Annotated in this window: 809 protein-coding genes, 14 tRNA genes, 1 other RNA gene, 3 pseudogenes and 3 riboswitches (2 of these 830 running past the window's edge); of the genes and pseudogenes, 507 read left to right on the top strand and 320 right to left on the bottom strand. The window is 71.9% G+C overall.

Features of this window, described 5'->3' with window-relative positions; translation table 11 throughout:
• Nucleotides 1-580, top strand: partial view of a hypothetical protein gene (locus tag SKED_RS15940; RefSeq protein WP_012868208.1) — the 3' end only. It extends 848 nt beyond the left edge of the window; 580 of the gene's 1,428 nt are visible here — the last part of the coding sequence; the start codon falls outside the window, past its left edge; its stop codon occupies nucleotides 578-580.
• 164 nt (nucleotides 581-744) lie between these two features.
• On the opposite strand, the gene SKED_RS15935 is transcribed toward SKED_RS15940, so the two are convergent.
• Together SKED_RS15935 and SKED_RS15930 are read right to left on the bottom strand one after the other, a co-directional pair.
• A complete protein-coding gene (locus SKED_RS15935; protein WP_012868207.1) occupies nucleotides 745-1,251 on the bottom strand; it encodes a DUF3806 domain-containing protein in 507 nt (168 codons plus the stop codon).
• 7 nt (nucleotides 1,252-1,258) lie between these two features.
• Nucleotides 1,259-1,924 carry a Pr6Pr family membrane protein gene (locus tag SKED_RS15930; RefSeq protein WP_012868206.1) on the bottom strand — a complete coding sequence of 222 codons (666 nt, stop codon included), beginning with the start codon at nucleotides 1,922-1,924 and terminating at the stop codon, nucleotides 1,259-1,261.
• A 212-nt stretch (nucleotides 1,925-2,136) separates the two neighbouring features.
• Here SKED_RS15930 and SKED_RS15925 point away from each other — a divergent pair, with 212 nt between their 5' ends.
• Nucleotides 2,137-2,577: an OsmC family protein gene (locus SKED_RS15925; RefSeq protein WP_012868205.1), complete on the top strand. Its 441-nt coding sequence runs from the start codon at nucleotides 2,137-2,139 to the stop codon at nucleotides 2,575-2,577.
• 94 nt (nucleotides 2,578-2,671) lie between these two features.
• On the opposite strand, the gene SKED_RS19175 is transcribed toward SKED_RS15925, so the two are convergent.
• On the bottom strand, nucleotides 2,672-3,322 hold the full coding sequence (locus tag SKED_RS19175; protein WP_012868204.1) for a TetR/AcrR family transcriptional regulator: 651 nt from the start codon (nucleotides 3,320-3,322) through the stop codon (nucleotides 2,672-2,674).
• 83 nt (nucleotides 3,323-3,405) lie between these two features.
• On the opposite strand from SKED_RS19175, the gene SKED_RS15915 reads away from it, so the two are divergent.
• The 4 genes from SKED_RS15915 to SKED_RS15900 all read left to right on the top strand — a co-directional run bounded on the left by SKED_RS15915 (nucleotide 3,406) and on the right by SKED_RS15900 (nucleotide 9,850).
• Nucleotides 3,406-4,080 carry a hypothetical protein gene (locus tag SKED_RS15915; RefSeq protein ID WP_012868203.1) on the top strand — a complete coding sequence of 225 codons (675 nt, stop codon included), beginning with the start codon at nucleotides 3,406-3,408 and terminating at the stop codon, nucleotides 4,078-4,080.
• Nucleotides 4,077-6,164, top strand: a complete 2,088-nt coding sequence (locus SKED_RS15910) for a YhgE/Pip family protein (RefSeq protein ID WP_012868202.1) — start codon at nucleotides 4,077-4,079, stop codon at nucleotides 6,162-6,164. The genes SKED_RS15915 and SKED_RS15910 overlap by 4 nt, the downstream gene beginning before the upstream one ends.
• A gap of 249 nt (nucleotides 6,165-6,413) precedes the next feature.
• The gene (locus SKED_RS15905; protein ID WP_012868201.1) at nucleotides 6,414-8,009 is read left to right on the top strand and encodes a methyl-accepting chemotaxis protein; all 1,596 of its coding nucleotides are present in this window, start codon (nucleotides 6,414-6,416) and stop codon (nucleotides 8,007-8,009) included.
• Between the two features lie 248 nt (nucleotides 8,010-8,257).
• On the top strand, nucleotides 8,258-9,850 hold the full coding sequence (locus SKED_RS15900; RefSeq protein ID WP_012868200.1) for a methyl-accepting chemotaxis protein: 1,593 nt from the start codon (nucleotides 8,258-8,260) through the stop codon (nucleotides 9,848-9,850).
• 127 nt (nucleotides 9,851-9,977) lie between these two features.
• Here the strand turns inward: SKED_RS15900 and SKED_RS15895 are convergent, their stop codons facing one another.
• The 7 genes from SKED_RS15895 to SKED_RS15865 form a co-directional block, all read right to left on the bottom strand.
• Entirely contained in the window at nucleotides 9,978-12,563 is a 2,586-nt protein-coding gene (locus SKED_RS15895; RefSeq protein ID WP_012868199.1) for an ABC transporter permease, read from the bottom strand.
• The gene (locus SKED_RS15890) at nucleotides 12,563-13,357 is read right to left on the bottom strand and encodes an ABC transporter ATP-binding protein (protein WP_012868198.1); all 795 of its coding nucleotides are present in this window, start codon (nucleotides 13,355-13,357) and stop codon (nucleotides 12,563-12,565) included. Before SKED_RS15890 ends, SKED_RS15895 begins: the two co-directional genes overlap by 1 nt.
• Nucleotides 13,358-13,536: 179 nt before the next feature.
• A complete protein-coding gene (locus tag SKED_RS15885; protein WP_012868197.1) occupies nucleotides 13,537-15,183 on the bottom strand; it encodes a phenylacetate--CoA ligase family protein in 1,647 nt (548 codons plus the stop codon).
• On the bottom strand, nucleotides 15,176-15,862 hold the full coding sequence (locus tag SKED_RS19170; RefSeq protein WP_012868196.1) for a hypothetical protein: 687 nt from the start codon (nucleotides 15,860-15,862) through the stop codon (nucleotides 15,176-15,178). The genes SKED_RS15885 and SKED_RS19170 overlap by 8 nt, the downstream gene beginning before the upstream one ends.
• Entirely contained in the window at nucleotides 15,859-17,790 is a 1,932-nt protein-coding gene (locus tag SKED_RS15875; protein ID WP_143755792.1) for a hypothetical protein, read from the bottom strand. Before SKED_RS15875 ends, SKED_RS19170 begins: the two co-directional genes overlap by 4 nt.
• Entirely contained in the window at nucleotides 17,787-18,956 is a 1,170-nt protein-coding gene (locus tag SKED_RS20375; RefSeq protein WP_169310149.1) for a hypothetical protein, read from the bottom strand. Before SKED_RS20375 ends, SKED_RS15875 begins: the two co-directional genes overlap by 4 nt.
• 23 nt (nucleotides 18,957-18,979) lie before the next feature.
• Complete coding sequence (locus SKED_RS15865) at nucleotides 18,980-20,614, bottom strand: MoxR family ATPase (RefSeq protein ID WP_012868193.1); 1,635 nt, start codon at nucleotides 20,612-20,614, stop codon at nucleotides 18,980-18,982.
• 196 nt (nucleotides 20,615-20,810) lie between these two features.
• Between SKED_RS15865 and SKED_RS15860 the strand changes: the two genes are divergently transcribed.
• Nucleotides 20,811-21,836 (top strand): lysylphosphatidylglycerol synthase domain-containing protein, encoded by a 1,026-nt coding sequence (locus tag SKED_RS15860; RefSeq protein ID WP_012868192.1) that lies wholly within the window; start codon nucleotides 20,811-20,813, stop codon nucleotides 21,834-21,836.
• Nucleotides 21,837-21,873: 37 nt separating this feature from the next.
• On the opposite strand, the gene SKED_RS15855 is transcribed toward SKED_RS15860, so the two are convergent.
• Nucleotides 21,874-23,061, bottom strand: a complete 1,188-nt coding sequence (locus tag SKED_RS15855; protein ID WP_012868191.1) for an AAA family ATPase — start codon at nucleotides 23,059-23,061, stop codon at nucleotides 21,874-21,876.
• Nucleotides 23,058-23,720 (bottom strand): nicotinamide riboside transporter PnuC, encoded by a 663-nt coding sequence (pnuC, locus tag SKED_RS15850; protein ID WP_012868190.1) that lies wholly within the window; start codon nucleotides 23,718-23,720, stop codon nucleotides 23,058-23,060. The genes SKED_RS15855 and pnuC overlap by 4 nt, the downstream gene beginning before the upstream one ends.
• A gap of 224 nt (nucleotides 23,721-23,944) precedes the next feature.
• Between pnuC and SKED_RS15845 the strand changes: the two genes are divergently transcribed.
• The 4 genes from SKED_RS15845 (at nucleotide 23,945) to SKED_RS19165 (ending at nucleotide 29,504) form a co-directional block, all read left to right on the top strand.
• Nucleotides 23,945-26,869 (top strand): FAD-binding and (Fe-S)-binding domain-containing protein, encoded by a 2,925-nt coding sequence (locus tag SKED_RS15845; RefSeq protein ID WP_012868189.1) that lies wholly within the window; start codon nucleotides 23,945-23,947, stop codon nucleotides 26,867-26,869.
• Nucleotides 26,870-26,939: 70 nt separating this feature from the next.
• Entirely contained in the window at nucleotides 26,940-27,584 is a 645-nt protein-coding gene (locus SKED_RS15840) for an SDR family oxidoreductase (RefSeq protein ID WP_012868188.1), read from the top strand.
• Nucleotides 27,585-27,646: 62 nt separating this feature from the next.
• Nucleotides 27,647-27,964 carry an MTH1187 family thiamine-binding protein gene (locus SKED_RS15835; protein ID WP_012868187.1) on the top strand — a complete coding sequence of 106 codons (318 nt, stop codon included), beginning with the start codon at nucleotides 27,647-27,649 and terminating at the stop codon, nucleotides 27,962-27,964.
• A 163-nt stretch (nucleotides 27,965-28,127) separates the two neighbouring features.
• Nucleotides 28,128-29,504 (top strand): restriction system modified-DNA reader domain-containing protein, encoded by a 1,377-nt coding sequence (locus SKED_RS19165; protein WP_012868186.1) that lies wholly within the window; start codon nucleotides 28,128-28,130, stop codon nucleotides 29,502-29,504.
• A gap of 89 nt (nucleotides 29,505-29,593) precedes the next feature.
• Here SKED_RS19165 and SKED_RS15825 read toward each other — a convergent pair whose 3' ends face one another.
• From SKED_RS15825 to SKED_RS15815, 3 genes are all read right to left on the bottom strand, one after another.
• A complete protein-coding gene (locus SKED_RS15825; RefSeq protein ID WP_012868185.1) occupies nucleotides 29,594-30,703 on the bottom strand; it encodes an alpha/beta hydrolase in 1,110 nt (369 codons plus the stop codon).
• A complete protein-coding gene (locus tag SKED_RS15820; protein WP_012868184.1) occupies nucleotides 30,700-31,659 on the bottom strand; it encodes a zinc-binding dehydrogenase in 960 nt (319 codons plus the stop codon). The genes SKED_RS15825 and SKED_RS15820 overlap by 4 nt, the downstream gene beginning before the upstream one ends.
• Nucleotides 31,660-31,739: 80 nt before the next feature.
• The gene (locus SKED_RS15815; RefSeq protein WP_012868183.1) at nucleotides 31,740-32,471 is read right to left on the bottom strand and encodes a maleylpyruvate isomerase N-terminal domain-containing protein; all 732 of its coding nucleotides are present in this window, start codon (nucleotides 32,469-32,471) and stop codon (nucleotides 31,740-31,742) included.
• Between the two features lie 191 nt (nucleotides 32,472-32,662).
• Here SKED_RS15815 and SKED_RS15810 point away from each other — a divergent pair, with 191 nt between their 5' ends.
• Complete coding sequence (locus tag SKED_RS15810; protein WP_012868182.1) at nucleotides 32,663-33,556, top strand: hypothetical protein; 894 nt, start codon at nucleotides 32,663-32,665, stop codon at nucleotides 33,554-33,556.
• A gap of 81 nt (nucleotides 33,557-33,637) precedes the next feature.
• Here SKED_RS15810 and metX read toward each other — a convergent pair whose 3' ends face one another.
• Both metX and SKED_RS15800 read right to left on the bottom strand, forming a co-directional pair.
• Nucleotides 33,638-35,008 carry a homoserine O-acetyltransferase MetX gene (gene metX / locus SKED_RS15805; RefSeq protein ID WP_012868181.1) on the bottom strand — a complete coding sequence of 457 codons (1,371 nt, stop codon included), beginning with the start codon at nucleotides 35,006-35,008 and terminating at the stop codon, nucleotides 33,638-33,640.
• A gap of 7 nt (nucleotides 35,009-35,015) precedes the next feature.
• Entirely contained in the window at nucleotides 35,016-36,371 is a 1,356-nt protein-coding gene (locus tag SKED_RS15800) for a bifunctional o-acetylhomoserine/o-acetylserine sulfhydrylase (RefSeq protein ID WP_012868180.1), read from the bottom strand.
• A gap of 462 nt (nucleotides 36,372-36,833) precedes the next feature.
• Here SKED_RS15800 and SKED_RS15795 point away from each other — a divergent pair, with 462 nt between their 5' ends.
• Nucleotides 36,834-38,309, top strand: a complete 1,476-nt coding sequence (locus SKED_RS15795) for a C40 family peptidase (RefSeq protein WP_042438141.1) — start codon at nucleotides 36,834-36,836, stop codon at nucleotides 38,307-38,309.
• A 147-nt stretch (nucleotides 38,310-38,456) separates the two neighbouring features.
• Here the strand turns inward: SKED_RS15795 and SKED_RS15790 are convergent, their stop codons facing one another.
• Nucleotides 38,457-38,954 carry an inorganic diphosphatase gene (locus SKED_RS15790; protein WP_012868178.1) on the bottom strand — a complete coding sequence of 166 codons (498 nt, stop codon included), beginning with the start codon at nucleotides 38,952-38,954 and terminating at the stop codon, nucleotides 38,457-38,459.
• Between the two features lie 295 nt (nucleotides 38,955-39,249).
• Between SKED_RS15790 and dacB the strand changes: the two genes are divergently transcribed.
• From dacB to SKED_RS15690, 20 genes are all read left to right on the top strand, one after another.
• A complete protein-coding gene (gene dacB, locus SKED_RS15785; RefSeq protein ID WP_042439486.1) occupies nucleotides 39,250-40,650 on the top strand; it encodes a D-alanyl-D-alanine carboxypeptidase/D-alanyl-D-alanine endopeptidase in 1,401 nt (466 codons plus the stop codon).
• Complete coding sequence (locus SKED_RS15780) at nucleotides 40,647-41,744, top strand: zinc-dependent metalloprotease (RefSeq protein ID WP_143755790.1); 1,098 nt, start codon at nucleotides 40,647-40,649, stop codon at nucleotides 41,742-41,744. The genes dacB and SKED_RS15780 overlap by 4 nt, the downstream gene beginning before the upstream one ends.
• 36 nt (nucleotides 41,745-41,780) lie before the next feature.
• Complete coding sequence (gene tilS / locus SKED_RS15775) at nucleotides 41,781-42,815, top strand: tRNA lysidine(34) synthetase TilS (RefSeq protein WP_012868175.1); 1,035 nt, start codon at nucleotides 41,781-41,783, stop codon at nucleotides 42,813-42,815.
• 16 nt (nucleotides 42,816-42,831) lie between these two features.
• Nucleotides 42,832-43,386 (top strand): hypoxanthine phosphoribosyltransferase, encoded by a 555-nt coding sequence (hpt, locus tag SKED_RS15770; RefSeq protein ID WP_012868174.1) that lies wholly within the window; start codon nucleotides 42,832-42,834, stop codon nucleotides 43,384-43,386.
• Nucleotides 43,387-43,580: 194 nt separating this feature from the next.
• Nucleotides 43,581-45,653: an ATP-dependent zinc metalloprotease FtsH gene (gene ftsH / locus SKED_RS15765; RefSeq protein ID WP_042438139.1), complete on the top strand. Its 2,073-nt coding sequence runs from the start codon at nucleotides 43,581-43,583 to the stop codon at nucleotides 45,651-45,653.
• A gap of 101 nt (nucleotides 45,654-45,754) precedes the next feature.
• Nucleotides 45,755-46,309, top strand: coding sequence for a GTP cyclohydrolase I FolE (gene folE, locus SKED_RS15760; protein WP_245534671.1), 555 nt, complete (start codon nucleotides 45,755-45,757; stop codon nucleotides 46,307-46,309).
• Between the two features lie 23 nt (nucleotides 46,310-46,332).
• Nucleotides 46,333-47,388 (top strand): dihydropteroate synthase, encoded by a 1,056-nt coding sequence (gene folP / locus SKED_RS15755; RefSeq protein ID WP_012868171.1) that lies wholly within the window; start codon nucleotides 46,333-46,335, stop codon nucleotides 47,386-47,388.
• Nucleotides 47,385-51,020: a 2-amino-4-hydroxy-6-hydroxymethyldihydropteridine diphosphokinase gene (folK, locus tag SKED_RS20785; protein ID WP_012868170.1), complete on the top strand. Its 3,636-nt coding sequence runs from the start codon at nucleotides 47,385-47,387 to the stop codon at nucleotides 51,018-51,020. Before folP (SKED_RS15755) ends, folK begins: the two co-directional genes overlap by 4 nt.
• Nucleotides 51,020-51,502, top strand: a complete 483-nt coding sequence (locus SKED_RS15745; protein ID WP_012868169.1) for a DUF3180 domain-containing protein — start codon at nucleotides 51,020-51,022, stop codon at nucleotides 51,500-51,502. The genes folK and SKED_RS15745 overlap by 1 nt, the downstream gene beginning before the upstream one ends.
• Nucleotides 51,486-52,010, top strand: a complete 525-nt coding sequence (locus SKED_RS15740; RefSeq protein ID WP_012868168.1) for a PH domain-containing protein — start codon at nucleotides 51,486-51,488, stop codon at nucleotides 52,008-52,010. Before SKED_RS15745 ends, SKED_RS15740 begins: the two co-directional genes overlap by 17 nt.
• 143 nt (nucleotides 52,011-52,153) lie before the next feature.
• A complete protein-coding gene (locus SKED_RS15735; RefSeq protein WP_143755788.1) occupies nucleotides 52,154-53,599 on the top strand; it encodes a PH domain-containing protein in 1,446 nt (481 codons plus the stop codon).
• Nucleotides 53,596-54,534 carry a Rossmann-like and DUF2520 domain-containing protein gene (locus SKED_RS15730; protein ID WP_012868166.1) on the top strand — a complete coding sequence of 313 codons (939 nt, stop codon included), beginning with the start codon at nucleotides 53,596-53,598 and terminating at the stop codon, nucleotides 54,532-54,534. Before SKED_RS15735 ends, SKED_RS15730 begins: the two co-directional genes overlap by 4 nt.
• Nucleotides 54,534-55,499 (top strand): pantoate--beta-alanine ligase, encoded by a 966-nt coding sequence (gene panC, locus SKED_RS15725; RefSeq protein WP_012868165.1) that lies wholly within the window; start codon nucleotides 54,534-54,536, stop codon nucleotides 55,497-55,499. The genes SKED_RS15730 and panC overlap by 1 nt, the downstream gene beginning before the upstream one ends.
• The gene (panD, locus tag SKED_RS15720) at nucleotides 55,496-55,951 is read left to right on the top strand and encodes an aspartate 1-decarboxylase (protein WP_012868164.1); all 456 of its coding nucleotides are present in this window, start codon (nucleotides 55,496-55,498) and stop codon (nucleotides 55,949-55,951) included. The genes panC and panD overlap by 4 nt, the downstream gene beginning before the upstream one ends.
• Entirely contained in the window at nucleotides 55,948-57,681 is a 1,734-nt protein-coding gene (locus SKED_RS15715; RefSeq protein WP_012868163.1) for an L-aspartate oxidase, read from the top strand. Before panD ends, SKED_RS15715 begins: the two co-directional genes overlap by 4 nt.
• Before the next feature lie 37 nt (nucleotides 57,682-57,718).
• Nucleotides 57,719-58,678 carry a carboxylating nicotinate-nucleotide diphosphorylase gene (gene nadC / locus SKED_RS15710; protein ID WP_012868162.1) on the top strand — a complete coding sequence of 320 codons (960 nt, stop codon included), beginning with the start codon at nucleotides 57,719-57,721 and terminating at the stop codon, nucleotides 58,676-58,678.
• 127 nt (nucleotides 58,679-58,805) lie between these two features.
• Nucleotides 58,806-60,338, top strand: coding sequence for a lysine--tRNA ligase (lysS, locus tag SKED_RS15705; RefSeq protein WP_012868161.1), 1,533 nt, complete (start codon nucleotides 58,806-58,808; stop codon nucleotides 60,336-60,338).
• A gap of 43 nt (nucleotides 60,339-60,381) precedes the next feature.
• Entirely contained in the window at nucleotides 60,382-60,573 is a 192-nt protein-coding gene (locus SKED_RS15700; RefSeq protein ID WP_012868160.1) for a hypothetical protein, read from the top strand.
• 95 nt (nucleotides 60,574-60,668) lie between these two features.
• Entirely contained in the window at nucleotides 60,669-61,001 is a 333-nt protein-coding gene (locus SKED_RS15695; protein WP_012868159.1) for a histone-like nucleoid-structuring protein Lsr2, read from the top strand.
• A 94-nt stretch (nucleotides 61,002-61,095) separates the two neighbouring features.
• Nucleotides 61,096-62,202, top strand: a complete 1,107-nt coding sequence (locus tag SKED_RS15690; protein WP_012868158.1) for a lactonase family protein — start codon at nucleotides 61,096-61,098, stop codon at nucleotides 62,200-62,202.
• Nucleotides 62,203-62,233: 31 nt separating this feature from the next.
• Here the strand turns inward: SKED_RS15690 and SKED_RS15685 are convergent, their stop codons facing one another.
• A complete protein-coding gene (locus SKED_RS15685; protein ID WP_012868157.1) occupies nucleotides 62,234-62,542 on the bottom strand; it encodes a (2Fe-2S)-binding protein in 309 nt (102 codons plus the stop codon).
• Nucleotides 62,543-62,700: 158 nt separating this feature from the next.
• Between SKED_RS15685 and mshA the strand changes: the two genes are divergently transcribed.
• Both mshA and SKED_RS15675 read left to right on the top strand, forming a co-directional pair.
• Entirely contained in the window at nucleotides 62,701-63,963 is a 1,263-nt protein-coding gene (mshA, locus tag SKED_RS15680; RefSeq protein ID WP_012868156.1) for a D-inositol-3-phosphate glycosyltransferase, read from the top strand.
• A 103-nt stretch (nucleotides 63,964-64,066) separates the two neighbouring features.
• Entirely contained in the window at nucleotides 64,067-64,804 is a 738-nt protein-coding gene (locus SKED_RS15675) for a phosphoglyceromutase (protein ID WP_042438138.1), read from the top strand.
• Between the two features lie 146 nt (nucleotides 64,805-64,950).
• On the opposite strand, the gene phoU is transcribed toward SKED_RS15675, so the two are convergent.
• A complete protein-coding gene (phoU, locus tag SKED_RS15670; RefSeq protein ID WP_012868154.1) occupies nucleotides 64,951-65,622 on the bottom strand; it encodes a phosphate signaling complex protein PhoU in 672 nt (223 codons plus the stop codon).
• A gap of 188 nt (nucleotides 65,623-65,810) precedes the next feature.
• On the opposite strand from phoU, the gene SKED_RS15665 reads away from it, so the two are divergent.
• From SKED_RS15665 to pstB, 6 genes are all read left to right on the top strand, one after another.
• Nucleotides 65,811-66,995 (top strand): sensor histidine kinase, encoded by a 1,185-nt coding sequence (locus SKED_RS15665; protein WP_012868153.1) that lies wholly within the window; start codon nucleotides 65,811-65,813, stop codon nucleotides 66,993-66,995.
• Nucleotides 66,992-67,687 carry a response regulator transcription factor gene (locus tag SKED_RS15660; protein ID WP_012868152.1) on the top strand — a complete coding sequence of 232 codons (696 nt, stop codon included), beginning with the start codon at nucleotides 66,992-66,994 and terminating at the stop codon, nucleotides 67,685-67,687. Before SKED_RS15665 ends, SKED_RS15660 begins: the two co-directional genes overlap by 4 nt.
• Before the next feature lie 180 nt (nucleotides 67,688-67,867).
• Nucleotides 67,868-69,028, top strand: coding sequence for a phosphate ABC transporter substrate-binding protein PstS (locus SKED_RS15655; RefSeq protein WP_042438137.1), 1,161 nt, complete (start codon nucleotides 67,868-67,870; stop codon nucleotides 69,026-69,028).
• A gap of 199 nt (nucleotides 69,029-69,227) precedes the next feature.
• Entirely contained in the window at nucleotides 69,228-70,211 is a 984-nt protein-coding gene (gene pstC, locus SKED_RS15650; protein WP_012868150.1) for a phosphate ABC transporter permease subunit PstC, read from the top strand.
• Nucleotides 70,211-71,308, top strand: coding sequence for a phosphate ABC transporter permease PstA (pstA, locus tag SKED_RS15645; RefSeq protein WP_012868149.1), 1,098 nt, complete (start codon nucleotides 70,211-70,213; stop codon nucleotides 71,306-71,308). The genes pstC and pstA overlap by 1 nt, the downstream gene beginning before the upstream one ends.
• 37 nt (nucleotides 71,309-71,345) lie before the next feature.
• Nucleotides 71,346-72,125, top strand: a complete 780-nt coding sequence (gene pstB, locus SKED_RS15640) for a phosphate ABC transporter ATP-binding protein PstB (RefSeq protein ID WP_012868148.1) — start codon at nucleotides 71,346-71,348, stop codon at nucleotides 72,123-72,125.
• 178 nt (nucleotides 72,126-72,303) lie between these two features.
• On the opposite strand, the gene SKED_RS15635 is transcribed toward pstB, so the two are convergent.
• A complete protein-coding gene (locus tag SKED_RS15635; RefSeq protein ID WP_012868147.1) occupies nucleotides 72,304-72,792 on the bottom strand; it encodes a hypothetical protein in 489 nt (162 codons plus the stop codon).
• Between the two features lie 391 nt (nucleotides 72,793-73,183).
• Here SKED_RS15635 and SKED_RS15630 point away from each other — a divergent pair, with 391 nt between their 5' ends.
• The 4 genes from SKED_RS15630 to SKED_RS15615 all read left to right on the top strand — a co-directional run bounded on the left by SKED_RS15630 (nucleotide 73,184) and on the right by SKED_RS15615 (nucleotide 75,741).
• Nucleotides 73,184-73,666 carry a CarD family transcriptional regulator gene (locus SKED_RS15630; RefSeq protein ID WP_012868146.1) on the top strand — a complete coding sequence of 161 codons (483 nt, stop codon included), beginning with the start codon at nucleotides 73,184-73,186 and terminating at the stop codon, nucleotides 73,664-73,666.
• 31 nt (nucleotides 73,667-73,697) lie between these two features.
• Nucleotides 73,698-74,525, top strand: coding sequence for an IspD/TarI family cytidylyltransferase (locus tag SKED_RS15625; protein ID WP_012868145.1), 828 nt, complete (start codon nucleotides 73,698-73,700; stop codon nucleotides 74,523-74,525).
• Entirely contained in the window at nucleotides 74,522-75,025 is a 504-nt protein-coding gene (gene ispF, locus SKED_RS15620) for a 2-C-methyl-D-erythritol 2,4-cyclodiphosphate synthase (protein WP_012868144.1), read from the top strand. Before SKED_RS15625 ends, ispF begins: the two co-directional genes overlap by 4 nt.
• A 242-nt stretch (nucleotides 75,026-75,267) precedes the next feature.
• The gene (locus SKED_RS15615) at nucleotides 75,268-75,741 is read left to right on the top strand and encodes a VOC family protein (RefSeq protein WP_012868143.1); all 474 of its coding nucleotides are present in this window, start codon (nucleotides 75,268-75,270) and stop codon (nucleotides 75,739-75,741) included.
• Between the two features lie 80 nt (nucleotides 75,742-75,821).
• Here the strand turns inward: SKED_RS15615 and SKED_RS15610 are convergent, their stop codons facing one another.
• Nucleotides 75,822-77,282 carry a D-arabinono-1,4-lactone oxidase gene (locus SKED_RS15610; protein WP_012868142.1) on the bottom strand — a complete coding sequence of 487 codons (1,461 nt, stop codon included), beginning with the start codon at nucleotides 77,280-77,282 and terminating at the stop codon, nucleotides 75,822-75,824.
• Nucleotides 77,283-77,367: 85 nt separating this feature from the next.
• On the opposite strand from SKED_RS15610, the gene SKED_RS20780 reads away from it, so the two are divergent.
• From SKED_RS20780 to rlmB, 4 genes are all read left to right on the top strand, one after another.
• On the top strand, nucleotides 77,368-77,964 hold the full coding sequence (locus tag SKED_RS20780; RefSeq protein WP_012868141.1) for a TetR/AcrR family transcriptional regulator: 597 nt from the start codon (nucleotides 77,368-77,370) through the stop codon (nucleotides 77,962-77,964).
• Nucleotides 77,961-79,169 carry an alanine racemase gene (locus tag SKED_RS15600; protein ID WP_012868140.1) on the top strand — a complete coding sequence of 403 codons (1,209 nt, stop codon included), beginning with the start codon at nucleotides 77,961-77,963 and terminating at the stop codon, nucleotides 79,167-79,169. The genes SKED_RS20780 and SKED_RS15600 overlap by 4 nt, the downstream gene beginning before the upstream one ends.
• 93 nt (nucleotides 79,170-79,262) lie before the next feature.
• Entirely contained in the window at nucleotides 79,263-80,696 is a 1,434-nt protein-coding gene (cysS, locus tag SKED_RS15595) for a cysteine--tRNA ligase (RefSeq protein WP_012868139.1), read from the top strand.
• Nucleotides 80,696-81,715 (top strand): 23S rRNA (guanosine(2251)-2'-O)-methyltransferase RlmB, encoded by a 1,020-nt coding sequence (rlmB, locus tag SKED_RS15590; RefSeq protein WP_012868138.1) that lies wholly within the window; start codon nucleotides 80,696-80,698, stop codon nucleotides 81,713-81,715. The genes cysS and rlmB overlap by 1 nt, the downstream gene beginning before the upstream one ends.
• A 123-nt stretch (nucleotides 81,716-81,838) precedes the next feature.
• Here the strand turns inward: rlmB and SKED_RS15585 are convergent, their stop codons facing one another.
• The 4 genes from SKED_RS15585 to otsA all read right to left on the bottom strand — a co-directional run bounded on the left by SKED_RS15585 (nucleotide 81,839) and on the right by otsA (nucleotide 87,019).
• Nucleotides 81,839-83,080 carry a DUF4032 domain-containing protein gene (locus tag SKED_RS15585; protein WP_012868137.1) on the bottom strand — a complete coding sequence of 414 codons (1,242 nt, stop codon included), beginning with the start codon at nucleotides 83,078-83,080 and terminating at the stop codon, nucleotides 81,839-81,841.
• A gap of 220 nt (nucleotides 83,081-83,300) precedes the next feature.
• Nucleotides 83,301-84,431, bottom strand: a complete 1,131-nt coding sequence (locus SKED_RS15580) for an ABC transporter ATP-binding protein (protein ID WP_012868136.1) — start codon at nucleotides 84,429-84,431, stop codon at nucleotides 83,301-83,303.
• Nucleotides 84,432-84,689: 258 nt separating this feature from the next.
• Complete coding sequence (otsB, locus tag SKED_RS15575; RefSeq protein ID WP_042439470.1) at nucleotides 84,690-85,517, bottom strand: trehalose-phosphatase; 828 nt, start codon at nucleotides 85,515-85,517, stop codon at nucleotides 84,690-84,692.
• Nucleotides 85,518-85,519: 2 nt separating this feature from the next.
• A complete protein-coding gene (gene otsA / locus SKED_RS15570; RefSeq protein ID WP_012868134.1) occupies nucleotides 85,520-87,019 on the bottom strand; it encodes an alpha,alpha-trehalose-phosphate synthase (UDP-forming) in 1,500 nt (499 codons plus the stop codon).
• A gap of 100 nt (nucleotides 87,020-87,119) precedes the next feature.
• On the opposite strand from otsA, the gene SKED_RS20555 reads away from it, so the two are divergent.
• The 4 genes from SKED_RS20555 to SKED_RS15550 all read left to right on the top strand — a co-directional run bounded on the left by SKED_RS20555 (nucleotide 87,120) and on the right by SKED_RS15550 (nucleotide 91,211).
• Complete coding sequence (locus SKED_RS20555; protein ID WP_012868133.1) at nucleotides 87,120-89,051, top strand: serine/threonine-protein kinase; 1,932 nt, start codon at nucleotides 87,120-87,122, stop codon at nucleotides 89,049-89,051.
• A gap of 72 nt (nucleotides 89,052-89,123) precedes the next feature.
• Complete coding sequence (locus tag SKED_RS15560; RefSeq protein WP_012868132.1) at nucleotides 89,124-89,957, top strand: DsbA family protein; 834 nt, start codon at nucleotides 89,124-89,126, stop codon at nucleotides 89,955-89,957.
• 160 nt (nucleotides 89,958-90,117) lie between these two features.
• Nucleotides 90,118-90,190, top strand: a tRNA-Thr gene (locus SKED_RS15555).
• A 190-nt stretch (nucleotides 90,191-90,380) separates the two neighbouring features.
• Nucleotides 90,381-91,211 (top strand): thioredoxin domain-containing protein, encoded by an 831-nt coding sequence (locus tag SKED_RS15550; RefSeq protein WP_012868131.1) that lies wholly within the window; start codon nucleotides 90,381-90,383, stop codon nucleotides 91,209-91,211.
• A gap of 156 nt (nucleotides 91,212-91,367) precedes the next feature.
• Here the strand turns inward: SKED_RS15550 and SKED_RS15545 are convergent, their stop codons facing one another.
• Both SKED_RS15545 and SKED_RS15540 read right to left on the bottom strand, forming a co-directional pair.
• The gene (locus SKED_RS15545) at nucleotides 91,368-92,348 is read right to left on the bottom strand and encodes an SGNH/GDSL hydrolase family protein (RefSeq protein ID WP_012868130.1); all 981 of its coding nucleotides are present in this window, start codon (nucleotides 92,346-92,348) and stop codon (nucleotides 91,368-91,370) included.
• A 77-nt stretch (nucleotides 92,349-92,425) separates the two neighbouring features.
• Complete coding sequence (locus SKED_RS15540; RefSeq protein ID WP_012868129.1) at nucleotides 92,426-93,205, bottom strand: uracil-DNA glycosylase; 780 nt, start codon at nucleotides 93,203-93,205, stop codon at nucleotides 92,426-92,428.
• Nucleotides 93,206-93,440: 235 nt separating this feature from the next.
• On the opposite strand from SKED_RS15540, the gene SKED_RS15535 reads away from it, so the two are divergent.
• Genes SKED_RS15535 through SKED_RS15525 form a run of 3 tightly spaced genes read left to right on the top strand, consistent with a single transcriptional unit; the run spans nucleotide 93,441 to nucleotide 96,017 of the window.
• A complete protein-coding gene (locus SKED_RS15535) occupies nucleotides 93,441-93,815 on the top strand; it encodes a DUF3263 domain-containing protein (protein WP_012868128.1) in 375 nt (124 codons plus the stop codon).
• A gap of 58 nt (nucleotides 93,816-93,873) precedes the next feature.
• Complete coding sequence (locus SKED_RS15530; protein WP_012868127.1) at nucleotides 93,874-94,494, top strand: LytR C-terminal domain-containing protein; 621 nt, start codon at nucleotides 93,874-93,876, stop codon at nucleotides 94,492-94,494.
• 11 nt (nucleotides 94,495-94,505) lie between these two features.
• The gene (locus SKED_RS15525; protein ID WP_012868126.1) at nucleotides 94,506-96,017 is read left to right on the top strand and encodes a phytoene desaturase family protein; all 1,512 of its coding nucleotides are present in this window, start codon (nucleotides 94,506-94,508) and stop codon (nucleotides 96,015-96,017) included.
• Between the two features lie 93 nt (nucleotides 96,018-96,110).
• Here SKED_RS15525 and SKED_RS15520 read toward each other — a convergent pair whose 3' ends face one another.
• Nucleotides 96,111-97,760, bottom strand: coding sequence for a glycoside hydrolase family 15 protein (locus tag SKED_RS15520; protein ID WP_012868125.1), 1,650 nt, complete (start codon nucleotides 97,758-97,760; stop codon nucleotides 96,111-96,113).
• A 295-nt stretch (nucleotides 97,761-98,055) separates the two neighbouring features.
• On the opposite strand from SKED_RS15520, the gene groL reads away from it, so the two are divergent.
• A complete protein-coding gene (groL, locus tag SKED_RS15515) occupies nucleotides 98,056-99,690 on the top strand; it encodes a chaperonin GroEL (RefSeq protein WP_012868124.1) in 1,635 nt (544 codons plus the stop codon).
• A gap of 266 nt (nucleotides 99,691-99,956) precedes the next feature.
• Here groL and SKED_RS15510 read toward each other — a convergent pair whose 3' ends face one another.
• Both SKED_RS15510 and SKED_RS15505 read right to left on the bottom strand, forming a co-directional pair.
• Nucleotides 99,957-101,612: an HNH endonuclease signature motif containing protein gene (locus SKED_RS15510; RefSeq protein WP_012868123.1), complete on the bottom strand. Its 1,656-nt coding sequence runs from the start codon at nucleotides 101,610-101,612 to the stop codon at nucleotides 99,957-99,959.
• A 299-nt stretch (nucleotides 101,613-101,911) separates the two neighbouring features.
• Nucleotides 101,912-103,054: an ROK family transcriptional regulator gene (locus SKED_RS15505; protein WP_012868122.1), complete on the bottom strand. Its 1,143-nt coding sequence runs from the start codon at nucleotides 103,052-103,054 to the stop codon at nucleotides 101,912-101,914.
• Nucleotides 103,055-103,071: 17 nt separating this feature from the next.
• On the opposite strand from SKED_RS15505, the gene SKED_RS20090 reads away from it, so the two are divergent.
• The 6 genes from SKED_RS20090 (at nucleotide 103,072) to SKED_RS15475 (ending at nucleotide 110,628) form a co-directional block, all read left to right on the top strand.
• Nucleotides 103,072-103,278, top strand: a complete 207-nt coding sequence (locus SKED_RS20090; RefSeq protein WP_012868121.1) for a hypothetical protein — start codon at nucleotides 103,072-103,074, stop codon at nucleotides 103,276-103,278.
• 153 nt (nucleotides 103,279-103,431) lie between these two features.
• Nucleotides 103,432-105,558 carry an alpha-galactosidase gene (locus SKED_RS15495; RefSeq protein WP_042438134.1) on the top strand — a complete coding sequence of 709 codons (2,127 nt, stop codon included), beginning with the start codon at nucleotides 103,432-103,434 and terminating at the stop codon, nucleotides 105,556-105,558.
• 43 nt (nucleotides 105,559-105,601) lie between these two features.
• Nucleotides 105,602-106,978, top strand: coding sequence for an ABC transporter substrate-binding protein (locus SKED_RS15490; protein WP_012868119.1), 1,377 nt, complete (start codon nucleotides 105,602-105,604; stop codon nucleotides 106,976-106,978).
• Nucleotides 106,979-106,988: 10 nt separating this feature from the next.
• The gene (locus SKED_RS15485; protein ID WP_012868118.1) at nucleotides 106,989-107,930 is read left to right on the top strand and encodes a carbohydrate ABC transporter permease; all 942 of its coding nucleotides are present in this window, start codon (nucleotides 106,989-106,991) and stop codon (nucleotides 107,928-107,930) included.
• On the top strand, nucleotides 107,930-108,841 hold the full coding sequence (locus tag SKED_RS15480) for a carbohydrate ABC transporter permease (protein ID WP_012868117.1): 912 nt from the start codon (nucleotides 107,930-107,932) through the stop codon (nucleotides 108,839-108,841). Before SKED_RS15485 ends, SKED_RS15480 begins: the two co-directional genes overlap by 1 nt.
• On the top strand, nucleotides 108,838-110,628 hold the full coding sequence (locus SKED_RS15475) for a glycoside hydrolase family 13 protein (protein WP_012868116.1): 1,791 nt from the start codon (nucleotides 108,838-108,840) through the stop codon (nucleotides 110,626-110,628). The genes SKED_RS15480 and SKED_RS15475 overlap by 4 nt, the downstream gene beginning before the upstream one ends.
• An 89-nt stretch (nucleotides 110,629-110,717) precedes the next feature.
• On the opposite strand, the gene SKED_RS15470 is transcribed toward SKED_RS15475, so the two are convergent.
• From SKED_RS15470 to SKED_RS15455, 4 genes are all read right to left on the bottom strand, one after another.
• Nucleotides 110,718-111,452: an HD domain-containing protein gene (locus SKED_RS15470; RefSeq protein WP_042438131.1), complete on the bottom strand. Its 735-nt coding sequence runs from the start codon at nucleotides 111,450-111,452 to the stop codon at nucleotides 110,718-110,720.
• Nucleotides 111,453-111,563: 111 nt separating this feature from the next.
• Complete coding sequence (locus SKED_RS15465) at nucleotides 111,564-113,237, bottom strand: sensor histidine kinase (RefSeq protein WP_245534576.1); 1,674 nt, start codon at nucleotides 113,235-113,237, stop codon at nucleotides 111,564-111,566.
• A gap of 2 nt (nucleotides 113,238-113,239) precedes the next feature.
• The gene (locus SKED_RS15460; RefSeq protein WP_012868113.1) at nucleotides 113,240-113,959 is read right to left on the bottom strand and encodes a response regulator transcription factor; all 720 of its coding nucleotides are present in this window, start codon (nucleotides 113,957-113,959) and stop codon (nucleotides 113,240-113,242) included.
• A 69-nt stretch (nucleotides 113,960-114,028) separates the two neighbouring features.
• Nucleotides 114,029-114,607: an NYN domain-containing protein gene (locus tag SKED_RS15455; protein WP_012868112.1), complete on the bottom strand. Its 579-nt coding sequence runs from the start codon at nucleotides 114,605-114,607 to the stop codon at nucleotides 114,029-114,031.
• A 293-nt stretch (nucleotides 114,608-114,900) separates the two neighbouring features.
• On the opposite strand from SKED_RS15455, the gene SKED_RS15450 reads away from it, so the two are divergent.
• On the top strand, nucleotides 114,901-115,647 hold the full coding sequence (locus tag SKED_RS15450; protein WP_012868111.1) for a type 1 glutamine amidotransferase: 747 nt from the start codon (nucleotides 114,901-114,903) through the stop codon (nucleotides 115,645-115,647).
• 157 nt (nucleotides 115,648-115,804) lie between these two features.
• Here the strand turns inward: SKED_RS15450 and SKED_RS15445 are convergent, their stop codons facing one another.
• From SKED_RS15445 to SKED_RS15420, 6 genes are all read right to left on the bottom strand, one after another.
• A complete protein-coding gene (locus tag SKED_RS15445) occupies nucleotides 115,805-116,575 on the bottom strand; it encodes a PspA/IM30 family protein (protein ID WP_012868110.1) in 771 nt (256 codons plus the stop codon).
• A gap of 95 nt (nucleotides 116,576-116,670) precedes the next feature.
• Nucleotides 116,671-118,755 carry a TPM domain-containing protein gene (locus tag SKED_RS15440; RefSeq protein ID WP_012868109.1) on the bottom strand — a complete coding sequence of 695 codons (2,085 nt, stop codon included), beginning with the start codon at nucleotides 118,753-118,755 and terminating at the stop codon, nucleotides 116,671-116,673.
• A gap of 229 nt (nucleotides 118,756-118,984) precedes the next feature.
• The gene (locus SKED_RS15435) at nucleotides 118,985-120,661 is read right to left on the bottom strand and encodes a DNA repair helicase XPB (RefSeq protein WP_012868108.1); all 1,677 of its coding nucleotides are present in this window, start codon (nucleotides 120,659-120,661) and stop codon (nucleotides 118,985-118,987) included.
• A gap of 146 nt (nucleotides 120,662-120,807) precedes the next feature.
• A complete protein-coding gene (locus SKED_RS15430) occupies nucleotides 120,808-123,669 on the bottom strand; it encodes a helicase-associated domain-containing protein (RefSeq protein WP_012868107.1) in 2,862 nt (953 codons plus the stop codon).
• A 255-nt stretch (nucleotides 123,670-123,924) separates the two neighbouring features.
• Nucleotides 123,925-124,857, bottom strand: a complete 933-nt coding sequence (locus SKED_RS15425; RefSeq protein WP_012868106.1) for a hypothetical protein — start codon at nucleotides 124,855-124,857, stop codon at nucleotides 123,925-123,927.
• A 345-nt stretch (nucleotides 124,858-125,202) separates the two neighbouring features.
• Complete coding sequence (locus SKED_RS15420) at nucleotides 125,203-125,985, bottom strand: SDR family NAD(P)-dependent oxidoreductase (RefSeq protein WP_012868105.1); 783 nt, start codon at nucleotides 125,983-125,985, stop codon at nucleotides 125,203-125,205.
• 150 nt (nucleotides 125,986-126,135) lie between these two features.
• Between SKED_RS15420 and SKED_RS15415 the strand changes: the two genes are divergently transcribed.
• Genes SKED_RS15415 through SKED_RS15405 form a run of 3 tightly spaced genes read left to right on the top strand, consistent with a single transcriptional unit; the run spans nucleotide 126,136 to nucleotide 130,801 of the window.
• Nucleotides 126,136-126,519: a cold-shock protein gene (locus SKED_RS15415; RefSeq protein ID WP_012868104.1), complete on the top strand. Its 384-nt coding sequence runs from the start codon at nucleotides 126,136-126,138 to the stop codon at nucleotides 126,517-126,519.
• A 6-nt stretch (nucleotides 126,520-126,525) separates the two neighbouring features.
• A complete protein-coding gene (locus SKED_RS15410; protein ID WP_012868103.1) occupies nucleotides 126,526-127,542 on the top strand; it encodes a DUF3027 domain-containing protein in 1,017 nt (338 codons plus the stop codon).
• 10 nt (nucleotides 127,543-127,552) lie between these two features.
• On the top strand, nucleotides 127,553-130,801 hold the full coding sequence (locus SKED_RS15405; RefSeq protein WP_012868102.1) for a hypothetical protein: 3,249 nt from the start codon (nucleotides 127,553-127,555) through the stop codon (nucleotides 130,799-130,801).
• 153 nt (nucleotides 130,802-130,954) lie between these two features.
• On the opposite strand, the gene SKED_RS19160 is transcribed toward SKED_RS15405, so the two are convergent.
• From SKED_RS19160 to flgN, 5 genes are all read right to left on the bottom strand, one after another.
• Nucleotides 130,955-132,211, bottom strand: coding sequence for an EAL and HDOD domain-containing protein (locus SKED_RS19160; protein WP_012868101.1), 1,257 nt, complete (start codon nucleotides 132,209-132,211; stop codon nucleotides 130,955-130,957).
• Nucleotides 132,212-132,274: 63 nt separating this feature from the next.
• A complete protein-coding gene (locus tag SKED_RS15395) occupies nucleotides 132,275-132,661 on the bottom strand; it encodes a flagellar assembly protein FliW (protein ID WP_012868100.1) in 387 nt (128 codons plus the stop codon).
• On the bottom strand, nucleotides 132,658-133,569 hold the full coding sequence (flgL, locus tag SKED_RS15390) for a flagellar hook-associated protein FlgL (RefSeq protein WP_012868099.1): 912 nt from the start codon (nucleotides 133,567-133,569) through the stop codon (nucleotides 132,658-132,660). Before flgL ends, SKED_RS15395 begins: the two co-directional genes overlap by 4 nt.
• Nucleotides 133,566-134,993, bottom strand: coding sequence for a flagellar hook-associated protein FlgK (gene flgK / locus SKED_RS15385; protein ID WP_012868098.1), 1,428 nt, complete (start codon nucleotides 134,991-134,993; stop codon nucleotides 133,566-133,568). The genes flgL and flgK overlap by 4 nt, the downstream gene beginning before the upstream one ends.
• 7 nt (nucleotides 134,994-135,000) lie before the next feature.
• Nucleotides 135,001-135,483 carry a flagellar export chaperone FlgN gene (gene flgN / locus SKED_RS15380; protein WP_012868097.1) on the bottom strand — a complete coding sequence of 161 codons (483 nt, stop codon included), beginning with the start codon at nucleotides 135,481-135,483 and terminating at the stop codon, nucleotides 135,001-135,003.
• A 401-nt stretch (nucleotides 135,484-135,884) separates the two neighbouring features.
• Here flgN and SKED_RS15375 point away from each other — a divergent pair, with 401 nt between their 5' ends.
• The 31 genes from SKED_RS15375 to SKED_RS15225 all read left to right on the top strand — a co-directional run bounded on the left by SKED_RS15375 (nucleotide 135,885) and on the right by SKED_RS15225 (nucleotide 164,730).
• Nucleotides 135,885-136,796 (top strand): sigma-70 family RNA polymerase sigma factor, encoded by a 912-nt coding sequence (locus tag SKED_RS15375; RefSeq protein WP_143755779.1) that lies wholly within the window; start codon nucleotides 135,885-135,887, stop codon nucleotides 136,794-136,796.
• Nucleotides 136,797-136,971: 175 nt separating this feature from the next.
• The gene (locus tag SKED_RS20550; RefSeq protein ID WP_012868095.1) at nucleotides 136,972-138,567 is read left to right on the top strand and encodes a glycosyltransferase; all 1,596 of its coding nucleotides are present in this window, start codon (nucleotides 136,972-136,974) and stop codon (nucleotides 138,565-138,567) included.
• 120 nt (nucleotides 138,568-138,687) lie between these two features.
• A complete protein-coding gene (locus SKED_RS15365) occupies nucleotides 138,688-139,860 on the top strand; it encodes a flagellin N-terminal helical domain-containing protein (protein ID WP_012868094.1) in 1,173 nt (390 codons plus the stop codon).
• 182 nt (nucleotides 139,861-140,042) lie between these two features.
• Complete coding sequence (gene fliD, locus SKED_RS15360) at nucleotides 140,043-141,425, top strand: flagellar filament capping protein FliD (protein ID WP_012868093.1); 1,383 nt, start codon at nucleotides 140,043-140,045, stop codon at nucleotides 141,423-141,425.
• 55 nt (nucleotides 141,426-141,480) lie between these two features.
• Nucleotides 141,481-141,942, top strand: a complete 462-nt coding sequence (gene fliS, locus SKED_RS15355) for a flagellar export chaperone FliS (protein WP_012868092.1) — start codon at nucleotides 141,481-141,483, stop codon at nucleotides 141,940-141,942.
• Between the two features lie 34 nt (nucleotides 141,943-141,976).
• A complete protein-coding gene (locus SKED_RS15350) occupies nucleotides 141,977-142,339 on the top strand; it encodes a hypothetical protein (protein ID WP_143755778.1) in 363 nt (120 codons plus the stop codon).
• Nucleotides 142,340-142,539: 200 nt separating this feature from the next.
• Nucleotides 142,540-142,881, top strand: a complete 342-nt coding sequence (locus tag SKED_RS15345; RefSeq protein WP_012868090.1) for a flagellar basal body rod protein FlgB — start codon at nucleotides 142,540-142,542, stop codon at nucleotides 142,879-142,881.
• The gene (flgC, locus tag SKED_RS15340) at nucleotides 142,881-143,285 is read left to right on the top strand and encodes a flagellar basal body rod protein FlgC (RefSeq protein ID WP_012868089.1); all 405 of its coding nucleotides are present in this window, start codon (nucleotides 142,881-142,883) and stop codon (nucleotides 143,283-143,285) included. Before SKED_RS15345 ends, flgC begins: the two co-directional genes overlap by 1 nt.
• Nucleotides 143,285-143,629: a flagellar hook-basal body complex protein FliE gene (fliE, locus tag SKED_RS15335; RefSeq protein ID WP_012868088.1), complete on the top strand. Its 345-nt coding sequence runs from the start codon at nucleotides 143,285-143,287 to the stop codon at nucleotides 143,627-143,629. Before flgC ends, fliE begins: the two co-directional genes overlap by 1 nt.
• Nucleotides 143,629-145,221, top strand: a complete 1,593-nt coding sequence (gene fliF, locus SKED_RS15330; protein ID WP_012868087.1) for a flagellar basal-body MS-ring/collar protein FliF — start codon at nucleotides 143,629-143,631, stop codon at nucleotides 145,219-145,221. The genes fliE and fliF overlap by 1 nt, the downstream gene beginning before the upstream one ends.
• A complete protein-coding gene (fliG, locus tag SKED_RS15325) occupies nucleotides 145,218-146,231 on the top strand; it encodes a flagellar motor switch protein FliG (protein WP_012868086.1) in 1,014 nt (337 codons plus the stop codon). The genes fliF and fliG overlap by 4 nt, the downstream gene beginning before the upstream one ends.
• A complete protein-coding gene (locus SKED_RS15320; protein WP_012868085.1) occupies nucleotides 146,221-146,922 on the top strand; it encodes a FliH/SctL family protein in 702 nt (233 codons plus the stop codon). Before fliG ends, SKED_RS15320 begins: the two co-directional genes overlap by 11 nt.
• A complete protein-coding gene (locus SKED_RS15315) occupies nucleotides 146,919-148,298 on the top strand; it encodes a FliI/YscN family ATPase (protein ID WP_012868084.1) in 1,380 nt (459 codons plus the stop codon). Before SKED_RS15320 ends, SKED_RS15315 begins: the two co-directional genes overlap by 4 nt.
• Nucleotides 148,295-148,729, top strand: coding sequence for a flagellar export protein FliJ (locus SKED_RS15310; RefSeq protein WP_012868083.1), 435 nt, complete (start codon nucleotides 148,295-148,297; stop codon nucleotides 148,727-148,729). Before SKED_RS15315 ends, SKED_RS15310 begins: the two co-directional genes overlap by 4 nt.
• A complete protein-coding gene (locus SKED_RS15305; protein WP_012868082.1) occupies nucleotides 148,726-149,538 on the top strand; it encodes a C40 family peptidase in 813 nt (270 codons plus the stop codon). The genes SKED_RS15310 and SKED_RS15305 overlap by 4 nt, the downstream gene beginning before the upstream one ends.
• The gene (locus tag SKED_RS15300; RefSeq protein ID WP_012868081.1) at nucleotides 149,535-151,115 is read left to right on the top strand and encodes a flagellar hook-length control protein FliK; all 1,581 of its coding nucleotides are present in this window, start codon (nucleotides 149,535-149,537) and stop codon (nucleotides 151,113-151,115) included. Before SKED_RS15305 ends, SKED_RS15300 begins: the two co-directional genes overlap by 4 nt.
• 11 nt (nucleotides 151,116-151,126) lie before the next feature.
• Nucleotides 151,127-151,687: a flagellar hook capping FlgD N-terminal domain-containing protein gene (locus SKED_RS15295; RefSeq protein ID WP_012868080.1), complete on the top strand. Its 561-nt coding sequence runs from the start codon at nucleotides 151,127-151,129 to the stop codon at nucleotides 151,685-151,687.
• A 26-nt stretch (nucleotides 151,688-151,713) separates the two neighbouring features.
• Nucleotides 151,714-152,898: a flagellar hook protein FlgE gene (locus SKED_RS15290; protein WP_012868079.1), complete on the top strand. Its 1,185-nt coding sequence runs from the start codon at nucleotides 151,714-151,716 to the stop codon at nucleotides 152,896-152,898.
• A gap of 268 nt (nucleotides 152,899-153,166) precedes the next feature.
• On the top strand, nucleotides 153,167-153,442 hold the full coding sequence (locus SKED_RS15285; protein ID WP_042438128.1) for a flagellar FlbD family protein: 276 nt from the start codon (nucleotides 153,167-153,169) through the stop codon (nucleotides 153,440-153,442).
• On the top strand, nucleotides 153,442-154,218 hold the full coding sequence (locus tag SKED_RS15280; RefSeq protein WP_042438125.1) for a motility protein A: 777 nt from the start codon (nucleotides 153,442-153,444) through the stop codon (nucleotides 154,216-154,218). The genes SKED_RS15285 and SKED_RS15280 overlap by 1 nt, the downstream gene beginning before the upstream one ends.
• A complete protein-coding gene (locus SKED_RS15275; protein WP_012868076.1) occupies nucleotides 154,215-155,102 on the top strand; it encodes a flagellar motor protein MotB in 888 nt (295 codons plus the stop codon). The genes SKED_RS15280 and SKED_RS15275 overlap by 4 nt, the downstream gene beginning before the upstream one ends.
• 28 nt (nucleotides 155,103-155,130) lie before the next feature.
• Entirely contained in the window at nucleotides 155,131-155,616 is a 486-nt protein-coding gene (locus SKED_RS15270; RefSeq protein ID WP_012868075.1) for a flagellar basal body-associated FliL family protein, read from the top strand.
• Nucleotides 155,617-155,840: 224 nt separating this feature from the next.
• Nucleotides 155,841-156,776: a flagellar motor switch protein FliM gene (locus SKED_RS15265; protein WP_245534574.1), complete on the top strand. Its 936-nt coding sequence runs from the start codon at nucleotides 155,841-155,843 to the stop codon at nucleotides 156,774-156,776.
• Nucleotides 156,773-157,516, top strand: coding sequence for a flagellar motor switch protein FliN (fliN, locus tag SKED_RS15260; RefSeq protein WP_012868073.1), 744 nt, complete (start codon nucleotides 156,773-156,775; stop codon nucleotides 157,514-157,516). Before SKED_RS15265 ends, fliN begins: the two co-directional genes overlap by 4 nt.
• Nucleotides 157,516-158,163: a flagellar biosynthetic protein FliO gene (locus SKED_RS15255; protein WP_012868072.1), complete on the top strand. Its 648-nt coding sequence runs from the start codon at nucleotides 157,516-157,518 to the stop codon at nucleotides 158,161-158,163. The genes fliN and SKED_RS15255 overlap by 1 nt, the downstream gene beginning before the upstream one ends.
• Nucleotides 158,160-159,011, top strand: coding sequence for a flagellar type III secretion system pore protein FliP (fliP, locus tag SKED_RS15250; RefSeq protein ID WP_012868071.1), 852 nt, complete (start codon nucleotides 158,160-158,162; stop codon nucleotides 159,009-159,011). The genes SKED_RS15255 and fliP overlap by 4 nt, the downstream gene beginning before the upstream one ends.
• Before the next feature lie 5 nt (nucleotides 159,012-159,016).
• On the top strand, nucleotides 159,017-159,289 hold the full coding sequence (gene fliQ / locus SKED_RS15245; protein ID WP_012868070.1) for a flagellar biosynthesis protein FliQ: 273 nt from the start codon (nucleotides 159,017-159,019) through the stop codon (nucleotides 159,287-159,289).
• Nucleotides 159,290-159,292: 3 nt separating this feature from the next.
• A complete protein-coding gene (locus tag SKED_RS15240) occupies nucleotides 159,293-160,051 on the top strand; it encodes a flagellar biosynthetic protein FliR (protein ID WP_012868069.1) in 759 nt (252 codons plus the stop codon).
• Nucleotides 160,048-161,316, top strand: coding sequence for an EscU/YscU/HrcU family type III secretion system export apparatus switch protein (locus SKED_RS15235; RefSeq protein ID WP_012868068.1), 1,269 nt, complete (start codon nucleotides 160,048-160,050; stop codon nucleotides 161,314-161,316). Before SKED_RS15240 ends, SKED_RS15235 begins: the two co-directional genes overlap by 4 nt.
• Nucleotides 161,313-163,373, top strand: coding sequence for a flagellar biosynthesis protein FlhA (locus tag SKED_RS15230; RefSeq protein WP_012868067.1), 2,061 nt, complete (start codon nucleotides 161,313-161,315; stop codon nucleotides 163,371-163,373). Before SKED_RS15235 ends, SKED_RS15230 begins: the two co-directional genes overlap by 4 nt.
• Nucleotides 163,351-164,730, top strand: coding sequence for a hypothetical protein (locus SKED_RS15225; protein ID WP_143755774.1), 1,380 nt, complete (start codon nucleotides 163,351-163,353; stop codon nucleotides 164,728-164,730). The genes SKED_RS15230 and SKED_RS15225 overlap by 23 nt, the downstream gene beginning before the upstream one ends.
• A 73-nt stretch (nucleotides 164,731-164,803) precedes the next feature.
• On the opposite strand, the gene csrA is transcribed toward SKED_RS15225, so the two are convergent.
• Entirely contained in the window at nucleotides 164,804-165,094 is a 291-nt protein-coding gene (gene csrA, locus SKED_RS15220; RefSeq protein WP_012868065.1) for a carbon storage regulator CsrA, read from the bottom strand.
• Nucleotides 165,095-165,348: 254 nt separating this feature from the next.
• Between csrA and SKED_RS15215 the strand changes: the two genes are divergently transcribed.
• From SKED_RS15215 to SKED_RS15145, 15 genes are all read left to right on the top strand, one after another.
• A complete protein-coding gene (locus tag SKED_RS15215; protein WP_012868064.1) occupies nucleotides 165,349-167,808 on the top strand; it encodes a chemotaxis protein CheA in 2,460 nt (819 codons plus the stop codon).
• Entirely contained in the window at nucleotides 167,808-168,227 is a 420-nt protein-coding gene (locus tag SKED_RS15210; RefSeq protein ID WP_012868063.1) for a chemotaxis protein CheW, read from the top strand. The genes SKED_RS15215 and SKED_RS15210 overlap by 1 nt, the downstream gene beginning before the upstream one ends.
• Nucleotides 168,228-168,340: 113 nt before the next feature.
• Entirely contained in the window at nucleotides 168,341-170,029 is a 1,689-nt protein-coding gene (locus SKED_RS15205; protein ID WP_012868062.1) for a methyl-accepting chemotaxis protein, read from the top strand.
• A gap of 253 nt (nucleotides 170,030-170,282) precedes the next feature.
• Nucleotides 170,283-171,905, top strand: a complete 1,623-nt coding sequence (locus SKED_RS15200; RefSeq protein ID WP_012868061.1) for a methyl-accepting chemotaxis protein — start codon at nucleotides 170,283-170,285, stop codon at nucleotides 171,903-171,905.
• A 207-nt stretch (nucleotides 171,906-172,112) separates the two neighbouring features.
• Nucleotides 172,113-173,735: a methyl-accepting chemotaxis protein gene (locus SKED_RS15195; RefSeq protein ID WP_012868060.1), complete on the top strand. Its 1,623-nt coding sequence runs from the start codon at nucleotides 172,113-172,115 to the stop codon at nucleotides 173,733-173,735.
• Nucleotides 173,736-173,864: 129 nt separating this feature from the next.
• The gene (locus SKED_RS15190) at nucleotides 173,865-175,088 is read left to right on the top strand and encodes a methyl-accepting chemotaxis protein (protein WP_012868059.1); all 1,224 of its coding nucleotides are present in this window, start codon (nucleotides 173,865-173,867) and stop codon (nucleotides 175,086-175,088) included.
• A 5-nt stretch (nucleotides 175,089-175,093) separates the two neighbouring features.
• Nucleotides 175,094-176,224, top strand: a complete 1,131-nt coding sequence (chvE, locus tag SKED_RS15185; RefSeq protein WP_012868058.1) for a multiple monosaccharide ABC transporter substrate-binding protein — start codon at nucleotides 175,094-175,096, stop codon at nucleotides 176,222-176,224.
• Nucleotides 176,221-177,972, top strand: a complete 1,752-nt coding sequence (locus SKED_RS15180; RefSeq protein WP_012868057.1) for a methyl-accepting chemotaxis protein — start codon at nucleotides 176,221-176,223, stop codon at nucleotides 177,970-177,972. The genes chvE (SKED_RS15185) and SKED_RS15180 overlap by 4 nt, the downstream gene beginning before the upstream one ends.
• A gap of 27 nt (nucleotides 177,973-177,999) precedes the next feature.
• Nucleotides 178,000-179,112 carry a protein-glutamate methylesterase/protein-glutamine glutaminase gene (locus SKED_RS15175; RefSeq protein WP_012868056.1) on the top strand — a complete coding sequence of 371 codons (1,113 nt, stop codon included), beginning with the start codon at nucleotides 178,000-178,002 and terminating at the stop codon, nucleotides 179,110-179,112.
• Nucleotides 179,109-179,927 (top strand): CheR family methyltransferase, encoded by an 819-nt coding sequence (locus tag SKED_RS15170; RefSeq protein ID WP_012868055.1) that lies wholly within the window; start codon nucleotides 179,109-179,111, stop codon nucleotides 179,925-179,927. Before SKED_RS15175 ends, SKED_RS15170 begins: the two co-directional genes overlap by 4 nt.
• Entirely contained in the window at nucleotides 179,924-180,307 is a 384-nt protein-coding gene (locus SKED_RS15165; RefSeq protein ID WP_042438122.1) for a response regulator, read from the top strand. Before SKED_RS15170 ends, SKED_RS15165 begins: the two co-directional genes overlap by 4 nt.
• Nucleotides 180,304-180,777 carry a chemotaxis protein CheX gene (locus SKED_RS15160; protein ID WP_012868053.1) on the top strand — a complete coding sequence of 158 codons (474 nt, stop codon included), beginning with the start codon at nucleotides 180,304-180,306 and terminating at the stop codon, nucleotides 180,775-180,777. The genes SKED_RS15165 and SKED_RS15160 overlap by 4 nt, the downstream gene beginning before the upstream one ends.
• Before the next feature lie 41 nt (nucleotides 180,778-180,818).
• On the top strand, nucleotides 180,819-181,178 hold the full coding sequence (locus SKED_RS15155) for a response regulator (protein WP_012868052.1): 360 nt from the start codon (nucleotides 180,819-180,821) through the stop codon (nucleotides 181,176-181,178).
• Entirely contained in the window at nucleotides 181,175-181,666 is a 492-nt protein-coding gene (locus SKED_RS15150; RefSeq protein WP_012868051.1) for a hypothetical protein, read from the top strand. The genes SKED_RS15155 and SKED_RS15150 overlap by 4 nt, the downstream gene beginning before the upstream one ends.
• Before the next feature lie 149 nt (nucleotides 181,667-181,815).
• A complete protein-coding gene (locus SKED_RS15145; RefSeq protein WP_012868050.1) occupies nucleotides 181,816-182,493 on the top strand; it encodes a hypothetical protein in 678 nt (225 codons plus the stop codon).
• A gap of 93 nt (nucleotides 182,494-182,586) precedes the next feature.
• On the opposite strand, the gene SKED_RS15140 is transcribed toward SKED_RS15145, so the two are convergent.
• Nucleotides 182,587-182,883, bottom strand: coding sequence for a hypothetical protein (locus SKED_RS15140; RefSeq protein WP_012868049.1), 297 nt, complete (start codon nucleotides 182,881-182,883; stop codon nucleotides 182,587-182,589).
• Between the two features lie 86 nt (nucleotides 182,884-182,969).
• On the opposite strand from SKED_RS15140, the gene SKED_RS15135 reads away from it, so the two are divergent.
• The 4 genes from SKED_RS15135 (at nucleotide 182,970) to SKED_RS15120 (ending at nucleotide 187,706) form a co-directional block, all read left to right on the top strand.
• Nucleotides 182,970-184,454, top strand: coding sequence for an NCS2 family permease (locus SKED_RS15135; RefSeq protein WP_012868048.1), 1,485 nt, complete (start codon nucleotides 182,970-182,972; stop codon nucleotides 184,452-184,454).
• Nucleotides 184,455-184,594: 140 nt separating this feature from the next.
• Nucleotides 184,595-185,842, top strand: a complete 1,248-nt coding sequence (gene manA / locus SKED_RS15130) for a mannose-6-phosphate isomerase, class I (RefSeq protein ID WP_012868047.1) — start codon at nucleotides 184,595-184,597, stop codon at nucleotides 185,840-185,842.
• Nucleotides 185,843-185,913: 71 nt separating this feature from the next.
• The gene (locus tag SKED_RS15125) at nucleotides 185,914-186,351 is read left to right on the top strand and encodes a MarR family winged helix-turn-helix transcriptional regulator (RefSeq protein ID WP_012868046.1); all 438 of its coding nucleotides are present in this window, start codon (nucleotides 185,914-185,916) and stop codon (nucleotides 186,349-186,351) included.
• A complete protein-coding gene (locus SKED_RS15120) occupies nucleotides 186,348-187,706 on the top strand; it encodes an MFS transporter (RefSeq protein ID WP_012868045.1) in 1,359 nt (452 codons plus the stop codon). The genes SKED_RS15125 and SKED_RS15120 overlap by 4 nt, the downstream gene beginning before the upstream one ends.
• 124 nt (nucleotides 187,707-187,830) lie before the next feature.
• On the opposite strand, the gene serC is transcribed toward SKED_RS15120, so the two are convergent.
• Nucleotides 187,831-188,967, bottom strand: coding sequence for a phosphoserine transaminase (gene serC / locus SKED_RS15115; RefSeq protein ID WP_012868044.1), 1,137 nt, complete (start codon nucleotides 188,965-188,967; stop codon nucleotides 187,831-187,833).
• Nucleotides 188,968-189,159: 192 nt separating this feature from the next.
• On the opposite strand from serC, the gene SKED_RS15110 reads away from it, so the two are divergent.
• The 4 genes from SKED_RS15110 (at nucleotide 189,160) to SKED_RS15095 (ending at nucleotide 192,762) form a co-directional block, all read left to right on the top strand.
• Nucleotides 189,160-189,870 (top strand): iron-dependent transcriptional repressor DtxR, encoded by a 711-nt coding sequence (locus SKED_RS15110; protein ID WP_012868043.1) that lies wholly within the window; start codon nucleotides 189,160-189,162, stop codon nucleotides 189,868-189,870.
• 124 nt (nucleotides 189,871-189,994) lie between these two features.
• Nucleotides 189,995-190,162: riboswitch (cyclic di-AMP (ydaO/yuaA leader) on the top strand.
• A gap of 46 nt (nucleotides 190,163-190,208) precedes the next feature.
• Nucleotides 190,209-190,994 carry a C40 family peptidase gene (locus tag SKED_RS15105; RefSeq protein WP_012868042.1) on the top strand — a complete coding sequence of 262 codons (786 nt, stop codon included), beginning with the start codon at nucleotides 190,209-190,211 and terminating at the stop codon, nucleotides 190,992-190,994.
• Nucleotides 190,995-191,243: 249 nt separating this feature from the next.
• Nucleotides 191,244-192,161: a universal stress protein gene (locus SKED_RS15100; protein WP_012868041.1), complete on the top strand. Its 918-nt coding sequence runs from the start codon at nucleotides 191,244-191,246 to the stop codon at nucleotides 192,159-192,161.
• A gap of 127 nt (nucleotides 192,162-192,288) precedes the next feature.
• Nucleotides 192,289-192,762 (top strand): hypothetical protein, encoded by a 474-nt coding sequence (locus SKED_RS15095; RefSeq protein ID WP_012868040.1) that lies wholly within the window; start codon nucleotides 192,289-192,291, stop codon nucleotides 192,760-192,762.
• A 39-nt stretch (nucleotides 192,763-192,801) separates the two neighbouring features.
• Here SKED_RS15095 and SKED_RS15090 read toward each other — a convergent pair whose 3' ends face one another.
• The 7 genes from SKED_RS15090 to SKED_RS15060 all read right to left on the bottom strand — a co-directional run bounded on the left by SKED_RS15090 (nucleotide 192,802) and on the right by SKED_RS15060 (nucleotide 198,901).
• Entirely contained in the window at nucleotides 192,802-193,635 is an 834-nt protein-coding gene (locus tag SKED_RS15090; protein ID WP_012868039.1) for an ABC transporter permease, read from the bottom strand.
• Entirely contained in the window at nucleotides 193,632-194,693 is a 1,062-nt protein-coding gene (locus SKED_RS15085; RefSeq protein ID WP_012868038.1) for a daunorubicin resistance protein DrrA family ABC transporter ATP-binding protein, read from the bottom strand. The genes SKED_RS15090 and SKED_RS15085 overlap by 4 nt, the downstream gene beginning before the upstream one ends.
• A gap of 80 nt (nucleotides 194,694-194,773) precedes the next feature.
• Nucleotides 194,774-195,988 (bottom strand): ornithine--oxo-acid transaminase, encoded by a 1,215-nt coding sequence (gene rocD, locus SKED_RS15080; protein ID WP_012868037.1) that lies wholly within the window; start codon nucleotides 195,986-195,988, stop codon nucleotides 194,774-194,776.
• 12 nt (nucleotides 195,989-196,000) lie between these two features.
• Nucleotides 196,001-196,840 (bottom strand): dimethylargininase, encoded by an 840-nt coding sequence (gene ddaH, locus SKED_RS15075; protein ID WP_012868036.1) that lies wholly within the window; start codon nucleotides 196,838-196,840, stop codon nucleotides 196,001-196,003.
• 145 nt (nucleotides 196,841-196,985) lie between these two features.
• Complete coding sequence (locus SKED_RS15070) at nucleotides 196,986-197,471, bottom strand: SRPBCC family protein (RefSeq protein ID WP_012868035.1); 486 nt, start codon at nucleotides 197,469-197,471, stop codon at nucleotides 196,986-196,988.
• On the bottom strand, nucleotides 197,468-198,292 hold the full coding sequence (locus tag SKED_RS15065; protein WP_012868034.1) for a hypothetical protein: 825 nt from the start codon (nucleotides 198,290-198,292) through the stop codon (nucleotides 197,468-197,470). The genes SKED_RS15070 and SKED_RS15065 overlap by 4 nt, the downstream gene beginning before the upstream one ends.
• A gap of 93 nt (nucleotides 198,293-198,385) precedes the next feature.
• Complete coding sequence (locus SKED_RS15060; RefSeq protein ID WP_012868033.1) at nucleotides 198,386-198,901, bottom strand: OsmC family protein; 516 nt, start codon at nucleotides 198,899-198,901, stop codon at nucleotides 198,386-198,388.
• 310 nt (nucleotides 198,902-199,211) lie between these two features.
• On the opposite strand from SKED_RS15060, the gene SKED_RS15055 reads away from it, so the two are divergent.
• On the top strand, nucleotides 199,212-200,612 hold the full coding sequence (locus tag SKED_RS15055; protein WP_012868032.1) for an MFS transporter: 1,401 nt from the start codon (nucleotides 199,212-199,214) through the stop codon (nucleotides 200,610-200,612).
• A gap of 50 nt (nucleotides 200,613-200,662) precedes the next feature.
• Nucleotides 200,663-201,019: a zinc ribbon domain-containing protein YjdM gene (locus tag SKED_RS15050; protein ID WP_042439423.1), complete on the top strand. Its 357-nt coding sequence runs from the start codon at nucleotides 200,663-200,665 to the stop codon at nucleotides 201,017-201,019.
• A gap of 78 nt (nucleotides 201,020-201,097) precedes the next feature.
• Here the strand turns inward: SKED_RS15050 and SKED_RS15045 are convergent.
• A tRNA-Arg gene (locus tag SKED_RS15045) sits at nucleotides 201,098-201,173 on the bottom strand.
• Nucleotides 201,174-201,772: 599 nt separating this feature from the next.
• Between SKED_RS15045 and SKED_RS15040 the strand changes: the two genes are divergently transcribed.
• A complete protein-coding gene (locus tag SKED_RS15040; protein ID WP_012868030.1) occupies nucleotides 201,773-206,014 on the top strand; it encodes a hypothetical protein in 4,242 nt (1,413 codons plus the stop codon).
• Between the two features lie 212 nt (nucleotides 206,015-206,226).
• A complete protein-coding gene (locus SKED_RS20885) occupies nucleotides 206,227-206,349 on the top strand; it encodes a hypothetical protein (RefSeq protein ID WP_012868029.1) in 123 nt (40 codons plus the stop codon).
• A 100-nt stretch (nucleotides 206,350-206,449) separates the two neighbouring features.
• Here SKED_RS20885 and mscL read toward each other — a convergent pair whose 3' ends face one another.
• Complete coding sequence (gene mscL / locus SKED_RS15035) at nucleotides 206,450-206,944, bottom strand: large conductance mechanosensitive channel protein MscL (protein WP_012868028.1); 495 nt, start codon at nucleotides 206,942-206,944, stop codon at nucleotides 206,450-206,452.
• A 42-nt stretch (nucleotides 206,945-206,986) separates the two neighbouring features.
• On the bottom strand, nucleotides 206,987-207,772 hold the full coding sequence (locus tag SKED_RS15030; RefSeq protein WP_012868027.1) for an SAF domain-containing protein: 786 nt from the start codon (nucleotides 207,770-207,772) through the stop codon (nucleotides 206,987-206,989).
• 98 nt (nucleotides 207,773-207,870) lie between these two features.
• Between SKED_RS15030 and SKED_RS20930 the strand changes: the two genes are divergently transcribed.
• A complete protein-coding gene (locus tag SKED_RS20930; protein ID WP_052293902.1) occupies nucleotides 207,871-208,185 on the top strand; it encodes a hypothetical protein in 315 nt (104 codons plus the stop codon).
• Nucleotides 208,186-208,199: 14 nt separating this feature from the next.
• Here the strand turns inward: SKED_RS20930 and SKED_RS20925 are convergent.
• Nucleotides 208,200-208,340 (bottom strand): annotated as a pseudogene (locus SKED_RS20925) (FmdB family zinc ribbon protein); the annotation flags it as partial.
• Nucleotides 208,341-208,696: 356 nt separating this feature from the next.
• On the opposite strand from SKED_RS20925, the gene SKED_RS15020 reads away from it, so the two are divergent.
• On the top strand, nucleotides 208,697-211,393 hold the full coding sequence (locus SKED_RS15020; RefSeq protein WP_012868025.1) for a penicillin acylase family protein: 2,697 nt from the start codon (nucleotides 208,697-208,699) through the stop codon (nucleotides 211,391-211,393).
• Here SKED_RS15020 and SKED_RS15015 read toward each other — a convergent pair.
• The gene (locus tag SKED_RS15015; protein WP_012868024.1) at nucleotides 211,383-212,018 is read right to left on the bottom strand and encodes a 5-formyltetrahydrofolate cyclo-ligase; all 636 of its coding nucleotides are present in this window, start codon (nucleotides 212,016-212,018) and stop codon (nucleotides 211,383-211,385) included. The genes SKED_RS15020 and SKED_RS15015 overlap by 11 nt on opposite strands.
• A 153-nt stretch (nucleotides 212,019-212,171) precedes the next feature.
• Here SKED_RS15015 and SKED_RS15010 point away from each other — a divergent pair, with 153 nt between their 5' ends.
• The 4 genes from SKED_RS15010 (at nucleotide 212,172) to SKED_RS14995 (ending at nucleotide 215,683) form a co-directional block, all read left to right on the top strand.
• Entirely contained in the window at nucleotides 212,172-213,422 is a 1,251-nt protein-coding gene (locus tag SKED_RS15010) for a molybdopterin molybdotransferase MoeA (protein ID WP_042439418.1), read from the top strand.
• A gap of 2 nt (nucleotides 213,423-213,424) precedes the next feature.
• Nucleotides 213,425-214,108: a GNAT family N-acetyltransferase gene (locus tag SKED_RS15005; protein WP_012868022.1), complete on the top strand. Its 684-nt coding sequence runs from the start codon at nucleotides 213,425-213,427 to the stop codon at nucleotides 214,106-214,108.
• Nucleotides 214,109-214,268: 160 nt separating this feature from the next.
• A complete protein-coding gene (locus SKED_RS15000) occupies nucleotides 214,269-215,504 on the top strand; it encodes a hypothetical protein (RefSeq protein ID WP_143755768.1) in 1,236 nt (411 codons plus the stop codon).
• Nucleotides 215,505-215,610: 106 nt separating this feature from the next.
• Nucleotides 215,611-215,683 (top strand) — tRNA-Ala (locus tag SKED_RS14995).
• 150 nt (nucleotides 215,684-215,833) lie between these two features.
• Here SKED_RS14995 and SKED_RS14990 read toward each other — a convergent pair.
• The 6 genes from SKED_RS14990 to SKED_RS14965 form a co-directional block, all read right to left on the bottom strand.
• The gene (locus SKED_RS14990; protein WP_245534573.1) at nucleotides 215,834-217,318 is read right to left on the bottom strand and encodes an HNH endonuclease signature motif containing protein; all 1,485 of its coding nucleotides are present in this window, start codon (nucleotides 217,316-217,318) and stop codon (nucleotides 215,834-215,836) included.
• A gap of 558 nt (nucleotides 217,319-217,876) precedes the next feature.
• Entirely contained in the window at nucleotides 217,877-218,857 is a 981-nt protein-coding gene (locus SKED_RS14985) for an ABC transporter substrate-binding protein (RefSeq protein ID WP_012868019.1), read from the bottom strand.
• Nucleotides 218,858-219,092: 235 nt separating this feature from the next.
• Entirely contained in the window at nucleotides 219,093-220,703 is a 1,611-nt protein-coding gene (locus SKED_RS14980) for a methionine--tRNA ligase (protein ID WP_012868018.1), read from the bottom strand.
• 195 nt (nucleotides 220,704-220,898) lie between these two features.
• A complete protein-coding gene (locus SKED_RS14975; RefSeq protein ID WP_012868017.1) occupies nucleotides 220,899-223,025 on the bottom strand; it encodes an iron ABC transporter permease in 2,127 nt (708 codons plus the stop codon).
• A complete protein-coding gene (locus SKED_RS14970) occupies nucleotides 223,022-224,020 on the bottom strand; it encodes an ABC transporter substrate-binding protein (protein ID WP_012868016.1) in 999 nt (332 codons plus the stop codon). Before SKED_RS14970 ends, SKED_RS14975 begins: the two co-directional genes overlap by 4 nt.
• A 124-nt stretch (nucleotides 224,021-224,144) precedes the next feature.
• Nucleotides 224,145-224,993: an ABC transporter ATP-binding protein gene (locus SKED_RS14965; RefSeq protein WP_012868015.1), complete on the bottom strand. Its 849-nt coding sequence runs from the start codon at nucleotides 224,991-224,993 to the stop codon at nucleotides 224,145-224,147.
• A 209-nt stretch (nucleotides 224,994-225,202) separates the two neighbouring features.
• Between SKED_RS14965 and SKED_RS19595 the strand changes: the two genes are divergently transcribed.
• The gene (locus SKED_RS19595) at nucleotides 225,203-227,467 is read left to right on the top strand and encodes a glucoamylase family protein (protein ID WP_012868014.1); all 2,265 of its coding nucleotides are present in this window, start codon (nucleotides 225,203-225,205) and stop codon (nucleotides 227,465-227,467) included.
• 111 nt (nucleotides 227,468-227,578) lie between these two features.
• On the opposite strand, the gene SKED_RS14955 is transcribed toward SKED_RS19595, so the two are convergent.
• Entirely contained in the window at nucleotides 227,579-228,628 is a 1,050-nt protein-coding gene (locus tag SKED_RS14955; RefSeq protein ID WP_012868013.1) for a LacI family DNA-binding transcriptional regulator, read from the bottom strand.
• A 168-nt stretch (nucleotides 228,629-228,796) separates the two neighbouring features.
• On the opposite strand from SKED_RS14955, the gene SKED_RS14950 reads away from it, so the two are divergent.
• A complete protein-coding gene (locus tag SKED_RS14950) occupies nucleotides 228,797-229,891 on the top strand; it encodes a fatty acid desaturase family protein (RefSeq protein ID WP_143755766.1) in 1,095 nt (364 codons plus the stop codon).
• Between the two features lie 73 nt (nucleotides 229,892-229,964).
• Here the strand turns inward: SKED_RS14950 and SKED_RS14945 are convergent, their stop codons facing one another.
• The 3 genes from SKED_RS14945 to SKED_RS14935 form a co-directional block, all read right to left on the bottom strand.
• The gene (locus SKED_RS14945) at nucleotides 229,965-231,305 is read right to left on the bottom strand and encodes an MFS transporter (protein ID WP_012868011.1); all 1,341 of its coding nucleotides are present in this window, start codon (nucleotides 231,303-231,305) and stop codon (nucleotides 229,965-229,967) included.
• Nucleotides 231,306-231,318: 13 nt separating this feature from the next.
• Complete coding sequence (locus tag SKED_RS14940; protein ID WP_012868010.1) at nucleotides 231,319-231,798, bottom strand: MarR family winged helix-turn-helix transcriptional regulator; 480 nt, start codon at nucleotides 231,796-231,798, stop codon at nucleotides 231,319-231,321.
• Between the two features lie 84 nt (nucleotides 231,799-231,882).
• Complete coding sequence (locus SKED_RS14935; RefSeq protein WP_425358122.1) at nucleotides 231,883-233,649, bottom strand: dolichyl-phosphate-mannose--protein mannosyltransferase; 1,767 nt, start codon at nucleotides 233,647-233,649, stop codon at nucleotides 231,883-231,885.
• Nucleotides 233,650-233,677: 28 nt separating this feature from the next.
• Here SKED_RS14935 and rsmI point away from each other — a divergent pair, with 28 nt between their 5' ends.
• Nucleotides 233,678-234,511, top strand: a complete 834-nt coding sequence (gene rsmI, locus SKED_RS14930; RefSeq protein WP_012868008.1) for a 16S rRNA (cytidine(1402)-2'-O)-methyltransferase — start codon at nucleotides 233,678-233,680, stop codon at nucleotides 234,509-234,511.
• Nucleotides 234,512-234,521: 10 nt separating this feature from the next.
• On the opposite strand, the gene SKED_RS14925 is transcribed toward rsmI, so the two are convergent.
• Nucleotides 234,522-235,136, bottom strand: coding sequence for an isochorismatase family protein (locus SKED_RS14925; RefSeq protein ID WP_012868007.1), 615 nt, complete (start codon nucleotides 235,134-235,136; stop codon nucleotides 234,522-234,524).
• Between the two features lie 83 nt (nucleotides 235,137-235,219).
• On the opposite strand from SKED_RS14925, the gene SKED_RS14920 reads away from it, so the two are divergent.
• From SKED_RS14920 to SKED_RS14870, 10 genes are all read left to right on the top strand, one after another.
• Nucleotides 235,220-236,413 (top strand): aminotransferase class I/II-fold pyridoxal phosphate-dependent enzyme, encoded by a 1,194-nt coding sequence (locus SKED_RS14920; protein WP_012868006.1) that lies wholly within the window; start codon nucleotides 235,220-235,222, stop codon nucleotides 236,411-236,413.
• Complete coding sequence (locus SKED_RS14915) at nucleotides 236,410-237,633, top strand: PQQ-dependent sugar dehydrogenase (RefSeq protein WP_012868005.1); 1,224 nt, start codon at nucleotides 236,410-236,412, stop codon at nucleotides 237,631-237,633. Before SKED_RS14920 ends, SKED_RS14915 begins: the two co-directional genes overlap by 4 nt.
• 1 nt (nucleotide 237,634) lies before the next feature.
• Nucleotides 237,635-239,860 carry a DEAD/DEAH box helicase gene (locus tag SKED_RS14910; RefSeq protein ID WP_012868004.1) on the top strand — a complete coding sequence of 742 codons (2,226 nt, stop codon included), beginning with the start codon at nucleotides 237,635-237,637 and terminating at the stop codon, nucleotides 239,858-239,860.
• 97 nt (nucleotides 239,861-239,957) lie between these two features.
• Nucleotides 239,958-240,689 (top strand): hypothetical protein, encoded by a 732-nt coding sequence (locus SKED_RS14905; RefSeq protein ID WP_012868003.1) that lies wholly within the window; start codon nucleotides 239,958-239,960, stop codon nucleotides 240,687-240,689.
• Nucleotides 240,690-240,774: 85 nt separating this feature from the next.
• On the top strand, nucleotides 240,775-242,415 hold the full coding sequence (gene metG, locus SKED_RS14900) for a methionine--tRNA ligase (protein ID WP_012868002.1): 1,641 nt from the start codon (nucleotides 240,775-240,777) through the stop codon (nucleotides 242,413-242,415).
• Between the two features lie 5 nt (nucleotides 242,416-242,420).
• The gene (locus tag SKED_RS14895) at nucleotides 242,421-243,332 is read left to right on the top strand and encodes a TatD family hydrolase (protein WP_012868001.1); all 912 of its coding nucleotides are present in this window, start codon (nucleotides 242,421-242,423) and stop codon (nucleotides 243,330-243,332) included.
• Between the two features lie 195 nt (nucleotides 243,333-243,527).
• A complete protein-coding gene (locus SKED_RS14890; protein ID WP_012868000.1) occupies nucleotides 243,528-244,766 on the top strand; it encodes a resuscitation-promoting factor in 1,239 nt (412 codons plus the stop codon).
• Between the two features lie 481 nt (nucleotides 244,767-245,247).
• Nucleotides 245,248-246,747: a resuscitation-promoting factor gene (locus SKED_RS19150; RefSeq protein ID WP_012867999.1), complete on the top strand. Its 1,500-nt coding sequence runs from the start codon at nucleotides 245,248-245,250 to the stop codon at nucleotides 246,745-246,747.
• An 81-nt stretch (nucleotides 246,748-246,828) separates the two neighbouring features.
• Complete coding sequence (rsmA, locus tag SKED_RS14875; protein ID WP_081448102.1) at nucleotides 246,829-247,785, top strand: 16S rRNA (adenine(1518)-N(6)/adenine(1519)-N(6))-dimethyltransferase RsmA; 957 nt, start codon at nucleotides 246,829-246,831, stop codon at nucleotides 247,783-247,785.
• Nucleotides 247,782-248,732: a 4-(cytidine 5'-diphospho)-2-C-methyl-D-erythritol kinase gene (locus tag SKED_RS14870; RefSeq protein ID WP_245534572.1), complete on the top strand. Its 951-nt coding sequence runs from the start codon at nucleotides 247,782-247,784 to the stop codon at nucleotides 248,730-248,732. The genes rsmA and SKED_RS14870 overlap by 4 nt, the downstream gene beginning before the upstream one ends.
• A gap of 65 nt (nucleotides 248,733-248,797) precedes the next feature.
• Here SKED_RS14870 and SKED_RS14865 read toward each other — a convergent pair whose 3' ends face one another.
• The 9 genes from SKED_RS14865 to SKED_RS14825 all read right to left on the bottom strand — a co-directional run bounded on the left by SKED_RS14865 (nucleotide 248,798) and on the right by SKED_RS14825 (nucleotide 258,101).
• Nucleotides 248,798-250,231 carry an MATE family efflux transporter gene (locus SKED_RS14865; RefSeq protein WP_012867996.1) on the bottom strand — a complete coding sequence of 478 codons (1,434 nt, stop codon included), beginning with the start codon at nucleotides 250,229-250,231 and terminating at the stop codon, nucleotides 248,798-248,800.
• A gap of 285 nt (nucleotides 250,232-250,516) precedes the next feature.
• On the bottom strand, nucleotides 250,517-250,993 hold the full coding sequence (locus SKED_RS14860; RefSeq protein WP_042439398.1) for a type II toxin-antitoxin system RatA family toxin: 477 nt from the start codon (nucleotides 250,991-250,993) through the stop codon (nucleotides 250,517-250,519).
• A gap of 83 nt (nucleotides 250,994-251,076) precedes the next feature.
• The gene (locus tag SKED_RS14855) at nucleotides 251,077-251,970 is read right to left on the bottom strand and encodes a hypothetical protein (protein ID WP_012867994.1); all 894 of its coding nucleotides are present in this window, start codon (nucleotides 251,968-251,970) and stop codon (nucleotides 251,077-251,079) included.
• Between the two features lie 6 nt (nucleotides 251,971-251,976).
• Nucleotides 251,977-253,761, bottom strand: a complete 1,785-nt coding sequence (locus SKED_RS14850) for an ABC-F family ATP-binding cassette domain-containing protein (protein WP_042438114.1) — start codon at nucleotides 253,759-253,761, stop codon at nucleotides 251,977-251,979.
• A 69-nt stretch (nucleotides 253,762-253,830) separates the two neighbouring features.
• On the bottom strand, nucleotides 253,831-254,517 hold the full coding sequence (locus tag SKED_RS14845) for a DedA family protein (RefSeq protein WP_012867992.1): 687 nt from the start codon (nucleotides 254,515-254,517) through the stop codon (nucleotides 253,831-253,833).
• Nucleotides 254,518-254,542: 25 nt separating this feature from the next.
• Nucleotides 254,543-255,055 carry a MarR family winged helix-turn-helix transcriptional regulator gene (locus SKED_RS14840; protein ID WP_012867991.1) on the bottom strand — a complete coding sequence of 171 codons (513 nt, stop codon included), beginning with the start codon at nucleotides 255,053-255,055 and terminating at the stop codon, nucleotides 254,543-254,545.
• Between the two features lie 47 nt (nucleotides 255,056-255,102).
• Entirely contained in the window at nucleotides 255,103-256,326 is a 1,224-nt protein-coding gene (locus tag SKED_RS14835) for an ABC transporter permease (RefSeq protein ID WP_012867990.1), read from the bottom strand.
• Nucleotides 256,323-257,303 carry an ABC transporter ATP-binding protein gene (locus SKED_RS14830; protein WP_012867989.1) on the bottom strand — a complete coding sequence of 327 codons (981 nt, stop codon included), beginning with the start codon at nucleotides 257,301-257,303 and terminating at the stop codon, nucleotides 256,323-256,325. The genes SKED_RS14835 and SKED_RS14830 overlap by 4 nt, the downstream gene beginning before the upstream one ends.
• A gap of 147 nt (nucleotides 257,304-257,450) precedes the next feature.
• Nucleotides 257,451-258,101, bottom strand: a complete 651-nt coding sequence (locus SKED_RS14825; RefSeq protein WP_042438112.1) for a TetR/AcrR family transcriptional regulator — start codon at nucleotides 258,099-258,101, stop codon at nucleotides 257,451-257,453.
• A gap of 165 nt (nucleotides 258,102-258,266) precedes the next feature.
• On the opposite strand from SKED_RS14825, the gene SKED_RS14820 reads away from it, so the two are divergent.
• The 6 genes from SKED_RS14820 (at nucleotide 258,267) to pth (ending at nucleotide 263,467) form a co-directional block, all read left to right on the top strand.
• A tRNA-Gln gene (locus SKED_RS14820) sits at nucleotides 258,267-258,338 on the top strand.
• Nucleotides 258,339-258,404: 66 nt separating this feature from the next.
• The gene (gene glmU, locus SKED_RS14815; protein ID WP_012867987.1) at nucleotides 258,405-260,063 is read left to right on the top strand and encodes a bifunctional UDP-N-acetylglucosamine diphosphorylase/glucosamine-1-phosphate N-acetyltransferase GlmU; all 1,659 of its coding nucleotides are present in this window, start codon (nucleotides 258,405-258,407) and stop codon (nucleotides 260,061-260,063) included.
• On the top strand, nucleotides 260,063-261,046 hold the full coding sequence (locus tag SKED_RS14810) for a ribose-phosphate diphosphokinase (protein WP_012867986.1): 984 nt from the start codon (nucleotides 260,063-260,065) through the stop codon (nucleotides 261,044-261,046). The genes glmU and SKED_RS14810 overlap by 1 nt, the downstream gene beginning before the upstream one ends.
• Nucleotides 261,047-261,184: 138 nt before the next feature.
• Nucleotides 261,185-261,820 carry an SIMPL domain-containing protein gene (locus SKED_RS14805; protein ID WP_012867985.1) on the top strand — a complete coding sequence of 212 codons (636 nt, stop codon included), beginning with the start codon at nucleotides 261,185-261,187 and terminating at the stop codon, nucleotides 261,818-261,820.
• A 266-nt stretch (nucleotides 261,821-262,086) separates the two neighbouring features.
• Complete coding sequence (locus SKED_RS14800; RefSeq protein WP_012867984.1) at nucleotides 262,087-262,707, top strand: 50S ribosomal protein L25/general stress protein Ctc; 621 nt, start codon at nucleotides 262,087-262,089, stop codon at nucleotides 262,705-262,707.
• Between the two features lie 160 nt (nucleotides 262,708-262,867).
• Nucleotides 262,868-263,467 (top strand): aminoacyl-tRNA hydrolase, encoded by a 600-nt coding sequence (gene pth, locus SKED_RS14795; RefSeq protein WP_042439390.1) that lies wholly within the window; start codon nucleotides 262,868-262,870, stop codon nucleotides 263,465-263,467.
• Between the two features lie 41 nt (nucleotides 263,468-263,508).
• On the opposite strand, the gene cycA is transcribed toward pth, so the two are convergent.
• Both cycA and SKED_RS14785 read right to left on the bottom strand, forming a co-directional pair.
• Nucleotides 263,509-265,020, bottom strand: a complete 1,512-nt coding sequence (gene cycA, locus SKED_RS14790; RefSeq protein ID WP_012867982.1) for a D-serine/D-alanine/glycine transporter — start codon at nucleotides 265,018-265,020, stop codon at nucleotides 263,509-263,511.
• 58 nt (nucleotides 265,021-265,078) lie between these two features.
• Nucleotides 265,079-266,347, bottom strand: coding sequence for an MFS transporter (locus SKED_RS14785; RefSeq protein WP_042438110.1), 1,269 nt, complete (start codon nucleotides 266,345-266,347; stop codon nucleotides 265,079-265,081).
• 178 nt (nucleotides 266,348-266,525) lie between these two features.
• Here SKED_RS14785 and recQ point away from each other — a divergent pair, with 178 nt between their 5' ends.
• The 5 genes from recQ to mgtE all read left to right on the top strand — a co-directional run bounded on the left by recQ (nucleotide 266,526) and on the right by mgtE (nucleotide 276,959).
• Nucleotides 266,526-268,379 (top strand): DNA helicase RecQ, encoded by a 1,854-nt coding sequence (gene recQ / locus SKED_RS14780; protein WP_012867980.1) that lies wholly within the window; start codon nucleotides 266,526-266,528, stop codon nucleotides 268,377-268,379.
• A 95-nt stretch (nucleotides 268,380-268,474) separates the two neighbouring features.
• Nucleotides 268,475-269,215: a sensor domain-containing protein gene (locus SKED_RS14775; RefSeq protein ID WP_012867979.1), complete on the top strand. Its 741-nt coding sequence runs from the start codon at nucleotides 268,475-268,477 to the stop codon at nucleotides 269,213-269,215.
• Between the two features lie 88 nt (nucleotides 269,216-269,303).
• On the top strand, nucleotides 269,304-272,987 hold the full coding sequence (locus SKED_RS14770) for a DEAD/DEAH box helicase (RefSeq protein WP_012867978.1): 3,684 nt from the start codon (nucleotides 269,304-269,306) through the stop codon (nucleotides 272,985-272,987).
• A gap of 175 nt (nucleotides 272,988-273,162) precedes the next feature.
• Entirely contained in the window at nucleotides 273,163-275,013 is a 1,851-nt protein-coding gene (locus SKED_RS14765) for a carbohydrate-binding domain-containing protein (protein WP_012867977.1), read from the top strand.
• 560 nt (nucleotides 275,014-275,573) lie between these two features.
• The gene (mgtE, locus tag SKED_RS14760; RefSeq protein ID WP_012867976.1) at nucleotides 275,574-276,959 is read left to right on the top strand and encodes a magnesium transporter; all 1,386 of its coding nucleotides are present in this window, start codon (nucleotides 275,574-275,576) and stop codon (nucleotides 276,957-276,959) included.
• Nucleotides 276,960-277,041: 82 nt separating this feature from the next.
• Here the strand turns inward: mgtE and SKED_RS14755 are convergent, their stop codons facing one another.
• Together SKED_RS14755 and SKED_RS14750 are read right to left on the bottom strand one after the other, a co-directional pair.
• Entirely contained in the window at nucleotides 277,042-277,962 is a 921-nt protein-coding gene (locus SKED_RS14755; protein WP_012867975.1) for an AEC family transporter, read from the bottom strand.
• A 33-nt stretch (nucleotides 277,963-277,995) separates the two neighbouring features.
• Nucleotides 277,996-278,241, bottom strand: coding sequence for a hypothetical protein (locus tag SKED_RS14750; protein WP_012867974.1), 246 nt, complete (start codon nucleotides 278,239-278,241; stop codon nucleotides 277,996-277,998).
• A gap of 98 nt (nucleotides 278,242-278,339) precedes the next feature.
• Here SKED_RS14750 and SKED_RS14745 point away from each other — a divergent pair, with 98 nt between their 5' ends.
• On the top strand, nucleotides 278,340-279,401 hold the full coding sequence (locus SKED_RS14745; RefSeq protein WP_012867973.1) for a threonine aldolase family protein: 1,062 nt from the start codon (nucleotides 278,340-278,342) through the stop codon (nucleotides 279,399-279,401).
• 10 nt (nucleotides 279,402-279,411) lie between these two features.
• Here the strand turns inward: SKED_RS14745 and SKED_RS14740 are convergent, their stop codons facing one another.
• Nucleotides 279,412-282,192 carry a cation-translocating P-type ATPase gene (locus tag SKED_RS14740; RefSeq protein ID WP_012867972.1) on the bottom strand — a complete coding sequence of 927 codons (2,781 nt, stop codon included), beginning with the start codon at nucleotides 282,190-282,192 and terminating at the stop codon, nucleotides 279,412-279,414.
• 196 nt (nucleotides 282,193-282,388) lie between these two features.
• Complete coding sequence (locus SKED_RS14735; RefSeq protein WP_081448101.1) at nucleotides 282,389-285,013, bottom strand: phosphoenolpyruvate carboxylase; 2,625 nt, start codon at nucleotides 285,011-285,013, stop codon at nucleotides 282,389-282,391.
• A 152-nt stretch (nucleotides 285,014-285,165) separates the two neighbouring features.
• On the opposite strand from SKED_RS14735, the gene SKED_RS14730 reads away from it, so the two are divergent.
• Entirely contained in the window at nucleotides 285,166-286,029 is an 864-nt protein-coding gene (locus SKED_RS14730; protein WP_012867970.1) for an MYG1 family protein, read from the top strand.
• A gap of 125 nt (nucleotides 286,030-286,154) precedes the next feature.
• Here SKED_RS14730 and SKED_RS14725 read toward each other — a convergent pair whose 3' ends face one another.
• The 5 genes from SKED_RS14725 to SKED_RS14705 form a co-directional block, all read right to left on the bottom strand.
• On the bottom strand, nucleotides 286,155-287,357 hold the full coding sequence (locus SKED_RS14725; RefSeq protein WP_012867969.1) for a TerC family protein: 1,203 nt from the start codon (nucleotides 287,355-287,357) through the stop codon (nucleotides 286,155-286,157).
• Nucleotides 287,358-287,520: 163 nt separating this feature from the next.
• Nucleotides 287,521-288,711 (bottom strand): hypothetical protein, encoded by a 1,191-nt coding sequence (locus SKED_RS14720; protein WP_012867968.1) that lies wholly within the window; start codon nucleotides 288,709-288,711, stop codon nucleotides 287,521-287,523.
• A complete protein-coding gene (locus tag SKED_RS14715) occupies nucleotides 288,698-289,252 on the bottom strand; it encodes an RNA polymerase sigma factor (RefSeq protein WP_012867967.1) in 555 nt (184 codons plus the stop codon). The genes SKED_RS14720 and SKED_RS14715 overlap by 14 nt, the downstream gene beginning before the upstream one ends.
• A gap of 61 nt (nucleotides 289,253-289,313) precedes the next feature.
• Nucleotides 289,314-290,114 (bottom strand): uracil-DNA glycosylase, encoded by an 801-nt coding sequence (locus tag SKED_RS14710; RefSeq protein WP_012867966.1) that lies wholly within the window; start codon nucleotides 290,112-290,114, stop codon nucleotides 289,314-289,316.
• Nucleotides 290,111-291,265 (bottom strand): adenosine deaminase, encoded by a 1,155-nt coding sequence (locus SKED_RS14705; RefSeq protein WP_012867965.1) that lies wholly within the window; start codon nucleotides 291,263-291,265, stop codon nucleotides 290,111-290,113. Before SKED_RS14705 ends, SKED_RS14710 begins: the two co-directional genes overlap by 4 nt.
• Nucleotides 291,266-291,432: 167 nt before the next feature.
• On the opposite strand from SKED_RS14705, the gene SKED_RS14700 reads away from it, so the two are divergent.
• The gene (locus SKED_RS14700) at nucleotides 291,433-291,939 is read left to right on the top strand and encodes a flavodoxin domain-containing protein (RefSeq protein ID WP_042438106.1); all 507 of its coding nucleotides are present in this window, start codon (nucleotides 291,433-291,435) and stop codon (nucleotides 291,937-291,939) included.
• Nucleotides 291,940-291,976: 37 nt separating this feature from the next.
• Here the strand turns inward: SKED_RS14700 and SKED_RS14695 are convergent, their stop codons facing one another.
• From SKED_RS14695 to SKED_RS14680, 4 genes are read right to left on the bottom strand one after another with little or no spacing between them, the layout of a single operon-like run.
• Entirely contained in the window at nucleotides 291,977-292,681 is a 705-nt protein-coding gene (locus SKED_RS14695; protein WP_012867963.1) for a response regulator transcription factor, read from the bottom strand.
• Nucleotides 292,678-293,976 carry a sensor histidine kinase gene (locus tag SKED_RS14690; protein ID WP_042439383.1) on the bottom strand — a complete coding sequence of 433 codons (1,299 nt, stop codon included), beginning with the start codon at nucleotides 293,974-293,976 and terminating at the stop codon, nucleotides 292,678-292,680. The genes SKED_RS14695 and SKED_RS14690 overlap by 4 nt, the downstream gene beginning before the upstream one ends.
• Before the next feature lie 43 nt (nucleotides 293,977-294,019).
• Nucleotides 294,020-294,877, bottom strand: coding sequence for an ABC transporter permease (locus SKED_RS14685; protein ID WP_012867961.1), 858 nt, complete (start codon nucleotides 294,875-294,877; stop codon nucleotides 294,020-294,022).
• The gene (locus tag SKED_RS14680; RefSeq protein WP_012867960.1) at nucleotides 294,874-295,815 is read right to left on the bottom strand and encodes an ABC transporter ATP-binding protein; all 942 of its coding nucleotides are present in this window, start codon (nucleotides 295,813-295,815) and stop codon (nucleotides 294,874-294,876) included. The genes SKED_RS14685 and SKED_RS14680 overlap by 4 nt, the downstream gene beginning before the upstream one ends.
• 289 nt (nucleotides 295,816-296,104) lie before the next feature.
• Here SKED_RS14680 and SKED_RS14675 point away from each other — a divergent pair.
• The 47 genes from SKED_RS14675 (at nucleotide 296,105) to SKED_RS14445 (ending at nucleotide 337,378) form a co-directional block, all read left to right on the top strand.
• Nucleotides 296,105-296,177: transfer RNA gene (locus SKED_RS14675), tRNA-Trp, on the top strand.
• A gap of 109 nt (nucleotides 296,178-296,286) precedes the next feature.
• Complete coding sequence (secE, locus tag SKED_RS14670) at nucleotides 296,287-296,565, top strand: preprotein translocase subunit SecE (protein ID WP_012867959.1); 279 nt, start codon at nucleotides 296,287-296,289, stop codon at nucleotides 296,563-296,565.
• 134 nt (nucleotides 296,566-296,699) lie between these two features.
• Nucleotides 296,700-297,521 carry a transcription termination/antitermination protein NusG gene (nusG, locus tag SKED_RS14665; RefSeq protein WP_012867958.1) on the top strand — a complete coding sequence of 274 codons (822 nt, stop codon included), beginning with the start codon at nucleotides 296,700-296,702 and terminating at the stop codon, nucleotides 297,519-297,521.
• Between the two features lie 72 nt (nucleotides 297,522-297,593).
• Nucleotides 297,594-298,025 (top strand): 50S ribosomal protein L11, encoded by a 432-nt coding sequence (gene rplK, locus SKED_RS14660; RefSeq protein WP_012867957.1) that lies wholly within the window; start codon nucleotides 297,594-297,596, stop codon nucleotides 298,023-298,025.
• 104 nt (nucleotides 298,026-298,129) lie between these two features.
• Nucleotides 298,130-298,846, top strand: a complete 717-nt coding sequence (rplA, locus tag SKED_RS14655; protein ID WP_012867956.1) for a 50S ribosomal protein L1 — start codon at nucleotides 298,130-298,132, stop codon at nucleotides 298,844-298,846.
• Nucleotides 298,847-299,227: 381 nt separating this feature from the next.
• Nucleotides 299,228-299,758, top strand: coding sequence for a 50S ribosomal protein L10 (gene rplJ / locus SKED_RS14650; RefSeq protein WP_012867955.1), 531 nt, complete (start codon nucleotides 299,228-299,230; stop codon nucleotides 299,756-299,758).
• 81 nt (nucleotides 299,759-299,839) lie between these two features.
• Entirely contained in the window at nucleotides 299,840-300,223 is a 384-nt protein-coding gene (gene rplL / locus SKED_RS14645) for a 50S ribosomal protein L7/L12 (protein WP_012867954.1), read from the top strand.
• A 443-nt stretch (nucleotides 300,224-300,666) separates the two neighbouring features.
• Nucleotides 300,667-304,179 carry a DNA-directed RNA polymerase subunit beta gene (gene rpoB / locus SKED_RS14640; RefSeq protein WP_012867953.1) on the top strand — a complete coding sequence of 1,171 codons (3,513 nt, stop codon included), beginning with the start codon at nucleotides 300,667-300,669 and terminating at the stop codon, nucleotides 304,177-304,179.
• 136 nt (nucleotides 304,180-304,315) lie between these two features.
• A complete protein-coding gene (locus SKED_RS14635; protein WP_012867952.1) occupies nucleotides 304,316-308,197 on the top strand; it encodes a DNA-directed RNA polymerase subunit beta' in 3,882 nt (1,293 codons plus the stop codon).
• 529 nt (nucleotides 308,198-308,726) lie between these two features.
• On the top strand, nucleotides 308,727-309,101 hold the full coding sequence (gene rpsL, locus SKED_RS14630) for a 30S ribosomal protein S12 (RefSeq protein WP_012867951.1): 375 nt from the start codon (nucleotides 308,727-308,729) through the stop codon (nucleotides 309,099-309,101).
• A gap of 1 nt (nucleotide 309,102) precedes the next feature.
• On the top strand, nucleotides 309,103-309,573 hold the full coding sequence (rpsG, locus tag SKED_RS14625; RefSeq protein WP_012867950.1) for a 30S ribosomal protein S7: 471 nt from the start codon (nucleotides 309,103-309,105) through the stop codon (nucleotides 309,571-309,573).
• Between the two features lie 114 nt (nucleotides 309,574-309,687).
• Nucleotides 309,688-311,790: an elongation factor G gene (gene fusA / locus SKED_RS14620; RefSeq protein ID WP_012867949.1), complete on the top strand. Its 2,103-nt coding sequence runs from the start codon at nucleotides 309,688-309,690 to the stop codon at nucleotides 311,788-311,790.
• A 131-nt stretch (nucleotides 311,791-311,921) separates the two neighbouring features.
• Entirely contained in the window at nucleotides 311,922-313,112 is a 1,191-nt protein-coding gene (gene tuf, locus SKED_RS14615; RefSeq protein WP_012867948.1) for an elongation factor Tu, read from the top strand.
• Between the two features lie 235 nt (nucleotides 313,113-313,347).
• A complete protein-coding gene (locus tag SKED_RS14610; protein WP_012867947.1) occupies nucleotides 313,348-314,175 on the top strand; it encodes a type IV toxin-antitoxin system AbiEi family antitoxin domain-containing protein in 828 nt (275 codons plus the stop codon).
• 590 nt (nucleotides 314,176-314,765) lie between these two features.
• Nucleotides 314,766-315,074 (top strand): 30S ribosomal protein S10, encoded by a 309-nt coding sequence (rpsJ, locus tag SKED_RS14605; RefSeq protein ID WP_012867945.1) that lies wholly within the window; start codon nucleotides 314,766-314,768, stop codon nucleotides 315,072-315,074.
• Between the two features lie 20 nt (nucleotides 315,075-315,094).
• A complete protein-coding gene (gene rplC / locus SKED_RS14600) occupies nucleotides 315,095-315,754 on the top strand; it encodes a 50S ribosomal protein L3 (protein WP_012867944.1) in 660 nt (219 codons plus the stop codon).
• A gap of 4 nt (nucleotides 315,755-315,758) precedes the next feature.
• A complete protein-coding gene (rplD, locus tag SKED_RS14595; protein ID WP_012867943.1) occupies nucleotides 315,759-316,463 on the top strand; it encodes a 50S ribosomal protein L4 in 705 nt (234 codons plus the stop codon).
• Entirely contained in the window at nucleotides 316,460-316,765 is a 306-nt protein-coding gene (gene rplW / locus SKED_RS14590; RefSeq protein WP_012867942.1) for a 50S ribosomal protein L23, read from the top strand. The genes rplD and rplW overlap by 4 nt, the downstream gene beginning before the upstream one ends.
• Nucleotides 316,766-316,797: 32 nt before the next feature.
• Complete coding sequence (gene rplB / locus SKED_RS14585) at nucleotides 316,798-317,637, top strand: 50S ribosomal protein L2 (RefSeq protein WP_012867941.1); 840 nt, start codon at nucleotides 316,798-316,800, stop codon at nucleotides 317,635-317,637.
• A 15-nt stretch (nucleotides 317,638-317,652) separates the two neighbouring features.
• Nucleotides 317,653-317,934, top strand: coding sequence for a 30S ribosomal protein S19 (gene rpsS / locus SKED_RS14580; protein WP_012867940.1), 282 nt, complete (start codon nucleotides 317,653-317,655; stop codon nucleotides 317,932-317,934).
• A 62-nt stretch (nucleotides 317,935-317,996) separates the two neighbouring features.
• Nucleotides 317,997-318,368, top strand: a complete 372-nt coding sequence (rplV, locus tag SKED_RS14575; RefSeq protein ID WP_012867939.1) for a 50S ribosomal protein L22 — start codon at nucleotides 317,997-317,999, stop codon at nucleotides 318,366-318,368.
• Nucleotides 318,368-319,198 carry a 30S ribosomal protein S3 gene (gene rpsC / locus SKED_RS14570; protein ID WP_012867938.1) on the top strand — a complete coding sequence of 277 codons (831 nt, stop codon included), beginning with the start codon at nucleotides 318,368-318,370 and terminating at the stop codon, nucleotides 319,196-319,198. The genes rplV and rpsC overlap by 1 nt, the downstream gene beginning before the upstream one ends.
• Before the next feature lie 2 nt (nucleotides 319,199-319,200).
• Nucleotides 319,201-319,620, top strand: a complete 420-nt coding sequence (rplP, locus tag SKED_RS14565; protein WP_012867937.1) for a 50S ribosomal protein L16 — start codon at nucleotides 319,201-319,203, stop codon at nucleotides 319,618-319,620.
• Nucleotides 319,620-319,859 carry a 50S ribosomal protein L29 gene (rpmC, locus tag SKED_RS14560; RefSeq protein WP_012867936.1) on the top strand — a complete coding sequence of 80 codons (240 nt, stop codon included), beginning with the start codon at nucleotides 319,620-319,622 and terminating at the stop codon, nucleotides 319,857-319,859. The genes rplP and rpmC overlap by 1 nt, the downstream gene beginning before the upstream one ends.
• 7 nt (nucleotides 319,860-319,866) lie before the next feature.
• A complete protein-coding gene (gene rpsQ / locus SKED_RS14555; protein ID WP_012867935.1) occupies nucleotides 319,867-320,169 on the top strand; it encodes a 30S ribosomal protein S17 in 303 nt (100 codons plus the stop codon).
• Between the two features lie 165 nt (nucleotides 320,170-320,334).
• Complete coding sequence (rplN, locus tag SKED_RS14550) at nucleotides 320,335-320,703, top strand: 50S ribosomal protein L14 (RefSeq protein ID WP_012867934.1); 369 nt, start codon at nucleotides 320,335-320,337, stop codon at nucleotides 320,701-320,703.
• A gap of 2 nt (nucleotides 320,704-320,705) precedes the next feature.
• Nucleotides 320,706-321,056, top strand: coding sequence for a 50S ribosomal protein L24 (gene rplX, locus SKED_RS14545; RefSeq protein WP_012867933.1), 351 nt, complete (start codon nucleotides 320,706-320,708; stop codon nucleotides 321,054-321,056).
• On the top strand, nucleotides 321,056-321,625 hold the full coding sequence (gene rplE / locus SKED_RS14540; protein ID WP_012867932.1) for a 50S ribosomal protein L5: 570 nt from the start codon (nucleotides 321,056-321,058) through the stop codon (nucleotides 321,623-321,625). The genes rplX and rplE overlap by 1 nt, the downstream gene beginning before the upstream one ends.
• 1 nt (nucleotide 321,626) lies before the next feature.
• A complete protein-coding gene (locus tag SKED_RS14535) occupies nucleotides 321,627-321,812 on the top strand; it encodes a type Z 30S ribosomal protein S14 (RefSeq protein ID WP_012867931.1) in 186 nt (61 codons plus the stop codon).
• A gap of 74 nt (nucleotides 321,813-321,886) precedes the next feature.
• On the top strand, nucleotides 321,887-322,285 hold the full coding sequence (gene rpsH, locus SKED_RS14530) for a 30S ribosomal protein S8 (protein ID WP_012867930.1): 399 nt from the start codon (nucleotides 321,887-321,889) through the stop codon (nucleotides 322,283-322,285).
• A 25-nt stretch (nucleotides 322,286-322,310) separates the two neighbouring features.
• On the top strand, nucleotides 322,311-322,850 hold the full coding sequence (gene rplF, locus SKED_RS14525) for a 50S ribosomal protein L6 (RefSeq protein WP_012867929.1): 540 nt from the start codon (nucleotides 322,311-322,313) through the stop codon (nucleotides 322,848-322,850).
• Nucleotides 322,851-322,852: 2 nt separating this feature from the next.
• Complete coding sequence (rplR, locus tag SKED_RS14520; protein ID WP_012867928.1) at nucleotides 322,853-323,224, top strand: 50S ribosomal protein L18; 372 nt, start codon at nucleotides 322,853-322,855, stop codon at nucleotides 323,222-323,224.
• A gap of 40 nt (nucleotides 323,225-323,264) precedes the next feature.
• Complete coding sequence (gene rpsE, locus SKED_RS14515; protein ID WP_012867927.1) at nucleotides 323,265-323,936, top strand: 30S ribosomal protein S5; 672 nt, start codon at nucleotides 323,265-323,267, stop codon at nucleotides 323,934-323,936.
• Complete coding sequence (rpmD, locus tag SKED_RS14510) at nucleotides 323,936-324,118, top strand: 50S ribosomal protein L30 (RefSeq protein WP_012867926.1); 183 nt, start codon at nucleotides 323,936-323,938, stop codon at nucleotides 324,116-324,118. The genes rpsE and rpmD overlap by 1 nt, the downstream gene beginning before the upstream one ends.
• Before the next feature lie 2 nt (nucleotides 324,119-324,120).
• Entirely contained in the window at nucleotides 324,121-324,753 is a 633-nt protein-coding gene (gene rplO, locus SKED_RS14505) for a 50S ribosomal protein L15 (protein ID WP_012867925.1), read from the top strand.
• 231 nt (nucleotides 324,754-324,984) lie between these two features.
• On the top strand, nucleotides 324,985-326,274 hold the full coding sequence (secY, locus tag SKED_RS14500) for a preprotein translocase subunit SecY (RefSeq protein ID WP_012867924.1): 1,290 nt from the start codon (nucleotides 324,985-324,987) through the stop codon (nucleotides 326,272-326,274).
• Nucleotides 326,271-326,855, top strand: coding sequence for an adenylate kinase (locus SKED_RS14495; RefSeq protein ID WP_012867923.1), 585 nt, complete (start codon nucleotides 326,271-326,273; stop codon nucleotides 326,853-326,855). Before secY ends, SKED_RS14495 begins: the two co-directional genes overlap by 4 nt.
• 13 nt (nucleotides 326,856-326,868) lie before the next feature.
• Complete coding sequence (gene map / locus SKED_RS14490) at nucleotides 326,869-327,708, top strand: type I methionyl aminopeptidase (RefSeq protein ID WP_012867922.1); 840 nt, start codon at nucleotides 326,869-326,871, stop codon at nucleotides 327,706-327,708.
• A gap of 129 nt (nucleotides 327,709-327,837) precedes the next feature.
• Complete coding sequence (locus tag SKED_RS14485) at nucleotides 327,838-330,816, top strand: LuxR C-terminal-related transcriptional regulator (RefSeq protein ID WP_012867921.1); 2,979 nt, start codon at nucleotides 327,838-327,840, stop codon at nucleotides 330,814-330,816.
• Between the two features lie 301 nt (nucleotides 330,817-331,117).
• Nucleotides 331,118-331,339, top strand: coding sequence for a translation initiation factor IF-1 (gene infA / locus SKED_RS14480; protein ID WP_012867920.1), 222 nt, complete (start codon nucleotides 331,118-331,120; stop codon nucleotides 331,337-331,339).
• 60 nt (nucleotides 331,340-331,399) lie between these two features.
• Nucleotides 331,400-331,513, top strand: a complete 114-nt coding sequence (rpmJ, locus tag SKED_RS14475; RefSeq protein ID WP_009740505.1) for a 50S ribosomal protein L36 — start codon at nucleotides 331,400-331,402, stop codon at nucleotides 331,511-331,513.
• 213 nt (nucleotides 331,514-331,726) lie between these two features.
• A complete protein-coding gene (gene rpsM, locus SKED_RS14470; RefSeq protein ID WP_012867919.1) occupies nucleotides 331,727-332,101 on the top strand; it encodes a 30S ribosomal protein S13 in 375 nt (124 codons plus the stop codon).
• A 94-nt stretch (nucleotides 332,102-332,195) separates the two neighbouring features.
• A complete protein-coding gene (gene rpsK / locus SKED_RS14465; protein ID WP_012867918.1) occupies nucleotides 332,196-332,603 on the top strand; it encodes a 30S ribosomal protein S11 in 408 nt (135 codons plus the stop codon).
• 161 nt (nucleotides 332,604-332,764) lie between these two features.
• On the top strand, nucleotides 332,765-333,769 hold the full coding sequence (locus SKED_RS14460) for a DNA-directed RNA polymerase subunit alpha (RefSeq protein WP_012867917.1): 1,005 nt from the start codon (nucleotides 332,765-332,767) through the stop codon (nucleotides 333,767-333,769).
• A gap of 58 nt (nucleotides 333,770-333,827) precedes the next feature.
• On the top strand, nucleotides 333,828-334,370 hold the full coding sequence (rplQ, locus tag SKED_RS14455; protein ID WP_012867916.1) for a 50S ribosomal protein L17: 543 nt from the start codon (nucleotides 333,828-333,830) through the stop codon (nucleotides 334,368-334,370).
• Nucleotides 334,371-334,521: 151 nt separating this feature from the next.
• Entirely contained in the window at nucleotides 334,522-336,636 is a 2,115-nt protein-coding gene (locus SKED_RS14450; RefSeq protein WP_012867915.1) for a DUF6541 family protein, read from the top strand.
• The gene (locus SKED_RS14445) at nucleotides 336,629-337,378 is read left to right on the top strand and encodes an alpha/beta fold hydrolase (protein ID WP_245534570.1); all 750 of its coding nucleotides are present in this window, start codon (nucleotides 336,629-336,631) and stop codon (nucleotides 337,376-337,378) included. Before SKED_RS14450 ends, SKED_RS14445 begins: the two co-directional genes overlap by 8 nt.
• Nucleotides 337,379-337,438: 60 nt before the next feature.
• Here the strand turns inward: SKED_RS14445 and SKED_RS14440 are convergent, their stop codons facing one another.
• Nucleotides 337,439-338,032 (bottom strand): DUF1990 domain-containing protein, encoded by a 594-nt coding sequence (locus tag SKED_RS14440; protein ID WP_012867913.1) that lies wholly within the window; start codon nucleotides 338,030-338,032, stop codon nucleotides 337,439-337,441.
• Between the two features lie 40 nt (nucleotides 338,033-338,072).
• Complete coding sequence (locus SKED_RS14435; protein ID WP_012867912.1) at nucleotides 338,073-338,843, bottom strand: ROK family protein; 771 nt, start codon at nucleotides 338,841-338,843, stop codon at nucleotides 338,073-338,075.
• Between the two features lie 53 nt (nucleotides 338,844-338,896).
• Here SKED_RS14435 and truA point away from each other — a divergent pair, with 53 nt between their 5' ends.
• Nucleotides 338,897-339,760 carry a tRNA pseudouridine(38-40) synthase TruA gene (gene truA, locus SKED_RS14430; RefSeq protein ID WP_012867911.1) on the top strand — a complete coding sequence of 288 codons (864 nt, stop codon included), beginning with the start codon at nucleotides 338,897-338,899 and terminating at the stop codon, nucleotides 339,758-339,760.
• A 54-nt stretch (nucleotides 339,761-339,814) separates the two neighbouring features.
• Here the strand turns inward: truA and SKED_RS14425 are convergent, their stop codons facing one another.
• Complete coding sequence (locus SKED_RS14425) at nucleotides 339,815-340,216, bottom strand: DUF5709 domain-containing protein (protein WP_012867910.1); 402 nt, start codon at nucleotides 340,214-340,216, stop codon at nucleotides 339,815-339,817.
• A 150-nt stretch (nucleotides 340,217-340,366) separates the two neighbouring features.
• Here SKED_RS14425 and SKED_RS14420 point away from each other — a divergent pair, with 150 nt between their 5' ends.
• The 7 genes from SKED_RS14420 to SKED_RS14390 all read left to right on the top strand — a co-directional run bounded on the left by SKED_RS14420 (nucleotide 340,367) and on the right by SKED_RS14390 (nucleotide 347,400).
• Complete coding sequence (locus SKED_RS14420; RefSeq protein WP_012867909.1) at nucleotides 340,367-342,055, top strand: ABC-F family ATP-binding cassette domain-containing protein; 1,689 nt, start codon at nucleotides 340,367-340,369, stop codon at nucleotides 342,053-342,055.
• Nucleotides 342,056-342,111: 56 nt separating this feature from the next.
• Nucleotides 342,112-343,023 (top strand): oxygen-dependent tRNA uridine(34) hydroxylase TrhO, encoded by a 912-nt coding sequence (trhO, locus tag SKED_RS14415; RefSeq protein ID WP_012867908.1) that lies wholly within the window; start codon nucleotides 342,112-342,114, stop codon nucleotides 343,021-343,023.
• 330 nt (nucleotides 343,024-343,353) lie between these two features.
• Nucleotides 343,354-343,797: a 50S ribosomal protein L13 gene (rplM, locus tag SKED_RS14410; protein ID WP_012867907.1), complete on the top strand. Its 444-nt coding sequence runs from the start codon at nucleotides 343,354-343,356 to the stop codon at nucleotides 343,795-343,797.
• 47 nt (nucleotides 343,798-343,844) lie between these two features.
• Nucleotides 343,845-344,333, top strand: a complete 489-nt coding sequence (gene rpsI, locus SKED_RS14405; protein WP_012867906.1) for a 30S ribosomal protein S9 — start codon at nucleotides 343,845-343,847, stop codon at nucleotides 344,331-344,333.
• Nucleotides 344,334-344,452: 119 nt separating this feature from the next.
• Complete coding sequence (gene glmM, locus SKED_RS14400) at nucleotides 344,453-345,799, top strand: phosphoglucosamine mutase (RefSeq protein WP_042439374.1); 1,347 nt, start codon at nucleotides 344,453-344,455, stop codon at nucleotides 345,797-345,799.
• Between the two features lie 97 nt (nucleotides 345,800-345,896).
• Nucleotides 345,897-346,532, top strand: coding sequence for a peptide deformylase (locus tag SKED_RS14395; protein WP_012867904.1), 636 nt, complete (start codon nucleotides 345,897-345,899; stop codon nucleotides 346,530-346,532).
• A 145-nt stretch (nucleotides 346,533-346,677) separates the two neighbouring features.
• Nucleotides 346,678-347,400, top strand: a complete 723-nt coding sequence (locus tag SKED_RS14390; RefSeq protein WP_012867903.1) for a DedA family protein — start codon at nucleotides 346,678-346,680, stop codon at nucleotides 347,398-347,400.
• Here SKED_RS14390 and coaA read toward each other — a convergent pair.
• On the bottom strand, nucleotides 347,381-348,331 hold the full coding sequence (gene coaA, locus SKED_RS14385) for a type I pantothenate kinase (protein ID WP_012867902.1): 951 nt from the start codon (nucleotides 348,329-348,331) through the stop codon (nucleotides 347,381-347,383). The two genes, SKED_RS14390 and coaA, sit on opposite strands and share 20 nt — an antisense overlap.
• Nucleotides 348,332-348,384: 53 nt before the next feature.
• Here coaA and glmS point away from each other — a divergent pair, with 53 nt between their 5' ends.
• Complete coding sequence (gene glmS / locus SKED_RS14380; RefSeq protein ID WP_012867901.1) at nucleotides 348,385-350,250, top strand: glutamine--fructose-6-phosphate transaminase (isomerizing); 1,866 nt, start codon at nucleotides 348,385-348,387, stop codon at nucleotides 350,248-350,250.
• 88 nt (nucleotides 350,251-350,338) lie between these two features.
• Nucleotides 350,339-350,689: a holo-ACP synthase gene (locus tag SKED_RS14375; RefSeq protein ID WP_012867900.1), complete on the top strand. Its 351-nt coding sequence runs from the start codon at nucleotides 350,339-350,341 to the stop codon at nucleotides 350,687-350,689.
• Between the two features lie 281 nt (nucleotides 350,690-350,970).
• Here SKED_RS14375 and SKED_RS14370 read toward each other — a convergent pair whose 3' ends face one another.
• Nucleotides 350,971-351,957 carry an LLM class F420-dependent oxidoreductase gene (locus SKED_RS14370; protein WP_012867899.1) on the bottom strand — a complete coding sequence of 329 codons (987 nt, stop codon included), beginning with the start codon at nucleotides 351,955-351,957 and terminating at the stop codon, nucleotides 350,971-350,973.
• 148 nt (nucleotides 351,958-352,105) lie between these two features.
• Between SKED_RS14370 and SKED_RS14365 the strand changes: the two genes are divergently transcribed.
• The 8 genes from SKED_RS14365 to tsaD all read left to right on the top strand — a co-directional run bounded on the left by SKED_RS14365 (nucleotide 352,106) and on the right by tsaD (nucleotide 359,919).
• Nucleotides 352,106-353,836 (top strand): bifunctional ADP-dependent NAD(P)H-hydrate dehydratase/NAD(P)H-hydrate epimerase, encoded by a 1,731-nt coding sequence (locus tag SKED_RS14365; protein ID WP_012867898.1) that lies wholly within the window; start codon nucleotides 352,106-352,108, stop codon nucleotides 353,834-353,836.
• A complete protein-coding gene (locus SKED_RS14360) occupies nucleotides 353,833-354,498 on the top strand; it encodes a nucleoside/nucleotide kinase family protein (protein WP_012867897.1) in 666 nt (221 codons plus the stop codon). Before SKED_RS14365 ends, SKED_RS14360 begins: the two co-directional genes overlap by 4 nt.
• 94 nt (nucleotides 354,499-354,592) lie before the next feature.
• Nucleotides 354,593-355,846 (top strand): alanine racemase, encoded by a 1,254-nt coding sequence (gene alr, locus SKED_RS14355; protein ID WP_217167894.1) that lies wholly within the window; start codon nucleotides 354,593-354,595, stop codon nucleotides 355,844-355,846.
• Nucleotides 355,847-355,904: 58 nt separating this feature from the next.
• Complete coding sequence (gene tsaE / locus SKED_RS14350; protein WP_012867895.1) at nucleotides 355,905-356,495, top strand: tRNA (adenosine(37)-N6)-threonylcarbamoyltransferase complex ATPase subunit type 1 TsaE; 591 nt, start codon at nucleotides 355,905-355,907, stop codon at nucleotides 356,493-356,495.
• A 4-nt stretch (nucleotides 356,496-356,499) separates the two neighbouring features.
• On the top strand, nucleotides 356,500-357,207 hold the full coding sequence (tsaB, locus tag SKED_RS14345; protein WP_042438097.1) for a tRNA (adenosine(37)-N6)-threonylcarbamoyltransferase complex dimerization subunit type 1 TsaB: 708 nt from the start codon (nucleotides 356,500-356,502) through the stop codon (nucleotides 357,205-357,207).
• Between the two features lie 17 nt (nucleotides 357,208-357,224).
• Nucleotides 357,225-357,866: a GNAT family N-acetyltransferase gene (locus SKED_RS14340; RefSeq protein ID WP_342626423.1), complete on the top strand. Its 642-nt coding sequence runs from the start codon at nucleotides 357,225-357,227 to the stop codon at nucleotides 357,864-357,866.
• A complete protein-coding gene (locus SKED_RS14335; RefSeq protein ID WP_012867892.1) occupies nucleotides 357,863-358,756 on the top strand; it encodes a sulfurtransferase in 894 nt (297 codons plus the stop codon). The genes SKED_RS14340 and SKED_RS14335 overlap by 4 nt, the downstream gene beginning before the upstream one ends.
• 119 nt (nucleotides 358,757-358,875) lie before the next feature.
• Nucleotides 358,876-359,919 (top strand): tRNA (adenosine(37)-N6)-threonylcarbamoyltransferase complex transferase subunit TsaD, encoded by a 1,044-nt coding sequence (gene tsaD / locus SKED_RS14330; RefSeq protein ID WP_012867891.1) that lies wholly within the window; start codon nucleotides 358,876-358,878, stop codon nucleotides 359,917-359,919.
• Between the two features lie 96 nt (nucleotides 359,920-360,015).
• Here tsaD and SKED_RS19145 read toward each other — a convergent pair whose 3' ends face one another.
• The 4 genes from SKED_RS19145 to SKED_RS14310 form a co-directional block, all read right to left on the bottom strand.
• A complete protein-coding gene (locus tag SKED_RS19145; RefSeq protein WP_143755756.1) occupies nucleotides 360,016-360,492 on the bottom strand; it encodes a hypothetical protein in 477 nt (158 codons plus the stop codon).
• 53 nt (nucleotides 360,493-360,545) lie between these two features.
• Nucleotides 360,546-361,001, bottom strand: a complete 456-nt coding sequence (locus SKED_RS20545; RefSeq protein ID WP_012867889.1) for a PadR family transcriptional regulator — start codon at nucleotides 360,999-361,001, stop codon at nucleotides 360,546-360,548.
• Between the two features lie 89 nt (nucleotides 361,002-361,090).
• Entirely contained in the window at nucleotides 361,091-362,227 is a 1,137-nt protein-coding gene (locus tag SKED_RS14315; RefSeq protein ID WP_042438096.1) for a glutamate--cysteine ligase, read from the bottom strand.
• Between the two features lie 2 nt (nucleotides 362,228-362,229).
• The gene (locus SKED_RS14310) at nucleotides 362,230-363,546 is read right to left on the bottom strand and encodes a class I SAM-dependent methyltransferase (protein ID WP_012867887.1); all 1,317 of its coding nucleotides are present in this window, start codon (nucleotides 363,544-363,546) and stop codon (nucleotides 362,230-362,232) included.
• Nucleotides 363,547-363,775: 229 nt separating this feature from the next.
• Between SKED_RS14310 and SKED_RS14305 the strand changes: the two genes are divergently transcribed.
• The 7 genes from SKED_RS14305 to SKED_RS14275 all read left to right on the top strand — a co-directional run bounded on the left by SKED_RS14305 (nucleotide 363,776) and on the right by SKED_RS14275 (nucleotide 369,691).
• Complete coding sequence (locus tag SKED_RS14305; protein WP_012867886.1) at nucleotides 363,776-364,669, top strand: HAD family hydrolase; 894 nt, start codon at nucleotides 363,776-363,778, stop codon at nucleotides 364,667-364,669.
• A complete protein-coding gene (phnD, locus tag SKED_RS14300) occupies nucleotides 364,666-365,637 on the top strand; it encodes a phosphate/phosphite/phosphonate ABC transporter substrate-binding protein (RefSeq protein WP_012867885.1) in 972 nt (323 codons plus the stop codon). Before SKED_RS14305 ends, phnD begins: the two co-directional genes overlap by 4 nt.
• Nucleotides 365,634-366,437, top strand: a complete 804-nt coding sequence (gene phnC, locus SKED_RS14295) for a phosphonate ABC transporter ATP-binding protein (protein ID WP_012867884.1) — start codon at nucleotides 365,634-365,636, stop codon at nucleotides 366,435-366,437. The genes phnD and phnC overlap by 4 nt, the downstream gene beginning before the upstream one ends.
• Complete coding sequence (gene phnE, locus SKED_RS14290; RefSeq protein ID WP_012867883.1) at nucleotides 366,434-367,279, top strand: phosphonate ABC transporter, permease protein PhnE; 846 nt, start codon at nucleotides 366,434-366,436, stop codon at nucleotides 367,277-367,279. Before phnC ends, phnE (SKED_RS14290) begins: the two co-directional genes overlap by 4 nt.
• Entirely contained in the window at nucleotides 367,276-368,106 is an 831-nt protein-coding gene (phnE, locus tag SKED_RS14285) for a phosphonate ABC transporter, permease protein PhnE (RefSeq protein ID WP_012867882.1), read from the top strand. The genes phnE (SKED_RS14290) and phnE (SKED_RS14285) overlap by 4 nt, the downstream gene beginning before the upstream one ends.
• Entirely contained in the window at nucleotides 368,103-368,975 is an 873-nt protein-coding gene (locus SKED_RS14280; protein WP_012867881.1) for a MurR/RpiR family transcriptional regulator, read from the top strand. The genes phnE (SKED_RS14285) and SKED_RS14280 overlap by 4 nt, the downstream gene beginning before the upstream one ends.
• A 68-nt stretch (nucleotides 368,976-369,043) precedes the next feature.
• A complete protein-coding gene (locus tag SKED_RS14275) occupies nucleotides 369,044-369,691 on the top strand; it encodes a DUF1684 domain-containing protein (RefSeq protein ID WP_012867880.1) in 648 nt (215 codons plus the stop codon).
• A 19-nt stretch (nucleotides 369,692-369,710) separates the two neighbouring features.
• Here SKED_RS14275 and SKED_RS14270 read toward each other — a convergent pair whose 3' ends face one another.
• The 9 genes from SKED_RS14270 to SKED_RS14230 form a co-directional block, all read right to left on the bottom strand.
• A complete protein-coding gene (locus SKED_RS14270) occupies nucleotides 369,711-369,911 on the bottom strand; it encodes a hypothetical protein (protein WP_012867879.1) in 201 nt (66 codons plus the stop codon).
• Nucleotides 369,904-370,308, bottom strand: coding sequence for a hypothetical protein (locus tag SKED_RS14265; protein ID WP_143755754.1), 405 nt, complete (start codon nucleotides 370,306-370,308; stop codon nucleotides 369,904-369,906). Before SKED_RS14265 ends, SKED_RS14270 begins: the two co-directional genes overlap by 8 nt.
• Before the next feature lie 441 nt (nucleotides 370,309-370,749).
• Nucleotides 370,750-372,285 carry a hypothetical protein gene (locus tag SKED_RS20085; RefSeq protein WP_143755752.1) on the bottom strand — a complete coding sequence of 512 codons (1,536 nt, stop codon included), beginning with the start codon at nucleotides 372,283-372,285 and terminating at the stop codon, nucleotides 370,750-370,752.
• A gap of 243 nt (nucleotides 372,286-372,528) precedes the next feature.
• Complete coding sequence (locus SKED_RS14255; RefSeq protein ID WP_012867876.1) at nucleotides 372,529-373,182, bottom strand: hypothetical protein; 654 nt, start codon at nucleotides 373,180-373,182, stop codon at nucleotides 372,529-372,531.
• Nucleotides 373,179-373,772 carry a recombinase family protein gene (locus tag SKED_RS14250; protein WP_012867875.1) on the bottom strand — a complete coding sequence of 198 codons (594 nt, stop codon included), beginning with the start codon at nucleotides 373,770-373,772 and terminating at the stop codon, nucleotides 373,179-373,181. Before SKED_RS14250 ends, SKED_RS14255 begins: the two co-directional genes overlap by 4 nt.
• A 181-nt stretch (nucleotides 373,773-373,953) precedes the next feature.
• Complete coding sequence (locus tag SKED_RS14245; protein ID WP_012867874.1) at nucleotides 373,954-374,310, bottom strand: hypothetical protein; 357 nt, start codon at nucleotides 374,308-374,310, stop codon at nucleotides 373,954-373,956.
• Between the two features lie 218 nt (nucleotides 374,311-374,528).
• Nucleotides 374,529-375,227 carry a hypothetical protein gene (locus SKED_RS14240; RefSeq protein ID WP_012867873.1) on the bottom strand — a complete coding sequence of 233 codons (699 nt, stop codon included), beginning with the start codon at nucleotides 375,225-375,227 and terminating at the stop codon, nucleotides 374,529-374,531.
• A 65-nt stretch (nucleotides 375,228-375,292) separates the two neighbouring features.
• Nucleotides 375,293-375,505: a hypothetical protein gene (locus tag SKED_RS14235; protein WP_012867872.1), complete on the bottom strand. Its 213-nt coding sequence runs from the start codon at nucleotides 375,503-375,505 to the stop codon at nucleotides 375,293-375,295.
• Complete coding sequence (locus tag SKED_RS14230) at nucleotides 375,502-376,026, bottom strand: hypothetical protein (protein WP_012867871.1); 525 nt, start codon at nucleotides 376,024-376,026, stop codon at nucleotides 375,502-375,504. Before SKED_RS14230 ends, SKED_RS14235 begins: the two co-directional genes overlap by 4 nt.
• Before the next feature lie 243 nt (nucleotides 376,027-376,269).
• On the opposite strand from SKED_RS14230, the gene SKED_RS20080 reads away from it, so the two are divergent.
• Nucleotides 376,270-376,551 (top strand): hypothetical protein, encoded by a 282-nt coding sequence (locus SKED_RS20080; RefSeq protein WP_143755750.1) that lies wholly within the window; start codon nucleotides 376,270-376,272, stop codon nucleotides 376,549-376,551.
• 64 nt (nucleotides 376,552-376,615) lie between these two features.
• Here the strand turns inward: SKED_RS20080 and SKED_RS14225 are convergent, their stop codons facing one another.
• The 12 genes from SKED_RS14225 to SKED_RS14170 form a co-directional block, all read right to left on the bottom strand.
• Nucleotides 376,616-377,338, bottom strand: a complete 723-nt coding sequence (locus tag SKED_RS14225) for a hypothetical protein (RefSeq protein ID WP_012867869.1) — start codon at nucleotides 377,336-377,338, stop codon at nucleotides 376,616-376,618.
• Nucleotides 377,335-378,594 carry a hypothetical protein gene (locus tag SKED_RS20370; RefSeq protein ID WP_012867868.1) on the bottom strand — a complete coding sequence of 420 codons (1,260 nt, stop codon included), beginning with the start codon at nucleotides 378,592-378,594 and terminating at the stop codon, nucleotides 377,335-377,337. Before SKED_RS20370 ends, SKED_RS14225 begins: the two co-directional genes overlap by 4 nt.
• Before the next feature lie 267 nt (nucleotides 378,595-378,861).
• The gene (locus SKED_RS14215; RefSeq protein ID WP_012867867.1) at nucleotides 378,862-380,442 is read right to left on the bottom strand and encodes an FtsK/SpoIIIE domain-containing protein; all 1,581 of its coding nucleotides are present in this window, start codon (nucleotides 380,440-380,442) and stop codon (nucleotides 378,862-378,864) included.
• The gene (locus SKED_RS14210) at nucleotides 380,442-381,359 is read right to left on the bottom strand and encodes a hypothetical protein (protein WP_143755748.1); all 918 of its coding nucleotides are present in this window, start codon (nucleotides 381,357-381,359) and stop codon (nucleotides 380,442-380,444) included. The genes SKED_RS14215 and SKED_RS14210 overlap by 1 nt, the downstream gene beginning before the upstream one ends.
• A gap of 161 nt (nucleotides 381,360-381,520) precedes the next feature.
• On the bottom strand, nucleotides 381,521-382,150 hold the full coding sequence (locus tag SKED_RS14205; RefSeq protein WP_012867865.1) for a J domain-containing protein: 630 nt from the start codon (nucleotides 382,148-382,150) through the stop codon (nucleotides 381,521-381,523).
• Nucleotides 382,147-382,899: a hypothetical protein gene (locus tag SKED_RS14200; RefSeq protein WP_012867864.1), complete on the bottom strand. Its 753-nt coding sequence runs from the start codon at nucleotides 382,897-382,899 to the stop codon at nucleotides 382,147-382,149. The genes SKED_RS14205 and SKED_RS14200 overlap by 4 nt, the downstream gene beginning before the upstream one ends.
• Entirely contained in the window at nucleotides 382,896-383,333 is a 438-nt protein-coding gene (locus SKED_RS14195) for a hypothetical protein (protein WP_012867863.1), read from the bottom strand. The genes SKED_RS14200 and SKED_RS14195 overlap by 4 nt, the downstream gene beginning before the upstream one ends.
• Complete coding sequence (locus tag SKED_RS14190) at nucleotides 383,333-383,974, bottom strand: hypothetical protein (RefSeq protein ID WP_012867862.1); 642 nt, start codon at nucleotides 383,972-383,974, stop codon at nucleotides 383,333-383,335. Before SKED_RS14190 ends, SKED_RS14195 begins: the two co-directional genes overlap by 1 nt.
• 1,175 nt (nucleotides 383,975-385,149) lie before the next feature.
• Entirely contained in the window at nucleotides 385,150-387,819 is a 2,670-nt protein-coding gene (locus tag SKED_RS14185; RefSeq protein WP_012867861.1) for a DUF3854 domain-containing protein, read from the bottom strand.
• A 182-nt stretch (nucleotides 387,820-388,001) separates the two neighbouring features.
• Nucleotides 388,002-388,859, bottom strand: coding sequence for a glutaredoxin family protein (locus SKED_RS20435; RefSeq protein WP_012867860.1), 858 nt, complete (start codon nucleotides 388,857-388,859; stop codon nucleotides 388,002-388,004).
• Nucleotides 388,856-389,326 (bottom strand): hypothetical protein, encoded by a 471-nt coding sequence (locus SKED_RS14175; RefSeq protein ID WP_012867859.1) that lies wholly within the window; start codon nucleotides 389,324-389,326, stop codon nucleotides 388,856-388,858. Before SKED_RS14175 ends, SKED_RS20435 begins: the two co-directional genes overlap by 4 nt.
• Nucleotides 389,327-389,422: 96 nt before the next feature.
• Nucleotides 389,423-390,082, bottom strand: a complete 660-nt coding sequence (locus SKED_RS14170; protein ID WP_012867858.1) for a helix-turn-helix domain-containing protein — start codon at nucleotides 390,080-390,082, stop codon at nucleotides 389,423-389,425.
• A gap of 805 nt (nucleotides 390,083-390,887) precedes the next feature.
• Between SKED_RS14170 and SKED_RS14165 the strand changes: the two genes are divergently transcribed.
• The 3 genes from SKED_RS14165 to SKED_RS14155 all read left to right on the top strand — a co-directional run bounded on the left by SKED_RS14165 (nucleotide 390,888) and on the right by SKED_RS14155 (nucleotide 394,333).
• Nucleotides 390,888-391,637, top strand: a complete 750-nt coding sequence (locus SKED_RS14165) for a hypothetical protein (RefSeq protein ID WP_012867857.1) — start codon at nucleotides 390,888-390,890, stop codon at nucleotides 391,635-391,637.
• Between the two features lie 71 nt (nucleotides 391,638-391,708).
• On the top strand, nucleotides 391,709-392,152 hold the full coding sequence (locus tag SKED_RS14160) for a hypothetical protein (protein WP_012867856.1): 444 nt from the start codon (nucleotides 391,709-391,711) through the stop codon (nucleotides 392,150-392,152).
• Nucleotides 392,153-392,569: 417 nt separating this feature from the next.
• A complete protein-coding gene (locus tag SKED_RS14155) occupies nucleotides 392,570-394,333 on the top strand; it encodes a hypothetical protein (protein WP_012867855.1) in 1,764 nt (587 codons plus the stop codon).
• 24 nt (nucleotides 394,334-394,357) lie between these two features.
• Here SKED_RS14155 and SKED_RS14150 read toward each other — a convergent pair whose 3' ends face one another.
• Nucleotides 394,358-395,227: a hypothetical protein gene (locus SKED_RS14150; RefSeq protein ID WP_143755747.1), complete on the bottom strand. Its 870-nt coding sequence runs from the start codon at nucleotides 395,225-395,227 to the stop codon at nucleotides 394,358-394,360.
• A gap of 144 nt (nucleotides 395,228-395,371) precedes the next feature.
• Between SKED_RS14150 and SKED_RS14145 the strand changes: the two genes are divergently transcribed.
• The gene (locus tag SKED_RS14145; protein ID WP_012867853.1) at nucleotides 395,372-395,626 is read left to right on the top strand and encodes a hypothetical protein; all 255 of its coding nucleotides are present in this window, start codon (nucleotides 395,372-395,374) and stop codon (nucleotides 395,624-395,626) included.
• Complete coding sequence (locus tag SKED_RS14140; RefSeq protein WP_012867852.1) at nucleotides 395,626-395,850, top strand: hypothetical protein; 225 nt, start codon at nucleotides 395,626-395,628, stop codon at nucleotides 395,848-395,850. Before SKED_RS14145 ends, SKED_RS14140 begins: the two co-directional genes overlap by 1 nt.
• An 18-nt stretch (nucleotides 395,851-395,868) precedes the next feature.
• On the opposite strand, the gene SKED_RS14135 is transcribed toward SKED_RS14140, so the two are convergent.
• The 4 genes from SKED_RS14135 to SKED_RS14120 form a co-directional block, all read right to left on the bottom strand.
• Entirely contained in the window at nucleotides 395,869-396,762 is an 894-nt protein-coding gene (locus SKED_RS14135; protein ID WP_217167892.1) for a hypothetical protein, read from the bottom strand.
• A gap of 873 nt (nucleotides 396,763-397,635) precedes the next feature.
• A complete protein-coding gene (locus SKED_RS14130) occupies nucleotides 397,636-398,865 on the bottom strand; it encodes a hypothetical protein (RefSeq protein WP_012867850.1) in 1,230 nt (409 codons plus the stop codon).
• A 56-nt stretch (nucleotides 398,866-398,921) separates the two neighbouring features.
• A complete protein-coding gene (locus SKED_RS14125; protein ID WP_012867849.1) occupies nucleotides 398,922-399,686 on the bottom strand; it encodes a hypothetical protein in 765 nt (254 codons plus the stop codon).
• Nucleotides 399,687-399,752: 66 nt separating this feature from the next.
• On the bottom strand, nucleotides 399,753-400,028 hold the full coding sequence (locus SKED_RS14120; RefSeq protein ID WP_012867848.1) for a hypothetical protein: 276 nt from the start codon (nucleotides 400,026-400,028) through the stop codon (nucleotides 399,753-399,755).
• A gap of 204 nt (nucleotides 400,029-400,232) precedes the next feature.
• On the opposite strand from SKED_RS14120, the gene SKED_RS14115 reads away from it, so the two are divergent.
• The gene (locus tag SKED_RS14115; RefSeq protein WP_012867847.1) at nucleotides 400,233-400,901 is read left to right on the top strand and encodes a hypothetical protein; all 669 of its coding nucleotides are present in this window, start codon (nucleotides 400,233-400,235) and stop codon (nucleotides 400,899-400,901) included.
• A gap of 96 nt (nucleotides 400,902-400,997) precedes the next feature.
• Nucleotides 400,998-404,195 (top strand): prepilin-type N-terminal cleavage/methylation domain-containing protein, encoded by a 3,198-nt coding sequence (locus tag SKED_RS14110; RefSeq protein ID WP_012867846.1) that lies wholly within the window; start codon nucleotides 400,998-401,000, stop codon nucleotides 404,193-404,195.
• Nucleotides 404,196-404,252: 57 nt separating this feature from the next.
• Here SKED_RS14110 and SKED_RS14105 read toward each other — a convergent pair whose 3' ends face one another.
• Together SKED_RS14105 and SKED_RS14100 are read right to left on the bottom strand one after the other, a co-directional pair.
• Complete coding sequence (locus SKED_RS14105; RefSeq protein ID WP_012867845.1) at nucleotides 404,253-404,828, bottom strand: hypothetical protein; 576 nt, start codon at nucleotides 404,826-404,828, stop codon at nucleotides 404,253-404,255.
• A gap of 84 nt (nucleotides 404,829-404,912) precedes the next feature.
• On the bottom strand, nucleotides 404,913-405,335 hold the full coding sequence (locus tag SKED_RS14100; RefSeq protein WP_143755746.1) for a hypothetical protein: 423 nt from the start codon (nucleotides 405,333-405,335) through the stop codon (nucleotides 404,913-404,915).
• Between the two features lie 158 nt (nucleotides 405,336-405,493).
• Here SKED_RS14100 and SKED_RS20365 point away from each other — a divergent pair, with 158 nt between their 5' ends.
• The 3 genes from SKED_RS20365 (at nucleotide 405,494) to groES (ending at nucleotide 407,280) form a co-directional block, all read left to right on the top strand.
• Complete coding sequence (locus SKED_RS20365; RefSeq protein WP_042438081.1) at nucleotides 405,494-405,691, top strand: helix-turn-helix transcriptional regulator; 198 nt, start codon at nucleotides 405,494-405,496, stop codon at nucleotides 405,689-405,691.
• Nucleotides 405,688-406,800 carry a site-specific integrase gene (locus SKED_RS14090; protein ID WP_012867842.1) on the top strand — a complete coding sequence of 371 codons (1,113 nt, stop codon included), beginning with the start codon at nucleotides 405,688-405,690 and terminating at the stop codon, nucleotides 406,798-406,800. The genes SKED_RS20365 and SKED_RS14090 overlap by 4 nt, the downstream gene beginning before the upstream one ends.
• Before the next feature lie 186 nt (nucleotides 406,801-406,986).
• A complete protein-coding gene (groES, locus tag SKED_RS14085; protein WP_012867841.1) occupies nucleotides 406,987-407,280 on the top strand; it encodes a co-chaperone GroES in 294 nt (97 codons plus the stop codon).
• Nucleotides 407,281-407,431: 151 nt separating this feature from the next.
• Here groES and SKED_RS14080 read toward each other — a convergent pair whose 3' ends face one another.
• Nucleotides 407,432-407,737: a WhiB family transcriptional regulator gene (locus SKED_RS14080; RefSeq protein WP_012867840.1), complete on the bottom strand. Its 306-nt coding sequence runs from the start codon at nucleotides 407,735-407,737 to the stop codon at nucleotides 407,432-407,434.
• A gap of 346 nt (nucleotides 407,738-408,083) precedes the next feature.
• Between SKED_RS14080 and SKED_RS20775 the strand changes: the two genes are divergently transcribed.
• The 3 genes from SKED_RS20775 to SKED_RS14065 all read left to right on the top strand — a co-directional run bounded on the left by SKED_RS20775 (nucleotide 408,084) and on the right by SKED_RS14065 (nucleotide 411,989).
• Nucleotides 408,084-409,400 carry a MerR family transcriptional regulator gene (locus tag SKED_RS20775; protein ID WP_012867839.1) on the top strand — a complete coding sequence of 439 codons (1,317 nt, stop codon included), beginning with the start codon at nucleotides 408,084-408,086 and terminating at the stop codon, nucleotides 409,398-409,400.
• 118 nt (nucleotides 409,401-409,518) lie between these two features.
• A complete protein-coding gene (guaB, locus tag SKED_RS14070) occupies nucleotides 409,519-411,042 on the top strand; it encodes an IMP dehydrogenase (protein WP_012867838.1) in 1,524 nt (507 codons plus the stop codon).
• A gap of 35 nt (nucleotides 411,043-411,077) precedes the next feature.
• The gene (locus SKED_RS14065) at nucleotides 411,078-411,989 is read left to right on the top strand and encodes a pseudouridine synthase (protein WP_012867837.1); all 912 of its coding nucleotides are present in this window, start codon (nucleotides 411,078-411,080) and stop codon (nucleotides 411,987-411,989) included.
• A 9-nt stretch (nucleotides 411,990-411,998) separates the two neighbouring features.
• On the opposite strand, the gene SKED_RS14060 is transcribed toward SKED_RS14065, so the two are convergent.
• Nucleotides 411,999-412,724, bottom strand: coding sequence for an exonuclease domain-containing protein (locus SKED_RS14060; protein WP_012867836.1), 726 nt, complete (start codon nucleotides 412,722-412,724; stop codon nucleotides 411,999-412,001).
• Nucleotides 412,725-412,854: 130 nt separating this feature from the next.
• Here SKED_RS14060 and SKED_RS14055 point away from each other — a divergent pair, with 130 nt between their 5' ends.
• The 13 genes from SKED_RS14055 (at nucleotide 412,855) to SKED_RS13995 (ending at nucleotide 429,190) form a co-directional block, all read left to right on the top strand.
• Nucleotides 412,855-413,979 carry a GuaB3 family IMP dehydrogenase-related protein gene (locus tag SKED_RS14055; protein WP_012867835.1) on the top strand — a complete coding sequence of 375 codons (1,125 nt, stop codon included), beginning with the start codon at nucleotides 412,855-412,857 and terminating at the stop codon, nucleotides 413,977-413,979.
• A 101-nt stretch (nucleotides 413,980-414,080) separates the two neighbouring features.
• A complete protein-coding gene (locus SKED_RS14050) occupies nucleotides 414,081-414,545 on the top strand; it encodes a GNAT family acetyltransferase (RefSeq protein WP_012867834.1) in 465 nt (154 codons plus the stop codon).
• Nucleotides 414,546-414,798: 253 nt separating this feature from the next.
• Entirely contained in the window at nucleotides 414,799-415,560 is a 762-nt protein-coding gene (locus SKED_RS14045; RefSeq protein WP_012867833.1) for a DeoR/GlpR family DNA-binding transcription regulator, read from the top strand.
• A complete protein-coding gene (locus SKED_RS14040; RefSeq protein WP_012867832.1) occupies nucleotides 415,557-416,558 on the top strand; it encodes a 1-phosphofructokinase family hexose kinase in 1,002 nt (333 codons plus the stop codon). Before SKED_RS14045 ends, SKED_RS14040 begins: the two co-directional genes overlap by 4 nt.
• Before the next feature lies 1 nt (nucleotide 416,559).
• Nucleotides 416,560-417,027: a PTS sugar transporter subunit IIA gene (locus SKED_RS14035; RefSeq protein WP_012867831.1), complete on the top strand. Its 468-nt coding sequence runs from the start codon at nucleotides 416,560-416,562 to the stop codon at nucleotides 417,025-417,027.
• Nucleotides 417,024-418,523, top strand: a complete 1,500-nt coding sequence (locus SKED_RS14030) for a PTS fructose transporter subunit IIC (protein ID WP_012867830.1) — start codon at nucleotides 417,024-417,026, stop codon at nucleotides 418,521-418,523. Before SKED_RS14035 ends, SKED_RS14030 begins: the two co-directional genes overlap by 4 nt.
• A 35-nt stretch (nucleotides 418,524-418,558) precedes the next feature.
• A complete protein-coding gene (locus tag SKED_RS14025; RefSeq protein WP_012867829.1) occupies nucleotides 418,559-418,831 on the top strand; it encodes an HPr family phosphocarrier protein in 273 nt (90 codons plus the stop codon).
• Entirely contained in the window at nucleotides 418,831-420,501 is a 1,671-nt protein-coding gene (ptsP, locus tag SKED_RS14020; protein WP_012867828.1) for a phosphoenolpyruvate--protein phosphotransferase, read from the top strand. The genes SKED_RS14025 and ptsP (SKED_RS14020) overlap by 1 nt, the downstream gene beginning before the upstream one ends.
• A gap of 186 nt (nucleotides 420,502-420,687) precedes the next feature.
• Nucleotides 420,688-422,310, top strand: a complete 1,623-nt coding sequence (locus SKED_RS14015) for a succinic semialdehyde dehydrogenase (protein ID WP_012867827.1) — start codon at nucleotides 420,688-420,690, stop codon at nucleotides 422,308-422,310.
• 492 nt (nucleotides 422,311-422,802) lie between these two features.
• Nucleotides 422,803-424,152, top strand: coding sequence for a glycosyltransferase (locus SKED_RS14010; RefSeq protein ID WP_012867826.1), 1,350 nt, complete (start codon nucleotides 422,803-422,805; stop codon nucleotides 424,150-424,152).
• The gene (locus SKED_RS14005; protein ID WP_012867825.1) at nucleotides 424,149-426,368 is read left to right on the top strand and encodes a right-handed parallel beta-helix repeat-containing protein; all 2,220 of its coding nucleotides are present in this window, start codon (nucleotides 424,149-424,151) and stop codon (nucleotides 426,366-426,368) included. Before SKED_RS14010 ends, SKED_RS14005 begins: the two co-directional genes overlap by 4 nt.
• On the top strand, nucleotides 426,365-427,450 hold the full coding sequence (locus SKED_RS14000) for a right-handed parallel beta-helix repeat-containing protein (protein ID WP_217167889.1): 1,086 nt from the start codon (nucleotides 426,365-426,367) through the stop codon (nucleotides 427,448-427,450). Before SKED_RS14005 ends, SKED_RS14000 begins: the two co-directional genes overlap by 4 nt.
• Before the next feature lie 255 nt (nucleotides 427,451-427,705).
• Nucleotides 427,706-429,190 carry a UDP-glucose dehydrogenase family protein gene (locus tag SKED_RS13995; protein ID WP_012867823.1) on the top strand — a complete coding sequence of 495 codons (1,485 nt, stop codon included), beginning with the start codon at nucleotides 427,706-427,708 and terminating at the stop codon, nucleotides 429,188-429,190.
• A 174-nt stretch (nucleotides 429,191-429,364) separates the two neighbouring features.
• On the opposite strand, the gene SKED_RS13990 is transcribed toward SKED_RS13995, so the two are convergent.
• From SKED_RS13990 to SKED_RS19140, 4 genes are all read right to left on the bottom strand, one after another.
• On the bottom strand, nucleotides 429,365-430,594 hold the full coding sequence (locus tag SKED_RS13990; RefSeq protein ID WP_012867822.1) for an acetate/propionate family kinase: 1,230 nt from the start codon (nucleotides 430,592-430,594) through the stop codon (nucleotides 429,365-429,367).
• A complete protein-coding gene (gene pta, locus SKED_RS13985) occupies nucleotides 430,591-432,786 on the bottom strand; it encodes a phosphate acetyltransferase (RefSeq protein WP_012867821.1) in 2,196 nt (731 codons plus the stop codon). The genes SKED_RS13990 and pta overlap by 4 nt, the downstream gene beginning before the upstream one ends.
• The gene (locus SKED_RS13980; RefSeq protein WP_012867820.1) at nucleotides 432,783-435,296 is read right to left on the bottom strand and encodes a phosphoketolase family protein; all 2,514 of its coding nucleotides are present in this window, start codon (nucleotides 435,294-435,296) and stop codon (nucleotides 432,783-432,785) included. The genes pta and SKED_RS13980 overlap by 4 nt, the downstream gene beginning before the upstream one ends.
• Before the next feature lie 103 nt (nucleotides 435,297-435,399).
• On the bottom strand, nucleotides 435,400-436,380 hold the full coding sequence (locus SKED_RS19140; protein ID WP_012867819.1) for a TetR/AcrR family transcriptional regulator: 981 nt from the start codon (nucleotides 436,378-436,380) through the stop codon (nucleotides 435,400-435,402).
• Between the two features lie 117 nt (nucleotides 436,381-436,497).
• Between SKED_RS19140 and SKED_RS13970 the strand changes: the two genes are divergently transcribed.
• From SKED_RS13970 to SKED_RS13960, 3 genes are all read left to right on the top strand, one after another.
• Nucleotides 436,498-437,523 carry an ABC transporter ATP-binding protein gene (locus tag SKED_RS13970; protein WP_012867818.1) on the top strand — a complete coding sequence of 342 codons (1,026 nt, stop codon included), beginning with the start codon at nucleotides 436,498-436,500 and terminating at the stop codon, nucleotides 437,521-437,523.
• The gene (locus SKED_RS13965; RefSeq protein WP_012867817.1) at nucleotides 437,520-438,257 is read left to right on the top strand and encodes an ABC transporter permease; all 738 of its coding nucleotides are present in this window, start codon (nucleotides 437,520-437,522) and stop codon (nucleotides 438,255-438,257) included. The genes SKED_RS13970 and SKED_RS13965 overlap by 4 nt, the downstream gene beginning before the upstream one ends.
• A gap of 98 nt (nucleotides 438,258-438,355) precedes the next feature.
• Nucleotides 438,356-439,231 carry an SURF1 family protein gene (locus tag SKED_RS13960; protein WP_245534568.1) on the top strand — a complete coding sequence of 292 codons (876 nt, stop codon included), beginning with the start codon at nucleotides 438,356-438,358 and terminating at the stop codon, nucleotides 439,229-439,231.
• Nucleotides 439,232-439,282: 51 nt separating this feature from the next.
• On the opposite strand, the gene SKED_RS13955 is transcribed toward SKED_RS13960, so the two are convergent.
• The 3 genes from SKED_RS13955 to SKED_RS13945 form a co-directional block, all read right to left on the bottom strand.
• Entirely contained in the window at nucleotides 439,283-439,972 is a 690-nt protein-coding gene (locus SKED_RS13955; RefSeq protein ID WP_012867815.1) for a YceI family protein, read from the bottom strand.
• A 140-nt stretch (nucleotides 439,973-440,112) separates the two neighbouring features.
• Nucleotides 440,113-441,855, bottom strand: a complete 1,743-nt coding sequence (locus SKED_RS13950; RefSeq protein ID WP_012867814.1) for an ABC transporter ATP-binding protein — start codon at nucleotides 441,853-441,855, stop codon at nucleotides 440,113-440,115.
• The gene (locus SKED_RS13945) at nucleotides 441,852-443,675 is read right to left on the bottom strand and encodes an ABC transporter ATP-binding protein (protein ID WP_012867813.1); all 1,824 of its coding nucleotides are present in this window, start codon (nucleotides 443,673-443,675) and stop codon (nucleotides 441,852-441,854) included. Before SKED_RS13945 ends, SKED_RS13950 begins: the two co-directional genes overlap by 4 nt.
• 54 nt (nucleotides 443,676-443,729) lie before the next feature.
• Between SKED_RS13945 and SKED_RS13940 the strand changes: the two genes are divergently transcribed.
• The 6 genes from SKED_RS13940 (at nucleotide 443,730) to SKED_RS20920 (ending at nucleotide 448,905) form a co-directional block, all read left to right on the top strand.
• On the top strand, nucleotides 443,730-444,140 hold the full coding sequence (locus SKED_RS13940; RefSeq protein ID WP_012867812.1) for a DUF3817 domain-containing protein: 411 nt from the start codon (nucleotides 443,730-443,732) through the stop codon (nucleotides 444,138-444,140).
• Nucleotides 444,141-444,148: 8 nt separating this feature from the next.
• Nucleotides 444,149-444,760, top strand: coding sequence for a hypothetical protein (locus SKED_RS19135; protein ID WP_012867811.1), 612 nt, complete (start codon nucleotides 444,149-444,151; stop codon nucleotides 444,758-444,760).
• Between the two features lie 73 nt (nucleotides 444,761-444,833).
• Nucleotides 444,834-445,421, top strand: coding sequence for a TetR/AcrR family transcriptional regulator (locus tag SKED_RS13930; protein ID WP_012867810.1), 588 nt, complete (start codon nucleotides 444,834-444,836; stop codon nucleotides 445,419-445,421).
• Nucleotides 445,418-446,116 carry a pyridoxine/pyridoxamine 5'-phosphate oxidase gene (locus tag SKED_RS13925; RefSeq protein WP_012867809.1) on the top strand — a complete coding sequence of 233 codons (699 nt, stop codon included), beginning with the start codon at nucleotides 445,418-445,420 and terminating at the stop codon, nucleotides 446,114-446,116. The genes SKED_RS13930 and SKED_RS13925 overlap by 4 nt, the downstream gene beginning before the upstream one ends.
• Before the next feature lie 115 nt (nucleotides 446,117-446,231).
• Entirely contained in the window at nucleotides 446,232-447,812 is a 1,581-nt protein-coding gene (gene guaA / locus SKED_RS13920; protein WP_012867808.1) for a glutamine-hydrolyzing GMP synthase, read from the top strand.
• A gap of 217 nt (nucleotides 447,813-448,029) precedes the next feature.
• Complete coding sequence (locus SKED_RS20920; protein ID WP_012867807.1) at nucleotides 448,030-448,905, top strand: hypothetical protein; 876 nt, start codon at nucleotides 448,030-448,032, stop codon at nucleotides 448,903-448,905.
• 242 nt (nucleotides 448,906-449,147) lie between these two features.
• Here the strand turns inward: SKED_RS20920 and SKED_RS13910 are convergent, their stop codons facing one another.
• Both SKED_RS13910 and SKED_RS13905 read right to left on the bottom strand, forming a co-directional pair.
• On the bottom strand, nucleotides 449,148-449,906 hold the full coding sequence (locus SKED_RS13910; RefSeq protein WP_012867806.1) for a hypothetical protein: 759 nt from the start codon (nucleotides 449,904-449,906) through the stop codon (nucleotides 449,148-449,150).
• Nucleotides 449,903-451,504 (bottom strand): PspC domain-containing protein, encoded by a 1,602-nt coding sequence (locus SKED_RS13905; RefSeq protein ID WP_012867805.1) that lies wholly within the window; start codon nucleotides 451,502-451,504, stop codon nucleotides 449,903-449,905. The genes SKED_RS13910 and SKED_RS13905 overlap by 4 nt, the downstream gene beginning before the upstream one ends.
• Before the next feature lie 425 nt (nucleotides 451,505-451,929).
• Between SKED_RS13905 and SKED_RS13900 the strand changes: the two genes are divergently transcribed.
• The 7 genes from SKED_RS13900 to SKED_RS13870 all read left to right on the top strand — a co-directional run bounded on the left by SKED_RS13900 (nucleotide 451,930) and on the right by SKED_RS13870 (nucleotide 457,990).
• Nucleotides 451,930-453,414, top strand: a complete 1,485-nt coding sequence (locus tag SKED_RS13900) for a PspC domain-containing protein (RefSeq protein WP_425358130.1) — start codon at nucleotides 451,930-451,932, stop codon at nucleotides 453,412-453,414.
• Nucleotides 453,411-454,073, top strand: coding sequence for a LuxR C-terminal-related transcriptional regulator (locus SKED_RS13895; RefSeq protein ID WP_012867803.1), 663 nt, complete (start codon nucleotides 453,411-453,413; stop codon nucleotides 454,071-454,073). The genes SKED_RS13900 and SKED_RS13895 overlap by 4 nt, the downstream gene beginning before the upstream one ends.
• A gap of 104 nt (nucleotides 454,074-454,177) precedes the next feature.
• The gene (locus SKED_RS13890; RefSeq protein WP_012867802.1) at nucleotides 454,178-455,098 is read left to right on the top strand and encodes a sirohydrochlorin chelatase; all 921 of its coding nucleotides are present in this window, start codon (nucleotides 454,178-454,180) and stop codon (nucleotides 455,096-455,098) included.
• A 190-nt stretch (nucleotides 455,099-455,288) separates the two neighbouring features.
• Entirely contained in the window at nucleotides 455,289-455,729 is a 441-nt protein-coding gene (gene arfB / locus SKED_RS13885; protein ID WP_012867801.1) for an alternative ribosome rescue aminoacyl-tRNA hydrolase ArfB, read from the top strand.
• Between the two features lie 126 nt (nucleotides 455,730-455,855).
• On the top strand, nucleotides 455,856-456,788 hold the full coding sequence (locus tag SKED_RS13880) for a sulfurtransferase (RefSeq protein ID WP_012867800.1): 933 nt from the start codon (nucleotides 455,856-455,858) through the stop codon (nucleotides 456,786-456,788).
• Nucleotides 456,789-457,021: 233 nt separating this feature from the next.
• A complete protein-coding gene (locus SKED_RS13875) occupies nucleotides 457,022-457,369 on the top strand; it encodes a hypothetical protein (protein WP_012867799.1) in 348 nt (115 codons plus the stop codon).
• A gap of 84 nt (nucleotides 457,370-457,453) precedes the next feature.
• Entirely contained in the window at nucleotides 457,454-457,990 is a 537-nt protein-coding gene (locus tag SKED_RS13870) for an adenylyl-sulfate kinase (protein ID WP_012867798.1), read from the top strand.
• Nucleotides 457,991-458,072: 82 nt separating this feature from the next.
• On the opposite strand, the gene SKED_RS19130 is transcribed toward SKED_RS13870, so the two are convergent.
• Nucleotides 458,073-459,638, bottom strand: a complete 1,566-nt coding sequence (locus tag SKED_RS19130; protein ID WP_081448099.1) for an HNH endonuclease signature motif containing protein — start codon at nucleotides 459,636-459,638, stop codon at nucleotides 458,073-458,075.
• Between the two features lie 490 nt (nucleotides 459,639-460,128).
• The gene (locus tag SKED_RS13860) at nucleotides 460,129-461,253 is read right to left on the bottom strand and encodes a S66 family peptidase (RefSeq protein ID WP_012867796.1); all 1,125 of its coding nucleotides are present in this window, start codon (nucleotides 461,251-461,253) and stop codon (nucleotides 460,129-460,131) included.
• A gap of 56 nt (nucleotides 461,254-461,309) precedes the next feature.
• On the opposite strand from SKED_RS13860, the gene SKED_RS13855 reads away from it, so the two are divergent.
• The 4 genes from SKED_RS13855 to SKED_RS13840 all read left to right on the top strand — a co-directional run bounded on the left by SKED_RS13855 (nucleotide 461,310) and on the right by SKED_RS13840 (nucleotide 466,391).
• Entirely contained in the window at nucleotides 461,310-461,792 is a 483-nt protein-coding gene (locus SKED_RS13855) for a DUF456 domain-containing protein (RefSeq protein ID WP_012867795.1), read from the top strand.
• Between the two features lie 72 nt (nucleotides 461,793-461,864).
• The gene (gene pcrA, locus SKED_RS13850; RefSeq protein ID WP_081448002.1) at nucleotides 461,865-464,606 is read left to right on the top strand and encodes a DNA helicase PcrA; all 2,742 of its coding nucleotides are present in this window, start codon (nucleotides 461,865-461,867) and stop codon (nucleotides 464,604-464,606) included.
• Between the two features lie 109 nt (nucleotides 464,607-464,715).
• The gene (locus SKED_RS13845; RefSeq protein WP_245534566.1) at nucleotides 464,716-465,279 is read left to right on the top strand and encodes a GNAT family N-acetyltransferase; all 564 of its coding nucleotides are present in this window, start codon (nucleotides 464,716-464,718) and stop codon (nucleotides 465,277-465,279) included.
• Nucleotides 465,276-466,391 carry a magnesium and cobalt transport protein CorA gene (locus SKED_RS13840; RefSeq protein WP_012867792.1) on the top strand — a complete coding sequence of 372 codons (1,116 nt, stop codon included), beginning with the start codon at nucleotides 465,276-465,278 and terminating at the stop codon, nucleotides 466,389-466,391. The genes SKED_RS13845 and SKED_RS13840 overlap by 4 nt, the downstream gene beginning before the upstream one ends.
• Nucleotides 466,392-466,481: 90 nt before the next feature.
• Here the strand turns inward: SKED_RS13840 and SKED_RS13835 are convergent, their stop codons facing one another.
• The 4 genes from SKED_RS13835 to SKED_RS13820 are packed head-to-tail and all read right to left on the bottom strand — an operon-like array spanning nucleotide 466,482 to nucleotide 469,010.
• Complete coding sequence (locus SKED_RS13835) at nucleotides 466,482-467,375, bottom strand: hypothetical protein (protein WP_012867791.1); 894 nt, start codon at nucleotides 467,373-467,375, stop codon at nucleotides 466,482-466,484.
• Nucleotides 467,372-468,262, bottom strand: coding sequence for an ATP-binding cassette domain-containing protein (locus SKED_RS13830; RefSeq protein ID WP_245534666.1), 891 nt, complete (start codon nucleotides 468,260-468,262; stop codon nucleotides 467,372-467,374). The genes SKED_RS13835 and SKED_RS13830 overlap by 4 nt, the downstream gene beginning before the upstream one ends.
• The gene (locus SKED_RS20360) at nucleotides 468,262-468,723 is read right to left on the bottom strand and encodes a hypothetical protein (protein ID WP_012867789.1); all 462 of its coding nucleotides are present in this window, start codon (nucleotides 468,721-468,723) and stop codon (nucleotides 468,262-468,264) included. Before SKED_RS20360 ends, SKED_RS13830 begins: the two co-directional genes overlap by 1 nt.
• Nucleotides 468,717-469,010, bottom strand: coding sequence for a hypothetical protein (locus SKED_RS13820; RefSeq protein ID WP_012867788.1), 294 nt, complete (start codon nucleotides 469,008-469,010; stop codon nucleotides 468,717-468,719). The genes SKED_RS20360 and SKED_RS13820 overlap by 7 nt, the downstream gene beginning before the upstream one ends.
• Before the next feature lie 256 nt (nucleotides 469,011-469,266).
• Between SKED_RS13820 and sucC the strand changes: the two genes are divergently transcribed.
• From sucC to SKED_RS20355, 3 genes are all read left to right on the top strand, one after another.
• The gene (sucC, locus tag SKED_RS13815; RefSeq protein WP_012867787.1) at nucleotides 469,267-470,439 is read left to right on the top strand and encodes an ADP-forming succinate--CoA ligase subunit beta; all 1,173 of its coding nucleotides are present in this window, start codon (nucleotides 469,267-469,269) and stop codon (nucleotides 470,437-470,439) included.
• A 33-nt stretch (nucleotides 470,440-470,472) separates the two neighbouring features.
• Complete coding sequence (gene sucD / locus SKED_RS13810; RefSeq protein ID WP_012867786.1) at nucleotides 470,473-471,363, top strand: succinate--CoA ligase subunit alpha; 891 nt, start codon at nucleotides 470,473-470,475, stop codon at nucleotides 471,361-471,363.
• A 268-nt stretch (nucleotides 471,364-471,631) separates the two neighbouring features.
• A complete protein-coding gene (locus SKED_RS20355; protein WP_169310147.1) occupies nucleotides 471,632-473,242 on the top strand; it encodes a cell division protein PerM in 1,611 nt (536 codons plus the stop codon).
• Here the strand turns inward: SKED_RS20355 and SKED_RS20060 are convergent.
• Nucleotides 473,218-473,784, bottom strand: a complete 567-nt coding sequence (locus tag SKED_RS20060; RefSeq protein WP_143755745.1) for a hypothetical protein — start codon at nucleotides 473,782-473,784, stop codon at nucleotides 473,218-473,220. The genes SKED_RS20355 and SKED_RS20060 overlap by 25 nt on opposite strands.
• A gap of 83 nt (nucleotides 473,785-473,867) precedes the next feature.
• Here SKED_RS20060 and purN point away from each other — a divergent pair, with 83 nt between their 5' ends.
• Both purN and purH read left to right on the top strand, forming a co-directional pair.
• Nucleotides 473,868-474,554 (top strand): phosphoribosylglycinamide formyltransferase, encoded by a 687-nt coding sequence (purN, locus tag SKED_RS13795; protein WP_012867783.1) that lies wholly within the window; start codon nucleotides 473,868-473,870, stop codon nucleotides 474,552-474,554.
• 90 nt (nucleotides 474,555-474,644) lie between these two features.
• A riboswitch (ZMP/ZTP riboswitch) is annotated at nucleotides 474,645-474,734 on the top strand.
• Between the two features lie 69 nt (nucleotides 474,735-474,803).
• The gene (purH, locus tag SKED_RS13790; RefSeq protein ID WP_012867782.1) at nucleotides 474,804-476,462 is read left to right on the top strand and encodes a bifunctional phosphoribosylaminoimidazolecarboxamide formyltransferase/IMP cyclohydrolase; all 1,659 of its coding nucleotides are present in this window, start codon (nucleotides 474,804-474,806) and stop codon (nucleotides 476,460-476,462) included.
• 36 nt (nucleotides 476,463-476,498) lie between these two features.
• On the opposite strand, the gene SKED_RS13785 is transcribed toward purH, so the two are convergent.
• Complete coding sequence (locus SKED_RS13785; RefSeq protein ID WP_081448000.1) at nucleotides 476,499-477,848, bottom strand: FAD-dependent oxidoreductase; 1,350 nt, start codon at nucleotides 477,846-477,848, stop codon at nucleotides 476,499-476,501.
• Nucleotides 477,849-477,925: 77 nt separating this feature from the next.
• On the opposite strand from SKED_RS13785, the gene SKED_RS19125 reads away from it, so the two are divergent.
• Nucleotides 477,926-478,342 carry a DUF3017 domain-containing protein gene (locus tag SKED_RS19125; protein WP_012867780.1) on the top strand — a complete coding sequence of 139 codons (417 nt, stop codon included), beginning with the start codon at nucleotides 477,926-477,928 and terminating at the stop codon, nucleotides 478,340-478,342.
• Between the two features lie 97 nt (nucleotides 478,343-478,439).
• On the opposite strand, the gene SKED_RS19120 is transcribed toward SKED_RS19125, so the two are convergent.
• Nucleotides 478,440-479,786, bottom strand: a complete 1,347-nt coding sequence (locus tag SKED_RS19120) for an MIP/aquaporin family protein (protein WP_012867779.1) — start codon at nucleotides 479,784-479,786, stop codon at nucleotides 478,440-478,442.
• A gap of 359 nt (nucleotides 479,787-480,145) precedes the next feature.
• Between SKED_RS19120 and SKED_RS13770 the strand changes: the two genes are divergently transcribed.
• Together SKED_RS13770 and pulA are read left to right on the top strand one after the other, a co-directional pair.
• Nucleotides 480,146-481,135, top strand: coding sequence for a malate dehydrogenase (locus SKED_RS13770; RefSeq protein ID WP_012867778.1), 990 nt, complete (start codon nucleotides 480,146-480,148; stop codon nucleotides 481,133-481,135).
• Nucleotides 481,136-481,484: 349 nt separating this feature from the next.
• Nucleotides 481,485-487,685 carry a pullulanase-type alpha-1,6-glucosidase gene (gene pulA / locus SKED_RS13765; protein WP_042439316.1) on the top strand — a complete coding sequence of 2,067 codons (6,201 nt, stop codon included), beginning with the start codon at nucleotides 481,485-481,487 and terminating at the stop codon, nucleotides 487,683-487,685.
• Nucleotides 487,686-487,781: 96 nt separating this feature from the next.
• On the opposite strand, the gene purU is transcribed toward pulA, so the two are convergent.
• Nucleotides 487,782-488,690, bottom strand: a complete 909-nt coding sequence (purU, locus tag SKED_RS13760) for a formyltetrahydrofolate deformylase (protein WP_012867776.1) — start codon at nucleotides 488,688-488,690, stop codon at nucleotides 487,782-487,784.
• 100 nt (nucleotides 488,691-488,790) lie between these two features.
• On the opposite strand from purU, the gene SKED_RS13755 reads away from it, so the two are divergent.
• A complete protein-coding gene (locus SKED_RS13755) occupies nucleotides 488,791-489,354 on the top strand; it encodes a dihydrofolate reductase family protein (protein ID WP_042438077.1) in 564 nt (187 codons plus the stop codon).
• 40 nt (nucleotides 489,355-489,394) lie between these two features.
• Here SKED_RS13755 and SKED_RS13750 read toward each other — a convergent pair whose 3' ends face one another.
• A complete protein-coding gene (locus tag SKED_RS13750) occupies nucleotides 489,395-490,132 on the bottom strand; it encodes an alpha/beta fold hydrolase (protein WP_012867774.1) in 738 nt (245 codons plus the stop codon).
• Between the two features lie 97 nt (nucleotides 490,133-490,229).
• A complete protein-coding gene (locus SKED_RS13745; RefSeq protein WP_012867773.1) occupies nucleotides 490,230-491,474 on the bottom strand; it encodes an amidohydrolase family protein in 1,245 nt (414 codons plus the stop codon).
• A gap of 109 nt (nucleotides 491,475-491,583) precedes the next feature.
• Here SKED_RS13745 and SKED_RS13740 point away from each other — a divergent pair, with 109 nt between their 5' ends.
• Together SKED_RS13740 and SKED_RS13735 are read left to right on the top strand one after the other, a co-directional pair.
• Nucleotides 491,584-492,243: a GntR family transcriptional regulator gene (locus SKED_RS13740; RefSeq protein ID WP_012867772.1), complete on the top strand. Its 660-nt coding sequence runs from the start codon at nucleotides 491,584-491,586 to the stop codon at nucleotides 492,241-492,243.
• Nucleotides 492,244-492,337: 94 nt separating this feature from the next.
• Entirely contained in the window at nucleotides 492,338-492,865 is a 528-nt protein-coding gene (locus SKED_RS13735; RefSeq protein ID WP_012867771.1) for a GNAT family N-acetyltransferase, read from the top strand.
• A 93-nt stretch (nucleotides 492,866-492,958) separates the two neighbouring features.
• On the opposite strand, the gene SKED_RS13730 is transcribed toward SKED_RS13735, so the two are convergent.
• The 5 genes from SKED_RS13730 to chvE (SKED_RS13710) all read right to left on the bottom strand — a co-directional run bounded on the left by SKED_RS13730 (nucleotide 492,959) and on the right by chvE (SKED_RS13710) (nucleotide 499,085).
• Nucleotides 492,959-493,717 carry an ATP-binding cassette domain-containing protein gene (locus tag SKED_RS13730; protein ID WP_012867770.1) on the bottom strand — a complete coding sequence of 253 codons (759 nt, stop codon included), beginning with the start codon at nucleotides 493,715-493,717 and terminating at the stop codon, nucleotides 492,959-492,961.
• On the bottom strand, nucleotides 493,714-494,988 hold the full coding sequence (locus SKED_RS13725; RefSeq protein ID WP_143755744.1) for an ROK family transcriptional regulator: 1,275 nt from the start codon (nucleotides 494,986-494,988) through the stop codon (nucleotides 493,714-493,716). Before SKED_RS13725 ends, SKED_RS13730 begins: the two co-directional genes overlap by 4 nt.
• Before the next feature lie 139 nt (nucleotides 494,989-495,127).
• Nucleotides 495,128-496,309 carry a multiple monosaccharide ABC transporter permease gene (mmsB, locus tag SKED_RS13720; RefSeq protein WP_012867768.1) on the bottom strand — a complete coding sequence of 394 codons (1,182 nt, stop codon included), beginning with the start codon at nucleotides 496,307-496,309 and terminating at the stop codon, nucleotides 495,128-495,130.
• Nucleotides 496,306-497,844: a multiple monosaccharide ABC transporter ATP-binding protein gene (gene mmsA, locus SKED_RS13715; RefSeq protein ID WP_012867767.1), complete on the bottom strand. Its 1,539-nt coding sequence runs from the start codon at nucleotides 497,842-497,844 to the stop codon at nucleotides 496,306-496,308. Before mmsA ends, mmsB begins: the two co-directional genes overlap by 4 nt.
• Before the next feature lie 89 nt (nucleotides 497,845-497,933).
• A complete protein-coding gene (gene chvE, locus SKED_RS13710) occupies nucleotides 497,934-499,085 on the bottom strand; it encodes a multiple monosaccharide ABC transporter substrate-binding protein (RefSeq protein ID WP_042438076.1) in 1,152 nt (383 codons plus the stop codon).
• A 352-nt stretch (nucleotides 499,086-499,437) separates the two neighbouring features.
• Nucleotides 499,438-499,582: riboswitch (ZMP/ZTP riboswitch) on the top strand.
• Between the two features lie 120 nt (nucleotides 499,583-499,702).
• Between chvE (SKED_RS13710) and glyA the strand changes: the two genes are divergently transcribed.
• The gene (gene glyA, locus SKED_RS13705; protein ID WP_012867765.1) at nucleotides 499,703-500,995 is read left to right on the top strand and encodes a serine hydroxymethyltransferase; all 1,293 of its coding nucleotides are present in this window, start codon (nucleotides 499,703-499,705) and stop codon (nucleotides 500,993-500,995) included.
• 14 nt (nucleotides 500,996-501,009) lie between these two features.
• Nucleotides 501,010-501,897, top strand: coding sequence for a bifunctional methylenetetrahydrofolate dehydrogenase/methenyltetrahydrofolate cyclohydrolase (locus SKED_RS13700; protein ID WP_012867764.1), 888 nt, complete (start codon nucleotides 501,010-501,012; stop codon nucleotides 501,895-501,897).
• A gap of 99 nt (nucleotides 501,898-501,996) precedes the next feature.
• Here the strand turns inward: SKED_RS13700 and SKED_RS13695 are convergent, their stop codons facing one another.
• Nucleotides 501,997-502,956 carry a zinc-dependent alcohol dehydrogenase family protein gene (locus SKED_RS13695; protein WP_012867763.1) on the bottom strand — a complete coding sequence of 320 codons (960 nt, stop codon included), beginning with the start codon at nucleotides 502,954-502,956 and terminating at the stop codon, nucleotides 501,997-501,999.
• Between the two features lie 129 nt (nucleotides 502,957-503,085).
• Between SKED_RS13695 and SKED_RS13690 the strand changes: the two genes are divergently transcribed.
• Together SKED_RS13690 and SKED_RS13685 are read left to right on the top strand one after the other, a co-directional pair.
• Nucleotides 503,086-503,670, top strand: coding sequence for a TetR/AcrR family transcriptional regulator (locus SKED_RS13690; RefSeq protein ID WP_012867762.1), 585 nt, complete (start codon nucleotides 503,086-503,088; stop codon nucleotides 503,668-503,670).
• 135 nt (nucleotides 503,671-503,805) lie between these two features.
• Nucleotides 503,806-504,606 carry an exodeoxyribonuclease III gene (locus SKED_RS13685; RefSeq protein ID WP_012867761.1) on the top strand — a complete coding sequence of 267 codons (801 nt, stop codon included), beginning with the start codon at nucleotides 503,806-503,808 and terminating at the stop codon, nucleotides 504,604-504,606.
• A 127-nt stretch (nucleotides 504,607-504,733) separates the two neighbouring features.
• Here the strand turns inward: SKED_RS13685 and SKED_RS13680 are convergent, their stop codons facing one another.
• The 7 genes from SKED_RS13680 to SKED_RS13650 all read right to left on the bottom strand — a co-directional run bounded on the left by SKED_RS13680 (nucleotide 504,734) and on the right by SKED_RS13650 (nucleotide 512,956).
• Nucleotides 504,734-506,221 (bottom strand): ABC transporter permease, encoded by a 1,488-nt coding sequence (locus SKED_RS13680; RefSeq protein ID WP_012867760.1) that lies wholly within the window; start codon nucleotides 506,219-506,221, stop codon nucleotides 504,734-504,736.
• Complete coding sequence (locus SKED_RS13675) at nucleotides 506,218-506,925, bottom strand: ABC transporter ATP-binding protein (protein WP_012867759.1); 708 nt, start codon at nucleotides 506,923-506,925, stop codon at nucleotides 506,218-506,220. The genes SKED_RS13680 and SKED_RS13675 overlap by 4 nt, the downstream gene beginning before the upstream one ends.
• On the bottom strand, nucleotides 506,922-508,469 hold the full coding sequence (locus SKED_RS13670) for an efflux RND transporter periplasmic adaptor subunit (RefSeq protein WP_012867758.1): 1,548 nt from the start codon (nucleotides 508,467-508,469) through the stop codon (nucleotides 506,922-506,924). Before SKED_RS13670 ends, SKED_RS13675 begins: the two co-directional genes overlap by 4 nt.
• Nucleotides 508,466-509,494, bottom strand: a complete 1,029-nt coding sequence (locus SKED_RS13665) for a hypothetical protein (protein ID WP_012867757.1) — start codon at nucleotides 509,492-509,494, stop codon at nucleotides 508,466-508,468. Before SKED_RS13665 ends, SKED_RS13670 begins: the two co-directional genes overlap by 4 nt.
• A gap of 387 nt (nucleotides 509,495-509,881) precedes the next feature.
• Complete coding sequence (locus SKED_RS13660) at nucleotides 509,882-511,045, bottom strand: Mrp/NBP35 family ATP-binding protein (protein WP_012867756.1); 1,164 nt, start codon at nucleotides 511,043-511,045, stop codon at nucleotides 509,882-509,884.
• A 35-nt stretch (nucleotides 511,046-511,080) separates the two neighbouring features.
• On the bottom strand, nucleotides 511,081-511,680 hold the full coding sequence (locus SKED_RS13655) for a DUF1003 domain-containing protein (RefSeq protein WP_012867755.1): 600 nt from the start codon (nucleotides 511,678-511,680) through the stop codon (nucleotides 511,081-511,083).
• Nucleotides 511,673-512,956 carry a magnesium transporter MgtE N-terminal domain-containing protein gene (locus SKED_RS13650; protein ID WP_012867754.1) on the bottom strand — a complete coding sequence of 428 codons (1,284 nt, stop codon included), beginning with the start codon at nucleotides 512,954-512,956 and terminating at the stop codon, nucleotides 511,673-511,675. The genes SKED_RS13655 and SKED_RS13650 overlap by 8 nt, the downstream gene beginning before the upstream one ends.
• A 134-nt stretch (nucleotides 512,957-513,090) precedes the next feature.
• On the opposite strand from SKED_RS13650, the gene SKED_RS13645 reads away from it, so the two are divergent.
• Nucleotides 513,091-513,870: a YflT domain-containing protein gene (locus tag SKED_RS13645; RefSeq protein WP_174269734.1), complete on the top strand. Its 780-nt coding sequence runs from the start codon at nucleotides 513,091-513,093 to the stop codon at nucleotides 513,868-513,870.
• 84 nt (nucleotides 513,871-513,954) lie between these two features.
• Here SKED_RS13645 and SKED_RS13640 read toward each other — a convergent pair whose 3' ends face one another.
• The gene (locus SKED_RS13640; protein ID WP_012867752.1) at nucleotides 513,955-515,523 is read right to left on the bottom strand and encodes an aminopeptidase P family protein; all 1,569 of its coding nucleotides are present in this window, start codon (nucleotides 515,521-515,523) and stop codon (nucleotides 513,955-513,957) included.
• Between the two features lie 10 nt (nucleotides 515,524-515,533).
• A complete protein-coding gene (locus SKED_RS13635; protein ID WP_012867751.1) occupies nucleotides 515,534-516,439 on the bottom strand; it encodes an alpha/beta fold hydrolase in 906 nt (301 codons plus the stop codon).
• Nucleotides 516,440-516,566: 127 nt separating this feature from the next.
• Here SKED_RS13635 and SKED_RS13630 point away from each other — a divergent pair, with 127 nt between their 5' ends.
• Complete coding sequence (locus tag SKED_RS13630) at nucleotides 516,567-517,421, top strand: PHP domain-containing protein (RefSeq protein WP_012867750.1); 855 nt, start codon at nucleotides 516,567-516,569, stop codon at nucleotides 517,419-517,421.
• 65 nt (nucleotides 517,422-517,486) lie between these two features.
• The gene (locus SKED_RS13625) at nucleotides 517,487-518,047 is read left to right on the top strand and encodes a MarC family protein (RefSeq protein WP_042439304.1); all 561 of its coding nucleotides are present in this window, start codon (nucleotides 517,487-517,489) and stop codon (nucleotides 518,045-518,047) included.
• A gap of 26 nt (nucleotides 518,048-518,073) precedes the next feature.
• On the opposite strand, the gene SKED_RS13620 is transcribed toward SKED_RS13625, so the two are convergent.
• From SKED_RS13620 to SKED_RS13610, 3 genes are all read right to left on the bottom strand, one after another.
• Nucleotides 518,074-518,511 carry a MerR family DNA-binding transcriptional regulator gene (locus tag SKED_RS13620; protein ID WP_012867748.1) on the bottom strand — a complete coding sequence of 146 codons (438 nt, stop codon included), beginning with the start codon at nucleotides 518,509-518,511 and terminating at the stop codon, nucleotides 518,074-518,076.
• Between the two features lie 3 nt (nucleotides 518,512-518,514).
• Complete coding sequence (locus SKED_RS19115; RefSeq protein ID WP_012867747.1) at nucleotides 518,515-519,939, bottom strand: alpha/beta hydrolase family protein; 1,425 nt, start codon at nucleotides 519,937-519,939, stop codon at nucleotides 518,515-518,517.
• Nucleotides 519,940-520,123: 184 nt separating this feature from the next.
• Nucleotides 520,124-521,905, bottom strand: a complete 1,782-nt coding sequence (locus tag SKED_RS13610; protein WP_012867746.1) for a DEAD/DEAH box helicase — start codon at nucleotides 521,903-521,905, stop codon at nucleotides 520,124-520,126.
• A gap of 333 nt (nucleotides 521,906-522,238) precedes the next feature.
• Between SKED_RS13610 and SKED_RS13605 the strand changes: the two genes are divergently transcribed.
• On the top strand, nucleotides 522,239-522,994 hold the full coding sequence (locus SKED_RS13605; RefSeq protein ID WP_012867745.1) for a ferritin-like fold-containing protein: 756 nt from the start codon (nucleotides 522,239-522,241) through the stop codon (nucleotides 522,992-522,994).
• A 33-nt stretch (nucleotides 522,995-523,027) separates the two neighbouring features.
• Here the strand turns inward: SKED_RS13605 and SKED_RS13600 are convergent, their stop codons facing one another.
• The 7 genes from SKED_RS13600 to SKED_RS13570 all read right to left on the bottom strand — a co-directional run bounded on the left by SKED_RS13600 (nucleotide 523,028) and on the right by SKED_RS13570 (nucleotide 531,476).
• The gene (locus SKED_RS13600) at nucleotides 523,028-524,260 is read right to left on the bottom strand and encodes an ROK family transcriptional regulator (RefSeq protein ID WP_012867744.1); all 1,233 of its coding nucleotides are present in this window, start codon (nucleotides 524,258-524,260) and stop codon (nucleotides 523,028-523,030) included.
• Between the two features lie 22 nt (nucleotides 524,261-524,282).
• A complete protein-coding gene (locus SKED_RS13595) occupies nucleotides 524,283-527,057 on the bottom strand; it encodes a beta-galactosidase (RefSeq protein ID WP_012867743.1) in 2,775 nt (924 codons plus the stop codon).
• A complete protein-coding gene (locus SKED_RS13590) occupies nucleotides 527,054-527,983 on the bottom strand; it encodes a carbohydrate ABC transporter permease (RefSeq protein WP_012867742.1) in 930 nt (309 codons plus the stop codon). Before SKED_RS13590 ends, SKED_RS13595 begins: the two co-directional genes overlap by 4 nt.
• Nucleotides 527,983-528,948, bottom strand: a complete 966-nt coding sequence (locus SKED_RS13585) for a carbohydrate ABC transporter permease (RefSeq protein ID WP_012867741.1) — start codon at nucleotides 528,946-528,948, stop codon at nucleotides 527,983-527,985. Before SKED_RS13585 ends, SKED_RS13590 begins: the two co-directional genes overlap by 1 nt.
• A gap of 9 nt (nucleotides 528,949-528,957) precedes the next feature.
• Complete coding sequence (locus tag SKED_RS13580; protein WP_012867740.1) at nucleotides 528,958-530,253, bottom strand: ABC transporter substrate-binding protein; 1,296 nt, start codon at nucleotides 530,251-530,253, stop codon at nucleotides 528,958-528,960.
• Between the two features lie 257 nt (nucleotides 530,254-530,510).
• A complete protein-coding gene (locus SKED_RS13575) occupies nucleotides 530,511-530,735 on the bottom strand; it encodes a DUF3107 domain-containing protein (protein ID WP_012867739.1) in 225 nt (74 codons plus the stop codon).
• Nucleotides 530,736-530,801: 66 nt separating this feature from the next.
• Nucleotides 530,802-531,476 (bottom strand): TetR/AcrR family transcriptional regulator, encoded by a 675-nt coding sequence (locus tag SKED_RS13570; RefSeq protein WP_042438073.1) that lies wholly within the window; start codon nucleotides 531,474-531,476, stop codon nucleotides 530,802-530,804.
• Nucleotides 531,477-531,627: 151 nt separating this feature from the next.
• On the opposite strand from SKED_RS13570, the gene SKED_RS20770 reads away from it, so the two are divergent.
• From SKED_RS20770 to SKED_RS13555, 3 genes are all read left to right on the top strand, one after another.
• On the top strand, nucleotides 531,628-532,641 hold the full coding sequence (locus tag SKED_RS20770; RefSeq protein ID WP_052293898.1) for a DUF3152 domain-containing protein: 1,014 nt from the start codon (nucleotides 531,628-531,630) through the stop codon (nucleotides 532,639-532,641).
• 114 nt (nucleotides 532,642-532,755) lie between these two features.
• The gene (locus tag SKED_RS13560) at nucleotides 532,756-536,067 is read left to right on the top strand and encodes an ATP-dependent helicase (protein WP_143755742.1); all 3,312 of its coding nucleotides are present in this window, start codon (nucleotides 532,756-532,758) and stop codon (nucleotides 536,065-536,067) included.
• Nucleotides 536,064-539,399: an ATP-dependent helicase gene (locus SKED_RS13555; RefSeq protein ID WP_012867735.1), complete on the top strand. Its 3,336-nt coding sequence runs from the start codon at nucleotides 536,064-536,066 to the stop codon at nucleotides 539,397-539,399. The genes SKED_RS13560 and SKED_RS13555 overlap by 4 nt, the downstream gene beginning before the upstream one ends.
• Before the next feature lie 10 nt (nucleotides 539,400-539,409).
• Here the strand turns inward: SKED_RS13555 and SKED_RS13550 are convergent, their stop codons facing one another.
• Together SKED_RS13550 and SKED_RS13545 are read right to left on the bottom strand one after the other, a co-directional pair.
• Entirely contained in the window at nucleotides 539,410-539,736 is a 327-nt protein-coding gene (locus tag SKED_RS13550; protein WP_012867734.1) for a hypothetical protein, read from the bottom strand.
• A gap of 3 nt (nucleotides 539,737-539,739) precedes the next feature.
• Nucleotides 539,740-540,357 (bottom strand): TetR/AcrR family transcriptional regulator, encoded by a 618-nt coding sequence (locus SKED_RS13545; protein WP_042439297.1) that lies wholly within the window; start codon nucleotides 540,355-540,357, stop codon nucleotides 539,740-539,742.
• 148 nt (nucleotides 540,358-540,505) lie between these two features.
• On the opposite strand from SKED_RS13545, the gene SKED_RS13540 reads away from it, so the two are divergent.
• Both SKED_RS13540 and SKED_RS13535 read left to right on the top strand, forming a co-directional pair.
• On the top strand, nucleotides 540,506-541,840 hold the full coding sequence (locus SKED_RS13540) for an NtaA/DmoA family FMN-dependent monooxygenase (protein ID WP_012867732.1): 1,335 nt from the start codon (nucleotides 540,506-540,508) through the stop codon (nucleotides 541,838-541,840).
• Nucleotides 541,800-542,678 carry an NADPH-dependent F420 reductase gene (locus SKED_RS13535; RefSeq protein ID WP_281042920.1) on the top strand — a complete coding sequence of 293 codons (879 nt, stop codon included), beginning with the start codon at nucleotides 541,800-541,802 and terminating at the stop codon, nucleotides 542,676-542,678. The genes SKED_RS13540 and SKED_RS13535 overlap by 41 nt, the downstream gene beginning before the upstream one ends.
• A 46-nt stretch (nucleotides 542,679-542,724) precedes the next feature.
• Here SKED_RS13535 and SKED_RS19585 read toward each other — a convergent pair whose 3' ends face one another.
• The gene (locus tag SKED_RS19585; protein ID WP_081448095.1) at nucleotides 542,725-544,179 is read right to left on the bottom strand and encodes a phosphotransferase; all 1,455 of its coding nucleotides are present in this window, start codon (nucleotides 544,177-544,179) and stop codon (nucleotides 542,725-542,727) included.
• Between the two features lie 125 nt (nucleotides 544,180-544,304).
• On the opposite strand from SKED_RS19585, the gene nudC reads away from it, so the two are divergent.
• The gene (gene nudC / locus SKED_RS13525) at nucleotides 544,305-545,300 is read left to right on the top strand and encodes an NAD(+) diphosphatase (protein WP_012867729.1); all 996 of its coding nucleotides are present in this window, start codon (nucleotides 544,305-544,307) and stop codon (nucleotides 545,298-545,300) included.
• Nucleotides 545,301-545,426: 126 nt separating this feature from the next.
• Here nudC and SKED_RS13520 read toward each other — a convergent pair whose 3' ends face one another.
• Nucleotides 545,427-545,705, bottom strand: a complete 279-nt coding sequence (locus SKED_RS13520) for a mycoredoxin (RefSeq protein WP_012867728.1) — start codon at nucleotides 545,703-545,705, stop codon at nucleotides 545,427-545,429.
• 149 nt (nucleotides 545,706-545,854) lie between these two features.
• On the opposite strand from SKED_RS13520, the gene SKED_RS13515 reads away from it, so the two are divergent.
• Together SKED_RS13515 and SKED_RS13510 are read left to right on the top strand one after the other, a co-directional pair.
• Nucleotides 545,855-547,954 (top strand): ATP-dependent DNA helicase UvrD2, encoded by a 2,100-nt coding sequence (locus SKED_RS13515; protein ID WP_012867727.1) that lies wholly within the window; start codon nucleotides 545,855-545,857, stop codon nucleotides 547,952-547,954.
• A 421-nt stretch (nucleotides 547,955-548,375) separates the two neighbouring features.
• The gene (locus tag SKED_RS13510; RefSeq protein WP_012867725.1) at nucleotides 548,376-548,780 is read left to right on the top strand and encodes a WhiB family transcriptional regulator; all 405 of its coding nucleotides are present in this window, start codon (nucleotides 548,376-548,378) and stop codon (nucleotides 548,778-548,780) included.
• 16 nt (nucleotides 548,781-548,796) lie between these two features.
• Here SKED_RS13510 and SKED_RS13505 read toward each other — a convergent pair whose 3' ends face one another.
• Nucleotides 548,797-549,660, bottom strand: coding sequence for a hypothetical protein (locus tag SKED_RS13505; protein ID WP_012867724.1), 864 nt, complete (start codon nucleotides 549,658-549,660; stop codon nucleotides 548,797-548,799).
• Nucleotides 549,661-549,816: 156 nt separating this feature from the next.
• On the opposite strand from SKED_RS13505, the gene SKED_RS13500 reads away from it, so the two are divergent.
• Nucleotides 549,817-550,428, top strand: a complete 612-nt coding sequence (locus tag SKED_RS13500) for a M48 metallopeptidase family protein (protein WP_012867723.1) — start codon at nucleotides 549,817-549,819, stop codon at nucleotides 550,426-550,428.
• A 1-nt stretch (nucleotide 550,429) separates the two neighbouring features.
• Here SKED_RS13500 and SKED_RS13495 read toward each other — a convergent pair whose 3' ends face one another.
• Nucleotides 550,430-551,956 (bottom strand): zinc-dependent metalloprotease, encoded by a 1,527-nt coding sequence (locus SKED_RS13495; RefSeq protein WP_012867722.1) that lies wholly within the window; start codon nucleotides 551,954-551,956, stop codon nucleotides 550,430-550,432.
• 86 nt (nucleotides 551,957-552,042) lie between these two features.
• Here SKED_RS13495 and SKED_RS13490 point away from each other — a divergent pair, with 86 nt between their 5' ends.
• Both SKED_RS13490 and SKED_RS13485 read left to right on the top strand, forming a co-directional pair.
• A complete protein-coding gene (locus SKED_RS13490) occupies nucleotides 552,043-553,143 on the top strand; it encodes a Rossmann-fold NAD(P)-binding domain-containing protein (protein WP_081447995.1) in 1,101 nt (366 codons plus the stop codon).
• A gap of 89 nt (nucleotides 553,144-553,232) precedes the next feature.
• The gene (locus SKED_RS13485; protein WP_012867720.1) at nucleotides 553,233-554,420 is read left to right on the top strand and encodes a YlbL family protein; all 1,188 of its coding nucleotides are present in this window, start codon (nucleotides 553,233-553,235) and stop codon (nucleotides 554,418-554,420) included.
• Nucleotides 554,421-554,464: 44 nt separating this feature from the next.
• Here SKED_RS13485 and SKED_RS13480 read toward each other — a convergent pair whose 3' ends face one another.
• On the bottom strand, nucleotides 554,465-555,121 hold the full coding sequence (locus SKED_RS13480) for a PPA1309 family protein (protein ID WP_012867719.1): 657 nt from the start codon (nucleotides 555,119-555,121) through the stop codon (nucleotides 554,465-554,467).
• Nucleotides 555,122-555,338: 217 nt separating this feature from the next.
• Between SKED_RS13480 and SKED_RS13475 the strand changes: the two genes are divergently transcribed.
• The 4 genes from SKED_RS13475 to SKED_RS13460 all read left to right on the top strand — a co-directional run bounded on the left by SKED_RS13475 (nucleotide 555,339) and on the right by SKED_RS13460 (nucleotide 561,838).
• Nucleotides 555,339-558,377, top strand: a complete 3,039-nt coding sequence (locus SKED_RS13475) for a UPF0182 family membrane protein (protein ID WP_012867718.1) — start codon at nucleotides 555,339-555,341, stop codon at nucleotides 558,375-558,377.
• Nucleotides 558,378-558,511: 134 nt separating this feature from the next.
• Entirely contained in the window at nucleotides 558,512-559,525 is a 1,014-nt protein-coding gene (locus SKED_RS13470) for an aldose 1-epimerase (protein WP_245534565.1), read from the top strand.
• Between the two features lie 105 nt (nucleotides 559,526-559,630).
• Nucleotides 559,631-559,704: transfer RNA gene (locus tag SKED_RS13465), tRNA-Met, on the top strand.
• Nucleotides 559,705-559,792: 88 nt separating this feature from the next.
• A complete protein-coding gene (locus tag SKED_RS13460; protein ID WP_012867716.1) occupies nucleotides 559,793-561,838 on the top strand; it encodes a S9 family peptidase in 2,046 nt (681 codons plus the stop codon).
• On the opposite strand, the gene SKED_RS13455 is transcribed toward SKED_RS13460, so the two are convergent.
• Nucleotides 561,835-562,821 (bottom strand): aldo/keto reductase, encoded by a 987-nt coding sequence (locus tag SKED_RS13455; RefSeq protein WP_012867715.1) that lies wholly within the window; start codon nucleotides 562,819-562,821, stop codon nucleotides 561,835-561,837. The two genes, SKED_RS13460 and SKED_RS13455, sit on opposite strands and share 4 nt — an antisense overlap.
• Nucleotides 562,822-563,049: 228 nt before the next feature.
• On the opposite strand from SKED_RS13455, the gene SKED_RS13450 reads away from it, so the two are divergent.
• The gene (locus tag SKED_RS13450) at nucleotides 563,050-564,672 is read left to right on the top strand and encodes a methyl-accepting chemotaxis protein (protein ID WP_012867714.1); all 1,623 of its coding nucleotides are present in this window, start codon (nucleotides 563,050-563,052) and stop codon (nucleotides 564,670-564,672) included.
• A gap of 70 nt (nucleotides 564,673-564,742) precedes the next feature.
• On the opposite strand, the gene SKED_RS13445 is transcribed toward SKED_RS13450, so the two are convergent.
• On the bottom strand, nucleotides 564,743-566,956 hold the full coding sequence (locus SKED_RS13445) for an MMPL family transporter (RefSeq protein ID WP_012867713.1): 2,214 nt from the start codon (nucleotides 566,954-566,956) through the stop codon (nucleotides 564,743-564,745).
• A gap of 177 nt (nucleotides 566,957-567,133) precedes the next feature.
• Between SKED_RS13445 and SKED_RS13440 the strand changes: the two genes are divergently transcribed.
• Nucleotides 567,134-567,207 (top strand) — tRNA-Met (locus tag SKED_RS13440).
• 111 nt (nucleotides 567,208-567,318) lie between these two features.
• On the opposite strand, the gene SKED_RS13435 is transcribed toward SKED_RS13440, so the two are convergent.
• The gene (locus tag SKED_RS13435; RefSeq protein WP_012867712.1) at nucleotides 567,319-568,062 is read right to left on the bottom strand and encodes a DUF429 domain-containing protein; all 744 of its coding nucleotides are present in this window, start codon (nucleotides 568,060-568,062) and stop codon (nucleotides 567,319-567,321) included.
• 136 nt (nucleotides 568,063-568,198) lie between these two features.
• Between SKED_RS13435 and SKED_RS13430 the strand changes: the two genes are divergently transcribed.
• The 8 genes from SKED_RS13430 to SKED_RS13395 all read left to right on the top strand — a co-directional run bounded on the left by SKED_RS13430 (nucleotide 568,199) and on the right by SKED_RS13395 (nucleotide 578,059).
• Nucleotides 568,199-568,987 (top strand): sensor domain-containing protein, encoded by a 789-nt coding sequence (locus SKED_RS13430; protein WP_012867711.1) that lies wholly within the window; start codon nucleotides 568,199-568,201, stop codon nucleotides 568,985-568,987.
• A gap of 71 nt (nucleotides 568,988-569,058) precedes the next feature.
• Nucleotides 569,059-570,078 carry a LacI family DNA-binding transcriptional regulator gene (locus SKED_RS13425; RefSeq protein ID WP_012867710.1) on the top strand — a complete coding sequence of 340 codons (1,020 nt, stop codon included), beginning with the start codon at nucleotides 569,059-569,061 and terminating at the stop codon, nucleotides 570,076-570,078.
• A gap of 299 nt (nucleotides 570,079-570,377) precedes the next feature.
• Entirely contained in the window at nucleotides 570,378-572,042 is a 1,665-nt protein-coding gene (locus SKED_RS13420; RefSeq protein ID WP_012867709.1) for a glycoside hydrolase family 13 protein, read from the top strand.
• Nucleotides 572,043-572,095: 53 nt separating this feature from the next.
• A complete protein-coding gene (locus tag SKED_RS13415) occupies nucleotides 572,096-573,460 on the top strand; it encodes an ABC transporter substrate-binding protein (RefSeq protein WP_042438069.1) in 1,365 nt (454 codons plus the stop codon).
• 151 nt (nucleotides 573,461-573,611) lie between these two features.
• Nucleotides 573,612-574,571 carry a carbohydrate ABC transporter permease gene (locus tag SKED_RS13410; protein WP_012867707.1) on the top strand — a complete coding sequence of 320 codons (960 nt, stop codon included), beginning with the start codon at nucleotides 573,612-573,614 and terminating at the stop codon, nucleotides 574,569-574,571.
• Nucleotides 574,568-575,590: a carbohydrate ABC transporter permease gene (locus SKED_RS13405; RefSeq protein ID WP_012867706.1), complete on the top strand. Its 1,023-nt coding sequence runs from the start codon at nucleotides 574,568-574,570 to the stop codon at nucleotides 575,588-575,590. The genes SKED_RS13410 and SKED_RS13405 overlap by 4 nt, the downstream gene beginning before the upstream one ends.
• 9 nt (nucleotides 575,591-575,599) lie before the next feature.
• A complete protein-coding gene (locus tag SKED_RS13400; RefSeq protein ID WP_012867705.1) occupies nucleotides 575,600-576,589 on the top strand; it encodes an SDR family oxidoreductase in 990 nt (329 codons plus the stop codon).
• A 306-nt stretch (nucleotides 576,590-576,895) separates the two neighbouring features.
• Complete coding sequence (locus SKED_RS13395; protein WP_012867704.1) at nucleotides 576,896-578,059, top strand: N(5)-(carboxyethyl)ornithine synthase; 1,164 nt, start codon at nucleotides 576,896-576,898, stop codon at nucleotides 578,057-578,059.
• Nucleotides 578,060-578,065: 6 nt separating this feature from the next.
• Here the strand turns inward: SKED_RS13395 and SKED_RS13390 are convergent, their stop codons facing one another.
• Nucleotides 578,066-579,373 carry an MFS transporter gene (locus SKED_RS13390; RefSeq protein ID WP_012867703.1) on the bottom strand — a complete coding sequence of 436 codons (1,308 nt, stop codon included), beginning with the start codon at nucleotides 579,371-579,373 and terminating at the stop codon, nucleotides 578,066-578,068.
• On the bottom strand, nucleotides 579,370-580,008 hold the full coding sequence (locus SKED_RS20040; RefSeq protein WP_012867702.1) for a helix-turn-helix domain-containing protein: 639 nt from the start codon (nucleotides 580,006-580,008) through the stop codon (nucleotides 579,370-579,372). Before SKED_RS20040 ends, SKED_RS13390 begins: the two co-directional genes overlap by 4 nt.
• 134 nt (nucleotides 580,009-580,142) lie before the next feature.
• Here SKED_RS20040 and SKED_RS13380 point away from each other — a divergent pair, with 134 nt between their 5' ends.
• On the top strand, nucleotides 580,143-581,477 hold the full coding sequence (locus tag SKED_RS13380) for a carboxylesterase family protein (RefSeq protein WP_042438065.1): 1,335 nt from the start codon (nucleotides 580,143-580,145) through the stop codon (nucleotides 581,475-581,477).
• 43 nt (nucleotides 581,478-581,520) lie between these two features.
• Here the strand turns inward: SKED_RS13380 and SKED_RS13375 are convergent, their stop codons facing one another.
• Nucleotides 581,521-581,985 carry a winged helix-turn-helix transcriptional regulator gene (locus SKED_RS13375; RefSeq protein ID WP_012867700.1) on the bottom strand — a complete coding sequence of 155 codons (465 nt, stop codon included), beginning with the start codon at nucleotides 581,983-581,985 and terminating at the stop codon, nucleotides 581,521-581,523.
• A gap of 159 nt (nucleotides 581,986-582,144) precedes the next feature.
• Here SKED_RS13375 and SKED_RS13370 point away from each other — a divergent pair, with 159 nt between their 5' ends.
• Nucleotides 582,145-582,996 (top strand): SDR family oxidoreductase, encoded by an 852-nt coding sequence (locus SKED_RS13370; RefSeq protein ID WP_012867699.1) that lies wholly within the window; start codon nucleotides 582,145-582,147, stop codon nucleotides 582,994-582,996.
• Between the two features lie 164 nt (nucleotides 582,997-583,160).
• Nucleotides 583,161-583,670, top strand: coding sequence for a DinB family protein (locus tag SKED_RS13365; RefSeq protein ID WP_012867698.1), 510 nt, complete (start codon nucleotides 583,161-583,163; stop codon nucleotides 583,668-583,670).
• Between the two features lie 66 nt (nucleotides 583,671-583,736).
• Here the strand turns inward: SKED_RS13365 and SKED_RS13360 are convergent, their stop codons facing one another.
• Both SKED_RS13360 and SKED_RS19105 read right to left on the bottom strand, forming a co-directional pair.
• On the bottom strand, nucleotides 583,737-583,997 hold the full coding sequence (locus tag SKED_RS13360; RefSeq protein ID WP_042438062.1) for a type II toxin-antitoxin system Phd/YefM family antitoxin: 261 nt from the start codon (nucleotides 583,995-583,997) through the stop codon (nucleotides 583,737-583,739).
• A 54-nt stretch (nucleotides 583,998-584,051) separates the two neighbouring features.
• Nucleotides 584,052-586,412 (bottom strand): S8 family serine peptidase, encoded by a 2,361-nt coding sequence (locus SKED_RS19105; protein WP_052293896.1) that lies wholly within the window; start codon nucleotides 586,410-586,412, stop codon nucleotides 584,052-584,054.
• A 239-nt stretch (nucleotides 586,413-586,651) separates the two neighbouring features.
• Between SKED_RS19105 and SKED_RS13350 the strand changes: the two genes are divergently transcribed.
• Nucleotides 586,652-587,158, top strand: coding sequence for a hypothetical protein (locus SKED_RS13350; RefSeq protein WP_012867695.1), 507 nt, complete (start codon nucleotides 586,652-586,654; stop codon nucleotides 587,156-587,158).
• A gap of 36 nt (nucleotides 587,159-587,194) precedes the next feature.
• Here the strand turns inward: SKED_RS13350 and SKED_RS13345 are convergent, their stop codons facing one another.
• Nucleotides 587,195-587,572, bottom strand: coding sequence for a universal stress protein (locus tag SKED_RS13345; protein ID WP_012867694.1), 378 nt, complete (start codon nucleotides 587,570-587,572; stop codon nucleotides 587,195-587,197).
• A gap of 205 nt (nucleotides 587,573-587,777) precedes the next feature.
• Nucleotides 587,778-588,593, bottom strand: coding sequence for an IclR family transcriptional regulator (locus SKED_RS13340; protein ID WP_012867693.1), 816 nt, complete (start codon nucleotides 588,591-588,593; stop codon nucleotides 587,778-587,780).
• A gap of 83 nt (nucleotides 588,594-588,676) precedes the next feature.
• Here SKED_RS13340 and eda point away from each other — a divergent pair, with 83 nt between their 5' ends.
• From eda to SKED_RS13290, 10 genes are all read left to right on the top strand, one after another.
• The gene (gene eda, locus SKED_RS13335) at nucleotides 588,677-589,330 is read left to right on the top strand and encodes a bifunctional 4-hydroxy-2-oxoglutarate aldolase/2-dehydro-3-deoxy-phosphogluconate aldolase (protein ID WP_012867692.1); all 654 of its coding nucleotides are present in this window, start codon (nucleotides 588,677-588,679) and stop codon (nucleotides 589,328-589,330) included.
• A 1-nt stretch (nucleotide 589,331) separates the two neighbouring features.
• Nucleotides 589,332-590,450, top strand: a complete 1,119-nt coding sequence (locus SKED_RS13330) for a sugar kinase (RefSeq protein WP_012867691.1) — start codon at nucleotides 589,332-589,334, stop codon at nucleotides 590,448-590,450.
• Nucleotides 590,451-590,613: 163 nt separating this feature from the next.
• Complete coding sequence (locus tag SKED_RS13325) at nucleotides 590,614-591,108, top strand: Asp23/Gls24 family envelope stress response protein (RefSeq protein ID WP_012867690.1); 495 nt, start codon at nucleotides 590,614-590,616, stop codon at nucleotides 591,106-591,108.
• A gap of 177 nt (nucleotides 591,109-591,285) precedes the next feature.
• Nucleotides 591,286-591,468, top strand: coding sequence for a hypothetical protein (locus SKED_RS13320; protein ID WP_042438060.1), 183 nt, complete (start codon nucleotides 591,286-591,288; stop codon nucleotides 591,466-591,468).
• A complete protein-coding gene (locus SKED_RS13315) occupies nucleotides 591,465-591,872 on the top strand; it encodes an Asp23/Gls24 family envelope stress response protein (protein ID WP_012867688.1) in 408 nt (135 codons plus the stop codon). Before SKED_RS13320 ends, SKED_RS13315 begins: the two co-directional genes overlap by 4 nt.
• Complete coding sequence (locus SKED_RS13310) at nucleotides 591,869-592,426, top strand: DUF6286 domain-containing protein (RefSeq protein WP_012867687.1); 558 nt, start codon at nucleotides 591,869-591,871, stop codon at nucleotides 592,424-592,426. Before SKED_RS13315 ends, SKED_RS13310 begins: the two co-directional genes overlap by 4 nt.
• Nucleotides 592,426-593,034, top strand: coding sequence for a hypothetical protein (locus tag SKED_RS19100; RefSeq protein ID WP_012867686.1), 609 nt, complete (start codon nucleotides 592,426-592,428; stop codon nucleotides 593,032-593,034). The genes SKED_RS13310 and SKED_RS19100 overlap by 1 nt, the downstream gene beginning before the upstream one ends.
• Before the next feature lie 290 nt (nucleotides 593,035-593,324).
• Nucleotides 593,325-593,942 carry an RNA polymerase sigma factor gene (locus SKED_RS13300; RefSeq protein ID WP_217167887.1) on the top strand — a complete coding sequence of 206 codons (618 nt, stop codon included), beginning with the start codon at nucleotides 593,325-593,327 and terminating at the stop codon, nucleotides 593,940-593,942.
• On the top strand, nucleotides 593,939-594,580 hold the full coding sequence (locus SKED_RS19095; RefSeq protein ID WP_143755740.1) for a hypothetical protein: 642 nt from the start codon (nucleotides 593,939-593,941) through the stop codon (nucleotides 594,578-594,580). Before SKED_RS13300 ends, SKED_RS19095 begins: the two co-directional genes overlap by 4 nt.
• Nucleotides 594,573-594,974 (top strand): hypothetical protein, encoded by a 402-nt coding sequence (locus SKED_RS13290; RefSeq protein WP_012867683.1) that lies wholly within the window; start codon nucleotides 594,573-594,575, stop codon nucleotides 594,972-594,974. Before SKED_RS19095 ends, SKED_RS13290 begins: the two co-directional genes overlap by 8 nt.
• A 62-nt stretch (nucleotides 594,975-595,036) precedes the next feature.
• Here the strand turns inward: SKED_RS13290 and SKED_RS13285 are convergent, their stop codons facing one another.
• Complete coding sequence (locus tag SKED_RS13285; protein ID WP_012867682.1) at nucleotides 595,037-595,465, bottom strand: PIN domain-containing protein; 429 nt, start codon at nucleotides 595,463-595,465, stop codon at nucleotides 595,037-595,039.
• Complete coding sequence (locus SKED_RS13280; protein ID WP_012867681.1) at nucleotides 595,462-595,815, bottom strand: AbrB/MazE/SpoVT family DNA-binding domain-containing protein; 354 nt, start codon at nucleotides 595,813-595,815, stop codon at nucleotides 595,462-595,464. The genes SKED_RS13285 and SKED_RS13280 overlap by 4 nt, the downstream gene beginning before the upstream one ends.
• Nucleotides 595,816-596,216: 401 nt before the next feature.
• Between SKED_RS13280 and kdpA the strand changes: the two genes are divergently transcribed.
• Genes kdpA through SKED_RS13255 form a run of 5 tightly spaced genes read left to right on the top strand, consistent with a single transcriptional unit; the run spans nucleotide 596,217 to nucleotide 603,925 of the window.
• The gene (kdpA, locus tag SKED_RS13275) at nucleotides 596,217-597,887 is read left to right on the top strand and encodes a potassium-transporting ATPase subunit KdpA (RefSeq protein ID WP_012867679.1); all 1,671 of its coding nucleotides are present in this window, start codon (nucleotides 596,217-596,219) and stop codon (nucleotides 597,885-597,887) included.
• Nucleotides 597,884-599,986, top strand: coding sequence for a potassium-transporting ATPase subunit KdpB (kdpB, locus tag SKED_RS13270; RefSeq protein ID WP_012867678.1), 2,103 nt, complete (start codon nucleotides 597,884-597,886; stop codon nucleotides 599,984-599,986). The genes kdpA and kdpB overlap by 4 nt, the downstream gene beginning before the upstream one ends.
• Before the next feature lies 1 nt (nucleotide 599,987).
• Complete coding sequence (kdpC, locus tag SKED_RS13265; RefSeq protein WP_012867677.1) at nucleotides 599,988-600,656, top strand: potassium-transporting ATPase subunit KdpC; 669 nt, start codon at nucleotides 599,988-599,990, stop codon at nucleotides 600,654-600,656.
• A 9-nt stretch (nucleotides 600,657-600,665) separates the two neighbouring features.
• Nucleotides 600,666-603,227 (top strand): DUF4118 domain-containing protein, encoded by a 2,562-nt coding sequence (locus SKED_RS13260; protein WP_012867676.1) that lies wholly within the window; start codon nucleotides 600,666-600,668, stop codon nucleotides 603,225-603,227.
• Nucleotides 603,224-603,925, top strand: a complete 702-nt coding sequence (locus SKED_RS13255; RefSeq protein WP_012867675.1) for a response regulator — start codon at nucleotides 603,224-603,226, stop codon at nucleotides 603,923-603,925. Before SKED_RS13260 ends, SKED_RS13255 begins: the two co-directional genes overlap by 4 nt.
• A gap of 5 nt (nucleotides 603,926-603,930) precedes the next feature.
• Here the strand turns inward: SKED_RS13255 and SKED_RS13250 are convergent, their stop codons facing one another.
• From SKED_RS13250 to SKED_RS13190, 14 genes are all read right to left on the bottom strand, one after another.
• The gene (locus tag SKED_RS13250) at nucleotides 603,931-605,670 is read right to left on the bottom strand and encodes an alpha/beta hydrolase (protein WP_012867674.1); all 1,740 of its coding nucleotides are present in this window, start codon (nucleotides 605,668-605,670) and stop codon (nucleotides 603,931-603,933) included.
• Between the two features lie 77 nt (nucleotides 605,671-605,747).
• Nucleotides 605,748-607,037: a Na+/H+ antiporter NhaA gene (nhaA, locus tag SKED_RS13245; RefSeq protein WP_012867673.1), complete on the bottom strand. Its 1,290-nt coding sequence runs from the start codon at nucleotides 607,035-607,037 to the stop codon at nucleotides 605,748-605,750.
• A 208-nt stretch (nucleotides 607,038-607,245) separates the two neighbouring features.
• Nucleotides 607,246-607,998 carry a hypothetical protein gene (locus SKED_RS13240; RefSeq protein ID WP_012867672.1) on the bottom strand — a complete coding sequence of 251 codons (753 nt, stop codon included), beginning with the start codon at nucleotides 607,996-607,998 and terminating at the stop codon, nucleotides 607,246-607,248.
• Nucleotides 607,995-608,330, bottom strand: a complete 336-nt coding sequence (locus SKED_RS13235) for a cation:proton antiporter (RefSeq protein ID WP_012867671.1) — start codon at nucleotides 608,328-608,330, stop codon at nucleotides 607,995-607,997. The genes SKED_RS13240 and SKED_RS13235 overlap by 4 nt, the downstream gene beginning before the upstream one ends.
• Nucleotides 608,327-608,584, bottom strand: coding sequence for an MrpF/PhaF family protein (locus SKED_RS13230; protein WP_012867670.1), 258 nt, complete (start codon nucleotides 608,582-608,584; stop codon nucleotides 608,327-608,329). Before SKED_RS13230 ends, SKED_RS13235 begins: the two co-directional genes overlap by 4 nt.
• A complete protein-coding gene (locus tag SKED_RS13225; RefSeq protein ID WP_012867669.1) occupies nucleotides 608,581-608,946 on the bottom strand; it encodes a Na+/H+ antiporter subunit E in 366 nt (121 codons plus the stop codon). The genes SKED_RS13230 and SKED_RS13225 overlap by 4 nt, the downstream gene beginning before the upstream one ends.
• Nucleotides 608,943-610,529, bottom strand: coding sequence for a monovalent cation/H+ antiporter subunit D family protein (locus SKED_RS13220; RefSeq protein ID WP_012867668.1), 1,587 nt, complete (start codon nucleotides 610,527-610,529; stop codon nucleotides 608,943-608,945). The genes SKED_RS13225 and SKED_RS13220 overlap by 4 nt, the downstream gene beginning before the upstream one ends.
• Complete coding sequence (locus tag SKED_RS13215; protein ID WP_012867667.1) at nucleotides 610,526-610,903, bottom strand: cation:proton antiporter subunit C; 378 nt, start codon at nucleotides 610,901-610,903, stop codon at nucleotides 610,526-610,528. Before SKED_RS13215 ends, SKED_RS13220 begins: the two co-directional genes overlap by 4 nt.
• Entirely contained in the window at nucleotides 610,900-613,794 is a 2,895-nt protein-coding gene (locus SKED_RS13210) for a DUF4040 family protein (RefSeq protein ID WP_012867666.1), read from the bottom strand. Before SKED_RS13210 ends, SKED_RS13215 begins: the two co-directional genes overlap by 4 nt.
• 77 nt (nucleotides 613,795-613,871) lie before the next feature.
• Nucleotides 613,872-614,006, bottom strand: coding sequence for a hypothetical protein (locus SKED_RS20880; protein ID WP_281042881.1), 135 nt, complete (start codon nucleotides 614,004-614,006; stop codon nucleotides 613,872-613,874).
• Between the two features lie 69 nt (nucleotides 614,007-614,075).
• Nucleotides 614,076-614,258 carry a VOC family protein gene (locus SKED_RS13205; RefSeq protein ID WP_012867664.1) on the bottom strand — a complete coding sequence of 61 codons (183 nt, stop codon included), beginning with the start codon at nucleotides 614,256-614,258 and terminating at the stop codon, nucleotides 614,076-614,078.
• A gap of 51 nt (nucleotides 614,259-614,309) precedes the next feature.
• Nucleotides 614,310-615,044, bottom strand: coding sequence for a response regulator transcription factor (locus SKED_RS13200; protein ID WP_042439255.1), 735 nt, complete (start codon nucleotides 615,042-615,044; stop codon nucleotides 614,310-614,312).
• Nucleotides 615,041-616,354, bottom strand: coding sequence for a sensor histidine kinase (locus tag SKED_RS13195; RefSeq protein ID WP_081447992.1), 1,314 nt, complete (start codon nucleotides 616,352-616,354; stop codon nucleotides 615,041-615,043). The genes SKED_RS13200 and SKED_RS13195 overlap by 4 nt, the downstream gene beginning before the upstream one ends.
• 114 nt (nucleotides 616,355-616,468) lie before the next feature.
• On the bottom strand, nucleotides 616,469-617,041 hold the full coding sequence (locus SKED_RS13190; RefSeq protein WP_012867661.1) for a DUF1697 domain-containing protein: 573 nt from the start codon (nucleotides 617,039-617,041) through the stop codon (nucleotides 616,469-616,471).
• 144 nt (nucleotides 617,042-617,185) lie between these two features.
• On the opposite strand from SKED_RS13190, the gene SKED_RS13185 reads away from it, so the two are divergent.
• Both SKED_RS13185 and phoH2 read left to right on the top strand, forming a co-directional pair.
• Nucleotides 617,186-618,790 carry an MDR family MFS transporter gene (locus SKED_RS13185; RefSeq protein WP_012867660.1) on the top strand — a complete coding sequence of 535 codons (1,605 nt, stop codon included), beginning with the start codon at nucleotides 617,186-617,188 and terminating at the stop codon, nucleotides 618,788-618,790.
• Nucleotides 618,791-619,100: 310 nt separating this feature from the next.
• Nucleotides 619,101-620,462, top strand: a complete 1,362-nt coding sequence (gene phoH2, locus SKED_RS13180; protein ID WP_042439253.1) for an RNA 5'-3' helicase PhoH2 — start codon at nucleotides 619,101-619,103, stop codon at nucleotides 620,460-620,462.
• A gap of 2 nt (nucleotides 620,463-620,464) precedes the next feature.
• On the opposite strand, the gene SKED_RS19090 is transcribed toward phoH2, so the two are convergent.
• Nucleotides 620,465-621,142 carry a M15 family metallopeptidase gene (locus SKED_RS19090; RefSeq protein ID WP_217167879.1) on the bottom strand — a complete coding sequence of 226 codons (678 nt, stop codon included), beginning with the start codon at nucleotides 621,140-621,142 and terminating at the stop codon, nucleotides 620,465-620,467.
• 87 nt (nucleotides 621,143-621,229) lie between these two features.
• Here SKED_RS19090 and SKED_RS13170 point away from each other — a divergent pair, with 87 nt between their 5' ends.
• From SKED_RS13170 to SKED_RS13155, 4 genes are all read left to right on the top strand, one after another.
• Nucleotides 621,230-621,913, top strand: coding sequence for a response regulator transcription factor (locus SKED_RS13170; RefSeq protein WP_012867657.1), 684 nt, complete (start codon nucleotides 621,230-621,232; stop codon nucleotides 621,911-621,913).
• Nucleotides 621,906-623,012, top strand: a complete 1,107-nt coding sequence (locus SKED_RS13165; RefSeq protein WP_012867656.1) for a sensor histidine kinase — start codon at nucleotides 621,906-621,908, stop codon at nucleotides 623,010-623,012. Before SKED_RS13170 ends, SKED_RS13165 begins: the two co-directional genes overlap by 8 nt.
• 12 nt (nucleotides 623,013-623,024) lie before the next feature.
• The gene (locus SKED_RS13160) at nucleotides 623,025-624,104 is read left to right on the top strand and encodes an endonuclease/exonuclease/phosphatase family protein (protein ID WP_143755739.1); all 1,080 of its coding nucleotides are present in this window, start codon (nucleotides 623,025-623,027) and stop codon (nucleotides 624,102-624,104) included.
• Between the two features lie 69 nt (nucleotides 624,105-624,173).
• Nucleotides 624,174-625,874, top strand: coding sequence for an endo-1,4-beta-xylanase (locus tag SKED_RS13155; RefSeq protein ID WP_012867654.1), 1,701 nt, complete (start codon nucleotides 624,174-624,176; stop codon nucleotides 625,872-625,874).
• A gap of 37 nt (nucleotides 625,875-625,911) precedes the next feature.
• Here SKED_RS13155 and SKED_RS13150 read toward each other — a convergent pair whose 3' ends face one another.
• Nucleotides 625,912-626,439, bottom strand: a complete 528-nt coding sequence (locus SKED_RS13150; RefSeq protein ID WP_012867653.1) for a CGNR zinc finger domain-containing protein — start codon at nucleotides 626,437-626,439, stop codon at nucleotides 625,912-625,914.
• A gap of 93 nt (nucleotides 626,440-626,532) precedes the next feature.
• Between SKED_RS13150 and SKED_RS13145 the strand changes: the two genes are divergently transcribed.
• Complete coding sequence (locus tag SKED_RS13145; protein ID WP_012867652.1) at nucleotides 626,533-627,405, top strand: alpha/beta fold hydrolase; 873 nt, start codon at nucleotides 626,533-626,535, stop codon at nucleotides 627,403-627,405.
• Here the strand turns inward: SKED_RS13145 and SKED_RS13140 are convergent.
• Together SKED_RS13140 and SKED_RS13135 are read right to left on the bottom strand one after the other, a co-directional pair.
• Nucleotides 627,392-628,375, bottom strand: a complete 984-nt coding sequence (locus SKED_RS13140; protein WP_012867651.1) for a zinc-binding alcohol dehydrogenase family protein — start codon at nucleotides 628,373-628,375, stop codon at nucleotides 627,392-627,394. The genes SKED_RS13145 and SKED_RS13140 overlap by 14 nt on opposite strands.
• Nucleotides 628,372-628,803: a MarR family winged helix-turn-helix transcriptional regulator gene (locus SKED_RS13135; protein ID WP_012867650.1), complete on the bottom strand. Its 432-nt coding sequence runs from the start codon at nucleotides 628,801-628,803 to the stop codon at nucleotides 628,372-628,374. The genes SKED_RS13140 and SKED_RS13135 overlap by 4 nt, the downstream gene beginning before the upstream one ends.
• A 120-nt stretch (nucleotides 628,804-628,923) precedes the next feature.
• Between SKED_RS13135 and SKED_RS13130 the strand changes: the two genes are divergently transcribed.
• A complete protein-coding gene (locus SKED_RS13130; RefSeq protein ID WP_012867649.1) occupies nucleotides 628,924-629,346 on the top strand; it encodes an ester cyclase in 423 nt (140 codons plus the stop codon).
• Nucleotides 629,347-629,484: 138 nt separating this feature from the next.
• Here SKED_RS13130 and SKED_RS20035 read toward each other — a convergent pair whose 3' ends face one another.
• From SKED_RS20035 to SKED_RS13115, 3 genes are all read right to left on the bottom strand, one after another.
• A complete protein-coding gene (locus SKED_RS20035; protein WP_012867648.1) occupies nucleotides 629,485-630,375 on the bottom strand; it encodes a siderophore-interacting protein in 891 nt (296 codons plus the stop codon).
• Entirely contained in the window at nucleotides 630,372-631,415 is a 1,044-nt protein-coding gene (locus tag SKED_RS13120) for an ABC transporter substrate-binding protein (RefSeq protein WP_012867647.1), read from the bottom strand. The genes SKED_RS20035 and SKED_RS13120 overlap by 4 nt, the downstream gene beginning before the upstream one ends.
• A gap of 123 nt (nucleotides 631,416-631,538) precedes the next feature.
• On the bottom strand, nucleotides 631,539-632,198 hold the full coding sequence (locus SKED_RS13115; protein WP_143755737.1) for a DUF6518 family protein: 660 nt from the start codon (nucleotides 632,196-632,198) through the stop codon (nucleotides 631,539-631,541).
• Between the two features lie 213 nt (nucleotides 632,199-632,411).
• Here SKED_RS13115 and SKED_RS13110 point away from each other — a divergent pair, with 213 nt between their 5' ends.
• Entirely contained in the window at nucleotides 632,412-632,729 is a 318-nt protein-coding gene (locus SKED_RS13110) for a hypothetical protein (protein WP_143755736.1), read from the top strand.
• Nucleotides 632,730-632,739: 10 nt separating this feature from the next.
• Here the strand turns inward: SKED_RS13110 and SKED_RS13105 are convergent, their stop codons facing one another.
• On the bottom strand, nucleotides 632,740-634,092 hold the full coding sequence (locus SKED_RS13105; protein WP_012867644.1) for an FUSC family protein: 1,353 nt from the start codon (nucleotides 634,090-634,092) through the stop codon (nucleotides 632,740-632,742).
• An 82-nt stretch (nucleotides 634,093-634,174) separates the two neighbouring features.
• Between SKED_RS13105 and SKED_RS13100 the strand changes: the two genes are divergently transcribed.
• The 7 genes from SKED_RS13100 (at nucleotide 634,175) to SKED_RS13070 (ending at nucleotide 647,807) form a co-directional block, all read left to right on the top strand.
• A complete protein-coding gene (locus tag SKED_RS13100; RefSeq protein ID WP_012867643.1) occupies nucleotides 634,175-634,663 on the top strand; it encodes a MarR family winged helix-turn-helix transcriptional regulator in 489 nt (162 codons plus the stop codon).
• 183 nt (nucleotides 634,664-634,846) lie between these two features.
• Nucleotides 634,847-635,371, top strand: a complete 525-nt coding sequence (locus SKED_RS13095; RefSeq protein WP_042439248.1) for a septum formation family protein — start codon at nucleotides 634,847-634,849, stop codon at nucleotides 635,369-635,371.
• 62 nt (nucleotides 635,372-635,433) lie between these two features.
• Nucleotides 635,434-635,826 (top strand): DUF4280 domain-containing protein, encoded by a 393-nt coding sequence (locus tag SKED_RS13090; protein WP_012867641.1) that lies wholly within the window; start codon nucleotides 635,434-635,436, stop codon nucleotides 635,824-635,826.
• Between the two features lie 148 nt (nucleotides 635,827-635,974).
• Nucleotides 635,975-636,613, top strand: coding sequence for a Pvc16 family protein (locus SKED_RS13085; protein WP_042438056.1), 639 nt, complete (start codon nucleotides 635,975-635,977; stop codon nucleotides 636,611-636,613).
• Nucleotides 636,610-638,826, top strand: coding sequence for a carboxypeptidase-like regulatory domain-containing protein (locus tag SKED_RS13080; RefSeq protein ID WP_012867639.1), 2,217 nt, complete (start codon nucleotides 636,610-636,612; stop codon nucleotides 638,824-638,826). The genes SKED_RS13085 and SKED_RS13080 overlap by 4 nt, the downstream gene beginning before the upstream one ends.
• Nucleotides 638,827-641,364 carry a carboxypeptidase-like regulatory domain-containing protein gene (locus SKED_RS13075; RefSeq protein WP_012867638.1) on the top strand — a complete coding sequence of 846 codons (2,538 nt, stop codon included), beginning with the start codon at nucleotides 638,827-638,829 and terminating at the stop codon, nucleotides 641,362-641,364. It begins immediately after the preceding gene.
• Complete coding sequence (locus SKED_RS13070) at nucleotides 641,361-647,807, top strand: carboxypeptidase regulatory-like domain-containing protein (protein ID WP_012867637.1); 6,447 nt, start codon at nucleotides 641,361-641,363, stop codon at nucleotides 647,805-647,807. The genes SKED_RS13075 and SKED_RS13070 overlap by 4 nt, the downstream gene beginning before the upstream one ends.
• A gap of 12 nt (nucleotides 647,808-647,819) precedes the next feature.
• Here SKED_RS13070 and SKED_RS20350 read toward each other — a convergent pair whose 3' ends face one another.
• The 12 genes from SKED_RS20350 to SKED_RS13015 form a co-directional block, all read right to left on the bottom strand.
• Nucleotides 647,820-648,263 (bottom strand): hypothetical protein, encoded by a 444-nt coding sequence (locus tag SKED_RS20350; protein WP_012867636.1) that lies wholly within the window; start codon nucleotides 648,261-648,263, stop codon nucleotides 647,820-647,822.
• A 6-nt stretch (nucleotides 648,264-648,269) separates the two neighbouring features.
• Nucleotides 648,270-648,839 (bottom strand): phage tail protein, encoded by a 570-nt coding sequence (locus SKED_RS13060; protein WP_012867635.1) that lies wholly within the window; start codon nucleotides 648,837-648,839, stop codon nucleotides 648,270-648,272.
• Between the two features lie 7 nt (nucleotides 648,840-648,846).
• Entirely contained in the window at nucleotides 648,847-650,796 is a 1,950-nt protein-coding gene (locus tag SKED_RS13055) for a putative baseplate assembly protein (RefSeq protein WP_012867634.1), read from the bottom strand.
• Entirely contained in the window at nucleotides 650,796-651,215 is a 420-nt protein-coding gene (locus SKED_RS13050) for a GPW/gp25 family protein (protein WP_012867633.1), read from the bottom strand. Before SKED_RS13050 ends, SKED_RS13055 begins: the two co-directional genes overlap by 1 nt.
• Nucleotides 651,212-653,011, bottom strand: coding sequence for a phage baseplate assembly protein V (locus tag SKED_RS13045; protein ID WP_012867632.1), 1,800 nt, complete (start codon nucleotides 653,009-653,011; stop codon nucleotides 651,212-651,214). The genes SKED_RS13050 and SKED_RS13045 overlap by 4 nt, the downstream gene beginning before the upstream one ends.
• Nucleotides 653,011-653,670, bottom strand: coding sequence for a CIS tube protein (locus SKED_RS13040; RefSeq protein WP_012867631.1), 660 nt, complete (start codon nucleotides 653,668-653,670; stop codon nucleotides 653,011-653,013). Before SKED_RS13040 ends, SKED_RS13045 begins: the two co-directional genes overlap by 1 nt.
• Complete coding sequence (locus SKED_RS13035) at nucleotides 653,670-656,984, bottom strand: hypothetical protein (RefSeq protein WP_012867630.1); 3,315 nt, start codon at nucleotides 656,982-656,984, stop codon at nucleotides 653,670-653,672. Before SKED_RS13035 ends, SKED_RS13040 begins: the two co-directional genes overlap by 1 nt.
• A complete protein-coding gene (locus tag SKED_RS13030; protein WP_217167876.1) occupies nucleotides 656,981-657,457 on the bottom strand; it encodes a phage tail protein in 477 nt (158 codons plus the stop codon). The genes SKED_RS13035 and SKED_RS13030 overlap by 4 nt, the downstream gene beginning before the upstream one ends.
• Nucleotides 657,444-657,617, bottom strand: a complete 174-nt coding sequence (locus SKED_RS20345) for a DUF6760 family protein (RefSeq protein WP_012867628.1) — start codon at nucleotides 657,615-657,617, stop codon at nucleotides 657,444-657,446. Before SKED_RS20345 ends, SKED_RS13030 begins: the two co-directional genes overlap by 14 nt.
• A gap of 4 nt (nucleotides 657,618-657,621) precedes the next feature.
• Nucleotides 657,622-658,158 carry a hypothetical protein gene (locus SKED_RS13025; RefSeq protein ID WP_012867627.1) on the bottom strand — a complete coding sequence of 179 codons (537 nt, stop codon included), beginning with the start codon at nucleotides 658,156-658,158 and terminating at the stop codon, nucleotides 657,622-657,624.
• Nucleotides 658,155-658,634: a phage tail protein gene (locus tag SKED_RS13020; RefSeq protein WP_012867626.1), complete on the bottom strand. Its 480-nt coding sequence runs from the start codon at nucleotides 658,632-658,634 to the stop codon at nucleotides 658,155-658,157. Before SKED_RS13020 ends, SKED_RS13025 begins: the two co-directional genes overlap by 4 nt.
• 163 nt (nucleotides 658,635-658,797) lie before the next feature.
• Nucleotides 658,798-660,366 carry a phage tail sheath family protein gene (locus SKED_RS13015; RefSeq protein WP_012867625.1) on the bottom strand — a complete coding sequence of 523 codons (1,569 nt, stop codon included), beginning with the start codon at nucleotides 660,364-660,366 and terminating at the stop codon, nucleotides 658,798-658,800.
• 334 nt (nucleotides 660,367-660,700) lie between these two features.
• Here SKED_RS13015 and SKED_RS20340 point away from each other — a divergent pair, with 334 nt between their 5' ends.
• Entirely contained in the window at nucleotides 660,701-663,412 is a 2,712-nt protein-coding gene (locus SKED_RS20340) for a helix-turn-helix transcriptional regulator (protein ID WP_012867624.1), read from the top strand.
• 6 nt (nucleotides 663,413-663,418) lie between these two features.
• Here the strand turns inward: SKED_RS20340 and SKED_RS13005 are convergent, their stop codons facing one another.
• The 8 genes from SKED_RS13005 to xseA all read right to left on the bottom strand — a co-directional run bounded on the left by SKED_RS13005 (nucleotide 663,419) and on the right by xseA (nucleotide 672,544).
• Nucleotides 663,419-664,321 (bottom strand): DUF4031 domain-containing protein, encoded by a 903-nt coding sequence (locus SKED_RS13005; protein ID WP_012867623.1) that lies wholly within the window; start codon nucleotides 664,319-664,321, stop codon nucleotides 663,419-663,421.
• A gap of 27 nt (nucleotides 664,322-664,348) precedes the next feature.
• The gene (locus tag SKED_RS13000) at nucleotides 664,349-664,732 is read right to left on the bottom strand and encodes an RNA-binding S4 domain-containing protein (RefSeq protein ID WP_012867622.1); all 384 of its coding nucleotides are present in this window, start codon (nucleotides 664,730-664,732) and stop codon (nucleotides 664,349-664,351) included.
• Between the two features lie 32 nt (nucleotides 664,733-664,764).
• Nucleotides 664,765-667,488 carry a right-handed parallel beta-helix repeat-containing protein gene (locus SKED_RS12995; RefSeq protein ID WP_012867621.1) on the bottom strand — a complete coding sequence of 908 codons (2,724 nt, stop codon included), beginning with the start codon at nucleotides 667,486-667,488 and terminating at the stop codon, nucleotides 664,765-664,767.
• A 262-nt stretch (nucleotides 667,489-667,750) separates the two neighbouring features.
• Nucleotides 667,751-669,172, bottom strand: a complete 1,422-nt coding sequence (locus SKED_RS12990) for a class II fumarate hydratase (RefSeq protein WP_012867620.1) — start codon at nucleotides 669,170-669,172, stop codon at nucleotides 667,751-667,753.
• Nucleotides 669,173-669,247: 75 nt separating this feature from the next.
• Nucleotides 669,248-669,898: a carbonic anhydrase gene (locus tag SKED_RS12985; RefSeq protein WP_012867619.1), complete on the bottom strand. Its 651-nt coding sequence runs from the start codon at nucleotides 669,896-669,898 to the stop codon at nucleotides 669,248-669,250.
• Between the two features lie 103 nt (nucleotides 669,899-670,001).
• Nucleotides 670,002-670,955: a carbohydrate kinase family protein gene (locus SKED_RS12980; RefSeq protein WP_012867618.1), complete on the bottom strand. Its 954-nt coding sequence runs from the start codon at nucleotides 670,953-670,955 to the stop codon at nucleotides 670,002-670,004.
• A gap of 9 nt (nucleotides 670,956-670,964) precedes the next feature.
• Nucleotides 670,965-671,240 (bottom strand): exodeoxyribonuclease VII small subunit, encoded by a 276-nt coding sequence (locus SKED_RS12975; protein WP_012867617.1) that lies wholly within the window; start codon nucleotides 671,238-671,240, stop codon nucleotides 670,965-670,967.
• A gap of 20 nt (nucleotides 671,241-671,260) precedes the next feature.
• A complete protein-coding gene (xseA, locus tag SKED_RS12970; RefSeq protein ID WP_012867616.1) occupies nucleotides 671,261-672,544 on the bottom strand; it encodes an exodeoxyribonuclease VII large subunit in 1,284 nt (427 codons plus the stop codon).
• 129 nt (nucleotides 672,545-672,673) lie between these two features.
• Here xseA and SKED_RS12965 point away from each other — a divergent pair, with 129 nt between their 5' ends.
• Nucleotides 672,674-673,735 carry a 4-hydroxy-3-methylbut-2-enyl diphosphate reductase gene (locus SKED_RS12965; RefSeq protein ID WP_012867615.1) on the top strand — a complete coding sequence of 354 codons (1,062 nt, stop codon included), beginning with the start codon at nucleotides 672,674-672,676 and terminating at the stop codon, nucleotides 673,733-673,735.
• On the opposite strand, the gene SKED_RS12960 is transcribed toward SKED_RS12965, so the two are convergent.
• Entirely contained in the window at nucleotides 673,722-675,026 is a 1,305-nt protein-coding gene (locus tag SKED_RS12960; RefSeq protein ID WP_012867614.1) for a DNA recombination protein RmuC, read from the bottom strand. The genes SKED_RS12965 and SKED_RS12960 overlap by 14 nt on opposite strands.
• A 114-nt stretch (nucleotides 675,027-675,140) precedes the next feature.
• Here SKED_RS12960 and SKED_RS12955 point away from each other — a divergent pair, with 114 nt between their 5' ends.
• Nucleotides 675,141-676,838 carry a hypothetical protein gene (locus tag SKED_RS12955; protein ID WP_143755734.1) on the top strand — a complete coding sequence of 566 codons (1,698 nt, stop codon included), beginning with the start codon at nucleotides 675,141-675,143 and terminating at the stop codon, nucleotides 676,836-676,838.
• Nucleotides 676,839-676,889: 51 nt separating this feature from the next.
• Here the strand turns inward: SKED_RS12955 and SKED_RS12950 are convergent, their stop codons facing one another.
• On the bottom strand, nucleotides 676,890-678,377 hold the full coding sequence (locus SKED_RS12950) for an MFS transporter (RefSeq protein WP_012867612.1): 1,488 nt from the start codon (nucleotides 678,375-678,377) through the stop codon (nucleotides 676,890-676,892).
• A 232-nt stretch (nucleotides 678,378-678,609) separates the two neighbouring features.
• On the opposite strand from SKED_RS12950, the gene ychF reads away from it, so the two are divergent.
• Nucleotides 678,610-679,695, top strand: a complete 1,086-nt coding sequence (gene ychF, locus SKED_RS12945; protein WP_012867611.1) for a redox-regulated ATPase YchF — start codon at nucleotides 678,610-678,612, stop codon at nucleotides 679,693-679,695.
• Between the two features lie 215 nt (nucleotides 679,696-679,910).
• Nucleotides 679,911-683,702: a PDDEXK family nuclease gene (locus SKED_RS20015; protein ID WP_012867610.1), complete on the top strand. Its 3,792-nt coding sequence runs from the start codon at nucleotides 679,911-679,913 to the stop codon at nucleotides 683,700-683,702.
• 255 nt (nucleotides 683,703-683,957) lie between these two features.
• On the opposite strand, the gene SKED_RS12940 is transcribed toward SKED_RS20015, so the two are convergent.
• From SKED_RS12940 to SKED_RS12930, 3 genes are read right to left on the bottom strand one after another with little or no spacing between them, the layout of a single operon-like run.
• The gene (locus SKED_RS12940) at nucleotides 683,958-684,725 is read right to left on the bottom strand and encodes an SCO1664 family protein (protein ID WP_012867609.1); all 768 of its coding nucleotides are present in this window, start codon (nucleotides 684,723-684,725) and stop codon (nucleotides 683,958-683,960) included.
• Nucleotides 684,725-685,279 carry a DUF3090 domain-containing protein gene (locus SKED_RS12935; protein WP_012867608.1) on the bottom strand — a complete coding sequence of 185 codons (555 nt, stop codon included), beginning with the start codon at nucleotides 685,277-685,279 and terminating at the stop codon, nucleotides 684,725-684,727. Before SKED_RS12935 ends, SKED_RS12940 begins: the two co-directional genes overlap by 1 nt.
• Nucleotides 685,280-685,288: 9 nt before the next feature.
• Complete coding sequence (locus SKED_RS12930) at nucleotides 685,289-685,996, bottom strand: MSMEG_4193 family putative phosphomutase (RefSeq protein ID WP_012867607.1); 708 nt, start codon at nucleotides 685,994-685,996, stop codon at nucleotides 685,289-685,291.
• A 76-nt stretch (nucleotides 685,997-686,072) separates the two neighbouring features.
• Here SKED_RS12930 and SKED_RS12925 point away from each other — a divergent pair, with 76 nt between their 5' ends.
• Nucleotides 686,073-686,438 carry a nucleotidyltransferase family protein gene (locus SKED_RS12925; protein ID WP_012867606.1) on the top strand — a complete coding sequence of 122 codons (366 nt, stop codon included), beginning with the start codon at nucleotides 686,073-686,075 and terminating at the stop codon, nucleotides 686,436-686,438.
• Between the two features lie 62 nt (nucleotides 686,439-686,500).
• Here SKED_RS12925 and SKED_RS12920 read toward each other — a convergent pair whose 3' ends face one another.
• Nucleotides 686,501-687,097, bottom strand: a complete 597-nt coding sequence (locus tag SKED_RS12920) for a hypothetical protein (protein ID WP_143755733.1) — start codon at nucleotides 687,095-687,097, stop codon at nucleotides 686,501-686,503.
• Between the two features lie 84 nt (nucleotides 687,098-687,181).
• On the opposite strand from SKED_RS12920, the gene SKED_RS12915 reads away from it, so the two are divergent.
• From SKED_RS12915 to SKED_RS12875, 9 genes are all read left to right on the top strand, one after another.
• A complete protein-coding gene (locus SKED_RS12915) occupies nucleotides 687,182-687,460 on the top strand; it encodes a type II toxin-antitoxin system Phd/YefM family antitoxin (RefSeq protein ID WP_042438051.1) in 279 nt (92 codons plus the stop codon).
• 3 nt (nucleotides 687,461-687,463) lie between these two features.
• Entirely contained in the window at nucleotides 687,464-687,865 is a 402-nt protein-coding gene (locus SKED_RS12910; protein ID WP_012867603.1) for a type II toxin-antitoxin system VapC family toxin, read from the top strand.
• A complete protein-coding gene (locus SKED_RS12905; protein WP_012867602.1) occupies nucleotides 687,862-688,944 on the top strand; it encodes a CdaR family transcriptional regulator in 1,083 nt (360 codons plus the stop codon). Before SKED_RS12910 ends, SKED_RS12905 begins: the two co-directional genes overlap by 4 nt.
• Nucleotides 688,945-689,060: 116 nt before the next feature.
• A complete protein-coding gene (locus SKED_RS12900; RefSeq protein WP_012867601.1) occupies nucleotides 689,061-690,218 on the top strand; it encodes a glycerate kinase in 1,158 nt (385 codons plus the stop codon).
• Nucleotides 690,219-690,331: 113 nt separating this feature from the next.
• On the top strand, nucleotides 690,332-691,699 hold the full coding sequence (locus SKED_RS12895) for a GntP family permease (protein ID WP_012867600.1): 1,368 nt from the start codon (nucleotides 690,332-690,334) through the stop codon (nucleotides 691,697-691,699).
• Nucleotides 691,700-691,828: 129 nt separating this feature from the next.
• Nucleotides 691,829-692,185, top strand: coding sequence for an iron chaperone (locus SKED_RS12890; protein WP_012867599.1), 357 nt, complete (start codon nucleotides 691,829-691,831; stop codon nucleotides 692,183-692,185).
• Nucleotides 692,186-692,581: 396 nt separating this feature from the next.
• Nucleotides 692,582-693,673 (top strand): D-glucuronyl C5-epimerase family protein, encoded by a 1,092-nt coding sequence (locus SKED_RS12885; protein WP_143755732.1) that lies wholly within the window; start codon nucleotides 692,582-692,584, stop codon nucleotides 693,671-693,673.
• 82 nt (nucleotides 693,674-693,755) lie between these two features.
• Nucleotides 693,756-695,012 carry an NAD(P)/FAD-dependent oxidoreductase gene (locus SKED_RS12880; RefSeq protein WP_012867597.1) on the top strand — a complete coding sequence of 419 codons (1,257 nt, stop codon included), beginning with the start codon at nucleotides 693,756-693,758 and terminating at the stop codon, nucleotides 695,010-695,012.
• The gene (locus SKED_RS12875; RefSeq protein WP_012867596.1) at nucleotides 695,009-696,607 is read left to right on the top strand and encodes a cryptochrome/photolyase family protein; all 1,599 of its coding nucleotides are present in this window, start codon (nucleotides 695,009-695,011) and stop codon (nucleotides 696,605-696,607) included. Before SKED_RS12880 ends, SKED_RS12875 begins: the two co-directional genes overlap by 4 nt.
• 20 nt (nucleotides 696,608-696,627) lie before the next feature.
• Here SKED_RS12875 and SKED_RS12870 read toward each other — a convergent pair whose 3' ends face one another.
• Entirely contained in the window at nucleotides 696,628-697,461 is an 834-nt protein-coding gene (locus SKED_RS12870; RefSeq protein ID WP_012867595.1) for a GTP pyrophosphokinase, read from the bottom strand.
• A gap of 570 nt (nucleotides 697,462-698,031) precedes the next feature.
• Here SKED_RS12870 and SKED_RS12865 point away from each other — a divergent pair.
• From SKED_RS12865 to SKED_RS12775, 19 genes are all read left to right on the top strand, one after another.
• Nucleotides 698,032-699,852 carry an ABC transporter family substrate-binding protein gene (locus SKED_RS12865; RefSeq protein WP_012867594.1) on the top strand — a complete coding sequence of 607 codons (1,821 nt, stop codon included), beginning with the start codon at nucleotides 698,032-698,034 and terminating at the stop codon, nucleotides 699,850-699,852.
• 225 nt (nucleotides 699,853-700,077) lie between these two features.
• Nucleotides 700,078-701,595: an ABC transporter permease gene (locus SKED_RS12860; protein WP_012867593.1), complete on the top strand. Its 1,518-nt coding sequence runs from the start codon at nucleotides 700,078-700,080 to the stop codon at nucleotides 701,593-701,595.
• Between the two features lie 66 nt (nucleotides 701,596-701,661).
• Nucleotides 701,662-702,675, top strand: a complete 1,014-nt coding sequence (locus SKED_RS12855; protein WP_081447988.1) for an ABC transporter permease — start codon at nucleotides 701,662-701,664, stop codon at nucleotides 702,673-702,675.
• Nucleotides 702,675-704,402, top strand: coding sequence for an ABC transporter ATP-binding protein (locus SKED_RS12850; RefSeq protein WP_012867591.1), 1,728 nt, complete (start codon nucleotides 702,675-702,677; stop codon nucleotides 704,400-704,402). The genes SKED_RS12855 and SKED_RS12850 overlap by 1 nt, the downstream gene beginning before the upstream one ends.
• A 443-nt stretch (nucleotides 704,403-704,845) precedes the next feature.
• Nucleotides 704,846-706,459, top strand: coding sequence for an ABC transporter substrate-binding protein (locus tag SKED_RS12845; RefSeq protein WP_012867590.1), 1,614 nt, complete (start codon nucleotides 704,846-704,848; stop codon nucleotides 706,457-706,459).
• 208 nt (nucleotides 706,460-706,667) lie between these two features.
• Nucleotides 706,668-707,594: an ABC transporter permease gene (locus SKED_RS12840; protein WP_012867589.1), complete on the top strand. Its 927-nt coding sequence runs from the start codon at nucleotides 706,668-706,670 to the stop codon at nucleotides 707,592-707,594.
• The gene (locus SKED_RS12835; protein WP_012867588.1) at nucleotides 707,587-708,582 is read left to right on the top strand and encodes an ABC transporter permease; all 996 of its coding nucleotides are present in this window, start codon (nucleotides 707,587-707,589) and stop codon (nucleotides 708,580-708,582) included. The genes SKED_RS12840 and SKED_RS12835 overlap by 8 nt, the downstream gene beginning before the upstream one ends.
• Complete coding sequence (locus SKED_RS12830) at nucleotides 708,579-710,576, top strand: dipeptide ABC transporter ATP-binding protein (RefSeq protein ID WP_012867587.1); 1,998 nt, start codon at nucleotides 708,579-708,581, stop codon at nucleotides 710,574-710,576. Before SKED_RS12835 ends, SKED_RS12830 begins: the two co-directional genes overlap by 4 nt.
• Nucleotides 710,577-710,655: 79 nt before the next feature.
• Nucleotides 710,656-713,877, top strand: a complete 3,222-nt coding sequence (locus SKED_RS12825) for an FtsX-like permease family protein (RefSeq protein WP_012867586.1) — start codon at nucleotides 710,656-710,658, stop codon at nucleotides 713,875-713,877.
• Nucleotides 713,874-716,621, top strand: a complete 2,748-nt coding sequence (locus SKED_RS12820; RefSeq protein WP_143755731.1) for an FtsX-like permease family protein — start codon at nucleotides 713,874-713,876, stop codon at nucleotides 716,619-716,621. The genes SKED_RS12825 and SKED_RS12820 overlap by 4 nt, the downstream gene beginning before the upstream one ends.
• Before the next feature lie 5 nt (nucleotides 716,622-716,626).
• Nucleotides 716,627-717,649 (top strand): ABC transporter ATP-binding protein, encoded by a 1,023-nt coding sequence (locus SKED_RS12815; RefSeq protein ID WP_012867584.1) that lies wholly within the window; start codon nucleotides 716,627-716,629, stop codon nucleotides 717,647-717,649.
• Nucleotides 717,646-718,344, top strand: coding sequence for an ABC transporter ATP-binding protein (locus SKED_RS12810; RefSeq protein WP_012867583.1), 699 nt, complete (start codon nucleotides 717,646-717,648; stop codon nucleotides 718,342-718,344). Before SKED_RS12815 ends, SKED_RS12810 begins: the two co-directional genes overlap by 4 nt.
• 199 nt (nucleotides 718,345-718,543) lie before the next feature.
• Nucleotides 718,544-720,454 carry a translational GTPase TypA gene (gene typA, locus SKED_RS12805; protein ID WP_012867582.1) on the top strand — a complete coding sequence of 637 codons (1,911 nt, stop codon included), beginning with the start codon at nucleotides 718,544-718,546 and terminating at the stop codon, nucleotides 720,452-720,454.
• Between the two features lie 154 nt (nucleotides 720,455-720,608).
• A complete protein-coding gene (locus SKED_RS12800; RefSeq protein WP_012867581.1) occupies nucleotides 720,609-721,718 on the top strand; it encodes a PIG-L family deacetylase in 1,110 nt (369 codons plus the stop codon).
• 10 nt (nucleotides 721,719-721,728) lie between these two features.
• Nucleotides 721,729-722,145 (top strand): DUF6113 family protein, encoded by a 417-nt coding sequence (locus SKED_RS12795; protein WP_012867580.1) that lies wholly within the window; start codon nucleotides 721,729-721,731, stop codon nucleotides 722,143-722,145.
• A gap of 114 nt (nucleotides 722,146-722,259) precedes the next feature.
• A complete protein-coding gene (locus tag SKED_RS12790; RefSeq protein WP_012867579.1) occupies nucleotides 722,260-724,557 on the top strand; it encodes a VanW family protein in 2,298 nt (765 codons plus the stop codon).
• 52 nt (nucleotides 724,558-724,609) lie between these two features.
• Nucleotides 724,610-725,473, top strand: a complete 864-nt coding sequence (locus tag SKED_RS12785) for an ACT domain-containing protein (protein ID WP_012867578.1) — start codon at nucleotides 724,610-724,612, stop codon at nucleotides 725,471-725,473.
• Nucleotides 725,470-726,471, top strand: a complete 1,002-nt coding sequence (locus tag SKED_RS12780) for a prephenate dehydratase (RefSeq protein WP_012867577.1) — start codon at nucleotides 725,470-725,472, stop codon at nucleotides 726,469-726,471. Before SKED_RS12785 ends, SKED_RS12780 begins: the two co-directional genes overlap by 4 nt.
• A complete protein-coding gene (locus tag SKED_RS12775; protein ID WP_012867576.1) occupies nucleotides 726,468-727,472 on the top strand; it encodes a prephenate dehydrogenase in 1,005 nt (334 codons plus the stop codon). The genes SKED_RS12780 and SKED_RS12775 overlap by 4 nt, the downstream gene beginning before the upstream one ends.
• A 38-nt stretch (nucleotides 727,473-727,510) precedes the next feature.
• Here SKED_RS12775 and SKED_RS12770 read toward each other — a convergent pair whose 3' ends face one another.
• A complete protein-coding gene (locus tag SKED_RS12770) occupies nucleotides 727,511-727,801 on the bottom strand; it encodes a putative acetyltransferase (RefSeq protein WP_012867575.1) in 291 nt (96 codons plus the stop codon).
• Between the two features lie 120 nt (nucleotides 727,802-727,921).
• On the opposite strand from SKED_RS12770, the gene fdxA reads away from it, so the two are divergent.
• From fdxA to SKED_RS12755, 3 genes are all read left to right on the top strand, one after another.
• Entirely contained in the window at nucleotides 727,922-728,239 is a 318-nt protein-coding gene (fdxA, locus tag SKED_RS12765; protein WP_012867574.1) for a ferredoxin, read from the top strand.
• Nucleotides 728,240-728,248: 9 nt separating this feature from the next.
• Complete coding sequence (dapC, locus tag SKED_RS12760; RefSeq protein WP_012867573.1) at nucleotides 728,249-729,385, top strand: succinyldiaminopimelate transaminase; 1,137 nt, start codon at nucleotides 728,249-728,251, stop codon at nucleotides 729,383-729,385.
• Between the two features lie 203 nt (nucleotides 729,386-729,588).
• Nucleotides 729,589-730,887: a citrate synthase gene (locus tag SKED_RS12755; protein WP_012867572.1), complete on the top strand. Its 1,299-nt coding sequence runs from the start codon at nucleotides 729,589-729,591 to the stop codon at nucleotides 730,885-730,887.
• Nucleotides 730,888-730,982: 95 nt separating this feature from the next.
• Here SKED_RS12755 and SKED_RS12750 read toward each other — a convergent pair whose 3' ends face one another.
• Nucleotides 730,983-731,951 (bottom strand): hypothetical protein, encoded by a 969-nt coding sequence (locus SKED_RS12750; RefSeq protein WP_245534564.1) that lies wholly within the window; start codon nucleotides 731,949-731,951, stop codon nucleotides 730,983-730,985.
• 2 nt (nucleotides 731,952-731,953) lie between these two features.
• Nucleotides 731,954-732,913, bottom strand: a complete 960-nt coding sequence (gene dapD, locus SKED_RS12745) for a 2,3,4,5-tetrahydropyridine-2,6-dicarboxylate N-succinyltransferase (protein ID WP_012867570.1) — start codon at nucleotides 732,911-732,913, stop codon at nucleotides 731,954-731,956.
• Between the two features lie 100 nt (nucleotides 732,914-733,013).
• On the opposite strand from dapD, the gene dapE reads away from it, so the two are divergent.
• The 5 genes from dapE (at nucleotide 733,014) to SKED_RS12725 (ending at nucleotide 737,980) form a co-directional block, all read left to right on the top strand.
• Complete coding sequence (gene dapE / locus SKED_RS12740; protein ID WP_245534563.1) at nucleotides 733,014-734,129, top strand: succinyl-diaminopimelate desuccinylase; 1,116 nt, start codon at nucleotides 733,014-733,016, stop codon at nucleotides 734,127-734,129.
• Between the two features lie 154 nt (nucleotides 734,130-734,283).
• On the top strand, nucleotides 734,284-735,126 hold the full coding sequence (locus SKED_RS12735; RefSeq protein ID WP_012867568.1) for an LOG family protein: 843 nt from the start codon (nucleotides 734,284-734,286) through the stop codon (nucleotides 735,124-735,126).
• A complete protein-coding gene (gene folP / locus SKED_RS12730; protein ID WP_012867567.1) occupies nucleotides 735,123-736,076 on the top strand; it encodes a dihydropteroate synthase in 954 nt (317 codons plus the stop codon). The genes SKED_RS12735 and folP (SKED_RS12730) overlap by 4 nt, the downstream gene beginning before the upstream one ends.
• A gap of 150 nt (nucleotides 736,077-736,226) precedes the next feature.
• Nucleotides 736,227-736,394, top strand: coding sequence for a DUF3117 domain-containing protein (locus tag SKED_RS19565; RefSeq protein ID WP_012867566.1), 168 nt, complete (start codon nucleotides 736,227-736,229; stop codon nucleotides 736,392-736,394).
• A gap of 2 nt (nucleotides 736,395-736,396) precedes the next feature.
• Entirely contained in the window at nucleotides 736,397-737,980 is a 1,584-nt protein-coding gene (locus SKED_RS12725) for a leucyl aminopeptidase family protein (RefSeq protein ID WP_012867565.1), read from the top strand.
• Nucleotides 737,981-738,019: 39 nt separating this feature from the next.
• On the opposite strand, the gene SKED_RS12720 is transcribed toward SKED_RS12725, so the two are convergent.
• Nucleotides 738,020-738,664: an O-methyltransferase gene (locus tag SKED_RS12720; RefSeq protein ID WP_042439215.1), complete on the bottom strand. Its 645-nt coding sequence runs from the start codon at nucleotides 738,662-738,664 to the stop codon at nucleotides 738,020-738,022.
• Between the two features lie 337 nt (nucleotides 738,665-739,001).
• Here SKED_RS12720 and sigE point away from each other — a divergent pair, with 337 nt between their 5' ends.
• From sigE to SKED_RS12685, 7 genes are all read left to right on the top strand, one after another.
• A complete protein-coding gene (sigE, locus tag SKED_RS12715) occupies nucleotides 739,002-739,604 on the top strand; it encodes an RNA polymerase sigma factor SigE (protein WP_245534661.1) in 603 nt (200 codons plus the stop codon).
• A complete protein-coding gene (locus SKED_RS20540) occupies nucleotides 739,601-740,605 on the top strand; it encodes an anti-sigma factor (RefSeq protein ID WP_012867562.1) in 1,005 nt (334 codons plus the stop codon). The genes sigE and SKED_RS20540 overlap by 4 nt, the downstream gene beginning before the upstream one ends.
• Nucleotides 740,602-742,215, top strand: coding sequence for a trypsin-like peptidase domain-containing protein (locus SKED_RS12705; protein ID WP_012867561.1), 1,614 nt, complete (start codon nucleotides 740,602-740,604; stop codon nucleotides 742,213-742,215). Before SKED_RS20540 ends, SKED_RS12705 begins: the two co-directional genes overlap by 4 nt.
• Before the next feature lie 2 nt (nucleotides 742,216-742,217).
• Entirely contained in the window at nucleotides 742,218-742,721 is a 504-nt protein-coding gene (locus SKED_RS12700) for a twin-arginine translocase TatA/TatE family subunit (protein ID WP_012867560.1), read from the top strand.
• A gap of 41 nt (nucleotides 742,722-742,762) precedes the next feature.
• Nucleotides 742,763-743,791: a tryptophan--tRNA ligase gene (gene trpS, locus SKED_RS12695; protein ID WP_012867559.1), complete on the top strand. Its 1,029-nt coding sequence runs from the start codon at nucleotides 742,763-742,765 to the stop codon at nucleotides 743,789-743,791.
• On the top strand, nucleotides 743,788-744,330 hold the full coding sequence (locus SKED_RS12690; protein ID WP_012867558.1) for a 2'-5' RNA ligase family protein: 543 nt from the start codon (nucleotides 743,788-743,790) through the stop codon (nucleotides 744,328-744,330). Before trpS ends, SKED_RS12690 begins: the two co-directional genes overlap by 4 nt.
• A gap of 90 nt (nucleotides 744,331-744,420) precedes the next feature.
• A complete protein-coding gene (locus SKED_RS12685) occupies nucleotides 744,421-745,647 on the top strand; it encodes a YihY/virulence factor BrkB family protein (RefSeq protein ID WP_143755730.1) in 1,227 nt (408 codons plus the stop codon).
• A 97-nt stretch (nucleotides 745,648-745,744) separates the two neighbouring features.
• Here SKED_RS12685 and SKED_RS12680 read toward each other — a convergent pair whose 3' ends face one another.
• The 4 genes from SKED_RS12680 to sdhC form a co-directional block, all read right to left on the bottom strand.
• Nucleotides 745,745-746,509 carry a succinate dehydrogenase iron-sulfur subunit gene (locus SKED_RS12680; RefSeq protein WP_012867556.1) on the bottom strand — a complete coding sequence of 255 codons (765 nt, stop codon included), beginning with the start codon at nucleotides 746,507-746,509 and terminating at the stop codon, nucleotides 745,745-745,747.
• The gene (sdhA, locus tag SKED_RS12675) at nucleotides 746,509-748,347 is read right to left on the bottom strand and encodes a succinate dehydrogenase flavoprotein subunit (protein ID WP_012867555.1); all 1,839 of its coding nucleotides are present in this window, start codon (nucleotides 748,345-748,347) and stop codon (nucleotides 746,509-746,511) included. The genes SKED_RS12680 and sdhA overlap by 1 nt, the downstream gene beginning before the upstream one ends.
• A 70-nt stretch (nucleotides 748,348-748,417) precedes the next feature.
• The gene (locus SKED_RS12670; RefSeq protein ID WP_012867554.1) at nucleotides 748,418-748,873 is read right to left on the bottom strand and encodes a succinate dehydrogenase hydrophobic membrane anchor subunit; all 456 of its coding nucleotides are present in this window, start codon (nucleotides 748,871-748,873) and stop codon (nucleotides 748,418-748,420) included.
• Nucleotides 748,873-749,253, bottom strand: a complete 381-nt coding sequence (sdhC, locus tag SKED_RS12665) for a succinate dehydrogenase, cytochrome b556 subunit (protein WP_012867553.1) — start codon at nucleotides 749,251-749,253, stop codon at nucleotides 748,873-748,875. Before sdhC ends, SKED_RS12670 begins: the two co-directional genes overlap by 1 nt.
• Nucleotides 749,254-749,608: 355 nt before the next feature.
• On the opposite strand from sdhC, the gene SKED_RS12660 reads away from it, so the two are divergent.
• From SKED_RS12660 to SKED_RS12585, 18 genes and pseudogenes are all read left to right on the top strand, one after another.
• Entirely contained in the window at nucleotides 749,609-750,754 is a 1,146-nt protein-coding gene (locus SKED_RS12660; protein WP_012867552.1) for a mannose-1-phosphate guanylyltransferase, read from the top strand.
• A complete protein-coding gene (locus SKED_RS12655) occupies nucleotides 750,751-751,371 on the top strand; it encodes an LppA family lipoprotein (protein ID WP_012867551.1) in 621 nt (206 codons plus the stop codon). The genes SKED_RS12660 and SKED_RS12655 overlap by 4 nt, the downstream gene beginning before the upstream one ends.
• 83 nt (nucleotides 751,372-751,454) lie before the next feature.
• A complete protein-coding gene (locus SKED_RS12650) occupies nucleotides 751,455-752,660 on the top strand; it encodes an amidohydrolase (protein WP_012867550.1) in 1,206 nt (401 codons plus the stop codon).
• A 205-nt stretch (nucleotides 752,661-752,865) separates the two neighbouring features.
• Nucleotides 752,866-753,963, top strand: coding sequence for a BMP family lipoprotein (locus tag SKED_RS12645; protein WP_012867549.1), 1,098 nt, complete (start codon nucleotides 752,866-752,868; stop codon nucleotides 753,961-753,963).
• Nucleotides 753,964-754,072: 109 nt separating this feature from the next.
• Nucleotides 754,073-755,641 (top strand): ABC transporter ATP-binding protein, encoded by a 1,569-nt coding sequence (locus SKED_RS12640; protein WP_012867548.1) that lies wholly within the window; start codon nucleotides 754,073-754,075, stop codon nucleotides 755,639-755,641.
• Nucleotides 755,638-756,897, top strand: a complete 1,260-nt coding sequence (locus SKED_RS12635; protein ID WP_012867547.1) for an ABC transporter permease — start codon at nucleotides 755,638-755,640, stop codon at nucleotides 756,895-756,897. The genes SKED_RS12640 and SKED_RS12635 overlap by 4 nt, the downstream gene beginning before the upstream one ends.
• Entirely contained in the window at nucleotides 756,894-758,171 is a 1,278-nt protein-coding gene (locus SKED_RS12630; protein ID WP_012867546.1) for an ABC transporter permease, read from the top strand. The genes SKED_RS12635 and SKED_RS12630 overlap by 4 nt, the downstream gene beginning before the upstream one ends.
• A 3-nt stretch (nucleotides 758,172-758,174) precedes the next feature.
• Nucleotides 758,175-758,585 carry a cytidine deaminase gene (locus SKED_RS12625; RefSeq protein WP_012867545.1) on the top strand — a complete coding sequence of 137 codons (411 nt, stop codon included), beginning with the start codon at nucleotides 758,175-758,177 and terminating at the stop codon, nucleotides 758,583-758,585.
• A 148-nt stretch (nucleotides 758,586-758,733) separates the two neighbouring features.
• The gene (locus tag SKED_RS12620) at nucleotides 758,734-760,056 is read left to right on the top strand and encodes a thymidine phosphorylase (RefSeq protein WP_012867544.1); all 1,323 of its coding nucleotides are present in this window, start codon (nucleotides 758,734-758,736) and stop codon (nucleotides 760,054-760,056) included.
• Nucleotides 760,057-760,059: 3 nt separating this feature from the next.
• Nucleotides 760,060-760,434, top strand: coding sequence for a YidH family protein (locus SKED_RS12615; protein WP_012867543.1), 375 nt, complete (start codon nucleotides 760,060-760,062; stop codon nucleotides 760,432-760,434).
• 81 nt (nucleotides 760,435-760,515) lie between these two features.
• Nucleotides 760,516-760,824, top strand: coding sequence for a DUF202 domain-containing protein (locus SKED_RS19080; protein WP_012867542.1), 309 nt, complete (start codon nucleotides 760,516-760,518; stop codon nucleotides 760,822-760,824).
• Complete coding sequence (locus SKED_RS19075) at nucleotides 760,821-761,612, top strand: hypothetical protein (RefSeq protein ID WP_012867541.1); 792 nt, start codon at nucleotides 760,821-760,823, stop codon at nucleotides 761,610-761,612. The genes SKED_RS19080 and SKED_RS19075 overlap by 4 nt, the downstream gene beginning before the upstream one ends.
• Nucleotides 761,613-761,630: 18 nt before the next feature.
• Nucleotides 761,631-762,707, top strand: a complete 1,077-nt coding sequence (locus tag SKED_RS12605) for an adenosine deaminase (RefSeq protein ID WP_012867540.1) — start codon at nucleotides 761,631-761,633, stop codon at nucleotides 762,705-762,707.
• 88 nt (nucleotides 762,708-762,795) lie between these two features.
• Nucleotides 762,796-763,518 (top strand): deoxyribose-phosphate aldolase, encoded by a 723-nt coding sequence (gene deoC / locus SKED_RS12600; protein WP_012867539.1) that lies wholly within the window; start codon nucleotides 762,796-762,798, stop codon nucleotides 763,516-763,518.
• Nucleotides 763,519-763,750: 232 nt separating this feature from the next.
• Nucleotides 763,751-766,111 (top strand): annotated as a pseudogene (locus tag SKED_RS20875) (rhamnogalacturonan lyase); the annotation flags it as partial.
• A complete protein-coding gene (locus SKED_RS20755) occupies nucleotides 766,109-766,996 on the top strand; it encodes an Ig-like domain-containing protein (RefSeq protein WP_281044541.1) in 888 nt (295 codons plus the stop codon). The pseudogene SKED_RS20875 and the gene SKED_RS20755, both read left to right, overlap by 3 nt.
• Nucleotides 766,997-767,099: 103 nt before the next feature.
• Nucleotides 767,100-767,924 (top strand): siderophore-interacting protein, encoded by an 825-nt coding sequence (locus SKED_RS12590; protein ID WP_012867537.1) that lies wholly within the window; start codon nucleotides 767,100-767,102, stop codon nucleotides 767,922-767,924.
• A 37-nt stretch (nucleotides 767,925-767,961) separates the two neighbouring features.
• Nucleotides 767,962-768,552 carry a dihydrofolate reductase family protein gene (locus SKED_RS12585; protein WP_012867536.1) on the top strand — a complete coding sequence of 197 codons (591 nt, stop codon included), beginning with the start codon at nucleotides 767,962-767,964 and terminating at the stop codon, nucleotides 768,550-768,552.
• Nucleotides 768,553-768,617: 65 nt separating this feature from the next.
• Here SKED_RS12585 and SKED_RS12580 read toward each other — a convergent pair whose 3' ends face one another.
• Nucleotides 768,618-769,277, bottom strand: coding sequence for a response regulator (locus SKED_RS12580; RefSeq protein ID WP_012867535.1), 660 nt, complete (start codon nucleotides 769,275-769,277; stop codon nucleotides 768,618-768,620).
• A gap of 83 nt (nucleotides 769,278-769,360) precedes the next feature.
• Nucleotides 769,361-770,710: a sensor histidine kinase gene (locus SKED_RS12575; RefSeq protein ID WP_143755728.1), complete on the bottom strand. Its 1,350-nt coding sequence runs from the start codon at nucleotides 770,708-770,710 to the stop codon at nucleotides 769,361-769,363.
• Nucleotides 770,711-770,880: 170 nt separating this feature from the next.
• On the opposite strand from SKED_RS12575, the gene SKED_RS12570 reads away from it, so the two are divergent.
• Nucleotides 770,881-771,600 (top strand): DUF4352 domain-containing protein, encoded by a 720-nt coding sequence (locus SKED_RS12570; RefSeq protein ID WP_012867533.1) that lies wholly within the window; start codon nucleotides 770,881-770,883, stop codon nucleotides 771,598-771,600.
• Between the two features lie 117 nt (nucleotides 771,601-771,717).
• Here the strand turns inward: SKED_RS12570 and SKED_RS12565 are convergent, their stop codons facing one another.
• On the bottom strand, nucleotides 771,718-773,586 hold the full coding sequence (locus SKED_RS12565; RefSeq protein WP_012867532.1) for a phospho-sugar mutase: 1,869 nt from the start codon (nucleotides 773,584-773,586) through the stop codon (nucleotides 771,718-771,720).
• A 1-nt stretch (nucleotide 773,587) separates the two neighbouring features.
• The gene (locus SKED_RS12560) at nucleotides 773,588-774,424 is read right to left on the bottom strand and encodes a purine-nucleoside phosphorylase (RefSeq protein WP_012867531.1); all 837 of its coding nucleotides are present in this window, start codon (nucleotides 774,422-774,424) and stop codon (nucleotides 773,588-773,590) included.
• A gap of 92 nt (nucleotides 774,425-774,516) precedes the next feature.
• Between SKED_RS12560 and SKED_RS12555 the strand changes: the two genes are divergently transcribed.
• Nucleotides 774,517-776,004, top strand: coding sequence for an NAD(P)H-quinone dehydrogenase (locus tag SKED_RS12555; RefSeq protein ID WP_012867530.1), 1,488 nt, complete (start codon nucleotides 774,517-774,519; stop codon nucleotides 776,002-776,004).
• Between the two features lie 13 nt (nucleotides 776,005-776,017).
• Here the strand turns inward: SKED_RS12555 and SKED_RS12550 are convergent, their stop codons facing one another.
• The 9 genes from SKED_RS12550 to SKED_RS12510 all read right to left on the bottom strand — a co-directional run bounded on the left by SKED_RS12550 (nucleotide 776,018) and on the right by SKED_RS12510 (nucleotide 787,470).
• The gene (locus tag SKED_RS12550; protein WP_012867529.1) at nucleotides 776,018-776,518 is read right to left on the bottom strand and encodes a hypothetical protein; all 501 of its coding nucleotides are present in this window, start codon (nucleotides 776,516-776,518) and stop codon (nucleotides 776,018-776,020) included.
• A 70-nt stretch (nucleotides 776,519-776,588) separates the two neighbouring features.
• The gene (locus tag SKED_RS20335) at nucleotides 776,589-778,562 is read right to left on the bottom strand and encodes an endonuclease/exonuclease/phosphatase family protein (RefSeq protein WP_012867528.1); all 1,974 of its coding nucleotides are present in this window, start codon (nucleotides 778,560-778,562) and stop codon (nucleotides 776,589-776,591) included.
• Nucleotides 778,563-778,617: 55 nt separating this feature from the next.
• On the bottom strand, nucleotides 778,618-780,000 hold the full coding sequence (efeB, locus tag SKED_RS12540) for an iron uptake transporter deferrochelatase/peroxidase subunit (protein ID WP_012867527.1): 1,383 nt from the start codon (nucleotides 779,998-780,000) through the stop codon (nucleotides 778,618-778,620).
• A gap of 78 nt (nucleotides 780,001-780,078) precedes the next feature.
• The gene (gene efeO, locus SKED_RS12535; RefSeq protein ID WP_012867526.1) at nucleotides 780,079-781,299 is read right to left on the bottom strand and encodes an iron uptake system protein EfeO; all 1,221 of its coding nucleotides are present in this window, start codon (nucleotides 781,297-781,299) and stop codon (nucleotides 780,079-780,081) included.
• On the bottom strand, nucleotides 781,296-782,180 hold the full coding sequence (efeU, locus tag SKED_RS12530) for an iron uptake transporter permease EfeU (protein ID WP_012867525.1): 885 nt from the start codon (nucleotides 782,178-782,180) through the stop codon (nucleotides 781,296-781,298). Before efeU ends, efeO begins: the two co-directional genes overlap by 4 nt.
• Before the next feature lie 230 nt (nucleotides 782,181-782,410).
• A complete protein-coding gene (locus tag SKED_RS12525) occupies nucleotides 782,411-782,908 on the bottom strand; it encodes an NUDIX hydrolase (protein WP_012867524.1) in 498 nt (165 codons plus the stop codon).
• Nucleotide 782,909: 1 nt separating this feature from the next.
• Nucleotides 782,910-784,691 (bottom strand): acetyl/propionyl/methylcrotonyl-CoA carboxylase subunit alpha, encoded by a 1,782-nt coding sequence (locus SKED_RS12520; RefSeq protein ID WP_012867523.1) that lies wholly within the window; start codon nucleotides 784,689-784,691, stop codon nucleotides 782,910-782,912.
• 164 nt (nucleotides 784,692-784,855) lie between these two features.
• Complete coding sequence (locus SKED_RS12515; protein WP_012867522.1) at nucleotides 784,856-785,527, bottom strand: Maf family protein; 672 nt, start codon at nucleotides 785,525-785,527, stop codon at nucleotides 784,856-784,858.
• A gap of 209 nt (nucleotides 785,528-785,736) precedes the next feature.
• On the bottom strand, nucleotides 785,737-787,470 hold the full coding sequence (locus SKED_RS12510; protein WP_012867521.1) for a DUF885 domain-containing protein: 1,734 nt from the start codon (nucleotides 787,468-787,470) through the stop codon (nucleotides 785,737-785,739).
• 122 nt (nucleotides 787,471-787,592) lie between these two features.
• Here SKED_RS12510 and SKED_RS12505 point away from each other — a divergent pair, with 122 nt between their 5' ends.
• On the top strand, nucleotides 787,593-788,369 hold the full coding sequence (locus tag SKED_RS12505; RefSeq protein WP_012867520.1) for a vitamin K epoxide reductase family protein: 777 nt from the start codon (nucleotides 787,593-787,595) through the stop codon (nucleotides 788,367-788,369).
• A gap of 32 nt (nucleotides 788,370-788,401) precedes the next feature.
• On the opposite strand, the gene SKED_RS12500 is transcribed toward SKED_RS12505, so the two are convergent.
• Genes SKED_RS12500 through SKED_RS12490 form a run of 3 tightly spaced genes read right to left on the bottom strand, consistent with a single transcriptional unit; the run spans nucleotide 788,402 to nucleotide 790,805 of the window.
• Nucleotides 788,402-788,641: an acyl-CoA carboxylase epsilon subunit gene (locus tag SKED_RS12500; protein WP_012867519.1), complete on the bottom strand. Its 240-nt coding sequence runs from the start codon at nucleotides 788,639-788,641 to the stop codon at nucleotides 788,402-788,404.
• Nucleotides 788,638-789,210, bottom strand: coding sequence for a hypothetical protein (locus SKED_RS12495; protein WP_012867518.1), 573 nt, complete (start codon nucleotides 789,208-789,210; stop codon nucleotides 788,638-788,640). Before SKED_RS12495 ends, SKED_RS12500 begins: the two co-directional genes overlap by 4 nt.
• The gene (locus SKED_RS12490) at nucleotides 789,207-790,805 is read right to left on the bottom strand and encodes an acyl-CoA carboxylase subunit beta (protein WP_012867517.1); all 1,599 of its coding nucleotides are present in this window, start codon (nucleotides 790,803-790,805) and stop codon (nucleotides 789,207-789,209) included. Before SKED_RS12490 ends, SKED_RS12495 begins: the two co-directional genes overlap by 4 nt.
• A 137-nt stretch (nucleotides 790,806-790,942) precedes the next feature.
• On the opposite strand from SKED_RS12490, the gene SKED_RS12485 reads away from it, so the two are divergent.
• Entirely contained in the window at nucleotides 790,943-791,791 is an 849-nt protein-coding gene (locus tag SKED_RS12485) for a biotin--[acetyl-CoA-carboxylase] ligase (protein ID WP_012867516.1), read from the top strand.
• 4 nt (nucleotides 791,792-791,795) lie between these two features.
• Nucleotides 791,796-792,884 (top strand): adenylate/guanylate cyclase domain-containing protein, encoded by a 1,089-nt coding sequence (locus SKED_RS12480; protein WP_012867515.1) that lies wholly within the window; start codon nucleotides 791,796-791,798, stop codon nucleotides 792,882-792,884.
• A gap of 33 nt (nucleotides 792,885-792,917) precedes the next feature.
• Here SKED_RS12480 and SKED_RS12475 read toward each other — a convergent pair whose 3' ends face one another.
• A complete protein-coding gene (locus SKED_RS12475; protein ID WP_012867514.1) occupies nucleotides 792,918-793,703 on the bottom strand; it encodes an SOS response-associated peptidase in 786 nt (261 codons plus the stop codon).
• A 295-nt stretch (nucleotides 793,704-793,998) separates the two neighbouring features.
• On the opposite strand from SKED_RS12475, the gene SKED_RS12470 reads away from it, so the two are divergent.
• Complete coding sequence (locus SKED_RS12470; protein ID WP_012867513.1) at nucleotides 793,999-794,559, top strand: hypothetical protein; 561 nt, start codon at nucleotides 793,999-794,001, stop codon at nucleotides 794,557-794,559.
• Between the two features lie 103 nt (nucleotides 794,560-794,662).
• The gene (locus SKED_RS12465) at nucleotides 794,663-795,907 is read left to right on the top strand and encodes a multidrug effflux MFS transporter (protein ID WP_012867512.1); all 1,245 of its coding nucleotides are present in this window, start codon (nucleotides 794,663-794,665) and stop codon (nucleotides 795,905-795,907) included.
• Between the two features lie 67 nt (nucleotides 795,908-795,974).
• On the opposite strand, the gene SKED_RS12460 is transcribed toward SKED_RS12465, so the two are convergent.
• Nucleotides 795,975-796,409, bottom strand: coding sequence for a VOC family protein (locus SKED_RS12460; RefSeq protein WP_012867511.1), 435 nt, complete (start codon nucleotides 796,407-796,409; stop codon nucleotides 795,975-795,977).
• Between the two features lie 22 nt (nucleotides 796,410-796,431).
• Complete coding sequence (locus tag SKED_RS12455) at nucleotides 796,432-797,046, bottom strand: TetR/AcrR family transcriptional regulator (protein WP_012867510.1); 615 nt, start codon at nucleotides 797,044-797,046, stop codon at nucleotides 796,432-796,434.
• Between the two features lie 102 nt (nucleotides 797,047-797,148).
• Here SKED_RS12455 and SKED_RS12450 point away from each other — a divergent pair, with 102 nt between their 5' ends.
• Together SKED_RS12450 and SKED_RS12445 are read left to right on the top strand one after the other, a co-directional pair.
• Nucleotides 797,149-798,168, top strand: a complete 1,020-nt coding sequence (locus SKED_RS12450) for an NADP-dependent oxidoreductase (protein ID WP_012867509.1) — start codon at nucleotides 797,149-797,151, stop codon at nucleotides 798,166-798,168.
• Between the two features lie 66 nt (nucleotides 798,169-798,234).
• Entirely contained in the window at nucleotides 798,235-798,933 is a 699-nt protein-coding gene (locus tag SKED_RS12445) for a type 1 glutamine amidotransferase domain-containing protein (protein WP_012867508.1), read from the top strand.
• On the opposite strand, the gene SKED_RS20535 is transcribed toward SKED_RS12445, so the two are convergent.
• Both SKED_RS20535 and SKED_RS12435 read right to left on the bottom strand, forming a co-directional pair.
• The gene (locus SKED_RS20535; protein WP_012867507.1) at nucleotides 798,892-800,343 is read right to left on the bottom strand and encodes a sensor histidine kinase; all 1,452 of its coding nucleotides are present in this window, start codon (nucleotides 800,341-800,343) and stop codon (nucleotides 798,892-798,894) included. The genes SKED_RS12445 and SKED_RS20535 overlap by 42 nt on opposite strands.
• The gene (locus SKED_RS12435; protein ID WP_042438035.1) at nucleotides 800,340-800,996 is read right to left on the bottom strand and encodes a response regulator transcription factor; all 657 of its coding nucleotides are present in this window, start codon (nucleotides 800,994-800,996) and stop codon (nucleotides 800,340-800,342) included. The genes SKED_RS20535 and SKED_RS12435 overlap by 4 nt, the downstream gene beginning before the upstream one ends.
• A gap of 172 nt (nucleotides 800,997-801,168) precedes the next feature.
• On the opposite strand from SKED_RS12435, the gene SKED_RS12430 reads away from it, so the two are divergent.
• The 5 genes from SKED_RS12430 to SKED_RS12410 all read left to right on the top strand — a co-directional run bounded on the left by SKED_RS12430 (nucleotide 801,169) and on the right by SKED_RS12410 (nucleotide 805,645).
• Nucleotides 801,169-801,774: a hypothetical protein gene (locus tag SKED_RS12430; RefSeq protein WP_042438032.1), complete on the top strand. Its 606-nt coding sequence runs from the start codon at nucleotides 801,169-801,171 to the stop codon at nucleotides 801,772-801,774.
• Between the two features lie 116 nt (nucleotides 801,775-801,890).
• A complete protein-coding gene (locus SKED_RS12425; protein WP_012867504.1) occupies nucleotides 801,891-802,373 on the top strand; it encodes a hypothetical protein in 483 nt (160 codons plus the stop codon).
• Nucleotides 802,374-802,593: 220 nt separating this feature from the next.
• Nucleotides 802,594-803,733 (top strand): peptidoglycan-binding protein, encoded by a 1,140-nt coding sequence (locus SKED_RS12420; protein WP_012867503.1) that lies wholly within the window; start codon nucleotides 802,594-802,596, stop codon nucleotides 803,731-803,733.
• Nucleotides 803,730-804,458, top strand: a complete 729-nt coding sequence (locus SKED_RS12415) for an ABC transporter ATP-binding protein (protein WP_012867502.1) — start codon at nucleotides 803,730-803,732, stop codon at nucleotides 804,456-804,458. Before SKED_RS12420 ends, SKED_RS12415 begins: the two co-directional genes overlap by 4 nt.
• A complete protein-coding gene (locus SKED_RS12410; protein WP_012867501.1) occupies nucleotides 804,452-805,645 on the top strand; it encodes an ABC transporter permease in 1,194 nt (397 codons plus the stop codon). The genes SKED_RS12415 and SKED_RS12410 overlap by 7 nt, the downstream gene beginning before the upstream one ends.
• 182 nt (nucleotides 805,646-805,827) lie before the next feature.
• Here SKED_RS12410 and SKED_RS12405 read toward each other — a convergent pair whose 3' ends face one another.
• A complete protein-coding gene (locus tag SKED_RS12405; RefSeq protein ID WP_012867500.1) occupies nucleotides 805,828-806,703 on the bottom strand; it encodes an EamA family transporter in 876 nt (291 codons plus the stop codon).
• 57 nt (nucleotides 806,704-806,760) lie between these two features.
• Here SKED_RS12405 and SKED_RS12400 point away from each other — a divergent pair, with 57 nt between their 5' ends.
• From SKED_RS12400 to SKED_RS12390, 3 genes are all read left to right on the top strand, one after another.
• The gene (locus SKED_RS12400; RefSeq protein WP_012867499.1) at nucleotides 806,761-807,252 is read left to right on the top strand and encodes a MarR family winged helix-turn-helix transcriptional regulator; all 492 of its coding nucleotides are present in this window, start codon (nucleotides 806,761-806,763) and stop codon (nucleotides 807,250-807,252) included.
• Between the two features lie 102 nt (nucleotides 807,253-807,354).
• Nucleotides 807,355-807,993 carry a ClpP family protease gene (locus SKED_RS12395; RefSeq protein ID WP_012867498.1) on the top strand — a complete coding sequence of 213 codons (639 nt, stop codon included), beginning with the start codon at nucleotides 807,355-807,357 and terminating at the stop codon, nucleotides 807,991-807,993.
• Nucleotides 807,990-808,604: a ClpP family protease gene (locus SKED_RS12390; RefSeq protein WP_012867497.1), complete on the top strand. Its 615-nt coding sequence runs from the start codon at nucleotides 807,990-807,992 to the stop codon at nucleotides 808,602-808,604. The genes SKED_RS12395 and SKED_RS12390 overlap by 4 nt, the downstream gene beginning before the upstream one ends.
• A 10-nt stretch (nucleotides 808,605-808,614) precedes the next feature.
• Here the strand turns inward: SKED_RS12390 and SKED_RS20870 are convergent, their stop codons facing one another.
• Nucleotides 808,615-809,043: a helix-turn-helix domain-containing protein gene (locus tag SKED_RS20870; RefSeq protein ID WP_012867496.1), complete on the bottom strand. Its 429-nt coding sequence runs from the start codon at nucleotides 809,041-809,043 to the stop codon at nucleotides 808,615-808,617.
• A 166-nt stretch (nucleotides 809,044-809,209) separates the two neighbouring features.
• Here SKED_RS20870 and SKED_RS12380 point away from each other — a divergent pair, with 166 nt between their 5' ends.
• The 8 genes from SKED_RS12380 to ssrA all read left to right on the top strand — a co-directional run bounded on the left by SKED_RS12380 (nucleotide 809,210) and on the right by ssrA (nucleotide 815,979).
• The gene (locus SKED_RS12380) at nucleotides 809,210-809,458 is read left to right on the top strand and encodes a hypothetical protein (protein WP_012867495.1); all 249 of its coding nucleotides are present in this window, start codon (nucleotides 809,210-809,212) and stop codon (nucleotides 809,456-809,458) included.
• Nucleotides 809,455-810,423 carry an SRPBCC family protein gene (locus tag SKED_RS12375; RefSeq protein WP_012867494.1) on the top strand — a complete coding sequence of 323 codons (969 nt, stop codon included), beginning with the start codon at nucleotides 809,455-809,457 and terminating at the stop codon, nucleotides 810,421-810,423. Before SKED_RS12380 ends, SKED_RS12375 begins: the two co-directional genes overlap by 4 nt.
• A gap of 82 nt (nucleotides 810,424-810,505) precedes the next feature.
• The gene (prfB, locus tag SKED_RS12370; protein WP_012867493.1) at nucleotides 810,506-811,624 is read left to right on the top strand and encodes a peptide chain release factor 2; all 1,119 of its coding nucleotides are present in this window, start codon (nucleotides 810,506-810,508) and stop codon (nucleotides 811,622-811,624) included.
• A gap of 188 nt (nucleotides 811,625-811,812) precedes the next feature.
• Nucleotides 811,813-812,502: a cell division ATP-binding protein FtsE gene (gene ftsE, locus SKED_RS12365; RefSeq protein WP_012867492.1), complete on the top strand. Its 690-nt coding sequence runs from the start codon at nucleotides 811,813-811,815 to the stop codon at nucleotides 812,500-812,502.
• 10 nt (nucleotides 812,503-812,512) lie between these two features.
• A complete protein-coding gene (gene ftsX / locus SKED_RS12360; RefSeq protein ID WP_012867491.1) occupies nucleotides 812,513-813,427 on the top strand; it encodes a permease-like cell division protein FtsX in 915 nt (304 codons plus the stop codon).
• A gap of 1 nt (nucleotide 813,428) precedes the next feature.
• Nucleotides 813,429-814,817 (top strand): M23 family metallopeptidase, encoded by a 1,389-nt coding sequence (locus SKED_RS12355; protein WP_012867490.1) that lies wholly within the window; start codon nucleotides 813,429-813,431, stop codon nucleotides 814,815-814,817.
• Nucleotides 814,818-814,938: 121 nt separating this feature from the next.
• Complete coding sequence (gene smpB, locus SKED_RS12350; protein ID WP_012867489.1) at nucleotides 814,939-815,469, top strand: SsrA-binding protein SmpB; 531 nt, start codon at nucleotides 814,939-814,941, stop codon at nucleotides 815,467-815,469.
• 142 nt (nucleotides 815,470-815,611) lie between these two features.
• Nucleotides 815,612-815,979: a transfer-messenger RNA gene (gene ssrA / locus SKED_RS19560) on the top strand.
• An 89-nt stretch (nucleotides 815,980-816,068) separates the two neighbouring features.
• On the opposite strand, the gene SKED_RS12345 is transcribed toward ssrA, so the two are convergent.
• On the bottom strand, nucleotides 816,069-816,431 hold the full coding sequence (locus SKED_RS12345) for a VOC family protein (protein ID WP_012867488.1): 363 nt from the start codon (nucleotides 816,429-816,431) through the stop codon (nucleotides 816,069-816,071).
• A 92-nt stretch (nucleotides 816,432-816,523) separates the two neighbouring features.
• Nucleotides 816,524-820,189 carry a S8 family peptidase gene (locus SKED_RS12340; RefSeq protein ID WP_012867487.1) on the bottom strand — a complete coding sequence of 1,222 codons (3,666 nt, stop codon included), beginning with the start codon at nucleotides 820,187-820,189 and terminating at the stop codon, nucleotides 816,524-816,526.
• A 421-nt stretch (nucleotides 820,190-820,610) separates the two neighbouring features.
• Between SKED_RS12340 and SKED_RS12335 the strand changes: the two genes are divergently transcribed.
• Both SKED_RS12335 and SKED_RS12330 read left to right on the top strand, forming a co-directional pair.
• Nucleotides 820,611-820,973 (top strand): DUF3039 domain-containing protein, encoded by a 363-nt coding sequence (locus tag SKED_RS12335; protein WP_012867486.1) that lies wholly within the window; start codon nucleotides 820,611-820,613, stop codon nucleotides 820,971-820,973.
• Between the two features lie 188 nt (nucleotides 820,974-821,161).
• The gene (locus tag SKED_RS12330; protein WP_012867485.1) at nucleotides 821,162-822,943 is read left to right on the top strand and encodes a DEAD/DEAH box helicase; all 1,782 of its coding nucleotides are present in this window, start codon (nucleotides 821,162-821,164) and stop codon (nucleotides 822,941-822,943) included.
• 36 nt (nucleotides 822,944-822,979) lie between these two features.
• Here SKED_RS12330 and SKED_RS12325 read toward each other — a convergent pair whose 3' ends face one another.
• The gene (locus SKED_RS12325; RefSeq protein ID WP_012867484.1) at nucleotides 822,980-824,302 is read right to left on the bottom strand and encodes a nicotinate phosphoribosyltransferase; all 1,323 of its coding nucleotides are present in this window, start codon (nucleotides 824,300-824,302) and stop codon (nucleotides 822,980-822,982) included.
• A gap of 74 nt (nucleotides 824,303-824,376) precedes the next feature.
• Here SKED_RS12325 and clpS point away from each other — a divergent pair, with 74 nt between their 5' ends.
• The 5 genes from clpS to rdgB are packed head-to-tail and all read left to right on the top strand — an operon-like array spanning nucleotide 824,377 to nucleotide 827,815.
• The gene (clpS, locus tag SKED_RS12320) at nucleotides 824,377-824,670 is read left to right on the top strand and encodes an ATP-dependent Clp protease adapter ClpS (protein WP_012867483.1); all 294 of its coding nucleotides are present in this window, start codon (nucleotides 824,377-824,379) and stop codon (nucleotides 824,668-824,670) included.
• 2 nt (nucleotides 824,671-824,672) lie between these two features.
• Entirely contained in the window at nucleotides 824,673-825,509 is an 837-nt protein-coding gene (locus tag SKED_RS19070; protein ID WP_012867482.1) for a DUF2017 family protein, read from the top strand.
• A 17-nt stretch (nucleotides 825,510-825,526) separates the two neighbouring features.
• Nucleotides 825,527-826,333 (top strand): glutamate racemase, encoded by an 807-nt coding sequence (murI, locus tag SKED_RS12310; RefSeq protein WP_012867481.1) that lies wholly within the window; start codon nucleotides 825,527-825,529, stop codon nucleotides 826,331-826,333.
• On the top strand, nucleotides 826,330-827,133 hold the full coding sequence (locus SKED_RS19770; protein ID WP_012867480.1) for an MBL fold metallo-hydrolase: 804 nt from the start codon (nucleotides 826,330-826,332) through the stop codon (nucleotides 827,131-827,133). Before murI ends, SKED_RS19770 begins: the two co-directional genes overlap by 4 nt.
• Before the next feature lie 58 nt (nucleotides 827,134-827,191).
• A complete protein-coding gene (gene rdgB / locus SKED_RS19765; RefSeq protein WP_012867479.1) occupies nucleotides 827,192-827,815 on the top strand; it encodes an RdgB/HAM1 family non-canonical purine NTP pyrophosphatase in 624 nt (207 codons plus the stop codon).
• Here rdgB and SKED_RS12295 read toward each other — a convergent pair.
• Nucleotides 827,772-828,230 (bottom strand): DUF3054 domain-containing protein, encoded by a 459-nt coding sequence (locus tag SKED_RS12295; protein WP_245534562.1) that lies wholly within the window; start codon nucleotides 828,228-828,230, stop codon nucleotides 827,772-827,774. The two genes, rdgB and SKED_RS12295, sit on opposite strands and share 44 nt — an antisense overlap.
• Before the next feature lie 33 nt (nucleotides 828,231-828,263).
• On the opposite strand from SKED_RS12295, the gene SKED_RS12290 reads away from it, so the two are divergent.
• Nucleotides 828,264-829,910 (top strand): ABC-F family ATP-binding cassette domain-containing protein, encoded by a 1,647-nt coding sequence (locus SKED_RS12290; RefSeq protein WP_012867477.1) that lies wholly within the window; start codon nucleotides 828,264-828,266, stop codon nucleotides 829,908-829,910.
• Nucleotides 829,911-829,925: 15 nt separating this feature from the next.
• Here the strand turns inward: SKED_RS12290 and SKED_RS12285 are convergent, their stop codons facing one another.
• A complete protein-coding gene (locus tag SKED_RS12285; protein WP_245534561.1) occupies nucleotides 829,926-830,573 on the bottom strand; it encodes a response regulator in 648 nt (215 codons plus the stop codon).
• A gap of 215 nt (nucleotides 830,574-830,788) precedes the next feature.
• Here SKED_RS12285 and SKED_RS12280 point away from each other — a divergent pair, with 215 nt between their 5' ends.
• Nucleotides 830,789-832,096, top strand: a complete 1,308-nt coding sequence (locus tag SKED_RS12280; RefSeq protein WP_143755726.1) for a DUF418 domain-containing protein — start codon at nucleotides 830,789-830,791, stop codon at nucleotides 832,094-832,096.
• Nucleotides 832,097-832,152: 56 nt separating this feature from the next.
• A complete protein-coding gene (locus tag SKED_RS12275) occupies nucleotides 832,153-833,256 on the top strand; it encodes a DUF418 domain-containing protein (protein ID WP_042438028.1) in 1,104 nt (367 codons plus the stop codon).
• 36 nt (nucleotides 833,257-833,292) lie between these two features.
• Here SKED_RS12275 and SKED_RS12270 read toward each other — a convergent pair whose 3' ends face one another.
• The gene (locus SKED_RS12270) at nucleotides 833,293-833,862 is read right to left on the bottom strand and encodes an NUDIX hydrolase family protein (protein ID WP_012867473.1); all 570 of its coding nucleotides are present in this window, start codon (nucleotides 833,860-833,862) and stop codon (nucleotides 833,293-833,295) included.
• A gap of 392 nt (nucleotides 833,863-834,254) precedes the next feature.
• On the opposite strand from SKED_RS12270, the gene SKED_RS12265 reads away from it, so the two are divergent.
• Nucleotides 834,255-835,439, top strand: a complete 1,185-nt coding sequence (locus SKED_RS12265; RefSeq protein ID WP_052293893.1) for a DUF418 domain-containing protein — start codon at nucleotides 834,255-834,257, stop codon at nucleotides 835,437-835,439.
• A 135-nt stretch (nucleotides 835,440-835,574) separates the two neighbouring features.
• Nucleotides 835,575-835,955 (top strand): thioredoxin, encoded by a 381-nt coding sequence (gene trxA / locus SKED_RS12260; protein WP_012867471.1) that lies wholly within the window; start codon nucleotides 835,575-835,577, stop codon nucleotides 835,953-835,955.
• Nucleotides 835,956-836,043: 88 nt separating this feature from the next.
• Here the strand turns inward: trxA and trmB are convergent, their stop codons facing one another.
• The 3 genes from trmB to bcp all read right to left on the bottom strand — a co-directional run bounded on the left by trmB (nucleotide 836,044) and on the right by bcp (nucleotide 837,427).
• Nucleotides 836,044-836,808: a tRNA (guanosine(46)-N7)-methyltransferase TrmB gene (gene trmB, locus SKED_RS12255; protein ID WP_012867470.1), complete on the bottom strand. Its 765-nt coding sequence runs from the start codon at nucleotides 836,806-836,808 to the stop codon at nucleotides 836,044-836,046.
• Nucleotides 836,809-836,825: 17 nt separating this feature from the next.
• Nucleotides 836,826-836,907: transfer RNA gene (locus SKED_RS12250), tRNA-Leu, on the bottom strand.
• Between the two features lie 43 nt (nucleotides 836,908-836,950).
• On the bottom strand, nucleotides 836,951-837,427 hold the full coding sequence (gene bcp / locus SKED_RS12245) for a thioredoxin-dependent thiol peroxidase (protein WP_012867469.1): 477 nt from the start codon (nucleotides 837,425-837,427) through the stop codon (nucleotides 836,951-836,953).
• 337 nt (nucleotides 837,428-837,764) lie between these two features.
• On the opposite strand from bcp, the gene SKED_RS12240 reads away from it, so the two are divergent.
• The 5 genes from SKED_RS12240 to SKED_RS12220 all read left to right on the top strand — a co-directional run bounded on the left by SKED_RS12240 (nucleotide 837,765) and on the right by SKED_RS12220 (nucleotide 840,086).
• On the top strand, nucleotides 837,765-838,133 hold the full coding sequence (locus SKED_RS12240) for a hypothetical protein (RefSeq protein WP_012867468.1): 369 nt from the start codon (nucleotides 837,765-837,767) through the stop codon (nucleotides 838,131-838,133).
• Nucleotides 838,134-838,252: 119 nt separating this feature from the next.
• Nucleotides 838,253-838,329 (top strand) — tRNA-Lys (locus SKED_RS12235).
• A gap of 169 nt (nucleotides 838,330-838,498) precedes the next feature.
• A tRNA-Lys gene (locus SKED_RS12230) sits at nucleotides 838,499-838,572 on the top strand.
• Between the two features lie 163 nt (nucleotides 838,573-838,735).
• Nucleotides 838,736-839,647, top strand: coding sequence for an ATP-grasp domain-containing protein (locus SKED_RS12225; protein ID WP_012867467.1), 912 nt, complete (start codon nucleotides 838,736-838,738; stop codon nucleotides 839,645-839,647).
• 238 nt (nucleotides 839,648-839,885) lie between these two features.
• Nucleotides 839,886-840,086 (top strand): hypothetical protein, encoded by a 201-nt coding sequence (locus tag SKED_RS12220; protein ID WP_012867466.1) that lies wholly within the window; start codon nucleotides 839,886-839,888, stop codon nucleotides 840,084-840,086.
• Nucleotides 840,087-840,177: 91 nt separating this feature from the next.
• On the opposite strand, the gene SKED_RS12215 is transcribed toward SKED_RS12220, so the two are convergent.
• The 3 genes from SKED_RS12215 to SKED_RS20320 all read right to left on the bottom strand — a co-directional run bounded on the left by SKED_RS12215 (nucleotide 840,178) and on the right by SKED_RS20320 (nucleotide 841,475).
• Nucleotides 840,178-840,250 (bottom strand) — tRNA-His (locus tag SKED_RS12215).
• Nucleotides 840,251-840,506: 256 nt separating this feature from the next.
• The gene (gene orn / locus SKED_RS12210) at nucleotides 840,507-841,121 is read right to left on the bottom strand and encodes an oligoribonuclease (protein WP_425358129.1); all 615 of its coding nucleotides are present in this window, start codon (nucleotides 841,119-841,121) and stop codon (nucleotides 840,507-840,509) included.
• Between the two features lie 186 nt (nucleotides 841,122-841,307).
• Nucleotides 841,308-841,475 (bottom strand): hypothetical protein, encoded by a 168-nt coding sequence (locus tag SKED_RS20320; RefSeq protein ID WP_012867464.1) that lies wholly within the window; start codon nucleotides 841,473-841,475, stop codon nucleotides 841,308-841,310.
• 169 nt (nucleotides 841,476-841,644) lie between these two features.
• Between SKED_RS20320 and SKED_RS12205 the strand changes: the two genes are divergently transcribed.
• Nucleotides 841,645-842,502, top strand: a complete 858-nt coding sequence (locus SKED_RS12205) for a phosphatase PAP2 family protein (protein WP_012867463.1) — start codon at nucleotides 841,645-841,647, stop codon at nucleotides 842,500-842,502.
• A 58-nt stretch (nucleotides 842,503-842,560) separates the two neighbouring features.
• On the opposite strand, the gene map (SKED_RS12200) is transcribed toward SKED_RS12205, so the two are convergent.
• Both map (SKED_RS12200) and rnhA read right to left on the bottom strand, forming a co-directional pair.
• Complete coding sequence (map, locus tag SKED_RS12200; protein ID WP_012867462.1) at nucleotides 842,561-843,328, bottom strand: type I methionyl aminopeptidase; 768 nt, start codon at nucleotides 843,326-843,328, stop codon at nucleotides 842,561-842,563.
• Between the two features lie 46 nt (nucleotides 843,329-843,374).
• Nucleotides 843,375-843,887, bottom strand: coding sequence for a ribonuclease HI (gene rnhA, locus SKED_RS12195; protein WP_012867461.1), 513 nt, complete (start codon nucleotides 843,885-843,887; stop codon nucleotides 843,375-843,377).
• A 78-nt stretch (nucleotides 843,888-843,965) separates the two neighbouring features.
• On the opposite strand from rnhA, the gene SKED_RS12190 reads away from it, so the two are divergent.
• Nucleotides 843,966-844,041 (top strand) — tRNA-Arg (locus SKED_RS12190).
• A 92-nt stretch (nucleotides 844,042-844,133) separates the two neighbouring features.
• Here the strand turns inward: SKED_RS12190 and SKED_RS12185 are convergent.
• Nucleotides 844,134-844,781 (bottom strand): hypothetical protein, encoded by a 648-nt coding sequence (locus tag SKED_RS12185; RefSeq protein ID WP_012867460.1) that lies wholly within the window; start codon nucleotides 844,779-844,781, stop codon nucleotides 844,134-844,136.
• Nucleotides 844,778-845,062, bottom strand: a pseudogene (locus SKED_RS20970) (tyrosine-type recombinase/integrase); the annotation flags it as partial. The pseudogene SKED_RS20970 and the gene SKED_RS12185, both read right to left, overlap by 4 nt.
• Before the next feature lie 989 nt (nucleotides 845,063-846,051).
• On the opposite strand from SKED_RS20970, the gene SKED_RS20530 reads away from it, so the two are divergent.
• Complete coding sequence (locus tag SKED_RS20530; RefSeq protein WP_012867459.1) at nucleotides 846,052-847,200, top strand: hypothetical protein; 1,149 nt, start codon at nucleotides 846,052-846,054, stop codon at nucleotides 847,198-847,200.
• A gap of 75 nt (nucleotides 847,201-847,275) precedes the next feature.
• On the opposite strand, the gene SKED_RS12170 is transcribed toward SKED_RS20530, so the two are convergent.
• Nucleotides 847,276-848,529 carry an AlbA family DNA-binding domain-containing protein gene (locus tag SKED_RS12170; protein WP_042438025.1) on the bottom strand — a complete coding sequence of 418 codons (1,254 nt, stop codon included), beginning with the start codon at nucleotides 848,527-848,529 and terminating at the stop codon, nucleotides 847,276-847,278.
• 55 nt (nucleotides 848,530-848,584) lie between these two features.
• On the bottom strand, nucleotides 848,585-848,854 hold the full coding sequence (locus SKED_RS20915) for a DNA-processing protein DprA (RefSeq protein ID WP_342626440.1): 270 nt from the start codon (nucleotides 848,852-848,854) through the stop codon (nucleotides 848,585-848,587).
• A gap of 917 nt (nucleotides 848,855-849,771) precedes the next feature.
• Here SKED_RS20915 and SKED_RS19060 point away from each other — a divergent pair.
• From SKED_RS19060 to SKED_RS12110, 9 genes are all read left to right on the top strand, one after another.
• A complete protein-coding gene (locus SKED_RS19060) occupies nucleotides 849,772-854,322 on the top strand; it encodes a DUF7927 domain-containing protein (protein WP_012867457.1) in 4,551 nt (1,516 codons plus the stop codon).
• Nucleotides 854,323-854,515: 193 nt separating this feature from the next.
• The gene (locus SKED_RS12145; protein ID WP_012867456.1) at nucleotides 854,516-855,463 is read left to right on the top strand and encodes a tyrosine-protein phosphatase; all 948 of its coding nucleotides are present in this window, start codon (nucleotides 854,516-854,518) and stop codon (nucleotides 855,461-855,463) included.
• A gap of 64 nt (nucleotides 855,464-855,527) precedes the next feature.
• Nucleotides 855,528-857,183 (top strand): dynamin family protein, encoded by a 1,656-nt coding sequence (locus SKED_RS12140; protein WP_012867455.1) that lies wholly within the window; start codon nucleotides 855,528-855,530, stop codon nucleotides 857,181-857,183.
• A gap of 20 nt (nucleotides 857,184-857,203) precedes the next feature.
• The gene (locus SKED_RS12135; protein ID WP_012867454.1) at nucleotides 857,204-858,757 is read left to right on the top strand and encodes a GTP-binding protein; all 1,554 of its coding nucleotides are present in this window, start codon (nucleotides 857,204-857,206) and stop codon (nucleotides 858,755-858,757) included.
• Between the two features lie 132 nt (nucleotides 858,758-858,889).
• Nucleotides 858,890-859,525 (top strand): single-stranded DNA-binding protein, encoded by a 636-nt coding sequence (locus SKED_RS19055; protein WP_012867453.1) that lies wholly within the window; start codon nucleotides 858,890-858,892, stop codon nucleotides 859,523-859,525.
• 204 nt (nucleotides 859,526-859,729) lie between these two features.
• Entirely contained in the window at nucleotides 859,730-861,412 is a 1,683-nt protein-coding gene (ettA, locus tag SKED_RS12125; protein WP_012867452.1) for an energy-dependent translational throttle protein EttA, read from the top strand.
• 48 nt (nucleotides 861,413-861,460) lie between these two features.
• Nucleotides 861,461-863,815 (top strand): dynamin family protein, encoded by a 2,355-nt coding sequence (locus tag SKED_RS12120; protein WP_012867451.1) that lies wholly within the window; start codon nucleotides 861,461-861,463, stop codon nucleotides 863,813-863,815.
• On the top strand, nucleotides 863,815-865,434 hold the full coding sequence (locus SKED_RS12115; protein ID WP_012867450.1) for a GTPase: 1,620 nt from the start codon (nucleotides 863,815-863,817) through the stop codon (nucleotides 865,432-865,434). The genes SKED_RS12120 and SKED_RS12115 overlap by 1 nt, the downstream gene beginning before the upstream one ends.
• A gap of 78 nt (nucleotides 865,435-865,512) precedes the next feature.
• Nucleotides 865,513-866,061 (top strand): acyl-CoA thioesterase, encoded by a 549-nt coding sequence (locus tag SKED_RS12110; RefSeq protein ID WP_012867449.1) that lies wholly within the window; start codon nucleotides 865,513-865,515, stop codon nucleotides 866,059-866,061.
• Here SKED_RS12110 and SKED_RS12105 read toward each other — a convergent pair.
• From SKED_RS12105 to ptsP (SKED_RS12085), 5 genes are all read right to left on the bottom strand, one after another.
• Complete coding sequence (locus SKED_RS12105) at nucleotides 866,036-867,031, bottom strand: DNA topoisomerase IB (protein ID WP_012867448.1); 996 nt, start codon at nucleotides 867,029-867,031, stop codon at nucleotides 866,036-866,038. The two genes, SKED_RS12110 and SKED_RS12105, sit on opposite strands and share 26 nt — an antisense overlap.
• Before the next feature lie 105 nt (nucleotides 867,032-867,136).
• Nucleotides 867,137-868,081 (bottom strand): acyl-CoA thioesterase, encoded by a 945-nt coding sequence (locus SKED_RS12100; RefSeq protein ID WP_012867447.1) that lies wholly within the window; start codon nucleotides 868,079-868,081, stop codon nucleotides 867,137-867,139.
• 8 nt (nucleotides 868,082-868,089) lie between these two features.
• Nucleotides 868,090-868,491, bottom strand: coding sequence for a globin (locus SKED_RS12095; protein WP_012867446.1), 402 nt, complete (start codon nucleotides 868,489-868,491; stop codon nucleotides 868,090-868,092).
• Nucleotides 868,492-868,584: 93 nt separating this feature from the next.
• Nucleotides 868,585-869,046, bottom strand: a complete 462-nt coding sequence (locus SKED_RS12090) for a GNAT family N-acetyltransferase (RefSeq protein WP_012867445.1) — start codon at nucleotides 869,044-869,046, stop codon at nucleotides 868,585-868,587.
• A 71-nt stretch (nucleotides 869,047-869,117) separates the two neighbouring features.
• Nucleotides 869,118-870,821 carry a phosphoenolpyruvate--protein phosphotransferase gene (ptsP, locus tag SKED_RS12085; RefSeq protein WP_012867444.1) on the bottom strand — a complete coding sequence of 568 codons (1,704 nt, stop codon included), beginning with the start codon at nucleotides 870,819-870,821 and terminating at the stop codon, nucleotides 869,118-869,120.
• A 44-nt stretch (nucleotides 870,822-870,865) separates the two neighbouring features.
• On the opposite strand from ptsP (SKED_RS12085), the gene SKED_RS12080 reads away from it, so the two are divergent.
• Together SKED_RS12080 and SKED_RS12075 are read left to right on the top strand one after the other, a co-directional pair.
• The gene (locus tag SKED_RS12080; RefSeq protein WP_081447983.1) at nucleotides 870,866-871,195 is read left to right on the top strand and encodes a PTS sugar transporter subunit IIB; all 330 of its coding nucleotides are present in this window, start codon (nucleotides 870,866-870,868) and stop codon (nucleotides 871,193-871,195) included.
• Between the two features lie 13 nt (nucleotides 871,196-871,208).
• Nucleotides 871,209-871,721, top strand: a complete 513-nt coding sequence (locus SKED_RS12075; RefSeq protein WP_012867442.1) for a PTS sugar transporter subunit IIA — start codon at nucleotides 871,209-871,211, stop codon at nucleotides 871,719-871,721.
• Nucleotides 871,722-871,735: 14 nt separating this feature from the next.
• On the opposite strand, the gene SKED_RS12070 is transcribed toward SKED_RS12075, so the two are convergent.
• Complete coding sequence (locus SKED_RS12070; protein ID WP_012867441.1) at nucleotides 871,736-872,749, bottom strand: mechanosensitive ion channel family protein; 1,014 nt, start codon at nucleotides 872,747-872,749, stop codon at nucleotides 871,736-871,738.
• 111 nt (nucleotides 872,750-872,860) lie between these two features.
• Here SKED_RS12070 and malQ point away from each other — a divergent pair, with 111 nt between their 5' ends.
• Nucleotides 872,861-875,017: a 4-alpha-glucanotransferase gene (gene malQ, locus SKED_RS12065; protein ID WP_012867440.1), complete on the top strand. Its 2,157-nt coding sequence runs from the start codon at nucleotides 872,861-872,863 to the stop codon at nucleotides 875,015-875,017.
• A gap of 127 nt (nucleotides 875,018-875,144) precedes the next feature.
• On the opposite strand, the gene pepN is transcribed toward malQ, so the two are convergent.
• The gene (gene pepN, locus SKED_RS12060) at nucleotides 875,145-877,697 is read right to left on the bottom strand and encodes an aminopeptidase N (RefSeq protein WP_012867439.1); all 2,553 of its coding nucleotides are present in this window, start codon (nucleotides 877,695-877,697) and stop codon (nucleotides 875,145-875,147) included.
• A 304-nt stretch (nucleotides 877,698-878,001) separates the two neighbouring features.
• Between pepN and SKED_RS12055 the strand changes: the two genes are divergently transcribed.
• The 4 genes from SKED_RS12055 (at nucleotide 878,002) to SKED_RS19045 (ending at nucleotide 881,346) form a co-directional block, all read left to right on the top strand.
• Entirely contained in the window at nucleotides 878,002-878,619 is a 618-nt protein-coding gene (locus tag SKED_RS12055) for a mycothiol-dependent nitroreductase Rv2466c family protein (RefSeq protein WP_012867438.1), read from the top strand.
• 113 nt (nucleotides 878,620-878,732) lie between these two features.
• Nucleotides 878,733-879,194, top strand: coding sequence for a hypothetical protein (locus tag SKED_RS19050; RefSeq protein ID WP_012867437.1), 462 nt, complete (start codon nucleotides 878,733-878,735; stop codon nucleotides 879,192-879,194).
• Nucleotides 879,195-879,204: 10 nt separating this feature from the next.
• Nucleotides 879,205-880,599, top strand: a complete 1,395-nt coding sequence (locus tag SKED_RS12045; RefSeq protein ID WP_012867436.1) for an alpha-amylase family protein — start codon at nucleotides 879,205-879,207, stop codon at nucleotides 880,597-880,599.
• Nucleotides 880,600-880,737: 138 nt separating this feature from the next.
• On the top strand, nucleotides 880,738-881,346 hold the full coding sequence (locus SKED_RS19045; protein WP_012867435.1) for a hypothetical protein: 609 nt from the start codon (nucleotides 880,738-880,740) through the stop codon (nucleotides 881,344-881,346).
• A 91-nt stretch (nucleotides 881,347-881,437) separates the two neighbouring features.
• Here SKED_RS19045 and SKED_RS12035 read toward each other — a convergent pair whose 3' ends face one another.
• Complete coding sequence (locus SKED_RS12035; RefSeq protein ID WP_012867434.1) at nucleotides 881,438-883,459, bottom strand: M13 family metallopeptidase; 2,022 nt, start codon at nucleotides 883,457-883,459, stop codon at nucleotides 881,438-881,440.
• A 236-nt stretch (nucleotides 883,460-883,695) separates the two neighbouring features.
• Between SKED_RS12035 and SKED_RS12030 the strand changes: the two genes are divergently transcribed.
• From SKED_RS12030 to SKED_RS12020, 3 genes are read left to right on the top strand one after another with little or no spacing between them, the layout of a single operon-like run.
• Nucleotides 883,696-884,445 (top strand): hypothetical protein, encoded by a 750-nt coding sequence (locus SKED_RS12030; protein ID WP_012867433.1) that lies wholly within the window; start codon nucleotides 883,696-883,698, stop codon nucleotides 884,443-884,445.
• A 43-nt stretch (nucleotides 884,446-884,488) separates the two neighbouring features.
• On the top strand, nucleotides 884,489-884,938 hold the full coding sequence (locus tag SKED_RS12025; protein ID WP_012867432.1) for a ribose-5-phosphate isomerase: 450 nt from the start codon (nucleotides 884,489-884,491) through the stop codon (nucleotides 884,936-884,938).
• A 60-nt stretch (nucleotides 884,939-884,998) separates the two neighbouring features.
• Nucleotides 884,999-886,054: an Fpg/Nei family DNA glycosylase gene (locus SKED_RS12020; RefSeq protein ID WP_012867431.1), complete on the top strand. Its 1,056-nt coding sequence runs from the start codon at nucleotides 884,999-885,001 to the stop codon at nucleotides 886,052-886,054.
• Nucleotides 886,055-886,075: 21 nt separating this feature from the next.
• On the opposite strand, the gene SKED_RS12015 is transcribed toward SKED_RS12020, so the two are convergent.
• Nucleotides 886,076-887,395, bottom strand: a complete 1,320-nt coding sequence (locus SKED_RS12015) for a GNAT family N-acetyltransferase (RefSeq protein ID WP_012867430.1) — start codon at nucleotides 887,393-887,395, stop codon at nucleotides 886,076-886,078.
• Between the two features lie 78 nt (nucleotides 887,396-887,473).
• On the opposite strand from SKED_RS12015, the gene SKED_RS12010 reads away from it, so the two are divergent.
• On the top strand, nucleotides 887,474-887,794 hold the full coding sequence (locus tag SKED_RS12010) for an MGMT family protein (RefSeq protein ID WP_143755723.1): 321 nt from the start codon (nucleotides 887,474-887,476) through the stop codon (nucleotides 887,792-887,794).
• On the opposite strand, the gene SKED_RS12005 is transcribed toward SKED_RS12010, so the two are convergent.
• The 5 genes from SKED_RS12005 to cysK all read right to left on the bottom strand — a co-directional run bounded on the left by SKED_RS12005 (nucleotide 887,791) and on the right by cysK (nucleotide 892,064).
• Complete coding sequence (locus tag SKED_RS12005) at nucleotides 887,791-888,849, bottom strand: LLM class F420-dependent oxidoreductase (protein ID WP_012867428.1); 1,059 nt, start codon at nucleotides 888,847-888,849, stop codon at nucleotides 887,791-887,793. The genes SKED_RS12010 and SKED_RS12005 overlap by 4 nt on opposite strands.
• Before the next feature lie 47 nt (nucleotides 888,850-888,896).
• Nucleotides 888,897-889,916 carry an SdpI family protein gene (locus SKED_RS12000; protein WP_012867427.1) on the bottom strand — a complete coding sequence of 340 codons (1,020 nt, stop codon included), beginning with the start codon at nucleotides 889,914-889,916 and terminating at the stop codon, nucleotides 888,897-888,899.
• Nucleotides 889,913-890,266 carry a GntR family transcriptional regulator gene (locus SKED_RS11995; protein ID WP_012867426.1) on the bottom strand — a complete coding sequence of 118 codons (354 nt, stop codon included), beginning with the start codon at nucleotides 890,264-890,266 and terminating at the stop codon, nucleotides 889,913-889,915. Before SKED_RS11995 ends, SKED_RS12000 begins: the two co-directional genes overlap by 4 nt.
• A gap of 120 nt (nucleotides 890,267-890,386) precedes the next feature.
• Entirely contained in the window at nucleotides 890,387-890,971 is a 585-nt protein-coding gene (gene epsC / locus SKED_RS11990; RefSeq protein ID WP_012867425.1) for a serine O-acetyltransferase EpsC, read from the bottom strand.
• Between the two features lie 157 nt (nucleotides 890,972-891,128).
• On the bottom strand, nucleotides 891,129-892,064 hold the full coding sequence (cysK, locus tag SKED_RS11985) for a cysteine synthase A (protein WP_012867424.1): 936 nt from the start codon (nucleotides 892,062-892,064) through the stop codon (nucleotides 891,129-891,131).
• Nucleotides 892,065-892,563: 499 nt separating this feature from the next.
• On the opposite strand from cysK, the gene SKED_RS11980 reads away from it, so the two are divergent.
• Nucleotides 892,564-892,956 carry a hypothetical protein gene (locus tag SKED_RS11980; RefSeq protein ID WP_012867423.1) on the top strand — a complete coding sequence of 131 codons (393 nt, stop codon included), beginning with the start codon at nucleotides 892,564-892,566 and terminating at the stop codon, nucleotides 892,954-892,956.
• A 70-nt stretch (nucleotides 892,957-893,026) separates the two neighbouring features.
• On the opposite strand, the gene SKED_RS11975 is transcribed toward SKED_RS11980, so the two are convergent.
• A tRNA-Gly gene (locus tag SKED_RS11975) sits at nucleotides 893,027-893,100 on the bottom strand.
• A 260-nt stretch (nucleotides 893,101-893,360) separates the two neighbouring features.
• Between SKED_RS11975 and SKED_RS11970 the strand changes: the two genes are divergently transcribed.
• From SKED_RS11970 to SKED_RS11940, 7 genes are all read left to right on the top strand, one after another.
• A tRNA-Pro gene (locus tag SKED_RS11970) sits at nucleotides 893,361-893,434 on the top strand.
• Nucleotides 893,435-893,747: 313 nt separating this feature from the next.
• Nucleotides 893,748-895,142, top strand: a complete 1,395-nt coding sequence (tig, locus tag SKED_RS11965) for a trigger factor (protein ID WP_042438017.1) — start codon at nucleotides 893,748-893,750, stop codon at nucleotides 895,140-895,142.
• Nucleotides 895,143-895,386: 244 nt separating this feature from the next.
• Nucleotides 895,387-896,010 carry an ATP-dependent Clp protease proteolytic subunit gene (locus tag SKED_RS11960; protein WP_012867421.1) on the top strand — a complete coding sequence of 208 codons (624 nt, stop codon included), beginning with the start codon at nucleotides 895,387-895,389 and terminating at the stop codon, nucleotides 896,008-896,010.
• Nucleotides 896,011-896,056: 46 nt separating this feature from the next.
• Nucleotides 896,057-896,755 carry an ATP-dependent Clp protease proteolytic subunit gene (locus tag SKED_RS11955; protein ID WP_012867420.1) on the top strand — a complete coding sequence of 233 codons (699 nt, stop codon included), beginning with the start codon at nucleotides 896,057-896,059 and terminating at the stop codon, nucleotides 896,753-896,755.
• A gap of 194 nt (nucleotides 896,756-896,949) precedes the next feature.
• Nucleotides 896,950-898,233, top strand: coding sequence for an ATP-dependent Clp protease ATP-binding subunit ClpX (clpX, locus tag SKED_RS11950; RefSeq protein WP_012867419.1), 1,284 nt, complete (start codon nucleotides 896,950-896,952; stop codon nucleotides 898,231-898,233).
• Nucleotides 898,230-898,655 (top strand): chorismate mutase, encoded by a 426-nt coding sequence (locus SKED_RS11945; protein ID WP_012867418.1) that lies wholly within the window; start codon nucleotides 898,230-898,232, stop codon nucleotides 898,653-898,655. Before clpX ends, SKED_RS11945 begins: the two co-directional genes overlap by 4 nt.
• A 218-nt stretch (nucleotides 898,656-898,873) precedes the next feature.
• Complete coding sequence (locus SKED_RS11940; protein WP_012867417.1) at nucleotides 898,874-900,070, top strand: baeRF2 domain-containing protein; 1,197 nt, start codon at nucleotides 898,874-898,876, stop codon at nucleotides 900,068-900,070.
• A 121-nt stretch (nucleotides 900,071-900,191) separates the two neighbouring features.
• Here the strand turns inward: SKED_RS11940 and SKED_RS11935 are convergent, their stop codons facing one another.
• The 6 genes from SKED_RS11935 to valS all read right to left on the bottom strand — a co-directional run bounded on the left by SKED_RS11935 (nucleotide 900,192) and on the right by valS (nucleotide 907,898).
• Nucleotides 900,192-901,013, bottom strand: coding sequence for an amino acid ABC transporter ATP-binding protein (locus tag SKED_RS11935; protein ID WP_012867416.1), 822 nt, complete (start codon nucleotides 901,011-901,013; stop codon nucleotides 900,192-900,194).
• A complete protein-coding gene (locus SKED_RS11930) occupies nucleotides 901,010-901,867 on the bottom strand; it encodes an amino acid ABC transporter permease (protein WP_012867415.1) in 858 nt (285 codons plus the stop codon). Before SKED_RS11930 ends, SKED_RS11935 begins: the two co-directional genes overlap by 4 nt.
• Nucleotides 901,868-901,872: 5 nt before the next feature.
• On the bottom strand, nucleotides 901,873-902,667 hold the full coding sequence (locus SKED_RS11925; RefSeq protein WP_012867414.1) for a transporter substrate-binding domain-containing protein: 795 nt from the start codon (nucleotides 902,665-902,667) through the stop codon (nucleotides 901,873-901,875).
• 140 nt (nucleotides 902,668-902,807) lie between these two features.
• Nucleotides 902,808-903,254 carry a hypothetical protein gene (locus SKED_RS11920; RefSeq protein ID WP_012867413.1) on the bottom strand — a complete coding sequence of 149 codons (447 nt, stop codon included), beginning with the start codon at nucleotides 903,252-903,254 and terminating at the stop codon, nucleotides 902,808-902,810.
• Nucleotides 903,255-903,290: 36 nt separating this feature from the next.
• Nucleotides 903,291-905,090: an AMP-dependent synthetase/ligase gene (locus SKED_RS11915; protein WP_012867412.1), complete on the bottom strand. Its 1,800-nt coding sequence runs from the start codon at nucleotides 905,088-905,090 to the stop codon at nucleotides 903,291-903,293.
• Nucleotides 905,091-905,177: 87 nt separating this feature from the next.
• Nucleotides 905,178-907,898: a valine--tRNA ligase gene (gene valS / locus SKED_RS11910; RefSeq protein WP_012867411.1), complete on the bottom strand. Its 2,721-nt coding sequence runs from the start codon at nucleotides 907,896-907,898 to the stop codon at nucleotides 905,178-905,180.
• A gap of 270 nt (nucleotides 907,899-908,168) precedes the next feature.
• On the opposite strand from valS, the gene SKED_RS11905 reads away from it, so the two are divergent.
• The 4 genes from SKED_RS11905 (at nucleotide 908,169) to SKED_RS11890 (ending at nucleotide 913,881) form a co-directional block, all read left to right on the top strand.
• Nucleotides 908,169-909,110 carry an ABC transporter permease gene (locus SKED_RS11905; protein ID WP_012867409.1) on the top strand — a complete coding sequence of 314 codons (942 nt, stop codon included), beginning with the start codon at nucleotides 908,169-908,171 and terminating at the stop codon, nucleotides 909,108-909,110.
• Nucleotides 909,107-910,189, top strand: a complete 1,083-nt coding sequence (locus SKED_RS11900; protein WP_012867408.1) for an ABC transporter permease — start codon at nucleotides 909,107-909,109, stop codon at nucleotides 910,187-910,189. The genes SKED_RS11905 and SKED_RS11900 overlap by 4 nt, the downstream gene beginning before the upstream one ends.
• A 180-nt stretch (nucleotides 910,190-910,369) precedes the next feature.
• Nucleotides 910,370-912,091, top strand: coding sequence for an ABC transporter substrate-binding protein (locus SKED_RS11895; protein WP_012867407.1), 1,722 nt, complete (start codon nucleotides 910,370-910,372; stop codon nucleotides 912,089-912,091).
• Entirely contained in the window at nucleotides 912,088-913,881 is a 1,794-nt protein-coding gene (locus SKED_RS11890; RefSeq protein ID WP_012867406.1) for a dipeptide ABC transporter ATP-binding protein, read from the top strand. The genes SKED_RS11895 and SKED_RS11890 overlap by 4 nt, the downstream gene beginning before the upstream one ends.
• Before the next feature lie 109 nt (nucleotides 913,882-913,990).
• Here the strand turns inward: SKED_RS11890 and SKED_RS11885 are convergent, their stop codons facing one another.
• Nucleotides 913,991-915,337, bottom strand: coding sequence for an aminotransferase class I/II-fold pyridoxal phosphate-dependent enzyme (locus tag SKED_RS11885; RefSeq protein ID WP_012867405.1), 1,347 nt, complete (start codon nucleotides 915,335-915,337; stop codon nucleotides 913,991-913,993).
• Nucleotides 915,338-915,515: 178 nt separating this feature from the next.
• On the opposite strand from SKED_RS11885, the gene SKED_RS11880 reads away from it, so the two are divergent.
• From SKED_RS11880 to SKED_RS11850, 7 genes are all read left to right on the top strand, one after another.
• Entirely contained in the window at nucleotides 915,516-916,364 is an 849-nt protein-coding gene (locus SKED_RS11880; protein WP_012867404.1) for a nitrilase-related carbon-nitrogen hydrolase, read from the top strand.
• Between the two features lie 92 nt (nucleotides 916,365-916,456).
• On the top strand, nucleotides 916,457-917,872 hold the full coding sequence (gene hydA, locus SKED_RS11875; protein ID WP_012867403.1) for a dihydropyrimidinase: 1,416 nt from the start codon (nucleotides 916,457-916,459) through the stop codon (nucleotides 917,870-917,872).
• Nucleotides 917,873-917,962: 90 nt separating this feature from the next.
• Nucleotides 917,963-918,994, top strand: coding sequence for a TIGR03842 family LLM class F420-dependent oxidoreductase (locus SKED_RS11870; protein WP_012867402.1), 1,032 nt, complete (start codon nucleotides 917,963-917,965; stop codon nucleotides 918,992-918,994).
• On the top strand, nucleotides 918,991-919,899 hold the full coding sequence (locus SKED_RS11865; RefSeq protein ID WP_012867401.1) for an ABC transporter permease: 909 nt from the start codon (nucleotides 918,991-918,993) through the stop codon (nucleotides 919,897-919,899). The genes SKED_RS11870 and SKED_RS11865 overlap by 4 nt, the downstream gene beginning before the upstream one ends.
• A gap of 70 nt (nucleotides 919,900-919,969) precedes the next feature.
• Nucleotides 919,970-920,962, top strand: coding sequence for an ABC transporter ATP-binding protein (locus tag SKED_RS11860; RefSeq protein WP_012867400.1), 993 nt, complete (start codon nucleotides 919,970-919,972; stop codon nucleotides 920,960-920,962).
• On the top strand, nucleotides 920,959-921,837 hold the full coding sequence (locus SKED_RS11855; RefSeq protein WP_012867399.1) for an ABC transporter permease: 879 nt from the start codon (nucleotides 920,959-920,961) through the stop codon (nucleotides 921,835-921,837). The genes SKED_RS11860 and SKED_RS11855 overlap by 4 nt, the downstream gene beginning before the upstream one ends.
• Before the next feature lie 206 nt (nucleotides 921,838-922,043).
• On the top strand, nucleotides 922,044-922,746 hold the 5' portion of the coding sequence (locus SKED_RS11850) for an ABC transporter substrate-binding protein (RefSeq protein ID WP_012867398.1). 446 nt of this gene lie beyond the right edge of the window; the window shows 703 of its 1,149 coding nt (coding positions 1-703); its start codon is at nucleotides 922,044-922,046; the stop codon falls past the right edge of the window.

Raw genomic sequence — 922,746 nt, 5'->3', positions numbered from 1 at the left:
GGGCACCGCGACCGCCACGACCGTCAGCGCCTACCGCGCGGCAGGTTCCGTCAACGACGGCCAGGCGTGGCAGCTCACGGTGTCGAGCCTGGGCGTGTCCAGCCTCAACGGTGCTCTGGCGCCGCTCGTCGACCTCGGCAGCTACGACGTGGTGGGTGCGGCGACCGCGGTCGCACGCCTCACGGACCCGCGCTTCGGGGCGACGGCGGACTACGGCATCATGCCCTTCGCCCGCGCGGCCGACGACGTCCAGATCCCCGAAGGTGTCACGCCGGAGGAGGCGCAGGCGCTCGAGGAGGCGAACCCCAGCCTCGACGTGATGCCGGAGCCCGGGGTCGAGGTCCCGTCGGACGACCCGGCCGCCGTGCCCACGCTCCCGCCGTCCGCGGTCCCGGGCAGCGTCATCTCGTGGCCGGTCTCGGAGGTCGCGATCACCGGCGCCGAGCTCACCACCACCACCGTGTACTCGTCCGACGGGTCCGCCGTGCTGGTCCCGGCGTACCGGCTCGCCGGGGACGACGGCAGCTCGTGGACGGTCATCGCCGTGACCGAGGAGCACCTGGACTTCGCGGCGCGCTGACGCGCACCGCGAGCGGGGTCCTCGGCGGGACCCCGGCACCACGAGGGCTGCGGGTACCACCGCAGAACACCGACGAGAGGGCCTGACGGGTTGTCAGGCCCTCTCGGCCGTCAGGAGAGCAGACGTCGGTGCCGTCGGAGCTGGTCAGTGCCAGTCAGTGCCGGTCAGCGCTGCTCGGCGGCGAGCGTGCGCAGCGCTCCGCGCTGCAGCAGGGCGCCGGTCGAGGTGACGAAGCCGGGCATCCAGTCGAGCTCGGCGGTGAGCCAGCGTCGTGCGACGGCGTCCACGGGGAAGAAGGTCCGCCGGAAGAGGTCGTTGCGGACGGCCACGGTGGTGCGCGGCTCGTCGGCGACCACCTGCCACCGGCTGCTGCTGCACTGGCGCACCAGGACGTCGCCGAGGCAGACCCCGAGGGCGCTGACGAGGTAGTCGGGGTCCCAGCGGTCGGAGGCGGGGGCGCGGTGCCAGGCGCGGCAGTAGGCGTCGAACAGCGACGACAGGTAGCCGACCGAGCGCAGGTCGGCGCCCGGGGCACGCAGGTGCTGGCGGAGCTCTTCCATCCAGACGAGCTCGACCACGCTCGCGTCTCGCAGGGAGACCGCCCCGTCCTGGGGTCCGGGGGCCGGCGCCGACGGGGTGGTCCGTCCGTGCGCTCGCAGCAGTGGCTTCATGCCCTCTTCATCGGCCGGGGTCGGGCGGACCTTGACGTCTGCTGGGAGAGTCGGCACCGAGTTTCATCCGCTGGTCCAGCCACCCGGCGCCGAAGGCCAGGGCGAGGAACACGACGGCCACGAGCGCCGTGCTGACCAGCGAGGCGAGGTAGCCGTTCGCGCCGACGTCGAGGAACGGGTACGGGTACCAGTCGACGATCGCGCCCCGCACGAAGGTGTACGCGATCCAGGCGAGCGGCGGGACGGCAGACCACCAGATCGTGCGCCGGTCGATGCGCGGGCGAGGGCCGAAGAGCAGCCACCCGACCACCACGAGCACGGGGGTCAGGACGTGCAGCAGGAAGTTCGACACCGCGCCGGCGGCGGAGAGCTCGACGAGCCCGGTGAGCACCGTGTTGTAGACGATCCCGGTCACCGCGATGCACAGCAGCGCGTCGAGCCGCGCGACGCGGAACAGGCGCCCGTCGCGGGCGGGCGCGATCACGAGCAGGACGGCGACGACGCACACGAGGACGTTCGACAGCACGGTGAAGTAGCTGAAGAGGCGCACGAGCCGCTCGAGCATGGAGCCGGCAGGTCCGGGGCCGTCGAGCAGCGCGACGACCACCTCCATGAGGACCCCCGTCCCGGCCGCGAGGGCGGTGACGGCGTGCCATGCGCGGGGTGCGTTCACGAGGTCTCCTGGTGGGTCCGGGGCTCACGCGCAGGCGGGTGCGCGTCGCGCCAGTCTAGGGAGCGTGCCGTGCGGCGGCGAGGCGCCGCGCTGCCGTCCCGGGGCGGCTTGGACCGACCGACCGGGAGCCCCGGAGGCCGTGCCCGGGCCAGATCGATGTCACGTGCCTAAGGTGGAGGTGTACACACCTTCCGACGTGAAAGAGGTCTCTCATGCCTACTCGTACCGCTCGCACCGCCTGGAACGGCACGCTCGAGCAGGGCTCCGGCCAGGTCGAGCTCAGCAGCTCCAAGGTCGGCACCTACGACGTGTCCTTCCCCAAGCGCGCCGCAGACGAGGCCGGGGGCACTACGAGCCCCGAGGAGCTCATCGCGGCGGCGCACTCCTCCTGCTACGCGATGCAGCTCTCGGCCCTCATCGGCGAGGCGGGCGGCACGCCCGACGCGCTCGACGTCTCGGCCGACGTGACGCTCGCCCCGGACCCCGCGGGCGGCTTCCAGATCACGGGCATCAAGCTCACCGTCCGCGGTGAGGTCTCGGGCATCGACGAGGCGGCGTTCCTCAAGGCGACCGAGGACGCGAAGGCCACCTGCCCCGTCTCGAAGGCGCTCACGGGCACGACCATCACGCTCGACGCGTCGCTCGAGAAGTAGTCGACCGAGCGAGCAGGCTGCGACGGCCGGGAGAGGGACGTGGTCCTTCTCCCGGCCGTCGTGCGTCCCGGGAGAGGTGCGGCGCGGGGGGGCGTCAGGGGTGCGGGGTCGGAGGGGCGGTGGCGTCGCCGAGGACCGCGGCGAGCGACCGGACGAGGAGGTCTCGGAGCCCCGCCTGGTCCAGCGGGCTCCCGGCGAGCCACGACGCGGTGACGTTCTCCGCGAGGGCCACCCACCCGCGCGAGAGCAGCGCGAGCGCCTCGGGGGAGAGCGGGGCGTCCCCGGCGTCCGCGGCACCGGTGCGCCCGCGCAGGGCCGACGACCTCCGGGCCAGCCGCTCGACGAGAGCGGTCCGTGCGTCGCCGAGGACCTCCTGGGTCTGGGCGTCGTCGTGCAGCGCTCCGCGCCAGATGTCGGTCCAGAGCTCTCGCCGCGCGGTGACCGCGGTGATGAAGGCGTCGAGCACGACGACCGGCCGGTCGTGGTCGTCGGGGGAGTCGTCGTCCGGCGCGCCGAGGGCGGCGAGGAGGTCGGTGACGACCTCCTCGACGACGGCGCGCTGGAGGCCGACGACGGAGCCGAAGTAGTGGAAGACGAGGGCCTTCGAGGCCCCGGCGGCGGTGGCGACGGCCTGGGTGCTCAGGCTGGCCAGCCCGTCCTGGCGGGCCAGGCGTTCGGCGACGGTGAGCAGCTCGCGCCTGCGGTCGGCGGGCTCGAGGCGGGTCCTGGCTGTGTCGCGGCTCATGCCCCCATGTCTACCAACCTTGTTGACCGTTGGTCAACAGCGTCGTAGATTCGTCGTTGACCACTAGTCAGCACGAGGGGCTCATGAGCACACAGGACCACCCAGAAGCGATCTCGCTCCGCGCCGTGCGCGTCGAGGGACGCCGCGACACCATGCTCGACCCGGTGACGCTCCGGCTCGAGCGCGGCACCCGCCTGCTCGTCGTCGCCGAGCCCGGCCACGGGCACACCGCCCTCGCGCTCGTCGCGACCGGACGGATGGTGCCCGACGAGGGCGACGTCCTCCTCGACGGCGTCCCCGACGCCGCGACGCTCCGCCGGGTCAGCGCCGTCGTCGACGCGCCCACCATCACCGAGCCCGACGACGCGCTGACCGTCGCCGGCACCGTCGCCGAGGGCCTCGCGCTCGCGGGGCGCCCGTCCGGGCGTCGTGCCGTCGCCCGCTGGCTCGCCGAGCACGACCTCGCCGAGCGACGGTCCCTGCGCATGGACCAGGTCGACCCGGCCACCCGTGTGCAGACCCTGCTCGCCCTGGGGGCAGCCGACCCGGCCGTGCGCTACCTGGTGCTGACCCTGCCCGACCGACACGGCGGCAACCCCAAGGACTGGTGGCGGACGGCCGGCGGCTACGCCGAGTCCGGCTACGGCGTCCTGGTGCAGTGCACCCCCGCCTCGGCCCACGTCCTCGAGGCCGGTCGTCACATCGAGCGGCCCGTCGAGGGCACCGACAACCACGACGCGATGGAGGTCCTGCGATGAAGGCTCTGCGGATCAGCCTGTCCGAGCTCCGCCGCATCAGCGCCGGCACCCTCCCGAAGCTCGCGATCGCGGCCTTCGCGATCATCCCCACCCTCTACGCGGGCCTCTACCTCTTCGTGAACTCCGACCCGTACTCGCGGCTCGACCAGGTGCCCGCCGCGCTCGTCGTCGAGGACACCGGCGACTACGGCCAGAAGGTCGCCGAGAACCTCCTCGACGACGGCGGGTTCGGCTGGGTCGAGACCTCCCGCGCCGAGGCGCAGGTCGGCGTCCGCTCGGGGGAGTACGACGCCGCCCTGGTCATCGGGCCGACCTTCAGCGACGACCTCGCCTCCTCGGGCGAGTTCACCCCGCAGCAGGCGAGCATCACGCTCGTCACCAACGACGCCAACAACTACCTCGCCCGGACCATCGCCGACCAGATCGTCGGCAAGGTCCGCGACTCGATCGCCTCCGAGGTCGGCACCGAGGCCGCCGCCCAGTTCCTCGCGGGGTTCTCGGACATCCGCAGCAGCCTCGAGGACGCCGAGAGCGGCGCGACCGAGCTCGCGACCGGCACCGGGAAGCTCGTCGACGGCTCGGACCAGCTCGTCACCGGGTCCGCCGACCTCGCGACCGGCGCCGACACGGCGGCCACCGGCGCGAGCGACCTCGCGACCGGCGCCCAGACGCTCGAGGACGGCGCCGCCACCCTCGCGACCGGGGCCAGCACCCTGAAGACCGGTGCCGACGACCTCGACACCGGCCTCGCCACCCTCAAGACCTCGACGACGGACCTCCCGGCCCAGGCCCAGGCCCTGGCCGACGGCGCGAAGCAGGTCGCCGACGGCAACGCGACGATCGCCGGGTACGGCGACACGGCGGCCAGCACCGCCCAGGCCCTCGTCGACGACCTCGACACCATCCGCGAGGGCATCGCCGGCGACCTGCGCGACCAGGGCGTCCCCGAGGAGCAGATCACCACCATCCTCACCGCCCTCGACACCGCACGACAGCCGATCACCGACGCCTCGACCGCGCTCGGCGAGGCCTCGACCTCGCTCGACACGCTCTCGGCCGGCGCGACCCAGGTGAGCGACGGAGCCGCCGCGCTCGCCCTCTCGGCACCGACCCTCGCCCAGGGCATCGCCGACGCCGCGACGGGGGCCGACGCCCTCGCGACCGGGGCCTCCGACCTCTCCACCGGGGCCTCCGACCTGTCGGCCGGTGCCGCAGAGCTCTCGACGGGAGCCGACTCGCTCAAGACCGGGACCGCGACCCTCTCCGAGGGCGCCGGGACCCTGGCGACCGGCGTCTCGACCCTCCACGACGGCATCGTCTCGGCCGACGACGGAGCCGTCCAGCTCCGGGACGGCCTCACCTCCGGTGTCGGCGAGGTGCCCGACGTCGACGCGCAGACCCAGGACGCGACCGCCCAGAACATCGGCAACCCGGTGGTCGTGCAGAACGAGTCCCTCACCAGCGCCGGCACCTACGGCGCTGGGCTGGCGCCGTTCTTCCTCTCGCTCGCCTCCTGGATCGGCGCCTACGTGCTGTTCCTCCTCGTCAAGCCGCTGTCCCGGCGGGCGCTCGCGGCCGGCCGCACGGTGTGGACCTCCGTGGCGGCTGCCCTGGGTGGCTGGCTGACCCCGGCGCTCATCGGTGTCGCGCAGGCGGCGCTGATGTTCACGGTGACCAAGTTCGCGCTCGACATCCAGCCCGCGTACCCGTGGTTCACCGCGCTGTTCCTCGTGCTCGTCTCGGCGACCTTCGTCGCGATCCTCCAGGCGCTCAACGCGTGGCTCGGTGCCGCGGGCCAGTTCCTCGGGCTCGTGCTGATGCTCACCCAGCTGGTGACTGCGGGTGGGACCTTCCCGTGGCAGACGATCCCCGAGCCGCTGCGCTCGCTGCACCAGTTCTTGCCCATGAGCTACGGCGTCGACGGCCTGCGGCACCTGCTCTACGGCGGCTCGTTGACCAACGTCGCGACCGACGCCGCGGTGCTCGCGCTGTTCCTCGTCGGGTCGCTCGTGGTGACGACGCTGGCAGCACGCAAGCAGCGGCTCTGGACGGTCAAGACGCTGCAGCCCGAGCTGGTGCTCTGACTCTGGCGACAGGGCTCGCGGGCGCCGAGCCCCGCCACCGTCGAGGCCCGTCTCCGTCTGGAGGCGGGCCTCGTCCGTTCAACAGGCGGACCTCGGCAGACCGGGTTAACGTGATTGAAACCTCAACTTGTTGGTGCGGCAAACATCTCATACCTCGCAAAACGGTGTCGATGGAGTCGTGGTCCTGACCCGAAGGGTCGATCACAGAGCCCGCTCGCCGCGGGCCTGCACACGGAGGTTCCCCCCCCCATGCCCGCACCTGCACGGCGCTCGTGGTTCTCGACCCGTTCCATCGGCGCCAAGATCGGCGCACTCCTCGTCATGCTCGCGCTGGTCGCGGCCACCCTGACCGGGCTGGCCTCGTACCGGCTGGTCCAGCTGAGCGGCAACGGGCAGGAGATGTACGAGGGCGTCGCGGAGCCGCTCGTCACGCTCGGGGCCCTGACCCGGTCGTTCAACGGAGACCGGGCGCGCTACCTCGCCTACGCCCTGGCCGACCCGGACGACCGCGCCGCCCGGCTCGACGAGCTGCGCGAGCGGAGGTCGGACCTCGACGCGAACCTCGCCGCCCTCGAGCCCCTGGCGACGAGCCGCGAGGCGTTCTCCGAGCTCGTCGGGGCGATCGACCGCTACTACGCGACGGTGTCGGTCGACTTCGTCGGCGCGGTCGACGCCGGCGAGGATGCCACCGTGGAGCGCCTGGTGACCGGGACCCTCGACGACGGCGCGAGCGACGTCGCGAACCTCCTGGGAGACGAGTCGCAGCGCCTCTCCGAGCTCGCCCGTGCGTCGAGCGAGTCCGGGTCGAGCATCACCCAGACCGCGCTGGTGCTCCTGTGGGGTGTGCTCGCCGTGTCGCTGGCCGTGGTGGGCGTCCTGTGCGTGTGGGTGCTCCGCGGCCTGCTGCGGACGGTGTCGGGCGTCCAGGCGTCGCTCCAGGCGATGGCCGAGGGCGACCTGACGGTCGAGGCCGCGGCGACGAGCGAGGACGAGATCGGCACCATGGCGCGTGCCCTCACCACCGCTCAGCAGAACCTGCGCACCACGATCGGTGCGGTCGTGCAGGTGGCGCAGGCGACCTCGGCGGCTGCCGAGGAGCTCTCCGCGTCGACCCAGCAGATCGCCGCCGGGTCGCAGCAGCAGAGCGCCCAGGCGGGTGTGGTCGCGGCTGCTGCCGAGCAGGTGTCCCGGAGCGTCCAGACCGTCGCCGCTGGCACCGAGCAGATGGGGGCGAGCATCCGGGAGATCGCCCAGAACTCGTCGGAGGCCTCGAAGGTGGCCGGTCAGGCGACGGCGACCGCGAGGTCGACCAACGAGCAGGTGCTGCGCCTGGGGGCGTCGAGCCAGGAGATCAGCACGGTGGTCAAGGTCATCACGAGCATCGCGGAGCAGACGAACCTGCTGGCGCTCAACGCGACCATCGAGGCCGCCCGTGCTGGCGAGGCGGGCAAGGGCTTCGCGGTCGTGGCCACCGAGGTCAAGGAGCTCGCGCAGGAGACGGCGCGGGCGACGGAGGACATCGCCCGCCGCGTCGAGAGCATCCAGGCCGACACGGCTGGTGCGGTCGGCGCGATCGGTGAGATCTCCGAGATCGTCACGACCATCAACGACTACCAGATGACCATCTCGTCGGCCGTCGAGGAGCAGACGGCCACGACCAACGAGATGTCGCGCTCGGTGTCCGAGGCGGCCACCGGCTCGACCGACATCGCGCTCAACATCACGACGGTCGCCACCGAGGCGGCGAGCAGCGCCGACGTGCTCGCCCAGATGGGTGAGGCCGTGGCCGAGGTCGCGCGCATGGCCGAGGACATGCGGAGCCAGGTGGGTCGGTTCACCTACTGAGCCGACGAGCCCGCCGGCGTGGTCCTGGGGTGGGCGGCGCTGGCGGGCTGGGGTGCTGGAGGCTCGAGGCGGTGATCCACCTCCGGTACCCGGGACCCCTCGTCCCAGAAAGTGTGCTTGAAGTCTCAAGCGTTTTCGCCTCCTGGGGGCCTCCTGCGTGAAGTGCGTGCGTCGATGGGACGGGTGTCCTGACCATTCTGGTCGGGAATACCGCGCCCGCCACGGCGGGCCCGTCCCCGGAGGTTCCCATGGCCGTACACGCACGGCACTCGTGGTTCTCAGACCGTTCCATCGGCACCAAGATCGCCGCCCTGCTCGTCATGCTCGCGCTCGTCGCAGCCGCGCTCACCGGGCTGGCGTCCTACCGCCTCCTCGAGCTCAGCGGCAACGGGCAGGAGATGTACGAGGACGTCGCGGTCCCGCTCGACGAGCTCGGGCAGGTCCGCCGCGCCTACAACGGCGACCGTGCTCGCTACCTCAGCTACGCGATCGTCGACCCGGAGCAGCGCGCCGAGCGCCGCGCGGAGATCGAGCAGCGCCGAGCCGACCTCGACGAGCTCCTGGCCACCTACCAGCCCAGCGCCACCAGCCCTGCGGCCTTCGACGAGATCAGGACCGCGCTCGACGACTTCGCCGCGACCGCGGACGAGGTCGTCGAGGCGGTCGACAGCGGTGACACCGACGCGGTCCAGGAGATCGTCACCGGTGCCTTCGACGACCAGACCATCGAGCTCGCGGCGCTCCTCGCGGACGAGTCCCAGCGGCTCTCCGAGCTCGCCCTCGCGTCGAGCGAGTCGGGCGCGAAGATCACCACCTCTGCGCTCGTCCTCCTGTGGTCGGTGCTCGCCGGCTCGCTGGTCGTCGTCGCCGCCCTGTGCGTCTGGGTGCTGCGCGGCCTGCTGCGCACCGTCTCCGGGGTGCAGACCTCGCTCCAGGCGATGGCTGAGGGTGACCTGACCGTCGAGGCGACCGCCACCAGCGCGGACGAGATCGGCACCATGGCACAGGCGCTCACCACGGCCCAGCAGAACCTCCGCACGACCATCGGCGCGGTCGTCCAGGTGGCCCAGGCCACCTCGGCGGCAGCCGAGGAGCTCGCCGCGTCGACCCAGCAGATCGCTGCCGGGTCGCAGCAGTCGAGCGCCCAGGCAGGGGTCGTCGCCGCGGCGGCAGAGCAGGTCTCGCGCAGCGTCCAGACGGTCGCTGCCGGCACCGAGCAGATGGGCGCGAGCATCCGGGAGATCGCCCAGAACTCCTCCGAGGCCGCCAAGGTGGCAGGCCAGGCGACCGCGACCGCGAGGTCGACCAACGAGCAGGTGCTGCGCCTCGGCGCCTCCAGCCAGGAGATCAGCACGGTGGTCAAGGTCATCACCAGCATCGCGGAGCAGACCAACCTGCTCGCGCTCAACGCGACCATCGAGGCGGCACGGGCCGGTGAGGCCGGCAAGGGATTCGCGGTGGTCGCGTCCGAGGTCAAGGAGCTCGCGCAGGAGACCGCGCGCGCCACGGAGGACATCGCGCGCCGCGTGGAGAGCATCCAGCAGGACACCACGGGGGCCGTCACGGCCATCGGTGAGATCTCCGAGATCGTCACGACCATCAACGACTACCAGATGACCATCTCGTCGGCCGTCGAGGAGCAGACCGCGACCACCAACGAGATGTCGCGCTCGGTGTCCGAGGCAGCCACCGGGTCCGGTGACATCGCGCAGAACATCACCAGCGTCGCGGCCGAGGCGGCCAGCAGCGCCGACGTCCTCGCGCAGATGGGCGAGGCCGTGGCAGAGGTCGCGCGCATGGCCGAGGACATGCGCGGCCAGGTCGGGCGGTTCACGTACTGACGCAGCCGGTGTCCTGACCCCGGCGCCCTCCTGACGCCGAGGACCTCCTGACGCTGAGGGCCTTCTGACGACAGGGGCCGCGCGCTCCCGGTGCGCCCGTGGTGGGTGCACCGGGAGCGCGTGCCGGTCAGTCGACGGTGACCGCCTCGAGGACGGGGAGCCGAGCCGCGCGCACCGCCGGCCACACGGCCGCGAGCATCCCGACGACCACGGAGATGGCGAGCATCACGCCGAGACCGCCCCACGGGACCACGAGGTCCGTGAGCCCGGCGCTCTGGAACACCGTCGGCATGCCAGCCGCGAGCCCCACGCCGACCGCCAGCCCGAGGACGGTCCCGAACACCGCGGTGAGCACCGACTCGACGGTGATGGTCGCCGCGAGCTGGGCGCGCCCGAGCCCGACGGCCCGCATGAGCCCGATCTCCCGGGTCCGCTCGATCACCGAGAGCGCGAGCGTGTTGACGATGCCGAGGATCGCGATGACGATCGACAGCCCGAGGAGGGCGTAGAGGATCGTCAAGACCTGGTTCACCTGGTCCGCGAGGGAGGACACGAACTCCTCGTCGTCCATGACCGAGACGATCATGTACGGCTTCGCCGCGGCGGTCACCGCCGTGTCGAGGTCCGCCTGCGCCACCCCGTCGGCTGCCTGGACCAGCAGCATGGTGACCATGTCGGCCGGTGCCGCGGACAGCTGGTCGAACACCGACGCGGGGACGACGAGCGGGACACCGAGCGCGGGGGAGTCGAAGACCGACCCGATGGTCACGTCGAGCTCACCGAGCTGCGTGCTGAGCGTGACCTGCTCACCGAGCACCCAGCCGTTCGAGACCATCGTCGAGCGCAGCACGCTCACCTGACCCTGGTCGAGGGTCGCCAGGTCTCCCTCGACCGCCTCGGTCTGCCAGCTCCGCCCGAAGACCCCGGGGTCGGTGCCGAGCGCGTAGAGCCTGGTGGCCTCCGCGCCGCTGCTGTCGGTGACGAAGTACTGGTCGAGGGTCATGGAGTCGGCGGCCCCGACCTCGGGCAGCGCGTCGATGTCGGCGACGGCGCCGGCCGGCAGGGTGCCGGTCGCCGACTGGACGATGAGGTCGGCGCGGGACTCGGTCTCGACGATGCCGCTCACCGAGGCCTGCGCGGAGGCCGCGAGCACCGAGGCGGCGCCGACGAGCGACATGCCGATCATGAGGGCGCTGGCTGTGCTCGCGGTGCGTCGGGGGTTGCGGGTGACGTTCCCCGACGCGAGCCTCCCGAGCGGCTTGACCAGCCACACGAAGGGCAGCGCCATGACACGCAGCACCGGGGTGGCGATCGCGGGGGCGAGCAGCAGGGTGCCGACCACCACGGCGGCGGCGCCGACGCCCAGCAGGCTGCCGGTGCTCGCGGTGTCGTCGCGGGCCGCGGTCACCACGGCGGCCACGACGGCGCTCACCCCGGCTCCTGCGACGAGCAGCCCGGCGACCGTGCGCACGCGCAGCGACGCGCTCTGCGCCGGGGAGTCGTCGCGCATCGCCTCGACCGGGGCGACGAGCGCTGCCCGCCGCGCCGGCACCGCTGCGGAGACGACGCTGACCACGATCCCGAGCACGAGGGAGATCACGACCATGGACGCGCTCACCGGGACGCTGCCCGCGAGGTCCATGCCCATCGACTCGAAGACCACCTTGAGGGCCATGACGAGCCCGAGCCCGCCGGCGACACCGAGGGCGCCGCCGACGGCTCCCACGACGGCCGCCTGCACGAGGATCGACGCGAAGACCTGGAGCGGCGACGCACCCACGGCGCGCAGCAGCGCGAACTCCCGCTGCCGCTGGCGGACGGTCATCGCGAAGGTGTTGGAGATGATGAACCCGCCCACGAACAGCGAGATCCCGGCGAAGACGAGCAGGAAGGTCTCGACGAAGCCGAGCATCGTCGCGATGTCCTCCCGGGCCTCGGCCCGTGCGGTGTCACCGGTGATGACCTCGACCGGCGAGGACGCCGCTGAGGCAGCGGAGCCCTGGACGGCGTCGTCCACGCGGTCGGCGAGGGTCTGCTCGTCGACGCTGCCGTCCCCGAGGACCGAGATCGTCGACACGGTGCCGTCGGGCGAGAATGCCGCGGCGGCGGTGGGCTCGTCGAAGAACACGATGGTCGCGCCCGCCATCGAGGCACCCATGTCGACGACGCCCGTGAGCGTCGCCTCCGTGAGCTGGCCGCCGACCACGAGCGTCGTGGTGTCGCCGACCGCGAGCCCCGTCGTCTCGGCGGAACCGGCCTCGAGCATGAACTCGGCGGGACCGCTCGGGGCGACACCGGAGGAGATGGGCGTGGCGGGGTCGTCGGGGTACCAGGCGAGCCCGAAGGTCGGTGCGCCGGAGGTCGGCGGGACGGTGCCGTCGGCCCCGACGATGACGAGCGGCCCGGTGAGGTCGGCGAAGGCGTGGGCGACCCCGTCGACGCCCTCGACGGTCGTCACGAGGTCGGCGGGGATGGTGTTGCGGACCGCTCCGGCGGACGCGTTCTGCTGCACCAGGGTGGTCGCGTCGTCGGCGCCGCGCAGGTACACGTCGGAGGACGTCCCGGCGTCGACGATGCCGTCGAAGGTGGCAGAGAGCATCTCGCGCAGCGAGAAGGTGCCGGCCACGAAGGAGACCCCGAGGACGACGGCGAGGATGGAGAGACCGAGGCGCACGAGGTGCGCCCGGACGTTGCGCAGGGCGACGCGGAGCATCAGTCGCCCGCCGTCCCGCGCGAGAGCGAGCCGAGGACCTCGAGGACGGTGTCCGGGGTGGGCTCGGTGAGCTCGGCGACGATCTGGCCGTCGGCGAGGAACAGCACCCGGTGGGCGTTGCTCGCGGCGACGGGGTCGTGGGTGACCATGACGACCGACTGACCGAGGTCGTCGACCGAGGACCTCAGGAACGACAGCACCTCGCGCGAGGACGTGGAGTCGAGGTTCCCGGTCGGCTCGTCGGCGAACACCACGGACGGCTTGGACACGAGTGCACGGGCGCACGCCACGCGCTGCTGCTGACCGCCCGAGAGCTCGGACGGACGGTGCTTCAGGCGGTCTCCGAGGCCCACGGCCTCGACCACCTCGGCGAGGTACGCCCGGTCGACCGGTGTCCGGGCGATGTCGAGGGGCAGCGTGATGTTCTCCTCGGCCGTCAGGGTCGGCACGAGGTTGAAGGACTGGAAGATGAAGCCGAGCTGGGTGCGCCGCAACCGGGTGAGCTGGCGCTGGTTCATCGAGGAGACCGTGAGGCCGTCGACGACGACGGTGCCCGAGGTCGGGGTGTCGAGCCCCGCCATGCAGTGCATGAGCGTCGACTTGCCGGAGCCTGACGGCCCCATGATCGCGGTGAACTGCCCCCGGGCGAAGTCGACGTCGACGCCGTCGAGGGCGCGGACGACCGTCGAGCCCTTGCCGTAGGTCTTGGTGAGGCCGCGGGCCGACGCGATGGCGTCGGACGCGTCCGCCGCGCCCGCGGGCGGGACGGAGGCGGTGCTGGCGGTGGGTGACATGGCCGGGCTCTTCTCTGCTGGTGCGGACGGCGACGGCACGGTGCGCCTCGGCGCGGACCCGTGCTCCTGCGACCATCCTGGCGCGCGGCGGACCGCACCGGAATGGGGGACGCCCCTGACCCGACCCTGAGAGGGGGCTGGGAGCGCCCTGGGGTGACCCGCAGTCCTGTGACCTGCGACTACACGTCGAGGTCGGAGCTGAAGCGACGCTTCGCCCCGGGACCGAGGTCCCGAGGTCGGGTCACGACGCTGGTGGTCACCTCTCGGCCGAGCAGCGCACGCAGCGCAGCGTCGAGCGCCGACGCCCCGGACCAGCCACCGGTCGTGCTGGCCCACCCACCCGTCGGACCGGCCCCGCCGCCGGGAGCAGCAGACCCGCCGCCGGGACCAGCAGCCCCGCCACCCGGAGCAGCGTGCCTGCCACCTGCTGCCTCGTGCGGCCGTGCGGGCAGGGCGGCGAGCCGGACCGTGCCGTCGGCGTCCTGGTGCAGGTGCCACGCGGCGAGACCGTAGGCCTGGAGCAGCTGGGTGGTGTCGACCGACGGGACCCAGCGGCCGTCGGCGGTCTGAAACCGTACCGCCGCGCGTCCTTCGAGACCGAGCAGCACGGTCCGCCACCGGCCGTCCTCGCCGCGCTCGCGGACCAGTGCCGCGGTGTCGCCGGTGCGGTAGCGGAGCAGCGGCAGGTAGGGGTTGTCGTCCACGGTGACCACCACGTCGCCCCGCTCCCCGTCGGGGACGGGCGCCCCGTCGGTGTCGAGGACCTCGACGTGGAAGCGTCGCGGAAGAACGGTGTGGCGGGTGCTGCCGTCGGCTGCCCGTGCCCCGTCGAGGTCTGCGGCGACGAGCCCGGCCTCCCGGGTCCCGTAGACGTCGACGACGGGGACGCCCCACCGACCTTCGAGGCGTCGGCGTGCGCCCGGGGTCAGGTGCGCGGCGCCGGAGACCACGACGAGCGGGTGCAGGTCGACGTCGAGGTCGGCGAGGGCGAGGAGCGACAGGGGGTTGCCGCTGAGGACCTGGGCGTCGACGTCGGCGAGGAAGGCCTCGCGGTCCCCGGGGGAGCGCCAGCCGTCGGGGTGCACGTTGATCCGGGCCATCGGGGCGCCGCCCTTGGTGGTGAGGGCGGAGGCGTAGGTGAAGGCCGTCCGCTGGTCGACGACGTTGAGCAGGCACGCCCGTCCGGGCTCGGGCTCCCAGGTGACGCCGGCCTGCGCTGCGAGGGCGGTGAGGTAGACGACCTCGGCGGCGGTCGACAGCGGGTGCAGCGGTACGACGAGCGCGGCGCCGGTGCTGCCGGAGCTCGACCCCTCGAGGACTCTGTCGAGCGGGACGTCGACCGGGACGAAGGACGCGAGGTCGCGCAGCAGGTCCTCGCGTGACACGGGTGCGACGTCGTCCAGGGTGCGCGGTGCTCGTCCGTCCCGGCGCGCCTGGGCGCGGTAGCGGGGGACGGTGGTCGCGACCCGGTCGACCAGGGCGTCGACCCACGTGGGGCGTGCCCAGGTCTCCTCCTGCGGCTCCCACGTGCGGTCGATGGTCTCGTCGGCCCGGCGGGCGAGCAGCGGGACGTCGTCGGGGACGACGCGGTCGCCGCAGACGTGCACCCACTCGGGCGCGTGCGGGTGGTCACGGACGGTCTGCAGCCTGGCGAAGCCGTCGGCGTCGAGGAGCGGCCAGCGCTCGGCGTCGGTGAGCGCGACGGCGGCGAGCGCCTCGTACTCGGCGAGCGCGGCGTCGGGCACGCCGCGGGGCAGCGGCCGGGCGTCGGGAGAGCCAGAGCTGCCGTCGCCCGACGCGCTGGCAGCCCCGTCGACCTCAGACATGGCTCACCTGCGCTGCAGCCTCCTTGGCGCGGCGGGCGGCGAGGGCACGCTGGAGCTCTTCGGTGCGCTGGGCCTCCTCGGCGAGCTGGGCGAGCACGACTCGCTGGATGGCCGTGCTGACCGTCTGCCACCGCGCCTCGGCGTCGACGGCGGTCTCGTCACCCGGGTGCAGCCCGCAGGCCCGTAGGACCGCGCGGGCTGCCTCCTCGCGGGTGGCGGTGGTGCTGGGCCAGGTCTGCGGGTCGAGGACGGGGGCGAGGACGGTCGCGACCCGGGAGACGACGGTGAGGGCCCAGTCGGTGGCACGACGACCGTCGACGAGCACCTCGGCGAGCGCCGGGGTGACGCGCAGCGCCGGGTCGTCGAGGACCCAGGTGACCACGAGCGCGGCCCGGGCCCGCTGGTCTCCGGCGTCGCCGGGGGCGGAGAAGAAGGTGCGCAGCCAGGTGAGCTGCTCGTGGGACCGTCGCGCGGTCGGTGCGAGGTCGGCGACGGCGTCAGCGACGACGGCGGTCGGGTCGACGACGGCACGCCCCGGCTGCGGACGGAGGGCGTCGAGGGTCCCCGGCGCGGGGAGCCGGTCCGCAGGCGTGGTCGCGATGCGCTGCATGACCGTCGCGAGCGTCGGACCGGGCTGCAGCGGGCGGGTGGGGTCGACGAGTCCGTCGGGCGTGGTCATGCGTTCTGCCCCCAGAGGGTGCGGGCGAGGTCTCTCGCGAAGGGGACGACGTCGTCCCAGGACGTCACGGTGTACACCGCGTACCCCGGGGCCATGTCGACGTAGCGGTCGGGTGGTTCGGCGACGTTGAGCACCAGGGACCCGCCCCCGCCGGCGGCGCGCACCGCGCGGGCTGCCGACGTGGTGAGCGGGTCGAAGCCTTCCGGGAGGCGCCAGGAGTCGCTGAACATGCTCACGACCCCGCTGTCGGAGATCACGGCGATGTGCCGGCGACGGTGCTGCCCGGAGCCGGTGCCGGTGCCGGTGCCGGAGCTGTGGTCGGTGCCCGGTCCAGGTCGCCGTGCCGTCGGGTGACGCGCCTCGTGAGCACCGTCCCTCGCGCCCCGGCCACCCACGATCCCAGCACCGCCGAGGTGTGTCCTCTCGAGCAGCGGCACGGGGAACGACGTGCCGCCCCCGAAGTACGCGACCACGGCTGACATGACCGCGGTCGCGTCGCGCGTGAACCCGTCCGTCCCGGCGACCTGCTGCGGTCCGCTCCAGGTGGTGGCCTGGACGCGGGCGCCGCTGCGCAGGGCGGACAGCGCGAGCACGGCCCCGGCCAGGGCGATGGGTGCCGGCTGGTGGCGCGGGTCGGGCATGGAGCCGGAGGAGTCGAGGTAGAGGTCGAGGTCGACCGGCTGGTCCTCGGTCTCGGTCGACGTCGTGGTGTCGAGGTGCCGGCGCACCGTGGTCATCCCGGGGACGACGACGGGTGAGGCGAGCATCGTGGCGGTCCAGTCGACGTCGGCGAGGTCGTCGCCGGTCTCCCAGGGGTCGAGCCCGCCGAGCAGCGTCTCGGGCGCGGAGGGCTGGGTGGTGGTCGGGAAGGGGACGAGGTGGCGGGCGGCGTGCTCGCGGTACCAGGCGATCGCCGCGGCCTCCGGGGTGGTCGCGACCCCCAGCGACTGCAGCACGGCCGTGTAGTCGGCCGGTGTCAGGGTGCTCCCGCGGCTCTGCGTGGGGGACGGGTCGGGCAGGAGCCCGCCCTCGGGTGCGGTGTCGCTCTCCGCGCGGCCGAGGTCGCCGACGACGCTGCGGTCGAGCGCGGGGTGCACGGGCAGGCGCATCGCACCGCCGTCGGTCGCGAGCCCGGGCACGGGCGTGCCCGGGTGCTCGTGCTGGGCGCACCGCAGGTCCGCGACGGTCTGGCCGCCACCGGGGGCGGTGTCCTGGACGAGGAAGGGCCGCAGCACCATCGCGAAGCCGCCGACACCGTCGACGGGGTTCTCCGCGTAGGTGCGCACCAGCCGGGAGAGCAGCTGTGCCTCGGCGTCGTGCTGCGGTCCCGGACCGGTGAGCGTGCCGGCGGGCAGCGACCAGAGGATCTCGTCGGTGCGCAGCACGAGCCGCATGACGTCACCCTGCGGGGGCCCGAGCCGGCGCCACAGCGAGACCATGTCGATCCCGGCGCGGGTCTGCAGCCGGTCGTTGATGAGCATGTCCGACCACAGGTTGGTGACGAGGCCGACCCGGTCGTCGAGGTCGACCAGGCCGAGACGTGCCTGGACGGTCATCTTGCCGGCGGTGAGCATGTCGCCCGGGGCGTGCACGTGGTGCCCGATCTCGTGCGCGAGCACGGCGACGGCGTGGTCCTCGATGCCGAGGTCGAGCACCTGCTCGAGGTCGACCGTCACCTCGACGTCGCCGAGGCTGAACCACGCGAAGCTGGACGCGCCACTGACCGCGCCTGCTCCCAGCAGCCGCGGCGGGTGCAGGCGGGTGAACCGCCCCCATGCCCCGAGGGCCTCGGGCCACGCGGCGGACCATGCGGCACGCAGCGCGGCGAAGCGGGCGTCGTCGGGCGCTGCGGCGCGCTCGACGGGGCGTGGCAGCGCGGTCGGGGGTGTCTCCTCGGGGCCGTCAGCGGCCCTGCCCCGCCGTCTCACCACAGGTCCCTGCTGGCCAGGTCGAGCCGCACGAGCTCGAGGCGGTACGAGGTCTGCTGGGACACGAGGACCGTGAGCGTACCTCGGGCCGCTGCCAGCGGCCGGGACGGGCTGACGCCGGTCAGCCGGTCGTCGGAGCCGAGGTGCTGCGACACGGCGGCCAGGAGCTGGTGCGGCAGCGCGTCGGTGGCGACGGCAGCGCCGGACGCGTCGGGCCCGTCGGCGGCGTCAGCCGTGCCAGCCGTGCCCGCTGATCCTGACGTGCCGACCGCCCCGGGCGCCTCGTCTGCCCGGGCCACGTGGTCGCGCAGGACGGCGGTGCCGTGGACGTCGGCGACGACGACCCAGGGCTGGTCGTCGGCCCAGACCTGCCATGTCGGGGTGAGCGCCTGGTGCCGGCCGACCACGACGGGAACCCCGACCCAGGGGCCACCGCTGCCGCGGAACCCTCCGGCGCGTGCGAGCGGCCCAGAGGTCGGGGACCCCGGCCACCAGAAGGGGTCGACCGTGTTGCCCTCCAGCACCTGCCGGGGACCGGTGGCCACCTCGCCGTGGCCGGGCACCGTGGGTGCCGGAAGGTCGAGCAGCGCCTGGAGCGCTGCGTCGGGCAGCTGCTCGGCGGCATCGAGAGCCGCCTGCCGGACGCGCACGAACCCGGACCGCCACGCGGCGACTGCTGCGGCGCGCCGGAAGGACTCGTCGTCGGGCAGGTGCACGTCGGCAGCCGCCAGACGGCGACCCCAGGCACCGAGGTCCGCGCCGCGCACCGTCCGGGCCGCGCCCTGCACCACGACGTCGATCGTCGTCTCGGGGGAGCGGGACACGGCCCGTGCCACGAAGGGCACGACGCCGAGCATCGCCCACCGCTCGGCCGAGGACTCGTGCCACGCCCGCCGGGCCACGAGGCGGACGACCGCGTCGACGATCGGGAGCACCGCCCGGGCGAAGGCGCCCGGTTCGGCCATCGACCGGGCGAGGTGGTCGGCTGCCGGGGCCATCTCGACGAGCGCCGCACGGAGCGCGTCCACCGGCGCACCCGCCGAGCGGGCTGCCGCGACCCGCGAGTTGAGCACCTCGCGCTGGGCGACGAGCTGCTCCTGCCACGGCGAGGCGGGGGCCGACCCAGCCCCTGACTCTGCCTCTGCGGCAGGGGCCGATGCGGTCACGCTGGCTCCGCGGGTCACGTCCATCAGCGGTCCCAGCGCAGCCACGACAGGTAGTTCGTGTACCGCTGGTGGGCGTACTTGAGCACGAGGGCATCCTCGTACACGTGCCCGTGGAGCTTGCCCGAGCCCTCCCAGCCGGCGAGGATCTGCTCGATCCGCCGCATCCGGTCGAGCACCACGTCCTCGCCGAGGGAGTCGAGCCCGGCCTGGACCTCGTCGAGGACCTGCCCGACGGGGTCGTCCTGGTCGAGGCCGTAGGCGTCGTACTGGGCGCAGGCGTCGTCGAACATCGACCGGATCCACGAGACGCGGTCGGAGCGCAGCGGCTCGCGCTCGGCGTCGTCGAAGACGGTCGACTGCTGGTCGGGGACCAGCTTGTCGTGCAGCACGAAGGGCAGCACGGCGCGCAGGTCGTCGAGCCCGACGCTCGAGCGTCCTCGGAAGTACGCCATCGCCTTCGCGTAGGCCACGAGCGACTGGAGGGCGCGGACCGAGAGCCCGTTGAGCGTCTGGGCACCGATGTCGGAGAGCCTGTCGCGCCCGGTGTCCGACTGCGCCACCAGGTGCGGGTCGATGCCGGCCAGCCGCGCGGTGTCCTTGGTGCGGTACTCGAACTGCCACGCGGACCCCTCGAGCAGCTCGAGCTGGCTCGCGAAGAACTCCAGACGGCGCCGCACGGGCCGCTCGATCTGCACGGCGGTGACCTCGCGGTGCAGGCGCTCGTGCTGGGCGTCGTCGAAGACGATCGACTCGGGCACCGCGCGCTCCGGGTGGATGCCCTGCTCTGCCCGGGCCACGAGGTCGCCGAGGAACCTGTTGTTGAAGGGCAGGGCGTGCACCACGACGTCGATCCGGTCGCGCAGCGCCTCGACCACCTGGTACGTGCCGCCGCCCGCGTCGTCGTTGGCCGTGAGGTACCAGGCCGACTCGCCCGTCTCGTAGAACTGGTCGAACACCTCGACGTAGCCGTCCGCGAGCACGGTGAGCAGAGCGGACTGCGTGCGGGTCGGGATGCGGTTGTACTCGTCGACGATCTTGACGCGCATGCCCAGCCACGAGCGCCAGGCCACGTCCACGTCACCGAGGGAGTCGGCCTGCACGAGGTCCTTGGGCAGCGGCGTGCCGAACATGTCCGAGACCGTCAGCTGCGGGTGGCCGTGCTGCATCGCGCGCCGGACGTCCTTGATCGGGTACCCGGCGAGGACGCCCATGAGCACGGCGCTCGCGGTCTTGCCGCGACCGGGCCCGCCGATGAGCAGGCACCGGCCGCGCACCGCGAAGGTGAGGAGCGGCAGCAGGACGAAGCTCGAGTACGACTGGTCTGAGGGCAGCGTCAGCAGCGCCTTGGAGTCACCGAGCCGGAAGCTCGTCTCCGGGGTGCCCGGCCCTGCGGAGAACTCGACGTCGTAGTGCGGGGAGATGATCGCGTGGTTGACCACCCAGAAGTACGCCTGCCGCAGCTTCTCGGCCAGGTCGACCTGCTCGGCCGCGGCTGCCGCGGTCCCGGAGCCGAAGAGGTCGGCGACGTCGAGGTCGTACGCCCCGGTGCCCCCGGACGCTGCGGCGCCTTCAGGAGCAGGACGCGTGGGCGCGTCGGAGACGTGGCCGAGGGGCGCGGCCCCGTGGTCGGCCGGCGGTGTGCTCGGGTGCTGGGTCACAGCGCCGAGTCTGCCACGGGGCGCCCCGGTGGTCCCGGCGACACCGGTGGCTGGGGACGGGACGAGGCGTCCCCCACCTGGGGACGAGCGCTGCCGCGCGGCACCCGGGACGAGACGCCCGCCGCGCTAGCATTCGGGTCTCACCCCGCCTCGAGAACCTGCCGCTCTCCGGCAGCGGAGCCCTGCAGGAGACCGCATGACCAGCACACCGCGACGGGCTGTCCCGCCCGCCGTCGTCAAGGCCGCCGTCCGGCTGCTCGTCTGGGCTGCGGTCGTGGCGCTCGCCTGGTACCTCGTGCGGGCGCTGCGCCGGGTCGACTGGCCTGCCGTCGGTGACGCGATCTCCCACCTGGCCTGGTGGCAGGTGGCCGTGCTGCTCCTGCTGGTGGTCGCACGAGCCTCGCTGTCGTCGACCCCGCTCGCGCTGTTCACCGAGGGGCTGGGTCTGCGCCGCGCGATCGGCAACGACCTCGTCGGGAACCTCGCCGCGACCGTCACCCCCGCGCCAGCCGACATCGTCGCGCGCGCTGCGATGTTCCGTGCCTGGGGCGTCGACGTCGGGCAGGGCATGGCGGGTCTCGTGCTCAACTCGATCCTCTACTACGTGGTGCGCCTCGCGGCCCCGGTCGCCGGAGCGGTCCTCATGCTCTGGACGGTCGGTGAGGAGGGCGCCGTCGGCTGGGCTGCGGTGCTCAGCGGGCTCGCGAGCGCCGCGATCGTCGCGGTGCTCGTCGTCGGCTCGCGGAGCGCGACCTCCGCCGGTGCCGTGGGCCGGGTGCTCGGCCGCGTCGCGCACCGCGTCCGGCGCACGCTCCCCGGCCCGGAGCAGATGGAGAAGACCGTCGTCGAGTTCCACGCCCGCGTCGCCGCGCGGTGGCTGCGCCACTGGCCGGCTGCCCTGCTGAGCCTGACCGGGATGGTCGTGGTCGAGTCCACGATCCTCGTCCTCGCCCTGCGGTTCGTCGGGGTCCCGCCCTCGCAGGCGCCGACCCTCGTGGTGGTCGCGTGCTTCCTCAGCGTCTACCTGCTGATGGCGACGCCGTTCCTCGGCCTCGGGGTGCTCGACGCCGCGGTGGTCGCCCTGGTCAGCATGCACACCCCGGCGCAGGCCTCCGACCTGGTGGCCGGCCTGGTGGTGTGGCGGGTCGCCGTCCAGCTCGTGCCGCTGGCCGCGGGCGTCGTGCCGCTCCTGTCGGTCCGCAGGTCACGCCCGACGGCCTGAGCCACGCGGCGGGGTGAGTCAGGCCCGACGGCCTGAGTCAGGCCCGACGGCCTGCCCCAGGGTTCGTCTCGACGGTCCGACCCGGGTCGGGCAGCGGTGCCCCGACGTCCTGGCCGCGCTGCTCCATCGGGTCGGCGACCCACCGCGGCGTGGCCACCAGGGCGTCGACCAGGCGCACCGCCTCTGCGAGGCGCTCCTCCCGCGTGCCCCGCAGCTCGACCCAGGGAGCGCCCGCGTCCGCCTGGGCCGCGAGGACCTCCCGGAACCGCTGCTGCATCCCGTGCCGCACGTGCTCCCCGTCGCGCAGGCCGTCCTGCACGAAGGGGATCTCGTCGCCGGTGAGCAGGTACAGGTCGGGCACGCGGGACGCGGCGAAGGCCTCGACGGACGGCGAGCGCGACCCGGTGTATCGCTCGTGCCACAGCGTCGTCGCGAAGGGGTCGGTGTCGCACACCAGGAGGGGGAGCGGCGTGCCCCGCGCGGCGTCGTCCTCGACGCGTGCCTGCTCGCGCGCCACGAGGTCGAACTCGGCCGTGTGCCACGGCGCCTCGAGACCTCCGGGGCGCACCTCGGACCACTCCCGGCCGAACTCGGGGACGGCGGGCAGCCCGTAGTGCGCCTGCAGGGCCTCGGCCAGGGTCGTGGTCCCGGTGGACTCCGCGCCGAGGACCACGACGCGCCGGACGAACCACGACCGCACCGCGCCCGGCAGCGCCCACCAGTGAGCGCCCGGGTCGGACCGCACGGCGGTGCCGCTCACGCTCACCGCAGCCCGTCCCGGGTCGACCTGCACCCAGGCGGCGTCGAAGCGCCGCGCCATCTCGGCGCCGTACACGTCCGAGGTGAAGACCGCGTCGACCGTCGCCTCGACCTCGCACCCGGGGACGCAGCTGTCGTCGAGGAGGTCCTTCATCACCGACACGTGCGCGTCCCAGGCGTCGTCCGACTCGTAGTCGACCGGGGCGTCGTCGAACCCGGTGACCACGTGCGCGCCGGGGAGCTCGTCAGAGATCCACCGGGCGCGGAGCTCGGCCGGGATCGACTCCTGCGAGGACCACAAGACCTGGACCGTCACGTGGTCGCACCGCTCGAGCGCGGTCCGCACCAGGTTCAGGTGCCCCGCGTGCACCGGGTAGAACTTCCCGATGACCAGCCCGTGCCGGAACCGTTCGTGCGCCGGTCCTCCGCCCCGACCGGCAGACCCACCCAGCCCTGCACCGCTCACAGCTCCCCCCGCCCCTCGTCCCGAGCCCCTCCCCATGCCCGAGGCGCGTCGGCAAGCACGCCCGCGGTGGGCTCTGCGGACGCGCCACGGGCATGAGAGAGAGGGGCGGAGAGGGCGGCGCGCCAGTCGCGCAGGCCCATGAGGCACAGCGCGATGAAGCCGGTGTAGAGCACCGCAGTCAAGTACAGGCCGGTGGACAGGTACAACCACACGAAGATCACGTCCGCGACGATCCACACCAGCCAGTTGCCGATCCACTTGCGGCCCAGCATCAGCTGCGCGACGAGGCTCAAGGACGTGGTCACCGCGTCGAGCACCGGCGCGGTCGAGTCCATCCAGGTGCTGAGCACCCACGCGAGCAGCGCGACCAGTCCGGCCACGGTCACGACGGCCGCAGGCCACACCCACCGTGGCGTCCGGTGCACCGTGAGCGCGCCGCCACCCGTGCCGCCGCGCAGCCACCAGTACCAGCCCAGCCCGCCGAGCACGAGGTACACGACCTGCAGCGCCGCCCCCGCGTACAGGCCGGTCGAGGCGAAGAGCACCACGTACACCCCGTTGTTGACGATCCCCACGGGGAAGGTCCAGACGTTCTGGCGCACGGCCAGGAACACGCACACGGCACCGGTGACGAACCCGATGATCTCCTCTGCTGACATGACGCCAAGATTCGCACACGCGACCCGCGAGGTCGCACCCACGCCCACGAGGTCGCACCCCTGCCTACGAGGTCGCACCGGTGCTGACGACACGCCGACCCTGGGACCAGCCCTGGCGTGTCTGTGCGACCTCGAGGCACCGCGTGCGACCTGGGCAGGAGGACGTGTCGTCCGGGGAACGGTCGTCTCGCGGCGTCCACGCCGGGCAGTGGAAGAATGTGCCCGTGGCTACCCCGGTAGAGGTTGAGATCAACGGTCCCGACGGCGCACCGCGCTCGGTGCGGTCCGCCGACGCGCACGCGGCCCTCGTCGCGTCGCTGCGCGCGGCCGTCGACGGCGAGGTCTCCGACACCACGCTGCGCCGCGCCGAGTACTCCTCGGACGCCTCCAACTACCGCGTCGTGCCGCAGGTCGTCGTCATCCCCAAGGACGTCGACGACGCGCTCGCGGCCATCACCGTGACCCGCGAGGCGGGCGTGCCGCTGACCACCCGCGGTGCGGGCACGTCGTGCGCCGGGAACTCGGTGGGCCCGGGCGTCGTCATCGACTTCTCACGGCACGTGAACACCATCCACCACCTCGACGTCGAGAACCGCACCGCGCGCATCGACCCCGGTGTGGTCATGTCATCCCTGCAGAAGGTCGCGGCCCCGCACGGCCTGCGGTTCGGCCCGGACCCGTCGACGCAGAACCGCGCGACGCTCGGCGGGATGATCGGCAACAACGCCTGCGGCCCGCACGCCGTCGCCTACGGGCGCACGGCCGACAACGTCGTCGAGCTCGACGTGGTCGACGGCCGCGGCCGCCGGTTCACCGCGGGCGCCGACGGCCAGGGCGTCGACCGGGTCCCCGGTCTCGGCGAGCTCGTGACCGCCAACATGGCGCTGCTGCGCACCGAGCTCGGCCGCTTCGGCCGCCAGGTGTCCGGCTACTCCCTCGAGCACCTGCTCCCCGAGAACGGCACGAACCTCGCCAAGGCGCTCGTCGGCACCGAGGGCACCGTCATGTCGATCCTCGGCGCGACCGTGAACCTCGTGCCGATCGCCGGCGCCCCGACCCTCGTGGTCCTCGGGTACCCCGACATGCCGAGCGCCGCCGACGCCGTGCCCGCGCTGCTGGCCCACTCGCCCCTCGCTGTCGAGGGCCTCGACGCCCGTCTCGTCGACGTGGTCCGCCGCGCCAAGGGCGCCGGCTCCGTGCCGGCCCTGCCCCCGGGCGGCGGCTGGCTCATGGTCGAGGTCGGCGGCACGACGGCCCAGGAGGCCCTCGCCAACGCCGAGGCGATCGTCCGCGACTCCGGGACGTCGGCGACCCGCATCCTCCCCGCGGGCCCCGAGGCGACCGCCATGTGGCAGATCCGCGCCGACGGCGCCGGGCTCGCCGGCCGGACGCCCTCGGGCGCGCAGGCCTGGCCGGGCTGGGAGGACTCCGCGGTCCCGCCCGCGAACCTCGGCGCGTACCTGCGCGACCTCGACGCCCTCATGGCGCAGTACGGCGTCGACGGCCTGCCGTACGGGCACTTCGGCGACGGCTGCGTGCACCTGCGCATCGACATCCCGCTCGAGGCGTCGGGCGACGTCCTGCGGTCGTTCATGACCGACGCGGCCGCGCTCGTCGGCACCTACGGCGGGTCGCTGTCCGGCGAGCACGGCGACGGCCGCGCCCGGTCCGAGCTCCTGCCCTCGATGTACTCGGCCGAGGCCATCAGCGTGTTCGAGCAGTTCAAGGCGCTCTTCGACCCCCACGACCTCCTCAACCCCGGCGTGCTCGTGCGCCCGGACGCCGTCGACGCGCACCTGCGCCGCCCGGCGGCCAAGCCCGTCGCGCTCTCGGGCGGCTTCGGCTTCGGTCACGACGGTGGCGACTTCACCACCTCGGTGCACCGCTGCGTCGGCGTCGGCAAGTGCCGCGCCGACTCGACGCCCGCGGGCGGGTTCATGTGCCCGTCGTACCTGGCGACCAAGGACGAGAAGGACTCGACGCGCGGCCGTGCCCGCGTGCTCCAGGAAATGGCCAACGGCACGCTCGTCACGGGCGGGTGGCGCTCGCCCGAGGTGCACGAGGCCCTCGACCTCTGCCTGTCCTGCAAGGCGTGCTCGAGCGACTGCCCGGCGGGCGTCGACATGGCGCAGTACAAGTCGCAGGTGCTCCACGAGTCGTACAAGGGCCGGCTGCGACCGATCAACCACTACGCGCTCGGCTGGCTGCCCCGCTGGGCGCGCCTCGCCAGCTACCTGCCGCGCCTCGTCAACGGCCTGCTGAGCATCAAGCCCCTGGCCAAGACCGCACTCACCCTCGGCGGAATGGACAGCCGACGCTCCATCCCGTCCTTCGCCGACGTCCCCTTCCGCACGTGGTGGAAGCGCCAGGGCGCCGCCCTCGCGGCCGGGTCGCGCACCGGGTCTACGGGTGCGGCACCCCGCAAGCCGAAGGTGGTCCTGTGGACCGACTCCTTCAGCGACTCTCTCGCACCGTCGGTTCCCGAGGCTGCTGTCAAGGTGCTGCTCGCCGCCGGGTACGACGTGGTGGTCCCCGAGGGCGAGGCCTGCTGCGGCCTCACCTGGATCAGCACCGGTCAGCTCGACGGGGCGAAGAAGAAGCTGTCGACGCTCCTCGACACCCTCGGCCCCTTCGCCGTGAACGGCGTCCCCATCGTCGGGCTCGAGCCGTCGTGCACCGCGGTGCTGCGCTCGGACCTGCTCGACCTGTTCCCCGACGACCCGCGTGCGCACGCCGTGTCGACGGCCACGCACACCCTCGCCGAGCTGCTCACCGACCCCGAGACCAAGCCCGGCCCGGACTCGGGCTGGACCATGCCCGACCTCTCGGACGTCACCGCGGTCGTGCAGCCGCACTGCCACCAGTACTCCGTCATGGGCTACACGACCGACGAGGCGCTGCTGGTGGGCGCGGGCGCGAAGATCCGCACGCTCGCGGGCTGCTGCGGGCTCGCGGGCAACTTCGGCATGGAGAAGGGCCACTACGACGTGTCGGTCGCGGTCGCCGAGAATGCGCTCCTGCCCGCCCTGAGAGAGGCTGGGGAGGGCGACGTCTTCCTCGCCGACGGATTCTCCTGCCGCACCCAGGCCGACGACCTCGCCGGGGTGAAGGGCACAGCGCTCGCCGAGCTGCTGGCTGCCAGGCTCTGAGCACCGGACCGAGGGGACGTCGCACGACGGTCGTCACCACGACCTGACGGACCACCGGAGAGGAACCACCATGACCCGCATCGTCATCGTCGGAGGGCACGGCAAGATCGCGCTCAAGCTGGCCACGCTGCTCACGGGCGCCGGCCACGAGGTCACCTCGCTCGTGCGCAACCCCGACCACCGCGACGACGTCACCGCCACGGGCGCCGCGCCCGTCGTCGCCGACGTCGAGAAGCTCAGCACCTCGTCCATCGGCGACGTGATCGCCGGCCACGACGTCGTCGTGTGGTCCGCGGGGGCAGGTGGCGGCTCGCCCGAGCGCACCTACGCCGTCGACCGCGACGCCGCGATCCGCTCGATCGACGCCGCCGAGGCGGCAGGGGTCCCGCGCTACGTCATGGTGTCCTACATGGGCGCCAAGACCGACCACGGCGTCCCCGAGGACAACTCGTTCTTCGCCTACGCCGAGTCCAAGGCCGCAGCCGACGAGCACCTGCGCCAGTCTGGCCTCGGCTGGACCATCCTCGGCCCGAGCTCCCTCACCGACGACCCGGGCACCGGCTCCATCGAGGTCGGCGACGACCTCGAGAGCGGCTCCGTCCCGCGCGACGACGTCGCCGCCGTCGCGGCCGCCGTCATCGCCTCGACCGCGAGCGTCAACCGCACCATCCAGTTCAACTCGGGGCCGACCCCGATCAGCGACCTCTTCGACTGACGGCGGGCCTCCACCAGGTGGCTCCTCTGTCGCCGGGCGCGGCGCGGTGGCACGATGGGCAGATGCTCTTCGCCTTCTCCGTCGCCCCGCTCGGTGCAGGGGAGTCCGTCACGGACTCCGTCGCCGAGGCCGTCCGCATCGTCCGTGAGTCCGGTCTGCCGAACCGCACCGACGCCATGTTCACCACGATCGAGGGTGAGTGGGACGAGTGCATGGACGTCATCAAGCGTGCCACCGAGGCGGTCGGCGCCGGCGGGCACCGCGTCTCGCTGGTGGTGAAGGCCGACATCCGCCCGGGCCGCACGGGCGAGCTCGACGGGAAGGTCGAGCGGGTCGAGGCCGCGCTCGCCGCCGACGAGGCGGAGCTCGGGCACTCCTGACCCCTTGGCACCACCACGCTCGTGGCCCACGGCTGCGCTCTCGGCCCGCGCGCCTGACCTGCACGCACACCAGGCGCGCAGTGGTTGACGGCGCCCGTGGAGGGTCGGGGGAGAACCCCGTCGGACCCTGGTCCCGCGGGTGCCCGCTCGCTAGTCTGGGCCGATGCCCCTGTTCGAGCTCGAGGGCGGGCAGCGCGCCGAGCCCGTGGCGACGATGCGCCCTGACGACGCGTCCTTCGGCGACGTGCTCTCCGTCGTGCTCGACCACCTCCCGACGCTCCTCGGGGAGCGGCTCTTCATGACGCTCCCGGGGACCTCGGTCCCCGACGCGCTCTCCCGGGGTGAGGCGACGGTCTTCGCGATCGACGCGGCGGGCGACCCCGTGGTGGTCCAGGCGGTCCCGCTGCTCGCGGGGGCCCAGCTGCTCGTCGCCCTGAGCGGCGCCGGACGGGCGTCCGGGACCACGCGGGGCACCCTCGCCGCCGCCTACGGGCCGGGCCCGGACCACTTCCACCACGACCTCGCGGCGTTCTTCGACCGTGACGGCGTGCCGCGTGCGACGGGCACCGGGCGCAGCGCGCGGCTGGTCCTGGTGTGCGCGGAGATCGCCGACGACGCGGTCGACGCGGTCTCCTTCGTGTCGGCCGACGCCGCGCGCGTGCAGGTCCTCACGGTCGGGACCGTCGAGGGACCGTCCGGGCGGGCGCTGCTCGACGTGTCGGTGCTCCGCCCCGGCGAGGTCGCCGCTCGCCGCACGGTGTCGATCGACCTGGACGGGGCCACGACCGGCCGTCCGGCGCCGCGGGCTGCCGTGCGGCCGGCCGCTGCCTCCACCTCCGGGTCCCTGCCGGCCTTCGGGCGGGCAGACCCGCCGGGGACGGTGCGACGACCGCCTCCTCGCCCGCAGCCTGCCCCGGCGCCGCCGACCTCGCGTCCCGCCGTCACAGCCGCCGTCGCTCCAGGCGTCGTCGACGACGTCTACGTCCCGGTGTTCCTCGACCTCCCCGAGGCGCTCGGCGCGCTCCCAGAACGTCCCGGTGACCTCCCGCAGCTCCCCGACCTCGGCACGGTGCGGGTGCCCCGCGGGGTGGACCTCTCGCTCCCCGCCCCTGCGCTGGCGCCGATCCCGTCACGCGCCGGTGGTTCCACCCTCGTCGCGGACCCCCAGGCCCCGGTCGTGGCACCGACGGTCCGCGCCGCTCCCGCTCCCACCCCCGCGCCCAGCACCGTTCCGTCCGCCAGCACCGTCCCGTCCGCAACCTCCGCCTCGTCTCCCGGCCCCGCGCACGTGCGTCTCGGCCTCCTCGCGCAGACGCTCACCGCTCCCGTCGACCTCGTCTGGGTGCGGCACCGACGGGGTGAGCGCTTCGCGGTGGTGCTCGGCCTCGACGGCCTGCTGAGCGCACCGGACGGCGTGCGCTTCACCGACCCGGACGACGCGGCACGGACGCTCTCGGGTGCCGAGAGCTGCAACGGCTGGCGGATGTGGCGCGCCGGAGAGCACGGCCCCAGCCTCGACGAGCTCGCCCCGCAGGCCTGAACCATCCGGTGTCGTCAGCCACGACGGCGACCACAGCGTCGCAGGGTCGAGAGGTCGCGCGCAGGTGCTCGCCCGGCCCCGCCCAGCGCTCAGCGGCTCGACCACCCGTAGGCGCTCGACCACCGCTGGATCTGCGCGTAGTACTCGGCGCGCACGGCGGGCACCGACAGCGCGAGGTCGTGCACCCCGCCCTCGATCCGCGCGACCGAGACGGTCGGCCCCAGCTGGACTGCGCGTCGGACGATGAGCTCGACGTCGAGCACGGAGTCGCTCGACCGCATGTCCTCGGACCAGCGCGGGGAGATCACGGTCTTGGACGACGCGAGCAGGAGGATGGGCTGGGCGACCTTGAGACCGCGGGCCACCTCGGCGTGCCCGGCGATGATGGCGCGGAGCCATCCGGCGCGCACGGCGAACGACGGCGTCGGGCGCCACCGCTCGTCGAACTCCCACTCGCCGCCGTCCTTGCGCCGGATGGTCCGTGCGTAGTTCCCCGTGTCGATGTTGGGCAGCGGTGCCTTGGCCTGGAACCGGGCCAGCTGCGTGATCGCGGGCGTCGAGACGGTGCGCACCACGGACGATCCCTGCAGCTCGAGCCACGGGCTGTTGAGGACGAGGCCCGAGGTCTGCCCGGGATGGCGGTCGGCCCACAGCACCGCGGTGAGCCCGCCGGTCGAGTGGGCGTGCAGCATGACGGCGGTGTGCTGACCGAGGTCGGCGCGCACCGCCTCGAGCGCCGCCGCGATGTCCTCGTCGTAGGTGCGCAGCGTGGTGGTGTACCCCGGGGTCTGGCCCGGGCGCAGGCTGCGCCCGTACTTGCGCAGGTCGAGGGCGTAGAAGGCCACCCCCTGCCGGTGCCAGAACTCTGCGGTGTCGGTGTGGAAGAAGTAGTCGGACCAACCGTGGAGGTACAGCACCGCGCGCGCCGAGCGCACCGCGCCGGGCGGTCGGTAGCGGACGAGGGACGCGACGACGTCGCCCTCGTCGTCAGGGGTCAGCTCGAGCGTCCGCACCTCGTACGGCGCCCCGAGCACGTCCTCGTCCCACCCGTCGCCCCGCTCCCGCCCGGTCGCCAGGCGGGTGTGGGTCGCGAGCTCGTGCGCCACGACGTCCGAGATGTGCGCGTCGAGGGCGGGCACCACCCCGGGCGGGGTCTCGGCCCGCGACAGGAAGCGCGGCAGGGGCACGCGTTCGGTCATGGCACCAGGACCACCTTGCCGACGTGCTCGCCCCCGGCGAGGCGGGCGACCGCGTCGCGGGCCTGCGCGAGCGGGTACCGGCTGTCGACGGTCGGCCGCAGCCCGGCGCGCACCATGAAGGACAGCAGGTCGGACAGCTCGTCGCGGGTGCCCATGGTCACGCCGCGCACCGTGATCTCCTGGAAGAAGATGCGGGTGAGCTCGGCCGCGGTGGGGTCGCCGGAGGTCGCGCCGGCGACCACGACGGTCCCGCCCGGGCGCACCGAGCGGATCGAGTGCGACCAGGTCGCGGCGCCGACCGACTCGACCACCGCGTCGACGCGGTGCGGGAGGCGTGCGCCGCTCTCGAGGGCGTGGGTGGCCCCGAGCGCGGTCGCGGCGGCGCGCTTCTCGGCGGACCGGCTGGTGACGAAGACCTCGATGCCCGCCGCGGCGGCGAGCGTGACCGCAGCCGTCGACAGGCCACCTCCGGCGCCCTGGACGAGCACGCTCTGGCCCGGGGTCAGGCCTGCCGACCGGAACAGCATGCGATAGGCGGTGAGCCACGCCGTCGGGACGCACGCGGCCTCCTCGAAGGACAGACCGTCGGGCAGCGGGACGAGGTTGTGCGTGGGGACGCTCACCTGCTCGGCGAGGGTCCCGGGGTACTTCTCCGACAGCAGGGTGCGCGTCTCGTCGGGGCCCACGCCGTGCCCGTCGGCGCCGACGACGGCGTGCACCACCACGGGGCGGCCGTCCGGGGTGGTCCCGGCGGCGTCGGTGCCGAGGATCATCGGGAGCTGCTCCTCGCGCAGGCCCACGCCGCGCAGCGACCACAGGTCGTGGTGGTTGAGGCTCGCCGCACGCACGTCGACGGTGGTCCACGCCTCGCGCTCGGCCGGCTCGGGGCGTTCACCGACCTCGAGCGCGTCGACGGGGGAGTCGGGCGAGAACCGGGCGACCGTGGCTGCGAGCATGGAGCCAACCTATCCATACCGTCGGGCCCCCGCAGGGGCGATGGTCCTGCCGCGGCGTCCGGCCGCACCAGGACGGGCGGTCACAGGACCGGCAGGACGCGGCCGAGGTCGGGCACGCCGGTCGCGGTCTCCTGGGTGGTCACGGCGCGGGCGAGCGCGTCGACGTCGTAGCGCTCGCGCCCGGTGGCCAGCCGGATCCACAGCCGCGCGTCGGTCACCTCGAGGGGACCGCCGACGCGCGTGGTGACGATCCGCAGGAGCTCGTCGGCGACGATGCCCTGCGCGGTGCGGTCCACCGGGGAGGCCGCACCCGTGGAGTCGACCGTCCCGGCGAGGGACGTGGCGAGGTCGTCGGCGTGCACCACGAGCTCGACCAGCCGCGAGGCGGCCATGTCGCGCAGGGTGATCGGCGCCCGCCGACCCTGCACCACGAGACGACCGTCGGGACCGAGCTCGTCGAGGCGGGCGAGGGCCGCGCGGGCGAGGGAGTCGACCTGCGCGAGGGGCGCGTGCGCGATCTCGCGGGCGAGCTCGCGCGTCACGGTCGCCACGTGCTCGGCCCGGTCGGGGTAGGTGCCCAGGTACTCCGCGAGCGTCAGCGGCACCGTGCCGGGTGGTGCGGGGACGCAGACGGTCAGCGCCTCCATGGCTCGCCCGAGGTGCGCGACGAGCTCGCCGGTGGTCCAGCCGTCGAGCGCCGACGGGCGGTCCCGGGTGCCGAGGAGGTCGTCGCCGAGGGGCGCGGCCCACGTGCGCAGACGGGCCCACTGCGCGGCCAGCGCGGTCGAGATCTCGGCGAGGTCAGCGGTCATGAGGCCATCCTGCCGGACGCGCGACCCGCTGCCCAGGGGAGCGCGTGGTCCGGGACCGTGCTCGTCGCTGCCTGCTGCCGCCCTGTGGCTGACCTGGCGCTCGTCCCGGTGCTCCTGGTGCTCCCGGTGCCGCCGCGTGTCCCTCACCGCACCCACCCCGCACGACCACCCCCGCGTCGTAAGGTGTCGCCATGCCCCGTACCCGACGCAACCCCGCCCGCTCTGCGGCCGCCGGGGTCCTCGTGCTCGTCGTCGCGCTCCTCCTGCCGACCGCGCTCGCCGCCCGGTGGGTCCACGACACCGTCGGGGACACCGACGGCTACGTGGCCGTCGCCGAGGAGGTCGCAGCCGACCCGGACGTCCAGGCGTCGCTCGTGGAGCAGCTGACGACGCGCGTCGTGGCGCAGGTCCCGACCACCGGGATCGCGGCGGTCGACGACGGGGTGCAGGGGGTCGTCGAGCAGACGGTCGGCGACGTCGTCCGCAGCGACACCTTCGCGACCGTGTGGGCGGAGGCCAACCGGGTCGCGCACGCGACCGTCCTCGGCCTGCTCACCGGCGACTCGACGCGGGTCCAGCTCGACGACCAGGGCCAGGTGGTGCTCGACCTCAGCGGCGTCGCGGACGCGGTGTCCGCGCGGCTCGTCGAGTCCGGGCTGCTGACCGCCGAGCAGGTCCCCACCTTCGACACGAGCGTCCCGCTCTTCGAGTCCAGCGCCCTCGACGACGCGCGCACGGGCTACGAGGTCGTGTCCTTCGTGTCGACCTGGGCGCCGTGGGCCGCGGCCCTCGTCCTGGTCCTCGCGCTGGCCCTGGCGTACTCGCGCGGCCTCGTGCTGCTCTGGACGGGGCTGCTGTCGGCGGCGGCGACCGGCCTCGTCATGCTCGGCGTGGGGGTCGTGGCCGAGCGGGCCACCCTCGAGCTGACCAGCCCGACGCTGTCCCCGGCGCTCGTCGGCTCGGTCGCCGACGTGTTCGCGGCGTCGGCCCAGACGTTCCTGCGCGACGGGCTGGTGATCAGCGGCGTGCTCGTGGTGCTCGGGGTCGTGGTGCTCCTGGTCGAGCGGGCCGTCCGCAGGCGCTGAGTCAGCGCCCGACCCGAGAGCAACCCGCTCGGCAGGACCTGACCGGGGGGCCTGCGTCAGCGGTGCCCTGTCGGACCTCGTTCAGCGGTGGTGCCGCGCCCCTGCGAGGAACTCCCCGACGATCGGCCCCAGCTGGTCGAACTCGATGAGGAACCCGTCGTGCCCGTAGGCGGAGCGCAGCAGCCGCACCGGTTCTGCGCCCGGCACCCAGCGGGCGATGCGCTCGGACTCGGCCGGCAGGAACAGCCGGTCCGTGTCGACGCCGACCACGAGCACGCGTGACCGGACGGACTGCAGCGCCGTGGTGACACCGCCACGGTCGCGGCCGAGGTCGTGGGTGAGCATCGACTCGGTGAGCACCACGTAGCTGTTGGCGTCGAAGCGCCTGGCCAGCTTGGACGCGTGGTGGTCGAGGTACGACTGCACCGCGAACCGGCCGCCCCGCATGGGGTCGTCGCCGCCCTGCGGGATGCGGCCGAAGCGCTCGTCGAACTCCACGGCGCTGCGGTAGGTGGTGTGCGCGATCGACCGCGCGACGCCGAGGCCCACGTGGGGGCCGTCGCCGTCGGCAGCGTCGTAGTAGTCGCCGCCGCGGAACCGCGGGTCGGCGTGGATGGCGGTGAGCTGCGGGTGCGCCCAGGCGATCTGGTCGCCGGGGGTCTGGGCGGCGGAGGCGATGATCGCGGCGGACTCGACCTCGATGCCGGCCTCGGGGCCCAGCAGCGTCCACTCGAGGGCGCGCAGCCCGCCCATCGAGGCGCCGACCACGAGGGTCCACGAGGTGATGCCGAGCGCCTTGGACAGCTCGATCTCGGCGGCCACCTGGTCGCGGACGGTGACCATGGGGAAGGCGCTGCCCCACGGTGCCCCGTCGGGGGCGGTGCTCGACGGCCCGGTGGTGCCCTGGCAGCCGCCGACGACGTTCGGGGCGACCACGTAGTAGCGGTCGGTGTCGATCGGCGCGCCGGGGCCGACCATCTGCGTCCACCAGCCTGCGGTCGGGTGCCCGGGGCCGGCCTCGCCGGTCACGTGGCTGTCGCCGGTGAGGGCGTGCAGCACGAGGACGGCGTTGTCGCGGGCGGCGTTGAGGGTGCCCCACGTCTCGTAGGCCACCTGGACCGAGGGGAGCTGGTCGCCGCCCTCGAGGTCGAGGGCGCCGACGTCGACGAAGCGCCGGTCGCCGACGGGGTCGCCGGGGCGCCAGGCGCCGCTCGCGCGGAAGGTCGAGGGCTCGAGCCGGCGGGACTGCGCACGCGAGGGACTCGTGCGGTGCCAGCGTGGTCCGGGGCGCGCGCCGCCGCGGTCGCTGTCGTCGGCCCGGTCCTCCGGACGCTGCTGCTCGTCGCTCATCGTCGTCCACTGTACGGAGGTCCCGGCGCCCTGCACGGGGGTGTCCACGGTCGCTCCTGAGCGGTGCGTGCCGTGCGGTCGGGGCGCCGGGGTCTCGGTCATCTGTGCGTCACGCGTCCTGCGCGGCAGGGGCCGTGGAGCCCTCGACCGCACCCTTGGCGGCGGTGAAGCCGGCCTCGAGGTCGGCGAGGATGTCGTCCACGTGCTCGATGCCGACGCTGAGCCGGACCAGCCCTGGGGTGACGCCCGACGCGGCCTGCTCCTCGGGCGTCAGCTGGCTGTGCGTGGTCGACGCCGGGTGGATGACGAGCGAGCGGACGTCGCCGATGTTGGCGACGTTCGAGTGGAGCTCGAGCGCGGAGACGAAGGCCTGCCCGGCGGGGGAGCCGCCCTCGATCTCGAAGGCGACGATCGCGCCCGCACCGCGTGGCGTGTACTTGAGCGCGTTCGCGTGCCAGGGGCTCGACTCGAGGCCGGCGTAGTGGACGCGTGCCACGTCGTCGCGGGCCTCGAGCCAGGCGGCGACGGTCGCGGCGTTGGACACGTGGCGCTCGACCCGCAGCGAGAGCGTCTCGATGCCCTGCGCGATGAGGAAGGCGTTGAAGGGCGAGATCGCGGAGCCGAGGTCGCGCAGCAGCTGGACACGGGCCTTGAGCACGTACGCGAGGTTCGCCCCGAGGATGCCGTCGACGCCGAGGTCGCGGGCGTACACGAGCCCGTCGTAGCTGGGGTCGGGGGTGTTGAAGCCCGGGAAGCGCTCGGGGTCCTTCGCGAAGTCGAAGTTGCCGGAGTCCACGATCACGCCGCCGATGGCCGAGCCGTGGCCGCCGAGGTACTTGGTCGCCGAGTGGATGACGACGTCCGCGCCGAACTCGATCGGTCGCAGCAGGTAGGGCGTCGCGACGGTGTTGTCGACGATGAGCGGCACGCCGACCTCGTGGGCCACGGCGGCGACGGCCTCGATGTCGAGGATGTCGGCCTGCGGGTTCGGGATGGTCTCGCCGAAGAAGGCCTTGGTGTTCGGCTGCACGGCGTCGCGCCACGCCTGCGGGTCGTGCGGGTCGGTGACGAAGGTGGTGGTCACGCCGAGCTTGCGCAGGGTGTTCTGGAGCAGGTTGTAGGTGCCGCCGTAGAGCGAGGGGCTGGCGACGACGTGGTCGCCGGCCTCGGCGACGTTGAGGATCGCGAAGGTCGTGGCGGCCTGCCCGGAGGACAGCAGCAGCGCGCCGACGCCGCCCTCGAGGTCGGCGATGCGGGCCTCCACGGCCTCCTGCGTCGGGTTGCCGATGCGCGTGTAGATGGGGCCGAGGTCCTTGAGCGCGAAGCGGTCGGCGGCGACGCCGGCGTCGGGGAACACGAAGGAGGTGGTCTGGTAGATCGGCAGCGCGCGAGCCCCGGTGGTGGGGTCGGGCGCCTGTCCGGCGTGGATCTGACGGGTCTCGAAGGACCAGCTGGGCGGGGTCATGGGTGCTCCTGGGGTGTGTGGTCTGCGGGACCACGTGCCGAGGTGCGTCGTCCGCGACCGGGAGCCCGGGGCCGGTGGTGGTCCGGTGCCGGGGGAGGCGGGGTGCGGAGCCCGTCTGCGGTCCGTTCCGCAGTGAGGGCTGGTTGACGACGACGACGCGTGGTGGGGGAGGGGCCCGGTGGGGTGCGGGGGCCTCGGGGCTCGTCAGAGCTCAGGTGCTCGGGTCAGCAACACATTCGCATCGTCATGGCGTGATCGTAGGCACGGCGGGCGGTCTGCGGAACCCGCCCCAGGGAACAATCTCACCTGACGGACGGGCGATCTCATCATGCAGTCGTGGCACGTGTGACGTGAGTGGCGGGTGATACTTGCGTGAACAGTGTGACAAGTGTTCACAGATGCGGCATCGCTGGGTACGCTCACGAGGACCGTCACGAGATTCACGCGAGAGGACCACCCGAGATGTCGCCACGCCCGCGCGTCCGACGTACTGCAGCACGCCGCGGACCGGTGGTCGGCGCGATCGCGCTCAGCCTCGTCATCGGTCTCGGCGCCACCGCCCCGGCACGGGCCGACGACCCGGTCCCCTCGCAGGACGAGGTCGACGCCGCCCAGAGCCGGGTCTCCCAGGCCGCCGCCGACGTCGCGACGATGGACGTCCAGATCGCCCAGCTCGAGGCGACGCAGCAGACCGCTCTCCAGGACGCCGCGCTCGCCGGCTCCGCCTACACCCAGGCGGTCGCCGACCTCGACACCGCGGTCGGCGTGGCCGACGAGGCGACGACCAAGAGCGAGGAGGCCGCGGCCCGCGCCGAGGAGTCGCGCAAGCTGCTCGTCGGCATCGCCCGCGAGAACTCCCGCAACGGTGGCGGCCTCGACCAGGTCGGCATGTTCCTCGCGGTCGACGGCGTCCAGGACGCCGTGTCCGAGGCCAACGCCATGGACAAGGTCGGCTCCAAGGCCGACAAGGCGGTCCAGCAGTTCCAGGCCGACACCTCCGTCGCGCAGACCCTCAAGGGCATCGCCGACGAGGCCGTCGCCGACCAGCAGGCCAAGAAGGAGGCGGCCGACACGGCCCTCGCCTCCGCGCAGCAGAAGCAGTCCGAGGCCGACGCCGCCGTGGCGGACGCCTCGACGCAGCGCAGCACCCTGGTGAGCGCCCTCGCGTCCGCCCGCAGCACGAGCATCGAGGTCGAGCAGCAGCGCCAGGACGGCCTCGCCGCCCAGCGCGCTGCCGCCGCCGAAGAGGCCGCCCGAGCCCGCGTCGAGCGCGAGGTCGTGCCGGTCGTCTCTCCGGCCGCGCCCGCGGCACCGGTCGAGGAGGTCGTCGACGAGCCGGGTGAGCAGGCTCCTGAGACGACCCCGCCGACGGAGACGACCCCGCCGCCCACGACCCCCACCACGCCTCCGGCCGAGCCGACCACGCCGCCGGCCACCACGCCGCCGCCCACGACCCCGCCGGTGGTCACGCCGCCGCCCGTCGTCACCCCGCCCGTCGTCACGCCGCCGCCGGTCGCCCCGCCCGTGGTGCGTCCGCCGACCACCGGTGGCTCGAGCTCCGGCTCGGCCGGCCAGGGACAGGCAGCGGTCGACTGGGCCAAGACCCAGACCGGCCTGCCCTACGTGTGGGGCGCGACCGGCCCGGCCGCCTACGACTGCTCCGGGCTCACCTCGCGCGCCTGGGCGAACGCAGGCCTCGGCATCCCCCGGACCTCGCGCGACCAGTACAGCCGGGCGCTCAAGATCAGCCTCGACTCGATGCGCCCCGGCGACCTCGTGTTCTGGGCGTCGAACACCAACGACCCGTCGACGATCTTCCACGTGGCCATGTACGCCGGCAACGGCCAGATCGTCGAGGCCGCCCAGCCGGGCGTGCTCTCCCGCGTGACGCACATGCGCTGGAACAGCACGCTCATGCCGTTCGCCGGTCGCCCCTGACCGAGAGGTCGGCCACCAGCGCAGCAGGGCCAGCGCCGAGCAGCACCACCGCAGCACGACGAAGGGCGGCTCCCGGAGGAGCCGCCCTTCGTCGTGCTGCGTGCGAGGGGTAGACCTGCCGCCCGTCGGGGCGGCAGGTCAGACCCGTCAGTGGCTGTAGTAGCCCGCGTCCTTGGCACGCTGGAACGAGCGCTCGATCTCGGCCTCGGCCTCGGCCTTGCCGGTCCAGTGCGCACCCTCGACGGACTTGCCGGGCTCGAGGTCCTTGTACACCTCGAAGAAGTGCTGCACCTCGAGGCGGTGGAAGTCCGAGACGTCGTCGATGTCCTGGCGCCACGCGGCACGCTGGTCGCCCGTCGGGACGCACAGCACCTTGTCGTCGCCGCCGGCCTCGTCGCGCATGCGGAACATGCCGAGCGCGCGGCACCGGATGAGGCACCCGGGGAACGTGGGCTCCTCGAGCAGCACGAGCGCGTCGAGCGGGTCGCCGTCCTCGCCGAGGGTGCCCTCGATGAACCCGTAGTCGTCCGGGTACCGGGTAGAGGTGAAGAGCATGCGGTCCAGGCGGATACGACCGGTCTTGTGGTCGACCTCGTACTTGTTGCGCTGACCCTTGGGGATCTCGATCGTGACGTCGAACTCCACTGTTCTTTCCTCCAGTAGCACCGCTCCCGGGGCAGGTGATGCGTCAGGGAGTGCGGTCGTGATGCGGCCTGTCGTCAGGCCAGCGGTCGGTGTGTCCACTCGCCAGGGTAGACGACAACCTGTGCGGCCGGTGCGTGAGATCGCCCGTGGCGTCCCGTGTGACCTACTCTGAGGCGCACGGTGTGCGCGAGAGCACGCCCGACGCCGACGGGCGGGAGCCCGGGTGCGTCGAGACCTGCGACGCGAACCAGATGCCTACCAGATCCCGACCAGAGGAACCACGAGCATGGCGCTGATGACCCGAGTCGTGACCGGGACGGTCGCGGCGGCCCTCGTCGTGGCCGGCGGGTACGCCTGGGCCGACATCCACGACTTCGTGCCCGGCATCCTCACCATCGGACCGGAACCGGCTCCTCCCGCCCCCTTCCCGACAGCCCCGGGCGCCTCCCTCGGCTCGTCGCCGACCGACACCCTCGCCACGCTCGACCCCGACGCGCCGTCCCCGGGCACCGCCGAGCTGCAGGCCGCCGTCGACGCGCTGCTCGCCGACCCCGCCATGGGGACGTCCGTCGGCGTCGTGGTGTCCGACGCGCTCACCGGTGAGGTCCTCGTCTCGGCGACACCGGGCACCCCGCGGGTCCCGGCCTCGATCCAGAAGATCTTCACCGCCGCGGCCGCGCTGAGCACCCTCGACCCCGACGCCGTGCTCACCACGACCGTGACGCAGTCCGCACCGGGGCGCCTGACGCTCGTCGGCGCGGGCGACATGATGCTCGCCGCGGGCGTCGGCAGCCCCACCGCGGTCAACGGCCGGGCCGGTCTCGACGACCTCGCGGCCCAGGTGTCGACCTCCCTCGGCCTCACCGGGGTCACGACGGTGCGGCTCGCCCTCGACGACACCCTCTTCACCGGTTCCTCGACCGGCCCCTGGGCCGACGACATCCCCGGCCTCGGCTTCGCGGCCCCGGTGGCCGCCGTCGCGGTCGACACCGGCCGGCTCGCCGAGGGCGAGTACGCGCCCCGCACGCCCGACCCCGCCATGGCGGCGGCGCAGGCCTTCGCCGTCTCGCTCGCCGCGCACGGGATCACCGTCGAGGGTGCCCCGACGCGGGGCACGTCGGGCGCCGACGACACGGTGGTGGCGTCGGTCGACTCCGCACCGCTCGGCGAGATCGTCGAGTACTTCCTGCACACCTCGGACAACACGATCACCGAGGTGGTCGCCCGCCTCGTCGCGATCGAGGCCGGTCTGCCCGCGTCGTTCGCCGGGTCGACCCAGGCGGTGACCCAGGAGCTCAGGCGTCTGGGCGTGGACACCACCGGGCTGCGGCTCGCCGACGCGAGCGGGCTGGGCGACGGCTCCCTCGCCTCCGCGACCACCATCGACCAGCTGCTCGCCGTGATGTCTGACGGCTCGCACCCGGAGCTGCGCACCGTGATGACCGGCATGCCGGTCGCAGCCCTCGACGGGACGCTCACCGGCAGGTTCGTGCAGTCCGACGCGGCCGGCGTCGTCCGCGCGAAGACCGGGAGCCTGCCGGGGGTCACCTCCCTCGCCGGGAACGTGCTCACGGCCGACGGCCGCGAGCTGCTCTTCGTGGTCATGGCCGACGAGGCGCCCGGGCCGGGCCAGTGGGGTGCACGCGCCGGGATCGACGCCTTCGTGGTCACCCTGGCGGGCTGCGGGTGCCGGTGACCGGCGCAGCCCGGCCGGGCGGTCGGGAGATCGTGGACTGGGACGACGCCGCGCTGATCGCCGGACGCCTCGCCTCCCCGGGCCCGGTGGCCCCGCGCGAGGAGCTCGAGTCGCTCGTCGCGTCGCTGCGGGACGCCGCCGGGCGCGCCGTCGAGCCCGTCCTCGAGATCACCCGGATGTCCGCGGCCGACGGACGCTCGCTCACCGCCTCGACCCTCTCGGGCGTCCTGGTGGTCGACCGGCCCGGGTGGGCCGCGGCGAGCGCCCGGTCCATGCGCGCCATGACCGAGGGGGCGCTGCCGGTCCCGCCGCGCGGGGTGCCGCTCGCCGCCGAGCTCGTCGCGAGCGCCGAGGTCGGCGCCACCCTCGCGCTGCTCTCGACCAAGATCCTCGGGCAGTTCGACCCCTTCGGCCCTCCCGACGCCAACCTGCTGCTGGTCGCCCCGAACGTCCTGCAGACCGAGCGCGAGATGCGCGTGCGCCCCGCGGACTTCCGGCTCTGGGTGTGCATGCACGAGCAGACCCACGCGCTCCAGCTCGCGGCGGCGCCGTGGCTGGCCGAGCACCTGCGCGCGCGGACCCAGACGCTGCTCCGCGACCTCACGGCCTCCGCCGCCGACCCCCGGCAGGTGCCGGCGCGCGTGGCCGGCACGGCGCGTGCCGTGTACTCGGCCGTCCGCGGCACGGAGACCGGCGCCCGACCGGCCCCGTCCCTCGTCGACAGCGTGCTCACCCCGTCGCAGCGCCAGGCCTTCGACGAGGTCGGCGCCGTCATGGCGCTCCTCGAGGGGCACGCGGACGTGGCGATGGACGCCGTCGGCACCTCTGTCGTGCCCACGGTCCGGTCCATCCGGAGGAAGTTCAGCGCGCGGCGCAGCGAGGGCGGCACGGGGACGCTCGACCGGGTGCTCCGCCGTCTGCTCGGCATGGACGCGAAGATGGCGCAGTACCGGGACGGGGCCGCCTTCGTGCGCGCCGTGACCGAGGCGGTCGGCACCGACGGGGTCAACGCGGTGTGGAGCGGACCGGAGACGCTGCCGAGCGCGCGCGAGATCGCCGACCCGGTGTCGTGGGTCCGCCGTGTGCACGGCTGACGGGCGCCGGGCACGGAGCGCACCGAGCGGCACGCGGTGAGCGGCCCGCCGCAGGCGGTCGCCCGGGCCAGACGGGCGGTCCGCGCGACCCTCGAGACCGTCGCCGCCGAGCACCCGGGAGCCCTCGTGCTCGTGGCGTGCTCGGGCGGCGCGGACTCGCTCGCGCTCGCCGCGACCACGGCCTTCGAGGCGCCCAGGCTCGGGCTCCGCGCCGGCGCCGTGGTCGTCGACCACCAGGTGCAGACCGGCAGCGCCGAGGTCGCGGCCGAGGCGGCAGGACGGTGCCGTGACCTCGGGCTCGGACCGGTCGTCGTCCGCACGGTCGACGTCCCGACCGGCCCTGGCTCTGGCGGCCCCGAGGCCGCAGCACGTCACGCCCGGTACGCGGCCCTCGAGGCCGCCGCGGACGCGGAGGGCGCCGAGGTCGTGCTCCTCGGGCACACCGCCGACGACCAGGCCGAGACCGTGCTGCTCGGCCTCGCCCGTGGCTCGGGCGCACGCTCCCTCGCCGGCATGCGGGACGCCGTCGGCCGGTGGCGCCGTCCGCTCCTCGGCCTGCGGCGCACGGAGACCGAGGCGGTCTGCGCGGCCCAGGGCCTCGGCTGGTGGGTGGACCCGACCAACGCGGGCACGTCCCCGGGCGCCCCGCTGCGGTCCCGGGTGCGGGCGAGCGTCCTCCCGGTCCTCGACGACGTCCTCGGGCCCGGAGTCGTCGAGGCGCTCGCGCGGACCGCCGACCAGCTCGACGAGGACGACACGGCGCTCGGGACGCTCGCCGCAGACCTGCTGGAGAGCGCCCGGCGGGCGGCAGGTCCGGCCGACGGCGACGGTCGCGCCGTGCGGCTCGACGTCGCGGCCGTCGAGCAGGCGGTCCCGGCCGTGCGCCGCCGGTGCCTGCGCCTCGCGGCGCTGGCCGCCGGGTGCCCGGCGGGCGCTCTCACGCGCGAGCACGTCCTCGGTGTCGACGGGCTGCTCACCCGGTGGCGCGGGCAGGGGCCGCTGCACCTGCCGGGCGGGGTCGAGGCGCGCAGGGTGTGTGGCAGGCTTGTCCTGGAACACCCCCACCACTGATCAAGGAGCCCTCCCCGTGGGATCTGCCCAGGCTGGCGACATCCATCACATCCTGCTCAGCGAGGAGGAGATCGCGGCGAAGCTCGACGAGCTCGCGCTGCGCATCGACGCCGACTACGCGGGCAAGGACCTGCTCCTCGTGGGTGTCCTCAAGGGCGCCGTCATGGTCATGGCCGACCTCTCGCGCCGCATCGAGCACCAGGGCGTCGAGATGGACTGGATGGCCGTCTCGTCCTACGGCTCGGGCACCAAGTCCTCGGGCGTCGTGCGCATCCTCAAGGACCTCGACGCGGACCTCTCGGGCCGCCACGTGCTCATCGTCGAGGACATCATCGACTCCGGCCTGACGCTCTCCTGGCTCATCTCCAACCTGCGCAGCCGCGGCCCGGCCTCGGTCGAGGTCGCCGCGATGCTCCGCAAGCCCGACGCCGCGAAGGTCGAGGTCGACGTGCGCTACGTGGGCTTCGACATCCCCAACGAGTTCGTGGTCGGCTACGGCCTCGACTACGCCGAGAAGTACCGCACGCTGCCCTTCGTCGGCACGCTCGCGCCGCACGTCTACGAGAGCTGACGCAGCACCCCCAGGAGCGGCGCGCTGCTCTCACGAGGCCCTGCGCGCGCCCCTCCTGACCCCTCCGACGTGGACCGATCGTCCTGCCCTGGGCGAACAGGCCTGGTCGGAGGGGTCAAACCTCAGGGTCGCCGTGTATTTTCGACGGCGTACCAGTGTGCGAGCGGAAGGATGCGGGGCGTGCCCCGTCGTCGATGAACATGAAACGCATTGTGAGCGGACCGTTCCTGTGGATCGTCCTCGGTCTGGTGATCGTCGGCTTCGCCCTCAGCACGCTGTTCGGGGACAAGGTCTCCCGCATCGACACCTCTGACGGGCTGAAGCTCCTCGCGGGCGACACCGTCGAGCAGGCGCTCGTCGTCGACGGCGACCAGCGCGTGCGCCTGACGCTGACCGAGCCCTTCACCGTCGACGGCGACGACAAGGGCACCAGCGTCGAGTTCTACTACGTGGACCCGCAGGGCGAGCAGGTGGTCGACGCGGTCGTCAAGGCCGACCCCGACAAGGGCTACAACTCCGAGGTGGCCCGTGCCGGGTTCCTCTCGTCGATGCTCTCGATCATCATCCCGTTCCTCATCATCGGTGTGATCTTCTACTTCATCCTCACCCGCATGCAGGGTGGCGGCTCGCGCGTCATGGGCTTCGGCAAGTCCAAGGCCAAGCTCGCGACCAAGGACACCCCGCAGGTGACCTTCGCCGACGTCGCCGGCGCGGACGAGGCCGTCGAGGAGCTCCGCGAGATCCAGGAGTTCCTGTCCGAGCCCGCGAAGTTCCAGGCCGTGGGCGCCAAGATCCCCAAGGGCGTGCTGCTCTACGGCCCTCCCGGGACCGGCAAGACGCTGCTGGCGCGCGCCGTCGCCGGCGAGGCCGGGGTGCCGTTCTACTCGATCTCCGGCTCGGACTTCGTCGAGATGTTCGTCGGCGTGGGCGCCTCGCGTGTCCGTGACCTGTTCAACCAGGCCAAGGAGAGCGCCCCCGCGATCATCTTCGTCGACGAGATCGACGCCGTCGGCCGGCACCGCGGCGCCGGCATGGGCGGCGGCCACGACGAGCGCGAGCAGACCCTCAACCAGCTGCTCGTGGAGATGGACGGCTTCGACGTCAAGGCGAACGTCATCCTCATCGCCGCGACCAACCGCCCGGACATCCTCGACCCCGCGCTGCTGCGCCCGGGCCGCTTCGACCGCCAGATCGCCGTCGAGGCCCCCGACCTGCAGGGCCGCGCCGACATCCTCGAGGTGCACGCCAAGGGCAAGCCGATCGTCGACGGCGTCGACCTGCGGGCCGTCGCCCGCCGGACGCCCGGCTTCTCGGGTGCCGACCTCGCGAACGTCCTCAACGAGGCCGCGCTGCTCACCGCCCGCAGCGGCGCGCAGCTCATCGACGACCGTGCGCTCGACGAGGCGATCGACCGCGTCATCGCGGGCCCGCAGAAGCGCACCCGCATCATGAACATCAAGGAGCAGAAGATCACGGCGTACCACGAGGGTGGTCACGCCCTGGTCGCCGCGGCCATGCGGTACACGGACCCGGTCACCAAGGTGACGATCCTGCCGCGCGGCCGTGCGCTCGGGTACACGATGGTCATGCCGTCGGAGGACAAGTACTCGACCACCCGCAACGAGCTGCTCGACCAGCTGGCCTACGCCATGGGCGGCCGTGTCGCCGAGGAGCTCGTGTTCCACGACCCGACCACGGGCGCGTCGAACGACATCGAGAAGGCCAGCGCGACCGCACGCAAGATGGTCACCGAGTTCGGCATGAGCGAGCGTCTCGGCGCGATCAAGCTCGGGCAGAGCGCCGGCGAGCCGTTCATGGGCCGCGACATGGGGCACCAGCGCGACTACTCCGAGGCCGTCGCCGGGACCGTCGACCACGAGGTGCGCCGCCTCGTCGAGGCCGCGCACGACGAGGCCTGGTCCGTCCTGGTCGAGTACCGCGACGTCCTCGACCACCTGGTGCTCGAGCTCCTCGAGAAGGAGACGCTCAACCAGGCTGAGCTCGCCGCGATCTTCGAGCCCGTCGTCAAGCGCGAGCCGCGCGAGGTGTGGCTCTCGAGCGAGCAGCGCGCGGTCTCCGACCGTGGTCCGGTGCTCACGGCAGCCGAGCAGGCAGCCCAGGGCGACGCCCCCGTGATCCCCGAGGACGAGGCTGCGGCCGCCCGCGAGGAGCACCCCGCGGAGTCGCTCGGCGAGCTCCCGCCGGGCGGTGCTGTGGGCCCGGTGGACCTCGGCAAGCCGGGCAGCCCGGACGAGGCGGGGTCGTGAGCGACGCGACGGGTCACCTCGACGCGTCCGGCGCTCCTGCCGAGGCTGCCGGCGTCGACCTCGACGGGGCCGGGGTCCACGCCGAGCACGCGCAGGTCGACCTGCCGCGCGCCGCGGCGGCCGTGCGCGAGCTCCTCATCGCCGTCGGCGAGGACCCGGACCGCGAGGGCCTGGTCGACACGCCCGCCCGGGTGGCCCGCGCCTACGCGGAGACCTTCGCCGGTCTGCGTCAGGACCCGGCCGACGTGCTCAACGCGGTGTTCGACATCGGGCACGAGGAGATGATCCTGGTGCGCGACATCGAGCTGTACTCGACCTGCGAGCACCACCTGGTGCCGTTCCACGGCGTCGCCCACGTCGGGTACATCCCCGGTGAGGACGGCCGTGTGACGGGTCTGAGCAAGCTCGCCCGCCTCGTCGACGTGTACGCCAAGCGCCCGCAGGTGCAGGAGCGGCTCACCGCGCAGGTCGCGGACGCCCTCGTCGAGCACCTCTCGCCGCGCGGCGTGATCGTCGTGATCGAGTGCGAGCACCTGTGCATGTCGATGCGCGGCGTGCGCAAGCCCGGCTCGCGCACGCTGACGTCCGCGGTCCGCGGACAGATGCGCGACGGCGCGACCCGGGCCGAGGCCATGAGCCTCATCACCGGTCGCTGACGGTCCCCGACGGTCTGGTGGCTATGTCTGAGCCGACGCACGGCGGTCTCGTGGTGCCCTCGGGCCCCGAGCCGCTGCCCGCAGCGCTGCGGTCGCACGGACGCACCCTCGTCATGGGGGTCGTCAACGTCACGCCCGACTCCTTCTCGGACGGCGGGGAGTGGTTCGAGCCCGGTGCCGCGGTGCAGCACGGTCGGGACCTGCTCGCAGACGGCGCGGACGTCCTCGACGTGGGGGGTGAGTCGACCCGCCCGGGGGCCGCGAGGGTGAGCGTCGAGGACGAGCTCGCGCGGGTCGTCCCGGTGGTGCGTGCCCTGGCTGCCGAGGGGGCTGTGGTCTCGGTCGACACGACCCGAGCGGTTGTCGCCGAGCAGGCCGTGGCTGCGGGTGCCCTCGTGGTCAACGACGTGTCGGGCGGTCTCGCGGACGAGGGCATGGCCGAGGTCGTGGCCCGCACGGGCGTCGTCTACGTGGTGATGCACTGGCGCGGGCACGCCGACGTCATGGACGACCTCGAGCAGTACGACGACGTGGTCCTCGACGTCCGCCGCGAGCTCGCGGGGCGGGTCGAGGCCCTCCTGGCCGCCGGTGTCCGGCGCGAGCAGCTGGTCGTCGACCCGGGACTCGGGTTCTCCAAGGCCGGCGCCGCCAACTGGCCGCTGCTGGCGGCGCTCGACGAGCTCCACGCCCTGGGTCTGCCGGTGCTGGTGGGGGCGTCTCGCAAGAGGTTCCTGGGGCACCTGCTCGCAGGACCCGACGGCGAGCCGGTCCCGCCGCTCGAGCGCGACGCGGCGACAGCCGCGGTGAGCGCTCTCGCGGCAGCGGCCGGCGCCTGGTGCGTCCGGGTGCACGAGGTGCGCGGCACGGCGGACGCCGTCCGGGTTGCTCAGGCGTGGGTCGGTGCCGGACGATCACTGGACACGTCGCGGCACGCAGGACCACCAGCACCAGCAGGTCCACCAGGACCAGCAGCTCCAGCAGCACCAGCAGCGCGAGCGCAGGCAGCACCAGCGACAGCACAGACCGCAGCACCACAGGCAGCACGACGACGGACGACGAGGGACGGGGACAGCGCATGAGCACCTTGGTGCAACGATCGGTCCTGGATGCGAGCGGCTTCCCGCTCGACCAGATCCAGATCCTCGGGATCGCGGCACGGGGCTTCCACGGGGTGCTCGAGAGCGAGCGCGAGGCGGGGCAGGACTTCAGCGCCGACGTGACCCTCTACCTCGACACCCGGGCTGCGGCTCGTGACGACGACCTCGACGAGACGGTCAACTACGCGCTCGTCGCGCAGGACGTCGTCGACATCCTCTCGGGCGAGCCCGTCGACCTCATCGAGACCGTCGCGGAGCAGATCGCCGCGGCCGTCCTCGACCGTCCGCTCGTCGCGTCGGTCGACGTCACGGTCCACAAGCCGCAGGCGCCGATCCCGGTCCCCTTCTCGGACGTGACGGTGACCATCAACCGCGACCGGCTCAACGTGCCCGTGGTGACGTCACCGGTCGCCCCCGCACTGGACGAGCTGCCGGCCGAGGACCTCGCAGAGTCGCGCGCCGACCTTCCGCTGTCGGTCGAGGAACCGCGCGACCCCGACGAGCAGGCCTCGGCCGGGCTGCCGGTGTCGGCACTCCCGGCGGCAGCCCTGCCCGCAGCAGCCCTGCCTGCCGTCTCCTTCCCCTCCGCCGGCCTGGCCGGCGCCCCGGTCCCGTCGGACGGGATCCCGGTGGCCGGGTCTGCCCTCCCGCCGGCGACCGCCCCCACCGAGCTCCCCGAGGCCTTCGAGCCCGTCGCGCTGCGGGTCGACGAGACCGAGAGCGACGTCGCGACCCCGACACCGTCGTCCAGCCCCACCCTCGACCTGCCGCTCGGGCGGCTCACTGCCCCCGTCGCCGCACGCGAGTCCGACCCCGCCAGCTACAGCACCTCGGAGCTGCACCTCGAGTCGGACCTCGTCCACGACGAGCCCGTCGCGAGCGACGAGACCGAGGTGGACCTCGAGACCGAGCCGGACGTCGAGCCCGCCGCAGCCGACGAGACCGCCGCGGCCTCCGACACCGCTGTGGCCGACGACGACCTCCTGCCCGTGGACGGCGACCAGACCACCACGTCCGCCGCCCTCGTGCCGCCGGTCGACGACTCGATCCTCGAGGAGCAGGCGCGCCTGTCCGAGCAGGCGCGGCGACCCGAGGTCTTCGGCCTGCGCCCCCGGACCGACGCGCACCTGCGACCGACCACGGACGACACCGACGACGCGCTGCCCGCCCCGGGCGACGACCACGGGCAGCCCGAGCCGGCCGCCTCCGAGGCGGTCGCCTCAGAGGCCCGCGTCTCCGAGCCTGAGACGCCCGAGCCCGAGCCCGAGACGACAGAGCCCGGGAGGACCGAGCCCACGGAGGGCTCTCCCTCCGCTGGTCCGCAGATGGGTGCCGCGTTCTTCGCCGCGGCGAGCGCTGCGGTCCGGAACGCGAGCCGTGACCGGGCACCGCTGAGCTTCGAGGAGCTCCTCAACCCGAGCGCCACCGGCGACCAGCCGGCGGCCCCCGCGGCCACGCCTGCGTCCGGCACCCCGGCCGACGAGGCCCACCCCTCTGCCACAGGTGTCACCGCGGCGCCAGCCGCTGGGCCTGCGGACGCCCCGAGCCCCGTCGCCGAGGCCGTCCAGGCGGCTGACGCCGAGCCGGAGCCCGAGGTCGAGCACGGCCAGAGCCAGCAGCCGACGGCGCCCGCGCCCGTCCAGGAGCCGGGCGACGACCACCCGCTCGAGCAGCCAGCCGGCCAGCCGCAGGCGGACGAGACGAAGACCGACGGCCACGCGACGCCGGTGCTCGTCGAGCCGACCGAAGAGGCACCCGTCTGGCAGCCGTCCTCCTTCGCCTTCCCGCCGACGGGTCTCAGCACACCGACCGAGCAGGCTGCTCCGGCCGCCCAGGCAGGACTCCCGGAGAGCGGACAGCAGCCGGCTCCCGTGGACGGCGACACCTCGCGCTTCGCCCCGCCCGTGGCCCAGCAGCCTCACGGCACCCTCGAGGACCGGGAGCCCGTCGACACCCTCGAGGCCCAGGACCCCGTCGAGTCCGTGCCGACGCTCAGCGAGCCCGAGGAGAGTGCCCTCGAGACGACGGCGCTGCTGCCCCCGCTCGACCTCGACGACGAGAGCCGGACCGCCCCGGGCGTCGAGGACACCGGTCCCGATCGCACCGGTGTCGACGACTCGGTGCCTGACGCCTCCGCGGCCCTCGGCGACCCTGTCCACGAGACGCAGCTGGTCCCGACGTACGCCCCCGAGCCCGACGCGGACGAGACCCAGGTCGTGGAGACCCGCTCCGAGCCCCTGCTCGGCGACGACGTGCCCGAGGACGCTCCCGACCACGACGAGCAGCGCGAGGACGAGGCTCACGACGCGGTTCCCGGCGAGGTCCACGACGGCGAGGTTCACGACGACGCGGTGTCGGACGACGCCGTGCCTGACGACCTCCTGACCGAGGACGAGGCGTCTCACGTCGAGCCCGACCTCTCCGCCGAGCCCGAGAGCGGAGGCCCTGCCGACCACGCGGCTCCTGCCGAGCCCGCAGCCTTCGCCGAGCCCGAGCCCGAGCCCGCTCTCCGGCCCGACGTCGTCGAGGACCTCGACGCGCCGACGTCCCCCGTGCCGGTCACGGACCCGTCCGGTGTGGACGAGGCCCCGGTGAGCACGCCGCCGTCCGGCTCGGCAGCGATCGCCGCGGCCGCGCTGGCCTCGCCGACCTTCGGCACGCCTGCGCTGGCTGACGGTGCGGAGAGGCGTGGGGAGACCCCGCTCCAGCTGGACCGGATGGACGCCCGTCCTGACGAGCCGGTCGACGTGGTCCTCGCCCTCGGTGCGAACCTCGGCGACGCGCAGGGCACGCTGCGCCGTGCGGTGGCCGAGCTCGACACCCTGACAGGTGTCGACGTGGTCGAGGTCGGCCCGCTGGCGCGGACCGCCGCGGTCGGCGGCCCGGAGCAGCCGGACTTCCTCAACACCGTGGTCATCGTCCGGACCACCCTGTCCCCGCGCGAGCTCCTGCACGGCTGCCAGTCGGTCGAGGCGGGCAACGGCCGTGAGCGGGACGTCCGCTGGGGCCCGCGCACGCTCGACATCGACATCGTGGTGTTCGGCGACGTCATCGGCTCGGCGACCGACCTCGAGCTCCCGCACCCGCGGGCCAACGAGCGGGCCTTCGTGCTCGCCCCGTGGGCGCACCTGGCTCCCGAGGCGCACCTTCCCGGTCTGGGCGGTGGTCCGGTCGCCGCGCTCGCCGCGACCGCGCACGACCGCGAGGGCATCCGCTGGCTCGCGCTCGACTGGTTGCACGACGCAGAGCTGCCCACCGCCGCGCAGACGAGCCGCCCGGCGGCCGTGGCGCCCGCGCTGACGGCGGTCCAGGTGGTCTCCCTCCCCGACGGCGAGACGACCGAGGACCCCGCCACGACGCAGGCACCCGCGGACACGGTGGAGCCCTCTGCGGCGCCGGCCCTCGGCGACCAGCAGCCGCACGCAGCCCAGCCCGAGGCCGAGACGGACCACGACGTGACGCACCCGGAGACGACCGCGGTCGAGGCCGCGCAGGTCTGGACGCCAGACGTCGAGCCGCCGCGTGCCGAGACGCACCTCGACAGCCTGGAGCACATCGAGAGCCCGGACGACACCGTCGACGGCGTGCCTGCGGTCGAGGACCGCACGCTCTGATGGGCCGCACCCGCCTGTCGACGCTCGCGCTCGTCGCGGTCGCGGCGGGTGCGACCACCTGGTGGCTGCTGCGGCTCCTCGAGGGCCGTGGCACCCACCTGGGGCCCGTGCTCTGGGTGGTCGCCCCGGCGCTGCTGGTCCTCGCGGTGCTCGTGCTCTGGGCGGCGAGCGGGGTCCGGTCGTACCTGCGGGGCCGGCGGCCGTCGCTCGACGCGCTCCGCGCCGCGCGCACGGTCGCCCTGGCCAAGGCGGCGTCGCTGACCGGCGCTCTGCTCACCGGCTGGTACGCCGGCCAGGTGCTCCTCACGCTCCCGCACCTGCACGTCGAGGCGCAGCAGGGCCGCGCGTGGAGCGCCGGGGTGGCGGCGCTGAGCTCCGTGGTGCTCGCCGTCGCGGGTGTGGTGGCGGAGCGGTTCTGCGAGCTCCCTCCGCCCGGTGACGGCGAAGACGCCCGGATGCGAGAAGATGGTGCGCATGACTGACCCCACCGGACCCGAGGGCGCCTCGCCCTTCGACCCGCACGGCATCGAGTGGCAGCGCGTGTCGGGACGTCTCGCGACCGCGCGCTACGTGCTGCTCGGCATCTTCCTCGGCGTGCCCCTCGTGGCGCTCGTCGTGCTCGCGGTCGCGCTCCCGCAGGCGGGACCGTGGCTCTGGCTGTCCGCTGCGGTCGTCGCGCTGCTCGTGGCGTGGTCCGCCGTCGTCATCTCCCGGCAGGTCCGGGCGATCGGCTACGCGGAGCGCGACGACGACCTGCTCATCCGCAAGGGCGTGCTGTTCCGCAGCCTCGTGGTGGTGCCCTACGGGCGCATGCAGTTCGTCGACGTCACCGCCGGCCCGCTGGCCCGCAGGCTCGACATCTCCTCGGTCCAGCTGCACACCGCCTCGCCCGGCACCGACGCCACCATCGACGGGCTCGCCCCCGGTGACGCTGCGCGCCTGCGCGACCGCCTCGCCTCGCGCGGCGAGGCGCGGCTGGCGGGTCTGTGACCACCCCCGGCCCAGGCCCCGTCCCGACGCCGGAGCCTGACGAAGGCTCTGCGCGCGCCGCGGCGCCGGTCCCCGACGTTCCCTCTGCACCGCAGGCACCGACGGCGCCTGCTGACGACGCGGCCACGTCGGGCGACCCCGCGGTGAAGGACAGCTCCACCGACTCCAGCACCACCGACTCCACCACCACCACCGTCCCGCCCGAGCTCGAGTGGCGGCGCCTGCACCCGGTGACGCCGCTCGTGCGCGGCTGGGCGGTGCTCGCCGTGCTGCTGTTCGTCGTCGGTCGGCAGACCCTCGAGAGCGCCCCCGGCGGCGACGTGAGCTTCGCGACCGACCACTGGGGCGTCGTGGTGCTCGCGATCCTCGGCGTCGGCCTGCTCGGCGGCGTCTGGGCCTGGCTGTCGTGGCGCATGATGCGCTACGCCTACGACCGCGACGCGGTCTACGTGCACTCCGGGATCCTGTTCCGGCAGCAGCGCAAGGTCCGTCTGGACCGGCTCCAGGCGATCGACATCGTCAAGCCGCTGCTGGCGCGGTTCTTCGGCCTCGCCGAGCTCAAGCTGAGCGTCGCGGGCGGGGGAGACTCCGGGGCGCGCCTCGGGTTCCTCCGCGACGCGGACGCCAACCAGCTCCGCAACGTCCTGCTGGCGCGCGCCGCAGGGGTCGAGTCCGACGGCCCCGACGACGCACCCGTGGAGGAGGCGCCCGAGAGCGCCGTCCTCGACGTGCCCGTGGGCCGGCTCGTCGGCTCGGTGCTGCTCACCGGCGGCACCATCGTCCTCGTGGTGGCGGTGGTCGCCGCGGCAGTGGTCGCCGTCGTCACGCGCCAGGTCGCACCGCTCTTCACCGCCCTGCCGCTGGTCTTCGGGCTCGGGGCTTACGTGTTCTCGAGGTTCTCGGGTGGCTTCGGCTTCACCGGGGCCATCTCGCCCGACGGCATCCGCCTGCGCCACGGCCTCCTCGAGACGCGGTCGCAGACCATCCCGCCAGGGCGTGTCCAGGCGATCCGGATCCAGCAGGGCCTGCTGTGGCGCTCGGCCGGCTGGTGGCGCGTCGAGGTCAACGTGGCCGGCTACGCCGCGGCGTCGGAGGGCGAGCAGGCCGGCGCGGTGCTGCTCCCGGTCGGCAGCCGCGACGACGCCCTGCGTGCGCTGTGGCTCGTGCTCCCGGACCTCGGCGTCGAGGACCCGCGCCCGCTCCTGGACGCCGCGATGACCGGCTCCGGCGACGAGCAGGGCTTCGTCACGAGCCCCCGCAGCGCGCGGTGGCTCGACCCGCTGGCCTGGCGTCGCAACGGCTACGCCGTCACGGGCCGCGCTCTCGTGGTCCGCCGGGGCCGTCTGGTGCGCACCCTCGAGGTCGTGCCGCACGAGCGTACGCAGTCGCTCGGCCTCAACCAGGGCCCGCTGCAGCGCCGTCTGGGGCTGACGAGCTTCGTGCTGCACTCGACCCCGGGGCCGATCTCGCCGAGCGTCGTGCACCTCGCGGACGTCGAGGCGTCGCGGCTGCTCGCGGAGCAGGCCGCACGGGCCCGTGCCGCTCGGACGACCGCGGGACCCGAGCGCTGGATGCAGGCGCCGGGATGACCGAGACCACAGGGGCACGGCGCCCCGGACGGCTCGGCGTCGGCATCGTGGGCGCAGGCCGGGTGGGTGCCGTGCTCGGCAACGCGCTGCGTGCCGTCGGCCACTCGGTGGTGGGCGTGTCCGCCATCTCCGAGGCCTCGCGCGAGCGCGCCGAGGCCATGCTGCCCGGTGTGCCGGTGCTCGACGTCCGTGACGTCGTGGAGCGGTCCGAGCTGGTGCTGCTCACCGTCCCCGACGACGCCCTCGCGACGCTCGTAGCCGGGCTCGCGGACCTCGGTGCGTGGCAGCCGGGCCAGATCGTGCTGCACACCTCGGGTCGCTACGGCACCGAGGTGCTGGCGCCGGCGCGCGCGCAGGGCGCCATCCCGGTGGCCGTCCACCCGGCGATGACCTTCACGGGGACGTCCCTCGACCTCGGCCGTCTCGAGGGCACCACCTTCGCGGTGACCGCACCCGGCCCGGTGCAGCCGATCGGTCTCGCGCTCGTCGTCGAGATCGGCGGCGAGCCCGTGGTCATCGAGGAGGAGGACCGCGGGCTGTACCACGCGGCCCTCGCGCACGGCGCGAACCACCTCGTGGTCCTCGTCGCGCAGGCGGCGCAGGCGCTCCAGGTGGCGGGCATCGCCGACCCGGGGCGTGCGCTCGCACCGCTGCTGCACGCCGCCCTCGACGGTGCGCTGCGTGCCGCCGACGGTGTCGGCGACCCGGTCCAGACGCTCACCGGTCCGGTCGTGCGCGGCGATGCCGGCACGGTCCAGACGCACCTCACCGAGCTCGCCGCGCTCGCGACGCACCGCGACGCGAGCGACACCGTCGACAGCTACCGGTCCCTGAGCCGTGCCGCGACCGTGCGCGCGCTGGCCGCGGGACGGATCAAGGACGCGCAGGCCCAGTCGTTGCTCGACGTCCTGAACGCCCCCGCCAAGGAGAACTGATGCTCAGCGGCCACGCCCGGCCCCTCGTCACCACCACCCGGGCCGACCTCGCCCGTGCCCTGCGCCGGCCCGACCAGCCAGGCACCACCGTCGGACCCGGCCAGGCTGACGGGAACCCGACCCGCCGCCGCGCCGTCGTCATGACCATGGGCGCGCTGCACGCCGGTCACCTCGAGCTCGTGCGCGAGGCCCGCCGCCTCGCCGACGAGGTGGTCGTGACGATCTTCGTCAACCCCCTGCAGTTCGGACCCGGCGAGGACTACGACAGCTACCCGCGCACCCTGGACGCGGACGTGGCGCTCCTCGCGTCGGTCGGGGTCGACGTCGTCTTCGCGCCGACGCTCGACGAGATGTACCCGGACGGACGGCCGATCGTCAGCGTCACCGCCGGGCGCATCGGCACGGTCCTCGAGGGGGCGTCGCGCCCCGGGCACTTCGACGGGGTGCTCACCGTCGTCCTCAAGCTGCTGCACCTGACCGCGCCCGACGTGGCCGTGTTCGGCGAGAAGGACGCCCAGCAGCTGCTGGCAGTCCGGCGCATGGTGCACGACCTCGACGTGCCCGTGACCGTCCACGGGGTGCCCATCGTCCGCGACGACGACGGCCTCGCGCTGTCCTCGCGCAACGCCTACCTGTCGTCCGACGAGCGCAGCCGTGCGCTCGCCCTCTCGGCAGCCCTCGCCGCCGGACGCGACGCCGCGACCGCAGGGGCGACGGCAGCCGCGGTCCACGCAGCAGCCCGGCAGCGTGTCGACGCCGCCGAGGGCGTCGACCTCGACTACCTGGTGCTCGTCGACCCGGCTACCGTGGACGACGTGCCGCCCGACCACGCCGGCCCGGCCCTGCTGCTCGTCGCCGCACGCGTCGGCACGACGCGGCTCATCGACACGATGGCGGTCGAGGTGGCAGACCCCACCACTCAGCACACCACCCCCCAGCACCGCACCACCGGAGGAACCCCGTGACGTCCCTGCAGCGTCCGATGATGATCGGCAAGATCCACCGCGCGACGGTGACCCAGGCCGACCTGCACTACGTCGGCTCGATCACGGTCGACAACCTGCTGCTCGAGGCCGCAGACCTGTACCCGGGCCAGCAGGTCGACGTCGTCGACGTGACCAACGGGTCGCGGCTGACCACCTACGTGATCCCGGGTGAGCCCGGCTCCGGTCAGGTCTGCATCAACGGCGCCGCGGCGCACCACGTGCACCCCGGCGACACGGTGATCATCATCGCCTACGGCATGCTGGCCGACGCCGAGGCCCGCCACTACCTGCCGCACGTCGTGTTCGTCGACGGCGACAACGCCGTGGTCGAGGTCTCGGAGGAGCCGGGTCTCGTCCCCGAGGGCTACGACCTCGAGCCGAGCGGTCTCGCGATCGCGCCGTTCCAGCAGCAGCACGGCACCGAGGCGTGACCACCACCGCCGTGCCCGGGCCCGCGCGGCCCGGGCCGGCCCTCGTCACCACGCTCGCCGCGCCCGAGCCCGGCTGGACCACGGACGCCGACGTCGTCGTCGTCGGCTCCGGGATCGCCGGTCTGACGGCTGCGCTCGAGCTGCGCACGCGCGTGCCGCGGGTGCTGCTCGTCACCAAGGACGCGCTGTCGTCCGGGTCGACGGTCTGGGCCCAGGGGGGCATCGCCGCGGCGCTCGCCCCGGAGGACTCCCCGGCCGCCCACCAGGAGGACACCCTCGTGGCGGGGGCCGGCGTCTGCGACCCCCGCGCGGTCGAGGTCCTCGTCACCGAGGGGCCGGCCCGGGTCCGCGAGCTCGTGGCGCTCGGGGCGCACTTCGACACCGACGGCGTCGGGGAGATGTCGCTCACCCGTGAGGGCGGCCACCACGCCGACCGCATCGCGCACGCCGGAGGAGACGCCACGGGCGCCGAGATCTCGCGCGCGCTGGTCGCCCAGCTCGAGGCGGTCCGCAACGACCCCGGCATCGAGGTGATCGAGCACGCGCTCGTCATCGACCTGCTGACCAGCGCGGGCCCCGTGACCCCCGCGACGCCCGACGGGCCGCGCCGCTCGGTCTGCGGTGTCACCCTGCACGTCCGAGGTGCGGGCAGCCGCGACGGCGTCGGCGCGGTCCGCAGCCGCGCGGTGGTGCTCGCCACGGGCGGGATCGGGCAGTCGTTCATGTCGTCGACCAACCCGCCGCAGGCCACCGGTGACGGCACGGCCGCGGCGCTGCGCGCGGGCGCGACCCTCGGCGACATGGAGTTCGTGCAGTTCCACCCGACGGTCCTGTGGCTCGGCAGCGCGGCGAAGGGGCAGCTCGCCCTGATCTCGGAGGCCGTCCGCGGCGAGGGCGCGTACCTGGTCGACGTCTTCGGCCACCGGTTCATGCCGGCCGTCCACCCGATGGCGGAGCTCGCACCGCGCGACGTGGTCGCGCACGCGATCGTCCGGCAGATGGCGGTGACAGGCTCGGACCACGTGCTCCTCGACGCCCGGCACCTCGGAGCGGACTTCCTGCGGCGCAGGTTCCCCACCATCACGGAGCGACTGCTCGCGCAGGGCCTCGACATCACGGAGGAGCTCGTCCCGGTCGCGCCCGCCCAGCACTACCACTCCGGCGGTGTCGTGACGAACCTCGACGGCCGCTCGACGGTCCGTGGGCTGTACGCCGTCGGCGAGGTCGCGTGCACCGGGGTGCACGGCGCCAACCGGCTCGCGTCGAACTCCCTGCTCGAGGGCCTCGTGTTCGCGCACCGCGCCGCCGAGGACATCGCGGGGCGCATGGCCGCCGGGGAGCTCCCGCTGCTCGAGCCGGTGCCGCGGCCGGGGCCCACCGGTCTGGTCATGGCGGCGAGCCGCACGCGGATCCAGCGCGTCACGTCGACCGGCAGCGGGGTCATCCGCTCGGCGGAGAGCCTCGCCGTCGCGGCCGAGAGGCTGGCCTCGGTCCGCACCGACGCGAACCTCCCGGAGGCGGTCGCCGGCGACCTCAGCGCGCAGCCGCAGACCGCCGAGTGGGAGACCAGCAACGTCCACCAGGTCTCGACGGTCCTCACCGCGGCTGCCGCCCGCCGGACGGAGAGCAGGGGCGGTCACTTCCGCTCCGACTTCCCGGAGCGAGACCCGGCCTGGGAGCGCCGGGTGACGGTGCACCTCGCCGAGGACGGCACCCTCCAGGTCGACTGAGCGGCCCACCGGTGGCACCGCAGGGGTCGGATACCGTGTGGGGGTGACTCACCCCTCCGCGCCCGCTGCCCAGACCGAGCCCTCCGTCAGGTCCTCTGCTGAGACCACCGTCGAGCCGGGCCTCGACCCCGCCTGGATCAGCGACACCGTGCGCCGCACCCTCAGCGAGGACCTCGGGGGAGACCCCGGGCGCGACGTCACGAGCCAGGCGACGATCGCCGTCTCGTCGGGCGCCGTCGCGCACCTCGTGGCGCGTCAGGAGGGTGTCGTGGCGGGCCTCGTGCTCGTGCAGGAGGTCGTCGACCAGGTGTCGGCGCGCTTCGGGCTCGGACCGGTGCGCGTGGACCTGGACGTCGTCGACGGGACGCGGGTCGAGCCCGGTCGCCGGCTCGCGGTGCTCACCGGGCCCGTGCAGGTGCTGCTCATGGCGGAGCGGTCGCTGCTCAACCTCGCCAGCCGTGCCTCGGGCGTCGCGACCGCGACCCGCGCCTGGGCGGACAGGCTCGAGGGGACGCAGGCCACGGTCCTCGACACCCGCAAGACCACGCCTGGGCTCCGCGCGCTCGAGAAGTACGCCGTGCGGGCCGGCGGCGGGACCAACAAGCGCATGGGCCTCTACGACGTCGCGATGGTCAAGGACAACCACGTGGTCGCCGCCGGCTCCGTGACCGCTGCGGTGCACGCGGTCCGTGAGGCCTTCCCGGAGGTGCTCGTCCAGGTGGAGGCCGACACCTGCGCGCAGGCGCTCGAGGCGGTCGCGGCAGGTGCGACCTTCCTGCTGCTCGACAACATGAGCACGCCCACCCTCACCGAGACCGTCGCCGCGGTCCGGGCCGGCGAGGGGCAGACCGGTCCCGTCGAGCTTGAGGCCACCGGGAACCTCACGCTGGACCGTGCCGCCGAGGTCGCAGCGACGGGCGTCGACTACATGTCGGTCGGTGCGCTGACCCACTCGGCGCCGATCCTGGACCTCGCGCTCGACCTCGTCTCGCGCTGACCTGCTGACGCCGCGCCACCCCGCGCCGCCCCACCCTGCTCCGTCCCCACCCCGCCCTGTCCGCAACCCGCTCTGTCCCCGCCCCGAGCCAGCCGAGCCCGCCCCGGCACTCCACTAGGATGGCGGGGTGACTTCTGAGCAGACCCCCGCGACCGCAGACCCCACTCTCGCCGACGGGGAGAACGACCTCCCCGAGCAGCTGCGGGTGCGTCGGGAGAAGCGCGACCGGCTGCTCGAGAGCGGCGTCGAGGCCTACCCGGTCGAGGTGCCCCGCACGCACTCGATCGCCGAGGTCCGCGCGCAGTACGCGCACCTCGAGACGGGCGAGGAGACCGACGACCTCGTCGGCGTCGCCGGTCGTGTCGTGTTCCTGCGCAACTCCGGCAAGCTCTGCTTCGTCTCGCTCCAGGACGGCGAGGGCAACCGCCTCCAGATCATGCTGAGCCTCGCGGTCGTCGGCGAGGAGTCGCTCGCCGCGTTCAAGGCAGACGTCGACCTCGGTGACCACCTCTTCGCGCACGGTCGCGTGGGCAGCTCGCGCCGCGGCGAGCTGAGCGTCTTCGCGGACTCGTGGCAGATCGCCGCGAAGGCGCTCCGCCCCCTCCCGGTGCTCCACCGTGAGCTCTCGGAGGAGGCCCGCGTCCGTCAGCGCTACGTGGACCTCATCGCGCGCCCGGCGGCCCGCGAGGCGGCGCGCCTGCGCGCCGGCGTGGTCCGGTCCCTGCGCGAGAACTTCCACGACCGCGGGTACATGGAGATCGAGACCCCGATGCTCCAGACCATCCACGGCGGTGCGGCCGCCCGGCCTTTCACCACGCACATGAATGCTTTCGACATCGACCTGTTCCTGCGGATCGCCCCCGAGCTGTTCCTCAAGAGGGCCGTGGTCGGCGGTATCGAGCGCGTCTTCGAGATCAACCGCAACTTCCGGAACGAGGGTGCTGACTCCACGCACTCCCCGGAGTTCGCGATGCTCGAGGCCTACGAGGCATATGGCGACTACAACTCCATGGCGGTGCTCACCAAGAATCTTGTCCAGAAGGCGGCTCTCGACATGTTCGGGACCACTCTCGTGACGCTCGCCTCGGGCGAGGAGTACGAGCTCGGCGGCGACTGGGCCGAGCTCACCATGTACGGGTCGTTGTCGGAGGCCCTCGGCGAGGAGATCACCCCGCAGACCACCGTCGCGCGGCTCACGGAGCTCGCGGACGCCGTCGAGATCTCGATCGACCCGAAGAAGGTCAACCACGGAAAGCTCGTCGAAGAGCTCTGGGAGCACCACGTCGGCAATTCTCTCTACGCGCCGACCTTCGTCCGGGACTTCCCCGTCGAGACCTCGCCGTTGACGCGCGACCACCGCTCTGTCCCCGGGCAGGTCGAGAAGTGGGACCTGTACGTCCGTGGTTTCGAGCTCGCGACCGCGTACTCCGAGCTGGTGGACCCGGTCGTCCAGCGCCAGCGCTTCGAGGCGCAGGCGGTCCTCGCAGCTGCGGGCGACGACGAGGCGATGGTGCTCGACGAGGACTTCCTCACGGCGATGGAGTACGCGATGCCGCCGAGCGGGGGCATGGGGATGGGCCTCGACCGCCTGCTCATGGCGCTGACGGGTCTGGGGATCCGCGAGACGATCCTGTTCCCGCTGGTCAAGCCGCAGCGTTGAGCGCGGTGCCAGGAACGGGCGCGGCGCGTCGTATGGTGGTCCGGTGAGCACCTTCTGGACCGCCTTCGCCGCGCTCGTCCCGTCGATCGGGGTGGGCGTCCTGTTCTACTTCGCGATGCGTTTTATCATTCGCGCGGACCGTAACGAGCGGGCCAACCTCGCTCGTCTCGATGCCGAAGAAGACGCACGCACTGAGCGAGAGGTCCCACCGACGGGTGCGGGTATCACCCCGTAAAATCATCCGCCTTTCTGTTCTCCAGTTGACGCTCCATCAGGAATGATGCGAGCATGAAGTCCCCTGCAGCGAAACAGAATGGTGAGGTACCTCAAGTGGCACAGAAGGTTCAGGTAATTCTTGTCGACGACCTCGACGGCGGCACCGCCGACGAGACCGTGACTTTCTCCCTCGACGGCGTCTCGTACGAGATCGACCTCTCGACGGACAACGCGTCGGCATTCCGCGACTCGCTCGCGAGCTGGGTCGGTCACGCACGCAAGGTCGGCCGTTCTGCGGCACGCCCCGCGAAGCGTTCGGCGCGTCAGCCTTCCGGCGGCACCTCGCCCAACGACATCCGCGAGTGGGCTCGCGCCAACGGCCACACGGTCAACGAGCGCGGCCGCATCTCGGCCGAGATCAAGGCTGCGTACGAGGCGGCTCACTGACGTCCTCCGACGTCGGCACGAGAGGGTGGTGGACCAGTCGGTCCACCACCCTCTCGTCGTCCCAGGGGACGCCCGCCCTCGATAGGCTGGGCCGGTGACCACACCTCCCGCACCGCTGCAGCGTCTCCTCGTCGGCACCTACCCCACCTCGGGCGGCCCAGGGTCGGGGGAGGGGATCTGGTCCGTCGACCTCGACCCGCGCACCGGGGAGCTCTCGGGCGCCCACCAGCTGGTCGAGGTCGCGTCACCGTCCTTCCTCGCGCTGCACCCCGACGGGACGACCGTGGTCGCCGTCTCCGAGACGGAGCAGGGGCGGGTGAGCACCTTCTCGCTGTCCGGGGACGGGCTGGTCCTCACCTCGAGCGCGTCGACGGGCGGCGCTGACCCGTGCCACCTCGTGGTGGACGAGCGCGACGTGTGGGTGGCGAACTACTCCTCCGGCAGCCTGGCGGCCCTGACGCTCACGGAGTCGGGCACCCTGGGCGGAGCCCTCGCGACCTTCGCGCACAGCGGCTCGGGCCCGGTGCGCGAGCGCCAGCGCGGTCCCCACGCGCACTACGTCCAGGCGGTCGGAGAGCGCCACCTGTGGGTCAGCGACCTCGGGACGGACGAGGTCCGCCGGTACCGCAGGACTGCGACGCCCGGTGTGCTCGTCGCCGACGGCCTCGCCCTCGCGCTGCCGCCCGGGACCGGCCCGCGGCACGTGGCGCTCGGCGACGACGGGACGGCCTTCGTGGTGGGCGAGCTCGACTCCCGCGTCCACGTGGTCCGGGTCGAGCAGGACGGGTCCGCGACGCATCTCGGGAGCGTGCCCGCCTGCGACACCCCCAGCCCCGAGGCGGGGTCCTTCCCCTCGCACCTGGCACTGAGCGCCGACGGCAGCCGCCTCTACGTCGGGGTCCGCGGTCCCGACGTGCTCGCGACCTTCGCGGTCGAGCGCGACGACGAGGGCCAGCCCGTCCTGCGCCACCTCGCGGACTCACCCCTGGGCGTCGTGTGGCCACGTCACCTCGCGGTGCTGACGGCGCACGCGGCCGACCCCACGCTCTCCGGGCGCCCCGCACAGGCCGACGACCTGGTGGTCGTCGCAGGCCAGACCTCCGGCGGTGTCACGGTCCTGCGCGTCGACCACGAGAGCGGTCAGGCGGAGCCGGTCTCGTCCGTCGACATCCCCGCGCCGGCCTGCATCCTGCCGGTCTGAGCACTACGCGCAGCCGGCTCCACCAGCCCGTTCACCTCCGGCTCAGCGACACCTCGACGAGCCCGGCGACGGCCGAGAGGCACGAGCCGCACCCGCCTCCTGCGCGGGTGAGCACCTGGACGTCGTCGAGCGACGAGCAGCGGCCGGAGCACACGACGTCGCGGATCTCGCCGGCGCTGACGTTGTTGCACGAGCAGACGAGCGTCTCGTCGGCGATCGCGTCGCACGCGGCGGCGTCGAGGGGGACCAGCGGCGTGGCGTCCTCGGGGGGCTCGTCGAGCATGAGGCGCAGCGCCGCGAGGGGGTCCGTGGTGGTCCGGGTCGGTGCGTGCTTCTCCATGCGTCCATCGTCCCGGACGACGTGTCAGCACAGGTGGGACCTTCGACCTCGCCCGAGTCCTGCCCCGCGCTGGCCCGGTCCGTCTCGGTGGGGACGGCGCCCGCGGCACCGGGCGCGCGACGGTGGCAGACTGGTGGGATGTCAGAACGCAGGTGCCCATGAGCGGCGACTCCCTCCGGGTGGCCATGCTCTCCGTGCACACCTCCCCGCTCGAGCAGCCCGGCACGGGCGACGCCGGCGGGATGAACGTCTACATCACCGAGCTGTCCCGGGCGCTCGCACGCAGCGGGGCCGAGGTGGAGATCTTCACGCGGCGGACGTCGTCCGCGCAGCCCGACGTGGTCGAGGTGGGCGACGGGATCCTCGTGCGGCACATCACCGCCGGTCCTTTCGAGGGGCTCGACAAGAACGACCTGCCCGGGCAGCTCTGCTACTTCTCGGCCGGGGTCCTGCGCACGGAGGCGGCGCGCACCCAGGGCTGGTACGACGTGGTCCACTCGCACTACTGGCTGTCCGGCCAGGCCGGCATGCTCGCGGCCGACCGCTGGAACGTCCCGCTGGTCCACTCGATGCACACCATGGCGCTCGTGAAGAACGGGTCGCTGGCGCCGGGCGACGTCCCGGAGCCGGCCGGCCGCGTGATCGGCGAGGAGCAGGTGGTCGAGGTCGCCGACGCGCTCGTCGCCAACACGGCTGCCGAGGCAGAGGACCTCGTGACGCACTACGCGGCGGACCCGACCCGGGTGCACGTGGTGAGCCCCGGGGTGGACCTCGAGACCTTCACCCCGCTCCCGCCGGCCGGTGCGGACGGCGCACGGGACACCGCGGCCGCCGAGCGTGCCGCGCTCGGTCTGCCCGCCGACCGCAAGGTCGTGGTCTTCGCCGGTCGCGTGCAGCTGCTCAAGGCGCCCGACGTCCTCGTCCGTGCCCTCGGGGTCATGGCCGACCACGGTGACGAGCTCCCGCTGCTCGTCGTGCTCGGTGGTGCGAGCGGCCGCCCGACGGCGCTGCGTGAGCTCGAGGCCCTCGCGTACCAGGTGGGGGTGAGCGACGACGTGCTGTTCCTCCCGGCGGTCTCGCGGAGCGAGCTCGCGCGCTGGTTCCGGTGCGCCGACCTCGTCGCCGTCCCGTCGCGCAGCGAGTCCTTCGGGCTGGTCGCCGTCGAGGCCCAGGCGTGCGGCACCCCCGTGGTCGCCGCAGACGTCGGCGGGCTGCGCACCGCGGTCCAGGACGGGCGCTCAGGTGTCCTGGTCCCCGACCACGACCCGCACCGGTGGGCTGCCGTGCTGCGGGACCTGCTCCGTGACGACGAGCGGCTGGCGCGGCTCTCCCGCGGAGCCCTGGAGGTGGCGGCCCACTTCAGCTGGGACACCACGGCCGAGGAGACCCGCAAGGTGTACGAGCAGGCGCGCGTCGCCTGAGGTCTCTGAGCCGGGGACCTGAGCCCCGGACCTGTGCCGGGGCCTGCGGTCCACGGGCCGAAGGGCCCGAGCACCCGTCGCCGAGATGCGGCAGGATGGACCCATGACATACACCCTTGTGCTGCTCCGCCACGGCGAGAGCGAGTGGAACGCGAAGAACCTGTTCACCGGCTGGGTGGACGTGAACCTGTCCGAGAAGGGCGTCGAGGAGGCCAAGCGAGGCGGGAAGCTGCTCACCGACGCGGGCATCCTCCCCGACGTCGTGCACACCTCGCTGCTGCGCCGCGCGATCACGACCGCGAACCTCGCGCTCGACGCCGCCGACCGCCACTGGATCCCGGTCAAGCGCAGCTGGCGTCTCAACGAGCGCCACTACGGTGCGCTCCAGGGCAAGGACAAGAAGCAGACGCTCGCCGAGTTCGGCGAGGAGCAGTTCATGCTGTGGCGCCGGTCCTTCGACGTGCCGCCGCCCGCGATCGAGCTCGGCTCGGAGTTCTCGCAGGACACCGACCCCCGGTACGCCGACGCCCCCGTCGTGGCGACCGAGTGCCTCAAGGACGTCCTCGACCGCGCCCTCCCGTACTGGGACGGCGAGGTCGTCAGCGACCTGCGCGAGGGCAAGACCGTCCTCGTCGCCGCGCACGGCAACTCGCTGCGCGCGATCGTCAAGCACCTCGACGGCATCTCCGACGAGGACATCGCGGGCCTGAACATCCCGACCGGCATCCCGCTCGTCTACGAGCTCGACGAGAACTTCGTGCCGACCGTCAAGGGTGGCACCTACCTCGACCCCGACGCCGCGGCTGCCGCGGTCGCCGCCGTCGCAAACCAGGGTCGCTGACCCAGGCTCAGCACCTCCAGCACAGAAAGGTGTGGCCACCTCCCCTCGGGGAGGTGGCCACACCTTTCTGGTTCCTGCTGGTCCCGCTGGCGGTGCGAGGTCGTGCCGGGCTCTTGCTGTCCTGCTACTTCAGCTGTCCTGCTACTTCAGGACGCGGTGGCCGGGCGGCCGCGCTCCTCGGCGAAGTCACCGGTCACGAGGTACACCACGCGGCGGGCGACGGAGACGCCGTGGTCGCCGAAGCGCTCGTAGTAGCGACCCACGAGGGTGACGTCGACGGTCTCCTGCGTGGTGCCGTTCCAGGACTCCGAGAACAGCGCCTGGAAGGTGTCCTGGTGCAGCTGGTCGAGGAGGTCGTCGTCGCGCTGGATGTTGCTGGCGACCTCGAGGTCGCGGGTGGTGAGCAGCGTCGTGGTGCGACGGGCGACGCGGGTCGCGGCGTCCTGCATCGAGGCGAAGGTGCCCTCGACGAGCGGTGCCATCGCGTGCTGCGGGAAGCGTCCACGGGCCACCTGGGCGATGTGGCGCGCGAGGTCTCCCATGCGCTCGAGCGAGGCGCTCATGCGCAGGGCGGAGACCACGACGCGCAGGTCGGTCGCGACCGGTGCCTGCTGGGCGAGGAGGAGCACGCAGCGCTCGTCGAGGTCGCGCTCGAGCTGGTCGATCCGGCGGTCGTCGGCGATGACGGACTGGGCCAGCTGCAGGTCGGCCGTGAGCAGCGCGACGCCGGCCCGGCTGATCGCAGACTCGACCAGGCGGCTCATGTCGGCCAGGTCGTCGCCGATCTGCTGGAGCTCGGCTTCGAAGATCTCACGCATGTCGTCCCTCTCGTGGTGTGATGGACCATGGTCCCAAGTGCAGGTGTGTCTGCGAAGACCGACGGGTGAACGCGTCGCAGAGCGTAGATGAACAGTTCATGAAGCCACGCCTCGTGAACCGCAGGATCTCGCCCCCCGCGCCGCACCGGCACACCGTCGTCCTCGATGTCTGACCGTACCCTGGTCACGTGGATGGGTACGAGGTCGTCGTCGTGGGGCTGCTCGGTCTGCTGACCGGGCTGATCGCCGCGCTCGCGTTCCGCTTCAGCGAGCACCAGCAGCGCAGGCTGCCCGAGCAGGCGCCCGGCGAGCTGGACCCCGGTGTGGTCCGGGTGCTGGCCGTGCTGCGCTCTGCGGCCGTGGTGCTCGGACCGGACGGCCGCGTCATCCGGGCGAGCCCGCCGGCCTACGCGCTCGGCGTCGTCCGTGACGACGCCGTGGTGCACCCCTCCATCCAGGACATGATCACCGCGGTCCGCCGGGACGGCGTGATCGCCGACGAGGAGCTCGAGCTCCCTCGAGGTCCGATCGGCCGCGGCCGGGTGATGCTGCAGGTGCGTGTGGCCAACATCGACGCGGGCCACGTGCTGGTGCTCGCCGAGGACCGCACCGAGGCGCGCCGCATCGAGGCCATCCGCCGCGACTTCACCGTGAACGTCTCGCACGAGCTCAAGACCCCGGTCGGTGCGATCGCGCTCCTCGCCGAGACCATGCAGGACGCGGCGGACGACCCTGACGCCGTCCGGCACTTCGCCGGGCGCATGCAGAAGGAGTCGATGCGCCTCGGTGCCCTGGTCCACGAGATCATCGAGCTGTCCAGGCTGCAGGTGGCCGGCGCGCTCCAGGAGGTCGGGCTGATCAGCGTCGACGACGTGATCCGCGAGGCGGCCGACCGGGCGCGTGTGGTGGCCCAGGCGAAGGAGGTCGTGCTCGCCGTGGCCGCCGACACCGGCCTGAGCGTCTACGGCGACCACGCCCTGCTCGTGACGGCAGTCCGCAACCTGCTGGACAACGCCGTCGCGTACTCCGACGGCGGCACGCGCGTCGGGGTCGGGGTCTCCGCCGAGGACGGCCTCGTCTCGATCGCCGTGGTGGACCAGGGCATCGGCATCTCGGCCGCCGAGCAGAGCCGCGTGTTCGAGCGCTTCTACCGGGTCGACCCGGCGCGCTCCCGCGACACCGGCGGCACCGGCCTCGGCCTGAGCATCGTCAAGCACGTCGCTGCCGACCACGGCGGCGACGTGAGCATCTGGTCCGAGCCGGGCCGGGGATCGACCTTCACGCTGCGGATCCCCGCAGCGCACGTCCCGGCGCCTGCCGAGACTCCGACGCCCAGCGATGCTGGTGCCCCTGACAAGGAGGTGGATGCGTGACCCGCATCCTGGTGGTCGAGGACGAAGAGTCCTACCGCGAGCCGCTCACGTACCAGCTGACCCGCGAGGGCTACGACGTCGTCGCGGTCGCCGACGGGGCAGCCGGGCTGGCGGCCTACGACGAGGGCGGCGCGGACCTCGTGCTCCTCGACCTCATGCTCCCGGGCCTCTCGGGGACCGAGGTGTGCCGTGAGCTCCGTCAGCGCGGCGACGTCCCGGTCATCATGCTCACCGCCAAGGACGGCGAGATCGACAAGGTCGTCGGGCTCGAGCTGGGCGCCGACGACTACGTGACCAAGCCGTACTCCTTCCGCGAGCTGCTCGCCCGGGTGCGTGCCGTGCTCCGGCGCCGCCAGCCCGCAGCAGCTGTCGACGAGGACGAGGCCGACGAGCTCGTCGGCTCCGGCCCGGTGCAGATGGACGTCGACCGGCACGTGGTGACGGTCCGCGGCGAGCTCGTCTCGCTGCCGCTCAAGGAGTTCGACCTCCTCGAGTTCCTGCTGCGCAACGCCGGCCGGGTCCTGACCCGCGGGCAGCTCATCGACCGTGTGTGGGGCTCGGACTACGTGGGCGACACCAAGACGCTCGACGTCCACGTCAAGCGCCTGCGCGCCAAGATCGAGACGGACCCGGCCTCGCCCGAGCTCCTGCTCACGGTCCGCGGCCTCGGCTACAAGCTCGTCGACGACTGACGGTCGCCCCACCGAGGCGGACGCCAGCCCCATAGACCTGTCGTGGCGTCCGCGCGCGGCGTGCGGCGAGGTGTCGGTGCACTGTTCACCTGCTGTTCACCCGGGTACCGCCGTCGCGTCACCCTCGGTCCTTAGCGTCTCATCCGTCAGCAGAAACATCTGCGACCAACAGACTTGAGGATGGGTAAGACAGTGAAGCGTGTGAACAACCGCAACCTCGCCGCCGTCGTGCTGGCCGGGGCGCTCGCCGCGACCCTCGCCGCCTGCGGCGCCGACGCCACGACGCCCTCGACGCCCAGCACCTCCGGCGCGGCCGGTGACGGCGCGTCCTCGGAGCCCGCGACCGACCTCTCCGGCAACCTCGCCGGTGCCGGCGCCAGCTCGCAGGAGAAGGCCATGGGCGGCTGGATGGCCACCTTCAACGCCACGGCTCCTGACGTGACGATCAGCTACGACGCCGTCGGCTCGGGCGGTGGCCGCGAGCAGTTCCTCTCCGGCGGCGTGCTCTTCGCCGGGTCGGACTCCGCGCTCAAGCCCGAAGAGGTCACCTCCGCCGAGGAGCGCTGCTTCGGCGGCGAGGCCATCGAGCTCCCCCTCTACATCAGCCCGATCGCGGTCGTCTACAACCTCCCGGGCGTCGACGCCGACAACATCAACATGTCGGCCGAGACCATCGCCAACATCTTCAACGGCACGATCACCTCGTGGAACGACCCCGCGATCGCGGCCGAGAACGAGGGCGTCGAGCTCCCGGACACGACCATCATCCCGGTCAACCGCAACGACGAGTCGGGCACCACCGAGAACTTCACCGAGTACCTCTCGGCGGCCTCGAACGGCGCCTGGACCTACGAGCCGAGCGGCGACTGGCCCATCTCGGGCACGCAGTCCGGCTCCAAGACCTCGGGCCTCATCGACACCGTCACCGGTGCCGAGGGTGCGATCGGCTACGCCGACGCCTCGCAGGCCGGCGACCTCGGGACCGTCGCCCTCAAGGTCGGCGAGGAGTACGTGCCGTTCTCGCCCGAGGCCGCGGCCAAGGTCGTCGACGCCTCGCCGCGTGCCGAGGACGCGACCGACAACCGCCTGGTCGTCGAGCTCGACCGCACCACCACCGAGGCCGGCGCGTACCCGCTCGTGCTGATCTCGTACTCGGTCGCCTGCTCGCAGTACGACGACGCGTCCGACGCCGCGAACGTCAAGGCGTTCTTCAGCTACATCGCCAGCGCCGAGGGCCAGGCAGTGGCCTCCGACGCCAGCGTCGCCGGCTCCGCCCCGATCTCGGACACGCTCCGCGAAGAGGTCATGGCAGCGGTCGACGCGATCACCGTCGCCGAGTGACCTGAGCGACACCCACAGGCCGCGCCCGGTGCGAACCGGGCGCGGCCACGGTGCTCTCTCCCGCAGGTGGGGGCACCGGCCCACGACCAGCACGTAGCGTGGGTCCCGTACCACGCAGCACCTCCTGCACCACAGCACCTCCAGCACGAACCCGCACCGCCCACCGGGGCTACCTGCCCCACCAGCTGACGGAGATCCCGTGGCCGTTCTGAGCCCCGCACCGACCAAGAAGTCACCTGACGAGGAGCCCGCCCCGAAGCGCAACAGGGGTGGGCTGGCCGGTCGCCTGTTCCAGTTCCTGTCGACCGCCGCCGGCGTGACGATCCTGGTGACCCTCGCGGCCGTCGCCGCCTTCCTGGTGATCCGCGCCTGGCCCGCCCTGACGGCGTCGCCCGAAGAGCTGCAGAAGATCTCCTGGTTCAACGCGGACTCGATCCTCGGGTACACCGGGCCGCTGATCTTCGGCACCCTGCTCGCCTCGGTGCTCGCCCTCGGGATCGCGGTCCCGCTCGCGCTCGGCATCGCGCTGTTCATCTCGCACTACGCCCCTCGCCGCCTGGCGCAGGGGCTCGGCTACGTCATCGACCTGCTCGCGGCGATCCCGTCCGTGGTCTACGGCCTCTGGGGCGCGCTCTGGCTCGCCCCGGTCCTCGACCCGGTCTTCCGGTGGATGACCGACTTCCTCGGCTTCATCCCGCTGTTCGAGGGCTACCAGCCGCCGGCCAAGAACATCCTCACTGCGTCGGTCGTCCTGGCCGTGATGATCCTGCCGATCATCACCGCGGTGGCCCGCGAGGTGTTCCTGCAGACGCCGCGCCTCCACGAGGAGGCCGCGCTGGCACTCGGCGCGACGCGCTGGGAGATGGTCCGCATGGCGGTCCTGCCCTTCGGGCGCTCCGGCCTCATCAGCGCCTCGATGCTCGGCCTCGGCCGGGCGCTCGGCGAGACGATGGCCGTGCTGATGATCCTGTCGCCCGGGTTCCTGTACTCGTTCCACCTGCTCAAGCCCGGGCAGCACCAGTCGATCGCCGCGAACATCGCCTCGAAGTTCCCCGAGGCCTCCGGCCTGTCGGTCAACGCCCTCATCGCGACCGGTCTGGCGCTGTTCGTCATCACCCTCGCGGTCAACATGCTCGCCCGCTGGATCATCTCTCGCCGCAGCGAGTTCTCAGGAGCCAACTGATGACCACCGCCCCCTTCTCCCCGGCCGTGTCCCCGTCGCCGGCCCCGACCGGCCCGGGCAACGCCCTCGACGGGTCGCGCCGTCGCTCGCGCCTGCCCTCGTGGACTCCCTGGGCCGTCGCCGGCGGCTCGCTCGTCGTCTCCTTCCTCGTGGTGCTCGTCCTCGGCACGCCGACGGTCGCCTCGGTGGTCGCGCTGGCCGCTGTGCTCTACGCGGTCTCCGTGACGGTCGTCTCGCGTGTCGTCGAGGGGCCCCGCTGGGCCGCCGACCGCTTCGCGACCACGATGGTGACCTTCGCCTTCGGCATCGCGCTCATCCCGCTGGTCTCGCTGCTGTGGACCGTGCTGCAGAAGGGCTCGACCCTCTTCAGCCTCACCTTCCTCAACACGAACATGCTCGGCGTCTTCGGCGACATGACCGAGGGCGGCGTCTACCACGCGATCGTCGGGACCGTGCTGATCACGACCGCGGCCGCGGTGATCTCGGTCCCGCTCGGCATCCTCACGGCGGTCTACCTCGTCGAGTACGGGCGCGGGCCGCTCGCCAAGGGCATCACCTTCCTCGTGGACGTCATGACGGGCATCCCGTCGATCGTCGCCGGGCTCTTCGCCTTCGCGCTGTTCACGCAGATCTTCGGGCCGGCGTTCCGCGCCGGCATCATGGGCGCCGCGGCGCTGTCGCTGCTCATGACCCCGGTGGTCATCCGCTCGGTCGAGGAGATGCTGCGCCTCGTCCCGAACGAGCTCCGCGAGGCCTCGTACGCGCTGGGCGTGCCCAAGTGGCTCACGATCGTCAAGGTCGTGCTCCGTACGGCTATCGCCGGCATCGTCACGGGTGTCATGCTGGCTGTGGCGCGGGTCATCGGTGAGACGGCCCCGCTGCTGCTGACCGTGGGGATCGTGACCCAGGTCAACTGGGACCTGTTCGACGGTCGTATGACCACGCTCCCGGTGTTCGCCTACAACCAGTACTCGCAGGGCGGTGTGGGCGTCGACCGTGCGTGGGCCGCCGCGCTGACCCTGATCCTCATCGTCATGCTGCTCAACGTGGTCGCACGTCTGGTCAGCCGCTTCTTCTCCCCGAAGGCTTCTCGCTGAGACTGCCCTCCCGGGAGTCCGCACAGAAAGGCACCACATGTCCAAGCGCATCGAGGTCAGCGACCTCAACGTCTACTACGGGGACTTCCTCGCGGTCGAGGACGTGTCGATGACGATCGAGGCCCGGTCGGTCACGGCGCTCATCGGCCCCTCCGGCTGCGGCAAGTCGACCTTCCTGCGAACGCTCAACCGCATGCACGAGGTGATCCCGGGCGCGCGCGTCAAGGGCAAGGCCGTGATGGACGGCCAGAACCTCTACGCCTCCGACGTCGACCCGGTCGAGGTCCGCCGCCAGGTGGGCATGGTCTTCCAGCGCCCCAACCCGTTCCCGACGATGTCGATCGCCGAGAACGTGCTGGCGGGTGTCAAGCTCAACAACAAGCGCATCGCGAAGTCGGCGGCCGACGACCTCGTCGAGCAGTCGCTGCGCTCGGCGAACCTGTGGAACGAGGTCAAGGACCGCCTCGCCCGTCCCGGCTCCTCGCTCTCGGGCGGGCAGCAGCAGCGCCTGTGCATCGCCCGGGCCATCGCGGTCAAGCCGGACGTGCTCCTCATGGACGAGCCCTGCTCGGCCCTCGACCCGATCTCGACGCTGGCCATCGAGGACCTCATGGCCGAGCTCAAGGACGACTACACGATCGTGGTCGTCACGCACAACATGCAGCAGGCGGCCCGCGTGAGCGACCGCACCGCGTTCTTCAACATCGCGGGCACCGGCAAGCCGGGCAAGCTCATCGAGATGGACGACACCTCGACGATGTTCTCGTCGCCGTCGCAGCAGGCCACCGAGGACTACATCTCGGGCCGCTTCGGGTGACCGACGCTCCCGGACCCGTCCGTCCTGCGCCCCCGGGGGGAGGCGCGGGCCGACGACCGGGCCTGTGGTGAGGTCGTCGGACGACGGGCTCACCACGGAGACGACGAAGGGCGCCGACCGCGAGGTCGGCGCCCTTCGTCGTGCAGGCGGTGTGACTACCTGGCGTCGCCGCCTGGTGTCAGGAGAGCTCGGGCGTGGGGATGGACTCGATGACCTCGCGGTACTCCTCGAGTGTGCCGTCGAGGACCGGGACCGACACGGGCGTCGTGACGCCGGACGGGTCGGTGATGGTCATCGGCAGGATCGAGCCGGGGGCGACCGGCACGGACTCGAAGAACGTGGCGGTGCCGTCGGCGAAGAAGTTCACGGTGCTGCGCGAGTCGATCGGGATGCCGAGCGAGGACGCGCCGTCGGCCGTCGCGAGCAGGAGCTCGCCGGCCTCCGTGCCGGTGTTGGTCGCACCGCCGAGCAGGCGACCGGGCTGACCCTCGCCCTCGGTGACGATCATGATGTTCTCGACGGTCATGTCGCCGGCCTGGGCGCGGACGCCGTCCGAGGCCGCGTAGGGCTTGTCGGTGGTGATCGGGGAGCAGGCGGACAGGACGAGTCCGAGGCCGACGACTCCGGCGGCCAGTGCTGCGCGGGACTTCTTGGTCTGACGGATCACTCGAACTCCTGTGTCGGTGTGCGGACGCCGAGCCCGCCGGTCCTGTGGCGCCGGTCGGAAGTGCACAGCGCGTGCGCGCGCGACCGGCTCCGGCAGGTGCCCGGCAGGTGCCGGCAGCGTCTGGGGGACGCGGGCGCACGCACCCGCGGGCACTCAGGCGCTAGCCTAGTTGCTCGGGGAGGAGAGCACGAAGTCACGGACCTATGGTTCGTGCCACAGACCAGGCCGCAGGGGAGGAGCGGGTGAGGTCTGAGGCTCGCGCGGGTGACCCCGGCACGGCGATCGGTGGGTGCGGGGTGGGTGAGGGGTGGGCGTGAGACCGCAGCACGGGCGCGGAATTTCAACGTTCTGCCGTGGTAAGATGGGTTTCCGCGAAAGGGGACTGCCACAGATGACGTTCACAGTTGGGGAGACCGTTGTCTACCCGCACCACGGTGCCGCTCTGATTGAAGAGATCAAGACTCGCACCATCCGCGGCGAGGACAAGCTCTACCTGAAGCTCAAGGTAGCGCAGGGGGACCTGACCATCGAGGTCCCCGCTGAGAACGTCGACCTGGTCGGCGTCCGTGACGTGGTGGGCCAGGAAGGTCTCGACCGCGTGTTCGAGGTCCTCCGTGCCCCGTACACCGAAGAGCCCACGAACTGGTCTCGCCGGTACAAGGCCAACGTCGAGAAGATCGCCTCGGGCGACGTCATCAAGGTGGCCGAGGTCGTCCGCGACCTCTCCCGCCGCGACGCCGACCGCGGTCTGTCTGCCGGCGAGAAGCGCATGCTGGCCCGTGCTCGTCAGATCCTCGTCTCGGAGCTCGCACTCGCCGAGCACACCGAGGAGGAGAAGGCCGAGGCCATCCTCGACGAGGTCCTGGCGTCCTGACGCCCCGACCGACCTCGAGAACCTGCAGCTGATGCCGTCGGCCGTCGCCGTCCTCACGGCTGCAGGCTCCGGTGCCCGGCTCGGTCTCGGGTACCCGAAGGCACTGGCGCAGCTGGCGGCGTGCTCCCTCGTGGGGCACGCCGCCAGTCGTCTGTGCGCCTCCGGCGAGATCACGCAGATCGTCGTGACCGCCCCGCGCGAGCACCTCGAGGCCGTGACCCACGCCCTCGACGAGACCCCCGGCCTCACCGTGCCCTGGCGCGTCGTCGAGGGCGGTCCCAGCCGGCAGGCCTCGGTGGCCGCCGGGCTCGCGGCGCTTGTGGAGACGATGAGCCCCTCCGTGCCCTACGACGTCGTCCTCGTCCACGACGCCGCCCGCCCTCTCGCCTCGCCGGACCTGGTCCGCCGCGTCGTCGCGGCGGTGCGCGCCGGTGCGGGCGCGGTGGTGCCCGGTCTGTCCGTCACCGACACCGTGAAGACGGTCGGGCCGGTCAGCCCGTCCGGCGCAGAGGGCGAAGGTGACAGCACAGGCTCTGTGACCGGCTCTCCGGAGCCCTCCCTGGAGCAGGTGACCGGCACCGTGGACCGCACGCCGCTGCGCGCCGTCCAGACCCCGCAGGGCTTCCGCTGGGACCTCCTGCTGCGCGCGCACGCCGCGGGCCATGACCGTGCCCACGACGAGGCGACGGCCGCGACCGACGACTCGTCGCTCGTGGAGGCGCTCGGCGAGCCGGTCTTCGTGGTGGCCGGCGAGGCCGGCGCGCTGAAGATCACGACCACCCACGACCTCGCCGTGGCGCAGGTCCTGGTCTCCAGCAGCGCAGACCACCCGGCAGACCACCCGAGAGGCACCTCATGAGCAGCACGCACCCCGTCCCGCTCCCGCGCGTCGGCACGGGCACGGACGTGCACGCCTTCGCCGACCCTGCCGACGGGCGCGAGCTCTGGGTGGCCGGGCTGCACTGGCCGGGGGAGAACGGCCTCGCGGGGCACTCCGACGCCGACGTCGTCGCGCACGCCGCGGCCGACGCCATCTTCTCCGCGACCGGCCTGGGCGACCTCGGGTCGAACTTCGGGACGAGCGCCCCGGAGTGGGCCGGTGCGAGCGGCGCCGTGCTGCTCGCGGAGGCCGCGTCGCGGGCCCGGGCGGCCGGGTTCCGCATCGGCAACGTCGCGGTCCAGCTCGTCGGCAACCGGCCCCGTCTCGGGACGCGGCGCGCGGAGGCCGAGCGCGTCCTCAGCGACGCCGCCGGGGCGCCGGTCACCGTCACCGCCACGACGACCGACGGCCTCGGCCTCACCGGCCGCGGAGAGGGCGTCGCAGCCCTCGCGACGGCGATCGTGGTCCACGAGGGCTGAACCTGGCTGCTGCTGCTCGTGCGGCTGCTCCGCCGTCGTCGTCGCCTCGGAGCGCCGCCTCGGAGCGCCGACGCGGACCGTCCCTCCGGACCCTGTCCGTCAGACGCCGCCGGGTCTACGCTGGACGAAGACCTGCTCGACGACGAGCAGGCGCGGGACGTTCGACGCGTCCTGGACGCCCAGCACGTCCAGCACGTCTAGGTGCCTCACCACGTCCTCCAGACCAGCACCAGGAGCCTGCCGTGCAGAAGATCTTCCCGTGCCTGTGGTTCGGCGACCAGGCCGAGCAGGCCGCCGAGCTGTACGTGTCCGTCTTCGAGGGCGCACGCACCCTCGAGGTGTCCCGCTACGGCCCCGGCGCCCCGCTGCCGGAGGGCACCGCCCTCGTGGTGACGATCGAGATCGACGGGTCGGTCGTGCGGCTCCTCAACGGCGGCACGGACGTCCCGTTCAGCGAGGCGACGTCGCTCGTCGTGCAGGCCGCGTCCCAGGACGAGGTCGACAGGCTCTGGGACGCCCTGACGGCCGACGGCGGCGCGCCGGGCCGGTGCGGGTGGCTCAAGGACCGGTTCGGCTACTCCTGGCAGATCGTGCCCGAGCGCCTCGGCGAGATCATGCAGCAGCCCGACCCGGCCGCCGCTGCCAGGGTCATGGCGGCGCTCATGGCCATGGACAAGATCTCCCTCCCTGACCTCGAGGCGGCTGCGCGCGGCTGACACGTCCTGCGCACCGGCCGGCCGCAGGCTCAGGCCGGGCGGTCTCGCGCTCGGTGCGAGGTCCAGGCTCGGTCTCCTGCTCAGCCGAAGAGCCGCGTCGTGTACGCGTTGGCGAACAGCCGGCCCGGGTCGTAGGCGTCGCGCACCGCGCAGAAGTCGTCGAGGCGCGGGTAGAGCGCTGCGAGACCGTCGCGGTCGAGGGTGTGGAGCTTCCCCCAGTGCGGGCGCCCCTGGGCCTCGCGGAAGATGGCCTCGGCCCCGGCGAAGTACCGGTCGCGGGGCAACCGGACGTACTGGTGCACGGCGACGTAGGCGGTCTCCCGGCCGTGCGCGGTCGACAGCCACACGTCGTCGGCTGCGGCGAAGCGCACCTCGACCGGGAAGGGGACGTGCACCCCGGAGGCCTCGACCCACCGGTCGACCTCGCGGAGCACCTCGACGACGTCGGCGCGCGGGACGGCGTACTCCATCTCGGCGAAGCGGACCCTGCGGGCCGAGACGAAGACCTCGTGCGAGGCCGCGGTGTAGGTGCGGGGCGCCAGCGCCCTGGACGCGACGGCGTTGATGCGTGGCGTGAGGCCGGGGGCGAGGGTGGCCAGCTCGTTCGTCGCCCAGAACAGCCCGTTCGAGAGCAGCTCGTCGTCGACCCACCGGCGCCCCGTCGACCACAGCCGACGCGCCGTCTCGACCGTCCGCGTGCCCGGTCCGCTCGGGTCCCGAGCCCTGCCCGGGGCCCCGTCCGCGTCCAGAGGCTCTGCCCTGTCGTTGCGCTTGGTGAGGGTGCGCCGGGTGTGCGGGAACCAGTAGAGCTCGAAGTGGTCGTGGGCGTCGACGAGGTTCCCGGGGCCGTCGAGCCGTTCGAGGACCTCGTCGAGCGGCTGGGGTGCCTCGCGGGCCGTGAGCCGGAACGCGGGCACCGTGCGCAGGGTGACCGCGAGGACGATCCCGACGGCGCCCAGACCGAGCCTCGCCGCCTCGAAGAGCGCCCCGTGGGTGTCGGCGCTCGTGTCGACGACCTCGCCCGCCGCCGTCATGAGGCGCACGCCGCGCACCTGGGCGGCCAGCCCGGTGTGCCGGGCGCCGGTGCCGTGGGTGCCGGTGCCGAGCGCTCCGGCGAGGGTCTGCCGGTCGATGTCGCCGAGGTTGGCGAGCGCGAGGCCGTGCCGTGCGAGCGTGAGGTTGAGCGCCCGGAGGCCGATCCCCGCGCGGACCGTGACGAGGGCCCCACCGCCGGCGAGCGGGACGACCTCCTCGACCTCCTCGACGTCCTCGGACCGCCCGGTCCGGCCGTCCGGCGCGGTCCGGCGCCCGAGCCCGGCGAGGCTGACCATGGTGCCCGAGGTCGTCGCGGCCCCGGTGAAGGAGTGGCCTGCCCCGACGGCACGGACACCCTCGCCGCGCTCGGCCGCCTCGTGGAGCAGGGCGCGCAGCGCGTCGGTCGACCCGGGCGTCGCGAGGACGCGTGGCTGGCACCGGGCCGTGCCCGCCCAGGTGGTCCAGGGAGCGGGACGCCGACCGGGCGAGATCCTCATGCTGAGCATGATGGAGCTCCCCGCTCGTCATGGTCAAGCACCCTGGCGATGCCCCATGATGGGTCGGACGGCGGGGGTCTCACGGAGGAGCACGATGGGCTGGTCACTCGAGGAACGACGGGGACGCGTCGTCGACGCCGCCGTCCAGCTCGCCGCGGACCGAGGTCTGGAGCACGTGACCCTGCGGGCCGCGGCCGACGTCGCCGGGATGTCGTGGGACACCGCACGCGAGAGCTTCTACGACCATGCCGACCTGCTGCGTGCGGTGAGCGTCGAGGTCACGGGCCGCAACGTACCGGTCGAGGCGGTCGGTCTCGCCGGGGGCGGCACCTTCACCGAGGGGGCGCTCGACGTCGCGCTCCGGTTCTGGGAGGTGCTCACCGCGCACCGGGACCTCCAGCTGGTCAGCTACGAGATCTCCGTGACGGCGCTGCGGCGGACCGCGCTGCGCCCGCTCGTCGTGGGGCAGCAGGCCGACCAGCGGGCGCTCGCGGAGCAGGTGCTCACCGGGTTCGCCGAGGAGAACGGGGTCGTGTGGGACCGCCCGGTCGCGGACGTCGCGCGCTTCGTGGCGACCTTCCTCGACGGCCTGACGACCGCGTGGCTCGTGGACGCCGACGAGCAGGCCGCGACCGAGCAGCTCACCCTCCTCGTGCAGGTGCTCGAGACCTTCGTCGAGGACCCGGCGTGACCCCGGGCGCCCTCGGTGCGCGGCTCGACGCCGCGACCGCAGGGCTGCCCGCCCCGCTCGCCGTCGTCGACCTCGACGCCTTCGACCGCAACGCCGCGGCGCTCGTGCGTCGGGCCGGCGGGACCCCGGTCCGGCTGGCGACCAAGTCGGTGCGGGTGCGCGCCCTCGTCGAGCGGGCGCACGCCGTGCCGGGGGTGAGCGGCCTCATGGCCTACTCGCTGCGCGAGGCGCTCTGGCTGCTCGCGACCTCTCCCGGCGCCGCGCGCGACGTCCTGGTCGCCTACCCCTGCGTCGACCTCGGTGCGCTCACCGAGCTGTGCTGCTCGCCCGAGGCGCTCGCCCGCACGACGCTCGTCGTCGACTGCCACGAGCACCTGGAGCTCGTGGCCGCCGCCCGGGCGGCAGCCGGCGATCCGGCCCAGGACGTGCGCCTCTGCCTCGACGTCGACGCCTCGCTGCGGGTGGGGCCCGGACCCCGCCCCTGGGTGCACCTCGGCGTCCGTCGCTCGCCCGTGCACACCCCCGAGGACGCGGCCCTCGTCGCCGGGCAGGTGGCCGCCATCCCGGGCGTGCGCCTCGTCGGGGCGATGTTCTACGAGGCGCAGGTCGCAGGGCTCCCGGACACCAGCGCTGCCGTCCGGCTCGTCAAGCGGCTCTCGGTGCGCGACCTCGACCGTCGCCGCGCAGCCGTCGTCGCCGCGGTCGAGCAGCGCGTGGGCCCCCTCGAGCTCGTCAACTCCGGTGGCACGGGGTCGGTCGAGACGAGCGTCGCCGACCCGACCGTGACCGAGGTCGCGGCCGGGTCTGGCCTCTACGCACCCGGGCTCTTCGACGGCTACCGGGCGCTCGGCGTGGCACCGGCCGCGTTCTTCGGGCTCGACGTCGTGCGGCGGCCCTCGGACCGGGTCGTCACGGCTTTCGGGGGCGGGTACGTGGCCTCGGGACCGCCGACGGCCACCCGGCAGCCCCGCCCGGCCGAGCCCGGGGCCTTCCGCCTCGCACGCCGGGAAGGGGCGGGCGAGGTGCAGACCCCCCTCGAGGTCCCGCGCGGGGCCCGTGCACCGAGGGTGGGGGACCGCGCGTGGTTCCGCCACGCGAAGGCCGGGGAGGCCCTCGAGCGCTTCGACGTGGTCCACCTGGTCCGGGGCGACCAGGTCGTCGGGACGGTCCCGACCTACCGCGGGGAGCAGCAGAACTTCGGCTGAGCCCACCCCGCCCGGTCCGTCTCGGACGGTGGTCACCCGCGCCCGTGTGCGGCGATGCCGCGCTAGCGTGCCCGCGCCGGTAGCCTGGGGCCTGTGAGCCTCCGCCTGTATGACACCGCTACGCGTGACGTGCGCGACTTCGTCCCCCTCGTCGAGGGTGAGGTCGGCGTGTACGTCTGCGGGGCGACGGTCCAGGGGCTGCCCCACATCGGTCACATGCGCTCGGCCGTCGCCTTCGACGTGCTCGCCCGCTGGCTCGCCCGCACGGGTCACCGTGTGACGCTGGTCCGCAACGTGACCGACATCGACGACAAGATCCTCGCCAAGTCCGCGGCCGCCGGGGAGCCCTGGTGGGCCTGGGCGGCGACGCACGAGCGCGCCTTCACGCACGCCTACGACGCCCTCGGCAACCTCCCGCCCACCTACGAGCCGCGGGCGACCGGCCACGTCACCGACATGGTGGCGCTCATGGAGCGCCTCGTCGCGGCCGGGCACGCCTACCAGGCGGGCGAGGGCGACGTGTACTTCGACGTCCGCTCCTGGGAGCCCTACGGCTCGCTCACCAACCAGCGCCTCGAAGACCTCACCCCGGCGACGGAAGAGGTCGACGCGGGCGTCAAGAAGGACCCGCGCGACTTCGCGCTGTGGAAGGCCGCGAAGCCGGGAGAGCCCGAGACGGCCTCCTGGCCCACGCCCTTCGGCCGCGGCCGCCCCGGCTGGCACCTCGAGTGCTCGGCCATGGCGCAGCGCTACCTCGGCGACACCTTCGACATCCACGGCGGGGGCCTCGACCTGCGGTTCCCGCACCACGAGAACGAGCAGGCGCAGTCGCGGGCGGCCGGCTACGACTTCGCACGCCTGTGGATGCACTCGGCCTGGGTCACCCAGGGCGGGGCCAAGATGAGCAAGTCGCTCGGCAACGGGCTGCTGGTCACCGAGGTCCTCGACCGGACGAGGGCGGCCGTGCTGCGCTTCGCGCTCGCGGGCGTCCACTACCGGTCCATGCTCGAGTGGACGGCGGAGACCGTCGCCGAGGCGGACACCACGTGGGACCGCTTCGTGGGGTTCGTCGACCGCGCGACCGAGCGGGTCGGCACCGTGCCGGCGGAGGAGGTCGTGGCGGCAGCGCTCCCGGCGGGCTTCGTCGCGGCGATGGACGACGACCTCAACGTGTCGGCAGCACTCGCGGCCGTGCACGAGCACCTCAAGGCCGGCAACACGGCTCTCGCCGGGGGCGACGACGCGGCGGCCCGCACCGAGCTGGTGCTGGTCCGCTCGATGCTCGACGTGCTCGGCCTCGACCCGGCGGCGTGGTCGACGTCGTCGACCAGCACCAGCTCGACGACGGCGCTCGACGCGCTCGTCACCTGCGAGCTCGAGGCACGTGCGCAGGCGCGCGCGGCCAAGGACTTCGCCACCTCGGACGCCATCCGGGACCGCCTCGCGCGGGCCGGGATCGTCGTCGAGGACTCGACTCTCGGCGCGCGATGGACACTCGCGGCCACGACTACGGAGGACCAGGACTGATGGCAGGCAACTCACAGCGCCGCGGAGCGGTGCGCAAGCCCGGTTCGAAGAAGGGCGCGAAGACCGGTTCGGGCGGATGGGGCCGTCAGGCCCTCGAGGGCCGCGGGCCCACCCCGAAGGCCGAGGAGCGTCCGTACCACGTCGCCGCGAAGCGCAAGGCCGGTGCCGAGCGCGCCGGCGCGACCGGCACGGCACCGCGCTCGAACGGACGCCCGAGCGGCGGCAGCCGACCGAGCGGACGCGGCAAGGGACCCAAGAAGTCGGGGTCGGCCACGCACGAGATGGTCTCGGGGCGCAACGCCGTCCTCGAGGCGCTGCGCGCCCGCATCCCCGTGACGACGGTCTACATCGGGACGCGTCTCGAGGCTGACGACCGCACGCGCGAGATCCTGCAGATCGCCTCGGGTCGTGGCTACAACCTGCTCGAGGTCACCAAGCCCGAGCTCGACCGCCTGACGGACGACTCCGTGCACCAGGGCGTCGCCATCCAGGTGCCGCCGTACGAGTACCGCGACCCCGAGGACCTCCTCGACATCGCTGCCGAGCTCGAGCAGCCCGCGCTCATCGTCGCGCTCGACGGTGTCACGGACCCGCGCAACCTCGGTGCGGTCCTGCGGTCCGCCGGTGCTTTCGGCGCCCACGGCGTGCTCGTCCCCGAGCGCCGCTCGGCCGGCGTCACGGCGTCGGCATGGAAGGTCTCGGCCGGCGCCGCGGCCCGCGTGCCCGTGGCTCGCGCGACCAACCTCACGCGCACGCTCCTCGAGTACAAGTCGGCCGGGTGCTTCATCGTCGGTCTCGACGGCGGCGGGGAGGTGTCGGTCGGCGACCTCGCGTTCTCGGTCGACCCGATCGTGCTGGTCGTCGGCTCCGAGGGCAAGGGCCTGTCGCGCCTCGTCCGCGAGACCTGCGACGCCATCGCGTCGATCCCGATCGCCTCGGCCGTCGAGTCGCTCAACGCCGGCGTCGCAGCGGGCATCGCCCTCTACGAGGTCGCGAAGGTCCGCGCCGCCGAGGCCTGACGCACAGCACCTGAACGCAGAGCACCTGAATGCACAGCACCTGAACGCACAGCACCTGAACGCAGAGCGACCCCGGGACCGCACGGTCCCGGGGTCGCTCTGCGTGGTGCTGCTGCTGCTCCGCTACTCCTGCTGGTCGGCGGACTCGGGCGGGAGGCCGAGGATCGCCATCTCGTCGGGGCGGTCGCGCAGGACGTTCTCGACGTAGCTCGAGACCGCCTCGGCGAGGGGGACGTCCCGGCCCTGCTGCTCGGAGATGAACCACCGGTGGTCGAGCACCTCGTGGAACAGCTGGGCGGGCTCGAGCTTGCGGCGCTGGTCGCGGGGGACGGCGCGGACGGTGGGCTCGAAGACGCCGGAGAGCCAGTCGTGGGCGACGAACTCCTCCTCGTCGTTCTGCCGGTCGGTCGCCGCGCGGTAGGAGTCGAGGTCGTTGAGCAGGCGGCGTGCCTGGTTCTCCTGGACGTCGAGGCCGGTGAGGCGCAGCAGACGGCGCGAGTGGTGGCCGGCGTCGACGACCTTCGGCTGGATCTGGACGCTCGTGCCGTCGATGTCCGTGGTGATCTCGAGCTCGCCGACGTCGAAGCCGAGGTGGTTGAGGCGCTCGATGCGGGCCGCGACGCGCCACCGCTCCTCGGAGTCGAAGGACTCCTCGTCGGTGAGTGCGCTCCAGAGCTCTTCGTACCGCTCGACGAGCGCGTCGCCGATGGCGATGGTGTCGGTGTCCTCGTCGAGGAGCTCACCGGCGGCGAGGTCCATGAGCTCGCCGATGATGTTGGTGCGGGCGAGGTCGACGTCGTAGGTGCGCTGGCCGTCGGTGAGCTGGGGGTGCAGGTCGCCGGTCTCGGCGTCGACGAGGTAGGCGGCGAAGGTCTCGGCGTCGCGGCGGAACAGGGTGTTCGACAGGGAGACGTCGCCCCAGTAGAAGCCGATGAGGTGCAGGCGCACGAGGAGCACGGCGAGCGCGTCGATGAGGCGGGTCGCGGTGTCGGGCTGCAGCATCTGGCTGAAGAGCGAGCGGTAGGGCAGCGAGAACTGGAGGTGCTTGGTGATGAGCACCGCCTCGAGGCGCTCGCCGTTCGCGTCCTGGCGGCCGGTGATGACCCCGACGGGCTCGACGCTGGGGACGCTGATCCGGCTGAGCTGCCGGAGCAGCTCGTACTCGCGGTAGGCGACGGACTCGCCGATCTCCTTGACGGCGATCACGCCTCCGGACATCTTGACGAAGCGCACGATGTGCCGGGAGATGCCTCGGGGGAGGGCGGCGAGCACGGAGGAGGGCCACTGCTCGAGCGGCACGTCCCACGGCAGGTCGAGCAGCGCCGGGTCCGGGGAGGCGGCGGTGATCTGGAGGTTCTGGGCCACGGGTGCGGTCCTTTCCGTGGTGGAGCGCCGGGGCTCGGCCGTGTGTGTCGGTGCGCAGGGATCAGGGCGCGCCGGTGCCACCAGCCAGTGGACCACAGGTGGGGCCACGGACGAAGCGCGACAGGGCGAGACGATGAGCACACGGGCGGTCACCGTGCGCGGGGAGTACGACGGAGGGCGGGCACAGGCCGTGTGGCCCGTACCCGCCCTCCGTGTCACGTCACTGGCTGGAGAGGCGCAGGCCCGTGCTGGGCGAGAAGACGTGCTCCTGGCCCTGACGGATGGAGACGTAGATGCGCTCGCCCTTGGCGGGTGCGGTGCGCGGGTTGATGCGGACGATGACCTCGTGGTCGCCGGCACCGGCGGACGAGAGGTCGGCGCCTGCGAGGTCGCCCTTGAGGGTGCCGTAGACGAACGCGTCGGAGCCGAGCTCCTCGACGATGTTGACCTGGACCTCGAGCGCGGCCGGGTCGGTCTCGCTGACGATGTCGAGGGCCTCGGGGCGGAACCCGAGGGTGACCTTGCCCTTGTCGTCGGCGGTGAGGCCGGCGGCTGCCTCGCGGGACAGCGGGATGCGCGCCTTGCCGATCTGCGCGATGCCGTCGGAGACCGTGAAGGTACCGAGGTTCATGGCGGGGGAGCCGATGAAGCCGGCGACGAACACGTTCTTCGGGGAGTCGTACATCTCGCGGGGCGTGCCGACCTGCTGGAGGAGGCCGTCCTTGAGGACAGCGATGCGGTCACCCATGGTGAGCGCCTCGGTCTGGTCGTGCGTGACGTAGACGGTCGTGACGCCGAGGCGGCGCTGGAGCGACGCGATCTGCGTACGGGTCTGGACGCGGAGCTTGGCGTCGAGGTTCGACAGCGGCTCGTCCATGAGGAACACCTGCGGCTGGCGCACGATGGCACGGCCCATGGCGACGCGCTGACGCTGACCGCCCGAGAGGGCCTTCGGCTTGCGGTCGAGGTACTCGGTGAGGTCGAGGATCTTCGCGGCCTCTTCGACACGGCTGCGGATCTCGGCTTTCGGCTTGCCGGCGATCTTGAGCGCGAAGCCCATGTTGTCGGCGACCGACATGTGCGGGTACAGCGCGTAGTTCTGGAACACCATCGCGATGTCGCGGTCCTTGGGCTGCACGTCGGTGACGTCGCGGTCACCGATGAGGATGCGGCCGGCGTTGACGTCCTCGAGGCCGGCGAGCATGCGCAGCGAGGTGGACTTGCCACAGCCCGAGGGTCCGACGAGGACGAGGAACTCGCCGTCCTCGACGTGGAGGTCGAGCTGGTCCACCGCAGGGCGCTCGGTCCCGGGGTAGATGCGGCTCGCGTGGTCGTAAGTGACAGTTGCCATGGCGATACAGCCCTTCACCGGCAGGTACGTGCCGGACGATCCGTTGTGAAAGGTGTCAGAAGCGTCTTCGCTGACACAGCCCCGCACCAGCGATGGTGTGAGCCAGGACTCATCCTGCCACACAAATCGTGGGCTGGTGTCTCGATCTGGTCTCGGTCGTCGGCGGCGCCGCAGGCACCTCAGGGGCACCGGCAGCACCGCCCACGAGCACTCAGGAGACGCGTCGGACGACGAGTCGGCAGACGCGTCGGGAGAAGCTCAGGCGAGCAGCCGCGCGACCTCGGCGAGCACGGCCGCGGCGTCTTCGACAGTGTCGACCCGGAACCGGGCGACGGTCTCGCCCGGCCCGACCTTGACGGTCACGTCGGTCGACGAGAGCGCCTCGAAGGCGCGCTCGTCGGTGACGTCGTCGCCGAGGTAGAGGACCGCGGCCGCGTCGAGCTCGTCACGCAGGCGGACGAGCGCGACGCCCTTCGAGGTGTCGACCACGGCGATCTCGACGACGTCCTTGCCGGTCATCGTGTGGGCGTCGTGCTGGGCCCCGAGCGCACGGGCCGCGTCTCCGGCGCGCGCAGCCCGGTCCGGCTCCGCGCGTCGGGTGTGCAGGACCGCGGCGGAGGGCTTGTCCTCGACCCAGGCGCCCTCGGCGTCGTGGGCGATCGCCTCGAGGCCGCTGCGCACGGCGTCGAGCCTGCTGCGCTCGTCGTCGGTGAGGGCGAAGGGGTGCCCCTCGACCGTGGTGCTGGCTGGCTCGTCTCCGTCGTCCCGGCCGGCTGTGCCCACGACGACACCCTGCTCGGCGCCGTGGCTGCCGACCAGCTCGGTGCCCAGCGGCGCCCGGGAGAGCGTCGCGAGGGTCTCGAGGTCGCGTCCCGACACCAGGGCGAGCCGGACGTCGGAGGCGGGCAGCGTCGCGAGCCGCCCGAGGGCCTCGGTGGCCTCCGGGGTGGGGGCCGAGGCCGACGGGTCGTCGACCAGCGGCGAGAGGACGCCGTCGAAGTCGCTCGCGACGAGCACCGGGTGCCCGGGTGAGCGGCCGGCCACGAAGGTGGCCAGCGCGTCGGTGAGGTCGGGGGAGAGGGGCATCGTCATCCTCGGTCGTGGGACGCGAGGTCCCGTCGGTGCGCGGCTGCGGTCGCGTCGCCGCGTGCGTCGTCGGAGCCGGTCTGGTCGCCGGCCTGCGGGATGGCGAGCGTCGTGAGGAACCGGCTCGACCACTTGGCGACGTCGTCGGTGAGGACCTTGCGGCGCAGGCGTCGCATGCGCTTGCGCTGCTCCTTGGGGTCCATGGTCGCGGCACGCAGGATCGCGTCCTTCATGCCGTCGATGTCGTGCGGGTTGACCAGCACCGCGCCCGAGAGCTCGTCGGCCGCCCCGGTGAACTCCGAGAGCACGAGGACGCCGGCGTCGTCGGAGCGGGCCGCGACGTACTCCTTGGCGACGAGGTTCATGCCGTCGCGCAGCGAGGTGACGAGCATGACGTCGGCCGCGAGGTACAGGGCCGCCATCTCCTCGGGAGGGTAGGAGTGGTGCAGGTAGTGGATGGCGCTGTGGCCGATCTCGCCGTACTCGCCGTTGATGCGACCGACGAGGACCTCGACGTGCTCGCGCAGCTCCTGGTAGGCGCCGACGTTCTCGCGGCTCGGGCTCGCGACCTGGACGAGGGTGCACTCGGCCGGGTCGAGGCTGCCGTCCTGCAGCAGCTCGCCGTAGGCCTTGATGCGGTGGCGGATGCCCTTGGTGTAGTCGAGACGGTCGACGCCGAGCATGACGATCTTCGGGTCGCCGAGGTCCTTGCGGATCTCTTTCGCGCGGGCCTGCACCTCGGGGGTGCGGGCCAGCTCGTCGAACCGCTTGGAGTCGATCGAGATGGGGAACGGCGCCGCGCGCACGGCCCGCGCGGGCAGGTCGCCGTCGGCGGGCACCTGGATCATCTGCCCGCGCGTGGTGAGGTCCGTCAGACGGCGGACCGCGCGCGAGAAGTTCGCGGCGTCGCCGGCGCGCTGGAAGCCGATGAGGTCGGCACCCAGCAGGCCCTCGACGACCTGGCGGCGCCAGGGGAGCTGCTGGAAGATCTCGAGCGGCGGGAACGGGATGTGGTCGAAGAACCCGATCTTGAGGTCGGGCCGGAGACGGCGGAGCATGCCCGGGACCAGCTGGAGCTGGTAGTCCTGCACCCAGACCATGGCGCCGTCGGCGGCTTGCTCGGCCGCGGCCTCGGCGAAGCGCTGGTTCACCTTGCGGTAGGTGTCCCACCACTGCCGGTGGAACGCGGGCGGCGCGATGACGTCGTGGTACAGCGGCCACAGGGTGTCGTTGGAGAAGCCCTCGTAATAGCGCTCGACCTCGCCAGCGCTGAGGGTCACGGGCACGAGGCGCATGTCGTCGGCGTCGAAGGGGTCGGCCTCGAGGCCCGGCGAGCCGGCCCAGCCGACCCAGGCGCCGTCGGCGCTCTGCATGACGGGCTCGAGGGCCGTGACCAGGCCACCAGGGGATCTCTGCCAGCTGACGGTGCCGTCGTCGGCCACGGACATGTCTACGGGGAGGCGGTTCGCCACGACGACGAGGTTGAAGCCATCTTTACCCATGCATGATCAACTCCTTGGAATGTGGTCCAAGGGTATAGACACTGTGCGCGCGGTGCTGGATGAGCCCGTGTGAGGCTCCTCTCCAGCGTACGGTAGCCCGATGGAGCGGATCGGACTAGAGCCCGGCACAGAGGTCGGCGGGTACCGGATCGTGTCGCCCCTCGGGGCGGGCGCGATGGGCGCGGTGTACCGCGCCGTGGACGGCGACGGCAACGTCGTCGCCTTCAAGGTCCTCCACGCGCACGTCGCGGCCGACGCAGACATGCGCGCCCGGCTGGGCCGGGAGATCGCGGCGCTGCGGCGCGTCGACCACCCGGCGGTCGCGCACCTGCTCGACGCCGAGCCCGACGCCTCCGAGATGTTCATCGTCACCGAGCTCGTCGACGGGCCGACCCTCGAGGCCGAGATCGCCGACGGCGGCCCGCTCGGGCCGACCGACCTCTACGAGCTCGCCGACCAGCTGGCCGACGCGCTCGTCGCGGTCCACGGCGCCGGTGTGATCCACCGCGACCTCAAGCCGAGCAACGTGCTCATCAGCCCCGAGGGCCCTGTCCTCATCGACTTCGGCATCGCGCACGGCCTCGAGGACGCCCGCATGACCTCGGTCGGGTTCGTCATGGGGACGCCGGGGTACCTGGCGCCCGAGCTCATCGACCGCGGCGACCCGTCGCCCGCGAGCGACTGGTGGGGCTGGGCGGCCATGCTCGTGTACGCGGCGACCGGCCGGGCGCCCTTCGGCGTCCGCCCCCTCGACGCGGTGATCGCCCGCGCCCACTCGGGCGACCCCGACACCGCCGGGCTCGGACCCGTCACCACCGCCGCGCTGCGCGGCGCCCTCGACGCCAACCCGTCACGGCGCTGGTCGGCCGAGCGCGTCGTCGAGGCGCTGCGGGTGGCCGCCGACCGCGGCGACGTCCCCGGCACCAGCTGGTCGGGCCTGGGCGGCTACGGCTCGCTCGCCGCAGGGACCGCAGCAGCGGGAGCGGCCGCCGCCGCGGCCGCGCACCCCGGCGCGACGAGCCTCGTGAAGGACGCCCCGCAGGGCACGGAGGTCGTCGGTCCCGACCACTCCGGGTACGGCCGCGGGTCCGACCACGGTTACCCGGCCTCCCCGCAGGAGGACGGCACGCAGGTCGCAGCGTGGGGAGCGGCCGGCGGCGCCGGGACGGGGACCTCCGTCATGCCCGCCTACCAGTCGCCCGACCGGCAGCAGCCCCAGCAGATGCCACCGTCCTACGGGCCGGGCCACGCTGGCCCGCACAGCCAGCCAGGCGCGTACGACCAGCAGGGGCGCTACGACCAGCCCGGTCCCGGCGAGCAGCCCTACCAGCCCGGCCCACCGGCCGGCTTCGACCCCGTCCTCCCCGGCTACCAGCAGGGTGGTGAGCGCGGCTACGTGCCGCCGCCGGTGCCGCACCGCACCCTCGCGGTGCTGGCGCTCGCGGTGCCCTTCGTCATCGCCGGCGCGACCTTCCCGGGCCGCACGCTCGTCGCGCTCCTCGTCGCGGTGGTGCTGTGCCGCGTCGTCGGGATCAGCCACTCGAGCCTGCACGGACGGCGTGCGCAACGTGGTGTCCGTGGTTCTGACGGTGTCCAGGCGGTGCTCCGCGGGCCGTGGCACGTGGTGCGAGCGCTGCTCACCACGATCCCGTCCCTGCTCGTCGCGGCGAGCGCCGTCGTCGTGCTGTGCGGCCCCGTGTGGTGGCTGCTGCAGACCGACCGGCTGGTCATCGGGTCGAACGGCTCAGGCGGAGGGACGGCGCCCGACGGCGGGAACGAGCCGTGGGTCTACGCGATCGTGCTCGGTGTCGCCGCGTTCCTCACAGCGGTGCTCCTGTGGTTCGGGCCGGTGACGTCGCTCGCCCGGCACGGCGCCCGCGTCGCGCTCAACGTGGTGGCCCCCGGATGGGTCGGCACGCTCGTCCTCGTGCTGCTCGCCGCGCTGGCCTCCTGGCTGTTCCTGGGGGCGGTGCTCGACGGGCGCGTCGTCGAGTGGTCGCCCCTTCAGCCGCCGCCCAGATTCGATCGGTAGTCTCGGCAGAGCCCGCAGCCCCAGCGGTCTGCGAGACCCCCCGTCCCCCAGCAGCGTCCGAGAGCCCCAGGCATGGTCACCACACACCCCCCACGGTCGCCGGCCGACCGTCGCGCCGCAGCGCGCGCCCAGGCCGAGCAGACCACAGCAGAGCAGGCGCGACGCCGGCGACGGACCCGCACCGCCGTCGGTGCCGCGGTGCTCGCCGCCGTGCTGCTCGTGGGTGCCGTGGTGTGGTTCGTGCTGAGCCGCGGCGGCTCCGAGGTCGAGGGCATCTCGCAGCTGCCCGACGGCATCGACGTGCCGTCGGTGTCCGACGACCACGGCGGCATCAGCTTCGGGGCGTCCGGCGAGGCCGGGTCGACCTCGGGCGACGACGCCGTGCGGGTCGACCTCTACGTGGACTTCCTCTGCCCCGGGTGCGGTGCGTTCGAGGACGTCAACGGCGCGGACCTCGAGGCGCTGCGCGCGGACGGCACGGCGACCGTCGTGCTGCACACCATCAGCTTCCTCGACGGCCGGTCCGACGGGTCGAGCTACTCGACCCGGGCTGCCGCGGCGTTCTCCTACGTCGCGGAGGAGGCGCCGGAGGCCGCCTACGACTTCCAGGTCGCGCTGTTCGACCACCAGCCCGTCGAGGGCGAGCCCGCGCCGGACGACGCCCGGCTCGAGCAGATCGCCGAGGAGGCCGGCGTCCCGGCGACCGTCGCCGACGGCATCTCGGACCAGCGGTACCGCGACTTCGTCGGGGCGCTCACGCAGGTCGCGTTCGGCGACCCGGACCTCCTCGACGACCAGGGACGCTTCACGACGCCGACGGTCCTCGTGGACGGCACCGTGTTCGCCGGAGACTGGAGCGCCCCCGGTGCGCTGCGCGCGGCGGTGGAGGCGGCAGCGGCCTCCTGACGAGGCGGCGGCGTCCTGACGAGGCGGTGGCCGCGCTCTGACGAGGCGACGTCTTCTCGACGGGGCGACGACGTCTCGGGGATCCAGGGTGCGAGCCCTCGGGTTCAGCCTCCGCAGACGACCGGGTAGAGTGTCGCACCGCACGGGTGCGCCCGCGCGTGCCGCCTTAGCTCAGCTGGTAGAGCATCCGCCTTGTAAGCGGAAGGTCGTCGGTTCGAACCCGACAGGCGGCTCCGTCCTTGCCCGGCAGTCTCGCCTGCCGGCGCCCCGCGGTCTCACCCGCCCCCCGGCCCGCGCCGCCCCCAGCGCCCCGCCCGCCTCCGGTAGCGTCGTGCCCACACCTCCCGCGTATCCAGCATCTGTCCAGGATCGCGCCGTACTCTCCTCACGCCGACCCTCATCTGACGAATGGTTCCGAAACTCATGGTCACCAAGCCCCCGCAGTCGCCCAAGGCCGACCGCCGCGAAGCTGCGCGCGCCCAGGCGCTCAAGCTCCAGCAGGAGCAGCTGCGACGCGAGAAGCGCACCCGCATCACGATCCTGGCCTCGGTCGTCGCCGGGCTCATCGTCGTGGGCCTCGTCGCGTTCTTCATCCTCCAGTCCCAGGAGGACGACTTCGCGGGCGCCCAGTCGATCCCCGCGGACGTCGAGCAGCCCGCGACCGCGAACGCCGAGGGTGGCGTGACCTTCGGCGTCGACGGCGTCGCCGGCACCACGTCGGGTGACGACGCGGTGAACGTCGACGTGTACCTCGACTACATGTGCCCCATCTGCGGTCAGTTCGAGGACACGAACCAGCAGGCCCTCGACGAGCTGCGCGAGGCGGGCGACATCACGCTCACCGTCCACGCGATCTCGATCCTCGACCGCGTGTCGCAGGGGTCGGCGTACTCCACCCGCTCGGCCCAGGCCTTCGCCTTCATCGCGGACCGTGCCCCCGAGCAGGCGCTCGCCTTCAACGAGGCGCTCTTCGCCCAGCAGCCCACCGAGAACACCGCGGGCCTGACCGACGACCAGCTCGTGTCGATCGCCGAGAGCGTCGGCGTCCCGACCGACGTCGCGGCGCAGATCCCCGACCTCACCTTCAAGCAGTTCGTCCAGGCCAAGACGCAGGTCGCGCTCGCGGACCCGGACCTCAAGAACGCTCAGGGCAGCTTCGGCACCCCGACGATCCTCATCGACGGCGCACCGATCACCTCGAACTGGACCGTCCCCGGCAACCTCACCGCGGAGATCCAGGCCGCCAAGGGCTGACCCCCGCGCTGACGGACGTCGTCGGCTGCGAGCCAGGAGGACCCCGACCGATGGTCGGGGTCCTCCTGCGTCTCCTGACCAGCTCTCCTCAGACCACTGGGACGAGCGCGGGGTCCTCCTGCGTCTCCAGCCCAGCTCTGCTCAGACCACCCCTGCTCAGACCACCGGCACCAGCTCGGGGTACTTGGCGCTGCGGCTGTCGCCCGAGGACTGGCGGCGCAGCCGCCGTGAGGCCCACGGCCCGACGTGCTCCCGCAGCCAGTGGGCGTTCTCGCGGACCCACTCGACGCGGGGCACCGGGGGCAGCGGGGTGAGCGGGTCGTCCCAGCCGGCGTCGTCGACGGCCTGTCCGAGCCCGACGAGGGCGGCCTGGCTCACCCTGCGGTGACCGTCGGTGGTGAGGTGGATGCGGTCGTCGGCCCACATGCGCCAGTCGTGGAGCGAGCGCATGCCCCAGAGGTCGACGACGTAGGCGCCGTGCCGGTGGGCGATCGACCAGAGGTGGGAGTTGAGGATCCCGGCGCGCCCGCGCGTCATGCCGACGAGCGGGCTCGTCGACGCGTCGAAGCCGGTGCTGAGCAGCACGTCCGCCCCGGTGGCCCGGGCCTGGACGACGGCGTCCTCGATGCTCCGTGCCAGCCGGTCGATGTCGACCGAGGGGCGCAGGATGTCGTTGCCCCCGCCGACGATGCTCACGAGGTCGGGTGCCATGCCGAGTGCCACGGGCAGCTGGTCGTCGAGGATGGAGCGCAGCTGCTTGCCACGGATGGCGAGGTTGGCGTAGAGCAGCGGGTCCTTGCCGGCGTCGATCCGGCGGTGGGACAGGGACCGGGCGAGCAGGTCGGCCCAGCCACGGCACTGGTCGGCCTCGCCCGGCTCCCGGTCCCAGAGCCCCTCGGTGAAGGAGTCGCCGATCGCGACGTAGCTCGCCCACGGCCCGGGCGCGGGCAGGTGCTCGGAGCCCTCGGAGGGCTGTGCACTCTGGGAGGTCGAGCTGCCTCCAGAGTGCTGGGACCTCTCGGACGGTCCGGGTGCCCCGTCCGGGGTGCTCGGCGCCGGGGTGGTGGTCGAGATGCTGGCGTCCTGGGGAGCGCCGTGCTCGGTTGCGGTGTCGTCGTGAGTGTCGTCGTGAGTCACGTGTCCATCTTGTACCCGCGGGGTGCGCTGGCGCTCCTGCCTGTCTCCGTGGAGCGCGCCGGCGCTCCTGCCGCTCCTCAGAAGAGCGCGTCGTCCGAGGCGGGCAGCGACCAGTCGACGGGGCTGGCTCCCTGCGCGACGAGGAGGTCGTTGACCGCCGAGAACGGGTGCGAGCCGAAGAACCCGCGGCGTGCTGACAGCGGGCTGGGGTGCGCCGACTCCACGACGGGCACGTCGCCGAGGGCGGGCCGGAGCGTGGCCGCGTCTCGTCCCCAGAGGACGGCGACGAGCGGACCGCCGCGCTCGACGAGCGCCTGGATGGCACGGTCGGTCACCTGCTCCCAGCCCCGACGGCGGTGCGACCCCGCGTCGCCGGCGGCGACGGTGAGCACCCGGTTGCAGAGCATGACGCCCTGACGCGACCACGGGGAGAGGTCGCCGGTCGCGGGGGCCGGCAGCCCCAGGTCGTCGTGGAGCTCGGTGACGATGTTGGCCAGCGACCGTGGGAGTGGGCGGACGTGCGGCTGGACGGAGAAGGACAGCCCCATGGCGTGGCCGGGGGTGGGGTAGGGGTCCTGCCCGACCACGAGCACCTTGACGTCGGCGAGAGGCTCACGGAAGGCCCGCATGACGTCCTCGCGGGCCGGGAGGACGTCGCCGGGCGCCGCACTCGCGAGGAGCTCGTCGTCGAGGCGGTCGACGACCTCGGCGACGGGGCGAAGGGCGAGGGCCCAGTCCGGGGCCACGTCGTCGAGCAGGCTGCGCCGGTGCGCGGAGGGGCTGAGGGCCGCGGTCTCGCCGTGGTGGGTGTCGTGGTCGGTGTCGTGGTGCGCGCCGTCGTGCGGGTCGTGGGCCATGGGTTCGAGCCTGTCATCCCAGGGCGTCGCCTCGCCACCCAGACCTCGCCGAGGGCCGGCTCCCCGGTCGGTCTCGGGGCCGCCCGGGTGAATGACAGCCATGTCATTCGCGCGTACGATCGGTGGCGGCGCAGAGCGTAGAGAGACCGCGCAGAGCGAGGCAGACCGCAGAGCGCGACAGGCTGCGGGGCGAGACCTGCTGCGGGGCGAGACCGACAGGGCGAGGAGCGGACCGATGATCGAAGCAGTACCCGACATCGACGAGACGACGGACGGCGCGACCGGCGCTGCCGTCACGAGCCCTGGCTCCGAGCAGCCCTCCACCGCCGGCGCAGAGCCCACCACCGACGAGCAGCCCACGCACCCCGGCCTGACCGAGCGTGACGCCGCGGTCCTCGACTTCGAGAAGCAGTGGTGGAAGTACGCCGGGGCCAAGGAGCAGGCCGTCCGTGAGCTCTTCGGGCTGTCGGCCACGCAGTACTACCAGGTGCTCAACACCCTCATCGACTCGCCCGCGGCGCTCGCGGCCGAGCCGATGCTCGTCAAGCGGCTCCGGCGGATGCGGGCGTCGCGCCAGCGCGAGCGGACGCAGCGCCGCAGCCAGGTCTGACCAGGACCTGCACGTCTGCCTGCCGGACGTCGCCACCGGCCTCGGTTAGCCTTGCTCGGTGAGCAAGTACCCCGAAGACGAGTTCGACCAGATCGACGAGCTCGGCCTGCCCGCCGGCGTCCACCGGACGCCGCGGTCGGCCTGGAGCAAGATCGCGCCCTTCGTCGTCGTCGTCGTGCTGTGCGCGGCGCTCGCCGTCACCGCCGTCTACGTCATGGCCCGCACCCCGGGTTCGCCGCTCGAGGCGGTGACGTCGCCGAGCGCCTCGGCCGACGCGGGCGAGGGAGAGGGTGACCCCGGCACCGAGGAGGGTGAGGCGCCCGTCGAGGGTGAGGCCCCTGTCGAGGGCGAGGCGCCGGTCGAGGAGCCCGCTCCGGAGGAGCCTGCTCCAGAGGCCCCGGTCGTCGACACGGCGGTCGCCGTCCGCGTGCTCAACGGCACCGGCCGGTCGGGTGTCGCCGCCACCGCTGCGGACGCGCTCACGGCGTCCGGCTGGAGCGACGTGTCGGCCGACAACTACACGGGCGAGCCGCTCAACGCGACGGTCGTCTGGTACCAGACCGAGGACCTCGCCGACGAGGCGCTCGCCGTCGCAGCGGTCCTCGAGATCCCTGCCGAGCAGGTGACGCTCGTGCCTGAGCTGCGCGGCCCGCTCTCGGTGATCCTCGCCGGGTCCTGAGGGCTGGTGACATGAGCGGGCACGACGTGGTGGTCGTCGGCTCGGGGCCCAACGGCCTCGCCGCCGCGGTCACCCTCGCCCGCGCCGGCCTGGGCGTGCTGGTCCTCGAGGCCCAGCCGGAGGCCGGCGGGGGAGCCCGGACGCTCCCGCTCCCCGGGTCGGAGACCGGGCTGGTCCACGACGTCTGCTCGGCGGTCCACCCGATGGCGGCCGCGTCGCCGTTCTTCAGGTCCTTCGACCTCGCGGCGCGCGGTGTCGAGCTCGTCGAGCCGCCGGTGCAGTTCGCGCACCCGCTCGACGGAGGCCGCGCGGGCCTCGCCTACCGGGACGCCGCCCGGACCGCGGCGGGGCTGGGCGTCGACGGCCAGGCCTGGCTCGACCTCGTCGGGCGGCTGGCCGCAGACCCGGACGCGCTCCTGGGTGCGGGGCTCGGCGACCGTCGCAGCATCCCGCCGGAGGCGTGGAAGAGCGTCTCGGGGCTGCTGACGACGGCCCGGTTCGGCCTCGGGGTGATCGAGCAGGGGACGAGGCTGTGGGACCGCCGCTTCGAGGGAGACGTGGCGCCCGCGCTCCTCACCGGGGTGGCCGCGCACTCGATCACGCCGCTGCCGACCCTCGCCGCGGCCGGGACGGCCCTCATGCTCGCCTCGCTCGCGCACTCCCACGGGTGGCCGCTGCCCCGGGGTGGGTCGGGTGCGATCACCCGCGCTCTGCTCGACGACCTGGAGGCGCACGGCGGCCAGGTGCGGACCGGGGTCCGGGTGGGCTCGACCGCCGACCTCCCGCCGGCGCGCGCCTACGTCTTCGACACCTCTCCGCTGGCGGCTGCCGAGATCCTCGGCAGCCACCTGCCGCAGCGCGCTGACAGGGCGCTGCGCAGGTTCCGCTACGGCGACGCGGCGGCGAAGGTCGACTTCGTGCTCGACGGTCCGGTGCCCTGGGCGAACGCCGAGGTCGGCCAGGCCGGCACCGTGCACCTCGGCGGCAGCAGGGCGCAGCTGGTCGAGGCCGAGAAGGCCGTCGCGGCGGGACGGCACGCCGAGCACCCGCTCGTGCTCGTGAGCGACCCGGTGGTCGTCGACCCGGACCGTGAGGTCGGCGGCCTGCGGCCGCTGTGGACCTACGCCCACGTCCCGGCAGGGTCGACCGTGGACCCCACCGAGGCGGTGACCGCGCAGCTCGAGCGTTTCGCGCCGGGCTTCCGCGACGTCGTCGTGTCGTCGCGGTCGACCCCGGCCTCCCAGATGTCGGAGCACGACGAGAACTACGTCGGTGGGGACATCGCCGCGGGTGCGGTGACGATGTGGCAGATGGTCGCCCGCCCGTCGCTACGACCGTCCCCCTGGTCGACCGGTGCTGACGGGGTGTACCTGTGCTCGTCGTCGACGCCGCCCGGTCCGGGCGTGCACGGCATGGCCGGGTGGTTCGCCGCACGCCAGGTGCTGCGGGACCGGTTCGGGCGACGGGAGATGCCTGATCTCGGGCCCACCGCCGGACAGCGCACGGGCATCGGGAGGGGCTGAGAAGACCTCGCCGGCAGGGTTGAGCAGACGACACCGAGAGAGGCTGAGCAGCCGACGCCGAGAGGGTCTGATAAGACCTGGGAGCGCCGCCGGTCAGCCCTCGTGTCCCTCGTCGCCCTCGTCCCGCTCGTGTCCCTCGTCCCCCTGGTCGCTCTCGTCGCTCTCGTCCGGCACCGTCGCACCTTCCTCGTCCGAGCCTGTCGTCTCGTCGAGCAGCACCAGCGCGAGCAGGACGTTCGCGCTGGACCACCCGAGGGGCGCGAGCTGTGCGGGAGCGCCGTCGGCGAGCACCTTCTCGGGGATGGACCCGAGGGTCGTGCGGTGGTCGTCGAGCCAGGAGAGCCAGCGCTCGGCGCCGTCGACGTCGTCGATCCCTGCGGACGCGAGCCCGGCCGAGGCGAGGGCGAAGACGCTCGTGGTGGGCGTCCACGAGATCCCGTCTCGCTTCCAGCTGGTCCCCGGCGCGAGGCCGCCGCCCGGGCGTCCCATCTGCGCGGGCGCTGCGGCCCACGCGTCGAGGACGCCGCGGGGGACGCCGTCGGCGGGGGCCGGGAGGAACGGTGGGAGGAGGAACGCGACGGCGGTGTCGACGCTGGACCCGCCGAGGAACCGGCCGTAGCCGGGCGAGAACTCCTCGTGCACGAGGGTGTCGAAGGTCTGGGCGACGGCGGCGACCTCCTCGGCGCGGGCGGGGGAGTCGAGGGCCTGCAGGGCGACCGGGGCGGCGGTGAGCGCCATGAGGAGCGGGGCGCTGGTCCCCAGGGTCTGCTGGCTCGTCCGCACCTCCCAGTAGTCGGGGGAGGGCGGTGGCAGGCGAGTGCCGTCGTCGGTGAGCGCGAGGACGTGCTCGACGCTGCGGTCGACGAGGGGCTGCAGGTCGAGGGCTGCGGCGCGGCGGTCCGTCGGGTCGTCGATCTCGGCGAGCACGGAGGCGGCAGCCCAGAGCGTCCAGCCGGTCGCGTCGGTCTGGACACCACGGTCGTCGGGCGGACCCGACCCGTCGGGCAGGTACCGGGCCTGGAACGACCCGTCGGGCGCCTGGACCCGCTGGAGGAAGTCGAGCACGCGGAGCGCCTCGTCGACGTGCCCGGTGCGGGCGAGCGCGAGGGCGACGAAGGCGTTGTCACGCGGCCAGGCGTAGCGCCAGTTGGGCGACCACCCGGCGACGACCGCGCCGTCGTCGAGGGTGAGGGCCCGGATGTCGAGCAGCGCCGACACGGCCATGTCCTCGTAGCGGGTGCCCGTGCCGGGGACCGTGCCTGACGCCAGCCAGTCGCGGGACTCCTGGGCGGCGTCGAGCTGCTCCGGGGTCGCGTCGTCGGGGTCGAGGACCGCGACGCGGCTGCCGGGGAGGAACTGCACGTCTGCCCCGGGCGGGACCGGGGTGCGGGTGCCGTCCGGTGCGACCGAGATGCCGGCGGAGGAGAGGGGGACGTCGGCGTCTGGCGTGCTGAAGGGCCAGAGGTCGAGGGCTCGACCGGTGCCGGTGAGCGAGAGGACCACGACGAGCACGATGACGGCGGCGGCCGCGCGGGGAGGTCTCCGGACGGGACCGTCAGGCGTGCGGGCAGGGCCGTCGGGCGTGCGGTCGGGACCGTCAGGCTCGAGCACCGCTGCCGGCTGCGAGGTCGAGGGCCCGCAGGGCTCGGGCCGGTCGGTGTCCTCGCCGGGTGCGGCCGGTCGGGTGACGTCGCGGGGCTCGGGCGTCCGGGCGGTCGAGGCATCGGCGGGGTTCGCTGGCATCGCGCACCACTCTAACGACCGCGCGCGGGACCGGGATCGTGGCAGCGGTCGTCGTCGCGGCGGCAGGTTCCGCCACCGGCGTACCGGGAGGGCCTGCGGCGGGCCCGTCCGCCCTTGCACTCTCGGGGGGAGAGTGCCAATAATGGCGTTAGCACTCTCGCTAGGAGAGTGACAGAAGCATCGGTCGCTCGATGAGGCCCTGAGGCTACGGCGTGACATGAACGCCGCAGCCCGAGGTCGTCCGTCGCGGGCATCGTCCGGCCACCACACGCCACCAGCGGAGGATCACACCCCAATGGCAAAGATCATTGCCTTCAACGAGGAGGCCCGTCGCGGCATGGAGCGTGGACTCAACGTCCTCGCCGACACCGTGAAGGTCACGCTCGGCCCCAAGGGTCGCAACGTCGTCCTCGACAAGAAGTGGGGCGCGCCCACCATCACTAACGATGGTGTGAGCATCGCCAAGGAGATCGACCTCGAGGACCCGTTCGAGCGCATCGGTGCCGAGCTCGTCAAGGAGGTCGCCAAGAAGACCGACGACGTCGCTGGCGACGGAACCACCACCGCCACCGTCCTCGCCCAGGCGCTCGTGCGCGAGGGCCTGCGCAACGTCGCAGCCGGCTCGAACCCGATCGCGCTCAAGCGCGGCATCGAGAAGGCCGTCGAGGCTGTCATCGAGCAGCTCCTCGTCGCCGCGAAGGACATCGAGACCAAGGAAGAGATCGCGGCCACCGCTGCCATCTCGGCCGGTGACAGCGCGATCGGCGAGCTCATCGCCGAGGCGCTCGACAAGGTCGGCAAGGAAGGTGTCATCACCGTCGAGGAGTCGAACACCTTCGGCCTCGAGCTCGAGCTCACCGAGGGCATGCGCTTCGACAAGGGCTTCCTCGCCCGCTACTTCGAGACCGATGCCGAGCGTCAGGAAGCGGTCCTCGAGGACCCGTACGTCCTGATCGTCGAGTCGAAGATCTCGAACGTCAAGGACCTCCTGCCGCTGCTCGACCAGGTCATGAAGGCCGGTCGCTCGCTGCTCATCATCGCCGAGGACGTCGAGGGCGAGGCTCTTGCGACCCTCGTGCTCAACAAGATCCGTGGCACCTTCAAGTCCGTCGCCGTCAAGGCTCCGGGCTTCGGCGACCGCCGCAAGGCCATCCTCCAGGACATCGCGATCCTCACCGGTGGCCAGGTCATCTCCGAGACTGTCGGCCTCAAGCTCGAGACCGCCACGCTCGACCTGCTCGGCCAGGCCCGCAAGGTCGTCGTCACGAAGGACGAGACGACCATCGTCGAGGGCTCCGGCGACGTCGACCAGATCGCCGGTCGCGTCAAGCAGATCCGTTCCGAGATCGAGAAGTCGGACTCCGACTACGACCGCGAGAAGCTCCAGGAGCGCCTCGCGAAGCTCGCCGGTGGTGTCGCGGTCATCAAGGCCGGCGCCGCCACGGAGGTCGAGCTCAAGGAGCGCAAGCACCGCATCGAGGACGCCGTGCGCAACGCCAAGGCAGCCGTCGAAGAGGGCATCGTCGCCGGTGGTGGCGTCGCTCTCATCCAGGCTGGCAAGGTCGCGTTCGAGACTGCCGCTCTCGTCGCCCTCGAGGGTGACGAGGCGACCGGTGCGAACATCGTCCGCGCCTCGATCGACGCTCCGCTCAAGCAGATCGCGATCAACGCCGGGCTCGAGGGTGGAGTCGTGGCCGAGAAGGTCCGCAACCTCCCCTCCGGCCAGGGCCTCAACGCCGCGACCGGCGTGTACGAGGACCTGCTCGCGGCTGGTGTCAACGACCCGGTCAAGGTGACGCGCTCTGCTCTGCAGAACGCTGCCTCGATCGCGGCGCTGTTCCTCACCACCGAGGCAGTCGTGGCCGACAAGCCCGAGAAGGCTCCGGCCATGCCGGGCGGCGACGGCGGCATGGGCGGCATGGACTTCTGATCCACGCCTGACCCAGCAGCACCTGGGTGAGCGTGCACCGCACGCCTGCTCGCACGACAGCGGCCCCCACCTCTCGAGGTGGGGGCCGCTGCTGCGTCTGGAGGAGAAGTCGCCGAGGGGACCCGCGTGGTGGTGCTGGGCGGGTTGGAGACGCGTGGTCAGAGGGGGCGGAGGTCGGTCATGCGCGGGTACCGCGGGTGGGCTGCAGGTGACGGCCGCGCGCCGACGAGACCCGCACGCTGCTGTGCGGATCGACGACGTGCGCCTCAGAAGGGTGGGAGCTCCGGGAAGGCAGGGACCGCGGCAGCGGGGTCGCGCGCCGGGTGCCCGGGAGGTGTCGCGGGGAGCGCGAGGGCCGGGCGTGCGTCGTAGACGCGTCCGGCCGGGGAGGTCCACCGGAGGTCCGCCTCGTGGGAGGTGCCCCGCGCGCCGCCAGGAGCGGAGACCTGAGCTGGACCCTGCACGGAGACCGGCGCGGTGGCGTGCCCGGTGACCTGGGCGGAGACCGGCGTGTCGTCCGGGGCCGCTCGGTCGGGCCCCGTCGGTGGGTGGGCGACGACTCTCTCGACCGTCCACCCTGTCTCGTGCTTGAGGCGGTGGTGGTGGCGGCAGAGGTGGACGAGGTTCTCGTGGTCGGTCGTGCCGCCGCGGTGCCACGGCACCAGGTGGTCGATGTCGCACCGCTGCGCCCGGCGGGCGCATCCCGGGAACCGGCACGTCTCGTCACGCAGCCGCAGCCAGGTCTTGAGGTCTGCGGGGACGGCGTACCGGTCGCGGCCCACGGACAGCACGACGCCGGTCTCGGGGTGCGTGAGCACGCGTGCGAAGGAGGGGGCGCGCGCGGCGAGCTCGCGCGCGGTGGCCGGGTCGACAGGGCCGTAGCCCTCCAGGTGCCCCGGCTCGTCACCGTGACCCAGCAGTGTCAGCACAGGGACGGTGACCGCGACCGTCGGGACGACGCCGCGGAGGGACTGCCCTGCCGGTACGCCGCGCCCCCAGGGGTCTTCCGGCCGAGCACCCGACGCCCGGTCGCCTCGTGGTTCGACGGGAGGAGCTCCTGCTGCGCCTGCCATGGATGCGGGTGCCGTGACCGTCGGGGCCTCCACGGCGCACGTGTCGTCGAGCATCAGCGCGGTGAAGGCGTCGGCCCGCAGCTGTGCCAGGGTACGGGGCTCGTCGGGGCCCTGGAGGGCCACCGAGATGTCGGTGAGGCGGTTGAAGATCGCGGTGGCCTGGGTCGCCGGGAGGTACTGGTGGAGCCACATCATCCCGTCGCGCGCGGGCTCGACCTGGACCTGACGGTCTAGGAGCTTCTCGCGGTGGCGCTCCTGCAGCGGTCGGGGGTGCGTCCTCTCGCGCTCACGGCGGGCGAACCTGCGCAGGTCGGAGACCGTCGACATCGTCGCCCTCTCGAGCAGGCGAGCCTCGAGGGCCGCCCGGTCGGGACCGTCCAGGGCTACGGTGTGCTCGACGACGACCTCCGTGTGCCGCACGGTGACGTCGCCGCGCTCGAGCGCCCCGAGAGTGGTCGGGAGGTCGTGGACGAGCGTCCGGGCATGCTCGACGATCCCTCGTGCGGTGATCTCCGGCGTCCTCAGCGCGCAGCCGACCTCAGACACGAGGGCGCGGTCGGCGAGGTCCCGGGCGACGCGCAGCTCGGCGCGAGCGCGAGGGTCCCCGAGGTCGGCGGTCGGGGCGCCCGGGGCCAGGTGGGCGAGCGACCCGGCAGCCCACTCCCGCGCAGCCTCGACCGCACGCAGACGCCGGGCCTGTGCGGCGGCGATCGCACGGTCGGCACGGACGACCTCGTCGAGCAGCTCGCCCAGGACCTCGTCCCGCGCAGCCGACCACCGGCGCGCAGCCGACCACCGGTGCGTGGTCGACGACGCACCGTCGCTGTGGTCCCGCTGCCTCGAACTCATGTTCGAAGCCTACTGATACCCACCGACATCCGGCGCAAGCCGACTTCTCACGCGGATCGTTATCAACCGGCCCCGCCCGCCGACCCCGACTTCCGCCCCCGACCTCCGCCGCGGACCGACGTGCGCCGCTGACCGGCATGAACCGCACATCGGCGCCCGCCGCGGACCGACGCCCACCGCAGGCCGACGCCCACCGCACATCGGCGCCCGCCGCATACAGCCGTCCTCCGCGGACCGACGCTCGCCGACGCCCGCCGACGCCCGCCGTCGCGCGGTGACCCGACGCGCCGTGCCAGCCGTCAGGTACCGAGCACCCCGAAGCTGCTCTGGATGGCGACGGCCGCCGCGCCCCGCGCCCAGGGGACGAACCCACTGTCGTCGACCACCAGCCGCACGGGGCCGCCGTCGGGGTCGCGGTCGGCCGCGATCGCGGCCTCGAGCTCGGCGGCGCGGCCCTCGACGAGGCCGACACCCTCGCCGGCGAGCACCACGGTGCTCACCAGGGCGATGTTGGTGATGGCGGCGATGAGCCGACCGAGGGACCGCACGGCGCTCCCCACGACCTCGCGGGCCACCGGGTGGTCCTGCGCGGCGAGGAGCAGCACCTCGTCGTAGGTGACCTGCCGAGCCAGTGCGACGGACACCTGGGCGCACATGCTCCCGGTGGTGAGCATCGCCGTCGAGCACCCTCGGTGGCCGTCCATGCACAGCGGGCCGGTCGGGTCGAGCGGGAAGTGCCCGAGCAGGCCGAACCCGACGTCGGCCGTGCGGACCACGTGGTCGTTGACCACGAGCCCGTAGCCGACACCGGCGCCGATGGTCAGCACGGCGAAGTCGGTCGAGCCGCGCCCCGCCCCGAACCAGTGCTCGGCGGCGGTGAGCGCGACGACGTCGTTCTCGACGGTCGTCGGGATCCCGAGGCGGTCGACGAGCGCGCTGCGCAGGTCGACGTCGCGCCACCCGAGGAACGGTGCGCGGTCCACGACGCCGTCCGACACGTTCCCGCCGAGGCTCACGCCGATCCCGTCGAAGCCCGCCGGGCCGCCGAGGGCCCCGACGACCCGCTCGATCGCGTCGAGGACCCCGTCGAGCGTGGTCGACGCGAGGTCGGACGACGCGGACCCGGTCTGGTCGGCGCGCAGGTCGGTGCTGACGCCGAGCGCCGCCTCGCCGGTGAGCTTGATGCCGACGAACCGTCGTGCGTCGACCCGGACGTCGAGCGGCTTGACCGGGCGGCCGACCGCTCCGTCGGACACCTCGGGCCCCTCGACGAGGATCCCGCTGTCGAGGAACGTCCGGCTGAGTCGGGTGAGGCTCGCGGGGGACAGGCCCAGGCGGCGTGACAGCTCGGTGCGGCTGATCGGCCCGTGGACGAGGACCTCGCGGGCGAGGTCGCGCGCCGAGTCGGTGACGGGTGAGCCCCCGTGCCCAGCCTCGCTCATCTGATGGTCCCCTCGTCATGGTGCTGGTGCTGGTGCTGGTGCTGGTGCTGGTGCTGGTGCTGGTGCTGGCGCTGGCGCTGGTGCTGGTGCTGGTGCTGGTCACGGACGACGTCCGCACGGCCGTCGACATCGCCGTCGACGTCCGCGTCGTCGTCCGTACCCGCTGCTCGTGCCCGCGAGTCAACCTACCCGGCACCGGCCCAGGACGGCTCTGGACGACGTAATAACTTCTGCGAGTGTACTAACTGCGACGGTGTTGCGCGTCTGTGTCCCACAGCAACGCCGACGATATGCCACCAACGCGCCAGTCGATCAATCCAAGGCCACCCACCCACACCCCTTGACACCACCGGTTGCTTCCGTCTAGAAAGTAACCCATGCAACGACGCGTGATCCACCTCCGCAACGGAGGCACCAGCCTGGTCATCGACCCGACCACCCCGGGCCTCCCGACGATCGTCCACTGGGGGCACGACCTGGGCGACGCCGCCCAGGCGGACCTCGACGGGCTCGCCCTCGCCGCCGAGCCGCAGCGTGTCTCGGGCGGCCTCGACGTCCCGGCCCGTCTCACGCTCCTCCCGCTCGACGCCGCCGGGTGGCTCGGCACCCCGGGGCTCGAGGGGCATCGCAGCGGGCGCGTCTTCTCCCCGTCCTTCGCCCTCTCCACGGTCGAGCACGGGCCGAGCACCGCGACGATCACGGCGGTCGACGACCACGGCGCCCTCACCCTCGTCGTCGAGCTCGAGGTCTCCGACGCCGGGCTCGTCCGGCAGCGGCTCTCGCTCACCAACACCGGTCCGGACGACTACTCGCTGCTCGCGCTCGCCGCGACCTTCCCCCTCCCGGCGCAAGCCACCGAGATCATGGACACCACGGGCCGGCACCTGCGCGAGCGCAGCCCGCAGCGGCGGGCCCTCACCGTCGGCACCCACCTCCGCGAGAGCCGCAAGGGCCGCCCCGGCGCGGACGCCACGCTGCTCCTCGCCGCAGGCACCCCTGGGTTCGGCTTCGAGCGGGGCCAGGTGCACGCCGTGCACGTCGCCTGGAGCGGCAACCACCGCCTGGCCGCGGAGCGCACGGTGACGGCCGAGTCGGCGCTCACCGCAGGAGAGCTGCTCGCCCCGGGCGAGGTCGACCTCGCCCCGGGCGCCACCTACTCCACCCCGTGGGTGCTCGGGTCCTGGGGCGACGGCCTCACCGAGCTCTCGGCGCGCTTCCACACCGAGCTCCGCAGCCGTCCGCGGCACCCGCAGCGCCCGCGCCCGGTCACCCTCAACACCTGGGAGGCCGTGTACTTCGACCACGACCTCGCCACCCTCACGGCCCTCGCCGAGCGAGCCGCCGCGGTCGGGGTCGAGCGCTTCGTCCTCGACGACGGCTGGTTCCTCGGCCGGCGCGACGACACCGCAGGCCTCGGCGACTGGACCGTCGACCCCGCCGTCTGGCCCCATGGGCTCACGCCGCTCGTGGAGACCGTCACCGGCCTCGGGATGGAGTTCGGGCTCTGGGTCGAGCCCGAGATGGTCAACCTCGACTCGGACCTCGCCCGCGCCCACCCGGGCTGGATCCTCCAGCCGGGTGGCCGCCTGCCCGTCGAAGGGCGTCAGCAGCACGTCCTCAACCTCGCCGACCCCGACGCCTACGCCCACGTCTTCGAGAGCCTCGACGCGCTCCTCGTCGAGCACCCCATCAGCTACCTCAAGTGGGACCACAACCGCGAGCTGACCAGCGCCGGCGACGCCCGCACCGGTCGCGCGACCGTCCACGAGCACACCCTCGCGCTCTACCGGCTCCTCGACGAGCTGCACGCGCGCCACCCCGCGCTCGAGATCGAGTCCTGCGCCTCGGGTGGGGCCCGCGTCGACCTCGGCATCCTCGAGCGCACCGACCGCGTCTGGACGAGCGACTGCATCGACCCCCTCGAGCGCCTCGACAACCAGCGGTACACCGGGCTCCTCGTCCCGCCCGAGCTCCTCGGCGCGCACGTCGGCGGCCCGCGGTCCCACTCGACGCACCGCACCCACGACCTCGACCTGCGCGCCGGGGTCGCGTTCTTCGGGCACCTCGGGATCGAGTGGGACCTCACCACCGTCGACGACGACCAGCTCGCCGCGCTCGGCCGGTGGGTCGAGGCCCACAAGCAGGCACGCGACCTCCTGCACACGGGACGCGTCGTGCACGCCGACCTGCCCGTCGCGACGGCCGACCTGCGCGGCGTCGTCGCGCAGGACCGTTCCCGCGCGCTCTACGCCTACACCCAGACCGCCACGAGCCTCACCTACCCGGCCGGACGGGTCCACCTGCCCGGCCTCGACCCCGACGCCAGCTACCGGGTGCGGCTCGCCGCACCCACCGCGGCCCTCGCCGGACCGGGCCAGTCGCCCCTCCGCTGGGCGTCCGACGGCGCCCGGTCCACCGGACGTGCCCTCGGCACGACCGGCATCCAGGCCCCCGTGCTCTACCCCGAGGAGCTCGTGCTCCTCGAGGCGACAGTCATCGGCTGACGTCAGCACCTGCTGACCGGCCGCACGCGCAAGGAGGCGCAGCATGCCGCACGACCACCACCCGACCCCGGTGCCGCTGGACCCGGTGAGCACTCGGATCACCCAGCGCACGACGAGCACCACGAGCACGACGAGCACCGCGCCGGGCCGACGACGGCCCTGGGCCCGCACCGTGGCAGCGGGGACCGCCGCCGCGCTCGTGGCGCTCGCCGCCGCCGGTTGCAGCGGGGCCGACGACGGCACCGTCACGCTGAACTTCTTCCAGTTCAAGCCCGAGGCCGTCGCGCAGTTCGACGACATCATCGCCGGCTTCGAGGCGGAGAACCCGGGCATCGAGGTCGTGCAGAACCACGTGCCCAACGCCGACACCGCCCTGCGCACCCTGCTCGTCAAGAACAAGGTGCCCGACGTCATGACGCTCAACGCGGGTGCGACCTTCGGTGAGCTCGCCCGGGCCGGGGTCTTCGCCGACGTGGCCGACCTCCCGGTGATGGAGACGGTCGCCGATGCCCCGGTGAAGATCGTCACCGACCTCGGCCAGAACGGCGACGAGATCAGCGGGGTGCCCTTCGCGCTCGCCGCGTCGAGCATCATCTACAACAAGACGATCTTCGCCGAGCACGACGTCGAGGTGCCGCAGACCTGGGACGAGCTCATCGCCGCCGCCGACACCTTCCAGGCGGCCGGGGTCACCCCGTTCTACGGGACCCTCAAGGACCAGTGGACGGTGCTGCCCTCCTTCAACAACCTCGGCGGCGCGCTCCAGCCCGACGGGTTCTTCGACGACCTCCGCGCGCTCGGCGCCGACGCCGGCCCGGGCACCGACCCGTCGTTCTCGGCCGACTACCGGGAGGCGACGGAGAAGCTCGTGACGCTCTTCTCCTACAACCAGCCGAACCGTGACAGCCGGGACTACAACGCGGGGAACAAGGCCTTCGCCGACGGCGAGTCCGCCATGTACCTCCAGGGCACCTATGCCATCGCGCCCATCCTCGAGAACAACCCGGACCTCGACCTCGGGACCTTCCCGTACCCCGCGACCGACGACCCGGCCGACACCGTCCTGGTGACCGGCGTCGACGTCGTGCTCGCCATGGGGCGGGACACCCCGCACCGCGCCGAGGTCGAGAAGTTCGTCGACTACATGATGCGACCCGAGAACGTCGAGACCTACGGCACCGCCCAGTCGACCTTCTCCCCGCTCGTCGACGCACCGCCCTCGACCAACCCGTACCTCGCAGGGCTCAACGACTACGTCGAGGAGGGCCGGATCATCGGGTACCTGGACCACCAGATCCCCGCGGCCGTCCCGCTCCAGCCGATGCTGCAGCAGCTGATCATCGACAGCGACGTCGACGCCTTCCTCACCAACCTCGACAGCGAGTGGCGCAAGGTCGCAGCCCGCTCCAACCAGCGATGAGGGACCGACCATGACCACGTCCTCGACAGCCCCGGCGCGCGCACCGCGCGCCACGAACCCCCGGGCGGCAGCGCGACGCCGACCCGGCACGAGCCGGGTCTCCCGGACCTTCTACTGGATGGTGCTCCCCGCAGTCCTGCTGTTCTTCGTCCTGCACACCATCCCGGTGCTCAACGGGATCTTCTTCTCGATGACCAACTACGCCGGCTACGGCGAGTGGGACTTCACCTGGTTCGCCAACTACGTCAACCTCTTCAAGGACGACCAGGTCCTCAACGCCTACGCCTTCACCTTCGGCTTCGCGCTCGTGTCGACGATCCTCGTGAACGTCATCTCGCTCGCGATCGCCCTCGGCCTCAACTCGCGGATCAAGTTCAAGACCGGCCTGCGCGGGATCTTCTTCATCCCGAACATCCTGTCGATCCTCGTCATCGGCTACGTGTTCAACTACCTGTTCTCGAACTCGCTCCCGGAGATCGCCTCGGGGCTCGGCATCGACGCCCTGTCCACGTCGATCCTGGCGAACCCGGACCTCGCGTGGGTGGGCATCGTGATCCTCGCGGTCTGGCAGGCGGCGGCCTTCAACATCATCATCTACCTCGCCGGGCTCCAGACGATCCCGGGCGAGCTCTACGAGGCCGCCTCGCTCGACGGCGCCAGCGTGTGGCGGACGTTCAGGTCCATCACCTTCCCGCTCATCGGGCCGTTCTTCACCATCAACATGGTCCTGTCGCTCAAGAACTTCCTGCAGGTCTTCGACCACATCATGGCGCTCACGGCCGGTGGGCCCGGGACGTCGACGCAGTCGGTGTCCCTGCTCATCTACCGCGGTGGTTTCCAGGGCGGCGAGTACGCCTACCAGACGGCCAACGCGGTGATCTTCCTCGTCGTGATCGTCCTCATCTCCGTGTTCCAGCTGCGAGTGCTCCAGCGTCGGGAGGCGTCGTTCTGATGACTGCACCAACCCTCACCCCAGAGTCCGTCCCGCCCGCCGCGAGCGAGCGCCCACCCGTCCGACGCCGCCGCCGCGGAGGCCGCGACGAGGAGGGCCGCCGGGTCAACTGGTGGCTCACCGCCCTGCTCGCCGTCTGCGCGCTCACGGTCCTCGTCCCGCTCTACTTCACGGTCGTCACCGCCCTCAAGACCCCGGACCAGCTCGGCGGCTCCGGCTTCGGGCTCCCCACGTCGATCCACCTGCAGAACTTCGCCGACGCGTGGAACCTCACCAACTTCCCGCGGGCGCTCATGAACACCGCGCTCATCACCGTCGGTGCGGTGCTGCTGACCCTCGCGACCAACGCGATGGTCGCCTACGCGATCGCCCGCAACATGCACCGCAGGCTGTTCAAGGGGATCTTCTTCTACCTGGTCTCGGCGATCTTCGTGCCGTTCCCCATCATCATGCTCCCCGTGGTGAAGCAGACCTCGCTGCTCGGGCTCGACAACCAGGCCGGCCTGATCCTGCTCTACACGGTGTTCGGGCTCTCGACGAACACCCTGTTCTTCACGGCCTTCATCCGCTCGATCCCGGTCGAGCTCGAGGAGGCGGCCCTGCTCGACGGTGCCTCGACATGGACCGTGTTCACCAAGATCGTGTTCCCGCTGCTCTCACCGATGCTCGCGACCGTCGGCATCCTCACCTGCGTGTGGGCGTGGAACGACTTCCTCCTGCCGCTCGTGGTGCTCTCCGACCCCGCGGCGCAGACGCTCCCGCTGGCCAACTACGTGTTCCAGGGCCAGTTCAACACCAACTACACCGCCGCCTTCGCGTCGTACCTCATGGCGATGGCGCCGCTGCTGCTCGTCTACCTGTTCGCACAGCGCTGGGTGATCTCCGGCGTCATGAGAGGCTCGATCAAATGACACGTCTGACACCCCAGGCACAGGGACCCGCCGCCGGCACAGGCACGTCAGGCCCGGGGGCCGCCCCGCCGGCCTGGTGGACCCGGGCCGTCGTCTACCAGGTGTACCCGCGCAGCTTCGCCGACTCGGACGGCGACGGCGTCGGCGACCTCGGCGGGATCCTGTCCCGGCTCGACCACCTCGCCGACCTCGGGGTCGACGTGATCTGGCTGTCGCCGGTCTACCCCTCGCCGCAGCACGACAACGGGTACGACATCTCCGACTACGAGGGCATCGACCCGCTCTTCGGCACCCTCGAGGACTTCGACGCGCTGCTCGCCGAGGTGCACGCCCGGGGCATGAAGCTCGTCATGGACCTGGTGGTCAACCACACGAGCGACCAGCACCCCTGGTTCCAGGAGTCGCGGTCGTCCCTGACCAGCCCGAAGCGCGACTGGTACTGGTGGCGCGACGCACGCACCGTCACGGAGTCCGCGCTGCCCGTCGAGCCCGCGGTGCCCGTCGAGCCCGCCGAGGAGCCGCGGCCCGTCGAGCCCAACGACTGGCGCTCCGCCTTCAGCGGGCCGGCGTGGACCTTCGACGAGCCGACCGGCCAGTTCTACCTGCACCTCTTCGCGCCGCAGCAGCCCGACCTCAACTGGGAGAACCCCGAGGTCCGGCAGGCCGTCTACGCGATGATGAACCGGTGGCTGGACCGTGGGGTCGACGGCTTCCGCATGGACGTCATCAACCTCGTGTCCAAGCGTCTCGAGCAGGTCGACGGGGGAGCGGAGGCGTCCGGGATCGGGTTCCAGACGGGACCGCGCCTGCACGAGTTCCTCCACGAGATGCACGAGGCCGTCTTCGCTGGCCGGGACTCCGACCTCATCACCGTGGGCGAGATGCCGGGGATCACCGTCGAGGAGGCGCGACTGGTCACCGACCCTGCGCGTCGTGAGCTCGACATGGTGTTCCAGTTCGAGCACGTGTCCCTCGACCAGGGGGCCGACAAGTTCGACCCCCGACCGCTCGACCTCGTCGCCCTCAAGCGGTCCCTCGGCCGCTGGCAGGAAGGGCTCGCGGACGTCGGCTGGAACAGCCTGTACCTCGACAACCACGACCAGCCCCGGCTCGTGTCGCGGTTCGGCGACGACGGCGCCTTCCGCTACGAGTCGGCGACCCTCTGGGCGGCGCTGCTGCACCTGCACCGGGGCACGCCGTACATCTACCAGGGCGAGGAGATCGGCATGACCAACGTGCCGTTCACCGGGATCGACGACTTCCGCGACATCGAGTCGGTCAACTACTACCGGGAGAACGTCGACGAGCTCGGCCGGCCCGAGGAGGAGGTCCTCGCCGGGCTGCGCGCCATGAGCCGCGACAACGCCCGGACCCCCGTCCAGTGGGACGCCAGCCCGACCGCAGGCTTCACCACGGGCGTGCCCTGGATCCCGGTCAGCCCGCGGTCCGTCGAGGTGAACGTCGAGGCCGACCGGGCCTCGGAGCGCTCGGTCTTCGCCTTCTACCAGCGCCTGATCGACCTGCGGCACACCGACAGCACGGTCGCGCTCGGGAGCTTCACGATGCTCGAGGCCGAGCACCCGCGGCTGTACGCCTTCACCCGCGAGGGCGAGGGCGACCAGCTGCTCGTGGTGGGGAACGTCTCCGCGGAGCCGCTCGACGTGCCGCTGCTCGACGGCTGGGCGGACGAGGAGCTGGTGCTGGGGAACGTGCCGGGCGACGCGCGGACGACGACGCTCGCGCCGTGGGAGGTTCGGGTGCACCGGAGGACGACCACCCTGAGGTGAGCCGCTCGGGCGCTCCCCGGTGGGCCCTGCCGGGGTCGACCGGGGAGCGCCCGAGAGTCAGGGCGCCTGAGACTCAGGGCACCCGAGACTCAGGAGTCCTGCGGTGCCGACCCCGCGGCGCAACCGGCCTCGCGCTTCGAGATCTCCCGCTCGACCCGGGCGAGCTCACCGGCCAGGTTCTGCCGTGCGGCGTCCTCCCAGGACGCGGCGAGCGGGCTCGCGAAGAGCGACTTGCGGTCGACGAGCTTGGTGAGGATGCGGTGCCGCGCGGCGAGGTAGTCGTCCACCGGGATGTGCTCGTACTCCTTGCGGATGTCCCGGACGTAGCAGGAGTACCGCTGCGGCTCGGACGCGAGGATCGCCATGTCGGCGTCGCAGAGGACCGCGCAGTCGAAGTCGCCGGGGGCCGGCTTGTGGCGGGCCATCGCGGTGACGAGGTCCGCGACGCGCGTGGCGTGCTTCTCGCTCACCCCGAGGTCGACGAGCTCGGCGCGGGCGAGGGCCGCGCTCGCGACCTCGTCCTCACCGCCCTGGCTCGCGTACGCGACCCGGGCCTCGGCGTTGAAGATGGCCCCGTGGTACCAGGCGGCCAGCCGGACGAGGTCGGGCTCGTGCGTCTCCTCGGCGAGCTCGTCGACCCGCGAGAGGACGTCGGCGAGGTGCTTGACCGTGTGGTAGAACCGCGTCGGCTCGCTCCACCGGTCGAGCAGCGCGAGCCCGGTCGAGCGGAGCTCCGGCTGGGACGCGGTCGCCCCGGCTGCCAGGCAGCTGCGGATCCACGACGTCATGAGCCACTGGGGTGCGTCTGCGCTTCCAGGAAGCATGAACCATACTTTCGACGAGTCTGGGGGACTGCTACGGGTGTCCCGGGTGCCGGAGGCGGGGACGACCGGCAATGCTAGCCCCGTTCTGCGCCGCTGGCGCACCGTCGCAGGTCACGACGGGGGAGCGGGCACCGGGGCGACGCCGTCGGCACGAGAGGCAGGCAGCTCGGCGCGGACCGTGAGGCCCCCGCCCGGGGTGCGGTCCACGGTCACGGTGCCCTGGTGCGCACCGACGATCGCGGCGACGATCGCCATCCCGAGACCGGAGCCGCCCGACGACCTGTTCCGCGAGGAGTCGGCCCGGTAGAACCGCTCGAAGACCCGGTGCGCCTGGTCCTCGGGGATGCCCTCGCCGTGGTCACGGACCTCGAGGACCACCGACCGGCCGTCGGCCGAGGGACCCAGGGCGATCTCGGCCGCGGTACCGGCCGGGGTGTGCCGGGCGACGTTGCCGATGAGGTTGGTGAGCACCTGTCGCAGCCGGTCCTCGTCGCCGACCACGGTGGCCGGCGGTGCCGGCGAGACCCCGTCGAGCGCGGTGAGGCGCACCGTGCGGCTCGGGTCGAGGGCGTGCAGGTCGTCGACGGAGTCCCGGGCCAGCACCCGCAGGTCCACGGGGTCCGTCCGGACCGCCCGGCCCTCGTCGAGCCGGGCGAGCGCGAGCAGGTCGTTGACCAGGGTGCCCATGCGGGTCGCCGAGTCCTCGATACGACGCATGGTGTCGTCCATCGCCTCGGGGGTCGTCAGCGCACCCATGCGGTACAGCTCGCCGTACCCGCGCACCGTCGCGAGCGGGGTGCGCAGCTCGTGGCTCGCGTCCGACACGAAGCGCCGCATGCGTGCCTCGGAGGCCTCCTGCGCGTCGAAGGACTGCTCGATCTGCGCGAGCATCGAGTTGAGGGAGTGCGCGAGGCTGCCGACCTCGGTGGTCCGCGGCGCCTGCGGGACGCGCTGGCTCAGGTCACCGTCGGCGATGCGCGCCGCCGTGCGCTCGATGGTGTGCAGCGGGCGCAGCGAGCGGCGGATGGCCACGTAGCCGATCGCCCCGCCGAGGGTGGTCAGCACGAGGGTCGAGACCAGCAGGATGCGCTGGATCTGGGACACCGTGTGCTCGACCGGTTCGAGGGGGACGGCGAGGTAGCCCTTGACGCCGCCGTCGGGGTACGTGAAGCCGACGGCACGCCAGTCGCTGCTGCCCCCGTTGTCGCCGACGGCGACCGAGTTGATGGTGAAGACCGTGCTGGGCTGCGTCTTCCCGGCGAAGGTGTAGGCGGTGAGCGCCGGGACCCCGTACCTCTGCGTCGTCGTGGAGTTGACGAAGGTGACGCTGCTGCCCTCCTCGAAGAACGCGAGGATGTAGTAGTCGTTGGGCAGGTAGCTCTGCCCGCTCGACCGGAACTGGTCGATCGCCTGCGAGATCACCTGGGTGTTCTCGACCGTCACCCTGAGCTGTGAGTCCAGCTGGTTCGTGAGGTACCGCGACAGCACCGTCGAGGTGAGCATCATGCTGATGCCGAGACCGGTAAGCAGCATGATCGTCACGATGCTGATGAGGCGCACCCGCAGCGGCGTCCGCGCCCACAGGGAGGTCACCGGGCCGACGTACGTTCCGGCGTCGGGGTCTGCGCTGCCGGGGTTCGCGCTCGCGGGCTCGTCAGACGGGGAGCCGGTGCTGTCCGGCCCGGTGCCACCGGTGTCGTCCGGCGTCGCGCCGCCGGCGTCGCCCGGGGGCGGCGGGACAGGGGGCATGCCCTCTGTCCCGCCGTGGTCGCGGGGTTGTGCCACGACTACCTCTTGGGCGGCTGGCGGAGCAGGTAGCCGACGCCTCGCTTGGTCGCGATGAGCGGCTCGGGGGTCGAGCCGTCCGGGAGCGGCGCGTTGTCGATCTTGCGTCGCAGGTAGGAGATGTAGGACTCGACGATGTTCGCGTCGCCGCCCCAGTCGTACTGCCACACGTGGTCGAGGATCTGCGCCTTCGACAGCACCCGGCCCGGGTTGAGCATGAGGTAGCGCAGCAGCTTGAACTCGGTGGGGGACAGGTCGACGACCCGTCCCGCACGGCGGACCTCGTGCGAGTCGTCGTCGAGCTCGAGGTCCGCGAAGCGCAGCACCGCGTCGTCGACCGGGGTCGGGTGGGTGCGGCGCAGCACGGCGCGGATCCGCGCGACCACCTCTTCGAGGCTGAACGGCTTGGTGACGTAGTCGTCGCCGCCCACGGTCAGCCCGGTGATCTTGTCCTGCGTGTCGTCGCGCGCGGTGAGGAACAGCACGGGCATGTGCTGGCCCTTCTCGCGCATGCGACGGGTCACGGTGAAGCCGTCCATGTCGGGCAGCATCACGTCGAGCACGACGAGGTCGGGCTCGGTGTCGCGGACGAGCTTGAGCGCGCTCATGCCGTCCTCGGCGGCGAAGACCTCGAAGCCGGCGAAGCGCAACGAGGTCGCGAGCAGCTCACGGATGTTCGGCTCGTCGTCGACCACGACGAGACGTGCCTCGGGTTCGGTCATGCCACCAGTGTGCGACCGTTCGCTGAGTGCTGCCTGAGAACAGGCTGGGTCGTCCCGTGTCGGCCCGGCTCAGATGTAGCGCAGCGGGTCGAACTCCTCGATCGGGATGATGCGCACGCGCGGCAGCGGCGTCGTGAAGGCCCCGACGGTCTCCTCGAGGTCGAAGAACTCGAGCCCGCGGGCGCTCAGCTCGTTGAGGCGCCCGTTGACGAACTCGCGGAAGCACATGAGCCCCACGCGGCGCTCGCCGTCGAGGAGCGCCTCGACCTGCGGCAGGAAGTCGCCGTCGTGGCTGGCGAGGAGGACGTCGCCGTCGACGTCCTTGATCGCCTCGAGGGTGCGCTGGATACCGATGTCCACGACCTTCTCGTGGCTCGCACCGGCCAGCGGGATGGGCCGGTAGCCCATGGCGAGCAGCGCCTGGACGAAGGGCATCGGCATCTGCCCGGACGAGGCGTTGAGGAAGAACAGCGGTGTGACGGGCTGGCCCCACAGCGTCTGCGCGAACTCCGAGATGCGGTCCCAGCGGGGGCGCTCCTCGGGGGCGGGGCGGTGCCCCAGGACGTTCATCCCGAGCGTGGCGTCGATGTTCTCGCCGTCGACGAGCAGGTACGTGGGGCGCGCGGTGCGCTGTTCTGAGCCGGACATGCCCTCACTGTAGGGCGTGGAGGCTGGCCAGGGGGCATCCAGGTGCTGTCCGGGAGTGCGGCACGGAGCCCGGCGGGGCGCACCAGGGTGCGCCTGCGGGTGGTCTGGAGCGCTCCCGGGTGCGCGATCGGCTCCCAGATGGTAACGATCTGACCTCGACGTTTGGGACCTGCCGCCGGTCGCCGTACCGTGTGCAGATGGACTCGCCCCCCAGGCGAGCGGTCACCAGCGCTGCTGACCACCGTTTCTTCCTGCCACTGCACCGTCGGTGCACCAGCCCAAGGATGATTCTGATGACTGCAGCACACGTGACCGTGATCGAGAACGCCCCCGACGTCCCCCTCGGCTCCTTCGGCGACCACCTCGCCGACGCCGGGCTCGCCGTGCGCACCGTCCGCGCCCACGCGGGCGAGCCGCTGCCCGCGGTCGACGACCTCGGCGCGGGCCTCGTCGTCCTCGGTGGCCACGCCTCCGCCTACGACGACGACACGACGCCCTGGCTGCCCGGCCTGCGCTCGCTGCTCCTCGACGCCGCCACGTCGGGCGTCCCCACCCTCGCGGTCTGCCTCGGAGCCCAGCTCCTCGCCGTCGCCGGCGGCGGGCAGGTCACCGTCGCCGCACCTCCCGGCCGTGAGGCCGGGGCCGTCCGCATCTTCTGGCGCCCCGAGGCCAAGACCGACGTGGTGGTCGGCGCCGCCGCACGCGCCGCAGCCGAGGTCGGCGGCCGCGCGTCGGTGTACCCGACGAGCCACGCCGACGCCGTGAGCGAGCTCCCGCAGGACGCCGTCTGGCTCGCCTCGTCGAACATGTACCCCTTCCAGGCCTTCCGCCTGGGGTCTGCGCTCGCCGTGCAGTTCCACCCCGAGGCCGACGCGGCGCTCGTCGAGCACTGGCTCGCCGACGCCGACGCAGAGGACCGCGACGCGGCCCTCGCGAGCCTCGCCGAGGCGCAGGAGCGGACCGAGACGAACGGCGCCGAGCTCGCCCGCGCCTTCGTCGGACAGGTCCTCGCCGCCCGTCCGGAGTCGGCGCTCGTCTGAGGAGCGACGTGCTCTGAGGAGCGACGTGCTCTGAGGGGTGACGAGCCCTGAGGTGACGTGCGGAGGGCCCGCGGTCGTCGGTGACGACTGCGGGCCCCCCGTCGGTCTGAGCGCGGTCGCTCTGGGCGCGGACCGCTGGCTCTGCAGGCTGTTCGGGTCAGCCCTCGATCGAGGGTGTGACCGGGGTGCTGCTGATCTGCGGCGTCCCCGCGCTGCTGCCGGACTTCAGCGCGGCGAGCCGAGCCTCGATCTCGATCTGGGCGCCTGACGCCTCGAGCTCCTCGAACTGCGCGTCGAGGGACGACGCCGCGACCTCGGCCTGGCCGATCGCCTTGGCCTCCTCGCGGCGCACCTTCTCCTCGAACCGCGAGATCTCGCTCGTCGGGTCGAGGACGTTGATCGAGCTGAGCGCGCCCTGCACCGTCTGCTGCGCCTCGGCGGTCTTCTGCCGGGCCACGAGCGAGTCGCGCCGGGACTTGAGGTCGGCCAGCTTCGACTTCATCTGGACGAGGCCCGTCTTGAGCTTCTCGACCGTCTCGCGCTGCGAGGTGATCGACGGCTCGGACTGGCGGACCTCGGTCTCGGCGTCGATCTGCTTCTGCAGGGCGATCTTCGCGAGGTTGTCGAACTTGTCCGCGTCCGCGGCGTTGCCGGCCGAGCGGTACTGGTCGGCGCGCTGCGACGCGGCGACGGCCTTGCCGCCCCACTCCTGCACGGCGGCGACGTCCTCGTTGTAGTCCTGCTCGGCGAGCCGCAGGTTGCCGATGGTCAGCGCGACGGCCTGCTCGGCCTCCGCGATGTTGTTGGTGTAGTCGCGGACCAGCTGGTCCAGCATCTTCTGCGGGTCCTCCGCCCCGTCGAGGAGGGCGTTGATGTTCGCCTTCGCCAGCTGCGCGACCCGTCCGAAGATGCTCTGCTTCTGTGCCATGTGCCTGCCTTCTCTCTCGTGTGCGCTGCCTGTGTAGAGATGTCTCGACCTGAGCCGAGACGAGTCGTGCGGTGCCTGGTCTGGTGCGGTGCGGGTCAGAAGCGTCCGCCGCGGCTGCGTCCGCCGCCGCCTCGGCTGCCACCGCCCCCGCCGAAGCCGCCACCCCGGCTGCGGCCGCCGCTGCGGCTCGAGCCGCCGCCGAAGCCTCCGCCGCCGAAGCCGCCCCCGAAGCCGCCACCGCCCCCGAACCCTCCGCCGCGGCCGGAGCCGCCGCGCAGGATCGAGTCGACGAGGATGCCGCCGAGGATCATCCCGCCGACGTTCGTGCCGCCGCTCCCGGGGCCCTGGCGGTTCTCCCAGGACTGCACGTCGGCCTGGGCGAGCTGCTGGGCGGACTGCACCAGGTGCTCGCAGCGGGTCGCGGTGTCGAGCGCCGCGACGGGGTCGGTGGCGGCCAGGGCGCGTGCCTCGTCGTGCAGGCGTGACGCCTCGGAGAGCCGGGTGCGCGCCTCGGGGCCGACGGCACCCTTGCGCGTGGCGACGAAGTCGGAGACGGACCGGATCTGCGAGCCGACGCGACCGAGGGTCTCGGTGAGCAGGGCCGTCGCGCGGGTGCGCTGCTCGGCGGCCTCGCGGCGCGGGGCGAGCGCCGCGTCGAGCGCCGCCTCGGCCTCGGTGACGTCGCGGACCGCCGCGAGCGGGTCGCCGCCCTGGCGCGCGGTCTGCGCCTGCGCGACCACCGCGCGTGCGCGCTCGGCCGCCGCGCCGACGGCGGGGTCGCCCGCCCCGAGCCGGTCGGCGTCGGCGATGTCCGAGGAGATCGAGGTCAGGGCGGCGTCGAGCCGGGGGCCCGCGCTCGCGAGGTCCGACCCGGCCGACTCGACGGCGTCGAGCAGCGTCGAGGCCTGGGCGACCGCCTGCGACGCGGCACGGGAGTGCGCCACGGCGGTCGCGCGGTCGCCGCCGGTCACGGCTGCCTCGCCCGAGGTGACCGAGTCGCCCGCCGCGTCGAGCAGGCGCAGCGCCTGGTCGGGGTTGCCCGTCACGGAGGCGAGCGCCGCCGCCGGGTAGCTCACGGCGAGGGTCGAGAGCGTGCCCCGGGCCGGCTCGGTCCGCGCCCGGGTCGTGGCGATGCGCTCGCGCGTCTCGGCGAGCACCTGGGGGACCGTCGCCTGCAGGTCGCGCAGCGCGGCGAACTGCTCGGACTCCGCCTCGAGGGTCTCCGTGACGTCCTGGCACAGGGTGACGATCTCCGCGAGCAGGACGCGCTTCTGGGGCTCGGCCTCGGGGGCGTGGTCGTCGAGCTGCTGGCGCAGCGTGAAGGCCCGCGTGACCTTCGCCTTCGACTGCTGCAGCGCGGCCGCGAAGGCGTCTGTGGCCTCGGGGCCGAACTGCGCCTGCGCGAACCCGAGCTCCTGCTCGGCGTTCTTCAGGTCGTCGTCGACGGCCACCAGCGAGCTGCTGGCCCGCCGCTCGAGCTCGTCCGTCGACAGGGTCGAGAGCTGACCTTCGGCCGGGTTGCCCGCGCTGCGGCGACGCCTGCTCGCCGCCCAGGCGACGAGGGCGATCAGGGCGATGACCACCAGACCGCCGACGAGCAGCACCGAGACGGCGCTCGTCCCCGACCCGCCCGTGAGCTCAGACCGCAGGGTGTCGGCCGCGGCGACCGCGCCACCGGTCCAGTCGTCCTCGGCGAGGCGGTCCTCGACCGCGATCTCGACCGCGTCCAGCTGCGCGTCGGTGACGGGGTTCCCCGAGCCCACGTACAGGGCGTAGCGACGGTCGTCGACGGCCACGGCGAGCAGCACGTCGTTGGTCCCCATGCCCGACAGGTCGTAGGTCTGCTGCGCCCAGGCGGGCCCGTCCGTGCCGTCGAAGGAGGGGACGAAGGCGACGAACAGCTGCTGGTCGGTGTCGCTCCGCAGCTCGACGAGGGCGGACTGCACCGCGTCGGTGTCGAGGACGCCGGCGGTGTCGGTGATCTCCGACGGCAGGTCGAGCGGCTCGTCGGCGCGCGCTGCCGACGGCGTGACCACGACCGTGAGGAGAGCGAGGAGCGTGAGGCACAGGGTCGCCACCAGGGCGGTCAGCCGCGCGACCGGTCCGTCCGTCCCGCGTCGGGCCAGCGCTCGGGGCGCAGCCGGGTCCAGGACGGTCGGGTACGCACGCGCTGAGTCCACCCTGTGATCCTCTGCTACCTGCGAGGAGACCGCAACGTGGTCAGCGCCCGAGATCGGCCGCGACCAGGGGAGGAGACCGGGGCAGGGGGCGGCGCCAGCGGCGAGGCTGGAGCCCCCGGTCGAGGGACGGACGTCTCGGAGACGCAGAAGACCCCGGCCGACCGGCTCGTGGGGAGAGGCGGTCGACCGGGGTCCGTCGTGCAGGGGTCAGGCTGCGGGGACGAGTCGCTCAGTGGTCGTCGCGGACGTGCTCGATGTCGTCCGCGTCGACGATGCGGTACGCGTAGCCCTGCTCGGCGAGGAAGCGCTGGCGGTGCGCGGCGAACTCCTGGTCGACGGTGTCGCGCGCGACCACCGCGTAGAAGTGCGCGGTGCGCCCGTCGGCCTTGGGGCGCATGACGCGGCCGAGGCGCTGGGCCTCCTCCTGCCGGGACCCGAAGGACCCCGACACCTGGATGGCCACCGAGGCCTCGGGCAGGTCGATCGAGAAGTTCGCGACCTTGCTCACCACGAGCTTGGTGATCTCGCCGGTCCGGAAGGCGTCGAACAACCGCTGCCGCTCCTTGACCGTCGTCGCCCCGGTGATGACCGGAGCGCCCAGGTGCTCGCCGAGCTCCTCGAGCTGGTCGATGTACTGCCCGATGACGAGCGTCGGGTCGCCCTCGTGCAGCGCGACGAGACGCTCGACGATGGCGTTCTTGCCCGGCGCGCACGCCGCCAGCCGGTACTTGTCCTCCGGCTCGGCCGTCGCGTAGAGCATGCGGTCGCGCTCGGGCAGCGTGAGCCGCACCTCGACGCAGTCCGCGGGCGCGATGTAGCCCTGCGCCTCGATGTCCTTCCACGGGGCGTCGTAGCGCTTGGGCCCGATGAGGGAGAACACCTCGTCCTCGCGGCCGTCCTCGCGCACGAGCGTCGCCGTCAGTCCGAGCCGGCGGCGCGCCTGGAGGTCCGCCGTCATGCGGAAGATCGGCGCGGGTAGCAGGTGGACCTCGTCGTAGACCACGAGACCCCAGTCGCGGGCGTCGAGCAGCTCGAGGTGCGTGTAGACGCCCTTCCGCTTGGTGGTGAGCACCTGGTAGGTCGCGATGGTCACCGGGCGGATCTCCTTGCGGGCACCGGAGTACTCGCCGATCTCGTCCTCGGTGAGGGTCGTGCGGCGCACCAGCTCGTCGCGCCACTGCCGCGCCGACACCGTGTTGGTCACGAGGATCAGCGTCGTGGTGCCCGACCGTGCCATGGCACCGGCACCGACGATGGTCTTGCCGGCGCCGCAGGGCAGCACCACGACACCGCTGCCGCCGTGCCAGAAGCCGTCGACCGCCTGCTGCTGGTACGGACGCATCTCCCAGGGCTTGTCGTCGTGCCCCGGGTCCGTCGGGCTGAGGTCGATCGGGTGCTTCTCGCCGTCGACGTAGCCCGCGAGGTCCTCGGCCGGCCACCCGAGCTTGAGCAGCACCTGCTTGAGGTGACCGCGCTCCGAGGCGTGCACCTGGACCGTGTCGTCGTCGATGCGCTCGCCGAAGAGCCCGGCCGTCCGCTTCGACTTCATCACCTCGGCGAGGACAGCGCGGTCCGTCGTCTCCAGGACCAGGCCGTGCACCGGGTGCTTCGACAGGGTCAGACGGCCGTAGCGCGACATGGTCTCGGCCACGTCGACCAGGAGCGCGTGCGGCACCGCGTAGCGGCTGAAGGCCAGCAGCACGTTGACGACCTGCTCGGCGTCGTGCCCCGCCGCCCGGGCGTTCCACAGACCCAGCGGGGTCAGCCGGTAGGTGTGCACGTGCTCGGGGGCGCGCTCGAGCTCCGCGAACGGGGCGATCGCTCGCCGCGCGGCGTCCGACTGCGGGTGGTCGACCTCGAGCAGCAGGGACTTGTCGCTCTGGACGATGAGTGGGCCGTCAGGCATGCAGCGTTCTCCCTGGGGTGTCACGGGGGTGTCACGGGTGGTCGGTCGTGCGCCGGTGGCTGTCCGTCCGTCGTGCCCCGCCGGGGGAGGGCACGTCACGGGCTGACCACCGGGAGGTCAGGTCGTCGGAGGAGTCGTCGGAGAGGTCATGGGGTGGCCAGGATGGGCTCGACGTTCGCGATGCGGTGCACCGCGACCGTGAGCTCGGACTCGCGAGCGACGTCGACCGCCCGGAGGCGGCCCGCGTCGAGACGCATGGGGCGCAGCCGCCGACGTGTCACGTCCCCCGAGGGACCGACGATGTCGACGAGGACCTCGCGACCGTCGGCCGCCGCCTCACGCAGCAGTGCCAACGCGACCACGGGCTCCGTTGTTCCCTCGGAGAGCTGGGGACCGGCGGCGGGGTCGCCCTGCGCGGAGCCCCCCTGGTCGCCGGTGGACCTGCCAGCGCCCGGGCTCGTGGGGGAGCCGGCAGGGTTCGTGCTGGTGGTCCTCGTCGAGGCAGCGGAGGGGCTCGTGCCGCGGGCGCGGCGGGCCGAGACGCCGGCTGCGGTGCGGGTGGCGCTCGCGGACGTGCCTGCCGAGCCGCCAGCACCGGGCCGGTCGGTCTGCGCGGCGGGACCCGCGGCCTGGGTCGCACGGGCCTGCTCCTCGCCGCGTCGCAGGACCGCGACGAGCGCCAGCAGACGGTCGGGACGCTCCGGGGCGAGCCCGCGGGTCGAGCCGTCGACGCCCGGCGACCGGCGCCGACCGCGCCGGCCGGCGAGACGGACCCGCGGCGTCCGGCGGTCGGCGTGCACCACCTGACCGTCGGGGCCCTCCATCGCCGGGGCGAGCCCGCGCTCGCGCAGCGCGGCGAGCAGCTGGGCTGGTGCGGCAGACGCCGCGAGGACGGTGGGTGCGACGCGGAACAGCCCCAGCCCGCGCAGCCGCGGGTCCTCGACCAGGCCGGCGAGCAGCACCGGGTCCTCGACCCGCACGTAGGACGACGCCGCACCGAGGCGCAGCTGGCCGTGGCGGCGTGCCGCGTCCCGCACCAGGTACTCGAGGGGCTGGGGGAGCCCCGAGCGCGAGTGCGACGCGAGCTCGGCGAGGAGCTCGTCGCCCGTCCGCCCGGCGTCGAGCGCACGGGTCACGGACTCCGGCGTGAAGCGCACGGTGATGGCAGACCCGCGCGACTCGACGGCGGCCGAGTCGGCGAGCAGCGCCTCGAGACCCGGCGTCGGGCGCCCGGGCACGATCCCGGTGAGGTCGCCCTGCAGCAGCAGGTCGTCGACGGCGTCGGGGAGCGCCGCCGCCATGGCGCCCGCCAGCGCGGTGCGGGCGGCGTCGTCGGCCACGGTGAGGACGGGCACCCCCGCGAGCACCTCTCCCGCGGCCGAGAGCGCCCCGGCACCGGTCACGCCCAGCAGGGCGGCCTCGGCGAGCAGGGCGTCGACGGCCTCGTGCGGCGGGACGGCGCGCGGAGCACGCCACCTCAGCACGGCGGTGACCTCGTCGGCCGGCACGGAGGCAGCAGGGGCGGCACGCAGCACGCCGAGCACCTCGCCGCGCAGCCGCGGCACCCACGCCCGGTGCAGCTCCGGCTCGAGGGCGCTGCGCAGCGTCCCGCGCTCGTCACGGCTGCCCACCAGCCACGGGGTGCGCGCCGACGAGTGCCACGCGCTCACCAGGGTCGCCCAGCGACCGGGCAGGTCCTCGGCGAGCCAGTCGTCCGCGTCGAGCGTCGGAGCGAAGGACGCGGGGTCGTCGCCGTCGTCGACCACGAGACCCGCCATGCTCGCGAGCTCCACGACGAAGGCCGCGGTGCGCTCGTCGACCTCGAGCCGCAGCGCGAGCCGCCGCAGGTCGCGCACCCCCAGGCCCCCCGACCGCAACGTCGCCGCCGGCGTCTCCTGCCACACCGCGACCAGGTCGGTCACCAGCCGCACGACCTCCTGAGCGGCCCGGGCCGACTCGGCCTCGACCGTCGCCGGGTCGAGCGCGGGCTCCGGGAGCGGGGGCGGCGTGCTCAGCCCGCGGTGCGTGCGACCACCACGGAGCGCGAGCGCCACCTCGCGGGGCAGCAGCACGTGGTGCGCGTCGGCCTTGCGCACGAACCCCTGCTCGAGCAGCCACCGGGTCGGCGCCGCGGTCGGACCGTCGGCCGTGCTCGGCATCCGGCCGACCGGCGGACCCCAGGTGAGCGCCGCGAGGATCGATCGTGCACCGGCCGGGGCGTCCTCGAGGGCCGCCCGCATCTCGGGCGTGACGGCCGCCGCCCAGTCGGTCTGGTGCCCCGCGGGCCCGGAGGGGGAGTGCGCGGAGGCGGCAGCGCTCGCGGAGGTGGTGCCGGACGCCTCGGGCGTGAGGTACCTGGCCGAGGTCGGCGTGAGGTTCCCCGACGAGGAGGTGCTGGCCGAGGACGGAGCGGGGCTCCCGGCCGAGGACGGGCCGAGGCCCGCCGGGAAGGTGTCCTGCACCTCGTCGACGCCCGGTGCGGCCCGGTAGGTGGTCGGGGTCGGCCGCCACAGCAGCGCCATCTCCTCGAGGTCGGACAGGACCGAGAGGAGGCGGGCGACGTCCGCGGCGTATGTGCCTCCAGGGTCGAGGGTGCCGGGGGTACCAGGGGCGTCGGTGGGGTCGGGCGCGGCGCTCGTCCCGGTCGAGCGAGCAGGGGCCACCGCACCTTCGGCCTTCTCGGGGGCGGTGGAGCGTGTGCTGCTGTCTGCTCCGACAGCGCCAGCGGCACTCTCCGCGGCGGGCGCTGTGCCCAGCACCGCCGAGATCACGCGCTCGGCGGTCGCGTCGTCGCCGATCATCTCGAGGACGTGCACGGACTCGAGGACCTCGAGGTGCGCGACGTCGAGGCTCACGACCGCACGGTGCACGCTCGCCCGGCTCATCGCCCGGGCGGCGAGGGACAGCAGGGTCGAGGGGGAGGGGGACGCGAGGTCAGGCCGTCGGGCCAGCAGCGCGACGAGCCGGGCGTCGTCTCTCGCCCGCACGGAATCGCTGAAGGTGACCATCCGCACGACTTTACGCGCCACCGCCCCGCCACGTACCCCCAGCCCACCCAGCCCGGCCCACCCAGCCCACCCAGCCCCTGTGTCCCGTCCGGCCTCCCGCAGCCCGCCGCCCGGCGCCCACCTCCCGCCGAGTTCGTGAGCTTGGAGCGAGTTCGTGCCGTAGAAGTGCCGAACTCGCTCCGAACTCACGAACTCGGCAGCTGCGGCAGCTGCGGCGGCAGCAGCAGCGGGTTAGCTAGCGCTGGGGAGGGAGGGTCAGGGGGGTGGGTGGTGGAGGTCGGTGAGGAGGTGGGGGCGGGGGCGGGTGGAGTGGAAGGCCGTGTCGTGGAGGAGTCTGCGGAGGCGTCGGAGGAGGGGCAGGTCCTGGCGCAGGTCTGCGGCGGTGACGCGGAGCACCCTCCAGCCCTCGTCTTCCATGGCGTGCTGACGGCGCTTCTCGGCCATCAGGGCCGCGGTCGCCTCCCGGCCCGACCTGGCGTACTTGACCGCGCCGTCGAACTCGACGAGGAGCCGCCACTGCCGCCATCCCATGTCGGCGTAGAAGCGTCCGAGATCGGTGTCGACCCTGATCTGGGTCCCCGGGGCCGGGAGCCCCACGGCCTGAACCACCACCCGGCAGACGCTCTCCCACGGAGACTGCGCTCCTCTGTCCGCCAGGTCGAGGAGCTCACGGCCGCGCGCGACACCGCGACGGCTCCCGAGCATGACCAGGAGCCGGTCGATCTCGGTGCGGTCTGCTCCGCGGGCCAGTGCCGCGTCGGCGACGACCACGGCGTGCAGCGGGGGTGCGGTCGTGAGGCAGTCGACCACCGTCTGCTCGAGGCCCGTGACGTGCAAGCCCGAGAAGGCGACTGGCTTCCGTCCCGCCGTGCCGCGGTGGTGCCACGTGACGTCCGCAGCGCTCCGTCCCGACCGTCGGAAGGGGAGGAGGAGGTGGACAGTCGTCGGGAGGTGCCAGGCCGGCAGACCCCAGACGAGCGCCGCGGACTGGTGGCTCACGACGGGGGAGGACCCGGTCTGGGCAGCGACGGCAGCGATCCGCGCCAGTGCCAGACGGAGCCGGGCGCTGAGATCGTCCCGGGGGAGCTCCGCGAGCGGCAGGTAGGCGCCCCGCCGTACCCGGACGAGGCGGCCAGCCCGCACCTCGGCGTCCAGCACACCCCGCGGCAGGTCGCGCGCCAGGACCACCGGCGGGAGCCGCGTCGATGGGAGCGCAGCCCGAGGTACCTGCGCCGGAGGGGAGAGGACTGGTCGGGCCTGTGATGGAGGCGTCGGTTCTCGAGGGAGCGCAGCCGCAGGCGGACGGTGCACCGTCGAGCTCCGCGTGCCGCCGTGGTCGGCCTCCGTGCGCCCGCAGGCTGCGTCAAGACTCATGAGTGCATCCCACCGGCAGGCTGCGATCCTGCGCGCCCCAGCAGCACGTGCCTGTGGAGGCCTCGGCCGGGCGACGTCCTGTGGACAGGTACCCGCCGTGGGGGGGACACGGACAGAGGGCCGCCCGCCACCCACCGTCAGAGCCCCGAGTCCCCGCGGTCAGTGCATCGAGAACCCGCCGTCGACGGCGATGGACTGGCCCGTCACGTAGGCCGACGCGCCGCTGGCGAGGAACACCGCGGCGCCGGCGAAGTCGTCCGGGTGCCCGTTGCGGCCGACCAGGGTCCGGGCGGCGAGCGCGGAGACCGTGGCGGGGTCGCTCGAGAGCCGGCGGTTGAGCGCGGTCGGGACGAAGCCGGGTACGAGGACGTTGGCCGTGACACCGTGCGGCGACCACGCCTCGGCCTGCGACCGGGCGAGCGCCTCGAGGGCCGCCTTGGAGACCCCGTAGGCGCCGCTCGCGCCGAAGGGCCGGTGCGCCTGCTGCGAGCTGATGTGGACCAGTCGCCCGTACCCGCGCGCGGCCATCCCCGGGGCCAGGCGCTGACCGAGCACGAAGGGCGCGTCGAGGTTCACCGCCATGGTGGCGTCCCACACGGCCTCGTCGAGCTCGGGCATGGGCGGGCGCAGGTTGATCCCCGCCGAGCACACCAGGACGTCGACACCACCGTCGTCCCGCCTGCCGGCCGCAGCCTCTGCCGCCTCGGCCAGGGCGTGCGCCCCCTCCCGCGTCGAGAGGTCGGCGACCAGCCGCTCGGCCGACCCGCCCTCGTCGCGGACATGCGCGACCGTCGCGTCGAGGGCCTCGACCGTGCGCGCGGCGACCAGGACGTGCGCCCCGGCACCTGCGAGAGCCAGGGCGATCCCGCGGCCGATCCCGGAGCTGCCTCCGGTGACGAGGGCGGTGCGGCCGTCGAGGCCGAAGAGCTGCTGGAGGTCCATCGGGACAGTGTAGGGAGGGCGTCACCGGGTGAAGACCTGCTGCGGTTAGGTGAGAGAGGGGGTGAGCGCGGATAATGATCGGGACTCACCGTCGGGCGCGTGCCCGGTATCCTGTGAGGTCATGTCCCGACGAGCACCTCGAGGTTTCACGTGCCCACCGGCAAGGTCAAGTTCTTCGACACCGAACGCGGTTTCGGCTTCATCGCCAGCGACGACGGCGAGCAGGTCTTCCTGCACGCCTCCGCCCTGCCCGAGGGCGTCACCGCCCCGAAGCCGGGTGCCAAGGTCGAGTTCGGCGTGGCTGACGGCCGCAAGGGCCCGCAGGCGCTCTCGGTGACGTTCCTCGACCCGGTGCCCTCCGTCGCCAAGGCCGTGCGCAAGCCGGCCGACGACATGGCCGTCATCGTCGAGGACCTCATCACGCTGCTCGACACGGTCGGCAACTCGCTGCGTCGCGGACGCTACCCCGAGAAGTCCACCGCGACGAAGGTCGCCACGGTGCTGCGCGCCGTCGCCGACGACATCGAGGCTTAGGAACACATGCCAGCTGCAACACTCCCCACCCCGGCGAAGCGCACCCGGACCGCGAAGCCCAAGGCCGACGCGGTCCTGGTCGACGCGGTCGACGTCGCGCTCGCCGCGGCGCGCGAGGCTGCCGAGCACCCCGGGGACGTCGGCGATCACCTCGCCGCGACCATGGACGCCGACAGGCTCGCCTCGCACACCTTCGCGTGCACCATGCGCGGCTACCGCGGCTGGCACTGGACCGTCACGGTCGCCCGTGCGCCCCGCTCCAAGACCGTCACCGTCTGCGAGGTCGAGCTGCTCCCCGGTGCCGAGGCGATCCTCGCCCCCGAGTGGCTGCCCTGGTCGGAGCGGCTCCGCCCCGGAGACATCGGTCCCGGCGACGTCCTGCCCTTCCGCGCCGACGACCCGCGCCTCGAGCCCGGCTACACCCCGACCGGCGACGAGGAGGAGGACCGCGTCGCGATCGAGGAGCTCGCGCTCGCGCGCACCCGCGTCCTCTCGGTCGACGGCAAGGACGAGGCCGCCCAGCGCTGGTACGCCGGCTCGCGCGGCCCGACCACGCCCGGCGCCGTCCAGGCCGCGTCGGACTGCGGGTCCTGCGGGTTCCTGGTCATGCTGCAGGGCTCCCTCGGGCAGGTCTTCGGGGTCTGCGCGAACGAGTGGTCCGAGGACGACGGCCGCGTCGTCTCCCTCGACCACGGTTGCGGCGCGCACTCGGAGACGGACGTCGAGCCGCACCCGACCGACTGGCCGGCCGACGCCCCCGTCATCGACGAGATGAGCGTGGAGATCGTCGACCGCGGTGCTCAGACGCCGGACGCGGCTGCGGGCGCCGAGGGCACGAGCACGGAAGACACGAGCACGGAAGACACGAGCGCAGAAGACGGCAGCGTGGAAGACGCGAGCACCGAAGACGCGAGCACCGACGTCTCCGAGCCTGTCGAGGCCGAGGCTCCTGCCGAGGACGTACCGCCTGCTCAGGCCTCCTCCGACGGTTCCGCGTCCGAGGAGTCGGTCGCCGGCGCGTGAGGGTCCGGCCGTGAGTGCCGACCCCTTCGGGACCGCGGCGCTGCGAGCCGCGGTCCTCGACGCGTGGTCGCGCTCCCCGACCCGGCTCCGCGAGGACGCCAACACCGAGGAGGACCACGCGACCGGGTACTACCGGGACCGCGTGGTCGTCGAGCTCGCCCAGAACGCCGCCGACGCCGCGGCCAGGGCCGGCACACCGGGCGCGCTGCTCCTGCGCCTGGTGGAGGACGACCAGGGCGCGACGCTCGTCGCCGCCAGCCCCGGTGAGCCGCTCGACGCCCGCGGTGTCGTCTCGCTCTCCTCGATGCGCGCCTCCGCCAAGACCGCCGGCGCGCCTGCCACGAGCATCACCGCCCCTGCTTCGGCCTCCTCCGCCGCCGCTGCCGCCTCTGCCCCTGCCTCCGCCGCGACGGTCGGTCGCTTCGGCGTCGGCTTCGCGGCCGTCCGTGGCGTCTCGGACGACGTCGTCGTGCGGACCGCCGTCGGCGGGGTGCGGTTCTCGGTCGCGCTCACGCGGGACGCGCTCGTCGCCGCCTGCTCGACGGGGACCCCGGCCGGCGACGAGCTCGCGGCCGTCGTCGCCGCGCGCGGCGACTCCCTGCCTGCGCTGCGGCTGCCCTTCGCCGCCGCCGCGGGCGTCGAGAGCCCGTGGGCGACCGTCGTCGAGCTCCGGCTGCGCGACGCCACCGCCGTCGCGGAGGTGCGCCGCCAGCTCGACGCGGTCGACGACACCCTGCTGCTCGCGCTCCCGGCCCTCGAGACCGTCGAGGTCCAGCACCGTGGGACCTGGGCGACCACCGACGGAGGCTCGCGCCCCGACGGTGAGCCGACCCCGCCCGACCGCGTGCTCGCCGACGTCGGCTCGCGGTGGCTCACCGCGCACGGTTCTGGCACCGTCCCGGCGGCCCTCGTCGCGGACCGGCCCGTCGAGGAACGCGACCGTTCCACGTGGACCATCACCTGGGCGGTCCGTCGCGGGCCCTCCCCGGACGGGACGGTCGCGCAGCACGGCGTCGTCCACGCACCGACCCCGACCGACGAGCGGCTCACCGTCCCGGCGCTCCTCGTCGCGACCTTCCCGCTCGACCCTTCGCGGCGGCACGTCGCCGACGTCCCGCTCGCAGGCTTCGTCGCCGAGCAGACGGGGCCGGTCCTCGCGCGGCTCGCGGCGGCTCTCGACGAGCCCCTCGCGCTGGTGCCGACGGGCCTGGCGGCAGGCCGGCTCGACGCCCTGGTCCGGGACTCCGTCACGGCAGCGCTGCGTGACGCCCCGCTGTTCGACGGTCGCCGTGCACGGGACGTCGCGGCCCTCGGGGCAGGCGCCGGTCCGACGCTCCTCGCGGCGCTCGCCCCGACCGGGCTCGGGGTGGTCGACGTCCCGCCGGCCAGGACAGCGGCCGCCCGAGCTCTCGGCATGCCCGTGCTCAGCGTGCCCGACGTCGTCGACGCGCTGCCCTCGGCCCTCAGCCCGACGCAGTGGCGGGCGCTCTACGCGGCCCTCGCGACCTCGGCCGACACCGACCGGGCCGCCCGGGAGGCTCTCGACGGGGTGCTCGTCCCGCTCGCCGACGGGACGACCGCCCGCGGGCCGCGCGGTCTCGTGCTCCCACCGGCAGGAGGCCCGGTCGACGGTCTGCTGACCGTCCCGGGGCTGCGCCTCGTGCACCCGGACGCCGTGGACCCGTTGCTCCGTCGGCTGGGGGCGGTCGACGTGCACGACCCCGCCGTGCTCGGTCTCGCCGCGGTCGAGTCCGCCGTACGGGACGTCGCCGAGCTGCTCACCGGCGCCGACGTCGACGGGCCTGATGACGCAGACCTGGACCCCGACCTGGGCGCCCTCCCGGGGCTCCTCGCGCTGCTCGACGGCGTGGTCGGAGCCGACGGTCGCGCACCCGAGCACCTGCCCTCGTGGTGGTGCGACCTGCCGCTGCCCGGCGCCGACGGGGTGTGGACGCGGGCGGGCGACCTGGCGCAGCCGGGGACGTGGGCGGCCGAGCACCTCGACCTCGAGGAGGTCGACCTGGCCGCGCTCGGGCGTGCCCTGCGCCGGACCGCCTCCGCGGCGCCCGACGCGCTGCCGCACCACGTGCTCGACGAGCGGTCGGCCGCCGCCTGCGGCGTGCGGACCGGGCTCGTGGTGCAGACGGTCGACCACGACACGGGCGACACGGGCGACGACCTCCTCGTCGGCGCCGCGGGCTCCACCGAGAGCACCCCGCCCGACGTCGCCGGCTGGGTCGACTACGACGCGTACCTCTGCGCGGTCCTGGGCCGCGGTGTCCACCTCGACGAGCTCCCGGTGCTGCTCGACCTCGACGCCGTGCACGACGACTCCTGGGGTGACGTCGTCCGGCTCGCCGAGCGCGACCCCGACGTGCGCCGGGCGGTCGTGACGACGGTCGGGCCGGCCGTCCCCTCCGGGCCGACGGCCCTCTCGTACGCGGCGTGGTACCTGCGCGACGTCTTCGACGCGCCCTTCGTGGTCCGGGTCGACGCTGCCGAGCCCGACGTAGACCTCCTCACGCTGCTGCCGCTGGCCGACGACGACCTCAAGGGCGTCCTCGACGCGCGGGTCCTCGCGGCGCTCGGCGGCGTGGCGACCGTCGACCAGCTCTCCGGGCAGCTGGCCTCGCCCGACCCGGTGGTCTGGGACGGGCTCTTCACCGCCCTGGACAGCCCAGCACGCCCGGAGGGTGCGGCGGTGCCCCCACGCGTCGCGCGCGCCGTCTGGGACGCGCTCGGACGGGCCGCCGTCGACGGTCTCGAGCTCGACGACCTCCCCCAGGTCCTGCTGGCCCTGCGCGCCGGTGCCTGCCGGACGGTCGACGCGTCGACGGTCGTCGTGGCCGTCGACCCCATGTGGGCGCAGATCCGGTCCGTGGTCCCGGTCGCAGGGCGGCAGACGGGCGAGGCGGTCGCCGACGCCCTGGACCTCCCGCTCGCCGACGCCGCCGTCGTCGTGGTGCAGACCTCGGACGACGCGACCCACCGCGACGTCCCTGCCGCGGTGCGCGCCCTCCTGCCAGGTCTGCCTGCCGGCTGGCTCGAGCACGACGACCTCGTGGTCGACGGCCAGGACGTCGACTGGTGGGTGACCGCCGACGGGGGAGTGCACCTGCGTGCCGGTGCCCCGCAGGCCGTCCTCGCGCAGGCCCTCGCCCAGGCCAGCGGCCGGTGGGGCGACCGGTACCTGCTCGAGACCCTGCTCGCCGACCCGTCGCGTGCCCGAGCCGTCGACCTCGACGGCGCTTGGGGCTGAGCCCGGTCCTGCACGGCGGGTACGTCGCGAGGCGCGCAGGTCGGCTGCGTCACCGCGCGTCGGGCAGCTGGTGCTCGTCCCGGGACGCAGGACGGCGGCCGACCGAGGTCGACCGCCGTCTGAGGTGGTGCGGTGCTGCCAGGGCGTCGCGGCTCAGGTGAGGTTGAGCTGGCGGACCGTCTCGAGGGCCCAGGGGAGCGCGACCAGGTAGGCGTGCGCCACCTGCTCGGGCCGCCACGCGGTCGCCGCGACACCGGCCGCGTCGCCGTGCTCGTGCGCCACGACGGCGGCGAGCGTCGCACCGAGGTGACCCTCGTAGGAGTCGAGCGCGCGCGCGACCTCCTCGGACACGAGCGACTTCTCGACGAGCACCGACACGGGGATCCCGGTCTCCTCGGAGAACGCCGAGAGCAGGCCCACGGTGTAGCCGGCGTCGTCCCCGGCGAGCTCGCGGCAGGCCGCGGCACGCGCGAGGAGGAACCACAGGGCGTCCATCTGCTGGATCCGCGAGCTGATGAGGGAGGCCATGACGAGCGTGGTCAGCTTCGACGGCCCGAGCATGATGATCGCGCGGTGCAGCGAGTCCACCCGCTGCGGCAGGCCGATCGCGACCGAGTTGACGAGGTGCAGCACGCGGACGGTCATCTCGGGGTCGCTCGAGAGCACCTCGGCGATGCGCGTCGTGTCGACCTCGGGCGCCGACAGGAGCCGGACGACCTCGAGGCACTGGATCTCGCCCGGGTCGAGGCTGCGGACCTTCGTGGGTTTCTCGTGGTGGTAGATCGAGCCCATGAGGAAGTCGACGCCGAGACCCCACGCCTTCGCGGGACCGAGCGTGCCCTGCACGTTCTCGGCGATGACGGTGACGCCCGCGTTGTGCGCGACGGTGACGAGCTCTCCGAGGTCGAGCGTGCCGTCCGCGACGTCGATCATCACGTGCGACACGAAGGGCAGCAGCGCGCGCTGGCCAGGCTCGCCGGCGAACTTCACGAGGACGGTCGGCGTGCCCCGCTCGGACAGCGCGATGATCTGCTCCGCGCCGTCGGCGCGACGGGTCGCGGTCGGGTGCACGAGCAGGCCGACCCCGCCCTGGCTCGGCGGGACGGACTCGTGCCCGGCGAGCATCGCGGGTGTCGACCAGATGAAGGCGGGACGGTCGGCGACGTACTTCTCGAGGTCGACCGTCCGGTAGACCTGGTGCAGCGAGGCCGCGGCGGCCGCGTCGGCGACGTCACCGTCGAGGGCCGTCAGCACGGGCAGCGCGTAGGCGAGGACCTGGCGCTTGCGGTCGACGATCGCCAGGCGCCCGAAGGTGGGCGAGACGTCGGACAGGCCCTCGCCCGGGAGCACGGGGGCGGCGTAGGTGCCGGGCATGGCGTCGGTCGTCGGCAGCGCGCGGGGGTGGTCCATCGGACTCCTCTGGTGGTGGGTCGAGGGGACTCTCGGGGGGAGGGACGGTCGTGCTCAGGCAGCTCAGGCAGCGACGAGCGGGGCCCGCAGGGGCCACGGGGCACCCTCGAGGATGACCTGGAGGGCGTCGCCGGTCTCGGTGTTGAGCACGAGCGGGGCCAGCAGGTTGGCCGTCGCCGGGGTGTCGGGCTGGCTCGGCGTGACGATGACCAGCACCGCGCGCCGGTCGTCGTCGGCACCCTCGAGCGCGAGGGCCGAGAGCACCTCGGAGCCGAAGGTCGGCTCGTACTCGCTGAAGTACGGGCCGGGCTGGATCGCGAACAGCCGCGTCGAGTCCTGCGCGCCGCGCAGGCTGTACAGCAGCCCGGCGTCGTCGAGGGACGTGAGGTCGAAGTCGGTGGCGGACGACAGGCCCGGGAGCGCTTCGAGGAAGTGCAGGCTGGTGATCACTTGAGGTAGTCCAGGAGGCTCGGCTGGAGCACGCGCGCAGTGGCACCGAGGGCCGCCTGGTAGGCGACCTCCTGCATCTGCAGCTCGATGAGCGTGGCCGGCAGGTCGATGTCCTCGACCGCCGAGAGGTCGCCCTTGAGCGACATCGCCTTGTGCCCGAGGATCTCCTTGGCGCTCTCCAGCTGGTTGGTGCGTGCGCCGACCCCGGTGACCTCGCTGAGCATCTTGTCCCTGCGTGCGTCGATCCGGGTGATGTCGGACTGGACGTCGCCGCCCGCGCGGAGCGTGGCCGCGATGTCGGTGAGGAGTGCGTACACCGACGCGTCGGGCGAGTCGGGGTCGTTGCTGGTGCCGAACACGGCTGCTCCGTCCGCGTCCACACGGACCGTCGTGCCAGCACCGGTCCGGCGCTCGACGGTCCCCGCAGAGCTGTTGTAGGTGTACTCGCCGGTGACAGTGTCTCGAGTGTAGGCCGGTCCGTCGCTGGTCCCGGCGAAGACCGACCGTCCGAGGTACGTGGTGTTGGCTTGCGCGGCGAGCGACTCGCGCAGCCCCTCGATCTCGACGGCGAGGGCCTCGCGAGCCTCGGCGTTGATCGCACCGGTGTTGGCACCGCGGACCGTGAGGTCGCGGACCCGGTTGAGGTAGGCGACCGAGGTGTTGATCGCGGTGTCGATCGACGTGAGCCAGCTGACGCCGTCCTGGATGTTGCGCGAGTACTGGGCCGAGGCCTGCTGCTCCTTGCGCAGCGCCATGGCGTCGGCGGCCTTCGCGGGGTCGTCCGAGGCCTTGGTGACCATCTTGCCGCTCGACGCACGCTCCTGGAGCTGCGCGAGGCGGCTCTGCGTCGCCTGCAGGTTGGTGAGCGCGGCGCGCTGCGTCGACTGGTGCGTGACTCGGGTGATCATCGTCCGACGACTCCTGTCCGGTTGATGAGCTGGTCGAGCATCTCGTCGACCGCTGTCATGACACGTGCGGCACCCTGGTAGGCGCGCTGGAACGAGAGCATGTTGATGCTCTCCTCGTCCTGGTCCACGCTCGTCTGCGCGAGCTGGAGGCCCTCGGCCGTCTGGCGTGCGGCCTCGGCGACCGTCGCGCTCTGCAGCGCGGCCTTGGCCTTGACGCCGGTCGAGACCACGAAGGTCGACCACACGGTGTCGGGGCCGTCCTTGGACGCCCCGAGCTGGCCGATCGCGTCGGCCACCGAGGTGTCGTTGGCGCCGTTGGCGGGGTTGCGCACGGCGATCTGGCTCGGGGAGGTGATCGCCACGCGCAGGCCCAGCGCCGCCGGGGTGCCGTCGGTGGGGAGCGAGTAGAAGTCGACGCCCGTGGTGCCGGCGCGGTCGGCGCCGGCCGAGTGCAGGGTGTTGACCGAGGTCGCGAGCTTCGTGGCGAGCACGTTGTACGACTCGGCCGCCTCGGCGAGCATGCCGCCGGCTCCGCCGCTGGCCGGGGCGAGGACGCTCAGCACGCCGGCGAGCTGGCCGCCCTCGAGGGGGGCCGGGGTGCCGGCGGGCGTGCGGTCCCACTCGACGCGGACCTCGTTCCCGGTGGCGCCGACCATCTCGCGGCTGCCCACGAGCTTGAGCTTCTGCGCGCTGCTGCCGCTGACGATCGGGTTGCCGCCGATGTTGACGTCGGCCGTGCCGTTCGGCTGCAGGCGGACCGTGGCGCCGGCGAGGGAGGAGAGCGCGGTGGTGAGGACGTTGCGCTGGTCGATGAGCTCGTTGGCGTTGCCGCCCGAGACGGTGATCTGCTGGATCTGCTCGTTGAGGAGCGCGACCGAGGCGGCTGCGGAGTTCACGTCGGAGACGAGCGACTCGGCCTTGCTGCGGGTCTGGTCCCACTGGGTCACGACGGCCGTGTAGCCGGTCGAGATCGAGCGCTGGACCGCTGCGGAGTTCTCGAGGAGGACCGCGCCGACCGCGTCGCTCGTGGGGGAGTTCACCACGTCGCTCCAGCTGGCCCAGAGCTTGTCGAGGTCGGCCGAGATGCCGTTGGCGCCGGGCTCGGCGATCGTCGACTCGAGGCGCTTGAAGGCGTCGGTGCGTGCGGCGAGGTAGGCGGCCGAGGACGACGTGGTGCGCACGCGGGCGTCCATGAAGATGTCGCCGAGGCGCGCGACGCCGACGGCCTGGACGCCGTTGCCGACCTGGTTGCCCTGCGAGAACATCGTCGCGCCCTGGCCGGCGCTGACCGACTGCATGTCGACCCGCTGGCGGGTGTAGCCGGGGGTGTTGATGTTCGCGAGGTTCTGGCCAGCGACCTCGAGCGCCTGGCGCTGGGTGATGAGCGACGACAGCGCTGTGGACAGTCCGGAGAAGGTGCTCATGGGTTCCTCAGAATTCCTGGTCGAGCATGCGGGCGGTGCTCTCGCCGTGCGCCGTCGACCCGGTCGCGTCGTAGGTGTGGGAGTCCTGCGTGAGGTTGGCGAGGGCCTCCTGCGTCGCGCGGTGCGACGCGGAGAGGAGCTCGCGGTTCCCCTGGGCCAGGGACTCGATCTGGTGGGTGATGTCGAGGAACGCCTGGCGGTGCGTGCGCAGCAGGTCGTCCCAGGGAGCCGGCACGGCCTCGGAGAGCTCGTGCAGGCTGCGGCCGGGCTCGAGGCCGTGGAGGCGGGCGACCGCGTCGGACTCGACCGACCGGCCGAGCTCGACCTCGCGGATCTGCTCGAGGACGTTCTCGACCTCGCGGGTGGCGTGGCCGAGCCAGCGGGTCTTCCCGCTGGTGAGGAGCAGCTGCTCCTCCTCGAGCTTGAACAGGAGCAGCTCGAGGAGCTGGCGCTCGCGCCACAGGACGCTGCTCAGCGCTTGCAGACTCATCGCGCTCGTACTCCTTCGTCGATCCGATGATGGATGGGGCCGTACCGGTGGGTACCCGGTGGTCGGGAGCCAGGGGACCGGTGGGGTCTGGTGCGGCTCACAGACCACATCGGTCGCTGCCCACGCACCATGAGGCATTCGTCGAGACCACGAGGGTGACCCATTTCACCCTCGCACCGATGCACACCCTAGGTCCAACTGTAGGCAACAGGCGAGGATGAGGTTGCGTTTGTGCAGGTGGAAGCGTTATCCACGCTCCGCCGGAGGCCGCAAGCGGGGGCCATGGGGACCCCCATGGGTAGTTCTCCCCATTGCCTGTGAGGAGGTCGTGTGGATGTTACCGGGTGAAAACGTTTGTCAACGGCTTGAAGAAACCTGGGAACACCCCGCATGGTTGTCCCATGCAGCCCATGGACGCCGACCAGAACCGCCTGGTCACCGAGAATCTCCCGCTGGTCGGGTACCACGTGAGCGAGATGCTCATGCGTGTCCCCAGCCACGTGTCGCGAGATGATCTGGCGTCCGCCGGGGCCCTCGCCCTGGTCCAGGCCGCCCGAGCGTACGACGCGACGACCGGGGTGCCCTTCAACCGGTACGCCGCGATCCGCATCAAGGGCGCCATGGTCGACGAGCTCCGCTCGATGGACTGGGTCAGCCGCGGCGCGCGTCAGCGTGCCCGCAAGCTCACCACCGTCGCCGACGAGCTCACGGCCGACCTCGGTCGCGCCCCGACCCGTGAGGAGATCGCCCACGCCCTCGGCGTCGACGTCTCCGAGGTCGACACCGCCCGTGAGGCCGCCGCCACCCGCGTGCTCAGCCTCGAGGGCTACGACGGCGCCCTCGCCGAGGTCCTCCCGGCCCGCGAGGTCGGCCCCGAGGAGTCGGTCATCCTCGACGAGCGCCTCACCTACCTGCACGCCGCCGTCTCGACGCTCCCCGAGCGCCTGCGCACCGTGGTCGAGCAGGTGTTCTTCCACGACCGCACGGTCACCGACATCGCCAAGGACATGGGTGTCACCCAGTCCCGTGTCAGCCAGCTGCGCGCCGAGGCCATGGTCCTGCTCCGCGACGGTCTCAACACCCACCTCGACCCCGCGCAGGTCCCCGCCCCGGCCCAGCCCGAGGGCGTCGCCCAGCGCCGCCGCGAGACGTACTTCGCCGCGATCGCCGAGCGCGCCAGCCTGCACGCCTCGACGGCCGTCGCAGCCAGCGCCTCCGTGGTCGGCGCCGTCACGGCGGCCCCCGGCACCACCGCGCCCCAGGCCGTCGCCCCCTTCCCGGCGCCGCACGAGCCCCTCGTCGCCGTCGGCTGAGCGGGGCCCTGCCCGCAGCCGGCCCGCGCCCGGCCCACACCTGGCCCGGTAGCTCCGCCGCCCGTCCGGCCCGCGGTCCCGCGAGGCGACCGACCGCAGGTGCTCACGACGTGCAGGTGCTCATGACGTCCTGCGCCGTGCCGATGAGGTGAGCACCACCACCTCAGGAGCCCGCATGCCGCACGTCCGACAGACCGCGCCGACCGCGTCACGCCCCGGCACGCCCGGAGCCGGACCGCGTGTCTCCGCGGTCTTCATCGTCAAGGACGAGGAGGACGTGCTCGAGGCGTCCCTCGCCGCCCTCGGCTGGGTCGACGAGATCGTCGTCTACGACACCGGCTCGACCGACTCCACCCGCGAGATCGCCGCGCGGCACACCGGCACGGTGGTCGAGGGGTTCTGGGACGACGACTTCGGCGCGGCCCGCAACCGTGCCGCGGCGCACGCCACGGGGGACTGGGTGCTGACCGTGGACGCCGACGAGGTGTTCGTCGGCGACCCCGACGGGCTCCGCGCGGCGCTCGACCCTGCGGTCGGCTGCCACCTCCTGCTCGTCGACAACGTCGCCGGGGGCGGGACAGGCGAGGCCACCGTCACCAAGAGCATGGCCTCGGTCCGCCTCTACCGGCGCGGTGCTTTCGTGTGGTCCGGCCGGCTGCACGAGCAGATGGTCCCGTCCACCCCCGGCGTCGACCTCGCGGCGGCGACGCCCGTCCCCGGCGCACGCCTGGTGCACAGCGGCTACCTCACGGAGCGCATGGCCGACCGCGGCAAGGCCCGCCGCAACCTCGACCTCGCCCGACTCGACGTCGCAGCCGCCGAGCGCGACGGGCGCCCCGCCGCCGAGGTCGCGCTCCTGCGCGCCAACCTCTCCCGGTCGCTCGGGCTCCACGGCGACCACGCCGAGGGCCTCGAGGTCGGCCGGGAGGTGCTCGCCAGCGGTCTGCTGAGCCGGTCTGGCGCGGCGTCGCTCGCCCCGGCCCTCGTCGAGCTCGCCATCGCGCTCGGTGACGGCGACGCGGTCGACGAGATGCTCGACGCCTGGCTCGCGGTCGACACGCTCTCCGCCCGTCCGCTCGCCCGCAAGGCCTACGTCCTCGCGCTGCGCCAGGACGTCCGCGCGACCCTCGACGTCCTCGACCAGATCCCCGAGACCGCCGTCGACGGCCAGGACGTCCGCTTCGACCGCACGGAGATCGCACCCGTCGAGGTCTGGGCGCTGCTGTCCACCGACCGGGCGGTCGAGGCCGCCGAGGTCGCCGTGCGTGCGGCCGCGTCCGGACGTGCCTCGGTCGCGCCCGCGCGGCTCGTCGGGGTGTTCCGGGACGCGGGGCGGCCGCTCGCCGACCTCGTCGGCGTGATCGACGAGACGATCTGGTCCGGGCTGGCCCTGGAGGCGGTCGCCGACGGCAGTCGCCCGGCTCGCGTCTTCCTCGAGGAGATGGACGCCGTGCGCCCCGGTGACCTCACCGTGCTGCTGAGCGGTGCCTCGCTCGCCCGCGCCCTGAGCATCGAGGAGGCCGTCGCCTGGTCGGTGCGCCTGCGCACCCACGGTCTCGCCGAGCGCTGCCCGCTCGTCGCGATCAGCCAGGACCCCTCCCAGGACCCGCGCCAGCGCGCGATCGCCGCGGCCCTCGCCGTCGACGTCTACTCCGACGAGCGCGCGCTGCCCGGGCTCGAGGCCGCGCTCGCCGACGTCGCCCCCGAGCACGAGGCGGAGCTCGCCTCGCACCTCGAGGTCGTCGCGCCGGGGCTCGTCTCGCTGGCCTGAGCGGGCCCGCGAAAAACTCGTCGAGAAAATCCTCATGGCCTCCGGGGGAGGACCGATAGGACGTGTGGCAGCCCACGGATGGGCGCCGCATCTCGGCCCCACTCACGGAAGAAGATCATCATGGGTCTCTCGATCAACCAGAACATCGCGGCAGTCAACTCCTACCGCAACCTCTCGAACACGCAGAACGACCTGAGCAAGTCGCTGGAGAAGCTCTCCTCCGGCTTCCGCATCAACCGTGCTGCTGACGACGCGGCCGGCCTGGCGATCTCCGAGGGCCTGCGCTCGCAGGTCGGTGGCCTCAAGGTCGCGGCTCGCAACGCCCAGGACGGTATCTCCGTCGTCCAGACCGCTGAGGGTGCGCTCACCGAGACGCACGCCATCCTCCAGCGTGTCCGTGACCTGGCTGTCCAGGCCGGTAACGACTCGAACAACGCCGAGGCCCGCAAGAACATCGACACCGAGGCCACCCAGCTCGTGTCGGAGCTCGACCGCATCTCGAAGTCCACCAACTTCAACGGCACGAACCTCCTCGACGGCACCGCCGGTGGCGGCTCGGGCAAGCTCCAGTTCCAGGTCGGTGCTGACGGCGACGCCAACAGCCAGATCACGGTGGACCTCTCGGGCGCCAACATCAAGGCGATCGCTGCGGACCTCAGCACGGGCTCGCTCGCTGTCGGCGGCACCGAGTTCACGGTCTCGACCGCTGCGCTCACCGCCTCGGCGTACACCTTCTCGGTCGACAACGGCTCGGGTGTCACCTCGGACATCGCGGTCACCCTCGCGACCGCCCCGACCTCGGTCCAGGGCCTCGCGGACGCGCTCGCCGCGGACACGAACTTCAACGCGAACTTCTCCGTCAACGTCATCAAGGACGCCAACGGCGCTGCGACCGGCATCTCGGTCAAGGCTCTCAACGGCGGCGACGTCGCGGTCGTCGACCCGGGTGCGGGCATCGACGGTGGCAACCAGGTCGCCAACACGCAGCAGGGCCTGGACTTCTCGTCCGCCGCCGCTGCTCAGGCGTCCATCACGAAGATCGACGAGAAGATCTCGTCCGTGTCGACCGCTCGCGCCAACCTCGGTGCGCTGCAGAACCGTTTCGAGCACACGGTCAAGAACATCAACGTCTCGGTCGAGAACCTCTCCGCCTCGGAGAGCCGCATCCGCGACACGGACATGGCGTCCGAGATGGTCAACTTCACCCGTGCGCAGATCCTCTCGCAGGCTGGCACCTCGATGCTCGCTCAGGCCAACCAGATCCCCCAGGGCGTCCTCTCGCTCCTGCGCTGATCTCGCTAGCCGGCGGTGAGAGCCGCTGACCGAGCATCACAGCAGCACCCGCACGACCAGCAGCACCAGCACCACCAGCAGGACCGACGGCGGTGAGGGACTCGTGTCCCTCACCGCCGTCTCTCAAGTCCCGGGCGGCCCGCAGCCGTCTCTCGACCCACGAGCCACCCGAGGAGCGCGCGATGTCCCTGGCAGTCGACGGCATGATCAGCGGTCTCAAGACCTCCGAGCTCATCAACCAGCTCATGCAGGTCGAGGCGATGCCCCAGACCATGCTCAAGCAGAAGGTCACCACGACCCAGGCGTTCATCACCGCCCTGCAGGGCCTCAACACCCGCGTGTCCTCGCTCGCGGACGTCGCCAAGACGGCCGCGAAGCCCGAGTCCTGGCAGGCGACCACCGCGTCGTCGTCGGCGACCAGCGTCAAGGTCACCACGAGCGCCGGCTCCCAGCCCTCGACCCTGAGCTTCACGGTCGACCGCCTGGCCAAGCCCCAGACCTCGGTGAGCGCCGCCGTGACGGACCTCGACTCCTACTTCCCGGACGGCGTGCCCGAGAACCTCACCATCGTCTCCGGCCCAGCGTCCAAGCCCACGCTCGTCACGGTCGACCTCGCCGGCGTCACCGACCTCGCCGGGCTGGCCACCAAGCTCAACGCCGCCGGCTCCGGCATCACCGCGAGCGTGGTGAAGGTCTCCGCGACCGAGTCGCGCCTGCAGATCACCGGGAAGTCGACGGGCGTCGACGGCGCCTTCGACATCCACCGCGGGAAGGTCACCGCAGAGGACCTCGCGGCCGGGGCGTCCGACCTCGTCGTCGACAGGTCCACGGCCCTGGTGCAGGCGGTCGACGCCCAGATCAGCCTCTGGGACGGCACCCCGGTCACCTCGGCGAGCAACACCTTCAGCGACGTCCTCAAGGGTGTGAGCTTCACGGTGTCGGCGGTCGAGGCGACCCCGGTCACCGTCACCACCGTCCGCAACGACGCGGCCCTGACCAAGCTCGCCTCCGACCTCGTCGGGTCGGTCGGGGTCGTCCTCTCCGAGATCGCGTCGCGGACCAGCACCACCACGACGACCTCGACCGACGGCCGCACCGTGATCGCCGGTGGCGTGCTCTCGGGCGACAGCGCGACCCGAGGCATCGGGCAGTCCATCACCACGGCGCTGTCGTACCCGGTCGACGGCATCTCGCCGTCCGAGGTGGGCATCACGCTCAACAAGGACGGCACCTTCACCTTCGACCAGGCCAAGTTCACCGAGGCGCTCGGCAAGGACCCGGAGAAGGTCCAGCGTGTCGTCTCCGGCCTGGGTGAGCGCGTCGCCGACGCCTCGAAGCGGATCTCCGACCCCATCGACGGCAGCCTCACCCTCAAGGTCAAGAGCCAGGAGTCGTTCAGCAAGGGGCTCACCGAGCAGGTCAGCGACTGGGACCGTCGTCTGGAGACCCGCAGGTCCGGCCTGCAGCGCACCTATGCCGCACTCGAGGTCACCCTCAGCGGGCTGCAGTCCCAGTCGAGCTGGCTCGCCGGCCAGATCGGGTCGCTGCCGAGCTGGAACAGCTGACCTTCCGGTCCGGCACTTCCCTCACGTCCGCCCCGCGGCTGCCGATGGGGACCGTATGAGCAACGTGACCAGCTCCGAAGCGCAGCGCGCGCGGTTCCTCAGCGACGCCGTCCTCAGCGCCACCCCCGCTCGACTCCTCACCATGCTGTACGACCGGCTGGTGCTCGACCTCGACCGAGCCGAGAAGGCGCAGCGCGCCGGCGACCTCGCCGAGGCGAACGTCCAGCTCATCCACGCGCAGGACATCGTGGCCGAGCTGATGGTCACCCTCGACGTCGAGGCGTGGTCGGGCGGCCCGGCGCTGCAGTCCGTGTACACCCACCTCATGGGTGAGCTCGTGCAGGCCAACATCACCCACGACGCCGACCGCACCCAGCAGTGCCGGACGGTCGTCGAGCCGCTCCGTGCCGCGTGGCACGAGGCCGCGGCCGAGCTCGGCGGCGCGACGCGACGCGCCGAGCCCGCCCTCGCGGGCGCCGCGCCGAGCGCACCCGGGAGCGTCCTCGGTGTCGGCTGAGATGTCTGCGGAGGTCTCGGCAGAGACGACGGCCGTGGCGTCTGCAGAGGTCTCGGACGAGACCACCACGGCACCGCCGGTCGACGACAGGTCTCCCTGGGAGGTCGCCCTCGACGAGCTCGAGGCCGAGGTCGACCGGGCCGAGGCCCTCGTCTCGCCGGGCTTCCTGCTCGAGACCGTCGACGCCCTGCCCAGCGCGGCATGGACGCCTCCTACCGGCCTCGGCCCGCTCCCGAGCGGTCTCCAGGCCCGCGCCGTCGCGGTCTTCGACCGCCAGGCCGAGCTCGCCCCGCGCGTCGAGGAGGCCGTGCGCGCCGCGCGTGCCCACCTCCGGGCGGTCGGGTCGCTCCGCACGAACGACACGACGGCCTCGGTGTACGTCGACGCCGTCGGCTGACAGCGCACCACGACAGACCTGCGACAGGCCCCACCGGGCCCGCCGAGCGGGCCCAGGTCCCGACCTGAGGGCGAGTTCTCACTCCGGGTGAGAAAACCCCTCATGAGTTGCGAGGACCGACCGATAGTGCAGGACGAGCCAGGAAGGCTCGCGCAGGAGGCCATGGATCGGCCGACACATCACCTCGAGTGGGGATTCTCGTGTTCGATTCCGTGACCTTCGTGGCGCTCAACAGCGCCCTGGACGGCCTTGCCCTGCGCCAGCGGGTGATCGCGAACAACGTCGCGAACATCAACACCCCGAACTACCTCGCCGGCCGCGTCTCCTTCGAGAGCGAGCTCGCCTCCGCCGTGCGCCGCGGGACGGGCGCGGTCACCGCGACCCAGGCACGGTCCCTCGAGCCCACGCGCCTCGACGGCAACAACGTGAACCTCGACGCGGAGACCCTGCTCAACGTCGACACCAACCTGCGCTACCAGCTGGCCACCCAAGCGGTGGACGGCACCTTCTCGTCCCTCCGGACCGCAATGAGGACCAGCTGATGACAACCTTCGGAGCGATCGGCATCGCGAGCACGGGCATGACCGTGAACCGCAAGTGGCTCGACGCGGTGAGCGACAACCTCGCCAACATCAACACCGTGCGCCCCTCGGACGAGGCCGCCTTCCAGGCGCGCTACGTCGTGGCGAGCGCCGTCGGGTACCCCGAGAACGGCCAGGGGGTCCAGGTCGCCGGCATCGAGCTCGGCAGCGCCGAGGGCCGCATGGTCCACGAGCCCGACCACCCGCTCGCCGACGCCGAGGGCTACGTCAAGTACCCCGAGGTCGACATGGCCGGCCAGATGTCCCAGATGATCATGGCCCAGCGCGGCTACCAGGCGAACGCGTCGGTCGTCGACCGCGCGAAGGCCACCTACGAGGCAGCACTGCAGATCGGACGTTCCTGATGAGCATCCCCGCGATCGAGGGCGTGTCCCTCTCCGGCGCGGGCGGCGTCTCGCCGACCGGCTACCTGTCCTCCCCGGACGTCATCGGGCGTCCCGAGGGCGCCTCCGGCGTCTCGGGCACCTCGAGCGCCTTCGGCGAGGTCCTCACCGGGGCCGTCGGCAACCTGCAGTCGCTCCAGGAGAAGTCGAACGCCCTCGCGGTGCGCGCCGTCACCGGTGACCTCGACGACATCCACGACTACACCATCGCCTCATCCGAGGCGAAGCTGACCCTCGAGCTCACCGCCGCCGTCCGGAACAAGGCCGTCGAGGCCTTCTCCGAGATCATGAGGATGCAGGCCTGATGCCCCAGCAGATCACCTCCGCGCTCGGCCGGGTCACCTCGTCGATCCGTGAGTTCACCGTCGCGCAGCGCACCCTCGCCCTCATCGGGCTGGCGGTCGCCGTGGTCGGCGTGGTCGCGCTGAGCATGTGGTTCAGCCGCCCGCAGTTCTCCCCCCTCTACACCGACCTGGCCCCGGCCGACGCGAGCGCGATCGTCGACCAGCTCACCGCCCAGGGCGTCAAGTACCAGCTGACCAACGGCGGGTCCACGGTCCTCGTGCCGACCGAGTCGGTCTACGACATGCGCCTCAAGGTCGCCGCGAGCGGGATGTCGCCGTCGGCCGACGGCGGCTACTCGCTCCTCGACGACATGGGCATGACGTCGTCGGAGTTCCAGCAGGACGTCACCTACAAGCGCGCGCTCGAGGGCGAGATGGGCAAGACCGTCTCCTCGATGCAGGGCGTCGAGCTCGCGACCGTCAAGCTCGCGATGCCGGCCGAGTCCGTGTTCGTCGACCAGGCGACCGACCCGACCGCGTCGGTGTTCGTCAAGACCCGATCCGGCGTCACGCTCACCGACGACCAGGTGCAGTCCATCGTCAACCTCGTCTCGGCGAGCGTCGAGGGCATGAAGGCCACCGACGTGGCCGTCATCGACTCCTCGGGCGCGGTGCTGTCCGCGGTCGGGACCGGCCTGGCCGGCTCCGGCGGGAACAAGCAGACCGTCGAGTACGAGCAGCGGGTGGCCCAGTCCATCCAGGCGATGCTCGAGCCGATCGTCGGCGTCGGCAAGGCCGTGGTCACGGTGACCGCCGACCTCGACTACGACGCGACCGAGCGCACCCAGGAGTCCTTCTCGAGCGCCGAGGGCGTCCTCCCGCTCACCGAGCGGACGACCACCGAGGAGTTCGCCGGGGGAGGGAACCCGGCCACCGGGGTGCTCGGCCCGGACAACATCCAGGTGCCCAACGGCACCGCTGACGGCAGCTACACCAACGAGACCAGCGAGGCGAACAACGCCGTCGACAAGCTCACCGAGCACACGGTCACGGCCCCGGGCACCGTCCGGCGCCAGTCCGTCGCGGTCGCGGTCGACGCGGCAGCCGCCGCAGCCGTCGACATGGCCCAGCTCCAGGCGATGGTCTCGTCCGCGTCAGGCTTCGACGAGGCCCGCGGCGACGTCGTCACCGTCTCGCAGATGCCCTTCGACACCTCGGCCGCCGAGAGCGCCCAGGCAGCGCTCGACGCCGCCGCGGAGGCCGAGGCCGCCGCCGCCAGCAGCCGCATGATGCAGACCTACGTCATCGCCGGTGCCGCGCTGCTGGCGCTCGTCCTGCTCGCAATCTTCCTGGCCCGCCGCGGCCGCAACCGCGAGGACCCGCGCGAGTCCCTCGACCTCGGCGACCTGCCGATCATGGACGAGCCTCTCGCGCTCGAGCCCGCCGACCTCGACACCCAGCTCCTCGAGCTGCCCGAGGTCCCCGAGCTCCCGTCGGCCGAGCAGGTCAGCATCGAGCGCAAGCGCAACGACGTGGCCCTCCTCGTCGACGAGCAGCCGGAGCAGGTCGCCGAGCTCCTCCGCGGCTGGATGGACGAGAGGTCCTCCGTATGAGCACCGCGACGCTGACCGGGACCCAGAAGGCCGCCCTCGTCCTCATGCAGATCGGCCGCGACCGCGCGGCCAAGGTGATGGCCCAGCTCGACGAGTCGTCGATCGAAGAGCTCACCGCCGAGATCCTGCGGATGGAGCGCGTCGACCGCGACATGGCCGACGAGGTCATCGCCGAGTTCCACGCCATCACCATCGGCGGCGGCTCGAGCATCAGCAACGGCGGGCTCGGGTTCGCCCAGCAGCTCCTCGAGGCGTCCATGGGCGGCGTCAAGGCCCAGGAGCTCCTCGACCGGCTCGCCACGAGCATGGCCGGCCAGCCCTTCGAGTTCCTCCAGCAGGCCGACGCCCGCCAGGTCCTCGCCCTCCTCAACGGAGAGCACCCGCAGACGATGGCGCTCGTCCTCGCGCACCTGCGTCCCGAGCACGCCTCGGCGATCCTCGCCGGCCTGCCGAACGAGACCCAGGGCGAGGTCGCGCACCGCATCGCGCTCATGGAGCGCGCGGCGCCCGACGTCGTCATGGTCGTCGCCGACTCCCTGCACAAGAAGGCCTCGGCCGTCCTCACCCCGCGGGAGACCTCCGCGGTCGGTGGCGTCGGGCCGCTCGTCGAGATCATCAACCGGGCCGACCCGGGCACCGAGAAGCTCATCCTCGAGGGGCTCGAGACGCGCGACGTCGAGCTGGCCGAGGAGGTCCGCTCGCGGATGTTCGTGTTCGCCGACATCGTGCTGCTCGAGGACCGCGCGCTCCAGCTCGTGCTGCGCGGGGTCGAGTCCGCCAACCTGGCCCTGGCCCTCAAGGGAGCCGGCGCGGGGGAGCGCGACGCCGTCCTGCGCAACCTCTCCGAGCGTGCGAGCGAGAACCTGCTCGAGGAGATCGAGATGCTCGGCGCGGTCCGCATGTCCCAGGTCGAGGAGGCACGGGCGGAGATCGTCCAGGTCATCCGACGCCTCGAGGAGAGCGGCCAGATCGTCATCCGCCGCGAGGGTGAGGACGAGTATGTCTCCTGACGCCCCCGCCTTCGGGTCCGCGCGCCTCACGGTCGTCGCGGACGACCGGGTCCGCGAGACCCAGGAGCGTGCCCGCGTCGCCGGGTACGCGGCCGGCTTCGCCGCCGGCAGCCGCGCTGCCGCCGGCGCGACCGAGACGCTGCACACGCGCCTCGAGTCGCAGGCGCGCGCCGCGGAGGCCGCACGGCTCGCCGAGCACGCCGCCGCGCTGTCTGTGCTGAACCGCGCCTCCCAGGCGGCCGGTGCCCGCGTGGTGCCCGTCCTCGACGACGCCCGCGGCCTGCTCTACACCGGTGCGCTCGAGCTCGCGCGCGCCGTCCTCGGCGTCGAGCTCGCCGACCACGCGCGGTCTGCCCGCGCGGCCGTCGTGCGGGCCCTCGACGTGCCGCACGACGTGCAGGTCCAGACCGTGCGCCTGCACCCCGCCGACCTCGCCGAGGTGCGTGCTGCCGAGGCCGCCCGCACGGCGGCGGGCGAGAGCGCACCTGCACCTGCCGCTGCACCTGGGTCTCCCGTGCTCCCGCCGCTCGACGGCGTGCGGCTCGTCGCGGACCCGAGCCTGGCCCGCGGCGACGCCGTGAGCACCTTCGAGGGCGGGTTCTTCGACGCCCGCATCGAGACCGCCTTCACCCGGGCCGTCGAGGCCCTGCGCACGAGCGTCGAGCTCGTCCCGTCGGACGAGCCCCGATGACCGGCGACCTGGCGACCGCTCCGGCGACGACCGCCCCGCACCCGAGCCACGCGGCCGCGTCCGCGTGGTCCGGCCTGCTCGGCGCCGCCCGCCCGGAGCGCGTCGGCCAGGTCAGCGCCGCCGTCGGCCTCTCGCTCGACGTGGTCGGGCTCGACTGCGCGCTCGGCGACGTCCTCGCGCTCGGCGAGACCGGCCGGGGGAGCGACGCCTCGATGCTCGCCGAGGTCGTCGCCGTGACCGGCTCGACCGCGCGCTGCATGCCCCTCGGCGCGATGCGCGGCATCCGTCCCGGCCTGCAGGCACGGACCACCGGCGGCGCCCTCCAGGTCCCGGTCGGGTCCGGGCTCCTCGGCCGCGTGGTCGACGGCCTCGGCCGCCCCCTCGACGGCAGGGGCCCGCTCGTGGGGACCACCACGGTGCCCCTCGACGGCCGCGCGCCGCACCCGCTCGAGCGCCAGCGCGTCGCGCAGCCGCTCACGCTCGGCGTGCGCACCCTCGACACCCTCACGACCGTCGGCCGCGGCCAGCGCATGGGCCTGTTCGCCGGCTCGGGCGTCGGCAAGTCGACCCTGCTGTCCATGGTGGCCCGCGGGACCGACGCCGCGGTGAGCGTCATCGCCCTCGTCGGCGAGCGTGGCCGTGAGGTCCGCGAGTTCCTCGAGGACGACCTCGGACCCGAGGGCCTCGCCCGCTCCGTCGTGGTCGTCGCCACCTCCGACGAGCCCGCGCTCGTGCGGCTGCGCGCCGCGTTCGTGGCGACCCGCATCGCCGAGTCCTTCCGCGAGAGCGGCGAGGACGTCGTGCTCATGATGGACTCGCTTACCCGCGTCGCCATGGCGCAGCGCGAGATCGGCCTGTCCGTCGGCGAGCCCCCCGCGACGCGCGGCTACCCGCCCTCCACCTTCTCGGTGCTCGCCGAGCTCCTCGAGCGCGCCGGCACCTCCGCCCGCGGCTCGGTCACCGGTATCTACACGGTCCTCGTCGACGGCGACGACCACAACGAGCCGATCGCCGACGCCGCGCGCTCGATCCTCGACGGGCACGTCGTCCTCGACCGTCGTCTCGCCGTCGCCGGGCACTTCCCGAGCATCGACGCCCTCGGCTCGATCTCGCGCGTCGCGACCCGCGTCACGAGCGCCGCGCAGCGCGCCGACGCGACCGCCCTGCGCAAGGTGATGTCCGCGCGACGCGCCGTCCAGGACCTCGTCGACGTCGGAGCATACGTGCAGGGCAGCAACCCGCTGGTCGACGCGGCCCTCGCGCACCAGGGCGCGATCGACGCGTTCCTGCAGCAGGGCGTCGACGAGCCTGCGCCCTCCGAGCAGTCGTGGGCCGCGCTGCGCGGCCTCGTGCAGGGCATGGGGGTGGCCGCATGAGCCGCCCCTTCCGCCTCGCCGGGCTGCTGCGCTTCCGCAAGCTGCAGGAGGACCAGGCCGCGGCCGACCTCGCCGTCGCGCACTCCGCGCGCCGCGCCGCGCTGCGTCGCCAGGACCTCGCCCAGGGCCAGCTCGCCGAGCACGGCTTCGACCCCGTCGAGGACACCGGTGCGTGGCTGTCCACCGTCGCGACCCGAGCCGCGCTGCGCGGGCTCGCCTCCGAGGCCGGCGCCGCGTCCGAGCTCGCGAGCCTCGAGGTCGCCCGCCGCGAGGAGGCGTGGTCGCAGACCCGCCGCCAGCTGGTCCCGCTCGAGAAGCTCGCGGACAAGCACGCCGAGCGCGAGGCCGTCGAAGACCTCCGCCAGGAGCAGATCGTGCTCGACGAGATCGGCTCGAGCTCCACCACCGACGACCCGAGGGACGAGTCATGAGCGCCGTCGAGGCCATGGGCCGCATCAGCCAGATCCAGCAGCAGATCCGCAGCCTCACCCAGCCGACCGCGCAGCAGGCCATGGGCGTCGCCGTGCTCGGGACGGGCACCTCCGCGGCGACCCCGGGCGCGAGCGTCCTCGCGGCGACCAGCACCACGGCAGCCGTCCAGGCACTCACCGGGACGTCGACCTCGTCGGCAGCGTCGGCGTCGTCCGCTGCGCTGACCTCCCCGAGCGCGTCGTCGGTCGACTTCGCCTCCCAGCTCGCGGCCGCCGCCGCGCTCTCGGAGCCCGCGCCCGCCGCCGCCCCTGCCGGGGGCCCCTCGGGCGCCGACCTCGTCGCCGAGGCCCGCAAGTACGTCGGCGTGCCCTACGTGTGGGGCGGCTCGAGCGCGCAGGGGCTCGACTGCTCGGGTCTCGTCAAGCTCTCGCTGTCGGCGCTCGGCGTCGACATGCCGCGGGTCGCCCGCGAGCAGATGACCCAGGGCACGCCCGTCGCGTCGCTCTCCGAGGCCCAGCCGGGAGACCTGCTCGTCTTCGACGGGGGCTCGCACATCGGCATCTACCTCGGGGAGGGGCGCATGATCGACGCACCCAAGCCCGGGGACCACGTGCGCGAGCGCGACGTGTACGAGACCCCGACCGCCATCCGCCGCGTGCTGCCGACCGCAGCCGAGGCCGCGGCGGCAGCCGCCGCCGCACCCGCCGCCATCCCGGCCCTGTCGACCGCCGCGCAGGTCGAGCAGCTGCTCGCGAGCAGCGCCGCAGACCGCTCGTCCCTCACCGCACTCCTGGGAGATGCCGCATGACCACCCCGACAGTCCAGAGCGCGGGCGTGCGCGGTGCGCAGCCCGCCACGGGCGTGCGCAGCGCCTCGGCGTCGAGCGGCGACGCCTTCGCCGCGGCGCTCAGCCGCAGCGAGACGGTCGAGCGTCGCCCGGCCGAGCGCCCCGCCCCACGGCAGGAGCCGGCCCAGCAGCGCCGCCTCGACCCGATCCAGGTGCGCCGCACCGACCTCTCGGCCGGCCGCCCGACGACGATCGCGCAGCGCGACCGTCCCGGTGCCGACCTCGGTGTCACGCGACCCCGCGGGGCGACGCCCGCGTCGTCGGCGCAGACCCGGCAGGCCGACGGTGACGGCACGACGACCGGAGCAGCGTCGAGCAGCGCCACGTCGAGCAGCGCCACGTCCACCGGCGCTGTCTCGGTCGACGCCACCGGGACGCCTGCGGGCGAGGCCTCCACGGGTTCCTCCGCCGACACCGCGCAGACCACCGACCCCGTCGCCGCTCCGGCCGACGCCGCGGCGCTCCTCGCGCAGCAGCTCGCCGCGGCCGAGGCTGCTGCCGGGCAGGTGCCTCAGGCCGGGCTCGTCCCCGTCGTCGAGCAGCCGGCGGTCGAGGCCGACGGCGCTGCGCCCGCAGCCGAGCCGACGGCCGAGGTGGCCCTGCCCACGGCGGCGGTCGTCGCCGTGCTTGGGACGGCTGCTGCTCCCGCCGACGCGGCCGCTCCGGCCGTCCCGAGCGGCTCGGCTGCCGCCACGGCCGACGCGACCACGACGACGCCGGCTGCCGCAGGCGCGACCGCCGCGGCGGTCGGGTCGACCGCGGGCACCCCGACCACCCAGGTCGCCGCGGGCACCCCCGTCGCACCGGGCGCCCCGACCGCCGGGTCGACCGCCACGACCTCCGCGGTCGACGGTGCTGCCGCCCAGGTCACCGTGTCGACCGCGCAGAGCGGCGCCGGCACGAGCGCGGACCTCGGTCAGGAGGGCGGCGGCGCGACCCGTACCGACGGTGCCGCCGCGGCGGCGACCAGCGCGCCGACCTCGTCGACCGCGACCTCGAGCAGCTTCGCGCAGACCCTCGCCGGGCTCACCCCGACGACGCCCGCCGAGCGGGTGGCCGCCGCGCCGCCCGTCCCTGCCGCGGGTGCCGCCGCGCCGTCGCTCGCCGAGCAGGTCCGCGGACCCGTCATGGCGCTGCGGCACGCGGCACCGGGGGAGCACACGCTCACCCTGCAGGTCACGCCCGACTCGCTCGGCCCGGTCCAGGTGAAGGCGCACATCGGTGCGGCCGGTGTCCGCATCGAGCTGCTCGGCGTGACCGACGCCGGCCGCGACGGGCTCCGTGCGCTGCTCACCGACCTGCGCCGCGACCTCGCGGGCACCGGCATGAACGCCTCGCTCAGCCTCGCCGGAGACGGCGACAGGGCGCAGGGCGGGCTCGCGGGGGAGTGGGGTGGCGGTCCGCAGGACGGCCGCGGCCCGACCGCCCGCCCCGGGCTGCGTGCCGACCCCGGCGCGCTCGTCGCGGAGCTGCCCACCGAGACCGCACGACCCGCCGCACCGACCACTGGCGCCACCGGCGTCGACGTCCTGACCTGAGGAGAACGCCGATGCCCATCGACACCACCATGACCACCCCGGTCGACACCACGTCCGTCAAGAACGCCCAGGGCCTGTACACCGGGGCCAACGGCGCGAGCACGGCCAAGAAGTCGCTCGACAACGAGACCTTCATGACCCTGCTCGTCGCCCAGCTCAAGTACCAGGACCCGAGCTCGCCGATGGACACGACCGAGATGATGGCGCAGACCACGCAGCTGGCCAGCATGGAGAAGCTCACCACCATGACGGACACCATCGCGGAGAGCTTCGCCCTCCAGATGCGTGACGCGGCGGCCACGCTCCTCGGCAAGCAGGTGAGCTACACCGAGGCCGACGGCACGGTGAAGACCGGCGTCGCCCAGTCCGTCTCCTACAAGTACTCCGTCCCGATGGTCGTCGTGGACGGGGTCGAGGTCACCCTCGACGCCGTGCAGACGGTCCAGGCCGCGGGCAGCGTGCCCGTCGTGCCGCCTGCTCCTGCAGACCCGGCCGACCCGGCCGACCCGGCCGACCCGGCCGACGACACCACCGCACCGGGGACGACCGCCCCCGCCACAGCCTCCGCCTAGTCCGTACCTTCCGAAGGGAACTTCTCATGCTCCGCTCGCTCTTCTCCGGCATCTCCGGGCTCCGCACCCACCAGACCATGCTCGACGTCACCGGCAACAACATCGCCAACGTCAACACCACCGGCTTCAAGGCCTCGCAGACGCAGTTCAAGGACACGCTGTCCCAGGTGCTCACCAACGCCGGTGGCGCACAGGGTGGCGTGGGTGGCACCAACCCGGCGCAGGTCGGCCTCGGCGTCCAGCTCGCCGGTGTCACCACCAACTTCCAGCAGGGTGCCGCGCAGGTCACCAACCGCAGCACCGACATGATGATCTCGGGCGACGGGTTCTTCGTGGTGTCCAAGAACGGCGAGAACTTCTACACCCGCTCGGGTGCGTTCGACTTCGACGCCAACGGCAACCTCGTCACCGCCGAGGGTGCGCTCGTCCAGGGCTGGGCGGCCGTCGACGGCGTCGTCGACCCCAACGGTGCGCTCGCCCCGCTGCGCCTGCCCACCTCGGTGCTCAACCCGGCCAGCGCGACCACCCAGGTCGGCTTCGACGGCAACCTGCCCTCCGACGCGGCCGTCGGCACCGTGCTCAACCGCGACGTCGAGGTCTACGACGCCCTGGGCAACGCCCGGAACATCACCCTCACCTTCACGCAGGCCGCCGGCGCCGCGGGCGCACCCAACCAGTGGCAGCTCACCACCTCCGACGGCGGCGCGGCCCAGCCCGTCGCCTTCAACGCCGACGGCACGCTCGCCTCGCCCGGGACGGTCACCGTCGACGGCGTGGCGGTCTCGCTCGCCGACGTCACCGGCTTCGCGAAGCTCACGAGCATCGAGACCGCGTCCAAGGACGGCCAGCGCGCCGGCAGCCTGCAGTCCTTCACGATCAACGCCGACGGCACGATCATCGGTGCGTTCTCCAACGGCCTCAAATCGCCGGTGGGCCGCATCGCCCTCGGCACCTTCGCGAACCCGGTGGGCCTCGAGAAGGCCGGCGGCTCGCTCTACACGACCACGGTCAACTCGGGCGAGGCCGCGATCGGCACCGCCGGCACCGGCGGCCGCGGCTCGCTCGTCGGCGGCGCGCTCGAGATGTCCAACGTGGACCTCTCCCAGGAGTTCACCAACCTCATCATCGCCCAGCGCGGTTTCCAGGCGAACTCCCGCGTCATCACCACCTCCGACGAGCTCCTCCAGGAGCTCGTCAACCTCAAGCGCTGACGCGCCCCCCCCTGAGGCGGCGCCCCCACCAGGGCGCCGCCTCCCCCCTGCCCAGCCCCCCCGCACCACCCACCCCCGCTCCGCACCGCTGACATGCACGGGACGCGCCCGCGGGGTACCTCCCGGAGCCCCCCGCGGGCGCGCCACGGGCATGAGAGCGGGGGAGCGGGGTGGGCGGAACGCCTCATACCCCGTGGTCACCCGCCGAAGAGTTCTCTGACGGGTTCATGGACGGACCTCTAGCAGCACCCCACGGACGGATGAACAAGTGATAGTCGTGACGCGCCTCAACGGGCCACCCTTCGCGGTCAACCCCGACCTCGTGCAGCGCGTCGACAGCGCGCCCGACACGATCCTCACCCTCGTCGACGGCACCAAGTTCATCGTCCAGGAGAGCATGGCCGAGGTCATCGAGCTCATCAACGAGCACCGCTCGCACATGATCGCCCGCGCCCAGCAGATCCAGCAGGCCGACATCTCCGAGCCCCCGGCGCACCGTCCAGACCTGGCCCTCGTGAAGCAGATCTCAGAGGAGGACTCCTGATGGATCCGGCTACCATGCTCGGCATCGGTATCGCGCTCGGCTCGATCCTCGCGATGATCATCCTCGAGGGCGCCAGCCCGATGGCCGTGCTCCTCCCGGCCCCGATGATCCTCGTGTTCGGCGGGTCCTTCGCCGTGAGCCTGGCCGGCGGGACCCTCAAGGACGCCCTCGGCGGCCTCAAGTCCCTGCCGAAGGCCTTCGTCGGCAAGGCCAAGACCTCGGCCGACTCGATCGAGACCATCGTCAGCCTCGCGGACCGCGCCCGGCGCGAGGGGCTGCTGTCCCTCGAGGACGCGGCGCGCGACATCGACGACGAGTTCCTCCGCAGCGGCCTGCGCTCGGCCATCGACGGCACCGACCCCGAAGACCTGCGCACCCTCCTTGAGGACCGCATCCACTCCAAGCGGGTCTCCGACAAGACGTCGTACAAGTTCTTCCACGACATGGGCGGCTACGCGCCGACCATCGGCATCGTGGGCACCGTGATCTCCCTCGTGCACGTCCTCGAGAACCTCTCGAACCCGGACGAGCTCGGCCACATGATCGCCGCGGCGTTCGTCGCGACCCTCTGGGGGATCCTCTCGGCCAACGTCCTGTGGCTGCCGATCGGCAACCGCCTCAAGCGCCTCTCCGAGCTCGAGTGCAGCCAGATGGAGATCGTCCTCGAGGGCCTCCTCTCCGTCCAGGCCGGTGCCAACCCGCGCCTCGTCGGCGAGCGCCTGCGCAGCCTGCTGCCGCTGAGCGAGCAGCAGCAGAGCGAGAAGGAAGCCGCGTGAGCAGCGGCGGCGGCAAGAAGAAGGGCAAGAAGCAGCTCGAGGAGGAGCACGAGGACAGCGAGCGGTGGCTCGTGAGCTACGCGGACATGATGACCGTCCTCGTCGCCCTCTTCATCGTCCTCTACGCCATCAGCCAGGTCGACGAGGTCAAGTACGACCAGCTGCGCCAGTCGCTCGCCGCAGGCTTCAACGCCCCGCAGGTCTCGATCCTCAGCGACGGCGCGGGCGTGCTCACGGACAACCCCACCGAGGCCGTGGTGCCCGCGGTCGACAAGATCATCCCGTCGACCGTCGACGAGTCCACCTCCGGCGACGGCGGTGACTCGACCGGTGCCGGTGACGCGGCCTCACCGGCCGACATCGCGGCCGCCCGCGTCGAGTACCAGAGCTTCGCCGAGCTCGCCGAGAAGATCGACACGGCGCTCGCCGCCGGGGGCATGGAGGGTGTGGTCCAGTTCCGCATCGACGAGCGCGGGCTCGTCATCGGCATGATCACCGACGAGGTGTTCTTCGCCTCCGAGAGCGCCGTCCTCACCCCGACGTCGCAGGCGGTCGTCGACACCATGACGCCGTTCATGCTGCCGCTGCCGAACGAGATCTCGATCGAGGGCCACGCCGACTCGGTGCCCACCGCCCGGTACGCGTCCAACTGGGAGCTGTCCTCCGACCGTGCGACGCAGGTGCTGCGCCGGATGGTCGAGGCCGACGGCATGCCGCCCACCCGGATCTCCGCCGTCGGCTACGGCGACTCCCGGCCGCTCCAGCCCAACGAGACCGCGGAGGGCCTCACCGCCAACCGCCGCGTCGACCTCGTGGTCCTGAGCGACCAGCCCGAGCGCATCCGCGCTCTCCTGCCCATCGTCCCGACCCTCCCCGAAGGGTGAGCCTCCAGTGCCCATCGAACAGCGTGTGATGAACGCGCCCCAGCGCCCCGGCGCCGCGCAGGCCGGCGGCGGCATCAAGCCCAAGGCCGACGCCGCCGCGCCCGAGGCCGAGCCGAAGAAGAGCAAGAAGAAGCTCTTCGTCATCGTCGGGATCGTCGTGGTGGCCCTCGCGGCTGCCGCCTACTACTTCCTCGTCATGGGCAAGGAGGCCGAGGCCGCAGAGCCCGCCCCCGAGCCCGGCGAGGTCTTCACCGTCGAGGCGATGAGCATCAACCTCGCCGACGGCCACTACCTGCGTCTGGGCCTCGGCCTCCAGCTCACGGCGGAAGCCCACGAGCTGGACGCCGCGAAGGCCCGTGACGCCGCGATCGTCCTCTTCTCCGGCAAGTCCGTGGAAGAGGTCTCCGACCCGGAGTCGCGAGACGCCCTCAAGGGCGAGCTCGCGCACCAGCTCGACGAGCTGTACGAGGGCGAGGTGATGGGCGTCTACCTGACGGACTTCGTCACCCAGTGAGGTGACCAGTGACCGGCACGGATGCCGGTGAGTCGGGGCGCCATGGAGGGCGCCACATGACCCTCGTGCTTCACGTGCGTGCTCTGCGCGCACGTCGAGGGAAGGACCAGCAGCACCCGCACCACGGCGCCCACGAGGGCCGCCGGGGCGCAACCTGAGAACTAGTTTTCACCCGGTGCCTGCTTTTCCTCATACCCGCGCTGCGAGAGCCGATGGTGCTCTTCGTGACGGTCCAGGACAAGGCGCGCCCCGCTGTGCGCCGACAACGCCCAGCCCAGCCCGAGGCGTACGACTTCCGACGCCCCATGACGCTCGCCCGCGAGCACGGACGCGCCTTCGAGATGGCGTTCGAGACCTTCGCCCGCCAGTGGGGCACCCAGCTGACCTCCCGCCTGCGGGTGATGGTCGGCGTGGGGCTCGACGGCGTCGAGATGGTCTCGTACGACGAGTACGTCCGCCGCCTCCCCAACCACACCACGATGGTGCTCTGCAGCATCGAGACCACGCGCTCGACGGCCGTGCTCCAGGTGGCCTCCGAGACCTCGATGCTCTGGGTCGACTACGTGCTCGGCGGACCCGGCCTGGTCCGCGAAGAGCTCCCGCGCGAGCTCACCGAGATCGAGACCACGCTCATCACCGACATGCTGTCGGGGGCCCTGGCCGACCTGCGCTACGCCTTCGTGGCCGTCGTCCCCCTCGACGTGCGCGTCAAGGCGATCCAGTACAACCCGCAGTTCGTGCAGGCCGCCCCGGCCTCGGAGGCCGTGATCGTCGCGACCTTCACCCTCACCGTCGCCGAGCGCCCCACGACCGCGACGCTCATGATCCCGGCCGACGTGCTGCTCGCCCCCATGCGGGCCGGCGAGGGCGTCGTGCAGCGGAGCAAGGACGAGCTGGCCGAGGCCGCCGCCGCGAGCGACCGCCTCCACCGCACGATGAGCACCGTCCCCGTCGACGTGCACGTGCGGATGCGCCCCGTGACGGTCCACCCGCGCGACGTCGTCGACCTCACGGTCGGCGAGGTCATCCACCTGAACCACCCCGTGTCCCGCCCCCTCGACGTGGTGGTGGACGGCATCGTCCTCGCCCACGGGGTCGCAGGGAACAACGGACGCCAACTTGCCTGCAAGATCGTGGACTCTGAAGGAGAAGACCGATGAACACCGCTGACGCTGGAGCCGCCGAGACCACCGAGCTGGTCCGAGCCGCCGCCGAGGCGCTCGCCCGCCTCGTCCCCTCCGACGTGCCGCTCGTCGTCTCGCCGTGCGAGCCGGGCACCGGCCCGGGCGCCGACGAGGTCGCCGTGACCGCGTCGCTCGTGGGCACCCGCAGCGCCGACCTCGCGGTCATCGCGAAGACGGCGATCGAGGAGGCCCTCGCCGGTGCGGGCGCCGGCGCGCTCGTGTCGGTCGCCGACGCGCTCCGCCCGGCCCTCGAGGCCGCGTCCGCGACGCTCGGCGAGGGAGTCCTCGGCGAGGCCCAGATCCGCGACGCCGGCACCGCCTTCGGCGCCGACGACGTGCACGTCTTCGCCCTCGAGGCGGCAGGCGTGGTCCGCGGCTGGTTCGGCCTGCGCCTGCGCGCCGACCAGGACGTCGTGCCCGCAGCACAGGCCGGGGCCGCCGGCACCTCGAAGGGAGCCTCGGTGGGCGACAACCTCCGGCTCCTCTACGACGTCGAGATGACCCTCTCCGCCGAGATCGGCCGCGCCAAGCTGCCCGTCCGCCAGGTGCTCGAGCTCGTCCCCGGCGCCGTCATCGAGCTCGACCGGGTCGCCGGCAGCCCGGCCGACCTCATGGTCAACGGTCGCCTCATCGCCCGCGGCGAGGTCGTCGTCATCGACGAGGACTACGGCCTGCGCATCACCGAGATCGTCGACCTCGCGGAGGCCTCGGCCTGATGGACACCGCCGTCCTCGCACTGCGCACCGTGCTCGCCCTCGTCGTGGTCATCGGCCTCGTCGTGGTCCTGGGCCGGGTGCTCGACGACCGCGCCTCCGGGCGCTCGCAGGACGGCTTCGTCGCTCGCCTCGTCGCACCCCTCAGGGCGCTGGTCCCCGGCGCGTCGCGCCGCCCTGCTGCGCCCCGGCGCCGCCGGCCCGCCGCGGTCATCGGCCTCGTCGGCCGTCAGGCCCTCGGCCCCAAGGCGAGCGTCGCCGTCGTCGACGTCGGCGCCCAGCGCCTCGTCCTCGGCGTGAGCGAGGCCGGCGTCACGCTGCTCACCACGATGGACGCGCCCGTGCCCGAGCCCGAGCCCGAGGAGCTCCCGGCGACGGTGTCGCTGACCAAGGCTCCGCAGCAGGTCTCCGCGACGCCCGCGGCCGCCACGCCGTCGCCCGCCTTCGACGAGGTCTTCGCCGGCATCGTCGGGGCGAGCGAGACCACGGGTGCGAGCACCACCACGGACGCGGCTGCGACCACGACTGCGCCTGCAGCCACCGTCGACCCCGCGCTCGTCCCGGGCCGCTCGGCCGTCGACGGGTCGATCCTGTCGCCGGCGACCTGGCGCCAGGCGGTCAGCGCCGTGCAGACCCGGGCCCGACGGTGAGGGCCGCGGCCCCCCTGAGGCCCTCCCGGCTGCGCCCGCTCGTCCTGACGCTCCTCGTCCTCGTCCTCGCCCTGGTCGGCGCCACCGCGACCACGGTCCTCGCGCCGGTCACGGCGCACGCCGTCGAGCTCGTCGCGGCACCGGGCGACCCGATCGCCCCCGTCGACCCGGTCGCCCCGGCCCCCGGGGTCGTCACCGTCGACCTCGACGGGACCACGACGGCACCCAGCAGCTCGATCGTCGTGCTCCTCGGCATCACGCTGCTGTCCGTGGCGCCGTCGCTGCTGCTCATGATGACGAGCTTCACCAAGATCTTCGTGGTGCTCGCCCTCACCCGGAACGCCCTCGGCCTGCAGGGCGTCCCGCCGAACCAGGTCCTGGCCGGCCTCGCGCTGTTCCTCTCGCTCTTCATCATGGCGCCGATCATCGGCCAGGTGAACGAGCTCGGCGTGCAGCCCTACGTCAACGGCGGGCTCGACTTCGGGGCGGCCGTCGAGGCGGGCTCCGCGCCGCTGCGCGAGTTCATGCTCGGGCAGACGCGCGAGGAGGACATCGCGCTCATGACGCGGGCCGCCGACCAGCCCAACCCGACCGACCCGTCGACCGTCCCGATGCTCACGCTCATCCCGTCCTTCATGCTCTCCGAGCTGCGGGCCGCGTTCATCATCGGCTTCGTCATCTTCATCCCCTTCCTCGTCATCGACCTCGTGGTGTCCGCCTCGCTCATGTCCATGGGCATGATGATGCTCCCGCCGGTGATGATCTCGCTGCCGTTCAAGATCCTCCTGTTCGTCCTCGTGGACGGCTGGGGCATGATCGTCACGGCCCTCGTCGGAAGCTACGGGTAGCGGCCATGGACACCTCGGCAGTCCTCGACATCGGCGTGCAGGGCCTCATCATCGCGGCCAAGCTGTGCGCACCGGTCCTCATCACGGCGCTCGTCGTCGGTTTTGCGGTCTCGCTCCTGCAGTCCATCACCCAGATCCAGGAGGTCACCCTCAGCTTCGTGCCCAAGGCCATCGCGGTCTCACTCGCGCTGCTGATCTCCGGGCACTGGATGATCTCCGAGATGATCTCGTTCACCCACGAGCTCTTCGGCCGCATCCCCGGTCTGCTCGGGGGCTGACCGGTGACCCTCAGCCTCTCCCTCGGCGCGCTCGAGTCCCTCATGCTCGTGGGCGTGCGCATGGTGGCGTTCCTCGTCGTCGCGCCGCCGTTCTCGCACCGCGGCATCCCCGCGACCGTCAAGGTCATGCTGGCGACCGGTCTCGCGCTCGCCGTCTCGCCGCGCGTGGAGAACCTGGTCCCGGACAGCACCGGCGAGTACGTCGTGCTGCTCGTGGGGGAGGCCATCATCGGAGCCGGGCTGGGGTTCCTCGTGGCGGTCGTGTTCTCGGCCGTCCAGTCGGCGGGCGCGCTCATCGACCTCATGGGCGGGTTCTCGCTGGCCCAGGGCTTCGACCCGATGACCCAGGTCAACGGCGCGCAGTTCGCCCGGCTCTACCAGCTGACCGCCGTGGTCATCCTCTTCGCCTCGAACGGCTACCAGATGGTCATCGGCGGGCTCGTCCGGACCTTCGACGCGCTCCCGCTCGGGTCCACCCTCGACCTCGCCCGCCTCGGCGAGGCCCTCACGTCGAGCCTCACGGGCATGTTCCTCGCGACGCTGCAGATCGCCGGGCCGCTCGTGGTCGTGCTGTTCCTCGCCGACGTCGGCCTCGGCCTGCTCACCCGTGTGGCTCCCGCGCTCAACGCCTTCGCGCTCGGCTTCCCGCTGAAGATCTTGCTCACGCTCAGCCTCGCGTCGCTCACCTACCTCGCGATGCCGCGGATCATCGAGTCCCTCACGGGCACGTCCCTCGAGTCGATGCTGGGGGTCACCTCGTGAGCGGGGGAGGTGACTCGGGGGAGAAGACCGAGCAGGCGACACCGAAGCGGATGAAGCAGAACCGCAAGGACGGTGCGCTCCAGCGGTCGCAGGACCTCAGCGCCTGGCTCGGCATCGGCGCCGCCGCGGTCATGCTGCCCGTGGCTCTCGGCCGCGGTGCCGAGGCCGCGGTCGACCAGCTGAGCGCCGTCCGCGAGATCATCTCGAACCCGGACCCGCTCGTGGTCGTCGACCTGCTCGGCACCGGGATGGACTCCATCCTCACGAGCCTCACGCCGCTGCTCGTCGTGGTGGTCCTCGCGGCGGTCGTGGGCAACGTGTCGCAGGGCGGCCTGCACGTCGCGACCAAGAAGCTCAAGCCGAAGTTCGACCACTTCAACCTCGTCAAGGGCATCAAGAACACCTTCGGCGGACAGGCGCTGTGGCAGGGCGTCAAGGCCCTCGCCAAGACCCTCGTCGTCGGGCTCGTGCTCTACATCGCGATCCAGAACCTCATGCCGGTGCTGCTCACCGCGGGCGGCCTGTCCGTCGGCGCGCTGCTGTCGGCGGCGGGCGGCGGCATCCAGGCGCTGCTGTGGAGCGCGGTGGCCGCCGGCATCGCCCTCGCCATCCTCGACCTCGTCGTGGTGATGAAGCGCAACCGCAAGAAGACGCGGATGTCGAAGTACGAGGTCAAGCAGGAGAACAAGCAGTCCGAGGGAGACCCGCAGCTCAAGGGCGCCATCCGCTCCAAGCAGATCGCCATGAGCCGCAACCGCATGATCGCCTCGGTGGGCGACGCCGACGTGGTGCTCGTCAACCCGACGCACGTCGCCGTCGCCCTGAAGTACGAGGCCGGCACCGGCGCACCGCGCGTCGTCGCCAAGGGCGCCGGCCACGTCGCCGCCCGCATCCGCGAGGTCGCGGCCGAGAAGAGCGTCCCGATGATCTCCGACGTGCCGCTGGCCCGTGCCCTGCACGGAGCGTGCGAGATCGGCGAGGAGATCCCCGCCGACCTCTACGCGGCGGTCGCCCAGGTGCTCGCCTTCGTCATGGCCCTCAAGCGCCGGGGCGCCAGCACGGACGGCGTCCGCAGCATGCCGCAGCCGACCATCCCCGAACCACCACCCGGCACCCCGCCGCCCGCACGCCGCACCCGGGCGTCGCGCACGGCGCGCCCGCCGGACGGCGAGGCGCCCACCGCATCGCAGACCAGCACCCAGACCACCACGCAGCCCGACGGCCCCGCACCGGGGACGTCCACCCTCTCGGAGGCCCGAGCATGAAGAACCGCGACCTCGCCAAGCTGGCGGTACCCGTCGGGGTGGTCGGCATCGTGATGCTGCTCGTCATCCCGCTGCCCGCCTGGCTGCTCGACGTGCTCATCGTCGTCAACATCGTCATGTCCCTGGTCATCCTGCTGACGACCATGTACGTGCAGCGACCGCTCGACTTCTCGGTCTTCCCCTCGTTGATCCTCGTCGCGACGCTGTTCCGGCTCGGGCTCAACGTGGCCTCGACCCGCCTCGTGCTCCGTGACGGCTACGCCGGCGAGGTCATCGACGCCTTCGGGCACTTCGTGGTCGGCGGCTCGCTCATCATCGGGCTCGTCATCTTCCTCATCCTCGTGGTGATCCAGTTCGTGGTCATCACCAACGGTGCCGGGCGCGTGGCCGAGGTCGGCGCCCGCTTCACCCTCGACGCGATGCCCGGCAAGCAGATGGCCATCGACGCCGACCTCAACTCCGGGCTCATCACCGAGGACCAGGCGCGCCAGCGCCGCGCGGACGTCGCCGCCGAGGCCGACTTCTACGGTGCGATGGACGGTGGTTCCAAGTTCGTCAAGGGCGACGCGATCGCCGGCATCATCATCACCATCATCAACCTGGTCGGCGGCATCGCGATCGGCATGATGCAGCGCGGCATGGAGGTCGGCGAGGCCGTCGAGACGTACTCGCTGCTCACCATCGGCGACGGGCTCGTCACCCAGATCCCCGCCCTGCTGCTCTCGGTGTCCACCGGTCTCATCGTCACCCGGGCCACCGCCGACTCCGACCTCGGCACCTCGGCGTCCAAGCAGCTCTCGCAGTCCCGCAACTCGCTGCTCATCGCGGGCAGCGCCGCGATCGCCCTCGCGCTCCTGCCCGGCATGCCCAAGCTGCCGTTCATCCTCGTCGGCGCCTGCCTGCTGCTGGGTGCCCAGCGCATCAAGGCGCGCGACGCCAAGATCGCCAAGGACGCCGAGCTCGACGCCGCCATCCGCGAGACCGTCGCCCCGGTGGCCGACACCCCCGAGAAGCTCATCGAGGACATGCGGGTCTCCGCCCTCGAGATCCTGCTCGCGCCCAACCTCGTCGACCTCGTGAGCGCCGGCTCTGACGACGACCTCCTCGCCCGCATCCGGGGCCTGCGCCGCAAGGTGGCCCTCGACCTCGGGATCGTGGTCCCGCCGGTGCGCACCCGCGACTCGGTCGAGCTGCCCGCGTCGACGTACGTGCTGCGCATCTCCGGCGTCGAGGCCGCCCGCGGCGAGGTGCCGCCCGGCCGGGTCCTCGCCCTCGGCGACGACCTCGGCTCGCTGCCCGGCACCGAGGTCCACGAGCCCGTGTTCGGCCTCGCCGGCAAGTGGGTGCCCTCCGAGATGCGCTTCGCCGCCGAGATGACGGGCGCGACCGTCGTCGACCGCGTGTCGGTGCTCATCACGCACCTGTCGAACGTCATCGTCAGCAACGCCGACAGGCTGCTGAGCCGCGAGGACGTCCGCGTGCTCACGGAGGGCGTCAAGCAGGTGAACCCCGCGGTCGTCGACGAGCTCGTGCCGAACCTGCTGACGCTCGGCGAGGTGCAGCGCGTGCTCCAGCGGCTGCTCACCGAGCAGGTCCCGGTCCGCGACCTCGGACGCATCTACGAGGCGCTCACCCTGCGCGCCAAGATCTCGACCGACGCCGAGGGCCTCGTCGAGGCCGCGCGCCTGCAGCTGGCCCCCGCGATCACCGCCGCGCACAGCCACGAGGGCGTGCTCCGGGTCATGACCCTCGAGCCGGTCCTCGAGCAGGCGCTGCTCGAGGGGCTGCGCCCGGGGGAGCAGGGCACCCAGATCCTGCTCGACCCGAACCGCCTCGAGGCCATGCTGCGGTCCTTCGCCGCAGGCCGGGCCGCGGCCGAGAGCCAGGGCGTCGACGTGGTGCTCGTGTGCGCCCCGGCGCTACGCCCCGCGCTGCGCTCCCTCGTGGCCACCCACCACGGCGAGGCCCCCGTGATGTCATACTCCGAGGTCACCGGATCCGGTGTGAAGATCGAGGCTGTGGGGGTTGTCCGCGATGTCGAAGCGATTGCTGCTTGAGGGGACCGACCTCGAGGCCCTCATCGTGCGCGTGCACGGTGAGATCGGCCCCACCGCCAAGGTCGTCAAGGCCGAGCGCGTCCGCACCGGAGGTGTGGCCGGGTTCTTCGCCAAGGAACGCTTCGAGCTGACCGTCGAGGTCCCGGACGAGGTCGCCTACGTCCCTGGTCCGCTCGTCACCCCGGGCAGCCGCGGCAGCCTGGGCAGCACCGGCCCGACGGCGTCCTCCTTCACCGCGGGGCTCGGCACGTCGGGTGACGACGCCGCCCGGCGGGCGGCCGTCGACGAGGGCACGGCCGACGTCCAGCCCGTCGGCATCGACGCGCTGCTCGCGGCCGCCGACGCCGCCGACCGCCACGGCTCTGCCCGCGAGGCCGCGCCCGAGGACGACAGCGTCGCCCCGGTGTCGACCGAGCAGGACAGCTTCGCGTCGATCCTCGACTCGGTGCGCCAGCTCGCCTCGGAGACCCGTCAGGCCGACGAGGCCGCCGCCACCGCTGCCCAGGCCGCGGCGGCGTCGCCGACCCAGCCCGGTCTGGCGGGGAGCCTCCTCGGCACGGTGCCCGCCGCGGCGCCCTTCGGCCAGACGTCCGCACGGCGCAGCAACCCGTGGGCGCGCAAGAGCGCGCCGTCGGGCCCGAGCCCCGTGGTCCTCGACAAGGAGGTCCGCCCCGCGGAGTTCGTCGTCGTGCGCACCACCGGGGCGAGCATCCCCGAGCTCCTCGGCGTCGGGGTCCCCAAGAAGCTGCTCGCCGAGCTCCCGGCCGGGCAGGGGACCTACCCGCTGTCCCAGGTGCTCGCCCGGGTGCCGCGCGCGCCCGCCGTCGTGCGCGAGCCCGCCTCCGTGGTGGTCGTCGCCGGGCAGGGAGAGCAGGTCGTCGAGGCCGCGCGCCTCGTCGCGCGTCGCGTCGGCGTCCCGGACTCCGGCATCGCGCTCGCGGGACGGCTCGACCCGCAGACGGGCTACGGCCCCTGGGTCATCACCGGCATGTCCGCCCGCCGGCTGCGCGCCGCGACCGTGGAGTCCGAGGCGCCGCTCGTCGTCGCGCTCGGGGTCGGCGCGGACGCGTCGGACTGGACCATCGCGTCGTCGCTCGTCGCGTCCTTCGACCCGGACCAGGTGTGGGCCGTCGTCGAGGCCGACCGCAGCCTCGCGGACGCGCGCCGCTGGATGACCGCGGTCGCGCAGCACCGGCCCTTCGACGCCCTCGCGGCCCGCAACGTCTCGGCGACGTCGCAGCCCGCGGCGATCCTCGAGCTCGGCGTCCCGGTGGGCCTGCTCGACGGCTTCCCGGCGAGCGCGCTCGTGTGGGCGGCCCTCCTCGACGAGCACCTCGACGACCCCGCCTGGGACTGAGCGGCAGGGCAGAGCCGGGCAGGCTCGGTCAGGACCCGGCGCGGCCGGGGTGGCCAGCAGGCCAGGCAGCCGCTCAGGCGGGCGAGGAGTCCTCGTCGGCCGGGGTGCTGGGCGTCTCGGTGCTCGTGGGCTTCGCGGCCTGGGAGACCAGGGCGATGAGCGCGGCCTGGGTGTCGTCGTCGACCGTGGTCGCGGCGATGTTGCTGGCCTGGACGGCCTCGACGACCTCGGCGCGGTTGACGCGCATGGACCGGGGGGCGTCGATGCCGATCCGGACGCCGTCCCCGCGGGTGTCGATGATGGTGATGACGATGTCGTCGCCGATGAGGAGCTTCTCCCCGACACGTCGACTCAGCACCAGCATGCTGACGAGACTACCCCAGGGGTTCCCGGCCACGCTGCGAGGTCCACCGCTCGGTGTGCTGCGTGTCGAGGTGTGCCGCGCACGGGCTGCGGCACGGAGCCTCCGTGGCCCGGCCGCCCGGTGCCGTGTGTGCGCCGTCGCCCACGAGTCACCCGGTGGTTGACGGTTCAATCCCTCATACCCGGTCCGTGGCGACCGATCTGTGGATCGTGACGGGTAGAACTATCCGTCCGCGAAGCGGAGGGAGTGCGTCAGTGGACGACATTGACGACATCGTTCGGGAGTTCCTGATCGAGAGCTACGAGAACCTGGACCAGCTGGACCAGGACCTGGTCGCGCTCGAGAGCGCCCCGGGATCGCGTGAGCTGCTCTCGAGCGTCTTCCGCACGATCCACACGATCAAGGGAACCAGCGGGTTCCTGGCGTTCGGCGACCTCGAGAGGGTCGCGCACGTCGGGGAGAGCCTGCTCGTCGAGCTGCGCGACGGACGTCGCCTCATGGACCAGCACACCACCGACGTGCTGCTGCGCATGGTGGACACGATCCGTGACCTGCTCGGTCGCATCGAGTCGACCGGTGGCGAGGCCGGCATCGAGGTCGACGACGTCATCGCGGTGATCCAGCGCGCGCTGGACGGCGAGGACGAGGTGGAGACCGCGCCCGAGGCCGCAGCCGAGAGCACCGTGCCCGAGGCAGCCGCGCCCGAGGTCGGCCAGCCCACGGCCGAGGACCTCGCGGCAGCAGCCGTCGCCGCGGCCGCACCGCTGGCAGCCGCCGCGGCCTCGGCCGCAGCGGACGAGGCTGTCGCGGCGGTCCTCGCCGCGACGGACGCCCAGGACGGCGACCGGGCCGTGAGCGCTGCGGCGTCTGCCGCTGCTGTCACGGCAGCCGTCGTCGCCGCCGCGCCCACCACGCCGGTGGCTCCTGCGGCGACGCCCGCCCCGGCGCGCCCGGCAGCCCCCGAGGCCACCGAGTCCGTGGCCTCGCGCGGGACGAGCGAGTCCTCGATCCGCGTGGACGTCGACCTGCTCGACGACCTCATGCGCCAGGTCGGCGAGCTCGTGCTCGTCCGCAACCAGATCGCCCAGCTCGCCGGGTTCGACTCCGACGCCGAGCTGACGCGCTCCTCGCAGCGCCTGAGCCTCATCGCCTCCGAGCTGCAGGAAGGGGTCATGAAGACCCGCATGCAGCCGATCGACCACATCTGGTCCAAGATGCCGCGCATCGTGCGCGACCTCGCGGCCGCCTGCGCCCGTGAGGTGCGCCTGGAGATGGTCGGCGGGGACACCGAGCTCGACCGCTCGCTCCTCGAGTCCGTCAAGGACCCGCTGACGCACCTCGTGCGCAACGCGGTCGACCACGGCATCGAGTCGCCCGCGACCCGCACCGCCTCGGGCAAGCCCTCGACCGGTGTCCTGACCCTGCGCGCCTACCACGCCGGTGGGCAGGTCATGGTCGAGGTCCGCGACGACGGCGCGGGCATCGACCCGCAGAAGGTCGCCGCCAAGGCGCTCGAGCGTGGCCTCAAGACGGCCGAGCAGCTCGACGCGATGGCCACGAGCGACATCCTCAACCTCGTGTTCCTCCCCGGGTTCTCGACCGCCGCAGCCGTCACCAACGTGTCCGGCCGCGGTGTCGGCATGGACGTGGTCCGCTCGAACATCGAGTCCATCGGCGGGGCCGTCGAGGTCGAGAGCGAGGTGGGTCGCGGCACCACGTGGCGCCTGCGCATCCCGCTGACCCTCGCGATCATGCCAGCGCTCACGGTGCGCTCAGGCTCCGAGATCTACGCGATCCCGCAGGTCAACCTGCAGGAGCTCGTCGCCCTCGACACGCAGAAGACGCAGGAAGCCATCGAGCACATCGGCTCGGCCGAGGTGTACCGCCTCCGCGGGTCGCTGCTGCCGCTCGTGCGCCTCAGCGACGTCATGGGCCAGACGCGCGGCGACGGGGACTCCGCGGTCATCGCGGTCCTCCAGGCCGACAACCAGCGCTTCGGGCTCGTCGTCGACCGCGTCCTCAACAACGAGGAGATCGTCGTCAAGCCGCTCGCGGCCCAGCTCAAGACGATCGGCATCTACGCCGGGGCGACGCTCATGGGCGACGGCCAGGTCGCGCTCATCCTCGACGTGCAGGCCATCGCACGCCGCTCGCTCTCGGGCGAGGTCGCCGACCTCGACCACCGCGCGGCCGTCGAGAAGACGGTCTCGGCCGGCGAGGTCACCGAGCTGCTGGTCGTCGGGATCGGGTCGGGCCGTCGTGTCGCGGTCCCGCTCGCGATGGTCACGCGCCTCGAGCTCGTCGCCCAGGACCGCCTCGAGCTCGTCGGCGGCCACGAGGTCATCCAGTACCGCGACGCGATCGTCCCGGTCTCGCGCCTGGCGCGTGCCCTCGGGTCCTTCGAGGAGCCGACCGAGGAGATCCCGCTGGTGGTCTTCACCCGCGGCGAGCGCACCGTGGCCATGGTGGTCTCGGAGATCGTCGAGATCGTGTCCGACGCGGGCGCCGAGCGCAGCACCGTCGACGACATCGGCCTGCTCGGGTCGATCGTCCTCTCGGGACGCGTCACCGAGCTGCTCGACGTGCCGACGGCGCTGCTGCAGGCCGACCCGCGCTTCTACGACGGCGACCCGGTGCACGGCGCCGACGGTCTGGACCAGGTCGGGGCCACCGGCCTCGGCTATGCGCACGACGCAGAGATGGTGGGAGTCTGATGTCGACCCAGTACGTGACGTTCCGCATCGGCGAGGCGCTCTACGGCGTCGAGGTCATGCGGATCTCGGAGACGCTCGGGCACCACGCCCGCACACCCGTCCCGCTCGCCCCGGTCGGCATCGCCGGCCTGGTGAACCTGCGCGGACAGGTGGTCATGACGGTCGACCTGCGCCCGCGGCTCGGCCTCGAGGCCCTGGCGGCCGACGCCGAGTCGATGATGGTGGTCGTCGAGGTCGCAGACGACTCGATCAGCCTGCTCGTCGACGAGGTGGGCGAGGTGCTCACCCTCGACGAGGAGCAGTTCGAGTCGCCCCCGGAGACGCTCGGTGCTCAGAGCCGTGAGCTCATCACCGGCGCCTTCAAGCTCGACCAGGGGCTGCTGCTGACGCTCGACGTCGACGCCGCCCTCGCCGCCTGAGGCGAGGGCCAGCACCACCGCACGACCCAGCACCTGACCGCTGCTGACCGCACACGGGCCGACGAGGGTCTCTCTCGGCCCGACGGCACGCCCGTCGACCCGGAAGAGGCACCATGACCGCCCTGACGTCCGACCACCGCGAGACCGAGACCCCTGAGGGGCCCCTCGAGACCGACGCTCCCGCCGCCGCTGAGCCCGCCGCTCAGCGGCGCGGGGCGGGGGTCCGCGGGGTGCGCCTCGGCCTGATGCAGCGCATCGGGGCGATCATCGGCGCCTTCGTGCTCGTCATCGTCATCATCGGTGCGGTCGCGGTGACCACCACCCGGTCCATCTCGGACGACGCGAACCAGCTCGCGGTCGTCCAGTCGGACATCGTGGTGCCGCTCAACAAGATCCACCAGGGCCAGCTCAAGGCGCGGCTCATCGTCGCGCAGATCGCCGCGGCGTCGAGCCAGAACCGGGTCAACGAGTGGCTCGACAAGCAGGCCGAGAACGACGACGAGACGGACGTGGCGATCGCCGAGCTCCGCGCGGCGCTGTTCCAGGACGGCTCCAGCGCGATCGTCGGGATCGACAAGTTCCTCGAGTGGCGCGACGTGCGCGACGCCCAGATCATCCCCGCCGCCCGTTCGGTCGACCGCACCAAGTACGAGGCGATCATCACGCGGGTGTCCCAGCCGCTCATCGACGAGTACCTCGTCGACCTCGACGCGGGCGCGGCGGAGACCGAGGCATACAGCACCGGGCTGGCCGACACGGCCCGTTCCACGGGAAACTCCGGCCTGGTCGTCATCATCGTCGTGAGCCTCCTCGGGATCGCGGCCGGGGCCACCACCGGGATCCTCATCGCCCGGGCGATCACCCGGTCGACGGTCGCCGTGCAGCGGTCGCTCGAGGCGCTCGCCGAGGGCGACCTCACGGTCGAGCCGCACGTCACGTCGCGCGACGAGATCGGTGCGATGGCGAGCGCGCTCGTCACCGCGCAGCGCAGCCTGCGCGACGTGCTCGGCGGGGTGGCCGACTCGGCCCGCAACGTCTCGGACGCGGCGCAGGACATGCGCGCCGGGGCCACCCAGGTGACGACCGGCTCGGAGGAGTCGAGCGCGCAGATCGGCGTGGTCGCCGCCGCGGCGGAGCAGGTCTCCCGCAACGTCCAGACGGTCGCCGCGGGCGCCGAGCAGATGGGCGCGTCCATCCGCGAGATCGCCACCAACGCCAACGAGGCCGCGAAGGTCGCGCACTCCGCGACGACCGTGGCCGCTGCCACGAACGACACGGTCGCCAAGCTCGGCACCTCGAGCCAGGAGATCGGCGCGGTCGTCAAGGTCATCACGAGCATCGCGGAGCAGACCAACCTGCTCGCCCTCAACGCGACCATCGAGGCTGCCCGTGCCGGCGAGGCCGGCAAGGGCTTCGCGGTCGTGGCCTCCGAGGTCAAGGACCTCGCCCAGGAGACCGCCAAGGCGACCGAGGACATCGCCCGGCGCGTCGAGGCGATCCAGGTCGACACCCGCTCGGCCGTCGACGCCATCGCCGAGATCTCGTCGATCATCGCGAGCATCAACGACTACCAGCTGACCATCGCCTCGGCGGTCGAGGAGCAGACCGCCACGACCAACGAGATGTCGCGCTCGGTGACCGAGGCCGCCACCGGCTCGGGCGAGATCGCGTCCAACGCGGCCGGCGTCGCGCAGACCGCCGAGGTCTCGAACATCGCGATCGCCGACCTCGGCGGTCGTGTCGACGACCTCGCCGGGATCGCGTCGGAGCTCCACTCGAAGGTCTCGACCTTCCGGTACTGACGGCAGCCGACCGGCGCGACCGGCACCTCACCGGGTGTCTGCGCAGGTCAAGGCACACGAGGCCCCTCCGCGCGGACGACGGAGGGGCCTCGTCGTGCGTCCGGGGCCGGTCACGCCCGTCCAGCCCGGGCACGAGGCGGGTGTGAGGTGCGCCGCCGACCCTTCATCTTCCGCAGGATCCTGCCGATGAGAGGGGTGCCCGGCGCCGAGCGCGTCGCGCGCTCCCGCCACGTCCCCCTGCCACAGGAGCACCATGTCTGCGCCCTCGCCCGCCCACCCGTCTGCCCCGAGCCCGGCGCCTCGCCGTCGTCGTCTCGCCGACCTGCCGGTCGCCGTCCGCATCGGGCTCGGCTTCGGGATCGTGATCCTGCTGACCGCGATGATCACCACGGTCGGCGCGCAGCGGATCCTCACCCTCGACCAGCAGACGCAGACCCTCAACCGCGAGGCCATCGCCCCGCAGGCCGACCTCAACAGCGTCCAGCGCTGGTTCCAGGCGAGCCGCGCCCGGGTGCTCGAGTACGGCATGAGCACCCCCGAGGACCAGGTGACGGTCCTCCAGGAGATGGAGGGCTTCGACACCGACGCCCTCGCGAGCATGGCGGCCTACGAGCCCTACGTCCTCGACGACGCGGCCTTCGCGGCGCTGACCGACGCCTACAGCCGCTACCAGGCGGCCTTCCAGGTCATCGCGCCGTTCGCCGAGGACGGGGCGATCGAGTACCACGACGCCTACCTCGAGCAGGTACGACCGATCACCTCCGAGGTGACCACCGCCCTCCAGGAGATCATCGACGCGGTCGACGAGAGCGCCGCGCAGTCGGTCGCCGAGTCCACCTCGACCGCCCGTACCGCGATCGTCTCGATGATCGTCGCCGGCATCGTCGCAGCGCTGCTCGCCGCCCTCGTCGCGGTCACCCTCGTCCGCTCGATCGTCGGCAACCTGCGCAAGGTGCAGTCCACCATCGTCGCGCTCGGCGACGGCGACCTCACGCACCCCACCGGTGTCGACTCGCGCGACGAGCTCGGGCAGATGGCCGGGTCGCTGACCACCGCCCAGACCAACCTGCGCGAGCTCGTGTCGGGCGTCGTCGCGACGGCCGGGACCGTCGCGGCGGCCGCCGAGGAGATGTCGGCCTCGACCACCCAGGTCGCCGCCGGCTCGGAGGAGACCAGCGTCCAGGCGGGCGTGGTCGCGGCAGCCGCCGAGCAGGTGTCCCGCAACGTCCAGACGGTCGCGGCGGGCGCCGAGCAGATGGGCGCGTCGATCCGGGAGATCTCGCAGAACGCCAACGAGGCCGCCCGCGCGTCGAACGAGGCGGTCGAGCAGTCCGAGCGCACCCGCGCGACGGTCGTCGAGCTCGGCACCTCGAGCCAGGAGATCGGCGCGGTCGTCAAGGTCATCACGAGCATCGCGGAGCAGACCAACCTGCTCGCCCTCAACGCGACCATCGAGGCTGCCCGTGCCGGCGAGGCCGGCAAGGGCTTCGCGGTGGTGGCCTCCGAGGTCAAGGACCTCGCAGCCGAGTCCGCCCGCGCCGCGGAGGACATCGCGCGACGGATCGACGTGAACCGCACCCAGACGGAGTCCGCGGTCGCGGCGATCTCCGGCATCGGCGAGATCATCGCCACCATCAACGACTACCAGCTGACCATCGCGTCGGCGGTCGAGGAGCAGACGGCCACGACCACCGAGATGTCGCGCTCGGTCACCGAGGCGGCCACCGGGTCGGGTGAGATCGCGCAGAACATCGTCGGGGTCGCGACTGCCGCCGGGACGGCGTCCGACGTCGTCGCCCAGATGGGCACGGCGGTCCAGGAGCTCGCCATGATGTCGTCTGACCTGCGCGAACGGGTCGCGCGCTTCGTCTACTGACGCACCCGGCGCGCGCGGCGGCCCCGGGGGGAGCCGTCGCGCACGCCGCGGAGCCGCGGTCCGGCCCGCCGCGCACGGCGCTCCGGGGTCGCAGACCCCTCAGCAACCGCGACCTGCGGCCGATGAGAGGTGCGCTGGCCGTCGTGAGAGATACAGACGGCCGCAGGGGGAGCGAGCCGGTACCACCCGTCTGCCCCAGGAGCACCCATGACCGCCGTGAAGACCCGTCCGCGCTACGACCTGCGCGCCAAGATCCTGTCCGTCGGTGCCGTGGGCATGCTCGTCGCCGTGGCGGTCGCCTCCGCCGGCTGGGCCGGGCTCACGTCCTCGCAGGACTCCAACGACCAGATCGTCCGCCTCGACGCGCTCCGCCTGCAGGTGGCCGAGGTCTCCCGCTACAACTCCGACGTCTCGGGCTGGCAGGTCGCCTACGCGTGGGACGCGAGCACCCTGGGCCCGCAGGCCGCCGTCGCACCCGACTCCGGCAACAGGGCAGGGTTCCTCACCTCGATCGGGGAGCTCCGCTCCCTCCTCGACGCGGTCGACACGGAGAGCATGACGCCCACCGAGCTCGCGACCTTCGAGGACATCACCTCCAGCTGGGACGCCTTCGAGGCCGTCGACGACCAGGTCGTCGCGCTGTACGAGGACGGGACCGAGGCCTCGAAGGTCGAGGCAGACGCGCTGGTCGTGGGCGCCGGGTACGAGCAGTACTACGCGATCACGAGCCAGACGGCCGAGCTCGGCGAGTCCCTCACCGGGCGCGCGGACGCCCTCCACGACGACATGTCGAGCGCCCGGACCCGCAACGGCGCGATCGTCGTCGCCGCCGTCCTGCTCGGGCTGGCCGTCGTCGTCACGCTGAGCCTGGCCCTCGGCCGCCGCGTGAAGCGGTCCGCCCACGAGGTCAACGAGGCCCTCGACGCCCTCGCGGTCGGCGACCTCACCCGGATCCCCGACGTCTCGAGCGCCGACGAGATCGGCGACATGGCACGGTCCCTCGGGGACGCGCAGCGCTCGATCGCCGCGCTGCTCGCCGGGGTCGTCGGCTCGAGCGACGTCCTCGCCTCCGCCGCGGAGCACCTCGCCTCCTCCAGCTCCCAGGTCGCCGCAGGTGCCGAGGAGACGAGCGCGCAGGCCGGCGTCGTCGCCGCCGCGGCCGAGCAGGTCTCGCGCAACGTGCAGACCGTCGCCGCCGGCGCGGAGGAGATGGGCGCGTCGATCCGTGAGATCGCGACCAACGCCAACGAGGCCGCGAAGGTCGCCGGGCAGGCGGTCGAGTTCTCGACCGCCACAGCCGCCGCCATCAACGACCTCGGCGAGACGTCGCGGGAGATCGGGTCGGTGGTCAAGGTGATCACGAGCATCGCGGAGCAGACGAACCTGCTGGCCCTGAACGCGACGATCGAGGCGGCCCGTGCCGGCGAGGCCGGCAAGGGCTTCGCGGTGGTGGCCTCGGAGGTCAAGGACCTGGCTGCGGAGTCGGGTCGGGCTGCGGAGGACATCGCGCGGCGGATCACGCAGGTGCAGGAGCAGACGACGTCCGCGGTCGCGGCGATCGGTGAGATCTCGTCGATCATCGCGAGCATCAACGACTACCAGCTGACCATCGCCTCGGCGGTCGAGGAGCAGACCGCCACGACCAACGAGATGTCGCGCTCGGTGACCGAGGCGGCGACCGGGGCCGGCGAGATCGCCGCGAACATCACCGGTGTCGCCGCGGCCGCGGCCGAGTCGACCGTCACCGTGGGGCAGATGACCGAGACCGTCGACGGGCTCGCCCAGACCTCGGCGGAGCTGCGCACGCAGGTCCGGACCTTCACGGTCTGAGGGCGAGACTCCCCGCCGCAGATGCTCCTCGGGTCCTCTCACACATGGCACGCGCGTGCCGATAGGGAGAGAAGCCGTCCGGGCCGCGCAGTCCTGCGCGGCCCCGTCACACAGCAGGAGTTGAGAACGATGCAGTGGTTCTGGAACCGTCCCGTCGGCGTGAAGTTCTCGGCACCGCTGGTGCTCATGGGGGCGGTCTTCGCGGTCGTCGGCGGGCTCGGTGCCCTGGCCCTGCGCAGCGCGGCGTCGAGCCTGCGGGCCGTGTCGGCCGAGGCCGACCCCGTCGCCGCGGCAGAGCTCGCGACCGCCGCCGAGCAGGAGGCGACGCGCACGCTCGCCGTGCTCGCCGTCGCCTTCGTCATCGGCGCGATCTGCTGCACCGTCCTCACGGTCGCGGTCAACGCCCGGGTCCGTCGCAGCATCGAGATGCTGCGCGGCTCGATCGACCAGCTCGCCGCCGGCGACCTCACGCACCCCGCCGTCCACGTCGACTCCGACGAGGTCGGCTCGATCGTCGACTCCTTCGAGATCGCCCGCGGCGAGCTGCGCGGCACCCTCACCCAGGTCGCCCTCGCGGCCGGGTCGGTGGCCAGCAAGGCCGACGACCTCGCCGCAGCCAACACGCAGGTGGCCGGGGGCGTCAGCCAGACCAGCACCCAGGCGGGCGTCGCCGCGACGGCTGCCGAGCAGGTCTCGCGCAACGTGCAGACCGTCGCCGCCGGAGCCGAGCAGATGGGCGCGTCGATCCGTGAGATCGCGACCAACGCCAACGACGCCGCGAAGGTCGCGAGCCAGGCCGTCACCTTCTCCAACTCGACCGCGGCGACCGTCGGTGCGCTCGGCGAGACGTCGCGGGAGATCGGGTCGGTGGTCAAGGTGATCACGAGCATCGCGGAGCAGACGAACCTGCTGGCGCTGAACGCGACGATCGAGGCGGCCCGTGCGGGTGAGGCGGGCAAGGGCTTCGCGGTGGTGGCCTCGGAGGTCAAGGACCTGGCTGCGGAGTCGGGTCGGGCTGCGGAGGACATCGCGCGGCGGATCACGCAGGTGCAGGAGCAGACGACGTCCGCGGTCGCGGCGATCGGTGAGATCTCGTCGATCATCGCGAGCATCAACGACTACCAGCTGACCATCGCCTCGGCGGTCGAGGAGCAGACCGCCACGACCAACGAGATGACCCGCTCCGTCAGCGACGCCGCTGCCGGGGCCTCTGAGATCTCCGCGACGATCACCGACGTCGCCGAGTCCGCGCACACCTCCTCCGGTGTGCTCACTGCCGTCGGCGGCACGGTCACCGAGCTCGCCGACCTCTCCGGGGACCTCCGGTCCCAGGTGTCCCACTTCACGATCTGAGGCCGATGATGTCCTTCTCCCGCCCACCCTCGCCGTCGCGCCTGATCGCGCCGGCCGTCGTGCTGCTCCTCGCCGCACCGCTCGCCCTCGCAGGATGCTCGACGGACGCCGCCGGCGCCGACGGCTCCCTCGTGGGCGTCGCGATGCCGACGACCACGTCGTTGCGGTGGATCGAGGACGGGGACAACCTCAAGGCGCAGCTCGAGGCCCTCGGGTACCAGGTCGACCTGCAGTACGCCGAGAACGACGTCCCCACCCAGGTGGACCAGCTCCAGTCGATGATCGACGCCGGGGCGGACCTCCTCGTGGTCGGGTCGATCGACGGCACGGCGCTCACCGACCAGCTCGCGCAGGCGGCAGACGCCGGCATCCCGGTCATCGCCTACGACCGGCTCATCCGGGAGTCACCGGACGTCGACTACTACGCGACCTTCGACAACTTCCGCGTCGGCACCCAGCAGGCCACCTCGCTGCTCCAGGGCCTCGGGGTCCTCGACGAGGCGGGCGAGCCGACCGGCGAAGAAGGGCCGTACACGGTCGAGGTGTTCGCCGGGTCGTCGGACGACAACAACGCGACGGTGTTCTACGAGGGTGCCTTCAGCGTCCTCCAGCCGTACCTGGACTCGGGTGTGCTCGAGGTGCCGTCGGGCGAGACGGACTTCGCGACCATCGCGATCGAGGCGTGGGACGCCAAGGTCGGCGGCGAGCGCATGACCCGCCTGCTCGACAGCGTGTACTCCGGCACCGACCTGGTGATCGACGGCGTCCTGTCCCCGTACGACGGCATCTCGATCGCCATCATCGACGTCCTCAAGGGCGCGGGCTACGGCACTGCCGCCCGGCCGCTGCCCGTGGTCGTCGGGCAGGACGCCGAGGCGCCGTCGATCAAGTCCGTGATCGCCGGCGAGCAGTACTCGAGCATCTACAAGGACACCCGCCAGCTCGCCGAGGTCACCGTCGCCATGGGCGACGCGCTCCTCAAGGGCACCGCGCCCGAGGTCAACGACGTCACCTCGTACGACAACGGTGTCACGACCGTCCCGACCTACCTGCTCGCCCCCGTCGTGGTGACCGCCACGAACTACGAGTCGCTGCTGGTCGGCGGCGGCTACTACACCGAGGAGGACCTGCGATGACGACGACGTCGACCAGGCCTGCACGCACCACAGCCAGCACACCCGCGCCCCGCAGCGGCACCGCGCCCCGTGACGGCGCGGCTGCCCAGCAGCGGCCAGCCAGCTCCTCCGCCCCCGGGCGCCCCGGCGAGAAGCCCTCTGCCCGCGAGCCCCGCGCATCCCGTGCCCGGTGGTTCTGGGACCGTCCCGTCGCCGTGAAGATCGGCACGTCGCTCGTGGTCATGGGCGTCGTCTTCGCCTCCGTCGGAGGCGTCGCGGCGCTCGCGCTCGGGCGCGCCGCCGACCACCTCGACCAGGTGAACACGCTCACCGGCGAGCTCCAGGGCGACCTCGGCGACCTCCGCGCCGCGCAGGCCACGAGCCAGCTGCTCGTCCGCCGCGCGGCCGCAGCACCCGACGACGCGCTGCGCACCCAGCTCCTCACCTCCTCCGACTGGAACGACACGACCGTCGAGCGCCTCATCGCCGACGTCGAGACCTTCGAGCAGTCCGGCACCCAGCAGTGGCAGGACTTCGTCACCCGGTGGGGGGAGTGGACCGCGTACCGCGACGGCGTCGTGCTGCCCCTCGTCGAGGCCGGCGACGTCGACGGCGTCGAGCAGGCCCTCGCGGCCGACGTCGCCGCCGACCCCGACCGCGCCGGGCGCGCGCTGCTGCTCGCGCAGGGCCAGATCGACTTCCAGGTCGCCGAGGTGCTCCACGACGCCCAGGCCGACGTCTCCCGCACCATCATCGTGCTCGGGGTGTCCTTCCTGGTCGGGGCAGGGCTCTCGGTGACGCTCGCGGTGCTCGTCGTGCGACGCATCACGTCGGGCATCCGGTCCGTCCAGGGTGCCCTCGAGTCCCTCGCGACCGGTGACCTCACCCACGAGGTCGACGTGCTCAGCCGCGACGAGCTCGGGCAGATGTCCCAGTCCTACGACCTCGCCGTGTCCAACCTGCGCGGCGCCATGACCGGCGTGGTGAGCACCGCGACCGCTGTGGCCCAGAACGCCGAGGACCTCGGCGCCGCCAACACCCAGGTGTCCGGCGGGGCAGAGGCGACGAGCGCGCAGGCGGCCGTCGCGACCGAGGCCGCCGAGCTGGTCTCGCGCACCATCCAGTCCGTCGCCGCCGGCGCGGAGCAGATGGGCGCGTCGATCCGCGAGATCGCCGGCTCGGCCGACGAGGCCGCGAAGGTCGCCGCGCAGGCGGTCCAGGTCTCCGAGTCCACCGCCGAGTCGGTGCGGCTGCTCGGGGAGTCGTCCCAGGCCATCGGCACCGTCGTCAAGGCGATCACGAGCATCGCCGAGCAGACCAACCTGCTGGCCCTCAACGCGACCATCGAGGCCGCGCGCGCCGGCGAGGCCGGCAAGGGCTTCGCGGTGGTCGCGCACGAGGTCAAGGAGCTCGCGGGGGAGTCGGGGCGCGCCGCCGAGGACGTCGCGCGCCGCATCGCCGAGATCCAGTCGCAGACCGGCTCGACCGTCACGGCCATCTCCGAGATCTCGGGGATCATCCGCACGATCAGCGACTACCAGATGACCATCGCCTCGGCCGTCGAGGAGCAGACCGCGACGACCAACGAGATGAGCCGCGGCATCACTGAGGCTGCCGCGGGCGCCGGCGAGATCGCCGTGCACATCGGCTCCGTCGCGGCCGTCGCCTCCCAGTCCTCCGACGTCGTGGCCCGCATGGGCCAGACCGTCGACGAGCTCACGGCGGCCTCGGCCGACCTCCGTACCCAGACCGCGGCGTTCGCGGTCTGACCTCCCCCTGACAGACAAGGTGCTCTCATGACGATCCGTGTTCTCGTGGTCGACGACTCGGTGGTGATCCGCCGGCTCGTCGTCCAGGCTCTCGAGAGCGACCCTGACGTCGAGGTGGTGTCCACGGCCGCGAACGGGAGGCTGGCGCTCGCCAAGGTCGAGCAGCTGCGCCCCGACGCGGTCACCATGGACATCGAGATGCCCGAGATGAACGGCGTCGAGGCGGTGCGCGAGCTGCGCAAGCGCGGGCACCAGATGCCCATCATCATGTTCTCGACGCTCACCGAGCGTGGCGCGACCGCGACGCTCGACGCGCTGTCGGCCGGGGCCTCCGACTACGTCGCGAAGCCCTCGAACGTCGGCTCCATCAACGAGTCCCTCGCGGCCGTCGCCGACCAGCTCATCCCGAAGATCCGCGCCCTCGTCCCCGGGGCCCGGGCCCAGGCGCCCCGGACCGGTGCCGTCGCGCCGGCCCGGGCCGCCGTGGCCGCCGTCCCCGCCGCCCGGTCCGCGACCCCGCGGCAGGGGGCACGCCGTCACCCGGTGCGCGCCGTCGTCCTCGGCTGCTCGACCGGTGGGCCCGAGGCGCTCTCGCGCGTCGTCGAGCGGCTCACCGTCCCGCTGCCCGTGCCGATGCTCGTCGTCCAGCACATGCCGGCCGTGTTCACGCGCCAGCTCGCGAACCGGCTCGACCGCCTCGGGCCGTCGACCGTCGTCGAGGCGGAGGACGGCCAGCCGCTCGTCCCCGGCGGCATCTACATCGCCCCGGGCGACACGCACCTCGAGGTCGACGGCAAGGCCGGGAACCTCCGGGCACGGATCACCCACGGCGCACCGGTGAACTTCTGCCGCCCGTCGGTCGACGTGCTCTTCCGCTCGGTCCTCGGCGCCATCGGGCCGGACCTCCTCGGCGTGATCCTCACGGGGATGGGCGCCGACGGCAAGGCCGGCTCGGGCGCCATCGCCGAGGCCGGCGGCACGATCGTCGTCCAGGACGAGAAGACCTCGGTCGTGTGGGGCATGCCGGGCGTCACCGCCCAGGCCGGCTACGCGCACCGCATCGTCCCGATCCTCGAGATCGGGCAGACCATCTCGGCGCTCGTCCAGGCGAGCACCGGAGCACAGGAGGTGTCACAGTGAGCCTGACCACGGAGAGCTTCACCTTCGTCGCTGATCTGGTCCGCTCCCGCAGCGCGATCCACCTCGCACCCGGCAAGGAGTACCTCGTCGAGAGCCGGCTGCTGCCGCTCGCACGGCGGCGCAACGTGACCGTCGACGAGTACGTGCGCAGCCAGCGCACCCGCCCCGACCAGCTCGAGGCCGAGCTCATCGTCGAGGCGCTCACCACCAACGAGACCAGCTGGTTCCGTGACGCGCTGCCGTTCCAGGCGCTCACCGACCACATCCTCCCCGAGGCCACCAGCCGGCTGCTGCCGGGCGCACCCCTGCGCATCTGGTCCGCCGCGTGCTCGACCGGGCAGGAGCCCTACTCGATCGCGATGGTGCTGCGCGAGCAGCTCGGCGCCCGCCGGGCCGAGATCACCGCGACCGACCTGTCGGGCGAGGTGCTCGACAAGGCCCGGGCCGGTCTCTACTCCCAGCTCGAGGTCAACCGGGGCCTCCCGGTCACCTTCCTCGTCAAGCACTTCACCAAGGTCGGCGCGCAGTGGCAGATCGCCGACGACATCCGCTCGACGGTGCGGTTCAGCAAGCACAACCTGCTGAGCGCACCGCCGGCAGGAGGACCCTTCGACATCGTCTTCCTGCGCAACGTCCTCATCTACTTCGACGTCGAGGTGAAGCGGGACATCCTGCGACGCCTGCGCACGACGATGCGCCCGGGCGGGTTCCTCGTCCTCGGCGCTGCCGAGACCACCGTCGGCATCGACGACGCCTGGACCCGTGTCCAGGTGGGCCGGAGCTCGATCTACCAGAACTCAGGGAGACCAGCATGAAAGCACTCGTGATCGACGACTCTCGGACGATGCGCCGCATCGTGTCATCGGTCCTGACCGATCTCGGCTACGAGACGGTCGAGGCCGGCGACGGCCAGCAGGCCCTCGACGCCCTCGAGGTCGGGGACGAGTTCCAGCTCGCGTGCATCGACTGGAACATGCCGGTCATGGACGGCCTGACCTTCGTCACGAAGGTCCGCGAGAACCGCGCCTGGCGCGGCATCACGCTCATGATGGTGACGACCGAGAGCGAGCACGGGCAGATCGTCCGTGCGCTCGCGGCCGGCGCCCACGAGTACCTCATCAAACCGTTCACCCCGGACGCGCTCCGGGACAAGCTGGAGCTGCTCGGGCTGCTCCCCGTGGAGGAGATCGCATGATCGCCGGACTCGTGACCGTCAGCCGGGAGCAGATCCTGGCCATCACCGAGGACGTCTTCGCCGCCATGATCGACGGCGGCAGCGAGGTGCTCGTGACCGAGCGCCACGAGCCGGTGCCCGCACCGGTCGAGCCGCTGTGCGCGTGGGTCGACATGACGGTCGCCGAGCTCGGCCTCGGCGTCCGCACGATCGTGCGCACCGAGCGCCCGGCCGCGGACCAGCTGACGCGGGCGCTGCTCATGATGGCCGCCTCGGAGGCCGTCGGCCAGGAGGACCTCGTCGACGCGTTCGGCGAGCTCGCCAACGTCGTGGGCGGTAACGTGAAGTCGTTGCTCGCCGCCCCGGCCGTGCTGTCGCTCCCGTCGGTCGCGCAGACCGCCCCCGAGCTGCCCGAGAACCAGTTCTTGCAGGACATCGCCCTCGACTGGCGAGGCCACGTCCTCGTCGTGTCGCTGTGGTCGCTGGTCTGACCCGAAGCACGTAGCAGCAGAAGCAGGAGAGGAACCCCCTTATGTACGTCCTAGTTGCCGACGACAGCCGCGTGATGCGGCAGATCGTGATCCGTACCCTGCGCCAGGCAGGGTACGACTGGCAGATCATCGAGGCCACCGACGGGCAGGAGGCCTACGACATGGCCCTCGCCGAGAACCCCGACCTCATCCTGTCGGACTGGAACATGCCCAACGCCACCGGGATCGAGGCGCTCCAGGCGCTCCGCCAGGCCGGCTGCATGATCCCCTTCGGCTTCATCACCTCCGAGGGCTCGCAGGAGATGCGCGACCAGGCGGAGGCCGCCGGTGCGCTGTTCCTCATCGCCAAGCCCTTCACCGCGGAGTCCGTCCGCGAGACCATCGACCCGGTGCTCGCATGACCGGCACGCCCCTGCCGAGCGCCCTCGAGGTCCGCGAGCTCCTCGAGGGTCTGCTCGGCCGTGAGGTCGAGGTCGTCACCGGTGGGCCGATGGTCGACCCGGGGAGCGAGGACGGCGCGCTCGTCGCCGAGTTCGTCTCCGACCAGATGCAGCTGAACGCGCTCGTCGTCATGGACGTGCCGCTCGCCGCGCGGGCGGGGGCGTCCATCGCGCTCATGCCCTCGCACGCGTCGGAGAACGCCGTGGGGGCCGGCGAGCTCACGGACGTCCTGCTCGAGAACGCCGGCGAGATCCTCAACGTCATGGCGTCGCTGTTCAACGCCGAGGGTGCCCCGCACCTGCGGCTCAGCAGCGTGCACCCGCCCAAGAGCGCGCTGCCCAACGACGTGGCGTCGTGGGTCCTCGCGTACGTGCCGCGGCTCGACCTCGAGTGCGACGTCTCCGGGTACGGCCCGGGGACGCTCTCGGTGCTGGTCATCAACAGCTGACCACGCGAGACCCCACGCTGCTCGGCAGGTCCTGCGAGCGGCGTCCGCACGGCCCCGGCACCTCAGCGTGCCGGGGCCGTCGTGCGTCCAGGACCTGGTGCAGGATGGGGCAGGGCCACGACCGGCTCTGCCGAGCAGAAGGAGTGCGGGTGCGGCTCGCTCACGCGAACGTCAGAGGAGGCGTCCTGTGCCTCGGGGACCCCGGAGGCCTGCACGTGCGGCTGCGGCCCGACGGCGTGCACACGCCCGGGTGGAAGGCGACGGAGGACGGCGTCGGTGACGAGGACGACCAGGACTACGAGGACGAGGGCGACGGAGACGACGACTGGGACGACCCTGACGACCCCGGTTCCTCTGAGGACCCAGACGCCCCTGACGACCCAGACGCCCAGCAGCCCGCCCTCGCCTCGCCGTGGGTCGTCACCGCGTGGCGCGACCTCGCGGCGGTCGAGGTCGACGCGCCGCTGACCCGGTGGCGGTACCCGGGTGTGCTCTCGACGGTCGTCGCGGCGGTGGTGGGCACGGTCGGCATCGAGTGGTACCCCGAGGGGGCTGCCTTCGACGTCGAGGTCACGACGGCGGGCGGGGTCGAGGTGGTGCGCTGCGACGGCTTCGCCGGGCGGGGCTACTGGGAGCCGCACGCCCGCGTGGTCGAGGCGCTCCTGCGGGTCCTCGTGTCCGAGCCCAGCACGCGCGGCTGGCTGAGCACCCCCGGCGACCTGCTCGCGGTGCTGAGCACGCTCGCGCGACGCGGGCCGTCGGCCGACGCGCTCGCCGACGAGGTGCGGTCGGCGCTGCTGCACGCGGCTCCGGAGGCGTCGCGGTGACGCGGGCGACAGAGTCGCGGTGATACGGACGACAGGGATGTCGGAGCCGTAGGGGCGTCACCTCGGAGCCAGCGGGCCGAGGCCCTGCCCGGCTCAGTGCTGCTCGGGCGCCCGGACCACGTCGACGGTCTCGGCGACCGCACGGTAGCGGCGCCGGTTGTTCTGCTCCCACGCGAGCGCGAGCAGCCCGAGCCCGGCGCCGGTCGCGCACACCACGAGGTTCGAGCGGACGGCGAGGTCGGTGGTGAGACCGATCACGCCGAGGACCGCCGCGGCGAGGGCCCAGACGCCGAGACCGGCGAGGATCGCGCGGCGCAGGTCGACCTGACGAGGCTGCGGGCCTGGTCGGCGACGCTCCGGGTGGAGGAAGAGCTCGAGGGAGGTGCGCACCCCCTCAGCCTAGGCGCTCCCCGTGTGTCGTGACGGTGACGAGACGGTGTGCGAGGTGCGCCGACCGGTCGGGCACACTTGTCCCCATGGCCAACAGCACAACCCGTGAGACACCCGCGCCCGCAGGCGCGATCGACCGATTCTTCAAGATCTCGGAGCGGGGCTCCTCGCTCACCTCAGAGGTCCGGGGTGGCCTCGTCACCTTCTTCGCGATGAGCTACATCATCGTGCTCAACCCGATCATCCTCGGCAACGTCCAGGACGGCACCGGCCAGCTGCTCGGCGGCGGGACCGACGAGCCGAACATCACGATGATCGCCGCAGCCACCGCGCTCATCGCGGGCGTGCTGTCGATCGTCATGGGGCTCGTCGCGAACTTCCCGCTCGCGCTCGCGGCCGGCATGGGCCTCAACGCGGTCGTCGCGTACTCCATCGCGTCGCTGCCGGACATGACCTGGGCCGACGCCATGGGCATCGTGGTGCTCGAGGGCATCATCATCCTGCTGCTGGTCCTCACCGGGTTCCGGGAGGCCGTGTTCCGCGCCGTGCCGCCCGAGCTCAAGGTCGCGATCAGCGTCGGCATCGGTCTCTTCATCGCCTTCGTCGGCATGGTCGACGCAGGCTTCGTGCGCCCGGGCGCCGGCACGCCGGTCGAGCTCGGCGTCGCCGGTTCGGTCGCCGGGTGGCCGCTGCTCGTCTTCGTCTTCGGTGTGCTCACCGCGATCGTGCTCATGGTCCGCAAGGTCAAGGGCGCGATCCTCATCTCGATCGTCGCGTCCACGGTCGTCGCCCTCGTCATCGAGGCTGTCGCCAAGGTCGGCGGGATGATGGGCCCTGACGGCGTCCTCAACTCCCACGGCTGGAAGCTCAACGTCCCGACGCTCCCCGACAGCGTCGTCGACTGGCCCGACTTCTCGCTGCTCGGTCAGTTCTCGCTCTTCGGGTCCTTCGAGAAGATCGGCGCCGTCGCGGTCATCCTCCTCGTCTTCTCCCTGCTGCTCGCCGACTTCTTCGACACCATGGGCACCATGGTCGCGGTCGGCTCCGAGGCCGGGCTCGTCGACAAGGACGGCAACCTGCCCAAGACCCGCCAGATCCTCGTCGTCGACTCGGTCGCGGCCATCGCCGGCGGTGCCGGTGGTGTCTCGTCGAACACCGGGTACGTCGAGTCCGCCGCGGGTGTCGGGGACGGTGCCCGCACGGGTCTCGCGTCGGTCGTCACCGGTGTCGCCTTCCTGCTCGCGACGCTCTTCGCGCCGCTCGTCGAGATGGTGCCCTCCGAGGCGGCCACCCCGGCGCTCGTGGTCGTCGGGTTCCTCATGGTCATGCAGGTGACCGGCATCGACTGGAAGAACATGGAGCTGGCCATCCCGGCCTTCCTCACGATCATCGTCATGCCCTTCACCTTCTCGATCACCGCGGGCATCGGCGCGGGCTTCATCACCTTCGTCGTCATCCGCATCGCGGTCGGCAAGGTCCGCCAGGTGCACCCGCTCATGTGGGTCGCCGCGGTCCTGTTCGTCCTGTACTTCGTCCGCGGCCCCCTCGGCGAGACCCTCGGCGTCTTCTGACCCCAGCCGCTCCGCCCCCACTCTCATGGCCGGGGCGCGACGGCGAGGTGCTCCACGGAGTGCTTCGCGGTCGCGCCCCGGCCATGAGTGCGTCTGGGCCGTCGGTGCGTGGGGCGGGCTCTGTCGTAGGGTCTACTGCTGTGGAACCCAGTAGCGTCTACCGGCTGACCAACACGCTGCAGCGGTACGCGTGGGGGTCTCCCACGGTGATCCCCGAGCTCCTCGGGACCGAGCCCGACGGCGGACCGGTGGCCGAGATGTGGCTCGGTGCGCACCCCTTGGCCCCGTCGATGGCAACTGTCGAGCCGTCGGCCTCGGCGACCCGGGCGCCCGGGCCGGTCACCGACCCGGCACCCGTGGACCTCGCGAGCCTGCTGCGGTCTTCGCCCGACGCGCTGCTCGGTCGGGCGGTCGTCGAGGGCTACGGCCCGCGGCTGCCCTACCTGCTCAAGGTGCTGGCCGCCGACAAGCCGCTCTCCCTGCAGGTGCACCCGCACCCGCACGTCGCACGTGCCGGCTTCCGGCGTGAGAACCTCGCCGGGGTCCCGCTCGACGCGCCGTCGCGCAACTACAAGGACGACCAGCACAAGCCCGAGATGATCCTCGCGCTCACCCCCTTCGAGGGGCTCTGCGGCTTCCGGCGGCCGGCACGGACCCTCGCGCTGCTCGACGGGCTCGCCGGCGAGCACGTGGCCCGCATGCGCGCCACGCTCCGTGCCTCGCCCGACCCGGCCGGCGTCCGCGCGGCCTTCGAGGTGGCGCTCGCAGCGCGGGAGACCGACTGCGCGACGGACATCGCCGCGACCGTCGACTCCGTGCGCGCGCGCATCGCGGCCGGACGCTCGACCTCCCGCGGCGACCAGACGCTGCTCGACCTCGCCGAGGCCTTCCCCGGCGACCCGGGGGCGCTCGTGTCCCTCATGCTCAACCGGGTGTCGCTCGAGCCCGGCGAGGCCGTGTTCCTCGGCGCGGGGGAGGTGCACGCCTACCTGTCCGGGGTGGGGGTGGAGGTCATGGCGAGCTCGGACAACGTCCTGCGCGCCGGGCTGACCGCCAAGCGGGTCGACGTCGACGAGCTGCTGTCGTGCGCGAGCTACGCCTCGAGCCCCCCGCAGCGCCCGGTGCTGCGCGCGGAGCCGGGCGGCCTCACCGCGTACCGGGCCCCGGTCGCGGAGTTCTCCCTGCTGTTCGGCGCGGTGTCCGGACACGCCCTGGTCACCCACGGTGGCCCACGGGTCGTGCTGTGCCTCGAGGGGCGCCTGACCCTGTCCGGCGCGCTCGGCCCCCTGGTCACGCTCGAGCGCGGCGAGTCGGCCTTCGTGCCGCACGACGTGGGGCACTTCGCCCTCGACGGGCACGGACAGGTGGTCGTGGCCTACGTGCCGTAGCCCGGGGTGTCCCGCATCTCCCTGCCCCAGACCCCTGTTGTTACCTAGGGTAATGAGTTAGGGTAAGAACAGTGACCACACCTGATGCCTGCGCCCCCGGAACGCTCGGAGGTCAGCTCCGTGTGGCGTTGACCCGGATCTCCCGACGCCTGCGGAACCAGCGCGGTGAGGCCGACCTCCCTGAGGGACAGTTCGCCGTCCTGACCACGATCTACAAGCACGGACCGATGACACCCGGAGCGCTCGCCGACCACGAGCACATCCGCCCGCCGTCGATGACGCGCACGGTCAACGCGCTCGCCGAGCTGGGTCTCGTGACCAAGGTCGGCCACGAGACCGACAAGAGGCTCGTCCTCGTCGAGCTGACGACCACGGGCCGTGACGAAGTGAGAGAGACCAGGCGACGCCGCGAGGCCTGGTTGACGAAGAACCTGGGTCAGCTGACCCCCGAAGAACGGCAGACGCTCGCAGCGGCGAGCGAGCTGCTCGTGAGGATCGCCAGTCGATGAGCCCTACCTTCGCCTCCCTGAGGTACTACAACTACAGACTCTGGTTCAGCGCCGCCCTCGTGGCGAACGTCGGGACCTGGATGCAGCGCGTCGCCCAGGACTGGCTCGTGCTCACCGTCCTCACGGACAACTCGGGGACCGCCGTCGGCATCGTCACCGCCCTGCAGTTCCTCCCGGTGCTCGCGCTGTCCGCGTGGGCCGGCGTGCTCGCCGACCGCGTCGACCGCCGCAAGCTGCTGATCCTCACGCAGTCCGCGCTCGGTGTGCTCGCCCTCGCCCTCGGTGCCCTGGTGCTCTCCGGCTACGCCGAGCTGTGGCACGTGTACGTGTTCGCCGCGCTGCTCGGCTGCGTCACGGCCATCGACAACCCGGTGCGCCAGACCTTCGTCGCCGAGATGGTGCCCAAGGAGAAGCTGTCGAACGCCGTGGGCCTCAACTCCGCGGGCTTCAACGCCGCCCGCCTCGTCGGCCCCGGTGCCGCCGGCCTGCTCATCGCGGCCTTCGGCCCCGGGTGGATGTTCATCATCAACGGGCTGACCTTCGCCGCGGTGATCGTCGCGATGACCCGGATGCGGATCAGCGAGCTCAACCGGCTGCCGGTCACGGCGCGAGCCAAGGGGCAGATCCGCGAGGGCGTGCGGTACGTCCGCAACCGCAGCGACATCGTCGTCATCATGTGCGTGGTGTGCGTCGTGTCCACCTTCGGCCTCAACTTCCAGCTGACCTCCGCGGTCATGGCGACCGCCGAGTTCGGCAAGGGTGCGGGGGAGTACGGGATCCTCGGGTCGATCCTCGCGATCGGCTCCCTGGCCGGCGCGCTCCTCGCGGCGCGCCGTGAGCGTCCGCGGGTGCGCCTCGTCATCGGCTCTGCCTTCGCCTTCGGCGTGTCGACCGGGCTCATGGCGATCATGCCGACGTACTGGACCTACGCGCTCATGAGCATCCCCGTCGGGTTCTCGAGCCTCACCATGCTCACCGCGGCGAACTCCACCATCCAGATGACCACGGAGCCGCAGATGCGCGGGCGGGTCATGGCGCTCTACATGATGGTGTTCCTCGGGGCGACGCCCATCGGCTCCCCGCTCGTCGGCTGGATCGCCGAGACCTTCGGCGCCCGGTGGGCGATCGGCGTCGGCTCCATCACCGCCCTGCTGGTCGCGGCCGGCGCGGCACTGTGGACCAAGCACAACTGGGACTACACCGTGAAGTACCAGGTGTTCCACCGACCCCACGTCGAGGTCACCTACGGACCCTCGACCATCGACTCGCCCCGCCCGGCCGAGGCCGACGCCCGACGCGACGTGGCCGACGGCCTCGGCGTCCAGGAGGCCAAGGACCGCACGACCGCGGCCTGACCCACGGGGCGCGGGCGCGGCCCTGCAGCGGGTCCGGGCACGACAGAGGTCGCACACGACAGAGGCCGGGGATGTCCCCGGCCTCTGTCGTGGTCTGCGCCGGCTCAGCCGGTCGTCCAGCAGGTCAGCCCGAGTGCTCGACGAGGTGGTCGACGCAGGCGGTGAGGGCCTGGACGTCGGAGGGGTCGACGGAGGGGAACATCGCGACGCGGAGCTGGTTGCGGCCGAGCTTGCGGTAGGGGTCGACGTCGACGACGCCGTGCGCGCGCAGGACGCGGGCGATCTCGGTCGCGTCGACCCGCTCGTCGAGGTCGATCGTGCCGACGACGGTCGACCGGTCGGCGGGGTCGGCGACGAACGGCGTCGCCCACTCGCGGCTCTCCGCCCAGGAGTACAGGTGCGCGGCCGACTCGGCGGTCCGGGCCGCCGCCCAGTCGAGGCCGCCCTGGTCGAGCATCCACCGCACCTGCTCGCCGAGCAGGAACAGGGTGGCGATCGCCGGGGTGTTGAGCGTCTGGTTCGCACGAGAGTTCGTCACGGCGTTCTGCAGCGACAGGAACTCGGGGATCCACCGGCCTTTGACCGCGATCTCGCCGATGCGTTCGACGGCCGCCGGTGACACGACGGCGAGCCACAGGCCGCCGTCCGACGCGAAGGACTTCTGGGGCGCGAAGTAGTAGACGTCCGTCTCGGAGATGTCGACGGGCAGCCCGCCGGCCCCCGAGGTCGCGTCGATGACGGTGAGCGCGTCGGCCGAGGCGCCGGCGACGCGGCGCACGGGGGCCATCGCTCCGGTCGAGGTCTCGTTGTGCGCCCACGCGTAGACGTCGGCGTCGGGGTGCGCGGCAGGCAGCGCGACGGTGCCCGGTGCTCCCGTGGTGACAGCAGAGGGCTCGAGGAACGGTGCGCCCGCGGTCGCGGCCGAGAACTTGGCGCCGAACTCGCCGAACACCCCGTGCGCCGCGCGGTCGCGCACGAGGGAGAAGGTGGCCGCGTCCCAGAAGGCGGTGGAGCCGCCGTTGCCGAGGATGACCTCGTACCCGTCCGGCACGGAGAACAGCTCGGAGAGGCCCGACCGGACACGGCCGACGAGGTCCTTCACAGGGGGCTGGCGGTGGGACGTGCCGAGGAGGCTGCGCCCCGTCGCGGCGAGCGCATCGAGCTGTGCGTCGCGCACCTTGCCCGGGCCGCTCCCGAAGCGGCCGTCGGCGGGCAGGAGGGCGGCTGGGATGCTTGGCGTGGCAGTCACGTCGCCCACCATAGCGTCCGGTGATCGGGGACGTGCCGCGGCTGCACAGAGCGGGATAGGCTGTCCGGAGAAGACGTGTCGACGACGCAGCGGGGCCCTCACCGGCCCCGAGGGCGACCCGAGTGCCACCCGAGGGCTCTCAGGTCGGTCCTGGCAGCTGTTGTCCGGGATCGTCCGACGCCACCTGACGCACTGGAGGAACGCGTGAGCGACCTGATCGACACCACCGAGATGTACCTGAAGACGATCTACGAGCTGACCGAAGAGGGCATCGTGCCGCTCCGGGCGCGCATCGCGGAGCGCCTGGGGCACTCGGGCCCGACGGTCTCGCAGACGGTGGCGCGCATGGAGCGCGACGGTCTGGTCGTCGTGAGCGGTGACCGTCACCTCGAGCTGACCGAGGTCGGGGCCACCAAGGCCATGCGCGTCATGCGCAAGCACCGGCTCACCGAGCGCCTCCTCACCGACGTCATCGGGCTCGACTGGGCCTTCGTCCACGAAGAGGCCTGCCGCTGGGAGCACGTGATGAGCGACCGCGTCGAGAAGCGCCTCATCGACCTGCTCGACCACCCGCACTTCTCCCCGTACGGCAACCCGATCCCCGGCCTCTCCGAGCTCGGTGAGGTGGCGCCCGCCGTCGACTTCCTCGACGGTGTCGAGTCGCTCCCGGTGGTCGTCTCGCGCCGCGCGCTCGCGGACGGCCCGTTCTCCGCGACCGTGGCCCGTCTCGGCGAGCCGCTGCAGACGGACGTGGAGCTCCTGGAGCGCCTGTCGTCGGCCGGCGTCGTCCCGTCGGGAGAGATCGTCGTCACGATCCTCGAGTCCGGCGCGGGTGTGTCGGTGGGTGTGGAGGGCGCTGACCTGGTACTCGATCTGCCCGAAGAGGTCTCCCGTCACATCTTCGTCGCCAGGTGAGACCTGGGTCACATTTTTCGTCGTGATCTGAACGTGACATTCGACGAACTCCTGTTGTACCTTCATGAGGCGTCATCGGTATGAAAGCCCATGACGCGCTCGCGCAGAACGCCTAACCCTGCCACTGCGAGAGCCGCCGACAACCCGCTGGCAGGGACGGGGGACCCAAATCTGGGCGCTGTTCACAGCGTCCTCGGGGTGAAGCCCCACGACCGTCTCGACGGCCGTGAGGCCGGGTGCATCTCCTACCCGAACCCGACAGCTGACCTCGCAGGCGTACTGGAGAAAACGTGACTACTAGTACTACTCGTGCCCGCCACCGCGCGGCACGGCGTCCCATGGCGCCGCTGAGCTCGATCGCCACCGCGGCGACCGGCAACGCAGCGACCGTCGGACGTCGGACGGCCCTCGTGGCAGCGTCCTCCGGCCTCATCGTCTCCCTGATGGGCGCCACCTCTGCCTCGGCAGCTCCCCTCCCCACCGACGCGTCGGTCTCGACCGTCGACGTCACCTCGCTCAAGGCAGAGGCCCGCGCAGCCCTCAGCACGGCTCCCGCCGTCACGGTCGCCGCGGACGCCTCGTGGACCGTCGAGCAGATCGACATGGTCGTCACCCCTGCTCCCGAGCCTGAGCCCGAGCCGGAGCCGGTGCGCGCACCTGCCGCCGCCTCCCGCACGGCCGAGCGCACGTCGATCGCCACCGACACGCAGACCGAGACCGAGGCTGCGGCCCCCGTCGAGGTCGCGGCCGAGGCTCCGGTCGAGGCAGCGGCTGCTGTCCCCGCGTCGGCGAGCGGCTCTGCCGTCCTCGACATCGCGGGCCGCTACGTGGGCGTCCCGTACGTCTCGGGCGGCGCCTCCCCGGACGGCTTCGACTGCTCCGGCTTCACGCAGTACGTGTTCGCCCAGCTCGGCATCAACCTGCCGCGCCAGTCGGGTGCACAGGCACAGGCCGGGACCGTCGTGTCCCGCGAGGACGCCCAGCCCGGCGACCTCATCGCGTCCCCCGGCCACATCGCCATCTACGCCGGTGGCAACTCGCAGATCGACGCTCCGCGCCCCGGCAAGAGCATCCAGTTCCGCGAGATCTGGCAGACGAACCCGACGTTCATCCGTATCGGCTGACACGTCGTCCTGCCTCGGCAGACGCATCGCCTCGAAGGCCTGGACCGCACTGCGGTCCGGGCCTTCGTGCGTCTGAGAGCCCGGACGGCCCGACGCGCCTCGGGCCTCTCGGGGCCGGTCGCCGAGGCGCGGCCGGTCCCGTCGTGACACGCTCGGTCTCGGCTGCGCGAACAGGGTGTTCTCCGCGTCATGAGCGGGTAATGTACCGGACAAGCACGGTTGCTCGTCCGTCATGCAGGAGGGAATGCCATGTCGCACTCTGATGCCATCATCGTCGGCGTCGACGGCTCGGTCTCGAGCCTCCACGCGCTCGACTGGGCGGTCGCGCACGCGACGCGCAGCGGACAGCCCATCACGGTGGTCTGCGCCTACTCCCTGCCCTCCTTCGCCGCGGCGTCCCTCGACGGCGGGTACGCCGCTCTCGACGACAACGCCATCCAGGACGGCGCACGGTCTGTCCTCGACGACGCCCGCGCACGCGCCGCACGGTCCGGCGTGACCGTGACCACCGAGCTCGCCGCCGGGGACGCCGCCGGGGTGCTCGTCGAGCGCTCCAAGGACTTCGCCCTCGCCGTCGTCGGGACGCGCGGTCGCGGCGGCTTCGCCGAACGTCTCCTCGGTACCGTGTCCTCGGCCCTCCCTGCGCACGGGCACTGCCCGACGGTCGTCGTCCCCTACCGCGGCAGCGGCGACCCGGACGCGGACGTCCCCACCCATCCGATGAAGCGGGTCGTGGTCGGCGTCGACGGCTCGCCCTCGGCCTACGGGGCCCTCCACGCAGCCATCCACCAGGCGAACCTGTGGGGCGCCGAGCTCGTCGCCGTCGCCGGGGTGCCGGTCGGTGCCGGCGCCGGGATGCTGGCCTGGCTGCCCGCCGCGATCGACCACGAGCAGGTCCTCGCCGACGTCACCGACGGCCTCGACGCGATCGTCGACAAGGCCGAGGCTGCGCACCCGGGCACCACCATCCGCCGGATCGTGCTCGACGGCAGCGGCGCCGAGCTGCTCACCGAGTTCTCCGAGGCGAGCGACCTGCTGGTCGTCGGCTCACGCGGCCGCGGCGGCTTCGCCGGCCTCCTCCTGGGCTCCACGAGCCAGGCCGTGCTGCACCACTCCACCTGCCCCGTGCTCGTGGTCAACAAGCACTGCGAGATCCCCGAGAGCTGACAGCCGCGGGCGGTCGTCGTCGGCCATGGGGCCCAGGCCTCTCTCCGCTCACGCCGAGCCCACGCCCGCCCGGGCATCGTGGGGCTCCAGTGTCGTCGAGTCACGGCGACCCGTCGGAGGAGCTCTCATGAACCGCACCCTGCCCGCCGTCCGCGTCGGTCGATCCTCAGCCCAGCACGCTGACCCGGTGCTGCTGCGCGTGCTGTCGTCGACCGGTCCAGGCGGGAGGACCTCGGTCCTGCTGACCGAGCGCCACCCCGCGACGACCGACTCCCGCGCCGGCAAGGTGACGGGCTGCTACGACGAGGCGCGCGGGTACGTCCGCGCTGTCCTGACGACCGCCGCCGGCACGTTGACCCTGCGGCACGAGACAGGGAGGTTCTCCGGGGTCCTGCCCGCCGAGCTGCTCGGCACGCTGCGCCTGGACCCGGGGTGGTCTCCGTCCGAGGTGCGCCGCGCGACGACACGGGCCGCCGACGGCATCGTGCTGGTCGACCTCTGGGGTGACCCGGGGGACGGTCTCGTCGGGACGATCGTCGGCCACGCGCTCGGCGGGCTGACGGGCACCGGGGGAGGCGCCGTGACCTGGGAGCCCAGCTGACCGAGGGCGGCGGAGAGCCGCCCGCGGAGAGCGGTCCCGTCAGCTCTTGGTCCGGTAGAGCCGCATCGTGATCGGCGCGAACACCAGGGTCAGCGCGGCCGAGGCCACGAGCACCCACACCACGTCGGAGAACGCTGCCCCGCCGCCCATGAGGCCCCGGATCGCGGTGACGAGGTGCGTCACCGGGTTGACGTCGACGAAGGCGCGCAGCGCCGACGGCATCGTCGCCGGGTCGACGAAGATGTTGGACGCGAAGGTCAGCGGCATGAGGATGAGCATGGACACGCCCATGACGGCGTTGGGGGTGCGCATCAGCAGCCCGAAGATCGTGAAGATCCAGCTGAGCGAGAACGCGAAGACGAGCAGCAGGGCGATCGCGGCGAGCGTGCCGGCCACGCCACCGCCCGGGCGGTACCCGAGGATCAGCCCGAGGCCGAGCGTGATGACCGACGCGATGGTGTAGCGGACGGTGTCCCCGAGGAGCGCGCCGACGATCGGCGCGGGACGCCAGATGGGCAGCGAGCGGAACCTGTCGAACACCCCCTTGGTGATGTCCGTGTTGAGCGTGAACCCCGTGTACACGGTGATGATCAGCACGGTCTGCACGAGGATCCCGGGCAGCAGGAACTGCAGGTAGGTGGAGGTGTCGCCCGCGATCGCCCCGCCGAACAGGTACGTGAACATCAGCGTGAAGATGATCGGGGTGAGCGTCACGTCGAAGAGCTGCTCGGGCACGTGCTTGATCTTCAGCAGGGCGCGCCACGCGAAGGTGAGCGTGTTCTCGATCGGCGACGGCCGGCCGGGCCGGACCTCGAGGGAGACGGCAGACCGCAGCGACGTGGCCGCGGTGGTGGGGTTGTCGGTGGTGCTCATGAGGTGGCCTCCTCGGTGGTCTGCCCGGCCGCGGAGCCCGGCCCGGCCTCGGTGCCCTGGGTCGAGTCTGTCGGCTTCCCTGTGTCTGTCGGCTGACCTGTGCCTGTCGGCTGACCCGTGAGCGCGAGGAACACCTCGTCGAGGCTCGGCTGGCCGAGCGAGAACTCGGGGACGTGGATCCCCGCGTCGTGCAGCCTCGGCAGGATCTGGTGGGCGCGTGCGGAGCCGTCGGCACTGCTGTCGATGCGTGCCGAGAGCGCCGCCGGGTCGGGGGACAGCGAGACGGCGTCGGGCTCGCCGAGCAGGCCGGCGACGATGCGCGCCGCCTCGTCGCGGCGTGACGGGTCGGCCAGGCGCAGCTGGACCGAGCCCGACCCCACCGAGCTCTTGAGCTCCGTGGCGGTGCCCTCGGCGATGACCTTCCCGTGGTCGACGACGGCGATGCGGTTCGCCAGCTGGTCTGCCTCCTCGAGGTACTGGGTGGTGAGCAGCACCGTGGCGCCGTCGTCCACGAGCACCCGGACGATGTCCCACACGTCGTTGCGGCTGCGCGGGTCGAGGCCGGTGGTGGGCTCGTCGAGGAACAGCACCGCGGGGCTCATCACGAGGCTCGCGGCGAGGTCGATGCGCCGCCGCATGCCGCCCGAGTACGTCTTGACCTGCTTGCCGGCCGCCTCGGTGAGGTCGAAGGCCTCGAGAAGGTCGGCGCCGCGCCGACGGGCTGCGGGCCGGGAGAACCCGTAGAGGCGCGCGAGCACCATGAGGTTCTCGGCGCCGGTGAGGTCCTCGTCGACCGAGGCGTACTGCCCGGTGAGGCCGACGAGGCTGCGGACGGTGTCGGCCTCGCGGAGGATGTCGTGGCCGAGGATCCGGGCGGTGCCGGCGTCGGGCCGCAGCAGGGTCGCGAGCATCCGCACCGCGGTGGTCTTGCCTGCCCCGTTGGGGCCCAGCACGCCGTAGACGGTCCCGGCGGGGACCTCGAGGTCGATGCCGTCGACCGCTCGGGTGGACCCGAAGTGCTTGACGAGGCCGTGCGCCTCGATCGCGTAGTCGCTCATGTCCTCATCCTGTGCGCCCGCTGTGCCCGCGGCTACTCCTTTCTTGCGCAGTTGCGCGCGGGGATCGGGAAGATCGGCGGTCAGCGGGACGCGAGCACGTCCCGCAGCCGGTCGATCCCCAGGTCGAGGTCGTCCTCGGTGATGGTCAGCGGTGGCGCCAGGCGCACCGTCGCACCGTGGGTGTCCTTGGCGAGGACGCCGGCGTCACGCAGCGCGAGGCACAGCTCGCGCCCGGACGGCCAGGCCGGCGTGAGGTCGATCCCGGCCCACAGGCCGGCGCCGCGCACCTCGGCGAGCAGCTCGGTCTCGACGAGCTCGTCGAGCCGCAGCTGGAGGTGCGCGCCGAGCGTCGCCGCGCGCTCCTGGACCTCCCCGGAGTCGAGCAGGCGCACCACGGCGCGGCCCACGGCGCTCGCGAGCGGGTTGCCCCCGAAGGTCGACCCGTGCGTCCCCGGGGTGAAGACGTCGAGCACGTCGGCCCGGCCGACGACAGCGCTCACGGGGAGGATCCCGCCGCCGAGGGCCTTGCCGAGCGTCACCAGGTCGGGCCGGACGTTCCAGAGCTCGCACGCCAGGGTCGTCCCCGTGCGCCCGAGCCCGGACTGGATCTCGTCGGCGACCAGCAGGATGCCGGCGTCATCGCACACCGTCCGCAGCGACGCCCAGTACCCGGGCGGGGGCACGACCACGCCGGCCTCGCCCTGGATGGGCTCCATGAGCACCGCGACCGTGGTCTCGTCGATCGCGGCGGCGACAGCCTCTGCATCGCCGTACGGCACCACGCGGAACCCTGGCGTGAACGGCCCGTAGCCCTCGCGGGCCTCGTCGTCGGTCGAGAAGGACACGACCGTGGTGGTGCGCCCGTGGAAGTTGTCGCTGCCGACGATGATGGTCGGCTCGGTGATCCCGCGGCGGTGGCCCCACTTGCGCACGGCCTTGACCGCCGTCTCGACCGCCTCGGCCCCGGTGTTCATGGGGAGCATCGCGGCGTGCGTCCCGTCGAGGGCGAGCGACCCCTCGACCAGTGCGCAGAGCTCGTCGGCGAAGGGACCGAGCTGGTCGTTGTCGAAGGCACGCGACGTCAGCGTCACGCGGCCCAGCTGCGCGGTGGCCGCGGCGACCAGCGCGGGGTGGCGGTGCCCGAAGTTCAGGGCGGAGTAGCCGGACAGCATGTCGAGGTACCGGTGGCCCTCGACGTCGGTCACCCACGAGCCCTCGCCCTGCGCGACGGTCACGGGGAGCGGTGCGTAGTTGTGCACCAGGTGGTCCCTGACCTCGACGTGCGTGGTGTCCATCTCCGGCTCCTCTCAGCCCGCCGCCCGGATCTCGAGCGTGCAGCACTTCGCGCCGCCGCCGCCGAGCAGCAGCTCGGTGGTGTCGACGCCGATCGGTTCGTAGCCACGCTCGACGAGCTGCCCCTGCAGGCGGGTCGCGGCGGGGTTGAGGACCACGTGGAGGCCGTCGGAGACCGCGTTGAGCCCGAGCACGGTCGCGTCGGACTCGACGGCGTGCACGGCGTCCGGGAAGAGGTCGGAGAGCCGCGCCCGGCTCTCCGCGGAGAAGGCGTCCGGGTAGTAGGCGACGACACCCGGGGTCGTCCCGCCCTCGGAACCCTCGAGGACCGTCAGCGCGGTGTCGAGGTGGTAGAAGCGCGGGTCGACCAGCTCGAGCGTCACGACCTCGCGGCCCCACAGCCCTGCCGCCTCGGCGTGCGCCGCGGTGTCGGTGCGGAAGCCCGTCCCGGCGAGCGTCAGGGGACCCACCGTGAGGATGTCGCCCTCACCCTCGTTGCGCTCGCGGGCGCTGTGCACCTCGAAGCCGTTCTCGGCGAACCACCGCAGGTACACGTCGGCCTCGGGCTGGCGCTCGGGGTGCGTGAACCGGGCGCTGTAGACGACGCCGTCGACCACCGTCGCGCCGTTGGCCGCGTAGACCATGTCGGGGAGGCCGGCGACGGGCTCGACGAGGTCCACGGTGTGCCCGAGGTCGAGGTACACGTCACGGAGCCGCTCCCACTGCTGGACGGCCCGCGCGGTGTCCGTCGGGCGGCTCACGTCCATCCACGGGTTGATCTCGTAGCTGACGGTGAAGTGCTCCGGACGGCACATGAGGTAGCGGCGGGCTCGGGCGGCGGGGGCTGTGGTCATGGGCGGGCTCCTGGGAGAGGCCTCGGGGGGTGCCGAGGTCACGTCGGGAGCGTCCGGGTGGTGCCCGGTCGCTGGTCACACGGTCGGTGTGATGCCCGACACTACGCCGAGAGCCGTGAGATCGCGCGGAGGAGCGGCACTCCTGTCAGCCGGCGTCGACCTCGCGCGCGACCCGGTGCAGCGCGAGGCGCAGCATCAGGCCGAGCGGCACCGCGAGCAGCGGCGCGGTGAACCGCGCCGGGAGCGGGCCGGCGAGGTAGACCTCTTCCCACCACGTCACCAGGCTCGACGCGTGGTCGACGGGCTCCACGTCGATCCCGGCCGTCCCGAGCAGCAGTGGACCGGCCTTGCGCAGCACGAGGCGGTGGCGCTCGTCGGCTCCCGGGGAGCCGGCCGTGGGGCGCTCCAGGCCGACGACCTCCATGCGGTCGACGATGCCCGGGTGGCTGAACATCGTGAACCGGGCACCGCGGGGGAGCGGGCCCGGGGCGAGCGGGTGCCCCGACGCGTCCGTGGGGAACGAGCCCCAGGTCAGCGGGATCCAGCGCGAGTGGTGGCGGACGTCGGCCACGAGGTCGAAGACCTCGTCGGGCTGCCCCGGGAGGACCCGGGTGACCGCGACGCGCGTCATGACTTGTCCGTGCTGGAGGTGATGCGTCGCGAGCCGCGGCCCAGCCGCGCACGACGTGCCCGGTCGACCAGCGGGATCTTCGACCCGGCACCCCCTCGCGGGTCGACGAGCAGGCCGTCCTCCGGCACGCCCTTCGACCGCGCCGGCGCCACCGCCCGCGCGAACTGGGCCGGTGCCGGCCCGAAGGCCTTGGTGGCCTGGTGCACCACGGTCTTCGCGAGCGCCCGACCACCCGCGACACCGACGACGGCGCCGATGCCGAACGGGATGATGCGTCCCATCATCAGGGAGGTCTGCTTGGCGATCTGCCGCTTGACGAACCGTCGGGTGAGGACCTTGTTGACCTGCCGGATGGTGCTCTTGGGCATGGTGGTCATGAGGGCGGTGCCCCAGGCCGCTGCCGACTTGCCGGACACCTCCTCCACGGACCGGGCGCCGGACTCGCCGAGCACCGTCGCGAGCAGCAGCGCGCGGCGACGGTCGAGGTCGTCGCCCTCGACGCCGTGCACCTCGGCGACGCAGAGCGCGTAGGCGGCCGACGCGCTGAAGAAGGTCGCGACGTCCCCGCCGCTGAGGATCATCGAGACGCCCGTCCCGACGCCGGGGAAGGCCGCGGCCGCGCCGACCGCGCCTCCCGCTCCCTGGAGCACGAGCGAGTACTCGCGGGTGAGCAGGTTGATGATCTGCTGGGGCGAGGCCTCGGGGTTCTTGCGGCGCAGGCTGTCGACGTGGGCGCGCACCGTCGACGACGGCAGCGTGAGCGCCTGGTCGAGCGCGGCGTCGATCAGCGGCGTCCGGACGAACGACAGCTTCTGGTCCACGGTGTCTCCTTGCAGGGGTCGGCAGGTCGTGAGAGGGGGCGTGAAGTGGGGGATCGGCGTCCGGCATCACGAGGGGCCGGGCACCGCTGCGGGTCACTCGGCGGTCGACACCGACGCGATGGTCAGCTCGACCTCCGCGCCCGCCTTCAGGGTCCGCCCGACGGTGCAGGCCTGGTCGACCGCACGGGTGACGACGGTGAGCAGGCGCTCGCGGGCCTCGTCGTCGAGGCCGGAGAGGTCGAGCTCGAGGCGCTCGACGAGCCTCGGGTAGCGGTCTTCGTCGGGGTCGGAGACGCCGGAGACGTGGATCGTCGCCGCGTAGTCGTCCCCGAGGCGGCGCGCCAGGGTGACGTCGGACGAGAACCCGGTGCACGCGGCGAGGGCGATCTTGAGGAGCTCTCCCGGGGTGAAGGTCCCCTCGACGTCCAGACCGCCGAGCTGGACCTCGCCGCCGCGGGCGCTGCGGCCCACGTAGCGGCGCCCGCCGGTGCGCTCGACCCAGAGCGCCGGCTGCGTGCCGGCCTGGGGTGCGGGGGAGACGGTGCTCGACGAGGTGCCGGTCGGGGTGTCGCTCGAGGAGTCGGTCGCGGTGCTCGTGTTCTCGGTCATCTGCTGATTCTTCCACCGGGTGCCCGGGTGCGCCCGGGGTGTCCGCCGAGGGCGCAGGCGACTGCTCACCAGCCGCACACCGCCGCGGGCGACGCCGAGGTCGTCCACATGGTGGAGACGGGGTGAACTCATGCTGAGACAGTCCTAGTGTTGCTCGGTACCGTCACCCACGTGTCGACCACGGCCCCTTGTTCTCCCCGGCCCGCAGCTCTCCCCGGTCCGCGCCGCAGCCCTCGTGCCCGCGCAGCTCCGCTCAGACGCCCGTCCGCGAACGATGCCTCGAGCGTGAGCCCACCGACCGGAGCACCACATGACCACCACCGCTGCACCCGCCCGCCCGCTGAACTCCCGGGGGAGGGTCATCACCGCGAGCCTCGTCGGCACCACGATCGAGTTCTACGACTTCTACGTCTACGCGACGGCAGCCGTCCTCGTCTTCCCCACCCTGTTCTTCCCCACGGGCAACGACACCACGGCGCTGCTCGCGTCCTTCGCCGTGTTCGGCGCCGCGATGGTCGCCCGACCGGTCGGGGCCGTGGTCTTCGGCCACCTGGGGGACAAGCGCGGCCGCAAGACGACCCTCGTCATCTCGCTGCTCACCATGGGGATCGCGACCTTCCTCATCGGGGTGCTCCCCACCTTCGACTCGATCGGGATCGTGGCGCCCGCGCTGCTCCTCGTGCTGCGCCTCGCGCAGGGCTTCGCGCTCGGCGGCGAGTGGTCGGGTGCGGCGCTCGTCGCGACCGAGAACGCCCCGGCGAACAAGCGCGCCTGGTACGGCACCTTCCCCCAGCTCGGGGCGCCGATCGGCTTCATCATCGCCAACGGCCTGTTCCTCACCATCAACGCCGTGCTGCCCCACCCCGAGGACTCCCTGCTGCAGTCCGAGGCGTTCCTCTCGTGGGGATGGCGGATCCCGTTCCTGTTCTCCGCCGTCATGGTGATCATCGGCCTGTGGGTCCGGCTCAAGCTCGTCGAGTCCGAGGCCTTCGTCAAGGCCGAGAAGAAGGGCGCGATCACCAAGACGCCCCTCGCGACGGTGTTCCGGTTCCACTGGCGCCAGCTAGTCCTCGGCACGTTCATCATGCTCGCCACCTACGTGCTCTTCTACCTCATGACCAGCTTCACGCTGACCTACGGCACCAAGGCGGCCGACGCCGACCCCGCGGGCCTGGGCATCCCCTACGTGCACTTCGTCATCATGCAGATCATCGGCGTGATCTTCTTCGGGATCTTCACGCTCATCTCCGGGCCCGTCGCCGACCTCATCGGCCGCCGGCGGCTGCTCATCGGGGTGTCGAGCCTCATCGTCGTCTTCGGGCTGACCTTCCACCTGTTCCTCGTGCCGCGCGCCGACGCCGCCTTCACCGGTGGCCTGGTGCAGGCCTTCCTCATCCTGGGGTTCACCCTCATGGGGGTGACCTTCGGGCCCATGGGTGCGCTGCTGCCCGAGCTGTTCCCCACCAACGTGCGGTACACCGGCTCGGCGATCGCCTACAACGTCAGCTCCATCCTCGGTGCGGCGCTCGCGCCGATCGTCGCCGTCGCCCTCTGGGCGCAGGCCGACGGCGACACGTGGCTCGTCGGGCTCTACCTGTCGGGGGCCGCGGTCCTCACGCTGATCGCCGTGCTGCTGTCCAAGGAGACCAAGGACGTCGACTACGGGCTCGCGTCTCACGAGGACGAGAAGGAGCACGAGCCCTCCGTCTGAGACGGCGCAGGTGGCTTTCTGAGACGGTGCAGGTGGGTAGGGTGTCGGCCGTGACCGACACCCTGCCCCCGTGCCCCGAGTGCTCCTCCGTCTACACCTACGAGATGGGCGCGCTGCTCGTGTGCCCCGAGTGCGACCACGAGTGGGAGCCCGGTGCGGGCACCGACGCCGACGTCTCCGACGGCCCGCGGGAGATCCGCGACGCGGTCGGGAACGTGCTCGCCGACGGCGACACGGTGACCGTCGTCAAGGACCTCAAGGTCAAGGGCAGCGCGACCGCCATCAAGGTCGGCACCAAGGTGCGGGGCATCCGCCTGGTCGACGGCGTCGGTGACCACGACATCGACTGCAAGGTCGACGGCTTCGGGCCCATGCAGCTCAAGTCGAGCGTGGTGAAGAAGGTCTGAGCCGCGGTGGGCCCGTGCTGCGAGGCGCACGTCGACGCCACAGGCTCGGGTGCGACGGCGCCGCGGGGTCCTGCGAGATGGTGCGCCCGGGCAGATTCGAACTGCCGACACCCGCTTTAGGAGAGCGGTGCTCTATCCCCTGAGCTACGGGCGCGAGAGCGAGACAAGGCTACCTGACCGTCGACGCTGTTCCTCGCCGGTGCCCGGGTGGGGGTGTCGCGGGTCACGCGAGGGTTGCCGCCGGGCTGCTGGAGGGGCGCTCTGCCCGGTGAACCCGCAGGTCGGAGCCCTCCCTGTGAGCCGCGGGATACCAGGGCTCGAACCGATCTGGAAGAACCTTCAACTTCCCTGTTGACACCCGATCTGGCCGAGTGCATAGTTGTCCCTGACAGTGCGTGCCGCCTGCCCCCTGCGCGGCACGCACTGTTCCTATTTCTGGCGAGTCGCCGACGAGGTCTCCAGGCCTCCGTCCAGCCCGGTCTCCGCCGCAGGTCCTCCGCGGTGTCGACACCCTCGAGGCCGCGCTCGCACACGGTTCTCAGCGCCGCTCCCGAGGCTCTCTCACGGCCTCCTGCGCCCCCTCGGCTGCCCCGTCCCTCGGCGCGTCAGGTCCACAAACCACGTCACGGCGGATAGCGTGCTGGGGTGACAGCTCCCGATCGCGACAGGCCGGCGGGGACCGACAGGGCCCGCACGCACCACGACCCGACCTCGGCTGCGCCTCACGACCCGTCCAGCGAGAGAACCCCTGACATGACCAGCTCGGACCAGCCCGCCTCCGGCGCGGTCCACGGCGACGCCGACGCGACCGCCGAGACCCTTGCGATGCGCACGGTCCCCACCCTCGTCAAGCCCCCCACGACGGCCGAGACCGTCGCCGCGGCCATCGACCGGTGGCGCTCGACCCTCGTCTCGCTGGCCGGCGGCTCCACGCTCGCCGACGTCGGGCTCCTCGGCGACGCGGTCCTCGACCTCACGGCCGCGCACCCGTCGGGCATCGCCCAGCTGTTCGCCGGCCGCAGCACCCGCCTGGCCAACATCTTCCGCGAGGGCAGCTCGCTGCCCGTCGCGCGCCGCCGCGCCCGCGCCGTCGCGCAGCGCTCGCAGGAGCAGGCCGAGCGCTACGGCATCGCCCCGACCTACCTCGCCATCGGCCTCGCGACGTGGACCGAGCACGAGGTCGACGAGACCTCCGACGACGTCGCCGCGCTCGCCCGCGTCGCCTTCTCCGGCGGTTCTGACCGGGGCGTGTACGACGACGCCGCAGCCGAGGCGTCCCGTGCCGCCGGCCGCACCGTCCGCGCGCCCGTGCTGCTGCGCCCCATCGAGATCGAGGCCCGCGGGGGAGGGGAGTCGGACTACGAGCTCGCGCTCGAGCCGACCGCCGAGATCAACCCCGTCCTCGCACGTGCTCTGCGGTCCCGGGGCGCGCTGCTCGACGCCGCGGCCCTCGCCCGCGGCGCGTTCACCGGCTCGGGCTTCGACCCTGCCGTGGCGCTCGACCGCATCAACGCCCTCGGGTCGGCCGTGCTGGCCGACTTCACGATGACGGACAAGCTGCTCGTCGGGACCTTCGCGCACCCGGGCCAGATGCTCGTCGACGACCTCGACGAGCTCAACATCGGGCTCGACCGGCACGAGGTCATCGCGGCGCTCGCCGGCGACCAGGCCGCGATCGACTCCCTCGCGGCCTCGATGCCCGCGCTGCGCACAGGCGACGCCGAGCCGAGCATGGAGCGTGGCGTCGGCGACCTCGACCCGTCGGGCCGCAACGTCCTCGACGCCCTCGCGACCGGCAGCCACCTCTTCGTCGACGCCCCTGTCGGTGCCGACTCGACCGGCGCGGTCGCCGCCGTCGTGGCCGAGGCGGCCGCGATCGGGCGCAGCGTGCTCTACGTCCCCGGGCACCGCCGCGCCGCCGACGCGCTCACGGCACGCCTCGAGGACCTCGGTCTCGGCGACCTGGTCCTCGACGTGACGCCGAGCCCCAGCTGGCGGACCTCGGTCTCGCGCCGGCTGCTCGGTGCGATGACCCTCGAGGCGCCCACCGTGGACGCCGCGCGGATCGCGGACACCCGGCTCGAGCTCGTCGAGACGCGCGCCCGCCTCACCCGCATGATCGACGGGCTGCACCAGGTCCGTTCCCCCTGGGACATCTCCGCCTACGACGCCCTCCAGGCGCTCGCCCGACTCACCTCCGAGCGTCCGACCCCTGCGACGACGGTGCGGCTCGACGCGGCGACGCTCGCCCGGGTCGCCTCGGTCCGGCAGGAGGCCGGCGCCGACCTGGTGCGCGCGGCCACCCTCGGCGCCTTCACGGCGCGGCAGAGCACCTCGCCGTGGCACGGCGCGGACATCGACGACGACGGCGTGGCTGAGGACGCCGTCGAGCGCATCACCCGCCTGCTCGACGTGTCGCTCGCCGACCTGCGCCGGCAGCTGGACGCCGTCGTCGAGGACACCGGCCTGCAGGCCGCACGGACCGTCTCCGCGTGGGGCGAGCAGATCACCATGCTCGCCGGCATGCGCACGACGCTCGAGGCCTTCCAGCCGATGGTCTTCGAGCGGACCGCGGACGACCTGGTCGCCGCGACCGCGAGCCGCCAGTGGCGCAAGGAGCACGACGTCGAGATGAGCGGCCTGCACCGTCGCCGCCTCGTCAAGCGTGCCAAGGACATGATCCGTCCGGGCTCGCGGGTCGCCGACCTGCACGGCGCGCTCCTCGAGGTGCAGGCGCAGCGCCGCACCTGGGCCGAGCACTGCCCGTCGGGAGGGTGGCCCCGGCTGCCCGAGGGCCTCGCTGCCATCGAGCAGACCCACCGCGACGTCGTCGCCGACCTCACCGCCCTCGACGCGGTCCTCGCGACGACCTCCGCCGGTGGCGGTCTGGCCGACCTCACCCTCGGTGACGCCACCGAGCGCCTGCAGCGCCTCCTCGACGACGCCGGCGCTCTCACCACGCTCCCCGAGCGGACCCGTCTGGTGCGCCGTCTGACCGACCACGGTCTCGGCACGCTCCTCACCGACCTGTCGGCCCGACGGGTCGAGGCCGGTCTCGTCGAGGCCGAGCTCGACCTCGCGTGGTGGAGCTCGGTGTTCGAGCAGATCCTCGCGGCCGACCCCTACGTCGCCGAGGTGGGCGGCCGGGGCATCGAGGCGCTGGCCGAGCAGTTCCGGCGCCTGGACCGCGAGCACGTCGAGTCCCTCGCCACGCCGATCCGTGCGGCGGCCGTCGCGCAGATCCACGGCGCCCTGCGCGACAACCGCGACCAGGCCGAGGGGCTCTTCGCCCTGCTGGTCGAGGAGTCGCTGACCAGCCTGCGCACCGTGGCCGAGGAGTACGGCGACGTCCTGCGCAAGCTGCGCCCCTGCATGATCGCGACGCCGACGCTCGTCCCGCACGTGCTGCCCGCGCACCGCACGGTCGACCTCGTGGTCCTCGACGCGGCGCAGCACCTGCCGGTCGAGTCGGTGCTGTCGGCCGTCGCCCGCGGACGTCAGGTCGTCGTCGTGGGCGACGCCCGCTGCGCCCCGGGCCAGGCGGTCCGCAGCCTCGCCGAGCTCCTGCCGACCGTCGCGCTGGTCGGCGACTCCTCGCGCCGGGACCCCGAGCTCACGCAGTTCCTGTCGGAGCACGGTTACGCCGGGGTGCTGCACCCCATGCCGCTGCCGTCGCAGGAGCGGCTGGTGTTCTTCGAGACCGTCGAGGGCGTCGGCATGCCCGACCCCACGTCGGGCGCGGTCGAGTCGACGCAGACGGAGGTCGACCGGGTGGTCGAGCTCGCGATCCTGCACGCGCTCGACCGGCCGGACGAGTCGCTCGGCATCATCACCGGGTCGCGGACGCACGCGGACCGCATCCGCGAGGCGATCCTCGGCCAGGTGCGCCAGAACGCGGCGCTCGGCCCCTTCTTCGACCCGTCGCGGCGCGAGCCCGTGGTGGTCTCCGACCTGCAGTCCGTCGCCGGTCTGAGCCGCGAGGCCGTGATCTTCTCGGTCGGCTTCGGCCGCACCCCGCACGGCCGTGTGCTGCACAACTTCGGCGACGTCTCCGGCCCGACGGGCGACTCGCTCCTGCTCAACGCCGTCGGTGCGACCCGGCGCCGGCTCACCGTCGTGTCCTGCTTCGGTGCGGACGACCTCGACCCCGAGCGTCTGCGCGGAGCAGGCTCCCAGCTGCTCGGTGCCCTCCTGGGCTTCGTCGAGCAGCGCTCCGCCAGCCCGGTGCACGACGTCGGCGACTTCGCCGAGGGGCAGCCGGACCCCGACCGCCTGGTGCTCGACCTCGCCGAGCGCCTGTTCCGGGCCGGCCTGACCGTCGAGACGCACCACGGCGCGTCGGACGGCGAGCACATCCCGCTCGTGGTCGGGCACCCCGACCTGCCGGACGAGCTCCTCGTCGCGGTGCTCACCGACGACGCGGACTACACCGCCGAGACGAGCATCCGGGTCCGCGACCGCCAGCGCGCCGAGCGTCTCGAGCGCCTCGGCTGGTCGGTCATCCAGGTGTGGTCGGTCTCCTTGTTCCTCGACCCCGAGGGCCAGGCGAACCGCATCCGCGAGGCGGTCCTCGAGATCGAGGCGCGCCGCCGCGCCGCACGCATGCCGGTGACGGGCGCGATCCCGCTCGTCGGCGTCGACGACGCCGGTGACATCGCCGGTCTGGCCGCCGCAGAAGGGTTCGCCGGAGAGGTCGTCGACCCCTCCGCGCCCGTCCCGGTGGTCACCGCACCGCTGCTCACCGCCGACGGGGTCCCGACACCTCGCGAGCCCCAGCGCCGGGCGACGCGCCCGGACGTCGAGGCCGGTCTGCCCATCGCGGCCTACGGTGACGACGACCTCGACGAGGTCGCGCGCTGGATCATGACCGACGGTGTCCCGCGTGACGCCGACGAGCTCGCCGCCCAGGTGCGCTCCGAGCTCGGGCTGGTCCGCCGCAGCAACCGCGTGGACATCGCCGTGTCGAGCGCGGTCCGTCGAGCCCTCGGGCTGTGACGCCGGACGGCGCGTTCGTGGCGGGACAGGGTGGCACGGCCGCACCTGACGGCTCAGCTGCGGACACCCCGGCACCGGTCGGCTCAGGTCCGGACGACGCGGTCCCGGAAAGCACTACGGGTACGACACCGGCGACACCGGCGACACCGGCGACGCCTGCCCGGCGTCGTGGCAACCGCCGCGTCGTGCGACGAGGGACCGAGCGTGAGGCCGTGGCCGGCGTCAGCAGCGACGAGACCGCGACCGGCTGGTCCGACGCAGCCGCAGGTGGTGCTGGCGGCGCGGGCGACGCCAACGACGACCGCCTCCGCCAGGACGTCCCACCCCACTGGTAAGACGCCGCTCACCGGGGTCGAGCGCAGCACAGAGGCCGCAGCACCGTGACGATGCTGCGGCCTCTGTGCTGCGGCTCTTCTCAGCCGACCAGCCTCTTGGTCAGGCGACCGGGGGTGCCGGAGGGCTCTTCGGCGCCTGCGGGCCGGTGGTCGGTGCGTCCGGGGTGGACGGTGCGGACGCGGTGCCGGTGGCGGGGCCACCGTTCTGGACGAGGAGCAGGTCGCGGATCTGCGTGAGGATGAGGACGTCCTCTGAGGGGCCCTCGGGCTCCTCGATGATGCCCTTCTTGCGGAGCTTCGACAGGTGGTTGAGCGGCAGCACCACGAAGAAGTAGAGGGCGATGGCCACGAAGAGGAAGTTGATCACCGCGTTGAGCACCGCGCCGATGCTGAAGGCGGCGCCGTTGATCGTGAAGGACAGCACAGAGCTGAGGTCCGGCTCTCCGAAGATCGCAGCGATGAGCGGCGTGAAGAGGTTCTCGACGATCGCGGCCACGACCGCGCTGAACGCGGCACCGATGATGACACCGACCGCGAGGTCGATGGCATTCCCACGCATGATGAATTCTTTGAAACCGTTCAGGACGTTCTTCATGGATTCCCCTTCTCCGACGGACGATGGCAATTCTCGCGACGATCATCGCACGACGACCGCGCTGACGGCCTGACGTCCCGCGACGTTCGCGAGGTAGGTCGCCTCGTCGGGCGTCACGGCGACGAGCAAGAGGTCCGACGAGCCTGGCGCGGTCCCACCTGCGCCCGACAGGAACCCGGTCTCCTCCTGGGGGCTTGCCGGCGTCGGCAGCACGAGTGCCCGCACGGCGAGCGTGGTCGCCGCGGCGGTCGACGTGCCCTCGCCGTGGTCGTGGAGCGGCGTCGCGGCCAGCAGGTCGACGCGGGTGCCGGGTGTCAGCACCGCGAGGAGGGCAGGCTCGGCCAGCCGAACCGCGGCGACGACGGTCCCGGGCGGGCCGGTGGACGTGTCGTCGACCAGCAGGGTGTCACCGAGCACGGTGCCGGTGGTCACGGGGACCGCCAGGGTCCGGCCGACGACGGTGTCGGCATCGTCGGGCGCGCCCTCGGGGGTCACCGCGCTCGGCAGCCGGACCGTCCGGAGGTGGTCTGCGGTGAGCGTCGTCCCGGCAGGCAGCGCCGTCGAGGCCACGACCACGGGGTCGCGCGGTTCTGGCGTCGGGCTCAGCCTGTGCACCACGAGCGTCGTCGCGAGGCCGACGACGAGGGCTGCGACGACGTGCCGACGACGCCAGAGCTCAGCCCGCGCACGGCGCCGGACCCGCGGCGGGACGAGCCGTGCGCCCGCCGACGTCCCCGACCTGTCCGCGGTCTGCGGGCGGGAGGGGGAGCGCGGGCCGGAGACCGCATCGCGTGCGGCGCCGGCACCGGCGCCGGGGCCGCGGGACACGGCTCTCGCCGTTGCTCCGGGTGGAGGTCGGGAGCGGAGGTTCATCCCGGCAGGCTAGGCGGCTGCGGACCGCCACCGTCCGGTCGCCCGAACGACCTGTGGAGACGACGACGGCCGCCGCCCGGTGGGGACGACGGCCGTGCGTGCGGCGCGGTCAGGACCCGGAGGTCGCCGCGCTCTTGGACGAGCTGCCCGACGACGAGCTGTTCGAGGAGCTGCTCGACGACGAGCTGCTCGACGAGGACGACCCGCTGTCGCCCGAGGCACCAGATCCCGACGAGCCAGACCCCGAGGACTCGCTGCCGGAGCTGCTGCTCGACGACTCGCCCTTCGACGCCCCGGCCTTCGACGAGCTCGAGCCGCTCGACGACGACCCGCTCGACGACTTCTTGGAGCTGTTGTCGGTGCGGTAGAAGCCCGACCCCTTGAAGACGACCCCGACGGGGGAGAACACCTTGCGGAGGCGTCCCTCGCACTCGGGGCAGACGGTGAGCGCGTCGTCCGCGAAGGACTGGTGGATGTCGAAGCTGTGGCCGCACGCGGTGCACGTGTACGCGTAGAGGGGCACGGAGATCTCCTCGAGAACCGGTAGGGGGTCGAGCGCACCGGCGCGCCCGGGTGGGTAAGGCGACCCCGAGCGGCTCGGACCGGCTGGTGCTGGTCGGGCGGTCGGCGGGCGGCTGCGAGCAGCTGCACCGCACTGGCACTCGGGATGACTGAGTGCTAATCATACGTCTCCGTCCACGTCCCGTGGAAGTGGGCTCCGGCACAGCCCCGCGCACCCGTCCCCACCTCTCGCGTCCTTCACCGCCCACGCGCCCTTCCCCGCCCAGGCGCCCCGCCTCGCCCCGCCCCTCCACCCACCCAGCCCCACCCCCCACTCCCGCCCACGCGTCCTGGCGCAGGAGCAAGTAATCTCGCACCGTGCCCCAACGCCAGGTCGTCCTCCGTCGCTCGCTCGTCGCCGTCGCCCTCCTCGTGGTGGTCGCGCTGGTCGCGGCCGTGATCTCGACGGCCGTGCTGACCCGGCGTCCGCTCCCCACGACCTCGGGCGAGCTGAGCGTCGCGGGCCTGAGCGCGCCGGTCACCGTGCACCGCGACGCGCAGGGTGTCCCCGACATCTACGCGTCGACGCCGGACGACCTCTTCCTGGCGCAGGGCTACGTCCAGGCGCAGGACCGGTTCTTCGAGATGGACTACCGCCGCCACGTCACCTCCGGGCGGTTGTCGGAGCTGGTCGGTGAGAACGCCGACGCCCTCGAGGCCGACAAGGTGATCCGCACCTTCGGCTGGCGCGACGTCGCCGAGCAGGAGTGGGACATCCTCGACTCGGACACCAAGAACCACCTCCAGGCCTACGCCGACGGGGTCAACGCCTACCTCGCGGAGCGCTCGACCTCGCAGGTCGCGGTCGAGTACACGGTGCTCGGGCTGCAGGTGTCGGTCGAGGACCCGGAGCCGTGGGAGCCGCTCGACTCGCTCGCGTGGCTCAAGGCCATGGCGTGGGACCTCCGCGGCAACTACGACGACGAGCTCGCCCGCGCGCAGTCGCTCGTGACCATCCGTGACGTGTCCCGGGTGGACGAGCTCTTCCCGGCGTACCCCGAGTCGCTCAACGCCCCGATCCTCACCGCGCAGGACGCCGCCGCGAACAGCGTGGCGGTCGCCGACGCAGCAGCCGGCGCCGCAGCCGACACTGCCGGCACTGCCGAGGGCGCAGCCGCCGACCCGGCAGTCGAACCAGCAGACGGCGGAGGTGCCGGGCTCGCCGGCCCGACCGACGACTCCGCCCACCCGCTCGACCTGACCGACGCTGTCGTCGCCGCGGCGGTCGACTCCGCGGCCGAGGCGGTCGCGGCCGTCCCCGTGCTCGTCGGGAAGGGCGAGGGCATCGGGTCGAACTCGTGGGTCGTCTCGGGCGAGCACACCGCCTCGGGCAGCCCTCTCCTCGCCAACGACCCGCACCTGGGGCTCGCGGCGCCGAGCATCTGGGCGCAGGTGGGTCTGCACTGCTCGACGGTCGGGGACGACTGCCCCTTCGACGTCACCGGGTTCTCCTTCGCCGGTTTCCCCGGCGTGATCATCGGGCACAACGCCGAGCTCGCCTGGGGCATCACCAACCTGGGGACCGACGTGACCGACTTCTTCGTCGAGCGCACCCAGCAGGACACCTACCAGGTCGACGGCTCCTGGGAGGACATGACCACCCGGACCGAGGTCATCAAGGTCGCCGACGGGGACGACGTCACCCTCGACGTCCGGTCGACCCGGCACGGACCGATCATCTCGGGCGTGCTCCCGGTCTCGGCCGTCTCGGCCACCCCGAACGAGATCGTCGACGGGGTGCTGCGCTCCGGGAGCGACGGGTACGAGGTCGCGCTCGGCTGGACCGCTCTGACGCCGGGCCGGACGGCCGACGCGATCTTCGCGATGAACACCGCGACGGACGCCGAGGACATCGCCGCGGCGGCTCGGCTCTTCGAGGTGCCGGCGCAGAACATCGTCTTCGCGACCGTCGACGGGCACATCGGCTACCAGGCGCCGGGGACGGTCCCGGTGCGCGGCGCGGTCGACGGCGGTCTCCCGTCCGACGGGACGTGGCCCAGGCCGGGCTGGGACAGCGCCTACGACTGGCAGGGCACCGTGGACCCGGCGACCATGCCGTCGGTGCTCGACCCCGCCGAGGGGTTCATCGTCGCCGCGAACCAGGCGGTCGCCCCCGCCGGTGCGGGGCCGTACCTCACCTCGGACTGGGACTACGGCTACAGGTCGCAGCGCATCCGGACGCTCATCGAGGAGCAGATCGCCTCGGGGGTGCCCATGACCGTCGAGGACATGCACCGCATCCAGGCGGACGACCGGAACCCGTACGCGGAGGTGCTGGTCCCCGTCCTCCTCGAGCAGGAGATCGAGACGGAGTTCGACCGGGGCGGCCAGGACCTGCTGCGCACCTGGGACTACTCGCAGGACGCCGACTCTGCCGCCGCCGCGTACTTCGCCGCGGTATGGGCAGAGCTCCTGTCGCTGACCTTCGACGACGAGCTCTCGGACGTCGCGGCCGCGGACGGCAGCGACCGGTGGCTCGAGGTGGTGCGCACCCACCTGGAGAACCCGACCAGCCCGTGGTGGGACGACCGCCGGACGGCGAACGTCGTCGAGACCCGCGACGAGATCCTCCAGCAGGCGCTCGTGCGGGCTCGGTCCGAGCTGACCGTCCGGATGGGCAGCGACCCGTCGTCGTGGCGGTGGGGCTCCCTGCACACGCTCGAGCTCGAGCACCCCGTCCTCGGTGGCGAGTCGGTCCCCGGCATCGTCCGCGACTGGGTCAACCCCGGCATGCTCGAGATGTCCGGTGGCTCGTCGATCGTCAACGCGACCGCATGGGACGCCTCGTCGGGGTCCTTCGCGGTCACCACCGGGCCGTCGATGCGGGCCGTGATGGACCTCGGCGACCTCGACGCGTCCACCTGGGTCGTGGTGACCGGGACCTCGGGTCACCCGGCCAGCGGGCACTACGACGACCAGCTCGCGACGTGGGCGTCCGGAGGGTCTTACCCCTGGCGGTCCACGCGCGACGCCGTCGAGGCCGCCTCGCAGGACGAGCTGACGCTCACGCCGTGATCCACTCCCAGCCCTGCGGGGTGGCGAAGCCGTGGACCGGGCGGTCGTGCTGCTCGCGCGGGAGCGGTCGCTCCACGGCGTCGTAGAACTCCTCGGGGAAGACCAGCGCCACGATCTTGACGTCCGGGCGGACGAAGGTCAGCGCGCGGTCGTACCAGCCGCCGCCCTGGCCGAGCCGAGTCCCCGAGCTGTCGACCGCGAGGGCGGGGGCGATGACGATGTCGACCTCCTCGAGCGCCGACGGCCCGACCGGGTCGCCGGACGGCTCGGGCGGTCGCCCGGGTGCGCGCTGGAGCAGGTCGTGCGCGCCGGCGTACGGCGCCCAGTCGCGCTGCAGCCCTGCGCCGAGCACGGGCAGCAGGATCGTCTTGCCGAGGTCGTCGAGCGAGTCGAGCAGCGGCGCCGTGCCCGGTTCGGCCGGTCGGGCCGCGTAGAGGCCGACACGCTCGGCGTCGCGGACCTCGGGGATCGTCAGCACCACCTCGGCGAGGGCGTGCGCCGCCTCCTCGCGTCGACGCTCGGACCGGGCGTCGCGGACCGAGCGGATCGCGGTGCGCAGAGCGCTCTTCGCGTCCTCTGCCTCGAGCGCGGCGTGGACGGGGTACGGCTGTGCATGACCACTCATGGTCAAAGTATCTCAAAGAAACGACCCGTCCGGGGTGGGACGTCCGGGCCTGCGCGGACGGCGCCGAGAACTGCACTACCCTGGCCGGATGAGCGCGCCCTCCTCGACCTGCCCGTGCTGCTCGGTCGTCCTCGGTACGACGGGGGTCGTGCGGTGAAGAGCGTCCAGGACCAGCTCGCGGCGGTCCTCGCCGTCGCCGTCCCCGTGCCCGCGCTCGACGTGGTCCTCACGGACGCGGCCGGCTGCATCCTCGCCGCCGACATCGTGGTGACCGAGGACATCCCGTCCCGCCCTCTCGCGACCTGCGACGGCTACGCCGTGCGGTCGCAGGACCTCGTGGGCGCGAGCCCCGAGAACCCCGTCGTCCTGCCCGTGACGCACGACGTGTGGTCGGCCGCCGACGAGCCCTTCCGTCTTGCTCCCCGGCAGAGCGTCCTGGTGAGCTCGGGGGTGCCGATGCCGGTCGGCGCCGACGCGCTGGTCCCCGTCTGGGCGACCGACCGCGGCGCGGCGAAGGTGCGCGTGGTGACCGAGGCGGCCCCCGGGGCCTACGTCCGGCAGGTGGGGTCAGACGTCCGGGCCGGCACCGTCGCGCTGCGGCACGGGACCCGGCTCGACGCCCGCCAGCTCGCCTTCGCGGCGAGCCTCGGCTACGCGCGGATCCGGGTCCACCCCGCACCGCGCGTCGTGATCCTCCCGGTCGGCGACGAGCTCGTGCAGCCCGGCTCGACGCGCCCCGGCGTGTTCGACGCCAACGGGCCCTCGCTGCGCACCGCCGTGCAGGACGCCGGGGCCATCGCCATCCAGGTCGCGCCCGTCACCGACGACCAGTCGAGGCTCCGCGAGATGATCGAGGACCAGCTGGTGCGCGCCGACCTGCTCATCACCACGGGTGGTCTCTCCGAGGGCTCGCACGACACCCTCAAGGACGTGCTCGCCCCGCTCGGCACCGTGCGCTTCGACCACGTGGCCATGGTCCCGGGCCGCAACCAGGGCATCGGGACGCTGCACGCCGGCATCGGCGAGAGCACCGACAACCCCGGCGACACCATCCCCGTCTTCTCCCTGCCCGGTCACCCGGTCGCCGCGCAGATCTCCTACGAGGTGTTCGTGCGCCCCGCGCTGCGCGCCATGGCGGGGTACACCGACATCTACCGCCCGTCGGTCGCGGCGCACGCCGCCGTGGGCTGGCGCAGCCCGGCCGGGGTGCGCCAGTTCGTGCCCGCGGTGCTCGTCGGCTCGCCCGACGGCGGCTACCACGTGACGCCCGTCGGCGACCCGACACGTCTCGAGGACCTCTCGGTCGCCGGGCTCGCCGAGGCGAACGCGCTCGCCGTCGTCCCCGAGGGCGAGTCCGAGGTGCGGTTCGGCGACCGCGTGCACTGCCTGGTCCTCGAGGGATAGCGGTGGGTGTGGTCTGGGCGCCGCGCTGGCCGGTGGTCCTGCGAGACGACTCGCTGAGCACCCCCGGCGGTACCCTGCTGCTGCGCCGGCTCCGCCGTGCGGACCGCGATGCCTGGATGGACCTGCGCGCAGACAACCGGGACTGGCTCGAGCGCTGGGAGGCGACGACGCCGGAGCCGACCGGGCGCGACCGCGACGGCCGCTACCGCGGCGGGTGGCCCGGCAGGACGCAGGAGACCAAGCCACCGAGCTTCACGGGGTACGTCCGTGCGCTCGACCGTGCGGCCAAGGACGGCTCGACGCTCCCGTTCGCGGTCGAGCTCGACGGGGAGCTCGTCGGGCAGCTCACGGTCTCCTCGATCACCTACGGCTCGCTGTGCTCCGCCAGCATCGGGTACTGGGTCGGCGAGCACGTGGCAGGGCGGGGAGTCACGCCGACGGCAGTGGCCATGGCGGCCGACCACTGCTTCTTCGAGCTCGGGCTGCACCGCGTCGAGGTCAACATCCGTCCCGAGAACGTGCCGAGCCTGCGCGTCGTCGAGAAGCTCGGGCTGCGCGACGAGGGGCTGCGCGAGGCGTACCTGCACATCCAGGGACGGTGGTGCGACCACCGCACCTTCGCCGTGACCGCCCCCGAGGTGCCCGACGGGCTGCTCGCGCGCTGGCGGGGCGCGCCGCAGGCCTGACAGGTCGCGGCTGCGCGAGGTGCCCCCAGCGGGCGCACCTTCTCCGGGCGGGAGCTCCGACCTGCCTGCTCGTGCCGTCGCGCTCGGGTGGCCAGCCTCCGCGGCCGACACGCCGGGAGGCGTCCGCGGTCGGCGCTGCGACCTCGCCTAACGTCAGCATGTGGGATCACCAGCCGGTATCGTCGTCGTGGCTGTGGTCGTGCTGTGGTTGGCCTACCTCGTGCCCCAGCGGCTCCGTCACCGGCAGCAGCTGGTCGAGGCGAGGGTCGACGACAGGTTCTCCGGCAGGCTCCGTGTCCTCGCCGTCGCCAGCGAGGGCGCCGGGACACGTGGCAGGCAGGCAGGGCGGGGGGCTCAGGTCTCCCTCCAGAAGCACGGTGACTGCACGGTCTCGAGCAGTGCGGACGTGTCGTTGCTGACACCGCCGATCGGCACGACGGTGCGGCCTCGGCGTCAGATCACGGATGGAGTGCAGGACATGGAGCGGAACGACTCGTACGGGTCGGCCTCGCGCGACGCGCTGCTCGCGCGACGCGCCGCTGCTGCGCGCCGCCGCGCGACCCTCACGCTCACGCTCCTGGCGCTCACCGCCGTCGTCGGCGTCCTCGGCGCGACGACCGCGCTCCCGGTGTGGACCGTCGCGGTCCCCGGTCTCCTCCTCGTCTCGGTGCTCGTCCTCGGACGCCGCGCCGTCCTTGCCAACGCCCGTGCCGACCAGGCTGCGCGTGAGCGCGAGGCCGCCCGTGAGGCTGCCCGTCCCGCTGCGCTGCGCCGTGCCGGTCGCCCCGCGCCCGCCGTCCGCACCACGGTGACCGGGCGGGCCGTCCACCCGTCGCAGACCCAGACCGAGATGATCTCCCGCGTGCGCGTCCAGGAGGCCGGCGAGAGCGCCGCGGGCGCGACGACGCCTGAGGCGGAGAGCGCGACGGCGCCGGAGGCGACCGCCGGGGTCTCGCCGCGCTCCAAGAAGGGCCAGGGTCGAGCGCAGGACGAGCGACGCACGCAGGCTCCTGCCGCCCGTGGCTCGGCTGATGATGGCTCTGCCGCCCGCGGCTCTGCAGACACCCCTGCTCCGGACCAGCCTGCTCGCCCCACGACGCGCGACGCCACCGACGCGGCAGCCGCTGCCGGCGGTGCCGACTGGGAGCCCGTCGCCGTCCCGCGCCCGGTGTACACGCTCAAGTCCGCTGCCCCCCGCTGGGAGCCGGCGCCGCTGACCGCCGAGCTGCGCAAGCTCACCGAGGAGCGACGCGCCGAGCTGGCCGCGGTGCACGGCGCCGAGGGCGCAGAGGCCGACCAGCAGTCGGCTCAGGACGTCGCGGAGGAGCCCTCCGAGGACAGCCTCGGCGTCAACCTCAACTCCGTCCTAGCGCGCCGCCGGGTCGCGGGGGAGTGACCGCACCTGTGCGAAGCACCCCCACCTGGGTGCTAGGCTAGACAGCGGTTCGGCAGACTGGTTCGCCTTCGGTGGATCAGGTGGTCGGACTGGTCTTCACAGGCCTGGGGCTATGGCGCAGTTGGTAGCGCGCTTCGTTCGCATCGAAGAGGTCAGGAGTTCGAATCTCCTTAGCTCCACCGCAGCAGGACCAGAAGAACCCGTCTCCTCCCGGAGGCGGGTTCTTCTGCGTTTGGCCACTCAGCCTGGAGCTTCTGGCGGGCCCCTCAGGCCCCACTGCCCCCTCAGGCCCTGAGCACCGAGGTACGGCGGCATTGAGCGATGCGGGCTCAGAACGGTGGCTCGTCATCGGGCCCAGGAACAGGATGAGGTGCGGACAGCGCAGCGACCTCTGCTTGCCTAGAGGCGATCTGGACGGCCGCGTGGTCGAGGTAGGTGCGACCGGTAGGCGCGGTCCAGTGCACGACGTCGGCCGTGAGGTCCGAGTCGTGGTGCGCTGGGGCGCGGTACGGTGCGCCCTGGCGAGATGAGGGCTTGTCGGGTGGGGTACTGCCCGGCGGTCCGGTGCTCACTGTCCAGGCAGTGGTGTGCTTCAACCGGTGGTGGTGTCGGCAGAGGTGGATGAGGTTGTGGTGGTCGGTGGTTCCGCCGTGGGCCCAGTCCTTCACGTGGTCGATGTCGCAGCGTTGTGCGCGGCGTGAGCAGCCGGGGAAGCGGCAGGTCTCGTCGCGGATGCGTAGCCAGGTCTTGAGGTCTGCGGGTACGGCGTAGCGGTCGCGTCCGACTGAGAGGACGGTGCCGGTCTCGGGGTGGGTGAGGATCCGCAGGAAGCTGGGGGCTTGTGCGGCGAGGCGTCGGGCGGTGTGTGCGTCGATGGGGCCGTGTCCGGCGAGCTCGCCGGGCTCGTCGGAGTGTCCGAGGAGGGTCATGACGGGGATGGTGACGGCGACCTGGGGCTTGATGCCACCCAGGGAGACGCGGTCGGCAACCCCAGCGATCGACTGAGTCGGCTCTCCGGCGTAGTGAGGCGCGGCCTCGCTAGCCGCGACGGCACGGTCCTCGCTGTTGCCGTCCGCGCCCGTGACTGTGGCGGCAGTCAGGGCGGTCCGTGCGTCGTCGTCGAGGAGTAGGTCCACGCTGGCGTCGGCGCGCAGCTGGGCCAGGGTGCGGGGCTCGTCGGGGCCTTGGACCGCCATCGCGATGTCGGTGAGGCGGTTGAAGATGGCTGTGGCCTGGACTGCGGGCAGGTACTGGTGCAGCCACGCCATGCCGTCCTGGCAGGGTCGGAGCTCCACGTGGCGCTCGACGGTGGCGACCTGGTGACGCTCGACCAACGGGCGAGAGTCACGGCGCTCCCGCTCACGGCGCGCCACCCTCTTGAGGGCTGCGACCGTCGTGGTCCGTGCCCTCTCGGACAGCAGCACGTCCAGCTCGAGGCGGGAGGTCTCGTCCAGGCCCACCGTGGCACCCAGGACCGCCTCGGCGTGACGGTAGGACACCTCGCCCTGGCTCAGTGCGGCCATGGTGGCGGGGTGCTCGTGGACCAGGGCCTGGGAGTCCGCGACCAGCGCCGACGCCGACCCCTCGGGCAGTTGCAGCGCGCAGGCGACCTCGGAGACCAACCACCGCTCGGCCGACCGCTGATCGGTCAGGGACGCCGCCTCCTCACCCCGGCCACGTGCCACGGCGTCGGTGGCAGCCTGGGACCAGCGGCGCAGGTCGTCCACGCGCCGGGCGCACCGCGCCTGGGCAGCAGCAACCTCGGCGAACCCCGCCACCACAGCGTCGACCAGCTCGCCCTGACGGTGGTTCATCTGCGCGACCGTCATCGGCTCGAGCACCTCAGGCCACCCACCCTCAGGTGACGGCGACGGTGGCTTCACGACGGCAGCCGGCGACGGCAGTGGCAGGACGCCCGACGGCACGGCATCCGAAGGCACGACGCCCGAAGACACGACGCCCGAAGGCGCAGCGTCCGACGGCACGACGCCCGACGGCTCTGCGGGGGAGAGCGCAGAGGGGGAGGGCGCAGCGGGAGCCGACGGCACAGCACATCCATCACTGTGTGCTTCGCGAGTTTTCCGCGGTTCCGTCGACATATCCTGAATCTACCGATAACCACTGACATCCGGCGAGAGCCGCTTGCCGCCGACACCCGGCGCAAGCAGCCTGTCTCGCACAGAGACGCGGGCCCCTCACCGATGCACCGGTGTGGGACCCGCGTCTCTTCTCTCTCGAAGCTCGACTGTCTTAGCTGTGGCTTGCTCTGCCAGCCGTTTCCCTTCCTGCTGTGCGCTGCAGCCCTGCTTCGCTCTGTCGAGCCCTGCTTCGCTCTGCCACGCCCCGCTTCGCTCTGCCGAGCCCCGCCTCGGCTACTGCTCTGCGAGCAGCCGGTCGAGGTCGTCGAGCACGGTCATCCCGCCGAGCGGGCCGACGCCGGTGATCCAGAAGGACTGGTCCACGAGGTGCAGCGACGGGAACGCGTCGGTGTTCGTGGCGAGCACCTCGGGCAGGGTGCTCTGGTCGGACGTGTCGGTCGTCGTGACGAGCACGAGGTCGGCCTCGGCCTCGAAGACGCGCTCGTAGGACAGGTCCACGGAGATGGACTCTTCCCAGTCGCGCTCGGGCGTGGTGAAGCCGGCGCACTCGAGGACGCTCCCCGCGAAGGACGTGGGCCCGTAGAGCGTCAGGAGACCGTCGCGCGGGCGGATGAGCTGGGCGGTCTTGCCCGCGGTCTGGTGGTCCTCGGCGACCTCCGTGCAGCGCGCTTCGAAGGCGTCGAGGAGGGTCTGTGCCCCGGCCTCGTCGCCGAGGGCGCGGGCCACGAGCTCGACGTTCTCGGTCCACGGGTCGGTCTGCGTCGCCATGAACACGGTCGGCGCGATCTCGTCGAGGCGGTCGTAGAGCGCAGAGTGTCGCGACTCGGTGCCGAGGATGAGGTCGGGCTCGAGCGCGGCGATCTTCTCGATGCTCGGCTCGGTGACGGTGCCGACGGACTCGATGTTCGCCGCGGCCTCGCCGAGGTACGCCGGGACCCCGGCCTCCTCGTTGAGCACGGCTGCCCCGACGGGGACGGCACCCAGTGCGACCGCCGTGTCGAGCTGCACGGGTTCGAGGACCACGACCCGCAGCGGCTCGGCCGGGACCTCGGTGGTGCCGCGCGCGTGCTCGACGCTGTGGGTCGCGGCGGTGTCGTCGGGCGCGGCGGTGTCGTCACCTGCGGCGGCGCTGGTCGAGGTCGCGTCGGCGTCGTCGGTGACGGTCGAGCAGCCGGCGAGCAGCGCGACGGCGAGCAGGGGTGCTGCCAGCCGTGCGGCACGGCGGGCTGAGCGGCGGTGCGTGGGCGTGCTCATCGAGGGTCCTTCCGGGGGAGGTGCTGGAGAGTGTGGGACGGGCCAGGCGGCACGGAGCGCAGGCTCGTCGGCGGAGGTTAGCGTAGCATTACCTAACTTGCCTACTGGGGGTGTCTTGGCTGGTGGGAACCACCAGACGCCGCCTCCACCCAGGCCCTGGCCCTGGCCCGTGCCCACCTCCACCCGAGCCCTGACCCCGAGCCCGCCCCGGCCCCCAGCCCCCCAGAACCCGCCCCTACCCGCCGATCCGCGGGAACGCCGGCACAGGACGCCCGACCCCGGCGTCGAGCTGCGCGACGAGCCTCGCCGCCCCCTCCGGTACGAAGGGTTCGAGCTCGTGCGTCGCTACCCGGCACAGCTCCACCAGCGCGTCGACGACCCCCTCGAACCGGGCGGCGGCCTCGAGATCTCCGGCGTCGGCGGCCCGGGCGAGCCGCCAGGGCGCCTCGCCCTCGATGAACCTGTTGCCGTGCTCGACGAGCCCGGTGATGGCCTCGCAGGCGCTCCGGAGGTCGTACCGGGCGAGCGCGGCGTCGACGGCGTCCGGCAGGGCGCGCGCGGCTGCCCGAACCTCGACCCCGACCTCTGCGGTCGGCGGTGCCGACCAGCTCCGGTCACGGCGTGCCAGCGTCAGCGTGCGGGAGACGAGGTTGCCGAGCCCGTTGGCCAGGTCGCGGTCGTAGCAGCCCACGAGGCGCTCGACGGTGAAGTCGGTCGTCCCCACCGGCGCCGGGTCACGGGCCAGCCACCAGCGCAGGGCGTCGGGACCGTAGGTCGCTACCACGGTGGCCGGGTCGGCGGCCTGGCTCCCGCTCTTGGCGATCTTGGCGCCGTCGACCGTGAGGTAGTCGTGCACCAGGACCCGCGTCGGCAGCGGCAGCCCGGCCGAGAGCAGGAACGCGACCCAGTAGACGGCGTGGAACCGGGCGATGCCCTTGCCGAGCACGTGCGTGCGCTCGGCACCGCCGCCCCACCACCGGGCGAAGGGCTCCTCGACGCCGACGCCGACGTCGACCGCCACGCTGACCTCGACGGCCTCGCCCGCTGCACCGACGGACTCGCGTCCTCCGCGGACAGCGTCAGCCTCTCGGCCGACGGCGGCACCCCGGCCCGTCTCGCTCCCGTACCCCAGGCCGGTCAGGTAGTTCACGAGCGCGTCGAACCACACGTAGACGACCTGTCCCGGGTCGCCCGGGACCGGGACGCCCCACCCGCCCGCGCGGTCCGCCGGTCGCGACACCGAGATGTCGTGGACCTCGCCGGCGAGGAACCCCAGCACCTCGTTGCGACGCTGCCGTGGCTCGACCGCGACCTCGCCGCTCGCCACGAGTGCGGCCACCTGGTCCCGGTAGCGAGACAGCCGGAAGAACCAGTTGGTCTCCGTGACCTCCTGGACGGGCGTGCCGTGCTCGCCGCACAGCCCGTCGACCAGCTCGTCGGCGGCGTAGAACTGCTCGCAGCCGGGACAGTAGAGCCCGGTGTAGTCCTTCTGGTAGAGGTCCCCGGCGGCCCGGCACGCCTCCCAGAGCGCGACCACCCCGGGTGCGTGCCGCGGGTCGCTGCTGGTCCGCACGAACTCGTCCGTGCGCACCCCGAGGGCGTCGACCAGCTCGACGAACCTGTCGCCGTTGGCGGCGACCAGGTCGGCCACCGGGACGCCCGCGAGAGACGCCGCGCTGACGTTCTTCAGTGCGTGGTCGTCGGTCCCAGACTGGACCCGGACCTGCGCGCCGCGCAGCCGCCGGTGCCGGGCGAGGACGTCGACGTGGACGAGCTCGAGGGCGTGGCCCAGGTGCGGGCGGCCGTTGACATAGGGGATCGAGGTGGTGATGTACAGGTCGTCCATGGTGTCCTCCGGAGGGTGTGTGCGGTGTGCACGGGACGCTCTGCGGAGGTGATGACGCACGAAGGCCCCCGCAGTGCGGGGGCCTCGGTCCGACGAGTACGCGTGAGTCAGGCCCCCGGGTGGAGGCGCATCATCGTGGCGGTCGTCGAGAAGCTCATGGCTCGATCATGCCCGTGTGCCGGGTCGGAGGACAACTCACCGCACCGTCCGCTGCCGCCACAGCAACCACACGAAGTAGGGCGCGCCGATGAGGGCGGTCGTGAGACCGGCGGGGATCTGCGCCGGGGCGATGACCGTGCGGCCCACGGTGTCCGCGACCGAGACGAGCAACGCGCCCAGCAGCATCGCGACGGGGATCACCCGGCCGTTGCGCGAGCCGACGAGCGCCCGTGCGGCGTGCGGGGCGACGAGCCCCACGAACCCGACCACCCCGACGGCGCACACCGCGGCGGCGGTGATGAGCACGGTCGCCGACAGCAGCAGCAGCCGGGTGCGCTCGACCCCGACCCCGAGGGTGCGTGGCGTGTCCTCGTCGAGGGACAGCACGTCCATCTCTCGGCGCCGGGACAGCGCGAGCGGCGTCGCGACGAGCAGCACGAGCGCCACGGGCACGATCTGCGCCATGGTCCGTCCGTAGGTGGACCCGGACAGCCAGGTGAGCGCGAGGTTCGCGTTCCACGGCTGCACCACGACGATCACGAGGGTGGTGATCGCGGTCGCGCCCGCGCTCATCCCGACGCCGATGAGCACGAGGCGGTCGGAGCTCAGCCCGCCGCGGTACGACAGCAGGTAGACGAGCCCGAAGGCGACGAAGGCCCCGGCGGCCGCCGCGAGCGACATGGCCCAGACCGGGGCGCCGGGGACGAGCAGGATGACGGTCACCGCGCCGAGCCCGGCGCCGGCGGTCACGCCGAGCAGGCTGGGCTCGGCGAGCGGGTTGCGGCACACGGCCTGGACGAGGGTGCCGGCGAGCCCGAGCGCCGCACCGGCGAGCAGCGCTGCGAGCACGCGCGGCATCCGCTGGTCGAGGACGAAGGACACCTGCCGCCCGGCCTGGTCGGCGAACCAGTTCGACACGTCGCCGAGCAGCAGCATGCGGTCACCCAGCAGCACGGCCAGGAGGCCTGCGGCGACGAGCAGCGCCCCGAGCACGACGGTCACCACGACCGCGCGGCGGACGGTGCGCGGTCGCACGTGCGCGGTGGACCCTCCGGCGGCCGGGCCGGAGTCGCGGAGCCTGCGGGCGAGGAGCACGAGGGTCAGCGCGCCGAAGACGGTCGTGACGATGCCGGTGGGCACGGCCGCGCTGTACTGCCCGGGCAGCAGGAGCCGCAGCAGGACGTCTGCGCCGAGCACCACGACGACGCCGAAGAGCGCGGCGAGCGGCAGCAGCGTCGTGTGACGGCTCAGGCTGGGGACGGTCCGGGCCACGAGACGTGCGAGCACGGGTGCGCAGAGCCCCACGAAGCCGATCGGTCCGGCGACGGTGACGGCCGCGGCGGAGAGCAGCACCGCGACGCCGACGGTGAGCACGCGGGTGCCGCGGACGTCGACGCCGAGCACGCGCGCGGCGTCGTCGCCGAGGGCGAGCAGGTCGAGACGCCGCGCGAGCAGCGCCAGCCCGACCAGCCCGACGGCGACGACGGGCGCCGCGAGGGTCACGACGCGGGTCCCGGACTGCACGACGGACCCGCTGCCCCACGCGAAGAGCCCGAGCGTCTCCTGCTGGAAGAGGATGAGCAGCACGCTGGTGACGGCACTGAGCGCGAGGGTCGTCGCGGCACCCGCGAGGATGAGCCGGGTGGGGCCAGAGCTGCCGCCCTGCGAGAGTGCGAGGACGAGCCCGGCGGCCGCGAGCCCGCCGACGAAGGCGAGGAGCCCGGAGAGGTAGAAGGGCAGGGTGAGCCCGACGACGGCCGCGGCGACGACGGCGAGGTAGCCGCCGGCGTTGACCGCGAGGGTGTCGGGAGAGGCGAGCGGGTTGCGGGCGACGGACTGCAGCGCGGCCCCGGCGGCGCCGAGCGCCGCGCCGACGAGCAGGCCGGCCACGAGGCGGGGGAGCCTGGAGGCGACGAGCACCGCGGCCGCGGTCGACCCGTCGTCCTGCCCGAGCAGGGCTCGGACCACGTCGCCGAGCCCGAGACCCGCGGTGCCCTGCGTGAGGTGCACGGCGGCGAGCGCGACGACGAGCAGCGTGGTGGCGAGGAAGACCGCGCCGGTGCGCAGGAGCGGGTGCCGCCCGGTGGCCTGCGGCTGCTCGCCGCGACCGTCGGGCACGAGCGGGGTGGCTCGGTGGGCGACCCGCCCCTGCGCGGTGCTCACGCGGTGAGCGCGGCGACGAGGGCGTCGACGTACGCCTCGGCCGAGGCCGGGCCGCCGAACATCCAGATGCCGTCGGGGATGCGGTGCACGTCGCCGGCGGTCACGAAGGGCAGCTGCTCCCAGATGGCGTTGCCGGCGAGGCCGTCGGCGAAGGGGTCGTCCTCGCTGTCGCTCGCGGCGTAGAGGAAGGTGAGGTCCTGGGTGTCGGAGAGCGCGGTGAGGCCCTCGATGTCGGTCTGCGCGAGACCGTAGACGGGGTCGCCCTCGCCGGCCCAGGCGTTCTCGAGGCCCAGCTCGTCGGCGATGGCGCCGAGGAACGAGCCTGCGGTGTACATGCGGACGGAGACGGTGCCGTTGGTGATCCAGCCGTCGGCCATGGTGAAGGCGGCGCCGTCGACGCCCGCCTCCTCGAGGGTGGTCTTGGCGTCGGCGACCTTCGCGTCGAAGGACGCGAGGAGCTCCTCGCCCCGGGCGTCGGTGCCGGTCGCGGCGGCGAGGGTCTCGACGGTGCTGCGCATGTACCCGATCGGGTCGGTGCCGTCCGAGCCGCGGAGCACCACGACGGGCGCGATGTCCTCGAGCTGGTCGACGACGGCGTCGGTGGTGTCGGTGGTGACGGCGATGAGGTCGGGCTCGAGGGCGGAGATGGCCTCGAGGCTGGCCTCGCCGCGGGTGCCGACGTCGGGGGTGTCCTCGTCGAGGGCGATGGACGTGTCCCAGGTGTTGTAGCCGGCGACGTCGGCCTGGCCGACGATCGGTGCGCCGAGGGCGAGGAGGTTCTCGGTGAGGCCCCACTCGAGCGAGACGACGGCGGTGGCAGGTGCGTCGAGGGTGTGCTCGCCGCGCTCGTCGGTGTAGGTGACCGGGCCCGAGGAGGCTGCGGGGGCCCCGTCGGTGGTCTCGGAGCCGGCGGGCTCGGTGGTGCCGCACGCGGTGAGCGTGAGCGCGGCGGTGAGCAGCGCGGCGGGGAGTGCCAGCAGGCGGGACGTGCGCATGGGTGTCCTTCGGTGTGAGGTCAGGGCCGGAGCAGGCAGGGCCGGGACAGGTAGAGCAGCTGGAGGAAGAGCAGGTGCAGGCAGAGCAGGGGCAGGAGGGCTCGGGGCAGGCAGGGCAGCCCGCTCAGGCGGGCTGGGTGCGACGGGTGGTGTGGCGCCCGACGGGCTCGGTGCGGACGAGGTCGGTGGCCGGGTCGACGCTGACGTCGATGCGCAGGCCGTAGGTCTCGCTGAGCAGGTCGGCGGTGAGGACGTCGACGGGGGACCCGGAGGCCTGGACGACGCCGCTGCGGAGCAGGACGACGTGGTCGGCCACGGCTGCGGCCTGGTTGAGGTCGTGCAGGACGACGCCGACGGCGACGCCGTGGTCGTCGGCGAGGTCGCGCACCAGGTCGAGGATCTCGACCTGGTAGCGCAGGTCGAGGTAGGTGGTGGGCTCGTCGAGCAGGAGCACGCCGGTGTCCTGGGCGAGGCAGGTCGCGAGCCAGACGCGCTGCAGCTCGCCGCCGGAGAGCTCGTCGACGCCGCGGTCGGCCATGCCGGTGACCCCGGTGACCTCCATCGCGTGGGCGACGGCACGGGGGCCGTCGGCGTCGGTGCGGCGGTAGCGGGCCTGGTAGGGGTGGCGACCGTAGCCGACGATGTCGCGGACGGTGACCCCGTTGGGGGTCGGGCGGCTCTGCGACAGGAGGGTCACCTGGCGGGCGAAGTCCTTGGGCTTGAGCGCGAGGGCGTCCGGTGCGTCGGGCAGGCTCACGGTGCCCGAGGTGGGGCGGTGGAGGCGGGCGAGCGAGCGCAGCAGGGTCGACTTGCCGGACCCGTTGGGCCCGATGAGCGCGGTGACCCGCCCGGCGACGAGGTCGAGCGACGCGCCGTGCACGACGGTCGACCGGTCGTAGGCGAGGAACAGGTCGGAGCCGGCGAGCGAGGGGTGCTCGGCGGGTGCTCCGGAGCCGGTGGAGGAAGGCTTCACGTGGGTGAGGATAGCCTTACCTGCTGGGAATTCCGAGGGGTCGGGTGGCCGAGGGGCGACATCGGCTGTCCGATTCGCTGCTTGTGCCACGGGTTGACGGGTGAGACGTGGGTCACTACCCTCGACGGGCCCTTTCGGAACATGTTTTCGAAATTTCGATGACGAAGCCGGGCACGACGTCTCCAGACAGTCCCCTGACACACGAGGAAGTGCACCCATGGGATCCCCCACCCGCGGCACCCCCAGCCGCCCCCGAGCACGACGGCTCGCCGCCTGCGCGGGCGCCGTCGGAGCCGCGATGCTCGGCACCACCCTGGTCGCCGCGGCGCCCGCCCCCCGCAGCGACGGGTGCCGGTGCACCTGCCGCCGCCGTCGCCCCCGCTGCGGTCGCCGCGGCGCCCACGCCCGAGCAGACAGCCGTCCTCGAGCGGTACGTCACCGACACCTACGCCTCGCTCGCCGCGATGACCGACGACACCACCGGTCTGCCCGCCGACAACATCGGGGGAGACCTCGACCCCGCGAGCGCGTCCGCCTACACCTCGCCGACCAACATCGGCGGGTACCTGTGGTCCACGGTGATGGCCCGCGACCTCGGCATCGTCACCGTCGACGAGGCCTACGACCTCATGAGCACCACCCTCGCCACCGTCGAGGGCCTCGACCGCCACGAGCCCAGCGGCATGTTCTACAACTGGTACGACCCGGCCACCGGTGAGCGGGTGCGGAACTGGCCCGGCGACGGGGTGGTCGTCGACCAGTTCCTCAGCTCGGTCGACAACGGCTGGCTCGCCGCAGCGCTGCGCGTGGTCGCCGAGGCCGAGCCGCGGCTCGCCGACGAGGCCACCGCCGTCTACGACGACATGAACTTCGGTGCCTTCTACAACGCCGACGCCCTCCCCGACCGCGGCCTCGGTCTGCTCCGCGGCGGGTTCTGGGACGAGGTCCAGACCGAGGGCTCGGTCCCCGGGGACTACCTCGGGACCGGCACCGAGGTCTTCTACACCGGGCACCACTACGACACGCAGGTGTCCGAGACGCGCATCGCCACCTACCTGGGCATCGCCGAGGGCGACGTCCCGCCCGAGACGTACTACGCCACCTGGCGCACCTTCCCCGCCTCGTGCGACTGGGCGTGGCAGGAGTCGCGCCCGAGCGGCGTGACCCGCAGCTACCTCGGCGTCGACGTCTTCGAGGGTGCGTACAGCTACCGCGGCATGTCGATCGTCCCGGGCTGGGGCGGGTCGATGTTCGAGGCACTCATGCCCGACATGCTCGTCCCCGAGTCCGAGTGGGGCCCCACGTCGTGGGGCGTCAACCACCCGCTGTTCGTCGAGGCGCAGAAACAGCACGGCATGGACGAGGCCGGCTACGGCTACTGGGGCTTCTCCCCGGCGTCCAACCCCTTCGGCGGCTACGCCGAGTACGGCGTCGACCAGCTCGGCATGCGCGACGACGGGTACCTCTCCGACGGCGTCACCGACGTCGACGTCGACCGCTTCGGCTGCACCGAGGGCACGAACCCTGACCCCGAGTACCAGGACGGCGTCGTCACGCCCCACGCGTCGTTCCTCGGGCTGTCCTACGACCCCGAGGGCGTGCTCGCCAACCTGGCCGCCCTCGAGTCGGACTTCGACTCCTACGGCCCCGGCGGCTTCTACGACTCGATCGCCGTCCGCTCCGGCACCGTCGCCGAGAAGTACCTCTCCCTCGACCAGTCGATGATCGTCGCCGCGGTCGGCAACTACCTGCTCGACGGCGCCCTCCAGGACTACTTCGTCGACGAGCAGCTCGAGACGGCCCTGCGCCCGCTCATGGAGGCCGAGGTCTTCGCCGCCTCCGCCGAGCCCGTCGTCCCCGTCCTCGCGGCACCGGCCGCGGGCACGGTCCTCACCGACCCGCGCACCACGTTCTCCGGGACCGGCGAGCCCGGCGCGGAGCTGACGGTCAGCGCGACCCCGGTCGACGCGACGCTGCCCGAGGGCGACGCCGTCCCCGAGGTGGACGTAGCGCCCGAAGCCGACGCCGCGGCGCTCGCGGCCCAGACGCTCTGCACAGCTGCGGTCGACGCCGAGGGGGCCTGGTCCTGCGACGGTCAGACGGCGCTCGAGCCGGGCACCTACGTCCTCGCGATCTCGACGACCAGCACCGCGGGCGTCACCGTCCCGGGTGCGGCCGACGTGACCGTCGAGGTCGCAGCGGTCCCGACCGAGGAGCCGACGACGCCGGTGCCGACAGACCCGGCACCGACCGATCCTGCACCGGTCGCCCCGGCCCCGACCGACCCGGCGCCCGGGACCGACCCTGACGCCGCGGTGCCGGGCGACGGATCCGGCGCGGCGGACGGCGCTCCTGGCAGCGACCTCGCGCAGACCGGGGCGGGCGGCACCGTGCCGCTGGTCGTGCTCGGGGCCTTCGCGATCCTGCTCGGTGCCGCCGCGGTCGTCCTCGTCCGGACGCGTCGCCGGGACTGAGTCGCCACGACTGAGCCGCCGAGGCTGAGAGGCAGTCAGCAGAGCAGGCGGCAGCCGGCAGGGAGGTCGTCGCGGGAGGTCCTGCGGCGGCCTCCCTCTGCGCCGTGGGCCTCAGGGTCGTGCGTGGACGGGTCCGCGCACGATCTCCGGTGGTGGCGCTGTCGACGCGCGCTCGACCAGCGTCGTCGCCAGCTCTGCTCGCAGGGTGTGCCCTGTCCCCGAGCGGGCACGGTGCACGAGGTCGACGGCGGCTGCGCCCATCTCGACGAGCGGCTGGTGGACCGTGGTCAGCGCCGGGTCGAGCCACGCGGCGATCGGCAGGTCGTCGAAGCCGACGAGGGAGACGTCGTCGGGGACCCGCAGGCCCGCCTCGCGGACCGCGCGCAGCGCACCGAGCGCCGTGTCGTCGCTGCTCGCGACGATCGCGGTCGGACGGTCGTCGAGGGACAGCAGGTGCCACGCGCCCTCGTACCCGGCGTCGACCGCGAAGTCGCCCGAGCGCACGAGCGTGTCGTCCGGGGCGATGCCGGCCTGGATGAGAGCGGTGCGGTACCCGGCGAGCCGGGCGAGCGCGTTCGCCTGCGCGTCGTCACCGGTGATGGTCGCGATCCGGCGGTGCCCGAGCGCCACCAGGTGCGCGGTCGCGTCGAGACCTCCCTGCCAGTTGGTCGCCCCCACGCTCAGCAGCCCTTCGGGAGGGCGGACCCGTGGGTCGACCACCACCACGGGGACGAGGGCGTCGGCGAAGGCCAGGCGCTCCGACTCGTCCGGGACGGTCACGACGCTCACCGCACCGTCGGTCCCGCGCTCGAGCGCGTGCCCGACCCACGCCCCGCAGTCGTCAGGGTCGGGGTCCACGGTGATCACCAGGTCGTAGCCGTGCCGGCGGGCGCTCTCGGCAGCGCCCCGGACCACGGCCTCGGACCAGGTGCTCTCCAGGCTGACCACCCGGATGTCGACGAGACCCGTCGCCCTGCTCACCGGGCGGCGCACCTCGTGGCCGTGCGCCTCGAGCGCGGCACGGACCCGGGCGCGGGTGCCCGGCGAGACGTCGGGCCGCGAGTTGAGCACCTTCGAGACCGTGGGGACCGAGACGCCGGCCGCCGCCGCGACGACCGCGAGCGGGGTGCGTCCCGGAGTCGCCGGGGGCTGCGTGGTCAAGGAGGTCCCTCCGTCGGGGCTGGGCGGTCCTCCCGAGCCTAGGGGACCCGGAGAGGACCCCCACGACGAAGAGGGGGGTTAACCCCCTGTCGACCTAACCTACGGTTCCGTAGCGTTGCCGTCAGAGCGTCGGGGACCCCCGGTGCACCAGACGACGGACGGACGACGATGACGGCAACCAGTGCGGTGATGAACCCCAGCGAGGCGGTCTCGCCACGCAAGCGTCAGGTCAGCGACTTCTCGGAGCTCACCCGCGCGGTCCAGGAGACCGGTCTCATGCGCCGCCGCTACGCGCACTACTGGGGACGCTTCGCGCTGCTGTGCGCGCTGCTCGCCGGGGCCGTGGCGCTCATGGTCACGCTCGGTGACTCGTGGTGGCAGCTCGCCGTCGCCGGTGGCCTCGGTCTCCTGCTGACGCAGTTCGCCTTCCTCGGGCACGACGCCGCGCACCGCCAGATCTTCGACTCGGGCAAGTGGAACGACTGGGCGAGCCTCATCGTCGCCAACCTCTTCGGCGGCCTCAGCTACGGCTGGTGGCTGCACAAGCACTCCAAGCACCACCAGAAGCCCAACGTCGAGGGTGTCGACCCCGACATGCTCAACGGTGTGCTCACCTGGGAGACCAACACCCTCGAGAAGCCGAAGACCGGCATCAAGGCGTGGCTCGTCGCCCGCCAGGGCAACTGGTTCTTCCCGCTGCTCCTCCTCGAGGGCGTCAACCTGCACGTCGCCGGTCTGCGGACCATCCTCGGCAAGGGCCCGGTCAAGCGCCGCGGCACCGAGCTCACCCTCGTGAGCATCCGTCTCATCGGCTACGTCGCGGCCGTGTTCCTGCTCATGCCGGTCGGCCTCGGCTTCGCCTTCCTCGCCGTGCAGCTCGGTTCCTTCGGGTTCTTCATGGGCGCGTCGTTCGCCCCGAACCACAAGGGCATGCCGACCGTCGGCCCCGACGTGAAGATCGACTTCCTGCGCCGCCAGGTGCTCATGAGCCGCAACATCCACGGCGGACGCTGGGTCGCGGTGTTCATGGGCGGCCTCAACTTCCAGGTCGAGCACCACCTCTTCCCGTCCATGCCGAGCCCGGCGCTGCGCGAGGTGCGGCCGATGGTCAAGCAGTTCTGCGCCGACAAGGGCATCAAGTACACCGAGACGTCGCTCATCGAGTCGTACAAGATCGTCATCGACTACCTCAACCGGGTCGGGCTCTCGGCCCGCGACCCCTTCCAGTGCCCGCTGACCGCGCAGTTCCGGTCCGCTCGCTGACAAGCCCACACACTGCGCAGAGAGGCCCCGACCGTCACGGTCGGGGCCTCTCTGCTGTCTGGGAGCTGCGGTCTCAGGCGTCGCCGGCGGAGATGGCGAGGGCCTCGTCCTCTGCGCTCTCCGAGGGGACGTCGTGGTCCTGGGCGAAGGTCTTCCGGCCGAGGACCAGCACACCGATCGCCACGAGCACGGCGACCGCTGCGGTCCAGTACGGGGCGGGGAGCCCGAGGTGGTCGCGGATCGGCCCGGCGACGGCGGGGGCGATCGCGCCGCCCATGAACCGCACGCCGCTGTAGGTGGACGACGCCACGGAGCGGGGCAGGTCGGTCGACTCCATGACCGCCTCGGTGAGCGCGGTGTTGAGCACCCCGAGGAACAGCCCCGCGACGACGATCGCGGTGACCAAGACCGTGAAGTGGTCGGTGAAGGTCGCGAGGACCACGAAGTCGAGGGCCAGCAGCCCGAGCATCGCGTAGAGCACGGCGTGCAGGCCGAACCTGCGGGTGAGGCGCGGGGCCGCGACGACCGAGGTGATCGCCAGGCAGATGCCCCATCCGAAGAAGACGAGCCCGAGCTCGTGCGCGCCCACGTGGATGCCCACGGTCTCGGCCGCGGCCTCGATGGGGAACGGCGAGTACGCGAGCAGGACGAAGAAGCCGAAGTTGTAGAACAGCGCCGCGAGGGCGAGGGTGCGCAGGCCCGGCTTCTTGAGCGCCGAGAACGAGGCCGTCGCGGAGATCTTCGGTCCGGTGCTCGGGGCTGACCTGCCGAAGAACGCGACGATCGCGAGGAACCCGATCGCCATGAGTACTGCGGTGCCGAAGAACGGTGCCCGCCAGCTGACCTCGCCGAGCGCACCGCCCACCAGCGGCCCCACGGCGATGCCGATACCCAGCGCGGCCTCGTAGAGGATGATCGCGCTCGCGGTGCTGCCGCTGGCCGAGGCGACGATGGTCGCCAGGGCCGTCGAGATGAAGAGGGCGTTGCCCAGGCCCCACCCGGCGCGGAAGCCGATGATCTGGCCGATCGTGCCGGACGCCCCGGCGAGGGCGGCGAAGACGACGATGAGCGCCAGGCCGGCGAGCAGCGTCTTCTTGGCGCCGATGCGCGAGGACACCCAGCTCGTGAAGAGCATGGCGAGGCCGGTGATGAACAGGTAGCTGGTGAACAGCAGCATCACCTGACTCGAGGAGGCGTCGAGCTCGGCGGCGATCGAGGTGAGGATCGGGTCCACGAGGCCGATCCCCATGAAGGAGATGACGCAGGCGAAGGCGATGGCCCACACGACGCGGGGCTGCTTGAGGATGCTGGAGGAGCCCGGGGGGCTGCCCGCCTCGCCGTGCGGGGGCGCGGGGTGGGGTGCTGTGCTGCCGTGCTGGGGGCTGCTGGTGTGCTGGGTGGTGCTGGACGTCATCAGGTCACGCTTTCTAGATGGGTCCTGCGTCGGCCACCTCGCTGGTGAGACGGGCGAGGAGGTCGAGCGCACGGTCGAGCGTGCGCAGGTCGTCCTCGTCGAGCCCGGCGAGGTGGGGGGCGAGGGCCGTCGTGAGGGACGCGCGGTAGCGGGCCAGGGCGGCCCGTCCTGCGTCGGTGACGGAGACGGCGCTGGACCGTCGGTCGATGGGGTCGGGTCGTCGGGACACGAGCCCCTGGGCCTCGAGGCGCTTGACCATCTTCGAGACGGTCGGCTGCGAGGTGCGCTCGATCGCGGCGAGCTCGGTCACGCTGAGGTCTCCGCTGTGCGCGAGGTTCGAGAGCATGCGCCACATGGTGACCGACACGTCGACGTCGATCGCCTGCGCTGCCGTCCGGGCGAACCGGGAGCAGGCGACGACGAGGTCTCCGCCGAGGGTCGCCCGGTCGTGGGGCTGGCTGGCGGGGTGCGCGGTGGTGCTCTCTGCGGTCACGAGACCACTTTACATAGCCTGGCTATGTATCGCAACGGGCGGCGTCGCCGAGACGACCTGGAAGCCGCTCGCAGAAGGGGCTCGTCAGACCCAGCTGCGCAGCCACATGTGCGCACGCCAGAAGCTGTGCGGGATCTCCATCGCCGTCCACACGGGGTAGAAGAAGACGCTCACCGCCAGCACCAGGGCGAGCAGGGCCCCGATCACCCACGCCGCCCGGCGGCGCAGGCGTCTGTCGCCGCTCACCTGTTCCCACACGAGCACCAGCGCGAAGGTGAGCGTGAGGTACATCCACGGGGCGAAGGCGATCGTGTAGAAGGTGAAGATGGTCCGCTCGGGGAAGAACAGCCACGGCACCCAGCCCGCCACGATCCCGGAGAGCACCGCGACGGCCCGCCAGTCACGGCGCACCAGGAGCGCGTACAGCGCGACCACGACCGCCGCGGTCGCCAGCCACCAGATCAACGGGTTGCCCACCGACGTGATCGCCCGCGCGCACGCCTCGGCGCCGCACCCGCCCTCGAAGTTCTCCGTCTTGCGCCAGTAGAACGACGTCGGCCGCAGCTGCAGCAGCCAGCCCCACGGGTTCGCCATGTAGGTGTGGGGGTTGTCGAGCCCGGTGTGGAAGGCCAGCATCTTCTCGTGGTAGTGCCAGAACGAGCGCAGCGCCTCGCCCCAGCCGGTCACCACGTCCGGGACCCACCCCGGGTACGACCCCGGGTTCGACACGTACCACTGACGGTCGTAGGACCTCGGGTTCGCGAACCACGCCGACCACGACGCCAGGTAGGTCACCAGCACCGTCGGCAGCATCGCGGCGGCGGCCGGCACGGCGTCGAGCAGCAGCGACCCGACGTGCCACTGCCGCGCCCCCACCGCCCGCCGGGCGGACGCGTCCCACGCGACGGAGACCAGGCAGAAGACCGCCACGAAGTACAGCCCCGACCACTTGGTGCCGCAGGCGAGGCCCAGCGCCACCGCGGCCGCAAGGCGCCACCACCGGACACCGACGACCGGGCCGTCTCGCCCGACGCCACGGCCCGAGTCGACCATCGCGGCGGAGCGCGCCGCGAGCCTGCGCCGGAACCACTCCCGGTCCTTGACCAGCAGCGCGAAGGCGACCACCACCCAGAACATGAGGAACACGTCGAGCAGACCCGTCCGGGAGTGCACGATCGCCACCCCGTCGACCGCCATCAGCCCGCCCGCGACCACACCGAAGACCGTCGACCCGAAGACGCGCCGCGCCGTGCGTGCCACGAGGAACACCGCGACGACCCCCACCACGGCCGACGCGAGACGCCACGCCCACGCGTTCTCCGCGCCGCCCAGCCACATGCCGAGGGCGATCATCCACTTGCCGACGGGCGGGTGGACCACGTAGTCCGCAGCGGTGAGGAAGCTGTCCTGGTTCCCCGACTCGAACGCCGGGTTGGGCTCGTCGGGCCAGTCCGCCTCGTAGCCGAGGTTGAGGAGGGTGTAGGCGCCCTTGACGTAGTACGTCTCGTCGAACACCAGCGTGCTCGGGGTACCGAGGTTCACGAAGCGGATGACGCCCGCCACCACCGCGACGAGCAGCGGGCCGAGCCAGCCCCAGAGGCGGTCGTGCGCGGTGACGCTCAGCGACAGGACCCGGTCCGAGAACAGCCGCCGGAGCAGCGCCTGCTCGGTCTGCCCGGTGGGACGGTCCCGCTTGACCAGGTCGACGGTGGTCGTGGTGGGGCTGGTGCTGGTCGCGGCCGGCGAGGCCTCGTCAGTCTCCGCGTGCCGTCCAGACGGGCCTGCCGGCGGGGTAGGCGCGCCTGGTGTGCCGGCGTCGTACGCCCCGTTCGTCCCTGTCACGCCAGCCATCGTAGGGGGACATGGCAGGCTTGGCCCCATGACAGGCCGCCTCATCCTTGCCGGGACACCCATCGGGGACGTGGAGGACGCGTCACCGCGTCTGCGACGTCTCCTCGTCGAGGCCGACGTCGTCGCGGCCGAGGACACCCGACGGCTGCACGCCCTCGCCGGGCGCCTCGAGCTGAAGATGACCGGGAAGGTGCTCAGCTACCACGAGCACAACGAGTCGGCCCGCGCCGACGAGCTCCTCGACGTCGTCGAGTCGGGCGGCACGGTGCTCATCGTCACCGACGCCGGCATGCCCTCGGTCTCCGACCCCGGGTACCGGGTCGTCACCCGTGCCATCGAGCGCGGGCTCCCCGTGACGTCCGCCCCCGGACCCAGCGCCGTGCTCACCGCGCTCGCGGTCTCGGGCCTGCCGACCGACAGGTTCTGCTTCGAGGGCTTCCCCCCGCGCAAGCCCGGCGAGCGCGCCCGGACCTTCGAGCTGCTGGCCGACGAGCGCCGCACCATGGTGTTCTTCGAGTCCCCGCACCGCGTCGACCAGACCCTCGCCGCCATGGCGCAGGCCTTCGGCGCCGACCGCCCCGCCGCCGTGTGCCGCGAGCTCACCAAGACCTACGAGGAGGTCCTGCGCGGAGGGCTCGGCGAGCTGGCCGAGACGGCCGCCCAGGAGCAGCTGCGCGGCGAGATCTCGATCGTCGTCTCCGGCGCCCCGCAGCGCGAGACCGCCACGACCGCCGAGCTCGTCGCCGAGGTGCTGTCCCGCGTCGCCGGGGGAGAGCGCCTCAAGGAGGCCGTCGCCGGTGTCGCCGACGCCGCAGGCGTCCACAAGCGCGAGCTCTACGCGGCGGCGCTCGCGGCGAAGTAGAGGGCGAGGGTCAGGCGGAGGCGACCAGCTCGACGCCGGCTGCGGCCATGTCGACGCGGGCCTGAAAGCCCTGCTCGGGGGACACCGGGACGGTGAGGTCGGTGAAGACCCGTGTCGCCAGCCCGAGCTGGAGCGCGTCGAGCGCCGTGGCCTTGACGCAGTGCGACTCCGCGATCCCGACGACGTCGACCGCCTCGACGCGCGCCTCGCGGAGCACGTCGGCGAGCAGGCGCCCCTCGCTGTCGACGCCCTCGAAGCCGGAGTAGGCGGCCTGGTACTCGCCCTTCTTCACCGAGACGTCGGGCGCGAGGTCCGCGAGCGCCGGGTGCAGCTCGGCCTCGGCGGTCCCGGCGACACCGTGCGGCGGCCAGGTGTCGACGTAGTCGGGGGTGTCGCCGAAGTGCTCGCCCGGGTCGACGTGCCAGTCCTGCGTCGTCACGACGAGTGCGTAGTCGGCGCGGTGCGCGGCGGCGAAGCCTGCGACGGCGTGCGCGACCGCGTCGCCGCCGTCGACCCCGAGGGCGCCGCCCTCGCAGAAGGTCGGCTGGACGTCGACTACCAGCAGCGCGCGGCGGGGTGCGGGTCCGGGCTGTCCCGGCAGGCTCTGCGCGGCGTCTGTGCTCATCCGCCCACTCTAACCAGCACCCCCACCGGACCTCTCCCGGACATCCCCTGCACCACCCGGGCGACCCGCCGTAAGGTGCAGGCATGCCCCGTGAGATCGAGTTCCGCCGGATCCCTGGCCTGCCGCCGTACGTCTTCACGATCATCGACTCCCTCAAGCTGGCTGCGCGCCGCGAGGGACGCGACATCGTCGACCTCGGCTTCGGCAACCCCGACCTGCCCAGCCCGCAGATCGCGGTGGACAAGCTCACGGAGGCGGCGCACAACCAGCGCAACCACCGGTACTCCTCGTCCCGCGGCATCCCCAAGCTGCGCGAGGCCGTGGCCGACCACTACAAGCGGCGTTTCGACGTGACGCTCGACCCCGAGACGCAGGTCATCTCGACCATCGGCGCGAAGGAGGGCTTCAGCCACCTCATGTGGGTGCTGCTGCAGCCCGGCGACGCGGCGATCGTCCCCACGCCCAGCTACCCCATCCACATCTGGGGCCCGTACTTCGCCGGGGCGGACGCGCGCCAGGTGCCCATCGGCGACGGCACCGACGCCGCGGGGTTCATCGACCGTGTGATCGAGGCCTGGGAGCTCGGCTGGCCCAAGCCGCGTGTCGTGGTGCTGTCCTTCCCGCACAACCCGACGACCACGGTCGCGCAGCTGAGCGACCTGCAGCGTCTGGTCGACTGGGCCAAGGACCGCGACGTGGTGCTGGTCCACGACCTCGCCTACGCGGACATGACCTTCGACGGCTTCACGCCGCCGTCGATCATGCAGTGCGAGGGGGCGACCGAGGTCGCCGTCGAGCTGTACTCGATGACCAAGTCGTTCTCCATGGCGGGCTGGCGGGTGGCGTTCCTCGTCGGACGCGAGGACGTGGTCGGGGCGCTCGCCAAGCTGAAGAGCTACCTCGACTACGGCACCTTCCAGCCGATCCAGATCGCGGCGACCGTGACCCTCAACGAGGCGACGGACTTCCCCGCCGAGGTGTCGGCGGTCTACGAGTCCCGCCGCAACGCCCTCGTCGACGGCCTCAACCGCATCGGGTGGGAGATCGAGCGTCCCGGCGGCACCATGTTCGTCTGGGCGCGCATCCCCGAGCCCTACCGCCACATGGGCTCGATCGAGTTCGCGACCCACGTCATCGAGCAGTGCGACGTCGCGGTCTCGCCGGGCGTCGGCTTCGGCGCCGGCGGCGACGACCACGTGCGCTTCGCCCTCATCGAGAACGAGCACCGGATCGGCCAGGCCGTCCGCGGCCTCAAGAAGGGACTGACGCTGCTGTGACCGCACGCCTCCGGACGACGGGCCCCCGCCCCGCCCTGCGACCTGCGGCCCTCGCGCTCGCGCTGACCCTCACCGTCGCCGCGTGCTCCTCGGACGACGACGCGCCGTCGGCGCCGACCGCCACGGCCTCGGCCTCCGTCGACCCGGACGACCCCGCGGCCGAGCCCACGGACGACACCTCGGCCGGTGCCCTCGACCCGCGCGACGACGTCGTCGAGTCGGTGACGGCGACGGTCGGCGAGCCGCTCGCGACCGGCCTCGCCGCGCCGTGGGGCCTGGCCCAGCTGCCCGACGGCGACTGGCTCGTCACCGAGCGCGACACCCGCGCCGTCAAGCTCGTCCCGGCGGACGGCTCGACCCCTGCCGTGCTCACCGGGCCGGGGGCGGACGAGCTCGTCGACGGGACGACCGGGACGAACGAGGGCGGTCTCCTCGGCGTCGCGCTCTCCCCGACCTTCGACGACGACGGCCTCGTCTTCTTCTACCGCACCGCCGAGGACGGCAACGAGGTGCTCAGCGGTGCGCTCGACGGCACGGTGCTCGGCGAGCTCACCCCGATCCTCTCCGGCATCCCGGCAGGGTCCACCCACAACGGCGGACGGCTCGCCTTCGGGCCCGACGACCAGCTGTACGTGACGACCGGCGACTCGGGCTCGACCATCCTGGCCCAGCACCCCGACTCCCTCGGCGGCAAGATCCTGCGGATCGCCCCGGACGGGTCGGTGCCTCGTGACAACCCCGTGCCTGGCTCACCCGTGTGGAGCCTGGGGCACCGCAACGTCCAGGGGCTCGGCTGGGCCGACGACGGTCGCATGCTCGCCTCCGAGCTCGGGCAGGACGACCTCGACGAGCTCAACCTCGTGGTCTCCGGCGGCAACTACGGCTGGCCGGCCGTCGAGGGGCCCGGCGGGACGTCACAGGGGTTCGTCGACCCCCTCGTCAGCTGGCCGACGGCGGACGCCTCTCCGAGCGGGCTCGCCGTCACCGACGAGGGCGTCTACGTGGCCGCGCTGCGCGGGGAGGCCCTGCTGCGCGTCCCGCTCGCGGCCGACGGTGTGGGTCAGCCGCAGGCGCTGCTCGACGGCGAGCTCGGGCGCCTGCGCGCCGTGGTCGTCGGGGCCGACGGCGACCTCTACGTCCTCACCAACAACTCCGACGGTCGCGGGGAGCCGCGCGACGGCGACGACCGCCTCGTCCCGGTGACCATCACCGAGGACTGACGTGCCCGAGGAGCCGGCGGCGATCGTCGCCGCCGAGGCGCCGCGCCCGGGGGCCCCGGCGCGCCGCCTCGTCGAGGACCACCACCGGCGCGCCGCCGCCGCCCGGGCCGTGCTCGACCACCTCGACGGTGTCCGCGCGCGCGTCGCCGCCCAGGTGCACGACGACCGTGCGCGGCGCGTCCGCGCGGAGCTCGACGGGCTCACCGTCGACCGCCTCGCGGAGGTCACCGACCGGAACCTGCGCGTGCGCGCCCTCGCCGCGGCGGGCTTCACCACGGTGGGCTCCCTGCTCGACGCGACCCCCGAGCAGCTCGAGACGCACGACGGCATCGGTCCGCACACCGCACGGACCGCCGTCGCCGCCGCCCAGCAGCTCGCCGACGCGACGGCGACGGGGCTCTCGATGCGCATCACCCTCGACCGTGACGACGCCTCGGGGACACGCCTGCTCGGCTCCCTCGAGGTGCTGGTGCGCCTCGGGCCCGAGGTGGAGCCCCACCGCCGCGACCTCGACGACTACTCCCGAGCCGTCGAGCCGCTCGTCGGCGCCGCCCGTCCCGCGACGCGACCGCTGACCTTCCTGCTGCGTCGGGGGCAGGCACGTCGTCGGGCGACCGACGCCCTGGTCGCCCTCGCCGGGTGGGACCCGTGGGTGCGGGCGACCGGGCTCGACCGGCTCCTGGACCGCCTCGCGACCGCCCGCGCCGAGCACGGGCCTGGCCCGCTCGCGGTGTGGGACGACTTCGAGCGTCGCTCGGCCGAGTACTACACCGTGCTCGGAGAGATCGTCCCGGTCGCGCGCGACGTGCTCGCCTCCCACGGCATGCTCCCCTCCGAGCTGGCCGACCGGGTCGCCGCGGTCGAGCTCGACACGACGCTCCTCGACGTCAGCCTGCGCGGCTACCAGGCCTTCGGGGCCCGGTTCGTGCTCAACCAGGGGCGCGTGCTGCTGGGCGACGAGATGGGCCTCGGCAAGACCGTCCAGGCGATCGCCGTCATGGCGCACCTCGTGGCCTCGGGGGCCACGCACGTGCTCGTCGTGTGCCCGGCGAGCGTGCTCGTCGGCTGGCTCCGTGAGGTCGACCGGCGGTCGTCGCTGCGCGCCTGGCGCCTGCACGGCCCGGACCGGGACGCCGCCGCGGCGTCCTGGCTCGCCGAGGGCGGGGTGGCCGTGACGACCTTCGAGGGGCTGCGGCACGTGCCGCTCGCCGCCGGGGAGGTCCTCGACCTGCTCGTCGTCGACGAGGCGCACCTCGTCAAGAACCCCCGCGCCCAGCGGTCGCAGGACGTGGCCGCGTGGGCCGACCGCTGCTGGCGGGTGCTCCTCATGACCGGGACACCGCTCGAGAACAGGCTCGAGGAGTTCCTCGGTCTCGTCCGGGTGCTCCAGCCCGCCCTCGTCGACGCCCTGCCCGCCCACCTGCGGCTCGTCGGCGCCGACGTCCTGCGGCACTCCATGGCCCCGGTGTACCTGCGTCGCAACGCCGTCGACGTGCTCGTCGAGCTCCCCGACCTCGTCGAGCTCGACGAGTGGGAAGAGCTCACCCCGGCGGGCGAGGCCGTCTACGCGGCGGCGGTCGCCGCCGGGAGCTTCATGGACATGCGCCGGGCCGCCTTCGCGACCGCCGACCCGGCGGAGTCGAGCAAGCTCGGGCGGCTGCTCGAGATCCTCGAGGACGCCGCCGAGAGCGGCGAGAAGGTCGTCGTCTTCTCGTACTTCCGCGACGTCGTCGACCTCGTGCGCCGCACCGTCGCCGAGACCCGGCCCGACGCCGTCTACGGCCCCCTCTGGGGCGGGGTCGCCGCCGAGGACCGGCAGGCCGCGGTCGACGACTTCACCGCGGCCCCTCCGGGCGCCGTGCTCGTCGCCCAGGTCGACGCCGGGGGAGTGGGCCTCAACATCCAGGCCGCGAACGTCGTGGTCATCTGCGAGCCCCAGCTGAAGCCGACCACCGAGGCGCAGGCCGTCGCCCGGGTCCGCCGGATGGGCCAGGTGCGCTCGGTGCGCGTGCACCGCCTGCTCGTCGAGGGGAGCGTCGACGAGCGCATCCGCGAGCTGCTGACCGCCAAGTCGCGGGTGTTCGACGAGTACGTCCGCGAGTCCGCCATGGCTGCCGGCACCGAACGGGCCGTCGACGTCACCGAGGCGGTGCTCGCCCGGGAGGTGGTGGAGGCCGAGCAGGCCCGGCTCGGCTACGGGCCGGTCTGGGACGGCCTCGGGGCCTGACAGCCTCCCCGGGTGCCGGGGTTACGGGCCTTCGGTAGCCTCCCTGGGACACACCGAGACCTCGCGCAGCAGGTCAGCGCCCCACGAGAGGACCCCGATGCCCGATCTCCGGACCACCGCCGCCCGACGTGCTGATGGTGCCCGAACCCCGAGCACCCGAGGCGGTGCAGGCACGACCGTGCTCGCCGTGCTCGTGACGGGAGCGCTCGCGGCCTGCTCGTCGGACGACGAGGGCCTCGACACCACCCCCGGCGGGCAGGTCGCCTACGCGTGCGCACTCGCCGAGCAGATCGGTGACGAGCACCCCGCCCCGGAAGACTGGGGCACCGCGATCGGCGCCGACGCGGAGCCCGGCGCGGTCGCCGCGTCCGCGCTCGCCGCGCTCCTCGGCGGGGCGACCGGCTTCGCGCACCCCGACCACCCGGAGCTCGCCGAGCCGGCCGCGGACATCGTCCGGTCGGTCCAGCGGATGGACCTGGCCGGGATCGAGGACGGTCTCACCGGCGTCCGCGCGGCCTGCGTCGACGTCGACGGCACGCCACCGGAGGACCTCGGCCAGGCCGGGCAGGTGGCCTACGCCTGCGACCTCGCCCGGCACGTGACCGACGAGCGTGGAGAGGTCTCCACGTGGGGCGGGGTCGCCGAGGACCCGGCGTGGACCGAGACCATGGCCGCCGCGGCCCTCGTCGGAGCGTTCACGGGCGGGCCCGTCCCCGGCGCCGAGGACCTGGGAGACGCCTCGGCCGACGTCGTCGCGGGCGTCTCGAGGGCGGACGCCGAGCAGGTGCAGGCCGGGCTGGAGGACCTCGTCGGGTCCTGCCCGTCCTGACCGGTGCAGGGCCGGGGTGCCGTCGCCGTCTCGGCGGGGAGACCGGCGGCGGACCTCGTCGCCCAGACGTTCTAGCATTGACCCCATGGCCCACGACGAGACCGCAGCGCCCACCGGGACGCAGTCCTTCTACCTCACCACCCCGATCTACTACGTGAACGACGCCCCGCACATCGGGCACGCGTACACGACGGTCGCGGGCGACGTCCTGACCCGCTGGCACCGCCAGCGCCAGGAGCGCGTCTGGTTCCTCACGGGGACCGACGAGCACGGGCAGAAGGTCATGCGCACCGCCGAGGCCAACGGCGTGACGCCGCAGGAGTGGGCCGACCGCCTCGTCGAGTCGTCGTGGGAGCCGGTCCTCGAGACCCTCGACGCCCGCAACGACGACTTCATCCGCACCACGCAGCCGCGCCACACCGAGCGGGTCCAGCGGTTCATCCAGGACCTGCACGACAAGGGCGAGATCTACGCGGGCTCCTACGAGGGTCCCTACTGCGTGGGCTGCGAGGAGTACAAGCTCCCCGGTGAGCTGCTCGACGGCACGGGGGAGTACGAGGGCCTCAAGCTCTGCCCGATCCACAGCCGCCCGGTCGAGATGCTCTCCGAGCAGAACTACTTCTTCAAGATGAGCGCCTACGCCGACCGCCTCCTGGCGCTCTACGAGGAGCACCCGGAGTTCGTGCAGCCGGCCAGCGCGCGCAACGAGGTCCTCGCCTTCGTCAAGGGCGGGCTGCAGGACCTCTCGATCTCGCGGAACACCTTCGACTGGGGCATCCCCATCCCGTGGGACACCTCGCACGTGCTGTACGTGTGGTTCGACGCGCTGCTCAACTACGCGACCGCCATCGGCCTCGACAGCGACGACGAGGCCGAGCGCGAGCGCTTCGCCTCCACGTGGCCGGCCGACGTCCACCTGGTCGGCAAGGACATCCTGCGCTTCCACGCGGTGATCTGGCCCGCGATGCTCATGGCCGCGGGGCTCCCGCTGCCCAAGACGGTCTTCGCGCACGGGTGGCTGCTCGTGGGCGGCGAGAAGATGAGCAAGTCCAAGCTCACCGGCATCGCCCCGACGCAGATCACCGACGTGTTCGGCTCGGACGCCTTCCGCTACTACTTCATGCGGGCCATCCCCTTCGGGCAGGACGGCTCGTTCTCGTGGGAGGACCTCTCGGCGCGCTACAACGCCGAGCTCGCCAACGGCTTCGGCAACCTCGCCTCGCGCGTCGCCGCCATGATCTCGAAGAACTTCGGCGGCTCGCTCCCGCGCCCCGGCTCCTCCGGCGACGCCGAGACCGCCCTCCAGCAGGTCGCGGCGAAGGCCGTCGCCGAGGCCGAGGCCGCGATCGACCGCATCTCGCCCAACGAGGCGATCAACGCGGTGTGGGCCCTCGTCGACGCCACGAACCTCTACCTCACCGAGCAGGAGCCCTGGAAGGTCGCCAAGCTCCCGGGGGAGACCACCGAGAGCGGCGCCGGCGTCGAGGGCGGGCGCCTGGCGACCATCCTCGTGACCGCCGCGGAGGCGCTGCGCACCCTCGCGGTGCTCCTCAACCCGGTGGTGCCCAAGGCGGCAGAGGGACTGTGGACGGCGCTCGGCGCCGAGGAGCCGCTCGGCCCGCTCGGTGCGCAGCCGGTGCAGACGGCGGCCGAGTTCGGCCAGCTGCCCGCCGGCACCCGTGTCACCAAGGGCGCCTCGCTGTTCCCGCGCCTCGACGAGGTCTGACGCCTGTGGGTCGCAGCCGTGAGCGCGGGTGGCCGGCGGCGCCCGAGGCGCTGCCGTCACCCGTGGTCGACAACCACACGCACCTCGACTCGATCGGGCACGTGCTCGGCCCCGACGACGAGGTGCCCAGCGTCGAGCGGCTGATCGCCGACGCGGTCGCCGTCGGCGTGACCCGCATGGTCCAGGTGGGGTGCGACGTCCCGGCGATCCGCTTCACGGACCAGGTGGTCCGTGAGCACCCCGAGCTGCTCGGCGCCGTCGCGATCCACCCGAACGAGGCCCCGCTGCACGCGGGGGTGCGCGAGCGTGGCCCGGACGGGCTCGAGGCGACCGTGCGCGACCACCACGCCGTCTCCCTGGACGACGCGATCGCGCTCGTGGCGGACCTCGCCCGCGGCAACGACCGCATCCGGGCCGTCGGCGAGACCGGTCTCGACCTCTTCCGCACCGGTGAGGCCGGACGAGCCGCGCAGCGCGAGTCGTTCCGGGCGCACGTGGCGCTCGCCAAGGAGCTCGGCCTCGCGCTGCAGATCCACGACCGCGACGCGCACGCGGAGGTGCTCGAGGTGCTGCGGACCGACGGTGCCCCCGAGCGCACCGTGTTCCACTGCTACTCGGGCGACGCGGAGATGGCCCGCGAGTGCGTGGCCCAGGGCTGGTACCTGTCCTTCGCGGGGCCCGTCACCTTCAAGCCGAACGAGGGGCTGCGCGACGCCCTCCGCGAGGTCCCGCTGTCCCAGGTGCTGGTCGAGACCGACGCCCCCTACCTCACCCCGCACCCGTTCCGCGGTCGCCCGAACGCGCCGTACCTCGTCCCTGTGACGATGGCGACGGTCGCCGAGGTCAAGGGCGTCTCGCTCGACGAGGCCTGCCGCGGCGTGGCCGCGACCTCGGAGGACGTCTACGGCACCTGGTGACCGCGCGCGACCGCCTGCTGGCCCGGCCCGGCGGGGCGGGTGCTTCGCCCGCTCCGTCCCTTCTCCCGCGGCGCACGGTGGACTACGGTGAGACCAGACCCGTCCCGCGTCGCACCCCTCGCGAGGAGTGCCCGGCGCACACGATCCCCGAAGGACCCTGGACCCTGTGAGCATCGACCCCGTGACCTCGAACCTGTGACCTCGACCTCCTCGGTCCGCCGCAGCCGCCGCCCTGCCCGCTTCGTCGCGCAGGGCCTGGTGCTCGCGACCGTGCTCGCCGGGACCACGGCCTTCACCACGCTCCACAGGACGGTGACGGTCGAGGTCGACGGCGTGGCCCACGAGGTCTCCGGCTTCTCGCGGACGGTGGACGACGTCCTCGCGAGCAGCTCGCTCGACGTCGGTGCGCAGGACCAGGTCTTCCCGTCGCTCGACAGCCCGGTGGACGACGGCGACCTGGTCGTCGTCCGCACGGTCCGTGACGTGGAGGTGGAGATCGACGGCACGAGCCAGACCATCCAGTCCTCCGCGCGCACCGTCGGCGAGGTCCTCGACGAGCTCGGCACGCGCGCCGACGGCGCCGACGTGTCCGCCTCGCGCAGCGCCGAGGTCGGGCGCGAGCCGCTGGTCATCACCACGCCCAAGTCCGTCACCCTGGCCGTGGACGGCCAGCAGCTGGACATCTCCACCACCGAGGGCACCGTCCGCGACGTGCTCCTCACCGCGGGTGTCGTGCTCGACGGCGAGGACACCGTCTCGGTCGACCCGTCGCCGACGACAGTGGCCGCCGCAGAGTCCACCGCCGGGGCCACCTCCGCCGCTCTCGACGCCGAGACGGTCGACGGCATGGTGCTGACCATCGGGCGGGGCGCCTCGGACATGTCGTCGGCGCAAGAGGTCCTGCCCTACGCGACGCAGGAGGTCGAGGACCCGACGGTCATCGCCGGAAGGACCGTCGTCACCCAGAAGGGCGTGCTCGGCCAGGCCGTCACCACCTACGACGTGACCCTCGTCGACGGGGTCGAGGTGGGCCGCGAGGTCCTCGCCCGCCGCGTCACCGTCGAGCCGCAGGACGAGATCGTCTCGGTCGGCACGCTCGAGCTCCCCGACCCCGCGCTCGTCGTCGTCGACCCGGGCTCGGCGAAGGCGATCGCCCAGGTGATGGTCGCCGACCGCGGCTGGGGCGCCGACCAGTTCGCGTGCCTCGACTCGCTCTGGCAGAAGGAGAGCAACTGGCGGGTCACGGCTGCCAACCCCTCGAGCAGCGCGTACGGCATCCCGCAGGCGCTCCCGGGCTCCAAGATGGCCAGCGCCGGCGCCGACTGGCAGACCAACGCCGAGACTCAGATCACGTGGGGCCTGGGCTACATCAGTGGCCGCTACGGCACGCCTTGCGCCGCCTGGGCGCACTCCAAGGAGAAGAACTTCTACTGACCGGCGGCCGTCTGCTCTCGGCTGACAGGCCTCGCGATCGGTCGGGGTCTCCCAGGGCACGCCGTCGCGGCTGGTCATCGGCCTGGGTGCAGCGAACGGCAGGGGTGCGAGCGACACGCCGACCCGCTGTCGAACGTGAGGCACTTCACCCGCTCGACGCCCGGCATGTCCTTGGATGTCCGCTCTGCGGGACGCCCGTGCCGACCGCGACCTCTTGGCGGATGATCACGGATCGGTTACGGTCGAACGTCGCCACGGTGCCAGAGCCCGTGCGGACCGACACCCGGAAGGCCTCACGGCGGACCGAGGACGGACGCCGGACGCACGACACCGCCGGCGACAGCTGTCCGGACCGCGCCAGGGGGCGCCGGGGACCGGGCAGGATCGATCGCCGGATCAGGATCGACGGACAGCCCTCACGGGCGGCGGTGAAACCCCGCAGCCGTCTCCTGTGCCCGGACCGCTCCACGTCTGGACACCAGTGAAAAATCTCTTCAGCGCCTTCTCCGGCCGCGCCTCCCAGCGCGGACCCGCGAAGCCCGGCGAGTCCACCGATCTCGCCGGCGACGGCCTCACCGAGGCCACCCCGCTCAGCGAGGGCACCGCGCCCTCCAGCGCGCGCCGCTCGCGCCGCACCCCTCTCCTCGTCGTCGGCGGTCTCACCGTCGCCGTCCTCGCGACCGGCACCGCCGTGTACGCCAACGCCCACAAGACCGTGCTGCTCGACATCGACGGCCAGGTCCAGGAGGTCACGACCTTCTCCGGCTCCGTCGAGGGCGTCCTCGCCGAGAACGACGTCACCGTCGGCCCGGACGACGTCGTCGCCCCGGCAGCAGCCTCCAGCCTCACCGACGGCGCCGACGTGGTCGTGCGGTACTCCCGCGAGATCACGCTGCAGACCGACGGCGAGCCCACGACCATCAAGACCACGGCTGTCGACGCCGACGAGCTGCTCTCGGCGTACGCCGACCGCGGCAGCGACGTCAGCCTCGTCGCCTCGCGCTCCCAGGGCGACGGTCGTACCGACCTCGGCCTGCGCCTCTCGCTCGAGGGTCCCGTCCAGCTCCAGGTCGACGGCAAGACCGTCGAGGTCGCCGACGGCACCGCCGGGGTCGACACGATCCTCGCCGACCACGACATCGAGCTCGGCGACCTCGACCGCCTGACTGTCGAGCAGCTGCCGACGCCCGAGGCGCTCGCCGCGCAGGAGCAGGCCGCCGCCCGTGGCGCAGCACCTGCTGCGGACGCCACCGTCGAGACGACGGCCTCCGAGGCCGACGCCACGGCGGACGCGACCGAGGAGCCCGAGGCGCCCGCCACGCAGGCGCCCGACGTCATCACGGACCCGCGCGCCGACGACACCCAGGTGACGATCGTCGTCCGACGCGTCGCCGTCGCCGACGAGACCCTCACCGCGCCGATCCCCTTCGAGACCGTCACGGAGGAGGACCCGGAGCGCTTCGAGGACCTCCCCGTCGTGACCAAGGTCGAGGGCGTCGACGGAGAGTGGACCGCGGTCTCGGCCGTCACGACCGTCGACGGTGTCGAGGAGTCGCGCGAGCTGACCCGTGACGAGCTCACGACCGCCCCGGTCACCGAGGTGCTCGTCCAGGGCACCAAGGAGCGTCCGAAGGTCGTCGCACCGCCGGTCGTCCGGTCCGCGCCGGCTGCTCCCTCGGCACCCGTGGACGGCGGCTCGGGCGAGCCTGCCCCGGAGGCCGCACCGGCCCCGGCCGTCGGCGGAGACGTCTGGGCCGCCCTGGCCCAGTGCGAGTCCTCCGGCAACCCGTCCGTGGTGTCGAGCAACGGTCTGTACCACGGTCTCTACCAGTTCTCGGTGGGCACCTGGCAGTCGCTCGGCGGCGTCGGTCTCCCGTCGCAGGCGAGCGCCGAGGAGCAGACGCGTCTGGCCCAGGCCCTCCAGGCCCGGTCGGGCTGGGGCCAGTGGCCGCACTGCTCGTCGAAGCTCGGTCTGCGCTGACCCGCTGCTCTGCGCCTGACCACGGTGCTGCGCTGAGCGACAGGTCCCAGGTGGCCTGCCGCATCATCTAGGCTCGTGCTCATGAACGACACGTCGAACGCCCTGCTCGGTCCGGTTCAGATCCGCGACCTGGCAGGGCGTCTCGGCGTCCGGCCCACGAAGACCCTCGGGCAGAACTTCGTGCACGACGCCGGGACGGTCCGCAAGATCGTCCGGTCGGCCGGGATCGAGGCCGGCCAGCACGTCGTCGAGGTCGGGCCGGGCCTCGGGTCGCTGACCTTCGGCCTCCTCGAGGCGGGCGTCACCGTCGTCGCGGTCGAGATCGACCCCGTCCTCGCCGCGCAGCTGCCGCTGACGGTGGCAGACCGCGCACCTGAGTGGTCGGACCGGCTCACGGTCGTCCTCCAGGACGCCCTCACGGTGACCGAGCTCCCGGGACCGGCCCCGACCGCGCTGGTCGCCAACCTCCCGTACAACGTCGCGGTGCCCGTCCTGCTGACGTTCCTCGAGCGCTTCGACTCCCTCGACCGGGTCCTCGTCATGGTCCAGGCCGAGGTGGCCGACAGGCTGGCCGCGCCCCCCGGGAACCGGACCTACGGAATCCCCTCCGTCAAGGCCGCCTGGTACGCCTCCGCGCGCCGCACCTCGACCATCGGGCGCAACGTGTTCTGGCCGGTCCCCAACGTCGACTCCGCCCTCGTGCTGCTCGAGCGTCGCGACCACCCCGTCACGCGGGCGACGCGGGAGCGCGTCTTCGAGGTCGTCGACGCCGCGTTCGCGCAGCGGCGCAAGATGCTCCGCGGCGCGCTCGCCGAGCTCGCCGGGTCTGCTGCGGCAGCCCAGCAGGCCCTCGAGGCGGCCGGTGTCGACCCGACGACCCGCGGCGAGCAGCTGACGGTCGACGACTTCGCCCGCATCGCCGAGGCGCTCGACGACCAGGTCGCAGCCCGCGAGGAGCTCTCCGACCAGGCTGCTGGTCAACCGCAGGGAGCCCCCGCTGCGCCGACCGGAGACCGACCTGGCACAGTAGGACCGTGACCCGGACGACCCGACTGAGCAGCGTGCGTGTGCACCAGCGGTCCGTGACCGCCCGGGCGCCCGGGAAGGTCAACCTGTCGCTGCACGTCGGGGCGCGCGAGGCCGACGGCTACCACCCCCTCGTCACCGTGTTCCAGGCGGTCTCCCTGGTCGAGGAGGTCACCGCGACGGCTGCGCCCACCTTCTCCCTGGAGGTGTCCGGTCCCGGGGCGGAGCACGTCCCGCTCGACGGCACCAATCTCGCCCTGCGCGCCGCGCACGCCCTGGCCGAGCGCACCGGCGTGAGGCTCGGCGCCCGGCTGTCGATCACCAAGGGCATCCCGGTCGCCGGCGGCATGGCGGGCGGATCCGCTGATGCCGCAGCCACCCTCGTGGCCCTCGACGCGCTCTGGGGGACCGCACTGACCCGACCCGAGCTGCTCGACGTCGCCGCCGGTCTCGGCGCGGACGTCCCGTTCTGCCTGCAGGGGCACACCGCCGTCGGTGTCGGGCGTGGCGACGTCCTCACGGCCGCGATGGCGCAGGGAGAGTTCCACTGGGTCTTCGCCCTGCGCGCGCAGGGCCTGTCGACGCCCGAGGTGTTCCGCAGGTTCGACGAGCGGGGCAGCGGCCTGGCCGACCTGCCGGCCGAGGCCGACACCGCGCTCATGGCAGCCCTGCGTGCCGGCGACGCGGTCCGGCTCGGCGAGGCCCTGTCGAACGACCTGCAGCCCGCAGCCCTCGAGCTGGCCCCCGACCTCGCGGGCACCGTCGACGCCGCCCGTGCCGCCGGTGCGCTCGGCGTCGTCGTGTCCGGCTCAGGGCCGACGGTCGCCGTGCTCGCGCGGTCGGCCGCGCACGCCTCCTCGATCGCCGCAGCCCTGACCGTCGCCGGGGTGTGCGCCTCGGCCGTGTGCGCCTCCGGGCCGGTCGCCGGTGCCCGCGTGGTGCAGGAGCACCAGGGCTGAGCTCGCGGCCGGCGGCGAGGCTGAGGACCCCGTCGAGGCCACCGTGCTGACCGTGCCGGGTCGGGTCAGGGGACCGCGATGCGGGTGCCCGCCGCCTCGTCGAGCGACTCCGCCGTCTCGACCGGCGGAGCGGGCGGGGTCGTGGGCCGGTCCTGCGCGAGCAGCGCCTCCTCGGTGCTGAGCCAGCGGCGCGACCGGTGGTACGAGATCCACACGGGCACGAGGCCCGCGATCCACGCCAAGGGCGCTGCGAGGCACACCCCGACGAAACCGAGGTGGGTGGCGAGGAGGAGGGCTGCGCCGACTCGTGTCACGAGCTCGGCGACGCCTGCGATCGTCGGGACGAGCGTGCGGCCCATGCCCTGGAGGGCGTTGCGCAGCACGAAGAGCAGCCCGAGGGCCACGTAGAGCGAGCCGTTGACCACGAGGAAGGTCTGGCCGAGCTCGACGACGTGCTCCTCGCCGGGGCCGACGAACAGCCGGATGAGGTGCCGGCCGAGCAGGACGTTGCCCAGCCCGATCGCGAGGGCGAAGCCGATCGACATGAGGCAGGTGTGCAGGACCCCGGTCCGGATGCGTCCGTAGGAGCGGGCGCCGTAGTTCTGGGCGGTGAAGGTGGCGATCGCGAGCCCGAAGGACGCGAGCGGGGCCATGGCCAGCCCGTCGACCTTCTGCGCGGCGGTGTACGCACCCACGGCCTCGGCGCCGAGGCCGTTGAGCGCGTACTGGAGCACGATGGTGCCGATGGCGATGATCGACGCCTGGAAGGCCATCGGCAGGCCGATGCGCAGCTGTGTGGTGACCTCGGCGCGGGTGACGCGCCAGTCCTCCCGGCTCAGGTGCAGGACGGGCATCTTGCGGTGCACCAGGTACAGGCAGAGGAGCACGGAGACGAGCTGCGAGGTGATGGTCGCGAGGGCCGCGCCGTCGACCCCCATGCCCAGGCCGGCGATGAAGGCGACCACGAGCACCACGTTGAGCAGGCACGAGAGCACGAGGAACACCAGCGGTGTGCGGCTGTCGCCCAGCGCGCGGATCGTGTTCGACAGGAAGTTGAAGAACATGATCGCGCCGATGCCCCAGAACGACACGACGATGAACAGGTGCGCGTCGTCGAGGATCTCGGGAGGGGTGCGCATGAGCACCAGGAGAGGGCGCGAGAGCGGGACCGCGACGGCGGTCAGCCCGACCGCGAAGGCCCCGGTGAGGATCGCGCCCGCTGCGACCGAGCGTCGGACGCCCGGGAGGTCGGCGGCCCCGAAGGCCTGGGCGGTCGGGATCGCGAAGCCGGCGGTGAGGCCCATCGCGAAGCCGAGCAGCAGGAACGCGATGCCGCCGGTCGACCCGACCGCGGCGAGCGCGTCGACGCCGATGATGCGGCCGACGACGAAGGCATCGGCGAAGTGGTACATCTGCTGGAACACGTTGCCGACCAGCAGCGGCAGGGTGAAGAGCAGGATGATCGTGGCGGGACGGCCCGAGGTGAGGTTCTTCGACATGTGACGGCTTCGCAGGGGGATGAGTGGGCGAGGTTCCTGGCGGGGCCGGGTGCCGGTCCGAGGGGACGGAGCGGGGCCGGGGCGTCAGGGGCGGTCGGGACGGGCGCAGCGGTGGTGCCTCGTGCTGTCGAGCCTAGGGGCGTCCGGGCGCGTATGTCGAATCGATTCGAGGGTGAAGTCGGATCGATTCGATGACGGCTCGGTGAACGGCACCCGACCACCCCCGTGCGTGCGTCGCCGTAGCGGTCGTCGACCTGGCCGGGAGCCGGACCCGGGCGGCGAGCGTCAGGCGACCGCCGCGAGGACCACCGGGTCGGCGCACCCCCGCGCGAAGCCGGCGATCCGGCGGTCGATGTCGTGCTGGAGCAGCACGCGGCCGACCCGCTCCGCGACCGGCGCGAGCCACCGCGGCCGGCAGGCGAAGCTGTAGCGCCACACGGCGCGGGTGCTGCCCGGGTCGCCGTCGACGGGGGAGAACCGCCACCCGCCCGCGAGCCGCTCGAAGAACCACGAGCCCTGGGTCATCTTCATGCCGACGTTGGTCGGGGGTGCGTACGAGACGTACTCGCTCACCATGCGCAGGCCGAGGCGGTGCACCGTGAGCGTCCGGACGCCCTTGGCGGGGCCCTCCGCGCCGTCGAGGAGTCGCTGACGCCGGATGAACGGGTCCCAGCGGAGCCGCGTCTCTCCTGTCGTCTGTGACACCGCGAAGGCGGTGGCAGGCGGGACGGGGACGATGGTCACGGACTCGACGACGGGCACCTGCCCAGCGTGGCACGCCACGGGGCAGACGGCGTGCGCTCGGGACGGGGAGGTCTCCCCAGGGGAGGGGCGGGGACCGGGGTTCAGCCCCTGCGGTCCGTGGCGCGGGCGGCGGCGACCCGCCACGCCTCCTCGACGACGGCGCGGTCGACCGGGGCCGGGGGAGCGAGCGGGTCGAGCAGGATCACGCCCTCAGGGACCGTCGTGGACCGGTTGACGTAAACCGTGCTCACGGCGGTCTCGAGCGCGCGGAGCGTCCGTCGCTGCTCCCGGGGTGTCATCGGCCAGGTGAACCACGCCTCGTGGTCCGGGACGTGCGCGGGACGCACGATCGCGCCGGTCGGCTGATGGAAGCCCGGGACGACGCGGTCCGAGGAGAACTCCAGCGCGCGCCGTCGGCCGACCGCCAGGTCCGTCACCACGGCCGAGGAGCCGTTCTCGAGGACGAACTGGTACCCGACCGGCCGCTCCGGGTAGTGGTCTGCGCTGTGCCGTCGCAGGTGACGTGCGACCCCGAGGGCCACCTGCCGCAGGAGCACGGGGTCCATCGGCGCGTGGACGGCCGTGCGGGCCGCGTGCGCGACGGCGGAGTCGTGGTCGACGTGCGGGTCGCGGCGCACCTCGGTGCGCTGCGGAGGCGGTGCCGCGGCGACGGCTGCCCGGACCGCGAGCTCACGGCGCACCCGGCGCCGGTCGTAGCCGGCGGCGACCACCGTGGGGACGAGCACGAGCAGCACCGCGCCGGGGACCAGGCCGTAGGTCGCCCACGCCTGCAGCGGCCCGAGGTCCCCGTCGGTCAGGCGCGAGAGCTGGGTCGCCGCGACCACGACGGTGGCGAGGGCCAGCACGACCGATCCCGCGGTCGCGACCGCGGGCCAGCGGCGCGGGGGCAGCTCTGCGTCCGCGAAGGGCGCACCGTCGCCCCATGGTCCCACCGGGACGCGGTGGGAGCCCGTGCCGTCAGCGTGCTCGTCCATCGCGGCTCAGCCGGCCTGCTCCGCGAGCGCCATCCAGCGCTCCTCGAGCTCGGTGACCTCGGCGCCGAGCGCGCGCAGCCTCTCGTCGAGCTCACGGAGCCCGGTGAAGTCGCTCGAGTCGTGGGTGGCCATCGAGGCGTGCACCCCGGCGATCTGGTCGGTGAGCTTGGTGAGCTTGCGCTCGACCGCACCCAGCTCCTTCTTGGCGGCGCGCGCCTCGGCGCTCGACGGTGCGGACGAGCCGCCGCCCTGCGAGCTCGTGGGCGTGGGGCGCCGACCGGTCGGGGCGCGGTCGGCCATGATCGTGAGGTACTGGTCGACGCCCCCGGGCACGTGCTGGAACGCGCCGTCGAGGATCGCGTACTGCTGGTCGGTGACCCGCTCGAGCAGGTACCGGTCGTGCGAGACGACCAGCAGCGTCCCGGGCCACGAGTCCAGCAGGTCCTCCATGGCGGCGAGCATGTCGGTGTCGAGGTCGTTCGAGGGCTCGTCGAGGATGAGCACGTTGGGCTCGTCGAGCAGGATGAGCAGCAGCTGGAGCCGGCGGCGCTGACCACCCGAGAGGTCCTTGACCGGGGTGGCGAGCTGCACGGCGGTGAACCCGAGGCGCTCGAGGAGCTGCCCCGGGGTCATCTCCTTGCCGCCCGCGACGTACGACGTCCGGTACCGGGCGATGACGTCGCTCACGCGGTCCTTCGCGATGTCCTCGAGCTCGGCGAGCTGCTGGGTGAGGGTGGCGACCTTGACGGTCTTGCCGCGCTTGACGCGACCGGTCGTCGGCTGGAGGTCTCCGGTCACCAGCGAGAGCAGCGTGGACTTGCCGGCGCCGTTCATGCCGAGGATCCCGGTGCGCTCGCCGGGCCCGATGAGCCACGTGATGTCCTTGAGCACCTGCTTCTCGCCGAAGCTCACGGAGACGTCGACCAGGTCGACGACGTCCTTGCCGAGGCGCGAGGTGGCCATCTGCGCGAGCTCGACCGAGTTGCGCACGGGAGGCTCGTTCGCGATGAGCTCGTTCGCGGCGTCGATGCGGAACTTGGGCTTGGAGGTGCGGGCCGGGGCGCCGCGGCGCAGCCACGCGAGCTCCTTGCGCATGAGGTTCTGACGCTTGGCCTCGGTCGCGGCCGACATCCGGTCGCGCTCGACGCGCTGCAGGATGTACGCCGCGTACCCGCCCTCGAAGGGCTCGACGATGCCGTCGTGCACCTCCCAGGTCGCGGTGCAGACCTCGTCGAGGAACCAGCGGTCGTGGGTCACGACCAGGAGGCCTCCGGCGTTGGCGGACCACCGGGTGCGCAGGTGCCCCGCGAGCCAGGTGATGGCCTCGACGTCGAGGTGGTTGGTGGGCTCGTCCAGGAACAGCAGGTCGTCGTCGCCCACCAGCAGCGCGGCGAGCGCGACGCGGCGGCGCTGGCCTCCGCTGAGCTCGCCGACGAGGCCGTCCCACGGCAGGTCGGTGACGAGCCCGGCGATGACGTCGCGGACCTTCGGGTCGCCAGCCCACTCGTGCTCGGGGGTCGAGCCGACGATCGACTCGGAGACGGTCCGGGTCGGGTCGAGGGTGTCGCCCTGGTCGAGGACACCGACGCGGGTGCCGTTGCGCACGGTGACGCGTCCGCCGGAGGGCTCGAGGCGGCCGGAGAGCATCGCGAGCAGCGAGGACTTGCCGTCGCCGTTACGACCCACGATCCCCACGCGGTCGCCCTCGTTCACCCCGACGGTCACGGAGCCGAAGACGGTCTTGGTCGGGAAAGACAGGTGGAGGGCTTCGCCCCCGAGTAGATGAGCCACCCGGCAAGGGTACGCGGGACGGGTGCGCGGCCCGGTCCGCCAGCGGCACCCCTCCCGGGGTGCGCGGGCTCAGACGGCTGTGATCTCCGGGTCGACAGCAGGACCTGCCGCCGCAGCCCGGCGGGCGCGTCGGGTGGACCGCACGTAGTGGAACGCGGTGGGCACGAGGGTGAGCGTGACGGCCGCGATCAGGACCAGGTCGATGTACTTCTCGGCGAACTCTGCCACCCACGGGATCCCGCCGAGCAGGAAGCCGAGCATGGTGAGACCGACGCCCCAGACGATCGCCCCGACGAAGTTGTAGAGGGAGTAGCGGCGGTAGCTCATGTGGGCGACGCCCGCGGCGACCGGGGCGAAGGTGCGGACCACCGGGATGAACCGTGCGAGCACGACGGCCATCGGGCCGAAGCGCTCGAAGAACGCGTTGGTGCGTGCGACGTTCGCGGTGCTGAACAGCCCCGACTCCTTGCGCTCGAACACCCGCGGGCCGAGACGGTGCCCGATGAGGTACCCGACCTCGCCGCCGAGGAACGCGGAGAAGCCGATCGCGAGGGCGACCCACCAGATGTTGATCCCGATGACACCGGTGTGGGTGAGGAGGCCGGCGAAGAACAGCAGGGTGTCGCCGGGGAGCAGGAAGCCGACCAGCAGACCGGTCTCGGCGAAGATGATGAGGCAGACCCCGACCAGGGCCCAGGGCCCCATGCTCGGGATGATGGTCGCGGGGTCGAGCCAGGGGATGAGGGCGGCGTGCATGGTGTTCCTGGTCTCTCGCGGTGGTTCAGCCGAGGGTGTCGAACTGTGCGACCAGCCGTCGCAGCAGGTCGGTGATGGCGGGCTCGTCCGCCGGGTCGAGGACCGTGAGGACCTCGTGCTCGACGGCCAGCAGGTCGCTGAACGCCGCGTCGACACGGGCGAGCCCGTCGTCGGTGAGCCGGACGAGGACTCCCCGCCGGTCGTCCGGCGAGGGAGCCCGCTCGACCAGCCCGCGCGAGGCGAGCCGGTCGATGCGGTTGGTCATGGTGCCGCTCGTCACCATCGTCTGGGTGACGAGCGCACCGGGGGAGAGCACGTGGGGCTCGCCGGCCCGCCGCAGCGCGGCGAGGACGTCGAACTCCCACGGCTCGAGCTGGTGTCGGGCGAAGGCGCCGCGCCGGGCGAGGTCCAGGTGCCGGTCCAGCCGCGAGACGCGGGACAGGACGGCGAGCGGGGACACGTCGAGGTCGGGCCGCGCGCGGCCCCAGGCCGCGATGATGCGGTCGACCTCGTCCTCGCGGACCTCAGCGGAGCTCATGCCCTGACATTACTTGACATCAAGAGTCTTGACGGGTGTCTCCTGCGTCACGCTGCCCGCAGGGCGTCCTTGATCTTGACGCGGGCTCCCGAGCGCAGCACGGCGTTGGAGTAGATGCGTCCGGCCAGCCACACCAGCAGCGGGATGAGCGCGATGTTCACGGCCATGACCACGGCCACCTGCCACATCTCGACCCCGCCCACGGCGACGCGTGTCGGCATGATGAGCGGCGACGTGAACGGCAGGTACGAGAGCCACACGACGAGCGGGCTGTCGGGCGCGAACGGGGCCACGGCCACGCTCACGAGGTACGGCACCATCATGATCATGATGATCGGGCTCGTCACCGTGCCCACGTCCTCCTGGCGGGAGACGAGCGCAGCGGCAGCGGCGAAGACCAGCGCGTACATGGTGAACCCGATGAGGAACCACACGATGGTGGAGAGCACCGTCGCCCCGAGGTCCAGGTCCATCCCGTCGAGCAGCCCGAAGGCCGCCGCGCTGCCTCCGGCCGCGGCGACCAGCACGACCACCTGCGAGAGCCCGATGACGCCGATGCCGAGCACCTTGCCGGCCATGAGCTGCCACGGCCGCACCGTGGCGAGCAGCAGCTCGACCACGCGGCTCGACTTCTCCTCGACGACCCCCTGGGCGATCATCGCCCCGCACAGCTGGAGGCTGATGAACATGAGGATGCCCACGAGGTAGGCGGAGATGATCTGCGAGGGGTCGATGGCGCGCGGCGGCTCGATGGCCTCGACGTCGACGGTGGCCTCGGCCACCGCGCGGCTGACCTCGGAGGGGTCGCCGCCGAGCTCGGCGATCTGGTCCGCGAGGACCGTCTGCTGCGCGATCACCGTGAGGACCGAGCTGAGCTCGGTGTCGAGCGTCGACTTGGTGATGACGGTGACGGTGCCGCCCTCGGCCGAGAGGACCACGGCGTCGAGGTCGCCGTCGAGCACCAGGGTGCGGCCCTCGTCCTCGGTGACCGTCGAGATCTCGACGGTCGCGCCGATCCCCTCGGCGGTCGCCACGACGGGCTCAGCGAGCGCAGACGTCTCCTGCGTGACGCCCACCGTGAGGGTGTTCTCGCCCCCGAGGAGCGTCTTCGCGAGGAAGGACCCGGCGACGATGAGGACCACGAGGATCACGGTCGTCCAGAGGAAGGCCTTGGAGCCTGCTCGCTGCTTGATCTCGCGGCTGGCCACGAGCCGGACTGCTGACCACGAGGTCAGGGGGGCGCTGTGCGTGCTCATGCTGCGGGTGCTCATGCTGCTGATCCCTTGCTCAGGAACGACCGCTTGCTCTTCTTCGTCGTCGAGGTGGTGTCCGGGGTGTCGCCGGCCGCGGGCTCGGCGCTCACCACGTCGCGGAACAGGTCGGTGAGGCTCGCGCGCTGGGGTGCGAACTCGCGCACGGTGCCGGTGGCGAGCGCCGCCTGCAGGACGGCCTGCTCGGCGCCCTGCGCCCGGCCGACCTCGACGACCGTCCGCGACCCGGTGGTCTGCACGTGCGTGACCCCCGGGATCGCCGACGCCCAGCCCGCAGGGGCGTCTGGTGCGTCGACCAGCCAGCGCGGGGCGGCGTTCGAGCGGAGCTCGTCGACCGTGCCGGACGCGACCATCCGACCGGCCCGGACGATGCCGACGCGGTCGCAGAGGTGCTCGACCAGCTCGAGCTGGTGCGACGAGAAGACGACGGGCGCGCCCTGGTCCGCCTTCTCGCGCAGCACCCCGCTCATCACGTCGACCGCGACCGGGTCCAGGCCCGAGAACGGCTCGTCGAGGACGAGGATCTCCGGGTCGTGCACCAGGGCGGCCGCGAGCTGCACGCGCTGCTGGTTGCCGAGCGACAGGGACTGCACGTCGGAGTCGCGGCGCGCGGCGACGCCGAGCCGCTCGGTCCACAGCTCCATCGCAGCCGTCGCGGCCTTCGGGCTCAGGCCGTGCAGGCGGGCGAGGTAGACGAGCTGCTCGCCCACCTTCATCTTGGGGTAGAGGCCGCGCTCCTCGGGCATGTAGCCGACGGCGCGACGCGCCGCGACGTCGAGGGGTGCGCCGTCCCAGCGCACCTCGCCCGAGTCGGCGGCCAGGACGCCGAGCGCGATACGCATCGTCGTCGACTTGCCGGCGCCGTTCGAGCCGACGAATCCGAAGATCTCGCCGGAGGCGACCGAGAAGGACATCGAGTCGAGCGCGCGGAGCGACCCGTAGGACTTGGAGAGGTTGTCGATCTCCAGGGTGGGCATGAGAGGCCTCGCAGAGGTGTCGGAACCGGGGGTGCACAGACGTCTCACAGGTTAGGGGAGACGACGGGGACGCGCGCCACGATTCCGCGCTCCGCGCCCGAAATGGCCAGAAGGCCCCCCGCGGTCGGCCAGAAGTGGCCGATCGGCCTAGGTGGTGGGCGCCTCGTCGTCGGTCAGAGGGACGACGGGTCCGCGGGGCTCGCCGGAGTCCGACATCGACGGGTGGCGCTCGAGGCCGGACAGGCCGTTCCACGCGAGGTTCACGAGGTGCGCCGCGACGTCGTGCTTGCTCGGGTTCCGTGCGTCGAGCCAGTGCTGTCCGGTGAGGGCGACCATGCCGACGAGCATCTGCGCGTAGATCGGCGCGACGCCCGGGTCGAGGGTGCGGCGGCGGAACTGCTCGGCCAGCAGGTGCTCCACCTGGGTCGCGACGTCACCGATGAGCGAGGAGAACGTGCCGGTCGCCTGGGCGACGGGGGAGTCCCGGACCAGGACGCGGAAACCGTCCTCGGAGGACTCGATGTAGGTGAGCAGGGCGAGCGCCGTGCGCTCGAGGACCACCTTGGGGTGGCCGCCCGCGGTCAGGGCACCGGTGAGGGCTCCGGTCAGCCCCTGGATCTCGCGGTCGACCACGACGGCGTAGATGCCCTCCTTGCCGCCGAAGTGCTCGTAGACCACGGGCTTGGACACCTGGGCGCGGGCGGCGATCTCCTCGACGCTCGTCCCCTCGAAGCCCTTCTGGGCGAACAGGGCCTTGCTGACGTCGATGAGCTGTTCTCTGCGCTCCTTCGCCGTCATCCGAGGGCGGGGTGCGCGTTTGCTGTCGGAGGCCACGCTCCCCATCATGCCGGACGAGCTCGCGCACCAGCGTTTGGTGCGCACGAAAATCCTGGCAGAATGAGGTCCGAGCGCCCGGGCCGCGCCTGCGTGCGCGCACCTCGGTCCAGGGTCGCCCGAGCTCCTTCCGCCTTGGTGTAATCGGCAGCACAAGGGTTTTTGGTGCCTTTAGTCCAGGTTCGAGTCCTGGGGGCGGAGCGGACGTCACACCGGTGGCGTCGTCAGCAGTCCTCCGAGCACCCCCGAGCACCTGGGAGTCCCTCCGTGACCACCGCTCAACCCGCGGCCGTCGTCGTCCTCGCAGCTGGCGAGGGGACACGGATGAGATCAGCCACACCCAAGGTCCTGCACACCCTCGCCGGTCGGAGCATGCTCGGTCATGCCCTCGCCGCGGCGCGAGGCCTGGACCCCCGGCGCGTGGCCGTCGTCGTGCGGCACGAGCGCGAGGCCGTCGCCGGTCACGCCCTCGCCCTCGACCCAGCCGTGCTCGTCGTCGACCAGGACGACGTCCCCGGTACCGGCCGCGCCGTGCAGTGCGCCATGGGTGTCCTCGACGCCGCCGCGCACGCCGCAGCCGCTCACGACGGCGTCCCCGAGGGCGCCGAGGGACGCGGCGTCGGCGACGGGGTCACCGGCGCGGTGGTCGTCATCGCCGGCGACGTCCCGATGCTCGACGCGGGCACCCTCGGCGAGCTCCTCGCCGCCCACCACGCCGACGGCAACGCCGTCACCGTGCTCACCACCGAGATCGAGGACGCCACAGGCTACGGCCGCATCGTGCGCGACCCCGCGACCGGCGAGGTCCTCTCGATCGTCGAGCACCGCGACGCGACGCCCGAGCAGCGCGACATCCGCGAGATCAACTCGTCGATCTACGTCTTCGACGCCGCGGTCCTGCGGCACGGGCTGGGCAACCTCGACCGCGACAACTCGCAGGGCGAGGTCTACCTCACCGACGTGCTCGCGATCGCCCGCTCGCAGGGCGGCGCCGTCCGCGCCCTGCGCACCGACGACCCCTTCGTGGTCGAGGGCGTCAACGACCGGGTCCAGCTCGCCGTCCTCGGCGCCGAGATGAACCGCCGCATCCTCGCCGACTGGATGGCCTCGGGCGTCACGGTCGTCGACCCGGCCACCACCTGGGTCGACGTGGACGTCGAGATCGAGCGCGACGTCACGATCCTCCCCGGCACCCAGCTGTACGGGGCGACGATCGTCCGCGAGGGCGCGACCGTCGGGCCCGACACGACGCTCACCAGCACCGAGGTCGGCCAGCACGCGACGGTGTCGCGCACGCAGGCCGAGCTCTCCGTCATCGGGGACAACGCGACCGTGGGGCCCTTCAGCTACCTGCGGCCGGGCACGGTCCTCGGCTCCGGCGGCAAGATCGGCGGCTTCGTCGAGACCAAGAACGCCACGATCGGCGACGGCTCCAAGGTGCCGCACCTGTCCTACGTCGGCGACGCCACCATCGGCGAGCACACCAACATCGGCGCGGCGACGATCTTCGTCAACTACGACGGCGTGAACAAGCACCGCTCGACCGTCGGGTCGTACTCGCGCACCGGGGCCGACAACCTCTTCGTCGCACCGGTGCACATCGGCGACGGCACCTACACGGCGGCCGGCTCCGTCATCCGCAGCGACGTCCCGTCCGGCGCGCTCGCGGTGTCCGCCGGTCCGCAGCGCAACATCGAGGGGTGGGTCGAGCGACGTCGCCCGGGCACCGACGCGGCCCGTGCTGCCGAGCGCGTGCGCCGCGCGACGGACTCCGCGGCCGAGGGGCTCGGTGCGCAGGCCCGCGCCGAGCGTGCCCAAGCAGACCACCAGGCGACCCTGCCTGTTCCCAGCCCCCCGACCGCCTCCCCGAGCCAGGCCGCGCCGCAGCCTGGTGCAGACGGCACCACTGAAGGACACCGCAACTGATGACTGGCATCGTCTCCCCTGACGGCGAGAAGCGACTCGTCTTCGTCTCCGGTCGCGCTCACCCCGAGCTCGCCCAGGACGTCGCGCGCGAGCTCGGCACGGGCCTGGTCCCGACCACGGCCTACGACTTCGCGAACGGCGAGATCTACGTGCGCTTCGGCGAGAGCGTGCGCGGTGCGGACGTGTTCGTCCTGCAGTCGCACACCGCGCCGATCAACCAGTGGATCATGGAGCAGCTCATCATGGTCGACGCCCTCAAGCGGGCCTCTGCCAAGACCATCACCGTGGTCCAGCCGTTCTACGGCTACGCCCGTCAGGACAAGAAGCACCGCGGCCGCGAGCCGATCTCGGCCCGCCTCATGGCCGACCTGTTCAAGACCGCCGGCGCCGACCGCATCATGAGCGTCGACCTGCACAGCTCGCAGCTGCAGGGCTTCTTCAACGGACCGGTCGACCACCTCTGGGCCATGCCGCTCCTCACCGACTACGTGCGCACCCGCGTCGACCTGTCGAACGTGGCCGTGGTCTCGCCCGACGCCGGACGCATCCGTGTCGCCGAGCAGTGGGCCGCGAAGCTCGGCGACGCGCCGCTCGCCTTCGTGCACAAGACGCGCGACATCACCAAGCCCAACCAGTCCGTCGCGAACCGCGTCGTCGGCGAGGTCGAGGGCCGCACCTGCGTGCTCGTCGACGACCTCATCGACACCGGCGGCACCATCGCCTCGGCCGTGAAGGTCATCCTCGCGGCCGGCGCCAAGGACGTCATCATCGCGGCCACGCACGGCGTGCTCTCCGACCCTGCGGCGCAGCGTCTGAGTGAGTGCGGCGCCCGCGAGGTCGTCATCACGGACACGCTGCCGATCAGCCCGGACCGCACCTTCGACAAGCTCACCGTCCTGTCGATCGCCCCGCTGCTCGCCCGCGCGATCCGTGAGGTCTTCGACGACGGCTCGGTCACCTCGCTCTTCGAGGGCAACGCCTGACCCGAGGCGCCCGACCGCCCCGACGCACGTCCGACGCCCGGCCTCCCTCCCACGAGGGGCGCCGGGCGTCGTGCGTGCTGCGTCGTCCGTCGTGCCCCGCCACGCGACAGGTGCCCTGCCGCGCGACATGATGGGGTGATGGGGAAGAGACGAGCACCTGAGGGCATCACCGTGACCGGGACGGGGACCGCCGCGTCGGTCCCGGACGTGGTCGACGTCGAGCTGGGTGCCGAGGCCTCCGCGGCGGACGTCCAGCAGGCGCTGGACGCCGCAGCCGCCGGACTCGACGCAGCGCGGTCGGCCCTGGCCGACCACGGTGTCGCGGCCGCCGACATCCAGACCGCCCAGACCTCGACGTGGACGGAGCGTCGCGACAGCGGCGAGCAGGTGACCACTGCGCGCCTCTCGCTGCGGGCCAGGGTCCGCGACGTCGCGGCGGCGGGGGAGTGCGTGCGTGCCGCCCTGGCCGCAGCCGGACCTGTCGCGCGCCTGGAGTCGATGCACGTGGCCTTCGGCGACACCGACACCCTCGTCCGGTCCGCGCGGGAGGCGGCCTTCCGGGACGCCCGGGCGACGGCCGAGCAGCTCGCCGCGCTGGCCGGACGCACGCTCGGCCCGGTGGTCGACGTGCTCGACGGTGCGGGCGGAGGTGGCGGTGCTGGTGGGCCGAGGGCATGGGCGATGCGCAGCGACATGGCAGCCACGGGCATCGGCATCGACCCGGGCACGCAGGAGGTCTCCGCGAGCGTGACCGTCCGGTGGGCGTTCGAGTAGCCCGGAGTTCGACTGCGGCACCTCCTAGCCGGTACAGTGGCCAGGTTGCCTCGGCGAGGGACGTCTGGCGGGCCGGAATGCTCCGGTCGACCGGACCTCCGTGATCGACTGGGCGGTCCGCTCCCGCGCGTCCGTCTGTGTCACGCGCCGTCGAGCAACCGCCCGTTTCCTGGTGAGGCAGCTTCTCTCGCACCACGTGCCGCTCCAGGTCACAGCCGAAGGTATCCCACTGACCGTCGGCCCATCATCTGTCCCAGGAGTTCCACGTGTCTGACAACAACAAGCTCGTCGCCGAGGCCCGCACCGAGTTCGGCAAGGGCGCGGCCCGCCGCACCCGCCGCAACAACCAGATCCCCGCCGTCCTCTACGGCCACGGCACGGACCCCGTCCACGTCGCCCTCCCCGGCCACCAGACGATGCTCGCGCTGAAGCAGTCGAACGCTCTCTTCGAGATCGAGCTCGACGGCACCACGCAGTTCGCCCTCGCGAAGGACGTCCAGCGCGACCCGGTCAAGAACGTCATCGAGCACGTCGACCTCCTCATCGTCAAGAAGGGCGAGAAGGTCGAGGTCGAGGTCAACGTGCACGTCACCGGCGAGCCCGTCCCCGGCACCATCCACATCGTCCAGTCGCAGACGGTCGTCCTCGAGGCCCTCGCCACGAACCTCCCCGAGTGGATCGAGGCGGACGTCACCGGTCGCGAGGCCGGCACGGTCATCACCGCGGGCGACCTCGTCCTCCCCGAGGGCTCGGCGCTCATCACCGACGCCGACTCCGACGTCGTGCTCATCTCGGTCCCGCAGGACAACTCGGCTGACGACGAGGCCGCGGCCGAGGTCTCGGCCCAGCAGTCCGCCGCGTCGGCATCGGCCGCCGAGAGCGAGTGACCTCACCGGTCACCCAGGCTCACGCCTGAACGATCGTCGCAGCGCCCGGTACCCTTCTGGTGCCGGGCGCTGCGCCGTCTGCGCCCGTGCGGCCTGCACCTGCGCCGCGCAGCCGCCCCGAAGCTGATGGCACGACCTGATGAAGAGAGATGTGTACGCGATGACTGACGGTCTGTGGCTCGTGGTCGGGCTCGGCAACCCCGGCCCCCAGTACGCGGGCAACCGCCACAACGTGGGCCAGATGGTCCTCGACGAGCTCGCGTCGCGCCACGGCGGGTCGTTCTCCGCGCACCGGTCGCGCGCCGCGGTCGCGGAGGTGCGCCTCGGTGTGCTCCCCGGTGGTGTGCCCGGACCGCGCGTCGTCCTCGCGAAGCCGTCCACGTACATGAACACCTCGGGCGGGCCGGTCGCCGGGCTCGCGCAGTACTTCCAGGTCGAGCCGGACCACGTCCTCGTGGTCCACGACGAGCTCGACATCCCCTTCGGTGACGTCCGCTGCAAGATCGGCGGCGGCGAGGGCGGGCACAACGGGCTCCGTGACATCAGCAAGGCGCTCGGCACCAAGGACTACCTGCGGGTGCGCACCGGCATCGGGCGCCCTCCGGGCCGCATGGACACCGCCGACTTCGTGCTCAAGGACTTCGGCACGGTCGAGCGCAAAGAGCTCCCGTTCCTGCTCGACACGAGCGCCGACGCCGTCGAGATGGTCGTCACCGAGGGCCTCGAGAAGGCGCAGATGGCCTTCCACACCAAGAAGTAGGACGCGCAGGGCGCAGGCTCCGGCGGCTCCGCAGCGCCGGGTCAGGCCTCTCGCGACCGGCTTCCCCCGTGCTCGTCCGGTGCAGCCGCACGCGCCACCGCGGGCCGACCGCCGTGCCCGCGACGGCGCATGACGGCCCAGGCGACGCCGAGGACCGCGAACCACACCGGGGTGACGAGCAGCGCGTCGCGGGTGTCCTTCTCGAGCATCAGCACGACGAGCATCGCGGCGAAGAACGCGAGCACCACCCAGCACATCACGACGCCGCCGGGCATCTTGAAGGTCGACGCCTCGTGCACCTGAGGTCGCTCGCGCCGGTACCGCAGGTAGCTCACGAGGATCATGGTCCACACGAACATGAACAGCACCGAGGAGACGGTCGTGACGAGCGTGAAGGCCGCGACGACGCTCTTGCCCGTGTAGAGCAGTGCGACGCCGGGCACGAGGCACGCGCACGAGAAGATGAGCCCGCGTGCGGGGACGCTGTTCTTCGACAGTCGTCCGAAGCTGCGCGGCGCCTCGTCCTCCTGCGCGAGCCCGTACATCATGCGCGAGGTCGAGAAGATCCCGCTGTTCGCCGACGAGGCCGCCGAGGTGAGGACGACGAAGTTGACCACCGCGGCCGCGGCGGGCAGACCGGCGAGGGCGAACATCGCGACGAAGGGGCTCTCGTCCGGCGAGATGTTCCGCCACGGGGTGACGGCCATGATGACGAAGAGCGCGCCGAGGTAGAACAGCACGATCCGGATCGGGATCGAGTTGATGGCGCGCGGCAGGTTCTTCTCGGGGTCCTTGGTCTCTGCGGCCGCGGTGCCGACCAGCTCGATGCCGACGAAGGCGAAGAGCGCGATCTGGAACCCGGCGAGGAAGCCGCTGACGCCGTGCGGGAAGAACCCGCCATCGGAGTAGAGGTTCGACAGCGTGGCCTGCGAGCCGTCCGGGGACTGGAAGGCGACCGCGACGAGCACCAGGCCGGTGACCACGAGGGCGACGATCGCGACGATCTTGATGATCGCGAACCAGAACTCGAGCTCGCCGAACAGCCGGACGGCCACGAGGTTGAGCCCGAGCAGCAGCAGGATCGTGGCGAGCGCCGGGATCCAGCGCGCGAGGTCGGGGGCCCAGAAGGCCATGTACCCGGAGATCGCGACGATGTCGGCGATCCCCGTGACGATCCAGCAGAACCAGTAGGTCCACCCGGTGAAGAACCCGGCCCAGGGTCCGAGGACGTCCGAGGTGATGTCGCGGAAGGACTTGTAGCCGAGGTTCGACAGCAGCAGCTCGCCGAGGGCACGCATGACGAAGAACAGCATGAAGCCGATGACCGCGTAGACCAGCAGCACGGACGGGCCGGCGAGCGAGATGGTCTTGCCGGAGCCCATGAAGAGCCCGGTGCCGATCGCTCCGCCGATCGCGATGAGCTGCAGGTGGCGGTTGCTCAGCGCCCGCTCGAGCTGCGGGCTGCCGTCTCCGTGCGGGTCCTGTGCACGGGCGGCACCGGTGGGTCCGTCTGCGTCCGCAGGTCCGTGCTGGCGCTGCTGGTTCGTGCTCATGCTCGCTCCGCTCGTCGGTCCGGCGGGGCGGGGAGGTCGCTCTGCGGACCGACGCAGCCTAGGGTCGTGCGGAGATCTTCACCCGGTCCGGTCCACGATGTGACCCGCCCGGAGACCCTGCGCCCTGCGGCAGGTGGCGGCTCCAGCCGAGCACCACGACCAGCAGGCAGAGGGCGGCGAGCACCGCACCCCCGGCGAGCATCACGGGGTAGCTGACCGAGCCCGAGAGCGCCCCGAAGACCGTCGGCACGAAGAACCCGAGGTAGCTGATGGAGTAGAAGACGGCGATGATCCCGGCGAGGTCGTCCGGGCCGGCGATGCGCTGCGCCTCCTGGAGCCCGGAGAGCATGAGCAGCCCGTAGGCGCAGCCGAGCACCGCAGCGGCGAGCACGGTGACCCGCAGGTCGAGGGTCGCCGCGGCCCACGCGGCGACGCTCATCCCGACGACGGTGACCGCCAGGGCGACGACGACGGCGCGCGCCGACCGGGGCGTGTCGAGAGACCTCGCCAGCTGCTGGGTGACGAAGCCGCAGGACAGCGCCACGAGGCAGAGCAGCCCCGAGAAGCCGATCTCGTCGCCGGGGACCCGGTGGGCCACGAGCGCCGGCAGGATCGCGTAGGCGCAGGCCGCCACGGCGAAGACCCAGGGCGCCATCGGCAGGACCACGAGCAGGAAGCGTCGGTGCCGGGCGGCCGGGATGCGCAGGTCGTCCCGCAAGCGACCCGGGTCGGCCTGGCGGGCGACCGTCTCGGGAGCCGAGAGCGCGGGGACGGCGAGCACCACGGTGACGGCGATGTTGACGAGGTAGGGGAGCAGCGTCGGCAGGGGGCCGTACTGCGCGAGGGCAGCGGCGACGACGGCACCGAGCCCGAAGCCCGCGGTGAGCGAGAGCGCGGCACGACGCGCACCGCTGCCCGCGTCGGCTGCGGAGGCGACCGGTGGCTGCGAGAGCTCCTTGACCCAGCTGGTCCCCACGGCCATCACGAGCCCGAGCGCCAGCCCGGAGAAGACCCTCCCGGCGAAGAGCAGCGCGTGCAGGTGCGCGCCCCACGCGATGAGCCCGCTGCCGACGACTCCGAGCAGCGGTGCCGGGAGCATGAGCGGCCGGCGCCCGAGGCGGTCGGACAGCGGGCCGCCGACCAGCAGGGCCGGGACGATGCCGACCACGTAGGCGGCGAGCAGCACGTTGACGGACTGCGCCGAGAGGCCCTCGAGGCGGTAGAGGACCAGGAGCGGCGTGAACTCGTTGCCGCCCCAGGCGACGGAGAAGAGCACGCCGCACACCGCGAGCCACGCCCGCGGGTGCGTACCGGCTGCGGGGGACATCACGTCGGCGAGGCTACACCCGGTCCACGGTGCTGCCCCTCCCTGTGGACTCCCCGTCCCGGTGCCCCGCGCCGTCTAGGGTGGACCGGTGACCTCGACCGAGCAGACACCGTCCGGACCCGCAGCGACCGACCCCGGTGGCGGGAGCACCACCGCGGTCGCGCCCACGCCGTCGGCCGTGCTGCCCGCGTCCTCGGCGCCCGCCGACCCGCGCGCCCTCGAGGTGCTGCACACCGTCTTCGGGTACCCCGCCTTCCGCGGTGACCAGGCCGAGATCGTCTCGACCGTGGTCGGCGGCGGTGACGCCCTCGTCCTCATGCCGACCGGCGGCGGCAAGTCGCTCTGCTACCAGGTGCCCTCGCTCGTGCGCAACGGCGTGGGCGTGGTCGTCTCCCCGCTCATCGCGCTCATGCAGGACCAGGTCGACGCGCTGTCGGCGCTCGGTGTGAAGGCCGGGTTCCTCAACTCGACCCAGAGCTGGGAGCAGCGCCGCGAGGTGGAGGCGGCCTTCGTCGACGGCACCCTCGACCTGCTCTACCTGGCCCCCGAGCGGCTGCGGGTCCCCGAGACGCTCGCCCTGCTCGACCGCGGCGACGTCGCGCTCTTCGCGATCGACGAGGCGCACTGCGTGTCCCAGTGGGGGCACGACTTCCGCCCCGACTACCTCGGCCTGTCGATTCTGCACGAGCGCTGGCCGTCGGTCCCGCGCGTGGCGCTCACCGCGACCGCGACCGAGACGACGCACCGCGAGATCGCGACCCGCCTCCAGCTCGAGGACGCCCGGCACTTCGTGGCGAGCTTCGACCGCCCCAACATCCAGTACCGGATCGCCCCCAAGGACAACCCGCGCGCCCAGCTGCTCGACCTGCTGCGCACCGAGCACCCGGGCGACGCCGGCATCGTCTACTGCCTGTCGCGGAACTCGGTCGAGCAGACCGCCGAGCACCTCGTCGCCCAGGGGATCCCGGCGCTGCCGTACCACGCAGGTCTGCCGGCGCACGTGCGTGCCGCCAACCAGTCGCGGTTCCTCCGTGAGGACGGCATCGTCATGGTCGCGACCATCGCCTTCGGGATGGGCATCGACAAGCCGGACGTCCGCTTCGTCGCGCACCTCGACCTCCCCAAGTCCGTCGAGGGCTACTACCAGGAGACCGGCCGCGCAGGGCGCGACGGCCAGCCGTCGACCGCGTGGCTCGCCTACGGGCTCCAGGACGTCGTCCAGCAGCGCCGCATGATCGACCAGTCCGAGGGCGACGCCTCGCACAAGCGCGCGCTCTCGGCGCACCTCGACGCGATGCTCGCGCTGTGCGAGACCGTCGAGTGCCGCCGCGTCCAGCTGCTCTCGTACTTCGGGGAGGACAGCAACCCCTGCGGGAACTGCGACACCTGCCTCGCCCCTCCCGAGACCTGGGACGGGACCGTCGCCGCCCAGAAGCTGCTCTCCACGGTCGTCCGGCTCGAGCGCGACCGCGGCCAGCGCTACGGCGCCGGTCACCTCGTCGACATCCTGCTCGGCAAGGAGACCCCGCGCGTCACCCAGCTCGGGCACACGAGCCTGTCGACCTTCGGCATCGGCAGCGACCTGTCCGACGGCGAGTGGCGCGGTGTCGTCCGCCAGCTCCTCGCCCGGGGTCTGCTCGGCGTCGACGGCGAGGGCTACGGCACCCTCCAGCTGACCGAGGGCTCGGCCGAGGTCCTCTCGGGTGCGCGCGAGGTGCGGCTGCGCAAGGAGGCGCCCAAGCGCGGTCGGACCCGCAGCGCGAGCAAGGGTGCAGGGAAGAGCGGGTCGAAGGCCGCCGTCGACCTCGACAGCACCGCCGCGGAGGTCTTCGAGCGGCTGCGGGCCTGGCGTGCGGCGACCGCCAAGGAGGCCGGCGTGCCCGCCTACGTGGTGTTCCACGACGCCACGCTGCGCGACATCGCCGTCCTGCGACCTGGCTCGACCGACGAGCTCGGGACCGTGAGCGGGGTGGGCGCCGCCAAGCTCGAGAAGTTCGGCGAGGGTGTCCTCGAGGCCGTCCGCGGGGAGTGAGTCGGGAAGTCAGGGAGCGGTCCGGCGGCCCCCTGACGAGCCCGTCCAGGACGTCTGGCCTGGCAGCAGCCCTGCCAGAGGGACAGACTGGTGCCATGAGACTCCGCTCCGCTGCTGTCGTCGTCGTGTCCGCGATCCTGCTCACCGGCTGCGGGGGCGGTGACCAGGCCGAGCCGGAGACGTCGTCCGGCAGCGCTGCGGCTACCGGCCAGACGAGCGAGACGCCCCAGTCCGAGGAGTCCTCGGAGCCGACCGAGGCGCCCGTGCCCTCGGAGTCCTCCTCGCCCGCAGCGGACGACCTGCTGCTCGAGCTGCCGGACGAGGCGATGCTGGCCGCCGACGAGCTCGAGCCTGCGGGGGAGGTCCGTGGGACCGTGGAGGGCCCAGGAGACTGGATCCTGGGCTCGGCCTGCCTCGTCCCGCCACCCTCCGCGGTCGCCATGCGCACCGTGACGCAAGGCCTGTACGAGAGCACGGACCCGGTCGGCATCCAGCAGGTGGCCGTCTTCGCGACGGTCGACGAGGCCGTCGACGCTGCCGCGACGGTCGCTGCCGCGATGGAGTCGTGCGCCACGAACCCTCCGGCCGAGAGCGGGTCGTACCGCGTCGAGGACGTCACGGTCGGCACGCAGGGCCGGGGTCTGGCCAACAACTACGCCGAGCTCGGAGACGACGCCCCCGGCACCTACGCGGCCGTCACCCGACGCGGGAACGCCGTCACCGTCGTCTCCCTCATGAGCGGCGAGGAGTCCGTCGGCACCGCCCGCGAGATGGTCGACCGCGGCCTCGACCGCGCCTTCGACGCCCTCTGCCTCTACGACTCCGCGGGGTGCTGACCCGGTCCTGACGACCCGCGGCCCCGCCGCGCGCGGTGCCGGCGCGGCCGGTTCCACGCCTGTCCCCGGTCGGTGAGAGACTGCGTGGGTGTTCTCCGAAGCCGACGTCTCCCAGCTCGTGGGCTCCGAGACCTTTGCCCGGGGCGAGGAGTACGTGGGCGCAGGTCAGGTGGTCTCGGTCGCCCGGAACGGTGACGGGACCACGATCGTCGGGCAGGTCCGCGGGTCCAGCCGCAAGCAGTACGTGACGGTCGTCGAGATGTCGAGCGCGGGGGAGCAGGCCAGCCCGCGCTACGGGCGGTGCTCCTGCCCGGTCCGCCTCAACTGCAAGCACACCGCCGCGACGCTCCTCGCCTACCTCGACCGGGTCGAGTCGCAGGCCGTCCAGGCCGCGGCCGCGCTGGAGCAGAGCGCCGCCCCCTCCGTCGAGGCTGGGGCGCCCCGTGCAGCCGCGCGCACCACACCCCGCCGCAGCACCGAGTGGGAGCGGACCTTCGCCGAGCTGCTCACCGTCCCCGAGGACGCCCCGGCCGTCCCCGGGCGCCCGGGCCGCCGCCCCAAGCCGTGGGACGTCCGCAGCTCGCACGACGTCGCGCTGCAGGTCGAGCTCCTCACCGAGCCCACCGGACGCTCGTCGCGCCGGGCGCTCGCCTCGAGCGACTCGCCCCGGCTCGGCATGCGTCCCGTGACCCGCAGCGCGACGGGACGCTGGGTCCGCACCGGGATCTCCTGGAGCGAGCTGCGGTTCCTCAACTACCGGCACGGCGCCTACCCTGACGGGCACGTCGACGTGCTCCGCTCGCTCTTCGGGCTCGCCATCAGCGTCTCCGACTCCGCGTACTTCTCCGCGCCCACCTGGGTCTACGCGGACGAGCTCCCGAGCGCCGCGCTGTGGGCACTGCTGACCGAGGCCCGGCGCTCGGGCCTGCCGATGGTGCACTCGGACAAGGCGCAGAGCCCCGTCGTCCTCGCCGGGCTCGCCCAGACACGCCTGACGGTCACCCGGACCACGACGGGGCTCGCGCTCACCGCCGCCGTCGAGGCCGACACCTCGTCCCTCGACCCGCAGCACGAGGCTGCCGCTGTGCCGGGTGGCGCGGGACCGGGCGACAGCGGCGCGCAGCCGACCCTCGACCCTGACGCCGACGCGCTCACGGACGCTCCTGCCTCGGCCCGCTCCGCCCGGTCTGCCGCCGAGGCCGCCGGCACCCCGCTGGGCCTGACCCCGCTCGACCGTGCGACGACGAGCCTGCTGGGCGAGCCGCCGACGGGCCTCGTCACCTGGCGCGGCCGGCGCGAGCCCAGCAAGGAGACGCGCGTGCTGCTCGCCCAGCTCGCCTCGCCGGTCGACGCGCCCGTCCTCGCCCTGCTGGACCGCGCCGAGCCCCTCACCGTCCCGCAGGCCGACGAGCGGCGGTTCCTGCTCCGCGTGCTCCCCGCCCTCGAGGAACGCTTCGACGCGCTCGACCTCGACCCCGAGATCGTGCTGCCGGAGCGTCCGCGGCCCGGCCTGCACCTCGACGTGCACCACCTGCCCGAGCACGGCCTGCGCCTCACCTGGCAGTGGCGCTACGCCGTCGAGGACGACGACGGCACCACGCACACCCTGCGCTTCGACCTCGGCGCGAGCGGGCGGCAGACCGACGTCGGGGTGCGGGACGCCCGGGCCGAGGCACAGCTGCTCGAGCACCTCGCCGGGCGCGCCCCGCGGCTGCCCGGGGACCCGGGCACGCCCGGACGCCCGGTCGACGACACCGCGCGGCTCGCCGACGTCGCCGCGGCGGCCGTGGCCCGCGTCGGACGCACCGAGCTCGCCGACGTCGCGACGGCGCTGTTCGTCACCGACGAGCTCCCCGTGCTGCTCGCCCTCGCCGACGAGGAGCCCGACCTCACCGTCGAGGTCCGCGGCGAGCCGGTCGACTACCGCCGGGCCGACGAGGTCGAGATCTCCGTGTCCACGTCGACCCTCCCGGAGACCCGCGACTGGTTCGACCTCGCCGTGGTCGTCACCGCCGGCCAGCAGTTCATCCCCTTCGCCGACGTGTTCACCGCGCTCGCCAAGGGGAAGTCGTACCTGCTGCTCGTCGACGGGCTGCACTTCTCCCTCGACGACGAGCGGTTCCACGCCCTGCGCGACCTCATCGAGGAGGCGCGCGCCATGCAGGACACCATGGGCGGCACGCTCCGGGTCAACAGGTTCCAGGCAGGGCTCTTCGACGAGCTCGAGCGCCTGGGGGTCGTCGGGTCGCAGGCCGAGGCGTGGCGCGAAGCCGTCGGCGCGCTCGCGGGCGGCGCTCGGCCCGGCCCGGTCGCCGCGCCGGCCGGTCTCGAGGCGACCATGCGCGAGTACCAGCAGGAGGGCTTCGAGTGGCTCGCCTTCCTCCGCGAGCACGGGCTCGGCGGCGTGCTCGCCGACGACATGGGCCTCGGCAAGACCATCCAGGCGCTGGCCCTCGTCCAGCACGCCCGCGAGACCGAGACCGGCGCCGAGACCGGCGCCGAGGTCGCGGACGGTGCCGGGCCCACCGCGGCGCGGCTCCCGTTCCTCGTCGTCGCGCCGACGAGCGTCGTCGGCAACTGGGCGTCCGAGGTCCGTCGCTTCACGCCCGGCCTGACGGCGGTCACGGTGACCGAGACGCTCGCCCGCCGACGCACACCCCTCGCCGAGGTGGTGGCCGGGGCGGACGTGGTCGTCACGTCCTACGCGCTGTTCCGGCTCGGCTTCGAGGAGTACCGGACGCAGCGCTGGGCCGGGCTGATCCTCGACGAGGCGCAGTTCGTCAAGAACCACCAGTCGGTCGCCTACCAGTGCGCCCGTCGCCTGGACGCACCCTTCAAGCTCGCGCTGACCGGCACCCCGCTCGAGAACAACCTCATGGAGCTGTGGTCGATCCTGTCCGTGGTCAGCCCCGGGCTGTTCCCCACGCCGGGGAAGTTCCAGGACTACTACGCCCGGCCCATCGAGAAGGAGGGCTACGTCTCGCGCCTCGACCAGCTCCGGCGTCGCGTCGCGCCCTTCATGCTGCGCCGCACCAAGGAGGAGGTCGCCAAGGACCTCCCGGACAAGCAGGAGCAGGTGGTCGACGTGGTGCTGAACTCGCGGCACCGCGCGCTCTACGACGCCTACCTGCAGCGCGAGCGCACCAAGGTGCTCGGCCTCGTCGACGAGTTCGGCGAGCACCGCTTCGAGGTGTTCCGGTCGCTCACCGTGCTGCGCCAGGCCAGCCTCGACGTGAGCCTCGTGGACGCCGAGCACGAGAAGGTGCCCTCGTCCAAGCTCGAGGTGCTCTACGAGATGCTCGACGACATCCTCGCCGAGGGGCACAGCGTGCTCGTGTTCAGCCAGTTCACGCAGTTCCTCGGCCGGGTCCGCGCGCACCTGGACCGCAAGGACGTGGACTACTCCTACCTCGACGGCCGCACCCGGCGTCGTGCGGAGACCATCGAGCGCTTCACCTCGGGGGAGACCAAGGTCTTCCTCATCTCCCTCAAGGCCGGCGGGTTCGGCCTCAACCTCACCGCCGCCGACTACTGCATCCTGCTCGACCCGTGGTGGAACCCCGCGGCCGAGGCGCAGGCCGTCGACCGGGCGCACCGCATCGGCCAGACCCGCAACGTCAACGTCTACCGGATGGTCTCGACCGACACCATCGAGGAGAAGGTCATGGCGCTCAAGGCATCCAAGTCGAAGCTCTTCGCGAGCGTGCTCGACGGCGGGGCCGCCGGGGGAGCGGGCCTCACCGCGACCGACGTCCGCGAGCTGCTGGGCTGAGCCCCGCACCTCGGGCGCGTTCTCGCACGCACCCGGGCCGCCATACCTACCGCTAGGTCGGGTGGTAGGACGTCGTGGTCCGAGCGCTCCACAGCCACCGCACAGCCACCGCTCACGGGTGCCATAGACCCGCTGCGTAGACCAGGTGCACCACCCCGAGACACCTGGAGCTCCCATGCGACGCCCGATGCACCTGACCCTCCTCGCCCCGCTCGTGGCCGCCGCGCTGCTCGCCGGCTGCTCGACCACCAGCACCTCCGAGACCGGGACCTCGACGACAGCCGCCACGTCGAGCACCTCCACGGACGGCAGCACCACGGACGACAGCACCGTCGAGTCCGTCGCCGCGAGCACCGCCACGACCGAGGACCACGCCGCCGACCACGACGAGGCCTCCGACTACGTGTGGGACGCCGCCGACGAGGTCGCGGTGACCCTCGACGGGTCGACCGCGACGTCGGACAGCGCCGCCGTCGTGGTCGACGGCAGCACGGTGACCATCACCGCGTCCGGGACCTACCGCATCTCGGGCTCCCTCGACGGCGGCCAGCTCGTGGTCGACTCCGCAGACGACGGCGTCGTCCGCCTCGTCCTCGACGGCGTCGACCTCACCAGCTCGACCACCTCGCCGCTCGTGGTGACCGACGCGGGCAAGGCTGTGGTCGTGCTCGCCGACGGGTCCAGCAACACCGTCTCCGACGCGAGCACCTACGTCTACGCCGACGCGACCACCACCGAGCCCGACGCGGCGATCTTCTCCATGGCCGACCTCACCATCACCGGGACCGGTGCGCTCACCGTCGAGGGCAACGCCGCCGACGGCATCGTGAGCAAGGACGGCCTCGTGATCTCCGGCGGAGACGTCACCGTCACCGCGGTCGACGACGGTGTCCGCGGCAAGGACTACGTGGTCGTCAAGGACAGCGACACCGCCAGCCCCACCCTGACCGTCACCGCCGGTGGTGACGCGCTGAAGTCCACCAACGCCGACGACGCCACCCTCGGCTACGTGACCGTCGCCGGTGGCACCACGACCCTCGACGCAGGCGCCGACGGCGTCCAGGCAGAGACCGACGCGGTCGTCACGGGCGGGACCCTGAGCATCACCTCGGCGGGCGGGGCCTCGGCGACCCTCGCGACCGACGCCTCCGGCAAGGGCATCAAGGGCACCGTGAGCGTCGTGGTCACCGGGGGGACGGTGGACGTCGACGCCGCGGACGACGCCCTGCACTCCGACGGGAGCGTCGACGTCGCCGGCGGCGCGCTCACCCTCGCCTCGGGCGACGACGGCGTCCATGCCGACGGCGCGCTCACCGTCTCGGCCGGCACCCTCGACGTCACGCAATCCTACGAAGGCCTCGAGGCGGCCAGCATCACGCTGAGCGGAGGCGACACCACGGTCGTCGCCACGGACGACGGCATCAACGTCTCGGGAGGTGTGGACTCCTCCGGCACGGGCGGCCCCGGCGGCGGCGGCGCGGGCATGGGCGGCGGGACGGGTGGGGAGGAGACCTTCACCGCCGACGCCGAGACCTTCCTCCTCGTCTCCGGCGGCACGCTCGCCGTCGACGCGGGCGGCGACGGCCTCGACTCGAACGGCTCGATCAGCATCACCGGCGGGACGACCACGGTCAACGGGCCGACGGACGCCGGCAACGGCGCGATCGACGCGAACAGCGGCGTCGAGGTCAGCGGCGGGGTGCTGGTCGCCGCGGGCAGCGCCGGCATGGCGGTCTCCCCGGCGGCCACGTCGCCCCAGGCGTCCGCGACGGTCGTCGTCGACTCCGTGCAGGCCGCCGGGACCACCGTCAGCCTGGTCGGGGACGACGGCACGGTCGTGGCGAGCTTCACGCCGTCCAAGCCCTTCGAGACCGTGGTCTTCACGACGCCCGACCTCGTCGCCGGGACGACGTACACCATCGCGCTCGGCGGGACGGCCGTCGGCGACGCCGTCGACGGCGTCGAAGGTCTGGTCCTCGGCGGGACGCTGACCGGTGCCACGGAGGCCGGCAGCGTCACCGCCTGACCCGGCACACAGACCCCCCACCGACGACGGGACACGCTTGCGGGGTACCTCCGGAGGTACCCCGCAAGCGTGTCCCGTACCCCGGGCTCGGGAGAGGAGACCGCGGCGTCGCGCTGGCGGGGGTGCGGTGCCGTGAGGACCGTCACGGCCCCTTCGCCCGGTTCGGGGCTATAGTGGGGGTGTCCCTGCACCTGCGTGCGCCCTGTGCGCACCTAGCGGTTGGTGCACGACGGGACCAGACCTGAGGAGGTGACGACCATGGAGCCGGCGAGTTGCAGTCCGAGCGACCTATCCATGGCGTCGGCGCTCCCAGGTCCCTCTCGGGCCTGACGGGTCCGACCTGCCCCGCCGCGAGGCGCGGGCTGCCCAGCGCTGGCGCCTGACACGAGAGCGTCGTCCTCACGACCCTCTGTCGTCCACACCCACCCGTGCCGCCGCGCGACCTTCCTCTGCCGCGCGTGAGCTGCCGTCCACCCTGCCCGCCGTCGCGGGCGGGGACAGGACAGCGGCTGACGTGCTCAGAGGACCCTCCGGCGGCCCCACCCGAAGTGGAGTGCCCCGTGCGCCAGAACACCACCCCCGCCACCACCACCCCGACCGCACCCGTGACCGACCTCCGCGACGTCCTCGACGTCGCGACCGACGCCGCCGTCCAGACCTGGCTGCGCGACGTCGCCGGCTCGTGGGACCGCACCGAGCAGGTCGACGACCTCACCGACGCCGAGGTGCGCCGGCTCGTCGGCCTCCTCACGCCCGAGACCTCCCGCGAGCTCTTCGGGTCGATCGACACCAGCTCGGTCGTCACGATCCTCAGCGTGCTCTCGCCCGCCGTGGGCGCAGGGCTCCTCGACTCCCTCGACCACGACAGGTCGGCGGAGATCCTCCGCCGGCTGCCCGAGGCCGAGCAGCGCCAGGTGCTCGACCAGACCGGTGCGGTCCGCTCGGCGACCCTGCGCGGCCTGCTCGCCTGGCCCGACGACAGCGCAGGGTCGCGCATGGACCCGACGGTGGTGTCCGTGACCCAGACCATGACGGTCTCCGAGGCCGTCGAGGGGATCCGCGAGCAGGCACGCACGGCGAGCCTCGACAACGACGAGGTCCTCGTCACGGCCCTGCCCGACCACCGGCTCGTCGGCGTCGTGTCGTACCTCGACCTCGTGCTCGCCGCGCCCGACGCGGTCATCGGCGACCTCATGGACACCGACGTGGTGTCGGTGAGCGCCCTCGCCGACCAGGAGGTCGCGGCCCGTCTGCTCACCGAGCACGACCTCTCGGGCCTGCCGGTGGTGCACGAGGGCGAGCTCGTGGGCGTCATCGCGGTCGAGGACGTCGTCGACATCCTCGACGAGGAGAACACCGAGGACGCCGAGCGCCAGGGTGGGTCCTCCCCGCTCGAGGTGCCCTACCTGCGGGCGACGCCCTTCCGGCTCTTCCGCAAGCGCATCACGTGGCTGCTCATGCTGTTCCTCGCCGCCATGTACACCGGCACCGTCATGGAGCACTTCGAGAGCGAGCTCGAGGGCGTCGTCGCCCTCATGTTCTTCGTGCCGCTCCTCATCGGGACCGGGGGCAACACCGGCACGCAGATCACCACGACGCTCATCCGCGCGATGGCCATGGGGCAGGTCCGGATGCGGGACATGCTCCGGGTGGTCCGCAAGGAGATGGCGACGGGCGTCCTCATCGCGGTGACGGTCGCCTCGGTCGCCTGGGTCCGTGCGTGGACCCAGGGGGTCGGGACCGACGTCGCGCTCACCGTGTCGCTGTCCGTGGTCGCGATCGTCCTGTGGACCTCGCTCGTCGCGTCGGTCCTGCCGCTGATCATCAAGAAGGTGGGCATCGACCCCGCGGTCGTCTCCGGGCCCATGATCACCACCGTGATCGACGGCACCGGGCTCATCATCTACTTCACCATCGCGCGGATGGTCATCGAGCAGCTCGGCTGAGGCTCGCGGTGGAGGCCCGGTCGTGGAGAACGGTCGTCGACCGGCCGACGACCAGCCCGGGCGGCAGGCTGCGCGCAGCGTCTCAGCGCAGGACCGCCGCCACGAGCAGCAGCACCGGCAGCGAGCCCACGGTGGTCACGAAGATCGCGTCCCGGGCGAGCGTCTCGCCACGCCGGTACCGCTGGGCGTAGTTGAACACGTTCTGCGCCGTCGGGAGCGCGGCCAGCGCCACGACCACGAAGAGCTCCTGGTGGTCCAGGTCGAAGAGCAGAGCCCCGGCGAGCCACGCCACGGCCGGCATGAGCAGCAGCTTGAGGGCCGACGCGAGCATCGCCTCGCGTCGGCCCGAGCCGCGCTCGAGTACCCGCTGGCCGTGCAGGGAGATGCCGTAGGACAGCAGCATGAGCGGGACGGCCGCCCCGCCGATGATGCGGAACGGCTCCATGAAGGCCTCGGGCGGCGTCACGTCGAGGACGGCGACGAGCAGGCCGAGCGCGGAGCCGATGATGATCGGGTTGCGGACCGGGCCCGTGGCGAGCCGCACCACGCTCACGCGGCCCTGCTCGGCGGCGTCGAGGACGGCCAACCCGAGCGGCGCGAAGAGCAGCAGCTGCACGAGGATCACCGGGGCGACGTAGGCGGGGTCGCCGAGCACGTACACGGCCACCGGGATCCCGATGTTGTTCCCGTTGACGTAGCCCGCCGAGAGCGCCCCGATGACGGTCTCGGCCACGCCCCGGTGCCAGAGGAACCGAGCGACGAGCCCGTACACGGCAAAGCTCACCGCAGCCGCGAGCAGCGACACCACCAGCAGCGGGGAGAACAGCTGCCCCACCTCGGCGTCCGCCAGGATGGTGAAGAGGAGACAGGGTGCGAGCACGAAGAACACGAGCCGCGCCATGACCGACCGGCCCTCCGCCCCGAGCAGGCCCACACGCCCGACGACGTAGCCCACGGCGATGATCGACGCGATGATGGCAAAACCTGTGAGGACTCCGAGCACCCGACCATCGTGCCCGATCGGTCGGTACGGCGGTCAGTACGTCTCAGTGACGTGCACCTCGTAGGCGTACCCGTCGAGCACCTCGGCGGCGTGCTGGGCGGCAGCGGAGTAGGCCACACCACCGTCGGGCGCCTCACCCGGCACGTCGAACACCACGGCCCCCACCTCGACGCGCGGCTCCCCGACGGCGCCGAGGGCGTCGGCCATCCCCTCGACCTGGTCGTCCTCGAGCTCGCCGTGGAGGTCGCGGACGGTGATGCGGGCGAGATAGGTGGCCATGGTCCCATCCAAGCGCAGACCGGTGACACCCCGGGACCGGCCGGAGGCGGCAGACGACGTGCCGAGCCGCCGTCACCCGCCCGCGTAAGGTGTCTGACGTGCTCGCATCCTTCGCCTCAGACAACTACGCCGGTGCTCACCCCGAGGTCTTCGCGGCCCTCACGGACGTCGCCTCCGGCCCCGCACGCGCCTACGGTGCGGACCCCTGGACGTCCCGGCTCGGCGAGGTGGCGCAGCGCCACTTCGGTCAGCAGGCCCTGGTCTACCCGGTCTTCAACGGCACCGGCGCCAACGTCGTCAGCCTCATGTCGATGCTCCCGCGGTGGGGCGCCGTCGTGACCTCACGGCACGCGCACATCGAGAACGACGAGAACGCCGCCCCCGAGCGCGTCGGCGGGCTCAAGCTGCTCACGGTCGACGCCCCGGACGGCAAGCTCACCCCGGCGAGCATCGACCAGCAGGCCTGGGGGTGGGGCGACCAGCACCGCGCGCAGCCGCTCGCCGTCTCGCTCACCCAGTCGACCGAGCTCGGGACGGTCTACACCCCCGACGAGCTCCGGGCGATCACCAGCCACTGCCACGAGCGCGGCATGCGCGTCCACATGGACGGCGCCCGCCTCGCCAACGCCGCCGCGTCGCTCGGGACGAGCCTGCGCGAGATCACCACCGACGTCGGGATCGACGTGCTGTCCTTCGGCGGGACCAAGAACGGGCTGGTCTTCGGGGAGGCCGTCGTGGTGCTCGACCCGACCGCCGTCGACGGCGTCGACTACGTCCGCAAGATGACCATGCAGCTCGCCTCGAAGATGCGCTTCGTGTCCGCGCAGCTGCTCACCATCCTCGACGGTGACCTCTGGCTGCGCTCGGCCGCCCGGGCCAACGCGATGGCGCGACGGCTGCGCAGCCGGCTCGACCACATGGTCGCCGAGGACCAGGCGCCGGGCCTGCGCTTCTCGCAGCCGACCGAGGCCAACGGGCTGTTCGCCGTCCTCCCGCCCGCCTCGGCCGAGCGCCTGCGCGAGGACTTCGCCTTCTACGACTGGGACGCCGCCCGCGGCGAGGTCCGGTGGATGTGCTCCTTCGACACCACCGAGGAGGACGTCGACACCTTCGCCGAGGCGGTCGGCCGCGAGCTCAGGGACGCTGCGGGCACCCGCTGAGCACCATCTCTCAGGCGTCGGCCTCCTCCAGGAGGCCGCGCTCGCGGAGCCGTGCCGCGTCGGCGCGTCCCTCGATCCGTCGGGTCACGGCCTTCATCACCTCGACGAGCAGGAACACGACGAGCGCGAGCCCGATCGTGCGGATCCACTCGGTCGCGCCGATCGGCGCGGAGTCGAACCACGAGTTCATGAACGGCGCGTAGGTGAACAGGACCTGCAGTGCCAGCAGCGCACCCGTCGCGATCCACACGACCGGGTTGCCGCGCAGCACCCGGAAGGTCAGGCTCGACTGCCCGATGAACCGGCAGTTGAACAGGTAGGCGAGCTGCCCCAGGGCCAGCATGGTCACCGCAGTGGTCTGGGCCTCGGCGTTCGTGGCACCGGCGTTGCGCTCGAGGAAGAACACCAGCAGCGTCGCCGCACCGATGAGGACCGACACGACCACCACGTAGCGCAGCGACGAGCGGGAGATCACCGAGCCGCCAGGTCCGCGCGGAGGCCGCGACATGATGCCGTCCTCGGCGGGCTCGTAGGCGAGGGCCAGCGACAGCGTCACGGCCGTGACGAGGTTGACCCAGAGGATCTGCACCGGCGCCAGGGGCAGGGCCAGCCCGAAGAGCACCGCCACGAGGATGACGAGCGACTGCGCGCCGTTGGTCGGCAGCAGGAACACGACGGACTTGCGGATGTTGTCGTAGATCCGCCGCCCCTCCTCGATGGCCCGCTCGATCGTCGCGAAGTTGTCGTCCGCGAGGACGATCTCGGCGGCCTCCTTGGTGGCCTCGGTGCCCTTGATGCCCATGGCGATGCCGATGTCGGCTCGCGTGAGCGCCGGGGCGTCGTTCACGCCGTCGCCGGTCATGGCGACCACCTCGCCGTGCGACTGGAGCGCACGGACGATCCGGATCTTGTGCTCCGGGCTGGTCCGCGCGAACACGTCGACGTCCTGGACGCGGGTGCGCAGCTCCTCCTGACTCATGGCCTCGAGCTCGGCCCCGGTGAGCGCACGGGCCTCGTCGGTGCCCTTGACGATCCCCAGCTCGCGGGCGATCGCGACCGCGGTGCCGACGTGGTCGCCGGTGATCATCTTCACGCGGATCCCGGCCCGGTGGCAGTCCTCGATGGCCTTGATGGCCTCGGGCCGCGGCGGGTCGACGATGCCGACCAGGCCGAGGAACACCAGCCCGCCCTCGACGTCGTCGGTGCTCAGCGTCGTGGCGCCCTCGTCGGCCGAGCGCTCGGCGGCGGCGAGCACGCGCAGGCCCTGGCCGCCCAGGTCGTCGATGGTCGACTCCCAGAGGTCACGGTCGATCGGCACGGGTGTCCCGTCCGGGCCACGCTGGTGCGTGCAGCGGTCGAGGAGCCGGTCGGGCGCGCCGACCATGTGCACCAGGGTGCGTCCGTCGGCCACGCGGTCGAGGGTCGCCATGTACTTGGTCGACGACTCGAAGGGCAGCACGGACAGGCGCTCGACGCCGGAGAGGTCGACCTCCGCCTTGCGGCCGAGGGTCGCGATGGCCCCCTCGGTCGGCTGCCCGACCACCTGCCAGCGACCGTCCTGCTCGACGACCCGGGCGTCGTTGCAGGCTGCTGCGGCCTCCACGAGGGCGCGCAGGTCGGGGTGCGAGGCCAGGGGCGCGTCGGCCTCGTCGCGGGTGACGCGCCCCTCGGGCGCGTACCCCAGGCCCTCGACGGAGTAGGTCGCGTCGGCGGTGACGACGGTGCGCGCCGTCATCTCGTTCTTGGTGAGCGTGCCCGTCTTGTCGGAGCAGATCGTCGTGACCGACCCGAGCGCCTCGACCGCCGTGAGCTTGCGGGTGATCGCCTTGCGTCGCGCCATCTGCTGCACGCCGAGGGCGAGGGTCACGGTGACGAGCGCCGGGAGGCCCTCGGGGACCGCGGCGACCGCGAACCCGATCGCGGCCGAGACCAGCTCGGGGAGCTCGAAGTCGTGGATGACCCGCCCGATGACGAGCATGAAGGCCGCCATGGCGAGGATGCCCAGCGAGAGCACCTTGCCGAACCTCGCCAGCTGCTTGGACAGCGGCGTCTCGAGGTGGTCGACCTCGCCGATCATCGTCTGGATGCGCCCGATCTCGGTGTCGGCACCGGTCGCGGTCACGACGCCCACGCCCTGGCCGACGGCGACGATGGTGCCCGAGTACAGCATGGTCGACCGGTCGCCGATGCCGGCGTCGGCGCCGACGGCGTCGAGCTGCTTGGCGGCCGGGACGGACTCGCCGGTCAGCGCGGCCTCCTCGACCTGGAGGTTCGTGGCCTCCAGGAGCCTCAGGTCCGCCGGGACACGGTCGCCGGACCGGACCCGGACGACGTCGCCGGGGACGAGCTCCTCGGAGTCGACGACCTTCCACTCCCCGTCGCGCCGCGCCTGGGCGTCGAGGGAGAGCATGGTGCGGATGCCGTCGAGGGCCTTCTCCGCCTGCCCCTCCTGGAGGAACCCGACGGCGGCGTTGATGACGGCGACCGCGAGGATGACCGAGAAGTCGATCCAGTCGCCGAGGATCGCCTTGAGCACGGCGGAGGCCAGCAGGATGTAGATGAGGATGTCGTCGAAGTGACCGAGCAGCCGGCGGATCGCGCTGGTCTTGGGTGGGGCGGGGAGCTTGTTCGGGCCGGAAGCCTCGAGGCGACGCGCGGCGTCGTCGGCCGTGAGACCGTCCGCCCGCGCGTCGAGGTCGTCGAGCACCTCCTGGCCGGGCAGGGCGTAGGGGAGGCGCTCCTGGACGGTCTGCCCAGGGATCGTGCGAGACGCAGCGGACGAGGTCGACATGTCACCACCTGACTAGTTCGAGATGTACCTCGACGATCCTCCCACGGCGAATCGTCCCATCTCTAGGACCGGGAGTAGGCCCATCATCCCGCGGCTCGCGCCCGCTGTCTCGGCGGGGCCTCGCGCAGACGACACAGCCCCCGACCGCTCCAGAGGAGCTGTCGGGGGCTGCGTCGTCTCAGGGATGACCTGCGTGTCACCCGGTGTTCTGGAGGCCTGCGGCGATCCCGTTGACCGACAGCAGGAGCAGACGCTGCAGCTGGGGCACCTGGTCCTCGGGAGCGCCCTTGCGCAGCGCGCGCAGCGCCCGCAGCTGGATCAGCGAGAGGGCGTCGACGTACGGGCTGCGCAGCTGGACGGCGCGTCCGAGCACGTGGAGGTTGCCGAGCATCGTCGTCTTGCCGGTGATCTTGAGGACCCACTCGCGGGTCACGGCCATCTCGTCGAGCACGAGCGTCGCGAGGTCGTCACGGTCGCCCAGGGCGAGGTAGCGCTCGGCGATCCGCACGTCGGTCTTGGCGAGCGACATCTCGACGTTGTCGATCATGGTCGAGAACAGCGGCCACTGCTCGTAGGCCGTCTTCAGCTCGTCGAGGTCGCCCACGGCCGCCAGGGCGGTGCCGAGACCGAACCAGCCGGTGAGGTTGATGCGGGCCTGCGTCCACGCGAACACCCAGGGGATGGCTCGGAGGTCGTCGAGGGAGTTGACCGACAGCCCACGCTTGGCGGGTCGCGAGCCGAGCGGCAGCAGCCCGATCTCCTCCTGCGGGGTCACCTGCGCGAACCACGCCGGGAAGCCCTCGGCGTGCACGAGCTCGAAGAACCGCTTGCGGGAGACCGTGTCGAGCGTCGCCGCGACGTCGGTGAAGCGCTCTGCGGCCTGCGCGTTGCGGTCGCCGACCGACGGCATCGACTGCAGGAGCGTCGCCGCGGCGACCTGCTCGATGTGACGCGTCGCGATGGTCGGGTCGCCGTAGCGTGCGGCGATGACCTCGCCCTGCTCGGTGAGCTTGAACCGTCCGTCGACCGAGCCCGGGGGCTGGGCCAGCACGGCGCGGTTCGCCGGGCCGCCGCCACGGCCGAGAGCACCACCGCGGCCGTGGAACAGGGTCAGCGTGACGTCTGCGGCCTGTGCCCAGGCCGCGATCTTGTCCTGCGCCTCGTAGAGCGCGAGGGTCGCGGACACCGGGCCGACGTCCTTGGAGGAGTCGGAGTACCCGAGCATGACCTCGAGACGCCGGTCGGTCGCCGCCAGGCGCTCGACCACGAGCGGGTTCTCGACGTACTCGGCGAGCACCCCGGGTGCGGCCTGCAGGTCCGCGAAGGTCTCGAAGAGCGGCACGACGTCGAGCACGGGCGTGTGCTCGGGCCCGCCGAGCGCGTGCGCCGCGAGCGTGTAGACGTTGCCGAGGTCCTCGGCGCTCGTCGTGAACGACACGACGTAGCGGCGGGCCGCGGCCACGCCGTGGCGCTTCTGGATCGCGGCGATCGCCCGGAAGGTGTCGAGCACCTCGACCGCGCGCTCGCTGAGCCCGGGGCCGTCCGCGCCGTGCTCGGCGATCTCCGCGAGGGTCTCGCGGTGCACCTGGGAGTGCTGTCGCACCTCGAGCTCGGCGAGGTGGAAGCCGAAGGTCTGCACCTGCCAGATGAACTTCTGCAGGTCCGAGTACGCGACGCGGCGGGCGCCTGCCGCGACGAGCGAGTCCTGGATGGTCTGGAGGTCCGCGAGCAGGTCCTCGGCCGTGGGGTAGGCGAGGTCGGCGTCCCGGCGACGCGTGGCGCGCAGCCGCTCGGCGACGACCAGGAGGGTCCGGCGGTGCGGCTCGTTGGGGGAGCGGCTCGAGATGTCCGCGGTGATCTCCGGCGCCAGCTGGCGCTGCGCGAGCCACAGCTGGTCGAGGGCCTCCGAGGCCGGCGTCGTGGTGGCGTCGAGGGTCATGGTTCGGCCCACGCGCTCGGCCACGTTCTCGAGCGCGATGAGCACGTGCTCGCTCGCGATCGCCGCCGCGGTGCGGGTGATCGACGCGGTGACGTTCGGGTTGCCGTCGCGGTCGCCGCCGATCCAGGTGCCGAGCCGCACGAAGGGCGGCGCCACGGGCGTCGAGATCCCGGGCTCGTCGCGGTTCACCCAGCTGTCGAGCCGGCGGTAGACCTCGGGCAGGACCCGGAAGAGGGTCTCGTCGAAGACGCCCATCGCGGTGCGCACCTCGTCGAGCGGCGAGGGCTTGGTGGTGCGCAGCGGCGAGGTGCGCCACAGGCCGTCGATCTCGGCCAGCAGCTGGTCGGTGTTCTCCAGGCGGGACACCCCGGCGAGCGAGGAGTCGTCACGGGCGGCGAGCAGCGTGGTGATCCGGCGGATCGACGCGGCGATGGCGCGTCGTCGCGCCTCGGTCGGGTGGGCGGTGAAGACGGGGCGGAACTCGAGACCGGCCAGCCGGCGGCGGGTCTCGTCCGGCCCGAGCTCGGCCTCGAGGCGGTTCAGCGCGTCGGGCAGGTAGTCCTGAGCCTGCGCCTCGGCGGGCGAGACCTCGGCCTCGTGCTGGTGCACCACGCGCACGCGGTGGTGCTCCTCGGCGAGGTTGACGAGGTGGAAGTAGCAGCTGAAGGCGCGGGCGACCTCTTCGGCGCGCTCGGGGCTGAAGGTGTCGACGAGGGTCTCGGCCTCGTCGATCGCACCGGACTCCGGCGAGGTCCTCGCTTTGATGACGAGCCCGCGGAGCCGCTCGACGTCGTCGAGCAGATCGGGTCCGCCGGCCTCGCGGAGGATGGTGCCGAGCAGGTCGCCGAGGAGGCGGACGTCGGCGCGGAGCTTCTCCGGCATCTCGTCCCGCGCGTCGTCCCGGTCGTCGGGGGTGGCCTCGTGGAGGTCGTTCGACGAGGCGTTCTGGAGGTCAGTCACCGGTCAAGGCTAACCGCGGTCGTCCTGGTGGGCGCTCCGTCTCGTCTGGTGGGCTCCCGCGTAGGCTGTCGGCTGTGATCATCGCAACCCACAACGGCAAGTTCCACGCGGACGACGTGTTCGGCGTCGCCCTCCTCACCCAGCTGTTCCCGGACGCCGAGGTGGTCCGCACCCGCGACCCCGAGGTCCTCGCGACGGCCGACGTCGTGCTCGACGTCGGCGGTGTCTACGACGTCGAGACCCGCCGGTTCGACCACCACCAGCTGAGCTCGGGTGCGCGGGACAACGGCATCCTCTACTCGGCCTTCGGCCTGCTGTGGCAGCACTACGGCAAGGAGTACTGCGGCGACGACGCCGTGTGGCAGAAGATCGACTCCCGCCTCGTCCAGGCCATCGACGCCGTCGACAACGGGCAGGACCTCTACGCCGTGAGCGACTTCGGCGCGGCGCCCCTCGACGTGTCCGAGGTGCTCGGCCTGTTCAACCCGCTCGGCGACGACGAGGACTTCGACTCGCAGTTCCAGGTCGCCGTCGCCCTCGCGACGACGCTGCTGCAGCGCTACAGGCTCAAGTACGAGACGTCGATCGCGGCAGAGCGCACGTTCCTCGACGCCTACGCCGCCAGCCCGAAGAAGACCTACGTCGTCCTCGAGAAGTTCGTGCCGCACGGCGGCATCGCGACCAAGCAGTCGAAGCTGCTCTTCACGGTCTTCCCCGGCGCCACCGGGCACTGGACCATCCAGACGGTCCGCCCCGAGTCGTCGCAGTTCGGGTCCCGCAAGGAGCTCCCGGAGTCCTGGCGCGGTCTCAACGGCGCCGAGCTCGCCGAGGTCACCGGTGTCCCGGACGCGGTGTTCTGCCACAAGGCAGGGTTCATCGCCGCGGCCGAGACCCGTGAGGGTGCCCTCGAGATGCTGCGGCAGGCCCTCGCGGCCTGAGCCCAGCACCCCCGACGCGTATGACAGAGCCCCTCACCTGCCGCGGCAGGTGAGGGGCTCTGTGGTGCTCTGTCGTGCTTCTTCGTGCTCGACCGGCGGGTGCCGGTCTGTGCCGTCCGGTGACGTCAGCTGTGCTCGGGCTCCGAGCTGACCGACCGGTGCGCCTCGTGCGCCTTGGCGATGAGCTCCTGGAGCTCGGCGTCCTCGGTGTACATGTCGGCGTACTTGGGCTCGATCTTCTGCAGCCTGCTCTCGGTCTCCTGGAGGTCGACGTAGAGACGGTGACGCTCGGCCGGGTCCGTCGTATACGACAGGTCCACGTAGTGCGCCGCGTCGCGACGGGCGCCGTTGACGAGGTTCTGCACCTTGCCCTTGCCGGACATGAGCGAGGCGACGACGGTGACCGCGAGGACACCGACGATGACCGTGAGGGACAGCGGGGTGCTGACCTCGAAGACGTCCACGTGCTCGCCACCGTTGATGAACGGCAGGTTGTTCTCGTGCAGCGCGTGCAGCACGAGCTTGACGCCGATGAACCCGAGGATCGCGGCGAGGCCGTACGACAGGTAGATGAGCCGGTCGAGGAGACCGTCCACCAGGAAGTACAGCTGGCGCAGACCCATGAGCGAGAACGCCGTCGCGGTGAACACGATGAAGGTGTTCTGCGTGAGGCCGAAGATCGCCGGGATCGAGTCGAGCGCGAACAGGATGTCCGTACCACCGATGGCGACCATGACCAGCAGCATCGGCGTGAGGGCGCGCTTGCCGTTGTGGATGGTGAAGAGCTTGTCGCCGTCGTACTCGTCCGTCGTGTGGAACAGGCGCTTGGCCAGGCGGATGATGAAGTTGTTGGCCTCGTCGCCCTCACCCTCGCCCTCGGGCTTGAGCAGCTTCACGGCGGTGAAGATGAGGAACAGGCCGAAGAGGTAGAACAGCGCGGAGAAGCGGTTGATGAGCGCGACACCCACGAAGATGAACGCGGTCCGGGCGATGAGCGAGAAGACGATGCCGAAGAGCAGCACCTTCTGCTGGTCGGCACGCGGCACCTTGAAGCTCGCCATGATGATGAGGAAGACGAACAGGTTGTCGACCGAGAGTGCCTTCTCCGTGATGTAGCCGGCGAAGTACTCGGACCCCATCTGCGAGCCCCCGAAGACGAGGACGCCGACGCCGAACAGGAGCGCGAGCCCGACGTAGATCGACGACCAGATCGCTGCCTCACGCAGCGTCGGGATGTGTGCCTTGCGGACGTGGAAGATGAAGTCGAACGCCAGGAGACCGACGATCAGAACGATCGTCAGACCCCAGACGAGCCCAGAGACCTCCATGTGGGTCCTTTCCGAGGATGCGGGCCGAGGTGGTGCCGTTCACCACCTACCGACCTGAGTGCATGATGACTGAACGTCACGCGCACCCAGGAGGTTCCCATACTTTCCGGGGAGTTTTCCCCGTCTCACGTGGCGGGCAGCCGGGGGTCTCCGTCGGCGCAGGTCAGCGGCCGACGAAGTCCTCCCGCTGGTTGAGGTTGTCCACGACCCTGGGGTCGTCCGCGTCGGCCCTGACCAGGCTCGTCGCGCTCTCGACGAGCCGTTCGAGGGTCCCGGTGCCCCAGAGCCTCGCCGTCTGGCCCGAGGGCAGGTTCCAGGTGAGGGTGCCCGCGCTCGGTCCGCCGTTGTCGACGTACAGGCCCGGCGTGCCTCCGAGGTCGACGACACGGACACCCTGCGGGTCGGCACCCGGACCGAGGTAGGTGCCGACAGAGACCGTCGCCTCCCAGGGGATCGAGGGCCGCAGCTCGAGGAAGAGCGCGTCGCCGGTCCGCTCTGTCACCGCGTCCTCGGTGTACGACAGGTCCACGAGCACCGCGGGGCCACGGGGCTCCTCGCCCAGGTCGACGCGGTCGAAGCCGTCCACGGACTGCGGCAGAGCGTCCGTCGTCCCCGTCGTCTCCACGATCTCGGCGATCTCCCGCACCGTCGACTCGTCGACGCCGGACGAGGTGATCTGCCACTGCGCGTCGCCGTGCTCCCAGTCCACCTGCCACGACTCGTGGCCGGTGTACCGGAGCAGCGCATCGGCGCCGCCGACGGTGATCTCCGAGACGTCGTCGCCCCCGTCGGACACCGGGCCCGTGTAGCGCGGCCAGAAGGTGATCGCTCCCGTCAGCGCCTGCGTGGCCGGGTCGATCTCCACGTAGGCGGCGCCGGGCCACCCCTGGTAGGAGTAGGTGCTGTACTGCGAGGTGGTGCAGCCGTTGGTCTGCACGGCGTCGACGCGGAACAGCGGGAGGTCTTCTGAACCGAGGAACCACGCTGCACCCGCGGCCTCCTGCGGTGTCGCGTCGCGGACGGAGCACTCTCCGGAGGGCACCACGAGGATGGACACACCGCTCGCGACCGCGACCGGTGCCGGGGCGTCCTCGGCGGAGAGCTGGCTGTAGCCGATGCCAGCCACCGCCGCGACAGCCGCGACAGCGCCTGCAGCCGCGAGCCTGGTGGGCCAGGTCGCCCGCAGACGGCGCATCGTGTCGTGCTCGGCCTGGGGGTCGGCGACGTCCTGCGGACCGGCGGTGATCCTCTGGAGCAGCGCCCGGGCCTGCGGGCTGTCCGCGGAGGCGCCGCCGCGCTCGGGATCGGCGTCGTGTGCCTCGACGAGGAGGAAGAGCGGGTCAGCGTGCTTCACGGGACATCTCCTTGGTCTGGCGGGCGGGTCCGTCTGCGCTGGAGGCTGCGCGGGCCTCGATGTCGAGGAAGGTGCGGAGCGCACGCCGGGCACGGACGAGCCGCACCGAGAACGCGCTCCGAGAGCACCCGAGCACCTGGGCGGCCTCCGCACCGGTGAGCCCGTCGTGGGTGACGAGCGCGATCGCCTCCTGGTGCGTGGCGCTCAGGCGCTGCCAGGCGGCGACGAGGTCCAGGGTGTCGGCGATCCCGTCGGAGTGGTCGGGGGTCGGACCGGAGGGCCGTGACGCGATCCGCACCGACAGCGCCGCCCGGCGGGCGTGCCCGCGCTGCGCGGTGAGCAGGGTGTGGCGGGCGACCCCGTAGAGCCATGGGCGTGGTTCGTCCGGCACGTCGTCGAGCCGGCGCCACACCGTCGTGAAGACGTCGGCGACGACGTCCTCCGCCGAGGCGTCGGGCAGCCGCCGTCGGACGAAGCCGAGGACCGCCCCGTAGTGGGCGTGGTAGAGCGCCGTGAAGGCGCGATGGTCCGGTCGATCCATGGGGTCCCCTGCGGTCGTGGTGGGTGTCTCACCCTGGATATCGCCGGCTCGCGCGGTTCTGCTACATCTCCGTCTGCCCGACCTCCGCCAGCCGGCGCGCCTCGAGGAGCACGTCGTCGACCATCTGCGGGGTCAGGCGCCCCGTGCTCGTGTTGTGCGGGCTCACGTGGAAGCAGCCGAGGAGCGTGAGGTCACGGCCGTCGGGGTGCTCGAGCCGCACCTGCACGCCGTGCCCGAAGCGCGGCCGCGGACGCGGCACCGACCATCCCTGGTCACGCAGCGTGGCGAGCAGCGCCACCCAGCCGAAGCCGCCGAGCACCACGGCGACCCGGACGGTGCCGGCGAGCAGCTCGAGCTCGCGGCCCAGGTAGGGGGAGCACCGACGACGCTCGTCGGGGGTGGGCTTGTTGTCCGGAGGCACGCAGTGCACAGGGGCGACGACCCGCGCACCGGTGAGGACGAGCCCGTCGTCGCGGGACACCGCCGTCGGCTGCGACGCGAAGCCGGTGCGGTGCATCGCGGCGTAGAGCACCTCGCCGCTGCGGTCGCCGGTGAACATCCGGCCCGTCCGGTTGCTGCCGTGTGCCGCCGGCGCGAGCCCGACCACCAGGACGCCTGCCTGCTCGTCGCCGAGGCTCGGCACACCCCGACCCCAGTACGTCTGGTCGCGGAAGGCGGCCCGGCGCTCGTCCGAGACCTGCTCGCGGAAGGCCACGAGCCGCGGGCAGGCGGTGCAGCCCTCTACCAGCCGGTCGACCTCGAGCAGGGAGCGGGCGCCCGCGGCGAGGTCAGGGCCGGCGTCGCCCGGCCACGTGGGGCGGGGGAGCCGACCCCCGCCTCCGGTGGGCTCGCCCGTGCTCATGCCCGGGACTGCTCCGCGGGCCCCTCGACCCACCGGTCGACCTGCGCCAGCAGCCCACGCTGCGTGGACTCGGCGGCCAGGCTCGCCCGGATCGAGGACCGCGCGAGGTCAGCCAGCTCGAGGTCGGAGAACCCGTGCACGTCCCGGGCGCTCTCGTATTGGGCGACCAGCCGCGACCTGAACAGCAGCGGGTCGTCGGCGCCGAGGGCGACCCGGGCGCCGGCGTCCACGAGGGTGCGCAGCGGTACCTGTGCGTCGTCGGCGTAGACCCCGAGGGAGACGTTCGACGCCGGGCACACCTCGAGCGAGACGTCCTGGGCGACGATGCGGTCGAGCACCCGCGCGTCCTCGCCCGCCCGCACGCCGTGACCGAGACGGTCGGGCTGCAGCGCGTCGAGCACCTCGGTCACGTGCCCGGGGCCGAGGAGCTCGCCGCCGTGCGGGACCGACGCCAGCCCGGCCTTGCGCGCGATGCGGAACGCCGGCGCGAAGGCGCTCGTGTCGCCTCGACGCTCGTCGTTGCTCAGGCCGAAGCCGATGACCTCGCCCGCACCGTCGCCCGCGTGCAGCGCGGCGAGCCGCGCGAGGATGCGCGCGTCGAGGGGGTGGCGCATGCGTGACGACGCGACGATGACGCCCACCTCCACCCCGGTGGTGGCGCTCGCGGACCGTGCCTCGTCCAGGACGATCTCGAGCGCGGGCGTGATCCCGCCGACGAACGGCGCGTACGACGTGGGGTCGACCTGGATCTCGAGGCGGCCCGAGCCCTCGGAGGCGTCGTCCTCGGCCGCCTCGCGGATGATGCGCCGCATGTCGGACTCGGTGCGCACGCAGGCGCGCGCCGCGTCGTACAGGCGCTGGAACCGGAACCAGCCGCGCTCGTTCGCCGGGACGCGCAACGGGTCCAGGTCGAGGAGAGCCCCTGGCAGGCGGATCCCGTGCGACTCGGCGAGCTCGGCCAGGGTCGACTGCCGCATCGAGCCGGTGAAGTGCAGGTGCAGGTGGGCCTTGGGCAGCGTCGCCAGGTCGCGTCTCGCGCCGTCAGGCCGTGCTCGGGCCTCGTCGGCGGACGCGCCGCCGGGTGAGGCGGGGCCTGCGGAGGGGGGAGTGCGGTGACCGGAGGTCTCGGGCTGCTGCGTCGGGTCAGGCATCTGTGGATTCTGCCAGGTCGGAGGAGCCGCAGGGGACTTCCGGCCCACGGCAGGCGGGTCGGCCTGGACCACGATGGGAGGTGCGGGCAGCCTCTGCCCGGCACGACGGCTGGCCGGACCGACCGGCCGCCGACCGGCTCAGGCCGAGAGACACGAGGGAGAGCCAGATGCGAGTCTTGGTGAGTGCAGCGTCGAAGCACGGGTCCACCCGGGAGATCGCCGCGGTGGTCGCCCAGGCACTCGAGTCGGCAGGGATCGCCTGCGACGTCGTCGAGCCGGCCGACGTCGCGACCGCGACCGGCTACGACGCCGTGGTCGTCGGGTCCGCCGTGTACATCGGCCAGTGGCTCCCGGACGCGCGCGACCTCGTCGACCGCCTCGCCGAGCAGCTGCGCGAGGTCCCCGTGTGGCTGTTCTCCTCCGGCCTGGCCGACCAGCCGAGCAAGCGCGGCAACTCCGCCCCGGCGACCACGGCCCGGGTCGAGTCCCTCGGTGCGCGAGGGCACCGGCACTTCCCCGGCAAGCTCGACGTGCTCCAGCTGAGCCTCGCCGAGCGCGCCACCATCCTCGCGGCGCGGGGGAAGTACGGAGACAACCGCGACATGGACGCGGTCCGGGCGTGGGGCGAGGGCATCGCCGCCGAGCTCGTGGCCGAGCCGGCACGGACGGCCTGAGATCCGCACGGCCTGAGGGCCCGGGGCGTACCGCCCGTCACACCTGCCCGAGCAGGCCGCGGTCCGTCGCCACGGTGACGGCGTGCGTCCGGTCGTTGACGCCCAGCTTGCCGAAGGCCCGGATGAGGTGCGTCTTCACGGTCGTCTCGGAGATGAACAGCTCGTGCCCGACGGCCGCGTTGCTCAGCCCGCGCGCGACCGCGCGCAGCACCTCGACCTCGCGCGGGGTGAGCCTGTCGGCACGGGAGCCGACCTGGCTCACCAGCCGGGTCGCGACCGACGGTGTGAGCACCGTCTGCCCCCGGGCGGCCTCGCGGATCCCGGCGACGAGCTCGGCCCGCGGGGTGTCCTTGAGCAGGTAGCCGGTGGCCCCCGCCTCGACGGCCCGCAGGATCTCGCCGTCCGTCTCGTAGGTCGTCAGCACCACCACGCGCACCGTCCCCGGGAGCGCCACGATCTCCCGGGTGGCCCCGACCCCGTCGAGGACGGGCATCCGCAGGTCGGTGATGACGACGTCGGGCGACAGGGTGCGGGCGAGGTCGACCGCCTGGCGGCCGTCCTCGGCCTCGCCCACCACCTCGATGTCGCTCTCGACGCCGAGCATCCCGACGATGCCCGCGCGGACGACGGGGTGGTCGTCCGCGACCACGACCCTGACGGTGGGGCGCTCGGGCTCGCTCGGGGCGCCTGCTCGCGTGCTGGGCTCCTGGTCGGGACGCGGGCTCTGCGGTGTGCTGGTCATCCGAGCCTCCTGGGCGCGTGGTCGGTGCTCGTCGGGACACGCGCGACGACCCGCGTGCCGATGCGCTCGCCGCCCGGACGGTCTGGGGCTGGACGTGGGTCGCGGGCCAGGGCAGGGGCCGACGCGTCCTCGACCCGCACGCTGCCGCCCGACGCGGTGACGCGCTCGCGCATGCCCCGCAGCCCGAATCCTTCCACGGACGACGGGTGCAGCCCCGTCCCGTCGTCGGTCACCGTGACGACGGCCTCGGACGAGGTGGTCTCGAGCGTCACGCTCACGCGCGACGCCCCGGAGTGCCGGCGGACGTTCGAGAGCGACTCCTGCACGGTCCGCAGGAGCACCACCTCGACGGGGGACGGCAGCTCCGCTGGTCCTGTGCAGCGCGTGACGACCTCGATCCCGGTCTCCTCCGTGAGCCGTGCGCCCAGGCGCTCGATCGCCTCGGGGAGGCTCGAGCCTGCGAGCGGTGCGGGGGACGAGGCCGAGACCAGCGAGCGGGCCTCGGCGAGGTTCTCCCGCGCGGTGCGCTCGATGAGCTCGAGGCGTCGGGCCACCTGCTCGTCGTCACCGCGCTGCGCCTCGGCCGACGCGGTCTGGGCGAGCATGACGATGCTCGTGAAGCCCTGGGCCAGGGTGTCGTGGATCTCGCGCGCGACGCGCTCGCGCTCGGCGGCGACCCCCGCGGCGTGCTGCGTCCGCCCGAGCTCGGCCCGGGTCGCCTGCAGCGACTCGAGCAGCGCGGCACGCTGGACGCCCTGCCGCAGGATCCAGTGCAGCCACAACCCCATGAGCATGCTGAAGGCCAGACCCAGGGCCATCTGGAAGACGGTGGCCCACGAGCCCTCGCCGATGTCGCGGAGCCGCGCGAGCAGCGCGAGCGTCGACGCGACCGCGAGCAGCGCGCTCAGCCACGCCCCCACCCGGATGCTCGGCGTGAGGAGCCAGACCTGGGAGTAGGCGACGAACAGCAGCATGGTCCCGAGCGGGTCGAGAGAGGTGACCACGCAGGTGACGACCACGAGCAGGGCCAGGTAGGCCCAGGCGGCACCGTCGGGACCGTGGTGCAGGCTCCGGGCCGCGGCCCGCTGCCCGAAGGTCGCGTAGGCGACCACGAGCACCCCCAGGGCCACGAGGGAGGGGATGCTCCGCGACGCGAGGCGGTCGTCGCTCACGACGATGGCCGCCGCGGTGAAGCCGGTGAGCAGGTAGAAGGCGACGTGCCAGAAGGTCAGGACGCGGTCCCAGGCGCGGGCGTCGACGTCGACGGCAGTGAGCGGGCCGGGGGGCTCTGGCACTGTCGCTGCGTCGTCCAGACGGCCCCGGTCGACCGCGGCGCGGTCAGCCGTCGTCACGACGACGCCACCGGAACGTGCGGACGGCCACGACGAGCCCGAGGATCAGCCATGCCCCCAGGATGACGGCTGTCGGGCCGTGCTGCCAGGACCCCGACACCTCGCCGGCCTCGGCGCCGTCCGGCAGGAACACCGACCGCATGCCCTGGGCCATCCACTTGAGCGGGAACACCTCCGCGAACCGCTGCATCCAACCGGGCAGGTCGGAGAAGACGAAGAACACCCCCGAGGTGAACTGCAGCACCAGCACGACCGGGATCACCACGGCGCTCACCGACCTCCCGGAGCGCGGGACGGACGAGAACGCGATGCCGCACACCGTGCCGACCGACGTGCCGAGCACGAACACCCACGCGAAGGTGAGCCACGCGCCAGGCGCCGTCGGCATCGGGATCCCGAAGCCCAGGGCCGCGACCGCGAGCAGGAGCGCCGTCTGGACCACCGAGACCACGAGCACCTGACCGATCTTGCCCAGGAAGAACGCGACCGGGGGCAGAGGCGTCGCCCGGACGCGCTTGAGCGTGCCGTCGTCCCGCTCGACCGCGAGCGAGGTCGCGAGCGACTGGAAGCTCGTCAGCATGATGCCTGTCGCGAGCATCCCGGGCAGGAAGTACTGCGCGAAGGACACCGCCGCGTCGCCCGAGCCGCCCGCCGTGGCGCCGTCCTGGCCGAAGACGCTCGCGAAGATCCCGAGCATGAGGATCGGGTAGGCGAAGACGAAGACGAGCGCGTCGCGCTCGCGGGAGAACTGGGTCAGCTCGAGGCGGGTGCGCCACAGGCCCAGCCGCAGCAGGCCGGGGAGCGGTCTGCGGGTGGTCGTCGTCGTCCCGGGTGCTCCGGTCATGACGTCATCTCCTCGGGAGAGTGCTGGGTGAGCGGGGTGTGCTGGGCCGTCTGGGTCGCGGCGCCGGTCTGTGCCGACACGAGCTCGAGGTAGACGTCCTCGAGCGTCGGGGTCTCCACCCGCAGGCCCGGGACCTCACCGTCGGCGCCCCCGAGGCGTCCGGCGAGGTGCGTCACGAGCGCCGTCGGCGTCGAGGTCCGCTCGCTGCGGTCCGTACCGTCCTGCGTCCAGTGCACGACGGGGCGCCTCGCCTCGGCCCCGCCGAGCGTGGCGGGCGGGCCCTCCGCGACCACGCGGCCGCCGGCCACGACCACCACGCGGTCCGCGAGGGCCGCCGCCTCGTCGAGGTAGTGGGTGGTGAGCAGCATCGTGGTCCCGCCGGCCCGCAGGGACCGGACCACCTCCCAGAAGGACCGGCGGGCCTGCGGGTCGAAGCCGGTCGTGGGCTCGTCGAGGAACAGCAGCTCGGGGGAGCCGACGATGCCCAGCGCCACGTCGAGGCGCCGACGCTGGCCGCCGGAGAGCGCCCGCACCCGGACCCCCGCCTTCGCGTCGAGACCGACGGCGGTGATCACCTCGTCCGGGTCGCGCGGTGCCCGGTAGTACCGGGCGAAGTGCCGGACCATCTCGCGCGCTGTGAGCTCGGGCAGGTCGTCGGAGTCCTGCAGCACCACGCCGATCCTGTCCCGCCACCCCCGGCCCGCGCCGGCCGGGTCCGCCCCGAGGACGCGGACCGTGCCGGAGTCGGCCCGGCGGAAGCCCTCGAGGATCTCGACGGTCGTGGTCTTCCCCGCGCCGTTGGGGCCCAGGACGGCGACGATCTCGCCGTGGTCGACGTGCAGGTCGAGCCCGTCGACGGCCTGGTGCGCGCCGTAGCGCTTGCGCAGGCCGGTGACCTCGACGGCTCGGGTGCGGGGCGGGGGAGCGGTGGTGGACATGTCTCGAGCCTGGACGGTCGAGGGGGCGCGCACCAGAGTCGGGTCGGACGATCCTGGGGTCCTCCGACCGGAGGACCCCAGGATCGTCAAGAGGAGGAGGAGAGGCGTGCCGACACGTGCCCGCGGAGGCCGTCGACCGCACGAGGTGGCGGTTCCCGGGACCGGTTAGACCCTGACGGCCGCGTCGCGTACAGTATTCCTTCGGTGGATGACTGCCACCGTAGTTCGAGCGTGCCCCGCCCCACGGGACAGAGCACAGACGGACCGCCGGTGGTCATGACTCCGTCGAAGGGTAGTGGCGCAATTGGTAGCGCAGCGGTCTCCAAAACCGCAGGTTGCAGGTTCGAGTCCTGTCTGCCCTGCTTGGTGTCCTCGTCGGTCGTCGACCGGGCCTGGGCGCAATCCTCGTCTGATTCGAGGAGATGGGTCATGGGCACGTGAACAGGCAAGCCACGACGTAGGGATGAACCAGTGAGCGATTCCGCAGCCGGAGCGGCCAGCGCCGAGGGCGCCGGTGTCGGCGGCGAGAAGAAGAGCACGAAGGCCTCGCCCTCCAAGGGCAACATCTTCGCTCGCATCGCCCTCTTCGTCCGCCAGGTGGTCGCCGAGCTCAAGAAGGTCGTCACCCCCACGCGGTCCGAGCTCTGGAACTACACGCTCGTCGTGATCGTCTTCGTGCTCGTCTGCATGGCCTTCGTGCTCGCGCTCGACTACGTCATCAACAAGGGCGTCTTCTGGGTCTTCGGCTAGGCCGAGCGACCGCCCGGTCCGCCGGTGCGGTCCAGAACATGACGCGCGGAGCTCACCGAGAGCCGCGCGTCGTACGTCCATCAGGGAAGTAGTCCGGGCCCATCTCGGATCGTCAGTAGAAAGCAGGTTGACACGTGTCTCAGGAGTCGTTCGAACCGACGGAGGAGATCGTCGACGCCGTCGCGGGCGACGCTGAGAGCGCCGACGCGGACGTCGCGGTCACCGAGCTCGACGACCAGCCGACCGAGGAGACCGTCGCCGACGACGAGACCTCGACCGACAGCGTCGACGACGAGGTCACCGAGAGCCCAGCCGACGAGTCCGCCTCCGACGCCGAGGCGTCGGTCGACGACGAGGACGAGGACCCGGTCGAGTCCTTCAAGCGCGAGCTGCGCAGCAAGCCCGGCGACTGGTACGTCATCCACTCGTACGCCGGCTACGAGAACCGCGTGAAGGCGAACCTCGAGAACCGCATCCAGAGCCTCAACATGGAGGACTACATCTTCCAGATCGAGGTGCCGATGGAAGAGGTCACCGAGATCAAGAACGCGCAGAAGAAGATCGTCCGCCGCGTCCGGATCCCCGGCTACGTCCTCGTCCGCATGGACCTCACCGACGAGTCCTGGGGCGCCGTGCGTCACACCCCCGGCGTCACCGGCTTCGTCGGCCACACCCACCAGCCCGTCCCGCTGACCCAGAACGAGGTCTTCGGGATGCTCGCGCCCCTCATCGCCCCCAAGGCAGAGGCCGGCGCCAAGGGCAGCGGTTCCGCCCCGGCGATCGAGGTCGACTTCACCGTCGGCGAGTCGGTCACCGTCACGGACGGACCCTTCGACACGCTGCCTGCCACCATCTCCGAGATCAACGCCGAGGGCCAGAAGCTCAAGGTGCTGGTCTCGATCTTCGGCCGGGAGACCCCGGTCGAGCTGTCGTTCAGCCAGGTCGCCAAGATCTGAGCCGTCCGGCGAGGGACGTGTGCCACCCAGGCTCCCGTCAACAACTGAGTCAGAAGACACGAAGGACCCGATATGCCTCCCAAGAAGAAGGTATCTGGGCTGATCAAGCTCCAGATCCAGGCCGGTGCTGCCACGCCGGCACCCCCGATCGGACCCGCGCTCGGACAGCACGGCGTCAACATCATGGAGTTCTGCAAGGCCTACAACGCGGCCACCGAGTCGCAGCGCGGCAACGTCGTGCCGGTGGAGATCACGGTCTACGAAGACCGCACCTTCACCTTCATCACGAAGACGCCGCCGGCAGCAGAGCTCATCAAGAAGGCCGCTGGCGTGGACAAGGGCTCGCCCACCCCGCACACGGTCAAGGTCGCGACCCTCACGTCCGCACAGGTCCGTGACATCGCCACCACCAAGCTCGAAGACCTCAACGCCAACGACCTCGACGCAGCGTCGAAGATCATCGCCGGCACCGCCCGCTCCATGGGCATCAAGGTCGAGGGCTGAGAAGCCTTCCCCCTCACTTTTCATCGACCGTCGGCCCAGCCGGCGGCCAGTGGCAGGGTCCGCGCGGACCCGTAGACCACGACTGCAGCTAGGAGAACCAGCAGATGGCAACGCGCAGCAAGGCATATCGCACTGCGGCCGAGAAGATCGACCGCGACAACCTGTACACCCCCCTCGAGGCCGTCCGCCTCGCGAAGGACACCTCGGTGACCAAGTGGGACGCGACCGTCGAGGTCGCCTTCCGCCTGGGCGTCGACCCTCGCAAGGCCGACCAGATGGTCCGTGGGACCGTCATCCTCCCGCACGGCACCGGCAAGACCGCTCGCGTCCTGGTCTTCGCCACGGGTGAGCGTGCCGAGCAGGCCCGCGCGGCCGGCGCCGACGTCGTCGGTGGCGACGAGCTCATCGACCAGGTCGCAGCCGGTTTCACCGACTTCGACTCGGCCGTCGCGACCCCTGACCTCATGGGCAAGGTCGGACGCCTCGGAAAGGTCCTCGGACCCCGTGGCCTCATGCCGAACCCCAAGACGGGCACCGTGACCATGGACGTCGCGAAGGCCGTCTCGGAGATCAAGGGCGGAAAGATCGAGTTCCGCGTCGACAAGCACTCGAACCTCCACTTCATCATCGGCAAGGTGTCGTTCTCCGAGGAAGCCCTCGTGGAGAACTACGCAGCCGCGATCGAAGAGGTCCTCCGTCTGAAGCCGTCCGCATCCAAGGGCCGCTACATCTCGAAGGCCACCCTGACGACGACGATGGGCCCCGGCATCCCCGTGGACCAGTCGAAGACGACGAAGCTGCTCGGCGACGACGAGTCCTGAGTCGCACCTAGCACCACGACGAGGCCGGATCCCTGCGGGGGTCCGGCCTCGTCGGCGTCCGGGGTCGGCGCAGGTGGACGGGGGAGGGGTGCGGGGGAGCGGCTTCTTGCCGGCCTGGTGGGCTCGCTCACGGTGGTCGTGAGCACCCCTCTGGGCGTGTAGTATTCATCTGTACCCAAGACCGCAGGTCGTCGGTCGCGCCCTTCACGGGCACGGCAGATCGAAGTCCCGTCGCAGACGGAGGCCAGCGCAGGTGAGTGTGATCGAGCCGGACCTCGTCCGGGACTTGTGAGCCCCGCGCCTGCGCGGGGCTCTTTTTGTGTCCGGGGCGGGAGCCGGATTCCCGGCGAGACGTGCGGCACCACCATCGGAAGGATTGCCATGGCGAGGCCGGACAAGGCAGCCGCAGTCGCAGAGCTCACGGACCTGTTCCGCGAGTCCAACGCTGCAGTGCTGACCGAGTACCGCGGGCTCACCGTCGCGCAGCTCAAGCAGCTGCGTCGGTCGCTCAGCGGCAACGCAACCTACGCCGTGGTGAAGAACACGCTGACCGCAATCGCGGCCAAGGAAGCCGGCGTCGAGGGTCTCGACGCCGACCTCGCCGGTCCCTCGGCAATCGCCTTCGTCTCCGGTGACCCGGTCGAGGCTGCCAAGGGTCTGCGTGACTTCGCCAAGGCGAACCCCCAGCTGGTCATCAAGGCAGGAGTCCTCGACGGACGCCCGCTGACCGCTGAGGACATCAACAAGCTCGCGGACCTCGAGTCCCGCGAGGTGCTCCTGGCCAAGGCCGCGGGCGCATTCAAGGCGTCGCTCTTCCAGGCGGCGTACCTGTTCACTGCCCCCGCATCGCAGGCTGTGCGCACCATCGACGCCCTGCGCGAGAAGCAGGCTTCGCAGGAGAGCGCTGCCTGACCCTTCCCTCACGGGACAGGTCGGTCGACGCACACACATCACCCTCTGCTTCACGCAGGACAACTAGGAAGGAACGCCACCATGGCGAAGCTCACCACCGAAGAGCTCATCGAGGCTTTCAAGGAACTCACCCTCATCGAGCTCTCCGAGTTCGTGAAGGCGTTCGAGGACACCTTCGAGGTCACCGCAGCGGCCCCCGCCGCCGTCGCCGTCGCCGGCCCGGCTGCTGCCGCCGCTGAGGCCGTCGAGGAGAAGGACGAGTTCGACGTCATCCTCGAGGCTGCTGGCGACAAGAAGATCCAGGTCATCAAGGAGGTGCGCGCCCTCACGAGCCTCGGTCTCAAGGAGGCGAAGGACCTCGTCGACGGTGCTCCGAAGCCGGTCCTCGAGGCCGCCAACAAGGAGACCGCCGAGAAGGCCAAGGCTGCCCTCGAGGGCGCCGGCGCCACGGTCACCCTCAAGTGATCTGAGCCTCCGGGCTCGGGCCGCCTAGACGCCTGGCGTCTTGCGCGGACCACATCGCGCGAGAAGGCCCGCACCCTCACGGGGTGCGGGCCTTCTCGTCTGCTCTCTTCTCGCGCGCATCCGGCACCGGTCAACCGGGGAACCTGCCGGTCACCCTGTGCGCGCCTCGACCGGGTTGCGCGTTCTTGGCCCGGTCGGCTATGCTATCGCTTTGCGCTGGCGTGTGCCTGCGAAGCCACTCACGGAACCGACTGGAACGGTCCGCGACCCTCGGGGAGAGCTCCGAGCCCGTCTCGGCATCTGACCTGAGAATCCGTGAGCCCCCGGGGCTGCCGTGAAACCACGGCCGTGACAGGGACCCAGGTGTCGATGACACCACAAGGGTGGACGACCAGGCTCACAAGCGCAACAGCGTGCACTCGATCCGCAGGGAAGGACCCCTCTTGGCTGCCTCGCGCACCCCTTCTGCTCCGTCCGCCGACGCAATCGCGAACCGCACCGCATCTCGGCGCGTCTCCTTCGCCAAGATTTTTGAGCCGCTCGAGGTCCCCGACCTCCTCGGCCTCCAGACCGACAGCTTCGACTGGCTCCTGGGCAACGAGAAGTGGCGCGCGCGTGTCGCGGCAGCCATGAAGCTCGGCACCCAGGACGTGCCGGAGACCTCCGGGCTGGAAGAGATCTTCGAAGAGATCTCCCCGATCGAGGACTTCGGCTCCTCGATGTCACTCTCGTTCTCCAACCACCGCTTCGAGCCCCCGAAGCACACGGCGGAGGAGTGCAAGGAGAAGGACTTCACCTACGCGGCGCCTCTGTTCGTCACCGCGGAGTTCTTCAACTACAACACCGGCGAGATCAAGAGCCAGACGGTCTTCATGGGTGACTTCCCCCTGATGACCGAGCGCGGCACCTTCATCATCAACGGCACCGAGCGCGTCGTCGTCTCGCAGCTCGTCCGTTCGCCCGGCGTGTACTTCGAGCGCGCGGCCGACAAGACCAGCGACAAGGACATCTTCTCCGCGAAGATCATCCCGCAGCGTGGTGCCTGGCTCGAGTTCGAGATCGACAAGCGCGACGCCGTCGGCGTCCGCGTCGACCGCAAGCGCAAGCAGTCGGTCACCGTCCTCCTCAAGGCCCTCGGCCTCACGGAGTCGGAGATCCGCGAGGAGTTCGCGGCCTTCCCCGCGATCCTCGACACCCTCGAGAAGGACAACGTCACGACCGAGGAAGAGGCGCTCGTCGACCTCTACCGCAAGATCCGTCCGGGCGAGCCGCCCACGGTCGAGGCCGGTCGCTCGCTCCTCGAGAACTTCTACTTCAACTCCAAGCGCTACGACCTCGCGAAGGTCGGCCGCTACAAGGTGAACAAGAAGCTCGGCATCGACGCGCCGCTCGCCGACTCGGTCCTGACCGTCACCGACATCGTCAAGACGATCAAGTACCTCGCGGCCCTGCACGCCGACGTCACCGCGCTCGACGGCGTCAAGAACGGCGAGGCCGTCGAGGTGCGCGTCGAGACCGACGACATCGACCACTTCGGCAACCGTCGTATCCGCGCCGTGGGCGAGCTCATCCAGAACCAGGTCCGCACCGGCCTGTCGCGGATGGAGCGCGTCGTGCGCGAGCGCATGACGACCCAGGACGTCGAGGCCATCGCCCCGCAGACCCTGATCAACATCCGCCCCGTCGTGGCGTCGATCAAGGAGTTCTTCGGGACGTCCCAGCTGTCGCAGTTCATGGACCAGAACAACCCGCTCGCCGGCCTGACGCACAAGCGTCGTCTGTCCGCGCTGGGCCCGGGTGGTCTGTCCCGCGACCGCGCCGGCATGGAGGTCCGTGACGTCCACCCGTCGCACTACGGCCGCATGTGCCCGATCGAGACCCCTGAGGGCCCGAACATCGGCCTCATCGGCTCGCTCGCGTCCTTCGGTCGCATCAACCCCTTCGGCTTCATCGAGACGCCGTACCGCAAGGTCGAGAACGGCAAGGTCTCCGACGACGTCGTGTACCTCACGGCCGACGACGAGGACCGCTACGTCATCGCCCAGGCGAACACGGAGCTCAACGAGGACGGCTCGTTCCGCCAGGAGCGCGTCCTGGTCCGCACCAAGGGTGGCGAGACGGACGACGTCCTCGGCTCCAACGTGGACTACATGGACGTCTCCCCGCGCCAGATGGTGTCGGTCGCGACCGCCCTCATCCCGTTCCTCGAGCACGACGACGCCAACCGCGCGCTCATGGGCGCCAACATGCAGCGCCAGGCCGTGCCGCTGGTCCGCTCGGAGGCTCCCTTCGTCGGGACCGGCATGGAGCGTCGTGCCGCGATCGACGCCGGTGACGTCATCGTCGCCACCAAGCCCGGTGTGGTCACCGAGGTCTCCGCAGACCTCATCGTCGTCGCCAACGACGACGCGACCACCACGAGCTACCGCGCCGCGAAGTTCCGCCGCTCGAACCAGGGGACCTCCTACAACCAGCGCGTGCTGGTCGACGAGGGTGCCCGCGTCGAGGTCGGCTCGGTCCTCGCCGACGGCCCCGCGACGGACGAGGGCGAGCTCGCGCTCGGCCGCAACCTGCTCGTCGCGTTCATGTCGTGGGAAGGCCACAACTACGAGGACGCGATCATCCTCAGCCAGCGTCTGGTCCAGGACGACGTCCTCTCCTCGATCCACATCGAGGAGCACGAGGTCGACGCCCGCGACACGAAGCTCGGCCCGGAGGAGATCACCCGGGACATCCCGAACGTCTCCGAGGACGTCCTGGCCGACCTCGACGAGCGCGGCATCATCCGCATCGGCGCCGAGGTCAGCTCGGGCGACGTGCTCGTCGGCAAGGTCACGCCCAAGGGCGAGACCGAGCTCACCCCGGAGGAGCGCCTGCTGCGCGCCATCTTCGGCGAGAAGGCCCGCGAGGTCCGCGACACGTCCCTCAAGGTGCCCCACGGCGAGTCCGGCACGGTCATCGAGGTCCGCACGTTCAACCGTGAGGACGGCGACGAGCTGCCCGCCGGTGTCAACGAGCTGGTCCGCGTGTACATCGCCCAGCGACGCAAGATCACCGCGGGCGACAAGCTCGCCGGCCGTCACGGGAACAAGGGCGTCATCTCGACGATCCTCCCGGTCGAGGACATGCCGTTCCTCGAGGACGGCACGCCCGTCGACATCGTCCTCAACCCCATGGGTGTCCCGGGACGAATGAACGTCGGTCAGGTGCTCGAGGTCCACCTCGGGTGGATCGCGGCGCAGGGCTGGGACGTCGACCTCGCGACGGAGGGCGACCTCTCCTGGAAGGAGAACGTCCCCGCGGTCGCGTCGACGTCGAAGCCCCGCAACCCGGTCGCCACGCCCGTGTTCGACGGTCTCCAGGAGAACGCCCTCTCGGGTCTGCTCCAGAGCACCCTCCCGAACCGCGACGGCGCACGCATGGTGCAGCCCGACGGCAAGGCACGCCTCTTCGACGGCCGCTCCGGCGAGCCGTTCCCCGAGGCCGTGGCCGTCGGCTACATGTACATCTTGAAGCTCCACCACCTGGTGGACGACAAGATCCACGCGCGCTCGACCGGTCCGTACTCGATGATCACCCAGCAGCCGCTCGGCGGTAAGGCCCAGTTCGGTGGCCAGCGCTTCGGTGAGATGGAGGTCTGGGCCCTCGAGGCGTACGGAGCCGCGTACACCCTGCAGGAGCTCCTCACCATCAAGTCGGACGACGTCCCGGGCCGTGTCAAGGTCTACGAGGCGATCGTCAAGGGCGAGAACATCCCCGACTCGGGCATCCCGGAGTCCTTCAAGGTCCTCCTCAAGGAGATGCAGTCGCTGTGCCTGAACGTCGAGGTGCTCTCGAGCGACGGTGTCTCCATCGAGATGCGCGAGTCCGACGACGACGTGTACCGCGCCGCTGAAGAGCTCGGTATCGACCTGTCGCGTCGCCCGAACGCAGCAGCGAGCATCGACGAGATCTGATCTCGGTGACGGGCGGGGGTGCGTAGTCCCTCGAGGGACCACCACCCCCGCCCCATCCGACACCCTGTAGCACCTCCACCGCGCCGGTCCGGGACACATCCCGACCAGGCCGGCAGACGAAGGAAGTAGGACCACCTTGCTCGACGTCAATGTCTTCGACGAGCTGCGTATCGGACTGGCCACGGCAGACGACATCCGCACCTGGTCGCATGGCGAGGTCAAGAAGCCTGAGACCATCAACTACCGCACCCTCAAGCCCGAGAAGGACGGACTCTTCTGCGAGAAGATCTTCGGCCCGACCCGGGACTGGGAGTGCTACTGCGGCAAGTACAAGCGCGTGCGCTTCAAGGGCATCATCTGTGAGCGCTGCGGCGTCGAGGTGACGCGCTCGAAGGTGCGTCGCGAGCGCATGGGCCACATCGAGCTCGCCGCTCCCGTCACCCACATCTGGTTCTTCAAGGGCGTGCCGTCCCGCCTCGGCTACCTCCTCGACCTCGCGCCGAAGGACCTCGAGAAGGTCATCTACTTCGCCGCGTACATGGTGACGTCGGTCGACGTCGACGGCCGCCAGGAAGACCTCCCGAACCTCCAGAACGAGATCGACCTGGAGAAGAAGGAGATCACCGACCGTCGCGACAACGACATCGAGACGCGCGCACGCCGCCTCGAGTCCGACCTCGCCGAGCTCGAGGCCGAGGGCGCCCGCGCCGACGCACGCCGCAAGGTGCGCGACTCCGCCGAGCGCGAGATGGCTCAGCTGCGCAAGCGTGCTGACGCCGAGCTCGAGCGCCTCGAGCAGGTCTGGGACAAGTTCAAGAACCTCAAGGTCGCCGACCTCGAGGGCGACGAGATGCTCTACCGCGCCCTCCAGGACCGCTACGGCAACTACTTCGAGGGTTCGATGGGTGCCGCCGCGATCCAGAAGCGGCTGCAGGACTTCGACCTCGACGCCGAGGCGACCTCGCTGCGCGAGATCATCCGCTCGGGCAAGGGCCAGAAGAAGACCCGTGCCCTCAAGCGCCTCAAGGTCGTCAACGCCTTCCTCACGACGACCAACTCGCCGACCGGCATGGTCCTCGACGCCGTCCCGGTCATCCCGCCGGACCTGCGTCCGATGGTGCAGCTCGACGGTGGACGTTTCGCGACGTCCGACCTCAACGACCTGTACCGCCGCGTGATCAACCGCAACAACCGCCTGAAGCGCCTCCTCGACCTCGGTGCGCCCGAGATCATCGTCAACAACGAGAAGCGCATGCTCCAGGAGGCCGTGGACTCGCTGTTCGACAACGGTCGTCGTGGACGTCCGGTCACCGGGCCGGGCAACCGCCCGCTCAAGTCGATCTCCGACATGCTCAAGGGCAAGCAGGGTCGATTCCGCCAGAACCTCCTCGGCAAGCGTGTCGACTACTCGGGCCGTTCGGTCATCGTGGTCGGTCCGCAGCTCAAGCTGCACCAGTGCGGCCTGCCGAAGCAGATGGCGCTCGAGCTCTTCAAGCCCTTCGTCATGAAGCGCCTCGTCGACCTCAACCACGCGCAGAACATCAAGAGCGCCAAGCGCATGGTCGAGCGCGCGAAGTCTGCCGTGTGGGACGTCCTCGAAGAGGTCATCACCGAGCACCCCGTGCTGCTCAACCGTGCACCCACCCTGCACCGCCTGGGCATCCAGGCCTTCGAGCCTCAGCTCGTCGAGGGCAAGGCCATCCACCTGCACCCGCTCGTCTGCGCGGCGTTCAACGCCGACTTCGACGGTGACCAGATGGCTGTCCACCTGCCGCTGTCCGCCGAGGCCCAGGCCGAGGCGCGCATCCTCATGCTCTCGAGCAACAACATCCTCAAGCCGTCCGACGGTCGCCCGGTCACCATGCCCTCGCAGGACATGATCATCGGTCTGTACCACCTGACGAGCGACAAGGTCGACCCGGTCGGCGAGGGACGCGCGTTCAGCTCCGTCTCCGAGGCCGTCATGGCCTTCGACCAGGGCAGCCTGGACCTCAACGCGGTCGTCACGATCCGCATGGAGGGCCTCGTCCCGCCGGTCTCCGGCTTCGAGGCGCCCGAGGGCTGGGTCGAGGGTGAGCCCATCCTCTTCACCACGACGCTCGGCCGTGCGCTCTTCAACGAGCTGCTGCCGGTCACGTACCCGTACGTCAACTCCGTCGTCGACAAGAAGCGCCTGTCGCAGATCGTCAACGAGCTCGCCGAGACCTACCCCAAGGTCGAGGTCGCGGAGTCGCTCGACGCGCTCAAGGCCGCCGGCTTCCGCTGGGCCACACGCTCGGGCATCACCATCTCGATCTCCGACGTCGCGACGCCGAAGGCCGAGAAGGCCGCCATCCTCGAGGCGCACGAGTCCCGTGCCCTCAAGGTGCAGCAGCAGTTCGACAAGGGACTGATCACCGACGACGAGCGCCGCCAGGAGCTCATCGAGATCTGGACCCAGGCCACCGACAAGGTCGCGAAGGCGATGCAGGAGAACTTCCCTGCACGCAACACGGTCTACCGGATGGTCGGCTCGGGTGCTCGTGGTAACTGGATGCAGGTCCGTCAGATCGCCGGTATGCGTGGTCTCGTGGCGAACCCGAAGGGTGAGATCATCCCTCGCCCGATCAAGTCCAACTACCGTGAGGGCCTCTCGGTCCTCGAGTACTTCATCGCGACGCACGGTGCTCGTAAGGGTCTGGCCGACACGGCTCTGCGTACCGCAGACTCGGGCTACCTGACCCGTCGTCTCGTCGACGTCTCGCAGGACGTCATCGTCCGCGAGGACGACTGCGGGACCGAGCGCGGTCTCACGCTCCCCGTGGGCGAGGACCTCGGCGACGGTCGCCTCGTGCGGCACGGCAAGGTCGAGCAGAGCATCTACTCGCGCACCCTGGCCGCCTCGGTCGAGGTCGACGGGACCGTGCTCGGCGCTGCTGGTGAGGACGTCGGCGACGTGCTCATCGACGCGCTGCTCGCTGCCGGCGTCACGACGCTCAAGGTGCGCTCCGTGCTCACCTGCGAGTCGCAGGTCGGCACGTGCGCCAAGTGCTACGGCCGCTCGCTCGCGACCGGCAAGCTCGTCGACATCGGCGAGGCCGTCGGCATCATCGCAGCCCAGTCGATCGGTGAGCCCGGTACGCAGCTGACCATGCGTACCTTCCACACCGGTGGTGTGGCGTCGGCCGACGACATCACGCAGGGTCTGCCGCGTGTCACCGAGCTGTTCGAGGCCCGTACCCCCAAGGGTGAGGCCCCGATCGCGGAGTACTCCGGCAAGATCACGATCGACGACTCCGAGCGCACCCGTCGGATCGTCCTCACCCCCGAGGACGGCTCTGAGGAGATCGCCTACCCGGTGACCAAGCGCTCGCGCCTGCTCGTCGAGGACGGCCAGGACGTCGTCGTCGGCACCCAGCTCGTCCAGGGTGCTGTCGACCCGAAGAAGGTCCTGCGCATCCTCGGACCGCGTGCCACCCAGAAGCACCTGGTGGACGAGGTCCAGGAGGTCTACGGGTCGCAGGGTGTGGACATCCACGACAAGCACATCGAGGTCATCGTGCGGCAGATGCTGCGTCGCGTGACCGTGCTCGACTCGGGTGACTCCATCCTCCTCCCGGGTGAGCTCGCCGAGCGTGGTCGCTTCGAGAACGCGAACCGTCAGGCTGTCGCCGAGGGCGGTCAGCCGGCCTCGGGTCGTCCGGAGCTCATGGGCATCACGAAGGCGTCGCTCGCGACGGACTCGTGGCTGTCCGCGGCCTCGTTCCAGGAGACCACCCGCGTGCTCACGGAGGCCGCCATGAGCGGTCGCCGCGACCCGCTGCTGGGCCTCAAGGAGAACGTCATCCTCGGAAAGCTCATCCCTGCCGGTACGGGCCTGCCCCGCTACCACGAGGTCACGGTCGAGCCCACCGAAGAGGCGAAGGCCGAGCTGTACCCGAGCTTCGGGTACGACGAGATCGACTTCCCGGCGCTCGGCATGGGCTCCGGCGAGGCCATCCCGCTCGAGGACATCGACTTCGGCCCGGACTTCCGCTGAGCCGAGCGTGATGTAGGCAGTACCGCATGACACGGCGGGGCGGTCCCTCAGGGGGCCGCCCCGCTCTGCTGCGCCCAGGACCTCGACGTCCCGCGGGTCGGCCGTCCGAGGGCGTTGCGGGGATGTGCTGGGGGCGTTCTGGGGGCGCTGGTAGCGCGCTGCGGGACGCTGACCGGCGACATTGACCTCCTGGCCCCCTCCGGGTAGTGTTGAGCACCGTGCCCGTGCTCTCGGGCCATCGCGCGTCTCTCGACGTCCTCCGCTGATCGCCAGCAGCTCGCTGCTCAGGCTCGACGGGTGGAGGCCTGGGGATACCGGTCAGCAGACCGGCCGCGACGGCCTCCAGACGCGGCGGGCTTTTCCGGGTCGACGCTCAGCGTCGGGCTGGACCATCGAGCCGGTGGTACGTGGCGTAGTGCAGCTGATGCTGTGGTGCCCGTCGTGCACCCAGCCCGGACACAGACCAGCAACGCATGCCACAGCCAGCACCGAGATCATCTCGGTGGGCTCGAGTAGACACGGAGACGCAGTGCCCACGATTCAGCAGCTCGTCCGCAAGGGGCGGACATCGAAGGTCTCGAAGTCCAAGACCCCTGCCCTCAAGGGCTCGCCCCAGCGACGCGGTGTGTGCACCCGCGTCTACACCACGACCCCGAAGAAGCCGAACTCCGCGCTCCGCAAGGTCGCCCGCGTGAAGCTCTCCTCCGGCGTCGAGGTCACCGCCTACATCCCCGGTGTCGGCCACAACCTCCAGGAGCACTCCATCGTGCTCGTCCGCGGCGGTCGTGTGAAGGACCTCCCCGGTGTTCGCTACAAGGTCATCCGCGGCGCGCTCGACACCCAGGGTGTCAAGAACCGCAAGCAGGCTCGCAGCCGTTATGGCGCGAAGAAGGAGAAGAGCTGAGATGCCTCGTAAGGGTCCGGCCCCGAAGCGGCCACTCGTCATCGACCCGGTCTACGGATCGCCGGTCGTCACGCAGCTGATCAACAAGGTTCTCCTCGACGGCAAGAAGTCGACCGCTGAGGCGATCGTCTACGGTGCCCTCGAAGGTGTGCGCGAGAAGACCGCGGGTGACCCCGTCGTCGTGCTCAAGCGTGCGCTCGAGAACGTCCGCCCCGCCCTCGAGGTGCGCTCGCGCCGTGTTGGTGGAGCGACCTACCAGGTGCCCGTCGAGGTCCGCCCCGCGCGCGCCACGACGCTCGCCCTGCGCTGGCTCACCGACTACTCGCGTGCCCGTCGCGAGAAGACGATGACCGAGCGCCTCATGAACGAGATCCTCGACGCGAGCAACGGCCTCGGTGCCGCGGTCAAGCGTCGCGAGGACATCCACAAGATGGCCGAGTCCAACAAGGCCTTCGCGCACTACCGCTGGTAATGGTGCACCGGTGCCCCGAGGTACTCCCTCGGGGCACCGGGCCATCCGCTGCCCTCCCTCGTGGGGCCGGCAGTCTCTTGTCTCGCTCCGTCCCCCATCAGTAAGAGGTAAACCGTGGCACAGGACGTGCTCACCGACCTGAACAAGGTCCGCAACATCGGCATCATGGCCCACATCGACGCCGGCAAGACGACGACCACCGAGCGGATCCTGTTCTACACCGGGGTCAACTACAAGATCGGTGAGACCCACGACGGCGCATCGACGACTGACTGGATGGAGCAGGAGAAGGAGCGCGGCATCACCATCACGTCCGCGGCCGTGACCTGCTTCTGGAACAAGAACCAGATCAACATCATCGACACCCCCGGCCACGTGGACTTCACGGTCGAGGTGGAGCGCTCGCTCCGCGTCCTCGACGGCGCTGTCGCCGTCTTCGACGGCAAGGAGGGCGTCGAGCCCCAGTCCGAGACCGTCTGGCGCCAGGCCGACAAGTACAACGTCCCCCGCATCTGCTTCGTCAACAAGATGGACAAGCTGGGCGCGGACTTCTACTTCACCGTCGACACCATCGTCAACCGCCTCAAGGCGAAGCCGCTGGTCATCCAGCTGCCCATCGGGTCCGAGAGCGAGTTCACCGGCGTGGTGGACCTGCTCGAGATGAAGGCTCTCATGTGGCGCGGAGAGACCAAGATGGGCGAGGCGTACACGACCGAGGAGATCCCGGCCGACCTCCTGGAGAAGGCGCAGCAGTACCGCGCCCAGCTCATCGAGGACGTCGCCGAGTCGAGCGAAGAGCTCCTCGAGAAGTACCTGGGCGGCGAAGAGGTCACGATCCCCGAGATCAAGACCGCGATCCGCGCGCTCACCGTCGCCGGCGAGGCCTTCCCGGTCCTCTGCGGCTCGGCGTTCAAGAACAAGGGCGTCCAGCCCATGCTCGACGCCGTCATCGACTACCTCCCGTCGCCCCTCGACGTGCCGGCCATCGACGCCCACGACGTGCGTGACTTCGAGAAGGTCATCGAGCGCCACCCCGACGCCACGGAGCCGTTCGCGGCTCTCGCGTTCAAGGTCGCGGCCCACCCGTTCTTCGGCAAGCTGACCTACGTCCGCGTGTACTCCGGCAAGGTCGAGCCCGGCGCACAGCTCCTCAACTCCTCCAAGGGGAAGAAGGAGCGCCTGGGCAAGATCTTCCAGATGTACTCCAACAAGGAGAACCCGGTCGCCTCGGCGAGCGCGGGACACATCTACGCGGTCATCGGCCTCAAGGACACCACGACCGGTGACACCCTCACCGACGTGTCGAGCCCGGTCGTCCTCGAGTCGATGACCTTCCCGGAGCCCGTCATCGACGTGGCCATCGAGCCGAAGACGAAGGCCGACCAGGAGAAGCTCTCGGTCGCCATCCAGAAGCTCGCCGAAGAGGACCCGACCTTCCGCGTCAAGCTCGACGACGAGACCGGCCAGACCGTCATCGGCGGCATGGGCGAGCTCCACCTCGACATCCTCGTCGACCGTATGCGTCGCGAGTTCAACGTCGAGGCCAACGTCGGCAAGCCGCAGGTCGCGTACCGCGAGACGATCCGCCGCACGGCGGAGAAGATCGACTACACGCACAAGAAGCAGACCGGTGGATCGGGTCAGTTCGCCAAGGTGCAGGTCACCTTCGAGCCCCTCGAGACGACCGACGGCGAGCTGTACCAGTTCGTCAACGCTGTCACGGGTGGTCGTATCCCTCGCGAGTACATCCCCAGCATCGACGCCGGTATCCAGGCGGCGATGAACCAGGGTGTCCTCGCAGGCTTCCCGCTCGTGGGCGTCAAGGCCACGGTCATCGACGGCGCGTACCACGACGTGGACTCGTCCGAGATGGCGTTCAAGATTGCCGGCTCGATGGTCCTCAAGGAGGGCGTCAAGCGGGCTGACCCGGTTATCCTTGAGCCGGTCATGGCAGTTGAGGTCCGTACTCCTGAGGAGTACATGGGTGACGTCATCGGCGACATCAACTCGCGACGCGGGATGATCCAGTCGATGGAGGACGCTACCGGCGTCAAGGTCATCCGGGCCCAGGTGCCGTTGTCAGAGATGTTCGGGTACATCGGAGACCTGCGGTCGAAGACCCAGGGTCGTGCGGTGTACTCGATGCAGTTCGACAGCTACTCCGAGGTTCCTCGGAACGTTGCCGAAGAGATCATCAAGAAGACCCGGGGCGAGTGAGTCCCCACAGGTCGAACCGCAGTATCACCACCATCAACCTGTAGCGACCCGCACGCCCCGCAGGTACGACGCTCTCACGAGCTAGTATCTGCATCGTTCGGCACGACTACCCAAGTCCCAGGAGGACCCCAGTGGCGAAGGCCAAGTTCGAGCGGACCAAACCGCACGTCAACATCGGAACCATCGGTCACGTTGACCACGGCAAGACGACGCTGACGGCGGCGATCTCCAAGGTGCTGCACGACAAGTTCCCGGACGTGAACCCTGAGTTCAAGTTCGACGAGATCGACAAGGCACCGGAAGAGAAGCAGCGCGGTATCACGATCAACATCGCGCACATCGAGTACGAGACGGGCAAGCGCCACTACGCGCACGTCGACGCTCCCGGTCACGCTGACTACATCAAGAACATGATCACCGGTGCCGCTCAGATGGACGGCGCGATCCTCGTGGTCGCGGCGACCGACGGCCCGATGGCTCAGACCCGTGAGCACGTTCTGCTCGCCCGCCAGGTTGGTGTCCCCTACCTGCTGGTCGCGCTGAACAAGGCCGACATGGTCGAGGACGAAGAGATCCTCGAGCTCGTCGAGATGGAGGTGCGTGAGCTCCTCTCCGCTCAGGGCTTCGACGGCGACAACGCCCCGGTCATGCGCGTCTCGGGCCTCAAGGCTCTCGAGGGCGACGCTGAGTGGGTCAAGTCCGTCGAGGACCTCATGGAGGCCGTGGACGAGAACGTCCCCGACCCGCTCCGTGAGCTCGACAAGCCGTTCCTCATGCCCATCGAGGACGTCTTCACGATCACCGGTCGTGGAACCGTCGTCACCGGCAAGGTCGACCGCGGAACGCTCGCGGTCAACTCCGAGGTCGAGATCGTCGGAATCCGCCCCGCGCAGAAGACGACCGTCACCGGCATCGAGACCTTCCACAAGTCCATGGACGAGGCACAGGCCGGCGACAACACCGGTCTCCTCCTCCGCGGCATCAAGCGCGAGGACGTCGAGCGCGGCCAGGTCGTGGTCAAGCCCGGCTCCATCACGCCGCACACCGAGTTCGAGGCTCGCGTCTACATCCTTGCCAAGGACGAGGGCGGGCGTCACAACCCGTTCTACTCGAACTACCGTCCGCAGTTCTACTTCCGCACCACGGACGTCACCGGCGTCATCACGCTGCCCGAGGGCACCGAGATGGTCATGCCTGGCGACAACACCGAGATGACGGTCGAGCTCATCCAGCCGATCGCCATGGAAGAGGGCCTCGGCTTCGCTATCCGTGAGGGTGGCCGCACCGTTGGATCGGGCCAGGTCACCAAGATCCTCAAGTGATCTAGTGCCTAGCTGTTCCAGCTAGCTCCACCGAAGACCCGGCAGTCACCCGACTGCCGGGTCTTCGCGCGTCCAGACCCGTTCCCCCTCCCATGCCCCTGGCGCGCCCGCACGACCCTCTGCGGAGGGGTGCACGGTCGCGGCACGAGCATGAGGGGGAGCGGCGACTCGAGCGCCGGGGGATCTGTTCTGTGGATATCCGTTCCGGGCAGTGGCTGGGTGGGACGGTGGTGCCATGGACCTGGCGACTCTCGAGGCTGTCCGTGCGGTAGCCGCACGGCTCCCGGTGGTGACGGCTGCCGACGTGGCCCGTCGCGGGCTCGACGGGATGGACCTGCGTGCTGCGTGCCTGGCAGGTGAGCTGGTCCGCATCCGTTTCGGCGCCTACACCTCGGCGCGCACCTGGGCCTCGCTCGACGCCCTCGAGCAGTACCGGCTACGGGTCCTCGCAGCGGGACGGGCCTTCAAGGACCCGATCTTCAGCCACGACTCGGCGGCCGCCCTGTGGCGTCTCCCGCGGGTGGGTGCCTGGCCGGCAGGGATCCACGTGAGCGCCCCCGAGGGACGTGGGGCGCGGTCCGTCCCTTCGGTCCGGAGGCACGCGGTCTCGGTCGCGCCGAGCACCGAGCAGGTGGAGGGACTCCGGACGACGACGGCGGCGCGGACCGTGGTCGACATCGGCCGGTCATGGTCGTTCTCTGCTGCGCTCTCCGCGGCTGACCATGTGCTGCACACGGGTCTCGCGAGCGCTGAAGAGCTGCGAGGGGAGCTGCAGGCCATCGGCACGAGTCCAGGGTCGCGGCGTGCCCGTCGGGTGGTGCTCTCCTCCGACGGTCGGGCGGAGTCGGTCGGGGAGTCGCTCAGCAGGGCCCGGATGACGGAGCTCGGGCTTGCTGCGCCTGTTCTCCAGCACGAGGTCGTCGACGGCCAGGGGACGATCGGCAGGGTGGACTTCTGGTGGCCGGGCCTCGGGCTGGTGGGTGAGTTCGACGGCCGCCTCAAGTACCGGGTCCACGGCATCGGAGACCGACGGCTCGTCGAGGAGCGGGTGTGGGCGGATTAGGTCCGAGAAGACCGGCTGCGGAGGGCCGGTCTGCGGGTGGTGCGGTGGACCTGGGACACCGCTCTCGACGCGTCGGCACTCGCCGCACGCCTGGCCACCGCAGGCCTGCACCCCCAGTGACCCCCACCCCCCTCTCATGCTCGTGGCGCGAGGACTGGTACCTCCGCGGAGGGTGATGCCGACGCGCCTCGGGCATGAGAGGGGGAGCGGGGGTGGGGGTGGGCGGGGTCACGGTTGGCTTTTCGGGGTCGGCGTGGCAGACTAGTCAAGTTGCCTGTTACGGGCGCGCTCATTCTCAAGTCGAACAGTGTGTTGAACCGCGGGCCCTCCCAGACGAGGGCCGCATCCGTGTGTTGAGCTCTCTGTTCGTCGACAGATCGAGGCGCCACGGGACCCCGGTTCCGCACAGGTGAGAAGACGTTGTGATCAGCTCTGCGTCGTCCGGCTCTGCACAGGGCCTACGAGCAGCAGCGGTTCACATTTCCAACGGCCCCGTACCACGCAGTGGTGCAGCGCGAGCGGCTGTCGCCCAGAGCGACACGCCCGAGCGCGGGGGTCGGACAGTTCGAGAGAAAGAGTCAGACGACGCCATGGCGGGACAGAAGATCCGCATCCGGCTCAAGTCCTACGACCACGAGGTCATCGACAGCTCGGCGCGCAAGATCGTCGACACGGTGACACGCGCTGGTGCGACGGTCGTGGGCCCGGTGCCGTTGCCGACGGAGAAGAACGTGTTCTGCGTTATCCGTTCGCCTCACAAGTACAAGGACAGCCGCGAGCACTTTGAGATGCGCACGCACAAGCGGCTCATCGACATCATCGATCCCACGCCGAAGGCGGTCGACTCGCTCATGCGTCTCGACCTGCCCGCGGACGTGAACATCGAGATCAAGCTCTGAGGCTGGGGGAGGACATAACTATGGCTACCCAGCAGAACGAACGGCCCGTGACGGCCGTGCTCGGAACCAAGCTCGGGATGACCCAGGTCTGGGACGAGGCAGGACGCCTCGTTCCCGTGACCGTGGTCCAGGTCGGCACCAACGTGGTGACCCAGGTCCGTACCGCTGAGCTCGACGGCTACGCAGCCGTCCAGCTCGCCTACGGCCAGATCGACCCGCGCAAGGTCTCGCAGCCGCTGAAGGGTCACTTCGAGAAGGCCGGGGTCACCCCCCGCCGTCACGTGACCGAGATCCGTACGTCCGACGCCGGCGAGTTCACGCTCGGCCAGGAGCTCACCGCCGAGGCCTTCGCCTCCGGCAGTGTCGTCGACGTCATCGGCACCACCAAGGGCAAGGGCTTCGCCGGAGTCATGAAGCGCCACGGCTTCCACGGAGTCGGCGCGTCCCACGGTGCTCACAAGAACCACCGCAAGCCCGGCTCGATCGGTGGGGCCTCGACCCCGTCGCGCGTGTTCAAGGGTGTGCGCATGGCTGGTCGGATGGGTGTTGACCGTCAGACCACGCAGAACCTGACCGTTCACGCGGTCGACGCCGAGAAGGGCCTGCTGCTCGTCAAGGGTGCAGTGCCCGGTCCTAAGGGCGGCGTCGTCCTCGTGCGTAGTGCCGCGAAGGGTGCGTGAAGACATGTCTGAAACGCTCACCGTCGACGTCATCGACGCCAAGGGCAAGAAGGCCGGCACCGCCGACCTCCCCGCCGAGGTGTTCGACGTCCAGACGAACATCCCGCTGATCCACCAGGTCGTCGTCGCGCAGCTCGCTGCAGCCCGTCAGGGCACGCACGACACCAAGAACCGCGGCGAGGTCCGCGGTGGTGGACGCAAGCCGTACAAGCAGAAGGGGACCGGCCGCGCCCGTCAGGGCTCGACCCGTGCTCCTCAGTTCGCCGGTGGTGGAGTCGTCCACGGCCCCACGCCTCGCGACTACTCCCAGCGCACCCCCAAGAAGATGAAGGCTGCTGCTCTCCGCGGCGCCCTCTCCGACCGGGCTCGCGCCGGCCGTATTCACGTCGTGACCGGCTTCGGCATCGACGGCTCGCCGTCGACCAAGCAGGCTCTCACCTCGCTGGCCAACCTCGCTCCTCGTCGCAACGTCCTCGTTGTGCTCGAGCGCGGTGACGAGCTCACGGTGAAGTCGCTCCGCAACGCTGAGCAGGTGCACCTCCTGGTCGCTGACCAGCTCAACACCTACGACGTGCTCGTCTCTGACGACGTGGTCTTCACCAAGGGCGCGCTCGACGCGTTCCTCGCTGGGCCCACGACTGGTTCTTCGGTCAAGGCCGTCGCGACCGAGTCCGAGTCGGCACAGCTCGCGAAGGAGGACGCCAAGTGAGCACCACCGTCCAGAAGGACCCGCGCGACATCCTGATCGCACCGGTCCTCTCCGAGAAGAGCTACGGCCTGCTCGACGAGGGGAAGTACACCTTCCTCGTCGACCCGCGGGCGAACAAGACGGAGATCAAGATCGCCATCGAGAAGATCTTCGATGTCAAGGTCGCCTCCGTCAACACGATCAACCGCAAGGGCAAGACCCGGCGGACCCGTTTCGGTATCGGCAAGCGCAAGGACACCAAGCGTGCAATCGTCTCCCTCCGCGAGGGTTCGATTGACATGTTCGGTGGCCCGGTCGGCTGAGCCGGCCGAGAGCAGATTGAGGACAGATCCCCATGGGAATCCGTAAGTACAAGCCGACGACGCCCGGACGCCGCGGCGCCAGCGTCGCCGACTTCGTCGAGATCACGCGCTCGGAGCCGGAGAAGTCGCTGATCCGCCCGCTCCACAAGACCGGTGGCCGTAACAGCTCCGGCCGTATCACCACCCGTCACAAGGGTGGTGGCCACAAGCGTGCGTACCGCGTCATCGACTTCCGTCGCCACGACAAGGACGGCGTGCCCGCCAAGGTCGCTCACATCGAGTACGACCCGAACCGGACCGCCCGCATCGCGCTGCTGCACTACGCGGACGGCGAGAAGCGCTACATCATCGCCCCGAACAAGCTGCGTCAGGGTGACGCGATCGAGAACGGCGCCGGCGCTGACATCAAGCCTGGCAACAACCTGCCTCTTCGCAACATCCCGACCGGTACGGTCATCCACGCCATCGAGCTCAAGCCCGGCGGCGGCGCGAAGATCGCACGTTCGGCCGGTGTGTCGGTGCAGCTCGTCGCCAAGGACGGCAACTTCGCGCAGCTGCGCATGCCGTCCGGCGAGATCCGCAACGTCGACCTGCGCTGCCGCGCGACGGTCGGCGAGGTGGGCAACGCCGAGCAGTCGAACATCAACTGGGGCAAGGCCGGCCGCATGCGCTGGAAGGGCAAGCGCCCGACCGTCCGTGGTGTCGCCATGAACCCGATCGACCACCCGCACGGTGGTGGTGAAGGGAAGACCTCCGGTGGTCGTCACCCTGTCAGCCCCTGGGGCCAGGCAGAGGGTCGCACCCGTCGTCCCAACAAGGCGAGCGACAAGCTCATCGTCCGTCGCCGTCGTACCGGCAACAAGAAGCGTTGATAAGGAGCCTGACAGATGCCTCGTAGCCTCAAGAAGGGCCCCTTCGTTGACGGTCACCTTCAGAAGAAGGTGGACGTCCAGAACGAGAAGGGGACCAAGAACGTCATCAAGACCTGGTCCCGTCGGTCGGTCATCACGCCCGACTTCCTCGGTCACACGTTTGCCGTGCACGACGGACGCAAGCACACCCCGGTGTTCGTCACCGAGTCGATGGTGGGTCACAAGCTCGGCGAGTTCGCTCCGACGCGCACCTTCCGCGGCCACGTGAAGGACGACAAGAAGGGCCGTCGCCGCTGACCCCCCGGGTCAGCAGCGACAGGGACCTCTTGGTCATGACCAGACAAGAAGGCAGGACAGCAATGGAAGCCAAGGCGCAGGTGCGGTTCATCCGCGTCACGCCCCAGAAGGCCCGGCGCGTCGTGGATCTCATCCGTGGCAAGCAGGCCACTGAGGCCGTCGCGGTGCTGAAGTTCGCACCGCAGGCCGCCAGCGAGCCGATTCGCAAGGTCGTGGAGAGCGCGATCGCGAATGCACGGGTCAAGGCAGACCGCGCGAGCGTGGCGTTCGACGAGCAGCAGCTCGTCGTGACCGCCGCGTTCGTCGACGAGGGTCCGACCCTCAAGCGGTTCCGCCCCCGCGCTCAGGGGCGTGCCAGCCAGATCCTCAAGCGGACCAGCCACATCACCGTGGTTGTCGCCCCGCGTGAAGACACGAAGGGAAGGGCCCGATAGTGGGACAGAAGGTTCACCCGCACGGGTACCGTCTCGGCATCACCACCGACCACCGGTCGCGTTGGTTCGCCGACAGCACCAAGCCCGGTCAGCGCTACCGCGACTACGTCCGTGAGGACGTCCAGATCCGCAAGCTCATGAGCACCGGTCTCGAGCGCGCAGGAATCTCGAAGGTTGAGATCGAGCGCACCCGCGACCGCGTCCGCGTCGACATCCACACCGCCCGTCCGGGCATCGTGATCGGTCGTCGTGGCGCCGAGGCAGACCGCATCCGCGGCGAGCTCGAGAAGCTCACGGGCAAGCAGGTCCAGCTCAACATCCTCGAGGTCAAGAACGCTGAGATCGATGCTCAGCTCGTGGCCCAGGGGATCGCCGAGCAGCTCGCGAGCCGCGTCTCGTTCCGCCGTGCGATGCGCAAGGGCATGCAGTCCGCCCAGCGCGCCGGCGCCAAGGGCATCCGTGTCCAGTGCGCTGGTCGTCTCGGTGGCGCCGAGATGAGCCGCAGCGAGTTCTACCGCGAAGGCCGTGTGCCGCTGCACACGCTCCGCGCGAACATCGACTACGGCTTCTTCGAGGCCCGCACCACCTTCGGCCGTATCGGCGTGAAGGTGTGGATCTACAAGGGCGACATGACGGAGAAGGAGTTCGCGGCTTCGCAGGCGAACCAGGCGCCTCGTGCGCCCCGTGGTGGCCCGCGCGGCGAGCGTCCCGCTCGCGGTGGTCGTCGTAACGAGCGTCCGGCCGCTGCCGAGGCGCCCGCCCAGGCCGACCAGGCTGCTGCTGCTCCGGCAGAGGCTGCCCCGGCCGCTCCGACCGGAACGGAGGCCTGAGCATGCTGATCCCGCGCAGGCTCAAGCACCGCAAGCAGCACCACCCGGGGCGCTCCGGCGCCGCGACCGGTGGTACGACGATCGCGTTCGGCGAGTACGGAATCCAGGCTCTCGAGCCTGCTTACGTCACGAACCGTCAGATCGAGGCTGCTCGTATCGCCATGACCCGCCACATCAAGCGTGGTGGCAAGGTCTGGATCAACATCTACCCCGACCGTCCGCTGACCAAGAAGCCGGCGGAGACCCGAATGGGTTCAGGTAAGGGTTCCCCCGAGTGGTGGATCGCGAACGTCAAGCCCGGCCGGATCGTCTTCGAGCTCGCCGGTGTCCCGGAAGAGCTGGCCCGGGAGGCTATGCGTCGCGCTATCCACAAGCTCCCGATGAAGTGCCGTTTCGTGGTGCGCGAGGGTGGTGGCAACTGATGGCTTTCGGAACCAAGGATCTGGCTCCTAGCGAGCTGGACGGCTTCGACAACGAGAAGCTCGTCGCCGAGCTGGAGAAGTCCAAGAAGGAGCTCTTCAACCTCCGCTTCCAGTCGGCCACCGGCCAGCTGGAGAGCCACGGTCGGCTCAAGGCTGTTCGTCGCGACATCGCGCGGATCTACACGATCCTCCGCGAGCGTGAGCTCGGCATCCGTACCGCACCGAGCGTGAGTGAGTGAGGCTGACATGAGCGAGAAGACAACTGCTGAGGCAGCTGCAGAGCAGGACGTCGCCGCGAACCGGCCGAACCGCAAGACGCGGCGCGGCTACGTGGTGAGCGACAAGATGGACAAGACCGTCGTCATCGAGGTCGAAGACCGGGTCAAGCACCCGCTCTACGGTAAGGTGATCCGACGCACCTCGAAGGTCAAGGCGCACGACGAGCAGAACTCTGCTGGTACCGGCGACCTCGTCCTCATCATGGAGACCCGCCCGCTGTCCGCTACCAAGCGGTGGCGCCTGGTGGAGATCCTCGAGAAGGCCAAGTAACACCAGCACTTGGAAGTAGACAGACCACTCCTCTGCGGGGCGGACGCGTGCAGCGCACGGGTCCGCCCCACAGGGGTGTGAGACGAGCTACTACAGTGCTTGTCAGCTATCCGTTCGGCAAGGCTCGTTGCCACGAGAACCAGCTCGACGACAGGAGTTCATTACATGATCCAGCAGGAGTCGCGACTTCGAGTCGCCGACAACACGGGTGCCAAGGAGATTCTCTGCATCCGTGTTCTCGGTGGTTCGGGACGTCGCTACGCCGGTATCGGCGACACCATCGTCGCAACCGTCAAGGACGCGATCCCGGGCGGGAACGTCAAGAAGGGCGATGTGGTCAAGGCCGTCATCGTCCGGACCGCCAAGGAGCGCCGTCGTCCCGACGGTTCCTACATCAAGTTCGACGAGAACGCTGCCGTCATCCTCAAGGCTGACGGCGAGCCCCGTGGAACCCGCATCTTCGGCCCGGTCGGCCGCGAGCTGCGTGACAAGAAGTTCATGAAGATCATCTCGCTGGCGATGGAGGTGCTCTGAACATGGCGAAGATCAAGAAGGGCGACACGGTGATCGTGATCGCCGGTCGCGACAAGGGCAAGACCGGCCGCGTGCTCGAGGTCCTCACGGACTCCGACCGCGTGATCGTCGAGGGTGTCCAGCGCGTCACGAAGCACGTCAAGGTCGGCCAGACCCAGCGTGGGACCCGCACGGGCGGGATCGAGTCCGTCGAGGCCCCGATCCACGTCAGCAACGTGCAGTTCTACGACGCCGAGGCCAAGCGCGGCAAGCGCATCGGTGCCCGCACCGAGCAGGTCGAGCGCGACGGTCGTACTCGTACGGTCCGTGTCCGCGTGACGCGCGGTCACGGCGACACCGCGAAGGACATCTGATGAGCACCGAGACGTACGCGAAGGCACAGCCTCGCCTCAAGGCCCGCTACGCCGCGGAGATCCTCCCGGCGCTCCACGAGGAGTTCTCGCACGAGAACGTCAACCAGGTCGCCGGTCTCACGAAGATCGTCGTCAACATGGGTGTCGGAGACGCTGCGAAGGACGCCAAGCTGATCGAGGGCGCCATCCGCGACCTCACGGCCATCACCGGTCAGAAGCCGCAGGTCACGAAGGCCCGCAAGTCGATCGCCCAGTTCAAGCTGCGTGAGGGTATGCCCATCGGCGCCCACGTCACGCTGCGTGGCGACCGCATGTGGGAGTTCGCCGACCGTCTGCTGTCGATCGCGCTCCCGCGTATCCGTGACTTCCGTGGGCTCTCGCCCAAGCAGTTCGACGGTCACGGCAACTACACGTTCGGTCTGAACGAGCAGTCCATGTTCCACGAGATCGACCCCGACAAGGTCGACCGCGTTCGCGGTATGGACATCACCATCGTGACGACCGCGACCACCGACGCTGAGGGCCGTTCGCTCCTGAAGCGTCTCGGCTTCCCCTTCAAGGAGCTCTGACATGGCGAAGAAGGCCCTGGTCAACAAGGCAGCCGCAAAGCCCAAGTTCGCGGTTCGCGCTTACACCCGGTGCCAGAAGTGCGGTCGCCCGCACTCTGTGTACCGCAAGTTCGGGCTCTGCCGTATCTGCGTGCGCGAGATGGCGCACCGCGGCGAGCTTCCCGGCGTCACCAAGAGCAGCTGGTAACAACTACGTCGTAGGTCCGGCGGTGCCCCTCGTGGCACGTACCGGATACCCCGGCGAGGAAGGGCTACAGCCCAATGACGATGACCGACCCGATCGCAGACATGCTCACGCGTCTGCGTAACGCGAACTCGGCTTACCACGAGACGGTTCAGATGCCGTTCTCGAAGCTGAAGTCGCACATTGCTGAGATTTTGCAGGCCGAGGGATACATCTCCGGCTGGACCGTCGAGGACGCGCCCGTGGGCAAGTACCTCACCATCCAGCTGAAGTTCGGCCCGAGCCGCGAGCGTTCGCTCGCCGGCATCCGCCGTATCTCGAAGCCTGGCCTTCGTGTGTACGCGAAGTCCACGAACCTGCCGAAGGTCCTCGGCGGTCTGGGTGTGGCGATCCTGTCCACGTCCTCAGGCCTCCTGACCGACAAGCAGGCCGCACAGAAGGGCGTGGGTGGGGAAGTCCTCGCCTACGTCTGGTAATCGGAAGACGGAGAGGAAGTTAGCCATGTCCCGTATCGGCAAAGTCCCCGTCCCGGTTCCGTCCGGTGTGGACGTCAGCATCAGCGGAGCGCTGGTGACGGTCAAGGGTCCCAAGGGAACCCTCGAGCACGTCATCCCCGCCCCCATCGAGGTCTCGCTCGCTGAGGACGGTGCCCTCGCGGTCACCCGTCCCAACGACGAGCGCACCTCACGCGCCCTGCACGGGCTCACCCGTACGCTCCTCGCCAACATCATCACCGGTGTGACCGAGGGCTACGAGAAGAAGCTCGAGATCGTCGGCACCGGTTACCGCGTGACGGCCAAGGGTTCCGAGCTCGAGTTCGCGCTCGGCTTCAGCCACCCGGTGGTCATCTCGGCCCCCGAGGGCATCACCTTCGCCGTCGAGGCGCCGACCAAGTTCTCGGTCAGCGGCATCGACAAGCAGCAGGTGGGCGAGGTCGCCGCGAACATCCGCAAGATCCGCAAGCCGGAGCCCTACAAGGGCAAGGGCGTGCGTTACGCGGGCGAGATCGTCCGTCGCAAGGCCGGAAAGGCTGGTAAGTAACCATGGCTCTCAAGATCATGGGCAAGGGCAAGGCAGTCGCGCGTCAGCGCCGTCACCTGCGCCTGCGCAAGAAGATCTCAGGCACGGCTGCTCAGCCGCGTCTGGTGGTTACCCGCTCCGCTCGTCACATGACCGCTCAGGTCGTCGACGACACGGTCGGCAAGACCGTCGCCTCGGCTTCGACCCTCGAGGCCGACCTGCGCGCCTTCGACGGCGACAAGACGGCCAAGGCCCGCAAGATCGGCGAGCTCGTCGCCGAGCGTGCCAAGGCTGCCGGCGTCGAGGCAGTCGTGTTCGACCGCGGGGGCAACAAGTACCACGGCCGAGTGGCAGCAGTCGCCGACGGGGCCCGCGAAGGCGGTCTGGCCCTGTGATGACGCGAACCACTTCCGCATCGAAGCAAAGGACTCTCTGATGGCTGCAGGGCAGCGCAGCACCACCGGCGCCCCCACGGGCGGCGCCACCACTGAGAACAACAACAACGACCGTAGGAACGACCGTCGCGGCGGAGGCCGCGGCGGAGACGGTCGCCGCGGTGACGCCGCCGAGAAGAGTGCTTTCGTCGAGCGCGTCGTCACCATCAACCGTGTCGCCAAGGTCGTCAAGGGTGGCCGCCGCTTCAGCTTCACCGCGCTCGTCGTGGTGGGTGACGGCGACGGTACCGTCGGCGTCGGCTACGGCAAGGCCAAGGAAGTTCCCGCCGCCATCGCCAAGGGTGTCGAGGAAGCCAAGAAGAACTTCTTCAAGGTTCCCCGCATCCAGGGCACGGTCCCTCACCCCGTCACGGGCGAGGCAGCCGCAGGCGTCGTGTTCCTCCGTCCGGCCGCACCGGGTACCGGTGTGATCGCCGGTGGTCCGGTCCGCGCCGTCCTCGAGTGCGCCGGCATCCACGACGTCCTGTCGAAGTCCCTCGGGTCCTCGAACGCCATCAACATCGTCCACGCGACGGTGGCGGCGCTCCGCGGCCTCGAGCTTCCCGAGCAGGTTGCTGCTCGTCGCGGCCTCCCGCTCGAGCACGTCGCCCCGGCGGCCATGCTCCGTGCGCAGGCAGCGGGCAAGGCTCCGGCAGCAGAGGCAGGTGCATGATGGCCCGCCTCAAGGTGACCCAGGTCAAGTCCGCCATCGGCGGCAAGCAGAATCAGCGCGACACCCTGCGCACTCTGGGCCTCAAGCGGATCGGTGACACGGCCGTGAAGGAGGACCGCCCGGAGATTCGCGGGATGGTCGTCACGGTGGCGCACCTCGTCACCGTCGAGGAGGTCGAGTGATCATGGCTGAGAAGTCAGACAAGAAGGACGCGGCCGTCGAGGCGACCGACGCTCCCGTGAAGAAGACCGCTGCCAAGAAGGCGCCTGCTGCGAAGTCTGCAGCCGAGGCTCCCGCCAAGGCAGCACCCAAGGCGAAGACGACCAAGGCCGCCAAGGCCGAGGACGCTGCGCCGGTGGCCGCGGCCGGTGCAGGTGGGGCCCTCAAGGTCCACCACCTGCGTCCTGCTCCGGGCGCCAAGACCGCCAAGACCCGCGTGGGTCGCGGTCACGGCTCCAAGGGCAAGACCGCGGGACGTGGGACCAAGGGCCAGAAGGCCCGCTACCAGGTTCCTGAGCGCTTCGAGGGTGGACAGATGCCGCTGCACATGCGGCTTCCGAAGCTCCGTGGCTTCAAGAACCCGTTCCGCACCGAGTACCAGGTCGTGAACCTGGAGAAGCTGTCGGCGCTCTACCCCGAGGGTGGATCCGTCACGGTGGACGACCTTGTCGCGAAGGGCGCAGTCCGCAAGGGCGAGCTCGTCAAGGTCCTCGGCACGGGTGAGATCACCGTCAAGCTCGACGTGACGGTCGACCGTCTCTCGAGCTCCGCCAAGGACAAGATCCTTGCTGCTGGCGGTTCCGTCTCGCAGGCATGACACACCCGACAGGGCCGGTGGCGCACACGCGCTGCCGGCCCTGTCGTCGTCTGTCCATCCAGATGTCCGAGTTGGACCAGACCATCCACTAGACTCGTCCAGTCACTCCCGCGCCGCTCCGGCGGCGGCCAGGGTTCGACAGGCTTCACACAGGCACCGTCGACTCGGTGCCGACTCCACACGCCGCACAGACGGTGACGACTTCCCGCCTCGGCGGACCAGGAGGACTTGGTGCTCAGCGCATTCGCAAGGGCGTTCCGCACGCCCGACCTGCGGCGCAAGCTGCTGTTCACGATCTCGATCATGGCGCTGTTCCGCCTGGGTTCCTTCATCCCGTCCCCGGGGATCGACTACGGGAACGTCCAGGCCTGCCTCGCCGACGGCGGGACCGGCGAGCTCCTCGGGCTCGTGAACCTGTTCTCCGGCGGCGCGCTGCTGCAGCTCTCGATCTTCGCGCTCGGCATCATGCCGTACATCACCGCGAGCATCATCGTGCAGCTGCTCCGCGTGGTCATCCCTCACTTCGAGGCGCTCCACAAGGAGGGCCAGTCGGGCACCGCCAAGCTCACGCAGTACACGCGCTACCTGACGATCGGCCTCGCCGTCCTCCAGGCAACGACCTACGTGACGATGGCCCGCAACGGCCAGCTGCTGCCCGGGTGCGACGTCATCCCGAACGACAGCTTCATGACCTCGCTCCTCATCGTCATCACGATGACCGGCGGCGCCGGCCTCATCATGTGGCTCGGTGAGCTCATCAGCGAGCGTGGCGTCGGCAACGGCATGTCGCTCCTCATCTTCACCTCGATCGCGGCGAGCTTCCCGCCCGCGCTGTTCTCGATCGCCGGCGGCGCCGGTGGCGTCCAGAAGTTCATCATCGTCGTGCTGGTGACCCTCGTGGTCATCGCGGCCGTGGTGTTCGTCGAGCAGTCGCAGCGCCGCATCCCGGTCCAGTACGCCAAGCGCATGGTCGGCCGCAAGATGTACGGCGGGTCGACGACGTACATCCCGATCAAGATCAACATGGCCGGTGTCATCCCGGTGATCTTCGCGTCCTCCCTGCTGGCCGTCCCTGCGCTCATCGCGCAGTTCGCCGCCCCGGAGGCCGGCTGGGTCCAGTGGGTCCAGCGCAACATCGCACAGCCCGAGGCCCCGCTGCACATCGCGCTGTACGTGCTCCTCATCCTCTTCTTCTGCTTCTTCTACACGGCCATCACGTTCAACCCGGACGAGGTCGCCGACAACATGAAGAAGTACGGCGGGTTTGTCCCCGGCATCCGTGCCGGTCGCCCGACCGCCGAGTACCTCGACTACGTGATCACCAGGATCACCTCCGCCGGTGCCCTGTACCTGGCGATCATCGCGCTGATCCCGACGATCACGTTCATCGTGCTCGACGTCAGCACCAACATCCCGTTCGGCGGCACGTCGATCCTCATCATCGTGGGCGTCGGCCTCGAGACGGTGAAGCAGATCGACTCGCAGCTGCAGCAGCGACACTACGAAGGGTTCCTCCGTTGAGCGCACGCATCGTCCTCCTCGGCCCTCCCGGAGCAGGCAAGGGCACGCAGGCAGCACGCCTGGCCGAGTCCCTGAGCATCGAGGCCATCTCGACCGGCGACATCTTCCGCGCCAACATCAAGGGCGAGACCGAGCTCGGTCAGCTGGCCCAGCAGTACACGGCCAAGGGTGAGCTCGTCCCCGACGAGGTCACCAACGCGATGGTCCGCGACAAGCTCGCGGGCAAGGTCGCTGCGGGGGAGCAGGGGTTCATCCTCGACGGCTACCCGCGCAACGTGGCCCAGGTCGCCGAGCTCGACGCGATCCTCGCCGACCTCGGTCTGACGATCGACGGCGCCGTCGAGATCACCGCCGACCCCGAGGTCGTCGTGGAGCGCCTCCTCGGTCGTGCCGAGATCGAGGGCCGTGCCGACGACACCGAGCCCGTCATCCGGCACCGCCTCTCGGTGTACGCGGAGCAGACCGCTCCGATCGCCGCGCTGTACGCCGACCGCGACGCGCTCGCGCAGGTCGACGGCATCGGCTCGGTCGACGAGGTCACGGCTCGTCTGCTCTCCGCGCTCGACCAGCTCCAGGGCTGACGGGGGCGACGGGGTGTTCGGCCGCGAGAAGATCGAGTACAAGACGCCTGAGCAGGTCGCGTGCATGCGGCGCGCCGGTCTCGTGGTCGCGGCCGCCCTCGACGCGGTGCGGACCGCGGCCGTGTCCGGGAGCACGACCTCCGGGCTCGACGCCGTCGCCGCCGACGTGATCGCCGATGCCGGGGCCACGGCGTCGTTCCTCGGCTACGAGGGCTTCCCCGCCACGGTGTGCATCTCGGTCAACGACGCCGTGATCCACGGCATCCCCGGGGACCGTGCCCTGGTCGACGGTGACCTCGTGTCGGTCGACTGCGGCGCGATCGTCGACGGCTGGCACGCGGACGCCGCCCTGTCCTTCGTGGTCGGTGGAGACGCTGCTGCGGACCCGGCCGACCTCGCACTCGTGCGGGCCACCGAGGACGCGCTCTGGGCCGGTGTCGCGGCCCTGGCGTCGGGCGACCGCCTGAGCGCGGTGGCGAACGCGGTCGACGACTCGATCACCGAGGCGGCCGAGCGTGACGGCGCACGGTACGGCATCGTCGAGGACTACGTCGGCCACGGCATCGGGACGTCGATGCACCAGGCGCCCGACGTCCTCAACTACCGCACGCGGGAGCGCGGCGCCAAGATCCGGCCGGGCATGTGCCTCGCGGTCGAGCCGATGATCACCCGTGGCGACCAGCTGACGCACGTCTGCGAGGACGACTGGACGGTCGTCACCAGCGACGGGTCGCGTGCCGCGCACTCCGAGCACACCGTCGCGGTGCTCGACGGCGGTGTGTGGGTCCTGACGGCTCCGGACGGCGGCGCAGAGCGCCTGGCTGCCCTCGGCGTGCGGATCGCCCCGGTCTGAGCCTTTCGGGCGGGGGATCTTCGCGCCGACCACTTCCCAGCACGCAGGTCCGCCGGTACCGTCACGATTCCTGGGCGATCCAGGATCTCTCGTCCTTCGAGCAGAAGGGCCAGCGGGCAGGGCGACAAGATGTCGGGAGACTCGGAGAGGCACGCCGGAGCGCGCGACGGCGCGCGCCCCGCCCGGCTGCCCCGCGCGCCCTCGGTCCTCGTCGCCAAGCCGACGCTCACCGCCCTGCTCGACCGCCACGAGCCGCTCACGGTGCTGCGGGCCCCCAAGGGGTACGGGAAGACCGCGCTCGTCAGCGGGTGGGCCAGGGGCCGCGCCGCGCACGTCGACCTGGTGTGGGTGTCGTGCCGTCTCCCGTCGGTGCTCTCCGACGGCATGCCCGCTCCGTTCTGGGCACGGCTGGCCGACGAGATGTGGCGTTCCGGTCTCGGCGTGGTCGAGCCGGGGCTCGCCCCTGGCCGCAGCGACGTGGTCGCCGCGCTGGCCGGGCGCTCCGACCCGCTGTGCGTGGTGGTCGACGACTTCGACGACAACACCGACCCGCACGTGGCCGGCGAGCTGCTCGACCTCGTGAGCCGTTTCGACACCCTCGACGTCGTCGTCCTGGCACGGTCGCCCCGCACGGCCGACGCGCTCCTGGCGTCGACGGTGGACTCGGTCGAGCTGGGACCCCAGGACCTCCTGCTGAGCGTGGACGACGCCGCCGGGCTCGTCTCCGCGCTGGGGCACGAGCTCACACCCGACCAGGTGCACCGGCTGGTCCGGGACACCGGTGGCTGGCCGGCGCTGCTGCGGGCCGTGCTGGCGGGCTCTGTCTCTGCGTCGCGCACCGAGGGACGGGTGAGGTCCGCCGCGCTCGGGGCAGCGGCGGACGACCTGCAGGCTGCGGTGACCGGCGGGTTCTCGGGGCGCCTACCCCCGGCTGCTCCCGGCGCCGCAGCGCTCCCTGGTCTGGTCTTCCCCGCACAGACGACAGGCGGCCCTCCCGCCCGGCGCCCGTCGTCACGCAGCCCGTCCTCCCGCAGCCCGTCGTCGAGAGACCTGCCCCCCGGTGGGCCGTCGCCCGCCCGCACCTCGCCTGCCGGTCCTGGAGCGCGCGTCGACCGGGCGGTGCTGCACTCGGTGGTCTCTCCCGTGGCGGAGGTCACCGTCGACCTCACCGCAGGCTTCGCGTACCTCCGGGCGGTCTGGGACGAGCTCGACGACCAGGGGATGCGGCGGTTCGTCCAGCACACCGGGCTGCTGGGCGCGTTCACGGTGGACGACGCCGTGGCGAGCAGCGGCCTGCGCGACTCGGCCCGGCACGTGGGCGCGCTCCTCGACCTCGGGCTCCTCGTCCAGGACACGGACGAGGACGACGCCCGGTTCCGCTACGTCGAGGCGGTGCGGCTCGCGGCCGCAGAGATCTTCCGGTCTGAGGAGCCGCGGCGGTTCCGGGTCGCGCAGCGTCGTCTCGCCCGCCTGCGGACGTCCCAGGGGCGGGTCGACGAGGCGGTGGGCCACCTCCTGGCCGCACGGACGTGGGAGGCCTGCGCCGAGCTCGTCGACCTGCACTGGGCGACACTCGTGGCCGAGCGCCCCGAGGTGGTCGCCGACGTGGTGGAGACCGTCCCCGAGGAGGTGCTGGCCCGGCACCCGCGCCTCGGCGTGGCGCGCGCCCACCTCCTGCCGGTCCTGAGGCCGCAACGGCGCCGGACGTCCGGCTCGGGCGCGCCGGTCGACGGTGCTCTCCACGACGTCGGTCCGCGCGCCACCCACCCCGAGGAGGGCTTGGCCCAGGTGCTCGGCTCGATGGAGGAGGGGCTGGGGCAGATCGTCACGCTGCGCCTGACGGGTGACTTCGGCGCGGCGACCACCCTGGCCGAGCGTGCGCAGGACGGGCTCGGGCCGCTGCTGGACACAGCAGACACCGCAGCGAAGGGCGAGCTGGCGCCGCTGCTCTACGAGTGGGCCGTGACGCGCCTGCTCGGCGCCGACGTCGAGGGCGCGCTCGCCGCCTTCCGCCAGGGGGCCGAGCTGGCGCGCAGCGTCGACCGGCCGGTCGTGCTCCGTGAGGCAGCGGTCGGTGCCGCCCTGTGCTGCGCGCTCCTGGGGTACCTCGAGCAGGCGGAGGAGTGGTTGCTCGAGGTGCCGCCCGGTGTACCCGTCGAGGACGCCCCGATCCAGGAGGGGCGCGGGGTGCGCACGGTGCGGTCCATCGTGGCGCTCGAGCGGTTCGAGCCGGCCGGTCCGGAGCAGACGGTGCTGCTGGGCGACCTGGGCGCGGCGTCGGGGCTGGGGGTGGTGGTCGTCGCGGTCCGGGCGCAGGCCGCCCTGCGTGACGGTACGCACTACGAGGTGCTCGCCGAGGTCGAGGAGGCGCGGGAGCACCTCCAGGGCACCACGGCGACCAAGAGCCTCCGGGAGGCTCTCCTGGCGGGCGCCGCGGTCGACCTGTACCTGGGCCTCGGGTACGTGTCGAAGGCGCGGGCCGCCGTCGCGGGCATCGACCACGGCTACGAGGTGGTCGGGCTGGCCTGCGCCCGGACGGACCTCGTGGCGGGGGACCTGGAGGACGCCGTGACGCGGGCCTCTGCGCTGCTGGCGACGCGCGTGGCCGGTCCGCGCCTGCGGCTGGACCTCCTGCTGGTCCTGGCGGCGGCGCAGGCGGGGCTCGGGCACCGGCACGAGGCGGCGGTCGCGCTCGAGGAGGCCACGTCGATCTGCCGGGCGACCGGTCTGCTGCGGAGCTTTCTCAAGGTCCCGAGGGAGGTGCTCGAGGACCTCGCGCCGCTGGTACCGGGGGTCCGGGCCGTGCTGGAGGCCCCGGGGTTCGCCGAGGCCGTCGGGGTGTTCCCGAGCGAGCCGCCGCGCGCGCGGCTGAGCAGCCGTGAGCTGCAGGTGCTGCGGAGCCTGGCCGAGAGCCCCTCGCTCGCGAGCGTCGCACGGTCGCTCTTCCTGTCGTCCAACACCGTCAAGACGCACCTGCGCAGCATCTACCAGAAGCTCGGGACCCACTCGAGCGTCGAGACCGTCGAGAAGGCGCGCGACCTCGGCCTGCTCGACGACGACGTCGCCGTCGAGGGAGAGGGCGACGAGCGCGACGGCGGCGAGCGCTGAGCGGCACCCACGACCGACGAGCACTCACCAGCACGCACCAGCACTCACGAGCCCCTACGAGCCCCGACGAGCACCGGACCCATACCCGAGGGGGGCGGTTTTCCACTTTCGGGCCTCGTGCCGTAAGATGTTTCGTTGGGTGTGTAGTGCTTGTGCACTCCCACCACCACTCCACGGTCTCAGCGGTCGTCGGCAGCCCTCAACGGCGGCCGTCAGCGGCAGACCACGTCTCCCGGACCCGTTCCGGGCGTGGCCGACGTGATCGTGGGCAGGATGTTCGTCACGAGAGTTAGCGGAGGATATGGCGAAGAAGGACGGTGTCATCGAGATCGAGGGCAGCGTGGTCGAGGCGCTGCCGAACGCGATGTTTCGCGTGGAGCTGGCCAACGGTCACAAGGTGCTCGCTCACATCTCGGGCAAGATGCGACAGCACTACATCCGGATCCTCCCCGAGGACCGCGTAGTGGTCGAGCTCAGCCCGTACGACTTGTCCCGTGGCCGGATCGTCTACCGCTACAAGTAACCACCACTCGATCAACTGCTGTCTTGCGCGCATGCGCCACACGGCGGCGGAGGAACCACGATGAAGGTCAAGCCCAGCGTCAAGAAGATCTGCGACAAGTGCAAGGTGATCCGCCGGCACGGTCGCGTCATGGTCATCTGCGAGAACCTGCGCCACAAGCAGCGCCAGGGCTGAGAGGCCTCGGTGCTCTAGGGCACATGCTTCACAGATCGACCAGTGCCTGTCCGGCGGGCTGAACAACCGGGCACGCACGACCCAGCGCACCACCAACGGCTGGCCGGAGAGATCCGCGTCCAGGCGTCACCCTCGGCTCGGAGGCCGGGGCTCGCACTTCCGCGAGAGATGGTGCGGCAGACCTCCGAATGCAGTACAGGAGCCGGAAGGCACATGGCACGTCTTATCGGTGTCGACCTCCCCCGCGACAAGCGGCTCGAGGTTGCACTCACCTACATCTTCGGCGTCGGCCGTACCCGCGCCCAGCAGACGCTGGCAGCGACGGGCATCAGCCCCGACGTCCGCGTGAAGGACCTCGGCGACGCCGAGCTCGTCTCGCTCCGTGACTACCTCGAGGGCAACTTCAAGCTCGAGGGTGACCTTCGCCGTGAGGTTGCTGCTGACATCCGCCGCAAGGTCGAGATCGGCTGCTACGAGGGTCTGCGCCACCGCCGCGGCCTGCCCGTGCGCGGACAGCGCACGAAGACCAACGCGCGTACCCGCAAGGGTCCCAAGCGCACCGTGGCCGGCAAGAAGAAGGCCCGCTAGCAGCCAGTAGTTCGCCGGGAGCCGGTGGCAGCACCTCCGCCGCCGGGCACACCTCCCGCGATCCGAAGACCTCGAGCAAGGAAAGAAAGAGCACATGCCTCCCAAGACTCGCGGCGCCCAGAGCGCACGCAAGCCTCGCCGCAAAGACAAGAAGAACGTCGCCATCGGCCAGGCGCACATCAAGAGCACCTTCAACAACACCATCGTGTCCATCACGGACCCGACCGGTGCGGTCATCTCCTGGGCCTCCTCGGGCCAGGTCGGCTTCAAGGGTTCGCGCAAGTCGACCCCGTTCGCCGCGCAGCTCGCCGCCGAGGCCGCTGCCCGCCGCGCGCAGGAGCACGGCATGAAGAAGGTCGACGTCTTCGTCAAGGGCCCCGGCTCCGGGCGCGAGACCGCGATCCGCTCCCTCCAGGCCGCCGGCCTCGAGGTGGGCTCGATCCAGGACGTCACCCCCCAGGCGCACAACGGCTGCCGGCCGCCCAAGCGCCGTCGCGTCTGACGCGAACGTTCGTCACCTGACGTGACGGTCCTCTGCCCACGTGCCTCGCACGTGGGCAGAGGACCGTCCTCAGGAGCAAGTTGCAGGTCCCGGCGAGGAGATCTTCGTCCCGGGTTCGTGATGCGTCATATAGCGGACGCATGCAGAGAGGAACACACCCCGTGCTCATCGCACAGCGCCCCACACTGACCGAAGAGGTCATCTCGGAGAGCCGCTCACGCTTCTCCATCGAGCCGCTCGAGCCTGGCTTCGGCTACACGCTCGGCAACTCGCTCCGTCGCACGCTGCTCTCGTCGATCCCCGGCGCGGCAGTCACCTCGATCCGGATCGACGGTGTGCTCCACGAGTTCACCACCGTCCCCGGTGTCAAGGAAGACGTCACCGAGATCATCCTCAACGTCAAGAACCTCGTCGTCTCCTCGGAGAACGACGAGCCCGTCGTGATGTACCTGCGCAAGCAGGGCTCCGGTGTGGTCACCGCTGCGGACATCGTGCCGCCGGCGGGCGTCGAGGTGCACAACCCCGACCTGCACATCGCGACCCTCAACGACAAGGGAAAGCTCGAGATCGAGCTCACCGTCGAGCGTGGGCGCGGCTACGTCTCTGCCCAGCAGAACAAGTCGTTCGACGCCGAGATCGGCCGCGTGCCGGTCGACTCGATCTACTCGCCGGTCCTCAAGGTCACGTACAAGGTCGAGGCCACCCGTGTGGAGCAGCGCACCGACTTCGACAAGCTCATCGTCGACGTCGAGACCAAGCAGGCCATCAGCCCCCGCGACGCGCTCGCGTCGGCTGGTAAGACGCTGGTCGAGCTGTTCGGCCTGGCCCGTGAGCTCAACGTCGAGGCCGAGGGCATCGAGATCGGCCCGTCGCCGACCGATGCTGCGCTGGCCGCCGACCTGGCGCTCCCGATCGAGGACCTCCAGCTGACGATCCGTTCGTACAACTGCCTCAAGCGCGAGGGCATCCACGCCGTGGGTGAGCTCGTGGCACGCAGCGAGGCCGACCTGCTCGACATCCGGAACTTCGGTGCGAAGTCGATCAACGAGGTCAAGGACAAGCTCGCCGAGCTCGGCCTGTCCCTCAAGGACTCCCCGCTGGACTTCGACCCGACGACCGCCGACTACTACGACGGCGACGACACGGAAGACGAGCAGTACACCTGACGTCTGAGCCGGCCGCGCGAGCGGCCGGCACACCCCCACCTTTCTAGGAGCACACACCATGCCTACCCCCACCAAGGGTGCGCGTCTCGGCGGAAGCCCGTCTCACGAGCGCCTCATCCTCAAGAACCTCGCGACCAGCCTCTTCGAGCACGGCCGCATCACGACGACGGTGACCAAGGCCAAGCGCCTGCAGCCGTTCGCGGAGCGCCTCATCTCGAAGGCCAAGCGCGGTGACCTGCACAACATCCGCCAGGTCGCCAAGACCATCAACTCCAAGACGGTCAACCGTCCGGGCGAAGAGGGCGACGCCGCCACCACGCTGCACCGCCTCATCACCGAGATCGCCCCGGCCATGGCCGAGCGCAACGGTGGCTACACCCGCGTGACCAAGGTCGGCAACCGCAAGGGCGACAACGCCCCCATGGCTGTCATCGAGCTCATCCTCGAGCCCGTCAGCCCCAAGCAAGCTGTCGTCCGCGAGGCCGAGAAGGCCGCCAAGAAGACCGCTCCGAAGGCCGCCAAGGCCGAGGAGACCCCCGCGGCCGAGGCTCCGGCCGACGCCGAGGCACCGGCTGAGGAGTCGTCCGAGAAGGACGCCTGACGCCACCCTCGTCCTCCTGTGACGAGACGCTGAGCATCACCCACGAGGCCCGGTCTGTGATCCGTCACAGACCGGGCCTCGTGCGCTAGCGTCGGCCGAGGCCGGCGACGTCCGCGCCCGACGGACGACCGACGACGAGGGGAACCATGCGGTGAGCTGGATCGAGATCGTGCCCGCGGTGGTCGCGTGCGTCGTCGTGCTCGTGGCACCGGGGACGCTCGTCGCCCGCGCGGCCGGTGCACCGACCTGGCTGGCCCTGGGTCTCGGTCCCGGCCTGACCGTCGCCTACCTCACGGTGCTCGCGACCGTGCTGGCCCGCGCCGGTGTGGCCTGGACACCCGCCTCGGTGGGCCTCGTGACCGCGGGGAGCGTCGTGGCCGTGGTGCTCGTCGCCACCGTGCTGCGTCGCCTGCGCGCGGTGCCCCGACCTCTGACGGCGGTCCTGAGCGCGCTCGACGAGCGTGGCCCCGACAGCCCGTGGTCCCGTCGGCCGCTCGGCGGGTCAGCCGGGTCACCCGCGTCTCGCGGGACCGGCTCGGCCCCTCGCTCCTGGGCCAGACCCTCGACCTGGACGTGGCGGACGTGGACGGCAGCGGCGCTGCTGGTGTCCTCCGTCCTGGTGCTGGTGCCGACGGTCGTCGGGACCGCGTCGCCCGACGCGCCCCTCCAGCAGTGGGACGCCGTCTACCACCTCAACGGCCTCGCGCTCGTGCACGAGACGGGCGACGCGAGCCAGCTCAACGGTCTCTACGGTGACGGTGCGAGCGTCTACTACCCGACGGCATGGCACGCGGTGGTGTCGCTCGTGGTGGGGGCGGCGGGTACGCTCACCGCCTCGACGGTCACGGCCGCGGCGAACGCCTCGACCCTCGTGATGAGCCTCGTGTGGCTCGTCGGTGCCGCGGCCTTCGCACGTGCCGCCTTCCCGCGTCGTCCTGAGGTCACGGTGCTCGCCGCCGTCCTGGTCGCCGCCTTCTCGATGTTCCCCACGGTCCAGCTGAGCACGCTGGCACAGTGGCCCAACGGCCTGTCGACGACCCTCATCCCCGGTGCGGCTGCCGGGGTCCTGGTGTGCGTCCGCGCGTGGCGCTCGGGCGGCCCCGGCGGCAGGGCCGCCGGGCTGGTGGTGGGCGTGCTCGCCCTCGGCGCCGCCGGCGGTGTCGCCCTGGCGCAGCCGAGCGGCTTCGTCGGCCTCGTCGTGGTCCTCCTGCCCTTCGTCCTCACGGTCGCCTGGGTCGCCGCCCGCGACGCGTGGCGCGCCGGACGCCGCACGCTCGTGGTGGCGGTGCTCGCGACCCTCGCGGTGGTCGGTGCCGCTGGCGCCCTCGTGGTCGCGCGGTCCTCCGTCCTCGAGATGGTCCTCGGCTTCGCCCGGGCACCCCAGCGGGAGATCCCGGTGTCCGTGGTGCGCCTGCTCACCGACCAGGTCCTCAGCCCGGTGCCGGGCAACCTCGTGGTGTCGGTGCTGGTGGTGGTCGGGGCCGTGGCCCTCGTGCGCCGCCGGCAGGACCGCTGGCTCGTCGTGTCGGCAGCCCTCGTAGTCGTGCTCGCCGCTCTCGCGGCAGGGCCGGACAACCCGCTGCGCGTGCTCACCGGCATCTGGTACACCCAGGCGGCCCGCATCGAGGCCTTCTACCCGGTCCCGGCCTCCGTCCTGGCGGCTGTGGGTGCCGTCGCCGTCGTCGGACGGCTGCGCAGCAGCGAGCGGGTGCTGCGGGCGGCGCAGCGGCGCCCGTGGGTGGGCACCCCGGCGGGGCTGACCGTCCTGCTGCTGGTCGTCGCGCTGGTCACCTCGGCGGGCTTCCAGGCTCCCCAGCGTGCCGTCCGCTACGCCGAGGCCTACGACCCCGGCCGCATCGAGTGGGGCACGATGCTCTCGGCCGAGGAGATCGCGCTGCTGAGGGACCTCCCCGACCTCGTGGGGGAGGACGCCGTGGTCCTCGGGGATCCTTTCAACGGCTCGGCCTACGCCTGGTCGGTCGGGCGGACGCACGTGGTGTTCCCGCAGCTCAACCTCTCGGGCCTCGACCCCGCGCGGCAGTACCTCCTCGACCACTTCGACGACGTCCGGACCGACCCGTGGGTCTGCCGCTACGCCGAGAACCTCGGGGTCACCCACCTCTACCTGGACACCGCAGAGCCCGAGGACGGCGCGAAGCCGAGCCCGGCCCCGCGCGCCCTGCGCGACGTGGACGTCTCCGAGGGCTTCGTGCTCGTCGCGCAGGCGGGCACCGCGAGCCTCTACGAGGTCACCGCCTGTGACTGATGTGTCCGGCACCAGCGACCTCCCGGTGGTGCTGGTGCACGGCATCCGGACCTCCGCGACCATGTGGCGTGCGCAGGTGCTCGCCCTCGAGGCCGCCGGGCGCACCGTCCGTGCCGTGGACCTGCCCGGGCACGGGTCACGCCTCGGGACGCCGTTCACCGTCGACGGGTGCGAGCGGGTGGTGGTCGACGCGATCGACGAGGTCGGCGGCGAGGCGCTGCTCGTCGGCCTCTCGCTCGGCGGCTACCTGTCGATCGAGGTGGCGGCCCGCAACCCCGGCAAGGTCCGGGGACTGGTCGCCGCCGGCTGCTGCACCGACCCGCGGGTGCCCGCCCGGGCCGCCTGGACCCGGCTCGCCCGCTGGATCGAGCGGACCCCGGGGTCCGGCTCAGGGCTCAACGCCTTCATGGTGCGGGCCGCGCTCTCCCCGCAGGCGCAGGCGGACATCGCCGCGGGAGGGTTCGCGCTGCGGGTCATGTCGGAGGCTCTCGACGCGGTCGGGGTGCTCGACCCGCTGACCGCCCTGGAGCGGTCTGCCTGCCCGGTCTGGCTCGTCAACGGAGCCTGGGACCACTTCCGCACGCAGGAGCGTGCCTACCTCCGTGCCGCGGGGCGCAGCGGCCAGCCGGTCCGGCACGTCGTGGTGCCCGGCGCGCGGCACCTGGTGAGCCTCGACGCCCCGGTCGCGTTCTCCCGGGTGGTCCTGGAGGCCCTCGACACGGTCGACCCGCGGCGACGCTGAGGGCGAGACCGGCGGAGGCCCGCCCTGGCGCTCGACGGGCTGGCCCCGGACCTGGACCTCCTACCGGTCGAGCCCGGCCAGGTACCGGCCGACCATCCAGGCCTGGACGCGTCGCGCCAGCCCCGGCAGGCACCTCGCAGGCACGGACGCGAGCGCCGAGACGGCCGCGACGGTGAACCGGACCGCGCCGTCGTCGCCGCGATCCAGGCTGAACCGTTCGACGCCCGACACGGGGTGCCCGGGCAGGGTGGCGTAGGTGAACCCCGCGCGGTCCGGCTCGTCGACGACCTCGGTGACGCGGCAGGGGATCCGCAGCGCCAGCGGCCCGACGCCCAGCCGCAGCACGACGACCGTGCCCACGCGCAGCGGAAGGTCCGAGCTGCGCACGCGCAGGCCCGAGGCGAGCTGTGGACGCCAGCGGAAGAGGTCCGTCGCGGCCCCGTGCAGGTCCCGGCGGGCGAGGGTCGCCGTCCGCGAGGTCCGGAGGTAGCCGGTGGGCAGCAGGTGGTCGTCGCCTGACGGTGCGGTGTGCAGCGCGGCGGCGAGCCCGGGCGCCGAGGTCAGGGGCGCGGCGTCCCCGCGGGCCCGGGCGCGCCGACTCAGCAGGCGTGCCTGCGGTGCTTGCCGTGCCTCGGACGCGCTGCGCGAGCTCACCGGACCGTCCTGTCGGCGCCGGCCCCGCTCCTGGTCCGCGTCACGCGAACAGGTCCCAGGCCCGGGCCCCGCCGACCAGCGCGGCAGAGTTCGGGACCACGACCACCTCGTCGCCGAGCCTGTCGAGCACGGCCTGGGTGATCCGGCGGGAGTTGCCGCCGCCGATGTAGAGGCGGTCCCAGAGGAACACCGGGCGCAGGCCTTCCACGACGCGAGCCACGCGTCGCGACCAGAGCCCGTCGCCGAGCCGGTGGCGCTCGATCTCGCCGATGTACGCGTCGTAGGTGGTGCCGCGGCGGACCGGGGCGTGGGACAGCTCGAGGTGCGGTGCGACCCGACCGCCGTCGAAGTGCGCCGACCCGAGGCCGGTGCCGAGGGTGAGCACGAGCTCGAGCCCCGTGCCGGCGACGACGCCGGCCCCGTGGATCTCCGCGTCGTTGAGGACGAGCGTGGGGACACCGAGCCGGGACTCGAGCGCGGCGCGGGCGTCGAACCCTGCCCAGCGCTCGCGCAGGGCGGGGTCCACCCGGGAACGCGGTCCGGTGCGTGTGATGTAGTGCGGCGTGTGGATCACCACGCCGTGCCGGATCATCCCCGGCATCCCGAGGCTGACCCGGTCGGCCGCCGGGAGGTCCCGTGCGAGGCCCGCGACCGTCTCGACCAGCAGCTCGGGCGGCAGCGGGTAGGGCGTCGGGACCCGGACCGCCGGCGCGTGCGCCGTGCCTGCGGCGTCGAGGACCGCAGCCTTGATGCCACCCCCGCCGCAGTCGACCGAGAGCGTGAGGAGCGGGGGAGTGCCGGAGGGAGCCATGAGGTGCAGGATACGTCCACCCGGTGCGGGGACCGGGCTCCCGGTGCGTCATGATGGGTGCCGTGATCCGCATCAGACTCGACGTCTCCTACAGGGGGACAGACTTCGCCGGGTGGGCGGTCCAGCCAGGGCTGCGGACCGTCCAGGGCACCCTCGAGGAGGGGCTGGCACGCGTGCTGCGCGCCGACACGCGCCTCACCGTCGCCGGCAGGACCGACGCGGGGGTGCACTCCCGTGGGCAGGTGACGCACCTCGACGTCCCGCGCGAGGTGTGGGACACGGTGTCCGGGCGTGGCCACCGGACGGGGGAGCAGGCGCTGCTCTCGCGCATGACGGGGGTCCTGCCGACCGACGTCGTCGTCCGTGCGGTCTCGGTGGCACCGCCCGGCTTCGACGCACGCTTCAGCGCGCTCAGCCGGCGCTACCGGTACCGCATCGTCGACCGCCACGCGCTCCGTGACCCGTTGCGCGCCGACTGGGTGCTGTGGTCGAAGCGGCCCCTCGACGTCGACGCCATGCAGGCCGCCGTGCAGCCGCTCGTGGGGGTGCGGGACTTCAAGGCCTTCTGCCGGCCGCGACCCGGCGCGACGACCATCCGGCACCTCCAGGAGCTCACCTGGGAGCGCGTCGACGGCGGGCCTGACGACGGGCTGGTCGTGGCGAGCGTCCGCTCCGACGCGTTCTGCCACAACATGGTGCGCGCCCTCGTCGGCGCGTCGATGGCGGTCGGCCACGGGCAGCGCCCGGTCGGCTGGCCCGCGGAGGTGCTCCGCCGAGGCGAGCGGGACCCGCTCGCCGGGGTCGTCCCCCCGCACGGGCTCACCCTCGAGGAGGTCGAGTACCCGGACGACGCCGAGGTCGCCCTCCAGGCCGAGAGGTCGCGGGCCCGACGCATCGAGGAGCACGTCTGGCGCTAGCCGCAGCCGGCGTCGGACGTGCTCCTCGGGGAGGGATGTCGACCAGGGGGCAGGTCAGGGCTCGTCGACGACGTGCACCGCGGCCTCCTCGGCGCTCGCGGCCCCGCCGGCGATGCCTGCGTCGTCCGCGAAGGTGTCGTTGACGCGGCCGTCGAGCGCGTCGGGGTCCGCGACGAGACGTCCCGCACGGTCGGGCTGCGTGGCCTCGCGGTCGGGCTGGTCGAAGACCTCGGGCTCTTCCTCCGCGAGGCGCTGGTCGAGGGACTCGCCCTGGATCTCCTCGAGCGCGGTCTCGCCGAAGTGGTTGGTGCGCGGGCGCTCGGGCGGCGAGTAGCCCTCGTCGAGGACGTCGTCGACACCGCGGTCGGTGAGGGTGTCCTCCTGGGGGAGCTGGTCGCTGTCGCCCTCCGTGCCGAGGGCGCCGTCGGTGCTGGTTGCCGGTGTGTCTTCGCTCATCTCTCCACCGTGGCACCGTCCGGAGCCGCGCGCACCCGGAAGGGCCCTGCGCACCCGGGTCGGGGGGCCCGAGGGGTCACCGGCGGTCGTCGGGGCTCACCAGGAGAAATGAGCTCGCCCGGGACGTCCGCGAGACGGCACACTAGGGCGGTGGGACACATCGACATCAACGACGTCAGCTACTTCCTCCCCGACGGGCGTCCGTTGCTGTCGGGGGTCGACCTGCGGGTCGGCGACGGCGCCAAGGTCGCGCTCGTCGGCCCCAACGGTGCCGGGAAGACGACGCTCATGCGGATCGTCTCGGGCGACCTCGACGCGCACGAGGGCCGCGTCAACCGCAGCGGCGGCCTCGGCGTGATGCGCCAGCTCGTCGGCCGCATCGACGACGACCGCAGCATCCGCGACGTCCTCGTCGACCTCGCCTCGCCCGCCGTGCGTGCCGCTGGCCTCGAGCTGGCCGAGTCCGAGCTGCTGATGATGACCGTCGACGACGAGCCCACGCAGATGCGCTACGCGCAGGCGCTCTCCGACTGGGCCGACGCGGGCGGCTACGACGCCGAGAACGACTGGGACCACGTGACCGACGAGGTCCTGTCGATCCCCTTCGACTCCGCGCAGCACCGCCAGATGCGCACGCTCTCGGGCGGCGAGCAGAAGCGCCTGGTCATCACCTCGCTCCTGCGCGGACCCGACGAGGTCCTGCTCCTCGACGAGCCGGACAACTTCCTCGACGTGCCGACCAAGCGGTGGCTCGAGGAGCAGCTCGCCGCGAGCCGCAAGACGGTCCTGTTCATCAGCCACGACCGCGAGCTGCTCTCGCGGACCGCCACCCAGGTGGCGTCCCTCGAGCCCGGGGCGTCCGGCTCCTCGGTGTGGGTGCACGGCGGCGGCTTCGCCACCTACGCGGCCGCCCGTGAGGACCGCATGAGCCGGCTCGAGGAGCTGCGTCGCCGCTGGGACGAGGAGCACACCAAGCTCAAGGACCTCGTCAACGGGCTCAAGACCCGCGCCGCCTTCAACGACGGCCTCGCGAGCCGCTACCAGGCCGCCCAGACCCGGCTGCGCAAGTTCGAGGAGGCCGGGCCTCCCGAGGTCGTCGCCCGCGAGCAGAACGTCCGGGTGCGGCTGACCGGTGGGCGGACCGCCAAGCGCGCCGTCGTGGCCGAGAGGCTCGAGCTCACCGGGCTGATGAAGCCCTTCGACACCGAGATCTGGTTCGGCGACCGCGTGGCGGTGCTCGGCTCCAACGGCTCGGGCAAGTCGCACTTCATGCGGCTGCTCGCCGCCGGCGGCTCCGACCCGGCCGACCACGCCCCGGTCGTCGAGGGCATGCCTGCCTCGGGGGAGCCGGTCGCGCACACCGGCACCGTCACGCTCGGGTCGCGCGTGCGGCCCGGGTGGTTCGCGCAGAACCACGTGCACCCCGAGTGGGACGGGCGCACGCTCCTCGACATCCTGCACCGGGGCGAGGGCAGCCGCGACGGCATGAGCCGCGAGCCCGCGAGCAAGGCGCTCGACCGCTACGAGCTCGCCGGCCAGGCCGAGCAGCGCTTCGAGACGCTCTCCGGTGGCCAGCAGGCACGGTTCCAGATCCTGCTGCTCGAGCTCGGGGGAGCGACCCTGCTGCTCCTCGACGAGCCGACCGACAACCTCGACCTGCACTCCGCCGAGGCCCTCGAGGCGGGCCTGGCGCAGTTCGAGGGCACCGTCGTGGCGGTCACGCACGACCGCTGGTTCGCCCGGGGCTTCGAGCGCTTCCTCGTGTTCGGCGGCGACGGGCGGGTCCAGGCGACCCAGGAGCCCGTGTGGGACGTCGAACGGGTCCGCCGAGAGCGCTGAGCCGCAGGCGGGCCGGGCACCACCACCCGGGTGTCGGACCGGCCTATCCTGGAGGCATGGCTGTCCACAAGATCGTCCTCTTCTACGCCTTCACCCCGGTGCCCGACCCGCTCGCGCTCCAGCTGTGGCAGACGGCGCTCGCGGAGCGCTGGGACCTCACCGGCCGGGTCATCGTGTCGCAGCACGGCATCAACGCCACCCTCGGCGGCACGGTCGAGGACCTCAAGCAGTACGTGAAGACGACGCGCCGGTACCCCGGCTTCGCCGACATGGACGTCAAGTGGTCCGACGGGACCGGCGCGGACTTCCCGCGGCTGAGCGTCAAGGTCCGTCCCGAGCTGGTGAGCTTCGGCGCTCCCGACGAGCTCGAGGTCGGCCCCGACGGGATCGTCGGCGGCGGGACGCACCTGAGCCCGCAGGAGGTCGACGACCTGGTCGCGGCGCGCGGCGACGAGGTCGTGTTCTTCGACGGGCGCAACGCCTTCGAGGCTGAGATCGGACGCTTCAAGGGTGCCGTGGTCCCCGACGTCCGGACCACGCGCGACTTCGTCGCCGAGCTCGACTCGGGCCGCTACGACGACCTCAAGGGCCGCCCGGTCGTGACCTACTGCACCGGAGGCGTGCGCTGCGAGGTGCTGTCCGCGCTCATGACCGCCCGCGGCTTCGGCGAGGTCTACCAGATCGACGGCGGCATCGTCCGGTACGGCGAGACCTTCGGGACCTCGAGCCTCTGGGAGGGGTCGCTCTACGTGTTCGACGAGCGGATGCACGTCGACTTCGACCCGCAGACCGTCCCCCTGGGCAGCTGCGTGCTGTGCTCGGCGGCGACCGCCTCCTACGAGAACTGCGCGTCTCCGGCCTGCACGACCCTGCGGGTGGTGTGCGCCGGGTGCGCCGAGGAGGCGCGGGCGCAGGTGTGCCCCGTGTGCGCGGCGTCCGGGGCCGTCCCGGAGCCGGTCTCGGCCTGACCCGACCTCGCCCGCGCGGCTCTCGGGTAGTATCTGCTGCGGCTGGACCACCATCTGCTCCATGCTTCTGACACCGTCCCCCGTCGGCCACGTGCCGCGGGCCCGGACCCGAGGGTCCGGCGAGGGGTTCCGCGGACTTCTGCGGCGCCCCGCTGTGACGTAGTCGGTTTTGACCGGCGACCCGTGGAGCAGATAGTGTGACTAGTCGTTGTGCTTCCATACGTGACCGGTGCGCCCACTCGCTAGGTCTGAGACGGAGCGCTCGCCGACCTCGCCGGCCGCAGAACTCTGCGTCTGGCAAGAACACGATACGAAACGAAGGCTACGACCGTGCGTACGTACACCCCGAAGCCCGGCGACGTCCAGAGTGACTGGTACGTCATCGACGCGACCGATGTCGTCCTGGGCCGCCTCGCTACCCACGTGGCGACTCTGCTCCGTGGCAAGCACAAGGCCACCTTCGCTCCGCACGTCGACGGCGGTGACTTCGTCATCGTCATCAACGCGGACAAGGTCGCCCTGACCGGCAACAAGCGCGAGCAGAAGCTGGCCTACACCCACTCCGGCTACCCGGGTGGTCTGCGTGCTGTCGCGTACTCCGACCTGCTCGAGAAGCACCCGGAGCGCGCAGTGGAGAAGGCCGTCCGCGGCATGCTCCCGAAGACCACCCTCGGCCGCAACCAGCTGGGCAAGCTCAAGGTCTACCGTGGCACTGAGCACCCCCACGCTGCGCAGCAGCCGAAGCCGTTCGAGATCACCCAGGTCGCCCAGTAGGCCCCGCGCCTGCTGAGCAGACATACCAAGGACGCGAGGACATCACCGTGGCGGAGACCACCGTCGACATCGACGCGCTGGACGAAGAAGCACCCAGCACCTACACCTCTGAGACCACCGCCCCCGCGGGCCGTGGCCAGAGCATCACGGCGCCGGCCCAGGCCCTGGGACGTCGCAAGGAGGCGGTCGCACGCGTGCGTCTCGTCCCCGGCACCGGACAGTGGAAGATCAACGGGCGCACGCTCGAGGGCTACTTCCCGAACAAGGTCCACCAGCAGCTCGTCAACTCCCCGCTGAAGCTGGTCGACGTCGAGGGTCGCTTCGACGTCATCGCCCGCATCGTCGGTGGCGGCACGTCCGGCCAGGCCGGCGCACTGCGCCTCGGCATCGCCCGTGCCCTCAACGAGATCGACGAGGAGCACAACCGCGCGACCCTCAAGAAGGCTGGCTTCCTCACTCGCGACGCACGCGTCGTCGAGCGCAAGAAGGCCGGTCTCAAGAAGGCCCGCAAGGCACCGCAGTACTCCAAGCGCTGATCTCTCGCGCTCCGCGACGGCCCCGATGGTGACCCCATCGGGGCCGTTCGCCGTGTGACCGGCGGGCTGCGTACCCCCGTCGTCGTGAACTCTCTCTTCCCACAGGGGTGTACCAGCAGATGGCTCGTATCTTCGGAACAGACGGTGTGCGCGGACTCGCGAACCGTGATGTCACGGCCGAGATCGCTCTCGACCTCGCAGTCGCCGCCGCGCACGTCCTCGGCCAGCGCGGCGTCTTCTCGGGCCACCGCCCCAAGGCCGTCGTCGGACGCGACCCGCGCGCCTCGGGCGAGTTCCTCTCGGCCGCCGTGTGCGCCGGACTGGCGAGCGCCGGTGTCGACGTCGTCGACGTCGGCGTCGTGCCCACCCCCGCGGTGGCCTACCTGACCCACAGCATGGACGTCGACCTCGGCGTCATGCTCTCGGCGTCGCACAACCCGATGGAAGACAACGGGATCAAGTTCTTCGACCGTTCCGGCTACAAGCTGGCCGACGAGGTCGAGGACCAGATCGAGGCCCGCCTGCGCGCCGACTGGGACCGCCCGCTCGGCGCCGACGTCGGCCGCATGACGCAGGACTACACCGCCGTCTGGCGCTACGTCGACTTCCTCGTCTCGACCGTCCCGCACCGCCTCGACGGCCTCAAGGTCGTCGTCGACTCCGCCAACGGCGCGGCCAGCGAGGTCGGCCCCGAGGCCCTGCGCCGCGCGGGCGCCGAGGTCGTCGTCATCGGCTCGTACCCCGACGGCATCAACATCAACTCCGGCTACGGGGCCACCCACCCGCGGCGCATGGCCGCCGCGACCGTCGGCCACTGGGCCCACGCGGGCGTCTCCTTCGACGGCGACGCCGACCGCTGCATCGCCGCCGACGAGGACGGCAACATCGTCGACGGCGACCAGATCATGGGGATCCTCGCGCAGGCGCACGCCGAGCGCGGCACCCTCACCAACGGCACCCTGGTCACGACCGTGATGTCGAACCTCGGGCTCAAGCTCGCCATGCAGAAGTCCGGCATCCGCACCGTCGAGACCGCGGTCGGCGACCGCTACGTCCTCGAGGAGATGCGCCGCAGCGGCTACTCCGTCGGCGGAGAGCAGTCCGGCCACGTGCTGCTCACCGACTACGCCACCACCGGCGACGGGACGCTCACCGCCCTGCACCTGCTGAGCCGCCTGGCCGAGACCAAGAAGACGATGTCCGAGCTCGCCTCCGTCATCGGTCGCCTGCCGCAGGCCCTCGTCAACGTCAAGGGCGTCGACAAGAGCCGCGCCAGCGCCGACCCCGACGTCCTCGCCGCCGTCGCCGAGGCAGAGGCCGGGCTCGGCGAGACCGGACGCGTCCTGCTCCGACCCTCCGGGACCGAGTCGCTCGTGCGCGTCATGGTCGAGGCCGCGACCCAGGAGCAGGCCGACACGGTCGCCAACTCCCTCGCCGACGTCGTCCGTGAGCGCCTCGCCCTGTAGCGTCCGTGCCGGGCGAGGTGCGAGCCTCGCCCGGCACCCCCGCACGCACGGCTGACCCACGTCGAACTCCGCCACCGCTGACCCAGGAGCACCAGAGATGACCACCTCGACGTCCTTCCGCGACGCCGTCGAGCGCTACCTCGACACCTTCGACCGCGGTGTGCTGCCGATCGTCCAGGCCGGGCACCCGGTGCTGCGCCAGCCGGCCGCCGCCTACGACGGCCAGCTCGGCGACCTGCTCCCCGCGCTCCTGGACTCCATGCGCCTCACCATGGTCGACGCCCCCGGGGTCGGCCTCGCGGCCCCCCAGATCGGCATCGGGCTCCAGATCGCCGTCCTGCACGACGCCGGGTCCACCGACCCCGAGGACCCGCGCGAGCGCACCCCGCTCGAGCACCGCGTGCTGGTCAACCCCTCCTACGAGGGCGTCGGCGACGAGGTCCGCTCGTTCTACGAGGGGTGCCTCAGCGTCGAGGGCTACCAGGCCGTCGTCGCCCGGCACCGCACCGTGCGGCTCACCGGGCAGGACGAGACCGGTCGCGCCCTCGACGAGCAGCTCACCGGCTGGCCCGCGCGGATCGTCCAGCACGAGACCGACCACCTGCGCGGACAGCTGTACATCGACCACGCCGAGACCCGCTCGCTCGCGACGAACGACAACCTCGGCACCCTCTGGTCTGGTCCTTCTGGACTGACCGAGGCATCCGAGAGTCTCATCTTCCCGCTCGCCTGATCATCCTCACGGCCGATGCCGGCCCCTGAGACCCCGTGCTGAACTGTCAGGGACAGGTCGGGGTCACCCCCGATGCGGTCGCAGGTCCCGCGTTCCTACGCTGGTCCTAGCAGACCGACGCAGGGACGACGAGGGGACCGAGCACGTGCTGGAGCTGGCCGAGAGCGTGCTGCACACCGTCGAGACCTGGGCCGTCGGGCTCGCCGCCTCGCCCTGGGTGTTCGTCGTCCTGTTCGTGTTCGTCGTCGTCGACGCGTTCTTCCCGCCGGTGCCGAGCGAGACGCTCGTCATCGCGGTGGCGGCCTACGCCGTGTCGACCGGCGGACCGCCCCTCTGGGCCATCGTCGCCACCGCTGCCGTCGGAGCCGTGGTCGGTGACTCCACCGCCTACCTCCTCGGCCGACGCCTCGACATCCGCGGCTGGCGGCTGCTCCGCGCGCGGCGCGTCCAGACCGCCTTCGACTGGGCCGAGCGGTCCCTCGCCGCGCGACCCGCACGCTTCATCATCTCCGCGCGCTACGTGCCCGTCGGACGCGTCGCCGTCAACATGACCGCCGGGGCCATCCGTATCCCCGTCCCGCGGTTCCTCGCCCTCGCCGGCCTGGGCGGCGTCACCTGGGCCGTCTACTCGACCGTCATCGGCGTCGGGTCCGGCGTCTGGCTCGGCGACCGACCCCTGCTCGCCATGGCCGTGGGGGTCGTCGGCGGCATCGCCCTCGGGTACCTCGTCGACCTCGTCGTCGGACGGCTCCTCGGCGGCGCAGAGCTCCCCGGCCCCGCCGGGCGCCTGGAGACCGACGCCGAGACCGGCGCCGAGCCCGTCCCGGAGACCCCGGTCCCCGCGCTCCTCAGATCTTCCGGAGCCTGACCCGCTCCACCGAGTGGTCCGCACCCTTGTGCAGCACCAGCGTCGCGCGGCTGCGCGTCGGCGCCACGTTCTGCAGCAGGTTCGGCTCGTTGATCGTGTCCCAGATGTGCTCCGCACGCGCAGCAGCCTCGTCGTCGGACAGCGTCGCGTACCGGTGGAAGTACGACTCCGGCCGCGCGAAGGCCGTCGAGCGCAGCGACAAGAACCGGTCCACGTACCACTGCCGCACGTCGCTCGTCCTCGCGTCCACGTAGATCGAGAAGTCGAAGAAGTCGCTCACCGACAGGTCAGACCCCGACTGCGTCGCCCGCGCCGGCTGCAGCACGTTCAGGCCCTCGACGATGAGCACGTCCGGACGGTGCACCACCGTCTCCGCGCCCGGCACGATGTCGTACGTCAGGTGGTCGTACACCGGCGCCCGCACCTCAGGGCGTCCCGCCTTGACCTTCGACAAGAACCGGATGAGCGCCCGGCGGTCGTACGACTCCGGGAACCCCTTGCGCTCCATGAGGCCACGACGCTCGAGCTCCGCGTTCGGGTACAGGAAGCCGTCCGTCGTGACCAGCTCCACACGCGGCGTGTCCGGCCAGCGCGCCATCATCTCGCGCAGCACGCGCGCCGTCGTCGACTTGCCCACCGCGACCGAACCCGCGACCCCGATGACGTACGGCGTCCGCCCCGAGTCCTCCCGCAAGAACGTCGACGTCGCCTGGTGCAGGCTCGCCGCCGTCGACACGTACAGGTTCAGCAGGCGCGACAACGGGCGGTACACCGCGTCCACCTCCGCCAGGTCGACCGGGTCGCCGAGACCACGCAACCGGTCGACGTCGTCGTCGGTCAGCGGGAGAGGCGTCGACTCGGAGAGCCGGTACCACGCAGCCCTGTCGAGATCGACGTAGGGAGACGCAGGGACGATGTTCTGGGCGACCACCAGACGATTCTGCCTGATCGCCGAGCGGTGCGCGTCGTCTAGACTCTGGGACCATGTGCGGAATTGTTGGTTACGTCGGCTCGCAAGCCCCCTCCTCGCGCCCCCTCGAGGTGGCGCTCAACGGTCTCAAGCGGCTCGAGTACCGCGGGTACGACTCAGCGGGCATCGCCCTGGTCACCCCCGGCGCCGAGCACGTCATGTCGACCAAGAAGGCCGGAAAGCTGGTCAACCTCACGGCCGAGCTCGAGGCGCACCCCCTGCCCGAGGCCACCGCGTCCATCGGCCACACCCGCTGGGCCACCCACGGAGCGCCCAACGACCTCAACGCCCACCCCCACCTCGCCGACGGCGGACGCCTCGCCGTCATCCACAACGGCATCGTCGAGAACTTCGCCGCCCTGCGCCTCGAGCTCGCCGCCGACGGAGTGACCTTCCTCTCCGAGACCGACACCGAGGTCGCCGCGCACCTCCTCGCCAAGGAGCTCGCCGCAGCCGGCGACCTCACCGAGGCCATGCGCCGCACCGCCGTCCGCCTCGAGGGCACCTTCACCCTCCTCGCCGTCCACGCCGACCGGCCCGACACCGTCGTCGGCGCACGCCACGACTCCCCGCTCGTCGTCGGCCTCGGCGAGGGCGAGAACTTCCTCGGCTCCGACGTCGCAGCCTTCATCGCCTTCACCCGCGAGGCCCTCGAGCTCGGCCAGGACCAGATCGCCACCATCACCCCCGACGCCGTCTCCGTCATCGACTTCGACGGCACCACCGTCGAGCCCCGCCGCTTCACCGTCGACTGGGACGCCGACGCCGCCGAGAAGGGTGGCTTCGCCTCCTTCATGGACAAGGAGATCCACGACCAGCCCCAGGCCGTCGGCGACACCCTCCTCGGACGCACCGACCTCGAAGGACGCCTCGTCCTCGACGACCTGCGCATCGACGAGGCCGTCCTCCGCACCGTCGACAAGATCGTCGTCATCGCCTGCGGCACCGCCGCCTACGCCGGCCACGTCGCCAAGTACGCCATCGAGCACTGGTGCCGCATCCCCGTCGAGGTCGAGCTCGCCCACGAGTTCCGCTACCGCGACCCCGTCGTCAACGAGAAGACCCTCGTCGTCGCCATCACCCAGTCCGGCGAGACCATGGACACCCTCATGGCCGTCCGCCACGCCCGCGAGCAGGGCGCCAAGGTCATCTCCATCGTCAACACCCACGGGTCCACCATCCCCCGCGAGTCCGACGCCGTCCTCTACACCCACGCCGGCCCCGAGATCGCCGTCGCCTCCACCAAGGCGTTCCTCTCCCAGATCACCGCCGCGTACCTCCTCGGCCTCTACCTCGCCCAGCTGCGCGGCAACATGTTCCCCGACGAGATCGCCAAGATCTACGACGAGCTCCGCGACATGCCCGGCAAGATCCAAGAGGTCATCGACCGCGGCGGCCGCGTCCGCGAGATCGCCCGCTGGATGGCCGACACCTCCTCCGTCCTGTTCCTCGGACGCCACGTCGGGTTCCCCGTCGCCATGGAAGGCGCGCTCAAGCTCAAGGAGCTCGCCTACATCCACGCCGAAGGCTTCGCCGCCGGCGAGCTCAAGCACGGCCCCATCGCGCTCATCGAGCCCGGCCAGCCCGTGTTCGTCATCGTGCCCTCACCCCGGGGTCGCTACTCCCTCCACTCCAAGGTCATCTCCAACATCCAGGAGATCCGCGCCCGCGGAGCCCGCACCCTCGTCATCGCCGAAGACGGCGACGAGGCCGTCCTGCCCTTCGCCGACGAGGTCTTCTGGGTCCCGCAGGCACCGACGCTCCTGTCGCCGCTGCTCACCGTCGTCCCGCTCCAGATCTTCGCCTGCGAGCTCGCGACCGCCCGCGGCCTCGACGTCGACCAGCCCCGCAACCTCGCGAAGTCCGTCACGGTCGAGTGACCACGACCCACCCGCAGGCCACGGCCGTCGCCACCCACCCGGTGGCGGCGGCCGTCCGCGCGTCAGCGCCCACCACAGGACGCACCCCGTGATCGTCGGCGTCGGCGTCGACGTCGTCGACATCGCCCGCTTCATGGCCACCCTCGAGCGCGCGCCCCGCCTCCGCGAGAAGCTCTTCACCCCACCCGAGCGTGACCTCGCGCCGTCGTCGCTCGCCGCGCGCTTCGCCGCCAAAGAAGCCCTCGCCAAGGCCCTCGGGGCACCAGGCAACCTGCTCTGGCACGACTGCACCATCCCGCGCGTCCGCGGCGGGGCGCCCGTCGTCGAGGCACGGGGGACGGTGGCGGCACGGGCGGCGGAGCTCGGGGTGGCGTACTTCCACCTGTCGCTGTCGCACGACGGGGGCATCGCCACCGCCATGGTGGTGGCGGAGAGCTGACGTCTGTGTGGGGTCCGCGGGGCTCCGCGATCGACGGCGCGATCTCCGCGGCGTGCCTGGGCACGCCGTGCCAGGCCCACCACGATCGCGCCGACGATCGCTGCGCCCCGCTGCCTCGGGAGAGCTTCTGCTCGCCTGCGGCGTCGGGACGGCTCGCTGGCGCATCGCCTGACGGGGACGGCTCGCTGCGCATCGCCTGACGGGGGCGGCTTGCTGGCGCATCGTGCGCCGTTCGACGTCGGCCGGTCGAGGGGTGGTCGACCGGCCGACGTCGGGTCGTCCTAGCTGAGGTGCGGGACGACCTGGGACTCGAAGAGTTCGATGCCGGAGCGGTCGTAGGCGGCTTCGGAGAAGTATGTGATGGCGTACGTCATGCCGAGCTTCTCGAGGCGGTGGAGCTCTTCGGTGATCTGCTCGGGGGTGCCGACGAGGGGGCCCTGGCGGAGGGACTCGACGGTCTCGGCGGCCTTGCTGGGGACGGTCTTGGCGTAGTGCTCGCCGACCCAGGCCAGGCGGTCCTCGACGTCCTTGGCGGTCTCGCCGATGATCACGTTGTAGTTGGCGGACCGGGTGATCTCCGCGAAGTCGCGTCCCACGCGCTCGCAGTGGCCGCGGAGGATCTCCGACTTGGCCGTGAAGGTCTCGGCCGTGCCGTCGAAGTTCGTGTAGTCGGCGTGCTGCGCGGCGATGCGCAGCGTCTTCTTCTCGCCGCCGCCGGCGATCCACAGCGGGATGCCACCCTCCTGGAGGGGCAGCGGGTAGTTGCGGGCGCCGTCCACCTGGTAGTGCTTCCCGTCGAGGGTCGCCGTGCCCTCGGTCCACATCTGGCGCATGATCTGCACGCCCTCATCGAGCATGTCCAAGCGCTCGCCCGCACGCGGGAAGCCGTAGCCGTACGCGCGCCACTCGTGCTCGTACCAGCCCGCCCCGATGCCCATCTGCGCCCGGCCGCCGCTGATCACGTCGACGGTCGTCGCGACCTTCGCCAGGTACGCGGGGTTCCGGTACGCCATGCAGGTGCACATCTGGCCGAGCTTGACGCGCGACGTCGACGCCGCGAAGGCCGCCATGAGGGACCAGGCCTCGTGCGTGGCCTCCTCGGTCGGCTCGGGGACGGTGTGGAAGTGGTCGTAGACCCACACGGAGTCGAAGGCCGAGCCCTCGTCCGCGTGCTGGGCCAGGCCGTCCATGACGGCCCACTGGTCGGCTGGCGCGATGCCGGTGAGGTCCTGGCGCCAGCCCTGGGGGATGAAGAGTCCGAATCGCATGTGACCTACCTTACGGTCGGCGGCCTCCGGGCGCGGGGGAGCGGGCTGCACCCTGGTCCCTCCTGCACCTCTTCCCGCGTCCACCCTCGGAGCTCCGCCGTGTCTCGCACCGGTCGAGGTCAGAGGCCCTCTCGGGCATGATGGCGAGATGATCGAGGCACACGACGCGCGGTCTGTCCGCGCTGCTGAAGAGCCCCTGCTCGCCCGCGGCGAGCCCCTCATGCAGCGCGCCTCCTGGGCGCTCGCCGGCGTCGTCCTCCGCGAGCTGAGGTCGCGTCGTGAGTCGTCGGACGGTGCGAGTGCGGGTGCTGGTGCTGGTGCGCGTGCCGGCCTCGGTGCGCGTCGGGCCGGTGTCCGTGGGGCGACGGCTCGGCTGCTCGTCGGGTCGGGGAACAACGGCGGTGACACGCTCTTCGCGGGCGCCCGCCTCGCCGCGCGCGGGGTGCAGGTGAGCGCCGTGCTGCTCGACGACCGGGTGCACCCCGCGGGACTCGCAGCGCTGCGCGCCGCCGGTGGACGCGTCGTGCACGCCTCCGGGCGGACCGTCGATGAGGTCGCCCGGCACGTGGTCGCGGCCGACGTCGTCCTCGACGGGATCCTCGGCATCGGTGCCTCGGGCGGTCTCCGCGGGCTCGCCGCCGACGTGGTCGCCGCGGTCGTCGACCGGCTCGACCGGCTCGGGCGCGACGACCTCGGCGGCGCCGTGGCGCCGCGCCCGCTCGTCGTCGCCGTCGACGTCCCGAGCGGGACCGGGGTCGACGACGGCACGCTCCCGCCGGTCACAGCAGCGCGCACCGTGCCGACCGGACGGTCCGTGGTGCTCCGTGCCGACCGCACCGTGACCTTCGGCGCCGCCAAGCCCGGGCTCCTGCTGCCGCCCGCCGCCGCCCTCGCGGGCGAGGTGGAGGTCGTCGACCTCGGGCTGGGGCTCTCGACAGGCCGTCCGCGCCGCGACGACCACGTCGAGCGGACCCTGCGCCCCGGGGCCGTCCGGCGTCTCGAGCCCGCCGACCTCGTCCGGCTGGGCGTCGTCGCGGAGCCCTCGGGAGCGTCGCACAAGTACACGCGGGGTGTGCTCGGCGTCGTCGCCGGGACGGAGCGCTTCCCGGGGGCCGCCGTGCTCACCGTCTCGGGGGCGGTGCGGACCGGGATCGGGATGGTCCGGTACCTGGGCGACCCGTCGGTCACGACCGCCGTCCTGGCTGCCCGGCCCGAGGTGGTGCCAGCCGCCGGCCGCGTCCAGGCGTGGGCCGTGGGGTCGGGGATCCCCGCAGCCCCGTCGTCGGCGGACGACCCAGCCCGCTCGCAGCGCACCCGGGTGCGGCACGCCCTCGCCCAGGCCACCGGCGAGCTGTCCTCCGACGTCGTCGGCGACGCGGTGCCGGTGGTCGTCGACGCGGGAGCCCTGCCGCTGCTGCCGGACCGCTGCCCGCCCTGGGTGGTGCTCACCCCGCACGCCGGCGAGCTCGCCGAGCTGCTGCGCTCGCGCGGGGACCAGGTCGAGCGTGCCGAGGTCGAGGCCGAGCCGCTCCGCTGGGCGCGACGTGCCCGCGACCTCACCGGTGCGACTGTCCTGCTCAAGGGTGCGGTCACCGTGGTCGTCGGACCTACGGGTGCCTACGCCCAGGCCGACGGACCCTCCTGGCTGTCGACCGCGGGGGCTGGCGACGTCCTCACCGGGGTGCTCGGATCGCTGCTGGCGGCGCACTCGGTCGACGCCGTCAAGGACCCCGGGCTGCCGGCGCTGCTCGCGGCGAGCGCCGCGCTGCTGCACGGGCGCGCCGCGCACCGCGCGAACCCCGGCGGACCCGTGGCCGCTCTCGACGTCGCCGACGCCCTGCCCGGGACCGTCGCCGAGCTGCTGCGCAGGCGCGGATGACGTCACAGCACACGAGCGACGGGGACCTCGTGCCGGGGCTGGTCGTCGACCTCCAGGCCGGGCTGAGACAGGCCAGGTCCAGCCGCCGCTATCTCCTCGGTATCGCTGGCGCACCGGGTGCTGGGAAGTCGACCCTCGCGGAGCGGCTGGTCGACGCGCTGCGGGCCGCAGGGGTCCCAGCGGTGCTCGTCCCCATGGACGGCTTCCACCTGGCCCAGCGCGAGCTGGACCGCCTCGACCGCGCCGACCGCAAGGGGGCTCCGGACACCTTCGACGTCGGCGGGTACGTGGCGCTGCTCGCACGCCTGCGCGACGCGACCGACGCGGTCTACGCCCCGGAGTTCCGACGGGAGATCGAGGAGCCGGTCGCCGGCGCCGTCCGGGTCGGCCCGGAGGTCGAGGTGGTCGTCACCGAGGGCAACTACCTGCTGCTCGACGACGGCCCGTGGTCCGCGGTGCGCGACCTGCTCGACCAGAGCTGGTTCCTCGAGGTGCCCGACGCCCTGCGCCGGGAGCGCCTCGTCGCACGGCACGAGCGCTACGGACGCAGCCCGCACGACGCCCGGGAGTGGGCCCTGGGCCCGGACGAGCGCAACGCCGTGCTGGTCGCGGCGTCCGCCGCACGGGCCGACCGGACGGTGCGGCTCGCCGACGAAGGGTGACGGTCGCTCTGCGGGAGTGCGCTGTCAGGTCGAGAGCAGGGAGCGGGGCGATCCCGAGGAGAAGCCGGGTCGGTCGGTGCCAGCGAGTCCTCCCGTGACATCCTGGAGCGTGACCAGCCGCTACTTCCCCGCCCGCGCCGTCGTCGACCTCGGGGCGATCCGCTCCAACGTCACCGAGCTCGCGCGCCGCGCCGCCCCCTCTGCCGACCGCCAGGCGCAGGTCCTCGCCGTGGTCAAGGCCGACGGCTACGGGCACGGCCTGGTGCCGGCCGCCCGGGCCGCCGTCGCCGGCGGCGCGACGTGGCTCGGCGCCGCCCAGGCGCAGGAGGCGCTCGACCTGCGCGCCGCAGGGGTGACCACCCGCCTCCTCACCTGGCTCGCCGCCCCCGGGGCGCCCTACGCAGAGCTGCTGCGCGCCGACGTCGACGTGTCGGTCGCCGACGTCTGGGCCCTCGACGCGGTCGTGGCGGCAGCACGCGAGACCGGCCGCACGGCCCGGGTCCACGTGAAGGTCGACACCGGGCTGGGCCGCAACGGCGTCATGCCGGACGAGCTCGGCGACGTCCTCGCCCGCGCCGTCCAGGCGCAGTCGGAGGGGGTGCTCGAGGTCGTCGGCATCTGGTCGCACCTCGCGCTCGCGGACGAGCCGGAGCACCCGAGCGTGCTCGCTCAGGCCGAGGCCTTCGACGACGCCGTGCGTCTCGCGGAGCGTGCCGGTGCCCACCTCGAGGTGCGGCACCTGGCCAACTCGGCCGCCACGCTCACCGCTCCGCGGCTGCACTACGACCTCGTGCGCCCCGGCCTCGCCGTCTACGGGCTGAGCCCGGTGCCCGACCTCGGCGGGCCCGGCGACTACGGCCTGGTCCCGGCGATGACGCTCGAGGCGCGCCTCGCGACCGTCAAGCGCGTCCCCGCCGGGCACGGGGTGTCGTACGGGCACCGCTACACGACTACCGAGGACACCGTGCTGGGTGTCGTCCCCGTGGGGTACGCCGACGGGGTCCCGCGCCACGCCTCGGGCGGGCCCGGCACGACCGGGGGGCCGGTCCGGGTCGGGTCGGGCGCGACGGCCAGGACGCTCGGTGTCGCCGGCCGGGTGTGCATGGACCAGGTGGTCGTCGACCTCGGACCGGCGGCGACCGAGGCGGCGGGGGACACCGTGGTGCTCTTCGGCAGCGGTGCCGACGGCGGCCCGACCGCCCAGGACTGGGCCGACGCGGCAGGCACCATCAGCTACGAGATCACCACCCGCCTCGGCGCGCGCGTGCCGCGCGTGTACGTCGGGGGACCGGAGGACGGCGCCCCGACCGGGCAGGGCGAGACCTCCGAGCCCCCGACAGGGAGCTGACACCGGGCCGGACCACGCGACGACACCAGCACCTGGCGTGCCGCGCGATACTGGTCGGGTGGAACGTACATCGCACCTCACGACCGACCTCCCCGACGCCGACTCGACCCGTGCACTCGGGCGGGCCCTCGCGGGCCTCCTGCAGCCGGGCGACCTGGTCATGCTCACCGGTGACCTGGGCGCGGGGAAGACGACCCTGACCCAGGGCATCGGCTCCGGGCTGGACGTCCGGGGCCAGGTGGCCTCGCCGACCTTCGTCATCGCGCGCGTGCACCCGCCGCTCGGCGACGGACCCGCGCTGGTGCACGTCGACGCGTACCGGCTCGGCTCGCTCGAGGAGGTCGACGCGCTCGACCTCGACGCCAGCCTCGAGGAGTCGGTGACGGTCGTCGAGTGGGGTCGCGGCCTGGTCGAGTCGATCGCCCGCGACCGCCTCGAGGTGACGATCTCCCGACCCCGCGGGACGGGCGACGGCACGGCCGAGGCCTCTGCGGAGGCGCTCGACGCGATCCTCGAGGACGCCGAGACCGGCACCCGCCAGGTGACGATCGAAGGGTTCGGCGCCCGGTGGGCCGGCCTGGACCTGCCCGGGGCGACAGCCCTCGAGCCGACGCGGGCTCCCGCCGACCCCGCCGAGTCAGTAGGCTGAGGACGTGGCAGTTCTAGCGCTCGACACGTCAGCGGCGGTGGCCGTCGCACTCCTCGACGACCTGGGGACGCAGCTCGCTGCACGCCGGGTGGTCGAGCAGCGCCGCCACGCCGAGCTCCTCGCCCCCATGATCGAAGAGGTCCTCGCCGAGGCGGGCCTGCGACCGGGGGACCTCAAGGCCGTGGTGGTCGGCACGGGCCCCGCGCCCTTCACCGGCCTGCGCGTCGGTCTGGTCACCGCCCGGACCATGGCCCGGGCGCTCGAGATCCCGGTGTTCGGCATCTCGAGCCTCGACGCGATCGCCTCCGAGACGGCCGAGGTCTTCGACCTGCCGCACGACGCCCACGTGCTCGTCGCCGCCGACGCCCGCCGCCGCGAGGTCTACTACGCCCGCTACACCGTCGACGAGGTCGGGGTGCTCGGCGCGCGCGCCGTGCACACCACGACGGGCCCGGAGGTCGGGTCGGCCGCCGACGTGGTCGCCGCCGGCCTGGCCGAGGGAGCCGTCGTCGTCGGTCAGGGCACGGAGCTGTACCCCGAGGCCTTCGAGGGCACCCACACCCGTGAGGGCGCCCCGTGCCTGCCCGACCCCGCGTACCTCGCACGCCTGGCCCTCGCCCGTGTCGCCCAGGGCGAGCAGATGTCGAGCGAGCCGCTGTACCTGCGGCGTCCCGACGCCCAGGAGCCCGCCGCGCCGAAGCGGGCGACCTGATGGCCGACCCCGCAGGCGTGGCCTCAGCCTCAGGACCCGGCTCGGCGTCACGGACGCAGGCCCGGGTGCGCCCGCTCCGGGCGAGCGACCTGCCGCAGGTCGTCGGCCTCGAGGTCGAGCTGTTCGGGCGTGGTGCGTGGAGCTACGGCATGCTCGCCGAGGAGCTCGGCGGCGTCGGACGCTGGTACGTCGCGGCCGAGGAGGTCCGGCTCGACCGCGCCGGCCCCGGTGACGTGGTCGGGTACGCGGGCCTGTGGTTCGACGGGGAGATCACGCAGGTCATGACCCTCGGCGTCGCGACCCGTGCCCAGCACTGCGGGATCGGCTCGCAGCTGCTCGTCGCCCTCGTCGACCGCTCGCGCCAGCTCGGCGCCACTGGGGTCCTGCTCGAGGTCGCGGTGACCAACGCGGCGGCGATCACCATGTACGAGAAGTTCGGCTTCGTGCGCCTCGGACTGCGCAAGCGGTACTACCAGCCCGAGGACGTCGACGCGTACACCATGCGCCTCGACCTGACTGCGGTCTCGGTGCCCGCAGAGCCCTCGGCGACGGCCCCCTCGGCGGTCTCCGACCCCGCCGGTGCCGCACCCGCAGCCGCCGCTCCCTCGGCGAACGCCGGCCCCAGCACGCCCCCCGCGACATCCCAGGAGACCTCGTGAGCGACCACGCCGTCGACCTCGACGAGCGCCGCGCCCGCGTGCTCGTCGGCCCGGCCGGTCTCCAGGGGCTGCTCGACTCCGGCAAGCCGCTCACGGTGCTCGACGTCCGCTGGGCCCTCGGCCGCACCGACGGACGAGCGCAGTACGAGTCGGGCCACGTGCCCGGTGCGGTCTTCGTCGACCTCGAGACCGAGCTCGCCGGCCCTGCCTCGCCGGCGGTCGGTCGGCACCCGCTGCCCACCCTCGGGTCGCTCCAGGACTCCGCACGCAGCTGGGGCGTCCGACGTGGCGTCCCGGTGGTCGTGTACGACGACGTGTCGGGTACCTCTGCCGCACGCGCGTGGTGGCTGCTCCGCTGGGCCGGGGTCGACGACGTCCGGATCCTCGACGGCGGCCTGAGCGCCTGGGTCGCGCGCGGCGGGGAGCTCGAGAGCGGCGACGTGGTGGTCCCGGAGAGCGACATCACCCTCTCGAGCGGTCGCATGCCCGTGGTCGACGCCGACGCTGCCCTGCAGACCGCATCCGACGGCGTCCTGCTCGACGCCCGTGCCGGCGAGCGGTTCCGCGGCGAGACCGAGCCCGTCGACCCGCAGGCGGGGCACGTCCCCGGCGCGGTGAGCCTGCCGACCGTTGGGAACCTCGACGGCTCCGGGAGGATGCTGCCCGCAGAGGCCCTGCTCGAGAGGTTCGTCTCCGCGGGTGTGGTTCCCGAGGCGCCGCGTCCCGGGACGGACGGCCCGCGCCAGGTCGCCGTCTACTGCGGCTCGGGCGTCACCGCCTCCCACCAGGTCGCCGCTCTCGCGAGCCTCGGCATCGACGCCGCCCTGTACCCCGGCTCGTGGTCCCAGTGGTCGAACGACCCGGAGCGCCCGGTCGCCGTCGGCGCCTGAGGGCTCGTCCTCGACCGTCGGCCACGGGGCTCGCGATGGCGTGCGACCCGCAGCCTGCCCGCCTCCCGAGGCTGAGTCTGGTGTCTCTGCGACCCTCCGCGGTGTCCTAGGCTGAGAGCATGTCTGCGCCCCTCATCCTCGGCATCGAGAGCTCGTGCGACGAGACCGGTGTCGCCCTGGTCCGCGGGAACGACCTGCTGGTCGACGCGGTCGCCAGCTCGGTCGACGAGCACGCCCGGTTCGGCGGCATCATCCCCGAGGTCGCCTCACGTGCTCACCTCGAGGCCATGGTGCCCACCCTCGAGCGCGCGCTCGACGAGGCCGGCGTCCGGCTCTCCGACGTCGACGCGATCGCCGTGACCGCCGGTCCGGGCCTGGTCGGTCCGCTGACGGTCGGTGCGTCGGCGGCGAAGGCGCTCGCGGTGGCCCTCGGCAAGCCCCTCTACGGGGTGAACCACGTGGTCGGCCACGCGGCCGTCGACCAGCTGGTGCACGGCGAGTTCCCCGAGCGGTTCATGGCTCTGGTGGTCTCCGGCGGCCACTCGTCGCTGCTCCTCGTCGACGACATCGCGACCGACGTGACCGAGCTCGGCTCGACCCTCGACGACGCAGCGGGCGAGGCCTTCGACAAGGTGGGCCGCCTGCTCGGCCTGCCCTACCCGGGCGGGCCGCACGTGGACCGTCTGGCCCGCGAGGGCGACCCGACGGCCATCCGGTTCCCGCGCGGTCTCACCGCCGCGAAGGACCAGGCCAAGCACATGTACGACTTCTCGTTCTCCGGCCTTAAGACGGCCGTGGCCCGCTGGGTCGAGGCGCACACCGACTCCGGCGCGCCGATCCCCACGGCGGACGTCGCGGCGTCCTTCGCGGCGGCTGTCGCGGACGTCCTCACCGCCAAGACGATCGCGGCGTGCGAGCGCAACGGTGTCGACACCCTCGTCATCGGCGGAGGGTTCTCGGCGAACTCGCAGCTGCGCGACCTCGCGGCCGAGCGCTGCGCGGCGGCGGGCATCACCCTGCGCATCCCGCCGATCCGCTACTGCACCGACAACGGCGCGATGATCGCGGCCCTCGGCTCCGCCGTCGTGCGGGCAGGCGTCGCCCCGTCGAGCCTCGACATCCCCGTCGACTCCTCGATGCCCCTCACGACCGTCAGCGTCTAGCCGTACCGTCGCACAGCTGCCGAGCTCGTGACTTCGGAGCGAGATCGATCCGTCTACGGCACGAACTCGCTCGGAGCTCACGAACTCGCTCGGAGCTCACGAGCTCGCGAGTCTTCTCAGCAACCGCCACCCACGGCCTGCCACGAAGAACACCACGGCGACGGTCGCCAGGCCGACAAGAGGTCCGGGGCCCTCGAACGACATCCCGATGCTGTCGGCGGAGCTCGTCGCCACGACGTCGCTCCAGAGGTACCACCCGGTGACGGTCGTCGGTCCGGGGCCCGCCGCGGCGCTGCCGTCGAGCAGCCCGGCGACGTAGACGGCCGCGCCCGCCATCCAGGCGACGGCCACGACGAATGCCGCCGCCCCACCGGTCCACCACCGGGGGAGCGGACGCCCCTCGGCCTCCTTGTAGCCCGCGGCGAGCATGCGCAGCGACCCGAGCCCGGCGACGGCCTCCCGCATCCCGCCGTCTGCCGCTGCGGCGACGAGCTCTGCCTCGACGTCGCGCCGCACCTCGCGGGAGCGGCGGGCCGGGAGGTCTTCGAGGAGGACGGACAGGCGCGTGGTCACCGCAGCGAGCCTGAGCCGGTCCGCGGTACCGAGGCGAGGGGGCGTGGCGATCGTCATCGGTCGGCTCCGGTCGTCGAGGGCGAGGGCGAGGGCGAGGGCGAGGGCGAGGCGGTGGTCGCGGTGCCGGGCGTCGTCGCACCGGCCGAGCCCCACGCCGCGTCGGAGGCGCTGCTCGCGGGGCTGGCACCGCTGGCGAGCGCGCGCACGACGGCGTCGAGTGCCGTCCACCCGGCGACCCCGTCGGTCAGGCTCGCGTGGCCAGCGGGCGTCGGCCTGTAGTACTTGCGGGCCGGTCCGCTCGTCGAGGGGACGAGGTGCGCCGCGAGGAGCCCGTCCCGCTCGAGCCGGGTGAGGACGGGGTAGACGGTCCCGGTGGTCAGCGACCCGAGCCCGGCGGCCTGCAGCCGGGTGACGAGCTCGTAGCCGTAGGACTCTCCGGCCGCGAGGGCTGCCAGCACGAGGGTCGGGAGCACACCCTTGAGGAGCTGCGTGTCGTGCGGAGCCGTCATCACCCAATCAGCCTATACCCACTACCTGGCGATGCCCACTACCGGGCAGGTGCGTGCGCTGGTCGGCGGGTGCCAGCAGCTGGCGCTGGCTACAGCGGCTTGCCGGCGCGCATCTCGGCGACGAGCGACGCGACGACCGCGTCGAGCTCGCCGCCGTTGCGCCGGGCGACGGCGCGCTGACGCTGGTACCCGGCGCCTCGGCGCATGATCGTGCGGATGCCGTCGAGCTCGGTGAGGCAGCCGAGGCGCTGGGCGACCGGCTCGAGCTCGACGAGCAGCTTCGAGATCGCGTCGGTGACGAGCTCCTCGTTGCCGGCCCGGTCGAGGATGACGATCGCGTCCATGCCGTAGCGGGCCGATCGCCACTTGTTCTCCTGCGCGAACCACGGCTGGATCGTCGGGAGCTCCTTGCCCTGGTCGAGCAGCGTCGACAGGTGCTCGACGAGGCAGTGGTTGAGCGCGGCGAACGCGAGCACCTCGGTGATGTTCGACGCGCCGTCGCAGATGCGCGTCTCGAGGGTCCCGAACCGGGGGGAGGGGCGCAGGTCCCACCGGACCTCGTCGAACTGGTCGATGACGCCGGTGTGCATCATGTCGGCGACGTAGCCCTCGAGCTGTTCCCACTCCTCGAACTGGAAGCCGAGGCCCGCGGTCGGCAGCTGCTGGAACATCAGCGCGCGGTTGGAGGCGTAGCCGGTGTCCTTGCCGCCCCAGAACGGGCTCGAGGCGGACAGCGACTGGAACATGCCGAAGTAGCCCAGCATGGCGCGCGAGATGGGCAGCACCTTGTCGCGGTCCTCGATGCCGACGTGCACGTGCACGCCGTAGATGAGCATCTGCCGGCCCCACCACTGGGTCCGGTCGATGAGGGTCGCGTAGCGCTCCTTGTCGGTGACCTTCTGCTGCGCCCACCGGGCGAAGGGGTGCGTCCCGGCGGACATGAGCTCGACCCGCAGCGGGTCGGTGACCTCACGGATCTCCTCCATGCTGCGCACGAGGTCGTCGCCGGCCTGTCGGACCGTCCGCGAGACGCCCGAGACGACCTCGACGGTGTTGAGCAGCAGCTCCTGGCGGATGTGCGGGTGCTGCGACCCGTCGGCCGGGGCGACCGCGTCGAGGACCGTCTGGGCGACCTGCCGCAGGTCGCCGGAGTCCTTGTCGACGAGGGCGAGCTCCCACTCGATGCCGACGGTCGACCGCTCCGACTGGGCGAAGGGCAGGTGCATGGTCACTCCGAGTCTGACGGGCTGCCGGGCGTGGAGCCGGGCGTGGTGGTGGGTGCAGCCGGGGACCCGAGGGGCTCGACGACCAGGATCTGCTGGCTGCCGGCGACCCGGGTGAGGACGAGCGTAGCCTCGGCGGACCCCTTGAGCGCGAGCTGGGCGCGCAGCGACTCGGGGGTCACGGCCGTGCCGCGCTTCTTGATCGTCACGCGGCCGACGTCGCGGGCCCGCAGGTAGCTCTTGAGACGCTTGACGCCGAAGGGCATCGTGTCGAGGACCCGGTACCCGGTGGCGAGGGGCACCTGCCCGGCGTCGTCGTGCCGGGTGTCTGTGGTGACGTAGGCGATCGTGCGGTCGAGGAGCCGGCCGTCGAGCTCTCGCGAGAGGTCTGCGACGAGCCCCGCCCGGATCACGGCACCGTCGGGCTCGTAGAGGTACCGGCCGACGCCGTCGACTCCCTCGACGGCGTCGGGCAGCGTCTCGCCCTCGCCTGTGCCGGTCCCGATGCCGTCGCCGCGGTAGGTGCGTGCGGAGGTCTGCCCGCCGTCGGTGCGCAGGAGCAGCGCCGATCGTCCGGGGCCGTCGGGGGCCAGCGGGCCGAACCAGAGCCCGGCCTCGACGACGTCGCCGTCGACCGAGACCCACTGCGCCTCGCAGTCCTGGGGCAGGCCCTCGTGCGGGATGCCGGGCCCGACCTTGATGCCGACGGCCGGGACCTGGTCGCGGAGCGCCCAGACGTCGTCGAGGGCGGGGGCGTAGGCCTTCGGGTCGAAGATCCGCTTGCCGGAACGGGTGCGGCGGGCCGGGTCGGCGTAGATGCCGCCGGTGCCGCCGGTGAGCCCCTCGGCGGCGAGGTCGAGGGCGAGGCCGTCGGCGTGACGGACGACGGCCTCGGGGAAGGCGCGCAGGTTCACCGTGGCGACGGCGGCGGTCGCCTCGTCGAGGTCGGTCGCCAGGACCGTGAGTCCCACGCCGGCGAAGGCCATCGAGTCGGCACCGATCCCGCAGGTGAGGTCCGCGACGGTGGTGATGCCGGCGGCGAGGTAGCGCTGCGCGTGGTGCGCGGCGACCACGAGGCGTGTGGCCTGCTCGAGCCCCGCCGGGGTGAACAGCATCCCGTCGGCGAAGGGCCCGAACTTCGGCTCGGCCTTGGCGCGCAGTCGCGACTGGGTGAGGACCAGCGCGACGACCTCGGGGTCGAAGCCCTTGGCCCGCAGCCGTTCGGAGAGGACCATCGCGAGCTTCTCCTCGTAGGGCGGGAGGGCGTTGAGCAGGGCCCACGCCTCCTGGTCGAGCAGCTTGGCGAGCGCGGACGGTTCCATCCCGCGATCTTTTCACGACTGCCGCCCTGCGGCTGGCCGTGCTCACGCCCGCGGACGCCCGCGGACGGTCTGGTCGGGCTCCAGGGCTCCAGGGCTCCAGAGCCCCCGAGCGTCCGTCGAGCCGTCATGCGCCGTTCACCCTGCCGTCGCCGAAGCGTCCATAGAGCCCTCCTAGTGTGGACAGCGCGTCCACAGCCGTGGTGCGCACCGCACCGGCTCCGGAGGGCACGTGACGAGAACGGCACGCGACCGCGTGATCATCTTCGACTTCGACGGCACCATCACCGTCGGAGACGGCCCTGTGCTCGCCTACGCCGCGCAGGTCGCGACGCGGCTCGCCCCGGGCCTCGCCGACGGCTTCCGGGCTGCCGTCACAGCCGGGCTGCACGGCGAGACCAGCACGACCAGCACCAGCACGACCAGCACGAGCACCACCACCACGAGCACCGGCACCACGAGCACCGGCACCAGCAGCGTCCTCACGGCAGACGCCGTCGACGACTACGACCTCGTCCGTCAGGTCGCCCTCCTCCACGGGGCCGACACCGCGCTGCTGTCGGCGGCCTACCTGGCCAGCCGTGAGCTGCTGGCGACCGAGAAGGCCCCCATCGCCGCACCGGCCCTGGAACCGGCGCGAGGGACCCGGGCACCCGACGACCTCGCCTCCTGGCTCCGCAGGCTCAGCACCCAGACGTACCTCGTGCTCGCGACCAACGCACCGAGCACCGGTCTCGACCGGGCGCTCGCGGTCCTCGGCGTCACCGACGCCTTCGACGAGGTCCGCACCTCGGTCGGCAAGCCCGACGGGATGCACGCGCTCGTCGACGAGATGCTCGCCCGCGGTCCCGTCCTGAGCGTCGGCGACGTCTGGCACAACGACCTCGAGCCCGTCTGGGCCCGCGGCGCCACGACAGCCCTCCTGACCCGCGCCGGAGCCGGCGACGCCCGGGCGACGTACCGCGCCGACACCCTCGGCGGGCTCGCCCCCAGCATCACCGCCTGGGCCTCGGCAGCGCCCGACCTCCGCCGGCCGCACCACGCACCCCCTGTCCAGCACCTCACCAGCACCGCTCCCTCCACCTCTCACCGCACCGCACCCACCACCGCAAAGGCAGACCTGTGAAGCTCACGAAGCTGGCACTCACCTCCGTCGCTCTCCTCACCCTCGGCTCGCTCGCCGCCTGCAGCTCCGACGCCTCCGGGAGCACCGACGGCGGCCCGGCCGCCGACCCGACCTCCCTCACCCTCGCGCTCGTCCCCTCGCAGGACCAGGGCGGGCTCGTGGACACCGCCAAGCCGCTCACCGACTTCCTCACCGACGAGCTCGGCATCGAGGTCACCGGGGTCGTCTCGAAGGACTACCAGGCCGCCGTCGAGGCGATGGGCGCGGGCCAGGCGCAGATCGGCTTCCTGCCCTCGCTCCAGCTGTGGCAGGCCTCCGACATGTACGACGCGTCCGTCGTCCTGCAGACCGAGCGCAACGGCAACATCTCGTACCCCGCGCAGCTCATGACGAACAACCCGGACAAGTACTGCGACGACACCCCGGTCGAGCGCGACGGCAAGCTGTTCTGCAACGGCGCCGACGCACTCGTCGGCCCGGCCGGACTCGACTCGATCACCAAGGTCGAGGGCGCCAAGGTCGCGCTCCTCGGCCCGGGCTCGCCGGCCGGCTACATCTACCCGGTGCTCGCGCTGAAGAACGCCGGCATCGACACCGACAACGGCATCGAGCAGATCCCCGTGACCACCAACGACGCGAGCGTCCTCGCGGTCTACAACGGTGACGCCGAGGTCGGCTTCAGCTTCTGGGACGCCCGCGACATCGTCACCAAGGACGTCCCGGACGTCGGCCAGGAGGTCGTCGTCTTCGCGCTCACCGACGAGATCCCCAACGACGGCGTCGCCCTGTCGGCCGACCTGTCGCCCGAGCTCCAGGACAAGATCACGACCGCGCTCGCGGACTACTCGAGCACCCCCGAGGGCTCGCAGATCCTCACGGACATCTACTCGATCTCCAAGCTCGCCCCGGCCGACCCCTCGACGCTCGACGTCGTCGCGCAGGCCGCCGAGAAGCTCGGTCTCCAGTGACCGTCGCTCCCCAGCAGGTGACGTCCCGCTCCTGGCCCGTCCGGGTGCGGGACGTCACCGTGCGCTACCCCGGCGGCGTGACCGCCCTGGACGGCGTGACCCTCGACATCGAGGCGGGCGAGATGGTCTCGGTGGTCGGGCTCTCCGGATCGGGGAAGTCCACGCTGATTCGCACCATCAACGGGCTCGTCCCGGTCACCTCGGGCGAGGTCACCGTCGGAGAGCACACCCTCGGGTCGCTCTCAAGCCGCCAGACGTGCGCCGTCCGCGGCAGCATCGGCATGATCTTCCAGGGCTTCAACCTCGCCAAGCGCACGACGGTCCTCAACAACGTGCTCGTCGGGCGCCTCGCGCACACCCCCACGTGGCGCACCCTGCTCGGCGCGTACACCGCGGCCGACAAGCAGCTCGCCTTCGAGGCGCTCGACCGCGTCGGGATCCTTGACAAGACGTGGCAGCGCGCGTCGAACCTCTCCGGCGGGCAGCAGCAGCGCGTCGCGATCGCGCGAGCCCTCACGCAGGAGCCCCGCATCGTCCTCGCCGACGAGCCCGTCGCCAGCCTCGACCCGCCCAGCGCGCACGCCGTCATGGGGGACCTGCGCCGCATCAACACCGAGCTCGGCATCACGGTGCTCACCAACCTGCACCTGCTCGACCTCGCGCGGGAGTACGGCACCCGGATGATCGGGCTGCGCGCCGGCAGGGTCGTCTACGACGGCCCCGCCGCGACAGCCAGCGACGCGGTCTTCGAGGAGATCTACGGGCGCAGCATCCGCCAGCAGGATGTGCTCGGCGGATGAGGGCCGCACCGACACCGGCCTCGACCAGCGGGGCGGACCCGCGCGCTGCGGGCGCACCGCTCGCCGTCCCACCGCGCCCCGCCGGCCGCTGGAAGCCCTGGGCGGCCTTCGCCGTCGTCGTGCTCCTCACCGCGGCCACGCTCAGCCCGTGGGCCATCGGCTTCGACGCCGACGCCATCGCCCGGAACTGGCGCAACGGTGCCGACAGGATCGTCAAGCTGTTCAGCCCCGACTGGTCGTTCTTCCCACGGACCGTCGAGCCGATGCTCGAGACCCTCCAGATGGCCGTCGTCGCGACGGTGGTCGGGGCAGCGGTCGCGCTGCCCGTGAGCATGTGGGCCGCGCGCCCCACCAACCCGAACCGGTGGACCCGCGGCGCCGTGCGCCTCGCGCTCAACGTCGTCCGTGCTGTCCCCGAGCTCCTCTACGCCGCCGTGCTCGTCGCGATGGTCGGCGTCGGTGCGCTCCCCGGGGTCATCGCGCTCGTGCTGTTCAACGTCGGCATCATCGTCAAGATGGTCTCCGAGACCATCGACGGCTCCGACCGCGGTCCCCTCGAGGCCGGGCGCGCCGCCGGCGCGACCCAGACCCAGATCAACCGGACGATCGCGCTGCCGGAAATGCTGCCGAGCTTCGTCAACCAGACGCTCTACGTCCTCGAGCTCAACGTCCGTGCGTCGAGCGTCCTCGGGCTCGTCGGGGCCGGGGGCCTCGGCCTCCTCGTCGACGCCGTGCGCACGTACTACCGGTACGACCAACTCTCCCTCATCATCCTCGAGATCCTGGTGGCCGTCCTCGTCATCGACCTCGTCAGCTCGATCGTCCGACGGAGGCTCGTATGACCACCCTCGCCCCCACCCGCACCACCCGGACCGAGGTCGTCGCCCCGCGCCGCCCGGTGCGCGTCCTGCGTGCCGTGGCCCTCAGCGCAGCCACGGCGGTCGCCCTCGCGGCCTTCTGGTCCGTCGACATCCAGTGGTCGCGGCTCGCCAGCCTGCCCGGGCAGGTGGTCCACTACCTCGACCTGATGTTCTCCGCGCCCTCCTGGGACAAGCTGCCCGAGGCGCTGCGCCAGACGCTCCGGTCGGTCGAGATGGCCTGGCTCGGCACCGTGCTCGGTGTCCTCGTGTCCTTCCCGCTGAGCTTCCTCGCCGCACGCGGCTATGCGCCCGCGCCGGTGCGGGCCGGGCTCCGCGGCCTCTTCTCGCTCATCCGGGCGGTCCCCGAGATCATCATCGCGATCATCATCCTGTCCGTCACCGGGCTCACACCGCTCACCGGTGCGCTCGCCCTGGCGGTCAACAGCGTCGGGACTCTCGGCAAGTGGGGGTACGAGTCCGTCGAGGGCGTCGACCACGGCCCGGTCGAGGCGGTCCGCGCCGCCGGCGGCTCCACCGTCGAGGCGCTGCGCTGGGGGGTGTGGCCCGGCGCCGCGACCGACTTCTTCTCGTTCTGGCTGTACCGCTTCGAGATCAACGTCCGTGCGTCGGCGGTCCTCGGGCTCATCGGAGTCGGCGGGATCGGCGACATGCTCACCTCGTACACCCAGTACCGTGAGTGGTCCACCGTAGGGGTGCTGCTGATCGTCGTCGTGGTCGTCACGATGGGCATCGACGCGATCTCCGGCGCGGTGCGACGCCGCCTCACCGACGGGAGCACGACACGATGAGCACGGTCCTCGACCCCGCCGACCCTGGGCCTGACGTGTGGCCCTCGGTGCGCATCGCCACGGTCCGCAACACCCTCCAGCCCACCGAGCGGCGCGTCGTCGACCTCGTCCTCGACGACGTCGCGGGAGCGGTCGAGGCCACGGCCCAGGAGATCGCCGACCGGGCCGGGGTCGCCCGCTCGTCGGTGATCCGCACCTGCCAGCGCCTCGGGTACCGCGGCTACCCGCAGCTGCGCGTGGCGCTCGCCCGCGAGCTCGCCAGCGGTGCCGAGCCCTCCACGCACCCGGACACCGCCGTGGGCCGGGTCCGGACGCACGTCGAGAGCCTCGCGGCGACGCTCCCGCAGATCACCAGCGTGCTCGACGACGACCAGGTCGAGCGCGCCGTCACGCTGTGCGTCGGCGCGGGACGGGTCCTCGTGACGGGCAACGGGCTGTCGTCACCGCTCGCGGCCGACCTCGCCCTGCGTCTCACCGCCGTCGGCCGCCCGACGGAGTGCGTGGCCGACCCGATCGGCCAGCAGATCGCCGCCGCCCAGCTGACCTCGGCGGACCTGTGCCTCGTCGTCTCCGGGTCCGGCGCCAGCGAGTCGAGCCTGCGGGTGGCGCGTGCCGGACGGGCCGCGGGGGTGACCGTCGTGGTGCTCACGAGCTTCGTCGAGTCGCCGCTCACCGCTCTCGCCGACGTGGCGCTCGTCGTCGGTCCCGCTGCCGGGTCGTTCCGCGCCGAGCTCGAGCACACGTCCCGTGTCCCGCACGCGATCGTCCTCGAGGCGCTCGTCGAGGTGGTCGCCGACCGGCTGGGGGAGCGTTCCCGTCAGGTGCGCTCGCGGGTGCTCGACGTGCTGAGCGCCAACCTGTCCGACTGACCCGGCCGGTCGCGGAAGACCCTCGCCTCGGGAATCATGGGACGGTCCCGACCACGGAGGAGCCACCCATGACACCCGCAGCCGACAGCGTGCTGGCCGTCGCCGACTGGCGACGCAGGACCGCCGCGACGTACGCGCACGTCCGGGAGCTCGCGGTCGACGACCCGGCGGCGGCGCACGCCGCCTGGGTGCGCGACCGCGACGAGATGTTCGCGACGCACCCGGCCTCAGCCCTCGGTGATGCCGGCCGAGCGAGCTTCACCGGGCTCGACGTGGCTCCCTACGACCCGGCGTTCCGCTTCGAGGTCGAGGTGCAGCCCGCTCCCGAGGGCCGGCTCGACGTCGCGACGGGCACCGACGGCGTCGTCCCCTTCGAGCGGGTCGGCCTCGTCGAGCTCGACGGACTGGGAACCCTCGGGCTCTGGGCGCTGCGCTCGTACGGCGGGGGTCTGTTCGTCCCGCTCAAGGACTCCAGCGCCGGGCAGGCGGGCGGCACCTACGGCGGCGGGCGCTACCTGCTCGACACGATCAAGGGTGCCGACCTCGGCCAGACCGCAGGAGGTCGGCTCGTGCTCGACCTCAACTTCGCCTACAACCCCTCGTGCGCCTACGACCCGGCCTGGGCCTGTCCGCTCGCCCCGCCCGACAACACGCTCGCCGTCCCGCTGCCCGTGGGGGAGCGGGCGCCGGAGAAGCACCTGGTCGCGGAGCTCTGAGCCTGACGCTACCGGCGGCTCAGGGGGTGGACGGTGGGCGGTGGTGGGTCGTGCTTCTGGCCGCAGGTCTGGCGTTCGCGATCCTCTCGAGGACTGGGTCGGACGGGTACCCGAGCTTCGCGTAGGCCTTCACGGCGACCCTCGCGGCCTCGACCTGACGGCGGGTGACGAAGATCTGTGCGGGCGACGGCTCGGGGTCGGTCTCGGGTACCTCAGGCATCGGTGACCTCCACAGGGTCCTCGGCATGGGACGTCGAGCGTGTGACGACATCTAGGTCCGGATCGTACCTTTCGCGGTCATCCTGCGCATAGGCGAGGCGCGCGGAGACACGGGCGATCGCACGCACCATGTCTCGGTCCTCCTCCTGGAGGAGCTCCGACTCGGTCAGCTCGCCCAGAACCGCTACTCCGGTGCTGCTGAGAGCGGCGTTGTCCGACGTCGCCGACTCCGCCGACCATCGCAGCATCCGCATCGTCTCCTCTCTGCGACGCCAGGTCTCGAGCTCTCTCGCGCTGCGCCTCGTCAACCTCTGGCCGAGCAGCACGGCGAGGAAGGAGAGCAGCGGGTGGATACGGATCGGCCGAGAGCGGACACCGGCCATGAGGCTGGCACTCACCTTGACTGAGTAGCGCAGAGACACTTCTGCCCCCATCCGCAGTTTCATGCGGTGGGGGCAGATGACTTCAGTGCGCTGAGTGCACCCGTTGCGCCTGGCGGGGGGAGCCCGGGGGGAGTGCCGCGCTGCGGCTGACGGACTGGTGAGGGTTGCTCAGCGGATGTGCGGAATGCTGCACCAAGGAGCCAAGTGTTGTCATCGCACCGCCGGACCGATGATGGCGTTGTCGTCGGGGCAGCGGAAACAGTCGCCATCGTACAGGGCGGCAACGCTGTGCTCGGTGCACCAACGCGAGCTTCGCGGCTCAGGTGCGTCTGGAACGTTCTCATGTGCATCGTGCTTGCTCGCTGTCGTGTCCATCTAAGGGTGCTCCTTCTTCAGTGGATGCTGTCTTGAAATCCACTCTGAAGCCCCTGTGATGCCCCCACCAGGCGCTTGATGTCACACGATCGCGCCTGAGTCGGACCTGCCGAGCCAGTACGCGCTCCGAGAGGCTTCGCGCATCGACATCGCAAGGCGCCAGTTTCGTCGGCGGTCGACTGCTCCCACTGCCCATCTCACCTGCTCGTCCGTGGCCGCCGATTCGAGCAAAGCTGCGATGGACCCAACTGTCCAGGCTCGACCAGCCTGGAAGGGGCCACCACCCACGTTCTGCTGCGATGCTAGAGAAGCAAACTTTGAGGGAAGATCAACGAAGCGCAGTAGATCCGTGTACAGCTTGTCTCGTTCGCGCCAGTGGAGCTTGGGTCCGCGCTGGAGGACCCTATGGCGGTTCGACTCTGCGGCTGCCGTGAGCAGGTCGCTCTCTTCAGTGGTGAGCTGGCCCCACGAAACTGCAAGATCTGCCGGGACCCACAAGTCGCCCATATGTTCATCGAGTAGTGTGAGCTCCACCACGTCCGGGGCTGTGAGTGTCGATGCAGCGTCAACGACGAGGCTGAATCTCTCGATGGGCACGTGTTTTTGGTCGTAGGGCCAGATTGCGGACCGCGATCCTGCGGTGACTCGCAAGACCCGTTGAGCGTCCAGATCGTCCTTCTGGTGCGCGGTGAGTGGCTGCCCGTGTGCAATCGGCACGGCACGCCAGCTGGGCGGCATCTGCAGTGACCACCCGGGCTGCTTCGTCGTCAGGGGGGCAGAAAGCGCAAGGCCCACGACCCAACGCTCGATCGTACTCATAGTGACCGCCCGTTCGGCACGCCACACCGCAGCACCTCCTTGCCCTTGATAGTCCATGTCGCTCCGGGCGGCGCAGTCCTCCATAAGCCACGAGTCTGACCACTCGGCCCCCAGGAGGTCGTGGCGCCAAAGAGCGAAGACTCGCTGCGGCTGGTCAAGTTCTCGCAGGTTGTCGGTGCGTTGGGGGCCACCAAGGAGCTTTCGCGCAATATGGAGGAGAACCTCGAATCGCCAGGGAGAGTGCCAGGCGACATCCTCCTCATTCAAGATCGTCTTGACTTCCGAGTCAGCATTGGTCCGCAGCGCGCGCGCCTCTGCATTTGAGAGTGTTGCGGCGACAGTCAGTCGCCAGAGGCTGAGAGCCGCGCCATGGGTGATCATCGTGGGAAGTGTCTCCAGGCCGTTGTCCGTGTACGGATGGGCTGAAGCGATAGCGACAGCCAGCGCGTCGGTCAGCGGCCTGGGTGAGTAGTGCCCGGGTCCGCGCCGCGCGGGCTGCCCAGGGAGTCTGAGTGCCAGAGAGGCCGCGCGGCGCATCACGTCGGGCTCAGCACGGAACGCCACACGCACACGGTTGTCCTGTTCGATCCTCGAAGGTGGTGGTGGGAACCGAACCACAGTTGACATGTGCGTGAGTCGTTCATCCTCCCCTCGCTTGGACTGTGCGACGACGAACTCATCGAGCAGGGACCGGATCGCCGCTTCGCGGCTCAGCGATCGCCTCGCGGACACCTCCTGCAACGCGGTCACGGCTTCCGGCGACAGACGGACGCTTGTTTGGATGAGAATGGTGGACATCGATAGCCCTTTCATTGAGCGGCGTGGTGTACAGCAACCCGTGACGACAAGCTCGCGATCTTCTGCTCCTGAGTCTCAGACTATGACCGGATTGTGTCGGCGGAGCGCGGTGAGTGTGTGAAAGGACCCGACCTCCGCCGGGTGACGAATCTCGGAGCCTGCCCGCCGTCACCCTTCCGAGGTGCCGCCAACAGCGCTATGGTCAACGCGGTCCTCCCGGCGACCCCCTGCGCGCCGGGAGGGCTACTCGCCGTCCAGGACGGCTGCGGCCGCACGCACGGATCGCTGTACGGCACCGGGATGCCGGTACATGGCGCCCCACGGGCGGAGACCAAGCTCGCCGCCTCCAGAGCAGATGACGACACCTGCGATCGACCCCACGGCGCGCGCCCGGGCCTCGTACCCCTCTCTCACGATGACGTCGAGTCCGAGGCGACCAAGAGCTGCAGGCTCCTCGCGGACGCGCACCCACCCCTCGGGCACGTCGTCGCCGCAAACCATCCAGTGCCACTCGCTGTTCCTGCCCCCGCCGACAAGGGCCTCCAGGCGGAGCGCGTCGTCAAGGACCGCGAGGTCGTCGGCGTAGGCCTGGAGGTGCTCCTGCCGCGCGCACCGGATCTCGTGAAGGCGCTCTGCGAGGACGGAGGCCAGCCCAGCGTCCTGGAGGACGATGTCGGCGACGAGCGCCGACATCGCTGCCCCGGACATGCCGATGCCGGACGGGGTCGGGACGAGCCCGTCCTCGACGGCGATCCCCACCCCGAGCCACCACTGTGACTCGGCCTCCTCGACGGCGTCCGCTGCTGCGAGGTGCGACCAGGGCTCGACGCTCGGGTGCACCGGTGCCGGGTCGAGAGAGGCGAGAAGATCGCGGTCCTCGGGGCTGAGCGCGCTCACGCTGACAACCCCGCAGCTTCAACGCGGCGGAGGTTGCGGTAGAGGGTGGCGCGTGACCACCCAACGGCTTGGGCCGCCTCCTCCGACGTCGAGCCGCTGGCCATCATGAGGCGTGCCGCTTTGACCTGCCCTGCGACGGCTGACGCTTCAACGGGGCGTCGGCCGAGCTGCACGCCTCGGGATCGGGCTGCCTGGAGCCCAGCATTCACTCGTTCCCGCACGAGGTCGCGTTCGTAAGAGGCAAGGGTCCCCAGGATCCCCAACATCATTTTCCCCGTCGACGTCGACGGATCGATCCCATCCTGCAGACTGCGGATCCGAATGCCCCGTGCCTGGAGGTCCTCCACGGTCGACAGCACATCGAGCAGCGATCGGCCCAGGCGATCAATACGCCAGACGACGATCTCATCGTCAGGGCGGGCGTATGCAAGAAGGGCAGCGAACCCCGGCCTGGTGGCGGAGCCGCTGCCGCCGCTGATCACGTCGGAGTAGACGTGCCGCTCCTCGACACCGGCGGCGATGACGGCATCTCTCTGGAGCCCGTCGGATTGAGAAACGGTACTGACTCTGGTGTAGGCGAGCAAGGTCATCGGTGGCTCCGGTGTATTCGTGGTCGAGAGTCTCATCTAACCCCGAACCACCGACATTCCCGCGACGGCTGCCTGAGACGACATCCTGCGACGGCAGATCGGCTTGTTCCCGTCGCTCTCCGTGGCCGACAGGACAGCGGTCGAGCTGTGTCATCAGACAAGTGTCTGTGCGACTCTTCGGCTACTCCTGGTCGAAGAAGGTCCGTCGTGTCCGGCGGAGGAGATCCTCGCGTCGCCGCTCGTCCAGAAGGCGCGCGTAGGTGTCCTCACGCTTCTGGTGTTCCGCGCGCTCACGCGAGGTGATCCACTCAGGCTCGCGGAACTCGTGGGCAAGGATGACCCAGTGGCCGGACTCCGCCAGGCCGTGTCCTAGCCACACGTCGCCCGGCGCGAGGGGCCACTCGAAGGTGTCCGGCGCGATCACGTGCGTGTGGGTGAACGTTTTCGGTTTCCGAGCAACCAGTGACCAGATGATCCGGTAGATCACCCAAGGGATGAGGATCAAGCCCAGGGTGAGTGCCATGCCGAACACCAACATGTCTTCAGCCTGTTTGTGCTCCGCGCGCGTTCTTCTGCGCTGCCAGGGGGCAAGACGCCCGGAACGGTGCGTGAAACTCGTCCGTGTGGTCGACGGGGGCGAGTCCGCGTACGCGGTGAAGGCGCGCCAACCGGTGGGGGTTGCGAGCCAAGGTCCGTAGACCTCGCCCATCCTCGGGCGTGGTGTTGCAGTCATGGAGCGATTCTTGCGCATGGTGGTCAGGCTGCTCGCGACAGCGCTTCCTGCACGCTGGCGTTCGCCGCTTGAACGGCTTCGAGGATCTGCGAGGTGCGGCTGTAGGTGCCGAGCGGCAGCGACGAAGAGTGCATCGGGCTGTCGGGGTCGATGAGCACGACCTCGGTGACTGCGACGCCGTCACCGAGGTCGGCCGCGTCCGGAGCCGTCTCCAGCGTGACCGCCCAGCGACCGCCACGAGGCACGAGCCCGTGCTCGTCACGGCCGTAGGAGCGGCATCCGAGAGTCGATGGCTGCGACGGTGTCAACCAGAGGGTCGAGGGTGTGCGGAGCTCCTGAGCCAGGGCGTCGACCGCGCGGGTGATGATGTCCAAGTCGCGACGGAGACGCACGGCGTGCACGCGCTCGGCTGAGGCGATCCGGGCGAGGAGCCCTGTGATCCGCTGTGACCGGCTGCGCTCACCGCTGTAGACGAGGTCGGCCGAGGCGTCGAGGATGTCAGCGTAGGCATCGCGGACAGGACCTGGAACCGACACGAGCTCGCGCGGGCGCAGGGCATGCCGACCGAGGCCGACGGCCGCGAGGTGCCCGTTCATGACGGTGCGCCGCTGCACCAGCTGGATACCGATCTCGGCGTGGGCGAGGGGCGGTCCAAGGGGTGTGGTGTCGAACAGGTCGCGGAGGAGGTCACGCTCATCGCGCTCGTGGTCGTGCGCGGGCATGGGGACTCCAAGGTGAGTAGTCGTGAACCCCCGCTATCGCGGGGCGTACAGGTTGTGCGGGCGGGTCAGCCGAGAGCGTCGATTTCTGTGGTCAGGTCATCGACCTGCTGCATCCGCGCCTCGGGTGCCACGAGGCCACCGACGTGCTCCTGGATGGATGCGGCACCCCCGATGCCGATCTCGCCTGCCCGGTCGATCATCTCGCCCGGCAGGCCCATGATCTGGGCGACTACTAGCCCGGAGAGGACCAGGAGGGTCGTCCACGCCCGGGCGGTCACGCTGCCACCTCCATCGCCTGGAGCTCGTCCAGGCGCTCCTGGTCTGCCAGGAGCGCGGCGTAGGCCGCGTCCGCCTCCTGGCGACGGCAGGAGGCGAGGGTTGCAGCCTCGACGTCCGTGATGCCGTTCTTCGGCGTCTCCCAGACGGTTGGACGGCTCGCGGCCTGGAGCTCCTCCAGGAAGTCCTGCTCCTCGTCCGTGAACGGCCACTCGGCAGCAGCAGCATTCTCGCGCTCGGCCCGCAGCGCCCGTGCCAGGCTCAGGTCGAAGGCCTCGTCGGAGCCACCGGCGTCGTGGGCGAGGACCGCAGCGGCGGCGAGAGCCTTGGCATCCTCGTCCGTGATGTCGAGGCCGAGGAAAGCGGCGATCTGCTCGGCCTCGATCTCGTCGGCCGGGTAGCGCGCGATCGGGAGCCAGAAGGCTCCACGGCGGGTAGCGAGGGTGAGGGCGGTCGTCGAGTTCATGTCAGTCTCCTTGGTCGGCGGTGCTGCGGTGATCGTGCTGGTGGGTGCTGCGGTCATGATCTGCGTCCTTGACTATTGGTGCTACGTGGTGTACTGCCTTACCCCTTAAAGGTAACATGCACCATCAACTCGGTGCAGTCACTGCTACCTGGTGGCAGGTACAACACGCGCGGTTGCGCACGTATTCCTGGTGTGCGGGGGGCTGTAGTCGGACACCTCATACCCCCCTCTGCTACCGACGGTGTACTTCTTGTGCGCCACGAGGGGTGCCAGTTGTTGGTGGGGTGTACGCTTGTACACATGAAGACAACTGCTGCTACTACCCCACGGAAGACCCCCGCTCCGTCCACGCTCTCGACTGCCGAAGCACTGGAGGCTCTGGCGGCGGCTCGACGCCAGGTCGCTGACGCGCAGGCGGTGGTCGACGAGCGGAAGATCGTGTTCGAGGACGCCCTGGTCGCGGCGAAGCACGCCCGGGCGACGAACGCCGAGCTCATGGAGGCGTCCGGCATCAAGTCGGTCCGGGGCCTGGAGCTGGCGCGTAACCGGCACAAGGCGCGCCAGGAGCAGGCCAAGAAGTAGCCGCCTCCGGGCACGAAAAAAGCAGCCCCCGACACGGATCCCGTGTCGGGGGCTGCTGGTGGTTCTACGTGCGCTCGATGATCGTGATCGAGTTGCTGGTACTGGAGTCCAGCCCGGTCTCGGGGCGGCAGGTGACCAGCACCGTGTCCCCTTCCGCCAGGGCATCCCAGAGGGCCCGAGGCAACAGGCTCTTCGGGCTGACGTCGCTGTAGGTCACGACGCCGGGGCTGCCGTCGGGGAGTACGACCTCAGCCCCCACGGCGATGGTGCTACCAGCGTCCCTCTCCACGAGCCGGTTGCCCGGATTCTCAGGGGCACCCCCTGAGTGCACTAGAAGTATCTGGCCCGCAGACCACGGTTCCGGTAGGCCAGTGACCAGAGCGAGCCCCCGCCCCTGTGGCTTCAGGACGCCGGAGCCTTCGACGAAGGCCACCTCCTCGACGATCTGTTCACTCCATCCACCGAGCGACGGGATGGTCAGAGCGCCGGTTGCGACCTGGGCGACCTCATTAGCGACAGGAGCCGAGGCGGGCGCCCGCTCGGACTGAGCCGGCGCCTCCTTGACGGCAGGTTCGACCTCGACCTGGTCAGCGACTGGCGGGGCGCCCGAGGCCTTGATCCCCGAGCGCCCCGTCGTCTCGACGGTGCGCTGGACGCCTGTCTCCTCCTCCATCGAGACGTTCTGGATGGGGACGGCCTGATCCTCCGGCAGGGCTGAGACGCACCCTGCCGTGCCGACGGCCAGCAGGGCGAGTCCGACGACCCACCCCGCTGACCTGCGGCTCACAGACCCTCCGAGAGACGCCTGCTGACGGCCATGGCGCCGAGGATCCCAGCGCCTGCGACCAGTGCGCCGCCGGAGACGATCCCGGCGACGGGGGTACCGGGCTCCTCGGCCAGACCCGCCTGGATGACGACCTGGGGCGTGGCCCGAGTCGGAGCGACCTCGGGCGCGACCGGGGTGGTCTCGACCTCGGTCACGACGGCCGGGGCAGGCTGCTCCGGCGCGACCTCGGGCTCGACGGGAACTGGCTGCTCGGCCGGTGCCTCGGGGTCCGCCGGGATGACAGGGACCTCAGGGTCAACCGGGTCGACCGGGGTGACAGGCACCTCAGGGTCGACAGGCTCAGCCGGCACTTCACCGTCGAGCACGTAGCGGAAAGACTGCTGCACGGCGAAGTCCGTGAAGCTCGCCCCGTCCGCGTAGGTCGAGGCTCCCGTCCAGGTGACGGTGTACGTGCCCGTGGAGAGCCCAGAGAGCTCCGCAGGGGTGTTGACCACCGTGTTGCGCGTCAGGCCGTCGTAGACCCACTCACCGCGCCCGACGACGTCCCCCGACTCAGAGGTGACGGTCGCGATGACAGTTTCACCGCCGACGAACCGCGCCATGAGAGGAGACGTCGGCTGGACCGTCACGTCCGTCGGTCCGGCGATGGTCTGGATCTCAGACGGACCGTCCTCGCAGGACGGGCCGGACGGTGCTCCGGCCATGCGCACGCCGCCGCCGTTCGCGTGAGCGAACTCGGGCACCGCCGTCAGGCAGGTCGGCACGACGTTCTCCGTGGCCGCCCATCCCCAAGCCGGGTCAGCCGCAGCCGTCCAGGCACCACCGAAGTTCGTCAGCGGGACCCCAGCCGCGTCAGTGACGGTCGTCGTGACGGTCCCGACCGGAGCCGCCATGCCGCTCTGGTCGGTGGTGGTCAGGCCGAGCGGTGCCGTGAGGGTGACACCACGGTCCGCCGTCATCGGCAGCTGGGACGCGAGCGGAACCGGGGTTCCGCCACCAGCTGGCGTGTAGATGACGGTGGCGAAGAGGCCCTCGGCGGGCCACGTGCTGGCGTCACCGAAGATCACGTCGACGCGCAGGTCGCCTCCGGGGACCACGGTCGCCGACGACCCGGTCGCGATGACACCGGGGGAGGTCGGGGAAGTGTCCCACTGTGCGGCAGATGCCGGGCCTGCGGTGAGCAGGCCGAGGCAGAGGAGCGGCACCGCGAGGAACGCGGCACGGCGAGAGGTCTTGCGGATGGTCGTGCTGGTCATGATGTGGTCCTTTCAGGGCCGTGCGCGGGCCGAGTGGCCCGTCGCGGTCGTGCTCCCCGTAGATGTGCGGGGGTGCAGCAACGGCCCGTCACCGGGTGGTGACAGGCCGTGGTGTTGCGGGCTCGGCGTGCGTCATCGGGATGCACGCCGAGCCGGGGTGAGCGGCAAGCCCTTCCTGTGTCGTGGTTCGGGTGGGTGGAACCGGCCGGGTGGCCGGGGTATGAGAGACGGCCCGCAGCGAGGTGCTGCGGGCCGTCAGTTGGCGAGTCAGATCGGGAGGAGGGGCTCGTCCTCGACATCGCCGTTCAGCTCCCTCAGCCGGACGCTGATCGGATCGGCGCCGTCGAGGTCGTCCAGGGACAGCTCCAGATCGTCGAGCATGACGTCTAGGTCCTCTGGCGAGATCGTGGAGCCGGCCTCCCCAGTGAGCCACGGCAGCGGGACCCGGAGATGGGCGGTCCGCGTTGCGAGGTCGTCCACGTCGTCGTCCTTCACCCAGTACGTGCGTGCACGTACTGGGTGCCGATCGGTCTCGCCCTTGACGTAGCAGACACCTCTCATGGCAGCGGGGATCTCGTGGCAGAGACCGCCGACCTGTGACGCACCGGCACCGAGGATGGTGTCGGTCATGGCCGAGTTCGTGGTCGCGTACCCGACCCTCTGAGCGATCAGGTCACGCAAACTAGTCGGGATGACCTCTGACGCGGGCTTCTGCGTCGCAGCCCACACGACGACCGCAGCCGCACGGCCAAGAGCCACGAGGCGCCGGAGCTTGCCCGCGATCGCGGCTTCGATCGCCTTGTCCTCCTTCTCGGTCGCCCCCGACACAAGGTCTGCGAGCTCGTCGACCACGATGACCAGCATCGGGAACTCTTCGCTCAGCAGATCTGCGGAGAACTTCTTGACCCCCTGCTGCTCCTTCAGCCACGCGTAGCGGCGCAGCATCTCCGTCTCGACCTTCGTGAGCAGCTCGATGACGTCTGCGGGAGTGTGGACTGTCGCTGTGAAACGTGGCGCCCACTCAGCCTGCTCGACGAGCTTCGGGTCCAAGCCCAGGATCGCCGTGTGCTCCAGCTGGGAGACGCCTCGCAGTAGGGTCGTAACCGCCCCGCTCTTTCCGCCACCGGGGATACCGCCGACGAGCAGGTTCTGCTCCAGGAGACCGAGCGTTACCGGGTCGCCGTGCTCGTTGATCCCGAACGGGATCTTCTTGTAAGTCGGGACCAGGCCCTCGGGGTACATGGCGATCTCTCGCAGGGGGTCAACCCTCGCGTGCGCCACGAACCCCTTCTGCGCCTCTGTCCGTCGCGCGATGACCCACTCTGCGTGCTGCGGGATGTCGAGGTCGAACTCAGCCAGACCGGCGAGTAGCGCCTCGCCGAGCTGGTCGCGAGTCACGCCCGCAGGCGCTCGGGCGACGTGGACTCTCTCGACATCGCCATCGACGTTGGACTCGACCCACAGCCGCACCTCCCACGGAGGCTTCTTCAGCGCGGCCGCGACCGCGTTGCGGACGGCGAGGTCGAGAGCTGGGGCGTGCTGGACCACGCTGGAGTGCCCGTGGGGGTCGAAGGCCACCATCGCCTGGCCCGTGAGCCGACCGACCATCGCCTGGACTCTCTCACCGTCGGAAGCCTTCACCGATGGGGAGAGGGGCTGTCGGGATGACCCAACCCGGGGGTCAGGGGCATCGGTCGTCAGGACGATCTGAGCCCCGTCACCCTGTGGGATGACTGCCTCAACAGCGAAGGCCCCCGAGATGTCGAGGGCCTTCGCTGCGCGGCGGACGAGCCGCTTCCTGTCGGTGACGTCCCGGTAGGACGGCACCTCGATGACGTGTCGTGACATCACACCTCCAGGTGGATGGGTCGGGGTAGAGCAGGGCCGCGCATTGGCTCAGCAACGGCGGAGAAGATCCCCTCACTGTCGAGGAGGATCTGACGGGCAGCGATCGTGGCTGCCGATGCGGGGGCAAGGCGGATACGCGCGCTGGATGCCTCGATGACCTCCCACGCGTCCAGGTGATCCGCGACGCGAACATCCAGGTCTGACCTGGACGCCAACACCCCGCTCGGTGGGTTGTGCAGCGTGATGAGGACTGGGACTGGGGCGGAGAAGAGGCCCGAGGTTCGCCTGTGCACGACGGACCACGAGAGTGGCTCGGCCCCTAGCAACTTGTCGTCCGAGATCTTCAGCGCCGCCCCAAGGCTTGGACCGATCTGACGGCGACGTCGAGCCAGCGCGGGAGCGCTCGTCTCAGCACCTCCGATGACACCACCGATGATCACTGCGACGGCCAGCTGGCCGACGGTCAGGTGACCGCGCCAGACTGTGAAGCCCCACCAGGCAAGCCCACCCACGGCAGCACCGAGCAGCGTGCCCGGAAGACCGTAGGAGAGCATCCCCGCCATCCGTCGAAGACCAACGCGCTCGTGGCGACGAGCAGCCGACCTGCGCATGAGGGTGATCGACGCGAGGAGCGCCAGGCCGACTGTCACTGACCACACGGTCACCGGGTCGTGATCGCTGTGGGCACCGAACCCCGCGAACGCGATGGCCCCGATCGCAGTCAGACCCGCTGAGAGCCGGTCGAAGATGTCGTACGTCCCGCGACCGGCGGCAGCGAGTCCGTACCCGACGCCCGCGACGCGAGCGGTGTCGTGAGCGACGGTGGCCGCGATGCCTGCGACCTCACCGCGCCCAAGGTCGGCTCGCACGCGAAGTTCCGACCAACTGGCGAGGACCAGAGTGGCGACGAGTGCCACGGACGTTGCGGTCCCAGCCCAGCGTGGCGATGAGGCCGTGCTCTCCCAAGCGGCCCACCCAGCGGCGACTGGCAGAGCCAGGAGCAGCACCAGGTAGGTCGCCACGCGCAGCAGAGCCCGGAAGGGCGACAGGGCGACGCGTGTGGCTACTCGGCGGACGCTCATGTGATGCTCCGATCTCTGCTGAGGTTCGCGACGACAGCCGCGACCGGTAGCGCCCCAGCAGCGAGCGCCGCTGCGACGCCGAGCGTGTCGGTGTCACGCACTGCGTAGGCGAGCAGTGACACCAGGACGAAGCCGCCGAGCGCGATCTTCGACCCGCGAGTGCGGACGATGACGGCAGCGAGGACGACGTTCAGGACGAGCCATCCCCACGCGAAGCCGCCGACCAGGAAGGCCAACACTCCGGCAGCGAGGCCCGTCACTCCGAGCGCGACCAGGCCGACGATCGAGAGACCGGCTTCAAGCTCAGCCGGCTCCTCGTCGACGACCGGCACGTCCGTGAACGTGTCCCCGTACTCGTCGTCGAAGGAGACCTCTTCCTCGCCCCAGTCGTCGTCCTCATCGACCACCGGTTCGGTAGGCGTGGGGTCCGACAGCGTGCGGTCGTAGTCGGCCCTGCGCCGCTCGTCACCGAGAGTGTCGTAGGCCTCGGTCACGGCAGCGAAGCGAGTTGCGTCACCACCCTCACGGTCAGGGTGCAGCCGCTTCGCGAGGCTCTTGTAGACCACGGCGATGGTCTCTGGCTCGGCATCACGAGCGACGCCGAGCACGCTGTAAAAGTCGGTCATGGTCGGGACCCTCTCTCGATCTCGTGGGCGGTGCCGCGCAGCTGATAGGTCCACTGGACGACCGACCAGTCAGCGTCCGGACGGTCCGGACGTTCAGCGCGCACCACCACGGCGGTGCGCGTGTCGGAGCGCATGACCTCCACGCGCTGGCGACGGCCAGCCGGTGTCGTCCACAGGAGCAGTGAGCCCGTGTGCCCGACGGGCTTCGGAACCGCAGACTGCAACCCTGAGCGCACGACCATGGGCAGGTACGCCTCGGCTTCGATCGCGGCAGCGTGCTCCCTCTTCGGTGCACGACCAGTGCCCGCGCCGGTCGGTGGCGCGACCAGGCGCCCGGGGCTGACGGTGCCTGTCTTGCGCACCGCGCGGGTGCCGGTCGCGACCACCAGTCGGGTCGCCGCGACCGACCACGGACCAGCGGGGGAGAGGAACGACTTCCCCTGCACGGCCGACAGCGGGCGCGTGATGCGAGCGACGACGATGCGGTCCTCGTAAGCCCTGAAAGCGTCCCTGCGCTGCTCGAACGTCGACTCCGTCTTGCGGGCCGCGCCGTGCAGGGCGACGACAGCCTCAGCGAGCACACCAGCGTCGGGCGCGACCTTCCGGAAGGCGTCCGGCAAGTCATCGACCGTGAGCGCCCGCTCGGTCCATGCCACGTCGGCCGTGCTGAGTGAGAAGCTCCTCTCGCCGTCGGGAGCGATGGTCACGCCGACAGCCGACGGCGTAGGGAGTGCGATGAGTCCGGTCATGGGCGTGTCCTCCTCCAGAGGGCGATGGCGAGCAGGGCGAAGAGCCCTGCGGCGATGGAGTTCTGCACGGTCGAGAGGATCCCGGCGTGCGATGCGATCGAGCTGATGAGTGCGGCTGCGGAGATGGCTCCGGCCGCGATGAGTGCACCTCGGCGGACAGGCCTCAACGCGTCGACGAGCTCACCGAGATAGGCCTGGACGGTGAGCGCCCGGAAGCGCCTGCGCGCGAGGTAGAACACCCCACCGAAGGCGATCAGGAGCAGCAGGACCGCGTTGCTGACCAGCACTGCTGGCACGATCGCGAGGCCGATCATGGCGAGCACCAGAACGGCCGAGACGCCGATCGCCTTCACACCGAACTTGAACGCGAGTCGTGCGAGCGGGTTCGGCTCGGGCGGTGCGGCAGGAGGGGCCTGCCGGAGGGGGATGCGCATCAGTAGATCTCCTCGTCTGCGTAGCTGTTGTCGGGGCGCCGGGCGCGTGCGAGCGCAACACCCGAGGTGCCGAGCGTGACGATCGACGCGAGCGCGAGGGCCAGGACCGTCTGCCAGGTAGGCGGTGCGGACCGTGACGGCGCCTGCGCGCCAGGGGCAGGGTCGGCGACCGGCTCGTCAATACCGGTGCCGTCGTCGATCGGTCCGGCCGGGACCGGGACCGGCGCAGGTGAACTGGCGGCCGGGGGAGCGACAACCGGCACCGCGCTGGTCACCGTGATGCGCCCGGGAATCTCCGCGAGGGTTGACGTCATTGTTGAATGAGGCTGGAACGTGACGACGCAGTCACCCCCCTCAGCAGGCGCGGTGATCGTGACACCGTCATGGCCAGCCTCGTAGTCCCACTCGGCCGTGCACGCACCGCTCTCGACGATCACCTTGTCGCCGTACAGACCGGGGTACTCAGTGCCTCCGGTGAGCACGCTTGTGTCGACGAACGCGTCCTGTCCGGGCGCGATGGACACGCTCGTGTCCTGCGCGGTGACGATCGGTGGGGCGTCGATGGACGCGCTAGCTGCGGTCGGAATGCCCACGAGAAGGGCGACAGCCAGGGCGGCTGTGGCGACGGTGGTCGTGCGCATGATGTCCTCCTCGGGAGGTGGTTCAGGGGTGTGGGAATTGGCACTTCAAGACTGATAGGAATGATTCTCAATATCGTGATATCCCCCAGAGCGACTGCACGGACCGGGGGTGGGTGGCTCTCCCCTCTCTGACGCCTGCCTCGATCAGCGCGCTGAACACGCCGCCCGGAGGGCCAGAAGGTGTGTCGCCGACGGCCGGGTCGCTCGTGCGCGGAACAGCTCGATGGGAGAGGGGGCGTGTCATCGGCTCGGGCGCCAGGCCGTCGTCGTACCGGCCAGTGCGGAGCGCGTGTTGATGGGGTTGGCCCCTCCGGCCCGGATCTTCGTGTGCTCACGGGCCGGAGGGGTGAGTGGGTGCGCAGACCACGGTGGATGATCGCCACCGGTGCAGGTCGAGCGCTTGGACTGCGCAGCGGGCGGGCTGCGCGCGGTGTTGCTGGAGCCTCCTTGTCTGGGGTGTTCGCTGCGCGTGGGCTGGACTGAGCGGCCAGGTTGTGTTGTGTGCCGTGGTTCGGCTCACGCGCAGCGATGGGGTGGACGGGTGGTCTGGACCGTGCGGTCGGCAGTGAGCGGACCGTGCGGTGGTTCATGGGGTGGCCCGTGGACTGAGATGGTGTGTCCGTGCGGACCGGACGGTGGGGGTTCGTCGTACTGACCGTCGGGCTGGGCCGTGTCGGCCGTGGACCGGCCTGCCGGTCGGACGGCGGCTGTTGGCCTGGACCGGTGTGCCGGGTCGCGCCCCGGCGTGCGCCCACTTGATATGGGGCCTAGCGGCGGGCTCGGACCGCGCATCAGTGCGCGGTCGGCGGGGTGTAGTGCCGCCCCGGCCTGATGCCGGGGCGGCTTGTTCGTGAGCGCTTTCGCGCATGGAAAACGCCGACCGGCCCGCAGGCTGATCGGCGTGAGATGTGAGGCACCCCCGCACTCCGGCAAGGAGACCGGGGCGGGGGTGCGGCATCAGATGAGCCGAGCGGCGGTCACCAGCCTCCGCTCGGCGTCCCGGGGCAGCAGAAATAACCCGGTTCATCCAGATGAGACGCGCTTTCGTGCGCCTTGTATCCATTATAGCACACGGCGCGACATTATCCCCGCGACACGCCGAAGAGTCAAGAACTTTCTTGAACCAGTTTCGGTGACCGTGTGCCCGACCCCCTGCCGGTCACACGGTCACGTCATCAGAAGTCCACCGCCGGAGCCGGCTCCTCGTCCTCCGCACCGGGGTTCCAGATCTCCATCGGGACGGCATACAGGCGAGCCGATGACTTGGAGCCGAACGCGACCGTCCAGGTCGCGGCACCCTTCGGGTCAGGCACTGACACGTCCTTCAGGCCCTTGCGTGCCTCGGCGATCGATACGCCGAGCACACGCGCGACCTCGTCGGGGAGGAACGCGACCATCCGGGTGTCCGTGCCACGAGGTGTGTACTCGCGACCGACGATGATCTTGTCGACCGAAGAAGACTCGCCATCGATGACCGCGCGACCCGAAGCGACGGCGGAGCGGAGGCTGTCGATGAGCGTCTCGGCGGTGGAGAGGTCTGCAACGTGCGCTGCCTGGGCGGCGCACAGGCGATCGGCGGCGTCGCTGAAGATCTCCGTCGCCTCCTGCTTGGTGAGTCGTCCGCACTCAGTCGCGAATCGCAGGTATGCCTCGTACCCGACCAGTACGCTGGCCAGGACCTCGCGTGCTCGCGTTGTAGGGATCGCAGACTGCTGCCTGCGCTCGATCTGCGTCTCCATTCGAGCTCGACGGTCAGCGAGATGGGACTGCCAAGCCTCCAGTCCCCCCATCGCTTCGATGGACTTCGCGCACCACTGAATGAACGCGGCGGAAGACAAGTTCATGTCCCCGCTCGCGGCGAGCTTCTCCAGTGCTCGTGCGCTTGTACCGTCCGCGTCGGCGAGCGTGGTCTCCCGGTCGATGCGAACCACGAGGAGTCGCTCCTGAGCGCTCACCGGCAGCCCTTCCTTGCCGGGGGCGGGGATACTCTCACCCAGGAGGACGAAAGCGGGCGCCGAGCCGTGCGGGCGCCGAGTGTTGTACTCGCCGTCGACGCCCTCCGCCAGACGGGCTCGCCCTGCACCGGCGCCGTCATACACGCGGCGAGCAATCTGCGAAGCAGCCGCGGAGTGGCCTTCCCTGGCATCCTTGCTGTCGCCGACCTTCCACATGTCGTCAATGATGACCTGCCCCTGGTGGACGCCCGCGCCCGCGTCAGCCAGCGCCTTCGCGGTCGAGCTGGCAGAGATCATCTGACCGCGAGCGAACGCCTTGCCGGAGCGGCTCCTGACGAGGGCTGCGATCGTGGACTTACCTGAGCCAGGCTTACCGATGGCTGCGACCGCTCCGCGCTGTGGCCCACCCATGACCCCCCAGAAATAGTTGCCCTCGATCGCGTAGAAGGCCGTCGGGTCAGCGAAGTGTTGCAGTGCCCCCAGTGCCTCATCGATCGCAGTGACCGTCGCGCTGTCGATCGTCTGGCGGTCGAAGCTCCAGAGAGGGTCCGGGTACGCGATCTGGGAGAAGACCCCGTCGTTGAGCTTGGACCTCATGCCACGGACGAAGCCAGAGGATGAAAGGGCCAGGCCGTTGTGCAGGTAGGCGACACCGTGCACCTCGTCGTCGACCCAACCAGTTCGGCGATACTCGGCAGCATTGAGCTTGTCGTCGGTGATCGACGAGCGGATCGCGGAGCGAATGTCCGCGAGCTGGCCCGGCCGCTCGCAGTAGTAGAGGGTCGTGAACTCCGCGCCAGCCTGGCTCAGGAGCCAGGGGATGTCACGGCGACGGTTCTCCGGCACGCGAGGGAGCTCGACCTCGATGCGGTCGTCGCCACTGCCGGTGGCGATGATCATCGAGTGGTACGGGTCGAAGGTGGACCCACCGGTCTCGCGGTGGGGGTTCAGGTCGTCGCGCCCACTCCAAGTTGCGGTCGTGCGGATCGCGAAGTCGGCGAGCAGCTCGCCAGGGTGCATAGTGCCGTCGGCGTCCTGGGTCGCGCGCTCTGTGATCTGACCGGCCTCCCAGTCCATGACCACGCCAGCCATCGAGGCGCCGATGGACTTGCGAGGTGCCGCCTTCTTCTTCGCTGGCTTGCGGCCGAGCGACGTCGTCGCGGCCTCGATGATCCGCATGAGCTGGCCCGTGCGGTTCTCAGACACGGGGTTCGACCCGAGTGCGTCGTCGAGGCCCATCTTGGACCCGCCACCGATGCTCGCGATCTTCGCCTTCTGGGTGCCGAGGTTCGTGTGCAGGTGTGCCTGAAGGTCGGACGCGGCTGTCCAGACGTTGAGGTTCGACTTGACGTCCGCGTCGAAAGCGATGATGACCTCGGCATTCACCGTCACCAGCTTGCCGATCTCGGGGAGCGGGACGCCCGCCTTGGAGAAGTTGCGGCACCCCTGGATGCCGATGACCAGCCAGTCCGCAGGCAGGTAGATGTCGGCGGCGATGGTCTGCTTGGTGCCCTCGACGATCAGGATCTTCTCGGCCTTGCCGACGAGGTGCTGACGCTTCTTCGGCACGGTCAGGATCGCACCGCGTCCGGACTCCTGGAGGTACTTGCCCCGCGCCTCGGTGACGTGCTGGTCGTCCAGACGCATCTGGTAGGACGTCGTGCCGTCAGCCTCGGTGAGGGGGAAGACCAGGCCGGTCAGGGCGCCACCACCGTGGTGGCTCAGGGTCGTCTTGTCGAGGTCATTCGGACCCATGCAGGAGAAGATCCCGCGTGCGAGAGCCTCCTCCTCGCTGATGCCCGACTTGCGGAGCATGTCGACGTGCGGGGCGATGATTCGCGTCGGACGAGTGATGGCGACGGGGGCTGGTGCGGTGCTCGTGTTGCTCATGGTGACCCTTCGGTGATACTGTTACAGTAGAGGGGTTCCTCGACCGTTTTCGATCTGCTACTACTTACAACGAACGGTGTTTCCTGGTTGTTCCCATTTCGGGAAGATTTTTTCGACCTGTTTTCAGACCCTGTGTTCGCAGGGTCTCCAGCCCCGACGGCACGCACCGCCGGGGCTCCTGGTTACTCGGCGGAGATCTGCGCGAGGCGCGCTTCGAGCGCGTTGTGTCGGGCGAGGATGTCGTCCTGGCCGTAGTAGAACTCTCGGTCCGCCGTGTACTGGTCGTCGAACCCGTGCGGGGACGGGTCCGAGTAGTCGGTGTCGTCGTCCTCGAAGACGTGCTCGATCCAGTCGGCCAGGCCCTGGATCTCCCGCAGCTGCGTCGGCAGCGAGGCGCGCAGCGCCTCGGGGCTGAAGGGCTTCCCGGTCTCGTCGGAGATCTTCACCGTCGTGGTGATGGACTCCCGCGCCTCAGGGTCGGTGACGCTGACCTGCTCCTGACCGGAGGCGATGGCGGCCCGCTCGACCGTGTAGCCGACAGCGACCTCGGCAACGAGCTCAACGAGGGCCTCGTACGCCTCCTCAGCGTCCTCGTCTTCCTCGGGCTCGTCGGCCTGGCGGGCAGCCTTGTCGGCCTCCCACCCGGCACGCAGGCCAGCCTCACCACGGTCGAGGATGCTCTCCCGACCGATGAGTTCGATCTGCATGCCGTCGACCGTGATGGTCCGCGTGGCGGCGGTTGCTTCGGGGGTGTTGTTCTCTGACATGCGGTGCTCCTTCTTCGGGGTGTGGCTGGCAGCGAGTGCTGAAAGCCGGTCTGGGCTGAAGCCAGCCCAGGAGTCGATGACGCCGGTCTCGTCGGAGACGATGACGACGGGCAGTTCGAGGTGACCCAGCTCGCGGGCCTGAGCGATCGCGGTCTCGTCAGACGCATCGACCGAGGTGTAGTCGACCTGCAACTTCGCGAGCCGGCGGTGCGTCGCGACACAGGGCTGACACCCGTCGCGAGAGATGACCTGGACGGTCGGGGCGGCGCTCATGCGTTCAGCTCGTCGATGACGTCGAGGACCATCAGGTGGAGCGCGACGCCGGGGTGCGGCGCCCGGCGAACTCGAATCGGGATGATCGTCCGGACGACGAGGTCGCCCTTCGAGGCGACGATGAGACGGTGCTCGATGCGGAGGGTGATGCCCGCCGCCTCGGGGAGCATGCGGGTCAGGACGGCGGTCTCGCCGACCAGGTGCGACCACCAGACATCGGCAGTTCGGCGGTCGCCCGCCAGGTCGGCCCTCTGCATGCGCTGGATCGCCGTGCCCAGGCGGTCCGTCGCGCGGAGTTTGTCCTCCTCGGCGATCTCCTCGACGGACAGGTTCTGGTAGGCGCGGCCGCGCGGGTGCGGACGAGCGCTGCGGACGTCGTTGCCGATCATGCCCTGGCGGATCGTCTCGATTGACGGGCCATCGGAGTTGAGCCACGCGGCGGCGGGGTGGTCGGTGTTCTCGTTCATGGTGACTTCCATTCGGTTGACTTTCCGGACTTGCTCTGCTACCAACAGCCTATCAATGGACACCAAGTGCCACACGAAGCGCACTTAGTAGCAGGTTCACGACGCAGCGAACCACCTGTGCAGCGTTGCTCTGGACACTCCGGCGGTCTTCGCCGCCTCGGCGACCGGGACGCCAGCGGCGATCGAGCGACGGGCAGCAGCGACCCGCTCCTCGCGGTCGGCCCCGACCACTCGCAGGTGACGGTCGGCGACCACCTCACGAACCTGCGAGAGCGAGAAGAGAGCGACCGGGGTGGAGTCCAGCGCCTCGATGCGACCCTCGGCTACGAGCTTCGCGACCGTGCCAGTCGGGATCGAGAGCGACACCTCGATGTCGGAGGCAGCCGTCAGGTCACCGGCCGGGGTGCAGCGAGCTGACCACGCCTCGAACGGGATGTCCGAGGCCGGTCCGCACGGGATGCACGACAGCGACGGGGCGGCGATCTCAGTCCACCCCGCAGGAAGCGTCAGACGGCGCCCACAGGCGCACAGTCCGGCCGCAGCGGGCGCCAGGGGCCTGGATGTGGTCTGGAGCCCCAGGGCGTCAGCAGCGCGCTCCTGCGCCGTCTTCAGGAACCGGCGTGCGCGGGGGAGGGAGACGTCCTGAACGCCCTCCTCGCGGCCGACGTGGAGGAGCTGCTCGATCGCAACGATGGCAGCCTCCGTCTGAGCCAGGCCCGGCCCCCGGTAGAAGGTCTCGCCCGCGACGGCAAGCATGAGTGCACTCTCGTGGGAGCGTGCCTCGCGAGCCAGGTCGACCGAAGTAGCGAGAGCACGCTCGTCTCCAGGCATCGGATGAGAGGCAAGGACCTGGCGGTCAGGGCGACCCTGGCGGTGAGGCGCGGTGGTTGCCGCGCGACGAGCGCGGGTGCTCGGGGTGCGAGCGGCGTAGGAGAGAGGGGCGACCATCTGGTCGAGGGTGCTCATTATGGTGTTCTGCCTTCCGTGCTGCCCCTGGTGAGCGGGGCTCTCGAACCCCCCGATGGAGGCTCACTTGTAAGCATGCGCCGGAAACGAGGGGTGGGAACGAAAGTCGCAGAACCGGCTTTCAGGGCTGAGCGGATGTTAGGAGCGATCCGGGTGAACGGGTTCCTGAAGGGCGGCTCGGTGCTGCGGTGCAGGGAGAGTGGATCTACAGCGATCCCAGGGCTGTAGATCGGCTGTAGAACCTCAAAACCATTGCAAACACTGGGGTTCACTACCTCTATCTACTGATCTACTGATCTACAGAGAGAGATTGAGAGGTATGGGTTGTGAACACATACATACCGCTGAGTTCTCTATGTCTACGTCTCTCTAGAGGGGGGTGCTCTTGCCTGCTGTAGATCCGTAGAACGGTAGATTCGACGGGGCCAACACCTCGCTAGCCGCAGAATCCTGCGGTTCCCGTCATCTACAGGACCCCTCCGCCGTTCTGCAGATTGAGCCTTGGCTGTAGATTCAGCGGCCCTGAGGTGCTCCGGAGGACGGATCTGAGCGCAGAGGCCGCTCCGGCAGTGGCCAGGTGTGCGAACATGCGGCCATGAGCGACTACTCCTGGGTGGCCCCCATCTCGACCGGCGTGGCGGGACTGGTCACTGCCGCCGTCGCCTGGCAAGTAGCCACGAACCGTCTGCAGCTGTTGCGAACGGCAGTGGAGCTTCGCGACCGGATTCCGCCCACGATCCAGATGGAGTGGGACTTCCTCATCTTCCGGACTGCGGCAGCTGTGGTCGATCGAGGTACGAGTTCCCGTGTGCCGTCCTTCTTGGCCTTTGCGGCGTGGGTGACATCCGTGATGGGGGCGCTCGCCAGTCAAGTGTGGTTGACCGTCGTCGCAGTAGTCCTGGCGGTCGCGTCGTTCGTGATGGCGTGGGTGAAGCGGAGGGAACTCAATCGTGAGAAGGACGCCTGGGTACTCCGACTTCAAGCCGAGACTCGGCGGCTGGAGGTTCGGAGCGAGAAGCTGACCGCCGATCTTCAGGAAGTCAGTGAGGAGTTGACCCCCAGGCTCAGTGCCACTGTGCGTCAGCTGTATCGAGAGGGCATATCGAGGCCGAGCTTGTACCGCTACAGGCTCCAGTTCGAGGCCGCACTCAACGCTGGCGCCCCGATCCCCGAGGACCCTCGACTCTCTGAGGGGATGTCTGTCGCGTGGAGGGTGCGTGGGGGGTGGCGGAAACTGCGCGGGTCGGAGTATGACCTCCCCGAGGAGCCGATCGCCCTTGCGGCGCTGAAGAGGTATGGCGCAGCCGAGACCCGCAACCGGTCGGAGCCATCCACGTCGTCGTAGAGGCTGCATGCAGGCGCCTTCACCCGAAGCGTTCGCCTTCTGTGTCCAGCAGGCCGCTACGCTCAGGGGCTATGACCCGTCGGGATACGAAACTGCTGCTCGCGGTCGCGGGATCCATGGCGATCCTGGCGTCCGGCTTGATCTTCTGCTTCGTGACTGGGAGATGGGGCCTGACGCTGCTGGAGTACGCGACGAAGAACAACCTCTTCGAGCAGGGCTTGTCCTACGCGCCACCATCACTGCTGATCCCGGTGATCGGCCTGGTGACGCTTGGTGCGGGGGCCCTGATCCTGGGCGTCGCGCTGCCTGCGTCTAACAATGGGAGAGTTGTGGCTGTTGAAGGTCAACGACTGACGTGGCAGCAGCCTCCCCAGCAGTGGCAGCAGCAGCCACCCCAGCAGTGGCAGCAGCAGCCACCCCAGCAGTGGCACCAGCCGCAGGCGCCGCCCTGGGAGCAGCGGCCCCAGCAGCCGCCTCGTGACCCGTGGCGCCCGCCACCACCGCCCCCGGTCTAGCCCTCTCGTCACAGGACGTCGTTGCGCCACAGCATCCTTGACATGACTGAACCTCGCACCCGTGTCGGTACGGGGTTCGCTGGGCAGGACGATCGTGAGCCAGTGATGGCTAGCATGAGCCGATCGGCTCACCACAACGGGGGACATGAGATGGCGGCGAAGAAGCGGCGACGGACCGGTCGAGAGGGCGATGGGTCTACGCGGGGCGGCCTGCGAATGGCGATCCCTCTCAGCTTCGATGTGACGAAGTGCCTCAAGTGCCACGGTGATCGCCTGCTGGGCGGGCCGTGCCCGGAGTGCGGCACAGCGGGGCGACCCGGGGAAGTTAATTCGGCGGTGGTCAGGCGTACTAGTCGCGTGCGTCAGGTCGAGCATCTGCTCCAGCGGAGGCCTGACGAAGGCGCGGGAGTGGCCCCCATGGGCGCTGTCAAGAGGGAGGAGCTAGCAGAGTTCGGAGTCGAGTTCCTGCGCGGGCTGGCAGCGTTGGGTTCGGGGGAGCTCCCCACGTCGGGTGTCGCTGAGACCGAGGCCGCAGTGAGGCGGCTGGAAGAATTCCGTGCCAGAGCTCGAGCTACGGGGGTGCTCCGACCACACGTCGCAGCGAGCAGGGCTATCGGTCTCGTGCTGACGGAGCTCGAGTCTCTCTGGCCGTTGTACTCCGCAGCACTCACGGCAACCTCCCTGCATGAGGCTCAGGTGCGCGGTCAGAAGGCTCAGGTGGTGGTCGAGAACGCCTTCAGTGCCCTGGATGAGTTCGAAGCGATGGAGCACGTCTCGGCTGCGCTCCAAGACCCGGGGCACGGTGACTTCATCGACAGAACCCTGCTTGCCGTCAGTCGCCTCTACCCGGGAACCTCGCTGCTGGAGCTCGCGCCGATCGGTGCCGAAGAGGCTTCCAGGTCAACCGGTGAGGACGTGGACCCGGCTAACGGCGCCCAGTTTCTCCTGCTTCGCGCGGCGGGGCGTGCGGTGCTAGATCCGGAGAAGCTCGAGGCATCTATGGGCTCAGCGCTGCGCCTCTGCAACAGCAGCGAACACCTGGCGACAGTCGCGGCCATGCCCGGGGCGCTTCCCTCTCTCGCTGCCAGCCTGAGGGCGGTGTATGAGGGCTTCAGTGCGTTCGAAGCAGTGTTGCACTCGGGGCCCTCGGACGAGGCCGTCATCCGTCGAGTCGTCTTGTTCTACGGAGAGACGCTGGAGGGGGTCGGCGGAGCCTTGTTCGCGTGGTTCGCGCTGCTTGCAGGTCTCAAGTCGCAGCAGTACGAAAAACTCGTCCGTGACAACGACGCTACTCAGCTACTGCGTCGACTGAGTGATTCCGAGGCCACCGAGGCCCTGTTCCGAGATGTGAAACCTCACCTTCGGCATGCCGCGCAGCACGGTGGGGCATTCGAGGTCGACGGCGAAGTCATTCACTTCAACCTGCGATCTTGGTCTGGTTCCATGACCTGGGGTGAGCTGGCTAACGACATGTTCGCTCTGCTGGAGGCCCTGGCCGCCACCTCCTGGGCACTGTCAACGTCTCTCACTGGCGCCGGGATCGAGATCCCCGACGTACCTGGTTCAGTCGCTCAGCAAGGGAGCTTCCGGTTCGCCCGACAGTGGATCGAGCAGCAGCCGTGCGGTTTGCTCGACTCTGAGGACAACGGGGGAGTGTGGAGATTCGTGATCGCTGATCGGTCGGCGAATCGCGCCAACCTCGCGTACGCGCTTGCGATGGGGTCTGATCCGAAGTTGCGAAGCGTGACGGTCCAAGTTGAAGGCGCTACTACCGCATTCGAGATCGCGCTTTCCGAAGTTGAGGCGTACCTAGAGGCCGGAGAGAGGCGGGACGAAGATCAGGGGCTGTGGCTGATCGCGCTGCTGAAGTTGCGACTGGCGGCGCGCAACGGCAAGGAGTCGATGCTCCGTTCCTCGGACCTTCTCTACGTGGCGTCGCTCGCCGGGGTTTACCTTCTTGCTGACCATCCACAATGGATACCCGTACTTCGGGAAGTCAAGAGAATGGCTGTGGAGACCGGCCTCACGGAAGCCGTCGATGTCGTGCACGACATATTCAGGGCCTACCGGAGTGACGACATCGAGGTGCGGCGCCCGGTCGCGACGGCAGTCAACAAGCGTGTTCAGGAGGGCGCGTACCCGCTAGAGCCAGACGCAGAGTCGGTCACCTGCGTCAAGTGACCGCCGACTGTGCGATGGGGAGGCCTAGGGCGTGATCGAGACCTCCACGTCTGCATGGTCCGTCAAGAGCACCCGCGTGAGGTGTGAGGCGGGGTAGGCCGGGCGCCGTCCGGACGGCTCCCATTCCGAGACTGGCGCAGCCACAAGCTGTAGCGGTTTTGGATTCTCGAAAGCTTCGGTGATCTGCGCATCCGTGAGTGATCGACTGACGAATGCCTGCATAGTTCGAAGCGAGGTGGTGAGTTGCTCGATGAGCCTCTCCAGCATGGCGGCGAACTCGGCCAGGAATTCGAGAGGCATGGCAGTTGACATTGTCATGCCTCTGACCTGTTCGACCGTGGTCGTGCCGTCTGGGTGCCGCTGAAGGTCGAGCATGGCGTGAGTAACAGTCATGCTGTTCTCTGAGTGCGCCGCGAACTTGTTCCGTGTCGTGTTCAGCCGGACCGTCAACGAAGCGTCGTCGGGTGAGAGGTCGACGAACTTCGCGAGGTCCGACCTAGCGTGCGAACCGTAGGTGCGTCCGTACGCGACGACCGCGTAGACGCGGAGCTTCTTCGCTACCGTTTGGTCGGATGCGGCCTCAGCCGCCTCTAGAGCACCGAGCGCGTCACGCAGATCCCGCATGTGACTAGCTGCGTCGATGAACTTGCGCACGGCAGGGGTATCAGGTGCCGTTGTCTGCACCCGCCCGAGTGCAGCATCTAGCGCCTGGTGCACCTCGGCGACCGCGTAGTCCTCAGTACTGGCGTACCCCACGAGCTGTTGCACTTCGCCACCGTCCAGGGGACGGTACGACAGCGTCGCCATGACCGCGCCATGACCACGCAGTTCAGGGGGTGCAGTCACAACGACGGGGTCGGTGCTTTCGCCGGGCTGGAGAGGGCTCGTGGGCATGGCGCCAGCGTATTGGATGGCGGCACTAGGAAGCGCGCACTGGCATCGATGCCTCTGTGGCCAACGATCTCGATCGGCATCGTTGCAGAGGTGAACTTCCACCAGAGTCTCGCCCCCGGAACGCGAACGGGCTAGGTTCGAAGAATGACGAACTACATCGCACTTGTCGAGCAGGCCAGCGGAGCCAACGAAGTCTGGAGTGAGCAGAAGTTCCTGGTGTACCGAGGCTCGTTGGAACTGGCAGTGACGCTCATGGACAGGGGGCCGGGTGAGATCTTCCGTTACATGGCGCGAGCGGAGGTGACTCCCGGCCGAGGAGTGGAGATCGAGAGCACAGGCAATCCGGCGTCAACCCCTGATGAAGCGCTGGAGAACATCCACTGGAATGAGTTCGACTGATGGCGCGGGCAAACAAGTGGCGTAGTTTCCAGGCGGCCGACGGTCAGATCTGCGATCTGAAGCATGCGGGCTCGACCGCTGATGATGAGCCTCTCCACCGGGACGTGAAGGTGCAATACCTCACAGGGGAAGAAGGGCGGCAGAGCGCCAACTTCCGGCCGGAGGACGGCCCTTTGCTTCGTGAGCTGAACGAGGTCAACTACGAAGCTTGGACTCGCCACTGAGGTTGTGGGGTCCTCACCTCACGCCGCCTGGGCGACCGGGCGGAGCACCGCGTGGCCTTGGCCGAGTCGGACGCCGACGACCTCGTACCGGCCGGACCACACCGCCTTGAAGGCCGCGCCGTCGGTCGCAGGGTCGAAGTCCGAGGGCAGGGGCACCCTCAGCTCGCCACTCGCTGCGTGAGCCACGGGCTCGACAGGGGCCTGAGCCGGCTCCTGAGCCACGATGCCCTTCTCTGCACGTGCAGCCGCCCTCTCGCCCTCTCGGACCGCCGCGAACACGCGGACCTCCTCAGCCCGGGCTGAGGCCCTGGCCCGCTGGTCCGCGATGGCGGCGGCGCGCATGGCCCGAGGTGCCAGGCCGGTCAGCTCGTCGGGCTGGGCTGCGACCCGGTCCAGCGCCTCCCGGACCGAGTCGCCGGTCCAGGTCTGGTGGTCCAGCCGGGCCTGGCCCAGGGTCTTCAGGGTGGACCTCACCGTCCTCTGGGCCGACCCAACGACGACCTCGGGGTCCTGGCCCGCAGCCTGGGCTACAGCGATACCCCAGGCCCGCCCTGAGCCGAGGATGGACCACGCCGGGTGCTCGGCGGACCGGATGAGGACTGCCAGCGCATCCTCGCCGCCACCGTCAAGGGTCTGGGCCAGTGCCTCGACGGACTCATACAGCGGACCGTCGGTCTGGTCCGAGAGAGCTGCCGGGATGGTCGACGGCAGTCGGTACCGGCCCGGCGTTCCACGACCGCCGGAGAGCCGAACCAGGTACCTGCGCTCGATGGCCGTCTGGATGGCCCGGCTCGCGCCCTTGTCCGAGAGTCCGAGCCGGGCGCCGAGCTCGTCGTAGGACACCGCCACCCCTAGCCATCCGTTCCCGCTGTGTAGTTGCTGGAGCACCTGGCCCCCGATCCATCCGGCCACGAGCTTGGCATTCTGCGCTGCCACGGCACGAGCACCAACGGGCTCGACGGCGAGACGTCCGATCAAGCAACGGGCAACCCGCAGTGCATCCCGTTCTCGTGCCGAGTCCGTACCGGACTCGGAGACATGTCTCCGAGCCTTGGACACCAGCCCCCGCCACACGGCGATGTTCTCGACAGGAGCACCGAGCTCCGCGACACGGCGCAGGGACGCGCGCAGGAACCGGGGCGGCACGGACCTGCTGGGGTCGAGTCCCCACGCGAGGGCAGCCAAGACCTGTGAGGTGGACGATGCCGATGAGCGAGCACGCAGAAGGGCGCGAACTTGGACGTCGAGGACAGCGGGTGCGAAAGGTGCGTTCATGCTCTAATCTTACTATCACCATGCAACTGAGGGGCAAAGCCCCGTAAGTTGCAAATAGGTGAGAGGAAGAGCAGGGCCGTGGGGAGCGCGTGTTCGTCGCGACCGCGAGGTCCCCGCAGACGACCAGCGTGGGTGAAGAGCTCTGACGGCGTGCACGGGTAGGGCGGCAGCGCACGCACGGCAGGCAGCTCTGCTGCGGCCAGCGAGAGGCAGGGCGAGAACATCGGTGCAGGGCTGGGCCGTCGACGGTGCCAGCGCGCGTCCACGGCAGCAGGGGAGCGAGAGCGCGGCTGTACCTGTCGACGACCAGCGGCGGGTGGCAGAGGCTGCGTGACCAGGCACCGGTAGGCAGGGGGCGCAACGGTCACGGTGCGGACGCCGGTGCGGGTGTCGGGTCAGCACAGCAGGGGTGGCGCCGGGGCTAGGGCAGGGCGGGTGGACCTGTCGGGGTCGGTGGGGTTCGGGTTCGGTGAATCAGGGGAGGACTTCGTCCCTCCTGATTCACCTCTCCTACTTACCTACCTCTTCATCCACCTGGTCCACCTCAGCCGGCTGATCCACCACAACATCCGCCTGGGCATCACTGCCGGACTTCCGCGCATGCTCCAGCGCCTCGGCGTGGAAGGCTCCGACCAGGTCGACGATCCCGTCGTCGTACCCGTGCGTCAGGATGAACTGCCGGATGGCTCGCGCGCGATCGAGGGCCTGCTGATCGGTGAGCGACTCTGCCCATGCAGTCAGGACCGAAAGGGGAGGGCTGGTCGCGGGCTCGGAGATCATGCCGACCAGCGACGTCCTGGCCATGCGCGTCTCGACCGCGAGGTTGGCGCGCTCCCGCGCCGTGAGGTAGGTACCCGCTCTCAGCGCCTCGCGCTCATCGTCGTTGCTGCCGTACCCGACTGATGTGCTGTAGGTGGAGGGCAGAAGCTCGGGCTGAGTAGAGCCGGTCACGAGCACGGGGATGGCGACCGTACGAACCCACGTGGCGAGCGCTCCGATCTCGTGCACCAGCACGGGCCACTCATCGGTACCGGGTCTCTGGAGAGCCAGGGTGGCGTAGATCGAGACGGGGACCTGCGTCCCCGCGTCGGTTCGTGCGAGGACGTCCCCCACCCGCGATGGGCCTTCGCTCAGCGGCATGAAGGCGACCGCGTCCGTCGGAGTGTCAGGGATGATGCGGGCTACACGCGCGGCGGCAACCGCAGGCGTCCTGTGCTTGGATAGATTCGTGTGCGAGACAAGCAGGTACAGCGGATGGGTCTGAGGGGTGTTGCGTAGCCTGTACGGCTGAAGCTCCTCGATGCGGCGGTACAGCGGCGACCCGTAGAGCAAGGGCGCGGGCATCCGCTTGGAGCCCTTCTGCTCCCAGATGGCGAAGTCCTCGGGCGTCGTCGAGGCGGGCATCGAGATGCTCCCCGGCTCCTTGTCCCTCATGGCCCGGCCGAGCTGATACTCGACCTCGGCGTAGATCGTGTGTTCGATCGCGGCACGCAGGGTCGTCATGGCGTCAGCCGCGTAGAGGGCGATCGCGCGCGGGACCGGCCGGATGGCGGCGATCCGCGTCTCGGACCCACCGTGGACCGGTACCTCCACGAGGTGGAGCGGGCCGTCGTCACCCTCAGTGTCGCCGTACCGCAACACTGCGACGTTGAGGTGGTCGATGAGCTCCTCGGCGTGTGCGAGCGTCGACGCCACGGGGAGGTGATGGTCGGGCAACCATGCGAGATGCGGCTTCGGCATAAGGTCACCGTAGCGGCAACCGGTGTCGGTGCCGCCACGGTGCTGGCCGGGTCTGCTCAGGGGTACTGGAGCTTGTTCACGATGGCTACCACCCGGTCCGCCAGAACGTCCGCTCGACGTTCTCCACCCTGAACGGCGTGAAGGTAGACGGACACGTCGCCGACCTTCTTCGGGACGCCGTTCGTTACACCACGGCTCAGCTTGGCGTTGGCGCTACCCGTGATGCCATCCGGGTTCGTGGGGCTGTGAGGCGCGAGCCGTGTGTTCAGGTCCTTCAGACTGCTCTTGCTGCTGTGCGCGATCACATTCCGAGTGCTCTTGAGCAGGTTCAACGCCCACGTGTCTTCGAGTGACTGGGCGATCTGAGCGACCTTACTGTCGAAGGGCGAGTCGAGCTGCTTGCTCGCGGCCTTCTTCCACTCAGCCACGTCTTTGAAGGTCACGTTGCGCTCCGACTCGTCCAACAGGGTCTCGATCTGCTCGGCGGTGAGCCAGGCCGGATAAGCCAGAGAGAGGGATCCAAGTGCGGAGATGATGCCGTGACCAGGCAGTGCTTGAACCTTCGTCGCGAGAGTCTGGTTCAGCGAAGCTACGAACTTGCTGGGCTTCTTGGAGATCGCAGCGATGTGCCACCGGTGCTGGAAGAGCTCGAATTCGCCACCGACGCGGAAGATGTAATCAGCCGTCGCGCCCTTCTTGTCAGCGCCAGATGCGTTCGCTGCCTTAAGTGCGATCTGGATGTTCTCGTGTCGCTGCTTCACGGCTTGGACGTCTGCTGTGAAATCGGCGATCGGGTCGTTGGGGTTCAGGGTGTTCACCATGAAAGGACCCTAGCGAGCCGAAGCGGATGGATGGCCGATTCCTACCTCCTTTCACCCGCCCAGTTGCTACGGCTTCAGCTGCACCCGCTCGACGGGCAGCCAGGCGAACCAGGGGGCTCCCCAGCCGCTGCCGTCATCAGGCTGCTGGATGAGCAGCATCCGGTCCCTCAGCGCCGTGGCCACGACGTCGATGTCGAGCACCCGGGTCGCGCCGTCGAAGCACCGCGACTCGGCGATGGCGGCACGCGGCACGATCATCCGCCAGCGCAACGGGGTCGGAGTGACCGGGCGGATCAGGCTGCCGTAGCGACGGCCCGTGCCCGTGACGAACTCGTCCTCCATGGCTCTCCTTTCGAACGCACGTTCGAACAGCCTACGGCCTTCGGTTCCCCGTTCGCAGTGGGGTGCTACCATGTAGTAGGTACTAGACGGTAGGTAGTAGACCCGCACCCTTGGAGGAGACAGCATGACCGAGACCGAGACGACCCCGACAGCAACCCCCTCAGCAACCGAGCGATCGGCGCGCATCAGGCCCGACAGCCCCGGGTGGCGCAGGTCGTCGTAGCCCTGGTGATCGCTCTTGGTGTCAGTGCCCTGCTCGCGGGCGTACCAGCGATCCTGGCTGCCGGGGCGGCGGCGGGGCTACATCCGTGGCTACGCCCCCTTCTGGCGGTGGCGATCGACGGTGCGCTCATCGTCTACTCGCTCGTGATCGTGGTCCGTCGCTCTCGGTCTGAGAGTGCTCGACTGCCCTGGGCTGCGACCGTCCTCCTCGTAGCGGGGAGCGCGACTATCCAGGTCGTGCACGCGCTCGATGTTGCCGGATCCGTCTCGCCCATGCGGGTCGCCGGAGCTGCGGTCGTCGGGGTCCTGCCGCTGCTCGTGGCACTGAATTCACACTTTTTGACGGACCTCTTGGTCGAGGCCCCGAAGCCCGTTCGAAAGGGCCGCACGAAGCCCGCCAGCAAGCCTGCTCCTGCCCCTGTAGCGGCCCGGAAGCGGCCCGTCTCTCGGGAGTCCGATGTTGCCGCCCCGGCCCCGCTGAGGGCCGTCCGGACGCCCGCTGAGGGTGTTCCCGTCGCAGCCGAAGGGGACCGCGAGGCCCGACGCGAACGAGTGTTGGAGCTCAGAGCTGCCGGTCGCTCGTTCTCTCAGATCAGCGTCGAAACCGGGATCCCCGCATCGACGGCCAAGAGGCTGGCGGCTGCCGCCTGACGACCCCAGAGAACCCCCGTACCGGCTCCTCCCGGTGCGGGGGTTCTACTGTGCCCGGGGTGTCCACTTCAGGTGGCATGCGAACCTGTTCGTGTCATGACAATCCGCAGAAAGTACCCCACTCAGGCCAAGCCCGACTCTGGAATGACCCTCCCGGAGCTCCTGGTCGCGATGATCATCTCAACCGTGGTCATCGCGATCGGCGTTTCGCTTCTCTCGCAGACCTTCAGGGTCGCGGCGTCCACGCAGACCCGCGCCGAGCTCTGGAGCTCGATGACGAACAGCTCGATTCAGCTGATCCGCGATGTCAACGACGGCACGAAGATCGTCACGTCCGAGCCCCGTCATCTCGCCGTCCAGGTCGTGCGCGATGGGCGGTGCCAGACCAGGGACTGGCAGGTCGACGGCGACCGTCTGGTCAGCACCACAACCTTCTACGACGCCCCGTCGTGCACCGGCGGCTCGACCGAGCGGAAGGTCGTCGCCATCAAGGGGAATCTGAAGTCGTTCACGTTCACCTACTACTCGGCCGCGAGCGTCGACTCCGAGCTGCCCGCCCCCGTCTCGCCTGGCGTGGTAAATCGGGTCGGTTGGACCATGTCCGCGACCCCGACGGACACGACTGCCGTGCTCCGGCTGGAGTCCGGTGCCGCCTTCACTGGACGTGGTGCTTCCACGGACGGCGGAGGTGCGACCCAGACGCCGCTCGCCGCGTTCCTCTCGGTCACCACCAACGCCAGCGGTATCGAGGGCGTGTCTGCGCCCATCCTCTCCTGGACTGACGCTACGCCTGAGCTCACACAGGGATGGGCGGTGTACCGCACCTCATACCCCGAGGGTTCTGACGCCTCCTCATCGTCGACCGGCTGGGAGCAGATCGCGTACCTCAGGACGGCCACCCCGGCGCCGGGCACGATGACCTACACAGACCGCACGCTTCCACGCGGCTACACCGGCCTCTACGTCGTCCGGGCGACAGTGCCCGATGGCTACGGCCCGTCATCGAATCAGAAGGCGACGGGGCTGCGCCCGTCGCCCTCGTCGACCCTCACGACGACCGGCGCACCGAGCACGATCGAGCTGTCCTGGACTGCGCCTCGCGGGGCCACGGGCTACGACATCTACCGGTCGGAGACGGGGTCCCCCGCGCCGATCCTGTACCGGACCTCGGACGACATCAAGGGCTCTGCGAAGCGGTCGGGCACGGGCGATGCCGTCCGCTGGACGTGGACGGATCCTCTCGCTGCGGGGCACGCGCACACCTATTCGGTCGTGCCGGTGAACCGGTGGGAGCGCTTGGCGACGACCTCTTCTCAGACCGGCTCCCTCCCGATCGGAGAGGCACTCGCTCGCGCCTACAGCGGCACGACGTCGACGACCCGCACGGCGCCCCGGGCGGCTTCCCCTCTCTCAGGTGCCTTCACTGCACCTGCGCGTCCCGAGCGGGCGGTTCTCGACCTCTCGTCCAGGTCGTCTGCGACCGACTACCGGTCGACCGTCGCATGGACTCCGGCGCCGTGGGTTGGAGGCGGTCCCGAGGTTGCTACCGACGGACAGGGCCACAGGGATCGGGGCTGGGCGGCCGAGCGTCGTGGGTCCGCCTGGGAGGCCGTGTGGGCGGCTGAGACGCCGCGCACGACCACCGTGCGCACGGATGCTGGGACCGAGCCTGACATCACGTACGGCTACCGCACGCGCACGGTGAACGGCTCCGGTGCGAGCGCGTGGGCTGCTGAGGCTCGGATCCTTCAGCGTCCGGCTGTCCCCGACTCTCCGACGATCGCTCTCTCAGGCTTGACGACCCGACAGGCGACTGTCCGTGCTGCCACGAGCCCGTCTGCGACGGCGTGGGAGATCGGCATGACCACGACCGCCGGGTCCCCGGCGATGCGGGGTGTGAGGGACGCTGACGCGAACCGCCGGGCCGTGTACGACCAGCTCACGCACTCCTCGTCGAACGCTTGGCGCTCGCGCTCGACCAACATCCCTCCGACGGGTGTCTCCGGCGGCGGCACCTCGGCGTGGGGTGCGACCGACTCCATCACGACCGACCGTCTGCGCGTGTGGCTCTCGGACGGGTCGAAGACCACCCTCTCGGTCAGTGCCCGGCTGAACACTGAGGGTGGGAGCAGCGCGAGCGTCACACGCAGTGGCATCACAGGTGTCGTCGGCGCTGAAACGCAGGGCAGCTACGGCGGCGGGCAGGCGCACATCTTCCGGCCGCTGCCGCACAACACGAGCTACACCCTGACGGGGGACCTCACCGACGGGTACAACAACGTCTCGGACAGCGCGACCATCACGACCGACCGCCTGAGCGTGTGGCTCTCGGACGGGTCGGCGACCACGAGGTCGGTATCCGCCCGCCTGCACAACTTGAACGGCAGCTCAGCCAGCCTGACGGTCGAGGGGCACCAGACTCAGCCGAGCCTGGGCGGCGGGCAGCTGCACACCTTCGGTGACGGTCACCCCGGGCTGACTCACAACACGGGCTACACGCTGACCGCTCGCCTGACGGACGGGTTCAACCATGTCTCCTACCAAGACGTGATCCGGACCCTTGAGTTCCTGCCACCCCGGGTGGCCTTCGACTCGATCACCACCAGGAGCGCGAGGGCGTGGGCCGACTGCGGCTCGGCAGCGGGTTGCGCGGTCGTCGGGCCGGACGGTCGCGAGCTGCTCTCAGGGTCGACATGGAATCAGCTGTCCGACGACTCATGGCACGACTTCCAGGGCGTCGCATCGGACGGGTGGAACCGGGTCACCACCAGGGCGTCGGCGCGGACCCTCCGGCTCGTCGCGGCGCCGCCGTCTTGCTCGATGACCGGCGGCGGGGACTCTCCCGGCTCGGCGACGATTAGCGCGTGGGGCGGCAGTGGCGGCTACGAGTACAGCCCTGCACGGGTGCGCACCGGGCTCGGTCCGGGGTCCTACGGCGGGGCAGCTCGGTCGACCGTCAGCGATGGGTACAACAGCTCGGCGAGTGGCTGGGTCTCCTGTGGCTCCGTGACCGTCACTGACCCGTACCCAACCCCTTGGGGTGGCAGCGCTCCGGCGGGGTGTCCCTACCCCGGTACCTACATCACCCCTGCTTCGCCTAGGACCTGGCAGGTTCGTCGCGCCTCGGTCGCTACCTGCGAACTGCGGTGGCTCGTGACGGCAGCGGGCGAAGCCCCGGGGCGTCCGGCTGGGATGGTCGAAGGCGCAGGTGTCTACTCGGTGGGCTCCGGGGCCAGCGCGTACACGCGGACGAGCGGCGAATCGGGGCCGATGGGACCGCTTGTAGGCGGATGAACGCAGACCGACCTCCCCTGACTGGCGAGCCCACAGGGGAGGTCGGTGGGGCGGGCGCTACACGACCCAGAGCACGTACTCGGAGCGGTCGAGAACCCGGCCGTCGACGAGCATCGGTGCTGCGAGAACTTCTTCGAGCGTCGGCAGCGTCCTGTTGCCGTAGTCCTTGTTGTCGAGCTCTCGGAAGCTCCCGTGGCGCGAGAGGCCGAAGATCTTGTAGTAGTAGCCACCGTCGATCGGGGCCACGTACGCCAGGTACTTGTCGGCCTCCTGGGTTCGGGTGTCCCAGTTCTCGACCGTGATCTCCGGCTCGACCGCCGGAGCCTGGCCGGGGGTGTCCTCGCCGATGCGGACCGGGGCCTTCTCGGTGCCCTGGTAGACGACACCGTCGACGACCTGCGAGAACTCGTCGACCTCAGGGGCAGCAGGCTCGACAGGTGCCTCGGTGGTCTCAGCCGGCGCAGGGGTCGCCTCCGCCGACTCGGCTGCAACGGGAGCTGCGGGGACCGTCGTCTCAACTGCGGTCGCGGAGGGTGCAGGCTCAGCAGGGGAGTTAGAACTGCACCCCGTGATGAGGGCGAGAGCGAGCGCGCCAACGAGCGCTGCTGCTGTGTTGCTGCGACGAGCCGCCATGACGTGTCCCCTGAGTGGTTGAGTGCTTCTTAACACACCTTACCATGACATGCAACATCTGTCCACGATCGTCGCGAACCTCTGCTATGCCTCGTTCGCGTCCTTGATCCACCTCAGGACGGACGAGTGCGCGACCCTCGCGACCTCGCCTTGGAGGGCGGCGCTGGTTCCGTGCTCGCGCGCGATCGCTTGCACCATCACGGTGACGCCACCAGACGCCAGGTCTCGTGCCCGCCCGACCTGCTGAAGCATCGCAAGGGCGCGGGCCTGCTCCGCGTCGAGCTGCGCCCGGCCCGGGTGTAGCGCCATCTGCGCGGCCGCGAGGTCAGCTCCTAGCTGCTGGCCGAGCTCGTTGCGGGTACGAAGCGCGTGAAGAGCGCGGAGCGCCTCGGCGAGCCCCGCCTCCGCTGACAGTGCCGCGCCGTCGACGGTCGCAGCGAGCTCCGAAGCCTCGTCGAGCAAGCGTTCGAGGTCATCCGCGCTGCTACTTCCCTGCCGCTTACCCATGGCCTGAGCGTATCGCAAGGCAAATGTGACCCATCTCACTTCTATTGCCCTGTTCATATCGACAGGCACAGTGCATGCTGTGTATGCCTGATCATATCGACAGGCGACAGGAGGTACGGATGCCCCCGACACCGAGATGAAAGAAACAAGGACGAGACATGACTGCACCGACGATGGACACACTGGAACCGCTCATGACCGAGGCCGAGGTGGCGCGCCTTCTTCGCATCGACCGGAGCACGCTTTGCCGCTGGCGTACTGCCGGGGTCGGACCGCTCCAGCCGGTCATGGTCACCCCGACGACCCCGCGCTACCGCAGGTCGGACGTCGCGGTGCTGGTCGGCGGCACTCAGTGAGCGTCCGCAGGACTCCATCGGGGCGCTGGCAAGTGCGCGTCAAGGACGGTCGTCGGGACGTCGCTTCGAAAACCTTCGACACGAAGCGGTCCGCACAGGCCTGGGAGGCAGAGCAGAAGGCGAAGCTGTCCGGCGGGGCATGGGTTGATCCGAAGGCGGGGCGAACCCCCGTCCGTGAAGTCATTGATGAGTACCTGGCAACGCGCCCCGGCATCGTGAGCTCCAAGACTCTTCTGACGGAGCATCTGCTCCTGGGGAAGGTCACCCCGGCACTTGGGCGACTGCCTGTCAGTGCAGTGACCCGAGAGGATGTTCAGACGGACCTGGGGGTTCAGGCGCTCGGGCTCGCGACGTCGAGCGTCAAGCGGTACCGGGGGATCTTGAGTGCGCTCTTCACGTACTCGGTGGCGCGACGACTCCGCGAGACGAACCCCGTCTCGGGGACCAAGCTGCCAAGCGGCGCCGAGGGGCACGAGCGGACCGAGATGGCGCCCTACACGCTCGAAGAGCTCCGCGAGGTCGCAGCCGCTTGCATGGAACAGAGCCCGGATGGGGACATCACGCTGTTTCTCGGGCTCACCGGCCTGCGTTGGGGCGAGATGGCTGCGCTCCGTGTCAAGGACGTCCTTGAAGTGCCGAGGCGGGCCATCCGCGTGTCGCGCTCGGCGCCCACCGGACATGCGATCCGTGAGACCACGAAGGGTGGCCGGGACCGGTTCGTGCCGCTGGTGGAGGACGTCTGGCAGATCGTCGCTCGTCGCATGGTTGGGCGCGCCCCTGATGACCTGCTCTTCGTGAATCCCTCCGGGAGGATCTGGGGAGGGTGGAACTGGAAGTGCGGGGTCTCCTGGGCGCAGCACGCGCGAGGGCGACGAGTTCACGACCTCCGACACACGGCAGCGACTCTGTGGCTGTCGAGTGGCGTTCCGCCGAAAACGGTCCAGGCTTGGCTCGGGCACTCCACGGCGACGATGACCCTGGACCTCTACGCCCATTACCTCCCAGCCAGCGAAGCGGACGCAGGCCTTCGCCTCATGAACGAACGGCTGGCGGGGGGAGCCCGGGGGGACCGGCCAGCTGAACAACTTACCCGGCGGGACGCCATTTAGCCCCCTGACCTGCGGTGATGCGAACAGTCACCGCAGGTTCTGGCACTCACCTTGACCGAGTGCTAACTCCGGCATAGATTTGCTCGTGGTTCCACGTGACTCCTGACCGACCCCCGCGACGGCGGTCCGGTACGCGCGTGGCGGCCATGAACTGTCCCTCATTTCTCTGCGAAAGGGGAGGTCCGCGTGTCGGTCTCCATCAAGCCGCTCGAGGACCGGATCGTCGTCAAGACTCTCGAAGTCGAGCTGACCACGCCCTCCGGTCTCGTTATCCCTGACACCGCCAAGGAGAAGCCCCAGGAGGGCGAGGTCCTGGCAGTCGGCCCCGGTCGTATCGACGACAACGGCAACCGCGTCCCGCTGGACGTCGCCGTGGGTGACAAGGTCATCTACAGCAAGTACGGCGGCACCGAGGTCAAGTACGACGGCGAGGAGTACCTCATCCTCTCCGCCCGCGACGTGCTCGCAGTGATCGGCTGATCACGCACCACGCGCGACGAAGGGCCCCACGACCATCGGTCGTGGGGCCCTTCTGCTGTCTGCGGGTGTGTCGGCAGAGAACGGAGAAGGACCCCACGGCCGAGGCCGTGGGGTCCTTCGCAGACTGGGCGCTGCTCCCGGTGAGCTGCTGTCAGCCGACGCGGCGGGTGGTGGTCGAGGCCGGCATCGCGGCGAGCGCTGCGGTGCGCTCGTCCTCGCTGAGGCCGCCCCAGACTCCGTAGGGCTCACGGACACGGAGCGACGCCTCACGGCACTCCATCATCACGGGGCACCCGTGGCAGATGGCCTTGGCGGCCTCGGCGCGGCGGCGACGCGCTGCTCCGCGCTCACCCTCCGGGTGGAAGAACAGGGTGTCGTCGACGTCGCGGCACGAACCCTGGTACTGCCACTCCCACAGGTCCATCACGGGGCCGGGGAGGCGGGAGAGCTCAGTCATCGTCGTACCGTCTTTCTGCTCGGAGCCGGGTCTTGGACCTCGGCGGTCGTGCTCCTAGGACTTCAGCCCTGGGTGATCTGTGAACAACTTAGAACCGATCCAGGAGTTATTCAAGTCACCCTGTGGGTGAGATGTGGATTCTCAGGTGGTGCAGGGATGGTGCGCAGGTGGTGCAGTGCGCGGGAGAGTGCTCACCAGAACGCCGGGATGCCGCGCATGCGGGTGCCGTGCCCGGTCGCCCGCCGGTCGCAGCGGGCTGGTGGTGAACAACACACGAACAACTCGTGACGTGCATCGCCGCGGACGCCAGGTGGCACGACGACTCGGATCTCGGCACAATCGACCCATGAGCACAGGTCGACCGGCACAGGGACAGACCGGCGGCGGCGACCCCTCGGGCGAGAAGACGGGCGAGCAGTCGACCGAGAACTCGAACGAACCCGCGCTCGCGGTCGCAGCGGTGGCCCGACGCCTGGGCGTCGCCCCGGCGACGCTGCGGACCTGGGACCGCCGCTACGGCCTCGGCCCCTCAGCGCACTCCGCCGGCGCCCACCGCCGCTACTCGAGCGACGACGTCGCGCGCCTCATGGTCATGCGTCGGCTGGCGCTCGAAGGTGTCGCACCCGTCGACGCGGCCCGCGCCGCGCTCGCGGTCGACCTCACCACGACCTCGCGTGAGCAGCTCGAGGACGAGCTCCGCGAGACGATCGCGCACGCCGACGAGGAGAACCAGCGGCACGGGCGACGCGTCGACCCCGACCAGCCGCACGCCGCCCCCGAGCAGCCCCGCCGGCTCGTCGGGCTCGACCGCGAGGCCCACGACGACCGTGGCGCGGTCGTCGAGCCCGCCACCGAGGCGCTGAGCCCGGCGTCCCCCAACCCGGCGTCCCCCAACCCGACGTCGTCCACCCCGGCGCTGTCCGGCCCGCGCTCTCTCCGCGACGTCAGCGCGAGCGCCCCGGGAGACCCCGAGCCCCAGCGGCCGTCCCTGCGTCTCGCGGCCCCGGTCGACTCCGAGGTCACGTCGATCGACGTCATCGACGCCGTGCTCCGTGGCAACGTCGCCGCGACCGAGCGCCTGCTCGCCCTCGACGCCGACCAGGACCCGGCGCAGTGGTGGATGACCCTCGTCGAGCCCACCCTCCGCAAGCTCGCCGCACGCACCGTCCTGGCCAAGCCGGGGGAGGCTCCCGAGAGCCTGCTCGCGAGCGCGACCCTCAAGGTCGTGGCCGACTTCATCCGGGCCCGCGAGGAGCAGACCGCCCTCGAGACCGGTGTCCGGTCACCGCACCCCAGCCAGATGAAGAAGATCGTCCTGCTCTTCGCCGCGGCCGACGACGCCCAGCCGCTCGCGATGCACGCGCTCGCCGCGGCCCTCGTGGCGCAGGGTGTCACGGCCCGCATCGTCACCGGCCCGGCGAACGCCCACCGGGCGCTCGAGCTCGTGACGATGGTGCGCCCGGTGGCGACGGTGCTCGTCACCTCGCTCTCGCGCCCCGAGCTGGGCATCGTGCACGCGCTCCACGAGACCCACCCCGAGCTGTCCGTGTTCGTCGGGCTGAGCAGCGACGACGCCGCGGCAGACCTCCCGCAGTCCCGGTTCGTGAGTCGTGTCCGCAGCTTCCAGGGCCTGCTCCACGAGGTGCTTGCGGTCGCCGTCTGACGCGTCGACGACCGCCCGACGCCGGTCTGCGGCGGGCCGCCCCGCGGGCCCCGCGGCGATCCCTCTCTGTGAGCGGACAGACACCGTGGCCCCCCGGCGCGGTGCGTAGACTTCCTCCATGAACTCGTCGAGCAGCGCGCAGCCCCACGACCCCTTCGGATTCATCGGACTCACCTACGACGACGTCCTCCTGCTCCCCGGAGAGACCGACGTCATCCCCAGCCAGGTCGACACCACCGCGCGGCTGACCCGCGAGATCTCGGTCTCCGTCCCGCTGCTGTCCGCGGCCATGGACACCGTGACCGAGTCGCGCATGGCCATCGCGATGGCTCGCCAGGGCGGCATCGGCATCATCCACCGCAACCTGTCGATCGAGGCCCAGGCCCAGAACGTCGACCTGGTCAAGCGCTCCGAGTCGGGCATGATCACCGACCCCGTGACGATCACCCCCGACGCGACGCTCGCCGAGCTCGACGCGCTCTGCGGCCAGTACCGTGTGTCCGGCCTGCCGGTCGTCGACGCCGACGGGCTGCTGCTCGGCATCATCACCAACCGCGACCTGCGCTTCGTCCCACCGGGCGACTTCGCGCAGCGCCGCGTCCACGAGGTCATGACCAAGATGCCGCTCATCACCGGTCCGGTGGGCATCTCGCGCGAGGACGCTGCCGCGCTGCTCGGCACGCACCGCATCGAGAAGCTGCCGCTGGTCGACGACGCGGGACGCCTCCAGGGGCTCATCACCGTCAAGGACTTCGTCAAGTCCGAGCAGTACCCCGACGCCACGAAGGACGGCGAGGGTCGCCTCGTGGTCGGTGCGGCGATCGGGTTCTTCGGCGACGCGTGGGACCGTGCGACGACGCTCGCCGAGGCCGGTGCCGACGTCCTCGTGGTCGACACGGCCAACGGGCACGCGCGCCTCATGCTCGACATGATCCGCAGGCTCAAGGCGGACCCGGCCTTCGCCGGGGTCCAGATCATCGGTGGCAACGTCGCGACCCGCGCTGGCGCGCAGGCGCTCGTCGACGCCGGGGTCGACGCCGTCAAGGTGGGCGTCGGACCGGGCTCCATCTGCACCACCCGCGTCGTGGCCGGCGTCGGCGTCCCGCAGGTCACCGCGATCTACGAGGCCTCGCTCGCCTGCAAGCCGGCTGGCGTGCCGGTGATCGGCGACGGCGGCCTGCAGTACTCGGGCGACATCGCCAAGGCGCTCGTCGCCGGTGCCGACACGGTGATGCTCGGCTCGCTCCTGGCGGGCTGCGACGAGAGCCCGGGCGACCTCGTGTTCGTCAACGGCAAGCAGTTCAAGCTGTACCGCGGCATGGGCTCCATCGGGGCCATGGCCTCGCGCGGCAAGAAGGCGTCCTACTCCAAGGACCGCTACTTCCAGGCGGACGTGGCGAGCGACGACAAGATCGTGCCCGAGGGCATCGAGGGGCAGGTCCCGTACCGGGGTCCGCTCGGCGCCGTCGCGCACCAGCTCATCGGTGGCCTGCACCAGTCGATGTTCTACGTCGGCGCGCACACCATCCCGCAGCTGCAGGAGCGTGGGAAGTTCGTCCGGATCACCCCGGCTGGTCTCAAGGAGTCGCACCCGCACGACATCCAGATGACCGTCGAGGCGCCCAACTACACGGGCCGCTGAGCAGGTCGCGCCGAGGCCGTCCCGTACCCCTGCCGGTGCGGGACGGCCTCAACCCTGTCCGGCTCCAGCTGCCGCACGGCGCCGAGGCCGCGACGGTGCTCGCGTACCTGGTCGCCCGCTTCCCCACCGACGCGGAGCGGATGCGCGAGAAGGTCGCTGCCGGCGAGGTGGTCGACGAGATCGGCCGGTCGCTCGGTCCCGACGCCCCGTACGTCGGCGGGACTCTCGTCTACCTGTACCGCGACGCGGCACCGGAGCCACGGGTGCCCTTCGAGATCGACGTGCTGCACCACGATGACGACCTGCTCGTCATCGACAAGCCGCACTTCCTCGCCAGCACGCCCCGAGGGGCCTACGTGGTCGAGTCTGCGGTCGTGCGGCTGCGGCGCGACCTGGGGCTGCCCGAGATCAGCCCGGCGCACCGGCTGGACCGCATCACCGCCGGGGTGCTGGTCCTGACGACCCGACGCGAGGTCCGGGGTGCCTACCAGCAGCTCTTCGCGAGCCGCACGATCCACAAGACCTACGAGGCCGTGGCGCGTGTGGACCCGCGGCTCGACCTCCCGCGGACCGTCCGCAGCCGCATCGTCAAGGAGCACGGGACGCTGGTGGCCCAGGAGGTGCCGGGGGAGCCCAACGCGGAGAGCCGCGTCAGCCTCGCCGAGGTGGCCCCGGGTGCGGGGGACGGTGGCGAGGCCCTCGGTCGCTACGTGCTCGAGCCGCACACCGGCAAGACGCACCAGCTGCGGCTGCACATGGCCTCGCTCGGCCTGCCGATCCTCAACGACAACTTCTACCCGCGGTTCTACGACGTGGCGCCCGACGACTACTCGGCGCCGCTGCAGCTGCTCGCGCGGTCCATCAGCTTCACCGACCCGCTGAGCGGCGAGCCCCGGACCTTCACCAGCCGACGCGCCCTGGGACGCTGGCCCGGCACGGCTGCGTGACCCGCCTGCTCAGAGCACGCGCGGCCCGGTCTGCCGGTGGTCGCTCAGCCAGGTGAGCTCGGCGCCGGGGCCGGTGAGCCCCTTGCTGTCCCGCCACGCGTTGAAGTCCTCCGCCCAGCGGCGGTGCTCGGTGGCCTGGTAGCCGTGGAGGTCCTGGAGCGTCCGGGCACCGATCTCGGGGTACTGGGTGACCATGGCGCCGAGGACGTCGAGCGTGGCGAGGACGTCGACGTCGGCCGTGTGCAGCTCCCCGTCGCCCTCGATGCCGTAGACGCCGCAGAGGTCCACGAGCTTGCGCTTGCCGCGTCGGTAGCGGTCGACGGCGCGGTCCAGCACGAGCGGGTCGATCACGGGCGCGACCTCTGCGCCGGTGCGCTCCTCGAGCGTCTGCAGGCCGTAGCGACGCAGCTCGGCCTGGAGGATGCACAGGTCGAAGGTCGCGTTGAAGGCCACGACAGGGATCCCCTCCGAGAGCGCGGCGGCGATCTCTTTCGCGATCTCGTCGAGCGCGCCGGCGGGGTCCTGCCCCTCGGCCCGGGCGACCTCGGTCGTGATGCCGTGGATCGACGAGGCCTCGGGCGGGATGGGGACGCCGGGGTCGAGGAGCCAGGTCCGGACCTCGGTGGTGCCGACGTGGCGACGGACGAGGGCAGCGGAGACGATCCTGTCCTCGGACACGTCCACCCCGGTCGTCTCCGTGTCGAAGCCGAGCATCGGGCCGGTCGTCCAGGTCATGGGGGTGTCTCCTCGCCATCGTCTGCGGTGGTGCGGTGGTGCTGTCTTGTGGGCCCAGCATCCCAGGCGCCACCGACACCCGGGCGGACCGGCGCGCAGGGGTCGGGCGTCGGGGCGGTAACCTAGTCGGGTGAGCAACGAGATCGAGATCGGCCGAGGCAAGCGCGGACGGCGCGCCTTCTCCTTCGACGACATCGCGGTGGTGCCGTCACGCCGTACGCGTGACCCGGAGGACGTGTCTGTCGGCTGGCAGATCGACGCCTACCACTTCGACCTGCCGATCGTGGCAGCGCCGATGGACTCGGTGATGAGCCCCGCCACCGCGGTCGCGCTCGGCCAGCACGGCGGGCTCGGGGTCCTCGACCTCGAGGGACTGTGGACGCGCTACGAGGACCCGACGGCGCTGCTCGCGGAGATCGCGCAGCTCGAGCCGGAGCAGGCGACCCGTCGCATGCAGGAGATCTACGCCGCGCCCATCCAGCCCGAGCTCATCACCCAGCGCCTCAAGGAGATCCGCGCGGCGGGCGTCACCGTCGCCGGTGCCCTGTCGCCGCAGCGGACGCAGGAGTTCTACCAGACCGTCATCGACGCCGGGGTGGACCTCTTCGTCATCCGCGGCACCACGGTGTCCGCCGAGCACGTCTCCGGCAACGCCGAGCCCCTCAACCTCAAGCGCTTCATCTACGAGCTCGACGTGCCCGTCATCGTCGGCGGCGCCTCGACCTACACCGCGGCGCTGCACCTCATGCGCACCGGTGCGGCCGGCGTGCTCGTCGGCTTCGGTGGCGGCGCGGCCCACACCACGCGGGTCTCGCTCGGCATCCACGCACCGATGGCCACCGCCGTCGCGGACGTCGCGGCGGCGCGCCGTGACTACCTCGACGAGTCGGGCGGCCGCTACGTCCACGTCATCGCCGACGGCGGTGTCGGGCGCGCGGGCGACCTGGTCAAGGCCGTCGCGTGCGGCGCCGACGCCGTCATGGTCGGCGCGGCGCTGGCCCGTGCCGAGGAGGCACCGGGCCAGGGCTGGCACTGGGGCTCCGAGGCCCACCACCCGCAGCTGCCGCGCGGCGAGCGCGTGAGCGTCGGGACCGCGGGCTCGCTCGCGGAGATCCTCTTCGGGCCGGGTCGCCAGGCCGATGGCACGCTCAACCTCGTCGGCGCGCTCAAGCGTGCCATGGCCACGACCGGGTACTCCGACCTCAAGGAGTTCCAGCGCGTCGAGGTCGTCGTCTCCCCGTACCAGCCGCGCTGACCCCCAGCACTGCTGACACCCAGCAAGACTGACGCACGGCACCACCGGAGCCTGGCGCCACTCGTGCACAGCACCACAGCGCAGAGAGCCGACACCCAGAAGTGACAGCAGCGACCCCCGACGGCACGCCCCTCGCGCCCTCCGCGCCAGAGACCACGATCTCTGCCGTGACGGGTGACGACGAGCGTGCCGTCGTCGCGCTGTGGGAGGCGGCGGGACTCACGCGCCCCTGGAACGACCCCTCGGCCGACCTCCGGGCAGCGCTCAGCACGCCGACCTCGACCGTGCTCGGGGCGAGGACACCCGAGGGCGGTCTCGTCGGGACGGTCATGGTCGGCTACGACGGCCACCGCGGCTGGGTCTACTACCTCGCCGTCGACGAGAGCAGCCGCGGTGCCGGTCTCGGCCGAGCACTCATGGTCGCGGCCGAGGCCTGGCTCGTGGCCGAGGGTGCCCCGAAGGTCCAGCTCATGGTGCGGGAGACCAACACCGCGGTCCTCGGCTTCTACGCCGCCCTCGGGTACAGCGACCAGGCCTGCGTCGTCCTGGGTCGTCGCACCGACTGAGCCGTGCTGGCTGAAGTCTCTGACCCGCACCCCTGACCAGCACCGACACCTGATGTCCGACTGTGTCTGCTTCGGACGGACGTAGGCCCAAGGTCTCGTCGCTCCTCTCTTTCTCGCGCGCCGGGCGGGCGCTCTGCGTCGTCGCCGTTTCCTTCGATCCCACATCGACGCTTGCACTCCAACATAAACGGGCGTATACAAGTGCATACAGATATTCCGCGTCGTCGCAGACGCGGACGACGACGGAGTTGACGTGTACGCACCCGAGAGACACCAGGCGATCCTGGCGACAGCACGCGCCGAGGGGCGCGTCGAGGTCGCGGGCCTGGCCCGCACCTTCGACGTGACGCCCGAGACGGTCCGCCGAGACCTCTCGGTCCTCGAGCGCCACGGGCTCGTCCGCCGGGTGCACGGGGGAGCGATCCCCGTCGAGCGTCTGCGCACCGAGCCCGCCGTCTCCGTCCGCGAGGGCATGCTCTCCGACGAGAAGCGGCGCATCGCGCAGGCCGCCCTCCGTGAGATCCCCGACGCCGGCACCATCGTGCTGGACTCCGGCACCACCACGCTCCGCCTCGCGGAGGTGCTGCCGACCGACCGCGAGCTCCAGGTCGTGACGAACTCGCTCCCGATCGCCGCGCTGCTCGCGGAGCGCCCGACGGTGACCCTCCACTTCGTGGGCGGCGCCGTCCGCGGCCGCACCCTCGCCTCGGTCGGCCCCTGGGCCGAGCGGGCCCTCGCCGACATCCACGCCGACATCGTGTTCCTCGGCGCCAACGGCATCACGCCCGACCACGGCGCCACCACCCCTGACCTGGGCGAGGCCGCGGTCAAGCGGGCTCTCGCCCGGGCCGCGCGCCGCGTCGTGCTCCTCGCCGACCACACCAAGGTCGGCCGCTCGGACTTCGCCCGCATCGTCGGGCTCGACGACGTAGACCTGCTCATCACCGACTCCGGGATCGACGCGGACCTCGCGGCCGAGCTCGAGTCGGTCGACCTCACGGTGGTGCAAGCATGATCATCACGATCACCCCCAACCCCAGCCTCGACCGGACCCTCGAGGTCCAGGCGCTCGAGCCGGGCGAGGTGAACCGGGCGCACGCCACCCACGTCGACGCCGGCGGCAAGGGCATCAACGTCACCCGGGCGCTCACGGCCAACGGCCTCGCCTCCGTCGCGGTGTTCCCGTCGGGAGGCTCCGACGGCGCGCGGCTGGTCGCCGACCTCCGCGACGGCGGGGTCGTCGCGCGGCCCGTCGAGACCGGGACGGACACCCGCAGCAACATCACGGTGGTCGACGGGCGCGGAGCCACGACCAAGATCAACGCACCCGGCTCGCCTCTCACCGAAGAGGCCGCGGTGCTGCTGCTCACCACGCTCGCCGAGGAGATCCGGCTCGCGACCGAGGCCGGCGAGACCGCCCTCGTCGTCGGCGCCGGCAGCCTGCCGGCCGGTGCTGGGGACGACTTCTACGTCCGGGTCACGGAGGTCGCAGCCGCGCACGGCGCGCGCACCGTCCTCGACACGTCGGGCGCGCCGCTGCGTGCGGCCGTCGCGGTCGGTGGCCTCACCCTGGTGAAGCCGAACGAGGAGGAGCTCGCCGAGCTCGTCGGTCGCCCCCTCACGACGGTCGGCGCAGTCGTCGACGCCGCCCGCCAGGTCATGGATTCCGGCGTCACCGCGGTGCTCGTCTCGCTCGGCGCGCACGGTGCGCTCCTGGTCACCGAGGGCACCGTCCTGTGGGCCGGTGGTCCGGCCCTCGTGCCGGCCTCGACCGTCGGCGCCGGCGACGTGACCCTCGCCGGGTTCCTCGCTGCGCTGGTCTCCGCCGGCCCCACCCCCACCGTGACCCTCGACGCCGACACCGCGGCCCTCGCCCTGCGCCAGGCCGTCGCCTGGGGCCGCGCTGCCGTCCTGCTGCCCGGCTCAGCCGTCCCGCACCCTCACGACATCCACCTCGACGACGTCGAGATCATCACCGACCCATCCCGCCACATCGCACTGAAGGAGCTGTGAAGTGAGCACTTCTACGCCTGCCCCCCTCATCACCGCCGACCTCGTCGCCCTCGACGTCGTCGCAGCCGACCGCGACGAGGCCACCCGTGTCCTCATCGACCTGCTCGCCGCCTCGGGCCGCGTGACCGACGCCGACGGCTTCCACGCCGACGTCCGCGCCCGCGAGGCCCAGATGGCGACGGGCATGCCGGGCGGCGTGGGCCTGCCGCACGCACGCTCCGAGCACGTCACCGTCCCGTCGCTCGCCCTCGCGCGGGTCCCGGCCGGTGTCGACTTCGGTGCGCCGGACGGCCCCGCCACCCTGATCTTCCTCATCGCGGCGCCCGCCAGCGGCGACAGCGACCACCTCAAGATCCTCGCGTCGCTCGCCCGCCGCCTGGTCCACGAGTCCTTCCGTACCTCCCTGCGCGAGGCGCCCGACGCCGCGACCGTGGCAGAGATCGTCACCCGAGAGGTCAACCCCTCATGAAGTTCGTCGCAGTGACGTCGTGCCCCACGGGCATCGCGCACACCTACATGGCAGCAGAGGCGCTCGAGCAGGCCGGCAAGGCCGCCGGGCACCAGGTGCAGGTCGAGACCCAGGGCTCGGCCGGCTCGACCCCGCTCGACCCCGCGATCATCGAGGCAGCTGACGGCGTGATCTTCGCCGCCGACCTCGAGGTCCGCGACAAGGAGCGCTTCGCCGGGAAGCCGACCATCGACGTCGGCGTGAAGAAGGCCGTCCACGACGCCCCCGGTGTCATCGGCCAGGCCGTCAGCGCCGTCGAGGCGGGCGTCGTGACGCCCGCTGCGGCAGCCGGTGGCGGGTCCACGGACCCGGCGACGAAGATCGACCGGAACTCGAGCGTCGGCACGCGCATCCGTCAGTACCTCATGACCGGCGTGTCGTACATGATTCCGTTCGTCGCCGCGGGCGGCATCCTCATCGCCCTGAGCTTCATGATCGGCGGCTACCAGATCGTCGACGTGCCGGCCGACGACGTCATCAACAACTTCGACGTGCTCTCGGCGACCAGCTGGGCGGCTCTCATGAACCTCACCGGTGGTGTGGCCTTCGGGTTCCTCGTCGCCGTGCTCTCCGGGTTCATCGCCTTCGCGATCGCCGACCGGCCCGGTCTGGTCCCCGGCTTCGTGGGCGGGTCGATCTCGGTCGCTGTCGGCGCCGGGTTCCTCGGTGGTCTGGTCTCCGGTTTCGTCGCCGGGTTCCTCGCCCTGTGGATCAGCCGCTGGAAGGTCCCGAAGGGCGTCCGCGGCATCATGCCGGTCGTGGTCATCCCGCTGCTGTCGACCTTCGTCACCGGTCTGCTCATGTTCGTGGTGCTCGGGCGTCCGCTCGCCGCGCTCATGGACGGGCTGTCCGACTGGCTCAGCGGCCTGAGCGGCTCGAACCTCATCCTCCTCGGCCTCATCCTCGGAGCCATGATGGGGATCGACCTCGGTGGCCCGATCAACAAGGTGGCCTACACCTTCGCGGTCACCGGTCTCTCGACGGCCGGCCTGACCGACGGTGCCACGCAGTTCCGCGTCATGGCCACGGTCATGGGCGCCGGCATGGTGGCACCGCTCGCCATGGCGCTCGCCACGACGGTCCGCAAGCGCCTCTTCACCCGTCAGGAGCGCGAGAACGGCAAGGCCGCCTGGCTGCTCGGTCTCTCGTTCATCTCCGAGGGTGCCATCCCGTTCGCGGCCGCCGACCCGCTCCGTGTGCTCGGTGCCTCGGTCGTCGGGTCGAGCGTCACCGGTGGCCTCATCATGGCCTTCGACGCGTCGCAGCGCGCCCCGCACGGTGGCGTCTGGGTCCTGCCGCTCGTCGACAACTGGGCGTTCTTCCTGCTCGCCGTCGCGATCGGCACCGTGGTCTCCGCGGCGCTCGTCATCCTCTTCAAGGGCATCGGGTCCAACCCGGCGCTCGAGGCTGAGCAGGCCGCCGAGGCCGCTGCTCAGCCCGCCACCACCACGGTCTGACCAGCCGGTCCGACCCGCACCGCAAGGAGAGAACCATGCCCTCACGCACCGTCGCCGTCGCCTCCCGCTCCGGCCTGCACGCCCGTCCCGCGTCCCTGTTCACGCAGGCGGCGGCCGACAGCGGCCTCGAGGTGACGATCGCGCACGCCGGCGGCGAGCCCGTCGACGCGGCGAGCATCCTGTTCGTCATGTCCCTCGGCGTCCCGCACGGCGACGAGGTCACCCTCGCCGCCGAGGGTGACGACGCGGACCGCGTCCTCGACGAGCTCGTCACGCTGCTCGCGACGGACCTCGACGAGGAGCACTGATGCTCACCGGTGCAGGCGTCGGCCGCGGCGCCGGGATCGGCCCGGTCGTCCGGGTCAGCCCGGCGCCCGTGGCGCCGTCCGACGAGCAGGCGCCCGACGACCGCGAGGCGACCGCCGCGCGGGCGACGGCGGCCTTCGACGACGTCGCTGCGGCGCTGCGCGCCCAGGCCGACGGGGCCGAGGGGGCAGCGGTGGCCGTGCTCCAGGCCACCGCGCAGATGGCGCAGGACCGTGCGCTGCGCACCAAGGTGCTCGCCAAGATCTCCGCCGGCGAGCCGCCGGTCGCAGCCCTCGACAGCGTGGTGCAGACCTTCGTGGACATGTTCACCGCTGCGGGCGGCCTGCTGCTCGAGCGGGTCACCGACCTGCGCAGCGTCCGGGACCGGGTCGCCGCGCACCTCCTGGGCGTGCCCGTCCCGGGCGTCCCGCAGCTCACCGGCCCGGCCGTCGTCGTGGCCGAGGACCTCGCGCCCGCCGACACCGCGGCGCTCGACCTGCGGCACGTGGTCGCGATCGTCACGGAGCAGGGTGGCACCACCAGCCACACGGCGATCATCGCCGGGCAGCGCAGCATCCCGTGCCTGGTCCGGGTGGCCGGTGCGCTCGACCTCGCCCCGGGGACCGTCGTCGCGGTCGACGCCGCGGCCGGCACCCTCGAGGTCGACCCGGGCCCCGCGGTGGCCGAGGCCTTCGCCGAGCGTGCGCGCCTCGCCGCCCAGCTGGCCGAGGACACCTCCGCCGGTGCTACGGCCGACGGGGTCCCCGTCGGCCTGCTGGCCAACATCGGCACCGCGGCCGACGCCGAGCGCGCCGCCGCGACCGCCGTCGAGGGCGTCGGGCTGTTCCGCACCGAGGTGCTGTTCCTCGACCGGACCACCGCGCCGACCCGCGAGGAGCAGGCCGCGGTCTACGCCGAGGTCCTGCGCAGCCTCGGGGGACGCAAGGTCGTGGTCCGGACCCTCGACGCCGGTGCCGACAAGCCGCTCGCCTTCGCCACGCAGCCCGACGAGGAGAACCCTGCCCTCGGGGTCCGCGGCTACCGGCTCGTCCGGACGGCCCCGGAGCTCCTCGAGACCCAGCTCGCGGCCCTGGCCGACGCGCAGCGGGAGACCGGCATCGAGCCCTGGGTCATGGCGCCCATGATCTCGACGCCCGACGAGGCACGCGACTTCGCGACCTCGGCCCGCGCCCACGGCCTGACGACCGTCGGCGTCATGGTCGAGGTCCCCGCGGCGGCGCTGCGGGCCGAGGCGATCCTCGACGAGGTCGACTTCGTGTCGATGGGCACCAACGACCTCGCCCAGTACGTCATGGCGTCAGACCGCCTGCGCGGCGAGCTGAGCGACCTCATCTCGATGTGGCAGCCGGCGGTACTCGACCTCGTCGCGGCCACGGCCCGTGCCGGTGCCCGCGCCGGGAAGCCGGCCGGCGTCTGCGGCGAGTCCGCCGGCGACCCCGTGATGGCCGTCGTGCTCGTCGGTCTCGGCGTCACGTCCCTGTCGATGTCGTCGGGGTCGGTCCCGGCGGTGCGCTTCGCGGTCTCACGGCACACCCAGGAGCAGGCGCGTGCTGTCGCCGAGGCTGCCCTCGGTGCCCGCTCCGCCGAGCAGGCCCGCGCGGCCGCCGTGGCGGCCCTCGTCCCCGAGGTGGCAGCGCTCCTCGGAGCCTGAGACCGGAGCCTGAGAGCGGCACGTCCCAGCGAGGCCCGACCGTCTGCGGTCGGGCCTCGCTGCGTCTGCAGCGTGCCGTGGGCCTGCCGGCCCAGGGCCTGACCAGGGCCTGACCAGGGCCTGACCGGGGTTCGACCCGGGTCTTGCTCAGGTCCCCGGTGACCCCTCACCGCGTAGGCTCGGAGCATGGGATACGAACCTGGCGCGCACGCCGTCCCCGGCCCGCTCGACCCCGAGGTCGACGCCGCCGCGACCTACCTCCTCGAGCCCGAGGAGACCGCCCCGCTGCTCGCCCGCATCGTCACCTCGCACGAGGAGGGCACCCGTCGGGTCGTGGCTCCCGCGACCGGTCACGTGCTCGTCGACCTGCCGCTGTCCGGGCCCGACGACGTCACCCGCGCCGTCGACCGGGCCCGGGACGCCCAGGTGGCGTGGGCGGCGACGGACGTCCGCGAGCGTGCGGCGGTGCTGCTGCGCCTGCACGACCACGTGCTCGACCACCAGTCGGAGGTCCTCGACCTCATCCAGCGCGAGTCGGGGAAGTCCCGGGCGAGCGCCTTCGAGGAGGTCGCCGACGTCGCCCAGGTCGCCCGGCACTACGGACGCAGGGCCGCGGCGTACCTCGAGCCGCGGACGGTCCGCGGCATGCTCCCGCTGCTCACCCGCACGACCGTCGCGCGCCTGCCGGTCGGCGTCGTCGGTGTCATCTCCCCGTGGAACTACCCGCTGACCCTGGCGCTGGCCGACGTGCTCCCGGCCCTCGTCGCGGGGAACGCCGTGGTCCTCAAGCCCGACCCGCAGACCACGCTCACCGCGCTGTGGGCTGCCGCGGCCCTCGAGGAGGCCGGGCTCCCCGACGACGTCCTGCAGGTGGTCGCGGGCGGGGGAGAGGTCGGCGCTGCGCTGGTCGACGAGGTGGACCACATCGCCTTCACCGGCTCGACCGCGACCGGACGCGTCATCGCCTCCCGGGCAGGGGAGCGGCTCATCGGTGCGACGCTCGAGCTCGGGGGCAAGAACCCGCTCTACGTGGCGGCCGACGCGGACCTCGAGGTCGCAGCGCTCGGCGCGGTCCGCGCGTGCTTCTCCAACAGCGGCCAGCTGTGCATGTCGATCGAGCGGCTGGTCCTCCACGAGGACGTCGCCGAGGAGTTCCTCGAGCTGTTCCTCGCGCGCGTCCTCGCGCTCCGGCTCTCGCCCGCGCTCGACTACACGGCCGACGTCGGGTCGCTCACCTCGTCCGCGCAGCTCGCGCGCGTCGAGACGCACGTGCACGACGCGATCGCCCGGGGCGCCCGCATCCTCGCCGGGGGCGTGCACCGCACCGACGTGGGTCCGCTGTTCTACTCGCCGACGGTCCTGGCCGACGTGCCGCCGCACGCGCTCTGCGCCCAGGAGGAGACCTTCGGCCCCGTGGTGAGCGTCGTGCTCGTGTCGTCGGACGACGAGGCCGTCACGGTGATGAACGAGACCGAGCACGGGCTCAACGCGAGCATCTGGAGCCGCGACACCCGGCGGGCGCGCGCGCTGGCCGCGCGCGTGCGGGCCGGGACCGTGAACGTCAACGACGGCTACGCGGCCGCGTGGGGCTCGGTCGCAGCCCCGATGGGAGGCTTCGGTGCCTCGGGCCAGGGCCGTCGTCACGGCCGCGAGGGCATCGAGGCCTGCACCGAGGCGCAGACCGTCTCCGTGCAGCGCGGGGTGATGAGCGGCGCGTCGCTCGACGAGCTCTTCGCGCTCCCCGACGGCCAGGGGCAGCGTCTGCTCACCGGCGGTCTGCGTCTGCTGCGCACGTTGCGCCTGCGCTGACGGTCGCTGGTCGACGGCGCCCGGTCACCGGCGAGTGCTCTCCGGCCCGCCGCTCACCCGGGGCATGAGGGTTTCCGACGGGTGAAAGTTGTCGTCCGCCTGCTGGGACGATCGCCGACAGCGCCTGGGAGTCTGCTGGGACCTGCCTGGGAGTGCGCCGAGGAGCGTGAGGCGTCTGGCCAGGTCGGGGGAGTGGGACCGCGCACAGTCGAGCGGCACCGCACGCGTCGGGTCGACGCGGTGTCCGGTCTTCACCGTGTTTCCGTCGTGTGAACTGACGGCACCGTCGCGACCCGCCGTCTGCAGGACCGTTGACGTCCCGAGAACCGTCCGCATACCTTGAGCCTCACTCGGGCAGCCACCCTCCCCCCTCCCCCCGGCAGCCCGCAGGATGCAGGCCAGAACGACGCTCTCGCGTCTACCGGACGACGACGTCCTCCTCCCCTCCCGCACCACTTTCGCGCGCCTTCTTCCGACTCCGGAGAGTGCCCCATGCCTTCAGCGATCCCTCTGGCGTACCCTGCCTCGGCCTTCTCGGTCGGACAGCTCGACGTCTCCGACCTGGCTGACCAGGCCGTCCACCTCTTCCCGCTCGCCGTCGCCGGCATCATCGTCTGGTCGCTCTGGATCTACCGCGTGGTCCTGTCTCGACGGGCCCGTCCGGTCGTGTCCGACCACCGCACGACCACCTCGGTCGTCGTGCCGTCCTTCCACGAGGACCCCGACATCCTCCTGCGGTGCCTCGACTCCTGGCTGTCGCAGGACCCGACCGAGGTGATCGTGGTGCTCGACGTCGCCGACCTCGAGGCCTACTCGCGGATCGTCGCCCGGGGCGACGAGCGGGTCCGGCCGATCCTGTTCCACCACGCCGGGAAGCGCTCTGCCCTCGGCGCCGGCATCCGGGCGTCCCGCTACGAGGTCCTCGTCCTGACCGACTCCGACACGTCGTGGGAGCCCGGGCTGCTCGAGTCCGTGCAGATGCCCTTCGTCGACCCGCGGGTCGGCGGGGTAGGGACGCAGCAGAACGTGTACCAGCGCACGTCGAGCGTGTGGCGCCGTATCGCCGACTGGCTGGTCAACCTGCGCTACTACGACTACGTCCCGGCCATGGGCAGCGCCGGCGCGGTGCCGTGCCTGTCCGGGCGGACCGCGGCCTACCGGCGCGACGCCGTGGTCCCGGTCCTCGACGACCTCGAGAACGAGTTCTTCCTCGGGCGCCGCTGCATCGCGGGTGACGACGGCCGGCTCACCTGGCTGGTCCTCGCCTCGGGGTACCGGACGGTGCACCAGTCGTCGGCCCGGGCGATCTCGATGTTCCCCGACACCTTCAGCGCCTTCGTCAAGCAGCGGGTGCGCTGGAGCCGCAACTCCTACCGGTGCTACCTCACGGCCGTGTCGAAGGGCTGGCTGTGGCGGACCCCCTTCGTCACGAAGGTGACGGTCCTGCAGATCCTGCTCACGCCGCTCACCATGGGCCTGACCCTCTGGTACCTGGCCTTCTCCCGCCTCGAGCTCACCACCCTGGGCATCGCGGCCGCCGTCGGCTGGTTGCTCCTCGGACGCGGCATCCGCGGCTTCTCGCACCTGCGTCGCCACCCGCAGGAGATCGTCCTGCTGCCGCTGCTCGCCCTCGTGGTGATCTTCGTCGCCCTGCCCGTGAAGCTCTACGCCTTCGTCACCATGAACAAGCAGGGCTGGCTCACCCGCCACGCCGACCAGGTCGGCGGCGACGGCCAGAGCGCCAAGACCCTCGCGCCCGCCGCAGAGCAGCCGGTCCGAGCCGAGAGAGCGCTCACGGGACGCGCCGTCGAGGCAGCTCAGGCTTCCGAGGTGGCACGGTGAGCGCGCGGAGGACAGCACGAAGAACAGCGCAGCGGTCAGCTCAGACGACCGCGTGGGCGGCCTCACGCGGCGCGACCCGCACCGCCGGCGTCCTGGCGGTCGCGATCGTCTGCACCCTCGTCGGGTCCGCAGCCGCGGCGACCTCGGCCGGAGCCGCCACTCCCGCTCCCGCCCCGGCCCTCCCGTCCGTCTACCCCGGCGACCCCGACGCCGAGGCCGCCCTCGTGGCAGCCGAGGACCGCCGTCTCGTCGAGGTGCGCTCGATCGCCAACGGCGCCCAGTGGACCGGTGCCTCGCAGTGGCGCCCCTACCGGCTCGAGACGGGCACCACCTACACGCTGGTGCTCGTCGAGCGCGAGGCTCCCTACAGCTTCGACGACCTGCTCGAGCTGGCCCCGCAGACCCTCGTGCGTCAGCCTGACGGCTCGTACCTGCTGGGCGAGAACATCGTCGTGGAGGAGGGGGCGACCCTCGACCTCACCAGCGACGACGGGCTGCGGCTGAACCTCACGTCGACCGACGACGCCTTCGTCTCGATCGTCACGCTCGGCGGCGACCTCACGGTCGCCGGCACCGCGGAGAACCCGACCGTGGTGAGCGCGTGGGACCCGCGGACCGGGACCGTCGACACCGACACCTCGGACGGTCGCGCCTACGTGCGGGTCATCGGCGGGTACGCCGACCTGCGCCACGCGACCTTCGACCACCTCGGGTTCTGGAGCGGCACCACCGGGGGAGTGTCCCTCACCGGGACCGACCTTCCGCACACCGCACCGGGCTCGCAGGCGCTCACGGAGGGGACGGTCCCCGCCCCCGAGGACGCGACGGCAGGCACCGCCGACCCGGCCGCTGCCGACCCTGCAGACCCAGCACCCACCACCGGCACGGTCTCCTCCCCGGCCGTCGTGCCACCGGCGACCGTCTTCGGCAAGGAGCTGCTGCCCACCGGCGCCGGGGCTCCGACCCTCGGGCTCGGCGCCGACCTCAGCGGCTACAGCTTCGTGTCGGCGCAGATCCAGGACGTGACCTTCTCGGACAACGCCTTCGGGCTGTTCGTCATGAACGCCGAGGGGGTCGTGGTGAGCGGCTCGCGCATCGAGGACTCGCTCGTCGACGGTCTGGTGATGCACCGCGACGTCACCGCGAGCACCGTGGTGTCGACGACGTCGACGGGCAACGCGGTCGACGGCTTCCGGCTCGCCCGGTCCACGAGCGGCATCGTCCTCGAGCGGCTCACGTCGACGGGCAACGGTCGCAACGGCATCTCGATCGAGGGGACCCCCCTCGCCGACGGCCCGAGCGCCACCGGCACCGGCACGGCGATGTCGGGGGCCAACAGCGTCTCCGAGAGCACCGTGACGGGCAACGGCCGCTACGGGATCGACGTGGTCGGCGGGACGACCATCGAGGTCGACGCGAACACGGTGACGGACAACCCCGCGGGCATCGTGGTGAGCGAGGGCGCGACGGCTGTCACGCTCACGGACAACACGGTCGAGGGCGCCGGCCAGCAGGGGATCTCGCTGCGGTCGGCCGGGACAGACGCCCAGGTCACCGGGAACACGGTGCTCGGCGGGGAGATCGGGATCTACGCCCGGGATGCCGGCGGCACCTTCGAGCGCAACACCGTCGACGACGTGACGAACCACGCGATCACGCTGGTCGGCGCGACCGGGGGCTCGGTGGTCTCGGACAACACCGTCGGCGGGCGCGGACCCAGCGCGATCGACGTGGCCCGCACCACCGGCGTGACGGTGTCGGACAACTCGACGGACGGCTGGGACAGCACCAAGCCGCTCTCGACGGTGCTGCGGCAGATCTTCCAGCCGCTCACCGTGGTCTGGCTGCTGCTCGCCCTGCTCGTGCTCGTCACGGCGCTCACGAGCATCCGGCACCGCAACGCCGGGGTCCGCCACCCCTACGCGAACCGTGCGCCGCTCACCTCGCTGACCCGCGGCGTCGCCGACCCCGCGGAGATCTTCGGGACGGCGGTCCGGCCAGCAGCTGCGCCTGGCGGAGCAGAGCGCGACCCGGGACCCTCCCGAGCGCGCCGTGCCGACGTCCGGCCGGACGTCCCTCGTCAGAGGGAGACCGGCGACGGCGACCCGGGCGCCCCCGCGGACCCAGGCGACCTGGCCACGGCCGGCTCCCTGCCGTCTCGCCCGCGGACCGCCTCGGCGGGCCGGCCCCCGGCCGACCTGCGGTGCGCGCCGTGAGCCGCCTCGTCCGCGGCCTCGGCCGACGGCTGCGCGAGGTGCTCGTCGGGGGGCTGATCCTCGCGGGGTGCACCTCGCCGGGCACCTCGTCGCCGGAGACGCCCGAGCCGTCGGCGGAGCCCTCCACCTCGACGGCGGAGCCGACACCGGAACCGACCGCCGAGGAGCCCGGGACCGCTCTCCCGTCCAGCACGGTCGAGTGCCCGGCCGAGCCGACGGTCGCGACGACGGACGAGCTCACGGAGAGCCTCGACGTGGTCGAGCCGGGCGAGACGATCGTCCTCGCGCCGGGCACGTACGACGGTCTGTTCGTGGCGACCACCTCGGGTACCACCGAGGAGCCGATCACGCTCTGCGGGCCGGCCGACGCCGTGCTCGACGGCGGCGGCACCGAGGGCGGCTACGTGGTGCACCTCGACGGGGCGAGCCACTGGCGCCTCGGCGGCTTCACGGTGACGAACGGCCAGAAGGGCGTGATGGCCGACGGGACGGTCGGCTCGGTGATCTCGGGCCTGACCGTCACCTCCATCGGCGACGAGGCCATCCACCTGCGCAAGGCCAGCACGGACAACGTGGTGTCCGGCAACGTCATCAGCGACACCGGTCTGCGCAAGCCCAAGTTCGGCGAGGGCGTCTACATCGGCACGGCCGAGAGCAACTGGTGCGACATCACCGCGTGCGAGCCCGACCCGTCCGACCGCAACGTCGTCGAGCGCAACACGATCAGCGGGACGACCTCGGAGAGCATCGACATCAAGGAGGGGACCTCGGACGGCATCGTCCGGGGCAACACCTTCGACGGGTCGTCGATCTCCGCGGCCGACTCCTGGGTCGACGTCAAGGGCAACGGGTGGCTCGTCGAGGGCAACACCGGCACCTCGTCACCGACCGACGGGTTCCAGACCCACGAGATCCTCGAGGGCTGGGGCGACCGCAACGTGTTCCGCGCCAACGTCGCGGACGTCGGCGGGTCCGGCTTCGGGTACTCCCTCACCCCAGAGCTCTCGAACGTCGTCGAGTGCGACAACACCGCGACCGACGCCGCCGAGGGCATGACCAACGTCGAGTGCGTGACGCCCTAGCAGCACGGTCTCCTGGACCTCCCCGCCCAGGCATCACCTTCCCAGTCTTCCCTCCCCACCCACTCTTCCCCTCCCCACCCAGTCTTCCCCTCCCCAGACATCCCCTCCCCAGACATCCCCTCCCTCCCCGTCCCACCCCCTGCGCCGTGGCACGCCCCGACGGGCGCGCCACGGAGAGACGAGGCTGCCCGTCGTCCCTGAGCTCGGCCCTCCCCCCGCCAAGCCTGCGGTACCTACCGAGAACCGGAGCACGTCATGACCTTCACCCTCCCCCCGACGTCGTCCAACCCGTCGTTCCACCCGTCGCCCAGCCCGTCGTCCGACCCCTCACCCAGCCCCGAGCGCGCCCCGCGGCTGACCGTGATCGGCACGGGGTACCTCGGTGCGACCCATGCCGTCTCGATGGCCTTCCTCGGCTACGAGGTCCTCGGGGTCGACATCGACCCGCACAAGATCGCCCTGCTCAACCAGGGCACCGTGCCCTTCTACGAGCCCGGGCTGCCCGAGAAGCTCGAGGAGGCGCTCGCGAGCGGGCGTCTGCGCTTCACCACGGACCTCGACGAGGCCGCGGAGTTCGGCGACGTGCACTTCGTGTGCGTCGGCACGCCCCAGAAGCTCGGGTCGGAGGCGGCAGACCTGCGCTTCGTCGACTCGGCCTTCACCGAGCTGGCCTCACGCATCACCCGCAAGGTCCTGCTGGTCGGCAAGTCGACGGTCCCCATCGGCACCGCCGAGCGGCTCACGGCCCTGGTCCAGCAGATCTCGCCGCTGGGCGCCGAGCTCGAGGTGGCCTGGAACCCGGAGTTCCTCCGCGAGGGCTTCGCGGTCCAGGACACCCTGCACCCCGACAGGCTCGTGTTCGGCGTCTCCTCGCCGTGGGCCGAGGACCGCCTGCGTGCGGCATTCGAGCCGATCCTCGCCGAGGGCACCCCGCTGATCGTCACGGACCTGGCCACGGCCGAGCTCGTGAAGTCGGCGGCGAACTCGTTCCTCGCCACGAAGATCTCGTACATCAACGCCATGTCGGAGGTGTGCGAGGCCACCGGTGCCGACGTCACCCAGCTGGCCGAGGCGCTCGGGCTCGACGAGCGCATCGGCTCGAGGTTCCTCAAGCCGGGCCTCGGCTTCGGCGGCGGGTGCCTGCCCAAGGACATCCGGTCCTTCAAGCACCGCGCCGAGGAGCTCGGCATCGGCGCGGCCGTGGCGTTCCTCGGCGAGGTCGACGCGATCAACATCCGGCGTCGCCTGCGGACCGTGGCGCTGATCCGGCAGGTCGTCGGCGGCGACCTCACGGGGGTGCGCGTCGCGGCCCTCGGCGCGGCGTTCAAGCCTGACTCCGACGACGTCCGGGACGCCCCGGCGCTCGACGTCGCGCGGATGCTCTATCTCGAGGGGGCGGTCGTGTCCGTGTACGACCCCGAGGCCGCCGTCAACGCGCACCGCGTGTACCCGGACCTCGAGTACGCGTCGAGCCTCGACCAGGCGCTCGCCGACGCCGACGTCACGGTGCTGCTCACCGAGTGGGAGGAGTTCCGCACCGCGGACCCGGTCGAGATGGGGGCTCGCGTGCGGAGCCGTACCGTCGTCGACACCCGCAACGCGCTCAACCCCGACAGGTACCGCGCCGCCGGCTGGGACTACTGGGCCCTGGGTCGCCCGCACACCGCCCCGGTCCCGGTGAGCAACCGCTCGGAGTCGGTTCTGGCGACGCTCGACAAGTCGGCCGACCTGCCCTGCTGAGGGAGGTCGCCGGCCTGAGACGCTGGTCTGAGACGGCGGCCTGACGCGCCAGCCTGGCACGCCGGCCTGAGACGACGACAGGTGCGCCCCCTGCGAGAGGGGACGCACCTGTCGTGGTGTCGCGGAGCGGTAGCGAGGCGCGTGCCTGCTCAGCCCAGCCCAGCTCCGCTCAGCTCAGCCCTGCTGGCCGACGAGCTCGAGGCTCTGCCGGGCGATGGCGAGCTCCTCGTTCGTCGGGACGATCATCACCCGGACCTTGGTGCCCTCGGGCGAGATGGTGCGCGCCTCGGGCGAGCGGACGTCGTTGACGACCTCGTCGATCTCGATGCCGAGGTCGGTGAGGCCGCGCATCACCAGGCGACGCACGATCTCGTCGTTCTCCCCGACGCCCGCGGTGAAGGCGATGACGTCGACCCGGCCGAGGACGGCGAGGTACGAGCCGATGTACTTCTTGAGGCGGTGCACGTAGACGTCGAGCGCGAGCCGCGCGCCCTCGTGGCCTGCCTCGACGAGCTCGTGCAGGGTGCGGAAGTCGTTGTCGCCCGCGAGCCCGAGGATGCCGGAGCGCTTGTTGAGGAGGTCGTCGATCTCGTCGATCGACATCCCGGCGTTGCGGTGCAGGTGGAACACGATGGCCGGGTCGATGTCCCCGGAGCGGGTGCCCATGACCAGTCCTTCGAGGGGCGTCAGGCCCATCGAGGTCTCGACGGCCACGCCGCCGCGGACGGCCGACGCCGAGGCGCCGTTGCCGAGGTGCAGCACGATGGTGTTGAGGTCCTCGAGGGGCCGGTCGAGGACGCGCGCGACCTCCTGCGACACGTACTCGTGGCTGGTCCCGTGGAACCCGTAGCGGCGGACGCCGTGCTCACGCGCCACCTCGGCGTCGATCGCGTAGGTGTACGCGGCCTCGGGGAGCGTCTGGAAGAACGCGGTGTCGAAGACGGCCACGTGGGGGACGTCGGGGAACAGCGCCCGCGCCACCTCGATGCCGCGCACGTGACCCGGGTTGTGCAGCGGTGCGAGCGGGATGAGCCCGCGGATGTCCTCGACGACGGCGTCGTCGATCACGACGGGGCCCGAGAACAGGCTGCCGCCCTGGACGACGCGGTGGCCGACGGCCACGACGTTCGCGTCCTCGAGGCTCGGCCCCTGCTCGGAGAACAGGTCGAGCACGACGCGCAGCGCCGCACCGTGGTCCGGCACGTCGACCGTGCGCTGCGTCTTGCCGCCCGCGACCTTGTGGGTCACCGAGCCCTCGGACGAGCCGATCTTCTCGACGATGCCCGAGGCCATGGCCTCGCCGCCGACGGGGTCGACCAGCTGGTACTTGACCGACGAGGAGCCGGCGTTGATGACGAGGACGCTCGCGGTGGCGCCGTGGCGCCCGTCTGACGTCGGGTTCATGCGGTGTGTGCTCCTGCTCCGTGGGTACCTGCGGCGGGGACTGCCGCGGGCTCTGCGTGCGCTCCGGCGACGCGGGCCTTCTCGGCCGAGAGCGCCTGCGCCTGGATGGCGGTGATGGCGACGGTGTTGACGATGTCCTGGACGAGGGCGCCGCGCGACAGGTCGTTGACCGGCATGCGCAGACCCTGCAGGACGGGTCCGACGGCGACCGCACCGGCGGACCGCTGGACGGCCTTGTACGTGTTGTTCCCGGTGTTGAGGTCGGGGAACACGAACACCGTCGCGCGGCCTGCGACGGCCGAGTCGGGCATCTTCGAGGCGGCGACCGAGGCGTCGACGGCCGCGTCGTACTGGATGGGGCCCTCGACGGACAGGTCGGGGCGGCGCTCGCGGACCAGGGCGGTGGCAGCCCGCACCTTGTCGACGTCGGCACCGGTGCCGGACTCGCCGGTCGAGTACGAGAGCATCGCGATGCGCGGCTCCACGCCGAACTGGGCGGCCGTCGCCGCGGAGGAGATCGCGATGTCCGCGAGCTGCTCTGCGGTCGGGTCCGGGTTGACGGCGCAGTCGCCGTAGACGAGCACGCGGTCCTCGAGGCACATGAGGAACACCGACGAGACGACCGACGTGTTCGGGACCGTCTTGATGATCTCGAAGGCCGGGCGGATCGTGTGGGCGGTGGTGTGCGCCGCTCCCGAGACCATGCCGTCGGCGTACCCGAGCTGGACCATCATGGTGCCGAAGTACGACACCGAGCTGACGATCTCCCGCGCACGGTCGACGGTCATGCCCTTGTGGGCGCGCATCGTCGTGTAGGCCTGCGCGAACTCCTCGTGCATCTCGCCGGAGTGCGGGTCGAGGACCTTCGCCTCGGAGATGTCCAGGCCGAGCTCGACGGCGCGGGCGCGGATCGACTCCTCGTCGCCGAGGAGCGTCAGGTGCGCCACCTGGCGCTGCAGCAGCGTGGACGCCGCGCGCAGGATCCGGTCGTCGGTGCCCTCGGGCAGGACGATGTGCTTGCGGTCGGCGCGGGCCCGGTTGAGGAGCTCGTACTCGAACATCAGCGGGGTGACGACCCCGGTGCGCTCGACGTCGAGGCTCGCGAGCAGCGAGGTGGAGTCCACGTTCTGCTCGAACAGCGCGAGGGCGGTGTCGATCTTGCGCTGAGAGTCCTTGGTGACCCGCCCGCGGGCAGAGGCCGCGGCGCTCGCCGACCGGAAGGTCCCGAGGTCCGTCTGGATGATCGGGACGCTCGGTGCGAGGTCGGCGATGAGCCGGCTCACCGACTCGTGCGGGAGGAACCCGCCGTTGAGGATGATGCCGGCGAGCGACGGGAAGTTCTTGGCGGTCTGCGCGGTGAGCAGCCCGAGCAGGACGTCGGTCCGGTCGCCCGGGGTGATGACCACGGCACCGTCGGCCAGCCGGTCGAGCAGGTGCTCGAAGTTCATCGCGCCGACGAGGACGTCGAGGACCTCGCGGCCGAGGAGCTCTTCCTCGCCGAGCAGCAGGCGGCCGCCGACGGCGCCCATCAGCTGCTTGACGGTCGGCGCCATGAGGTACGGGTCGTCCGGCATGGTCCACACGGGGAGGTCGTCGCCGGCGAACTCGGCACGGATGGCCTCGAGGTCGTCGGGGAAGCAGCGGTTCGCCACGACGCCGATCACCTGGGCGTGGTTGGACTGCAGCTCGGAGACCGACACCTCGCTCATCTGCCGGATGCCCGCGGGGGAGCGGTCGCGGCCGGAGAGCACCAGGAGCACCGGGGCGCCGAGGTTCGCGGCGATCCGCGCGTTGAAGGCCAGCTCGGTGGGGCCGGTCACGTCGGTGTAGTCGGTGCCGACGATGACCACGAGGTCGCACTTCTTCTCGACCTCGTGGTACTTGGTGAGGATCTGCGAGAGGGCGGCCTCGGGGTCGGCGTGCAGGTCGTCGTAGGTGACGCCGACGCAGTCCTCGTACGTGAGGTCCACGCCGTCGTGCGCCAGGAGCAGCTCGACGACGTAGTCGCGTTCTGACCCTTCGGCCGAGGCGGCCGTGCCGCGGGCGGTGTGCCCCGTCCGGGTGACCGGACGGAACACACCGACACGCTGCACGCGGCGCGTGAGGAGGTCGAGGACCCCGAGGGCGACGGTGGACTTGCCGGTCTCACCCTCGGGGGACGTGATGAAGATGCTGCGAGCGGTGGAGCTCACTCGTTGTCGCCTCCAGTGGCTGCGGTGGCGGCCTGTGGCCCGCCCACCTGGGTCGCGGTGTCGCCCGCGTCGGGCCACACCCAGTCGCGGACCTCGGGGAGGTCTTCCCCGTGGTCTCTGGTGTACTGCCGCGCCCGCAGGCGCGCGTCAACCATCTGCTGCCGGAGCACGGCGGCCCGGCTGCCCAGGTGCGGGACCTGGTCGATGACGTCGATGACGAGGTGGAACCGGTCGAGGTCGTTGAGCATGACCATGTCGAACGGTGTGGTCGTGGTGCCCTCCTCCTTGTAGCCGCGCACGTGGATGTTGCTGTGTCCGGCGCGGCGGTAGGTGAGGCGGTGGATGAGCCACGGGTACCCGTGGTAGGCGAAGACGACCGGCTTGGTCGTGGTGAAGAGGGTGTCGAAGTCACGGTCGGAGAGCCCGTGCGGGTGCTCCTTCTCGTCCTGCAGACGCATGAGGTCGACCACGTTGACGACGCGCACCTTGAGCTCGGGCAGGTGCTGGCGGAGCAGGTCGGCCGCGGCGAGGACCTCGAGCGTCGGGACGTCACCCGCGCAGCCGAGGACCACGTCCGGGTCCTCGCCCTCGACCTCGCTGCCCGCCCACTCCCAGATCCCCAGACCACGGGTGCAGTGCGCGATCGCCTGGTCCATGGTGAGGAAGGTCGGGGCCGGCTGCTTGCCCGCGACGACCACGTTGACGTAGTCGCGGCTGCGCAGGCAGTGGTCGTACGTCGACAGGAGGGTGTTGGCGTCCGGCGGCAGGTACACGCGGACGATCTCGGCCTTCTTGTTGACCACGTGGTCGATGAACCCCGGGTCCTGGTGCGAGAACCCGTTGTGGTCCTGGCGCCACACGTGGCTGGACAGCAGGTAGTTGAGCGAGGCGACCGGCTGGCGCCACGGGATCTCGCGCGTGATCTTCAGCCACTTGGCGTGCTGGTTGAACATCGAGTCGATGATGTGGATGAACGCCTCGTAGCAGCTGAACAGGCCGTGGCGACCGGTGAGCAGGTAGCCCTCGAGCCAGCCCTGGCACTGGTGCTCCGACAGCATCTCCATGACGCGTCCGGCGCGGGCCAGGTGGTCGTCGAGGTCCTCGGGGAGGTAGTCGGCGTTCCACTGCTTGTCCGTCACCTCGAACACCGGCTGGAGGCGGTTGGACGCGGTCTCGTCGGGTCCGAAGATCCGGAAGTTGTCCGGGTTGAGCCGCACGACCTCCGTGAGCCACTGGCCGAGCACCTTGGTGGCCTCGGTGATCGAGCCGCCGGGGTTCTCGACCTCGACCGCGAAGTCGCGGAAGTCCGGCAGGCGCAGGTCCTTGAGGAGCAGCCCGCCGTTGGTGTGCGGGTTCGCGCTCATCCGCAGCGCGCCCTCGGGGGCGAGCGCCGCGACGTCGTCGACGAGGCGTCCGTCCTCGTCGAAGAGCTCGTGCGCCCGGTAGGTCTCGAGCCAGCCGCGCAGCACCTCGAGGTGCTCGGGCGTGTCCCGCGCGCTCGCGAGCGGCACCTGGTGGGCGCGCCACGACCCCTCGGTCTTCTTGCCGTCGATCTCGGGCGGGCAGGTCCAGCCCTTGGGGGTGCGGAAGACGATCATGGGCCACATCGGGCGCGAGTCGTCGCCGTCCGCGGCCCGGGCCTTGATCGCGGCGATCTCGTCGAGCACCTCGTCGAGGAGCACCGCGAACCGCCGGTGGACCGAGACGTGGTCCTCGTCGTCGAAGCCGCCGACGAACACGTGCGGCTTGTGGCCGTACCCGACCATGAGCGACTCGAGCTCGTCGTCCGAGATCCGTGCCAGCACCGTCGGGTTGGCGATCTTGTACCCGTTGAGGTGCAGGATCGGCAGGACGACGCCGTCCTTCACCGGGTTGACGAACTTGTTCGAGTGCCAGCTCGTCGCGAGCGGGCCGGTCTCGGCCTCTCCGTCGCCGACCACCGTGGCCACGAGCAGGTCCGGGTTGTCGAAGGCCGCGCCGTAGGCGTGCGACAGCGCGTAGCCGAGCTCGCCGCCCTCGTGGATCGACCCGGGGGTCTCCGGCGCCACGTGGCTGGGGATCCCGCCCGGGAACGAGAACTGCCGGAACAGGCGGCGCAGGCCCTCGTCGTCCTGGGTGATGTCCGGGTACGTCTCGGTGTAGGTGCCCTCGAGGTAGGAGTTCGCGACGAGGCCCGGGCCGCCGTGGCCCGGGCCGGTGATGTACATCGTCGAGAGGCTGCGCTCGCGGATGGCGCGGTTGAGGTGCGCGTAGAGGAAGTTGAGGCCGGGGGTCGTGCCCCAGTGGCCGAGCAGGCGGGGCTTGACGTCGTCGCGCGTGAGCTCGGTGCGCAGCAGCGGGTTGGACAGCAGGTAGATCTGGCCGATGGACAGGTAGTTGGCAGCGCGCCACCACCCGTCGATGCGACGGAGCGTCTCGTCGTCGAGAGGCTCGTCGGGCCGCGGGCGCCAGGCGTCCGAGAGAGCGTGGGTGTTCGTCCGAGTGGTCTCACCGTGAGCAGAGCGTGACATGACGATCTCCAACCGAGGGGTGACGAGTGAACGTTTTCATGTCACCACATCCGGGGTCTGGGCGCACTAGGTCTTTGGTGTGAGATCGGGAGTTCAGTACGTGCTAGCGGCTTTCGTCTGTGCCGTGAGTTCCGTCACCGGTCGGCCTGCCGCCCTGCCCCGACCCGGACCTTGGTCCTTGCACGGGCCAGGCCGCACGGACCAGACGGAGCCACGTGTCGTCGTCGACGCCCTCGACGCCCAGCGTGGTGAGGATGCTCAGGTGGTGGGTCACCGCGCTGCTGACCAGCAGGCGCTCGCGGGCGTCCTGGCGCTCCTCGGCGGTGCCGGCAGGGCGCGGCTCTCCGGCCTCTCCGGCGAGACGGGCCTCCTCGGTCATCAGCGAGTCGATCGACTCGTCGAGCAGGCGGGAGTACAGCTCACCGGCCTCGGCCCGGTGCTCGGGATGACGCAGCCCGAAGGTCACGAGCTCGGAGCTGAGCGTGAGCCGGGGGTCGGCGCGCGAGGCGTGGAGGGCGGCGAGGTGGTCCTCCCCGTACTGCGCCTCGGAGGGGACGTCGAGAGGGCCGGGGTTGTCCGGCCCGCGGTCCAGGTGGTCTCGGAAGATCGCGAGGAACAGGTCGGACTTCGAGGGGAAGCGGGAGTAGACGGCGCCCTTGGTGTACCCCGCGGCCGCGGCGACGTCCTCGACCGAGGTGGCCCCGTAGCCGCGGCTCGCGAACATGGCGACGGCGGCCGCGAGGAGGTCGGCGCGTGTGCGGTCTGACCGGCCGGACCGCCGGGTGAACCTCGCCGCGACGTCCTCCACGTTCGCGGCCGCTGAGCGCAGGGTCTTCGCCAGGTCGTCCTCGACTGCTCCGACCGCGTCGGAGGTCGCCGAGCGCAGCGCCTCGCCGAGGACGGAGGTGGCCTCGGCGAGAGCCTGTGCGGCCAGGGCGACCGCGGCGTTCGGGCTGGTCGTCCGGGGGCCGGAACCGCTGCCCGGGGAGGTCGTGCCCGCCGCCCCCGCGTCGCGGGCGCCTGCGCCGTCGTCTGCCCGTGTGGACCGGGACGTGCGCTTGCGAGGGGTCTCCTGGGATGCCATCTCCTGAGTATACCGACGAGTACTCGACCGTCCGAAGTCCTGATACTGTCCGGTACATACGGCTCGGTATTCACGATACCGACCCGCATCCGCACTGGATCCCACGAGAGGCCGATCATGACCGCAGGACCCGCACTGGACGTCGCAGACGTCACCAAGACCTTCGGGGGCCGACCGCCCCTCCGGGCCAACGACGGCATCAGCCTCACGGTGGCGGAGGGGTCCGTCGTCGGGCTGCTCGGCCACAACGGGGCGGGCAAGTCGACGCTGGTCAACCAGGTCGCCGGCCTGCTGCGGCCTGACTCCGGCTCGCTGCGGGTGGTCGGCCACGACGCCGTCGCCCACCCCGAGCGTGCACGCCGGGAGATCAGCGTCCAGGCCCAGGCGAACGTCCCTATCACCGGGCTCACGCCGCGGACGGCGATCGAGCTCGTCGGTCGGATCCGGGGAGGGGCGCGACGTGACGTCGCCCGTCGCACCACAGCGCTCATCGAGTCGCTCGACCTCGGCCAGTGGGCCTCGACCCCCGCGCACAAGGTCTCCGGGGGAGTAGCCCGGCTCACGGCCTTCGCGATGACGGCCGTCGTCCCCGGGCGCCTCGTCATCCTCGACGAGCCCACCAACGACGTCGACCCCGTCCGGCGCCGGCTCCTGTGGACCCAGATCAAGGCGCTGGCGGACGACGGCGCCGGTGTCCTCCTCGTGACGCACAACGTGCGCGAGGCAGAGCACGCCGTCGACGACCTCGTCGTCCTCGACCGCGGGCGGGTCATCGCTCACGGGACCGTCGCCGAGCTCACCCACCCGCTGCGCTCCACGCTCCAGCTGGACGTCGAGGTCTCACCAGGACGGAGCCTGGCGTGGCCGTCGTGCGCGACCGGGTCGAGCCGCGACGGGCTCCGCGCCCGGGCCGCCGTGCCCGCAGGGCGTGCCGCAGAGGCTGTCGCCTGGGCGCAGGACGCCGTCGACCGCGGCGACCTGGACCGCTACTCGGTGACCCCGGCATCGCTCGAGGACGTGTACGTCGACCTCGTCGGAGCCGCGTCCGAAGCCCACGCCGCCGGGACCACCGCCGCGGTAGGGACCTCATCCTCCTCCAGCACCACCACCTCCACCTCCACCAGCGAAGGAACCGTCCGATGACCACCGCCCTCCAGCAGTACGGTCTGCTCACCCAGTGGCAGCTCCGACGGCAGTCTGTGCTCCTCCCGCTCCTCGTCGTCGTCCAGGGCGCCCTCGCCGTCGGGACCGTGCTGGGCTTCGGCATCCTCATGGGTGACATCGAGGGGCAGGCTGCGCTCTACCTGGCCACCGGGGCACCGACCATCACGCTCATCGTCATCGGTCTTGTCATGGCGCCGCAGATGCTCGCCCAGGCGAAGACCGAGGGGAGCGCGCAGTGGATGATGACGCTCCCGGTCCCTCGTCTCGTGTTCCTCGCGGCGGACCTCACCGTGTGGACTCTCGTGGCGCTCCCGGGCACCGTGCTCGCGGTCTTCGTCGGGGTGCTGCGCTACGACGTCTCTCTCGACGTCTCCTGGTGGGTGCTCCCTGCCGCGCTCCTCGTCTCGCTCGCGGCCGCAGCCATCGGCTACACGGTGGCCGCGCTGCTTCCCCCGTCGCTCGCGATGCTGTTCACCCAGCTCGTCGTCTTCGTGATCCTGCTCTTCTCGCCCGTCTCCGTCCCGGCCGACCAGTTCCCGTCGTGGCTCGCCTCGCTGCACGAGGTGCTGCCGATCGCGCCGATGGCCGAGCTCGTCCGTGCCGGGCTGGCCGGGTCGACCTTCGCCGTCGAGACCGGACCGCTGCTCGTCCTGATCGCCTGGTGCGCAGGCTGCGTCGCGCTCGCCGGAGCCGCGCTGCGGCGCCGGGGGTAGCCGGGCGCGCCGCGGAGGGCGGACGGGTGACGGGGCGCGGTCTCAGGTCCCAGCACTCAGGGCTCAGGACTCCCAGGGGCCCGAGGTAGCCTGGGCGCGTGCCGAACCCGTCCCACCCCCCTGCTCGAGCCTCGATGCTCTCCGTCGCACGGCAGCCGCGGATGATCGGTCTGCTCCTCCTGTTCCTGCTCGCCGCCGCCGTGTGCGCGCGCCTCGGCGTGTGGCAGCTGGACCGTGCGCACGAGCGCGGGGACCTCGCGGACAGGCAGGCGGCCGCCGAGGCGCAGAGCCAGGGCCCCGAGGGCCTGGGCGCGCTCCTCGAGCCGCAGTCGACCTTCCCCGGTGACCTCGTCGGTCGACAGGCGTGGGTCGAGGGCGAGTACGTGCCGGGCACGCAGATGCTCGTCGAGGGCCGCGCCCACGACGGCGCGCAGGGCTTCCTCGTGCTCACGGCGCTGCGGGTGTCCGACGACGGCACCGGTGGCGCGTCTTGGGCGGACCTCTCGGGTCCCCCCGTCCTGCCCGTGGTGCGCGGCTGGGTGCCGGCCACGGCCGACGGCGCAGAGCCGGAGGTCGCTGCCACCGTCCTCGCCGAGCCGACGGGCCCGGTCCGGCTCTCCGGCTACCTCCAGGCCTCCGAGGCCCTGGGCCAGGGCTCGGACGTCCCGGGTCGCACCGACTCGATCAGCTCGGCGTCTCTCGCGAACGTGTGGGGCGGCCCGATCTACTCGGGCTACGTGGTCGTCTCGACCTCCGACCCGGCCCAGCCCGCGGGCATCGAGCTGCTCGACCGTCCGAGCATCGAGGGCGGGGACGGCCTCAACCTGCAGAACCTGTTCTACGCGCTCCAGTGGTGGATCTTCGGCGGGTTCGCCGTCCTGCTGTGGCTGCGCCTGGTGCGCGACGAGACGCGCGGGGGAGAGAAGAGCGCGGACGAGGACCCCTTCGGAGCCCTCGCCCGCGCCGAGGCCTGACGCCTCGTCTGATCTCTGCTGCTGCTGCCGAGCCTGCTGCTTCTCAGCCTGCTACTTCGTGAGCTCGAGCAGCATCTCGACGGTGCCGGTGTCCTCGACCTTGACGAAGCCGAGGTCGGGGGCGTCGACGTCGAAGTCGGAGAAGGTGACGGGGATGCTCCCGGAGACCTCGACGCCGTCCGCGGTGGTCTGCGCCTCGAGGGCGACGGTGACGCTCTGCGTCACGCCGGCGATGGTGAGGTCTCCGACGGCCTCGACCGAGGCCACGCCGGAGGTGATGGCGGAGATGTCGACGGGCTCGGTGAGCGTGAAGGTCGACGTCGGGTTCTGGTCCGTCTTGAGGATGCTGAGGAACTGGCTGTCGCGGTTGCTGTTGTCGGTCGCTACCGTGGTCATCGAGACGGTGACGTCGGCTGTCGTGAGCTCGGTCCCGTCGATGGTGAGCGTCCCGTCGACGTCGTCGGTGCGTCCGACGACCGTGACGTCCTGGCCGTTGAGGACCTCGTCGACCCGGTAGCCGGCCTGGGAGCCGTCGGAGACGGTCCAGTCGCCCGCGAGGTCGGCGGCCTCGGTGGTGGTGCTCGTGCCCGGCTCGGTGGAGGCCTCGGTGGTCGGGGTCGAGAGGCCGAGCTCCTCAGGTGCCCTGTCGTTCTGGATCTTGGCGTAGAGCGCGGTCCCGCCGAAGACGGCGGCGACGACGACCACCACGGCGACGATCGCGATGATGAGCTTCTTGTTCATGGGGGATTCCCGTCGTGAGGGGTGCGGCGGAAGTGAATGACCCTTCAAGTAACCCAGACCACCCTGGGAAACCCCTGAGGGCCGCCCCAGGAGATCCCAGGACGGCCCTCAGTCGGTGACCAGCGACGACACCCGCGCGCTCAGGCCTGCTGCCAGCTGTGCCAGAGCCTGGCGTACTCGCCGCCGGCGGCGACGAGCTCGTCGTGCGGGCCGATCTCGGTGATGAGCCCGCCGTCGACCACGGCGACGCGGTCGGCGTCGTGGGCGGTGTGCAGGCGGTGCGCGATGGCCACCACCGTCCGACCGGTGAGCACGGCGTTGAGCGAGCGCTCGAGGTGCCGTGCAGCACGCGGGTCGAGGAGGCTGGTCGCCTCGTCGAGGATCAGCGTGTGCGGGTCGAGCAGCACGAGCCGCGCGAGCGCGACCTGCTGGGCCTGCGCCGGGGTGAGCACGTGCCCGCCGGACCCGACCTCGGTCTCGAGCCCGAGCTCGAGCGCGCCGACCCACGACTGGGCGTCCACCGCGGCGAGCGCCTCGAGGAGCGTGGCGTCGTCGGCCTCCGCGTCGGCCAGGCGCAGGTTCTCGGCGAGGGTGCCGACGAACACGTGGTGCTCCTGGGTGACGAGCGCGACGTGGCTGCGCAGGTCTTCGAGCGGGAGCTCGACGAGCGGCACGCCGCCGACGCGCACGGTCCCGCCGGTGGGCGGGTGGATGCCGGCGAGCATGCGGCCCAGGGTCGACTTGCCGGCGCCCGAGGGGCCGACCACGGCGAGCCGCTCGCCGACCGCGAGGTCGAGGTCGATGCCGTGCAGCACGTTGTGCCCTGGCCGGTAGGCGTACTCGACGCCGCTCGCGACGATGTGCTCGTCCTTCGGCACGCGCTCGCCCTGCTCACGGTCTCGCTCGACCAGGCCGACACCGATGATGCGGGCGAGCGAGGCGGCTGCCACCTGGATCTCGTCGAGCCAGAAGATGAGCTCCCAGACGGGCCCGACCAGCTGCGTGGAGTACAGCACCACCGTCGTGACGGCGCCGAGGGTGACATGGCCCTGCTCGAGCAGGTACGCGCCCCACAGGAGGACGGCGATCGGCCCGATGACGAAGGCCGCGTCCATGCCCGGGATGAGCACGGTACGGAGGTTGAGCGTGCGCTTCTCCGCGGCGAAGGCCTCCTGGAGGTCCTTGCGGACCTTGTCCCGGCGGCGCTGGCCGAGGCCGAGCGCGTCGACCGTCCGGGTGCCCTCGACGGACTCCGTGATGGTGCCGTTGAGGGTGGCGTAGGCCGCCGACTCCCGCTGGTACGCGGGCGTCGCGCGGGCCAGGTACCAGCGCCCGATGAAGAAGATGATCGGGAAGCCGACGAGCATCGCGATCGCGACCAGCGGCGCCGTGAAGAAGGCCGCGACGATGGTGAGGAGGATCGTCACGCTGGCCACGAGGATCCGCGGCACGCCGAAGCGCACGGAGTGCTGGATGCGGTCGACGTCGTTGGTGGTGCGACCCACGAGGTCGCCGGTCCCCGAGCGCTCGACGGTCGACAGCGGCAGCTCGGTGACCGTCGCGAGGAAGTCCTCGCGGAGGTCGGCGAACACCGTCTCGCCGAAGATCATCGCGTTGCGCTGGGCGAACCGGATGACGACGCTCTGCACGACGACGGCGACCACGAGGAACAGGACGGTGTTGTTCACGAAGGACTGCGTCGCGCCGTTCGTGACCTCGTCGACCAGCCGTCCGAGGAGCAGCGGGCCGACGAGGCCGACGAGGGCCGCGACCGTGTGCAGGCTGACGACCCCGGCGAGGGGGCCCTTGTTCTGGCGCAGCAGCATGGCGGTGTGGCGCCGGACGGTCGTGCCGTCGGCGATCGGGAGCGTGGTGCTGGTCATCGGGTCACCTCCTGGGTGGTGTCGGGGTTGCCGGGGGGCGTGCTCTCGGTGGTCGCGGTCCCCGTGCTGCTGGCCGCGGGCTCTTCGGCCAGCGACCTGCCGACGACCGACCGGTAGTGGTCGTACTCGGGTCCGACGCCGTCGAGCAGGTCACGGTGCGTCCCGCGGACGATGACCGCGTCCTCGTGCAGGACGAGGATCTCGTCCACGTGGTCCAGCACGAGCGGGCTCGCCGTGACCACGAGGGTGGAGCGTCCGGACCGGGCGGCGACCAGCCGCTCGGCGATGCGCGCCTCGGTGTGGGCGTCGACCGCGCTCGTCGGCTCGACGAGCAGCAGGTACTCGGCCTCGGTGAGCAGCGCACGGGCGAGGGCCACGCGCTGACGCTGGCCGCCCGAGAGCGACCGGCCCTTCTCGGGGAGCTCGCCCGTGAGTCCTCCCGGGGTGGACTCGAGGACGTCGTGCGCGTCGGCGACCGTGATCGCGGCGTGGATCTCCGCGTCCGTGGCCCGGTCCCGCACGTCGAGCTCGTCGCGCAGCACACCCGAGAACAGGTGCGACGTGGCCTCGGCGACGACCACGCGCTCGCGCAGCGCCGTCTTGTCGACGTCGCGGAGCGGCACGCCGCCGAGGAGCACCGGTGTGCCCTCCTCGAGCGTGTCGTTGAAGCGGCCCATGCGGGTCGCGACCTTCGCGGAGTCGTCCGGGTCGGCGCTCACGAGGGCGACGATCCGGCCGGGCTCGAGGGTGACGCCGGTGGTGACGTCGTGCAGGGCCTCGGTGGTGGTCGGGGCGGTGCCCGTCGCCTCGTCCGCGCCCGCAGCCGCCTCGACCTTCAGCACCGTGATGATCTTGCGGACCGACACGAAGGCGCGCGTGGTGATCTGCAGGGTCTGGGTGAGGTTCTGCATGGGCCACGTGAGGAACGCGGCGTAGCCGTAGAAGGTCACGAGCTGACCGGCGGTGATCTCGCCCTCGATCGCCTTGGTGGCGCTGAGCCACAGCACGAGCGCGACGAAGAGACCGGGCAGGAGGACCTGGAGCGCGTCGAGGTACGACTGCGTGGTGGCGACCCGGACCGCCGCCTGGCGGACACGCTGGGACTGGGCGCGGTACCTGTCGGTGAACGCCGCCTCACCGCCGATGCCGCGCAGGATGCGCAGGCCCGAGACGGTGTCTGCGCCGAGCGTGGTGAGCCGGCCCGACGCCTCGCGCTGGGCGGACTGACGAGCCTGCAGCGGCTTCACGAGCAGGCCGAGGATCGCCGCCACGGCGGGGAGCCCGACCGCCACGACGAGCCCGAGCTGCAGCGAGGTGCTGAGCATGAGCACCGCGACGACCGCGTACGCGACGACCGAGCCGATGAAGCGCGCGAGGTTGAAGTAGAACTCGCCCACCCGGCCGGAGTCGGTCGCGACGGTCGAGACGACCTCGCCCGTGGGGATGTCCTCGGTGACGGCGTCTCCGCTGCGGCTGATCTTGTCGCCGACGAGCTGCGACACGGCGAAGGCCGAGCGCAGCCAGTTCTGGACGTCGTAGCGGTGCCCGAGGCCTCCGGCGACCACCTGCACGACCCCGGCCCCGAGCATGATCGCGGCCCACCCGAGCAGCGCCGTGCTCAGTCCCTGCTGCAGGCCTTCGTCGAGGGCTCGCCCGAGGACGAAGGGTGTCACCGCCTGGGACAGGAAGGTGAGGATCCCGAGGAAGACCGACATCGACAGCACGTCGATCTGTCGGCGGCCCTGCCAGAGGAGGAAGGCGCCGGGAGAGGTGAGCGGAGGGGTACCGATGTCGGTGAGGGGAAGGGAACGCACGATCATTAACATTAGGGTCTGGCACCGACACCGGGCCAGAGATTATCCGGAAGGCTTCAGATGACGTCCCCCACAGAACCCACCGCGGACGAGGCCACCACCTCGGAGGCCGCGCTCGCGGCGCGCGACACGATCATCCGCGCTGCTCAGGGCTCCCTCAAGCGGTACCGCGTGATGGCCTACGTGACCGGCGTGATGCTCCTCGTGCTCGTCGTCGAGATGGCCATGAAGTACGTGTTCAAGGTCGACGACGACATCATGCGGTACGTGACCTGGATCCCGTACGCGCACGGCTGGATCTACGTCGTGTACCTCGTGACCGTCGTCGACCTCTGGTCGAAGATGCGCTGGACGGTCTCCCGTCTCGTCGTCATGGTGCTCGGGGGTGTCGTGCCGGTGATGTCGTTCGTCGTCGAGAAGCGCGTCCACGCCGACGCCGAGGCCCGGGTCGCCGCCGCGAGGACTGTCTGAGGACCGGGATGACGGGCAGCCCGACGCGCGCTGCGCCGCGGCGGGCTGCACTGGGGAGGAGGGCTGCACGGTGGAGCCGCAGGCTCGCCGCAGCGGCTGCTCTCGTCACCCTGCTGGCCGGCGCGCCGCTCGCCGCGGCCTCCGCGACCGTGCACGTCGACGGCCGCATCACCACCGACGTCCAGGTCACCACCGACGCCCCCGTCGACTACACCTCCGGCCCGTACGCCGACCGCCTCTGCCCCACCACACCGGCGGCCGGGGTGGCCTGCGGCGTCGGGCGGACGGTCCTCGCAGCAGAGCAGGGGGCCGCGCAGCGAGAGCGGGCGGTCGCCGCGGGGGCCACCTGCGAGGTGCAGTCCGGCCTCTGGGTGTGCTTCGAGGTGCGGTCGCTGCTGGTGCAGCGCGGTGGCACGACGTACGGCGACACCTTCCTCACCCCCGACGCGCGACGCGACCTCGCCCCAGCCCTGCTGGCCCACGAGGCCGAGCACGTGCGCCAGTGGCGGCTGTTCGGCCCCGACTTCTCGCTGCTGTACCTGCGCGAGGGGGTCGACGCCTGCGGCAACTACTTCGAGCAGCAGGCCGGCCTCGAGCCGGGCGGCTACGACTGCCCGTGACGGGGCGCGATCGGGTGCCCGCGACGACCCTCCCGCCCGGCATACCTGCCGGTAGGGCTGCTACCGTCCTGGGATGACGACGACCGTGCCCGACGCCCCCACCGAGACCACCCGGCCGGCGCGCGAGCGCCTCGTCCGCGCGGCGCAGGAGCTCTACGGCGAGCAGGGCGTCGACGCGACCACGCCCCGCGAGGTCCTCGAGCGCAGCGGGGTCGGGCAGGGCAGCCTCTACCACCACTTCCCGAGCAAGACCGACCTGGCACGGACGGCGCTGCGCCGCACGGCCCAGGAGTCCCTCGACGAGGCCCGGTCGACCCTCGCCAACGGCGGGAGCTCGAGCGGACGGCTGCGTGCCTACCTCGCCGCGCCGCGGGACGCGCTCGCGGGGAGCGCCGTCGGCCGGATGACCAGCGACCCCGTCGTCATGGCCGACCCGTCCTTGCGGGAGCCCTTGGCGGAGTACTTCACCGGGCTCGTCGACCTCGTGACCGTCGTGCTCTGGGAGCAGGGCTACACCGAGGCTCAGGCGCACGACCGGGCCTTCACGGTCGTCGCGACCGTCCAGGGCGGCTACGTCCTGGCCCGCGCCCTCGGCGACGACGCGGCCCTCGAGCGGGCCCTGCGCGGCGTCCGGACGCTCTGCGGCCTGGAGGAGGCGTGAGCGGCGTGAGCGGCGGGCGGGGTACCCCCGGGGGCCCCGGCTCGGTGCGTGCCCGGCTCCGCGGCCTGGCGAGCTTCGGTGAGCACCTGCCGACCTTCGACACGGCAGCCGCCCCGGCGACGCCCGAGGCGCTCTTCCTCGAGTGGCTCGAGCACGCGGTGGCCGCCGGCGTCCTCGCCCCGCACGCCGTGACCGTGTCGACGTCCGGCCCGTCGGGCGAGGTCTCCGGACGGGTGGTGATCCTCAAGGACGTGACCGACCAGGGCTGGGTCTTCGCCGGTCAGGCGACGAGCCCCAAGGGCCGCGACCTCGACGAGAACCCGCAGGCGGCGCTCACGTTCTTCTGGCCCGTGGTCGGCCGGCAGGTCCGGGTGGTCGGCGACGTGGTCAGACGCCCGGCCGACGAGGCCGCCGCGGACTTCCTCGCGCGCCCGCCGGCGGCGCGTGCCGCCTACCTCGCGGGGGAGCAGAGCGCCCCGATGTCGCCGACCGACGACCTCGGCGAGGCGCTCGTCGCGGCCGAGCACGAGGCCGCCGCCCACCCGGACGACGCGTCGCCCGGGTGGACCCTGTGGTCTGTCCGTCCGCGCTCGGTCGAGTTCTGGCAGGCCGACCACGCCAGGGCCCACGTGCGGCTGCGCTACCAGCCGAGGCCCGAGGGCGGCGGGTGGACGACCGACCGCCTGTGGCCCTGAGGCCACGTCGTCCAGGTCCGTGGCGCCTCAGAGGTCCTCAGGTCTCGGGCGGGGCCCAGGACCAGGTCCTAGTCGGTGACACCGCCCGCGCCGCGAGACGACTATCCTGGACCGCGTGACGCACACCCCCACCTCTCTGCCCCGCCCGGTCCTGGTCGTCGACTTCGGTGCGCAGTACGCGCAGCTGATCGCCCGCCGCGTCCGTGAGGCCAACGTCTACTCCGAGATCGTCCCGCACACGGCGACGGTCGAGCAGATGCTCGCGAAGGACCCCGCGGCCATCATCCTGTCGGGCGGGCCGTCGTCCGTGTACGCCCACGGCGCCCCGTTCGTGGACCCGGCGCTGTTCGACGCGGGCGTGCCCGTGCTCGGCATCTGCTACGGGTTCCAGGCGATGGCCAAGGCCCTCGGCGGGGACGTCGCCCAGACGGGCGTCTCCGAGTACGGCGGCACCGCCGTCGAGGTCTGCCAGGCCGGCGCGCTGCTGCACGGCTCGCCCGAGCAGCAGACCACCTGGATGAGCCACGGCGACGCGGTCCACACCGCTCCCGAGGGCTTCGAGGTCCTGGCGACCTCGGCCGGCTCGCCCGTCGCCGCCTTCGAGAACACCGAGCGTCGCCTGTACGGCGTGCAGTGGCACCCCGAGGTCAAGCACTCACCGCTCGGCCAGCAGGCTCTCGAGAACTTCCTCTACGTGGGCGCCGGGCTCGAGCCCACCTGGACCGCCGCGAACGTCGTCGACGACCAGGTCGCGATCATCCGCGAGCAGGTCGGCGACGCGCGCGTCATCTGCGGTCTCTCCGGCGGCGTCGACTCCTCGGTCGCGGCCGCGCTCGTGCAGAAGGCCGTCGGCTCGCAGCTCACCTGCGTGTTCGTCGACCACGGCCTGCTCCGCGAGGGCGAGGCCGAGCAGGTCGAGGTCGACTTCGTCGAGTCGACCGGCGTCAAGCTCAAGGTCGTCGACGCGCGCGAGCGCTTCCTGTCGGCGCTGGCCGGCGTGAGCGACCCGGAGACCAAGCGCAAGATCATCGGCCGCGAGTTCATCCGCGTGTTCGAGGACGCGGCCCGTGAGGTCGTCGAGGAGGCCGGCGAGGTCGGCTCCGAGGTCAAGTTCCTGGTGCAGGGCACGCTCTACCCCGACGTCGTCGAGTCCGGCGGCGGCGAGGGTGCGGCCAACATCAAGAGCCACCACAACGTGGGTGGCCTGCCCGACGACCTGCAGTTCTCGCTCGTGGAGCCGCTGCGCACCCTGTTCAAGGACGAGGTCCGTGCGGTCGGCCTCGAGCTCGGCGTGCCCGAGGGCATCGTGTGGCGCCAGCCGTTCCCCGGACCGGGTCTCGGCATCCGGATCGTCGGCGACGTCACCGCGGAGCGCCTCGAGATCCTGCGCGCCGCAGACTCGATCGCCCGCGAGGAGCTCACCCGCGCCGGCCTGGACCGCGAGATCTGGCAGTGCCCGGTCGTGCTGCTGGCCGACGTCCGCTCGGTCGGCGTCCAGGGCGACGGCCGCACCTACGGGCACCCGATCGTGCTGCGCCCGGTGTCGTCAGAGGACGCGATGACCGCGGACTGGACGCGCCTGCCCTACGACGTGCTGTCGATCATCTCGACGCGCATCACCAACGAGGTCAAGGACGTCAACCGCGTGGTGCTCGACGTGACGAGCAAGCCGCCGGGCACCATCGAGTGGGAGTGACGGACCGGCGGTAGCCGGGACGTCGAGCGGGCGGTGACGGGGTCTCCCGTCACCGCCCGCTCTGCTGTCGGCGCGCGGTCGCTGCCCCGTCCTCTGTCCTGTGGGCTGCGTCTCTCGCCGCCCCGACGAGGTGCGACGTCCCTGCGTGAGGGCGTCGGGTTCGTTACGGTGATCCCAGCAGTCCAGTCGTGCAGGGCCAATCTTGAGGGAGATTCTGATGTCGAGCACAGTCACGATCAGGCAGAGTCGAGGTGTCGGGGTCGTCGGTCTCATCAGCATCATCGCTGGTGTCCTGATGATCGTCGCCGGGGGAGCCACGTGGTGGGCGGTGGCCGACAAGCTCTCCCAGGAGGGCATCGTCGTGTCGCAGGACGCCTCGTTCCTCGCCGGCAAGAAGGTCAACGACCCGTTCTCCGCGTTCGCGCAGGCCGAGGTCATCAACAAGCACGCGCTCGAGATGTCCGACGGCAAGACCTACGCCGAGCTGGAGCAGGACGACCCCCTCCGCGACACCGTGATGAACGCGTCGTTCCTGCGGGCCTCGCTGTTCACGTCGGTCGTGTCCTTCGGGATCGCGGCACTCGTCGCCGGGCTGGGCGTGCTGTTCATCCTCGTCGGGTGGGCGCTGCGCCGTGTGGCCGGCGGGCCTCCCGTGGTCGTCGAGACCTCGGGTGGAGCGCGGACCGCAGGAGCGCACCAGGCGACCTCCGAGGAGAGCGCCGGCCGTCGCGTCGCGACCGAGAAGACGACACCGACCGGTGCGTCGACCGTCGCCGCAGAGCCGGTCCCCGCGACCGGCAGCACGCGGACGGCGTCGACCCCGACCACGCCCGTCCAGGACCCCGTGCGCAAGAGCCGCTCGGACCGTGCGGCGAGCCCCTCGCCCGCGCCTGCTGGCGAGCGTCCGGCCACCGGCGCGACCCCGGCCGTCACGGGGACCACCCCTGTCGTGGCGTCGGGCGACGAGGGCACCACTGCCGAGCCCACGACGCCGGCGAAGGACGACAGGCTCGGCGGCTGGGCCTCGCCCGCCGACCGCGTCACCCCGCCCGCCGACCGGACGGGCACGCCCGAGGGTGACGGCAAGGCCTGAGGGGCTGACGGTCTGACGGCGGTGCCGCAGCGAGCGGTGCGGCCTCAGGGCTCGCAGAGCCAGAGCTAGAGCGAGAAGCAGCGGTACGACAGCGGCGGGACCCCGGGTGGGGTCCCGCCTCTGTCGTGTCTGCAGGCCGCCGTCGTGCCTGCCGGGCGGCGTCGTGCCTGCCGGGCGGCGTCGTGCCTGCCGGGCGGCGTCCGCCGGTGGGACGACGCCCGGGGTAGGTGACCTGCGGCGGGTCAGCCCCGGCGGACCACGGCGACGATCGACCCCAGGAGCAGCGCGCCGCCCATGACGCACAGCAGGACGATGAGGGCGAGCTCGACGTCGAAGGTGACCCCGAGGCCCCGGGCGACGATCGCAGCGCCGAAGGCGGCGAGCAGCATCCCCCACACCACGGTGCCCATACGGGCGCCCCGCTGCTTCGCGGGTGGTGCGGCGACGACGGCCGCGGTCGGGGAGGGCACTGACGCGGAGGGCACCGCCGGGGAGGGCGCTGTCGCGGAGGGCACCGTCGCGGACGGCGCTGCCGCGGCCGGGACGTCGTGCGTGGGGCCGCCTGGCGTCGGTGCACCGGGCGGGGCCTGGCCCGGCGCGTCCCCCGCAGACCAGGGTCCGGGCGCCGGAGGCGTGGTCGGGAGTGCGGTGGTCTGCTGCTGGCTGCTCGGGGAGACGTGCGTCGCGTCACCGGTGGCCGGGTCGGTCACGGTGCTCTGCAGCACCGTGGTGTCCGTGGTGCTGCCGACTGAACCTTCCGGAGCTACCGCGGTGTCGGTGGAGCCAACTGGGAGGGTCTTGGTGTTGGTGGAACCAGCCGGGAGGGTCTCGGTGTTGGTGGAGCCAGCCGGGAGGGTCTTGGTGTCGGTCGACCCGACCTGGAGCACCTCCGTGTCCTCCTGGGTCTCGGGCGCGCCCTGCGCAGCCTCCTGGCGCACCTCTTCGGCGCCGTCCTGCGCTGTGCTGTCGGCGGCGTCCTCGTGGGGGTGCGGCGTGGTCATGGTGCCTCCTCGATGGTGATGGTGCCGGCACCGGACGCGATGCTGACGTGGATGCGGGCGTCGTCGCCGTCGCGCACCGCGGTGCTCTCGAAGCTGGTCGAGCGGCCGACGCCCTCGGCGGACCGGGTGTCGCCGTCGACGAGCCAGTCGATGCGACCGGCGCCGAGGTTCACGCGGGCGGACACCGCGGTGTCCTCGGGGACCAGGATGGTGAGGTCGCCCGCCCCGACGTGCACGGGGACCTCGACGGTCTGCCCGCGCGGGAGGTCCATGGCGCTGAGGTCGACGGTGGTGGTGCCCATGCCGACGGAGTACCCCTGCGAGGCGACCTCGGAGGACGTGGGCCGGAAGGTGCTGTCGCCGATGAAGGTGGCGGTGCCGGAGCCGAGCCCAGTCCCGACGCCCTGCAGCGCGAGCGCCGGCCCGGCGGCGAGGAGCGCCATGATCGCGAAGAACCCGAGCGTCCCCGACCGGCGGCCGCGCAGACCTGAGACGACCACGCCGAGGCCGGCGAAGACCGCGACCGCGCCGAGCGAGGTCACGGCGACGTCGCCGGTGAACCCGCCGGTCCGCTCGGTGAGGAGCAGCGCTGCGAAGCCGAGGAGCGCGAGCCCGGCGACCAGCCCGACGACGGCGCGCCCGGGGCCCGCGACCCGTGAGCTCTCGGCCGGTGCCCACGAGGGTGTGGGGCCAGGCGCTGGCACCGGTCCTGCCGGGGGAGTGGTGCTGCCGCCACCGGTCCCGCCTGCACCGCCGGAGACCCCGGGCGCACCCTTGACGAGGCTGGGCGCCGACGTCGAACCACCCTGCCGACCCTGCCCGCTCTGCCCGTGCTGCGAGCCCTGCCAGCCCTGACCGACCGGCGTCGTCGTCGCGCTGGCGGTGGGTGCGACCGGCCAGGTGCTCGCCGGGACTGTCGGTGCCGCCGGGCCGTAGGGGACGTACCCCTCGGAGGTCGGACGCGCCCAGGTGGTGCCCGGGGCGGTCCCGGTGGTGGTGCCTGCCGTCGGGGCGGCCGAGCCTGGACCTTCGCCGGGGCCGGGGGCCCGGTACCCCGTGGTGCTCGGGTCGGAGGCCGCGCCGTCCCGGCGACGGCGGATCGTCACGAAGAGGTAGACGACGAACCCGAGCAGCGCGATGCCGAAGAGGTCGCCGAACCAGCCGGAGCTCCACGAGCCCCACCAGCCGAACCTGCCGGGGTGCCAGCTGAGCCCGACGACGAGCATGACGCCGGCTCCGGCGATGGCCGAGTCGAAACGACCACGGATGGTCTCCTCGAGGTGGATGCGCCCGTCCGTCTGCTCGGGCAGCAGGGCCCACGCGAGGGCGTAGAGGACGAGACCGGCGCCCGACACGAGGGCGAGGACGCCGAACGCGGCCCGGACGAGGAGCGCGTCGACACCGAGGCGCAGCGCGACACCGGAGGCCACGCCGCCGATCCAGCGGTCAGGGGTGCGCACGAGACCGGCACGGCGGATCGACGCGAAGAAGGTGGCCACGTGGTCGGTCGACGGCGACGGGTCAGGGGCCGGCCCGGAGGGGCCCGTCGCCGGACCGGGAGCCTCGGGGCCCTGGTGTGAGGAGTCTGCGGTGCTCATGCCTCGATCCTGTCCCGTCGGGGGTGGTCAGGGCCATCGGGTGTGTCCCTGATCCGACCCTGATCCTCACCGGGGGTCGGGGGCCCTCCAGGTGGCGTCCCGGTGTCCACAGCCCTGGTCTTCCCCTGGTTGTCCCCTGTCTGGTGGCCGGAGGTGCGTCGACCGCGGCCGTCGCGTGCCACGATCAGGGTGTGACTCCCACGACGACCACCCCGGGCCCCGAGCCGGCAGCAGGTGACGTGCCGCCGCCGCGTGCTGCGCTCGGCGTGCCCGCAGCACCACCGGTCCCCGCAGCACCACCGGTCCCGGCTGCGCCCGTCGCGCACGGGGTGCCGCCGGTCCCCGCGGCGCCCGTGACGCCCACTGGTTCGGCTTCGGCCTCCGCCGCCGCATCCGCCTCTCAGGCCCGCTCCCGTCCCGCGCGCCTGCCGCTGCGACGGCCACAGGGCGGTCGCGTCCTCGGGGGAGTGTGCCTCGGGGTCGCCGCGCACCTCGACGTCCCGGTCAAGACGGTGCGGATCCTGCTCCTGCTCCTCGCGCTCGTCGGCGGGGCTGGCGTCGTCGTGTACGTCTTCCTCTGGACCACGGTCCCGCCGGGAGACCCGGCGCGGGCGGCGGCCGAGCTCCGAGACCCTGCCCTCGCGCGCCTGGCCCCGCGGCAGGAGCACGCTCCCGCGCTCGACGCCACGAGCCCGCTGAGCCGGCTGCTCGTCCGGCTCCCGGTGCGTGACATCCTCGTCGGCCTGGTGCTGCTCGCCGGTGCGAGCGCGCTCATCGCGAGCCGCTTCGGCGTGACCATCGAGTGGTCGTGGGTGCTGCCCGTGGTGATCGCCCTCGCCGGGACGGGACTCGCGTGGAGCCAGCTCGACGCGAGCCAGCGCGGCGACCTGCTGAGCCGTGCCGGGGGCCGCACCCCCAACGGTGTGCTGCGCCTGGTCGGGGGCCTGGTCCTGGTGCTCATGGGGGTGCTGGCGCTCGTGAGCCAGGACATGCCCTCGAGCGCCATGCTGCCGGCGGTGGCGTCGGCGCTCGCGGTCCTCGCCGGCGCTGCGCTCGTGCTGGCGCCCTGGTGGTTGCGCCTCGGCCGCGAGCTCGGCGAGGAGCGGGCAGCACGTGAGCGCGCCAACGAGCGCGCCGACATCGCGGCGCACCTGCACGACTCGGTGCTCCAGACCCTCGCGCTCATCCAGCGCAGCGCTGACCGCCCCGGGGAGGTCACGCGTCTCGCCCGCAACCAGGAGCGTGAGCTGCGCGAGTGGCTGTACGACGACCGGCCGGCCGACGGCACCTCCCTCGCGGCAGACCTGCGGGCCCTCGTGGCCGACGTCGAGAACAGGATGACCGAGCGGCTCGGCGGCGACGCGGCGGTCTCTGTCGATGTCGTGGTGGTGGGCGACTGCCCCCCGAACGACGCGACCCGTGCTCTCCTCCAGGCGGCCCGGGAGGCGACCGTCAACGCCGTCGTGCACGGGCGTCCGCCGGTCTCGGTCTACCTCGAGGTCAGCGACGCCGCGGCCGAGGTGTTCATCCGGGACCGGGGCGAGGGCTTCGACCTCGACGCCATCCCGCACGACAGGTTCGGCGTGCGGGAGTCGATCCTCGGCCGGGTCCAGCGCCGAGGTGGTCGGGCGAGCGTCCGGTCCGGCCCCGGTGGGGGGACCGAGGTGCGCCTGCGCGTCCCGCTCGTGGAGCAGCACGGCCACAGCGTGCCAGACTCTGGCCCGGCACCGACGAGCGTCCACCCGCAAGGTGCTGGCGACCCTGTCGGCACCGCACCCGAGCCCAGCACCCTGAGCACGCCCAGCACCCTGAACACACCAAGCACACCCAGCACACCCAGCACACCCAGCACACCCAGCACCTCGAGTTCCCCCAGCACCCCCAGCCCCACCCAGGAGAGCCCCCGATGAGCAGCGCGCCGCAGACGACCGCAGTCCTGGTCGACGACCACGACATGTTCCGCGCGGGTGTCCGCGCGAGCCTCGACGCGCACGTGCAGGTGGTAGGCGAGGCCGCCGACGTCGACGCGGCCGTCGCCGTGATCCGCGAGACCATGCCCGCGGTGGTCCTGCTCGACGTCCACCTGCCCGGCGGTGGCGGTGGCGGAGGGGCAGAGGTGATCACCCGGTGCGCCGACCTGCTCGCCGGGACGCGGTTCCTCGCGCTCTCGGTCTCCGACGCCGCCGAAGACGTGGTGGCGGTCATCCGGGCGGGGGCGCGCGGCTACGTCACCAAGGCGATCTCCGGCCAGGAGCTGGGGGACGCGATCGACCGGGTGTCCGGCGGGGACGCGGTGTTCTCGCCGCGGCTCGCCGGGTTCGTCCTCGACTCCTTCGGCACCCAGGCGGCCGACGTCGCGGTCGCCGACGACGAGCTCGACCGCCTGTCGGCCCGTGAGCAGGAGGTCATGCGGCTCATCGCCCGCGGCTACTCCTACCGCGAGGTGGCGAGCGAGCTATTCATCTCCATCAAGACGGTCGAGACCCACGTGTCGGCCGTGCTGCGCAAGCTCCAGCTGTCGTCGCGCCACGAGCTCACCCGGTGGGCCGCTGCCCGCCGCCTCCTCTGAGCGTCAGGCCGTCGCCCGAGCGGAGCGCTCCGGCGACGTCTGCCGGGGACCCTCCTGCCGGGGGAGACGTGCGCGGGCGCCCGGACGTCAGGCACGATGGTCCGATGACGCGCGCGACTCCACCCGACGACCTCGACCACCGCGAGCCCTCCGACGGTCTCTCGGCGGACCCGGTCGACGACGCGCGCCCGGTGGGCTCCGCGCACCCAGAGGACGTCGCACCCTCCGGCGACGACGCGCTCGCGGTGGACCTCGCACGCCCGGTCGACGGAGTCCTCACGGCGACCGACCTGCTCGACGACCGTCCCGTCCTCGTCGCCTGCTCGCACGGCACCGACGACCCCTACGGCCGCGCCGTCATCAGCCACCTCGTCGGTCAGGTGCGGGCGCTGCTCCCGGACGTGGAGGTCCTCGAGACCTACGTCGACGTGCAGTACCCGCAGGTGGACGAGGTCGTCGCCTCGGTCGCCGGATCGCGCCCCGTGGTGATCGTGCCGCTCCTGCTCTCCGGCGGATTCCACGTGACCGTCGACATCCGGCAGGCCGTCGAGACCCGCGTTGCGACAGGCGCCCCGACCATCGCCGCGGGGGCGCTCGGCCCGGACCCGCGTCTCGCGACGATCCTCGTGGACCGGCTCGACGAGGCCGGTGCGCTCGCGGGCGACTCTGTGGTGGTGGCGGCCGCCGGCTCGAGCGTCGCCGCCGCGACGGTCGACGTCGACGCGGTGGCCGCGGACGTCGACCTCGCCTGGGACGGCCCCGTCACGGTCGGCTACTGCTCGGCGGCCGCACCGCGCGTCGACGTCGCCGCAGACCTGGCGCGGGCCTCGCTGGGCGGGCCGGAGCACGGTCGTGTGGTGATCGCGTCGTACCTCCTGGCGCCGGGTTTCTTCCAGCGGCGACTCGCAGGTGCCGGTGCCGAGATCGTCGCGGAGCCCCTCGGTGCGCACCCGCTCGTCGCGCAGATCGTGGTCGACAGGTACGCCGCAGCGCTCGAGACCCTGCGGAGCCGGTTGACAGTCTGAGAGTGTTTCTCGTTGGTCCAGAGCCGGCGGGCGGTGCTCTGGTGTGCGGCAGGTCGGCGCAGGTCGGCGCACAGCAGGATCGCCGCCCGGGAGGCGTCGGCACGTCGGACCGGCGGGTCTGGTCAGGAGCGACCGCCGGGGTGGTCGAAAACTGTGTGCGGACCGCTGGCGGAGAGGGCATGCTGGACGCATGGACACCCCGGTCCGCGTCACCGACGCGCTGAGCATCCCCGCGAGCGAGCTCTCGTGGCGTTTCTCGCGCTCGTCCGGGCCGGGAGGGCAGGGTGTCAACACCGCAGACAGCCGTGTGGAGCTGCTCTGGGACCCGACCGCGTCGGCGGCCGTCGCCGACCTGTCCGAGACGCTCCGCGAGCGGCTGCTCACCAGGGTCCGCGGGTCGCTGGTCAACGGGTCGCTCTCTGTGGTGGTCTCTGAGAACCGCGCCCAGCTCCGCAACCGCGCGACCGCGCGCGAGCGGCTGGCGCAGACCGTCCGCGAGGCGCTCGCGCCGCCGCCCCGTGCCCGTCGCGCGACGAGGCCGACCCGGGGCTCGGTGGAGCGCCGGCTCACCGCGAAGAAGAACCGCAGCTCGGTCAAGGCCAACAGGACCTCGCGAGGTCACGCGGACTGAGATGGCGCAGTCCGGTCAGGGAGTGAGATTTTCGGCCGGACCCCTGGGCCTGCGGGGGACGAGACGTAGCGTGCCGACCGAGCCCGGCCGGGCTCTGTCCGCACTGCTCTCGAGAGGCTGCACTTCATGTCGACCCGACCTGCCCTCCCTTCCCTCGTGACGAGCCCTCAGCTCCACGAAGCCCTGCGCGACCGTCCGGAGGAGGTCCGTGTCCTCGACGCGACGACCTTCTTGCCCACCACCGTGGAGGGCGCGCCGTACACGGCGTCGGCCGGTCGCGACGGGTACCTGGCGGAGCACGTCCCGGGGGCGGTGTTCGCCGACGTGGCCGGCGCGCTGTCGGACCCGGAGGCGGAGCAGCTCTTCACGGTGCCGTCGGCTGAGGCCTTCGCCCGGGCGGCGCACGACCTGGGAGTCGGCCCTGCGACCCACGTGGTGGTGTACGACACCGTCGGCAGCGCCTGGGCGACGCGGGTCTGGTGGCTCTTCCGGCTGTTCGGGCACGACGCGGTGTCGGTGCTCGACGGTGGGCTCGGGGCGTGGAAGGCGGAGGGGTTACCTGTCGCGAGCGGTACGACGGACGTCGACGGGCTGGCGGGAGTGTCGACCCCGGCGTTCGTCGCCGAGCTCAGGCCCCACCTCCTGGCCACGAAGGCGGAGGTCGTCGGGACGCTCCCCGGTGCGACGTCTGACCAGGGAGCCGGGTCGTCCCGCGGCACCGTGGTCGTCAACGCCCTCGACCCGGCGACCTTCGTGGGGAGCCCCGACCTGAGCCCGTACGCGCGCCGCGGGAGGATCCCCGGAAGCGTGAACCTGCCGCTGTACACGCTCCTCGACCCGTCGACAGGGCGGTTCCTCCCGGTGGAAGACCTCTTCAGCCTGCTCCAGGCGCAGGGGGTGCTCGACGCTGATCGTGCGGTGACCTATTGCGGTGGTGGCATCGCTGCGACGCTCCCCGCCTTCGCGGCCTACCTCGTGGCCGGAGCTGAAGTCGCCGTGTACGACGGGTCCCTCAGCGAGTGGACTGCTGACCGGTCGCTGCCGGTGGAGGTCGGCTGATCCTGGAAGTCGACGATTGATCCCGGAAGGTGACGGCTGATCGCGGAAGGTGACGGCTGATCGCGGAAGTCGACGGCTGATCGCGGAAGGCGACGGCAGATCCCGGAAGGTGACGGCTGATCGCGGAAAGTGACGACTCGTCCCGGGAGCAACGGCTGAGTGCGGAAGGCGACGACTGATTCCCGCGATCGACGCCTTTTGGTTTTCTGACGATCTGTCATTACGGTGAGGGTATGGACTTCCTCTACAACGCCATCGTCGTGCTCCACCTGGTCGGCTGGGCCATCGTGCTCGGCGGCTACATCGCCACCGTCCGCCAGCCGGGCGTCTACCGCGGGACCTTCCACGGTGCGGCGACCGCACTCGTCACCGGGATCCTCCTCGTCGGGCTCGCCGAGTCTGTCGACTCTCTCGGCAAGGACCCGTCCATGGTGAAGATCGGGATCAAGCTCGTCGTCGCTCTCGCGGTGACGGTCCTGGCCCTCGTCGCCAAGAAGAAGGGCGACCAGGTGGCACCTGGCGTCAAGCACGCGATCGGTGGACTCACGCTGGTCAACATCGTCATCGCCGTCTTCGTCTGACTTCTGGGCCCAAGGTCCCGGCCGGGTGGTCGCGAGCCAGATATTCGCTGGTCGTGACCACCCGGCCGCACTAGCGTCCGGGGCATGAGCACAGTGCAGCTCCTGCTCCTCGGCGGAGCATCGGGGACAGGCAAGACGTCGGTCGGGTGGGAGGCGTCAGCCGCGCTCGAGGCCCGGGGTGTCGCCCACTGCGTGATCGACGGCGACAACCTCGGTCACGTCTTTCCGGCCCCGGAGGGAGACCCTCAGCGGTCCGCGATCGTCGAGCGGAACCTGGCGGCGGTCTGGTCGGGCTACGCCGACCTCGGCCACTCCCGTCTCGTCTACACGAACACGGTGAGCGTGCTCGAGGCGGACATGGTCACCAGGGCGATCCTCGGGTCGGCGCGCTCGACCGCAGTCGAGGTCGTCCGGGTGGTCCTCACCGCCGAGCCGCGCACCGTCGCCGACCGGCTCGCCCGCCGGGAGACCGGCGACCTCGTCGCGGTGCACGTCGACCGCAGCCGACGTGCCGCGCTGCTGCTCGCGGAGCGTGCGCCGGCCGGGACGGTACGCGTGCCCACGGACGGCACGACCGCGAGAGATGTCGCGCTGGAGGTGCTCCGCGCCGCTGGCTGGTGAGGGGCTCTCTCCACCAGGTCGCCCGCTCGTCGACGGACGACGCAGGCTTGTCCTGGTCGGCCAGGAGGCCTGTCCTGTCCGGTCAGAAGGGCGGTTCGTCGGGGAAGTCAGAGTGGTCACCATCGACGGACGTGATTCCGGTCGCGTCGCGCTTCTCTGCCTGGCGGTCCACGAGCTCCAGGGCAGCGTGGTCGAGGTAGTCGCGCCCGGTGGGCGCGGTCCAGCGCACGACGTCGGCGGTCGGTGCCGAGTCGCTGTGCCGTGGGGTGCGGCGGCCCCTGTTGCTGTTCAGCGTGACTGTGTGCGGCGGGTCGCTGTGTGGTGGGCTGCTGTGAGGTGGGTTGCTGTCTGGTGGCGCGGTCGTTGGTCTGTCGGGTGGTTCGGTGCGGACGGTCCAGGTGGTGGTGTGCTTGAGGCGGTGGTGGTGTCGGCAGAGGTGGATGAGGTTGTGGTGGTCGGTGGTTCCGCCGTGGGCCCAGTCGGTGATGTGGTCGATGTCGCAGCGTTGGGCTCTGCGTGAGCATCCGGGGAAGCGGCAGGTCTCGTCGCGGATGCGTAGCCAGGTCTTGAGGTCTGCGGGGACGGCGTAGCGGTCGCGTCCTACTGAGAGGACGGTGCCGGTCTCGGGGTGGGTGAGGATCCGCAGGAAGCTCGGTGCCTGGGCTGCGAGGCGTCGGGCGGTGTGTGCGTCGATGGGTCCGTGGCCTGCGAGATCGCCGGGCTCCTCGGAGTGGCCGAGGAGCGTCATGACGGGGATGGTGACGGCGACCTGGGGCTTGATGCCGCCCAGGGAGACGCGGTCGGCGACGCCGGCGATCGACTGAGTCGGCTCTCCGGCGGAGTGAGGCGCGGCCTCGCTAGCCGCGACGCCACGGTCCTCGCTGTTGCCGTCCGCGTCCGTGCCTGTGGCGGCAGTCAGGGCGGTCCGTGCGTCGTCGTCGAGGAGCAAGTCCACGCTCGCGTCGGCGCGCAACTGGGCCAAGGTGCGGGGCTCGTCGGGGCCCTGGACGGCGACAGCGATGTCGGTCAACCGGTGGAAGATCGCGGTGGCCTGGACCGCTGGGAGGAGATGGTGCAGCCACGCCATGCCGTCCCCGCACGGGTGCAGCTCGACGTGACGGTCTTGGGCTGCGACCTGGTGTCGCTCGACCAGCGGGCGCGAGTCGCGGCGCTCACGCTCACGCCGGGCGACGGTCTTGAGGCGAGAGACCGTCAACGTCTGCGCCTTGAGGGCCAGCAACGCGTCCAGCTCGAGGACCGAAGGTTCGTCCAGGCCCATGGTCGCGTCCAGGACCGTCTGCGCGTGCCGGTAGGACACCACGCCCTTGCGCAGCGCAGCCATCGTGGCGGGGTGCTCGTGCACCAGGGCCTTCGACTCCAACAGCAGGACGCCCGCCGACCGCTCCGGTAAGCGCAGTGCGCACCCGAGCTCGGCGGTCAGGGAACGCTCGGCGAAAGTGTGGTCCACACCATTGGCCTGCTCCTTGCCCTGGTGCCGCGCAGAGATGTCGGCGGCCACCAGGGACCACCGGCGCAGCTCCTCCACACGCTCGGCAGCCCTCGCCTGCGAAGCGGCGACCTCGGCGAACCCCGCCACCACCGCGTCGATCAGGTCACCCAGGCGGTCGTTCGCCTGCTCGATCGTCATGACACCCAGGTGCTCGGCCGGCGACCCTATCGCGGTCGTCGCCCTCGCTGCCCGCTCGTCGAGCGCCGCCCGCTCGTCGACCGCTGCTCGCTCGTCAAGCGCCGCCCGCTCGTCGCCCAGCGCGCGTGGGCCGAGGCCAGATCCCGAGGACACGACCGACTCTGAGCCCGCCGGCACAGCACGGCCGAGACCGTGCGATCCGCGAGATTTCGGAGTTTCCGTCGACATATCCCAATTCTACGGATCACCACCGACACGCACCCTGTGTCTCGCCGTGCCACCCGACTCTCGCCAGAGACCATGCCGTCCAGCCCAGCAGCTCCTTTGCCGTCCGGTCGACCGAAGCCCGCTCCGCCCGACCGACCGGCTGACACCCGGCCCACCCGCCCGGCTCAGACCCGGCCGGCCAGCCCGACCGGCCCAGACCCGGCCAGCCAGCCCGACCGGCCTCGACCCGGACCGCCCCGGCCCGCCCCGACCAGCGACACCGTCAGACCAGCGCCTGCTCCAGGAACCGTTCGCTCTCGCTCCACACCAGCCGCCCCAGGGCACCGTTGACCAGCAGCAGGTACGGCGGCACGTGACCGCACTCCACGTCGGCGACGATCGGGACGCCGAGCGTCCCGAGAGCGTCGAGCACCGCCTCGGTCTGGGTGAGGGTGGGGGAGTCCGGTGCCTTCGTCCGGCCGACGAGCACGGCGACCGCACCGTCGAAGTACCCCGCGAGCCGCATGCCGTGCAGGCGCCGGCAGATCGACAGCGCGTCGTCGCCAGCAGCCTCCACGTAGACGATCAGGTCGTCCGTCGCGCCACCCGCTCCGCCAGCCCCGCGGAGCGCCCCGGTGCGCCCGTACCGCGACCCGGCGATCCCCGACTGCGTCTCGATGCAGCCCCCGACGATCCGCCCGGTGACCTCGAACGCCTCGCCCTCGCCCCCGCTCCTCACCTCAGCCCCGTCACGAGCTTCACCAACCCCAGCCCCAGCCTCACCACTGCCACCAGCAGCACCGCCCGCGTCGATCCGCCGCCAACCCCCGGTCCCGTCCCAGGTGTGCTGGGACACGGTCGGGTCGACGGTCCAGTCGTCCCAGCCCGTCGCGCGGTGCACGCCCGGGCTCGACTGCCGCAGCGTCGACCCCGCCGGCGCGGTGACCACGTCGAGCCACGACAGCAGGGGAGCGGGCACCTCGTAGGGGCTGTCCATGAGGTTGGTGCCGTGCACGGTGGCCCAGCCGGTCAGCAGTGTCAGCGGCGTGAGGATCGTCGAGATGTCGGAGAACCCCACCACCCAGGTCGGCTCGGCGGCGGCGATGGCGTCGAGGTCGAGGTGGGGGAGCAGGTCGATCGCGGTCTCCCCGCCCCATGGCGGGACCACCGCACGGACCCGCGGGTCGGTGAGCATCCGCTGGAGCTCGGCCGCCCGCTCGTGCACCGGCGCGCTGACGTGCGACGCCCCGTCCAGGCAGGCGCCGAGCTCGACCTCGTACCCCTGGGCCCGCAGCCAGGCGACGGCGTGGTCGAGGCGTCCGCGGTGCTGCTCGCCGACGCCGCTCGAGGGGGCCGTCACCCCGACGGTGTCGCCGGGACGCAGCGGGCGCGGGTATCGGATCTCCATGGTGACCAGCCTGCCACGGTGCGTTCCCACGCCGCCTTCCGCCTAGGGTGACCCTCATGTCAGGGATCCAGGAGCTCGTCGTCGGGCTCGTCATCGTCGTCGGCCTGGTCGGCGGCACCACGCAGCTGATCCCCGGCGGCCTCGTCATCGTCGGTGCGGTCCTGGTGTGGGCGGTGATGACCGGAGGGGCCGCGGCCTGGGCGGTGCTCGCAATCGCCGTCGTGGCCGTCGCGGTGTCGGCCGTCGTCAAGTACGTCGTCGCCGGACGGCACATGACCCGGGCACAGGTCCCGGGGTTCACCGTCGTGGTCGGCGCGGTCGCCGGCATCGTGCTGTTCTTCGTCATCCCGGTCGTCGGCCTGTTCGTGGGGTTCGTCGGCGGGATCTTCCTCTGCGAGCTGGTGCGGCGCCGTGACGCGGCGCTCGCCTGGACCGCGACGCGGGCTGCGCTCACCGCGACCGCGCTGACGGTGCTCATCGAGCTCGCCGGCTCGCTCGTCGCGACCGGTGCGTGGGTCGTCGGTCTCCTCGTGACGTGACAGCGGGCGTCGTCCCCAGCCCGTACGCCGAGGGCTCCGCGTGTCAGCCCTGGCGCTTAGGCTGGTGCCGCTATGACTTCTCTCTTTGATCACCTCCCTGGTTTCGACGACGCCGGCCGCGCCCCCACATCGTCGGCGACAGGCGCCTCCTCGGGCCCGTCGGGCGCGTCGACGAGCGCTGCGTCGGGCACCTCGTCGGGCTCCGGCTCAGCAGGTCACGCGAGCGACGCCCTCGCGCGCGTGGCTGCGGCGCACCCGCAGGACTGGGAGGCCTCGGCCGAGCAGGCGCGCGACCGTGCGTCGCGTGTCGCCGCCGAGCTCGTCGAGGGGCTCAACCCCCAGCAGCGGGAGGCCGTCGAGCACGGGGGGAGCCCGCTGCTCATCGTCGCGGGTGCTGGGTCGGGCAAGACGCGTGTGCTCACGCACCGCATCGCACACCTGCTCGCGACGGGCCGCGCTCGGCCCTCCGAGATCCTCGCGATCACCTTCACCAACAAGGCCGCCGCCGAGATGCGCGAGCGCGTCGCAGCGATCGTCGGCCCGGCCGCCGGCCGCATGTGGGTGTCGACCTTCCACTCCGCGTGCGTACGGATCCTGCGCCGGGAGGCGAAGTCGCTCGGGCTGCGCCAGAGCTTCTCGATCTACGACTCGGCCGACTCGCAGCGGCTCATCACCATGGTGCTGCGCGAGCTGGACCTCGATCCCAAGAAGTTCCCGGCCAAGCAGCTGCAGAACAAGATCTCCTCGCTCAAGGACGAGCTCGTCACGCCGGAGCGCTACGCCGCGGAGTCGGGTGCGTCGTCGCCGCAGGGGTCGAGCGCGAACGAGGTCGACCAGGTGCTCTCGGACGTCTACTCGCGGTACCAGGCGCGGCTGCGCCAGGCGCACGCCCTCGACTTCGACGACCTCATCATGTCGACCGTCACGCTCCTCCAGGAGCACCCGCCGGTCGCCGAGCACTACCGGCGGCGCTTCCGCCACGTGCTTGTCGACGAGTACCAGGACACCAACCACGCGCAGTACATCCTGGTGCGCGAGCTCGCCGGTTCCCCAGCCCGCAGCGCCTCCGCGCACGACGAGAGCTCCCCGCACGACGAGAGCTCCCCGCACGACGGCGACGCAGCCCCCGCGCCCACCGAGCCGGCCGCGGCGCCGACGCTGCCGCCGGGCGAGCTCACCGTCGTCGGTGACGCCGACCAGTCGATCTACGCCTTCCGCGGCGCGACGATCCGCAACATCCTCGAGTTCGAGGCGGACTACCCCGACGCCCGCACCATCCTGCTCGAGCAGAACTACCGCTCGACGCAGAACATCCTCACCGCAGCCAACGCGGTCATCTCGCGGAACACCGACCGCAAGCCCAAGCGGCTGTGGACGGACGCGGGCGAGGGCGCCAAGATCATCGGCTACGTGGCCGACAACGAGCACGAGGAAGCCCGGTTCATCGCGCAGGAGATCGACCGGCTCGGCGACGCCGAGAAGGTCCGCCCGGGCGACGTCGCGATCTTCTACCGCACGAACGCCCAGTCCCGAGCCCTCGAGGAGGTGCTCATCCGGGTCGGCCTGCCGTACAAGGTGGTCGGCGGCACCCGGTTCTACGAGCGCCGCGAGATCAAGGACGTCATCGCGTACCTGCGTGCCGTCGCCAACCCGGACGACGACGTCAACCTCCGCCGCATCCTCAACGTCCCCAAGCGCGGGCTCGGGGAGCGCGCCGAGTCGATGATCGTGGCCCAGGCAGAGCGCGACAGGTCCTCCTTCGGGGAGGCCCTCGACCGACTCGACGAGATCCCCGGGCTCACCGCCCGGTCCCGCACCCCGCTCAAGGCCTTCCGCGACCTCATGGACGGGCTCCGCGAGCTCGCCGAGGGCGGCGCGGGCCCCGCCGAGGTCATCGGCGAGGTGCTCGACCGCACCGGCTACCTCAAGGACCTCCGGGCCAGCGACGACCCGCAGGACGAGTCGCGCGTCGAGAACCTCGCCGAGCTGCACGCCGTCGCGGCCGAGTTCGAGGAGTCGGAGCCCGAGGGCACGCTCGCGGACTTCCTCGAGCGGGTCTCGCTCGTCGCCGACTCCGACCAGATCCCCAGCGCCGACGACTCCGGCCACGAGGGCACGCCCGTCGTCGACCCCGGGGTCGTCACCCTCATGACGCTGCACACGGCCAAGGGCCTCGAGTTCCCGGTCGTGTTCCTCACGGGCATGGAGGACGGCACGTTCCCGCACATGCGCTCCCTGCACGACGAGGTGGAGCTCGCCGAGGAGCGCCGTCTCGCCTACGTGGGGATCACCCGTGCCCGCGAGCGGCTCTACATCTCACGGTCCGCGGTGCGGTCCGCCTGGGGCATGGCCAACGAGTTCCCGGCCAGCCGGTTCCTCGACGAGGTCCCCGAGGAGCTGTGGGACTGGCGACGTCGTGAGTCGAGCATGTCCGCGCTCCGCGGGCCGGGCGGCTACTCGGGTGGCTACGGCTCCGGTGGGTACGGCTCCGGCCAGCGCCGCCGGTCGTCGGACGACGACGACTTCGCGCCCCCGATCGGTGGCAGCGGCTACCGCAGCAGCAAGACCACCACCATCCCGGCGTGGAAGAAGCAGCCCGAGGACGCCGCCCCCAGCTTCGGGTCGGGCGGCGGCAAGGCCGAGGGGGACATCCCGTCCCTCGCCGTCGGGGACCGCGTCACCCACGACTCCTTCGGCCTCGGCACCGTGCTCGCCGTCGAGGGGGTCGGCACCAAGGCCGTCGCCAAGATCGACTTCGGCGGCGACGGCACCAAGCGGCTGCTCCTGAGGTTCGCGCCGGTCACCAAGCTCTGAGGGGTCCGGGGCGGCGGGGACCGAGCTGGCACCCGTACCCGGCGGCCCCGCCGCACCGACGTCTCGACCGGTCCGACCGTGTCAACCCGCACGGTCTACGCTGTCGCGGGTGAGTGCACACAGGTTCTTGATCCGTCGGACGACGGCCGACGACTGGCGCGAGGTCCGCGACCTCCGCCTCGAGATGATCCGCGACACGCCGCAGGCGTACGTCGAGTCCCTCGAGCAGGCGGAGACCGTGAGCGAGGCCGAGTGGCGGGCACGAGGTGCGCGCGGCACCGCCGAGCACGGCATCTCGCTCGCCGGCATCGACGCGTCAGGACGCTGGGTCGCCACGATGGGCGGCTTCGTCCCCGACGCCCAGCAGGCTGCTTCTCTCGACGTCGGCCCCGGCCCGCTGCTCGTCGGCGTCTACGTCGCCCCCGACGTCCGCGGGCGAGAGGTCGGGCTCGCCGACGCGATGCTCACCGCCGTCGAGGACTGGGCCCGCCACGAGGGAGACCAGTTCACCTTGCACGTCCACGAGGACAACCCGCGTGCGCAGGCCTTCTACGCACGGCGAGGGTTCGTCGCCACCGGGCGGACGGTCCCGTACCCGTTGGTCCCCGAAGAGCGGGAGGTCGAGATGGTCAAGGACCTGCGGCCGGCCGGCGGAGGAGGGGACGCACGATGACGCAGCGCCACGCCGACGGGTCAGGCCACCGTCGCGGGAACATGTTCCGCCGGTCCGTCCCCGCCGTCCCCAGCGGGCCGGCCGAGGCGGCCGTGTCGACCCGCCGGACCCGGTACGTCGTCGACGGTCGGCTCACCCCGGCGCCGCCCGAGGTGAGCATCTCCGAGGCGCTGCGCTACGCGCAGGACGAGCCCGGCACCATGACGCTCTCGCTGTTCCCCGCACCGACCGCGGAGGACGTCGACGAGCTGGCGCAGGCATGGGGACTCCACCCGCTCCTCGTCGAGGACCTGCACCACGCCGGGCAGCGCCCCAAGCTCGAGCGCTACGGGGACGTCCTCTTCCTCGTGGTGCGCTCGGCCCGCTACCTCGACGACATCGAGGACGTCGACTTCTCCGAGTTCCACGTGCTCGTGCGCCCGCACGCCATCGCGGTGCTCTGCCAGGACGGGCGGTGGATCGACGGCTCCGACGAGACCACCCTCCCCGGCAGCTCCACCGAGATCGCCGACCACACCCTCCTCGACGACGAGCGCCTGCTGGCCCTCGGACCCGAGGCCGTGCTGTACCGGCTGCTCGACGCGATCGTCGACGGGTACCTGCCGGTGCTGCGCGGGCTGGCGGTCGACAAGGAGCAGATCGAGCGCCAGGTGTTCAGCGGCGACCCGGCCGTGACCGAACGGATCTACCGGCTCAGCCAGGAGGTCATCGACCTCCAGCACGCGACCTCGTCGCTCACCGAGGTCCTCGACGCCCTGGGCCGCGGCTTCGACCGGTACGGGATCCCCGACGCGCTGCGCGCCTACCTCCAGGACGTCACCGACCACCTGACGCGTGTCGACATCCGGGTCAGCGAGCTGCGCGAGGCCCTCGCCCAGATCCTCACGGTCAACGCGACCCTGGTCAGCCAGCGCCAGAACGAGGACATGAAGAAGATCTCCGGGTGGGCGGCGATCCTCTTCGCGCCGACGCTCATCGGCGCGGTCTACGGCATGAACTTCGACAGCATGCCCGAGCTCCACTGGACCTTCGGGTACCCCCTTGCGGTCTCGGCCATGGTGGCCCTCGGAGCCGGGCTGTACCTGGTGTTCAAGCGCAAGCGGTGGATGTAGGGACGAGCAGGCCAGTGCCGGACGGGCTGCCTCCCAGGCTGTCCGACCGCCTCAGGGTGCCTGTCTGACGACGATGCGTCACCACCACGGTCATCTCCACCACGGCCTCCGGGCAGACCGCGCGGCGACCAGCACGAGGCACGCGAGGGTCAGCCCGACCGCCCAGTAGGTCCGTGGCTCTCCCCAGAGAGGCTCGAGCACGACCGAGCATCGAGGTGCGGGGCTGCAGACGGTCTCGACCTCAGGAGAAACGCCGGGGCGCACCCCGCCGACCAGGGTGAACGCCTGTGCTCCAGGGCTCTGGTAGCCCTGCCCTGTGCGCAGCCCTACGACGAGCATCTCGACGACGATCACGTAGGTGAGCACGACGGTGAGTACTGCGACGTCGGAGCGGCAGACGGTTGCGGTCGCCGCTCCCACCGCGCTCGCAGCCCCGACGAGCAGGGCGCCGCGCACGACGACGCCGGCAGCCGCGACGGCCGACACCCCGTCCGACAACCCGCCGAGATGGCCGACGATCATCAGACCCGCGCAGCACAGAAGGAGCGAGGCTGCTCCGACGACCGTTCCTGCGGCCCACCACACCGTGACTCGCACAGCGGCTGGGACGGAGCGCGCTTCCGGGGTCACCCACGAGAGCCGCACGGTCCCGCTCCGCCACTCGCTCCCCACCGCGACGGCAGAGGTCACCAGCATCATGACTGCCACCCCGAGAGCGAGGGCAGCGACGTCGACGGGCAGCTGGACCGCGAGCTGGTACCGCGGCTCGAGATACAGGTGCTCGAGCGGGATGTCGACACCCTGGGCCAGCGCGACGGCCGCGTCTCGCTCGGCATCGGCGAGAGCCCGCGAGACGTCGGTCGAGCTGTGCACCTGCCGCACCACCGGGAGGGCGGTCGCGCAGACGACCGCCAGCAGTACCGCCAGGCGGAGCGGGCGACGTCGGACCAGCCAGAGGTGCTCCGCGACGAGCAGACGGATCATCGCCGCCGCCGTGCACGCGTAGTGCGTCGAGGTGGTGCCGACGCGTCGCGGTCGTAGAGACGGACGAAGAGACCGCGGTCGACGGTCGCCTCCAGGACCTCGACCTGACCGGTCAGAGCGGCGAGCGCTGCAGGGAGGCTCGCGCCCGCGGGGAGACACACGCCGCGGGCCGACCGCGAGGTGGGGACGGCGTGCTGGTCGAGGATCTCGGCGGCGCGGGCGTCGTCCGACGTCCGGAGGATCTGCCGAGGGCTCGGCAAGCCGGACGCGGCCTCTGCCACCGGGCCCGTGCTGGTGACGCGTCCCTGGCGCAGGCAGGTCACGTCGTCGCAGACGAGCTCGAGCTGGGCGAGGTCGTGCGAGCACACGAGGACGGTGCGTCCGCGGTCACGGATCGCGAGCAGGGTCGCCCGGAGGTGCTCGACGCCCTGGGGGTCGAGACCGCTCGTCGGTTCGTCGAGGACGAGAACCCTGGCGCCCGAGAGGAGCGCCGTGGCGATCGAGAGCCGCTGGGCCATCCCGGTCGAGAGGGCTGCGCCTCGGGTGGTGAGGAACTCGTCGACACCGGTCGAGCGGACCACCTCTGCCGTCTCGGTCGCGCCGACCAGGCGCGACCGGTGATCGATGACCTGCGCCGCGGTGAGGTCTGGTGGGTACCGGTCGCCGACGAAGAGCACCGCAGGGGTGCTGGCGGCACGTATCGTCCCGCCGCGCGTCGGGACGAGCCCTGCGACCGCGCGCAGGAGGCTGGTCTTGCCCGCTCCGTTGTGCCCCAGGAGCGCGTGGACGGTCCGCTCTCGTACGTCGAAGGTCACGTCGTCGACGAGCCGGCGCCCTCCCCGCTCGACCCTGACCGACTCGAAGGTCAGGGCCGAGCCGGGAGGCATCACGCGCGGGCCCCGCAGACGAGCGGCGTCCCAGGGCCGCTCCACTCGTCGGGGTAGGTGGCGACGCGCAGCAGCGAGGAGCCCTCCAGGCCCTTCGACACGAGCCACTCCGAGTGGTGCTCGTCGCATGCCGCCTCGGCGTACCCGCCGACCACCGCGGTCGGCGGAGTGCTGCCGGCAGGAGGTGCGTCGGGTCCGAAGACCGTCACCGCGGAGATCTCGACAGCTCCCGGCTCACCGCACGCGACCGTCTGGGCCATCCCGTCGACCGGGTACGAGCTCCCGAGGCAGTGCGTGGTGGTGATCTCGTCGAAGGGGACGAGCGAGATCGTGCCCTCGTCGACCCCGAGAGGATTCGAACCGTCGGCAGCCCCCGGACCGTCGCTGCACGCTGCCAGCGCGACGGCGGCGAGGGCGAGCACCAGGGTGAGGCGACCCCACCGGTCGGGAGCCGTCAGCACTGCTGCATGCCGTGGTAGGTGTCCCACTGGTCCGTACGCCCGTTGTCGTTGTCCGCGTTCCAGTACCAGACCCGGTTCGTGATGGACCGGACATAGTGCTTTCCGGTGACGTGCGAGTGGCCGCTGACGGTCGAGGGGTTCTCGGCCCCCGGGGTGGCGTTGATGCGGATCGAGGAGGCGGAGCACGCCGTCGATGCCTGCGCTGACGTCATCGGCACGGCGACTGCCGCGGCGGCGAGCGTGGCGGCGACCACGACTCCGGAGAGGGTCTTCCTGGTGCTGTTCATGTGATCACGCGATCCTTTCGTGACGAACAGGCGATATGCCAGTTTCGAGAGAGACCATCGCAGATTCTGCACATATGGGTCAAGAGGTTCTCGAGCCTGTGGACAGACGGGTCCTTCCGGACCGACCCTCGCGTCCCGCACTGTGGCCTACCTGACACACCGTCAGGAGCGCCGAGAGGGTGATCGGCACTACTGTGTGAGGAAGTGTCTCGATGTCGAGACATCTGTGTACCGGTCGACGGAAGGACGCAGCAGGGTGGACCTGTTCGAATACCAGGCGCGCGACATCTTCGAGAAGCACGGCGTCCCCGTGCTGGGTGGAGTGGTCGCGACCACTCCTGAAGAGGCTCGCTCAGGCGCAGAAGAGCTCGGCGGAGGAACTGTCGTCGTCAAGGCGCAGGTCAAGGTCGGAGGCCGCGGGAAGGCGGGCGGCGTCAAGCTCGCCCACACCCCCGACGAGGCAGCCGCCAGGGCCGAAGAGATCCTCGGCATGGACATCAAGGGGCACACCGTCCACCGCGTCATGATCGCGGCCGGTGCGAAGATCGCCGAGGAGTTCTACTTCTCGGTGCTCCTCGACCGGGCCAACCGCTCGTACCTCGCCATGGCGAGCGTCGAAGGTGGCATGGAGATCGAGCAGCTCGCGGTCGAGCGGCCCGAGGCCCTCGCCAAGGTCGCCGTGGACCCGATCGTCGGGATCGACGAGGCCAAGGCCGTCGAGATCGCCGAGGCCGCAGGCTTCGCGGACGACATCAAGGCGCAGGTCGTCGACGCGTTCCAGAAGCTCTGGACCGTGTACAAGGAGGAGGACGCGACGCTCGTCGAGGTCAACCCCCTCGTCCGCACGGAAGACGGCTCGATCGTCGCCCTCGACGGCAAGGTCACCCTCGACGAGAACGCCGGGTTCCGCCACGCGGAGCACGCCGACCTCGAGGACAAGGCCGCGGCCGACCCGCTCGAGGCCAAGGCCAAGGAGAACGACCTCAACTACGTCAAGCTCGACGGCGAGGTCGGCATCATCGGCAACGGCGCAGGGCTCGTCATGAGCACCCTCGACGTCGTCGCGTACGCCGGCGAGGCGCACGGTGGGGTCAAGCCCGCCAACTTCCTCGACATCGGCGGCGGCGCCTCGGCCGAGGTCATGGCCGCGGGTCTCGACGTCATCCTCGGCGACGAGCAGGTCAAGAGCGTCTTCGTCAACGTCTTCGGTGGCATCACCGCGTGCGACGCCGTCGCGAACGGCATCGTCGGAGCCCTCAAGGTCCTCGGCGACGCTGCGACCAAGCCGCTCGTCGTCCGTCTCGACGGCAACAACGTCGAGGAGGGACGCGCGATCCTCATCGAGGCCGCTCACCCGCTCGTGACCCTCGCCGACACCATGGACGGCGGCGCCGACAAGGCTGCCGAGCTCGCCCACGCGTCGGTCTGACCGCACCCGAACGAGAGAAGAAGCGACACAACTATGGCAATCTTCATCACTGAGGACTCCAAGGTCATCGTTCAGGGCATGACCGGTTCCGAGGGCCAGAAGCACACCACGCGCATGCTGGCGTCGGGCACGAACATCGTCGGCGGCGTGAACCCGCGCAAGGCCGGCACGTCCGTCACCTTCCCGAAGGGCGAGTCGAGCGTCGACGTCCCCGTGTTCGGCTCCGTCGCCGACGCGATGACCGAGACCGGCGCCGACGTCTCCGTGATCTTCGTGCCGCCGGCCTTCACCAAGGCCGCCGTCGTCGAGGCCATCGAGGCGGGCATCCCGCTCGTCGTCATCATCACCGAGGGTGTCCCCGTCAAGGACACCGCCGAGTTCTTCACGCTCGCGCAGGAGCGTGGCGTGCGGCTCATCGGCCCGAACTGCCCCGGGCTCATCAGCCCCGGGCTGTCGAACGTCGGCATCATCCCCGCGAACATCACGGGCGCCGGCAAGATCGGGCTCGTGTCCAAGTCGGGCACGCTCACGTACCAGATGATGTACGAGCTCCGTGACTTCGGCTTCTCGACCGCGATCGGCATCGGCGGAGACCCCATCATCGGGACGACGCACATCGACGCCCTCGAGGCCTTCGAGGCCGACCCCGAGACCGCCGCGATCGTCATGATCGGCGAGATCGGCGGGGACGCCGAGGAGCGTGCCGCGGCGTACATCGCCGAGCACGTCACCAAGCCCGTCGTCGGCTACGTCGCCGGCTTCACGGCACCCGAGGGCAAGACCATGGGCCACGCCGGCGCCATCGTCTCCGGCTCCTCGGGCACCGCTCAGGCCAAGAAGGAGGCCCTCGAGGCCGCCGGGGTCAAGGTCGGCAAGACGCCGTCCGAGACCGCGTCGCTCATGCGCGAGATCCTCTCCGCCTGACGCACCGGGCTCGAGCAGCACCTGGCTGCACCTGGCACGACCCAGCAGCACCCAGCACGACCAGCAGCACCCAGCAGCGCAGACGCAGGCCCGTCCCGGCTCGACCGGGGCGGGCCTGCTGTCGTCGGTGCCGGTGGCAGTCACCCGCCGCTCGCAGGTGCCTGCTGGTGCGCCCTGGCGCGTCTGCGCAGAACTTTCACGGCGGTTTCGTCCGGCTCACCGCCCGGCATCCCTCGACTGGGCCTCGGCACGGTGGACCATGGTCGGTGTGAACCGTGGACCTCGCAGCGACGACCCGACCAGCGGCCGCCCCGTCGGCGTGCGTCGGACGCTCGAGCAGGACACCACGACCCGCTCCGACGGGCCCTCGTCGCTCGGTGGCCCCTGGGTGTCGGGCGTCCTCGGCGCGATCCAGGCGGTCGTGTTCTCCCTCGCCGTCGTCGTCGTCCCCGCGATCGCGATGGCCGTCGCGGCCAACGCACAGCTGAGCGCCAGCACGTCGGGCTGGACCGCAGCGGTGCCCGTCGCGTCGCGGCTCTGGCTCCTCGGGCACGGCGTCCCGCTGGTGACCGGGATCGCGACCGTCACCATCGTCCCGCTCGGGATCACCGCAGCCGCGGTGTTCGCCGTCTTCGTGTCGGCCCGACGGACGATCGTCCCCACCCGGTCCGCCTTCTGGTCGGCCGCGGCGACCTACACCGTCGGCACGCTGCTCGTCGCCGTCTCGACCGGGTCGACGAGCGGGCTCCAGCTCACCTCGGCAGCCCTGGGTGGGCTCGCGGTCGCGCTCGTCGGGCTGTGCTGGGGGCTGCTCACCGGACCAGAGCCGGGGCCGCTCGCCGACCGCGCGGCGGTGCTCGCCGCACGGCTGCCCCAGGTCGTCCGTGACGGTGCCCGCGGCGCCGCCACCGCTGCTGCGGTCGTCGCGCTGCTCTCGGGCCTGCTCACCCTGCTCTGGGTGATGATCGGCTGGTCGACGGTCGGAGACGTCCTGAGCGACCTGCGGCTCGACGCCGCCAGCAGCATCTCCCTGGGCATCGCCCAGCTCGCGCTGCTGCCCAACCTCGCCGTCTTCGCCGGGACCTGGATCGCCGGTCCCGGGTTCGCCGTGGGCTCCGGCACGCACTTCGGGCCCGATCTCGTCACCTCGGCGCCGCTGCCCGCCATCCCGCTGCTCGGAGCGCTCCCCGCGCCGTCCGCCGGCGGCGGGGTCGGTGTCTGGGCGCCGGTCCTCGTCGGGGTCGCCGGTGTGGTCGGCGGCTGGGTCGCCAGCCGTCGGACCGAGCACATGCTGTGGTGGCACACGGTCGTCGTCGCCGGGCTGGTCGGTACGGGGGCGGGCGTGGCCGCCGGGACCATGGTCGCGCTCGCCTCGGGCGTCGCCGGCCCTGGGCGGCTGGCCGACGTCGGGGCCTCGCCGGTCTACCTCGGAGCCTGCGTCGCAGCCCAGGTGGGTGCCGGTGCGCTGCTCGTCCTGCTCGTCACCCGCGCCGAGGTGCACGCGGCACTCGCCTCGGCCTGGCGGTCGATGCGGTCGCGCCGGAGAGAGGGCGCGGGTGGCGAGCGCGCCGCAGCGGGGGACGGCTCACCTGACAAGGCCGGGGCTGACAAGGCTGGAGCAGACAAGGCTGGAGCAGACAAGGCCGGAGCCGACAAGGCCGGAGCGTGCACGGCACCGGCAGACTCGTCAGCAGCGGCAGAGACCGCCGGGGGCACGCCTGCGCCGTCTCGTGCGGGCGCACCGTCGACGTCGGGGACGGTCTCCGAGCCTGGCAGCGCCAGCAAGACCACCGCGACCAGCTCCGTCCCGAAGGCGTCAGGCGCGTCGACCACCGCCACGCCCTCCGACGACGCTCAGCGGGCGAGCGACGACGTGTAGTCGTCGATCGCGGTCTCGTAGGCGGTCTGGCACGACGACTCCGCGGCCACGGTGATGGCCTGCCCGAGGCAGTGCTGGCGGTCCATCTCGATCTGCCACACCGGGATCACCGCGAGGGTCGACACGGCGAGCACCACGGTCATGGTCATCCCCGCCGCCAGCACCGCGACGAGGAGGCCGCGCACCCCGGCACGCCACACGGTCCGCAGCGCGCGGACCCCGACCACGAGGGCGACCACGCCGACGACGACGCTGAGCATCCGCCACGGCAGGTCGACGGACGAGAGCAGCAGCGACGCGAGCATCACCAGGCCGAAGCCCATCACGGCGCGGCTCGCCCGGCGGGCCTGCTCCGGGTCGACGGGAGGACGAGGCGGGGGACCGGCCGGGCCGGGGCTCTCAGGGCGGGTGCCTTCGGGACCCAGACCGTCGGGTCCGCCCGGCGGCGGTCCTGAGACGGGCTGCCCCGGGTGCTCGACCGGGGGAGCGGCAGGCGGCGGGGCAGGACTGCCCGGAGGCTTGGGGGCGTACGGGTTTCCCATCGGACCATCATCCCGTACCCGGGGGCGGTCCTGTGCCCGGGACCCCGCCGCGCCCGGCGGGCCAGCACGCTAGTGTTCCGACCGTGACTCCTGCAGACTCCGTCCGTACCCCGTCCGGCAGCACCGTCCCCGTCGTCGGTCGCGGCGACAGCGCGACGGCCCGCGTGGTCGTGCTGGCCTCGGGTGCCGGCAGCAACCTCGCGGCGCTGCTCGCGGCCCACGACGACCCCGCCTACGGCGCGCGCGTCGTCGCCGTCGTCACCGACAAGCCCGACGCCGGTGCCCTCGAGCACGCGCGTACCGCCGGGGTCGCGTGCGCCGTCGTCGAGCCCCAGGACTTCGAGACGCGCGAGGGCTGGGACCGGGCGCTCGCCGAGACGGTCGCCGTGTTCCACGCGGACTACGTCGTGAGCGCGGGCTTCATGCGGATCCTCGGTGCCGGCTTCCTCTCGGTGTTCGGCGGCCGCACCCTTAACACGCACCCGGCGCTGCTGCCGTCCTTCCCCGGCGCGCACGGTGTCCGTGACGCCCTCGCCTACGGGGTGAGGGTCACGGGCTGCACGGTGCACCTCATCGACGCAGGGGTCGACACCGGGCCGATCGTCGCGCAGGCCGTGGTCGCCGTCGAGGACGGCGACGACGAGGCGACCCTGCACGAGCGCATCAAGACCGTCGAGCGGTCCCTGCTCGTCGAGTGGGTCGGGCGCGTCGCGCGCGGCGGGCTGACGGTCGACGGCCGTCGGGTCGTCGTCGGGACGCCCGAGGGCTGAGCCCAGCCGTCGCCGGCGGCCGACCCGCCTCGCCTGCCGGCGACAGCCGTCGTCTGCCCCTTCAGCCCTCGACCGATCTCGGTTAGGCTGGATGCTGGTCGCGACTGGCGAGGGTGGGGTTCACCACCGGGGAGCGACCGGAACGCCCCCGCAGCTGCGCCGCCCGCCTGGGCGCCTGGGTCCACGTCACCGCTCCGTCGCACCTGGACGGACGGTCTCACGAGAACCGCAGCCCGGAGGAGACCCCTGATGTCCGCAGCACACCCGTCCGTCCCTGTCGCCCAGCTCGACGACGACTCGCAGCGCCCCGTGCGCCGCGCCCTGGTCAGCGTCTACGACAAGACGGGCCTCGCCGAGCTCGCCCAGGCGCTGCACGCTGCCGGCGTCGAGATCGTCTCGACCGGGTCGACCGCCTCGACCATCGCCGCCGCGGGAGTGCCCGTCACCGGCGTCGAGGAGCTCACCGGGTTCCCCGAGTGCCTCGAGGGCCGCGTCAAGACGCTGCACCCGCGCGTGCACGCAGGCATCCTCGCCGACACCCGCAAGGCCGACCACCTCGCCCAGCTCGACGAGCTCGGCATCACGCCCTTCGAGCTCGTGGTCGTCAACCTGTACCCCTTCACCGCGACCGTCGCCTCGGGCGCCACCCCCGACGAGTGCGTCGAGCAGATCGACATCGGCGGACCGTCGATGGTGCGCGCCGCCGCCAAGAACCACCCGAGCGTCGCCGTCGTCGTCGACCCCGCCGCGTACCCCGAGGTCGTCGCCGCCGTCCAGGACGGCGGGTTCACCTACGCCCAGCGCAAGGCGCTCGCCGCCCAGGCCTTCGTGCACACCGCGAGCTACGACGTCGCCGTCGCCACGTGGATGAGCGAGGTCGTGTCGCCCACCGACGTCGTGCTCACCGAGGGGACCGACGGCCTCGGCGTCTCGACCGGGTTCCCGTCCTGGCGCGGGGCCACGTGGACCCGCTCCGACGTGCTCCGCTACGGCGAGAACCCGCACCAGGGTGCCGCGATCTACGTCGCCGAGGGGGCCACCGGCGGACTCGCCCAGGCCGTCCAGCTGCACGGCAAGGCCATGAGCTACAACAACTACGTCGACGCCGACGCCGCATGGCGCGCCGCCCACGACCACGACGGCGCGACCGTCGCGATCATCAAGCACGCCAACCCCTGCGGCATCGCCGTCGGCACCGACATCGCCGACGCGCACGCCAAGGCCCACGCCTGCGACCCGCTGAGCGCCTTCGGTGGGGTCATCGCCGCCAACGGCATCATCACCAAGGCTGCCGCGGAGCAGATCGCGCCGATCTTCACCGAGGTGGTCGTCGCCCCCGGCTTCGAGCCCGAGGCCGTCGAGATCCTCAGCGCCAAGAAGAACATCCGCCTGCTCCAGGTCGACGGCGCGCCGTCGACGACGGTCGAGACCCGCCCGATCAGCGGCGGTCTCCTCGTCCAGGAGGTCGACCTCGTCGACGCCGCCTCCGAGACCGGTGGCGACGCACCCGAGAGCTGGACCCTCGCGACCGGCGAGGCCGCCGACGCGCAGACGCTCGCCGACCTCGAGTTCGCCTGGCGCGCGGTCCGCGCCGTGAAGTCCAACGCCATCCTCCTCGCCGACGGCGGGGCGTCCGTGGGCGTCGGCATGGGTCAGGTCAACCGCGTGGACTCCTGCCGTCTCGCGGTCGAGCGTGCCAACTCCGGTGACGTCGAGCGTGCTCGTGGCGCCGTCGCGGCCTCCGACGCGTTCTTCCCCTTCGCCGACGGCCTCCAGGTGCTCCTCGACGCCGGTGTCCGCGCCGTCGTGCAGCCGGGCGGGTCCGTCCGTGACGCCGAGGTCGTCGCCGCGGCCGAGGCCGCCGGTGTGACGCTCTACCTCACCGGGACGCGCCACTTCGCGCACTGAGGCGACGAGCACCACGACGTCCCACGGTGGTCCTGCTCAGGCGGGCAGGGCCACCGCGGTCGTCTTGAGCGGGACCCCGGGGTCGGCGACCAGGCCCAGGTCGAGCCGGGCCGGCCCGTGCGCCATGAGGCGGCGGGCGGCCGCCACCTCCCGCGGGGAGTCGACCACGAGGATCCCGGTGACGAGCCCCCCGTCCGACACGTAGCAGGCGACCCACCCTCCGGCAGCGGGGTCGCCGCGCAGCACGACGCGGTCCCTGCCGGCGTCGGGGAGGCCGAAGAGCGCGAGGTCGTGCCCCAGCTGCTTCGAGAACACGTAGGGCGCCGGGACAGGGACGGCGTCCTGCCCGAGGACCGACCGGGCCACCGTCCCGGGGTCGAGCAGCGCCGCAGACCAGTGACCGCCGTGCACGTGACCCCATGCGGGGTCGGTGCGGGTCGCGCAGTCGCCGACGGCCCAGACGGCGGGCTGCGGAGCGTCGGGGACGTCCTGCGCCGCAGCGTCCGCGAGCACGCGGCCGTGCGCGTCGGTGAGCACCTCTCCGCGGGGGCCGCGGGGCACCGCGCCGTCCAGCCACGACGTGGCCGGTCGCGCGCCGACGGCCGCGACGACGACGTCCGCGCCGAGCATCTCCCGGTGGGTCCCGTGGTCGACGTGGACGCCCTCGGGGCCCACCGACGTCACGGTGACCCCGGTGACGAGGGTGACGTCCGCCGTGCCGTACCAGGTGCGCAGCAGCGCGCCGACCTCGGGGCCGAGCTGACGGTGCAGCGGCACCGCCGCCGCCTCGACCACGGTGACCTCGACGCCGACCGCGGCCGCCGCACCGGCGAGCTCCGCCCCGATCCAGCCCGCCCCCACGCACACCAGTCGGCGACCCGCCGTGAGCTCGTCGCGCAGGACCGCGGCGTCGGCCAGGGTGTGCAGCGTCCGGGCCGACTCCCACCCGGCAGGCCGCACCGGCTCCGACCCGCAGGCCAGGACCACCACGTCCGCAATGAGCCGCCGTCCGGACGCCGTGGTCACGACGCTCGGGCCGCCGTCGCGGCCCGGGACCAGGGAGACCGCCGGGTCGTCGAGCACCGTCTCGTCGGCGAGGGCCTCGACGTCGGCACCGGTCTCGTCCCCGACCCACGCGGGCGCGGGCCGGGTGAAGAGCTCCTTCGACAGGGGTGGGCGGTCGTACGGGGCGACGCCCTCGGCGCCCACCACGGTGATCCTGCCCAGCGAGCCGCCCGCCCGCAGCGCGGCCACGGTCTGCGCCCCGGCGAGACCGGCACCCACGACGACCACCGAGGGGCCCGTCGCGGGTCCGGGGAGGGGATCTGTGTCGTCGAGCTCGGACGGCAGGTGCGGCGACGCGGGGGAGGAAGGCGCTCGATGCATGCTGCCAACGGTAGTCTCGGTCGGGTGATGCTCTCGTGACGGTGGTCGGCAGACCGACAGCGGCAGACAAGGTGACGGTGGACGACGAGACGGGCGAGCGGGACGAGACGGACCGCACCCACGACGTGACGACCCCGGGTCCGGCGACCCTGGACGCGGGAGCCGACGGGGTCCCTGCGGGCGACCCGCCCGTGGCGTCCCTCCCGCCCTCGAGCCAGGTCCTGCACCCGCTCCCCGTCCAGCCCCGACGCAGCCCGGCCATCTGGGCGATCGTGGTGGCGCTCGTCGGGGTCCTCGTCCTCGTCGTGACCGTCGGGGCGCACGCGGGTGCGCTCGCGCTCTCCGGCGTGCTCGCCGTCGCCGGGGTCTGCCGCGCCGTCACACCCGGCGCGGTCGTCGGCCTCGCGGTGCGGTCGCGGACCTTCGACGTGCTCTTCTACCTCTTCCTCGCGGCCGCCGTCGCCGTGCTCACGCAGACGACCCCGGACGTCTAGAGAGTCGTCTCCAGGAGGTCCGGGGTCGTGTGCGAGAGCGTGCGGCCGGGAGCCGCCGTGCTCCCGCGGGTGCCGCGGGTGCTGCGGGTGCTGCGGGTCAGGTGGTCTTCGGGGAACCACCGGTGGGACGGGTGTCGTCGGTGCTGTCGGTGCCAGCAGCGTCAGCGGCGTCCTCCGGACCGTCGGCCTCAGCCTTGTCCGAGGTCGTGCTCGAGTCCTTCGCCGAGCCCTTCGCCGTCGTCTTCGGCGCGAACTTCTCGGTGGCAGCCGGGGGCGCCACGTCGTCGGAGCGGGTCTCAGACGACTCAGCCGTCTCAGCCGATCCTGCGACCTCGTCGTCCTCGTCCGTGCTGCCGACCTGGTCGGCGTCGTCCTTGCCGGTCGTGCCGGTCGTGCTGGTCGTGCCGGCCGTGCGCGCCGAGCGGTCGAAGAGCTCGTCGCGGGCCTCTGCGTCAGCGGCCTCCTCCTCGACGGCGATCTCGTCACGCATGCCGGTCGCGACGGCCACGCTGAGCGCGGTGGGGCCGGAGGCGAAGCCGCGGTAGAACAGCGCGGCGATCGCCGCGCCCGCGAGCGGGGCGACGAGGAACACCCAGAGCTGGCTGAAGGCCCAGCCGTCGGAGAACACGGCGGCCGCGACGGAGCGGGCCGGGTTGAGGGAGCCGTTCGACATGGGTGTCGCCACCAGGAGCAGCGCGGCGAAGCTCAGGCCGAGGACCACGGGGACCATGCGCGAGCGCACGCGGCGGTCCGTGACGGCCAGGAACACGCCGACGAACAGCGCGGTCAGCACGACCTCGAAGATGACGACCTCGACGGTGTCGAAGGTCGGCAGCGTCGGCGCGGCGAGCTGCCCGGCGGCGATGGCCTCGTCGACCTGGTCGCGCGGGAAGCCCTGGGCGAGGTACGGGGCGTAGAAGGCCGTCTCGGCGGACCGGTACGCGGCGGAGTGGACGCCGTAGCCGTTCGCGGTCGTCGAGAAGAAGTCACGGAGCGTCGCGAAGCCCGAGGACTCGGACGCGAAGCTCGCGGGGAGGGCGGCGAACAGCGCGGCGGCACCGGCCACCGCACCGACGAGCTGGGCTCCCCAGTACGCGGGCAGGCGCTTCCAGGAGGTGCGTCCGGCCAGGGTGGACCCGAGGGTGACGGCCGGGTTGAAGTGCCCGCCGGAGACGTGCCCGACGGCGGCGAGCGCACCCATGAGGGCGATGCCGTAGGCGAGGGCGACCTCGAAGGTGCTCAGCCCCTGCGTCGTCGCGTAGAGCGCCGCGCCGAGACCGACGAAGACGAACAGGAAGGTGCCGAAGAGCTCGGCGCCGGCGACGGCGAGGAGCGACGTGCGTGGGGCGGTCGTCGTGGTCGTCGTCGCCGCGGGGTCGTCGACCGCGGTCTGGACGGTCACGGTCTCCGTGATCGTCGTCGGTGCGTGGGCGTCGTGTGACATGTGGGTCCTGTCGTGGGTCGGTGCGGTGGGGCCGGGACGAGGCACAGCGGCGTGGTCGTGAGACGGGCGCGTGGTCGTCGGACGTGCTGGCCCCCTGGCTGCAGGTCTACGTCGTGCATGGTGGCAGACGACCCTGGGAGAGGCCTGACCACGGGCTGCACGCGGCGTCGGTGCAGGTCGAGCCGGGTCTGCGGCCTCGGTCGGACGTGCCGACGCGGCCGGCCAGAAGTATCTCGACGTCGAGGAGTCTAGTAGCGTGGCGACGACGGTCACCCGACCACGCAGGAGTGGTCGACGGCCGCCTCGCCCTCGACGCCGAACCGCATCCGGCGGACCGTGCCGGACGAAGGAGTTGTGACATGAGCCCCACCCCTGTGAACGTCACCGTGACAGGAGCCGCCGGACAGATCGGCTACGCCCTCCTGTTCCGCATCGCCTCTGGCCAGCTCCTCGGGCCCGACGTGCCCGTGCGGCTGCGCCTGCTCGAGATCCCGCAGGGGGTCAAGGCCGCCGAGGGCACCGCGATGGAGCTCGAGGACTGCGCCTTCCCGCTGCTCGCCGGGATCGACATCTTCGACAACCCGACCGACGGCTTCGCCGGCACCAACATCGGGCTGCTCGTCGGCGCGCGCCCGCGGACCAAGGGCATGGAGCGCGGTGACCTGCTCGAGGCCAACGGCGGGATCTTCGGCCCGCAGGGCGCGGCCATCAACGCCGGTGCAGCCGACGACGTGCGCATCCTGGTGGTCGGCAACCCGGCGAACACCAACGCCCTCATCGCCGCCTCGCACGCCCCGGACGTCCCGTCCGACCGGTTCACCGCCATGACGCGGCTCGACCACAACCGTGCGCTCAGCCAGGCGGCGACCAAGGCCGGTGTGCCGGTCTCGCAGGTCCGCCGCCTGACCATCTGGGGCAACCACTCGGCCACCCAGTACCCCGACCTCTTCCACGCCGAGATCGACGGGGCGCCCGCGACGGCTCTCACCGACGACTCGACCTGGTTGACGGACGACTTCATCCCCACCGTCGCGACGCGGGGCGCTGCCATCATCGAGGCGCGCGGGGCCTCGTCGGCGGCGTCGGCGGCCAACGCGGCCGTCGACCACGTGCGCGACTGGGTCCACGGCACCCCGAAGGGCGACTGGACGTCCGCGGGCATCGTGTCCGACGGCTCCTACGGCGTCCCCGAGGGGCTCGTGTCGTCCTTCCCGGTGGTCTCTCGCGACGGCCGCTGGGAGATCGTCCAGGGTCTCGAGGTCGGTGACTTCTCGCGCGAGCGCATCGACGCCTCGGTCAAGGAGCTCGTCGAGGAGCGCGACGCGGTGCGCAGCCTCGGGCTGATCTAGCTCCCGGCACCACCTCCACCTCCACCAGAGCCCGGTCGCCAGTGCGGCCGGGCTCTGCTGCGTCCAGGCGTCCGCGGTCATCACCCATGGGATGAATCTCTGCAAGAAGCGCGCCCGGAAAGCCCCGGTATCAGCCGGTAATAACGGGCGCAGGCCGACACCGCTGCAAACCTCACCCGGTCCCTTGCTGCAACTTTCTGCAACGCGTACAGTCTGGCCCACAGACCTGGGCGCGCACCGTGGCGTGCCCTCGACGAAGGAGTCGTGGATGACCCCCGCTGCATCGCGCCAGCTACCTCTGCTGAGAGGCCCCTCTCGAAGGTTCCCTGCCGTCCTCACCGCCGTGGCGATGCTGGGGGCCAGCCTCGCCGGGGTGGCCGGCACCGTGACGGCCGCGCCGTCCGCCGCCGAGCCCGCTGCTCCGCGCCTCGTCGGCTCGCTCCAGACCGAGCTCGGCTGCGCCGAGGACTGGGCGCCCGCCTGCGACGCCGGGGCGCTCTCGCCCACGGCCACCGACGGCCTCTTCTCGACCACCGTCACGCTCCCCGGCGGCGACTACGAGCTCAAGGTGCTCGCCGGGACCACCTGGGACGACCCGTCGTGGGGCCGCGCCGGGGCGACCGGTGCCGACGCCGCCAACATCCGCCTGCACACCGCCGGCGAGGCCGAGCTCGAGGTCTTCTTCGACACCGAGACCGGCCGCACGAGCTTCGTGCCCACGGCGGACGTCCCCGAGCCGACCGAGGCCGACGCGCCCGCGCCGGTGCGCCAGCCGGGCGGCGACGAGCAGTTCTACTTCGTCCTCACCGACCGGTTCGCCAACGGCGACACCGCCAACGACACGGGCTACGTGACGGTCGACGGCGTGCCGGCGACCGACCGGCTCGAGCACGGCTTCGACCCGACGGACAAGGGCTTCTACCACGGTGGCGACATCGCCGGGCTGCGCCAGAACCTCGACTACATCGAGGGGCTCGGCACCACCGCGATCTGGCTCACGCCGTCCTTCGAGAACCGCCCTGTCCAGGGCACCGGCGCCGACGCGTCGGCCGGCTACCACGGCTACTGGATCACCGACTTCCTGTCGATCGACCCGCACCTCGGGACCAACGAAGAGCTCGACGGCCTCATCGCGGAGGCGCACGCCCGCGACATCAAGGTCTACTTCGACATCATCACCAACCACACGGCCGACATCATCGACTACGAGGAGGGCGAGTACACCTACCGCCCGACCACGACGGAGCCGTACACGCCCTTCGTGCCGATCGGCCTCGAGGACGTCAAGAACCCCGCCTGGCTCAACGACCCGGCGTTCTACAACAACCGCGGGAACTCCACCTGGGCGGGGGAGTCGGTGATCCTCGGCGACTTCGACGGGCTTGACGACCTCGACACCTCGCAGCAGGCCGTGGTCGACGGCTTCGTCGACATCTACCAGCACTGGGCTGACGCCGGGATCGACGGCTTCCGGATCGACACCGTCAAGCACGTGGACTTCTCGTTCTGGGAGCAGTGGACCACCGCCATCAAGGAGGCCACGGACAACCCCGAGTTCTTCATGTTCGGCGAGGTCTACGACGCCGACCCGACCAAGCTGTCGCCGTACGTGCGCGACACCGACATGGACTCCGTCCTCGACTTCACCTACCAGTCGGCCGCGGCGGCCTTCGCCGACGGCAGCGGCCCTCGCGTCCTCCAGCGGCTCTTCGACGGCGACGCGTACTACACGACGCCGACCAAGAACGCGCACGCCCTGCCGACCTTCCTCGGCAACCACGACATGGGCCGCCTCGGCTACGTCGTCAAGGGGCGCGAGGACGCGCTCCAGCGCTCCGAGCTCGCGCACTCGCTCATGTACCTCACCCGCGGCCAGCCCGTCGTCTACTACGGCGACGAGCAGGGCTTCGTGGGGAGCGTCGGCGACGGCAAGGACAAGAACTCCCGGCAGTCGCTCTTCGACTCGCAGGTCGCCGAGTTCCGGGACCAGGCCCTGCTCGACGGGTCCTCCGGCGCCGGTGACCACTACGGCACCGACGGCGCGCTCTACACGCACATCGCGGGCCTCGCGGCGCTGCGCAGCGCGCACCCCGCGCTGTCCGACGGTGCGCAGGTCGAGCAGCACGTCGCCGCGGGAGCAGGCGTCTACGCCTTCTCCCGCGTCGACACCGCGGCCGACGCCCCGGCCGAGTACCTCGTGGCCGTCAACAACGCGACGACGGAGTCGACGGTCGAGCTGACCGCCCTCACCCCGGACGCGACCTTCGCGCCGCTCTACGGCACCGACGCCACCGCGACCTCCGGGGCCGACGGCACCGTCGCGGTGACCGTCCCGGCCCTCGGCGCCGTCGTCCTGCAGGCGCAGTCGCCGCTGACCGCCGACGCAGACCCCGTGGCACCGACCTTCAGCACCCCGGTGCTCGGCCAGGGCCTCGAGGGGCTCCAGGAGATCGCGGTCGACCTCGGCACCGAGCGCTACGCGGAGACGACCATCTCCTCCCGCGTGGTCGGGGCCTCGGAGTGGGAGCTGCTCGGCACGATCGACGACGGTGCCCCGCGCCTGTTCCAGGACGTCGCCGACGTCCCGCCCGGCACGGTGATGGAGTACCGCGCCGTCGTGCGCGACGCCGACGACCGTCTCACGCAGACCGTCGTGTCGGCGAGCGTCGGTGACGACCACGGCACCGGTGCACCGCTGCCCACCGACGGCCCGCCGCCGCTCCGCGACGTCACCGTCTCGGTGGCCGGGACCATGAACCCGGCGATGGGCTGCTCGGCCGCCTGGATGCCCGCCTGCGACGACGCGGTGCTCTCCGAGCGTGCCGGGTCGGTCTTCTCCGGGACCTGGACGCTCCCCGCCGGGGACTACGAGTACAAGGTCGCCATCGACCAGGCCTGGACCGAGAGCTACGGGCGGGACGGTGAGAACGTCACGTTCACCCTCCCGGCCGAGCAGGAGGTCACCTTCGTCTACGACGACCTCACCCACCGGGTGGCGCACTTCTTCGAGGGCAGCCCCGACGGGCGCCTCGCCGTCGCCGCCGGGAGCTTCCAGACGCACCTCGGCTGCGCGGGCGACTGGGACCCCACCTGCCTCGGCTCGTGGATGGCGCCGGACGGTGACGACACCTACACGCTGACCACCAACCGCATCCCGGCCGGGCTCTACGAGACCAAGACGGCCTTCGGTCGCGGCTGGGACGGTGCTCTGCCGGCGCAGAACCTCGGTTTCGAGGTTCCCGTCGACTGGGCCACGATGGTCTTCACGCTCGACGCGACGACGGGAGAGATGACGGTGGCTGCTGACCAGAGCGTCCCCGGGGACGGCGACCGCGCGTTCTGGCTCGACGCCAGGACCCTCGCGCTCCCGGCCGCGGCCGTGCCGGACGGTGGGGACCCCGCCGCCCGCACCTGGACGCTGCACGGCGCGCCGACCGGCGGGATCACCGTGGCCGACGGCGTCGTCACGACGCCGGGAGGCTCCGACCTCCCGCTCACGCTCCTCCCGGACGGTGTCCCCGAGGACCTCCAGGCCCGGCACCCGCTGGTGGACGGCTACCTGGCCGTCTCCCTCGACGAGGCCGTGACCGACGAGCAGGTCGCCGAGCTGCTCACCGGGGAGCTGCGTCTCACGCAGTCCGGACCCACGGGTCTCGAGTACTCGACCGGCGTGCAGGTCGCCGGGGTCGTCGACGACCTCTTCACCGTCGCCTCGGACGTCACGCTCGGGGCCACGTGGGACGGCGACGTGCCCACCCTCGCGCTGTGGGCCCCGACCGCGAGGTCGGTGACCACCCGCGTGTGGCTCGACGGCGACGGGGTCGCCGCGGGCAACCCGACCGACGTCCCGGCCGAGCGTCAGGCCGACGGCACCTGGGTCACCCAGGGTGCAGCCGGCTGGAAGGACGCGGCCTACGTCTACGACGTCGAGGTGTACGTGCACTCGACGGGCGCCGTCGAGCACAACGTCGTCACCGACCCCGCGTCGGTGGCGCTCACGCTCAACTCCGAGCAGTCCGTGCTGGTCGACCTCAGCGACCCGGCGTACATGCCGAGCGTGTGGGCCGACACCCCGGCGCCGGTCGTCGAGCGCGACGTCGACCGCAGCATCTACGAGCTGCACGTCCGTGACTTCTCGATCAGCGACGAGTCCGTCCCGGAGGCGGAGCGTGGCACCTACATGGCGTTCACGCGAGAGTCGGACGGCATGAAGCACCTGCGGACCCTCGCGGCCGCAGGCCTCAACACCGTGCACCTGCTGCCCACCTTCGACATCGCCACGATCGAGGAGGACCGCGCGCTGCAGGACACCACCGATGACCTCAGCGGGTTCGCGCCCGACTCGACCGAGCAGCAGGCCGCCGTGGCCGCCGTCGCAGACACAGACGCCTTCAACTGGGGCTACGACCCGCTGCACTTCACCGCCCCGGAGGGCTCCTACGCGACCGAGGGCAACCAGGACGGCGGCGCCCGCGTCGCCGAGTTCCGCTCGATGGTCGGCGGCCTGCACGCGAGCGACCTGCAGGTGGTCCTCGACCAGGTGTTCAACCACACCGCGGCCAGCGGGCAGTCGGCGAATTCCGTGCTCGACCGTGTGGTCCCCGGCTACTACCAGCGGCTCTCCGCGACAGGCGAGGTCGAGACCTCGACGTGCTGCGAGAACGTCGCCACGGAGAACGCCATGGCCGAGCGCCTCATGGTCGACTCGGTCGTCACCTGGGCCCGCGACTACAAGGTCGACGGCTTCCGCTTCGACCTCATGGGCCACCACTCCCGCGACACCATGCTGGCCGTGCGGGCCGGGCTCGACGCCCTGACGCTCGAGAAGGACGGTGTCGACGGGTCCGCGGTGTACCTCTACGGAGAGGGCTGGAACTTCGGGGAGGTCGCCGACAACGCGCTCTTCGAGCAGGCCACCCAGGGACAGCTCGGCGGCACCGGCATCGGGACCTTCTCCGACCGCCTGCGCGACGCCGTCCACGGCGGCAGCCCCGTCTCGGGGGAGAGCATCTTCCAGCAGGGCTTCGGCACCGGGCTCGGCACCGACCCGAACGGCCGACCGACCAGCACGGCCGACCCGTCGGTCGTCAACGACGGCTCGGCCGAGGAGTACGCGAGCCTCGCGCACAGCGCCGACCTCGTCCGCCTCGGCCTCGCCGGCAACCTGCGCGACCTCACCTTCGAGACGTCCACGGGCACCGTCCAGCGCGGTGACGAGATCGACTACAACGGCCAGCCGGCCGGGTACGCCGACTCGCCCGAGGAGGTCGTCACCTACGTCGACGCGCACGACAACGAGACGCTCTTCGACATCCTCACCCTCAAGCTGCCCGTCGAGACCTCGATGGCCGACCGGGTGCGGATGAACACGCTGTCCCTCGCGACGGCGACCCTCTCGCAGACACCGTCGTTCTGGCACGCCGGGACCGACCTGCTGCGCAGCAAGTCGCTCGACCGGGACAGCTACAACTCGGGTGACCACTTCAACCGGGTGGACTGGACGGGCCAGGAGAGCACCTTCGGCTCGGGCCTGCCGCCCGAGGAGAAGAACGGCGACAAGTGGGACTACATGCGCCCGCTGCTCGCCGACCCGGCGCTCAAGCCCGGACCGGACGACATGGCCGCGGCGCACGCCGCCGCGACCGAGCTGCTGGCGCTGCGGTACTCGACGCCGCTGTTCCGCCTCGGCGAGGCCAGCCTCATCACCGAGAAGGTCACCTTCCCCGGGTCGGGAGCCGACGCGACCCCCGGCGTGATCGTCATGCACGTCGACGACACCGTGGGCGAGGACGTCGACCCCGCGCTCGACGGGATGCTCGTCGTCTTCAACGCGAGCCCGGACGCCGTCACCGAGACGCTCGACGGACTCGTCGGACGTGACCTCGCGCTCTCGACCGTCCAGGCCGAGGGAGCCGACGCCGTGGTCCGCGAGACCGCGTGGGACGCGGCCTCCGGGCAGGTCACCGTGCCGGCGCGCACGGTCGCGGTCCTCACCGAGGCGCAGGTCGGCGGCCCGACCGAGCCCACGGAGCCTCCGACGGAGGAGCCGACGGTGCCGCCCACGGAGGAGCCGACGGTGTCGCCGACGGACGAGCCGACGGAGCAGCCGACCGACGGTGCGGGTGACGCCGTCGTCACGCTCTCGGCCGGGACCGTCCGGGCAGGGGAGAACCTCACCGTCGACGCCTCCGGCTTCGCGCCGGGGGAGACCGTCCAGGTGTGGCTCAACTCCGAGCCGCAGCTGCTCGTCGCCCGGGCAGCCGGTGACGACGGTGCGCTCTCGGTCCAGGTGACCGTGCCGCTGAGCACGGCGCCCGGTGACCACACGGTGCGAGCCGTCGGGCTCGCGTCGGGGATCGACGGGTCCGCGGCGCTCACCGTGCTCGCGGCTGACGGCAGCGGTGCTGACGGTGACGGCGCGTCTGGTCCCGTGGGCCAGCTGAGCCTCACGGGAGCCGCGCCGCTCCTGGCCGCGGCCCTGGCGCTGCTGCTGCTGGCGGCGGGGGTGGCCACGGTCGTCGCGCGTCGCCGCCGGGACGGCGTCGGCTAGCAGCGACCAGACGCACAGAGGGCCGGACAGGTATCTGTCCGGCCCTCTGTCGTCCCACCGCGGGGCTGCTGGTCAGCGCTCCTCAGCCTCAGCGGCTCAGCGGAAGATGACCGTCCGGTGCCCGTTGAGCAGGACGCGGTGCTCGGCGTGCCAGCGGACGGCGCGGGCCAGGACCCGGCGCTCGACGTCCTGGCCGAGGGCCACGAGGTCCTCGACCTTGCGGGTGTGGTCCACACGCTCGACGTCCTGCTCGATGATCGGGCCCTCGTCGAGGTCGCCGGTGACGAAGTGCGACGTCGCGCCGATGAGCTTCACGCCGCGGTCGTGCGCCTGGTGGTACGGCTTGGCGCCCTTGAAGCTCGGCAGGAACGAGTGGTGGATGTTGATGACCTGGCCCTCGAGGTCGCGGCACAGGTCGTCCGACAGGATCTGCATGTAGCGGGCGAGCACCACGAGCTCCACGTCGAGCTCCCGGACCAGCGCGAGCAGGCGGGCCTCCGCCTCGGCCTTCGTGTCCTTGGTGACGGGGATGTGGTGGAACTCCTTGCCGTAGAACTCCGTGAGCGGCTCGAGGTCGCGGTGGTTGCCCACCACGCCGACGATGTCGATCGGCAGGTTCTCTGAGCGCTGGCGGAACAGCAGGTCGTTGAGGCAGTGCGCCGCCGTGCTCACCAGCACGAGCGTACGGACCGGGCGGCCGACCACGTCGAGGCGCCATGTCATGGAGAAGGTCTCGGCCAAGGCGCCGATCGCGGCGTCGAGCTCCTCGCGCGAGGCGGTCGACTCGACCTGCACCCGCATGAAGAACAGCTGGGTCTCCGGGTCGCCGAACTGCTGCGACTCCGTGATGTTCCCCCCGTGCTCCGCGAGGGCACCCGCGACGGCGTGCACGATGCCGGCACGGTCGGGGCAGGAGAGCGTGAGCACCCAGTGCTCGGGTGTCGCGGGCTCAGGGGTCCCGGGCGCGGGCGTCCCGGGGAGGGCGGCGGAGTCGGTCGTGGTCACCGGGCCAGAGTAGTCGTGCGCCCCGGAGCCGTGGCACGGCGTCCGCCGGTCGGCCGCCCAGACCCTCGACGCCAGGGGCCCGCGTCCCTACGATGAGGAGATGGGTCGACTCGTGTACTCGATGTTCACCTCGCTCGACGGCTACGCGTCGGACACCTCAGGCAGCAGCGACTGGGGCGGCGCCGGAGACCCCGAGCTGCACGACTTCGCCGCCGAGCAGTCGCGCGGCTTCGGCACCTACCTCTACGGCCGTCGCATGTACGAGACGATGACCTTCTGGGAGACCGCGCTCGACGTCCCCGATCACCCCGACTTCGTCCGCCGGTTCGCCACCGTGTGGCAGGCCGCGACCAAGGTCGTCTACTCCACCACGCTCGACGAGACCACCACGGCACGCACCACCCTCGAGCGGACCTTCGACCCGGTGGCCGTCCGCGCCTGGGTGGACACGCTCGACCACGACGTCACCATCGACGGCCCCACCCTCGCGGCCCACGCGCTGCGCGCCGGGATCGTCGACGAGGTCCACCCCTACGTGTCGCCCGTGTCCGTCGGCGGCGGCCTGCCGTTCTGGCCTGAGGGCCTGCGCCTGGACCTCGACCTGCTCGACGAGCACCGCTTCCGCGGCGGTGCGCTCTGGCTCCGATACGCCGTCAGGCGCTGACAGGTCGCTGTCGGGTGCTGACGACGACGGCCACCCGCTCTCAGCGGGACAGGGCCTCGTCGACGACGCGCGCCGTCCGGTCGGGGGCCTCGAGCTGCATGTCGTGGTGGACGCCGGGCAGCCGGACGACCTCCCAGCCGACCGTGGTCAGCCGGTCCGCGAGGTCGTCGGGGAGCACGGCCGCCGAGTCGTCGGAGAGCACGACGGTCGACGGGACCTCCGGGGCGCTCGCCGCGACCGGGTGGAACGCCACGTCGCGGAACACACCCACCGCCATCGTGCGGTCGAAGGCTGCGTGCGCGCTGTCCAGCGACGCCCGCACCTCGGGCGGGTAGGCCGCCCGGGCCTTCCCGGACCTGCGGGCCTGGAGCAGCTGGGCGAGCCCGAGCGACACCGTCGGCGCGGCCCAGAAGAGCCGACCGCCGATGCCCGACGTCGGGAGCGACAGGTGGAAACCCGGGTCGAGGTAGACCACGCGGGCCGGTGCGAGACGCCCGACCGCCCGCACGAGGACCGAGCCGCCGAGGGAGTGACCGACCACCCCGTCGAGCCCCGTCGGGAGGGACTCCACCACGTCGTCGGCCAGCTCGTCGAGCCCGTAGGACGCGGCGCGCGGGCTCGACCCGTGGCCCCGGAGGTCGAGCACCGTCACCGTGTACCGGCCCGTCGCCAGCAGCAGGTCGGCGAACGGTGACCACGTGGCGCCGTCCGCCCCGAGGCCGTGCACCAGCCCGACGTGGAGCGGTCCGGAGCCTGTGGTGCGTGTGGTCAGTCGCATCAGGCCAGTCTGGCGGAGCGGGCTGGGGTGCGCACGAGGGACAGGCAGCGCTCGCGGGAGGTGCGGCTCGGCCTGCCCCTCAGACCAGCACCGCGTCTCAGACCAGCACCTCGCCGTCGCGGACGACCACGCGTCCGCCGGACAGCACGAGCTCGCGGCGCGGGGCGCGCACCACGGCGTCGGGGACGTTCTCCGCGTCGACCAGCACGACGTCCGCCGGGGCGCCGACCACGAGGTCGTGGACCTCGCGCCCGACGAAGGACGCGGCGCCGCTCGTCGCGAGCCTCGCCGCGCCCACGAGCTCCTCGTCGTACCGCAGCCGCGCGAGCTGGGCGAGACGCGTGGTGAGCGCCAGCAGGTCACCCGTGCCGTAGGGGCTCCACAGGTCGCGGATGCCGTCGGTGCCCAGGCCGACCGCGACGCCGTGCTCGGCGAGGAGCGCGAGGGGGAGCGGGGCCGCGCCGATCGGCGCCACGGTGGTCATGGTCACCCCGGCCTCGCCCATCGCGGCGACCAGGTCCCGCTGCTGGGACGGGGCGAGCTCGCCCACCGCGAAGCCGTGCGCGACGTTGACCTTGCCCTGGAGGCCGGTGCGGAGGGTCCGCTCGACGATCAGCTCGATCTGGAAGGCGCCGAGCGCACCGCCGTCGTGCAGGTGCAGGTCGACGCCGACGCCGTGGCGCCCGGCGACGTCGAAGAGCGCGTCGAGCTGGCCCACCGGGTCCCGGTCGATCGAGGCCGGGTCGAGACCGCCGATGTGCTCGGCGCCGGCGGCGGCCGCCTGGTCGAGCAGGTCGATCACGCCGGGGCGACGCAGCACGCCGTCCTGCGGGAAGGCGACGATCTCGGCGCTCACCGCGCCGTCCAGCTCGGCCAGGGCTTCGCGGACGACGTCGATGCCGCGGGTGCCGATCCCCAGGTCGACGTCCACGTGCGTGCGGATCGCGGTGGTCCCGTGGCGCAGCAGCTCGCGTAGCACGTGCAGGGTCACGTCGGTCCCGGGGATGCCGAGCTCGTCGCGGTGCGCCCGCTCGTGGGCGATCCGACCCTGGGTGGTCGCCTCGCCGCCGTAGCTGACCCACGGCTTCCCCCACCAGCTCTTGTCGACGTGCGCGTGCGCGTTGACCAGGCCCGGGAGCGCGAGGAGGCCGCGGCCGTCGACGACGGTGCTGACGGCGCCGTCGGCGGAGGGAGGCGTCGCACCGTCCCCGTGCCGCGCCGTGGTCGAGCGCGGCTCGACGGCGGTGATGGTGCCGTCGGTGATCACGAGGTCGACGGCGCTGCCGCCCCACGGGCGGACGTCCTGCAGGACGGTCGTGGTGGTGCTCGGGGTGCTGGTCATGTGAGGTCCTCTCTCCGGGGCTCGTGGGAACCCACCTCAAACGGTATACCATTTGGTGGGCGTCCATGCTGCCAGCTCGTGGCGCAGCCTCACCTGGGAGGATGACCCGGTGAGCACCACCCCTGACACCCCGGCCCCGATCGCCGAGCCCGAGCGCGTGACCCGGCTCCTGCGCGACCAGATCGTCGACGGGGACCGCCCACCGGGCAGCCGCCTCGTCGAGCGTGAGCTCGCGGCCGCGCTCGGTGTGAGTCGCGTCCCCGTGCGCGAGGCCCTCCAGACCCTCGCCGCCGAGGGGCTGGTCACCCAGCGACCGCGCAGCTGGGCCGTCGTGCGGACCTTCACCGACGACGACCTGCTCGACCTCGTCGAGGTCCGCTCCGCCATCGAGGTGCTCACCGTGCGGCTGGCCGCCGAGCGGCGTACGCCCGAGCAGCTCCGCGACCTCTCCGCGGCGCTCGCGCGGGAGACCTCTGCCGCGTCGTCCGGTGACGCGACCGAGGCGCGCCGTGCCGCGGCAGACTTCCACGAGGTGGTCTCGACGATGGCGGGCAACACCGTCCTCGACGAGATCTCGGCGCTCACCGCCAGCCGGATGCGCTGGATGCTCGGCCAGCACGACGACCTCGGGGCCATGGCGGCCGAGCACGCGGCGCTGCTCGACGCGGTCCGCGACGGCGACGTGGAGCGCGCCGACTGCCTGGCCCAGGAGCACCTGCGGACGAGCCTGGCCTCCGCCCGCGCGCGGCGGGCGCAGGCCGCGGGCTGACCGGGCGGTTGCGTCCGCGCAGGGCGCGAGGCCGCGAGGTGAACACCTGGTGGATGGGCCGGTCAGGAGCCCAGAAGTCTGAGACGATGGACACATGAGCGACCTAGACATCACGATCTCACTGGTGACCGACGAGCACGCGGGCGAGCTGCTCACCCTGCGCCGTGCCGCGTTCGTCACGGAGGCCCAGGTCTACGGCGACCCCAACATCCCGCCGCTGACGCAGACCCTCAGCGAGCTGCGCGCCGACCTCGTCGCCGACGGCGTCGTGACGCTCGGTGCCTGGTCCGGCCACCGTCTCGTCGGGTCCGTGCGCGTCGAGATCGAGGACGACAAGGCGACCCTCGGGCGCCTCGCCGTCGCCCCCGACCTGCAGGGCAAGGGCATCGGCACGCAGATGATGTTCGCCGTGCTGCCGCACCTGCCCGAGGAGACCACCGAGATCTGGGTCTTCACCGGCAAGGACTCGAAGCAGAACCTCGCGATGTACCAGAAGGCCGGCTACGAGCACCAGCACGACCAGGTGGCCGGAGACCTCACCTACGCCTACCTGCGCCGCATCCTCGGCGAGATGGACGACTCCGACGTCCAGACCGACGCGGAGCCGACGCACTCCGCCTGAGCGGAGCGACGGACCCAGCAGACAGCACGCAGCCCGCGTGCCCGACCACGACCGGTCGGGCACGCGGGCTGCGTCGTCTGCTGTTCCTGCGCCTCAGCGGCGGTTCGAGAAGTCCACGGCGCCGGTGATCGCCGCGATGATGTCCTCGTAGCTCACGGTGCGCGCGGCGAAGCTGCCGTTGTTGCGGCCGTGCCGCAGCACCTCGATACGGTCGGCGACGGCCCGGACGTCTCCCATGTTGTGGCTGATGAGCACCACGCCGTGCCCGAGGTCGCGGAGGCGCTCGATGAGCGTGAGCACCTCGGCCGTCGACGAGACGGAGAGCGACGCCGTCGGCTCGTCGAGGACGACGATGCGCGGGTGCCCCAGCAGTGTCCGGGCGATCGCCACGGCCTGTCGCTGGCCGCCGGACAGGTCGGCGACCAGGGTGCGGACCGACGGCACCCGGATGGTGAGGTCGCGCAACACCTGCCGTGCGACCTCTTCCATCTCGGACTCGAGCAGCATGCTTCCCCGCCGCAGCTCGCGGCCGAGGTAGAGGTTCGAGACGATGTCGAGGTTCTCGACCAGGGCCAGCTCCTGGAACACCGTCGTGATCCCCAGCGCGTGGGCGCTCGTCGGCGACGGGATCGTGACCGGCACCCCGTCAGACTCGATGATGCCCGCGTCAGGGGTGATCACACCGGCGATCACCTTGGCGATGGTCGACTTGCCGGCCGCGTTGTCGCCGACCAGGGCCACGACCTCGCCCGGGTAGATGTCGAGGTCGATGCTGGAGAGCGCCTTGACGGCGCCGAAGGACTTGTCGATCCCACGGAGGCTCAGCGCGGGGATCGGGCGGGCTGTCGTCACGTCGTGTCCCTCTCTGGGGCGGGCGCTGGCAGGGTCGCGCTGGCGGTTCGGTCGGTTCTCTCGGGACTGCTCGGGTCGTCGGGTGGTGCGGAGATGGTCTCGTAGTCGCTCGCCACGTCGGTGGCCCGGAGCGCAAGCAGGAGGGCGCCGGTCACCTCAGCCTGCTCCCCGAGCTCGCCGGGCACCACCTCGAGGGGAGCCACCGTGTTCGGGGCGACGTGCCGCAGCACCGCCTGGCGCAGAGGCTCGACGATCACCTCACCCGCTGCGGCGAGCTCGCCACCCACCACCACGAGCTGCGGGTTGAGCGTGCCGGCGAGCGTCGCGACGACCCCGCCGATACGTTCCCCGGCGTCGGCGAGGACCCGTCGGCAGCCGAGGTCTCCGGCGAGGGCTCGAGAGACGAGGTCGCGCAGGGTGAGGTCACCGTGGGAACCGCGGAGCAGGTCGAGCAGCGCGGTCGACGAGACGACGGTGTCGAGGCAGCCACGGTTCCCGCACCGGCAGATGTCGCCGCGCGGGTCGACCTGGACGTGGCCGATCTCCCCGGCGGTCCCGGCGAACCCGCGGTGCAGGTGCCCACCGAGCATGATGCCAGCCCCGGTGGAGTACGACATCCTGACGAAGACGACGTCCTGGTACCCGCGTCCTGCGCCGAGCTCGTGCTCGGCGAGGGCCGCGGCGTTCGCGTCGTTGTCGACGACGACGGGCCGGGCCAGGCGCTCGGAGAGCACCTGGCCGAGCTGCTGCCCGTCCCAGCCGCGCATGATGCCGTGGACGGAGATCTCCCCGGTCGAGACGTCGACGGGGGCGGGGACGGTCAGGCCGATGGTGAGCAGCTCGTCGATCGGTGCGCCGACGCGCTCGAGCAGCTCGACCACCAGCAGCGCAGCCCGGTCGAGGCCCGTGTCGGAGCGGTGGTCGACCGGGAGCGGCATGGTCTGCTCGGCGACGACGGTCCGGCCGAAGTCACCCAGGGCGACCTTGAGGTGGCGGTGACCGAACTGCACACCTGCCACCAGCCCGACACGTCGTGCGAGGGTGACCATCTGCGCGCGTCGGCCGCTGCGGGTCGTGCTCTGCGTGTCGACGATCCCGCCGCCGAGCAGCTCTTTGACGATCGTCGAGATCGTGGCGGGGGAGAGGCCTGTGGCTGCGACGAGCTCGACCTGGGTGAGCCCGCCGAACTTCTTGATGGTGTCGACGATGAGGGCCCTGTTGGCTTCGCGCAGCGAAGACTGGGAGCCGCTGATCGCCACTCTGCCTCTCACGCGCGTCAGCCTACCTTCGTCGTGCGGGGTCTCCGCGGGACGCCCACCCCTCGGAGGTGGTGGGCAGATGCCACCGCGGCCCGGTGCTGGCGGCGGGTGCCGCCAGCACCGGGCCGGATGGTCGTCATGCGTGCGAAGGTCAGCGCGCCGCGCCGGCCCGTCGCTTGTTGAAGATGTCGAAGGCGACGGCGAGCAGGAGCACGAGCCCCTTGACCATCTGCTGCACCGACTGGTCGATCCCCATGATGGACATGCCGTTCGTCATGACGGCCATGATGAGCGCACCGATCATGGCGCCGGTCACGCGTCCGACACCGCCGGTCGTCGACGCGCCACCGATGAAGGCCGCGGCGATCGCGTCGAGCTCGAACATGTTGCCGGCCGAGGGCTGCGCGCCGTTGGAGCGCGAGGAGTACACGACACCGGCGATCGCCGACAGGAAGCCCATGTTGACGAAGATCCAGAAGTTGACCTGCTTGACCTTGACGCCCGAGAGCTGTGCGGCCGACAGGTTGCCACCGATCGCGTAGACGTGGCGGCCGAAGACCGTCTTCGTCGTGATGATCGTGTACGCGATGATGAGCACGCCGAGGATGATGAGCACGATCGGCAGGCCGCGGCTCTTCGAGAGCTGGTAGGCGAAGGCCATGACGACCGCGGCCACGAGGACCAGCTTGGTGATGAACAGCGGCATCGCCTCGACGGTCTGCTTGTACCGGATGCGGCCCTGGCGGGTACGGAACTGGCTGACTGCGAATCCGACGAGGGCGATCCCGGCGATGACGAGGGTGAACACGTCGAACCCGTTGCCGCCGAGGAACCCGTTGAGGAACCCGTTCGCGACCTTCTGGTACTCCGACGGGAACGGCGAGAGCGAGATGTTGTCGAGCACCTGGAGCGTCATGCCGCGGAAGAGGAGCATGCCGGCCAGGGTGACGATGAAGGCCGGGATCCCGACGTACGCGACCCAGAAGCCCTGCCACACGCCGACCAGGAGACCGACGGCGAGGGCGGCGAGGATGCCGACCCACCAGGGCTGGCCGTGCTTGATGACCACGATCGCCGAGGTCGCACCGGTCAGCGCGACCACGGAGCCGACCGACAGGTCGATGTGGCCGCCGATGATGACGATCACCATGCCGATGGCGAGGATGAGGATGTACGAGTACTGCAGGATGATGTTCGTGAGGTTGCCCGGGCTGAGCAGCATCCCGTCGGTGAGGACCGTGAAGAGCCCGACGATGGCGACGAACGCGATGTAGATCCCGCTCGTGCGGAGATTCTTGGTGAAGATCTCCTTGAGTCCTGCGACGGCGGTCATCGAACCGGCTCCTTCTCCTGTGTCATGAGCTCCATGAGGCTTTCCTGGGTGGCGCCGGACCGGTCGACCTGACCGGTGATCCGTCCGAACGCGAGGGTGTAGATCCGGTCGCAGATCCCGAGGACCTCGGGCAGCTCGGACGAGATGAGGATGACGGCCTTGCCGGCGTCGGCCAGCGCGTTGATGATCGTGTAGATCTCGTACTTCGCGCCGACGTCGATACCACGGGTGGGCTCGTCGAGGATGAGCACCTCAGGTGCGGTGTAGATCCACTTGCTGAGGACGACCTTCTGCTGGTTCCCGCCGGACAGCTTGCCCGTGTGGGTCATGACGGTCGAGGTCTTGATGTTCATGCTCTTGCGGTAGCCCTCGGCGACCTGGATCTCCTCGTTGCCGTTGACCCACCCGGCCTTCGAGATCTTGCCGAGGCTGGCTGCCGAGATGTTCGTGCGGACGTCCTCGATGAGGTTGAGCCCGTACTTCTTGCGGTCCTCGGTGGCGTAGGCGAGGCCGTGCGAGATCGCCTCGCTCACTGTCTTGGTGCTGATCTCCTTGCCGTGCAAGAAGACCTTGCCGGTCGCCTTGCTGCCGTAGGAGCGTCCGAAGATGCTCATGGCGAGCTCGGTGCGTCCTGCACCCATGAGCCCCGCGATGCCGACGATCTCGCCGGCGCGGACCGTGAGGTTCGCCTTGTCGACGACGACACGGCCGGGCTCGGTCGGGTGGTAGACCGTCCAGTCCTCGACGCGCAGGACCTCGTCGCCGATGGTCGGCTCGTGGTCGGGGTACCGGTTCTCGAGGTCGCGGCCGACCATCCCGCGGATGATGCGGTCCTGCGTGACCTCGCCGCTGCGCATGTCGAGCTTCTCGATCGTCTGGCCGTCACGGATGATCGTCGTCGAGTCGGCGATGCTCGCGATCTCGTTGAGCTTGTGCGAGATCATGATCGACGTGATGCCGCGCTCCTTGAGCTTGCGCAGCAGACCGAGCAGGTGCTCGGAGTCGGAGTCGTTGAGGGCGGCGGTCGGCTCGTCGAGGATGAGCAGGCGGACCTTCTTGGAGAGCGCCTTGGCGATCTCGACCAGCTGCTGCTTGCCCACGCCGAGCGCACCGACCGGGGTGACGGGGAGCTCGTCGAGCCCCACCTCCTTCAGGAGGTCGAGTGCGTCCGCGTTCGTCTGGTTCCAGTCGATGAGGCCGCCGCGCTGGCGCTCGTTGCCGAGGAAGATGTTCTCCGCGACGGAGAGGTACGGGACCAGCGCGAGCTCCTGGTGGATGATGACGATGCCCTTGTCCTCGGAGTCGTTGATCGAGCCGAAGCGCACCTCCTCACCGTCGAACATGATCTCGCCGGTGTAGCTGCCGTGCGGGTAGACCCCGGAGAGCACCTTCATGAGGGTGGACTTGCCGGCGCCGTTCTCGCCGCAGATGGCGTGGATCTCGCCGCTGGTGACCTCGAGGGTGACGTCCTGGAGCGCCTTGACGCCAGGAAAGGTCTTGGTGATGGAGCGCATCTCCAGAATCGGGCTAGACATCCGTCCTCAGCCGTCCTTCCGTGGTGGAGCGTGGATGGGGGGTGCTCGGCCGGCGCGGCGTGCCGCGCCGGCCGAGCGGTGAGGGTGTGTCAGGCCTGGCCGGACTCGACCTGCTCGGCCGTCCAGTAGCCGGAGTCCACGAGGAGCTCGGTGATGTTGTCCATGTAGACGATGTCCGACTCGAGGAGGAAGGACGGGACGACCTTCACGCCGTTGTCGTACGACTCGGTGTCGTTCGCCTCGGGCTCCTCGCCGGAGAGGATGGAACCGGCGGAGACCACGGCCTGGTCGGCGAGCTTGCGCGTGTCCTTGAAGATCGACGCGAACTGGGTGCCGTCCGCGATGAGCTTGATGGAGGCGATCTCGGCGTCCTGACCGGTGACGACGGGGAGACCGTCGGCGATGGTGGTGCCGTAGCCGGCGTTCTGCAGGGCGGTGATGATGCCTCGCGAAATGCCGTCGAAGGGCGAGAGCACGCCGTCGAGCTGCTCGGAGCCGCCGCCGTAGGTCGACGTGAGGATGTCCTCCATGCGCTTCTGCGCGGTCTCCTGCGACCAGCGGAGCGTCGCGGCCTGCTCGATCGTGTTCTGGCCGGACTTGATGACGATCGTGCCGTCCTCGATGTACGGCTGGAGGGTGTCCATCGCGCCCTTGAAGAAGAAGTGCGCGTTGTTGTCGTCGAGCGACCCGGCGAACACCTCGATGTTGAAGGGCCCGGTGGCGTCGCCCTCGGAGCCGTCTTCGTTGAGGATGCCGAGCCCGACGAGGAGCGAGGTCGCCTGCTGGACGCCCACGTTCTCGTTGTCGAAGGTGACGTAGAAGTCGACGTTCTCGCTGTCGCGGATCAGGCGGTCGTACGCGATGACAGGGATGTCCTTGTCGGCCGCGGCCTGAAGCTGGTTGGTGAGCGCCGTGCCGTCGATCGACGCGACGATGAGGAGGTCGACGTCCTTGTTGATCATCTGGTCGATCTGCTGCTGCTGGGTGGGGATGTCGTCGTTCCCGTACTGGAGGTCGACGTCGTAGCCGGCCTCCTCGAGGCCGGCCTTGACCGCGTTGCCGTCGGCGATCCAGCGCTCGGAGGTCTGGGTCGGCATCGCGACGCCGACGAGCTGACCGTCGCCGCTGCCGCCTGCGGCCTCTGCGCCGTCGCTCGAGCTGCTGCCCGCTCCGTCGCCGCTGCACGCGGCGAGGCCGAGGGCCAGGACCGCGCCCATCGCCGCAAACTTGATTCCACGCATGGTGAGTGCTCCTCGTCGTCCTTGAGAGGTGGTCGGCCCCGTCGTCGGGGCCGCTGTCGTGCTGGTGGCCCGGACATCCCTGTCCGTGCGATGAGACCACTCTATGACTTCGAGTCCCGAAGTCAAGGAGGAGAAGGTTGCGGAAAGGGCTCGCCGCGATCACGATTTGGTCACGGCAAATCAGTGGAAATCAGCCAAGTCTCGCGTCCCGACGCTCGAATCGGGGAGCGGGTGATTTTGGGACGTGAAGACAAGGGGCGCTCGGGTGGCCTCGGTGCCGCACCCGCCGTGTCTCACCACGGAGGATCCTGGCCTCCGTCTCCTGGCGTGGGCGAGCGGCCGTGCGTTAGGCTCGACCCGTCGCGACTGGCGTCCGTGCCCGCCCCGCCCGAGAGCTCCCAGGAGTCTCCCGGCAGGTGCTCAGCACGGGATGGTGGACCACCACCGGGGAGCGACGAGCACCACTCGACTTCGGGTCGTCCGCCTGGGCCCCGGTCACCCGTACACGGTGCGTGTGCGCGTGCCCGGACGACTGCCCCGGGCCGTGCTCACGCAGCAGGTACGCCCGCCGGTCCCGCACGGGGCAGGCCGACCGACCCCCGCTGCAAGGAGAGAACATGACCGCTCTGAACGAGAACACCGTCATGAACCAGGGCATCGCCCAGGTCGACCCCGAGATCGCCGCCGTCCTCGACGGGGAGCTCGCGCGTCAGCGCGACACCCTCGAGATGATCGCCTCCGAGAACTTCGTGCCGCGCGCCGTGCTCGAGGCCCAGGGCTCGGTCCTCACCAACAAGTACGCCGAGGGCTACCCCGGCAAGCGCTACTACGGTGGCTGCGAGCAGGTCGACATCGCCGAGACCCTTGCCATCCAGCGGGTCAAGGCCCTCTACGGCGCCGAGCACGCGAACGTCCAGCCGCACTCCGGCGCGACGGCCAACGCCGCTGTGCTGCACGCGCTCATCTCCAAGGGCGACAAGATCCTCGGCCTCGAGCTCGCGCACGGCGGGCACCTCACGCACGGCATGAAGATCAACTTCTCCGGGCGCCTCTACGAGGTCGCCGCGTACGGCGTCGACCCCGAGACCCACCTCGTCGACATGGACAAGGTCCGCGAGACCGCCCTCGCCGAGCGCCCCGACGTCATCATCGGCGGCTGGTCCGCGTACCCGCGCCACCTCGACTTCGCGGCCTTCCGCTCGATCGCCGACGAGGTCGGCGCCAAGCTCTGGGTCGACATGGCGCACTTCGCCGGCCTCGTCGCCGCGGACCTGCACCCCAACCCCGTCCAGCACGCCGACGTCGTCTCGTCGACCGTGCACAAGACGATCGGCGGACCCCGCTCCGGCTTCATCCTGTCCCGCGAGGAGTACGCCAAGAAGATCGACTCCGCCGTGTTCCCGGGCCAGCAGGGCGGGCCGCTCATGCACGTCGTCGCGGCCAAGGCCGTCGCGTTCAAGATCGCCGCGTCCGAGGAGTTCGCCGAGCGCCAGCACCGCGTGCTGCGCGGCGCCAAGATCATCGCCGACCGCCTCACCGCGGCCGACGTCACCGAGGCCGGCGTCTCGGTGCTCACCGGCGGCACCGACGTGCACCTCGTGCTCGTCGACCTGCGCCACTCGGAGCTCGACGGCCAGCAGGCCGAGGACCTCCTGCACGCCGTCGGCATCACCGTGAACCGCAACGCCGTGCCCTTCGACCCGCGCCCCCCGCGCGTCACCTCCGGCCTGCGCATCGGCACGCCGGCGCTGGCCGCCCGCGGCTTCGGCGACGAGGAGTTCACCGAGGTGGCCGACATCATCGCGACCGCGCTCAAGGGCGGTGCCGCGACCGACGTCGAGTCGCTCAAGGCCCGCGTCGACAAGCTCACCGGCGACTTCCCGCTGTACCCCGGCCTCCAGCAGTACTGAGAGGGAGGACACCCATGACTGCACAGCTCCTGGACGGCAAGGCCGCCGCTGGCCAGATCAAGGCCGAGCTCACCGCACGCGTGACGACCCTGCGCGAGCAGGGCATCACGCCCGGCCTCGGCACGCTGCTCGTCGGCAGCGACCCCGGCTCGCAGTGGTACGTCGCCGGCAAGCACCGCGACTGCGCCGAGGTCGGCATCGAGTCCATCCGCGAGGACCTCCCCGAGGAGGCCACGCAGGACGAGATCGAGGCGGCCGTGCGTCGCCTCAACGACGACCCGCGCTGCACCGGCTACATCGTGCAGCTCCCGCTGCCGAAGGGCATCGACACCAACCGCGTGCTCGAGCTCGTCGACCCCGCCAAGGACGCCGACGGCCTGCACCCGACCAACCTCGGGCGACTGGTGCTGCGCACCAACGAGCCGATCGAGTCCTCGCTGCCCTGCACCCCCGCGGGGATCATCGACCTCATCGAGCGCAACGGCATCTCGCTCGCCGGCAAGCACGTCGTCGTCGTCGGGCGCGGGACCACGGTGGGGCGCTCGATCGGCCTGCTGCTCACGCGGCGCGCCGTCAACGCCACGGTGACGCTCACGCACACCGGCACCACCGACCTGTCCTCGCACCTGCGCGGCGCCGACGTGATCGTCGCCGCCGCAGGGGTGCCGGGCATCGTCACGGCCGAGGACGTCAAGGCCGGGGCCGTCGTCATCGACGTCGGCGTCAGTCGCACCACCGACCCCGAGACGGGCAAGAGCAAGGTCGTCGGCGACGTCGACCCGGCCGTCGCCGAGGTCGCCGCGTGGATCTCCCCGAACCCCGGGGGAGTCGGCCCGATGACCCGCGCGATGCTCCTCGCGAACGTCGTCGACACCGCCGAGCGAGAGCTCGCGGCCCGCTGACCATCGCGCGACGCCGAGCGCCACGTGCGACGAGCCTGAGACACGACGAGACCACCGGTGCGTGCACCGGTGGTCTCGTCGTGTCGGACCGGCGTGCGGTCAGGGCACCAGCACGATCCGGCCGAAGACGGTCCCGCGGTCCATCCGCCGGTGGGCCTCGGCCGCCTGGGCGAGCGGCAAGACGTCGTCGACCACGGCGTGCAGCTCACCACGGGCGGCCGCGTCGAGCTGTGCGGCGCGGACGGGGTCGCGCTGCGACGCCGGGACGGAGTCGAGGCTGAAGGTCGCGACGGACCGCGACTGCTGGAAGGAGGAGAGCAGCCGCGCGCCGAAGTCTGCCGGGGGGAAGCCCGCGACCACCCCGACCAGCACCAGGCGCCCGTGCGGCGCGAGCCGGTCGACGAAGTCAGGCACGGCAGGACCGGCCGCGATGTCGAGGATGACGTCGAAGAGCGCCGGGGCGTCGGACTCCGCCCTGCCGTCCCGGTCGAGCACGTGCGTCGCGCCGAGCGCACGCAGCCGGTCACCCCGCTCCGGTGACGAGGTCGTGACGGCCACGACGGCCGCCCCGGCACGGACGGCGATCTCGACGGCTGCGATGCCGATGCTCCCGGCAGCCCCACGGACCAGGATCGACTCACCCGAGCGGAGGTGGGCGTGGGTCAGCGCGAGCCGGGCGACCGTGCTGGCGCCGCCGACGGTCACGGCGTCGACCGGGGACAACCCGTCAGGCAGCTCCACGACGTCGTCGACGCGCGCGACGGCCTGCTCTGCGTAGCCGCCGCTCGTCCCTGTGAAGGCCCACACCCGGCGACCGACCCACGCCGGGTCGACGCCGGCCCCCACCGACGACACCGTGCCCGCGACCTCGCTGCCGAGGATCATCCCCTCGGAGAACGCCGGGCCGAGAGCCCCTCTCCGGACGACAGCGTCGACGCCGCCGACCCCGATCGCCTCCGTCTGGACCACGAGGTGGTCTGCCGGCGGCACCGGTGGGGGCAGCTCGGCCACCACCATCCCGCTCGGGTCTCCGAACTGCTGGATCGTCACTGCGCGCATGGTTCGCTCCTAGGTCGTCAGTTGGTCGTCGGCTGGTCGCCAGCTGGTCGTGCGCTGGGCTGCTGTACTCTCGGGACGCTAACGGACGCCCCCGTCCACATCGCCGAACTGAGAGAGCAGGAGCGGCAGATGACTCAGAAGCTGCGGTCTGACGCACGCGACAACCGCGACCGCATCGTCACGGCGGCACGCGCGCTCTTCGCCGAGTCGGGTCTCGACGTGGGGATGCGCGAGATCGCCCGCAAGGCCGAGGTGGGTCCCGCGACGCTCTACCGTCGCTTCCCCAGCAGGCAGGACCTCGTCGCCGAGGCCTTCACCGTCGAGATCCGCTCGTGCCGGGAGACCGTCGAGGACGGGTGCGCAGACCCCGACGCGTGGCGCGGGCTGACCTCGGTCGTGACGAGCCTGGTGACGGCCAACGTCCACAACCGGGGGTTCACGGACTCCTTCTTCGCCGCCGACCCGCCGGACCAGACGATCTCGGAGGAGCGGCGGGACCTCCTCCGACAGCTGTCGGGCCTCGCTCGACGAGCCCAGGCGCAGGGTCGCCTGCGCCCGGACTTCGTCGTCGACGACCTCGTCCTCGTCCTGCTCGCCGTCCGCGGCCTGAGCACCCTCGCCCCCGACGCACGCGCCGCGGCCGCCCGCCGCTTCGCGGTCCTCGCCGTAGACGGCCTCCGCGCCCCGGCCCCTGCTCCGGCCACTCACTCCTGACGCCACCCCCGCCCCTTTTCATGCTCGTGGCGCGCAGGCTCGACCCTCTGCGGAGGGCTACGCCGACGCGCCACGGGCATGAGAGGTGAGGGGGTGGGTGCGTGGGGTGTGGGTGGGATGGGGTTGGATAGAGGCATGGTCACCATCGCTACAGCCAACGTCAACGGCGTCCGTGCCGCGTACCGCAACGGGATGGGGGAGTGGCTCGCCGAGCGCAAGCCCGAGATCCTCCTGCTCCAGGAGGTCCGTGCGACCGACGAGATCCTCGAGGGGCTGCTCGGGGAGGGCTGGAACAGCGTCCACCAGGCCTGCGACATCAAGGGGCGCGCGGGCGTCGCGATCGCCACCACGCTGCCCTTCGCCGCGGTCCGGGTGGGCCTCGGCAACGGCGAGCCCGAGGTCCCCGTCGACACCGGACGCTGGGTCGAGGCCGACATCGAGCTGCCCTCCGGCGAGGTGCTCACCGTCGTGTCCGTCTACATCCACTCGGGCACCGCGGGCACGCCCAAGATGGACCAGAAGTTCGCCCACCTCGAGAAGGTGGACGCACGCCTCCGCGAGCTCATGGACAGCGGCCGCCACGTGGTGGTCGGCGGCGACGTCAACATCGCCCACCAGAACGTCGACATCAAGAACTGGAAGGGCAACCTCAAGTCCGCCGGGTTCCTCCCCGAGGAGCGCGCCTACCTCGACCGCTGGTTCGAGGCCGGCTGGGTAGACCTCGGTCGACGCCACGGCGGAGAGGGCCCCGGGCCGTACACCTGGTGGTCCAACCGCGGCCAGTCCTTCGCGAACGACGCCGGGTGGCGCATCGACTACCAGCTGAGCACCCCGGCCCTCGCCGAGCTCGCCTCGAACGTCCACGTCGACCGCGCCGACTCCTACGAGGCCCGCTGGAGCGACCACGCGCCGCTGCTCGCCGACTACGCGCTCTGAGCGCACCGGGCTGATCCAGCCCCGCGCAGACGACGACGGGCTCGTCACCTCCAGGAGGTGACGAGCCCGTCGTCGTGAGGGCTGCTCCGAGGGTCCCGTCCCGCGGTGCCTCAGATCCTGCAGCGCCTCAGATCCCTCCGCGCAGCGCGGTGATCGGCTCGATGGCGGAGGCCTTCATCGCGGGGTACATGCCCGCCACGAGGCCGATGACGCCGCCCATCGCCGCGGCGCCGAGCGCCATCCGCACGTCGAGGATCGCCGTCCAGTCCTTGAGGACAGAGACACCGACCACGACGAACACGCCGATGGCCGCACCGATGAGCCCGCCGAGCAGGCCGATGACCACCGACTCGACGACGAACTGCCCGGCGATGTCCTTGCGCGACGCACCCAGGGCGCGGCGCAGGCCGATCTCGCCCCGGCGCTCCATGACCGACAGCAGCGTGACGTTCGCGATCCCGAGCCCGCCGACGAGCAGCGCGACACCGCCGAGGGCGAGGAAGATCGCGTTGATGTCCGCCTGGACGGCCTGGCGCAGCTCGGAGGCCTGCGCCGGTGCCTTCACGTCGAAGTTCTCCGGGGTGTTCGGGTCGAGGGCGACCGGCGCCTGCTCCGACACGAGCGGTCCTGCGCCCGTCGCGATGCGCAGGTGCAGCTCCTCGGCCGAGGTGAGGCCGAAGTCCGCCCGTGCCGTCCCGAGCGGCAGGACCACCGCGTCGAGCAGGTCAGGGCGACGCTGCATGCCGTCGACGATGCCGACGACCGTGTAGCTGTCGTCCCCGATGAAGATCGACGGCTGGCTCTCGACCCGGCTGACACCGAGCTGGTCGGCAGCCCGCTGCCCCAGGACCACCACGCGGTCGGCGCGCTCGGAGTGCCCGTCGTCGAAGAACCGTCCGGTGACGACCTGGCCGCGGACGGCCTCGAGCAGCCCGCCCGACGCGGCGACGACCGACGGTGACACCACCTGCGGTGCCGAGGGGTCGTTGACCGGCACGGCAGTCACCGCCGCGTCGCCGACGTCGACCGCCCCGACGAGGCCCGCGCCCTCCACCCCGTTGAGGCGCAGGACTCGCTCGGGGGAGTCCCAGGGCAGGCTCGTCTTGGGGCGCGCGTTGCCGCTCCACGACGAGCCCGTCGACCCAGGGGTCACGAGGGCCTGCGTGGCAGAGACGGCGTCGAACTGTGCGCTGATCTGGCCCGCTGCCGTCTGGGCGAGCCCGACGGTCACCACGACCGACCCGATGCCCAGCACCGTGCCGAGGATGGTCAGCACCAGCCGACCCGGCTTCGCACCGATGCCGTGGGCGGACTCGGCGAACAGGTCACGCAGGGAGAAGCGGTCCCGGCGGGCACCGAGGTGGATGTCAGAGCGGCTCAGCCGGCCCTCGCGCGATGCTACGAAGGGCAGCCGGTCGAGGCGCAGCGCGGAGGCGACGCGGCGCGGGGCACGACGCAGCCAGCCGAGGCGACCCGCCTCGGCACCGTCGTCGGTACCCGCCTGTTCCATGGTCTCGTGCATGCCGGAGGTCTCAGGCTCGGCGCCCACGTCGTGCGCGTCCGTCACCGGGACCTCCGCGGTCTCCGTGTCTGCGCCCGTGCGCCAGCCCCTCACGAGAGCTCCTCCAGCCGGCCGTCCGAGATCCGCACGCGGCGCTCGGCGCGGCCGGAGACCGCGAGGTCGTGCGTGATGACCACGAGGGTGAGGCCGTCGGCGTGCAGCTCGTCGAAGAGGTCCATGATCCCCGCCGAGTTCTTGGTGTCGAGGTTGCCGGTGGGCTCGTCGGCCAGCAGCAGCTTCGGGTCGGCGACCACCGAGCGGGCGATCGCCACGCGCTGGCGCTCACCGCCTGACATGGTCGACGGCGTGAAGTCCACACGGTGCCCCAGCCCCACCCGCTCGAGGGCCGCCCGGGCGCGGTCCTCGCGCTCGCCCCGGGGGACACCGGAGTAGAGCGTCGCGAGCAGCACGTTGTCGAGCACCGTGCGGTGCGGCAGCAGGTGGAAGGACTGGAAGACGAACCCGATGCGACCGCCGCGCAGCGCGGCCCGGTCCGACTCCGACGCGCTGCCGGTCGGCAGGCCGTCGAGCCGGTACTCACCGCTCGTCGGACGGTCCAGCAGACCCAGGATGTGCAGCAGCGTCGACTTGCCCGACCCCGACGGACCGATGATCGACAGGTAGTCACCCGACCGCACCGTGAGGTTCACGTCGACCAGCGCGTCCACCGGCCCCGGGAACTGGCGCCCCAGGTCCACCAGCTCGACCACCGGACGGCGGACCTCGAGCGGAGCAGACACCTCGTCGAGCACCGTCACTTGCCCACCACGACCTGGTCGGAGGTCGTCAGAGGCTGCTCCGACGACACGATCTGCACGAACCCGTCCGCCGCGAGACCCGTCTCGACGGTCAGCAGCTCGGTCGTACCGCCCGTGCCCGCGCGCTCGACGCGAGACTCGCCGCCCGACCCGGCAGAGAGCGCCGCGGCCGGGACCGCGAGCACCTCCTCGCCGGTCGAGCTCACCGGGACCGTGATCTTGATGTTCTGGCCCAGCAGCACCGTCGTCTGCTCGTCCGTCAGCCCCTCGGGCACGAAGGTCACCGTGAAGCGCGAGCTCGTCTTCTCCTCGCCCTCGCCGTCCTCGGCGGCCGTGGCCGCGGCGATCTCGGAGATGGTGCCCGTGATCGTCCCGCCACCGTCGGGGACCGGGAAGGTGCCCTCCATGCCGACCTCGAGGAGGTCCGCGTCCGAGGCGGCGACCGAGCCCTCGACCACCACAGTCGCGCCCGACACGCTCATGAACGGCGTCGAGCCCGACAGCGTCGTCCCGCGCGACGTCTGGACCTGGTCCACACGTCGCGGCAGCTCCGAGAAGTACACGACCTCGGCCGCAGGGAGCGACGTCATGGTGCTCGCCAGCGCCTCGTCGAGGTCGGCCTGTGCCTGGTCGACGGCGGCGCGGGCGTTGTCACGGGCGGTGACCAGGGAGGTCGAGCTCGTGCTGGTGGCAGCCTCGTCGCGCGCGGCGACGGCGATGTCGAAGGCGTCCTGGGCGGTGATCACGGCGTTCTGGAGCTCGAAGACGTCGCCGCCCTCCTCGCCCGGGCCGGCGTCACGTGCACGGACCGCGGCCTCGAGCGTGCGCTGCGCCTCGTTGACGGCGCTCTGCATCGTCATGCGCTCAGACCGGGTCTGGCCGCCAGCGCCCTCGGTCAGCGCGCTCTCTGCCTCGGTGAGCATGTCCTTCGCCGACCGCAGCCCGTCCCGCGCGGCCGTCAGCGTCGAGGTGTCCTCCGGGCTCGGTGCCGGCGACGGGTACCCGGCCGTCACGTAGAGCTGGTCGACGGCGGCGACGGTCGCGGCGTCGTAGACGTCGGACTCGACGTTGCCGGGGTTGATGCCGAGGGCTGCGAGGGCCTGCTTGAGCTGGAGGACGTCGGGTCCGGAGACCCCGACGCGCAGCGTGCGGTAGGCGGGCAGCTCGCCCGGCAGGGCGATGACGGGGCGACCGGCGACCTCGAGGACCACCGACGCGGCGTCGACCGTCGTGCCGACCTCGGGGACCTGGCCGGTGACGACCGGGGTCCCGGAGATGTCGGTCGTGTCGATCGACACCGAGACGGACTCGTCGTAGAGGACGTCGGCGCGCAGCGTCACGTCGTTCGCGATGACGCGGTTCTCGACCGGCACCGTGATGAGGCCCGCCTCGGGCGGGGCCGCCTGGGCGGCCGCGTCGGCGGGGGACTGGATGAACCGCGCGATGACGATGCCAGCCGTGAGGAACACGACCGCGACGATCGCGAGGAGCCAGATGACGCGGTTCCCGCTGAAGAACCTCGAGAGAGGCTTCGCCCCGGTCATGAGGCGGCGGACTCTTCCATCATCGAGGCCTTGTAGGCCTCGAGCTCGGCCTGGTGGTCCTTGATGAACTGCTCCTCGATCGCGAAGGTCACCTTCTGCTCGCGCTCGGTCCAGTCGACCGACTCCTTGCAGCGGAAGTCGGCGAGGGCGGTCTCGATGTCGTTCTGCTTGGCGGCCTTGCGGTCCTCGGTCGAGGGCTCGGGCCACACGGCGTTCGGGTCCTCCGGGTTCTCGGGCTCGCCGAGGTCTTCGTAGAGCGCGTTGTACTCGTCCATGACGGCGGTCTGCGCGTCGTCCGGGGTCGCGAACCCGGTGTAGCCCGCGTCCGCCATGCACGAGGACCACTCGGAGTGGAGGGTCTTGAGCTCAGGGGCGTTCATCTGGCTCTCGTACATCTCGTTGAAGGCGTCGAAGAGCGGCTCGAACTCGGCGTCGGTGCCGCCCGACTCCGGGTAGACCTCGTTGCTGGCCCAGCCGTAGCAGCCGCCGTCCTCCCAGTTCCACTCGTAGGTCTCCATCTCCTCCTCGGTCATGTCCGACCAGACGTCGGGACCGTTGAGGGCCTCGTAGAAGGCCGCCTGCGCGGACTCTGACAGGGACGCGACGTAGTCGGCGTTCGGGTCGACCCACTCGTCGGCAGGCTCCTCCTCGCCCTCGTCACCCTCCTCCGTCTCCGAGTCGTAGTACATGCCGTACCCGTTCTTGGTGACCCACTCCTCGGTGTTCTGGTCCTCGGCGTCCTCAGGGTCGAAGGCGGTGAAGCTGCCCGAGTAGTCCTGCGGGATGTACTCGAAGCCGGCGTCGACCATGCACTCGGCGACGAGGTTCTCCATCTCGACCTGCTGACGCTGGCCCTCGGCCTCGTCGTACGTGCTGTCGATCTCGGCGAAATACTCGCCGAGCGGGCTCGTGGTGGTGCCGTCGGGACCGGTCTTCGCGTCGTCGCCCGAGCACGCGGTCAGGGCGAGGAGCCCGACGGCGGCGAGGGCGGCGGTCAGCCTCAGCGCAGGGTGGCGGGTCGTCATCGGAGGTCTCCTCAGCAAAAGTTGTTTAAAGTTCACGCATGTATGCGGTCACGGGTGATCGACGAGACGACCGTAATACCTGTGCGTCTGCTGGGTATCCACCTACAGGTGGATGTTTCGCGGGGTCGCCTGAATTCACCCGGACGGCCCAGACGTGACGCATCGGTGCAGGTGAGGTGGCCTCGAGGTCGTGTCGCGGCCGGTCCTGGCGTCGCGGGCGGCCGTCCTCGTCCCCGCGCAGCGGTTGCGCAGCACGTGGGCCCGGGGTAGGTCCTCCGGCGCAAGGACGACGGAGAGCGTCGCCGACCGCGTCCCCGAGGAGGAGGCGGAGGCACCACGACGCCGTCGTCGCGGAGACCTGTGGCTCAGACCCGGCTCAGCCCGGGCTCAGACCGGCGAGATCCCCAGGCTGCGCCCGGCCAGACCGCGGCTGCGGGTCGTGAGCGAGCGGGCGACCTCGGTGAGCGCGACCGCCGCGGGGGACTCCGGGTGGCTCAGCACCACGGGCACGCCGTCGTCGCCGGCCTCGCGCAGGACCACGTCGAGCGGGACCTGCCCCATGAGGGGGACAGGCCCACCGGTCATCTGCGAGAGGTTCGCCGCGACCCGCTCGCCGCCGCCGGTCCCGAAGATCTCGAGACGGCTGCCGTCGGGCTGCTCGAGCCACGACATGTTCTCGACGACGCCCACGACGGTCTGGTTCGTCTGCAGAGCGACGGAGCCGGCGCGCTCGGCGACCTCGGCGGCGGCCACCTGCGGCGTGGTCACCACGACGATCTCGCTCGACGGCAGCAGCTGCGCGACCGAGATCGCGATGTCGCCGGTGCCGGGCGGGAGGTCGAGCAGCAGCACGTCGAGGTCGCCCCAGAACACGTCGCTGAGGAACTGCTCGAGCGCGCGGTGCAGCATCGGGCCGCGCCACACGACCGGCTGGCCCGCCGGCACGAACATGCCGATCGACACGACCTTCACCTCGTGCGCGATCGGGGGCAGCAGCATGCTGTCCACCTTGGTGGGCTGCTGGGTGACACCGAGGAGGCGGGGGATCGAGAAGCCGTAGATGTCCGCGTCGATCACGCCGACCGACAGGCCGTCGCGCGCCATCGCCGCGGCGAGGTTCGCCGTCACCGACGACTTGCCGACGCCGCCCTTGCCGGACGCGATCGCGTACACGCGCGTCAACGACCCGGGCTCGGCGAAGGGGATCCGCGGCGCGTCCTCGCCGCCGCGGAGCATCGAGCGCAGGCTCGCGCGCTGCTCGGTGCTCATGACACCGAGCTCGACCGTGACCTCGTCGATCCCGTCGACGCTCAGCGCCGCCGCCGTCGAGTCCTTGGTCAGCGTGCTCTTCATGGGGCAGCCCGCGGTCGTCAGGTCGACGCCCACCACCGCGCGTGCGCCGCCGCCTGCCAGGGGGACCACCGAGACCGACCGGACCATGCCGAGGTCGGCGATGGGGCGGCGGATCTCGGGGTCGATCACCCGCGACATCGCCTCGTGGACTGCGGTCTCGAGCGCACCGAGGTCAGGCGTGCGTGGGGATTCAGCCATACCTGCGATCCTACGCGGGCGCGGGACCGGGGAGGTCAGGACCTCGGACCCGCGGGGTGGTCGTCGGCACGTGCCGACCGCGCGCCGGACTCCAGGTCGAGCACCCGCTCCGCCTCGCGTTCCGCGTCGCGCTCGGCCTCTCGCTCGGCGTCGCGTGCGTCGTCCTTGGTCGAGATCTCCTCGAGGAGGTTGCGGATCTCCGACCGGACGAAGTCGCGGGTGGCCACCTCGCTGAGCGCGATGCGCAGCGCAGCCATCTCCCGCGCCAGGTACTCCGTGTCGGCCAGGTTCCGCTCGCCCCGCTGACGGTCCTGCTCGGCCGTGACGCGGTCCCGGTCGGTCTGGCGGTTCTGCGCGAGCAGGATGAGCGGCGCCGAGTACGACGCCTGCAGCGAGAGCATGAGCGTGAGCGCCGTGAAGCCCAGCGCGGCAGAGTCGAACTGCAGGTTCTCCGGGCCCCACACGTTCCAGGCGAGCCAGGCGATGCAGAAGCCGGTCATGTAGAGCAGGAACCGGGGCGTGCCCATGAACCGGGCGATGCCCTCCGAGGCGCGGCCGAAGGTGTCCTGCTCGACGCGGACGCGTGGCAGCAGGCTGCGCTTGGCCTCCTTGGGGGTGTCGAGACGGTCAGCCACGGGCCACCTCGTTCCTGGTGCTGTCGGTGTCGTCGCTCTCGCGCCAGTCGGCGGGGAGCATGTGGTCGAGAGCGTCGTCGACGCTCACCACGCCGAGCAGGCGCCGCTCGCTGTCGAGGACGGGCAGCGCGAGCAGGTTGTAGGCGGCGAGGATGCGGGCCACCCGGCCGAGCGGTGCGTCGGTCGTGACGTGCTCGACGTCCGTGTCGAGGACGGAACCGAGCGGTTCGTGGGGAGGCTCGCGCAGCATCTTCTGGAAGTGCACGACCCCGAGGAACCGGCCGGTCGGCGTCTCGAGCGGCGGGCGGACCACGAACACCATCGACGCGAGCGCGGGGGACAGGTCGGCGCGGCGGACGTGCGCCATCGCCGCGGCGATCGGTGTCTCGGGGGAGAGGATGACGGGCTCGGTCGTCATCATGCCGCCCGCGGTGTTCTCGTCGTAGGCGAGCAGACGGCGCACGTCCTTGGCCTCGTCGGGCTCCATGAGGCCCAGCAGCTCGGCGGCCTGGGCGTCGGGGAGCTCGTGCAGCAGGTCGGCGGCGTCGTCGGGCTGCATGGCCTCGAGGACGTCCGCGGCGCGACCGGTGTCGAGCGAGGTGAGGATCGACACCTGGTCGTCGCCCGGGAGCTCTTCGAGGACGTCGGCCAGGCGGTCGTTGTCGAGCGCCCCGGCCACCTCGTTGCGTCGGTTCATCCCGAGGTCGTGCAGCACGTCGGCGAGCGCCGCCGGCTTGAGGCCGTCGTAGGCCTCGAGCAGCAGCGCGGCGCCCTGGGACGCGGAGACGTCGGCGAGCCCGGTGACGGCGTCGACGTCGACCACCTGGGTGTGCCCGCGTCGACGCAGCCCGAGCGTGCCCTTGCCGCCGCCCGCGCGTCGCACGAAGAGCTTGTTGACGCGCCAGTCGCCGGTGCGCTGCTTCTCGATCGAGACGTCCTCGATGGTCACCGGGCCGGACCCGTCGACCATCTCGACGGTGCGGTCGAAGAGCTCGCCCACGGCGAGGGTCTCCATGGCGCGCTGCTCGAAGCGTCGCATGTTGAGCAGGCCGGTCGAGATGACCTGGCCCGCGTCGATGCTCGTCACGCGGGTCAGCGGGAGGAAGACCCGCCGTCGCCCGGGGACCTCGACCACGAGCCCGACCGCCCGGGGCGCACCCTTCGAGCGGACGAGCACGACGACGTCGCGCACCCGCCCGACCTGGTCCCCGAGCGGGTCGAAGACCGTGGTTCCGGCGAGGCGCGCGACAAAGACCTGGGTTCCGGCGCTGCTCACGGCGTAAGACTACGCACCGGGCAGCGGTCCGGCATGCGCCCAGGTCAGGAGGCGGTCGCCGGCCCGCCGACGACGCGGTTCAGCGCTGAGAGGACGGACCTGGCAGGGTGGGGGACTCTGCGCAAGAATGAGGCATGAGCATGCCCCGCCAGAACTCCGTCGCACCCAAGCTGCCCACCCTCCCCCAGGGTGACCAGATCGCCGTCCACTCGACCTACCTCGACGCCCAGAAGGCGGTCGAGGCGCTCTCGGACAAGGGGTTCCCCGTCCAGCAGGTGACGATCGTGGGGACCGACCTCACCATGGTCGAGCGGGTCACCGGCCGTCTCACCTACCCCCGCGTCGCGGTCGCCGGCATGGCCTCGGGAGCATGGTTCGGCCTGTTCGTCGGCCTGCTGCTCTCGATGTTCTCGACCGAGGGCTCGCTCTACTCCATCGTCGCCGCGATCGGCATCGGCGCCGGGTTCGGCCTCCTGTTCTCCGTGCTGTCCTTCTCGCTGACCCGCGGCAAGCGCGACTTCACGTCGTCGAGCCAGATCGTCGCGAGGTCGTACGCGGTGCTGTGCGAGCGCGAGACCGCCGGCCAGGCGTCCCAGATCCTGCGGGAGGCGAACCTCCTCGGACGCCCCGCGCCGGTGCACGCCCCGTACGGCCAGCCGCAGGCGTACCCGGCACCCGGGGTCCACCAGGCTCCGCAGCAGCAGCCACCTGCCTACGGCCAGCAGTCCGCGGCCCCCGGGACCGCCCCGGTCGCCCCCTCGGCTCCGGCCACGCCCCCGGCCCCGTCGCCGCAGCACGTGACCCCCACGGGGGAGCCGCGGTACGGCGTGCGCGTCGTCGACGGCAAGCCGCAGGTCCCCGGAGCGCCGACGCCGCCCGCACCGCAGCAGCCGCAGACGCCGACGGAGGGCTAGCGGCCCTTCGCAGCAGCGCACCACGAGAGCAGCCCACCCGGTCCGCGGACCAGGTGGGCTGCTCTCCTCGGTGGAGGGTGTCGCTCAGTCGCGCAGCGACGCCATCCAGGCCTCGACGTCCTCGGGGCGGCGCGGCAGCGCGGCCGAGAGGTTCTCGTGGCCGTCGGCGGTCACCAGGACGTCGTCCTCGATGCGCACGCCGATGCCGCGGTACTCCTCGGGGACCGACAGGTCGTCGCTCTTGAAGTACAGGCCGGGCTCGATGGTGAACACCATGCCGGGCTCGAGGATGCCGTCGAGGTACATCTCGCGGCGGGCCTGGGCGCAGTCGTGCACGTCCATGCCCAGGTGGTGGCTGGTGCCGTGCACCATCCAGCGACGGTGGTGCTGGCCCTCGGGGGCGAGCGACTCCTCGGCGGTGCCGGGCAGCAGGCCCCAGTCGGCGAGGCGCTCGGCGATGACGACCATCGCGGCGGCGTGGATGTCGGCGAACCGGGTGCCGGGGCGCGCCACGGCGAAGGCCGCGTCGGCCGCGTCGAGGACCGCGGTGTACACGCGGCGCTGCACGTCGGTGAAGGTGCCGTCGACCGGGAGGGTGCGCGTGACGTCGGCGGTGTAGAGGGACTCGACCTCGACACCGGCGTCGACGAGGATCAGCTCGCCGGAGCGGACCTGGCCGTCGTTGCGGATCCAGTGCAGCGTGGTGGCGTGCTCGCCGGCGGCCGCGATGGTCTCGTAGCCGACGGTGTTGCCCTCGAGGCGGGCGTGCCCGTCGAAGGTGGTCTCGACGACGCGCTCGCCGCGGGCGTGGGTGGTCGCGGCGGGGAGTGCGCGGACGACCTTGCCGAAGCCGGCGATCGTCTGGTCCACGGCCTCGCGCATCTGGCCGATCTCGTGCTCGTCCTTGACCAGGCGCAGCTCGGAGACCATCTCGGCGAGCTCGGCGTCGAGGCGGGCGGTCTCGTCCTCGTCGACCGTCCCGGCGACGTGGCGCAGCGACTCGACGAGCACGGCGACCTGCTCGTCGGCCTCGCGGACCACACGCAGGCGGACGCCGTCGGCGCCCGTGTCCTTGGCGAGGGCGTCGGGGAGCTCGTCGACGTGCGCGGCGCGGATCCCGGTGAGCGTGGTCATGTCCTCGAGCGAGGGGCGGGCGCCGACCCAGAACTCCCCGTAGCGGGAGTCGGCGTAGAACTCCTCGGTGTCGCGCGGCGCGAGGGGGCGGACGTAGAGGACGGCCTCGTGGCCCTGCGCGCCCAGCGGGTGGAGGACGAGGACCGCGTCGGGTTCCTGGTCGGTGCCCAGGCCGGTGAGGTGCGCGAAGGCCGAGTGCGGGCGGAACCTGTAGTCGGTGTCATTCGAGCGCTGCTTGAGCGTGCCCGCGGGGACGACCACGCGCTCGCCCGGGAACGCGGCCGAGACGGCGTCACGGCGGGCGACCGTGTAGGTCGACGCGGTCGAGGGGACGACGCCGAGGTCGACGCGCGGGCCCCAGCCGCTGGTGATGAAGTCGCGGAAGGCCGCCGAGGACGGCCGCTGCGAGCGGTTCTCCCCGCGGTCCTCGAGGGGCTGGCCGGTGGCCTCCGGGGTGTCCGGGGTGCTGTCCGTGCCGTGCGCGGCCGGGATGGTCGTGTCAGTGGTGTCCGAGCTCATCCCACCATCTTCACACCGCGGCGGCGTTCGGCACAGTCCCCGGTCCCGGCGCAGCGGTGGTGGCTCGCAGGCGCCCGCGGTCACGACGCGGACGGTGGGAGGGTGCGACGGAACCTGGGGACGTCGCGCGCCCTGCCTCCAGGTCGGCCAGCACGCCGAGCAGCACGGCGTCGTACTCGTCCGGCGCCTCGGAGCTCACGTCGTGGCCGGAGCCCGGGACCACCACCAGGCGGGCGTGCGGCACGGCGGCGAGGTACTTCTTCTCCTCGAGCCGCAGGTGGTCGCGGCGGCCGTTGACGAACCACACCGGTACCTGGGCGCGGGCGGCGTTCTCGATCGCCGAGCGTCCGGCGAGCTGCCCCAGCATGTCGGTGACGACGTCCCAGCCGGGTCGGAACGGCTCGGGCGTCCCTCCCGCCAGGGGCGGGGTGCCGGTGCCGTCGACGTGGGCCGTCGTCACCGGGAGCGGCCGCCTGCGGCGGGTGCCCGGCAGGTGGGGGAGACGCAGCAGGTGCGCGCGCGCCGCCCCCACCGCGCCGAGCGCGCGGACCACGTGGTGCGCGACGTCGCGGTACAGCAGCACCGGCTTGCCGTGCGGGTCGCAGGTGCAGGCCGACGCGACGACGCCCACCAGCCGTGCGGGCTGCCGGGCGGCGTACTCGAGCGTCACGTAGCCGCCGAGGGACAGCCCCACGAGCACGACAGGGCCGGTCCTGCCGCCGACGCCGGCCACGGCCTCGTCGAGCACCGCCATCGCGCCGGGCAGGGTGAACCGCTCGTCGCGTCGCGCGCCGTGCCCGGGGAGGTCGACGGCGACGGCCTCGTAACCCTCGGCGCGCACTGCTGCGAGCTGTGGGTCCCAGAGCGCGCTGGAGCTGCGCACCCCGTGGACGAAGACGATCGCCGGTCGCTGCACGTCGGACCACCTGTTCCTTCTGGTCTGCCAGGCCCGCCGGGGGAGCGGGGCCACCGGTCAGCATCGCACCGTGGCGGGTGCCCGTGGCGCGCGGCCGGGGGACGACCCGTGAAAGTAGAGTGTGCGGGTGCCCCGCGACCTCCTGATCGACCTCCACACCCACTCGAACGCGTCCGACGGCACGGAGAGCCCGGCTGGTGTCGTCGGGTCGGCTGCCGCGGCCGGTCTCGACGTGGTCGCGCTCACCGACCACGACACCACCGCGGGCTGGGACGAGGCCGCCGAGGCGGCGCTGCGGTCCGGGGTCGCGCTGGTCCGGGGGACCGAGGTGTCGGCCCGCTCCGCCGGGATCAGCGTGCACCTGCTGAGCTACCTGCACGACCCGACCCACCCGGCCCTCGTGGCCCAGAACGACGAGGTGCGGCTGGCGCGCTCCGATCGCGCCCGCACCATGGTGCGGCTGCTCGGGCGCGACTTCGACGTCACCTGGGACGACGTCCTCGCCCAGACCGAGCCCGGCACCACCATCGGCCGACCGCACATCGCCGACGCCCTGGTGCACGCCGGCTACGCGCCGGACCGGTCGGCGGCCTTCGCCACGATCCTGCGGACCGGGTCGGACTACTACGTGCCCCACTACGCCCCGGACGCCCTCGACGCGATCCGTGCCGTCCGCGCGGCCGGCGGGGTGCCGGTCTTCGCGCACCCGGGCGCCGACGGCCGCGGACGTGTGGTGGGCGACGAGGTCATCGAGGAGATGGCCGCAGCGGGCCTCCTGGGGCTCGAGGTGCAGCACCGCGACAACGGTCCGGAGCAGCAGCGGCGACTCACTATGATGGCCCGGTCCCTCGACCTCTTCGTGACCGGCTCGAGCGACTACCACGGAGCCGGTAAACCCAACCGGCTCGGCGAGAACACCACAGACCCCGCGGTGCTCGCCCTGATCGAAGAGATAGGTCGTAGTGACGTGATCCGCCCGTGAGCGCTCTGGACGCAGTGTTCGACGCTCGTCTGTTCATCGAGGTCTTCATCACCCTGTTCGTCATCATGGACCCCCCGGGGACCGTGCCGATCTTCCTCGGCCTCACCAGCGCCATGACGCACAAGCAGCGGGCACGGGCCGCCCGCACCGCGATCTTCGTCGCCGCCGGCGTGATCCTCGCCTTCTCGATCTTCGGCCAGCAGCTCCTGACCTACATGCACATCTCCATCCCTGCCCTCCAGGCGTCGGGCGGTGTGCTGCTGTTCCTCATCTCGATGGAGCTGCTCACCGGCAAGATGGAGGAGCCGCAGGCCAGCTCGAAGAACGTCAACGTGGCGCTCGTGCCCCTCGGCACGCCGCTGCTCGCCGGGCCCGGTGCCATCGTCGCGTCGATGCTGTTCGTGCAGCGAGCCGACGGCGACGCCCGCTCCCTCGTGTCGATCTTCGTCGGCTTCGTCCTCGTGTGCGTGTGCCTGTGGGTCGCCATGCGCTTCGCCAGCGTGGTGCACCGGATCCTCGGCGAGGGCGGCACGCTCCTCGTGACCCGCATCGCCGGCCTGCTGCTCGCGGCCATCGCGGTCCAGCTCATCGCCGACGCCGTCATCGCCTTCGTCCAGACCGCGTAGCCGACGAGGCCCAGGGCTGGCACCCGTCAGTCGACGGGTGCCGGCCCTCCCGTCTCTCCGGGAGGTGCGGGGGCGTCCAGGTCACGGCCGTCCCACGCGAACGACGCGACGAACCTGTCGACGTCCGCGTCCGGGACCTCGAGGAGCGCACCGAGCTGGTCGCGCAGGCGGGTGAGCCGGGTGATCGTCGCGACGGTCTCGTCGTGCCGCTCCTGGACGACGGCTCTCAGGTCGTCGGCCGTCGCCCCGTCCGCCAGGGCGGCGAGGACCTCGGCCGTCCGCCGGAGCGGGATGCCGAGCACCCGCGCCTCCTGCACGAACCCGAGGAGCGTGACGTAGTGCTCGGGGTAGTCGCGGTAGCCGTTGCGCAGCCGCGGCGGGGGAGGGATGACCCCCTGGTCCTCGTAGAACCGCAGGGTGTCGATGCTCAGGCCCGTCGCCCGGGCGAGCTCGCCGCGTCGCACCCCTCACCGCCCCGATCCTGTGTCGCCGAAGATGCTCTCCGGGTTCGAGCGTACGTCGAGGCCAGGCCTGCGCGCCGCGACCTGCAGCACGTCGACGTCCGCGCCGCGCAGCTGCTGGTCGAGGTACGTCAGCACGAGGTCCTCGGTGACGCCTGCCGACTCCTCGGCCGAGAGACCGTCCCGGGCCAGAGGGCTGAGCAGCGCGAGGTCCGTGAAGGTGTAGTGGTTCGCGCCCTCCACCAGGACGTAGGTCGCGTCGGACCGCGCCTCGGCGAACACCTGGTCCAGCCCGTCCCGTGCGTGCTCGAAGTACTCCTCGTCGAGGTCGGTGCGCGCCCCGGGCTCCATGAGCGCGACCGTGCCGGTGGCCTGCACGTAGAGCAGCGGCTGGCTGATCCCGTCTCGGAAGGTGGCCGTGCCCCACAGCGTCCCGTCCAGCGCGACCACCACGTCGACCCGGTCGTCCCGGGCCGCGGTCTCGACGGCCGTCGCGCCGCCGTAGGAGTGCCCCACGACGGCCACCGTCCCGGTGTCGACCCGGCCGGCGAGCGGTCCGTCGCCCGTGGAGAGCGCCTCGACCTGGTTCAGGACGAAGGAGAGGTCCTCGGCGCGCACGTCGATGATGTCGTCCTCGCCCGCCTCAGGGCCGGCTGCGGGCGGGGGCGCGAGGCTGCCCACCACGGTGCTGCCGTCGGCGAAGGTGAGCGACGCCGCCGTCCCCGGGTGGTCGACGCCGACCACGACGTAGCCGTCGGCGACGAGCGCACCGACCAGGGCCATGTTCTGGAAGCGCGTCGAGCCGTTGCCGGGTGAGTAGAGGACCACGGGGTAGGGGTCGGCTGACGGGGCGACCGCGGCGTCGGCGACGACCGGCGTCGACGCCTGCGACAGGTAGCCGAAGAGCCACGCCGGCGCTCCGAGAGCGCTCGACAGCGCCCCCGCGACGGCGTCGCCCGGGTAGGGGGACGTCTCCTGGGGGCCGCCCGTCCCCGGGTACCACACGTCCACGAGCACCCGGCGGGGAGCTCCGTCGAGGTACGGGTCGTCACGCGACCGGTCGGTCCACTCGTAGGTCAGCCGACCGACCACCGGGCTCGCGGCCCCGGAGACCTGCGGGCTGCTCGGGGCAGGCAGCTCGAGCGGCGGCAGGACGACGGCGGGTGCGAGCGCGAGCCCCCCGACGACGACGGGGACCAGCGCGAGCACGGGGCTCCGGCGCCGGGAGAGGAGCACCACGACGAGCGCACCAGCGGCTGCGGCGTAGACGAGCGCAGCCGGGGCACGTGGTCCGCTCGCTGCTGCCACGAGCGCCGGGAGAGCGGCGAGGACGCCGAGGAGGACGGTCGTCCGGGGCCTGCGCGGCCCGACGGCCAACGCCGCCGTCGCCGCCGCGGCAGCCGCGACGGCCGCCATGATCTCGATCCACATCGTCTGTGACCTCCTGCTCGACCTGACCGGCCCTCGTGGCCGGTGCTCGGTCACGCTAGGGTCTGGACCTCGGTCCAGGGTCAAGCGGGAGGGGTGGAGACGCCGCGGAGGGGTGGAGGCACGACAGAGCGGCGGCCTCCGGGGAGACCGCCGCTCGTGTGCTTCGTGCTTCGTGCTTCGTGCGTCAGGCGGAGACAGGTGCCTCGGGGCTGCGTCCCTGCTCCGAGCCCTGCGAGCCGGCAGGACGACGACGGCGACGACGCGGACGACCGCCCTCGCCCTCGGTCGTGGCCGCCGGGGCGCTCGAGGAGGTGCTCGTCGAGGTGCTGGTCGACGCCTGCTCCGAGGCGCCGGTGCCCGTGGTGCGGGTGCGCTGGCGGGTCCGCGGACGGCGCGTGCCCTCGGCGGGTGCCTCGGCGGCGGTCTCGACGGTCCTCTGCTCGCGCGGGGCGGTCTCGACGGTGCTCTGCTCGCGGGGTGCGCTGTCGCGACCACCCTGACCACGACCGGTCTCGCCACGGCTGCCCTGGCCACCCTGACCACGACCGCCGGAGCGCTCGCCCGAGCGTCCGTCGCGACGCGAGTCACCGCGTCCGGCGTCACCGCGTCCGGAGTCGCGTCCGCCGGACTGCGCCGGGCGGGCCGCCCCGCGCTTGCCGGTCTCGCCGAGGTCCTCGAGGACCTCCGCGTCGAGACCCGCGCGGGTCTGGGCCGACCGGGGCAGGCGGCCCTTGGTGCCCTCGGGGATGTCGAGGTCGGTGTAGAGGTGCGGCGACGTCGAGTACGTCTCGACGGGCTCGGGGATGTCGAGGTCGAGCGCCTTGTTGATGAGCGACCAGCGGGGCAGGTCGTCCCAGTCCACGAAGGTCACGGCGGTGCCCTTGTGGCCCGCGCGGCCTGTGCGGCCGGTGCGGTGCAGGTAGGTCTTCTCGTCCTCGGGGCACTGGTAGTTGACCACGTGGGTCACCTCGTCGACGTCGATGCCGCGGGCCGCGACGTCGGTCGCGACGAGGACGTCGATCTTGCCCGAGCGGAAGGCGCGCAGCGCCTGCTCGCGGGCGCCCTGGCCGAGGTCGCCGTGGATCGCACCCGAGGCGAAGCCGCGGTCGGCGAGCTCGTCGGCGACCTTCGCGGCCGTGCGCTTGGTGCGGGCGAACACGATCGACAGGCCACGACCCTCCGACTGGAGGATGCGGGCGAGGACCTCGACCTTGTCGAGGGCGTGCGCGCGGTAGACGACCTGCTTGATGTTCTTGACGGTCTGGCCGCCGTCGTCCGGGTCGTTCGCGCGGATGTGCGTCGGCTGCTTCATGTACCGACGGGCCATCGCCACGACGGCACCCGGCATGGTCGCCGAGAACAGCATCGTGTGGCGTACGGCCGGGGTGCGGGCGAGGAGCTTCTCGACGTCGGGCAGGAACCCGAGGTCGAGCATCTCGTCGGCCTCGTCGAGCACGACGCACTGGGCGCGGGTGAGGTCGAGGAACCCCTGCTTGAGGAGGTCGATCATGCGGCCCGGGGTGCCGACGACGACCTCGACGCCCTGCTCGAGCGCCTTGACCTGCGGCTCGTACGCGCGTCCGCCGTAGAGCTGGACGATGCGCACCGACCGCTTGGTCGAGGCGGCCTCGAGGTCCTTGGCGACCTGCACGGCGAGCTCGCGGGTCGGGACGATGACGAGCGCCTGGGGCTTGCCCGGCGCGGGGAGCTCGTCGTACCCGGGCTCACCCGGGGCGACGACGCGGTGGAGCAGCGGGACGCCGAACCCGAGGGTCTTGCCGGTACCGGTCTTGGCCTGGCCGATGATGTCGTGCCCTGCCATCGCCACCGGGAGCGTCATCGCCTGGATGGGGAAGGGAGCCACGATGCCGGCGTCGGCGAGGGCCTGGACGATCTCGGGGCGCACCCCGAAGTCGCCGAATGTCACGTCTGCAGCCTGCACGCTGCTGGAAGTAGAGCTGGTCACGTTGCCTCATGTGATGTCTGGGCGGCGCCACACGTCGCTGCAGGGGCCACGGCGCGAAGACTCCGCGTCGTTCCGGTGTCAGGACGGGCAAGCTCGCCTGTGGCCGGCAGCCGATCGCGGATAGGCGGTGTCGGGCGGCATCCACGCAGCGAGGCGTGAGCGCACGACGAGGGTCGAGACGACCGGGCAACCGTTGTACAGGGGGCAGTCTAGCCGATGCCCCCCGAGAAGGGCAGGAACCACCGCACCCGCCGCACGCCCCGACGACGTCCGCAGCGCCGCCGCGCGACCCGCACGAGCAGGTGTCGCTGCGCACCGGCCTATCCTGGTCGGATGAGCGAAGCACACGCACCGGCCCACCCGGCGCCCACCGGACCTGCGACGGCGCAGGTCAGCCCCGGTGACCGCACACCCCCGACCGCCGCCGACGAGTGCGAGACCCTCGGCCTCGTCGCGTACGGACAGCTCGCGGCCTTCACCCAGCTCGCCGGGGACTCTCGCCACGCCGAGGACTTCGACACCTGCCTCCAGCTGGCCCACCTCGCCTCGGCCGCGCTCGCGGGCCAGGGCGCCGTGCTCGACCGGGTCACCGCGCTCGGCGGGGACGCGGCAGCCCAGCTCGAGTCCTTCGTCGGGAGCTTCGACAACTTCGTCGACCGCACCGCACCCAGCACGTGGTGGGAGGGGCTGCTCAAGGGCTACGTCGGCTTCGGCGTCGCGCACGACTTCCTCCGGGTCCTCGCGGAGCGCCTCGACGGCCCGAGCCGCGAGGCCGTCGACGCGGCGCTCGCCTCCTTCGCCCCCGACGCGCTGGCCGCCGAGCAGCTGGCCGCGGCCGCTGCCGCCGACGAGGTGCTCGGCTCCAGGCTCGCCCTGTGGGGACGTCGCCTCGTGGGCGAGGCCCTCGGGTTCGTCAACGACCTGCTCTCCGCGCGCCCGGCGCTCGGCAGGGTCCTCGTCTGCGAGCCGGTCCCCACGACGGCCGACCCCGCCGAGGCTGCTCGACCCCCGATGACGACGGCGCGGCTGTTCTCCCTGCTCACCGCCGAGCACTCGCGCCGGATGGGGCGCATCGGCCTCACCGCCTGACCGCGTCAGGCCTCGTCGGCCGGGCGGCCCCGGTCAGCCCTGCTGAGCCGGTGCCGGCCCGGTGCGGCTCGGCAGCCCGACGGCCGCCAGGAAGTGCTCGAGGGTCAGCGTGCTCATGCCCAGGGCCACGGTGCTCGACGCCAGGGACGACGCGCTGACGGTCAGGACGGCGACGCTGGACCGCAGCGCGGCGTCCGGGATCTTGGCGCGGACCAGCGGGATGAGCCAGTCGCCGAGGCGCGCGACCGTCCACCCGGTGAGGACCACGTGCTCGGGGTTGATCATGTTGACGAGGTCGCCGAGGCTCGCCGCGAGGTACCGGGCCGTCTCGTCGACGAGCTCGACGAACACCGGGTCACCGGCCACCACACCCTCGTAGACGGCGTCGACGAACCGGCGCTGCTCCTGCTGCAGCAGCGCGGGGTGGTCCGGCTGGATCTCCGAGAGCGTCGCCTTCATCCCGTTCACCCCGACGTACGCCTCGACGCACCCCTGCCGCCCGCAGCGGCACAGGCGCCCGTCGAGCGCGAGCAGGGTGTGCCCCCACTCGCCGGCGTTGTTGCTCACGCCACGGACCAGCTCGCCGTTGATCACCAACCCCGAGCCGACGCCCGTGCCGAGGTTGACGATCGCGAGGTCGCGGTGCTCGCGCCCGGCTCCGAACCACAGCTCGGCGACCGCGATGGCCTTGAGCGGGTTGTCGACGTGCACGTGCATGCCGAGCTCGGCGGTGAGCAGCTCCTTGATCCGGACGTCGTGCCAGGCCCAGTTCGGCGCGAAGACGGAGACGCCGAGGTCGGGCTGGACCTGCCCCGGGAGGCTCACCCCGACCCCCACGACCGACGACGTGCTGACGCCCGCCAGCGCGAGCACCCCGTGCACCGCGAGGCGGATGCCGTCGACCACGTACTGCGGCGAGTTCTGGTGCTCGTCGAGCGGGACGGACACGGTGCCGCGCGGGTCCAGGCTGAGGTCGAAGACGGTCGTCTCGACGTAGGTCTCGGCGACGTCGACCCCGACGATGTAGCCGCGGGAGGGGTCGAGTCGCAGCTGCTCGAGGGGGCGGCCGACCCCGGAGGAGACGACGGCCTCGACGTGGACGACGCCTGCGGTGAGGAACTCCTTGACGAGGGTCGAGACGGTCGCGACGCTCAGCCCGGTGTGCTGGGACAGCTCCTGCCGGGTGGCGGTGCGCAGGCTGAAGAACGCCCGCAGCACCGCCGACCGGCTGTCGGAGCGCAGGTCACGTGCGGTCCGCCGGGTCATGGCGCACCTCTGCCCGCTCGTCTCATGGTGCTGATAGTGCCACGCCGTCGAGGCGGGGTGGAGGTCCGCCCGCGGTCCCGTGCACGAGCAGCGTGAGGACCCCGTCGGTGGCGGTCTCGGGCGTCCACAGGGCCTCGGGGTCGCCTCCGGTGACGACGGGTCGGGCGTCGTCGCCGAGCCACACGCGCCCGAGGCTGCGGCCGTCGAGCCACGCGGTCGCGCGGACCTGACGGCCGGAGAGCCGGATGCGGCGACCGGTCGGGCTGGCGGGCACGTCGACGTCGAGCCACAGGTCCTCGCCGGCTGTCAGGTCGACAGGGAGGTCCACGGTGTCGCCGTCGCGGTGTTGCACGGACTGTGCGTCGAGCTGTCGCTCGGGCAGAGGGCGCGCGTCCCAGCAGGTCAGCGGGCTGAGCGTGAGGACCTGCGCGCGCAGGCCGCCGGCGTCGGGGTCGTGGGGCCAGGTGAGGGAGAGCGTGCGCGGCGCGGGGGCGTCGCCTGCGTCCGTGGCGGTCGGCAGCACGAGCCAGGGGTCTGCGGGGTGGACCAGGGTGTGGGGGTGGCCGTCGACGGAGACCTCGACGGGGCGGACCATCCCGTCGAGGCGCAGCGCCGTCCGAGCGCCGGCGGCCTGCACGACCGACCGCGTGTAGGTCACCGGTGCGCCGAGCCGGGTGCTCGACCACCCGCCGAGCGTGCGCAGCGGTCCCGGCCCGTGGCCGGGCCAGGTGGGCCCGTGCGGTGCCGAGATCTCACCCGCACCTTCACCCGTGGCGCGGGCACGGTCGCCGTCGGTCACCACCCAGCCGGCGGTGACGTCGTCGGCCGCGGTGACGGCGAAGACCTCGCCGACCCCGCGGAGCGAGCCGAGCCGCAGCGCCGGGAGCCGGCTGTCGTCGAAGTTGGAGTGCCCCCAGATCTCGACGTCGGCGGTGAGGTCGACCGTCCCGGACAGGTGGGCGAGGTCGACCAGGTGCGCGGCGCCGAACCGCGCGACGGTCGGCAGCGGTGTGCCGTCGAGCCGGAGGTCGACGATGTCGCTCGCGCCGACGAGCAGCAGCGCCTGCGCCGTCTCGGCGTCGACGGTGGTGCGGAAGCGCCCGCGGCCGCGGTAGACGCCGAGGGCCTCGAGCGGGGGTGCGCCGTCGTCGTGCGTGGTCACCGGCGCGCCTGCCCAGAGGTGGGCCGTGGTGGAGCGGACGGTGCGCACGTCGAGGGTGCTGGCGTCTGCCCCATCTCCGGTGCCGGTCTCGGTGGCCTGCGCTCGCGTGTCGACGGCTGCGCTGTGCCGGGTGGCCTCGGAGACCGGCACCACGCTGACGACGACCCGCCCGTCCGCCGTCGTGACGACGGCGGATGGGGCGTCGGGGCCCAGGTGCAGGCGGACCAGGTCGCCCGTGGGGCGGCCGTCGACCGCCGCTCCCTCGCCGCAGCCCGTGAGGACGACGGTCGTGGGGGTGTCGGACACCAGCTCGAGGAGCAGCCCGCCGACGGTCTCGCGGACGTCCACGAGGTCTGCGGTGGCCAGCGCGAGCGTCGCCCGGCGCCCCCAGGCTGCGAGGGGCAGGTCGACCAGGACGAGAGCGCACCGATCGGCTCCGACCTCGACGTCGACGGGACCGTCCGGGGCTCGCAGGACGGCTGTGCCCGCTGCGCCCGAGAGGTTCGGCAGCCCGAGGAGGCGACCGCCGCCGTCGAGGTCGAGGGCGGCGAGGTGGTCGGCGGTGGTGAAGCCGGTGTGCTCGACCTCGGTGGCCGGTCCGTCGGCGGGTGTCGCGGCGGCGAGCCGGGGGCCGAGGGTCTCGACGACCCGGGCGAGCAGCTGGGCCTCGAGGAACTCCGGGCGTTCGGTGCCCTCGGGGGAGACGTACCCCGCGAAGTCGTAGTCGTGGGCCATGAGGCTGCCCGGGTCGCCCCAGTTGCCGACCGACGGCGTCGCGCCGAAGTTGTAGCCCGAGGCCTGGAGGTAGGGGGCGAGGAGCCGGGCGCCGGAGACGAGCAGCCTGCGGAGGGTCACGTGCCGTCGGTTGGTCTCGGTGACCAGCAGCGGCAGGCCCCGCGAGGCGAGCTCGCGGGTGTAGCGCAGCACCTCGGACTCGACCGCGGGGGAGGAGTCGTCGGGGTAGAAGTTGCACGCCGGGACGACGCCGTCGACGTCCCCGGTCGCGCCCTGCAGGTCCCCCTGCCCGCTGCATGCGACGACGGGGACGCTGATGCCGTGCGCCACGAGCATGTCGCGCAGCGCGCCGACGTAGGCCGTGCGGTCCTCGCAGTCGAAGAAGTCGAGCTCGTTCTCGACCTGCACCAGGGCCACGGTGCCCCCGGCCCCGGTGCCGAGGGGATCACCGAGCTGCCGGGCCGCGAGGAGCGGTCCGACCTGGTCGAACCAGCGTCGGACCTGCTCGAGGAACCGGGGCTCGTGCTGGCGGACGCGCAGGCCGTCGGTGAGGGTGAGCCACGCGGGCAGCGCCCCGCCGTCCCACTCCGAGCAGATGTAGGGGCCCGGCCGGGCCACGACCAGCAGCCCGACCTCGGCCGCGAGGTCGAGGAAGGCCGCGACGTCGCGCTCCCCGGTGAAGTCCCAGGTGCCGGGCTCGGTCTCGTGGAAGTTCCACGGCAGGTACACGTCGACGCTGGTGTACCCCGACGCCCGCACCTGCTCGAGCCGGGCACGCCACTGCGAGCGGGGCAGCCGGAAGTAGAAGAGCGAGGCGCACAGCAGGACGCGGGGGCGTCCGTCCACGAGCAGGTGCCCGTCGGTGAGCCGGACGTGGTGGTCGAGGGTCGTGGTCGTCACTTCACACCTGCGCTTCCGCCGCTGAGGTTCATCTCGTAGAGGTACTTCTGGCCGAGGTAGTAGACGCAGATCATCGGCACGGTGAGCAGGAGCGACCCGACCATGACGAAGTTCCACGGTGGTGCCTGCAGCGCCTGCCCGGTGCTGGCGATGTACTGCACACCGAGGGCGAGCGGCATCTTGGACTCGTCGTTGAGGTAGATCAGCGGCCCCATGAAGTCACCCCACGTGGCGGTCAGCGTGAAGATACCGATCGCGACGAGGATCGGGAACATCATGGGCAGGATCATCCGGCGGTAGATGCCGAAGAACCCGAGCCCGTCCATCATCGCGGCCTCGTCGACCTCCGACGACATCCGGGAGACGAACTGCCGCACGAGGAAGATGTTGAAGGCGTTCGAGAAGAAGTTCGGGACGATGAGCGGCAGGAACGTGTTCACCCAGCCGAGCTCTTTGAAGAGGATGAACTGCGGGATCATCGTGATCTGCGCGGGGATCATCATGGTCGCGAGGACCACGAGGAACACGGCGTTCTTCCCCGGCGCTCGCAGCCTGGCGAAGGCGTAGCCGACGAGGGAGCTCGAGATCACCTGCCCGATCACCGCGAAGAACGCGATGACGGCCGAGTTCACGACGAACCGGCCCATGGGCAGGTCCGAGGTGAAGACCCTGACGAAGTTGCCCCACTCGAACTCGCGAGGGATCACCGTGAAGCTGTTGGTGTTGACGGTCTGGTCGCTCGACAGGGCGATCGACACGACGAACACGAAGGGCACGAAGAGGATCGCGGAGACGATTAGCAGGACGGCGTAGGTCGCGGGGGAGGCCTTGAAGGCCCGCAGCGTGCGGCCGCGGCCCTCGGGCTCGTCGCGCGGTGCGCGCGCGGTCTGTGCCGTGACCGCCGCCGGTGTGGTCGTGATGGCCATCAGCGCATCTCCGTCTCGTAGAAGACCCAGCGTCGCGACGTGCGGAAGGCGACGAGGGTGAACAGCAGGATGATGACGAACAGGACCCACGAGATCGCCGAGGCGTAGCCCATCCGGTAGTACGAGAAGGCCTCGTTGAAGAGCAGCGGGACGACCATCTGGCTCGCGTTGTTGGGGCCGCCCGAGGTGAGGATGTACACCTGCGAGAAGATCTGGAACGCACCGATCAGGCCCATGATGAGGTTGAAGAAGATGATCGGGGTGACCTGCGGGAAGGTGATCGACCAGAACTGCCGGGCCGAGCCGGCGCCGTCGATCTCGGCCGCCTCGTAGAACTCGTTGGGGATGCCCTTCATGGTGGCGAGCAGCAGGACGGTCGCCCCGCCGGCTCCCCACGCGGAGAGCACGATGAGCGCGGGCTTGACCCAGTCGGGGTCGAGCAGCCAGGCAGGTCCGTCGATGCCGAACCACCCGAGCAGACCGTTGAGCGGACCGTCGGGGGCGAGGACCATCTGGAAGATCATGGCCGTCGCGACGAGCGGGACGAGCGTCGGCAGGTAGATGAGGGTGCGGAACAGCTTGCGAGCCCTGACCTGCTTGTTGAGCAGGTGCGCCAGCCACAGCCCGAGCACGAGTCCGAGCGGCACGGAGATCGCCGCGTAGTAGAACGTGTTGCCGAGGGCCTTCCAGAAGATCGGGTCGTCGGTGAAGAGGCGCACGTAGTTGTCGATCCCGACGAAGGTCGGCGGCGTGAACGTGTCCCAGTCGGTGAGGGAGTAGTAGACCGAGGCGATCATCGGGCCGAGCATGAAGGCGAGGAACCCGACGATCCACGGCGAGATGAACAGGTAGAAGTACCGTGCCTCCCGCCTGCGGCTCGTCGACATCCGTCGCACAGGGGCTGCGGGGCTGGGTGCTGGTGGCTCCGTCGGCTTCGTCGCCGAGGGGCTGAGCGAGGTGGCCATGTCGGCCGCCTATGCCGTGGGGATGATCGACTCGAGGCGCTCCTGGATGGTCGCGAGGGCCGGAGCAGCCTCCTGCTTGCCGAGCCAGAAGTCCGCGAGGCCGTCCGTGAAGGCCTGCTGCATCTCGTTCCACTGGGGGATGAACGTGGACTTGAAGGCGAAGGACGACGACTCGGGGAAGGCCTGCATGTTGACGGGGTCGGTCATCCAGGAGGGTGAGAGGAACGCGTCGGACTGCTGGACCTCGACGTTCGCCGGGACGTCCTGCTTCATCGAGATGACCAGCGGCTGGGCCTTGTCGCTCGTGAGGAAGTCGATGGCCTTGAAGGCGAGTGCCGGGTCCTTGGCGGTCCGGGAGATCGCCAGGCCGGAGCCGAAGGTCGCGACGGCCTGCTCCTTGCCGCGCCACATCGGGGCGATGTCCCACTCGACGCTGTCCTGCTCGGCGAGGGAGCCGACGTTCCAGAATCCCGTGGTGTTCATCGCGACGAGCCCGGCGGCGAAGGCCGGGTCGCCGCCCATGTCCGTCCCCATGTTGGCGTAGTCGATGGTCGAGGGGACCACCTTGTGCTTGAAGACGAGGTCGCCGCAGTACTGCAAAGCCTCGACGACGGCGTCGGAGTCGGCCGTGGGCCGCCCGGCCTCGTCGATGATGGCCCCGCCGTTCTGGTGGGCGAAGCTCCACCACAGCGGCCACCAGCCCGCGCCCGCGTAGCCCCAGCGCTCGCCCGGCACCGTGAGCTCTTGGGCCGCCGAGAGCATGTCGTCCCAGGTCCAGTCCGCCGTCGGGGCAGAGATGCCGGCCGACTCGAAGAGGCCCTTGTTGTAGTAGAGGATCGCCGCGCCGGATCGGTCGGGGATCGCGTACACCGCGTCCTCGTAGGAGTAGACCGAGCCGACGGGCCCGAAGCGGGCGTCGAGGTCGAGGCCTGCGGTGGTGATGTGCTCGTCGAGGGGCAGCAGCTGGTTCTTGCTCGAGTAGACGTTGACGTTCTCGGCGACCTGCATGATGTCGGGGCCCGAGCCGCCCGCGATCATCGTCTGCACCTTCTGCGCGTAGCTGTCGGAGAGGATCAGCTGGAGCGTCACGCTCATCTCGGGGTTCGCCTCGACCAGGGCGTCGATGCGTGCCTGGTACGCCGCCTTGTCGACCTCGCCGCCCCACACGGTCATGACGAGCTTTCCGTCGCCCCCGCCCCCTCCGCTGTCCGAGCCGCACGCGGTGAGGGTGATGACGCCTGCTGCGGCCACGAGCGTGCTCGCCAAGAACCCGCGTCGTGAGAAGTCCGTGTCCATGATGCCCATTGCTGGTCGCCTCCTTGCGATCGTCGCGGGGGTGGCTCCATCGCCTGCAGGCATCGTCGCCTGCTTCCCCGCAGAGTTAAAATAACTCTCAGAAGAAGTGCTGTCCAGGGGGCCGCCGACGGGGGCCCCGAGCGGGCGCACGGTGCCCGGCGCACCGGACGAGCCCGGGGACGACGAAGGCTCCCCGGGCGGCGATCGCCTGGGGAGCCTTCTGGGTCGTGCGGTCGAGCTGGTGGTGCAGGTACGGCAGCGGTCGCTCAGATGGCGCCGAAGCCCACCTTGCGCTGCTCCTCCGAGCCGAGCTCGACGTACCCGATGGTCGCGGCGGGGACGAGCACGCGACGCCCCTTGGCGTCCGTGAGCTCGAGGACGGACCCGTCCTTGAGCGCCGCGCTCACGCGTGCGGCGACGTCGTCCGCGGTCGCGTCGGTCTCGACGACGATCTCGCGTGCCAGGTTCTGAACACCGATCGTGATCTCCACGAAGTCCCACTCTCCTCAGGTGCGTGAGCGCTGCCGGTCAGCCGTGCTCGTGATGTCTCCCGACGATCATCGCCCCTCGGAGGGCACTTCGCGTCGCACCATCCCGTGAATTCCGCGCCAAGCGAACTGTGCGACCAGCTCGGCGGTGTCCATCGTCGTCTCGCCGTCCGCGGCGCGGGCCGTGTCGGCGTCGCGATCGGCCCGCAGCGTGTCGGAGGCCGCCACCCGGGCCATGACCGTCGCGGTGCGGGCGACCGTGAGCGTCTGGGCCTCCGTGAGGTCGGTGAACGTCGCCAGCGCCGCCGCGAACAGCTCGGCGTTGCGCCGGTTGGGCTCCTCGACGCGCTCGCGGACCACGTCGTCGCGCGTGACGTCGGACTCGAAGAGCAGCGACGCGGCGACGCCGCACCCGTCGGCGAAGTCGACGTAGGCACGGACCACCGCGTGCACCACCGCGTACCCGTCGACGTCACGGTCGGCGTTCCCCGACGCCGCGGCGGCCGCAGCAGCCTCGCGGACCGGGACGAGGGCGAGCGCCACGGAGTCGACCAAGGCCTGGCCGCGCTCGTCGATCACCGCGAGGTACAGGTCGAGCTTCGACGGGAAGTGGCGGTACAGGATCGGCTTGGACACCTCGGCGCGCTCGGCGATGTCGTCCATGGAGATGTGGTGGAAGCCGTGGGTCGCGAAGAGGTCCTGGGCGATCGTGAGGATCTGCGCCTGACGCTCGGACTTGGGCATGCGGGGCCGCAGGCGTCTGTGTGGATCGGGTGGAGGGTGGTTGACCACACGGCCAGAGTAGGGCCTCGAACGCCGGGTCTCTGGCAGCATGGGGGCCGTGGACCGCCCCCGTGAGACTCGCCGGAGCGTTCGTGACGCAGCGCGTCCGGGCGTGTCCGACGGCACCCCGGCGGCGACGCGCGGCGCCCTGCGCGCGGCGGCCGCGCGGCAGCAGACCACCACGTCAGCGCCCCTTTCTCGTCGGTCCGGCATCCGTGCCCGACCCGCCGTGGCGCTGCTCCTCGCCGGGGTCCTGGCGGGCACCGGCGCAGGAGCCGTGTGGTCGGCCTCGAGCGCTCGCGAGCCCGTGGGCACGGTCTCATCAGGTGGAACATCCGAGTCCGTGGCGTCCCGCGTCGACGACCGGGCCAGCCGTGATGGCGACCGCGAGGCCGTCGACGGCGCGGGCTCCGGCAGCGTGCTCTCGGCCAACCCGCTCGACACGGACACCCTCGACGCCGTCGCTGCCGCTCGGCCCGGTGCGGACGAGCCGGCCGAGGCCGTCGACCCCGCCGCGAGCGAGGTCGAGGCACCGGTGGTGCCGGTGCTGCCCGAGGGCGTCGACGAGGTCGGGTTCGCGGCAGGCATGCTGTCGACCCATGTCCCCGCCGACGCCGGCGGTGCGCTCGAGGTGGTCCCCGGGGCAGAAGAGGCCCCCGGGACCGGAGAGGTCCTCACGGTCCGTGTGCAGGTCGAGGCAGGCCTCGACGTCGACGGCGCCAAGGTCGCCGACGTCGTGCTCTCGACGCTCAACGACGCCCGGAGCTGGGGCGGCGACGGCTCGCGCACCTTCGCCCGGACCGACGCCGCCGACGCCACCTTCACCGTGACGCTCGCGAGCCCGGCGACGGTCGACAGGCTCTGCGCGCCCCTCGACACCGGTGGCCTGTGGTCCTGCGGCGTCACCGACCACGCCGTCCTCAACTACCTGCGCTGGGTCGAGGGCTCGCCCAACTACGGCGACGACATGGCGGCCTACCGCCAGTACCTGGTGAACCACGAGGTCGGCCACGTGCTGGGGCACCGCCACGAGCAGTGCGGGGCGACGACCGACCTCGCGCCGGTCATGGTCCAGCAGAGCGGTGCGACCATCCGCTGCGTCCCCAACGGCTGGCCCTTCCCCTGACAGGCGCGGACCCGCGCGCGCTCCCGCCGCATGTCGGTGGCGCGTGATGGGATGCGGTCTGTGGAACTGAGACCGCCTGCCTCCCGACCGAGCACCCGGGGACCGTCGTCCCTCGTGCGGCTCGACGAGTCCCAGCAGGCAGCGCTCGAGGCGGCCTTCGAGCAGCCGGTGACCCTGGTCCTCGGGGCACCGGGCTCGGGCAAGACCACCCTCGCCCTCGAGCTCGCCGCCGCAGCCGTCGAGCAGCACGGGGTGTCGCCCGACTCCGTCCTCGTCCTCGGCGCCACCCGGCGCGGGGCGGGGCACCTCCGCGACACCCTCGCCGCCCGGCTCGGGCTCACCGTCCGCGGCGCCGTCGTCCGGACCGCACCCTCGGCGGCCTTCACCGTCCTCACGGCCCGGGCGCAGGCTGCGGGAGAGCCGGCACCCACCCTCGTCACCGGCCCCGAGCAGGACCTCGTGCTCGGAGAGCTCCTCGCCGGGCACGCCGCGGGCGAGGGCGTCGACGTCGGGTGGCCCGCCACCGTCCCGGCCGAGACCCTCGAGCTCCGCGGCTTCCGGGAGGAGCTCCGCGACCTCCTCATGCGAGCCGCCGAGCGCGGTCTGGGCCCGGAGGACCTCGTGACTCTCGGTCGACGGCACTCCCGGCCGGAGTGGGTCGCGGCCGGTCGGCTCTACGAGGAGTACCTCGCCGTGATGGCGCTGCGCGGTCTGACCCCCGACGCCGGCGAGCGCTACGACCCCGCAGGCATCGTCGACGAGGCGGCCCGCACCCTCGAGACCTGGGAGGCCGACGACCGCCCGCGCTGGGACCTCGTCGTGGTCGACGACTACCAAGAGGCCACGGCGGCGACGGCGCGCCTGTGCCACGTGCTCGCGGGCGACGGCGCGCGGCTCGTCCTGCTCGCGGACCCCGACACCTCGGCACAGGCGTTCCGCGGCGCGACGCCAGCGCTCGTCGGGCGGGCCTCGGCCGGGAGCCCGCCCACCAGCCGGTCCCTCGACCTCGACGCGGGGTCGACAGGGGAGCTCGGTGCCCAGGTGCACACGCTCGGGACCGTCTGGCGCCACGGCGCGGTGCTCCGCGACGTGGTGCGCTCCGTGACTCAGGAGATCGGCTCCGTCGGCGCGGTCGAGCACCGTCGGGCGCCCGCCCGGTCGCTGGACGCCGCAGCCGCCGCGGCGGAGGCCTCCGACGGCACCGACAGCACTGACGGCACCGTCGAGACCGCGGTGCTCCCGAGCCCCGCGCTCGAGGAGGCTCACGTCGCCAAGACGCTCCGCGCCGAGCACCTGGTGCGAGGGACGGCGTGGTCGCAGATGGCCGTCGTCGCCCGCTCGGGGTCCGAGCTCGTCCGGCTGCGCAGGGCGCTCGGCGGCGCCGGGGTCCCGGTCGCCGTGGTCGGCACCGACGTCCCGCTGCGCGACGAGCCCGCTGTGCGCCCGCTGCTGCGGGCGCTGCGTGCCTCCGCCACCGGAGACCTCGCCCCCGAGGTCGCCGTCGAGCTCCTCACCTCGCCCCTGGGTGGCATCGACGCCGTCGGGCTGCGCCGTCTGCGTCGCGCGCTCCGGGGCGAGGAGCTCGCGGGGGGCGGGGGACGGACCTCGGACGCGCTCCTGGTCGAGGCTCTCGGAGACCCGGCACGGGTGGTGACGCTCCCGTCCGACGTCGTGCGTGCGCCGCGACGGGTCGCCCGGGTGCTCGAGGCGGGCCGCACTGCCCTCGAAGCTCCCGGTGCCAACGCCCAGACGGTCCTCTGGGCGCTGTGGGCTGCGGCCGACGTCGCCGAGACCTGGCGCTCGATCGCCGTGAACGGCGGGCCGGGAGCCGCGCGCGCCGACCGCGACCTCGACGCGGTGATGGCGGTGTTCCGGGCCGCCGAGACCTTCGTCGAGCGCGTCCCGCAGGCGACCGCCGTGGCCTTCGCCGACCACGTTGAGTCGCAGGACCTGCCCGCCGACACGCTCGCGAAGGGTGCCGCAGCCTCGGACACCGTCCAGCTGCTCACCCCCGCGGGCGCCGCAGGCGGGGAGTGGGAGGTGGTGGTCGTCGCCGGCGTGCAGGACGGCACCTGGCCCGACCTGCGGCTGCGCGACTCGATGCTCGGGTCGCAGGCGCTGGTCGACGTGCTCTCCGGGCGCTCGCAGGACGCCACCTCGACGGGGCGCGACGCGCGCCGCGCCGTCCTCGCCGACGAGCTGCGCGCCTTCGCCGTCGCCGTGTCCCGGGCGTCCCGCAGGCTCGTCGTCACCGCGGTCCGCGACGTGGACTCAGAGCCGTCGGTCTTCGTGGACCTCGTCTCCCCGGACGACGACGGCAGCGACACCGAGCCGCCAGACGTCTTCGCGGCCCCCCTCGACCTGCGCGGTGTGGTGTCGACCCTGCGCACCGAGCTCGCCGCGGCGCTCAGCATGGACGGTGCAGCGGGCTCAGCGGGCTCAGCGGGCTCAGCGGGCTCAGCGGGATCAGCGGGGTCAGAGGGCGCAGCGCGCACGGCTGCCCCAGCCAGCACCGCCCGCGCGGCGTCGGTCGCGGGGCTGCTCGCCCGGCTGGCCGGTGCCGGTGTCGGCGAGGCCGACCCGACCAGCTGGTACGGCTCGGCCGAGCTCTCGACGCCCGCGGCGTTGCGGGCCCCCGACGAGACCGTGCCGGTCTCCCCGTCCAAGGTCGAGCAGGTGCACCGCTGCGCCCTCCGGTGGGCGCTCGAGAGCGCGGGTGGGACCGCGGGCAGCGCCCTGTCGCAGTCGGTCGGCAACCTCGTGCACGACATCGCCCGTGAGCTCCCCGCGGCCGGGCACGCCGAGCTCGCGGCCGAGCTCGACCGTCGCTGGCACGAGCTCGGGATGCCCGACGGCTGGCCCGCCACCCAGACCCGACGCCGGGCCGACGCCATGGTCCGGCGGCTCGCCGACTACTACACCGAGATCTCGGGGGAGGTGCTCGTCGAGGAGTCCTTCGAGGTGCAGGTCGGGCGCGCCGTGCTCCGCGGCTCGGTCGACCGGCTCGAGCGCAGCGGGGAGGACGGCGTCCGGGTCACCGACCTCAAGACGGGCCGCGGGATCCCCAGCGTCGCCGAGGCCGCCACGAACGCCCAGCTCGGCGCCTACCAGCTCGCCGTCGAGTCCGGGGCCTTCCCCGAGCTCGGCCCCGGGGTCCGCAGCGTCGGCGCGCAGCTCGTGTTCGTCGGCGACGGCGCCCGCGGTGCGACCCGCCGTACGCAAGAAGCCCTCGAGACCGGTGAGGACAGCTGGGCGCGCACGCTCGTCACCGAGGCGGCCGAGACCATGGCGGGCGGCAGGTTCCGGGCGGTCGAGAACTCGATGTGCGCCACCTGCGGCGTGCGACGGGCCTGCCCCGTCCAGAACGAGGGGCGCCACGTCGTCGACCTCGGCATGCCAGCCCCCGCGGAGAGGGACGAGAGATGACCACCACGCGCCCGACGCTCAGCGCCGCCGACATCGCCGACCTGCTCGGCCAGCACCGGCCCACCCCGGAGCAGACCGCCGTGATCGAGGCCCCGCTCGCCCCGATGCTCGTGGTCGCAGGTGCCGGCTCCGGCAAGACCGAGACGATGTCGGCGCGTGTCGTGTGGCTCATCGCCAACGGTCTCGTCGAGCCGCAGGAGGTGCTCGGCCTGACCTTCACGCGCAAGGCGGCCGGCGAGCTCTCGGACCGCGTGGGCCGTCGCCTGCGGCAGCTGCGCCGCAGCCGCGCGGGGTCCGGCGGCTCCGCCCTCGACGCCCTCGACCGGCCCACCATCTCGACCTACAACTCCTACGCGGCCTCGCTCGTCGGAGACCACGGGCTGCGGATCGGCCGCGAGCCGGGTGCGCGCCTGCTCTCCGAGGCGTCGAGCTGGCAGGTGGCGAGCGACCTCGTCGAGAGCTGGCACGGCGACCTCGGGACCGACGCCGCCGTCTCGACGGTCGTCGCAGCGGTGCTCGACCTCTCGAACGCCCTGAGCGAGCACCTGCTCACCGTCGCCGAGGCCCGCGAGCAGGTGGCCCGGCTCGTCGAGCAGATCACCTCGACGCCCTTCGGCGGCAAGCGCCGATCCCTCCACGCCGACCTCGGCAAGCTCGCGCGGTCCCTCGGGGAGCGGCACGCGCTGCTCGAGGTGGTCGAGGCCTTCCAGCAGCGCAAGCGCGCCATGGACGCCCTCGACTTCGGCGACCAGGTGTCGCTCGCCGCGCAGCTGGCCGTCGAGGTCGACGCCGTCGCCGCGGGGGAGCGCGCCCGGTACGCGGTCGTGCTGCTCGACGAGTACCAGGACACCTCCTACGCGCAGATCCGCCTGCTGTCGTCGCTGTTCGGCGACGGCCACCCGGTCACCGCCGTCGGCGACCCGAACCAGTCGATCTACGGGTGGCGCGGGGCGAGCGCCTCCGGCCCGGCCCGGTTCCCCGACCAGTTCCGGGACCGCGAGGGGCGTCCCGCCGCGGTCCACCGGCTGAGCACGTCCTGGCGCAACGACCTCGCGATCCTCGACGTCGCCAACACGACCTCGCGCCCGCTCTACCTCGCCGACCCCGACAACTCGCTGCCGTCGCTCGAGCCCCGGCCCTCCGCCGGCCTCGGCTCGGTGCACGGCGTGTACTCCGCGACCGTCGAGGAGGAGGGCGCCGCGATCGCCGAGTTCGTCGCCAAGAGGTGGGAGCCGGGCACCACCACGGCTGCGGTGCTGTGCCGTGCCCGCAGCCAGTTCCCCGCCATCGAGGCGGCGCTGCGCAAGCGTGGGCTGCCGGTCGAGGTCGTCGGTCTCGGTGGGCTGCTCACCACCCCCGAGGTCGTCGACCTCGTCGCGCTGCTCGAGGTCGTCCACGACCCGTCGCGCGGCGACTCGCTCATGCGGCTGCTCACCGGTCCGCGGCTCAACCTCGGGGCCGCCGACCTGCACGCCCTCGCCAGCCGGTCCGCGGAGCTCGGCCGCCGCAACCGTGCCGACCGCCCGGTCGAGGGGGACGTGACCGACGAGCGCTCGATCGTCGACGCTCTCGACGACCTGCCCGCAGAGGGCTGGGTCGGGCCTGACGGGCGCTCCTTCTCGGATGCCGGGTGGGGGCGGCTGCGGTCGCTCGCCGGGATGCTCCGCGAGCTCCGCGCCCTCACCTACCTGTCGCTGCCCGAGCTCGTGGACCGGGCCGAGCGAGCCCTCGGCCTGGACATCGAGATGGCCCTGGTCGCCGCCCGCGCCCGCGACGACGCCCCCAGCACCCGCCCGACCGCCGACCCGCGGGGACGGGCGCACCTCGACGCCTTCCGCGACGTCGCCGCGACCTTCGCCGACACGTCACAGCTCGCCACCCTCGGCGCGTTCCTCGCCTGGCTGTCGACAGCCCAGCAGCGCGAGCGGGGGCTCGACCGACCTCAGGGCGCCCCGGACCCCGAGGCGGTCCAGCTCATCACCGTGCACGCCTCGAAAGGGCTCGAGTGGGACGTGGTGGCCGTCCCCGGTCTCGTCGACGGGGCCTTCCCGTCGACCCGCACCACCGGCGACAAGGGACCCACCTCCTCCGGTTGGCTCACGGGCCTGGGGCAGCTGCCGTTCCCGCTGCGCGGCGACGCCCGCGACCTCCCCGAGCTCTCCCTCGCAGGGGCCGACGACTCCGCCGAGCTCAACGCGCGGCTCGTCGACTTCCGGGAGCGGTGCGGGGAGCACGAGGTCGCCGAGGAGCGCCGCCTCGCCTACGTCGCCTTCACCCGTGCACGGAGCGACCTGCTGCTCACCGGGGCCTGGTGGCGCAGCGCGACCAAGCCCAGCACGCCCTCGCTGTTCCTCACCGAGCTGCACGAGGCCGGCGTCCTCGCCGAGTTCACCGTCGCCGAGCAGCCCGAGCCCGGGACCTCGAACCCGCGCGAGGACCTCACGCCCGAGGCGCTCTGGCCGCCCGTCGACGAGCCTGCGGACGGGCCGGAGGGGTCGGCCGCCGAGGCCGCAGACGGCAGCGCGACCCTGCGCGAGCCGCTCGAGCTGCTGCGGCGCTCGCGCGACCTGGTCCTCGACGCCCTCGTCGACGTCGCGCAGCACCCGGCGAGCACCGAGCCCGTGCTCGCCCGCGACGGCACGGACCTCACCGAGCTCAGCGAGATCCTGCTCGCCGAGCGCCTGACCCGACGCACGGCGGTGACCGCGATGGAGTTCCCCGCGCACGTCTCCGCCTCCGGGCTCGTGGAGATCGCCCGCGACCGTGACGCCTACGCCCTCGCGCTGCGGCGCCCGGTGCCCCGGCAGCCGTCGGTCCACTCACGACGCGGCACGGCCTTCCACCTCTGGGTGGAACGCCAGTACGGCTCGACGTCGCTGTTCGACCTCGACGACATGCCCGGCGCGGACGACGACCTCGTCGACGGCGACACTGCGCTCGCCGACCTCCAGCGCACCTTCGAGGCGTCGGTGTGGTCGGGACTGGTCCCGCTCGAGGTCGAGGTCGCCATCGACACGATGATCGCCGGGGTCATCACCAGGACCCGGATCGACGCGGTGTTCCTCGACCCCGAGCAGCCGGGCGGACCGGACCGTGCACCGGGCGTCGTCGTCGTCGACTGGAAGACCGGGCGGGCGCCGACCGACCGGGAGGCGGCGCGGGCCCGAGAGGTCCAGCTCGCCGTGTACAGGATCGCCTGGTCCCAGTGGTCGGGCACCCCGCTCGAGGACGTCTCCGCTGCGTTCTACTACGTCGCCGACGACACGACCGTGCGGCCGCAGCGCCTCGCGGGGCTCGCCGAGCTCGAGGCGCTCGTGCGGGGTGAGGTCTGAGCGGGCCGGTCTAGCGAGGGTCCGACGCCGTGCGCTCCGCGGCGGAGCCCTCTCGCTCCGGTCGGTCCAGCGTGGTGCTCGGTTCGTCGAGGCGCGTGGAGATCACGAGCAGCGTGATCCCGACGACGGCGACGATCGCGGCGATCGCCAGCGGCATCTGGTTGGAGCGGAAGGCCATCTCGCTGAACGGCCCGGGCGCCTCCACCAGGCCGGGGAGGGGAGACCCGTGGGTCCAGACCGAACCCATCGGGGTCCCGGGGACGAAGGTGACGAGCACCGCGACGACGAGCGTGCCGAGACCGGTGGTCCGGACGATGAACTTTCGTGACGAAGCCATGACCTATCCCAGCACAGATCGAGGGGCGTCGCAGGGTGGCTGTGTGGTGGCCCACCCGGTCCGGGTGAGGTCGGCCATCGAGGCGGGCGAGGACTCGTCGGCCATCGCCGCCCCGCGCGCCCAGCTGGTGGCGAGCGTGGCGAGGAAGAGGTCCCGTCCGCGGACCTCGGCTCGGGCGCTCCCCTCGCGCTGCGCGTCGGCGAGGAACTCGTCTGTCGTGGTGATGTAGCCCTGGCAGGTGAGCGCCAGGGGTGAGGCCTCGGCGCTCATCGCGGCACGCAGGGGCTCGGGCAGCCCGTCGAAGGCGCTCGCCCAGTCGGTCAGGGCGCGCAGCCAGCCGTCAAGGGCTTCTGCGGCGTCGGTCGACCCGGTCCGGATCGCCTCGCGCCGTGCGACCAGCTCGTCGTCGCGTGCAGCCAGCAGGGCGGCCAGCAAGGCCTCGCGGGTGGGGAAGTGGCGGTAGAGCGTCCCGGCACCCACGCCGGCGCGCTTGGCGATGGCGTCGAGGGACCCTGTCACCCCGTGCTCGCCGAAGTGCTGCTCGGCGACGTCGAGGATGTGGTCCCGGTTGCGCTGGGCGTCGGCTCGTGGCCGGCGCGCCGGTGGGGTCGTCGCGGACATGGTGAGCACCCTCCCGTTGACAAAGTGGAGAGTGTCTCCGTATCGTCGTTCTCAAGTGGAGACTATCTCCATATTTGTTCGGTGTCACGTGCCGTCCTCTCGACGGACGGTGCTCACACCTCCTCTCGCCGCCGAAGGAAGACCCCCGTTGCCCAGCCCTGACGCACCCCAGATCCTCCTGGCCCTCCAGCTGGCCAACGGCTACGGCGCCCAACCTGGGGCCTGGCGCATGCCCGGCACCGACCCGTCGGCCTACACCGACATGGACGTGCTGGTCCGCTACGCCCAGACCGCAGAGCGGGGGAAGATCCAGCTGATCTTCCTGGCGGACACCCCTGTCCTCGACGTCGACCTCGAGCAGCAGGCTCCGCACCACGCGACCGACCCGATCGTGGTGCTGACCTCGATGGCCCGCAGCACCGAGCGCATCGGCCTCGTCGCGACCAGCTCGACCACGCTGAACGAGCCCTTCACCATCGCTCGCCAGTTCAAGGCCCTCGACATCGCCAGCCACGGGCGCGCCGGGTGGAACGCCGTCCCGACGTCGATCCCTGCGGCCGCCGCGAACTACGGCATCACGCTCCCGTCGCGCCAAGACAAGTACGAGCGCGCCCACGAGGTCGTCCAGGTGGTCCAGGCGCTGTGGGGCAGCTGGGAGGCTGACGCGTGGGTCCGCGACGTCGAGGGCCGCAGGTTCGCCGACATGTCGAAGATCCGCCCGGTGAACCTGCGCGGGCGCCACGTCGCCTCCGCCGGACCGCTCGCGATCCCACCGTCCGAGCAGGGTCAGCCGGTGATCTTCCAGGCCGGCGGCGGTGATGCGGGCCTGGAGGTCGCCGCACGCTACGCCACCGGCGTCTACGCGAACCCGTTCACGATCGACGAGGGTCGCGCGCACCGTGACGCGCTGCGCGCCGCAGCCGAGCGCGTCGGCCGGGACCCCGACGAGGTCAAGCTCTTCGCCGGCTTCATGCCGACGGTCGCCGCGTCTCGCCGGGCGGCTCTGGACCGGCGCAGGATCCTCGACGAGTCGGTCGACCTCGACCAGCGCGTGCGCTACCTCGGGTCGATGATCGGCCTGCCCCTGACCCCGGCGCAGCTCGACGAGCCGCTGAGCGCGGACCAGCTCGCCGCCGCGCGGCCGAGCCCGGGCGACCCGCGTGCTCCGCACGCCCTCGACGTCGCCCAAGAGGGCTGGACCCTGCGCGACGTCCTCGCGCACGGCGTCATCGACTACCACCCCGTCGTCCCCGGCACGGCAGCCGACGTCGCCGACCACATGCAGGAGTGGTTCGAGGCCGGCGCCTGCGACGGCTTCTCGCTGGCCGTCGACGTCTACGCCGACGGAGTCGACACCTTCGTCGACGAGGTCGTCCCGCTGCTGCAGCAGCGCGGCCTCTTCCACACCGACTACGAGGGTACGACGCTGCGCGACCACCTCGGTGCACCCGCCCAGTACGGCACCGACCCGCGCCTGTCCTAGACCACGCCTGACCGGACCTCGGAGCCGCCCGGCACCGGCGCTCCGACGCACACCCCCGCACCTCCCAGAGAAGACCTCCCAGAGAAAGAGGACCACCATGAAGATCGCCATCATCGGAGCCGGAGCCATCGGGAGCACGCTCGCCCAGCGGCTGGCCGGCGCCGGGCACGACGTCACCATCGCCAACTCGCGGGCTCCTGAGACCGTCGACGCCGCTGCGCTCAGCACCGGGGCGCGTGCCGCCTGGGCCGCGGACGTGACCGCCGGGGCGGAGGTCGTCGTGGTCTCGGTCAGCCTCGTGCAGGTGCCCGACGTCGCTGCGGTCGTCCGGTCGGCGCCCTCTGACGCCGTCGTCGTCGACACGTCGAACTACTACCCCCAGCGGGACGGTGTCCTCCCCGGGTTCGAAGACGGCGACGTCGAGAGCCTGTGGGTCCAGACCCGGTACGGGCGTCCTGTCGCCAAGGCGTGGAACTCCGTCCTCGCGGCGTCCTTCGCCGAGAAGGGGTCCGCGCCGGGAGCTGCTGGGCGAGTCGCACTCCCGGTGGCCGCGGACGACGACGCGCACCGCGCGACCGCCATGGCGCTCGTGGAGGACACCGGGTTCGACGCCGTCGACGCCGGTGCGCTCGCGACCTCCTGGCGCCAGCAGCCAGGTGCTCCGGCCTACTGCACCGACCTCACAGCCGCTGAGCTCCTCCCGGCGCTGGCCGCCGCCGAGGCGAGCCGATCTCCTCTCCGACGCGACCTGGTCGGAGAGGTCGTCACCGAGCGGGCCGAGGCCGGAGGGGCCATCACCGGCGACTACCTCCTGGCGCTCAACCGGGCCGTGTACTGATCCTCGACGCCCAGGGCTGACGACCAGGGGCCCTGGCCCTCGACCGTCAGCCCTCGTCGTCTGCGCTGCTGCTCTTCTTCTCGGCTGACGCTGCCTGGGTGTCCTGCTCGGTCTCGTCGGACGAGGTCGTGGGGACCGGGCCGGTCGGCGGCGGTGGGGGCGGGACGGCTCCGGCCGCTGCGTCGTCGGACGGGCCCTGGTCCCTGCCTGCGGGGGCGGCGACCGCCTCGGTGCCGACCACCCGGACAGGGGCGGTGAACGCCGCCGTCGCCACGTCCTGCAGCGGGCGCGGCTGGACCCGGTCGTAGTCGGGGACCCGGACCGCCTCGTCCTCGTCGGTCTCCGTCCCGGTGGCGCCGTCGCGCTCCGCACCGGGAGCAGCGTGGTCGTGCGCCGAGGGTGTCGTGCTCTTCGCCGATCCCGGCGGTGCGACCGGGGTCGACCCGGTCGACCGCTCGCCGCGGGCTCGCTCGATCGCCTCGTCCTGGGCCTGCGCGTGCACGGAGGTCGCCCGCGGCGTCGGCGCAGAGACCGCCGCAGCGCGGCCGCCGGCCGTGGGGACCTGACCGGTCGCGACCGAGAAGGCGCCCACCTCGGTCGCTGCGCGCTCGAGGTCGGCGAGCATGCTGACGGCGTCCTCGACCACCTCGTCGTCCTTGGTCCGAACCCCGTGCAGCAGCCACCGGGCGAGGGCGAGCTCGGAGGCGAGCAGGGCCCTGTCCACGAGGTGCTTGTCGGTCAGCTCGGTGCGGCGCAGCTGGTAGGCCTCGAGGATCGACTCGATCGCGTCCTGCGGGGCGGTGACCAGCAGCCACGCGAGGTCGTCCGCAGGGTCGCCCACCTGGACGTCGGCGAAGTCGCTGATCGCGCTCACCTGACCGGCCCGCACCAGGAAGGTGTCCGCCGACAGGGCGGTGTGCGTGATCGTGGGGCTGAAGCGCCACATCGAGACCTCCTCGAGCGACCGCTCCCAGCGGCGCAGCAGCCCGACCGGCACGCGGCCCGTCGAGGCGGCGGCGTCCACCTCGGAGAGGCGCCGCTCGCGGTACTCCTGGGCGGAGTACACCGGGAGACCGGCGCGCTCGACGATCGACACGGGCAGCTCGTGCAGCGCCCCGACGGCCCGCCCGAGGCTCGCGCTCAGCCCGGGACCCGGCACGATGCGCTCGACCCGCAGCGGGTGACCGGGCAGGTCGGGGTACACCACGGCACGTCCGCCCTCGGGGAGCGGTGCGAAGCCGGCCGCGCGCGGCACCTCGAAGGGGAGCCGGCCGTCGTCCACGTACGACTCGAGCGCGGCGAGGAAGGCGACCTCGGCCTCGAGAGCTGCCCCGGCGGCGAGGGTCGCGGGAGCACGCACCACCCAGCGTCGGCGCTCGGAGTCGACGGCGGTCGCGGCGTCGAAGCCGGCAGGGGCCGGGCTCGGCTGCACGCCGTGCACGTCGAGCCCGGGCACGGCCAGGGTGGAGAGGGCGGCGAGGGCGAGCGGAGAACGAGGCACGCTCCCACGGTAGACGGAAGGTCGCCGGACGGCCCGGAGGCACCCCGCAGCCAGGGTGAGCATCGTGCGTCCGTAGCGTGGGTCCCGTGCAGCGCCACCGCCGCCCGGGGTCGTACGGTGGAGGCATGGGACATGTCGACTGGGACCAGCTGCCGCTCTCGAGAGCCACCACAGGACGCCGCGCCGAGCGCCGCACAGAGCCGGAGGTCGTCACCACGGTGCTGACCGAGACGGGCACCCAGGTGCTCCTCCTGCACCGCAAGCGCCTCGCGGTGCTGCCCGCCGACGGCACCGACCGGCACCTCGCGCTCGTCGAGGCCGCAGAGGTCCAGCAGCTCACCGCGCAGGACGGGCTGACGCAGGACCAGCGCCCCACCTGGCTGTACCTCGGTGCGGACGACGACCGGGCCTACGTCGCCTGCGTCCTCCCGGACACGGCGGGCTCCGACGAGCTCGGCCTCGAGGGCATCGCCCCGTCAGGGGCAGCCGACGGGCTCGTCGCCCGGCACACCTGGGGGTCGCTCCGCGAGCTCGGCGCGCAGCTGAGCACCCGTGACGTCGGCCTCGCGACCGAGGCGGTCGCGCTCGCCGCGTGGCACGCCGCGCACCCGCGCTGCCCCCGCTGCGGCGAGCCCACCGAACCCGTGGACGGGGGCTGGGTGCGCCGCTGCACCAACGACGGGTCCGACCACTACCCCCGCACCGACCCGGCCGTGATCATGGCGGTCCTCGACACGGACGACCGGCTGCTCCTCGGCCACGCCGCGCAGTGGCCGAGCGGACGTTTCTCGACCCTCGCCGGGTACGTCGAGCCCGGCGAGCCGCTCGAGGCAGCCGTGCGCCGCGAGGTGCTCGAGGAGGTCGGCATCACCGTCGGAGCGGTCGAGTACCGCGGCAGCCAGCCCTGGCCGTTCCCCGCCTCGCTCATGCTCGGCTTCGTCGCCCACGCCGAGACCACCGACATCCAGGTCGACGGTGTCGAGGTGACCGAAGCCCGCTGGTTCACCCGTGAGGAGATCGCCGCGGCCGTCGGGTCCGGAGAGCTGGGGCTGCCGAGCCGTGCGTCGATCGCCCGTGCGCTCGTCGAGGACTGGTACGGCGGCGAGCTCCCCGGGGCCTGAGCGACGGCGGCACCGCCGCCCGGCGGCGCGCCACGGCGAGAGCACAGAGACCGCCCGGCTCGGCCGGACGGTCTCTCGCGGTGCTGCTCAGAGCCCGCAGGGCGCGCGGTGCTCCTCGGCGGGTGCTCAGGCGGCGAGGCGCGCCTTGACGTCGGCGAGCGACGGGTTGGTCGCGGCCGAGCCGTCGGGGAACACGAGCGTCGGGACCGTCTGGTTGCCCCCGTTGACCTGCTCGACGTACTCGGCGGTCCCCGGGACCTCTTCGATGTTGATCTCGGTGTAGCCGATGCCCGCCGAGTCCATCTGCGTCTTCAGGCGACGGCAGTAGCCGCACCATGAGGTCGTGTACATGACGACCTCACCTGCGGGGGGAAGGGTGGGGGAGGTGGCGGTGGTCTCGCTCATGGCGGGAGACTCTCCTCTCGAGAGACGGGGCGTTCGCTGCGCTGCCCGGCGGGCAGCGGCTCCACGTGGACAACCGTGGTGCAGGCCACCAGTATTCCCCGCGGCCGGCGGTCAGACCTGTCGGTGCCGGCTGGGAAGATGGAGTCCTCATGCCTGCACCATCGTCCTCACCCCAGCCTTCGTCCGCTCCTCCGTCGGACCTCTTCGCCTCGACCGTCCCGAGGACACCCGAGGCGATCCTCGAGGCGCTCGACCCGGACCAGCGGGCCGTCGCCGAGGCGCTCACCGGACCGGTGTGCGTGCTCGCGGGCGCGGGCACCGGGAAGACACGCGCCATCACGCACCGCATCGCGTACGGCGTCCGGACCGGCATGTACACGCCGACGACGGTCCTGGCCGTGACCTTCACGGCCCGGGCGGCGGGGGAGATGCGCACCCGGCTGCGCGACCTCGGCGTGAGCGGCGTGCAGGCCCGTACCTTCCATGCCGCGGCCCTGCGCCAGCTGAGCTTCTTCTGGCCCCAGGTGGTCGGCGGGCCGCCGCCCCGCATCCTCGAGCACAAGGCCCCCGCCGTGGGCGAGGCAGCCCGCCGCCTGAACCTGAGCGTCGACCGCGTCGCGGTGCGCGACCTCTCGTCCGAGGTCGAGTGGGCCAAGGTCTCGCTCGTCACGGCCGAGGACTACGAGCGCGCCTGCGTGGCCAAGGGGCGCCCGGCGCCGGCGGGCTTCGACCACCGCACCGTCGCGCGGCTCATCACCGCCTACGAGGAGGTCAAGACGGAGCGTTCCGTCATCGACTTCGAGGACGTGCTCCTCATGCTCGGCGACATGCTCGCCTCGAACCACACGATCGCCGAGACCGTGCGCCGCCAGTACCGGCACTTCGTGGTCGACGAGTACCAGGACGTCTCCCCGCTCCAGCAGTTCGTCCTCGACCAGTGGCTCGGCGACCGTCGCGAGCTCTGCGTGGTCGGCGACCCGAGCCAGACCATCTACTCCTTCACCGGAGCCACGCCGCACCACCTGCTGAGCTTCCAGAAGGTCCACCCGGACGCCCAGGTGGTGCGCCTGGTCCGCGACTACCGCTCGACGCCCCAGGTGGTCGGGCTCGCCAACAAGCTCCTCGCGACCAAGGGCGTGCGGCGCTCGGGCAGCCACCCGGCGCTCGAGCTCATCGCCCAGCGTCCCTCCGGCCCGCCCGTCGCCTACACCACCTACGACGACGACGAGAGCGAGGCCCGGGGGATCGCCACCAAGGTCGGTCGGCTGGTCGCGGCGGGCACCGCCCCGTCCGAGATCGCCGTCCTGTACCGCACCAACGCGCAGTCGGAGGGCTTCGAGGCCGCGCTCGCCGACGCCGGCATCGCGTACCTGGTGCGCGGCGGCGAGAGGTTCTTCGCACGCCGCGAGGTCCGCGACGCCATCGTGCTGCTCCGCGGGGCAGCACGCTCGGCCGAGCCCGACATCCCCATGCCGACCACGGTGCGCGACGTCCTCACGTCGGCCGGCTGGTCCGCGGCACCCCCGGCGGGCCGCGGGGCGACGCGGGAGCGGTGGGAGTCCATGCAGGCGCTCGTCGGCCTCGCCGACGACCTCTGGGCCAAGCGTCGTGCCTCCCTGCCGGACCTCATCCAGGACCTCGAGGAGCGCTCCTCGGCTCAGCACGCCCCGACGGTCGAGGGCGTCACCCTCGCCTCCCTGCACGCCGCCAAGGGTCTCGAGTGGGACGCCGTGTTCCTCGCCGGGATGAGCGAGGGGCTCATGCCGATCTCGCTCGCCGAGACCGACGAGGCCGTCGCCGAGGAGCGGCGCCTGCTCTACGTCGGGATCACCCGTGCCCGCGAGCACCTGGACCTCTCGTACGCGAGGGCGCGCAACCCGGGCGGGCGCGCCGGACGTCGGCGGACACGGTTCCTCGACGGCCTCTGGCCGAGCGACAACCCGGCCGCCGGGATCCGTCGAGCCCCGCGCGACGTCGGCGGCCGGTCGGCCGTCGTGGTGACCGGGACCTACGACGCCGAGCTCTACGAGGCGCTCAAGGACTGGCGGACCGCTCGCGCCGAGGCGATCGACCGGCCGAAGTTCGTCGTGTTCTCGGACGCGATCCTGCGCGCGATGGCCGAGCTCGCACCCACCACGAACGCCGACCTGGTGCGGATCGACGGGGTCGGGCCGGGCAAGGTGGAGACCTACGGCGCGGAGGTCCTCGGGGTCGTGCGAGCACACGTCGAAAAGAAGTCCGGTAATTAACTTGCGGGCCGAGAACGGCCCGCCCTAAGGTTCAAGAGTCCCTGAAGGAGCGGCGACGGTCGAGAGGCCAGAGCCCGAGACGAGAGGAGGTGGGTGCTAGATGGAGATCAACATCATGACCGCAACGGTCATCGGAAGCCGCGACGCAGCGAGCTACCCAGCGCAGGTCGGCTCCGCCGCGACCGCTGTCTCCACTCGTCGTCGGTTCACCGGCATCGACCGCACCCACGTCTCCGCACCCAGGGCACACTCCGTCTGACACCTCTCAGACGTGCCGTCCAGGCCGCGGAGTCCTCAGGGATCCGCGGCCTTCTGCGTACCACCGGCCTGTCCTCGCCCAGCGGGGTCGGCTCGTCGTACCGGGCTCCGCGCATCCCTCACAGCCAGAACACGTGAGACCAAGGGATACAAGGAGGACACCGTGCGGCCTACCACGCTGCTCGACACGATGTCACAGGGCGGGTCCGGGGCCTGGGCGCGACCCAGCACCACCCAGGAGCCGACGCACGACCAGGCGACCGTCCGCGGGGACGCTCGACCTGCAGCAACACTCACCCAGACCGAGGGCAGGGAGTTCGACGAGCTCGTCGCCGGGCTCGTCCCCTGCCGCAACAACGACCCCGAGCTCTGGTTCGCCGAGCAGTCGACCCAGGTCGAGCAGGCGAAGGCCCTCTGCAAGGAGTGCCCCCTGGTGGCCGCGTGCCTCACCGGCGCGGTCGACCGCGCCGAGCCGTGGGGTGTCTGGGGTGGAGAGGTCTTCGTCGACGGCGTCGTCGTCGCGAAGAAGAGAGGGCGGGGACGTCCCCGCAAGAGCGAGGTGCTGTGATGCACGCAGCGTCCCGTCAGCACCCGGGTGCCACGGCACCCATCCCGGTGCACCCGCAGCGCGGGTGCACCGACCAGCCCCGCAGCCGGGGCATGGCGTCGAGGGCCTCGACCTCGATGCTCGCCCCGGCTGTCGCGGGCCGCCGCCCGTCCAGGTAGGCCAGCACCTCCGCCGCGACCACCGCTCCGGCCAGCGCCGCGACCACCGACGGCTGCGGCACCAGGAGCGGCAGGCCCGTCCCGCCGGGGACGTGCGCGGTCCCGCCAGCGACCTGCCCCGGAATGTCGGCGCCGACGTCTCGCCCGGCTCCTCGTCCCGCCTGTCCGTCAGCCCCACGGCCAGCCCTCCCGTCCGACGGGTCCTGCAGCTCGACGCAGCGCATGCAGGCCGTCAGCCCCGGGAGCACGAAGGGCCCCACCGCCGCGCCCCACGCCGCCACCGTGACCACCAGGTGCGCGACCCCCTCGGCCATGAGCCGAGCCGTCCGCAGCACCTCGCCGCCGTCCTCGACGACCAGGACCACCACGTCGGGCGAGAGCGCGTCGCGGCGCCCGACCCTCAGCGCGCGGTGCGAGAGGCGTGCCGCGTCGCCCACCGCGTCGTCGCGCCGCCGGCCCACGTGGTGCTCGCGCAGACCGCCGACCCCCACGTCTGCCTGCCGGACCTGGCGCGCGTCGTCGAGGACGACGGTCTCGACCCCCGCCGAGGCCAGGACGTCGACCACGACGGCACCGAGCCGCCCGCAGCCGACGAGCGCGACGACCCCCGTCGCACGGGCGGCCACGACCGACGGCCCGGTCGTGCCGCGGGACCTGGCCCAGGGCTCGAGGGCCCTCGCCTCGTCGCACAGCGAGGAGCGCAGCAGGTCGGTCGTGGGCACGTCACTCCTGTCGTCGGAGCGTCCATCGTCGCCCGTCGGCGACCCACGGAGGAGTTGTCCACAGGGCAGCGTCGAGCGGGTGACGTCGAGGACAGTCCAGACGACATGCCGCAGAAAGGGCTTCTCACCAGGGCGTCGAGACGCTACGGTCTGTGTGTGCCCGACACCGTCGACGGAGTGCCAGACCCCACCATCGAGGTGCGACGGAGCCGTCGACGCAAGAGCACGGTGAGCGCGTACCGCGACGGGGACCGCACGATCGTCTCCATCCCCGCACGGTTCTCGCGCGCCCAGGAACGTGAGTGGGTCGCGCGCATGGTGGCGCGCCTGGCCGACAAGGAGAAGCGACGGCGCCCCTCGGACGAGGGGCTCGAGACGCGTGCCGCGCTGCTGTCGGAGAAGTACCTCGACGGCAGGGCTCGCCCCAGCTCCGTGCGGTGGTCCAGCCGGCAGGGGCGCCGCTGGGGCTCGTGCACCCTCCCGGACAGGTCCATCCGGATCTCCACGCGCGTGCGCGGCATGCCGGCCTGGGTCCTCGACTACGTGCTGCTGCACGAGCTCGCGCACACCCTGCACGCCGGACACGGCCCCGAGTTCTGGGCGTTGCTCGACGCCTACCCGCGCACCGAGCGCGCCCGGGGCTTCCTCGAGGGCTTCTCGTTCGCGTGCGACACCGGGACGGACGGCGTACCGCCCGACGACGGAGACGAGGACGACGACGGGAGCGGTGCCGACGCGGCAGACGAGACCGGGCAGGGGCCGCCCTAGGTCACCGGTCGGTCGGACCGTCCGTCGTGCCGTCGTCGGTCGCCCCGCCGTCGGAGGAGTCGTCCGAGGGCTCCGTGGCCGGGGCGTCCGTCGTGCTGTCCTCCCCGAAGATCTCCGCGAGGGCCTTGTCGACGTCTGACTGGTCGGCCGTGACCTGCTCGCGACGCGAGAAGTAGCCCGCGGGGTCGTCGAGGTCCTCGGTGCCGGGCAGCAGGTCCGGGTGGTCCCAGACACCGTCGCGCGCCTCAGTGCCGACCTGGGCGGCGATGGTCGCCCACAGCGTCGCGGCGTCGCGCGAGCGCCGCGGTCGCAGCTCCAGCCCGACGAGCGAGGCGAAGGTCTGCTCCGCCGGACCACCGGCAGCCCGGCGACGACGGATCATCTCGCGCAGCGCCACGGCGTGCGGCAGGTGGGGGAGTGCCGCCTGGGCGGCGACCTCGTCGACCCAGCCCTCGACGAGCGCGAGCACGGTCTCGAGGCGCAGCAGCGTGGCCTCCTGCTCGGGCGTCGACTGAAGTCCGAACACCCCGCCGGACAGGGCACCACGCAGGGCCTCGGTGTCGGTCGGGTCGATCTCGCGCATCGAGGACTCGAGAGCAGACATGTCGATCGTGATGCCCTGCGCGTACGCCTCGACCAGGCCGAGCAGGTGCCCGCGCAGCCACGAGACGTGGGTGAACAGACGGGCGTGGGCGACCTCGCGGAGCGCGAGGAACAGGCGGACCTCGTCCTCGGGGGCGTCGAGCCCCTCGGCGAAGGCGCTCACGTTGGTGGGCACGAGGACGGTCGCAGGCTCGCTCAGCAGCGGCACGCCGATGTCGGTCGCGCCGAACACCTCGCGGGACAGGGTGCCGGCGGCCGTGCCGACCTGCATGCCGAACACCGCCGAGCCGATCTGACGCATCATCTGGGCAGGGTCGAACCCGTCGGTGCCACCGAGGAACGTCGACAGGCCCGCCATGCCGGGGATGCCGCCCTCCGGGCCGCCGAGCTCCGAGAGGTCCTCGGGCAGCTGGTCCCGCAGGACCGCACCCAGGGCGTCCGCGACAGACGCCGCGACAGGCTGGGCGAGGGTGCTCCAGGCGGGGAGGGTGTGCTCGACCCACTCGGAACGGCTCCAGGCGACGGCCCGGCCTCCACCCGGGGGCAGCTCGGTCGCGGCGTCCAGCCACAGCTCGGCGACGGAGAGCGCCTCGGTCGCCACACGGGTGTCGCGAGCCGACAGCGACGGGTCGCCCTCGGCGACGGCAGCCTGGCGGGCGACGTCGTGCGCGACGTCGGCGTTGACCGGTCCGGTGCCCGTCGCGGTGAGCATCTGCTTGACCTGCTCGAGCACCTGACGGAGCATCGCGGGGTCGTTCTGCAGCGCGGAACCAGCAGCGAGGAGCTCGGGGTCGAGGCCCCTCGCCTTGAGCTCAGCCATGGCCTCGTCGGCATCCGCCCCGAACATCGAGCGCAGCAGCTCTTCCCACTGGCTCGGGTCGGGCTCGCGCGGCGCACCGCTGGGGTCGAACGGGTCGCTGCTCATGAGGGTCTCCTGGGGCGATGACTCGGACCGGGCTTCGATCTGACTACGGTAACCACACAGACGTACCGCGAGAGGTCAGATTCACCATGACATCACACCTGGTTCGCTCAGGGCGCACCGTGGTCCTCGGCGACTCGCCCGTGGCCCGCGGGCTCCGGGCCGTGCTCGGCACCGGCGGCGGCGCCTCCGGAGACGGCACGGACGCCGCGCCCCGAGACGACCTGCTGGGCGCCGACGCCGTCGTGGTCGTGGGGCAGACCGGCGACTTCGCCGCGGTCCCGACCCGGCGGGTGGCCGAGCAGCGCGCGCTGGCCGCCGAGCAGGTGCGCAGCGCAGTCGCGGCCGCCGCCAGGGCCGGCGTCGAGCACGTGGTCGGCATCAGCTCGGCGATGGTCGAGGGGGCTGCGCCCGACCGGCAGCTGATCGACGACCCCGACGACCCCGACGAGGTTCACGACGCGCACGGCACGGGCGGACCGACGACCGTCGCCGACAGCGCTGACGGCGACGGTGCCGCCGCTGCGCCCGACTCCGGAGCCGCCGGTGACCTGCTGGCCTTCGAGGCCGCCCTCCTCGCGGCGGCGGCCGACCACGGGCTCGCGCGCGTCACGGTCCTACGCCCCGCGGTGCTCGTCGGACCCGATGTGGACACTCTCCTGACCCGGCACTTCGAGGCACCCCGGATCCTCACCGTCCGCGGAGTCCGCCGCGACTGGCAGCTCGTGCACCTGGACGACCTCGGGGCGGCGGTCGCGGTCGCGGTCGAGCGTCGGCTCACCGGTGTCCTCACGGTCGGAGCCGTGCGCGACGGCCTCCCGGACGTCCTCGGGCCCGACGAGGTCGTCGAGGTCTCCGGCCTGCGAGCCGTCGACCTGCCCGCCGCGGTCGCCTTCGCGACGGCCGAGCGGCTGCACCGTCTGGGGGTGCTCCCGGCGCCGGCCTCCGACCTCGCCTGCACGGTCTACCCCTGGACCGTGACCTCGCGACGCCTGGTCGCGGCCGGCTGGTCGCCGGGGTGGTCGAGCCGGGACTGCCTCGAGGTGCTCGTCGAGCAGACGAGCGGCCGGAACGGGGTCGGCGGTCGACGCGTCGCACGACGGGACGCCGCGGCGCTCGGGGCTGCGGGGGCCGCGGTCGCCCTGCTCGGGACCGCTGCGGTGTGGCGCCAGGCTCGCGGGCGCCGGTGACCTGACGCGCCGACCAGACGCGCCGACCTGGCGGCGCGCTCGGAGCGCCTCCTCAGCGCGCTGCCAGGGTTCTCGGGGATGATGGGTCGGTGCGCAGCAAGAAGAACACCACCCCCCAGCCCCCGGTGCAGCCCTCCGAGCACGGCTCGGGTCAGCCCGGCGACGGTCGGGAGAGCGCCCTCGAGCGCAACCTCCGCGAGCCCTACGCCCTCCCGGGCCGTGAGCGACCGTCAGCGCGCTCGGTGACTCTCGGGATCTCCTTCATGGTGACGGTCCTGCTGCTCTCGGGCCTCGCCGTCCTGCCCTCCCCGTACGCCGTGAGGTCTCCGGGCCCCACCCGCGACACCCTCGGCCAGGTGGACGGCACCGACCTCATCGAGATCACCGGCGCGACCACCTACGAGTCGACCGGTGAGCTGCGCCTGACGACGGTCGGGGTGAGCGGTGGCCCGGGCTATCCCGTGAACCTCGCCCAGGTGGTCCAGGGCTGGCTCGACCCGACGCGCGTCGTCGCCCCGGTCGAGACGGTGTTCCCCCCGTCCGTCTCCCGGGAGGAGCTGGACGCGCAGAGCTCTGCCGAGATGACGTCGTCGCAAGAGATGGCCACCTACGCCGCGCTCACCGAGCTCGGGTACGACGTGCCCGTGACGATCACCGCGGTCGAGACCGTCGAGGGCTCGGGAGCCCGCGGCGTCGTCGAGGACGGCGACGTCATCGCGTCCTTCGACGGTGACGCCCTCGTCTCGTCCGAGGACCTGCTCGACCGCCTCGCCAGCACCGCCCCGGGGAGCGACGTGGTCCTCGGGATCGTCCGCGACGGCTCGCCGTCCGACGTCACGGTGACGACCACGGACCCCGGCGACGGCTCCGACGGGTCTCGCCTGGGTGTCGTGGTGCAGAGCAGCTTCGACTTCCCGGTCGACGTGAGCATCCAGATCGACAACATCGGCGGCCCGAGCGCCGGGACCATGTTCGCGCTCGGCATCATCGACCGGATGACGCCCGAGGACGAGGTGAACGGTCAGGTGATCGCCGGGACCGGGACCATGGACCTCGCGGGCCAGGTGGGCCCCATCGGCGGGATCCGTCAGAAGCTCGACGGCGCGCTCCGCGACGGGGCCACGTGGTTCCTCGCCCCCGCGGACAACTGCGAGGAGGTCGTCGGGCACGTGCCCGACGGGCTCCAGGTCGCGAAGGTCTCCACCCTTGCCGAGGCGCGTGCCGCGATGGTCGCGATCGGCGCCGGCGAGGGCAGCACGCTGCCGACCTGCTCCTAGGCCAGACGGTACCGGTCGACGGCCGCCGACCGACCGCGGGTGGCTCAGTCGAAGGTCGCGCGCAGCGCGTCGACCAGGCCCGGGACCAGCGCCGGGCCGCCCGCGACGTCGGACGCCGTGTCGTTCGTGCGGGTGCGCAGCGCGCACCACGAGGTCCCGTCGCGCAGCACTCCCACGGCCATCCGCACGTCCTGGCGGTCCGGGTGCTCGGCGAGGTAGGCGAGCGCGGCAGAAGGGTCCTCGGGGACGCCCTCCTCGGCCGACGGCGGGAGGATGATCCGCTCGACGACGAGCGCGGCGCCGGCGACGGCCTCCGGCCAGGTGATCGAGGCGAGGAGGTCGTCGAGCTGGATCGACTCCGGCACGCCGTCCTGCTCGACGGACGTGAGGTGCAGCGGGTTGTCGCGCGCGGCGTCGACGGCCTCGGTGGGGAGGGCGTCGGCGAGAGCGGGCTCGGCCTCCAGGGCGGCCTGCGTCGAGACGAGCGCGAACACGCGCAGCGGCGCGTCCCACCCGGTCGTCGCGACGTGCGACTCGACCTCGGTGACGGCCTGGGCGAGGAAGATCTCGGCCATCGACGGTGCCTGACCGCCCGCGGCGGAGGGCTGCGCGGTGCGCTGCTCGGGGGCGGCGGTGTCGGTGTCGACGGGGGAGGTGCTCGGGCTCGTCGGGTCGGCGGGCCGGGGGGCTGGCTCAGTCATGGGACAAGTCTCGCAGACCTCTCAGCCCGCGGCAGGCGGAGCGGCAGGTGGTCCGGGTCGTCGTCCGGCAGGTCGGCCGACGGTCCGGGCGACCCTGCGGAGCAGGCGATACACCTGCGAACTGTGGGAACCTTGAGGGGACCGCACGCGTTCACTGTGTGAGTGCCCCCTCGGGGCGCTCGTGCACGAGTGTCACCAACAGCGAGGATCCTACGCCGTGTCTTCAGCAGCGCCCCCTCGTCGACCAGCCCCCGCACGGGGTCCGGGTCGCCGCAGGCCGAGTCCGCTCGTCATCACCGCCGCCGCCGTCGGCGTCGTCGTGGTGGCCCTCTTCCTGCTCGCGCAGTTCTGGACGGAGGTGATGTGGTTCCAGCAGCTCGGGTACGAGAAGGTCATCTGGACGCAGTGGGGCACGCGCGCCGCCCTGTTCGCCGTCGGGTTCCTCGTGATGGGCGCCGCCGTCTACGTGAGCCTCCAGCTCGCGTACCGGAAGCGACCGATCTACGCGCCGTCGACGCCTGAGCAGGCGACCCTCGACCAGTACCGCGAGGCCATCGAGCCGCTGCGCCGCCTGGTGATGATCGCGGCCCCGCTGGTGATCGGCCTCTTCGCCGGCATCGCGGCCTCCTCGCAGTGGCAGACGGTCCTCCTCGCGCTGAACTCGGTGCCCTTCGGGACGACCGACCCGCAGTGGAACATGGACCTGTCGTTCTTCATCTTCACCCTGCCGGTGCTGCGCTTCGCCGTGAGCTTCCTCATGGCCGTCGCGATCATCTCCGGCATCGGTGCGCTCGCGACCCTCTACCTGTACGGCGGCCTGCGCCTCAACGACGGCGGCGTCCGCACCACGGCCGCGGCCCGTATCCAGCTCGCGTCCACCGCGGCGGTCATCATGCTGCTGCTCGGCGTGAACTACTGGCTGGACCGGTACTCGATCCTCAAGACGGAGAACGACCGGTTCGCCGGTGCGTCCTTCTCCGACGTCAACGCCGTGATCCCGTCCAAGGCGATCCTCGCCGGCGTCGCGGTGCTCGTCGCCGCGCTCTTCATCGTCACCGCGATCCGCGGCAACTGGCGTCTGCCCGCGATCGGTGTCGGCCTCATGGTCGTCGCCGCCATCGCCGTCGGCGGCATCTACCCCGCGATCGTCCAGCGCTTCCAGGTCACGCCGAACGCGCAGGAGCTCGAGTCCGAGTACATCCAGCGCAACATCGACGCGACCCGGACGGCCTTCGGCCTCGACGCGATCGAGACGACGTCGTACAACGCCAAGACCACGGCCGAGGCCGGCGCACTCCGCGAGGACGCGCAGACCACGCAGTCGATCCGTCTGCTCGACCCGACGATCGTCAGCCCGTCGTTCCGTCAGCTGCAGCAGAACCGTGGCTACTACAACTTCGCCGACACCCTCTCCGTCGACCGCTACGAGATCGACGGCGAGAGCCGCGACACCGTGATCGCCGTCCGTGAGCTCGACCTCAACGGCCTCGGCGCGGACCAGCGCAACTGGACGAACGACCACACGGTCTACACCCACGGCTTCGGCGTGGTCGCGGCCTTCGGCAACCAGATCGGCCCGGACGGTCGTCCGGCCTTCTACGAGGGCGGCATCCCGTCGGTCGGCGCGCTGACCGACGAGACGGAGAACGGCTACGAGCCGCGCATCTACTTCAGCCCGCGGTCCCCGAGCTACTCCATCGTCGGCGCCCCCGAGGGCACCGAGCCGTGGGAGCTCGACTACCCGACCGACGAGGGCGGCGGCCAGGTCAACACGACCTTCCCGACCGGCGACGTCGCGATCGGCCCGGACCTGGGCTCGTTCATGAACAAGCTGCTCTACGCGCTCAAGTTCCAGTCCGAGGAGATCCTCTTCTCCGACCGTGTGACCTCCGAGTCGCAGATCGTCTACGACCGTGACCCGCGGGCCCGTGTCGAGAAGGTCGCGCCGTACCTGACCCTCGACGGCCGCGTGTACCCCGCAGTGGTCGACGGCCGCGTCAAGTGGATCATCGACGGCTACACCACCTCGAACGAGTACCCCTACTCCGCGTCGGAGTCCCTCGAGGACGTCACGGCCGACTCGCTCACCGCGACGTCGAACTCCATCCAGGCACTCGCGCCGCAGCAGGTCAACTACATCCGCAACTCGGTCAAGGCGACCGTGGACGCGTACGACGGCTCCGTGACGCTCTACGCGTGGGACACCGAGGACCCGGTCCTCCAGGCCTGGCAGGGCGTGTTCCCCAACATGATCGAGCCGATCTCGGAGATCTCGGGCGACCTCATGAGCCACATGCGCTACCCCGAGGACATGTTCAAGGTGCAGCGCGCGCTCCTCACGCGCTACCACGTCGACACCGCGAGCGAGTTCTTCTCCGGTCAGGACTTCTGGCGCAGCCCGACGGACCCGACCGGCAGCGCCGCGAACACGACGCTCCAGCCGCCGTACTACCAGACGCTGCAGATGCCGGGCCAGGACGAGCCGACCTTCTCGCTGTCGTCGTCGTTCATCACCGGTGGTACCAGCGACCGCAACGTGATGACCGGGTACCTGGCGGTCGACGCCGAGGCCGGCAACACCGCGGGCGAGGTCGCCGAGGGCTACGGCACGCTGCGGCTCCTCGAGCTGCCGCGTGGCTCGACGGTCCCCGGACCGGGTCAGGTGCAGAACAACTTCAACTCCGACTCGGACATCGCCCGGGACCTCAACCTGCTGCGGCAGGGAAACTCGACGGTCCTCAACGGCAACCTGCTGACCCTGCCCATGGGTGGCGGACTGCTCTACGTGCAGCCCGTCTACGTCCAGTCCTCGAGCGGTACGGTCTTCCCGCTGCTCCGCAAGGTCCTCGTGGCCTTCGGCGACGAGGTCGGCTTCGCCGACACCCTCGACGAGGCGCTCGACCAGGTGTTCGCCGGTGACTCCGGTGCGACGGCAGGTGACGCCGAGTCTCCTGACGAGGGCGACGTCCCGGTCGACGACCCGACGACCGACCCCGAGGACGGGGCCACCGACGCCCCGACCGAGGAGCCGACGACGGACCCGACCACGGAGCCGACCGACGCAGCGACGCCGGACGTCCCCGCGGGCGACGCACGCACCCAGCTGAACGAGGCGCTGGCCGACGCGAAGACGGCTCTCGAGGAGAGCCAGACCGCGCTGACCAACGGTGACTTCGCCGCGTACGGCGAGGCGCAGGACCGTCTCCAGGTCGCTCTCGAGGCTGCGCTCGCCGCAGACGAGGCGCTCGGGAACTGATCCGACGCGCTCCGGCGCTCGGCTCGACCCACCACCACGGCGGCCCCCTCTCCACCGGAGAGGGGGCCGCCGTCGTCGTCCCCGGGCGTGGACGCGGTTTGCCTCGCGGTGCCCGGACCGAGGACGATGTCGCCATGACAACGATGAACACCACGGGACACCACACGATCACGGACGGGTCGTTCGGCTCCCTCCCCACGAAGCTCCTCCAGCACGCGAGCGGTGCGCAGGCGGAGATCGCGGTCCGTGGCGCGACGGTGCTGTCGTGGACCGCCCCCTGGCGCGACGGCTGGGCGGGCTACATCGACGGGTACCGCGACGAGGCGGACCTCCTGGCGCAGCACGGCGGACGCAGCGCCATCCTCTTCCCCTTCGCGAACCGTCTCAAGGACGACCGGTACACCTTCGACGGGACCACCCACGAGGTGGGCCTCCAGTTCCCCGTCGACAAGGAGGTCATCCACGGGCACGCGCGCGGCCACGACTGGACGGTCGTCGCCCAGGACACCGACCCGGCGTCGGGTGCCGTGAGCATCACCTTCGGCTTCGAGGTGCGACCCGGAGACGTCGACGGCTATCCCTTCGCGCTCGACGCGACGGTGCGCTTCGACCTCACCGAGACGTCGCTCGACCTCACCCTCACCTACCGCAACGTCGGCGAGACCGACGCGCCGGTGGCCGCCGGCTGGCACCCGTACTTCACGCTGCCCGGGCACGACACCATCGACACCCTGGGGCTGCGTGTCCCGGCGCGCGCCCAGGTCGTCAACGACGCGGGCCTGATCCCGCTCCCGGGTGACGCCGCCTACGCACCGTTGGACGCCGACCTCGTCCACGAGACCCTCGAGGGCGTCCAGTACGACCACGCCTGGGACCGTCTCGTGCCCGACGCCGACGGCGTCGTCCGCACGCTGCTCACGGACCCGGCCACCGGCGACGGCGTCGCGGTGTGGCAGAAGACGGGCACGCTGCTCGTGTTCACGAGCGACGCGCTCGACCGCAAGCGCGAGTCCGTCGCGATCGAGTCGCTCGAGACGACCACGGACGCCTTCAACCGCCCGGACCGCGCCGACGACGTGCGCGTAGCCGTGGGTCAGGAGAAGACCTTCGCGATCGGTGCGCACGTGGTGCGCGGCGACCGTGCGTGAGCAGGCCTGAGCAGGCCTGAGCGGCGCTGAGAGCGGAGTCACACGGGCTGCGGGGCTGATCGACTTGGCCCTGCAGCCCGGGTGACGTAACGTTGTCCTTACCGACGCGGGGTGGAGCAGCTCGGTAGCTCGCTGGGCTCATAACCCAGAGGTCGCAGGTTCAAATCCTGTCCCCGCTACAGATGCAGTACCGAGAAGCCCTCCTGGTCCCGACCAGGAGGGCTTCTCGCATGCCGGGGGCGGGTGGCTCGTACTACGGTCGAGGGCATGATCCCCGCTGACCTCTCCCTGCTCCGCGCCCCCGGGGCGCCCTCGCTCTCGCCCGACGGCACCTTCGCCGTGGTGGCCCGGATCGCGCCCGACCTCGAGACCGACGAGTACACCGGCCAGGTCTGGCGCGTGAGCGTCGAAGGCTCGACCGCCCCGGTCCGCCTCACCCGCGGGCACCGGGACACCGACCCGCAGGTGTCACCCGACGGGCGCTGGGTCGCGTTCCTGCGTGCCGAGCCGAAGGGCCGCCCGCAGGTGCACCTCGTCGAGGCGGTGGGTGGTGAGCCGGTCCGGTTGACCGACGCGCCGCTCGGAGCCCAGGCGCCGCAGTTCAGCCCGGACGGCTCGAGCCTCGCCTTCCTCGCCCGCGTCCCCGACGAGGGGCGCTACGTGGTCGACGGGAACCCCGCTGCGGAGCGCCCGCGGCACATCACCGAGCTCACCTACCGCCACGACGGGGTCGGGTTCACGCACGACAAGCGCCGTCAGCTGTTCGTGGTCGACGTCCCTGCTGACCCCGAGGCACGCTCGCTCGTCGCCGAGGACGGGACGAGCGGGTCGGTCGCCCGGCAGGTGACCTCGGGCGACGTCGACCTCTCGAGCGCGCTCTGGCTGTCCGACGGTCGCCACGTGGTCGTGGTGGCGGCCCGGCACGCTGGACGGCACCAGGACCGGCGCTCTGACGTCGTGGTGATCGACACCGCGGCCGACGGCGACGGTGCGCTGCACCCCCTGACCGACGCGGACGCAGGCTCGACGCTCGCGGTGGCTGCAGCCGTGCCGACGTCGGACGGCGCCGGGTTGTGGGTGCTCGCCCAGGACATGGGCCCCTCGGGGCGTGACTTCGTGGCGCGGCAGACCGGGCTCTTCCACCTGCCGCTGCAGACGGACGCCGACGGGCGGCCAGCGGCGGCCGGGCTGCCGCAGCGCCTCACCGACGAGGAGGCCGTCGACCTCGACCCGTCGACCGTCGCCGCGACGCCCGACGGTGTGCTCGTCGGGCGGCTGGAGCGCGGGACCGTGGTGCTCGACGAGCTGCGTGCTGACGGTGCCGCGCGCGAGCTCGTCGGCGGGTCCGTCGTGGTGCACGGCGTCTCGACGGCCGCGGGGCGCGCGGTCGTGACGGTCGCGGGCCCGAGCACCTCGGGCGACGTCTACGCGGTCGACCTCGGAGACGGCGGGTCGCGGACGCTCACCGACTGGTCCGAGCCCCTGCGCGCGACCGGACGGGTGCGCGAGCCCGTCGAGATCACCACGACCGCCCCTGACGGGTATCCCGTCCACGGCTGGGCGGTCACACCGGACCCTGAGCGCTTCGGTGCCGGACCGCACCCGACGATCCTCATGATCCACGGCGGGCCGTTCGCGCAGTACACGGTCGCGCTCTTCGACGAGGTCCAGACGCTCGCAGGCGCCGGGTACGCCGTCGTCTACGGCAACCCGCGCGGCGCAGCCGGCTACGGCGGGGCCCACGGCGCGGCGATCCGGCACGCCTTCGGCACCGTCGACACCGACGACGTGCTGGCGCTCCTCGAGGCCGCGCTGGCCGACCCGGCGCTCGACGCCGACCGGGTGGGCGTCATGGGCGGGTCCTACGGCGGCTACCTCACGGCGTGGCTCACCACCCGGACGGACCGCTTCGCGGCGGCTGTCGTCGAGCGCGGGTTCCTCGACCCGGTGAGCTTCGTCGGGTCGAGCGACATCGGGTGGTTCTTCGGGCTCGAGTACCTCGGCGACGGAGACACGGACGAAGACCGTGCTCGGGTCGCCGCGCAGTCGCCCATGGCGCACGTGGCACAGGTGACGACCCCGACCCTCGTGATCCACTCCGAGCAGGACTGGCGGTGCCCCGTCGAGCAGGGGCAGCGGTGGTTCGTCGAGCTCAAGCGCCGCGGCGTCGAGGCCGAGCTGCTGCTGTTCCCGGGGGAGGGGCACGAGCTCACGCGCTCGGGCCGCCCCCAGCACCGGCTGGTGCGGCTCGAGCACGTGCTCGCCTGGTGGGAGCAGCAGCTGCCGGTGCCGGGTCGCGGCGAGACCGCCTAGAGGCCGACCATCGCCATGCCCGACTCGTCGTAGCGGTTGCCGCTCACCGGGATCCGGCGCGTGAGGGCGTCGAGGTCGGCCACCTCGTCGGCCGACAGCGCGAGGGCCGCAGCCCCTGCGTTCTCCTCGACGCGCTCGATGCGCCGGGTCCCCGGGATCGGCACGACCCACGGCTGCTGCGCCAGCAGCCAGGCGAGCGCCACCTGACCGGGCGTCGCCCCCTTGGCAGCGGCGAGGGTGCGCACGTGCTCCACGAGCGCCTCGTTGGCCGTGAGGTTCTCGGGGGTGAAGCGCGGGACCCGGTTGCGGATGTCACCCTCGCTGAAGGTGGTCGACGTGTCCACCGAACCGGTGAGGAACCCCTTGCCGAGGGGGCTGAAGGGGACGAACCCGATCCCGAGCTCGGCGAGCGTCGGCAGCACCTCGGCCTCCGGGTCGCGGGTCCACAGCGAGTACTCGCTCTGGACCGCCGTCACGGGGTGCACGGCGTGGGCGCGCCGGATGGTCCCGGCACCCGCCTCGGAGAGGCCGAAGTGCCGGACCTTGCCCGCCTGGACCAGCTCGGCCACCGCGCCGGCGACCTCCTCCACGGGGACGTCGGGGTCGACACGGTGCTGGTAGAAGAGGTCGAGGGTGTCGGTCCGCAGGCGGCGCAGGGACGCGTCGGCGACCCTGCGGATCTGCTCCGGGCTCGAGTCGAGGCCGACCATGCGGCCGTCCTCGATGCGCCACCCGAACTTCGTGGCCACGACCACCTGGTCGCGGACCGGCTCGAGGGCCTCGCCGACGAGCTCCTCGTTGACGTAGGGGCCGTACACCTCAGCGGTGTCGAAGAACGTGACCCCGCGGTCGACGGCGGCGCGCAGGACGCCGATCATCTCCTCGCGCGAGCCGGGGTTGGGGCCATAGCTCTGGGACATGCCCATCGCGCCGAGGCCGACCGCCGAGACCTGCAGTCCCTGACCGAGCGTACGAGTGTGCATGGTGACCTCCGTGGTGCGTCGTCGTCTGCTGTCACTCCTCACGCTAGGCACCGGTGGCGCGAGGTGGCAGGGCCTGCTGGTACCCCGATCGGTGGGGCCCCTCGGTGGCCTGACCTGCGCGGAGGTGGGCGGCGGGGGTGGTGGGCACCACTCCGAGAACCCTTCATGGCGGTAGGGATCGCGTCGATCGGTCCGGTGACCGACATCCCGCCACGAAGGAGCCTCACCGTGAGCACGACCGTCCCAGCCACCTCGCGCCGCACTGCCTGGGCCTCTGGCATCGCCGCCAAGATCCTGCTCTGCGTCGCGATCATGGGGGTCGTCGCGCTCGCGACCGGCGCCTTCGCCTGGGCGCGCCTCGGAGCCCTCGACACGCAGATGCAGAAGATCCAGACGGAGAACGTCGAGCGCCTCGACGCGCTCGTGAGCATCCAGCAGAACCTCGCCGCCACCTACAAGGGCACCATCCGCTACACCACTCCCGGCGCCACCTACCTCTCCGAGGAGGCGCTGCAGCAGACGCTCGACGCAGAGGCCGGAGTCACCGGCGCGCTGGAGCGCTACGCCGCGCTGTCGGACCCCGACGCCACGTGGCAGGCCAACGTCGCCGCCTTCGACGAGGCCTGGAGCTCCTACCTCGACCTCTTCAACACCGTCGTGCTCCTGCAGCCCGCCCCCGCCGGCTACACACCGCCGCCCGCGGACCGCCTCGTCGAGGCCTTCGACGACGCGGAAGGCGCGCTCGCGGGGTCGGCAGAGGCCATGGGCGACTACGAGGTGCGCCTGACCGGCGAGGCCTCGGCCGACGCCCACGCGCTCGCCGACCAGTCCCGTCTGCTCGTCGTGGTCCTGCTGCTCGTCGGGCTCGCCGGGGCTGTCGTCGCCGCCGTCGTGAGCGGTCGGAGCACGGCGCGACGTGTCGGCCAGGTGCGCGACGCGCTCGTGGCGATCGCCGACGGCGACCTCACCGAGCGTGCCGTGCCGGTGGGCGAGGACGAGATCGGCCAGATGGGTCGGGCCGCCCGGTCTGCGGCGGAGAGCCTGCGGGGGACCGTCACGACGCTGTCCGAGAGCTCGACCGCCCTGAGCCAGGGGTCGTCGGCGCTGCTGGACCGGGCCCGTGAGATCGCCGGGACCAGCGAGGCGACCACCACGCAGACCCGTGCGCTCGGGGTGGCCGCGCGGGACGTGTCGACGAACGTGCTCACCGTCGCGACCGGTGCCGAGGAGATGGGTGCGGCGATCCGCGAGATCTCGCAGTCGGCGCAGGACGCGGCGCGCGTCGCCAACCAGGCGGTCGGATCTGCCGAGGCCACGACCGCGACGGTCGGCAAGCTCGGCGAGTCCTCGACGGAGATCGGGAACGTCATCAAGGTGATCACCTCGATCGCCGAGCAGACCAACCTGCTGGCGCTCAACGCGACCATCGAGGCGGCCCGCGCCGGCGAGGCGGGCAAGGGCTTCGCCGTCGTCGCGAGCGAGGTCAAGGAGCTCGCGCAGGAGACGGCCAAGGCGACCGAGGACATCGCGCGCCGCGTGCAGACCATCCAGTCGGACAGCACGGACGCGGCTGGCGCCATCGCCGAGATCGCCGAGGTGATCGCCCGGATCAACGACTACCAGGCGACCATCGCGAGCGCGGTCGAGGAGCAGAACGCCACGACAACCGAGATCAGCCGGAGCATCGCCCAGACGGCTGCCGGGGCCACGCAGATCTCTGCGGGGATCGACGACGTCGAGGCCCAGGCGGTGGTGACCTCCGAGAGCGGCGAGAGCACCCGCGTGCAGGCGGAGCACATGGCCGGGATGGCAGCCACGCTCCAGCAGGCGGTGGCACGCTTCAGGCTCTGACGACGACGCACGACGCGGGGGACGCTGCCTGCCTGGCAGCGTCCCCCTCGTCGTGCTTCGGCCGACGGCGTCAGGCGTGCGTGACCTGCCGTGCGTCGTGGTCGGACGTGTCGTCGTCGGTCACCAGGACCGGCGCCTGGTCGACGGCGTGGCCCTCGACGTCGACGTGGGGGAGCACGCGGTCGAGCCAGCGGGGGATCCACCAGGCGCTCTTGCCCATGAGGGACAGCAGCGCGGGCATGAGGACCAGGCGAACGACGAACGCGTCAGCCAGCACGCCGACCATGAGCCCGAAGGCGATCGACGCGGCGACCGAGAAGGTGCTGGTCGCGAAGCCGGCGAAGACCACGGTCATGATGGTGGCCGCCGCCACGAGCACGGGGGCCGAGCGCGAGAAGCCCTCGACGACTGCGTCCTTGGGGGACAGTCCGCGGTCGTGCATCTCCTTGATCCGCGAGACGAGGAACACCTGGTAGTCCATCGCGAGGCCGAACAGCACGCCCACGAGCAGGATCGGGAGCAGGCTGAGCATCGGGTCGCCCTGCGGTGCGTTGACCAGGGCGGGCAGCCAGCCCCACTGGAAGACCGCCACGCTGGCACCGAAGGACGCTCCGACGGAGAGCAGGAAGCCGAGCGTCGCCACCAGGGGGATGAGCAGGGAGCGGAACAGCAGGACCAGCAGCGCGAGCGAGATGAGCACGATGACCACGAGGTACTTGACGAGGGCGTCGGCGAGCGCGGCGTCCTGGTCGATGCCGATGGCGGTCTCGCCGGTGACCTCGACGTGGATGCCGGAGATCGAGTCGCCGTCCTCGCGCAGCTGGTGGACGAGGTCCTCGGTGGAGTCGTCGATGGGCCCGCCGGTGGGGATGACGGTGATGCGGGCGGTCTGGCCGTCGGCGCTGACCTCGGCCGGGATGACCTGCCCGACGCCGGGCATCTGCGCAAGCTGGTCTTCGAGAGCGGCGGTGCTGGAGGCGACGTCGTCACCCTCCGCCAGGACGATCAGCGGGCTCTGCACTCCGCCGAAGGCGTCGAGGACGACGGTGTAGGCGGTGCGCTCGGTGGACTCCGGGTCGGTGCCGCCGGGGACGTTGAAGGCCGTCTTCATGCTGAGCATCGGCAGGGCGACGACGAGCAGGACGACGACGCCCGAGACCAGGGAGATCACGGGGCGACGGACGACGGCCTGCCCCCAGCGGCGGACGAAGCCGCGGGTGGGCGTGGCGTCCTCGTCGACGAGCACGCCTGCGGCCAGGGCACGGCGGTGCTTCTTCGAGAGGGCCTTGACGCCGAGGGTCTTCATGAGGACGGGCAGGAGGGTGAGGGAGAGCAGGACCGCGACCAGGACACCGAAGGCACCGGCCATGCCCATCTCGGTGATGAAGCCGATGCCGGCGACCATCAGCGCGGCGAGCGCCACGATGACGGTGAGGCCGGCGAAGACGACGGCGGTGCCGGCCGTGCCGGTGGCGCGGGCGATCGAGTCCTCGACCGACCGTCCCGACCGCAGCTCGGTGCGGAACCTCGACAGGATGAACAGCGAGTAGTCGATGCCGACCGCGAGGCCGAGCATCGAGGCGAGGATGATCGAGTTCTCGCCGATCGGGGTGATGGACCCGTAGGCGAGGACCCCGACGAGACCGACGCCGACGCCGAAGACGGCGACGAGCAGGTTGGCCCCGGCGGCGCGCATCGAGCCGAAGGTGAGGACCAGGACGAGGAACGCGACGAGCACGCCGACGACCTCGCCCGGGCCGGACTCTGCGCCGAGCGGGACGAGGTTGCCGCCGAGCTCGACCCCGAGGTCGGCCGGAGCGGACTCCTGGAGGGCGAGGGCTGCGTCGTAGGAGGTCACCTGACCGTCCTCGGAGAGGTCCCCGTAGGTGAGGGTCGCGACGGCGACGCTCCCGTCGGGCGAGACGAAGGGCTGTGCGGGGTCGAAGGGGTCGGAGACCGTCTGGACGCCCGGGAGGGACGCGGCCTCGGTGAGGACGTCCTGGATGCCCGCGGTGACGGTCGGGTCGGTGACGGTGGCGTCCGCAGGGGCGAACACCAGCTGGAGGGTCCCGCCGGCGGGGGCCTCGGTCGAGGGGAACTCGCGGTTCATGACCTCGAGGGCCTGAGAGGCGCGCGACCCTGGGATGGTCTCCGGGGCGCTCTCCCCGGACCCGTTGACGCCGAGGATCCCGGCGAGGCCGGCGAAGACGGCCAGCCAGACGCCGACCACCACCAGCCGGTGCCCGGCGCTGAAGCGCCCGAGGCGAGAGAGGAACGTGGACATGGCACTCCTTGGGGAAGGGCGGGTGTGATCGCTACCGATCCTTCTCGCGGAGACGCCCCGGCGAATCGGGCAGGTGGCGGACCGTGGGTACCGCAGGTGCGGTAGGCGAGGGGGGGGGGGGGGGCGGGAGCGCGAGTTGGACCACCGGCGAGGATGACGTAGAGTGGTGCTTACCGACGCGGGGTGGAGCAGCTCGGTAGCTCGCTGGGCTCATAACCCAGAGGTCGCAGGTTCAAATCCTGTCCCCGCTACAAGAAGAACGGCCCTCGATCACTGATCGAGGGCCGTTCTGCGTCGTACAAGAGCTGTCGGGCCGAGTCGGCGACCCGCTCTGCCGCAGTCTCGGCGAGGCGGCGCCGTGGCTAGACCCAGATCGCCGTGGCCCACCCGTCGCTGAAGACCTCGGGGGTGCCGGGCAGCGACTCGGACTCTCCCAGGGCGTGGCGGCGGGCGGTCCAGGCGGCCGCTGCGGCGTCGAGCACGTCGTCGACGCCGACGTCCACGCCGGCGAGTGCCCCGACGCCCGTGACGCCCAGGCCGTGCTCGTCGAGGAGCGCTCGCCGCACCTCGGAGCCGGCCCAGGTCTTCTTGCGCTCGGTGAGCGGGCTGCCGTTCATGCGCGCGAAGCTCACCTCCGGGTGCACCTCGAGGACGGTGCGCGGGGCACCCTCCTCGCTGCGCACGAAGTCCTCGACCTCGAAGACCTTGGTGCGCAGCCCGAAGGCCTGGATCGAGAAGCCCTCGCCCGCGAGCTCCCGGTTGATGGTCACCGCGTCCGCGTGCGTCTCGGCCTGCAGCGCCGGGCGGACGGGGGTCATGAACACCGACGAGCGCAACCGGCCGATCTGCTGCTTGGCGAGCAGGTCCGCCTGACGGCGCCCCGTGTCCGGCAGGCCGATGGGGATGTCGATGCCCACCACGGCGACCGGCCCCTCCATCTCCGCAGCGGCGACGAGGGTGCCGATGTCCCGGGCGGCCAGCGCCATCGGGCGTCCGCCGTCCCACACGACGCCCACCCAGCCCGCCCGGCAGGCGTCCACGCCCAGGACGCGCGTCGTCGCGATCGGTGCAGGTGTGCCGGGTGAGAACCCTCCGGGTGCAGTCATGCCTCCAGGACTACCAGGTCAGGGCGACGCGCGTCGGGTGGAGGGCGGGGGGAGTCGCGGAGTAGGGCCAGCCCTACCACCAGACAGGGAGGCTGGCCGTATGGTCTGGCCCCGTCCCGCCAAGGACGATAGAGGAATGATCGAGACGACCGCGCCCCTCCCGCTCCGCCCCGCGTCCTCTGCCGGACCAGGTGCCGGTGCGGCTCCGGGGCTCGCTCCGCAGCCCGATCACTGGCAGACCGAGGCGAGCACACCTGGCCACGCCGGGCTGACCCGGCTGCGCAGCCTGGGAGCCGACACGGCCTATGTCCTGGTCTCCCTGCCCTGGACGCTCGTGGGCTTCGTCCTCGTCCTCGCCGGTCTGGCGGTCGCCCTGCCGCTCATGGTGCTCGGCGTCGGGCTCCCCTTGGCCGTCGCGATGCTCGCCGTCGCACGATGGTTCGCGGGTGTCGAGCGGGTCCGCGGAGCCCGCCGCGCCGGGCTCGCTGGTGACCAACCGCTCCGGGCGCCGCTCAGGCCGCAGCCGGTCCGGACGCAGACGACCTCGGACGTGCCCCGACCGTCCCTGCCGCGCCGGGTCGCCCGGGCGCTGTCGGACGTCCAGAGCTGGCGGGACGTCGTCCACGCGCTCACCGCGTGGGTCGTCGCCACCGTGACCTTCTCGGTCACCCTCACCTGGTGGGTCGGCGCCGCCGCGGGCGTCACCGCCTTCGCCTGGGACCAGTACCTGCCGGCGAGCTCGGGGGCCGAGGACTTCAGCGGCGCTGCGCGCGACGTGCTCGAGGTGCTCAACTCGACCGGGTTCCGGCTCGGCGTCGGCATCGTCCTGCTGCTCACCCTCCTCCCCATGACCCGGGCCATGGCCCGCCTCCAGGTCGGCTTCGCCCGCACCCTCCTCGAGGCGCCCGGCGGATCTGGCCGCTGACCGGGGGCGCACGGCCGACATGTGACGGGTGCCACGCAAGCCGCTTGCGTGATCTGTCGTAGAGTTGCGGCATGTCGCGACGACTCGCAGAGGTGGCCCGCAAGGTCGGAGTGTCCGAGGCGACCGTGAGCCGCGTGCTCAACGGCAAGCCCGGGGTCTCCGAGAGCACCCGGCAGGCGGTGCTCACGGCGCTCGACGTCCTCGGGTACGAGCGCCCCTCCAAGCTGCGCGGCGAGCGCGCCCGGCTCGTCGGCCTCGTCCTGCCGGAGCTGCAGAACCCGATCTTCCCGGCCTTCGCCGAGGTGGTCGGCGGGGCCCTCGCGCAGCAGGGCTACACGCCCGTGCTCTGCACGCAGACGGCCGGGGGTGTCACCGAGGCCGACTACATCGACCTGCTCCTCACGCAGCAGGTGTCGGGCATCGTGTTCGCCGGTGGCAACTACGCCCAGCGCGACGCCGCGCACGGGCACTACGACCGCCTCGTCGAGCGCCGCCTCCCCGCCGTGTTCTTCAACGCCGCGATCGACGACTTCGAGTTCCCGCGGGTCTCCTGCGACGACGACGTCGCCGCCGAGCAGGCCGTCGGGCACCTGCTCTCCCTCGGGCACACCGAGATCGGGCTGCTGCTCGGCCCGGTCGACCACGTCCCGTCGGAGCGCAAGCTCACGGCGGCGCTGGCCTTCGCCGCGCAGCACGGCGTGACCATCCCGCCGTCGCGCGTCGTGCGCAGCGCGTACTCGCTCGAGAGCGGCCACGCCGCAGCGGGCCGCCTGCTTGCGCAGGGCGTCACCGGCATCGTCTGTGCGAGCGACCCGCTCGCGCTCGGTGCCATCCGCGCGGTCCGGCGCTCCGGCCTGCGCGTGCCCGACGACGTCTCCGTCATCGGCTACGACGACTCGGCCTTCATGAACTGCACCGAGCCCCCGCTCACCACCGTGCGCCAGCCCATCGAGCCGATGGGGCGCGCCGCGATCGAGCTGCTCGTCAGCATCATCGACGGGCAGGAGGTGCTCCCGCAGGAGCTCCTCTTCGAGCCCGAGCTCGTGGTCCGCGGGTCCACCGGGCCGGCGCCGGCGAACCGCGGAGCCTGACCGGCTCTCTGCCCCCCTGGCGCGGGTGACGCGCTGAGACCTGCCTCCGGCGATCGTGCCGTGGCGCGACTGGTCGCGCCCATGATCCACGTCTTCCACGCTCAGGTCACACTTCGATAACTCACCTGTCGACTTCTTGCGTTGTTTCTGTCGAGAGGTTTAGTGTCTGTCGTGCACCGCAGGGCGACCAGCCCGGCGCCGCACCGCTCCACCTGGCAGCGCAGCCACGGCAGTCACGGCCTGCGCGCCCGGACGAGCGGCCCACAGCACACGCACCACAGCACAGAGACGAGACGACGGTGTCGCACGAGGACGAGACGACCGACCCCACCTGGTGGCGGAACGCGGTCATCTACCAGATCTACCCCCGCAGCTTCGCGGACGGGAACGGCGACGGGACCGGCGACCTCGCCGGCGTCCGGGCACGCCTGCCGTACCTCAAGGAGCTCGGCGTCGACGCCGTCTGGTTCACCCCCTGGTACCAGTCGCCGCTCGCCGACGGCGGATACGACGTCGCCGACTACCGCACCATCGACCCGGCCTTCGGCACCCTCGCCGAGGCCGAGGCGCTCGTCGCCGAGGCCCTCGAGCTCGGCATCCGCACGATCGTCGACGTCGTCCCCAACCACGTGTCCGACCAGCACGAGTGGTTCCAGGCCGCGCTCGCCGCCGGCCCGGGCTCTCCCGAGCGCGAGCGTTTCTGGTTCCACCCGGGCAAGGGAGACGACGGCTCGGAGATCCCCACGCACTGGGTGTCGAGCTTCGCGGGCAGCACCTGGACCCGCACCTCCGACGCCGACGGGACGCCGGGGGAGTGGTACCTCCACCTCTTCACCCCGGAGCAGCCCGACCTCAACTGGTCGCACCCCGACGTGCGCCGCGAGCACGAGGACGTCCTGCGCTTCTGGTTCGACCGCGGCGTCGCCGGCATCCGCATCGACTCGGCCGCCCTGCCGGTCAAGGACCCCGCGCTCCCCGAGGTGCCGGCCGACCCCGCTCCGGGCGAGCACCCGCACCTCGACCGCGACGAGCTCCACGACGTCTACCGCGGCTGGCGTGCCGTCGCCGACTCCTACGAGGGCACCCGCGTGCTCGTCGGGGAGGTCTGGCTGGACGACACGGCACGGTTCGCGCAGTACCTGCGCCCCGACGAGATGCACACCGCCTTCAACTTCGACTTCATGGGTCGTCCGTGGGAGGCCACGCAGCTGCGGGCCTCGATCGACGCCACGCTCGCCGCGCACGCACCGGTCGGCGCCCCGGCCACCTGGGTGCTCTCCAACCACGACGTCACCCGCCCCGTCACCCGGTACGGCCGCGAGGTGAGCTCCTTCGCCTTCGCCGACAAGCGGTTCGGCACCCCGACCGACCTCGACCTCGGCACCCGGCGCGCCCGCGCGGCGGCCCTCCTCACCGCCGCGCTCCCCGGCTCGCTCTACCTCTACCAGGGTGACGAGCTCGGCCTGCCCGAGGTCGAGGACCTCCCGCTCGACGTGCTCCAGGACCCGATGCACTTCAGGTCCGAAGGCGTCGACCCCGGTCGCGACGGGTGCCGCGTCCCGCTGCCCTGGTCGGGCGACGCGCCCTCCTTCGGGTTCAGCCCCGAGGGGGCTGCCGCGACCTGGCTGCCGCAGCCCGACGCCTGGGCCTCGCTGACCGTCGAGGCGCAGGAGAAGGACGACGCCTCGATGCTGCACCTCTACCGCAGCGTGCTCGCCACGCGGTCGACCGACCCCGACCTCGCCGGGGAGTCCTTCGCCTGGCTCGACGCCGCGACGGCGGGGGACGACGTGCTCGCCTTCGTCCGCGGCGAGCGCCTGGCCTGCGTCGTGAACCTCGGTCCCACGCCTGTCGCGCTGCCCGAGCACGATGCCGTGCTGCTCGCCTCGGGACCGCTCGACGGCGACCGGCTGCCGCAGGACACCGCGGTCTGGCTCCGCCTGTCCGCCGAGGTCACGGCGTGACCACCCATCAGCTCTCTTCCCCTGCACTGCCCCTCACACAAGGAGTGACGACGATGTCAACATGGACCAAGCGCACGGCAGCAGTGCTGCCCGCCGTGCTCGCACTAGGACTGCTCTCGGCCTGCGGGTCCGACGACGACGCCGCCGCCGACGGCAAGGTCACCATCGAGGTCGCGATCGACCAGGGTCTCGAGCAGGGCGCCATCGACGCCTTCGAGGCGCGCGTCGCGCAGTTCGAGAAGGACAACCCCGACGTCGTCGTGAAGTCCAAGGAGTACACCTGGACCGGCACGACCTTCGCCGCCGAGCTCGCGGGCGGCACCCTGCCCGACGTGTTCCCCATCCCCTTCACCGACGGTCGCGGCCTCATCGAGCGGAAGCAGATCGCCAACATCAGCACCCTCGTCGACGAGCTGCCGTACGCCGACGAGTTCAACCCGAACGTCGCGCAAGCCGGCGAGGACGCCGACGGGGCGATGTGGGCCATCCCGATCGCGGCCTACGGCCAGGGCCTGCACTACAACCGCACGCTCTTCGAGCAGGCCGGTCTCGACCCCGACGCCCCGCCGACCACCTGGGACGAGGTCCGTGCGGACGCCAAGGCCATCGCGGACGCGACCGGCCAGGCCGGCTACGCGCAGATGACCCAGTCCAACACCGGCGGCTGGATCCTCACGTCTCTCATCTACGCCAACGGCGGCAGGGTCGAGTCGGTCGAGGGCGACACCGCCACGGCGACCGTCGACACCCCCGAGGCCAAGGCGTCGCTCGAGTACCTCAAGCAGCTGCGGTGGGAGGACAACTCGATGGGTGCGAACTTCCTCTACGACTGGGGGACCATCAACCAGGACTTCGCCGCGGGCAAGATCGGCATGTACGTGTCGGGCGGCGGCAACTACGGCAACCTCTTCACCCAGAACGGCCTGAACCCCGACGACTACGGTGTCACCGTCGTGCCGCTCGAGGGCGACGACGCCGGCGTGCTCGGTGGTGGGACGCTCGCGGCTGTGAGCGCCAAGGCCAGCCCCGAGGAGCAGGCCGCGGCCGTCAAGTGGATCGACTTCTACTACATGCAGAAGCTCACCGACCAGGAGTCGGCCGTCCTCGACGCCCAGACGACCGCCGACCAGGGCCAGCCCGTCGGCGCTCCGCAGCTGCCCGTCTTCGACCGCGCGACCTACGACGAGTCGCAGACGTGGATCGCGGACCTCGTCAACGTGCCGCTCGACCAGATGACGCCCTACACCGACGGCATCTTCGACCAGCCCCTCCTGCCCGAGCCCGCGCGCTCGACCCAGGAGCTCTACGCGGCCCTCGACCCCGTCGTCCAGGCAGTCCTGACCGACGAGAACGCCGACATCGACGCGCTCCTCGCGAGCGCCCAGACGACGGTCCAGTCGATCCTCGACAAGGGCTGACGGACGCCACCACGCGCCACCGGCCCGACCCACCAGCAGCACCAGCACGCACGACCGTCGTGCCCCGGCAGCACCCGCTGCCGGGGCGCGACGCCCGCACCTCCTGCCGCCCACCGCGGCCCTCTCCCAGCCCTCGAAGGATGGTCCCCTCGTGAGTGCTCTCACCGAGCTCACCGAGCAGCCCCGCTCAGACGTCCCGCCGCGCCGCCGTCCGCCACGGTCGGTCGTGGGCTGGGCGCGCAACGGAGGGCTCAGCACGCTCGCGTTCATGATCCCCGTCATCGTGATCTTCGGGTTCTTCTCCTGGTTCCCGATCGTCCGCGCGGCGATCATGAGCGTGCAGGAGACCAACCTCGTCACCGCGCCCGAGTTCGTCGGGCTGCAGAACTTCCGTGACGTCCTCGCCGACCCGCTGCTGTGGACCGCGGTGAAGAACACCCTGTACTTCGCCTTCCTCGCGCTGCTCTTCGGCTTCCCCGTCCCGCTCGTCGCGGCGGTGCTCATGAGCGAGGTGCGCAGCCGCAAGGGCCTGTTCTCGGCTCTCGCCTACCTGCCGGTCGTCGTCCCGCCGGTGGTCGCCGTGCTGCTGTGGAAGTTCTTCTACGACGGGTCCAGCACCGGGGTGTTCAACACCATCCTCGGCTGGGTGAACCTCGGCCCGTTCCCCTGGTTGCAAGACCCGTCGACGGCCATGCCGTCCCTCGTCCTCGAGGCGACGTGGGCCGGTGCAGGCGGCACGATCATCATCTACATCGCAGCCCTCACCTCGGTCGCCCCCGAGCTGTACGACGCCGCGGAGATGGACGGCGCGAGCATCTGGGGCAAGATCTGGCACATCACGCTCCCGCAGCTGCGCGGGGTCCTGTTCATCACGCTGATCCTGCAGATCATCGGGACTGCGCAGGTGTTCCTCGAGCCCTACCTGTTCACCGGCGGCGGGCCCGCGAACTCGACCCTCACGGTGCTGCTGCTCATCTACAACTACGCCTTCGGGAACAGCCTCGGCGGCAACTACGGCTCGGCGACCGCGCTCAGCCTCATGCTCGCCGGCGTCCTCGCCGTGTTCTCGATCCTCTACTTCCGCCTCACCCGGTCCTGGAGCCAGTCATGAGCACCTCGTCTCCCTCCGAGAGCACCAGCCGCACGACGACCGTGCTCCCCGTCGAGCAGGACCACGCGGCGGTCGGCACCGCGCCTGCCGCCGCGCCTGCCGCCGCCCCGGTCGTCCGCCGGCGCTCGTCGTCACCCGAGCCGACCGACCGCACCGCGATCTCGTCGGCCGACTGGCACCGGCCGCGGGTGCGGCGCGGCATGAACCTGGTGCACGGCGTGCTGCTGGTGCTGCTGCTCGTGGTCGGGCTGGGCCCGATCCTGTGGCTCGCGAAGTCGGCGATCACCCCGACGCAGGACACGCTGCGGGCGCCGATGGCGCTGTTCCCCAACGGGGTCGACTGGGCCAACCTCTCCGAGGCCTGGAACCGCGTCGAGATCGACAAGTACTTCCTCAACACCGTGATCATCGCGGCGGGGTCGTGGCTCGTGCAGATCGTCGTGGCGACCACGGGCGGCTTCGCGATGTCCGTCCTGCGGCCCCGCTACGGCAAGGTCGTCATGGGCATGGTCCTCGCGACGCTGTTCGTGCCGTCGATCGTGCTCCTCGTGCCGCTGTACCTGACGATCCTCGACCCGCCGCTGCTGAAGGACTCGCTGCTCAACACCTTCTGGGCGGTGTGGCTGCCCGCCGGGGCGAGCGCCTTCAACGTGCTCATCATCAAGCGGTTCTTCGACAACCTGCCGCGCGAGGTCTTCGAGGCCGCGCGCGTCGACGGGGCCGGGCCGTTCCGGCTCTTCTGGGCCATCGTCCTGCCCATGTCGCGGCCGATCCTCGGGGTGGTGTCGGTGTTCGCGATCATCGCCGCGTGGAAGGACTTCCTCTGGCCGATGCTGGTCCTGCCCGACCCGGCGCTCCAGCCGCTCTCGGTCCGGCTGCCCGCGCTCCAGCGGTTCATCGAGCTCGACGTGTTCCTCGCGGCGCTCGCGATCGCGACCGTCATCCCCGTCGTCATCTTCCTGCTGTTCCAGCGCGTGTTCCTCAACGGCGCCAGCATGGGCGGCGCCGTCAAGGGTTAGGGTCGAGCGATGAGTGCACCCACGGTCTTGTTCATCGGCGGCAGCGGCGTCATCAGCTCGGCGAGCGTGCGGCTCGCCGTCCAGCGCGGCTACGACGTCACCGTCCTCAACCGCGGGTCGTCGTCGACCCGCTCCCTGCCCGACGAGGTGCGCACGCTGCGCGCCGACGTCCGCGACCCGGGGTCGGTGCGCGAGGCGCTCGGCGGGCGCGAGTTCGACGCGGTGGTCGACTGGGTCGCCTTCACCCCGGAGCACGTACAGCAGGACGTCGACCTCTTCACCGGCCGCACCGGGCAGTACGTGTTCATCAGCTCCGCCTCGGCGTACCAGACACCGCCCTCGCGGCTCCCGGTGCTCGAGTCGACGCCGCTGCGCAACCCGTTCTGGGGCTACTCGCAGGACAAGATCGCGTGCGAGGACCTGCTCGTCGCGGCGTACCGGGACGCCGGCTTCCCGGCGACCGTCGTGCGCCCGTCGCACACCTACGACCAGACGTCCGTGCCGCTCGACGGCGGCTGGACGGTCGTGGAGCGGATGCGCGCGGGCAAGGAGGTCGTGGTGCACGGCGACGGAACCTCGCTGTGGACCATCACGCACACCGAGGACTTCGCGCTCGGCTTCGTGCCGCTGCTCGCGAACCCGCGCACGGTCGGCGACACCTTCCACATCACCTCGGACGAGGCCCTCACCTGGGACCACATCACCCAGACCCTCGCCCGGGCGGCCGGCGTCGAGGCGAAGATCGTCCACGTGCCCTCGGACGCGATCGCCGCCGTGGACGCCGGGTGGGGTGCCGGGCTGCTCGGCGACAAGGCGCACTCGATGGTCTTCGACAACGCGAAGATCCGCAGCGTCGCGCCCGGGTTCCGTCCCGAGCGGACCTTCGAGCAGGGCGCACGGGAGATCGTCGCCTGGCACGACGGGGACCCGGCACGCCGCCAGGTCGACGCACGGATGGACGCGCTCATGGACGACCTCGTCGAGCGCTTCCGCGTCTGAGCCGGTGTGCTCGCCACGTCCGTCAGGGGCGTGGCGAGAGGCGGGCCGAGGCGCCTCGTGCGTCGTCGACGGGGCGGCCGGCAGTCTCGGGGCGTGACCTGCACCGATGCGCCTGGCGCCCCACTTGGTCTGTTCTTGGTGCAGCGCAGGCGTACTCTTGAGAGAGGGTCACCATGGCGGTGACCCTCCGAGGGAGCGACGATGACCGTCAGGTCAGAGCAGTCCGGTCCGAAGCACGACCCGCGCGACACCCCAGCGGCGGGGCACGGCGCACCGCTCGGCCTCGCGGGCGAGCCCGCGCACGAGGTGCCCGGAGAGCCTGCCCGCCCGCTCCTCACCCTCGGCGTGCTCGGCACGTCGCAGAAGCCCGACGAGCGTCGCCTGCCGATCCACCCGTCCCACCTCGAGCGTATCGACGTCGACCTGCGCGAGCGCATGATCGTCGAGTCCGGCTACGGCCAGGCCTTCGGGATGACGGACGACCGCCTCGCCGGCCTCGTCGGCAAGGTCCTCCCGCGGGACGAGCTGATCGAGCACGCGGACGTCGTCCTCCTGCCCAAGCCGCAGGCGGCGGAGCTCGACGGGCTGCGTGACGGACAGGTCCTGTGGGGGTGGCCGCACTGCGTCCAGGACGTCGACATGACGCAGCAGGCGATCGACCGGCACCTCACGCTCATCGCCTTCGAAGCCATGAACCACTGGTCGAGCGACGGCCGGTTCGCGCTGCACGTGTTCCACAAGAACAACGAGATCGCCGGCTACTGCTCGGTGCTGCACGCCCTCCAGCTCGCCGGCTCCACCGGTGACTACGGGCGCCGGCTCAACGCGATCGTCATCGGCTTCGGGGCGACCGCCCGCGGCGCCGTCACGGCCCTGCGCGCCCACGGCGTGCACGACGTCCACGTGCTCACCAACCGTGACGTCGCGGCCGTCGGCTCCCCGATCCACGCGGCGCGGATCGTGCAGCTCGACCACGACGACGCCGCGCCCCACCTCAGCCACGTGCTGACGGAGGAGGGGCGCGTACCGCTCGCGCCGTACCTCGCGGAGTTCGACATCGTGGTCAACTGCACCCTGCAGGACACGGACGCCCCGCAGACGTACCTCCGCGAGTCGGACCTCGGTGCCTTCGCGCCCGGGAGCCTCGTGGTCGACGTGTCCTGCGACGAGGGCATGGGCTTCTCGTGGGCCCGCCCGACCACCTTCGCGGAACCGACCTTCGAGGTCGGCGACCACATCCTCTACTACGCGGTCGACCACAGCCCGTCGTACCTGTGGAACTCGGCGACCTGGGAGATCAGCGACGCCGTGCTGCCGTTTCTGCGCTCGGTCATGGAGGGCCCCGACGGGTGGGCGTCGGACGAGACGGTCTCCCGTGCGATCGAGATCCGCGACGGCGTCGTGCAGAACCCCGCGATCACGAGGTTCCAGCACCGCGCGGAGGAGTACCCTCACGCCGTCGCAGGCTGACGGGCGTCACAGGGGCCCGCTGCCCGCCCGGTCGGGGGTGGCGGGCGTCGTGCGTGGGTCGGTCGCGGGCGGGTCGGCCGCGACCGAGGGGGGAGCCCGGTGCGTCCGCGCGGCCTCGCGGAGCGCGACCGCGGCACCCGCGGTGATGCCCAGCACGGTGACGACGAGCAGCACGCGGTAGTCGACGAGGCCGAGGAGCGAGGCCCCCACGACGGTGAGCGCGAGCTGAGGCACGTTGAGCAGCATGTTGGTCGCGGCCGAGACGCGCCCCTGGAGCCGGGGCGGCGTCCTCAGCTGCCGCTCGGTGACGAAGCCGACGATCGCCCACGTCATGCCCAGGCCCACGAGGCCGAGCCCGAGCAGCACGCCCACCAGGCTGCTGCCCAGCGCCGGGAGCACCCCGAGCGCGACGGCCCCGAGCCCGACGGTCACCAGGCGAGGTGACCCCCACCGGGCGACGAGCCGCGCCGCGGTGAGACCCGCCACGATCGCGGTGGCGCCCTGCACGCTCGACACCGGTCCGAGCATCTCTGGACCGAGCCCGAGCCCCTGGTCGATGATCGCGAAGCTCGAGGCGTTGAGCAGCCCGACCGCGCCGCAGGCCACGAGGAGCGCCACGGTGAGCGCGCCGAGCGGCGGGGTGCGCAGCAGGTGCCGGAACCCGGCCGTCACCTCGGTGCGGAACGGCTCGCGCTCGTCGCGTGCGGTCGGCGGGGTCTCGACGAGACGGATCCTGGCGACCACCACGGCGGCCACCGCGAAGGAGGCGGCTGCCGCGGTGACGAGCGGCAGCGGTCCGGTGGCCACGTAGACGCCGGCGCCGAGCAGCGGCATGGTCAGCCGGAACACCTGGTCGATGGTGGTCAGCCGACCGTTGGCCGCGGCCAGCGCCTCGTCGGGCAGCATGTCGCGGACGAGACCCGACTGCGCGGCGGTCGTCGCGAAGCCGACGAGGGAGTAGATGACGGTCACGGCGAACACGACCCACACGTCGCGCGGGCCCTGTACGGCGAAGAGGGCGAGCAGGCTCACGGCGCCGGTGGTGTAGGTGGCGGTCATCATCCGGCGACGGGAGACCCTGTCGGCCACCTGGCCGAGCAGCGGCGAGACGAGCGCCGGGAGCCCGAGCGCGGCGAACACGAGGCCACCCAGGCTGTCGGACCCGGTGAGGTCCTTGACCCAGACGGCGAGGATGAGCGCGAGGACCGAGTCGGCGAAGTTGGTGAAGCCCCAGGCGACGGTGAGCAGCCGGAACCCGGGGGAGCGCAGCGCCGATCGGGCTGTCGTCGAGGCAGGGGTCGGCGTCGACCTCACGCGTCGTCCCGTGCGACCGGCGCCACGGCCCCGTCGCTGGACGCCACGTCCACGTCGCCGTGGGCGACCGCCCACAGGTGGGCGCTGCGTGCCCCCTCGGGGCGGAGCGCAGGGTTCTCTGCCCGGCCGTCGAACCGCGCCGCGAGCCCTTCGATCTCGGCGGTCAGCTGAGCCATCTCCTCGGCGGTGGCCCAGAAGGTGGCCCGCGTCATGGTCGACGCGTCGAGCCACTCGGGCGGCAGGGTGCTCGCCCGGTCGAGCCACGCGGAGATCCTCGCGGACTCGCGCTCGACGGTGATCCGGGCGAGCTCGGTGACGGCACGCAGCGACCCGGGCTCCTCGGCGTCCCACCGGGTCCGGCGTCCCTGCCCGACGACCTGCCACGGCTTCTCGCGTCCTACTCGCTCCGCAGGCTCGATGAAGCCGTGGCGCGCGAGCGTGCGCAGGTGGAAGGAACAGCTGGCCACGGACTCCCCGGTGAGCCCCGCGCAGCGGGTCGCCGTGGACGGCCCGTGCTCGTCGAGCAGGTCGAGGAGCTGCAGGCGCAGGGGGTGGGCGAGGGCCCGGATGCGCTCGGGGTCGGAGGTGACGACATGGCGGGAGCCTGCAGCAGGGCGGGGCGGGGTGTCGGGCATGACCAGGACGGTAGCAACATCAAGAAGTCTTGCGCAAGACTTCTTTAGAATACGGATCGAGGCGATAGTCTCGAACCAGTGCGCGCTCGCGGGGTGACCCGACGTGGCGCAGGCCGACGCCGAGAGGGGCACCCATGACCGACCGACCTGCTTTCGCCCCGCCCTGCGGACCCGTGGTCGGGTGGACCGACGCCGACGCGCGGGTGGTCCGGGCGACCGGCATCCCGTACGCGCGCGCCGAGCGCTTCCAGGCCCCGAGTCCCGCCGCCGACTGGTCTGAGCCGCTCGAGGCGTCGGAGTGGGCGCCGGCCTGCCCGCAGGCCCCCGTCGTGTTCCTCGAGCGCGTCCTGGGCAGCGAGTTCGGTGCGCTGGCCACCGACGAGCACTGCCAGAACCTCTCGGTCACCCTCCCCGAGGACGTGCACCCGGGGGAGGGCCTCCCCGTGATGGTGTGGATCCACGGCGGCTCCTACACCTCGGGAGCCGGAGACGTCTCGGTCATGGACCCGGCGCCGCTCGTCGCGGAGCAGCGGGTGGTCGTGGTGACCGTGACCTACCGGCTCGGGCTCTTCGGCTACCTCGGCGGCGGCTCGGGCCGGCCCGCGAACCTCGGCCTGCTCGACCAGGTCGAGGCGTTCCGGTGGGTGCAGCGCAACATCGCCGCCTTCGGTGGAGACCCGGACAGGGTGACCGCCTTCGGCCAGTCGGCGGGCGGCGACGCCGTCGCGCACCTCATGGCCACCCCGGGGGCGAGCGAGCTGTTCGGCCGGGCGATCGTCCAGAGCGCACCGCTCGGCATCGCGCGCGGACGCCGGGCGATGAACGACGCGATGCTCGCCGCGGCCGGCGACGTCACCGCGCAGACGCCGGTCGCAGAGGTGGTAGCACAGCAGTCGAGGGTCGCGGGGGCGGCCAAGGGCTCCGGGCTGCGGGCGGCGATGCCCTTCGGCACCCAGTACGGGCACGCGCCGCTGCCCGCGGAGGACGACGTGGACGCGGTCTGGGACGCGGTGGCACCTGACATCGACGTGCTCGTCGGCCACACGTCCGAGGAGGCGCGGCTGTTCGTCCGCGAGGTCCCCGCCGTCCGTCGGGCGGTCGCGCTCCCTGTGGTCGGGCGCCTCGTGCAGCGCGGGCTGGTCGCCGCGCTCACCGCCGCCGTCTACGGACGCTCGTCACGGCGGTTCGCCCGGCGCCACGCACGGGCAGGCGGGCGGGCGCACCACTACGTCCTGTCCTGGGCGGCACCCGGGAACCCGTGGGGCGCCGCGCACACGGTCGACCTGCCGCTGCTGTTCGGCGACGAGAATACCTGGGCGCGCGCCGAGCTCGTCGAGGGGGCCACCTGGGAGCAGATCCAGTCAGCGGGCCGCGAGGTGCGCGCCGTCTGGGGTGCGTTCGCCCGCGGCGAGGACCTCGGCCGGGGGACGGACGTCCCCGGGGTCCTGAGGTGCGCAGCGGTCCGCTGAGGGGCGTCGACCGCTTCCCGGCCGACGGGCTGGAGCAGGCTGCTCAGGCGGGGCGGCGGGCGTCGTAGGTCTCGCGGGCCTCGACCACCTCGGGGACCGCGTCCTCGATGACGCGGATCAGCGCGGCCAGCCTGTCGGACACCTGGACGCCGAGCGTCGTGAGGCTGTACTCGACGTGCGGCGGGATGGTCTCGCGGACCTCGCGCACCACGAGGCCGTCGCGCTCGAGCGCCTGGAGGGTCTGCGACAGCATCTTCTCGCTCACGCCGTCGATCTTGCGGCGCAGCGCGTTGAAGCGCACCGAGCCGTCGCGCAGCGCGGCGACGGCGAGCACCCCCCACTTGGACGCGACGATCTCGAGGGTCTGCCGCGAGCTGCAGCCGCGCTGGAAGACGTCAGGCGCGAAGGCGGAGAGGTCGTCGTCGAGGGCGAGGTCGACCGAGGCGCTCGCGGGGCTCGTCGGCTCGGTGGCCGTAGTGGTGAGCGAGGAGGTCTCGGTGCTGGGCATGGGACGAGTCTACGCTCACGCTGGCAATTCAGACAGTGCTGTGATGCAGAACGCACTGTGCATTCGATTGCACTTTCTAAAAGTTAGTGCCATGCTCAGCGGATAGCCGACCTCGCCGCAGGCCAGACCTGTGGCCCACGAACCAAGGAGCACATCGCCATGATCGCTGTCACCGGAGCCACCGGACACCTCGGACGCCTCGTCGTCGACGCCCTGCTCGAGCGCGGCGTCGCCGCCGACCAGGTCGTCGCCGTGGTGCGCACCCCCGCCAAGGCCTCCGACCTCGCCGAGCGCGGTGTCCAGGTCCGCGAGGGCGACTACTCCCGCCCCGAGACCCTCGCGACCGCCTTCGCCGGCGTCGACACCCTGCTGCTCGTCTCCTCCTCCGAGGTCGGCCAGCGCGTGCCGCAGCACGTCAACGCCATCGACGCCGCGAAGGCCGCCGGCGTCGGCCGCGTCGTCTACACCAGCGCCCCGCAGGCCACGACGTCCTCGCTGATCCTCGCCCCCGACCACAAGGCGACCGAGGAGTACCTCGCGGCTTCTGGCCTCGCGACCACCGTCCTGCGCAACAACTGGTACACCGAGAACTACCTCGACGCCGTCAAGCAGGCCGCCGACTCCGGCCAGATCCTCGCGAGCGTCGGTGACGGCCGGGTCGCGAGCGCACCGCGCTCCGACTTCGCCGAGGCCGCAGCCGTCGTCCTCACCGACGACGCGCACGCCGGGAAGGTCTACGAGCTCACCGGCGATGTCGCCTGGACCTTCGACGAGCTCGCCGCCGCCGCGGGCGAGGTCCTCGGCCGCGAGGTCTCCTACCACCGCGCCACCCCCGAGGAGCACGCGGCCACGCTCGCCGGCTTCGGCCTGGACGAGGGGACCGTCGGGTTCGTGGTCGCCCTCGACGGCAACATCCGCGACGGCGAGCTCGCGACCGCCACGGACGACCTCTCGACCCTCCTCGGCCGCCCCACCACCGGCCTCGTCGAGGCGCTGCGCGCCGCACTCTGAGCCGACGGTGCTCTGAGCCGACGGCGCCCAGAGGCGTCTCGAGGTCTTCCCGGCCAGGTCCGGTGCGCCACCACGGCGCGCCGGGCCTGGCCGTCTCTGCGCCGGTCTGGGGACGTCACGTCGCGCCCTTCCGGTCCGAGGGTGAGGCTCCTACACTCAGCCCCATGGGCGATGTGACGCAGGGCACCCCGAGGACGCAGCCTCCGGGACGTGGCGACGAGAAGAGCACCCTCATGGGGTTCCTCATGCTCAACCGCGAGACCGTGGTGATCAAGGCCCAGGGGCTGTCCGACGAGGACGCCGCGCGGCGTCTCGTCCCGAGCCTGACCACGGTGTCCGGGATCATCCGGCACCTCGCCGACGTCGAGCGCTCGTGGTTCGTCGAGGCCGTCGAGCAGCGGCCCTACGACCGCCGGTTCGGCGGGGACGACGACCCGGACGGCGAGTTCCGCGTCACCGGGGCGGACTCGCTCGCCGAGATCGTCGAGGACTACCGGGCTGCGTGGGCCGAGGCGGACGAGGTCCTGCTCCGGCACGACCTCGACGAGGCGCCGGAGAACCCGGAGTACCCGTCCTTGCGCTGGGTGCTCGTCCACGTCATCGAGGAGACCGCGCGCCACCTCGGCCACGTCGACATCCTCCGCGAGCTCCTCGACGGGGTCACGGGGGAGTAGGGGCGGAGGGGCGACCGCAGGCGGCAGCCCGCGATCCACCGAGCCGTCTGTGCCGAGAGCGGCGGGTCATCCTCGGCGAAGCTCTGAGAGCTCGATGGTCGTCTTGGCGTCGATCTCCGATCGGGCCTGGACGAGCTCGGCGACGGCCGCGCCGTCGGAGAGGATCTCGATCGTCTCTTCAAGGGCTGCGAGGTCGTCCAGCGAGACGAGGACGGCGGCGGGCTCGCCGGCCCGCGTGATGATGACGCGGTCGTGCGTGGCCTCCACCGAGCCGACGATGGAGGGCAGGCGCGCCTTCGCGAGCGCGAGCGACACTGTCGTGGACATGGCCCGAATGCTAGCGCTCTCGAGCCTCGGGAGCAGTACTGCTGGGGGGCGTCGCTACTTCCGTGTCGAGGTGGAGAGGGTGGCGTAGCCGGTGCCCCAGGAGGTGCCGGACTTGGCGAGGACGCGCACGGTGTACGGCGTGCCCTTCTTCAGGCCGGTGACCTTGGCGGTGCGGGCCGAGCTGCTGCCGTCGGTCACGGTGGTCCAGGTGCGCTTGTCGCGCGAGACCTGCACGCGGTAACCGGTGACCTGCGCGCCCGAGGTCTTCGGGGCCTGCCAGGAGAGCGACAGGGTGGTCGCCGCCCGTGCGGTGACCTTGGCGGAGCGCGGCGCAGAGGGGGCCGCCAGCGTCTTCGCGCGGACCGTCGTCGCGGCTCCGGTGGTCTTGCCGTCGGCGACCGCGGTGACGCGGAAGGTGTACGCCACCCCGGGCGCGAGCTTGCGGACGGTCGTCGAGGTCTTCGTGCTCACGCCGTCGGCGTAGGTGGTCCACGTCTTGCCGTCGCGGGACGTCTCGATCGTGTAGTCCACGACCAGGGCCGCGGAGGTCGCCGGGACGCCCCAGCTCAGGCCGACGGTCGACGGCGCTCGTGAGGTCACCTTGAGCGACCGCACGGCCGACGGGCGGGGAGCGGTCTTGATGCTGGCCTTGGCCCAGGCGCTCGTGGCGCTGCCGGCGAGCGCCTTGACGCGCACGGTGTAGGTGGTGCTCGCCTTGAGGCCGGTCAGCCGGATCGACCTGTTGGTGACGGTCACGGCCTTCGACCACGTGGTGCCGTTCGTCGAGTGCTGCACGCTGTACCCGGTCGGTGCGGTGCCCGCGGGTGCTGTCCAGGTCACCGTCGCCGCGGTGGTCCCGACCTTCGACGCGACGATCTTCGTGGGGACGCCGGGTGCGGGTGCTCCCGGGCGCGTGGTCGAGGGCGCGGAGCCGACGCCGAAGATGCGGTTCGGGCTGCCGGGGCCGGCGTCCTTGACGCCACGCCCGCTGTTCGCCTCGAGACGCTCGGTCACCTGGCTCGGCGTGAGCGTGCGGGTGTCGGACAGCAGCAGGGCCGCGAGGCCGGCAGCGTGCGGGGCGGCCATCGAGGTACCCGACTTGGTGCCGGTGCCGTTCCCGGGGATGGTCGAGACGATCCGCGCGCCGGGCGCGAAGCCGTCGACGCAGCGACCCCAGCTCGAGAACGAGGCGCGGGTGTCGGTCATGGTGGTCGCGGCGACCGTGAGCGCCGAGGGCGCCGACGCGGGCGACGACAGGCAGGCGTCGCTGTTCGAGTTGCCGGCGGCGACGACCACGAGCAGGCCGGAGGCGGTGGCCGCCTCGACGGCGCGGGTCAGCGCGGAGCTGGTCCCGCCGCCGAGCGACATGTTGATGACGCCCGGGGTGCCCTTCGGGTGGTTCGCGACGATCCAGTCGAGCCCGCGGATGACGTCCGAGACGCTCCCGGACCCACCGCACTTGAGCACCCGCACCGGCACGATGGTCGCGGACTTGGCGACCCCGTAGGTGCGCGACGCGACGGTCCCGGCGACGTGGGTGCCGTGCCCGTTGCAGTCTGCGGTCGCGACGCCGTCCGGGAGGGCGTTGAACCCGGCGGTCACCCGCCCGCCGAACTCGGTGTGGGTCCGCTCGACCCCGGTGTCGACCACGTACACGCGGACGCCGGACCCGGCGGTCCGGGGGTAGGTGAACCGTCCGTCGAGGGGGAGGGTGGCCTGGTCGACGCGGTCGAGACCCCAGGGGGCACGGTCCTGCGTCGAGTTCTCGTCGATGGACACGGGCAGGTCGGGCTCGACGCTCAGGACGCCCTCGACGTCGGCGAGCGCCTCGATCTGGTCCGCGGTGGCCTCGACGGCGTAGCCCTGCAGCGCGTCCTCGTACTCGTGGACGGCGGTGATGTCCTCGGTCGCGAGCTCTGCCGGGACCGGGTCGTGGGCCGGGTCGACCTCGACGAGCCACGTGGTGACCTCGTCGTCACCCGCGGCGGGGAGCGTGGGGACGTCGGTGGGGTCCGTGCCGGGTGCCGGGGCGTCGCTCGGCGCGGGGTCGGCCTCGTCAGCCGTGACCTCGCGCGGGGTGGGCTCGGACGGCGACGCGTCGGTCGGTGCCGCCGGGGCGTCGTCCGCAGCGGGCGCCGTGACCTCAGGGTCCGCCAGCGGCGCAGTCTCGTCCGTGGTCGAGGGCTCTGTCGGCTCCGACGGCTCGGTGGGCTCGAGCGCGGCCTCCGGGGCGGTCGGGTCGAGCGGGGTGTCGGAGGGCGAGCCCGTCTCCGGTGCTGTCTCGCCCTGCGTCGCGGTCGGCTGCACGGCGTCGGAGGTCTGGGCGTGCGCGGGGAGGGTGATCCATCCGACGGCGAGTGCCGTCGTGACGACGACAGCACCGATTCGGTGTGGTGCGGGGAGGGGGGCGGGCATGGTCCACGTCTCTCGAGTCTGCTGCGACGGCCGGTTGCCGCTCACTCATCTCTTCGTCGCTACCAGTCGGTAGGGATGGGGTGAGCGTGAGCACATCTGCGGACTCCACCCGGGTGAAGGGGCACCGAGGGTGTGACAAATGGTGGGCAAGCGGCGGTCGGGTCGGTCGTCCGGCGCCTCGCGCAGGGTGCGCGCGCGGCGCGCGTGGCCCGGAGGACAGCACGGGCTAGGGTCGTCGGATGGCCTCGACAGACACTGCCGTCCGGTGGGCTGGTGCCCTGAGCATCGCCCTCGTCCTCTCCGCGTGCTCGGCTGAGCCCACCTCAGAAGAGGTCGAGCAGCGGGCTCGAGAGATCCAGCAATGGATGGGTGCGCGCAACGAGGGGGGTGTCGCGGGGACGCTCGGTGCGGGCGCGGGTCTGGTCTCCCCGTTGGACGAGGTCCCGCACGACCAGGCGGGGCGACAGACGCCCGGCGTCACTCTGAGCTACGAGACGCCGGTCGTCCTCGAGGGCGTCCTCGCGTCGTGCTTCGGCGATGGGACGGTCGACCTCACGGTCCACGTGGCGACCGTGTCCGGTGAGATCACGTACGACACGTCGACCGAGTTCCCGGACCTCCCCTGCGGGGAGGACAGCGAGCTGACTCTCGAGGCCGACGACGTGACCGCGATCGGCTTCAGCGTGTCGGGCGTCGAGCGTGACGGCGCGTACTCGGCGGTCGCACTCGGGACGCCACCACCCTGAGGGCGCTGCGGCGACCTCAGGGTGCAGGGATCCTGCTCAGTGCTTCGCCTTGATGACCAGCACCGGGACGGCGGAGTCGAGCAGGACCCGCTGGGTGGTGCTGCCGAGCAGGAACTTCCCGACGCTCGAGCGCTTGCGCGACCCGATGACGATGACCTGCGCGTCGGAGCGCTCGGCGTGGTCGAGGATCGCGTCGGCGACGTCGATGGTGTCGAGGCGGAAGGCGACCTCGACCTCCTGGTCGCCCACGGTCTCGAGCAGGTGTGCGAGGTGCGCGGGTACGGGCGCCGACTCGGGCTGCGGGGTGAGCACGAGGATCGTCACCGTCGTGCCGCGGCGGGAGGCCTCGGACACGGCGGCCGCGAAGGCCGCCTCGCCCTGAGGTGTCTCGTTGTAGGCCACCAGAACCGTCATGTCGCAGAACTCCTGTGTCAGTGCGAAGTGTCGAGCCGCTCGCAGCGGCCACCGATGGTCCCTGCGCACGTCTGGGCCCGCCCGCGTGTCGCGAGCAGGTCCTGAAGGTCACAGCCTAGGGCCACCGGCGCGTTGTGGCCGTCCGACGTGCGGGTCCGTCGTCGACGGTCATCGCCCGACGTCGGGCTCGGAGACGCGGAGGGGCTCATCCGAGCTCTGCAGGCAGCGACACGCCGGCGGGCAGCAGCGCCGGGAGCTCGCGGGCGACCGTCGCGGCCAGTGCGGTGCGCCGGGCAGGGGTCATGCGGTCGGACGGGGCGGTGATCGAGACGGCGGCGATCGCCGCGCCGTCTCGCAGCAGCGGGACGGCGAGGCAGCTGATGCCCACCTCGTTCTCCTCGGTCTCGGTCGCGTAGCCGTCGGCGCGGGCCGCCGCGAGGATCCCGGCGAGCCGGTCCGCCGGCAGCCGGTCGCCGGCGAACCAGGCGAGCGACGCGGGGTCGACGGTGCGCCGGGACAGGATCGCGCGCCCGAGGCCCGTGGTCGCGGCGGGCTGCCGGCGCCCGACGGCAGACCACACCCTGACGGGTCGGGCGGGCTCGACCTTGTCGAGGTAGAGGATCTCCGCGCCGGACAGCACGCCGAGGTGGACGAGCTCGTCGGTGAGCGCGCACAGGGCCGTGAGGGCGTTCTGCATGAGGCGGGGCAGGTTCTCGTCGGCGTGATAGCTCGTGGCGAGGGCCGTGGCCGCCGGTCCGAGCACGTAGCTGCCGCTGGCCGGGTCCTGGTCCGCGAAGCCGCGGAAGCGCAGAGCCGCGAGGGTGCGGTGCAACGAGGTCTTGTTGAGGCCGAGCCGCTGGGCCAGGTCGTGGAGGGCGATGCCGTCGGCCCCGGCCGCGCTGAGCTCCTGGAGCGCGAGCAAGGCCTTGTCGACGCTGCCCATGGGGGAGGAGGTCGGTGCCGCTGCGTCGTCGTGTGAGGCGTCGTCGCGAGGTCCGTCTTCGCGTGAGGTGCTGGGCACGGCGCGACTCCTTTGCTAGGCTCGTTTCGCAACCGGGAATGACCGTTTGCTCATACGAAACGATAGCAGAGGTTTCAGCGGACATGTCAGAGAAGACCATCACCGAGTCCCTCGCTGCGGCACGGATCGTCCCCGTCGTCGTCATCGACAACCCCGACCACGCCGTGCCGCTCGGACGGGCCCTGCTCGCCGGCGGCCTCGACGTCATCGAGGTCACCTACCGCACCGCAGGCGCACAGGCCGCCCTCACCGCCCTCAAGGAGCTCCCCGAGCTCGTCGTCGGGGCCGGCACCGTCGTCCGCCCCGAGCAGGTCGACAGCGCCGTCGCCGCCGGAGCGCAGTTCCTCGTCTCGCCCGGCCTCAGCGCCGCCGTCGTCGAGCGCGCCCAGGCCGTCGGCGTCCCGATCCTCCCCGGCGTCGCCACCCCGAGCGACATCATGGCGGCCCTCGCCCTCGGCCTCGACATCGTCAAGCTCTTCCCCGCGGCCACCCTCGGCGGCCCCTCCGCCATCAAGGCCTTCTCCGCGCCGTTCCCCGGCCTGCGCTTCGTCCCCACCGGCGGCATCTCCGCCGCCACCGTCGGCGACTACCTCGCCCTCCCGTCCGTGATCGCCGCCGGCGGCTCCTGGATGGTCGAGCGCAGCCTCATCGAGGCCGAGGACTGGGCCGAGATCACCCGCCGCACCGCCGAGGCCGTCGAGCTCGCCGGCCAGACCCCCGCCACGACCGGAGCCTGACATGACCGAGACCACCAGCCCCGCCCTGACCGTCCGCCCCGCCGCCGACTGCGACTTCGACGTCGTGTCCCTCGGCGAGGTCATGCTCCGCCTCGACCCGGGCGAGCGCCGCATCAAGACCGCCCGCAGCTTCGACGCCTGGGAGGGCGGCGGCGAGTACAACGTCGCCCGCGGCCTGCGCCGCTGCTTCGGCCTGCGCGGCGCCGTCGTCACCGCGCTCGCGGACAACGAGGTCGGCCGCCTCGTCGAGGACTTCATCCTCACCGGCGGCATCGACACGAGCTACATCCGCTGGGTCGACTACGACGGCATCGGCCGCTCGGTCCGCAACGGCATCAACTTCACCGAGCGCGGATTCGGCGTGCGCGGTGCTGTGGGCGTCTCCGACCGCGGCAACACCGCCATCTCGCAGATGCAGCCCGGCGACGTCGACTGGGACGACCTCTTCGGACGCCGGGGCGTGCGCTGGCTGCACACCGGCGGCATCTTCGCGGCGCTCTCCGAGTCGTCCGCAGACGTCGCCGAGGCGGCCATGCGCTCGGCCCGCGAGCACGGCACGATCGTCTCCTACGACCTCAACTTCCGCCCGTCCCTGTGGAAGGGCATCGGCGGCTCGGCCCGCGCGCAGGAGGTCAACACCCGCCTCGCGCAGTACGTCGACGTGATGATCGGCAACGAGGAGGACTTCACCGCGAGCCTCGGCTTCGAGGTCGAGGGCGTCGACGAGAACCTCACCGACCTCGACACCGGTGCCTTCCGCGCCATGATCGAGACCGCTGCCGCGGCCTACCCGAACTTCCAGGTGATCGCCACGACCATGCGCGGCGTGCACTCCGCCTCCGACAACGACTGGGGTGCCATCGCCTGGAGCCGCGAGCAGGGCTTCGCCGAGGCCACGCACCGCCCCAACCTCGAGATCCTCGACCGCGTCGGCGGCGGCGACTCCTTCGCGTCGGGCCTCGCCTACGGGCTCATGGAGCTCGGCGACATCCACCAGGCCGTCGAGTACGGCGCCGCGCACGGTGCCATCGCCATGACGACGCCCGGTGACACCTCGACCGCGAGCCTCGCCGAGGTCGCCAAGCTCGCCGGCGGAGGCAGCGCACGCGTCCAGCGCTGACCGTCCCCGCCCCTGCAGCACCCTGAGGGCCCCGAGACCGACCGGTCTCGGGGCCCTCAGGCGTGCCGAGAAAAAAGTTCACGGTCGTCCGTGACGATCGGTGACGTCGTGGCGTCCTTACCTGTGACCGTGTTTCACAGAGCACCACGAAGGAGAGCTCACCATGTCGCAGGACCAGATCCCCGCCACCGGCGAAGAGCGTCGCGTCCAGGAGGCCGCACAGGACGAGACCGAGCAGCGTGAGCTCGACGCCCTGCACACCGTGCGCGGAGACACCAGCGTCGCCGAGGGCGTCGTCGCGAAGATCGCCGGCATGGCGACCCGCGAGGTCCCCGGCGTCTACGCGATGGGCAACGCCGCACGCCGTGCCGTGAACGCCCTCGCCCAGCGCATCCCCGGCAGCCAGACCAACGTCACCGGCGGAGTCTCCGTGGAGAAGGGCGACGCCCAGACCGCGATCGAGATCGCGATCGTCCTCGACTACGGCGAGTCCGTCGTCCAGGTCAGCGAGCAGATCCGCGAGAACGTCATCCAGGCCGTCGAGTACGGCACCGGCCTCGAGGTCGTCGCCGTGAACATCAACGTCACCGACGTGCACCTCCCGGACGACGACGCGGAGGAGACCTCCTCCTCGTTCGAGTCGACCGAGCTGCGCTGACCCACCGCGGTGGTCCGACCGCGCTGGCCCAGCCAGCGTCGGACCACCCTGCGCTGACCGACGCGCGCTGAAGCGTCGCCCCACGACGGCGGTGCGGGTGCCTGACCCCCCTCTGGCACCCGCACCGCTGACACACCGGCTCCGGCCACCACCCTCATGCCAACAGAAGGAACTCTCATGTCGCGCACCATGATCGGCCTCGCCGTCGGGCTCGTCCTCGGGCTCACGGCCGCCTTCGGCTCGTTCGCAGCCTTCGTCACCGTCCTCGCCTTCGGGGCCGTCGGGCTGGTCGTCGGACTCGCCCTCGACGGGCGGATCGACGTCCAGGGCCTCGTCGGCCGAGCCAACGAGAAGCGATGAGCGCGCCGGCTCCCACGGAGCCCGGGCGCGTCGACGAGCCGCGCACCCGCGGCAGCCTGACGATGTCCGACACCGTGGTCGAGAAGATCGCCTCGCAGGTGGTCGACGAGGTCAGCGAGACCTTCGGGACCTCGCGCGGCCTGCTGGGCTGGCGTGACCGGGTCGGCAGCCACGTGCGCCCCTCGGTCGAGGTCGACCTGCACGGAGGGTTCGCCGACCTGCGGGTGACGGTCGGTCTCGCGTACCCCGTCTCGCTCCGGTCGGCAGCCGACACGATCCGGGACCGGGTGCAGCGCCGGGTCTCCGAGCTGACCGGTGTCCAGGTCCGACGCGTCGACGTCCGCATCGCCAGCCTCCGTCCGGCCTCGGCCGGGTCCCGCACCTCGAAGGAGGGTCTGCGATGAGCCAGGTCGAGCTGCGTCGTCGTCCCAGCCGCACCGTCCCGGCCACGGTCGTGGCCCTGGTCCTGCTCGTGGTCACCGCCGCGATCACCGTCGCCAGCGTGTCCCGTCTGCTCGACGGCACCTGGCCCACGTGGGCGCTCGACCCCGCAGGGTCTGTCGCCCGGCAGACGTGGGGCTCGGCCGTGGTCGTCACGACCGGTGCCGTCCTCCTGGTCGTCGGGGTGGTCCTGCTGCTCGCGGCAGTCCTGCCGGGCCGCCGCAGCGGGATTTCCGTCGCGTACACGGTGGAGAACGCCGAGGCGTCGGAGGTCGTCATCACGCCCCGTGGCGTCGCGCGCCTCGCGGCCGCCGCCGCGGACGAGGTCGACGGCGTGGAGCGCGTCGACGTCAGCGCCTCGAAGGGCGCCGTCCGGGTCGTGGTCTCCACCTCCCTGCGCGAGGACGTCGACGCCGTGAGCGCCGCCGTCCAGCAGTCCGTGCAGTCGCGTCTCGACGTCCTGGGGACCGGTCCGGTCTGCCAGGTCGAGACCCGTGTCCGAGTGAAGGAGTCCTGATGCGTCACGCACCCTCTCGTCTCAACCGGACGTGGCTGGCGGTCGTCGGCCTGGTCCTCGTCGTCCTGGGCGCCCTGGTGACCGGTGTCGCCACGGGGGTGCCGTCGTCCGTGCTGCCCGCAGACGTCGTCGACCGGCTCCCCGGTCAGGACGAGGCCGTGATCGCCAGCCCCGGCGGCTGGGACGTCTCGTGGGTGGCCGTCGTGGTCGGTCTCGTGGCGCTCGTCGTCGCCGTGGCCAGCGCACTCTGGCTGCTCGCGCAGGTCCCGCGCCGACGCGAGGCCAAGGACCTGCGCCTGCACGGCTCGTCGCTGACGGGCCTCACCACCTGCGCCCCGTCGGTCGTCACCGACGCCGTGGAGGAGCAGGCACGCACCCTCGCCGGGGTGAGCGGCGCGAGCGCCGTGCTGCGCGGCAGCGTCCGTACCCCCGACCTGACGATCCACCTCGTGGTCGACGACCGCGCCGACCTGGGCGAGGTGCTCCGCGAGGCCGACACGGTCCTCGCCGCCTCGGTCGTCACGGCGCTGGACACGCGGCTCGCCCGGCTGGGCGTGCTCGTCGACGTCCAGCGCACGCGCCGCACGAACGACCAGATCACGGTCTGACCCGACCGCCTCCGGTCCTGACGACGTCTGGACCACCCACCCCCTCACCTCGAGAGAGCAGGACGACCATGTTCGCCAGAGTGATCACCCGACTCGTCAGCTGGGGCCTCCGCGGCCTCGGGACCGTTCTCAACCGGGCGGGACACCTCGTCCGCAGGACCGGGCGCCGTCCCGAGCAGCCGGGAGGGCGCGCGCCGAGCGGGCGGTGAGCCGTGGCCGGGCACCGGCCCGGATGCCGGGAGGCGCGAGACAGGAGACAGTGAGACCCACGACGGGCGAGGAGAGTGATGGTGAGCGGTTCGCACGGCGAGCACCCGAGGCATCCCGGGGAGCCCCCGGGCCTGTCGGAGGCGACGATCGTCGGCCGTGCGCAGGACGGCGACCTCGCGGCCTTCGAGGAGCTCAGCCGTCGGTACCAGGGTCCGCTCTTCAGGCTCGCGGTGCGGTTGCTGAGCGACCGCGGCGAGGCTGAGGACGCCCTCCAGGACACGATGATCACGGTCTGGCGCAAGCTGCCCTCCCTGACGGACCTGCCAGCGTTCCACGGCTGGGTCTACCAGATCATGACGCGCCGGTGCATGTCGGTCCTGCGCACCCGCGCGCGCCGTAGCACGGACCCCTCGGGAGACGACACCTTCCTCGACGGCGTAGGCCGTGGCAGGCTCGGGTCGGGGACCGGCGGTCAAGACCCGGCCGCCGCCACGGAGTACGCCGAGCAGCTGCGCGGTCTGAACGCCGAGCTGGCCAGGCTCCCCGACGAGCAACGGGCGTGCTGGGTGCTGCGGGAGCTGCACGAGCTCTCGTACCCCGAGATCGCCTTCGCGACGAACCTGCCGCTGTCGACCGTGCGAGGTCGGATCGCGCGGGCCCGGCAGAACCTGGCGAAAGGAATGGAAGCATGGCGATGAGCGAGCATCCGTCCTCCCGCCTGGCCTGCGGTCGCGACATGGACGCGGTCTGGGACAGGATCGGGTCACCGCCCGACGAGCACGAGCGCACCTGCCCGCACTGCGGGCAGGCCCGCAGAGACCTCGGCGAGCTGGCGAGCCTGACCGCGCTCGAGCGCGACGCCGAGCTCCACGACCCCGCCCTCGAGCCTGACCCCGCCGTGCTCGGCCGCATCATGGACGTGGCCCGCGCGGAGGTCCGCCGTGGGCGTCGGTTCCCGCTGGACGAGCCGGCGGACGACGAGCCGGCGCCCGAGCTGACGGTGAGCGAGCAGGCTGTCTCGGCGAGCGCCAGGCGGGCCGGCGACGCCGTCGCGGGCGTCCAGGTCGAGCGGTGCGTGGTCACGCTGGTGGCCGACGGTCCTCGACCGCGGTCCACCGGACCGACCGGAGGGTTCGCCGTGACGGGTCCCGACAGCTACCGCCAGACCCGACCGTCGCAGGTCGAGGCGGCCTTGCAGATCACCGTCCCGGTGACGGCCTCGATCCCGTCGGTCGCCGCCGAGATCCGCAGCAGCGTGAGGAGAAGAGTGAGCCGAGAGGTGGGAGTCGACGTGGTCCGCGTCGACATCGAGGTGAGGGACACGCACGATGTCTGAGACGAGCCCTGCACAGACGACGCCGCCGCTGGGGAGCGCACCCGACGCGGGGTCGGCGCCCCGGGACGACCAGGTCGACCGTGTCCGCCGGGACGTGGCCTCCGCGCTCCTCGCCGAGCCCGGGGTGCTGCGCCTCGAGCCGACCCTGGCGACCATGGTCCGCGCCTGGTCCACCGCTCCCGCCCCTGACGAGCTCGTCCGGGTCACCACGACCGGCGGGACGGTCGACGTGGCCGTCCACCTCGCCGTCCAGGGCGAGGAGGCGCGACTCGTCGCGCACCGCGCCCGCGCGGCCGTCCGCAGGCTCGTCGTCGAGCACGGCCACGTGCCGGGCTCCGTCGAGGTGAGCGTCCTGACCGTCGAACCGGCGCAGGTCCCGGAGGCCGTGGGCTGACGGCCGACGCGGGTCTCGAGGTCAGACGAGGCTCGGGGCGCTCTCGCCGGTCGGACGAGGGCTCAGAGAGTCGCGACCTTGGCGGTCGTCTGCCCGTCTGACGCGAGCAGGTGCCAGTACGTGTCTCGGGTCACCACACTCGTCCCGAGGCGCTCTGTCACGGCGAGGACGAGTGCGTCTCCGAGCGAGAGCGTCTCGCCCTGGGGCCCGGGGTGGGCCTTGCCGACCTCGATGAGCTCGGCGGCGCGGAGCAGGTCGTCGTCGGTCGGGTGCTCGACACGCGCCCCGAAGGATGTGAGGGCGTCGCGGATCTCGGCGCCCGTCGCCTCGTTCCCCTTGCGCCGGACGAGCTCGACGAGCTCTGTCAGGACGGGACCCGGCAGGACTGGTTCGACATCGGGCCTGACGAGCAGCGCGTCGACGACCTGCCATCCGCGCTCCTGGAGCACCCAGGTCGCCACGACCGAGGTGTCCAGGCAGACGGCGGTCACAGGCCGAGATCGGCGAAGAGGACAGCCGCCATCTCGTCGTGGTCCCGAGTCTCCGCAGCGACGCGGTCGGCGACGCGCTGCTCTGCCTCGGAGGCTGTGCGCTGGTCGTCCGAGCGGGACGCACGCACAGCGCGGGTCGAGTCTCCGGCGTCTCCACCGTGGTTCTTCGCCCACAACGTCATCGCTCGCATGCGGGGCGTGATCAGCCGGACTCCTGTCTCGTCGACGAGGAACTCCACCCGGTCGCCGCTGGCGATGCCGAGGGCCTGGCGAACCCCTGCAGGCACGACGATGCGACCCTGCGCGTTGACAGTGGCGAAAGATGATGACAAGGCATGCGAGGTTGACACTCGTGCAGTCTATGTCACCGTGATGCTGAGTGTCACGGTGTGAGGCGCAGCTCCCCGATCTCCTCGCGTCAGCGATCCGTCAGGGACTCGTCGGCGCGCGTCAGAGAACCGTCAACGCGTCTGCCCGACGCCCACCAGCGCGGATAGACCGGTCTTGTGCACCTCTCGGGTGCACCGGCCGTCGTCCGTGGCGGTCGTCCTGACGTCTGAAGGCGTGACAGACATGGCCGACGTGGCCTTCATCCTCCTGACCGTCGCGTTCTTCGCGACGGTCGCGCTCCTAGCCCGCCGCTCCGGCGACCGGGACCCGTCGTGAGAGCCGTCGACTGGGTGGCGCTCGGCGTTGCCGTCGTGGTCCTCGGGTATCTCTTCACGGTGCTGCTGCGCGCCGGTCGGGGGCGATGACCATGAGCGAGACCTGGACAGCCGTCGGGCAGATCTCCCTGCTCGTCGCGGCCCTCGCCGCGGTGCACCTGCCGCTCGGCGCCTACCTGGCCCACGTGTACACCTCGCCGCGCCACCTGCGGGTCGAGCGCCTCGGCTACCGCGTGATGCGCGTCGACGCCGACGCCGAGCAGCGCTGGACCTCGTACCTCTTCTCGCTGCTGGGCTTCTCCCTCGTGTCCCTGCTCGCCCTGTACGCGATGGGCCGCCTGCAGGAGCACCTGCCGATGAACCTCGGCGTCAGCGCCTTCGACCCGGCGGGCGCGTGGAACACCGCGGTGTCCTTCGTGGCGAACACCAACTGGCAGTGGTACTCCGGTGAGGCGGCGGCCGGGCACGTCTTCCAGATGGTCGGCCTCGCCGTGCAGAACTTCGTCTCGGCGGCGGTCGGCATCTCGGTCGCGATCGCCCTGGTCCGCGGCTTCGCGCGGTCGGGGACGGACGGGCGGGTCGGCAACTTCTGGTCCGACCTCACCCGCACCTGCGTGCGCGTCCTGCTGCCGATGTCGCTGCTCGCTGCGGTCGCACTGCTGGCGACCGGCGTGATCCAGAGCTTCGACCCGCACACCGCGGTCCAGACGGTCTCGGGCGGTTCGCAGCACCTGCTCGGCGGCCCGGTCGCCTCGCAGGAGGCGATCAAGGAGCTCGGCACCAACGGTGGTGGATTCTTCAACGCTAACTCGGCACACCCGCTCGAGAACCCGAGCCCGGTGAGCAACCTGCTCGAGATCTTCCTGATCCTCGTCATCCCCTTCACGCTGCCGCGCGCTTTCGGCCTCATGGTGCGCGACACCCGTCAGGGCTTCGCGATCGTCTCGGTGATGGGCTCGCTGTTCCTCGCCGGGACGGCGCTGCTCACCTGGGCGGAGATGTCCGGCCCCGGCCTCGCCGCCCAGGCCGCGGGTGGTGCGCTCGAGGGCAAGGAGCTGCGCTTCGGCACGGCCGGGTCGGCGCTCTTCGCCGCAGCGACCACCGGCACGTCGACCGGCGCGGTCAACGCCATGCACGACTCGCTCACCGCGCCGGGCGGTGGGATCGCCACCTTCAACATGCTGCTGGGGGAGATCGCGCCGGGAGGTGTCGGGTCCGGCCTCTACGGCATGCTCGTCCTCGCGATCGTCGCGGTGTTCATCGCCGGGCTCATGGTCGGGCGCACGCCCGAGTACCTCGGCAAGAAGATCGGGCGGCAGGAGATCACCCTCGTCGCCCTCTACATCCTCACCGTGCCGCTGCTGGTGCTCGTCGGCACCGCCCTCGCGATCTCGCTGCCCGCCGGGCAGGCCGGGATCCAGGAGGCCGGTCCGCACGGTCTCTCCGAGGTGCTCTACGCGATGACGTCGGCGGCGAACAACAACGGCTCGGCCTTCGCCGGTCTCACCACCGCCACGCCCTTCTACAACACGCTGCTCGGCGTCCTCATGCTCGTCGGGCGCTTCGTGCCCATCGCCCTCGTGCTGGCGCTCGCGGGCAGGTTCGCCAGCCAGAAGACCGTCCCCGCGACCGCAGGCACCCTGCCCACGCACCAGCCGCTCTTCGCAGGGCTGCTCGGGTCTGTCGCGCTGGTCGTCGTCGGTCTCACCTTCATCCCCGTCCTGTCCCTCGGTCCGATCGTGGAGTCGCTCTCATGAACCGCCTGTCCTGGCCGCAGGTGCGGTCCGCCCTCCCGGGCGCCTTCCGCAAGCTCGACCCGCGCGAGCTGCTCGGGTCGCCGGTCCTGCTCATCGTCGAGATCGGCGCCGTCGCGTCGACAGTCCTCGCCGTCGCCGACCCGTCGGTCTTCGCCGCGACCATCGTCGTGTGGCTGTGGGCCACGGTGCTCTTCGCGACGCTCGCCGAGTCCATCGCCGAGAGCCGCGGCAAGGCGCAGGCGTCGTCGCTGCGTGCCACGCAGACCCAGACCACCGCCCGCCGCGTCGACGCGCCGGTCGAGACCACCCGGTACACCGGCAACCTGCTGTCGCTCCCGACGGTCGAGGTCGCGTCGTCCTCGCTCGCGGTCGGCGACGTGGTCGTCGTCCGGGCCGGCGAGGTGATCCCCGGTGACGGCGACGTGATCGAGGGTGCCGCGTCGGTCGACGAGTCGGCCATCACGGGGGAGTCCGCACCGGTCATCCGCGAGTCGGGCGGTGACCGCTCGGCCGTCACCGGCGGGACCGTGGTGCTCTCCGACACCGTGGTCGTACGCATCACCGCGGCTGCCGGGTCGACCTTCGTCGACCGCATGATCTCCCTCGTCGAGGGTTCGGAGCGTCAGCGCACCCCCAACGAGATCGCGCTCAACATCCTGCTGACCTCGCTGACCATCATCTTCCTGCTCGCCGTCGTCACCCTCCAGCCCTTCGCGGTCTACTCGGGGTCCCGGCAGTCGCTGCTCGTGCTCACGGCCCTGCTCGTCTGCCTCATCCCCACGACCATCGGCGCGCTGCTCTCCGCCATCGGCATCGCCGGGATGGACCGCCTCGTGCAGCGCAACGTGCTCGCGATGTCCGGCCGGGCCGTCGAGGCTGCGGGCGACGTCGACGTGCTGCTCCTCGACAAGACCGGCACCATCACCTACGGCAACCGGCAGGCGAGCGACTTGCTCGTCGCACCCGGTGCGACGATCGCGGACCTTGCCTCGGCAGCGCGTCTCGCCTCGCTCGCCGACGAGACGCCCGAGGGGCGCAGCGTCGTCACGCTGGTCGACGAGAGCTACGCCGAGCACGTCGCGACCAGCACCGACGACGACACCGTCGTCGAGCTCGTGCCCTTCAGCGCGAGCACGCGGATGAGCGGCATCGACGTACGAGACGTCAGCACCCAGGTCAGCACCTCGGGAGGCGTCCCGCAGACCAGCATCCGCAAGGGCGCCGCGAGCGCCGTGCGCGCCTGGGTGCACTCGACCGGGGGCAGCACGCCCGACCAGGTGCAGACGCTGGTCGACGGGGTGAGCGCGTCGGGCGGCACGCCGCTGGTGGTCGCGCGGCAGGCGGGGGCGGGACCGGCGCAGGTGCTCGGTGTGATCCACCTCAAGGACGTCGTGAAGACGGGCCTGCGCGAGCGCTTCGACGAGCTGCGGGCGATGGGCATCCGGACCGTCATGGTGACCGGTGACAACGCGATCACCGCGCGGGCCATCGCCGAGGAGGCGGGCGTGGACGACGTGCTCGCGGAGGCCACCCCGGAGGACAAGCTGGCGCTGATCCGCCGGGAGCAGGAGGGCGGTCACCTCGTGGCGATGTGCGGGGACGGCACGAACGACGCCCCGGCGCTCGCGCAGGCCGACGTCGGTGTCGCGATGAACACGGGGACGTCCGCGGCCAAGGAGGCCGGCAACATGGTCGACCTCGACTCGGACCCGACCAAGCTCATCGAGGTCGTGCAGATCGGCAAGCAGCTGCTCATCACGCGCGGGGCGCTGACGACCTTCTCGATCGCGAACGACATCGCGAAGTACTTCGCGATCCTCCCCGCCATGTTCATGGTGGTGTTCCCTCAGCTCGAGGTGCTCAACGTCATGCGGCTCTCGAGCCCTGAGTCGGCGATCGTCTCGGCGGTGGTCTTCAACGCGCTGATCATCGTGGTGCTCATCCCGCTGTCTCTCAAGGGTGTGGCGTACCGGCCCGCGTCGGCCTCTACCATGCTGCGCCGCAACCTCCTCGTCTACGGGCTGGGCGGCCTGGTCGCCCCGTTCCTCGGCATCAAGCTCATCGACCTGCTCGCCTCGCTACTCCCCGGGATCGGCTGACATGGCACACGACAACATCTCTTCGCACAGGCCTGCCGGGGCGCGCTCGCTCAGCGCCCGCCGGGGTGCGGTCTCTCTCGCCCGGCAGAGCCTCGCGGGCCTGCGGGTCCTCGTGGTCCTCACGGTGCTCCTCGGGGTCGTCTACCCGCTGACAGTGTGGGGCGTCGGGCAGGTCGCGTTCCGCTGGCAGGCCGAGGGGTCGCTGCTCACCGCCACGGGGGAGCGGACCACCTCGCGCTCCGAGGCCGTCGGCTCGGCCCTCGTGGGGCAGTCCTTCGCGGGGGACGAGTGGTTCCAGCCGCGCCCGTCGGCTGCGGGCGACGGGTACGACACGCTCGCCTCCGCCGGCTCGAACCTCGGTCCGCTCAACCCCGACCTCGTCGCGTCGATCGAGGAGCGTCGTGCGGTCGTGGCCGCGCAGGACGGCACGGACCCGTCCGACGTCCCCGCGGACGCGCTCACGGCGTCGGCGTCGGGCCTCGACCCGCACGTCTCGCCGGAGTACGCCGAGCAGCAGGTGGCCCGGGTCGCCCGGGAGCGAGGGCTCGACGAGACGGTCGTCCGTGACCTCGTCGCCGAGCACACGCAGGGCCGCGACCTCGGGTTCCTCGGCGAGCCGCGGGTCTCCGTCCTCGAGCTCAACCTCGCGCTGGGCATGATGTCCTCATGAGGTCGAACGATGGGTGACACGCGCACGGGGCGGCTCACGGTGTACCTGGGGGCCGCCCCCGGCGTGGGCAAGACCTTCGCGATGCTCGACGAGGCACGGCGCCGCCGCGCCCGCGGCACCGACGTGGTCGTCGGCCTCGTCGAGACCCACGGGCGGCAGGCGACCGCCGAGCAGGTCGGCGACCTCGAGGTGCTGCCCCGTGCGGTCGTGCCGTACCGCGGCACCGAGCTCGGCGAGCTCGACGTCGCCGGTGTCCTCGCCCGAGCACCCGAGGTGGTGCTCGTCGACGAGCTCGCGCACACCAACGCCCCCGGCTCGACGCACCCCAAGCGCTGGCAGGACGTCGCCGACCTCCTCGAGGCCGGCATCGACGTGGTGACCACCGTCAACGTCCAGCACCTCGAGTCCCTCGGCGACGACGTCCACGCCATCACCGGCGTCCGCCAGCGCGAGACCGTGCCCGACCACGTGGTGCGGTCCGCCGACCAGGTGCAGCTCGTCGACCTGTCGCCCGACGCGCTGCGCCGCCGCCTCGCGCACGGCAACGTGTACCGCGCCGAGCAGATCGACGCCTCGCTCTCGTCGTACTTCCGCGTCGGCAACCTCACCGCGCTGCGCGAGCTCGCGCTCCTGTGGCTCGCCGACAGCGTCGACGACGCCCTCACCCGCTACCGCTCCGACCACGCGATCGACGGCACGTGGCCGGCGCGCGAGCGCATCGTCGTGGCTGTCACCGGTGGCCCCGAGGGGGAGACGCTGCTGCGCCGCGGTGCCCGCATCGCCCAGCGCACCGCGGGCTCCGAGCTGCTCGCCGTGCACGTCCTGGCGACCGACGGCCTGCCGTCGGCGCCACCCGCCGCGATCGCCTCCGACCGTGACCTCACCCGGGCGCTCGGCGGCACCTTCCACACCGTCGTCGGCGAGGACGTCCCGTCGGCCGTCGTCGACTTCGCCCGCGGCGTCAACGCCACCATGATCGTCGTCGGCGTCTCGCGGCACTCCCGGGTGCGCGAGGCGCTGCTCGGCTCGTCGAGCGCGCAGACCGCGCAGCTCGCCGGGAGCATCGACGTGCACCTCGTCACCCACGACCACGCGAGGTCGGGGTCACCGCTGCGCCGCCGGTGGTCGGCGCTGTCGAGGACGCGGCAGGTGAGCGGGTGGGCGCTCGCGGTCGTGCTGCCCGCGGTCCTCACGGGTCTCGTCTGGTGGTTCCGGGGTGACGTGTCGCTGACCACGGAGCTCATGCTGTTCCTCGCGGGGACCGTCGGTGTCGCGCTGGTCGGCGGTCTGTGGCCCGCGGTGGTCACGGCGCTGGTGTCCTTCGTGTGCGTCAACTGGTTCTTCACGCCGCCCACCGGGATGCTCACGGTCTCCAACCCGGAGAACGCGCTGGCGCTGGTGGTCTTCGTGGTGGTCGCGGTGTCGGTCGCCTCGGTGGTCGACCTCGCGGCCCGGCGCACCGCCCAGGCGTACCGGGCACGGGCCGAGGCGTCGACGCTCGCCGCCTTGTCGCGGTCGGTGCTCTCCGGGGACGACTCGGCCGACGCCGTGGTGTCGCGGCTGGCCGAGACCTTCGCGGTGTCCGAGGTACGGCTCGAGGAGCGCACAGGGGCGAAGGCCCCGTGGGTCACGGTGGCGCAGACGCACCGTGCCGGCCAGCGCGGCGGGGTCGACGCCGAGGCGTCGACGGTCCGCATCGACGACGACCGCCGGCTGGTGGTGGTCGGCCGCACGCTGCCGGCGAGCGACCAGCAGGTGCTCGAGGCCTTCGCCGCCCAGGCGGGGATCGTGCTCGAGTACCGCCGGCTCCGTGAGGCCGCGTCGCAGGCTGCCGTCCTCGAGCAGGCCGACGCGACCCGCACGGCGCTGCTCGCCGCCGTCTCGCACGACCTGCGGACACCGCTCGCGTCGATCCGCGCCGCCATCGACGGGCTCAGCGCCGCCGACGTGCAGCTGGACGCGGAGGACCAGGCCGCGCTCCTCGACACCATCGGCGGGTCGACCGCGCGCCTCGAGGCGCTCATCGCGAACCTGCTCGACCTGTCCCGCATCCAGACGGGCAGCGTGCGGGCCGTGCTCGTGGCGCGGTCGGTCGACGAGATCGTGCCCGTGGCCGTCGACGGCTTCGCCCCCGGACAGGTGGACCTCGACGTCCCCGACAACCTGCCGCTCGTGCTCACCGACGCCGGGCTGCTCGAGCGCGCCGTCGCGAACGTCGTCGCCAACGCCGTGCGCTTCTCGCCCGCCGGGGTGCCCGTGCTCGTCACGGCGTCGGCGCGGCCGGGGGAGGTCGAGATCCGGGTGGTGGACCGGGGACCCGGCCTCGACGACGACCGCAAGCAGCGCATGTTCGAGCCCTTCCAGCGGCTCGGCGACACGTCGCCCGACGGGCTGGGCCTCGGGCTCGCGGTAGCGCAGGGCCTGGTGCGGGCCGTCGGGGCTACCGTGGTCGTCGACGACACCCCGGGAGGTGGGCTGACCATGGTGCTGACCGTGCCGACTGCGGAGGGATCGACCGCGGCACCGGCCGTGCCGACGGCGGAGAGCCTTTCTGACAGGGGCGGGGCGTGACCGCCGCCGCGGTGCCCGGCACCGCCGTGCTCGTCGTCGACGACGACGCCGGACTGGTCCGGGCACTCGCCATCAACCTGCGCACCCACGGGTGGGTCGTGACGACCGCGACCACCGGCGCCGAGGCCCTCGACGCGGCCGCGAGCAGCCAGCCCGACGTAGTCCTGCTCGACCTCGGCCTGCCGGACATGAGCGGCCTCGACGTCATCGCGGGCATCCGCGGGTGGAGCCGCGTGCCGATCGTGGTGCTCTCGGCCCGCCAGCTCGGCGACGACAAGGTCGACGCCCTCGACGCCGGTGCCGACGACTACGTCACCAAGCCCTTCGCGATGAACGAGCTGCTCGCCCGGCTGCGCGCGGCAGTGCGCCGGGCCGCGCCGGTCGACGAGGTGCAGACGCCCGTCGTCGAGGCCGGAGACCTGGTGATCGACCTCGCCCGGCGCCGGGTGCAGCGCGCGGGGGAGGACGTGCGGCTCAGCCCCACCGAGTGGTCGCTGCTCGAGGTGCTGGTGCGCAACCGCGGCAAGATGGTCGGCCGGGTGCAGCTCCTCCACGAGGTGTGGGGCCCGTCGTACTCCGCCGAGACCAACTACCTGCGCGTCTACACCGCCCAGCTCCGCCGCAAGCTCGAGGCCGACCCGTCAGCGCCGGTCCACATCATCACGCAGCCCGGCATGGGGTACGTCTTCGAGGTGTGAGGCGCTCAGCTCTCGTCGGGAATCCCGGACATGAGCGCCTTGAGCCGTGCGGTCTCCGCGTCGTCCCAGCCGTCCGGGGCACCGAGCGCCGCGAGGCCGTCGGTGTAGGCCAGGTGGTAGGCGTGGCCGTGGCCCTGGGGGACGTTGCCGGCGACGAACATGTCGAAGGTGACCTGCCAGAAGGTCACCACCGGCACCCACGTCATCTCGAGGCGGTCGGGGCCGGGCTCGGACACCCAGTCGGGCTCGCGCCACAGGATGTCGGGGGACCACCAGACCACGGCGTCGGAGGCGTGCTGCAGGTACACGACGCGCGGTGTCTCCCACGGGCCTGGCAGGTCCCAGGCGTTCGCGCCGCTGCCCGGGTCGGTGCCGAAGCGGACCTGGCGGCCGCCGTCGTAGACGGGGCTGTACTCGAGGCTGCCGGGGTCGCGGTTCTCGGTGAAGAACTCCCAGTTGGGCGTGAAGCTCGGCGTCCCGACAAACAGCGCGCCCTGCGTGCGGGCCGTCATGTCCTGCAGGCCGCTGAACGCACCCTGCGCCCCGAAGCTGCCGAGAGACACCCCGTAGGCGACGAGGAACGGCCGGGAGCCCTCCGGCTGCTCGAGCCACGCGTCGTACACGGCCTCGTACAGTGCCTTGCCGGCGGCGGGCGGGGTCTCGCGGTCGGACAGGAAGCTCACCCAGCTGGGCAGGTACGAGTACTGCATCGCGGCGATCGCGGTGTCCCCGCCGTGCATGTACTCGAGGGTCTGCGACATCGACGGGTCCACCCACCCCGTCCCGGTGGTCGTGGTGACCACGAGGATCTCGCGGTCCCACGCGTCGGTCCGGTCGAGCTCGTCGACCACGAGCGCCGCGACGGCGTCGACGTCGTCGGCCGACTGCAGCCCGGCGTAGACGCGGACCGGCTCGACGACGTCCGCGGGGTCCACGACGTCGCCACCGGCGGCGAAGTCGGCGATCTGCTCGACGCTCGGACCCGAGCTGACGAACGCACGGCCCTGGAACCCGAGGTCCTCCCAGTCGACCACCGAGTCCGGCGACCCGGACCGCAGCGCCGAGGTCGGCGCGACCGCCCCGTCCGGGGTGCCGGCGTCGGTCGCCGCGCTGATGTTCTTGAGCGCCGTCATCGCGCCGTTGATGAGCGTCCCGTTGACGAGGAGCACCGTGATCGTGGCGACGGCGACCGCGCCGACCAGCCCGGCGACCCGCGCCGGGACCCAGCGGCCCAGCAGGCGGGCGGCGCGCCGGCTGCACCACCGCAGGCCGCGCCCGACGAGCAGCAGCGCGAGGGCGAGCCCGAAGCCGACCAGCACCACCAGCATGACGTGGGCGGGTGGCGACTCGACGATGCCGAACAGCGCCTGCAGGTCGCCCTGCCAGCGCGAGGCCAGCACGAGGAACCACGGGACGAGGACGGCTGTCAGCCCGCCGAGCACGAACCACAGGGTGCGCGAGGTGCTCGCGTCCCACGGCCGCTGGAAGCCCAGGCGTCGGGTCACCCAGCCGAGGAACGCCCCGAAGGCGTAGCCCGCGATCATCGACAGGCCCGTGAGCAGGCCCTGGAAGAGCCAGCCCCGCGGGATGAGGGACGGCGTCATCGAGATGCAGTAGCAGGTCAGCGCCAGCACCAGGCCGGTCGGGGACAGACTCCGGCCGAAGCGCTCGAGCCGCGCCGCCACGCCGGACGGGCGTGCTGAGGGGACGTCCTGCTGGTCGGGCCCGGCCGTGGAGTGCTCCATGGCCGTGACTCTAGCGGGAAGGGCGCCACCGCAGGTGGGACCGGTGGTGACCCGTCACGAGCGCTGGTCGGGACGTCTCAGCGCTCGTCGCCGATGTGGTCGGTGACGTCGTCCGGGATGCCGTCGAGGTTCATGTCGTCGGTCCGGTCCGTGCGGCGCGCGTCGTGCCGCAGGGCGAGGGCGCCGACGACCGCGGAGACCACCGAGCCGAGCAGCACGGCGATCTTGGCACCCGTGCCGTGCTCGCTCCCGGGCTCGAAGGACAGCTCGACGATGAGCAGCGAGACCGTGAACCCGATGCCGGCCAGCAGACCGACCGGCAGCAGGTCACGGATGCCGATGCCCTGCGCGAGCCGCAGCGGTGTGAGGCGGGTGACGAGCCAGGTCGTGCCGAGGACCCCGATGCACTTGCCCACGATCAGCCCGGCGAGGACCCCGAGGGTGGCTCCCTGGACGAACACGTCCGCGAGCGGGATGCCGACGACGGTCACACCGGCCGCGAAGAAGGCGAAGACCGGCAGGGCGATCCCCGACGACAGCGGGTTCCACACGTCCTCGAAGCGGTGCGTGCGGCTGTCCCGCTCGCCGTGGACGAGGAGGGCGGGCACGAGGAAGCCCATCATGACCCCGGCGACCGTGGCGTGGATCCCCGAGGCGTGGACGAGCGCCCAGATGACCACGGCGAGGGGGAGGAGCACCCACCAGAGCACCCGGCGTGCCCGCACGAGCAGACGGAAGAGCACCAGGCCGACGACCGCGAGCCCGAGGGGTCCCCACGAGACGGTCTCGGTGTAGAAGATCGCGATGACGACGATCGCGAGCAGGTCGTCCACCACGGCGAGCGTGAGCAGGAAGGTCCGCACCGCCGCGGGGAGGCCCCGCCCGAACACGGCGAGCACCGCCAGCGCGAAGGCGATGTCGGTGGCCGTGGGGATCGCCCACCCGGACAGCGCGGAGGTGTCCCTGGTGAGGACCACGAGCACGGTGTAGAACGCGGCCGGGACGAGCATCCCGCCGACGGCCGCGAGCATCGGGACGGCGGCCTCCTTCGGGTGCCGCAGGGAGCCGGTCACCAGCTCGCGCTTGAGCTCGAGCCCGACGACGAAGAAGAACACCGCGAGCAGGCCGTCCGACGCCCAGTGGGCCAGCGTGAGGTCGAGGTGCAGCGCCGCGGGACCGAGTCGCGACTCGGACAGACGGGTGTAGCCCTCGCGCCAGGGGGAGTTGGCGAAGAGCACCGCGACGAGCGCCGCCCCCAGGAGCAGGAGCCCCCCGGTGGTCTCGCTCGAGACCCACCTCCGGACCCGGTCCGTCCGGCTGGCGGTCTGCTGCGGTAGCGGTTCGGCTGCGGGGTGGGGAGACGTCATGAGGCCCGTTCTCGGTCGGCGGCTGACCGTCGGTCCGGGAGAGCGGGGCACGCGGGGCGCGCGGGAGGCAGCGGGCCGGTGCGGCGCGGTCGAGGGCTGTGCGACGGCGGAGGTTCCCGACGAGGATACGCCCGTGCGGCTCGTGGCGGCACGACGGGCTGCCGGACCGCAGGCCGGCTCGGTCTGTCGTGAGCCGGGCCGCGGCAGGTCAGCCGGCCTGGTTCACGAGCCTGACGACGATGTCGTGCGCGTCCGCCGGGAGACTGGTCTCGCCGGACAGCGCGAGGGCGTCGAGCGCCAGCAGCGCGACCCGCAGGGGAGCCGCCTGCGTCGGGTCCTCCACGGCTGCCACCGCGTCGTAGAGGTCGGTGTCCACGCACGACCGGGCAGCCTGACGGGTGAGTCCCGTCAGCGTGAGGAGGCGGAGCGTCGCCGTCGCGCGCGGATCGCTGTGGAAGGCGTTCACCTGGTCGGCCACTCTTGCCTGGGCCGCGGGGAGGTCGGGTGGGAGAGCATCGACGGCGGCGTCGTCGGCGACGAAGGCGATCTGGTCGGCAAGGAGCTGCTGGACGTCGACGAAGGTGCTGCGCAGGCTCGCCAGGGAGACGTGGGCGCGGTGGGCGACGTCGTCGAGGGTGATGGTCGTCGCGCCGGGTTCCTCCATGAGCTCGAGGGACGCGCAGAGGATCGGTCGGTCGAGGTCGACGACCGGGTCGGTGGTGCCCGTCACCGCTGCTGCGAGCGGGACGGGTGCGCTGTCGAGACCCGCGAGCCGGAGGACCTGCGCCAGCACCGGCTGGACGACGTCCTCGTCGCCGGGGACCACGCCCGAGTGAAGGCCCACCCAGAGACCGTGCGTGGCGAGCTCGGCCACCGTCAGACCCCCGTCTCCTGTCGCCTGGCTCCGGGGGAGGGCCTCGCACCGGTCGTGGAGCGCTTGCCGTGCCGTGGTGAGAGTCATCGTGGTGCTCCTTCGGTGTCGAGGTCGTCGTAGTGCTTACGGCGCAGCGGCGTGCCCGCGAGGTAGGCGGAACGGGCGACGGCCATGGTGCCGACCGACGAGGTCGCCAGCTGCAGCGCGACGATCAGCGCGACCTTCACCGCGGCGGAGACGCCGGGCTGCAGCAGGAGGGCGCCGACGACGACGAGCACGATGCCCGCCCCGCCCGCGGTGCCCACCGCGGAGATGCGGGTGTAGGCGTCCGGGAACCGCACGACGCCGAGCGCCGCGGTGACGAACACGAGGGCCCCGAGGACCACGAGGACCTGGCCGACGATCTCGAGGGCGCTCATCGGTTCCCCCGCGTGAGGGTGCGGGCGAGGGAGAGCGCACCGAGGAACGCGATCATGCTCGCCACGAGGACGATGTCGAAGGTCGCGGCGGAGGCCGTCCGCACCCCGACGAGGGCGATGATGCCGACCATGCCGAAGAGCAGCAGGTCGGCGGCGACCACCCGGTCGGCCTCGGCCGGTCCGGCGATCATGCGGTAGGTGCTGGCCAGGCAGGCCACCACCAGCAGGGCGAGCGCGACGTCGATGCCGGTCATCGTGCGACTCCTTCGCGTCGGAGGGCGTGCAGCATCCGTGACTCCATCACCGCGAGGTCGGCGCGCAGGGCGTCGGCGTCCGGGTGGTAGATGCCGTGCACGTAGAGGACCCGGGGGTCCTCGGGGGCGCCGTGCGGGGCGGTCCCGAGGGTCAGCGTCCCGGGGGTCAGGGTGATGAGCGCTGCCAGCAGGGTGAGCTCGGTGTCGGTGCGGCACCGGGTGGGGAAGAGCGCGATGCCCGGGGTCCCGGCCTGGCCCGGCGTGAGGTTGTCCCGGAGGACCGTGACGTTGGAGACGACGATCTCCTTGAGGTACCACGCGGCGAACCAGGCGAGGCGCAGCGGCCAGGTGAGCGTGCTCACGATCCCGTCACCGCCTCGACGAAGGCGCTCGGGTCGAGCAGGCCCGCGGCCGCCGTCTCGGCGAGGCCGAGGAGCAGCTCGGCGCCGAGGCCCAGGCCGAGTGTGATGGCAGCGAGGACGAGCGACGGCGCGAGGAGGGCTGCGCCGATCCGGCGGGCCGGTGCGTCGACCGCGGGTGCGAGGGTCGCCGTGGCGGCGGGTGCCGCGGTGCCGCTCGAGGTCGACGACGGACCGGCACCGGTGCCGTCCTGCGTGAGCGACGGGTCGTCTGTCTCGGGAGGCGTCGGAGACCCCCAGAACACCCCCGACCAGATCTTCAGCATCGACAGCAGGGTCACCAGGCTGACGAGGACCATGACGACCACCGCGACGACCTGCCCGGCGTCCTGCGCCGCGACGAGGAGGCTGAGCTTGGCGACGAAGCCGGAGAACGGGGGCAGCCCGGCCAGGGAGAGCGCTGCGGCGAAGAACGCCACCGCGACCCACGGCTCACGTCTCGCGAGACCGCCGAGCCGGTCGAGTCGCCCCGTGCCGTAGCGCTCCTCGACGGCGCCCGTCGACAGGAACAGCGAGGCCTTCACGATCATGTGATGGAGCAGGTAGAAGATCCCGGCGGTGAGCCCGGCGAGCGTGAACAGGGCGACCCCGAGCAAGATGTACCCGATCTGGCTGACCATGTGGAAGGCGAGGATCGACCGGGTCGTGGTCTCGCCGACGGCGCCGAGGACACCGACGACCATCGTCACGCTGAAGACCGCGACACCGACCCAGAGGTAGCGCTCGTCGCCGTCGAAGACGACCGCGTAGACCCGGTAGATCGCGTAGATGGCGACCTTGGTGTGCAGGCCCGAGAACAGGGCGGTGACCGCGGGGGAGGTCGCCGGGTAGGCGCGAGCCAGCCACCCGTGCACCGGGACGACCGCGGCCTTGATCCCCAGGGCGAACAGGCACACGGCCACAGCCGTCGCGACGGCGTCGGACTCTCGGGCCGCTCCGGCGAGCTCGGCAAGGTTCACCGTGCCGGCGACGCCGTAGACGAAGGCGACCCCGGCGAGGAACACCGTCGAGGTCAGCAGGTTCACCGTGACGTACAGCCGTGCCCCGGCGACCTGCCGGAGGCGTCCTCGGCCCGGGCCCGCGAGCACGAAGAGCGCGTACGAGGGCAGCAGCATGACCTCGATGAAGACGAAGAGGTTGAAGAGGTCGGCCGTCAGCAGCGCGCCGTTCACCCCGGCGGTGAGGACCAGCACGAGGGGCGCGAAGAACGGCGCCCGCGCATGTCCGGACGCGACGGCGAAGGCGGCGCAGGTGGCGCTGAGCAGGCCCGTCACGGTGAGCATGAGGGCGGTGAGCATGTCGGCGGCGAAGGGGATCGCGACGCCGACTGGCCACAGTCCCACGCCGTGCGCGAGGACGTCCCCGTCACGCGCCCCCAGCACGAGGAGGACGCCGCCGGCGGTCGAGGCGAGCAGGACGGCGCCGAGCACCACGCCGTCGAGGCGTGGTCGGCCTCGGAGGAGGACGAGGGCGGCGGCCGTGAGCAGCGGGACGGCGACGAAGAGGGGCAGCGCGGAGCCGGTCATGCGGAGGCCTCCGTCGAGGTGGGGGTCCGGGCGGGCTCGAGGTCCGGCTCGGTGCCGTCGTTGTCGAGGACGTCGGCGGTGTCGTCGTCCCCTCGGCCGGTGACGGCCAGGACGAGCATGACGATGGTGATGGAGAACGCGATGACTATCGCGGTGAGCACGAAGGCCTGCGGCAAGGGGTCGGCCACCACCGCCGGGTCGAGGTCGGCTCCGATCGGCTCGACCCGGCGGCTGGTCCCTCCGGCAGCCATGAGCACGAGGTTCACGGCGTGCCCGAGCAGCACGAAACCGAGGATCACCCGCAGCATCTCGCGGCGGGAGAACAGGTAGACGGCACCGGCGACGAGGATGCCGGCTGCGAGGGCGAGAGTCATGCGTGCTCCACCTCCTCGGTGCGGGCGTGGTCGATGGTCGGGGCGTGCTCGTCGGCTGGTGGGTCGGGTTGATCGGGTGGCGCGCGGTGCGTGGCCGGGCTCTGCGCGGACGGGCGGGGTCGCCCGAGCAGGTTGAGGGCGGTGAGCACGACGCCGACCACCGCGAGGTACACGCCGACGTCGAAGAGCAGCGCCGTCGTGAGGTGCACCCCGAGCAGGTCCGCGTGCAGCGGTGTGAGGAAGGAACCGTCCACGTACCCGAGGAACCCGGTGACCGTGCCCGTGGCCACCCCGAGCCCGATGAGCGTGAGGTACGGCCACCGGACCTTCGCCGCGGCGTCGGACGGTGCCGACAGGTACACGAGCGCGAACCCGGCGCCCCCGACCAGTGCGGCGATGAACCCGCCGCCGGGCTCCTGGTGCCCGCGGAAGAACAGCAGCACCGACACCAGCACGGTCAGCGGCCCGACGAGGCGGGTCAGGACCCGCGTGAAGACGGTGTTCGCCTGCGCGTCGGCGAGCGGAGAGGTCGCCGCCCGCGAGGTGTCCAGGGGCTTGATCGGCAGCAGGCGCCGTGACCGGAGGAGGACCACGATCGTCAGGCCGGCGACTCCGAGGACGGTGAGCTCACCGAGCGTGTCGAAGGCGCGGAAGTCCACGAGGATCGTGTTGACGACGTTCGCTCCGCCCGTGACGGCCTCGCCCTCTCGTGCGTAGTACTCGCCGACCGGTGACATCTCGCGCCGACCGGTGAGCGCCAGGACACCGAGCGTGGTCGCCAGGCCGGCGCCGAGCGCCACCACGGCGGGCAGGACCGCAGACCGCTTCTGGTCGGCGCGGAAGGTGCGGGGGAGCCTGCGGAGCAGGAGCATCATGACGACGACGGTGAGGACCTCGACGAGGAGCTGGGTGAGGGCCACGTCGGCTGCACCGAGGGAGTAGAACCAGACGGTCATGGTGAAGCCGACGACACCGAGGACGACGATCGCGGCGACGCGCGACCGTGCCATGACGGCGGCGAGCGTGCCGACCGCCACGAGGGCGAGCAGCCCCCAGTCGAGGGGGACGTCCCGGTCGCCGACGACGTCCGGGAGCCCGTGCACGCTGGCCGTGGCGACCCCGGCGATGCCGACGAGGCACACGACCGGGACCATGAGGTGGCGACGGGGCGCCGAGGTGCTCGTGAGGTGCCCGACCCGCTGGCCCAGGGAGATCGTCCGCGCGCGGAGGGCGTCGACCACCGCGAGGCCCGAGACGGGAGAGCGGAGCCGGAGCGCGACGGGTTCGACCCGTGTGCGGGCGAGCACCGCGGCCGTCCCCAGGGCGATGACGCAGACGGACAGGACGAGGGCCGGCGTGACGCCGTGCCACAGGGTGAGGTGGACGTCGGTGTGGTCGCCGGTTGCGGCCGATCCGGCGTCGCCCACGAACCGGTCGAGCAGCCAGGGCGCCAGGCCGAGCACCACGCCGGCTGCGGCCGGTACCACGGCGGGCAGCCAAAAGGCCGGACGGGCCTCGGGGACGTCGGTGACGATGTCGGGCTCGGTGGTCGAGACTGTCGTCGCACCCGCGCTGCCAGCCGGGCCCGCGTCCTGGGTGTCGACGTCTGAGGTGCGGTCGCCGAAGGCCCCGATGACCAGCCGGGCCGAGTAGGCGAAGGTCAGCACCGCGACGAGGGCCACCGCCACCGCGAGAGCCGGTCCGGCGCCGGGGACCTCCCAGAAGGCGTCGAGCATGCTCTCCTTGCTGACGAACCCGAGCAGGGGAGGAACGCCCGCCATGGACGCGGCGGCGACGGTCATCGCCACGAGGGTGACCGGCATCGTGCGGCGCAGCCCAGACAGGCGGCGCATGTCACGGGTGCCTGCCTGGTGGTCGACGACGCCGACGAGCATGAACAGTGCGGACTTGAAGAGCGCGTGGGCCGCGGTGTGGACCACGGCGGCGGTGAGCGCCGCCGGCGTCCCGACGCCGATGGTCGCCACGAGCAGGCCGAGCTGGCTCATGGTCGAGTACGCGAGCAGCTCCTTGAGGTCGTAGCGGCGCATCGCGGCGACCGCGCCGATCAGCGCCGTCGCGAGCCCGCAGCTGATGAGCAGCACGCGCCACACCGGGACGTCGGACATCACAGGGGAGAAGCGCAGGAGCAGGTAGATACCGGCCTTGACCATCGCCGCGGCGTGCAGGTATGCGCTCACCGGCGTGATCGCCACCATGGAGTCCGGCAGCCACGCCTGGAAGGGCAGCTGCGCCGACTTGGTGAAGGCCGCCACGGCGACGAGCACGGCGACGGCGGTGGTGAAGCCGCTGTTCTCGCCCCAGACCGGGTCGGCGAGGATGACGCTCAGCCGCGTCGAGCCGACCTGCGCGACCATGACGACGACGGCGCTCAGCAGTGCGAGGCCACCGGCTGCGGTGACGAGCAGCGTACGGACCGCGGGCTCACGCGCACCGGCTCCGGACCGCGAGATGAGGAAGAACGAGCACAGCGTCGTCGCCTCCCACGCGACGAAGAGCAGCACGACGTCGTCGGCCAGCACCAGGGCGAGCATCGCCGCGGCGAAGAGCGTCATCAGACCGTAGAAGCCGCCGTGCCGGCCGGTGGGCAGGTAGCGCGCGGAGTACGCCATGACGAGCGCGCCGATGCCGAGCACGAGCAGCGAGAAGAGCAGCGAGAGGCCGTCGAGACGGACCGCCAGCTCGACACCGAGCGTCGGCATCCACGGGACTGCCGCGGTGACGGCGTCAGGCTGGGAGGTCTGGACGACCAGAACGCCCACGGCGACCAGCAGCGCGGCGATGGGCCAGCCGGCCGCACGGCCGAGCCGGCGCCCGAGGGCGGGCGCGAGAAGGGCTGCTGCGCAAGCAGCAGCGAGGCACAGGAGAAGCACGAAGATCCCTCGTTCGGCAGGTCACGGACACTGTCGGACCGGGAGAGGGCTCACACGGGGAGCCTCGGGGCCGACGTCTAGGCGACGTCGGCTACGGGCTGGCAGCCGGCCAGCTGCTCGCCCCACGTGGAGACGTACCCGTTGGTGCCCGGCTGGGTCTCCACGTGGTTCACGAGCCTGAGGGCAGGCGCGAACACGGGGACCGAAGGCATGCGGACCATCGTAGGCGACGTGCGGTCACCACGACAGCCAGCCGGGAGCGCCAGGGATGGCCGCCGCAGTCAGGCGAGCTCGGTGACGAAGCCGATGGTGTTGCCGTCGGGGTCGGTGAGCTCGAAGAGGTCGACGACCCCCTCGACCGGCTGCAGGTCGGGCTCGTCCAGCCCGAACGCCGACCGGTACCACGTGGTCGCCGCGACCAGGTCGCGGACGGGGATGCCGACGGAGACAGCCTTGGGCCTCATGGAGCGAAACCTAGTTCTGCGGCGCGCGTGTGGGAAGAGGGGGGAGCGCCCTCAGCGCTCCGCCTCGTAGGCGAGCAGCGCGAGCTGGATGCGGTTGCTGAAGTCGAGCTTGGTGAGGGCGCTGGAGATGTGCGACTTCACGGTGCCCATCGACAGGTACATCTGCTCCGCGATCTCCGTGTTCGACAGGCCCTGCGCGACGGCGCTCGCCACGTCGCGCTCGCGGTTGCTCAGCACGGAGAGGCGCTCGACAGCCTGGGCTGATCGTGACGGCGCGGCAGGTGCGGTGTCCGACGGCGCCAGGGGAGCACCCGCCATCGCCCGGTCGATGAGCACCTTCATCACCGCGGGGGACAGCACGGGGTCGCCGTGGGCGGTCCGGCGGACGGCGTCGACGATCTCCTCGGGCGGCGTGTGCTTGAGCAGGTAGCCCGAGGCACCGGCCTGGAGCGCACCGAGGATCGTGTCGTCACCCCCGAAGGTGGTGAGCACGATGACCTGCGGGGCGGAGTCCTGGGCGGACTCGTCGTCGCCACCGTCGGCACCGCTGGAGCCACCGGCGGCCGCGGCGCCCTGGCGCAGCGCCTGGGTCGCCGCGATCCCGTCCATGACGGGCATGCGGATGTCCATGAGGACGATGTCCGGGTGGTGGGCGGCGACGGCCTCGGCCACGAGGGAGCCGTCGGCGACCTCCCCGACGACCTCGATGTCCGGGGCTCCGGCGAGCATGAGGCGGAGGCCGGCGCGCACGAGCGCGTCGTCGTCGACGATGAGGGTCCTGATCATGAGCGCCACGGTAGCCGCACCCGGAGCCGGAACGCGCCCCCGCTCGCAGCGGCCTCGAGGGTGCCGCCCTCCAGGGTGACGCGCTCGCTGAGCCCGGTGAGCCCTGCCCCGGCGCCAGGGATGACCGACCGGGGCGCGGAGATCTGGGTGACGTTGGTGACCTCGACGACCACCTCGTCGCCCGCGGTGCCGCGCAGCGCGACGTTCACGGCGACCTCGGGGGCGTGCTTGCGGGCGTTGGTCAGGCCTTCCTGGACCACGCGGAACACGGTGCGCTGCAGCTGCGGCCGGGACTCCTCGAGACCGGGCGCGTCGATGCTCAGACGGACGAGCTGACCCGCGGCGCGCGCCTCCTCGACCAGCGTCTCGAGGTCTCCGACGGCGACCTGCGGAGCCGCCGTGCCGGTCTCGTCGTCGCCTTCGTCGGTGCCGTCGCTGCGCAGCACGGTGAGCACCTCGCGGAGCTCTTCGAGGGCTTGGTGCGCGTTCTCTCGGATCACTGCCACGGCGTCGTGGACCTCGCTGGCAGTGAGGGCGGCGGCGTCCCCGGACTCGGCCTGGCGGGTGCGGTACTCGAGGGCGCCGGCGTGCACGGACAGCAGCGAGATGCGGTGGGCGAGGACGTCGTGCATCTCGCGGGCGATGCTCGAGCGCTCGCCGCGACGGGCGTCGACCAGCCGCAGCTCGGTCTGGCGGCGCTCCTGCTCGGCAGCGGTGCGCAGGCTCAGCACGAGCTGGCGCCGGGCGCGGACGGCGATGCCCCAGGCGAGGACCATCATGCCGATGAGCGAGCCGAAGATCAGCGTGCCCCAGTCGTCGGTGGTGCCGGTGGTGAAGCGCAGGTGGAGGAACGCCACCGGGATCTGCAGCAGGTTGACCGGGACGGAGACGGGCCACGGGCGGTGCACGGCCAGGGTGAACAGCAGGATGACCGCCGCTGCGCCGGTCCCGACGGTGAAGGTCGAAAGGACGAGCGCGACGAGGCTCAGTGCGAGCGGGAAACGACGACGCCACCACAGCGACAGCGAGAGCAGGACCCCGAGCACCGGGTCGAGCACCTGGTGGACGACGAGTGTCCCGCCGGCGCCGTCGTCGGTGAAGGAGACGATCTCGCCGTCAGGGGTGGTCATCTGCGCGAACATCGTGAGCACCACGAAGCCGATCGCGATGAGGAACACGATGACGTCGATGGTCCAGTCGCGGGCGGTGCGGCGGGGGACGCGGGACGTCGTGATGCTCTGGGCGGCGCCGGCCAGGACCCCGGGCAGGGCCCAGCGCGCGTCGACCACAGGGCTGTCCGAGACTCGCATGCGACGACCCTACGGCGCGGTGCTACCCGTCAGCGACGGCCGACCGGCCGAACTCTTGCGCGGGAGGGGAGCCGTCTCTCGGCCCTTCGGCTGAGGGGGCGTGATCGCCCGCGATCAGCCGGCGGCGGTGAGGTCGCGCAGACGCAGGACGGTCGTCCAGTTCCGGGCGGTCCCGTCGACGCCGAGCGTGCGGCGCAGCAGCGCGGGGCTGAGCTTCGTGGTGCCGGCTCCGTCCGGGTAGACGGTGTACGACGTCCCCTCGTGCCACGCCATGCGCTCGGGGTGGGGGCTCATGTCGAGCGATGCGATGGCGTCGGCGGTCGGCGGGGTGGCGTAGAAGGTCACGAGGAGCTTCGACGGCGCGCTCTCGGCCTCGGCCGGGAAGGGGAGGTGGGCGACCACGGAGTCGAGGGTCTCGGGCGAGACCACGACCACGTCGACGTCGAGGCCCAGCCGGTCCAGCAGCCCGCCGTGGACGAGCGCGGCGACCTCTGCCTCCGTGCGGCACGAGGCAGCCGGAGTGCCGGGCGCCGGGGCCGAGACCACGAGATTCCCGCTCGCGAGGATGGTCGTGACGCGCGTCCAGCCGGCGGTCTCGCCGATCGCGCGCAGGTCGGCAGACGGCACCTTGCGGTGCCCGCCGACGTTGACGCCGCGCAGCAGCACGACAGCAGTGGTGAGGGTCACGAGCCGAGACTACCGCTGGTGGTCGGCGGTGCTCAGGAGCAGACTGGCCGGGCGGTCACGGACCGCCCCGGCGAGACCGGGCGCGCAGCCGGCACCCGGCCAGCGCCCCGCGCCCTCGCCCGCACCGTCTCGAGAGGACCCACCATGGCCGCACCCACCTCCGCCGGGGCTTCCCCACAGGTCGACCTCGGAGGTCGCAGCCCCTGGAGCGTGCTCCCGCCCCTTCTGCTCGGGTTCTTCATGATCATGGTCGACACCACCATCGTGAACATCGCGGTGCCGACCCTCGTCGAGACCTTCGACGTCGGGCTGTCGGCCGTCGGCTGGGTGACGAGCGCCTACCTGCTCAGCTACGCCGTGCTGCTGCTGGTCACCGGACGGCTCGGGGACAGGTTCGGACCCAAGAACATCTTCGTGGCAGGGCTCGTGGTCTTCACGCTTGCCTCGCTGTGGTGCGGGCTCTCGGGCAGCATCGGCATGCTCATCACGGCCCGTGCCGTGCAGGGCGTCGGTGCCGCGCTCATGACGCCGCAGACCATGGCGATCATCACCCGCGTGTTCCCGCCGCAGAAGCGCGGCGCGGCGATGGGCGTATGGGGGTCGGTCGCAGGGATCGCGACGATCACCGGCCCGGTGCTCGGCGGGCTGTTCGTCGAGACGCTCGGGTGGGAGTGGATCTTCTTCGTCAACGTGCCGGTGGGCGTCGTGGCACTGTTCCTCTCGTTCCGGTCGCTGCCCGCCCTCGCGACGAACAAGAAGTCCTTCGACGTCCTCGGCGTGGTGCTGTCCGTGGTGGGCCTCGGGGCGCTGGTGTTCGGTGTCCAGGAGGGGGAGACCTTCGACTGGGGTCAGGTGTGGGGACCGGTGTCGATCCCGCTGATCATCGGGTTCGGGGCGGTGGTGATCGCCGCGTTCCTGCTGTGGCAGCGACGCCTGGGTCAGGACGCGCTGCTGCCGCTGAGCCTGTTCAGGTTCCGCAACTTCTCGCTCGCGAACGTCTCCGGCATGGCCGTGTCCTTCGCGATGATCGGCATCTTCTTCCCGCTCACGCTGTTCCTGCAGACGACGCTGGGCCTCTCGCCGCTGCACGCCGCGCTCGTGAGCCTGCCGAGCTCGGTGGTCTCCGGGGTGGTCGCGCCCTTCGCCGGCAGGCTCTCCGACCGGGTCCCGGCCAAGTGGGTCATGGTGACCGGCTTCGCGTCCCTCGCCGTCGCCACGGTGTGGCTGGACCTCGTCATCGCACCTGGGATCTCGCCGTGGACGATCGTCGTCCCGATGCTGTTCTTCGGCCTGGGGACGGGATGCGTGTTCTCCCCGATGGCGAGCCTGGCGACGGCGGGTCTCGACCAGTCGACGGCCGGTGCGGGTGCCGGCGCGTTCAACACCACGCGTCAGGTCGGCGGCGTGATCGGCTCCGCCGCGATCATCGCGATGCTCCAGACCCGCCTCGCCGTCACGCTCCCCGCCGCGGCGCAGGAGGCGGCCCAGACGCTCCCCGAGCAGTACCGGCAGTCCTTCGTGGATGGTCTGGCGTCGGCGGGCGGTTCCTTCAGCGGGGGCGGCGGCTCGGTGCCGGTCCCGGACGGTGTGCCGCCCGAGGTGGCCGACGCGATCGCCTCGGCGGGCAGCGCGGCCTTCGGAACAGGCTTCGCACAGGCTGCCGGCGACACGATGCTGCTGGTCGCAGCGGTGCTCGTCGTCGGGCTGGTCGCAGGTGTCGCGATGCGGCGCGAGTCGGGCCACGTCTGAGCCACGACAAGCCCGCGCGACGGCCCCGTGTGAACACTGGGTGACATCTTCGCCGAAACACCTCCGAGGGGGTGTGCTCCGAATCACACCGGCGTAGTTTGCTGGTGACGGACGACACCCGTCGTCCTCCGGGAGGCCAGCCCATGGAGCACCAGCTCCGAGCAGGAAGGCCGTCCGCGGCCACGCTGCTGCGTGGACCGGCGGACCGCCAGACCCACTCGCCCGGCGGTGACGCGCCCAGCGCGCGCCGCACGGACGGCAGGCGCACGACGTGCGCCGGAGGGAGCTCGCTGTGGTTGCTGAGAACACCGTGGTAGCTGAGAAGTCCGAGGCGGCAGAGGGGGCCGTGGTCGCCGACGGCGTCCGCAAGACCTTCGTGCTCGACACGTCCGTCCTGCTCTCCGACCCCAAGGCCCTGGTCCGGTTCGCCGAGCACGACGTCGTCCTGCCGATCGTGGTCATTACCGAGCTCGAGGCCAAGCGCCACCACCCAGAGCTCGGGTACTTCGCCCGCAGCGCCCTGCGGATGCTCGACGACCTCCGGGTGAAGAACGGCGGGCTCGACCACCCGATCCCGGTCGGCGACGGCGGCTCCCTGCGCGTCGAGCTCAACCACACCGACCCGTCGGCGCTGCCTGACGGGTTCCGCCTGGGGGACAACGACACCCGCATCCTCGCGGTCGCCGCCAACCTCGCGGCCGAGGGCGCCGCGGTCACCGTGGTGTCGAAAGACCTCCCGATGCGCGTCAAGGCCTCGGCTGTCGGGTTGAGCGCCGACGAGTACCGCGCCGAGCTCGCGGTCGACTCCGGGTGGACCGGCATGGGGGAGCTCGACCTCGCCGAGGACCAGATGGCTGCGCTGTGGGAGCACGAGTCGATGGAGCTCGCCGCGGTCGACGCCGCGTCGGCAGCCGCCGCAGAGCCGCTGCTCTGCCACAAGGGCCTCGTGCTGCACTCGACCCGCGGGTCGGCGCTGGCCCGCGTCACGCCCGACAAGCACCTCCAGCTGATCCGCGGCGACCGCGAGGTCTTCGGGGTCCGGGGTCGCTCGGCCGAGCAGCGCATCGCGATCGACCTGCTGCTCGACGACTCGGTGGGCATCGTCTCCCTCGGCGGCCGCGCCGGGACCGGCAAGTCCGCCCTCGCCCTCTGCGCAGGACTCGAAGCGGTCCTCGAGCGGCGGCAGCACCGCAAGATCATGGTGTTCCGCCCGCTCTACGCGGTCGGCGGGCAGGAGCTCGGCTACCTGCCGGGGTCCGAGGCGGAGAAGATGAGCCCCTGGGCCCAGGCCGTGTTCGACACCCTCGGGGCGCTGGTCAGCAAAGAGGTGATCGACGAGGTGATCGACCGCGAGATCCTCGAGGTGCTGCCGCTGACCCACATCCGCGGGCGGTCACTTCACGACGCCTTCGTGATCGTCGACGAGGCGCAGTCTCTCGAGCGCAACGTGCTGCTCACGGTGCTCTCCCGCATCGGCCAGTCCTCGCGGGTGGTGCTCACCCACGACGTGGCGCAGCGCGACAACCTGCTCGTCGGGCGCCACGACGGTGTCGCCGCGGTGATCGAGGCGCTCAAGGGCCACCCGCTCTTCGCGCACGTGACGTTGACGCGGTCCGAGCGGTCTGCGGTGGCGGCGCTGGTCACGGACATGATGGAGCGCATCGAGGTGTGACGTCACCCACCGAGGTGGGAGGCGTCGGGGAGCATCTCGGGGCACGTGCCTCCCGGGGTCGTCGCGAGCTCGAAGTGCCAGATCTCGTTGGCGTAGGTCTGGCACAACCCGTACGTGGGTCCGTGCTCGATGAGCCAGTACATCGCGTCCAGGGGACCGACGTCGACGGCGGTGCCGGTGACGTGGGTGGACGTCTCCGGGGTGGCGACGAACTGGCGGGCGACCTCCTCGCTGCCGTAGGTGGCCAGTCCCTCGTCGTACAGCTGTCCCTGGTAGCGGGCGCTGCGCCAGCCGGTGGTGACGTAGAGGGGCTGGTCGTCGAGGGCCGCGTCAGCGGTCGCGGCCTCGACGGCGGCGCGTAGGGCCGGGTCGAGCCGCGTCACGGCAGGCAGGTCTGCTCCCGCGGTGATGTCGGTCTGGGCGGGGATGAGGCCGTCGTCCGCGGTGAGCGGTCCGGTCTGGGGCGGCTCGTCAGACGTGAGGTCGGAGCTGACGGTGACGGACGACGCCGACGCCGTCGCTGTCTCGTCGGGGCTCCGGAGCCAGCTCGTCACGCTGAGCAGGATCAAGCCCACCAGGGACGCTGCCAGCACGGTCCCGAGGAGGATCGCCAGCAGCATGAGGATCCCGGACCGGACGGGTCGGGTCGGACGGGGCGCGGTGCGGTTCGTGGTCTGCATGCTGACCATGCGACCGCAGCAGACGTTGCCAGGACGTATGGCCGGGAGCATACGCTCCCGACATGTCGTCCGGCCTAGGGTGAGCGGATGCGAGTACTGATCGTCGAAGACGAGGCCTTCATGGCCGAGGCCGTCCGTGACGGGTTGCGGCTCGAGGCGATCGCGGCCGACATCGCCGGGGACGGCGACACCGCCCTGGAGATGCTCGCGGTGAACGAGTACGACGTGCTCGTCCTCGACCGTGACGTCCCGGGCCCGGACGGTGACGAGATCGCGAGGATCGTCTCCCAGGAGCCCGGAGGGCCGCGGATCATCATGGTCACCGCCGCGAGCCGGCTCGACGACAAGCAGGCCGGGTTCCAGAGCGGTGCGGACGACTACCTCACCAAGCCCTTCGCGATGCGCGAGCTCGTCTTGCGGCTGCGGGCGCTCGAGCGCAGGAGAGACGTCGGCCGGCCCCCGGTCGTGAGCTCGGCCGGTCTTCGCCTCGACCCGTTCCGGCGAGAGGTGTACAGGGACGGCCGGTATGTCGCCCTGACCCGCAAGCAGTTCGCGGTGCTGCAGGTGCTGCTCAACGCCCAGGGGGGTGTCGTGAGCGCCGAGCAGCTGCTCGAGCGTGCCTGGGACGAGAACGCCGACCAGTTCACGAACGCCGTCCGCATCACCATCTCCGCGTTGCGCAAGCGCCTCGGTGAGCCGTCGCTCATCCGCACGGTCATGGGCGTGGGCTACCAGATCGACGACGCTGCGAGCGTCGACAGCGATGCCTAGGACACGGCCGGCCCCCTCGCGCCCGCACGGGCTGTCGCTGAGGTGGCAGCTGACCCTGAGCTACGCCGCCTTCGTCGTCGTGGTCGGCGTCGTGCTGATCGCCGTCGGTGTCCTGCTGCTGCGGTTCGTGCCGGACGGCAACCTCCTGGAGTACGGCGGTGGGTTCGCACCGTCCCGTTCCGACCTCATGCCGGTGTTCGTCAAGTACGCCTCTGCCGGGCTGGTCTTCCTCGCCACGCTCGGCCTCGGTGGCGGATGGTTGCTCGCCGGGCGTCTGCTGCGACGCCTGCGCCTCATCACCGGCACGGCCGAGCAGGTCAGAGCCGGTGACTTGGACCACCGGATCGACATGGTGGGTCGGTCCGACGAGCTGTCCGGGCTCGCCGACACCTTCGACGACATGCTGGACCGCGTCCAGGCCTCCGTCGACGAGCACCGGCGGTTCGCGGCGAACGCCTCCCACGAGCTCCGGACACCGCACGCGGTGATCCGCACGATGCTCGAGGTCGCCCGCGCGGACCCCGACCGTGACGTGGAGCAGCTGCTCGAACGTCTGGAGATCGTGAACGAACGCTCCATCGCGCTCACCGAGGCCCTGCTCGCCCTCGCCCGTGCGGACCACGCTGCCGAAGACCGTGAGGCGGTCGACCTGGCGGCGCTGGCCGAGGCGGCGGCCGACGACCTGGGTGCCGCTGCTGCCAGCCGTGACGTCGTCATCACCTGCGACCTCGTGACGGCAGCGACCACCGGTCACCCCGGGCTGCTCGCACTGCTCCTGACCAACCTCGTGCAGAACGCCGTGGTGCACAACCACCCCGGCGGTCAGGTGCAGATCGCCACGTGGACGGACGAGCGCGGCGACGCCCTCGTCGAGGTCACCAACACCGGCCCGGTCGTCAGCGACGAGGTCGCGGCCACGCTCACGGAACCCTTCGTCCGCGCAGCGGGCAGGACACGCCCGCGCGACCCGTCCCACGTCGGCGTGGGGCTCGGCCTGTCGATCGTCGCCTCCGTCGCGCGCGCTCACTCCGGGAGCATCACCGTGGTACCGCGTGCTGGTGGCGGCCTCACGGTGCGGGCGCAGATCCCTGCGTCGTAGAGAGAGGTCACAGTGACAGGACAGGACGACGGGGTGCGCTCGCAGTCTGCTCTGGGACGGTCGACGGCCTCGGTGCCGAGCGGCAGGGTGGAGCGGACCAGGGCTCTCGGATGGATCGCCGTCGTGGTCGTCGCGATGGCAGCGGTCTTGTCGCTCGCTACCGGGGTGCTCGGCTGGTCCGGCGAGAAGGGGATCGCGCAGGTCGTCGCGCTGCGCACCTGGCTCCTGTGGGGCTTCGCCAGCATGGCTGTCGTGGCGCTGCTCACCGCGCTCGTGATCGGCTCTCGCGGACGGCGCCCAGCCCGCACGATCTCCGTCGCCCTCGTGTGCGCGCTCGCGGCAGGCTCGCACCTGCTCGTGCTCGACTCCCGTGGTCTGGATGCGGGCCTCCCCCTGGACGCCGCTGACGAGCGCGACGGCGACATCACCGTGCTCACGGCCAACGTCCGGGGCGAACGCGCGGGGGAGGAGACCGTCTCGGCCATCGTCGATCTCATCATCAGCAGCGGAGCCGACGTCGTCGCGCTCCCCGAGGGGCAACCCGTCGTCGACGAGGTGGTCGCGCAGCTCATCGGCCACGGCGAGTCCTTCCAGTCCTTCCCTGCTTTCGGCGCCGGACCCAACCGGGGCACCGCCCTGCTGGTCGCAGAGTCGCTGGGCACCTATCGCGAGGTCGACGGGCCTGTCGGAGGAGTCCGGGTCGTGCCGGTCGACGGCGACGGCCCGCCGATCGCCGCAGTGCACCCGACCTCGTTGCCCCCGGACCCGACCGCCGACCTGGGGGCGTGGCGCAGCGAAGGCTCTCAGCTGCGCGCGCTCTTCCGGACCATGACGGGCGGCATCGTGGCCGGTGACATGAACGCCACGCTCGACCACCAGCAGCTGCGCGAGACCGGCACCTACGTCGACGCCGGCTCGGCTGCCGGGATCGGCGGGTACGGCACGTTCCCGAGCTCTCTGCCCGGCGTGCTCGGGACGGCCATCGACCACGTGCTCGTCGACCGGGGGCGGTTCACCGTCCGCGCGGGTGCGGTCGTCGACGTCCCCGGCACCGACCACCGCGCCGTCGTCGTCCGGGTCGCGCAGAGGTGAGTCAGCAGAGGACGGGCCTTGCTACCTTCGTCTCATGGTCCACCTCATGACGTCCGACGACGGTCGCTCATGGCGGCCCTGACCGCGCGGCGCCGCGTGGCGAGCACTGCGGTCGTCGGTCTTCTCTGTGCCCTGGTGGGCTGCAGCCCGTCGGGCTCGCCGTCCGACGAGGGCACCGTCGTCGACCTGCTGCAGCAGGACTGGGAGCACGTGCTCGGGGTCGTCGCGGACGGCACAGGTCTGCGGGTGACGGCGACCGGGCGGAGCATCGTCGAGCAGGACGGCGGGGGAGGCCAGCCAGACCCGCCGGTCAACCTCGCGGGGACGCACCTGGTCGCTCCGGAGGACTTCACGCTCCGCGCCTCGTTCACGGACGTGACAGCCGACGCCACCCTGGTCGTCTACGACAGCCCGCCGGTGATCGCGGACGAGTTCCGGATCGAGCCCGCGGCTCTCCACCTCACGCTCCGTGGCGACGACCTCCGGATCGCCGTCTTCGACGGCTCGCACCCGCAGGACGTGACCGACCCGCAGCCGGCCCACGACGAGCACGTCACGGTCCTCGACACCTCGGCGCCGCTCTCCGTGCACCGTTCCGGCGACCTGCTCGAGATCGCGAGCGACGGCGAGACGGTGTCGTCGCTGCCCCTCGGCGACGTCTTCGACTCCGGTGAGCTCTGGCTGGGGTTGTCGAGCGAGGAGGGGGCCTTCACGGTCCGCTCGCTCGTGGCCTCTGCGCCGAGCGGTGCGTCCCTGGCCACCGCGGGTCCCGTCGCGGACGACGCGGAACCGTCTCCGGACGGTCTGCAGGCTCTGGCCGCCGGCTCCCGCCCGGACTTCCTCGTCGGCGCTGCGGTAGCCCTCGGCCCGTTCGTCTCGGACGCGGAGTACGCGAGCGCCGTCGTGGGCGACTTCGGGGCACTCACCCCGGAGAACGCGATGAAGCCGCAGGCGCTCTCCCCGCGGCAGGGCGAGTACACCTTCGAGGAGGCTGACGCCCTCCTCGACCTCGCGGAGAGCGCGGGGATCGCCGTGCACGGCCACACCATCGCCTTCACCGAGGCGATGCCGCGGTGGATGCGTGAGCTTCCCACCGGCACCGAGCAGGAGCGCCAGGAGAGCGCCGACGCCCTGCTCGACTACGTGACCACCGTCGTCATGCACTTCCGGGGCCGGCTCGACTCGCTCGACGTCGTCAACGAACCGTTCGACCTCGACCAGGGGACCAGCCTGCAGGAGAACGTCTGGTTCCGTGTCTTCGGGCCGACCTACCCGGCGGTCGTCTCGCAGGCGGTGCACGCCGCAGACCCGGACGTCAGGCAGTTCATCAACGAGAACGGCGCCGACGTGCCGGGTCCCCGACAGGACGCCCTGCTCCAGCTCGCCCTCGACACGAACGCGCAGGGTGGGCACATCGACGGCGTGGGCCTCCAGGCTCACGTCTACGAGCTCGACACCGACGCCCTCTCGGCCGGCGATCTCGCGACGACCTTCGCCAGCGTCGAGGACGCCGGGCTGCTCGTCAGGATCTCCGAGAACGACGTCACGGACAGCGAGGGCCAGGCCGTCCAGGCGGAGCAGTACGCCACGGTGCTCGCCGCCTGCCTCCGCTCGGACACCTGCGTCTCCTACACGACGTGGGGAGTGGACGACACGTACGACTGGTGGGTCGACGACGACGGGGCCCTCCAGCAGGGCCACGACCTCCTGCTCGACGACGGAGAACCGACGCCTGCGTCCGACGCGCTGAGAGAGGTCCTCGCGGGCTGACCCCTCGAGCACCTGCGTCCGTGGGTCTCGGTCAGACCTAGGGCGCCGGCGGGACGGCGGTGGCCTCGCGCTTCCGGTCGTAGTGGCGACGCGCCTTCATGCGGTTCCCGCAGACGGCCATCGAGCACCACTGCGCACGGTTGCCGTGGCTGCGGTCGACGAGGAACAGGCGGCAGTCGGGGTTGCCGCACGAGCGGAGCCTGCCCGGTCGGGTCTGCTCGAGCTCGCTCCAGGCGATGACGGCGCGGGCGGCGAGGAGGCTGTCGTCGGGCGCCTGCAGCTGCCACTGCAGGGTGACCGAGGTGATCGTCGGGACCTGGCTGACGTCTCGGAGGAACGGGGCGAGCGACTGAGGTCCGGCGTCTCCGCGGACGACTCCCTGGAGCGCCTCGCGGACCTCGCGGACCAGCCCCACCTCGCGGAGCGTCCCGGTGCCACCGTGCTCCAGGGTCCAGGTGGCGGCGCCCGCGTCGTCGCCCAGGGCGTCGACGATCTCGTCGCCCTCTCGGGGGGTCGAGTTGAGCAGGGCGAGGAGCAGGAGCTCGTTCGGGGAGACGTCAACCATACCCCCAGTCTAACCCCAAGGGTCCCGATTGACAGGTTAGAGAGCGCGCCCTAGGTTGTGTCTAACCACATACGGCAGATGAAGGAGTTAGACATGGTCCAGGTCCACCACCGTCAGCGCACCGTCGACGGGCACCAGATCTTCTACCGTGAGGCGGGCGACCCGGCCGCCCCCACCCTCGTGCTCCTGCACGGGTACCCGACGAGCTCGTCCATGTTCCGTCACCTGATCCCGCTGCTCGCCGACCGCTTCCACGTCGTCGCCCCCGACCACCTCGGCTTCGGGCTCTCTGACGCACCGAGCACGAGCGAGGTCGACTACAGCTTCGACCTGCTGGCCGACATCACCGAGGGACTGCTCGCCGACCTCGGGGTGGATCGTTACGCGATCTACGTCCAGGACTACGGTGCACCCGTCGGCTGGCGGCTCGCCCTGCGGCGGCCTGAGGCGATCACGGCGATCATCACCCAGAGCGGCAACGCCTACGACGAAGGCTTTGTCGAGGACTTCTGGGAGCCGGTGATCGCGTACCAGCGCTCGCAGGACGCCACGACCGAGGCGGCGATCCGCGGGGCCCTGAGCCTCGACGCGATCCGCTGGCAGTACGTGCACGGGGTCGCCGACACCACGCTCGTCGACCCCGAGGCATGGGTCCACGACCACGCCCTGGTCTCGCGCCCCGGCAACGACCTCGTCCAGCTGGCGCTCTTCCGCGACTACGCCACCAACGTCGCCCTGTACCCCCAGGTCCACGAGTACTTCCGGACCAGCCAGGTGCCCCTGCTGGCCGTCTGGGGCGAGGGTGACGAGATCTTCGGCCCCGACGGTGCGCGGGCGTTCAGCCGAGACCTGCCTGACGCCGAGGTCCACCTCGTCCCGGGCGGGCACTTCCTGCTCGAGAGCGCCGTCCACGAGGTCGCCGACCTCATCCGTGACTTCCTCGGGTCGAGGGTCACCGTGTGGTGACCACGAGCTTGCCCGACCGTGCTCCGTCCTCCATGTCGTGGTGGGCCTGGACGATGTCGTCGAGCGCGTAGACCTTCGCGATCGGGACGGTCGCGGTGCCTGCGGCGACGTCGTCGAGGAACTCCTGGAGCACTCGGGCGGGGAGGTCGCTGGCTTCGCCGGAGTACGCGGTGAGCCGGACCCCGTTCGGGATCACGGCCATCGGGTAGAAGTCGGGGATGGTCCAGGCGTCTGCGAGCATCCCGCTGAAGGAGACGATGCCGTGCACGGCGGTCGCCCGCAAGGTGTCGGGCAGGGTGTCTGTCCCGATGAGCTCGACCGCCCCGTCGACGCCTCGTGGTGAGATCTCGCGGACCTGCCCGGCGATGGTCCCGGTGTCGATGACCACGTGGTCGGCGCCGATGCCTCGGAGCATGTCAGCGCGCCCGGGGTTGCGGGTGGTGGCGATCACGGACGCACCGATCCGCTTGGCCAGGACGATGCACGCGAGACCGACCGACGAGGTGCCGCCGCGCACCAGCACGGTGTCCCCGGGTCGGGTGTCCACCCCGACGGTGAGGGAGCCGTGGGCGGTCTGCAGCATCTCCGGGACGGCGCCGAGCACCGCCCAGTCGAGGGTGCTGGTGAACGGTACGACGCTGCTGGTCGGCACGAGGGTGTACTCGGCGTAGCCGCCGTCGAAGGTCCGCCCCATCCCGCCCATGAGGGCCGCGACCTGGGCCCCGGGCTCGTACTCACCGCCAGGTGCCGCCTCGACGGTACCCACGGCCTCGATGCCGGGCACGCGCGGGAAGCTGCCGAAGTGGCCGACCCCGCGGCGGAAGTGGAGCTCCGAGCGGTTGAGCCCGAACGCCTCCACCCGGATCAAGACCTGGCCCTCGCCCGGGACCGGTACGGGTACGTCTCGGAGACGCAGGACCTCAGGGCCGCCGGGGCCGTCGACGACGACCGCGCGCATCGTGCGGGTCATCGGCTCGACTCCAGCGCCGTCTGCATGCGTTCGATCGCGGCCACGCCAGCGGCGATCACCTCGGCGTCTGCGGCACTCAAGACGGAGTCGAGGGCCTCGGAGAAGCGCTCGCTCGCGATGGCCAGGGCTGACCGTCCGAGAGGAGACAGGGTGCTGCGGACGCTGCGCCGGTCGACCGGGTCGGGCGTGCGGTCGAGGAGCCCGTCGGCGTCGAGACGGTCCAGGAGCCTGCTCGACGCGGCGATCGAGGTGCCGACCCCGTCGGCGACGTCCTGCACCCGAGCGCCGGCCGGTGCCGCTGCGATGACACGCAGCACCTCCAGGCGCGCCAGGCTCAGCACCCCCTCGCCACGCATCCGCTTCTCCACCGTGTTCCACAGGTCGGTCTCGTGACGCACCAGCGCAGCGAAGTACTCGTGAGCGCTCATCCGCACACCTCCATGTCGACACCAGGGGGCCGTCCTCCGGTCCCCGCACCCTACATCGTGTCCTTGCTATGTAAAGTACATTGCGTGGAGAGTTCCCCACCCTTCGACGATCGGAGCACCATGACCACCGACCTGCGCGAGACGATGCAGCGATTCGTGGAGTTCATCAACAGCGGCGACCCCTCGATGGGCCGTGAGGTGATCTCTCCAGACGCAGCGTTCCTGACCCCGTTCTCACCCACGCCCCTCCGAGGTCTCGAGGGCTACCTCCAGATCCTCGAGGTCATGCGAGGTGCGTTCCCCGACGTCCAGTGGTCCCTCGAGCAGCTCGTCGTCGAAGGAGGCCAGGTGGCGGCTCGTTTCGAGCTCCGCGGCACGCACCGAGGTGAGTTCCTGGGTGTCGCGGCCACGGGCAAGCAGGTAGCCGTCGGGGCGAGCAACTTCTACCGGTTCTCGGACGGGCTGATCGTCGACGAGACCGGGCAGCCCGACCTGCTCAGCCTGCTCGGCCAGATCGGAGCGTTGCCGCCCGCGCTCGCGTGATCATCACTGGAGGTCCCCCACGGTCAGGTCAGACGGCGATCCCGGAGGACGGACCTGCACCACGCCGGTGAGCACGGCCACCGAGCCGGCGGTCTCGTGCAGGGGTGATGTCGGCGTCGCTCTGCGCCCCGAGGACCCTCAGAGCCCTGCGCGCTCGAGGATCTCGTCCCAGTAGATCTCGGCCTCGGCCTCTGTGCGGGCTCCGAGCGTGGCGCGCTCGTAGTCCGCCAGGAGAGCGTCTGACTGCTCGTGGTACCGGGTCAGCCAGCGTTCCTTGTCGTCTCTCCAGTACCCGACGAGCGCCAGACGGTGTGCGTCCATCTGCCGCTCGCCGCGGAAGTGCTTGCGCAGGCTCCGGCCGACGGACGCCTCGCCGGCGAACCACACGTAGCCGTCGCCGGGCGGCGGCCCGTAGGAGATCGCGGCCTCCGCCATGAGGGAGGCCGAGCGACCGTTGCCCGCGACGATCCAGTCGATCGTCACGGCAGGATCCTCGGCGTGCTCGAGGATGTCGTCGTGGTGCGCGACCTCGGCGACGGCGTGCACCCGGACGCCGGCGGGCCGCTGCTCGAGGATGCGGAGCAGCGCGGGGATCCCGGGGAGGTCGGCGACGAGTAGCATCCAGTCGGTCTCGGCCGGCGGGCTGTACCACGCGCGGGTGCCCCACACCCCGAGCACCTGCCCTGGCTGGGCCGACCGCGCCCAGGACGCCGCGAGCCCGTCACCGTGGTCGACGAAGTCGATCGTGACGAGGTCGCGGTCCCAGCGCCGGACCGTGTAGTTGCGCGACTCGCGCGCTGCTCCGGGCTCGTGGTGGGCGAGGACGCCGTCCTCCAGCGTCATCAGCGGCGGTGACGCCTCACCGTCCGCCGGGAAGTACAGGTGCACGATCTCGTCGGGGATGCCGCTGGAGGAGATCGATCCGGGCCCTTCGGTGCGGAGCTCCACCCGGATGAACGACGGCGTCAGGCGGAGCGTGTCGACGACGCGCGCGAGGACGTACCCGGGGCGGCCCGCGGGGGTCGTCACCCGGCCGCCTGCTGCTCGCCGGGCTCGACGAACATCGTCTCGATGTCGTCGAGGATCATGTTCAGGGCGATGGGGTCTGACGCGTTCCAGACGCTCGCGTCCACCCAGTGCACACGGTCCTCGCGGACTGCGGCGAGGGTGGGCCACAGCGGGGACGAGGTGATGGTGTCCTTCTCGGTCTCGGCGCCGTCGTCGGTGTACACGAAGAGGGTGTCCGCGGAGTCGAGGAGGTCGAGGTTCTCCGCGGAGAGGTCGATGCGGAACGCCGTGGGGTCCTGCTGGCCCTCGGGCTGGGACAGCCCTGCGCCTCGGAACGCGATGCTCTCACCCGTGCCGACCCGGATCGAGTAGGCTCCGTCGGCGCTCAGCCTGACCGCCGACACCGGGAGGACGTCCAGCCCTGCTGCGTCGACGCGCTCGGTGAGCGCGGCCATGCGCTCGTCGAGCGCGGCCATGAGCGCGTCACCCTCGTCGGTCTTGCCGAGTGCCGAGGCGACGGACGAGACACCGCTGGCGACGTCGTCGATCGACACCCCGTCGTCGTAGGCGAAGCCGTAGGTGGGGATCCCGGTCGCCGCGATGCGGTCGTAGGTCTCCTTGTTCCACGCCTCGTCGCCCTCGCCGTCGTAGCCCGCGACGACGACCACGAGGTCCGGGTCCTGAGCGAGGATCTTCTCCAGGTCGGGGGCGAACCCGCCGTCGGCGCCGGCGATGTTCTCGATCGCCGAGAGGTCGCCCAGGTGCGCTGGCGCGGCGAGCGGGTTGAACGACGCGGCGACGGGCTCGACGTCGAGAGAGAGCATGAGAGACAGCGAGATCGGGTCCGCCGCCACCACCCGGAGGGGTTCGGCGGGGATCTCGACATCTCCGAAGTAGTCCTCGACGGTGACCGTCTGCGCCGATGCACCCGCGCCACCTGCCGCAGACGTCGTGGCCTCGGTGGTCGTCGAGCACCCGGCCAGCGTGAGCGCTGCGACGGCGAAGCCGGCTGTGGCGCGGACGCGTGATCGACGGGTGAGGCGGGTCGGGGAGAGGGGCATGTCGATCCTCAGAGGGGGAGGTCAGCCTGCAGAGCGGGGCTGGAAAGACGGGGAGGTGAGATGAGGTTAGCCTAACCTGGGCGAGGACGTGCGCGGCTCACGAGTCGGGCTCGATGCCTCGTCTCACGAGAAGGAGGTGGCCCCCAGCGCGCTGTAGGCGGCAAGAAATGCTCCGGCGACGGCAGCGGCGCCGACCACGGCCGCCCCTCGGGCGAGGGTGCTGCGGATGCGGCGGACCAGCATCACGACGAGGAGCCCGAGCGCTACCACCCCGATCGTGCTCCAGTAGACGGGGCTGGTCGTCTCAGCGACAGCGGTCAGCCCGTAGAAGGCCTCGCCGAGACCGATCCCCGCCAGCAGCGCGGTACCTGCGGTGGCACGCCACTCGGAGCCTGCCCGGAGCCAGCTGGTCGCCACCCCGACGAAGGGCCCGACGACGACGCCGACGACGACGAACACCGTCGGGTCGTAGAACAGGCCGTGCAGGTGGGCCGAGGCTGAGTAGCCCACAGTCAGCACGCCGAAGCTCACGGCTCCGAGCGCCGCCGCGAGCGGCGTGGACGGTCGAGCCCAGGCGAGCAGGAGGACGGTGACCAAGGTCCAGCCGGACGCGGAGTTCGCGAACGAGGTCAGAGCATCGGGGAGGATCCCCTGGGCGAAGAAGGTCAGCATCCCGATCGCGAAGCTCGCCAGGACGACCGCTGCGGCGCGCGCCCACGTCTCTGCCTGCCGCTCGGGACGTCTCACGGCGTCAGGCGCACTACTTGTCGGGTTCGCGATCATGTGGCCCACAGTAGGAATCCGAGGCGGTCCTCCGCGTCCACTCCCAGGATGAGCGTGCGACCTCCCCTGTGCCCCCGCGGGCGGAGGGGAGGCTCGGGTCGAGGAGGTCCGGCAGGCGGAGCAGACCGCACGCGAGTCGGGGAGCGACGTCGTGACGACAGCGGGCACCAGTCCCCATACGCGGGGCCACGAGGGAGTGGTTAGGCTCCGGGCATGACGACCCCATCTGCTGCACACGACGACCGCCAGCCATCAGGTGCAGAGGTCGCTGTCGCGAGCTCTCCCCGGGTGCGGCTCCCCGGCGTGGCGACGGCCCTCCTGGCGATCTCCCCGGTGTTCCTCTTCTTCGGTGCCGTCCACTTCATGGCCACGGGGCCTCGCGGGTACTTCGACAACGCCCAGAACCAGGCCGTGGTGGGTCTGGTGATCTTCGGGATCGGGGTGGGGTTCCTTCTCGCCGGGCTGGTCCTGGTCGGGGTTCGGACGATCGCCCAGCAGCAGCTCGACCTCCTCCGAGGGGAGCGTCGCTAGCCGGACCCTGCTAGTGCCCCGGTGCCTGCTCCCAGCGGTCGTGGACCACGACCGTCATGAGCACCCCGACGGCCGCCCCGAGGACGGTCGTCAGTGCTCGGTCGAGCGCGAGCGACCCGTCCGCCGGAGCCCCGAGCGACGTCATCAGCAGTGCCATCGGCGTGATGACGAGCATCGCGACCGCGTAGTTGCGCAGCACCAGCAGCTCGGTGACCACCTGGAGCGCCACGACCACCGCGACGACCGCCCAGAACCCCAGGTGCGCCTCGAGCAGCGGCCAGGCGAGGAGCGCGCCGACCGCCGTGCCGACGGCACGCTGCAGCGCGCGCGGGGTGTTGGTGTGGACGTGCCGTCCCTGGAGTGCGGCCGCCGCGCCGACGGCGGCCCACGCCGGGTGCCCCCAGCCGAGGGCGAGCGCCGCGAGGGAGGCCACCAGCGCGCCGGCGCCGATCCGCAGGACGGGCACCGTCACCTCGCCCGAGCGCACGGTCGCTCGGGCGACGTCGAGGAGCGTGCGGCGCTCCGGGACGGCGAGGTGCGAGTCCACGGTCACCGACGCGCTCTCGCCGCTCTCGACCTCGGCGAGCAGGAGCGCGAGGTCGCGGGCGGCAGGGGCGGTGCGTCGGTGGCTGAGGTCGTCCGCGAGCACCTCGCGGGCCTGTGACAGGCGCACCGGGTCGAGCGGCTCGGACCGCAGGGCGCGTCGCACGGCCAGTGCGGCAGGCTCGCTGGGGCGCAGGACGTAGCCCGACATGCAGACCAGCCACGCGAGGACGGCGCCGCCGAGCGTGGCGCCGGTCCGGACGCCGACGTCGGCGAGGCTCGGGTCCCCGGCGACCGCAGCCCCGGCCGCGAAGATCGCCATGACGGGTCCCGGCGGCCCGGTGCGCACCGCGAGGGTGAGCAGGCTGGTCCCGGCGGCCACGAGCGACACGACGAGCATCTCGACCGGCGCCGGCCACCCGGCGAGGGCCGTGAGCGAGGCGACGAGCACCGAGCCGGTGATCATGAGGCCCGCGAGACCGACCAGCTCCGCGCGGCGCCGGTAGGGGGCCCACCGGACGTAGACCGAGGCGAGCGCGCCGAGTGCGGCGAAGCCCGCGGCGCCAGGGAGCCCGGAGAGGTGCCCGACGACGAGAGCACCACCGACGGCCAGGCCGGCACGGATCGCGGCGGCGACCGTCGCGTCGGCCGGCTGCATGGTGAGCGCGGCGGTGAGGTGGCTCGTCGAGAGCACGCCGCGGGCGGCCGCCCGGCGCGTGGCCGGCGCCTGGGGCGGCGGCGGAGCGGCGGTCGTGCGGGTCTGGCTCGTCTCTGTCTTCAGGGGCGGCGTCTTCATGGTCGGCGTCTTGGTGGTCGGCACGGGGTGGCGCGGTCCTCTCGGTCGGGTGCGGGTAGTCTGGGACGAGTATTTCACAGATGTTTTACCCGTGAAGGAGTTGGTGGTGGACTTCACCGAACGCGTCGTCGCCCAGTGGGCCGAGCGCCGGCCCGACCTCGACGTCTCGCCCGTCCTCGTCCTCGGTCGCGTGCAGCGCATCGCCGCCGCGCTCACCGCCGCGAGCGACACCACCCTCGCCCCCGAGGGACTCACCCGCGGCGAGTTCGACCTGCTCACCGCCCTGCGTCGCGCCGGCAGGCCCCTGCGCCCCAGCGAGATCACGACCGTCACCAGCGCCTCCGGCGCCGCCATCACCAAGCGCCTCGACCGCCTCACCCGCGACGGCCTCGTCGAGCGCACCGGCTCCGACCGCGACCGCCGGGTCGTGCTCGTCACCCTCACGCCCGCAGGCGAAGAGCTCGTCGACAGGCTCTTCGCGCCGCACGTCGCCCAGGAGGCCGCCGTCCTCGACGGCCTCACCCCCGCCGAGGTCGCCGAGCTCGAGCGCCTCCTCGCCCACCTGCTCCACGTCGTCGACCCCCAGACCTACTGACGCCAGACCTGCTGATGCCGGGCTTCTCCTGAGACCCCGTTGGTCTCCGCTCCTCCCGCGGCCGGGGTCTCTCACGCCCCCAAGTTCAGTAGTGATTGCGCTGGTGGCCACGACCCCGTCGGGCCGACCATGGACCAGACCGCTCCTGACGACGGACGGCACCAGCAGACGACAGGAGCAGGCGTGCACGGACCAGGACGCCTCGCCGGCGCACACCACCGGCCTGCGCCCCGCCGCACCCTGACCTCCTCCCGGGCACTCGCCGCAGGCGCCCTCGTCGTCGGTGCGCTCGCGCTCGCGGCGTGCTCCGGCGACGACGACTCCGAGGGGGTCTCGGTCCTGGACCTCGAGCCCGGGGCCTGCGTCCTCGCGCAGCCCGAGGTGACCACCGAGGTCGAGACGCTCACCCGCGTGCCCTGCGACGTGGCCCACCAGCAAGAGGTCTACGCCAAGGTCGCCTACACCGCGCCCGACGGCACCGTGGGCGACTTCCCCGGGGACGCCGCGCTCGTGACCTTCGCCGACGGTGCCTGCGCCGAGGCCTTCGAGGACTACGTCGGGGTCGACTACCGGGACTCCACGCTCTACTTCACCTACCTGCTGCCCTCCGCGCGAGGCTGGGACCAGGGCCCGGACCGTGACGTCCTCTGCTTCGTCACCACCACCGGCGCGACGCTCACCGGCTCCGTCGAGGGCACCGGCACCTAGCCGCGCACCGCCGCGCTCTCTTCACCGCACGCCACCACCGACCACCGATCGAGGAGCCTCACGTGGGAGCACCCGCCGTCGTCACCACCGCCCAGGTCGTCTGCGCGATGGGCGCGGCCCCGGCCACGCTCACGGTGCTGCCCGTCAGCCGGGTGCTCGTCGAGGGCAAGCCGGTGGCCACGGTCCGCGACATGCTGCCGCTGGTCAACGTGCCGACCTTCGGCATGTGCATGTCGCTCGCCAACCCCAGCGTCGCCACCGCGACCGCCGCCGCCCTCGGGGTGCTCGTCCCCATGCCGTGCGTGCCGGTGCTCACCGGGCCGTGGTCGCCCGGGTCGGCCAAGACGCTGGTCGGCGGAGCGCCCACGGTGCAGCAGTCGAGCATGTGCCAGTGCGCCTACGGGGGAGTGGTCCAGGTGCTCCTGCCGGGCGCCACCAAGACCTTCATCGGCTGAGCCGACGGCGAACTTCGGTAGCGATTACCGATGCCGCCCGCGGGCTGACCTCCGTACGGTGAGGCGTGCGCGGCCCGGAGCCCCACGCTGCGGTGCCTGCTCGGTGCCGACGAGGTCGACGGACGGCGAGAGGAAGGTGGCAGGACGCGTGCTCATCCCCGCCGTCGAAGACGCCCTCACCGCCTACCTGGACCGCGCGGTCCCGCTCTCCGGGCACCAGGCCACCGTGTCCTTCGACCCGCCCACGCCGGCCTGGGCGGAGCAGACCACCGGTCGCACGGTGAGCATGTTCCTCGTCGGGATCACCCGCAGCCCCCAGCCGCCACGGGCCTCCGCCCCGCGCGCGTCCTCCGAGGGCCGCATCGAGCGGCGCGCACCGCTCCCGCTCGTCCAGCTGAGCTACCTCGTGAGCAGCTGGGCCGAGGACGTCCGCGCCGAGCACGGGCTGCTCGGCGACGTCCTCACCCGCCTCATGACCGCGCAGGTCCTCCCCGAGTGGGCGGTCGAGGCCGAGCTCTCGTCCTCGGTCCAGGTGGCCCTCGCCGCGGACGACGTCCTCGCCGTCACCCACCTGTGGCGCAGCCTCGGTGCACCGCACCGGGCGGGCTTCGTCCTGCAGGTGACCGTCGCCTCCGACGCCTTCGACTGGGAGCTGGCACCCCCGAGCGTCACCGACGTCAGCACGTCGGCCTCCGTGCTGCCCCGCCCCACCCCGGGCGACGCCACGACCCCAGGCATCGGCCCGCGCCGGTCCGGGACGCCCACGCGGGGGACCGACCAGGGATGAGGATCCTCACCACGGTCGACCGGCTCACGGCAGCACCGGGTCAGGCCGTCACGCTCCGCCTCGAGGTCGTCAACACCGAGACCGTCATCGAGGGCATCGGGGCGACGGTCTACGGCGTGCCGCCCGAGATGGTGCGCACCGAGCCTGCCTCCCTCGCGCTCTTCCCCGACGCACAGGGCGAGCTCGCCGTCGAGTTCACCGTCCCGGCGACGTTCCCTGCCGGGCGACACCCCGTCACCGTCGCGGTCCAGGGCCGAGCCCCCGGGGCGCGTGCCGTGCACCACGACGTCGAGCTCGTGGTCGACGCCCGCCCCCGGCTGCTGCTCCAGGCCTCCCCGAGCGTGGTCCGAGCACGACGCCGCGGGACCTTCTCGGTCGAGAGCGTCAACCGCGGGAACGTCCCGCTCGACGTGTCCCTGCGCGCGCGCGACGCGGACCGCAGCCTGACGACCACCGTGACCCCCTCGGCGACCACCGTGGCCCCGGGGGAGTCCGTCACGTCGACCGTGGTCGCCACCGGACCGCGCCAGCTCTTCGGCTCGGACCGCGACCGCCCGCTGCGGATCGACGCGGTCGCGGGTGAGCAGTCCGAGAGCATCTCGCTCATGCTGCGCCAGCGCCCGCTCATCAGCCGCGGCCTGCTGACGGTCCTCGTGCTGCTCGCCATCGTCTGCGTCTGGGCGGCCATCTTCCTCGTCGGCATCCGCGGGGTCCTCGGCAGCGACCCGGTGACCAAGGTCGCCCCCGCGTCGTTCTTCGCCGCCACGGCCGAGGCCGGCGGCGGTGCCGGGGCCGACGGCGGGGCGCCCGCCGGGGCGCTCTCCAAGGACGGCCTCGTCGAGTCGGGCGTGGGCGGCACGGTCACCGGGACCGTCACCGCGGTCAACGACGGGCGCGGCGTCGGTCGCATCACCGTCGAGGCCCTGCGGCAGTCCCGCCAGGGCCTCGTGGTCGTGGGGTCGGCAGCCACCCAGGCCGACGGCACCTACACCGTCGCCGGCCTGTTCCCGGGGCAGTACTACCTGCGGGCCTCGGCCGACGGCTACGACGAGGTCTGGTACCCCGCCTCGCCCGACAGGTCTGGCTCGACCGTCGTCCGCGCCCGCGCGCAGCAGGTCAGCGACGGGCAGGACATCCTCGTCACCGGGCAGCCGGCGACGCTCTCCGGGACCGTCGCCGTCGGCGACGTCCGCGCCCCGGTCGTCACCACCGTCGTCGCCCGCCCGACCTGGCCCGGTGCGCCCGAGGGCGTCGAGCACACGACCGAGACCGCGGCCGACGGGACCTACTCCTTCGTCGACCTGCCCGCCCCCGGCTCCTACGAGCTGAGCTTCACCGCCGAGGGGTACCAGCCGGTCACGACCCTCGAGTCCCTCGCCGGCGGGCAGAGCCGCTTCGCCTCCGACGTCACCCTCGGCTCCACGAGCGGCCAGATCTCGGGTCTCGTCACCGACGGGCAGAGCCCGCTCGGCGGCGTCGAGGTGTCGACCACCCTCGACGGGGCCCCCGTGGTCGTCGGCACGCCGACCCTCGGCGCCGTCGGGACCTTCGTCATCCCCGGCCTCGCGACGCCCGGCACCTACGTCGTCACCTTCACCCGCGAGGGCTTCGGCGAGAGCACCGTCGTCGTCGACCTCTCGGCGGGCGAGTCCCGGACCGACCTCGAGGTGGTCCTCGGCGACGGCGTCGGCACCCTCACCGGCCGGCTCGTCGACGCCGAGGGGCGCGGCCTCGGCGGTGCCACGATCACCGTCGGCGGCACCGAGACGCCCGTGACCGCGACCACCCTCACGAGCGGCGAGGTCGGCTCCTTCACCCTCACCGGTCTCGCCGTCCCCGGCTCCTACACCGTGACCTTCACGCTCGCGGGGTACGGCGACCAGAGCATCCCGGTCGAGCTCTCGGCCGGCGCAGCCCAGGAGCCGGTGCTCGTGCGCATGACGGCGGCCCTCGGTGGCATCTCCGGACGGGTCACCTCCGCGGGCGCACCGCTCGACGGCGCCGAGGTGGTCGTCACCGACGGCGTGAAGACCTGGACCACCGTCGCCGAGAGCGGCGGGGAGGCCCCGGGCGCCTACTCGTTCTCCGGGCTGACACCCGGGACCTACACCGTGACCGTGAGCAGCGCCGGGACCGTCGCGGCCACCGGTCTCGCACAGGTGACCGCGGGCTCGTCGACCACCCGTGACCTCGACGTGCCGGGGGTGGGCTGAGTGAGGGTCGAGCTCTCCGTCCGCCGCCTGCAGGTGGTGCCCGGCGTCGCCTCCGCGCTGACGGTCACCGTCACCAACACGAGCGAGGTGATCTCCGGGTACACCGTGAGGTTCCTCGGTGCCGACCCCGACTGGGTGGCCGTCGACGACCCCGAGATCAGCCTGTTCCCGGACGCGACGGCCGAGGTGCGGATGCGCCTCACCCTGCCCGTCGGCGTCCCCGCGGGGCCGCGCCGGATGGCCGTGCAGGTCCGCGAGCTCACCGCAGACCAGGCCGTCGCGATCGAGGAGGTCGTCGTCACGGTCCCGGAGCAGCCGGGCCTCGACGTCCGGCTCGACCCGGTCACGGTGACGGGCGGGCGTCGCGCCGACTTCGGCGTGGTCGTCGAGAACAACGGCAACACGGTCCTCACCGGGAAGCTCCGGGCCGTGGACCCGGAGAAGAAGACCACCTTCACCTTCACCCCGCCGGACTTCCGGCTCGCCCCCGGCGAGCACGTCACCGGCCGGCTGCGGACCAAGGCCAAGCGTCCCGTCTTCGGCTCGATGACCGTCCGGCCCTTCGCGCTGCACGTCGACGACGGCGTCCGCCGCGCGGCCGCGCCGGAGGGCGAGGAGCCACGGCCCGTCGCCCAGGGCGTCTTCGTCCAGAAGCCGCTGTTCGCCCGAGGCCTGCTCTCGCTGCTCGGCCTGCTGGTCGCGGTCACCGTCTTCGCGGTGGTCATCGCCGTCGGCCTGACGAGCGTGCTCGCGCGCTCGGCCGCCGACCGGGACCTCGCCCTGCAGGTCGCCCAGGCACGCTTCGACACCTCGGCGTCGACCGGTACCGCCGGGCTCACCGGGGCCGTCACGCTGCTCTCGGACGGGCAGCCGGTCTCGGGGGTCGCGGTCGAGGTGTTCGTCGAGTCCGACACGACCGCCGTGGTCGCCACCACAGCATCCGACGACGCGGGCGCCTTCGCCGTGACCAACCTGCCTGCCGGGGACTACAAGCTGCGGATGCGCGGGGCCGGCTTCGCCGAGGTCTGGTACCCCGCCGGGGCGACCGACGCCGACGCCGAGGTCGTCACCCTGAGCGCGGGCCAGCAGGTCACCGGGCTCTCCGTGCTCCTCGGCGGCGTCCCCGCCACGGTCTCCGGGACCGTGCTCGGCAGCGACGCCGCCGGGGCGACCGCAGAGCTGCAGATCCCGCTCGACGCGGCCGTCCTCGACGGCCTCGTCGACCCCGTCGCCGGTGCGGCGACGCCACCCGCCGCCGGCGACGGCGCTGTGGTCCGGTCGACGCCGGTCGGCGGGGACGGCACCTTCTCCTTCGCGGCCGTGCCCTCCCCGGCGGTCTACGACCTCGTCGTGTCCAAGCCGGGCTTCTCGACGCAGGTGCACCGCATCGACGTCGCCGCAGGCGAGGACCGGGCCGGCCTCGAGGTCAGCCTGCTCGAGGGGGACGGCTCGATCTCCGGGCTCGTCTCCTCGGCCTCCGGACCGGTGCCCGGTGCCACGGTCGTGGCGACCTACGGCCAGGGCGTCGTGCAGACCGTGAGCCTCACCCAGGACGACGTCGGCAGCTTCGTGCTGCGCGGGCTGCAGACCCCGGCGACCTTCACGGTCGTGGTGAGCGCCCCCGGCTACGCCTCGGCGACGCTGAGCGTCAACCTCGCGGAGGCCCAGGAGCTCACCGGGCTGTCGGTGGTGCTCGGGCAGTCTGCCGGGACGCTCTCCGGCCAGGTCACCGTCCCAGCCGGGACCAGCGCCGCCGGTGTCGCCGTCACCGTGAGCGACGGCGCCGTCACCCGCCAGACCGTGACCCGGTCGAGCGACCCCGCAGGGTCCTGGTCCCTCGGCGGGCTGCCGCTCCCGGCTACCTACACGGTGACCTTCTCGCGGGCCGACCTCGAGTCGCAGGTGGTCTCCGTGACCGTCGACGGCAACGGGGCCGTGAGCACCGGCGGTCCCGTGGACGTCACGCTGCGCGCGGCGACGGGGCGGATCACCGGGGTGGTCACCCAGACCGCCGTCGGCTCGGAGGAGTCCGGCCCGGCGGGCAACGTCCAGGTGACCGCGGCCTCCGGGACCTCGACGCTGTCGGTCACGAGCGCCTCGACGCCGCAGGAGAGCGTGGGAGCCTTCGTGCTCGAGAACGTCGCCCCCGGGACGTACACCGTGACCTTCTCCCGCAAGGGCACCCGGCCGACGTCGAGCATCGTCACCGTCACGGCCGGCCAGACGGTCGAGCTCAACCCGCAGCTCGTCTCGCCCGCCTCGATCTCCGGGACGGTCCGAGCCGAGGGCGTGCCCGTCGCCGGGCTCGAGCTCCGGCTCTTCACCGCGGAGGAGTTCGGCACCGCCGCGCCGGCACGCGCCGTGGTCACGAGCGCCGCCGACGGCACCTACCAGTTCCCCGACGTCGACGCCCCGGCGCACTACGTCATCGAGGTGCGGTCCGCGACGGGCACCTCGGCCCTCGCGACCTCACCCGCCCTCACCATCGGTCAGAGCGACGCCCTGACGTACGACTTCACGCTGGAGTCCCTCTCATGACCGAGCAGATCACCCCCACACCCGCCGTCGGCCTCGGCGCCCCGAGCGTCCTCGTGGAGCCCGGCGCGCACGCCCCGGCCGGACGGGCGGCGACCCTGCGGGTGCACGCCCGCAACCTCGCCGACGGGCCCCGCGACGTCACCGTCACGGTCATGGGCCTCGACGACGGCTGGTCGCCCGAGCCCGTGCGGCTCCCGGCGGTCGAGCCCGACGCGACGGTGTCGACCGAGATCGACCTGCTCCCCGTGGTCGGTGCCGTCCCGGGCGACTACCCCTTCGTGGTGGTCGTGCAGTCCGCAGCCCCCGGTGCCGGCCCGACGACCACCCTCGCGGAGAGTGTGCTGGTCGTCGACGCACCGAGCGAGGTGCTGCTGACCGTCGAGCCCGCCGACTCACGGATGCGCATGCGACGCAGGCTGTCGGTGGTCCTGTCGAACACCGGCGTCGAGCCGGTCGAGCTCACCGTGAAGACCCAGACGTCCCGCGGCCTGCGTCTCGAGCTGCCGTCGCGCACGCTCACCGTCCCCGGGCGCCAGACCGTGCGGATGTCGGCGACGGCCCGCAACCAGCGCCCGCAGCTCATGGGGCACCTCGACCGCAGGACCTTCTCCGTGGTCGCCCAGGGCCGCCAGGCACCTGCCCGGTTCAGCGGCACCGTCACCGCCCGCCCGCTCGTCAGCGCGGCGATGATGCGAGTGGTCGGGCTCCTCATGGTCGTGGTCCTCTGGGGCGGCGGGCTCCTCGTCGCGCTGCCCTGGTTCACCGACCGTGCCGGCGACCAGCCGGTGACCGCGCAGCCCGCGGCGACCGTCGTGACGGATCCTGCTGCCGGTCCCGACGGCAGCGGCGGCACAGAAGGGGCCGCGGGCGGCTCAGGGGCAGACGGCTCCGGCGCCCCCGGCGAGGATGACGGCGTCCTGCCCGACGCCGGCGTGCGGGTCGGCGGTGTCGTCACCGCCGACGACCCCTCCGGCGTCCGGGTGCAGATCGCCCCGGCGAGCATCATCCCGACCACGACGCAGCAGACCGCCGCCGGTACGCCGGCCGCCTCGGGCGGCGGCGGGGGAGCCGCACGCGGGGCGGGCACGTCCCGCGTCGTCCCTGCGGCGGTCGTGGCGGGGACGGGCACGTCGGGCACCCTCGCGTCCTCCGACGACGCCACCTCGTCCTCGGGCAGCGCCCGTGCGATCACCAAGACCTCGGCGCTCGGGCTCCCGCTGGGCTCGACCTCGGCCGCAGGTCAGTCGTCGACCGTCTCCGCGGCGCGCAGCACCGAGACCGGCTCCGACGGCGCCTGGGCCTTCGCCGGGCTCGCCCCGACGCTCAACTACCTCGTCACCGTGTCCAAGCCCGGCTACCAGACCGTCCGCCAGGTCGTCTCCGGGGCCGAGGCGGCGGCAGCAGCGCTCGACGTCACCCTCGTCGCGGGCGACGGCAGCCTCTCCGGCGTCGTCACCGGGCCTGACGGCGCAGGCGCGGGCGGGGTGACGGTCGTGCTGAGCGACGGCACCACGACCGTGAGCACCACGACGGCCACGAGCGGCACCGTCGGGTCCTGGGCCGTCGACGGCCTCTCGACCCCCAGCACCTACCTCGTCACCGCGCAGGGTGCGGGACTCGGGGCGCAGTCCGTCCTCGTCACGCTCTCCGCGGGCGGCTCGGCGACCGCACCCCTGAGCCTGCAGGACGGCGTCGCGACCCTCTCCGGGACCGTCACCGGACCGGACGCCCTCGGCGCCGTCTCCGGGGTCGGCGGCGCGACGGTCACCGCGACCGCCGGCGACACCACCCGTACCGCCTCGACCCTCACCTCCGGCCGGCCCGGCGCGTACAGCCTCGCCGACCTGCCGGTCCCGGGCAGCTACACGCTCACCGTCGAGGCACCCGGCTTCGCGACCCAGACCCTCGAGCTCGACCTCGGGCCCGAGTCCTCGGCCGCCCCCGCGGACGTGCTGCTCGGCTCGTCGAGCGGCGTCGCGCAGGGCACCGTCCGCGACACCGCAGGCACCGCGCTCTCGGGCGCCGGGCTCAGCCTCACCAACGGCACCGACGCCTACAAGACGATGTCGACCTCCGACGGCTCCGGCTCCTTCCGCTTCAACGGCATCGTCCCCGGCGAGTACGTGCTGTCCGCCGAGCTGTTCGGCCACCTCACCGCGTCGACGACCGTCACGGTCGCGTCGGGCGGGACCGTGGGCGCCGACCTCGTCCTCACCCCGGTCGCCGGCGACGGCCTCGTCGACACGTCGCGCATCCGCGGGCGTGCGAGCGACGCCCGGACCAACGGGCAGATCGACTGCGTCGCGCTCGCCCCGGGCGAGGAGTGCCTCGTCACGGTCTCGCTCACCGCGCAGAACCCCGACGGCACGCAGCGCCAGGTGACGGTCACCTCGGAGCCCGACCTCGAGTACGTCATCCCCGCCGCCGACGACACCGGCCTGCTCCCCGGGCTCTACGAGCTCACCGTCTCCGCCCCCGGGTACGAGAGCTCGAGCGTCAAGGTCAACGTGCCCATGGCGCAGACCGTCTCGGCCGGGCAGGTCGCGCTGTTCCCGTCGCCGTCGCTCAGCGGGACGGTGCTCACCCGCATCGGCGCCGTGCCGGACGGGACCTGCGTCGTCGCGGTCGCCTCCGGCCAGCCTGCGCCCACCGGGGGCTGCACCGCACCCGCGCCGGACACCTGCCAGGTCGACGGCGGTCGCTGTGCCTTCACGGGCGTCAACGGTGGCTACACCATCACCTCGATGCCGGCGGGCACCTACACCGTGACGGTGCTCCCCGGCAGCGCGGAGTACCGCGTCTCAGGCACCATCCCTCCCGTGACGCTCGTGCCCGGCGACGTCCGTCGCGTCGACGTGACCCTGGACCGGCTCGCCCGGCTGTCGGTCACGACCCTCGTGGACCGCGGCACCGGCGCCATCACGCCCGCCGCCGGGGCTGTGGTGACCCCGGTCCTGCTCGCCGGCTCCGGCAAGCCTGTCGTCCCGGGGGCACCGGGGACGCCCGGGACGCCGGTGGTCTCGGTCGACGGTGTCGCGGCGCTGAGCATGCTCGAGCCTGGGACGTACCGCTTCGACGTGACGTGGCAGGACGACGACGGGGTCCAGCTCACAGGGTCGATCGCCGGCATCGAGCTGGCCTTCAACCAGGAGCGCACGACGCAGCTCGTGCTCACCCGCACGGTGCGGGTGTTCCAAGGCGCACTCATGACCCAGCTGACCGCAGGCATCCAGACACCGGTCGAGGACCGTGAGGTCGTGGTCACCGGGATCATCGGCTACGACGGCGTGACGCCCGTCCGCTCGAGCGTCACGCTCGTCACCGACGACGACGGCCAGTTCGCGACCTCGGCGACGCCCGACACGAGCGGCTACCTGCCGCTCGTGTCGGACAAGGTCGACGTGACGGTCGCCGCGAGGACGGAGGCTCCCTTCGACTACAAGGCCCTCTCGCTCACCGGGGTGGACTTCGTCTCGGGCACGTCCACGATCATCGAGCTCCAGCCGGTCGGGCAGCCCTTCTCCGGGACGCTCACGCTCGCCGGGGACGGTCCGGACGCGAGGGCACCCGCCTCGCAGGTGCTCTTCGAGGTCGTCTCCGGTCCGCCGGGCGCGTCCTCGGTGAGCATTTCCGCGGTCACCACGGCCAGCGGCACGTCCTTCCCGCTGCTGTGGCGGGACGCCAACCAGCCTGCCAGCGGTGCGGGCACCCTCGCCCGGCCAGGCACCTACGTGGTCCGCGCGACTCTCGCGGGCCACGAGCCTGTGCAGGAGACGATCGACGTGGTCGTCGAGACGGGGAACGCCCCGGTGACCTTCAAGCTCGCCCGGTTCGGAAGCCTCACCGTCGCGCCGGTCACGTGCTCAGAACCCCTCACCGTGCCGCCGTGCGGGGACGTCGGGACGACCCCCGTGCCCAGGGCCGAGATCACGGTGAGCGGCAACGGCATCCAGCAGACCGCGACCCTGGCGCAGGGCACGCCCGAGGCGGAGTTCGGCGAGCTGCCCTCCGGGGACTACCGCGTCGTCGTGCGGGCCGCCGGCATGGCACGTCTGACCACCACGCTCACCGTCAAGGCCGAAGACACCGACGCGCAGCCCGTCTTCCTCACGAGGCTCGGCACGATCAGAGGGACCGTGTGGTCGACGACGGCGCGCGCCGGCGACCCAGATGGCACCAGACCGGTCCTCCGAAAGCTCCCGGGAGCGGTCGTCACGGCCACCGGCCCGGGGGGAGCGGAGTTCACCGTGGTCACGGACGCCGACGGGGCCTACTCGATCACCGGCACGGCAGCCCTCGAAGGGCTGCAGACGGGCAGGTGGAGCGTCCAGGCGCGCCTGGACGGCTACACGGCACCGCCAGCCCAGACGGTGGACGTCACCGGACCCGGCACGTTCGAGAAAGACGTCACGATGCCGTTCACGCCCGTGACCGTCACGGTGTTCGTGGTGAACGACCTCATCGACGGCGAGGCCGTCCCGGGGCTCGACGTCGTCCTGCAGGACGGCATCAGGTCCGTGCCCGCCACGTGCCCGCCGGTCGCGACAGGGTCAGCGACCACCACCTGCGACCGTGGCGAGTACCGGTTCCCCGACGTGCTGCCCGTGCAGTCGATCCTGTCGATCTCCGGCGCGGGCTACCGGTCGTTGCAGGTGAGCATCACCCCACCGGTGGGTCAGCCGAACTCGGCGGTCACCGTGCCACTCGTCGCGAACACCAACGCCATCGGCGGCATCGTCACGGGGCAGCGCGGCTCGGGGACACCGGTCCCGCTCAAGGACGAGACGGTGCGCCTGACCGCCGTGCCCGCGGCGCCGACGGACCCGGACGCACCGGTGGACCCGCCAGTCACGTCGGACACCATGACAGGGGTCGACGGCAGCTTCCTGTTCCGCGACCTCACCGACGGTGCCTACGACATCTCGGTCGAGGCCGCGGGCTACAGCCCGGTGACCCGGCGGGTCACCGTGGTCGGAGGGCAGGCGGCCCTCGTGGACCTCCGGCTGTTCCAGGTGACCCGAGCCGTCACGGTCTCCGTCACGTCGGGCTCCGACCTCACGGGCACGCTCGTGTCCCTCACGGCGCAGGACGGCACGACGCTGCCGGGCACCATCGCGGGGCAGCCCCTGGTCCGGTCCGGAGCGACGTACACGACCATCTTCAACCAGGTGCCCGAGGGCGCGTGGACGGCCACCTTCACGGGGGCGTCCGGGCACCCGTGGTCGACCACCCGGGTCCTCGACGCCGGGGACACCACCCTCGAGGCGACCATCGACGAGGTGCGGCTGCGTCTCGCGGCGACCGGGCCCGACAGCGGCGCGCAGCTGACAGTGACCGTCGAGGGCAGCCCTTCGGACACCGACGGTGCCATCGTCGACCTCACGAGGACAGTCTCGGTCGGGGCGTCGGCAGAGACGCTCTACCTCCTCGCCGGCACCTACGAGCTCACACCGAGCACGGTGGCCGGGGCGACCGTCTCCCCGGCGACGGTGACGATCGCACCGAGCGAGTCCGACCGTCTGGTGACCTTCGCGGTCCAGAGCCCCAGCACGACCACCCTTCCTGCGCTGACGGACTGGGAGATCGGCACCGCCAAGACCCTCGTCGCGACCGTGCGCGGGCCGCAGTCCTCGGCGGCGACCGCGACCGGGACTGTGACCTTCTCCCTCGCCGGGACCGAGCTGGACGTCGTGGCCGTCGATGCGGCGGGCCGGGCGACGCTCAGCGGGACCCTCCCGGCCGGGACCGTCCCGGGGGCGACCGAGGTGACGGCGGTGTACTCCGGGTCGACGTCGCTCGCGGGCTCCCAGGCGTCCAGGACGGTGACCGTCACCGCGGCCGGGACCACCACCACCCTGGCCGCCCCGGGACCCCTGACCGTCGGGACCCCGACGACTCTCAGCGCCACGGTCTCCGCCCCGAGCGGGGGCACGGTCACGGGGTCGGTCGAGTTCCTCCGGGGCGGGGACGTCGTCGCCACCGGTACCCTCGCCGGAGGCACCGCGACGGCTTCCTTCACCCCCACGAGCGCGGGTCCGGCGACGCTGTCTGCCCGCTTCGTCGCCTCGGGCTCCTACGCCGCGTCGACGAGCGCGGGGCGCTCGGTCACGGCTGCGAGGGGGCCGTCGACCACGACGGCGACAGCGCCCGCTGCGGTCGGCGGTGACGTCACGGCGCGGGTCGCCTGGGGTGGGGCGCCGGCCACGGCCGGGACGGTGGAGGTCTCGAGCCCGGGAGGACAGGTCTCCTGCCCTGCCGTCTCGCTGACGGACGGCGTCGCGTCCTGCTCGACCGCAGGGCTCCCCGCCGGTACCCACACGATCACGGTCGTCTACAGCGGGACGGTCGACCGGCTCGGGTCGCAGACCACCGTCCAGGTCGTGGTGCCGGCGGCACCGCCGGAGCCGGGAGAGACCGAGGACCCGGACGACGGGACCCCGTGAGCGTCGTCCGGCTCAGACGAGCCGGACGACCACCACGACCACGGTCGTGACGACCACGGCCACGCCGACGAGGACCCACCAGCGCCACCGCGAGGCCGGCTCGGGTTCGGGCTCCGGCTCGGGGACCACCGGGACGGGCATGGGCACGGGGACCGGGACGGGCTCCGGGGGCGGCGTCATGCTGCACGCGCAGCGCAGGCACAGCACGGCGGTGGCGAGGTTGAGCTCACCGCAGACGGGGCAGGGGACGGAGTAGGCGAGGCCGCGTCCGTCGGTGCCCGGCAGGCGCCGCAGCGCGTCGTCGGTGTCGAGGGCGGCGTCGCGGACCTCGACGGTCGTCCCCGCCCAGAACAGGGGGAAGTCGCAGGCGGGGCAGAAGTCGCTCGCGTCCCGGCGTCCGCTGGTGATGTGCGTCGTGGCCCCGCACTCGGGGCACGTGACGAGGGTGCTCTGCATCGGTGCTCAGGTCTCCGTCGGGGGCTGCGGTACGGACAGCGGCGCTGTCGTCGGCGCGCTCTGGCGCGGCCAGACCAGCCGGTCGTCGACCCAGAGCTCGGCGCGCACGTGCGCGGGGACCTCGTCGGCGACGAGGTCGGCGAAGGCCCGCTCGGTGAGGTTGCCGGTCGAGGCTACCCGCATGACGACCCACGCGGTGTCCGCGGGGCTCTCGCCCTCGCGCCACACCCCGCCGCCGTCCTCGAGGACGGCGGGTGCACCGCTGAACAGCTCGAGCATGGCGAGCAGCCCGGCGGGCGTCCCGCGCCACGCCAGGGTGCGTGCGGCGGTGCGCAGCACCTCGCGCTGCATCGCGGGAGGACCTGCGCCGTCCACGGACTCCAGGCCAATCCACGACGCGAGCCACGGCAGCAGCTCGGGCGGGGCGAGCCCGGGGTCGGCGAGGTGCTCGAGGTCGTCCGCGTGGGCCATGAGGGTGTCGGCCTGCGCCTGGAACATCTCGACGAAGCGCCGGAAGAAGTCCTCCTGCAGCATCGCGGGCGGCAGCTGCCCCACGAGCCAGTCGGGTCGCCTCATCGGGCGGTCACCGGACCACGACGCGGTGCTCGGCCGACAGGAACAGCGCGTCGGGAGCGAGGCGCAGCGTGTCGCGCCCGGCCCCGACGCGGGCGCCGTTGCGCAGGTCGTAGTCGAACAGGACGACCTCGTCGATGCGCTCGACGCCCTCGATGGGCTCGACCAGCTGCGCGACCGCCGACGCCGTGAGGTCGGTGTCGAGCTGCCAGCCGGTGCCCTCCGGGCCGCCGTGCAGCGGGTTGACGTAGCGGGTGATCGTGTCGAGGACGCGCTGGCGCAGCAGCGGGGCGGAGCGTCCGGGAAGCGCACGGACGAGCACGGCGACGCTGACGCCCTGGTAGTACGGGGTGCCGACCTCGACCGACGACCCGACGAGCCGGCGGGACTCGATCGCCTGCGCGACGGTCTCGACGAGCGGTGCGGACAGCGCGAAGTCGTCGAGACGGTGGTCCCGCGGGTCCTTGCGGACCTGGGGCACCACGAGCATGCGGACGGCCCCGGGGGCACCGTCGGTGCGGGGCAGGCAGACGGCGCGGGCGACCTCGACGGAGGCCTCGCGGGTGATGCGCTCGAAGTCGCCGGCCGTCACGGCTCGCTCGCCGGTCCGCAGGGTGAGCGGCCCGCGGACCTTCGCCTCGTCGACGGTCTCGGCGTCGACTCCGCCGGTCGCGGGGGACAGGTTGGTGGCTCGCGCGATGAACGGGACGGTGGCCCGCAGCGAGGTCAGGGTGCCAGGGCCCACGTTGCCCGTGGCGCCGCCGCCGTGGCGGTACGGGGTGACCTGGACCTGCGCGCCGTCGGGCGGCACGGCGCCGTGCTGGACCCGGGCGCCGTCGGGGTAGCGGATGGTCGGGCCGAACCGCACCTCCCCGGTGATCGAGTCCCACACCACGTGCTTGTCGGTCGGGCCGGACGCGGAGAAGTCCGTGACCTCGGTCCAGGCCTCGGAGGTCTCGTGGCCGACGACGCGCACGTGCTCCTCGCCGCGGCGGCGCGCGACGGGGGAGTGCGCCACGGCGAAGGTCTGGCCCGGGACGCCGGTCGAGCGCCCGAGGATCTCGCCGGGCGTCGCCGAGGCGTGCTCGGCGAGGACGGTGATGCCGGCCGCGGTGACGGTGAGCTCTTCGAGCTGGGGTGACGCCTGGTAGGTCGGCTGCCCCGGCAGGGGGCGGACCAGCCGGGCGCGCAGCCAGCTCGCCGACGCGCCGGCGAGGGTGAGCGGCTGGGCCTCGGCCGGGACCACGAGCAGCACGGTGCCGTCGCGGTTGAGACCACCGGTGGTGTCCTCGTGGACGGTCGCGGGCACCCAGACCTCGCCGTCCCACGTCTCCCACACGAGCGGCGGGTTGCGCGGGTCGACGCCGATGCCCTCGGCGTGCGCGCGGACCGTGAGGCGCAGCACGTGCGACGCGACGGGGCTGGCGAAGCCGAGGTAGAGCGCGTCGTCCTGCGCGAGCGGGGTCGACGTGAAGCAGGTGAGCGAGGTGCCGGGGTACGCGAGGTCGTCCCAGCCGTCCTGGAGGTTCTCCTCGCCGGCCCGGCCCGTGAGGACGTGCCGCAGCACCGGCGGCACGACGAGCCCCGGCTCGGTGGTCGTGAAGACGACGGAGGCGCCGTCGGCCGTCGGGGCCGTCGAGACCTCGGTGCCGGCCGGCACAGGGACCTCGCGGTCGGTCGGGCCGGACAGCCAGAACGTCACGGCGGTGCGCGCCACCGAGGGAGGGAAGGGCTCGATGCCCACGAGGTTGAGGAAGTGCACGTACAGCCGCTCCGGCACCTGGTTCACCCGGAACAGCACCATCTCGCTCATCCACGCGAAGAGCTCGATGAGCGCCACCCCGGGGTCGGAGACGTTGTGGTTGGTCCACTCGGGGGTGAACCGGGGGATGAGGCGCTTGGTCTCGTCGACGATGTCCTGGAAGGACCTGTCGTCGAGGTTGGGCGGGGGGATCGGCATCAGGAGTCCTCGCGGGGGATCACGTAGAAGGGGTAGACCAGGTTGCGGCGGTCGTTGGTCGCCATGACCCGGTAGACGATCTCGATGTGGACGAGGGACGAGTCCCCGCGGTCCTGGACGGGCCGGACCTCCTCGACGGCGATCCGCGGCTCCCACTGGGCGAGCGCCTCGCGGACGGCCTGCGACACGAGACCGAGCAGGTTCGCGTTGACCGGCTCGAACAGCAGGTCCCAGATGCGGCAGCCGAACTCGGGCCGCATGAGCCGTTCGCCCGGGGCGGTGAGCAGCACCACCTGGATGGACCGGTCGAGGTCGTCGGCGCCGTCGGTGAGACGGATCGACCCGGTGTGGTCGACGGAGAGCGGCCACGAGAAGCCGCGACCGATGAACGACGGGACGTCGTGGGTGCCCTGGCTCAATTGATCATCACCATCCCTCCGCTCACCGAGGTGGTCCCGGAGGACTTGACGGTGGTGGTGCCCTGACCGACGAGCTCGGCCTGGGCGCCCGAGACGCTGACCTTGGCGGTCGCGGCGATCTCGATCTCGGCGGCCTTGAGGGAGAGCTTGGTGTCGGCGGTGACGGTCACGGTCTTGCCCGTCACGCTGACCGCGCCCGAGGCGTCGATGCTGATCGTCGAGGCCCCTGAGGTGATGGACAGCGGGACGCCGTCGGGGACGACCATCTCGGCGCGGTCCTTGCCGAGCCGCAGCCGGTGGGTGCGCCCGGCGAGCGCGAGCAGCACGTGCTGGTCGGCGTCGGCCGTCCCGTCGCCGAGCTCGACGACGTGCCCGAGCCGCGAGGTGATCGCCCGGTTGAGGATGCTGCCCTCCTTCTGGGCGGTGGCGGCGCCGGGGGGCGGCGACTTCGGCCCGTACAGGCCGGACAGCACGACGGGGCGGCGGACGTCGGCGCCCTCGAAGCCGAGGAGCACCTCGTCGCCGATCTCGGGGAGCGAGAGCATCCCGCGGCCCGACCCTGCCCCGACCGACGCGACGCGCGCCCAGTCCGAGGTCACCTCGGACGACAGGATCTGGAAGGTCACCTTGACCCGGCCGAGGTTATCGGTGTCGTCGACGTCCGAGACGGTGCCGATGACCAGGCCGTCGTGGGTGAAGCCCGACGACGCGCGCCCCCGGGGACCGAGGGCGTCGCGCAGGCTCGTGCGGGGCTTGTCGCCGGCGACGACCTGCGTGCGTGCCTCGCTCTCGGTGAAGGTGTGCACCACCTCCCGGACGTAGTAGGTGCCGTCGCTCGGGCCGGCGCCCGTGATCGCCACGGTGCGCCCGGGTCGCAGGTCCGGCTCGAAGCGCAGGCGGCAGCGGAGCACCACGTCGCCGTCGGTCGACAGCACGGCGTCGGCGAGCTCGCCGGCCTCCTGCGAGGAGATCGGGCTGCTCGCGGTGTCGAGCGTGGTGACCGAGCCGAGAGACATCGACGAGAACAGCCGTGCGAGCTCGGCCGGTGCGTGGCTGGTGCGGGTGCGGTCCGCCGTGACGAGCTCGTCGAGCTTGGGGTCGCGGCCGCGCACGGTCACCTTCTCCGCGGCGGACGACGTCAGGCGGACCGAGAGCTCGGTGATGTCGGTGCCGACCGTCAGCGTCGTGGCGACAGGTCCGCCGAGCCGCGTCTGGGGGTCCCACATGCTCAGCTCCGTGCCCTCGACGGCCCAGTCGTGCCCCAGCCGTCCGCTCAGCTCGTTGACGAGGTCCAGGTCCGTGCCGGCCTGCAGCACGTAGGGGCGCAGAGGGCCGGTGCCGACCTCGCCGGTCGCGAGGCTGCTGCGACGGCAGGCCTGCGTGACGATCTCCTGGTAGCTGGTCTCGAGGTACGCGGTGGTCCGGCTGGCGCGCCCCAGCCGGTGGGCGTGGTCGGCGACGGACACGAGCAGCTCGGCCCTGCCACGCCCGTCGTTCTCGAGGGCGACCCCGGTGATCTCGCCGGTGAACAGCCTCGTCCCCTGCGACTGCGCGGTGTCGCGCCGGCCGCTCACGGTGACGGCCCGTCCGATCACCAGCGCGCCGGTCCGGGCGACCTGGTAGTCGGGGTCGGCGAACCGCAGCAGGCACGAGCCGACGGACCGCACGGCCCGGTCGACCCGTACCTCGGTGAGCGCCTCCTGCAGGCGCAGGGACAGCGGGCGTCCGTCGAGGGTGACGGTGGGACGCAGGTGGACGCCGGTCGGGCGCGGGGGCGCTGCGGCGGCAGGCGTCATCAGACGTCCTCGAGCCGTGGCACGGACAGCAGCGACCCGGGCCGCAGCGACAGCGGGTCGGAGACCGTGTTGGCCGAGGCGAGGGTCCGCCAGCGCGTGGCGTCACCGTAGTAGCGGGCCGCGATGCGGTCGAGGGTCTCGCCCGCGAGCACCCGGTGCACCCGGTGCGGCTGCGGGGTCCCCGACGTCGGGTTCTGCGGGCCGTAGGAGTCGACCGCCTCGTACTGCTGCAGCACGAGGGCGAGCGAGGCGCGCAGCGGCATGCCGGTCGTCGAGAAGTACGTGTACGTGAGCGCGAGGTCCGCGACGACGGCCTTGAAGGAGTGCGTGTCGCCCCAGTGGAAGGTGAGGTACGGCGGGCGTGCGTTGTTGGTGGACTCGTCCGTGCCGGGCAGCGACGTGTCGATGTCCATCATCGCGAGGATCTTGCTCGTGTGCTCGGCCACCGACGTCCCGGTCGACGTGGTGTCGAAGAAGAGGTCCACGGACAGGCTGCCGGGCATCGCGCCGGCGTAGCGCAGCGTGGGCACGCCCCGTCCGGCGACGGGGTTGCCCGTCCACCGGTTGCGCCGGCTGATGGTGAGCTGGGCCGGGTTGAACAGGCACGGGACTCGGGTGCCGCCCTCGATCTCGATGAAGGCCTTCTCCGGTGCAGACATCAGAACACTCCAGTCGTGAAGGAAGAGCTGTGGCGGGACGACTCGTCGAGCAGGCGGTCCTCGACCCGCCGCAGGACGCGGTCCTCGAGGGTCCGCGCGAGCGTGTCGTCGAGCCGCGCGGCGATCCGCGAGTCGAGCCGGGCGAGGATCTCGGTGACGACCGCTGCCTGGTCGACCACGGGTGCGGGGTCGGGCTCGGCCGGGGCCCGTGGCGCAGGCACCGGGAGGGGCTCGCGCTCGGGCCGAGGCTCGGACGGGGCGCCGAGCGGCTTCCCGGTGAGCTTGCGCAGGATCTCCAGCTGCGCTGCCATGGACGCAGCCTCTGCCACCGCCGGGCGTGGGGGCGGCGAGGGGGCGGCAGCGGGCGCCGGCCGGGCGGCCACCGCGGGTCTCACGACGGCGGTCGGGACCAGGGCCGGTCCCGCGGGGGCGAGAGACGCCGGCCGCCGCGCGGCGACGGGCACCACGACCGGAGGTGTGGTCGCCGCGGGCGCGGTGATGATCCGCGGGATGGCCGTGTGCGTCCTGCGCGCCGGCGGGGCGACGGGTGCAGCCTGCGGGGCGAGCGAGGCCCGACCGCGCAGCGGTGCCACCGGGGTGTGGGCGCGCGCCGCCGGGACTGCGCGTCCGGGGGACGTCGGGAGCGCGCGTGGTGCCGGGCGCAGCGGCAGCGGCACGGGGACCAGGGCGCGCCGGCCCGGGACGAGGCGCGGCGCGACCGGCACGACGGTGCGGCGTGCCGCCGGCGCGGGGGCAGCGGGATGCACGCGGGGCGCGGGCCGTGCCGGGAGGGCGACGGGCGCCAGGACGCGTCGCGTCGGGACCGAGCGCGGTGCGCCGGGCGCAGCCGCACGGCGGGCCGGGAACGGCGGGACCGCCGGCTGCACGCGGGGTGCGGGGCTCGTCGGGAGCGGGACGGGTGCCAGGAGCCGTCGGCTCGGGACCGCGCGGGGTGCGCTCGGGACCGCGGTCCGGCGGGCGGTGAGAGCCGGGGGCGAGGCATGGACCCGCGGGGCGGGTCGCGTCGGGAGGGCCACGGGTGCCAGCACCCGTCGAGCGGGGACTGCTCGAGCGGCCGAGACCGGCGTGCCGCGGGTCGGCACGGCGCGGGGAGCCGAGACGAGCGCGGTCCGGGCCGGGACCACGCGGGCAGCCGCCAGGGGTGCGCTGCGTGCCGGCACCACGCGCGCGGCCGGGAGCGGCGTGCTGCGCGCCGGGACGACCCGGGAGACCGCGACCGGCACGGTCCGCGGCGGGACCACCCGGGCCGGGGAGACCAGGGTGCTGCGGCCCGGGACCGCGCGCGCCAGGCCCGGACGCGCCGTCCGGGCCGGCTCGAGCCGACCCACGGCCGGCAGCAGGGTCCGGGTGCTCAGCAGAGCCGCCGCGACCGGCAGCACGCGAGCTGCGCCGACGACCGCGGGCGGGGCCAGGCGCAGGGTCCGTGCCGGTGCCACGAGCGGCACCACGCCGCGACGGCGCGACGCGGGAACCGACAGACCGACCACGGCAGCCGTCCGTGCCGGGACGACCGTCCGCGCCTGCGACGCAGGGCGCGTCGGAGAGGTCGGGCGCAGCGCGGTGCTGGGACGACCAGCCGTGGCCTTCGGGACGGCGACGGGCCGCGCGACCGGCGTGGGACGCGGGACCAGCGCGGTGCGGCGGGTGAGCGCCGGGCGCAGCGCCGGGGCAGGGCGCGGCTGCGCCGCGGGGCGTACCTCACCCGTGCGACGAGCAGCGGTCCGACGCAGCACGGGGACGACGGGTAGGGCCCGACGACGGGAGGGCTCGCGCTCGGCCGCCTCCTGACGAGACGCCGGAGCAGGGCTCGGCGACCTGTCGTGCGAAGCACGGAGCGCAGCGGCGACCGCAGCGGCCCCGACGACCGGGGCCACCGCGGCGAGCGCGACCGTCGACCTGCCAGCCGGGCCCCGCCGCAGCATCAGCCCGCCGGCGCGACGGCGACGCGAGCCGTCTGGCGACTCCTCCGCCGGGGCCTCGGCCCGCGCACGGTTGCGGAGCAGGCGCTCGCGGGACTCGCGCCGGAGCTCGGCGAAGCGGTCGGACGCCTCACGGGCCGCGAGGGCACGACGCACAGCGAGCGGTCGAGACGACGGCGAGGTGGCGACAGCGGTCGCGGTACCCGCGAGCAGGGCAGCCCCGGCCAGCGCACCGCCGGTCGACGCCGACCTCGTCCGGGCGCTGTCGGGCGACGGCGTGCTCGCGCGTGGGGGGAGGGTGATCCGTCCAGGCTCTCGGGAGCCGGCTGCCGCGCGCGTCCCCGCGGCGGGCGGCCTCGGTCCGGCTCCCGGGGAGTTCCCCGGTGCGGGCTCAGACCGTCCGGGCTCGGCCTGGCGCGGCAGGTCTCGACGTCGACGGTCGTGCGGCAGGACCATCGACCCGGCCGCCCGGACCTCGTCGGGCAGCCGCATGGGCACCGCCTGCGGCACCGCGGTCCGGGAGAAGGTCCCGGGGTTCCAGGTCTTCTCGTCGGGGACGCGCCGCACCACGGTCGGCAGCCCACGACGCGGGAGCGGAGCCGTGACGTCGCTGCGCTGCGGGAGGGCGGGGCGGGCGTAGCCGGGCGCAGCGAGAGCGGGTGCGGCGACAGCAGCGCCGACGGCCGTGGCGGCCGTCGCGGCCGGCACGAGCGGGCGAGCCGCTGCCTGGGCTGCAGACGCGCCGGTGCGGGTCGGCTGAGGGCTCGACGGCGCAGAGCCGCCGAGCGGGGACCCAGCAGCAGGAGAGGTTCCTGCCGCGGCGGACGTTGCAGCTCCGGACGGGGTCGTCGCGCTCGCGGGCTGACGCTGCTGGTCTGCGGCGCCGGCCGGGCCTCGTGCGGGCGGAACGAGGCGCTTGCTCGGTGCGTGCGCCTGCTGGCCGGTGGTCGTGGTGGAGCTCGTGGGCTGCTGCTGGGCGGGTGCTCCAGGAGCGGCCGGCGCGGCGGACGCGAGAGGCTGCGCGGACCGCTGCCCGGGGCTCCACCACCGCGGCGCGGCGACGCTCCCGGGGCGCACGGGCTGCACCGGGACGGGCGCGGTGCGCCGGGTGAGCGGGGTCGTCGATCCCACCCCGCGGAGCGTGCCCGGACGGGCGACCGCGCGGACGAAGAGGATCGCGTCCGCGCCGACCCGTCCGACGAAGCCTGTCCGGAAGCGGGCGTCGAAAGAGCTCGGGAGGGTCAAGACGGGCGACGGGCCAGCCGCCGCTGTGCCGTCGCCGGGGCCAGAGCCGTCGACGAGCCCGGGCGTGGCGAGGTCGCCGACGCCTGTCCCACCCGTCGTCCCCGCCTCCGGGACCGTCGCGCCGGTCATGAGGGCGTCCTCGCGCGGAAGCCGTTGTGGGCGATCTCCAGGCGCTCGGTCGGCTGGGTCTCGGAGTCGACGCTGAAGCTCGGCCCCTCCCACCCCACCGCGAAGACCCCGTCGAGGTCCCACGCGCGCAGCCGGTCGCCGGAGTGGTTGAGCGCGGTGACCGCGCCGGTCGACCGGGTGAGCGTGCTGTCGTTCGCGGCGAAGCCCTCGCCCGACGACCTCGTCACCCAGGTGAAGAGCGCGTCAGACTCGACGAGCCCACGGGTGAAGACGAGGTTGGGCCACCGCAGCACACCGGGCAGCTTGTGGGTGTAGCCGTTCTGGCCGCCCTCCACGTGCTCGGTGACCGACACCGTCAGGCGCAGCCCGCTGACCTCGCGGAAGGTGCCGATGGGCACACCGTCGACCTCGAAGAGGAACAGGCCGACCGTGGTCGGCTCGCCCCCGAGGGCTTCCATCTCAGACGCTCTCACGGACGGCCTCCCATGCGCGTTCGTTCAACGAGGACACCGCTCGGATCATCCTGACCCGGTCGAGGTGCTCGAGGTCGAGGAGGTCGTCGACGGTCCAGTGCAGGTGGTACGCGAGGTACGCGATCTCCTGCCACAGGGCTTCTGCCGGATAACGGAGCATCGAGCTATCGCACGTCCTGCGGGATCTCTTCGACGGCGGTCCGGCGCGCGTAGGTGACCGAGGCGGACACCGCAGGCTGCTGCGGCGCCGGGGCGCTGCCCGCCTGGTCGTCACCGGTGGCCGGCACTCCGGGCTCTCCGGGCACAGCGTCGGTCGGTGCCGCCGTGGCAGCAGGCGCCGCAGGTGCCTGACGGATCGGCGCGAGCGCGTCGCGCTGGAGCGCGAGCAGCTCCTCGTACTCCTCCTGCGTGCCGAAGTTGATGACACCGTAGAAGTCCTGCAGGAACGCGAGGTCTGCCGCGAAGAGGTTCTCGACCTCGTGCGTCGTCACGAGCTCGAGCGAGCCGAGCGACTCGATGACGCGCGCGAGCACGACGACCGTGAGGCGCGGGTCGTCCGGGCCGTCGACCGAGGGGTCGCGCAGCGGCTCGAGCTCGTCGCGAGCCGTCGCCAGGCGCATGGTGCCCTCACGGTGCAGCGTGCCGCTCCCGTCGACGTAGCCGCGCGGCAGGGTGAACGTGAAGCGGGTCTGGAGCGTCACTTGACGCGCTCGAGACGCTCGCACTGGAGGGTGATGGTCTCTTTGACGACCTCGCTGGAGTCGACGGAGAGCCCGTCGGTCGCGATGCGCGACGGCCACGCGCTGAAGAAGTTGAAGCGGGCGACCTCGTTCTTGGCGGAGTCGTAGAGGACGATCGAGCCGTTCTTGCGCTGGGCGGCGCGGTCCGTCGCGGCCAGGCCGGAGCCGCGGACCTCGTTGAACCACTTCCACATGTTGTCGTTGGGCGAGTCGAGCGGTGCCACGCGGACGAGGGTGATCTCCGGTGCGAGGGTCCGGGTGCCCATGGCCTTGATGGCCTCGGCGACGCCGCCGGCACCGGCCTGACGGGTGGTCGACACCGCGACCTCGATGTCGAGGCCCGTCACGGAGGTGAGCGAGGAGATGACGGATCCGTCGATCTCCAGGAAGAAGTTCTGCGCGATGATCGGGTCGTTGGTGAACAGGCCTGCGGCCACGGTGACTCCTCGGGTCGGTGTGCGGTGCGGGGTGACGTGCTGGTGCGGTGCTCAGTGGCCCCGGCGCGTTGCGTCGGGGCGGTCGGTTGCGGCGTGGCCGGGCACGGACGCCGCAGACCGGGACCCTCGGGGAGCCCCTGGTCTGCGGCGGTCGTGCCGCAGGTCAGCTGCCGGTCTGCTTGTTCTGGCTGATGCGGAAGATCACGAACTCGGCCGGCTTGACCGGCGCGATCCCCACCTCGACGACGAGCTTGCCCGCGTCGATCGACTCGGGGGTGTTGGTCGTCGAGTCGCAGTTGACGAAGAACGCCTGGTCGGCGCTCGCGCCGAACAGTGCGCCCGACTGCCACAGGCCGTGGAGGTAGCCGGTGAGCGTTCGCTTGACGCCCTCCCACAGCGTGACGTCGTTGGGCTCGAAGACGGCCCACTGGGTGCCCTCGAGGATCGTCGACTCGATCATGTTGAACAGACGACGGACGTTGATGTACTGCCAGTCGGTGTCCGAGGCGAGGGTGCGCGCGCCCCAGATGCGGATGCCGCGGGTGCCGAAGGGCCGGATCGCGTTGATGCCGAGCGGGTTGAGGATCGACTGCTCGTTCTGGGTGATCGAGCGCTCGACGTCGAGCACGCCGCGGATGGTGTCGTTGGCCGGGGCCTTCCACACGCCGCGGGCGTCGTCGGTCCGGGCCCACACGCCGGCCACGTGGCCGGACGGCGGGATGAGGACGTCCGCCTGGGTGGCGCCGGGGACCGGGTTCTCGACCTTGATCCACGGGTAGTACAGCGTCGCGAAGGCCGAGTCGTACTGCGCGGTCTCGGTGCGCCACTCCTTGACCTGCTGCGGGCCGAAGCCGGGAGGGGCGTCGAGGATGGCCATGCGGTTGGGGTGCAGCTCGCAGTGCGCGATGAGCGCGGTCTGCACGGCCTTCCACAGGTCGAGGTCGAGGGTGCCGTCCTCGCGGGTCGCGGCGGTGACCAGGTCGGGGACCGCGACGATCGTCACGTCCTCGGCGATGGCCAGACCGTTGATGCCGGTGCGGGCGTTCTCGGAGCCGGCGAACTTGCGTCCGGAGACGGGCACCGAGACCGGGGCGGCCTTCTCGAGCGGGTACAGACCGGGCTTGAGGATCTCGAGCTGGCTCGACAGGTCCGTCTTGGCCTCGAGGGTGACCTCGACCTTGACGCGGGTCGACGTCTTGTTGATGACCGTCGCGGCGTCGGTGGCCCCACCGATGGTGAGGTCCTCGTAGCTCTCGACGACCTCGTCGCCCTCGAGGATCCGGATGGTGAAGGCGGAGGGGCCGTCGACGTCCTCGTCGGGCTCGACCGTCTCGACCGCGACGGAGATGTTCGCGTCGGGCTCGATGCTCTCGACCGCGATCGGCAGGCCGAGCGCACGGTCGACGGCCGGCAGCGCGAGGCGGGCGGGCTCGCCGGCCGGCTGCACGTTGGGGATGCGCACGACGTAGGCGAGGCTGCCGCCGTTGAGGAAGAACCCGTAGACGGACAGGGGCAGCACGGCGCCCTCGACGAACCCGCCGTAGAGCTTCTCGAACTGGGTCCAGCTGGTGACGAGCCTCGGGGCCAGGCCCTCGGGGTCGGTCGGGTCGTCGAGCGGCGCGCGCTCGGTGAAGCCGACGAAGGCTGCGACGGCGGTGGGCGCCGACGAGAGGACCTTCTGGGACGACGGGATCTCTTCGATGTAGACGCCGGGCGCGGTGTAGGTAGGCACGGAGCTCTTCCTCTTCCTCGTGTGGTGGACCGCCCGTGGTCTCGAGCCGGTCGACAGGTCGTCGGCATCTGACTGGGGCACGCTTCGCCGCAACGTTAAGAGCCGCGCTCCGGGCACGGCATCGGTAGTCGCTACGTAGTTGTGGGCCGTGGGCCGAAGTTCGCCCGCTCCCGCCGGTCTCGTGCGCAGCCGCGCGTTCGCACGGGTCTGTCTCGCCGCGACCGCAGGAGCGGGTGAAGTCTCGGGGTGATGGGACCAAGTACCCATTGCCTGCCGATAAGGTCTGTGCAGCGAACTACAGGGGCACCCGCGCGGCCCGAGCCGGAGGTTGACCATGACGACGTCTGTCCTCGCACCCGGATGGTCGTACAGCACCGCAGCCTCCCGTCTCGACGTGACCGCGGCCGGCGTCCGACGCACGGTGCTGCTCCGCGAGGACGAGAGCACGCAGCTCGCCACCGCCCTCGTCGCGGGCCGCAGCGTGTTCGTCTGCGGTGAGCCGGGTGTCGGCAAGACCCACCTCCTCGACCGGTTCACCCAGTCCGACGCGTTCTACGCCGTCGCGCCTGCGGGCCCGGGTGCGCGGGACGCGGGCCCCGAGGCGAGCGGCAGCCCGGTGTGGATCAGCGTGGGCGCCAGCCGCGCCGAGTCGCACGTCCCGCTCGGTGCGCTGCTCGCGGTGCTGCCCGACGTCGACGTGCCGGTCACCGCTCCCGTCGGCGTGGTGCGCCGCGTGGTGCTCGACGCGCTCCGTGCGATGTCTGCGGGGCGGCGGGTCATCGTCCGGCTCGACGACGCGCACCTCCTCGACGAGCTCAGCGCCCGGGTCCTCGCCGGGCTCGCGCGGCAGGACGAGCTCCAGCTCGTGGCGACCATGCGCAGCCACCGCGCCTCGCAGAGCCCCTGGCTCGAGATGTGGAAGGACGGCGCGGTCGACCGCATCGACCTGCGCCGGGCCAGCAAGCCGCAGGTCGACGGCTGGCTGCGCAAGGCGCTCGGCGGCCCCGTCTCCGAGCGCGTGCTGCACCACATGTGGCTCGCCACCCAGGGCAACCCGCTGCTCCTCGTCGAGACGACCGTCGAGGCCTTCGTCGACGGGACCGTCCGCCGCGACGGCGACGTCTGGGTGTGGTCGGGCGAGGCTCCCGTCGGCGACCGGCTCACCCACCTCGTCGAGCACGACCTCGGCAGCCTGAGCCCTGTGGAGCGCCAGGCCCTCCGGCTGGTCGCCACGGCCGGCACCGTCGACCGCGACACCCTCGAGCGGATCGTGCCGTCGGCAGCGGTCGACCACCTCGTCGCCGAGGGGCTCGTCGCGTCCGGACGGCACGGGACCGGCTCGGCCGGCTCCGGCCCTGCCCACCTGGGCTGCGCCCTCGTGTACGGCCAGGTGCTGCGGGCCACGACGTCGACCGCGCGTCGCAGGCTCGACCTCGAGCAGCTCCGTGACGTGCAGGACGACCTCGAGCAGCAGAGCGGGGCGGTCCTCGTCGAGTCGGTCGACACCGCCCTCGCCTGCGGCGTCCGCGAGTCCGCCGAGCGGATCACCGGTGCGCTCCAGGGCGCTCTCATGGCAGGCCAGTGCGAGACGGCGGTGCGGGTCGCCACGAACGCGCTGCGCGTCACCGAGCCCCGCGACCCCGTCCGGCTCCGGCTGCTGCACGGCCGCGCTCTCGCCTGGTACTACCTCGACCAGAGCGCACGGGCCGTCCGTGACATCGACGAGCTGCGCGACGAGGTCAGCCGCACCGACCTCGACCCTGACGTCCGCGCGGCGCTGCTCGCCGACGTGAGCGACATCGTCGTCGGCATCGAGCAGCACCAGCACGGCGACAGCGAGGCCGCGCTCGACGAGGTCGCGCGCCTGCGGACCGAGCTGACCGCGCTCTTCGGCGAGGTCCTGCCCGCGCGGGTGGAGCTCCGGCTGCAGGTCGCCCGGATCACCGTGCTCGGCAGCGCGATGCGCCTCGGCGAGTGCCGTGACGAGTGCACCGCGCTCCTCGAGGGGCCCTCCGCGTACTCGCCCGACGTGCTCCCGCTCGTCCCGCTGCTGCTCCTCGACCTCACGCAGCGCGGGCAGCTCTTCGCGGCGCAGGCGCTCGCCCAGCGGTTCTTCGGCGTCGCCCAGGCGCACGCCGACACCCGCCCCTGGTCCGTGGCCGAGATCTTCAGCGTCGGGTACTTCACCATGGTCGGGCTCGGTGAGGTGGACCTCGCCGAGTCCATCGTCGCGGCCCTCGACGAGCCCGACGTGCCCTTCAACGTGGACCCGACGGCCAACCGCATGCTGCGCGGCGGGGTCGCCTCGCTGCGCGGACGGTGGTCGCACGCGCGCGACGAGCTCCACGCGGCGAACGCCCAGCTCGCGCTGTCCGACGTCATCGGGCTCTCGGCGATGTCCTTGGTGTCCGAGGCCGTCATGGCGCTCGCCTCGGGTGACACGACCGGTGGGCGCGAGCTCCTCGACCGCGCCAGGCAGGTCCCGACCCGCCTGTACGGGTCGTACATGCAGGCCGAGGTCCGGCTCGTCCGCCTCGACGCGAGCGGGTGGCTGCGTGACCCCGCCTACTCGGAGCAGGCGCTCGAGCTCGCCGTCTGGGCGCGCGAGCGCGGCCTGAACCGGGTCGAGCTCGACGCGGTGCACCGCGCGGTCGTGGCCCACTACGGCGACGGGCGGATGTCCCGGGCGACCGACCTCGTGGAGCGTGCCCGTGAGCTCGTCAGCCAGGTCGACGGCCGCCGGGCCCAGGCGCTGACCGCGCACGTCGAGGCCATGGCCTCGGGCGACCCGCACCTGCTCCTCGTGGCCTCCCACGAGCTCGGCCAGTGCGGCGTGTGGCTGCCCCCGACCCAGCGCTCCGTGACCCTCACACGACGGGAGCAGGAGATCGCGGGGCTGGCAGCCGGCGGTCTCAGCAGCCGGGAGATCGCCGAGCGCCTCGTGCTGTCGGTCCGCACCGTCGACTCGCACCTGTCGCGGGTGTTCGCCAAGGCGGGCGTGAAGAACCGCCGGGAGCTCGGCGCAGCCCTGCGGGGCGCGATCTAGCCGTCGTCAGGCGCGCAGCCGGCGGACCTCGTCCGCGACGTTGCGCCGGGCCGGGGCCTCCCAGCGCTCCGTGCCGACCGCGGTCCGGAAGACGGGCCCGCCCGCGAGGATCTGCTCGAGCACGGAGGCCCGCGCCGGGCGGAAGACCTCGTCGGGGACGTGCGCGTACTCGCGCCGGACCTGCTCGGTGTAGCGCAGGTACCTGTCGGGAGCGCTGCCGAGGACCGCGAGGTCGGCGTCGCTCACGAGCGCACCCTCGTGGTCGTCCGGGTCGGGCCCGTGGTGCGCCGTGAGCAGCACCAGCCGGCGGACCTCGGCGACCTCGGGTGCGGAGACCACCGGTCTGCCCGTGCTGGACGTCAGCGGGGCCAGCAGGTCCTCGGCGAGCGCGGCCGAGCGCGCCTCGTCGTCGCCCGCGGCGCCGTCGTGCACGGCGTCGTGGAACCACAGCGCGAGCGGGACGCTGCGCGGTGCACGGCGGTCGGGGTCGAGGACCACCAGCGAGTCGAGGGCGTGCGTCAGGTGCTCGGTGCCGTGATAGCTGCGGTGCGGCTCGGACCAGCGGTCGAGCAGCTCGTCGCCGACGTGGCGCGCGCCCGGCAGCAGAGCCTCCCAGCGGGCCGCGAGGGCGGAGCGCTTGGCGGCAGGACGCGCGTACCCCGGGACGCGCAGCCCCGCGGCGGCGAGCCGCCGGAGCAGCTCGCGACGGTCGGTCGGCACGGCACCGAGCGCGACCAGCTCGGCGTACCGCGCCTCGGGGACGTCATAGTGGTCGAGGTCGAAGGCACGCCGGCCGATCCCGGCCCGGGCCGCGAAGTCGTGCAGCTCGTCGACCGACAGGTCGGAGACGAGGTGCGACCACAGGGTCCCGTGGGCGGGCCACAGCGGGGCGTCGATGAGCACGGTCACCCGCGCGACGATACCGTCCCTCGCTGCTCAGTCGAGGGCGCGCCCGCGCAGGGCGTCGATCTCGCGGCGCTCGCGCTTGGTGGGACGCCCGGCGCCCCGGTCGCGGACCGGGACGGCCGGGGTGTCCAGCCTCGTCGGCGGCGGAGGGGAGTGGTCGACCAGGCAGTCGGGCACCACAGCGGCCCCCACGCGCCGGGTGATCGGCCGGGTCACGACCACGACCCGCTCGAGCCCGTCGACGCGCACCCGGACCTCGTCGCCCGCACCCACCGGGGTCGCCGGCTTGGCACGGTCGCCGTTGACGCGGACGTGGCCGGCGCGGCAGGCGGCCGCCGCGAGCGTCCGGGTGCGGAAGAGGCGCACGCACCACACCCACGTGTCGACGCGGGCACGTGCCCCAGGCTCGGTCATGGTCGGTCCTCCCAGATGGTCCGCCGCCCAGCCTAGCCGCGCCGGTGCTGGGCGGACCGGAGCACGAGCAGCGAGGCCCCGAGCAGGAGCAGCGCAGCGCCCGCGACCGCCGGGGCGGGCGAGGTGCCGGTGGCCGCCAGGCGGGGGGCGCGGCCGTCTGCGGCCGCCGTCCCGTCCGCGACGTCGACGGTGGCGCCGCCGCGTCCCGCTCCGTCGCCCACAGCTGTCGGGACCGTCGGGTCGGCGGGGTCGACCGGCTCGGTGGTCGGCTGCCCGGGCTGCTCGGTGCCGGGGCCCTCGTCACCGGGGCCCTCGTCGCCAGGGACCTCAGGGTCGGTGGGGTCGACCGGTTCCACGGGATCGACCGGCTCGGAGCCTGCTCCGGGCTCCGGGCCGACCACCACGACCGTCGGGTCGGGGTTGGGCAGCAGCCGGGCGCCGGTGTCGGCAGGGGCTGCGTCCGTGAGCTCGAAGAGGCCGTGCAGGTCGACGGAGCCGTCGTCCGCGATCGTCGGCCGGACCGTGGTGTCGACGCTGGTGAACCACGAGTCGTCGACCGCTGTCCCGGCGACGTTGCGGCCGTCGAGGTAGTTCGAGGTGGCCGTCCTGACCGTGTCGTCCTGGCCTCGCAGGGACACGACGTCCGCGCCGCGCGGGCTGGCCGAGAGGAACCCGCTCACCCGGTAGTCGGTCGTCGGGTGCGTCGAGGTGGACAGGGTGAGGTTGTTCGCGTGGTTGTCGTAGGTCGTGACGTCGGTGACCACGGCGTCAGGGCTCGAGTTGCTCGCGACGCCCTGGGTGACGTTGTGCCAGGCGACGGAGTTGTGGAGCTCGTTCATCAGCGGGATGGATTCGCCGCCGAGCTTGAAGCCCTTGCCGCTCTGGGGCGACTGCTCGTCGGGGTCGTCGGTGAGGTACCCGTTGCGGTACGCGACCGAGTGCTCGATGCGGACCGGGCCGTGCGGCCCGAGGGTCGACTTGGCGTAGAGGTCGAAGCCGTCGTCCACGTTGTGGTGCGAGATGCAGTAGCGGAAGACGTTGCCGGGCCCCACGGTGAGCTTCGCGGCGAAGCCGTCGGCGTCGTTGCGCTGCGGGTCCATGTTGTGGTGCGACTCGCTCGACAGCACGAGGTTGTGCGAGGGCCACATCGACCGCGGCTCCGTGTCGTAGCCGGTGATCTGCAGGCCGGTGTTGCCGTTGTGGTGGGTGTGCAGGCGCTCGACCACGTTGTGGTGGCCCGAGATCGCGAAGGCCTTCTGGCGGCCTTGGGCGCCGGTCACCTCGAGGTCATAGAAGTGCCAGTGGTCGCCGCGGAGGTCGAAGCCCCCGTCGGGTGACGCCGAGAGGTCGAAGACGGCGAGCTCGCCCGGCGCGGACATGAACCAGATCTCCTCGCCGGGGCGACCGTCGTTGCCGCGGTCCACGAGGATCTTGCTCGTCGGCCGGTAGGTCCCGCCACGCGCGACGACCTGCTGGCCGGGCTGTGCGTAGGCGACCGCGGTCGCGACGTCGAGGGGGCTCGCCCGCGTGCCGAGGCCGTCGGGAGAGCCGTCCGGGGCGACGTGCAGCGCGTCACCGGGGACGCCGTAGCGGCGCACCTCGATGGTCACCTCGCGGCGGACGGGGTCCTCGGAGGACAGTCGGACGTGGTCGCCGAGGTCCTGCTCCGCGGCCGGGAGGGGTGTGAACACGGCGGTGAGGTGGTTGGTGCCGTCGTCGAGCGGCACCGGCACGACGGTCGGCACCACCTTCTCGACGGGCAGGTCCTGGGCGACGACCTCGCCGTCGGGGCGCAGCAGCGTCAGGTGACCGCGCAGCGCGGAGGTGAACCAGGCGTCGTAGACGGAGGCCGAGGTGGTCGCGGTCGAGGCGAGGCGGACGTCTGGCTCGAGGACGGTCCAGGGGCGCTCGGTCGCGGGGTCGTCGTCGTCGGGGTGGACGGTGGTGAGGGTGATGTCGCTCGCGGTGACGGTGAGCTTGCGCCCGACGAACACGCCGACCGTGATGGTCCCGGTGCTCTGCTGCTCGAGCATCTCGGGGGAGTAGGCGATCACCTCGTCCTCGACGGCACCGTCCATCCACGCGTGGAACCCGGTGTTCGACTTCCGCAGCGTCAGGGTGTGGGTGTCGCCCTCCTCGATCTTCGGCGGGTTGGTGTTGGTGGGGGTCTGGAGGTCGGACTTGAAGTCCCAGTCGAAGGCCGCCGAGTCGCGCATCGAGCGCGCCGTCGAGGCGACGTCGGACGGGTCGGTGTAGCCGGAGACGAACCGGCCGCCCGGTGTGCCGTAGCGGAACTCGCCGGAGACGGGGTCGGTCTGGCGGGCGAAGGTCGAGGCCGCGGAGTTGAAGTACCGGTGGTTCTTGCTGCCCGGCTGAAAGGAGTCGACGGCGATGATCCCGTAGCCGCCCTGGTTGTCCACCGCCGAGGCCTCGTCGACGTGGAAGGTGGCGGTGAGCGTGAAGTTCTCGGTCGAGGCGTCGATCTCGGTGGAGTAGTACAGGAACCCGTCCTCGGACTCGGCGATCTTGCCGTCGACCGCGGTCATGGTCACGGAGCCGTCGTCGTGGACTGTGGCCGACCCGTTGCCGGCGTTCCCGGCGAAGCCGCTGGTCCACGTCCGCTCGGCCTGGACGTCGGGCTCCGCGACCGGGACGGGAGGCTCCGGTTCGACGGCGGAGACCGCCGGGGTGGAGGGGACGAGGACCACCGCCCCGGTCAGGGCGAGTACCGCCAGCAGTGTCGACGAACGTGCCATCCTCGTGTCTCCTTCGACGCAGGTGGGCCGGTGTCTCTCCGTCCTAGTGCGCCGTTGCAACGAGGGAGTGCGCTCGTGGAGCGCGCGAGAAACCGGTTTCTCACACTTTACCAGAGGCGGTGCCTGGAGCGGCTGTGCGCTGGCCGGTCGCGCAGACGACGACGCACCTCCCCGGGTGCTCCCGGGGAGGTGCGTCGAAGGTCGTACTGGCCTGCGTCGCGCGCGTCGTCGACGGCGCAGGCCTCGTGGGGGACGGGCGCCGTCAGGCCTGCGGCGGGCGGGTCATGGCGAGCACGTCGAGCGCCGTGTCGAGCTGCGCCTCGGTGACCTCGCCGCGCTCGACGAACCCGAGGTCGATCACGGCCTCGCGGACCGTGAGGCCGTTCTTCACGGAGTGCTTGGCGACCTTCGCGGCGGCCTCGTAGCCGATCACCCGGTTGAGCGGGGTGACGATCGACGGCGAGGACTCGGCGAGGGCGCGTGCCCGCTCGACGTTCGCGGTGATGCCGTCGACGGTCTTGTCGGCGAGCAGCACGGAGGCGTTCGAGAGCAGGCGGACGGACTCGAGGACGCCGAGAGCGATCACGGGGATCTGCACGTTGAGCTCGAAGGACCCGCTCGCACCGGCCCAGGCCACGGTCGCGTCGTTGCCGATGACGCGGGCGGCGACCATGAGGACGGCCTCCGGGATCACGGGGTTGACCTTGCCGGGCATGATCGACGACCCGGGCTGCAGGTCGGGGATCGCGATCTCGCCGAGACCCGTGTTGGGGCCCGAGCCCATCCACCGCAGGTCGTTGCAGATCTTGGTGATGCTCACGGCGATGCCGCGCAGCGCGCCGGACAGCTCGACGAGGCCGTCGCGGCCCGACTGCGCCTCGAAGTGGTCGCGTGCCTCGGTGAGCGGCAGACCCGTGTCCTCGACGAGGAGGGCGATGACCCGCTGCGGGAACCCGGCCGGGGTGTTGATGCCGGTGCCGACGGCGGTGCCGCCGAGCGGGACCTCTGCGGCGCGGGGGAGCGCGGACTCCAGGCGCTCGATGCCGTAGCGGACGGCGGCCGCGTAGCCGCCGAACTCCTGGCCGAGGGTGACCGGGGTCGCGTCCATGAGGTGGGTGCGGCCCGACTTCACGACGGTCGCGAACTCGCTGGCCTTGGCCTCGAGCGACGTCGCGAGGTGGTCGAGCGCGGGGATGAGCGTACGGACGACGCCGGCCGTGGCGGCGACGTGCACCGACGTCGGGAAGACGTCGTTGGAGGACTGCGAGGCGTTGACGTGGTCGTTGGGGTGCACCTCACGACCGAGCGCACGGGTCGCGAGCTCGGCGATGACCTCGTTGGTGTTCATGTTCGACGAGGTGCCGGAGCCGGTCTGGAACACGTCGAGCGGGAAGTGCTCGTCGTAGCCGCCCTGGGCGACGGCCTCGGCGGCGTCGACGATCGCCTGCGCGAGGTCGGCCTCGAGGACGCCGAGCTCGGCGTTGGCCTGCGCCGCTGCCTTCTTGACGCGGGCCAGCGCCTCGATGTGGCTGCGCTCGAGGGGCGTGCCGGAGATCGGGAAGTTCTCGACGGCTCGCTGGGTCTGCGCACGGTAGAGGGCTGCCGCGGGGACGCGGACCTCGCCCATCGTGTCGTGCTCGATCCGGAACTCGCCGGTGACGTCGGTGTCAGGTGTGGAAGTCATGGGTCCATCGTGCCGCACGAGCCCGGTCCAGCACGAGCCGGGCCCGGGCGCCCGAGGCGCCCGGGCCCGTCGAGGTCAGACGTCGAACTCGGCGTCGCCGATGTCGCCGATCGCCTCGATGAGGCGGGCGTGCCCGTCGGCGAGGTCGTACTCGACGCCGACGATCGCGCAGCGGCCCTCCGCGACGGCCTTGGCGAGCCCGGCCGAGTAGGAGTGCAGCATCGAGACGGTGTGGCGGACGTGCTCGCGGCGCAGCACGTCGGCCGACACCGTCTCGAAGCCTCCGCCGTTGGCAGCAGTGATGCCGACGATCGACGGGATCACCCGGTCGACGACAGCACGCACGAACCCGCTGGGCTGCTCACCGGTCGCGAGGGCGTGCATCGCGGCGGCGACGGCTCCGCAGCTGTCGTGCCCGAGCACCACGACGAGGCGGGTGTCGAGGATGTCGACGCCGTACTCGATGGACCCGATGACGGTGGTGTCCACCACGTGACCTGCGGTGCGGACCACGAACACGTCGCCGAGGCCCTGGTCGAAGATGATCTCGGCGGCCACACGGGAGTCGGAGCACCCGAACACGACCGCGAAGGGGTGCTGGGCGACCTTGAGCTGCTCACGGCGGTCGAAGCCCTGCGACGGGTGCTCCATCTTGTCCTCGATGAACCGCGTGTTGCCGGCACGGAGCTCGGCCCAGGCTGCTGCGGGGGTGTCGTGGTGCGGCATGACGATCCTTCTCTCGGTGCTGCAGCGCGGGTGCTGCTGACGCGGGGTGCTGCTCATGATGATGCGCCCGGGGGAGCGGGCTGCGCTCGCCCGTCTCGTCAGGTCAGACGTGGCCGGTCAGCTCGCGGAGCCGGGGCGGGTTGGCGCCGGACCTCGACACGGTGATCGCCGCGACCTGGACGCACTGCTCGAGGACGGTCGTGAGCGTCGTCTCGTCGATCGCGGCGAGGCTCGCGCGGTGCTGGGCGCCGAGCAGGCCGGCCGACCAGAGGCCGTGCAGGAGCGCCCCCATGAAGGAGTCCCCGGCGCCGACGGTGTCGGCCACCTCGACGCGGGGCGCGGCGACCTCGAGCCGGTGCTCCGCCGTGACGGCCACCGCCCCGTCGCCCCCGTAGGTGACGATGACGAGCGCCGGCCCGCTGCGCTGCCAGCGGGTCGCGACGACGTCGAGGTCGGCGCCCGGGTAGAGCCAGTGCAGGTCTTCGTCGCTGACCTTGACCACGTCGGCGCCGGCAACGAGGGCCTCGACCACCGGACGGACCTCGCCCGGCTGGCCCATGAGCGTCGGGCGGATGTTCGGGTCGTAGGTGACGGTCGCGCGCGGCTGGGCCGCGGCGAGCACGCGTCGGACGCCCGTCGCACCGGGCTCGAGGACGGCGGCGATCGAGCCGGTGTGGACCACCACGGTCTCGTCGGGGACACGGACGTCAGCGGGCAGCGCCCAGGTGAGGTCGAAGTCGTACGTGGCACCGCCGTCGGCCCCGAGGTGCGCCGTCGCGATCGACGTCGACGCGGCGCCGTCGCTGCCGGGCGCGAGGTCGACGTGCGAGCCGGAGAGCCAGCTGCGGATCCTGTCGCCGTAGCTGTCCGTGCCGATCCACGCGAGGAGCTGCGCACGACGGTCGAGCCGCCCGAGGGTGAGCGCGACGTTGGCCGGGCTGCCGCCCGGGTGCTCGTCGACCGTCCCGTCGGCGCGGTGCACCACGTCGATGAGCGCCTCGCCCACCACGAGGGCGAGCGGCTCGGCGGGAGGCTGCGGGGTGCTGGGCGGGGTCATCGGTGGTCCTTACTCGTCGTCGAGGTCGGTGGTGCTGGTGGTGCCCGCGTCGGTGCGGGCGGCGTCGAGCTTCTGGCGGGCGCCGTCGAGCCACTCCTGGCAGCGCGCGGCGAGCGCCTCGCCGCGCTCCCAGAGGGCGAGCGAGGCCTCGAGCGGTTCGCCGCCGGCCTCGAGGCGGGCGACGACCTGCACGAGCTCGTCGCGAGCCTGCTCGTAGCTGAGCGCCGAGAGGTCGGAGGTGCTGGCGGAGAGGCCGTTCGAGGTGGCGGGGCTGTCAGCGGTCATGGGAGAAGTACACCAAATCTCTAGCGGGTGGTGGCGGTGATCTCGCCCGAGGCGAGGCGGATGCGGAGGGCGTCGCCCGTGGCGACGTCGTCGGGGGAACGGACGACCGAGCCGTCAGGGCCCTGCACCACGGCGTAGCCGCGGTCGAGCGTCGCCGCGGGGGACAGCGCCCGGACCTGCGCGGCGAGGCGGTCGACGGTCGACGACGCGCTGCTCAGCAGCCGGTCGAGCCCCGAGCGCCCGGCGCGTACGGCCGCCTCGACGTCGCGCTCGCGCGTCTCGATCATCGTGTGCGGGGCCGCGAGGACGGGTCGCGACCGGGTCGCGTCGAGGCCCGCCTGCTCCTGCCGGACGCGGTGGGTCACGGCCGATCGCATCCGCCCGAGGGCCTGCGTGAGCCGCGCACGCTCCTCGCTCACGTCGGGGACGATGCGTTTCGCGGCGTCGGTGGGCGTCGACGCGCGGTAGTCGGCGACGAGGTCGAGCAGCGGGGCGTCCGTCTCGTGCCCGATCGCGCTGACGAGCGGCGTCCGGCACGCCGACGCCGCGCGGACCAGCGCCTCGTTGCTGAAGGGCAGCAGGTCCTCGACCGCACCGCCGCCACGGGCGACGACGATCACCTCGACGTCGGGGTGCGCGTCGAGCTCGGCGATGGCGGCGCTGACCTGCGGGACTGCCGAGACGCCCTGGACGGCGACCTCACGGATCTCGAAGCGCACCTGGGGCCAGCGCGCGCGGGCGTTGACCACCACGTCGTGCTCGGCCTTCGACTCGCGCCCGCAGACCAGACCGACGACGCGCGGCAGGAACGGCAGCGGCTTCTTGCGGCCGGCGTCGAAGAGCCCCTCGGCGGCGAGCACGCGCTTGAGGTGCTCGATGCGGGCGAGCAGCTCGCCGACGCCGACGGGCTTGAGCTGGTCGGCCTGCATCTGGAACGACCCGCGCTTGGTCCAGAAGGTCGGCTTGGCGCGGACCACCACGTGCGCACCCTCGTCGATCGGGGCGGAGACGCCGTCGAGGACCTTGGCGTACACGGACACCGGGAGCGACATGTCGGCGTCGGTGTCGCGCAGGGTGAGGAAGGCCATGCCCGCGCCGGGCCTGCGGTTGAGCTGGACGACCTGCCCCTCGACCCACAGCGGCGCCATGCGGTCGATGTAGTCGCTGATCTTCGCGGACAGCAGCCGGACCGGCCACGGGTTCTCGGCCGTGGTGTCGGAGGCCTTCGCGGCCAGCGGCTGGCGCACCGCGCCGGCGTCGGTCGTCGAGGAGGTCGCGGGGGACGAGTCGTCGGGGAGAGCCACAGGTCTAGCGTGCACCATCGCGCTGACACCCGAGCACGTTTCATTCCCAGATGTGAGGGTGTCGTGCCACACGTGCGTGACGGGCCGCCCCGGCTGGGGTGCGCAGGGCCTGTCACCTAGACTCGACGTGTGACAACTCTTCCCCCCGAGACCGCTCGCACGTCCGCCGACGCAGGTGCCCAGGCGCCCGGACGGGTCCTGCTCGCCGCCCCTCGGGGCTACTGCGCCGGGGTCGACCGCGCGGTGATCGCCGTCGAGAAGGCGCTCGCGCTGCACGGGGCCCCGATCTACGTGCGCAAGGAGATCGTCCACAACAAGTACGTCGTGGAGACCCTGAGCGACCGCGGCGCGATCTTCGTCGACGAGACCGACGAGGTGCCCGAGGGCGCGCGCGTCGTGTTCTCGGCCCACGGGGTCTCGCCCGCCGTGGTCGCCGCCGCGGAGGAGCGCTCGCTGCAGACCATCGACGCGACCTGCCCGCTCGTCACGAAGGTCCACAAGGAGGCTGTCCGCTTCGCCTCCGAGGACTACGACATCCTGCTCATCGGCCACGACGGTCACGAGGAGGTCGAGGGCACCGCAGGCGAGGCTCCCGACCACATCCAGATCGTCAACTCCCCGGACGAGGTCGACAAGGTCGTGGTCCGCGACCCGGACAAGGTCATCTGGATCTCGCAGACCACCCTCTCGGTCGACGAGACCATGGAGACGGTGCGCCGGCTGCGCGAGCGCTTCCCGACGCTGCAGGACCCGCCCAGCGACGACATCTGCTACGCCACGCAGAACCGCCAGGTGGCGGTGAAGAAGCTCGCCCCCGAGTGCGACCTGGTGATCGTGGTCGGCTCGACCAACTCCTCGAACTCGGTGCGCCTGGTCGAGGTGGCCCTCAACGCCGGGGCGCGCTCGTCGTACCTCGTCGACTACGCCAAGGAGATCGACGAGTCCTGGTTCGAGGGGGTCCGTACGGTCGGCGTCACCTCGGGCGCCTCGGTCCCCGAGATCCTCGTCGACGAGGTGCTCGCGTACCTCGCCGAGCGCGGCTACGGCCAGGTCGAGGAGGTCCGCACGGCGACCGAGGACCTCATGTTCTCGCTCCCTCGCGAGCTCCGCGCCGACCTGAAGAAGGCCGGTGTCGAGACGGCGCACCCCAAGCGTGGCAACCGCCGCTCGCTGACGGTCAACCCCGTCTGAGGTCTTCGAGGTCGACGAGGGACTCGTCGACCGACGCGAGGAGCTCGGGTGCGCTCACCACACCCAGGTGCGGGCTGACCGGCGGCGGGGTCTCGAGGTCGCCGTCGACCACGTCGAGCTCGGCGAACCGTCGGGCGCTCACGAGCACGCGCGTCTCGAGGGACGCCACGGTCTTGTTGTAGGCGTCGGCGGCACCCTGGATCTGCTTGCCGAGCCGGGTCAGGTGGCTGCCCATCGTCGCGAGGCGACCGTGCAGCTCCTTGCCCACCTCGAGCACCTTCTGCGCGTTCTCCGCGAGGGCTTCCTGGCGCCACGCGTACGAGACCGTGCGGAGCAGCGCCATGAGCGTCATCGGGGTCACGATGACCACGTTCCGGCCGAAGGCGTACTCGAGCAGCGACGGGTCTTCCTCGACGGCCGCCGCGAGGAACGGCTCGGCCGGGATGAACATCACGACGAACTCGGGGCTCGGGGCGAACTGGTCCCAGTACCGCTTCGAGCCGAGGTCGTCGATGTGCTTGCGGACGTGGCGGGCGTGCGCGGCGAGCCGCTCCGCCCGGTAGCCGGGGTCGGTGGCCTGCTGCGCGTCGAGGTACCCGAGGAAGGCGACCTTCGCGTCGACGACGATGTTCTTCCCGCCGGCGAGGTGCACCACCATGTCGGGGCGCAGCGCCCCGTCGTCGGTCGACACGTGGCTCTGCTCGACGAAGTCGACGCGGTTGAGCATCCCCGCGACCTCGACCACGCGGCGCAGCTGCATCTCGCCCCAGGCGCCCCGCACGTCCGAGGTGCGCAGCGCGGACACGAGGGAGCTCGTCTGGGAGCGCAGGAGCTCGGAGGCGTCCCGCATCCCGCGGACCTGCTCGGCGAGCGCGGACGTGCTCGCGATCCGCGCCTCCTCGGCGACCTGCATCTGCTGGCGCACGTCGCTCAGCGAGCGGGTGAGCGGGGCGACCAGCTGCTGCACCGCCTCGGTGCGCGCCGCGAGGTCCGCCTGACCGGCCACCTGCGTCGACCGCAGACGCTGCTCGGCGAGCCCCAGGAACTGCTCGTTGTTCGACGCCAGCGCGTCGGCCGCCAGGGCACGGAACTGGTCGGAGAGGCGGTCCTGGTCGTGCTGCATGGCGAGCAGCCGCTCGCCCGCGCCACGGCGCTCGGCGGCCAGCTCGGCCTCGGCGCGCGCCACCGCGACCTCACCGGCGCGCAGGCGTGAGCCTGACCGGGCGACGGCGAGGCCGTACCCGAGCACGAGGCCCACGAGCGCGGTCAGGGCACACCAGAAGATCGTCATGCCCCCACCCTGCACCGAGCCACCGACACGACGGTGCAGGTGGCAGCGCCGCGGTGCGTCGCCCGGGAGTGCACAGGAGGTGCCGTGCTGCCGTCGTCGGTCTACCGTGAGGCGATGACGGCGACAGCGGCTGCGGGGGCAGTGCCCGGCGAGCGCCTGCGGGCGCCGTCGCCCACCCCGACCCGGTCGGTCGCGCACCTCGTCGTCTCCCTCAAGCTCCGGCTCATGGCCAACGCCCTCACCCGGAGCGTGTGGCAGCTCGTTGCCCTCGCCGCCTCCACGACCTCTGGTCTGGCCGCGGTGGCGATCTTGCTCTTCGCGCTCGGGGCGACCTCCCGGACCGACCCGACCCTCGCCGGTGCGTGGCTGGTGGTCGGTGGAGCCGTGCTCGTCGCGGCCTGGTGGCTCGTGCCGCTGGTCGCCTTCGGGGTCGACTCGACGGTCTCCGCCGAGGTCCTGCGCCCGTACGGCCTGCGCCGGCGAGACGTGGTGACAGGTCTGGCTGCAGCAGGGCTCGTGGGTGTCCCCGGAGTGCTCACGCTGCTGCTGGTGCTCGGGTCCACGGTCGTCTGGCGCGAGTCGCCGGCCGCGCTGATGGCGTCGCTCCCGGCGGGAGTCCTGGCCGTGGCGACCTGTGTCGTCGGCTCGCGCACCTGGACCACGCTCCTCGCCCCGGTGAGGTCCTCGCGCCGCTTCCGTGACGCGAGCGCGCTGTCCCTGCTCGTCCCGCTCGCCGTCGCCGTCCCGCTCGTCGGGTGGGCTGCGCGGGGGCCTGCGGCCTGGTCTGCCGTCTCGGTCGAGCGCGTCGCCGAGATCGTCTCGTGGACGCCCGTCGGGACCGTGTGGGCCGTCCCGTCTGCGGTGGCCGACGGTCGCCCCGGGACGGCGGCGGTCCACCTCGGGCTCGCCGTCGGGGTGCTGCTGGTGCTCGTCGTCCTCTGGGCTCGCGGCCTGGGCCGGGCGTCGGTCGGCCCCGCGTCGCGCAGCGGCGGTGGCCCGCGGCCTGCTGGCACGAGACTCCGGTCCGGGCTCCTCTCGGGAGCGTCCGCGGCACGGGACCCGCTCGGTCGGCTGCTGGCCGCGGTGCTCGGCGGGGCGGCGGCCGCGGTCGCGGCACGGAGCCTCACCTACTGGGTGCGCGACCCGCGGTACCTCGGTGCGCTCGCCGTGGTGCCCTTCCTGCCGCTCGTGCTCGCCCTCCTCGACCGTGGCGACGGCGCGCTCGTCCTCCTCGCCTGCCCGCTCGCGGCCTTCCTCGTCGGCTGGACCATCTCGGCCGACGTGGCGTACGACCACACGGCCTTCTGGGTGCACGTGGCAGCCGGGGTCAGCGGGCGAGCCGACCGGCTGGGCCGGGCCGTCGCGGCGACGGTCGTGGGGGTCCCCGTCACGGCCGTCGTGGTCCTGGGCGTGGTCTGGTCGACCGGCCGCTGGGCGGACCTGCCCGCGGTCGCCGGCGTGACGTTCGGCGTGCTGCTCACCGCGCTGGGCCTGTCGAGCGTCGTCTCGGCGCGCTTCGTCTACCCGGTCCCGCGGCCGGGCGACGGGCCGTTCTCCTCACCGCAGGGGTCGGCCGTCGCCGACCTCACCACGCAGGCCGGCGGGTGGGGCGTGCTCCTGCTGCTCGTCCTCCCCGAGACCGCCGTCGCGCTGGTCGCCGTGGTGCGCGGGGACCTGGTGCTCGGCTGGGTCGCGTGCGCGCTCGGTCTCGGTCTCGGTGCCTTCTGGTGGTCCGCCGGGGTGCGGCTCGGCGCGCACGTCCTCGAACGACGCGCCCCCGAGCTGCTCCAGCAGGTCGCCACCACGCGCTGAGCGGCGCGGCCACGGTGGTCGAGCGCGGGGCGGTCGAGCGCCGCCGGTCTGTCAGCCGACCGTGGTCTGCGTCGCGCGCGGCGCGATCACCGCGGCGACGAGCGCGACGGCTCCCGCGAGCACGAAGGCACCGAGGTACCCGTAGCTGCCCATGTTCGGCACGAGCCAGGCGATGACGATGCCGGCGAGCGCCAGCAGGAACGCGCTGCTCAGGGCGTCGGCGACCTGGAGCGACGAGGTGTTCGAGCCCTGCTGGTGGGTGGGCGAGAGGTCGAAGACGAGGATGGCGAGCGTCGGGAACACCATCCCGAGCCCGAGCCCACCAGCCGCCCACGCGAGGTACGTGAGCTCGGCCGGGACCGACGGGACGACGAGCAGCGCGACCCCGGCGACGGCCAGGGCCACCAACCAGGTCCCGAGCCGCAGGAAGGTCGCCGACGACCACGTGAGCCGGCTGCGCAGGAGCGAGCCGAGCGCCCAGGTGATCGCGCCGGCGGTCAGCACGATCCCCGAGCGGGCCGGGCTGAAGCCGCGCTCCTGCTGCAGGATCAGTGGCAGGAAGACCTCAGCGGCGTAGAAGGACGACGCGACGAGCCCGCGCAGCGCGATGACCGTCGGCAGGCCGCGACCGGCTCGGAGCGTGCCGCGCGGCAGCAGGCGCGGAGCGGCCCAGAGGACCACGACCGCGCCGAGCACGATCATCGTGTAGCCGGCCGTGCTGTGGTTCTCGGTGCCCAGCGACATGAGGGCGACCCCGGCGCTGGCTGCGGCGGCCCACCAGAGGGCGCCGCGTCGTGCGGCAGGGCCGCCGGCCGGGGGAGCGGCCGGGTCCTCGCCGGCGGTCGTGGCCGTCCGGGCGCTGTCCCGCACCGCGGAGACCAGCATGAGCGTCGCCGGCACGGCGAGGACCGCCACGGACAGGAACACCCACCGCCACCCGAGGTGGCTCACCACCAGGCCGGCGAGCAGGGGGCCGACGAGCGACGGGACCACCCACGCGGTCGAGAAGGCCGCGAGCACGCCCGCGCGCGCCCGGCCCGAGTACTGCCGCGCGACGATCATGTAGAGCGCCACGATGTAGGCGCCCGAGCCGAGCCCCTGGAGCGCGCGGCCCACGAGCAGCACACCCATGGACGGGGCGAGCCCGGCGAGCAGCAGCCCGGCGACGAACACGCCGACCCCGCCGAGCAGTGAGGGGCCGACGGTCCCGCGGTCGGTCGAGCGACCCGCGAGGACCATGCCCATGACCGAGGTCGCGATGGTGAGCGCGAAGGCCGGTGCGTAGAGGGCCAGCCCGTCGAGGGACGCGGCGATGACCGGCATCGCGGTCGACACGGCCAGCGACTCGAAGGCGCCGAGGGAGACCAGCGCGATCATGCCGACGAACATCGGGGAGAGCGCGGGGCGGCGGGCGCGGTTGCCGTCGTCGGTGGCGCTGGCGCTGCCCGTCGTCGCGGGGGCGTCCTTCTGCAGGGTGGGTGCAGGTGCTGCGGTGCCCTCTTCCGTCGTGGCGGCGGGGGCGGGTGGAGCGGTCGTCATCTGGTCCTCTGAGATGTCCTGCGCCGTCCCGGTGGTGTGGTCCGGTGACGGGGGTGCTGGCCGGGGCGGGGTCGTGTCGCCGCCGGGTGCGCGGGTCGTGCGCTGGCGTGTGCCGAGACCACTATCGCCGACCGCGGAGGGTGCTCGAGGACGCGGACGTCAGGTCCGACGAACGTCACACCTGCCGGGGTCCGGGCCTGCCCGAGGCGTCGGCCCCGTAGACTCTTCTCCCGTGGCCCTCACTATCGGGATCGCCGGACTCCCCAACGTCGGCAAGTCGACCCTCTTCAACGCTCTCACCCGCGCGCAGGTGCTCGCGGCGAACTACCCGTTCGCCACGATCGAGCCCAACGTGGGTGTGGTGCCGCTGCCGGACGCACGCCTGGGGAAGCTCGCCGAGGTCTTCGGCTCCGAGCGCATCCTCCCCGCGACCGTGTCCTTCGTGGACATCGCCGGCATCGTCCGCGGTGCCAGCGAGGGTGAGGGCCTGGGCAACAAGTTCCTCGCCAACATCCGCGAAGCCGAGGCCATCTGCCAGGTGACCCGCGCCTTCGCCGACCCCGACGTCGTGCACGTCGACGGCAAGGTCTCGCCCAAGGACGACATCGAGACCATCAACACCGAGCTGATCCTCGCCGACCTCCAGACCCTCGAGAAGACGATCCCGCGCCTCGAGAAGGAGGTCAAGATCAAGAAGGGCGACCCCGCCCTGCTGACTGCCGCCCAGGACGCGCAGAAGGTCCTCGAGGAGGGCACGACGCTCTTCTCCGGCGCGGCGAAGGCCAAGCTCGACCTCGAGCAGCTCGCCGGCCTGCAGCTCATGACGGCCAAGCCGTTCATCTACGTGTTCAACACCGACGACGCCGGCCTCGCCGACGAGGGCTTCCAGGACGAGCTCCGTGCGCTGGTCGCGCCCGCCCAGGCGATCTTCCTCGACGCGAAGTTCGAGTCCGAGCTCGTCGAGCTCGAGCCCGACGAGGCCGCCGAGATGCTCGCCGACTCCGGCCAGGCCGAGCCCGGCCTCGACCAGCTGGCCCGCGTCGGCTTCGAGACCCTCGGTCTCCAGACCTACCTCACGGCAGGTCCGAAGGAAGCCCGCGCCTGGACCATCCACAAGGGCTGGACCGCCCCGCAGGCTGCTGGTGTCATCCACACCGACTTCGAGCGCGGCTTCATCAAGGCCGAGGTCGTGTCCTTCGACGACCTCGTCGAGGCCGGCTCCGTCGCCGCCGCACGCTCGGCAGGCAAGGCCCGCATCGAGGGCAAGGACTATGTCATGCAGGACGGCGACGTCGTGGAGTTCCGCTTCAACGTCTAGGTTTGGGCCAGCGGGAAGTACGGTCGGGCGTGGTGGAGCCCGCCCGTGCCACTTGTGACCAGGGGCCTGCCATCACGCCGCCTCGCGATGGACCGCTGACGTGAGCTCTTCTTGTCTTCCTGCGTCTCGCTCGTGGCCAGATTGGCTAGGAGGCTGGCTCGGGTTGTTCAGACCAAAGATGACCCAGATCGGCCGACTGAGTTGGGGATATATAGATGCGCATCCCATGGGAAAGATATGTCGGCGAAGACATCGAGGCGATTGTCGCTATGCTGCTCAAGCGAGATCGCCCGACCACCACTCGGATCACGCCCTCTGTCGGCGATGGCGGTGTCGATATCCTTGACAAGGGGGCAGCCCCTGACGGGGGTGATGTTGTCTATCAGGTGAAGCGGTACACAGGGCCCCTGGCTTCTGGGCAGCGTGCGCGTGTTGAGAAGTCGCTCGAACGGCTCTCTGCGGACCCTCGTTGGCAACATCTGAACGTCACGCAGTGGTTTCTTGTCTTGCCCTGGGACCCGACGACTGAAGCTTTGGCATGGCTTGACAGCCTCGGCGCGGCACATGGTCTCAACGCCAACTGGCACGGCTTGACCTTCATCGACGCACTCGCGGCCAGCTACCCGCGGATCATCGACGCATACCTAGGTGGCGGACTGGGGGCAAGTGTTGATGGGGATGCCGTGATGGCGCTTGTCGATGAGATTTCCCAACTGTCTTCGAGGGGGATTGATACAATCTTGGCGAGGCTTGGCGACGAGAGTGCACCTTCGCTGGAATTCCCGGCTCCGCAGACCGAAGTGTTCCTTGACCGGGTATCAGCTGCACAGGTCTCAGGTTCTGTGTTGCTCGATGGGCTCGACGGGCAGCTCGCGAACGTTCAGCACCGAGCAGCAAGAGCGGATATCCCGGGCGTGATGGATGCTCGCTCGGAGTATGCAGATCTCGTGGCTTGGATGCCAGATTCTCTGACGACATCCAGCTGTTCTGTCGGTGACGCAGCAGTGGCAGTTGGATTGGTCCAGGAGTGGCTGAGGAAAGCGCTTGATGTAAACTTCGACGCCTTAGAAGTGCAGATGGCGAGAATTGACGTCGCCGCAGGCATAAGCTCAAGAATTCTCGAGCGGCAACGCTTCGAGGGGTTGACTGCCTATCGCGAGAGTCTGCTTTCGCTGGGGCGATATGTTGATGTCGTCCGTTGTGAGGTCGATGCTGCCACGCGACGGACCCTGCTGGTGACTGGTAGATGGGGGACAGGTAAGAGCTACCAGATCGCTCGGTATGCCCAGCGTGAGATTGCACAGGAAAGGCCAGTGCTGCTCTTGCGAGCGCGAGATTTTGTCGATTCGACAGCCTCGATCATCGGCCAACGGTCGTGGCGGTCACAGCTAGGGTGCCAGGGCCTGTCTGATGACGACTTCTTGGAGGTGCTGGACGGCATCGGGATCTGGGCGAAAGCACCCCTGACGATAGCAGTCGACGGTCTGAATGAGTCTTCCTTGAGAGACACATCCGCCGCGCTGGAGCGCCTGGCTGCACTCGTGGAGCGATTCCCTTTCATTCGCTTGATCGTGTCCGACCGGCAGGACGAAGCTCGCTCGGCGACCCTGAGTATTCCGACGTTCCGGCATCAGGCTCCTGCAAGAACTGCTATGTCTCGTGCTCTCGAGAACGCCCTCGGGGTTCCACCTGGCACGCGGTGGCATGCTGCGCTGACCAACCCCCTGCTCGCTTCCATGGCGGCGCGCATCGTCTCCGCACACGGCGCAACGGGTGCGCCGCTCTCGGCTTCTCTGGGCCGCGTTTCTCTCCTGGATGCGTGGATCGATCTTCTGGTCAGAGAGACGAGCGCGGAGCTTGATTTCACGCCGTCGACGGTTCGTAGGGTCATCGACTCTGCCGGCTGCCTTAGTGGGACAACTACTGTTCGTCAGGTCGCTGAGCGCTCGAGCCTGGCGTTGGAGACTGTCGATCGCATTATCCAGAGGTTTGTCGCTGAGGGCTTGCTTGAGTGGTGCGCTGAGGGTGGCGACTTGGTTCGCTTGCGATGGCAAGGCGCCAGCGATGTGCTCGGCGCTCGCATCGCCCTGGAAGACGACCGGAAAGGGGGCTCTGCAGCACTGATTCGCGCTGCGGACGAAGCGAGCCGGTTGAACACTCTTGATACGATCGCGGAGACGCTACCAAACCTCTCGCGACCCTCCGAGATCCCTGACCTGCGCATTCCCAGCACAACAGCGGAAGAACGCGACTTCGCGTTCGCGCTGTCGCTCGATGGGCGCAGTGAATCTCAGATCACGGCTCGAACCTTGAAACATGCTCGAAGGCTGTTGTTGTCCGGGGGCGAACCTGCGAAGCACGTTCTTCTGTCTGTGCTTGCCACTCCTCGACGAGAAAAACTAGGTGTCAAGTGGCTGAATGCGCAACTGTCGAGTGTTGCTCTCGTTCAACGAAGTAAATTCTGGCCGCAGGTTCTCGTCGATCTAGCCGACGGCTCTCCCGCGGAGCAGGACGCAATCAGAGATCTGCTGACCTGGTACGCCGACACTCTTTTGGATAAGCTCGTCAGCGACGTTGAAATGGCTGATATGATCGAGTTGTTCGCGTGGTTCGGTTGCGCCCCGCAACATTCCGGGTTTCCAGGACTCGGTGTGGCATATATCGTCGAGCTTGCCCACAGGGCTCCCTCTATCTTTGACCGAGTCTGGGGTAGGGTGGCGCTCGTCGATGACGACCACCCCAGAGACGCGCTCCTCCTCGCGGCCAGCGGTGTAATCTCGCGGTGGCCGGGAACGGATGCGGCGATCGCGGCTAAGGGGGTGTGTGCTGAGGCATTAAACACGCGAACAGCTAAATCGTTCCGATCCGTTGCTTCGATTCATCTTGCGCTCGTCGATGAGCGTCCTCTGCACGAGTTCCTACGCGACGCATCTGCTTTGCGTATTCGGCGACGAATGGGTCGCATCCCGCTGGGGATGTCGTTTGAGGACCGGGCGATGTTCGCTGACGGCCGTTCGCCACGCGACGCACAACGACACGAATCACAAGTATGGGCATCTTTTGGTATTCCGCGACGGCACGATCGTCGTGTGCTGGCGGATCATCAAGCGATGACGGCGCTGCCCCAAGACTCTCACGGTGGAGCCCTCCTGCGGGGGCGGTGGCTAGTTCACCAGTACGCTCACCATCCTGCGGGAGCCAGGCTCTGGTTCGCCTCTACGGGACCCGCCAAGGCTGGAACGGACTTGAACTCCGACGTGGCGTATCTAACCAAGTCGAGCGATGCGTGGGATTTTTGGGTCGACCCTACGCTCCCTCTTGAGCTCACCATTCGTACCTCGGATCGTGCAACTGAAAGAACGTGGTGGGCGATCGATGATGGTGATAGTTCTGTCAGAGTGATCGATCCTGATGGTGTCGATTGGCTCGTTCTGGAGGGCGGATTCCGCTATCTCAGCCCTGCGCCAGAGTCTGATGCGAGAGGGCGCACCGTCGGGGTGGGCAGTCACAGCTGGTTGTCAGGTCAAGATGACGGCACCCCTCGTCCCGGACTTCTGCGTCATGCGTATGTTGCGGTATCTGACGCTCTGCTCGCAACTAGCCAGCACTCTGCTGTCGCCCCACTCGAGAACGGTCAACTCCGGTTCTCGGAACTTTTCAGGAGCAATGCCGGCGTGCTGGGGGCGCTAGTGCACGTCACCCACGATGGTAGTGAAGCCGCGGCACCCACGAAAACTCTGCTTGACCTGCTCGGGGCTTCCTGGACAGGTGAGAGCATTGATTGCCGCGATGCGAGTGGAGCGCTGGTGGTCACTGATCCAGCAAATGGGACGCACGGACCTCGAGCAACGCTCGTGCGACGAGACAAGCTGGAGAGCGCGTTGCGCAGAAGTGGCTTAGTCGTGACGGTCGGGATACGTGTGAGTGAGTTCGGCTCCCGTATCCTCGTAAACCGCCCGCAGGTTTCCGTGGTGCAGATTGACGGTTCGTCGCAGATCGAGGCGTAGCGCCGGTAGCTGTGTGGGGGCGCGAGGGCAAGAGTGTTCTGCTGGCCGTGAGGAAGCTTCGGATATCGACAATGCCTCTCACCCCAACTGCTGCTACAGGTGCGACGATCTCCCGTAAGTGCACAGGGCGGGAGGCTGTTCCCGATCAGAAGACGCGGTTCTGAAACTAGTGCAGGAAGAGGTGTGCTGGAGCTACCTCTCGGCGTGTAGTCCGAGACTTAACACGACCTGGCAGTGCACCTGTTTGCGTCTTCCTCAGAACAGTGGCCAAGGAACCGCTGGCATCTCGCCAGCGGGACCTGGGAACCGCCCCGCCGCACGCAACGTCGAGCAGCGCGCAGCAAGAGATGCGATCTCCCTACCCGTGAGCAGGTCTGCCAGCACTGTCCGCAGGTCACCGTCCAAACCTTCGCTGACTCGGTCGATCCCGTCGAGCTCCTCGGCAGTCAGGTCGTCTCCGACCCACCCCCAGAGCACGGTGCGCAGCTTGTGGTCGGTGTGGAAGGTGAGACCGTGGTCGACGCCGTACCGGTGGCCGTCCGGCACGGCGAGGACGTGGTTGCCCTTGCGGTCGGCGTTGTTGACGACCACGTCGAACACCGCCATGCGCCGGAGCGCTGGCGAGTCCTCGTGCACGAGGGTCAGGGAGCGGCCGTTCTCGTCCTCCCCGGAGAGGACCGGGTTCCAGCCCTCCTCCGGCACGTCGTCCGTCGCGACGAGATCGACGGCGTCCTGCTCGGGGTCGGGCTCCTTCCAGAGCTGGACCATCCCCTCGCCGAGGGGGCCGTCGCGCAGCCAGGTCTGCGGGACCACGCCCCAGCCGAGGGTCTCGGACACCAGGTAGGCGGCCACCTCGCGGTCGGCGAGGGTCCCGTCGGGGAAGTCCCACAGCGGGCTCTCACCGGCGACGGGCTTGTAGACGACCGTGACGTCACCGATGGTGCCCAGGAACGTCGCGTTCGAGGCCGTCCTGATGCGGCCGGTGACGGTCAGCTCGCCGGTCACGAGGTCGTCCGCCGACATCAGTCCTCGGGGAGGGTGCAGACGTGCCCGTCGGGGTCGACGGGGTACCCGCAGAGCGGGCACGCCGGGCGCCCGGCACCCACGACCTCACGGGTGCGCCGTGCGAAGGCACGGGCGGTGCCGACGGGGATCTTCACGAGCAGCATCTCGGAGTCGTCGTCCTGGTCCGCGTCGAGGATCTGGTCGACGTCGTCGGCATCGTCCTCCGCGAGGGGGTAGGCCTCGATGATGACCTGGGCCGTGGTCGGGTCCCAGCCGAGGCTCATGGTGCCGGCGCGGAAGTCCTCCTCGACGGCGTCGAGCTGGTCGTTGTCGACGAGCTCGGGCGGTGTGCCCGTCGGGACGCTGAAGGGGTTGCCCTCGACCGTGAGGAGCTGGTCGAGGATCTCGTCGATCTTCTCCGCGAGCAGGGCCGACTGCTGCTTCTCCAGGGCGATGCTCACCACCCGCCGACCCGAGCGGACCTGCAGGTAGAACGTGCGCGACCCCGGGAGGCCGATGGTGCCGATGACGGCCCGGTCGGGCCAGTCGAACTCGTGAACGCGTGTGGGCATATCAGTACTCTAGGCGCGCGCGTCTGACGGCGCTGCGTGTCCCGCGCCACCGCCCACCGGCGCATCGCCCGACCGGATGCCCTTCGCCAGCCACGAGAGATCGCCCGCGTCGGTGTTCGTCGCGTGGACGCTCGGCCGACCCGCCCCGTAGCGCACGATCGACAAGGAGGCGGGGCCCACGGTGATGCGCTGGAACAGGTCGAGGTGCATCCCGAGCGCGTCGGCGAGGATCGACTTGATGATGTCGCCGTGGCTCACCGCGACCCACACCGCCTCGGGCCCGTGCTCGGCCTCGAAGGCCGCGTCGTGACGACGGACCGCTGCCACCGCGCGCGCCTGCATCGCGGCCATGGACTCACCGCCGGGGAAGACGACGGCAGACGGTTGCGACTGCACCGTGGGCCAGAGTGCCTCGGTCGCGAGGTCGGAGAGCGTGCGGCCCTGCCAGTGCCCGTAGTCGCACTCGGTGATGTCGGGCTCCTCGAGCACCGGCGTCGTGCCCTGCTGGCGGTCGAGGATGTGCTGGGCGGTCTGCTGGCACCGCTCGAGCGGGCTCGACACCACCCCGACGAGGGGGACGGCCGCGAGACGCTCACCGGTGAGAGCCGCCTGGTCGTGCCCGACCTGGTCCAGCGCGACGCCGGCGGCCCGACCGGCCAGCACCCCGGTGGCATTCGCTGTGGTGCGGCCGTGCCGCACGAGGAGGACTGTCGCCATCCCGCCAGCCTAGCGACCCGAGCGGACGATGATTCGCCATCGACCAGGGGTCGCTCACCCCGGTACCGTGGTGGACATGACCAAGGCCGCCGCGACGCCCGAGACGCTCGCCCTGCGCGAGCTCGTCGAAGCGCATCGGGACGCGTTCCAGGCGATTTTGGACAGGTATTCCGCGACGAACCCGAAGCTCTTCGGGTCAGTCGCCCGCGGTACTGCGCACGAAGGCAGCGACATCGACATCATCGTCGAGATGGACGCCGCCGACGGGAACCTGCTGATGCGGGCCTCCGGGCTCATGGAGGAGACGAGGGCCCTGTTCGGGCGAGACGACGTCGACGTGTTCCCTGTGCAGCTGCTCAAGCGCGGCGTCTGGCAGTCTGCGCGGGGTGGACATCGGCGTCGTCCGCGACGTGATCGAGACTCACCTCCCGCCACTCTCTGAGGCGTTGCGTCAACACGTCCGCTGAAGAGCCGACGGCTGTGCGGCAGAGGGGCGACGTGCCGTCACTCTTCGCGCGGCGCCGTGAGCCCGCCGGGCACAGCAGGAGCTTCACCCGGCCACGGCCCGAGCCTGTCGACGGTCTCCGGCACGCCCTGGTCGACGGCGTAGTCGGCCACGGGGACCGTGGCCATGGAGTAGCCGTTGGGGGCGACCTGTCTCGTCCGCGCCTCGGGGGCCAGCCAGCCGGACTGCTGTGCGGCGGCACCCAGGTCGACGTCGTCGCCGGGGACGCCGAGGTAGGCGATCTCGATCGTGGTGTTGGGCATGGGGCCGTCGTCGACCGACCACGCCGCCTCGACGAGGAAGTCCACGAGGGCTGCGGGGTCCACCAGCTCGTACGTCGGGTCGAGAGCCACGCGCACGGTGAACCCGGTGTTGCCCTTCACGTTGGGCTCGGAGCCACCGACGTCGGAGAAGGTCAGGCCCTCGATGTCGTCGAGCGAGCTCGTCAGCTCGGCGAGAGTTTGGCCGCGCCCTGCGGTCCCTGCCTGCGGGTCGGCCGTCTGCTGTCCTGTGCAGCCTGCGATCCCGAGTGCTGCCGGGAGAGCCAGTGCCATGAGCGCGGCCCGGACCGGCCGGCGCCTGTGAGAACGGGTCATCTGCCGAGGATATCGATGCCCATGCATCTCAGCCTGGCGCGCAGGCCCAGACACCATGTCAGACACGGGTAGTACAATTGATGGATGCACACCGTGACCAAGCGTGAGCTCAACCAGAACACCGCAGCGGTGCTCGACAGCGTCACCGCCACGGACGATCTCGTGGTCACGGAGCGCGGGACGCCGCGGTGGCGTGTCAGCACGGTCCGGGACCACGACACGACTCTGGCGCGGCTCGAGCGCGAGGGGCGGTACGTACCTCCGGCCGTCACCCCCGCTCCGTGGCCCGACCACCCAGGAGGCCCGTCGTACACCGTCGAGCAGGTCGACGACCTGCTCGACGAGATGCGTGGGGACCACTGAGCCGTGGCGGACCGCATCGTGTACCTCGACTCCTCCGTGGGGCTGCGCACCATCCTGGACGTGCCCGAGCGTCTGAGGCTCCAGGAGTGGATGCAGACCCCGGGCATGTCTCTCGTGTCGTCGCGCCTCCTGCGGACCGAGGTGGTGCGGGTGCTTCGGCGCGACGGCAGGCCGCTCTCCGACGCGGCTCCTCTGCTCGACCGTGTCGGGACGATCGACCTCACGCGGGAGACGCACTCGGTGGCCGAGTCGATCGAACGGCACATCAAGACCCTCGACGCCCTCCACCTGGCGACCGCGCTGCTCGTCGGGGAGCTCGTCATGGTCGCGAGCCACGACGCGACGATGAAGCGCGTCGCCGAGCAGCTGGGCCTCTCGGTGACCGACCCGGTCGACGTCCCGTGACGCGTCGCGCCCCCGAACCCCTGAGCAGCGAGCTCGCGCAGCGAGTCGTCGACACCGTCACCTCACGGCTCGAGCGTCACGTCAACGTCATGGACGAGCACGGCGTGATCATCGCGTCGTCGGACCCGGAGCGCGTCGGCACGCTGCACCACGGCGCGGCCCGGGTCGTCGCCGAAGGGCACACGGTCACGGTGACCACCCCGGAACCGGGGTCGAGCGACCGGCCCGGGGTCAACGAGCCGCTGGTCATCGACGGTCGGCTGTGCGGCGTCGTCGGGGTCACCGGGGACCCGCGCGAGGTGGCGCAGCTCGCGACGGTCGTCGCGCTCGGTGTGCAGCTGCTCATCACCCAGGAGCGCTCGTACGACGCCGCGACACGCAGGTCCACGGCAGCCCGTGAGCTCATCGCCTTCCTCACCTCCGGCCCGCCCGACGCGACGGAGGTCGGCTCGAGGCTGCGGTCCGCTGGTCTCGGCACGGGCCCCTGGAACCTCGGGGTGTGGGCTCACCCGGAGGCACCCCGTGGCGGCTCGAGCGTCCCGCCCGACGGTGCCGCCCACCTCGCAGCGAGCCTCAACTCGCGCGAGAACCACCGCGCCGCGGTGATGCACGGTCTCCTGTGGATCCTCGACAGGTCGCCGCGACAGGCGGTGGTCGCCGGGGCACGGGGGCTGAGCGTCACACAGGTGGCCGCACCCGACCAGCTCCTCGCGCACGCGCTCGACCTGCGCGCCCTGTCCCGCTACCCGCGGCTCCTCCCGGTCGGCGGCCAGGTGGTGGACGACGGCGCAGCCTTGCTCCTCGGGCTCGGGCACCTCCCGCCGGCCTCCCTCGCGCGCCGTGCGGCGACGGTCGCCCGCTTGAGCGCGTCTGACGCCGAGACGGTCCTCGCTCTGACGCGCTCGACGACCCTCGCCGAGGCGTCGGCAGCGTTGTTCGTGCACCGCAACACCCTGCTCCACCGCGTGCAGCGGATCCGCGACCTCACCTCGCTCGACCCGAGGGTCCCGGGCGACCTCGCCGCGCTGCACACCGGCCTGCTGGCACGAGAGGCGCTCGACGGGACACCAGCCGCCTGACCTGCGGCCGACGTTGCCGACCTGTGCAGAGTGCACAGCGGTGGACCCCAGTGCCGGTCCAGAGAAGTGCACAGTGCCGTAGTGCTGTGGTCCGGGTCACATCTACGGTTCTGTGCATGCCCAACGACGAGCAGACCGGCCGCGGTGTCCGCATCGCCATCGTCCCCGACTCCTTCAAGGGGAGCCTCTCCGCCCTGGAGGTCGCCACGGCCATGGTCCGCGGTGTCCGCGAGGCCTCGGTCGCACCGTCCCTCGAGCTGCGCACCTGCCCCATGGCCGACGGCGGGGAGGGAACGCTCGACGCGTTGCTCGACGCCTGGGGAGTCAGCGCGCAGTCCTGCCCCACCACCGACGCCCTCGGCCGCCCGGTCACCGCGAGGTTCGGGCTCTCTCCCGACGGCACCGGCGTCGTCGAGGCCGCCGAGGCCAACGGCCTGCCCCAGGTCTCCGACGTCCCCCTCCAGCCGCTCGTCGCAGACACCCGCGGGGTCGGCCGCATCACCCAGACGTTGCTGGACCAGGGCGCGCGCGAGATCATCCTGTGCGTCGGCGGCTCGGCCACGACCGACGGAGGCACCGGTCTGCTCACGGCGCTCGGGGCCCGCTTCCTCGACGCCGCCGGACAGCCGCTGCCGCCCGGCGGCGGCAGCCTCGCAGCCCTCGACCGGATCGACCTCACCGGGCTCGACCCCCGCGCACGCGAGGTCACGTGGCGGGTCGCCTGCGACGTCACCAACCCCCTCGTCGGCCCGCAGGGCGCCGCCGCGGTGTTCGGCCCGCAGAAGGGCGCCACGCCCGACGACGTCGTCGCGCTCGACGCCGGCCTCACCCGCCTGGCCGAGGTCGTCGCGGTCGAGACAGGCCTCGACCTCCGTGACCGCCCCGGCATGGGGGCCGCAGGCGGGATCGCTCTGCTGCTGACCGCGATCTGCGGCGCCGAGCTCGTCGCCGGCAGCACCCTCGTGGCCGAGACCCTCGGCCTGGACGCCATCCTCGACGGCGTCGACCTCGTCCTCACGGGGGAGGGGCGCTTCGACGACCAGTCCCTGCACGGCAAGGTGGTCGACGCCGTCGCCTCCCGGACCCCGGCAGGCGTCCCGGTCGTCGTGGTCGCTGGCGAGGTCGCCGTGCCGGTCGGCCAGATGCACGTCCACGGGATCACCGCGGCCTTCGCGACCGCCCGCGGCCCCCGCACCCTCGACGAGCTCACCCGCAGCGCCGCCGACGACATCACCTACGCCACGGCCGCGGTCACCCGACTCCTCGGGCTCTGACCGCACCACCTGACCGCAGCACCCTGAACGTCGAACCCCCCCGACCGCGCGCAGCACGCACCTCGAGTCACGACGCACGCAGCGCGCACCTGAGCGGCAAAGGAGCCCTCCTCATGCTCGACATCCTCATCCTCCTCGTGCTCGTGGCGGGCATCGTGCTCGTCACCGCACGCTGGAAGGTCAGCCCGGTGCTGGCGCTGCTCGGCGCCGCGCTCCTCGGTGCCTTCGCCTACCGGATCCCCGTTGCCGACATCGTCACCACCATCACGACGGCCTTCGGCGGGACACTCGGCAACATCGGCCTGGTCATCCTCTTCGGCACGATGATCGGCGTCCTGCTCGAGCGGTCCGGCGCGGCCATCGCGATGGCCGAGGCACTGATCCGGCTCATCGGCACCCGGTTCCCGACCCTCACCATGACGGTCATCGGGTTCTTCGTCTCCATCCCGGTCTTCTGCGACTCCGGGTACGTCATCCTCAACTCGCTCCGCAAGGCCATCACCCTGCGGACCGGCGTCTCGACGCTCGCCACCTCGGTCGCGCTCATGACCGGTCTGTACGCGACGCACACGCTCGTCCCGCCGACGCCGGGACCGCTGGCCGCGGCCTCCAACCTCGGGGTCGAGAACCTCGGGCTGCTCATCGGCATCGGCCTTCCGGTCGCTGCCGTCGCAGCGCTCGCCGGGATGCTCTACGCCAACAGGTTCCTCCACACGAAGCTCCCCCCGATCACCACCGGCGGCGACGACATGGACACCCCGGAGGCGGAGCAGACCTACGAGGAGCTGCGCGCCGGGTACGGCCGTCTCCCTCACGCCTTCGCCGCCTTCATGCCGATCCTCGTCCCGCTGCTCCTCATCTGCTTCGGCTCGATCGCCAAGCTCCCCGGCCGACCCTTCGGCGAGGGTGTGCCCTTCGAGATCATCGGCTTCGTCGGGACTCCCGTCATCGCCCTGATGCTCGGCCTGGTCGTCGCCGCATCCCTGCTGCGCGGCAACGGCAAGCTCGACACCTTCAACAGCCAGATCGACGAGGCGATCCGTGTCTCGGCGCCCATCCTGCTCATCACCGCGGCCGGCGCAGCCTTCGGAGCGGTCCTCGCCGCGTCCCCGCTCATGGACGTCCTCGGCGACAGCCTCTCCGGGCTCGGCATCGGCCTGGCCGTGCCGTTCCTCATCGCCGCTGCGCTCAAGACGGCGCAGGGGTCCTCGACCGTGGCGATGGTGACCACGTCGGCCCTCGTGGCGCCGTTGCTCGACTCGATCGGCCTGGGCTCCACCATGGGCGCGACCCTCTCGGTCCTCGCCGTCGGTGCCGGAGCCATGGTCGTCTCGCACGCCAACGACTCCTACTTCTGGGTGGTCTCGCGCCTCAGCGGCATCCCGGTGGCGACGGCCTACAGGTCGCTCACGGTCGCGACGGCCATCGAGGGCACCGCAGCATTCGCCGCGATCTACGTGCTCGGGCTGTTCCTGCTCTGACCGGTGAGAACGCGCCCCGGTCTTCCGAGGCTGTCTCGTCCGCGAGGCCCGGTCCGTCGTGCCTCCGCCGTCGCGGACAGGCGATGAGACGATGGCTCCGACTTTCCCGCTCCACGCCAGGAGACCGATATGACGACCCCCGCCGACCACGACGCCTACATCGCCGCGGCGCCCGAGCCGTTCCGTCTCGAGCTGGAGCGGCTGCGCGCGCTGGTCGCGGGGGTGCTCCCAGAGGCGGAGGAGATGGTTGCCTACGGCATGCCAGGGTTCACGGTCGACGGGACTGTCGTCGCGAGCTATGCGGCGTTCAGCAAGCAGTGCGGCCTGTACGTGCTGCCTGAGGCGGTCGCAGGGCTGTCCGACGAGATCTCGGCGGCCGGCCTCAAGGCGACCAAGACCGGCATCACCTTCACCTCACGCCGACCCATCCCGGACGCGCTCGTCGAGCGCCTGGTCAGGGCGTCGCGGGAGCATGTCGGACGCTGACATCGATGGGGCTGACAGTCTGAGAACGGTAGTGCAGCACGCCTGAGAACGGTAGCGCAGCGAGCGGAGAACGGGCCGCTCACATCCCCCGGGACCACAAGACGGCGAACGACCTGAATGGTCTGCCCGGCCTCATGAACGCAGCCCCCGGTGCTCAGGACGGCAGTCGTGGCCCTCGACGCGCCGCGCTCTCCAGGCTGTCCACCCGAGGGTGGAGGGCGGAGCACCCGGGGGTGGAGGGAGAAACGCCCTGGGGCCTTTCCTATCGACCCTGAGGTGGATGGCGTCGACGCCGCTCCTCACTAGCGTCGTGGACGTACACCGAGGTCAGAGCGCCGCGCCTGCCCGTCGACGGTCGTGCCAGCCGGGCCGGGCCCCGCTGGCCAGAGCCGTCGGGTGCACGACAGCCGGGGGGCAGCAGTGCGTCGTCGAGGAACCATCCATCCGTCACTCACCAGCGCGCTCGTCGCGCTCGGGCTCCTCGCGGCGCCGGTCTTGACGTCCTGCACGACGGAGCCTGACGTCGTCGAGGCGGTCTCGTGCGTCGACGGGCCCGGGCTCTCTCCGGCGCCGGGCGTCGCGGGCCCGGTCGCGGGCTTCGGCGTGAGCGGTCTGCGCCCAGGTCCCGTCACGCCGGACTACTACGCGGTGACCGAGCGGACCCTCGTCGACCTCGACGACCCCGCGGTCGACGACGACGGGGCGCTGGTCAGCGAGGCGACGCACGGGCGGGGTCCCGACTACCACCCGGTGGCGCTCGCGCAGTACGGGCTCGCCACGCTCGGCTCCTACGAGCTCACGGGGGATCCCGAGTACCTCCGCCGGGCGCTGGCGACGGCCACCCGGCTCCTCGACGGGGCGACCACCGCCGACGACGGCGCTCTCTGGTTCGCCTACCCCTTCGAGTACTCGATGCACGGCGACGAGAGCATGACGCTCGAGGCCCCCTGGTACTCCGGGATGGCCCAGGGGCAGGGGCTCTCGCTCTTCACGAGGCTCGCCGACCAGACCGGCGACCCGCTGTGGGCGGACGCCGCCGAGCAGACCTTCCGGACCTTCGAGGTCGAGGGACCCGCCGACGGCGACGCCTCGACGCCGTGGTTCGTGCACGTCGACGCGTCCGGGTGCCTGTGGTTCGAGGAGTACGTCGGGTCGGTCGAGCCCGTCCAGGTGGTCAACGGCCACATCTACGCGACCTTCGGCCTCTACGACTACGCACGCCTCACCGACGACGAGGCGGCCGTCGAGCTGTTCGACGGCGCCGCCACGACCGTCCTGCACTCCTTCGGGGCGTACCGCGCCCGCGGCGACGTCTCGTACTACTGCGCGGGCCAGTACTGCAAGGACCGGGAGTGGCAGCCGGGCAGCTACCACCGTGGCGTCGTGCGCCAGGTGGAGACCCTCGCCCTCATGACCTCTGACCGTGCGTTCCTCGACCGCGCGGTGATCCTGCGCGCGGACTACGAGGCCTCGGGCTCGACCGACTAGCGGGCGGCGCCACGACCGACACCTGCCCGGTTGCCCGCCCTGTCCACCGCGGCGAGACTGACCGGCAACAGGATGGAGCCCCATGGACACCGACGTCATCGTCATCGGCGCAGGACTCGCCGGGCTGCAGTGCGCCCGCCGGGTCGAGCGCAGCGGCCGCAGCGTGGTCGTGCTCGAGGCGGGCGACGCCGTCGGCGGTCGCGTGCGCACCGACCGCGTCGACGGCTTCCTCTGCGACCGCGGGTTCCAGGTGCTCAACCCGGCCTACCCGGCGGTCCGCGACTGGGTCGACGTGCGGTCCCTCCGGCTCCAGCGCTTCGGTGTGGGCGCCGTCGTCCGCGACGGCGACACCACGACGACGCTCGCCCACCCGGTCCGTCACCCGCAGCACGCTCTCGAGACGATCCGCAGCCACCACACCCCGCCCTCGGACGTGGTCGCGCTCGCCCGCTGGCTGGGCCCGACCCTGCTCCGCCCCAAGACCGTGTTCCGGCCCGGGCAGGACCAGACGCTCCACGCGTCCTTCGACGACGCCGGGCTCACCGGCCGGCTGCGGACCGACCTGCTCGACACCTTCCTCGCGGGCGTCCTCGCCGACAGCAGCGGGACCGCCTCGGCCGGGTACGTGCGTCTGCTGATGCGCATCTTCGCTCTCGGCGCCCCGGGACTGCCGCAGGAGGGCATGCAGGCGCTGCCCGACCAGCTCGCCGCCTGGATCACCGGACCCGTCCGTCTGCGCACCGCCGCACGCACCGTGAGAGAGACACCGGGCGGCGTCGAGGTCACCACGGACCAGGGCACCGTGCGCAGCCGAGCCGTCGTCGTGGCCGTCGGCCCCCAGGACGTCTCGGAGCTCACCGACCTCCCCACCCCGGTCACCCACGGCCTCACCACCTGGTGGTTCCGGGCGACCGAGCTCCCGCTCGCCGGCCGCTTCCTGCTGCTCGACGCCTCACGACCCGGCGGTGGCCCCGCCGGTCCGGTGTGGAACACCGCCGTCATCTCCGAGGCCGCGCCCTCCTACGCCCCGCCCGGCGAGCACCTCGTCCAGGCCACCACCCTGCTCGACCGACCCGACGGACAGGCCACCGAGGCCGACGTGCTCCGCGACCTCGCACGCCTCTACCGCACCTCCACCGTCGGCTGGGAGGTGCTCGCCCACCACGTCGTACCGCACACCCTCCCCGCGCAGCCCCCACCGCTGCACGACCGTCGCCCACGGTGGACCGCAGACCGGGTGCTCGTCGCCGGGGACCACCAGGGCACCGGGTCGATCCAGGGCGCGCTCGTCTCGGGCGACCGCGCCGGACGCGCCGTCGCCGCAGCGCTCGCCGCGTGACGGACGGACCGCACCTGCGCCTGGTGCTCCCGCACCAGCTCTTCGCCGAGCACCTCCAGGTCCACCCCGGCACCGTGGTCGTCGTGGTCGAGCACGACCTCCTCTACCGTCAGTACGCCTTCCACTCCCACAAGCTCGTGCTCCACCGGGCCTCCACGGCGCGCTTCGCCCAGACGCTGCGCGACCACGGCCTCGAGGTCCACGTCCTGACCAGCGACGCGCACCGCAGCTCCCGCGACCAGCTGGCAGGTCTCGTCCGGTCCCTGGCGCCGACCCGGGTCACCTGGTTCGACGTGGTCGACGACTGGATGGAGCAGGACCTCGCCGCGGCGCTCGCGGACGGCGGGTACGCGGTCCAGGTGGCCGACGTGCTCGAGTCGCCCGGCTTCCTGACGGACCGCGACCAGATCGACGGCTGGTTCCAGGGGGACCAGGCACGGATGCAGGACTTCTACGTGTGGCAGCGCCGTCGTCTCGGCATCCTCCTCGACGGCTCCGGGCCCCGGGGCGGTCGGTGGTCATTCGACGAGGACAACCGCAAGAGGCTGCCGCGGGGGCACGAGCCACCGCGGGTCGGGCTGTTCGCCGGCCACCCCGCCCTCGCGCGGGACGACGTCTTCGACCTCGACGCCCTCATGGGGGACGAGGAGCCCGGGGGCGAGGCTCCCCGCGACCCCGAGGTGGACCGCGCGATCGCCTGGGTCGCCGCGGAGTTCCCGGACGCACCGGGAGACCCGCACCTGTTCGCCTGGCCCACCTCTGCGGCCGAGGCGCGGGCGCACCTCGCAGAGTTCGTGCGCGACCGGCTGCGGGACTTCGGCCCCTACGAGGACGCGATCTCGGCGCAGCACCCCTTCGTGGCGCACAGCCTCCTCACCGCCTCGCTCAACGTCGGGCTGCTCGACCCCCGCGAGGTGGTGCAGGCGGTGCTCGACGACGCGGGGCCCGACACGCCGCTGGCCTCGGTCGAGGGCTTCGTCCGGCAGGTGATCGGGTGGCGGGAGTACATGCGCGCCACGTACCGCGTCCACGGTCGACGGATGCGGACGTCGAACCGGCTCGACCACCAGAACAGGCTCGGGGACGGCTGGAGGGACGCGACGACCGGGCTGGCTCCCGTCGACCTCGTGGTCTCGCGGGTGCTCACGACCGGGTACGCCCACCACATCGAGCGGCTCATGGTCCTCGGCAGCGCCATGTGCCTGCTGCGCGTGCACCCCGACGAGGTCTACGAGTGGTTCACGGCCATGTTCGTCGACGCCTACGACTGGGTCATGGTCCCCAACGTCTACGCCATGAGCCAGTTCGCCGCAGGCGACGCGGTCACTACCAAGCCCTACGTCTCGGGCAGCGCCTATCTGCGGAAGATGTCCGACCTGCCCGCGGGGGAGTGGACCTGCGACTGGGACGCCCTCTACTGGGCTTTCGTCGAGGACCACCGCGAGGTCCTCGAGGGCAACAGTCGCACCCAGATGTCCGTCGAGCTCCTCGACCGTGCCGACCCTGCCGTGCGAGACGGGCGTCGCGGCCGAGCCGACGCGCTGCTCCACCCGGGCAGCGGATCGAGGCTTGTCCGGGTGCTGCCGCCTCGGTGACGACCCTGGACCGTGAGTGCCTACGTGCCGGTCTCGCGCCCGATCTGCTGGAACAGCGACCGCAGCAGCTCGGCGGGCACGGACTCGAGGGTCCCGTCGGGCTGGGCGCCGTCGGTGCTCGTGGCCGGCTGCTCCTGGTGCAGCGTGCTCACCTCCTGGTGCAGCCGCTCCATCTTCACGTCGAGCCGGTTGGCGGCGTCGGCGGCGTCGCGGAGCTCGTCGAGGAGAGTCTGGGGGACGTCGCCGTCGTACTTGTAGTAGATCTTGTGCTCGAGGCTCGCCCAGAAGTCCATGGCGATGGTGCGGATCTGGATCTCGACGTTGACGCGCTCGACGCGGTCGGAGAGGTACACGGGCACCTGGACGATGAGGTGCAGGCTCTTGTAGCCGTTGCCCTTGGGCTCGGCGATGTAGTCCTTGACCTCGACGACCGTCACGTCCTCCTGCGCCATGAGCATGTCGCGGATCGTGTAGGTGTCGGCGATGAAGCTGCACGTGATCCGGATGCCGGCGATGTCGAAGATCTGCTCGCGGATCGCGTCGACGCGCAACGGGCAGCCCTTGCGCAGCGCCTTGGTGAGGATCCCCTCGGGCGACTTCAGGCGCGAGCTCACGTGCTCGATGGGGTTGTAGTCGTGCACGTAGTGGAACTCGTCCTTGAGGATGTTGACCTTGGTCAGCATCTCCTCCATGCCGAACTGGTACGCCATGACGAACCGCGTGAGCTCGTCGCGTGCCGTGGAGAGCGCGGCGCGCTGCTCGGAGGTGAGGCCGCCGAGGGGGAGCGGCGGTGGCGCCGGGACCACGCTGCGCTGCGGGGGGACGGATCCTGCCTGGTGGGTTCCGGCGCTCATGGGGGTCTCGTGCTCCTGTCGTCGACGACGTGGCTCCTGGAGTCCGGGAGCCTGTCTCGTCTGCGAGCCTATCCTCGGCGTCGGGGCGTCCTGGCGCGCCGCTGCGTCTGTCCACAGGGTGCTCACCGATGCTCGACACGACGGGTGCAGACGTGGTGCGCGGGTGCGTGGTGCGACCACTCCGGAGCCACCGCCGCCGGAGGCGGCTCCGCCCGGGACAAGGCGCGTCCGCCGACGGTCCCCTTTAGACCGTTTCGTTCCGCGTGTCAATGCGGTTCGGCGGGTGTAGTGGCGCTTGCGTCCCAGTTCAGCGGGCCTGAAAACGTTGCGCTGCCAACGGTCTCGCGGTGCTGATTTCACAATGTGAACAGCAGATGACCAATGTTACCGACCAGTATCAACTCGGTAACGATAGTCCTCTTTCTCCGTGATCTGTCAGGGTGACGCAGGTCGCATGGGTAGTTTTCTCATACGCAACATGCCCAGGCCAGCACCCCCCGGCCGGTCTTCCCGGCCGGAGGGGGACGCGTCGCAGGACCGCGGGTATCTCACATCCTTCGAGGAGGAACATTGAAGATCAGGCGCACTCACGCCACGGTCGCCATGCTCGCCGTGGGAGCACTCGTGCTCTCGGGCTGCACGTCGTCCGACGACGGCGGAGACGACTCGCCCAGCGCGACGGCCACCACCGGGACCGGCGGCTCCTCCGAGCCGACCAGCGCCGGCAAGGAGGACCTCGGCGAGGTCACGACCGCCAGCGACTCCATCTCGTACAGCCTCGGTGGCGAGGAGTGGCTCGGGTACAACGGCAACACGCCGGAGACGTACTCGACCTACAACTCGGTGGTCAACGACCGCATCTTCGGCAGCTTCATGTACTTCGGTACGGACGGCACCATCTACCAGGACGAGAACTACGGGACCTTCACCCTCACGTCCGAGGACCCCATGTCGGTCGAGTACACGCTCAACGACGCGGCGGTCTGGTCTGACGGCACCCCGATCGCCTACGAGGACTACCTCCTCGACTGGGCCACGCAGGCCATCACCGACGGCACCGACGCCGACGGCAACCCGGTCCCGCTGTTCAACAGCGTCTCGGGCCTCGAGTTCGGCGGGCGTGTCCTCGACGGCCCGCAGGGCGAGATCGGCGGCAAGACCTTCACGTACGACTACGAGGCTCCGTACCCCGACTACCAGCTCCAGGTCACGGGCGCGTTCCCCGCGCACGTCGCCGCCGAGCAGGGTGGCCTGACCATCGAAGAGCTCGTCGAGGCCATCAAGGCGAAGGACGTCGAGACCCTCCGCCCGGTCGCCGAGTTCTGGAACACCGGATGGCTCTCCCCGAACCCCGGCACCCTCCCGGACGAGGCGATCGCCCCGTCCTCCGGCCCGTACAAGCTGGAGTCGTGGAGCGCCGGCCAGTCGATCACCCTCGTCGCGAACGAGAACTACTGGGGCACCCCGCCTGCGACCGAGACCCTCGTCTACCGCTTCGTGGCCCCCGAGGCCCAGGTGCAGGCGCTGCAGAACGGTGACCTCAACGTCATCGAGCCGCAGGCCACCGTCGACACCGTCGCGCAGCTCGAGGCCATCGGCGACTCGGTCACCCTCGAGACCGGGCAGTCGCTCACCTGGGAGCACCTGGACTTCAACTTCAACAACGGTGTCTTCGCGGACAACCTCGCGCTGCGTGAGGCCTTCGCCATGTGCGTGCCGCGCCAGCAGATCGTCGACAACCTGGTCAAGCCCGTCGACCCCGAGGCTGTCGTCATGAACGCCCGCGAGGTCTTCCCGTTCCAGGACCGCTACTCCGAGCTCCTCGAGACGTCCTACGACGGCCGCTACGACGAGGTCGACATCGACGGTGCCAAGGCCAAGATCGAGGAGGCCGGCGTGACCGGCCCGATCGACGTCCGCATCGGCTACTCGGCTCCGAACCAGCGTCGCACCGAGCAGGTCGCGCTCATCAAGTCCAGCTGCGACGAGGCCGGCTTCAACGTCACCGACGCGGGCAACCAGGACTTCTTCGCGCCGGGCGGCACGCTCGAGCGCGGTGACTACGAGGTCGCCCTCTTCGCCTGGGCCGGATCGGGCCAGATCGTCTCCGGTCAGAACATCTACTCCTCGACCGGAGCCCAGAACTACGGTGGCTTCTCCAACGCCGAGGTCGACGCGGCGTGGCAGGCACTCGCCTCCACCCTCGACGAGGACGAGCAGTTCACCCAGATCAAGACCATCGAGAAGCTGCTGTGGGACAACCTCTACGGCATCCCGGTCTTCGCGCACCCTGGTGTGAGCGCCTTCGACTCGACGATCTCGAACGTCCGTCGGACCGCCACGCAGAACACCGTCGCGTGGAACGCGGAGCAGTGGGTCCGCGCATCCTGATCACCCGTGATCATCGGGGTCTCGCAGCTGCGAGGCCCCGGTGGTCGGGCGCCGACCGCGCCTGACCACCGCACAGGCTGGGGTGGGGGCGCACAGCCCCCACCCCAGCCGTCGTGTGAGCCAGAAGCCTCTCGGTCATGGCACTATGGAGAAGTTTTGTGGCCCGTCGCGTGCAGGGGCGCGCAGCCGGTCCGCGGCTTCCAATGGAACTTGAAGGGTTAGTTCGTGACCAAGTTCATCCTGCGTCGACTAGGACAGTCACTCCTCGTCCTGCTCGGCGGCTCACTCCTGCTCTACGTCCTGGTGATCAACTCCGGTGACCCCATCGCTGATCTCCGCGAGAGCAACGCGAAGAACCGCGAATACCTCATCCAGCAGCGCACCTCCTTCATGGGCCTCGACCAGCCCTGGTACTCGCGCTACTGGGACTGGCTCCGCGGTGTCGGCAAGTGCTTCACCCTCAACTGCGACCTCGGGACCAACCGCAACGGCACCGACGTCACCGCCCTCCTGGGCAACGCGGTCAGCTCGACCCTCCGGCTCGTGATCCTCGCAACGGTGCTCGCGATCATCGTCGGAATCCTCGTCGGCATCATGACCGCCATCCGCCAGTACTCGGGGTTCGACTACGTCGTGACCTTCATGGCCTTCCTCTTCTTCTCGCTCCCGGTGTTCTGGGTCGCGGTGCTCCTCAAGGAGTACGGCGCCATCAGGTTCAACGACTGGATCGTCGAACCGACCTTCACACCGGTGCAGATCGTCATCACAGCACTCGTGATCGGCATCGTGCTCCAGGGCGTGCTGGGCGGCAGGCTCAAGCGGCGGCTCCTCACCGCTGGCGTCGCGATCGTCTTCGTGGTCGCGGCGATGTTCTACTTCTCCGCCGTCGAGTGGTTCCGTCGACCGGCCCTCGGCATCGGCGTGGTGACCCTCGTCGCGGCGGCCTTCGCCGTCGGCCTCACGGTCCTCATCGTCGGGCTGAGCAACCGCCGGGTCCTCTACGCGGGCCTCACGACCGTCGCGGTCGGCGTCGTCGCCTACTTCGTCACCGCACCGATCCTGGAGGACCCGAGCTGGACCATCCTCGTGGTCCTCGGCCTCGTGACCGTCGTCGTCGGTGCCGTCGTCGGGTGGTTCTGGGGCGGCGAGTCCCGCCGTCTGGCCATGAGCATCTCGATCTCGACCGCCGTGATGATGGGCATCCTCACCGTCGCCGACTACGCGGTCTCGAACTGGAGCAGCCTGCTGCGCCTCAAGCCCCGCCCGATCTCGACGATCGGCTCCGAGACGCCGAACCTCGTCGGGACGTTCTGGGACGGGTTCCTCGACAAGGGGACGCAGCTCATCCTGCCGACCATCGTGCTGACTCTCATCTCGGTCGCCTCGTACACCCGGTACACGCGGTCCTCGATGCTCGAGGTGATGAACCAGGACTACGTCCGCACGGCGCGGTCCAAGGGCCTGTCCGAGCGTGTGGTGATCGTCAAGCACGCCTTCCGCAACGCGCTCATCCCGATCACCACGATCGTGGCCTTCGACTTCGCCGGCCTCATCGGCGGTGCGGTCATCACCGAGCAGGTCTTCGGCTGGAAGGGCATGGGAGAGCTCTTCCAGACGGGCCTCAAGCAGGTCGACCCGGCGCCCGTGATGGCGTTCTTCCTGGTGACCGGCACCGCCGCGATCATCATGAACCTCCTCGCCGACCTCGCGTACTCGGCCCTCGACCCGCGGATCAGGAGGTGACGGTCATGACCATCTCGACCCTCACCACCGTGCCCACGGCATGCTCCACGACCACCGGAGAGCGCAATGACTGATCCCAACACCCCTGTCGACCCGGAGCGCGTGCCCACCCCGGCCGCCGGCGGGATCGACCCGGTCGCCGGCCACATGCACGACGACCCCGGTCCGTCCAAGACCGAGCAGAAGTCCTACAGCCAGGGCCAGCTGGTGGTCCGGCGTTTCCTCCGGCACAAGGGCGCGATGATCTCGCTCGTCATCCTCGTGCTCATCACCCTGCTCGCCTTCACGTCCATCGGTTTCGGCCCGGTCCCCGGCTGGTGGGACAAGGACTACACCAAGGCTGCGAACGTCATCGACGGCGGGCGGCCGACCTTCGCCTTCCCGTTCTCGCTCGGCGAGCACCCCTTCGGGCAGGACTCCACGGGCAAGGACTACTTCGCGCTCGTCATGAAGGGGACCCAGGTCTCCCTCATCATCGCCTTCACCGTCGGCATCCTGTCGACCGTGATCGGGACGGTGGTCGGTGGGCTCGCCGGGTACTTCCGCGGCTGGGTCGAGGCGATCCTCATGCGTCTGACCGACCTCCTCATCGTCATCCCGCTCCTGGTGCTCGCGGCCGTCCTCGGCCAGATCGCCTCGGGTCTGGGGATCATCCCTCTCGCGGTCATGCTCGGGCTCGTGACCTGGACGGGTCTGGCGAGGCTCGTCCGCGGCGAGGTGCTCTCGCTCCGTGAGCGCGAGTTCGTCGCCTCGGCCCGCGCGATCGGCACCGGCTCACCCCGGATCATCGTCAAGCACATCCTGCCCAACACGATCGGCGTCATCATCGTCTCGGCCACGCTCGCCACCGCCTCGGCGATCCTGCTCGAGACGGCGCTGAGCTTCCTGGGCTTCGGCGTGAGGCCTCCGGACGTCTCGCTCGGCCTGCTGATCAGCGACTACCAGAACGCGTTCACCAACCGGCCGTGGCTCTTCTGGTTCCCCGGTCTGTTCATCCTGGCCATCGCGCTCACCGTGAACTTCATCGGTGACGGCCTCCGTGACGCCTTCGACCCCCGTCAGAACAGGAACAAGGACTGATGAGCACCTCTGCACCCGCTCCCGTGGACGCCACCAGCACGGCAGTCCTGTCCTTCACCGACCTCGACGTCAAGTTCGGCACCGAGTTCGGCACCGTGCACGCCGTCAAGGGCATCTCCCTCGCGGTCCAGCCGGGCGAGGTCCTCGCGCTGGTCGGCGAGTCCGGCTCCGGAAAGTCCGTCACGTCGATGACGGCCCTCGGTCTCCTGCCCAAGAACGCCCGGGTCTCCGGCCGGATCACGGTCGGCGACACGGTCGTGGGCGAGCTCGACGACCGCGGCCTGCGCCGCATGCGCGGCAACGACGTGGCCATGGTCTTCCAGGAGCCCATGACCGCGCTCAACCCCGTGCTCACCATCGGGTCCCAGCTGACCGAGGCGCTCGAGCTGCACGGCATCGCCTTCGGCAAGAAGGCGCTGGCCCGGGCCGTCGAGCTGCTGCGGATGGTCGGCATCCCCGAGCCGGAGCGTCGCGTCAAGCAGTTCCCGCACGAGCTCTCGGGTGGTCAGCGCCAGCGCGTGGTCATCGCCATGGCCATCAGCTGCGACCCCAAGGTGATCATCGCCGACGAGCCCACCACGGCTCTCGACGTGACCGTCCAGGCCGACATCCTCGACCTGCTGCGCTCCCTCAAGGACAAGCTCAACACCGGGATCCTGCTCATCACGCACAACATGGGGGTCGTGGCCGACATGGCCGACCGTGTGGCCGTGATGCTCAAGGGCTCGATCGTGGAGACAGGGACCGCCGACGCGGTCCTCAACCACCCGCAGCACGAGTACACCAAGAAGCTGCTCGGGTCCGTGCCCCGTCTCGGATCGGGGCCGGGCCAGCTCGGGACCTCGGTCACCGAGGTCGGGGAAGCGCCCGAGGGCGACAAGCCGGCGCTCGAGCTGAAGAACCTGGTCATCGAGTACCAGCGTCTGGGCAAGCCGCCGTTCCGGGCGGTCGACGACGTGACCTTCACCGTCGGGTCGGGCGAGATCGTCGGTGTCGTGGGGGAGTCGGGCTCGGGCAAGTCGACCATCGCTCGCTGCGCGCTGGGTCTCATCCCGGCGGTCGGCGGCTCGGTGTCGATCTTCGGGACCAGCTTTGCGGAGATGAACCGCAAGCAGTCCAAGGCGCTGCGCAAGCGCATCGGTGTGGTGTTCCAGGACCCCGCGTCGTCGCTCAACCCGCGGTTCCCCATCGGTGACCTCATCGCCGAGCCCCTCGTGGTGCACAAGATCGGCGACAAGAAGTCCCGGCTGGCCAAGGTCTACGAGCTGCTCGACGCCGTGGAGCTGCCGCGCGACGTCATCAACCGCTACCCGCACGAGCTCTCGGGCGGTCAGCGTCAGCGCGTGAGCATCGCCCGCGCGCTCACGCTCGACCCGGAGCTGCTGGTCGCCGACGAGCCCACCTCGGCGCTCGACGTGTCGGTCCAGGCGAGCGTCCTGGCGATGTTCACCGCGCTGCAGGAGCGCTACCGCTTCGGCTGCGTCTTCGTCTCGCACGACCTCGCGGTCATCGACATGCTCGCGCACCGCGTCGTGGTGCTGCAGAACGGCAAGATCGTCGAGCAGGGCACGCGTGAAGAGGTGCTGCTCAACCCGCGTGAGGAGTACACGAGGCGTCTTCTCGCAGCGGCACCGGTCCCCGAGCCGGGGGAGCAGCGCCGTCGTCGCGAGGCGCGGCACACCCTGCTCACCGAGCTGGGCGACGACATCACCGAGCTCCACACCTGACGGTCCCGACCGTCAGCCCACGAGAGGCGCGTACTGGCCACGGCCGGTGCGCGCCTCTCGTGCGTCCGGCTCCAGACCTCGAGCGGTGGGGGGAGGTTGTCGGCGGGGCCGCGGTGCCGTTCCCGTGCACGAGGGTCGAGTCCGCCCGATGCCCGTTGTACTTGCGCTTATGTGCCACTTGAGAGAACCTGAAACCACACTGTTCCCAACGATTTTCACCCTCCGTGTCCAGCATGTGAACCAGGTGTCTCCAGTGTTACTGACCAGTATCACTTCGGTAACGAAACGACGTCTGGGTGCCCTCGTGGTCAGGAGCCGATCGCAGAGCAGATAGTTTCCTCACATACGACGGTCTCCCTCCCTCCCGTACGCCTGGGCCAGTCCAGGGTCTGACGGGAGGGATCCATGCGTCACGGGGGCCCCCAGTCCTTCCAGGAGGAACAGTGAAGATCAGGAAGCTCAGCGCGGTCGCGGCCGCCACAGCCGTCAGCGTGCTCGCGCTCACGGCGTGCGGCAGCGACTCCGGCAGTGACGGCGGGACGACGGCATCGTCGTCCGACAACGTCTTCACCATCGCCTACAACGCCGACGGTGGCCACCAGGCCTGGGTCGACGCGACCGCGAACAGCATCAAGAACACGCTGGGCATCAACGTCGAGGGCAAGCCCTACGCGACCTTCGCCGAGCTCCGCTCGGACGTCACCGACCGCAAGATGACCGGTTCCTTCCGCACCGGGTGGCAGGCTGACTATCCGGGTCTATACAACTTCCTCGGCCCGCTCTACGGCACCGGCGCCGGCTCGAACGACAGCGACTACTCGAACCCCGAGTTCGACGACCTCCTGACGCAGGGCAACGCCGCCGGCTCGGTCGAGGAGGCCAACGGCTTCTTCGACCAGGCGCAGGAGATCCTCCTCAAGGACCTGCCGTCCATCCCGCTGTGGTACGCGAACGTCACCGGTGGCTCCGCCGAGACCGTCGAGAACGTCGCCTTCGGCTGGAACAGCGTGCCGCTGTACTACGCGGTCACCAAGGCAGACGGCACGCCGATCCGTGCGAACGGCACCGAGCCCCAGAACCCGCTCGTCCCCACCAACACCAACGAGGTGGGTGGCGGTCGTATCGTCGACGCCCTCTTCCAGGGCCTCGTGTCCTACGACGAGACCGGTGCGTCTCAGAACGAGCTCGCCGAGTCCATCACCTCGGACGACAACCAGCTCTGGACAGTCAAGATCAAGGGCGGCACCACCTTCACCAACGGTGAGCCCGTCACCGCTCAGTCCTTCGTCGACGCCTGGCAGTTCGGTGCGCTGACGAGCAACGCCCAGCTGTCCCAGTACTTCTTCAAGGACATCCAGGGCTGGTCCGAGACCGAGGAGTCCCCGCTCACCGGCCTCGAGGTCGTCGACGACACGACCTTCACCATCATGCTCAACGAGCCGCAGGCGGACTACCCGCTGCGCCTGGGCTACAGCGCGTACCTGCCGCTGCCGTCCGTCGCCTACGACGACATGGCCGCCTACGGCGAGGCCCCGATCGGCAACGGCCCGTACATGATGAACGGTGCATGGCGTCACAACGAGGCTGTCGACCTGGTCGTCAACCCCGACTACTCCGGCCCGCGCACCCCGGCCAACGCCGGCGTGACCTTCGTGTTCTACGACTCCTTCGACTCGGCGTACAACGACCTCCTGGCCAACAACCTCGACGTCTTCGACGGCATCCCCGACTCGGCCTTCGGCACCTTCGAGACCGACCTCGGTGACCGTGCTGTGAACCAGCCCGCCGCCGTGTTCCAGTCCTTCACCATCCCGGGCAACCTCGAGCACTTCGAGGGCGAGGAGGGCGAGCTCCGTCGTCAGGCGCTCTCCATGGCGATCGACCGCGAGTCCATCACGGACACGATCTTCCAGGGCACCCGCACCCCGGCCTCCGACTTCACCTCGCCGGTGATCGACGGCTGGAGCGACACCCTCCCGGGCGTGGACGTCCTCGTCTACAACCCCGAGAAGGCCAAGGAGCTGTGGGCCCAGGCCGACGCGATCAGCCAGTGGTGACGTCCTCGTGACGCACGACCCGCAGCACCCGTAGTACCTGAGCTACCCGCAGTACCCGTAGTACCTGCACGCACAGTGCACCAGGTGGGGTGGAGGGCCCGACGGCCCTCCACCCCACCGTCGTGTCTCGGCAGGTGACACGACGTCCAGTACAGTGGCGGGCGCGCTCCTCACAAGGAGCGGCTCGCCCCCAGGAAGGATTGCCTCCATGGTCCGATATGTCGGACGCAGGCTGTTGCAGATGATCCCGGTGTTCATCGGCGCGACCCTGCTCATCTACCTCATGGTGTTCGCGCTCCCGGGCGACCCCATCCAGGCGCTCGGCGGAGACCGCGGTCTCTCGCCCGCCGTGGCCGACCAGATCAGGGCCCAGTTCAACCTGGACAAGCCCCTCCTGGTCCAGTACCTGCTCTTCCTCAAGGGCATCTTCACCTTCGACCTCGGGAACTCGTTCTCGGGGCAGCCGATCTTCGACGTCGTGGCCCGGGCCTTCCCGGTCACCGTCAAGCTCGCGCTCATGGCCCTCGCCTTCGAGGCGATCCTCGGCGTCGGCATCGGATTCATCGCGGGCCTGCGCAAGGGCGGCATCTTCGACGCGAGCGTGCTGCTCGTCAGCCTCGTCGTCATCGCCGTGCCGACCTTCGTCATCGGTTTTGTGCTCCAGTTCTTCATCGGGGTGAAGGCAGGGTGGCTGCCACCGACCGTCGGCGGTGACGCCAGCTTCAAGGCGCTCCTCATGCCGGCCATCGTGCTCGGCGCAGTCTCCTTCGCCTACGTGCTGCGCCTCACGCGCACCTCCGTGGCCGAGAACCTGTCCGCCGACTACGTGCGGACCGCGACGGCCAAGGGCCTCTCTCGCGGCCGCGTGGTCAACGTGCACGTGCTCCGCAACTCGCTCATCCCCGTGATCACCTTCCTCGGAGCAGACCTCGGCGCCCTCATGGGTGGCGCGATCGTCACCGAGGGCATCTTCAACATCGCAGGGGTCGGTGGCACGCTGTACCAGGCCATCATCCGTGGTGAGCCGACCACCGTCGTCACCTTCGTGACGATCCTCGTGGTCGTCTACATCATCGCGAACCTGTTCGTCGACCTGCTCTACGCAGTCCTGGACCCAAGGATCCGTTATGCCTGATGGCACCACGCCGGCTCAGAGCCGGCCCTCCCAGGGCACCCCGGCGAGCAACCCTCGCCCCGGCCAGACCCACTTCGTCGCCGACGTCTCCGAGACCCCGGTGGCCGTCGTCGACAAGGTCGACGAGGACGCACCCGCCTCGAGCCTGTGGCGCGACGCCTGGCGCGACCTGCGCCACCGCGTGCTGTTCTGGGTGTCCGCAGCGCTCATCCTCGCGGTGCTCCTCGTCGCGCTGTTCCCCGGGCTGTTCACCTCGGTCGACCCGCGCTTCTGCGAGCTCCGCAACTCCCTCGGCAACCCCCAGGCCGGCCACCCCTTCGGTTTCGACCGCCAGGGCTGCGACGTCTACTCGCGCGTCATCTACGGGGCACGTGCCTCGGTGTCGGTCGGTGTCCTCACGACCATCGGCGTGGTGCTCCTCGGCGGGCTCATGGGTGCGCTGGCGGGCTTCTACGGCCGCTGGTTCGACTCTGTCCTGTCCCGCGTGACCGACATCTTCTTCGCGATCCCGCTCGTGCTCGCCGCGATCGTCCTCGGCCAGGTCTTCACCGAGGGCCGCACGGTCCTCAACGTCGTCGCCGTCCTCACGGTCTTCGGGTGGCCCCAGGTCGCCCGCATCACCCGTGGCGCCGTCATGAGCGTCAAGAACAACGACTATGTCACCGCCTCGAAGGCGCTCGGGGCCTCGCGCCTGAGCATCCTCGGACGTCACGTCCTGCCGAACGCCGCCGCGCCCATCATCGTCGTGGCGACGGTCTCCCTCGGGACGTTCATCGTCGCCGAGGCGACCCTGTCGTTCCTCGGCCTCGGACTGCCGCAGAGTGTGCTGTCGTGGGGGCACGACATCGCGACGGCACAGTCCTCGCTGCGGACCAACCCGAGCGTGCTGCTGTACCCGTCGGTCGCGCTCGCCCTCACGGTCCTCAGCTTCATCATGATGGGTGACGCCGTCCGCGACGCCCTCGACCCGAAGGCGCGGAAGCGATGAGCGCGACAGCACGCCAGGAGCCGCTCCTGGAGATCCGTGACCTCGACGTCACGTTCACCACCCTCAACGGGGAGGTGCCCGCTGTCCGCGGCGCCAACCTCACGATCTACCCCGGCCAGTCCGTCGCGATCGTCGGCGAGTCCGGCTCGGGGAAGTCGACGACCGCGCACGCGATCATCAGCCTGCTCCCGGGCACCGGCAAGGTGACCGGTGGGTCGATCCGCTTCGACGGCCAGGAGATCACGACCGCGTCGAAGAAGGAGATCGTGGCCCTCCGCGGGGACCAGATCGGTCTCGTCCCGCAGGACCCGATGTCGAACCTCAACCCCGTGTGGAGCATCGGCTTCCAGGTGAAGGAGGCGCTGGCCGCCAACAACATCGACGTCTCCCGCGGGACGCGCAAGGGCCTCGCCCAGGCGATCGGCTCGAGCGAGGACTCCGTCGCTGGCGGCGACCTGCTCATCGGCCGCAAGGGCAAGGCCTCGCTGCTCGAGGTGCTGCGCACCTCGCTCGCCGCGCAGGCCGGTCTCGACGCCGCAGCGGTCGACTCCGCCGTCGCGACGGCGGACGAGCGCATCGTCGTCGGCTCGACGACCAAGGCCTCGGCCGTGAGCATCCTCGAGGAGGTCGGGCTCGCCTCGGCGCGCTCGGTCGTCGAGGCCGAGACCTCCGTGGCGAACGTCGACGACCGCGTCGCCGGGCTCCTCGCCGAGGCCGGGCTGCCGGACGCGGTCCGCCGTGCCAAGCAGTACCCGCACGAGTTCTCCGGCGGCATGCGCCAGCGTGCGCTCATCGCCATCGGTCTCGCGTCGCGGCCCAAGCTGCTCATCGCCGACGAGCCCACCTCGGCGCTCGACGTCACCGTGCAGCGGACCATCCTCGACCACCTCGAGGGGCTGACCCGTGAGCTCGGGACGGCCGTCCTGTTCATCACGCACGACCTCGGTCTCGCGGCCGAGCGGGCCGAGCACCTCGTGGTCATGTACCGCGGTCGTGTGGTCGAGTCCGGCCCGTCGCGCGAGATCCTCGCGAACCCGCAGCACCCCTACACGCAGCGCCTCGTCGCCGCGGCCCCGTCGCTCGCCTCGCGCCGCATCCAGTCGGCCAAGGAGCGCGGCGAGCAGTCGCAGGACCTCCTCGCGGCCACCGGTGGTGACGGCGTCCGCGCGAACCGCGAGGACGTCGTGGTGGTGGAGAACCTCACCAAGGTGTTCCAGATCCGTGGGTCCGGCAAGAACAAGGACTTCAAGGCCGTGGACGACGTGTCGTTCACGATCAAGAAGGGCACGACGGTCGCGCTCGTGGGGGAGTCGGGCTCCGGCAAGTCCACGGTCGCGAACATCATGCTCAACCTGCTCGACCCGACCGAGGGCAAGATCTACTTCGACGGCGTCGACCTCTCGACGCTCGGCCAGCGGGAGCTCTTCGACTTCCGCCGGCGCGTGCAGCCGATCTTCCAGAACCCGTACGGCTCGCTCGACCCGATGTACTCCATCTTCCGGACCATCGAGGAGCCGCTGCGGATCCACAAGGTCGGCAGCAAGAAGCAGCGTGAGGCCCGCGTCCGCGAGGTCCTCGACATGGTGGCGCTGCCGCAGTCGACGATGCGCCGGTTCCCCAACGAGCTCTCGGGAGGCCAGCGCCAGCGCATCGCCATCGCGCGTGCGCTCGCCCTGCGCCCGGAGATCATCGTGTGCGACGAGGCCGTCTCGGCCCTCGACGTGCTGGTCCAGGCCCAGATCCTCGAGCTGCTCAACGACCTGCAGTCCGAGCTCGACCTGAGCTACCTGTTCATCACGCACGACCTCGCGGTGGTCCGCCAGATCGCCGACCAGGTGTGCGTCATGAAGAACGGTCGGATCATCGAGTCCGCGACGACCGACGAGGTCTTCGACACCCCGCGCGAGCAGTACACGCGCGAGCTGCTCGGCGCGATCCCGGGCTCGCGCCTGGACGTCGTCCCGAGCGGACCGGAGGACCTCGACCCGAGGTGATGCGAGACCCCCGCGCCGCTCGACGCGGCGCGGGGCAGGACGCGACGATGCGGACGCTCGACGGGAGGGGGCCCCGGAGATGACCAGGAGCGAGCCAGCAGCGCGACCCGCGCTGCCGAGCCTGGCGGTCGCGCGCCTCGGTGCCTACCGCGCCGCGCTCGTGGGCCTGGCCGCCCTCACGGCCCTCGTCTCGGGGGCCGTGGGCGGTGCCGTCGCCTTCGTCGAGCAGAGCAGCACCCAGGCGGTCCGCACCGCGCCCGACCTCGTGTCGGGCGCGGCGTCGGTGCTCCGGCTCACCACCCGCGTGGCGCCCGACACCGACGCCCGGGACGCGCAGGACTCGGAGGTACGTCGCGTCCTCCAGGACGCGACGGGCACGGCTCCCGTCGACGTGGTCCGTGCGCTGTCCACCGAGGCGACCTCGGCGACCTCCTCCGACGGAGAGCCGCTGGGACAGGTGGTCCTGCGCACCCAGGCTGTGCTCGACGGCCAGGCCGTCGTCGACGGCGCCGTGGACCTAGGCCCGGGCGAGGCGGTGGTCCCGCTGGCTGCAGCGGGCGAGCTCGGCCTCGACGTCGGCGGCACCGTCGAGGTCGGCGGCGTCGTGCTCACGGTCGTGGGCCTCTGGGAGCCCGTCGACGGGTCGTCGCCCACCTGGACCCTCGACTCCGTGCTCCTCGGCGACGAGCCGCCGTACGGTCCCGTGCTCGTCGACCAGGACACCCTCCTCGCCGTCCAGGACGACCCTTTCGTCAGCTGGACGGTCTCGACCCGCCCCTCCACGCTCACCACCACCGACGTCGCGACCCTCGCGGCGGGCCTGCCGACGGTGCGAGGCGCCGTCGCCGCCGGACCTGCCGAGGTCCGCGGAGTCGTGGAGACCGGCGCGCTGACCGGCACCGTGACCGCCCTGGACCAGCAGGCCACGACCGCGCGCGCCGTGACGACGGTCCCTGTCGTGCTGCTCCTCGTGGTCAGCCTCGTGTCGGTCGTGCAGGTGGCACGCCTCCTCGTGGTCGTCCGGGTCCGGGAGAACCAGGTCCTCGTGGCGCGCGGTGCCTCGGTCCGACAGCTGGCCCGTGTCGCCCTGCTCGAGTCGCTCCCGGCCGCCGTCGTCGGTGCCACGACGGGTGGCCTCGTCGCCTGGTGCGTGCTCGGGCTCGTGGGCCCGACGGGCGGGTGGTCGGCGCTCGGGCTCCCCGGGGTCGTGGCGACCGTCGTCGTCACCGCGCTGCTCGTGGTCGTCGTCTTCGTCGCCGTGGCGGCGGCCGACGCCTGGTCGCTCGCGCGGGTGCGTGCGGTCGACGCCTCCGGGCGGGCCCGGACCGCCGTGGGGCTCTCGGGTGCTGTGCTCCTCGCCGCCGTCGCCGCGCTGCTCGGGTGGCGGGTGTGGCGCTCGGCAGGGATGTCCGAGCCCGACGCCGAGGCGCTCGTCGTGGCGGCCCCCGGCGTCCTGCTGCTCGCGCTCGTGCTCGTCGTGCTGCTCTTGCTCGCGCCCGTCCTGCGGCTCCTCGAGCGCCGTGCCCGGCGCCGCCCGGGGCTGTCCCCGGTGCTCGCCGCCCGCCAGGTGTCCCGCAGGCTCGTCGCCTTCACGGTGCCGGCCGTGCTCGTCGCGCTCGCCACCGGCGCGGTGCTCCTCGCGAGCGGCTACGCCGGTACGACGGACCACCTGCGGGCACAGGTCGGTGGTCTCGCGAACGGCAGCGACGTCCGGGTCCAGACGACCATCAGCGGGACGGTCTCACCCGTCAGCACCGTGCCGGCCGTCGACGACTCAGGTCTCGCGGAGGCTTCCTCCCTCGTGCTCGACGTCGAGGGCACCGTCGGCGACATCTCGGCCAGGGTGGTGGGGATCCCCGGAGACCAGCTTGCGCCGCTCCTCGGACGCACCCCTGCGGTCGACCTCCGTGCGCTCTCGGAGGTCGTCACGCCCGGTGCGCTCCCCGGGGCCGCGCTCCCTGAGGGCACGGACGAAGTGGTGCTCTCCCTGTCGGGCCAGGCGGTCGCGCTCGAGCTCCCATCCCCGGACTTCTCCTACCCTGCGCCCGAGCCTGCGGCCGGTGGGCCGCCGGTCCCGGTCACGGCTGTCGTGTGGCTCGCCGACGAGCGCGGCGGCACGCTCCAGCTCGTGTCAGCGCCGGTCGACGTGCCGGTCGTGGAGGAGCCGGGCGCACCCGTGGAGCACGAGGTCGCCGTCCCGGTGCCTGCGACCGCGAGCACCTGGCGGGTCGTCGCGCTCGAGCTCCGTGTCGACCCCCGCCGCGGGCCTGTCGCCCTCGACCTCGAGGTGACCGCCCTCTCCGCCGGTGGGATCGGTGGGACGGCGCCGCTCGATGACGGCGGGCGACGGTGGGAGCTCCTCGACGAGCAGGTCCAGCAGGCAGGCCTGACAGGAGCGGCCACCCCTCTGGCCGCCCCGCCGGGGGCGAGCCTCCCAGCCGTCGGCGGCGACCTCCTCGCGAGGGGACCCCAGCAGGTCCTGAGGTTCCTCGCCCCCGGGACCTCGGGCGCAGGAGCCGAGGTGACTCCCCGAGTGCGGGCGGTCGCCGTCCCCGAGCTGCTCGAACGGCTCGAGGCCACCACGGGCGACACCGTCGACGTGACCGTCTCCGGACAGCGGGTCCAGCTCGAGATCGTCGGTCAGACGCCCGCCCTGCCGGGCGGTCTCGCCGGGCCGGCCCTGGCGGTCGACCTCGACGCGCTCCAGGCCTTCGGCCTGCGGACCGCCCGCGCTCCCGTCGCCGCAGACGAGATCTGGCTCGCCGCCTCCGACCCCACGCAGGTCGTCGACCTCGTCGACGTCGTGGAGGACCAGCTGCCCCGGGGGTGGACCGTGACGAGCGCAGCCACGTCCGCCGCGGTCCCGGCGACCTCGATCGGCGTGGCGTTCTGGGTGGCTGCCGCGGGTGCCGTGGTGCTGGCCCTCGCCGGGACGTGGTCCGTGGCCGGGGCGCTCGGTCGCGAGCGTCGTGGCGAGGTGGTGGCGCTGCGGGCCGTCGGGCTGAGCGCCCGCCAGCAGGCGCGGTCACGCTCGGCAGAGCTCGGGCTGGTGCTGGGCTGCGCCCTCGTCGCCGGGCTGCTCGCCGGGTCCGCCGTCACCGTCGCGGTCGCCGACCTGCTCGCACGGATCACGGTGCCCGAGGCCTTCGCCGGGCTCAGCAGCGGCGTGCACCTCGACCCCCTGCCGCTGGTCGTGCTCCTCGCGGCGCTGCTGCTCGGCGCGGTCGCCCTCGCGGCGGCCCAGGCACAGACTGTCCGGCGCCAGGCGCTCGACCTCGACCACAGGGAGGACGCCCGATGAGCCACGTGCCGGCGCGGACCTCTCTGTCCCTAGAGTCCCGGGTTCCCGGGCACGACCGGGTGGTCTCACGCTTCCTCGCCGACGACCTGCGGGCCGGCGCGGTGATCGTGCTCGTCACCCTCGTGGCCGCGATGCTGCTGGCCGCCTGGCCGCGGGCCGTCCAGGTGGTCTCCGACGACATCGTCACGCACCGGCTCGAGGCGACCTCGCCCATCGTCCGAGACATCGCCGCCACCAACCAGGTCGCCCAGTACGGGCCCGCAGACGCGAGCGTCCCTGCGAGCCCCGGGCTGCCGCAGGAGTGGCGGTCGACCTTCGGGGCGCTCGACGGAGGGTTGCGCGCCGTGCACGACGCGATCCCCGAGCCCCTGCGGGCCGGGGTGCGCGACGGCCGCTTTCGGACGTACTCCACGGACGTCTTGTCGGGGCGCGAGTTCCCCGGCTCCGACGTCACCAGCACCGAGCTCCGTCTGAGCCAGGACCCCTACCTGTCCGAGCACGTCACGCTGACCGAGGGCCGATGGCCGACCGGGACGGGGGCTGCGCAGGACCCCGCCGAGGTCTTCGCCGTGCCGACCGAGGTGGTGATGTCCGAGGCGGCTGCCGAGCGGCTCGCCTGGGGCGTCTCCGAGACGCGGGAGACCTTCGGGCAGGGTGACCTCCTGCTGGTCGGCACCTACGTGGCGGACGACCCCGACGAGGGGTACTGGTACCACAGCCCCTCGGCGTCGGGCCCGTACATCGTCGAGGACCCGAACATCGGGGTCGTCCTCACGGCGGCTCTCTACCGAGGTCCGGGAGAGGACTTCAGGATCCAGCAGATGCGGGTCTGGTTCGAGGTCCAGCCGCCGCCGTGGTCGCACGGCGAGCTGAGCACGGTGGCAGACCAGCTGCGCGGGTTCACGGCCGTCCAGCAGGACGTCGGCCCGCCACCCGACGGCTGGCCGGTCACGTTCGACTCCGAGCTCCCTCCCGTGATCGACTCGACCCTGCGCGACGTGTCGGCGACCACCACGGTGGTCGCGCTGCTCGCCTCGGGTCCGGTCGCCGGGCTCGGGCTGCTGCTGCTCGTCGCCACCCGGGTCGTCGCCACGCGCCGCAGGCCGGCCCTCGCCCTGGTCCGGGCCCGAGGCGGGTCCGGGCTCCAGGTCCGCGGTCTCATGGCCGTCGAGGGCCTGGTCCTCGGCGTGCTCGGGGGAGGGCTCGGACTGCTCGGCGCCGTCCTGCTGGTGCCGACGGCCTTCCACCCCGCGGCGCTCGTCGGCCCTCTGCTGGCAGCGGCCGCCCCGGCCGTCGTGCTCGCGGCGAGCGTGCCGCCCGCAGGCCTGCGGGCGGAGCGTGCCGACGCCGGCACGCGCTCGGCCAGCCGGCTGCGACGGGTGTGGGAGCTGCTCGCCCTCGGGGTCGCGGTCACCGCGACGGTCCTCGTGCTGCGCCGAGGGGCGGAGGACACCGGGGCGGGCACCGACCCGCTGCTGGCGGCGACGCCGGCCCTCGTCGCCGTCGCGGCGGCGGTGGTCGTCGCCCGGCTCGCGCCGGTGCTCCTCGCGCCGGTGGTCCGGGCCGCCCGGGCCGGGCGTGGTGCGCTCGGCTTCGTCGGGGCCGCCTCGGCCACGCGCGACCGTCGCGGCCAGCTGCCCCCGCTGGTCGGCCTGGTCGTCGCGGTGACGGTGGCGGTGCTGTCGGTCGTGCTGCTCACGACCGTCCGGGGCGGGCTCGAGACCGAGGCGTGGGACCGGGTCGGTGCCGACCTCCGGTCCACGGGGCCCATCGTCGACGCCGAGACCCTCGACCGTGTGCGCTCCGTCCCCGGGGTCGACGCCGCGACGACGGTCACGGACCGGACCCCTGCCGCGCTGACCACCGGGGAGGGCCGGTTCCAGGCGCGGGTCCTGCTCGTGGACCCGGCGGACCTCGCCGAGGTCCAGGCGGACGTGCCGGGCTGGGAGGTCCCGGACCTCACCCCGCCGGCCGATCCCGACGGCCTGGTCCCGGCGCTCGTGTCGACGGGCTTCGACCTGGGCGCCGACGCGACGGTCACCGTCGACAACCGGCGCATCGGCATCGACGTGCTCGACCAGGTGGAGACGGTCCCGGGCGGGTCGAGCACCTCGAGCTGGGTGCTCGTCGACCGCGAGACGGTCTCGGCCCTCACAGGGGTCGAGTACCTGCCGAGGATCCTCCTGGTCCGGCTCGACGACGGGCTCTCGGCAGCCGACGAGGCCGAGGTCGTGGCCCAGGTGGGCCGGCTCACGGGGCAGAGCGCCGTCGAGCTGCGCTCCGACGCGGTCGACCGACGGCTCGAGGACCCGACGCTCGCGGGTCTGCAGGCCGCGCTCCTCGTCGCGACCCTCGTGTCGCTGCTGGTCGGTGCGGCGACGATGGTCCTCGGGGAGCTCATGGCGTCCGGGCGACGGGAGCGTCTCTTCGCCGTGCTCCAGCTCCTCGGGATGCCGCCGCGGGGTCCGCGCGTCATCACGACCTGGGAGATCGCGGCCTGGGCGGTGCCCGCGATCGTCACCGGGCTGCTGGTCGGCGGGATCCTCCCGCTGGTTGTCTCGCGCTCCGTCGACCTGAGCGCCTTCACCGGTGGTGCGTCCGCGCCGCCGCTCGTCTACGACCCGCTCGCGCTCCTCGGCGTGACCGCGGTCTTCGTCGTCGTCGTGGGGGTGTGCGGGCTCGTGTCCGCAGCCCTCGGGCGGCGCGTCAGCTCCGCAGCGACGCTGCGGTCGGTACAGGAGTGAGCGACATGGACAGCCGGACCTCGACCCCTCCCGCGGCGCGGCACGCGAGCGCCCCGGCGCTGGCAGCCGCGCCGGACGCCCCGGACATCCTCTGCCGCGACCTCGTGCGCATCTTCGTCACCGAGGGCCTCGAGGTCCAGGCGCTCCAGGGCCTCAACCTCCGCGTCGACCCGGGGGAGATCGTCGCGGTGGTCGGCGCGTCCGGCTCGGGGAAGTCGACGCTCCTGTCGATCCTGTCCGGCCTCGACCGCCCCACCGGCGGGTCCGCCGAGGTGGCGGGGGCCGACCTGCTGGCCCTCGGTCGGCGTGCACGGGTCGAGTACCAGCGGAGCACGGTCGGCTTCGTGTGGCAGCAGGCGGCCCGCAACCTCCTGCCCTACCTGACGGCCGTGCAGAACGTCGCGGTCCCGCTGACCATCACCCGGACGGCCGGTCGGCGCGCGCGTGCCCTCGAGCTCCTCGACCTGCTGGGGGTGGCGCACTGCCACGACAGGCTGCCGTCCCAGATGTCCGGCGGGCAGCAGCAGCGCGTCGCCATCGCGGTGGCCGTCGCGAACTCGCCCCGGGTCCTGCTCGCGGACGAGCCCACGGGCGAGCTCGACGAGACGACCTCGGGGGAGGTGCTCGACATGCTCCGGGCGGTCAACGCCGAGACCGGCGTGACGACGCTCATCGTCACCCACGACCCGACGGTGTCGGAGCACGTCGCCCGCACCGTCCAGATCCGGGACGGCAGGACCTCGACCGAGGTCCTGCGTCGTACCGAGCGCGCGGCCGACGGGTCCGAGCGTCACGTCGCCGAGGAGTTCGCGGTGCTCGACCGTGTCGGGCGGTTCCAGCTGCCACCCGAGCACGTGGAGACCCTCGGGCTGCGCGACCGGGTGCGGCTCTCGCTCGAGGCGGACCACGTCCGGGTGTCTCCCGACGGTGCTCCTCCCGCCGGCGGCTCGACCGAGCGGGCGCTGCCTGCCGACCCGCGCGGGCGACACGCCACGCCCGGGACGACCGACCAGGGAGGACTCTCATGAGTGCCGAGCCTTCAGCCGTCCTGCCGACACCTGCGCTGCGCGCGGTCGCGGTGAGCCGGACGTTCTCGACCCCCGCGGGCGACGTGCACGCGGTCGTCGACGTGTCGCTCGAGGTGCAGCCCGGCGAGCTCGTCGTGCTCCGGGGGACGTCGGGGTCGGGCAAGTCCACGCTGCTCAACGTCCTCGGCGGCATCGACGAGCCGACCGCCGGCCACGTCGAGGTCGCGGGGGAGCGGCTCGACGCCCTCGACAGCGCCGCTCGGCTGCGCCTGCGCACCACCGGGATCGGCTACGTCCTGCAGTCCTTCGGGCTCGTCCCGGTGCTCTCCGCCGCGGAGAACGTCGAGGTGCCGCTGCGCCTGCTGCGCACCGAGGCGGGCGAGCGTGACGCCCGGGTACGGGCGGCGCTCGCCATGGTCGGCCTCGAGCGGCACGGGCACCAGCGTCCCTACGAGCTCTCGGGAGGGCAGCAGCAGCGCGTGGGCATCGCCCGGGCGCTCGTCGCACGGCCGTCGATCCTGCTCGCCGACGAGCCGACCGGACAGCTCGACTCGGCCACGGCGGCCACGGTGATGGACCTGCTGCACGACCTCGTCCACCGTGAGGGGGTCGCGGCGGTCGTCTCGACCCACGACCCCGTGCTCGTCGCGCGGGCGGACCGGGTCCTCACCCTCCACGACGGACGTGTCTCCTGACACACTCTCGCGCCGCCCTCTGCGGCGAGGGTACAGTTGCATAGGTCAACGTCGTCTCTTCGTCGACGAGCGCTCGTCAGGTGCAGTACGACCCAGCACCTGGACCGCCGTCGAACCGCTGACGCGTGGCCTCCTCGGGTACCCAGCGGCGCACCTGTGCGCTGCCCCGTTCCTTCCACACGGTGAAATGAGTTTCTCTATGTCTGTGCGCTCCGACCTGCGTAACGTCGCGATCGTCGCCCACGTCGACCACGGTAAGACCACCCTCGTCGACGCGATGCTGCACCAGTCCGGCGCGTTCGGTTCGCACGCGCACGTCGACGAGCGCGCCATGGACTCCGGTGACCTCGAGCGCGAGAAGGGCATCACGATCCTCGCGAAGAACACCGCCGTGCACTACGCGGGTCCTGCAGCGATCGCCGCCGGCCAGCCCGACGGCATCACCATCAACGTGATCGACACCCCGGGCCACGCCGACTTCGGTGGTGAGGTCGAGCGCGGCCTGTCCATGGTCGACGGTGTCGTCCTCCTCGTCGACGCGTCCGAGGGCCCGCTGCCCCAGACGCGCTTCGTGCTCCGCAAGGCGCTCGTCGCCAAGCTCCCCGTGATCCTCGTGGTCAACAAGACCGACCGCCCCGACTCGCGCATCGAAGAGGTCGTCGCCGAGGCGACCGACCTCCTCCTCGGCCTCGCGAGCGACCTCGCGGACGAGGTCCCCGACCTCGACCTCGACGCGATCCTCGACATGCCGGTCGTCTACGCCGCGGCCAAGGTCGGCCGCGCGTCGACCGAGCAGCCCGCCGACGGCACCGCCCCGGAGAACGAGGACCTCGAGCCGCTCTTCAAGGTCATCCTCGACAAGATCCCCGCGCCGACCTACGAGGAGGGCGCGCCGCTCCAGGCTCACGTCACCAACCTCGACGCGTCGCCGTTCCTCGGCCGCCTCGCGCTGCTCCGCATCTTCAACGGCACGATCAACAAGGGCCAGACCGTGGCCTGGGCCCGTGCCGACGGCACGATGCAGAACGTGAAGATCACCGAGCTCCTCGAGACCAAGGCGCTCTCGCGCGTGCCCACGGACTCCGCGGGCCCCGGTGAGATCGTCGCCGTCGCCGGCATCGAGGACATCACCATCGGCGAGACCCTCACGGACCCCGACGACCCGCGTCCGCTGCCGCTCATCACGGTCGACGACCCGGCCATCTCCATGACCATCGGTATCAACACCTCCCCGCTCGCGGGCAAGGGCGGCAAGGGCCACAAGGTCACCGCCCGCCAGGTGAAGGACCGCCTCGACAAGGAGCTCATCGGCAACGTGTCGCTCCGCGTCCTGCCGACCGAGCGTCCTGACGCCTGGGAGGTCCAGGGCCGTGGAGAGCTCGCGCTCGCCATCCTCGTCGAGCAGATGCGTCGCGAGGGCTTCGAGCTCACCGTCGGCAAGCCGCAGGTCGTCACCCGCACCGTCGACGGCAAGCGCCACGAGCCGATGGAGCGCATGACCATCGACGTCCCCGAGGAGTACCTCGGTGCCGTCACGCAGCTCCTCGCCCAGCGCAAGGGCCGCATGGAGACCATGTCGAACCACGGCACCGGCTGGGTCCGCATGGAGTTCGTCGTCCCCGCGCGTGGCCTCATCGGCTTCCGCACCCGCTTCCTCACCGACACGCGCGGCACCGGCATCGCGTCGTCGATCGCCGAGGGCTACGAGCCGTGGGCCGGCCCGATCGAGACCCGTGTCAACGGCTCGCTCGTCGCGGACCGCTCCGGCGTCGTCACCCCGTTCGCGATGATCAACCTGCAGGAGCGCGGCTCCTTCTTCGTCGACCCCACGCAGGAGGTCTACGAGGGCATGATCGTCGGCGAGAACTCGCGCAACGAGGACATGGACGTCAACATCACGAAGGAGAAGAAGCTCACCAACATGCGTGCAGCGTCTTCTGACACCTTCGAGAACCTCACCCCGCCGAAGCACCTCACCCTCGAGGAGTCCCTCGAGTTCGCCCGCGAGGACGAGTGCGTCGAGGTCACCCCCGAGGTCGTGCGCATCCGCAAGGTCATCCTCGACCAGAACGAGCGCTCGCGCGCCTACTCGCGCAACAAGAACGGCTGATCCACCGAGACCCGCGCCCAGCGCGCGGGTCCTGCGCCGATGGCTGCCAGGTCCACCGACCCGGCAGCCATCGGCTTTTTCAGGCGAGCACGCGCGGCCCGAGACGGCCGCGCAGCACGGGGGCGTGCCGCACCAGCACGGACGAAGGACACGCATGATCACCGAGACGACCCTGCCCGACGGCCCCCTGCTCGTCGTGCACGCGCACCCCGACGACGAGACGCTCGCGACCGGCGGGCTGCTCGCGACCTGGGCGGCCAGCGGGCAGCCGGTCACGCTCGTGACCTGCACCCGCGGTGAGCGCGGCGAGGTCATCGGGACCGCGCTGTCCCACCTCGAGGGAGACGGTGCTGCTCTCGCCGCCCACCGCGAGACCGAGCTCGCCGCCGCGCTGGCCTCTCTCGGGGTCACCGACCACGCGTTCCTCGACTCCGTGCCCCCGGCAGCCGACGCGCTCACCAGCCGCGCGCGCCTCGAGGACTCCGGCATGGCCTGGGTCGGCGACGGCGCACCGGGCGCCACGGGCCAGGCAGGAGCCGCGACCGAGGTCCCGCCGGGCGCACTGGTCCGGGCCTCGGTCGAGGAGTGCGCCGAGCGGCTCGCGACGGTCCTGCGGGACCGACGCCCCACGGTCGTCGTCACCTACGAGCCCGGCGGAGGGTACGGGCACCCGGACCACGTCCGCGCCCACGAGATCACCGTCCGGGCGCTGTCCCTCGCCGCGCAGGACGCGACCACGGGGACGGAGACCGTCCCCGGGCACCAGCCCGCGCACGTGTGGTGGGTCGTGGTCCCTCCTGCCGTCCTCACCGCCGCCCGTGCCGACCTCGCCCGGCGTGCCACCGAGGACCCGTGGTTCCAGGCTCTCCTCGACTCGCAGCCGACCGCCGCGCTGCCGCAGGGCCCGCTGCCCGCGGTCGCCGAGCCCGCACGGGACGTCGTCGCGACCGTCGACGTGCGGCCCGTCCTCGAGCAGGTGCGCGGAGCGCTCACCGCGCACGCGACCCAGGTGCACTGGGTCGACACGGTCGCGCCGGCGCCCGCGGACGACTCCGAGCCGGGCGAGGCTGCTCTGGCCACGGCGGCGCCGGGCTCGTTGCTCGGCTGGTACGCGCTGAGCAACGACGTGATCGTCCCGTGGCTCACCCACGAGCACTACGCCGACGCGACCGCGACCGTCTCCGCGCCGGTCGCCGGTCCGGCTGCCGGGCCAGACGGCGGCGTCGCGAGCGAGGTCCAGGCGACCCCCAGCAGCGACCGGTAGCGTAGCGACCATGTCAGCTCCTCTGTCCTCGGCCGCCCCCGTCCCGACGTCGTCGGGGCCGCAGGCGCCGCGCCCGGCCCCGCGCGGACGCGGCTCGATCGTGCTCGGCTACGTGGTCGCGCTCCTGCTCGGTGGCGTGGTCGCGACCGTCGGGACGGTCGCCCACAGGCTCTGGGTGCCGGCCGTCCTGGTCCTCGCGCTGGTCGTCGTGCTCGCGGCGGGTGTCATGGTGCGTGCCTGGATCGGCACCGGTGGGCTCGTCGCCTACGGTCTGGGGTGGCTCGTGCTGGTCCAGGTCGCCGCGACCACGGGGCCGGGAGGAGACGTGCTGCTCCCCGGCCAGGCCATCAGCTACGTGTGGATGGGGGGCGGGATGCTGATGATCGGTGTGGCCGCCTTCGCGCCGCGACGCTGGTTCACCGACTGACGTCCGTCGCCTCCCTGTCGGGTGCGGCCCGTACACTGGGCCCGCAAGGGGGAGAGCATCCCACGCCAGTCCACGGGGTCACGCCCCTGAGCAGTCGCGAGCGGAGCACGTTTGATGAGCAGCAGTCCCGACGGCACGAGCGCCGCGTCCGGACCGCCCACCGGGCCGACCCCTCAGAACCCTGACGAGGTCACGACGCAGGCTCCCGGGTATCCCGTGCTCAACCGCCCGCCCGTGGAGGACCGCGCGACGTCCGACGAGGCGACGGTTGACGAGGCGACGGTTGACGACTCGTCTGAGGTCGACGCCGATGCTGAGCTGTCCGAGGGCGACGAGGCCGTGGCTGTCGACCCCGTGGCGGACGAGCACACGACCGACGACGACACCCCCTCGGTCGAGACGGCGCCCGACGAGACCCGGTCGGCCGACGACGACGACTTCGACGAAGCCGACGACGAGTCTGACGACGACACCGTCGTGATCCGTTCGGGCGACAGGACCGAGGTCATCAGCCCGGTCCCGCTCGCCGCCGACGGGGCAGACCCTGGTGCCGAGCCTGCGACGACCACGACCTCCACCTCCGCGCCCACCGACGCGACGACCTCGCCATCCACGCCGTCTACGGCATCGTCGTCCGCCGCGGACGCGGCCGGACCAGCAGCAGGGGACTCAGTGCTCGACGACTTCGACCGGACCGAGCCGGCCCGACGCTGGCCCCGCAACCTCCTCTGGGCCGGCTGCGCCGTCCTCGTGCTCGCGGGCGCCTACGTGGCTGCCCAGTGGTACTTCGCCGACCGCATCCCGCGCGAGACGACCGTCGCCGGCATCGACATCGGCGGGTTGTCCAACGACGCCGCGGTCGAGCGTCTCGAGAGCGAGCTCGGTGGCATCGCCGCGGCCCCCCTCCCGGTGACCGCGGGCGAGGCGACCACGACGGTCGACCCGGCCGCGGCAGGGCTCACCTTCGACGCCGAGGCGACCGTGGACGGTCTGACCTCCTTCTCCCTCGCCCCGTCGCGGCTCCTCGCCCAGATCTCCGGCGGCGACGCCGTGGCGCCGGTGTCCGTGATCGACGACGCCGCGCTCGCCGCGGCGGTCGAGACCATGGGGCTCGACCTCGAGGTCGAGGCCACCAGCGGCACCGTCGGTTTTGTCGACGGCGCAGCGGTCGCGACCGAGGCCGTCGAGGGCAGCGGGGCCGACCTCGAGGAGTCGACCGAGCTCATCCGCGACACGTGGCTCACCGCGACCCGCCCGCTCGTGCTCCCGACCGAGCCGATCGAGCCCGACATCAACCAGGCCGAGACCGACGAGGCGTACGCGGTGGCCCAGACGGTCGCCTCGGCGCCCGTGACCGTCGCGGTGGCCGACCAGGTCGCCGAGATCCCGGTCGACGTGATGACGGCAGCCGCGTCGATGGCCCCCGTCGACGGGGCCCTGCAGCTGACCTTCGACGGGGAGCTCCTGGTCCAGGACGTCGTCGCACGCACCACCGACCTGCTCTCCGACGCGGCCGACGCCAAGTTCGTGTTCGTCGACGGGGCTCCGCAGATCGAGGCGGGCCTGCCCGGCACGACCCTCGACCCCGAGGCTCTCGCGGCAGCGGTCCAGACCGCTGCGACCGGTGAGGACCGCACCGCCCCGGTCGAGCTCGTGGAGAGCGACCCTGCCCAGTCGACCGAGGCCCTCGAGGCTCTCGGCGTGACCGAGATCGTGTCGCAGTTCGCCACCCCGCTGACCAACGAGCCCGTGCGCACGGAGAACCTCCGGGTCGCGGCCGAGCGCGTCACCGGCACCCTGGTGCTGCCCGGCGAGGAGTTCGACCTCACCCAGGTGATCGGGCCCATCACGGCGGCGAACGGCTACCAGGCCGCGCACATCATCTCCAACGGCCAGATCGTCGACGGCATCGGCGGCGGCCTCTCGCAGATGTCGACCACCACGTACAACGTCGGCTTCTTCGCCGGGATGGTCGACCTCGAGCACCGCCCGCACAGCTACTGGTTCGACCGGTACCCCGAGGGGCGCGAGTCCACCCTGGCCGTCGGCCAGATCAACATGCGGTGGCGCAACGACTCGCCCTACGGCGTGCTCATGCAGTCCTACATCGCGGACGGCAAGCTGCACGTGGTGGCGTGGAGCACCCCGTACTACACGGTCACCGACAGCACGAGCTCGCGGTCGGACGTCGTGGCGGCGACCGTCGAGCACAAGTCAGGCCCGGGCTGCGTCGCGCAGAGCCGCGGCAACAGCGGGTTCTCCGTCTCGATCTCCCGCACGGTGACGATCACCGCGACCGGCGAGAAGGTCATCGACGAGACCAACTCCTGGCGGTACCGTCCGCAGAACGGCGTCGTCTGCGACGCGCCGCCCCCCGCAGAGCCCGAGGCGCCCGACGCGTCCGAGGGCTGACCTGCTCCACCCGAGTGGCCCGAGAGGCCCGACACAGGCGAGGAACACACCCATGCTCGGCAAGAGTGCCCGCGAGTCCGGTCCGCACGCACGGCGGGCCGCCACCCTGGGCGGATGGTCCGAGCCCGACGTCGACATGCTCGACCTCGGGTCCACGTCGGCGACGCTCTCGACCGTCGCCCACCTCGACAACCTCTCGGCGGTCGTGCACATCGGCCACCCCGCGCAGCCCACCCCCGAGCTGGAGCGGACCCTCCTCTCGAGCGACCGGTCGCTCATGCTCACCTCGGCGGTCGCCGTCCCCTCGGAGTGGGTCTGGGTCGGTCGGACCGCTGAGGCCACCGGCGTCGCGATCGTCGACGAGTCGGGGATGCGGGACTGCCGCCACGCCCTGCGCACCATGGGCGTGAGCCCGCACCTCGTGCCCACCACCACGTCGGTCGCCGAGCGCATCCAGCTCGCCGGCGAGCACGGGACGCTCGTGGTCGAGCGCTCGGCCACACCGGCCGGCTTCCAGGAGCTCCCTGGCAGCGCCGGCCTCCAGGCCGTCCCGCTGCTCTGGTACGGCCTGCTCGAGACCTCCACCCTCCCCGGCTTCGACAGCCCCGCCCAGGTGTGGCTCGCCTTCGGCCCGCGCGACGACCACCGTGGGTCGCTCCAGCAGTCGCTCGGCGTCTTCGCGGCGGCAGAGATCGACCTCCAGCACCTGCGCAGCCAGCGGTCGCAGGCCGGTCCCCACGTGTTCCTCACCTCCTTCACCTGCGCGAGCTCCGCCGCCCTCGAGGGCGTCCTCGCCGAGTTCGCGGCCCGTGGCGTGGAGCACCGCGTGCTGGCGGTCCTGCCCGGCCACAGCTTCTCGCCCGGGCCCGACGCGCTGACCCCGGTCTGGTCGGGCACCGAGGTCGCCGTCCCGTGAGCGACGGGTTCGCGCCACCCGCACCTGTCCCTGCAGCCGCTCAGCCCGGGGCCACCACCGAGGTGCGCCGTCTCGCGTACCTCGGCCCGGAGGGAAGCTTCACGCACCAGGCCGCCTCGGGCTGGGCGGCCCCCGGCGCGACGGAGCTGCTCCCGCTGCGCACCGTCCCCGAGGTCTTCGCGGCGGTCGCCGCGGGGGAGGTGAGCCACGGAGTCGTGGCCATCGAGAGCTCGGTCGAGGGCTACGTCGTGCCCTCGCTCGACGCGATCGTCGCGTCGTCCGAGGTCGTCGCGGTCGACGAGGCCTTCGTGGAGATCACCTTCGACGCCTTCGTGCTCCCCGGCGCGGACGTCAGCCCGACCCAGGCGACGGCGCACCCCCACGGGCTCGCGCAGTGCCAGGGCTTCGTCGACGACCACGGGCTGCTTCCCGTCCCGGCCACGTCCAACGCCGCGGCGTGCCGGGACATCGCACCCGGTCAGGTGGCCCTCGGACCACCGCTGTGCGGTGACCTCTACGGCCTCACGCGCTGGGCCACCGCCGTCGAGGACTTCGCCGGGGCGCGGACCCGGTTCCTGCTGCTCGCCCGGCGGGACGACGCCCCGGTCCCCGACCGCGCCGACCCGTTGACGGCCTGGCGCTCGATGCTCGCCGTCACGCCGCACGTCACCGGACCCGGCGTGCTCGCGCGGATCACGGAGGCCTTCGGTGCACGCGGGGTCAACATGTCGAGTCTCATCACCCGGCCGGTCAAGGCGCTCGAGGGCCGCTACGTCTTCATCCTCACCGTCGACGCCGCACCGTGGTCGGCCGACCTGCGCGAGGTCCTCTCCGGGCTGCTCGCCGCGGGGGACTCGGTCAAGACGCTCGGGGTCGTCCCCGCCCGCGGGGAGCTCGACGACACCGTCGCCGTCGACCGCGTCCCGACGGGCAGCGTGCGCGCCGGCTCGACCGAGGCACAGCAGCGCCGGGCGCTGCTGTGGGGGAGCGGAGCATGACCGGACACGTCGCCGTGGTGGGGCTCGGCCTCATCGGCGGCTCAGCCGCGCAGACCCTCGTCGCGCAGGGCTGGCGCGTCACCGGCTGGGACCCTGACGCCCCGACCCGCGGGCTCGCCCGCGAGGCAGGCGTCGAGGTCGTCCCCACCCTCGAAGGGCTCGCGGCGGCCGGTGCGAGCATCGTCGTGCTCGCGGTGCCGCTCCGCGCCGTCCGCAGCACGGTCGAGCGGCTCGCCCCGGTCCTCCCGGAGAGCGCCGTCCTCACGGACGTGGCCAGCGTCAAGGAGCCGGTCCGCGACGCGGTCCGCGCCGCCGGCCTCGACCGTCGGTACGTCGGGGCGCACCCGATGGCCGGCACCGAGCACAGCGGCTTCGCGGCCTCGGACCCGGAGCTGCTGCGCGGGGCGCGCTGGGCGCTGACGGTCGACCCGACCACCGACCTCGAGGCGTTCCTCGCGGTCGCCGGCATGGTCACCTCGGCCTTCGCCGGCGTCGTGCACCCGCTCGCCGACGCCGTGCACGACGAGGCCGTGGCCCTCGTGAGCCACGTGCCGCACGTGGTCGCCACGGAGCTCCTCAACCTCGTGGTCGGCTCACCGGTGTCCGAGGTGGCGCAGGGTCTCGCGGCGGGGAGCTTCAGAGACGGTACGCGGGTGGCACGGACGACCCCCCGCCGCACGCAGGCGATGGTCACCGACAACGCCGCCTGGGTCTCGGCAGCGCTGAGGCTCACCGCCCGTGACCTGGTCGCGCTGGCGGACACGCTCGACGCGAACGGCTCGACCGACGCGTTCTTCGACCGTGCTGACGTGCTCCGTGCGGGCGGGGCGGCGGGCGAGACCCGGCAGACCGTCGAGGTGGTGCTGGACGACGGCTGGCAGCACGGGCTCGCGGAGCGCGGCCGGCAGGGGGCCCGGCTCGTCGCGGTCGACGCGGCACGACGCTCCGTCGTCCTCAGCGAGGCGCTGCCCACGCCGCAGGCGGGCTCCGCCGAGGCCTGACACCTGAGTCCTGAGGGCTCAGGTGTACCGGAGGGCGGTCAGCCGTCTCGTGGACGACGGCGCGCCGGCGCCGGCGGCACCACCTTGCCGGTCGCGATGGTCCCGACGGGGACCTCGACGGTCCCGGACCGGGTCTCGAGGGTGAGGGCGTCCGCGGTGCGAGCCGTGACCGTCCCCAGCACGTCCGTGTAGAGGTGGGTCGAGCCGGCGGGGAGCCGGGTGCGCACCATGACCCGGACGCCGGGCTCCCAGCCCTCCCAGACGCCTCGCTCCGGTGGCGCCGTCGTGACGTCGTCCGGCTCGCTCGGGTGGTCTGTCGGGAAGGTCACAGGTCCTCGGGGTGGGTCGGTGCGGGCACCGGAGACGCGCGGTGCGGATCTAGGCGATAATAGAGCGTCGTTGTCCAGGCACGCCCATCGCCTGGACTCGCCCCCGGGAAGGACATCGAAGTGACCTACGTGATCGCGCAGCCCTGCGTCGACGTCAAGGACAAGGCGTGCATCGAGGAGTGCCCCGTGGACTGCATCTACGAGGGCAAGAGGTCGCTGTACATCCACCCCGACGAGTGCGTGGACTGCGGTGCGTGCGAGCCGGTGTGCCCGGTCGAGGCGATCTACTACGAGGACGACGTGCCCGACGAGTGGTCGGAGTACTACAAGGCGAACGTGGAGTTCTTCGACGACCTCGGCTCGCCCGGCGGCGCAGCCAAGATGGGCGAGATCGACAAGGACCACGCCGTCATCCTCGCCCTGCCCCCGCAGGCCTGAGGCACGCCGGTGGGCTTCGCGGACCTCAGCGACCTCCCGTTCCCCTGGGACACCCTCGCGTCGGCAGCAGCCCGCGCGCGTTCTCACCCCCGGGGCATCGTCGACCTGTCGGTCGGCACGCCGGTCGACGCGACGCCGTCGCTCGTCCAGGACGCCCTCGCCGCCGCCGGTGACGCCCACGGGTACCCCACGACGCACGGCACCGCCGTGCTGCGCGAGGCGGTCTCGGCGTGGTTCGCCCGCCGTCGCGGCGTCGTCGGGCTCGACCCGGCAGCCGTCCTGCCGACGGTCGGCTCCAAGGAGCTCGTCGCGCTCCTCCCGTCGCTGCTGAGGCTCGGCCCCGGCGACGTGGTCGTGCACCCCTCGGTCGCGTACCCGACCTACGACGTCGGCGCCCGCCTCGCGGGTGCCACGGCGGTGGCGTCCTCCGACGTCGACGAGTGGGAGGGGCGCAGCGACGTCCGTCTCGTCTGGGTGAACTCTCCGGGGAACCCGACCGGAGAGGTGCTGTCGGTCGCCGAGCTGGCCCGCGTGGTCGCGGCCGCCCGTGCCGTCGGCGCGGTCGTGGTGAGCGACGAGTGCTACGCCGAGCTCGCCTGGGACGAGCCCTGGGCCGGGTCCGGCGTCCCGAGCATCCTCGACCCGCGGGTCAACGGCGGCTCGCACGAGGGGCTGCTCGCCGCGTACTCGCTGTCCAAGCAGTCCAACCTCGCCGGGTACCGCTCCGCCTTCGTGGCCGGCGACGGCGCCCTCGTGGCACGGCTGCTCGAGCTCCGCAAGCACATGGGCATGATCGTCCCCGCCCCCGTCCAGGCGGCGACCGCGGTCGCGCTCGGGGACGACGCGCACGTCGCGGCGCAGCGCGAGACGTACCGCCGGCGCCGTGAGGTCCTGCTGCCCGCGCTGCGGTCCTCCGGTCTCGAGGTCGACGGGTCGCACGCCGGGCTCTACCTCTGGAGCCGCCCGGCGTCGGCCGCGCCCGGAGACCCGGTGGCGTGGGAGACGGTCGACATGCTCGCCGGTCTCGGGATCCTCGTCGCCCCGGGCACCTTCTACGGCACGGCGGGTGCCGCGCACGTGCGCGTGGCCCTCACGGCCACCGACGAGCGCGTCGCGGAGGCCGCTGCGCGCCTGACCGCAGGCTGAGAGTGTGACCTGTCTCACGGTCGGTTTAGGTCGTTCGGCCCTTCACTGATTGGGCACAAGCCTTCGGTGCCAGGTACCGTCGCAGTGGGCCAGTGTCGTCCTCACCCAGGTCGACGCCGGCAGTCAGCGGCGCCCTCCGGCGTCGAGCAGGAGGAGCACCGCTCTGCCCGACAGGGTGGTGCCGCGTGCGCAGGAAGGAAGCTATGTCGGACTCTCAGACACCTACCGTCACCCTCGACGTCGACGGACGGTCACAGGTGCTCCCCGTCGTCCCGGCGACAGACGGCAACGACGGGATCGTCGTGTCGTCGCTGCTGCGCGAGACGGGCATGGTGACCGTCGACCCCGGGTTCATGAACACCGCCTCGTGCGAGTCGGAGATCACGTACATCGACGGCGACGCAGGGATCCTCCGCTACCGCGGGTACCCGATCGACCAGCTCGCCGAGAAGTCCACCTTCCTCGAGGTGGCCTACCTCCTCATCCACGGCGAGCTGCCGAGCAAGAGCGAGGGCGAGGCCTTCGTCGAGCGCGTCAACCGCCACACGCTCGTCCACGAGGACTTCCGCACCTTCATGGGGACCTTCCCGCGCGACGGTCACCCCATGGCCGTGATGTCGTCGGCGATCAACGCGCTGTCGACGTTCTACCCGGAGTCCCTCGACCCCTTCGACGACGAGACGATCGAGCTCGCCACGGTGCTCCTGCTCGCCAAGTCGCGAACCATCACCTCGTACCTGCACCGCCGCCGCGTCGGCGAGCCGCTGCTGTACCCGGACTACTCTCGCGGCTATGTCGACGACTTCCTGCGGATGACCTTCGCCGTCCCGTACCAGCAGTACGACTCCGACCCCACGGTCGTCGACGCGCTCGACAAGCTGCTCATCCTGCACGCCGACCACGAGCAGAACTGCTCGACGTCGACGGTCCGCATCGTCGGCTCGAGCCACGCGAACCTGTACGCCTCCGTGGCTGCCGGCATCAACGCGCTCTCCGGCCCGCTGCACGGCGGCGCCAACGAGTCCGTGCTCAAGATGCTCCAGTCGATCCAGTCCTCGGACTACGACGTCGACACCTTCATGACCAAGGTGAAGAACAAGGAGGACGGCGTCCGCCTCATGGGCTTCGGCCACCGGGTCTACAAGAACTACGACCCGCGCGCGGCGATCGTCAAGAAGAGCGCGGACGCCGTGCTCCAGACGCTCGGCAAGCGCGACGAGCTCCTCGACATCGCGCTGCAGCTCGAGGAGATCGCCCTCAACGACGACTACTTCATCGAGCGCAAGCTCTACCCCAACGTGGACTTCTACACGGGGCTCATCTACAAGGCGATGGGCTTCGAGCCCGCGATGTTCACGCCGCTCTTCGCCCTCGGCCGCATGCCCGGCTGGATCGCCCAGTGGCGCGAGATGATGAAGGACCCGCAGACCAAGATCGGCCGCCCGCGCCAGATCTACACCGGCGCCACCGAGCGCGACTACCGCCCCGTCTCGGAGCGCTGAGCAGGTCTGACCCGCTCGATCAGCACCGACGACGACGCCCGCCCTGCCCTCTGGCACGGCGGGCGTCGTCGTCGCTGGTGGTCCTGGCTCGAGGGTCAGCCCGCTGCAGGCAGGGTGAGGCGCACCTGTCCCTCGGGCACGGCCGCAGCCGGGTCGACCGTCGTCCACGCGCGGGACGTGCGGTCCCACCGTGCGTCGCCGACCGAGACCGTCTGGACCCCTGTCGCCGAGGCGGTCGCGACGGACCAGGACCCGAGCGCCTGCGCGACGGCGTCGACCGGGTCCCGGCCGCTGAGCGGCGCGGCGTCGAGCACCACGGAGAGACCGTCACCGCGGCTCGCGACCCCGTCGCCGAGGTCTCGGGCCACGCGTGCCTCGACCGTCGCCAGCGCCGCGTCGACGCTCGTCGGGTTCCCCGCCTCGACCCGCGCGGCGTCGGGGAGCGTGCAGGTGATCCCGGCCGGAGTCTGCCCGCGGAGCGCGGCGGCCCAGGCCCGCGAGCGGGACTCGTGCTGGGCGTAGGCGTCCGGGAACCCGGAGCGCTGGACGGCCTGGGCGGCCACCGTCACGGGGAGGTCGAGGTAGCCGTCGACCGTCTCCAGGCCCTCGTAGAACTTGGTGGTGGAGTAGACGGGGTCCATGATCTCCTCGATCGTGCCCCAGCCCTGCGACGTGCGCTGCTGGAACAGCCCGACCGAGTCACGGTCCCCGTAGTCGATGTTGACCAGGCTCGACTCCTGCAGCGCCGTCGCGAGCCCGATCGTCGCCGCGCGCGCCGGCATCTCACGGCGCAGCGACATGGTGGCGATGAGCGCCGCGTTGTCGGCCTGCGTGACCGAGAGCCGCCACGAGGTGTCGTCGAGGGTCGCGACGCAGCCCTGACGTTCCGAGGCCTGGGGCTGCACCCGGTCGAGGAAGAAGACCACCCCGCCGACCGCGAGGCCGCCGAGGGCGACCACCGAGACCGTCGTCAGCAGGGCGCGCCGGATCGCGGCGCGCCGCGAACGGGCCGCGCGCGCCGTGCGCGCGGCCGTCCGTGGGGGCCGGGTGCGTGGTGGTGCCACGGCTAGTTGGCGTGCAGCGCGGCGTTCAGCTCGATGCCGACGCCGTCCCGGGCGACGGCCTCGACCCCGCCCGTGAGCGAGTTGCGGCGGAACAGCAGGTTGTCCCGGCCGGAGAGCTCACGGGCCTTGACCACGGCGGGGCCGCCGTCGGGCCCGGAGGTGGAGCCGACCAGGGTGACCTTGCTGCCCGCGGTGAGGTAGAGGCCCGACTCGACGACGCAGTCGTCGCCGAGCACGATGCCGAGCCCGGCGTTGGCCCCGAGGAGCGAGCGTCGTCCGATCGAGACGACCTGGGTGCCGCCGCCGGAGAGGGTCCCCATGATCGAGGCGCCGCCACCGATGTCGCTGCCGTCGCCCACGACCACGCCGGCCGAGATACGGCCCTCGACCATGGAGGTGCCGAGCGTCCCCGCGTTGAAGTTGACGAAGCCCTCGTGCATGACGGTCGTGCCGGACGCGAGGTGCGCGCCGAGGCGGACCCGGTCGGCGTCGGCGACGCGGACGCCGGACGGCACGACGTAGTCGACCATGCGGGGGAACTTGTCGATGCCGAAGACCGTCACCGGGCCACGGGCGCGCAGCCGGGCGCGCACCAGGTCGAAGCCGTCGACCGCGCACGGCCCGTGGTTGGTCCACACGACGTTGGTGAGCACGCCGAACAGCCCGTCGAGGTTCTGCCCGTGGGGTGCCACGAGCCGGTGGGAGAGCAGGTGCAGGCGCAGGTAGGCGTCGGTCGCGTCCGTCGGGGCCTCGTCGAGGTCGATCTCGACCTGGACGAGGACCAGGTCGACGCCGCGGTCCTCGTCGCGGCCCACGAGGGCCGCGAGCTCGGCGGGCTCGGTGGCGTCCTCCGGTGCGTGGCCGAGAGCGGGGCTCGGGTACCAGACGTCGAGGACGGTCCCTGCGGTCGTGACGGTGGCCAGGCCGTGGCCCCAGGCGGAGCGTGAGGTCGATGAAGTCATGGTGCTCAGCCTATGCGGCGGCGCGTGGAGGCCGTGTGCAGGTGCCGACGGGCGAGACCTGCTGGGCGTCCCGCCCTGGGTGCGCGCTAGGGTCGGGCAGGTGACCTCCCAGACTCCTGCTCCCGCCGACCGTCCCGTGCTCGACCTCACCGGAGGCGTGGTCGAGCTCACCCGGGCCCTCTGCGACATCCCCTCGGTGAGCGGCGACGAGCGTGCCGTCGCCGACGCGGTGGAGGCGGCGCTCTCGGGCCTCACGCACCTCGAGGTCGTCCGCGACGGCGACGCCGTGGTCGCGCGGACCACGCTGGGCCGCGCAGAGCGCGTGGTCGTCGCCGGGCACCTCGACACGGTCCCGGTCGCCGACAACCTCCCCGTGCGCGTCGTGGGCGAGGGTGTCCACGCCGAGCTCTGGGGACGGGGGACCGTCGACATGAAGGGCGGCGTCGCCGTCCAGCTCGCGCTGGCCGCCGAGCTCGTGGAGCCGACGCGCGACGTCACCTGGGTGTTCTACGACCACGAGGAGGTCGAGTCCTCCCTCAACGGTCTCGGCCGCATCGTCCGGACCCGACCCGAGCTGCTCGAGGGCGACTTCGCCGTGCTCTGCGAGCCCACGGCCGCGGGGATCGAGGGCGGCTGCAACGGCACCCTGCGCGTCGAGGTCCGCGTCCCCGGGGAGGCCGCGCACTCGGCGCGCTCCTGGATGGGGACCAACGCGATCCACGGGGCGGCCGAGGTCCTGACCCGGCTCGCCGCGTACGAGCCGGCCTCGACCGAGGTCGAGGGGCTCGTGTTCCGCGAGGGCATGAACGCCGTCGGCGTGCGCGGCGGCATCGCCGGGAACGTCATCCCGGACGAGTGCGTCGTGACCGTGAACTTCCGCTTCGCGCCGTCGCGCTCGCTCGCCGAGGCGGAGCAGCACACGCGCGACCTCTTCGAGGGCTTCGACGTCACGGTCACCGACGCGGCGGCCGGGGCCCGCCCCGGGCTCGACGCGCCGCTCGCCGTCGACTTCACCGAGGCGGTGCTCGAGGTCACCGGCGGCGCCCCCGCCCCCAAGTACGGCTGGACGGACGTGGCGCGCTTCTCCGAGCTCGGCGTCCCCGCGGTGAACTTCGGCCCCGGTGACCCGCTGCTCGCCCACAAGGACGACGAGCACTGCCCGGCGTCGCAGATCGTGCTCTGCTACGAGGCGCTGCGCACCTGGCTGCTGCGCTGACCTCTCGGGACGTCGGTCGGTCGGCCCGCCGCCGGGCCGACGGGCCAGCCGGCGGTGGTGTTCACCGCACGTCTGCGAGACCGCCTCCTGACGTTCGCCCGGCCGGTCCTGTGTCGCACCTGGTGGGCGGCCCGTGAGCACGTAGGCTCGGACCATGACGGACGAAGGACTGGCACAGACCGGGACCGGCTACCGCAAGGGACCGGTGATCCTCCGGGGGCAGCAGATCCCCGCGCAGACCACGGACCAGCGCCTGCTCGACAGGCAGCACGACACGGAGTGGGTGCACTCCGACCCGTGGCGCGTCATGCGGATCCAGAGCGAGTTCGTCGAGGGCTTCGGCGCCCTCGCCGAGGTCGGCCAGGCCGTGAGCGTGTTCGGCTCGGCACGGACGCCGCGGGACCACCCCGACTACGAGCTCGGTGTCGCTGTCGGTCGCGGTCTGGTGGACCGCGGCTACGCGGTCATCACCGGTGGCGGCCCCGGGATCATGGAGGCCGCCAACAAGGGCGCCCGCGAGGCGGGCGGCCTCTCGGTCGGGCTGGGCATCGAGCTCCCCTTCGAGCAGGGCATGAACGAGTACGTCGACCTCGGCGTGAACTTCCGCTACTTCTTCGCCCGCAAGACGATGTTCGTCAAGTACGCCTCCGGGTTCGTGGTGCTGCCCGGCGGGTTCGGGACGCTCGACGAGATGTTCGAGGCGCTGACGCTGGTGCAGACGCACAAGGTGACCGAGTTCCCGATCGTGCTCGTGGGCAAGGACTACTGGACCGGCCTCCTCGACTGGCTGAGCACCGCGGTCCTCGAGCGCGGGATGATCCACGCCAAGGACCTCGCGCTGTTCTCGATCGTCGACGACGCCGACGAGGCCGTGCGCATCGTGTGCGACCGGAACGAGGAGCTCCGCGCCCGCGAGCAGGCTGCCGCCGACGAGACCGCGGCCGCCGAGTCCAGCGCCGAGACGGTCGACGAGGCGTCACGGCCGGCAGCCGGTTGACCACCCCAGGGCAGCCGCCGGCCGGGGCGGCGCTCCCGCCCCGGGCGGCCGCGCTCGTGCTGCGCGGGCGGACCGTCGGGGCGACGTCGGCCGCGATCATGGCCATCGTCAACCGGACGACGGACTCCTTCTACTCGGGTGCCCGGCAGGCGGACGACACCGAGGCGCTCCGCGCGGTCGAGCGCGCCAGCCTCGAGGGTGCCGAGATCGTCGACGTCGGGGGAGTCCGTGCCGGGACCGGGCCGGAGGTGACGGTCGCGGAGGAGATCCGCCGGACCGTCCCGTTCGTCGAGCGCGTCCGGGCCGAGTTCCCCGACATGCTCGTCAGCGTCGACACCTGGCGGTCCGAGGTGGCCCGGGAGGTCCTGGGTGCGGGGGCCGACCTGCTCAACGACACCTGGGCCGGTCACGACCCCGGCCTGGTCGAGGAGGCGGGACGTGCCGGCGCGGGCGTCGTGTGCTCCCACACCGGGGGAGCGGTCCCGAGGACGGACCCCTTCCAGGTCCGGTACCCCGTGCCGCTCGACGCCCCGGCCGGCACCGACCCCCGGGACGGGGTGGTCCTGGACGTCCTCGCCACCCTCGCGGCGGCGGCGCGGCGCGCGGTGGCCTGCGGTGTCCCGCGCGAGTCCGTGCTGGTGGACCCCACCCACGACTTCGGCAAGAGCACCTGGCACTCGCTCCACCTGCTGCGCAGCACCGGACGTCTCACCGGGCTCGGTTTTCCCGTGCTCATGGCCCTGTCGCGCAAGGACTTCGTGGGCGAGACGCTCGACCTCCCGGCCGAGGACCGGCTCGAGGGGACGCTGGCCGCGACCGCGCTGGCCGCGTGGATGGGGGCGACGGTCTTCCGCGCGCACGACGTCCGGGCGACCCGGCGCGTGCTCGACATGACCGCCGCGGTGCGCGGCGACGAGGCTCCCGCCCGGGTCCTGCGCGGCCTCGTCTGACCCGGACGAGGGAGGTCCGGGCGCCCTGGAGACGACCGTGCGGGGATCCTGCGGCGCGTCGCCGCACGACGAGGGCGCAGGTCACACCCGGGGTGAACTAGAATATGGCTCGAGACACACGGCGGTATCGACGGAAATGGAGAGCCACCAATGGCTGCGATGAAGCCCCGTACGGGTGACGGCCCCCTCGAGGTCACCAAAGAAGGACGCGGGATCGTCATGCGCGTCCCCCTCGAAGGTGGAGGCCGCCTCGTGGTCGAGCTCAACGCCGTCGAGGCGGGCGAGCTGGGCGAGGCCCTGAAGGCAGTAGTGGGCTGACCTTGGCTCCTCGCACCACGTTCTCGGCCTCGGCCACCGCCCGCGAGGGCATCGGGCGCGGTCTGCCCGAGGTGGTCGTCGCCGACGGCTCGCTCGCGTCCTGCACGTTCCTCGGCGACGTCGACGCTGTCGCCGTGGCCGTCGGGTCGCCCGTCGAGGGCGACGACGAGCTGCAGCCCCGGGCGGGCACGGTCGACGCCTCGACGCGCTACGGCGTCGACCTGGCCGAGCTCGCAGAGCGGGCCTCGTTCACCGGCGCCGCCGGGACGACGCACACCATCGACCTCCCGCGGGTCCACGTGGGCTCGGGTGCGTCCCTGCCCTGGGTCGACCTCCCGCACCGGATCGTGTTCGTCGGTGTCGGGCGCGAGAGCACCGGCGACCTCCGCCGAGCCGGGGCCGCGCTCGCGCGTGCCACCCGCGGTCTCGAGCGCGTCCTCACCCCGGTCGCCGCGTCGGGCGACGCGTCCGCGACCCGCGCCCTCGTCGAGGGATACCTGCTCGGTGCCTACACCCCGGTCCGCCTCTCGGCGCAGGACCCGGCCCCCGGGCCCGCCGAGCAGCTCGTGCTCCTCGGCGACGCCGCCCAGGACGCGGTCGACCAGGCGACGCAGAGCGCGTGGGCCACGTGGTTGGTCCGCGACCTCGCCGCGACCCCCTCGAACATCAAGTCCCCGGAGTGGTTCGCCGACCGGGCCGTCGACCTCGCACAGGCCGAGGGGCTCGACGTGACCGTGCTCGACGTCCCGGCCCTCGAGGGCCAGGGCTTCGGCGGTGTGCTCGCGGTCGGGCGCGGCTCGGCCCGCCCGCCGCGCCTCGTGACCGTCACCTACACCCCGGTCGAGGGTGACGGCGGGCAGCACGTCGTGCTGGTCGGCAAGGGCATCACCTACGACACCGGCGGTCTCTCGATCAAGCCGCGCGAGGCCATGGTGCCGATGAAGACCGACATGGCCGGTGCCGCCGTCGCGCTCGCCGCGGTCCTCGGTGCGTCCCGCGCGCGCGTCCGCCACACGGTCACGGCGGTCCTCCCGCTGGCCGAGAACCACGTCGGCGGCTCCTCGTTCCGCCCCGGCGACGTGCTGCGGCTCTACGGCGGCACGACCGTCGAGGTCGCCAACACCGACGCAGAGGGCCGTCTGGTGCTGGCCGACGCGCTCGCCTACGCCGACGCGACCCTGGACCCCGACGTGCTCGTCGACGTGGCGACCCTCACCGGTGCCGCGAGCGTCGGCCTCGGGCGTGGCCACGCCGCTCTCTTCAGCCAGGACGCCGGTCTCGTGGCCGACGTCGAGGCCGCCGGTCGGGAGACCGGTGAGCCGGTGTGGCACATGCCGCTCGTCGAGGACTACGTGCCGGCGCTGCGGTCCTCGGTGGCCGACCTCCGGCACGTCCCGGCCGACCCGCAGGGCGGTGGCGCGGTGACGGCCGCGCTGTTCCTCAGGTCCTTCGTGGGCGAGCGCCGGTGGCTCCACCTCGACATCGCGGGCCCGGCTCGCGCGACCTCGCGGCGGCACGAGGTGCCCGCCGGTGCGACCGGCTACGGGGCACGTCTGGTCCTGAGGTTCCTCGAGACCCTGCGCTGACGGCAGCGGCAGCCGGATAGGCAGCCGCTGCGCGGGTGATCAGGCGGGAGCGGCGCGCTTGACCGAGACGAGCAGGCCGTCGCCGACCGGGAGCAGCGCAGAGAGCATCTGGTCGTCGTCACGGAGCCTGCGGCCGATCTCGCGGACCGCGGTCGTCGTCTCGTCGCGGCGGGCCGGGTCGGCCACGTTCCCGCCCCACAGGGCGTTGTCGACCACGAGCATCCCGCCCTCGCGCAGCAGACGCTGGGCCTGGTCCACGTACAGGGCGCAGCTGGTCTCCGCGGCGCTCACGAGGACGAGGTCGTAGGCGCCGTCGGTCAGGCGGGGGAGCACGTCGAGCGCCCTGCCCGAGATCGCCCGGGCCCGGGTCGGGCGGATCCCGGCCTCGGCGAAGGCGGCCTTGGCGGCACGCTGGTGCTCGACCTCGCCGTCGATCGTGGTGAGGACACCGTCGGGGAGCATGCCCCGCAGCAGCGAGAGGCTCGCGACGCCGGTGCCCGTCCCGACCTCGACGACGGACCGGGCCCCGAGGGCAGCGGTGAGCAGCGTGAGGGCTGCCCTCGAGCCGGGGAGCATGGCGTGGCACCCGAGCTGTGCGGCGCGACCGCGGGCTCGCAGGAGCACCTCGTCCTCGGTGACGAAGTCCTCGGCGTACGCCCAGCTCTGAGCTCTGTCGGCGGAGATGGTGTCCTCCAGGGGGTCGTGGACGGGTGCCTGACGCTCCAGATCGTACCGTCGCACGGGGGCCCCGCGTGGGAGCCGGGTGCGTGCGCCGGGCCGTCACGTGTGCGCAGCAGGTGAAGGTTCGTGCTGCGGTGCGGCGCCAGGGCCCTGGTGCTGGGACACTGGGGAGGTGCACGATCCCTCTGACCATCCGGTCCCCTCCACGTCTGCGCCTGCTGCCACGCCCCCCGCGGCGGTGACCGCCCACGCGGTCCTCCGCGACGTGCCCGTCGAGGAGCACGTCGGGGCGCCCCTCGCGGCGCCCGGCACCACGGCACCGGCAGAGCCTGCCGCGGACCTGGCTGCCTGGCGGCCTCCGAGCTGGGAGTCGGTCGTGCGGGACCACTCGTCGCGGGTGTACCGGCTCGCCTACAGGCTCACGGGGAACCAGCACGACGCCGAAGACCTCACGCAGGAGGTCTTCATCCGGGTGTTCCGCTCGCTGAGCAGCTACACGCCCGGGACCTTCGAGGGGTGGCTGCACCGGATCACGACCAACCTCTTCCTCGACCAGGCGCGGCGGCGCCAGCGGATCCGGATGGACGCCATGGGCGACGACTCCTCCGGGTACCCGGCACGCGGCGAGCTCCACGACCCTGTCCGCGGCTACGAGCACGCGAACCTCGACCACGACGTACAGCGCGCGCTCGACGCGCTCGCCCCGGAGTACCGCGCCGCGGTGGTGCTGTGCGACATCGAGGGGCTCTCCTACGAGGAGATCGCGGTCACCCTCGGCATCAAGCTCGGCACCGTGAGGTCGCGGATCCACCGCGCCCGGTCGCAGCTGCGCCTCGCGCTCGCCGACAGGGCACCGCGTCGCCGGTCGCCCGAAGGCACGGCGGCCGAGGCAGACGGCGAGCTCTCGCTGCACGGAGCCCGGGCCGCGGACGGCGCTGCGTGAGCGCGCACCTGGGGGACTGGGTGAGCGCGCTCGTCGACAACCAGCTCGCGCCTGCGGACCGGGAGAGGTGCCTCGCCCACCTCGCGGCCTGCCCGGTGTGCGCGCGCGAGGTGGAGGACGCCCGTGCGGCACGGCGCGCCCTCGTGCTCGACATCGACGAGGTGCGCCCGGCCCCCGACTTCATGAGCCGTCTGCTGTCCATGTCCGAGCCGCCGGCACCGGCGGCCGGAGAGGTCGTCGGCTTCGACGAGCCCGGACGCGGTGAGGGCGGCGGCCCGCGCGCAGCGAGCGCCTCGCCGCTGGTGCCGCACGAGCAGCTCCCCCCCCGGTGGCGCGCGCTGTGCGGCGACGTCGACCACCGGGGGGGACGCCGCGGGCGCGCCGTGATCGCCGCGATCCTCGGGACCACCATGGTCACGGTGAGCCTGTTCACCCTCGGTGACCGCCCGATGGTCGCCCCCGACCGCCAGCAGACCGAGGCGCTCTCCGCCCTCGCGGCCGCCGCGCAGCTGCGCTCGAGCGACGGCCTCGTCCTCGCCTCGGGCGACGGTGCCACGGTCAGCGGACCCGGCACGGACGGCTACGACCACGAGGTGCTCGAGTGGATGTCCGAGCAGGGCTGGCCCCGCCCCGACCCGCTGCCGGACACGGTGACGGTGTCCGCGGTGCGCTACAGCGGCACCCACGACGACGTGCTCGAGGTCGACCTCGACACCCCCTTCGGCGACGTGGTGCTCCGTGAGCAGCACGGCCGGCTCGACCCCGACAAGGTGTCGGACCTCCGGACGGTCGACGCGGGCGGAGCGCCGGTCTACGTGGTCTCGGACGCCCCGGTGCACCTCGTGTGGCAGTCGTCGGACACCGTGGTCGACCTCGTGGCCCCCGGTTCCCTGGACGACGTGCTACAACTTGTGTCCACGTTCCCGGTCGACGAGTACGACCCGGGGTTCCAGGCGCGCGTCGGGCGTGGGTGGACGACACTGACAGGAGTGCTCTCGTGACCGATCCGAGCACGGACGACCCCACGAGCGAGGCCGCCGGCCCACCGTCGCAGCCGCAGGGCGACCCGGGGCGCAGCGTCCTCCCGGTCCCGCTCCCGCCTGTCCACGCGGCGCCGTCGTACCAGCCGCGTCAGGAGGGTTCGCCGACGCCCCCGGAGCACCTGCGCTACGCGCCTCCGGCTGCCCGACCGGCGACGCCCGAGCAGCCGGCCCACCCGCAGCCGGCCGAGCCGCAGGCAGGCGGGGACCGGCTGGGGGCCGAGGCCGGTGCCATCGCCGCCGAGCACGGAGCGCCGGGAGGAACAGGTCCAGACCACGAGCCGTCACCCGTCGAGACGCTCGCAGCAGGCCCGGTGGCCGACGGCGCGCAGGGCGTCCCCGTGGCACCGTCGTCCTCCCCGCTCCGACCTCCGTCCTACGCGCCCGGGGCGACCCCGAGCGCGCACTGGTTCGAGTCCGCCGCCACGCAGCAGGAGGCGCTGGTCGTGACGGGGACGCCCTCGGAGCAGCGGAAGGGTGGTCGTCGGCCCGCCGTGACCGGGCTGCTCGTCGGTGCGCTCCTGCTCGGGGCCGTCGGCGGCATCGCTGGCGAACGCGTCTGGGACGCGGTGACGGGCCCGACCGCAGGGCAGCCGCTGCCGACGGTCTCCGCGGACCCGTCGATCACCCGTCCCGACGGGTCGATCGCCGACATCGCCGCGACGGTCGCCCCGAGCGTCGTCTCGCTCTACGTCTCCGGACCGGACGGTCAGTCGACCGGCTCCGGCTTCATCATCCGCGAGGACGGCTACATCCTCACCAACAACCACGTGATCGCCGGTGCCGTGGGCGCCGGGACCATCCGCGTGACCTTCGTCGACGGCACCGAGGAGACCGCGACCCTCATCGGTCGGACGGCCGACTACGACCTCGCCGTGGTGCGCGTGGACCGCGAGGGCCTCGTGCCGCTCGTCCTCGGAGACTCGGACGCGGTCGCGGTGGGAGACCCGGTCATCGCGATCGGCGCCCCGCTCGGTCTGGACGGGACGGTGACCTCCGGGATCATCAGCGCGCTCAACCGGCCGGTCTCCGCCGGCGACGCGACCGACCAGGCCTTCATCAACGCGCTCCAGACCGACGCGGCGATCAACCCGGGGAACTCGGGCGGCCCGCTGGTCGACGGCTCGGGGCAGGTCATCGGGATCAACTCGGCGATCGCGCAGCCGCCCGGCACCTTCACGAGCGCGGGGAACATCGGGCTCGGCTTCGCCATCGGGTCCAACCAGGCGCGGCGGACTGCGCAGGAGATCATCGACACGGGCTCGGCCAGCTACCCGATCATCGGGGTGCTGCTGGACTCGGCGTACGACGGCGAGGGCGTCCAGGTGGTGCAGGACTCCCAGGGCGACCAGCCCCCGGTGACCCCCGGTGGTCCTGCCGAGGCGGCGGGCATCGCCCCGGGCGACGTGATCCTGGCCGTCGACGGCCGTCCGGTCACGCAGTCCGACGAGCTCATCGTCGCGATCCGGGCGAAGGCACCCGGCGACACTGTTGTGCTGCGCGTGCGCTCCGGCGATGATGAGCGGGACGTGTCGATAGTGCTCGACAAGGCGACGAGCGGCGAGGGTTGAGCGTGTTCGGAATCAACGGTGGTGAGGCCATCATCATCCTGGTGATCGCCGTCCTGGTGATCGGCCCGGAGCGGCTCCCCAAGTACGCCGAGCAGCTCGCCGGGCTGGTCAAGCGCGCCCGCGTGCTCATGGCCGACGCCAAGGAGAAGGTCAGCGAAGAGCTCGGGCCCGAGATCACCGACGTGGACTGGGCTCAGCTCGACCCTCGACGCTACGACCCGCGACGGATCGTCCGGGACGCGCTCCTGGACGACACCCCGGTGTCTCCCTCCAAGCCGAGCAAGCCCGCCAGGCCGACCGGGTCGCCCGCCGCCCCCTCCGCGTCCGCCGCCAAGGCGGCGGAGACCGCCGTGGGTGCCGCGACCGCAGCGGCTGCGGCCACGGGCGCAGCGGTGTCCCGCGACACGACCGACCCGACGCCGCAGGCGGGCGCCGCGCGGTGGCCTGAGCCCCAGCCGGCCCTCCAGGCCGGGGAGGCCGCGCCCTTCGACCCCGAGGCGACCTGAGCGATTCGGTAAAGCCCGCGCTTCGGTGCCAGAATGAGCGGATGGTCAACGACGTGCAGCGCCCGCGCATCCTGTCGGGCATGCAGCCCACCGACGACTCCCTCACCCTCGGCAACTACATCGGTGCGCTGACGCAGTGGGTCGCCCTCCAGGACTCGTACGACACGCTGTACATGATGGCGGACCTCCACGCGCTGACCGTCAACCCCGAGCCGGCCCGCCTGCGCGAGCGCACCCGCCGCACCCTGGCCCAGTACCTCGCGGGTGGCGTGGACCCGGAGCGCTCCACGCTCTTCGTGCAGTCGCACGTCCCCGAGCACGCGGAGCTCGCCTGGATCCTGTCGTGCCAGACGGGCTTCGGCGAGGCCAGCCGCATGACGCAGTTCAAGGACAAGGCTGCGAAGCAGGGCACCGACGGCACGACCGTCGGTCTGTTCACCTACCCGGTGCTCATGGCTGCCGACATCCTCCTCTACGGCGCGGAGCGCGTCCCCGTGGGCGAGGACCAGCGCCAGCACCTCGAGATCACCCGTGACATCGCCGAGCGCCTCAACTCCCGTTTCGGCGAGGACACCGTGGTGGTCCCGGAGGCGCACATCGTCAAGGCCGTCGCGAAGATCTACGACCTGCAGGAGCCGACCGCGAAGATGAGCAAGTCGGCGACCGGCAAGGGCGTCATCTGGCTGCTCGACGAGCCCAAGGTCTCCGCCAAGCGCATCAAGTCCGCCGTCACCGACGACGAGGCGGTCGTCCGCTACGACCCCGCCACCAAGCCGGGCGTCTCCAACCTGCTGACGATCTACTCGGCACTCTCGGGGCGCAGCGTCACCGAGCTCGAGGCCGAGTACGCGGACAAGCAGTACGGCCACCTCAAGGTGGACCTCGCCGAGGTGGTCGTCGACTTCCTCACCCCGTTCCAGGAGCGCGTCGACTCCTACCTGTCCGACCCGGCCGAGCTCGACCGTGTGCTCGCCGCGGGCTCGGAGAAGGCTCGCGAGATCGCGAGCGTCACCCTGGCCCGCGTGTACGACAAGGTCGGTCTGCTGCCCGCCTCGGGGTCGCGGTCGTGAACCTGCCCGAGCGGGTCGGGGACCAGCGCCGCATCGGCGTCTCGGTCGAGATCCCCGACCCCTTCGGCGCGCAGCTGCAGGAGGCGCGGCGGACGGCGGGAGACCCGCTCGCCGACCACATCCCGCCGCACATCACCATCCTCGGCCCGACGGTGCTCGAGCCCGGGCAGATGTCCCAGGTCGACGAGCACCTGTCCTCGATCGCGGCGCGCTCTGCGCCCTTCGTGGTGCAGCTCCGCAGCAGCGGGACCTTCCGCCCGGTCTCGCCCGTCGTGTTCGTCCAGGTGGCGCAGGGGATCGCCGAGTGCGAGTCCCTCGAGGCGATGGTGCGCTCGGGGCCGCTCGCCCAGGACCTGCGGTTCAACTACCACCCGCACGTGACGGTCGCGCACGAGGTGCCCGACGAGGCGCTCGACGCCGCCTTCGAGGCGATGGCGGGCTACGAGGCGACCTTCTCGGTCGAGTCGGTGTCGCTCTTCGAGCACGGCGACGACAGCGTGTGGCGCCCGGTCCGGGCGTACCCGCTCGGGGCGGCCTGAGCCGGACGAGCAGGCCCACCGCTGCGTAGCGCCCGCCCGCGGCAACCGTCCCCGGATGCCACGTCGCGGCCGACCTCATAGGCTCGTCCGGTGACCACCACCTCGAAGGACAGCAGGCGACCGGGTGAGGTCGCGACGGCAGAGACGCAGGACCAGGACCTCGCGGCAGACACGCACGACGAGCAGGACGTGCGCAGGAGCACCGAGAAGGCCGACGACGGCACCGAGGCACCCGTGGAGAGCCCGAGCCTGGCGCAGCGCGTCCAGGCGCTCCTCGCCTGGTGGAAGACCACCCGGCTGGCGCGGGCGCTCACCCGCTACGGGCAGGTCAACGGCGCCCTGCTGTGCGGTGGCATCGCCTACTCGGCGATCTTCTCGGTGTTCGCCGGGCTGACCATCGGCTTCACGGTGTTCATGCGCTTCCTCGGGAACAACGACGAGCTGCTCGACTCGGTGATCGACTCGGTCAACACCGCGCTGCCCGGCATGCTGCAGACGGTCTCCGGGGACTCCACGACCGGCTTGATCGATCCCCAGGAGCTCGTCACCTCGACCTCGCTGAGCGTCGCGAGCATCGTGTCGGTCGTGGTGCTGCTGGTCTCGGCGATCTCCTGCATGGGAGCCGTCCAGGTGGCCGTCCGTGCGATGTTCGGGCTCCCCCCGGGCGTCGGCAACCCGGTGCTCGTCAAGGTGCGTCAGCTGGGCGGCTTCGTGGTGATCGGGCTGGCGGTCCTGGCCTCCGCCGTGATCGGCATCGTGGTGGGCTCGGTGAGCAGCTGGCTCCTCGACCTCCTCGGCCTCGAGGGCACGGGTCGCTACCTGCTGCCCGTGCTCGGGCTCCTGGTCGCCTTCCTCGTGGACGTCGGCACCTTCGTGCTCATCGTGCGCCTGCTGTCTGCCGTGCACCCCGCACGTCGCGACCTGCTCCTGGGCGCTGTGGTCGCCGCGGTGGGCTTCGGGGTCATCCGGTTCCTGGGGACCTCCGTGGTGGCGAGCAGCGCGAGCACCAACCCGGTCCTCACCTCTTTCGCGGCGATCATCACCCTCCTCATCTGGATCAACCTGTCGGCACGGATCCTGCTGACTGCTGCTGCCATCAGCGCGGACCTGCCGCTGGAGCTGCTCGAGAAGGTCTCGGACGTCGAGGCGGCGGAGCAGGCCATCGAGCGTGCGCGGTCCGGCGAGGCAGACCCGGTGACGGCTGCCGAGGGGCGGCGGGCCGAGGTCCAGGTCGCGTCGGTGACGGTCGGACGCCGTCTGCTGACCCTCGCTGCCGCAGGCGTCGGCGGCTATCTCCTCGGGCGCCGTCGAGGCTGAGCGCGGCAGGAGCGGGCCCCGCAGACGTAGAAGAGGTCGGCACCCCAGGGGTGCCGACCTCTTCTGCGTCGTGTCCTCCGCGCCGGGGCGCCGTGGACTAGAAGGCGCGGGTGATCATCGCCCGCTTGACCTCCTGGATGGCCTTGGTGACCTCGATGCCGCGAGGGCAGGCCTCGGAGCAGTTGAAGGTGGTGCGGCAGCGCCACACGCCTTCCTTGTCGTTGAGGATCTCGAGGCGCTGCTCGGCTCCCTCGTCGCGGGAGTCGAAGATGAAGCGGTGCGCGTTGACGATGGCCGCGGGGCCGAAGTACTGACCGTCGGTCCAGAACACGGGGCAGGACGACGTGCACGCGGCGCAGAGGATGCACTTGGTGGTGTCGTCGAAGCGCTCGCGCTGCTCGGCCGACTGCAGGCGCTCGCCCGAGGGCTGGTTCCCGGTGGTGACGAGGAACGGCATGATCTCGCGGTAGGAGGCGAAGAACGGCTCCATGTCGACCACGAGGTCCTTGATCACCGGGAGGCCCTTGATGGGCTCGACGATGATGGGCTTGTCGGGGTTGACGTCCTTGAGGAGCGTCTTGCACGCCAGGCGGTTGCGGCCGTTGATGCGCATGGCGTCAGATCCGCAGATGCCGTGCGCGCAGGAGCGCCGGAAGGTGACGGAGCCGTCGTGCTCCCACTTGATCTTGTGGAGGGCGTCGAGGACGCGGTCGGTACCGTGCGCGGTGACGGTGAACTCGTCCCAGTACGCCTCGTCGCCGTGCGCCGACTCGGGGGAGTAGCGGCGGACCTTGAGGGTGACCTCGAAGCTGGGGATCTCGGGGACGGAGGAGGCCGGGGCCTCGTCGATGGTGGCAGTCATCAGTACTTACGCTCCATGGGCTCGTACCGGGTCTGCACGACGGACTTGCCGCCGAGCATGACCTTGTAGGTGTCGAAGACGCTCTGCTCGGAGAAGACGCCCTCGGTGCCGTCGACGCTCTCGACCGTGGCCGAGTCGTCGAGCGGGCGCCGGTACGCCATCGTGTGGAGCATGAACTTCTCGTCGTCGCGGTCGGGGAAGTCCTCGCGGAAGTGACCGCCGCGAGACTCCTTGCGGTTGAGGGCGCCGATGACGACGACCTCGGCGATGTCGAGGAGGAACCCGAGCTCGAGGGCCTCGAGCAGGTCCGTGTTGAACAGCCGACCCTTGTCCTGGACCGAGACGTTCTTGTAGCGGTCCTGCAGCGTGCGGATGTCCGCGAGGCAGGTGCGCAGCGACTCCTCGGTGCGGAACACCTGGGCGTTGGCGTCCATGGTCTCCTGCAGCTCACGACGGATGTCGGAGACCCGCTCGCCGTCGGGACGGCCACGCATCTCGTCGAGCGTCGCGATCACGGAGTCCGCGGCGTCCTCGGGGAGGTCCCGGAAGGTCGCGGTCTTGGCGTACGCGGCGGCGGTACGGCCGGCGCGCTTGCCGAAGACGTTGATGTCGAGGAGCGAGTTGGTGCCGAGACGGTTGGAGCCGTGGACGGACACGCAGGCGACCTCGCCGGCGGCGTAGAGGCCGCGGACGACGTCGGTGTTGTTGCGCAGCACCTCGGCGTCGACGTTGGTGGGGATGCCACCCATCGCGTAGTGCGCGGTCGGGTAGACCGGCACGGGCTCGGTGTAGGGCTCGATGCCGAGGTAGGTGCGTGCGAACTCGGTGATGTCCGGGAGCTTGGCGTCGATGTGAGCCGGCTCGAGGTGCGTGAGGTCGAGGAGGACGTAGTCCTTGTTCGGCCCGGCTCCGCGGCCCTCGCGGACCTCGTTGGCCATCGACCGGGCGACGATGTCGCGCGGGGCGAGGTCCTTGATGGTTGGGGCGTAGCGCTCCATGAAGCGCTCGCCGTCGCCGTTGCGCAGGATCCCGCCCTCGCCGCGGGCCGCCTCCGAGAGGAGGATGCCGAGGCCGGCGAGGCCTGTCGGGTGGAACTGGAAGAACTCCATGTCCTCGAGCGGGAAGCCGCGGCGCAGCGCGAGCGCCATGCCGTCACCGGTGAGGGTGTGGGCGTTCGAGGTCGTCTTGTAGATCTTGCCGGCGCCGCCGGTCGCGAAGATGATCGCCTTGGCCTGGAAGACGTGGATCTCGCCGGTGGCGAGGTCGTAGGCGACGACACCGGTCGCGTTGACCTCCTCGCCGTCGGGGACGTGCCCCTCGGAGAGGTCGTGGTCGACGATGAGGTCGAGGACGTAGAACTCGTTGAAGAACTCCACGTCCTGCTTGACGCAGTTCTGGTAGAGCGTCTGCAGGATCATGTGACCGGTGCGGTCCGCGGCGTAGCACGAGCGGCGGACGGCGGCCTCGCCGTGGTTGCGGGTGTGCCCGCCGAAGCGGCGCTGGTCGATCTTGCCCTCGGGGGTGCGGTTGAAGGGCAGGCCCATGCGCTCGAGGTCGAGGACCGCGTCGATGGCCTCCTTCGCCATGATCTCGGCGGCGTCCTGGTCGACCAGGTAGTCACCACCCTTGACCGTGTCGAAGGTGTGCCACTCCCAGTTGTCCTCCTCGACGTTGGCGAGGGCGGCGCACATGCCGCCCTGCGCCGCGCCGGTGTGGGAGCGCGTGGGGTAGAGCTTGGAGATCACGGCGGTGCGGACTTCGCCGGACGCCTCCAGGGCCGCGCGCATGCCTGCGCCGCCGGCGCCGACGATCACGACGTCGTACTGATGGGTCTGCATCGGGGTCGATGCCTCCTCGAGGCGAGTTGAGGTGTGTGTCAGTGTCTGTGGGTAGCTGCGCAGAGGGGGGCTACGCGGAGCAGAACGACGCGAGCAGCTCGGCGGGGGCGTCGACCGGGCACGGGTCGAAGGTGAAGATCACGAGCGTGCCGAGCACGGTGACCGCCACGAAGGCCGTGTAGAGCGCGACCTTGAGCCACAGCCGGACGAGGGGGCGCTCGGCGTAGTCGTTGACGATGGTGCGCACACCGTTGGTGCCGTGCATCATCCCGAGCCACAGCATGAGCAGGTCCCAGATCTGCCAGAACGGCGAGGCCCACTTGCCGCCGACGAACGCGAAGTCGATCGCGTTGACGCCGTCGCCGACCATGAGGTTGACGAACAGGTGGCCGAAGATGAGGACGAGCAGGATCACGCCGGAGGCACGCATGAAGACCCAGCCGTAGAGCTCGAAGTTGGACCGGGTGGTCCGCAGGCGCTTGTAGGGCTCGCGCGGGTCCGCGATGGTCGGGGCAGTGGCGGTCATCAGTTCCCCCCGAAGACGTGCATGAGGTGACGCGGCAGGAATCCGGCCATGGTCACGACGAAGAGGCCGATGACGACCCAGAGCATGACGCGCTGGTACCTAGGACCCTTGGCCCAGAAGTCGACCAGGATGATGCGGATACCGTTGAAGGCGTGGAAGACGATGGCGGCCACGAGGCCCGCCTCGCCGAGGCCCATGATGGGCGTCTGGTACGTGCCGATGACGGCGTTGTACGCCTCGGGGGACACACGGACGAGCGCCGTGTCGAGGACGTGGACGAGCAGGAAGAAGAAGATCAGCACGCCGGTCACGCGATGCGCGACCCACGACCACATGCCTTCGCGGCCGCGGTACAACGTGCCGGCAGGTGCACTGGGCACTGAGCGCCTCCTGTGGCGAGTCAGGGGGGCGGAACTGGCGAGTCCGGGGCTCCCGTTGTGGAACCGAGCATCCTTACCCGGCACCGTCTGTCCCACATCACTCTAGTGAACGAACTGTGGTGGTGCTGTCGAACCGGCCCTCTCGCGACGCGATGGCGGTCCGAATGTGATCTATCTCTCTCTCGTCTCGTCCTCTGGGACGCGCGGCGCGGTGCTGCGGGGCAGTTCTGCGGAGATCGAGGTCTCCTGGCCGCCTCGTGCGTCGCGGGGCTGGCGTCAACCAGGAGGTCGGTGCTCGTCCCGGGGCGGCGTCGGGCAGGGACGTGGCTGCGACGCGGGTCACTATGCTCGGTCCATGTCCTCCTCGTCGCCGCAGCCTGCCCGTCCGGACCAGCCGAGCACCCCGTTCTACGCCGTGATCCCTGCCGGCGGCGCGGGCACCCGGCTCTGGCCGCTGTCGCGGGCGGACGAGCCCAAGTTCCTGCACGACCTCACCGGGTCGGGGCGGTCGCTCATCCAGGCGACGGTCGACAGGGTCTCGCCGCTGACGGTGCCCGACGGCGTCGTGGTCGTCACGGGCACGGCGCACGCGCCGAAGATCGCCGCGCAGCTCCCCGACCTGCCGGCCGAGAACATCCTCACCGAGACGTCCCCGCGCGACTCGATGGCCGCCATCGGTCTCGCCGCCGCCGTGCTGCAGGAGCGCCACGGTGACGTCGTCCTCGGGTCCTTCGCCGCCGACCAGGTGATCGCCGGGCGCGACGCCTTCGAGCAGGCGGTCCGCGAGGGGATCGCCGCGGCCGAGGAGGGCTACGTCGTCACCATCGGCATCGCGGCGTCCCGGCCGTCGACGGCCTTCGGGTACATCCACGGCGGGCAGCCGCTCGGCCTGGCCGGTGCGCCGAGCGCCCGCCACGTCCTCGGCTTCACCGAGAAGCCCGACGCCCTCACCGCCCAGCGGTACCTCGCGACGGGGGAGTACCGCTGGAACGCGGGCATGTTCATCACGCGCGCCTCGGTCCTCCTCGGTCACCTCGCCGAGCAGCGCCCCGAGCTGCACGACGGCCTGCGCACCATCGCGCGCGCCTGGGACACCCCGGAGCGCGACGAGGTCGTCGCCCGGGTGTGGCCCGCCCTCGAGAAGATCGCCATCGACCACGCCGTCGCCGAGCCCGTCGCAGCGCAGGGCGGGGTCGTCGTGGTCCCCGGCACCTTCGGCTGGGACGACGTCGGCGACTTCAACTCCCTCGCCGCGCTCCTGCCCTCCGAGGACGGCTCCGGCTCCAAGGTGCTCGGCGACCCCGGCCTGGTGGTCCGCGTGCAGAGCGCCGGCTCGGTCGTCGTCCCGGGCGGCAAGCGCGTCGTGACCGTGCTCGGCCTCGACGACGTCGTGGTGGTCGACACCCCCGACGCCATCCTCGTCACCACCCGCGCCCGCGCGCAGCAGGTCAAGGACATCGTCACCGAGCTCCGAGAGCGCGGCCTCGACGAGCTGCTGTGACCGGGCAGACGAGGTCGGTCGAGGTGCGCACCGGTGCCAGGGACCGTGCACGGGGAGGGCCTGGGCTGGTCCTGGTGCTGCTCGGGTGCGCGCTCCTCGTCGCCGGAGCGCTGATCTGGACGGTGCTGGTCCCTGACAGGAGTATGGCTGGACTGCCCTCGGACGACGAGGTGGTCGATGCGCGTCGTGTCCTCATGGGTCTCCCGTCGTTCGAGGAGGAGCAGGGGACCTCGGCCATGGTGCTCGGTGACATCCGTACGGCCCTGGAGGTGGAGCTCGGTCCTGTCGACTGGATTCACGACGAGGTGCGCAGGGGTGCAGCCGGGTGCACGCCGCCGGAGAGCGAGATCCCCGGAGCCCTGTCTGAGGGAGCGCGCTCGCGAGGCGCGCTCCCCGGTGGAGGCGACCAGGGCGAGCGGGCGCTCGAGATCGTCGAGGAGGTCGCGGCCCAGCACGGCTTTGCCGAGACCTCCAGGTTCGTCGACGGCACGGGCGTCCAGTACGCCGACATGACGTCCGACAGGGGCGGGAATGTCTCGGCAGTGGCAGGGGACCGATTCGGGATCAGGGTCACGTCCAGCTGCTTCCTGACCGCGGAGGCGAAGGCCGAGGGGTAGCCCACCGTGCGCCGGGTGTGCCCCACCGACCGCAGAGCGGTCGCTCCGGTGGCCGGGGGCGTGGTCAGGGATAACCTCGACCGGTGAGCACCTCTGGGAACGTCGCCTCCGCCGACCGCATCGCCGCCCTCGTGGGAGGGCTCCACGACGAGCTCGTCGCGATCCGCCGGGACATCCACGCGCACCCCGAGGTGGCGCGCACCGAGACCCGGACCACGGCGCTGGTCGCCGAGCGGCTGCGGGCGGCCGGGCTGGAGCCGCGCCTGCTCGCCGGCACCGGGCTCACCTGCGACATCGGTCCGACCCCCGCGGAGAGCGGACGGCGCCGCCTCGCGCTGCGCGCCGACATCGACGCCCTGCCCCTCGTCGAGACCACGGGCCTGCCCTTCGCCTCGACCGTGCACGGCGTCGCCCACGCCTGTGGCCACGACGTCCACACCACCGTGGTCCTCGGCGCCGGCCTGGTGCTCGCCGCGCTGCACGACGCCGGCGAGCTCGACCGGCCCGTCCGGCTCGTGTTCCAGCCGGCCGAGGAGGTCCAGCCCGGGGGAGCGCTCGACCTGCTGGAGCAGGGCGTGCTCGAGGGCGTCGAGGAGATCTACGCCGTCCACTGCGACCCCAAGACGGACCGCGGCACCATCGGCTCGCGCATCGGCCCGATCACCTCGGCCTCCGACGAGGTCACGGTCATCATCACCTCGAGCGGCGGGCACACCTCGCGGCCGCACCTCACGGGCGACGTCGTCTTCGCCCTCGGACAGGTCATCACCCAGGTCTCCGCCGTCCTCGGACGACGCCTCGACCCGCGCTCAGGTGTCAACCTCACCTGGGGGGCTGTCAACGCCGGCCAGGCGCACAACGCCATCCCGGCGACCGGCACGGTCCGCGGCACGCTCCGGTGCCTCGACGTCCGGGCCTGGGAGCACGCGGCCCAGGTCCTCCACGACGCCGTCGAGCAGGTCGTGGCACCGTACGGCGTCGACGTCGAGGTGGTGCACCAGCGGGGTGTCCCGCCGGTCGAGAACGACGAGCGCTGCACCACGGCCATCGAGGCCGCGGCCCGCGAGACCATCGGCGCGCAGTCGGTGCTGCTCACCGAGCAGTCGCTGGGCGGGGAGGACTTCGCCTGGTACCTCACCAAGGTCCCCGGGGCCATGGTCCGGCTGGGCACACGCACCCCGGGCGGGCACACCTACGACATCCACCAGGGCGACATGCAGGTCGACGAGGACGCGATCGGCCTGGGTGTCGCGATGCTCGCCCGCGTCGCCGTCACCGGCCGCGGGTGAAGCGCGGGTGAAGTCTCGAGATGCGGTCCCTTTGCAGTTTGGTAACGAAGGGCCCCTGTGACCCTCCGGTAACACCCTGTTAACCGACGGACCACTAGTGTGCGTGTCACCAAGGGTCGTCCGGGCCCACCTGCGTGCTGCAACGGCGCCCGCGCAGGTGGCCCCGTCCGGAACGGCTCCTCGACAAGAACACCAGGAGTTCCACGTGAAGAGAGTTGTTCAGCTCGCTGCCGTCACGGCCGCCGCTGCTCTGGTCCTGTCCGCCTGCGGTGACGCACCCGAGGACGACGCGACCACCGGCGCCAGCGGCGCCACCGAGGCGTCCTCCGACTTCAAGGCCTGCATGGTCTCCGACTCGGGCGGCTTCGACGACAAGTCCTTCAACGAGTCCGGCTTCAACGGCCTTAGCGCCGCCGAGGACGCCCTCGGCATCGAGGTCACCACCCAGGAGTCACAGACCGAGGCGGACTTCGCCCCGAACATCGACAACCTCATCGCGAGCAACTGCAACATCGTCGTGACGGTCGGCTTCCTGCTCGGCACCGCGACCGGCGACGCCGCGCAGGCCAACCCGGACACCGAGTTCGCGATCGTCGACTCGACCGCCGCAGACGCAGACGGCGCCCCGATCGAGCTCCCCAACGTCAAGCCGCTGAGCTTCAACACCTCCGAGGCCGCGTACCTCGGTGGCTACGTCGCCGCGGGCATGACCAAGACCGGCACGGTCGCCACCTTCGGCGGCATCCAGATCCCGACCGTCTCCATCTTCATGGACGGCTTCGTGGACGGCGTCGCGAAGTACAACGAGGACAACGGCACCGACGTCACGGTCCTCGGCTGGGACAAGGACGCCCAGAACGGGTCCTTCACCGGTGACTTCGAGGACCAGTCGAAGGGCCAGCAGCTCACGCAGACCTTCATCGACCAGGGTGCTGACATCATCATGCCGGTCGCCGGTCCGGTCGGTTCCGGCGCGCTGGCCGCGGCCTCGGACGCCGAGGGCGTCTCGGTCATCTGGGTCGACTCGGACGGTGCGCTCGAGAAGCCCGAGTTCGCCGACGTCATCCTGACCTCGGTCCTCAAGGACATCAGCGTCGCGGTCGAGGACGTCATCACGGCGGCCTCCGAGAGCGCCTTCTCGCCCGAGGCGTACGTCGGCACCCTCGAGAACGGCGGCGTGGACATCGCCGAGTTCCACGAGTTCGACTCCGAGGTCCCGCAGGAGCTCAAGGACAAGGTCGACGAGCTCCGCGAGAACATCATCAACGGCACGATCGTGGTGGAGTCCCCGAGCGCCCCGTGACGCACCGCTGAACGACCGGCCCAGCCGGCCCGACGCACGTCGGGCCGGCTGGGCCTCTTCTGGTCTACTGTCGCTGGCAGGTTGTCGGCGCGCTTGAAGGAGAACGCACGTGAAGTTGGAACTGCGAGGGATCACCAAGTCCTTCGGGCCGCTCGTCGCGAACGACCACATCGACCTGGTCGTCGAAGAAGGGCAGGTCCACGCCCTCCTCGGCGAGAACGGCGCAGGCAAGAGCACCCTGATGAACGTGCTCTTCGGGCTGTACCAGGCCGACTCGGGAGAGATCGTCGTCGACGACGCCCCGGTGGCCTTCCGCGGTCCGGGTGACGCCCTGCGCGCCGGCATCGGCATGGTGCACCAGCACTTCATGCTGGTCCCCGTGTTCACCGTCGCCGAGAACGTCATGCTCGGCAGCGAGGACACCAAGGCCGGAGGCTTCCTCGACCTCGAGACCGCCCGCCGGCGCGTCCGCGAGCTGTCCAGCCGCTTCGGCTTCGACCTCGACCCCGACGCCGTCGTCGAGGACCTCCCGGTCGGCGTCCAGCAGCGCGTCGAGATCGTCAAGGCCCTGGCCCGCGAGGCCAAGGTGCTCATCCTCGACGAGCCCACCGCGGTGCTCACGCCGCAGGAGACCGACGAGCTCATCGAGATCATGCGCCAGCTCAAGGCAGCGGGCACCTCGATCGTCTTCATCACCCACAAGCTCCGCGAGGTCAAGGCCGTCGCCGACGTCATCACCGTGATCCGCCGCGGGAAGGTCATGGGATCGGCCGAGCCCACGGCCTCCGAGGGCGAGCTCGCCTCCCTCATGGTCGGTCGTGCCGTCTCCCTCGGTCTCGACAAGGCACCGGCGACCCCGGGGGAGCGCACCTTCACCGTCTCGCACCTCACGGTGACCTCACCGACCGGTCAGGCCGTCGTCGACGACGTCACCTTCGATGTCGCGCAGGGCGAGATCGTCGCTATCGCGGGTGTCCAGGGCAACGGCCAGACGGAGCTCTCCGAGGCGATCCTCGGCCTGCTCCCCGCGGCGAGCGGTTCCATCAGCCTCGACGGCCGTGAGATCACCGGTCTCAGCCCTGACAAGGTGCTGCGCGCCGGCGTCGGCTTCGTCCCCGAGGACCGCAAGGTGGACGGGCTCGTGCTCGACTTCTCCGTCGCCGAGAACCTCGTCCTCGACCTCTACGACAAGCCGCCGTACGCCAAGGGCGGGATCGCTCTCGACCTCGCGGCGATCCGCGCGAACGCCGAGAAGCGCATCGCGGAGTTCGACATCCGCACCCAGGGACCGACCGAGCACGTCGGACGCCTCTCGGGCGGAAACCAGCAGAAGGTCGTGCTCGCCCGCGAGCTGTCCCGTCCGCTCAAGCTCTTCATCGCGAGCCAGCCGACCCGCGGCGTCGACGTCGGGTCCATCGAGTTCCTGCACCGCAGGATCGTCCAGGAGCGCGACAACGGCACGCCCGTGATCATCGTGTCGACCGAGCTCGACGAGGTCGTCGAGCTCGCCGACCGGATCGCGGTGATGTACCGCGGCAAGATCATCGGCATCGTCCCCTCCACCACCCCCCGTGACGTGCTCGGCCTCATGATGGCCGGCGTCCCGCACGACGAGGCGATCTCCCAGGCCACCAGCCCGGCATCACCTCGAGACGACCAGACAGGGAAGACCCAGTGAACGACCAGCGCACCGAGCCCGAGAAGGACGGCCCCGCCGTCCCACCGGCGAAGGACGTCGAGCAGCCGACCGCTGCGACCGGGGGCCGCGCGGCCCAGGTCCTGCGCGAGGTGACCACCGGCGGGTTCGGGGTGACCGTCCTGGCCTTCGTCCTCGCCCTCGTCATCGGCGGCCTCCTCATCATCGCCGTCGACCCGGACGTCACCGACGCCGCGAGCTACATCTTCGCCAGGCCGGCAGACTTCTTCGGCGCCGCCTGGGCCTCCGTCACGGACGCCTACACGGCGATGTTCCGCGGAGCCGTCTTCAACTACGACGCCCCGACCGCGGCACGCGCGCTGCGACCGCTCACCGAGACGATGACCGTCGCGACGCCGCTCATCATCGCGGCGCTCGGCATCGCCATCGGCTTCCGCGCCGGCCTGTTCAACATCGGTGCCCAGGGGCAGGTCCTCATGGGTGCGGCCATCGGCGGGTACGTGGGCTTCACCTGGTCCTTGCCGCCCGTCCTGCACCTCCTGCTCGCGCTCCTCGGCGGCATCCTCGCCGGTGGGGTGTGGGCCGGGATCGCCGGGTTCCTCAAGGCGCGCACCGGGGCGCACGAGGTGATTGTCACGATCATGCTCAACTACGTGTCGCTGTACCTGGTGGCGTTCTTGCTCACGACCTCGGCGTTCACCCGTGAGGGCTCCAACCAGCCCAAGAGCCCCGGCATCCGCGAGAACGCGCAGCTGCCGCTGCTCCTGGGAGACCAGTTCCGGCTGCACGCCGGGTTCGTCGTCGCGATCCTCGCCGCGTTCTTCGTCTGGTGGCTCATGACGCGCTCCACCTGGGGCTTCCGCTTCCGCGCCGTCGGGTCCAACCCGAACGCCGCCCGGACCGCAGGCATGGCCGTCTCGTCGTCCTTCGTGCTCGTCATGGTCGTCTCCGGTGCGCTCACCGGTCTCGCCGGGGCCGTGCAGATCCTCGGCACCGAGAAGGCGCTCACCGGCGGGATCGCCGGGTCCATCGGCTTCGACGCGATCACCGTGGCCCTGCTCGGACGGTCCAAGCCGCTCGGTATCTTCTTCGCGGGTCTGCTCTACGCCGGCCTCAACGTCGGCGGCCGCGTGATGGAGAGCAGCACGGGGACGTCGATCAACATCGTCCTGGTCATCCAGGCTCTCGTCGTCCTGTTCATCGCGGCGCCGCCCCTGGTCCGCGCGATCTTCCGGCTGCCCTCCCAGCCCGCTCTCACGAAGGGTGCCAGCGCATGACCGCCACCGACGTCCTGGTCGGCGACGTGTCGACCACCCGTCCCGTCCGCGCGTACCGTCTGCCGATCGTCCTCGCGAGCTTCGGCGTCCTGTCGCTCGTGGTGTTCGGCGTGCTCGGCAGCGCCGGGTCGACGACCACCTTCGGCGTCTCGACGTCGACGGACTTCTTCATGATCGACCCGATCCGGCTGCCGTCGCAGGTCACGGCCACGGTCCTGTCGGTCCTCGCGCTGCTGCTCGCCGCGTACTCGTTCTTGCGGGTCCGTCAGGGGCTGCGCGTGGGCACGTGGGTCCCCGTCGTGTTCGGCGTCATCTGGGTCTTCACCTTCCTCGTCTGGGCGGTGACCGACAAGAGCACCTCGCTCGTCAGCCTCTTCCAGGGGTCGCTGCTCCTCGCCGTGCCTCTCGCCTTCGGCGCCCTCGGCGGTCTGCTCAACGAGCGTGCCGGTGTGGTCAACATCGCGATCGAGGGACAGCTGCTCCTCGGGGCCTTCGGCGCAGCGGTCTTCGGGTCGATCACCGGGAACGCCTACCTGGGTCTCGTCGCAGCCCCGGTCGCGGGTCTGCTCATCGGCTCGCTGCTCGCGCTCTTCACCGTCAAGTACTCGGTGAACCAGATCATCGTCGGTGTGGTGCTCAACGTGTTCGCCGTCGGGCTCACCAGCTTCCTGTTCAGCTCGGTCCTCAAGGAGAACGCGGCGACCCTCAACTCGCCGCCGCGCCTGTCGACCCTGCCGATCCCGCTGCTCTCCGAGATCCCCGTCCTCGGGCCTGTGCTGTTCCGCCAGTCGATCATCGTGTACCTGCTGTACATCGCGGTGGCCGTCATCGCCGTCGCGCTGTTCCGCACCCGCTGGGGCCTGCGGGTCCGCGCGGTGGGAGAGCACCCGCAGGCTGCGGACACCGTGGGCATCAACGTCAACAAGACGCGCTGGGGCAACGTGCTCCTCGGCTCGGCCGTGGCCGGTCTCGGCGGGGCGTTCTTCACGCTCGGCTCCGTCGGTGCCTTCGGCCAGGAGATGACCGCGGGCAAGGGCTACATCGCCCTCGCCGCGATGATCCTCGGCCGCTGGTCACCGGTCGGTGCTCTCGGCGCGGCGCTGCTGTTCGGCTTCGCCGACAAGCTCCAGCAGGTGCTCGGGGTCCTCGAGACCCCGATCCCCAACCAGTTCATGCTCATGCTCCCGTACGTGGTGACGATCTTCGCGGTCGCCGGCCTCGTCGGACGCGTCCGTGGACCGGCTGCCGCCGGCGAGCCCTACGTGAAGGGCTGACCCGTGAGCCAGACCATCGACTGGGACGGCCTGCGCACGGCTGCCCGCGACATCATGACCAAGGCGTACGCGCCCTACTCCGAGTTCCCCGTCGGCGCAGCAGCGCTCGTCGACGACGGCCGCGTGGTCACCGGGTGCAACGTGGAGAACGCCGCCTACGGCGTCGTGCTCTGCGCAGAGTGCGGCCTCGTGTCCTCGCTCGTCGCCTCGGGCGGCGGACGCCTGGTGGCCTTCACCTGCGTCGACGGCCACGGGAACACCCTCATGCCGTGCGGCCGCTGCCGCCAGCTCCTGTGGGAGCACGGCGGGCCGTCGCTGCTCGTCGAGACGACGCGCGGCATCGTCCCCATGAGCGAGGTGCTGCCCGACGCCTTCGGCCCGGACGACCTCGTCACCCGGGCTGCCGACGCCTGACGGCAGCCCCCGCAGCACCCGACCGCCGCGCCCCGCCCTGTCCTAGACTGGCGGGGCGCCGCGGTCTCCTGACCACGCCTCAGCAGACCTCACCACCGGGCGGCCCGCTGACCGCGGCCCGCGCCCACCCACGAACGGAGCCACAGACGTGCCACTTCCCGAGGACACCCAGCGCAAGGCCGAGGCCTTCGACGCCGTCGACGTGATCCGCGTCAAGCGCGACAAGGGCACGCTGAGCCCCGAGCAGATCGACTGGGTCATCGACGCGTACACGCGCGGCGTCATCGCCGAGGAGCAGATGGCTGCCCTCAACATGGCGATCCTGCTCAACGGCATGGACCGCGACGAGATCTCCCGCTGGACCGCCGCGATGATCGCCTCGGGCGAGCGCATGGACTTCTCCGCGCTGTCGCACCCCACCTCGGACAAGCACTCGACCGGTGGCGTCGGCGACAAGATCACCCTCCCGCTCGCACCGCTCGTCGCCGTGTTCGGCGTCGCGGTCCCGCAGCTCTCGGGCCGCGGCCTCGGCCACACCGGTGGCACGCTCGACAAGCTCGAGTCCATCCCCGGCTGGCGCGCGGCGCTCAGCAACGACGAGATGATGCGCCAGCTCGAGGACGTCGGCGCCGTCATCTGCCAGGCGGGCTCCGGCCTCGCCCCGGCCGACCGCAAGCTCTACGCGCTGCGCGACGTCACCGGCACCGTCGAGGCGATCCCGCTCATCGCGTCGTCGATCATGAGCAAGAAGATCGCCGAGGGCACCGGCGCGCTCGTCCTCGACGTCAAGGTCGGCACGGGTGCGTTCATGAAGGACGAGGCCTCTGCGCGCGAGCTCGCCCGCACCATGGTCGACCTCGGCACCGACGCAGGTGTCCGCACCGTCGCGCTGCTCACCAACATGTCGACGCCGCTCGGCCTCACCGCGGGCAACGCCCTCGAGGTCCGCGAGTCCGTCGAGGTGCTCGCCGGCGGTGGACCTGCCGACGTCGTCGACCTCACCGTGGCGCTCGCCGTGGAGATGCTCGCCGGCGCGGGCCGCGACGTGGCCGCCGACGAGGTGCGTGCTGCGCTCTCCGACGGCCGGGCCATGGACCGCTGGCGCGCGATGATCTCCGCCCAGGGTGGCGACGTCGACGCGCCGCTGCCGGTCGCGACCGAGAACCAGCAGGTCCTGGCCGAGTCCGACGGTGTCCTCACCGGGCTCGACGCGCTCGACGTCGGTATCGCGGCGTGGCGCCTCGGTGCCGGGCGCGCCCGCCGCGAGGACGCCGTGCAGGCCGGCGCCGGTGTCGAGATCCACGCCAAGCCGGGCGACCGCGTGGTCGCCGGCCAGCCGATCCTCACGCTGCACACCGACACCCCCGAGCGCTTCGACCGCGCCCTCGAGATCGCCCGCCACTCGATCACGGTCGAGGCCGAGCCCCGCGGTGACGTCCACCAGGACCTCATCATCGCCCGGATCGACTGACAGGTGGCCGGCGACGCCCGACGGCCCCGCTCGGTGTACGGGGTCGGCGACGACCCCGACGCCCGGTTCTCCCTCGCCAACGAGCGCACCGCGCTCGCGTGGGTGCGGACCGGGCTGGGCCTGGTCGCGGGCGGCGTCGCCCTCACGTCCTTCGCGACCTTCGCCGAGCTGCCGATCTTCCTGGACGTCGTCGCGGCGGTCTCCTGCCTCGCCGGAGCGGTCCTCGCGGTGTACGGCTGGTGGACGTGGAAGCGCTACGAGCGCGCGCTGCGCACCGGCGCACCGCTGCCCGCACCGGTCGCGCTGCCCGTCCTCGCGGGCGGGGTCGTGGTCATGGCCCTGCTGCTGGCCGGGTACGCGGTCGCGTCGGCGCTGTGACAGATGAGGCGCTGTGACGGGCCGGACGCTATGACGGGCGGGACGCTGTGACCGGGACGGCATCGTGAGGGGCACGGCGCTGTGACTGGCGAGCCGCACCGGGCTCGGGCCGACCTCTACGGGGCACAGCCGGAGCGCACCGCGCTCGCGTGGCAGCGCTCGCTCCTCGGGGTGGTGCTCGGGTCCCTGGTCCTCATGCTCACGGCCCTGCGTGAGGAGATGTGGCTGCTGGTCCTCCTCGGAGCCGTCCTCGCGGTCGGTGTCGCGGTCGCCCTCGTCGTGGGGCGGCCCCGCGACGGACGTGCGCTCGAGCGTCTCGTCGTCGCCGTCGTCCTGCTGGGTGCGCTCGGTGCCACGCTCGCCGTGGCACAGGCTGTCGGCGCCGCGTGACGAGGCCGGGACGACAGCTCTCCGAGCTGCTGTGGTGGCTGGGTGGCGGCCGCGCGCCCGTGCCGCCAGGTCCGCCGCGCCCACGCGACGGGTCTGGCACCCACGACCACTCCGGCTGGCGAGGCCTGCCTGACTCCTCGGGCGTCGATCTCCCCGCCCCTGGCCGCGCACGTGAGGTCCTGGCGGCCCTCGGTCGCGGGGCCGTCCAGGTCGACGGCACCACCTGCGGCTCGGCCGCGCTCGTCCTCACCGCCGCCGTCGGGGACGACGCGCTCGCGCGGGAGCTCGCACGCCCCGGTGCGGCGGAGGTCGCGCAGCGGCGCACCAAGGCCGCGACCACCCGACGCGCCCTGCTCGGCCTGCCGTGGCCCGGCGCGCTCGGCACGCCGCCCTGGGCTGCGGCTCGTGCAGCCCGCTGCGGGCCTGTGCGGTACACGCACCGCCTGGTGGTCGACTCGCGTCCTCAGAGCCGACCCCTGCTCGACGCCGCCGTCGCCTGGGCGCGCGCGGGCGTCCCGGTCCCGCTCTACACCGGCGGCGACACACGCGCCGGGCTCGCCGCTGCGGTCCCACGGCACGTCGTGGTGCTCACGAGCCCGGACGGCTCCGCCCTCGAGGTCTACGAGCCGAGCAGCGGGCGGCTGCACCCGGTGACCGAGGACCACCTGCGCTCCGGGGGCGTGGCACGGCCGTCGCTCGGCGGTTGGTCGCACGTCACCTGGGTGCTGCTGCCGGTGCTACCAGACGCTCTTCCCAGACCGCGGTCGGACGGCCGTCTGAGGCACTGATAGCGGTACGGTTGCCCCATGACTTCTGCGCTGCCGATCGCCGCCCTGCCCAAGGTCCTCCTGCACGACCACCTCGACGGTGGTCTGCGCACGGAGACCATCGTCGAGCTCGCCGCCGAGATCGGCCACGAGCTGCCGACGACGGACCCCGAGGAGCTGCGTCGCTGGTTCTTCGAGGCGGCTGACTCGGGCACCCTCGTCCGGTACCTCGAGACCTTCGACCACACGATCGCCGTCATGCAGACGCGCGAGGGCCTCGCCCGCGTCGCCCGCGAGGCCGTCGTCGACCTCGCGGCCGACGGAGTCGTCTACGCCGAGCAGCGCTGGGCACCTGAGCAGCACCTCACGCGCGGGCTCAGCCTGCAGGACGCGGTCGACGCGGTGCAGGAGGGGCTGGACCAGGGCGTCGCCGAGGCGGCGGCGGCCGGGAACACGATCCGGGTCGGTCAGCTGATCACCGCCATGCGGCACGCCGACCGCTGGGAGGAGATCGTCGAGCTCGCCCTCGCCAACCGTGACCGTGGGGTCTCGGGCTTCGACATCGCGGGCGCCGAGGACGGCTTCCCGCCCTCCAGGTTCCCGCAGGCCTGGCGCACGCTCAACGACGCGTCGTTCCCCGCCACCATCCACGCCGGCGAGGCCGCAGGGGTCGACTCGATCTCCGAGGCCGTGCACGTCGGCCAGGCGAGCCGCATCGGCCACGGAGCGCGCATCGTCGAGGACATCACCGACCTCGACTCCGACAACCCGGTCTTCGGTCGGGTCGCGCACTGGGTGCGGGACAACCAGATCCCCCTCGAGCTGTGCCCGTCGTCGAACCTGCAGACCGGCATCGCCGGCACGGTCGCCGAGCACCCGATCTCGCGGCTGCGCGACCTCGACTTCGCGGTGACCGTCAACACCGACAACCGCCTCATGTCCGCCACGAGCATGACGCGCGAGATGACCCTGCTGGTCGACGAGGCCGGATGGACCCTCGACGACCTGCGCGACGCGACCCTGGCAGCAGCCTGGAGCGCGTTCATCCACCACGACGAGCGCCACGCCCTCGGCGAGCAGATCCTCGCCGGCTACGCAGCCGTCGCGGGGGAGTGAGAGCTCCCCACCGCAGCCGCGCGAGCGGCCGACCTACCCCCGACGGCCGACCAGGCCCACGGGACAGACCCGAACCACGGAGAGAACGATGAGCCACCAGACCCTCAGCCGCGAAGAGCTCGCGCAGTACGTCGACCACACGCTGCTCAAGCCGGAGTCGACCGACGCGGACGTCGCGGCCCTCGCCGAGGAGGCCTCTGCGCTGGGCACCTACTCGATCTGCATCTCGCCGTCGAAGCTGCCGATCGCACTCCCCGCCGGCAGCACGGTGAAGATCGCGACCGTGTGCGGCTTCCCGTCCGGGTCGCACCACGCCGAGGTCAAGGCGGCCGAGGCGGCGCACGCGGTGCTCGACGGCGCGCACGAGGTCGACATGGTCATCAACCTCGGTGCCGTGAAGTCCGGTGACTGGGCGCAGGTCCAGGCCGACATCGAGGCCGTGCGTGCTGCCGCCGCCCACCCGACGGTGCTCAAGGTCATCATCGAGTCGGCCGCCCTCACCGACGACGAGATCGTCAAGGCCTGCGAGGCCAGCGAGGCCGCGGGGGCAGACTTCGTCAAGACGTCGACCGGCTTCCACCCCGCGGGTGGGGCGAGCGTCCACGCGGTCGAGCTCATGGCCCGGACCGTCGGCGGACGTCTGGGAGTCAAGGCGAGCGGCGGGGTCCGCACCGCGGCCGACGCCCTCGCGATGATCGCCGCGGGTGCCACCCGTCTGGGGCTCTCAGGGACGGCAGCTGTGCTCGACGGGCTCGACGACGACGGCACCGGCCCTGCGGCCAGCGCCACCGCCGGGGCGACCGGGTACTGACCCTCGCGACACCCCGATCGCCTCGAGAGCCCTGCACGACCTGCCACGGTCGTGCAGGGCTCTTGTCGTCGTGCGGTTGACATCTCACCCGGGTGATGTCGATACTCGATCGTCGGGAAGCGCTCTCCCGGACTGCTGCGGTCATCGTGGACCGCGGCTCGTCGAACCGTGCGCGGACCACCCCGAGCCTGTGACGAGCCGCGTCGCCCGGGGGTAGTGAAAGGATTCAATGATGAGTCTCGACCCACGTCGGACGAGGAGCGGGGCGCTGGCCCTGGCCGTCGCCTCGGCGCTCGTCCTCACCAGCACCGCGGCGCTCGCCTCCCCAGGGGCAGCTCCCGGCGCCGCGACGGCAGCCGGCCCGCTCGCCACCGCAGCAGACGGCGCCGCGACCGTGCCTCGTCTCGAGCACCTCGACCGCGGCCTCGTCGCGGCCCTCACCGACGAGGGCGTCTTCGTCGGGTGGCGCCTGCTCGGCCAGGAGGTCTCCGGCTCCTCGGAGACCGGCATGACCGGCTCCGACTTCGTCGTGTACCGCGACGGCATGGCGATCGGCACGGTCACCGACAGCACGACCTTCCTCGACCCCGAGGGGTCGACCGGGTCCGTCTACCAGGTCGCCGCTCTCGTCGACGGCGTCGAGCAGGAGCCCAGCGCCGAGGTCACGCCCTGGGCCGACACCTTCCGCGACGTCCCGCTCGAGCGCCCGGCCGACGGCGTCACCCCGGTGGGCGAGACCTACACCTACTCCGCGAACGACATGAGCGTCGGTGACGTCGACGGCGACGGCACCTACGAGCTCGTGGTCAAGTGGGACCCGTCGAACGCGAAGGACGTCTCGCAGCGCGGCTACACCGGCCCGGTGTACGTCGACACCTACCGGGTCGACGGCACGCTCCTGCACCGGATCGACCTCGGCGTCAACATCCGCGCGGGTGCCCACTACACCCAGTTCCTCGTCTACGACCTCGACGGCGACGGCCGTGCCGAGATGATGCTCAAGACCGCGCCGGGCACCCGGTCGACCACCTTCGACGCCGACGGCCAGGTGACGGCGGAGTCCTACGTGACGATGCCGCAGTCCGACGTCGACGCGGGCTACACGCACGCCGACGACTACCGCATGAGCGCCGACGACTACCGCGAGCACCTGGTCGACATGTTCATGGGGTGGTCGGAGCACCCCGAGGTCGTCTCGGGTGCGTGGCCCGCGACGCTCGCAGAGGCGCTGGCCCACCCCGAGCTCACGCCGCTGCCGGAGATGACGTACCCGCTGTCCCAGGAGGACGCAGGCGAGGTCGCGGACTACCTCATCGACGTGTACGCGCCGAAGCGGAGCACGAACAACAAGCTCCGCGAGTTCGAGGGCTTCGTCGTCGACGGACCCGAGTACCTCACCGTCTTCGACGGGGAGACCGGTGCGGAGCTGCAGACCGTGCCCTACACGCCCGAGCGCCACGACGACGGGCTCATGTGGGGCGACTACGCGATGTCCCGCATCGAGCCCGGCAACCGCGTCGACAGGTTCCTGTCGACGGTCGCCTACCTCGACGGCGAGCGCCCGAGCGCCGTGTTCGCCCGCGGCTACTACACACGCTCCGCCCTGGTCGCCTACGACTGGGACGGCACGAACCTCACCGAGCGCTGGACGGTCGACAGCGGCTGGACGCCCATGAGCAACCCCTTCAACGACGGGCCGCACGGTGTGGAGGGGACCGACCCCGTCTTCGGCACCCTCACCACCCAGGGCTTCCACTCGCTCAGCTCGGCCGACGTCGACGGAGACGGCAAGCAGGAGATCGTCTACGGCTCCGCGACGATCGACAGCGACGGGCAGTCGCTGCTCTACAGCTCGTACGACACGATCCCGGACGGCCCGAACGCCGGTGACCTGGCCAAGCTCGGGCACGGTGACGCGATGCACGTGACCGACATCGACCCGGACCGCCCCGGTCTGGAGATCTTCACCGTGCACGAGGGCGGCGAGTGGGCGCCCTACGGCTACGCCATGCGCGACGCGAAGACCGGAGAGGTGCTCTTCGGTGCGTACTCCGGCCGGGACACCGGGCGCGGCATGATCGGTGACGTCGTCCCGGGGAACCGCGGCATCGAGGTGTGGGCCGGCATGCCGGACGGGACCTCCGGTGCGGGGCTCCACTCGGCGCAGGGGGACCTCCTCACCCCGGCGACCCCGGGGACGAACATGAGCATCCTCTGGCAGCCGGACCTCACCCGTCAGGTCGTCGAGGGGTCGGGCACGCAGACACCGGTGATCCGCGAGGTGGCGACCGGCGACGCGCTGCTGACCGCGACCGGCACCCTGACCAACAACGGCACCAAGGGCACCCCGTCCCTGGTCGCCGACATCTTCGGCGACTGGCGCGAGGAGCTGCTGGTCCGCACCGAGGACTCCTCGGCGATCCGCATCTACACGAGCGCGACGGTCTCGGGGACCAAGATGTACACGCTCATGCACGACCCGCAGTACCGGGCCGAGGTGGCGCGACAGCAGACCACGTACAACCAGCCGTCGTACGTGGGGTTCTACCTCGCGTCCGGCATGACGGCCGAGGACTGGTCGCGCGTACCGGTGCCGACCATCGTCACCGAGCCGACGCTGGCCGTCGGCGCGTCGGCCACGTCGGCCGTGTCCGGCGAGCCGGTCGTCCTCGACGTGACCGTCGGCTCGGGCTACCCGACGGGCCCGTCGGGCGAGGTCGAGCTGGTGGTCGACGGCGCACCGACCGGTGCGCCGGTGGCCCTCGTCGACGGCGCCGTGGCCCTCGAGGTCCCGGCCCTGCCGGTCGGAGACCACAGCCTCGCCGTGCGGTACCTCGGTGACTCCCGCTACTCGCCGGTCGAGAGCGGGACGGTGCCGCTCGTCGTGGCGCAGGGCAGTGTCGACGTGCTGGTGGCGACGGCGGGCCCCCCGGCGTCGGCAGGCTCCGCGGTGGCCTCCTCCGGTACCGCAGACCTGACGGACGCCGGTGCCGCGGTCCTCGCGGCCAGCGCTGCCGACCTCACGGTCTCGGTCGTCCCGCAGGCTCCCGCCGCGGGTGTCCCGACAGGTGCGGTCTCGGCCACGGTCGACGGCGCGCCCGTCGAGGTGGCTGCCGAGCTCGTCGACGGTGCTGCCGTCCTCACGCTCCCGGACCTGCCGGTCGGTGACCGGACGGTCGTGGTCACCTACTCCGGTGACGCGGCCTTCGTCGCGGCAGAGTCGGTGGCGCTGGTCGTCACGGTGGCTGACGACGGGACGGCCGTCCCGGTGCCGGTCCCGGTCGACCCGGGCCCCGGTGACGAGGAGGGTGACCCTACGGAGCCCGCGGTGGCCGGAGCAGGTGCGGCCCAGCCCGGGTCGGGTCTCGCCGTCACCGGCGCCGACGTCACGCTCCTCGCAGCCCTCGCGCTGCTGCTGGCTGCTGCCGGAGCCGTCACGGTCCGCACGGTACGACGACGTCGCGGGACCGCGGGCTGAGTCTCGGCTCCACGGCGGCCCGGTCCGTGCGCCCTCCTGGAGGGCGCACGGACCGGGCCTTCGGGGTTAGGCTTGCCTTAGTCAATCTCCTGGAGGCTCCACCGTGGCACCCGAACCCCGTCCCGTCCGTGTCCCGACCGAGACCGCGGTCGTCCGGACCGAACGACTGACCCCGCACATGGTCCGCGTGGTCCTCGGCGGTCCCGGGCTCGTCGGCTTCGACCCCACGGTCTGGACGGACCGCTACGTCAAGCTGTGCTTCCCGCCCGAGGTCGAGGGGCAGCGGGACCGGCAGCGGACCTACACGGTGCGCTGGTACGACGCCGAGGCCGCGGAGCTCGCGATCGACTTCGTGGTGCACGGCGACGAGGGCCTCGCGGGCCCCTGGGCCGCCTCGGCACAGCCCGGCGACCCGATGTCGCTCCTCGGGCCGGGCGGCGCCTACGCCCCGTCGGAGGACGCCGGGTGGCACCTGCTCGTGGGCGACGAGAGCGCGCTCCCCGCGATCGCGGCGGCACTCGAGGCGGTGCCCGCGGGGGCGCGGGTCAAGGCCTTCGTCGAGGTCGACGGTCCGTCCGGCGAGCTGCCCCTCACCTCGCCCGGGGTCTCCGCCGACGACGGACCGCTCGTGGTCTGGGTCCATCGCGCCGTGGAAGGACCGGCCGTCCCGGGGAGCGAGGACTCCCCGCTCGTCGAGGCCGTCACCGGGTGGGCCTTCCCGGAGGGCGAGCCGCAGGTGTTCCTGCACGGCGACGCCGGCTTCGTCAAGACGATCCGCAGGTACCTGCGCGGTGAGCGCGGCGTGCCGGTCGAGGCGCTGTCCGCCTCCGGGTACTGGCGCCGCGGCCGCACCGAGGAGGGCTGGCGCAGCGACAAGGCGGCGTGGAAGGCTGAGGTCGACTCCGACGACGCGGCGCTCGTCGGGTAGCGGAGGATCTCAGCGCCGGTCGACGAGGGGTGCCACCGTGCGCAGACTCACCTACGGCCTGAACGTGTCCCTGGACGGCTACGTCTCTGCAGCGGGCGACGACCTCTCCTGGAGCGAGCCGAGCGACGAGCTGTTCGAGTGGTGGCTCCACGAGGAGCAGGCGGTCAGCCTGCTCCTCTACGGACGCCGCCTGTGGGAGGACATGAGTGCCTACTGGCCCACCCGCGACCAGCAGCCCGGGACCACCCCTGCCCAGGCCGCCTACGCGCAGAACTGGCGTGACACGCCCAAGGTGGTGTTCTCGTCGTCGCTGGCGGGGGCCGGGGGAGGCAGTCCTGCTGACGCCCTCGGCTGGGACGCTCGCCTGGTCTCCGGCGACGCGGTCGCGGAGATCGCCCGGCTCAAGGCCGGGGACGGCGGGCTGATGCGGGTCGCCGGTGCGACGCTCGGCAGGTCGGCGATGCGCGCCGGGCTGGTCGACGAGTACGCGGTCGTCACCCACCCCGTCGTGCTGGGCGGCGGTGCCCCGTTCTTCGCCGCGCGAGACCGCTGGCTGAGGCTGGACCTCGTGGAGACGCGGACCTTCGACGGTGGCGTGGTCCTCACCCGGTACCAGACGCGCCGCTGAGAAGGCGCAGGGCCGGGAGACAGACCGCGTCGTCAGCCGACGTCAGCGGCGGCCCTCAGCTGTCGTCAGCCCTGTGCCGCGGTACCCGACCGCTCGACGAGGATCGCGAGCTGGACCCGCCCCTCGAGGCCGAGCCTGGCGAGGACGCTGCTCAGGTGGGTCTTGACGGTCGCTGCGCTGACGTACATGCGCTGCGCGATCTCGTCGTTGGTGAGGCCGGCGTGCACCCCCAGGGCCACCGCTCGCTCACGGTCGGTGAGCCCGTCGAGCTCCCGGGACGCGGCGGCCCGCGCCGGTCCGTGCGGGTCGCTCGTCACGTGGTCGACCACGTACCGCGCGACGGCGGGGGAGAGCGACGCGTCACCGGCGACCACGGCGTGCACGGCCTCCTTGATCGCGGTCGGCGTCGCGTCCTTGAGCAGGAACCCTCGCGCACCGGCGTCGAGCGCCCGGAGCACCTGCTCGTCCGCACCGAAGCTCGTCATCGCCACGACCTCCGGAGGGTCGGGGAGCCGCCGGACCGCAGCGGTCGCCTCGACGCCGTGGACGCGCCGCATGCGCAGGTCCATGACCACCACGTCGGGGTGGTGCGCCTGCACGGCGGGGACGGCGCCGTCCCCGTCGTCGGCCTCGGCCACGACGGTGAGGCGCGGGTCGCTGTCGAGGATCTGCCGGAGGGAGCGACGGACGAGCGGGTCGTCGTCGACGAGCAGGACACGGATCACGCCTCACATGCTAGGCCCACGGCTCCGGCCCGCCGACGCAGCTCCCGGGCCTCGCGCCCGCGGACCTGCTGCCCCGACCGTCCTCAGGCCTCCGACACGCTCCACGGCAACCAGACGTCCACGACGAAGCGACCGTCCCGCGGCCCGACGTCGGCGCGTCCACCGAGCAGCCGGACCCGCTCGTGGATCCCCGTGATCCCGGCGCGGGCACCCGGCACCGTGCTCTCCGTGACGGTGAGCGGGTTCGACACCCGCAGGTGGAGGCCCGACGCGGCGCTCGCGGTCAGCGCGACGTCGAGCGGGAGCCCGGCGGCGTGCTTGCCGGCGTTGGTCAGCGACTCCTGCACGATCCGGTACACGGCGTGGGTGAACGGCGCGCTCGCCGTCGAGGCGTCGTTGACCACGACCGTCGCCACGACGGGCGTGCCCGCCTCTCGGGTCGTGGTGAGCAGCTCGGCGAGGTCGTCGAGCGACAGCTGGGCCGGGGTCTCCGGCGCGAGGCTGCGCGCAGAGCCCGGGTCCCGCAGGACACCGATGAGCCCACGGAGGTCCTCGAGAGACCGGTGCGCGTTCGCCTGCACGGCGCTCGCGGCCTCCTCCATCTCGGGGTCACCGGCGGCGACGACCTCGAGCGCCCCGGCCTGCAGCGAGACGAGCGAGAGCCGGTGCGCGAGCGTGTCGTGCACCTCGCGGGCGATGAGGTCGCGCTCCTCCTGGCGGGTGAGCTCGGTGCGCAGGTGCGCACTCGTCTTCGCCTGCGCGTGCTGCTCGGCCCGCACCTCGAAGAGGTCCTGGCGGGTGCGCCGGTAGAGACCGGTGCCGACGGCCACCCCGAGAGCGACGACGAGGACCGCTACGTGCACCCAGCCGGGCACCGCCGCAGGCTCACCGGTGGGCGTCTTGACCGAGAAGACCTGGCCGACGGCGGGACGCAGCGCGTCCCGCAGGACCGCGACCGTCGTGGCGACCGCGACGAGTGCGCCGACACGCACCGCCTGGGCCCGCGGACGCGAGGAGACGACGGCTGCGAGGCCGACGAGCGCGACGACGGCGTCGCCCGGCAGCACGAGCGCGTAGACGCTCCCGACGAGCGCGACGAGCACCGGGTAGGTCCGCCGCACGAGGACGAGGGAGGCGACCCCGGTGCCCACGACCATCCCGGCGATCGCCCACGCGGTCCGCGCGGTGTCGTCCGGGTACGGGATCGACGAGTACGCCGTGGCGACGAGCATGCTCGACAGCGCGGTGGCGACCAGCAGGACGTCGAGCGCGACCGTGCGCCGCGGTCGACGTCCGGCGCGAGGCGCGCCGGCGCTGGCCGGGTGGGCGCGGGTCTGGTGGGAGTCGGCCTGGTCGTCGGAGGGGTCCACGGCGCGAGACCACCGTCCGGGCTGCTGCCGGTGGTCGGGGGAGTCGTCTCGGGTGTCTCGCACGGCGACAGCGTAGAGCCCGGCACCCACGCCCACCTCGCCCGGTCGGCGGGTGTCGAGGGTGGTTCTCTGACCGGTCGGGTGGTGCGGACCCACCGTTCGGGCGAGGTGGTGACCAGCGGCCCTGCGGTCGGATAGGGCCACACCACCCACCCGAGAAGATCGAGGACCTCATGGCCACGTCGCCGCGCCACCAGCCGTCACCCCAGCAGCCTGCCCAGCACCCGGCAGGCCAGAGCCAGCCCGGCTCCCAGCCTCCGGGCACGGCGCCCGGCGTCCAGGTGCCGGAGGGCTACGTCCTCGCACCCGCCCCGCGCAAGAAGCGCTTCGTGCGGCGCCACCCCGTCCTCACCCTGGTCGGCCTCGTCGTCGCGGTGGTCGTCGTCGTGCAGCTGGCGGGCGGCTCGGGCGAGGTGGCACCGGCATCGCCCGGGCCGTCGTCCGGTGCCTCGGACGCCGGTGAGCCGGGGACGGACGCGGCTCCCGCAGAGGACGCCCCGGCCGGCGTCGGCACACCGGTCGCCGACGGAGCCTTCGAGTTCGTCGTCACCGGTGTCGAGCCGGGCGTCGCACGGGTCGGTGACGAGATGTTCGGCGCCGACGCCCAGGGGCAGTTCGTGCTCGTGCGCGTCACCGTCACCAACGTCGGAGACTCGGCGCAGGTCTTCGACGCGAGCGCGCAGTCGCTCGTCGACGGTCAGGGCCGGACGCACTCGGCGGACTCGGGAGCGGCGATCTACCTCCCCGACGCCAACAGCTTCCTCACGAGCGTCAACCCCGGGAACACGGTCGACGGGATCGTCGTCTTCGACATCCCGGCCGACGCGACGCCGGCCTCGGTCGATCTCCACGACTCGCTGTTCTCCGGTGGGGTCACCGTCGCCCTCGGGTGACGCGACCCGCGACCTGCGACCCGCATACCTGGGCGCAGACGACGACGGGCGGGCGAGGTCTCCCTCGCCCGCCCGTCGTCGTCTGCCGTCCGGCCCGGGGCGTGCCCGGTGCTCCGGTCAGGCCGGGGCGATGCCCAGCGCCGCCGACATGTCGGCGCGGATCGCCTGGAGGCGGGCCGAGGCGACCTGCCGGGCCTCGCTCACCTCGTCCACGCTCGCGTCGCCGGCGACGGGGACGATCACCTCGAGGTAGCACTTGACCTTCGGCTCGGTGCCGCTCGGGCGCACGATGACGCGCGAGCCGTCCTCGGCGAGCAGCCGCAGCCCGTCGGTGGGCGGCAGACCGTCCACGCCGTCGGAGAGGTCGACGGTCTCGACGACCGCCGACCCCGCCAGGCTCGCCGGCGGTGCGGTGCGCAGCCGCTGCATCGTGGCGGGGATCTGCGCGAGGTCCGTGAACCGTGCCGACAGCTGGTCGGTGAGGTGCAGGCCGTGCGCCCGGGCCAGGTCGTCGAGCGCGTCGACGAGCGTCCGCCCCTGCGCCTTGAGCGTGTCGGCGAGCTGGACCATCCGCAGGGCCGCGCTGATGCCGTCCTTGTCGCGGACCTGGGCGGGGTCGACGCAGTAGCCGAGCGCCTCCTCGTAGCCGAACACGAGCCCGTCCACGCGGGAGATCCACTTGAAGCCGGTGAGCGTCGACGCGTGGTCGAGACCGTGGGCCGTGGCGATGCGTCCGAGCAGGCGTGACGACACGATCGAGCTCGCGAGCAGACCGCTCGTCGCGCTCGACGCGACGAGCTCGCCCAGGAGCGCGCCGACCTCGTCGCCGTGCAGCATGCGCCAGCCCTCCTGCGGGCCGGTGTCGCCGCCGGAGTTCTTCGCGTGGTCGAGCACCGCACGGTGGTCCTTGACGGCCACGGCGCAGCGGTCGGCGTCCGGGTCGTTCGCGATCACCAGGTCGGCACCGAGGGTCTGGGCGTAGGCGAGCGACAGGTCGATCGCCCCTGGCTCCTCGGGGTTGGGGAAGGCGACCGTCGGGAAGGCCGGGTCGGGCTCGGCCTGCTCCGGCACCAGGAACACGTCGTGGTACCCGGCCCCGCGGAGCACGGACTCGACGACCGCGCCGCCCACGCCGTGCAGCGGGGTGACGACGATCTTCAGGTCACGGGGGGCCTCGTCGACGGCCAGGCGGCCGACCGAGGCGAGGTAGGCCTCGAGGACGTCGGGCCCGGCGATGCTCCACCCGTCCTCGGCGCGCGGCACCTGAGCGGCAGCGGGGGCCGCCGCGATCTTCGCCGCGATCAGGGCGTCGAAGGGCGGCACGATCTGCGCGCCCTGGCCCGAGCCGGTCACAGCCCGTCCGCCGAGGTACACCTTGTAGCCGTTGTCGGCCGGCGGGTTGTGGCTCGCGGTCACCATGACACCGGCGTCGGCGTCGAGGTGGCGCACCGCGAAGGCCAGCACCGGGGTCGGCAGCGCCGACGGCAGCAGGACGACGTCGAGGCCCGCAGCGGTGAAGACCGCCGCGCTGTCGAGGGCGTAGGTGTGCGAGTTGTGCCGCGCGTCGTACCCGACCACGATCTTCGGTCGGGCGGGCGCCGCCTCGTGGCGGTGCAGCAGACCGTGCTTGTGGCCGCCCTCCGCGCCGGCCTCGTCACCGAGAGAGCCGACGAGGTACGCCGCGAGACCGGCGGCCGCGCGCAGGATCACCGCGCGGTTCATCCGGTTGGGGCCGGCCTGCATGGCACCCCGGAGGCCGGCCGTCCCGAACTGGAGCGACCCCGCGAACCTGTCGCGCAGGTCCTCGACCGCTGCGTCACCGACGTGCTCCTCGCCCGAGCGTGCCGTCGCCAGGAGGGCGGTGAGCTCGTTGCGCGAGAAGGCGTCGGGGTCGTCGGCGATCCACGCCTCGACCCGGCGCGCCAGTGCGTCGAGGTCCTCGGTGGCGGTGGCGCCGGTGCTGTCTGTGCTCTCGGTGCTGGTCATGTCAGACCTTCTTCACGATCTCGGCCAGGAGCGCGCTGATGCGCGGCCCTGCGGCCTGTCCGGCTTCGATGACCTCGGCGTGCGAGAGCGGGACGGGGCTGATGCCCGCGGCGAGGTTGGTGACGAGCGAGATCCCCAGGACCTCCATGCCCACCTGGCGGGCGGCGATCGCCTCGAGCGTCGTCGACATGCCCACGAGGTCGCCACCCATGATCCCGGCCATGCGGACCTCGGCGGGCGTCTCGTAGTGCGGGCCGGGGAACTGGACGTAGACGCCCTCGGGGAGGCTCGCGTCGACCTCGTGCGCGAGGCCGCGCAGACGGCTCGAGTACAGGTCGGTGAGGTCGACGAAGGTCGCCCCCTCGAGCGGCGACGTGGCCGTGAGGTTGATGTGGTCGCTGATGAGGACCGGGGTGCCCGGGGTCCAGTCGGTGTTGAGACCGCCGCAGCCGTTGGTGAGGATCGCGGTCTTCGCGCCCGCAGCCGCGGCCGTCCGCATGCCGTGCACGACGGCCCGCACGCCCTTGCCCTCGTAGAGGTGGGTGCGCGACCCGAGCACGAGCGCGTGCTTGCCGGTCGCCTCGATGCGGATCGACCGGAGGGTCCCCACGTGGCCCGCGACGGCGGGCTTGCCGAAGCCGGGGATCTCGTCGCTCGCGAGCTCGGCGACGGTCTCGCCGAGCAGGTCGGCGGCGCCGCCCCAGCCGGACCCGAGGACGAGGGCGATGTCGTGGGACTCGATGCCCGTGGCCCGGGCGATGTGGGCCGCGGCGTCGCGAGCGCTCTCGAAGGGGTCGGCGTCGGCGCCGGGCTGGTGGGGTGCTGCAGAAGTGGTCATGGACTGAGGTTATCCGCCCGCAGGGGCTGCGACGAGGGGACACTCGGGTCCCGTGCTCGCCGCCCCCGGGTGGCACCTGGGATACTCGACGCGTGACCCACACTCGCCCCACCCCTCCCGTCCCGTCCGAGACCGACCAGCAGCCCCACGGGTCGAGCGACCTGCAGGCGACCCGCATCGTCGTCCTCGGCGGAGGACCGGGAGGCTACGAGGCGGCCCTGGTCGCGCGCCGCCTCGGCGCAGACGTCACCGTCGTCGAGCGCCAGGGCCTCGGCGGCGCGGCCGTCCTCACCGACGTGGTCCCGTCCAAGACGCTCATCGCGACCGCCGAGTGGATGACCATCGCCGACACCGCAGCCGAGCTCGGGATCCGGGTGGACGGCGCCGCAGGGTCCACCAGCCAGAAGCACCACGTGGACCTGGCCGCCGTCAACACCCGCGTGATGGCGCTCGCGGCCGCGCAGTCGGCCGACATCCGGGCTCGCCTCGAGCGCGAGGACATCCGCGTCGTCATGGGCCAGGGGCGTCTCGACGGACCGTCCCGCGTGGTCGTCGACACCGAGCCGGGCCAGGCCGAGGTGGTCCTGGACGCCGACGTGGTCCTCGTGTCGACCGGCTCGACCCCCCGGGTGCTGCCGACCGCGGTGCCGGACGGCGAGCGCATCTTCACGTGGACGCAGGTCTACAACCTCAAGGCGCTCCCGGAGAAGCTCGTGGTCGTCGGGTCGGGCGTCACCGGCGCCGAGTTCGCCGGCGCGTACAACGCCCTCGGCTGCGAGGTCGTGCTCATCTCGAGCCGCGACAGGGTCCTCCCGGGCGAGGACGCCGACGCCGCCAACCTCATCGAGGAGGTCTTCCGCGGTCGCGGGATGACCGTCATGGGCCGGTCGCGCGCGGAGTCAGCGGTCGTCGTCGGCGAGGGCGCCGACAAGCACGTCGAGGTCACCCTCTCGGACGGCACGGTCGTCACGGGGTCGCACCTGCTCATGGCCGTCGGCTCGACGCCGAACACCGAGGGGCTGGGCCTCGAGGAGGCCGGGGTGCGCCTCACGGCCTCGGGCCACATCGAGGTCGACAAGGTCTCGCGGACCAGCGCCCGCGGGGTCTACGCGGCGGGCGACTGCACCGGGGTCTTCCCGCTCGCGAGCGTCGCGGCGATGCAGGGCCGGGTCGCGATGTCCCACGCCCTCGGCGACGCCGTCCAGCCGATCCGGCTGCGGACCGTCGCGGCCAACATCTTCACCGCCCCCGAGATCGCGACCGTCGGGTACTCCGAGAAGAAGCTCGTGGACCAGGGGTCCAAGTACGTCACCACGATCCTGCCGCTGAGCCGCAACCCGCGCGCCAAGATGCTCGGCATGCGCGACGGCTTCGTCAAGCTGTTCTCCCACCCCGAGGCCGGCGTGGTCCTCGGCGGCGTGGTCGTGGCGCCGCGGGCGAGCGAGCTCATCTTCCCGATCACGCTGGCCGTCGCGAACCGGCTGACCGCCGACAGCGTGGCCGACGCCTTCACGGTGTACCCGTCGCTCTCCGGGTCGATCGCCGAGGTCGCCCGGATGAGCCACCACCGCGGCGAGTAGCAGGAAGCCGCGCTCAGCCGAGCAGGGTGACTGTGCCGATGCTGCCGATGCTGGCGGTCGCGTGCACGGCGCCGTCGTGGACGGCGAGGTCGGTCAGGGTGACGCCGCTGACCTTGGTCGCGACGGCCTCCTGGACGCGGACGGCGACGACGGGGTCGCCGTCGCCCTTGCGGATCTCGACGATCCCCTCGGGCAGGCCCTGGCGTGCCAGGGCGGAGTTCACGGGACCGGTGAGGTGGTTGAGCAGCTTGTGGGCCGGCAGCGACCGGGCCTGCGCGGTCACCTCGAAGGTCGCGACGCCGCCCGCGTAGCCGGTCAGCACGGCGGTCGCGGTGACGGTGCCCACGGCCGCGGCCGCCAGCCGCAGCGCGGTCCCGCCGTCCGGGACGAGGCGCAGGTCGACCTCGAGGACGATCGTCGACCCCTCGCACCTGAGCGAGCGGATGAACGGCGGGAGGGGCTGCTTGGCCGCCGCGAGGGCGAGCGCCTCGTCGACGGGGAGGGTGATCTTCACGGTGGGCTCCTGGGGAGAGGTGTGGGTGAGACGAGGCTGAGGACGAGGGTGGGCGTCGGTGGTGCGCGCGTCAGGGGCTGTCGGCGCCCACGGACACGGTCGTGACCACGGGGCGGTGGTCGCTCTGCCGGGTGTCGAGCACCTCGATGTCGGAGAAGGTGACCCCGTCACCGAAGACCCAGTCGATCCGCTCGGTCGGGACGTCGCTCGGGAAGGTCGTGACGTCCGGGTCACCTGCGGAGTCGACGGCGCTGACGAGGCCCGCCGACTCGAGCAGCGCGACCTCGGGCCAGCCGGGCTCCGCGTTGAGGTCCCCGGCGACCACGCGTGCGCCCGAGACCGGGTCGGCGTCGAGCAGCGCGGTGATCTGGTCGAGCCGGGTGTCGATGTTCCCGGCGCGGTGCTGGAGGTGGAGCGAGGTGACGCGCAGCGGCGTCCCGTCGAGATCGAGCGTGACGGAGACCGCGCTGCGGCGCTGCGGGCCTGCGCCGTAGGGGAGCGCCGTCCTCGCGACGTCGGTGCCGTCGCCGAGCGCGTCGTCCCACAGCACCATGTTCCCGAACTGCCGGTCCGCCGCGGGCACGAAGACCGACCGCATCCCGAGCCGCTGCTCGAGGTAGGTCGCCATGTCGGCGCCGCCGCCCATGACCCAGCCGCGGGACACCTCCTGGAGGGTGACCACCTGGGCGCCCGACGAGGCGACCACGTCGACGATCTCGTCGAGGTCGACGCCGGGGTCGGGGCTGACACCGTAGTGCAGGTTCCAGTCGAGGAGCGTGATCGTCCCCTCTGACGGGGCCGGCCTGCTGTCGGCCGTGCTGCTGCCGCTGCTGGGCAGCACCACTGCCGTGCCGACCACGAGCAGCGCCGACGCGGTGACCACCAGCGCCAGCTGGGACCGCAGCGGCGCCCCGGAGGTGGACACCTCGACGTCGTCGGTCCGGGCGCGGTGCCTCGCGCGCGCCGCCATGAGGGACACCAGCAGGGAGACCAGGACGGGGACGACCGTGTTCGGGACGCCGAGCGGGACGTCGTAGTCGAGCTGGTAGACGAGGAGCGGCACGATCACGCCGAGGCCGGCGCACGCTGCGGCCCCCGCCAGCCGGAGGACGCTCTGGCGGTGCGCGGGCCGGGTGAGCGCCCGGGCGAGGGCGAGCGGCGCGCCGACCGCGAGCAGCAGGAGAGAGAGCACGACGAGGACGGTACGGCCCGCACCCGGGGCGTCGGGCCAGGTCGCCCCGAAGAAGACACCGACGGTGGCCGCCCCCAGGACGACCACGAGCGCCCCGTCGGTCCACGCCGGGGTGCGCGGCGTCCGGGAGACGGGCAGCGTGAGCAGCACCGTCGCGAGCAGCGTCGGCACGAGCACGAGCGGCCCGGCCGTCCAGAGCGGCAGCCCCGTCTGAGAGGACACGAAGGCGGGGTTGGCCACGGTCATCACAGCGAGCCCCACGTACGGGCCGACGAGCCAGAGACCGCGGACGGCCGGGGCGGCAGGGAGCGCACGGAGCCCGGAGGCGAGCAGGAGCGCGGTCGCGCCGAGCAGCACGGGTACCACCCACGCGGCGACGCCGGGTCGCCACACCGGGTCCCAGGTGCTCCACGCGAGGGAGATGCCGGCCGAGAGGGCGAGCCCACCGGCGACGCCGGCGACCACGACGCGACCCGAGGCTCGGGCGGCCAGCGCGGCGGCGAGCACCAGGACGGCGATCGCGACGGCGACCGCGAGCAGGCCGAGGGCGTAGCGGAGGCTGCCGCCGGTGGCCTGGACCGCCAGCCGGACGACGACGAGCGCGACGACGCCGGTCAGCAGCGCTCGTCCGGCGACCTCGCGGCGCAGGCAGAGGAGGGCGAGGACCGCGCCGGCTGCGGCGTAGGTCCCGACGGCCGTGACGCCGGCGAGCACGACGCCGGTCGTGAACGCGCGGTCGAGGAGCGGGCCGCTCGCACGCACCAGCTCGGCGGTGAGGGCGGTGACGACTGCGAGCAGCACCACGAGACGCGCGGTGGTCCGCGCTGCGACGGGCGGCGAGACGTCGGTCATGCCCCGACGCTACAGCGCCGGGCTGCGCGGTGTGCGGTGGTGCGGCGCGGGACGCTCACGTCTCGAAGAGCGTCTGCCCGAGGTAGGCGCCGTCGGCGCCGCCCGTGGTCGAGCCGTCGGGCAGCCCGGGCGGGACGGCCCACAGGCCGGACCCGGTGTGCCGCAGGTACTCGCTCATGAGGTCGTCGCGAGCCAGGGTGTTCTGCATCGGGACGTACTGGCGGGCGGGGTCGCGCACGTAGCAGAGGAAGAACAGCCCCGCGTCGAGGCGACCGAGGCCGTCCGAGCCGTCCGTGTAGTTGTAGCCGCGGCGCAGGAGGCGGGCCCCACCGTTGGCGCTCGGGTGCGCGAGGGCGACGTGCGAGGCGGGGTCGATGAGGGGGACGTCGTCGCGGCCTGTCCGGGAGAAGTCGGGCTCGGTGTGCTCGTCGCCGCCCGACAGCGGGGCGCCGCTCGCCTTGGTGCGCCCGGTGACCGTCTCCTGCTCGCGCAGGGAGGAGCGGTCCCAGGTCTCGATGGTCATGCGGATGCGCCGGGCGACGAGGTACGAGCCGCCGGCGAGCCAGGCGTCGTCCGGGGCAGGGTCTGAGGAGGTGGCGTCGTCGGGTCGGCGACCGGCGTCCTCGGGCTGCACCCACACGTGCTGCTCGAGAGCCTCGGGCTCCTCGGCCTTGACGTTGGCGGTGCCGTCCTTGAACCCGAAGAGGTTGCGCGGGGTCGACTGGCTCGTCGACGTGGTGGAGGTGCGGCCGTACCCGAGCTGGCTCCAGCGCACCGAGGCGGTGCCGAAGGCGAGGCGGGCGAGGTTGCGGATCGCGTGCACGGCGACCTGGGGGTCGTCGGCGCAGGCCTGCACGGCGATGTCGCCGCCGCAGCGCGCGTCCTCGAGGGCGTCTGCGGGGAAGTGCGGCAGGTCCTCGAGCAGCGCGGGCCGGCGACCGTCGAGACCGAAGCGCGGGGCGCCGTCGGCGTCGGTGAAGAAGGACGGGCCGAACCCGACGGTGATGGTCAGGTGCGAGGCGTCGAGGTCCTCGGTCTCCCCGGTGTCGTCCGGCGGTGCGTCGTACGGGCCCGAGGTCGGGCCGAGCTCTCCGGCGGGCAGGCCGCGCATCATGCGGTCGGCCGCGGCGGTCCAGGCGCGCAGCAGGGCCACCACGTCGTCGCGGTCGTCGGTGAGCAGGTCGAAGGTCGCGAAGTGCAGGCGGTCCTGTGCGGGCGTCGTGATGCCGGGCTGGTGCTCGCCGGTCAGCGGGTAGGAGCGGGAGGCCGGTGCGGGCTCCGGGTCTCGCCGGCCTGCGGCGTACCCCGTCGCGGCCGACGCACCGAGCGCCACGAGTCCGGCGCCGGCGATGCCGAGCACGCCGCGTCGCGACACCTGGCGTCGCTCCCCGGGCTCGGGAGCGGACTGGTTGTCGTCGGGGCTGGCGTGGGGCGTCATCGGGGCCTCGGGGGTGGGATCAGCGGGGAGGGAGGGCGGGCCCGTGTCCGTGGGCCCGCCCCGGGGAGGTGGTGCGGGTCAGAGGACGACGGCTGCGGTGAGCCTCGACAGCGGCTCGCCGAGCGCGTTGACCGAGTCGGCGAGCTCCTTGACCTGGGCGGGGGTGAGGTCGGTGTAGAGCACGAACCCGTCGCCGGAGCGCTGCGCGTCGAGCAGCGTCTGGATCTCGGCGAACTGGGTGTCGAGGTCCTCGGCGAGGTCGGCGTCCTGCGCGAGGACGACGTCGCGCAGACCGTCGTAGGCGACCTTCGCGCCGTCGACGTTGGCCTGGAAGTCCCAGAGGTCGGTGTGCGACCAGATCTCTTCCTCACCGGTGACCTTGCCGGTCGCGACCTCGTCGAGCAGGCCCTTGGCGCCGTTGCCGATGCTCGCCGCGTCGATGCCCTCGGCGAAGTCCGCGGTGTGGACGCGGTCGTTCAGCTCGGTGGTGTCGGCGAGGAGCTGGTCGGCGTACTGCGTGCGCTGCTCGGGCGTGAGGGCGACGTACTCGGTGCCGCCGTTGGCCTCGGCGGTCGGCTGCCACAGGTCCTTCTCGAGCAGGTGCCAGCCGGTCCACTCCTGCCCCTCCTCGAGGTCGGCCTCGCGGAGGTCCATGCGGGGGTCGAGGTCGCCGAAGGACTCGGCGACGGGCTCGATGCGCTCCCAGTGCACGCGCGTCGAGGCGTAGAGCGCGCGGGCGGTGTCGTCGTCGCCTGAGGTGTAGGCGTCGACGAAGTCCTGGGTGCCGGTGAGCAGCTGCTCGGTCTGGTCCTTGACGTAGGCCACGTAGTTGGTGGTCGCAGCGGTGATCTGGTCCGCCAGGGCCCCGGTCGGGGCGACGTCCGTCCCGGAGTCGGTCACGGTGAAGTCGGAGCGGATGCCGTCGCCGACCATGCCGGGCTTGCACGCGGTGACGTAGCTGCCGGGCTTGGCGGTGAGCACGAGGTCACGGGTGAGCCCGGGGCCGATGTTCTCGACCTCGGACACGATGCGCAGGCCGTCCTCGGCGAGCAGGTAGAACTCGGTGACGTCGTCGCCCGCGTTCGTCACGGAGAACACGACGTTGCCGGACGGGGCCTCGGGCGCCGAGACCGTGCACTCGTCGGCCGTCGAGGTGACCGTGAGCGTCGACGGGCCGGAGCCGTCCGCGGAGCTCTCCGGGGCGGAGTTGTCGGTGCAGGCCGCGAGGGCGAGCACGGTCGCGAGGGCGGCGGCCGTGAGCGCGAGAGGTCGCGCGGGTCGCAGGGTGGTCGGGCTCATGGGGTTCCTCCGGTGGTGGGGGCGTCGGTCGCGGCGGCGGGTGCCTGCGCGGGCGTCGACGCGGTCGCGGTGCGGGGCGAGCCGGACCAGACGGTGCGGATGTAGACGGTGAGGACGGGGACGATGTACGCGGTCCACGCGATGGCCTCGAGCCACGTGGTCGCGGGGGAGAAGTTGACGGTGCCCTTGAGCAGGGTGCCGTACCAGCTGGACGGCGGGACCTGTGCGGACACGTCGAAGGCGAGGTGGTGCAGACCGGGGAGGATGCCCGCCTCCTGGAGGTCGTGGACGCCGTAGGACAGCACGCCGGCCGCGATGACGATGAGCGCCAGCCCGGTCCACGCGAAGAAGACGCGCAGGTCGAGACGGACGGCGCCCTTGTAGACGGCCCACCCGAGGGCGACCGCCACGAGGATGCCGAGGAGTGCTCCGACGAGCGGCTCGGCGGTCTGCCCGGTGGCCTGCGCGCCGGCCCAGAGGAACAGCGCGGTCTCGAGGCCCTCGCGTCCGACGGCCAGCACGGCCATGACGAGGACGGCCCACCGGCCGGCGGCGACGGCCTCGTCGAGCTTCCCGTGCAGGTCGGTCTTGAGGTGCCGGGCGGTCTTGCCCATCCAGAAGATCATCCAGGTGATGAGACCGACGGCGACGATCGAGAGGGTGCCGCCGATCGCCTCCTGTGCCTCGAAGGTCAGGCCACGGGGGCCGAAGGTCAGCAGCGCGCCGAAGGCGAGCGACCCGACGACCGCGAGCGTGACGCCGGCCCACAGCTGGGGGAGGAGGTCGCGCCGACCGGTCTTGACCAGGTAGGCGACGAGGATCCCGACGACGAGCGCGGCCTCGAGCCCTTCGCGCAGGCCGATGAGGAAGTTGGGGAGCACGGCGCAGGCCCTTCGAGGCAGGTCGAGCAGACCTGAGGTAAGGCTTGCCTCATGGCGAGCCGAGATGAATGTACTCCTGCTCCTGCCCCCGCGGGAGTGCCGGTCCCGCGATCTGCCTCACACCCCGCCCGCCCGTCCCCCAGCCGAGGGCCGCGGCGCGCCGGCGAGGGTCCTCCCGGAGACCCTCGGCGTCGCGCCCCGGTCCTCGGAAGGGTGCGCCTCGGGTAGTGCTAGGCGGCCTCGACGGCGGCGAGCAGCGTCGGCCACGCCGCTGCGAAGGCTGGGAGCAGCTCGCGGTCGGTCACCTCGTCGACGGGGACCCAGCGGACCTCGAGGCTCTCGGAGTCGGTCGGGCGCACGTCGACGACCGTTCCCGGGGTTTCCTCGGCCAGGACGGTCGTGTAGCTCCAGGGGCCGTGGTCCAGGACGTGCTCTCCGAGCACGCGGACCGCGCCGGGGGAAATGCCGGCCTCTTCGTGCGACTCGCGCAGCGCACCCTCGACGGCTGTCTCGCCGGGGACGATCGCGCCGCCGGGCACGCCCCACGTGCCGCCCTGGTGGCTCTCCAGCGACCGGTGCTGCAGCACCACCTCGGTCACCCGGCCCTCGGCGTCTCGACGCACGAGCAGCAGACCCGCGGCACCGACCAGCCCCCAGTGCCGGCGGCCGCAGGCGCAGTCGACCCACCCGTCGCCGGGGTGGCGGAAGAACCCGGGGACCTCGGTCACGTCAGCCGATGATCTCGCAGATCGCCGTGCCGGCGCTCACGCCGCCGCCGACCGAGGCGCTCAGCCCCGTGACGGTCCCGGCGCGGTGGGCGAGGAGCGGCTGCTCCATCTTCATCGCCTCGAGGACGACGACGAGGTCGCCCTCGGCGACGACGGCGCCCTCCTCGACCGCGACCTTGACGATGGTGCCCTGCATCGGGGAGGCGAGCGTGGTGCTCGACCCGCTGCTGGCCTTGCTCGCGGCTCTGCGTGCAGGACGACGCGCCGCACCGGCGCGTGCCCGTCCGCTGATGCCGAGACCAGCGGGGATGACGACCTCGAGGCGCTTGCCGCCGACCTCGACGACCACGCGCTCGGTCGCTGCCGGGGGCTCGTCGTCCTCGTCGGGTGCCGGGGTGGGAGTCGTGCCGCCGAGAGCTGCGCACTCGTCGGCGAACTCGGTCTCGATCCAGCGGGTGTGGACGGTGAAGGGCTCGTCGCCCACGGGGACGAAGGCCTCGGCGTCGAGCACCGCGCGGTGGAACGGCACGACGGTCGGGATGCCCTCGATCTCCAGCTCGCGGAGCGCACGACGCGCGCGCTCGACGGCCTGGGTGCGGGTGGCACCGGTGATGATCACCTTGGCGAGCAGGGAGTCGAAGGCCCCCGAGATCGTGTCGCCCTCGACGACGCCGCTGTCGACGCGGACGCCCGGGCCGGTCGGCAGCCGCAGCCCGGTGATCTTGCCGGGGGAGGGGAGGAAGCCGGCCGCCGGGTCCTCGCCGTTGATGCGGAACTCGATCGAGTGCCCGCGGACCTCGACGGAGGAGTAGCCGAGGGGCTCGCCGGCGGCGATGCGCAGCTGCTCGCGGACGAGGTCGATGCCGGTGACCTCTTCGCTCACCGGGTGCTCGACCTGCAGGCGCGTGTTGACCTCGAGGAAGGACAGCGTGCCGTCGGCGCCCACGAGGAACTCGCAGGTCCCGGCGCCGACGTACCCGGCCTCGCGCAGGATCGCCTCGGACGAGCGGTAGAGGGCGTCGACCTGCTCCTGGGAGAGGTAGGGCGCAGGCGCCTCCTCCACGAGCTTCTGGTGGCGGCGCTGGAGCGAGCAGTCGCGGGTCGAGACGACCACGACGGTGCCGTGCTCGTCGGCGAGGCACTGGGTCTCGACGTGACGCGGGGTGTCGAGGTACCGCTCGACGAAGCACTCGCCGCGGCCGAAGGCCCCGACGGCCTCGCGGACGGCGGCGTCGTACATCGCGTCGATCTCGTCCGCGGTGCGAGCGACGCGCATGCCGCGCCCGCCGCCGCCGAACGCCGCCTTGATGGCGATGGGCAGGCCGTGCTCGGCCGCGAAGGCGTGCACCTCGGTCGCGTCGGCGACCGGGTCTGCGGTCCCGGGGACGAGCGGCGCACCGGCGCGCTGCGCGATGTGCCGTGCGCTGACCTTGTCGCCGAGCGAGTCGATCGCCGACGGCGGCGGGCCGATCCACACGAGGCCAGCCGCGATCACGGCGCGCGCGAACTCGGCGTTCTCGGCGAGGAAGCCGTAGCCGGGGTGCACGGCGTCGGCGCCGGACCGGCGGGCCACGTCGAGCAGCTTCGCGATGTCGAGGTAGGTGTCGGCCGCACGCATGCCGTCGAGGGAGTACGCCTCGTCGGCGAGGCGGACGTGCAGGGCTTCGCGGTCCGAGTCGGCGTAGACGGCGACGGAGGAGATCGAGGCGTCCGCACAGGCACGAGCGATGCGGACGGCGATCTCGCCGCGGTTGGCGATGAGGACCTTGGAGATGAGGGGCACGGCTCACGGTAACCCGTCCGCGCCGGACTGCTCGTGCTGGACTCACGGTCGCGACGAAGATTGGGGAGAGATCCAAGTGCTCTCCGGGCCGTTTGTAGGGATCCTCTATGGAACCATCCCTCGTGGGCCCTCCGAGGGGGCCCACGAGGTGGCGCGTTGGGCAGTCACCACAGGTCGGTCCAGCGCACGCCCACCTGCCCGACCAGCTCGCGGAGCAGCGGGAGGCTGATGCCGACCACGCCGTGGTGGTCGCCCTCGATGCCGGTGACGAAGGCCCCGCCCCGGCCGTCGAGGGTGAACGCGCCGGCCACCGCGAGCGGCTCACCGGTCGCGACGTAGGCGTCGATCTCCTCGTCGCTCAGGTCGGCGAAGTGCACCGTGGTCGAGCTCGTCGCACCGAGGGTGCCGCCCGTGCCGCCGTCCTCCGTCGCGCGCAGGTCGACGACCCAGTGCCCGGTGTGGAGCACCCCAGACCGGCCGCGCATGGTGCGCCACCGTGCCACGGCGGTCTCGGCGTCTGCCGGCTTGCCGAAGATCTCGCCGTCGAGCTCGAGCATCGAGTCGCAGCCGACCACGAGGTCGGGCAGCGCCGTCCCGGCCTCGGCGGTCTCGGCGTCCTCCGCGGGCTGCTCGAGAGCGCGGGTGACGTCCTCGGCCTTCGCCTGGGCCAGGAGCAGGACGGCGTCCTCGGGCTCGAGGGTGCCGAAGCGTGCGCGCCCCTCGGCCAGCACGGCGTCCTCGTCGACGGAGGAGACCTGGACCAGCGGGTCCAGCCCTGCCGATCGCAGGGTGCTGAGGCGGGCGGGGGACGCGGAGGCGAGGAGCAGTGAGGTCACCGCGCCAGCCTAGTGCCGGTGGACCTTCGTCCCGTGGGCGGAGGATCTGGCGGGGGACAATCGAAGGGTGTCGGAGGAGCCTCGATCGTCATCCCCTCAGCGACCCGAGGCCCTCCGACGCCTCGCCCGGCGGGCAGGTCGCCGGGCAGGTCGGAGGGCACGGGTCGGAGAGCAGAGCGGCCGAGCGGCGGGGCCCCTGAGGGGGCGGCTCAGGACAGCGCGTCCTTGAGCACGTCGAGCCCGACCGAGCCGAGGCCCAGCGCCCGCGCGTGGAACGCGCGGATGTCGAAGGTCTCGCCGCGGGCTGCCGCCGACGCGGACGCCGCGTCGCGCGTCTGCTCCCACAGGCGCTGGCCGACCTTGTACGACGGCGCCTGGCCGGGCCAGCCGAGGTAGCGGTTGAGCTCGAAGCGCACGAAGGCCTCGGGCATGTTGACGTTGGCCCGCAGGAAGTCCCACGCCTTCGCCGCGTCCCACGTGCCGCCGCCCCACACCTGCGGCGCGGGCTTGCCCAGGTGCACGCCGATGTCCAGGACGACGCGCGCCGCACGCATCCGCTGCGCGTCGAGCATGCCGAGGCGGTCGCCGGGGTCGTCGAGGAACCCGAGGTCGGCCATGAGGCGCTCCGCGTAGAGCGCCCAGCCCTCCCCGTGCCCGGACACCCAGCAGGCCAGCCGGCGCCAGTCGTTGAGCGTGGCCCGCTCGTAGACCGCCTGACCGCACTGCAGGTGGTGCCCCGGGACGCCCTCGTGGAACACGGTCGTCTTCTCGCGCCAGGTGTTGAACTCGGTCACCTCGGGCGGGACGGACCACCACATGCGGCCGGGGCGCGAGAAGTCGTCGCTCGGCGGGGTGTAGTAGATGCCGCCGTTCTGCGTCGGCGCGATCATGCACTCGAGGGCCAGCACGGGCTCGGGGATGTCGAAGTGCACGCCGTCCAGCGCGCGGACGGCCTCGTCAGAGGTGCGCTGCATCCACTCCTGGAGCGCGGCCGTGCCGTGCAGGGTGCGGGCAGGGTCGGCGTCGAGCTGCGCGACGGCGTCCTCGACGCTCGCGCCGGGCCCGGCGATCTGCCGCGCGACGCTCTCCTGCTCGGCGATGACGCGCGCGAGCTCCTCGAGGCCCCACTCGTAGGTCTCGTCGAGGTCGACGGTCGCCCCGAGGAAGTTGCGGGAGTGCAGGGCGTAGCGCTCGCGGCCGACCGCGTCCTCGGTGGGCGCCTGGGGCGCGAGCTCGTCGCGCAGGAACCCGGCGAGGGTGCCGTAGGCCTCGCAGGCGGCCTGGGCGCCGCGCTCGAGGTCCGCGCGCAGCGCGCTGCCGGCCGGCGCCGCCGCGAGGGCGGCCTGCGCGGCCGGGCCCGTCACGAAGTCCGCGAAGAACGACGTCGCGGGGTCGGCGAGCTCGGCGGCCTGCTTGACCCCCTCGGAGACCTGCAGGACCGCTGCGACGTCCCCGGCCGCAGCGGCGTGCCGCAGCGACTCGACGTACGACGACACCGAGCCCGGCAGCGCGGAGAGCCGCGCGGCGATCGCCTCCCACTGCTCGACGGTGTCGGTCCCGGTGATGTCGAAGACGTCACGCATCTCCTGCAGCGGGCTGGCGATGACGTTGAGCGGCGCGTAGTCCTCGCCGGCCTCGTGGAGCTCGACGGCGAGCCCCAGGCGCTCCTGCATCGCGGCGCGGGTGACGACGTCCACGTCGTCGACCGGGTCGATCACGGCGATCTTGGCGAGCACGTCGCGGGCCAGTGCGGCACGCTCGTCGACGGCCTCGGGCGAGTAGTCGGTCGCCCGGTCGTCGTATCCCGCGATGCCCACGGCGGTCGCGGCGAAGGGGTCGAGGCGCGCCGAGTCCTGGACGTAGGCGTTCGCGACCTCGTCGAGCGGCGAGGTCGGACGCGTGGGCGCTGGGGCGGCCTGGTCGGCCGTCGGGTCTGTGGTCATGGCGACGACGTTACCGTGACGTCCCTCTCGGGACGATCGTCCCGGCGGAGCGGCCTCGGGGTGCACCACGATGGTCCGCAGGGCTGGCCGCGCCGGCCGCCGCGGAGTCTGAGGGGACGCACATGGGGACCAGGACGGGCGGCGCGAGCCAGCACCGCGACGACATCCCGGGGGCTGCGTCGGGGGACCCGGGCTCCCGGGCGGACCTGGGTACCGCGGGAGACCTGCTGGCCCGTGACGTCTCGGACCTGTCGGACGAGGACCTCACCGACGAGCGCCTCGCCGCGGCTGCCGACGCGATGGTCGGCTTCCGGCACTCGGACCGGTGGATCTTCGGGACGATGCTCCTGTCGGCCACCCTCAGCCTGGTGGCGGCCTTCGTGCTCTCGTACGACGCCGTGGTGCTCGCGGCGAACCCGACGGCCGAGCTCAGCTGCGACGTCAACGCCGTGCTCAGCTGCGGCAGGGTCGCGCTCTCGTGGCAGGCCAGCGTCTTCGGCTTCCCCAACGCGTTCCTCGGCATGGTGACCGAGCCGGTGGTGATCACCATCGCGGTGGCCGGGCTGTCCGGGGTGCGCTTCCCCCGGTGGTTCATGTTCGCGGCGCAGGTCGTCTACGCCCTGGGCCTCGCCTTCGCGCTCTGGCTGTTCAGCCAGTCGATGTGGGTCATCGGTGCGCTGTGCCCCTGGTGCATGCTCATCACGGTCTCGACGACCCTGGTGTTCCTCACCCTGCTGCACTACAACGTCCGCGAGGGCAACCTCTACCTGCCGGCTGCCGCCCAGCGGCGAGCCCGCTCGTGGGTGCGCGAGGACTACGACCTGTACGCGGGCATCCTCGTGGTCGTCGTGTTCGCGGCGCTCGTGCTCCTGAAGCACGGTGCGGTGCTGTTCAGCTGAGCAGCACCGCACCGGTCAGACCAGGAGCCGGGTCAGCGCAGGCTCCAGCGCCACGCGTCTCCGGCGGCTCGCGGCGAGGGCGTCGCGGTGCGCAGCGGGCGTGCCCACTCGGACCGCACGGGAGGCTCGTCGGCCACGGTGCTCGTCGCGCGCGACGCGACGGCGGCGAGGCTCGCGACGAGCGCCGCGACCTCGACCTCGTCGGGTGCGCCGCGCACGACGCGCATCTGGGCGGCGGCCTGCAGGACCTCCTCGACCCCGGCCTCGCTCACTCGTCGTCCTCGGACTCGTCGAAGTGCACGGGGACGGAGCGCGAGGCGCCCCACTCCGACACCTGGAACCCGGCGTCGGACAGGCGCTGCGCGATGGCCTCGCCGCCGGCGTCGACCATGCCCAGGACGGAGTCCATCGACTCGTCGGACGGGCCCTCGGGCGGCCACACGAGGAACCCGAGGTGGAACGAGTCGGGCTCGAGATCGGCTCCGGGCTCGGAGTGCTCGGTCGAGCCGTCGTCGTCCCAGGAGAGCCCCGTGAGGTCGGAGTGCATGCCCAGACGCTCGTGGACGAGGTCGTAGAGGGCCGCGTTGAGGGTCGACAGGCGTGACTCGACGGCGAGGACCCGCGGGTCCTCGTCAGCCTCGTGCGCGCCGAACTCCGCGCGCACACCGGTCGCCGAGTCCACGTACTCGTGGAGCGCCGCGGCGATCTGGTCGACCGCGGCGTGCAGGTCTGCCGGGTCGACGTCGGGCAGCGGGTCCGGCCCGTGCGAGGCGTGGTCGTGCCCGTCGTGGTCCTCGTGGTCGCCGTCGAAGGCGTGGGTGTCGTCGAACTCGTCGCTCATAGGGGGATGTTCCCGTGCTTCTTGGGGGGCAGGCTGGCGCGCTTGGTGCGCAGCGCGCGCAGTGCCCGGACGATCTGGGTCCTGGTGTCGTGGGGTGCGATCACGGCGTCGACGTACCCGCGCTCGGCGGCGTCCCACGGGTTGACGATGGCGTCGTCGTACTCGTCGACCAGGCGCTTGCGCTCCGCCTCGACGTCGAGGCCGTCGGCCGCGGCCGCCTTGAGCGCACCGCGCTGCAGGATGTTCACGGCCCCGCCGGCGCCCATGACGGCGATCTGCGCGGTCGGCCACGCGAGGTTGATGTCGGCCCCGAGCTGCTTGGACCCCATGACGATGTAGGCGCCGCCGTAGGCCTTGCGCGTGATGAGGGTGACGAGCGGGACCGTCGCCTCGGCGTAGGCGTAGATGAGCTTGGCGCCGCGGCGGATGATCCCGTTCCACTCCTGGTCGGTGCCGGGCAGGAAGCCGGGGACGTCGACGAGGGTGACCACGGGGATGTTGAAGGCGTCGCAGGTCCGCACGAAGCGGGCGGCCTTCTCCGCGGCGTTGATGTCGAGGGTCCCGGCCATCGAGAGCGGCTGGTTCGCGACGATGCCCACGGACTGCCCCTCGACGTGCGCGAAGCCCACGAGGATATTGCGCGCGTAGAGCGGCTGCACCTCGAGGAACACGCCGTCGTCGACCACGTGCTCGACGACGGTCCGCATGTCGTACGGCTGCGAGTCGGAGTCGGGGACGAGCGCGTCGAGCTCGAGGTCGGCCTCGGTGACCTCGAGCTCGGTGTGCTCGGGTGCGAAGGTCGGCGCGTCCGAGAGGTTGTTCTGCGGCAGGTAGTCGAGGAGGTTGCGGACGTAGTCGATCGCGTCGTCCTCGTCGGCGCCCATGTAGTGCGCGACGCCCGAGCGCTCGTTGTGCGTCTGCGCGCCTCCGAGCTCCTCGAAGCCGACGTCCTCGCCGGTCACCGAGCGGATGACGTCGGGCCCGGTGATGAACATGTTCGAGGTGCCGTCGGCCATGACGATGAAGTCGGTCAGCGCGGGGGAGTAGACGGCGCCACCGGCGCTCGGGCCGAGGATGAGCGAGATCTGCGGGATCACGCCCGAGGCGGCGACGTTGCGGCGGAAGATCTCCGCGAACTGCGTCAGGGCCGCGACGCCCTCCTGGATCCGTGCGCCACCGCCGTCAGAGATCCCGACCAGCGGCACGCCGGTGCGCAGCGCGAGGTCCATGACCTTGGTGATCTTCTGGCCGTGCACCTCGCCGAGGCTGCCGCCGAAGACCGTGAAGTCCTGGGAGTAGATGCAGATCTGGCGACCGTCGACGGTGCCGTGGCCGACGACCACGCCGTCACCGGCGATGCGCTTCTTCTCGAGCCCGAAGTTCACCGAGCGGTGCTTGGCGAAGGCGTCGAGCTCGACGAAGCTGCCCGGGTCGAGGAGCGCCTCGATGCGCTCTCGGGCCGTCTTCTTGGAGCGTGCGTGCTGCTTCTCGGCGGCGGCGGTCTCGGGGGTCTCGACGGCGTCCTCGTAGCGGCGCGCGAGATCGGCGATCTTGCCTGCCGTGCCGGAGGCCGGTGGTGTCGTTGCGTCAGTCACACGGCCGAGCCTAGTTGGTCCCGAGCCCACAGTTCATGTGGCCGTCACGGAGTGCTTGTGGCGCGCCGCTTGGAGGGAACCTCCAACTCCCGCGTCGGAGGCGCTGGGTGCAGGACCGGCTGGGGCATGATGGGCGCATGGACCTGGACGCGCGCGAACCGCTCGACACAGCCCTCCTGCGCGACCTGCTGTGCGAGCCCCACGGCCCGCTGCGCCGGCTCCTCGTGGTCGAGCGCTCGACGTCGACCAACACCCAGCTGGCGGCCGAGGTGGCGGCAGACCCGCAGGCCTGGCCCGCTCCCGCGCTCCTGGTCGCCGAGCACCAGGAGGCCGGTCGTGGTCGTGCCGGCCGCAGCTGGGAGACCCCTCCGCGTGCGGCCCTCACCGCGTCTCTCCTCGTCCGGCCCCAGGTGCCACCCGAGCGCCTCGGCTGGCTGCCGCTGCTGGCAGGCCTGGCGACCGTGACCGCGCTGCGTGCGACCCTCGGCGTGCAGGCCGTCGCCAAGTGGCCGAACGACGTCCTCGTCGTCACGGATGAGCCGGAGCTCCCCGGATGGGGGACCGCCCGGAAGATCGCCGGGATCCTCACCGAGGTGCTCCCGGACGGCGTCGTGATCGGGGTCGGGCTCAACGTCTCGCAGACCCCGGAGGAGCTGCCGGTGCCCACGGCCGTGTCGGTGCTCCGCGCGGGCGGGGCGACCGTCGACCGGACGGTCATCCTCACGGCGCTCGCCGAGTCCTTCGTGTCGGTCCTCGGCCGTTGGACGGCCGCGGGCGGCGACGTCGTCGCGTCCGGGCTGGCGGACGAGGTCCTCGCGGTGTCGGCGACCGTCGGCGCCTCGGTGCGGGTCGAGCTGGCCGGCGGCGACGAGCTGCTGGGGACGGCGACGGGGCTGGCGCCGGACGGTGCGCTCCTCGTCGAGGACGCGTCCGGCAGAGTTGTCACGGTGCACAGCGGTGACGTGCATCACCTTCGCCTAAACTGACCACGTGTCAACTGATCAGACCCCGCAGCCCGAGCCCTCGGGCACCCCTCACCCCGGCTCCCGCCCGGCCTCCTCCCAGGGCTCCGACCACGGGCGCGCGCTCGACGCCGCGCTCCTCGGTGGACCCCGCGCGCTCACCCTCGACGAGCTCGCCGAGAAGACGAGCCTCAGCCACGAGTTCCTCGGCACCTACTGGCAGGCCCTCGGCCTGCCGATCCTCGGCCCCGAGCAGGCGTCCTTCACCGAGGACGACGCGCAGGCGCTGCGCGACATCGCCGCGATCGGCGAGAGCGAGCAGCTCTCGACCCGGTCTCTCACGACGCTCGTCCGCTCCGTCGGCCACACGACCGAGCGCCTGGCGCTCTGGCAGGCCGAGGCCCTCGTCGAGCACATGGCCTCGCGCTACGAGCTCGACGACACCTCGGCACGACTGCTGGTGCTCGAGCGCCTCCCCAGCCTCGCCCCCGTCCTCGAGGCGCAGCTGGTGCACGCCTGGCGCCGCCAGCTCGCCGCGCTCGCGGGCCGGTGGTCCGTCGAGTTCTCCGACGCCCGCGCCGTCGACGAGACCGGTGCTGGTGAGCTCCCCCTGCCGCGAGCGGTGGGCTTCGCCGACATCGTCTCCTTCACCACCCGCACCGCCAAGCTCCGCTCGTCCGAGCTCTCGGACTTCGTCTCGGACTTCGAGGCCGGCGCGCGCGACGTCATCACGGCGGCGGGCGGACGCGTCGTCAAGACCATCGGCGACGCGGTGCTGTTCATCGCCGACGACGTGCGGACCGGGGCGCAGGTCGCGCTCGGCCTCGCCCGGGCCGGACGCGACGGCGAGCTCGAGAACGTCCCGCCGGTCCGGGTGTCCCTCGTGTGGGGCAGGGTCCTCTCGCGCTTCGGCGACGTGTTCGGCCCCTCCGTGAACCTCGCAGCCCGGCTCACCGCGGAGGCCGACCCCGGCACCGTGCTGCTCGACCCGGCGACCGCGGCGCTCCTGGCCGGGGACGCCGACTTCGCGCTCACCCTCAAGCCAGCCCGCGAGGTGCAAGGGCTCGGGCAGATCGCCCCGGTCCGCCTGCAGCGGGCGTTCACGCCCGAGGCGTAGGACCGGGCCGCGGGCTCGGAGCGGGTCCGAGGGCTAGCGGTCCAGGGGTTCCACGAGCTCGCTGCCCTGCGTGCCGACGCGGTTCACGGCCGTGCTCACCAGGTGGTGCGACATCTCCGGCGGCTCGCTGGCCAGCACTGCCAGGGCGACGTCCGAGCCGGCGCCGGGGTCCAGCCAGTCGTCCCAGTGCTCGGGTCGCAGCCCGACGGGGCGGCGCTCGTGGATCTCGGCGAGGTCGCCGCTGGCCGCCGTGGTGACGATGGTGGTGGTCGTGAGCCAGCGCTCCGGGTCGTCGGGGGCACGGGACGGGTCGCGCCAGAACTCGTAGAGCCCGGCGAGGGCGAGCACCCCGCCGTCGGACGGGTGGATGAAGACCGGCTGCTTGGGGCCGCGCCGTGCACCCGGCTCGGGCGCGAGCCACTCGTAGTAGCCCTCGGCAGGGACGAGGCAGCGCCGTGCGGCGAGCGCCTTGCGGAAGGCAGGCTTCTCGGCGACCGTCTCGGCGCGAGCGTTGATCATGCGGGCACCACCGCCCGGGTCCTTGGCCCACGAGGGCACCAGACCCCAGCGCGCGAGCCGCAGCGACCGCTGGAGCGTGGGTCCGGCTGGGCCAGGCTCTGGGGCGGACGGTGCCGCGGGGACGAGCGTCTCCTGCGCGCGGTCCACGACGATCCGCACGAGGTCGGTCGGGGCGACGTTCCACGAGGGGGGCAGGTCCGTCACGGGCTCTCCGAGGAGCACGCCCTGGATCACCCCGTGCACCGCGAAGGCGTCGGCGAGGTCTTGAGCCTGCCGGAACGAGGCGTAGCGTCCGCACATCGAGCCAGGATGTCACCGAGGTGGCCACGCCACCAGCGCGCCGCCGGCACGGCGCGTCGTCCGCAGCAGGGGCGGTCGCCGTGGTGCGTGAGCACCGTGCAGGCCACGCGCCGCTGACGTGCCGTTTCACGGGCCCTGACCGCACCGGGTCCAGGGTCGTCGGCACACCTTCACCAAATGACACCCGCTCAGGTCCTCGCCTCCGAGGGCGTGACAGGGCATGATCGACACCGACACCACGATCGGTCGTCGGGCGCCCCGCCCGGCGCGCGGAGCACGAGGACGGAGGTCGGCGGTGAAGAGCCCACGGGACGCCTCGATGGTCGTCGCTGCTGTCGCGACCGCGGTCCTCGTCGTGGGCCTCGCGTCGGTCACCTCGGGTGGTGCGGTCTCGAACCTCGCCCGCAGCTCCGACGCCGAGACGACGCTCCAGGTCTCCACCGACGAGATCGCCCCGGCCGACGTGCTCTCCTCCGACAGCCTCGCCGCAGAGGCGACGCCCGAGGCCGAGAAGGTCGCCCCCAGCCCCAGCCCTTCGGTCGACCCCGACGCGACGGTCGAGGCCACGGGATCCGAGCTCTCGGCCTCCGACGTCGTGACGCCCTCCGACGTGCACACCTCGCGCGTCGACGCGCAGGCGCTCGCCGACCAGGTCGGCGAGGAGACGGGACGGACCGTGGTCCTCGTCTTCCAGGAGGAGTCGCGCGACGGACGCGCGGTGACCTGGACGCACACCGAGATCCCGGGACGCGCTCCCTTCGTCGCCTCGGACGAGGCCGTCCTCGTGAGCCGCGTCACCGACTGGATCGCCGACCAGCGCGACCCCGACAGCTTCGAGCTCATCGTCGACGAGTGATCGCGCCGGTCTGAGCCGCCGCGCGGCAGGACCGGACACCGGGCTGGCCGCCTGTTCACCTGCTGCCCGCCCGAGTGCCGCCCGGACGCCAGATCGAATCGTTATGATCGTCTGCGTGACAGACCCGGCCAGCGCGAACGACAAGCCCCAGTACACCCCCAACGCCAAGTACGTCCTCATGCTCGGCGCGCTCGCGGCACTCCCCGCGGTGACCACCGACATGTACCTCCCGTCGCTCCCGACGGTGGTCCAGGACCTCGGCACGACCGACACCGCCGTCCAGTTCACGATGTCCGGGATGCTCATCGGCGGCGCCGTCGGCCAGCTCGTGATCGGTCCGTTCTCCGACCGGTACGGGCGCCGGCTGCCGCTGCTCATCGGCATCTCGCTGCACGTGCTGACCTCGCTGCTCTGCGCGATAGCGCCGAACATCGGTGCGCTCGTGGCGCTGCGTGTCCTCCAGGGATTCTTCAACGCCGCCGCCTCGGTGGTCGCGATCGCGGTGATCCGCGACAGGTTCACCGGTTCTGAGGCTGCGAGGCTGCTCTCGAGGCTCATGCTGGTGATCGGCGTCGCGCCCCTGCTCGCCCCGAGCCTGGGGCAGGCCATCGCCGGTGCCTTCACCTGGCGGGCGGTCTTCGTGGCGCTCGCGATCATCGGCGCTCTGCTCGTGGTCATCGTGTGGTTCTGGATGCCCGAGACCCTGCCGCACGAGCGTCGTCGTGTCTCCGGCTCCCGCGGTGCGCTGCGCAGCTATCTCGAGCTGCTCAAGGACCGTCACTTCCTCGCGCTCGCCGTGCTCCCCGGTCTCGGGATGGCCGTGATCATGAGCTACGTGGTCGGCTCGCCCTTCGTGTTCCAGCAGGAGTACGGGCTGAGCCCGACGCAGTTCTCGCTGCTGTTCGCGGTCAACGGGGTGGCGCTCGTGCTCTCGGCGCAGCTCAACGCGAGCCTCGTCCGCCGTGTCGCCCCGATCCGGATCCTGCGGGTGGCGATCGTCGTCCAGCTGATGCTCTCCCTCGTGCTGCTCGTCGTCGTGCTCACGGGCTTCGGCGGCGTGGTGGGCGTGCTCGCCGCGCTGTGGCTCGTGCTCGGCATGCAGGGGCTGATCCCGGCGAACGCCTCGGTGCTCGCCCTCGGCGGGTACGGGCACATGGCCGGGACGGCCGCGGCGCTCATCGGGTCCATGCAGGCGGGCATCGCCGGGGTGGTCAGCCCGATGGTCGGCGTGCTCGGCGGGGACTCGCTCGCGATGACCACCGTGATCATCAGCGTGATCCTGGTGAGCCTCGTCGTGCTGGCCACGGCCACCCCGGCCTACCGCAAGGGTGGCTGGCACACGATCTGAGGCGCCGCTGCCCGCGCGGCGCGGCGTCGCCGGGGTGTGCTCCTGCCCGTCTGCCGCGGTGACAGCCTCAGCGGCTGACGCAGAACTCGTTGCCCTCCGGGTCGGCCATCGTCACCCAGGTGTGCGGCCCCTGCGAGGCCGTGTGCAGGAAGGTCGCGCCACGGGCCTCGAGGGCTGCGCGCACCGCCTCCGGGTCGTCCTCGCCGACGCGCACGTCCAGGTGCACCCGGTTCTTGACCGTCTTGGCCTCGGGGACCAGCTGGAACAGCACCCGCGGCGTGCCCGGCAGGGCGTCAGGGAGGCTGATCGCGGCCCCTTCCTTCCACACCAGGGCCCCGGCGTGGGTCGTCGTGTCGGCCTCGGTCGCGTGGCCCTGCTCGATCATCGACCGGATGAAGGCCTCGTCGCTCGGCTCGACGGCCCAGCCGAGGGTCTGCGCCCACCAGTCGGCGAGGGGGTGCGGAGCGGCGGCGTCGACGGTGACCTGGAACGAGTAGCCCATGCCCGGCAGGCTACTCCTGGCGTCACTGCTGGGGAAGGTCTCCCGGCTGCGCGGCCGGGAGGCCTGCGACCACCTCGGCGGCGGTCGCGAGCAGCGCGAGGGACTCGGGCTGGTTGATCCGCGCGACCACCATCGCGCCGATGCTCAGGGAGGCGAGCACCCTCGCGGTGCTGTCCAGCGAGCCCTCTGCCATGTCGGGGTGCCCGGCGGCGAGCGCGGACCGCAGGGCTGCCGTGAGCTCCGCCCGGTAGCCGTCGACCACGTCGCGTGCGGCGGGGTCCTGCGCGGCGAGTCCGGCCGTGCTGTTGACCAGCAGGCAGCCGCGCCGGGGGGAGTCGTCGGGGAGCGCGGCGACGGCGCCGTGCAGGGAGGTGAAGTAGCCGAGCAGCGCCGCGGTCCCGGTCTCCGGGCCGACGAGAGGCGCGAGGCGAGGGCGGATGACGGTCGCCAGGTAGTCCTCGACGGCGGCGTCGAACAGCCCGCGCTTGCTCCCGAAGGCGTGGTACAGGCTCGACCGGGCGAGGCCGGTGCTGGACTCGAGGTCGGCGAGGGAGGCGCCCTCGAAGCCGTGCTGCCAGAAGACGTCGCGGGCCGCGCGGACGGCGGTGGTGGTGTCGAAGGTCTGCGTGCGCCCCATGGTGCTCCCTCCGCGTCTGCTGTCCGGTGCCGCAGGTCGCGGGCCGGTCGGCGACGTGTCTATAGTGGATCGATCGGTTCACAATAGCAGAGGACGTTCACCATGACGCAGCCCGCCACCAGCACCCAGATCCAGCTCGTCTCCCGGCCCACCGGCTGGCCGACGGCCGAGAACTTCCGCACCGTCACCGTCGAGCTCCCCGGGCTCGCGGCCGGCGAGGTCCGCATCGAGAACGAGTTCATGTCGGTCGACCCGTACATGCGGGGCCGCATGAACGACGTGAAGTCCTACACGCCGCCCTTCGCGCTCGACGAGACCATGACCGGCGGGGCCGTCGGCCGGGTCGTCGAGTCCACCTCGGACGACGTCCCCGTGGGCTCCGTCGTGGTGCACCAGCTCGGGTGGCGCGACGTCGCCCAGGGTCCGGCCGCCGGGGTGCGCGTCGTCCCCGAGGTCGACGGCATCCCCAGCTCCGCCTACCTCAGCGTGCTCGGCATGACCGCGCTCACCGCCTACGTCGGCCTCCTCGAGATCGCCCACCTGCGCGAGGGCGACACCGTGTTCGTCTCCGGCGCCGCCGGTGCGGTCGGCAGCATGGTCGGCCAGATCGCCCGCCTCAAGGGCGCGGCGCGCGTCGTCGGGTCTGCCGGGTCGGCGGAGAAGGTCGCCCTCCTCACCGAGCGCTACGGCTTCGACGCCGCCTTCAACTACAAGGACGGCGACGTCGCGGGGCAGCTCGCGCAGGCCGCGCCCGACGGCATCGACGTGTACTTCGACAACGTCGGCGGGGAGCACCTCGAGGCCGCGCTCGGGGCCTTCAACGACCAGGGGCGCGCGGCGCTGTGCGGCGCGATCTCGCAGTACAACACCGAGGGCGAGGCGACCGGTCCGCGCAACATGGCGAACATCGTCACCCGCGGTCTGACCCTCCAGGGCTTCACCGTCGGCGGCTACACGCAGCACTTCCCGTCCTTCATGGCGGACATGACCGCCTGGGTCACCGCAGGCGACGTCGTCTTCGACGAGACGGTCGTCGAGGGCCTCGACCACGCGGTCGACGCGTTCCTCGGCATGATGCGCGGCGAGAACGTGGGCAAGATGGTCGTGAAGACCGCACGCTGAGAACGACACGCACGAGCACAGGCACCACCCGATCGCGCCCGGTCGACCACCGAGAAGGAGAACGTCATGAGCAGCGTCCTGTTCGTCGTCAGTGCAGCGCAGGGGTGGACCCTCGCCGACGGCACCGTCCACCCCACCGGCTTCTGGGCCGAGGAGCTCGCCGAGCCGCACCGCCTCTTCACCGAGGCAGGCTGGGACATCACCATCGCGACGCCGGGGGCTGTGAAGCCGACCGTGGACGCGGGGAGCCTCGCCCCTCAGGCTGCGGGCGGCGAGGACCGTGCTGCCGAGCTCGAGGCTTACCTCGCGTCGATCGACGACCGGCTCGCGGCGGTCGTCGACGTCGCGTCGGTGCGGGCGGCCGACTTCGACGCCGTCTTCTACCCGGGCGGGCACGCCCCGATGGAGGACCTCGCGGTCGACACGACCTCGGGAGCACTCATGACCGCGGCGCTCGACGAGGGCATCCCGCTCGCCGTGCTGTGCCACGCCCCGGCCGCCCTGCTCGCCGCCCGGCGTCAGGACGGCTCGTGGCCCTTCGCTGGCTACCGGATGACGTCCTTCACCGACGAGGAGGAGCGCATCGGCGGACTCGCCGACAAGGCCCGCTGGCTCGTCGAGACCGAGCTGGTCGGCCGTGGCGCCGAGTTCGTCGGCGGCGCGCCGTTCGAGCCTCACGTCGAGCAGGACCGCGGGCTCCTGACGGGTCAGAACCCGGCGTCGTCAGAGCGCCTCGCCCGTGCCGTCCTGGACTCCGTCGGGTAGGTAGACGCTGACGACGAGGCCACCGCTCGCCCGGGGGCGGGCGGTGACGGAGCCGGAGTGCGCGGCGACGATCGAGCGGACGATGGAGAGCCCGAGGCCCGTGCCGGGCTGGTGCGCCGACCGGACGGCACGGTCCGCCACCGTCCCGTCTGGGCGGAGCCGTCGGAACGGCTCGAAGAGGCCGTGCACCTGGGCCTCGGGGACCGTCGGGCCGGTGTTCTCGACCACGAGCCGGTGCGGGCACGGGACCGTCACGCGGACGGTCCCGCCCTCGACGTTGTACCTCACCGCGTTGTCGACGAGGTTGCGGACGAGTCGGTCGAGCAGCACGTGGTCGCCGCGCACGAGCCGGTCGCCCGACGGTGAGCAGGTGTGCGTCCCGTCCGTCGACGGCGTCAGCCCCGCGCTCCCCCCGGGGCCACCGCGGTCCCCGACGTCCTCGGCCTCGTCAGGGCTCGTCACGACCGTGACGGACACCCGTGAGGCGGAGGCGCCGGGCTCGCACTCAGCCGTGACCTGGGTCGCGAGGACCGCGAGGTCGACGGGCCCGAGCGCTGGCGGCACCAGGTCGGCCGAGGCGAGAGCGAGCAGCCCTTCGATGAGCCTGCCCTGGCGGTGGTTCACCGCGAGCAGCTTCTCGGCGAGCTCCCGGGTGGGCTCCGGGCACTCGGGGTCGGTCAGCGCGACCTCGAGCACCGACCGCGTGATAGTCAGCGGCGTCCGCAGCTCGTGCGAGGCGTTCGCCGTGAAGCGTCGCTGCCCGTCGAACGACGCGTCGAGCCGGTCGAGCATCTCGTCGAAGGTGTCCGCGAGGTCCTTGATCTCGTCCTGGCGGCCGTCGAGCGCGATCCGCGCCGACAGGCTGTCGCCGGCGACCCGTCGAGCCGTCGCGGTCACCCGGTGCAGCGGTGCGAGGACTCTCGACACCATCGCCCAGCCGAACCAGACGGTCACCGCCAGGGTGACGAGGAGGGCGGCGACCGACGCGAGGATGATCGTCCGCATCGTCTGTGCGCGAGCCTGGTCGTTGAGGTCGGCCACCCTGGTCCTCAGGGCTGAGAGTGCCACCGCAGAGTCGTCGGAGGGCTCGAGGCTGGACGGCGCCTGGTCGAGAGGTGCGACGTCGCCCGAGGGTGGTGGTTCTGGTGTTGCGAGCTCCGGCGAGACGTCGAGGGCATCCTGCTGGAACGCGTCGAGCTCGCTGGCTTCCAAGATCTCGGAGCTGCCGAGGGCGATCCCGACGACGTCGTCCGGCTGGTTGTCGAGCGACCGGCCCGCCACGACCACGAGGATCGCGACGAGCACCGTCCCGGCGACCGCGAAGGCCGCACCGTACAGGACGGTGAGGCGCGTCCTCAGCGTCGGTGCCCGGCCGCGTGCCAGGCGCCACGCGCTGAGGGGAGGTCTCATCGGACCCGGTACCCGGACCCGATCACCGTCTCGACGAGCCCCGGTTCGCCCAGCTTGCGGCGTACCTGCTTGATCACGAACCGCACCACACCGGTGAAGGGGTCGATGTTCTCGTCCCAGACCTTCTCGAGCAGCGTCTCGGCCGAGACGACCGCACCGTCCGCCCGCATGAGCTCTTCGAGGACGCCGAACTCCTTCTTGCTCAGGACGATCTGCTGGCCGTCGCGGACCACCTCGCGGCGTGCCGGGTCGAGGCGCAGCCCGGAGCGCTCGAGCACCGGGGGAGCGGCAGGCCGGGCACGGCGTCCGAGCGCGCGGACCCGGGCGACGAGCTCGGTGAAGGCGAAGGGCTTGGCGAGGTAGTCGTCGGCACCGAGCTCGAGGCCCTCGACCCGGTCACGCAGCTCGGAGGAGGCCGTGAGCATGAGCACCCGCGTCGACGAACCGGACGCCGAGACCCACCGGCACACGTCGTCGCCGTGCATCCCGGGGATGTCTCGGTCGAGCACGACGACGTCGTAGTCGTTCACCTCGATCTTCTCGATCGCCGTCCTGCCGTCGCCGACGACGTCGACGGCGATCGACTCGCGCCGGAGCCCGGTCGCGACAGCCTCGGCGATCAGCTGTTCGTCCTCTACCACCAGAAGTCTCATGGGAGAAGTATGTCGGATAGGTCTGTGAGGTCCGTGTGAGGTAGGTCCTCGTCGTCGGAGGACGGTCGGCCGGCGCAGGCCGACAGCTCGCGAGTTCCGGGTGAGGGGGGCCCTCACGAGGGGCTCATCGGTGCCCTGGTCGGATGGTCAGACCGACAACTCCGGAGGACACATGAAGCAGACACACCGTTCCGTCCAGCCCGACCCCGTGCGCGATCGGGCACCGAGCCAGCGTCGCCGTGGTCCGGACGGCCGTTCACGGTCGGTGCGGAGCGCACCGTGGGTCGCCGCGGTGCTGTGCGCCGCGCTGGTGACCGCGTGCAGTGCTGAGGCCGACGAGCAGGTCGCCTCGGCAGGGTCTCCGTCGAGCTCGAGCTCGACGGGGTCCTCGGGCACCGCGGGCTCCGACCGCAGCGACCTGACGCGTCAGCAGCAGGGGCAGCAGCAGGTGGAGTGCCTCCGGGAGCACGGCCTGTCTGTCCCCGACGCCGACAAGGACGGGGAGGTGACCTACCCGGGAGACGAGCCGGGGGGAACCTGGGAGGACAAGGACTTCGACGCGGAAGCAGCATGCCGCCACCTGGCGCCAGAGCCGACCGAGGAGGAGAAGGCGAAGCGGTCTCCCGAGGCGCAGAAGGCGTTCGCCGCGTGCATGCGTGGGAAGGGCGTCGACTGGCCGGACCCGGAGGAGGACGGCTCGACGAAGTTCAGCATGGACGGTCTCAGCGAGGCTGACGCCGCGGCGGAGCAGGCGGCCATCGAGGCGTGCGGAGGGTGAGCGCCCGGCAGACCGGACGATGGCCGTGGTCGGTCTCGCACCGTGACCGTGACCGTGGGGGCGATGGCAGGCGGCGCGGTGCGCGTCCGGCCCGACGCGCGCACTGGACCGCTGCGGTGCTCTGCGCTGCCCTGCTCACCGCCTGCGGCGGGGAGGCCGACGACCAGGTCGCGTCGGCGGGGTCACCGTCGGCCTCGAGCTCCTCGGGGACGTCGAGCACCGACGGCAGCGACCGCGGAGACCTCACGCGTCAGCAGCAGGCTCAGCAGCAGGCGGACTGCCTGCGGGAGAACGGCCTGCACGTCGGCGACCCCGACCAGGAGGGCTACCTGGGTGCCACCGTGGAGGACGGCAGGATCTCCGACGCGGACCGCGCGGCCGCGTACGCGGCCTGCGAGCACCTGGCTCCGGAGCAGACGGCGGAGGACAAGACGAAGCAGTCTCCCGAGGCGATGCGCGCCTTCGCCGTGTGCATGCGCGAGAACGGCATCGACTGGCCGGACCCGAACGCCGACGGCTCCACGAACGTCACGCCGCAGCACGACTTCGGCGTCGACGACGGCACGCTCTGGCGTCTGGCACAGCAGTGCGGCATATGAACGCCCGCTGTGCTGCGAGGCCCACGCGAGAGCACCGCTCACGGTGGGCTCATCGGCCCTCCGGTCGAATGGTGAGCATGCCCGACAACTCCGGAGGACACATGAAGCACGACCACCCATCCACCCCGACCGTCCGTGTCGGCGGACGCACTCAGAGCAGGCCTTCGGGCCTCGGTACCGACGCTCACGCGCACCGAGACCTCCTGACGGGGAGCATCGCATGACGGCCCGGGAGAACTCGCCAGCCGGAGGACCCGGCCGCTCGCGCACGACCCGCCGTGCGCTGCTCCTCGGTGCCTCGCTGGCTGCGGTCGGGCTCGTCCTCGGCGTCATCCTGGTCGGCGGCTCGTCCGACGCGACGACCACGGACGACACCGCCGGGACCGTCGCGACGACCCCGGTCGTCCGGGAGACGCTCGTCCGCAGCGAGAAGCACAAGGGCTCGGTGGGCTTCGGGGAACCCAGAGCCGTCGGGGCTCCCGAGGCCGGGGAGAGCGAGGACGGTGCACGGACGGTCACCTGGTTGCCCGAGGTCGGCGCGGTCGTCGACCGAGGCCAGCAGCTCTGGCGGACGGACGACCGACCGACGCTCGCCCTCTTCGGAGAGCTCCCCGCCTACCGAGAGCTCGGCGTCGGCGACCGCGGGGCGGACGTCTCCCAGCTCAAGGAGAACCTCACCGCGCTCGGCTACACGGGCTTCTCGGCTGACGACAGGTACACGCAAGCCACCTCTCGAGCGGTGTCCAGGTGGCAGAAGGACGTCGGTCTGCCGCAGACCGGGAGGCTGGGGCCCGAGCAGGTCACCGTCGTGCGTGGGCCGGTCCGGGTGGCCTCCCGCTCGGTCGAGGTCGGCGCTCCAGCGGCGTCGAGCATGCTGACGGTCACCGACGTCAGGCGCGTCGTCTCCTTCGACCTCGACCCGGCGAAGGACGTGACGCCGGACGTCGGAGCGCCGGCGACCGTCGAGCTGCCGGGCGGCACCAGGGCTCCGGGGTCCATCTCCGCGGTCGGGCCCCCCGTCGACGAGGGCGGCGACGGCAAGAGCTCGGGTTCAGACGGCCAGTCCGGTGGCGGGTCTGACACGACCACGGTCACCGTCGAGGTCTCCCTCGACGACCCGGCCCTGGTCGAGGGCCTCGACGCCAGCCGCGTCGACATCGAGCTGGTCGTCGAGGAGCGACCAGACGTCCTCTCGGTCCCCGTCACGGCGCTCGTCGCGCTCGCGGAGGGAGGGCACGCGGTCGAGGTCGGAGCCGACGAGCGCCGCCTGGTGCCGGTCACCGTGGGGATGTTCGCCTCCGGGCGGGTCGAGGTCTCGGGCGAGCTCAGCGAGGGCGACGAGGTCGTGGTGCCCTCGTGACCGCCGTCGTCTCGCTCCGGCAGGTCTCCCGGGAGTACCCGGGAGGTGTCCGTGCCCTGGACGGTGTCGACCTCGAGGTGCAGCGCGGCGAGCTCGTCGCGGTGGTCGGCAGCTCCGGGTCGGGCAAGTCGACCATGCTCAACGTCATCGGCACGCTCGACCGGTGCTCGTCCGGGACCGTCGCGATCGACGGCCACCTGGTCGAAGACCTCTCGGACCGTGACCTCTCAGCCCTGCGGGCGACGCGGATCGGGTTCGTGTTCCAGCACTTCCACCTGTCGGCGGGCACTGCCGCGATCGACAACGTCGCGGACGGGCTGCTGTACCGCGGGGTGCGGCGCGCCGAGCGGCGTGACCGAGCGGCGGCGGTCCTCGACCGCGTCGGGCTGGGCACGCGCCTGGGGCACCGTCCGAACGAGCTGTCCGGAGGGGAGAAGCAGCGGGTCGCGATCGCGCGAGCCGTCGTCGGAGAACCTCCGCTGCTCCTCGCGGACGAGCCGACGGGGGCGCTCGACTCCGTCTCGGGCGCCGGGATCGTCGAGCTCCTCCGCGAGCTCAACACCGCGGGCACCACGATCGTCGTGATCACCCACGACCGGGACCTCGCCGCGATGCTGCCTCGGCAGGTCACGGTCCGGGACGGGCGCATCGTGCCGCCCGAGCACCCGGAGGCGGTGCGGGCTGCACGCCCCGAGCGTCCTGCCCGGCCGGAGCAGCCATGCTGAGGCCGGCGAGGCTCGCCCCGGGCGACCTGTTCAGGGTCGGCGCGACGGGCCTGCGCACCAGACCGATGCGTGCGGTGCTCTCAGCGCTCGGGATCGCGATCGGCATCGCCGCGATGATCGCCGTCGTCGGCATCTCGACGTCGTCCCGGGCGGAGCTCGACGAGACGCTCTCCCGGCTGGGGACGAACCTCCTGCGGGTCGAGCCGGGGGAGGACGCGCTCGGTTCCGAGACGCGGCTGCCTGTCGAGTCCGTCTCCATGGTCCGGCGCATCGCCCCCGTGACCGGGGCCGCCTCGGTCGGTCTCGTCCCCGACGCCCGCGCCCTGCGCAACGACCACGTGCCTCCGCTCGAGCACGGGGGTGTCACCGTCTCGGCCGCGGACGAGGAGCTGTACGGCACCGTCGGACTCACGATGTCCAGCGGACGCTGGCTGTCGGCGGCGACCGACGGTCTGCCCGTCGTCGTCCTCGGGGCGAAGGCCGCCGAGCACCTCGGGGTGACGGGTCCGGACCCGCAGACGGTCGTGATCATCGAGGGGCAGCCGTTCAGCGTCAGCGGGGTCCTCGACCCGGTCGAGCTCGCCCCCGAGCTCGACTCGAGCGTGCTCATGGGCAAGCAGGTCGCGTCCGAGCGGCTCGGTTGGACGGGGGACCCGTCGCGGATCTACGTGCGGACCGTGGACTCGGCGGTCGACCCCGTGCGTGACGTCCTCGGTGCTACCGCGAACCCGGCGGCCCCGAACCAGGTCGCCGTGTCGCGCCCGTCGGACGCGCTCGCGGCGAAGGAGGCGACCGACGCGGCCTTCACGGGTCTGCTCGTCGGGCTCGGGGCGGTCGCCCTGCTCGTCGGGGGGATCGGCGTCGCGAACACCATGGTGATCTCGGTCCTCGAGCGCCGGTCCGAGATCGGCCTGAGGAGGTCCCTCGGGGCCACCCGGGGGCAGGTGCGGACGCAGTTCCTCGTGGAGTCGCTGCTGCTCTCCGTCCTCGGTGGCGGCGCGGGGGTGGTCATCGGCTACGGGATCACCGCGGTGTACGCCACGTCGCAGGGGTGGGCGACGTCGATCCCGCCGGTGATCCTCGCTGGTGGGCTCGGTGCGACACTCCTGATCGGGGCTGTGGCAGGCCTCTACCCGGCGATCCGTGCCGCGAGGATGCCGCCCACCGCGGCGCTCTCGGCCTCCTGACGGGCGGCCGCCGACCAGGTCGTCGATGCCGCCGGTACCGCTGCTGCGCAGGACCGGAGCCGCGTGCAGCAGCAGGGAGCGGTGCTCGTCCTCTCGCCCAGGACGAGCACCGCTCCTTCTCGTCGGGACGGTGGCCGGGTGAGCGGGGTGACCGCGGTCTGGCAGTCGCGACCCGCGTGAGATCAACGGGCGAGGTCGTCCGCACGTGGCGGTCGCTGCCGCTGTGCGACGACGAGCGAGACGAGCACGACGACACCGCCGAGCAGCTGGAGCGGGGTGAGCGTCTGACCCAGCACCGCCCAGCCGAGAGCGGTCGCGACGACGGGGTTGAGCAGCCCGAGGAACGTCACGTCGGTCGCCGGGAGCGCGCGCAGTCCCCGGAACCACAGCGAGTAGCCGAGGACGGAGCCGACGAGGGTCAGGTACGCGTACCCGGCCAGGTTCTGGCCCGTGACGTGCGAGGGCAGGCCCTCGAGGGCGAGCGCGGGTGCGACGAGGAGAAGTCCTCCCGCGGTGAGCTGCCACCCCGTGGTCGCGAGGAGCGACGCGGGGGATACCCACCGCTTGGCGAGGATCACGCCGCAGGACATCGAGACCGCGGCCCCGGCCGCGGCGAGCACGCCGACGGTGTCGAGCCCGGTCTCGCCGCGCAGCACGAGGAGGCTGACACCGACGACACCCAGGGCACCCGCGACCAGGGTGCGTGCTGTGAGCCGCTGGCCCAGCACGACGACCGCGAGCAGGGCGACGAACAACGGCTGGAGCGCGCCGACCGCAGCGGCCACGCCGCCCGGGAGGCGGTAGGCGGCCACGAAGAGCAGCGCGAAGAACCCGCCGATGTTGAGGGCGCCCAGGACGAGCGAGCGCCACCACCACGCGCCGTGCGGGAGCTGCCGGGTGATCGCGACCAGCAGCAGGCCGGCGGGCAGGGCGCGGACCGCCCCGGCCAGGAAGGGGCGACCGGGCGGGAGCAGCTCCGAGGTCACGAGATAGGTCGTGGCCCAGACTGCCGGAGCGACGGCGGTGGTGAGGAGGAGCCCCTGTCGTTTGCTTAGCACTAAGAGAAAGTATCACAGCACTAAGAGAGTTCGACGGTGCGCTGGTAGGTTGGGCGGGTGCCAGACCATGTCGACCGTGTGCTCTCCCAGTGGGCCGTCGAGCGCCCCGACCTCGACGTCTCGGCGATGGGGGTCATCGGCCGGCTCGGCCGCGTCCAGCGGCTCGTCGACGCCAGCCTGCGAGCGACCTTCGCGCGGCACGACCTGGACGCACCCTCCTTCGACGTCCTCGCCACCCTGCGCCGCAGCGGCGACGGCGGCCTCACCCCCGCGGGCCTCATGCGGTCGGGGATGGTCACCTCGGGGGCGATCACCCAGCGGCTCGACCGGCTCGAGGAGCGCGGCCTCGTGCGACGTGCGGCCTCCGACGCCGACCGGCGCAGCGTGGTCGTGCAGCTCACGCCCGCGGGGCGCGAGCTCGTCGACGCCGCGCTGCCCGACCACGTCGCGACCGAGGAGCGGCTGCTCGCCGGGCTCGACCCGGCCCAGCGCGAGCAGCTCGCGAGCACCCTCCGGACGCTCCTCGAGCACCTCGGGGACGAGGCGTAGCCCGTCCTGCTGCTCACAGCAGATCTGCCCCGGGGCGAGCGAGCCCCACGCGGGCTGCGGGTGGACGAGCGTGGGGTGCACACCCACCACCGAGGAGGAACCGTGCACCTCACCACCACCCCCGAGACACCACCCCCTGCCGGCGGCGCTCTCGCCGACCGGCTGACCAGCGGCCTGATGTTCCGGCGCGTGGTCGTCGTCGGCCAGGAGATCGACGACGACCTCGCCACCCGCGTGTGCAGCCAGCTGCTCCTGCTCTCGGCCGAGGACCCGGACGCCGACGTCGTCCTGCTGATCTCGTCGCCCGGCGGCTCCGTCTCGGCAGGCCTCGCGATGTACGACGTCATGCGGCTGATCCCCAACGACGTGAGCACCGTCGCCCTCGGCACGGCCGCGAGCATGGGGCAGTTCTTACTCTCCGCCGGGACCCGCGGCAAGAGGTTCGCCCTGCCGCACGCACGCGTCCTCATGCACCAGGGCTCTGCGGGGCTCCAGGGTACGGCCGTCGACATCGCCATCCAGGCCGAGAACCTCGAGCACACCAAGAAGGTCATGCTCACGCTCATCGCCGAGCACACCGGCCAGCCATACGACCGCGTCGAGCGCGACTCCGACCGCGACCGGTGGTTCACCGCCGACGAGGCGCTCGACTACGGGTTCGTCGACGCGGTCGCCACGGACCTCGTGCAGGTGCTCCCTGCCCAGGGCCGCCGCCCCGCAGGCCTGGCCGGTGCACGGTGAGCGGGCAGTACACGATCCCGAGCGTGATCGAGAAGACGACCACCGGCGAGCGGGCGGCCGACGTCTACAGCCGGCTGCTCACCGACAGGATCGTGTTCCTCGGGACCGAGATCGACGACGGGGTCGCGAACGTGGTCGTCGCGCAGCTCATCCACCTCGAGTCCGTCGCCCCCGACCAGGGGATCGAGCTGTACATCAACTCGCCCGGCGGCTCGGTGAGCGCGATGCTCGCGATCTACGACACGATCCAGTACCTGCGCGCGCCCGTCGGGACCGTGTGCGTCGGCCAGGCGGCGTCCTCCGCCGCCGTCCTGCTGGCTGCTGGTGAGCCCGGACGCCGCGGGATCCTCCCGCACGCCCGCGTGCTCCTGCACCCGCCGTCGACCAGCAGCGGTCGTGGCGCGCTGCCCGACCTCGAGATCCAGGCCAAGGAGATCCAGCGCGTCCGCGACGAGGTCGACGAGATCCTGGCGGCGCACACGGGCCAGGACCAGGCGGTGCTGCGGGCGGACACGTCACGAGACCGCATCTTCACCGCGCAGCAGGCCGTCGCGTACGGGCTGGTCGACGAGGTGGTGGCCAGCAGGAAGGTGCGTGGCGGGGTGCGGTGAGCCGCCCCCGTCAGGCGGCGAGGAGCTGAGGTGTGGGCGTCCCGGCCGGGGCCAGGCTGTGCGACACCCGGCGGGTGAGGTCGAGGAGCGTCAGCGCGAGCGCCGTGCCGACGGCCTCGAGGATCTCCGAGGAGGGCTCTTTGCGCCCGCGCTCGACCTCGGAGAGGTACTGGGTCGAGACGCCGGCCTGGCCCGCGACGTCTGCGAGCGTCCGTGCCTGCGCCGTCCGCTCGAGTCGTAGCTCGTGGCCCACGGCCTCGCGCCACAGCAGGTCGCGCCCGGGTGGGGCCAGCCGGAGCGGGCGGCTGGTGTCGTCGCCGGCGCCTGTGGGGGCCGAGGCAGCAGAGCTCTCGGGGCCGCGGGTGGTCTCGGAGGTGCGGTCGCCAGACCGGTCCGCACCGCGTGCCCGGGACGTGGGGAAGGGGATCACGGTGCCCATGGGTGCGCTCCTCGTCGTGCGGCGGCAGGCCTAGCGGCGCGGTCGCGCCTGGTCCGAGCGTAGGGCGACGGGTGCGCCCCGGGGGAGAGGCGGGCGTCCGCCCGGCGCGAACACGAGGCTAGCAACGCGTGTTGACAGCGCGCTGTTAGCAACATAGGTTGCTGGCATGAGCTCGGACGACGTCGCAGGTGCTGCCAGCGACACCACCGACCCGCGCGCAGGGCTGCGGGCGGTGACCTCGCTCCGCCAGCTCGTCGAGACCCTCGAGCTCCGCCAGGTCGAGGCCGGCCTGCGCGCGGGCATGAGCTGGAACGACGTGGCCGAGGCGCTCGGCGTCAGCCGGCAGGCCGTCCACAAGAAGTACTCGAAGAGGATCGACCCCACCATCGCCGTACCCCGGAGGAACAGGTCATGAGCCGGCTCACCGAGATGATCGTCAGGTCCCAGCAGCTGAGCGTCGCCGCGAAGGAAGAGGCGCAGCGCGTCGGGCGGACCGAGATCGACCTCGAGCACCTGCTCGTCGCGCTCGCGGTCGTCGGCGGCCCCTCGAGCGACGTGCTCCGGGGTGCCGGGCTGAGCGTGCGGACCCTGCGCGACGCGGCCGTGCGGGTGCACGAGCGCAGGATCGCCGGCCTCGGCATCACGGCCGCGCGCGTCGATCCCGGCCCCATCCCCGACCCCTCCCTCGGCGACGTCGGGTGGTCGCGTCCGGCCGACGCGGCCTTCCGTGCGCTCGACGGCCTCGACGTCGACGACCGGGCGATCCTCGTCGCGCTGCTCGACGAGCCGAGCGGCCACGTGCTCGAGGTCCTCGCTGAGGGTGGCGTGGACGCCGGTGCCCTGAGATCCCGCCTGGACGCCGCGCCCCGGCCGCACCGCGAGGTGTCGACCGACGACGGTCCCGGGTGGCGCTCGGTGGGCGTGTCGGGTTTTGTCGAGGCGAGGCCCGAGCAGGTCTGGTCCCTCGTCTCCGACCCGGCGCGCAGGCTCGAGTGGGACAAGACCTTCTACTCCTCCTACGTCGTGGGGGACGACGGGGTGGCGCGCGCCCGTGCCGAGGTGCGTCGCCCGGACGGCACGGAGCAGCGGCACCGGCCACAGGTGCTCGCGACCGAGCACCGTGAGGTCGAGCGGGTCGAGGGGAGTGCGGTCGAGTGGGAGATCACCTGGCCGGACCTCCCCGCCGGTCGGATGCGGCAGCGGTTCCGCGTCGAGCTCGAGCCCGACGGGGACAGCACCCGGCTGCGCCTCACCCAACGGTGGTCCCGGGGCAGGGGGCTGCGCGGGGCGGTCCAGCGAGCCCTCCTCCCGGTCCAGCGCTTCCTGTTCCGGCAGCAGCTCCTCGCCAAGGCCGCGTCGGTCTCCCGGGTACTGCGCTGAGCGGGCACCGGCGACGTCTGGGCGCGGCCGGGACCACCTGACCGTCGCCCGCCCGCCGCCTCGTCGCGTAACCTTGACGATCGTGGCTACCACCGACTTCGCATCAGAGATCAGCGCCCTGCGCGGCACCCTCGCGACCATCAGCGCCGTGACCGACCCGGAGGCGCTGAAGATCCGCATCGCCGAGCTCTCGGACCAGGCCTCCGCGCCTGACCTTTGGGACGACACCGACGCGGCGCAGAAGGTGACGACCGCTCTCTCGCAGGCGCAGACCGAGCTCGACCGCATCGTCAACATGGAGTCGCGCATCGACGACCTCGAGGTGCTCGTCGAGATGGCCACCGAGGGTGACGGCGCCGACGACGTCGAGACCCTCGAGGAGGCCCAGAAGGACCTCGACGGCATCCGCCGCGACCTCGGCGACCTCGAGGTCCGCACCCTGCTGTCGGGGGAGTGGGACGCCCGCGAGGCCGTCGTGAGCATCCGCGCCGGCGCTGGTGGCGTCGACGCCGCGGACTTCGCCGAGATGCTCATGCGCATGTACCTGCGCTGGGCCGAGCGCCACGGCTACCCGACCGCCGTCCTCGACACCTCGTACGCCGAGGAGGCCGGGCTCAAGTCCGCGACCTTCGAGGTCAAGGCCCCCTACGCCTTCGGCAACCTCTCCGTCGAGGCCGGCACTCACCGTCTCGTGCGCATCTCGCCCTTCGACAACCAGGGTCGTCGCCAGACGTCCTTCGCGGCCGTCGAGGTCATCCCGCTCATCGAGTCGACCGACCACGTCGACATCCCGGACAACGAGATCCGCGTCGACGTCTTCCGGTCGTCGGGCCCCGGTGGCCAGTCCGTCAACACGACCGACTCCGCCGTCCGCCTCACGCACATCCCGACCGGCATCGTCGTGTCGATGCAGAACGAGAAGTCGCAGATCCAGAACCGTGCCGCCGCCATGCGCGTCCTCCAGTCCCGGCTGCTCCTCGAGCGCCAGGCGCAGGAGAAGGCCATGAAGAAGGAGATGGCCGGCGACGTCAAGGCCAGCTGGGGCGACCAGATGCGCTCCTACGTCCTGCAGCCGTACCAGATGGTCAAGGACCTGCGCACCGAGCACGAGGTGGGCAACACCTCGGCGGTGTTCGACGGGGAGATCGACGACTTCATCGAGGCCGGCATCCGCTGGCGCCGGTCCAAGACCGAGGGCTGAGCCAGACCGGAGCGCGAGCCCGGCCGTCGTCCCGCGCTGCGCCGGGCGGGTGTTCAGGCTGCTCCCAGGCTCGGCGCCGGGCGGCGTGTCGGCCGCTGGACCTGTCGCGGGGTGCTTACCCTCGAACCGGTCTGCTCGCCACGTGAGCGGCCGTGCTCGCCCCACCGAACGGAAGCCTGGGCCCAGTTGTGATTCGTTTTGAGAACGTCAGCAAGGTGTACGCGCGTGGTGCGCGACCCGCGCTCGACGACGTCTCCCTCGAGGTCGAGCGCGGTGAGTTCGTGTTCCTCGTCGGTGCCTCCGGGTCGGGGAAGTCGACCTTCCTGCGGCTCGTCCTGCGCGAGGAGCGCGCCACCTCGGGCGACGTCTTCGTCGCCGGGCGCAACATGCAGACCCTCTCGAACTGGAAGGTGCCCACGCTGCGCCGCCAGATCGGCGCGGTGTTCCAGGACTTCCGCCTGCTGCCCAACAAGACGGTCTTCGAGAACGTGGCCTTCGCGCTCCAGGTCATCGGCAAGCCGCGCCACCACATCATGACCACGGTCCCCGAGACGCTCGACATGGTCGGGCTCGCGGGCAAGGAGAAGCGACGCCCGCACGAGCTCTCCGGTGGTGAGCAGCAGCGTGTGGCCATCGCCCGCGCCTTCGTCAACAGGCCGTCGATCCTGCTCTGCGACGAGCCGACCGGAAACCTCGACCCGACCACGTCGCTGGGGATCATGCGCCTGCTCGACCGGATCAACCGCACGGGCACGACCGTGGTCATGGCCACGCACGACGACGAGATCGTCGACCAGATGCGCAAGCGCGTCATCGAACTGTCCACCGGTGAGCTGGTCCGCGACCAGTCCCGTGGCGTCTACGGCTCTGCCCGCTGAGGGGATATCGGTGCGTTTCCAGTTCATTCTTTCCGAGATCGGGATCGGTCTCCGGCGCAACCTGTCGATGACCGTCTCGGTCGTCCTCGTGACCTTCGTGTCCCTGACCTTCGTCGGCGCAGCAGTCCTGCTGCAGTCGCAGATCGGCAAGTTCAAGGGCGAGTGGTACGACAAGGTCGAGATCAGCGTCTTCCTCTGCCCGCCTGGCTCCAGCCAGCCGACCTGTGCCGGGGGAGAGGCCACCAACGAGCAGATCGACTCGGTCCGGGCGGTCCTCGACCAGCCCGACGTCGCTGCTGAGATCGACAGCGTGACCTTCGAGAGCAAGGCCGAGGCCTGGGTGACGTTCTCGGAGCAGTTCAACGACCGCTGGTGGTTCAACACCGTGAGCGAGGACGACATGAACGCGTCGTTCCGCATCAAGCTGGTGGACCCCGAGCAGTACCAGGTGATCAACGACGTCCTCACCGGCAGGCCCGGTGTCGAGACGGTCAGCGACCAGCGGAGCATCTTCGAGCCGCTGTTCCTCGTGCTCAACCGCGCGACGCTGCTCTCCGCCGGCCTCGCCGGCGTGATGCTGCTCGCCGCCGTCCTGCTCATCACGACGACCATCCGGCTGTCCGCCCTCAGCCGCAAGCGCGAGACCGGGATCATGCGGCTCGTCGGCGCCTCGAACTTCTTCATCCAGCTCCCCTTCATGCTCGAAGGTGCGATCGCCGCGACGGTCGGTGCCCTCATGGCCGTCGGCGGGCTGTGGCTGGGGGTCAAGTACCTCGTCGAGGACTGGCTGGGCCAGTCCATGCAGTGGATCCCGTACGTGACGACCAGCGACGTGTGGGCGATCGCGCCCATCCTCATCGGCGTGGCCTTCTTGCTGGCCGCCATCTCGTCGATCGTCACCCTGAGCCGCTACACGAAGGTCTGACATGACTCGCCTGAGAGCACTCTTCGCCGCCCTGGTCGCCGCCACCCTCGTCATGGGGCTGAGCATGCTGCCCGCGTCGGCCGACGACCTCGACGACCGCCTCGCCGACGCCCAGCGCCAGAAGGACTCGGCCAGCGAGGCGCTCGACCAGGTCACAGGGGACCTCGCCGAGACCGACGAGGCGCTCGCCCAGGCGTACATCGACCTGCAGACCATCGAGGCGGAGCTGCCCGTCGCCGAGGCCACCCTCGACAAGGCGAACGCGGCGTACGAGACCGCCCAGCGGGAGGCCGACAGCCTCGCGCAGCGTCTCACCGACGCCGAGACCGAGGAGGCGACCCTCGTCGACACGATCGCCGAGAACGAGACCGCCTCGACGGACGCGCACAACGCTGTCGCCGAGATGGCACGGCAGGCCGCGCGCGGGGACATGGGGATCTCGAGCCTCGAGTTCGTGGTCGGCGCCAAGACGACCGACGAGTTCGTCACGCAGTACAACATGTCGACCACCGCGATCCGCACCCAGAACTCCTCGCTCGAAGATCTTCGGCAGACCCAGGCGGTCACGAGCAACACGCAGGTGCGGCTCGACGCCGTCAAGGACGCGATCAGCACGCTCAAGACCGACGCCGACGCCAAGGTCGTCGAGGCCGACGCGGCCAAGACCGAGGCTGCGGACGCCAAGGCGGACGTCGAGCGCCTCATCACCGAGCAATCGGCCAAGAAGAAGACGATCGAGACCCGCAAGAAGACCGAGGAGGCCCGGCAGGTCGAGCTCACCACCCAGAACGACGACCTCACCGCCGAGATCCAGGACATCATCGGTCTCCAGGAGGCCGAGCGCGCCCGGATCGCCAAGGAGCAGGAGGAGGCTCGCAAGGCCGCCGAGGCGGCTGCGGCGGCTGCGACGCCACCCGCGAGCAGCGGGGGTGGCGGGGCTCCGGCGCCCGCACCGGCACCTGCTCCCGCGCCGGCGCCTCCGGCATCAGGAGGCACGCTCTCCTTCCCCACGGCGATCCCGCACATCACGTCGAGCTACGGCTGGCGCCTGCACCCTGTGCTCGGGTACTACCGTCTGCACGCCGGGACGGACTTCCGGGCGTACTGCGGCACTCCGATCTACGCGGCTGCCAGCGGGACCGTGCAGTGGGCGACGTGGCGCGACGGCTTCGGATACCAGGTGCTGCTCGACAACGGCGTCGCCAACGGGGCGAGCCTCATGACCAGCTACAACCACCTGACGAGCTTTGCGGTGTCCGGCGGCCAGAGCGTCTCGACCGGAGACCTTCTCGGGTACTCCGGGAACACCGGGCTGGGGACCGCGTGCCACCTCCACTTCGAGGTGTACGTCAACGGGGCGACCGTCGACCCGATGACGATGCTCGGCTGAGTCCGACGCCCTCGGCGTCGCCCAGGGCGCTGGGCCCTGAGCAAAACAGCTCGTCCGGTCTGCACCGGTGATCTAGGCTGGTGAGGCCCGTCGACCACGGGCCGCACGAGCAGGAGGTGTCATGGCCAAGGCGAAGATGTACCAGATCCCCGACGGGTCGAAGCAGGGCAAGAAGGCCCCGGCATCGTCGGGTCCGGTACGTGCGCTCATCGCGAGCAACAAGAAGGCGCGTCACGACTTCGCCATCGAGGACGTCTTCGAGGCCGGGATGGTGCTCTCCGGGACCGAGGTCAAGGCGCTGCGCGCCGGTCGCGCGTCGCTCGTCGACGGCTACGTGAACATCGAGGGCAACGAGGCGTGGCTCGAGGGTGCGCACATCTCCGAGTACGCGCACGGGACGTGGACCAACCACGCACCGCGGCGCAAGCGCAAGCTGCTGCTGCACCGCTCGGAGATCGAACGCCTCGCCCAGGGGACGCGTGAGAAGGGCTTCACGATCGTCCCCCTCCAGATGTACTTCCTGGACGGCCGCGCCAAGGTCGAGATCGCGCTCGCGCGAGGCAAGAAGGAGTACGACAAGCGTCAGACCCTCCGGGAGCAGCAGGACAACCGCGAGGCGCACCGCGCCATCCGCCAGCGCGAGCTGCGCTGACCGACGGCTCCTCGAGTCCCTGTTCGCCGTTGTTCGCCCCAGGCGCACGATAATCACGTGCGCCCCGTGGCACAGGTCGCGTAGAGTAGGACCATCGCTGCACGGGGTAGTCGACCGGGCGTGATGCTTGAAAACTGCACACGGGGGTGATCGGTTTCGACGGTGGTCGTGCTTCGAGGAGAAGCGGGCCGAGGATGCAGACTTATCTCGTAAACGATGTCTGCAAAACAATAGGTGCCGATTCCAAGCGCACCGACTTCGCACTCGCCGCCTGAGCGAGTCCTGAAGTCCGTAAGCCCGGGGTAGCTTCCGCCTCGGTTCCTTGCGTCATCTAGGGAGCCACTGCTTGTAGCGTTCGTCGTTGACGCTGCAGGGACTCTAAGACGACTGGGCCTGTCAGCTACGTGTCTGCGCGAGTGCTGAGGCCGAGAAAATCCGCAGCAGACTGCGCCCGGAGAAGTCCTGGATTTGCGCCACCGGACCGGGGTTCGATTCCCCGCACCTCCACCACCCCAGGCCTGCGTCAGCAGGCCATGCAGCTGCAGAGGCGGCCACCCGTACGGGTGGCCGCCTCTGTGCGTCCCGCGCCGTCTCCCTGCTCAGCCCCAGCAGAGGCAGAAGGGGTGGCCGGCAGGGTCCGCGTAGACCTGGAACCCCTCCGGCGAGGAGAGGTCGTCCGCCGCCTGGAGCAGGCGGGCCCCGAGTGCGAGCGCCTCGGCGTGGGCGCCGGCGATGTCGCTGACGTAGAGGTCGAGGTGGATCTGCTGCGGGGTGCCGTCGGGCCACTCGGGGCGGACGTGGTCCGGGGCGAGCTGGAACCCCATCTGCGACGAGCCGTCCACCAGGAGCGTGTGCCAGTCGTCCTCTCGCTCGACGGTCCCGCCCAGGATCGAGGCCCAGAAGGCGCTCTCGGTCTCGAGGTCTGCGGCGTCGAAGACGGTGATGCGTCGGGTGATCTCCATCACCCGATCATGGCACCGGGGCGCGATGTACGCAGCAGGGCCCCGCCGAGACGACGGGGCCCTGCTGGTCGTTCACTGCTGCTGTGCTGCTGTCAGCCCTCGCGGTGCGTGGCTGCCCGGCGGCGCCGGACGGTCAGCGCGGTCGCGCCGGCTGCGACCAGCAGGCCGGCGGCGAGGAGAGCCGTCGGGATGCTGTCGGCACCGGTCTGGCTCAGGCTGCCCGGACCGCCTGCGGCGGTCGGCTCTGCCTGGGTCGGGTCGGTCGGCACCGAGGTCGGGTCGAGGCCCGGCCCGGGCGGGTCGCTCGGGGCCGGCGGCTCGACGACCGGCGGATCCGTCGGTGCGGGCGGCTCGGTCGGCTCGGGGACGTCGACGAGCACGTCCACGATGTCCGACCGCAGCCCGACCGCGTTGTTGAGGTGCAGGACGAGCACCTGCGGGGCGCCCTCGACGGGCTGGAGCGCTGCAGGGGCGATCCCCGCGGGGGCCTCGGTGGTCGCGAAGGTGACGGGGATGACGCCCTCGGCGCCCTCGAAGAACACCTCGTCGTCGCCAGCTGCCGCACCCGTGGTGCTACCGAAGGAGACGGCCGGCGAGAAGACGTCGAAGGTGGCCACGTCGGTGATGTCCACCAGCGTGCTGGCGGGGTCGTCGGTCGATCGCGGTGCGTACTCCGAGTACGTCTCGACGTGGTAGCTGATCGTCGTGTCCGTCGACTCCGCTGTGTACCCGAGGGCGGCGAGGGGGACGGACAGGGTGGCGACGTTGGTGTCGAACTGGTTGGTGTCGACGTCCCCGGCGAACAGGTTCACCGGCAGGTAGTCGACGATCTCGTCGGTCGCGGAGTCGACCGTGAGGGCGACCACGAGGTCGACGGTCTCGGCGATCGGCGTGATGTACGTGTAGAAGTCCTCCACGCCGTCGTTGTCCGTGTCGATCGAGACGACCGGGTAGCTGTGCGGCAGGAGGCGGCCCCAGTCACCGTCCATGACGACGCCGAAGGTCAGGAGCCCCTCCGACGGGTCGGCGAGCTGCGGAGCGGTGCTCGAGGCGCCGGCGGCCACGACGTCGAGCGACGAGAGCGTCTTGGACGCCGAGTCCGCCGGGAACTCCTCCACGGGGTCGACGACCCCGAGCTGGAGCGGCACGGCCGTGGAGTAGTAGCCCTCGGAGCCGGTGCCCTGGGCGAGCGACGGGCCGGACAGCGCGAGCTGCGCGGTCGTCGCGGCAGCGTCCTCGAGGACGATCGGCGCGGCGTGGACGTCGCTCACCGGCTTGGGGGCGGAGAAGACCGAGACCCGGAGGCTGCCGCGGGCGTCGTCCGTGGGGACGAGCTCGAGGACACCCGAGGCGTCGGAGACGAACTGGCGGGGGATGCCGCTCTGCGCCGCCTCCATGGTCGGGTCGAGGGTGCGGCGCAGCTGCGTCGGGTCGGCGACGGTCAGGGTGACCGTGGCCGTCGCGGTGCCGCCTGCGGGCACGGTGACCGTCGCGGGGGAGACGGAGTACTCGACGCCCGGCACCGTGGTGCGGGGCAGGTACTCGGGGGTGTAGGACGCCGTGTCGGTCCCGTGGTTGGTCACCGTGATGGTGCGGCTGTCGGTGAAGCCGTCGGCGCCGACCTCGACGATGCCGAAGGACGCGGTGACGAGGCCGCCGGCGTCGTCGGTCGCCGCGGTCACCTGGTTGGTGACTGCCGCGAAGGCGTCGATGCGCCCGGACCCGGCGCGTGCCGGTGCGTAGGCGGTGGGGTCGTCCCCGCTGACCACGACGTCGTGCGTCGCGGTGTTGATGATCTGGGCCTTGACGGTGTCGGCGTCCCAGGTCGGGTGTGCCTCGTAGACGAGTGCTGCGACGCCCGCGGTGAGCGGGGTGGCCATCGACGTCCCGCTCTTGACCGAGGCGGCCGCCCCGGTGCCGGAGCCTGCCGAGATGATCCCGACGCCGGGTGCGGACACGTCAGGCTTGACGATGTCGTTGTACGAGCCGTGCTCGCCGCGCGAGCTGAAGCTGGCGATCGTGTCGACCTTGGTCGGGTCGAAGAACTCGGCCTGGCCGAAGAGGTCGCTCGAGAGCCGGACCTGGAGCGTGCCGGCCTCGGCGAGCGGACGGATCACGGCCGAGGCGTCAGCGGTGACCTGTGCGCCCGGGATCAGGTCGTTGCCGGCGATCCCGGACTCGAAGCTGTTGACCGTCGAGGTGAGGATGACGCCCGTCGCGCCTGCGGCAGCCGCGTTGTTGAACCGCACCGCAGAGCCGCAGGGGAGGGCGACGTCGTCGTTCCACTCCACGAGGACGAAGTTCCCGGCGACCGCGGCAGCGTCCTCGGTCGAGTAGGCCAGGCAGCCCTCGAGGTTGGTGGGGTCGCTCAGCGGCACCACGGCTCCGTCGCGGGTGAAGGTACCGGTGAAGGCCTGGGAGTACTGCGCGCCGTAGGTGACGTTCGACGTGAGGTCGAGGACACCGTCCTGGAGCCCGCGCCCGCTGGCCGACGCGGCCACTGAGAGCGTGCGGGCCGTGTTGCTCGGCGTCCCGGCGACGTCGGTGATGTCGCCGGCGTTGCCGGAGGCGATCACGGGGAGGACACCCTGGTCCATGAGGGCTGCGAGCATCGCGTTCTCGGGGTCGTCGACCGCGCCGAAGTCGCTGCCGAGGGACAGGTTGACGACGTCGATCTGCTGGCCGTCCGCGATGGCCTCGCCGACCCAGTCGATCGCCGCTCCGGTCAGGTCGGTGCTGCCGCCGGTGTCACCGAAGACCTTGAGGGAGAACAGGCCTGCGTCGGGGGCAGAGCCCGGGCCGACGACGAAGTCGACGGACTCGTCGACCGAGGCGTAGGCGTCGGGCGTGCGCGTGCCGTCGGCCTCCTCGCCGAAGGTCACGCCGTCACCCTCGACCTCGACGACGCCGTAGCCTGCCGCCGTGCCGGCGACGTGCGTGCCGTGGCTCCCGCCGCGACCGTCGATGGGGTTCTCGTCGGCTGCCGGGACCGGCTGGAAGGTGGGGCTGTTCGGGTCGGCGTTGTAGGTAGATCCGGCGAAGTCGTAGCCGCCGAGGTACTTGGTGGCGTCGAACCAGCTCGGGTCCGGTGCCGCGGTCGAGGCGACCGCGGTGTCGTAGGCCTCGACCGTCCCGGGTCCGCCGAAGGCCGCGTGGGTGTAGTCGATGCCGGTGTCGATGACGGCGATGTTGACGCCCTCACCGGTGGCGCCGCCGGCGCCCCAGGCCTGGAAGGCGCTGACGAGGGCGTCGGAGTTGATGTTGGCGGGGTCGGAGACGTTCGGCAGGTCGACCGTCTGGGACCGGATCGCGGAGATCTTCACGACGTCGTCCATGGCGGCGATCGTCTCGATGCTCGAGGCGTCGAGGCTGAGCGCGACGCCCGGCACCGTGTAGCGCGTGACGTAGAGGACCTCGACGTCGGAGTCGACGGTGGAGGCCTCGGCCTCGACGGTCGCGGCCGTCGCGTCGATCTCGTCGACGCGCTGCTGGACCGAGCTGGCGGAGCGGGCGGTGCTCTGCACCTCGAGGGCGCTCTGACCGGTGGTCTGGACGAACACGGAGACGCGTCCGTCGCGCCCCGAGAGCGACGGCGAGACGACGTCCGCGCCGAGCCGGGAGGACCGGTCGGGTGCGTAGCCGGTGAGGGGGGTGGTGGGGTCTGCGTTCGCCGGGACGGCGAGACCGGCGGCGAGGGCGAGTCCGACGGCGGCTGCGCCGACGGTCCTGGCACCCGACGTACGTCGGTGAACGGTCACGAGTTCTCCTTGAGAGTGAGGGCTCTTCGATCGCCGGCGTCGACCGCCCGCACGTGCCGGTCCACCCGTCGGGCGCGCTCGACAGGTGGACGGGGTGGGGTGATCTCTCGACCGGTGATGGGGACCGACGATACCCACGGGCGGATGAAGATGTAAGAGTTTCGTGCAGACGTTACGTGGCGTTAACCTGAGGGTGTTATCGCAGGTCAGAGCCCCTAAATGGGCATTCGACGGGGCGTCCTGAGCATGGGGACCTCTCCCCATTCCGCCACGAGGGGTTGTCTGTGATGGCGTCGTGCGCGCGGCGCGGCAGAGGTGTCGGCTTGACAGGTGCGGGCGTCGCAGTCCCGCGCCAGGAGGTGACGCACGACGCCCCGGTCCGGAGCAGACGGTGTCAGCGGGTCCCACGTAGACTCGACCCATGAGCGAGCAGCCGTCGACGAGCACAGGTCCCGTCATGAGTGACATGAGCACGGACCCCTTCAACGCCCCCACGGCCCCCGGCGGCCCGGGCGGTGGTACCTCGACGAGCGTCCTCGAGCACGTCGAGACGCGCGAGGAGGTCGAGCCCGGTGACCACGAGCGCTTCGCGCACTACGTGCGCAAGGAGAAGATCCTCGACTCTGCCCTGAGCGGCAAGTCCGTCATCGCGCTCTGCGGCAAGGTGTGGATCCCGGGTCGTGACCCCAAGAAGTTCCCCGTCTGCCCCATCTGCAAGGAGATCTACGAGGGCCTCCGGGACCCGCAGGACGGCGGCGACGACTCGGGTGACTCCGGCAAGTGAGTGCTGCGTCCTCCAAGCACACGAGCGACCCCTTCGACTTCGACGCCCTGACCGCGCCTGAGCCGACGCGGCCCGTCGACAGCCCTCCTGCAGGCCAGCCCGACGGTGCCGACGGTGCCGTCGACGACCCCGGCCACGGGCACACCAGCCTGCCTGCCGGGGCCCCGCTCCCGCTCCCGGTCACCCCGGTGCCGCAGGCGGCGTCCTCCGCCGCCGCGTCGCACCTGTCCCCGAGCTTCCCGCGCCGTGCCCCCTGGGGCACGGCGTCGAAGCTGCGTGCCTGGCAGGCCGAGGCCATCGAGACCTACCGTGCGCGCAGCCCCAAGGACTTCCTGGCCGTCGCGACGCCGGGTGCCGGCAAGACGACCTTCGCGCTGCGCATCGCGACCGAGCTGCTCGAGCAGGGCACCGTCCGTCGCATCACCGTCGTGGCACCGACCGAGCACCTCAAGCACCAGTGGGCCGACGCCGCGGCGCGCGTCGGGGTGCGCCTCGACCCGAACTTCAAGAACAGCCAGGGCCGGCACGGCGCGCACTACGACGGGGTGGCCCTGACCTACGCCCAGGTGGCGGCCAACCCTGCCCTGCACATGGCGCGGACCGACGCCGCACGCACCCTCGTCATCCTCGACGAGGTGCACCACGGCGGTGACGCCCTCTCGTGGGGAGACGCCATCCGTGAGGCCTTCGAGGGGGCCGAGCGCAGGCTCGCCCTCACCGGGACGCCGTTCCGCTCGGACACCTCACCCATCCCCTTCGTCGTGTACGACCGCGGGATGGACGGGATCCGCAGGTCCTCGGCCGACTACACCTACGGGTACGGCGACGCCCTGCGCGACGGCGTCGTGCGCCCCGTCATCTTCCTCACCTACTCGGGGCAGATGCGGTGGCGGACCAAGGCGGGCGACGAGGTGAGCGCACGTCTCGGCGAGGCCATGACCAAGGACATGACCGCGCAGGCCTGGCGCAGCGCGCTCGACCCCAACGGCGAGTGGGCGCCGTCCGTCCTCGCCGCGGCCGACAAGCGGCTCAGCGAGGTGCGGCGTGCCGTCCCCGACGCCGGTGGTCTCGTCATCGCGACCGACCAGAACGACGCGCGCGCCTACGCCGGTCACCTCGCCCGCATCACGGGGAGGTCACCCGTGGTGGTCCTCTCCGACGACGACGGGGCCAGCAAGCGCATCGACGAGTTCTCGGACGGCGACGACCGCTGGATGGTCGCGGTCCGCATGGTCTCCGAGGGGGTCGACGTGCCCCGGCTCGCCGTCGGTGTCTACGCGACGTCCACGTCGACCCCGCTGTTCTTCGCCCAGGCGGTCGGGCGTTTCGTCCGGGCCCGGCGCCGCGGCGAGACCGCCTCGGTGTTCCTGCCGAGCGTCGGGCCGCTGCTCGACCTCGCCAACACGCTCGAGGTCGAGCGCGACCACGCCCTCGACCGGCCCCTCACCAACGAGGAGCAGGGCGACATGTACAACCCGGAGGACGCCCTCGTGGCGGCGGCCAACCGGGAGGACAAGGCGTCCGACACGCTCGCCGGTCAGGGCTCCTTCGAGATGCTCGAGTCGCAGGCGTCCTTCGACCGGGTCCTCTTCGACGGCGGCGAGTTCGGCACGGGAGGCGACATGGGCTCGGAGGAGGAGCTCGACTTCCTCGGTCTCCCGGGGCTGCTCGACGCCGACCAGGTGACCACGCTGCTCAAGCAGCGTCAGGCGAGCCAGCTGAGCAGCAAGAGCAAGGGCGTGCAGCAGGCGGCCGAGCGCAGCGAGCTCGACCACCGTCGTGCAGCAGACCTCCGCAAGGAGCTCTCGCAGCTCGTGTCCGCCTGGGCGCGGCGGAGCGGCCAGCCGCACGGCTCGGTCCACAACGAGCTGCGCCGACGCAGCGGCGGCCCGGAGGTCCCGCTCGCCTCGATCGACCAGCTGACCAAGCGCGTCGAGGTCGTCCGGGGCTGGTTCGTCGGCAAGAAGTAGGGGCCGGCGTCGACCGCCGGGCGTCGGCCGTCTCGCTCAGTCGAGGACGAGCGAGGTGGTCGGCACCGCGAGGTCACCGGTCGACAGGCGACGCGCGCCCCGCGGGAGCTCGTCGCGCGACGCCTCGTGCCGGGCGGCAGCTGCCGCCACCCCGGCGGCGCCGGTCCAGCGGTGGTCGACCTCCCCGCCGGTGACGAGGTCGACGAGCAGCGGGCGGAGGTCGGCGTCCGCCGGCGACCACGCGGCGACGGCCTCGTCGCGCCCCGTCACGACGACCTCGGCGACGGCCCGGCCGTCCTCGTCGAGACGCCGGGCGGCGGACTTGCGTCCACCCACGCTCGTCTTGGACGTCGACGCCTTCGCCACGGGGGAGAGCTTCCCCGACGAGTCCTCGCGGGCGACGAGCTTGTAGACCATGCCGCAGGTCGGGGCGCCGGACCCGACCACGAGCTTGGTGCCCACGCCGTAGGAGTCCACCGGGACGGCGGCGAGCGACGCGATCGCGTACTCGTCGAGGTCAGAGGTCACGGTGATGGTCGTGCCCGTCGCGCCGAGCGCGTCGAGCTGCTTGCGCACCTCGACCGCCTGGACGCCCAGGTCGCCCGAGTCGAGGCGCACACCTCCGAGGCCCGTCCCCGCCACCTCGATCGCGAGCTCGACGCCGCGCGTGACGTCGTAGGTGTCGACGAGCAGCGTGGTCCCCGGTCCCGACGACGCGATCTGCGCCCGGAAGGCCTGCTCCTCGTCGTCGTGCAGCAGGGTGAAGGCGTGCGCCGCCGTGCCGATGGTCCGCAGGCCGTAACGACGACCGGCCTCCAGGTTGGACGTCCCGGCGAAGCCGGCCACCACGGCAGCGCGGGCGGCCGCCACGGCCGCCTCCTCGTGCGCACGGCGCGAGCCCATCTCCAGGCACGGGCGTCCGACGGCTGCGCTCGTCATGCGGGACGCGGCCGAGGCGACCGCGGAGTCGTAGTTGAGGATCGACAGGATCACGGTCTCGAGCAGGACGGCCTCGGCGAAGGTCCCCTCGACCACCATGACCGGGCTCGAGGGGAAGAACACCTCACCCTCCGCGTAGCCGCGGACGTCCCCGGTGAAGCGGTACGAGGCGAGGTAGTCCAGCGTGCGGGCGTCGACGACGGACTCCTGCTCGAGCCACGCGAGCTCGTCCTCGTCGAAGCGGAAGCGCTCGATCGCCTCGAGCACCCGGCCCGTGCCGGCGAGCACGGCGTACCTGCGCCAGGACGGCAGGCGACGGGTGAAGACCTCGAACACGCACCTGCGGTCCGCGGTCCCGTCGGCGAGTGCCCCCTGCAGCATCGTGAGCTCGTACCGGTCCGTCAGCAGCGCTGTTCCCATGGGGACAACCGTAGGTCACCCGTGCCGGTGCGCACGCTGACGGTCCTCCCAGGTGGTGCCCCTAGAGTTGTCCCGTGAACGTCAAGACCATCCCCGGCCAAGAAGAGCGCCAGGACACCGCGGCCTCGGTCGGCGAGCCGTGGGTCACCCTCGTCTGGAACGACCCGGTGACCACCATGAACTACGTCGTCTACGTGTTCGAGAGCTACTTCGGCTTCTCCGAGCGGCACGCCCACCGCCTCATGATGCAGGTGCACTCCGAGGGCAAGGCCGTCGTCTCGACGGGCGGCCGGGAGAAGGTCGAGATGGACGTCCAGGCCATGCACTCCTTCGGGCTGTGGGCCACGATGCAGCGGAGCGGTGAGTAGACGTGCGACAGTTCGAGATCGCCGACGCAGGGACCACCTTCGTCGCGGCGCTGTCGACCCCCGAGCGCCTCGTGCTCGCCCAGGTGACCGGTGACGTGGTCGAGCTCCTCGGTGGGGAGGACCTCGTCGAGGTCGAGCCCGAGCAGGACGAGACGCCGGACCAGACCGCTGGCGAGGACGAGGGCGCCGAGGACGGCGCCGCGCAGGACCCCGAGCTGCAGGAGGGCGACACGCAGCCGGCGGCAGAGCAGACCGAGGCCGAGGCAGAGTCCGAGGCGCAGCTGCGTCAGCTGCTCGCCGGCATCGACGCGGACGCCGACGTCGTGGCCGCCCCGGCGGACCCGGCGGTCCGGCGCCTGCTCCCCGACGCCTCGGACGACCCCGAGGTGGCCCACGAGTTCCGGCGCCTCACGGACGAGGACCTGCGCCAGCGCAAGGTCGACCGGCTGCTGCTGTTCGCCGAGCTCCTGCTCGAGGCGTCGCCGTCGTCCGACGAGGACGAGCAGCTGCCCATGGTGGTCGCCCGTGACGACGGGCCCGAGGTCGCCGGTGCGCTCGGCGACGTGCGTCAGGTGATCGGGTCTCGTCTGGGGCTGCGCACCGACGCCGACACCGACGCCCTCTACCGGTCCGTGTCGGCGACGTGGGAGGACCACGTCCCGGAGGACGAGGACGGCGACGACCCGGCCGGCCCGGCTGCTGGCCGCGGGCACGCCGGCGAGGCGCTCAGCGGGCCCGAGCTGTTCCTCGGCTCGGTGTTCCTCCTGGCCGGGTACCTCCAGGAGTCCCTCACGGACTGCCTGCTCGAGCAGCACCGGCGGGCCAGCAGGCCGTCCTGACGGACTATCCTCGAGGGGTGAACAACGCCCCGATCGGGATCTTCGACTCCGGAGTGGGGGGCTTGACGGTCGCCCGCTCCATCCTGGACCAGCTGCCCCACGAGTCCATCCACTACATCGGAGACACCCGGCACTCGCCCTACGGGCCCAAGCCTCTCGCGACCGTCCGTGCGCTCGCGCTCGACGTCATGGACAGCCTGGTCGACCAGGGCGTCAAGATGCTGGTCATCGCCTGCAACTCTGCGTCCGCGGCGGTCCTGCGGGACGCCCGCGAGCGGTACACGGTCCGCCACGGGATCCCCGTGGTCGAGGTGATCCTCCCTGCGGCCCGGCGCGCCGTCGCGGCGACGCGGACCGGGCGCGTGGGGGTGATCGGGACGCGCGCGACGATCGAGTCACGGGCCTACGAGGACGCCCTCGCCGTCGCGGCAGGCATCTCGGTGACGGGCCAGGCGTGCCCCGACTTCGTGTCGCTGGTCGAGTCGGGCGTGACGTCCGGACCGGCGGTCCTCGAGGTGTCGCGGCGCTACCTCGAGCCGGTGATCGCGGCCGACGTCGACACCCTCATCCTCGGCTGCACGCACTACCCGCTGCTGACCGGTGCGATCTCGTACGTCATGGGGGAGAGCGTGACCTTGGTCTCAAGCGCGGAGGAGACGGCCAAGGACGTCTACCGGACTCTCGTCGCCCACGACCTCGCCAGGGACGAGAACGCGGGCCCCGCGACGCACCGGTTCCAGTCCACCGGCGACACCTCGTCCTTCTCGGTGCTCGCGCGACGATTCCTCGGTCCCGAGGTTGTCATGGTGGAATCGGTCGCATGAAGCTGACGATCCTCGGGATGGCAGGTTCCTTCCCGTCGCCGGAGTCCCCCGCGTCCTCGTACCTCGTGCAGGCCACGGACGCGGACGGCAGGACGTGGTCGGTCCTCATGGACCTGGGCAGCGGTGCCCTCGGCGCGCTCCAGCGCGTCGCCAGCCCCTTCGACGTCGACGCGGTCGCGATCTCGCACATGCACCCCGACCACTTCGCGGACCTCTGCGGCTTCTACGTCTACCTCAAGTACCACCCGGTGTGCGGCTCCGAGCGCGGGACCGGCCGTGCACCGACGCCGGTCTACGCCCCGGCAGCGGCCGAGCAGCGCCTCGCCGAGGCCTACGGCCTCGAGGCCGAGGAGACCATGCGGGGTCAGCTGGACTTCCGCTCGTGGGAGCCCGGGACGACCACGACGGTGGGCCCCTTCGAGATCGAGCCCGTCGCGGTCTTCCACCCGGTGCCCGCCTATGGCGTCCGGGTCACCGGACCCAGCTCGGTCGAGCCCGGTCGTCGCGTCACCCTCGCCTACACGGGGGACACCGACGCCTGCGACGGCGTCGTCGACCTCGCTCGCTCCGCCGACCTGCTGCTCGCGGAGGCGGCCTTCGTCGAGGGGCGCGACAGCGTGCGCGGCGTGCACCTCACGGGGCTGCGGGCCGGTGAGGTCGCGACCCAGGCGGGTGCGGCCCGGCTGCTCCTCACGCACGTCCCGTCCTGGAACGACCCGGCCGTCACCGTCGCCGAGGCGGTCTCTGCCTACGACGGCCCCGTCGAGGTCGTGTCGCCGGGTGCGACCTACGAGCTCTGACGGACAGACCCCCTCGGAGCATCGTCGCCCCGTCCACCGACCGACCGCAGGAGCCCACGTGACCGACCCTCGCCTCGTCCTCGCCACGCACAACGACCACAAGGTCGGTGAGCTCCGCGCGATCCTGCTCGCCGACGGCACCGTCCCGGGCCTGCTGCCGGACGAGGTGGTCGGTGCCGCGCGCTTCACGGACGTCGAGCCCGTCGAGGACGGGGTGACCTTCGAGGCCAACGCGCTCATCAAGGCGCGGGCCCTCGCCGCCGTGTCAGGGCTCCCGGCGGTCGCCGACGACTCCGGCCTCGCGGTCGACGTGCTCGGAGGTGCTCCCGGGATCTTCTCGGCCCGGTGGGCCGGACGGCACGGCGACGACCAGGCCAACCTCGACCTGCTGCTGGCCCAGCTCGGCGACATCGCCCCCGAGCACCGTCGAGCACGTTTCGTGTGCGCCGCGGCCCTCGTCACCCCCGACGGCGTGGAGCACGTGGTCCGCGGCGAGCTCGTCGGCACGCTGCTGACCGCCCCGCGCGGCGCGGGCGGGTTCGGCTACGACCCGATCCTGCAGCCGGACGGCGAGACGCGCTCGTGCGCCGAGCTCACCGCGGCCGAGAAGAACGCCATCAGCCACCGCGGCCAGGCGTTCAGGGCGCTGGCGCCGACGGTCGCGGCCGTGCTCGCCGGCTGACCAGCGCGGCGACCGCGCGCCACCCCAGGAGGGTGACCGCGAGGAAGGCGAGCGCCACGAGCGGGAAGGCGCCCGAGGTGCCCTGCCCGGTGACGGCACGGAGCAGCATCCCGCCGCCCCACGCACCGACCAGGACGACGACACCCGCCGGGTAGACGCGCGAGACCCCGCGCAGGCGCTGTCCGCCTGCGAGGGCAGGCACCGTGGCCACGACGAGCCACGCGAGCGCTGCGCCGACCACGAAGGGCCAGGCTGTCGTGAGCACCCCGAGGGCACCGACGTGCTCGTCGTGCTCGGAGCGGCCCCCTGCCGCGAAGGCGACCACGCAGAGCAGGTCTGCGACAGCAGCGACGACGACGGGGACCCGGGTCGCGCGCGTGGGGCGGCTCACGGGGTCGTTCTCGGATGTTCGCACAGGGGAACGGTACCCGCGACGTATCGTGGCCGGGTGCATCTCGTCTGCGACTCCCTCTCCTTCGGCTACCCCGGCAGGCCCGTCCTGACCGACGTCTCGCTCCGGGTGAGCGCGCACCAGCGGCTCGCGGTCGTCGGCGAGAACGGCTCCGGCAAGACCACGCTGCTGCGTCTCCTGGCGGGTGAGGTGCCCCCGGCCGGCGGTGAGGTCCGCCGTGACGGCACGCTCGCGGTGGTGTCGCAGGAGCTCGTGGTGCTCGACGGGCAGACTGTCGGGGACCTGGTCGACGAGGCGCTGGCCGACGTCCGCCGGACCGCCGCAGAGCTCGACCGGGCCAGCGCGGAGTTCGACCACGAGGGGGCACGGCTCGGGGAGCTCGCCGACATCCTCGCACGGGTCGAGCACCTCGCGGCGTGGGACGCCGAGCGCCGGGTCGACGTCGCCCTGACACGCCTGGGTGCGTGCCGGGACCTCGAGCGACCGCTCGCGACCCTCTCGGTCGGGGAGCGCTTCCGGGTGCGGCTCGCCTGCCGCCTCGCCGGCCGCGCCGACCTGCTCCTCCTCGACGAGCCGACCAACCACCTCGACCGCGACGGCATCGGCTTCCTCACCCGGGAGCTCACCGCGTGGACCGGGGGAGTCGTCATCGTCACGCACGACCGCCAGCTGCTCGACGACGTCGCGACCGCCATCCTCGACCTCGACCCGTCGATCGACGGCAAGCCCGTGCTCTACGGCCAGCCGGGGTACCTGTCGTACAGGTTCGCCAAGAACCAGGCGCTGCACCGGTGGCGCCAGCGGTACCGCGCCGAGCGCAAGCGGGCGATCCAGCTCGCGGAGCGCCTCGACCAGTCGTACGAGGGTCTCTCCGACGAGTGGCGCCCGCCCAAGGGGTCGAACAAGAACCGCCGGGGGACGCGCGCCAGGATCCACGTCAAGGCTGCCGACCGCCTCGTCGAGAAGCTCGAGGCCGAGGCCGTCGAGGTCCCGCCCCCGCCACCGACGCTGCACTTCCCGGACCTGCCGTCCATGGAGCCGACCTGGGGAGCGGGGGACCCGGTCGTGGAGGTCCGGAACCCGCGGGTCGACGGCGGCGAGGGCCGTCCCGCCCGGCTCGACCTGCCCGGGCAGCGGGTCGTCGTGCCCGCCGCCGGGAGGCTGCTGGTCACCGGTGCCAACGGCGCCGGCAAGTCGACGCTGCTCGGCGCCCTGGCCGGGACGGTGCCCCTGGACCGTGGCTACCGCACCGCGCTGTCGCGGTCCAGGATCGGCGTGGTCACCCAGGAGGGCGTCCGGCGCACGGGCACGCCGGCCGCCGACGGGCACGCCCCGACCTGCTTCGACGAGTACGCGGCGCTCGCCCTCGAGCTCCTCGCCTCGGGTGACCTCGACCCGAGCTACGTCGTCCCGGTCGCGATGCTCGGCGTCCTGTCGGAGGAGGACCTCGACCGGCCCGTCGCCGAGCTCTCGGTCGGCCAGCGACGACGCTTCGACCTCGCGTGCGCGCTGCTCGCCGCCCCGCACGTGCTGCTGCTCGACGAGCCGACCAACCACCTGTCGATCGACCTCGTCGACGACCTCACCCAGGCGCTGCGCAGCACGTCGGCCGCCGTGGTCGTCGCGACGCACGACCGTCGCATGCAGGACGACCTGCACGACTGGCCGCGCCTGGACCTCTAGGACGCGCTCAGCCCCTCAGGCCGCCACAGCGTCCCGCCTGCTCCGGCGGCCTCGATCGGCGACGAGCGCCGCCTCGAGCCGGCTGGCCACCCCCAGCTTTGCGAGGATCGCGCTCACGTGGTCCTTGACCGTCCCTCGGCTCAGGTGCAAGGCCGCACCGATCTGCACGTTCGAGGCGCCGGTCGCGAGGTGCGCGAGGACCTGACGCTCCCGGCAGGTCAGCGAGGTGAGACGTCGCACGGCGGCCTCGTCGGCGCAGCCGAGGTGATGCTCGACGATCCGTCGGGACGCGGCAGGGGACAGGACGACCCCGCCAGCCGCGACGGACCTGACCAGGGCGGGCAGCCGGCGTGGGTCGGAGCCCTTGTCGAGGAACCCGGACGCCCCGGCGCTGAGCGCCCGGCCGACGTGCTCCCGGGACCCGGCGGACGTCAGGACCGCGACAGCGGGCGGGTCGTCCATCGAGACGATGTCGGTCAGGAGCTCCCACCCGTCTCGGGTGGAGAGGCGGAGCTCGAGCAGCACCACGTCGGGTCGTGACGTCGTGATGGTCGGCAGCGCCTCGTGCCCGTCGACCGCGGCGACCACCTCGAGGTCCGGGTCTCCGGCGAGGGCCAGCCGGCAGCCGGCGCGCACGAGCACCTCGTCGTCGACAACCACCACCCGTGCCACCATGCAGACCGCCCCTCGTCCAGATCTCCGATCGTCCGCCCGACCAGGCTATCGACCGCGGTGTGAGGCCTCGCGGAGGCGACGACTCCGGCCAGGTGGCGGGGTCCTCGCAGCCACCTGGCGGGTGGTCCGCCCGCTGCGAACCGGCCCACGGTGAGAGCCCAGCCGGGCAGCCCGGGACGACGCACCGCAGAGGAGAAGCCGTGATGAGCCTGACCAACCCACCTCGACGGATCGGCTGGCGCGCCAAGGCGTCGCACGTGGACTGCGAACGTCAGGCGAGCCCTGCACCCGCACGCCCAGGTCCTGAGCCGAGCCCCGCACCCGAGGCATCCCGTCGGGTGCCGGCGATCGACGTGCTGCGTGGTATCGCGATCCTCGGGACGCTGGCCGCCAACATCTGGATCTTCACGCCGGGGATGACGCGGCTCGTCCCCGGCCCGTGGCCCGCAGCACTCCTGCAGTCGCTGCTCGACGGAAAGTTCTTGGGTCTGCTGACGATCATGTTCGGGATCGGTCTCGAGATCCAGCGTCAGGCTGCGCGACGGGCGGGCAGGTCGTGGCCGGGCGCATATCCGGTGCGTGCTGGTCTGCTCTTCCTCGACGGTGTCGTCATCTACGTCTTCGTGTTCCAGTTCGACGTCATACGGGCGTACGCGTTCACCGGGTTGATCGTGGCGTTCCTCCTGCTGACCAGCGAGCGGGTCCAGCTGTGGATCGCGGCGCTCTTCGTCGCGCTGCACGTCGCGCTGATGATGGTGATGAGCGCCGAGCGCCCCGAGAGCTCGGGTGGCGCGGCGCCCGACGAGGGCACCAGGCGTCTCGATCCCGGCAGCTATGGATACTGGCCGAACGTGCAGGACACCCTCGACAACTTCTGGGCCGGTTTCTCGCCCAGCTCTGAGTTCGCCACGATCGTGGTGATGGGTGTGGCGATGTTCCTGCTGGGGGCACGGATCTACCGTGCGGGGGTGTTCGAGCCCTCGGGTCGTGTGCAGCGGCGGTGGCTGATGGTCGTCGGTCTGCTGGTCGCCCTACCGCTGGAGGTCCTGCTCAAGCTCGATGTCCTCGGCCTCCCGCACGAGCCGGTCCGGGGCTTCACGCGGTACGGGACTGCGGCGGTGGTGGCTTTCGGGATCCTCGCGCTGGTGGCTGAGGTGTACCAGCACCGTGCCGTGGGGTGGTGGGGGCGCCGGCTCGCCGACGTCGGTGCGATGGCACTGAGCTGCTACATGCTGCAGAACATCCTGGGCGTCGCCTTCTCCCACACCGCAGCCGCGCTGGTGGACCCCTCCGCGCCCGGTGCCCAGTACGCGACCCTCGCCCTGTTCCTCGCCCTCGCAGGACTCCTGGTGGTGTTCTCCGGTCTGTGGCTGCGCCGGTTCGACCGAGGCCCGGTCGAGCTGTTCTGGAACTGGGGCTACCGCACGATCACCCGCACCCGAGACGAAGCCGTGCGACACGCTGCACCCGCCAGCCTGGATCCGCAGACAGGGAAGGAGAAGCGGTCATGAGACCCACGAGCGAACCAGGTCCCACACCTGGACCCCGTACCGGAGCGAGACGGAGGGTGCCGGCTATCGACGTGCTGCGTGGCATCGCGATCCTCGGGACGCTGGCCAGCAACATCTGGATCTTCACCGTCGGGCTGGAGTCCTGGGAGAGCGAGCCGCTCTGGTTGACCGAGCTCGTGTCGTCGCTGCCGAACGGCAAGTTCTTGGGTCTGCTGACGATCATGTTCGGGATCGGGCTGGAGATCCAGCGTCAGGCCGCGCTCCGGGCAGGCAGGTCGTGGCCGGGGACGTACCCGGTGCGCGCTGGTCTGCTGTTCCTCGACGGTGTCGTCAACTACGTCTTCGTGATCCAGTTCGACGTCTTGCGGGCGTACGCGTTCACCGGGTTGATCGTGGCGTTCCTCCTGCTGACCAGCGAGCGGGTCCAGCTGTGGATCGCGGCGCTCTTCGTCGCGTTGCACGTCGGGCTGCTGGTGATCAACGTCGAGGGCACGGGCGTCGATCGATCCATGACGGGGGACGAGAGCATGGCGCCCGCCGACGTCGGTTCAGGTGGGTACTGGTCGACGGTGAGGAACGTGCTCGACAACTTCTGGGTCGGTTTCTCGCCCGGGTCCGAGTTCACCACGATCGTCGTGATGGGGGTGGCGATGTTCTTGCTGGGGGCACGGTTGTACCGTGCCGGGGTCTTCGAGCCCGCGGGCCGAGTCCTCCGGCGGTGGTTGATGGTCGTCGGTCTGCTCGTCGCCCTGCCGGTGGACCTCGTGCTCCGGGCTCAGGTGCTCGATCTCCCGCTCGTGGCCGTCCAGGCCTCCGCGAGATATGGGACTGCGGCGGTCGTGGCCTTCGGGATCCTCGCTCTGGTAGCCGAGGTGTACCAGCACCGGCCGGTGGGTTGGTCGGGGCGCCGCCTCGCCGACGTCGGAGCGATGGCGCTGAGCTGCTACATGCTGCAGAACATCCTCGGCGTGATCTTCTCCCACACCGTGGCTCCGGCGGTGGAGCTCTCCCCAGTCGGGGCTCTGGTTGCGACCGGCGCCCTGTTCCTCGGCATCTCGGGCTTCCTGGTCGTGTTCTCCGGCCTCTGGCTGCGCCGGTTCGGGCGAGGCCCGTTCGAGCTGTTCTGGAGCTGGTGCTACCGCACCATCACCCGCACGTGAGACGAGGCCCTGCGGGGCGCACGTCGTGCCCTGGTCTCAGGCCAGGCGCCCGACGTGCGCCATCGCCTGCTTGAGCAGCGTGCCCTGCCCGCCGTACATCTCCGCCTGGACCTCTTCGCTGCACGCCTGCTCGGGCGTGAGCCAGGCCAGGTCGAGCGCGTGCTGCTGCGGGCGGCAGTCACCGGTGACCGGGACGACGTACGCCATGGACACCGCGTGCTGACGGGCGTCGTAGTACGCGGTCACGCCCGGGGTCGGGAAGTACTCGGCGACCGTGAAGGGCTGGGGCGACGACGGGATCTGCGGCAGGGCCACCGGGCCCAGGTCCTTCTCGATGTGGCGCAGCAGGGCGTCGCGCAGGCGCTCGTGGTACATCACGCGGCCGGACACCAGCGCGCGGGTCATCACACCGGTCCGGGACACCCGCAGCAGCAGCCCGACGGCGACGACGTCACCGGAGTCGTCCACGCGGACAGGGACGGCGTCGACGTACACGAGGGGCAGGTGCGACCGGGCGCCCGTGAGCTCCTGCTCGCTCAGCCAGCCGGCCGGCGTCGAGTCCTCGGGGTCGAACGGGTCGTGAGGGAAGTCCGCGGTGTCAGTCACCCAGCAGTTGTACCCCGCGGCGCCGACCGATCGCCAGCGGGCGAGGGGTCTCGAGGGCCCGATCGTCTGTGGGCGAACGCAGGCGCCGCCCGAGCCCACGAGAGGGGGCCGCCCCGCGCGCCTCGGAGACTCGGGGAGTCGACCGTGTGGCAGGGCCTGGACGACGGGAACGGTCCAGCCAGGTGGCGGGGGTGCTCAGGCCACGTGGCGGGTTCTCACCCTCGGCGGTCACCACCGACCGTGGAACCAGGTGACCGAGCGAGACGCGGTGGAGCAGAGGAGATGTCGTCATGAGAGCAGGGACCTCCGGGAGGCGCAGGGCGGACCGGGTACCTGAGGTGCCGACGAGTCCAGAGCCGGAAACCGCCGCGCCGTCGAGGCGACGAGATCCCGTGATCGACGTGCTGCGGGGGATCGCGATCCTGGGGACTCTGGCCACGAACATCTTCTTGTTCACGTCCGGCTTCGTGGCGCTCGACGAGGCCGGCGACCTCCCGTGGTTGCACCGTGTCGTGAACTCGCTCTCGAACGGGAAGTTCCTCGGCCTGCTGACCATCATGTTCGGCATCGGGCTGGAGATCCAGCGCCAGGCCGCCCGCAGGGCAGGACGTCGGTGGCCGGGGACGTACCCGGTACGTGCCGGGCTGCTCTTCCTCGACGGGGTCCTCAACTACGTCTTGGTGGTCCAGTTCGACGTCCTGCGGGCCTACGCGGTCACGGGGTTCGTCGTGGCGTTCCTCCTCCTGACGAGCGAGCGGGTCCAGCTGTGGATCGCGGCGGTGTTCGTCGCGGTCCACGTCCCGTTCACCTTCTGGAACGGTGTGGCGAGCACGCTGACACGGGACGGGCAGGGGATCAGGGTGGGCATGTCGGCGGACTCCGCAGACGTGCCCGGCAGGACGCTGGCACCGCCGTCCGGGGAGATAGGAGGCTACTGGGCCGGTGTGAGAGGCAACCTCTCGAGCTTCTGGGACGGGTTCTCCCTCGACTCCGAGTTCAGCGCGATCGTGGTCATGGGGATCGCGATGTTCCTGCTCGGTGCCCGGCTCTACCGAGAGGGCGTCTTCGAGCCCTCGGGCCGGCGGCTCCGTCGCTGGCTGATGGTGGTGGGCCTGGGGGTCGGGATGCCCGCTGAGCAGGTCCTCCGCTCCGACGTCCTCGGGATCGGCCTCGACGTAGCCAACCCGATGGCTCGGTATCTCGCCGCCCCGGTCATCGCCTTCGGCCTTCTCGCGGCCGTCGCGGAGTTCTACCAGCACCGTCCCGTCGGGCGGGCCGGACGGCTGCTCGCCGGGGTCGGCGTGACGGCGCTGAGCTGCTACATGCTGCAGAACATCATCGGGGTGGCCCTCAGTCACACCCTCGTCAGCGCCGTCGACCTCTCGGCCCTCGAGGCGACATACGCCACCTGGGCACTGTTCGTCGGCATCTCGGCGGTCCTCGTGGTCTTCGCGAACCTCTGGCTCCGACGGTTCAGCCGTGGTCCCTTCGAGATGTTCTGGCACTGGTGCTACCGCGCGATCACCGGTGACGGAGGCCGACCCCGAGCGCGCGCACGTCGAGAGCCCAGCGGCTGAGATCGCTCCACGCACCAGGACGCAGCCTGTCGGAGCGGTGCTGGGTCGAGCGGGCGGACCCTTCTCGGCGCGCGCCGGGAATAGAACAGGCCGCAGTATTGTCCTACGAGGCATACCACCGGTGGAAGGAACCCCATGGCAACCCAGGAACTCACGCAGGACACCTTCGAGCAGACCATCAAGGACAACGACATCGTCCTGGTGGACTTCTGGGCGTCCTGGTGCGGCCCGTGCCGCCAGTTCGCGCCCGTCTTCGAGGCGTCGTCCGAGACGAACACCGAGATCGTGCACGGCAAGATCGACACCGAGGCCCAGCAGAGCCTCGCTGCCGCTGCCAACATCACCTCGATCCCGACCCTCATGGCCTTCCGCGAGGGCGTGCTCGTCTTCTCCCAGCCCGGTGCCCTCCCGGCACCCGCGCTCGCGCAGGTCGTCGACGCCGTCAAGGCTCTCGACATGGACGAGGTCCGCTCGCAGATCGCCGCTCAGGGCGCTGGCGGCGGCACCGCACTCTGACCGACGGGCGCCACGCGCCCTCGCGTCGTCGCACGCACCACGGCCGGCCCAGGACTCCCTGGGCCGGCCGTCGTGCGTCCCGGGGCTGTCAGGCCCGCCGGACCGCGGTGAGGTCCGCGATGTCGCGGCCCTTCTCGGTGCCCTTGCGCTCGAAGCTCGTCACGGGTCGCCCTGCGAAGCGCGGCGCGTCGAGGTCGACGTCGAACTCCTCGGACGCCGCGAGCACCTCGCGCATCTGGCGGGCGTAGTCGGCCCAGTCGGTCGCCAGACGCCAGGTGCCGCCCGGACGCAGCACCCGTGCGACGAGGGACGCGAACGCCGGGGTGACCAGGCGCCGCTTGGTGTGCCGCGACTTGTGCCACGGGTCGGGGAAGAACAGCCACAGCTCGTCGACCGAGGCCGGGGCGATCGTCGTCCCGAGCACCATCGCGGCGTCCGCCTGCATCAGCCGGACGTTCGTGGACCCCGAGGTGCGCAGCCGCTGGAGCGTCTGCGCGACACCCGGGGTGTACACCTCGACCGCGAGGAAGTCGGTCTCCGGCGACTCGGCGGCTGCGTGCGCGACGGCCTCGCCCTGACCCGAGCCGACCTCGACCACCAGACGGGCCGAGCGCCCGAAGACCTCGGCGGCGTCGAGCACGTAGCCCGGGTCGACCGACGTCCGACCGCCAGAGCGCGGAGGCTCGACGACGAACTGCGGGGCCAGGGCGTCCCACGTGCGCTGCTGACGGTCCTTGAGGCGACCAGAACGCTGCACGAACGACACGGTGCGCGCCCGGTACCTGCCCCCGGGGAGGTCGTCGTCCGGGGTGCTCTCGACCGGCGCGTCAGCCGGCCGTGGGGAAGTGCTCATGGGCAGAAGTCTGCCAGTGCGCGAGGGGGGACTCGAACCCCCACGTCCGAAGACACCAGGACCTAAACCTGGCGCGGCTGCCAATTACGCCACTCGCGCTCGCGGAGAAGTCTACGTCGCCGTCCGACCCCCGCGACCCGTCTCAGGCGGCGTCGATACCGAGGTCTCGGCGCAGCTTGGCGACGTGACCGGTGGCCCGCACGTTGTACTGCGCGAGCTCGATCCGACCCTCTGCGTCGATGACGAAGGTCGAGCGGATGATCCCGGTGACGACCTTGCCGTAGAGCTTCTTCTCGCCGTACGCCCCGAAGGCGGTCGCGACGGCCTTGTCCTCGTCGGAGGCCAGCGGGAAGGTGAGGTGCTCGTTGGCCACGAAGGTGTCGAGCTTGGCGACGGGGTCGGGGGAGATGCCCACGACGGTGAAGCCGGCGCCGGTCAGCGAGGCGAGGGAGTCGCGGAAGTCGCACGCCTGCGTGGTGCACCCCGGGGTGCTCGCCGCCGGGTAGAAGTAGACGACGACGCGCGACCCGCGCAGCTCGCCCGAGGAGATCGTGCCTCCGCCGGCCGTGGGCAGGGAGAACTCGGGTGCGAGGTCTGTCGGTGCGAGTCGGGTCGTCATGGTGCTCCTCGAGGTCGGCCGGGTGAGCGGCGTGCTGTGCGTCGCCGGTCAGCCTACGCGGCAGGTCCGACCCCTGCCTCTGACCATTCACCGTCGTCCCGTCGGCCGTGGGATCACGGGGATGACCGCCCTCCAGACCGCGGGGACGAGTGACGCGCACGACGTACGTCGTCGCGCGCGTCGCCCAGGCGGGACCCAGGTTCGCGGTGAAGAATGGTGGTCGGCCGCACATGTGCGGCTCCCTGGTCGTGGATGGGCAGAACTGCCCGTTGCGGCCCGGCCCGCTCTGGTGTTGTGTGGGCTGACAGGGAACTCCAGCGTGGGGAAGGTGGCAGAGATGCTGACGAGCCGGTCTCGCTCGACCGAGGTAGGCCCCGACGCGGGCGCCCGGAGCACTGCGCTCCCGCGACGTGTCCCAGGAGCCAGCTACGCCGACCCCGACGCTGTCGCGGCAGCCGCTGCTGTCCTCGAGACGTCTGCCAGCCTGCGGACGGTCGTGCCCGCGCACCCGACGCAGCCCTCCCGCGCAGCCCACGAGGCACCGGTCGCCGACGCCCCGGAGATCGACGTGTCGGACCTCCCCGACATCAGCGGGCTGCTCGCCCGACTGGTCGAGGAGCGCATCCCGATGGCGCTGATGATCGACCTGGTCAACCCGAACGGTCCGGGTCCGGACGTGGACGGACCACGCCGCGACGTGGAGTAAGGTTGCACCGTTGTCCAGAGCGCGGCGGACGGGATCTGAGATCCCGCTCGATCGCTGTCCTGGGTGGCAGACAGTCCGACTGGCGCTCTGGTGCCAGAGGCTGTTAATGTTTTCACCGCGCGCCGTTAGCTCAGTTGGTTAGAGCAGCTGACTCTTAATCAGCGGGTCCGGGGTTCGAGTCCCTGACGGCGCACCACACACTCAAGGCGTCTACCTCCGGGTAGGCGCCTTGAGTCGTCTCCGGGGGCATGCGTGCCGCTCTTGAGACTGCCAAGAGGATCGCGTTGTGGCGCTGGTTACTCTTGGCCCGATCTGGCGCTGGGTGGTCACGGACGCCCCCCAGAGGCTGCTAGAGTTCTCAACGCGCGCCGTTAGCTCAGTTGGTTAGAGCAGCTGACTCTTAATCAGCGGGTCCGGGGTTCGAGTCCCTGACGGCGCACAGTGAAGGGCCCGAGACGATAGTCTCGGGCCCTTTCTCGTACCTGCCGTCCGCGGGTCGACCAGGCCACCCGGAGCGTCTGACGGGGCGTGTGTGACGGACAGCCGGCACGGCTCCGGGCGTCGACCGCCCTCTCGCCCGCTCTGGTCGGTACGCTGGGGGAGTGCCGACCACCCGTGTAGCCCTCGCGACCTGCTCCGTCCTCCCGGACCTCGACCCCGACGACACCCCGCTGCTGGGTGCGCTCGCCGAGCGCGGCCTGGACGCCGTCGCCGCGGTGTGGGACGACCCCGAGGTGGACTGGGACTCCTTCGACCTCGTCGTGGTCCGCTCCACGTGGGACTACTCGCAGCGCCAGGACGAGTTCATCGCCTGGGCGCGCAGCGTCCGGCACCTGGTCAACGACGCCGAGGTCCTGGCCTGGAACACCGACAAGTACTACCTCAAGACCATGGGGGAGATGGGCATCCCCATCGTCCGCACCCTGTGGCTGGACCCGAACCGCCACCTCACCTCGCAGGCCATCCACACCCGTCTGCCGGCCCACGGTGACTACGTCATCAAGCCGACCGTGAGCGCCGGCGCCCGCGACACGGCCCGCTACCAGGAGAACACCGCGAAGGCCCGCGGAGAGGCGATCCTGCACGCCCGCGACCTGCTGCGCTCCGGCCGTCACGTCATGGTCCAGCCCTACCAGAACCAGGTCGACGTCGCCGGCGAGACCGGTCTGATCTACCTGGGGGGCACCTTCTCGCACGCGGTCCGCAAGAACGCGATGCTCTCGCGCGGACACCGCCCCACGCAGGGTCTCTACCAGGAGGAGATCATGCGGGCCACGGAGGCCACCGACGCCCAGCTGGCCCTCGCAGAGCGCGCCCTCGAGGCCGCCCGCGAGATCCTCGGCGACGCTGCCGCCACGATGCTCTACGCACGCATCGACATGCTGCCCGGCGACGACGGCGAGCCCATCCTCCTCGAGCTCGAGTTCACCGAGCCCTCGCTGTTCCTCGCGAAGTCTCCCGGTGCGCTGGAGCGCTTCGCCGACGCGATCGCCGCGCGGGCCACGCAGGGCTGACGCCCCGAGCACGACCGGCTGTGCCCGACAGGCGCGGCGGTGACCTGAGGGTCGCTGCCGCGCTTCTCTGCTTGTCGCGCCGGCGGTCTCTTTCGCCGCTCCGACGGGAGAACTTCGGAAGACGGTGGGCGATGCGGCAATATGGACGTATGTCTGATGTCATCCATACCGCCTACCGTCCCAGAGTCTCGCGAGAGGGCGAGGGTGCGTTCCGGTCGTCACTGCGGGGCGGAGGACGATGAACACCACGCTGACGGCGCGTTGCGCCCGCTCCGAAGGGTGGTGGGCGGTCGAGGTCCCCGAGGTGCCAGGGCTCTTCACGCAGGCACGTCGTCTCGACCAGGTCCCTGAGGCGGTCGTGGATGCTGCGAGCCTGCTCACGGGCCGGTCTCGTGCCGAGCTGGAGGGGGCCGTCGTGCAGGTCCTCGAAGAGAGCTGAGCAAGTCTTCGCCTCGGCACCACGGGCTCCGTCTCGGCAACCACCGAGAACGACGAAGGCCCCTCGCTTGCGCGAGGGGCCTTCTGCACGGGGTGAGTAACGGGACTTGAACCCGCGACCCCCTGGACCACAACCAGGTGCTCTGCCAGCTGAGCTATACCCACCATGCGACTCTGTCGGGTCTGTCTCCAGGCCCTCCGAGACCACGTGGTCCGGCGTACCGAACCGTTGAGAATCCTACCTGGTGTTTCGGGTGCTCCGCGACACCGACCTGCACGGACGGGCCGCGCGCTGTCCCGAACCCCACGGGAGGGGCCCAAGATCCGCACGATCTCGGCCGTGGGCTGCGCGCACTGTGACGCAGGTCAACCTCGACAGCGGCTGCAAGCATGTCGCGTGCACCGGGCACCGCCAGACCGCTCAGCCCTTCGCGACCTTGTAGCTCGTCGGCACCGACAGCGTCCCCGACACCGAGTCCTGGGCGATCCCGGCCGCGATGCTCCGCGCCGTCTGGGTGTCAGGCCCCGGCTGGGGGACGAACAGCGCGGAGCGGTAGTAGCGCAGCTCGTCGATGCTCTCGAGGATGTCGGCGAGGGCGCGGTGGCCGCCGTTCTTGGTGGGCGACGCGAAGTAGACGCGGGGGTACCAGCGTCGGGCGAGCTCCTTGATGGAGGACACGTCGATGATCCGGTAGTGCAGGTGGGCGACGAGGTCCTTCATGTCGCGCTCGAGGAACATCTTGTCGGTCGCGACCGAGTTGCCGCCGAGGGGCGCCTTGCCGGGTTCGGGCACGAAGGTCCGCAGGTAGTCGAGGACCTGCGCCTCGGCGTCGGCGAGCGTCGTGCCGGCGGCGAGCTCGTCGATGAGCCCGGAGCTGGTGTGCATGTCGCGGACGAAGTCGTTCATCTGCTCGAGCGCCTCGTCGGGCGGTCGGACGATGATGTCGATGCCCTCGCCGAGGACGGTGAGCTCGGAGTCGGTGACGACGGCGGCGACCTCCACGAGGGCGTCGGCGCCCAGGTCGAGCCCGGTCATCTCGCAGTCGATCCAGACGATGCGGTCGTTCTTGCTGGTGCTAGCCACCGGTCCAGCCTACGGCGTGCCCGCAGCTGGCATGTCCGCAGGCAGGTCCGCACGCAGGTCTCCGGGCATCGCCGCGGGCACGGCAGAGCCCCGTCGCCGGGGGCGGTGACCCGGGGCGACGGGGCTCGGTGGCGGCGCTCACGCGTCGCGGTGGAACAGGTGGTTCAGGCGCGCCCGGAGGCGCGCGGTGGGAGGTCCTTGGTAGGGCCTCCGGCGTGGTCGGGCGAGCTCTGCGACCAGCCGCTGGCGCTCGAGCTCGAGGAGCGCGAGGTCGACGGTCGGGTTGAGAGGGTTGAGGTGCTGCATGGTCGTGCTCCGTGACTGTCGTGTGGGTCGGGCTCAGGTGTCGACTCCTGGTCCCCATGACGTCACCGCGGTGTGGCACGAGCCAACCACCTCCCGCCCCAGGTCCGCACGTCTTTTTCCGCGCTGTGCTCCCGCTGCCGAGGCCTCCGGGCGCGGGTAAGGTCAGCGGATGCCCTCTACCGTCGCGTCCCGCCGGCTCCTCGCCCTCCTGCCCGGCCTCCTGCTGGTGGTGCTCGGCTCGGTGGGCTTCGGCGTCCTGCTGGACGCCGTGAACGAGCGCGACGACCTGTCGGGCCTGGACCAGCCGGTCCTCGAGTGGTTGGCCGACCACCGGTACGACTGGCTGACGTCGACGTTCACGGCGATCACCACCGTCTTCGGTCCCTACGTGCTGCCGGTGATCGTGGCGGTCGCCTGCGGGATCTGGGGCGCCGTCACACGGCGCTGGCGCGACCCGGTGATGCTGGTGGGCGCGATGCTGCTCTCGGTGGCGATCTCCACGGCGGTCAAGGCGCTGGTCGCGCGGCCGCGCCCCGCGGACGACCTGCAGACCGTCCCGGGGGTCGAGTCGTCCTTCTCCTTCCCGTCGGGTCACACCATCGGCGCCGCGACGCTCGTCCTGGTCGGTGGCTACCTGCTGTGGCGCGAGGTGCGCACGCGACGGTTCTTCGTCGAGTGGTCGGTGGTCAGCGCCGTGGTCGTGGTGGTCGTGGCCGCGAGCCGGCTGTACCTCGGGTACCACTTCGTCACGGACGTCCTCGCCGGGATCTGCCTCGCGGTCGTCACGCTCGGCGTCGTCGTCGCGGTCGACAGGTTCCGCGGGGCCGGGGTCGGTGCCCCTCTCGGCGAGGAGCTCACCCTCGCGGCGCGCGAGGAGGACGCACGGGCACGCGAGGAGCAGGAGGCGCTGCTGCGTCAGAGCCCGGTTGGGCAGCAGCCAGGGCACGACGACTCACCTCGCTCGGACGACTCACCCCGCTCCGACGACTCGCCTCGCGCGGACGGCGAAGACCCCTCCGCCCGCTGAGCAGGGCGAAGGGGTCTGGAGGCGGTCGGTCAGCCGGTCGAGCACCGACCGGCCGTGCTCACAGCGCCGTGAGGATGACCGGCCCGTCCTCGGTGATCGCGACGGTGTGCTCCCAGTGCGCGGCGCGGGCTCCGCGCGGCGACCGGAGGGTCCAGCCGTCGGCGTCCTGCACGTAGTCGCCGTGGCCGTCGGCGATGAACATCGGCTCGATCGCGATGACCAGGCCGGGCGTGAGCTTGAGGCCCTTGCCGCGGCGTCCCTCGTTGGGGACGAAGGGGTCCATGTGCATCTCGGTGCCGATGCCGTGGCCACCGTGGTCCTCGAGGTTGCCGAAGCGTGCCTTGCGGGCGACCTTCCCGACGGCGTGCCCGATGTCCCCGATGGTGTTGCCGACCTGTGCCGCGGCGATGCCGGCCTCGAGGGCCGCCTTGGTGACGTCGACGAGGCGCTGGTCCTCAGCACGCGGGGTCCCGACGATGAAGCTGCGGGCGGAGTCGCCGCACCAGCCGTCGAGGACCGCCCCGAAGTCGATGCTCACGAGGTCGCCGTCCTGGAGGGCGTCGTCCGTGGGGATGCCGTGCACGATGGCGTCGTTGACGGAGGCGCAGATGACGCCGGGGAACGGCACGGGTGCCCAGTCGGGGTGGTAGTCGAGGAAGGGGGAGGTCGCCCCGGCGTCGGCGAGGACGGCCGCGGCGACGGCGTCGATCTCCTTGAGCGTGACGCCGACGGCAGCGGCGTCCTGCATGGCCTGGAGCGCGCGGGCGACGACGCGGCCGGCCTCGCGCATCTTCTCGATCTGGGCGGGGGTCTTCTTCTCGATCACGCTCCCGAGCCTACTGCCCGCAGGTCTGCGGCGGCGGTGGAGCGCTTCAGCCGCGGGCGCGCACCTCGGCGACGCCCCGGTTGGCGAGCTCGTCGGCCTTCTCGTTGCCGACGTCGCCGGAGTGGCCCTTGACCCAGGTCCAGGTGATGGTGTGCCGGGCGACCTGCTCGTCGAGGGCCTGCCAGAGGTCGACGTTCTTGACGGGCTTCTTGTCGCCCGTGCGCCACCCGTTGCGCTTCCAGCCGGCGATCCACTTCGACATGCCGTTCATCACGTAGGTCGAGTCGACGTGCAGGTTCACCACGCACGGGCGCTTGAGGGCGCGCAGCGCCTCGATGACCGCGGTGAGCTCCATGCGGTTGTTGGTCGTGACGGTCTCGCCGCCGAACAGCTCGCGCTCGTGCCCGCCGGCGCGCAGCCACGCGCCCCACCCGCCGACGCCCGGGTTGCCCTTGCAGGCTCCGTCGGTCCAGATCTCGACGGCCGAGTCCGCCTCGGTGCTGGGGTCGGTGCTCGGTTCGGTGCTCGGCTCGGTCGTGGTGGGGGAGTGCTGCGTCATGCGCCCATCATCTCAGGGCTGGTCCGCGCCCGGAGCGGCGACGTGCCCAGCCTCCCAGGTCTCGCATAGGATTCAGGTGCCTCCGTAGCTCAGTGGATAGAGCAAGAGCCTTCTAATCTCTAGGTCGCAGGTTCGAGTCCTGTCGGGGGCACCAAGAAAGTAGGTCTGACCTGCACGTATGTTCAACTGACGTCCCTGGTGATGTCCGTCCAAAGATCCGAAGTCCCCGGAAAATCCCCGTTATTCCTAGAGGCGGACTTGCTCAGCACGGAGCAAGAGATCCCGAGTCTCTTGGAGGAGCTGCCTCGTGGCTGCACTTGGTTCCTTCTCCGAGGGGTCCAGCGCTGTCAACTTTTGAAGCACGGCGCTGGTGGTGTGCACGGAAACTGTGGCGGTGTCGATGAGTTCAGGGACCTCCGCCGTGACTTCCGTGAGTGCATCCGTCAAGACTCCGTTGTTGGCGACGTTCGCGCGAAACAGCTGACGTGCCCGGGTGACCATGAGTTCGAGCATCTCCAGTGCCAGCCGCTGAGACACGACTGCCTGCGTGATCGATGGGTCATCTGTTGAGAGTTCCAGCTCGGTCAGCGCCACCTTCACTTCTGCTCGTGCTTCGCGGAGCGCGCTCCTGCCATCGACAGTCAGTCCATCGAAGGTATCGAGCAAGGCCTGCCCACCCTCAAGCGCAGAGAACTCCTTCTGCGTCAACGTGACAGTCCGACGGGAGAGCACGAGGGCGGAGACCGCCAGAGGGCGGAGTTCCGAAGCGGTCTGTCGACGGCGAGTGGTCGCCTCCTGCTTGCGATTCGCTCGGGCGGAGAAGAACGGTCCGACGTAGGTCGCCAAGAGGGACACGAGCCCTGTGATTGCTACGGCCTGGATGGTCTCGCTCAAGATGTGCTCCGGGTGACGAAGGTGTCGAACACCGCGCGGACGGCGGGCCCCTGGTGGGTCTTCTGGACGTACAGCCGCTGGGTGATGTCTTGGCCTGCGTGTCCCAGCTGCTCAGACGCGGACCGCAGGTCAGCCTCGGCGTCGGCCAGCATAGTGATTGTGCGCCGAAAGGTGTGTACGGTGACCCACCCGAAACTGGCCTCCTCGCGAATCTTGCGCCAGGTCTTCCGCGCATTGTTCGGGACGTGCAGCGTGCCGGCCGACGATGGGAACACGAGGCCCCCGGGCTGCCGTCGGACATCCTGACGCGGCGATGGAGCAGGTTATCGGCCGCGGGCCGCGGCCGCGAGCAGAACGTCACCTTCGTCGCCGCCGACAAGCCCGCCCCCGCCCATGACGGCCCGCATCCTGGCGACAACGAGGAGGCCACTGCCGGGACGCTGCTTTTCAAGGTGCAAAGCGCGTCAGCGCCGAACTCTCTACGCACGAGACGATCAGCGCCAAGCAGGACACCTGGTCTTCGATCACACAGCTCGCAGCAGAGCAAGGGACGCTGGCGGCCGCCTCCGCACAACACGACGGTCGGGCGCCGCTGATCCATTCCTTCGGGCTCAGCGACGACAACGCAGACGACGCGATCGCCTTACGCGACTTAGGAGCGCTGACCGCTGAGTTGCGCCATGCCGAGGCGAACCAGCAACACGTCGAGACCCTGCTGCCCGCCTGGTCCAGGCGCGAGGGTTCGGGGACGCTGGCGGCATCGCCGCCATCCAGCACTACCGAGTCACCCGCGCGAAGGCAGGCCCGGCAGGGGCGGGGCGTGCCCGCAAAGCACCGCGGCTGATCGCCGGACTCATCCCCGGAGCCACCAGCACCATGCCGCTGGAGATGCGGCGGGCGCTCATTAAAGCCCGCGCCGCCGCCTTGATGGATCCGCCCTCAACGAGGCTGAGCCGTGGGCAACCGCCCTCGGCCCTGAACCGAAGCACGCAAGGCAAGCGGCCGCCTAGCGGCGGACCGCAGCCGTCGTCGCGGTCATGTCACCAAGCGAGCCCGCGGCCTCACTAGATGGACTTGCAGAACCCTCCCCGGTACGCTTTGAGAGGGCAGTCTGGACTGCCTGTCTCCGAGTCTGACTCCCCACGCGAAGAAGACGCCGAGGACAACCGCCAATGCGGGATTCAGAAGCGCAGCACCTGTTGGTTCGAGATCCTTCTCATGTCACAGGGCTGGTAGGCGTGGGGTGCACAGCCCGGAACAAGAGATTGAGATGACTCCCAACGACAGCACTCCGACTCGCGCGCTCCAACAGGATGCGCGGGCCTGGTCCACCTTCACCGGCACGAAGTACACCGCCGCGCTGCGGCAGATGCGTGCCCCGCTGGCCCAAGGGCTCCTCGGCCCACGGGTCAGCGCACGGCGGCTCATCGCTGCCCTCAGCGATCACGAGCTGGTCGGCTCAGATGGCGGCGGTCCCGTTTTAGGCGAGAACGGCGTCCGTTCGGATTCGCCATGGCGTTTCGATGGCAAGACCGACTACATCCAGCTCGCGCTCATCGTAGACATGCTCCGGATGTTCACACCCGTCTCGGGCACCTCGACCCCTGAGGTCGGCAGTTACTCCTTGAAGCACACCGCGGAGTGGTTCCTCAGCCCCCACTGCTCCTACGTTTCCAACGGCCGATTGATCTGGGCAGCAGCAGCCCTCGGGCTCCCGATCACGGACCCGGACCGCGACGGTCCGAACCTCCTGATCGGCGTTTCCGAGCGTGAGCACGACTACGTGCGCCGCATGGTCGGTACTGGGCAAACCCAACCGCAGACCGACTACTACCGTCCTGCCGGGTACGAGCACCTGCGCGCCGGGCTCGCGCAGGCAGCCGCCGGCGAGCTCATCACCGAGAACTGGGTCCGGCAGGAACCGGTTATCGAGTCGGCTCCGTTCCACGACTGGCTCGTTCAGCAGGTCGGCCGCAACGACGTCGTGGGCGACCTCGCGGGCGACTACTCGGCTGGCGTTCGCGACAGCGACCACCGCGTCGCTCGCACCGCCGGCGAGTTGCTGGTGATCTTCCACGAGGTCTCGCACTCGCCGGAGGCCTACGACGCCGTGGTCACCTCGATCGCCGAATGGATGCGGACGGAGCCGTCGCCGGCACCTATTCGTACCGAACGGATCAGCGGTGACGCACACGACCACGGCGGTTGGGGCGCTGGTTCTGGAACGGTAGAGCGCTATGAGTTCATCTGCCCCTGCGGGGACGGGACGATCGTCGAAGAGCACGACAACATCCCGGGCTTCCGCGAGCACGACGTGCGGATCTTGTGTGATCAGTGCGGTGTGGAGTGGCGCTTCGCTGAGGGCAGGAGCGTACGGGACTGGGCTCTGGTGCCGGTGGCAGCGCGCCTCGCCGCATAGGCGACAAGAACGAACCGTGCGCCGCACCGAGCCGAAGCGAGTCTGGCTCGGTGCGGCGCACGCGGGGAGCCGCGACTACGCCGACTCGTCTCGGGCAGGCGGTTGAATCATCAGCACGTTCGAGACACCGCCCTGGTTCACGCAGTCCTGAGCGAGGTCGTGAACGTGCCAGTAGAAGTCCAGGTCGGCCGCCGCCGCGTTCACGGCGGTCTCGACCGGTGTGTAGCGGTGCAGCGGGGTGGAGACGCCGCCGTAGGAGTAGCCGAAGTTGTCCACCGTCAAGATGCTCAGGGACTCGGAGCCGGCCCACTCGATCCCCACGCGCACGTCGTACTCGTCGTTGCCCGTCGCCGCGGCGGTCGCGCGGATGAGGGCCATGAGGTCAGCGACGCCACACTCGACCGCTGCCGACTGAATCTGGGAGCCCTCGAAGAATCCGTCGCTACTCAAGCGGTGGCTACCGACCGCGGCCGCGAGCGTGACTGATCCGTCGTGATGAAGGCTCGCCCACGCTTCCCTCCACAGCGATCGATCGTCTGTCGCGGTGTTGACGGCAACCCAGCGACGTAGCCCCGGTCGCGGATTGTGCAGGTCAACGTTCTCCAGCGGATGCACGCCGCCACGTCCGGCATAGAACAGGGCCAGACCTTCGGCCTTGGTCAGCACATCGCGCGCGCCGTCGCGCGTCAGGCGTTCGTGGAGCCGAGGGACACGGGGGTGGGCGACTGCGACCAGCCAGGCGCGCTTGTCAGAATCCCTGCCTGCTGCGGCCTCGCCGTACAGGGAATCCAACGCCTCGGTCGCGTGCCGACGCTCGTCGAACCGAGCTCGGTACATCGCCTCGATCTGGCGTTCCTTCATCCACACGGTGTCGGAGTCGTTGCGCACAGGAGCGCCGAAGTAGTCGTTGCGGTAGATCAGGTGCGGTCCGTCGACACTTGCCGGTACTTCCACGACCACAGCGCGGGTGCCCTCCGTTCCGAGACGGTGCACGTTGAGACCGAAGACTGGCGGCGAGATGGCGGTGATCGCTGCGGATCGCAGGGATCGTTCATAGGCCTCATCAAACTCACCTATATCGACCCGATCTGTCGCGGCCTTCTGCGACTCACGTACACCGAACACGATGACGCCGCCGCCACTGTTCGCCATCGCCGCGACGTCCTTGGGGAAGTCCGTCTGCGGTAGACCCTTCGCCGGCGGCAACTCTGACTTCCAGTCCAAGTCGTTGGTCTCCACGACTCCAGTGCTCACCGCCGCATCGAGCAGGTCATCCGTTAGCGGTCCAGGAGCGAGCCCGAGGGCACGGTGCAGAGCGGTGAAAGTCATGTTTTGAGTGTAGAGATCGCCAAGGTAGCGGACGGTCCTGCCGATCGTCGGCTACCTACAGGGCATGCCCTTGCTGGGGCGCGGATCGAGCGATGCCTGAGTCACGCTCGAACACCCGCTCACCGCCGTCTGCGGGCGGGTCGAGGAGGGCCGTGACGTGGGTGCTGTCCGTGACGAGGGAGGCGAAGCCTTCGCGCAGGAGCCGGTGCGTGCCGGAGCTGGCGGCACTGGTTACCGGGCCGGGCACGGCGCCGACCGGGCGGCCAAGAAGCGCGGCGCGCGCAGCGACATTGAGGGAGCCGGAGCGATCGCCAGCCTCCACGATGACGGTAGCCCCGGAGAGGGCGTCGAGGATGCGGTTGCGGGTGAGGAACCGCCACCTGGCGCCGCGCCGGGCGCCGTCTCACTGACGAGTAGGTCGGTGCCTCTGACTCGTTCGAGCAGCTCGTGGCTACCGGACGGATAGAGGCGCGCGCACCACACGGCCGCGAGAGTTGGTCACCGAGGGCTCGGAGGGTCGGCCTCTACGCCTGTGGGCACCCGCGACAGGCGAGAAGCCACGGTCTTCCGAGCCAAGCCGAGCCGAGCCGAGCTCTCAAACTCCTGCGGAGGGGCACCGATCGTACGACCCGTCCGTGCACCGCCGGGAGCCGTCCGCCGAGGAGGCCGTCCGGCGGCACCGGATCCGCCTGTCCCGCACCCGTGAGCCCTCCGAGGTGGCTCCCTCGCAAGAGGCGCCTGCTCGCTCCACGGGTCCCGGCGCACGTCGCTACCTCGCCATAGCCATGCTCCGAGGCCTCCGCCCCACCGTGCCCCGGCCCTGCCGCCCCACGACCGCCGCCCGACCACCGCCGCCCGCCCCCGCGCTGCCGTCGGCCGTGGGTGAGCCCGCCCCTCACCCAAGCACCCCGGGGTGAGGCCAGAACGGCCCCGGGGTGAGTCTCGCTCCCGGCCAGGGTGGCTTCGTCGCGCGGGCCGGGTGGCCCGTCCGCGGCCTCGGGGGTGAGAGCGGGAGCAGGTGGCAGGCGAGCCCGAGATCGCGGCCCGGTGTCAGCGGGTGCAATTGGGGTGAGCGGCGGGGTGGTTGGTGGTTCTTCCCGCAGGTGAGAGGGGTTTCCCGGCCTAGCGTCGGCGGCAGAGAGCTCATCACCCCCAGGTCACCGTCGACCTGGGCGTCGTCGCTGGGGAAGGTCGATCATGAAGACACGAACGCGAAGTGCAGGCCCGTCGGGCCTCCGGGCGGTGCGCGCCCTGGTACCGAGGGCGCGGGTCGCGCTCGTGCTGGTGCCGACGCTCGTGCTCGGCGGGCTGGTGAGCGGCGCTGCTCTCCCTCCCGCGCTGGCGTCGTCGGCCGAGCAGACCGACCCGTCGCAGGCGGCCCGCAGCACGGCGCCCGCACCGACCCCGGAGGAGCTCGCGGCCGTCGACCCGTCGCAGACGACGGTGGTCGACCCCGGGGCAGACGCGGTCGCACCACCTGAGGAGCAGCAGTCCGTCCCCGAGGTCCCCGCGCCGTCCGAGGAGCCGGCCGCTCCCGTGGTCCCCGAGCCCGAGACACCCGTCGTCCCGGAGCCTCCCGCGGTCGAGCCACCGGTCGTAGAGACCCCCGAGACCCCCGCCACGCAGACCCCGGCCGAGGAGTCTCCCGAGGAGACCGTGGTCGAGGACCCGACGAGCGACCCCGACCCGGAGCCCACCGACGAGACCAGCCCTGCCGCCCGTGCCGCAGCACCGGCCGAGGAGACGCTCGCCGACGACGTCGTCCCGGCCGTCGTGCCGGACCCCACCACCACCCAGTCGGTCGTCACCGTCAAGGTGGGCGGGATCCGCACGTCCGTCACCCAGGTCTCGCCGCTCGCCGGCGTCACCCTCCAGCTCTTCGACGGCGGTGCTGGCGGTGCCACGACGCCGCGCACCGAGCCGTGGGCCACGTGCGTGTCGGACGCGAGCGGCGACTGCAGCTTCGTGGTCCCCGAGACCGGCGACGGCGGCGCGAACCGCGACGCCCGGTTCTGGGTCCGCCAGGCCGGCGCCGCGCCCGGCGGCTACTTCGCGAGCCCCACGCTGGCGATCGGCGGAGACACCACCTCCCAGACCTACCAGTTCCGCACGGGAGACCGTCTGCGCGGTGGGCTGACCTACACGTCGACCGCCGACTTCATGGTGAGCTCGGGACGTGGTTTCACCGCCTCGGGCGGCATCTGGCAGAGCTCCCTGGCGAACCCAGGGCTCCCGCCGCAGTGCGGCCTGCGCGTCGCCCTCGTGGTCGACCTGTCCGGCTCGGTCGGGCGCTACATCGCCGCGATGCGCAGCGCTGCGTCGGGATTCGTCGACTCGCTCACCGGCACCCCCAGCTCGGTCGCGCTCTTCACCTTCGCGGACAACGCCCCCGCCGCCACCGGCGCGAACCTCGGGCTCACCCCGGTGTCGACCACCGCAGGTGCCGACACCGTGAAGAACCGGATCGCCACCTACACCGCCGGCTTCGACACCAACTGGGACCGCGGCCTCTACCAGGTCGCCGCGTCAGCAACCCCCTTCGACGTCGCGGTCGTCCTGACCGACGGCAACCCCACCGTCTACGCGGCCCACGAGGGCCCGGGGGACCTCACCCGGTTCCGCGAGGTCGAGAACGGCATCTTCTCCGCCAACGCGGTCAAGGCCGAGGGCACCCGCGTCATCGCGGTCGGCGTCGGCGACGGCATCGGCGGGGCGCCCGACAACCTGCGGGCGATCTCCGGGCCCTCAGGCGGCTCGGACTACTACCAGACCGACGACTACGCCGAGGCCGGCGAGGCGCTGCGGGCCCTGGCCCTCGGCGCGTGCAACGGCTCGGTGAGCGTCGTCAAGCAGGTGGTGCCGTCGAGCACCACCGGCGAGGTCGTCACCGGCGCCCGCCCCGCGGGTGGCTGGACCTTCGACGCGAGCACCACGACCCCCGGCGTCACGCCGACCACCCAGACCGGGACGACCGTGGCCGGGACCGGCGCGGTGAACTTCCCGCTCCGGTACGCGGGTGGTTCGTCGAGCGCGACCGTGACCATCGCCGAGCAGCAGCAGGACGGCTACACGCTCGTCACGCAGGGCGAGGCACGCGCGGTCTGCACCGACATCGCCTCGGGCGACCCGGTCACCGTCACGAACGACCCGGTCGACCCGCTCGCCTTCAGCGTCGACGCGCCCGCCACCGCTGCCATCACCTGCACGGTCTACAACCGGGCACCGCAGCCGCAGGCGAGCCTCACCGTCGACAAGGAGTGGGTGGTCAACGGGACCACCTACACGCAGGGCAACCAGCCCATCGGGCTCGACGCGGCCCTCACCCTCGACGGGACCGACCAGGGCTGGTCGGCACCCCGCACGGGCTACGTGGAGGGCGCGACCGTCTCCGTCGACGAGACCACCACGATCAGCGGCCGCGACCTCTGCGAGGTGACCGGGTCACGGATCACCGAGCACGACGGCGAGACCGTCGACCTCCCGCTCCCGTCGACCGTGACCCTCGCCGCCGGCGACGAGGACAACCACTACACGGTCACCAACACCGTCACCTGCGAGGCCGAGCTGACGCTCGTCAAGCAGGTGGCCGGCGGACCGGCCCTGCCCACGGCATGGGCCCTCGACGCCGTCGCACCGGACGGGTCCCTCCCCGGTCCGTCCGGTGCGACGGGAACTCCTGGCGCGACAGCCCTGGTCACCCCGGGCGTGCGCTACCCCCTCGTGGAGTCCGGCGACGGACGCTACGTGCAGACCGTCCGACCGGGAGCGGTGCTCGTCCCTCCCTCGACGGGCTCCTGGCAGTGCGAGCAGGTCACCGAGGACGGCACCGTGGTCCCCGGGTTCAACGACGGCATCAACGGCGGCGTCACCGTCCCCCTCGGCTTCCGGGTCCGGTGCACCTCGCTCAACCAGTCCGCGACCCTCACCCTGGTCAAGCAGGTCGTCAACGACGACACCGGCACGGCAGGACCCTCCGACTGGACGCTCACCGCGACCCCGACCGGCGAGGTCCCCGAGGACGTCGTCGCCGAGGGAGTGACGGGCTCGACCGAGGGCGTCACCGTCCAGGTCCGTCCCGGCACCGTGTACGACCTGTCCGAGAACGGACCGGGCGGGTACGACCGGACCTCCCTCGAGTGCAGCACCGGCCCGGGTGACAGCTACGTCCCCGCGACGTCGGTGTCCCTGGCACCGCTCGACTCCGCCACCTGCGTCTTCGTCAACGACGACGCCACCCCGCCGCCCTCGTGGCTGCTGTCCAAGTCGAGCGACCCCGGCGACGGCGCCGCCGTCGTCGAGGGGCAGACCGTCACCTACACGCTCCACGCCACCAACGACGGCGCGGTCGACGTCACCGGCGCCACCGCCGTCGACGACCTCGGCGACGTCCTCGACGACGCCACGCTCGTCGACCCCCTCGACCCGAGCCTCACCTACGACCCCGAGACCCAGCAGCTCACGTGGCTCGTCCCCGACCTCCTGGTCGACGCCGGCGAGGCGACCGTCGAGTACTCGGTGCTCGTCTCCGAGGTCGACACCGCCGGCTCCCTCCACAACGTGGTGACCGTCAGCACACCGGGCGGACGCTGCCCGGCAGAGGTGCCGCCGCTCGGGAACGACCTCGCCGACGCCGCCTTCGTCCAGGCGCTCCTCGACGACCCTGCCGCCGACGACTGCGAGACCGACCACCCGACGGGCGAGGTCGACCTGTCGGTCGCCAAGACCCACGACGGGCTCGTCGACGACGCGGTCGACTCCGGCAAGGGCGAGCAGGTCACCTACACGGTCGAGGTCACCGACGTCGGCGTCGACCCGGTCGCCGGGGCGACGCTCACCGACCCGCTGCCGGACGCGGTCGACTACGTCGACGACAGCCTCGTGGTCCCCGACGGGTGGACCGGCGACGTGGTCGACGGCGTGCTCGTCGCGACCTCCGACGGTGACCTCGAGCCGGGCTCCGTCTCGACCTTCACCTACTCGGTGGTCGTCGGCGACGTCCCGCGGGTCGCTCCCGGGGGAGCGCACGAAGACCTCGTCAACACCGCGTGCGTGACCTCCGAGGGCACCGAGGCGCACCCGGACGACAACTGCGCGACGGACACCGTGCTCGTGCGGTCGGTCGCGGTACAGGCGCTCGCGGTCTGCGTGAACGACACCCCGTACGTGCGCTACGAGCTCACCCCCTCGCGGGTCGAGGCCCAGCCGGTCGTCGCGCTCGTCTGGTGGACCGCGGCGGCGTACGAGGACCGTGACCCCCTGATCGACGCGTCCGACACCGCCGCGATCCTCGCGGACGGCGCCTCCCAGGTGGACCGCGTCGACGTCCCCGAGGGCTGGGTGCCCGGTGACACCATCACCGGCGAGCAGCTGTGGCCCGGTGCGGCGGTCGACGCCGAGGGCGACCCCGTCGCGTGGCCCGGGTGGACGCAGCAGGGCGACGGCACGTGGGTCCTCGACCCGTCTGCCCCGTTCTACGAGCTCCGCGGCGAGACCGTCGTCGAGGTGAGGGTCAACCCGTCCACCGGGTCGACGCTGGTGTACCCGCCGGCCACACCTGACTGCGACGCCAACCCGCCGGTCGTCGTCCCGCCGACGACGCCTGCGGCGCCCGTCACGGTGACCGGTGGTGGCACCACGGTCGGGCAGGGGCCGTGGTACCTGCCCAGGACCGGCCCGGAGCTCGGGGCGACCGTGCTCCTCGGTGCGGGGCTGCTCGTGCTCGGCGCGATGCTGGTGGCCCCGCGCCGCCGACGCGGAGCCGCCGACGGCCTGCGTCGGAGCGATCAGCTGTAGCGCGGCAGCGGTACCGGTCCCAGGACGCAGGCGGCGGGTCGAGGAGCGCAGTCTCCGAGACCCGTCGTCTGCGTGCCGGGCCGAGCGCACCGGTCTGGGCCCGCAGAGCACCGTGACGGAGCCGTCTCGGCTACTCACCGGTCACCTCCCGTGCCATGGTGGGTGCTCCAGACCGGCGGAGGAGAGAGCAGCCATGCACAGCACCACGGGGACGACCACCGGCACCACGGGAACCGCCGGCACCACCGGCGCGACGGACCAGACGACCAGCGCCACCGAGACGGCTGCACCTCTCGAGGCCGGTGGCCCCGGTCTCGACGTCCCGGGGACCTGGAACGTCCGCGACGTCGGTGCCTCGGGCGCAGACGGCGGCGCAAGGCTCCGTCCGGGGGTGCTGCTCCGTCCCGGGGTGCTGCTCCGCTCCGCCTCCCTGAGCCGGCTCGACCCCGCCGGGGTCGACGCGGTCGCCGACCTCGGCGTCACCGCGGTCCTCGACCTGCGCGGCGACGACGAGATCGCCCGCGACGGCGCCGACCGCCTCCCGCCCGGGGCCCGCCAGGTCCGGCTCCCCTTCGGCGGTACGAGCCCCTCGCCCGGCGCCGACACCTCTGACGCCTCGGGCGACGGGGGAGCGGTGGCCGACCCGCTCGCGCTCGTCAAGCAGCTCGTCGGTGCAGGGGACCCCGCGGCTGCGGGGAGGTCCGTGATGCTGCGCCTCTACGCCGGGTTCGCCACGGACCCTGCCGCCCACGCGGCGGTCGCCGGAGCGCTGCGCACCATCGCCGACGAGCAGGGCGCCGTGCTCGTCCACTGCTCGGCAGGCAAGGACCGGACCGGCTGGGTCGTCGCGGTGGTCCAGCTCCTGTGCGGCGTCGCACCGGAGGACGTCATGGCGGAGTACCTGCGCTCGGCGGCGTCTGCCACGACGCTCGCGGCGACGCTGCCCGACGTCCCCGGCCTCGACCCGGCCTTCTGGGACGCCGTGACCACCGTCCGGCCCGAGTACCTCGAGACCGCGCTGCACGCCGTCGAGGAGGCCTACGGCTCGGTCGAGGGGTACGCCCGGGCCGTCTGCGGCGAACCGGACATCGTGGATGCCCTCCGTGCCAGGCTGACGTCCACGGGTGCCACCACCGTCTGAGGTCGTCGGCCCTCACCCGGCGCGCGCGTTTGGCCTGACCACCGTTGCGGGCGAGAATCGTCGGGTGAGCATCAGCAGCGGTCGTCAGTCCCAGGGGTCGGCAGGCCCGTCGCAGGGGACCACCGGGGCGAGCGCCGACGCCGCCGAGCCGCACGTCACCGTCTTCGACGTGGTGACCGACCTCCGCCGCGACGTGGCGGCCGTCGAGCTGCCGCTCGCGATCGACGGCGCCGACGACGCAGCCGGCCAGCGCTCGCGCCTCGTCGACCAGCTCGACGACCACCTCCTCCCGCGCCTCAAGGAGCTCTCGAGCCCCGCGGTCGTCGTGATCGCCGGCTCGACCGGCGCCGGGAAGTCGACCCTGCTCAACTCTCTCCTCCACGAGGAGGTCTCCGAGGCGTCGGTCATCCGCCCGACCACCCGCGAGCCTGTCGTGGTCTACAACCCGCAGGACGCCGAGATCATCGAGGGCACACCGCTCGTGGCGACGGTCCGGTCGGTCGCCAACGTCAACGTCCCGCGCGGCATCGCGCTGCTCGACGCCCCCGACCTCGACTCCGTGCTCGACGAGAACCGCGAGACCGCGAGCCGGCTGCTCGAGGGCGCCGACCTCTGGCTGTTCGTCACGACCGCGGCCCGCTACGGCGACGCGCTGCCCTGGCGCACCCTCGAGGGAGCGATGGAGCGTGGCGCGACCGTCGCCATGGTGCTCAACCGCGCCCCGAAGGCCTCGCTGACGACCGTGCGCGGTGACCTGCTCAACCGGCTCCGCGAGCACCGCATGGAGAGCGCCCCGCTGTTCGTGGTGCCCGACGCCGGTCCCCACGAGGGCCTCCTCGACGCGTCGTCGGTCGCGCCCATCGAGCGCTGGCTGCGCACCCTCGGCGGGGCAGACCGTGCCCGCTCGGTCATCCTGCGGACGCTCCGCGGCTCTCTCGCGGCGCTCCCGCCCTGGGTCGACGAGCTGAGCGAGCACGTCGAGGCGCAGCACACCGCGGCCGTCCGCCTGCGGATCGCCACCGAGGCGGCGCTGCCGCAGGTCGCCCAGGCCACCCGCCTGGTGGTCGAGTCGGGGCGTCTGGCGCTCGGCGCGGTCGAGACCCGCTGGTCACAGGTCTCCGAGCCCGCGCGGCTCGACAAGTCGATCTCGCGGTCCGGCGTGGCACGCGGCTCCGCGCGGCGCGGACGGTCTCGAGAGGAGCACCTCCAGGGTCTGACCGACACCGTCCGGGAGGCCGCGACCGCGATCCTCACGGTGGCCACCGACGACGCACGCTCTGCTCTCCGGGACGCCCTCGAGGCACTCCCGGGAGGACGTGGGCTCGTCCCCGAGGTCACCGAGGCGCAGGACGACGCGGCGGCGCAGCAGGCCGTCGACGCGTGGGTCGAGGCGGCCCGGGCCGACATCGAGCGCGTCGACGTCGCCGTCGGCAAGCAGAACGCCTCGGCGGTCCGTGCCTTCGGGCGCGACGGGCTCACGGCGGTCCTGCTGGCCTCGGCGGTCGGGCTCGCGCCGGCCGAGGACCTCCTGGGCCGGCTGCTCGGCAACGACGGGCGCGACCTCAGCCCGGAGGTGACGAGCCGTCTCGCCGACGCCGCCGAGGCTGCCGTCCTCGCGCAGGCGCTGCCGGTCCTCGCCGCGCTCGACCACCCCGCCCTCGCCGACGACGCAGCGATCGGGCTGCGCGTCCGGCTCGCCGAGCTGGCCCAGCTGACATGACCACTCCCCAGGAGCACCCCGTGACCTCGACCGAGACCCGTCCCGCCCGTCGGGCAGCCGACGCCGACGCGACCGACGGCGCCCGGTACACCGAGCACGTCGCCAACCTCCGGCGCGCCCTCGAGGTCGCGGGCGGCAGGCTCGACCCGCAGGTGGCCGAGCACGCCCGAGCGGTGCTGTCCGGTGCCGACGAGCGTCTCGCGCTCGGCGTCGACCACACGATCGTGGCGCTCGCCGGCGGGACCGGGTCGGGCAAGTCGAGCACCTTCAACGCCGTCTCCCGGCTGACCTTCGCGGACGTCGGCGTCCGGCGTCCCACCACGGCCCGCGTCACCGCGTGCTCGTGGAGCGACGACGCGACCCCGCTGCTGGACTGGCTCGAGGTCGACCCCGAGCGCCGCATCAGCCGGGACTCCGAGCTGGACGGCGCCGAGGAGGCCCCCCTCGCGGGCCTGATCCTCCTGGACCTCCCCGACCACGACTCGATCGCCTCGGCGCACCGCGAGATCGTCGACCGCATCCTGCCGCTCGTCGACCTCCTCATCTGGGTGGTCGACCCGCAGAAGTACGCCGACGAGGCGCTCCACGCCGGGTACCTGCAGTCCTTCGTGGGCGCAGAGGCCTCGATGATCGTCGTGCTCAACCAGATCGACACCGTCGCCGCGTCCGGTCGGGACGCACTGGTCGCCGACGTGTCCCGCCTGCTGCGCGAGGACGGCCTCGTCGGGGTGGACGTCCGCGCGGTGTCCGCGCGCACCGGCGAGGGCATCGACGAGCTCCGCGAGACCCTGCGCGACGCGGTGAGCCGGCGCAGCGTCGCCGCGCGCCGTCTCGCGGACGAGCTCGACCGCGAGGGTCGCCGGATCGCCGAGGAGGTCCCGCCGAACGTCCTCGTCGAGGTCGCCCCGCTCGTCTCCGGCGAGGTCGACCGTGTCGCGGTCGCCGTCGGCGTGCAGGCGGTCGCCGACGACGTGCGTGCGAGCGTGCGGTCCGGCCGTGCCGCGGGCCGCGCGCCCCAGTTCCGCAGCCCGCAGGAGTCCGCCGTCCGGGTGATCCGGAGCCGGTGGCTCAGCAAGGTCACCGACGGCATGCGCCCGGCGTGGGCGCAGTCCGTCGACGACGCCGTGCCGGACCAGGAGTCGCTCTCCGCGTCCCTGCTCGCCTCCCTCGACGACGTCCCGGTCGACGCGACGCCGTCCGCGCGCGCCCGCAGCCTGCGGACCGCCGCCTGGTGGGTCCTCGGCGTCGCGGCGCTCGCCGTGGTCTTCGCGGTCCTCGTGGTGACCGAGGTCCTCGACCTCGACCAGACCCTCGCGGCGATCGGTGCCGCTGCTGCCGTGGCAGCCGGGCTCGTCGCGGTCGTCCTGCTCCTGGTCGGGTCTCGGGTGCGGTCCGCCGCGGCCGAGGAGCGGGCGGAGACCGTCCGGTCCGCCGCCCTCTCCGCGCTGCGCACCTCGGTCGAGGCGACGCTCGCGCGTCCGGCGCAGACGGTCCTCGACGAGCACCGCACCGTGCGCGAGTCGGCCCTCTCGGTCCGGGACAGCGCTGGCCGAGGGGCGACCCCGAGCGCCTGACGCCCGTCCACACCCGGGGAGCGCGAGGGGCTCGTCCACAGCGCGCGCCCTCGTCCCTGTCACGCTGACAGCCTCCGCGCGATGCTCGACCTCCCGACGTCCGACAGGGACGTCCACGGTCCTGGAGGACGCATGAGCATCGACACGAAGATCACCGTCTCCGGCTGGGTGGGGACCCAGCCCCGGCACGTCGTCACCCAGAACGGCACGTCGTTCACGGTGTTCCGGCTGGGCAGCACCAAGCGCTACTTCGACCGCTCCCAGGAGGCCTGGGTCGACGGCGCCACCACCTGGTACACCGTGAAGTCGTGGCGGACCGCCGCGGTCAACGTGGCCGAGTCGCTGCGCAGGTCCGACCCCGTCGTGGTGCACGGGACCTTCGCGACCGAGACCTGGGAGTCGCCGGACGGTCCCCGCACCACCCTGGTGGTCGAGGCGGACGCGCTCGGGCCAGACCTCACCCGCGGTCAGGCGACCTTCCGCCACACCGTGCACCTCCCGGCTGCTGACGCGTCGTCCTCACGGGGCGTGGGCGCGGCACCTGGTCCGGGTGCAGGCCCGGGGACGTCGACCGGCTCGGCCGGTCTCGGTGCACCCGGCCTGACCGTCGTGGACGACCCCTGGGCGACCGGGGCCCCGGTCGAGCCCGGTGCGCCCGACGGCGACCGCGACGCCGAGCAGCAGACGGGCCCGGGAGACGACACGGGCGCGGACGGCGAGAGCCCGGTGCCCGCACCGCCCGAGACGGACCAGCCGATGAGCGCGTAGGCTGGGGGGTCGAGCATCCCGTCGGACCGCTCGGCACCCGTCGGCACCTGCCGGCGCCCGTCTGCGGCTGTCGACAGCCGTCGACACCTCAGGACTCCGCTCGCCGGGTCCTGGCGGTGGTGCCGCGAGCGGCAGGGATCCCCAGAACAGCGCGCGAGCGAACCCGCCTGCGCACCCGAAGCACAGAGGGGCGACAGAGAGCCAGTGGCTGAGTTCATCTACTCCATGTACAAGACGCGCAAGGCGCACGGCGACAAGGTCATCCTCGATGACGTGACGCTGAACTTCCTCCCCGGGGCGAAGATCGGGGTCGTCGGCCCCAACGGTGCCGGCAAGTCGACCATCCTCAAGATCATGGCGGGCCTCGAGCAGCCCTCCAACGGCGAGGCACGCCTGTCTCCCGGCTTCTCCGTGGGCATCCTGCTGCAGGAGCCGCCGCTCAACGAGGAGAAGACCGTCCTCGGCAACGTCGAGGAGGGCGTCGCCGAGATCAAGGGAAAGCTCGACCGCTTCAACGAGATCTCGGCGCTGATGGCCGAGCCCGACGCGGACTTCGACACGCTCCTCGCCGAGATGGGCGAGCTCCAGGAGGCGCTCGACCACGCCGACGCGTGGGACCTCGACGCCCAGCTCGAGCAGGCCATGGACGCGCTGCGCTGCCCGCCGCCGGACGCCGACGTCAAGGTGCTCTCCGGTGGTGAGCGCCGCCGCGTGGCGCTGTGCAAGCTGCTCCTCGAGAAGCCCGACCTGCTCCTCCTCGACGAGCCCACCAACCACCTCGACGCCGAGTCCGTGCTCTGGCTCGAGCAGCACCTGTCGTCCTACGCCGGCGCGATCCTCGCCGTCACCCACGACCGGTACTTCCTCGACCACGTCGCGGAGTGGATCTGCGAGGTCGACCGCGGACGCCTGTACCCCTACGAGGGCAACTACTCGACCTACCTCGAGAAGAAGGGCGAGCGCCTCAAGGTCCAGGGCAAGAAGGACCAGAAGCTCGCCAAGCGTCTCGCGGACGAGCTCGAGTGGGTCCGGATGAACGCCAAGGGCCGCCAGACCAAGTCGAAGGCGCGCCTGGCGCGCTACGAGGAGATGGCCGCCGAGGCGGACCGTCACCGCAAGCTCGACTTCGAGGAGATCCAGATCCCCCCGGGCCCGCGCCTCGGCGCGATCGTCATCGAGGCGAAGGACCTCAACAAGGGCTTCGACGGGCGCACGCTCATCGACGGCCTGTCCTTCACGCTCCCGCGGAACGGCATCGTCGGCGTCATCGGCCCGAACGGTGTCGGCAAGACGACCCTGTTCAAGACGATCGTCGGCATGGAGCCCCTCGACGGCGGTGAGCTCAAGGTCGGCGAGACCGTGACCATCTCCTACGTCGACCAGTCTCGTGGCGGCATCGACCCCGAGAAGTCGCTCTTCGAGGTCGTCTCCGACGGCAACGACTACATCAAGGTCGGCAACGTCGAGATGCCCTCGCGCGCCTACGTGGCCGCCTTCGGCTTCAAGGGCCCGGACCAGCAGAAGGCTGCCGGTGTGCTCTCCGGTGGTGAGCGCAACCGTCTCAACCTGGCGCTCACCCTCAAGCAGGGCGGAAACCTCCTGCTGCTCGACGAGCCCACCAACGACCTCGACGTGGAGACCCTCGGCTCGCTCGAGAACGCTCTGCTCGAGTTCCCGGGCTGCGCCGTCGTGGTCTCGCACGACCGGTGGTTCCTCGACCGGGTGGCGACGCACATCCTCGCCTACGAGGGCACCGAGGAGAACCCGTCGTCGTGGTACTGGTTCGAGGGCAACTTCGCCTCCTACGAGGAGAACAAGGTCTCGCGTCTCGGCGCCGACGCGGCGCGTCCGCACCGCGTCACGCACCGGAAACTCACCCGAGACTGACCAGTCCGTCAGCCGGTGTGCCAGGGGAAACTCCGGCAGACTGCATCCATGGCTGACGGATCGACGCACGCGCACCAGGTCGACGACGACGATCCCGTCGTCGTCGACCTGGTGTCCGCTCTCACGGGTCTGCGGTCTGCCGTCGAGGGCGCAGACTTCCCGCTCGAGACGCTCACGGCGCCGCGCGCCCGCGCTGAGCGCACCCGGGCGCTCGACCAGCTCGACGACTACCTGCTCCCGCGGCTGAGGTCCCAGGACGCACCGATGCTCGTCGTGGTCGGCGGCTCGACCGGTGCGGGCAAGTCCACGCTCGTCAACTCGATCCTGGGGGAGCGGGTCACGGCCCCCGGCGCCCTGCGACCCACCACACGGTCGCCCGTGCTCGTCCACCACCCGCTCGACGCCGACTGGTTCACCAGCGACCGGGTGTTCCCGCACCTCGCCCGCGAGACCGGCTCGCCCCAGCCCGCCGTCCCGCCGCCCCCGCCGCACGGCGCGTCCGGCCGCAGCCCAGACCGCCGCCCGAGCGGCTCCGAGCGCCCGACGCGGTCCCTGCGGCTCGTGCCCTCCGAGGCGCTCCCGCGCGGGCTCGCCGTCCTCGACGCCCCCGACGTCGACTCCGTGGTCGTCGGCAACCGCGAGCTCGCTGCCCAGCTGCTGGCCGCAGCCGACCTCTGGCTCTTCGTCACCACCGCCGCCCGCTACGCCGACGCCGTCCCCTGGGAGCTCCTCGACGAGGGCGCGGCCCGGCGCGCGCAGGTGGCGATCGTCGTCGACAGGATCGACCCCGGGGCGGAGGTCGTCGCCGACCACCTCCGCGAGATGCTCGCGGCGCGAGGCCTCGGTGAGGCCCCGGTCTTCGTCATCCGTGAGACCTCGCTCGTCGACGGCCTGCTGCCGGTCGGTCTCGTCGCGCCCGTCTCCCGGTGGCTGACCGCCGTGGGCAGCGACGCGACCGCACGAGACGCCGTCGTCGCGGCCACCCGCGACGGCGTGATCGACGACCTCGCCGGACGCACGCTGGTGCTGGCCGACGCCGCCGACGCCCAGGTCGCCGTGGCGGCCTCGCTGCGCCGGACGGTCGCGCGCGCCTACGAGCAGGCCGCGCTCGAGATCAGCACATCGACCTCGGACGGGTCCATGCTGCGGGGCGAGGTGCTCGCCCGGTGGCAGGACTTCGTCGGGACCGGCGAGCTCATGCGTGGTGTGGAGGAGCGCATCGGCCGCGTGCGGGACGCCGTCTCCGGGTTCTTCCGCGGGCGCCCTGGCAGCGCTCCGAAGGTCGCGGTCGCGATCAGCAGCAACCTCGAGGCGATCGTCTTCGACGCCGCCGACCGTGCGGCCGAGAGGACCTACGGCGCGTGGCAGGACGACGCCGCCGGAGCGGCGCTCGGCACCTCGCTCGACCTGTCCAGGGCCTCTGCCGGCCTGCGCCCGGACCTCGCCGAGCAGGTGAGGGCATGGCAGGGGGACGTCCTCGCGCTGGTCACGGACCGCGGAGCTGCCAAGCGCGGCCGCGCCCGCGTGCTGGCGGTGGGCGTCAACGGGATCGGCGCAGCGCTCATGATCGTCGTGTTCGCCTCGACCGGCGGCCTCACCGGCGCCGAGGTGGGGATCGCCGGCGGCTCGGTGCTGCTCGCCCAGCGCCTGCTCGAGGGCGTCTTCGGGGACGAGGCGGTCCGTGCGCTCGCCCGCGAGGCGCACACGCTGCTCGAGGTGCGGGTGAGGACCCTGCTGGACGCCGAGGCTGCACGCTTCACCGCACGCCTCGAGCACGTGGGAGGCGCGGCCGACGCACCTGCCCGCACCCAGCCCGCCGCCGAGGGACAGGCCAGCACCGTCGTGAAGACCAGCGCCGCAGAGCAGGCTGGCACTGCAGCGCAGCCCGGCTCGTCGGTGCAGCCAGGCCCTCCCGCAGCCTCAGGGTCCTCGGCAGCCCCGGACCTCGCTGCCCGGCCGGGCGGCACCGGACCCACCCTGCGGTCCTGGGCGTACCAGGTCCAGCGGGCGGCCTCTGCCGAGCGCGACCGACGGGCGACACCTGTCGCGCACCCGACGACCGTGTCGCTCGACGGCTCCGTCGACCCTTCCGCGGCCAGCGCCGCCGAGCGGCTCCGGTCCGGTCGTCTGCGGGGCGCGGACCTCGAGGTGGTCGACAGCCCCTATGCGGCCCCCGCTCCGCCGGCCCCCGTCCGTAGAGGCATGTTCAGCCGTCTCCTGCGTCGTCGCACCCCGGCCGAGGAGGTCACCGCCCCGGCCCGCCACGCCCCGAGCCGCCACGCCCCGGCCAGCCCCGCCCCGACGTCGCCGCTGCCTCTCCCGCCACCCCCGCCACCGACCAGACCGCTGCACCTGCCCGACGACTACCCCCTGCCCGACGACGAGCACGGGGCCGACCGGTGATGCGCGCCCTCGCGACCTCCGGGAAGAGGCGCAGCGAGGCGATCACGCTCCGTGTCCAGGCGCTCGAGAGCGCGCTCGACGCCGGGCGCGGCTGGCTCCGCGGCCCGACCCTCGAGCGGGGGGAGCAGGTCACGGCGCACGCCCGGGCACGCCTCGACCAGTCGGTCGACCACACGGTCGTCGCGCTCGCCGGGTCCACCGGCTCGGGCAAGTCCTCGATCTTCAACGTGCTCGCCGGACGTGAGCTCTCGACCCCGGGGGTCCGTCGGCCCACCACCTCGCAGGCGATGGCCGCGGTGTGGGACGCAGACCCGCAGGGTGCCGACGAGGCGGCCAGGCTGCTCGACTGGCTCGACGTCCGACGGCACACCGTCCTCGAGCCCGGGGCCGACAACCAGGGCCTGGTGCTGCTCGACCTGCCCGACCACGACTCTGTGGTCGTCGAGCACCGGGTGCGGTCCGACCTCCTCGTCGAGCGGGCCGACCTGCTCGTGTGGGTGGTCGACCCTCAGAAGTACGCCGACGCCGTGCTGCACGAGCAGTACCTCAGACCGCTCGCCGGTCACGCGGGCGTCGTCGTCCTCGTGCTCAACCAGGTCGACCGGCTCTCGCACGTCGACCAGCTGCAGTGCCTGGCGGACCTGCGCCGGCTCGCCGCGCAGGACGGTCTCGGCGCGTGCCCGGTCATCGGGCTCTCCGCGGTGACCGGGCAGGGTGTCGGCGAGCTGCGGTCCCTCGTCGCGGCAGCCGCCGCCGCGCGGGAGGCGGCGACCACCCGCCTGCTCGCCGACGTGCGCGCCGCCGCCGAGCAGGTCTCGCAGGAGTGCGGGCCGGCCCGCGACCTGCGCAGCCGGGCTGCTGCGCGGGCAGACCTCACGTCGGCGCTGCTGCACGCGGCGCGGGCCGACGTCGTGGTGCAGGCGGTGCGCGGCTCGTCGCTGCTGCGTGCCCGCGCGGCGACCGGCTGGCCGCTGACGCGGTGGCTCGGACGGCTGCGCTCCGACCCGCTGCGCCGGCTCAACCTGCTCCGCCAGGACGCCCGGTCGGAGCTCAGCCGGACGTCCTTGCCCCCGATGGACGCGGCGATGGCCGCCAAGACGCACACCGCGGTGCGCGAGTACGTCGACGGAGCCTCGGCCGGTGCGCCGGCGCCCTGGGTCATGGCGACCCGGGCGCTCGTCCGTGACGAGGGGCTCCCGGACGCCCTCGACCAGGCCGTGGCCCGGACCGAGCTCGACGGCGAGCGACGCCCACGCTGGTGGTCGGTCGCCTCGGCCGTCCAGTGGGCCGCCGTCGCGGTGCTGCTGGTCGGCGTGCTGTGGCTCGCCGGTCTCGCGCTCCTCTCCTTCATCCAGCTGCCCGTGCAGAGCTCGCCCGACGTCGAGGGGTACCCCATCCCGACGCTGCTGGTGGTCGTCGGGCTGCTGCTCGGCGTGGTCCTCGCGCTGCTGGCGCGGGTGCTCTCGTACGTGGGGGCGAACCGCGCGGCACGCCGCGCCGACCGCCGGCTGCGGGTCCAGGTGTCCGCCGTCGCGAGCCTGTCCGTCGTCGAGCCCGTCGAGGCCCAGCGCCACCGTCTCGACGAGTGCCGGGCCGCCGCCGCCCTCGCGGCACGCTGAGGTGCTGCACGACGTCGTCTGACCACGCCGTCGTCGGGCTGCTCGGCTCAGGCCTCCACCTGTGCTGAACTGGTCGGTGTGACTCGCCTCTTCGTCCCCGTCCAGCTCCGGTGGTCCGACCTCGACGCCTACGGGCACGTGAACAACGTCGAGATGTTCCGGCTCCTCGAGGAGGCCCGCATCACCGCCTTCTGGGCGCACCCGCAGGAGGACGAGGTCGCGGCACCCGCAGACCCCGCCGCCCCCGCAGACCCGGCCGCCCCCGCAGCCTGGCCGACCGCCGTCCTCGACTCCGGCCCCGGCGCGTCGTCCCACACCTTCGTCGCCCGGCAGGAGATCGAGTACCTGCGCCCTCTCGGCTTCGACCGCCGGCCGGTGCGGGTCGAGATGTGGATCGGTCACATGGGCGGTGCGAGCCTCGACGTCTGCTACGAGGTCCACGACGACGGGACGCCCGTGCAGCGCACGGGCGAGGGCTCCGCCGCTCGACCCGTCGCCCGCGCGGTGACGACCATCGTGCTCGTCTCGGCGGCGACGGGATCTCCGCGCCGCATCGCCCCGCACGAGCGTGCCGCCTGGGAGCCGTTCCTCGGCGAGCCGATCAGCTTCCGTCGCCGAGGAGCGTGATCACGGCCGCCTCGGCCTCGTCCCGGCTGCTGCACTCCGGGATGGTCGACCCGCGTTCCCAGTGGTCGAACAGACGCGGGTCGATGTACGAGGCCCGGGCGACGGTCGGGGTGTTGCCGAGCTGGTCGGCCACGGTGCGCACGACACCGGTGGCGACGGTCCGTCGCTTGCGCTCGGAGGCCGGAGGCGGACCGGCCGCCTCGAGCAGCTGCGCGGCGAGCACGGTCGCGTGCCAGGTGCGGAAGACCTTGGCGCTCGCGTCCGACCCGAGCCGCTCCTTGACGTAGCCCGAGACGTCCGCCGACGAGACCGTGTGCCACTGCGCCGGGCTGCCGGGTCCTCGCCAGGCGACGAGGCGGTCCGACTCGTCCTTGCGTCGGAGGAAGGTGCGGACGGCCGCGTGCACCTCGGCGTCCTCGATGACGATGTCCTGGTCCTTGCCGGACTTCGCCGGGAACTGGAACCGGACGGTCCCGTCCCGGCGCGCCGTGACGTGGGAGCGCAGCAGCGTCGAGACCCCGTGGCTGTCGTTCTTCGCGGCGTAGGTCTCGCCGCCGATCCGGAACAGGCCTACGTCGAGGAGCCGGAAGACGACGGCCAGCGCCTTCTCCCGGGGCATCCCCGAGCGCTGCAGGTCGCTGTCCACCTGCTCACGGGCCTCCGGCAGGCGGGCGCCGACCGCGAGGGCGTGGTCGTGCTTGGCCCGGTCTCGCCGGGCCCTCCACTGCGGGTGGTAGAGGTACTGGCCTCGACCGGCCGCGTCGATGCCGTAGGCCTGGACGTGCCCGTTGGGGTACGGGCAGATCCACACGTCCTCCCACGCGGGCGGCACCACGAGCTCGCGGCACCGCTCGAGGACGGCAGGCTCGGTGATCCGCTTCCCGGCGGCGTCCAGGTAGGTGAAGCCCGTCCCGCTGCGCCGGCGGGTCAGACCCGGCTGGGAGACGGAGACGCGGCGGAGTCGGGGCATGGGACGATTCTGGCCCCGCACATGCGCCCCGGCATCCGGAGCGGTGTGGACGGGGCGGGAGGGTCTGCGGCGCCGTGCCCGGTCCCCGGGCGCCCGAGGAGCGGGTCAGGGCACCCGGACCATGCCTTCCTGGGCGACGGTCGCGACGAGCACGCCGTCGCGCGAGAAGACCTCGGCGGTCCCGAGGCCACGGCCGCCCTGCGCGGAGGGCGAGCCCTGGACGTAGAGCAACCAGTCGTCCACCTGCACGTCGCGGTGCCACCACATGGCGTGGTCGAGGCTCGCGACGCTCAGCCCGGGGGTCATCCAGCTGTTGCCCCCACGGCGCAGGACGGGCTCGAGCATGATCTGGTCGCAGGCGTACATGAGCAGCGCCCGGTGCATCAGCTGGTCGTCCGGCACGGCGCCGCGGGACCGCATCCACACGGACTGCCGGTCGGTGCGCTCGGGTCGGGGGCCCAGGTACAGGGACCCGTCGACGTGCCGCACGTCGAAGGCGCTCTGCCGTGACCAGAAGTCGGCGACGGGGTGGTCGATCTTCCCGAGCTCGTCCTGCGCGGACCTCACGTCCTCGGGCGCCGGGACGTCGGGCATGGTCGAGGAGTGCTCGATGCCGTCCTGGAGCTCCTGGAAGGAGGCGATCATCGAGAGGATCGCGCTGCCGCCCTGGTAGGCGTGGGTGCGGCGGGCGCTGAACGAACGCCCGTCCCGCAGCCGCTCGACGGCGAAGTCGACCGGCTGGGTGATGTCGCCGGCGCGCAGGAAGTACCCGTGGAGCGAGTGCGGCAGGCGTCCGCGGTCCACCGTCGCACCGGCGGCGAGCAGCGCCTGCGCGAGGACCTGGCCGCCGTAGACGCGTCCGTTCGGCTGGTGGACGCTCGCACCCGAGTAGACGTCCTCGCCGGTCTCGGCCCCGTGGTACGACAGGCTCAGCACGGAGAGCAGGTGCGCGAGAGGGTCGTGGTCCGCGGACGCCGTGCCGTCTGCGGGCGCTGTGCCCTCTGCGGGCGCTGCGCCGCTGCTCCCGGCGGTCTGGGCCTGGTCGGTCACGGTGGCTCCTAGTCGTCGAAGGTGTTGATGAGGGAGTGGGCTGCCCGGTCCAGGTAGTCCCACAGGGTGGCGTGGTGCAGGGGAGCGAGGTCGAGGGAGTCGACGGCGGCCCGCATGTGCTTCAGCCAGCGGTCGCGCGCGTCGGGGTTGACCTTGAAGGGCGCGTGACGCATCCGCAGGCGGGGGTGGCCGCGCTGGTCCGAGTAGGTCGTCGGCCCGCCCCAGTACTGCTCGAGGAACATCGTCATGCGGACCTTGGCGGGCCCGAGGTCCGCCTCGGGGTACATGGGGCGCAGCACCTCGTCGTCGGCGATGCCGACGTAGAAGGCGTCGACGAGCCGGACGAAGGTGTCGTGGCCGCCGACGAGCTCGTAGAAGGACTCGGGGGCTGCTGGGGTCTGGTCGCTCACCGGGCCATCATCCCAAAGTTCTCGGTCGCCGTGGGCCTGCACCGGGACGGGCCCGCGATCGCCGCCGCGGGCGGCCTCGCCCACCGCGCGCGATCAGAGGCTGACGGTCATGAACACGCTGTGCGGGTCGGGCGTGTAGCTGCCGAAGGGCGCGCACTCCTCGAACCCGGCCCGGGCGTAGAGCCGCCGGGCCGGAGCGAAGAACTCCATGCTGCCGGTCTCGAGCGACACCCGTCGCACGCCCCGGCCCCGGGCGTCGTCGAGCAGGTGGGTCAGGAGCGTCGAGGCGATGCCGGTTCCTCGTCGGGCCGGGTCGGTGCGCATGCTCTTGAGCTCGTCGTGCTCGTGCTCGACCGGCGTCAGCGCCCCGGTCCCGACGACCTCGCCGTCGGCGTGCGCGGCCCACAGCCGGACCTCGGGGCGGGCCAGCCCGTCGAGGTCGAGGGCGTGCTGGCTCTCGGCGGGGGCCGTCGGCGCGAGGTCGCGGAGGTGTGCGAGGAGGAAGGCGCGCAGGACCGGGTCGCCCAGGTCCGCGCGGGAGATCTGCAGGGTCACCGGACAATCCTGCACCACCCCGGAGGTCCCTCGGACCTGCGCCGTGACCGCAGCACCAGCCCTGCCCTGCGCTACAGCCCCAGCTCGGCGAGCACGGGGAGCCGGGACCGTACGAGGGCGCGTGCGTCGTGCGCGGTCTCGGCGGAGACGGCCAGCCGGGCGAGCTCCTGGCACAGCGTGAGGTCGACCTCGGCGAGCACCGCGGCCACGTCGGGGATGGCGCGTGCCGTCATCGACAGCGAGCTGATGCCCAGTCCCACGAGGACCACGGCGAGGACGGGGTTGGACGCCGCCTCGCCGCACACCCCGACCGGGCGGCCCTGCTGCGCGCCCCCCGCGCAGGTCGCGGCGACGAGCTGCAGGACGGCGGGCTGCCACGGGTCGGAGAGCTCGGCGAGCGAGCCCAGGAGGCGGTCGGCGGCCATCGTGTACTGGGTGAGGTCGTTGGTGCCGATCGAGGCGAAGTGCGCGCGGGCCAGGATCGGCCCGGCGAGCAGTGCGGCCGAGGGGACCTCGACCATGACACCCGGGACCGCGAGACCGTGCGCCGTGCACGCGGCGACGAACTCCTCGGTCTCGGAGACGGTCGAGACCATGGGTGCCATGACCCACACCTCGGCCTCCTCGGCTGCGGCGGCGCGGGCCACGGCCTCGAGCTGCTGGTCGAGGAGCTCGGGGGAGCGCTTGGCGGTCCGCAGCCCACGGACGCCGAGGGCGGGGTTCTCCTCGTCGTCGGAGGTGAGGAAGGCGAGGGGCTTGTCGGCTCCGGAGTCCAGGGTGCGGATGACGACCTTGCGGCCCGGGAAGGCGCTGAAGACGCGGCGGTAGGCCTCCACCTGCTCGTCGACGGTGGGCGGCTGCTCCCGGTCGAGGAAGCAGAACTCCGACCGGAACAGCCCCACGCCCTCGGCGCCGGCCTGCGCAGCAGGCTCTGCGTCGGAGGGGTCCCCGATGTTGGCGAGCAGCTGGACGCGGTGCCCGTCGCGGGTGCGGCCCTCACCGTCGAAGGTGCGCACTCGGGACGCCACGGCCCGCACGGTGGTGAGCTCCTCCTCGGTGGGGTCCGCGACCACCAGGCCGGTCGACCCGTTGACCAGGGCGAAGTGCCCGTCCTCGAGGAGGTCGTGAGCGCCCTGGGCGGCCACGACGGCGGGGATGCCCTTGGCGTTGGCGACGATCGCGGTGTGCGAGGTCGGGCCGGCACCGTCGGTGACGATCGCCACGACCTGCGCGGGGTCCAGAGACGCCGTGACGGAGGGGGCGAGGTCGTAGGCGACGAGCACGAAGGGCGTGTCGCAGCTGGGCAGCCCGGGCTTCGGGCGACCCGTGAGGTGGGCGACGAGCCGGTCTCGGATGTCGTGGACGTCGCTGACGCGCTCGGCGAAGTACCCCCCGAGCGCCTCGAACTGCTCGGCGACCTCGGCGGCGGCCTCCCACACGGCGCGCTCGGGGACCAGGTAGTCGTCCACCACCCGACGCTGGGCGTCGGCGACGAGGGTCGGGTCGGCGGCGATCGCGGCGGTCGCCTCGAGGACGGCGCGCGCCTCGCCGGTCGCCCGCTCGGCAGCGGCGTCGAGGTCGGCGGCGACATGGTCGCTCGCGCCCTGGATCTCGGCGGCGCGGGCGGCATGGTCCTCGCGAGGCGACAGGCGCAGACCGGGGGAGGGCTCGGCGATGGGCAGGGGCATGTGCACGACGGGCCCGGCCACCAGACCCGCGCAGACTCCGATCCCCGAGACCGTCCTCGTCGACGGGCGTGGTGAAGGGGTGTTCATCCGTACCTCCTGATCAGCGCGCTCTCCAGGCAGTGTCGCAGTAAATGTGCGTGGAGGCGACTACTCTTGGACCAGAGCCGACGAGCCCGACCGGCAGACCACCAGCACAACGCGCAGACCACGAAACTTCAGGAGCTTCTCTCATGAGCAAGGCACAGCAGATCCTCGCCGCACTGGGCGGTCAGGCCAACGTCGTCGACCTGGAGCCGTGCATCACGCGCCTGCGTGTCGAGGTCTCCAACCCGGACCTCATCAGCGAGAGCGACCTCAAGGCGACCGGTGCGTTCGGCGTCGTGCGCTCGGGCAAGATCGTCCAGGTCATCGTCGGCCCCGAGGCCGACAACCTCGCCGCCGAGCTCGACGGGCTCCGCTGAGCGGGACCTGACGATGCCGACCGACGGCACGGGAACCGTGCGCGACCAGCCTGCACCGGCACCGGTGCGGCTGGTCGCGCCCGTCTCCGGGGAGGTCGTCGCCCTGAGCGACGTCCCCGACGAGGTCTTCGCCGAGGAGATCGTCGGCCCAGGTCTCGCGATCGAGCCCCGCGCGGTGCCGGGAGGGTCGGACACCGTCGTCCAGGCCCCCGTCTCCGGCACCATCGGCTCGCTCTACCCCCACGCCTTCGCGATCGAGCGCCCTGACGGCCGGACCGTCCTGGTGCACCTCGGGATCGACACGGTGACGTTGCGCGGCGAAGGATTTGTCCTGCACGTCGCCTCGGGCGACGAGGTCGCCGCCGGTCAGACCCTCATCACCTGGGACCCCGACACCGTCGCGGCGGCCGGGTTCTCCACGGTGTGCGTGGTCATCGCCCTGCAGGGCGACCCGGACGCGGTCGACAAGACCGTCCAGCCGGGCCAGCAGGTCCGTCGCGGCGACGACGTCGTGCTCTGGCGCTAGACCCGGCTGCTCCGCTACTCCCCGGCGAGGCTCACCCCGGCCGTCGCGAGCTCGGTCCGGACCGCCTCCCGCAGCGCGCGCGCCACGTCCCACTGCATCGCCGGGTCGGTCTTGACCTCGAGCTTGAGCGAGACGGCTGACGCGCTGAGGCTCTCGATGCCGACCACGCGCGGCTCCTCCTGCAGGTAGGTCCGCAGCACGGTGTCGGCGGTGAGGCGCTCGCCGGCACGGGTGAGGGTCGCCCGGGCCAGGTCGAGGTCCGCGTCGACGTGCAGCTCGACGTCGACGCTCACGCGCGCCCAGCCCTGGGTCTTGTTGCCCACCTTGAGGATCTCGCCGTTCCGCACGTACCAGAGGGTCCCGGTCGCGTCACGCACCTTGGTGATGCGCAGCGCGACGGCCTCCACGGTCCCCGACACGTCACCGACGGTGATGGTGTCCCCGACCCCGTACTGGTCCTCGAGCAGCAGGAACATCCCGGACAGGAAGTCCTTGACGAGGCTCTGCGCGCCGAACCCGAGCGCGACGCCGGCGACGCCCGCCGAGGCGACGAGCGGCATGATGTTCACGCCGACGTCGTCGAGCATCATGAGCACGACGATCGCCCCGACCACGAGGGTCGCCGTCGAGCGCAGCACCGAGCCGATGGTCCGGGCGCGCTGCGCACGTCGGGCGGCCGCCAGCGGGTTGGACTGCCGCACGGCGGTGCCCACGCCCGACGCCGCCAGCTGCCGGAGCCCGCGGCGGTCCATGAAGGAACCGTCCGCGAGGTGCTCGGTCACCGTCCGGATCATGCGACGCAGGACCACGAGGACGACCAGGCCCACCAGAGCGGTGAGCACGAGGCGCATCGGCGTCCCGAGGAACCAGTCGGCCCACGAGCCCAGGTCTGAGGCGTCGAAGCCGCCGGAGCCGCTGGAGCCGGCGGCGGCAGCGGTGGTGGTGGTGGTGAGTCCGGTGGTCGTGGGGCTCGCGGTCGCGAGGGGTGGCACGGGCAGAGCGGTGAGCGGTGCGGCGGGGAGGTGCATGCGGACCACGCTACCCAGCGTCGGCGGCAGGTGCGTGCTGCGTGCGCAGCAGGTGGCCGACGCACCGTGCGACGTGATGCTCTTGCGGCGACTCTCTGGCAGGATTCACTCGTGGACCCCTCTGAGCGCGCGACCCTCTCACCTGCACTTGTCGACCTCGCCGAGGCTCACGGGATCTCCCACGACCACTGGGGGTTCCACGGCGAGAAGAAGACTGCGCCGGCCTCGACGCTCGTCGCGATCCTCGCCGCCCTCGGGGTCGACGCGTCCACGCCCGAGCACATCGACGTCGCTCTCGCGACAGTCGTCGACGACGAGTGGCGCCGCATGCTCCCCGCCACCGTCGTCTCGCGCCACGGGGTCGCGCACCGCGTGCCGGTCCACGTGACGGACGGCGTCGACGTCGAGGTGTGGGTCGAGCTCGAGGACGGCACACGCGTCACGCTCGAGCAGGTGGACGACTACGTCGAGCCCCGCACGGTCGACGGCCGCACGATCGGGCGGGCGACCTTCGAGCTCCCCGACGACCTCCCGCTCGGCTGGCACGAGCTGCGTGCCCGCACGCGCGACGGCCAGTCCCGGACCGTGCTCGCCGTGACCCCGGACCGTCTCGAGCTCCCCGAGCACCTGGTGGGGTCGCAGCACTGGGGCCTCATGGCCCAGTTCTACTCCGTCCGCTCCCGCCAGTCCTGGGGGATCGGCGACTTCGCCGACCTCGCGGACATCGCGTGGATCGGCGGGCAGCAGCTCGGCGCCGACTTCCTGCTGGTCAACCCGGTCGCCGCGGCCGAGCCGACGACGCCGATGACGCCGTCGCCCTACCTCCCGGTGTCACGGCGCTTCGTCAACCCGATCTACCTGCGGGTCGAGGACATCCGCGAGACCGCGTACCTCTCTGCTGCCGACAGGTCGCTCGTCGAGTGGGCTGCGGACGACGTCCGCGAGCTGAGCACCGACCCGGGGCCGATCGACCGCGACGCCGTGTGGGACGCGAAGAAGAGCGCGCTGCGCGTCGTCTTCGAGGCACCTCGTTCGGCCGCCCGCCAGACCGCCTTCGTGGACTTCTGCCGGTCGCAGGGCAGCGGCCTCGAGAGCTTCGCGACCTGGTGCGCCTTCACCGACCACCTCGGCTCGGGCGAGTGGCCCGAGGAGTACCGCACCCCGGGCTCGGAGGCAGTGGCCCGGCTCCGCGAGGAGCTCTCCGACGAGGTCGACTTCTACTCCTGGCTCCAGTGGGTCGCCGACGTCCAGCTCGAGCAGGCCCAGCGTGCCGCCCGCGAGAGCGGCATGGGCATCGGGATCATGCACGACCTCGCGGTCGGCGTGCACCCCCGCGGGGCGGACGCCTGGGCCCTGGCGGGCGTGCTCGCCCAGGGCATGGAGGTGGGCGCGCCGCCGGACATGTACAATCAGCAGGGCCAGAACTGGTCGCAGCCCCCGTGGCACCCGCGCGAGCTCGCACGTGCGGGGTACGCCCCGTACCGCGACCTCATCCGCACGGTGTTCCGTCACGCGGGTGCGCTGCGCATCGACCACGTCATCGGTCTGTTCCGGCTGTGGTGGATCCCGCAGGGCAGCCCGGCCGACGAGGGCGCGTACGTCCGGTACGACCACGAGGCGCTCATCGGCATCCTGTGCCTCGAGGCGCAGCGTGCCGGGGGCGTCGTCATCGGAGAGGACCTCGGCGTCGTCGAGCCCTGGGTCCGCGGCTACCTCACGGACCGCGGCGTCCTGAGCACCTCCGTGCTGTGGTTCGAGAAGGACGACGACGGGCGCCCGATGGCTCCGGAGGACTACCGTCCGCTGTCGCTGACGACCGTCACCACCCACGACCTCCCGCCGACGGCCGGGTACCTGGCCGGCGAGCACGTCGAGCTGCGCGAGCGGCTCGGCCTGCTGACCGAGCCCGTGCACCAGGTCCGCCAGGACGCGCGCCGTGAGCGCGAGCAGATGGTCCTCGCGCTCGCCGCGCGGGGTCTCGTGGGGGACGACCCGTCCGAGCGCGAGCTCGTCGAGGCGCTCCACCGGTACGTGCTCCTCACGCCGGCGACCCTGCTCGGTGTCTCGCTCGCGGACGCCGTCGGCGAGCGCCGGGCGCAGAACCAGCCCGGGACGGACCAGGAGTACCCGAACTGGAAGGTGCCGCTCGGCGACTCCCTCGGCACCGTGGTGCTCGTCGACGACCTCGCGGAGAACGCGCGGCTCCGCTCGCTCGCCGCGGTGATGAACGAGGGCACCGGGCGGACGACGGAGGACGTCGACTCCTGAGCGCAGCGTCCCCCGGCGCCTGACGACCGGCGCCTGAGACGACACAGCCCGCCCCGGTGCCTGAGCACCGGGGCGGGCTGTCTGCGTCAGGGCGTGTCGTCAGCGAGCACCTGTCAGCCTGCGCCTGTCAGCGCGCGGCGTCGACCGCCTGGGCGCGCAGCGCACGCTCGACGCCGGCCAGCGACTCGTCGACGAGCCGGCGCAGCGCGGGAGCGGCGTCCGGGTGGGCGGCGAGCCACCCACGGGTCGCGTCGCGGAGGCTCTCGTCGGCGAGGGCAGCCGGGTAGAGGCCCTCGACCAGGGTCTCGGCGATGTGGTAGCTGCGGCTCTCCCACAGTCCCTCGATCGCGGCGAAGTACGGCTCGACGACCGCGCGGAGCGCCTCGGGGTCGTTGACGTGCCCGAATCCGATGGTCGTGGAGCGGACGATCGCGTTGGGGGCGCTGTCGGTCTCGACGAGGGAGTCGAAGGCGGCGCGCTTGCCCTCGGCCGTCGGGATCGTGGCGCGGGCCCGGGCGGCCGACTGCTGACCGTTGGAGGTGTTGTCCTCGGCGAGCGTCGCGTCGACCTCCTCGGCGGTGGCGTCCCCGGCGAGGACGAGCCCGTCGAGGATCTCCCAGCGCAGGTCGGTGTCGATCGTCAGGCCGTCGAGGGCGACCGACCCGTCGAGGAGCCCGCGCAGCGTCGCGGTGTGCGCCGAGGAGCTGGCGACGGCCGCGAAGTACTTGACGAACTGGAACTGGGCGTCGGAGCCGGCCTCGGCGGCCTGCGCGAGGATCCACAGGCGGTTGCCGACGGTCTCGACGGTCTGCGGCCGGATGGCCGGCGAGACGTAGCTGCGTGCTGCGAGGGCGAGCTGGGCGAGCGTCGTGCGGATGGTCGTCGACTCGGTCTCGGTCGAGATGTTGCCGAGCACGAGGTCCACGTAGTCGCTCGCGGGCGTCTCGCCGTCGCGGGTCGCGTCCCAGACGGAGCCCCAGACGAGCGAGCGGGCGAGCGGGTCCTGGATCTTCGACAGCTGCGCGATCGCGACGGCGAGGGACGCCTCGTCGAGGCGGATCTTGGCGTAGGCGAGGTCGTCGTCGTTGAGGAGTACGAGGTCCGGGCGTGCGCGGCCCACGAGCTCGGGCACCTCGGTGCGCTCGCCGTCGACGTCGAGCTCGACGCGGTGGGTGCGCACGAGGGCTCCCGAGGCGTCGAGGTCGTAGTACCCGACCGCGAGGCGGTGCGGCCGGATGGTCGGGTAGTCGGCCGGGGCGGACTGCAGGACCGCGAAGGAGGTCACGACGCCCTCGGCGTCGACCTCGATCTCCGGGCGCAGCGTGTTGACGCCTGCGGTCTCGAGCCACAGCGCGGACCACGAGGCGAGCTCGCGCCCGCTGGTGGCCTCGAGCTCGGTGAGGAGGTCGACGAGCTCGGTGTTGCCGTACTCGTGCTTGGCGAAGTACCGGGCGACGCCGGCCATGAAGGCGTCGATGCCGACCCACGCGACGAGCTGCTTGAGGACGGACCCGCCCTTGGCGTAGGTGATGCCGTCGAAGTTGACCTGGACGTCCTCGAGGTCGTTGATGGTGGCGACGATGGGGTGTGTCGAGGGCAGCTGGTCCTGGCGGTAGGCCCAGGACTTCTCCATCGCGGCGAAGGTGGTCCACGCCTCGGTCCACTCGGTGGCCTCGGCGGTGGCGAGCGTCGACGCCCACTCGGCGAAGGACTCGTTGAGCCACAGGTCGTTCCACCACCGCATGGTGACGAGGTCGCCGAACCACATGTGCGCGAGCTCGTGCAGGATCGTGACGACCCGGCGCTCCTTGATCGCGTCGGTGACCTTGGACCGGAAGACGTAGGTCTCGGTGAAGGTCACGCAGCCGGCGTTCTCCATGGCCCCGGCGTTGAACTCGGGGACGAACAGCTGGTCGTACTTGGGGAACGGGTAGGGGTACTGGAACTTCTCCTCGTAGAACGCGAAGCCCTGTCGGGTCTTCTCGAACACGTAGTCGGCGTCCATGTGCTCGGCGAGCGAGGCGCGGCAGAACACCCCGAGCGGGATGACGCGGCCGTCGCTGCTGGTGAGCTCGGAGCGCTGCACGACGTAGGGACCGGCGACGATCGCGGTGATGTACGTCGAGATGCGCTGCGTGGGCTCGAAGGACCAGGTCGAGGTCCCCTCGCCGGCCGGGACGGGCTCGGGCGTGGGGGAGTTGGAGACGACCTCCCAGGCGGACGGTGCGGTGACCGTGAACTGGAAGGTGGCCTTGAGGTCGGGCTGCTCGAAGGCGGCGAAGACCCGGCGGGCGTCGGGCACCTCGAACTGCGTGTAGAGGTAGACCTCGCCGTCGACGGGGTCGACGAAGCGGTGCAGGCCCTCGCCGGAGTTCGTGTACGCCGCGTCGGCGACGACGCGCAGCGTGTTCTCGGCGGCGAGCCCGTCGAGCTGGATGCGCGAGTCGGCGAAGACGGCGGCCGGGTCGAGCGACTGGCCGTTGAGGGTGACCTCGTGGACGGTCGGCGCGACGAGGTCGATGAACGTCGACGCCCCGGCCTCTGCGGTGAACCGGACCTCGGTGGTCGACCGGAAGGTCTCGGGACCGGTCGTGAGGTCCAGGTCGATCACGTACGAGTCGACGGCGACGACGCCGGCGCGGGCGGTCGCTTCGACACGGGTCAGGTTCTGTCCGGGCACGGAGAGCCTCCTCGGGGGATGCGGCGCCGGCAGGCTGCGGAGGGGCTGATGAGCGCGCCGAGGCAGGTCCGGGCACCTGGTGGGTGGGCCTGGTGCGGCCATGGACGATCATGTCACGCCGAGGGGTCGTGCCGCAGGCGACAGACGCGCCGTCGGTCGGTACCGTCGGGAGGGAATCGAGCGCCCCTCGCCGACGTTGGTACTGGTCGACGAGGTGCGGCGACCTCCCAGCACCCGGTCCGCCGCAGCACCGACCACCGAACCCCGCAGCATCGACCCCCGCAGCATCGACCCCCGGAGCGACATGACCACCGAGCAGACCACCCAGACCGCCGACTTCTGGTTCGACCCCTTGTGCCCCTGGGCGTGGATGACGTCGCGCTGGATCGGCGAGGTCGAGAAGGTCCGCGACATCACGGTCCGCTGGCACGTGATGAGCCTGTCCGTCCTCAACGAGGGCCGTGACCTCCCCGAGAAGTACTCCGAGCTCATGGCGAAGGGCTGGGGACCGGTGCGCGTGGTCACGGCCGCCCGCATCGAGCACGGCGAGCAGTACGTGAAGCCTCTCTACGACGCGATCGGCACCCGCCTGCACCCGGGCGGGCGCGACGACTTCGACGCCGTGATCCTGGAGTCCCTCGCGGAGGTCGGCCTGCCCGAGACGCTCGCCGCCGCAGCGACCTCGGACCGCTACGACACCGAGCTCCGCGCGTCGCACAAGGAGGGCATCGACCGCGTCGGCGAGGACGTCGGGACGCCGGTGGTCGCCTTCGGCGACGTCGCCTTCTTCGGCCCGGTCGTGACGCCGGCACCCAAGGGCGAGGACGCCGGACGCCTGTGGGACGGCTGCGTGCTCGTCGCCGGGACCCCCGGGTTCTTCGAGCTCAAGCGCACCCGGACGCAGGGCCCGGTCTTCGATTGAGCCCCGCAGTCCACCTCGGCCTGCCGGGCCTGGCGCCGAGCTCTCCCCACCGGCCTCCCGCGCGCGCTGCGCGTGGGGGGCCTGCCCGAGCCGCGGCGCACTGGTCGACGGTCGTGAGCGACGCCCCGGCGCTCGCCGCGGTCGTCGAGGCGCGTCTCGGCGCGAGCGACCGGCACGTCCTGGCGACCATGACGGTGAGCGGTGCCCCTCGGGTCAGCGGCTCGCGGGTCGACGTCCGCGACGGAGACCTGGTGGTCCCGGTGGTGCTGCGGTCGCCGAAGGGCACCGACCTCCTCGGCGACCCTCGGTGCGTCGTGCACTCGAACCCCGGCGACGGGTCGATGGTCGGCGACGTGAAGATCACGGGACGGGCAGCGGACCTCGTGGGGGCCGACGGCGAGCCCCGCCCGCACGGCCGCGAGCCCGTCGAGGTGGTGGTGCTCGTCGAGGTCGTCGAGCTGTCGGTCCGGGACCCCGCCACGGGCGAGGTCACGGTGACCCGCTGGACCGCGCCCGACGCCGACTCCGCCCACGACACCGCCGGGCGCACCGGCGAGGGTTCCGACCGCCGATGAGCGACCCCAGATGACCGGCAGCGACGGCAGCCCGCCCGGGATCGCAGCGGGCAGCGCCCCGGGGTCCGCACCGGGCACCCCTGCCTGGGTCGAGCACGCGATCTTCTGGCACGTGTACCCGCTCGGCGCCGTCGGCGCCGAGCAGACGGCGGACGAGGCGGGGCTCGAGGTCCGGCACCGGCTGCCGGACCTCGAGCCGTGGCTCGACCACGCCGTGGTGCTCGGCGCCTCGGGGATCCTCCTGGGGCCGGTCTTCGCCTCGTCGACGCACGGCTACGACACGGTCGACCACCTCCGGGTCGACCCGCGGCTGGGCGACGAGGCCGACCTGGTAGCCCTCGTCGACGCGGCGCACCGCCGCGGGCTGCGCGTGGTGCTCGACGGCGTGTTCAACCATGTCGGGCAGGCCTTCCCCCGCTTCATCGACGCCTTTGCCGCCGGCCCCGGCTCGCCCGCCGCGGGCTGGTTCCGGCTGCACTGGCCCGACGACGGCGGCCCGCCGTCGCACGACGACTTCGAGGGGCACTCGGCCCTGGTAGCCCTCGAGCACAGCAACCCCGAGGTCGCGGCCTACGTCACCGAGGTCATGACCTACTGGGGCGACCGCGGGGTCGACGGCTGGCGTCTCGACGCCGCGTACGCCGTCCCGCCGAGCTTCTGGGCGCCCGTGCTCGCCGAGGTGCGCCGCCGTCATCCCGAGACCTACGTGCTCGGTGAGGTGATCCACGGGGACTACGCCGCGGTCGTCGCGGAGTCCGGGATGGACTCCGTCACGCAGTACGAGCTGTGGAAGGCGGTCTGGAGCTCGCTCAACGACCGCAACGCCTACGAGCTCGCGCACGCGCTGGGCCGCCACGACGGCTTCGTCGAGACCTTCGCGCCCGCGACGTTCGTCGGGAACCACGACACCACCAGGATCGCGAGCCGTCTCGACGACCCCCGGCACCTGGCCCACGCGCTCGTGGTGCTCTTCACTGTCGGCGGGACGCCGACGGTCTACGCGGGCGACGAGCTCGGGCTGCTGGGCGTCAAGGAGGACCGTGCCGGGGGCGACGACGCGGTGCGCCCTCGGCTCCCGTCGGCCCCGCCCGGCGCCGACGGGCTCGACGCCTCGCCGGCCTTCGCGCTGCACCGCCGGCTCGTGGGCCTGCGCCGGAGGCACCCGTGGCTGCACCGCGCCCGGACCGAGGTCCGCGTGATCTCGGACACGGTGATGACCTACGTCTCCAGGGCGGGGGACGACGAGGTCGTCGTCGCGCTGAGCACCGACGACGACCCCGTCGAGATCGACCTGGGGGCCGGCGCGGAGTGGCTCGAAGGCGCTGGTCACCTGCTCCCCGGGGGGTCGGTGGTCCGGCTCGACCCGCACGGCTGGGCGTGCCTGGGGCGCAGCGCAGACCGGTGAGGGCGGGACGCGCGAGCATCGCCTGAGAGGCACGCTGGAGGACGGACCGTCTCACCCGGTCCCGGTGCGTCGTGGCATGCTGCCCTGTGCGGACGATGGACCGTCGTGACCGCCCACCACACGTGAGGAGACCTTCGAATGGCTGGAACCACGCCGACCTCCGCGCCGCGGAGCACCCAGGGCAGGCGCAGGCTGCCACCCTGGCTCGTCGTGTTCATCGCGTTCGACGTCCTCCTGGTCGCCGGCGCCGCGTGGCTGCTCCTCGGCGGCGGCTCGGGAGGAGACGGAGAGGACGTGGCCCAGAGCCCCTCGCCGTCCACGAGCGCACCGGCCACCACGGAGCCCAGCGACGACGCCGACGACCCCGAGCCGTCGCCGACGCTCGAGATCGACCCCGCCGAGGCGACGGTCGTCGCCTCGCCGACGGGCAACATCACCTGCGCGATCGTCCCCGGGGGCGTGCGCTGCGAGATCGCGTCGCTGGCCGAGGAGCCGGCGGTCGTCGAGGGCTGCGAGGGGACGGTCGGCCACGTCGTCGAGCTGACCTCCGCGGGTGTCTCGACCCCGTGCGTCCCCACGGATGAGACCCCGGCTCCCGCGGGCCCGGACGTCGCCGTCCTGGCCTACGGCGAGACGAGCGAGGTCAACAACTTCGTGTGCGAGAGCACCGAGACCGGGATGCGCTGCACCGACTCGACGACCGGCGACGGCTTCGTCCTCGCCCGTGCGGGCGTCACGACCGTCTGAGCCTCCCGGGCAGCACCGAGCCCTCGGGACCGACCTCACGTCGAGGTGGTCCCGAGGGCTCTGTGCGGTGCTCGTCGCTCTCAGGCCGCTGTCACCAGATGCGGACGCGGTCTTCCGGGGCGAGGTACAGCGCGTCGCCAGGCTGCACGTTGTACGTGGTGTGGAACTCGTCGAGGTTGCTCACCACACCGTTGCACCGGAACTCGGCGGGGGAGTGCGGGTCGGTCGCGAGGCGCTGCACCATGGCCTCGTCGCGCATGGTGGTCTGCCACACCTGCGCCCAGGACAGGAACACCCGCTCGGTCCCGGACAGCCCGTCGACCGACGGCGCAGCCGAGAGGTCCGTCCCGAGGGAGATCTCGTAGGCCTTGAGGGCGATCGACAGGCCGCCGAGGTCACCGATGTTCTCCCCGATGGTCAGCGCACCGTTGACCGTGCGGTCGGCGTCGAGCTGAGCGGGGTGGAACGCGTCGTACTGCTCGATGAGCGCCGCGGTCCGCTTCTCGAACTCGGCGCGGTCGGAGCCGGTCCACCAGTCCTCGAGGCGGCCGGCACCGTCGTACTTGGAGCCCTGGTCGTCGAAGCCGTGCCCGATCTCGTGGCCGATGACCGCGCCGATGCCGCCGTAGTTGGCGGCGTCCTCGGCCTCGGGGTCGAAGAACGGCGGCCGGAGGATCGCGGCCGGGAACACGATCTCGTTCATCGACGGGTTGTAGTACGCGTTGACCGTCTGCGGGGTCATGTGCCACTCGTCGCGGTCGATCGGCTGCCCGATCTTGGCGAGCTCGCGGTCCAGGTCCACCGAGTTCGACCGGCGCACGTTGCCGACGAGGTCGCCCGCGTCGACCACGAGCGCGGAGTAGTCGCGCCAGCGGACGGGGTACCCGACCTTCGGGGTGAAGGCCGACAGCTTGGCGAGCGCCTTGGTCTTGGTCTCCTGGCCCATCCAGTCGAGCTGGGTGATGGACTGCCGGTACGCCTCGATGAGGTTGGCGACGAGCACGTCCATGCGGCTCTTGTGGGTCGGCGGGAAGTGCCGGTCGACGTACACCTTGCCGACGGCCTCGCCGAGCGCGCCCTCGACGAGCGAGACGCCACGCTTCCAGCGCTCGCGGACCTCCTGGGTCCCGGAGAGCGTCCGCCCGTAGAAGTCGAAGTTCGCCTCGACGAGCTCGTCGGTCAGGTACGGGGCGCGGGCGCTGACGAGGTGGTAGACCATCCAGGTCTTCCAGTCCTCGAGGGGCTCGCTCGTCCACAGGGACGCGAAGCCGGTGAAGAAGTCGGGCTCGCGCACGACCACGTCGTCGAGCGCACCCTCCGGTGCACCGAGCGCGACGGCCCACGCGCGCCAGTCGAAGCCGGGCGCCGTCTCGGCGAGGGCCGCGAGGGTCGTCGGGTTGTACGTGAGCTCGGAGTCGCGGTCACGCACGACGTCCCAGTGGTGCGTCGCCAGACGCGTCTCGAGCGCGAGGACCCGGGCGGCGGCGTCCGCGGAGGCCTCGGCGGCGACGGTCCCCGAGAGCTCGAGCATCCGCGCCACGTGCGCGACGTAGGCCTCGCGGGTCTCCGCGTACTTGTCCTCGCGGTAGTAGGACTCGTCCGGGAGGCCGAGGCCGGCCTGGTAGAGGTGCACGACGTACTTCTCGGGGTCCTTGGCGTCGTTGTCCACCCAGAACCCGAAGGCTCCCGCACCGCCCGTGCGCTGCAGCGCTCCGAGGGAGCCGGTGAGCTCGGCCTGCGTCGAGGCGCTGCTCACCAGGGCCAGGTCCTGCGCGAGCGGGTCGACGCCGGCGGCCTCGACGGTCGCGGTGTCCATGAAGCTCGCGTAGAGGGCGCCGATCTGCGCCTCCTCGCCGCTGAGGTCGTCGCGCCCGCCGAGCTCTTCGATGATCTGGCGCACGTGGGCCTCGGCCTCGTCGTGGAGACGGCGGAACCCGCCGTCGGACGCGCGGTCGGCGGGGATGACGTGGCTGGCGATCCAGCGGCCGTTGACGTGCCGGTAGAGGTCGTCCTGCGGCCGCACGTCGTGGTCGAGCGCCGACACGTCGATCCCGGACGTCGTCCCTGGTCGCAGGTCGTGCTCCTGGGCTGCGTTCTTCTCGTTCGTCGTCATCGCTCCAGGCTATCCGCCCCGGGCCCGCTGGGCGGGTGCAGAGCACCGACGTTCGCGCAGGGCGTGGTGGTCGGCGGGGGCGCGGCGCAGGGACGCCACGCATGGGCATGGGGAGAGGTGCCCACGGCCCAGCGCCCTCCAGAGCCGTGACCTGTGGTCATCTGGTGACAGGAGCCGGGCGACCGGCTCGACCAGCCCGAGCCTCTCGCCCGGAACCCTCACCGAAGGACGTCATCATGCAGACTCTCACCCCCTGGACCGCACCGGAACCGGTCGTCCGTCAGCTCGCCGACCCGCAGGGCTTCCAGAAGGCCGTCAAGCCGTCCGGCGCCGCCTCGAAGGCCGCAGCGGTCGCCCTCGTGATCGGCCTCCTGCTCCTCGCCTACAACCTGGTGAGCACCTTCCGGACCCTCAGCGAGAACAGCGTCGGCAGCGAGCGGTTCTTCGAGGTCTTCACCTCCACCACGGGCCAGAACTTCTCGACCGACCCGATGCTCGTCGCCTACGTGTGGGGACCCATCGTCCTCATCCCGCTCGCGCTCGTGTTCCTCGTCGTCTCGCGCCTGACTGCCAAGCAGCGCACCGACCGTGCCTTCGCGGCGTACTCGTCCGGCGGGTACGTGGCGAAGGCCCTCGGTCTGCCGGTCCGCTTCGCCGCGAACAACAGCCAGGTGGTCCCGCAGGTCCTCGTGCCGCCGCACCTCGGCACCGAGGAGGTCTCCCGCTGGATGTCCGGCGTCGCGCAGACCATCACGTCGCTCGACAAGGCGGGCGCCAAGAAGCTCAACAAGACCCTCGTGTCCAAGCTCTCCAAGCCGGAGGTCGCAGTCCCGGCCGAGACCGTGTTCCCCGGCTCGCCGCCCTTCGCCCTCCTGGTCCAGGCCCCCGACGCAGTCGGTGCCGAGACGGTCCGCGCGGTGGTCCCCGGGAACGGCGGCGCGCGTGCCTACGTCGTCGACCTGTCCAAGGTCCAGGGCTGGGGCTGAGCAGAGCCGACCTCCGGCGTGGTCGATGCGGCATGATGAGGGCATGCGCGTTCACATCGCTTCCGACCACGCCGGGTACGAGCTCAAGAGCCACCTCGTCGAGCACCTGACCACCGAGGGCCACGACGTCGTCGACCACGGTGCCCACGAGTACGACGCCCTCGACGACTACCCCTCGTTCTGCTTCGCGGCCGGTGAGGCCGTCGTCGCCGACCCGGGCAGCCTCGGCGTCGTCATCGGCGGCTCCGGCAACGGCGAGCAGATCGCCGCCAACAAGGTGCCCGGCGTCCGCGCCGCGCTCGCCTGGAACCTCGACACGGCTCGCCTGGGGCGCCAGCACAACGACGCGAACGTCGTGGCCGTGGGCGGCCGCCAGCACACGGTCGAGGAGGCCACGTCCTTCGTCGACGCGTTCCTCGCCGAGCCGTTCAGCGGAGACGCGCGCCACCAGCGTCGTATCGACCAGCTCGCGGACTACGAGGCCTCCCGCTGAGCCTGCGCGTCGACCACACCGACCTGAGCCTGCGCGTCGACCACGCCGACGGGGCGCCTCGTGCCTGAGGGCCACACCGTGCACCGGCTCGCCCGGACCTTCGGCGAGGTCTTCGGCGGGGCGACCGTCGAGGTCTCCAGCCCGCAGGGGCGCTTCGCCGCCGGGGCCGCCCTCCTCGACGGTCTCGTGCTGCACTCCGCCGAGGCGGTCGGCAAGCAGATGTTCCTCGGGTTCGGCCCGGCCGACCACCTGCCCACCGCCGAGGGCCTCGCCGACGACCTCCGCTGGTTGCGGGTGCACCTCGGCCTCTACGGCTCGTGGACCTTCGCGGCCGACGGCAGCACCCAGGTCGCGCACGCCATCGGCGCACCCCGCAAGCGCGTCGGCGAGCGCGAGACCGTCCTCGAGGCCGGCACGCCCGGGAACGTCGTCGCGCCTACGACCGGTCTAGACCAGCACGACCCGGACGGGCCCGAGCCCTGGGACCCGCCCGACCCGCGCGGCGCGGTGCGAGCACGGATCCTGTCCGAGCACGCCGTCGCCGACCTCACCGGGCCCACCGCCTGCGAGGTGGTCTCGCCCGACGCCGCGCTCGCGGTCCAGCGCCGCCTGGGTCCGGACCCGCTGCGCGGCGACGCCGACCCGGAGCGGTTCGTCGCAGCGGTCCGGCGCTCGCGCTCGGCTGTCGGCCTGCTGCTGATGAACCAGGACGTGGTCGCCGGGGTGGGCAACATCTACCGCGCCGAGGTGCTGTTCCGTGCAGAGCAGTCGCCGACCACGCCGGGACGCGACGTGCCGGCCGAGGTCCTGCGCGCGATGTGGGACGACCTCGTCGTGCTCATGGCCGACGGTGCGGCGATCGGGGCCATCGTCACGACGCGACCAGGAGACCGCGGAGACGGGGCGCACCCTGCCGACGAGAAGGCCCCGGGGCGTCGGCGCGTGCGCCAGAACACCGACGCCGAACCCGGGGCCGTCCCGCGCGACGAGTCCTTCTACGTGTACCAGCGGGACGGCCAGCCCTGCCGTGTGTGCCGCACCGAGGTCGCCCGTGCCGAGATGGCAGGCCGGAACCTCTTCTGGTGCCCGACCTGCCAGCGCGACGACCGGCGCTGAGACGCGCGACCGCTCGCCTGCTCAGAAGATCCAGCTGCACACGGGCGCGACCGGCCACCCGAACGCCGACGCGGTCCGCAGCAGCGCACCGTCGGTGTGCTCCTCGACGCGTCCGGCGGTCGCGAGCGCGGCGAGCGACGTCCCGCCGAGGTACGCGGTGCCGAGCTCCGCGACCGACAGGCTGAGGTCAGGGGCGTCGTCCGTCCGTGTGACGGTCGCCTTGCCGAAGGCTGTCGCTGTGAGCCGCCAGGAGCCCTGGTTGGCGGGCAGGCGGGCGTCGGTGACGTGCAGCACGACGTCGAGGTCGGACGTGTAGCGGCGCGCGGCGAGAGCGCCGGGGACGTCGACGAGCCGGACCCAGACGTTGTCGGCGATCCGTGGCGCTGCGGCACGGGGGTCGACGAGCAGCGAGGTGATCGCGTCGTCGACCGGGATCATGAGGGGCTCCACCTCGTGGGTGAGGTCGAGGTCGAGGATGGTCGACCACAGCCGGTGGGTGGCTGCGGGGTCCAGCGCGACGACCTCGCCGGTCGAGACGGTGCCACGGGGGCCGGTGTGCGACCAGTCGACCTTGCGCCGGAAGGTCGTGTACCCGCGCGGCTCGCCGTCGGACTCGACGATGACGATGCGCCGGGCCTCGCGGCCGTTGCGGAGCGCTTCGGGGTCGTCGAGGAACACGGTCTTGAGCTCGTCGGTCTCCCGGGTGGCCCACCCGGGGCGGTTGATGCCTGCGGCTGCGGTCGGCTGGCGGCCGGCCTGCAGGTGCAGGTCGTGGACCACGTCGCCGTGCACGGCCGGGTCGAGGGTCTCGATCCGGACCGTGAGGTCCTCCGAGCCCGGGACGGGGCGCAGTGCCGCGCCGCGCGGGACGGTGAGCCGCAGGTCGTGCGCGGCGGGTCCGTAGCCGAAGCGCCCGTAGATCCCGGCCTCGGCCGCGGTGAGCGCCGAGACGGACTCGCCGCGCTCGAGGCAGTCGGCGAAGTGCTGGTCGATCATGGCCGAGAGGATCCCGCGGCGACGGTGCTGCGGGTGCACCCCCACCCAGGTCAGGCCCGACACGGGGATCTCCGCGCCGGGCACCGGGAAGTGGCTGAAGGGGTACGACGAGTGGATGGCGACGAGCGTCTCGCGGACGGGGACGGCCCCGTCGATCGGCACAGCGGTCGGGTCTGGGACCCGCACGACCACGCCGCTCGTGCGGTCCCAGCTGAGCGGGAGCGGGAGCGACCTCGCGACCTCGTCCGAGGTCGACGAGGGGAAGGCCCACCGGTCGATCTCGAGGAGCTCGTCGCGTCGTGACTCGGGCAGGTCGACCAGGGCGTACGTGTCGGGGAGAGGCATGCCTCGACTCTGCCAGGAGGCGGGGACACCTGCCAGGGATTTGTCCTGGGTCGCGCCAGGGCTGCGTACGCTGGCGGGGTGGACGAGGAGTATGTGGAGAGCGTGCTCGACGTGGTCGAGACCATCCCGCCGGGCTCGGTGATGACCTACGGCGACGTCGCCGAGGCGGTGTGGCGGGTGCTGCGACGAGGCGGGCCCCGTCAGGTCGGCGCGGTGCTGCGGGAGACCGGCGGTGCGGTCCCGTGGTGGCGGGTCGTCAACGCCCAGGGGAGCCCGCCGGCGCACCACCTGACGCGGGCCCTCGGTCTGCTCCGCGACGAGGGCTGCCCCCTCACCCCAGACGGCTCGCGGGTCCTCCTGCGGTCCGCACGCGTGCCGGTCGACGCTCCTGGGGTCTAGCCGGCGCTGCCCTGCGCCGGCAGCACCGCGCGCAGCGCGGCGGCGTCGCCCTGGACCACGACCGTCGTCACGGCGGTCTGCTCCCAGGCGCTGAGCCGCTCCCTGATGCGCTCGGGAGACCCGACGAGCGCGATGTCGTCGACGAGCTCGCGCGGCACCGCCGCAGCCGCGCGCTCCCGGTCGCCGGCGAGGTAGTGCGCCTGGATCTCGTCGGCCGCCTCGGAGTACCCGAGGAGGTCGACGGCGTTCCGGTGGAAGTTGGCGCCCTTGGCGCCCATCCCGCCGACGTAGAGGGCGATGAAGGGCCGGACCTGGTCCGCGGCCCGCTCGGCGTCGTCGTGGACGACGACGGGGACCGTCGCGGAGACCTCGAAGTCCTCGGCGGGGCTCTGGTGCGCCCCGCGCCGCGCGAACCCCTCGTCGAGGTACCCGCGGAACTGGTCGTCCAGGCGCGGGGCGTAGAAGAGCGGCAGCCAGCCGTCGGCGATCTCGGCGGAGAGGGCGATGTTCTTCGGCCCCTCGGCGGCGAGGTGGATCGGCAGGTCGGCACGCAGCGGGCGCACGGTCGACCGCAGCGCCTTGCCGAGCCCGGTGACGGGGCGGCCGTGGGCGGTCTCCGCGGTGAGCGGCAGCGGGTAGGTGGGGCCGGCGCCCGTGACCGGTGCCTCGCGGCGCAGCACCTGCCGGACGATCTCCACGTACTCGCGGGTCCGCGCGAGGGGGCGGGGGTAGGGCTGCCCGTACCAGCCCTCGACGACCTGCGGGCCGGAGACCCCGAGCCCGAGGACGAACCGGCCACCGCTGAGGTGGTCGAGCGTCAGGGCGGCCATGGCGGTCGCCGTGGGGGTGCGGGCCGAGATCTGGGCGACGGCGGTGCCGAGCCTGATGCGCTCGGTCCGCGCGCCCCACCAGGCGAGCGGTGTGAGGGCGTCCGAGCCGTAGGCCTCGGCGGTCCAGACCGAGTCGACGCCCAGGGCGTCTGCCTCGAGGACAGCCTCTGCCACGCCCTCGGGAGGGCCGGCCGACCAGTATCCGGTGTGCAGTCCGATGCGCATGCGTCTCCTCGACGGTGAGGGGGTGGGGCTCGGTGATCCCGGCGAGCCTATCCCGCGGGGGTCTTCCGGGCCCGGTCGGCGAAGGAGTTGAGCAGGGCGGCGGCTGTCCCGGCGTCGTCGACGGTCACGACGAACCGGCGCTCGCCGGTCGAGCGGACCTCGAGGGTCTCTCCCGCGCGGATCACCACGCCGGTGCGGCCGTCGGTCGAGGTGCGCCAGCCATAGCCGCCGAAGTCGCGGAGCGGGCTCACGGTGTCGACCGTCGCGTCGACGATCTCGCCGACGGGCAGGTGCCGCCGCGGGATGCCGAGGCTGGAGCGGACCGTCAACCCGGTGCTGTCGACGGTGACCACCCACGAGAACATCGCTGCCATGAGCAGGACGAGCGACGCCGGGACGACGAGCATCCACCAGCTGCTCCCGACGACGACGGCGACAGTGACGAGGGCCGTCGCGGTGCCGAGCACCAGGACGCCCGTGCTGCTCGAGGTCCGTCGGACCCAGGCGGCCCGCTCGCCCTCGGCGAGGGCGATGCGCGGTGCGTCAGGACGTGGGTCGTCGGCGCCCGGCGCGGGCTCGCTGCGGGGAGTCAGCGCGGCTGCGGCGAGCCCGAGGAGGGCGCTCACGACCATGGCGAGCGCGATGGCCCAGCCGATCCCGCCGGCGTCGGCTGCGTCGGTCAGGCCGCGCTGAGGTGCGAGCGTCCCGACGGTCATCCCGGCGACGAGCGTCGCCGTGCCGACCGAGAGACCGGCCGAGAGCTGCCGGACCGGCCGGGCGTGCCCACGCCAGAAGGCGAGCGCCCACAGCGCGACGACGAACGCGGCCGTGATCGCCGCAGTCGAGACCAGCAGGGTCGTGAGGCTGCTGAACCCGTCGGCGCCGGCGGAGCCCCAGTGGATCGCCACCGGAGCGGGCAGGTCGTCCCGCCACGACGACGCGACCGCGGTGGCGGTCGCGAGGACCCCGAGCGGTACGACGAGCCCGAGGAGCGTCGACGCCGTGCGGTGCTGGACGGTCGCGGGCGGGGGCGTCGGCGGTACCTGGTGGGAGCGGTCGGCGGTCATGCGAGTGCCTCCTTGAGCAGTGCGAGCGTGGTCTCGGGGGACAGGTGGAGCGCGCGCGACTCGGCTGCGACGGCGGCCACGGCGGTCCTGAGCGCGGCGAAGTCCGCGCCGGCGCGCTCGGTGATCACCGCACCTCGGCCGCGCCGGAGGTCGACGAGTCCCTCGTCGCGCAGGTCCTGGTAGGCCCGGAGCACGGTGTGGACGTTGAGGTCGAGCGAGGCAGCGAGCTCGCGGGCGCTCGGCAGGCGCTCGCCGACGGCGAGGTCGCCGCGGGCGACGCCGAGGCGTACCTGGCGTGCGAGCTGCGCGAACAGCGGCTCGCCGGTGGAGGGGTCGATGCGGAAGAGCATGCACCGACGATAGTTGTTCTATGGCAACTAGCACAAGACGGGGGTGGTGGCAGGCGCGACCGCAGGGCTCTGCTGTCGTGCTGGCTGGCTGGCCCGCCTGCTGGCTCGACCAGCCGCTCCTCAGATGAAGATCGCCGGGTCCTCGCAGTGGTCCACGTCGGGGGACGACGCCGGACGGTCCTTGACCTTCGCCGGGACCCCGACGGCGACGCTGCCGGCCGGGACGTCGCGGACGACGACGGCGTTGGCGCCGACCTGCGCGTCGTCGCCGACCAGCACGTCACCGAGCACCTTGGCGCCGGCACCGACCACCACCCGGTCGCCGATCGTGGGGTGCCGCTTGCCGTGGGTCATGGACCTGCCGCCCAGCGTCGTGCCGTGGAAGAGGGTCACGTCGTCGCCGACCACGGAGGTCTCGCCGACGACGACCCCCATCCCGTGGTCGATGAAGAGCCGACGGCCGAGGGTCGCACCCGGGTGGATCTCGATGCCGGTCGCGGAGCGGGCGGCCTGCGAGATGAGCCGGGCCGGGAGCCGCAGCCCGGGGGAGCGCCACATGCGGTGGGTCAGCCGGTGCACCCACACAGCGTGCACGCCGGGGTAGGCGAGCGCGACCTCGAGCGTGCTGCGGGCTGCAGGGTCGCGGTCCCGGGCGACCTGGAGGTCTTCGCGGAGCAGCCGCAGGGCTGCGGTGAGGCGTGACATGGAGGTCCTCGGGCTAGAGACGTCGGGCTGGGGGCGACGGGCTGGAGACGATGAGAGGTCCCGTGCGCGCGGTGCGCGCGCACGGGACCGGGTGCTGCAGGTGATGCAGGTGCTGAGGGTGCGTCAGGCGGTCGAGCACCTGACGCACCTCAGGTTCTCAGTCGAGCAGGTCGGCGTAGAGGATCGACGTGAGGTACCGCTCGCCGAAGGACGGGACGATCACGACGATGAGCTTGCCGTCGTTCTCGGGGCGCTTGCCGATCTCGAGCGCGGCGTGGATCGCGGCGCCGGACGAGATGCCGACCAGGAGGCCTTCCTCCTTGGCTGCCCGGCGGGCGACGGCGACGGAGGTCTCCGCGTCCACGTCGAAGACCTCGTCGTAGACGGTGGTGTCGAGGATCTCGGGGACGAAGTTCGCGCCGATGCCCTGGATCTTGTGCGGGCCCGGCTGGCCGCCGTTGAGGATCGGCGACTCGGCCGGCTCGACCGCGACGATCTTCACCTCGGGCTTGCGCTCCTTGAGGACCTGGCCGACGCCGGTGATGGTCCCGCCGGTGCCGATGCCCGCGACGAAGATGTCGATCTCGCCGTCCGTGTCGGCCCAGATCTCCTCGGCCGTGGTGGCGCGGTGGATCGCGGGGTTGGCCTCGTTGGCGAACTGGCTCGCGAGGATCGACCCGGGGCGCTCTGCGGCGATCTCGTTGGCCTTGTTCACGGCGCCCTTCATGCCCTCGGCCGCGGGGGTGAGGATGAGCTCGGCACCGTAGGCGCGCAGCAGGGCGCGGCGCTCCTTGGACATGCTCTCGGGCATGGTGAGCACCACGTCGTAGCCGCGGGCGGCCCCGACGAAGGCGAGGGCGATGCCGGTGTTGCCGGAGGTCGCCTCGACGATGGTCCCGCCAGGCTTCAGCGCGCCGGAGGCCTCGGCCGCGTCGATGATCGAGACGCCGATGCGGTCCTTCACGGAGTTCGCGGGGTTGTAGTACTCGAGCTTGGCGACCACGGTCGCGCCGACGCCCTCGGTGAGGCGGTTGAGGCGGACGAGCGGGGTGTTGCCGATGAGCTGCGTGACGTCGTCGTAGATGCGTGCCATGGGATGTCCTTTGTCGGGTGCTGTCCGCGAGCGGAGGAGGGCGGGGAGTCGTGCGAGCGCCGAGCAGGGCCGGCGCTGCGAGGGCCGTGCGCTGGGTGGGGACGAGCGGTGATCCGCCCGACGGTGGGCAGGGATCAGCGCTCTAGAGACACTGCAGACAGCAGGGCGAGGAGACGGCGCGGCCACAGGGGGTGCCGTGCCCGCGGAGGCGGGGCTGTGCGGACCGGGTTGGGGTCGCGGCGAAGCGGCGGGGGACGTCACGCATGGTGCTGGGCTGTCCCACCGTGCTCCCCTCGTCGTCGTCCAGAGCAGACCCGAGGTGCGGCGGCGCACGAGGTACGGCGGGGTCTGCCCTGCCCGAGCGACTGTATCGACAGTGCTGGTGGGGTGCAACGGTGCGCCCCGACGGACCTGCGCCGAGGAGGGTGAAAGCGGTGGGGGTCGAGGACCAGCGCACCAGGGCCGGTATTGTCGCGGGACACCACGACCCAGGGGACCCATGAACCACCGCACGCTCGCCGCTCTCGCCCTCGCCTCGCTCGTCGCCCTGTCGGGCGCCTGCTCGTCCGCCGCAGACACGGAGGCACCCGACCTGTGGGTGGCCACCGAGGTCACGGTGCCCCCGACCGCGCAGGAGCGGATCGACGCCGCGAAGGACCCGCGGCCGCGCCCGCCACGAGCGTCGCAGCCCACCTCTGCCGACCTGTGGCGGTCGACGCTCGACGCCCAGTGGTTCGACCTGGGCGTCGAGGGGCAGGCCGAGATCTGCGATTCCTGGCGCACGCTCGGCAACGCAGAGGCGCACACGCTCTTGCTCGTGCCGGACACGATCTCGGCCTACGAGGTGGGGGAGAAGCTCGAGGGCGAGCTCTGCCTCGACTACCCCGGCTGACCGCCGGGCTGATACCGACGTCACACGACGAAGCCCCCGGACCCGCATGGGGTCCGGGGGCTTCTGGCGCTGGAGCGGGCGACGAGAATCGAACTCGCATCATCAGTTTGGAAGACTGAGGCTTTACCACTAAGCTACGCCCGCACGGTCCAGATCCGGGCTCCTTGCTCGACCGCTCGGCCGGCTGATCCTCTGACGAGGTCCAGCGTCTGCACGGAAGAACTGAGCGGTCCGGAACGAACCTGCGACAGACACCCTAGCAAAGGATCTCGGGTGCTCGGTCATGCCGGAGCGCCGCCCGGTGCGCTCCGCCGGTCGCCCGCTCGTCCTCGACGGTCACCTCGCCGGGAGCACGCGCCGAGGGCGTCTATGCTTGGCCGAGTGCGCGCCGCCCTGCGGCGCCACGGGGTGTGGCGCAGGTTGGTAGCGCGTCCGGTTTGGGACCGGAAGGTCGCAGGTTCGAATCCTGTCACCCCGACTCGCAGCGGAGGGCCCGGCGCTGGAGAACTCGACTCGTGCCGCGGTCCTCCGTCGCGACCGACTCCCGGGTGATCATCCCCCGCTGCCCCGCGCACCAGCGCTCTGCTATGTCCTGCACCCCTCGGTGACGTACGATCTTCTGGTTGCTCGTGGGCGAGTATGGCTCGCGAGGCGCGGTGCCCCGGTGACGGCGACCCAGGTCTTGCAGACTCAGGTCCGTCGTCGTGCGGCCCCCGCGTGAACGCACGAGAACCTCAGTAACGTTCGTGCCGGGTTATCGGCATGCCATCGAGCAGTTGGAGATCATCGAAGTGAAGAGCGCCGTCGAGACCCTGGACCCGACCAAGGTCAAGCTGACCGTCGAGGTGGAGTACGACGAGCTCAAGCCGAGCATCGATCACGCGTACAAGCACATCGCCGAGCAGGTCTCCGTCCCCGGATTCCGCAAGGGCAAGGTGCCTGCCCGCATCATCGACCAGCGCGTCGGCCGTGGGGCCGTGCTTGAGCACGCGATCAACGAGTCGCTGTCCGGCTTCTACCGCCAGGCCGTGTCGGAGACGGACATCCGTCCGCTCGGCCAGCCCGACGTGCAGGTCGTCAAGGTCCCCGAGCTCGAGAGCGAGGGTGGCGAGCTCCACTTCACCGCCGAGGTCGAGGTCCGCCCCGAGGTCGAGCTCCCCGAGCTGTCGTCCATCAAGGTCACGGTCGACGACGTCGAGGTCTCCGACGACGACGTCGACGGTCGCCTCGAGTCGCTCCGTGAGCGCTTCGGCACCCTCGTGGGTGTCGACCGTCCCGCGGCCGAGGGCGACTTCGTCGTCATCGACCTCAAGGCGACGGTCGGCGACGAGGAGGTCGACAACGTCTCCGGCGTGTCGTACCAGATTGGCTCGGGCAACATGCTCGAGGGCCTCGACGAGGCGCTCACCGGCCTGTCCGCAGACGAGACCACCACCTTCGTCGCGCCGCTCGCCGGTGGCGAGCACGAGGGCCAGGACGCGAGCATCTCCGTCGTCGCGACGGCCGTGAAGCAGCGCGACCTCCCCGAGGTGGACGACGAGTTCGCGCAGCTCGCGAGCGAGTTCGACACGATCGACGAGCTCAAGGCCGACCTGCGCGAGCAGGCTGCTGGCGTCAAGCAGTCGAACCAGGCCGTCCAGGCCCGCGACCTGCTGCTCGAGCAGCTCACCACCTCCGAGGTGCCGCTGCCCGCCGGCGTCATCGAGGCCGAGGTCGTCCGTCACCTCGAGGGTGAGGGGCGTCTCGAGGACGACGAGCACCGTGCCGAGGTGACCGAGCAGACCCAGGTCGCGCTCAAGAACCAGATCGTGCTCGACATCCTCGCCGAGAAGCTCGAGATCAAGGTGGCTCAGAACGAGCTCCTCGACTACCTCGTCAACGCGAGCCGTCAGTACGGCATGGACCCGAACACCTTCATCAAGACCATCGACGAGAACGGCCAGATCCCGGCCATGGTCGGCGAGGTCGCACGCTCGAAGGCTCTCGCCGTCGCGCTGCGCCAGGTCGAGGTCGTCGACGGTGCCGGCAAGGCCGTGGACCTCTCCGAGTTCATCGGCTCGGACGAGGACGACGCCGCGGTCGAGGCTGCTGGCGCCGCCGCGGTCGAGGGCGCGGACGCCGAGGTCGTCGAGACCGAGGCAGCCGAGCAGGACGCCGAGTCGGCCGACACGGCTGACAAGGCCTGACGCTCCACCGCACCACCGGCCCGCGAGGCCACCAGCAGGGCCCCGTCTCGACCGAGGCGGGGCCCTGCTGCATCTGCGGACCGGCACGGCCGGACGGGCTCCAGCACGCCGTGCAGGGACGCGCGACAGGGGGTGAGGGCATGTGCGCCCAAAGCGAAACAGCCCTGGTCCGGGACGAGACACGGGGTGCGCGCGCGTTAGGGTCACAACAAGCAAGGGTCAGCAGCACGAAGAAGGAGTTCGCGTGAACGAGCAGATGCCAGTGGCAGCCCGCGGAGACGTGGCAGGCCTGGGCCTGAACGACAGCATCTACAACCGTCTTCTCAAGGAGCGCATCATCTGGCTCGGCTCGGAGGTCCGCGACGACAACGCGAACGCCATCTGCGCCCAGATGATGCTCCTGGCAGCGGAGGACCCTGAGAAGGACATCTTCCTGTACATCAACTCTCCCGGTGGCTCGATCACCGCGGGCATGGCGATCTACGACACCATGCAGTTCATCCAGCCGGACGTCGCGACCGTCGCGATGGGCATGGCGGCCTCGATGGGGCAGTTCCTGCTCTCGTCGGGCACCAAGGGCAAGCGCTACGCGACGCCCCACGCCCGCGTGATGATGCACCAGCCCTCGGGCGGCATCGGTGGCACGGCGACCGACGTGCGCATCAACGCGGAGCTCATCCTCCACATGAAGCGCGTGCTCGCCGAGCTGATCGCCGAGCAGACGGGCAAGAGCACGGAGCAGATCCACACCGACTCGGACCGCGACCGCTGGTTCACCGCCCCCGAGGCGCTCGAGTACGGGTTCATCGACAAGGTCGTGACCCACGCCGGTGCGGTCGCCGGTGGCGGCGGCACGACCGGCTCCTGAGCCGACGCCGACCTCGATCCCGTACAGACCTCTTAGGAGCAGACCAATGAGCACCGAGTCTCAGTTCATCAGCACCGCGCAGCGCCTCGCCGGCGCCGGCGGCCTGGCGATGCCGTACGGCTCGCCGTCGTCGCGCTACATCTTCCCGCAGTTCGAGGAGCGCACGGCCTACGGCATCAAGCGCCAGGACCCGTACAGCAAGCTGTTCGAGGACCGCATCATCTTCCTGGGTGTCCAGGTCGACGACGCGTCCGCCGACGACGTCATGGCGCAGCTGCTCGTCCTGGAGAGCCAGGAGCCGAACCGCGACATCATCCTGTACATCAACTCACCCGGTGGCTCGTTCACCGCGATGACGGCGATCTACGACACGATGCAGTACATCACCTCGCAGGTCCAGACCGTCTGCCTCGGGCAGGCGGCCTCGGCTGCGGCCGTGCTGCTCGCGGCCGGTACCCCCGGCAAGCGTCTCGCCCTCCCCAACGCTCGCGTGCTGATCCACCAGCCCGCGATGGAGGGCGGCAACTACGCGCAGGCCTCGGACATCGAGATCCACGCGAACGAGCTCATCCGCATGCGCGAGTGGCTCGAGAGCACGCTCGCGCTGCACTCCGGCCGCGACGTGGAGCAGGTCCGCAAGGACATCGAGCGCGACAAGATCCTCTCCGCGCAGCAGGCCGTCGACTACGGCCTGGTGGACAGCATCCTGGAGAGCCGCAAGTCGGCCGTCCAGAACAAGGGCTGACCAGCCCGACCTCATGACCCGGGAGCGGTCCCGGGGGGTGAGAACCGCTGCACCCGTCGGAGCGCCATGCTGACTTTGGCGCTCCGATGGTGTGCAATGGACGCAAGTTCGACCAGCGGTCCCGAGGACGTGAACGGGGCCGGCTGGGACGTCATGAGCCGCTCCCGTCGGGGGCGGACCGGGAGGAGACGGCTGTGACACGCATCGGTGACGGCGCAGACCTGCTCAAGTGCTCCTTCTGCGGGAAGTCCCAGAAGCAGGTCAAGAAGCTCATCGCAGGCCCAGGGGTGTACATCTGCGACGAGTGCATCGACCTCTGCAACGAGATCATCGAGGAAGAGCTCACCGAGGCGGCCGAGGTCGGCATGGTCGAGCTCCCCAAGCCGCGGGCGATCTTCGACTTCCTCGAGCAGTACATCATCGGCCAGGAGGGCGCGAAGCGCTCGCTCGCCGTGGCGGTCTACAACCACTACAAGCGGATCCAGGCGGGCGAGGGCGCCCGCTCGGTCGGCGAGGACGCGTCCCAGGTCGACATCGCCAAGTCCAACATCCTGCTCATCGGGCCGACCGGCTGCGGCAAGACGTACCTGGCCCAGACGCTCGCGAAGATGCTCAACGTGCCCTTCGCGATCGCGGACGCCACGGCGCTCACCGAGGCCGGGTACGTGGGCGAGGACGTCGAGAACATCCTGCTCAAGCTCATCCAGGCCGCGGACTACGACGTCAAGAAGGCCGAGACGGGCATCATCTACATCGACGAGGTCGACAAGATCGCCCGCAAGTCGGAGAACCCGTCGATCACCCGTGACGTCTCGGGCGAGGGCGTCCAGCAAGCGCTGCTGAAGATCCTCGAGGGGACCACCGCGTCGGTGCCCCCGCAGGGCGGTCGCAAGCACCCGCACCAGGAGTTCATCCAGATCGACACGACGAACGTGCTGTTCATCGTCGCCGGTGCCTTCGCGGGGCTCGACGAGATCATCTCCTCGCGCGCCGGCAAGCACGGCATCGGCTTCGGTGCCCCGCTGCACACCGCGGACGCGGCGGACGCCTTCGGCGACGTGATGCCCGAGGACCTCCTGAAGTTCGGTCTGATCCCCGAGTTCATCGGTCGCGTGCCCGTCATCACGACGGTGACCCCGCTCGACCAGACCTCCCTCGTGCGCATCCTCACGGAGCCGCGCAACGCGCTCGTCAAGCAGTACCAGCGGATGTTCGAGATCGACGGGGTCGAGCTCGAGTTCACCGACGACGCCGTCGCCGCGATCGCCGACCAGGCGCTGCTGCGCGGCACAGGCGCTCGTGGTCTGCGCGCCATCATGGAGGAGGTCCTCCAGCAGGTGATGTTCGAGGTGCCGAGCCGCGACGACGTCGAGCGTGTGGTCGTCACGGGTGAGGCCGTCCTCGAGAACGTCTACCCAACCCTGGTCCCGCGTGCCGCACGGGGTGGCAAGAGCGCTCCTCGCGAGAAGAGCGCGTGACCGCCGAGCCGTCAGCCGGGCAGGACGGCGGCACGCCGCAGCGGGGCGACGCGTCGTCTGCTCCGAGCCCCACCGCCCCCCAGCCGAGCGACCCGACGCAGGACCCGAGCATCCGTGCGGAGATCCTCCGTCTGCGCGGCAGCATCGACAACATCGACGCGTCGCTCGTCTACCTGCTCGCCGAGCGCTTCAAGTGCACGGAGCGCGTGGGCGAGCTCAAGGCGCAGGGCGGTGTCGCGCCCGCCGACCCGCTCCGCGAGAGCCAGCAGATCGAGCGCCTCGGCGGGATCGCCCGCGAGGCCGGGCTCGACCAGGGCTTCGCCGAGGAGTTCCGCTCGTTCATCGTCGGTGAGGTGGTCCGTCGCCACGCGGCGATCGCGGCCGAGCGCGGCGGAGAGCCCGTCCTCGACACGTACTCGTAGCAGCAGGTCTGGCCGGGCCGTCCCAGAGCCGTCCGAGCCACCCCTCGAGGCCGTCACCCTTCCTGCGTCCTCCGTGATCGCGAGCCTCTCGCCGGTCCTCAGGTGCAGCGACCCTCCTGCGCGGTCGCGCTCGTCGTCGATGTGGGCCAGAGTGGAACCTTCGGGGCAGCCCGACCCGCGGCTGTCCTCCCACCACGAGACAGCTGCGAGGGCTCTGGATGAAGATCGACTGGCTCAAGCCCCTTCTGACCGCACCGGGACCGTTCGTCACCGTCTACATCGACGCGACACGGACGAGCGAGGGCGACCGCGAGGTCGAGAACAGGTGGAAGAGCGTCCGCAGATCCCTCGAGAAGGACGGCGCGGACGGTGCCGTCCTCGACGTGATCTCCGAGGAGATCGTGCGCCCGACCCGGGTCGGCGGTTCTCACGGCCGCGTCGTCATCGCCGACGAGACCGGCATCCTGGTCGACCGGGTGACCAAGACGCCCCCGGCCGTCCAGAAGGGCACCTACGGCCCGTTCCCGGCCCTCCTGCAGGCGGCGGGTGCCGCCGACGAGTCCGTGGACTACCTGCGGATCGTCGTCGACCGTCTCGGTGCGGACCTCACGTGGTCCGAGGCGGGCGGTCACATGCCCTACGCCGAGCACGAGTCCGTCGAGGGCGGTCACGACGTCGTCAACAAGGTGAGCTCGGGCGGGCTCTCGCACAAGCGCATCGAGGCGCGTGCCGAGGACTCCTGGGAGCGCAACGCCGAGGCCGTCGCCGCGGAGGTCGACCGCCAGGTCACCGAGCACCGCCCAGAGGTGCTCCTCCTCAGCGGCGACGTCCGTGCCGTCTCCTTGGTCAAGGGAGCCCTGCCCAAGAAGACCGCCGAGCTCGTGGTCGACGTGGCCGGCGGCTCACGTGGCCCCGGGGTGAACGAGGAGTCCTTCGAGGCCAACATCCACGAGGCGCTCGAGGCCTTCCGTGTCCAGCGCCGCACGAAGGTCCTCGACGAGTTCCGGCTGGAGCACGGCCGCAGCACGGGCGGCGTGACCGGGCTCGCGGACGTCATCGCGGTGCTGGCACGTGGTCAGGTCAAGGAGCTGCTGCTGTCGGACCGGTACGGTCCCGACACCGAGCTCGACGGCCGGTCCGTCTGGGTCGGCGCCGAGCCGCTCCAGCTGGCAGGGTCCGAGGCTGAGCTCACGTCCCTCGGCTCGATCACCGACGAGCACGAGCTGCCCGCCACGATCGCGCTGGTCCGTGCGGCCCTCGGGCAGGACGCCGGGCTCACCTTCGTCCCGGACGACGAGCTCTCGCTCGCCGACGGCGTCGGTGCGCTGCTGCGCTGGCACGACAGCGGCACCCCGGGCGACGAGCTGGCCCCCAGCATGTCGTCCGACGGCGGACGCATCGAGAACCTGGGCTAGTGACCTAGAGGGCTCGTCGCCACGGGCGGCTCGCGCCTGAGGACGCGTCGCCGGGGACAGCAGAGGGGCGGTGGTCGTCGACCACCGCCCCTCTGCGTCTGCCGCCCACCACGGAGACGGTTCAGACCGTGCCCGTGGTCTCCGGGCTCGCGTCAGGAGCTGTTCCTGTGCCGCTGTGCGTGGGGTTGAGCACCCGGTCGAGGAAGGCGCGAGTGCGTGCCTCGCGCGGTGCACCGATGACCTGCTCGGGCGGACCGGACTCGACCACCACGCCGCCGTCCATGAAGACGACACGGTCGGCGACCTCGCGGGCGAAGGCCATCTCGTGGGTGACCACGATCATGGTCATGCCCTGCTCGGCGAGGTCCCGCATGACGGTGAGCACGTCGCCGACGAGCTCGGGGTCGAGGGCGGAGGTGGGCTCGTCGAAGAGCATGAGCGAGGGGTTCATGCTCAGTGCACGGGCGATCGCGACGCGCTGCTGCTGCCCACCCGAGAGCTGGGTGGGGTGCGAGTCGCCTCGGTCGGCGAGGCCGACGCGGGCGAGGTTCTCGAGCGCGACCTCCGTCGCCTTCTTCTTGGACCGCTTGAGCACCTTGCGCTGGGCGACGGTGCAGTTCTCCAGGACGGTCTGGTGGGTGAAGAGGTTGAACTGCTGGAACACCATGCCGACGTGCTGGCGCACGACGTCGATGTTGATGTCCGGGTCGGTGATCTCGGCGCCCAGCACCGTGACGGTCCCGGACGTCGCGCTCTCCAGCTGGTTCACGCAGCGCAGGAGCGTGGACTTGCCCGAGCCGGAGGGGCCGATCACGCAGACGACCTCGCCCGGCGTGACCTCGAGGTCGATGCCGCGCAGGACGGCGTTCGAGCCGAAGCTCTTGTGCAGGTCGCGGACCGTGACGACAGGGGCTGCGGCCGCGGTGGTGGGTGCGGTGGTCATGAGCGTGATCCCTTCCCGGTGCGCTTCTCGAGCCAGCGGGCGAGGAGCCCGAGCGGGATCGTGATGCAGAGGTAGCCGAGCCCGGCCACGAACAGGCCGGTGAGGCCTCCGCCGGAGCCGCTGCTCAGCGCGTCGCGGCCGATCTTGGTGAGGTCGAACTGCGTGGGCAGCAGACCCATGAGGTAGATGAGCGAGGTGTCCTTGGTGAGCAGGATGATCTCGTTGGTCATGGGTGGCAGGACGATGCGGAAGGCCTGCGGGATGACCACGGTCACGAGCGTCCTGCTGTGGGACATGCCGAGGGAGCGCGCCGCCTCGATCTGGCCCGGGGGCACCGCCTCGATGCCTGCGCGCAGCGTCTCGGCGATGTAGGCGGCCGAGACCATGCCGAGGGCCAGGGCGGCCTTGAGCGTGAGCGACGGGATCGAGACGCCGAGGGCGATCGGCACCGCGTACGCGAAGGCGATGACGACCAGGAGCGCCGGGATGCCACGGAAGAACTCGATGTACGCGGTCGCGAGCCAGCGGTAGACACCGACCGACGAGAGCTTCATGAGCGCGAGGACGATGCCGAGGCTCAGGCCGACCGCGAAGGCCGCCGCGGTGTAGGTGAGCGTGTTGAGGAAGGCCTGCGGGATCTTGGGGAGGAGGTCCTGGGCGGCCTCGACGTTGAAGATCTGGTCGCCGACGCGACCCCAGTCGATCGCGACGGCGAGGATGACGACGGCGACCACGAGGAGGCCGTACTGGATCCCCCGGGAGATCTTCGCGCGCTTGCGCGGGCTCATCCGGGTTCGGGCCTCCACCGCCGTGACGGGCGCGACGGTGGAGGGAGCAGCGTCAGGGGTCGTCATGCGGCTCAGCCCTCGGCGGGCGCGGTCCCGATCCACTCGGTGTACAGCTCGTCGTAGGTGCCGTCGCTGTGCAGGCGCTCGAGGGTGTCGTCGATCGCGGTGAGGAGCGCGGTGTTGCCCTTCTTCACGCCGAAGCCGTACTGCTCGCCGGTGGAGAAGTTCGCCGCGACCTCGAGGCCGTCGGTGATGAAGGGGGAGAGGACGGCGATGTCGTTGACGACGGCGTCGACCTGCCCGGTCTGGAGGGCCTGGACCTGGGCGCCGAGGTCGTCGAAGACGACGCCCTCGAGGCCGTTCTCCTCGGCCCACGTGGCACCGGTCGTGGCGATCTGGACGGCGATCTTCTTGCCCTCGAGCGAGGCGACGTCGCTGAGGTCGGAGCCCTCGGTGACGAGGAGGCCCTGGTCGGCGTCGAAGTAGGCCTCGGAGAAGTCCATGTTGGCCGCGCGCTCGTCGGTGATCGTGATGCCGGAGGCGACGACGTCGCACTGGTTCGCGTTGAGCGCGGCTCCGGACTCGATGCCGTCGAAGCCGGTGGCGAGCGGTGCGAGCTCGAGGTCGAGGTCTGCGGCGACCTCGCCGACGAGGGACATGTCGAGGCCGACGATCTCGCCGTCCTGCTCGAGCTCGAAGGGCTCGAAGGGCGGGTTGGTGCAGACGGTGAGCATGCCCTCCGAGATGGTGGCGACCGATCCGTCCGCGGCGGTGCCGTCGGGGCTGGTGTCGTCGGAGGAGGAGCATCCTGCGAGGAGGACGCCGCCGAGGGCGACGAGGGCGACTGCGCTGCGAGCGTTGTTCATGGGGACACCTCAGGGCCGAGTGGTTGAGTATTCATCGCCCATGATACATATTCACTCGCCCGGTGGGTCTCACCAGACGGACGTCGTGAGGCAGGTCTCTGCGCTCAGGCCCGTCTCCCTCTGTGTGCAGCCCCGTCGCCTCAACGGACGCGGGTCACCCAGGTCACCGCCGCGTAGAAGACCCTCTCGAACCTGACCGTCGGGTCGGTCATCTGGCGGGTGTCGAGCACCAGCGCCGTCGCGACCGCCACCCGGCCCTGCGCGGTCGCGAGCCGGACCCCGGTGGTGCGGGGCGCGAGCACCAGCCCGTAGACGATCGCCACCACCGAGCCGTCGTCGTGCACGGTCGTGGTCGCCGGGTCGAGCCCTGCCAGGTCGACCCCGGCCTCGGTGAGCAGGTGGGTCGTGCTCCGCAGCCGCAGCGGGCTCCGCAGGCCCGCGAGGCTGTAGTCGGGCCGGTCGGGCCCGGGCAGCCGGCGCAGCACCTGCGCCCGGACGGGCAGCTGGACGGCGAGCTCGTCGGACCCGGTCTCGACCGAGTCGACCGAGACCGGGTACCGCTCCTCGCCCCGCGCGGCGTCAGTCACCGGTCGCCTCCTCCTGCTGGTCGGTGCCAGCCCTCGTCAGCCCGCGTAGATCTGCTCGATCTCGCCGGCGAAGTCCGTGAGCACCTTGGCCCGCTTCACCTTGAGGGAGGGGGTGAGGTACCCGTTGTGCTCGGTGAAGTCCGTGCTGAGGACGTGGATCTTGCGGATGGACTCGGCGCGCGAGACGGCCTCGTTGGTGCGGTCGACGGCGCGCTGCAGCGCCTCGAGCACCACGGGGTCCTTGCCCGCCGCGACGACGTCCATGGCTGGCAGGCCCTTGCTGCGCAGCCACCCGGGGAGCATCTCGGCGTCGAGGGTCACGAGCGCCGCGATGAACGGCTTCTGGTCGCCGACGACCACGCACTGGCTGACGAGGGGGTGACCGCGGAACCGGTCCTCGAGCATCGCCGGGGCGACGTTCTTGCCGCCGGCGGTGACGATGATCTCCTTCTTGCGACCGGTGATCCGCAGGTAGCCGTCGTCGTCGAGGGACCCGAGGTCACCGGTGCGGAACCAGCCGTCGACGAGCGCCTCGGCGGTCGCCTCGGGGTTGTCGTGGTAGCCCCGGAACACGTGCTCGCCGCTGACGAGGATCTCGCCGTCCTCGTCGATCCGCAGCGTCGTCCCCGGGAACGACGGGCCGACCGTCCCGATCTTGATGAGACCCGGACGGTTCACCGCGGTGGGGGCCGTCGTCTCGGTGAGCCCGTAGCCCTCGAGGATGGTGAGCCCGATGCCGCGGTAGAAGTGGCCCAGGCGCTCGCCGAGCGGAGCGCCGCCGGAGATCGCGTACTGCGCCTTGCCGCCGAGCGCGGAGCGCAGCTTGGAGAACACGAGCGCGCTCGCGAGGGCGTGCTGCGCCTTGAGGGCCGGCGAGGGGCCGGGGCCGCCCGAGGTGGCCTCGGACATCGCGATCGAGACCTTCGCCGCCCAGCGGAACAGCTTGAGCCGCGCCCCGCTCCCGGCCTTCTGCTCGGAGGAGTTGTAGACCTTCTCGAACACCCGCGGCACGGCCAGCAGGAAGGTCGGCTGGAAGGTCGCGAGGTCGGGGAGGAGGTTGCGCGTGTCCGGCGTGTGGCCCATGACGGCCCCGGACGTGATGCACAGGACCTCGACGTAGCGGGCGAAGACGTGCGCGAGCGGCATGAACAGCAGCGACCGCGCGCCGGGCACGGCGCAGATGTTGCCGAGCCCCTCGACCCCGTTGCGGGTGAGGAACACGAAGTTCCGGTGCGTGAGCTCGGCACCCTTGGGACGACCGGTGGTGCCCGAGGTGTAGATGATCGTCGCGAGGTCGTCGCCGACGACGGCCTCGCTGCGCGCCGTCACCACGGAGGTCTCGACCTGGGACCCGGCGAGGCGCAGCTGGTCGACGGCGTCGTCGTCGATGACGAGCACGTCGGTGAGGTCCGGGAGCGACGCACGTGCCTCGTCGACGAGCGAGGCGTGCGTCGCGGTCTCGACGAGCGCGAGGCGTACGCCGGCGTCTCCGCAGATCCAGCGGATCTGGTCGGCGGAGCTCGTCTCGTAGACGGGCACGGGCACGGCACCCACCGCCCAGACCGCGAAGTCGAGCAGCGTCCACTCGTAGCGGGTCCGCGACATGATCGCCACGCGGTCGCCCACCTCGATGCCGCGCGCCACGAGCCCCTTGGCGGTCGCCAGGACCTGGTCGGCGAACTGCTGGGCGGTGACCGGCTGCCAGGCGTCCCCGAGGTGGGTCTTGCGCTCGATGAGCACGCCGGTCCCGTCTCTGCGCACCCGGTCGGCGAGGAGGGTGTTGATCGACGTGCTCGGCGGTGCGTCGGTCAGGCTGGGGGAGGCGAACTCGATCATGCGGGCATCCTTGCTGGCGATCGGGCGGGAGGTGGTGCTCGACCGTCGGGGGCGTGCGGGCCCCCGACGGTCGTCGGTCTGGTGCGCTCAGCCGCGCGGCTTCTTGGCCTCGGCCTCGCCGAGCTCGGAGCGCACGACGACGATGCCGCCCTGGACGGCCGGGTCGCCCTGGCCGTCTGCGGCGATGTCGAGCCGGAGCTCGCCGGTGACCCGGCCTGCTCCGCGCAGGTCGACCATCGCGGACTCGATGGCGTGCAGCGAGGCGCGCGGCACCGCGAGCTCGGCCAGCAGGATCGGCGTGCGCATGGAGACCTTGGCCTCGGACTTGATCTTGCGCAGCGTGGCGAGGGCGTGGCCCGACGCGGTGAGCACCGCGAGGTCCGTGCCGTCAGCAGCGGCGCGCAGGCTGTCCGAGGTCGGCCACGCGGCCTGGTGGACCGAGCCCTCGCGCCACCACGACCACACCTCTTCGGTCGCGAAGGGGAGCACGGGGGCGAAGAGCCGCAGGAGCGTGTCGAGGGCGATCGCGAGACCGGTCCGGGCGGAGAGCGTCTCGGCGGTCACGTCGGTAGCCTCGGCGCCGGCACCGTAGGCGCGGTCCTTGACGAGCTCGAGGTAGTCGTCGCAGAAGGTCCAGAAGAAGGTCTCGGAGACCTCGAGCGCCTTGGTGTGGTCGTAGCCCTCGAGCGCGGAGGTCGCGCGGTCGACGACGTCGGCCAGGCCGGCGAGCATCGCGCGGTCGATCGGCTCGGTGACCAGGGCCGGGTCGAGCACGAGGTCGTCGTCCCCGGCGAAGGACAGGGCGAACTTGCTCGCGTTGAGGACCTTGATGGCCAGGCGGCGGCCGATCTTCATCTGGCCGACCTCGAAGGCCGCGTCGGTGCCCAGGCGCGCTGAGGCCGCCCAGTAGCGGACGGCGTCCGAGCCGTGCTCCTCGAGCAGCCCCATCGGCGTGACGACGTTGCCCTTGGACTTGCTCATCTTCTTGCGGTCCGGGTCGAGGATCCAGCCGGAGATGCCGGCGTCGGACCAGGGCAGCGAGCCGTGCTCGAGGTGCGAGCGGACGACGGTCGAGAAGAGCCAGGTGCGGATGATGTCCTGGCCCTGGGGGCGCAGGTCCATCGGGAACACGCGGGAGAAGAGGTCGGGGTCGCTCAGCCAGCCGCCGGCGATCTGCGGGGTGAGGGACGACGTCGCCCAGGTGTCCATGATGTCGGGGTCGCCGACGAAGCCGCCGGCCTGCCCACGCTGCTCGGCGGTGTAGCCGGCCGGCACGTCGGAAGACGGGTCGATGGGCAGGATCGCCTCGTCGGGGACGATCGGCGCGTCCCACTGCGGCTCGCCGTGCTCGTCGACCGGGTACCAGACGGGGATGGGCACGCCGAAGAAGCGCTGGCGCGAGACGAGCCAGTCGCCGTTGAGGCCGCCGACCCAGTTCTCGTACCGGACCTGCATGAACTCGGGGTGGAAGTTCAGCTCGGCTCCGCGGGCGAGCAGCTCGGCGCGCAGGTCGCGGCCCGGGGCCTCGCGGCCACCGTTGCGGATGTACCACTGGCGGCTGGTGACGATCTCGAGGGGCTTGTCGCCCTTCTCGAAGAAGTTCGCCTTGCGCTGCGTGGCGACGGGCTCGCCCTTGAGGTCCCCCGACTCGCGGAGCGCGTCGACGACGACGGTGCGGGCCGAGAAGGTCGTCTTGCCGAGCATCTCGGTGAACAGCGCCGTGCCCTGCTCGGTGGTGATCCACTCCGGGAGCTCGCGGGTGATCCGGCCGTCGCGGACCAGCACCGAGCGGGTGGGCAGCTGGAGCTCGCGCCACCACTGGACGTCGGTGAGGTCGCCGAAGGTGCAGCACATCGCGATGCCGGCACCCTTGTCGCGCTCGGCGAGGGTGTGCGCGAGGACGGGGACCTCGACGCCGAAGAGCGGGGAGGTGACCGTGGTGCCGAAGAGGTGCTGGTAGCGCTCGTCGTCCGGGTGCGCGATGAGCGCGACGCAGGCGGGGAGCAGCTCGGGGCGGGTGGTCTCGATGACCACCTCGGAGCCGTCGGCCGCGTGGAAGGCGACCTTGTGGAAGTGGCCGGGGTAGTCGCGGGCCTCGAGCTCGGCCTGGGCCACAGCGGTCTGGAAGGTCACGTCCCACAGCCCGGGGGCCTCGGCCTGGTAGGCCTCGCCGCGCGAGAGGTTGCGCAGGAAAGCGGTTTGAGCAACTGCCTGGGCCGGCTGCCCGATGGTCTGGTAGTGGTGCGCCCAGTCGACGCTCAGGCCGAGGTAGCGCCACAGCGCCTCGAACTGCTGCTCGTCCTCGGCGGTGAGGCGCTCGCACAGCTCGATGAAGTTCTTGCGGCTGATGGGCTGCTGGTCGGCTGCCTTGACGCTCTTGCCCTCGGCTCCCTGGAGCGGAGGCTCGTAGCCCTCGACGTACGGCAGCGAGGTGTCGCAGCGCACGCCGTAGTAGTTCTGCACACGACGCTCGGTCGGCAGGCCGTTGTCGTCCCAGCCCATCGGGTAGAACACGGACTTGCCGCGCATGCGCTGGAAGCGCGCGACGACGTCGGTGTGGGTGTAGCTGAACACGTGGCCGACGTGCAGCGAGCCCGACACCGTCGGGGGAGGGGTGTCGATCGAGTAGACGTCCGCGCGCTCGGCGCTGCGGTCGAAGGAGTAGGTGCCGTCGGTAGCCCACGCGGAGTCCCAGCGGCCCTCGAGGCCGTCGAGGCTGACCTTCTCCGGGACCTGCTTGACCGTCGCGACCACGGGTCGGGTGTCGTGCGGGGTGGGGGCAGGTGCGGCGAAGTCGGGTGAGCTCATGGGCCCATCTTTCCAGATCCGCGCCACGTCACGTGTCACGGACCCCAGGGAGTCTCGGCGACCGAGATCACAGGGACGGCTCTCCCGCAGGTGCGTGACGTGGCGTACTCTGACGCCACGGGCTGTGCTCAGCCCAGGGTGCCGTGCCTCGTGCGAGGCTCATCGTCGGCCAGCCCGTCCTTGAAGAGCAGGGAATCAGTCGTGAACGAGATGTGTTGTCGGTTCAGCCGCCGCCTCTCCGTTCCGCCGACCCTGTAAGGACCCTGCCCCATGTCGATCGACCGCGACATCATCGGGCCCGTGACGACCGCCAAGACCACCCGCAGCGTCTCGCTGTGGGCTCGGCTGCGCCGTGACCGGCTCGCCGTGGCAGGCCTCGTCACCATCGGCTTCTTCGTCCTCGTGGCGATCTTCGCGCCGCTGCTCTCGTCGCTCTCGGGCAACGACCCGTACACGTACCACCTCGACGCGCTCGACTCCTCGGGTGCACCGGCGGGCTTCGGCGGCGGCATCAGCGCCGAGCACTGGTTCGGCGTCGAGCCCCTCACCGGGCGCGACCTCTTCTCGATCGTCGTCCACGGCTCGCGCACCTCGCTCGTGGTCGGTCTGGGCGCGACGGTCGTCGCGATGGTGATCGGCACGGTCGTCGGTCTGGTGGCGGGGTACTTCGGCGGGTGGGTCGACACCGTCGCGAGCCGCGTCATCGACGTGATGTTCGGGTTCCCGAGCCTCATCTTCATGATCGCCCTCGGGGCGATCGTCCCCGTGTCCTTCCCGCGGGTCATGCTGCTCGTGCTCATCATCGGGTTCTTCGGGTGGGCCTCGATCGCCCGCGTGGTCCGCGGGCAGGTGCTCTCGCTGCGCAAGCAGGGCTACGTCCGGGCGTCGACCGCCCTCGGCGCCGGTCACGCCCACATCCTGTTCCGGCAGATCCTGCCCAACCTCAGCGCGACCATCGTGGTCTTCGCGACCATCACCATCCCGGCGACCATCGGTTCCGAGGCGGCGCTGTCGTTCCTCGGCGTCGGGGTGGCCCCGCCGACCCCGTCGTGGGGCCGGTCGATCGGTGACGCCGTCACCTGGTTCTCGGTCACGCCGATGTACCTCGTCTTCCCCGGAGCGGCCTTGTTCTTCATCACCCTGGCCTTCAACGTCTTCGGCGACGGCCTCCGCGACGCCCTCGACCCACGCTCGAGGGGGGTCCGCTCGTGAGCGACCATCAGCAGCCCGGCGCGCCCGTCGTCCAGGGCCCCGGCAGCCCCGCCGCGGCCCGGTCCGCGGGGATCGGGACGAGCGCGGCCCGCACCGCCTGGTTCGTGCTCGGCAAGGCGACCGGCATGGTCGTCGTGCTCCTCGTCGTCTCCGCACTCACCTACGCCGTGTTCGTGCTGCTCCCCGCCGACCCCGCGCAGCTGGCCTGCGGCCGCCCCTGCACGCCCGAGCGTCTGGAGGCCGCGCGCGGCTACATGGGTCTCGACCAGCCCGCCTGGAAGCAGTACCTGCTGTTCCTCGGCGGGATCTTCGCCGGACGGACCTTCGGGGCCGGCGCGACCGCCATCGAGTGCGCGACCCCGTGCCTCGGGTACTCCTTCCGCCTCAACGAGTCGGTGACCGACCTCATCCTCAACCGCCTGCCCGTCACGGTGTCGATCGCCGTGGGCGCCGCGGTGCTGTGGCTGGTCGTCGGTGTGCTGTCGGGCGTGGTCGCCGCGATCAAGCGGGGGACGGCCGTCGACCGCCTCATCATCCTCGGAGCCATCGCGGGCGTCTCCGCGCCGAGCTACCTCGTCGGCCTGCTGGCGATCCTGCTCTTCGGCTTCACGCTCGACATGGTCCCGGTCTCGGGCTACGTGCCGTTCACCGAGAGCCCGGTCGACTGGGCCTGGCACCTCGTGCTCCCGTGGACGGTGCTCGCGCTCCTGTCGGCGGCCGTCTACGCACGCCTCACCCGCGCGCAGATGCTCGACGTCATGGGCCAGGACTACATCCGGACCGCCCGCGCCAAGGGCCTCACCGAGGGGCGGGTCATCACCCGGCACGCCCTGCGCAACGTGATGATCCCGGTCATCACGCTGTTCGGCCTAGACCTCGGCTCGCTGCTCGGCGGTGCGGTCATCACCGAGCGCGTCTTCTCCATGCCGGGCCTCGGCTCGCTCCTGCTCGACGCCGTCGGCAACTTCGACCTGCCGATCCTCGTGGGCGTCACGCTCTTCTCGGCCGCGATCATCATCGTGGCGAACTTCGTCGTCGACCTCGTCTACGGCGTCCTCGACCCGCGGTCCCGCTCGTGAGCGGCACCCGGGTGGTCCTGCGCGGTGGCGTCGTGCCCGGTCACGGCATCGAGCCTGCGCACCCTGCGCCGGTCATGCAGCGATGTACACAGCGCTGACTCAGCGCGCCCCGTGACCTGGCGCCGCGCGACACCGCGCGAGCCCTCCGCAGCACAGCTCTTCGAGAGGCACGACCTTCAGATGAACGCCCCACGCACCACCCGCTCCAGGCGACCCGCCCTGCTCAAGGCAGCGGCCACGACCGCCGTCCTCGCCCTGACCCTGACCGCGTGCAACGCGAACAGCGGCAGCGACGACGACGCGACGGCGCCGAGCACCCAGGGCTCGACCGGCGCGACCGAGAAGGGTGGCACCATGACCATCCTCACGTCGGCCACCGAGATCAACTGGGACCCGGCCAAGAGCCAGAACCTGGCCATCACGACCCTCGGCCTCGTCGAGCGCCGCCTCACCACCTGGGGTGTCGAGCCCGGCAAGCCCGGCGTCGTGGTCCCCGACCTCGCGACCGACACCGGGACCGTCTCCGACGACGGCACCACGTGGACCTACACCCTCAAGGACGACATCTTCTTCGAGGACGGCACACCGATCACCTCGGCGGACATCAAGTACGGCGTCGAGCGGTCCTTCGCCCCCGAGCTCTCGGGCGGCCTCGGCTACCACAAGAGCCTCCTCGAGGGTGGCGACGAGTACGCCGGCCCGTACACCGGGGGAGAGCTCGACTCGATCGAGACCCCGGACGAGAAGACCATCGTCTTCAAGCTCAAGACGGCCTACGGCGACTGGCCGTGGATCGTCTCGCAGCCGGCCTTCGCGCCGGTCCCCGAGGCCCAGGACGACGTCGCGACCTACACCCAGCAGCCCGTTGCGTCCGGCCCCTACAAGGTGGTCGACACCCAGCAGGGCGTGTCCGTGACGCTCGAGCGCAACGACCAGTGGACCGAGGAGAGCGACGACGTCCGCACCGCGGGCCCCGACTCGATCGTCTTCTCCCTCGGCCAGGACGCGACCGTCACCGCGCAGCGCCTCATCGCCGACGCGGGCGACGACAAGAACGCCTTCGGCGCGAGCTTCGTGCCCCCGGCCCAGCTCGCGCAGGTCGCGAACAACGCCTCCGCCAAGGAGCGCCTCGTGACCTCCGACGCCGGTGCGCTCGCCTACCTGGCGATCAACACCGAGCGTGAGGGCCTCGACAACCTGCAGGTCCGTCAGGCCATCCAGTACGCGGTGGACAAGCAGGCCTTCCAGGTCGCGTCCGGCGGCGAGACCGGTGGTGCCATCGCCACCACGCTCATCACCCCCGGCATCGAGGGCCGCGAGGACTACGATCTCTACGAGGCCGAGCCCGCGGGTGACGTCGACAAGGCCACCGAGCTCCTCACGGAGTCCGGCTGGGACCCGACGAGCCGTGAGCTCGTGCTCCTCTCCGAGGACGACTCCGTGTCGCTCTCGCAGGCGCAGGCGATCGAGCAGGGTCTCGAGCGTGCCGGCTTCCAGGTGACCATCAAGCCCGAGGCGCAGCTCGCCGCGGTCCAGACCCTCACCCAGGGCACCGGGGAGTACGACCTGACGATCAGCTCCTGGCAGCCGGACTTCCCGAGCGCGAACGGCAACATCCAGCCGCTCTTCGACTCCAGCCAGATCGGGAACGGCGGCTACAACATGGCCCGCTTCTCCGACCCGGCCGTCGACGAGCTCATCGCGCAGGCCACCGCCGAGATCGACGTCGAGAAGGCCGGTGCCCTGTGGGCGCAGGCCGACCGCGCCATCATGGAGCAGTCGCCCGTCGTCCCGCTGATCTTCACGCGGAACTCGTTCCTGCACGGCTCCAACGTGCAGAACTTCTACATCCCGGCCTTCCCGGCCTACCCGAACTACCTCAAGGCATCGCTGAGCCAGTGAGCACGAACACCGAGACCACCGTGCCTCTCGTCTCCGTCGACGGTCTGACCGTCCGGTTCGAGGGCCAGGACACGCCCGCCGTCGGCGGGGTGTCCTGGTCGCTCGAGCGCGGGCAGGTGCTCGCCCTGGTGGGCGAGTCCGGCTCGGGCAAGAGCGTCACGGCGTTCTCCGTGCTCGGGCTGCTGCCGGCGACGGCCACCGTCGCCGGCAGCGTCCGGCTGGCCGTCGAGCGTGACGGCCAGCCGGTCGAGCTCGTCGGCGCCTCCTCGGACACCCTGCGGGGTATCCGGGGCGGTGTCGTCGGCCTCGTGTCGCAGGAGCCCATGAACGCCTGGAACCCGGTCCTGACGATCGGGTGGCAGATCATCGAGGCCGTCCGTACCCACGCGAAGGTCTCCCGCGCCCAGGCGCGCGAGCGCCTCCTCCAGCTGCTCCACGAGGTCGGGCTGCCCGACCCCGAGCGGGTCGCACGGTCCTACCCCCACCAGCTCTCGGGTGGCCAGCTGCAGCGTGCGCTCATCGCGATGTCGCTCAGCGCCGACCCGGTCGCGCTCATCGCCGACGAGCCGACCACCGCCCTCGACGTCACCGTCCAGGCCGGGATCCTCGAGCTGCTCCGCTCGTTGCGCGACTCCCGCGGCATGGCGATCGTGCTCATCACCCACGACATGGGCGTGGTCGCGGACCTTGCCGACGAGGTCGTCGTCATGCGCCGCGGGCTCGTCGTCGAGAAGGCCCCAGCGGCCACGCTGTTCTCCGACCCGCAGGACCCCTACACGCGGGAGCTGCTCGACGCCGTGCCCAGGCTCGGCGCGCTGCCCGAGGCCGAGGCGCTCGTCGCTGACCAGGACGAGGCGCTCGGCGCGGGTACTGCCAGCTCGACAGCCGAGGACGAGCCCGCGGCACGCGCACGCGTCGGCACCACCGCTGCCGCGCGCTCTGCTGCTGCGTCGCCTGCACCCGCAACCTCAGCACCTCCTGTCGACCTCCGCGACCTCCACGTCGTCTACCCGGGCGCGCGCCGTTCGGCCCCCGTCCACGCCGCCGACGGCGTGACGCTGCGCATCGACCGCGGCGAGATGCTCGGCCTCGTCGGCGAGTCCGGCTCCGGCAAGTCGACCGTGGGCCAGGTGCTCGCCGGTCTCGTGCCCGCCACGTCGGGCTCGGTCAGGGTCTGCGACGTGGACCTGCGGGAGGCTTCCCGGAGAGAACAGCTGGCCGTGCGCAAGCGCGTCGGAGTCGTCTTCCAGGACCCGGCGTCGACGCTCAACCCCCGCTGGACCATCGCGCAGGCGATCGGAGAGCCGCTCGGCCTGCACACCTCGCTGCGCGGTTCCGAGCTCCGTGAGCGGGTGGCGGAGCTGCTCGAGGTCGTCCAGCTCTCGCCGGACCTCGCCGACAGGTTCTCGCACGAGCTCTCGGGCGGGCAGCGTCAGCGCGTCTCGATCGCGCGGGCTGTGGCCCTCGACCCCGACGTGCTCATCGCCGACGAGCCGACGAGCGCGCTCGACGTGTCGGTCCAGCAGCGTGTCCTCGAGGTCTTCGCGGACCTGCAGCAGCGGCTCGGGTTCTCGTGCCTGTTCATCTCGCACAACCTCGCCGTCGTCGAGCGGGTCACGGGTCGTGTCGCGGTGATGCACCAGGGCCGGATCGTCGAGCAGGGCCCGACGCGCGACGTGCTCGGCTCGCCCCAGGACCCGTACACGCAGCGGCTGCTCGCCGCCGCGCCGGTCGCCGACCCGACCGTCCAGGCGGACCGCCGTGCGCACTGGCTCACGCTGACCGACTGAGCCGGGGTCAAGCCCCTTCGTGCACCGCTGGTCTGCATCGCGGCTGGGCGGTCGCACCACTCATGAGTCACTGCTCGCCTCTCACCTCTCGCCTCTCACCACTCACCACTCACCGCTGCTGCGCCGCTGCCCCCAGCGCCGTTCCGATCTCCTCGTAGCCGTGGCGCACCTGCCCGAGCGAGATCCGTAGGTGCCCCGAGGGCGTCCCGGGACCGCCCGTCGTGAAGGGGGCGCCGGGCGCGCACCGGATGCCGAGTGCCGCCAGGTGCACCGAGGCGGCCCGCTCGTCGACGACCGGGAGCCACATGTTGAGCCCGTCGCCGGCGCGCAGCGTCGCTCCCGTGGCCCGCACGGCACGTGAGACCTCGCGCTGGCGCAGGGCGTAGGCGGTGCGGGCCTGGGCGACGCTCTCCCGGACCGTCGAGTCCGTGAGGAGCTCGAGCAGCACCTCTTGCAGCATCCGGCTGGTCCACCCGGGGCCGAGCATCCGCCGTGCCACGACGTCGCGCATGAGGTCGGCCGGCGCCGACATCGCGGCGATCCGCAGGTCAGGTCCGTGCGACTTCGAGAAGGACCGCACGTGCACCACCTGGCCCGGCAGGTGGGTCCCCAGACTGACGTCGGGCGCCTGGCAGATGCTGCCCGAGTGGTCGTCCTCGACGACGAGGACGTCGGCTCCGCGCGGGTGCCGGCGCAGTACGTCGGCGAGCTCGGCAGCCCGTGCCGCCGTGAGGGAGGCGCCCGTCGGGTTGTGGGCACGCGGCTGGAGCAGCACCACCCCGGGCCCGGCGTCGAGCGCCCGCGACAGCCCGTCGGGCGTCATGCCGTGCTCGTCGACGTCGACCCCGAGGGTCTGTGCGCCCAGGTGGTCGAGCAGGTCGTAGAACGGCGGGAAGGACGGGTTCTCGACGGCCACCCGTGACCCCAGTCGCACCCTGAGCTCGAGCACGCGGCTGAGCCCGTCCATCGCACCGTCGACGACGGTGAGCGCCTCGGGCACGAAGGGCCAGTCTGCGCGGAGCCGGCGCTCGAGCGGCGCGATGAGCGCCGGACCCAGGTAGCTCGACGTGGTCGCCCCCTGCGTCCGCCGGGCGAGCCGTGCGAAGGCACCGCCGAGAGGCGGCAAGAGCTGCGGGTCGGGGGTCCCCGAAGACAGGTCGACGCGGTAGGGCACCTGGTCGCCCGCGGCGAGGTCCCGGTACCGCGGCGGGAGCCACGTCGACCGCTGGCTGAGGACGAAGGTGCCCGCCCGTCCGCGGGTGCGTACCAGCCCGGCCTCGGCGAGGGCGTGCCACGCGCCCGAGACCGTCCCCGGGCTCACCCGCAGCTGCGCGGCGACGTCCCGGACCGTCGGCATCCTCTCGTCGGCAGCGATCTCACCGGACCTGATGAGCCGGGCGAGCGTCGCGGCGATGCCGGCGGGAGAGCGGTCGGTGACGAGCTCGGCGAGGTCCATGCCCTGATCCTGGCGGGTGGACGGGAGGTGTCGAGCGCCTGGCCGAGGAGTTAACACGATCGTCACGAGCGTTCTCGGGGACGTTACGTGGGGACATGCGGCAGAAATGTTCAAGGTCGAGAGTCACACCCATCAGCCCGCCAGGAACATCCGGCGACGACGACCCCGAGGAGCCCGCGTGACCATCGTGAGGACCGCACTGACCCAGGCCACGTGGACCGGCGACAAGGAGTCCATGCTCGCCAAGCACGAGCAGTTCACCCGCGACGCCGCCGCCCAGGGCGCGAAGATCATCTGCTACCAGGAGCTCTTCTACGGCCCGTACTTCGGGATCGTCCAGGACACCAAGTACTACGAGTACGCCGAGTCGGTCCCGGGGCCGATCACCGAGCGCTTCCAGGCCCTGGCCAAGGAGCTCGACATCGTCATCGTGCTCCCCGTGTACGAGGAGGACCAGCCCGGGGTCCTCTACAACACCGCCGCCGTGATCGACTCCGACGGCAGCTACCTCGGCAAGTACCGCAAGCACCACATCCCGCACCTGCCGAAGTTCTGGGAGAAGTTCTACTTCCGTCCCGGGAACCTCGGGTACCCCGTGTTCGACACCGCCGTCGGGAAGATCGGCGTCAACATCTGCTACGACCGGCACTTCCCCGAGGGGTGGCGGGCCCTCGCGCTCAACGGCGCACAGATCGTGTTCAACCCGAACGCGACGGCCCCCGGCATCTCGAACCGCCTGTGGGAGATCGAGCAGCCGGCCGCAGCCGTCGCCAACGGGATGTTCGTCGTGGCGACCAACCGGGTGGGCCTCGAGGACAACGAGTACGGGGACGAGGCCGTGAACTTCTACGGGTCCTCCTACGTCGTCGGACCCGACGGCGCGTTCGTCGGCGAGGTGGGTTCGTCGACCGAGCCCGAGCTGCTCATCCGCGACATCGACCTCGGGAAGGTCCGCGAGGTCCGCGAGCGCTGGCAGTTCTTCCGCGACCGCCGCCCGGACGCGTACGGCCCGCTCGTCGCTCCCTGACCGGTCAGCACCTCAGCCCAGCACCTCCGCAGGCCTTCCAGGGCACGAGCTGCTCAGCCCTCCGACCTCAGAGCTCACAGGAGACGAGACCCATGTACACCCTCATCACCGGCGGCACCGTCGTCAACGCGACCGGCACGGGCCTGGCCGACGTCCTCGTCGAGGACGAGAAGATCGTCGCGGTCCTCGAGCCGGGCTCCGCGGTCCTCGGCGAGACCTTCCTCGCGGGGGTGGACCGCAGGATCGACGCGACCGGCAAGTACGTGCTCCCGGGCGGCATCGACGCGCACACCCACATGGAGATGCCCTTCGGCGGGACCTTCGCCTCGGACAGCTTCGAGACGGGGACGCGTGCGGCGGCGTGGGGCGGGACGACGACGATCATCGACTTCTCGGTCCAGTACGCGGGGCAGGACGTGCTCACGCAGTTCGCCGCGTGGCACGAGAAGGCGGCGGGGAAGTGCGCGGTGGACTACGCCTTCCACCAGATCATCGGCGGGGTCGACGACGTCTCCCTGGCGGCGATGGACACGCTCATCGACGAGGGCGTGTCGAGCTTCAAGCTGTTCATGGCCTACAAGGGCGTGTTCCTCTCCGACGACGGCCAGATCGTGCAGGCGATGCAGCGGGTGTCGAACAACGGCGGGCTGCTCATGATGCACGCGGAGAACGGGTCGGTCATCGACCTGCTCCAGCAGCAGGCCCTGCAGCGTGGGGACACCGACCCGATCCACCACGGGCTCACCCGCCCGTGGCAGACGGAGGAGGAGGCCACGTACCGGGCCATCCGGCTCGCCGAGCTCACGGGGGCGCCGCTGTACGTGGTGCACGTGTCGGCCAAGCAGGCCGCGCAGCGCATCGCCGAGGCTCGTGACACCGGGCAGAACGTGTTCGGGGAGACCTGCCCGCAGTACCTGTGGCTGTCCCTCGAGGAGCAGCTCGGGGCGCCGGGCTTCGAGGGCTCGAAGTGGGTGTGCTCGACGCCGCTGCGCTCGCGGGCCGACGGTCACCAGGAGCACATGTGGCGCTCGCTGCGCACCAACGACCTGCAGCTCGTGAGCACGGACCACTGCCCGTTCTGCATGAAGGGTCAGAAGGAGCTGGGTGTCGGCGACTTCACGAAGATCCCCAACGGCATCGGGTCGGTCGAGCACCGCCTCGACCTCATCTACCAGGGCGTGGTGACCGGCAAGATCTCGCTCGAGCGCTGGGTCGAGATCTGCTGCACGACGCCGGCGCGGATGTTCGGCCTGTACGGGAAGAAGGGCGTGATCCAGCCCGGGGCCGACGCGGACGTCGTGGTGTACGACCCGGCGGGCCACACGAGCATCTCGGTGGAGTCGCACCACATGAACCTCGACTACTCCGCGTGGGAGGGCTTCGAGGTCGACGGTCACGTGGACGTCGTGCTGTCCCGCGGGAAGGTGCTCATCGAGGACGGCGAGTACCACGGGCGCCCCGGTCACGGTCGGTACGTCAAGCGCGGTCTCTCGCAGTACCTGATCTGACGGGTCACAGCCCCTCGCGTCTCTCGGGTGTCGTGGCCGACGCCCCGTCCCTCCCCAGCATCCTCAGCCCTGACAGAAAGGACACCGCTCATGGACTTCGGTGTCGTCCTCCAGAACCACCCGCCGGCGTCGCGTGTCGTCGAGCTCACGCGCCTGGCCGAGACCTACGGGTTCTCGTACGCGTGGACCTTCGACTCCCCGCTGCTGTGGCAGGAGCCCTTCGTCGTGTACCCGCAGATGCTCGCGGCGACGCGCAAGATCAAGGTCGGGCCGATGGTGACGAACCCGTCGACGCGTGACTGGACGGTCTTGGCGTCGTTGTTCGCCACGCTCAACGACATGTTCGGCAACCGCACGGTGTGCGGGATCGGGCGCGGGGACTCGGCCGTGCGGGTGCTCAACGGGCGCCCGTCGACCCTCAAGGCGCTGCGCGAGTCCATCCACGTGATCCGCGAGCTGGCGAACAGCCGCAGCGTCGAGCTCAACGGCTCGACCCTGCAGTTCCCGTGGAGCAAGGACTCCGAGCTCGAGATGTGGGTCGCGGCCTACGGGCCGCTGGCGCTCAAGCTCACCGGCGAGGTGGGGGACGGGTTCATCCTGCAGCTCGCCGACCCGGACATCGCCGCGTGGATGATCAAGGTGGTCAAGGACGCCGCGGAGAAGGCCGGTCGGGACCCCGAGGCCATCAAGTTCTGCGTCGCGGCGCCCATGTACGTCGGTGACGGCGACTCGCCGGCCGAGCGGGCGCACATGCGCGAGCAGTGCCGCTGGTTCGGCGGGATGGTCGGCAACCACGTGGCCGACATCGTGTCGAAGTACGGCGCGGACTCGTCCGTCCCCAAGGCGCTCACCGACTACATCGAGGGCCGCCAGGGCTACGACTACAACGAGCACGGCCTCGTGGGGAACTCGCACACGAGCTTCGTGCCCGACGAGATCGTCGAGCGGTTCTGCCTGCTCGGTTCCCCGCGAGAGCACGTCGAGAAGCTCCAGGCGCTGCAAGACCTCGGTGTGCACCAGTTCGCCGGGTACCTCCAGCACGACAACAAGGAGGAGACGCTGCGGCTGTACGGCGAGCGGGTCATCCCGGCGATGGCCGAGCACGTGACGGCCAAGGCATGACGAGCCCGGTCGTGGTGGAGACGGGCACCTCCGCCCGGGTCCTGCGCTCCAAGCCCGTGGTCGCGGTCCTCGCCGTCGTCGTGCTCGCCTCGGTGTGGGAGCTCTACAAGGCTCTCGGCCCGGACGACGGCTGGTCCGTCGGCGAGACCCGGCTGCTCCCGCGCACCACCGGCCTCGCCATGCCCCACACCTGGGACATGGTCGCGCGGCTCTTCGACCCCGTGTCGGGGGCCCGCGACGCCCCGGTCCTGTGGCGGGCGGTCCTCGACGCCGGGGCGGTGAGCCTCGGGATCGCCGTGGTCGGCTGGCTCGTGGGGGTGACCGTGGGGGTGCTGCTGGCCCTCGCCATGCAGCGGCTGCGGGTCGTCGAGCGGGCCGTGCTGCCGCTCGTGGTGCTCTCGCAGACCGTCCCGCTCATCGCCCTCGCGCCGCTCGTGCGGTCGTGGGGCGCGAAGCTGCAGATCGGTGGCTTCGAGTGGGAGCCGTGGATGTCCGTCGCGGTCATCGCCTCCTACCTCGCGTTCTTCCCGGTGGCGGTCGGCATGCTGCGCGGCCTGCAGTCGCCCGACACGATCCACGTCGAGCTCATGACCGCCTACGCGGCCGGCTGGTTCGCCACCCTCGTCCGGCTGCGGCTGCCCGCGGCGGTCCCGCACCTGCTCCCCGCGCTGCGGCTCGCGGCGGCGAACGCCGTCATCGGGACCGTGGTCGCCGAGGTGGCCACCGGTCTGCCCGGCGGCATCGGCCGGATGATCCTCGAGTTCGCGAACTTCGCGTCGAGCGACCCGGCGAAGCCCTGGGCCCCGATCTTCGGCGCCGTGGTCCTCGGCCTCGTGGCCGCCGGGCTCGTGACCCTGCTCGGCCGGTCGCTCGGCCGGTTCCGCCGCGGCGAGGTGGTCGCGTGAGCACCGCACCCGTCCACCGCCTCCGCCCACCCACCCGTGCTCTCGCCCGACCGACCCGAGGAGCGCTCTGATGACCCAGCCCGAGGCACGCCCCACGAGCGTCGCGCCTGCCGACACCTCGCTCCCTGCCGACTCCGCGCTGCCTGCTGGCACCGCACCGTCTGCGAGCAGCAGCAGCAGCAGCAGCACCACCACCAGCACCGCCTCAGCCGTCCGCGTCGACTCGGTCTCCCGGGTCTTCGGCCGGGGGACCAGCCAGGTCGTCGCCCTCGACGACGTGAGCCTCACGGTCGCGCCGGGGGAGTTCGTGTCGCTCATCGGCCCGTCGGGCTGCGGCAAGTCGACGCTGCTGCGTCTCGTGGCCGACCTCGACCAGCCGACGTCGGGCACCGTGGAGGTCTTCGGTCGTCCGGCCCGCCAGGCGCGGCTGTCCCGGGAGTACGGCATCGCCTTCCAGCAGGCGGGCCTGCTCCCGTGGCGGACGGTCCGGGCCAACGTCGAGCTCCCGCTCACGCTCTCCGGCACCGGACGTGGGGCCCGTCGCGAGCGCGTCGACCACCTGCTCGACCTGGTCGGCCTCGCCGACTTCGCAGACCGTTTCCCCGACCAGCTGTCGGGCGGCATGCAGCAGCGCGTCGCGATCGCCCGGTCGCTGGCCGAGGAGCCGAGCCTGCTGCTCATGGACGAGCCCTTCGGTGCGCTCGACGAGATGACCCGCGAGCACCTGCAGACGCAGCTCTTGCGGATCTGCGCGGAGACCCGCGCCGCCGTCGTGTTCGTCACCCACTCGATCCCCGAGGCGGTCTTCCTCTCGGACACGGTGGTCGTCATGTCACCGCGACCCGGCCGGATCCGGGAGATCGTCGACGTCGGCCTCGACCGTGCCGGCATCGCCCCCGCGACCGCCGTGAGCACAGCGGCCGAGGACGCCGTCGGCGACGACCTGCGCACCGCGGACGCCTTCGTCGACGCGGTCGCCCGGGTCCGGACCGCGCTGCACGGCGACCTCGCGGCAGCCGGTGGCTCCGCGACGAGGGCACCCGCGGGGGTGGACCAGCGATGACCACCGACCATCTCGAGAGCACGTCCCAGCCCGTGTCGACCGCTCGGTCCGGTGACACGGTCCCGCCCGTGAGCCCAGCCAGGCGCACCGCCTCCGGACGTGCCGTCGCCCGGTCCACCGGCGCCGTCCTGGCGAGCGTCGCCCCGCCCGTCGTCCTGCTCGCCGCGCTGCTCGCCGCCTGGCAGGCCGCGGTCACCCTCGGCGACGTCCCGGCCTTCGTGCTCCCGGGCCCCTCGGCCATCTTCTCCGAGCTCCGCGACCTCGCCGGGCCGATCACCTCGGCGGCACTGGTCACCGGCCGCAACGCGCTCGTCGGCCTGGTCGTCGGTGCGCTGCTCGGCGTCCTGCTCGCGGTCGTCGCGTCCTCCGCGCAGGTGGTGGACCGGCTGGGCGAGCCCGTCGTCACCGCGCTGTCGGTGGTCCCGGTCGTCGCCCTGGCCCCGGTCCTGTACTCCATGTACGGGGCGGCCTCCGAGCAGGCGCGCGTGATCGTCGCCGGCCTCGCCGTCTTCGTGCCCGTCTACGTCAACACCCTCCGCGGCCTGCGGCAGGTGACCCCGGTGCACCGCGACCTCATGCGGGCGCTCGCGGCGTCGCCGCGCCAGGTGGCACTTACCGTCACCGTCCCGACGGCCGTGCCCTTCGTCTTCACCGGGCTGCGCATCGCCTCGTCGCTGGCGGTGATCTCGGCGATCGTGGCCGAGTACTTCGGCGGGCCGCGCTCCGGCATCGGGTCCTTCATCACGACGGCCGCGTCGGGCTCCAACTACGCCCGTGCCTGGGCGTACGTGCTCGGCGGGATCGTCGTCGGCCTCGTGTTCTTCACCGTGACGGCGCTCGCCGAGCACCTCGCGACACGACGGAAGGCACGGTAGCGAGCACTCGCGCCGTCCAACCACCACGACGTCCCACCCACCACCACGCCTCACCCACCCACCACAACGCCTCACCCACCCACCACGCTGTCCACCTGCCAACGGCTGCCAGGCGGTCGCGAGACGAGCCGCCGGCTCGCCTCGCTCTAGAAGGACCAGTGCACCCACGCGTCGACCTCCAAGGCCGACCGACACAGGGAGAAGACATGAGGACAACCACACCGTGGAGGACCGTCGCAGCCGCGACGGTCGCCGCAGGGCTCGTGCTCACCGGCTGCTCGAGCTCGGACGCGGACGCCGACACGTCCACCGCAGGGGAAGGCGAGGGCCTGACGCCCGTCAAGCTGCAGCTGCAGTGGCTCACCCAGGCGCAGTTCTCCGGCTACTACGCCGCGCTCGACCAGGGGTACTACGAGGAGCAGGGGCTCGACGTGGAGATCATCCCGTCGGGCGGCGACATCGTCCCGCAGGACGCCCTCGCCCAGGGGGAGGTCGACTACGCGGTCGCCTGGGTGCCCAAGGTGCTCGGCTCGATCGAGCAGGGCGCGAGTATCACCAACGTCGCGCAGGTCTTCGAGCGCTCGGCGACCCTCCAGGTCTCCTTCGCCGACGCGGGCATCGACTCCGTCGAGGACCTCGCCGGGAAGAACGTCGGCTCCTGGGGCTACGGCAACGAGTGGGAGCTGTTCGCCGGGCTGGGGGAGGCGGGCGTCACCGACTACACGCTCGTCACCCAGGCCTTCGACATGCTCGGGCTGCTCAACGGCGACATCGACGCCGCGCAGGCCATGACCTACAACGAGTACGCGCAGCTCCTCGAGACCGTGAACCCGGACACCGGCGAGCTCTACACGGCCGACGACTTCTCCGTCATCGACTGGAACGACGAGGGCGTCGCCATGCTCCAGG

This window comes from Sanguibacter keddieii DSM 10542 (assembly GCF_000024925.1).
In the GTDB taxonomy this organism is placed as follows: Bacteria; Actinomycetota; Actinomycetes; order Actinomycetales; family Cellulomonadaceae; genus Sanguibacter; species Sanguibacter keddieii.
This window is presented reverse-complemented; position numbering and strand designations above follow the sequence as displayed.

Coding starts and splice junctions, on each gene's coding strand:
- SKED_RS14865 (WP_012867996.1), bottom strand. CDS start 250,231: ATGTCGAAGAACCTCACCTCGGGCCGTCCCGCCACGATCATCCTGCTC.
- SKED_RS14985 (WP_012868019.1), bottom strand. CDS start 218,857: ATGAGCACGCCCACGCACCGCCGCTCAGCCCGCCGTGCCGCACGGCTG.
- SKED_RS15280 (WP_042438125.1), top strand. CDS start 153,442: ATGGATCCGGCTACCATGCTCGGCATCGGTATCGCGCTCGGCTCGATC.
- SKED_RS13415 (WP_042438069.1), top strand. CDS start 572,096: ATGTCAACATGGACCAAGCGCACGGCAGCAGTGCTGCCCGCCGTGCTC.
- SKED_RS19115 (WP_012867747.1), bottom strand. CDS start 519,939: ATGTGGATCGAGATCATGGCGGCCGTCGCGGCTGCCGCGGCGGCGACG.
- SKED_RS20870 (WP_012867496.1), bottom strand. CDS start 809,043: ATGGGCACCGTGATCCCCTTCCCCACGTCCCGGGCACGCGGTGCGGAC.
- SKED_RS13365 (WP_012867698.1), top strand. CDS start 583,161: ATGGGCGATGTGACGCAGGGCACCCCGAGGACGCAGCCTCCGGGACGT.
- rplN (WP_012867934.1), top strand. CDS start 320,335: ATGATCCAGCAGGAGTCGCGACTTCGAGTCGCCGACAACACGGGTGCC.
- SKED_RS14395 (WP_012867904.1), top strand. CDS start 345,897: ATGACCACCTCGACGTCCTTCCGCGACGCCGTCGAGCGCTACCTCGAC.
- rlmB (WP_012868138.1), top strand. CDS start 80,696: ATGGCAGGCAACTCACAGCGCCGCGGAGCGGTGCGCAAGCCCGGTTCG.
- SKED_RS13235 (WP_012867671.1), bottom strand. CDS start 608,330: ATGAGCGCCCTCGAGATCGTCGGCCAGGTCCTCGTGGTCCTCGGGGCC.
- SKED_RS13570 (WP_042438073.1), bottom strand. CDS start 531,476: ATGCCCAAGTCCGAGCGTCAGGCGCAGATCCTCACGATCGCCCAGGAC.
- SKED_RS14825 (WP_042438112.1), bottom strand. CDS start 258,101: ATGACGGCGAAGGAGCGCAGAGAACAGCTCATCGACGTCAGCAAGGCC.
- SKED_RS12785 (WP_012867578.1), top strand. CDS start 724,610: ATGCTCGGCAAGAGTGCCCGCGAGTCCGGTCCGCACGCACGGCGGGCC.
- SKED_RS12015 (WP_012867430.1), bottom strand. CDS start 887,395: ATGCCTCTCCCCGACACGTACGCCCTGGTCGACCTGCCCGAGTCACGA.
- SKED_RS13880 (WP_012867800.1), top strand. CDS start 455,856: ATGTCGACCCGACCTGCCCTCCCTTCCCTCGTGACGAGCCCTCAGCTC.
- SKED_RS13750 (WP_012867774.1), bottom strand. CDS start 490,132: ATGCGACTGACCACACGCACCACAGGCTCCGGACCGCTCCACGTCGGG.
- SKED_RS12030 (WP_012867433.1), top strand. CDS start 883,696: ATGCAGACTCTCACCCCCTGGACCGCACCGGAACCGGTCGTCCGTCAG.
- SKED_RS15490 (WP_012868119.1), top strand. CDS start 105,602: ATGCCGCACGACCACCACCCGACCCCGGTGCCGCTGGACCCGGTGAGC.
- flgN (WP_012868097.1), bottom strand. CDS start 135,483: ATGAGTCTGCAAGCGCTGAGCAGCGTCCTGTGGCGCGAGCGCCAGCTC.
- rpmD (WP_012867926.1), top strand. CDS start 323,936: ATGGCCCGCCTCAAGGTGACCCAGGTCAAGTCCGCCATCGGCGGCAAG.
- flgL (WP_012868099.1), bottom strand. CDS start 133,569: ATGATCACCCGAGTCACGCACCAGTCGACGCAGCGCGCCGCGCTCACC.
- SKED_RS13600 (WP_012867744.1), bottom strand. CDS start 524,260: ATGACCCGGCGGACCGCACGTGACCTGCGCTCCGACAGCCGGTCGGCG.
- flgC (WP_012868089.1), top strand. CDS start 142,881: ATGACAACCTTCGGAGCGATCGGCATCGCGAGCACGGGCATGACCGTG.
- ddaH (WP_012868036.1), bottom strand. CDS start 196,840: ATGACCACAGCCCCCGCCGCCCGAGCCCGCCGCTACCTCATGTGCCGT.
- SKED_RS13550 (WP_012867734.1), bottom strand. CDS start 539,736: ATGGCTTCGTCACGAAAGTTCATCGTCCGGACCACCGGTCTCGGCACG.
- metG (WP_012868002.1), top strand. CDS start 240,775: ATGGCCCACGACGAGACCGCAGCGCCCACCGGGACGCAGTCCTTCTAC.
- SKED_RS12465 (WP_012867512.1), top strand. CDS start 794,663: ATGATCGTCTGCGTGACAGACCCGGCCAGCGCGAACGACAAGCCCCAG.
- efeB (WP_012867527.1), bottom strand. CDS start 780,000: ATGACGCCCCACGCCAGCCCCGACGACAACCAGTCCGCTCCCGAGCCC.
- SKED_RS11925 (WP_012867414.1), bottom strand. CDS start 902,667: ATGAACAACGCTCGCAGCGCAGTCGCCCTCGTCGCCCTCGGCGGCGTC.
- SKED_RS14145 (WP_012867853.1), top strand. CDS start 395,372: ATGACGAACTACATCGCACTTGTCGAGCAGGCCAGCGGAGCCAACGAA.
- SKED_RS13400 (WP_012867705.1), top strand. CDS start 575,600: ATGAGTGCACCCACGGTCTTGTTCATCGGCGGCAGCGGCGTCATCAGC.
- SKED_RS13545 (WP_042439297.1), bottom strand. CDS start 540,357: ATGTCCGCGACGACCCCACCGGCGCGCCGGCCACGAGCCGACGCCCAG.
- SKED_RS20015 (WP_012867610.1), top strand. CDS start 679,911: ATGCGCATCCCATGGGAAAGATATGTCGGCGAAGACATCGAGGCGATT.
- SKED_RS14025 (WP_012867829.1), top strand. CDS start 418,559: ATGCCCTCACGCACCGTCGCCGTCGCCTCCCGCTCCGGCCTGCACGCC.
- fliS (WP_012868092.1), top strand. CDS start 141,481: ATGAGCAACGTGACCAGCTCCGAAGCGCAGCGCGCGCGGTTCCTCAGC.
- SKED_RS15685 (WP_012868157.1), bottom strand. CDS start 62,542: ATGGAGAAGCACGCACCGACCCGGACCACCACGGACCCCCTCGCGGCG.
- SKED_RS13460 (WP_012867716.1), top strand. CDS start 559,793: ATGATCCCCGCTGACCTCTCCCTGCTCCGCGCCCCCGGGGCGCCCTCG.
- SKED_RS14105 (WP_012867845.1), bottom strand. CDS start 404,828: ATGGCGGCTCGTCGCAGCAACACAGCAGCAGCGCTCGTTGGCGCGCTC.
- SKED_RS15090 (WP_012868039.1), bottom strand. CDS start 193,635: ATGAGCACCACCGACAACCCCACCACCGCGGCCACGTCGCTGCGGTCT.
- SKED_RS13290 (WP_012867683.1), top strand. CDS start 594,573: ATGTCTGAGACGAGCCCTGCACAGACGACGCCGCCGCTGGGGAGCGCA.
- SKED_RS13330 (WP_012867691.1), top strand. CDS start 589,332: ATGACCGAGACCACCAGCCCCGCCCTGACCGTCCGCCCCGCCGCCGAC.
- SKED_RS19120 (WP_012867779.1), bottom strand. CDS start 479,786: ATGTCACACGACGCCCACGCACCGACGACGATCACGGAGACCGTGACC.
- SKED_RS14920 (WP_012868006.1), top strand. CDS start 235,220: ATGCCCCGTGAGATCGAGTTCCGCCGGATCCCTGGCCTGCCGCCGTAC.
- SKED_RS12895 (WP_012867600.1), top strand. CDS start 690,332: ATGCTCGACATCCTCATCCTCCTCGTGCTCGTGGCGGGCATCGTGCTC.
- SKED_RS20335 (WP_012867528.1), bottom strand. CDS start 778,562: ATGACCGACGTCTCGCCGCCCGTCGCAGCGCGGACCACCGCGCGTCTC.
- SKED_RS12445 (WP_012867508.1), top strand. CDS start 798,235: ATGAGCAGCGTCCTGTTCGTCGTCAGTGCAGCGCAGGGGTGGACCCTC.
- SKED_RS13890 (WP_012867802.1), top strand. CDS start 454,178: ATGACGCGCGCGACTCCACCCGACGACCTCGACCACCGCGAGCCCTCC.
- SKED_RS15105 (WP_012868042.1), top strand. CDS start 190,209: ATGGCGCCGCTGAGCTCGATCGCCACCGCGGCGACCGGCAACGCAGCG.
- infA (WP_012867920.1), top strand. CDS start 331,118: ATGGCGAAGAAGGACGGTGTCATCGAGATCGAGGGCAGCGTGGTCGAG.
- SKED_RS12680 (WP_012867556.1), bottom strand. CDS start 746,509: ATGACTGCCACCATCGACGAGGCCCCGGCCTCCTCCGTCCCCGAGATC.
- truA (WP_012867911.1), top strand. CDS start 338,897: ATGGGTGCCGTGATCCGCATCAGACTCGACGTCTCCTACAGGGGGACA.
- SKED_RS12795 (WP_012867580.1), top strand. CDS start 721,729: ATGTCAGCTCCTCTGTCCTCGGCCGCCCCCGTCCCGACGTCGTCGGGG.
- csrA (WP_012868065.1), bottom strand. CDS start 165,094: ATGCTGGTGCTGAGTCGACGTGTCGGGGAGAAGCTCCTCATCGGCGAC.
- SKED_RS13700 (WP_012867764.1), top strand. CDS start 501,010: ATGACTGCACAGCTCCTGGACGGCAAGGCCGCCGCTGGCCAGATCAAG.
- rplA (WP_012867956.1), top strand. CDS start 298,130: ATGGCAACGCGCAGCAAGGCATATCGCACTGCGGCCGAGAAGATCGAC.
- SKED_RS14030 (WP_012867830.1), top strand. CDS start 417,024: ATGAAGTTCGTCGCAGTGACGTCGTGCCCCACGGGCATCGCGCACACC.
- metX (WP_012868181.1), bottom strand. CDS start 35,008: ATGACCGAGACCCCGGCGCCCCGACCGCACGGCACGCACCGCTCAGGA.
- rplO (WP_012867925.1), top strand. CDS start 324,121: ATGGCTGAGAAGTCAGACAAGAAGGACGCGGCCGTCGAGGCGACCGAC.
- rpmJ (WP_009740505.1), top strand. CDS start 331,400: ATGAAGGTCAAGCCCAGCGTCAAGAAGATCTGCGACAAGTGCAAGGTG.
- groL (WP_012868124.1), top strand. CDS start 98,056: ATGGCAAAGATCATTGCCTTCAACGAGGAGGCCCGTCGCGGCATGGAG.
- SKED_RS20435 (WP_012867860.1), bottom strand. CDS start 388,859: ATGAGCGCCGCCCCGACCGTCCAGGTCATCTCTCGCGACGGGTGTCAG.
- SKED_RS19045 (WP_012867435.1), top strand. CDS start 880,738: ATGGCTGGAACCACGCCGACCTCCGCGCCGCGGAGCACCCAGGGCAGG.
- SKED_RS13380 (WP_042438065.1), top strand. CDS start 580,143: ATGACCGACCGACCTGCTTTCGCCCCGCCCTGCGGACCCGTGGTCGGG.
- SKED_RS13435 (WP_012867712.1), bottom strand. CDS start 568,062: ATGACTGCACCCGGAGGGTTCTCACCCGGCACACCTGCACCGATCGCG.
- SKED_RS14310 (WP_012867887.1), bottom strand. CDS start 363,546: ATGGAACCGTCCGCGCTCGCCAAGCTGCTCGACCAGGAGGCGTGGGCC.
- SKED_RS15150 (WP_012868051.1), top strand. CDS start 181,175: ATGACCGGCACGCCCCTGCCGAGCGCCCTCGAGGTCCGCGAGCTCCTC.
- SKED_RS14945 (WP_012868011.1), bottom strand. CDS start 231,305: ATGACGTCCAGCACCACCCAGCACACCAGCAGCCCCCAGCACGGCAGC.
- SKED_RS14060 (WP_012867836.1), bottom strand. CDS start 412,724: ATGACCTGGACGACCGGCCCGATGCTCGGCTTCGACACGGAGACGACC.
- SKED_RS15625 (WP_012868145.1), top strand. CDS start 73,698: ATGCCGTCGGCCGTCGCCGTCCTCACGGCTGCAGGCTCCGGTGCCCGG.
- SKED_RS13770 (WP_012867778.1), top strand. CDS start 480,146: ATGAGCCCCACCCCTGTGAACGTCACCGTGACAGGAGCCGCCGGACAG.
- SKED_RS13785 (WP_081448000.1), bottom strand. CDS start 477,848: ATGCATCGAGCGCCTTCCTCCCCCGCGTCGCCGCACCTGCCGTCCGAG.
- ftsH (WP_042438139.1), top strand. CDS start 43,581: ATGAACATGAAACGCATTGTGAGCGGACCGTTCCTGTGGATCGTCCTC.
- SKED_RS15540 (WP_012868129.1), bottom strand. CDS start 93,205: ATGGCCCACGACCCGCACGACGGCGCGCACCACGACACCGACCACGAC.
- SKED_RS15210 (WP_012868063.1), top strand. CDS start 167,808: ATGTCGACCCAGTACGTGACGTTCCGCATCGGCGAGGCGCTCTACGGC.
- SKED_RS13240 (WP_012867672.1), bottom strand. CDS start 607,998: ATGACTCTCACCACGGCACGGCAAGCGCTCCACGACCGGTGCGAGGCC.
- SKED_RS15180 (WP_012868057.1), top strand. CDS start 176,221: ATGACGACGACGTCGACCAGGCCTGCACGCACCACAGCCAGCACACCC.
- fliN (WP_012868073.1), top strand. CDS start 156,773: ATGAACACCGCTGACGCTGGAGCCGCCGAGACCACCGAGCTGGTCCGA.
- SKED_RS13555 (WP_012867735.1), top strand. CDS start 536,064: ATGACCACCACGCGCCCGACGCTCAGCGCCGCCGACATCGCCGACCTG.
- SKED_RS13990 (WP_012867822.1), bottom strand. CDS start 430,594: ATGAACCCGACGTCAGACGGGCGCCACGGCGCCACCGCGAGCGTCCTC.
- SKED_RS15310 (WP_012868083.1), top strand. CDS start 148,295: ATGAGCCGCCCCTTCCGCCTCGCCGGGCTGCTGCGCTTCCGCAAGCTG.
- rocD (WP_012868037.1), bottom strand. CDS start 195,988: ATGGACACCACGCACGTCGAGGTCAGGGACCACCTGGTGCACAACTAC.
- SKED_RS15270 (WP_012868075.1), top strand. CDS start 155,131: ATGAACGCGCCCCAGCGCCCCGGCGCCGCGCAGGCCGGCGGCGGCATC.
- SKED_RS13165 (WP_012867656.1), top strand. CDS start 621,906: ATGCCTAGGACACGGCCGGCCCCCTCGCGCCCGCACGGGCTGTCGCTG.
- SKED_RS13820 (WP_012867788.1), bottom strand. CDS start 469,010: ATGAACAGCACCAGGAAGACCCTCTCCGGAGTCGTGGTCGCCGCCACG.
- SKED_RS13870 (WP_012867798.1), top strand. CDS start 457,454: ATGAGCACAGTGCAGCTCCTGCTCCTCGGCGGAGCATCGGGGACAGGC.
- SKED_RS15450 (WP_012868111.1), top strand. CDS start 114,901: ATGACTGCAGCACACGTGACCGTGATCGAGAACGCCCCCGACGTCCCC.
- SKED_RS15135 (WP_012868048.1), top strand. CDS start 182,970: ATGGCCAACAGCACAACCCGTGAGACACCCGCGCCCGCAGGCGCGATC.
- SKED_RS14705 (WP_012867965.1), bottom strand. CDS start 291,265: ATGCCTGACCCGACGCAGCAGCCCGAGACCTCCGGTCACCGCACTCCC.
- SKED_RS13055 (WP_012867634.1), bottom strand. CDS start 650,796: ATGCCGATCCCCCCGCCCAACCTCGACGACAGGTCCTTCCAGGACATC.
- fliG (WP_012868086.1), top strand. CDS start 145,218: ATGAGCACCGCGACGCTGACCGGGACCCAGAAGGCCGCCCTCGTCCTC.
- SKED_RS12120 (WP_012867451.1), top strand. CDS start 861,461: ATGGCTGACGGATCGACGCACGCGCACCAGGTCGACGACGACGATCCC.
- SKED_RS12825 (WP_012867586.1), top strand. CDS start 710,656: ATGACCAGGAGCGAGCCAGCAGCGCGACCCGCGCTGCCGAGCCTGGCG.
- SKED_RS14195 (WP_012867863.1), bottom strand. CDS start 383,333: ATGCGCATCCCCCTCCGGCAGGCCCCTCCTGCCGCACCGCCCGAGCCG.
- SKED_RS13350 (WP_012867695.1), top strand. CDS start 586,652: ATGGCCTCGACAGACACTGCCGTCCGGTGGGCTGGTGCCCTGAGCATC.
- SKED_RS11855 (WP_012867399.1), top strand. CDS start 920,959: ATGACCACCGACCATCTCGAGAGCACGTCCCAGCCCGTGTCGACCGCT.
- SKED_RS15040 (WP_012868030.1), top strand. CDS start 201,773: ATGACCAGCTCGGACCAGCCCGCCTCCGGCGCGGTCCACGGCGACGCC.
- SKED_RS14715 (WP_012867967.1), bottom strand. CDS start 289,252: ATGGATCGACCGGACCATCGCGCCTTCACGGCGCTCTACCACGCCCAC.
- SKED_RS12420 (WP_012867503.1), top strand. CDS start 802,594: ATGACGGCCCGGGAGAACTCGCCAGCCGGAGGACCCGGCCGCTCGCGC.
- SKED_RS13470 (WP_245534565.1), top strand. CDS start 558,512: ATGACAACGATGAACACCACGGGACACCACACGATCACGGACGGGTCG.
- SKED_RS15525 (WP_012868126.1), top strand. CDS start 94,506: ATGAGCGGGCACGACGTGGTGGTCGTCGGCTCGGGGCCCAACGGCCTC.
- SKED_RS14250 (WP_012867875.1), bottom strand. CDS start 373,772: ATGACCTTGCTCGCCTACACCAGAGTCAGTACCGTTTCTCAATCCGAC.
- SKED_RS15885 (WP_012868197.1), bottom strand. CDS start 15,183: ATGTCTGAGGTCGACGGGGCTGCCAGCGCGTCGGGCGACGGCAGCTCT.
- SKED_RS14700 (WP_042438106.1), top strand. CDS start 291,433: ATGCGAGTCTTGGTGAGTGCAGCGTCGAAGCACGGGTCCACCCGGGAG.
- kdpA (WP_012867679.1), top strand. CDS start 596,217: ATGACCATGAGCGAGACCTGGACAGCCGTCGGGCAGATCTCCCTGCTC.
- SKED_RS12660 (WP_012867552.1), top strand. CDS start 749,609: ATGTCCTCCTCGTCGCCGCAGCCTGCCCGTCCGGACCAGCCGAGCACC.
- SKED_RS14785 (WP_042438110.1), bottom strand. CDS start 266,347: ATGTCCCCCGCAGCCGGTACGCACCCGCGGGCGTGGCTCGCGGTGTGC.
- SKED_RS14155 (WP_012867855.1), top strand. CDS start 392,570: ATGGGCGCTGTCAAGAGGGAGGAGCTAGCAGAGTTCGGAGTCGAGTTC.
- SKED_RS19105 (WP_052293896.1), bottom strand. CDS start 586,412: ATGCCCGCCCCCCTCCCCGCACCACACCGAATCGGTGCTGTCGTCGTC.
- SKED_RS20880 (WP_281042881.1), bottom strand. CDS start 614,006: ATGCCTTCGGTCCCCGTGTTCGCGCCTGCCCTCAGGCTCGTGAACCAC.
- SKED_RS13875 (WP_012867799.1), top strand. CDS start 457,022: ATGGACTTCCTCTACAACGCCATCGTCGTGCTCCACCTGGTCGGCTGG.
- rpsS (WP_012867940.1), top strand. CDS start 317,653: ATGCCTCGTAGCCTCAAGAAGGGCCCCTTCGTTGACGGTCACCTTCAG.
- SKED_RS20340 (WP_012867624.1), top strand. CDS start 660,701: ATGACGACGTCTGTCCTCGCACCCGGATGGTCGTACAGCACCGCAGCC.
- SKED_RS12855 (WP_081447988.1), top strand. CDS start 701,662: ATGACTGATCCCAACACCCCTGTCGACCCGGAGCGCGTGCCCACCCCG.
- valS (WP_012867411.1), bottom strand. CDS start 907,898: ATGAGCTCACCCGACTTCGCCGCACCTGCCCCCACCCCGCACGACACC.
- rplJ (WP_012867955.1), top strand. CDS start 299,228: ATGGCGAGGCCGGACAAGGCAGCCGCAGTCGCAGAGCTCACGGACCTG.
- SKED_RS13405 (WP_012867706.1), top strand. CDS start 574,568: ATGAGCACCTCGTCTCCCTCCGAGAGCACCAGCCGCACGACGACCGTG.
- SKED_RS14435 (WP_012867912.1), bottom strand. CDS start 338,843: ATGGCTCCCTCCGGCACTCCCCCGCTCCTCACGCTCTCGGTCGACTGC.
- SKED_RS15445 (WP_012868110.1), bottom strand. CDS start 116,575: ATGGCACAGAAGCAGAGCATCTTCGGACGGGTCGCGCAGCTGGCGAAG.
- ptsP (WP_012867828.1), top strand. CDS start 418,831: ATGCTCACCGGTGCAGGCGTCGGCCGCGGCGCCGGGATCGGCCCGGTC.
- SKED_RS13940 (WP_012867812.1), top strand. CDS start 443,730: ATGACGTCCCCCACAGAACCCACCGCGGACGAGGCCACCACCTCGGAG.
- fliE (WP_012868088.1), top strand. CDS start 143,285: ATGAGCATCCCCGCGATCGAGGGCGTGTCCCTCTCCGGCGCGGGCGGC.
- SKED_RS14200 (WP_012867864.1), bottom strand. CDS start 382,899: ATGACCGGACTCATCGCACTCCCTACGCCGTCGGCTGTCGGCGTGACC.
- SKED_RS13490 (WP_081447995.1), top strand. CDS start 552,043: ATGACATCACACCTGGTTCGCTCAGGGCGCACCGTGGTCCTCGGCGAC.
- SKED_RS11915 (WP_012867412.1), bottom strand. CDS start 905,090: ATGATCGAGTTCGCCTCCCCCAGCCTGACCGACGCACCGCCGAGCACG.
- SKED_RS13445 (WP_012867713.1), bottom strand. CDS start 566,956: ATGTCCACGTTCCTCTCTCGCCTCGGGCGCTTCAGCGCCGGGCACCGG.
- SKED_RS12900 (WP_012867601.1), top strand. CDS start 689,061: ATGCCCAACGACGAGCAGACCGGCCGCGGTGTCCGCATCGCCATCGTC.
- rsmA (WP_081448102.1), top strand. CDS start 246,829: ATGAACGACACGTCGAACGCCCTGCTCGGTCCGGTTCAGATCCGCGAC.
- SKED_RS13220 (WP_012867668.1), bottom strand. CDS start 610,529: ATGACCGGCTCCGCGCTGCCCCTCTTCGTCGCCGTCCCGCTGCTCACG.
- SKED_RS14775 (WP_012867979.1), top strand. CDS start 268,475: ATGAGACTCCGCTCCGCTGCTGTCGTCGTCGTGTCCGCGATCCTGCTC.
- SKED_RS12375 (WP_012867494.1), top strand. CDS start 809,455: ATGAGCCGGCTCACCGAGATGATCGTCAGGTCCCAGCAGCTGAGCGTC.
- SKED_RS12670 (WP_012867554.1), bottom strand. CDS start 748,873: ATGACCGCCACTGCCCCGACCATCGCGGACCCGCGCGAGCCCTACAAG.
- SKED_RS15610 (WP_012868142.1), bottom strand. CDS start 77,282: ATGCTCAGCATGAGGATCTCGCCCGGTCGGCGTCCCGCTCCCTGGACC.
- SKED_RS15295 (WP_012868080.1), top strand. CDS start 151,127: ATGCCCATCGACACCACCATGACCACCCCGGTCGACACCACGTCCGTC.
- SKED_RS12410 (WP_012867501.1), top strand. CDS start 804,452: ATGCTGAGGCCGGCGAGGCTCGCCCCGGGCGACCTGTTCAGGGTCGGC.
- SKED_RS13585 (WP_012867741.1), bottom strand. CDS start 528,948: ATGGCCACCTCGCTCAGCCCCTCGGCGACGAAGCCGACGGAGCCACCA.
- SKED_RS13430 (WP_012867711.1), top strand. CDS start 568,199: ATGATCGAGACGACCGCGCCCCTCCCGCTCCGCCCCGCGTCCTCTGCC.
- mshA (WP_012868156.1), top strand. CDS start 62,701: ATGAGCGGCGACTCCCTCCGGGTGGCCATGCTCTCCGTGCACACCTCC.
- SKED_RS15815 (WP_012868183.1), bottom strand. CDS start 32,471: ATGACCGCTGACCTCGCCGAGATCTCGACCGCGCTGGCCGCGCAGTGG.
- SKED_RS15485 (WP_012868118.1), top strand. CDS start 106,989: ATGACCACGTCCTCGACAGCCCCGGCGCGCGCACCGCGCGCCACGAAC.
- rsmI (WP_012868008.1), top strand. CDS start 233,678: ATGACAGGCCGCCTCATCCTTGCCGGGACACCCATCGGGGACGTGGAG.
- SKED_RS14170 (WP_012867858.1), bottom strand. CDS start 390,082: ATGCTTGCCGTCGCGGGCGAGACCTTCTACCGGGGGCCGGGCCTGGCT.
- SKED_RS14950 (WP_143755766.1), top strand. CDS start 228,797: ATGACGGCAACCAGTGCGGTGATGAACCCCAGCGAGGCGGTCTCGCCA.
- SKED_RS20555 (WP_012868133.1), top strand. CDS start 87,120: ATGGAGCGGATCGGACTAGAGCCCGGCACAGAGGTCGGCGGGTACCGG.
- SKED_RS15225 (WP_143755774.1), top strand. CDS start 163,351: ATGTCGAAGCGATTGCTGCTTGAGGGGACCGACCTCGAGGCCCTCATC.
- SKED_RS14925 (WP_012868007.1), bottom strand. CDS start 235,136: ATGAGCACAGACGCCGCGCAGAGCCTGCCGGGACAGCCCGGACCCGCA.
- SKED_RS11930 (WP_012867415.1), bottom strand. CDS start 901,867: ATGACGACCCCTGACGCTGCTCCCTCCACCGTCGCGCCCGTCACGGCG.
- SKED_RS13690 (WP_012867762.1), top strand. CDS start 503,086: ATGACTCAGAAGCTGCGGTCTGACGCACGCGACAACCGCGACCGCATC.
- SKED_RS14740 (WP_012867972.1), bottom strand. CDS start 282,192: ATGTCGACCTCGTCCGCTGCGTCTCGCACGATCCCTGGGCAGACCGTC.
- SKED_RS12325 (WP_012867484.1), bottom strand. CDS start 824,302: ATGGGAACAGCGCTGCTGACGGACCGGTACGAGCTCACGATGCTGCAG.
- SKED_RS12800 (WP_012867581.1), top strand. CDS start 720,609: ATGATCACCGAGACGACCCTGCCCGACGGCCCCCTGCTCGTCGTGCAC.
- SKED_RS14100 (WP_143755746.1), bottom strand. CDS start 405,335: ATGGGTAAGCGGCAGGGAAGTAGCAGCGCGGATGACCTCGAACGCTTG.
- SKED_RS19770 (WP_012867480.1), top strand. CDS start 826,330: ATGAAGCTGACGATCCTCGGGATGGCAGGTTCCTTCCCGTCGCCGGAG.
- guaB (WP_012867838.1), top strand. CDS start 409,519: ATGAACTCGTCGAGCAGCGCGCAGCCCCACGACCCCTTCGGATTCATC.
- SKED_RS12735 (WP_012867568.1), top strand. CDS start 734,284: ATGACGGACGAAGGACTGGCACAGACCGGGACCGGCTACCGCAAGGGA.
- SKED_RS11870 (WP_012867402.1), top strand. CDS start 917,963: ATGGACTTCGGTGTCGTCCTCCAGAACCACCCGCCGGCGTCGCGTGTC.
- SKED_RS15925 (WP_012868205.1), top strand. CDS start 2,137: ATGCCTACTCGTACCGCTCGCACCGCCTGGAACGGCACGCTCGAGCAG.
- SKED_RS14010 (WP_012867826.1), top strand. CDS start 422,803: ATGCCTTCAGCGATCCCTCTGGCGTACCCTGCCTCGGCCTTCTCGGTC.
- SKED_RS14485 (WP_012867921.1), top strand. CDS start 327,838: ATGTCGGGAGACTCGGAGAGGCACGCCGGAGCGCGCGACGGCGCGCGC.
- SKED_RS13310 (WP_012867687.1), top strand. CDS start 591,869: ATGAGCCAGGTCGAGCTGCGTCGTCGTCCCAGCCGCACCGTCCCGGCC.
- glmM (WP_042439374.1), top strand. CDS start 344,453: ATGGCTCGTATCTTCGGAACAGACGGTGTGCGCGGACTCGCGAACCGT.
- SKED_RS15560 (WP_012868132.1), top strand. CDS start 89,124: ATGGTCACCACACACCCCCCACGGTCGCCGGCCGACCGTCGCGCCGCA.
- SKED_RS15230 (WP_012868067.1), top strand. CDS start 161,313: ATGAAGAACCGCGACCTCGCCAAGCTGGCGGTACCCGTCGGGGTGGTC.
- SKED_RS14140 (WP_012867852.1), top strand. CDS start 395,626: ATGGCGCGGGCAAACAAGTGGCGTAGTTTCCAGGCGGCCGACGGTCAG.
- SKED_RS14110 (WP_012867846.1), top strand. CDS start 400,998: ATGACAATCCGCAGAAAGTACCCCACTCAGGCCAAGCCCGACTCTGGA.
- rplK (WP_012867957.1), top strand. CDS start 297,594: ATGCCTCCCAAGAAGAAGGTATCTGGGCTGATCAAGCTCCAGATCCAG.
- SKED_RS12345 (WP_012867488.1), bottom strand. CDS start 816,431: ATGGAGATCACCCGACGCATCACCGTCTTCGACGCCGCAGACCTCGAG.
- SKED_RS15860 (WP_012868192.1), top strand. CDS start 20,811: ATGACCAGCACACCGCGACGGGCTGTCCCGCCCGCCGTCGTCAAGGCC.
- SKED_RS20780 (WP_012868141.1), top strand. CDS start 77,368: ATGGGCTGGTCACTCGAGGAACGACGGGGACGCGTCGTCGACGCCGCC.
- SKED_RS15740 (WP_012868168.1), top strand. CDS start 51,486: ATGGTGCGCATGACTGACCCCACCGGACCCGAGGGCGCCTCGCCCTTC.
- SKED_RS11980 (WP_012867423.1), top strand. CDS start 892,564: ATGAACCACCGCACGCTCGCCGCTCTCGCCCTCGCCTCGCTCGTCGCC.
- SKED_RS14080 (WP_012867840.1), bottom strand. CDS start 407,737: ATGACTGAGCTCTCCCGCCTCCCCGGCCCCGTGATGGACCTGTGGGAG.
- SKED_RS15315 (WP_012868084.1), top strand. CDS start 146,919: ATGACCGGCGACCTGGCGACCGCTCCGGCGACGACCGCCCCGCACCCG.
- SKED_RS20535 (WP_012867507.1), bottom strand. CDS start 800,343: ATGAGACCTCCCCTCAGCGCGTGGCGCCTGGCACGCGGCCGGGCACCG.
- SKED_RS12890 (WP_012867599.1), top strand. CDS start 691,829: ATGACGACCCCCGCCGACCACGACGCCTACATCGCCGCGGCGCCCGAG.
- SKED_RS12485 (WP_012867516.1), top strand. CDS start 790,943: ATGGACCTGGACGCGCGCGAACCGCTCGACACAGCCCTCCTGCGCGAC.
- SKED_RS12880 (WP_012867597.1), top strand. CDS start 693,756: ATGGACACCGACGTCATCGTCATCGGCGCAGGACTCGCCGGGCTGCAG.
- eda (WP_012867692.1), top strand. CDS start 588,677: ATGTCAGAGAAGACCATCACCGAGTCCCTCGCTGCGGCACGGATCGTC.
- SKED_RS12025 (WP_012867432.1), top strand. CDS start 884,489: ATGCGCGTTCACATCGCTTCCGACCACGCCGGGTACGAGCTCAAGAGC.
- SKED_RS15300 (WP_012868081.1), top strand. CDS start 149,535: ATGACCACCCCGACAGTCCAGAGCGCGGGCGTGCGCGGTGCGCAGCCC.
- SKED_RS12605 (WP_012867540.1), top strand. CDS start 761,631: ATGACTTCTGCGCTGCCGATCGCCGCCCTGCCCAAGGTCCTCCTGCAC.
- SKED_RS14695 (WP_012867963.1), bottom strand. CDS start 292,681: ATGACCAGCACACCGCAGAGCCCGCGTCCCGACCAGGAGCCCAGCACG.
- SKED_RS13640 (WP_012867752.1), bottom strand. CDS start 515,523: ATGAGCTCGGACACCACTGACACGACCATCCCGGCCGCGCACGGCACG.
- SKED_RS12380 (WP_012867495.1), top strand. CDS start 809,210: ATGAGCTCGGACGACGTCGCAGGTGCTGCCAGCGACACCACCGACCCG.
- SKED_RS13250 (WP_012867674.1), bottom strand. CDS start 605,670: ATGGAGCACTCCACGGCCGGGCCCGACCAGCAGGACGTCCCCTCAGCA.
- SKED_RS14015 (WP_012867827.1), top strand. CDS start 420,688: ATGGGATACGAACCTGGCGCGCACGCCGTCCCCGGCCCGCTCGACCCC.
- typA (WP_012867582.1), top strand. CDS start 718,544: ATGTCTGTGCGCTCCGACCTGCGTAACGTCGCGATCGTCGCCCACGTC.
- SKED_RS14810 (WP_012867986.1), top strand. CDS start 260,063: ATGACTGGCATCGTCTCCCCTGACGGCGAGAAGCGACTCGTCTTCGTC.
- SKED_RS15175 (WP_012868056.1), top strand. CDS start 178,000: ATGACGATCCGTGTTCTCGTGGTCGACGACTCGGTGGTGATCCGCCGG.
- SKED_RS15205 (WP_012868062.1), top strand. CDS start 168,341: ATGACCGCCCTGACGTCCGACCACCGCGAGACCGAGACCCCTGAGGGG.
- SKED_RS12000 (WP_012867427.1), bottom strand. CDS start 889,916: ATGACCGCCGACCGCTCCCACCAGGTACCGCCGACGCCCCCGCCCGCG.
- SKED_RS14830 (WP_012867989.1), bottom strand. CDS start 257,303: ATGCCCACCCTGGAGATCGACAACCTCTCCAAGTCCTACGGGTCGCTC.
- SKED_RS14040 (WP_012867832.1), top strand. CDS start 415,557: ATGATCATCACGATCACCCCCAACCCCAGCCTCGACCGGACCCTCGAG.
- SKED_RS13695 (WP_012867763.1), bottom strand. CDS start 502,956: ATGCGCGCAGTGACGATCCAGCAGTTCGGAGACCCGAGCGGGATGGTG.
- chvE (WP_012868058.1), top strand. CDS start 175,094: ATGATGTCCTTCTCCCGCCCACCCTCGCCGTCGCGCCTGATCGCGCCG.
- SKED_RS15420 (WP_012868105.1), bottom strand. CDS start 125,985: ATGGACCTCCAGCAGCTCTTCGGCCTCGACGGCCGCACCGCCCTCGTC.
- SKED_RS15410 (WP_012868103.1), top strand. CDS start 126,526: ATGCCAGCTGCAACACTCCCCACCCCGGCGAAGCGCACCCGGACCGCG.
- SKED_RS15475 (WP_012868116.1), top strand. CDS start 108,838: ATGACACGTCTGACACCCCAGGCACAGGGACCCGCCGCCGGCACAGGC.
- SKED_RS12985 (WP_012867619.1), bottom strand. CDS start 669,898: ATGCCGCACCACGACACCCCCGCAGCAGCCTGGGCCGAGCTCCGTGCC.
- SKED_RS11955 (WP_012867420.1), top strand. CDS start 896,057: ATGAGCACCGAGTCTCAGTTCATCAGCACCGCGCAGCGCCTCGCCGGC.
- SKED_RS12220 (WP_012867466.1), top strand. CDS start 839,886: ATGAACACCACGCTGACGGCGCGTTGCGCCCGCTCCGAAGGGTGGTGG.
- SKED_RS15305 (WP_012868082.1), top strand. CDS start 148,726: ATGAGCGCCGTCGAGGCCATGGGCCGCATCAGCCAGATCCAGCAGCAG.
- SKED_RS14845 (WP_012867992.1), bottom strand. CDS start 254,517: ATGCACGCCGCCCTCATCCCCTGGCTCGACCCCGCGACCATCATCCCG.
- SKED_RS20365 (WP_042438081.1), top strand. CDS start 405,494: ATGACTGCACCGACGATGGACACACTGGAACCGCTCATGACCGAGGCC.
- SKED_RS12505 (WP_012867520.1), top strand. CDS start 787,593: ATGGGGACCAGGACGGGCGGCGCGAGCCAGCACCGCGACGACATCCCG.
- SKED_RS12975 (WP_012867617.1), bottom strand. CDS start 671,240: ATGACCGCTGACAGCCCCGCCACCTCGAACGGCCTCTCCGCCAGCACC.
- SKED_RS13855 (WP_012867795.1), top strand. CDS start 461,310: ATGTCAGGGATCCAGGAGCTCGTCGTCGGGCTCGTCATCGTCGTCGGC.
- SKED_RS13645 (WP_174269734.1), top strand. CDS start 513,091: ATGAGCATGCCCCGCCAGAACTCCGTCGCACCCAAGCTGCCCACCCTC.
- SKED_RS20530 (WP_012867459.1), top strand. CDS start 846,052: ATGACTCCCAACGACAGCACTCCGACTCGCGCGCTCCAACAGGATGCG.
- SKED_RS12930 (WP_012867607.1), bottom strand. CDS start 685,996: ATGGCGACAGTCCTCCTCGTGCGGCACGGCCGCACCACAGCGAATGCC.
- SKED_RS12915 (WP_042438051.1), top strand. CDS start 687,182: ATGCACACCGTGACCAAGCGTGAGCTCAACCAGAACACCGCAGCGGTG.
- SKED_RS12570 (WP_012867533.1), top strand. CDS start 770,881: ATGGCCACGTCGCCGCGCCACCAGCCGTCACCCCAGCAGCCTGCCCAG.
- SKED_RS12045 (WP_012867436.1), top strand. CDS start 879,205: ATGACCGGCAGCGACGGCAGCCCGCCCGGGATCGCAGCGGGCAGCGCC.
- SKED_RS20350 (WP_012867636.1), bottom strand. CDS start 648,263: ATGCAGAGCACCCTCGTCACGTGCCCCGAGTGCGGGGCCACGACGCAC.
- SKED_RS13140 (WP_012867651.1), bottom strand. CDS start 628,375: ATGACCCGCACGATGCGCGCGGTCGTCGTCGACGGCCCCGGCGGCCCT.
- tsaD (WP_012867891.1), top strand. CDS start 358,876: ATGTCTGCGCCCCTCATCCTCGGCATCGAGAGCTCGTGCGACGAGACC.
- SKED_RS13375 (WP_012867700.1), bottom strand. CDS start 581,985: ATGCCCAGCACCGAGACCTCCTCGCTCACCACTACGGCCACCGAGCCG.
- SKED_RS19100 (WP_012867686.1), top strand. CDS start 592,426: ATGCGTCACGCACCCTCTCGTCTCAACCGGACGTGGCTGGCGGTCGTC.
- SKED_RS14425 (WP_012867910.1), bottom strand. CDS start 340,216: ATGAGCGAAGACACACCGGCAACCAGCACCGACGGCGCCCTCGGCACG.
- SKED_RS15100 (WP_012868041.1), top strand. CDS start 191,244: ATGTCGCACTCTGATGCCATCATCGTCGGCGTCGACGGCTCGGTCTCG.
- SKED_RS13590 (WP_012867742.1), bottom strand. CDS start 527,983: ATGGCCATCACGACCACACCGGCGGCGGTCACGGCACAGACCGCGCGC.
- SKED_RS19095 (WP_143755740.1), top strand. CDS start 593,939: ATGAGCGAGCATCCGTCCTCCCGCCTGGCCTGCGGTCGCGACATGGAC.
- SKED_RS14185 (WP_012867861.1), bottom strand. CDS start 387,819: ATGAGCAACACGAGCACCGCACCAGCCCCCGTCGCCATCACTCGTCCG.
- SKED_RS20775 (WP_012867839.1), top strand. CDS start 408,084: ATGAGCACAGGTCGACCGGCACAGGGACAGACCGGCGGCGGCGACCCC.
- SKED_RS12955 (WP_143755734.1), top strand. CDS start 675,141: ATGACGGCGACAGCGGCTGCGGGGGCAGTGCCCGGCGAGCGCCTGCGG.
- SKED_RS13120 (WP_012867647.1), bottom strand. CDS start 631,415: ATGCCCCTCTCCCCGACCCGCCTCACCCGTCGATCACGCGTCCGCGCC.
- SKED_RS15365 (WP_012868094.1), top strand. CDS start 138,688: ATGGGTCTCTCGATCAACCAGAACATCGCGGCAGTCAACTCCTACCGC.
- SKED_RS20320 (WP_012867464.1), bottom strand. CDS start 841,475: ATGCAGCACCTCAACCCTCTCAACCCGACCGTCGACCTCGCGCTCCTC.
- SKED_RS13660 (WP_012867756.1), bottom strand. CDS start 511,045: ATGGCTGAATCCCCACGCACGCCTGACCTCGGTGCGCTCGAGACCGCA.
- SKED_RS13060 (WP_012867635.1), bottom strand. CDS start 648,839: ATGAGGCGACCCGACTGGCTCGTGGGGCAGCTGCCGCCCGCGATGCTG.
- dapD (WP_012867570.1), bottom strand. CDS start 732,913: ATGACTTCATCGACCTCACGCTCCGCCTGGGGCCACGGCCTGGCCACC.
- purH (WP_012867782.1), top strand. CDS start 474,804: ATGTCCGCAGCACACCCGTCCGTCCCTGTCGCCCAGCTCGACGACGAC.
- SKED_RS11895 (WP_012867407.1), top strand. CDS start 910,370: ATGAACGCCCCACGCACCACCCGCTCCAGGCGACCCGCCCTGCTCAAG.
- SKED_RS20370 (WP_012867868.1), bottom strand. CDS start 378,594: ATGACCAGCACGACCATCCGCAAGACCTCTCGCCGTGCCGCGTTCCTC.
- SKED_RS15495 (WP_042438134.1), top strand. CDS start 103,432: ATGCAACGACGCGTGATCCACCTCCGCAACGGAGGCACCAGCCTGGTC.
- SKED_RS12355 (WP_012867490.1), top strand. CDS start 813,429: ATGACTCGCCTGAGAGCACTCTTCGCCGCCCTGGTCGCCGCCACCCTC.
- cysK (WP_012867424.1), bottom strand. CDS start 892,064: ATGGCACGCATCTACGACGACGTCACGCAGCTCATCGGCAACACCCCG.
- SKED_RS13930 (WP_012867810.1), top strand. CDS start 444,834: ATGACGACGACCGTGCCCGACGCCCCCACCGAGACCACCCGGCCGGCG.
- SKED_RS14680 (WP_012867960.1), bottom strand. CDS start 295,815: ATGTCCACCACCGCTCCCCCGCCCCGCACCCGAGCCGTCGAGGTCACC.
- SKED_RS13950 (WP_012867814.1), bottom strand. CDS start 441,855: ATGACCAGCACCACGCTCCCGATCGCCGACGGCACGACCGTCCGGCGC.
- SKED_RS12870 (WP_012867595.1), bottom strand. CDS start 697,461: ATGAGCGCCGGAACCCACCAGGCAGGATCCGTCCCCCCGCAGCGCAGC.
- epsC (WP_012867425.1), bottom strand. CDS start 890,971: ATGTCACGCCTCACCGCAGCCCTGCGGCTGCTCCGCGAAGACCTCCAG.
- SKED_RS12630 (WP_012867546.1), top strand. CDS start 756,894: ATGACCGCCACCGACGTCCTGGTCGGCGACGTGTCGACCACCCGTCCC.
- SKED_RS15505 (WP_012868122.1), bottom strand. CDS start 103,054: ATGAGCGAGGCTGGGCACGGGGGCTCACCCGTCACCGACTCGGCGCGC.
- SKED_RS12920 (WP_143755733.1), bottom strand. CDS start 687,097: ATGACCCGTTCTCACAGGCGCCGGCCGGTCCGGGCCGCGCTCATGGCA.
- SKED_RS12980 (WP_012867618.1), bottom strand. CDS start 670,955: ATGACCCCGCCCAGCACCCCGCAGCCTCCCGCCGAGCCGCTCGCCCTC.
- SKED_RS13965 (WP_012867817.1), top strand. CDS start 437,520: ATGACCACCGCCCTCCAGCAGTACGGTCTGCTCACCCAGTGGCAGCTC.
- SKED_RS13580 (WP_012867740.1), bottom strand. CDS start 530,253: ATGGGCATCATGGACACGGACTTCTCACGACGCGGGTTCTTGGCGAGC.
- SKED_RS15580 (WP_012868136.1), bottom strand. CDS start 84,431: ATGGCAACTGTCACTTACGACCACGCGAGCCGCATCTACCCCGGGACC.
- SKED_RS12475 (WP_012867514.1), bottom strand. CDS start 793,703: ATGTGCGGACGCTACGCCTCGTTCCGGCAGGCTCAAGACCTCGCCGAC.
- rnhA (WP_012867461.1), bottom strand. CDS start 843,887: ATGACGCAGCACTCCCCCACCACGACCGAGCCGAGCACCGAACCGAGC.
- SKED_RS15745 (WP_012868169.1), top strand. CDS start 51,020: ATGGGCCGCACCCGCCTGTCGACGCTCGCGCTCGTCGCGGTCGCGGCG.
- chvE (WP_042438076.1), bottom strand. CDS start 499,085: ATGCGTGGAATCAAGTTTGCGGCGATGGGCGCGGTCCTGGCCCTCGGC.
- SKED_RS12830 (WP_012867587.1), top strand. CDS start 708,579: ATGAGCGCGACAGCACGCCAGGAGCCGCTCCTGGAGATCCGTGACCTC.
- SKED_RS13000 (WP_012867622.1), bottom strand. CDS start 664,732: ATGACCGAGCCTGGGGCACGTGCCCGCGTCGACACGTGGGTGTGGTGC.
- mscL (WP_012868028.1), bottom strand. CDS start 206,944: ATGAAGAACGTCCTGAACGGTTTCAAAGAATTCATCATGCGTGGGAAT.
- phoU (WP_012868154.1), bottom strand. CDS start 65,622: ATGCGTGAGATCTTCGAAGCCGAGCTCCAGCAGATCGGCGACGACCTG.
- phnE (WP_012867883.1), top strand. CDS start 366,434: ATGAGGGCCGCACCGACACCGGCCTCGACCAGCGGGGCGGACCCGCGC.
- SKED_RS13170 (WP_012867657.1), top strand. CDS start 621,230: ATGCGAGTACTGATCGTCGAAGACGAGGCCTTCATGGCCGAGGCCGTC.
- SKED_RS19055 (WP_012867453.1), top strand. CDS start 858,890: ATGAGCATCGACACGAAGATCACCGTCTCCGGCTGGGTGGGGACCCAG.
- smpB (WP_012867489.1), top strand. CDS start 814,939: ATGGCCAAGGCGAAGATGTACCAGATCCCCGACGGGTCGAAGCAGGGC.
- serC (WP_012868044.1), bottom strand. CDS start 188,967: ATGGTGGGCGACGTGACTGCCACGCCAAGCATCCCAGCCGCCCTCCTG.
- SKED_RS13325 (WP_012867690.1), top strand. CDS start 590,614: ATGTCGCAGGACCAGATCCCCGCCACCGGCGAAGAGCGTCGCGTCCAG.
- SKED_RS12775 (WP_012867576.1), top strand. CDS start 726,468: ATGACCGGACACGTCGCCGTGGTGGGGCTCGGCCTCATCGGCGGCTCA.
- SKED_RS12560 (WP_012867531.1), bottom strand. CDS start 774,424: ATGACCACTTCTGCAGCACCCCACCAGCCCGGCGCCGACGCCGACCCC.
- SKED_RS12935 (WP_012867608.1), bottom strand. CDS start 685,279: ATGCCCACACGCGTTCACGAGTTCGACTGGCCCGACCGGGCCGTCATC.
- SKED_RS12335 (WP_012867486.1), top strand. CDS start 820,611: ATGAGCGAGCAGCCGTCGACGAGCACAGGTCCCGTCATGAGTGACATG.
- pstA (WP_012868149.1), top strand. CDS start 70,211: ATGACCACCGCCCCCTTCTCCCCGGCCGTGTCCCCGTCGCCGGCCCCG.
- SKED_RS15190 (WP_012868059.1), top strand. CDS start 173,865: ATGCAGTGGTTCTGGAACCGTCCCGTCGGCGTGAAGTTCTCGGCACCG.
- SKED_RS15255 (WP_012868072.1), top strand. CDS start 157,516: ATGGACACCGCCGTCCTCGCACTGCGCACCGTGCTCGCCCTCGTCGTG.
- SKED_RS13080 (WP_012867639.1), top strand. CDS start 636,610: ATGAGGATCCTCACCACGGTCGACCGGCTCACGGCAGCACCGGGTCAG.
- SKED_RS19160 (WP_012868101.1), bottom strand. CDS start 132,211: ATGGACCACCCCCGCGCGCTGCCGACGACCGACGCCATGCCCGGCACC.
- SKED_RS19165 (WP_012868186.1), top strand. CDS start 28,128: ATGCCCCTGTTCGAGCTCGAGGGCGGGCAGCGCGCCGAGCCCGTGGCG.
- SKED_RS12205 (WP_012867463.1), top strand. CDS start 841,645: ATGCCCTCTACCGTCGCGTCCCGCCGGCTCCTCGCCCTCCTGCCCGGC.
- SKED_RS15675 (WP_042438138.1), top strand. CDS start 64,067: ATGACATACACCCTTGTGCTGCTCCGCCACGGCGAGAGCGAGTGGAAC.
- SKED_RS15630 (WP_012868146.1), top strand. CDS start 73,184: ATGACGTTCACAGTTGGGGAGACCGTTGTCTACCCGCACCACGGTGCC.
- SKED_RS14835 (WP_012867990.1), bottom strand. CDS start 256,326: ATGAGCACCCGCAGCATGAGCACGCACAGCGCCCCCCTGACCTCGTGG.
- SKED_RS14160 (WP_012867856.1), top strand. CDS start 391,709: ATGACCCGTCGGGATACGAAACTGCTGCTCGCGGTCGCGGGATCCATG.
- trxA (WP_012867471.1), top strand. CDS start 835,575: ATGGCAACCCAGGAACTCACGCAGGACACCTTCGAGCAGACCATCAAG.
- fliQ (WP_012868070.1), top strand. CDS start 159,017: ATGGACACCTCGGCAGTCCTCGACATCGGCGTGCAGGGCCTCATCATC.
- SKED_RS12105 (WP_012867448.1), bottom strand. CDS start 867,031: ATGCCCCGACTCCGCCGCGTCTCCGTCTCCCAGCCGGGTCTGACCCGC.
- rpsE (WP_012867927.1), top strand. CDS start 323,265: ATGGCTGCAGGGCAGCGCAGCACCACCGGCGCCCCCACGGGCGGCGCC.
- SKED_RS13145 (WP_012867652.1), top strand. CDS start 626,533: ATGGTCCAGGTCCACCACCGTCAGCGCACCGTCGACGGGCACCAGATC.
- pcrA (WP_081448002.1), top strand. CDS start 461,865: ATGACTTCTCTCTTTGATCACCTCCCTGGTTTCGACGACGCCGGCCGC.
- SKED_RS12080 (WP_081447983.1), top strand. CDS start 870,866: ATGTGCGTGGAGGCGACTACTCTTGGACCAGAGCCGACGAGCCCGACC.
- SKED_RS12460 (WP_012867511.1), bottom strand. CDS start 796,409: ATGGGCTACTCGTTCCAGGTCACCGTCGACGCCGCCGCTCCGCACCCC.
- SKED_RS15890 (WP_012868198.1), bottom strand. CDS start 13,357: ATGTCACCCACCGCCAGCACCGCCTCCGTCCCGCCCGCGGGCGCGGCG.
- SKED_RS13320 (WP_042438060.1), top strand. CDS start 591,286: ATGTCGCGCACCATGATCGGCCTCGCCGTCGGGCTCGTCCTCGGGCTC.
- SKED_RS15730 (WP_012868166.1), top strand. CDS start 53,596: ATGACCGAGACCACAGGGGCACGGCGCCCCGGACGGCTCGGCGTCGGC.
- SKED_RS15430 (WP_012868107.1), bottom strand. CDS start 123,669: ATGGTCACCTTCAGCGATTCCGTGCGGGCGAGAGACGACGCCCGGCTC.
- SKED_RS15895 (WP_012868199.1), bottom strand. CDS start 12,563: ATGCTCCGCGTCGCCCTGCGCAACGTCCGGGCGCACCTCGTGCGCCTC.
- kdpC (WP_012867677.1), top strand. CDS start 599,988: ATGGCACACGACAACATCTCTTCGCACAGGCCTGCCGGGGCGCGCTCG.
- rpsK (WP_012867918.1), top strand. CDS start 332,196: ATGCCTCCCAAGACTCGCGGCGCCCAGAGCGCACGCAAGCCTCGCCGC.
- SKED_RS14165 (WP_012867857.1), top strand. CDS start 390,888: ATGAGCGACTACTCCTGGGTGGCCCCCATCTCGACCGGCGTGGCGGGA.
- SKED_RS13905 (WP_012867805.1), bottom strand. CDS start 451,504: ATGAGCACCGCAGACTCCTCACACCAGGGCCCCGAGGCTCCCGGTCCG.
- SKED_RS14365 (WP_012867898.1), top strand. CDS start 352,106: ATGATCGAGGCACACGACGCGCGGTCTGTCCGCGCTGCTGAAGAGCCC.
- rpmC (WP_012867936.1), top strand. CDS start 319,620: ATGGCTTTCGGAACCAAGGATCTGGCTCCTAGCGAGCTGGACGGCTTC.
- SKED_RS14610 (WP_012867947.1), top strand. CDS start 313,348: ATGGACCTGGCGACTCTCGAGGCTGTCCGTGCGGTAGCCGCACGGCTC.
- SKED_RS15160 (WP_012868053.1), top strand. CDS start 180,304: ATGATCGCCGGACTCGTGACCGTCAGCCGGGAGCAGATCCTGGCCATC.
- trhO (WP_012867908.1), top strand. CDS start 342,112: ATGGCTGTCCACAAGATCGTCCTCTTCTACGCCTTCACCCCGGTGCCC.
- SKED_RS15905 (WP_012868201.1), top strand. CDS start 6,414: ATGCCCGCACCTGCACGGCGCTCGTGGTTCTCGACCCGTTCCATCGGC.
- SKED_RS12435 (WP_042438035.1), bottom strand. CDS start 800,996: ATGAGACTTCTGGTGGTAGAGGACGAACAGCTGATCGCCGAGGCTGTC.
- SKED_RS13360 (WP_042438062.1), bottom strand. CDS start 583,997: ATGTCCACGACAGTGTCGCTCGCGCTCGCGAAGGCGCGCCTGCCCTCC.
- SKED_RS19135 (WP_012867811.1), top strand. CDS start 444,149: ATGACGGGCAGCCCGACGCGCGCTGCGCCGCGGCGGGCTGCACTGGGG.
- SKED_RS15520 (WP_012868125.1), bottom strand. CDS start 97,760: ATGCCAGCGAACCCCGCCGATGCCTCGACCGCCCGGACGCCCGAGCCC.
- SKED_RS14240 (WP_012867873.1), bottom strand. CDS start 375,227: ATGCCCGCGCACGACCACGAGCGCGATGAGCGTGACCTCCTCCGCGAC.
- SKED_RS19090 (WP_217167879.1), bottom strand. CDS start 621,142: ATGCAGACCACGAACCGCACCGCGCCCCGTCCGACCCGACCCGTCCGG.
- SKED_RS13345 (WP_012867694.1), bottom strand. CDS start 587,572: ATGACGGTTCTGGTGGCCTACAACGAGACACCTCAGGGCGAGGCGGCC.
- rplX (WP_012867933.1), top strand. CDS start 320,706: ATGGCGAAGATCAAGAAGGGCGACACGGTGATCGTGATCGCCGGTCGC.
- SKED_RS15550 (WP_012868131.1), top strand. CDS start 90,381: ATGGTCACCAAGCCCCCGCAGTCGCCCAAGGCCGACCGCCGCGAAGCT.
- SKED_RS15535 (WP_012868128.1), top strand. CDS start 93,441: ATGATCGAAGCAGTACCCGACATCGACGAGACGACGGACGGCGCGACC.
- SKED_RS15070 (WP_012868035.1), bottom strand. CDS start 197,471: ATGACGCGCGTCGCGGTCACCCGGGTCCTCCCGGGGCAGCCCGACGAG.
- SKED_RS14205 (WP_012867865.1), bottom strand. CDS start 382,150: ATGACCGACTTTTACAGCGTGCTCGGCGTCGCTCGTGATGCCGAGCCA.
- arfB (WP_012867801.1), top strand. CDS start 455,289: ATGGACACCCCGGTCCGCGTCACCGACGCGCTGAGCATCCCCGCGAGC.
- folK (WP_012868170.1), top strand. CDS start 47,385: ATGAGCACCTTGGTGCAACGATCGGTCCTGGATGCGAGCGGCTTCCCG.
- SKED_RS12810 (WP_012867583.1), top strand. CDS start 717,646: ATGAGTGCCGAGCCTTCAGCCGTCCTGCCGACACCTGCGCTGCGCGCG.
- fliF (WP_012868087.1), top strand. CDS start 143,629: ATGCCCCAGCAGATCACCTCCGCGCTCGGCCGGGTCACCTCGTCGATC.
- SKED_RS12835 (WP_012867588.1), top strand. CDS start 707,587: ATGCCTGATGGCACCACGCCGGCTCAGAGCCGGCCCTCCCAGGGCACC.
- SKED_RS12790 (WP_012867579.1), top strand. CDS start 722,260: ATGAGCAGCAGTCCCGACGGCACGAGCGCCGCGTCCGGACCGCCCACC.
- SKED_RS12450 (WP_012867509.1), top strand. CDS start 797,149: ATGACGCAGCCCGCCACCAGCACCCAGATCCAGCTCGTCTCCCGGCCC.
- SKED_RS13605 (WP_012867745.1), top strand. CDS start 522,239: ATGAGCGAAGCACACGCACCGGCCCACCCGGCGCCCACCGGACCTGCG.
- SKED_RS13425 (WP_012867710.1), top strand. CDS start 569,059: ATGTCGCGACGACTCGCAGAGGTGGCCCGCAAGGTCGGAGTGTCCGAG.
- SKED_RS14150 (WP_143755747.1), bottom strand. CDS start 395,227: ATGCCCACGAGCCCTCTCCAGCCCGGCGAAAGCACCGACCCCGTCGTT.
- SKED_RS15910 (WP_012868202.1), top strand. CDS start 4,077: ATGAAGGCTCTGCGGATCAGCCTGTCCGAGCTCCGCCGCATCAGCGCC.
- mmsA (WP_012867767.1), bottom strand. CDS start 497,844: ATGTCTAGCCCGATTCTGGAGATGCGCTCCATCACCAAGACCTTTCCT.
- SKED_RS13205 (WP_012867664.1), bottom strand. CDS start 614,258: ATGAGGCCCAAGGCTGTCTCCGTCGGCATCCCCGTCCGCGACCTGGTC.
- SKED_RS11885 (WP_012867405.1), bottom strand. CDS start 915,337: ATGGACCTCGCCGAGCTCGTCACCGACCGCTCTCCCGCCGGCATCGCC.
- SKED_RS15800 (WP_012868180.1), bottom strand. CDS start 36,371: ATGACCCCGCCCAGCTGGTCCTTCGAGACCCGTCAGATCCACGCCGGA.
- SKED_RS14190 (WP_012867862.1), bottom strand. CDS start 383,974: ATGCGCACGACCACCGTCGCCACAGCCGCCCTGGCTGTCGCCCTTCTC.
- SKED_RS13835 (WP_012867791.1), bottom strand. CDS start 467,375: ATGATCCGTCTGCTCGTCGCGGAGCACCTCTGGCTGGTCCGACGTCGC.
- rplB (WP_012867941.1), top strand. CDS start 316,798: ATGGGAATCCGTAAGTACAAGCCGACGACGCCCGGACGCCGCGGCGCC.
- SKED_RS13115 (WP_143755737.1), bottom strand. CDS start 632,198: ATGATCGCGAACCCGACAAGTAGTGCGCCTGACGCCGTGAGACGTCCC.
- SKED_RS15510 (WP_012868123.1), bottom strand. CDS start 101,612: ATGAGTTCGAGGCAGCGGGACCACAGCGACGGTGCGTCGTCGACCACG.
- SKED_RS11995 (WP_012867426.1), bottom strand. CDS start 890,266: ATGCTCTTCCGCATCGACCCCTCCACCGGCGAGCCGCTGTTCGCGCAG.
- rplD (WP_012867943.1), top strand. CDS start 315,759: ATGTCTGAAACGCTCACCGTCGACGTCATCGACGCCAAGGGCAAGAAG.
- SKED_RS14765 (WP_012867977.1), top strand. CDS start 273,163: ATGCGACGCCCGATGCACCTGACCCTCCTCGCCCCGCTCGTGGCCGCC.
- rplL (WP_012867954.1), top strand. CDS start 299,840: ATGGCGAAGCTCACCACCGAAGAGCTCATCGAGGCTTTCAAGGAACTC.
- rplF (WP_012867929.1), top strand. CDS start 322,311: ATGTCCCGTATCGGCAAAGTCCCCGTCCCGGTTCCGTCCGGTGTGGAC.
- SKED_RS11860 (WP_012867400.1), top strand. CDS start 919,970: ATGACCCAGCCCGAGGCACGCCCCACGAGCGTCGCGCCTGCCGACACC.
- SKED_RS14685 (WP_012867961.1), bottom strand. CDS start 294,877: ATGACCGGAGCACCCGGGACGACGACGACCACCCGCAGACCGCTCCCC.
- SKED_RS13995 (WP_012867823.1), top strand. CDS start 427,706: ATGACCTTCACCCTCCCCCCGACGTCGTCCAACCCGTCGTTCCACCCG.
- SKED_RS14735 (WP_081448101.1), bottom strand. CDS start 285,013: ATGCCGGAGAAGCTCCGCGCCGACGTCCGCCTCCTCGGCGACCTGCTC.
- rplR (WP_012867928.1), top strand. CDS start 322,853: ATGGCTCTCAAGATCATGGGCAAGGGCAAGGCAGTCGCGCGTCAGCGC.
- SKED_RS15455 (WP_012868112.1), bottom strand. CDS start 114,607: ATGTCCGGCTCAGAACAGCGCACCGCGCGCCCCACGTACCTGCTCGTC.
- SKED_RS15060 (WP_012868033.1), bottom strand. CDS start 198,901: ATGACCGAGAACACGAGCACCGCGACCGACTCCTCGAGCGACACCCCG.
- SKED_RS13110 (WP_143755736.1), top strand. CDS start 632,412: ATGACGACCCCATCTGCTGCACACGACGACCGCCAGCCATCAGGTGCA.
- rplP (WP_012867937.1), top strand. CDS start 319,201: ATGCTGATCCCGCGCAGGCTCAAGCACCGCAAGCAGCACCACCCGGGG.
- SKED_RS19170 (WP_012868196.1), bottom strand. CDS start 15,862: ATGACCACGCCCGACGGACTCGTCGACCCCACCCGCCCGCTGCAGCCC.
- SKED_RS14215 (WP_012867867.1), bottom strand. CDS start 380,442: ATGTCACGACACGTCATCGAGGTGCCGTCCTACCGGGACGTCACCGAC.
- phnE (WP_012867882.1), top strand. CDS start 367,276: ATGACCACCCTCGCCCCCACCCGCACCACCCGGACCGAGGTCGTCGCC.
- SKED_RS19175 (WP_012868204.1), bottom strand. CDS start 3,322: ATGAGCCGCGACACAGCCAGGACCCGCCTCGAGCCCGCCGACCGCAGG.
- sdhA (WP_012867555.1), bottom strand. CDS start 748,347: ATGCAGACCCATCAGTACGACGTCGTGATCGTCGGCGCCGGCGGCGCA.
- SKED_RS15095 (WP_012868040.1), top strand. CDS start 192,289: ATGAACCGCACCCTGCCCGCCGTCCGCGTCGGTCGATCCTCAGCCCAG.
- rplC (WP_012867944.1), top strand. CDS start 315,095: ATGGCTACCCAGCAGAACGAACGGCCCGTGACGGCCGTGCTCGGAACC.
- SKED_RS12925 (WP_012867606.1), top strand. CDS start 686,073: ATGACCAAGGCCGCCGCGACGCCCGAGACGCTCGCCCTGCGCGAGCTC.
- SKED_RS12820 (WP_143755731.1), top strand. CDS start 713,874: ATGAGCCACGTGCCGGCGCGGACCTCTCTGTCCCTAGAGTCCCGGGTT.
- SKED_RS14125 (WP_012867849.1), bottom strand. CDS start 399,686: ATGGTGAACACCCTGAACCCCAACGACCCGATCGCCGATTTCACAGCA.
- SKED_RS14360 (WP_012867897.1), top strand. CDS start 353,833: ATGACGTCACAGCACACGAGCGACGGGGACCTCGTGCCGGGGCTGGTC.
- glyA (WP_012867765.1), top strand. CDS start 499,703: ATGACCGCTCTGAACGAGAACACCGTCATGAACCAGGGCATCGCCCAG.
- SKED_RS14230 (WP_012867871.1), bottom strand. CDS start 376,026: ATGACCGCAGCACCCACCAGCACGATCACCGCAGCACCGCCGACCAAG.
- SKED_RS15290 (WP_012868079.1), top strand. CDS start 151,714: ATGCTCCGCTCGCTCTTCTCCGGCATCTCCGGGCTCCGCACCCACCAG.
- SKED_RS13945 (WP_012867813.1), bottom strand. CDS start 443,675: ATGATCGTGCGTTCCCTTCCCCTCACCGACATCGGTACCCCTCCGCTC.
- SKED_RS14270 (WP_012867879.1), bottom strand. CDS start 369,911: ATGCCTGAGGTACCCGAGACCGACCCCGAGCCGTCGCCCGCACAGATC.
- SKED_RS13155 (WP_012867654.1), top strand. CDS start 624,174: ATGGCGGCCCTGACCGCGCGGCGCCGCGTGGCGAGCACTGCGGTCGTC.
- SKED_RS14980 (WP_012868018.1), bottom strand. CDS start 220,703: ATGGACGACCTGTACATCACCACCTCGATCCCCTATGTCAACGGCCGC.
- SKED_RS13515 (WP_012867727.1), top strand. CDS start 545,855: ATGCCTGCACCATCGTCCTCACCCCAGCCTTCGTCCGCTCCTCCGTCG.
- SKED_RS12145 (WP_012867456.1), top strand. CDS start 854,516: ATGCACAGCACCACGGGGACGACCACCGGCACCACGGGAACCGCCGGC.
- SKED_RS13230 (WP_012867670.1), bottom strand. CDS start 608,584: ATGACCGGCATCGACGTCGCGCTCGCCCTGCTGGTGGTGGCCTGCCTG.
- SKED_RS20545 (WP_012867889.1), bottom strand. CDS start 361,001: ATGACGGCTCCGCACGACACGCAGCTCCTCAAGGGTGTGCTCCCGACC.
- SKED_RS12510 (WP_012867521.1), bottom strand. CDS start 787,470: ATGACCACAGACCCGACGGCCGACCAGGCCGCCCCAGCGCCCACGCGT.
- SKED_RS12565 (WP_012867532.1), bottom strand. CDS start 773,586: ATGACCAGCACCGAGAGCACAGACAGCACCGGCGCCACCGCCACCGAG.
- SKED_RS12995 (WP_012867621.1), bottom strand. CDS start 667,488: ATGGCACGTTCGTCGACACTGCTGGCGGTACTCGCCCTGACCGGGGCG.
- SKED_RS13185 (WP_012867660.1), top strand. CDS start 617,186: ATGGCCGCACCCACCTCCGCCGGGGCTTCCCCACAGGTCGACCTCGGA.
- SKED_RS12075 (WP_012867442.1), top strand. CDS start 871,209: ATGCCGACCGACGGCACGGGAACCGTGCGCGACCAGCCTGCACCGGCA.
- SKED_RS14710 (WP_012867966.1), bottom strand. CDS start 290,114: ATGAGCACGGGCGAGCCCACCGGAGGCGGGGGTCGGCTCCCCCGCCCC.
- ispF (WP_012868144.1), top strand. CDS start 74,522: ATGAGCAGCACGCACCCCGTCCCGCTCCCGCGCGTCGGCACGGGCACG.
- SKED_RS13980 (WP_012867820.1), bottom strand. CDS start 435,296: ATGTCACGCTCTGCTCACGGTGAGACCACTCGGACGAACACCCACGCT.
- SKED_RS13370 (WP_012867699.1), top strand. CDS start 582,145: ATGATCGCTGTCACCGGAGCCACCGGACACCTCGGACGCCTCGTCGTC.
- flgK (WP_012868098.1), bottom strand. CDS start 134,993: ATGAGCACCTTCTCCGGACTGTCCACAGCGCTGTCGTCGCTCATCACC.
- SKED_RS14535 (WP_012867931.1), top strand. CDS start 321,627: ATGGCGAAGAAGGCCCTGGTCAACAAGGCAGCCGCAAAGCCCAAGTTC.
- pulA (WP_042439316.1), top strand. CDS start 481,485: ATGCTGGGGGCCAGCCTCGCCGGGGTGGCCGGCACCGTGACGGCCGCG.
- SKED_RS13745 (WP_012867773.1), bottom strand. CDS start 491,474: ATGACCAGCACCCCGAGCACCACCACGACCGTCCTGCAGGACGTCCGC.
- SKED_RS13480 (WP_012867719.1), bottom strand. CDS start 555,121: ATGACTGAGCCAGCCCCCCGGCCCGCCGACCCGACGAGCCCGAGCACC.
- SKED_RS12070 (WP_012867441.1), bottom strand. CDS start 872,749: ATGCACCTCCCCGCCGCACCGCTCACCGCTCTGCCCGTGCCACCCCTC.
- SKED_RS13135 (WP_012867650.1), bottom strand. CDS start 628,803: ATGAGCGCTCACGAGTACTTCGCTGCGCTGGTGCGTCACGAGACCGAC.
- kdpB (WP_012867678.1), top strand. CDS start 597,884: ATGAACCGCCTGTCCTGGCCGCAGGTGCGGTCCGCCCTCCCGGGCGCC.
- SKED_RS13215 (WP_012867667.1), bottom strand. CDS start 610,903: ATGACTCTCGCCCTCGCAGCCGGCATCCTCGTCGCCGGTGCCGTCTAC.
- SKED_RS15375 (WP_143755779.1), top strand. CDS start 135,885: ATGCAGCCCATGGACGCCGACCAGAACCGCCTGGTCACCGAGAATCTC.
- SKED_RS14855 (WP_012867994.1), bottom strand. CDS start 251,970: ATGGACGAGCACGCTGACGGCACGGGCTCCCACCGCGTCCCGGTGGGA.
- SKED_RS14905 (WP_012868003.1), top strand. CDS start 239,958: ATGCCCGATCTCCGGACCACCGCCGCCCGACGTGCTGATGGTGCCCGA.
- rpsJ (WP_012867945.1), top strand. CDS start 314,766: ATGGCGGGACAGAAGATCCGCATCCGGCTCAAGTCCTACGACCACGAG.
- dacB (WP_042439486.1), top strand. CDS start 39,250: ATGACCCGAGTCGTGACCGGGACGGTCGCGGCGGCCCTCGTCGTGGCC.
- SKED_RS15055 (WP_012868032.1), top strand. CDS start 199,212: ATGACCACCACCGCTGCACCCGCCCGCCCGCTGAACTCCCGGGGGAGG.
- SKED_RS15840 (WP_012868188.1), top strand. CDS start 26,940: ATGACCCGCATCGTCATCGTCGGAGGGCACGGCAAGATCGCGCTCAAG.
- SKED_RS20040 (WP_012867702.1), bottom strand. CDS start 580,008: ATGCCCGACACCCCGCCCCGCCCTGCTGCAGGCTCCCGCCATGTCGTC.
- SKED_RS15470 (WP_042438131.1), bottom strand. CDS start 111,452: ATGCTTCCTGGAAGCGCAGACGCACCCCAGTGGCTCATGACGTCGTGG.
- otsA (WP_012868134.1), bottom strand. CDS start 87,019: ATGGGTAAAGATGGCTTCAACCTCGTCGTCGTGGCGAACCGCCTCCCC.
- nhaA (WP_012867673.1), bottom strand. CDS start 607,037: ATGACGTCTCCCCACCCCGCAGCCGAACCGCTACCGCAGCAGACCGCC.
- SKED_RS11935 (WP_012867416.1), bottom strand. CDS start 901,013: ATGACCACCGCACCCACCACCGCGGCCGCAGCCCCTGTCGTCACGGTC.
- rplQ (WP_012867916.1), top strand. CDS start 333,828: ATGCCTACCCCCACCAAGGGTGCGCGTCTCGGCGGAAGCCCGTCTCAC.
- SKED_RS15655 (WP_042438137.1), top strand. CDS start 67,868: ATGGGTAAGACAGTGAAGCGTGTGAACAACCGCAACCTCGCCGCCGTC.
- SKED_RS14315 (WP_042438096.1), bottom strand. CDS start 362,227: ATGCACCTGCCCTTCGCCCAGTCGGAGCGGTCGACCGTCGGCATCGAG.
- orn (WP_425358129.1), bottom strand. CDS start 841,121: ATGACCGGGCTCGACCTGGGCGCCGACGCCCTCGTGGAGGTCGCCGCC.
- SKED_RS20920 (WP_012867807.1), top strand. CDS start 448,030: ATGTCGAGCACAGTCACGATCAGGCAGAGTCGAGGTGTCGGGGTCGTC.
- SKED_RS15825 (WP_012868185.1), bottom strand. CDS start 30,703: ATGACCGAACGCGTGCCCCTGCCGCGCTTCCTGTCGCGGGCCGAGACC.
- SKED_RS14840 (WP_012867991.1), bottom strand. CDS start 255,055: ATGAGCTCCGCTGAGGTCCGCGAGGACGAGGTCGACCGCATCATCGCG.
- SKED_RS20060 (WP_143755745.1), bottom strand. CDS start 473,784: ATGGGAAACCCGTACGCCCCCAAGCCTCCGGGCAGTCCTGCCCCGCCG.
- panC (WP_012868165.1), top strand. CDS start 54,534: ATGCTCAGCGGCCACGCCCGGCCCCTCGTCACCACCACCCGGGCCGAC.
- bcp (WP_012867469.1), bottom strand. CDS start 837,427: ATGACGACCCGACTCGCACCGACAGACCTCGCACCCGAGTTCTCCCTG.
- SKED_RS12755 (WP_012867572.1), top strand. CDS start 729,589: ATGTCGGACTCTCAGACACCTACCGTCACCCTCGACGTCGACGGACGG.
- folP (WP_012868171.1), top strand. CDS start 46,333: ATGTCTGAGCCGACGCACGGCGGTCTCGTGGTGCCCTCGGGCCCCGAG.
- SKED_RS13670 (WP_012867758.1), bottom strand. CDS start 508,469: ATGACCGGGGCGAAGCCTCTCTCGAGGTTCTTCAGCGGGAACCGCGTC.
- SKED_RS13625 (WP_042439304.1), top strand. CDS start 517,487: ATGGACCCCCCGGGGACCGTGCCGATCTTCCTCGGCCTCACCAGCGCC.
- SKED_RS13495 (WP_012867722.1), bottom strand. CDS start 551,956: ATGAGCAGCGACCCGTTCGACCCCAGCGGTGCGCCGCGCGAGCCCGAC.
- SKED_RS12840 (WP_012867589.1), top strand. CDS start 706,668: ATGGTCCGATATGTCGGACGCAGGCTGTTGCAGATGATCCCGGTGTTC.
- SKED_RS12035 (WP_012867434.1), bottom strand. CDS start 883,459: ATGACGACGAACGAGAAGAACGCAGCCCAGGAGCACGACCTGCGACCA.
- SKED_RS14275 (WP_012867880.1), top strand. CDS start 369,044: ATGACACCCGCAGCCGACAGCGTGCTGGCCGTCGCCGACTGGCGACGC.
- SKED_RS13755 (WP_042438077.1), top strand. CDS start 488,791: ATGGGTCGACTCGTGTACTCGATGTTCACCTCGCTCGACGGCTACGCG.
- SKED_RS13195 (WP_081447992.1), bottom strand. CDS start 616,354: ATGCGAGTCTCGGACAGCCCTGTGGTCGACGCGCGCTGGGCCCTGCCC.
- SKED_RS11940 (WP_012867417.1), top strand. CDS start 898,874: ATGAAGATCGACTGGCTCAAGCCCCTTCTGACCGCACCGGGACCGTTC.
- SKED_RS14280 (WP_012867881.1), top strand. CDS start 368,103: ATGAGCACGGTCCTCGACCCCGCCGACCCTGGGCCTGACGTGTGGCCC.
- SKED_RS19130 (WP_081448099.1), bottom strand. CDS start 459,638: ATGACGATCGAGCAGGCGAACGACCGCCTGGGTGACCTGATCGACGCG.
- SKED_RS12495 (WP_012867518.1), bottom strand. CDS start 789,210: ATGAGCGACGAGTTCGACGACACCCACGCCTTCGACGGCGACCACGAG.
- cycA (WP_012867982.1), bottom strand. CDS start 265,020: ATGAGCACGAACCAGCAGCGCCAGCACGGACCTGCGGACGCAGACGGA.
- SKED_RS15155 (WP_012868052.1), top strand. CDS start 180,819: ATGTACGTCCTAGTTGCCGACGACAGCCGCGTGATGCGGCAGATCGTG.
- SKED_RS13840 (WP_012867792.1), top strand. CDS start 465,276: ATGACGCAGCGCCACGCCGACGGGTCAGGCCACCGTCGCGGGAACATG.
- SKED_RS12240 (WP_012867468.1), top strand. CDS start 837,765: ATGCTGACGAGCCGGTCTCGCTCGACCGAGGTAGGCCCCGACGCGGGC.
- SKED_RS15120 (WP_012868045.1), top strand. CDS start 186,348: ATGAGCCCTACCTTCGCCTCCCTGAGGTACTACAACTACAGACTCTGG.
- fliD (WP_012868093.1), top strand. CDS start 140,043: ATGTCCCTGGCAGTCGACGGCATGATCAGCGGTCTCAAGACCTCCGAG.
- SKED_RS14245 (WP_012867874.1), bottom strand. CDS start 374,310: ATGTTGGTGTTCGGCATGGCACTCACCCTGGGCTTGATCCTCATCCCT.
- SKED_RS13200 (WP_042439255.1), bottom strand. CDS start 615,044: ATGATCAGGACCCTCATCGTCGACGACGACGCGCTCGTGCGCGCCGGC.
- SKED_RS11905 (WP_012867409.1), top strand. CDS start 908,169: ATGTCGATCGACCGCGACATCATCGGGCCCGTGACGACCGCCAAGACC.
- rpsH (WP_012867930.1), top strand. CDS start 321,887: ATGACGATGACCGACCCGATCGCAGACATGCTCACGCGTCTGCGTAAC.
- SKED_RS13895 (WP_012867803.1), top strand. CDS start 453,411: ATGAGCAGCGCGCCGCAGACGACCGCAGTCCTGGTCGACGACCACGAC.
- SKED_RS13040 (WP_012867631.1), bottom strand. CDS start 653,670: ATGTCTGCACCGGAGAAGGCCTTCATCGAGATCGAGGGCGGCACCCGA.
- SKED_RS14935 (WP_425358122.1), bottom strand. CDS start 233,649: ATGGCTGGCGTGACAGGGACGAACGGGGCGTACGACGCCGGCACACCA.
- SKED_RS12850 (WP_012867591.1), top strand. CDS start 702,675: ATGAGCACCTCTGCACCCGCTCCCGTGGACGCCACCAGCACGGCAGTC.
- SKED_RS15795 (WP_042438141.1), top strand. CDS start 36,834: ATGTCGCCACGCCCGCGCGTCCGACGTACTGCAGCACGCCGCGGACCG.
- SKED_RS13860 (WP_012867796.1), bottom strand. CDS start 461,253: ATGGAGATCCGATACCCGCGCCCGCTGCGTCCCGGCGACACCGTCGGG.
- SKED_RS13315 (WP_012867688.1), top strand. CDS start 591,465: ATGAGCGCGCCGGCTCCCACGGAGCCCGGGCGCGTCGACGAGCCGCGC.
- SKED_RS12055 (WP_012867438.1), top strand. CDS start 878,002: ATGACCACCGAGCAGACCACCCAGACCGCCGACTTCTGGTTCGACCCC.
- SKED_RS14750 (WP_012867974.1), bottom strand. CDS start 278,241: ATGGCCACCTATCTCGCCCGCATCACCGTCCGCGACCTCCACGGCGAG.
- SKED_RS12960 (WP_012867614.1), bottom strand. CDS start 675,026: ATGACGATCTTCTGGTGTGCCCTGACCGCGCTCGTGGGCCTCGTGCTC.
- deoC (WP_012867539.1), top strand. CDS start 762,796: ATGAGCCACCAGACCCTCAGCCGCGAAGAGCTCGCGCAGTACGTCGAC.
- otsB (WP_042439470.1), bottom strand. CDS start 85,517: ATGCCCCTCTCCCCCGACCTCACCGACGCGCTGGCCACCTTCGTGGCC.
- SKED_RS15195 (WP_012868060.1), top strand. CDS start 172,113: ATGACCGCCGTGAAGACCCGTCCGCGCTACGACCTGCGCGCCAAGATC.
- SKED_RS12005 (WP_012867428.1), bottom strand. CDS start 888,849: ATGCGCATCGGACTGCACACCGGATACTGGTCGGCCGGCCCTCCCGAG.
- SKED_RS20080 (WP_143755750.1), top strand. CDS start 376,270: ATGAAGACAACTGCTGCTACTACCCCACGGAAGACCCCCGCTCCGTCC.
- SKED_RS15810 (WP_012868182.1), top strand. CDS start 32,663: ATGCCCCGTACCCGACGCAACCCCGCCCGCTCTGCGGCCGCCGGGGTC.
- rpsQ (WP_012867935.1), top strand. CDS start 319,867: ATGAGCGAGAAGACAACTGCTGAGGCAGCTGCAGAGCAGGACGTCGCC.
- ptsP (WP_012867444.1), bottom strand. CDS start 870,821: ATGAACACCCCTTCACCACGCCCGTCGACGAGGACGGTCTCGGGGATC.
- mmsB (WP_012867768.1), bottom strand. CDS start 496,309: ATGACCGCCGTCGCAGGACTCAAGGAGATCTTCACCAAGAATCTCCGC.
- SKED_RS15915 (WP_012868203.1), top strand. CDS start 3,406: ATGAGCACACAGGACCACCCAGAAGCGATCTCGCTCCGCGCCGTGCGC.
- SKED_RS13130 (WP_012867649.1), top strand. CDS start 628,924: ATGACCACCGACCTGCGCGAGACGATGCAGCGATTCGTGGAGTTCATC.
- SKED_RS13070 (WP_012867637.1), top strand. CDS start 641,361: ATGACCGAGCAGATCACCCCCACACCCGCCGTCGGCCTCGGCGCCCCG.
- glmS (WP_012867901.1), top strand. CDS start 348,385: ATGTGCGGAATTGTTGGTTACGTCGGCTCGCAAGCCCCCTCCTCGCGC.
- SKED_RS19565 (WP_012867566.1), top strand. CDS start 736,227: ATGGCTGCGATGAAGCCCCGTACGGGTGACGGCCCCCTCGAGGTCACC.
- rpsG (WP_012867950.1), top strand. CDS start 309,103: ATGCCTCGTAAGGGTCCGGCCCCGAAGCGGCCACTCGTCATCGACCCG.
- rplV (WP_012867939.1), top strand. CDS start 317,997: ATGGAAGCCAAGGCGCAGGTGCGGTTCATCCGCGTCACGCCCCAGAAG.
- SKED_RS15480 (WP_012868117.1), top strand. CDS start 107,930: ATGACTGCACCAACCCTCACCCCAGAGTCCGTCCCGCCCGCCGCGAGC.
- SKED_RS13035 (WP_012867630.1), bottom strand. CDS start 656,984: ATGACCGGCGCGACGGTCCCGGAGGCGGGGACGACGGGTGGGACAGGC.
- SKED_RS15085 (WP_012868038.1), bottom strand. CDS start 194,693: ATGAGCGACTACGCGATCGAGGCGCACGGCCTCGTCAAGCACTTCGGG.
- SKED_RS14725 (WP_012867969.1), bottom strand. CDS start 287,357: ATGGAGGTCTCTGGGCTCGTCTGGGGTCTGACGATCGTTCTGATCGTC.
- SKED_RS12280 (WP_143755726.1), top strand. CDS start 830,789: ATGAGCCTGACCAACCCACCTCGACGGATCGGCTGGCGCGCCAAGGCG.
- SKED_RS15460 (WP_012868113.1), bottom strand. CDS start 113,959: ATGACCGAACCCGAGGCACGTCTCGTCGTGGTCGACGACGAGCCGAAC.
- sucD (WP_012867786.1), top strand. CDS start 470,473: ATGGCAATCTTCATCACTGAGGACTCCAAGGTCATCGTTCAGGGCATG.
- SKED_RS20090 (WP_012868121.1), top strand. CDS start 103,072: ATGGTGCTGGTGCTGGTGCTGGTGCTGGTGCTGGTGCTGGTGCTGGTG.
- SKED_RS11865 (WP_012867401.1), top strand. CDS start 918,991: ATGACGAGCCCGGTCGTGGTGGAGACGGGCACCTCCGCCCGGGTCCTG.
- pstB (WP_012868148.1), top strand. CDS start 71,346: ATGTCCAAGCGCATCGAGGTCAGCGACCTCAACGTCTACTACGGGGAC.
- SKED_RS13665 (WP_012867757.1), bottom strand. CDS start 509,494: ATGACGACCCGCCACCCTGCGCTGAGGCTGACCGCCGCCCTCGCCGCC.
- SKED_RS12940 (WP_012867609.1), bottom strand. CDS start 684,725: ATGTCGGCGGACGACCTCGTGACCGGCGAGCTGACCGTCACCGGCCGC.
- SKED_RS15320 (WP_012868085.1), top strand. CDS start 146,221: ATGTCTCCTGACGCCCCCGCCTTCGGGTCCGCGCGCCTCACGGTCGTC.
- SKED_RS12950 (WP_012867612.1), bottom strand. CDS start 678,377: ATGACGACCGCTCCACCCGCCCCCGCCGCCACGACGGAAGAGGGCACC.
- SKED_RS13455 (WP_012867715.1), bottom strand. CDS start 562,821: ATGCACACTCGTACGCTCGGTCAGGGACTGCAGGTCTCGGCGGTCGGC.
- SKED_RS14175 (WP_012867859.1), bottom strand. CDS start 389,326: ATGAACGAGAACACCGACCACCCCGCCGCCGCGTGGCTCAACTCCGAT.
- SKED_RS12815 (WP_012867584.1), top strand. CDS start 716,627: ATGGACAGCCGGACCTCGACCCCTCCCGCGGCGCGGCACGCGAGCGCC.
- SKED_RS12430 (WP_042438032.1), top strand. CDS start 801,169: ATGAAGCAGACACACCGTTCCGTCCAGCCCGACCCCGTGCGCGATCGG.
- SKED_RS15435 (WP_012868108.1), bottom strand. CDS start 120,661: ATGCCTGACGGCCCACTCATCGTCCAGAGCGACAAGTCCCTGCTGCTC.
- SKED_RS13830 (WP_245534666.1), bottom strand. CDS start 468,262: ATGCCTCCCGGCTCGGCCCTGACCTTCGAGTCGGTCAGGGTCGAGCGG.
- SKED_RS15900 (WP_012868200.1), top strand. CDS start 8,258: ATGGCCGTACACGCACGGCACTCGTGGTTCTCAGACCGTTCCATCGGC.
- SKED_RS15165 (WP_042438122.1), top strand. CDS start 179,924: ATGAAAGCACTCGTGATCGACGACTCTCGGACGATGCGCCGCATCGTG.
- SKED_RS12115 (WP_012867450.1), top strand. CDS start 863,815: ATGCGCGCCCTCGCGACCTCCGGGAAGAGGCGCAGCGAGGCGATCACG.
- SKED_RS14990 (WP_245534573.1), bottom strand. CDS start 217,318: ATGAACCACCGTCAGGGCGAGCTGGTCGACGCTGTGGTGGCGGGGTTC.
- rplE (WP_012867932.1), top strand. CDS start 321,056: ATGAGCACCGAGACGTACGCGAAGGCACAGCCTCGCCTCAAGGCCCGC.
- SKED_RS15820 (WP_012868184.1), bottom strand. CDS start 31,659: ATGCTCGCAGCCACGGTCGCCCGGTTCTCGCCCGACTCCCCCGTCGAC.
- SKED_RS12170 (WP_042438025.1), bottom strand. CDS start 848,529: ATGACTTTCACCGCTCTGCACCGTGCCCTCGGGCTCGCTCCTGGACCG.
- SKED_RS20550 (WP_012868095.1), top strand. CDS start 136,972: ATGCCGCACGTCCGACAGACCGCGCCGACCGCGTCACGCCCCGGCACG.
- nudC (WP_012867729.1), top strand. CDS start 544,305: ATGGGACATGTCGACTGGGACCAGCTGCCGCTCTCGAGAGCCACCACA.
- SKED_RS19140 (WP_012867819.1), bottom strand. CDS start 436,380: ATGGCATCCCAGGAGACCCCTCGCAAGCGCACGTCCCGGTCCACACGG.
- SKED_RS12455 (WP_012867510.1), bottom strand. CDS start 797,046: ATGGGGCGCACGCAGACCTTCGACACCACCACCGCCGTCCGCGCGGCC.
- pth (WP_042439390.1), top strand. CDS start 262,868: ATGACTGACGGTCTGTGGCTCGTGGTCGGGCTCGGCAACCCCGGCCCC.
- SKED_RS12990 (WP_012867620.1), bottom strand. CDS start 669,172: ATGACTTCCACACCTGACACCGACGTCACCGGCGAGTTCCGGATCGAG.
- SKED_RS20345 (WP_012867628.1), bottom strand. CDS start 657,617: ATGCTCCGTTATCCGGCAGAAGCCCTGTGGCAGGAGATCGCGTACCTC.
- SKED_RS14370 (WP_012867899.1), bottom strand. CDS start 351,957: ATGCGATTCGGACTCTTCATCCCCCAGGGCTGGCGCCAGGACCTCACC.
- SKED_RS13970 (WP_012867818.1), top strand. CDS start 436,498: ATGACCGCAGGACCCGCACTGGACGTCGCAGACGTCACCAAGACCTTC.
- trpS (WP_012867559.1), top strand. CDS start 742,763: ATGGTCAACGACGTGCAGCGCCCGCGCATCCTGTCGGGCATGCAGCCC.
- SKED_RS15935 (WP_012868207.1), bottom strand. CDS start 1,251: ATGAAGCCACTGCTGCGAGCGCACGGACGGACCACCCCGTCGGCGCCG.
- SKED_RS13955 (WP_012867815.1), bottom strand. CDS start 439,972: ATGAACAAGAAGCTCATCATCGCGATCGTCGCCGTGGTGGTCGTCGTC.
- hydA (WP_012867403.1), top strand. CDS start 916,457: ATGTACACCCTCATCACCGGCGGCACCGTCGTCAACGCGACCGGCACG.
- trmB (WP_012867470.1), bottom strand. CDS start 836,808: ATGAGCACTTCCCCACGGCCGGCTGACGCGCCGGTCGAGAGCACCCCG.
- pnuC (WP_012868190.1), bottom strand. CDS start 23,720: ATGTCAGCAGAGGAGATCATCGGGTTCGTCACCGGTGCCGTGTGCGTG.
- rpsM (WP_012867919.1), top strand. CDS start 331,727: ATGGCACGTCTTATCGGTGTCGACCTCCCCCGCGACAAGCGGCTCGAG.
- SKED_RS20085 (WP_143755752.1), bottom strand. CDS start 372,285: ATGTCCACCATTCTCATCCAAACAAGCGTCCGTCTGTCGCCGGAAGCC.
- SKED_RS14970 (WP_012868016.1), bottom strand. CDS start 224,020: ATGCGCACGTCCCGCCTGCTGGCACTCCCCGCCGCGCTGCTCACCGCC.
- SKED_RS13150 (WP_012867653.1), bottom strand. CDS start 626,439: ATGGTTGACGTCTCCCCGAACGAGCTCCTGCTCCTCGCCCTGCTCAAC.
- SKED_RS14120 (WP_012867848.1), bottom strand. CDS start 400,028: ATGGAGGACGAGTTCGTCACGGGCACGGGCCGTCGCTACGGCAGCCTG.
- SKED_RS13520 (WP_012867728.1), bottom strand. CDS start 545,705: ATGAGCGAGACCACCGCCACCTCCCCCACCCTTCCCCCCGCAGGTGAG.
- SKED_RS13045 (WP_012867632.1), bottom strand. CDS start 653,011: ATGACGCCTGCCGCCGCAGCGCCCCCGCGCCCGACCGGCGTCCACCTG.
- SKED_RS15015 (WP_012868024.1), bottom strand. CDS start 212,018: ATGAGTGGTCATGCACAGCCGTACCCCGTCCACGCCGCGCTCGAGGCA.
- SKED_RS14130 (WP_012867850.1), bottom strand. CDS start 398,865: ATGCCGAAGCCGCATCTCGCATGGTTGCCCGACCATCACCTCCCCGTG.
- SKED_RS15200 (WP_012868061.1), top strand. CDS start 170,283: ATGTCTGCGCCCTCGCCCGCCCACCCGTCTGCCCCGAGCCCGGCGCCT.
- SKED_RS13260 (WP_012867676.1), top strand. CDS start 600,666: ATGGGTGACACGCGCACGGGGCGGCTCACGGTGTACCTGGGGGCCGCC.
- SKED_RS13735 (WP_012867771.1), top strand. CDS start 492,338: ATGAGCGACCTAGACATCACGATCTCACTGGTGACCGACGAGCACGCG.
- SKED_RS14805 (WP_012867985.1), top strand. CDS start 261,185: ATGGGGAAGAGACGAGCACCTGAGGGCATCACCGTGACCGGGACGGGG.
- SKED_RS15835 (WP_012868187.1), top strand. CDS start 27,647: ATGCTCTTCGCCTTCTCCGTCGCCCCGCTCGGTGCAGGGGAGTCCGTC.
- efeO (WP_012867526.1), bottom strand. CDS start 781,299: ATGAGCCCGACCACCCTGCGACCCGCGCGACCTCTCGCGCTCACGGCC.
- SKED_RS13685 (WP_012867761.1), top strand. CDS start 503,806: ATGGTCACCATCGCTACAGCCAACGTCAACGGCGTCCGTGCCGCGTAC.
- SKED_RS13910 (WP_012867806.1), bottom strand. CDS start 449,906: ATGACCACGCCGCACCCCCACGAGGACGCCGCCGACAGCACAGCGCAG.